The sequence below is a fragment of the Archangium violaceum genome, from assembly GCF_016887565.1.
Taxonomy (GTDB): domain Bacteria; phylum Myxococcota; class Myxococcia; order Myxococcales; family Myxococcaceae; genus Archangium; species Archangium violaceum_B.
Genome location: NZ_CP069396.1, coordinates 1,721,493 through 2,644,238 on the forward strand (window position 1 = coordinate 1,721,493; position 922,746 = coordinate 2,644,238).

Consider the following 922,746-nt stretch of genomic DNA (forward strand, 5'->3'; position numbering starts at 1 on the left):
CGTCCCCTGGAGCGTCTCCAGGCTCTTGCCGCCCCCCGTCACGCGCAGGTCCGCCGCGAGCTGGGTGCTCGGTCCGCCGCCCAGCAGCTTCGCCAGGTCCAACTCGCGCACGCGGGCGGTGAGGCCGTCCGTGCGCAGTTGCTCCATGTCCAGGGCGCCCTTCACCTCGGTGGTGCCGCCCGCGGCCCGAGCGCCCAGGTCCACCTGGAGCGTGTCCCCCTTCTGGTCCACGGTACCCGCGAGGGTGACGGGGACGACCACGGGGTACGAGGGCACGAGGGCGCGCGCCAGCTCCGGGCCGAGGGTGAGGTTGCGCACCTCGGCGTGTGCCTGCTGCTCGCCCTGCATCCCACCGCGGGCCTGGAGGCCGAGTCCGGGAGCGTCGAGGTCCACGTCGGCGTTCAGCTTGCCCTCTTCACCTTGTGCCTTCAGGGACAGGCGCACCGGGCCCGTCGTGGGACGGGCGAGGCTGGCGGTGGCGTCGAGCTTCGCGTCGAGTCCCTCGGTGGCCGCCACCCAGGCCGCGGCGCCGTTGGCATCGAGGTCATCCAGGCGCACCTCGCGGTTGCCCTCCGGCGCCTCGACCACGTAATCGACGGAGCCATTCTCCAGCTGGAAGTCCTCGAGGGTGAATCGCAGGGTGCCCCGCTGCGACGTGGCGGGCTCCTCCGGCTTGGGCTCCCGGGGAGCGATGGCACGGGTGAGGTTGAGGCCGCGCTCGTCCTGACGGAGGTAGAGGTGGGGCTGCTCCATCCGCGCGGAGCGCAGCACCACGTGCTTGCGCAGCAGCGGGGCGAGTCCCAGTTGCACCTCCACCCGCTCCACCTCCGCCACCAGCTCCCCCTCGGGGTCATACAGCTTCAACCCGGTGAGGACAGCGGAGCGCACACCCAGGTCCAGTCCCCCCACCTCCAGGCGGCCGGAGAGCTGCTTGTTCGCCTGCTCGACGGCCAGGGCGCGGACGCGGGCCTCACCGGCGGCTCCCGTCAAGTAGACGAGCGCGCCGGCCACGAGCACCACCACGAGCCCGAGGAAACCGAGCAGGCCCCAGAGGAGCCAACGTCCCCGGCGGCGCCGAGGAGAGGAGGGAGTCCCGGGACCCGATTCGCTGACGCTGCCGCTCAAAACGCCTCTCCAATCGACAGGAAGAACGTGCAGAGTCCTTCCGGGGCTCCCGCGTAAGGGACGGAGACGCTCTTCCCGTTGCTGTCCTTTTTCGCTCCGAGTCCGAAGCAGTCCTTGAATCCGTCGACGGTGTCGCCGGCCTGGCCCGTCGTGGGGTCGAAGATGGGCAGGGGCTTGCCGATATTCAACCGACGGGCGATGTCCAGCCGGATGGGCCCCACGATGGTGAAGTAGCGCACGCCGATACCCACCGCCTGGTAGTGGTAGTCTCCGAAGATGCGGCTGCTCTCCTTGCGGATGTCGTCCTGGTGGGGACCGAAGTTCAGCGAGCCGGCGCCAGCCAGGCCGGAGTCGTGGAAGGCGGCGAGCTCCAGGTCCTTGAACAGCTTGTAGCGCAGCTCCACGGAGGTCTCGACGAGGCTGTTGCCACCGACGGGGACGACCTGGTCCGAGGGCTGCTCCGCGCCCGGGTTGCTCTTGTTCATGGGAGACAGCCGCCGGGCGTTGAAGCCACGCATGGAGGAGCCTCCACCCCCGAAGAAGCGGTTGACGATGGCGCTCTCCTGCCGGACGCGCTCGCCGGCTTCGTTGGTGATGACGGGGGTCAGGAGGGTGCCCATCCGCAGCCGCGCCGCGAGGATGAAGCGGTCCTTCGGGCCGAAGTTGATGTAGCCGCGCACTTCCGGGAGCACGCGCCCGAAGGTGTAATCCCCCAGCAGCGGCCCACCACCTGCCTGCAGTGACAGCGCGGCGTAGTAGCCACTGTTCGGCGCGAGCGGATCATTGCGGCGGTCCCACTCGGCGATCTCCTCGAGGTAGCTCACCGAGATGTTGCAGGTGTCCAGCTGACCCGTGCCCGACGGGCAGCCCAGCACGAGGGGCGGGACGGTCGTCTGGTCCTGCAGGCCTCGCTGGCCCTGGAGCCGGTAGACCTCCAGGTTGTAGCTGGAGTTGAGGGAGAAGTCCGGGTGGGGCTGCCAGACGACACCGCCTCGCCCGCGCCCGCCGATGAAGTTGTAGGCCTGCTCCAGTCCCCGCTCCCCGGTGAGGGAGGCCTGCAGCCGCAGGTCGCGGGCGAGGAACCGCGGCTGCTCGAACTGGACGTAGAGCTGGCCGACGAGGCCGTGCGGGGTGGAGATGTTCGGCTCGTCCCCGTCCCCATCCCCATCGATGTCGATCTTGTCGAAGGCGGCGGTGATGTTGGGGATGAAGGCGTAGCCCAGCCGGCCGCCCACGGTGAGCCGGCGCAGGCCGCCGAAGAAGTTGCGGTGCGTCCACTCGCCCAGCACGCGCACCTCCTGCCGGGCCGAGTCCACGCCCACGCCGCCTCCCAGCCGGATGGAGCGGAAGGGGGCCTCGCGCACGTCCACCACCACCGGCACCGTGCGGGAGTCGCGGTCTGGCGCGCCGCGGTTGACCTTCACCGCGCCGAAGACGCCCATGCGGAAGACGCGTGCCTGGGCCTCGGCCAGCGCCGACTCGCTGAACCAGTCACCCTTGCGGACGGCGCCCTGCGCCTGCTCGATGATGCGCCGCGGGTTCACCTGCGGATTGGCGTCCGTGGCCACGAAGATGGTGCCGAAGCGGTAGCGCGGGCCCGGCTCCACCCGCAGGTCCACCTGTGCTCCCAGCGTGACCACGTCCACCCGGACCTCGCCGCTCACCGTCGCCTCGGCGTAGCCCAGCTCGCGCAGCCGCTGTTGCACCACCTCCTTCATCGCTTCCCAATCCTCCTCGCGGAAGACATGGCCCTGCGCCAGTGGCAACTCCTCCAGCGCCTTCTCCCGGTGCGCCGCGGGCAGCTCCTCCAGGCCCGTCACGCCGACGGCGGTGACCTGGGTGGGCTGGCCCTCGCTCACGTTCACCTCGAGCGCCACGGCATCGTCCCCCTCGGGCCGCACCGCCTCGGAGAGGATCTTCGCCTGATAGAAGCCCTCGGACTCGTAGTAACGGAGGATGCGCTTGAGGTCCGCCTGCCACGTGTTGGGGTCGAAGTAGTTCGGCGGGACGAAGGGGTTGAAGGGCTCCCACCAGGGTGTCTTGCTGGTGACGATCTTGTCCTTGATGTCGGAGGCCTTGACCTGGTTGGTGCCCTGGATGTCGAGCCCCACCACCTTGGGCTGGTCCGGTGCCTGGGCGCCCGAAGAGGAGGTGGTGGCGCACCCGGCCGAGAGGGCGAGGAGGACGAGGACTGGGAGGAGTTGACGAAGGTGTCGGGCCGCGACGTCCACACACGGGTACATAGCCTGGAAGTTGGTCGGTTGACTCGTCTGGCGGGAGTGCCCTCCTGCAACGGACAGTCGGTACCGTTCTTCGGGACACTCTGTCCGGTGGCACGCGCCAGGAGGCCCTTCGGACGTGCATCGCGCGCTTGCCTGCTACAGAGTTGGTCCGTATGCCATGGGCAATCAGAGGACTCCTGGGCGCGGCGGCGTTGGTGGTGCTCACCTCCTGCGGGGTGTCCCCGGACGAAGCGGTACGGGTGAAAGAAGGCCAGACGCTGGGTGACCCGGAGGCGGGTCTCCAGTACTGCTCCACGTTCGGCTGTCCCTATGAGGGCCAGGCCTGTCTGGAGGTGTTCTTCGACTACGGCCGCTCACCCGCGCTGTGCCTCTTCCTGGATGTGTGCGAGCGGCTCCAGTGCGAGAAGGAAGGGCGCCAGTGCGCCATCTTCGATGGCTTCCCCGGCCAGGTGAAGTGCATCGAGCCCTGATGGGTCAGGGCGTGCCCGCGTCGGTGGAGGCCTTCTCGCAGGCGTAGACGGCGTCCCAGGGCTCGCGGCACGTGTCGAACTGGGTGAGGGTGCGGCCTCCGCCCTCCTTGGGGACGCAGAACCAGGAATGGTCCGCGCCGCAGCCGTAGGCCTGCACGAGAGGGGTGCGGCAGGCCTCGCCAGCGGAGTCGAGGTCCTTCTGGCAGGTGCGCACGCACTCGTCCCAATAGTCGCCGTCGGACGACTCGCAGGACGTCGCCCCGTTGCTGGGGACCGCCTGGAACTGCCCGTAGCAGTAGCGCTGGCAGAGCCGCTCCTCGGGGGTGGGAAGCTCCGGACAGGCCGTGGCCAGGGCCGCGAGGCCCAGCAGCACCGGCGAGAGGAGGCGAATCTTCATACGTCCCCCGGGGAGTTGGGCGCCGGGCCGCCCTGGAGAGCGGCCCGGGCCGGTGGGTGGCCTCAGCGACGGGCCGAGGCGGTGAGGAGTCCCAGCCGCTCGGCGGCCGTGCGCGTCTCCTCGAGGGTGAGGAGCTCCTCCACGTTCTGGGTGATGCGGTAGGACCAGTTGGCGTCGTTCATGGAGCCCGGCAGGTTGATGCGGTCACGCGTGCCGAGCACGTCCTGCCAGGGCAGCACGCACAGGTCGCTCCCCGCGTTGAGCGTGGAGGCCAGCATGGCGCGGTGGATGGCCGGGGTGAACTCGCGCGTCACGGTGGCTTCCTGGAACTCGGGGTAGACGCGCGCGATGCTCCGGCGCTCCTCGTCGGTGGCCGTCTCCCACCACTCGGCCACGGGCTCGGTGTCGTGCGTGCCGGTGGTGACGAGCGACACGGCCGGGAAGTCATGGGGGTTGCGGTAGACGTTGTCGTCGCGCTCCCAGCGCAGCACCCGGTAGCCCGGCAGGCCCAGCTCCTTGAGGATGGTACGCACGAAGGGCGGAATCACTCCCAGGTCCTCGGCGACGATGCCGGCGTTCTGCGACAGCAGGCGGAAGTGGTGCTCGCCCTGGCGCTTCCAGGCCTCCTCGTTGTCGGGGATGAAACGGCCCTTGGGCGTCTTCTCGTCGCGAATCCACTGGCGGAAGTAGCCCACCGCGTGGTCCACCCGGCGCAGGTCGTAGTAGCTGGCCGCCTTGGCGGCGCGCGACTTGAGCCAGCGGTAGCCGTCCTTCTGCATCTGCTCGAAGTCGAAGTAGGGCAGGCCCCAGTCCTGGCCCGTCTCGGAAAAGGCGTCCGGAGGCACGCCCAGGCGCGCGTCGCGGCGCAGCACGTCCCGGTGGGCCCAGACGTCCGCGCTGTCCTGGCCGATGATGAAGGGCTCGTCACCGCACAGGAGGATGCCGCGCGCCTTGGCCAGCCCGCGCACCGCGTTCCACTGCACCTCGGCCACCCATTGCAGCCAGGCGTGGTAGCGCACCTCGCGCTCCAGCCGAGCCGTCTCGGCGTTGAGCGCCTCCGGGTGCCGGTCGCGCAGCGGCTCCGGCCACTCCCACCAGGGGGACTGGTTCCGCTCGTGGGAGATGGCGGTGTAGAGCGCGTAGCTCTCCAGCCATTCGCCCTGCTGCTGGCGCCACGCCGCGAACTCCTGGGCACGCGGGCTGCGGGGCCACTCGGTGCGCTCGAAGTGCTCGAAGGCGCGCCGGAAGGCGGCACCCTTGAGGCGGAAGACGAGGTCATAGCGGATGCGGGGGGCCGAGCGCGCCTCGGCCAACATGCGCTTGTCCTCATCGGAGAGCGCCGCCTCGCCTCCGGTGGCGTGGAACTCGGGCAGCATCTCCAGGTTGATGAAGAGCGCGTTGAGGCCGAACGCCGAGCGCGTGGCGTAGGGGCTGGGATCGCCCGGGGCCGTGGGCAGCAGCGGCAGCAGCATCAACAGGCGCTGACGCGCCGCCTCCATCCAGTGGAAGAGGCCATCGAGCCCGCCAAAGTCGCCGATACCGAAGTCGGTCTTCGAGCGGAGGGAGAAGAGGGGAAGCAGTAGACCGGAAATGCGGCCGGTGGAAGCCATGGTGGGCGCACAATGCACCACGCGCCCCCCGCTGTGAACTGTCCTGGCGACCGGATGGGGGCCCTGGTGGCTGCCTGTCAATCCAGGGGAGTCTCGGGCCCCTCGCTCCACTCCGGGCATTGACGGCGGGAGGGCCGGGCGGCATCCATCCACTCGCCGTGTCTCTTCCGCTCTCCTTCTACGCGCGCCCCGCGCTCACCGTTGCCCGCGAATTGTTGGGTGCTCATCTCGTCGTCGACGAAGGGGGCTGGCGGCGCGTGGGCCGTATCGTGGAGACGGAGGCCTACGTCGGCGAGCACGACCTGGCCTGCCATGCCGCCAAGGGGCGTACCCCGCGTACCGAGGTGCTCTTCGGGCCGCCGGGGCGGGCCTACGTCTACCTCATCTACGGCATGTACCACTGCTTCAACGTGGTGACGGATGTGGAGGGGGTGGCGTCGGCGGTGCTGGTGCGGGCGGTGGAGCCGGTGGAGGGGCTGTCCCCGGAGGCCCGCACGGACGGGCCGGGGCGGCTGTGCCGTGCCTTGGGGTTGACACTGGCGCACAATCGCTGGGACCTGGCGAGCGAGCGGCTTCACCTGGAGGCGGGAAGGGCGGTGACCGAGGTCGAGGTGGAGCGGGGGCCGCGCATCGGGGTGGACTACGCCGGAGAGTGGGCCCTGGAACCCTACCGGCTCTGGGTCCGTGGCAGTCAACACGTGAGCCGTCCTCCCGTCCGCAGGCGCCGAGAGCGCGCTTGACGCCGGACGGTCTTGGCTGGGAGGGTGCGCCCCAAATGTCCGACGAGGCCGACAAGGAAGAAGACCGGCAGCTCGTGGCGCGGGCCCAGGCCGGCGACATCAGCGCCTTCGAGGCGTTGGTGGATGCGAACCGGGACAAGGTGTACGGCTTGGCGCTGCGGATGACCCGCTCCGAGGCGGATGCCGCCGAAATCTCCCAGGACACCTTCCTGTCCGCCTATCAACACCTCAAGGACTTCCGCGGGGATGCGGCCTTTGGCTCGTGGGTGCACCGGATCGCCGCGAACAATTCCCTGATGCGGCTGCGGCACCGCCGCGTGGTGCAGGCGGCCGAGGGGGAGATCCAGGGCCCGGAGTTCACCGAGCGGGGGAGCCTGGCCGAGTACCCCGCCCAGGACTGGAGCCGGAGTGCCGAGGGCCGCATCCTGGACGCCGAGCTGGGGCGGGCCATCCAGGAGGCGACCGACCGGTTGCCCGAGGGGTACCGGGAGGTCTTTCTCTTGAAAGACCTGGATGGGCTCAGTTACGAACAGATCGCTGAGGTAACGGGGGATTCCATCCCCGCCATCAAGAGCCGGTTGCATCGCGCACGGCTCGCCCTTCGCGAAGCCATCGATCGGTTCTACAATCAGGGCAGTACGAGCGGGTGAAACCCATCGGGGGGCTGGGCATCTTCGTGAGTAGCGGGGCACGCCACAGCCGAGGTCCGGATGTACACGTGTAAAGACGCCATCACCCTCCTGTTGGACTTCATCGATGGCGAGATGTCGCCCGAGGATGCTCAACATCTGCGCGAGCACCTGTCCGGTTGCGCGCCGTGCATCGATTTCCTGCGCACCTACAAGGCGACGCCGGGCCTGTGCAAGCGGGCGCTGGCCCAGCAGATGCCGCAGGAAGTGTCGACGAAGCTCACCGAATATCTGCGCGCGCGCATCAAGTCCGCCTCGTGAAACTCAACCTGAAGTCGCTGTCGCTGCCGGAATTGGAGCAGGCGCTGTCCGCCGCGCAGCCCTCTCCCACCGCGGTGCGCAAGGTGTTCGCCGCCGTGTTCGCCCATGGCGCCGCCTCGGTGGAGGAGGTGTGCCAGGCGCCCCAGGTGCCGCGGCGCGTCGCGGAGCTCCTCCGGGAGAACGCGGAGATGCCCCGGCTGGAGGTGGTGGAGCGCCGCCGGGCCGATGACGGCTTCGTGAAATACCTCTTCGCCTCGCCCCTGGGCGGCCGGGTGGAGGCGGTGCGCATCCCCATCTTCGACGAGAAGTACGTGGTGTGCGTCTCCAGCCAGGTGGGTTGCGCGCTGGCCTGCGACTTCTGCATGACGGGCAAGCTGGGCTTCCAGCGCAACCTGCGCACCTGGGAGATATTGGACCAGGTGATGCAGATCCGCGCCGAGGCGGACCGGCCCGTGCGCGGCGTGGTGTTCATGGGGATGGGGGAGCCGCTGCTCAACTACGCGGAGACGCTGCGCGCGGCGCAGATCCTCTCCCACCCGGCGGGCTTCGCCATCGCCGGTCCGTCCATCACCTTCTCCACCGCGGGCATGGTGCCGGCCATCCGGCGCTACGTGCGCGAGGGGCACCCGTACCGGCTGGCCTTCTCGGTGACGAGCGCCATTCCGGAGAAGCGCATCCAGGTGCTGCCCATCGAGAAAGCGCACCCGCTGCCGGAACTGGTGGACGCCATCCGCGAGTACGCTACGGTGCGCCGCGAACGGGCGATGATCGCCTACGTGACCATCAGCGGCTTCAACATGGGGCGCGAGGACGCGCTGGCGCTGAAGGAGACGTTCGAGGGCATCCCCATCAAGGTGGATCTCATCGACGTGACGGACCCGACGGGGAAGTACCTGCCGCCCTCGGCCGACGAGCTGAAGGCCTTCCGGGACCACCTGCAGATTCTGGGAGCGCCCATTGCCCGGCGCTACTCGGGGGGCAAGGAGATCGGCGCGGCGTGCGGGACGCTGGAAGCTTCACAGTATGGTGGAGTGGTGCTGCCGCCTCCCGAGGCCGCTGGTTAGTTTAGCGGCCTATGGTCGAGTACCTCGACAACCTCATCGCTCACATCGGATTGCTGGGGCTGCTGGTGCTCGGGTTGGCGGCGGCGTTGGAGTACGTGGTGCCGCCGTTTCCCGGAGACACCATCACGCTGCTGGGCGGGGTGTACGCGGTGCGAGGCGAGCACCCCTGGCCGCTGGTGTTCCTCGTGGTGGTGGCGGGGAGCGTGGCGGGGGCATTCATCAACTACCAGGTGGGCCGGTGGCTGGTGGGGCGCTTCGAGCGGCGGCCGCATGATGCGTTCTTCGGAATCACGCATGCGCGACTCGAGTCGGTGCAGTCCCAGATGCGGCACAAGGGGCCGTGGCTGTTGCTGGCCAACCGCTTCATCCCAGGCGTACGGGGATTGATTTTCGTGGCGGCGGGAGCGGCGCACATGCCGCGCAGCAACGCGCTCACCCTCGGGGCGCTGTCGGCGATGGCTCACACGGGGCTGGTGCTGGCGCTGGGGGCGGCGGTCGGTGGAAACCTGGAGCGGCTGGAGTCGCTGATGTGGCGCTACCAGCGGGCCGTTCTCGGCCTGGTGGTGGTGGGCGTGCTGGCGGTGGTGGTTCGAGCCCTCGCGAAGCGGAAGACGCCGGCGACGGAGCGGTGAACCCCAGGTCTGGTCAACCAGACCTGAAGTGCAGCGACCTCGGCCCGTGCAGGTCAGGTCTGGTCAACCAGACCTGAACCGCGGGCGCCCGTCTTGCGCCGCGGATGCCGTCCTTGTGCCAGGACTCCAGTCAGCCCCTTGATGGCTAGTTAAAGGCGCGAAATCATTGGGAGATTCTGGTGGCCCGCGACTTGCGACGGCCCGCCCGCCGCACTTCAGCGGCCTGAAATCCCAATTGGGGGGTTCACCAAGATGCAGGACACGAATGGAAGCGACACCCTGTCCACCCTGACGCTCGAGCAGGCGAAGGACTCGATTCTCGCCTACGTGGCACAGGGCAACTCCGGCCACTACAACATCGGCAGGCTCTACAACCACATCGTCGACAACGACCTGGCGCGGAAGAGCGGGTACGACAGCGCCCAGGAGTTCTTCAGCCAGCACGTCAAGGTGCTCTCCAAGGCGACCCTGAGCCTGTACGGCACCGTCTCCCGGGAGTTCTCGGAGCCCATCTGCGTGGCGTACGGGATGACCCTCCTGGGGACCCTGCTCACCTACGAGAAGGCGGCCGGTCTGCGGCTCCCGGAGGGTGATCCGGGCCAGGTGCCCATCGAAGTGCCGGTGGAGGGCGGCACCGTGCAGTCGAAGCCCTTCGCCGACTGCTCCCTGGATGAGCTGAAGCTGGCTCTCAAGCACAAGCGCGTGCCGGCCACGCCCGTGTCTTCCTCGGATGCCGCCCGCGTCCAGTTCCTTCGCGACAGCCTGATGAAGCACTTCGCGAAGAGCTCGCGCGTGAGTGTCAGCGCGCGCGTCCACCGCGGCAAGACGCTGCTGAGTGTGCAGGACGTCCCCCTGGCCGAGCTGGAGCGGTTCGCCGAAGCCCTCCTGGATGGCATGCAGCCGGTGCGTGCGGTGGGGTGACGTCCCGCTGGACGTTGCCCGAAGGACACGGTGGAGCGGTTCCTCCACCGTGAGTCACGAGGGGGCGTTGAGAGCGCGCAGGGGGCCGCGATAAGTGGCAACCATGCTCCGTTCCCGCCCCTGGTTCCTCCTCCTCGTGGCGTTCGTGCTCGTTGGCGGCTGCCGGTGTGCTGAGCCGCCCGTGGGCGGGACACGCGGAGACTTCCGGGTGGAGCCGACGGCGCTCGACTTCGGCCGGGTGCTCGAGGGAGACACGGCACGCCGTTCGGTGACGGTGGTGGGCACGGGCCGAGCCGGAGTGACGGTGTTCGCCTTGGTGAAGAACGGACCCTTCACCCTGTCCGAGACCGAGGTGTCCGTTCCCGGTGTTGGCTCGGCCTCCCTGGAGGTGCTGTTTCCGGCGGGCAACGGCCTGGCGGAGGGCTCGCTGGTGCTGTCCGCGGGAAGCCACACGGAGGAGGTGGCCTTGCGAGGCGAGGGCGTGCGGCCCTTGGCGTGCGTACCCTCGGCGCCGTGCCGCGAGTCCCGCTTCGAACTGGAGCCGGGCGGGTGCGTGGAGTCGGTGGCCCCGGACGATACGGCGTGCATTCCCGACAGCCGGTGCCAGGAGAAGGGCCGTTGTCAGGCCGGAGTGTGCGCGGGCTCGCCACGCTCGTGTGATGACGGCAACCCCTGCACCCGGGACGCGTGCGCGCCGGACCTGGGCTGTGTGACGTCGCCCGTGGTGTGTCCCTCGTCGGGCAATCCCTGCCGAGTGGGAGTGTGTGACCTGAAGCGAGGTTGCACCGAGGTGGATGCCCAGGACTTCTCCGTCTGCGGCGAGGTGGACTGCGTCTCCGCGCGGTTGTGTGTCTCCGGCACCTGCCGGGAGGTGCCAACTCCCGAGGGCTTCCTCTGTGCGCCCGCCACGCCCTGCCAGGGCGAAGGCCACTGCGGCGGCGGCAGGTGCGTGCGTCCGGACGCGGGGGAGCTCGAGCCAGCCTTCTCCCAGGCTCTTGGTGGCGAGCCATCCTCCGAGTCCGGCGGGCCGGTGCTGCTCTCACATGGCGGCGCCCTCTTCGCCTCGGTGTGTCGTGATGATGCCGGTTGCCGATTGGTGTCGTACACGGGTGATGGCTTCCTGCGCTTCGAGACGCCCTACCCGGATGGTGCGGCGCGCACGCTGCTCGCCGTCTCGGACGCGGGCGTGGTGCTGCACGAGCCGGGAGCCATCGAGTCCTACGCATCCTCGGGGACGGGGGCCTCGTTGTGGCGCGTTCCACTCAGTGGCCTCGAAGCGCCGTTGGATGCTGGAGGGCTCGTCCCCTCCACGGGCGCTGGGCGGACCGCGATCGGCCTCCAGGGGGAGGTGGTGTCGCTCGTGTCGTGGGCGCCGCCAGATGCGGGGGTGGGGCAGGGCGCGGCGCTCGTGGTGCTCTCTCCCGATGGGGGAGTGCTGCGCTCGGGGCTGGTGGACGGCTTCGCGGGAAGCTCGCGGGTGGCACTGGACTCGCGCGGAGAGGTGTTCCTCTTCGCCCCGGGTGGACCGCTCGCGCGCGCCACCGCGGATGATGGAGGGACGGGCTTCCAGACAGTACCGCTGCTCACGGAGGTGCCGGAGTCGAGGGCCTCGCTCGCCGTGGCGGGAGAGTGGCTCTTCGCCGGGGCTCGGTCCTTCGTGGCCGCGGACGGGGGGACATCGGTGCTGGCGGACTGGGATGCGGGGACGCGGGTGACACGGCCGCTCGACGAGCCCGTGCTGTTGCTGGACGACACCGGGTATGCCTTCGCCTGGTCGGAGGAGGCGGGGCTCGTGCTGCGTGCATTCGATGCCCGCGCGGGCGCGGTGCGCTGGGAGACGGCCGTGCTGTCGGAGGAGAGCCCGGGCGTGCTGCACGAGGCCGCGCTGGTCCAGGGCGGCGCGGTGAGCACGGTGACGAGCGTTGGGTTCGATGGGGGGACCCAGTCACACGTGCAGGTGTTCGCCGAGGGCCAGCGGCTCATGCAGTGCCCGCTGCCCGGCACTCCCCGCGTGGCTGGTGCCGCCTACGTGGGGCGCTCCGTCTACGTCATGCTCGAACGTGAGGGCACCTGGCGGCTGGAGGCGTTCGACCTCGGGTCGCTCGTCACGGCGGAGACACGCGGATGGCCCCAGGGGTCCGCGGTCTCCGGCTCACGGCGCGAGCGCCCCTGAGGCTCAGTTTTTCAGCTGCTCCAATTCCTGCTTGTCCAGCCACAGGTCCTCGAAGCGCACCTGCGGGGGGGTCTGGTGCAGCCGCAGTCCCTGCACCCGGCCGCTCGCCGCCGCGTGCACGCGGTGGTGGAAGAGCGGGATGGTGGGGCAGTCCTCGTGGACGATCTGCTCCGCGAGCCGGTAGAGCTGCTTGCGCTGCTCCGGGTCGATGGTGACGCGCGCCTCCGTGGTGAGCCTGTCCAGCTCCGCGTTGCGGTAGCCCAGCGAGTAGATCAGCTGCGCCTTCGAGTTGAGGTGGAAGAAGAGGAAGTTGTCCGGATCCGGGTAGTCGGCGATCCACCCCACCCGGAAGACCGGCAGCCGTCCCTCGCGCCGCCGCTCCCCGAAATCCTCCGCGCGCAGCTCCTGGTGCCTGAGCTCCACCAGCCCCGCCTCCACCAGCGGCCGGAACAGGACGGTATCCTCCTCCGAGGTGTCGCGCCCCACCGCGTGGTAGATGGTCAATGGCAGCATCCGCAGTCCAGCCTCGCGCAGCAGGCGCTCGGCCAGGCCGATGTCCAGGCGCGGCTCGGGCATCAAGCCCTCGTCGTCCAGCAGCTCCGGGGGCGTCATCGAGCGGGCCACGCGCGCGCCCTTGTGGAAGTGGTCCACCAACCCCTGGATGTCCATGCCCGCCCGGATGGCCTTGCGAACCCGCACATCGTTGTACGGCGCCTCCCTCAGGCTGAAGCCGAGGAACGACGTGGAGGGCGTGGTGCTGGCGACCACCTGTTGCCCGTCCTGTTCGAGCGACTCCACGTGCCGGGCGAACAGGTGGGAGACGATGTCCACCGTCCCTTCCCGCAGCGCGGCCACGGCCTGCTCTCGCGACTCCACCAGATGGAACTCGAGCCGGTCCAGCAGGGGCTGTTCCTTGCGCCAGTAGGTGGGGTTGCGCTCGAGCGTGATGAGGCTCGAGTCGAAGCCCACCTGCCGGAAGGGGCCCGTGCCCACCGCCTGGCCGCCCGGACCCAACCGGGCCACCGCCGCGCGCGGCAGGGTCATCAGCTGGAGGAAGAAGGCCTTGGGCTCCTCCAGCCGTATCTCCAGCGTGAGCTCGTCCAGCACCTCGATGCCGGTCACCTCGCGAGCCTGGCCCGTGACGAACGCCTTGGCGCCCTCCACGTCCTCCAGCAGGCCTCTATCCGGCGACTTCACCATCGGGTCCAGCAGCCGCTCGAAGTGACGCTTCACGTCGCGCGCGTTCAGCGGCATCCCATCGTGGAAGGTGACGCCCCGCCGCAGGTGGAAGCGGTAGCGGCGTGCCGAGGGATCCGCCTCCCAGCGCTCGGCCAGATCCGGCACCAGCACGCCATCATCCATCCGCAGCAGGCCCGAGAAGACGCAGGCGCACATCTCCAGCAGCTGGTTCTCCACGGCGAAGAGCGGATCCAACCCGCCCTGCACCCGGACGAAGGCCGTCTGGTGGATGCCGACGTGCAGCGTGCCGCCCGGGTTCGGCGCTGGCAGCCGGAAGCGGAACACCTCTCCATCCAGACTGGCCGCCTCGTGCGCCAGCTGCTCCACCGTACGGCTCAGTCCGTCGCCGATCCGGATGACCTGGAGCGCGTCCTCGCGCACCCGAGCCACCTCCTCGCCAATGGCCGAGTCCCCGCGCATCAGCACGTCGTGCGCCGCGCGAATCTCCTCGATGGCCGTGCTCAGCCGCACCACCGCGTTGGACAGGTCGCGGCCCGTGCGCGCCTGGCCCTCCGCCTTGTGCGAGGCCTCCTGTGCCAGCTTGGCCATCTGCTGCGTCTGGTGCACCAGCTCGCGCCCGTGCCCCGCCTGCTCGATGGCCGCCCGCGTCACGTCGTCCACGCGCCGCGCCACCCGTCGGCTGGCCTCCACCACCGTGGAGCCCTGGGCCTCCAGCCGCTTCGTCTCCGCCACCGTGGCCTCCACCGCCGTGAAGGTGCGCTGGGTGATGGTGCGGATCTCCATCAGCGCCTCGGCCGCCCGGTCTCCCAGGAGCACGCCCGTGCCGGCCTGCTCGCGGCCCTCCTTCACCAGCGAGACGGCCGTGTCCACCTCCCTGCGCACGCCCCCGACGATGGTGGCGATCTCCCGCGTGGAGCGCGCGGTGCGCTCGGCCAGGCTGCGGATTTCATCCGCCACCACGCCGAAGGGCCGGCCCTGCTCGCCCGCCTGCGCGGCGATGATGGCGGCGTTGAGCGCCAGCAGGTTCGTCTGGTCGGCGATCTCCTGGATGACGTCCACGATGCGGCCAATCTGGGTGGAACGAACGCCCAGCGAGTCCACCAGCTCCGCGGCCTTGCGGACCGTCTCCTCCACCCGGTACATGCCCTGGACGCAGTCGTTGACGAGCACCTCGCCGCGCTCGGCGGTGGCCGTCACCGCGTGCGCCAGCTGGTTCGTCTCCGAGGCGCGGTGGCGCACGGCGTCGATGCCCGTCTGCACCATCTGGACGAAGGCTTCCGCCTCGCTGGCGAAGCGCGCCAGCTCGTCGCCCGAGGACGCGATGTGGTGCAGCCGCTCGCTCATGGCCTGCACCTGCTGGGTGGTGCGGTGCGAGAACTCGTCCAGCGCCAGCAGCGCCTCGGCCACCTGTCCCAGCCGCTCGGTCATCTCCACCAGCGAGCCGTTCGTCTCCTGGGCGAAGCTCTCCAGTTGCGTCACGCGCTTGCCCGCGGCCTGGAGACTCTGGCCCATGCTGTCCACCGACTCCTGTGAGCGCTCCACCGCTCCGCCCTGGCGGCGCGCGGCCTCCAGGAGCATGCGCACCTCCTCGCTCACCCCCTGGCAGGTGCGGTGCACGTTGCCCGTCACCCGCTGCACCTGGGTGAGCGCGCGGCGCAGGGAGTAGAGGAGCCGGCGCACATCGCGCTGATCTCCGATACCCCCGTAGGACATGCTGGTGAGGTCGCCTTCGGCGAGCCGGGTGAGCAGGCTGCTGCGGTCCTGGGCGCGCTCCGATACCCAGGAGAACCAGAAGAGGTAGCTTGTCACCAGGAGCAGCGTCGGCGAGCCCGCGAGCAGCACCGTCCAGCCCACCCAGTCATCGGGGTGGCCGGTGAAGAAGCGCAGCAGTCCGCCGAGAACGAGGGCCAGCGTGAGCCCTCCGACGACCATGAAGGCGAGGAGATACTTTTTGGCGGCCATGAGTGTACGGTTTCGCACCGTAGCCCGCATTCTCGCTCGGGTCTTCAATTCGGCACAGACTGAGGGGGTGCTCGTGCTCGCTCCCTTGCTCCTGCTCGCTCTTCCCGCGGGGGGAGTGCCATCCGCCCCCTCCCCGGTGGAGAGCGCCCGCTTCGTCTTCGCCTGGAGGGGCGTCCCCGTGGGGACCGTCACCCTGTCTCTCGACTCCGAGGCAAGACGCTTCACCTACACCTCTCGCCACCTGCACACCCGAGGGACGCACGTCGGGGAGAGCGTCCGGGAGGTCTCCTTGGAACTCCAACCCGGAGGCACGGTGGTGGGGCGCACGAGCGTTCCTCAGGCGCTGTGGTTGTGGCGAGGCCCCCCTGTCCTCGGGTGCGTGACGGGGCGGGAGGAACTCTCCGGTCGGGAGGGGCCGCACTGTGTCACCGCCGTTCGGGGGGCCGTGGTGGAGGGCACACTGCTCGGCCAGCCCTTCACCGCGCACCATGACGAGCACGGACGGATGGTGGTGCTGGAGGTGGGGCAAGCGCGTTTCACCGCCGTGCCGCCAGGACAGCGGCTGAGGCCTCCCCCGGAGCTCTTCGCGGAGGGCCTGCCCGTGGAGGGGGAGTCCGGTCCGCTCGCCTTCTCGCCCGCATGGCCCGCGGAGCCGCGCCCAGGATGGCTGACGGCCTGGCGGGCGTTGGAGGCGCGGGCGCTCGCGGCGGAGGTTCATGCGGCCTTCGCGGAGAAGGGCCCGGGCGCCGCGGACTTCCGTGAGGACGGTGAGGGCGAGGCGGGCGGGTGTCTGGCGCATGCGTCACGCTTCGCGGCCCGGGCGGCGGCGCGCGGGCAGCGAGTGGCGCTGGTGCACGGGTTGCTCGTCGTGGACGGAGGCCCCGCCCGGCCTCATGCCTGGGTGCGCGTGGGCCTCGTGGGGGGCGGTACGTTGGAACTGGATCCCACCTCGTTGGACCCCGTCACCCCCGAGACGCATCTGCCGCTCGCGGTGGCCCGGCCGGGAGCGCCTTCGGTGGAGGCCGGGGAGCGGTGGCTGGCGCTGCTGCGCGGTGAGCACCGCGTGGTGCGTCTCAGTCGAAGGGAATGACGGACAGCTTCGCGCCCGCGGGCGCGTCCAGCAGCTCCTTGGCCCGCGCCGGCAGGTACGCGTTCTTGTCGTCCAGCCGGGCCGTGGTGCGCACCGCGCGGAAGCGGTTGCGCCCCGACTCGCGCTCGAAGGAGACGAGCACGTCATCCCCCTCCATCTCGAAGTCCTGCTCGGCCAGCTTCACCGAGCGGTAGCGTCGCACCAGGGTGATGTCCGCCAGGTTGGCCTCGAAGTGGGGGCCACCGTCGAATGGATCGATTCGCTCCACGTAGCGGAACCCCACGCGCTCCAACATCCGCTGCACGCCCTGGGTGTTGGGACCCACCTCGCCGAGCACCTTCTGTACGCGGTCCGGGAAGAGCGACGCGTAGATGTCCGAGGAGGGGAAGAGCTCCTTGATGAACTCCTTGTTCTGCCGGCTGAGGCGGTCCGCCTCCTGGTAGGTGAGGCCGGTGAACTTCTTGCCGCACGCCTCCCAGAGCAGGCTGCGCCCATCCGGCAGCAGCGGCGGCAGCAGCTCGGCCAGCACGCGCGGGCGGAAGATGCGCCTGTGCATGGCCATGAAGAGGAAGCGCACGTAGGACAGCTGCTTGCCGGGCTTGTCCGGCGTGGCGCGGTAGGGCGGGTCCACCACCAGGCCGCCAATCTCCGTGGGGCCCTCGTAGTTGTAGCCGATGGAGAGCACCTTGTGCCGGAAGTGCCGGCCGATGCTGGCCGAGTAGTGCTCGCGCTCGGACACGTCGTAGTAGATGTGCGGCGACTCGTAGGTGCCGTGCTGCGCGATGATCATCGACGTGCCGATGATGAGCTCGTTGCGCACGTCCTCCAGGACGAAGAGGTACTCGCGCTCGAAGGGATTCTTCACCTTGCCCGCGAAGCTCTTCACGGACTTGTCGATGATGGCCTCGAGCGTCTCCTCGTTGTTGGGCAGGTTGACGGTGTTGAGCACCGCGGCGAGCCGCTTCAGGCCGGGCAGGTCGGTCTTCTGGACATCGCGCAAGACGAGCATGGGAGCACCCGGGTGTCTCCTCGCATGGAGTCACCACAGAGGGAGCGCACCATACACCAGCCCTGCATCCAGTCAGCCGCCTGGATGGCCTCCTGTGTCGACGCGCCGCGTTGGCCCCCGCTCGCTCGGCTGGCCGCTGGGTCTCATGAGAATTTTCGTCTCCGGAAAGACGATCGCCGGGAGGCAGACGCCTCTCCGCTCGCCCGCTCTGCTGTCAAGGCAAAAGAAATAACAGTCGCTTGAAATAAAGGTGGAACGTGGGACCGTAGGCCCTCGCCGTTGGGTGCAAAACATTAGCGAGGGAGCCCTTGAGAGAACTCCTGGTTTCACTTCTCGCCGTGCTGATGCCGGGTCTGTCATGGGCCGGAGTCGTCTGGAAGGGCGACTTCGAGACGGGGGACCTCGGCCAGTACTCGAGCTACCAGTGGATGAGCGCGGACCGGCTCCAGGTGGTGCAGTCCCCGGTGCTCCAGGGGCGCTACGCGCTCAAGGCCACGGTGAGGCAGGGGGATGACCCCATCAACTCCAGCGGCAACCGCAACGAGCTCGTCTACAAGGGTCGTGAGCTGGAGGGCTCGGAGTACTACTACCGCTGGCAGGTGATGTTCGCGCCGGACTTCCCCAGCGTGAAGACGTGGCAGGTCTTCACCCAGTGGCACCACAATGGCTGCTGCGGCTCTCCTCCAGTGGAGTTCTTCGTCTACGGCGAGGAGCTTCGCCTCACGCTCACCGACAGCGCGACACCCTGGAAGACGAAGCTGGAGCGCGGCGTCTGGCAGGACTTCATCTTCCACGTGAAGTGGTCGTCGGACCCGAGCGTGGGCTTCGTCGAGCTGTGGCACAACGGTCAGCGGGTGCTGCCCCGGTACATGCACGCGACGATGTATCCGGGCGATGGCATCTACCTGAAGCTGGGCCTGTACCGCAGCGACACCGTGCAGCCGGTGGGCGTCGTGTACCACGATGGTTTCGTGCAGGCGACGCGGCTGGACGACGTGCTGCCGCCCGCACCCGCGCCGGCACCTGACGCGGGCACTCCGCCAGGAGGGGGCTCTTCGTCTCCTCCGAGTGAAGAGCCGCCACCCGTCGGCTCCTCCTCTCCGTGGCCCGATGGCTCCCCCCCTTCGACGTTCCCGGAGGAGCCCTCGCGCTTCGGTTGCTCGAGCGCGGGCGGACCGCTCTGGGCGGTGGCACTGCTGGGGTTGGGTGGACTGCTGCGGCGCGTGCGGCGCCGGTAGGCCCTTGGTACTCGGTGCTACCCGTCGCGCGGGGGCCGTCGTATGAGGGGCGCGACGCCCGAGAGGAGACACCGAGATGAGCGACGCGCGTGAAGGAGCGGTGCCCCACCTGAGCTCCGAGGAGTTCCGGCGACTGGGCCACCGGATGGTGGATTGGATCGCCGACTACTGGTCCCGGCTGGAGTCCTTTCCGGTGCGCGCGGCGGTGGCGCCGGGCGAGGTGATGGCGAAGCTCCCCGAGCACCCGCCCGAGGAGGGCCTGGGCGGTGAGGCGGGCTGGGAGTCCGTCTTCCGCGACCTGGAGAACGTGGTGCTGCCTGGCATCACGCATTGGCAGTCGCCTTCCTTCTTCGCCTACTTCCCCGCGAACGCCTCCGGGCCCGCGGTACTCGGCGAGCTGCTGTCCGCCGGCCTGGGCGTGCAGGGCATGCTCTGGTCCACCAGCCCCGCAGCCACTGAGATGGAAACGCGCGTGCTGGACTGGTTGGCCGAGCTGACGGCGTTGCCGGCCTCCTTCCGCTCGGACTCGGGCACTGGCGGTGGCGTCATCCAGGGGACGGCGAGCGAGGCCACCCTGGTGGCCATGGTGGCGGCGCGCGAGCGGGTGCGTGCCAGGCTCGGCCGCGAGGCGGAGCTGGTGGCCTACACCTCCACGCAGGCACACTCGTCCGTGTTGAAGGCGGCCATGCTGTCCGGCGTGGTGCGTGGCGTGTCGGATAACGTGCACCTGCGCTCGCTCGGAACGGATGCGCGGTGCGCGCTGAGCCCGGAGCTGCTGGAGAAGGCCATCCGCGAGGACCTGGCCGCGGGCCGTCAGCCCTTCTTCGTGTGCGCGTCGCTGGGCACCACCTCCTCGGGGGCCATGGACCCGCTGCCCGCCCTCCAAGGGGTGTTGGAGCGGACGGGCTTCACCGGCTCGGGCGGCTGGCTGCACGTGGACGCGGCCTGGGCGGGCTCCGCGCTCGTCTGCCCCGAGCACCGGGACATGCTGCGGGGGCTGGAGGACGTGGACTCCTTCGCCTTCAATCCGCACAAGTGGCTGCTGACCAACTTCGACTGCAACGCCTTCTACACGCGAGACCGCAAGGCCCTGCTGGAGGCGCTCAGTGTCATGCCGGAGTACCTGCGCAACGCGGCCACCGCGAGCGGCGCGGTCATCGACTACCGCGACTGGCAGGTTCCGCTGGGCCGCCGCTTCCGCGCGCTGAAGCTGTGGTTCGTGCTGCGCCACTATGGCGCCAAGGGGCTGCGGGCCTACATCCGCGAGCACGTGCGACAGGCGGAGCTGTTCGCCTCCTGGGTGGAAGCGGACGCACGCTTCGAGCTGGCCGTGCCGCGCTCGCTGGCCCTGGTGTGCTTCCGGCTGCGGCCGAGGCCGGGCGAGGAGTCCGCGGCCACGGACGCGCGCAATCGCCAGCTGCTGGAGCGGCTGAACGCGAGCGGGAAGGCCTTCCTCACGCACACGGTGCTGCCCGGGGTGGAGGGTGCGCCCGCGCGCTACGTGCTGCGCATGGCCATTGGTTCGTCGCGCACCGAGGAGCGGCACGTGCGCGCGGTCTGGGAGCAGCTCGTGGCGCTCACTGATTGATGAGCGGTTGCAGCACGCCCAGGCGCTCGATGTCCTGGCGCATGGCCGAGCGCACCGCGTCGATGATGGCCTCGTCGGAGAAGTTCTTCACGAGGACCATCCCGGGGGTCACCAGGGAGAGCGCCTGGTCGAGCTGGCGCCGCAGGTGTTCGGGGGTGAGGAGGGTGAGTCCGAAGCGGCGTCCGTCCTTCAGGCGGACCATGATGTCCAGACTGTCGCTCTGACTCGTGGCGAGCTCCTCGGCGACCAGCACCGAGGCGATCTGCCCATCCTTGATGTCGAGGGTGCGCATGGTGGCTCGACTGTAACCGCCCGCCGGCCAGGGGAGGGGGCTCGGGGTGGGGCTCCCGTCCACCGGTTCACCATCCGGCCGGGGATGCCGACGCCGAGGAGACGGTATAGGTTCAGGTCACGGGAGGAACGCCTGAAGTCACCTCGGAGGCCCACGAAGGAAGAGCTCCTCGCCGCGGTGGGGAGGACGATGCCGGATCTGCTCGGTTCCGGGCTGAAGGTCCTCTTCTGCGGCATCAACCCCAGCGTGTACTCGGCGGTGGTGGGCTACCACTTCGCCAGACCGGGCAATCGCTTCTGGCCGGCGCTGCATGCCTCGGGTTTCACGGACCGGTTGCTGGCACCCCACGAGCAGGACGAGCTGCCACGGCTCGGGCTGGGCATCACCAACGTGGTGGACCGGGCCACCGTCTCGGCGGATGTCCTGACGGCGGAGGAGCTCGCCGAGGGCGGGCGGAGGCTGGCGGCGAAGGTGCGGCGCTACCGTCCCCGGTACCTGGCGGTGCTGGGAATCGGCGCCTGGCGCACGGCCTTCCGACACCCCGGGGCCTCGCTGGGGCTACAGCCGGAGTCGCTGGGCGAGACGCGCGTCTGGGTGCTGCCCAACCCGAGCGGGTTGAATGCCCATTACACACCGGCGGCGCTGGCGCGGCTGTTCCGCGAGCTGCGCGGGGTGGTGGAAGGCGGCTAACCGCGGACTCCGAGCGCCTGGTCCATGGCCTCGTGGAAGTAGCGCAGGCCCTGCTCGAAGCGGGCCAGCCGCAGGGAGGCGTTGGCGCCCGAGCGCAGTCCGCGTTGGATGGACTCGCCCATGCGGATGTCCTCGTGCACCGCTTGCAGCAGGATGTCGACGTTCTTGTCCCAGTACCGGGTGGCCTTCTCGCTGGTGGGGGCCTCGGGGATGAGCGTGAAGGTGCGCAGCTCCGTGCGATCCAGATCCACCGGGTACACGGTGGTGACGGTGACGTGGTCCGGCTGCACCAGCAGCAGCGTGTTGGGGAAGACGAAGTAGAGGATGTTGGCGTGCATGCGCAGCCGCCACTCCTCCTCGGGTGTCCCCACCAGGTCGCGCACGGTGCGTTTGGGGAAGACGCAGCGCAGGTGTGGCGACAGCCGGTCCACCAGCCCCATGTTGTCGATGAAGAGCGGGTAGATGGAGGTCCGGTGCGCGTGCTTCACGTGGTAGGCCTCGAGGAAGATCTCGATGGCCAGCTTCCAGTTGAGTCTCAGCTCGAGCCGCTGGGGTCGGTACACCACATGGGTGTGCAGCCCGTAGCTGGAGAGCTCGGCGGCGACGGGGGCGAGGAAGCAGTCGGCGGCGAAGCGCGAGTCCTTGCGGCCCTGGGCCCAGAGGAAGCCGAAGCGCTCGGCGAGGGACACGCGCACCAGCCCCACGTTCTCGGAGGGGCGGCTGGGGAAGCCCACCTCGTGTGGCACGGCGCGCAGGCTGCCCTCGGTGTCATACGTCCAGCCGTGATAGGGGCAGACGAAGGCGTGCTTGTGTCGGCCGCACGCCTCCTCCACCAGCCGGGTGCCCCGGTGACGGCAGACGTTGAGGAAGGCGACGGGCTCGCCCGAGGGGGTACGGCAGATGAGCAGCGGCAGGCCGCTCACGTCATGGGTGAGGTAGTCCCCGGGCTCCGGCAATTGCGAGACGTGTGCCACCAGCAGCGGGCGGCGCTGGAAGAGGGTCTCCCGCTCGGCCTCCAGCCGGTCCGCGCGCAAGTAGCTCTCCACGGGAAGGCGGGACTCCTCGGCCTCCATCTGTGTGGTGCCCGTACGCAGGTGCTCCTGGATGCGGCGGATGAGCTCGACCTGGGTCGTGTGATCCATGCACTGACCTCCCCCTGGGCTGCTGAGGGTAGTCCACCTACATCGGGCCCATGCAAGTGATTCAGGGCCTCTCATTCCCTGAGGGAATGACGGGGAGTGCGAGGCATGGCGAAGATGGGTGACGCGCGGAGTGCGGCCCCATTAGGACCGCGCTGGGTGTCGATCATTCGTCACTCGACAGGAGATCACCCGGCCGGTAGATGCGCCGCCACATCATGAGCTCTTCCATCCACGTCCTGGAGCATCTGTTTTCCGCGGAGGGTTTCACGCCTGAGCAGAGGCGGCTGTGGCTGGTCGCGCTGGAGCGGCTGCTCGTCCCGGCGGGCGTGGGGCATGAGTCGGCGGTGCTCGCGGAGAAATGGGGGCGGATGAGCGCGCTGGATGATGGGCGCCGAGTGGACCCGCGCGAGCTGCCCGTGAGGGGCGAGAGCCTGGACGTGGTGGTGGAGCAGTTGCTGTTCCTGATGAAGGGGGCGCCGTCCGGGGTGAACCTGCCCGGGCTGCTCGGCGCGGTGTCCGCGGTGCTCGCGAGCGGTGGTGGGGCGCGGCAGGAGGAGGGCCTGCTGGCGGATGAGGCGCAGTCGCGCGTCGTCGCCATGGTGGCGCGGGTGGTGGGCTACGACGCCGAGCGGAGTCAGGGCTTCACCGTCTGGGGTGCGCGCGCGGCGGTGCTGGCGGGGTTGCGCATGGCCATCGCGAGGCAGGCTCCCACGGCCCGGAGGAAGGGCGTGCCGCGCAACCTCTACTGCTTCGCCTCGGAGGCGGGGCACGAGGCCCTGAGCGAGGCGGTGGAGACCACGGGGATTGGGGGCTACCACCTCATCCGCGTGAGGACGCGCAAGGATGGCGCGATGGATCCGTCGGATCTGCACGACAAGATGCGGGCCGTTGCTTGCGGTGGGGACGTGCCCGCCTATGTGGTGGCGACCACCGGCAGCGAGGGCGCGTGCGCCCTGGATGACCTGCAGGAGCTGCGTGAGGTGGCGGACAGCCTCACCACACGCCATGGGCTGAGGCCCGTGCACCTCCATGCGGACGCGGCGTGGGGCGGGCTCTATGGCGTCTTCAACGACTATGACTTCCAGGCCAACCCGCTCGGCTTCGAGCCCCTGGTGTTGGAGGCGCTCGCGCACATCCGGACGCGGGTGCGGCACCTGCACCTGGCGGATTCGGTGGGGCTCGACTTCCGGTGGCTGGGGCGGGCCTCGTACCCGGCGGGCCTCTTCCTGCTGAGGGATGGGGTGGATCTGCACTCGGTGGGACTGCGAGCGCTGGAGACGGGAGGCGCGCTGGCCCTGCACGCGCAGCTGCGCGCCTTGGGGCTCGATGGCCACCGCCGGCTGCTGGCCGACGTGCTCCGGAGCGAGCGCGTCATCCGCCGCGGCCTGGGGCTGGGCCTGTCCGGTGTCTCCGCGGGTGCCGAGACACGGCGCCGGAGTGGTACGGATCAGGTCGCGAACCAGGCCTCCGGCCTCCCGCTGGAGGTGATGACCTTCTCCGGCGCGCGTGCGCCCCTGGCTCGGCCGCGGAACTGAGGGGCCGGGGCGAGAGGGCTCTCAGGCCACGTGCACCTGTTCCTTGCGTTTGCGCTCGTAGAGGGCGCGCGCCTCCGCCTCGGTGTTGGCGAAGAGGAAGTCGAGGTGCGACTTGCCGGTGACGTAGATGGCGATGGCCATGGCCTTGGTGGCGGCCTTCTGCACGAAGCCCGCGCCGACGTACACCACGCCGAGGAGCCACTCGGTGCGCAGGTTCTGGATGAAGTGCTCGCGGGCCTTCTTGTCGAGCTCGGACTCGGCGACGTCCACGATGAGGAAGAAGGGCTGCTGCGAGCCCAGCTCGCGGTAGATGGCGGTGGTGCGCCGGGCCTCCTCGAGGCTGGTGAGGCCGGAGTACTTCGCGACGACCAGGTCAGGAGGTTCGAAGCGCACTCGGTTGGTGCCGAACATCCACTCGCGGTGAGCCGTCATGATCGGACCTCCAGGGAGGATGCGACCAGTCTAGCGAGGGTTGGTCCGCCCGCGAGGGGTGCGACAATGGCTCTGTCGGCTGGTGGAGCGTGTTAATTTTCGACGAGATGTCCTCCACCAAGAACAAGGTCGCGCTCGTCCTGAGCTACCAGTACCCGGGCAAGTACGCGCTCACCGTCCTCGCGGGGGCGGTGGAGGCGGACGCGGTGGGGCGGGACGTGGCCCTGCGCTTCCCCAGAGACCGGGAGTCGCTGCTGACGGCGGTGCGCCAGTGCCACGATGAGGGGTACCGGGTGGTGGTGGCGTGGTCGTTCTACTCGGCGAGCTTCCCCGGAGCGGTCGAGGAGCTGGCGTGGCTGCGTGAGCGGCTGGAGGGCCGCGAGGTGCTGTGCATCGCGGGCGGGGTGCACGCCACGGCGGAGACGGAGCAGACGCTGCGAGCGGGCTTCGATCTGGTGGCGGTGGGCGAAGGCGAGCCGGTGTTGTTGGAGCTGCTCGGCCGGCTGGTGCGCGGCGAGGACCCGAGACAGACGCGGGGCATGGCCCGGTTGGTGGAGGGGCGGATGGTGCCGCAGGGGCGGAGCGAGGGCGTGGTGCTGGACACGTACCCGCCGTTCGCGGCGGGGCACGCGAAGTTCGGGGCGATCGAGATTACACGGGGCTGCATCTACGCGTGCCGGTTCTGCCAGACGCCCTTCATGAGCAAGGCGCGCTTCCGGCACCGGAGCGTGGAGAACATCGCGCACTGGACGCGGGTGTTGAGGAAGGCGGGCAAGCGGGACGTGCGCTTCATCACGCCGACGTCCATGTCGTACGGCTCGCCGGACGAGTCGGTGAATCTGGAGGCACTGGAGCGGCTGCTGGCGGCGGTGCGCGAGGCGATGGGCCCGGAGGGGCGGGTGTTCTACGGGACCTTCCCCTCGGAGGTGAGACCGGAGCACGTGACGCCCGAGGCGTTGGCGCTGCTCAAGCGCTACGTGGACAACGACAACCTCATCATCGGAGGGCAGTCGGGGAGCGAGCGGATTCTCCAGGCGAGTCACCGGGGGCACGACGTGGAGACGGTGGTGAGGGCGGCGAGCCTGGCGGTGGAGGCGGGGTTCGTGCCGAACGTGGACTTCATCCTCGGGCTGCCGGGCGAGGCGCCGGAGGACGTGAGGGCGACGCTGGAGCTGATGAAGCGGCTGGCGGACCTGGGGGCGAAGGTGCACGGGCACACGTTCATGCCGCTGCCGGGGACGCCGTACCGGGATGCGGCGCCGGGCGCGGTGGACGACGAGACGCGGAGGGAACTGGACCGGCTGGCCTCACAGGGCCGGCTCTACGGTCACTGGAAGCAGCAGGTCAAACTGGCGAACGGAATCGCGGAAAGACGCCAACCCAGACGCTAACCACCCATCCCCCACCCACCCCTCTCCCTCCGGGAGAGGGACGGGGTGAGGGTATCCGTTCCCGTCCAGCAGGGGAGCGCGGGTTGCGCGCTCCAGTGTCGGCGTGTCGATGAGGGCGAGCAATTGATCCTTCTCTACGACATCGCCCTCCCGCACCAGGAGGCGCATGAGCGGCCCAGCGGCCCGCGCCCGGATGTCGACCCGGTCCTTCGCCGCGACGGTCCCGTTGGCATGGACCGCTTCGACCGCCATGCCCCGCACCACCTGGACGGCGACCAGCCGCCGAGGGTGCAGCCTCCAGTAGAGGAGCCCTCCCGCCAGGATGACCCACCTTCCTCGCGGCCTGCGCTTCCATACAGCGACGCGGGCCGGCTGAGGGACATCGATGGGCAGAGCGTTGGGCATATCCATGGTCTTGGCCTGTCACGGGTGGGGGGACGCCGCGCCTGCCTTTCCGCCGGGAGCGGCCCACCTGGAACAGGAGCTGCCCCGGACCCGCTGCAATACCCCCTACGAAATCCGCTCCGGGGGCGATGAAGTGGTTGTACGTGGCCGTGGATGGCTATTCTCCGCGTGAATCCCCATGTGCCTTGCCTCCAAGGGCAAGGCTGACCAGGCCGGCGGCAAGTGAGATGAGGCCCATGAAGATCCAGCCCGCGCGGAACTGCATCTCCGCCGGCTCTCCCGTCGACGGCCGGCTGAGCAGGACGATCAAGATGGCCACGCCAAGGACCCCTCCCAACTGGCGGCTCGTCACGTTCACTGCGCTGCCGACGGCAAAGCGCGCCGGCGGCAGCGCCAACATGGAGGCGCTGGAGAGCGTCGGGAAGGCCATCCCGACGCCTGCACCCATGAGCAACGAGCCAGGGAGCCAATGCCTGACGTAGGCCACCTCGGGGCCAACGCGCAGAATGAGCCAGGCGGCGCCGACCGCGAACACGACCGTGCCGGTCACCACAATCCAGCGGTGGCCGAAGCGATCCGCCAGCACTCCGGCTGGCCCTGCGACGACCGCGGCGGCGATCGGCGTTGTCGTGATGGCCAGCCCCGCGGTCAGCGGCGGGTAGTGCCAGACCGAGGTAAGGAACAGGACGTACCCGAGCAGAGCGGAGAAGAACGCCGCGGAGAACAACAGGGTCGCGAGGTTGGCGATCGTGAAGGAGCGTATCCGGAAGAGCGAGAGATCGAGCACGGGAGACGGGTGCCGCGCGCAGCGCCAGATCAGCAGCGGAAACAGCCCTATCACGCCTGCCAACGAGGCGAGCCGGCGCGGGTCGAACCAGGGATATGCGGCGCCCTGGATGATCCACAGCGCGAACAGGCCCACCGTCGCGATGGCGGCCAGCACGCCGACCAGATCGGGCCAGTGCACGGCGTCCGGGTCACGGGACTCGTCGAGGACCTTGCGGCCCCACAGCCACGCGAAGAGCCCCACGGGCAGGTTGATGAAGAAGGCCCAGCGCCAGTTGGCCCATTCGAGTAGAGCGCTCCCCAGGATGGGCCCCAGTGCCGAGGCGAGCGCCGCGATGGCGCCCCATAACCCGATCGCAGTGGCGCGCCGCGAGACCTCGAACGCGGGAAGGAGCAACGCCAGCGATGCGGGGATGAGCGCCGCCGCCCCGATCGCCTGAAGGGCCCTGGCCGCGATGAGCAGTGATGCCGTCGGCGCGAGACCGCAGAGCCCCGATGCCAACGTGAAGAGGTTCAGCCCGATGAAGAAGACCCGGCGCCGCCCGACGAGATCCGCCACGCGACCCGCGCTGACCAGCAGCGCGGCGAACACGATGAAGTAGGCGTTGAGCACCCAGGACAGGGCCACCTGCGTCGTGCCGGGAAAGGTGCTTTGTATCGCCGGGAAGGCGACGTTGACGATCGTCGTGTCCAGGGAGACCATGAACACGCCGAGCGACGTGATCAGCAGAACCCTCCGCCGCTGGCTGCGCGCGGTGCGGACCCTGGGCCCGCTCACGGAGGCCGCGACAGGGGAGCCAAACGTTGTCTCAAGGCTGGGATGCTTCACCGGTTCCCTCCAGCGCCAGGACGTCTCCTCGACGTCCAATGAATCAGCCACGGCTGCACGCCTGGCGCCACTTGCCTCGTGGATTCCTGAACAAGGATTTAGCTGGCGCATCAGCGCTCGCTTCCATCTGCTTGTGGACTTGCTGGGTGCGATAGCGGTTCATCCACGCCCGCTGCAGCGGCAAGCTCAACCGAACGCCCAGATTGTACCCCTTCACGTAGATGAACTGGTCCTCCAGGCGGCCTCCCATCCTCACCTTCGGCGTGTACGTTGTCTGGCCGAGGTATGAGAGGGGAATCCCGCGTTCGATGGCGCGGATGATACAATAGTAGTTCAAGACATTATAGATGACCGGGCTCTCCTCATCCGTGTAGTCGATGCCGATCCTCTTGTTCAGCTGTTGCTCCGCGTTGTAGAGGACGAGGTAGGCGCCGACGATGCGGGAGCCCTTCTCGCAAAGGACCATCTCGGAGCTCGGGGGGTGGGCGCGGCCGCACTCGACGAAGAACTGAGGAGGGAGCTCTTCCAGCTTGAACTGAGCCTTCATGTATGTGGCTCGGAAGAGCGGGTACACGTCAGGGATGAGGGAGGCGAAGTCCGTCACCACGCGCAGGGTGAAGTTCTTGCCCACCTTGCGGAGCGTCCGCCGAGCGTGGCTGCGCCCGTTCGTGCTCAGGCTCTGGATGTAGTCATCCGACGACTTGAAGTGGGTATCGATCCTCACTGTCGGCAGTGAGTAGCATTCGACGAAGCCGGCGGCGCGCACGCGCACGCGGCCCGGGAAATCCTGGTGCAGATCCTTCAGGAAGCAGACCTGGACCTTCTCCTCCCGGGCCAGGGCGTCAATCTCCCGGATCATCAATTCGATGACCGCGTCGTGGTCGCAATCAGGGTGGAGCGGGATGAAGCCCCGGTCCGAGACGAGAGAGCCGACCACCGCGATCTTGTAAGCGGCGGCGAGGCCCAGACGGTCGACGAGTGCCGGATAGCCGGTCTGAACCAGGGTCGGCATGGCGGCGGTGAACGCGATGTTCGTTCCGATATTGACCGGAATGAACGCCAGGACCCTTCCCCCCTCTTCGATGCTGAGATAGCGGATCTTGAGGTCTCCCCATAGCGAACGCTCGAGCGCCCGCAAGAGGCCGTACGAGAAATCGATCGGCGAGCCCTGCAGCGGGGCGATCCGGTCCGGACCGATCTCATCGATTGACTGGTACACTGCGCAATGCATGAAGCGGCCTCTTTCCAATCCGTTGCAGGAGCGCTGTCGTCTGCCTGCTGTATGGGTGAGCGCGGGCGCTGCACCGCCCAGGAAAACCTAACCTGCGTCCCCGGTCGCCGCTCCGCAAAATGGATCCACGCCATGTCGTGAGCCCGGTAGCGGTTCTAGATTGTGCGAGGAAGAGGGATTTTCGGCGAGTAAAAACATGTTGCCAATATGAGGGCCCATTTGGGAATCGCCGCCTGCTGTGTTTCAAGGACGAAGGAGTGGTGTCAATGGAAGCGGATCTTGGCACGAGCAGCGCTGTGGTGACGTTCGCCGATGAGCTCGCGGCGTACATCCAGCCTTTCCGGCAGGCAGTGATCAACTGCTCCTTCCTGAGGCAAGCCGCGACGGGCTCGCTCTCGCTCAGGCATTGCCGCGCGTGGGTCTCGCAGCAGTACCATTACGTCAATCAGTTCCCGGCGTGGCTGGGCATGCTGCTGCGCAAGGTCGACAACCCCGAGTGCCGGGACGCTCTCATGATCAATCTCTACGAGGAGCGCACCCACCCGAAGCTCTGGATGCGCTTCGCAACAGCCTGGGGCTTGTCGGAAGAGCAGATCGTGACCACCGAGCTATGTCCCGAGATGCAGGCGCTCAACGACTACCTCAGCCGGCTCGCGTTCGACGGGCACGTCGCCGAGGCCGGAGCGGCGCTGTGCATGGGCCTGGAGGGCATCTCCAAGAACATCATCGAGTCCGTCGGCCCCGCCCTCTTCCAATACTACAACGGGCGCGAAGGCGTGGCGCTCGACAAATCCTCGCTGGCGTGGCTGACGGTGCACTCCGACGTCGACCCGCAGCACGTCCACGAGGGCGCGCTCCTGGTCAATCGCTATGCCACGACCCCCTCGGTGCAGGCCAAAGCGAAGTTCGCCGCTCGTCGCGCGCTCGAGTTCCTCCAGTTGGGGTTCGACGGTGTTCATCGCCGCTACGGCGCCTGACGAGCGCGGGGGAGGGCTGTCGAAATCGGAGGTGTATGCGATAACGAAGATGAAATGATTTAGATCTGGTGCCGCGGCATGCGGCTTTACTGGATTGATCCTCTTCTTGTGCGGCACCGTGGGAATCAAAACCGGCCGCGGTCCCGCCTGGCCAGCGCGGTCTCGTACCAAGGTCGCCCCGATGTAGATGAGGAGCGCCGCGGGGAGGTAGATCATGGTCACATCCTTGAGCCCGCCTCACGCCGACTTCCCGAGCTTCTCGAGAAACCACTTCGCTGTCTCCTCCCAGGTCGGTTGCGATCGGTGGCTCAACACAAGCGACATGTGTGTCGCGGCTGAGACGCTCTTGAGAGTGTGGTCGGGGACGGGCGCCAGGTAGCGCTCGCAGCACTCTCTGAGACAGAGGAGGTCGTCCTTCTCGCCAACATAGGCCAGCACCGGCTGCCGGACCCGGGCTCGACCGGCCAGGTAATCGGCGCCATCGGATTCGCGGAGGCAGCGGTCGGTCGCTGCCCAGCGATTGAAGTCGGCGACGAGCCCGAGCGCTTCATCGTCGGTGCCTGTGCGCATGAGGCGGGCGGGGTAATGGCCAACCGTCCGGCTCACCAGGAGCCAGAGGGCCAGCAGGGTGCGCTTCTTGAACCAGCGCAGACGGGAGGGGTCGAAGCTTGGCACCCACACATTCGCCGCATAGAGCACGAGCGCGTCCACGGGGGCGTCCGGGTGCTGGCCAAGCCAGTGCAGGGCGGCATGCCCGGCCAAGCTGTGTCCGAGGACGCCGAGCCGGAGATCGGGGTGGCGGGCGCGCGCCCATGCCACCACGGCAGGCAGGTCGTGGTTGACGAGATCGTCGTAGGTCCACCGGCCGCCCGCCCCAGCAGTGGCGCCGCTCTGGCCGTGCCCACGGAAGTCGAATGTGTAGACATGCAGCCCAGCCATGGCGAGCGCGCTGGCGAGCCCCTTGCCCGGCGGACGGTCGAGGGTCGATCGGTTGCACATCATCGCGTGACCCAGGACGACCACGCCGCGCGCATCACCGATCGCGGGAAACTCGGAGGCCGCCAGCATGAAGTCGCTCGTCGTGCGGATCCGATGTACTTGCTCGTTCATGAATAACTCCACACTTCTACAATTCTACAGCTTATTGAGCGGCTCACCGGCAAGGTAACCCGCGAGCGCGGCGCCGCTGCTGAGCCGCGATGGCGGATGGAACGCCAGCGCGCGGGAGGCCCCCATGAGGTAAGCCACCTCGGGCGAGCTGATGAATGCCATTCCACCCAACACCTCGGCCGCGAGCATGGTCGCCCGTTCGATGGCCGACTGCACTGCATAGCGCACGAGGAGCGCCCGGGGCAGGAGCTCCGGCTTGGGCTCGCCCATCATCGAGCGCGCGACGCTCTCGAGCGCCTCCATTGCCGCCTCGACCTCGATCCCCAGGAGGGTCCGCTCCGTGGCCCCGCCCTTGCCGGCGACGATGACGCGCTCGACCAGGCCGCTGGCGGTGCCGAGGTAGGAAGCTGTGACGAGCAGCTGGAACCACAGGTAGCCTGCGACTTCGACCGAATCGAGGTGGTCCTCGGCGTCCGGAAAGAACAGGCAATCCCCGGGGATCGGCACGTCGTTGAGGATCACCTCGTCGCTCTCGGCGCCCGTGATGACAGAGCTCCGCCAGAACGGTCGGCGCTCGAGGCCAGGAGAGTCCGCGGGGACGAGCACGACCGCCCTGCGCGAGCCCCCGCCCGAGGGATTCTGGATCATGACGCTCGCGCTCAGCAGATCCATCGAGTACGTGAGCGAGCACGGCTTCTTGCTTCCGCTGATGAGATAGCCCCCGTCGGGCGTCGCCCGTGCCTGCATCGTCGCGGCGAGGATGTGCGCGCCGCTGCGGCCCTCGGCGAAGCCCGAGGCCATGAACAGGTTGTCCTCCGCGATGGCGGAGAGCACGGCGGCGCCCGAATCATCGGCACCAAAGACGCCAAACTCCACCAGCGTCGCGATCGAGAAGTTGTGCATGGTCGCCACCACCGCCAGAGAGGGTGAGCGGCTTCCGAGGGCGCGTTGAACGCGCACGGCCTGCAGCGGAGTGGCTCCTTTGCCGCCCAGGTCGCGTGGGATGACGAGGGCAGGCCCTCCGGCCGCCCGGAACAGGCTGATGCAGGGATTGCCCGGGCGCTCCAGCTCCGCCAGGGGAATCGCCGCCAGTGTTTCATCCAGGCCGGGAAGCAACTCGGCCAACGTTGCTCGTTCTCTCTCCAAGAGGCCCATGGATGTTCACCTTTCAATCACAGCATGAGGTCCACCCGGGATGAGCCTCATGGCGATCGAGCGCGCGGAGACGGCGTCAAGGACCCGTGCCAGGAACGCGTCGGGAGGCGGACAGGTGACGCCGAGCGGCTCAAGCAGGTTCCTGGCCAGAAAACCGTCGAACACGCTTCGCTGGTGGAGGTAGGGCTTGAGTGAGCTCCAGCGACCGGGAAACGCCGCCACCCGGCCGAAGCTCAAGCGGCTGAGCAGCCGCGCTAGGGACGCCAGGAGTGGAGGCAGAAACCCGAGCTGGGCGGTGCGGCAACGGGTCTGCACCATCTCGACCAGCTCCCGCAGCGTCCAGGACTTCTCCCAGCCTGCGACGAGGTGGCACGTCCTTCCGGCGGCCCCCGGGTGGTCTGCCAGGGCCACCGCTCCCTCGGCCAGATACTCCATGGGAATGACGTCCACGCGGATGCGCGGATCCCCCGAGACCAGGATTCGCCACCCGCCGAGCAACGATTGAATGACGGATTCGAGCGTCATCGTCCCCGCGGTGACTCCGCGCTGGGGCCCGCCCAGGGCCAGGCTTCGCCTGACCACGGTGACCCGCCCGGAGATGGAGGAGTCCCGTAGAAGGCGCTCCGCCTCGTGTTTGCTCTGCTCGTAGGCGTTGTAGAAGCCCTGCCCGCAATCCAGATCGAACTCCGTGAACAGGCCCCTCTTCGTCCCCGCGACCCAAGTGGTCGACAAGTGGACGAGCCGGGCGCCGCGAGCCTTCTCGAGCAGCGCGATCAAGGTGCGCACCGGCTGGACGTTCCCCTCCCGCGCCTTCTCGAGGTCCTGGTCGATTTCAGCTCGCTCGGCGCAGTGGAAGATGGTGTCGACGGTGGCGCAGAGATCGTCGAACGCCCATTCGTCCAGCCCGAGCCGGGGAAGCCGCACGTCGCCCGAGAGAGGCAGCACCTCCTGGGCCTTCGCCGCCGCGGAGGAGCGGGCGCTTGCCAGGGAGGGCGGCGGGCTCGCCACGCCCTGCGAGAGCAGGTAGATGCGGGCGATGTCGTGCCTCTCCACCAGGAGCTCGAGGACTTGAGCTCCCACGGCGTTGGAGGCGCCGGTGAGCAGTACGTTTTTCATGCTCATCCCTTGAAGGATATGGATGAAAAGCCCTGGCCGGCCGCATTGGCGGGCATGAGCCCCATGTAGGCGAGCCGTGTCCTCTGCATCGCGCCCGCCCATTCCATCTGGAGCTCGAGTCGCTCCTCCACACCGGTGTCGATAAGCCGCCTGCCCCGGACGATCTCGTAGTCCTTGAGGAACTCCGCGTGCTCCTGGATCCCCTGCTGAAACAACACTTCGCGACGCACGATGACATCGCGGATCGGCACCGTCTTCCAGAGTTCCATCCCCTGGCCGACCAGGGCGAGGAGGCGGGGGCGATCCTCCGGGTGCTTCAGGAGGTGGTCTCGTATGATGGCGCTGCCGACGCAAAGATGGCGGACCTCGTCGATGTTGGCGCCTCGGGCGGTCTGCGCTGCCGGCGGGTCGAGGAGCCTCCACTTGCGCTCGCTCAACTCCGACGCGGGGGCGAGCACACCCTCCACGATGACGGTCAACATCAGGACGCCGACGATGAAATCGTCCCGCCCTCCCACCGTGTCGAGGGCGAACTTCTCGAGCGGCACGAGCACGCTGTCGCGCTTGTCCCCCACGAATTCATCGATGAGCTTGGGGACGTCACTCTCCGCGATACCCAGATCGACAAGGTGACGGCGGAACACCGCGGCGTGGCGCGCCTCGTCGAGCAATTGTGTGGCGTAGAAGTCCATCGTGGCCGCGGTCGGCGCCGTGCGGACAAGATGAGTGATCGCGCGCGTGCCCATCTCCTCGGAGACGGTTCGAAAGGCGAACTCTTCCAGGATGGCGGACCGCAGCGGGCCAGGTTCAAGGAGGTATGGAGGGACGGTTGCGTCGGGCAGATGCCCATGAACCTGGCCGAGCAGCGTCCCCTGGACCACCGCCTGCAGCCAGTATTCCATGCCGCACTCGTCCGGAGTGAGCTCCAGCTTCATGGACCCTTCGAGGAGGTCGGGCGCTGCCTCCCAGTCAGTCTCGTTGCCGGTGGATATATTCATGAAGAAAACACCTCTTTCTTGTATCCAATGACAGGCGAGCGGTCTCCGATCGGCAGGCTCGCCGCCGTCTACCACCGTCCCTTTTTCTTGTACTCAGCCAGGAACCGTTGGAAGTCCTTGAAGGTTACTGGCTCGAACGAGAGCCCGAGGGGCTTGTAGATGTTGCCAAAGAGCGCTCGATCCCCGCAGAGGTGAATGGGGGCGGCGAGCATCGCCCACTCCCAGCCACCGTGAAGCACGACCCACACCAGCGTCACGACCACGTTGGTCCCGACGCTGTGGCAGGTGTTGTAAAGAAAATAAAATATCGGGTGGATGCTGCGGTGCTCACCGGAGCGGCGCAAGTAGTAGACGTAATAGGCTGGGAGCACGCCCACCAGATCGATCCAGGCAAAGGCGATCACGAACGGCAACCACCGCACCTCCCTCGCGTGGACCAGCACCAGCGTGCTGCAGAAGATGAGGAGGACGAGGTAATCCAGGCGCACCAGATTGTAGGTCGCTCGGGTATGAAATGTATTGTGCTTGTCCATGCGAGCTCCAATCTGAGTTTGAATCTCAGGGATGGCTGTTGGCGACCTTCGGGGGCCATGTCGTGCGCGTCAAGGCGGCAACCTTGAATCCATGCAGATCGGCGAGCTGGCGCATGAGCCTGAGCCCCGCCACGTCGATGTTCGCGCCGAGGCTCATGTGGGCGTACCGCTGCTCCAGGGCCAGCATCATCGTCTCGGCCATGCACGCATAGGTCAGGCCCGGATCCAGATCGAAGCTCCCGATGTCGGGCCTCCCTGGGATCTCGATCACGCCGCCGTCGATGACCAGGACGTCGGGCCGCGCCTCCTGGACCTCCCGGCCCACATTCCTCGGACGAGAGAGATCGCACACCAGCGCGTTCTGTCCCAGGTGGTGGGGCTTCACGAGGGCTGTGGTGGCGTTCGTGGCGAGGATCACGACATCCGCGAGCGGGAGGACCTCGCCCATGCCGTAGGCAACCAGGAAGAGGCCATCACGCTCCATCTGCTCTGCCATGACCGTGAGCTCTTCTTGCGACAAGTCGGGGGACCGCAGGAGTCCTGAGGTCAGCATCCTGTGCGCCAGAGTGCCTCTGCGAAACACGACGTTGCGGCTCGCCTCGACGGCGAGGTAGCGGCACGCCTCCCCGGCGACGCGGAGGAGCTGGCTCCGGCTATGCTCCTTGCCGTGGAGCGGGTTGCCAATGAGGATCAGCAGGGAGGCGTCCTCCGCCATGAGGATCGCCGTGGCGCGTCCGATCGCGCCGGCAGCGCCGACAACAGCCACGGCCGGCGCGGTGACCTCCGGGCGCCAGGTACGCTGAGCCAGGCGCACGCCCTCCAGCGCTGACACCGCGGTGAATGTGTTGCCGGTGGTCACGGCGACGTCGCTCTCCGCCACCGTCAAGCCACCGTGGGTCACGATCGACGTGAAGGCCCCCAGCCCGACGATTCGAGCCCCGCGCCCGCGAGCGAGCTCCACGGCGCCACGCACCTCCTTCGCGGCAGCCTCGCGAGGCATCGCCATCAGCTCGTCAGCGGTGCGCCTGACGAGGATGAACTCGCCATAGGCGGAGCGCCCACTCTTCGCCACGATCCGGGTCTCGCCCACGATCGCGGGCTTGCCCGTGCCGTGAACGATCTTGGCCGCGTTCTCCAGATCCGCGGCGCCAACCGTGGCCAGCGTGGAGTCGAAGCTGGCGTAGCTGCGCAGATCGAGTGGGTGCAGGATGAAGGCGAAGCGACCCTCGTCTGGGCGTGGCTGGATCGGCGCACGGGGCATGGTGCGCGCCATGACCTCCGGCGCGCTTCGCGGAGCTCTGCTCAGGATCGAGCCGAGGACCCGGCCCGTGTCTCCCGTGTCGAACACCGCGAGGGCCCGCTCGAGCGCGCCGAGCACGACCTCACACTGCTGCCATGTGGCCGTGAGCGGAGGCTCGATGCGTAGGACGTCGGTGCTGTTCAGCGTCGGGGCGATGCGCACGCCCTCGACGTTGAGGAGATAGCTGGCGAAGATCGGCGCGAGGCCGCCCTCCTCGGCGGCGAGAGCGAGGATGCTCGACGGCCAGGTCCGACGATTGACGCCGAGCTGGATGCCGAGGAAATAGCCCCGCCCGCGGATCTGGCTGATCAACCTCGGATAGCGGCGCTGTAACTCGAGCAGCGCGCCCTTGAGCCGGGCTCCGTTCTCCGCGACCTGCTTGACCAGGGCGAAGTTGTCTCGCTCCAGGAGCTCGAGCGTGGCCAGCCCCGCCTCGCAGGCCAGCGTGCCTCCAGCGAACGTGGACGAATGCTTGAGCGCGAAATCCTCGCTGTAGGCTTCCTCCGAAGAAATGCAGGCGCCTATGGGAAACAGCCCCCCGCCGAGCGCCTTGGCCAGCGCCATTACGTCCGGCTCCACGCCTTCCGCGCTGCTCGCGAAGAGCGTCCCCGTCCGGCCGAGCCCGGTCTGGACCTCGTCGAAGACCAGGAGCACCCCCGCCTCCCGGCAGAGCTTCTTGGCTGCGGCGAGATAGCCGACCGGCGGTTCGACAATGCCCCCCTCGCCTTGAATCGGCTCCACGACGAAAGCCGCATAATAGGCGGGCCTCTCCAGGAGAGCGTCCCGGAGCGCCTCGATATCCCCGAAGGGTATGCCGTGGAAGAACGGTACCGGCGCGCCGAAGTTGTGCTGGTATCTGGCGTTCCCGGTGGCGGACAGCGCGCCCAGGGTCTTGCCGTGGAAGCTGCCGGCGGTGGACAGGATCCCGAGGCGCCCCGTGTTGGTGCGGCACAGCTTGATCGCGGCCTCCACCGCCTCGGTGCCGCTGTTGGCGAACGTGACGTACCGCAGCCCCGAGGGTGCCACGCCGATGAGGCGGCGTGCCAACTCTCCCGCGGAGGCGAGCAGCGAGGGCTGGACGAAGCCGGGCTTCTCGCTCTCCCTGGCCGCGAGCAGCGCCGCCCAGAGCTCCTTCGGGTTGTGGCCAAAGGGAAGCGCGCCGTACGAGGCCACGAAATCGAGGTAGTGCCGTCCCTCCGCGTCATACAGGTCACAGCCCGAGCCGCGGACGAAGCTCTTGTCGAGCTTGAACCGCTCGAGGAGCTTGCTCAGGTACGGATTGAGGTACTCTGTATAGGGATGCCGGCGCGCCTCGGACGGGGCGAGCTCCCGGGTGTGATGGTGAGGGCGCCCCATCGAGACCGGCTCTCCCGCCAGATGGCGGGCCATGAGATCGATCGTCGGGAACTCCCAGATTAGCGTCGCCGGGATGGGGCGATCCAGAAAGGTCTCGAGCTCTCCGGCCAGCAGGGCCGCCTCCACCGAGTCGAGCCCGAGGTCTGTGAGGCGCGATGTGCGCTCGATGTGCGTCGTCGGAAGGCCGAAGCCATGGCTCACATAATCGATGAGCCATCGCTCGATCTCCGCTGCCGTCTTGCCCGCGGTGGTCGTGCCAACCTCTTCATTCCGCGGCGCCGGCTCCCGAGCGGCGGCCCCCGTCAGCGCGCTCCGCGCGATCTCGCTCAGCGTTCCGGCGAGGAATCCCTCTCGGCAGGCGCCCCGCTGGATCTTCCCGCTGGACGTCTTGGGGATGGTGCCCGGCATGATGAGCACGATGTTGTCGACCCGGATCTCGTGGACCTCGGCGATTGCTCGCTGGATCGCAAGCAGGGCCTCCTGGGTGTCCCCGTCTCCATCGACTCCCTTGGCAAGCTCCGCCACCACCACGAGCCGTTCAGACTCCGCTCCTTTCGGGTTCGTTCGTGGCTGGGATTCCAGGGAGAATGCGGCGCAGCAGCCGCGCCGGATCCGCGGATGGCAGCTCTCCACGGTCGCCTCGATGTCCTGAGGATGGTGGTTGCGGCCACGAATGATGACGAGATCCTTGAGCCGCCCGGAGACGATGAGCTCGCCGTCGTGGAGGAACCCGAGATCTCCGCTGCGCAGGAACTTCCGCCCGTCGTGGTGCGCCGGCGTTGAAACCAGCTCGGCATGGAACGTCGCGCTCGTCTCCTCGGAGCGGCCCCAGTAGCCTCGCGCCACACTCGGGCCCGAGATCCAGATCTCGCCGATCTCGTGCTCGCCGCAAAGGGTACCGGAGTCTGGGTTGACGACGACCACCTCGAACCCGGGGCCTGCGGCGCCGGAGCCGACGAGCTCGATGCGCTCCACTGCGTCAGGTGACACGGCGACGGCGCGCTTCTGCTCGTAGGCGGGCTTGCTGAAGGAGTGCACTCGAAAGCCAGTCTTCCTCGAGGCGCCCGTCACGAAGAGCGTAGCCTCCGCCAATCCATAGCAGGGGAAGAAAGCCTGGCGGTCGAACCCGCAGGAGCCAAACGTCTCCGCGAACACGTCGAGGGTCCGCTCGCGGATGGGCTCCGCGCCCACGAACGCCACTTCGAGACAACCGAGGTCGAGCGTGGCCCGCTGCTCCTCCGAGACCTTGCGGGAGCAAAGCTCGTACGCGAAGTTCGGTCCCCCGGTCACGGTGACGCGATGGCGCGAGATGGCGCTGAGCCAGGAAAAAGGACGGCGCATGAAGTGCATCGGAGACATCAGGACGAGCGGCGCGCCCACATAGATGGGGACGAGGATCGAGCCGATCAGCCCCATATCGTGGTAAGGCGGCAGCCAGCTGGCGACCCGATCTTTATCGCTCATGCCGAAGCAGCGGCGCATCACCTCCAGGTTCTCCACCAGGTTGCCGTGGGTCAGCATCACCCCTCTCGGGTCGCGCGTGGTCCCGGAGGTGTACTGCAGAAACGCCAACGACGACTCCGTCAACTCAGGCCCGACGTAGCTGCGCTCCGCGCCGTCGATCGAGTCGGTGGCGACCCACTGCGGCGCGCCGAACTCGTTGTCTCCGAGGAAGAGCTGCTCCGCCATGGCCAGGATTGACGATGTCGTGAGGGCCAGCGTCGGCTGTGAGTCCTTCAGGATGGACTTGAGCCGGGGCAGGGTTCGCTCGAGGCGAGTCGGGTCGGGTGGATACACCGGCACCGCGACCAGCCCGGCATAGAAGCAGCCAAAGAACGCGATGATATAATCCAGGCCCGCAGGATAAAGCAGGAGGGCCCGATCGCCGGGCGCGGCGAGGCCTTGCAGGATGGAAGCTGTCGCGCGCGCGCGCCGATCCAGCTCACCGTACGTGATATGCGCCTCCTGGCCGTCGCCTTCCTCGAGGAACGTGCACGCGACCCTGTCGACCTCGGTGAGGGCTCTGCGTTTGACGACATCGACCAGATTCTGCGTCGAATGAAAATCAGTCTGCATCATGGCCACTTGTTTCTGATCAGGCGTTTCTCATATCCAAACAGCCATGGCTGGGCGACCTGGGGCCATCGCCGATAAATAAGAGCAGAATCGATGCTTTAGCCCTCAGCGCGACCGAACCGGTGCTCGACACGATCCAGGAACTTGCCGATATCCTTCCTGACCTCGCGCGCGACGATCGGCTTGAAGAGCTTGGCCATCAGGTTGGTAATGGGCAGATCGGGGGCGAGCATCTCACGGAAGCGGATCTCGGTGTTCGGCGCGTCCAGCTGGCGCAGGATGACTTCGCCCTGGGTATCAAGATTCCCGTCGATCGTGCGCCATGTCACGTGGTCGGTGCCGTTGCCGTGGTACTCGACAGTATAGTCAGCCAGGTAGCGGATCCCCTTCTCGACCTTCTCGGTGAGGATCCAGTGCGCCCTGTTGCCCTCGAGAAGCTCAAACCGCTCGACATCGGCGGTTTCCTCCTTGATGAGCCCGGGATCATTGAAAAACTGATAGACGTCTTTCAGCGGCGACCGAACCCGCAAGGTACGTTCCTCGGTAGCTACGATTTTCGTCATGGGGTCCGTCCTCGATTCTTACTGCTGGGTTGTTGGTTGAAAACACCAGCTCCCATTCCGTGTGCGCACTCAGAGAGAGCAGGCCTCGGATGAATGTGATTGGTGAGCTGCCCATGTCCGCCCGACCCCCTCGTCGAGCCTCTCCCACGAGCGGGCGTGTGTCTGCCTGGTGACCGAGCACCTTTATCGGCTACCAGGGCGAGCGCCTCGGCGAGGTGCGCTCGAGACGGCTCGCCGAGCTACGCGGTGACGGAAGGATGGAAGGCCTGTTGAGGGGGGCGGGCTGGAGCGCAGGGGCCCGAGGAGGGCCGCTGACAGGGGCCGCCCGAGCAGTGCGCCCGGTCGGTGGAGCCGGATCTCCGGATTCGCCCAGGGTTCGTGGGGCCACGCTATCAGGACGGCTAGTGTGCGGGCCCACGATGCGCTTCAAGTTCGTCCACGCGGCCGATCTGCACCTGGATACTCCGTTCCGCGGCATCCCCGCGGACTCGAGTCTGTTGAGCCTCTTCCAACAGGCCACGTTCCGGGCCTTCTCGCGCGTGGTGGACCTGTGCCTGCGCGAGCACGTGGCCTTCCTGCTGCTGGCGGGAGACCTCTTCGACGCGAAGGACCGCTCGGTGCGCGCGAGGTTGGCACTGCGGCGCGAGCTGGACCGGCTGCACGTGGCTGGCATCCAGACCTTCATCGTCCACGGGAACCATGACCCGCTGAGCGGAGACACGGGGGCGCTGGGGCTGCCGGGCTCGGTGAAGGTCTTCGGCGCCGACTGGGAGGAGGTGGAGGTGCGCCGCGAGGGGAGGGCGCTCTGCCGGGTGCAGGGCATCTCCTATCCGGAGGTGGAGGTGCGCGAGAACCTGTCGTCGCGCTTCCGGCGGACGGCACCGGACTTCACGGTGGGCCTGCTGCACGCGAACCTGGGCGGAGTGGAGGGCCATGCCAACTACGCGCCGTGCACGGTGGAGGACCTGGGGGCGCGCGGGCTGGACTACTGGGCGCTGGGCCACGTGCACACGCGGGCCGAGTACGCGCTCGCCAACGGAGCGGTAGCGGTGTACCCGGGCAACCCGCAGGGGCGGCACGTGAACGAGCCGGGTGAGCGCGGCTGCGTGCTGGTGGAGGTGGAGGAGGGGAGGACGCGCAGGCGCTTCGTCCCGGTGGACCGGGTGCGCTGGCACCGGCTGGAGGTGCCGCTCGTGGGGCTCGGGTCACTGGATGGGCTCGTGGCGGCGGTAACGGAGCAGGTGGACGCGAGCTGCGCGCAGGAACTGGACGGGCACGTGGTGCGTCTCACGCTGACGGAGCGGGGCCCGCTGCACCGCGAGCTGTCCCGGCCGGAGGCGCTCCAGCAGTTGGAAGCGGACCTGCGCGAGCAGCTCTCGCGGCGTCACCCGCCGGTGCTGCTGGAGTCCCTGCGCGACGCGAGCCGGCCCGAGTTGGACCTCCAGACGGTGCGACTGGCGGGAGGCTTCACCGGGACGCTGCTGGCCGAGGCCGACGCCCTGGCCGCGGACCCGGAGGCGTTGGAGACGGTGTGGAAGGAGGACGCGGAACTGCGCTCGCTGCGCCAGCGCTTGTCGCGGCTGGGCGTGGACGCGCTGGAGAAACCCCGGCCGGAGTGGGTGGAGCAGGCGGGGCTGCGGGTGGTGGAGCAGCTCCACGAGGAGGACGAGACGTGAGCGGGGGACTGAGGATCGACCTGGTGCGCGTGCACGGCTTCGGCCACTTCTCCGACTACGCGCTGGAGCTGAAGCCGGGCCTCAACCTGCTGTACGGGCCGAACGAGGCGGGCAAGAGCACGCTGCTCGCGTTCATTCGGGGCGTGCTGTTCGGCTTCGAGAAGCGGGGCCCCCGGTACGAGCCCGAGGCGGGGACCTTCGGGGGCGAGCTGTGCGTGAGCACGGGTGTTGGCCCGATGGTGGTGCGCCGCGTGGTGGACCGGCGGGGGAGGGCGGTGGCGACGGTACACGCTCCGGAAGGACACGAGCTGCTCGCCTCGCGGCTGGACGAGGCGCTGGCGCACGTGTCCCGGGAGCTGTTCTGCGAGGTGTTCGCCTTCAGCCTGGAGGAGCTGTCCACCTTCGAGAAGCTGGCCGAGGAGGACGGAGTCTCCCGAGCGCTCTTCGCGGCCGGGCTGAGGGGCGCGCGCCGGCTGCCGGAGGTGGAGAAGCAGTTGGAGAAGCGGGCCGGCGAGCTGTTCAAGCCGAGCGGGCGCAACCCCGAGCTCAACCAGGTGCTGAAGGAGCTGGAGGAGGTGAAGGCGAAGCTGCACGCGCTGGAGGATCGCCCGGAGAGGTATGCCGAGGAGCGCGAGCGGCTCGGCTCGCTGTTCCGGCAGCAGGAGGAGGCGGCGGTGCTGCGGGACGGCATCTCGCGGGAGCTGGGGCGGCTGACCCGGCTGGAGGCGGCGTTGGGGGATCTGGGCGAGCTGGTGCGGGCGCGGGCGGAGCTGGCCGGGCTGCCGGACCTGACGGCCTTCCCGGTGGGAGGGGAGGCCCGGCTGGAGGAGCTGCTGCAGCGGCTGAAGGAGACGAGGGCGCGGCGGGCGCACATCGAGGAGCTGCTGTCCTCGGGTGAGGCCGAGCTGGCGCGGCTGTCGGGAGCGTCGGGAGTGCGCGAGAGGCAGGGGGAGTGGCGCTCGGCGCTGGCGGCCTTCACGGCGAGGGCCGAGCTGCTGCGGGCCTTGCCGGGCCGTCGCGCGGCGCTCGAGTCCAGGCGCCGGGAGGTGGAGCAGGCCCTGAGGGGGTTGGGGCTGGAGGTGGATGCCGCGGGCCTGCTGGCGTTGGAGCTGGGGGCGGCGGCGCGAGGCACCCTGGAGGCCCTGGCGGACCGTCTGGCGAGGGCGGAGACGGAGCATCGGGACGCGGAGGGGGCGCTCGGGCGGGCGCGCCTGGGACTGGAGCGTATCGATGGGGCCCTGTCACGTCTGGAGGCGGAGCGTGCCCGGCTGCCGCCTGTTGCCGTCATGGAGGTCCGTCGCCGACAGGCGGCGCTGGGGCGTCTGCGGCCCCTGCGCGTGGAACGGGAGCAGGTGGTGGGCCAGCGTGCCGAGCAGAGACAGCGGCTCGAGGCGCTCCGGTCCCAGGTGGAGCCCGGGTTGGGGCCAACACCCGCCCCCTGGCCGGTGGCGGCTGGCGTGGCGGGCGCGGTGGTGCTGGCCGTGCTCCTCGGGCTGTACGCGGGAGTGGGGGCGGGAGTGCTCGCGCTGGTGGGGGCGCTGCTGCTCGTCATCCCCCTGGTGCTCGGCCACCGGCGAGCGGTGGAGAGCCACCAGCGATTGGAGGAGGCTCGGACGGCGCGCCAGCAACTGCACGCGCGGGAAGTGGCGCGGGTGCAGTCGGCGCTGGACGTGCTGACGGGGCGGGTGGCCGGGCTGGAGCGCGAGCTGGCGGCGGCCGCCGTGGAGGCGGGCGTGCCGCCAGAGGCCCCGATGGCGGAGCTCGCCTCTCGGGAAGCGGCGATGACCGAGCTGCTGCGGCAGGCGGATCGCCTGGAGCACCTCGACCGGGAGCACGAGGCCCGCATGGCGGAGCGGGACGTGGTGGCGCACGAGGCCCACGCCGCGGAGGAGTCCGCGCGCCGGGCGGAGGCGCAGGTCCGGACGCTCCAGGCGGAGCTGTCCGCGTTGCTGGCCGCGAGGCGCTTTCCGGTGGAGCTTTCCCCGGGGCGGGCGCTGGCACTGTGGCGTGACGCGGCCGAGCAGCGTCAGCGGCTGGCGGACCTGAGGGCGGACGAACGGGCGCTGGCGGCGGACGAGGCCACCTGTGCCGCGGTCGTGTCGCGCTTGCAGGAGGAGGCCCGGGTGGCGGGACTACCGGGAGGCGCGGTGGAGGCAGTGGCCGCCCGGGTGTCCACGGAGTTGGAGGAGCTCAAGACCCGGGACGCGGAGGCACGGGCGCTTCGGGCGCGCAGGGACGAGTGGATGGCGGATAGGGCCCGGCACGCGCGTCTCCAGGAGACCGAGGAGCAGGCGCTGGCGGCGTTGCTGGCACGGGGTGGAGGGGAGTCGGAGGAGACGTTCCGGCAGCGGGCGCGGCAGGCGGAGCGCTTCGAGTCCCTGACGCGGAGCGTGCGCGAGCTGACCCAGCGTATCGAGGCGGCGACAGGCCTGGAGGAGGAGTCGGCGCGTGAGGCCATCGAGTCCCTGGGGGGAGAGGAGGGACTGAAGGAGAAGCTGGGACAACTGCGGATGCAGGAGCCCGCGTGTGCCGAGCGCCTGAAGGCATTGCACACCGAGTACGGCGCGACGCGGAGCCAGCTGGAGCAATGGGAGAACGACGAGCAGCTGGCCGCGTTGCGAATCCAGGAGGAGCGGCTGAGGGCGAGGGCGGCGGAGCTGGCGACCCGCTATGCATCGGAGCGGCTGTCGCTGACGCTGCTGGCGAGGGCGCGCCGGCGCTTCGAGGAGGAGCAACAGCCGCGGGTCATCCAGCTGGCCTCGGAGCACTTCGCGGTGCTGACGGGAGGCCGGTACCGTCGGGTGTTCATCCCGGCGGGAGGAAGGAGGGAGCTACGGGTGGGCGATGGGCGGAGGGACTGGAGCGCGGAGCAGCTCTCGCGAGGGACGAGGGAGCAGCTCTACCTGGCGTTCCGGCTGGCGGTCATCCAGGACTTCGGGGAGACGCGGGGGGCGTTGCCGCTGGTGGTGGACGACATCCTGGTGAACTTCGACCTGGAGCGGACGAGGAGCACGCTGTCCCTGCTGTCGCACCTCTCCGAGTGCCACCAGATCATCGCCTTCACCTGTCACCCCTGGGTGCGCGAGCTCTTCGAGGAACAGGGAGCACGAGTCGTGGAGCTGGGCTCCAGGAACACAGAGGCCGCGAGCCCCCGAGAAGAATCCTCGAAGGTCGCGGCCACCATCCCCTCTCCCTCCGGGAGAGGGCTAGGGTGAGGGTATCCGCTCACCCGGGTTGAACCCCATCACCGGGTTTCAGAACTGGTGGGCCTCGGTGGAGTCGTTGAGGGCGAGGGTGCTCGCACAACCGCCGGAGATGACCTCGGCGACCTTGTCGAAGTAGCCGGTGCCGACCTCGCGCTGGTGGCGGGTGGCGGTGTAGCCATCCTTCTCGGAGGAGAACTCCTTCTGCTGGAGCTCGGAGTAGGCGGCCATGCCGCGGTCCTTGTAGTTCCGGGCGAGCTCGTACATGCCGTAGTTGAGGGCATGGAAGCCGGCGAGGGTGACGAACTGGAACTTGTAGCCCATGGCGCCGAGCTCGCGCTGGAACTTGGCGATGGTCTTGTCGTCGAGGTTCTTCTTCCAGTTGAAGGAAGGCGAGCAGTTGTAGGCGAGGAGCTTGTTGGGGAACCTGGCGCGGATGCTCTCGGCGAACTTCCTGGCCTGGTCGAGGTCCGGGGTGCTGGTCTCGCACCAGATGAGGTCGGCGTAGGGGGCGTAGGCGAGGCCGCGGGCGATGGCGCACTCGAGGCCGCCCTTGAGGCGGTAGAAGCCCTCGGCGGAGCGGCCGGCCTTGCGGTCGATGAAGGCGTGGTCGTACTCGTCGGCGTCGCTCATGAGGAGCTTGGCGCTGTCGGCGTCGGTGCGGGCCACGAGGATGGTGGGCACGCCCATGACGTCGGCGGCCAGGCGCGCGGCGGTGAGGGTGCGGATGAAGTTGTTGGTGGGGACGAGCACCTTGCCGCCCATGTGGCCGCACTTCTTCTCGCTGGCGAGCTGGTCCTCGAAGTGCACGCCGGCGGCGCCCGCTTCGATCATGGACTTCATCAGCTCATAGGCGTTGAGGGGCCCGCCGAAGCCGGCCTCGGCGTCGGCCATGATGGGGGCGAACCAGTAGCGGTCGTGCTTGCCCTCGGCGTGGTCGATCTGATCGGCGCGGCGGAAGGCGGAGTTGATGCGGCGCACGACGTTGGGGACGCTGTCGACCGGGTAGAGGCTCTGGTCCGGGTACATCTGGCCGGCGGTGTTGGCGTCGGCGGCGACCTGCCAGCCGGAGAGGTAGATGGCCTCGAGGCCGGCGCGCACCATCTGCACGGCCTGGTTGCCGGTGAGGGCGCCGAGCGCGTGGACATAGTCCTTGGTGTTCAGCAGCTCCCAGAGCCGCTTGGAGCCCATCTCCGCGAGCGTGTAGCTGATGCGGATGGAGCCACGCAGCTTCTCGACGTCGGCTTCCGAGTAGTTGCGGGTGATGCCCTCGAACCGCTGGGCGTGGAGCTTGGCGTGGGGGGTCGCATCGTTCTTCGTCGTCACGGCGTCGTACATGTTGGCTCCTCGCGAAAAGGTACGGGTGAAAAGACGGAACCGCGGAAAGGGACGGCCACTCAGCCGTGCGAGACGAGCGCCTCGTAGGCGGGAAGGGTGAGGAAGTCCTCGAAGCGGGGCGCGGTGGAGAGCTTCTCGAAGAGAGCCCGGGCCTCCTCGAGCCGCTCGGCGCCGTAGCGCTCGGTGGCGCCCTCGGCCTCGATGCGCTTCATCTCCTCGGCGAGCACCTGGCGGAAGCGCTCGGGGGTGACGGGCTTGCCGTCGGCGAGCGGGACGCGGTGGTGCATCCACTGCCACACCTGGGCGCGGGAGATTTCAGCGGTGGCCGCGTCCTCCATGAGGTTGTAGAGGGGCACGCAGCCCAGGCCCCCGAGCCACGCGGCGATGTACTGCACGCCCACGCGGATGTTGTGACGCAGCCCCTCCTCGGTGCGGGAGCCCTCGGGCATGGCGAGCAGGTCCGCCTCGCTGATGTTCACGTCCGGGCGCTTCTTGGCCAGCTGGTTGGGCCCGGGCATGTGCTGGTCGAAGATTTCGCGGGCCACGGGGACGAGGCCCGGGTGGGCGACCCAGGTGCCGTCGTGGCCGTCGCGGGCCTCGCGGGACTTGTCGGCGCGCACCTTGGCCATGGCGGCCTCGTTGGCGGCCGGGTCGCTCTTGATGGGGATGAAGGCGGCCATGCCGCCCATGGCGTGCACGCCGCGGCGGTGGCACACCTGGATGAGGCGCAGCGAGTAGTTGTGCAGGAAGGCCTTGTCCATCGTCACCTGCCCGCGGTCGGGCAGGACGAACCTGGAGTCGCTCTGCAGCTTCTTGATGAAGCTGAAGATGTAGTCCCAGCGGCCGCAGTTGAGCCCCGCCGAGTGCTCGCGCAGCTCGTAGAGGATTTCGTCCATCTCGAAGGCGGCGGGCAGCGTCTCGATGAGGACGGTGGCCTTGATGGAGCCGCGAGGGATGCCCAGCTCGCTCTGGGCCAGGTGGAACACGTCGTTCCACAGGCGGGCCTCGAGGTGGCTCTCCATCTTGGGCAGGTAGAAGTAGGGGCCGCTGCCCTTCTCGAGGAGGGCGCGCGCGTTGTGGAAGAAGTAGAGGCCGAAGTCGAAGAGCGAGGCGGAGACGGGCTTGCCATCCACCTCCAGGTGGCGCTCCAGCAGGTGCCAGCCCCGGGGGCGGCAGAAGAGGACGGCGGTCTTCTCGTGGAGGGCGTAGTGCTTGCCGTTGTCGGAGGTGTAGCTGATGGTGCCGCGCACGGCGTCGCGCAGGTTGAGCTGGCCGCGCACCACGTTGTCCCAGGTGGGGCTGTTGGCGTCCTCGAAGTCCGCCATGAAGACGTTGGCGCCCGAGTTGAGGGCGTTGATGATCATCTTCCGCTCCACCGGGCCGGTGATTTCGACGCGCCGGTCGAGCAGGTCCTGGGGGAGGGGGGAGACGGTCCATTCCTTCTCCCGGATGTCACGCGTCTCCGGGAGGAAGCGGGGACGCTCGCCCTTGTCATAGGCGGCCTGGACCTGCTTGCGCCGCTCCAGGAGGGCCTCGCGCCGGTCGCCGAAGGCCCGGGCCAGCTTCGCCACCAGCTCGAGGGCCTGGGGGGTGAGGACGTCCGCGTATTCGGGCAACCAGGGGCCTCGGAGGGAGACCCCCTGTACCTGGGGACATTGTCCCTCGGTACGTTGCGCGGAGGGGGAGGAGGAGAGGCTGGCCGCGTCCATGCAAAGCTCCTTGACGGGGTGCGTTGTAAAAGGCCCCAACGGGGACCAATGTGTATCTGGTCCGAGGAAGTGTGAACCCCCCGTGCTCAAAAGTCGACAGCTTTGTAAGGATGTCAACACGGTCGGGATTAAATTTGTAAATTGACGGGACTGAAAATGGGTGTGCGAGGGGGCGATGCAATGGGGGGAGACGTGGCGCGTAGGGAGGAGGGAGAGAGGCCGGCGGTGGGTGGGCCTTCCTAGAGGAGTGGAGCCATGGACGAGACGAAGCGGTGCGAGGCGTGCCGGATGGACATCCGGGTGGAGGCGACGAGGTGCCCGCACTGCCGCGAGCGGCAGCCGGGGGCGGAGCGGATGCACCGAGGAGGAGAGGGGAGGGCGTTGGGAGGGGTGTGCACGGCGCTGGCGCGGCAGCTGGGCCTGGACGTGGGGCTGGTGAGGGTGGCGTTCGTGGTGGCGCTGGCGCTGTCTGGGGGAACGGTGCTGATGGTCTACCTGCTGCTGTGGGCGCTCACGCCGCCGTCGGCGATGGGGAAGGCGCCCGTGCAGCGGCTGGTGGATTGGCTGGCGAGGGTAACGAGCGGGGCGGTGGAGGAGGAGCCGAGGGTGGAGCGGAGGGTCTGAGGCGTCCGGCCGCTGGTAATTTTGTAAAACGTCCACCCTCTCCCTCTGGGAGAGGGCCGGGGTGAGGGTATCGAGTCACCCGGGTTGAGCCCGGGCCGTGGAGCGACAGGATGTCAGAGGTCAGGAGCATCCTGGGCGCATGAGCGGAGAACTGGGAAGGGCGAGGGGGCGTCGGCTTGCGGTGGCCGAGGGAGAACCGCATCCTGTGGGAATGAGCGACGAGCCGCCGCGGCGCGAAGCGACATACGCGGACCTCGAGGAACTCCCACCCAACTGCGTGGGTGAGATCATCGAGGGCGAGCTGCACGTGAGCCCCCGGCCGAGGCCGATGCATGCCCGGGCGGCGGGCCGACTCTTCAACGCACTGGATTCATTCGACCAGGACGCGGGGGAAGAGGGCCCCGGGGGCTGGGTGCTCCTCTACGAGCCCGAATTGCACTTGGGGCGTGAGGTGCTGGTGCCGGACCTGGCGGGATGGCGCCGGGAGCGGATGCCGGAGCTGCCGGAGGAGGCGGCCTTCACGCTCGCGCCGGACTGGGTCTGCGAGGTGCTCTCACCCTCCACGGCGGTGCTGGATCGCGGCCAGAAGCAGAAGTCGTACGCGCGAGAAGGCGTTCAACACCTGTGGCTCGTGGACCCCGCGGTGCGGTCGCTGGAGGTCTACCGGCTGGAGCGTGGTGACTGGGTGCTGCTGGGCAAGCACAAGGGGGAGGCGAAGGTGCACGCCGAGCCCTTCGAGGTGCTGGCCCTGGAGCTGGGGCGCCTCTGGAGTCGTTGACTCAGGGCAGCTTGGGGCGGATGGGGCGAGGCGCGTCGGGGTTGACGTCGAGCAGGCGCACGCCGTCCCCCTCGCGCACCGTGCCTCCGCTGAGCACCCTGGCGAGCTGTCCCCGCTGGCCCCAGGACTCCTTGAGGAGGCCCGGGCGGATGCGCTCGAGCTTCGAGCAGGGCACACAGGGCTCGGTCAGCTCCACGACCACCTCGGCGCCCAGTGCCAGGCGCTGGCCCGGTGGAAGGGACTCCAGGGGGAGGCCGGAGATGACCACGTTCTCCTTCAGCGCCCCCGCGCCGAGCCTTAGCGAGGCATGGGAGGCCTCGTCGAGCAGCAGGAGCTGACGCTTGCCGTTGGGCTTCTTCTTCCCGTGACGGTCTCCCACGAAGCCTCGGCCCTCGAGGGCCTGGGCCTCGGGGACGCGCTTCATGGGGGTCCCCCGCTCCTGGGCGAGCAGCAGTGCGCGGATGGTGCCGTTGGGAGTGTCCACTTCCGGAATCCTGTCCGGGGGCTGCCGCCACCGCAAGACGGATGGAAGGGTGAACCGGGGCGCGGCGGGGGGTCGCGTGTTATCGCACCGGCTCCAGCCGAGGAGGCAAGCACGTGAGCAAGCAGGACGTTCGCATCGAGAAGGACACGTTCGGTCCCATCGAGGTTCCGGCCGAGCGCCTGTGGGGAGCGCAGACGCAGCGCAGCCGGCAGAACTTCGCCATCTCCAGTGAGCGGATGCCGCTGGCGCTCATCCATGCCCTGGTGCTGGTGAAGAAGGCCGCGGCCACGGCCAACATGGAGAACGGCACGCTGCCGAAGGACAAGGGGGAGGCCATCGTGAAGGCCGCCAACGAGGTGCTCGGCGGCGAGCATGACGAGGAGTTCCCCCTGCTCGTCTGGCAGACGGGCAGCGGCACGCAGACGAACATGAACGTCAACGAGGTGCTGGCGAACCGGGCCTCGGAGCTGCTGGGGGGCGAGCGGGGTGAGGCGCGCAAGGTGCACCCCAACGACGACGTCAACAAGGGGCAGAGCTCCAACGACGTCTTCCCCACGGCGATGAGCGTGGCCGCGGTGGAGGCGGTGGTGCGCAACGTGCTGCCCGAGCTGCAGGCGCTGCGCGACGTGCTGACGGAGAAGTCGGAGCAGTTCCGGGACATCGTGAAGATTGGCCGCACGCACCTGCAGGACGCCACGCCGCTGACGCTGGGGCAGGAGTTCAGCGGCTACGTGGCGCAGCTGGAGCATGCGCGCAGGCACCTGGAGCTCGTGCTGCCGCACCTGTCCGAGCTGGCGCTCGGGGGCACCGCGGTGGGCACGGGCCTCAACGCCCCCAAGGGCTTCGCCGAGCGCGTGGCGCAGGAGCTCTCACGCCTCACGGGCCACCCCTTCGTCACCGCGCCCAACAAGTTCGAGGCGCTCGCGGCCAATGACGCGCTGGTGCAGGCGCATGGGGCGCTCAAGGGCCTGGCCGCCGCGCTCTTCAAGATCGCCAACGACGTGCGCTGGCTGGCGTCGGGGCCGCGCTCGGGCATCGGAGAAATCACCATTCCGGAGAACGAGCCGGGCAGCTCCATCATGCCGGGCAAGGTGAACCCCACGCAGTCGGAGGCCGTCACCATGCTGTGCGCGCAGGTGATGGGCAACGACGTGGCCGTGTCGCTGGGAGGCGCGTCCGGCAACTTCGAGCTGAACGTCTTCAAGCCGCTCATCATCCACAACTTCCTGCAGAGCTGCCGGCTGCTGGCGGACGGCATGCGCAGCTTCCGGCTGCACTGCGCGGTGGGCATCGAGCCGAACAAGGGGCGGCTGAAGGAGAACCTGGAGCGCTCGTTGATGCTCGTCACCGCGCTCAACCCGCACATCGGCTACGACAACGCGGCGAGGATCGCCAAGAAGGCGCACAAGGAGGGCAAGACGCTCAAGGAGGTGGCGGTGGAGCTGGGCCTGCTCACCGCCGAGCAGTTCGACCAGTGGGTGCGTCCGGAGAAGATGATCGGCAATCTGTAGCCCGTGGACGCGAGGAGCCTGAGTCCAAATGAGCCCTTTCTCCCTGGACAGCATCGAGACCCCGGCCGCGCTCGTGGATGTGGACCGCATGGAGGCCAACCTCCAGAAGGCGGCGGCGTACACGCGCGAGCATGGACTGCGGTGGCGGCCGCATACGAAGACGCACAAGGTGCCGGAGCTCGCGGCGAGGCAGCTCGAGGCCGGAGCGACAGGCGTCACGGTGGCCACGCCGCGCGAGGCCGAGGTGATGGGTGCCGTGGCCGAGGACGTGCTCCTGGCCTACTCGCCCGTGGGGGCGTCCAAGCTGAAGCGGTTGATGGCGCTGTCCCGGCGCGTGCGGCTCTCGGTGGGACTGGACTCGCGCGAGGTGCTGGCCGGCCTGGCCGAGGCCGCTCGCGAGGCGGGGCGCACCGTGGGCGTGCTGGTGGAGCTGGACCTGGGGATGCGCCGCGTGGGCGTGCAGACGCCGGAGGTGGCCGTGGCGCTGGCCCGCGAGGCCGCCTCGGCGCAGGGCCTCGAGTACCAGGGCGTGATGTTCTACCCGGGGCACATCCGCATGCCGATGGCCGAGCAGGGCCCGGCGCTCGCGGAGGTGTCACGGCGGCTGGGCACGTTCCTGGAGGCGCTGGGCGCCGCGGGGCTGAAGCCCGGAATCGTGAGCGGCGGCTCCACGCCCACCCTCTGGCGCTCGCACGAGGTGGCGGGGATGAATGAGATCCGCCCGGGCCTCACCCCCTTCTTCGACCGTGCCAGCGCGTGGACGGGCGTGTGCGGCTGGGAGGAGGTGGCCTACTCGGTGCTCGCGACGGTGGTGAGCACCTCGGTGGCGGGGCAGGCCGTCATCGACGCGGGCTCCAAGGCCCTGGCGAAGGAGGAGCTGCCCATGGGCGGCTATGGCGCGCTGGTGGACCGGCCCGACGTGGTGGTGCACGCCCTCTCCGAGGAGCACGGGATGCTGGACCTGTCGCGCACCTCGTGGAGGCCGCGCGTGGGCGACCGGGTGAGGGTGGTGCCCAACCACGTCTGTGTCTCGGTGAACCTGCAGGACGAGCTGTGGGCGGTGCGCGGCGGGCAGGTGACGGGCCGCTGGGAGGTGATGGGGCGGGGCCGCGGGCCGGTGTAGTGCCCGCTCACGCCAGGGGCGTGTGGGGCACTCCGTTCTGACGCCGCGCCTTCAGGGCCTCGGCATACCATTCCAGCTCGCTGGCGAACTTGTCGAACCGCTTCTCCCACGCTGGATCCGCGGGGACGCCCTGCTCGTCGAACGCCTGCTGCACCTTGGGGACCGGCAGCAGGCTCGGGATGCTCGGCATGCCCAGCTCACCGAGCGTCGCGCGGAGCTGAATCGCCGCGCGCACGCCGCCGAAACCGCCGCCCGAGTAGCAGACGATGGCCGACGGCCGCCAGTGGTACTCCGCGTAGAAGTGGTCCAGCAGGTTCTTCAGCCCTGGCTGCACCCCATGGTTGTACTCGCCCGCGATGAGGACGAACGCGTCGGCGGCGCGGTACAGCGTCGCCAGCCGCTCCAGCGGTTCCGGCGCGCTCCCTCGCGGATACTCGACGTACAGCCGATCCAGCAGGGGCAGCCGGTATTCGAGTGCGTCCACGAACGTCACCGTGTGCCCGCGAGCCTCCAGGCCGTGGTGGACGAAGCGCGCGGCGCGGATTCCCTGCCGCCCGGTGCGGACCGAGCCGTAGATGACGACGAGATTCAGCGGCATGACACTCCTCGGATAATGATGACCCTGATGGGTGGGGCGCCTGCTCCTGGTAGGCAATGGGACGAACCGGCAGGGCTTCTGGCATCTGGGGCACAGAGGGGGCTGCCTCGGGGCGCTTTTGGCGGATTGGAACAAAAAGTCGTCCGACCCACGAAAGTCGCCACGACCGATCTGGCGCACGATACGCGCCATGAGACACATCACTTCGCTGACGAGCCTGTTGCTGGTCTTCCTGGTGGGCTGTGCCACTGCCCCCGCCGCGTCACCCGGTGGCCGTTACGACGGTACCGCCCATCGACTGAAGGAGGACTCCCGGGTGGGGGTCTACACCTCCAAGCCCCGGGGCTTCTCCACGAACTCGTATTGGCTCGAGGGCCCGGAGGGGCTGGTCGTCATCGACACCCAGTTCCTGCCCTCGGCGGCGCGGGAGCTCATCGAGCTGGCGGAGCGGGAGACGGGGAAGAAGGTGGTGCTGGCGGTGGTGCTGCACCCCAACCCGGACAAGTTCAACGGGACGGGCGTGTTCCAGGAGCGGGGCATCCGGGTGGTGACGGCCCGGCAGGTGCTCGAGCGGATTCCGGCGGTGTTCGAGCTGCGCACGCGCTGGTTCAAGGACCGGTACGCGCCGGACTGGCCGGAGGCGGAGCCGCGGCCGGAGGCGTTCGGCGCGGAGACGACGGAGCTGGAGGCGGCCGGACTGAAGCTGAAGGCGCACGTGCTGGGGGCGGGGTGCAGCGAGGCGCAGGTGGTGGTGGAGTGGGAGGGGCACCTGTTCACGGGGGACCTGGTGGCCAACGGCACCCACGGGTGGTTGGAGCTGGGGCGCCACCACGAGTGGCTGAAGCGGCTGGAGGAGCTGGCGCGGCTGAATCCCCGCCAGGTGCACCCGGGCCGGGGGCCGTCCGCGGGTCCGGAGCTGCTGGCGCGGCAGCGGGCGTACCTGGAGAAGGTGGTGGAGCTGGTGCGGGCCGGCGAGCCCACGCTGCCGGTGCGTGACGAGGCGGTGGCCGCGGCCGTGCAGCGGGTGCAGGCCGCCTTCCCGGACCTGGACCTGGCCGTGTTCCTCCGGGTGGGCATGCCCGAGGTGTACCGCCACGAGGCCGAGCTGCGCGCGAACGCGGCGGGGCATTGAGCCGCCCGCGCTTCAGTGCTCGGTGCGGCCCTCCTGGCTCTGCTGGTACACGGGGAACCGCAGGGCGTGCAGGAAGCCGCGAGGGGTGATGCCGAGCCCGTCGCGGAAGGGATTGAAGCGCAGGCGCGCGGGATTCAGCGTCACCTCGGCGCGCAGGAGGAGGTCCGCCAGGGGCGTCCAGGTGTGGGGCAGCCCGTGCTCCAGGGGATACACCTCGAAGGTGAGCAGGGCGTTGCCCTCGCTCATGGCCTCGCGCAGGCGCCGCACCCGCGAGCCCTGCCTCCGGGGCAGGTCGCGCGGCGAGGTGAGCCGCAGCTTCGCCCGTCCGAGCCCCCGCACCGTGAAGGGCGCGATCCCATAATAGTCGTTCGCGAGCCAGTCGTGGACATGGGTGGAGAAGGCCGCGGGGGCCAGCGTCCAGACGTGGCGCACGGTGGCGAAGAGGATGTCCTGGTCGCGGGGCGAGGCCTCCTCGGTGATGCGCGCGTCGTGCCGGAAGCGCACCGCCGCCCCGAGGATGTCCGGCCACTCGCGCCCGCCCCGCCACACGGCGGTGGAGAGCCGCACGAAGGCCGGGCCCGCGAGGCGCTCGGCCACGTCCGTGAAGGGCGGATCCGTCCTCACCGGGACGACCTCGGCCTGCAGGCAGATGCCCTCGGGGTGCAGGGAGCGGGCGTGGCGCAGCTCCGAAATGGCGCGGAACGGTGGCCCCCACAGCGTCCCCACCGCCCGACCGACGACTTCTCCCATCAGACCCATGCGCGGACCCTCCGAGAGCTACAGGGTGGGTGGGGTGGGGGACTCCGGCCATGGGCGGGCGCCATGTCCGGGCGGAGGGCGGGCGGGGGACCAGCCGGAGACACTCCAGAGGTCATCCAGGACCCGGCGCCGTAGGGCCGACCGTGGTCTGGCGCACGGTCCGCGAAGAACGCACGGGCGCAGGGCGGGAAGGCGCATTAGTGTTGGGAGGCCATGAACATCCCCTTCGTCATCGAGACCACCCACCGAGGCGAGCGCGCCTATGACCTCTACAGCCGGCTCCTCAAGGACCGGATCGTCATGCTCGGCACGCCGGTGACCGATGAAGTGGCGAACATCATCGTCGCCCAGCTGCTCTTCCTCGAGTCCGAGGACCCGGACAAGGGCATCAACCTCTACATCAACTCGCCGGGGGGTTCGGTGACGGCGGGCCTCGCCATCTACGACACGATGCAGTACGTCAAGTGTCCGGTGTCGACCATCTGCATCGGGCAGGCGGCCTCGATGGGGGCGCTGCTCCTGCTCGCCGGGGCGTCGGGCAAGCGGTACGCGCTGCCCAACGCGCGCATCATGATCCACCAGCCGCTGGGTGGGGCCCAGGGTCAGGCGTCCGACATCGACATCCAGGCGAAGGAGATCCTCCGCCTGCGCTCCTACATCAACGGCCTCATCGTGAAGCACACGGGCCACACCATCGAGCGCATCGAGAAGGACACCGAGCGCGACTACTTCATGAGCGCCGAGGAGGCCCGGCAGTACGGCATCATCGACGAGGTGGTGAACAAGCAGCTGCCGCTGCCGGTGGCCACCACCCCCAAGGGTTAGCCGCCCCGGCATTCCGCGCGTGCAATGCTTGCGGGCCGGTCTCCCGGGCTCCCATCGAGTCTCCGAGGGAGCCCCGTGTGGCACGGACCATGCTCACCTTTGAACCGTCATGGTCCGCCAACGTCTCGCACTCGCCCTCTTCTTGTCGTCCGCCCTCCTTGGTGTCGGCTGTGCCGGCCCGACCCAGGAGCGGCGCATGTACCCCGAGCCGCCCAACACCGTGCAGCAGGAGCTGGGCTACAACGACGTCATCCGGATTGGCCAGGAATACGCCACGTCCTCGGGCTACGAGGTGGCGGAAGTCGCCGAGGCCGTGAGGGTGCGCCCCAACTACTGGCGGGTGCGCTTCGGCCTGGCGCCTCGGGGCTCGGGGCGGCTGCTGGAGCTCGAGTTCGACGAGGCCCAGCGGCGCGTCGTGGGCTCCACGGAGGTGGGTGGCGCGGCGGGCCGTACCACGCCGGGTCCGTGAGCGGGCGGCCTCAGGGCAGGGTGGACAGGAACTGGCTCACGTCCCGCTCGAAGCGGTCCGCCTCCTCCAGGTAGGGGTAGTGGCCGCTCCGCTCGTACTCGAGGAAGGTGGCGCGGGGCAGGGCCTTCGCCAGCGCCTGCATGCTCTCCAGGCCGATGGAGTTGTCATACCGGCCACCGACGACGAGCACCGGCGCGGTGATGCGGTCGAAGGCCGAGAAGCGGTAGCCGAGCAGCTCGTTGGCGAAGAGGGTGCGTGAGAGCTCGCCCGTGTTGCGCAGGCCGCTCTCCGTGTCCACCGCCTCCTGCATCTGGAGGTACATGGCGTCGCGGAACTGTAGCTGGTTGAAGAAGGACTGGGCGTCCATGCCGCGCAGCGCCCGCATCACCCGGGTGTAGTCCGACGTGTCCTCGGGAGCGGCGGCGGCCTCCACCCGCCCGGGGTGCAGGCGCTCGAGCTCACGCTTCCAGGTGGCGAACGAGCTGGACGCGTCCGAGAAGCCGCTCACGAACACCATGCCCGCCATGTGCTGGGGATGACGTGCCGCGTACTCCAGCGCGAGCGTCGCGCCGAAGGAGTGGCCCAGCAGCACCCAGCGCTCCACGCCCAGCTCCTGGCGCAGCGCCTCCAGGTCGGCCACCAGCACCTCCAGGGAGTAGCGGCCGTCCCAGGGGCGCTCGGAGCGGCCACAGCCGCGCTGGTCCAGGTACACCATGCGCCGGCCCTTCTCGAGCCGGGTGCCCATGAGCCGGGCGAAGCTGTAGCTGTTGTAGCCCGGGCCGCCGTGGAGGAAGAGCACGGGAGCGCGCTCGTCCGAGGCCTTCCCGGCGATGCGGTAGTAGAGCCTCACCCCATTGAGGACGCGCTGGTGCTCGCCAGGGGCCAGCGGCGGCTCGGAGTTGGCGAGGGAGAGGGGCGCGTGGTGCGTACAGGCGGCCACCAGCGCGCACAGGACGACACAACCCAGGAATCCAAGACGCGAGGAATGCATGGCCCGTATGTGTGTCAACGGTGCCCGCGGGATGCCCGTGCGGCGGGTGGCAAGTGTCGCCCGCTGTCCGGCGGGAGTGTCGGCTGGTGGCTAGTCCACCCGGGTGATGCGGTTCGTCTCCGGCGGCGAGCGCGGGGAGGCCTTCAGCCAGGCCTCCAGTGCGTCCACGTCCAGCATGCCGCCCTGGCGGTCGGTGCCCTCGGCGAACTCGCGGAAGCCGTCTCCGCCACCCGCGAGGAAGCTGCCCACCGTCACGCGGTAGCGGCCCGCCGGGTCGACGGGTTGACCGTTGAGCCGGATGCTGGCCGGGTCCACCTTCTGGCCCACGGGGGCCGAGGCCTTCCACGTATAGGAGAAGCCCTGGGAGGGCTGGAGGATGCGGGGATGGCTGCCCTCCCACTGGGCCTCCAGCAGGGAGTGGAGCTGGGCGCCGGTGAGCGTGAACGTCACCAGCGCGTTGCCGAAGGGCTGGAGGGTGAAGGCCTCGCCATAGGTGACGTCGCCCGCGTCGAGATCGCCCCGGATGCCGCCCGGGTTCATGAAGGCCACCTGGGCGCCCAGGTCCTTCGTCGCCGCGAGCTGCGCGTCGGCGAGGGCATTGCCCAGGGTGGACTCGCCCGAGGGCCAGCGCCGGGCGTTCGGCTGCTGGAGCGGCGCGGTCACCCGGCCGAGGACGCGGTCGCGCAGGGGGGCGGCCAGTCCGTCATAGCGGTCGACGAGGGCCCGCACGTCGGAGACGCCTTCCACGTCCTGGGTGACGAGGACGTTGCGAGCGGTGGTCTCCACGACGTCTCCAGTGGACGTGTCCAGCACCAGGTCGAGGTCCGTGATGATCCGCCCGTAGGAGGCCGCGCTGGTGACGCGCCTGCCGTCGATGACGCAGTTGTACGGCTGGTGGGTGTGGGCGCTGAGGACGGCGTCCACCTCCTTGTCCATGCGGTGGACGATGTCCACGATGGGGCCGGAGATGCCCTCGCAGCCGTCGTACGGGCCGCCCTGGCCCTGGACGCCGCCCTGGCCCTGGACGCCGCCCTCGTGGAGGAGCACCACGATGGCCCTGATGCCCTGCTTCTTGAGCTCCGGCACCAGCGCGTTGACCGTGTCGGCCTCGTCCCGGAAGTGGAAGCCCCGGATGCCGGCGGCGTCGACGATCTCCGGCGTGCCCTCGAGCGTCATGCCGATGAAGGCCACCTTCACGCCCGCGAGCTCGCGCACGGCGTAGGGGGGGAAGAGGGTGGCGCCCTTGTCATCGACCACGTTGGCGGCGAGGAACTGGAACCGGGCGCCCTCGAAGGGCGTGCCGTCCTGGCAGCCGTCCACCGGGTGGCAACCACCGGTCTGCATGCGCTTGAGCTCGGTGGTGCCCTCGTCGAACTCGTGGTTGCCCACGGCGTTGAGCTGAAGGCCGGCGAGGTTCATGGCCTCGATGGTGGGCTCGTCGTGGAAGAGGGCGGAGACGAGCGGGCTGGCGCCAATGAGATCTCCCGAGGAGACCACGAGTGTGTTCTTCGGATCGCGTGCGCGCAGGTCCGCCAGATGCCGGGCGAGGAAGCCGATGCCTCCCGCCTTCGTCTTGGTGGAACCCGTGCGGATCTCCCCCGAGGAGCCCTGGGGAGGCGCGAGGTTGCCGTGGAAGTCATTGATGGCCAGCACCCGCGCGTGCACCTGGCGGGCGTTGGCGGGAGGGGTGGCACCGGCGGCTGTCGTCTGCCCGCCACCATGGGCACAGGCGAGCAGGAGCGAGGAGGACAGCAGGAGCGCGCGGAGTGAGGCGGGGGAAGAGGGCGTTGGCATGGGGGCCCCCTATCTCGCACAACCCGAGCGCGACCGCATGTCCGGGGTGTTACGCGCTACGCCTCATCCCAGAGGACGGCGAGTTCCAGCTCCAGCGCTTCGAATGGCTCGGAGCGCACCCGTGCCGTGCCGGTGTGCGTGACCAGCAGGGAGTAGCGTGCCCCTTCCAACCGGAAGACCTCCAGCATGCGCACTTCCGGTTCGAGGAACCACACGTGCCGTACGCCCTCGCGCGCATACACGGGGAGCTTGAGCGCCCGGTCCAGCCTGGCCGTGGAAGGAGAGAGCACCTCGCAGACCCAGTCTGGTGCGAGTGTGAAGGCCGCGGTACGCGGAGGCCGGGGCATCCTCTCCCGGCGCCAGCCGGCCAGGTCCGGTACCAGCACGTCCTGCCCCAGGTGCAACTCGGGCTCATCCAGGAGCACCCATCCGCCAGGGCCTCCGCGCCCCCGATGGAACGGTCCTCCCAGCTCCATGCCCAGCACGGAAGCCGCCAGCGTGTGAGGCGATGCTGGCCGGGGGCTCACATGGAGCTCTCCGGCGATGATCTCCCCCACGACATGCTCGGGGAGTGCCTCCAGATCGGCGTAGGTGGCCGGTTTGCGTTCCATGACTCCCCGATGTTCCTCGACGCCCGTCTCCGTTTCCATGGAGCCGGTCTAGCACCTGGGTCTGACGTGGCGAGTCAGGTACAACCACCTGCCCTCAGCGGTTCACCTTACCTCTTTCCTGGCCTGGCGCTCCCCACTTCAGCTCCAGGGGTGTCCAGGCGAATCCTTCGCCGTCCAGATTGTAACGGTTGGAATCCGCACGCATGCCCACACCCTTCACGAAGACGCGGGGCGCCCAGCCCAGCTCCCAACGCCCCTGGTTCCAGCGGAAGGCTCCCCATGCATAGCCATGCTGCTCGGAGGACTCCCCGTGGCCCGCTCCCGCGACGAGGCGGACCGACTCCCGAGAGATGCCGAGGCTTCGCAGCGCACGGGCCCGGGCGACGTGGACGTGCCCGCAGAGATGCAGATGGGGACCCCTCTCCATCATCCGCTCCAGGAGCAGATCCTCGGCATCCGGGTGCAGCCAGCCCGGTGGATGGTGGGTGAGCAGGAGCAGAAGATCCTCCTCCTTCACCTGCTGGAGCGAGCGGAGTTGCCGCTCGCCGATGACGAGCTTCCTTTCAGCGTCGTTCTTGTCACTCACCCAGACCGAGCACAGGCCGACGAACCACACCCGCCCAGGCTGCTCGGAGGTGGGGGCGCGTTGCTCGCTCCAGTCGAGCAGCAGGTTGTCGGCGCCTCGCGGATGGTTGGGAGCGAGTTCCTCCAGGAAGCGGACGTAGGCTGCGAGCTTGTCACCCAGCAACGTCCGGCTGCGCTCCTTCTGGAGATGATCGTCAATGGAGCCAGGCTTCGCGCGGATGGACGCGTGTGAGCCTTCGACATGCGGCTCCTCGGCCATCGAGCGATCGACGTCGTGGTTGCCGGGCACCACGCGGAGCGCCGCGGTCGAGGTGCCGGCTGCCTCGATGAGCTTCCTCAGCCACTGGGCTGCCTGCTGGTACTGCTCGGGCTTCGCGCTGAAGGCGATGTCCCCCGTGACGAAGACATGGTCCGGTATCCAGGGGAGGTTCTTCTCCACGTCCTGGCGGATGGCTTCGATGACGACTTCCTGGTTGAAGCGGTGCTTCTGCTGTTTCTGCACCTCCCCGGCACCGAAGTGGAGATCCGACACATGGAGCCACGTGAGGGCGGGCTTCGGCCCGGAAGGTCTGGGGCGCACCGTGCCCGGAGCAGCCCGCGGGACCCGCGGCTCCCAGGTGCTCCCGGATCCCCAGACGAGGCCGAAGAGCGAGCCGCTGAACGAGGCCGGGCTTCCAGCGACGAGCCCGTATTGCCGGAGGGCTTCGAGGCTCGACCCCGTGCCGAGCCGGGCGCCGTCCAGCAGTTGCTGCATCTTGGGAGGCAGGGAGGTGTAGATGGCCTGGAAGGGATCATCGAAGTCCTCGACGGAGTCGATGAAGCCCGCCAACTCGTCCTCGGTGGGAGGATGCGCGGCCTCGGTGCCCGCGTGCATGAGGAAGCGGCAGAGGCGTGCGACCAGATTGGGGAAACCCGCGGTCGCGCGGTGGATGGCCTCCACCACGTTCTCCTCGCAGGCCAGCGGCGTCTGGCTCCAGGCCCGCCGGACCATTCGCGCCGTTTCCTCCCGGCTCAGCGGATGGAGTGGCTCGATCTTCACATCCTCGAGGAGCCGCTGGAGCTCGATCGGTGCATCTGGCCTCATCAGGATGGGCCAGGCGGCCAGGACGAACGGACGATCCTTCAGCCGCCGGTGCAGCTCGCCGAGCGCCTGCGGGGTCCAGTCCAGCAGGTGCTGCGCCTCGTCGAACACGAGCCAGCCCGTGGCCTTCTCCATCCGGGCGAAGGTGTCCTTGGATTCACTGGACAGGTGGATGGGGCGGGGGCTGTCGAACCGGGGCCCCAGGTTTTCGATGACCCGGTGGAGCAGGCTCGTCTTGCCGATACGGCTGGGACCCACCACCACCACGCCGCGCTCCGCCAGACGGATGATGCGCTGGGTTCCGGCGGGATCCCGGCAGTCCTCGTCCTTGTCCACGGGACCATGGATGCACCAGCTCATGACGCGAACTCCTGGATCCAGAGAAAGAAGGTGGGCTCCACGTCGAGTCGCTTCTTCACCTTGTCCGCGAGCCCATAAGGTTCGAGCAGACGGATTGTCGGTGCGTCGAGCGCCTCGCGCTCCGTGGCGGGCAACCCGGCCAGACGGCGCAGCACCTCGCGGACCTGCTCGGGCAGGCCCGCCCAGCGCCCGGGGTAGCCGTAGATGTCGATGACGTCATCGAACGCCTTCTCCCGGAAGGCCTGCTCGATGTCCGCTCCATCAATGCGGAAGTGCCGCGACACATGGCAGGCCTCGAGCGCATGACGGCAGATGAGCTGCGCGATGAGAGGCCGTCCGCCCGAAAGCGCTTCGATCCGATCCACCGCCTCGTCCGTCACCGTGTACTCATCGCCCAGGGGCGTGCGCACCAGACGGACGAGCTCGGGACGTTTCATGGGACCGAGGCGGTACGGCAGGAAGATGTTCAGGAAGGGCGAGCCGGTGGGATCATGGGCCAGCTCGCGCATGGCGTGCGGTGGCCCGGCGACCAGGACGCGCAGCCCGTCGCGCCGGCGTGACTGGAAGAGGTTGCGGAGCTCGTGCCGCACGGAGTCGGAGCGGATGAGGAACTGGGCCTCGTCGATGAGCAGGGTGAAGCGCGCTCCATGGCCTCGGGCCCGGGTCAGCTCCGTCAGGCGGGAGGTGATGGCCCGGTCGAGCACGTCGTAGGGCTCGCCCTCCAGGCGCTCGCCGGGAGCGATGAGCCCGGCCAGCCGGATGGGCAGCGCCTCCAGGTTGGACATGTGGCGCTGCAGGGAGAGGAGCTGGCAGCTCCCGCTCAGGCGGTGCTCGAGCTGGTTCAACAGCGAGCTCTTTCCAATCCGCATGTCGCCGATGAGCGCGACGTATCCCTGCTCGAGATCGCGGAGGATGCGGGAGAGCTCCTCCTCGCGCCCGTAGAAGTCCCTCGGGAGATCGATGGGGGGACCCACGATGTAGGGGTTCTCGGGCACGAAGGAGACCGTGAGCGTCTCGGTGTGCTCGTGGCCGCTCTGGAGACGCGAGGTGAGGGCGAGCAGCCCCTCGCCAGGGCCTGGGACCTCGAATTGGAGTTGGACGGTGGCGGCGCTGGCCACGTCCCCGCTCCGTTCGAGAGCCACCCGTGTCGCCGGGAGACGCTGGGAACCCAGGTGGAGGACGGCGGAGAGCTCCACTCCCGGGGAGAGCCCTGTCCCTTGCAGGTAGAGGGAGAGGGGTGGCCGCTGTCCTCCCCTGAGCAGCCCGAGGGGCACGGAGGAGAGAGGCAGGGAGAAGGAGGGCGAGGGCTGGGGCGGAGACGTCGCGGGCCGGAATCCACCCCGCACACTCCGGCGGCGGACGAGTCCCTGGCGCTTGCGCTCGGCGAGGAGGGCGGAGGCACAGGCCTCGTAGCTGTCGAGCCCCAAGGCCTTCATGTCGACAGGCTTGCCCGCGAGTGCCTCTCGTACGAGTTCTTGGCGCTGGAAGAGGGGTTTCCAGAGCTCGGCGGACATGGCTCGGGGGCCCGAGACATAGTGGAGCAAGTGGGAGAGATTGCCTTCGCCCACGAAGAAGGGCGTACCGTCGACGAGCGCGACCCAGTCCTCCCAGGTGCTCGCCAGGATGGTGTTCCGGGTTTCCGGGTGGATGGACCATACCCGCACCGTTCCATCCTCTGAGCCCGAGACCAGACGCGAACCGTCTGGCACATACGCCGCCGTCCACACACTGCTCTGATGCCCCTCCAGCCGGTGGAGCAGCGCCCCGCTGCGCGCATCCCACACCCGCACCGTTCCATCGTCCGCGCCCGAGACCAGACACGAGCCATCCGGCGCATACGCCACCGTCAATACGCGGCCCTTGTGTCCCTCCAGCCGGTGGAGCAGCGCCCCGCTGAGCGCGTCCCATACCCGCACTGTTCCATCCTCCGCGCCCGAGGCCAGACACGAGCCGTCCGGCGCATATGCCACCATCCACACGCCGCCCTCGTGTCCTGCCATCCCATACAGCAGCGCTCCGCTGTGCGCGTCCCACACCCGCATCGTTCCATCATTGGCGCCCGATGCCAGACGTGAGCCGTCCGGCGCATACTCGAGCGTCCACACACCGTTCCTGTGTCCCTCCAGGCGGTGGAGCAGTGCACCACTGCGCGCGTCCCACACCCGCACCGTTCCATCGTTCGCGCCCGAGGCCAGCCGCGAGCTGTCCGGCGCATACGCCACCGTCCACACGCTGCCCTGGTGCTCGTTCAGTTGGTGGAGCAGTGCACCACTGCGCGCGTCCCACACCCGCACCGTCCCATCGTCCGCGCCCGAGACCAGACACGAGCCATCCGGCGCATACGTCACCATCAAGACACGGCCCTTGTGTCCCTCCAGGCGGTGGAGCAGCGCTCCGCTGCGCGCGTCCCACACCCGCACCGTCCCATCCTCCGCGCCCGAGGCCAGCCGCGAGCCGTCCGGCGCATACGCCACCATCCACACACTGCCTTCGTGTCCCTCCAGGCGGTGGAGCAGCGCTCCGCTGCGCGCGTCCCACACCCGCACCGTTCCATCCTCCGCGCCCGAGACCAGACGCGAGCCATCTGGCGCGGACACCACCGTCCACACACTGCTTTCTTGCCCCGCCAGCTGCTGGAGCAGCGCTCCGTTGCGCGCGTCCCGCACCAGCACCGTTCCATCGTCCGAACCCGAGGCCAGACGCGAGCCGTCCGGTGCATACGCCACCATCCTGACCCAATCCGCGTGCCCCACCAGGCGGTGGAGCAGCGCCCCACTGCGCGCGTCCCACACATGCACCGATCCATCGACCGCGCCGGAAGCCAGACGCGAACCGTCCGGTGCATACGCCACCGTCCACACAGGGCCTTCGTGCCCCTCCAACGAGTGGAGCAGCGCCCCGGTGCGCGCATCCCATACCCGCCCCGTCCAATCGTTCCCGACCGATACCAGCCGCGAGCCGTCCGGCGCATACGCCACCGTCAAGACACCGTCGTCGTGCCCCTCCATCCGGTGGAGGAGTTCCCCGCTGAGCGCATCCCACACCCGAACCGTCCCATCCTCCGCGCCCGAGGCCAGACGCGAGCCGTCCGGCGCATACGCCATCGTCCACACACTGCTCTCGTGCTCCGCCATCTGGTGGAGCAGTTCCCCGCTGTGCGCATCCCACACCCGAACCGTCCCATCCTCCGCGCCCGAGGCCAGACGCGAGCCGTTCGGCGCATAGGTCACCGTCCACACACGGCCTTCGTGCCCCTCCAACAGGTAGAGCAGCGCTCCGCTGCGCGCATCCCACACCCGCACCGCTCCATCGTCAGCGCCGGAGGCCAGACGCGAACCGTCCGGTGCATACGCCACCGTCCACACGCCGCCCTCGTGCCCATCCAGCCGGTGGAGGAGCTCCCCGCTGAGGGCATCCCACACCCGCACCGTTCCATCATTGGCGCCGGAGGCCAGACGCGAGCCGTCCGGCGCATACGCCACTGTCAAGACACGGCCCGTGTGCCCCGTCAGCCGGTGGAGCAGCTCCCCGCTGTGCGCGTCCCACACCAGCACCGTTCCATCCGCGCCCGAGGCCAGACGCCTGCGATCCGGAGACCAGGCCAGATGGGACACGGAACCGCCCCTGGTGTGAAGGACGGCACGAGGTGGCGAGACATTCCCTTCCTTCGTCCCGCTTCGTGAGGGCTCCACGTGCAGGTCGATCAAGCCCTCGCGGTTCGCGGCACCCCACTTCACGTGCTCGATGGATGCATCCACCACCGAGGCCCGGAAGAGGTCCGCCTCCACGAGGCTCGCACCATCCAGCACGGCTCCATCGAGAATGACGTGGTCCGCCCTGGCCCGGTCGAGCCTGGCCCCGCGGAGATCCGCCCAGGGCAGCCTGGCTCCGGACAGCTCCGCTCCCGAGAGCACCGCTCCTGGCAGTGAAATCCAGGGCAGCTCGACATCCGCGAGCCGCGCTCCCTCCAGCCGGATGTGGGCTGGAAGCTCGTGCTCGAGCGCCCGCCCCAGGGCCTCCCCCTCGCCCTCGCGCTCCCGGGCGGCGAAGTAGAGCGCGAGCAGCGCATTCTCGCTGACGCGCGGCTGGTACCTCGTGGTGAGCACCCGGCGCAGCAGTTCCTTCCTGTGCTCCCATCCCTCCATCCCCGCGAGGAACGCCACGATTTCCGGCGTCAGCCGTGGAAGCGCGAGGGCGTCCTCCCGTCCCTCATCGAGCCGCGCGGAGACGTCGGCCGCCAGGAAGTACTCGAGGAAGGATCTGTGCGCGAACCGGAAATGCCCCTCCTGCTCGTCATGGGCGAGGAACACGGCCGTGCGGACCTCGAGCTCCGCCTCGTCGATGGACGCGTACCGGTCGCCGAGCACCTCCTCGAGAACGATTCGCGCCACCTCGTTGCGCGTGGCGCTCGCCGCCCCGGAGTCGAAGAGCTTTCGTGCCAGGCTGCGTGCGAAGGCGAGCCGGTATTCGTGGATGACGAGCCGCTCCTCCCGGCTCCCCAACCAGTCCTCCACGGCCAGCTCGTAGAGCTTCGCCGCGCTCATCTTCCGGCTCGACAGCCGTTCCTGGTTCTTCACGATGAGGTCGAGCAACACCGGGCGCTTGGAGAGGCTCGCCAGATCGTGGGTGTTCCGGATGTTCTCCATCACGCGGGCCTTCTCCTCGACCGAGGGGGTCCGCCGTCCCACGAACTCGATGACCTCTGAGCGGTCCAGGTCCTCCAACTCGACGATCGCCCAGGAGGACTGGCCTCCTGGTCTCGCCGCCATGACTCGCGCGGGGTCGGGGAAGAGGGTCTTGCGGGAGGTGAGCACCGCGCGCGCCTCCTCTCCAGAGAACGCCCCCAGCAAGGCTCCGATGGCGCCTTCGAGCTGATGAGGGGCGAGCTGCATCTCGTCCAGCCCGTCGAAGAGGGGGACCGTCAAACCCAGGTCGACGGCCAGCCGGAAGGCTTCCCCCGACAATCCCGGGACGTGCTTCGCCACGAGGGCGTCCAGCTCCAGGGGCATTCCGGCCAGGGGCAGGAGGAGGGGCGCCGGAGCCCGCAGGGGCTCCTCCAGGAATGCCTTCGCCATCAGGGCGGCCCGGCGTTTGAGGTGCGTGGACTTGCCCGTGCCGAAGTCCCCCAGGACGAGGACGCGCCTGTGTGCTTCCAATGATTTGACGAGGGCCTCTGCTACCGGGAGCACTTCGCCTGTCTCCCGGAGCCGGGCGCGGGCCGCCACGAAGCGGTGCTCGTCCACCTCGTTCCACGTGGTGAGGCACTGTTGCGCGTGTGCGCGGAGCGGATCACTCATCAAGGGCGCCAGCGCCTCACGCAGCCCCAGAACCTTCACGTCGGGTATGGGAGGGGTGTCCGGCGACGTCCGGTCATACACGCGCACGGAGCCGCCGCGAGCCCCGAGTTTGCTGGCCAGAGCGATGATCAGCGTACGAAAAGAGGAGGTCAGCACCTCCGTATGGAAGTAGAGGGTGAAGCCTCCGTGGGGGAGGAGCGAGAGCACCGTGGCGAAGGGAATGAGAGGCGCCTCCCCCTGTCCGGCTCGTTGCTCAAGCCAGAGGGTGGTGCCGGGAAGGTCCAGGCAGCGCAGGAGCCGTAGCAAGAGATACGTCTCGCTCGAGTAGGCACGAGGGGTGCGAGGAGCCTCGGTCGACGCGGTGAATCCCTCCGCCTCGATGATGCCGACCGCTTCGGCGAGAGAGAGGCGCCGGGTGTGAGCGGAAACGTCCGGTCCGCGCACGGCGGGCGACGGTGCGAGTTGCCGCAGCATTTCAACCACGGCGGTGTGCCGCCCGTCGGGGTTGTCGTAGGGGATGAGGCGCACGCCGGAGGACTCCAGCCGCTTGCGCCGGTGGGGCGTCACGGAGTCGGCGGGGACGAGCGCGAAGTGGCGGGGAGGCTGCGCTCCGGAGAAGGCGCGGATCCGGCTCAGGTGCAGGTCGAAGTCGTCATCGGTCAGGCCGTAGCCCACGAACAGCAGGGGCACGGCGTGGAAGAGGGCGGTGAAGGCGCCGTGCAGATTCGGGTCGGCGAAGATGGCGCGGTCGTAGTCCTCGCGGGTGAAGACCCAGCTGGAGCGGTCGAGCAGGGTGCCGTGCAGCTTGAGGATGAACTCCCTGCGCTGGGCGATGTCGCCCGTGGCGCGAGGCAGCGTGGGCCAGCGGCCGGCGAAGGCGCGCTCGAGCAGGTGGTCGATGTTGGTGGTGAGGACGGCGCGCAGGCGGGGCGCGAGCGCCGCGATGGCTCGGGTCACCTCCGGCTCGTCCGCGAGCTTGTCGTCGAGGTGCCGCTCGATGACGGTGCCGAACTCGGAGGCGCCGAGGCAGTCCTTGAGCGCCGAGAGCGCGTCGATGTACTGGCGCGCGGCGGTCAGCTCGGCGATCTCCTGGAGCGCCGCCGTATCGGCTTTGCGAGCCCTGGCGCGCTCGGAGAGCAGCTCCACCAGGCGCTTCCAACCGGGCAGGCCGGCGGCGGCCGAGACCCCCGCGCCCGCGAAGATGACCAGATTGCCGGACTCGTAGGCTTCCCGGAGCTCGGCGAAGGCAGGATCCAGGGACGCGGGGGGGCTGGGGGGTGATTCCTTCACGCGCCCGCCAACATAGGTCAGCGCCCGTGAACGAGGCGAGTACCCCGCCCCCGTGTCGGATCAACTCGCGTTGTCGTCTCCCTCCACCGGGCGTCGCAGCGTCAGTGCACCGGCCGGGAGCCAGACTGGTCCGGCGTTTGGGGCGACAGCTGGTCGCGCGAGACGGTCTCCCGCCCCGTGGCCTTGCCCGTCTCGATGAGCGACTTGAAGCGCATCAGGTCGTCATCCATCTGCCGCTTGGGATCGGCGCCCAGCAGCAGGGCGAAGGCGTGGCCCAGCGCGCCCGCGGGCGGGTTGTAGGACATGCGGATGTCCAGCCGCGTGGCACGGCCATCCTGGACCGGCTCGAAGTGGATGATGCCGGCGTGCTCCACCGTGGAGCCCTCCACGCTCTTCCAGGCGAGCACCTGGTGGGGGATGAGCCGGGTGATGAGGGCGTCCCACTCGAACACGACGCCGGCCGGGCCCCGCACCCGCCAGTGCGAGCGGTCTTCACCGCTGGTGCGCAGATCCTCCACGTGGGTCATGAAGCGGGGGAAGTTCTCCATCGCCCGCCAGAAGCCGAACACCTCCTCCACCGGGGCGTGGACGGTGATGTCCTTGTGGAGCTCGATGCCCAGGCGTCCGCCGCCGATGCCGGTGAGGCGCTTGAGCTCGATGTTGGTGATGCTGCGCAGGGTGATCAGCCCGCCGAGGATGGCCGAGCCGATGCCCGGGATGCCCCGTCGCGAGAGCCCCCACGTGAGCAGGCTGGCGCCCCCGAGCCCCGCCACGAAGCGCGCCGCGGGCGACCAGTTGTGCTGGAGGAACTCGGGACGCTCTCCCGGCCTCTGGGAGCCGCTCTGCAACGCCGGGTGACCGCCCGGCTGCTTGTGCACCTCCAGGTTGTCCACCAGGCCCAGCAGGCCGCGGACCCGTGCGATGCGGGAGAGCACTCGCGGGTGCTCGCTCTTGAGGATGACACCATCGAGCCGCACCCGGCCCTGCTCGACACCCACCTGGATGGCATGCGGGTGCGAGCACACGCGGCCGAGCGCCGAGCGGACACGGGCCTCGAGGGTCCTGTCATCCACCTCCTCGGGGCGCAGCCGGTGCAGGAGCTCGAAGAAGAAGCCGCGCGAGCGGTGGGCCATGTCGCGCACCACCACGCCGGCCGCGTTCCCCGCCTCGTGCATGGCATGAAGGGCCTTGTCGTGAGTCACGGCGCGGCGGCGCCGGCCGCTGCGAGGGTCCGCCCAGTACATCAGTCCCGCCCCCAACCCCATTCCCCCCACCGCCCACCAGGTAGCTCTCATTTCCCTGCCCTCCATGGAAGTCCAGTGCCCCCCAAGCTGGGGGCGGGCGGCATGCCCGACAGCAGGCGGGCGAGGGCTTCCTCCCCTGGCTGTCTCGTACCCGGACCCACCTGAATGAGCAGATTGAGGACGAAGGAGGGGAATCCATGCCCATTCAGCCGCCCACGAGACCTGGAGCGCCCATGAAGGAGCCGGAGCCGCGCGAGTCGCCGCAGCGCGAGCCGGAGCCTCAACGTCCGCCGGAGGTGGATCCACCCCGGAGGCACGCGCCGGAGATAGAGCCGCCGACGCGCCAGCCGCCGGAGATAGAGCCGCCCCGGCACGACCCACCGTTACAGGACCCGGGGCGCGAGACCGAGCCGGAGATCCGCCCGCCCGGCATCCACGAGGCGCCCGATCCGTACAAGCAGCCGCCGGGCATCCCGGGCATCATCGCCTGAGTGGAACCTCAGTCACCGCCCCCGCGCGAGTACAGGTGCTCGATGACCTGTGCATAGTGTTCGTTGACGATGTGGCGCCGTACCTTGAGCGACGGCGTCAGCTCGTTGCGCTCGATGGTGAAGTCGTGGGGGAGGATGACGAACTTGCGGATGGACTCCGCGCGCGACACCGTGCGGTTGGCGGCCTCGATGGCCTGGCTCACCTCCGCGCGCAGCGTGGCGTCCTCCACCAGTGACTCCAGCGACTGCCCGGTCTTGCCATGCTTCCGGGCCCAGTTGTTGAAGGCGCCGGTGTCGATGGTGACGAGCGCCGCGACGAAGGGCTTGCCCTCGCCCACCACCATGGCCTGACTGACCAGCGGGTGCTCGCGGATGCGGTCCTCGAGCGGCCCCGGCGCCACGTTCTTGCCGGCCGCGGTGACGAGGATCTCCTTCTTGCGGCCGGTGATGCGCAGGTAACCCTGCTCGTCCAGGCTCCCGAGGTCTCCCGTCTGCAACCAGCCGTCCGGGGTGAACGCGCGCTGCGTGGCCTCCGGGTTGTGCCAGTAGCCGTGGAAGACCTGGGGCCCCTTCACGAGGATCTCCCCATCGTCCGCGATGCGCACGGTGGTGCCGGGCAGCGGCTGGCCCACCGTTCCGATGCGGTTGGCGTCGGCGGCGTTGATGGTCAGCACGGGGCTCGTCTCGGTCATGCCGTAGCCCTCGAACGCCTTCACGCCCATGCCGTTGTAGAAGTGGTTCAGCCACTCGGGCAGCGGCCCTCCACCCGACACGATGAAGCGCACCTGCCCGCCGAGCACCTCGCGGAGCTTGCGGTACACGAGCCGATCGAACAGCGCGTGTTGCAGCCGGGTCGTCAGGGCGGCGCGGCCCGCGGAGCGCTCGCGCGAGGATTGGATGGCCACCTTGTGGGCGAGGCCGAACACCCGGCCCCGTCCCGCGTGCTCGGCCTTCTGCTGCGCCGTCTGGAACACCTTCTCCAGCACGCGCGGCACCGTGCCGAACCAGGTGGGCCGCACCATGGCCAGCTCCTCGGTCAGCTTGCCGGGGCTGGTGGCGAAGGCCACCACGTTGCCCTTCTCCACCGCCGCCAGGAAGAGGATCTTCGCCAGCGCGTGGGCGAGCGGGAGGAACAGGAATGTCCGGTCCTGCTCGGTGAGGACGCTGCCCGTGTGGGCCATCACCTGCAGGGCATTCACCCGGATGTTGCCGTGAGTGAGCTCGCAGCCCCGGGGCCGCCCCGTGGTGCCCGAGGTGTAGATGAGGGTGGCCAGGCGGTCGGTGCGCAGCTGGGACAGACGCTCGTCCAGACGGGACTCGTCGACCGCGTCCCCGAGCTGCTGGAGGTGCTCCAACGCCGCCTGGTCGATGACGAAGGTGTGGCGGCAGGCCGGGAGCCGGTCCGCGGACTGGCGGTAGAGCGCGTGCAGGGCGTCGGTCTCGAAGAACGCCCCCAACGCCTCGCTGTCCTTGAGGATCCACTCCACCTGGTCGGCGGAGGAGGTCTCGTAGATGGGCACCGTGGTGGCCCCGGCGGCCAGGATGGCGTAGTCGAGCAGCACCCACTCGACGCGCGTCTTGGACATCAGGGCGATGCGCTGACCCGGCTCGACCCCGAGGGAGATCAACCCCCGGGCGATCCGGCGCACGGTGCGGACGATGTCCGCGGCGGTGAGGGACTCGAACCGGTCTCCGGCACGGCGCGAGAACAGCGGCTTCGTCGGGTTGCGGCGCGCGTGCTCCAGGAGGGGCTGGAGCAGGTGTGCATCCGGCGCGAGCGTGACCTGTTGCTGTCCTTGGAACTCCTTCATCTGCGTGCTCCCACTCATAGAGGCGGCGCAAGGTAGGCGATTCCAAGGGGCGCGACCACGATTCGCTGCGCCCGGTGTCGGGTGTACCTCTTCCGTGTTGTCAGTCCCTCGGACTACTCTGTGCGTACTGCGCCGGTGGGGAGACCTGAGAATGGCCGAGGAACGGACGTACCTGGAGCTGTCGGAGGATGGCGGTGGCTCGCACAAGTTCTACGAGGTGAAGCTGGAGGGCACCTCCCTCACCGTTCGCTACGGCCGTATTGGCGACAAGGGCCAGACGCAGGTTTCCCAATTCCCGACTCCCGAGAAGGCGCTCGCCGAGGCCCGGAAGAAGATCAACGAGAAGGTCCGCAAGGGCTATGCCCCCGCCGTCATGGGCGCGCGCCAGAAGCGCACCGTCACCCGCCGGGAGATGACCAGCGGCCGCTCCACCGCGACGCAGGCCCCGCTGCTCTGGAAGTTCAACTCTGGCGACCGCGCCTTCGGCATCTTCGTGGACGACTCGCGCTGCTGGGTGGGCAACGAGAGCGGCTCCATCTATTCGGTGGACCACGAAGGCCGCACGCTGTCCCAGTTCCGCCTCGCGGATGGGGTGAAGTGCATCGTCGCCGATGACCGCTGGCTCTACGCCGGGTGCGATGACGGCCGCGTCTATGACCTCGGCGGCAAGGTGCCGCGCGTGGCCTATGCCATCTCGGACGACGTGGACATCTTCTGGCTGGACATCAAGGACGGCGTGCTCGGCGTGTCCGACGCGGGCGGCAAGCTCACCGCCATCAACCACGAGGACGAGTCCCAGTGGGTGAAGCAGAGCATCGGCACCCACGGGTGGATGGTGCGCTGCGACGAGCTGGGCATGTACCACGGCCACGGGCGCGGCCTGACCATGTACGACTGGGAGGACGGCCGGGAAATCTGGCACCGCCCCACCCAGGGCAACGTGCTGTTCGGCTGGCAGGAGGAGTCCTCGCTCTACGCGTGCACCAACCTGGGCTTCGTGCACCGCTTCTCGAAGAAGGGGGACGCGGGGCCCGTCATGCAGTGCGACGCGGCGGTGTTCTCCTGCGCCGCGGTGGATGACGGCCGGTACGTCTTCGCTGGCGACAACATGTCCAGCGTCTACTGCTTCAACGACAAGGGCGAGCGGCTCTGGAAGCTGTCCACGGGGTGCGGCTCGGCCTTCTCCATGCAGTTCTTCGACAACCGGCTCTACCTCGTCACCACCGAGGGCGTGATGGCCTGCATCGACGCGAGCGAGAAGGCCATCCAGGCCGCGCAGTCTGGTGCGCTGCCGAAGGCCCGCGACATCCAGGCGCCGAAGCCCGTGGCCGCCGTCCCCGCCGGCACCGTGGAGACGACGCGCGAGGCGGGCAAGGGCGTCATCGTGGAGTGCTACCAGGACGGCGCGCAGCTGCGCGTGCGCGTGGTGTCCCCCGGCTACCACTCCGACTGGCACGTGCAGTTCCCCAAGGACATCCGCCAGGCGGGCAGCCGCTACGTGGTGGAGGGCGTCCACGAGTCCGCGCGCGGTGGCTTCTACCGCGCCCATGGCGACATCCGCAGGCTGGTGAGCTGACGTGAAACTGCTCGAGCAGGTGGTGCTGGTCTTCCAGGAGGGCAAGAGCGACAAGGTGTACGAGGTGGACCTGCTGGAGGTCTCCCCGGGCCAGTGCGTGGTGAACTTCCGCTACGGGCGGCGGGGCACCTCGCTGAAGGACGGCTCGAAGACGTCCGTGCCCGTACCCCAGGCCGAGGCCAGGCGCGTCTTCGACAAGCTCGTCCAGTCCAAGCTGGACTCGGGCTACATGCGCGGCGGTGCGCCCGGCACGCCGGTGGCTCCGCCCGCTCCTCGTGCGCCCGCGCCGCCGCCTCCGAAGGAGGAGGCCCCGGCCGGCCTGTCGCCCCGTGAGAGCACCCTCCTGCGGCAGCTCCAGCAGGAGACCAGCGCCCGGCAGTGGTTCCGCCGCGCCGACGTGCGTGCCCAGCCCCGCGACCTGGAGCGCGTCATCTGGCGCGTGGGCGAGCTGCGCCTGCGCGCCGCCGAGCCCTTGCTGCTGCCCCTGTTGGAGCGGGCCAAGCCGCTGCGCGCCTACTGCATCGCCGCGGCCCTGGGGCGCGTGGGCTCGGAGGCCTCGGTGTCCGCGCTGGGACGGCTGTACGGGGAGTCCTCCACGCCGGACATGGTGCGCCGCATGGCCACCGAGGCGCTGCTTCAGCTCTCCGACGAGGCCACCCGCGCCGACTTCCGCCGGGACGTGCTGGAGAAGCTGCCCCCCGCGCTGAGGGAGCCGGCTCGGGGTGGGGACGCGGAGGTCTTCGGCAAGGCACTCGACGCGCACCTCGCCTCCGGCAGGGCGGACGCGTGCAATGTCCTCGAGCCCCTCTACCTGGTGGACTCGGAGACGGTGCGGCCCGCGCTCCTGCGCGTGCTGCGCACGGTGCCCTTCTCCCTGGACTCGGTGCGCGTGCTGCGCCACCTCTTCAAGGCGGCCGAGTACCGGTACGACGGCGAGGTGTTCGGCCTCATCGCCTGGCGCTACGAGAAGGAGTTCCCGCTCCGGGGCGGAAGGCCACGCGCCTTCTCCCGCGATACGCGCACGTTCCTCCGGCGCCGCGTGTGGCGCACGCTGCGCCGCCTGGGCGAGCTGGAGAGCCCGGACTTCGTGAAGATGGCGGTGGGCGTGCTGCTCGCCTTCAGTGACACGGACGCGGAAACCCCTCGCTCCACGGGCTGGGGCCAGTACCAGGAGCACTGGGATGCCTGGTCGTACTATTGGGCCTTCAGCCACCTGCTGTACGGCGAGAGCCCTCGCTACGAGCCGGTGAAGAACAAGCTCGCCTTCCACTGCAAGGGCGCGTACCGGCCCGGGGCGGCGGCACCGGAGACCCGCGAGGAGTCCTTCCCCCGGCTGTGGGAGCGCACGCCGGAGGGCCTCCTGCACCTGCTGGACGAGAGCCGGTGTGCCCCGGTGCACGCGTTCGCCGCCCGTGCGCTGCGCGCCTGCCCGGACTTCCTCGCGCGGCTCGACGTGGACGCGCTGGCCATGATGTTGGAGCGTCCCTACGAGCCCACCGCGCGCCTCGGCTTCGAGCTGGCCTCGAAGCGGCTGGACGCGAAGCGCGAGCCCCGGGCGCTGCTGCTCGCGGTGGCGCGGGCCTCGTACGTGCCCGCGCGCCAGCAGGCCTTCCGGTGGATGGACGAGGTGCGCCACGCGCTCGCCGGGGACAGCGGGTTCCTCGCGGGGCTGGCCACCGCGCCGCATGCTGACACCCGCGCCTATGTCGCCAACCTCGTGCGAGGCTCCGTGCTCTCCGCGCAGGTGGTGCAGGCGCTCGTGGGCCGGCTGGTGGCGGCGCTGCTGTCCATGAAGAAGGAGGACGGCCCGCTGGCCGTGGACGTGGGCCGCGTGGTGCTCGCCGCGCTGGGGCCGGGCTCCCGCGCGGTGGGGTTGGAGGTGGTGCGCGACCTGCTCTCCCACCCGGTGCCCGAGGTGCAGGAGCTCGGCGGCGAATTGCTGCTGCGCCGCGACCCGCGTACCGAGCCCGTGCCGGACGAGCTGCTCCACCTGTTGCTCCAGGCGGAGCACGCGCCACTGCGGGCCCTCGGCCTGCGGCTGCTCGCGCTCCTCGCCGAGTCCGAGCCCGCGCTGCTCGCCCAGGAGGCGCTCCTCACGCGCCTGGCCACCAGCCACGAGCCGGACGTGCGCGCCGCGGTGCGCCCGCTGCTGGGGCGGCTCCTCGCGGCGAGTCCCGCCGCCGGGGCGCGGGTGGTGGAGGTGCTGCTGGCCGCGTTGCTGCGCCGCCGCCTGCCCGAGGGCGTGCCGGCCCATGTGGCCGAGGTCCTCTCCGGAGAGCTGGCCCCGGCGCTGGCCCTGTTGCCCGCGGAGACGGTGTGGCGGTTGCTCGAGTCCGAGGACACCGCGGCGCAGGGGTTGGGCGGAGAGCTGCTCGCCCGCCGGAGCGCGGAGCTGACGGTGGACGTGCCGCGCGCGGTGAAGCTCGCCGGGCATGACGTGCTGGCGGTGCGCGAGTGGGCCTGGCGCTGGCTGGAGGACCATGTCCCCGAGGTGCGCGCGGAGCTGTCCACGGCGGTGGGCCTGCTGGACTCGCGCTGGGATGACGCGCGGGCCTTCGGCTTCCGCTACTTCCGCGAGCGCTTCGCCCCGGAGGACTACTCGCTGGAGGTGCTCGTCTCCATCGCGGACAGCGTGCGCAAGGACGTGCAGGCCTTCGGGCGGGACATGCTCACGCGCTCCTTCCGCGAGGAGGACGGGCCGGAGCTGCTGCTGCGCCTGTCCGAGCACCCCGCGCCCGCGGTGCAGCTCTTCGCCACCAACTACCTGGAGCGCTTCGCCAGCGGCAAGCCGGCCCTGGTGGAGAAGCTGGTGCCGTACTTCATCCGGGTGCTGAGCCAGGTGAACCGGGGCCGTGTGGCGCGCCAGCGGGTGCTGGGTTTCCTCCAGCGCGAGGGCCGGGGCACCGAGGCGGGTGGCCGCATGGCCATGGAGGTTCTGCACCGGATGTCAGCCACCATTGCTATAGAGCATCGCGCCGCGGCGCTGGAGGCGATGCTGTCCATCGCGAAGGCGCAGCCGTCCGTCTCCCTGCCCTTCCACATCCGTCCGGTGGAGGTCCGCCGTGCAGTTTGAGTACTCCTTCGCGGGCAACACCGCGGTGCAGCACCGGGGTGACCGGACCGAGCTGTCCTTCGCACCGGACCTCAAGCGCGAGCCCACCTTCTTCACCGGGGAGCTGCGCCAGAACGTGGCCTTCCGCGAGGCCATCTCCGCGCTCCACGACGTGGTGGTGTCGGACCTGCGCTTCAAGCCCAAGGACAAGACGGCCTACAAGGCCTGGGCCGCGCAGCAGGAGGAGGCGGACCTGGCGGCCATCGCCTCGCAGCGGCAGGCCACGGCCAGCCGGCTCAAGGCCCTGCGCGAGGAGCTCACCGCGCTGGAGAAGCAGAGCGCGGCGCGCATGCAGCCCTTCTGGGATGCGCGCGCGCGCTACTTCAAGTTCCTCTACGAGAAGCACCGGGACTTGTGGTTCGTGTACGACCCGGTCATCACCATCCACCCGGACGAGTGCTTCTTCGAGTGCTTCAGCCAGGACGAGTCCACCTACGGCCGGCTCGGCGCCAGCTACGAGGTGTTCCAGAACATCGGTGACTTCTCCTGCGGCACGACGAACGTCGACTACTCGGAGCCGCTGTACGACGAGTTCCAGAAGATCCGCTCCTACAAGCAGACGCGCTTCGAGGTGGACCCGAGCGGCTTCACCACGCGCACGGGCACGGACGCGGCGTACAAGGAGGTGAAGATCGACCTCCCGGACTCGTGGGTGCGCGGCTTCCTGCAGGTGAACTCGGCGATGGCCCTGCCGACGGTGCGCTTCACGCTGCACCCCATGGACGTGCACAACTTCCTCGTCGTGCTCAAGCGGCACAAGGAGAAGAAGGGGCCGCGCTCCATGCGCTACAAGCTGGCGCCGGGGCAGCCGGTGAAGGTGGTCTTCGAGCCGTGGGGCACGGAGGTCGTCTGCCGTCGCTCGGTGTACGAGGGCGAGGGCACGCACGACATCCGCGTGTGGGGCCGCCGGCGGCTCGGGGTGCTGGAGCGGCTGCTCCCGGTGGCCCGGCGCTTCACCGTGCACCTGCTGGGCACGGGGCTGCCGTCCTTCTACGTGGCGGACCTGGGCGACCTGTCCTTCACCCTGGGCCTGTCCGGGTGGACGGCCAATGACTGGTCCACCGCGGGCAACTTCGACCTGATGGCGCCGCGCGGGCAGGTGGACGAGCTCACCCGCCGCCGCGTCTTCGACGCGCTCAAGGAGACGTGGTCCGCCAGGCCCGAGGCGCTGGCCTCGAAGCTGGGGTTGGAGCGGGGCACGGTGCTCGGCGCGCTGTCGGCCTGGACGCAGGCGGGGCGGGCCATCTGGGACCTGAACAAGGGCGTGTACCGGGCGCGCGAGCTGAGCCGCGAGCCGCTGCCGGTGGACAAGCTGCGCTTCTCCAACGAGCGCGAGGAGCGCGCCACGCGCTTCCTGGACGCGAGGGCGGTGCACGTGCAGGCCAGGCCCTCCAGCGTGGACGGCTCGCTGGAGCTGAGCGGCACGGTGAAGGAGGGCGAGAAGGTGCTCCGTCCCTCTTTGCGGCTCGATGGGGACCAGCGTATGGTTTCAGGCGAGTGCACGTGCAACTTCTTCCAGCAGAACAAGTTGTTCCGGGGGCCGTGCGAGCACCTGCTCGCGCTGCGGCTCCAGCACTCACGGGTGTCTCGCACATGAGAGAGGAGAGGGTCCGCGCACGCGGCGGTCAGGGGGCAGTACCTTGCAACCCGGACGGTGTTTCGCCGTCCATGCCTCATGGCCTGTCATGCATCACTGGCCCGCTCTTTACTGTGCGCGGCCTCCCTCCCTGTCGCCGCAGCGATGTCGACCTCGTCGGTCCTGCGCGCGACAGGGAGGGGGCCGCGCTTGAGTTGAGACGGTCCAGTCCCGAGAGCAGTACGAAGGTGCTCTCTGACCGCCGCGTGGACGGACCCTCCCTCTCTCACTGACCCGCCATGTCCTCCCAGCGCCCCCGCAGCCGACAGGAGCTGTACGACCGCATCCGCGCCAGCTCGAAGGAAGAGGTCATCTTCGAGGAGATGGTGCGCCTGGGCTTCTGGCCGGAGCGCAGCGGCGCGCCCGGGGACCCGGCGGAGGTGATGCACCGGCGCAACGAGCTGCGGGGCGAGCTTCGCGCGCTCGCCACGGAGCAGAGCCGGCTGGGCAACCTGGAGAAGCTGAAGCGCGAGCTGCGCAAGCGGCGGCTGGAGGAGAGCCGCCGCAAGCAGCAGGAGACGAAGGAGCGACGCGAGCGCGAGCGGCAGGCGCGGGCCGAGGCCTGGAAGGAGCGCAAGGCGAAGGAGCTGCTCTTCCTGGGCCGGGGCGTGTCCGGGGGCCTGAGCGAGCGCACCGCGGACGAGGCGAAGCTGACGCGCCTGGGCCTGCCGGTGCTGGCTACGCCCGAGGCGCTGGCGCAGGCCCTGGGGCTGAGCGTGGGGAAGCTCCGGGCGCTGTGCTTCACGCGCACCGCGTCCACCACGAGCAACTACGTGCGCTTCCTGCTGCCCAAGAAGACGGGTGGCACCCGGCTCATCTCCGCGCCCCTGCCGAGGTTGAAGGCGGCGCAGGCGTGGGTGCTGGAGAACATCCTCGAGAAGGTGCCGGTGCACGAGGCGGCCCACGGCTTCCGCGAGGGGCGCTCCATCGTCACCAACGCCCGGCCGCACGTGGGCGCGCGCGTGGTGGTGAACCTGGACCTGAAGGACTTCTTCCCCTCGGTGCTGTACCCGCGGGTGAAGGGCGTCTTCGTGCGGTTGGGCTACAGCGAGGCCACCGCCACGGTGCTGGCGCTGCTGTGCACCGAGCCGGACGTGGAAGAGGTGGAGCTGGATGGACAGCGCTACTACGTCACCCAGGGCGGGCGGCGGCTGCCCCAGGGCGCGCCCACCTCGCCCGCGCTGACGAACATCCTCTGCCGGCGGTTGGACAGGCGGCTCGCGGGCGCGGCGCGCAAGCTGGGCTTCGTCTACACGCGCTACGCGGATGACCTCACGTTCTCCGCCCACGGGCCGGAGCCTCGCGATGCCGGGGAGCTGTTGCGCTTCGTGCGCTGGCTGGTGCGGCAGGAGGACTTCACGCCGCATCCCGAGAAGACTCGCGTGTTGCGCCGGGGCCGGCAGCAGGAGGTGACGGGCGTCGTCGTCAACGACAAGCCCGGCGTGGACCGTGAGACGCTCAAGCGCTTCCGCGCGCTGCTGCACCAGTTGGAGAAGACCGGGCCCGAGGGCAAGCGGTGGGGGCACAGCGGGGACGTCATCGCCTCGGCCGTGGGCTTCGCCAACTACGTGGCCATGGTGGACCCGGTGAAGGGCAGGGCGTTCCAGGAGAAGGCCCGGGCGCTGGAGCTGCGCTACGGACGCCGGCCCGCCCCGCCTCCGCGGGCCAGGCCCTCGAGTGCTCCGGCCCAGGCTCCCGCGTCTCCGGTTGCCGCTCCCGTGGACAGTCCGCGGACGGAGACGGAGCAGAAGCCCGCCGAGCCTCCGAAGAAGAAGTGGTGGAAGCTGTTCTGAGCCGGGGCTCGCGGTAGGGTCGGGCCGCGTGAACTGGAACGTCGTCTTCGTGGTGCTCGGGGCCGTGGTGCTGCTCGGGCTCATCATCTGGGTCGTGGGTGGCAACGAGGTCAGCCGCCTGCGCAACCAGTACTTCCGCAGTGTCCCACTCCCGCGCGCCCAGGCAGAGCAATCCCTCGCGCGCCACCTCGCCAGGCTCCAGGAGCGTTACCCCGGCAAGACCGAGGCCTGGTACCTCCGCCGCGTCCTGGCCGACCTGGAACGCGACCGGCGGTGAGCCCACCGGGTGGCGTTCGTCAGGTTCGGAGTCTATATGGTGTCATATGGACACTATGATTCCGAATGACATTCAGGGAGTTTCCGTGGAGGAGCGTGTCCAGGGCGCCCTGTGGGGCCTCGCCTGGGGTGACGCCCTCGGCTGTCCCGTCGAGACCTGGCGCGCCTCCTTCATCCGTCAGGTGTTTGGCGACTACGTGGAGCTGCCCTCCGAGCTGCCCCTCCAGGCGCTCGCGGGTGACAAGAAGCGGCTCGAGCGCCTCCGCCCGCTGGGGCTCCACTCCGATGACACCCAGCAGGCCCTGGCGCTCGTCGCCTGCGCGCTCGAGCCGGGTGGATGGACTCGCGAGTCCTGGGCCCGCTGGCTCGTCGAGGGCCTGCGCCGCAAGGCCTGGCGCGGCTACGGGCGCAACTTCCAGGTCGCCGTGTCCCAACTGGCGAAGGGTGGCGCCCCGGAGCACTCGGGGAGCGCCTCGGCCGGTATGGGCGCCGCCATGCGCGTGGCTCCCGTGGGCGCCCTGCTGCGCGATGCGCCCGCCGAGCTCGCCCGCGTGGTCATGGAGTCCTCCATGATGACCCATGCGGATCTGCGCGCCTCCGCCCTGGCCTACGCCGTGGCCTGGTCCGTGGCCGCCCTCGCGCGAGGCGAGGACGTGGCCCGCGTGCGCGCTGGCGTGGCCTCCGCGGTCCGCGAGGAGGAGACTCGCTGGCTCCAGTCGGGCACCGCGTGGAGCTTCGATCGGACCGGCGGGCACCTCGTCTCGGAGACGCTGGCCGCGCTGCTCGAAGGCCCTGTCCTCGCCCCGGCGGCCTTGCGCGAGCGCATCTCCGAGCTGGCCCGCCCGCACCTCGCCGAGGGCTTCACCGTGGCGCACCCCAACCAGGGCTTCGCGCTCCTCGGCGGCGCTCATGGGCTCGTCCGGGCGCTCACCGCCGAGGAGGCTCCAGGCGCCGTGCTCGCGGACATCATTCAGCAGGGCTACGACACCGACACCGTCGCGGCCATCGCGGGGGGTGTTCTGGGCGCGCGGTTCGGAAGCGCTTGGGTGCCCCGGGCCCGGTTGCTCGACTCGGAGCGGCTCGAGGGGTATGCCCGGGCGCTCGTGGCGCGCGGTGGAGCTCCTGAGACGCTCGATGCGTTCGTGAAAAACGAAGCGGCCTGGACCGCTCACGAGAAGCGGTTCCAGGCCGGTCTGGTGCGGTGAGCACCGGTGGGTTCAACTCGAGGGGGCGGATACCCTCACCCCGACCCTCTCCCAGAGGGAGAGGGAGGAGTTGGCAGGGGAGATGGGTTGACTAGCGCGTTCCGGCGCAGCGGGCCATCATCGCTTCCAGGTCCTGGCGCGTCTGCGCCAGCGCCTCGCGCCTCACGTCCTGGCGCAGCGCGTTCGACAGCGAGCGCGACAGCGTCTTCACGATGGTCACCTCCTCCGCCGACCACCGCCGCTCCTTCTGGCAGTCGTCCAGCCGCAGGAAGCCCCACCACTGCCCGTTGATGTTGCCGATGTTGATGGGGCACAGCAGCACCGACTGCACCGCCTGCGCCTCCAGGTTCACCTGCAGCGGTCCCTGGATGTTGCGCACCACCTCCCAGACGGGCTGCCCTCGCGAGAGCACCTCCACCCAGCCCGCCATCTGATCCTTCAGCGGGAACGTCTGCAGCAGCGGCGTCATGGGCGCCGTGCCCCACACGTGCCTCAGCGGCGCCAGCCTCTTGCCCGGCATCGTCGAGGTGCTGTTCTCGTAGATGACCGCCCGGTCCACCCCGATCGCCCGGCCCACCATCTCCATGGCCGCCATCACCGCCTGTGCCGAGAAGCCCTGCTCCACCAGCAACTTCGAGGCCTCGGAGACCTTCGTGAATGCTTCCAGTGACATCGCATCCTCCGTGCCGACGAACTCAGGTAAATCCCGAGAGGCATGTACGAGCCGCCTTCTTAGCGACTCATGAGTTCATTGAACAGCAAGAAGACGATGTCTGTCAAGTATCCCTGGATTTTCTCAGCTCGTCTGGAATCCCTCGTTCCCCTTGGGTCAGCCGTTCCTGGCGGGCGCGGGGGGCGGGCTCGGGCTAGCCTGTCGGCATCCGGTGCCGGCCGGTGGGCCCGGACAGGAGGTCTCGACAGGATGGAGAGCTTGGACTCGCGTCTGGAGCGGTTGGAGCGCCGCTGCCGTCGCCTGCAGTCCGTCACCTTCGCCGCGCTCGCGCTGGGGGCGCTCGGAGTGGGCGTGGCCACACTGGGCCCGCGGTGGCCCGCCGAGGGGGGGGAGCTGGTGGCCTCACGCCTCACCCTGCGGGACGCGCGGGGCCGCACACGTGCCACCCTCTCCGCGCAGGACGGGAGCGAGGGCGGACTGGTGCTGCACGACGCCCAGGGCCGGCCCCGCGCCCTGCTGGGCGTGGACACCAGTGGCTCGCCCCGGCTCCGCTTCGCCACCGCCGAGGGCGCCACGCTCGCCGAGCTCACCGTGTACGCCAACGAGGCCCCGCGCCTGTCGCTCGGGAAGAATGGTGGCACCGAGTTCTTCTCCGTGGGGCTGCTGTCGGATGGTTCCTCGCGCCTGGAGCTGGCGGATGAGGACGGGCGCCCTCGCGCCATCCTCGGCGCCGATGAGCATGGCTCGCCCGGGCTGTTGCTCGTGGATCGCAAGGGCCAGCCCCGGGCCTCCCTGCGGGTGACCCCGGCGGACTCCGCGAGCCTCGTGCTCGAGGGGCGGGATGGCGAGGTGTTCCGCGCCCCGTCCGCCGTCCAGTAGGAGCTCGCGAGGTGGGAGCGGAGGGGGAACCCGCTTACACGCGGGACCCTCACCCCGACCCTCTCCCGGAGGGAGAGGGGATGTTGCTCGGTGGTGGGCAGGGCGGACAGGCGGGCTCGGAGTCGTGAGGGCTTCCCCGGGCGGGCGGCGTCCCTACCTTCCCACGGCTTATGGAATCACCACCGACGGGGGCGCAGGGGTGGGAGCAACCCGACCGCCTCAATGACCAGCACGAGATGCGCGGGCCCATGGCGCTGCCAACCGGGTTCCAGGCCTTCCGCCATGCGCTCTACCAGTCCACCCGCATGCGGCTCCAGCCGGGGCACCGGGTGGAGCTGGTGGAGAACGGGCGTATCTTCGACGAGGTCGTCGAGGCCATCCGCGGGGCCACCGAGTCCGTCCACATCCTCGTCTTCATCTGGCGCCCGAGCGAGCCGTCGGACCGCATCGTGGAGGCGCTGTGCGAGCGCGCGCGGGCCGGAGTCGCCTGCCGCGTCGTCGTGGATCCGGTGGGCAGCGAGGAGGTCCGCGGCGAGCACGACTTCGACCCGAAGGTGGAGCAGCGGCTGCGCGAGGGGGGCGTCGAGGTGCACTACTTCCGGCCCCTGTCGGGCCGGTGGCTGGGACGGCTCCTGGGGCGCACGCACCACAAGCTCGTCATCCTCGATGGGCAGGTGGGCTTCACCGGGGGCTTCGGCATCTGGAAGTCGTGGCAGGGCGAGGGGGACAGTCCCGAGGAGTGGCGCGACACCAACGTGCGCGTGGAGGGCCCCGCGGTGCGCGAGATGCAACTGGCCTTCGCGCGCACGTGGCAGGAGTGTGGCGGCGCGCTGCTCCCGGAGAGCTGCTTCCCCGAGCTGGAGCACGAGGGGGAGGGGTACGCCGCCTTCGTGGAGAGCACGGGAGGCCATGGGCTCTCCGACGCCGAGCGCATGTTGCGCATGGTGTTCGCCGCCGCGCGCCGCAGGCTGTGGATCGCCAACGCCTACTTCACCCCGCCCAAGGCCATCCTCGAGCAGCTGTTGGAGAAGCGGAAGCAGGGGGTGGACGTGCGGGTGCTCGCGGCGGGACCCGTGCATGACTGGCGCATCGTGCGGGCCTCGCAGCGCGCCACCTACCAGGAGATGTTGAAGGGCGGGGTGCGCCTCTGGGAGTACCAGCCCTCGATGCTGCACTCGAAGACGGTGCTCGTGGACGACTGGCTGTGCACGGTGGGCTCCACCAACCTGGACGCACTGTCGCTCCACCGGATGCGCGAGGGCTCCGTGGTGGTGGCCGACCAGCGGCTCGCCTCCAAGCTGGAGCAGTGCTGGGAGCGGGACCTGGCGCACGCGAAGGAGATGACGCTCGCCCACGGGGGACGCACCAATCCGTGGCGGCGGTTCGCGCGGCGGGTGACGCAGTTGCTCGCCGTGGACCGTTGAAGAGGGAGCGCGTCAGCGCGGGTTGCGCACGCCCACCTGCTGGCACATGGACAGCACGGGGCACGTGGTGCACTGGGGCCGGGTGCCCGTGCACACGTGCTTGCCGAAGGGCACCAGCAGCCGGTTGAGCTCGACCCAGTGCGCTCGCGGCAGCTTCGCCTCCAGCGCGGCCAGCGTCTGCTCGGGCGTGCGCGCCTGGACGTAGCCCCAGCGGTTCGTCACCCGGTGCACGTGGATGTCCACGCTGATGCGGGCCTGCCCGCAGGCGATGCCCAGCGCCAGGTGGGCACACTTGGGCCCCACGCCCTTGAAGGATTGGAGCACCTCCGCGTCGCACGGCAGCTCGCCGCCGAGCTCCTGCACGGTGCGGACCGCGATGGCGTGAATCGTCTTCGCCTTGGGCTCGGGGAAGGTCACCGGGCGGATGAGCGCGCCGATGCGCTCGGGCCCGAGGCGGCGCATGGCCTCGGGCGTGCGGGCCTGGGCGAGCAGCCGGAGGGATACCGGCAAGGACACCTCATCTCGCGTGCGGATGGAGAGGATGCAGGCCACGAGCTGCTCGAAGAGGCTCGCGTGGCCGCGTGCCGCCAGCTCGAACATGGCGGCGTCGGCGAACCCGCGGATGGATTCGCGCACCCGCGTCAGCACCTCTTCGATGTCGAAGGGCTGTTTGTCCTCGCGCGGGTGCGCTTCCATGGGTTGACGCCTACTGGGAGCCCGCCTTCGAGCTGCCAGGGGCGTGGACCTTGCGAGCGTCTTCCTTGCCGGTCTTGTTGGGGCCGCCATGCGTGCCGAACTGGCCCGCGTTGCGGTGCTTGGGATACGCCTCGTCGTCCCGGCGCTCGCGGCCCTGACCCGAGACGTCACCCGAGTCGACCTTCGGGTTCAGCTTCTCCTTGTCCGCGTCGGAATGCAGCTTCTCCCTGTCCTGGTCCTGTGCCATCGGGCACCTCCCTTTCTGGAGAAGATGGGGATGGTCCAGGGGGCTGGCTGCGGGTTCCGCCGCGCCGCCGGGCGGGCGGGCGGACAGGCACTCCGGGCTCGTCAGTCCAGGAAGCGGCGCTCCCATTGGAGGAGCCCCTTGGAGGCCGGGCCGCCGAAGATCGGTTTCCAGTGGTAGAGGTGGGGCTCGAGGAGCCGTGCGAGCGCACGGTGCATGGGAAGCGACTGGCCTGCTTCGATGTCTCCCACCTCTGGCCGCTCACCGAGAGTGATGAGGACCCGGTCATCGCTCATCTCCTGGAGTGAGATACCCGGGAGCGTCAGGTGCTCGCGCAGACCGGTCAACCCGCCGAGCTTCCCGAGCACGGGCTGCCCGAGGAAGTTCATCCAATGCACCCCGTCCACCCAGGTGTTCATGTGCATGTTCGCTCCGTTCCATGCGAGGTGCACCCCCGGGTAGCGCGGGCGGATGAGCTCGAGGGCTTCATCCGAATCTCCAAGGGACGCGCAGAGGACGAAGTCCACATAGCCCGAGTTGAAGGGGAGCTCTTTCGCCAAATCGAGAGCGAGCGCATGGACATGCTCCGAACCCCGCTCTTCCAGGTACTCCGTGGGCAGGCGCAGGTACAGGACGCTCACATCATCCTGCCGGTAGGGCCAGGGGAGGGGAACGACGTCCAATCCCCTGTAGTCCACGTGGAGTCCTGCGAATCTGCGAGGGTCATCCCACAGCATTTGGGATGCGAGTTCGTCGGGCCCCGGTTTCAACATCCGCTTGCGGATTCTCTCCCATGCGGAGTCATCGAGTGGCTCGGCTTGCCCCTCACCCGTGTCGTTCCAGGCAAGCTCGTAGGGCCGTATCCGTTCACGGAAGAGTTCCAGGGCACGCACGACGGCGGGCGCAATCCGCTCGTTGGGGTGCCGCATGTAGAAGCTCATGACCAGGGCATCACATGCGGTCAGCCGGCCGTACTTGTCGTGGTATCGCAGTCTCGGGTAGCGCATGGTGGTCCTCTCGTTCTACTTCGTCTCCGGTACTACTCCCTCCCGTGGGGAGACGAGCTTGGGTGTTACCCCGAGGGCTGTTTTATAAAGGTCACCCTGTGACCAGTCCTTCCAGGTCTCGTTCTTGTATCTGGTCCAGGTCGCGACGTTGGTCTCCGGGCATGGGAACTTGAGATCGTACACGTGGACGATGAATCCCTTCTCATCCAGGATGACGATGTCCGGCTCGATGCTGCCCGTCAGGCCCTTCCATCCCTGCTCCGACACAATTTTTTTCACCGCCTGCTCATCCAGGAACTCCCACTTGCCGGTCTGACCGTCGTGCCGGAAACGGGGATGGAGCAGGTAATTCTTCTTCGGCAATAATTCGTCCAGTGCTTTGCGCAGACACGGCCAGGCTTGCTCGTGTTTGAAGAGTCCCAGGTACGCGGCCCACGTCGTCTGTTCGCCGACCTTGAGTTGCTGACAGAGTTCTCGGCTCGGGCTCCTGCCATCGAAGTGGTAGTCGTTCACCTCGCGCTCCGCACGGCGTACACACTGCGCGATGGCTTTATCGACCCGCAGGAGCAGGTCCACAGCCAGTTCCGCGCCTCGGTGCTCGGCTGAGTTGATTCGAGGTTGCAACGCCACGGTTGCAGTCACACCTGCCGCAACCACCCTTGTCGCCACGGAGTGTGCTGTCTTCGCCGTCTCTACCATTTCGGTCGAGCCGGTGCATTGCTCCCACTGGCCGGGGTTCTGTTTGAGACAGCACTCAGGGGTCAGGTCTCGTGGACCGCATTTTCCCGCCACCTCGACGGGCTCTGATTCCGCCAGACACCCTGCCAGGAGCATGCTCAGGAGCACCAGCAACCGCAGGGGCACACTCTTCGCGATAGGATGCATGGGCCCTACTATAGGGAGGCCATGAACGGTGATGCGGAAAACGGCGTGGTGGGATCGATGGGCGCGCGGCCTCCAGAGGGGATAGGAGGACGGGAGCCTCGGTGGCCGCGCCGTCGGGTGCTGCGTTGGGCCCTGGGGCTGGTGCCCGTAGCGGCAGGCGGTGGGTGGGCTGCGTTCGAGTGGCTCGGCGGACGGCGGGGGCTCGTCGCGGTGGAGTCGGACAGTGAGAGTTGGGCCGACTCGTTCACCCAGCAGGTTGCCCTGGCCTGTTTCTCGGGACACCCGGACGCGGGGGCGGGGCTGGACAGGTTGCTCCAGCCCCTCACGCCTGGCAGGCCGGCCCGGCTGCTGGGCGCCTGTCTGTCCATGGAGCGAGGTGATTGGAGCCGGGTGAAATGGCACCTCGGGTTCTCCAATGTTCGAGACGCTCCGGAGGCGCACCTGCTGCGTGAGCTTGCCGATCGCCGGCCCCGTGCGCCCGACTGGCGCCATGCCTTCCTCGACGCCTGGACGGCGCTCGGCCGGCCCGACTTCCGCAAGAGCACCCTGCTTCCTCAACCGCTGGAATGGAATCTCCTGCTCGCCGACACCTCGGCCGCCTGGGATGCCGCCACGGAGGCCCAACGCTTCCCGCTGGCGGTGTTGCACCCGGAGTCGTTGATGGAACCGCGCCAGGAGTGGGCGCTCGCGCAGGTGCGCGCCAGTCAATCCGTGCCACTCCTCATGGTGCTGTGTCAGCAACTCCACTCGCTCGACGCGCGAGCGCCGTTGAGCCAGCGCCTGCGGCCCGTGGTGGAGGAGCGGCTCGGTCAACTCGCCGGGTCCTCTTCCCCGACCCTTCAGCTCGCCCTGCTGTCCTTCCTGGCCGGCAGCCCTCGGACGGCTCTCTTCGTGCGCCGCGAGCTGGAAGCGCTCGAGAAGCTCGTCGCACTGCCCGAGTGGAAGCAGCCCTCGAGCGAGCAGTTCTTCCTGGAGATGCGCGCGCTCTTCGAGGGCCTTCTGCTCGCGCCCGGCCACCATGCCTGGCTGATGGCCACCCTGGCCCAGGGAATCTTCCTCGGACCGTGGCTCGTGCAGCGTGCCACGGCCAGCAAGGAGCACCTGACAGAGGACGAGCAGCGGTGGTTGGGGCGGCTCCTGTGGGATGCGGGGGCACGCCTGCGTGAGCAGCGTTCGGACCTGGAGCTGGACATGGGGCTGCGGCTCCAGATGCGCGGCTCAGAGTTGACGGGGCACACCCCGTCCCGGGAGCAGGCCATCGCCGCCTGGGTGGAGTTGGGCAAGTGGGAGGAGGCCCTGAAGCAGGCGGCCTGCTACCGCTGGCCCCTGGCCTCGCTGCAGGAGGAGTCCTGTGCGCCCAGGGCCCGCGACGAGCAGGCATGGATGAAAGCCTTCGCAGGCAAGGGCGCGCTGCTCTGAAGCCGACATGATGGCTTCCCGGGGGCCAGGACGATGTCTACCCTGCCTGCGGCCATGACGAAGGCGTCGACATCGGGGAGAGGGCAGGGCAACCCCTCGCGGGGTGGAGAGCTGGCGCTCATTCAACAGTTGGAGGAGCGCTTCCGGCGCCTGACCCTCCTGCTCTACGACACGAGCGTTCCCGCCCGTGTCCTGGATGAAGAGGTCGTGCCCTTCCTGGCGGAGGATGTCAGCTTCACGGATCCCTGGCAGCGCGGCGCGGGACGGGAGACCTACCGGCGCGGCGCGGCTGGCTTCCACTGCATGTTCTCCTTCGACTTCGACATCCACCAGCTCAATGTCCAGCTGGAGGAGGGCCACGAGAAGGGCCGCGCCATCGTCGACGGGGTGATGAACCTGAAGCAGTTCAGCTGGCTGTACACCTATCCACTCAGGACCATCCTCGTCTTCGACTTCACCCTCGTGCGCACTCCGGGAGGGGACGTCAGGCCCCTCGTCCACGCCCATGAGGAGATGTGGAGCTTCGGCGACATGATCGCCGCCGTTCCCGGGGTGGGCTGGGTCTACACGAAGCTCTTCCGCAAGGGCTTCAGCTACGGCTTCCTGGCGGCGTCCGCGATCTGCCGCTGGATCCGCCAGTGAACACCGCGAGGCGCCGCTTCACGTGCGCGGCCTCGTCCCTATTTTAGCGGGACGGAGGTCGCACATGTCGAAGGTCACCAATCAGCCGTCGGGTGTCGTCGCGGGAACCCTGGATATCTCCAACTCGACCGAGCCGGACGTCGCCTCGCCCACGGACGCGGGAGCGGTGCTCTCTCGCCGTAAAGTGGCGGCGACCCGGGCGAAGAAGGCCGCCCCGCGGGCGAAGAAGCCCGTGGCCCGCCGCGTGACGAAGACGAGCAACGCCCGGCAAAAGCGCTGACGATTCTTTTTCGTGCAACCCCTTTGCAACAAGCAGTGCGTCCCTACCTTCCCGCGCGTGACACGGCTCCGGCGGCCGTAGGCCGGGGCCACACGAGAGGAGAGAACACTGATGCGGAAGGTACTGTGGGCCGTGGCGCTGGGGACCTTGTTGGCTGGAACGGGCTGCCACCGCAATACGCGTGAGCGCGCCGAGGACACCGCGGAGAAGGCGGGCGACAAGGTTGAGGACACCGCGGAGAAGGCGGGCGACAAGGCCGAGGACGCCGCGGAGACGGCGGGCGACAAGGCCGAGAAGGCGGGCGACAAGATCGAGGACGCGACGGACGACTAGGCCAGGAGGGGTCAGTCCTTTCAGGAGGGAGGTCCCGGTCGCGCTCGGGAGCAACTGGTCTGACTGTCAGACCAGTTCGTCCGAAGCGCGCCCGGAAGGTGCCCCATCCTTTCCTGCAAGAGCACCCCTGAAAGAACTGACTCCAGCGGCTCAGCCTTCGCGCTTGCGATCCCAGGGACGCGCCGTGGGACTGATGTGGGGCAGCACGGCGCCCAGCGGGGCCGTGGCGTCACCTTCACTCCCGGAATCGAACTGGCGCCGGATGCGCTCGGCGACGGGCCGGAGGCTCGTCTTCTCGAGGCAGGCCGCCGCCCAGGCTCCCGCCGCGCCCAGGTCGGGCACGATGGTGTAGGGGGCCGACGGCGGCTTGAAGTGGAAGATGACGCTCATCGTCAGCCGCACCACGGGCGAGGTGACGACGTACACGATGCCCAGCAGCGTCTGGCGGATCAGCACCTCGTGGGCCTTGAGCCACTCCACCTGCCGCTGTCGCTGCTCGGTCGAGAGGAGCCGGAGCGCGCTCACGTCGAAGATGCAGACGTGTCTTTCCTGGCGCTGCAGATAGTGGCTGGCCCTGGCCAGATAGCTCTCGAAGTCCTGGGAGGAGAGCTCTCCGGTGAGCCGCACCACCATCAGCGGCCACTGGGAATCATCGAAGGTGAAGGATGCACCGGGATGCATGGGTTCAAGAGGTGACGGTGGACCTCGACCGGCGCAAGGTGTGAAAGTGTTTTTGTGCGGGGGCCCGCGTGCAGTGATGGCAAAGATATACACCGCAAGCGGTTCAAGCCGTGGCGTGAATGAAATTCTTCAACTCCACTACCGCTGGGTGAAGTTCGTCAGCCACTGCAGGTTGGAGTCGATCGACCACGAATAGGTTCCGGCGAGCCATTTCTGGTCCAGGGTGTTCTGGCTGGCGAGGCATCCGCCCTGACGCATGTAGCAGTGGTCGGCGTTGCCATCCGAAGCCTCCGCGTGCTTCACGATGTACCAGCCGCTGTCGTTGCTCCGGGTGCAGGAGGTCGACGTGGACGTGCAGGCCAGGCCCGTCAGTTCCTGGAGCTGGGCGCGCACCGAGCTCTCGGTCGAGCCCATGAAGCCATCCGCCTCGCCATTCACGGCCCGAAGCCTGTCACTCGTCAGGGTCCGCTTGCCATGGGCGACGCAGGCGCGCAGGTCGTAGGTGGAGTACTGCACGCCCGCTCCCAGTCCATAGACGGCCTGCACGCGCGAGTCGTAGTTCTTGGAGAGGATGGCCAGGATGGAGCCCTGGCTGAAGCCGCTCACGACGATTCCCTTGGCGCAGTCCGCGGTGGGACGGGAGCAGAGCGCCTTGACGGCACTGCTCGCGCTGCCCGCATCGAAGATGCACTTGGAGCGGGTCGACAGCGTGGAGCAGGTTCCAAAGCTGGAGCTGGGATACTGGATGGTCGCCGCGACGTAGCCGCGGCCCGCCATCTTGTCCACGGCACTCAGCGCCGAGGCGTTGTCATACGTCTCCGAGGTGCCCACCAGGTAGATGAAGACCGGGTAGGTGCCCAGCGACGCCGGCTCCTTGCCCTTGATGTTGTACGTCGTGTTGCACGAGGTGCTGCCGCCCGAGTACGTCGCCGTGAAGCTGTTCAGGGTTTGCGCCCAGGCGGATGTGCCGCACACCGTGGACAGGAGCAGTGCGGCGAAAAGGTTCGCGTTCTTCCGCTCGTGCATACGACCTCCAGTACCCGGGGAAGGGGGGAGTCCCAGGTAATTCCGGTTTGACGGAGAGGTCGCGCAATATGGCTGCTCCTCGAGAGATTCTCAAGTCCTGGGAATTTCCCTCCCCCGAGGTCCGCGACCTACGCGGTCAGATCGATCGCGTACCAGCGGTCGCAGCTGAAGTGGCCCGTGGCGCCCATGGGGCGTGGCAGCGGCTGGAAGCCCAGGCGGAGGTACAGCTTCTGCGCCTGCGTCATCCCCGCCAGCGTCTCCAGGTAGCACGTCCGGTAACCCGCCTCCCGCGCGAAGGCCAGACACTGGCGCAGCAGACGCTCGCCCACGCCGCGCCCGCGCAGCTCGGGCAGGAAGTACATCTTCCGCAGCTCGCAGATGCCGGGCTCGCCGCCATCCAGCGGCGCGATGCCTCCTCCGCCCAGCACCCGGCCCGCCTCGTCCTCCACCACCCAGTAGGCGCGTCCCGGGCGCGAGTAGGCCTCGCTCATCCCGTTCACCTCCGGGTCGTGGAGGGCGAAGCCCGGTCCGCTCGCTCCGAACTCCGGCATCACCTGGCGGATGACGGCCGCCACCGCCGCATCGTCCCTCGACTCAATCGGGCGCAGCTTCAGTTCCGTGCTCATGGTGCGCGCACCGTTCCACGCCTCCGTTCCGAGGCCAAGCACCGTCATGCCGTCCCGGGGCCCGGAGGGCTCACACCCGGAGTGACACCGCTGCCTTCGCCTGTAGGGGAGGAGACACGTTCTCCTGGCCCGCCGCGTCAGAGGCGCGGTGTGGTGGATTTCCCGGGCGCGGCACCTCTATACACGCCCCGGGAAGTACCTCACGGAGACAGTGCACATGGCCAACAAGGTCAAGGCAGTCCTCATCGGCGGTACCGGCTATGGCGGGGCCGAGATCCTCCGCCGCCTCCTCTTCCACCCCCACGTGGAGGTCATCCGCGTCACGGCGGTGGACAACATCGGCAAGAAGGTGGGCGACGTCCACTTCAACCTCGCCGGGCTCACGGACCTCACCTTCCAGGAGCTGCCTCCCGCCCAGGCCGTGGCCGGCGCGGACGTGGCCTTCCTGGCCATGCCCCACAAGACCACCGCCAAGGTGGTGCTCGACATCATCAACTCGGGCGTGCGCATCGTGGACCTGTCCGGCGACTTCCGCCTGCGCGACGCGGCCTCCTACGCGAAGTACTACGGCGTGGACCACCCGGCCCCGCAGATGCTCACCGACGGCGCCTTCACCTACGGCATGCCCGAGCTCAACCGCGAGGCCATCCGCAAGGCGCGCTACATCGCCAGCCCCGGCTGCTTCGCCACCACCATCGCGCTCGGCCTGATGCCGCTCGCGAAGGCCGGGCTGCTCACCGGCCCCATCCACACCGTGGCCGCCACAGGCTCCTCGGGCAGCGGCGCCAACCCGCAAATCACCACGCACCACCCGCTGCGCGCGGCCAACCTGCGCACCTACAAGCCGCTCGAGCACCAGCACATCCCCGAGATTCTCCAGACGCTGCGCATCGCCGGTGGCAAGGAGGACATGTCGCTGGAGTTCGTGCCCGTGTCCGCGCCGCTGCCGCGCGGCATCTTCTCCACCTCGTTCGCCGAGGTGCCCGCCTCCGTCACGCAGGAGCAGCTCACCGCCGCGTGGAAGTCGGCCTTCGGCAACGAGCCCTTCATCCGCATCGTCGGCGGCGGCCGTCAGCCCGAGGTGGTGGGCGTGTCCGGCAGCAACTACGTGGAGGTGGGCTTCACGCTCGGCCCCGTCACCGGCAACACCCGCCGCGTGGTGTGCTTCTCCGCGCTCGACAACCTGGTGAAGGGCGGCGCCGGTCAGTCCATCCAGAGCTTCAACCTGATGATGGGCTGGGACGAGCGCCTCACCCTCGCCGAGCCGGGGCTGTGGCCGTGAGCGCGCTCACCGACTTCAAGGGGCGCTGGTTCGTCGTGAAGATCGGCGGCGAGCTGGCCATGGACAAGCCGAAGCTCGCCGCGAGCGTGGGCGCCGCCGTGCGCGCCTTCCTCGACGCGGGCATCCGCGTGGCCGTCATCCACGGCGGCGGGCCCCAGGCCACCGAGCTGCAGAAGAAGCTCGGGCTTCAGCCGAAGATGGTCGCCGGCCGCCGCTACACCGACGAGGCCACCCTCGAGGTGATGAAGATGACGCTCGCGGGCCAGGTGTCCGTGGACGTGGCCGCCGCCTTCCGCATCGCCAACGTCCCCGCCCTGTGCACCACCGGCATGTCCGCCGGGCTCGTCGACGCGAAGCGCCGGCCCCCCAAGGTCATGAGCGGCGCCGGGCCGGACCCCGTGGACCTCGGCCTGGTGGGCGACGTCACCGGCGTGGAGACCTCGCTCTTCCAGCGCATCGCCGACGCGGGCTTCGTCCCCGTGCTCGGCTCGCTCTCCGGCGACGCCCAGGGCAACGTCTTCAACATCAACGCGGACACCGTGGCCACCCGCGTCGCCGCGAAGCTCGGCGCCGCCAAGCTGTTCCTCGTGTCCAACGTGCCCGGCGTGCTCGCCAACAAGGACGACCCCTCCACCCGCCTGCCCACCCTCACCCCCGCCGAGGCCCGCGCCAAGATTGCCTCCGGTGTCATCCAGGGCGGCATGATCCCCAAGGTGGAGGAGAGTCTGGAGATGCTCGAGGAGGGCATCGAGGCCATCCACATCGTGGGCATCTCGCCCAACGACGCCGTGCTGCGCGAGGCCGAGAAGCCCGGCAGTCATGGCACCGCGTTCCTGCGCGGGTAGTGGCTCGCGCATCGCTGCCCCCCGGGCCCTTCGGGTGGGGGGGTAGCAACATCTTCTCGGCTCCGGCGATAATTCCGTTGTCGTCTCAAGTTTTTCCCCGGAGCTGACCGTGAGCACCGTTTCCTCCTCGACCCGCCCCCAGGTCGCCCTCACCACCGCCGCCGCTTCGTCCGCCCCCACCCTCCCGTCGGGGACCCTCTCCAAGGGCGACTCGGGGACGCCGGTGAAGCAGCTCCAGTCGGCCCTGGTGAAGCTGGGCTACATGACCCAGGCCCAGATGAACTCCGGCCCCGGCACCTTCGGCCCCCAGACGGAGGCCTCGCTCAAGAAGTTCCAGTCCGCGCACAAGCTGACCGCCGACGGCGTCTACGGCCCGAAGACGCGCGCCGCGATGCTCAAGGACCTCACCCCCGCCACGCCCTCCAAGCCGCCCTCCTCACCCTCCGTCACCGCCCCCGCGGCGGGCCTCGAGCGCGGCGACAACGGCGCCGGGGTGAAGCAGCTCCAGTCGGCCCTGGTGAAGCTGGGCTACATGTCCCAGGCCGATATGAACTCCGGCCCGGGCGTCTACGGCCCCAAGACCGAGGCGTCCGTGAAGAAGTTCCAGTCCGCGTGGAAGCTCGGCGTGGACGGTGAGTACGGCCCGAAGACCAAGGCCGCCCTCGAGAAGGCGCTCGCCGGTCAGAAGCCTCCCTCCACCAACCCCACCCCCACCCCCGGCGGCCCCGGCAAGGTCACCAAGCCGGACATGAAGTGGGTCCCCTCCGCCAACTACGGCTCGCGCGGCGGCGCCGACATCGACGCCATCGTCCTGCACCACACCGCCTCCAACAACGTCGACGGCGACCTCAGGGCCCTCACCAAGCCCAATGGCGACAAGTCGGTGAGCGCGCACTACCTCATCGGCAAGGACGGCACCATCTACCACCTCGTCGATGACAAGATGGCCGCCTGGCACGCGGGCGTGTCCTCGCTCCACGGCGACAAGAGCCCCAGCGTCAACGCGCGCTCCATCGGCATCGAGATCACCAACGACGGCAGCGGTAAGACTCCCTTCACCGAGGCCCAGTACCGCGCCCTCGAGAAGCTCGTCCCCTACCTGGCCAAGACGTACGACGTCCCCATGAAGAACATCCTCGGCCACAGGGACGTGGCTCCCGGCCGCAAGGTCGACCCCGCCGACAACTTCGACTGGGGCCGCATCCGCCGCGCCACCGACGCCGTCATCTGACGCCCGAGGTTCTCACCGTGGCTCGCGTGCGCCCGCGTCCCTTTGTGCAGTACGCTGCACATGGGCGCGGGCGTACTGCATCAGGTGGGTAGCACCCCCAAGGCCCCAAGTTCCTCATTTCCCTGGGCCTCGCGTCCGGCACGGTCGTTGTAGGGGGCTTCTCTCAACATGTATTGCTCGTCCTGCCGGCAGGAACGGCTCGGGGGTCTGGCGTGTGCCGCCTGCGGCAACCCCATGTCCCCGCGCCCTCGCGAGGTTCTGGAGCAAGAGCTCGCCCACGTTCAGTTCCTCCTCGCTGAGCTCTCGCACTGGGACCCCTCGTATGTCCCCAAGGGGACTCGCGGTTATCTCTCCCAGCGGTACGAGCGCCAGGTCCGCATCCTGCTCTCCGTTCTCGCCGAGAGTCCCTCCGCCCCCCCCAGGGACGCGGAGGTTCCTTCCGTGGCTCCAGTGGAGGGCGGGCCCGCTCCTGCTCCGGTGAGCCTCGAGGTCCAGGGAGAGAGCCCGGCGTTTTCCGACACGGTCGCGGAGGTCTCCGACCGCATGGCCGGGCAGGGCTCGGCTCCGGAGGTTGAGCCAGAGGTTGATCCAGAGGTCGCTCCGGTAGACCCTCACCCCAGCCCTCTCCCAGAGGGAGAGGGGGCGGACACGGGTTCGACTCGGGATCCGCGATACCCTCACCCCAGCCCTCTCCCGGAGGGAGAGGGGGTGGGGGCGATGGTCCTTCCTCCCGTTGTCACAGAGCCCCTCTTCGATCCTCCTCCCGTTCGCTCTGTTTCCGCTCGCATCGTCGAGCAGGTCTCGACCTGGGACACCGTCTGGCGCCCCTTCCTCTACGAGAGCATTGGTTGGTTCATCGGCGCCTTCCTCATCGTCGCTGGTTCGCTCTACCTCGCCTTCGATAGTTGGGCCGGGCTTACCTCCTTCTCCCGCTCCCTCGTCGTCTTCGGCATGACCGCGGGTTACTCCGCCGCCTTCTCCATCTGCGGCTCCCTCCTCGCCCGCCGCGAGGCCCTCGCCAGCGCCGGCCGCATCCTCGGTCTCATCGGCGCCGCCGTCGCTCCTCTCGCCGGCGTCGCGCTCGGTCCCGTCGACAGTCTCAGTCTCGACGGTGTTCCGCTCGCCCTCCTGCTGCCCCTGCTCCTCGCCTGGTCCGTCGCCGCCGCCTGGCTCGTCCGCAAGCCCGCTGAATCCTTCGACGCTCCCTCCCGGCCCTCCGTCCAGCTCGCGCTCCTCGGCACCACCTTGATGATGGGGCTGGCGTCCCTCTTCGCACGCCTCGGCCCTCTCTCCCTCTGGCTCGATGCGCTCCCCTGCGCCCTCTTCTTCGTCCTCTCGCGCGGGCGCGTCCCCGAGCCCCGGAGCACCAAGGCCCTCTCCTTCGTCCTGGGCGCTCCCCTCTACCTGGCTCTGCTGTACTTCGTCCGGTTGCACCTCGCGCTCTCCGCCGGCGGGATGGCTCCCTCCTTCGGCGGTTACGCCCCGTTCCTCGCCTTCCTGCTCGCCGCCTGTCTCGGCTTCCGCCGGCTCGAGCCCGACGAGGCCGCTGACTCCCTCTCCGTGGGCGTCGCTTCGCTCCAGGTGGCCTGCCTCGTGCTCGCGGCCACGGGCTCGCCCCCGGCCTTCTTCTTCACCGCCGCCGTCTTCACCTGGACCGTGTTCGGGCTCTCCCGGGGCGCGCTTCCCCGGGTGCGCTGGCTGTACCTCGCCTATGCCGGCGCGTACCTCTCCTATGCCTCCTCCGGGCAGCTCGTCCCCGGGGCCGTGCGGGCCCTGATCAACTCGCTCAAGGCCTCGCTGGGTTATCCCGTGGCCGGGAAGCTCCCGTTCCACTTCGGGGCGCTCTCGGCCGTGCCCTTCGTCCTCGCGGGCGTCGTCCTCGCCGGGTGGTTGCGCTCCCGCGCGGAGCGCTCCTCCTCGGCTCGGGACATGGCGGTCTCCGAGGTCCTCCTCCGCTCCACCGCCATCGCCAGTCTCGTCTTCGTCCTCCTCGGGCACATGGGCCTCGACCAGCGTCCGGCCTTCTGGTCCGCGCTCGCGCTCATCCCCCTGTGCGTGGGCAGCGGGCTGCTCTTCGAGCGCCTCTACCTGTCCATCGTCGGTGCGCTGCTCTCCTTCTTCCTCTCGATCTCCTCCGCCGTCCTCCTGGGACCCTCCGGCTCCTCGCTGGTGTGCGGTGGCGTGGCGCTGGCTTTCGCCGCGCTGTCGCTCGTCTGTACCCGCCCCACGCGCATTACCTTCAGTGCCGCGGTGGGGTGGCTCTCCTTCGTCGGTTTCGTCTACGGGCTCGGGGCGGGCTCTCATGTGTCTAGCCTGGTGGGCATGGCGCTCTGCGGTACCGCCGCGCTCGTCGTGGCGTGGAACCTCGCCAATCCCTTCCTGCTCGCCCTCGCGGCCCTCGTGGCCGCCGCCGTCGTGCCCAAGTTCGCCAGCCTCGTGGATCCGTCGCTGGTTCCCCTGGCGCTCGTCCTCGCGGCGCTGGGGCTCGCCGCCCTGGGCGAGCTCGGCGGCCGTACCCGGCTGTTCGGCTGGCCCGGCATCCTGTACGCCCTCCTGGCCTTCGTCTGGGGCCTCTCCATCCAGGTGCCCTGGTTCGGCGTCATCGTGCTCCTGGCCGCGGCGGCGGTGGCCATCACCTCGCGCACCTTCCCGGGCGTGCGCCCGCTCGCCGTCATCCTCGCCGGCATCGCGCTCCTGCCTCGCATGGGCGTCTTCTCCGCCTGGCCGTGGATGACGCCCGCGCTGTCCGTCACCTGCTTCATCTTCTGGTCCCTCGGAACCTCGGGAGCCGCCGCGCGCTGGGGACGGAGCGCGAGCACCTTCACCGCCGGTCTCGTGGCCCTCCTCTTCCCCCTGCTGGCCGTCGCCCAGTCCCACGGGGCGCAGCCGTACCCGCTGATGCTCGGTGTGGCGCTCGCGGCCCTCTTCACCGCTCGCGCGCTGCACCCCTCCGTCAGCGTCGTCACCGCCGCTGTCTACGCCAGTGTGGACATCCTCCCGCGCGGCGCCCTGGCCCAGCTGGCGGTGGCCACGCTGCTGAGTGTCCTCGCCCTGTTCGAGTCCTTCCGGACGACGTTCCGGTGGCTCGCCGGGGAGCGCCGCTTCGCGCTCGCCGCCAGCCTCTGCGCCCTGCTGTTCCTGGGCGTCGCCTGCGCTCACCCCCATGAGGCGGAGGTCTACCCGGTCCTCGCTGGCGCGATGCTGCTGCCGCTGCTGTGGACGCGGGCCAACCACCAGCCCCTCTTCGCGGCCTTCGCGCCACTGCTCGCGTTCTGCGTCGTCCTCGTCTCCCGGGTGCCCATGCCCTGGGCGCCCGCGCTGCCGCTCCTCTCGCTCGGCGTGGTGCGCGCCGCGGAGCACCTGTCCGCCGCTCGCCTCCTCCTGCTCGGAAAGCCCGACGACGCGCTGGCCCGCCAGCTGTCCGCGTGGATGCAGGGCGCGCTGACGTTGGTGGGCGTGGTGCTGGTCCCCGAGACCCAGGCCGATCCCTGGACGCTCGGTCTCCTGGTGGCGTCCCTCGTGCTCCTGCCCGGGCCGAGGCCCTCGGTGCGCGTGGGGCTCGGGGTGGGCCTGCTGCTCCTCTGCTTCCCCCTTCATCCGGTGGCCATCGTGCTGCTGCTGGCGCTCGGCTTCCTCACGCACCACGTCCCCGGTGCGCTGTGGGCCTTCCTCCGCACGCCGCCGGACCTCCTGCTGCGGCCCCTCACGGTGGGGGGCTCGCTCGCGCTCTGTGTCGTGTCCATCGCCCTGCACGCGCCCACGCCCGGCGCCATCTCCCTGCTGGCCGGCGTGCTGCTGGTGGGTGCCTTCCTCCTGTCCCAGGGCTGGATGCTCACCGCCTCGGTGCTCGCGCTCGCCAGTGCCTCGCTGGGCAGGACGGAGCAGCACGGCTTCCTCGACTGGAGTCCGGAGTCGGCGCTCACCTTCGCCGCGGTGGGCTTCGGCGCGGCGCTCCTGGCGGCCCTGTGCCAGCACGGGGGCATCCAGCGTGCCCTGATGCGGCTGGCCGCGCGCCTGTCACCGGGACTCTCCGAGACGTGGAGCGAGCCGCTGTGGGTGGCGGGGGCCATCGCCACCGCCGTGCCCCTGGGAATGCACCTGGTGGAGTGGGGCCCGGGCGCGCTGCCCCTCCCGGTGGCGCTCCTCACGGGCCTCGCCTCGGGCGTGCTGATGGTGGCGCGCGAGCGGTGGATGGCCAACGTGGCCACCGCGCTGCTGGGGACGATGCTCGTCGCGCTGGTGCCTCCGCTCTGGACGCCCGCCGTGCTGAGCGGCACGGGGCTCCTGCTGTGCATGCTGGGCACCTGGCTGGACGAGCGCGACTTCACCGTGGGCGCGGCGCTGCACCACGCGGGCTGGGCGCTGTCGTTGCTGTCGCTCGCCACGTTGCGTGACTTGAAGCACCCGGGCACGGGGGCCTGCTTCCTGTTCGGCCTCGGGTCGGCCTGGGCGGTGGTGTACCGGCGCCGCGAGCGCGAGGTGGTGGGGTGGGTGGCCACGCTGGTGGCGCTGCACGCGCTGCTCGCGCACGTGGGGGCCATCTACTCCACCGGCAGGGGCGCGGAGTTCATCCTCCCGCTCTTCGGAGCCCTGTCGGCGCTGCTGGCCACGCTGGCCCTGTCCGTCGCGGGCGAGCGCGTGCGCCGGGGCGTGGGCCATGCCTTCGCGGTGGTGGCCCTGCTGGAGGTGCTCGGCGGGCTGGTGCTGGTGCCCGGGGAGGCCGGGGTGATGCGCGAGGCGCTCATCGACTGCGTGTGTCTGGCGGTGCTCTTCTTCGCGCTGGTGCGCCGGGGCGTGCGCGAGCAGGACGAGACCTCCGCCTTCCTCGCGCAGGGGACGCTGGTGCTCGGCTACCTGGCGGTGCGCCTGCACGCGCTGGTCTCCGGGCTGGGCGCGGCGGACAGCCTCGCGGCGCTGGTGGGCGGTGCGCTCTTCTCCGGCCTCTACGTCTTCGTGCAGCGCGAGGGCGCGGGGTTGCCCGCCTTCCGCCGGCCCGCGCTGTGGGGCGCCTTCCTCTTCCCCATGGCGGGCCTGCTCACCGCGCCGTGGCACCAACCGCTGTACGTGGCGGCCCTGCTGGTGGGCTACGCCGCCCACTTCGCCGCGCTGGCCGCGCACCCCTCGCAGCGGGGCGTGTCCTCGCTGGTGTCGGTGTGCTCCTTCAACGCGGCGCTCCTCCTCGTCTGGGTGGGCACGGGGGCGGGGGAGCCGCAGTACTACGTCATCCCCGCGGGCCTCTCGCTGCTGGTGCTGCTGCGCGTCTTCCAGGACGCGCTCTCCCCGGACACGCGGGCGAAGCTGCGCGCCCTGGCCATCACCGTCGTCTACGTGGCCGGAGCGTGGAAGCCACTCATGTTCCAGGACGGCGGAGCCATGCTGCTGTGCGTCTTCCTGTGCGTGGTGGGCGTGGCGGCCGGCATGGCGCTGCGCATCCGCTCCTACGTGTACCTGGGCAGCGCCTTCCTGGTGACGTGCGTCATCGCCAACCTGGCGCGCTTCGGCATCCGGGACCACCGCATGGGCGCCGCCTTCCTCTCCCTGCTCGGCGTGGGCGTGGTGGGCTTCATGGTGCTCTTCACCGCCAAGCGCGCGGAGCTGCTCGAGCGCTACGAGCGGGTGCGCGCGATGATGTCCACCTGGGAGGGGTGAGGCGGGCGGCCCGGCGTCACGCGGGTGGGGGCGAGTCGCAACCGTCCAGTAGTCGTAATCAGCGCGATGCCTGGGCGTCTGGCGGCCAACATCCCGGGGTGCTCCCTCCTGACGTCTTTCGATAGGTCTGTATTCTTTCGAAACGCAGAGCCGCGCGGAGAGGGAGGCGAGCCATGCGGTCGCGTGAAGCCGTCGTGCAGATGCCGGTATTCCAGAACGCGGATGCCGAGCTGTTCCGGCGCATCCTCGACGCGCTGCCCTACCCCATCTTCTGGAAGGGGGTGGATCTGCGCTACCTCGGATGCAACACCGCGTTCGCCAGGCTCAGCGGCCTGGAGCACCCCGACAGGGTGGTGGGCCTCACCGACCACGATCTGCCCTGGCGCACGGGGGACGCGGACTTCTACCGGTCGTGCGACCAGGAGGTGCTGCGCACCGGAGCGCCGCTGCCCGAGTTCGAGGAGGCCGTGCGCGACAGCACCGGCTGGCACCGGTGGACGCAGACGAGCAAGGTGCCGCTCCGGGACGAGCGGGGGGGCATCTGCGGAGTGCTCGGCATCCTCGTCGACGTCAGCAGCCGGCACGAGGCGCAGGAGCAGCTCCAGATGGCGCTCGAGGCGGGCGCGGCGTCCAATCGCCTGCTGAAGGCCCAGGTGCTCGAGCGCGAGTCCATGCAGCGCGCCCTGGCCACCAGCGAGATGCGGCTGCGCACGGCGGTGCGCGGCGCGCGGATGATCATCTGGGCGCTGGACGCGCGGGGAACCTTCACCTTCTCGGACGGAGGGGGGCTGGCCGCGCTGGGGCTGCTGCCGGGGGTCCTGGTGGGGCTCAACATCTTCGACCACTACCGGAACAACCCGGACATCGTGCGGCAGGCCCGGCGGGCGCTGGCCGGTGAGTCCTTCGCCGAATACACGCTGTTCGGCCGCCTGCACTACGAGACACACTACACGCCGGTGTACGATGAGACCGGCACGCTCACCGGCGCCATCGGCATCGCCACGGACGTGGAAGAGCGCGTGCGCTACCACGAGATGCTGGAGGCGGAGCTGGAGCGGACGCGCGGGCAGCTGCTGCAGGTGGAGCGGCTGGCGACGTTGGGCACGCTGGCGGCCGGCGTGGGGCACGAGCTGCGCAACATCTCCACCGTCCTCAACAGCCTGAGGAGCTACTTCACCGAGTGCGCCGAGCAGGGCATCCCGCCGGATCCGGAGGAGCTGAAGGAGCTGGGCTGGGCCTGTGAGCACGTGGCCACGCACGGGCGGCACCTGATGGACCTGGGCCGGCCCGGCAAGACGCGCGTGGAGCGGGTGGATCTGCGCGAGCTGGTGGCGGGGACGCTGGCCATGTTGCGCACGGCGGGCCGCATCAAGCACGTGAAGGTGTCGCTCTCGGCGCCCGAGTCCCCCCTCTGGCTCGAGGTGAGCCGGACGCGGGTGGAGCAGGTGCTGCTCAACCTGGTGAGCAACGCCGCCGATGCGGTGGAGCCGGTGCGCGACCGGACCGCGGAGGTGTGCGTGCGCCTGCACGAGGACATGACGGCGGGCCTCGTCTGCTGCCGCGTGGAGGACACCGGCGTGGGCATCCCCGAGGACAAGCTCTCCAACATCTTCGAGCCGTGGTTCACCACCAAGTCTCCGGGCCGCGGCACGGGCCTGGGTCTGCCCGTGGTGCGCACCATCATCCAGGAGTGCGGAGGAGACCTGTTGGTGGAGAGTCAGGAGGGGAAGGGCAGTGCCTTCACCTTCCGGTTGCGCGCGGCGGGCTCGCCCGCCTGAATGCCCTGGAGGCAGGCCCGAGGCCTTCGCCCGGTCGTAGAACGTGCAGGCGGCGGTGGAGGTGGATAATGTCCGCCCCCCTTTCGCCTCACGGGAACTCCGCATGCGTTGTCTCGCCCTCGTTCCGGTGTGTCTCCTCGTCGCCTGTGCCGGCACCGCGCCCGCGCGCCGTCCCGCGCTCACGGCCGAGCCGCTCCCCGTGGCCGCCGAGGCTCCCCGGGTGGCCGCGGGTGGCGTCGAGTCCGCCGTCCTCGAGGGGGTGGCGCATGCGCTCATCACCACCGTGGACGCCGCGCGGCTCGTGTCCTCGGCCGCCAGTCTCCGGGCCTGGCACCCGGGCGCTCCGGGAACACCCTCGGGCGCCGCGGCCCTCATCGTCGAGCGCGCGGTGCAGCTCGTGGGCGTGAAGCGCCTGGGGAGCGTGGCCCGTGGCGTCCCGGATGACTGCTCCGGCTTCGTGCGGCTCGCCTACCAGCGGGCCGGCATCGACCTGGTCAGCCATGGTTTCCTCGGCGGGGAGAACGCCGTCTCCGCCATCTTCCGCCGCGCCCAGGGCCAGGGGGCCCTCCGCCAGCGCGCGCGGCCGGGAGACCTCGTCTTCTTCCGCGAGACGTACGACCGCAACCGCGACGGCCTGCGCAACGACGGGATGACCCACATCGGCGTCGTCGAGACCCTCGAGCCCGACGGCACCGTCACCTTCATCCACCGGGGCAGCAAGGGCATCGCCCGCTCGCGGATGAACCTCTTCTTCCCGCGCACCCACCGCGTCGGCCAGGACGGGCCCGTTCTCAACGACTACCTGCGGGCCGCCTCTCGCGGCCAGCGCGCCTGGCTGGCCGGGGAACTCTTCGCCGGTTTCGCCTCTCCCGGACCGTTGTAGGAGTCCCAGCGCGCATGTGGGTTTGAAGTTGGGCGCCGCTCCTTCGTCAGGAGGCGCATGCGAATCGTCCTGCTACTTGGATTGCTCAGTCTCGCACCCGGTTGTGTCCTGCATACCGGCCGGGGTCACTACCCACGGCCCGCGCCGAGTCCCGCGCCGCCGCCTCCGCCGCGCGCCATGTCCTATGACGAGGCCGTGTCGCTCGGCCTGGGGCAGTGCCGCTCGCGCGGCTACCGGTGCGAGCTGAAGGAGGCCCACCTGAAGGGCCACGACGTGTGGAAGGTGAAGTTCCAGGCCTTCGCGCCCGGCGCCAGGGGCCACCTGCACCTCGACTACGACGCCTACTCCCGCGCGCTCCTCAAGGTGGACGAGAAGGTGAAGTCCAAGGGCGACGACTGGGATGACGACGATGATGGGCGGGGGCATGGGCATGGCCGCGGCAAGAAGAAGGGCCATGCGAAGTGGGATGACTGAATGAGCCCGGCGGGGGCGGGGACGCTCACTTCTTCGTCAGCGTCTTGATGGCGTCTTCCGCCTCGTCCTGGCCGCAGTTCCTCGGGCCCGACTTCTCCCGGGGCAGCTTGCTCAGCTGCTCCAGCGCTGGCAGGGCCTCCGGATTGCCCAGGCCCGCCAGCCGCCGCGCCGCGCGCGCCCGCACGGCGCAGTTCTTCGACTCGAGCGCCCCCGAGTACAGCTTCACCAGGTCGAGCCCGGCCGTGGTCTGCACCGCCTCCAGGTAGCGCAGCGCGCCCCACTGCCTCGGCGAGTGCTCCTCCTCCGCCAGCTCCTCGAAGTGCTCCCTCACCCGCTCCTTGGGGAACGTGGACAGCAGCTTGCGCAGCCCCTTGTCCCCCTCGTCCTCGCCGAAGTCCTCGGCCAGCCCGTCCAGCACCGGGTCCTCGATGGACTCGCGCGCCTCCGCGTCCAGCCCCACCAGCGCCGCGTGCTCGTCCTCGTGCCGTTTCAGCGCGTGCATCGCCCACGCGCGCACCTGTGGCACCGCCCCGTCCTTCTTCGTCTCCGCCGGCACTTCCGACAGCCGCTTCAGCGCCTCCGCGGCCTTGCCCTCTTCCACCAGCACGCGCGCCTGGTACACCGGGTCCCCGCGGCGCACCACCTCGTACGAGCCGACGCCCAGCACCGCCACCACGCCCAGGCTCACGCCCAGCGTCTGGCCCGGGTAGGCGCGCGCGAGCGCCATCACCCGTTCCACCACCCGCTCCACCACCGGTCGAGCCGCCTGCTCCAGCCGGTTCCAGATCGCCCGCACCGGCCGCATCACCGGGGCCAGCTGTTCCGTGAGCGGCGGGCGCATGGACACCTCGTCCTGGCCTCCGAAGGGCAGGCCCTCCGGGGAGCGGCGGCAGCGGTGGAGGCGCAGCGGCTCTCCGTTGCCCGGCATCGGCACGCTGCCGCACGGCTCGGAGTCTCCCTCCACCCGGCCGCGCGCGAGGTTCACCGACTCGGTGAAGATGACCTCGCCCGCCTCGGCCACCTGCTCCACCGCCTTCACCACCTCCACCGGCTCGCCCAGCACCGCGTCGCGCGTGACGAGCACCTCTCCCGTGTGGAGGCAGATGCGCACCGGCAGCCGCTCCTCCGGGCCACACTGCTGGTTGTGCCGCCACAGCCGGTCCTGCATCGCCATGCCACACAGCACCGCGTGGGTGGGCGAGGGGAAGACGGCCAGCAGCGAGTCACCCCGCTTCTGCACCAGCTTCCCGCCGTACTCGCGCAGCTGGGGCAGCAGCAGCCCGTCATGCGTCTCCAGCATGCGCGCGTTCTGCTCGTGCGTCTGCCGGGAGGTGCGCTCGGTGTAGCCCTGCAGGTCGGTGAGCATCACCGTCAGGTTGCGCGGCGTGCCCGAGAGCGTCCCACTGCCGATGGTGGGCAGCGAGCCCGTGGCCCTCGGGCCGGGGATGTTCGTCCCACCGCGCACCTGGTTCATGACGGGCAGGGCCTCGAGGGCTTCGGGAGAGGAGCGGGTGCGTGCGCGGGAGGGAGAGATTCCCTCGATGGCCGCCAGGGCCGCGGGGGCCTTGGAGGGGCGCGTCCGCGCGCTGGAGGACGAGGCGCGGGAGGAAGACGAGGGGCGGGCGGGCACCGTCACGTCGGGTACACCGAAGGCGGCCGTGCCCGAGGCGGGGGAGGGGGCCGGCCCCGAGGCGGGCGCGGCGAAGGCGACCGTTCCGCTCCCACCCTCGGTGGGCAGCTCGGGGATGAGGAAGTCGGAGATGCTCGGGGAGGTGGAGGAGGCGCTGGCCGCCGCCACCGCCAGGCCCGTTCCGCCCTGGGTCCCAACGGCCGCCACCGCGCCGAGCATGTCCACCAGCGCGTTCGCGTTGGGCAGCCGCTGGACGGGGTCCTTGTTGAGCAGCTGCATCACCAGCGCGACGAGCGCGGGTTGGCCGATGAGCGTGGGCGCGGCCTCGATGAGGGGCAGGGGCGCCGAGGCGGCGTGCTGGGCGACGTACTGCGTGGGCCCCGGCCCGGGGAAGGGCAGCTGGCCGGAGAGCATGCGGTAGGCGAGCACTCCAAAGGAGTACAGGTCGCTGCGCGGGTCCACCGGCGCGCCCGTGGCCTGCTCGGGCGAGAGGTACTCCGGCGTGCCCACCACCAGCCCCACCTGGCTGAGGTTGCTCGCGGTGTCCGGCTCCACCAGCCGGGCGATGCCGAAGTCCAGCAGCCGCGCCTGCTCGCCGCGCAGCCCCCGGGTGAGGAGCACGTTCTCCGGCTTCAGATCGCGGTGGATGATGCCCTTGTCGTGGATGGCCGCGAGGCCCTCGGCCAGCTGGTAGAGCAGCGGCAGCGCACGCGAGGGCGCCATGGCCCCCGCCTGGAGCACGTCATAGAGGTTCTCTCCCTCCACGTACTCCATGACGAGACACGCGCCGACACCCGTCTCGCCATAGTCGATGACGCGCACCACCGCCGGGTGCTCCACCGCGGACAGCAGACGGGCCTCGCGCTTGAAGCGCTCGATCATGCTCGCGTGCAGCATCAGGTCCGCGTGCAGGACCTTGATGGCCACCTTGCGCCCCAGCGACACCTGCTCGCCGAGATACACCTCGCCCATACCGCCCGCTCCGAGCAGTTGGAGCACACGGAAGCGGCCATCGAGGACGAGGGTACCGGTATCGATCACGGGCGCTGCATCTTCGCCGGAAACGGGGAGCGCGGGCAGGGGGCGTTGCGTGAAGCGAGGTCGCTACTCTGCCCGCCCTCCAGCCTGCGGAACAGCAAAACCCGAAGGCCTGTCTCCCAGGATGTGTCCCGAGATGACTGCTGGTGAACCCCTCGCGTGGAGAGTCCCCGTTGAGTGTGGGTACATGTGAGATCCACGTGGGGGGACGTGGAGGGCACGACTCACTCGGGGCGCGCTTTGGGTTCCACCCGGGCTCCAGCACGCACGAGGCGCAGGGCGGCGGAGCGCAGTCCGAGGATGGGGCGCTCGACCCAGCGGAACAGGCCCTCTGTCACCAGGACGGTGACGAGGAGCGCGGCGCCCAGCTGCCACACCGGGGGCCGCACACCGGGAGGCGGCAACATCCAGCGCAGGATGATGAGGTGGTACAAATACAGGCCATAGGAACGCTGTCCCACCACCACGAGCGGGCGCCAGGAGAGGAGCCGGCCGAGGAGCGAGTGGGTGGTGTCGGCGCGGACCGAGAACAGCACCAGCGAGGCCGCCGCGAGGTTGGCGAGTGAGATGGCGAGCACCCACCCCGGGCCCGTGTCGCGGTGCACCGTGAGCGCCCCCACCGCGAGCAGCCCCGCGGACAGCACGGCGCTGAGGGGATGGGAGAGCCCGCGGACGAGCGCGCCGTCCGGCCGCCTGTCGAGGAGCACCGCGCAGGCGCAGCCGAGGCTCAGTCCATCCAGCCGCGCGGCGGTGTGCATATAGATGATGGACGTGCTCCACTGCGCCGCCTGGGCCCAGAGCCGGAAGGCGGTGCTCGCGCCCACGACGGCGAGCAGTCCTCCAAGGAGGGCTCCGGAGGAGACGCGCGAGCGCAGCAGCCTCCAGAAGAGGAGGGGCCACACCAGGTAGAACTGTTCCTCGATGGAGAGCGACCAGGTGTGGCCGAGGATGCCCATGGCATTGGGGTCGAACGCCGTCACCCAGTTGCTGGCGTACAGCATGACCGCCGCGACGCAGCGGGAGTAGGGCATGGCCCCGGCGTCGGAGCCGATGGAGGCCACCGCGAGCCCACCGAGCAGGAGCGCGCAGAGGGAGGCCGGCATCAACCGCAGCACGCGGCGCACGTAGAAGGCGCGGAGATCCACATCGCCGTCCCGGGCGTGCTCCTTGAGCAGCAGCGTGGTGATGAGGAACCCGCTGAGCACGAAGAACACGTCCACGCCCAGGAAGCCGCCGGGCACCCTGGCCGTCACGTGGTGGAGGACCACGGCGAGCACGGCGAGCCCCCGGACGCCATCGAGCGCCGCGTAATGCTGGAATCCTGAGGAGTGCGGGTGTCCCATCCAGCGGGCCACTGTACTGGCGGAAGGTGTCGCTCGCGAGGCATCCGGGAGGCGGCGTCCGAGAGCTCGGCTGCTCCGCGCTCGGGCTAGGAGACCTGCCGGCGTTCCTCGCCGAGGCACCTGTCCGGGGGCGGGCCGTACCCCGAGCCCACCAGGCGCTTCGTGGTCCACCCCACCGCCTCGGACATGGAGGAGGTGGTGAAGTACGGGAAGGGCATGGGGATGAGGTGGAGGACGATGCTCGTCGCCAGCTGCATCACGGGCGAGGTGATGACGGCGGCGCAGCCCAGCACCTGGGCGCGTATCAGCGCGTCGTGCTCCCGGACGAACCCGGCCAGGTTGTGGCGATGCTCGGCCGTCATCATCCGCACCTCGCGGGTGTCGAGGATGCCGACGAGCTTCTCCTTGCGCCGCAGGTAGGTGCTCAGCTGGCGGAAGTACTCCCCCTGCTGCTGGAGCGAGGGCACTCCCACGAACCTGGCCACCAGCAGGGGCCAACGCGAGTCGTCGAGGGTAATGGAGGCGGAGGAGTCCATTCCGGGGCGCGCCATCCTGACCTGTCAGGGGCGCGTCTGCTTGAACAACGTGTCGGGGTCGTCGTCAACTGTCCGGGCGAAATCAACCGCGGGGACTTCTCCCCAGATTCTCGTTTCGTGGAACCTGGGAACGGACACCGCTGTCAGGGGGCCTCGACGCCACCCATGAACGACGCCCCCCCGAAGCGCTGGTCCGACTTCCCGCGAGCCCTCTGGCTCTCCCTGCTCGCCGCCCTGGTGCTGGCCCTGCCCACGCTCGGGATGGGGTTCGCCCTGGACGACCACATCCACCTGCTCATCCTCGAGGGCCGGTGGCCCCTGGGCTCGCGCCTGGATCTCTTCCGCTTCGCGGGAGGAGACCCCGAGGGCATGCGGCGCATCGTGCAGGAGGGCCCCTATCCCTGGTGGACGCTGCCCGAGCTGAAGATCGCCTTCTGGCGCCCCCTGGCGAGCGCGCTCGGGGCGCTGGACCACCGCCTCTTCGGCCGCGAGGCGCTGGGCTACCACCTGCACTCGGTGGTCTGGTACCTCGGGCTGGTGGCCGTCTTCGGCCTCCTGCTGCGGCGCTACCTGCCCGGGGCGCTCGGGGCGCTCGCGCTGTTCCTCTTCGCCGTGGACGACGCGCACCTGATGCCCGTGGGGTGGATCGCCAACCGCAACGCCGTGGTGGCCACCACCCTGGCCCTGCTCGGCTTGTGGCTGCACCTGGAGTGGCGCGAGGCCCGCCGGCCCCGGGCCCTGCCCCTGTCCCTGCTCGCGCTCGCCGCGAGCCTGACGGCGGGAGAGACGGCCCTGGGCGTCTTCGCCTACCTGCTGGCGTATGAGCTGCTCGGCGCCCGGGGGACGGTGGCGGAGCGGCTCCGGGCCGTCGCCCCCACGGCGGTGCTCGCGGTCGCGTACCTCGGGGTCTACAAGGCGCTCGGGTATGGCGCCCAGGGCTCCTCCATGTACCTGGACCCGGTGGGCGAGCCAGGACGCTACCTGTCGGCCGCGCTCGGCCGGGTGCCCGCGCTCATCGCCGGGCTGCTGGGCGCTCCCGTGGACCTCTGGGGGTTGAGTCCGGGCAGCCGGCCCGTGCTGGTGGGCGTGGGGCTGGCGGGGCTCGCGCTGGTCGGACGGCTGCTGCGCTCGGCCTGGCCCGGCCTCTCCGAGGAGGAGCGCCGGCACTGCCGCTGGCTCGCCGCCGGTGCGGGGCTGTCCCTGCTGCCCGTGGCCTCCACCATGCCCATGGGCCGGGTGCTGCTCGTGCCGGGTCTGGGGGCCTCGGCGCTGCTGTCCGTGGTGCTGCTGCATGCGTGGCGCTCGCGCAAGCAGCGGGGCTGGAGCGGGCGGGGCGTGGCCGTCACCGGCGGGGTGCTCGCGCTCTTCCACCTGGTGCTCGCGCCCCTGAGCTGGCCCGCGATGGCGATGATGATCCGCCAGCTCGGCACGAGCACCGAGGAGATGGCGCGGAAGGTGGGGCGCGAGGTGGACTTCGCGCGGCTGCCCTCTCAGCGGGTGGTGGTGCTCGATGCCCGGGACATCGGCGTGGCCCTGTACACCCCCGTCATGTGGGCCTTGCAGGGCCAGCCGTTCCCGCGCGCCTGGTGGCCGCTGTCGCTGACGCCGCGGTCCCCCGTCTTCACCCGCACCGGGCCGGCTTCGATCGAACTGGAGCTCCCCGAGGGACGCTTCCTCGCCAGCGACGCCGAGCAGAGCGTCCGGGGTCCGCAGCACATGCTCGGCGTGGGATCGAAGGTGACGCTGCAGGGGATGACGGTGACGGTGCTGGCCGCGGACGCCGAGGGGCCGACCCGCCTGGGCTTCGAGTTCGATGTCCCGCTGGAGGACCCCTCGCTCGTGTTCCTGCGCTCGAGCGAGGGTGGACTGAGCCGGTTCACCCCACCACCGGTGGGGACGCGGCTCGCGCTCTCGGTGGCGGCGACTGGAGGCCCGTGACGGCCGTCCGTGGCGCTACCGCGCCTTCTGCGCCGGCACGAACTCCTCGCGCACCGCCCTGGCCAGCAGGTCCGGCGGCAGCAGTCCCTGGTCGAGGAGGAAGTTGTTGAAGGCGAGCCGGTCGAACTTCGGGCCGAGGGCGATCTCCGTCTCGGCGCGCATCTCCAGGAGCCGGGTGTAGCCGTAGAAGTAGCTGCCGGCCTGCCCCGGTGAGCGGAAGGTGTAGCGGTCGAGCTCCTGCCGGGCCATGGGCGCGGAGAGGACGACCTCCTCGGTGAGGACGCGTCCGGCCTGCTCGCGCGTGAGCTGACCCAGGTTGAGCATGGGGTCGAGCATGGCGCGGGCCGCGCGCAGCAGGCGGAACTGCAGGGCGATCAGCTGACCCTCGAGCGGCTCGTAGGGGACCATCTCCGCCTCGGCGTAGAGCGCCCAGCCCTCGACGTTGACGGAGTTGAAGGCGAACATGCTGCGCGCCAGGGACACGCCGCGCTCCACCATGGCGGTGAACTGCAGCTCGTGGCCGGGACGGCCCTCGTGCGCGGTGAGCGTCCAGGCCGCGGCGCCGAAGGTGAAGTCGTCGTAGGCCTCGCCCTTGCCGCCGCTCGTCGGGTTGCCCAGGGGCAGCACGAACTGGCCCTGCTCGCCGGTGTTGTTGATCAGCGCCGGCGGGTCCATGTGCGGCGCGGGCTGAGCGGCGCTCTCGGCCTCCGAGGCGATGCGCATCACCATCGGACGCTTCGGCAGGTCCACCACGCGCTGCTGGGAGATCCGCTTCTCCATCTCGGCGATGACCTCGCGGTAGTGTCCTTCGATGCGATCGCGGCCGAGCTGCTCCTTCTTCAGCAGGCGGATGACGTCCCGGTAGTCGGTGGCGTCGAGGCCCCGGGCCTTCGCCACGAGCGGGGCGAGCACCTGCATCTGCGCGCGGACCGAGAGGTACTCGACCTGCGCGCGGCGCAGCAGTTGCTCGGGCGGGATGTCGATGCCGAACTGCTGGAGCCCGAAGGCGTAGAGCTCCGGTGGGAGGCGGAAGTCCTCGCGCGTCCGGGGCAGCACCACCTCGCGCTCCCAGGCGACGTAGTCCGCGACCTGCTTCTCGAGCGCGGCCAGGGCGGGCTCGGCATCGGCGATCTTGTACTCGGTGAACAGCTCCCGGATGCCCTTCACGTAGGTCGGCGCGTTGGCCAGCGATTGCTCCACCTCGAGCTTCACGGGGCCCAGCAGCTTCGGGTTGGAGCGCTTCTCCTCGAAGCGCGCCTTGGCCAGCTCCGTCAGAGGCTTGCTGCCCGGCGCGAGGCCGGTGTAGCGCTGGAGGCGGGTCAGGGCCTTGGCCCGGCGGGCGGGGGCGACCTCCTCCTGTAGCAACTGTTGCAGGCCCCTGAACACCACCTCGGGGACATCGACCCAGGTGAGCAGGTAGCGCTCGTTGAGCGTGGAGCCCTGGATGTTGTCCTTGGCCGCCTTCACCAGGATGAGCAGGTCCTGACGGACGTTCGGGTCCTTCTCCGTGGCGAGGCGCTTCTCCAGCTCGGCCCGGGTCTTGGCCAGGGCGGCGCGGCTGCGCTCGCCCACGCGGGGGCCGAGGTCGAGCACCTGGTCGTCATGGGTGGCGAGGCCGAAGGCCGAGGCGAGCTCCGGGTTGAAGCGCGCGCTGGTGTCCAACAGCACCTGTGAGTGGGCATTGCTGCGCGCGACCCAGTCAGGAGTCGCGGCCTTCTGCTGGGCCGGTGCCGCGAAGGCGGTGAGGAGGAGGGCCAATCCGACGAGGAGTCGCACGCGCATGAGGAGTCTTTCCCGGTGGAAGGGGTGACCGTAGTCCCACGAATGGGGGAGGGGGGAATTGCAGTCGGCTGTTTCTCCGCCTGCCCCCCGGGCGGGGGAATAGCAAAAATTCCGGGGGCTTAGAGCACGTGGTAGTTTCGGGTGCTCCTCAGAAGCCCCCCGCAGATGGCCACCGACAGCGACTCGCCCAAGCCCGCGTCCGAAGCGCAAGCCGCCGCCCCCGAGCTGCGCCTGTTGGATCGGCGCGCCTTCGTGGGGTTTCCGTCCCTCGAGCTGGCGCCCGGGCTGTCCATCGCCGACTTCGCGCTGCAGATTCCGGACGTCACCTTCCCCTTCAACGTCAGCGCGGGTGCCTCGCGCTACCAGCGCAAGAAGCTCCTCTTCGGCTTCCTGGAGCTGCACGTCGACGCGGACCTGGTGACGCGCAAGGTGGCCGAGCTGGCCGGGCGCGTGGCCGGACTCGAGAACCTGAAGCTGCACTTCCGCCCCGGCTACCTGGAGGGCCAGGCCTTCCTCCAGGCCCCGGAGCGCACCCCGCTCACCTTCAAGGTGGCCTTCGACGCGGATGGCGAGCGGCTCGCCCTCTACCTCTACGACGTGCGTCTGTACGGCTTCGCCTCCACGCCGTCGGTGCAGGTGCCCGGCCTCATCGCCGCCACCGTGGCCGAGCTGGGCCTGCTGCCCGAGGTGGAGGTGCGTGGCGCCACCGGCTTCTCCACCCGCGTGCTGCCCGCGCTGTGCCAGAAGTCCGCCGTCAGCCGGGGCTTCAAGATGCCCGTGCTGGACACCGCGCGCCTCTCCTCCGTCGAGGTGAGCAGCGCGGGCCTGCGCCTGCGCTTCTCCGCGGGAGGACTGCCGCCTCCCTCGCCGCCCGACGAGGAGCTGCTGCTGGCCCTCGAGGGCGCCCGCGCCTTCTCCGACGCCGAGGCCCTCATCGCCCAGGGGAAGCTCGCCGAGGCCCGCGACGCCTACCTCCAGGCCGGTGACGCCCAGGACGCCCACCCCTTCGCCGCCGAGCGGCTGCTGTCGCTCCTCGTGGCGGATCCGCAGGCGCACGACATGGCCCTCGACGTGGCGGCCACGCTGCTGCGCCGCCGCGAGCGGAGCCCCGCCGCCCTCTGGGGCGAGGCCGTGGTGCGCGAGCGTCGCGGTGAGCACGCCCGCGCCGCCGAGCGCTACCTCGCCCTATGCGCCCTCGCGCGCCGCGCCTCCGAGGAGTCCTCCGCCTTCTTCGCCGCCGAGTCCGCCGCCCGTGCCGCGCGCGACCACGCGCCCCAGGTGGCCGTGAAGGCCCTCCACGAGGTGCTCGGCCTCAAGCCGGACCACCTGCCTTCGTTGAAGGCCCTCGCGCGCGCCTCGGACCAGAGCCGCGACCGCGCCGGCGCCGTGCGTGCCTACCGCCGCATCGCCGCGCTCGCCAGGGACCCCGCCGAGGCCGCCGACGCGCACGTGCACCTCGCGCGCCTGTGCGCCCAGACGGAGGACGATGTCGCCGGCGCCCGCCTGCACTGCGAGGCCGCGCTGCGTCTCTCGCCGGACCAGCCGGACGCGCTGCTGCTGCTGGGCGAGCTGTGCCACCTCGGGGGCGAGCACCTGCGCGCCCTCAAGGCCCTGGACCGCCTGCGTGAAGTGGCCATGGCCCGCCACGAGCTGGACCGCGTGGGCCGCGCCAACCTGCTCGCCGGTCGCATCTGGGAAGAGGGCCTCCAGCAGCCGGACAACGCGCTGCTGCGCTACCGCGAGGCCACGTCGCTGTTGCCCGGCGAGCCCGAGCCCCTCTTCGCCACCGCGCGCGTGGCCGAGAAGCTGGGGAAGATGCAGGAGGCGCTCGCCGGCTACCAGCAGGCGCTGGAGCTGGCCGGTCCCGCTCCCCGCTCCGAAGCCATCCGCCAGGCCGCGCACCGCAGCCACCATGCCCTGGCGCGCCTGTACCGCACGAAGCTCGGCGACCCGGCCCGCGCCCGCGAGCACCTGGAGGCCGCGCTCGCGCTGGACCCGCGCGATGGGGCCGCGCTCGACGAGCTGATTCCGTACTTCCGCGCCACCGGCCGCACCCAGGAGCTCGCCGAGGCCCTGGAGAAGGCCGCCGCCGTCCACGAGGAGCCCGGCCGCCGCGCCGCCCTCTGGGCCGAGGCCGGCGAGCTGTACCGCGGCCGCCTGCAGCAGCCCGAGAAGGCCGAGCGCCTCCTCACCTCCGCGCTGGAGGCGGACCCGGACCACAGGCCCGCGCTGGAGTCCATGCTGGCGCTCGCCGAGGCGCGCCGCGATGGTGGGCTGCTCACCCGCTGCCTCTCCTCGCTCGCGCGCCTCACTCCCGAGCCCAAGGAGCGCGCGCAGAAGTACCGCCGCCTCTCCGTGGCCGCGCGCGACCTCGCCTTCGACCTGGACCTCGCCGCCACCGCCCTCCAGGAGGTGCTGAAGGCGGAGCCGGACGACCTGCCCACCCTGGGCGAGCTGTGCGCCCTGCAGCGCAAGCGCTCGGACATGGCGGGCCTGGCCACCGCTCTCGACGATCGGGCGCGCGTGGCCGAGGCACAGGGCGACAAGCGGCTCGCGGCGGCGGCGCTGCGCGAGCTGGCCAATGTGTTGGAGGCGCGGCTCGGTCGGCTCGGCGAGGCGCTGGTGGCCCTGGAGAAGGCCGCGCGCCTGTCTCCGGACCAGGCCGTGCTGCTGGAGCTGGCGGACCTCTCGCTGCGCTGCGAGCGCCCCGAGCACGCCCGGCGCGCGCTGGAGACGCTGCTGTCCACGCTGCCGCGCACCACCGCTCCCGAGCGCCTCGCGGACATCCGCTCCCGCCTGGGCCGCGCGTGCGAGCTGATGGGGGACCGCGAGGCCGCCATCGCCGCCTACGCCCAGGCCTTCCCGCTGCGCCGCCTGGATGATGCGCTCGCCTCCCGGCTGGAGGCCCTCTATTCGGAGGCGGGTGAGACGCGTGAGCTGGCCGAGCTGTGGGCCTCGCGTGCCCAGGCCCTCGTCGCCGCCGAGCGCTCCGCCGAGGCCGCGCCCCTCTTCCTCCAGAGCGCCCGCGTCCTCCTGGAGCGCGGGGAGAAGGGCCCCGCCCTCCTGCGCCTCTCCTCGGCCCTCGATGCGAGCCCCTCCGGCCCGCTGGCCGCCGAGGCCCTCGACGCGCTCGCGGAGCTGGAGCTGGAGCGTGGCGAGAAGCTGGAGGCCGCCCGCCTCTTCGCGCGCAAGGCCGCGCTGGTGACGGACGCCCGCGCGGGCGCGAAGCTCCTCTTCCGTGCCTCCGTGCTCGCCATGGGCACCAGCCGCGAGGAGGCCTTCCTCGCCGAGGCCCTTGAGCGGGACGCCTCCTTCGCTCCCGCGCGCATGCGCCGGGGCGAGCTGCGGTTGCAGGCGGACGCCCGCTCGGCGCTGGAGGACTTCGAGGCCGTGCTGGCCCTGCCTCCGGCGGATCCGGACGCGCTGCGCGAGGAGGAGCTGCTGGAGCTCACCCGCCGCGCCTCCTCCGCCGCCGTGCGCGCGGGCCGAGCGGATGCCGCCCGGCGCCTGCTCGCGCAGTACTGCACCCTGGCCCCCGAGGACCTCGAGGCCCAGGTGGAGCTCGCGGGCCTGCACCGCAAGGCGGGCGCGCGCGAGCCGCTGGCCGACCTCCTCGTCATGCTGTGGCCGCGCCTCTCCGGTGAAGCGCGCCGCTCCGCGCGCCGCGAGCTGGCCGAACTGTCCCTCGCCCTCGGCCGCACCGCCGAGACCATCGACGCCCTGCGCAGCCTCCTGGCCGAGGAGCCTCACGACACCTGGGCCACGCAGGCCCTGCTGGAGCTGCTGCCCCCGCCGGGCACTGGCACTCCCCAGGAGGAGACCGAGCGCCTCTCGCTGCTGGGCACCCTCGTCTCCGCCTCCGAGGGAGATGCCCGCGCCGAGCTGCTCGCCCGCCGCGCCGCCCTCCACCGCAACGCGGGCCGCTCCCAGTCCGCGCGCGATGACTTCCTCGCGGCCACGAAGCTCTCCCGCCGGCCGGCGCCCCTGTGGCTCGCCATCGCCGCGCTCGCCCGCGAGGCGGGTGACGACGTGGACGAGCTGGCGGCGTGGCGCAACGTCGTCGCCTCCGAGCCGGAGCTCGCCGAGCGCGCCCGCGTGCGCCTCCTCGCGCTGGCCCACACGCTGGTGGAGAAGGACGCGCGTGCCCCGGCCCGCGAGGCCCTGCTCGCCGCCGCGGCGCTGCCGCTCTCCCCGGCCGAGCGCTGCGATACCTTCCTCGCCCTCGCCACGCTCGCGCGCCGCGATGGGCAGGCGGACGCCGAGGCGGAGGCGCTCGCCGAGGCCGCGCGCCAGGGCCCCGTGCCCCGCCGCGTGGAGGCCCTGTTGGACCGCGCGCGCCTGCTGGAAAGGGCGGGCAACCTGCCCGAGGCCGCCGCCAGCCTGGAGTCCGCGCTCACCCTCGCTCCGCGTCATGCCGGGGCCACCACCGCGCTGCAGCGCGTGCTGCGCGAGCTGGAGGACTGGGCGCGCCTCGCGGATCTGCTCGCCGCGGAAGCCCCGCACGCTCCGCCCGCCGAGGCCGCCGCTCTCTACGCGGAGCTGGGCACCCTCCACCTGGAGCGCCTGGAGCAGCCCGACGCCGCCGAGGCCGCGCTGCGGCAGGCCGTGCGCCTGGCTCCCGACAACCTCGACGTGCGCCGCCGGCTGGTGGCCATCGTCGCGGGCCGTGGGGACTCCGCAGAGGCCGCGAAGCTCCTCGACGTCGGCGCGAGCGACATTCCTCCCGCCGAGGCCGCCGCCCTCCTGCGTGAGGGCATCACCCATGCCCGCGCCGCCGGGGACATGGCCCGGGCCCTCGAGCTGGCCCGCCGCGCCCATGCCCTCGTCCCGGCGCGGGACGCGCAGCTGGCCGAGCTGGCCGAGCTCCTCTTCCTCCATGGAGACGTGAAGGAGGCGCTGCCCCTGCAGGAGCAGCTCGCCGCCGCCGCGGACTTCGCCGCCGAGCCCGAGCGTGCCGAGAAGGCCTGGCTTCGCCTGGGGGCGCTCGCGGAGAAGCTCGGGGACTCGCGGCGCGCGGTGTCCGCGTACAAGCGTCTCCTCGCCGAGCGCCCGCTGAACGAGGTCGCGGTGCTCCGGCTCGCCGCGCTGCTGGAGAAGGACGAGCCTCGCGCTTCCTTCGAGGTGCTCGTCACCCACGCGCGCGCCCTGCCTCCGTCCGAGGACACGGCCAGTCGCCTCGTCACGCTGTCGGAGCGCGCCCGCGACTCCCTGGCCGACTCCTCCCTCGCCGCCTCCCTGCTGACGCGCGCGGCGGAGATGGCGGAGGAGCCGCTGCCGTTGCACCTGTCGCTCGCCAACCTCTACCGCGACGCGGGCCGCGTCCCCGAGCTGGTGGCCCAGCTCCAGGTGGTGGCCCAGCTCAGTCAGGAGGCGGGGGACCTCGACGGCGCCATCACCGCCTGCGCGGAGCACGCGCGCCTGGCCGAGGAGTCGGGCCGGGTGGACGAGTCGCTGCGCTCGCTGGAGGCGCTGCGCTTCCTCCTGGAGAAGGAGGACCGGAAGGACGAGGCCGCCACCTACGAGCGTCACCGCGCGGAGATGCTGCGCGACGCGAAGCTGGACCTGCCCGCGGCGGAGGCCGCGCTGGAGCGGGCCTTCGCGCTGTCCGAGCAGCTCGACACGGCGCGCATGGGCATCGAGCTGGCCGTGCGCCGGGAGGACACCGCCGCCGAGGCCCGCTGGCTGGAGCGCGCCCTGCCGCTGTTGCCGGGGACGAAGGAGAAGGCCACGTCGCTGCTGCGGCTCTCGAAGCTGCACCTGGACGTGCTGGGTGACTCCGACAAGGCCGAGGGCTTCCTGCGCGAGGCGCTCCGTCAGGACCGCTCCCTTCAGGAGGCGGAGACGCTCCTGTGCGAGCTGCTCGAGCGCGAGGGCCGGGTGGCCGAGCTGGCCGCCTGGTTCGAGGACTCCGCCTCCCTCGAGGAGCAGCCCGCCCGCCGCGCGCAACTGCTGCTGCGCGCCGCCACCCTCTACCGCGAGCACGCCGGGCGTCCGGACGCGGCGGTCATCGCGCTGCTCGCGGCACGCTCCGCGCGGCCGGATGACCTGGACCTCACCCGCCAGGCGGCGGACCTGCTCCACGAGATGGGGCGCGAGGAGGACGCCGCCGAGTTCGACGCCCTCCTGCTGGAGGCGAACCCCTTCCTGGAGCCCGTCTACGGCCGCCACCGTGCGTGGCTCTCCGAGACGGGAGACCTCCAGGCGCTCGCCGCGTTGATGTTGCGCCGGGCGCAGCGGCAGATGCCCGCCGAGGCCGCGGAGAGCTACCTCGCCGCCGCGAAGGCGTTCCGGGAGGCCGGTGCGCTGGAGCGCGCGCTGTTGTGCGAGGACCGGGCCTTCGAGCTCGCGCCCGCCAGCACCGAGGCCTTCCATCTGCTGCGGGCCCGTGCCACCGGGGACGTGCGCCGCCAGGCGGAGCTGCTGTCCCTGCGTGCCGCCGCCCTGGAGCCCGAGGCGGCCCTGCCGCTGCTGCGCGAGCGCGCGGACATGTTGCTGGAGGCGGGGGAGGCGCTGCTCGCCGCCGAGGCCTTCGACGACTACCTCTCCAAGGCCGGAAACGACGTGGACGCGCTCGCCGCGCGCGCGGAGCTGGCCGCCGAGGGCGGTGGCCCCACCGCGGCCCAGCCGTATGATCGGCGCCTGCTCGCCGCCGGAGGCGAGTCGCTCCCCGTCCCGGTGCGTGTGCGCACGCACCTGCGGCTCGGCCATGCCTCGCTGTCCTCGGGTGCGCTCCGCGATGCGGCGGAGTCCTTCGAGGCCGTGGTGTCGCTCGACCCCGAGGGCACGCGTGGCCAGGAGGCGCTGTCCCTCCTCACCGAGGTGTATGGCCGCACGGGGGATTCCAAGGGCCTGTACCGGGCCTCGCTGAAGCTCGCGCGCAAGGCGGACGCCGCCACCGCCGAGGTGCTGTACCGCCGCGCCGCGGATCTCTTCGAGGACCCGAAGGAGTCCATCGACGCGCTGCTGCACCTGGCGCGCCTGCGTCCCGCGGACGCGCACATCATCGACAGGGCGGTGGTGGGCCTGCGTGCCCTGGGCCGTCCGTCGGACCTGCTCGCCGTCTACGAGGCGGGGGCACAGGCCGCCGGGGGCTCGCGTGCGGCGGAGCTGCTGCTGGCCGCCGCCGAGGTCGCCGCGAACCAGCTCGATGACCCGCGACGCGCCACGGCCCTCCGGGAGCGCGCGGCCGAGGCGGACCCGTCCAACGTGGCCGCGCTCCGGGCCCGGGTGGTGGGCCTGCGCCAGCGGGGAGACACGGCCGCGCTGCTGGAGGCGCTCGAGCGTCTGGTGCCAGCGACGGAGGACGCGGACGAGGCCTCGCTCCTGCGGTTGGAGCTGGCGTCGCTGGCCAGTGCCGCGGACCGTCAGTCCCTCGCCCGCGAGGCGCTGGAGACGGTGGTGGCGCGGGGTGCCTCCGGTGCCGGCTACGCCGAGGCGCTGGAGGCCCTGGAGTCGTTGCTCACGGACGAGCCGGGCCGCCTCGCCGAGGTGAGGCTGGCGCGGGCGGAGCTGTTGCCCAACGCGGAGCGCCGGGAGCTGCTGTTGTCGGCGGCGCGCGACTTCGAGTCCGCGAAGCGTCTTCCGGATGCGCTGCGCGCGGCCCGGGCCGCCGTCTCCATCGAGGCCGACCTGGAGTCGCTGCGGCTGGTGTCCACGCTGCACCAGATGTCCGGAGAGCCGGGACGCGCGGCGCAGGTGTTGTTGCAGGCGGCGCGCCTCGCATACTCCGCCCAGCGGCCGGCGCTGCTGCTGGAGGCGGCCGACCTGTGGGAGGCCGCGGACGAGCGCGCCGAGGCCCTCGAGGTGCTGGAGCGTCTGGCCACCGAGCCCCAGGACGTGCTGAGTCCGGCGGAGCTGGCCGAGCGCTTCCACCAGCTGGGTGCGCCCGCCCGCGCCGTGGAGGTGGGCTTCGGCCCCGCGCTCGAGTCCGGTGACCTCCTGGGAGCGCTGGCGCTCGCCGAGCGCGCCGGGGATGCGTCCCGTGTCCGTCAGGCGCTCTGGGCGCTGGTGGAGAAGCCGGACGCGGATGCCGAGCACATCACGGACCTGGTCTCCGGCCTGCGCGAGGAGGGCGACTGGGAAGGGCTGCTGCGGCTGGCGGACCTGCTCTCGGAGTCGGACGTGGCGCTGTCCACGGAGCTGCGCGGTGAGGTGCTGCTCGCGGCCGGTGCCGAGGCCGGGCCGCGCCTGCGTGCGCTGGAGTCGCTCGCGGCCCTGCCGGGTCTCTCCGAGCGCCTGCGGAAGCTGTTGCCGGAACTGGGGAGCTGCCCCGCGGAGCTGTCCGAGGCGGTGCTGAACCTGGTCCGGGAGCTGCCCCTGGACGAGCGTGTGGAGGCGCTGTCCGAGGCGGCGGATGGCTGGCCGGAGCGGCGCGGCAAGCTGCTGCGCGAGCGCTTCCGGCTGCAGCGTGACGCGGGCCGCATGTCGGACGCGGCGGACACGCTGGGCCTGCTCATCCTGCTGGAGACGGACCCCAAGCTGCGCGCGGGTCTCCACGTGGAGCATGGCGACATGCTGATGTGGGCGGGTGACAAGGCGCGCGCGCAGGAGGCCTTCGAGAAGGCGCTCGAGGACGCGCCGGGCACCATCCGCGCGTTGGAGTTCCTGCTGCCCATCTACGACGAGACGCGCAACCATGCGCGCTTCGTGGCGGTGGCGGAGCAGATCGCCGCCATCCTGGCGGGCCCTGCGGCGATGGGGCTGTGGCGTGAGCGTCTGGCCGAGGCCTACGAGGCCCTGGGCCGTCTGCCGGAGGCGGCCGAGCAGCTCAAGCTGTTGCCGGAGACGCCGGAGCGGCTGGAGCGTCGCGCGAGGATCGCCGAGGCGCAGGGGCTCACGGGCGAGGCGCTGCAGTTGCGCGAGCGCCTCACGGAGGATCCGGCGGCGCTGGAGGACATCCTCCGCAAGTACCTGGACTCGCAGCTGGTGGTGTTCGCGGTGCGGCTGGCCGAGCGGCTCTACCAGTCCGGCCAGCTGTCGCCGGAGGCGAAGCGCATGGTGGCGGAGCGGCTGTCGCCGACGTACGAGGGCTCGGCGCTGGCCATCCACCTCTGGCCGGAACTGCTGCGGCAGGAGCCGGTGGACGCGGATGGGTGGACGCTGTACGCCGAGGCGCTGGCGGCCTGGGACGACGTGCCCCGGGAGGTGGCGCGCGTGGATGGCTTTGGCGCGGCGCTCGTGTCCAGCACGGCGAGCGCGTCGACGGCGACCCTGTACCCGGTGGCGCGGCCCGAGGGCTTCGCCCACCCGTTGCCTCCGGGCGCGGTGCCGGTGACGGACGAGCAGATGCCCCGCCTGCACGCGGTGCTGCGGCCCACGCTGAAGGGGTTGGGGGCGGAGGACGTGCGCGTCTACTTGAACCCGACGGGTGGCGTGGAGGCGTATCTGGCCACGCCGGACCAGCTGGTGCTGGGAGCGGGCGCGCTGGCCTGCTTCGGGGTGGTGGAGCTGAGCTACCTCTGCGCGCTGGCCCTGTGCCTGGGGGCTTCTGGCGAGGCGCTCTCCCGGCCCGGTCCGGTGCCCGGCTTCGACGAGGCGGCGGTGGCGGCCTTCCGTGCGATGCCCGCGTCGCTCGCCGCGTCGCGCGTGGTGGCGCACCTGTCGCCCGAGGTTCGCGGGGGAGATCCGAGGACGGTGGACGTGGGCGCGGTGCTGCGGACCAGCACGGCGTTCCGCGAGGTGGCCCTCGCCGCGCTGGAGACCGTGTAACCTGCCCGGACCCTATGCTCGCATCCCGACGTCGTCTGCTCCTCGTATCGCTCCCCGTGCTCGCGGTCGCCGTCGCGTGCGTGTCCGAGACGGTGTACCCGGGGGACCTGACCATTGGGACGTTCGACTTCCAGGCCCAGGCGAACTGGGGGCTGACGGACTGCAAGCGGGACGGGGGTGACTTCAACCGGCTGGTGGACGGGGGCTTCGCGTTCTCGGGCACCTTCTCGCGCGACAGCCTGGACGGTGGGGTGTGGTTCACCATCGATGGTTTCTCGCGCAAGGCCGTCTTCGACGCTCCGACGCAGCGGTACGTGACGACGCACCGGGCCGGGGCGCAGATTCCGAGCTGTGGCGAGGGCTGCAAGGGAGCGGAGATAGAGGAGTCGATGTCGGTGGTGGTGCTGAGCGACAGCCAGGACCGGGCCATCGGCAGCAGGTGCGCCAACCTGACGGATGGAGGATTGCCGGATGGCTCGGTGCCGGGCCCGACGTTGAATGGCTACGACGCCGAGCGGGCCTGCGGGGAGCTGAAGGTGGTGTTCCTTCCGGGGAAGAGCGTTGAGTGCAAATGCGTGACGTCGTGCACGGCGGTGTACGGCGTGGAAGGGAAGCGGCACTTCAATGGCGGCAAGTAAGAAGGCGGTGGTGTTGCTGTCGGGTGGATTGGACTCCACCACCTGCCTGGCGATGGCGAAGGCGGAGGGCTTCGAGCCGGTGTGCCTCGCGGTGTCCTACGGGCAGCGGCACGCGGTGGAACTGGAGCGGGCGCGCCGGGTGACACAGGCCATGGGCGTGAAGGACTTCCGGATCGTGACGGTGGACCTGAGGCAGGTGGGCGGCTCGGCGCTGACAGCGGACATCGAGGTGCCGAAGGACCGGCCCGAGGGGGAGATGTCGCACGGCATTCCCATCACGTACGTGCCGGCGCGCAACGCGCTCTTCCTCTCGCTGGCGTTGGGGTTGGCGGAGGTGGTGGGGGCGAGTGACATCTATATCGGTGTGAACGCGGTGGACTACAGCGGTTATCCGGACTGCCGGCCGGAGTTCATCCGGGCGTTCGAGCAGATGGCGACGCTGGCGACGAAGGCGGGGGTGGAGGGGACGCGCTTCAAGGTGCACGCGCCGCTGTCGGGGATGACGAAGGCGGACATCATCCGAGCGGGGGTGAAACTGGGCGTGGACTACGGGATGACGCACTCCTGCTACGACCCGGATGCGGAGGGACGGGCGTGCGGGCGGTGTGACAGCTGCGTGTTGCGGCGACGTGGATTCGAGCAGGCGGGGGTAGCGGACCCCACGCCGTACGTGAAGGGAGCCTGAGAGATGGCGGGACCTGCGAGCGTGGCGTTGGGGCTGTGGCTGGCGGCGGGGAGTGGGCCGCTGGTGGACGGCACCGAGGCGGTGAAGGACCTGGTGGTGGACATGAAGTACGCCACGCCGGACAACTTCCTGAAGAAGAAGGTGTACCCGGACGGGGCGAGGTGCCTGCTATTGCCGGACGCGGCCGAGCGGCTGGCGAAGGCGGCGGAGACACTGCGCAAGCAGGGGTACCGGCTGAAGGTGTACGACTGTTACCGGCCGATCGCGGTGCAGTGGGAGATGTGGAAGATCTACCCGCACCCGGGCTACGTGGCGAACCCGAAGAAGGGGGGCAACCACAACCGTGGGGCGGCGGTGGACCTGACGCTGGTGACGTTGGATGGCGGTGAGGTGGAGATGCCGACGCCGTTCGACTCATTCGAGAAGGCGGCGCACCACGGGTATGCGGGAGGCACGGAGGCATCGCGCAAGCACCGGGAGATCCTCCGAGCGGCGATGGAGGGGGCGGGCTTCAAGAAGAACCAGATGGAGTGGTGGCACTACGATCTGCCGGGAGCGACGAAGCTGCCGGTGCAGGATGTACCCTTCACGAAGCCGGAAAACACCCAGGCCAAATAACCCTCTCCCTCTGGGAGAGGGACGGGGTGAGGGTATGTCCCCCCGTCCTCCCCACTGTTCGAACCTCACAGCGTGGCATCAAGCTCGAGCACGGGAAGCTTGGGCGACATGACATCCGGGTACTTGATACCGGCGCCGGTATTGAGGAGCAGCACGCGCTGGCCGGGGTCCAACCACCCATCGCGCAGGAGCATACGAGCGGCCCCGACGAGCGCGGCGCCCTCGGGGCAGATGAAGGAGCCCTCCAGGCGGCTGATGCGCTCCAGGCCCCACATCGTATCGGCGTCAGTCACGGCCACGCAGGTTCCACTCGTCTCGCGCACGGCCTGGAGAACGAGGAAGTCACCGAGCGCCTTGGGCACGCGAATCCCCTGGGCGACCGTGGAAGCATTCTCCCACTTCTCGGAGACGTCCTTGCCCTCGCGGAAGGCCTTCACGATGGGCTGGCAGCCCTCGGCCTGGACGGCGACGAGCCTGGGGAAGCGGACATCCTCGGGCAGCCAACCCATCTCGCGCATCTCCAGCAATGCCTTGTAGATGCCGATGATGCCCACGCCGCCGCCGGTGGGGTAGAGGATGACGTCCGGCAGGCTCCAGGCGAGCTGCTCGGCGATCTCATACCCCATCGTCTTCTTGCCCTCGATGCGGTAGGGCTCCTTGAGCGTGGCGGCCTCGAACCAGCCATGAGCCTTGGCCGAGCGGCCGACGATGGCTCCGGCGTCGGTGATCTGCCCCTTGACCATGTACGCATTGGCGCCGACGGCGGTGGCCTCCAGCACGCTCATGGCGGGAGCATCGGTGGGCATCACCAGGGTGACGGACATTCCAGCGCGAGCCCCGTAACTGGCCCATGCACCGCCAGCATTACCGTTGGTGGGCATGGCGAGCGCGGTAATACCCAGCTCCTTGGCCCTGCTGACACCGGTGGCGGCGCCGCGCGCCTTGAAGGAGGCGGTGGGATTGAGACCCTCGTCCTTGAGCCAGAGGTCGCGCAGGCCCAGCTCGGCGCCCAGGCGGGGGAGGGGGAAGAGCGGCGTCATGCCCTCGCCGAGGGTGATGATGTTCTTGGGATCCCGGACGGGCAGCAACTCGCGGTAGCGCCACAGGGAGGCGACGCGGCCGCACAGGTCGGCGGGGCGCAGGGAGCGGGCGGCGGCCTTCAAGTCATAACGAACGAGCAGGGGGCCGCCGCAGTCGCACAGGTTCTGGACCCGGTCCGCGTCATGGGTCTTGCGGCAGCGGGAGCATTCGAGATGGGAGAGGAAGGACATGGCCCGCCTTTTACCGGACGAAGCGCGCCAGGGGCTCGACGCTGATCTCGAACTCGGAGGAGAAGGTGGCGCCGGGGGCCACGGTCAGCAGACCCTGGTGTGTCTGGAGGGCGCCACCGGGGGCGGTCCAGGGCTCCACGCAGACGAAGTCACGGCCCTGGAGCGTCCACACCACGAGCGTGGTGAAGGAGGGGCTCCAGGCGAGCTCCACGGGGCGCAGGCCGGGCCCGCGCTCGAGCGTGGTGCCCTGGGGCGAATGGTCGATCAGGTGCATGTCCAGCTCGGGCGCGGTGAGGTCCAACCCGGAGAAGGAGACGTTGGCGCCCTGGCGGTTGTCCCAGGCGCGAGAGGCATCGGTCTCGACGCGGGCGGAGGCCTTGTGGGCCTGGGGGACATGGAAATAGGGGTGGTAGCCGAGGTGCAGGGGCATGGGCCGGGAGTCGCGGTTCTCGGCGGAGAAGGTGAGGTGGAGCGCGGAGCCCCGGAGCGTGACGGTGAGGAGCGCCTCGAAGCGCCAGGGGAACTCGCGAAGCGTCTGCTCCGAGTGCCCGAGCGCGAGCACCACGCGTGAGGTGTCCTGGGAGCGCACCTCCCAGGGCAGGTCGCGGGCGAAGCCATGGCGGCGGATGGGGTACTCGCGGCCGTCCACCAGGTACTTGCCACCGGGGGTGACACCGGGGGCGGGGAAGAGCACGGGGATGCCGCCGCGCACGTTCTTGGTGGCATCCGCGAGGGTGCTCTCGTCGAGGTAGAGGATGGGCTCGCCCTCGACGACGAAGCGGCTGACGAGTGCACCCCGCTCGGGGACGACCTCGGCGCGAGAGCCACCATCCGTGAGGACCACCATGTGTTCGCCTCCTGGGCCCGCGCGCCGGACGTGGCGCGGGTGCTGGCTTCTAACAGGGGAGGGCGCCTGGACACCGCGTGAAGCGGCGCACCCTGTCATCTTCCATGCAGGCGGCGCACCTGGATGAGCTCGCCGACGATGGAGACGGCGATCTCCTCGGGCGTCAGCGCGCCGATGTCCACGCCCATGGGAGAGCGCATCCGCTCCACGGAGGCCTCGGGGAAGCCCGCGGCGCGCAGCCGCATGCGGAAGCGCTCGGCCTTGCGCCGGCTGCCAATCACCCCCAGGTACGCCGAGGGCTTCTCCAGCAACGCCTCCACCACCGCCTGGTCCAGCGGGTGGTCATGGGTGGTGACGCAGAAATACTGGTCCTCGCCACCGGCGAGCGCCCGCGCGTGGTCCGCCGGGTCCTTCACCAGCAGCTCGCAGTCGGGAAAGCGCTCGGGATTGGCCCACTCGGGGCGGGCATCCACCACGGTGACGCGGAAGCCTACCCGGTGGGCGAGCGCGGCCAGCTCCTTCGCCACGTGCCCCGCGCCGAACACGGTGAGCCTCGGCGGTGCCCCGTGCTTCTCCAGGAACACCTTCATCCGCCCGCCACAGCACATGCCCAGCTCGTGCGTGAGGTGCGTCTCGATGATGCGCGTCCGCTCCGGGGCCTGGAGCAGGGCCAGCGCGGCCTGGATGATCTGATGCTCGATGGCTCCGCCGCCCACGGTGCCCCGCAGGCTTCCATCGCCGAGCACCACCATCTTCGAGCCCGGCTTCTGCGGCGTGCTGCCGGCGCTCTCGATGACGGTGGCCAGCACGAACGGACGGCCCTCGGACAGGAGGGCTGCCATCTCCGCGTACAGGTCCATCTACCCGAAGAAGACCTGGGCGACCTCGAAGAATTCCTGGGGCACCTTCTTGAGCTCGCGGGTGGCCTCGGACAGGTCCACGCTGATGATCTCATTGCCCCGGAGCGCGGCCATCTTGCCGAACTCGCCTCGGGCCACCATGTCGCACGCATGGACGCCGAAGCGCGTGGCCAGCACGCGGTCGTGCGCGGTGGGCGCGCCGCCGCGCTGGATGTGGCCCAGCACGGACACGCGCGTCTCGTAGCCCGTGCGCCGCTCGATTTCATTGGCCACGATGCTGCCCACGCCGCCCAGCCGGGGCCGGCCGGCCTCGTCCAGGGCGCCCGAGGTGACCAGGTGCTCCTGCTCGTCCGCGCCCGTCTTGATGCGCGTGCCCTCGGCCACCACCACGATGGAGAACGAGCGCCCGGTGGAGTGCCGGTGCTTGATGTGCTCGGCCACCCGCACCAGGTCGGCGGGGACCTCGGGGACGAGGATGACGTCCGCGCCGCCGGCCATGCCCGCGTAGGTGGCGATCCACCCCACGTGACGGCCCATCACCTCGCACACGATGACGCGCTTGTGCGACTCGGCGGTGGAGTGCAGCCGGTCGATGGCCTCGGTGGCGATGGCCACCGCGGTGTCGAAGCCGAAGGTGAAGTCCGTGCCGTTGAGATCATTGTCGATCGTCTTCGGCACGCCGACGATGCGCAGGCCCTCCTGGGACATGCGGGTGGCGGCGGACAGGGTGCCCTCACCGCCAATGGCGATGACGGCATGGATGTCGTTGCGCTCCATGGCCCGCTTCACCTTCTCCAACCCATTCTCCACCTTGAACGGGTTGACGCGGGAGGTGCCCAGGATGGTGCCTCCCCGGTGGAGGATGCCGGAGGTGGTCTCGCGCGTGAGGCGGAAGTGGTTGTCCTCGAGGAGACCCTTCCAGCCGTCGCGCAGACCCATCATTTCGAAGCCATGGGCACTGGCCCGGCGGACGACGGCGCGGATGACCGCATTGAGGCCGGGGCAATCGCCCCCGCCCGTGAGAACGGCGACTTTCATGAGGTGCCCTTCTAACGCACCTCGGGGACGAATCATCCGCGAAGTTGGCGTAAACCGCCCGGCAGCCACGGTGGCGGTCGGCCAGAGCTGGATGACCCGAGGTCGTTAAGGGGGCGGACGGACGGGGCCTTCCCCGGCCGCGGACCCTACCCGGCCCACGTCCGGGGCAGGGCACGATGCGATGGGTGACGTGCCGCTTTGTCGGAAGGCGCGCTTTGGCTATGCTGGCTGCTCCCTTTCGCTCCGGCCACGCCTTGAACGTCCGCGTCTTCGCCAACGAGCTGGAAGCTGCCACCGCCTGTGCCGGGCTGGTGGCCGCCGCCATCCGGGAGAAGCCCTCTCTGGTCATCGGGCTGCCGACCGGACGCACCCCGCTCAACGTGTACCGGGAGATGGTGGCCCTGCACCGGCGCGGGGAGCTGGACTTCTCCCGGGTGACCACCTTCAACCTGGACGAGTTCCTCGGCCTGCCGCCGGATGACCCGGGCAGCTTCCGGGCCTACATGGAGCGACATCTCTTCCAGCACGTCAACCTGGCACCCGAGCGCATCCACTTCCTGGATGGGAGCGCGGAGCGGGCCGAGCGCGAGTGCGCCCGCTATGACGCGCAGCTGGCGATGGCGGGAGGGTTGGATCTGCTGCTGCTGGGCATCGGGTCCAACGGGCACATGGCCTTCAACGAGCCGGGGGAGAATCTGCAGTCGGCGAGCCACCGGGCGCGCCTGTCCCGGGATTCACGCCAGTCGCTGGCGTCCCTCTTCGGGGAAGACGTGTCGAGGGTGCCGCTGGCGGGGCTCACGCTGGGCATGGGCGCGCTGCTGCAGGCGCGCCGGGTGGTGCTGCTGGCCTTCGGGGTGAACAAGGCGGCGGCGGTGACGGGCATGGTGCGTGGCCCCCTCACCACCCTGTGCCCGGCCTCGTTCCTCCAGCTCCACGGGAACGTGGAGGTCTGGGTGGACACGGCGGCCGGGCGGGGCCTGGAGGGCTCCCGCTAGCTACTCGCGGGCCAGGGCGGGGGTGCGGTGCTCGCGCGCCAGCCGCAGCAGGCCGAGGAACTCGGCGCGGTCGCTCATGCCGTCCACGGCGTCCTCGGCGAGCGACTCGGCGGTGGCCAGGCTCCAGTCCCCGGCCTGGGGAGCGCCCCGGAGGATGTCCGCGGTGCCGGCCACGGCGGTGGCGAAGCGCAGGTCCGAGGAGGCCTCGCGCAGCGAGCCGCGCAGCTGCCCGCGCTCCAGGGAGAAGCGCTGCTCGGCGGCCTCGGCCCCACCGGGCTTCTTGGCGCGCACGCGCACGGTGGCCACGCTCTGGCCCTCGCCGGTGAGCTCCACCTCGTAGAGGGCGGTGACGGTGTGGCCGGCGCCAATCTCTCCCGCGTCCACCTTGTCGTTGCGGAAGTCCTTGTCGGCGATGGCGCGGTTCTCGTAGCCCAGCAGCCGGTAGCCGCGCACGGCGGCGGGGTCGAACTCCACCTGCACCTTCACGTCCTGGGCGATGACCTCCAGGGTGCCGGCGAGCCGCTCCTGGAAGACGCGGCGGGCCTCGCGCTCGGTGTCGATGTAGAAGCAGTTGCCGTTGCCCTTGTTGGCCAGCTTCTCCATCAGGTCATCGCGGTAGTTGCCCATGCCCAGGCCGATGGTGCTCAGGGTGACGCCCTCCTTCACGTAGCCCTGGATGCTCTCGAGCATGCTCTCGGCGGTGAGGTTCTTGCCGAGGTTGGTGTCGCCGTCGGTGAGCACGACGACGCGGGAGACGGTCCTGGAGCTGGCCTTCTTCACGGCGTGCTTGTAGGCGAGCTCCAGCCCGCTGCCCATGGCGGTGCCGCCGCCAGCGGTGAGCGCGTCGATGGCGTCGAAGAGGGTGGAGCGGTCGGAGGCGGGGGTGGGGGGCAGCACGTCGCGCACGCTGCCGGCATAGGTGACGAGCGCCACGGTGTCCGACTCGTTGAGCCCGTCCACCATCAGCTTCATGGCCTTCTGCGCGAGCGGCAGCTTGTCGGGCTCGGACATGGAGCCGCTGGTGTCCACCAGGAAGACGAGGTGGGTGGGCTTGCGCTGGCTCTTGGCGAGGGTGCGGCCCTGGACGCCCACGCGCACCAGGTGGCGGCCGCGGGTGAAGGGCGAGGGAGCGCCCTCGAGGTCCACCCGGAAGTCCCCCTCCTCGGGCTTGGGGTAGCGGTAGGTGAAGTAGTTCACCCACTCCTCCACGCGCACGGACTCGGGCGGGGGGAGGGAGCCGCCGGTGATGTAGCGGCGGAAGAGGGCGTAGGAGGCGGTGTCCACGTCCACCGCGAAGGTGGAGAAGCGGTCCTCGGAGGTGAGGGTGAAGGGATTGGGGCGCTCGGCGACGTGGGTGTTGCCGGTGGTGACGGGCTCGGCCAGCCGCGTGGCCTGCGTCTGCTTCGCGGCGGGCCTCGGGGCCGAGGCCGGTGGCGGGGCCGCGTACGAATCGCCCTCGTCGTCCTTGTTCGCGCCGAAGCTCTTCAGCGACTTGCGCTGGAGTTGACCGGTGGCCACCCCCCCGTACGCAGACGGCTCCGATCTGCCGGCGAGTGACTCCGCGCTGGCTCCGAAGAGCTTGCGGAGGTTGTTGCCGAAAAGGGTGAGGGCGCCGATGAGCACGGCGAGGACCCCCAGGGTGATGAAGGCGAGCTTCGAGAGGCCCGGGATTCGTTTCATGCGAGGGGGAATCGCACGTTCCCGGAGCGTCGCGCGTCCGTCATCGGGAGGAGGTCGGTCATCCGGAGGAGGGTCGGTCAACGGGGGGATGGCGAGGTTCGCCACGGCACCCCCGAGGCCCCTGGCGCGCTCACTCCTGCTGGCGCCAGGGCATCTCGAACACCTTGTCCGTCCACACCGTTCCATCCGAGAACTGGATGTTGAAGGTGAGCCTCGCGGTGTTCGAGAGGCGCTCGACCTTGACGGAGCCGCCAATCGCACAGACCTTCAGCGAAGGGCTCGTGGCGTTCCACCCGAAGAAGTTCGCGTAGGTCGAGCCGTACTCGGAGGGCTTGCTCGTGGGATTCAGCGAGGTCTGACACTCGCCTCTCGAAAGCGCGCTCGAGATCTGCGCCACGAAGGGCGTGCCCGCGGAGATCGACGCCGGTCCCCAGAACTTCATGTGTACCGAGGCGCCCTCGCCCACCAGCGCCGCCCCGGACTGCGCCCAGCCTTCCGCACCGCTCTGCGACAGGTCCGTCACGGCCGCGCGGTATTCATAGATGGTCGAACCGGTCGTGATGATCATGCTCCGGTAGAACCCGCCCTTCAGCGCCGTGTCGCTCGAGAACGCCTCGAGCGTGGGGCTCGGGACCGGCTTGACGCACTTCCCATTCTCCCAGACCGTCCCCGCCCCGCAGACCACTCCCGGGCTGACCTCGCACTTGCCATTCGAGAACGTCGTCCCGGGGCCACAGGCGCTGGTCCATGGACGGCACTCGTTCCCGTCCCGAATCGTTCCCTCTCCGCAGGTCATGACGGAGACGCAGGTGGTGCCGGCACTGGTCGTGTCCGTTCCGCAGACCTTCGACAGGTCCGCCCGGCACGAGTTTCCGACCTGCGTTGTTCCCGTGCCACAGCTCAGCGTGCTCGAGGGAACGCACTCCGAGCCCTGCTGCACCGTCCCCGGTCCACAGCTCAGCGTGCTCGAGGGAACGCACTCCGAGCCCTGCTGCACCGTCCCCGGTCCACAGCTCAGCGTGCTCGAGGGAACGCACTCCGAGCCCTGCTGCACCGTCCCTGGTCCACAGCTCAGCGTGCTCGAGGGAACGCACTCCGAGCCCTGGAGAACGGTCCCTTGACCGCACGTCACCTGTGCTTGCGCCTGCGCCACACAGCGCCCATTGCGCGCCGTGGTCCCATCGCCGCAGAGGGAGGCCAGTTCTGGCACGCATTGACCGCTGTTGCTTCGGGTGCCTGTACCACAGGTCTGGCCCGGGGCGGGTTCCTGCGTGCATCCCCAGCAAAGGAGGACCGCCGCTGACAGCAGGATTCGAATGTAGGTCATCACTCCCTCGATATCGTTGGAGCTTCACCTATAGCAATCGAATGGGACGGTCAGTCCACCTTCTTCATCTGCACGAGAAGTTCCCTGGGTAACCGGTCACAGGTAAGGGCCTTCGGACGTCCATGGGTTGGTAGGGGCGCGGCAACCGAGCAGGCTCGAGCTGGTGGACCCGCAATTCGTCGGCCGTCCTGGGTGCCAAACCGTCTTCGATCGCGAGGGCACTGTCGCGCGCTTTCCAGCAAACCAGCCGGGTGGCTCGTATGTTCTCGCGCTGGAGCCTGGCGAAAATCGGCTGAAGTTGCCACAGCTCACGAGGACCGGGACGGGGACTGAGGCCGTCTATCGCAATGCGATTCAGTCACACCCAAACGACGGGCCGGGCAACCGGATTGCGGCGGTGTTGGGGGCTTCGTTGTTGCGGTCGTCGCTCATGAACGATTCGCGCTTTCCAGTTCCGCAGGCCGACCGGGGCCTGTATTACCGGAATGATCCGGTCTTTCTCCATGCCAAGGCGATCCATGAGCACGCCATTGCCAGGCATGCATTCTGTTTCGGCTACGACGAAGTGGAGCTCGACGCGGGTAACGGCGAGCGAGGTCCGAGGCCTTCCATGCTCGACGGGCTCCACGACACCTGGGCTCAGCTCGCCGTCGCGCCGTATGTGGAGCCGATCTCCGCCGCGATGCGCTCCTGAGCGCCAGGGCCCCTCCCTCCGGCCCATGTCACCAAAGCTTCATCCACAAGCCACCCATTGCTGACATGCTCGTGGCCAGAGAACTCACCTGCAATCAATGTTCGAGTCGTTGACCAGCGCGTGAGCGGGTCGGGGCGGTGCCGCCCCGACCCGTCATGCTCTCCAGGTGACCGGTGGGTCAGTCCGTCTCGACGTTCTCGCAGGAGATCCGCACATCGTTCTCGGTGGCTGGAACGTGGCAGGTGTCCGTGTCCGGGCCGCCGTCGGCGGTGTCGATGGCGCCGTCGGGCTGTGGGACCCCGAACAGGCTGTTGGTGGCCAACGTGTCGTTGCCGGCTCCGCCCTTGAGCACGTCGGCGCCCCCGCCGCCGAAGAGGACGTCGTCGCCTCCGTTGCCTTCCAATCGGTTGAGGCCGTTGTTGCCGACGAGCACGTCAGGTCCGTTGCCACCGAACAGGTCCTCGACGGAGTCGAGGATGTTGTCGTTCTCGACGGGACCGAACCCGGCGATGCCGTCGTTGGCCGTGTTGTCGATCGATGCCACCAGCCGCACGTAGTTGTCATGGGCGTTGTCGAGGTAGACGACCGCATCGTGGGCGCCGGCGCCGCCGTCGAACGAGTCCGCACCGGCTCCACCCCGGAAGGTGTCGTCGCCGCCTCCACCGATGAGCCGGTCGTTGCCGGGACCGGCGCGCAGGTCGTCGTTGCCGTCGCCGCCGTCGAGCACGTCGGCCAGGCCGTCGTCCGATCCGAAGTCGGTGGACAAGGAGTCGTCGCCACCGTTGCCCCGGAGGGTGTCCCGGCCGTTGCCGTCGCTCAGGTTGTCGCCGAGGAAGCCACCGTTGAGGGTGTCATTGCCAGGCCCTCCCGTGGCCCGCATGGGGGCCGCGCTGGAGTTGTTGACGACGTCGTCGCCTCCGCCAGCATCGACCCGGAACGGCTTGAACGACTGGCCGTCGGGGTTCCGTGGAGCCAGACACGTCACCACGAACAGCGCCCCGACGGAGGGGGCCGGCGTGCACCCGGCTCCGGCGGTGATGGGTGACGTGTCGCTTACCCGGAAGCGGTCGCCGGGGACGGTGACCACCGTGATCCGGTTGGCTCCGGCGCCGCCCGTGTAGCGCAGCCCCTGGGCCGTGTTCGAGGTGGCCGTCCCGTTTGGCGCGGCCGGTCCGGTCTGCGCGGCGGCGAGGGTACCGCCGAGGAGGGCCTGGGAGACGACGAGCGTTGTCACGATCCGCCGGGTGGTGATGAGTCTCATGGTTGGAGGGTCCTCCGGGTTCGTTCGCGAGAGAGGTGCCGATCGGTGTGGTGGGGCGTGCAGGGGTGGACGCTCGACGTATGCCTCAACAACGACGGTGGGGGCCCCCGCCGCTCTCATGGTCATTGGTGTCTTCGTTCCTCAAACCGCCCGAGACCCAGGCCAGCTCCTCGAGGGTCAACTGCCTCTCCTCCAGGGTTTGAAGCTTCCGCTTCGTCGAGTGCGTCGCTTCCCGCCCCTGGGAGTGCTGCTTCGTCTTCAGTTTCATGGCCGTGCTCCTTCCTGGCGATGGGTGCAGGTGAGTGATTGCGGAATGACCGCGACCACTCACCTGCAATTGAGGGCAGGCTGGCCATTTGTGACGGCGCACAGGCGAAGTAGACGGGGCGGACGTGGAATTCCGGGTAGGCCTTCGCCTTGGGGAGCGCACGCTCACGGCCAGCGCCTGACGTCGTGTATCCGCGCTCGCTCGAGAATGAGCCGGGCCTTGTCTCGTGTCTCGGAGAGAGCGTGCTCAGCGCAGGGGGCGCTTGAAGCAGTAGGCGACCTCGCCGTCCGTGACGAGCTCCCAGCCCTGCAGGCCCGCGGCCTTGAGCTGCGCGTTGATGGCTTCGAGCCTCGATTCACCCGGGCCCCATTGAGGCTGCATGCAGTAGTAGTCCCAGCGCTGAATGCCCGTGTCCGTCTGCGCGAGCGCGGGGGGAACCCACTGCACCCGTGACGCGGCGCAGCCGGCCAGGAATGCGAGTGCGAGCAGGAGGTTGCGGCGAGCCTGGGTCTTCATGGGCCTGTCTCCTTGGGCGGGCCGGGGTTTGAGGGGCCCTCCGAAGCTGAGCCTGCCCCACGTAACCGGGGCAAGCCCAGCCGCACGTGCCCTACCGGCAGTGGACGCTGTCCTTTCCGCACCGGGTGCGGTGGCTCGAGACGGGTAACCGGTCACAGATAAGGGCCTTCGGACGTCCATGGGTTGGTAGGGGCGCGGCAATCGAGCAGGCTCGAGCTGATCAAGCCGCCTTGGAGTGCAAGTACCCGAACGCGGGGGATTTCCCCCGTGAACGGTTGTTCCCTGGCAGATCAACTTCACGAGGCGTTGCATGTCACTCGACAAGTCCTCTCGTCCAACCATTCCGTTCACGATCTTCAATAACAGTGGATCGAGCAAGCCGGCGTACCTCTACCTGTTCAGCAACAAGACGCTGGAGTACCTCGTCGATCGCGAGGGCACTGTCGCGCGTTTTCCAGCAAACCAGCCGGGTGGCTCGTATGGTCTCGCGCTCGAGCCTGGCGAAAATCGGCTGAAGTTGCCACAGCTCGAGGCCGTGCGGGCGTATGTCTCGTTTGGCCGAAAGCTGCAAGTCGGCACGGATGGCAAAGGTCGCCCGATAACGGTGGATGCCGGAACTCCGAACAATAATCCAAACTATGACATCGTATGGGACTTCATTGAGCTCAACTGGCTCGCGACGGCCAATGGCGGGGTCGAGAAATCCCGGTTGCACGCCAACGTGACCCAGGTGGACGCGTTCGGGCTCGCACTGCGGCTCCAGTTTAGCGGCTATGATCCTGGCGCTCCGACCCGGGAGAAGCACTTCGACATGGGGTTCGCCAGCGATACCGCCCGGGGAGAGATCTTCGACAGGCTGGAGGCGGCGGAGCCATGGCGGCGGCTGGTCGTCAAGAACCAGCGGGGGGAGCGGGTCAGGGCGCTGATGCCGGGCTTTGCGATCGCCTACGGTGACCTCTATCCCGTCGATCTCCGGTTTCCCGAAACTCAGCTCGAGCCATACATTGACGCGTGCTTGAGCTATTACAAAGACCAAGAACACTCATTGGTCCTCGAGTATGATGGCGCGGAATATCGGTGCGTCATCGATGCGGACCAGTTCACGTTCATCCGCGGCACCGACGGGCAGAGGTACACGATGGGTGTCAAGAACCTCAAGCCACCGATCACGAGGACCGGGACGGGGACTGAGGCCGTCTATCGCAATGCGATTCAGTCATACCCAAACGATGGGCCGGGCAACCGGATTGCGGCGGTGTTGGGGGCTTCGTTGTTGCGGTCGACGCTCATGAACGACTCGCGCTTTCCGGTTCCGCAGGCCGACCGGGGCCTTTATTACCGGAATGAGCCGGTCTTTCTCTATGCCAAGGCGATCCATGAGCGCGCCATTGCCAGGCATGCATTCTGTTTCGGCTACGACGAAGTGGAGCTCGACGCGGGTAACGGCGAGGTGATCAATCCTACGTCGCTGACCCTCACGATCAACGCGGGCGCCTGATGCTTGAACCTGGGCCCGACAGCGATGGTGAGCCGCAAGGGGTGGAGCGCCCGCCGATCTCCGGGAAGCGCTCGTAGGCCCGTTTAAGCACGCCCAGGTGGGCAGGGAGGACTTCGGTCAATGTCCTGGCGCGCCCCGCCTGCGCGAGTCCCTCCGTCTCCCTCACCACCTCGGCGGCTTGCCCGCTCGCTTTCGCGGCGCGGGAGAAGCGCTCGAAGGCCCGTTCCGCTGCGGTAAGCTTTCCATCCAACGCTTCCCATTGACGCGGCTCCAAGTCATTGCGCGCCCGAAACAACAGCGCCCGGGCCTGCTCCAGGTCCGCCTTTCCGATCCGCGACTGTGGCCGCAGGTCCATCTGCCCGGACACGAGCTGGATGCGCGGGTGCGAGGGCGGCGTCGGGGCGAAGGCATGGGGCCGTGGCATCGCCGGAGCGGCGGGCGCGCTCGCGCAGGCTGCGAGAAAGAGCAGGAGGGTGCTACAAACGAGCAACCGCATGGCCACGTCGTTTCAATCAAGTGTGGAGGATTGGGTCAAGCCGGGCGTGTGCTAGAGTCTACTGGTCTACCCTGACGGCACGACAACCTGGGACTGACCAGGAGCAGCAGTCCCAGCACCGAGTACCGGAGGAGGGCCTCGAAGGGGCTACCCGCGCCGATGACCTTGTCGGAGCGTGAACTCTAGCTCACTCGCTCCGTCGGGGGTGCCCCCGGCCCGCAGACGCGCATCGGTATCACGACGGCGGTGAAGCTGCGGTGGTCCGGCGCGTGGAGCCTGCCCGGGCTGTGCTCATCGCCCTCTCGCCCTCTCGGGGGCAGGAGGCGGGGTAGGCGGCCGGAACTCCTAGCGGGCTCACAGGACGGCCGGCTGCCCGGGCGTGAGCAGCCGCAGCCTCGGGTCACCCGCGAAGGCGGCGCGGACCTCGGCTTCCTCCGCCAGCGGCTCGAAGGTCCCGAAGTGCATACCTACCGCACTTTCAGCGCGAGTTCTGCGCCGCGAGAATCTTCGGCGTGCGCGGACGCATCAGCCGCGCGGACAGACGCGCCACGAACTCGCGCGTGAACCAGCGACTCGACAGCGCGGTGAGGTAGTTGCCCGTGCCGTGCACCACGTGTGACCGATTCGCGTCGAAGGCCTTGAGCCCCACGTACACCACATCCTCCGCCGACGCCTTCTTGCCGAACGCCGCCTCTTCACCCGCGCGCGCGAAGAACGGAGTGTCGGTCGCACCCGGGCACAGCGCCAGCACGCGCACGCCGCGATCGCGGTATTCAGCCCAGAGCGCTTCGCTGAACGACAGCACGAAGGCCTTGCTCGCCGCGTAGACCGCCATGAACGGTACCGCCTGAAAGGCCGCCGTCGACGCCACCTGGATGACGCCTCCCTGGCGGCGCTCGAGGTCGGGCAGGAAGACATGCGTCAACTCGACCAGCGCCCCGATGTTGAGGTCGATCTCTTCCCGCTGAGTCTCCAGGGAGAGCGCCTCGAAAGGTCCGTAGCTCGCGAAGCCCGCGTTGTTGATCAACACATCGACCGTGAGTCCCATGCCGTGCACCGCGTCGCGCACCCGCTTCGCCGCGCCCGGCTTCGCCAGGTCTTCGGCCAGCACATCGACCTTCACGCCGTGCGCCTTCGTCAGCGACGCCGCCAGACTCCGGAGCCGCTCCTCACCTCGTGCCACCAGCACCAGCCGCGCCCGGCGGCGTGCCAGCTCCGAGGCGAACGCCGCTCCGATGCCCGTGGAACCGCCCGTCACCACCACTGTCTTGTCCGCGAAATCGAACATGGATACCTCCTTGTGCACCCATGATGCGAGTCCGGCCATTTCTCAGGAACGGACATGGCTGGTAACCTGTTTTCCATTCATGCAAACCCTCGTTCCCACCTGGGATGATCTCCGCGTCCTGCTGGCCCTGCATCGGCACCACAGCTTCCTGGCGGCCGGGCGTGCGCTGGGCGTGTCCACCTCCACTGTGGCTCGACGCATCGAGGCGCTGGAAGCGGCGCTGGGGCGCGCGCTCGTGCACCGCGGCAGCGCGGGCACCTCGGTGGAACCCGGCGCGCTCGAGCTGGTGTTTCTCGCCGAGCAGCTCGAGCACGGGCTGGACGCCGCGCGACGGGATGAAGGGGACGCGGCCTCGAGTCTCGCGGGCACGGTGCGCATCTCGGTGGGCGAAGGCTTCGTCCGCCCGCTGACGCAGCTGCTTTCGGAACTGCGCCGCAAACACCCGGAGATGCATTTCGAGCTCGTCTCCGAGTCGCGCCTGAGCGACCTCTCGCGCCGCGAGGCCGACATCGGAATCCGCAAAGCGCGTTCTTCGTCACCGGTGCTGGTGGAGAAGTCCGTGGGGCGGTTGCGCTTCGCGCTCTTCGCATCACAGAGCTACGTCGAGCGGAGGCTGCGCGGTGGTCAGCTCCGGGCGGGCGACTTCGAGCGGCACGACTTCGTCGGCTACGACGGTCCGCTGCGCAAGCTGCCGCAGGAGCAATGGTTGGTGGCACAGGGGGCGACGCGGTTTCCATTCCGTTCCAATTCCGACTTCGCACTGCAGACGGCAGTCGAGCTCGGCCAGGGCATCTGTCTGATGGCCGAAGCGTTGGGGCGCGAGCTCGCGAGCCTCGTGAGGCTCGACGTCGATGTGCCACTGCCCTCGGTGCCGGTGTTCCTCGTGTTTCATCGCGAGCTGCGGCAGGTGCCCCGCATCCGCGTGGTGGCGAGCGCGCTCGAAGCGGCGCTGCGTCGCGGGCTGAGCTGAGCTCGGGATATGCCATCCCGCGAGCGAGCGAAATTTGCTGAACATGCCGCTCTGCCACGTGTCTACCGCAACTGCTGGGGCCTGCGAGGCGACTGTTCCAAGGGTTCAACTGGACAAAGTCGTCGAGCCCGAGGCCCGGGCGTTCGAGGTCCGGTTCGCCTGAACGCCTGGAGGGCACGCGGCATGTGCCCGGGATTGTTCAACTTTTCCTGGAGGCCATTGCAGTCCGCACGCAGCGGGACTAGTCATGCCGCGAAACGCCGAGTCCCGCCGTCAGCGGGAGCGGGGGACCCAGGTTCGTAGGGGCGAGTCGCTCAGTACCGAGCGTAGGGCAGGTTCCCAGCCCGAGTCCGTCAGCTAACCCCGCAGGCGTCGAGGAGAACACCGATGTCTTCCGACCCCAGCAGTCACGGGCCGGGCTCGCCAACGTCCGCGGGCTCGGCCGCTCCCGTTTCCACCCCGTCGTCCTCCCATGGCCACCGTGCTTCCGGCACGGGGCCCGAGCCGTTCGCCCGGCTGGCGCCCCTGGCCCTCGGCGCGCTCGGCATCGTCTACGGCGACATCGGCACCAGCCCGCTGTACGCGCTGCGCGACTGCTTCAGCGGTGAGCACGGCATCGCTCCGACGCCGGAGAACGTGCTCGGCGTGCTCAGCCTGGTCTTCTGGAGCCTCATCATCGTCATCTCCGTGAAGTACCTCGGCTTCGTGATGCGGGCCGACAACCGCGGGGAGGGCGGCATCCTCGCCCTGTTGGCCCTGGTGGTACAGCGCGGAGGACGTGAGGGCAGCGGCGCGCGGCGCATTGTGCTCCTGACGCTCGGCCTCTTCGGCGCCGCGCTGCTCTACGGCGACGGCGTCATCACCCCGGCCGTCTCGGTGCTCTCCGCCGTGGAGGGGCTCGGCGTGGCCACGCCGCTCTTCACCCCGTACGTGCTGCCCATCGCCCTGGTCATCCTGCTCGCGCTCTTCCTCGTGCAGAGCAAGGGCACCGGCGGCATCGGCCGGGTGTTCGGCCCGCTGATGGTGGTGTGGTTCACCGTCATCGCGGTGCTGGGCGCCCATGAGATGCTGCGCAACCTCTCCGTGCTCCAGGCCCTGGTGCCCACGCACGCGGTGCGCTTCTTCGCGCAGAACGGGTGGCACGGCTTCCTGGTGCTGGGCGCGGTGTTCCTCGTCGTCACCGGCGGCGAGGCGCTCTACGCGGACATGGGCCACTTCGGCTACCGGCCCATCCGCCTGGCGTGGTTCGCGGTGGTGCTGCCGGCGCTGCTGCTCAACTACTTCGGGCAGGGCGCGCTGCTCCTGAGAGACCCGTCCGTCGCCGTCAATCCGTTCTTCCACCTCGCGCCGGACTGGGCCCTCTACCCGCTGGTGGCGCTGGCCACGGCCGCCACCGTCATCGCTTCGCAGGCGCTCATCTCCGGGGTCTTCAGCATCACCCGGCAGGCCATCCAGCTCGGTTACTGGCCCCGCCTCGAGGTGGTGCACACCTCCGCCGAGGAGCAGGGGCAGATCTATCTGCCGGGCGTCAACATCGCGCTGCTCGTGGGCGTGATGCTGGTGGTGCTGGGCTTCCGCTCCTCCGCCGCCCTCACGGCCGCGTATGGCATCGCGGTGACGGCCACGATGGGCATCACCACCTGCCTCGCCTACGTCGTGGCGCGCGAGCGCTGGGGCGTGCGGCGCGCCATCGCCGTACCGCTGGGCGCGGCCTTCCTCGCGGTGGACCTGGCCTTCTTCGGCGCCAACGTCGTCAAGGTGGCCCACGGCGGCTGGCTTCCGCTGACGATGGGCGTCGTCCTCTTCACCCTGATGACCACGTGGAAGCGTGGGCGCGAATTGCTGGGGCAGAAGCTGCGAGTCGCCTCCCTCGGCCTGAAGGACTTGCTGGAGAGCTTCGGCGAAAACGCGCCCCACCGCGTGCCGGGCACGGCCATCTTCATGACGGGCAACCCCGAGATTGCCCCCAGCGCGATGCTCCACAACCTGAAGCACAACAAGGTGCTGCACGAGCAGACGCTGCTGCTCACCATCACCACCGAGGACGTCCCGCACGTGCCGTCCGCCGAGCGGGTGACGGTGGAGAGCCTCCCGCTGGGCATGCGCCGCATCACCGCGCGCTATGGCTTCATGGATGACCCGTCCATTCCGGATATCCTCAAGCGCTGCCGCGAGGCGGGCCTGCCCTTCAGCGTGATGAACACCAGCTTCTTCCTCGGCCGGGAGACGATCATCATCAGCAAGCACCCGGGCATGGCGCGCTGGCGCGAGCTGCTCTTCCTCTGGATGAGCCGCAACGCCCGCTCGGCCACCGCGTTCTTCCGCATCCCGCCCAACCGCGTGGTGGAATTGGGCGCGCAGGTGGAGCTGTAGCCGCGCGCTGGCGCGAGGTGGCGGCAGGCACGGCCCGCCACCTCGCACGGGCCTCACGGCATCAGGTCGCCGGGCGGACCTTCACGCGCATGTAGCGGCCGTCGTCCTTCTCCTTGACAGGGAAGGTGTCAAAAGACTCGTTCCAGTGGTTGTAAGGCGCTGTACGAATCCTTTGAGTGATGCCTGGAGGCTACCCATGGATCCATAGGGTGAAAGTCCCGAAGCGGTAGAAGGTCGAGGCCGCATAGCTTGGATGGCACCGACAGAGGAGACCCCTGCGGTGAAGCCCATCGACAAAGCCCCGGAAAGCGGGGTGAGCGAGTGAGCGGGCCGCAACGACGAGTGAACACCCGGTAGAGGCCTCGTGATTCGTTAACTCCGGATGCCGAGCCGACTCAAAGTTCTCAAGCGGGAGACACTCGAAGCCGCCTACCTGGAGGCCCGCCGCAAAGGCGGTGCCCCTGGGGAAGACGGAGAGACGTTCGAGCGCATCGAGGAGACGGGCCGGGAGGAGTTCCTCGCGCGGATAGTCGAGGAATTACAAACTTCCAAAGGAGGGGGGCAAAGTGCGCGTCATCTCGATTCCCTCGATACGGGATAGGACCGTGCAGGGAGCACTCCGCCTGATATTGGAACCCATCTGCGAGCCTGGCGGAGTCTTGTGGGAGCCTGGCGGTAGCGTGTGCCCTGGCGAGGTGTGGCTGGGGAGGGGCTGGTGGGGACGCACGGGTCGTTCCACCGGTCTGGTGGACAGCGAGCGCGGGATGCTTCTGAGCGCCAGAGGAGAGCCAGCTCAGGGCTCGCAGAAGCCGCCGCGCACCCACTCGTTGGCGACGTCTCTGTTGAACTTGAAGGTCACGGGCACGCGATGCTTCGCGACGGTCGCGCCAGCGTCGTCGACGGCTGAGAGCAGCGCGTGGGGCTCATACTCATCGGCCACGATCTCGAGCCGAACCTCGTACCAGCGGCCCTCCCAGGCGATGGAGAGCTTCTTGGTCATGGCCTGGTCGCGCTGTCGCGCGGAGCGGTCCAGGACCTCCGAGGCCGTTTTCACGAAGGTCGCGAACGCCGTCGCATCGAAGGGCTTGGGGTTCTTCTTATCGCGGCCCATCACCCACGGACTGATGAGGACGGGCTCGGCGAGCCCCTGCTTGCGGATTTCCACGGCCCAGCCGTCGTCCTCCTCGTTCTTGATGACCCTGGCCGTCCAGCCGTTCTTCCGCCAGAACGTGGGCTCCATGACCTCGGGCTCGGCAGGTGTGCGCTCGTCGCTCATGGGTGTTCCTCATACCCTCCGATTGCCATTTGCCAGAGAAGTATCTGCCCCCTGCGCTACTGTGCCCCATGGGGGTGCTCGCCCCCCTTACAACCGGCGCAGCGCACGGCCTTGCTGGCCCCAGCCCTCTCCGCCTCCCTGCACCCGCGCGCCGCCGAGCAAGAGGGCCCCCATTCCGCCTATACGCAAGAGGCGCTGGTAGTTACCGGCGCGGGAGGCAGGGCCAATCAGGGCGGAGAGTTCGACCCGGGGCGGACTGGCTCACAACCTTCACCTTTTGCCGCACCCAGCCTCCGAGCAAGGACCAAGGTTTCGCCACGCCCGGTGCAAGAGCCGGGGGGGGCACCTTGAGCGCGATGGCCACATCCCGTCATGAGCGCCCCTGTTCGCGCAGGTGCTGGACGGCTTCGAGGTCCACCTCGCGCTGGGGAGGCCCCAACCCGGGTTCATCCCCGCCAGCGCTTCCACTTGAATAGGGCGGGGTATGTCAGAACGAATCTGCCGGCATCTGGATTGATGTAGATAAGTGACCTACATGGGCTGACGAGCTTCACCCCACGCCCTTGCAGCTGGTCTACGTAGACAAGTTGCTCGACGAGACACCTGGAACTGCCCACGCGGCCTGCAAAGAGGGCCCCGGCGCAGAGGCCACCCCAGCAGGTGTGGTGTTGGCTTGGCGCAGCCACCACCACCAACTCCCTGCCGCTCTCCTCAAGCAAGAGCGGCCAGGGCGGCAGTGTGCCCCATGGGGGTACTCGGCCCCCTACACCGGCGCCGCGCACCGCCTTCTCGGTGAGTGTCAACGTAGTTGTCGCGAGAAGCTGACTCAAGCAGTAGGCTGGAGAGAAGGCACTGCCGGGGTGGTGGGCGAGGAGGGGTTGAGGCGGACAGGCCCAGTAGGAGTCCAGTCGCGAGTGTTGCCGCGCCAGCGCGCGGGGTGACGATGGCGAGCGCGCTGGTACACCTGGTCACGCTGAGCGAGCAGTTGAGCCTCGCGGCCAAAGTGTCTGTCGTCCGGAGTGACGAAGCGGATGGCGCTGTGGCGATGCTGGCAGTTGTACCAGCTGACGAAGGAGGCCACCCAGGAGCGAGCTTCCTCGAGAGAGGAGAAGGGCTTGTCGGGGAAGCTGGGAAGGTGGCCAGCATGGTGGCCCCTTTCATGGGCCCACCGTTGTCCGAGTGCAGGGTGAGGCCCTGGGGACGCCCGGCATCTTCCCAGCAGCTGCGGATGAGGGCCGCGGCCTTCTCGGTGGACTCCTCCGCGTGCACCTGCCAGCCCATGACGCGACGGCTGTACACGTCCACCACCAGGTAGAGGTAGAGGAAGGCTCCGCGCACCGGCCCCTTGAGGTAGGTAATATCCCAGCTCCACACCTCCTCCGCTTCCCTGCACCAGCCCGCCGCCCAGCAACAGTGCCCCCATTCCGCCTATACGCACTGCTATTCAGGCAAGATGGTTGTTGAAGAACGACGTGAGCTTGTCCCACGGGATGAGCTTCACCCGGTCGTAGAGGTCCACGTGGCCAGCGCCAGGCACGATGTAGAGTTCCTTCGGTTCGGAGGCCTTCTTGAAGGCGTGCTCGCTGAAGATGCGTGAGTGCGCCTGGTCGCCCGTGATGAACAACACCGGGCGCGGGGAAATCCAATCAAGATGCTCGAAGGACCAGAAGAGCGACATGGCAGCGCCACTGGTGAGCGACATCGCCGTGGTCGAGCGCGGATGGTGGCCGCGCGGCGTGCGGTAATAGTCGAAGAACTCTCTATCAATCGCCGACGAATGCTCGGTGATGACTTCAGGCGTTCCAATCACCATCGCTCGCTGTCCACCATCCACTTCCGCCCAGCGTTGCGCTGCGATTTTCTCCAGGTTCTTCCTGAGTCCGGCTTTGTCCAGGCTCTCCGCCAGCCCCTGCCGGCTAGCCTGGCCGATGTCGTACATGCTGACCGTGGCAACGGCCTTGATGCGAGGGTCGATTTCCGCAGCCGCCAAGCCAAAGCCGCCACTGCCACAAACGCCGATGACGCCGATGCGGTTCCGGTCGACCAACGGATTCGTGCCGAGGTAGTCGACGGCGGCGCTGAAATCCTCGACGAACGCCTCCGGGGAGGCGATGAAGTGTGGCTGGCCTCCGCTCTCGCCGTTGTAGGAAGCATCGAACGCGAGGGTGATGAAGCCGCGTTCGGCCATGGTCTGCGCATACAGGCCGGAGGTTTGCTCTTTCACGCCACCGTAGGGGTGACCAACGACGATCGCGGGTGCCCGCTTCTTCCGGTCCAGGTTCTTGGGTACGTACAAGTCAGCGACCAGCTTGATGCCGAGTCGGTTATTGAAGGACACCTTCTCGTGGTTCACCAGAGGGCTTCGCGGGAAGGTCTTATCCCAGACCCCGGTGTCTTGCGCGAACGCAGCGCCTCGCGCAGGATGCTCCGCAGCCTGGCAAGCGCTCGCCCCCAGCGCGGCAACGACTCCCACCAACTTGAGAAGGTGACGTCGGCCTGCGCCCGGGCCCGCGGATTTCCTTGGCACCGCCTTTCCCGCGGCATCAGATCTCGTTTCCATCGTCGATCTCCTGGTCATGACTTTCATCTCCGCTGTTGTGGCTGCTTCTTCCTGACCACTGCGAAGAGAACATGCACTCCGGCACGCCGATGAACCAGGAGTCTGCCGGTGAATGGGCTGCTAAGCGCAGCTTGACAGTGCGCGCGGCGCGAGCGCCGCGCGGACGGAGCGTACCGCGTGCTCATCGTGACCAGCCGTGGCCATCGCGAACACGTCATACCGCCTTGGTGGAGAGTTCCCTGGCGGCCTCCACGAAGAGGCGCAGCGGCCCCGAGCGCTGTGCGCGACTGGGATAGTACAGGAAGAAGCCCGGCACGGTGGGGGCGTACGCCTCGAGCACCCGGACGAGCCGGCCGCTGCGCAGCTCCTCTTGCACCGCCGGCTCCAGGGCATACGCCAGGCCCTGCCCTTCGGCTGCGAGCGCCACGCTGGTCGTGTGGTCGTTCGTGGCGATGCCGCCGCGCACGGGCACGCGCCAGCTCTTGCGCCCTCGCTCGAGTTCCCAGACGTAGGCGGTCCCGGTCGTCTGGGAGCGCAGCGTGATGCACTCGTGGCGCAGCAGGTCCTCGGGCCGCTCGGGGGTGCCGTGACGCGCGAGGTAGCTCGGCGCCCCCACGACGACGAAGCGGAAGGTGTCCGTCAGGCGCACCTGCACCATGTCGCGCTCGATGGACTCGCTCAGGCGCACGCCCGCGTCGTAGCCCTCGGCCACGATGTCGACGAATCGCTCCTCGACGACGACCTCCACCTCCACGCGCGGGTGGCGCGCGCGGAAGGCGGGCACGACGGGCGTGATGAGGAAGGGCACCGCGGCTCGCGGGACGGACAGCCTCAGCCTTCCGACGACCTCGCCGGGTTGCGCCGAGACGCCCTGGAGCGCGGCGAGCGCCTGGGCCAGTCCTGGACCGGCCTCCTCCACCAGCCGCCGCCCCGCGTCCGTCACGGCCACGCTGCGCGTGGTGCGGTTGAGCAGCACCACGCCCAGTTGTGCCTCGAGCTGGCGCACCGACTGACTCACCGCGGCCGAGGAGACGCCGAGCTCGCGCGCCGCCCCGCGGAAGCTCTGGAGGCGCGCCACCACCAGGAAGACGTGGAGCTGCGGGAAGAGGACCGTCTTCATGGACGTGGTTCCTTGGGAGCGCCGCTGTGGCCCACCTTGGCGACCCGGCGGGAGCAGCGGCGGAAGGCGAAGCGGAGCCACCATACTATCAACCCCTCAACGGCCCGCTCGCTCCTCGCCGTCTGGTGTGGGCGGGGCCCGGCACGTACTCCCGCCGCCACGCCTTGCTGCTTCAGCGAGCACGACCCCGAGGGCCCACTGTCAACCAGGGCTGAACGGCCCGTTCGCATTCAGCGCGTAGCCCCCGGCGGAGCCGGGGGGTTACCTCTGAGCACGACTTCGAGCTGGAGCAGACGATGGCAACGGGAAACGAGATGGGACGGTTCACCGGGAAGGTGACGGCGAACAGACGGTCCAACGCAGATGTCGATGCCTTGGTGCGCACGCAACAGCCCGAGAAAACCATGACCATCCAACTCGCCGGCGCGTCCGTGGCGCCGACCCCTCGCTCCGCGTCGTGGGGAGCCGTGTTCGCGCTCACCCTGTGTGTCTCGACCCTCATCGCCTCCGAGTTCATGCCGGTGAGCCTTCTGACGCCGATCGCGTCGGACCTTCATCTGAGCGAAGGCGGCGCCGGTCAGGCGATCGCGGTGTCCGGCCTGTTCGCCGTGGTGACGAGCCTCTTCATTGCGTCCGCGGCCAAGGCCATCGACCGCCGGAAGCTGCTCCTGGGTCTCACCGGCTTGATGCTGGCCTCGGGCCTCGTCGTCGCCCTGGCGCCGAACTTCACCGTGCTCATGATCGGACGTGCCCTGCTCGGCGTCGTCATCGGAGGCTTCTGGTCGTTGTCGGCGGCCACCGTCATGCGCCTGGTGCCCGAAGAGGACGTGCCGCGTGCGCTCGCCTTGCTGAACGGCGGCAACGCGCTGGCCACCACCGTCGCGGCGCCGCTCGGCAGCTTCCTGGGGCAGTACATCGGGTGGCGTGGTGCGTTCTTCGTGGTCGTTCCGCTCGCGGCGATCACCCTCGTGTGGCAGTTCTTCACCTTGCCTGGGATGCCCACTGAGCGAGCCGCTCCGCCCCCGAGCACGTTCGCCGTCCTTCGACGCCCCAAGGCTCTGGCGGGCATCCTGGCGGTCACCTTGCTCTTCATGGGCCAGTTCGCCCTGTTCACGTACCTGCGTCCCTTTCTGGAGACGGTGACTCGGGTCGGGGTGTCCACGCTTTCGCTGCTCCTGTTGGGCATGGGCGCCGCGGGGCTCCTGGGCACGTATCTCATCGGATTCTTCGTGGCCAGGCGGCTGACTGCGGTGCTCATCGCCGCGCCACTCGCGATGGCGGTTATCGCGGTTGTCCTGGTCGTCCTCGGCCGGTCCCTTCCGGCCACGGCCCTCCTCCTTGCGGGTTGGGGGCTGATCGGCACGGCGGTGCCGGTCGCGTGGTGGACGTGGCTCAGCCGCACACTGCCGCACGACGCGGAAGCTGGCGGCGGACTCATGGTTGCGGCGGTCCAGCTCGCAATCACGGCTGGCGCCTCGATCGGAGGACAGCTGTTCGACCGCGGCGGCTACCAGAGCACGTTCGTGGCGAGCGCCGCGCTGCTCGGGGGAGCGGCGCTGCTGGCGTTCAGGGCGTCGCGGGCGGTCGGGGCTTCCGGCGGGAGGGGGGCGAGCGATTCTGGAGCACCTGGGCCTGGCCACGGCAGGTGCGGAGCTGGCCCAGGCGCGAGGGCCACATAAGGCCGCGTGGTGTTGAGGCTCAAGCCGCCAGGGCCAAGAGAGCCAGGCCCCTGCCGCACACCTCCTGGGAGGGCGGCCAGGGCCAGCGTGTACCCCAAGGGGCTGCGCGGCTTCTCCACCAGCCTGGCGCACTGCTCGGGCGGCCCCGTCAGCGGCCCTCCGCTTCATATCGAAGGAGGCGCGGCTTGACGGTCTATGACATGCATGCGGCTGGGGTTCCGTCCCGGAAGACGATGCAACTCGCCAACTCCATTCATTTGTCGAAAGCCCCCGCGCTCGTGGATGCTCAACGCCATGTCCTTGACGCTCACCGCCTCGCTGTGAGGGAGCCCCTCGTTGTCGAGGAGTCAGCTTGGGGCCGCTCACCGAACGAGACGCTTGTCGCGCTCGCGCGCTGAAGGAGCCCCTGGGCGACACGTCCGCTGGTGCGCATATGCTGCGCCTTCGCTTGTCATCCTGACGGAGCCTGCCATCATCGAGCGCCTATGTGGTACCCCGTCGCGCTCGCGCTCCTCCTGCTCCATGGCCTTGCGGCTCCGGTGCTCGCGGCCGGGCAGCAGCCCCCGGCGGGCGCCCTGCGCGTGTTCCTCGACTGCGAGGCGTGCGACGAGGATTTCCTGCGCTCAGAGCTCACCTTCGTGGACTACGTGCGGGACCGGGAGGTCGCCGATGTCCACGTCCTCGTGAGTACCGAGAGCACCGGCGGGGGCGGGAGCGTGTACGAACTGCGCTTCCTCGGCCGCGGCCACTTCGAGGGCATCGAGCAGGTGCTCCACTCCAGGTCCGAGCAGATGGACACGCTCGACACCCGCCGCCGGGGCCTCGCCCGGGTGCTCGCGCTCGGGCTCGTGCGCTACGTGGCGGAGACGCCGCTCGCGGACTACCTGAAGGTCGACTTCGAGGTGCCGCGCGCAGCGGCCGAGGCGGCCACCCGCGACCCGTGGAACTTCTGGGTCTTCAACATCGGCTTCTCCGGGAGCCTGAGCGGCGAGCGCTCCGACGCTCAGACCTCCCTGAGCGGCACCCTCAGTGGCAACCGTACGACGGAGTCGTGGAAGATCAACCTGCGCTTCGATGGCGACTACAGCAAGCAGCGCTTCGAGTTCGAGGAGGGGGGAGCCTTCACCACGGCCTCGCACTCCCTGGGCGCGTCGGCGCTCCTGGCCCGGTCCGTGTCGCGCCACTGGTCGCTGGGCCTCACAACCCACGCTACCTCCTCCTCCTTCCACAACTACCGGCTGCGCCTCCGGGTCGCGCCGGGCATCGAGTACAACGTCTTTCCCTACTCGCAGGCCACCCAGCGCATCCTGACGCTGTTCTACACGGTGGGCCTGCAGAACCTCGCGTACCGGGAGGAGACGCTCTTCGGTCGCATCTCCGAGCGCCTGCTGGACCATCGCCTGACCACGACGCTGGCCCTGCAGCAGCCCTGGGGCACGGCCTCCGCTTCGCTGGAGTTCGCGCAGTTCCTCACCCGGCCTGACAAGTATCGCCTCACCGGCGAGGTGAACCTCGAGATGCGCCTCTTCAAGGGGCTCTCGATGGATGTGAGCGGGAACGTGGCGCGCCGCCGGGATCAGATCAACCTGCCGCGCGGAGCCGCGACCGAGGAGGAGATCCTCGTGCGCCAGCGGGAGCTAGCCACCGACTACGAGTACGGGCTCAACCTCGGCTTCAAGTACACCTTCGGCTCCATCTTCAACAACGTCGTCAACCCGAGGCTCCGCGGCGCGGATGGGTTTTGACACGGCTCGAGGGGTCTCTGGAGTGACTGTCCTGGTACGTCGAGTAGCCCCACCCGGTGACCCAGAGGCGGGCGCCCGCGAGGCCATGGGCCGTGAGCACCGAGCGGACGGTGTCGAACTGCACCCTAGAAGCATGGCCGGCAGAACTTCCCCGGCGTCCCGACCTCTCCAATGCGATTGAGGTCGGCACAGACGCCGCTCAGGCAGTCCATGTCGCGTGAGCAGGCCGTCCCCTGGAACCGCTTCACGTAGCAGGTGCGGACCCCTCCAGACTCAGCTCCGCACACCTCGTCGGCCGTGCACTTGCCGCCCGTGGTGCAGTCCTCGCCCAGCCCGGGAAGCCGCAGGCAGACCGCGCGGCTCGCGCCCGGCGGGGTGGCGCAAAGCTGGCTTGCGCACTGGCCGGAATGTTCGCACGCCTGTCCTTCTGCGCGCCCGGCCTCGCAGGTCCCGCTCAACCGGTTCATCGGGTTGAGCACGCACGTGTGCCCGGGGTTGCAGGCCGTGTCGGCCGTCTCGGGGAAGCACAGTCTTCCGACGTCCTGGAGGGGCTTGCACCGCGGCCTCAGCCGCAGGGGGGCCCGCGAGCTCACCGACACCATTGACGAGCTGTGCCGCACCCGGGACGAGGCCCGCGCCGCCTGAGGGGGCCCGGTCTGACCGCCTTCCCTGTCGGCGCACGTCCTGGGAACGGGCTCGGCAGGGAATGGGAACAGGGTGCCTCATTGCCATTCCCGCGCCGCGGCTTTCCCTCGGCATCTCCCCATCAGCGCCGCAGAGCAGTCGAGGCCCTCCCACTGCCTTTGGTGCCTCCTTCTCTTGCGGTGAACAAGCTGAAACTGGCGGCGTCAGGAAAGAGGATCCCGGGTTCAAGCAGGACGGTGCCATCCGACGAACGAGCACGCACTCAACGCGAGAAAGGAAGAAGGAACACCATGTCGAGTGGATGGAAGAATCGGTTTGGTTTCAGGGGGGCAATGCTCACGGTGGGGATGGTGGTCGGCTCGGCGGTCCCTGCGCTCGCCCTTGCGCATGGTGGGGCGGAGGACCAGCAGACGCAGTACGACAAGGACACCGGCGGCTCGGGAGGCCATGACGACGAGAAGAAGAAAGTCTGCCACAACGGAAAGACCATCGAGGTGGGCGCCCCCGCGGTGGACGCCCACCTGCGTCATGGTGACAAGAAGGGCCCCTGCCCTCACGGCGGCCACGACCACGACCACGACAAGGACTACTAGGACACGGGCCTCTCCGGCTCCAAGCAGAGCCGGTGGTAGCGGTCGGCTCCTGGGACGGTCCTTCCCACGGCAGGCGCAGCGGCGCCCCGGAGGCCCCGCTCGTCGGCCACCGGGCTCCTTCAGGCTCAGGCCGGCGCGGTGGCGGGGGCCTCGCTGCGCTCCGCGGTGCCCTCACGCAGCTCCATTCCCAGCGCGTGCGGGTTGAAGTACGCGTAGAAGCGGCGGATGCGGTCGCCGTCCCATTCGATGATGGAGACGCCCTCGTAGGAGATGGCCGCGCCGTTGTGAGCCGTGCTCCCCCAAGCAGGTGCGGAGGAGGCGTAACTGCTCGCCGGCCCCCGTCATGACGAGAGGGGCCGCGACGTGAGACCTCCGGGCCACGAACCTGGAGGTGCACGTGGAGAAGGAGTTGGATGTGTTCGCCTGCGTGAGGTGTGGAGGCAGGAGGCGGGTCTTGGCGTACGTGACAGCACCTGGCTGGGTGCGCGCCATTCTGGCGCACTGGGACTGCCTACGCGGCCTGTCAAGCGGGCCCCGGCGCAGGGGCCCCCCAGCAGGCGTGGTGTTGAGCCCGGCGCAGCCACGACCCACAACTCCCTGCCGCTCTCCTCAAGCCAGGGCGGCCAGGGCAGCCGTGTGCCCCATGGGGGTGCTCGCCCCCCCTACACTGGCGCCGCGCACGGCCTTGCTGGTCCCAGCCCTCTCCTCCTCCGCCTCCCCGCACCAGCCCGCCGCCCAGCAACAGTGCCCCCATTCCGCCTATACGCGGAAGGAGAGAGGCGGACATGACGGCTTCGAGTTCCTATGACAGCACCTCTCTGTTCAACCTGCAGGGGGAGATCAACCGCCTGGGGAACAACGTCGAGCGGATGTGGCCGAAGGAGAAGCGGAACCTGTTGGGGTTCGGGCTGGGGGCGGGAATGTTGGTGCTGGAACTCGGCAGCGGCCCGGGGTTCTTCACCGAGCGGTTGGCGACGCTGGTGCCCAACGGCTCCATCACCTGCATCGAGCCGGAGCCGGCGTTCGTCGAGTACGCGCGCGGCCATCTGAAGGACCGGGTGGGGGTCCCGCATCGCATCATCCAGGGCACCGTCGAGGACGTGGAGCTGCCGGAGGGGAGGGCTCGTTCGACTTCGCGATTGCCCGGGCCCTGTACGGGTTCGTTACGGATCCACTCGAGGTGACCCGCAAGCTGATGCGCTGTCTCAAGCCGGGGGGCCGTCTGGTGCTGACCGACCATCTGGTGTGAGGGAAGCGTTCGATGAACACGCGCATGCGAAGTGAACGCGGGCGGACCACGACTCATCTGAGCGGCGAGGTAGGGGGGCTGGGCGTTTTGACAATCACTGCTCCGGGCTCACTCTCGGGTCATCCTGTGGATTCTGCTACCTGGGCGGAGCCATGGAAGGTGTCCCTGGGACGGTGTCAAAAGATTCGACCGAGAGCGGGACTCGCGCGGTTGCATGTCGGGACGGGTGGATCGCCGGGGCCCTTCACAGTTTGGCGCAGACGTTGTCGATCCAGAATTCCTGACCTCCGACTCTGAGCCTTTGTACCGCACCGGTCAGGATCACGATGCCCTTCTTGCCGCCGGCCACAGGCGTTGTGGAGACGGAGATGCTCACGCCGCCGATGGGGCTTGTCACTGACGAAATATCTCCGGCGAATAGGGAGCTGCCGTTGACGGAGATATTTTCGGTTCCTCCCATGTCGAGAAACTCGAAACTGACTTCTTTGGGGGTGAACCCAATGGCGCTGAAGTCGAACTCCAGGTTGATGTTGTTGCTGCGCATGCTTTGGCCGCTGCCGAACGGAGCCGAGTCGATTTTCGCGACATTGAACGTCCCGCCTCCGCCCGCGAAATTGAAGTCGTGGACCGAGACCGCGATGCCGTTCGCGGTGAAGATGACATCGCCGCTGTTATGCCCGGCGGGCGCTCCATACTCAGTACCCAGGATCAGCGGTGGCTCGAAGTCCACACAGGCATGGCCGGCGCCCGCCTTCAGACTCCGGGGACCGACTCGCTCGGTGTGCAGTGTTTCGACTTGCCCTTCCCTGCCAGCTGCAGTGTAGACGGCGACCACGTCGAGCTCCGTCTCGCTCTGGATGACGACGAATCCCTTCAGGAAATCGCCCCTCGTTGTAGCAATTTTGAAGATGTCCCGAGTGTCGATCTCCAGTGCTTCATCCGGACCGAGCCTGGCATCGTGAAACTTGGACACCGGACCCGGCTTCAACCCCGGCAACCCGACGGCGACCTTTACGCTGAAGCGGATCGTCGTGGAGGTGGGGTTGTGAACGTTGACCGCAGTGAAATAGGTTCCGGGTGCCACGACCTCGCCGTCCGATTTCCCGCAAACGAATTTCGCCGCGTACTGAAACGTCACGCGTTCCATCGGTCCGTCCGTCAAGACTTCCGTTGCAACGGTGCTGTTTGCCATGGGTCTCTCCATTGGTCGTCGGGTATGGATATAAGGATTGAGTCGAGGACTCCCCAGTGTGACGTGGGCCTACGATTGGATTCACGAGCTGGAAGGTATCGGTCTTCTCCAACTCCTCCTCGAGGACGCTCCAGCTTCCAGGCGAGGTCCCCGAGTTGCGCGACGACGTGAGCCTCGGGGAAGGTGGTCGGCACGAAGGTGGAGAAGTAGCTCGGATTGGCCGCTGAGCGCGCGGCAGGGGAGCTGGGCCTGTGGGCACCTGGGGTTGTCCACGGCACCCGGGGATCACATCCGGCACTTCACTCCTCTGTCTTGATGAACCCCATTCCGCAGCAGCGGTCAGCTCCGGGGTTACTCCCAATTCTTCCTCCCCCAGGCAACTCAAGGGCTCTAAAGGACCCCTGATCCCTGGTTCTCTTGGGTTTCGCTCACTCGGAGGGCTGAGCTGCTTTCGGTGAGTCCCGGAGACGGACACTTGGGGTCGTGCAGGATCGCGGGCAACCAGTGGCAGGAGATCGGTCACGCCAACAACGTCGTCGCGATGGCGGCGACGCCGAACAAGCTCTTCTGCGCGACGAAGGATGACAAGCTCTGGGTACAAGCCGCGTAGCCGATGCGTGGGCAGCCCTATGCTCCCAGAGCGGAGCGGCTGGCCAGCAGGTAGAGCGCCGCTTCCGAGGGGCTACGGCACAAGAAGTCCGGGTCATCCGTGTGCGCGTACGACCAGGCCATGGTAGCTTCCGTGGACGAGCGCCCAGATCTCATCCACCGGGCGGTAGGGCCGCTTACTACTCTGCTCGGCGTATTCTCTCGCCCGTGCCAGTCGTGCTTCGCGCTCCAAGTGCCCTCACCCTGAAGGCTTTTTCTGGGCTGAGGAGGGATTGCCTGCCTCCATGGTGGGGCTCCTTTGTCGTCCGGGACATGAGATAGATGATGTGGCCATACGGACGGGACGGAGCCATCGCGCGTCCGCTGGGATTTTGAGCTTGCGGCCTTACCACAGAGGTTGGCAGCATAACCCTCCTGTACACGTAGCCGGGGCAAGCCCGGTTTTTGGAGTCACTCCTTCAGGTGCAGGGCCTCGCCCAGGGCCGCCTGCTGCACCTGCTCGGACGAGAAGGGCAGCGCTACCCACTCCTTGCGCGAGTAGAGACGGGTCTGGTCCACGTAGTGGGGACTGGCCGGGTCGGCGGATTGAGAGAAGCCGAGCAGGGCGGTGGCGACCGGACCCGCGTCATCGAAGGTGACAATCTGCATATAGGTGGGGCCCTGGATGACGGGCGTGTACTCACCCTTGGCATTCGGCCCTGGCGTGGTGGCGACGTTGAAGACCCCCTCGCCGTGCAGCCCTCCATGCATGGGGATGCGCTCACCCTGGGGCGTGCCGTCGGCGGTCACGTACTGCAGGCTGCCCAGCGTGGCGTCCATCGCCACCGCGGCCTGCTGAAAAAGGCGCACCGCGTCCCCCAGCGCCGCCCTCGTCGCGGCGTTGATGACCAGCGTGTTCGGGGTCTCGACGGGCTTGCTGGCATCGAATGGCACCGCCCATACCGGATTCGTCACGCGCCGCCAGAACTCGCGGAAGACGTGCGCCCCGCGGCTATCGATGTTGTTCGTCCGGTCCCAGGCGGCGAGCGCGGCACATGCGGCCGTCACGTCCACGGTCTGCCCGCCGGAGGCCGGCCAGGCCCGACGGGTTGCCTCGTCCGCGCCATGGCAGTCGGTGAGCACCTGGTCGAGCACCAGCTCCGCCGCATAGCTGCGATTCCCGAAGAACACCGCCTGCAGCTTCTCGGGGGAGAACAGGTTGCCACCGAGCCCGTCGGCGTTGCTGAAGCGATCCTGGACCTGCACCAGCCCCATGCGCGTGCGCAGAGAGCGTTCGCTCGCCTCGGGCTGCAGTATCTGGCTCCGCATCAGCGGCGAGAAGCCGGTCAGGGGGGCCTGTGGGTTGCTGAGCCAGTAACTGTCGTTGGAGTTGGTGACGTAGTCGCGCCGGGTCAGTACGGGCATGTTGCCCGGACCGAAGGTGCCCTGCTGAGGCGAGTCCGCGTCGCTCCCCCACTCGCAGGCGGCCGTGCTGCCGTCTAGCGCCGGCAGCCCCATGCTGGCGAGCGCCTGCCGGATGGGGTTCGAGCCCATGCAGGCCGTGAACTTCTCCTGGGTGACGTGAGGCACGGTGGAGAGGTCCGCGTACAGCGCGTTGCCCTCCCGGTCGGCGGCGATGGTGTTGATGAATGACAGCCCCATGAGGGTCCTCACCTTCTGCTCGAGGTCCGCCACGCTGGTTGCCTGGTTCATCCGCCACCACTGCTCGATGCCACGCAGATTTTCCCCGGCCGCATCGCGGATGGAGAAGGCAATGTTGTTCGTCCCCCAGGCAGGTAGCTGGTTGGAGAGCGAGCTCAGCTCCACCATGGGCCCATGGTGGGAGGTGTAGATGACGCCGGTGTGGCTCCCGCCATTCGGCAGCGCCACGGTGACCTCGTGGCGCTCAATGGAGCGCTGCTTGGTCTCGCCGCTGGCGTTGCGATAGATGTACTTGAGCGGCTGCCCCTCGACGAGCTGGAGCTGGTAGAAGGTGAATCGCCGTGCGAAGGAGACGGTGTGGCTCCAGGCCACATCCTTGTTGAAGCCGATGTTGACGAAGGGCTGTCCCTGCTGGCCCGCTCCCATCACGTCCAGCTCGCCCGGCAGGGTGAGGTGGAACTGGTAGAAGCGCTGCACGCCCTGCCAGGGCTCATGCGGGTTGCCCAGCAGCAGGCCGCGACCATTCTCGCTCGCCTCCGCGCCAAAGGCATAGGCGTTGCTGCCACCCGTGAAGTCCCCTTCCTGGTTGACGCGTGCCAGAGCGATCAGCGGAGTCGCACTCGAAGCGAGCGTCGAGATGCGGGGGGTTGGCCCAACGCCGCCCCCCCCTGTACCCGTCGGAGGGTGCGCGCTGACGATGGCGTTGATGAAGTTGAACAGGCCGCCCCGCGTAGCGGCCTTGTTATAGACGGCCGCCAGGTCCAGCTCGGAGATCTCTCGCACCCACGGGGCGCCGGCACAGCGCGCGTCGACGTTCGCGGGCCCCGTGTCACGCACGTAGCGGCTATAGCCTGCGGCGTAGCCACGGATGGCGGCCCGCACCTGCGCGGGCTGCGCATTCAGGAAGGCGGTGAGGCCCTCCTGCCGGTTGCGCCAGGTGTAGAAGACGTCACTGAGGATGTTGGCCTGGCTGGGCTCGAGGTAGAGCGCCCGCTTCCCGGTGGCGGTGACGATCTCCTCAGCGAGTGAGCAGAGGTTGTCCTGTGCGAACGAGTAGCCCACGCCGTAGCCGAGGCTGCCGTAATCCTCCGCCAGCACGTGGGGAATCCCGAAGGCCGTGCGCTGTACCTTGACCGAGTAGGTGGCGCCCGGGCGGCCGCCATCGCCCGGATCGGAGCAGCCCGCGAGAGCGACTACGAGGCCGACCTTCAGCCACCGGCTCAGGGCATGTCTTCTTTGGATGTGCATGGAGGTTCCGTGAGGAGGATAGGAGGGCGCAAGGTACCGGGGGCGCCAGACCTCGGACGATGCGACCCGGGGCGGGGTGGACTGCCATGTGCGCGACGCATCCACGGGTGAGGACGAGCCAACCCGGGTGCCAGGGGCGAGGCGCTCCGCGCTACTCACTGCCCGACTCAGGCCTATAGTGGCGCCCTTCGCTGAGGGAGGTGAAGGGATGCGTGCCTACGTGCTGGGTTTCCAGGAGGTCGACCGAACCCGAATCATGGTTGTCGGGGGGAAAGGCGCGAGCCTGGGGGAGCTTTCCAGGCTGGAAGGGATCCGCGTGCCGGATGGCTTTTGCGTTTCGACCGAAGCCTTCAAGCGGCTCCTGGGAGAAGCGCCGACGATGGGCGAATGGCTCGAGCGGTTGTCGCGTCTGAAGGCGGAAGACCGGGATGGAATCCGGGAGCTCAGCGCGGAGATCCGCACGATCATCGAAGGGATGGCCATCCCTGAAGACGTTCAGGAAGCGATCACCGGCTTCCTTTCCAGGCTTGGCGAGCAAGCTGCCTATGCCGTCCGGTCCAGCGCGACGGCGGAGGATTTGCCGACGGCTTCCTTCGCGGGCCAGCAGGACACGTACCTGAACGTCATCGGGAAGCCGGCGATCCTGGCGCACGTCAGCCGGTGCTGGGCGTCGCTCTTCACCGAGCGGGCGGTCACCTACCGCATTCAACATGGCTTCGACCACCGCAAGGTCCACATGGCGGTGGTGGTGCAGAAGATGGTCGTCCCGCGGGCGGCCGGAACCTTGTTCACGGCCGAGCCCGTGACATCGAACCGGAAGGTGTCATCCATCGAGGCTGGCTTCGGCCTCGGTGAGGCCTTGGTCTCCGGCCTGGTGAACGCCGATGGCTACAAGGTGCGGAACGGCCAGGTCACCGAGAAGACGGTCGCCACCAAGAAGCTGGCGACCTGGGCCTTGGCGGATGGCGGTACGCAGGAACGGGCGATCGAGCCCGAGCGGCAGAACAGCCCCGTGCTGACGGATGAGCAGATCGTGCGGCTCGAGCGCCTGGGCAGGCGGATCGAAGGGCACTTCGGTCATCCCCAGGACATCGAATGGTGCCTGGTCGACGACGCGTTCTACATCGTCCAGAGCCGGCCCATCACGACCCTGTACCCCATCCCGGAGGTGGGTGATCGAGGCAACCACGTCTTCGTATCCGTCGGCCATCAACAAATGATGACCGACCCCATGAAGCCCTTGGGGCTGTCCTTGTGGCAGTTGACCGCCGCTCGCCCCATGTATGCGGCGGGTGGAAGGTTGTTCGTCGATGTCTCGAAGGAGCTGGCTTCACCGGCGAGCCGGGGCGTCGTGTTGAATGGCCTGGGCAGATCCGATCCGCTCATCAAGGATGCCCTCATGACCCTCATCGAGCGGGGCGATTTCATCGAACCGTCGCCCGCGGATCCGCCAGCACCGGGTCCCGCTCAAGGCAAGCCAGGGATGTCGCCTGCGGGTTCCCCCCCGCCTCTCGACGACGATCCGGCGATCGTCGCCGATTTGATCGCGCGCAGCCAGACGTCGATCGAAGAGCTGAAGCGGAACATCCAAACGAGATCCGGAACGGAATTACTGGATTTCATCCTGGAAGACGTTCAGCACTTGAAGAAGAGCTTGCTCGAACCGCGGAGCTTCAGCGTGCTCATGGCCGGCATGAACGCTTCGTCTTGGATCAACGAGAAGATGATGGCGTGGTTGGGCGAGAAGAACGCCGCGGACACCCTCTCTCAATCCGTGCCGAACAACATCACCTCGGAAATGGGGCTGGCGCTGCTGGACGTCGCGGACGCGATCCGGCCTCACCCGGAGGTGGTCGAATACCTGCGAAATGCCAAGGATGAGGGCTTCTTGGAGGGCCTGGCCCGGTTGGAGGGTGGACAGGCAGCCCACGACGCCATCTCCGCTTATCTCGACAAATTCGGCATGCGATGCGTCGGGGAAATCGATGTGACGAGGACGCGTTGGCGCGAAAGACCCACGACCCTCGTCCCCTTGATCCTCAGCAACATCAAGACCTTCGAGCCCGGAGCCGGCAGCCGGAAGTTCGAGCAGGGGCGGCAGGAGGCCTTGAAGAAGGAACAGGAGCTCCTGGCGCGATTGAAGCAATTGCCGGATGGGGAGCAAAAAGCCGGAGAAGCGCAACGGATGATCAGCCGGCTCCGGAACTTCATCGGCTACCGTGAGTACCCGAAATACGGCATCGTCAATCGCTACTTCCTCTATAGACAGGCCTTGCTGAAGGAAGCCGATCGGCTCGTGCGGGCCCACGTGATCCATGAAAAGGAAGACATCTACTATCTCACCTTCCAGGAACTTCGCGAAGTGGTGCGCACGAACCAGCTGGATGGCCAGATCGTCAGCCGGCGAAAGGACGAGCACGAACGATACCGGAAGCTGACGCCACCGCGGGTCATCACGTCCGATGGTGAAATCGTCGCAGGTGCGTACAAACGAGCCGATCTCCCCGCAGGAGCCCTCGTCGGTCTACCGGTCTCCTCGGGCGTGGTGGAGGGACGAGCCCGCGTCCTCTTGGACATGGCCGACGCTGATCTGGCAGTGGGGGATATCCTGGTCACCTCCTTCACGGACCCCAGCTGGACGCCCTTGTTCGTGTCCATCAAGGGCCTGGTGACCGAGGTGGGGGGACTGATGACCCATGGCGCGGTGATCGCCCGGGAATACGGCTTGCCGGCCGTCGTCGGAGTGGAGCAGGCGACCAGGCGGATCCAGGATGGGCAACGCATCCGCGTGCATGGAACGGAAGGGTACGTCGAGATCCTGCCCTGGCCGGGCCAGCCCGACAGGTAGGCGGGCGGCACGTGGTCGGTCAGCCAGACGCTCCGCCAGTGGGCGCAGCTCGCCGTCGCGATGCGCTCCTGAGCGCCAGAGCCCCTCCCTCCGGCTCATGTCACCAAAGCTTCATCCACAAGCCACCCATTGCTGACATGCTCGTGGCCAGAGGACTCACACCGAGCGGCCATGCAAACGAGCAACTACCACTTCACCACCCTCTGGCGGGTCGAGAGCACGGTCCAGGAGCTCTACGAGCTCCTGGAGAACGGGCGCGAGCTGCCGCGCTGGTGGCCAGCCGTGTACCTGGAATACGTCGAGCTGGCGCCTGGGGGCGAGTACGGCCTGGGCAAGCGCTTCAAGTTCCATACGAAGGGGTGGATGCCCTACACGCTCCAGCTCACCTTCCACCGGACCGAGACGCGGTATCCGCACGGCTTCACCTTGCAAGTGACAGGTGACCTGGAGGGGACCGGCGTCTGGAAGTTCGAGCAGCACGGCCCCTATGTGCATGTCCACCATGACTGGACGGTCCACACGAACAAGCCGCTCTTGAAAGGCCTGGAGTTCCTGCTCAGGCCCTTGTTCGAGTCCAATCATCGCTGGTGCATGAATCGCGGCGAAACAAGCCTCATCCTGGAGCTGGCGCGGCGTCACGCCTGCAGCCCGGGGGAAGCGGCCCGTGTGCCGAATCCCCCTGGCCCTTCGTTCCCGTACAACCTGTGGCACACGCCTCCGCGCGGCGCTTATGCGTTTCATGGTGGAGACCGGGTGGCGGCGGCCGGTGGTGACGTTTCAATACATGAGAGGTGAGCAGGCAGTTCGAGGTGGAAGCTCATCTCCGTCGCACCCTCCACATCCTTCAGGAGCACGGTGGCAGGTCGACGGCGCTGCACCGGAGCCGCTGCGCTCATGATGTGTCCTCCTGGGAGATCGAGGTGTTTTGCTTGATTTCCTGGATTGACTCGAAGCAGCATATGCGGGCTCCGTGGCTCATGGAGCCCAACCTTCGACCGGAGGCGTTCATGCGTCGCTTCATCCTTGTTGCCGCCCTGCTGGGCCTGACCGCATGTGGTGGGGAAGAAATGCCCCTCGAGGAGGCTCCGGCTTTGGTGAGCGAGGCGCGGGCCGGGCAGGTGGCCGAACCTGCCTCGGCCGAGGCGAACGCCATCATCTGTACCGGCAGCTCCTGGGAGTGCTACTGCAACTCGCTCAAGACGGAGGAGCGGTGCCGTACGGTCCCGAGCTGCGTCTGGGCCTTCAACAAGTGCAGCCCGACGTACGAGTAGCTGGAGCGCATTCCCGAAGTAGGGAAGCGAGAGCCCCGTCGCGCCTGATGGCGCCCGGGGCCTTGCTACGAGTCCCAGCGCTGAATGCCCGTGTCCGTCTGCGCGAGCGCGGGGGGAACCCACTGCACCCGTGACGCGGCGCAGCCGGCCAGGAAGACGAGTGCGAGCAGGAGGTTGCGGCGAGCCTGGGTCTTCATGGGTCTGTCTCCTTGGGAGGGCCGGGGTTTGAGGGGCCCTCCGAGGCTGAGCCTGCCCCACGTAACCGGGGCAAGCCCACCTTGCAGCGGCGGGGATGTCACGCGCTCCCCGCCCCCCGTCTCGGGGAACGCGAACAGTCGGACGCACGTCGCCTCAGGGTCCGTTTCCTCGTTCGCGGCACAATGGAGCCCTGTGAACCCGGCCAACCCAAGGTTCACCACGAGGTGCTCGTCTTCGGCATCCCCGGGTGGCTGCCCTTCCTCTATCTCACGGCGGCCGTGGGGCTTGGGAGCCTGGCCCGGTGGCTCAGCCAGGCCCCAAGCTGACGGGAGGCGCGGCTAGGCAGCGGCGGTGGTTACACGGACCAGGAGCGCGCTGAGTTCGACGGGCGGCTTCTGCTCGATGCGCCGGTACTTGCGGCCGTCCTGTGTCCGGTCGACGAGGCCAGCCTCGAACAGCGCTCGGCGCAGCACGGCGTGATCGCCGAACACATGCCAGCGGTTCAACAGGTCGTTGATCTCGCGTTCGGAGAGCACACTGCCGCTCGGGATGCGAGACCAGAGCACCCACAGGCAGAGTTCCAGGTGGGGCGTCTTGGCCGGCCAGCGCAGCAAGCGCCCCTCTGCGTCGAAATGCCGAGCGACCTTCTCGACGAGCTGATGGTTAGGGGTGGGCTTTACTTCCTGGGCTGCGACCAGGCGTTGCCTGGCCTCGGAGTCGGCGCGGAAGTGCTGGTAGTTCCGGAAGCCGGCCGCACGGCACAGCATGTTGAGCAGCTCCACATGGCTCGGCTTGTGCTCGAGCTGGTCACGAAGCGAGCGAGCGAACGCCGAGAGATCGGCGACCTCGAAGGGGAGGGCGAGTCGGGACATGGCTTATCCTCGTATGCGCCGTTCCAAGAAGGATGTCGCTGGTCGCCCTTACGACTCGGCACGGGGACAAGTCCGTGTGACATGAAGGTGCAGGTTTAGCTCCCCTCGCGGGGCGGCGACGCCTCGGTGAGCTGCAGACCGTGCGCCACTTTTAACACACGCGGCGCGGCGATCAACGGCTCCACTCCCTTCCTGAACCTACGCCCTCGCTGCGAGCACCATCTGCCGCATGTGGTAGTCGACGGACACGGCCGGGTCGGGGCGCTCCGCGAGCTCGCGGAGCTCCGCCTCCAAGGCATCGAGCTGCACGGCGGAGTAGTGGCTCGACACGAAGGCGTCGCTGCGCCAGGTCTGGATGTTGAGGTAATGGAGCATGGCCATGCGATGGCCCGGCAAGGTCATGCGAGCCACCTGGTCGCGCACGACCTCCACGCCGGCCTCCCGCGCGAGCGCGGGGAGCGCCCGGCCCACGTGCAGGTCCTGCCCGTGCGCGCGCTGCATCGCCTCGACGATGGAGTAGTAGCGCCGCAGCGCCGGGACCGAGCCGATCATCGTGTCGAGTTCCTCGAGGGCGAGCAGACCGCCCGGAGCGAGCTGCGCCGTCCAGTCGCGAAGCACCCGCGGCCGCTCGGTGAGGTGGGTCAACAGGAAGCGCACGTAGATGAGCCCGGCGGGAGGACACGGGAAGGGCGTGCGCGTGACGTCGTGGACCGAGAACCGCACGCCCACGCCGCCGGCCGCATGCCCGAGGAACCGCTCCGACGCGTCGAGCCCGAGCGTCTCCGCCGCCCCGCTCACCTCGTGGACGAGCCGGGTGGTGTAACCGGGGCCACACCCGAGATCGCACGCCAGGGAGGGGGCCCGCCCCAGTAGAGCGCGGACACTCTCGAGGAACGCACGTGAGCTCGGCGCGTAGAGTTCCGCGAGCTGCCAGAGGCGGTTCTCGGCACGTTCGCTGTCACCGAAGGTGTAGGGGTTGCTCATGGCCACCCACGTTAGCGCAGGCCCCCCATGCTGGCGCGTTCCCCTTGTGGACTCGGGCTCGCACGTGCCGTCTCACAGGAGGCCCTGAGACGCCCGCGGGAGGCCGGGGCGCGCTCGGCGGTCATCTACGCGCTGCCAGAGAACCCGGCTTCGGTCTCGCTGTACACATCGCTGGGCTTTCAGCAGACCTTGCTAAGGTCCGGGCATGAGCTCGACCCGAATCAGCTGCCGTGTGAACGCGCCCCGTGCGCGCGTCTATCGCGCGCTCATTGATGCGCGCACGATCGCGACGTGGAAGGTGCCCACCGGCATGACCAGCCACGTGCATGAGTTCGATCCCCGCGAAGGTGGCTCGTTCCGGATCTCGCTCACGTACGATGCTCCAACGGAGACCGGCAAGACGACCGCACACACCGACACGTACCACGGTCGCTTCGTGAAGCTCGTGCCAGACGAGCAGGTGGTCGAAGTGGTCGAGTTCGAGACGACGGATCCCTCGATGCAGGGTGAGATGACGATCACGACCACGCTCACCGATGTGGACGGGGGCACCGAGATCCTCGCCGTGCACGATGGGCTACCGCGCGGCGTGTCGCCCGCCGACAACGAGACGGGCTGGCGGATGTCACTCGCGAAACTCGCGGCGCTCGTCGAGGCGGGTTGCTCTTCCTGAGTGTTCATGGAACCGCCACGCGCACCGCGCCCGCGAGCCCTGGCGCTCCCCGAGACGGTGTCCCGAGACGGTGTCAAAGGACTCGAAACGAGCTCTCGTTGCCGGCGGGCGCCGGCCGGTGGGCGTGGCTCAACGTGCGTTGGAGCCAGGTGAAGTCCGTCTTCCTCGAGAAGCGTACCCAGGAGGACAGCGAGGGGGACACGGTGACGTTCTGGTGCCCCCCCTCGTGCTCTCCGCGCCCACGGGGGCCCACCCGAGTCACCTGCTACACGGAGCGCGGCCCCGCGACTTGGGTCCCGTACCCGGGGTGCGGCATGATGCGGGAGCTTCACGCTGCGGAGGTCGCCCGATGAAGACGCTGCTCGCCGTGCTCCAACTCACCGTGCTCTCGCAGGTGCCCGCGCGGGACGCGGAGAAGCCGGCCCCGGAGCCCCCGGCCGAGAAGAAGCAGGTGTTCATCGACTTCGAGGATGACTCCATCGAATTCGACCTGCTCCCACCCGAGCCGCGCTGCACCCTGCATCGGAGGTGGGGCCCGCTGGTGCGGATCCGCGAGGACTTCGCCGACAAGGTGATGCAGTCCGTGGCCGAGATGTAGCGAGGGGGCACCGTGACGGAGAGGCTCGATCAGGACGGCCGCGTGCGGCTCGCGGTGTATGGCCATTTCATCGACACGGGGGCTCGGCCCGGAGTGGGGGACCTGTCCCAACGGCTGGGCCTGTCGCCGGAGGCGGTGAAGGACTCCTTGCGCCGCCTCGGGAGCCAGCGCGTGCTGGTTCTCGAGGAGGGCTCCACGGACATCCGGATGGCGATGCCCTTCTCGGGCGTGCCCACGGGCTACCGCGTGGAGACGCCGCTGGGAGGCTGGTGGGCCAACTGCGCCTGGGACGCGCTGGGCATCGCCGCGATGCTCCAGGTGACCGCGCGGGTGGAGACGCGGTGCGAGGACTGTGGTGACGCGCTCACGGTGAGGGTGGAGCAGGAGCGCCTCACGAGGAGCGAGGGCGTCATCCACTTCGCCGTTCCCGCGGCGCGCTGGTGGGAAGACATCTGTTTCACGTGAGCGACGATCCTCCTCTTCCGGTCGGAAGAGCACGTACGCCGCTGGTGTGACTCCCGAGGCCGGGAGCCCGGGGCCATCATCTCGCTGGAGCAGGGGTGGGCGCTCGCCCGTGCCTGGTATTCGGACCGGCTCCAGCCCGGCTGGCGCCGCAAGCCCGCGGCCGAGGTCGAGGCCGTCTTCCAGTCCTGCGGTCTGAGCGGACCCTTCTGGCGGCTCACCGTTCCGTGAGGCGCTAATCCAGCAACTGGCGCAGGCCGCGAGCCAGTTTGGTTTCTTGGCGTGCCAGCGTTGAAACTCGCAATCGTCCCCCGAGACGGTGTCAAAGGACTCGAAACGAGGGACGCGAGCGAGAACGAGACCTGGCGTGGACGGGTGAACCCACTGGCCTCCGAGTCTTTCCGAGGAGTTGCGGCTGGCCCGAGGGGTGCATCGACCTCGCGGATTGTACGGAGGGGAGGGGGATGGGCAAGCTCACACTTCCACCTGCTGGTGTGGGCACGGGGTGCCGCGCTCGCTGGCTTCATGCAGTACCTGAGAGCCAACCTCTCCAAGAAGGTGGGGAGGTTGGTGGACTGGAGTGGAGGCTTCTGGGAGCGGCGCTACTCAGCGGAGCCGGTGCTGGACGACGAGGCACTGGTGGGCCGGTTGCGCTACGTGCTGGCCCATGGGGTGAAGGAAGGCCTGGTGGAGAGGAGTGCCGAGTGGCCGGGACTCACGTGTCTGCCGCAGCTGCTGGGGCCGGCGAGGCGACTGTTCCAGTGGTTCAACTGGACGAGGCGCTGGAGCAAGAGGGGGAGCGAGGGGTGGGCAGCGGGGGAGGGGAGATTCGCCGAGGAAATTGCCGAGCCAGTGGAGTTGGAGGTGGCGCCACTGCCGTGCTGGGAAGGACTGGGGGAGGAGCAGAGGCGGCGCGCGGTGCGGGGACTCGTGGAGGGGGTGGAAGCCGAGGCTCGCGCACAGGACAAGCCCGTGCTGGGAGTGGGGGCCGTGAGGGCACAGCACCCGCATACCCGGCCCGAGCACCTCAAACGGAGTGCTCGGCCGTTGGGGCATGCCTCGACGCGCCAGGCATTGAAGGAGTTGCGTGAGCAGTACCGGGCCTTCGTCGCGGCGTTCCGAGAGGCGGCGGCACGGTGGATGCGAGGGGATTTCTCGGCCAGGTTTCCGCTCTTCTCTTTTCCGCCGTGCGTCGTGCCGTGTCGCGTCACTCGAATTCTCTGACACCCTCTCCGCTTTCCGTTCAGGGGTGACCTCGGTCGTGCCCTCGGGGAGAGCCGGCTCCACCGTCACGGTGGGCGGGCCGTCACTTCAAGGAGCAGCCGCCCCTCGCGCCGCTCCAGGGTGATTCCTGGCATTATCACCTTATGGGTAATGCTCGATGGTGCCCCTTAATTGCATTCCACCAGACGGTTTGTGCAGTGTTGATAGCCAATCAAAGTGGTGCAGCTGGTGCTTGAGTAATAGTACCACGAGCAGGGCTGGACTTTCACGTTGGTGCCGCAAGACGCGGACGTAACGTAAACACCCGGAGTGCGATAGAACCCGCTATAGTTGCCCCGCGTGCACGTCGAACCGTTACTACTGTATGACGCGGCGAGTCCTCCGGTATTGTAAGCGTAATGCTTGCTTGGGTTTGTTACTGTGATGTTCCCATTGCAATTGTAGTCCCACGAACCGCAAGCATTGGGGCTGCTATATCCAACTGCTGTGCCCGGATAGGCTCTGCTGTCACCATCACAGCAGTCAGCATTGTTTTGAGCAACGTTTCCGGTGTAGCAGCCGTAAGCACCCGCGCCATAGCCATCGCCATCGCCATCGATGTACCCAGTGGCGCTGCCGCCGCCGCAGAGCACAGTGCGTGAATTGCCACAATTGTCGGTATTGGTATACCAGCCGCAGGTCACGCCGTAGCGGCCGCAGAATGCCGCATCGGTTTCAGGCGTACAGCACACACTGGGAGGGGTGCTGCCGCAGATCTGAGGGGAGGTGCAAGTGCCGCAGTTCGCAGTGCGCGAGGTGCCGCAATTGTCGGTATTGGTATACCAGCCGCAGTTCTTGCCGTAGCGACCGCAGAACGCCGCATCGGTCTCCTCTGGGCAGGCGCACACGTTGGACGTATGACCGCCGCCGCAGGTCTGCGGGGAAGTGCAGGTGCCGCAGTTCGCAGTGCGCGAGATGCCGCAATTGTCGGTATTGGTATACGAGCCACAATCCTTGCCGTAGCGACCGCAGAATATCGGGTCGGTCTCAGGCGTGCAAATGGAAGTAGGATATGCGAACGCGTAATAGCCGTTGGCGGATGGGTTGGCCTGGGCAGGCTCTCCCGTCAAGGCAACCTCGATTTGAGAGAAGACGCTGAGTTGCTCGCCGGGCGTGACGGCGCGCGTCAGCGGCGCCAAGAGCTTGTTCGTCCAATCGACGCGGTTGTTGAACATCTTGTGGTGCTTGTTCTGGTTGAGCTCATAGTAGCCACTGGAGGGATTCCAAGCGGTGCAGTAGCTCGTGTCACCAACACAGAGTCGTGTCCTCACGTCGGCCGTGCCGCTCTCCGTGGTGCAATTGGCGGAGTTGCAGTCGATCGCTAACTGGGAGTAGAAGGCCGCTTCCGTTACGCTTGGAGGAACCGTGTACGTGCCATGTGTGAAGGTGTTGAGGCTGCCTGGAGCGTAGATCTCAGACCCGGTGGCCAACCACTGCGTGGGCACTGCATTGAGGGTGTTGACACGCAGGAAGCTCGTGGCAGAGCCCGTCGCCACAGCCAAGTAGGCGTTTTCGTTGGTGAGGGTGCAACTCGAGCCGTGCTTGCATGGCACGGTCTTCGCTTGCCCGTTGGGACAGGCGCCGGTCCACTCGGGAGCGTTCGATTGGTACGCGACGGCCGCGAGGGTGATCGTATAGGTCCCCGCCGATGGTGCCATATAGACCTTCGCTCCGTGCAGCTCCAGCGTGCTGTTCGGCTCATCGGACAGGTCGTTGCAGACCTCCATGGTTCCCTTCAGCTTGCCCATGTGGTTCTCGCCGAAGAAAGTAGCGAAATCCTCGCCGTGCGGGCCATTGACGACGAGCCGCGCGGTCACGCCAATTGCCGCGTGCGCGGCAGACACGAGATTGAGGTGCCCTTCGATGAGGATGCTCTGGTTCGCTTCCAGGGTAACGGTTCGCTCGAAGATGCGAGCCCTGTTGCCATTCCACTCCGCACTGTTGTGGGCCCACAGACGGCCCGCGACGATACAACTGCTGACGTTTGCCAGGTCTCCAGTAGAGAGGCTGCTCTCCGTCCACAGTTCAGTCGCTCCATTGAGAGCTTGGGTGCGGGCTCCCACGTCGTCGGGGCGCGGAGCGAATTCCGGTTCGACTCGGCCGCACGAAACAAGCATCAGGAGCGGCAACAACCTCGTTAAAGTATTCATCGTCATTTTCGTTGATATCGTCGGCTTTTCTCTGGCCGTTCGAGTGGTTGATCTTCTAACACTACTGCGTCAAGGTTAAGTAAGCAGGGAGGGAGGCCATTGTCTGCTCTGCGTTGGGGGAACGGGCTGTGCGAGCATAGCACCCGCATACCTGGCCTCTTACTCGTCAGCCGCTGAATCCTCTACACTGCTCGCCATGTCACGATGGCTGATCGTGCTGTTGGCTCTTTCGGGGTGTGTGAGTTCCGTCACGTCGTTCGATGCGGGGACTTCCAGCGACGCGGGCCCTGTCGTCAGCGATGCGGGCGAAGCGCTCGACGCAGGTGAAGAGGGTGGCGTCGATGCGGGCCCACGCGACGCCGGTCAGCCCTTCGATGCAGGCGTGCGCGATGCCGGCGACTCCCCTGGCTGGGGTCACGGCACCCAGGCCGGCACGTTCGTCAACGATGTGTGGACGCCCGGGCGCGACAGCGACGGCCGAGTGAACGAATCGAGCTGGGCGCTGGTGCCGCACGGCCGGTGGGTGCGCGTCGCGGGCACGAAACTCGAAGACCTTGGTGCGCAGGTACAGGCCGCCATTCCTGGGTGGAGGGACTACGGCAGCATGGGCTGGGGCGGCGTCACCGAAGCGTGGAACGCGCCGGCCTTCGACCTCGCCGGCCGCCGGCTGTGGCGTCACGGCGGTGGTCACGGCGACTCGAGCAACAACGGCATCTACCGCTTCGAGCTCGACTCGATGCGCTGGTCGATCGAGCACATGCCGAGCGACACCCGTCTCTGGAGCCAGGCGTACCGCGAGTCAGGCACCTTCGCGGGCTGCCCCGAGTCGCGCGCGGCCTACGACGCCGAAGTCGACGCAGGGACCTGGGCGCAGCGCGACCACTGGTACTACGACGAGATCTTCTGGGACCGCACCACGAGCAACCCCATGGGCAACCCCACGGCGCGGCACGTGTACGACGGCTTCATCTACGTGCCCGAGAGCAACGAGCTGATTGTCGCCTGCCGCCGGCTGTGGCGGTACTCACTCGCGAGCCACAAGTGGACGCTCAAGACGCATCCGCGCGCCGACGGTGACGTCTACGCCTTCACGGAGGAGGTGATCGCGGTGCTCGACCACGAGTCGAAGCTGGTGATCGGCTCCTGCGGCTCCGGCGGCCCCTTTGCAGCCGATTACGATCTGCGCACCGACACCTGGCTCGCCCCGCGCGCGACCTGGGGCAACTGGGACTGGAGCGGTGCCGCCTACACGCAGGAAGGCGACATCGTGACGATCTTCGTGCCACCGAACAGCGCCGGGACCTACGCCTCACCCGGCCGCTGGCAGCGCTACGATGTGGCCACCCACACCGTGCTTTCGTCGGGCTCGACGTGGAACTACGAAGGTGGCCTGTCGCTCGCCTCGTTCCCCGACACCGCTCACGCCACCGACGGCCACGGCATGGTCTACGTGCCGACCGAGGGCGTCTATTGGGTGTACACGATGCTCAACAGCGGCATGGCCTGGCTGGAGCTCGACCTCAAGACCACGCCCGCGACGCTGCGGCCGAAGACCTTCGCCAACGCCGCGCCCGCACTGCGGAGCGGCATCGCACGGCGCCGGGCGATCTACTTTCCCAGCCTCGACGCCATCGTGTGGATGAGCCCCGCGGAGCAGGACGTTCTCGTCTTCCGGCTGTGAGGCTTCTGTGCAGGGTGCCTCGCCCCGGCACATCCAAGGCACTGACGGATGCAGCGGGCTCGAACGGGCCGCTCCTGAAGGCGAGAAGTCGGCTCGTAGGACACCGTCCTGACTTTGGAATGCAGTCAACCTGCCGGCCAGGGCTGCAACGGCCGCATCAGCCCGGCCCGGTCCAGCAACTCGTGGACGCGAGCGGCCAGCGTGACGTGCTCCGGGTTGGAAGCGGTGAACCGTTCGGGAGTGAGGATGACGAGGGTGCCCTTGTCCTCCACAGGCTCGATGCGCACAGGGGCAGGCAGTGGGGGCACCTTGCCTCGCAGCCGCGAGAAGTACATCACCCAGCCTACGAAGGTGCCCGGCTTCGCTTTCTCTGTCACGCTGTCCCTGTGCGTCTCGGACGTAGCCACTCCCCACTCCGGGTCCCAGGTCAGGGCCATGGCGTGCAATACCTTGGTCATGACGGGCGCGGTCAGCACCCGGTCCGCGATGAGACCTTCAGCGTAGGGTTGGACCACGCAGGTAGATGGAAGCTGGAGAGAGGATGAACCGCAGCTGCCGTTGACGCTGGACGTTTCCTCCTGGCCATCGCCCGTCCACAAGTAGAAGGAGAAGCGGTCACCAAAATGATTCTCCTCCTGTGCGAACAGCTTCTGGAAGCTCGCGGCGTTTGGGGTGAACTGGAGTTTGCGCGCCTCCTCGAAGGAATCCGCTGTCTCGTACCAGCAGGTCCACGCCGGGTCGTAGTGCCCTAGCAGGTGGAAGAAACGCTCCGCGCGTCGTGCGCAAGCCTCGGCGGATTCAGGCCGGGCGAGCCAGTAGGAACCAGAATAATACGTTTCCATCATCGGACGGCTATCCCTTACGGGGTCGAGGGGGTGGGGGGTATATGAACGACCTCGATGTCTTCGAGGCCGTTGGCCTTGAACAGCTTCCTGAGTGCACCCGCGAGCTTTTCCTCAGCGACGGTCCACCGGATGGGCGTTCCATTGGCGACTTCGAACTGGCGCTTCGCCTGCTCAAGCAGCTTGGGGCCGCCCTTGAATATCTTGAGAAAGTTCAGCTGCTTGTCGATCCACTGCGCGTAGCCGGGGCCCTTGGCCTCGAGGAGAACCCCCTGGTCGAAGCCATCGAAGTCCACCTCCTCGTTACCCCATTTCATGCGGTAGGCATAGCCCTTGGGAGCCCCCGTCACCTGGGCTTGATAATTCCGGGAGTTCTCGGACATGGACTCGTCCGTCTGGACCCATTGACCCGGGCCACCGGAGAGGGGCGGCTGAACCTGCGCGCCAGCATTGCTGCCTCCGCTCTCCCGCGCGGCCATGGCTACGGCAGTGGGGGCCAGCACGATGGTGACGCCCTCGGCGCTGAGGGCGATCGACTCCACCTGAGCCAGAGTTGGGGCCGTGAAGCGGATGTTCAGCTGCGTCTCGGCCATCACCGCTGCCTGCCCGGCTCCAGGCAGCGTCGGCAGCTTCGCCGCCATGCCAGCCGCCGTGTTCCCCATCGCCACCGTCGCCAGCATGACGAACGCTCGGGCCACCTTCTCCCCCATCACATTCCCGAACTGCTCTCCTGCCGCATGGAGCTCGTCGAAGGTGGTGGCTTCATCCACCTCCTTCATCAGCACCAGCCATCCATCAATGAGGCGCCACACGGTGTCCCAGCCCAGATACGCCATGGCCCCAAGTGTCAGCAGCGCGGCCACGCCCTTGCTCACCGGCTCGGGCAGTGCGAGCAAGAGTGCATACATGGTCAGGCCGCCCACCACGGTCGCCACCACCGCCTGGGGATTTACCATCCGGGCGAGTTCCTCCTTCATGGCCCCCAGCACCTTGCTGTGAGCAATCGCCATGGCCAGTGCGTACCTGGCATCCCCATCCAGGAAGGGCTTGTCCACCAGCAGGCGCAGGCAGTCTCCGCCTCCCCACCCCTGCTCACACCACAGCAGGTAGCGGCGCTTGAGCTCCTCGTCCTCGGGCAACAAGCGCAGGTTCCTGGTGCTCCCCGGCTCCGAGGCCATGAGGCGCTGGCTCCTGCCTTCGTACCGGAACCAGCCGCTTCGCTCGGGCACTCCGAACAGCTGCCGGGCGTGCTCCAGGGGCCGTTCCATTGGAGGCACAGAGGGAGCCTGTCGTGCGACAGCCTTCTTGAACTCCTTTTCGCCAACCGCCACCGGCTCCACGTCTCGGCGCGGAGTGTGGATGATGGGCTCGCCCTGGCCCATGTCCAAGCGGACGACGACCTTCGTTGAGGCGCTGCACCCTGAGAGGAACACGAACAGCAGCAGGACCGCCGAGCGCGGCATGTGGAACCTCCTGGCCATGGCTCCCGCGTGCCAGGAGCACAACCAAAGATTACAGGGGAGACATGACCCTGGGGTTCGCTGATCGGGTGGTCGTGCTGGGCTGTACGGCGGTTCTGCCCGACCTCTACGTGGGTGGCCGGCCGTCTCGGCTACGCGGTAAACCTCGGGAGCACCGGGAAGGTGGTCATGAACACGTCCACCCCCGTCGATGTCACCACCGGGGACTTCTCGCTCGGTTGCGCCGGGCCAGTGGTATCATGCCGCCGCGGTGTTCAAGCGCAACGACAAGATGCAGAACCTCATCCGCCGGCCGGATGGCTCCGTGCTGCTGGAGGTACGGGCCGCCTTCGACGAGGCGACGAAGCTCCGGGACGCTGACAGGTATTCCGAGTCCCTTGCACGGGCCGAGCATGCACTATCACTCCCCCGTCGCGGGAGACAGCGGGCAAGTAGCTACTGAGTGCCTCCTCCGGCGGCGGCGCGATACATGGCGCTGCCGCCGCGTTCTGCCCCCGAGGACTCAGGGTTCGGGAGCCTGCATCGAGCCGGGAGCCCAGAGCCTCCCGAGCTCGAGCGGCTCGGCGTCGAACGGCTCGGCGCGGACCACGTCCCCGCCTCCGTACCGGGCGAGCCGCCAGCCGCGTGCTCCCCGACGGTAGACCTCCAACGTGTGCGCCCGCGGGTCCACCAACCACGCGTGGCTCACGCCTTCCCGATGGTAGAGCGGCAACTTGCGCCCGCGGTCCAACGCAGCCGTCGAGGGCGACAACACCTCGCAGACCCAATCGGGCGCCAGATCGAAATAGGGCACCTCTCGTTCGAGCAACCCAGGTACTCGCTCCCGACGCCAGCCCGCCAGATCCGGCACCAACACCTGCCGGCCCAGGTGCAACTCCGGCTCGTCCAGAATCCACCAGCCTCCAGGCCCTGCCCTCCCGAAGCTGAAGGCACTCCCCAGCATTCCCCCGAGCACCGAAGCCACCCACCCGTGCCACGACGCCGGCCGTGGGAATGCCCACAGCTCGTCGTCGATGATCTCCCCCACCCACCCAGGTGGTAACGCCTCGATGTCCTCGTAAGTGGCTGGACGCTTTCCCCTCGCCATCTCCGCTCCTCCCGCGGGCCTTCCTGCCTGACCGCTCGCATTCTACAGGAAGGTCTGACGGGAAAGGTAGTGTGGGCCGCCAGTAGACTTTTCGCGGGGCTGCTGCGCAGGACATGGGCGGTGGACGTGTTGGCCTGCGTCAGGAGTGGAGGCAGGCTCAGGGAGTCCCCATCGCCCCTCCGCTGTCACGGCCAGAACCCTTCCTACGTCCTATGGGCACAGCGCTCACAGGCAACCGCATCATCCGCGCGGCTGCCAGCATGGGTTGTCACTGAAGGGGAGCGCTGGAGGAAAGAGGGCATCATCATGATGAAGGGATCCACACCCGGGATGGGGGGCTTCTCGCCCCGCCGCATCAACGGTGGCTACAACGGCAAGGCGGACCGGGATTCCCACTGCCAGCGCGCCCCGCGGGTGTTTGGGGATGGATCGGCGCTCCGGAGTGTGAAGTGATTACGCTCCTCGTGTACCTGGTGACGAACAGGTGGACGTGGGTCGGGCTGACGGTGCTCGGCCTGTCCGGCGGCGTGGGTGTACAGACGCAGCGGCTGCGCGCCACCCAGGGGCAGGTGAGCACCCTCGAACAGCAGCTCGCCCAGGCGCTGGAGGTGAACCGGACGCAGTCCCAGCTCATCGCCGAGCAGAACGAGGCCGTCCAGAAGCTCAAGCAGGACTACGACGCCTCCCAGGCCCGCCTCGCCGATGCGGAGACCACCGCCAGCGCGCTGCTGGACGCTGCCCGGAAGAAGGTAATGGAGATGACGCGGCAGCAGGTGCCGCGCGAGTGCGACAAGGCCTTCAAGTGGGCGGTGCAGCAGGAAATCCAGGCACGCCGGGGGAAGCCCCAATGAAAAGGCTTTGGCTGCTGGCTCTGCTCCCGCTCGCCGGGTGTCTGCCCGTGCGCACGGTGACGCTCGTCACCGCGGAGAAGGTGGAGGTGCCCGTCTGCCCGGCGCCCCCACCCGCGAGGGAGATTCCTCCCAAGCCGGACCTCCCGGTGGACCACTTGAGCGAGGACATGGAGGCGGCGGACGTGGTGCTCGCCTACCGCCAGACAGTCGTTCTGCTTGAGGGTTGGGGCGAGGCGCTCCAGATCCTCCTCCAGGCCTACCAGCCCACCGGGCCCGCTCCCCGGGAGCCCGGACCGCCTTCGGCCGAAGTGCCGCCGCCGCCCGCGCCTCCCTTCCCCTGATGCAATCCCTCTCAACCGCCGTACCCCACCTGGACAGGTTCAAATGTCACCGAGCACCGCTGCCATGCACTGCAGTGCCCTGACTGCGGAGTGGTGACACGCGGGGAGGTGCCTGCGCACGCGCGCAGCGTCTTCGGTGACCGGCTCGCGGCGCTCGCGTCTCGGACATGCTGGGTGTCGAGTTGTCGGTGGGCAGCGTCAGCAACCTGGAGGGCGAGATGTCGGACGCGCTCGCGCCAGCGACGGCCGAAGCCCTCGCCTACGAGACGGGATTCGCGCAGGGACGAGAGGGCGGCCGGGCCGCTCGCGCCTGGCTGTGAGGGTATCGAGGATCGCGAGTTGAACCCGTGTATGCCCCCTCTCCCTCTGGGAGAGGGCTGGGGTGAGGGTCTACCGTCATCCACTCTTTGAATACACGGTGGATGAAGGTGCTGAAGCTGCTGCGGGTGGTGCCGGCACCATGCCCAGGCCCACCACGCCATGCAGGACTTCGGGCCACCTGCTCGGTCCGTCGTATGCACCGTTCGCCACGAATGACCTCGTCTGTATGACGAAGCGGTTCGAGCTTCTTCAACGGGTTTTCAAGGTAAAGAGAAAGCCAAAAAGAGTCACGGAGTCATGGAATCATTCACATCATCAATGGCTCGAAGGGACCGGGGCTACAGTGCTATGCTTGGCGTACCGGTCCTCGAACAGACGTAGCCGGCTCTCGGCACTTCCCATCTGGAGCTCCTCATGACCATCCATCTGCCGCTGTCCGCGAGTGCGGAGCCATCCGCGGAGGTGCGGACCTCTCTCATCAACCGTCCGCGGCGCGAGCCGGGGCCGGATGTGGCGGACATTGGATTTCAGCCTGGCGTCGAGGGGGCGGATGGAACCCCGGCCTTCGTGTTCGGGAGGTGGCCATGAAGGCCGCATCGACCTCCGTGTTCATCGTGGCGGTGCTGTGCGGCTGCGTAGCGGGCTGCATCGACCTCGACCCGGAGCCGACGGACTTCTGCTGTGCGCAGGGAGACGGAGGGACGGGTGCGCAGCCGACCCGCGTCGAGCTCGGCCAGGCGCAGTGGCGATCGGCCGGGAGCATGGCCGTGGCCCGGGAGGGGCACACGGCGGTAGTGCTGCCCTCGGGCAAGGTGCTGGTGGCGGGCGGATACGATCGCACCAGTTTCCTGGCCACGGCGGAGCTGTACGACCCGGCCACGGGGACGTGGTCGTCCACGGGCGCCATGACCGTTGCCCGTGCCGGACACACCGCCGTCTTGCTGTCTTCGGGCAAGGTGTTGGTGGCGGGTGGGACCTCCGGCGCCATCGTTCACAACACGGCGGAGCTGTACGACCCGGCGACGGGCACCTGGTCGTCCACGGGAGGCATGGGCGCGCTCCGGTATCTCCATATGGCCAGCCTGCTGCCTTCGGGCAAGGTGCTGGTCACGGGGGGAATCGGCGGCATGGGCATGACCTCCTCGGCGGAGCTGTACGATCCGACCGCCGGCACCTGGTCCGCCGCGGCGAGCATGCCCTTGGCCCGGTACGGACATACGTCCAGTGTGCTGCCTTCGGGCAAGGTGCTGGTGACGGGCGGTTTCAACTTCGATGGGAGTGGGGGGATGGCCCGGGCGTTGGTGTCGGTGTACGACCCGGAGACGAACACCTGGTCGTCCACGGGCAGCATGGCCTCGGCGCGTCACTTCCATGCCGCCGTCCTGCTGCCCACGGGCAAGGTGCTGGTGACGGGCGGGAACAACGCGACGGCGGAGCTGTACGACCCGGCGACGGGCACCTGGTCGTCCACGGGCAGCATGGCCTCGGCGCGTCAATTCCATGCCGCCGTCCTGCTGCCCACGGGCAAGGTGCTGGTGACGGGCGGCTCCCTTGGCTCGGGCTCTCCTCTCGCCACGGCGGAGCTGTACGACCCGGCGACGGGCGCCTGGGAGAGCACGGAGATGATGGGCTCGGCTCGCATGTGGCACACCGCCGTCCTGCTGCCCACGAGTGAGGTGCTGGTGGCGGGCGGCTCCTCGGCGAGTACCACGCTCTCCTCGGCCGAGCTGTATGACCCGGCCACCAACACATGACATAGCCGTGCCCGATGGGGTGTCTGGCTTCACCAAGCGCGGGATGCTTGTGAGCAAGCCCGGGTCAGCTCTCCCCGCGAGTGGCCGAAACGACAACTTCCGACGGATTCTGGCCACGGGTTGAACGAGGGGCATGACCCCGCGCTCCGTCGGGCGGTGACGCCCGCGCCCGTCAGAACAACCGGACTCCCGCGAAGACGCCGCCACGCGCAGCGCCTGGGTCCGAAGACGGAGCCCAACAGCGTGGATCCGCGCTACGTGTCCCAGGGCGGCGGCACCAACGTGCGCTACCGCACCGGGTTGAAGGGCCGGCTCGTCTCGGAGTTCAAGCAACTTCGTGAGAACCTCGCGCATATGGCCGCGATATCGGCGCGACATCCGGAGATGACCATCGTCGTCGCGCATGATCCGCGGAGCTTCGCATCGATTCCGACGTTGGTGGCAAGGCCATAGGATGGCTCGAGGAGGGCGCCCTCGGGCTCCTCCGCAATCACCCCTCCGCGCTCGACGCAGCTCCCTCCCCCAGAGGGGAGCGGAAGCACGAGCACGGCGGTGGTGCCGCGGCCCGGCCCCTCGCGCTCCAGCTCCAGACGCCCGCCCATCTGGTCCACGGCCAGGGCGCTGGCATACAGGGAGCGCCTCCGCGTAGACCCCGCGCATGAACCGCGACTGGAGTTGGACGATCACGCTGCACGAGATCATGAGCTACCTGTTGCCGGTTGCTACGGCGTGTGGCGTCCCTGGTGCCTCCGCCTCGGACAAACCTCACGAGGTTCCACGGCCTCTTCGCTCCAGGCGCGCAACTGCGGCCATTTCTGGTCCCTCAAGCAGGTGAGGAGGAGGCGAGCGTGGCGCTTGAGGCAGCGGCCAGGAAGGAACCGAGTTCATCGTTTCTCTGCTCGTCGCTTTCTGAGCGAAGGGCTCCGTGCAGGTCTCAACGTATGCTTGGCCGCAGGAGTGGGCACGGCTGGCGAGCCACGTCTCTGCTCAAGCGTCGCCTGCACGGCCTGGGCAAGCTTCAGCAGCGCAGGGACCGAGAGTCGGACCTCTCGGCCACCAACGCTCGGAGGAACGAGGGGGGGAACGGTCCGTCCACTCAAGCGGCAGTCTCATGTACTGGCCGGGAGGATGCTCCACGTCTACGTAGCGCCGACCATCCTGGCTACGGATGAACCGAGCGACTGGCAGTTCCATGTCTTTGAGGGGGTGGATCTGTAGCGTGACGGTCACGCGCTCAATCAAGGGTGGAGGACCCCTAGCAGTGTGTCGATGCCGTCCTGGCGGGGCCCGGTGGGGTGCGCGCCATTGTGGAGCACTTGGCATCGCCCTGGCGGCCTGCTGGGTTGACCCCAGCGCAGGGGCCAGCCCAGAGCGCGTGGTGTTGCGCCCCAAGCACCCACAGTGACCTGCAAGCCCACGCCCCCGCGGCCTGCCGCCTGGCTGGGCCGCTTGGGTCGAAGGGGCGGCACGGACTCTGCTCCGGCCCGGCGTACAGCCCGCGCGTCACCCTCCAGCGGCCCTTTTCAACCCCGTTGCACCAGCCCGATCCCTCAAACAGGGCCCCCATTCCGCCTAGAGTCCCTGAACGATGTCGCGTGCCCCCATGGCGCGCGCGCCGCCTGTGCCACTGCCTCCAACACATCCGCTGCCGCCGCGATGCCATCTGCTGTCAGCGGCAGCGCAGCATCAAGGGGCTTGGACAGAGATGCTCAAGCCGCTTGATGGGGGAAGCACGTTTACTTTGAGTGAAGGGCTATGTTACCCAGGTGAACCATTCCCTCCCCGACGCAGGAGCTGTGCGTGAAGAATCGTCTGGTTGTATTGCTCGCTGGGCTGTCTCTCGGAGTGCTCGCAGGCTGCGGTGCGGTGTCGCAGGAAGAAATGGAGCTGGAGGCGAACACCGCGGGCCTGGCCTCGTTGTGCGGCGACGGCTACTGCAACACCGCCAGCGAGAACAGCGTGAACTGCCCGGTAGACTGTGGCAGCGGTGCGACCACGGTGCTCGGCCGCTTCTCGCGCTGGTGCGGCAAGGTGAACAGCCACACGGCCCCGAGTGGGGCCTGGACGCCGGACTCGGACTGTACGTCCGGCTGCAACATCGGTGGCCTCGCGTACTGTCAGAAGTTCTGGCCTGGCTCGGTGGCCATCCGGCAGGTGCCTGTCTCCTCGAAGCCCGCCAGCGCGTGGGCCCAAGCCGGCTGCTACCCGGCCAACGACGAGTATGACGGCAGTGACGAGTTCGAGTGCCTGGGCGCGCCCCGGGTGGTCGGCCGCTTCTCGCGCTGGTGCGGCAAGGTGAACAGCCACCAGTCGACGGGTGGGGCCTGGACGCCGGACTCGGACTGTACGTCCGGCTGCAACATCGGCGGCCTCTCGTACTGCCAGAAGTTCTGGCCCAACACGACCAGCATCCGCCAGGTGCCCGTCTCCTCGAAGCCCGCCAGCGCGTGGGCCCAAGCCGGCTGCTACCCGGCCAACGACGAGTATGACGGCAGTGACGAGTTCGAGTGCGTGGTCGACTGACCTCGAAGCTTCGCTGAAGTGAAAGAAGGGAGAGGGGCACCCGCCGGGTCCCTTCTCCCTTCTGTGTTTCCAGGGGAGGACATCCTCAGTCCTCGTGCGTGCTCGTCGTCGTCGGGCCCCAGGTCTCCTGGTCCTCACGCTTGAAGAAGATCGATTGGACGAAGCGTAGGAGCAGGAGGGGAAACGAGAACATAGCAGCGGGGGAGGGGCGCTTCGCCGAGGAATGTGCCGAGCCAGTGGAGTTGGAGGTGGCTCCCCTGGCGTGTCGTGCCGAGTCGTGCGGCTCAAGTTCTTTGACACTCTCTCGGCTTTTATTTACACAAGGAGGAAGCATGCAGAAGGTGTGCTGGGGAAAACTGCACATATTGGTCGTGCTGTTGTCTTTTGGTTTTGCGTGTGGTCCTGCCCCGGTAGAGGCGGGTAGCACCTCGATAGGCACCGCGTCGCCTGTACGCACCGACAGTCAATGGAGTGGCATCCTCGGAAATCCAGTGGCAGGCACTGGGCGCATCTTTCATGGAGGCTACCAGTATACGGTGGCGTTGAAGGTAGATGGCACCGCTTGGGCTTGGGGTAACAACAATAGCGGCCAGCTTGGTGATGGTACTGACATCCATCGCAGCGCCCCAGTTCAGGTGCAGAACCTCTCTGGGGTTGCCGCTATCGCCGCAGGTGGCTCGCATACGATGGCATTGAAAACAGATGGCACCGTCTGGGCTTGGGGCCAAAACGCAGACGGTCGGCTCGGCGACGGAACCAATATCAGCCGCCATACGCCAATTCAGGCGCAGGGCCTCTCTGAGGTTGTAGCCATCGCCGCAAGTGATGCGCACTCGCTAGCGCTCAAGACAGATGGCACCGTCTGGGCTTGGGGGTACAATGGCTCCGGTCGGCTCGGCGACGGAACCAGCATCAGTCGCTACACACCAATCCAGGTGCAGAACTTCTCTGGGGTTGCAGCCATTGCCGTGGGTGGCCTGCATACGATGGCGTTGAAAATGGATGGCACCGTCTGGGCTTGGGGCGGCAATGTCTACGGCCAGCTTGGCGACGGGACCACAACCGATCGCCGCGTGCCAACTCAGATACAGGGCCTCTCTGGGGTTGCGGCCGTGGTAGCAGGTGGCGCTCATGCGGTGGCGCTCAAGACGGATGGCACCCTCTGGGCTTGGGGCCACAACACATCTGGCCAGCTCGGCGACGGGACCAAAACAAACCGCTCCACGCCAGTTCAGATCCAGGGTCTCTCTGGGGTTGCGGCCATCGCTGCGGGTGGTCACCACTCGCTAGTGCTCAAGGCAGATGGCACCGTCTGGACTTGGGGCGACAACAGATTCGGTCAACTCGGCGACGTTACCAGAACCAACCGCACTACTCCGGTTCAGGTACAGGGCCTCTCGGGGGTCGTAGCCATCTCCGCAGGTGGTTATCACTCGCTAGCGCTCAAGGCAGATGGCACCATCTGGGCTTGGGGTCTCAACAACACCGGTCAACTCGGCAACGGCATCATGGACGGCCTGAGCCTCACCCCGGTTCAAGTACAGGGGTTCCAATTGTAGGAGAGGGAAGGGTAGACCGGGCCCATGCGCTGAAAAGGCGGCGGGCCCGGTTTTTCGCAGGTTCTTGTGTCGTCGGAGCATGTAGCCGCGGATGTAGCCTGTCGCGTACGAGGGGGCTTCAGAACCACCCCTTTCAAGGTCGATGGCAGGTGTTTCTTCTAGAAGGTCAACCAGGGAAGGAATGGCGAGCCAAGGCGACTTCGTACTCTATCAGGACATAGCCATTCAATGGAGCGCCCATCACTGGACGCTCTTGGGGTTGTCTGGTCTCTTGGGTGTCTCGGTTTCTTCCCAGCTCAGGAGAGCTTCTCTCCTTTGAGCACACGCGCTGTCGCCACGTGTTTGCGCACTGCCTCCCCCGGAGCGTAGCCCTTCTTCACCTTCTTCTTGGCTGCCCGGGGATGTTTGCGCAACGTCGCCGGCTTCACCTTCTTCGCCATTTCCAACAGGTCCGCACTCAGTTGCTCGGCGGATTGCACTTCCTGCTCGGCCCACTCCTCTGGCTCCACCATCACCATCATCCCTCCGTAGGTGAACTTCACCTCGGCGGCGATGTAGTAGGTGGACACTTGCATGTTGCTTGCCTCCAAGTCATGGCTGGCTTCCACTGCTGACTTCACCACTGACAACGCATTGTAGGCCAGCACCGCCACCCCAAAGGCCAGCAGTGCCGCTCGCGGCTTGCCCAGCCTCCTCACCTCGCTTTCCAGTACGGCCTCCAACTCTCCAAACATCCCCTCTATCGTCCAGCGCTTCCTGTACAACTCCGCCACCTCCAGGGCGCTCTTCTTCTCCGCCGGCACATTCGTGAGCAGTCGGATGACTGTCTCCCCATCCTCCGTTGGCTCATCCAAATGCACTTCAATTCGTCTCAGCTCCAGCGGTCTCTCTCCCTCCACCCTCACCGCCTGCTCGTACACCCTCCCCGTCTGCCCTCGTCCCACTTCTTGCTTCTCTCCCAGCGCGCTCGGATTGGGCGACACTCCATGCTCTCGAATGATGAAGGCCGCTTTCTTCTCCTCCATCGCTCGCAAAATCCCGCTCGTGCTGAAGTTCCTGTCCGCCAGCCACAGTTCCCCCTCCCTCACTCGCTCCAGCACCGGCCCCATCAACGCCCTCTCCTGTGCATGCGCATCCTCCGCGGGCAGCACATCCACCACCAACCCCAGCTCCGGCGCATACACCGCCAAGGACTGTCCGGGCAGTGCTGCTCCTCGGAAGTTTCTCAGCGGCTCGAGCCTCTTCTCGCTGGCCGGCAGGTGATTGCCATCCAAGACTCGCACCTGGTAGCCCGCCGCCCACGGCCCTTGTTTCTTCATGGGCCGTACCACGGGCAACAATCTCTCCGCGCTCCCTTGCACCAGCGCTCGCACCACCTGGGGCTCGGCGCGCTGTGCTTCAAACACCTCATCAATCCATTGCGAACTCAGGGCGTGCTCAAGCGTGCGGCGCACCATCACCGTGACGGGACTGCGCTGCGTGAACCGCTCCACAATTGCATTCAAGGCCACGTTCATTCCTCCGCGGATGGGCGCGAGGAATTCGTCTTGGCCGTCCGATTCTCCGGACCCACCTCCGCCCAGGTGGGCGTTCACCTTCCCACCTGACCGCTATGGTAGCACCCTCCACATGACCTTGAAAGTGGTGCGTTTGAAGGCCCTATTGAACGAGGCCTCTCTCTGGTAGCCGATGGCCGCCGAGAGCTCGCTCGGCACGGGCACCTCGCTGACCTGGTGCCCGTGCGCTGCCTGCTTCAGTAGCAGAGGTAGTTGTCGCTCCAGCCGTGTGCGGAATCCAAGGGCTCATTCCACGCGACGCAGGTCTTGTTGGCGATGGGGCCTGAGTTGGACCACTGGAATTGAAGCGTGCTGTTGGTGGACACACAGATGTAGTTATTACCCCAGCCGTGGGCGGAGTCGTTGGGCTCGTCCACGAGCGTGCACCGCTTGCCGGCGATGGTCCCCGTGGCGCTGAAAGCCAGGCCTTCGGCCTGATCGGTGCACAGGAAGTTGTCCTTCCAGCCATCCGGGTCGTTCGGCTCGTTGAGCTCGGCGCAGTGGGTACCCATGATCTTCCCCGCGGGGGAGAAGGCGAGCCTTTGCGTGTAGCACAGGTAGTTGTTTTCCCAGTTGTTGGGATCGGCCGGTTCATTCCACGACGCGCAGCGCATCCCGGCGACCGGGCCCAGCGAGGAATAGGTGAACTGCAGAGGGCTGTAGGTGGGCACGCAGATGTAGTTGTCGAGCCAGCCATTGAGATCGAGGACCTCGGTGATCTGGGTGCAGCGCTTCGTGAGCAGGGGCGGGAGTCCCGAATTATGCCAGCTCACCCCCTCGGAACCCGCGGTGCAGAGGTAGTTGTCCGCCCAGCCATGGTTGTAATCGGCCGGCTCGTTGACCAGGGTGCACGCGGAGGGGAACGGAGAATACTGGGACCGGAACTCGACGGGAGCCACACCATAGATCTTGCGCAAACCCTGAACGTCCAAGGTGCTCAAGGTCTTCCGGTTCCACTGGGCGCAGTAACTCATGGACGAGTCGGGGTCGTACTGGGTGATGACCTGGCCATCGGGCTGCTGATTGATGGTGTTATTACAGTAGCCGGGCGTGTTGGGTGTGTTTTCGGGAGAGTCCTGCTCGTGGTAGAAGCCCAGGGCGTGGCCAAACTCATGCAGGGCGATGACGCGGATGCAATATTCGCGATCATCTCCTGGCGCCCATGCGTCATCAACAGCGTCATTACAGGACTGGCTCCAGTTGGCGAAGGTGAAGTTGAGATACATGCTGGGGTTTTCACTGGTGACGCCGACGTAGGACCTCGCGTTGGAGTCCTCCTCCTTGATGCGGATGGCATTCACGGGAGTATTGGCGTTACAGGCGTCCCAGCCCGTGAAGCGGACACTGCTGTTATTGTCCCACTGTTCCTCGACAGTCTGCCTCACCCACGTCTTATACGAGTTCGAGTTGGCCGTGGTCCAGCAAACGGGAATGACAGTGATGCCCGAGGCGTCCGCGGGCCAGTAGCTGCCGGTCTTTCCATAGAGCGCCTCGCCCTGTGAACCCACGGCCACGACTTCCCTGTCCAGGACGCGCCGGGTCTCGGGTTCGCAAGCCACAAGAAGCGAGGAGAGCAATAAAAGAATCCGGGTTACCCCGTTGTCACGCAAGGAAATCTTCATTGACGGACTTTCTGTGGAGTTTGTTTTACTGCAAGTGAATTTGTAACACAGTGTGAAAGAGGGGCCAAGTGAAGACTTGATGCCCCGCAGGGCGATAGGAATTGCTGGGCTGGAATAATCCACCAAGCCAACCTGAGGACACGCCGAGGCTCAAGGTTTCAAACGCCTGGTGTCCGTCAGGAATACAGCCGCGGAGATGTCAGCGGCATGCCCTACGAGGGGCTGGATGGCCCCCAACCCCGTGCCCCCCCCGGCCTCAGCTGTGGACCGGGCGGGGGCGTGGCGCACCGAGTCGAGGCCCTGACCCACGAGGCCTACAGCCCGTTGACCGGGCCCGGGACGTTGCGCGGGGTGGTGCCGCCGTCACCGAGCTGGCCCGAGGCGTTGGAGCCCCAGGATCGCACGGTGCCGTCCGAGAGCAGCGCCAGCGAGTGGTTGCCGCCCGCCGCGACGGCCACCACGCCCGTGAGGCCGGTGACTGACACGGCCATGGTGCGGCTGCTGTTCGTGCCGTTGCCGGCCTGTCCCGCGAAGTTCTCACCCCAGGCGCGCACCGTGCCGTTGGAGAGCAGGGCGAGTGAGTGCGTGAAGCCCGCGGACACGGCCACGGCGCCCGCGACACCGGGCACGGGCGCCGGCAGCTTGCGGAAGCTGGTCATGGTGCCGTCACCCAGCTCGCCATACCCATTGGAGCCCCAGGCGAACACCGTCCCGTCCGAGCGCACCGCCAGCGAGTAGAAGTTGCCACCCGCGAGCGCCACCACGTTCGTCAGGCCGCTGACGGCCACGGGGGCCGTGCGGCCCTGTTGTGTGCCGTCACCCAGCTGGCCCACGGTGTTGTGGCCCCAGGCGCGCACCGTGCCGTTGGAGAGCAGTGCCAGCGAGTGCTGCGCACCGGCCGCGATGGCCACCACGTTGCTCAGCCCCGGGACGATGCCAGGGACATGGCGGTCGGTGGTGCTCCCGTCCCCGAGCTGGCCGCTGGCGTTGTCACCCCACGCGCGCACGGTGCCGTCGGCGAGCAGCGCGAGCGAGTGGACGCCTCCGGAGGCGATGGCCACCACTCCAGACAGACTCGGCACGACTACGGGCGCGAGGCGCGTCGTGGTGGTGCCGTCGCCGAGCTGGCCGTTGTCGTTGTAGCCCCAGGCGCGCACGGTTCCATCGGCGAGCAACGCCAGACCATGGCCGCTGTCACAGGCGATGGCCGTCACCGAGGCAAGCCCCAGCGTGCTCACGGGCAGCTTTCGTCCCACGGTCGTCCCGTCGCCGAGCTGCGCCCTGTCGTTGGAACCCCAGGCACGGACGTCTCCGCCCGTGCTGAGGAACAGCGAATGATGGTGCCCCGCCGCCAGGCGCAGCCGGTCCGGGTTCGTGGCCAGCAGGGATTGCACTCGCGAGCCCGGGCTCGCTTCACCTTCCTCCGGAGACACACCACACGCGCTCAGCAGCAGGCCGCCCACCAGCGGGAGGAATGACAGCCAACGGCGTGGAGGCCGCCGCCGTGACACAGGGGTTTCGACAGACATGACACGCTCTCTCTTCCGTTGTGCCGAGGGTTGTTTCCATCGGCTTGCGGGAAACGGCGGGGCGCTGGATTCTTCCCGGGAAGGCAGGGGGCTTGCCCTGACGGCGCCGCCGCTCCAGGCTGAGGTGCATGGGTTCCACTCCGCGCGCCTCGCTGCTCTGGTGGTTCTCTCGTAGGGGAGTGCTGTCCCTGCTGCTCGCGCTGGCCGGCTGCGCGCCGAAGCTCGAGCTGTCGCACGGCTTCATGAGGGCGGACCCGGAGCGGAACTTCCTGCTCTACCTGCAGGACAACACCCTGGTGCGAAGGCAGGGCGAAAAGGAGCAACGCATCCCTCTGGCGCGCTTCTGCTGCCTTCCGGAAGGGGCGCTGTCCGACTCGACGAACTTCGAGATCTTCCCCGGCGGGAAGCAGGCAGTCGTGTTCTCGAAGCAGAGCCGGGGCGGAGGAGGCGAGAGGTTGGCCCCGGCACGAGGGCCACCCCAGGCCGTGTGGTGTTGAGGATCAAGACAGCCAACAGGCCCAGGCTCCTGCCACGCACCTGATGGGAGCGCGGCCTGGGCAGGCCTGTGCCCCAAGGGGGCTCAAGCGGCCTGTCCACCGGCCGGGAGCATCGCTCGGGCGGCCCCGTCAGCGGCCCTCCTCGGCCCCTCTGCACCCTCCCTCCCCCTCAACAGGGCCCCCATCTTTCCTTGGCGTCTGTTTACTCGAGCGATGCGGCCCTCCACCGGGCGCGGTCGTCACCTCGTCCGGGTGGCGCGACGAAGCGGCAGCCGTCCGCGAGCCTCCGGATGGCTCCGTCGCCGTCAAAAGCTCACCTGCGCTGAGCGAAGCAGTGAGAGGCACGGTGATGCCGCCCTCATCTTCCGGCACCTCCAGCTCCCACAGCTTGTCGCCCGCCTCTACGAGCGCTCGCTGAACTTCCCTCACCGCGTCTTCGCGCGAATAGGGCCCCAACTGCGTCAGCCGCGCACGCATGACGGTTTCCAGTTCGGCGGCCGTAGCGAAGCGCTCGGCGGGGTTGCGCCGTAATAGCGTGTGGAGGATGTCGCGCAGCGGCACGGGCAACCCTTCCGCCGCGCGCTCGACGTCCTCGGAGCGGTAGGCCATGGCGCACCAGATGGCGTCCTCGGCGAACGGCGGCAGCTCCGTCACCATAGACGCCACCGAGGCCGCGAGTGCCTGCTCCCGTTCCTCTTTCGATAGTCGCGCCTCCACATCCTCAATGCGCAGGTGGCCCGGGTCGTAGAGATGCCGCCCGGTGGCAAACTCCAGCAACGTGAGGCCCAGGGAGAAGAGGTCAGCCCGTGCGTCCACCACCTCCCCCAGCAACATCTCCGGCGCCGCGTAGAGAACTTCGCACTGAGGACGCGGGAGCGAGGTCGCCAGTCGGCCCGCCAAGCGCGAGAGGGCCACCCCGAAGTCCGTCAGCCGCACCTCGCCGTGCGGGCCCATGCGGATGCGGGCCGGGTTGATGTCGCGGTTGACGATGCCGAGCGGCTGACCTGCGTTATCCGTACGCGTATGCGCATAGTCCAGGGCCGCCGCGACTTCCGCGCCCACGTAGAGGATGAACGCCTCGGAGAAGTAGCGTCCGCACGCCTGGGCCACGCTCAGCAGCGTGTTGATTGTCAGTCCCTCGATGTTCTCCATCGCCACGCACAGCCCACAGGGAATTTCGAAGAGGCCGTGGACGCGAGCAATGCGTGGGTGCTGGAGGTACTGCGCCAGCCGGACTTCCTCCTCCAGGCGCGCTCGGGTGTGCCGGAACTTCTCGGTCATGCCCGCCACTTGCGGCAGAGGGACGCACTTGAGCACCACGCAAGTTCCGAGTCCCTGGGGCGTGCGGGTCTGGGCGAGAAGGACTCGCTCGCCGACACGGCCCTGCCCCAAGTCCCGGAAGAACTCGTAAGAGGTGTCGCCGTTCGTGAAGAGGACAACGCCCCCGGCATGCCGAGAGTCAGTCGGATTGGACATGGGCGGGAAGCTCCTGGTGCCCGCGCGAGAGTGATTCGCGCAAAGGCAGGCACAAGGTAACGCCAGCCCACTCCGGGCGGAACGACGTGACAGGTCAAAAATCTCCAGGGATTTGACCATTCGAGTCAAGGTGAGCAACAGGTCCTGTTGGGTTCTCCCTGGACGGTCGTACTCGACGCACCCCGTCAAAATGGACGCTCAAACCTGTTTCCCGGGCGACATAACCACTAGCCAACATTTTCTTTTATACTGGTTATTCCGTTCTACCTGATTCTCCGGTATAGGGATGCTTATCCTTACCCCCCCGAGGTGAACTCAATGAACGGTATGAAAGCGCTTTCACGGCTCCTGACCGCCCTGTGTGTGGCATCGCTCTCCGGCTGTGCGGAGGAGGAGGGCGTGCAGGCCGAGTCCACGGATCTGGGACAGAACAGCCAGGCGGAGCTCGGCTATGACCCTGGCTCGGGCTGGCACCTGGCGTGGTCGGACGAGTTCAACACCAGCAGCCTGAACACGGCGAACTGGACCCCGCTGACGAGCAACTGGGACCCCGTCACGGGCAACTGTGACTTCGGCACGGGCGAGCTGGAGTTCCCGCGGGCCCAGAACGTCACGGTGACCGGCGGCAAGCTGGTCATCTCCGCGCAGCGTACCTACGACAACCCGCGCGACTCGCGGTGTTCCGCGCGCTCGTTCTACTCGGGCCGTATCCACACCAAGGGCAAGGTGGAGAAGCGGTACGGGAAGATCGTCGCGAGCATCAAGGTGCCCTCGGGCTACGGCATGTGGCCGGCGTTCTGGACACTGGGCGCCGACATCTCCCAGGTGGGCTGGCCCAAGAGCGGTGAGCTCGACATCCTCGAGTGGCACTCCAACGAGCCCACGTGGATGAAGTCCGCCGTGCACTGGGACTCCAATGGCAACCAGGCCCACTGGGGCACGGGTGCCAGCGGTGGCTACAACCTCGCCGACTCCTTCCACATCTACGAGATGGAGTGGAACTCCGGCAGCATCATCTTCCGCCTGGACGGCCGGGTCGCCAACGCCACCTTCTACAACCCGGACACCGAGTTCCAGCAGAACCACTACATCATCCTGAACCTGGCGCTGGGCGGTAACTGGTACGGCTTCCCGAGCCCCGATGCCATCGCGCTGCCCGCGGGTCAGACGAAGACGATGGAGGTGGAGTGGGTGCGTTGGTACCAGCAGGGCAGCACCCCGCCGCCCACCGGCACCGCCATCACCAACCCGAGCTTCGAGTCCGGCATGACGGGCTGGGCGACGTGGTCGCCCAACGGCACCGAGTCCTCGGCCTTCAGCGAGACCTACAACGGCGCGCACACGGGCTCCTACCACCTGACGCACTGGCGCAGCTCGCCGTTCGAGGCGTGGACGTACCAGACGAAGAGCGGCCTCGCGAGCGGCAACTACAAGGTGCGCGCCTGGGTGCGCAAGTCGGGCAACTTCAACTTCTCCCGTCTGCAGATCAAGACCTGCGCCTCCTGCGCGCCGGCCTTCACGACGCTGGGCGACTACGGCGCCTGGACGCTGGTGGAGACGCCCGCCATCTCGGTGACCGGTGGCTACGTGGAGTTCGGCTTCCACTCCCAGTCCTCGGCGTCCGACAGCTCGCCCGCGCTCCACGCGGACGACGTCGAGCTGATCAAGCTCTAGCTGTCCCTCGCGGTGGTGCCGAACTGTCTCGCGCAGAGCGCCGCGAGCCAGTCCATGAAGACCCGCACGCGCGGCGGCACCTTGCGCTGGTAGGGATGCAACAAGGAGAGCGGTAGGAGGGGCGGGCGCGCGTTCGGGAGCACCTCGCGCAGCCGCCCCTCCGCCAGGTGCTCCGCGACGCGGTAGGCCGGCACCTGGATGAGCCCGAAGTGGGCCAGGCACCCGGCGGCATAGGCCTCCGAGTCCGTCACCGTCAGGACGCCGGACATGGAGACACTCTTCAGCTCGCCGCGCACGACGAACTCCAGCGGATAGGGCTTCCCGGTGGAGTGCTCCAGGTAGTTGACGGCCTGGTGCCGCTCCAGCGCCTCGAGGGAGCGGGGCTCGCCGCGCCGGGCGAGGTAGCTCGCGCTCGCGCAGGTGATTTGCGGCATGGGCGCCAGCCGCCGCACGACCAGGTGGGGCGTCTCCACGGTTCCGGCGCGCAACGCGCAGTCCACGCCCTCCCGCGCGAGGTCGACGGCGCGGTCCCCGGTGCCGATCTCCACGTCCACCCGCGGGTAGCGCTCGTGGAACTCCGGCAGGGCCGGGATGACGACGTGCGCCGCCATTCCTCCCACCATGTGGACCCGGACCTTGCCCCGGGGCTTGCCTCCGCTCTGCGTCAGCTCCGCCTCCGCGTCCTCCACCTCCGTGAGGACGCGCGTGCAGCGCTGGTAGAAGTGCTGCCCCTCGGGCGTCGCGCTCACCTCGCGTGTCGTGCGGTGCAGCAGCCGGACGCCGAGCCGCGCCTCCAGTTGCTGCACCGCGAGCGTGACGGTCGCACGCGGCATCCGGAGATCCGCCGCCGCCTTCGTGAAGCTCCCCAGCTCGACGATGCGTGTGAAGACGCGCATCGCGTCGAAGCGGTCCATTCGCCTGCCCTCCGTGTCGGACGACGGCCCATTGTTCACGGAATCTGAACGGAGAACATGGCTTGCCGAAGTCGCAGGGGACGTCTCATGGGTCCATGGTGGACCCCCTGGCCGGCTCCGCGAAGCTGATCGACAAAGTCGGACCAGTTGCTCCCGAGGGCGCCCGGGACCTCCCTCCTGAAAGGACTTATCCCACCTGGCTCAAGGGGCCCAGGGGGCCGCGACGTTCCAGCTCGCGTCCGCGTTGTAGCTGGCGGGCGAGTCCCAGGTGGACCCGAACCCCGAGGCGATCCACAGCTCGGAGGCGGCGTGGCGGATGTAGCGCTCGGGGAAGTTGTAGGACTGGAACGAGACACCGGTGCCGGACAGACCCGGTTGGGCACAGAAGGTGGCGTCCTGGTCGAAGATGGTCGTCCCGTCGCGAGCGTCCTTGCGGATGCGGCTGTTGGAGTGCCGCAGGTACTGGCCGGGGTAGTTGCGCGACTCGAAGGAGTAGCAGCTGGACTCGGCCAGGCCGGCCACCAGCTTGAAGGTCGCGTCCTGCTTGAGCGTGGTGGTGCTGGCGCCGTCCACCACCTCGGTGAAGCCCAGGCTGTCGATGTGGCGCACGTAGCGGTTGGTGTAGTTGGGCGTCGTCACCTGGAGGGACTGGTACGCGCCCATGGGGACGCTCGCCTCGCTCCACCACGTGGGGGGAGAGATGCCCCAGGTCGCGTCCTGGCGGAAGCCCGTGGTGTTCTCGAGGGCATCCACCCAGACCTCGCCGTTGCGGTGACGCACATAGGCGCCGGGCTTGTTCTTGGCCTCCAGCGACACGCCCGACGAGGAGCCGTTGAGCGCCGCGCGGGCGCAGAAGGTGGCGTCCTGGTCGAAGAGCGCCGAGCCATCCCGCGCATCCCGGCGGATGCGGCTGTTGAAGTGCCGCAGGTAGCTGCCGGGGAAGTTGCGCGACTCGAAGGAGTAGCAGGCGGCGTCCGCCAGACCGGCCACGACCTTGAAGGTGGCGTCCTGCTTGAGCGTGCCGGTGCTGTTCTTGTCCACCACCTCGGTGGAGCCCAGGCTCTCGAAGTGGCGCAGGTAGCGGTTGGTGTAGCCCGGCGTCGTCACCTGCAGGGAGCGGTACTGTCCCAGCTGCACGAGCCCCAGGTTGTTGAGCTGGCGCGAGGCGTTGATCAGGTTGGTGTGAGCGGTGCGCACCTGGTTGGCATCCACCTTGAGGATGGCGCGATCGTAGGTGAAGAGACCATTCACCTCGCCCTCCACGTCTGTGATCTCCGTGTAGACGGCCGCGCTCAGGCCCGGCCTGTTCATCACGCGCTGGATGGAGTTGATGAGGCCCACGTAGCGGGAGGTGAGCGTCGCGCTGTCGGGGACCAGCTCGTAATAGAAGAACTTGCCATTGGGGCTCCAGTCGTGGCCGTTGACCATCAGGCCCAGGCCGCCGAACTCACCCACCACCGCGGCGCGCAGGCCGGAGGGACGAGAAGAACCCGGGCCCACGTAGACGTGCCAGTCGGCCAGGTCGCCGTTGCCACCATCCACGGCGCCGCAGCAGTTGATGCCGCTCATGTTGTCCACCAGGCGGGAGGGGTCCCAGCTCTTCACCAGGTCCGCCAGCCGGGCCTGGTCGTACTGGCCCCAGCCCTCGTTCTGCACCACCCAGGTGATGATGGAGGTGGAGCTGCGGTGCTCGTCGATCATCTCGCGCAGCTCGAGCTCGAACTGGGTGCGCGCCGCGGCGTCGGGCGTCTTGCCGGAATCCATCAAGGGCATGTCCTGCCACACGAGGATGCCCAGCTTGTCGGCCCAGTAGAACCAGCGCTGGGGCTCGACCTTGATGTGCTTGCGGATGAGGTTGTAGCCCAGGTCCTTGTGCTTCTGGATGTCGAACTTGAGCGCCTCGTCGGTGGGCGCGGTGTAGATGCCATCGGGCCAGTAGCCCTGGTCCAGGGTTCCGATCTGGAAGACGAACTGGCCATTGAGCACCGGGCGCACCACACCGCCCACGAGCTTGAGGGCGATGGAGCGCATGCCGAAGTAGCTCGTCACCTGGTCGACGACGGTGGAGCCGCTCTTGAGGGAGACGCGCAGGTCATAGAGGAAGGGGCTCTCGGGAGACCACGTCTTGGGATTGGGCACGGGGATGCGGAGTTCGGCGTCCACGCTGCCCGTCGCGCTGCCCACCTGGGTGGTGCCATCGAAGGCCACGGCCTCGACCGTCTGGCCGGAGAGGCCCGCGCCGCGCACCGTGAGGCGAAGGGCGGAGCCGGCCAGGTCCGGGGTCATGTCCAGCCGGGTGATGCGAGCCGCGGGCGTGGGCTCCAGCCACACCGTCTGCCAGATGCCCGAGGCGGCCGTGTACTCGATGCCCTGCGGATTGTTGGTCTGCTTGCCCACGGGCTGGGTGCCCGCGTCGGTGGGGTCATAGACGCCGACGATGATCTCGTTGGCGCCGCCGGTGACGTAGCTGGTGATGTCGAAGCTGAAGGAGTCGTAGCCGCCCCGGTGCGAGCCCACCAGCTGGCGGTTGACGTAGACGGTGGCCTCCCAGTCCACGGCGCCGAAGTTGAGCTGGACGCGGCGGCCGCTCCAGGCCGCGGGGACGGTGAAGGTGCGGCGGTACCACATCCGGTCCTGGTGACGTTGGATGCCGGAGAGCGCTGACTCGATGGGGAAGGGAACGAGGACACTCTCGGCGAGGTTCTGCCCGAAGGGAGGCGTCTGCCCCGCGGTGGCGTTGCCGAACTGCCACTCACCATTGAGGTTGAGCCAGTCGGAGCGGACCATCTGGGGCCGGGGGTACTCCGGCAGGGCGTTGGTGGTGGAGACCTGGGAGGTCCACTGGGTGGCCAGGGGCGGAGTCTTGGGGGCCCAGGCGGCCTGAGCGCCTTGGAGTGAGAGCAGGTAGCAGAGCAGGGGCATCAGCCGGAGGGCGACGCCGCCAGCACGGGTGAGTCGGGGGGATCGTGACATGATTTTCTCCGCGGGCTGGACTGAGGAGGCGGGTGCCGCCCGGATCGGGTCAAGGTCTTGAAAGCGAAAAGCCCGGTCCTCGCGTGGGAGGACCGGGCTTTTCAGACGAGCGTGTGAGTCAGACTAGGGAGCCCAGGGGGCCACGATGTTCCAGCTCGAGTCCGCGTTCAGGCCGTTGGCCGAGTCCCAGTCCTTCCCGAATCCCGACGCCGTCCACACCTCGGCGGCGTAGTGACGGATGTAGCGTCCGGGGTAGTTGAAGGACTCGAACGAGACACCGGTGCCGGACAGACCCGGCTGGGCACAGAAGGTGGCGTCCTGGTCGAAGAGCGCCGTGCCGTCGCGAGCGTCCTTGCGGATGCGGCTGCCGGCGTGCCGCAGGTACTGGCCGGGGTAGTTGCGCGACTCGAAGGAGTAGCAGCTGGACTCGGCCAGGCCGGCCACCAGCTTGAAGGTCGCGTCCTGCTTGAGCGTGGCGGTGCTGGCGCCGTCCACCACCTCGGTGAAGCCCAGGCTGTCGCTGTGGCGCAGGTAGCGGTTGGTGTAGTTGGGCGTCGTCACCTGGAAGGACTGGAACGAGCCCACGGGGACGTTCGCGTTGCTCTTCCACCAGGGGTCCGCCACGGCCCACGTCGCGTCCTGGCGGAAGCTCGTGGTGTTCTCGAGGGCATCCACCCAGACCTCGCCGTTGCGGTGGCGCAGATAGAAGCCGGGCTTGTTCTTGGACTCCAGCGACACGTAGAGCGAGGAGCCGTCGAGCGCCGCGCGGGCGCAGAAGGTGGCGTCCTGGTCGAAGAGCGCCGAGCCATCCCGGGCGTCCCGGCGGATGCGGCTGGCGGAGTGGCGCAGGTAGCTGCCGGGGAAGTTGCGCGACTCGAAGGAGTAGCAGGCGGCGTCCGCCAGACCGGCCACGACCTTGAAGGTGGCGTCCTGCTTGAGCGTGCCGGTGCTGGCGCTGCTCACCACCTCGGTGTAGCCCAGGCTCTCGAAGTGACGGACATACCGGTTGGTGTAGCCCGGCGTCGTCACCTGCAGGGCGCGGTACTGGCCCACGGGCAGCGGCCCCTGGTTGTTGAGGAGGCGCGAGGCGTTGATCAGGTTGGTGTGAGCGGTGCGCACCTGGTTGGCGTCCACCTTGAGGACGGCGCGGTCGTAGGTGAACATTCCATTCACCTCGTTCTCCACGTCTGTGATCTCCGTGTAGACGGCCGCGCTCAGGCCCGGCTTGTTCATCAGGGCCTGGACTCCTTGGATGAGGCCGACGTAGCGGGAGGTGAGCGCCGCGCCATCGGCGACCATCTCGTAGCCGAAGCCATTGCCGGGGCTCCACTCGTGACCGGGGACGCGCAGGCCCAGACCGCCGAACTCACCCAGCACCGCGGCGCGCTTCGCCGAAGGGGAGGGGGATGCCGGGCCCACGTAGACGTGCCAGTCGGCCAGGTCGCCGTTGCCACCGTCCACGGCGCCGCAGCAGTTGATGCCGCTCATGTTGTTCACCAGGCGGGAGGGGTCCCAGCTCTTCACCAGGTCCGCCAGCCGGGCCTGGTCGTACTGGCCCCAGCCCTCGTTCTGCACCACCCAGGTGATGATGGAGGGGGAGCTGCGGTGCTCGTCGATCATCTCGCGCAGCTCGAGCTCGAACTGGGTGCGCGCGGCGGCGTCGGGCGTCCGGAGGTCCATCAAGGGCATGTCCTGCCAGACGATCAGACCCAGCTTGTCGGCCCAGTAGTACCAGCGCTGGGGCTCGACCTTGATGTGCTTGCGGATGAAGTTGTAGCCCAGGTCCTTGTGCTTCTGGATGTCGAACTTGAGCGCTTCGTCGGTGGGCGCGGTGAAGATGCCATCCGGCCAGTAGCCCTGGTCCAGGGTGCCCATCTGGAAGACGAACTGGCCATTGAGCACCGGGCGCAGGTAGCCGCCCACGAGCTTGAGGGCGATGGAGCGCATGCCGAAGTAGCTCGTCACCTGGTCGACGACGGTGGAGCCGCTCTTGAGGGAGACGCGCAGGTCGTAGAGGAAGGGGCTCTCGGGAGACCACTTCTTGGGGTTGGGCACGGGGATGCGGATCTCAGCGCCCACGCTGCCGGTGGCGATGCCCACCTGGGTGGCGCCATCGAAGGCCACGGCCTCGACAGTCTGGCCCGCCACGCCAGCGCCCTGGACGATCAGGCGAAGCGCGGAGCCAGTCAGGTCCGGGGTCATGTCCAGCCGGGTGATGCGAGCGGAGGGCGTGGGCTCCAGCCACACCGTCTGCCAGATGCCCGAGGCGGCCGTATAGAAGATGCCGCTCGGGTTGTTGCGCTGCTTGCCCACGGGCTGTCCGCCCGTCTCGGTGGGGTCATACACACCGACGATGATCTCGTTGGTGCCGCCGTTGAGGTTGCCGGTGATGTCGAAGCTGAAGGAGTCGAAGCCGCCACGGTGCGAGCCCACCAGCTGGCGGTTGACGTAGACGGTGGCCTCCCAGTCCACGGCGCCGAAGTTGAGCTGGACGCGGCGCCCGCTCCAGGCCGCCGGAACGGTGAAGGTGCGGCGGTACCACATCCGGTCCTGGTGCCGCTTGATGCCGGAGATGCCGGACTCGATGGGGAAGGGGACGAGGATGCTCTCGGCGAGGTTCTGCCCGAAGGGAGGCGTCTGGCCGGCGGTGGCGTTGCCGAACTGCCACTCACCATTGAGGTTGAGCCAGTCGGAACGGACCATCTGCGGACGGGGATATTCCGGCAGGGCGTTGGTGGTGGAGACCTGGGAGGTCCACGGAGTGGAGAGGGGAGGGGGCTTGGGCGCCCAGGCGGCCTGAGCGCCTTGGAGCGAGAGCAGGCCACAGAACAGGGACAGCAGTCGCACAGCGACGCCGCCAGGACGTGTGAGTCGGGGGGGGGGTGTCATGATTTCCTCTGCGGATTGACAGGAGGAGGCGAGTGCCGCCTGGATCGGGTCAAGATCCTTTCCGCGCTCAGTGGATGGTGACCTTGTCGACGGTGATCGTCGCGGTCTTGTTGAAGTAGACCCGGTACTCCAGGGGATGGTTGAGCGCCGTCTGATTGAAGGACAGGCTGAAGTCCTGGTATTGATTGGCGGCGGTGAATTGTTGTGAGGCCACGTCCATGCTCGCGAGACCGAGTCCCGTGGTGCCGTCCCTCACATCGATTCCCACGATGGGTTGAGCGCCAAGGGAATTGTTGTCGGTCTTCAGCCGGAAGGTGACCTTGCGGGTGCCGACGGGCACGTTGGCGTCATAGGGGCCGTAGACCATATGACCGGCCGCGTCGAGGGAGGGCGAAGCCTGCCAGCCGTCCCCGCTCGAGCGTCCGGTGCCATGCGCCAGCACGGCTCCTTCCGCTTCGTATTGACCGAGGCGGGTCGTCGTCGTGACCTTGTCGATGTTGATCGACGCCTTGTCCTTGTAGTTGGCCCTGAACTCGAGCTGGTGCCCGGCGACGTTGTTGTAGGTCAGGCTGAAGTCCTGGTACACGCCATTGGCCTTGAACTGATTGCGGTAGACGTCGAACGTGGTCAACACGGCCCCGCTGGTGGCGTCCCTGACATCGAGCGTCACGACGTTGTCGTTGTTGCCGGTGATGACGTCGATCTTCATCTTGAACGTCGTGGTCAGCTGACCGGCGGGGAACGTGGTGACATACGGGCCATAGAGCATCATTCCCGGGCCGTCGTCCGTGACGTTCGCCGTCCAGCCGTTGTCGAAGGAACGGCCGACCGCGTGCGAGAACGGCGAGGAGGCATAGCTCTGGTTCTCCGCCTCGTACGTCTTCACGATGGTCGAGGTGTCGGTGGGCAGGTTGTAGTACTCCCGCATCAGCTGGAAGTAGTTGTCCGGCCTCACGAAGACGATGTTGGTGTTGCTCTTGTAGCTGTTCACCACGTTGACGAAGCTCTGGTAGGTGTTGCCCTCCCAGGGGTTGGCCTGGATGCTGACGAACCGGGGAGACGTGCCGTTCCAGCCGGAGATGGCCTTGTTGATCTCCGAGATCATGGAGCTCTCCGTCGGGCAGTACGTGGCATTGAGCCCCTGGCTCGGCAGGACATTGTTGTACACCGTGATGCCGCCGCCCGCGTTCTGGGCCGTCAATCCCAGCAGGGACGGCGCCTTGTACGCGAAGCTGTTTCCCACGTTGGTATTCGTGCCGCCGTTGATCGTGTTCCACACGGTGAGGACCTTCAACCCCGAGCGGTTCATGTAGTCATCGGTCAGCGCCACGTAATCGTCCAGATAGGTCTGGTTCCCCCAGTAATTGGGATAGGTGTAGCCGATTCCCGTCGGGCCAGAGATGAGGTTGTCGTTGGGCGTGGACGTGGCGTACAGGTAGTTCAACAGGCCGGGCATGGCGTCCAGCATGGCCGGAGAGATGGTCCATCCCAGCGGAACCTGCCCTCGGCTGGGGCTGTCCCAGAGCTTCTTGAAGTGATGCTCCAGGTACTGCATGTTGTCCCCATCGCTCAGGATGAGAGCGATGTAGATTTTATTGCTCAGCGTGGGCTTGTTGGGGACGGGTTTGACGTTCACGGCCCTGGACATCCCGCTGAACACCGTCAGGTTCGAGGAGAAGTCGCTGGCGATGGTGGACACGCCGTATTCGGAGACCCGCTGGATGCCCGCGGCCTCGTCCGGCCACCAGCCCATGTAGATGCCGCTCCCGTAGGGCATGCCCGCCAGGAACTTCCTCAGCAGCGTGTCCTCCGCGGCGATCTTCGGATCGAGCCACACGACGGCCGCCTGGGTCGCCGCGGCGTATTCCCGCAGGTTGCCTTTGATGTCCGGAGTGAGCCCGACGATCATCTTGTGGGTCACTTGAGACCAGTAATAGTCATACAAGTACTGGTAGACCTGGGTCTTCGACGTGAAGGAGCCACGCAGGTCCTGCAGGATGGGGAGGTAGTACGGTGCGGCGGTCAGCCTGGCCACGAGGTTGGGGGGCGCGACGAGGCCATTCCTCAGGCTCGCGATCGTCGTGGCCAGATTCAGCGTATCGGGCACCGCGGTGTCATAGATGACGATGCCCGTGATCTCGTTCTTGTATTTGGTCAGGAGGCTCCACTTGTCGGAGACCTCCGTGTACTGGAGCCCCAGGGAATTCAGCCAGTTGAGCTTGCCCTCGTTCCCGCGCACCGTGTCGTCGTAGCTGTAGATGCGGGGTTGGGTCCTATTGACGAGCCCTTTCAAGGTCGCGAAGAGCACCGTCTCGTCGTGCTTGAGCTGATTCGGAGCGCCTACGGCGTCGACCTTGATATAGGCGGCCCCGTACCAGAACACCCGGAACTCGATTCCATGCCCGGTCGTCGGGTTGTTGAACGGGAGCTGGAATCTCTGGACGGAGCCCACCTTCGTGAAGTCCATCCGGTAGATGTCGCGTTTGGCCAGGACGGCTCCCGTCGTGTTGTCCCGGACGTCGACGGTCACCACGATGGCGTTGTTGGCCGTGTTGTTGTCGATGGTCAGATCGAAGAAGGCCGTGTTGTTCCCGGCGGGAATGTCGGTGGCATAGGGGCCGTAGATCATGAACTGGTTGGGCGCGTCGATCGACACCTGCGCCAGCCAGCCGTTGCCGTCCAGATGCCCGGTGCTGTGTCTCAGCTGCGGCCCTTCACCTTCGTACCGGAACTCGCTGGTCGTCACATCCACCAGGTCCAGCGTCGCCGCGGGTGCGGAGAAGGAGGGGAGCACCTGCCGCGCGGGCCAGGTGAGCCCGGTCGCCGAAGCCTCCCCAGGAGAGAACATCCCCGCCGCCGTGAGAGTCGCGGCACATGCGAAACCCAGATGCTTCCACCGAATGCATTTCATGAAGAACTGCCCCCTGAAATGCCTGCGGTGTATCCCATGAGCAGGGATTCAACAAGTAATATGAGAAAAACAGGTATACGCTGACTTCCAGATCGGCCGGTGATTGTTCTCCTACACACGGTGGATGGGTGTGGGCCCCCCCTCCCACGTATCCGTTGACCCGAATTCAGGCCTCGCGAACTCTCTGTTCGCTCGGCCCTCTCAGTCGCAGTGCTGGAGGTCCTCGGTGACGAAGCCGTTCCGGGTGGAGATGGCGCGGTCGTAGCAGGTGCGTTTGTCCCCGGTCAGCCGGTAGCGGTGGGTGGAGGTTCCCACCGCGTTCCGCTGTGCGCGCGGTACGCCAAGGTTATAGGCGGCCTCGCCCGTGTAGAGGTCGCTGAGCTCCCGGTGCGCCAGCGTGCGGAGGCCCTGGGTGGTGCGCTCGTCCGCCTCGTCGTGGAGGCTGATGGTCGTGGTGAGCCGGTTCTGCGGCGTCACGCTGATGATCCCATCGAGCGTGAAGCGCTTCTCGGAGCGGCTCACGGTCGGGAAGTGGCCGAGGCCAGCGACCGTGACGGTGCTGGTGTCGTTCCAGGTGGCGGTGATTCCATCCGGGTTCTCCGCCTCCCCTACCCAGCGGTGCATGCTCGAGTTGGACACCGACTGCTCGACGGTCGTCACCACCCAGCCGCGCGAGGTCCACTGGTAGCCGGAGACCCGCAGGTGATGGCTGCCCTGCGTGTCCAACTGGTTCCAGCCGTCCACCAGTGCGACCGTCGAGTCATTGGCCAGGGTCCCGACCTTGTGCTCGATCAGACCGCCGATGACTCGCGAGGCGCGCGGGTCTCGCCAGGCGAGCACGTTGGTCGGCAGATCCCAACCGGGGCGGCCCTCGGGCACACCCAGCACCCGCACCGAGATCTGGTGCGGCTTGCCGTCGGTCAGTAGTCCGGCGAAGGGCGTGAGGTCATAGCGGATGGGACGGACATCGAAGGCGCGAGGGGCCGGCAGCACGTACCACAGGAAGGGATTGGCCCAGCCGCCCGTGTAGACATGCGGGAAGGGCATGGCGATACCGGCCACCTTGCCGTCCACCTCGATCTGCACTTCGCGGTACGGGCCCGCGTCGGCGGGGCAGGAGTACGGCACCGTGGTCGGGACGGTGAAGTACCAGAACTCCTCGCAGCCACCGCCCGAGCCGGTCGCGTACACCTCGGCCACGAGCCGCTCGGTGTTCCGGGGTACCGTCACCTCTCCCAACAGCGCGCTGCCCTCGCGGCGCGGGTTGGTCAGGGGGAGCACGTCGCTCGCGGTCTCGGCCGGCTTGTACCGGCCCTCCGCCTTGTAGAAGGTCAGGTAGACCTGCACGTCCAGCACGCCGGTGTAGGTCTCGTTGACCACGTTGCCAATCAGCATCCAGACGGACTGCGGCTGGCTCAGCAGCGGCGCGTAGGCGGTGACGTCCTTCTCCACCGACCAGGCGATGCCTTCACGGGACGGCTCGGGCGTGGACGTCTTGAAGATCGTCACACCGCCCACCTCCAGGTGTCCGAGCCGGTCGTACTGGACGCCCTGGACCTTGCCCTCCATGCGCAGCACCACCTTGTTCCAGGGTCCGGGGCAGTCCGCTGGCGGGGTGAAGGTGCTGGTGTAGGGCGTGAAGTCGTCGAACTTCTCGTCGACGATCTTCACGGTGCACGAGGTCGTCGCCGGCTTCTCCACCGCGGGGGCTGCGGTGCGGGGGTCGTCCCAATCGGTGCCGAACTCGGGGGGCGGCTCGGCGGCCAACGCGGGGGTCATCGCGCCGAGCGAGAGGCTCGCGGCGGCGAAGACTGCGGAAAGACGTTTCACTGTTTTCTCCTGGTAAACGGGGGGAGCCAGGAGCCTAGGACCCGCGGTACGTCCGGGCAATGACCTCCGATGTCTGCTCAGGAGGCGGAGGATCCGTCCAGCGCGCGCCGCAGGGCCGCCACGGTCGTCCGGTCGGTGCGCCGGGCGAGGGGAGACGCGAAGCCGAGTGCCGCCACGCGCGGATCAGCCGGCACGTGTGGCACCGAGCATGATGCGTGCACCTCGTGCGCGCCGGTCCTGGCCAGCAGCTCCGACACCGTATCGAGCCGCACGCCGCTGCCCGGCATGATGGAGATGCGGCCCGCGGCGGCTCGTGTCACCTCCGCGATCGTCTCCACCCCGGCGAGCGCTGTCGTCTTTCCTCCCGAGGTGAGAATCCGCGCGAACCCCAGCGACACGGCCATCTCCAGCGCCTCCAACGGGTCTGGCACCAGATCGAACGCCCTGTGCAGCGCCAACTCGAGCCCCGCCGAATGTGCGACGAGCGCCGCGAGCGCGTCCGCGTCGAGCCGCCCGTCCGGCCGGCTCGCGCCCAGCACCACGCCGGTGAGTCCCGCCTCGCGCGCCGCGTCGATGTCCGCGCGCATCACGTCCAGCGCCGCCGCGTCGTAGACGAAGTCGCCCGCCCGCGGCCGGATCATCGCCAGCACGGGGAGGTCGAGCGCCGCGGCCCGTACCATCAGCCCACGCGACGGAGTGAGGCCACCCACCTCCAGCGCGGCGCACAGCTCGATCCGGTCGGCGCCCCCTTCGGCCGCCGCCACCAGGCCAGCCACGTCATCCACACAGACTTCCAGGGTGATACGCGACATGAGACGGCCCTCTTGGGTGCGGGGATGCCACCGAGGCGCGGGAACGGAGCGGAGGGATCCGGCACCTCCGCTCCGTGGACGACCCCAGGTGCTACGGCTGCTGGGTGAGGGTGAACGACTGGGATGCGCTGCCGTTGCAGTAGGACTGCACCAGCTGAGCGCTGTCGGCGGAACCCGCGGTGGTGAGGCACTTGGAGCTGTAACGGCTGACGAAGTGGTACGAACCACCAGCCTCCGCCACCGGCAGCCACTGCTGGTTGTTGCCGCCGCCATAGGCCCACAGCTGGATCGGCGCGCCGTCGGCCGTGGACACGTCCTTCACGTCGAGCACCTGGGCGCTGTTGAGGCGGCTGGTGATCCGCACGTAACCGCCGCTGGTCGACTGGAACTGGTAGTGCTGCGCGTAGGTGCCGTTGCAGGTGTATTGCTGGACCACGGTGCCATTCGCCGAGGCCGCGGACCTGGCGTCCACGCACTTGCCGGCGCCCTTGCCGGTCACGGTGTACCAGGCGGTGGGTGAGATGGGTCCCGGCGGAGGCGTCGTACCGGCCCCGCCCAGCCACTTCAGTCCGTCGATGATGAACCGGTTCTGGATCTCGCTGGCGAACGTCGAGGACAGCGGGGTGTTGTTGGAGTAGTTCATCGCGTTGTGGCCGAAGTTCGCGTACAGCATCTTGAACTTCTTGTTGGTCCACAGGATGGGATAGTCACCGCTGTACCAGGACTGGTTGGGATCGGTGCCCAGCGGGAAGCTCACGGGGTCGACCGAGGCGAGCACCTGGATGTCTGGGTTGTTGCGCAGGTTGTTGCTCCAGCTGTACCACTCGCTCACCGCGGAGGTGAACGTCGCTGGCAGGCGCGAGGTCGACGGGTGCGTCTGGTTCTCGACCTTCAGCACGGCGGTGGTGGGACCCCAGGTGTTCGACCAGAACGCACCGGAGCCGAGGAACTGGTTGTGGTACCAGCTCCAGCTGTCCGGGGACGTGGTGAACGCGGAGACGTGGAATCCCATGAAGCCGCCGCCGCCCTGCATGTATTGCTGGAACGCGGAGCGCTGGGCCGCCGTCTGCGGCATGTCGTCCAGGAACATCACGACCTGATACTGGGCGAGGTTGCTGGCGTTGAGCTGGTCCCAGTTGTTGGTGGCCGTGTAGGAGAAGCCGTTCTGCGCGGCGATCTGGGGAAACCAGATGTTCGCGTCCCTGACGAAGTCGATGTGGGCCGCGTCCCAGGTGCCGTTGTAGAAGGCCAGCACCTTGAAGCTCGGCGTCTGCGCCACCGCCGGGCTCGATGCGAGGAAGAAGCACACGGCGAGTGTTGTGAGCGATTGCACCACTCGGTTGTTCTTGATGCCTGCGATCATGCGGAACCTTCCGGTTCTCTGCGGAATCGACGTGGCGGCGGACGGCGCGGCGCTGCGTCCTTTCCACAGGGAGTGGCCGGCCCCTGGATGGGACCGGGCACGTCCCTGGCTATCTCAGGTTCACGACCCGACTCAAGATATTCCTGTTAGTCGAGCAATACCCGCATCAGCGCGGATGAAAGCGCGACGGATTGGAATGGGCTGACGGGAACGTCATCCGTCCCCATGTCGGCGTCGATCTCCGATGGGGTAGCATCCGGACACTTCTTCACAACCCCTGGGGGGGAGCTGTCCACATGTCCGTTCGGTTGAATCTCTTCGCGCCCGAGTTCCGTGCCAACCCCTATCCGTTCTTCGCCGAGCTGCGGCGCCAGCCCGGGCTCGCCCAGGTGGATCCGCTCGGCTTCTGGGCCGTCTCCCGCTACGCCGACGTCCTGCACGTCTTGAAGAATCCCCAGCTCTTCTCCTCCACCGGCCACCGCGCGCCCGCGGAGCCCGAATGGCTGGGGCGCAGCAGCCCGTTCGCGGACTCCATGGTCATGGTGGATCCGCCCCAGCACACCCGCCTCCGGTCGCTCGTCAACCGCGCCTTCGGCCCCACCGCCCTGGGCCGGATGGAGCCGCGCATCCGCGCCTACGCCCAGCAGGCCGCCAGGGAGCTGCCCCTCGGCCGCCCCGTGGACTTCGTCGAGTCCTTCGCGCTGCGCGTGCCCGCCGCCGTCATCGGCGAGCTGCTCGGCCTGGACCCCTCGCTGCACTCGCGCTTCAAGCGCTGGGCGGACGACATCAACAACACCAGCTCCACCCCCCCGGACGCGCATGAGTGGCGCGCCCAGATCCGGAGCACCTACGCGGAGATGGAGCAGTACCTCAAGGAAGTCATCGCGGAGCGCCGCCGCTCCCCCCGCGAGGACATGGTGAGTGACCTGCTCGCCTCCCGCGTCGAGGGGGAAGCCCTCACGGACGCGGAGTTGATGGGCTTTCTCTTCCTGCTGCTCATCGCCGGCCTGGAGACCACCGTCCACCTGCTGGGCCACTCCGCCCTGGTGCTCGCCGAGCGCCCGGAGGTGTTCGCGCGCCTGCGCGCGGACCGCTCGCTGATTCCCCGGTTCGTCGAGGAGGTGCTGCGGTACGAGCCGGTCGCCCAGACGATTCTGCGGCTCACCACCGCCGAGACGGAGCTGAGCGGCGTCCGTCTGCCGGCCGGCTCTCACGTCATGTTGCTGCTGGGCTCCGCCTGCCACGACGAGGCGCAGTTCCCCAACAGTGACCGCTTCGACCTCGACCGCCAGGGCCAGCAGACCATGCCTTTCGGCTACGGCATCCACTTCTGCCTCGGCGCCCCCCTGGCCCGTCTGGAGGCGCGGCTGGCCCTGGAGGCGCTGCTCGACCGGTGCGGCGGCCTGGTTCGCGACGCCGCCCCCGTGCAGTGGCACGCTTCCATTGTCGTTCGCGGTCCCACGGTGCTGCCGCTCACCGTGCTGCCGGGTTGAGACCCGGTTCACTGAGCGAGGAGGTCTCTCAACCAGGGGACCTCCGCCGGGAACCCGTTCTGGCGCTCCCGCCAGATCCGCCCTCTCCACTCCTCGTCCGTGAGGCGCTCGAAGTCCCGGGTGATCAGGCGCCTTCGCATGCCGTGTGCCCGCGTCGCAACACACCGGGTGTACACCCGCGGTGGTCCTGCCTGTACGCCGAGACGATGAGCCCGTTCGTGCCGCGACACTGCCCTGGAGGGCAGCCTGTGGCGCACCTCCCCACTCCCTAGCGTGCGCTCCCGAGGGAGGTCGCATGGCGCGGGGCGCGTGGGGCTTGTGTTGTCTGGTCGCGGGTGGGGTGCTGCTGTCCTGCGCCTCCACGGACGCATGGACCGGACCCCTGCCCGCGGAGTGCCGGGAGTCCGCGGAGGCGGAGTCCGCTCCGGTGACCCAGGTCGAGGAGGATGGGTTGCCGGTGTTGAACCTGTTCATCTCGAAATCCCTTCCGGATGCGGAGGGCTATTTCGCGGCGCGGCTCGTCTACCGCGGGCAATGCCAGCGGCTGTGGGTGAGGCTTCGCGGGAACACCTCCCGCTTCTTCCCCAAGCGCAGCTTCACCCTCGAGTTCCCGAAGGATGCGCCCTTCGACGAGCCCCTCCTCGCGGGCGGCTTCACCGGCCGGCGCAAGGTGGTGCTCATCAGCCCCTTCAACGACAACTCATACATGCGGCACCGGCTCGCCTTCACCTTGTGGAACCGGATGTCCCCGGACCACATCCAGGTGAAGGCCTACAGCGCCGTTCTCTACCTGAATGGGAGCTACCACGGCCTGTACACGGTGGCCGACCACCTCGACAAACACCTGATGGCGTTACAGGGGCTGGACGTGGAGGGGGACCTGTTCAAGGGCTGGGGCGATGACGCCAACTTCTCCCCCCTGGACGTCCAGGGCCGGCCCAAGCTCGACCTGCGACAGGGTTTCGAGAAGAAGGCGGGCCTCCCCGAGTCCGGTTCCGAGGCCTACGACAGCATCCGGGCGTTCACGGCCTTCGTGATCGATTCGAGCACGGAGCGCTTCCGGGAGGAGCGCCACGCGTGGATGAATGCTCGTGAGTACGAGGACTGGTGGATCTTCTCCACGCTCGTCGTCGCCAACGACTCGGTGTCGAAGAACGCCTTCCACTACCGGGAGCGGGGTCCCCAGGGCCGGTGGCGCTACATCCCGTGGGATCTCGACGCCAGCTTCGGCCAGGACTGGAACACGCGGCGCAACGCTCCGGAGGCGCCTCCAAGCTTCACGGCCAAGAACCACCTCTTCACCCGGATGCTGGAAGATCCCTCCATCGCGACGCCCATGCGCGAGCGCTACCGGCTGCTGCTCCAGGGAGAGCTGCGCGCGGAGGTGGTGCTCGGGCTCATCGACCAGCTCGAGCGAGAGGTGGCTGCCGCGGCCCGTCGTGACGAGGCCCGGTGGCGGGAGGAGTACCTGGGCTTCCGCAGGTGGAGCACCCGCACGGACTTCACCACCTTCGACGAGGAGGTGGAGTACCTCCGGTGGTGGGTGCGGACGCGTTGGGGGGCGCTGGAGCGTCAGCTTCCCTGAGCGCGAGACACCGCCGGGCGGGCCTGGCGCTTCGCGGCGGGGGCGGGCCGCGTGGGCCGGGGGGGCGGGCGGGGCCGGTAGCGCTCGTAGGCGGAGAGCACCTTCACCACGTAGAACTCCGTCTCCCCATTGCGAGGCACGCGGCCTTCCACGTTGCCGGGCCCGGCGTTGTAGGCGGCCACCGCGAGCTTCACGTCGCCCCTGTAGCGCGCGAGCTGCTCGGCGAGGTAGCGCGCGCTGCCGTCCAGGGCGGGCGCCGGGTCGAAGGGGTCCTCCACCCGGAGCTGGCTCGCGGTGGAGGGCATGAGCTGACCGGGGCCCATGGCGCCCGCGGGGGAGATGCGGTGGGGCTGGGTGGCGGACTCCACCTCCACCAGCGCCCGCAGCAGGCCGGGAGGCAGGCGGTTGCGGCGCTCGGCGTCGCGGATGAGGGGCTCGAGCTCCGGGTGACCCTCGAGGAGGCAGGAGGGCCGGTGGCGCGCGTAGGCGGCCAGGGCGTGCGCCTTCTGCTCCAGGAAGGACACGGAGAGGGGGGACACGCGAGTGTCACCGAAGAAGGCCACCGCCAGGTTGAGCAGCACGAGCGGCAGGAGGGCCCACAGCCCCACCTTCACCCAAGGAAACCCGCTGGCCCGTGTCCGCCGCACCGCCTCCTTCCTTAAGGGCGGCCGGGCTTCCCGTCCAACTTCCGGCGGCCGGACGGCGGGCCCGGGCGGGGCAGGCGCAGGCCATCCAACACGAGGGTGGTGAGCGCGTCGGGCAGCTCCAGCGGGTTGCCGACGTCCTCCTCCTCGCTGAGGACGGCGAGCAGCAGGCGCTCCACCGCGCCCACCACCGCCAGCCCGCTGACGGCCGGGCGGATGGGGCGCAGCAGCCCGTGGGTGTGGGCCTTGCGGGTGATGTCGACCGCGTAACGGGAGATGAGGCGCGCCACCTCGACGAGCTTCACCCGGGCGCCCACCGCCGGTCCGCGGCACTCCTGGAGGTAGAGCCGCACCACGCCCGGGTGCTGGACGATGGCGCCCGCGATGATGGCGGCCACCGCGCGGTAGGCCTCGAACATGGCCTCCACGTCACGCGCGGCCTCCAGGGCCTCGCCGCACGCCACCAGCCCCTGGAGCAGCTCGCGGCGCACCGGCTCCAGGAGCTGGTCGACCAGCGCCGCCTTGTCCTCGAAGTACCGGTAGAAGGTCCCCTTGGCCACGCCGGCCGCCTGGGTGATGTCGTCGATGGTGACGCCGTCCAACCCGCGCTCCAGGAAGAGCTCGAGGGCCGCGTCGCTGAGCGCCTTCACCCGCTCGCGGCGGTTGGTCTCCCGGACGCCACCCTGGGGGCCGGGCCGCTGCGACGCGGGGGCAGGGGGGCTCTCCTCCTCCGGTCGCTCCGAGGGCTTTCGGGTGGCCATGGGCTCGCGCTCCTCACAAAAGGTGACTGGATGGTCATTCTTCTGGTGACCAGGTGGTCATCATTTCATACGGGAGCGCCAGGAAGCCGGGTGTTCCACGAGGAGGTGCGAGATGATTGGCATTCCATTGGGCCTGGCGTACTCCAACTTCGGGGAGTGGATGCTGCACCGGTACGTGCTGCATGGGCTGGGCAAGAAGCGCGGGAGCTTCTGGAGCTTCCACTGGTACGAGCACCACCAGCGCTCGCGCCGCCACGAGATGGTGGACGAGCAGTACAGGGGGCCGCTGTGGAAGTGGGCCCCGCAGAGCAAGGAGCTGCTGGGGCTGGCGGCCATCGTGCTGGGGCACCTGCCGCTGCTGAAGTGGGCGCCGGGATTCGTGGCCTCGGTGTGGGCCTCGACGGTGCTGTACTACTTCGTGCACCGGCGGGCGCACCTGGACCCGGACTGGGCGCGCGAGCACCTGCCGTGGCACTACGACCACCACATGGGGAAGGAGCAGAACGCGAACTGGTGCGTGACGTACCCGCTCTTCGACTACGTGATGGGCACGCGCAGGAAGTATCTGGGAGCACCCGCGATGGCCGAGGCCCGGGTTCCCGCCGCCTGAGCTAGGCTGTGGGCCTGTCCGTGCCCATGACCTTTCCCGTCTTCCTTCCCCTTGGCCCCTGGCGGTTGCACCCCCACCTCGTCTTCGAGGCGCTGGCGTACTTCCTCGCGGCCCGGCTCTTCTTCTGGCTGAAGCGGCGGTGGGCGGACCCGCTGCAGCCCGCGACGCGGCTGGGCGTGGTGGCGGGGGCGGCGCTGGGGGCGGGCCTGGGCTCCCGTCTGGTGCACCTGCTGGACGAGCTGCCCCTGTGGTTCGCGGGCCAGGTGACGGGGATGCAGCTGCTCACGGGCAAGTCGTTGGTGGGCGGGCTGCTGGGAGGATTGCTGGGGGTCGAGCTCGCCAAGCGGATGTTGGGCGAGACGCGGAGCACGGGGGACCTCTTCGTGCTGCCGCTGTGCCTGGGCATCTTCCTGGGGCGCCTGGGCTGCTTCTTCACCGGGTTGGAGGACCACACCTATGGGGTGCCCACCTCGCTGCCCTGGGGGGTGGACTTCGGAGACGGCCTGAGCCGCCACCCCACCCAGCTCTACGAGGCCGCCTTCATGGTGGTGGTGGCGGCGATGAGCCTCTTCCTGCGCCAGCGTGAGGCGCGGGAGGGAGACCTCTTCCGCCGCTTCATGGTGCTGGACCTGGCCTTCCGGCTCGGGGTGGACTTCCTCAAGCCGGATCCTCGCCTCTGGCTGGGCATGAGCGCCATCCAGTGGGCCTGCGTGGCGGGCCTGCTCTACTACGCGCGGGACTTCCCCCGGCTGTGGCTGCGGCGGGTCCACCCGAGCGCGGTGCTGGTGCTACTCGTTTGTGCCACGGGCGTGCTCCTGTAGGCTGATGGGGCCGCCCATGAGCCATCGCGTCCGCCCCTACCTCTTCTACGATACGGCCATCTCCATCTGCTCCACCTGCTACCAGCGCGTGGAGGGGAAGATCCTCTTCGCCGAGGGGAAGGTGCTGCTGCAGAAGCGCTGCCCGCGCCACGGCTTCGAGCGGGTGCTGCTGGCGGACGACGTGGACTACTACAAGCGCGCCCGGGAGATCTTCATCAAGCCTCCCGAGCAGCCCCAGCGCTACAACACGCCCATCCGCTGGGGGTGCCCGTACGACTGTGGCATCTGCCCGGACCACGAGCAGCACAGCTGCCTGACGCTGGTGGAGCTGACCGACCAGTGCAACCTGCGTTGCCCCATCTGCTACGCCGCCAGCGGCCCGGAGCGGCTCACCCACCGGAGCTTCGAGCAGGTGGTGCGCATGCTGGACGCGGTGGTGGCCAACGAGGGCGAGCCGGACGTGGTGCAGCTCAGCGGCGGTGAGCCCACGCTGCACCCGGACTTCTTCCGCATCCTCGAGGAGGCCCGCCAGCGGCCCATCCGCCACCTGATGGTGAACACCAACGGCATCCGCATCGCCAAGGACGAGGCCTTCGCCGAGCGCCTGGCGTCCTACCGCAAGGGGCTGGAGGTGTACCTGCAGTTCGACTCCTTCGAGCGCGAGCCGCTGATGTCCCTGCGGGGGGCGGACCTGCGCTCCGTGCGGCAGCAGGCGCTCGAGCGCCTCAACGCGCTGGACGTGAGCACCACGCTGGTGGTGACGCTGAAGAAGGGGCTCAACGACGGGGAGGTGGGCCGCATCGTGGACTTCGCGGCCCAGCAGCCGTGCGTGCGCGGCGTCACCTTCCAACCCGTCCAGGAGGCGGGGCGGCTGGAAGGCTATGACCCGGCGAGGGACAGGCTGACGTTGACGGAGGTGCGGCGGCGCATCCTCGAGCAGACGTCCCTGTTCGCTCCGGAGGACCTCATCCCGGTGCCCTGCCACCCGGACAGCCTGTGCATGGGCTACGCCCTCAAACAGGAAGGCCAGGTGGTGCCGCTCACCCGGTACGTGCCACCGGAGCTGCTGGTGGAGGGGGCGCGCAACACCATCGTCTACGAGAAGGACACCCAGCTACAGCAGCGCCTCTTCCAGCTCTTCTCCACCAACCACTCCCCCCAGTCCTCCTCACGAAGCCTGTCGGACCTGCTGTGCTGCCTGCCCCAGGTGCAGGTCCCCGGGGGGCTGACCTACCGCAATGTCTTCAGGGTGCTCATCATGCAATTCATCGATGCCCAGGCCTTCGACCTGCGCAGTGTGAAGAAGAGCTGTGTGCATATCGCCCACCCGGATGGGCGCATCATCCCCTTCGACACCTACAACCTCTTCTACCGGGATGACCTGGAGCGCACGCGGCTGGCGCCCCTGCGCGAGGCCCTCGGCGCGGCGGGGTGGGTATGAGCCCGGCTCGGGACAACCCCAACGAGGTGCTGCTGTGGGCGTTTCTCGGCACGTTCTTCTGCTTCATGATGGGGCTGGTGAGCGCGGGCGTGGTGGTCGCGGTGGCTTCCGCCACCAGAATCGACGTCCTGTTCTTGTTGGCGCCGATCACCTACTTCGGCGTGCCCATCATCGCGTACCTGCGGTCCAGGCAGGGGTTTTCACCCGACAGGTCGAAAGGCTTCGGCATCGGTCTGGCGTTGTTCGTGGGACTGACGCTGCTGCTTCCCGTGGTGATCTGCGGCGGCATGCTCGCCTTCGGCAAGTGAAGTGAGCGGGAGAGCGGGCAAGAGTCCCAGCCCGCTCCCTGCTATGATTGGACCCGCCGCCATGACCGCTCGCACTGAAAACCTGAATGTCGTCGGCTTCGATCACATGCCCTCTCCCACGGAGATCAAGGAGAGGGTGCCACTGACCGCACGTGCGGCCGACACCGTGCTCTCCGGCCGGCGCGCGCTGATGGACATTTTGGACCGCAAGGACCCCCGCCTGTTCGTCATCGTGGGTCCGTGCTCCATTCATGACCCCGCCGCTGGCCTCGACTACGCGCGCCGGCTGCGCAAGCTCGCCGACACCGTCCGGGACACGTTCCACGTCGTGATGCGGGTGTATTTCGAGAAGCCCCGTACCTCCACCGGCTGGAAGGGCTTCATCAACGACCCCCGGATGGATGACTCCTTCCACATCGAGGAGGGCATGGAGCGGGGCCGTCGCTTCCTGCTGGACGTGGCCGAGGTCGGTCTCCCGGCGGCCACCGAGGCGCTCGACCCCATCGCTCCCCAGTACTACGGCGACCTGGTCTCCTGGACGGCCATCGGCGCGCGCACCGCCGAGTCCCAGACCCACCGCGAGATGGCCTCGGGGCTCTCCACCCCGGTGGGTTTCAAGAACAGCACCGATGGCTCGTTGGAGGCGGCCGTCAACGGCATCCTCTCCGCCTCCCGGCCGCACAGCTTCCTGGGGCTGAACGAGAGCGGCGCGTCGGCGATCATCCGCACCCGCGGCAACACCTACGGTCATCTGGTGCTGCGCGGTGGAGGCGGGCGGCCCAACTACGACACGGTCTCCATCTCCCTCGCCGAGCAGGCGCTCGCCAAGGCGAAGCTGCCGGGCAATGTCGTCGTCGACTGCTCGCACTCCAACTCCTGGAAGAAGCCGGAGCTCCAGCCCCTGGTGATGCGCGACGTCGTGCATCAGATCCGCGAGGGCAACCGCTCGGTCGTGGGCGTGATGATCGAGAGCTTCATCGAGGCCGGCAACCAGCCCATCCCCGCGGACCTCTCGCAGTTGCGCTACGGCTGCTCGGTGACCGACGCCTGCGTCAGCTGGGAGACCACCGAGGAGATGCTGCTGGGCGCCCACGCCGTGCTGCGCGACGTGGTGGCGAAGCGCGGCGGGAAGTGAGTCGGTTCAGCGCAGGGAGTCCAACTGCTTCGCCTTGTCGCGTTGGACTTCCTCGAGCTTCTTCGCCTCCTCGCGGGCCTTCTTGATGAGCTGGGTGGGGGACGGGTTCTGAAGGTCCTCCAGGGCCGTCTCGGCCTTGCCCGCACCGGGTGAGGCGGGACGCTCGGCCTCGGAAGGCCGCGGCTCCTCGCTCGCGACGGGGGTGCTCGCGGGAACGATGCCGACCTCGGCCCTCACCGCCACCGCCCGGGCCTGGTACCGGGTGGGAACCTCGCTGAGCGAGCTCACGAAGTGGCGTGTCCCCTTGGCGTCCTCGTACTGGTACATGGCCGGTGCGCTGGCGGTGTTCGCTCCCGCGGCCGGCACCGGGAAGCCCTGGCCCTCGAAGCCCAGGCCAACCGAGCGTCCATCCACCGTCTCGAGCTCGACCCGCTTCCCATCGGAGGAGTAGCGCGGTGGCGTGCCGGGCAGGCCCGCCTCGCCCTTCACCCAGGCGAAGCGCGCGGTGGGCTCCCGCGCCTCGTCCAGCGCGCCGATGAGCTCCCCGGCCGTCGCACCCGTCACGCGCAAGCCATGCTCGTAGAGCGTGGCGACCTCCACGTTCCTCCAGTCGCCCTGGATGGGGGTGGGGAACGGATCGACCACGAGCACCCGCTTCCCATCCGGGGAGACGAACTTGAGCTGCTCCCGCCGGGCGATGCAGGTGTCCCACCGCGACACCACGCTCCGCTCACCTGACAGCGGCGAGACCGTCGAGACGAGGGAGCACCGGCGCTCCTTCCCGTTGCGCAGCGCGGTCTGCCGGACCTCCGCGTTCCCGTTCGCCGAGCGCGCCGACCACGTCTGATCGGGAACCTCCTCCCCCGGAGCCTTCTGGGGCTCTCCGGGAGTGCCAGGGAGGGCGCTCTCCGCGCCAGGGGTCTTCTCCTCGCCAGGGCCGGCGGGTTGCTCGAGCACGATCTCCGGCGTGGGAGCGTCCGTCGCCGGCTCGGGAGAGGCCGACTGCCGGCAGCCGCTCAAGAACAGCACCACCACCAGACCTGTCGATCGCATGCGTCCCTCGGGCCTCCGTTCAGGGCGACGGGAGCGTACACGAGTCGCACTGGCGCCACGCGCCCGGGTGGGACTCCAACTTCCCAAGAATTTTCGAGCCCGCGCGGGAGGAAATCGCCGCGGCTGCGTTACGGATAGGGGCCCGCCCGGTTGCCCGCTCCTGACCGGGCAATCCTTGCCTGCTCTGGCAGGGCTTGCCCGCGCCACCCCGGCTCCACCAGGCAATCCTTGCCCGCCGAGGGCCTCCGGAAGCGGCGAAACCCCCCTTTCGTGGCGTTCTTCGCGCTGGTGCGCCCCTTGCTCTGGGGACTGCTCATGAATTCCATCTGCGCGTCGTCCCAGACCTCCATGCCCGCCCTTCCCGGGGTCCTCGGGTTCCACGGCCTCGTCCAACAGCACGAGCGCGCGCTGCACGCCGTCGCCCTGCGCCTGTGCGGCAACGCGGCCGATGCGCGGGACCTGGTGCAGGACACCTTCGAGCGCGCCCTGCGCCACTACGACCGCTTCCAGGAGGGCACCAATGGCCGGGCCTGGCTGTTCACCATCCTGCGCCACTGCTTCATCAGCCGGTGCCGCGGCCGGACGTGTGAGCGGCGGAGCGGGGTCTCCGTGGAGGAGCTGCAGGAGTGCCTCGCCGCTCCCGAGGCCGAGCCACCCCAGGCGTGGGCGGCCTTCTCCCTGGAGCAGATCCACGCCGCGCTGGAGCGGCTTCCGGTGGAGTTCAGCGAGGTGTACCGGCTCCACTCGCTCGAGGGCCGCTCCTACGAGGAGATCGCCCGGCAGCTGCGCATCCCGAAGGCCACCGTGGGCACTCGGCTCATCCGCGCGCGGCGCAAGCTCCGCGATCTCCTGATGCCGCCGGAGGTGGAGGAGGGCGGCGGGAGTTCTCGGGGTGGGGGCTGGAGCCAGGGCCGGGCGGAGCTGCCGGTGTAATGAGGGGAGTGCCTCGTCCTAGTGGAGTGTCCACGAAGTTCGTGGACAGAGTCGTGTTGCGCATGCTCCCTCTCCCTCTGGGAGAGGGCGGGGGGTGAGGGTCGTCACCCTCGTGTTCCTCGCCCGGCTTGCATCGCGGCACACAACCGCCCCCTCGCCGTCCGCTGTGAAAACTCCCATGGGGTCATGCGCTCCAGGGGGGAAGACCCTCACCCTAGCCCTCTCCCAGAGGGAGAGGGGACATCCACGGGCCCTCGGACTCTGTCCAAAGACTTCGTGGACACTCCACTAGCGTCGTCCCCCGCGCTTGCGAGCCGGAGCCGCCTTGCGCGCGGGGCTCTTCGCCGTGCGCTTCCCGGCCGGGCGCTTCGTCGCGGCCCGGGTGCTCTTCCGGGTCGCGGCCTTGCGCCGAGCGCTCGTCCTGGAGGGCTGGCGGGGCGAGGACAGGATCGCCTCCAGCGCCTTCAGTGCGTCGATGGTGGTGAAGATGCCCTCCACGTGGCCACCGCGGGCGACGACGGCGGAGCCGTACTTGTGCTGGGCCATGGTGCGAGCCACCTCGGTGAGCTCGGTGCCAGGAGACACGGTGTAGGCATCCTGGGACATGGCTTCCTCGACGGTGACCTCCTTGGGGTCCACTCCCTTGAGGGTCTCGATGAGGTGCAGATCCCTCATCGACACCACGCCCACGAGCCTTCCTCCCTCCAGCACGGGGAGGTGGCGGATGGCGTGGTCGTTCATGATCCGATGTGCCTCGCTCAAGGGACTCTTCGTGCCGATGGTGTGCACGGCACGGGTCATGAAGTCGTCGACGACATGGGGCATGGGGACGGACCTCCGGGATGAACGTGGGGTGTCGGTCCCGCTGATGCCAGCGAGCTGGGAGAACGAGGAGCGCCTGGACGGCGGCAGGCTCTTGGTGCGGCTCGCTTCGTGACATGACTTCGCCGGTCATCTACAGTGGGGTGACCGCGTAGGACATGCAAGGGAGACCCAGGAATGCAGCCCGTGACCGCGCTGCCCGGCTTCGATCGCCTCTTGGAGGTGTGTCGGAGGCGGGCACATCCGTTCAAATTGGAGCCACCGCTCGCGCCCGGAGGCTCCGTGGAGACATCCGTGGCGGGGCAGCCGATGGACGCGCAACTGGCGGCGGTGCACGCGCGGGTGGGCTACCTGTGGGTGAGGGACGAGCTGTATCTCTTCCCGGAGAGGCACGAGCGGCGGCCCGATCTGCACAGGGTCAACGAGTACTGGCGGAGCGATTGGGCCGAGCCGTTCGGCTCGCTGCTCGTGTTCGCCAAGGATGACCGGCTGGCCTACTGCTATGCCACGGTGCCGGGGCTGGTGAGCGGGAAGGAGCCCCAGCCCGTGGTGTGGGTCGACGTCTACGAGGCGCTGTACGCCGTGCCCGTCGCCTCGAGCATCGACCAGTTCTTCGACACCTACGCGAGCCACCTGGAGGCCGCCACCGATGGTGACGAAGATGAGCCTCTGCTCCGGACCTTTCCGTGGAGTGCCTCCGAGGTCATCGCGCGAGACCGGGCCCTGGTGGAGAGGATCCGCGCCGGGCACTTCGACTTCCTGATGCAGGCGAACGCCAGGGCCAGGGAGTGGGTGGAGCGGCTGGTGCGCACGTCCGTCAGAAGATGATGTGGAAGTAGTGCACCCGGGCCCACAGTCCGGCGCAGGCCCTCATGTCCGCCGTCCACGCCTGCTGTGGCAGCTCTCCCTGTGCCTCGAACACCAGCTCCAGCCGGTCAGCGCGCGCCAGTTGCGGCACGCTCGCCGCTTCCCCTCCGCGCAATGTCAGCCGCGTGGGCGAGTCCGTCTGCGACGAGCGGCGGTACTCGAGCAGCGTCCGGATGATCTCCGTCGAGCCCTCACGCCTCAGGGATACCTTCGCGTACTCGATTCCGTTCAGGTCCACCTCTCCTCCGGTGGCGCCGAAGTCGAACAGGCGCAGCCGGAACTCCGTCTCCAGCCGCCCCTCGGGGAGGTCCGCGCCGATCTCCCCCAGGGGGAACACGAAGGTATGGCTCAGCGTTTGCGAGCCCGGCGCGGCGGCGGGGAACTCGATGCCCTGCTCGGTCTTGCAGATCTCCTCGTTCTCGGCGTCCACCACGAAGAAGGTGTCGGCGATCTTCCGGCAGCCAGGAGCAAGCAGCAGGGGGGCGGACAGCAGGAGCACTCGGGAAAGGGCACGCATGGAGGTCCCCGTCAGTTGAAGTAGATGATCAGCCCCAGCTTCGCCACCGGGCTGGTGAGGCTGAATGCCAGGGGCTTCGCGGTGATGCCCGGGGTGCTGGCCTCGTCGCGGATGAAGAGGGCCACGTCCCTCACCGACGCGAACCAGTAGCTGTACCCCACGGCGCCGAAGAGCGTCACGTAGCGCGACGGCGAGTACTCCAGCCCCAGGCTGCCGGTGACCTGGTTGTAGTCCAGCTCGCGGATGCCCGTGGCCACCGGGGTGGACTGGCCATGGAGCTGGCTCAGCAGCGCGCCATAGTCCGCCTTGAAGTAATGGCCGAAGCCGATGTCCACCCTGGGCGAGAGGAAGAGCTCGAAGGGGATGAACGTGAGGCCCCCTCGCACCCCGAAGCCCAGGCGGTTCCTCGAGGCCCCGGCGGTGACTCGCATCCGGCGCATCGGCTGGACGAGTGCCGAGAGCCCCAACCCCTCCGGCGCTCCTGCCTCCGCCACCACTCCGAACCGGGTCTTCCACGGCAGGGGTTCCTGTGTGTCGGGGTCGGAGGGCGTCACCGGGGTGGACTCGGTGCCCTCCGACTCCGAGGCCGGCATGTCCGCCTCCTCCTGCACCCGGGCCTGGGCGCCTGGCACCACCGCCAGTGTCAGCATGCAGGCGAGCGCGCGCGCGTAACGGGCACTCCTCGGATTGACTGATGTGATCATCGCTCCGTCCCCTCCGGGGCCACCCCGGTCCGGCGAAGAAGTCATGAAGGCACGAGGAAGTCACGAAGACACGGTTTCACCTCCTGGCAGGGCAGGCAGGCGCATGTGAAGCAGTGGGGGACTTCCCTCCGGGAGGGCTCGACCGATCGGTGGGGTCTGCTACGGTGTGTCGCCCGGGTGCATCCGGCCCCTGGAGTTGCTCGATGCTCAAGAAGATCCTGCTCGCCTTCGCGGCCCTCGGGGGGCTCGTCCTCCTCGTGGGCCTCGTGCTGCCGTCGAAGTTCCGCGTCGAGCGCTCGACGACCATCAACGCTCCGCCCGAGGCGGTGTACGCCTTCGTGGCCAACGTCCAGCGCTGGCAGGACTGGTCCTCGTGGAACGTGAAGACGTACCCGGGTACCCGGTGGGTGTTCGGCGGGACGGCAGTGGGCGTCGGCGCCGTGCGCAGCTGGAGCGGCGAGGACGTGGGCAGCGGCACCCTCTCCCTCACCGAGGCGGATCCCAAGACGGGCGTGGCCTATGACACCTCGGTGGATCGCGGCAGGTACCTCATGCACGGCCGCATCTCCCTCACCGCCATGGAGTCCGGCACCCGGGTGACCTGGGTGGACGAGGGGGACATCGGTGGCAACCCGTTCGCGCACTACGCCGTTCCCTTCATCAAGTCGAAGCTCGGGGCGCACCTCGAGGAGGGCCTCGCCAACCTGAAGAAGCAGCTGGAGTCGGGCCCGCCCCTGGCGGTCGAGGCGCCGCCCTCGCCGGCTTCCACTCCTCCAGGGGAGCAGGTCGCGGCGCCCTCGCAGCCGCCCGCTTCCGCGCAGCCGCCTCCCTCCCCGCTCGGGGAGGGCGCCGCGCCGGCCACTGGCTCCACGGATGGGGCGCAGGTGATCTCCCCGGATGGCTCGCAGGTGGCCGCTCCGGGCGAGACGGCCCCCACGCCGTCGGCCACGACTCCTCCCCCGGGTGAGCAGGCCCCGGCCTCGCCGAGCGAGGCGGCTCCCCTGGTCGAGCCGGCTCCCGCGCAGCCCGTTCCCGCGGGTGAGGCCGCGGTGGCTCCCACCTCGACTCCGGCTCCGGCGGCGGACGCGGGCATCGCCGAGCTGAAACGGGCGGGGTGAGGGCCGGGGCTCCCTCGCCACAGCATGTCCGAGCGCGTGCGCACAGAGGTGTCTCCCCGCTCCAGCGAGCGCGGCCCCTCTCCTGAGGACGTGCGACGCCAGCTCGAGGGCCGGGTCGAGACTTTGGAGGCCGCGCATGCGCGCCATGCCCTCCTGGAATCGCTCCTGTCGGGCCGAAGGTGGAAGCGCCGCCTGCGCGCGCGGCCCGATGTCATCCCGGGCGTGTTGCGCCATGAGGCCGCGCTCGACGAGGCAGTGACTCGCATCCAGCGCCGCGCCCAGACGGACCGCTGGCCGGAGGAACTGCCGGTGCTCACCACCGTCCGCGACGTGCGGGGACTCCAGCGCCGGCTGGAGGCGCTCGTCCTTCAGCGGCTCGGTGAGCTGTCTCGCGTCTCCGGCACGCCTTCATTCGCGGAGGCGCTTGGCCGGCTCGAAGGGCTCGTCTTCCGGCCCATTCCCCTGGAGCTGGCAGCGGGCGAGGTGCGCCTGCTGGAGGGCCAGGCGATGAATGTGTGGGTCTGGCGCCGGATTCAAGCCCTGCTCATCCTGTGCATGCTGCTCGCCCGGTTCGACGGACACCCCGGGTCGATCGCGCTCCTGGTGTTGTTCATCGTCTACTCCGTCCATGGCGTGTCGCGCCCCGACAGGTACTGGCTCACCACCGAGCGGCTCGTGTGGCTGCCCCACGCGGGCGAGCCCGTGCAGGTTCCCCTGCGCTCCATCTCCGGGGACGGCATCCAGCTCAGGCTCGGCGGCGTGCACGTCGAGGGCGAGCGCAAGGTCCTCATCCAGGATCCGAAGCAGTTCCGGCTCCTCGCGGTCCTGCTGGAGATGCGACGCCAGCCGCCGCTGCTCGGGGTCGCGTCCGCCGAGCCCCTGGCCGACGTGGTCTGCTACGAGGCCACCCTCGAGGGCAGCTACTCCCAGGGCGGCTACGTGGTGCTCCGTCCCGGCTACGCCGCCTTCCTCCCGAAGGACCGGGGCATGGACGTGCTGCGGGCCATCCTCGGCACACGGCCCTCCTTCTTCGTGCGGCCACACGACATCCCCCTCATCATCGAGCAGCTCCGCTATCTGCCCTCGGAGGCCGCTTTCGATGCATGCGTGGAGCGCGCCGTGGCCGCCTCGGGTGGCGTGCGCTGGAGCGCGTGGGAGGCCCGCTATGACTCCCACGCCCCGGTGTGGAAGATCCGCATCCTCTCCGCCGAACGGCCCCCGCGGTCGCTGAGCGGAAAGGTGGGCTGGAGCCAGCAGGCCACGGTCAGACGGCTCCTGGCCGACTGGCCGAATCGCTGAGCCTCGCGCTCCTCCGCGACACCCGAGTGTCGGCGCACGGACGTCGCTCCCTCCCTGGAGCGCGATTCCCTGGACCCTGGCACATGCCCAGTCTCGCGGCGTCCCGATGAAGGGTGCGCGAGCCAACTCTCGAATACCCCGGAACCTCGGTGAAGGGGCCTATGATCGATGAAGTCGATCAGCGCATGAAGGACTGGGTGGGTCGAGTGCTCGGCGACGCGCCCATCTCCCTGGCCGTGCCGGACCGCGACAGCGTGGACCGGGGCGTGGGGCTCTATCTGCTGGAGCTGGGCCCGGCGCCTCCGCCCCGCACGTCGCGCCGGCCGCCGCTCCGGGTGTCGCTCTGCTACCTCGTCACCACGGGTGGGGAATCTCCGGAGCGTGCCCACCACCTGCTGGGCGAGCTCGTCTTCGCGGCGCTGGAGGAGCCGGACTTCGAGGTGGACCTCTCGCCCGTGCCGGTGCCGTTGTGGACGGCGCTGGGCGTGGCGCCCCGGCCCGCCTTCCGCCTGCGCGTGCCGCTGGAGCGCGAGCGCCCCATGCCGGCCGTTCCCCTCATCCGGGTGCCGCTCATCACCCGGGCGGTGCCGGCGACGGTGCTGCCGGGCCGTGTCGTGGGACCCGGCGACATTCCTATCGCGGATGCGCTGGTGGCGCTGCCGTCCATGGGACTGAGCGTGCGCACCGACGCGAAGGGCCGTTTCCGCTTCGCCTCGGTGCCCTCCGATACGCCGCTCGGACGGCTGGAGGTGCGTGCGAAGGGTGCAGTGCTCGCGGTGCGTACCGAGGAGCTCCCCACCGAGGAGGGAGCGCTGTTGGTGCGCCTGCCGTTGAAGGAGGGCTGACGTGGCGACGAGTTACCTGACACCCGGCATCTACGTGGAGGAGGTGTCCACCGGAGCGAAGCCCCTGGAGGCGGTGGGGACGAGCACGGTGGGCTTCGTGGGGAGGGCCCCCAACCCCGGCGTGCGCCAGCACGAGGCCGTGCTCATCCGCAACTGGTCGGAGTTCCTCAAGGTGTTCGCCCAGGGCAAGGACGTGAAGAGCACGCCCCTGGCCCTGGCCGTGTACGGCTTCTTCCAGAACGGAGGGACGCGCTGCTTCGTCGTCAACATCGGAGACGGCCAGCGCCTCGCGGGCGGCGTGCAGCGCCGGGAGGGGTTGGACGTGCTGCGCGAGGTGGACGAGGTGGCCATCGTCGCGGCGCCCGGCTTCACCGGACCGGACGACTACGATGCGCTGCTCACGCACGCCGAGCAGATGCAGGACCGCGTGGCGGTGCTGGACGCGCCCGAGGACGCCACCGTCGAGCAGCTGTGCGAGGTGGCGACGGTCTCGCTTCCATCGGCGGGCGGGGAGGGGGCACCGGGCCCGCGCCGCTCCAAGGGCGTGCGGGCACGGGCCTCGAAGTACGGCGCGTACTACTACCCGTGGATCTCCATGTACGACCCGTTCGAGCGCGAGAAGAAGCTCGTGAACGTGCCGCCGTCGGGGCACATCGCGGGCATCTACGCACGGGTGGACGGGCTGCGCGGGGTGCACAAGGCGCCAGCCAATGAGATCGTCCGCGCGGCGGACGGGTTGCCCGTGCAGGTGACACGCGAGGACCAGGGCGTGCTCAACCAGTGCGGCGTCAACTGCATCCGCATCTTCCGCGAGGGCATCAAAGTGTGGGGCGCGCGGACGCTGTCGGACGACCCGGAGTGGCGCTACCTGAACGTGCGCCGCCTGTTCAACATGGTGGAGGAGACCATCGGGCAGGGGACGCGCTGGGTGGTGTTCGAGCCGAACGACATGTCGACGCGGCGCTCGGTGGAGCGCGACGTGGGCGCCTTCCTGAAGCGGCTGTGGCGCGACGGCGCGCTGGTGGGCCGCACGGAGCGGGAAGCGTACTTCGTGAAGTGTGACGACGAGACGAACCCGCCCGAGGTGGTGGACGCGGGGCAGCTGGTCGCCGTCATCGGAATCGCGCCGGTGAAGCCGGCCGAGTTCATCATCTTCCGCATCGGCCAGTACGCGGGCGGTGCGGAGCGGGCGGAGGAGGCTGGCCGTGGCTGATCCCAAGGAGGCACAGACCCCACCCCCGGCGCAGGAGGGGGCCCAGCCGGGAACGCAGCCGGAGCTGCTGCGTGGATACAACTTCCGGATGGACATCAATGGCGTGAGCCAGGCGCGCTTCACCGAGTGCCAGGGGCTGGAGGTGAAGGTGGAGGCACTGCGCTTCCGCGAGGGAGGCGCGGGGCCGGTGGTCCGGCGGCTGGCCGGGCCCGTGTCCTACGGCGACGTCACCCTGCGCTACGGGCTGACCACCTCGCGCGAGCTGTGGAACTGGTTCATGGAATCGGTGAACGGCGTGCCGACGCGGCAGAACGTCTCCATCATGATGACGGGGCCGGACGGAATCACGGAGGTGTTCCGCTGGAACCTGGTGGATGCCTGGCCCTCGCAGTGGAGAGGGGCGCCGCTGGATGCGCTCGGGCAGATGGTGGCGATCGAGTCCCTCACGCTGGTCTTCGAGTCCATCAACCGTGGCGGATGAAGCTGCCAGCAGGAGCCGGGGGAGCGCCCTGGTCCACGCGGTGGCGCGGTGGGTGAAGGGCTGGGCGGAGTCCGTCCTGGAGTCAGCCGGAGCGCCCGTGGAAGACTCCCTCTCCCTCCGGGAGAGGGCTGGGGTGAGGGTACCCGTCCCGCCGTCTTCCCACCTGGAGACAGGAGGCCCGCCCGAGCACTGGCTGCGACTCATGCAGGCGACGCGGAGGGGACCTCCGGCGGATTGGGTGGAGCGCGTGCGGCGGGGTGCGCCGCACCTGCTCGAGGGACTGGAGCTGGAGGGCGAGCAGCCGGAGCGGCCGGAGCCGACGAAGCCTGTCGCCGCCGTCGAGCCTTCCCGGACGCAATCGAAGCCCGTCGTTCCCGCGATGCCCGGGCTCCGGTTCCGACCGCGCGTCCGCCCGGAAGAGAAAGCCGTGCCGTCACGGAGAGCACCGGAGGTGCGCCCGTCGGAACCACCCGCTCCCCATCTCCCGGGGCCGGGTGCGTCCTGGCCGGTGAATCCGATGCGGTTCGCGGAATCTCGGACGGAGGCGCGCGCGGTCTCGTTCAAGGCGCCTCGTGCGCCCGCCCCACCATCCTCCACCGCACCACGCCCTGGCGTGCTCCTTCCCTCGGGCCACCCTCCACGCGAGAGCCCGGGTCGCCCATTCCAGGGACACACCGCACCGGAGACACGCTCCACGGGCACACGTCAGCCCGTGCGCTCCACCCGGCCGAGAGCACTCCCTCTGCGACCCCTCCCCGAGACACCCATCCCCACGGAACGCCCGGGTTCCGAGTCCTTCCACGGACCACGTCTGGGCTCGCACGGCCAACCGTTGCCCGCCTCGCCGCGAATCCCTCCACGAGGCACGAATCCATCGCCGGTGACTCGCTCCTCTCCACTCTCACCGCCAGGGTTGGAGCCACAGGAGCCTCCGCGCGCTCGCGAGAGGCGCGTGACGGAGACGCTTTTCCCGCCCGAGCCCACCGAGGTTTCCCGCCCATGGCCGGAGCCACCGGCGCTCCCATCCATCGAACCCACCGATCCGCTGGCCGTGCTCCGAGACTGGGAGCGGCTGCGCCGGTTGGAGCGTGAACAGCGAGGAGAGTGATGGAGCGCGTGGCCTTCCTCATCGAGCCCGAGGGCACCCGGTTGGGAGCGTTGCTCAACCCGGAGACGCTGGTGATGCGCCGGACGGCGGGCGTGCGGCCGCGGAGGGCACCCGGTGGCCTGCTCACGGGCGTGGGGCTGACGGACGACCCACTGCTCTTCACGGGAGGCGGCACCACCGAGCTCGAGCTGCAGCTCCTCTTCGACGTGACGCTGGCGGGCTCCACGGTGACGTCGGAAGACGTGAGGGATTTGACGCGCCCGCTGTGGCAGCTCGCGGAGAACGCGCATGCCGAGGACGGCTACGGCCGCCCCTCACTGATGCGCGTCGTGTGGGGCAAGGTCCTGAACATGTCGTGCGTGGTGGCCTCGGTGGCGGAGCGGCTCGAGCACTTCACGCTCACTGGCTCGCCCCGGCGCTCCTGGCTCTCGCTGCGCCTGCTGCGCGTGGAGGAGGACGTGGCCCAGCAGGCCGAGGCCCCTCGTGTCCCCACCGACGGCATCACGGCCGAGGCCGTGGCGGCGGGACTTCCCCCCGAGTCCTTCGACAACCTGCCCATCATCGGGGGGCCGGAGCCGGGCTCTGGGCAGCGCCTGGATGAGATCGCCTGGGAGCGCTACAGGGACCCCTCGATGTGGAGGCTCATCGCCTCGCTCAACGGCATCGACGACCCGATGCACCTGGACACGGGCACGGTGCTGCGCCTGCCACCGGCCTCGGCGCTTCGGAGGGGAACATGAGGTCCGTCCGAGGCTTGCCCGAGCTGCGCGTGGAGGTGGGCGGGACGCCCCTGTCCAACGAGGAGCTGCGCGCCCTGGAATCGGTACGCGTCCAGCGGCGCCTGTCGCTCCCGACGCAGTGCGAGCTCACCTTCACGGATCCGAAGGGCCCGCTGGCCACGCGGGGCCTGCCACCGGGGAGCACGCTGCGCATCGCGGTGGCCGCCCGTCGCGAGCCGCTCTTCGTGGGAGAGGTGACGGCCGTGGAGTACGTCCATGGCGCCGCCGGCTCGCGACAGGTGCGCGTCCGGGGCTACGACCTGCTCCACCGCCTGCGCAAGCGGCAGCCGGTGCGGGCGCACGTGCAGGTGTCGTTGCGGGACCTGGCGCGCGAGCTGGTGTCGGAGCTCGGCCTCTCCGTCGAGGACTCCGAGCCCGGTCCGCTCTGGCGCCACCTCATCCAGCACGGACAGTCGGACCTGGAGTTCCTCGTGGAGAGGGCGGAGCGCTGTGGCCTGTGGCTGGTGTTGGAGGAGGGCGTGCTGCGCCTGCTGTCCCTGGAGGGAGAGGGAGAGCCCGTGCCGCTGGTGCTGGGCGAGTCGCTGCTGGAGGCCCACGTGGAGGTGAACGGGGACCCCGCGTGCCGCTCGGTGTCCTCGGCGGGGTGGAACCCGCTGCAGGCGGAGATGAACAAGGCCAGCGTCTCCGAGGGCCGCGTGGGCCGGCGGGTGGAGGCCTCCGTGCCACCGGAGCGCGTGGGGGGCAGTGGCGAGCGCGCCCTCGTCAACGAGAGCACCGAGGGCACCGCGCACGCCGAGGCCCTGGCCCGCGCGGAGCTGGACCACCGGCTGGCCCGCGAGGTGGTGTTCACCGGCATCGCGGAGGGAGACCCGCGGCTGCGCCCGGGAGCGCGCGTGGACCTGCGGGGCGTGGTGCCGGTGGTGGCGGGGCGGTACGTCCTCACCTCCGTGACGCACACCCTGGATGCGCGGCACGGCTTCATCTCCGAGCTCTCCTCGGAGCCGCCTCCGCGCCGGGCCCGCTCGCGTGCCTCCTCGGTGGTGCCGGGCGTGGTGAGCCGGGTGGACGACCCGGACCACAAGGGGCGCGTCCGCGTCTCGCTGCCCACCTGCGGCGATGTGGAGACGGACTGGATGCAGGTGCTCTGCGCGGGCGCCGGGGCGGGCAAGGGCCTGGTGATGCTGCCGGACGTGGGGGACACGGTGCTGCTCGTCCTCTCGGAGGAGGACCCGGCACAGGGCGTGGTGGTGGGGGGCCTCTACGGCACGAGCGGACCGCCGGACGCGGGCGTCTCCGGCTCGGGCGTGAGCCGCTTCAACCTGCTCACCCCCGGGGGGCTCAAGCTGCGCTTCAACGACGAGACCCGCACGCTCCGGCTGGAGGACCAGGCGGGCAGCTACCTGCAGCTGTCTCCCCACGTCGTCCGCCTGCATGCCGAGACGGCGCTCGAGATCGAAGCCCCCGGCAAGTCCGTCACGATCGAAGCGGCGACCATCGATTTCCGGAGGAGAGGCTGAATGCGTTGGGTGACCGTGGACGCATTGATGCAGTGCGCGCACCTGGGCAAGGTCGGTCTCACCGCTTCCCAATCCTGGGTGACCATCGAGGGCCGCCCGGTGCTCGTGCAGGCGGACCCCGAGGGCCGGCCCATCGCCGGCTGTCCCAACATCGGGCCCACCATCAAGCCGTGCACCACCACGCTGAAGGTGCGGGCCGGCTACTCGCCCTTCATCCGCGTGGACGGCAAGCCCGTCGTCCTGGACATCGTGACGGGCCTCTCCGATGGCACGCCGCCGGGCGTGGTGAAGTACCACGTCACCGTTCCTGGCCAGACGCTGGTGTCGGAGGTCGAATGAACGCCCCCCGCTACCGCTCCTGGCGCTTCCTCCATCCAGACCTCGATGCCGTCGGCATCGGACCCGCGGGCCTGCGCCTGTCGCCCTCGGGTGGCATCTCCCTGGTGCAGGAGGAGGCCTCGGTCCGTCAGGCCATCCTCCTGCTGCTGTCCACCGTGCCCGGCGAGCGCGTCATGCGTCCGGACTACGGCTGCGAGCTGCACCGGCTCGTCTTCGCTCCCAACGACGACACCACCGCGGGTCTGGCCATCCACTACGTGCGCCGGGCGCTGGAGCGCTGGGAGCCTCGCATCGACATCCTCCACCTGGACGCCAACCGGAGCGCCGAGGAGCCCTTCCGGCTCGACGTCTCGCTCGAGTACCGCGTGCGCGCCACGCAGCGCGCGGACCGGGTGTTCTTCGGGTTCGACCTCATGGGTGGGCCCGCCTGATGACGCTGCCCTCGCCCAACCTGGATGACCGGAGCTTCCAGCAGTTGCTGGACGAGGCCCGCAACCGCATCGCGCGGAGCAGCCCCGAGTGGACCGACCTGAGCCCGCATGACCCGGGCATGGTGCTGCTGGAGGTGTTCGCGCACCTGACGGAGACGATGCTCTACCGGCTCAACCGGCTGCCGGACAAGGCCTACGTCGAGTTCCTCCGGCTCATCGGCGTGCGCCTGCAAGCGCCGAGCGCCGCCACGGTGAAGCTGCGCTTCATCCTCGCCCGCCCCGCAGAGCGGCCGGTGGAGATTCCTCGCGGTACGGGCGTCACCCCCTCGCGCACCGAGGCGGGAGCCGAGCCCGTCATCTTCCTCACCGCGGAGCCCGCGCTCATTCCCCAGGGAGGCACGGAGGTGGAGGTGCTCGCCCACCACGGGGAGCAGGTGGAGGCGGAGCTGGCGGGCATCGGCACCGGGCAGCCCGGCCTCACCGTGACGGCGCGCCGCCCGCCCATCGTGGCACCCACGGGGGACGGGCGGGACTTGATGGTGGGCGTGGAGGCCGCGCCCGGCGAGCTGGACGGGCGCGTGCCGGCGCGCAAGCTCGGGGACAAGACGTTCCGCATCTGGCGCGAGGTGGAGAGTTTCTCCAACCTGCCACCGGACGAGCCCGCATATGTGGTGGACCGGATGACGGGCACCATCACCTTCGCGCCCGCGGCGCGGATGACGGGGGAGGACGGGGCGCTGTCGGCCGAGCCCCGGGCGCTCGCGGCGGTGCCGAAGCCGGGGCGGGCCATCGTCCTGTGGTACCTGCGCGGGGGAGGGCTCGCGGGCAACGTGGCCGCGGGCGCCCTGGACACCCTCAAGGTGGCGATTCCCGGGGTGAAGGTGACGAACCCCGCGCCCGCCGTGGGAGGCCGCGCGGCGGAGACGCTGGAGAACGCGCTCGTCCGGGGCCCGCAGGAGCTGCACTCGCTGGGGCGCGCCATCACCGCCCAGGACTACGAGCGGCTGGCGATGCGCAGCTCGGGCGCGGTGGCCCGCGCGAAGGCCTTCACCCAGGCCCAGCTCTGGGCGCACGCGCTGCCGGGTGCGGTGGAGGTGCTGCTGGTGCCGTACCTGCCACCCAACGTGCAGGGGCCTTCGGGCGAGGGCGTCACCCAGGAGTCGCTGAGACAGCACGAGACGGAGGAGGCGCGCGCCCGCATCCAGAAGGCGCTGGAGGAGCGGCGGCCCCTGGGCACCACGTGCCAGGTGAGCTGGGCGCGCTACAAGACGGTGCGCGTGCGGGCGCGCGTGGTGGCGCACCGGGCGGAGGACCTGGTGGCGCTGAAGCGGCGCTCGCTGGAGCGGCTGCACCTGGCCCTCAATCCGCTGCCCACGCGGCTGCAACCGGGAGGCTGGCGCTTCGGCCAGTCCCTGCGCGCCTCGCACCTCTACGACACCCTGCTCGCCGAGCCCGGCGTCAGCTACGTGGACCAGGTGCGCCTGCTGGTGGAGGAGGTACCCCGGGACGTGCGGACGCTCTCCGAGGACGCCTTCCAGCCGCGCACCTTCTATGCGGGGGGCGGGGATGCCCTCTTCCGCACCGTCACCGACGCGGATGGCTGGGAGCGCGTGGGCCGCTTCCCCGGGGAGCAGGTGGAGGTGGTGGAAGCCCACCCGCAGCGCGCGGGGCTGGTGGCCGTGGCCGCGCGGCTGACGGAGGACCCGCAGCGCTCCCGCCTCCACCTGTCGCTGGACAGCGGCGAGACGTGGCAGCGCGCCACGCACACGCTGGACCACGTGGAAGACCTGGCGTGGATGGTGCGCGACGGAGTGCCCGTGCTGCTGATTGCCACGCGCGTGGGCCTCTTCGAGCTGGCGGTGGAGGAGGGCGCCACGCCGCTCCAGGTGCTGGTGGACCCGTCGGACCACGACCTGGGCTTCTTCGCCGTGGCCGCTTCCCCGGACGCGCGCGGCGGGGTGAGCGTGGCGGTGGCGGGGATGAGCCTGCGCGGCGTCTACCTCTCCCATACCGGTGGGCGAGGCAACAGCTTCCGCCACATCGGCCTGCGCAACCAGGACGTGCGCGCGCTGGAGGTGCAGCGTGACGGACCTCGCTCCTTCCTCTGGGCGGCACTGGCCGCGGCGAGCGGCGCGGATCCGGGCAAGGGGTGCATGAGCTGGGAGCTGCTCGGCCCGGTGGATCCTCCGGACGGGTGGCGCGCCTTCGACAAGGGCTGGGATGGCGGAAGCTGTCTGGCACTCGCCTTCGATGGGGCCATGGCCTACGCCGCCACGCACCGCGCGGGCGTGCTCTGGGTGGACGCGAGCCGGCGCGACGCCACGTGGAGCCGCCCCGGCGTGGACAGCGGCCTGCCGCTGCGCGAGCGCGAACGCCTCTTCCAGCCCGTGCAGGCCCTGGCGGTGGCTCCCGGTGGGGGACTGCTGCTCGCGGGAGGCCCGGCCGGCGTCCACCGCCAGCGCAAGCCGGGCGGCCAGTACGAGAACTGCTCGACGCAGGAGTTCGCGGAGAAGGTGACGCTGCCTCCCACCTGGCTCCTGGTGTCGGGCGCGCATGAGCTCGAGGTGGTGACGGTCGATGAAGCGGAATGAGATCGCCCGGTTGTTGCCCGGAGTCTTCCAGCGCACGCTCGACGAGAGCGGTCCCCTGGTGGCGCTGCTGGACGTGATGGAGGCCCTGCACGCGCCCTCCGAGGCCGCGCTGGCCGGGCTGCCGTCGCTCTTCGACCCGCTGCGCGCGCCGGAGCGCTTCGTGCCCTTCCTGGCGCGCTGGGTGGACCTGGGCGTGCCCGTCACCACGGGCCTGGGACGCATGCGCGAGCTGGTGGCCGCGGCGGTGGAGCTGTCGCGCTGGCGCGGCACGGCCCGGGGGCTGCTGCTCTTCCTGCGCACGGCCACGGGGCGCGAGGACTTCGTCATCGAGGAGCGGGTGCCCGGTGCCAACGGGCGTCCCCGTCCCTTCCACTTGCGCGTGCGAGCCCCGGCCGAGCTGGCCCCGCACCGGCCCATGGTGGAGGCCATCATCGAGCGGGAGAAGCCCGCCTACGTCACCTACGAGCTGCACTTCGGGCAGCCCATACCAGGAGCCAGTTGAGATGGCGCGCACCTTCGACATCACCGCCACCACGAGCCAGGTACAGCTGGACGCCTCGGGCCAGGGGGAGGTGTCCTTCACCGTCTCCAACAAGCTGGGCCTGGGGGTGCTCGCCCGGGCCACGGTGGAGCCGGCCGGCAATGCCCGGGCCGAGTGGATGAGCTTCCCGGAAGGGATGGAGCGGGACTTCTCCCGGGATGGGACGGCGGTCATCCCGGTGAGGATCTCCGTGCCCAAGGGGACGCCTCCGGGCTCGTACAGCTTCGGCCTGGTGGTGGCGAGCATCTCCAATCCGGACGAGCACTACGACCGGAGTCCCACGGTGGCCTTCTCGGTGGCGACGCCCGCCGCGCCGGTGAAGAAGCCCTTCCCCTGGTGGCTCGTCGCGCTCGCGGCCGGAGTGGTCATCATCATCGGAGGCGTGGTGGCCGTCCTCGCCTCGCGGGGCGGCGAGAAGGTGCTGCCCGGGCTCGGGCAGGCCTGCGCGGAGAAGGGGCCGAAGTGCGCGGAGAACCTCACCTGCGGCGCGGACAATGTGTGCCTTGGAGCCGCGGGCTTCCAGGGCTGCGAGAAGCCCGAGCAGTGTGAGACCACCCGCTGCCAGGCGGGCAAGTGCGAGGCGCAGGTCTCCATCGGTGACACCTGTGACAGCAACGATGACTGCCGCTCTCCGCTGACCTGCTTCCAGGGCTTCTGCCTCATGCCCATGGGACAGAAGTGCACCCATTCCTCGCAGTGCGTCACCGGGAACTGCCAGGATCAGCTGTGCGGACGCGCTCCCGTGGTGCGGTGCCCCCGGTGCCCCCTGGGACAGATCTGCATCAACGGCGCCTGTCAGGTTCCGTCCATCGTCAGGGACCACCGCCTCGAGCTCGAGCTCGAGGAGCCCATCCGTAGGACTCCCAGGATCCCGGTTCCCTGAGGACTCCCATGCCCCAGCCCAAGCCCCTCACCATCGTCCTCATCCTGGCCGTGTTCGCCTGCGTCGCGCTGTACGTGCTGGGCGTGGGACTGGGCGCGCAGAGCGGCTCCTCGGGGAGCGGTTCCTCCCTCTCGAAGGAGCAGCTCGGGCGGTGGCGCGAGCGGTTCGTCAAACCGGAGCCCGTGTCGGCCGAGGACCTGCGGGCGACGGGCTGCGTGGTGTCGGCTGGCACGGTGCGGGTGTCGTCCACGCGCCCCTGTGTGGTGGATATCGCGAAGGCGGACACGCGCGTGCGCACGGTGAAGGTGGAGCCCCTGTCGGGGAGCCGGGTGAAGGTGGAGCTCAGGCCGAAGGGAGGGCCCGCCCTGCCCGTGACCGTCGAGAACCTGGGCGAGAAGCGGAACCTGGATGTGAACGAGGAGGGGGCCTCGCTCACGTTGACCTGCATGAGCCCCATGGGCGGTGAGTGCCCCGTGAGGCTGCGCTGAGGCTCAGGACGCCGTGAGCGCGCGCTTGAGCTTGAGCACGCGGAAGATGGAGACGAGCGAGCCGAGGAGCAGCACCACGGCCCAGATGAGGCCGAGGATGGCCACGACGATGGCACCGATGGCATCGGTGATGCTCACGAGCATGAGGGGCACCCACCCGTGCAGGACGCTGACGACGGCGGTGGCCAGCAGCGAGGTGAGGAAGATGAGCACCAGCCCCTTGTTCTGGATGAAGCGGGGGTGGGCGAGCGCCAGGCAGATGCCCGCGGACACCTTCAGGCTCATGAGCAGCCCGAGCGTGGCGGCGGCACCGCCCCGGTTGAAGAAGCCCCAGATGGCCAGGTAGGCGATGGTGCCGAAGGGGACCGCCGTGAGGAGGGACACCATCAGCAGCAACAGGCCGATGGCGGCGAAGAGCATGGCGAGGCCCGAGAGCAGGGCCACGATGGCGCCCACCAGCGAGAGCACACCCTGCACCTGCCCATGGACGCGCTCGGGGATGAGGAGGCTGGCGCCCATGAGCCCGAGGGTGAGCAGGACCAGCCCGTCGACGAGCGCCAGGTAGGGGATGCCCAGGCCGGGGGTGGGCGGATTGTCGCCCTGCAGCCTGCTCACGTCCGCCATGTTCACGTCTTCCTGGAGACCCTCGGCGCGCAGGGTGGCAGCGAGGTCCGAGGGCGCGTCGGAGCGGGGCAGCACGAGGGAGGCGCCCACCTCGATGAGGACGCAGAGGCCGAGCAACACCAGCACCGTGATGAACAGTGGCTTGCGCAGCTCCATGTGTCCGCCCCCCGGGCCGTGGCGTGCCACCTCGGCCCGGGCGGAGCATAAGCACGGGGCGGGGGCCCGGCCGGGAGTGGAAGCCGGTCTGTCCGGCCGCGGACGTGGCTCCAGGGGGTGAAAGCGCTCCTTTCCCCGCTTGTCGGCTTGCGGCGGGCGTGCCCCTGCACTAGTGCTCCCCGTATGGCCAACGTGCTTCCCGAAGCATTCCTCCGCGCCATCGCGGATGGGTTTCCCGCGGATTTCCTCACCCGAGAGCCGGGCGAGCTCCAGGAGTACGGGCGCGACTGGACGCGCGTCTATTCACCGGCCCCCACGGCGGTGGCCTTTCCGCGCACCACGGACGAGGTCTCGCGCCTGCTGGCCCTGTGCGACCAGCACCGGGTGGCGGTGGTGCCCTCCGGTGGGCGCACGGGCTTGGCGGGTGGCGCGGTGGCCGCCAGGGGCGAGCTGGTGCTGTCCCTGCGGCGGATGACCCGGATGGATCCGGTGGATCTGCTCGGCAACACGGTGCGTGTGCAGGCGGGCGCCATCACCGAGGCCGTGCACCACCACTGCGCCGAGCATGGCCTCACGTGGCCGGTGGACTTCGCCTCCAAGGGTTCGAGTCAGGTGGGCGGCAACATCGCGACCAACGCGGGTGGGGTGAAGGTCATCCGCTACGGCCTCACCCGCCAGTGGGTGCTGGGACTGCAGGTGGTGACGGCCCGGGGCCAGGTGCTGGAGCTCAACGGCGCGCTGGAGAAGAACAACACCGGCACGGACCTGCGCCAGCTCTTCATCGGCAGCGAGGGCACGCTGGGTGTCATCACCGAGGCCACGCTCAAGCTGGCGCCGCTACCGGGCAAGCAGGACGTGTTCCTCTTCGCGGTGCCGGACGTGGCCGCCGTGCTGCGGCTGTTCCGCGAGGCCCGGCGCGCCCCGCTGCTGCTGAGCGCCTACGAGTTCTTCACCGACAAGTGCCTGGCCCGGCTGCAGCGCCACCGCAAGCTGCGCTCGCCCTTCGAGGCCCCCAGCGGCTGCTACGTGCTGATGGAGGCCGAGGGGAAGGACCCCGCCGAGGTGGAGGGCTGGTTGGGCTCGCTCTTCGAGAAGGGGCTGGTGACGGACGGCACCATGGCGCAGAGCCCCTCGCAGGCCAGCGAGCTGTGGGCCCTGCGCGAGGGCATCAGCGAGAGCCTGTCCGCCACGGGGCTGCCACACAAGAACGATGTGTCCCTGCCGGTGGCGAACCTGGAGGCCTTCTGCTCCGAGCTGGACGCGGTCTTCAGCGCGCGCTACCCGGGCTGGGAGATCGCCCTGTTCGGACACATCGGTGACGGCAATCTCCACATCAACATCATGAAGCCCGAGGGCATGGAGAAGGCCGAGTTCCTCGCGCACACGAAGCAGGCCGACCCCACCATGTTCGAGCTGGTGCGCAAGCACGGCGGCAGCATCTCCGCCGAGCACGGCATCGGCCTGCTCAAGAGGGACTACCTGTCCTTCTCGCGCTCGCCCGCTGAAATCGAGATGTTGCGCACGCTCAAGCGCGCCCTGGACCCGAACAACATCCTCAACCCGGGGAAGATCCTCGAGGTTTGAAGACCCTCACCCCAGCCCTCTCCCAGGGGGAGAGGGAGCCTCCACGGGTCGGGCCTCGCTTGCCTCCAGGTGACTTCAAAAGTAGTGTCATGGGAGACAACGTGCCTCCCTCCCGGGAAGCAGGCCGCCGTTCTGCTCGCTGCTTCGCATTCGTGGGCGCCACGGCTCCTGGAGGACTGGCGTGGCGGGCGCGGAGGAAAGATGCTGAGCCCTGGGTCGATGGATTGGAGAGGACGCGCCGGGATGACGGAGGAGAAGAAGCCCCCGCATCGGGAAGCCACCTACGAGGAGCTCGCCGCCCTTCCTCCACACCAGGTCGGGGAGATCCTGGGTGGGAAGCTCTTCGCGTCACCTCGGCCCGCGAGCCCTCATTCGGCCGCCAGCCTGGCACTTGGGGCGGAGCTCGTTGGCCCCTTCCAGCGTGGACGGGGCGGCCCTGGCGGCTGGTGGTTCTTCAATGAGCCGGAGTTGCACTTCGGCAAGGACGTGCTGGTGCCGGATCTCGCGGGCTGGCGGCGCTCGCGCATGCCCGTGCGCTCCAACGTTCCCAGCTTCACCCTGGCTCCGGATTGGGTCTGCGAGGTGCTCTCCCCCTCGACGGCCCGCATCGATCGGACCCTCAAGAAGCAGATCTACGCCCAGCAGGGGGTGGAGTACGTCTGGCTCGTGGATCCGGTGCTCCGTATCCTGGAGGTCCTCCGGCTCCACGAAGGTCAATGGCTGGAGCGGGGATCCTCGAGCGGTGACGCCCGCGTGCGTGCCGAGCCCTTCGAGGCCATCGAGCTGGAGCTGGAGGCCCTCTGGTTCTCCGAGTCTCCCGAGCCCGGTTGAAGGACCGGGCCCGGAGGGGGAGGCGCGTCAGGACACGATGCGCGTCTTGATGTCCGTCTGCAGGCCGGCGATGGCCTGGCACACCGGGTTGGCCACGTCCTGGTCCAGGTCCATCACCAGGTAGCCGATGTTGGAGTCGGTGCTGAGCACCTGGGCGTGGATGTTGGCGTTGAGGTCCGAGACGATCTTGTTGATGTCGCGCAGCACGCCCGGCGTGTTGCGGTGCACGTTGAGGATGCGGTGCGTTTTCGGAATCAGCGGCGTCTCCACCTGCGGGAAGTTCACCGCCCCCGTGGTGGCCCCGTTCCTCACGAACTTGATGAGCGAGGTGGCCACCTCCTTGCCGATGGACGCCTGCGCCTCCTCCGTGGAGCCGCCGATGTGCGGGGTGAGGATGACGTTGGGCAGCCCCTGCAGTTCGGTGACGAAGCCGTCGCTGTTGGTCTCCGGCTCCTCGGGGTACACGTCCACCGCGGCCCCCGCCAGGTGGCCTGCCTTGAGCGCCTTCGCCAGCGCGGCGATGTCCACCACCGTGCCCCGGCTCGCGTTGATGAGGTAGCTGCCCTGGCGCATCTTCGCCAGCTCGCGCTCTCCAATCATCCACTCGGTGGACGGCGTGGCCGGCACGTGCAGCGTCACGAAGTCCGCCGACTCCAGCAGCTCGTTCAGCGTGGCCGTGGGGCGCGAGTTGCCCAGCGGCAGCTTCGTCATCACGTCGTAGAAGATGACGCGCATGCCCATGGACTCGGCCAGCACGCCCAGCTGCGAGCCGATGTGCCCGTACCCGATGATGCCCAGCGTCTTGCCGCGCACCTCGTGGCTGCCCGTGGCCACCTTGCGCCACTGGCCCGCGTGCACCTCCCGGCTCCGGTCCCCGAGCTGGCGGGTGAGCATGATGATCTCCGCGATCACCAGCTCCGCCACGCTGCGCGTGTTGCTGAAGGGCGCGTTGAAGACGGGCACGCCATGAATGTTGGCCGCCTTCAGGTCCACCTGGTTGGTGCCGATGCAGAAGGCCCCCACCGCCAGCAGGTTGGGCGCCTTGGCCAGGGCCGGCTCCCATACGTTCGTCTTGCTGCGGATGCCCAGCAGGTGGACGCCTTGGATGCGCTGCTCCAGCTCGTCGGGCTTGAACGCTCCCTTGAGCCGCTCCACCGAGAAGCCCTCCGCCTTGAGCATCTCCTCGGCGGACGGGTGGATGTTCTCGAGCAGCAGGACCTTCAGGGGACCTTCGATGGTGACCGGGGTGGAAGGCGACGGGAACTTGGGCGTGCTCATATGCCCCTGGCGTTAGATCCCGCCCTCCGGCCTGTCAAGCATCGGCTGTGGGAAGAAGCGGGCCGCCCGCCACGAGGGCGAGCGGCCCGGACCGCCCAGCTCCGTCAGCCGGGTGTGCTACTGGACGGTGTAGGCCACCGTCCCGCTGCAACTGTTGCTGGAGAAGCAACCAGCGCGGATCTGATACGTGCCGCCCCCGCCCGCCGGCACCGTGTAGGTGAGGTAGGAGAGCTGGCCGCAGGAGTCGTCGTTGGAGACCACGTTCGTCCCCGCCGGGCTGTACAGCCGCAGGTAGGTGTCGCCGGTGCCGGAGGCGCCCGTCACCGTGCAGGTGCCCAGCTGGATGACCTGTCCGGCCGCGAGCGTCACGTCGTGGTTGACGGTGTTCTTCTGGGCGCTGTTGGTGTTGCTGGCGTTGAAGTTGAACGAGCCGCTGATGACGCTACCGCCGGCCGGCGTCACCTTCCACACCACGGTGCCGCCGCAGCTTCCCGTGGAGTAGCAACCAGCGCGGAGGGTGAAGGTGCCGGTCGAGGGCACGGTGTATTTGAAATAGGAGGTCCGGGCGCCGGCGCCGCACGAGCTCGAGTCGTCGTTGGAGGCCACCTCGGTGCCCTCCGGGTTGTTGAAGCGCAGGTAGGTGTCGCCCGTGCCGGAGGCGCCCTCCAGGCCGCAGGTGCCCACCTCCACCACGTCACCCGCGGTGAGCGCGAGCGCCTTGTCCACCGTGTTCTGCTGGGCGCTGTTGGTGTTGCTCGCGCTGAAGGAATACGAGTTGGCCGGCGGCGGCGGAGGGGGCGGCAGGTCGGCGCATAGCCGCGTGCTGGGGCTCGGGGACCTCGCGCACAAGTGGCGGAGCGCCGGGTAGACGTAGGTGATGTCCTCGCCCCGGCAGGCCGTCTCGCCGCACACGTTCACCTCGCTGCAGCTGCCGTTGTAGACGTAGTCGGTCTCCCCGCGCACGAGGATGCCCGCCACCGTATAGGTGCTCGTCTCGTACACGCCCGAGCCCGAGTTGCCGCCGAAGGTGTCGGTGTTGGCCACGAAGTAGTCCAGGGTGGCCGGGCGCGGGTCTCGCACCGCGCCGCCGGAGTCGATCTTGAACGGGATGCCGCTGCCACAGCCAATGACGGCCACGTTCTGTCCGCTGGCCAGCGCGGTGTTGCTCGTGCGCACCGGCGCCGGGGTGAAGCGTGGCGTGGCGGCCCGGTCCAGCCGGAGGATGGCGTAGTCCAGGTTCTGCGAGCCCACCGTCCCCTGCTGGCGCACCACGATGGACGAGCAGTTGAAGATGTCCGCGGTGGTGACCGTCCGCAGCGTGTCCGCCGAGGGGCGGTAGTAGTTGAAGACGAAGCGCGTCTCGGCGCACTCCGCGTCGCTCCTGACGCAGTGGCCCGCGGTGAGCACCAGGTCATCGTCGATGAGGGTGCCGGAACAGGAGGCCGACGTCGGATCCCCCAGAAAGCGCTCGGTGGGGCAGAGATGGTAGGCGTCGCCCAGGTTCTCGCCGTTGAAGGTGACGTTGTCCGGGTCGGTCGTGTCGAAGTCCGTGGCCTTCATCAGCGCCACCGTGGACTGCTGCGCGCGCGTGCGCAGCGTGGCGTCCGGGTGCGCGTGGACGTCCTGCCGGTTGTCCGTGCCGTAGACGACCGCGCCTTCCCGGGTGCCGAGCGCGTCCTGCTCCTCCGCCGGGCCGCAGCCCACCGCCAGCGAGAGGACGCATGCCAGCATGCCTGGGAGAGGACGTACCGGAAGCCCGAACCTGCGATGTCGCATGAGGAGTCGCTCCTGTCTTGCCTTCTCGGGAAACGGGAAAGGCGGTCGGCCGACCAAGCGGCCGGCCGGGGCATGATGCCGCAGGCGGAGCGGGAGAAGCGCCGACTTCGACGGGCCGTGAAGAAGAGGATGACCCGGAGTGGGAGCGGGTGTTACTCGTCGTCGGGGTTGCGCAGCCAGGCCAGGGCATCCTCGCGCGTCTCGAAGGTGCGCGTGGGGATGGTGAGCATGGCCTTCTTCGTCATGCGCCAGGCCTGAAGTCCGGAGGCGGCATCGCTCACCACGCGCGCCGAGCGCTTCATGCCGTGCAGCTGCGCGAAGGCGTTGAGGCTGGCCATGGTGGCCACCATCTCCGGCGGCATCACCCGCAGCTTCCCCTGGTCCACCAGCGCGCTCCACGGGCCGCCCATGCGGATGATCGTCTCGCGGATGCGCTTGAGGTAGTCCGTGACATCCTCCGCGCTGGGCTGCGGGGGGTAGACGACGTCGATGATGCGGTCTGCCTCGTAGACGGTGATCTGGAAGGGCATGTGTTGCTCGGTGTTCCCGGGCGCGCGGGGTGGGGCCGCGCGTGGCGCCGCACTCTAACGCCAGAGGGCCCCGAGTCGAAAACACCTGTCAGACCTCGTTGCTACGTCCCGTCCCTGCCGGCTGGACCCGGAGCCCTGACGCCACGCGCGTGGGGGCGGTCACAGCCCGGAAAGGAGGTTTCATGAACACGAAGTTGTATGTGCTGGGTGCGGTGCTGGGGACGGCGCCAGCCCTGCTGCCGGTGGCGTGCACTCCGTGGGAGCCTTCCTCGCCCGGGCGCGAGCAGGAGCCTCGGGGTGGGACGTCGCGCCGGGTGGAGCGTCCCAGCGGTGGTGGTGGCGCCGGGGTGCTGCTGCCCACCCAGGTGCCGGCGGGCGTGGAGCCCGGAGTGCCGACGCACCCGTGTGAGCTCATCACCGAGATGAAGGTGCCGTGCGATGCCTCCACGGAGGTGTGTGAGTACACCTATTGGCAGTGCCCCCAGAGCGTGGATCCGCTCAGGGCCTAGGCACGCCCGGTCCGCTCCGAGGCCTGGATGCCCGCCTGCCCCACGCTCTGCGCACCGGGCGGTCAGGCCTCGGGGAGCGGCCCTTCTTGGCGCACGTCTCGCGGGGTCCCTAGCTTCGCAGAGGATTGGAGCAGGGCCCACGCCCGCTCGAGGTCGGGCCCTGGAGGGTCGGGACATGAAGACGGGAACGAAGATTCTGGGCGTGGTGGTGCTGGGAGCGGTGCTGGGCGGCGCGGGGTGCGCGGGGACGAAGGAGGCGGCGCGTGACGTCGAGTCCGCGGTGCCGGGGCTCTCGCAGAAGGATGAGGGCCTGGTGACCAGCGTGGACAAGGACGGCAACATGATCGCCGTGAAGTCCGTGAACAATCCATCCGCGCCCCCGACGTGGTTCGCGCTCACTCCGGACACGAAGATGGAGCGCGAGGGGCGGCTGGTGGGCCTCGACGACATCTCCGAGGGCACGCCGGTGCGCGTCAGCTACGAGCCGGCCACGGGCCCCGAGAAGACCTACAAGGTCGAGGTGCTCACCGGAGAGAAGGCCGGCGAGGTGAAGGCGAAGGCCGAGCTCCAGGGTCAGTAGTGCTGGCTCACCCGGGTGGGGAGAGTCGATGAAGGGGGGACGGGCGGCGTCGGTGCTGGTCTTCACGCTCCTGTCGGGGAGCGCTCCGGCCCAGACGTCGCTCCTGTCCAACCTGCACGACTGGTCCGTGATGGTGGGCAGCGGCGTGGAGGGCTACACCCAGGTGCTGGCCCCCCTGGTCGCTCCCGGTGTCACCTACGGGGTGTCGGTGGGCGTCCGGCCGGAGCCGCTCCTCGGCCTGGATGTGGGCCTGGAGGTAGGCTACTCGGGCGCGGTGAACGAGCTCGACACGCGGGTGGCGGGCTCGCGCGGCGTGGACCTGGTGCGCAACGGAGCCTACGCGGCGGCCTCCGTGGGGCTGCTCTCCTCGCGGGTACAGCCCTACGTGATGGGCGGCCTGGGCTTCAGCAGCTACAACGTCCGAGGGGCCGTGCCGGCCCTGGGTGACGACCTCGTGGGCAACGTCCCGCTGGGCGCGGGGGTGCGCGCGTCCCTCGGTCTGCTCACCGCCGACGCGCGCCTCAGCTACAACGTCCTCTTCGACCAGCGATTCGCCGCCGGGACGCCCGCCCCAGACGCGGGCAACGTGTCGGAGCTCTCCATCAGCAGGGGTGGCCGCTACTCCGGCACGCTCAATCTGGGCCTGCTGTGGTGAGGGCCCGGCCCGCCGCTCAGTTCACCGCGGAGGGTTTGGCGGCCTTCAGGTGCGAGTCCAGGAAGCCGCGCATGCGCGAGTAGGCCTCCACCTCGTTCTTCTTCTTGGTGAAGCCGTGGCCCTCGTCCGGGAAGATGACGTACTCCACGGGCACGCCGTTCTTCTTCACCGCCTCGACGATCTCATCCGACTCGGGCTTGATGACGCGCGGATCATTGGCGCCCTGGAGGACGAGCAGCGGCTTGGAGATCTTCTCCGCGTGGAAGAGGGGCGAGACGTCGCGCAGCATCTGCGCCTGCTTCACCGGGTCTCCGATCTCCTTGTAGAGGGACTCGCGCTGCGACTCCCACCAGGGCGGGATGCTCTCGAGCGTGCGCAGCCAGTTGGAGACGCCGAAGATGTCGATGCCCACCTTGAAGGCGTCCGGGTGGAAGGCGAGCGCGGCCAGCACCATGTAGCCGCCATAGCTGCCCCCGGCGATGCCGATGCGCTCGGCGTCCACGTAGGGCAGGCTGGCCAGGTACTTCCGGGCCTCGATGCAGTCCTGCAGCGGTTCGCGGCCGTGCTTCTGGTCATCCGCGGTGAAGAAGGTCTTCCCGTAGCCGGAACTGCCCCGGTTGTTGATGCCCAGCACCACGTAGCCGTGGTTGACGAGGTACTGGAGCATGGGTGAGTAGCCCTTGCGCGTCTGGCCCCCGGGGCCGCCGTGCACCCAGACGATGGCGGGCGCCTTGTTCTCGGGCGTGGCCTGGTGCGGCTTGAAGAGGATGTTGGGAATCTCCATCCCGTCGAAGGACTTGAAGCGCACCACCTGGGCCTCGACGAGGTCCTCCGGATCCAGCTCCCGGCTCAGCGCGTCGGTGAGGCGGGTGACCTTCTTCGTGCCGAAGTCGTAGACGTACAGGTTGGACGGGGAGCGATCGCCATTGTGGTAGAAGGCCATCCGCTTCTCGCTGTCCGAGATGGTGACGGAGGTGATGTCACCCGCGGGCAGCTGGGGCAGCGCCAGGGGCTTGCCGGCCTTGACGTCGTGCACGCGGATGACGGTGCGGCCATCCTCGTTGATGGCGGTGACGCGGTAGCCGCCCTTGCGCGAGAACGCGGTGTACATCACGTCCCAGTCGGTGCGCTCCACGTCCTCCACCTTGCCGGTGGCCAGCTCGTAGCGGGCGACACGCTTGAACTCGGAGCCCTGGTCCGTGAGGAAGTAGAGGGCGGTGGAGCCCGGATCGAACGTGCTGGCCTCGAAGAACACGTCCCCCTGGTGCGGGGTGATGTGCTTCAGCTCCTTCGTCTCCACGTTGTAGAGGTGGAGGTCCGTATCGTAGTTGGTGCGCGTCTTCTCGAAGGCCAGCCACTTGCCGTCGGGCGACACGGCCGCGAAGAAGAGGCTGGTGTCGTTCTGGTAGACGAGCGTGCGAGCGTACGTCTTCGCGTCGTAGCGGTAGACGTCGAAGGAGCGCGCGTCGCGCTCGTTGGTGAGCACGTAGAAGGCGGAGTCGTCCCCGCTCCAGTTGACGAACTGGGCCTTCAGCTTCTCGCCGGGCGTGAGGTCGCGCTCCTTGCCGTCCGGTGCGCGGACGTAGAGGTGGTCGGCCTCGTTGCCGCCCTGGTCGCGTGTGAAGAGGATGCGCTCGTCTTTGGGGAAGAAGCTGACGGCGTAGGTGGAGTCCGTCTTCGACTGCGTGAGTGCCTTCGGCTTTCCGCCCTCCAGCGGCAGGGTGTACGCGTTGAAGATGCCACTCTGGTTGGAGGAGAAGAGGACGCGCTTCTCATCCGGCGAGAAGGAAGCCTCGGAGAGCTTCGTCGTCGCGATGAACTGCTCCACGGTGTACTGCTTCGAGGGCCGCGAGACGCTCCTGGCCTGGGTCTTGGGCGCGGCGAGCGCGAGAGCGGGCACGAGCGTGGCCGCCGCCAGCACTCGGAAGAGAGTGGTCCTGAGCTGCATGGATTCTCCGTGTGAAGAGGAACCGCCGGAGCGGGGGAGACGCTCGGGCGGGTGCACGTTGGCATGGTTGCTTTCACGGTACGAGTCACCCCCTGGACCGATTTCCCGCGGCCAGGTGCCTGAAAATCTTCCAGCGTTCCGGCACCGCGGGGCGGCGAGGTGCGGCCAACCCCTCGGAATCCATGAGGTGCGTGCTGGCACGCGAGGCGCATTGGAGCGGGCGCGGGTTGTACGGGTTGGGGAAGGTCGGGGGGTCGGGGTGGAAGCGCTCGGGCGGGTGCGGGTGGTGGGGTGGGTTCGGGGGGCGCCCGAGCGCATGTAGTTCGTCAGGGCGTGTGGCGTGGGGGTGGGCGTCGTGGGCGTGCGGCGGATGCGGCTGGGCGAGCAATGGGTTGCAAGCGGGCTGTTGGCGTCGGCGCAGGTGGAGGCGGCGCTCGCTTGTCAGGGTCGGTGGCGTTGCAGGTTGGGGGAGGCCGCGGTGCGGTTGGGACTGCTCGCGCCGGAGCAGCTCCTCATCACGTTGGCGCAGCAACTCCAGGTGCCCTTCATCCGCCGTGAGGGTCTGGAGCGCGTTCCCGCGGGACTGATGCGCTGCGTGCCCACGCGGGTGCTCGCGCGGCTGCGCGTCTGTCCCCTGCGCGTCGAGTGGCGGGACGAGGTTCGTGGCACCGTCTTCGTGGCCACCAGTGAGCCGGGCAACCTGCACATGCTCGACGACATGGCCTTCGCCACCGGGTGCGCGGTGCGACCGGTGCTGGCGCTCTCGGATGACATCGAGGACGTGCTGCGGCGCCACGGCGTCCTCCACACGCGTCCCCGCTCGCTGGAGCTGGACTCGGCGGACGCGAACGTGCGGCTGCGCATCTCCCACGACTCCTTCGCGCACTGAATCCGTCGAACATGTCCACCCAGAGATTCCTCCGAGCACGAGGAAGGCGCGATCGTCGCCTTCCTCCGGACGCTCTCGGACGGCTTCGTCCGTCCGTGAGGCACTACCCGCCGAGCACCTGGAGGGCGCGGGCGTAGTAGGCGTCGCGGCTGGCCTTGCCGTTGTATCCGCCGTTCACGCGGTAGGTGATGGCGTCGAAGTTGCCCGCGTCCGCGTAGCTGTTGAGGTTGCGGTTGTTCCAGTACCAGGCCGCGGTGCGGAAGCCCACGTCCGGGTCGGCGGCGCGCGTCGGGTTGTTCTCCAGGTCGATGCCCAGCGCCCGCCCCGCGGCACGGTAGTTGGCGCGGCCGGTGAGCTGGATGGGACCCCGGCCCTTGAAGCGCACGCCATCCCCCGGCTGCGTGTTGCCCAGGTCCGCGCGGCCCTCGTAGGCGGCGCCGGAGGCGATCTCCTCCATGTAGCGGAACTGGCCGCTCTCGTGCGCCAGCTGCGCGAGGAAGGCCGCCTGCCGCCGCGGGGTGTTGATGCCGGCCTCGGCCATGGCCGAGTTGAGGTGCGGCAGGAGCTCGTTGGCGCGCGCCTCGGAGAGGTTGGGCATGATGGCGCGCAGTTGCTGCACGCTCACTCCGCCCGCGGTGCCCGGCTCGCTCGGGCCCCTCACGGGCCCCGGCCCGGTGACGGGGCCGCTCGGCGTGGACGGCGCCGAGCCGCCCGGGATGGAGAGCCGCTGGCCGACCTGGATGAAGTTGGGATTGGAGATGCCGTTGGCCTGGGCGATGGCACCCACGCTGGTGCCGTAGCGGGCGGCGATGCCGCTGAGCGTGTCGCCCGGCTGCACCGTGTAGCTCCGCGAGGCGGGAGCCGGAGCCGGCGCACTGGGGCCCGAGGCGCCGGGGATGTTGAGTCGCTGGCCGACCTGGATGAGGTTGGGGTTGGAGATGCCGTTGGCCTGGGCGATGGCGCCCACGCTGGTGCCGTAGCGCCCGGCGATTCCACTGAGCGTGTCGCCCGGTTGCACCGTGTAGCTGCGCGAGCCGGTGGCGGGAGCGCTGGGGCCCGAGGCGCCGGGGATGTTGAGTCGCTGGCCGACCTGGATGAGGTTGGGGTTGGAGATGCCGTTGGCCTGGGCGATGGCACCCACGCTGGAGCCGTAGCGCCCGGCGATTCCACTGAGCGTGTCACCCGGCTGCACCGTGTACGAGCGCGCTTCGAAGCGGTCCGAGGATGTGGCCGGGTTGGCTGCTCCCGGACGGTTGGGGGCGTCGAATCCATCCGGGATGACCAGCCGCTGACCCGCGATGATGCGGTTCGGGTCCTGGATGTTGTTGGCCTTCGCCAGTGCGTCAACCGAGGTGTTGTACTGCCGGGCCAGGGCGCTGAGTGTGTCGCCCTGCCGGATGGTGTGCACGGCCATGGTGTCCTCGTTTAAGTAGGCGTCCGGGGTGGATTGTCGTACGCCCGCTCCCCTGAGTTGCGTGCCCCCTCTCGATTTTCGAGAGCGTCCCCGTCTGGCCTCTTCCCCGCTCACCAGGCGAGCGCCGGTCCGGCGGCTCTCTCCAGGGGAAGGGTATGGAAGGGTTCGTCGTTTTGGTGGCGATGGAAGGACCTCCCTCCTCGTCTTCCGCCGTGAGCGATGCTGCTCTTCCCAGTGATTCCAAACTTCCCCGCAACGCACTGGCCGCCCCAGTGATGGAGTGGGTGGATTGGAGCAATGCCCTGGAACGGGCTGCCGGATGGTTGGATGACATCCACTGGCAGATCTCCAGGGGTGGACAGCTGCACGCGGCCTTGGAGTCCCTCTTCCGCGGGTTGACCCTCTTGCATCGCAAGTGGGACCGCGAGGAGTGGACTCGCTTCTGCCTGGAGGTCGTGCGGACCCACCCCCTGCGCGAGCTCATCCACCAGTGTCCCTACACCCGGCATGGCTTCGACAAGCCGCGGGGCTACGCGGGGGACGCGGTGCTCATCGACTACCTCTACAAGGAGCTTCGGTCGAGCGGCACGACGCAGCTGGGTAAGGACATCTACCACTTCCTGTGGCGGCAATCCGGCCCCCGGAGCGTCCGCGAGCGGCGGGAGCTGTTGGCCCAGGAGCTCGACGCCCTCGCCGAGCGGGTACACAAGCCCCGAGTCCTCTCCGTCGCTTGCGGGCACCTGCGAGAGGCCGAGCACTCTCGCGCCGTGGCCGAGGGCCGCATCGGCCAGCTCATCGCGTTCGACCAGGACCCGTTGAGCCTGGAGGTGGTGGAGCGGCAGCACCCGGGCAAGCTCGTGCAGCCCGTGCGGGGCTCGGTGCGCTCCATCCTCCTGGGCAAGGCCTCGTTCCCGGACATGGACTTCGTCTACTCGGCGGGTCTCTACGACTACCTCTCCGAGTCCGTGGCCGCGCGCCTCACCCGCCTCCTCTTCGGGATGCTCCGCCCCGGTGGGCGCCTGCTGGTGGCCAACTTCGCCGTCCGCACCCCGGACGCCGGCTTCCTGGAGGCCTTCATGGACTGGAGCCTCATCTACCGCGATGAGAACCAGGTACGGGCCTTCGCCTCGGAGATAGAGCCGGCGCAGCTCGCCAACGTGGAGATGTTCCGCGACAGCGTGCAGAACGTCATCTACATGGTGCTCACCCGCCGCTAGTGCGGGCCGTTCCCGCCTCGCGGCTCCTCGGGGCCGCGGCGCGGCAGGGTGACGGTGAAGGTGGCGCCCTGTCCGGGGGCGCTGTCCACCTCGATGGTGCCCCCGAGCGCCTGGACGATCTCCCGGACGATCCACAGCCCGATGCCGAAGCCCCCGTAGTGGCGCACGGACACGGCGCGCTCGAAGCGCTCGAAGATGCGCGCGGCGTCCTCCGGCGCGATGCCGATGCCCTCGTCGCGCACCCGCAGCCGCGCCACGGTGTCGTCGCCGTCCACCGTGATTTCAATGGGCCGGCCAGCGCCGTACTTCGACGCGTTGGTGAGCAGGTTGACCACCACCTGCTCCAGGCGCATGGCGTCCCAGTGGCCCACCAGGGAAGGGGGCAGGTGGAGCCGCGGCTCGCACTCGGCGCGCGCCATCGCCTCGCGCGAGCGCTCCACCACGCCGCGCACCACCTGCACCAGGTCCACGTCCTCGAGCTTGGCCAGCAGCTGCCCCTGGGCGATGCGCGAGATGTCCAGCAGCTCGTTCACCAGCTTGCCCAGGCGCTGCGTCTGGAGGTTGGCCGACTCCAGCTTGGCGCCGAGCCGCTCCGGGGGCAGCCGCTCCAGGCCCTGGCGCACCTGTGACATGAGGCCCTGGATGTGGAGCTGCAGGGAGGTGAGGGGCGTCTTCAGCTCGTGCGCGGCGATGGAGAGGAAGTCGTCGCGGCGCCGCACCGCCTCCTGCTCCTCGCGGTAGAGCCGGCCCCGCTCCTCGGAGAGGGCGGCCATGCGCTCGAAGCCCTCGGCGTTCTCCAGCGCGGTGCCGGCGAGGATGCAGACGAAGGAGGCCAGCCGCTCCTCGTCCTCGCCGAAGAGCTCGCCCACCTGCCGGTGGCTGACGCACACGCACGCCACCGTCTTGCCGCGCACCTGGATGGGAGCGCACAAGAGCGAGCGCACGCCCAGCAGCTCCATGCTCTCGCTCACCCCACCGGGCATGCCCTGTCCCATCACCGTCGGGCGCCCCGTCTCCAGGGCCCGGGCGATGGCGGTGCGGCCCACGCCCGCGGCCGCCAGCTCGTCCTCGGGCAGCAGCGCCTCCGGCTCGAAGACGACACAGTGCTCCGCGCGCAGCAGCTCCATCATGGAGTGGCGCACGGCATCGAACACCGCCTCGCGGGTGAGGGCCGAGGCGATGAGCCGGCCCGCCTCCAGCACACGCGGGAAGCGATCCACCAGCGACAGGGTGCCCGGGCTCTCCGGCAGCGGCTGGGTCTCGCTGGGCTCGGTGCCCAGGTCCTGCTCCATCGCCTGCAGCTCGCGCGTGGCCGTCTCCAGGAAGGAGGCCGCACCCGGCCACCCCAGCTCCCTGCCCACCAGTCCGAGCGCCTGGAGCGTCTGGGCGTGCTCGTGGCGCATCTTCAGCTCCTCGGCCACCTCCAGGCTCTGCTCCAGCCAGCGGCGGGCGCGGCGCGGGTGGCCGGCCATGGCGGCCAGCAGTCCCCGCTCGCGCAGCACATGGGCGAGGTTGTTGCGGTAGGAGCGCGCCAGCTTGTAGGCCCGGCGCGCCACCTTGTCGGCCCGCTTCATCGCCGCCGCGCGCACGCTCGGCGCGAGCGGCGAGGCCCCCTCGGCCTGGATGCGCAGCGCCGTCAGCAGCCAGGGAACGATGGTCGCCACGTACTCGTGCCGCAGGTGGGCGTGCTCCACCAGCCGGTCCGCCTTCTCCAGCATCGCCACCGCGCCCGTCGTGTCTCCCTCGCGCAGCAGGCGCAGCGCCTCGGCGAGCAGGGTGTTGGCATGCGTCTGCGTGTCCTGGCCGGGGTTGGCCAGCGAGCCCTCCAGCAGGCTGCGCGGGATGCGCCCCAGGGACGCCTTCGCCCAGACCTCCAGCGACAGCCGCACCGCGTACTGGTCGTCGATGGCCAGCGCCGCCCCGTGCAACCGCTGGGCGGACTCCAGCGCCTCCTTCAACCGGCCCAGCCGGTAGAGGGCCAGGGCGTACTGGTAGTGGGCGTTGTTGACCTCCCACCGGTCTCCCGTGCGCTCCAGCAGCCGCACCGCCTCGCGGCACTTCTCGAGCGACTCCTCGAAGCGGCCGGCGGCGTAGAGGCCCAATCCATAGAAGTGGAGCGACTGGCCCTGGCCCCAGACGTCCCCCAGCTCCCGGCGGATGGCGAGCGACTTCTCCGCGTAGGCGGTCGCCCGCTGGAACCAGGGAATCATCGTGAGCATCGGCGCATGCTCGGAGTAGGCCTGGGCCAGCTCGGCGGTGGGCGGGTAGCGCTCGGCCGTGTTCACCTCGCGCAAGTGGGTCCAGAAGGTCGCGACGGGACTGCCGAAGTACCAGCTGCTGTAGGTCATCCGGCTGTAGAAGTGGATGGCCAGCAGGTCCTCCTCGCTGTGCTCGAGCGAGTGGCGGGCCAGCAGCAGGCGGGGCATCAGCGTGTGTCCCGTCTGCACCACCAGCTCCCACAGGGCCCCCAGCGCGTACATGACGGAGGAGCGGGGAACCCACCGGCCGAGCAGCCACAGCCCCTGCTTCAGGGCGGCGATGGTCTCCTCCATGTTGTTGCGCTTGAACGCCAGCTCGCCCAGCTTGGACCAGATGCGGGCCTGCTCCAGCCGGTCGCGCGCCAGCGTCTGGGCCAGCTGGAGATGCTGCTGGGCGGCGTCATAGCGCCCCCGCAGCATGAGGACGTCACCCAGGCCGGCGGCGACGCGGAAGCGTGTGCCCGCGTCGGCATGGGACGCGCCGCGCTCGGCCATGCGGTAGTTGAGCTCGGACGTCTCCAGGGCGAACTGCTCCCGGGCCCGCTCGGCGGCCACCAGGGCGTGCGGGAGGGCCTGGGCATGCTCGCCCGCCGCGTCGAAGTGGTAGGCCAGCTCGAAGGGGTCCACCGGGGGATTGGCCGCGATGGAGCGGGCCGCCAGCCGGTGCAGCTCCCGGCGCTGCTCGGGCCGCAGCAGCCCCAGCAGGGCCTCGCGCAGCTTGTCGTGGACGAAGGTGTAGCGGCCGCCCGCGCCCTCCCAGAGCATGTGCCGGCGCCGGGGCTCCACCAGCGCGGTGGCCACCTGCTCGCGTGGCGTGGCCGACAGGGAGGCCACCCGCTCCAGGTCGAAGTTCTTGCCCAGCACCGCGCCCACGGACAGCAGGCGCAGCGCCTCCGGTGGCAGCAGCTTGAGGCGGCGCACCAGGAAGGAGGCGGCCTGTCGCGAGGAGCGCACGTGGGCCATGGCCTCCGGGTCCACCTGCCAGCCCCGCGGGCCCGGCACCAGCGCGCCGTCCTCCACCAGCCCGTGCAGCACCGCCGAGGCCATGAAGGGGTTGCCCTCGGACAGGCGCCCCACCAGGTCGGTGGCCTCGCGCGGCAGGTTGCCGGCCATGGACTCCAGCATCCGGGCCACCTCGGTCGTCCCGAAGGTCGCCAGCCGCAGGTGGGCGTCCGGGTTGAGCCGGCGCAGCACGTGCCCCGGCCCCACCTCCTCGGTGCGGAAGGACACGACGATCATCACGTGCCCCACCGCGTCGCGGTGCGCCTGCTGCCAGTTCTCCAGCGCCCGGAGCGTCAGCTCGTCGGCCCACTGGCAGTCATCGAGCAGCACCACGGTGGGCTCCGTCTCGGTGCCCAGCGAGCCCAGCAGCGTGGTGAGGGCGAGGATGCCGCGGCTCTCGCCCAGGGACTCGGGGCCCAGGCCCTGCTGTTGGGCGGGGCGCAACACCGGCTGCAACTGGGGCAGCACGGTGCAGACCACCGCCGCCTGGTCCACCAGCCGCTCTCGCAGCAACTCCGCCAGGGCGGGCCGCTCCCTGGCCGCCGCGGCGATGCCTCCGGCCACGTCCGCGAAGAGCTGGAAGGGCCGCTGCGCGGATTGGGCGAGCGCCTGGCCCTGCAGCACCCAGATGCGGTGCTGGCGGGCGCGCGTGGCGAACTCCTCCAGCAGCCGGCTCTTGCCGCCTCCGCTCTCGGCCTCCACCACCAGCATCCGCCCCGGCTCGGTGCGGGTGCGCTCCAACTCGCGCTCCAGCAGCGCCAGCTCCTCGTGACGGCCCACGAAGGAGGGCTCGGTGAGGCTGTGGCGCATGTCGTGCGCGCCCGCCACCAGCTCCGGGTCCAGCTCGCCCCGCGACAGGGCCTTCTCGATGGCCTGCAGGTCCTCGCGCGCGGACTCGGCGGACTGGTAGCGGTCCTGCGGGTCCGTCTGCAACAGCCGCGCGACGACCTCCTCCAGGGCCCGGGGTACCTCGATGCCGACACCGCGCAGCCGGGGCCGCGGGGTGAGGTGCTGTCGGAGCACCTCGCCCACGGAGGTGCCGTCGAAGGCGGGGTGGCCGGCGAGTGCCTCGAAGAGGACGGCGCCCAGCGCGTACAGGTCCGAAGTGGTCTCCACCGGACGGTTGAGCAGACCGGCCTGCTCGGGCGAGAGGTAGCGCGCGGTGCCCACCGGCAGGTCGCGCAGGGACGGGTCCAACCGTTCACTGCGCGCCAGTCCGAAGTCCACCAGGGTGGCCCGGGTGAGCGTGGGACGGCCCTCGACGATGATGTTGGAGGGCTTGACGTCGCGGTGGATGATGCCGTGCGAGTGCGCCTCGGCGAGCGCGGCCAGCACACACTGGCCCACGGTGAGCGCCTCCGGCACGGACAGGGTTCCGCTGGCGAGCCGTTCCTGGAGTGACACTCCGGCCACGAAGGGCGTGACGAGGAAGAGGAGGTCTCCCCCCGTCCCGAAATGGAGCACGGGCACCAGGTAGGGGCTGTGCAGGGTGCGCAGCACCTGGGCCTCGTGTTCCAATCTCTGTCTGGAGACGGGCACCAGGGAGGCGGCGGGTGTCGTCTTGATGACGAGCCGAGCCCCCGTGTGCAGGTCCACCCCGAGCCACGTGGTGATGCCACGGCCCTGCTTGATGCGCTGGGTCAATTCAAAGCGATTGCCCAGTCGCCTGCCGGGATGCGCCCCTTCCAGAGAGGGTCCAGCCTGTTCGTAGCCCTCCGCCATCAATGCCCTCCCCCTCTGGTCACACCACCGACGGTGGTGGGGTCGGCGCGTCATCGACAAGCTTGGGACCGTGGTGGGCGGTGCCAAGGGGGGCGAGGCTGCTCCGTGCGCCAGAGGGTAGGGTGCATCAAATGGACAGCGCTCTCCGCCCGTGCATCCCCTCGGGCACGGCTTCAGGCGCTCGTGCCGTCATCTGGAGGGCAGGCGGGCGGGCATCACTTCCGGTGCACGTCCTGGAAGGCGAGCATGTCGGTCAACCGCTGCTCGCGGGCGTCATCGAAACCACAGGAGGCATCCCACGTGGGCGGGTTGTCGTAGGTGCCGAACAGCATGTCCCACCAGACGATGTCCCCGTAGTTGTTCCGGTGCTTGCCGTATTCGTGGTGGATGCGGTGCATCTCCGGACGCTGGAAGATGAAGCCCACCCAGCGGGGCGTGCGCACGTTGGTGTGGTAGAAGAACTCGCCCAGCGCGGTGCAGGCCGTGTAGACGGCGCCGGCCGCGGGGCTCAGCCCCAGCACGGTGTAGACGAGCAGGCCGCCGATGATGGAGTTGGCCACCATCTCCAGCGGGTGCTTGTAGAAGCTGGTGATGACCTCCAGGCGCCGCGGGCTGTGGTGGATCTGATGGAAGAGGCGCCAGAGGATGTCGCTCTCGTGCCGGAGCCGGTGCCACCAATAGAAGACGAAGGTGGCGATGACGTAGGCGAGCACGCCACCGGCCAGCGGAGACAGGTGGTGCGACAGGTGGAAGAGCGAGCGCGCCGACAGCCAGCGCTCCCAGGTGAAGCCGGCGAGCACCACGACGCCCACCTGCACCAGGTTGATGACCACGACACGCAGATGCCAGGAGCGCACGCGCGGCAGCCGCCAGCCGCGGAAGAGGTGCTCGATGACGAAACAGATGGCGGCGATACCGAGGAGCATCGGAAGCATGGGGACCCCCCTTCGAGTGATGCGAGGTGTACGCGTGACGGGCCCGCCGCTTCACGCCCGGCGTACAGACAGTGTCACCTCGGCCCGGGGAGGGGACCCTCCGGACCCGGTTTTCACCAACTGGTCTGACTGTCAGACCAGTTCGCGCGAAACGGCCCCGGACCTGACATCCTCGTGGCATGAGCCGGACTCCCTCGCTCGCGGATCGTCTCGGGCATGTGACCACGCAGGCCACCTTCGTCCAGGCGGCGCTCCTGGCCGCGCATGGTGCCGGAGCCCGTACAGGAGGCTTCCGCGCCTCCGACGTGCGCTTCTTCTTCCTCCTCTTCACCAACTGGGTGGAACACGACGTCACGCGGCCCTCGCAGGACATCGACCTCACGCAGGTGCGCCGGACCCTGGAGCGGTTGTGCCGGAGCGGGTGGGCCGAGCCGAGGGACGACGCGGCACGGGGACGGAAGTCGCCCCGGGGCCAGCGCTACGTGTTGACGGAGGAGGGGGTGGTGTCCCTCGCGGAGGAGCTCGCGGACCTGGACCGGGCGCCGCTCGACGAGACGCTCTTCGTGGCGTGCTTCGCGGCCAGCTACCTGGAGGCCGTCCTGGCGCGTGTGCGGGGACAGGCGCCCGCGCTCAGCACACCGGCGCGGCGGCGCGTGGCGCGGATGTTGGATCCCTCGCGCATCCTCCGCGAGGCCCGGCGGAGCACGGCGGCCGTCCTCGCGGACCTGGAGGAGCGCGTACGCTCCAGCCTCGTCTTCGAGGAGGCGGCGAGGGACGCCCTGGCGAAAGAGGCCTCCGCGGAGGAGGTGGCGCGGCGGTGGGAGTCACTCGGCTCCTACCAGTTGCACCGGGTGCGCCCCCTGGCCGAGGTGCTGCTCGGGCTTCCGGATGACCTGCGGCGCTTCGAGCTCGAGAAGGGGATGGGCGTGCGCGCGCGCCTGCTCTTCGCGCCCCTGGCCGAGCGGGCCCGCGCGGAGCTGGCGCTGCTCGAGAGGCTTGAGCAGCAGTTGAGCTCGCGCGAGCCCTCGCGGAATCTCGAGGGCGGCACGAAGCCGGGGCGCTAGAAATCCCCGTTGAACGTCCCGGTGAGCCGGATGTGGCTCTTGCCCGCCTCGCTGCAGGTGGCATCGAGGCTGACGCTCCAGCTCGGAACCTCCGAGTTCCAGGTGACGGTGCCCGTCCAGGCCGAACAGCTCTTCGTGCTGTCCGCGTTGCCCAGGTACAGGGTCGCCCTCGTGTCCGGGAGGGTGATGCGCTCCCCTGGCGTGGTCATGGGTCGCTTCAGGATCAAATAGATGTAGTTCGTGGTGGACGAGGGGCATGTCGTGCTGCCCCAGTTCGGGTAGAGCACCACCGTGAAGTTGGCATCCTGAGCGCACGACGTGGTCGCGCTGCAGTAGGGTTGTCCCTCGATTGCGTAGGAGTAGTTGCTGCCGCTCAGCGCCGGGTTGGTGAAACTCCAGCTGCACGTCGGCTTCGTCGGCCGGCAGCATGCGGTCGAACCCGTAGCGCAATGGTCGCTGAAGCACCCCATGGGGTTCGTCGTGCTTGCTCCGGTGCAGTTGTTGACGAGCACGGCATCGGAGCCTGTCTTCGTGCAGGACCAGAGCTTCGTGCCCTCGCAGAAGGAGTTACCCGGCGTGCAGATGGCGGGACCGAGACCTCCAGCGGGCCCTTGTGGACCTTGTGGACCTTGGGGTCCCTGAGGGCCCTGGGGTCCTGGTGGACCACCCGCGGGGCCCACCGGTCCCTGTGGCCCCGGGGTGCCCTGCGGCCCCTGAATCCCCTGAGGGCCCTGGGGTCCTTGAGGGCCCTGGGGTCCCTTGGGCCCTTCCGCGCACGCGCCCAGAACACTCCCGACCATCAGCGTGAGCAGCACTCCGCGGATGCACTTCTTCGCGTCTTCGTTCATGAGGGCGCGCACACTAAACGGGGCTCCAGGAGTGCTGGAACCCCGAAGGGTGTCTCGCGGCCCGCCGCTACTTGTACTCCACCGTCAGGACGGCTCCGGCTCCCTCTGAGAGGAACAGATAGGCCGTGCCACTTTGACTCTGTGTGAATTGGAGTCGGGCCTGCGTCTTGCCCGTCTTGCTGATGGCGGCGAGTCCCGAGGCGTTGAAGTCCGTGGAGCTCTGGGCGCCGGTGGTGAACTTGACGAGGTTCGCCACGCTGGTGGCGGTGGCCGCGGCGGCCCAGTCGGTGGTCTCGGTGGCGGCGGTGCCGAACGTCCCGTTCTTCAGGTCGAGGGTCAGCGTGTTGGGGGTGGGGTCCGCCCAGGGGTCACCCGAAGCGGAGGACAGCGTCACCTTGAGCGAGGCCCGGACGAGCGTGGCGGTGTCCGGAAGGGAGGAGGTGTCGAACGAGAAGAAGGAGCGGTTGTGCTTGGCATCCGAGCCCTTGCCGAGGGCGGGGGTGCTGAAGGTGCCCACCGCCGCGGAGCTTCCGTCCGCGTTCGCCTTCACGTACCCGTCATCCGCCGTGATGCTGTTGAACGTGACGATCGTCGTCGCGCCGGCGGCGCCGTTGCTCACGCTCACCGAGGTGTCGTTGTCCGTGCTCACGTTGTTCGCGGCGTCATAGGCCTTGGCCATGAGCGAGTGTGCGCCGTTGGCCGCGCCCGCCGTGTTCCAGGTGAAGACGTAGGGAGCCGCCGTGTCGGTGCTGGCCAGCGAGCCGTTCACGTAGAACTCGACCTTCGTCACGCCGGCCGTGTCCGAGGCGCTCGCCGTCACGTCGACAGTGCCGCTGACGGTGGCGGCGTTGGCCGGAGCGGTCACGTTGATGGAGGGAGCCGCCGTGTCGAACGAGGTGCTCGGCGGGCCGATGGTGATGCCATCCACCCATGCCTTCGCCCGGGTGATGTTCGAGCCGCTGTCCGTCGCCGTGACGACGAACTTCAGGATGACGTTGCGGTTGGCGTAGGCGGAGAGGTCGATGTCCGCGCGCTGCGTCCAGTTGGACTCGGAGATGGTGCCCAGACCGCTCTTCGTCACCGAGTCCACCACGTGGTCGGTGCCGTCGTTGACGACGACGCGGAAGGCCGCGGACGCGGAGGTGTTGGCGCCGGAGAGGTCCAGCTTGCGCCAGTAGGTCAGCCGCGGGTTGGCCGTCAGCGCCACCGCGACGCTCGCGGTGCGGGTGACGGTGTTGAAGGCCGGCGTGGCGGAGCCCAGGATGGACTTGCTCCCCGTCATGCCCGTCTGATCGCTGGCATCCAGCGCCCACTCGGTGAGGCTCCAGCCCGCGTTGTCGGGGCCGTTGTTGGAGAAGCGCTCGGTGAAGCGCACCGAGCCCTGGTCCACCGTCACCGAGACCGCACCGGAGAGCGCGGTGTTGCCCGCGGCGTCCGAGGCCCGGGCCTGGAGGGTGTGGAGGCCGGTGGCGTAGGACGTGGTGTTCCAGCTGTACTGGTAGGGCCCGGCCTGCTGCGCTGGCACGCCCTGGCCCACCACGGTGCCGTCGATGAGGAACTCGACCTTCGTCACCCCGATGTCATCCGACGCGGTGGCGGCGAGGTTGATGGCCCCGGCCACGGTGGCACCGGCGGTGGGGAAGGTGATGGCCACGGTGGGCGGCGAGGTGTCCGAGATGCCGCCCGTCACGGTGACGGAGACGGTGCTGGAGGTCGCCGTGTTGCCCGAGGTGTCATGGGCCCTGGCCACCAGGGTATGGGTGCCATTGGTCGCCGCCGCGGTGTTCCAGCTGTACTCGAAGGGCGACGCCGTGTCGGTGCCGACCAGGGTGTTGTCGATGGAGAACTCGACCTTGGAGACGCCCACGTTGTCCGTGGCGTTGGCGGTCACCTTCACCGTGCCGCTCACGGAGGCGCCGTTGGCCGGCGCGGAGAGGCTGACGGTGGGGGCCACCGTGTCCGAGTTGTCGAGCCCGAAGAACTTCGCCACGTACCAGGTGGAGCAGATGTCCGTGTCGAGCACGAAGGCGCCCGCGGTGCCGCACGCCACGCTGGTGCCGGGGAACTTGTAGGCCGGGTCGACCGCCGTGCCGTGCCCCATGCCGGTGATGGCGTAGGTCTCCACCAGCGCGGTGCCCGCGGCGTTCTTGTAGACCTTGTGCGGGTAGCCGGCGACCGTCTCGCTGACATCCGCCGTCATGTCGATGCCGTGCACCGACGTCCACTGCTCGAGCGCCTCCGTCTGGTTGGTGTTCTTCACGGTGTAGTCCGACGTGCCGTGCCAGATGGAGATCTTCGGATAGGGGCCGGTGTAGCCGGCGTACGCGTTGCGGACCAGGTCCCCCCACTGCTGGGGCGTCTTGTCCGTGCCCGGGCTCATGCAGGAGAAGGCATTGGTCATCGTGGTCGCGCACTTGTACGGGATGCCCGCCATGATGGCGGCCCCGGAGAAGACGTCCGGGTAGACCGCGGCCATGACGTGCGTCATCGCGGCTCCCGCCGACAGGCCGGTGACGAAGACGCGGCTCGCGTCGATGGCGTGGTCGGTCTTCATCTTGTCGACCATCTGCTTGATGGAGAGCGCTTCGCCCTGCCCGCGCGCGATGTCCCCCGGCTCGAACCAGTTGAAGCAGGTGTTCTGGTTGTTGGCGCTCAGCTGCTCCGGGTAGAGCACGTAGAACTTGAGCTGATCGGCCAGGGCGTTCCAGCCCGTGAGGGTATAGCCGTCCGCCGTCTGGGTGCACCCGTGCATCGCCACCACCAGCGGGGCGTTGGCGGGCACGTTGGCCGGCACGTACTTCCACATCCTCAGGTTGCCGGGGTTGGTCCCGAAGCTCGTCACCTGCGTCAGACTGCTGCGCGTCGTCCCCAAGGGAGGCGACTCTTCTGGTGGCGGTAGCCCCTCGCATCCGAAGACCGCCAGAGCGAGAAGTGCTCCCACGACTCCGTCGAAACGTCGTTTCTGCATGGTGTCCTCCCTGGAAAGGGGAGGTAATGCCTTATCACAAGTCTTTGAATTCCTCTTATCCAGCTCTGTGAAAGGGAATGGACCCGTGTCTGACGCGCAATGTCAAAGCGGTGGCCGCGAGGGGGCGCGGACATGAATCTATCATCAAGTAAACATGAATCTGACGTCAGGTGGAGGGAGGGGGCATGACGCGCAATGTCAAACCCGGAGGGGCCTTGCGGACATGAACCTGACATCATGTAAACATGAATCTGGCATCAGGTGGCGCTAGGATGCCGCCGCCGCCCGTGAGGGCCGGCCTCCGGGAAGTGCCGCCCGCCTCGGGTGGGGTCGGCACTCCCGTCTTCCCTTACCCCCCAGGAGTCACCTCATGAGGATGTCCAAGCACTCCCTCCGCCTCTACGCGACCGGCCTCTCCGCCTGTGCGCTGCTCGCGTGCGGCAAGCCCGGCACGCCGAACACTCCTGGCACCGGCGGCGATGAGGATCCGGTGGTGACGGTGGAGGGCTGCCGCGAGCAGCTCGCCTCCCGCCAGGAGGAGCTGCGCGCGGAGAACGTGGACGTGGCCAGCTGGTCCATCGACGACGCGCCCCAGATGGCGGATCCCGGCCTCACGGAGCGACAGATCCCCGACACGCACAGGCAGTACGACGGCAAGTACCGCCCGCTGACCAACCACCCGGGCTGCTCCACGGCGGACCTCTATTACGACAAGTCGAACACCCGCGAGCTCAACCCCAAGACGCCGACGCCCTACATCGACGGGAACAACGACGGCAAGTGGACCGATCGCAACGACTACGGCGGCCCCAACAAGGCTCCCAGCCACATCGACGGGGACGTGGCGAAGATCGACGGCTACCCCTGCGCCGCCAAGCAGTACACGCAGCCCAACCCGGACACCTCCAAGCCCATCGTCATCCTCGTGCACGGCAACTCCACCCGGCCGCACACCTGGGAGCGCTTCCTCCTGCCGCCAGGCACGCAGATCAGCGCCACCACGGAGAAGGTCTCCATCTCGCCGGACACGGAGGTGAGGGAGCAGCTCGCCGAGAGCCTCATCGCCGCACGCTACCAGGTGCTCGCCGTGGACTTCCGCACGGACCTGGTCGCGACCGTGGACCCCTCCGGCCTGGGCGCCGGTGAGAACGCGGCCGGCAACATCGACCACGGCTGGGCCACCCCCATCCTCCAGTCCCTCGTCAAGGCGGTGATGAAGAACAACCCGGGCCGGAAGGTCGCGCTGGTGGGCCACTCGCTGGGCGTGACGGTGGTGCGCGATGCGCTGCGCCGGCTGTACGTGGAGCACACCAAGGGCGTGGCCGGTGCCATCAACCCCTTCCCGCAGCTGAGCCACGTCATCCTCGGCTCGGGCGCCAACCACGGCGTGTCCACCTATGACGCCGGGCTGTGCACCAACAACTTCACCATGCGCGGCACCATCGTCTGCGAGATGGGCAGCCGCTCCAACTACGTGCAGACGAACTTCCACAAGCCGCTCAACGGCCCCAAGGACCTGTTCGCCACCCCGTGCGCCGACGGGGACTATGCCTTCGGGAAGACGGGCCAGTGTGGTGGCAACGTGGTGAAGTACTTCACCATCACCATGACGGACATCACCCAGGGCTCCAACTACCAGGACTTCTACGTGTCCGAGTCGGCCTCGCGCATCGACATGCCGGGGTGCGTGGTCAACAAGCTGACGACGCTCAGCGACTACGACACCAGCGGCTACTTCAACAAGGGCTTCATCGCCAACCACTTCGGCTCCCTGCGCTCCTCGGCGGGTCTGAGGCTCGCCATGAACTACCTGGCGCGCTAGCCGTCGGTCCTGTCATCCCCCTCCCGCCGCCCGCGACCGTGGCTGCCGTGCGCGGGCGGCGCTCCCCCTTCCGAGCGCGGCCGAAGTGAGACTCCTTTCCCCATGAATCCGTCCTTCCCCACCGCGCCCCGCCTGGCGCGTGCGTGCACGCTGGCGTCCGCCCTGCTCGCGGCCCCGGTCCTGGCGCAGACCGCCGAGGCCCCCGCTCCGGCCTCCTCCGATGCCCCCATCGCGCAGGCCCCCGCGGTGGCTCCGGCCCCGCCCGCCGTCACCGCTCCCGAGAAGCCGGACCCCACGCTCAAGCAGGACGCGGAGACGCTGGTGGTGAGCGCGCCGACGCCCGCGACCCGGCCCCTCTTCGCCCTGGGCAGCGAGACGTACTTCATCAGCCCGGTGCTCTCCATCGCGGGCGGCATCCAGTCGGAGACCCTGCGCGTCAACCCCAACCCCGAGAAGGAGGGCCGCATCACCACGGTGGCCCTCGCGCGCTTCGGGGCGGAGGGCCGGCTGGGCCCCTACGTCACCTTCCGCAGCGAGTTCGAGCGCAACATCCGCAGCCACGGCTCGGGCATCTGGGAAGGCACGGCCTCCATGTCCGTGCGCGACCAGGTGCTGCGCCTGCAGCGCTGGGGCGCCACGGTGGAGGCCGGCATCATCCTGGACCCGGCGAGCGTGGACTTCTTCTCCGCGCACACCGGTGACGTGCTGCTCGCGGACAAGTACACGCGCGACCCCCTGCTCTACAGCGGCTTCAACCGCGGCCAGGGCGTGCAGGCGCGCTACTCGCGCTGGGGCTTCACCGCCGGCCTGAGCTACACCGAGGCCAACCCGCTCAGCTCCTCGGCGTCCTTCATGGTGGGTGGCTCCTTCGGCGGCAACGGCCGCTTCTGGGAGCGGCCCCTGGGCAACTTCCGCAATGGCCAGCCGGATGACGACATCCACTTCCGCGTCATCAGCCCCTCGCTCTCCTACGAGCACCCCTGGTTCGAGGCCAGGGCCATGGCCCAGGTGCTCGACATCAACTACCAGGTCAACTCCACCCAGGATCCGCCCATCCAGGGCTACAACCTGCGTGGCAACGTGAAGCTCAAGCTCAAGGGCATGGTGCCGTCGCTGCCCTTCGAGGTGACGCCCTTCTTCAACGTGGCGCGCGTGGAGAACGACGTCGTCAACTCGGCCGCGGGGTACGGCAACCAGCTGCTGGAGACGCCCTTCGACGCGCTCACCCTCTCCGCCGGCCTGGACGTCTTCATCTCCGGCAGGTCGGGCGTGGGCTTCAGCTATACGCGCGTGGCGGACCACACCCCGTCCTTCATTCCCGCCGCGGGCGGCAACCCCGCCAGCGAGGCCCTGCTCGGCACGCGCAACTCGTACCTGAACGTGGGCGCGACCTGGTGGATGTTCGACCAGGTGGCCCTGGGCGCGCGCGTGGCCACCTACGCGCGGGAGATCGACGGCAAGCCCGAGCTCGAGGAGCGCGACCTGTCGGCCTTCCTCACCCTGCGGATGGTTCTGTGAAAGGCACGGCCATGGGAGAGCTGACTGGGAAGTGCGCGCTCGTCACGGGCGCCGCGAGTGGTATCGGCCGCGCGGTGGCGGAAGACCTGGGCGCGCGTGGGGCCCGGGTGCTGGTGTCGGACCTGGACGCGGCGGGAGCGAGCGCCGTGGCGGCGGGGATTCCCGGGGCCATCGCGCAGCGGGCGGACGTGTCCTCGCGCGAGGACTGCCGGGCGCTGGTGGACCGGGCGCAGCGGGAGTGGGAGCGGCTGGACATCCTGGTGAACAACGCCGGCCTTCAGCACGTGGCGCCGGTGGAGGAGTTCCCGGAGGACCGCTGGGAGCAGATGATCCGCATCATGCTGGTGGGGCCCTTCCTGCTGACGAAGTACGCCCTGCCGTTGATGTACGCGCGCAAGTGGGGACGCATCATCAACGTCTCCTCGCTGCACGGGCTGGTGGCGTCGCCGTACAAGTCGGCCTACATCTCGGCGAAGCACGGCCTGATGGGGCTGACGAAGACGGTGGCGCTCGAGGCGGCGGACAAGGGCGTGACGGTCAACGCCATCTGCCCCAGCTACGTGCGCACGCCGCTGGTGGAGAAGCAGATCGCCGACCAGGCCCGGGTCAACGGCATCACCGAGACCGAGGTCATCGAGCGCATCATGCTGGCCCCGGCGGCGGTGAAGCGCCTGCTGGAGCCGAGCGAGGTGGCCGCCTACGTGGCCTTCCTGTGTTCGGAGGCCGCGGGCGGCATCACCGGGGCCGCCCAGGTGATGGACTGCGGCTGGACGGCCCGCTGACGTCTCAAGCCACTTCGCGCTTGCCCTCGGTCCCCGCGGCGCCGTTCGCGGGGGCCGGGACGGGTGTCTCGGAGAGCTTCTCGCGGAACGTCTCGGCGGAGAGGTACACGGAGACGAGGGTGACGAGCGCCAGGCCCACCATGTAGAGCGACACGGGCCACGCCTTGCCGCCGGACTCCGTCAGCAGCCAGGTGGCGACGAGGGGCGAGAGGCCGCCGGCGAACACCGAGGCGAGCTGGTAGCCCAGCGACGCGCCGCTGTAGCGCACGCGCGTGCCGAAGAGCTCGGAGAAGAAGCTGGCCTGGGGTCCGTACATGGCGGCGTGGGCGATGATGCCCAGCGTGATGGCCAGCACGATGAGGCCCGTCTCCTTGGTGTCGATGAGCCAGAAGAAGGGGAAGGCCAGCAGCGCGCACCCCACGGCGCCACCGAGGTAGACGGGGCGGCGGCCGAACACATCCGACAGGGCACCGAACGCGGGAATGGCCACCAGGTGGATGGCGGTGGCCGCGAGCACCCCGTTGAGCATGGTGGAGCGCTCCAGCCCGAGCTGCCCCGTGCCGTAGGTGAGCACGAACGTGGTGACGATGTAGAAGAAGCCGTTCTCCGCGAAGCGCGCGCCCATGGCGAGGAGGATCTGCCTGGGGTACTTGCGCAGCGCCTCGAGCGCGGGGAGCTTCGGGCTCGCGCTGGAGGCCTTCTCCGCGGCCTTGTGCGCCTGGAAGGCGGGGGACTCGGCGACGCTCATGCGGATGAAGACGCCGATGCCGATGAGCACCGCGCTGAAGAGGAAGGGCACGCGCCAGCCCCAGGAGAGGAACTGCTCCTCGTTGCGGGAGAAGACGGAGAACACGCCGTTGGCCACCAGCAGGCCCGCGGGCGCGCCCATCTGCGGCCAGCTCCCGTAGAAGCCTCGCCGGTGGCTGGGGGCGTGCTCCACCGCCATGAGCACCGCTCCGCCCCACTCTCCGCCCAGCCCGAAGCCCTGCAGCACGCGCATCAGCACCAGCAGGATGGGCGCCCAGACGCCAATGCTGTCATAGGTGGGCAGCAGCCCGATGGCGAAGGTGGCCGCGCCCATGATCATCAGCGTGGCGCTCAGCATGGACTTGCGCCCGAGCTTGTCGCCGAAGTGGCCGAAGATGACGCCGCCGAGCGGACGCGCCACGAAGCCCACCGCGAAGGTGGCGAACGCGGCCAGCGTGCCCACCAGCGGGTCGAACGAGGGGAAGAAGAGGCGGTTGAAGACGAGCGCCGCCGCCGTTCCATAGAGGAAGAAGTCGTACCACTCCACGGCCGTGCCGATGAAGCTCGCGGCGGCCACCTTCCAGATGGATGTCTCCAGGGACTGCTCGGGCGGCCGGGCCGTGTTGGGAGGCGTCACGGTGTCTTCTCTCTTGGGGGTGATGGTGGAGTCGCAGCATCGCCGCTTCACCCGCGGGAGGACAATGGTCCTCCCACGGGGAGCGGAGACAGCGGCTCAGTAGGCGTTGGCGGCGACGTCCGCGCGCACCTTGCCGACGATGCCTTCCCAGTTGCCGTTGCCGGAGTGGCTGTAGGCCTCGCCATCATCCCGGAACTTCACCGAGTGGTAGGACCACTTGGCCCGGCCGTCGCTGCACGCGCTGGTGCCCGTGTTCAGCGTGCCGCCGCAGAACCAGTCGCCCGGGTTGCAGTAGGAGCCGCCGGAGGAGCCGGAGACGCCACCGGTGGTGTGGTAGGCCACGGCCTCGTCATCCTGGCCGGGGAGGATGCCGGAGTAGGCCGTGCCCTTGGAGCCCGCGAAGTTGTAGAACCACACCGCGCGCGTGGTGTTGTGGTTGTACATGGCGCGCGCCGTGGTGGTGACCAGGTCGGTCACGATGGGGTCGCCCACCGCCCAGTCGCCGTGGTCGGCCAGCTCGCTGCCGCCGCTGGCGCCCGAGGCCACGTCCACCCACTTGATGTTCCAGCCCGTCTGGGTGGTGCCGTCGGTGTTGCCACACACGCCGCTGGAGTTGGGCGTGGCGTTCTTCTTGTAGCGCGCCGAGCCGCCGTACAGCGCCAGCGTGTAGCCGATCTGCAGGTCACCCGCGCTGTGCACGGCGATGTAGCACCAGTTGGTGCCGGTGCAGAAGCAGTCGAGCGCGTTGCGGACGTAGGCGTTCTGCGAGCCGATGCTCTGCGAGCCGTTCCAGTTGACGGCCTTCTTGTTCACGCCGGCCGCGGCGGTGCTCGGGCCCCAGTTGGAGAAGTCGGCGTAGTTGCCGATCTGCGTTCCACCGCCGTTCTTGCCGTGGATCCACAGTGTGTAGTTGGTGGCCGATGCCTCCGGTGCGGCGAGGAGGGCGGCGGTTGCCGCCGCGAGGACGGCCGTGCGGACGGATGCGCTCATGGGGGGGTGCTCCCTGTGATGGGGGGGTGATGCCCGCCCGGTTTCCGGGCGGGCAAGGGAGCACGCTACACCAGGATTTCCCGCAAAACAGCGCCCTGTTCTCAAAACATGACAAACAGAGAACGGGGCGTCCTCAAGGCTCGCGGCCGAGCGCGCGTGCCAGCTCCGTGCGCGCGGTGGCCAGGTTGTAGGCGGCCTGGACGCGCTGGACGCCGGCGTTGGTGGCGGACAGCTGCGCGTCGGACAACTCGATGATGTTGCCCACGCCCGCCTTGTAGCGGCCCTCGGCCAGACGCAGCCGCTCGCGGGCATTGGTCAGCGCCTCCTCCGCGGCCGTCACGCTCTCGTTCGCGGCCGTCACCGACAGCTGTGCGCGCTCCACCTCCAGGCGCACCTGCTGCCGCAATGCGTCACGCTGGGCCTGGATGCTGGTGAGGTTGGCCTGCTGCTCGCGCACCTGGGCGCGGGTGAGGCCGCCCTGGAATATCTGCCAGCTCAGCCCCACCTGCCCGGTCAAGCCCCAGTTCAGGTTCGCCGGGTTGGTGCCCGAGTCCGTCGCCGACACCGAGGCGGAGAAGCTCGGCCAGTAGTTGGCGCGCGTGGCGGAGATCTGCAGCTCCTGGGCGCGGAGCTGGTGCTCGCTCGCGCTCAGGTCCGGCCGGTTCTGGAACGCGAGGTCCACCAGGGCCTCGACGGACTGGTCCTCGCCCTCCACGGCGCCCACCACCTCCTCCTGGAGGGTGTAGTGGGTGGTGCCCTCGAGACCCATGGCCTGGTTGAGCTGGGCCTTGCTGGTGGCGGCGTTGTTGCGCGCCTGGATGAGCTGCACCTGGGCGTTGGCCACCGCCGTGCGCTGCTGCAGCAGGTCGATCTCCGGCTTGTTGCCCACCTGCACCTGGGCCTGGGCCTGCGCGAGGTGCGCCTTCTCGTTCTCCAGCGTCTCCTGGGCCACCTGCACCAGACCCTGCTGCGCCAGGGCGTTGAAGTAGACGGTCTGCACGTTGGCCAGCACGTCGAGCAACGTCTGGGCCTCGGTGGCTCCCTGGGCCTCGGCGGACTGCTGCGAGGCACGCCACCGGCCGGTGGTGCGGCCGAAGTCCCAGATGAGCTGGTTGACCGAGGCGCTCAGGTTGAGTCCCTCGCGGCTGATGAAACCGGAGGAGGTGGTCGGCAGGCCGTCGTCGCCGTCGCTGTCGCGCAGGGAGCGCTGGTAGGTGGCGCTGGCGCCCACCTGGGGCAGCAGCGAGGAGAAGTTCTGGTCCACGCGGGCGTTGGCCGCGGAGGTGTTGGCCTGGGCCTGGCGCAGCTGGGGCTGCCGCTCGCGGGCGGTGCGCAGCGCGTCCTTCAAGGTGAGCACGCGCTGGGGCTGGGCCTGGGCAGGTGCCGGAGCCTGGGTAGGGACCAGGGCCGGAGCCTGGGCGTATGCCGGCGCGGTGGCCAGCAGGGGAAGGGCGAGGAAGGGGAAGAGGGGACGCATCACTCGTACCTCAGGGCGTCGATGGGATCGAGCTGGCTTGCCTTGCGCGCCGGATAGAGGCCGAAGCCCACCCCGACGAGCGCGCTGAAGCCGAGCGCCAGCACGATGACGTCCGGCCGTATCAGCAGGGGCCACTGGAACTGGGAGGCGAGGAAGCGGGCCACGCCGATGCCCGCCGCCGCGCCGATGAGTCCTCCGAGGAGCGAGAGCGTCAGCGCCTCGATGAGGAACTGGGCGAGGATGTCCTGGGGCCTGGCGCCCACCGCCACGCGCACGCCGATCTCCCGGGTGCGCTCGGTGACGCTCACCAACATGATGTTCATGATGCCGATGCCGCCCACCACCAGGGACACGGCGGCGATGGAGGCCAGCAGCAGGCTGAGCGTCTCGGTGCTCTGCTGCCGGCTGTTGGCCAGCTCGGACAGGTCCCGGATGTCGAAGTCGTTGGTGGCGTCCTCGGCCAGCCGGTGCCGCTCGCGCAGCAGCGTGGTGACGTCCTGCTGGGCCTTCGCGGTGCCGGCGGTGGCATCGGCCTGCACGTAGATGATGCCGGTGATGAACTTGCCCAGGCTCTGGGACTGCACCTGCCGCTGGAAGGTCGTGGCGGGGACGAGGATGCTGTCGTCGTAGTCCTGCCCCATGGGGGACTGGCCCTTGCGCGCCGTCATCCCGATGATGGTGAAGGGCGTCTTCTTGATGCGGATGACCTGGCCCACCGGGTCGAAGCCCGCGCCGTAGAGCTTCTCCACCACCGTCTGGCCGATGACGGCCACCTTGGCACCGGCCTCCACGTCCGCCTCGGTGAAGCGCCGGCCCCGGGCGATGGTCCAGCCGCGCACGTCGAAGAAGTCGGGCGTGGTGCCCGTCACGTTCGTCGTCCAGTTCTGGTCCTCGGAGAACACCTGGGTGTTGGTGCGCATCTCGGGGGCGGCGGCATGCACGCTCGACACCTGCGTGCGGATGGCCTCCAGGTCGTCCCAGGTGATGCTGGGCTGGCTGCCGAAGCCTCCCCGCGCGCCTCCCGAGTTGTTGGAGCCGGGCATGACGATGAGCAGGTTGGTGCCCATGGAGTCGAACACCTTCTGGACGCTGGCGCGCGCGCCATCGCCAATGGCCACCATGGCGATGACAGCGCCCACGCCGATGATGATGCCCAGGGCGGTGAGGAAGGAGCGCATCTTGCTGCGCAGCAGCGAGCGCACCGCCAGCATCATCGTTTCCAGGATGTTCATGACACGGCCTCCTCGAGCGGGGGCACTTCCGCGGGGACCGGCTGCTGACGCCGGTCCGAGATGATGCGCCCGTCCTTCACCACCACCACGCGCCCGGCGTACCCGGCGATGTCCGGCTCGTGCGTCACCAGCACGAGCGTGATGCCCTCCTGGCGCAGCTCCTGGAAGAGCGCCATCACCTCGATGCTGGTGCGCGAGTCCAGGTTGCCCGTGGGCTCGTCGGCGAGGATGACGCGCGGCCGGCTCACCAGGGCCCGGGCGATGGCCACGCGCTGCTGCTGTCCACCCGACAGCTGGCGCGGGTGGTGGTCCAGGCGGGCGCCCAGGCCCACCCGCTCGAGCGCCTCGCGCGAGCGCCTGCGCCGCTCGCGCGCGGGCACCCCGGCGTAGAGCATGGGCAGCTCCACGTTCTCCAGGGCGGTGGTGCGCGCCAGCAGGTTGAAGCTCTGGAAGACGAAGCCCAGGGTGCGGTTGCGCACCAGGGCCAGGCCGGAGCGGTCCAGGCGCGACACGTCCTGGCCATCCAGCAGGTACTGGCCCGCGGTGGGCCGGTCCAGGCATCCCAGGATGTTCATCAGCGTGGACTTGCCCGAGCCGCTCGAGCCCATGATGGCCACGAACTCGCCGGCCTCCACGTCGAAGTCCACGCCCCGCAGGGCCGCCACCTCCACGTCACCCGTCTTGTAGATCTTGCTCACGCCCCGTAGCGCGATGAGCGGCGTCTGCTCTTGATTCCCGTCCATGGTGCGCCTCTCCACCGCCTAGAAGGGTCCCCGGCCGAATCCGCCGCCGGCCCTTCCGCCGCCGCCGCTCCTGCCCGGCAGCTGGCCCGAGCCAGTGCCCTGCGGCGCCTGGGCGCCCGCGGCCAGTCCGGTGATGACCTGATCGCCCTCGCGCAGGTCGCCCTCCACCTCCGTGTACGTGCCGTCCGTCACGCCCGGCTTCACGCGCACGGGCCGGGGCCGCCCCTCGCGCAGGACGAACACCGTCTTGGTGCCGGGCTCGGGCTTCTCCGCCGCTCCCGCGCCTCCCGTGCCGGTGGCGGTGCCCTCGGCGCCGGGACGCGCGCGCGCGGTGCCCTCGGGGGGCGCGGGAGGACGGAAGCGCAGCGCCGCGTTGGGCACGGTGACGACGTCGTCCCGGTGCGCGGTGATGAAGGTGACGTTGGCCGTCATGCCCGGCTTGAGCTTCAGCTCCGGGTTCTCCACGTCGATGACGGCGTCGTAGGTGACGACGTTCTGCACCGTCTGGGAGGCGTTGCGGATCTGCCGGATCTTGCCCTCGAAGCTGACCCCGGGCCAGGCATCCACCGTGAAGGTGGCGCGCATGCCGTCCACCAGGCGGCCCACGTCGGACTCGGCGACGCTGGTGTTCACCTGCATCTTGCGCAGGTCCTCGGCGATGGTGAACAGGGTGGGGGCCTGCAGCGAGGCCGCCACCGTCTGGCCCACGTCCACGCTGCGCGAGATGACGATGCCGTCCGTGGGAGACACGATGGTGGCGTAGCGCAGGTTCACCTCCGCCTCGTTGAGCGCCGCCTGGGCCTGTGCCAGCGAGGCCTCGGACGAGGTCACCTGGGCCTGGGCCGACTGGGCCGTGGCCTCCGCGGTGTCCAGCTCCGCCTGGGCGATGAACTGCTGGTCTCGCAGGGTCCGGGCGCGGTCGGCCTGGCGGCGGGAGTTCTCCGCCTCCACACGCGCCCGCTGCACGTTGGCCCGAGCGGCCGTGAGATTGGCCCTGGCCCGCTCGACCGCCGCCTGAAGGAGCTGCGGGTCGATGCGGGCAATCACCTGGCCCTTCTTCACCGGCGAGTTGTAGTCGACGAGGATCTCCTGGATGCGGCCGGAGACCTGGCTTCCCACCTGCACGGTGACCAGGGCGGACACGGTGCCAGTCGCCGTCACGCGCGACTCCACGTCGCGCCGCTGCGCCGCCGCCGTCTCGAAGTTGGCGGCCGGATCCTTCGCCTTGGGCTGGGCCAGCCACACGCCCGCGCCCACCACCGCGGCGATGATCAGCAACCACAATCCCCACCGCCTGGGCATGCGCCAGCGCCGTGCCGGCTCGGCCGACACGGGCAGGGGCTTGATGGGGGTGGACATCTCCTCGCGTCGCTGCGACTCGCTCGTGGACTTCATGTCCGGAGATCTAGGCGTCGCGATGTTTCGGTGAATCTCGTCTTTGTTACGAAATATGACGGGCAGCCCTCGCCTGCCCGGTCGCCTGCCCTGACCCGGGAGCGGCGGGGAGATTGACGCGAGCGGTCGTTCCCAGACCGGGCTGGCTCTCGAGCGTGAGCGTGCCTCCGTGGGCGACGACGATGCGGCGGGCGAGGGCGAGTCCCAGCCCCACGCCTCCCGTCTTCCGCGCGCGGCTGCGGTCACTGCGGAAGAAGGGGGTGAAGAGGTGCGGCAGGTCGTTCGCGTCGATGCCGATGCCCTCGTCGCGCACCTCCACCTGGAGGCCGTCCGCGGTGCACCGGGCGTGCAGCCGCACGGTGGTGTGGGGCTCGGAGTACTTGCCGGCGTTGTCCAGCAGGTTGTCGATGGCTCGGCGTAGCAACACGGGGTCGGCCTCCAGCGCGGGCAGGGTGCCATCCACGTGCACCTCGAGGCGGTGCTCGGGCCGGGCGGAGCGGAAGCGCGCGGCGGCCTTGTCCACCAGCGTCTGGGCCTCTACGTGCTCGCGACGCAGGGGAGGAGTGGCACCGGGAGTCTGCCCGGTGGCCAGGTCGAGGCGGGCGGCGGTGAGGATGTCGGACACCAGGCGCTCCAGCTCGGAGAGGTCCTCGGCGATGTCGGAGAGGGACTCGCGGGCCAGGGCGGCGTCACCCTCGCTGGCCAGGTCCAGGGCGACGCGGATGCGGGCCAGGGGCGTGCGCAGCTCGTGGGAGACGTTGGCCAGCAGCTCCTTCTGGGAGCGCAGGAGAAGGGTGATGCGCTCGGCCATCTCGTCGAAGGCCTCGGCCACCTGGCCCATCTCGTCGCGGCGGCGCAGGCCGGTGCGCACGTCGAGCATGCCGGCACCGAAGGCGCGAGCCACCTCGGCCAGCCGCTGCAGGGGCACGGCGAGGCTGCGGGCGAAGACGAGCGAGGTGATGGCCGTGCACCCGAGCGCCAGGGCAATGGGCACCACGGGGCTGGGGGGAGGCTGGGGTGGTGGGGGGAGCTCCACCACGGCGTAGGCCTCCATCGGACCGGTTTCGGGGATGGCCACGTACATGGCGGGCGGAGGACCGGTGCCGCGTTTCATCACGCGCTCGGTCTCGAGCCGTTGGAACTTCTCGGCGGAGATGGGAGCGAGAGGGGGCGAGATGTTGGTGGCGAAGACGCGGCCATCCACGGTGCGCATCGTCACCTTCACTCCGAGCCGTTGGCGAACCCGGTTGAGCGCCCCCTGGAGCTCCTCGGGTCGATCCCGGAGCGAGGCCCACTCGGAGACGTTGTAGGTGCTGGTTCGTTCGAAGGTCTCGCGAAATGAGTCTTCTCGTGTGTAGCGGCGGACGGTGGTGAGCGCGAAGAAGACGAGCAGGAGCTGGGCGATGCCCACCAGGTAGATGCGCCACAGCAGGCGGCTGGGGAAGCGGGGACGCCGGATGTTCAAGGCTCGTCCCCCGTGGCGAGCAGGTAGCCGGCGCCGCGCACCGTCTTAAGGAGCCTGGGGTTGCGCGGGTCTTCTTCGATCTTCTGGCGGATGCGGAAGATGTGGACGTCGACGGAGCGGTCGAAGACCTCCTCGGCGTTGCCCTTGACGAGGTCGAGCAGCTGCTCGCGGCCGAGGACGCGGCCGGCGCGCTCGGCCAGGACGCGCAGCAAGCCGAACTCGTACGTGGTGAGGGACAGCGCCTTGCCATCGAGCGTGGCGCTCATGTTCCCGGGATCCAGGGCCAGCTTGCCGACCTGGATGGGCTGGGAGGAGGGCCCGGCGCGACCCCGGGCCCGGCGCACCTGGGCGCGGATGCGCGCGAGCAGCTCGCGGGAGGAGTAGGGCTTGGAGAGGTAGTCGTCGGCGCCGGTCTCCAGGCCGAGCACGCGGTCGGCCTCCTCGCCGCGAGCGGTCACGATGATGATGGGGACGTTGCTGCGCGTGCGCAGCTCGCGGCAGACCTCCACCCCATCGCGCCCCGGGAGCATGAGGTCCAGGAGGACGACATCATAGGTGTGGCGGTTGGCCTCGGTGAGGCCCTCGGGGCCGGTGCGGGCCACGGTGACGAGGATGCCGTGCTCCTGGAGGTAGCGGCTGGTGAGACGGGCCAGTCGCTCGTCGTCCTCTACCAGCAGCACCTGGATGGTGCCCTCGTCCGTGGTTGTAGGTGTCGTCGGGTCCACGCGTGTCTCTCCTCCCCCCGTGCCCTCCACCCCTGGGGTCACACGATGAAGATACAGCCGGACGGGAGACGAGGCGTTCGAGGTTCTCGCCAGGCTGCTCGTAGAGGGAGCCGCTCCCGATGGGGCGGTGCATCAAGGAAATATTCTGTCACGAATGTGCAAGGTCCAGGTCACGAAGACCTCCGGGTCTCTCTCTATAGTTCGCGCCATGTTCATGACTCCATTCGTAATGAGTGCTGTCCTGAGCGCGTCGCCGGCCACGCAGAAGCCCAAGGCCCCGATCCCTCCCAGGGTCGTGACCTTCGAGGGGGCGTGCGACGCATCAGGTGCCGTGGTGCGGGGCGATGGGTCGTTCACCGTCGCCGATGACGAGGACAACGTCATCCGTGTCTACGACGGGAAGACGGGAGGCCGCCCGGTCTCCACCGTCGACCTGTCCGCGGGGCTGGAGCTTCCCGCGGGGAAGAAGAAGGCGCCCGAGGCGGACATCGAGGCCGCGACGGAGCTTCCTCCACTCTCCTTCTGGCTGAGCTCCCATGGGCGCAAGAGCTCCGGGAAGCTGGACGCCAACCGCTTCCGCTTCTTCGCGACCCGCGCCTCCGAGGATGGAAAGACCCTCGTGTTCGAGGGAAAGCCCTACACACGGCTGCTCGAGGACCTGCTCGCGGCTCCCCAGCTCGCGCCATTCGGCCTCGCCTCGGCCTCCACGCGCGCCCCGAAGGAGGAGGGCGGTCTCAACATCGAGGGCATGACGGCGATGGCGGATGGGAAGACCCTCCTGATCGGCTTCCGCAATCCGTTGCCCCAGGGCAAGGCCCTCACCGTCGAGCTGCTGAACCCCACGGAGCTGCCGCAGGGGAAGTCCGCGCGTCTGGGCGCCGCGCGGCTGTTGGACCTGGGGGGATTGGGGATTCGCGCCATCTCCCGGTGGCGGGGCCGGTACCTCTTCATCGGAGGCCCCATCGCCGGGGAGGGCACCTCCCGCCTGTTCACCTGGGAGGGCAAGGCGGAACAGCCCTCGGTGGTGGACGGCATCGACCTCACCGGCTTCAATCCCGAGGCCTTCGCCACGTTCGAGGACAAGGAGGAGATCCTCCTGCTCAGCGATGACGGAAGCCGTCTCATCGATGGGGTCGAGTGCAAGCGGCTGCAGGAGCCCTCGAAGAAGCGCTTCCGTGGCGTCTGGGTCCGGTTGCCCGCGAAGCCCTGAGTGCCCGCGCGGCTCCGGGTGGCATCTCCACTCAGGAGTGCTCCAGGACCACACCCTCGATGACGTGGGCGACATCGAGGCACTTGTCAGTGGCGGTCTCGATGAGGTCGTAGATCTCCTTCCACTTGATGATGGTGAGGGGGTCCACGCCGCTCTTGAAGAGCTGCCCCTTGCCCGAGCGCAGCAGCTCGTCCGCCTGCGTCTCCAGCCGCTTGATGGCCTTGCAGCCGGAGAGGATCCGCTCCGGCTGCTTGATGAGCCGCAGCATCGCCACCACCTCGCGGATCTTCTCCGTGCACAGCACCAGCACCCGCGACAGCTCGGTGGCCTCCGGCAGGCTCGATTGAATCTCGTAATAGTGGAGCCGGGCCGCCGCGGCGTTGGTGAAGTCCAGCACCTCGTCGATGCGCGACAGCAGCGAGTGGATCTGCGTCCGGTCGAACGGGGTGATGAACTGCTGGTGCAGCCGCGTGAAGGCGGTGTGTGTCACCGAGTCGCCCTTATGCTCCACCTCCTTGAGCGCCTGGACGCGGGCGGCCACGTCCCGGTAGTCGCTCAGCAGCGCGTGCAGCATCTGCGCGCCCTGCACGGTCACGGCGCACTGGGCGTCGAAGTCGTCGAAGAACTCGTCGGACCTGGGCATCAGCTTCTCGAGCATGGTCTCTCTCCTGTTCAGACGATGGGTCATCCCGGATCGATGGAGGCGCTCCGGACTCCCGGCAATGCGCCGCGCAGCCGCTCGAGCAGTTCGAAACCGTCCGTCCGCTCCGGGACGGAGAGCTCGACGACCGCCGTACCCGCCTGGGTCGTGGGCGCCTGCTCGAGCGTGAGGACGCGGACGCCCGGGTGCAGCGCTCGCAGCGGCGGGAGGGCCGCGCCCAGGTCCTCCACGTCCAGTGACAGCTTCACCCACTGGGCGCGGCGCTGTGCCGTCGCGTCCAGGGCCAGCAGCACGGCGCCGAAGAAGCCCGTCGCGCAGCCGGCGACCTGGAAGGCCCCCAGCCCGCAGGCCATGCCCACGCCGATCATCACGAACATGACCGCCGCGTCCCGCGGGTCCTTGATGCCCGAGCGGAAGCGGATGAAGCCGCCGAGGCCCACCAGGCCGAAGGCCCGGGACATGCTGTCACCGATGACCGTCGTCATCACCGCTCCAGCCACGGCGATCAACACCTGGGTGTGGATGGTCTCCTGGGCCATCACCGGCGTGTTCGGCATCCACCTGCGCCAGGGCCGGTAGGCCAGGACGGCGCCGAGCAGCAGGGACAGGCCGAAGCGCAGCAGCACGTCGAGGACGGGCAGCACATGGGGGCTGACGGAGGTGGCTTGCGTCAGGGCATCAGGCGGAGGCATTGCGTAACTCCTGGGTGTGGTCCGCCGCGGCCCGGGCAGCCTGGCGCAGCAGTGCGAAATCATGGGGGTGGCTCTCCAGCAATCGCTCGATGAGCGCCCGTCCCCGGGGGGTCATGGCCAGCAGGGGACCCAGGCTCTTCACCGTGGCGGCGGGCCAGGTGTCCGCCAGCGCCGTGCGCAGCTTCCACGCCGTGGCGCCCTCCAGGCCCACGAACGAGTCCAGCGCTTCCTCGCACTGCACGCCGAAGGACTCGCGCAGCGCCCAGGCGCGGGGATGGTCCAGGCCATTCAGGGTTCCGAGCACCGCCCGGGGAGCGCGCGCCACGTGCTGCTCGCGCATCTCCCAGGCGCGCTCGCCGTCGATTCCGTCCAGCGTGCGCAGCACGGCATCCGGTGCCGCCTCCCAGGCGCGCTCGCGCCAGTCCCAGGCCCGCGCGTCATCGAGTCCCCGGATGGAACGGCACGCGGTGCGCGCCACCCGCTCCAGGCCGAGCGCCGCCTCCCCGCCCATGTCCGACAGCCAGCGCCCCCGCTCCTTCCAGGCGCGCTCGCTCCCGAGCCCCGCCAGCGAGGTGACCACCTGCTCCGCCGCGGCGAAGTAGAGGCGCTCGCGCAGCGCCCAGGCCTTCTCCGAGTCGAGCCCCGACAGGGAGTCCGCGACGGCCTCGGGCTTGCGCGTCTCCCACCGCTCGCGCAGCGCCCAGGCCTCCGGCGTCTCCGCGGCCAGCTCCTTCAGCGAGCCGAGCACCTGCACCGGCGCCGCTTCCTCCAGCTGCCCGCGCAGGTTCCACGCGTGCGCGTCCGTGAGCCCGGACAGGCCGTAGGCGATGACCTCGGGGAACCGCCCGGCCAGGCGCGTCTGGCGCTCCTCGATGTCCGGACCCTCCAGGCCCGAGAGGAACCAGGCCGCGAGCTGCGGCTCCTCGTCCATCCAGGCATCCACCCGCGCGAGGAAGCGCGCACGGGCCTCCGCCAGCGAGTGGATGGACGGCGCCGGACGGGCGCGCGTGGGAAGGGACATGAGGGGCTCGCCGCTCTTGAGGTGCAGCACGTGCTGCACCAGCAGGGCCACGAGCGTGTCGAGTGGCACGTCCGCGTTCTCGATGAGGCTCCACTGCTCGGGGGACTCCGCCGCGAGGGCCCGGTAACCCGCGCGCAGCCGTGCCTGCATTCCCACGCCGGCCAGTCCCTTCCGGGAGGAGGCACCCTGCGGTGGCGCGAGCAGCTTGGAGATGCGGCGGCGGGCGCGGGCGATCGCCGGGTCCACGTCGATGAGGAAGACGTGGTCCGGCCGCAGGCCCCGGGCGCAGGCGTCCAGGACGGGCCGCACCTCGTGCTCCGGGAGCCCCCGCCCCCAGCGGGCGAGCACCTCCGCGGTGTAGAGGAAGCGGTCCGCGATGACGATCTCGTACTCGGCCAGCGCGGGGCGCGTCACCTCCTCCAGCAACTGCGTCTCGCGAGCGGTGTAGAGCAGCAGCTCGGCCATGGGGGTGAGCGCGAGGTTGCGGGGGTTCTTGGTGAAGAGCCGCAGCCCCTCGGATACCGGGGAAGCCAGCTTGCCGTCCTCGCGGACGTGACGCACGCGCAGCCCCGCCCGGCGCAGCTCGCGCGCCACGCGGTTGGACAGCGTCGTCTTGCCAGAGCCATCGATTCCTTCGAATACGATCAACATCAGAAGCTCACCTCCATCTGCAGCATCAGCGCCCGCCTCTCGGTGAGGCTCTTGTCGAGGGCCTTGAGCGTCGCCGGCACGGAGGCCTCCGCGCGGCGGCTCTCCACCTGCGCCTGCAACCGCCAGCGCCTCCACTGGCCGAAATTGAGTCCTCCCGCCGCCTCCCAGAGCAGGTCCTTCTGGAGCTGGAGGTCCGGGTCGAGCGCCGACAGCATCACGAAGGGCTCGACGTACAGCGCTCCCTTCGAGCCGCTCCCGATGCGCCAGGCGGTCAGGGCCCGCGCCGTGAGCAGCGGTCCCTCGGCGCCGATGAGCAGGTCCGAGCGCCCCACGAGCACCTCGGCCCAGGTGCGCAGCTCTCCCTGGCCGATGGGCAGCGCGTGCCTCGCGTCGAACCCCGCCGTCCAGTTGGACCACGTGTCGCTCGTGCTCGTCCCGGGCGGTTGCACCTGCGCGGAGGCGCCCAGCTCGAGCGTGTCCAGCACCGCCCACGTGCCGCGGATCGCCGGGATGAGACCGAGCCCGTTCTCCAGGGCGACGTCCTCGTTCTCGGCGGACTGCCATACCCCGGCCCGCAGTTTCAGCTCCCGGTCACAGCCGGTGCACTTCCACTCGAGCTGCGCGCCGAGCCGGCGGCCGGTGAGCCCCAGCCCGTCGGACAGCACATCCCGCCCCAGGCCCCGGCGCACGAGCGGGAGCCTCGACGTGGACTCGAGCTCCACGAGCGACAGGGGCACCTTGAACTGGCCGGCCCGGAGGGAGAACCCCTTGGAGAGCTTCAGCCAGGCGTAGGCGTCCTTCAGGCCGTCCGAGACGTCGAACTCCACCACGGCCCGCAGGCGCTTCTTCCATTGATAGGTGAGCTCGATGCGCGCGGCGGGAAGGGAGAGCTTCCCGGCCAGGGCCTCCTCGCCCTTGGCGTCGATCGCCTCGCGGACGGAGAGCCGGCCACCCACCTGCACCGAGCCGAACGCGGAGGGCAGTTGGATGCTCCCCTCGTTCTCCTGTTCGGTCGGAGGGGCCTCCTCGGGGGCCGCTGGGGGAGCCTCGGGAGCCACGGGGGCTTCCTGGGGTTCGGCTTCCTGTGCCCGGGCGGAGGACACGAGGAGCATCGCGGCGAGGGTGAGCCACCCGGTGGAGCGGCTGCGGCGGGCGGGGGGATGATGAGGGCTGTACACGGCCTGGGCTTCCTGGGGAATCACTGCGTGGAGGACGTGCTGGCGAGGCGCGCGCGCATGCCTTGTTCGAACTTCGAGCCGCGGGTCTCGAAGGGCTCCAGCCGCCAGAACAGCCCCTCCAGCCAGGAGGGGGTGCTTCCCCGCCACTTCACTTCCAGCAGGATGGCGGGGGCGCGCTCCAGCAGCCTCGAGGGGGTTGCCGGTTCGCCCAGGGAGCTCCGCTCCGGTGGGAGCGCGAAGACGAGATCCTCGTCCACGGTGATGCGCACGCCGGCATCGTGGGTCCTGTGCGTGCCGCGGCGGTACCAGGCCGTGACCCAGGGTCTCACCGGGGCGTGGGGCAGCTGTCGCAGGAGCTGGGCCGCCGCGCTCCCCTCGGGCGGGAGCCCACCCGAGAGCAGCGCCGCCGCTTCGTCCGCGGAGAGGGAGACACGGACCTTGGAGCGCCGTGCCCCGGTGTTCTTCTTCAGCTCGAGGAACCGGGCTCCGGACAGCACGGGCGGGAGGGCGAGGTCCGCCGTTCCCGCGTACTCCCGGAGCCGCAGCCGTTGTGCGTGCCCGGCCCGGCACGAGTCCAGGAAGTCCAATCCATCGGTATCGAAGTAGGTCGTCCGCGTGAAGGCGAACGGAAGACCGGAGTCGTACACGCAGGGCGTCGTCCAGCTCCGGATGTCCTTCAGGAATGCTTCCAGCGCCTCGCGCGAGGGTTGGAACTTCCTTTCGTGATCCAGCTCCGGTGCGGAGGACGACATGGGATGGGAGCTCGTGCGGGCCAGGGCGTTCATGGGGTCGTTCCGAAAGCGGCCCGGACCTCGTTCTGACGCCTGGCCGCGAAGCTCAGCAGGCCGCTCGTGCCGCTGAACGCGTCCTCGAATGCCTGGGCGTTGCTCACGAAGGTGTAGCCCGGCTGCTCCGCGTTCTCGCCCACCACCCAGGGGGTGATGAGCTCATGCGCCGCGCGCATCCGGGCCTGCAGCGAGTCCGGGGCGACCGGGCCCTGCACCGCCTCCAGCGCATACTTCTGATAGGTCGCCCGGTAGATGGGGTCATCCATCAGGAAGCGGATGAGCGGCCAGTTCGCGTCCACGGTGTCCTGCGTCAGCGACGTCGCCCGTCCCATGCCGCTGCTCATGGCCCGGTCATGGTCCCAGGTAATCCATTGCAGGCGCCCGCCCTGGTTCGGATCGGCATACAGGTAGTAGTTGTGGGACATGGCGCCGTAGGCGTCCCAGTTCTGCAGCACGGTGTTGACCGCGAGCCACTTCAGGAAGCCATCGACGTTGAGCTTCTCCTCGAGGCGTGCGCGCCAGGCCGCCGCGTCGGTGCGGTCGGAGTTGAGCACGGCGATGGTCTCCTCCACGGGTGCCCAGCCCAGCTCCTCGTTCTCTTGAATCTCGAAGGACTCCTGATCGAACGCCGCCAGGCGCGCGCCCGGGCCATCCGCCTCGTAGAGCGCTCCCTTGTGGCCACCGAAGGTGCGGTCGAGCAGCGACTCCGCCGGGTCTTCGTTGAGCGTGTAGAGGCCCCAGTACTGGGAGCCCTCTCCGTGGTCCACGTACAGGGCGACGAAGGAGGTGTGCCCGGCCGGCACTCCCAGCTCGCGGAAGACGTCCGTGGCCACCTTGTCGCGCATCAGCGACGTGTCTGCCGCGCCGTTGCCCAGGGACAGCTTGGTGAAGCCGTAGAAGCGCTGATCCTCGATCTCCGGGTGCTCGTCCTCGAACTTGTCGAAGTTGAACCGCAGCGGCAGCTTGCCCACCCCGCTGCGCCACGTCTGCGACAGCGAGGAGTTGCCCTTCATGCGCACGCCCACGTAGTTCCAGCTCTTGCCGTTGAAGTGCACCGTCGAGGGCACGTACACGGGCGTGTTGGGGATGATGTCCCCGCCACCGCCTCCACCGGGTCCGCCGCCGCCCGGAACGCCACCGCCATCCGGTGTGCCGCCACCCGGTCCACCTCCACCTCGTGGGGGCCGGCACAGGAGCTGAGGGCCAGCTGGCGTCTGGGTGCAGGTGCTGGTGAAGGTGCTGCCCTGGTAGGTGGCGGTGCAGGTGTCGCCCAACGCCTTGCCCTCACAGGGCTGCACGAGCTCGGGCGGGAACGTCATGCCACCGCCGCCGTCGGGGCTGCCGCCACCGCCACCACCGCCGCCAGGGCCCATCCCCCCGCCGGTTCCGAACTCGCCCAGCATGGCGGTCATGTCGTCCTGCATCGTCTTCCAGTCCTCTGGAGCGATGACGAGGTCGATCCGCTGCACCTTGTCCTGGGCGAAGACGACGTCGTAGGCGGGGGCGGCGTTCTTGCCGTGAGACTCCTCGCTCCAGCCTTCGGGCCGCTCGACGCCACCACATGCGGTGGTGAAGGCGAAGGCGAGCGTGGCGAGTGCTCCTAGACGCGTACTTCCTTGCATGGGGGGTCCTCTCGACAGGGGGGTTGTTTCCCGGCCAGCTCCCGGCTCCGGGCCGGCACTGGCGCTGCGAGTGGGTACCCTGATGGGTGTTCGTGACCTGTTCTTTACGTGTTTGTGACAGAATGTTTTGAACGGAAAACGGGAGAGCACCGGGTCTCTGATTTCAGACCCGGTGCCAGTCCTTTCGGTGTGAGTGGGTTCAGGGGGCGGCGGGGAGGGTGATGCGGGCCGTCGTTCCCAGGCTGGGCTGGCTCTCCAGGATGAGAGTGCCGCCATGGGCGACGACGATGCGGCGGGCGAGGACGAGTCCCAGCCCCACGCCCCCCGTCTTCCGCGCGCGGCTGCGGTCACTGCGGAAGAAGGGGGTGAAGAGGTGGGGCAGGTCGCTCGCGTCGATGCCGATGCCCTCGTCACGCACCTCCACCTGGAGGCCATGCTCCAAGGGACGGGCATGCAGCCGCACGGTAGAGTGGGGCTCGGAGTACTTGCCGGCGTTGTCCAGCAGGTTGTCGATGGCCCGGCGCAACAGCACCGGGTCGGCCTCCAGCACGGGCAGGGTGCCGTCCACGTGCACTTCCAGCCGGTGCTCGGGCCGGGCGGAGCGGAAGCGCGCGGCGGCCTTGTCCACCAGCGTCTGGGCCTCCACGTGCTCGCGGCGCAGGGGCGGGGTGGCACCGGGAGTCTGCCCGGTGGCCAGGTCGAGGCGAGCGGCGGTGAGGACGTCGGAGACCAGGCGCTCCAGCTCGGAGAGGTCCTCGGCGATGTCGGAGAGGGACTCACGGGCCAGGGTGGAGTCCCCCTCGCTGGCCAGGTCCAGGGCGACGCGGATGCGGGCCAGGGGCGTGCGCAGCTCGTGGGAGACGTTGGCCAGCAGCTCCTTCTGGGAGCGCAGCAGGAGGGTGATGCGTTCGGCCATCTCGTCGAAGGCCTCGGCCACCTGGCCCATCTCGTCGCGGCGGCGCAGGCCGGTGCGCACGTCGAGCATGCCGGCACCGAAGGTGCGAGCCACCTTGGCCAGCCGCTGCAGGGGCAGGGCGAGGCTGCGAGCGAAGACGAGCGAGGTGATGGCCGTGCACCCGAGCGCCAGGACGATGGGCATCACGGGGCTGGGGGGAGGTTGGGGGGGTGGTGGGTGCTCCACCATGGCGTAGGCCTCCATCGGACCGGTTTCGGGAATGGCCACGTACATGACGGGGGGCGGACCTTTGGCGCGTCTCACCACGCGCTCGGTCTCGAGCCGTTGGAGGTCCTCGGCGGAGAGGGGAGGGAGTGGACGCGAGGTATTGGCGGTGAGGACGCGGCCGTCGAGGGTTCGCATCGTCACCTTCATGCCGAGCCGTTGGCGAACCCGGTCCAGTGCTCCCTGGAGCTCCTCGGGTCTATCCCGGAGCGAGGCCCACTCGGAGACGTTGTAGGTGGTGGAGCGCTCGAGGGACTCGCGAAACGAGTCTTCCCGTGTGTAGCGGTGGAGGGTGGCGAGCGCGAAGGAGACGAGCAGGAGCTGGGCGATGCCCACCAGGTAGATGCGCCACAGCAGGCGGCTGGGGAAGCGGGGACGCCGGATGTTCAAGGCTCGTCCCCGGTGGCGAGCATGTAGCCCGCGCCGCGCACGGTCTTGAGGAGCCTGGGGTTGCGCGGGTCCTCTTCTATCTTCTGGCGGATGCGGAAGATGTGGACGTCGACGGAGCGGTCGAAGACCTCATCGGCGTTGCCCTTGACGAGGTCGAGGAGCTGCTCGCGGCTGAGGACGCGGCCGGCGCGCTCGGCCAGGACGCGCAGCAGGGCGAACTCGTACGTGGTGAGGGGGAGGACCCTGCCGTCGAGCGTGGCGCGCAGGCCGCGCGGATCCATCGCCAGCTTGCCGACCTGGATGGGCTGGGAGGAGGGCCCGACGCGACCGCGGGAGCGGCGCACCTGGGCGCGGATGCGCGCGAGCAGCTCGCGGGAGGAGTAGGGCTTGGAGAGGTAGTCGTCGGCACCGGTCTCCAGGCCGAGCACGCGGTCGGCCTCCTCACCGCGGGCGGTCACGATGATGATGGGGACATCGCTGCGCGTGCGCAGCTCGCGGCAGATCTCCATGCCGTCTCGCCCCGGGAGCATGAGGTCCAGGAGGATGACGTCATAGGCGTGGCGGCTGGCCTCGGTGAGGCCGTCGGGGCCGGTGCCGGCGATGGTGACGAGGATGCCGTGCTCCTGGAGGTAGCGGCTGGTGAGACGGGCCAGGCGCTCGTCGTCCTCCACCAGCAGCACCTGGATGATGCCCTCGTCCGTGGTGGCCTGTGTCGTCTGGTCCATGCCCGTGTTTCCTCGAAGAGCGACCCGGGGGCATGTAGAGGGGTTCGCGGTCTCGCTGCCCGTCCCTGAGCAGCCGAACGCATGCCCCCAGGTCGCGAGTGTGAAGGTGCCAGCGGGACATGTCCGGCGGGCTTCGGCCGTATGACGAAATATTTCCATGCGGTGAGAGGCCCACCGTGACGGGTCCCCTCGCAGGACCAATCGCGGCACTGGCCGGACGCAAAACGTCACTCGTCCCCGTGAATCCGGGCTCGTGCTCATGGGCTTTCCGAGGGAGCACGAGCAGGCGAGCAGGTGGCACGTCCTCTGCTTGGGCGCTCATCGCCACGCGGTCCATTCCATCGAGCCTCGAGCGGGTCATGCCCGCGGGGCGGGAGTGTGCCCTGGCGAAGCTGAACACCCTCGTGGAGGAGCGATGCTGAGAGACAGAAGAGGCGTGCGCGGAGTGCTGCTGTCCGCGCTGCTCGGGATGATGTTGACGACGGAGAGCGCCTGGGGCCTGCCGACGCGGCCCCGCGAGGTGGACTCGCGCGATGAGCTCGCCACGGGTCAGACCCATACGCTGAGGGTTCGCCCGGACGGCTCGGTGTGGTCCTGGGGCATGAACACCGAGGGGGCGCTCGGAAACGGGACGTACCTGGACGTGCCACGGCCGGCGCCGGTGCCTGGACTCGAGGGCGTGGTGTCCGTCGCCGTGGGCCAGGGCTACTCCGTGGCCCTCGGCCGGGACGGTACGGTGTGGACCTGGGGCGCCAACAACACGGGCACGCTCGGAGATGGCTCGACCCTGGGGCGCCCCACGCCGGGGCAGGTGCCGGGTCTCCTGGATGTGACGTCCCTGTCGTCCGGCTGGTCCCATGTCCTGGTGGTGCGCGCGGACGGCACCGTGTGGGGCTGGGGCGACAACGGCGAGGGGCAGCTCGGCAACTCGAACGGCGGCACGTGGCGGGTGCCAGTGCAGGTGCCGGGTCTCACGGGCGTGGTGGCGACTTCGGGCGGACAGTCGCACTCGCTGGCGCTGCGTGAGGATGGCACGGTGTGGGCCTGGGGTGGCAACTACGCGGGCCAACTCGGGGACGGGACGACGATGGCCCGGTCCGCGCCGGGGCAGGTGCCGGGTCTCACGGGCGTGGTGGCCATCTCGGCGGGCGCCTGGTACTCGCTGGCGCTGCGCGAGGATGGCTCCGTGTGGGGCTGGGGCTACGACGGCAACGGCAATCTCGGAGTCGGGTCGAAAGTGGTGAGCCGGCCTTCCCCCGTACAGGTGCCGGGTCTCACGGGCGTGGTGGCCATCTCGGCCGGCATCTTCCACTCCATGGCGCTGCGCGGGGATGGCACGGTGTGGACCTCTGGCGAGAACGCCCAGGGTCAGCTCGGGGATGGAACGAGCGAGGACCGCGACGTCCCCGCGCGAGTGGAGGGACTGCACGCGGTGCGGTCCATCGCGGCCGGTCCCACCCACAGCCTGGCGGTGCGCGCGGAGGGCTCCGTCTGGGGCTGGGGTGACAACACCCTGGGCCTGCTCGGAACGGGCTCGAATCGCCGGCTCGAGCCCAGGGCGGTGGTGGGGCTCACGGACGTGGTGGCCACCGCTGGGGGCGGACAGCACTCGATGGCGCTGCACGCGGATGGCACGGTGTGGACCTGGGGTGCGAACTCCAATGGCCAGCTCGGCTACGGCTCGGTGACGGTCTTCACCCGGTTCCACGTGGTGCCGGCGCGGGTGCCGGGACTCACGGACGTGGTGGCCGTCGCCGCCGGTAACTCCCACTCGTTGGCGCTGCGTGCGGACGGCACGGTGTGGGCCTGGGGCTACAACAGCTCCGGTCAGCTCGGGGATGGAACGAAGGTCGTCCGGCCCTCGCCGGTGCAGGTGCCGGGACTCATGGGCGTGGTGGCCATCGCCACCGGTGACACCCACTCGCTGGCGCTGCGCGAGGACGGCACGGTGTGGACCTGGGGCTATGGCTCGTCGCCCTCGCCGGTGCAGGTGCCGGGACTCACGGGCGTGAAGGCCATCGCCGGAGGGAGCGCCTGGTCGCTGGCGCTGCGCGAGGACGGCACGGTGTGGACGTGGTTCTGCTACGGACCCGTCACGCTGTCGGACGGGACGACGGTTCCCGTGCTCACGCCGGTGCGGGTGCCGGACCTCACGGGCGTGGTGTCCGTCGCGGCCAGCGGCCCCGCGGCGCTGGCGCTGCGCGAGGACGGCACGGTGTGGACCCGGGCTCCCAAATCCCTCACGTCCTCCCAGGTGCAGGGCCTCACGAACGTGGCGGTCATCGAGGGCGGGGGGTTCCACTCCCTGGCGGTGCGCGGAGACGGTACGGTCTGGGCCTGGGGTGGCAACGCCATGGGCCAGCTCGGTGATGGGACGCTGACGGAGCGGACCTCTCTGGTGCGGGTGTCGGAGCTCACGGGCGCGGTGGCCATCTCGGGTGGCCTCGAACACTCGCTGGCCGTGCGTGCGGATGGCACCCTGCGCGCCTGGGGTGGCAACCTCTATGGGCAGTTGGGGGATGGTGTGGGCCCCGTTCACTACACCCCCGCCCGGGTGCTGCTGCCCCGCTCCGGGCCGCACGGAGGCCACGCGGCCCCCTGAGCCTCGGGTGATGAGGGGCTCCGTCCCGGGTGCCATCCATAGGTGGGTGGCACTCGGAGCCGGGCCGGAGATGTCCTACATTACCGGGAAAAGATCCAATTCCCGGTGCTCTCCTCAATTCCAGACGAGGAGCCTTCACCTCGAGGTGGGGGCAGGGGGTGGCCGCGCGCCGGGCCGGGCTCGGGCGTGAGAGGAGAGACGATATATGCGGCTGTACGTTGCGCTGGGGACGATGGTGTTGGCGAGTGCCTGTGGCACCACGGAGCAGGAGGGTGGGTCGAAGGCGCTGGCGGAGAGACAGCTCTCGGAGCGCTGTGAGGTTCCGCCGCCCTTCACGGGCCACTTCGAGCCGGAACTGCAGTGGGCGTGGACGGGGAGCGGGGTGATGCCCGAGTCCCGGCAGGTGATGATGACGCCGGTGGTGGTGGACGTGAACCGGGACGGCTCGCCGGACATCGTCTTCAGCACCTTCGATGGCGAGCTCTACAACGCGAGAGCCCAGGCGGGCGGCAACCCCAACATCAACGGGGTGCTCCGGGCCATCAGCGGCGAGGACGGTCTCGAGCTGTGGGCCGCGGCGAGCCCGCTGGCCCGGGTGAAGCCGGCCGCCAGCATCGCCGCCGGTGACATCGACGGTGACGGTGCGGTGGAGATCTGCGGCATTCCGGAGGACGGCCGCGGCATCATCTGCTTCGAGAACGATGGCACCTTCAAGTTCCGCTCGGCCCCCGACGCGAACGACTACAACGAGTGGGGTGGCCCCTCGCTGGCGGATCTGGATGGCGACGGCACCGTGGAGATCCTCGACGGCAACCGCGTCTATGACAACACCGGCGCGCTGAAGTGGGTGGGCTCCGAGGGCATGGACGGCGCCCTGTATACCGGCCCCGTCTCCTTCGCGGCGGACATCGACCAGGACGGCAAGCAGGAGGTCATCAATGGCCGCTCCGTCTACCGGCATGATGGCTCGCTCAAGTGCAGCAACACGCAGATTCCGGGCGGCTTCGCGGGCGTGGCGAACTTCGACGGTGACGCGGCGGGGGAGATCGTCGTGTCGGGCCATGGCCAGGTGAGCCTGCTCGATGACGACTGCTCGCTGCTGTGGAGCAGGCCGGTCCACATCACCGACCCCGAGCAGCCCTACCACGACAATGCCGGCCATGGCGGCGCGCCCAACATCGCGGACTTCGATGGCGACGGGCAGCTGGAGATCGGCCTGGCGGGTGACTGGAACTACACCGTCTATGGCGCCAACGGCGCCGTGAAGTGGACCTTCCCCATCTGGGACTACAGCTCCGGGAAGACGACCTCCACCACCTTCGACCTGGATGGCGATGGCCGGCTCGAGGTCATCTACGCCGACGAGCGCCAGCTGCGCATCTTCGACGGGGTGACGGGCGCGGTGCGCTGGCAGACGCCGCACAGCTCGGGCACCACGCACGAGTACCCGCTCGTCGCGGACGTGGATGGTGACAACGCCGCGGACATCGTCGTGGTGGAGAACGACAACGCCTCGCCGACGCCGGGCCTCAACGGCATCCGCGTGTACCACGACACCCAGGAGGGCTGGGCCGGCGCCCGGCGCATCTGGAACCAGCACGCCTACTCGGTGACGAACGTCAACGACGACGGCACCATCCCCAGCAGCCCGGAGGCCCACTGGTTGGATCCGAGGCTCAACGTCTTCCGCTCCAACGTCGCTGGTTACGTGGGCCAGGGCAACCCCTACGCCGCCGCGGACCTCGTCGCCTCCGAGGTGACGGCGTCGTGTGATGGCACGGGCGTGCTCACGCTCGGTGCGCGCGTGCGCAACCTGGGCGATGCTCCGGTGCCCGTCGGCGTGAAGGTGGCCTTCTACCGGGGCAACCCGGCCTCGGGCGGTACGCTGCTCGCGGTGGGCACCGCCGCCGACGCGCTGCCCGTGGGCTCCAGCGCGCTCGTGACCGTGTCCCTGCCCTCGTCCTTCACGGGCAACGCCGAGGTGTTCGCCGTGGTGGACGACGACGGCACGGGCAAGGGCCGCGACACCGAGTGCCGCGAGGACAACAACGCCGCCTCGGCCACGGTGGACCTCACCTGCCAGCCGCCGCCGAGCAACCAGCCGCCCGTGGCCCTCTGCCGCGACGTCACCGTCACGGTCAGCGACTCCTGCCAGGGCCACGCCAGCGTGAACAACGGCAGCTACGACCCGGACAACGGGCCCTCGCCGCTCACCGTCACCGAGTCGCCCAACGCCTCCTTCGGCCCGGGCCGCCACCCCGTCACGCTGACGGCCTCGGACGGTGAGGCGAGCTCCCAGTGCGTGGGCATCGTCACCGTGGTGGACTCCGCGAAGCCCACCATCACCTGCCCGCTCGGGGTGGACGCCAAGGTGGGCCTCGGCAGCCTCGGCCTCTCCATCCAGTACGCCGTCTCGGCCCAGGACAACTGCGGCCCGGTGCCCGTCACCTGCTCGCATCCCTCCGGCGCGCTCTTCCTGCTCGGCCTGACGAACGTCACCTGCACCGCGAAGGATGCTTCCGGCAACACGGCCTCGTGCAACTTCGGCGTCCGCGTGAGCGTCAGCATCTCGCTGCCGCTCTCCACCCAGGCCACGCAGGCCGCGGACCTCTGACGGCCCACGGAGCGCGGGTACCACCGGGTCGGCGAACCGCTGGAAGTTCAGCGGTTTGTCCGACCCGATGTCGTTTCCAGGATGAATTTGGATTCACGGCAAAGTTCCCCCCTGGCTGAGCGGACGCGCCTGGGGTAGGGTGCACCCATGGTGTCGGGTACGACACCGCGCGGTGTCGTAGCAGACCCCATCCTCAAGGGGTCTCGATACGAGGGAAGACGCATGGGTCACGCACTCCACTCCCCCCTGTCCGTCACGCAGTCCTCCAGCTCCGCCCCGGGCACTCCCTGGCGTGGGCGGATGCCCTTCGAGGAAGCGGGAAAGAGGGAACACCCGGTGCTGTGCGCCTCGGAGCTCTACGGGCGCATCTGCGTGAGGGATCCGTACTTCGCGCTGCGCGAGGTGTCGGTGGTGGGCGAGGGCGAGGTGCTGGCGCGGGTGCCGGTGGAGCAGGACCCGGGGCAGGAGGCCTCGCCCATCAACGCCGCCGAGGTGGGGCGGCACCTGGCCATCCTCGGCTCGTGTGCGTCGTCGCTGGTGAACCCGAAGGAGGGGCAGCACTACTACCTGGCGCGGCGCGCGCGGTTGGAGCGGCTGCACGAGGGCCCGCTGCCCCGCGCTACAGGGCTGTTGTGGGGCGCGGCGCGAGCGGAGTTCAAGGACAAGCGCACCGCCACCGCGAGCACGCTGCTGGCCAGCGGGGAGGGCCAGCCGCTCTTCTCGGTGGAGGTGGACTACAACGTGCTGTCGGCGGCGGCCTTCCAGCGTCTCTTCCAGTGCGCGCGCCAGGACATGCGCCGCGAGCCCCGCGAGCGTACGCGGTGCGAGGGCGCGCCGGCCGACTTCGCCGCCATGCGTCAGAATCCGCACCGTCACCCGCTGCCGTTGCGGGACTTCGTGCGTGACGGCGAGTGCCTGAAGGCCACGCTGGGCCCGGTGAGCGCGGAGCTGTGCAAGGGCCACTTCGCCATGCACCCGGTGCTGCCGGTGGCGGTGGTGATGAGCGGCCTGTCCGGGATGGCGGGCGCGCTGCTGCGCCAGCTGTTGGGCAACGCGTCGGTGCGCTACCTGGTGACGCGGGGCGAGGTGCGCGCGGACAGCCTCGCCTACGCCGGGGAGACGGTGACGTTCGGCGCCCACCTGCACGGGGTGGAGGGGCGCGACCACCACTTCTATTGCTGGGCCTCGGTGGGTGAGCGCCTGGTGGGGGTGATGGAGCTGACGCTCACCTGCCTGGAGTGACACTCACTCCCAGGTGATTTCGTAGTCCACCGAGTCGATGCCGAGCGTGTTCGCCGTGACGGTGCCCTTGAAGCCGAGGGCCTCCAGCGCGCCCTCGAAGATGCCCACGTGGTAGGCGGCCGGCTGCATGTCGCCGCGGTAGGCGATGATGCATGCCTTGGGGCCGGCGGGGCGGTGGTCGCGCTGGCCGTACGTCACCACGGTGCTGAAGGCCACGCGCGTCTGGGCGAAGAGCCGCTGCGGGTCCCCCTTGCCGAGGATGCCGAAGACGACCTGGCCCGGGCCGCTGGAGAAGCGGCCCACGCACGCACGGCCGCAGGCGTTGAAGACCGCGTCCTGGGCGCCCAGCTTGTTCTCCAATGCGTCCGCCGCGGCGTAGAGCAGCGTGAGGTAGTCCGAGGCGGGGTAGGTGCGCAGGTCGCTCATGTCCCTGGCCAGCGTGCCGGAGCGGACCTGACGCAACGCGTCCGCGCCTGCCTGCTTCTCGACGAGATCGAACACCACCCGGAAGAAGAGACCGCGTACCGCGTCGGTGGGCTTGGTGACGGCGATGCGAGCGGCGAGCTCGTTCTTGTTGGATGGCATGGGTTTGGTCCTACCCCGGGGAGAGTCGGAGGCACCCAAGCTTAACGCTCCGTCGCATTTCGTCGAGAAATTGGGACGCCAGGTAGGGGTTGTTCTTCCCAACCTATACCTCGGGTGCGAGGCGTGGATGACGCGATGCGCAGGAAGCCCGTGCTTGACACCCTGGCCCCGGTACGGAAAAGCCCGGGGCGAAGGCGCCGGCCCGCCTGCTCATTCCCCCTGGCCGCCTGGAGTCCGACGCGTGAAGCTCGCCACCCTGAACGACGGAACCCGCGATGGACGGCTCATCGTCGTCAAGCGGGACAACTCGGCCTACGCGCTCGCCACCAACGTGGCCCTCACGCTCCAGGCCGCGCTCGACAAGTGGGACGAGCTGGAGCCCAGGCTGCGCGCGCTGGCCGAGGAGCTCGAGGCCGACCGCGTGCAGAGCCGCCCCGTCGATGTCCGCGCCCTGCTCTCCCCGTTGCCGCGTGCCTACGAGTGGGTGGACGGCAGTGCCTACCTCAACCACGTCATCCTCGTGCGCAAGGCGCGCAACGCCGAGCCTCCGGCCACGATGAAGACGGATCCGCTCGTCTACCAGGGCGGCTCCGGTACCTTCCTCGCGCCGACGCAGGACCTGCCCCTGGTGGACGAGGCGTGGGGCATGGACTTCGAGTCCGAGGTGGCCGTCATCCTCGGCGACGTGCCGCTGGGGACGAAGGCCGAGGACGCGGCGAAGTACGTGAAGCTGGTGATGCTGTGCAACGACGTCACCCTGCGCAACCTCATCCCCAATGAGCTGGCCAAGGGCTTCGGCTTCTTCCAGGGCAAGCCCTCCAGCGCCTTCAGCCCCTTCGCGCTCACCCCGGACGAGCTCGGCGCCGCGTGGAAGGACGGCCGCGTCCACCTGCGCCTGCGCTCCATCCTCAACGGTCAGGTGGTGGGGGACACGGACGCCGGCCCGGAGATGCACTTCTCCTTCTTCGACCTCATCCAGCACATCGCGAAGACGCGCGCCTTCACCGCTGGCACCATCCTCGGCAGCGGCACCGTGTCCAACGAGGACCGTGCCCGGGGCATCTCCTGCCTCGCCGAGCGCCGGATGATCGAGACCATCGAGGCCGGTGCACCCAGGACGCCCTTCATGAAGGTGGGTGACACCATCGACATCGAGATGTTGGACGCGGAGGGACGCAGCCTCTTCGGGCGTATCTCCCAGAAGGTGGTGGGCACGTGAAGCTCTACAGTTACTGGCGTTCGTCGTGTTCGTGGCGGGTGCGTATCGCGCTCGAGCTCAAGGGGCTGTCGTATGAGTACGTGCCCGTGCACCTGGTGAAGGACGGGGGCGAGCAGAACAGCGAGTCCTACCGCTCCCTCAACCCCATGCGCACCGTGCCCATGCTGGAGCTCACCGAGGGGGGCCAGGTGCGCCGGTTGTCCCAGTCCATGGCCATCCTCGAGTACCTGGAGGAGCGCCACGCCTCGCCCGCCCTGCTGCCAGCCGACCCGTATCTCCGGGCTCGCTGCCGGATGTTGTCGGAGATGGTGAACTCGGGCATCCAGCCGTTGCAGAACCTGGCCGTGCTGCAGCGCATCAAGGGGGAGCTGAAGGGCGATGACAAGGCCTGGTGTGCCTATTGGATCGACCGGGGGCTGACGGCCTTCCAGGCCTCCGTCCAGGAGACGGCGGGCACGTACTGCCTGGGAGACGCAGTGTCGTTCGCCGACATCTGCCTGGTGCCCCAGCTCTACGGGGCCCGGCGTTTCGGGGTAGACCTCGCGCCCTACGGGCTGCTCACGCGCATCGAAGCGGCGTGCGCCAGCCTTCCCGCCTTCCAGGCGGCGCACCCGGACCGGCAGCCCGACGCGCAGCCGGCCTGAGTCGACGACGCATCAACGCAGTCGGAACCCGAAGCACCGGAGGAGTCGGCACACATGGCGAAGCTCGAGTCGCTGGGCATCAAGGGGCTGGAGAGCGTCCACTGGTACGTGAACGATCTGGAGCGCAGCCGGCACTTCTACGTGAACGGGTTGGACTTCGCGGAGCAGGGCGTGTCCTCGCCGGAGCTGGAGAAGGAGGGCAGGCAGAAGTCCGCCGTCTTCCAGGCGGGCGGCATCGTGCTGGTGGTGAGCCAACCGGTGGGCGAGGGCGGCCGCGCCTGGCGCTATCTGCGCAAGCACCCGGACGGGGTGGGCACGCTCAACTACCAGGTGGAGGACGTCGAGAAGACCTACCGCCTGCTGGAGCAGCGCGGCGCCACCTTCATCACCGACATCCAGCGCTTCACCGACGCGCAGGGCGGCAAGCTGGCGATGTTCTCCATCACCACGCCCTTCGGTGACACCACCTTCCGCTTCATCCAGCGCGACGGGTACAAGGCCCTCTATCCGGGCTTCATGCAGTACGAGAAGCCGCGCGGCGGCACCAACCGCTACGGCTTCACGCACATCGACCACATCACGTCCAACTTCCAGACCATGAGGCCCATGCTCCTGTGGATGGAGCACGTGATGGGCTTCGAGAAGTTCTGGGAGATTCAATTCCACACCGAGGACGTGGCCGCCAAGCAGAAGCGCGAGCATGGCTCGGGCCTGCGCTCCGAGGTCATCTGGGATCCCGTCAGCCGGGTGAAGTTCGCCAACAACGAGCCCCTGAAGCCCTTCTTCAAGTCCTCGCAGATCAACATCTTCAACGAGGACCACAAGGGCGATGGCGTGCAGCACCTGGCCCTGGTGGTGAAGGACATCCTCTCCGCGGTGAAGGAGATGCGCGAGCGGGGTGGCATCTCCTTCATGCCCACCCCGGGCACGTACTACGACGCGCTGCCCGAGCGCATCCAGCAGCTGGGCATCAAGAAGATCGACGAGGACATCCAGCAGCTGCGCGACCTGGAGGTGCTCGTGGATGGCGCCGGGGAGCACAGCTACCTGCTGCAGATCTTCATGAAGGACGCGGCCGCCCTCTACAAGGACCAGAAGGCGGGCCCGTTCTTCTACGAGATCATCCAGCGCAAGGGCGACCAGGGCTTCGGTGGCGGCAACTTCCGCGCGCTCTTCGAGAGCATCGAGCGCCAGCAGAAGGCGGAAGGGCGGCTCTAGGCCGCCCTCGGCCGGCGGGAGCTCACCGCTTCCGCCGGTACTCCGTCTCGACCGCCTTGGCCTCCATGGTGGCCATTGGCCGCCAAGGGATCGGCTCGAGTCAACGGCGCCGATCCTCGCGCAGCTCCTTCCGGTCCTCGCGCGTCTCGCGCTGGTCCTGCCGCACCTCCTGCTTGCCGAGCCGCACCAGCTCGACGATGAGCTCGCGCTTGCGCTCGAGCTGCGCCTGGGACCGGGCGCCCGAGAGCGAGCTCAACTCGCGCGCGATGGTCTTCCGCGCCGTCTGCGAGGCCGCCTCCACGCGCGCGTCCCGGACGTCATCCCGCGTCTCCGCGCGGCTCTCCCTCCGGTCATCCCGCGCCTCGGCCCTGGCCTGCGCCATCTCGGTGCGGCCCTCGGCCAGCTCGGCCCTCAGCAGCTCGCGCAGCCGGTCATCCACGGCGGCCAGCTCGGCGTTGTTCCTGCGGGCCCGCGCCGCGTCGAAGCGCGCCAGCACGCGCTCCAGCTCGGCCACGTCCATCCGGTCGTCCGCGCGCTGGGCGGTGTCCTGGCGCACCTCGTGGCGATCCTGCGCACGTTCGATGCGGTCCCGCTGGGACTGGGCGTGCGCGGAACCGGCGAGGAGGAGGGAGGCAACGAGCGCGGAGGAGAGGGCGTTCAAGGTCTTCATGTTGGAAGCTCCAGAGGTTGTCTTCGTGAACACCCATCTGGACGGAGGCGCCGGGCCCTTATTTCAAATCGGCGCCGTCATACTTCGTCATGAAGCCGCAATGTGCGCGAAACGCGGGGGGTGCACGCCGCTACTCGAAGAGGGAGAGCTCTCGGAAGTCGGCCCGATTCATCAGCCCTTCGCCCACCACGCGCAGGCGCACCTGCGTCACCGCGGGAGCCTCCGGAGCGAGCGGCACGTCGAGGAATCGCTCCATGCCCAGGCGATTCGTGAGCTGGGCGTTTCGGGCCCTGCGGCGGGTCTCGAGGGTGGCCCGGCCGAGCACTGTCCACTCCTGCCCATCCACGCTCCCCTCCACCACCACCGCTTCCGTATGACCGGCACTGGCGAAGCCGCGCACCACTGCCTGGCGCAGCTTCTTCGGGGTCGGCAGCCGCACGCGTAGCTCATTCAGGGGCACGGATTTGATCGTCTCCAGCTTCCCATCCGTCAGCGGGCACGTGTCGACGAACGGCTCGCAGGCCGCCCCCCGGCTGACCGGCACGAGCCCTCCGGACGGCAGCGCCACGGAAGCACTCGCCCACTCGACATAGAAAGACAGGTAGCTGTCGTTCAGGCTCACCATCGGTTTGAAGGTCCAATCGCCATCGATGAAGACGGACGTCCGCGCCACGGGCGCCGCGAAGTCCTCCAGGATGGAGCGGCTCACGGCCAGCGTCTCCTTCGGGCTCGGGCTCCACCAGAGGATGCCGTCTCCACTGCGCAACTCCAGCCAGAGCGAGGGCGGACTGGGGTTGGGCTCGGTGTGCCGGGAGCCATCTGTTTCGATGATCGTCCAATCATTGGAGGTGGCCGAGGGAGGAATCTCCAGGGTGGGAAGGGGTGCACCCAGCGCCAGCATCACCCCGTCCGCCGTGGGCGTGGTGTGGAGGTCCGCTTGCCAGGGGAGGAGCGCGGGCAGCTCCACGTCGCCTCCGTGGAGGTTGAATCCGAGCCAGCTCTCCGAGCCGTCCTCTTCCTGGCGGTGGAGCCGGAACGCATGCAGGCTGAAGGAGTAATCCCTGACTTGGCTCCGGGTCTCCTTCACCAGCAGCTCGAGCGTGTAGCTGCCATCTGGCTCCGTCGTCACCTCGCGGAAGGGCTCGAAGACGGACACGGTGGGCGTCGAGCCGTCGTAGGCGGTCTTGCGCTCGAACATCAGGGTCGTGCCCGCGAGCGGAGTGCCATCGGCGTGCAGGGCCCGCCCGTACACGAAGAGGGGATCCTCCGGGTACAGGGTGCCGCAGCCGGTGGCCAGCAGGGACAGGGCCAGGAGGGAAGCACGGGTCTTCATGTCAGTAGCTCACCTTCACGCCGAGCAGCGGCAGCACCACCGGCGGCACGTCCATGGGTTTGCGGTCGGCGAACACGTCAGTGCCTGGCCAGTCCTCGGTCGTGTACGTGTAGTCGTACGCGAGCACCTCCCGCTGCAGGGAGAGGTTGAGCACGTCGAGGTAGGCGTCCACCACCACCGCGTCCAGCGTCCACGTCTTGGAGATGCGCGCGTCCACGCGGAAGTAGGGCGGCAGGCGCTCGGCCCGGTCCGGGTCGGTGCGCACCCAATGCTCGACGCCCTCCTCGTCCCGCACCACGTGCATGTTGCGCGAGCTGAGCTCCCCGGTCTCGGGCCGGCCGGTGTTGAAGTGCACCACCGCGCCCACCGTGAGGTTGCCGGGGAAGCGGTAGCTCAGCGCGGCGTTGAAGACGTGCACCTGCTCGAAGGCGAAGGGCAGGTAGCCCTCGCCCTGGCCCACCACCTGGTCCTGGTCGTCGTAGCGGTCGAAGCGCGCCCAGCGCTTGCTCTGCTGGAAGCCGTAGGACACCCAGCCGAACCAGTTGCCCCCGAGCGGGTGGCGCGCCATCAGCTCCAACCCGTACGCGTACCCGTGCGAGGCCGGGTCGGGCGCGGGCGCGTTGCGGCGCCGCCGGTTCTCCAGCAGTTGCTCGAAGCTGAACTCCACCGTGCGCGGCAGCGGGTTGTACCAGGCGTCCGCGGACAGCTCGAGCCCCTCCAGGGCCTTCCACTCCGCGCCCAGGTCGAACTGCATTCCATTCTGCAGGCCGTAGCGCAGGCCCGCCGCGTCCATGACCGGTAGCTGGACGAGCACCGTGGGCGGCTGGTGGTAGAGCCCCGCGCCGGCCTTCAACGTGAGGCTCTCGGTCATCGCGTGGCGCACCGCCAGCCGCGGCTCCAGCGTGTAGTAGGAGATGCCCGGCACCAGGTGCCAGGAGTCCCCTCGCAGGCCCGTCACCACCGACCACCGCGCGTCCGGCTTCCAGCTCAGCTCGCCGTACAGGCCCGAGAACGTGGCCAGCGTCGAGGGCCGCCGCAGCGCGTCCGTCGGGTCATCGCCCCGGGTGCCCGGAGGAATCGCGATGCCGGTGAGGGTGAACCCGCCGCGGCGGTGCTCCACGTCCGCGCCCAGCGACAGCGACAGCGTGTCCGTGAGCCCCTTGCTCCAGCCGGCACGCGCACGGAAGGTCTGCTCGGCCATGCCGAACTCACCGACCTTCGTCGGGCCTCGCCTGGCGGTCGTCCCCAGCTGGTCCAGGCCCCAGGTGAGGCCCACCTCCGCCTCGCCTCCCCACAGCGGGTGCTGCCCGCGCAGGTCCACCCGGTGGAAGCGCATGGCCAGGTCTCCGGCGTAGTCGTTCTTGCTCTCGGCCTTCAGGCCCAACAGGTCCGAGCTGCCGAAGACGAGCAGCCGCAGCCGCCCCTCGCCCACCTTCTGTTCCACCCGCGCCTGGTAGTCCCAGAAGTCCGCGCGGTAGCCGGAGCTCACCTCCTCGCCGCTCGTGACCGAGAGGGCGTTGGCCGCCAGCGACACCAGCAGCGCCGAGTAGCTGAGCCGCCCCGACACGGTGACGCTCGTGCCCGTCTCCTCGATGGGCACCTCCACGAAGCCACCCGCGTTGAGCAGGTCCGCGTACGCGCTGGCGTGCAGCCCCTTCTCTCGCGGCCGGCTGAGCCGCCCATCCACCGCTCCCCCCAGCGTCCTCCCGTAGCGCACCGGCGGCGCCCCCGCCTGGAAGTCGATGGAGTCGATGAACTCCGGGTGCACCACCGCGGGGCCCAGCAGCAGGTGGTACAGCATCGGCACGCGCACCCCGTCGATGGAGTAGCCCGTCGCCGCCGGCTGGCTGCCTCGCACCACCGGGTACGAGAGGCCCGAGGCCACGCTCCCCACTCCCGGCATCAGCATCACCACCCGGAAGGGATCCCCCTGCGTGCCCGGTACTTCGCGCACCTCCTGGTCGTGCAGCGTGATGCGGGAGACCTCCGTGCGCTCACGGTCTCCTCGCACCACCGTCTCGTAGGGATTCACCACCAGCGGCTCCAGGCCGTAGCGCACCTCCAGGCGCTGGTCCTCCTTCAGCTCCTCGCGGAAGTCCGCCGGCTTGTAGCCGGGCGCTGAGACGTGCACCTCTTGGAGGCCGGGCTTCAGCGCGAGCTCGAAGTGGCCCTCGGCATCCGTGGTCACCGTCGCGCCGTTCACCGTCACCGCCGCGTCGCCCAGCGGCTTCCTCGTGCCCTTGGAGCGGATGAGGCCCGTGAGCACCGTCCGGCTCGCGGGCTCGGCCGGAGGCTCGAAGCGGTAGGTGAAGGGGAGCCGCACAGAGACCGGCGTGCCGTCCAGTGTGGCCGGAGTGAAGCGGAGTCCGGTGGCCGCGCGCACCGCCGCGTCGTTGAAGGCCGCCTCGGCTCCCTGTACCACCTCGGCCCGCTCGACCGTCCCCTGCTCGGTGAGGAGCAGCTCCAGCGTCACCGTGCGCGGCCCCGTCCAGTCTCCCTCCGGATACTGGGCCGGCGCGTCCGTGAGCAGCGTGGGCGGGGTGAGGGTCGTCATCCCCGCATCGGGTGTCTCGACCACGAGCCCTCCGTCGAGGGCTCGGACCTCTTGTTCCCGGGTGATGAGCGTTCCCGTCTCCGCGGGTTGGGCTCCGGCCGGCGAGGCCAGCACCACGAGCAGGAGCGCCAGGAGGCCGCTCCATCCCAGGATGGGGCGTTTCGTGAAGGGGAGGGGGACGGGCAGGTGACGGCTCATTCAGCCGGAAGACACCCGAGCCCCGTTCCACGGTCATCCGGATTTTCCCGCGAGATTTCCGGCTCGGGGTTCTTCTTGAGGTGCGAGGGGGTGCACTCAGGGTGCTTCAGATAACCCTCACCCCGTCCCTCTCCCAGAGGGAGAGGGGAAATTGCCGCGGGGGAATTGCCGCGGGGGAGGTGGGGCTCAGGGCAGGGGGAGGGTCGAGACGGTCGCCTCGGTCGGGCCCTCTCCCACCGTCAGCACCGTTCCCGGCTCCAGGTGGTCCCGGTGCACGTACCCCAGTGCCACCGTCTGCCCCTTGCCCGGCGAATGCACCACGGTGGTGACCCATCCCACCTTTTTTCCGTTCTTCTTCAGCTCGGTGCCGGGCGCCGCCTCGGTGGTTCCCAGCAGGAGTCCCGTCAGCTTCCGGTTCATGTGCCCCCGGAAGGTGGCCCGGGCAATTACCTCCTGCCCGATGTAGCACCCCTTGTTGTACGAGATGGCATGCGTGAGGTTCGCCTCCAGCGGAATGGTGGTCTCCCCCATGTCCTGTCCGAAGCGCGGCACCCCCGCCTCCACTCGCAGCACCTCCAGCGCCCTCCAGCCCAGCGGCTTCAGCCCGAGGGCCCCACCCGCCGCCACCAGCGCCTTCCACACCGCTTCCAGCCCACTCCGGGGCACCAGCAGGTCCACCCCGTGCGGCTCCACCCGGGTGCTTCCCACGCCCAGCACCTCCTGGCCCGCCAGGGTGATGGCACGGGTGGCGTCCTGGGGCAGGGGCTCGAACGGGCTCCCCTGCACGGCACCCAGCAGGTCGGCCGTCCGGGGGCCCAGCAGCCGCAGTACCCCCAGCTCGTCCGTGGCGTCGTGCAGCTCCGCGTCCTCGGAGATGAGGTACTTCTCCAGGAACTCCCGGACCTTGGCTCCCATCCCGGGCTCCATGTCCAGCAGCAGGTCGGCCTCGCGCCGCACGACGCGGGCATCCGCCACCATGGACCCCTTCACGGTGATCATCGCCGCGTAGGTGGCCGCTCCGGAGGCCAGGCCCTTCACTTCCTGGGTTACCATCCCGTGCAGGAAGCTCGCGCGGTCCTCGCCGGTTATCCGCAGCGCTTCCCGGTAGGTGGCATCATGGAGGGCCACCGCTTCCCGGGCCGCCCGGTACTCGGCCTCCCCATCTCCATGGTCGGCCACGACCTCCCGACCGTTGACGTCCTGGAAGCGGGCGCCTGCCTGCTCGTGAAGAAAATGCAGAGACAGCGGTTCCATGACCGTCGCTATATAGAGGCCCGGGAGTGAATGCCACGATGGATGTCAGATACCTGTCGGACTTCCAGGGCTTCTCGGCCGAGAAGCTCCAGAAGCACAACCTTTTCAAGTCGGAGCGCTTCTTCCTGGACGTGTACTGCCTCACGCCCGGCCAGTCCCAGAAGCCCCACCGGCACGCCACCTCGGACAAGGTGTACCTCGTCCTCGAGGGGCGCTGCCGCTTCCGCATTGGCACCGACGAGGCCTCCCATGGCCCTGGTGCCGCCATTTCCGCCCCCGCGGGCGTCGAGCACGGCGTCACCAATGACGGCCCCGACAACGCCCGCCTCCTCGTCCTGATGACCCCTCCTCCGGAGCACGCATGAGCAAGAAGGCCAATCCGCCCCCTCCCGTCCCGGTCCGCGGCGCCCAGGTGCTGCTCGGCCTGGCCCTCGCCGAGAGCGCGCTCTCCATCTTCCAGTGGTTGGAGCTCCTCACCCTGCGCGCCGGTGGCACCACCGTGTGTGGCATCTCCGAGCGCGTCAATTGCGAGACGGTGTGGAACTCCCCCTTCGCCAGCACGGTGCACGAGCTGCTGCGCATCCCCGTGGCCGGGCTCGGCCTGGTGTGGGGCATCGTCGCGGTGGCGCTCTCCGCCCTCTACCTCGTGTGGCAGCGCAACGGGCACACCGTGCGGCCCGCCACCAACGGCTTGCGTCTGGTGGCCGCCGCTGGCGTGGGCGCCAGCCTCGTCTTCGGCGCCGCGAGCGCGAGTGCCGGCGCGCTGTGCCTCACGTGTCTGGGCACCTACGTCCTCACGATCGCCTTCGCCCTCGTGGCCTGGCGGGGCCTGCCCGGCCCCGTCCTGCCCCAGACGGGTGAGTGGGGCCGCGCCCTCCAGTGGACGGGGGGCTTCGCCGTGGCCGCGTACGTGGCGCTGCTCGTGCCCGGCCAGCAGACGCCCAAGGCCTCCGCCGCCCTCCAGGCCCTCGCGGGCTCGCCCACCACGGACGCCCCCGGCTCACTGGCGGCCTACCTGCGTGGACTGCCGCAGCCCGAGCAGCAGGCCCTCGCCAACGCGCTGGCGCTCTACCGCCAGTCCTCGCCGAAGCCGGCTACCGCGCCCGCGCGCCGCCTCTACGGGCCCGTGAACGCGCCGGTGAAGATGGTGGAGTGGACGGACAGCCGGTGCCCCCACTGCAAGAACCTGGTGGAGGCGCTCGCCCTCATGAAGAAGCGTCTCCCCGAGGGCAAGCTGTCCCTGGAGGCCCGCCAGTTCCCGCTCGACAGCGAGTGCAACACGGCCATGGCCCGGCAGCACACCGATGGTTCCGGCATCCGCTGCACGGCGGCCAAGGCGCAGATCTGCCTCGAGGACGCCCCCGACTACTGGGAGCTGCGCGAGAAGCTCTTCGCCGCCCAGATGTCGCTCACCAGCCCCGATGCGGTGCTGAGCGTCCTCTCTTCCGGCTCCGTCTCGCGCGAGCAGCTCCAGGCCTGCATCGCGAAGCCGGAGACGACCCAGAAGCTGCAGGAGGATCTCGCGTACGCGAAGCAGCACGGGGTTCGCGGCACGCCGCTGGTGGTCATCAACGGCCGCGAGGCGCGGGCCATCCCGTCCTTCCTCTACGCGCTCATCATGGCGAACGGGGACGCGAACGACCCCGCCTTCCAGGTGCTGCCCCAGACGCAGCCCTTGCAGGCGCGGGACCAGCACTGAGCGGGCGGTTCATGGGCAAGCGTGACAAGAAGCCCGAGACGCCCGCCCCGGCGGCGCCCTTCCACAACCCCTTCTCGGCGCTGGGCGTGAAGCGCGAGGAGCTGCCCCCCGGGCCGGCTCCCGCGCCGGTGAAGGCCGAGGAGCCCAAGGGCCCCGCGCGCGCCGTGGTGCGCATGGAGCGCAAGGGCCGTGGGGGCAAGGAAGTGACGGTGGTGGAGCAGCTCGGGCTGCGGGAAGCCGAGCTGGAGAAGTGGCTCAAGGCCCTCAAGGGCTCCCTGGGTTGTGGGGGCGTGGTGGAGGGCGAGGCCCTGGTGCTGCAGGGCGACCAGCGCGAGCGTCTGCCCGCGCTCCTGGAGGCCCGCGGCGTGCGCCGCGTCACCGTGGGCTGAGGCTCTTCCGGGCCGTCCGCGCGGATACGTCCGGGCGTGGACGGCCGGACGGGCCGCGGGCTTGTTCGACGGCGGGTCGAGGGACTCCAATGGAGTCGCCTCCCTCCGTCAGGAGCCTGGATATGCCCGGAGCACGCTCACGGCTTCATTGGCTGGCCCTGTTGCTGCTGGTGTCCTCGGGATGTGGGCGCACCGGTCCCAGAACCAGGACCATCGTCACGGGCAGGATAGAGCCGGGGCAGATCCATTTCGTCACGATCGTCAAGCCCAGGAAGGATGAGCCGAGCGGCTGGCGCGCGGCCTGTATCCGCATCAACATCCAGAGAGCGAATACGGGAGAGTCGTTCCTTTGTGGATTTGGCGTTGAGATGCCGATCCAGAACGACGACGGCCCCATCTCCCTCCCGCTCGCACAGCGCATCACGGCGGAGCGCATCCATGAGGCCGCCGAGGTGGTTTTCAGCTCCGCTACACCCGCGTCTGGTCTGGGCTTGTTGTGTGAATCCCTCAAGAAGACGCTCAAACCCATGCTTTGGGCATCCATCGAGGGTTCACGTGTGAAGACATCATGCCATAAGAAAGCCATACCCGTTCAGCTTGGCAATCTCGTCCCCTAGTCCCATGACTCCATCGAAAGAAGAGCTGCTGGCCATTGCCCGGCAGTACTGGCGCCCCGACAAGGATTACGAGCTCAGGCAGGAGAGAAGCCCCGAGCACGATAGGCTCGAGGCGCGATGGGAAGAAGCGCTCGAGGAACACCATCGGTGGCATGCGTTATTGGATGATCTCGAACAGGAGCTTCCCGGCTTCACCTTGGGAGATGGCACCGCGACACCTGATGCTTGCTTCCGTTGTGTTGCCTATCCGGTGACGCACGAGAAGGGTCAACCGCTGCCGCCGTACCATTGGATCGTGGTGGGCTGCCTCAGCATCCTGGCACCCATCTACATCGTCTATGGGGTGGAGTACGGTCGCGTCGGAAGAAGGCGGCTCAATCCCAGGGTCAGCCTCGAGCCACTCTTGCCCGAGCGGCAAGCCGTTGCCGATGTCCTCTCCAGGAAGATCGAAGAGCGTTTCGGAGCCAGCAAGCTTCCGAGAGACATCGCCGAGACTCCCGTCCCCCTGTACGCGCAGTGGGTGGAGCCTCCAGAAACGACGCTCTTCCATGTGCTCTTCACGAACGAACCCGGCAACGTGCCTTGAGGTGGCGACATTGCCGGGCTCCGACGTGCTACGGGAACGAAGGGCTGTTGCCTGCTACAGCGCCGCGATGACCGCGTCGGTGAACTCGCGGGTGGTGGCGCTGCCGCTCAGGTCGCCGGTGCGCGCCTTGCCCTCGCCGTGAACCTTGGCCAGCGCGTTCTCGAACTTGCGCGCCTCGTCCTTCAGGTCCATCCAGTCCAGCATCATCACCGCCGACATCATCAGCGCGGTGGGGTTGGCCAGCCCCTTGCCCGCGATGTCCGGCGCCGTGCCGTGCACCGCCTCGAACATCGCCGTGCGCTCGCCGATGTTGGCGCCCGGCACCAGGCCCAGGCCGCCCACCAGGCCCGCGCACAGGTCACTGATGATGTCGCCGTACAGGTTCTCCATCACCAGCACGTCGTAGCGCGTCGGGTCCTTCACCAACTGCATGCACATGTTGTCGATGATGACCTCCTCGTAATGGATCTCCGGGTACTCCCGGCCCACCTTGCGGGTGCAGTCGAGGAAGAGGCCATCCGACAGCTTCATGATGTTGGCCTTGTGGACGCTCGTCACCTTCTTGCGCCCGTTCTTCTTGGCGTACTCGAAGGCGAAGCGCGCAATGCGCGTGGAGGCCTTCTCGGTGATGATCTTCAGCGACTCCACCACGCCCGGCACGATGATGTGCTCCAGGCCCGCGTAGAGCGACTCGGTGTTCTCGCGCACCACCACCAGGTCCACGTTCTCGTAGCGCGTCTTCACGCCGGGCACGCTCTTGACCGGGCGCAGCGAGGAGTAGAGATCCAACCGCTTGCGCAGGCCCACGTTGGCCGAGGCCATGCCGCCTCCCACCACCGTGCCCGTGGGGCCCTTGAGCGCCACGCCGCTGCGCAGCACCGCCTCCACCGTCTCGTGGGGCAGGTTGGTGCCGTACTTGGCGATGACCTCGGTGCCCGCGTCCTTGTACTCGAACTCCAGTGGAGCCTTGAGCGCCTCGAGGACGCGGATGGTGGCCGCCATCACCTCGGGGCCGATTCCATCGCCATTGATGACCGTGACCGTACGCGTATTCGCCATGTCTCGCGCTTCAAGCACAAAAGACAGGGCCCCGAAAGGAGGAAAACGACCCTGACGCAGCCTGTCTAATGCATGGGTGGAGTCTGGATGGGAGGCGGCTCCGACGGCGGCTGGGGGGCGGGCGGCGTCTTGCGGCGGTTGCGGCGGCGGGGGCTGAGCGTGGCGTAGGGCCGATAGAAGGACTCCCACAGGGTGGCGCGGCGCCCACGCGGCCGGCTGCGCAGCTCTCCCAGCGGGGCCCGGGTGAAGAAGGAGGCCACGAAGAGGTAGGCGAAGAGCAGCACCAGCACGAAGAAGAACATCATGACGAAGCCGCCAGCGATGGGTCCGATGCGTGCCCGGCTCACGAACTCGCTGAAGTTCTGGGGCGCCTGCGGGTGGCTGTACACCTTGACGAACCAGGCCAGTGTCAGCACCAGCAGGATGGGCCCGTAGGCCCGGTTGAGACGGGTGGAGATGGAGGAGAAGACCGACAGTTGGATCTGCGGCCGTTCCATCAGGGTGACCAGCTCGCGCAGGGAGTCCGGGTCCACCGGCTCGCGGCGCAGCATGGGAATCCAATAGCCCTCCTCCAACAGGCGCACCCGCCTCATCCACAAGTCGTAATAGCGGTAACGGCGCGCCTCGATGGACAGGAACGACACCACCATCCAGATGCCCACCAGGAAGACGACATGGGACGCCGCCGAGGAGAAGCCGAAGGAGACGACGGCCGCGGTGGTGGTCATGGCCCAGTTGGTGGTGTTGTCCAGGCGCGAGCGCCAGGTGTCCGAGCGGGTGAGCTCGCCCCGGAACAGCTGGGCCATGGCCGCGTCCGAGAGCGGCACGGCCTCGTACTCGTTCTTGTCGCGCTCGTTACCCTCGTTGGCCATTCCGTTTCCTCCCTTGTGAGCGCCCGGGCGGGCGGGTAGCCGCACCGGCACGCCGTGCCCACTCTCACCCGGAGGAACCATGGCCATCCCCTTCCTCCAAGACACCCCGCCTCCCGTGGATCCAGTGGCCGCCCTGCTTCAGCTGCTGGAAGAGGAGGAGGAGCGCGTGGTGCGCCTGTGGTCCAAGCGCATCCGAGCGGAGACGTACGAGCTGGACATCCCCGGCCGCAACCTGCGTGCCCCGCTGCGCCGGCTCGTGGACGAGCTCGTCCGCCTGCTCAGGGACCGGGGGAGGGACGTGCTGGTCCTCTGGCCGGAGGTGGTGCGTCCCCACGGGGCTCGAAGGTACGACCAGCGCTTCGAGGTGGAGGACCTGGCGCGCGAGTTCAAGGCGCTCGAGGAGGTGCTCCTCTACGTGTACGCGCGGCGCAACGGCCAGCTGGAGCCGGAGGTGGCCACGTTCATCGTGGAGCTGGTGGGCGAGGCACATGCCTCGGCGCAGGCCTCCTTCGCGCGGGTGCTGAGGACGGAGGAGGTGCGCTTCCGCGAGGCGGCGGTGATGGAGTCGGTGCTGCACCACGTGGAGGTGGGCATCCTCCTGGCCGAGGTGGATGGCACGGTGTCCTTCGCCACGCCGCCGGTGAGCCGGCTGCTCGGCGTGCCCATGCGGGCCGTGGTGGGCTCGCGCTCGCAGTCGCCGCTGACGGCGGTGCTCACCCAGGTGAACGCGCGTCAACCCAACGGCACCCCCTTCAAGGTGGCCGACATGCCCTTCATGCGGGCCATGAAGGAGCGGGGGCCGGTGCGCGGAGTGATGATGGTGGTGGAGCGGCCCGGCGGGGGCGAGGCCACCCTGGAGCTGAGCGCCACACCCGTCTGGGAGGAGGGCGGCGAGCTGGCCGGTGTCCTGCAAACCTTCACCGACCGCACCGAGGCCGCCAACAAGACGAAGGCGCTGATGAGCGCCCACGACGAGGTGCGGCGGCTGCAGGGGCGGCTGCTGCAACGCACGCGCACGCAGGCGCTGGGACAGCTCGCGAGTGGCGCGGCGCACGCGCTCAACAACTTCCTCAACGTGCTGCGGCTGCGCATCACCCTGCTGCGGCGCGACTCCAAGCCCGAGCACCTAGACGCGCTGGACAAGACGGTGGGGCAGATCGGCGAGCTGGTGGCGCGGCTGCAGGAATTCAACGTGCAGCGCACCGAGGAGCAGCTCGCGGACGTCCAGGTGGACGCCACGGTGCACGAGGCGCTGGAGCTGGCGCGCGCGGAGCTGGAGCAGGGCGAGCACCCCATCGGCGTGGAGCTGCGCCTGGGACAGCCGTGCGCGGTGCGGGCGGACCCGGGCTTCTTCCGCGAGCTGGTGGTGAACCTGTTGCTGGCGACGAAGGAGCGGCTGGGCGAGGCGGGCGGGCGCGTGGCGGTGGAGTCGCGGACGGAGCCGGCCGGGTGGGTGCGGTTGCGCGTGGAGGACTCCGGCACGCTGTACGCGGAGGAGGAGATGACGCGCATGTTCGACCCGCTCAACCGCGAGGCGGGCGCACCCCAGCTCTCGCTGCTGCTGGCGGTGGCGCGCAACCAGGTGCAGCGCTGGGGCGGCGAGCTGACGGTGGAGAACCTGCCGGGAGGCGACGGCGCGGCCTTCGTGGTGCGGCTGCCGCTGGCGAGCTCCTCGGAGGAGGTGGCGGCGGAGCGGACGGCGGCGGGCCGGAGCACCACGGTGAGCCCGCGGCGTTTCCAGCAGACGCGCCGGGTGCTGGTGGTGGACGACGATCCGGACAACGCGCGCATGATGGCGGAGGTGCTCAGCGAGGAGGGCTACGACGTGATGGTGGCCCACAGCGGGGACGTGGCGCTGAAGCTGTGGGAGGAGCGCCGCTACGACGCCGCCCTGCTGGACGCGGTGATGCCGGACATCTCGGGATGGGAGGTGGCGCGCGAGCTGCGCAAGCGTTCGCCGCACGCGCTGCTGGCCATCGTGACGGGCATGGACGTGCGCGGGCAGAATCGCGCCAACCTCGCGCTGGTGGACGCCGTGTTCCGCAAGCCCATCGACGTGGGCGCGCTGGATGAGTTCCTCGGCCAGTCGGAGTCACCCTCGGCCTCCGGCGGGGGCGGGTCGGCCGGGTCGGTGCCTCCTCCTTCCTCGTGAGTCACCGCGCTGGGCGGGAGCACCGGGAATGGATTTCTTCAGGCTCAGTGCGACGAAGAGGTGACGTGCTCTCCCTCGACTGACGGAGGTGAATGGAGCGGGTACAGTGTGCGCGGGTGCGGGCTCGAAGCTCACCAAGGAGGAGACATGCACATGGGCAAGGAGAGCGCCTGGTGGTCGATGGCTCCACCCGGCTCGGATGAGGATCTGGAGCGGAGGCTGGCGATGGCCTCCCCGTCGGACACGGCGCGAGGCATGTTCCTGCGTGCCACGCTGGACGCGGTGCGCACCCTGGGGGACGAGGAGGCGGTGCGGCGCTGCCAGCGGCTGAGCGGGGAGGAGAACCTCATGGACTTCTTCATCTACCCCGTCAGCGTGAACCTGCGGATGGTGTTCACCGCGGCGCGGTTGCTGGAGGACCGGTATGGGGGCTTCGACGAGGCGCTGCGGCAGCTGGGCTCCCGGGCGGCGGAGAGCTTCCTGGCGTCCGCGGCGGGCCTGACGCTCCAGCTGCTGGCCCGGGGGGACGTGAAGCGCCTGGTGGGCAATCTGCCCTCGGCCTACCGGGCCTCGGTGAGCTTCGGGGTGCGCTCGGTGGTGTGGACGGGGCCGAGGCGTGGCCGGTTCACCATGCGGCACGAGTTCATGCCCTATCCCTTCCAGGAAGGGATGTTGCTGGGCGTGCTGCGCAAGGTGAACGCCCGGGGCGCGCGGGTGCGCGGCTTCCAGCTCTCGACGCTCGAGAGCGACTATGACGTCTCCTGGGAGGCGTGAGCGGACGCGGCTCCGCGCTCCAGCCGGGTGAAGAGGTCCACCAGCCAGGAGACGAGGGCGCGCACGCGGGCGTTGCCGCGCAGGTCCTGGTGCACCGCGCTCCACACCTCACGGGTGGGCAGCTTCGCGGTGGGCAGCACGCGCACCAGGCGGGGGTTCGCGCTGGCGAAGGCACTGGCGACGGCGGCCAGGCCGTGGCCCGAGGCGCAGGCGGCCAGGAGCGTCGAGGTGCTGTTGGAGCGCACCACGTAGCGCGCGCCGGGGGCATGGCGGCGCAGCCAGCGCATCTCGGGCACGGCGTCCAGCGAGGGGTCGAAGGTGACGAAGTCGTGCCGGGACAGCTCGCGCTGCGTGCGCGGGCGGCCCCGGCGCGCGAGGTAGGCCTCGCTGGCATAGAGGCCGTAGGGGAGCGTCCCGAGCCGCCGGACCACGAGCGCCTCCTCGCGAGGGCGGAAGAGGCGCACCGCCACGTCCGCCTCCCGGCGGGCCAGGTCGAGCGGGCGCGTGTCGGTGCGCAGCTCCAGGTCGATGCCCGGGTGCCTCTCGCGGAACTCCAGCAGGTGGGGGACCAGCACCAGGCTCATCAGCCCCTCGCCGGCCGTCAGCCGCAGCAGGCCCTCGAGGCGGACGTCGCTGCCACCCACCTCGCGCTCGAGGCCGAGGAACCGCTCCTCGATGTGCTCGGCCATGGAGAGCACGCGGGCTCCCTCGCGCGTGAGGGACAGCCCCTCGCGCGTCCGGTCGAACAGGCGCGTGCCGAGCGCCGACTCCAGCGCGGAGAGCCGGCGGCCCACCGTCGTCGCGTCCACGCCCAGCAGCCGCGCGGCCGCCGCGTGTGAGCGGCCGCGGTGGGCCGCGAGGAACACCCGCAGGTCATCCCAATGGTGCATGCCCTGCATTTTCGCAGGGTCCACCTGCGCCGTCCTCGGGTTTCGCGCCCGGAGGGAGCCGCGCATCCTCCCGTGTGTCTCATCCACGAGGAGGAAGTCCATGAAGGCATTCGAGCTGCGCGGATTCGGGTTGGACTCACTGGTACTCACCGAGCGGCCGGACCCCGTGCCCGGCCCTTTCGAGGTCGTCGTGCGCATGCGCGGGGCCTCGCTCAACTACCGCGACCTGGTGCTCCTCCGGGGCACGTACGACCCGAACCTGCGGTTTCCATTCGTTCCGCTGTCGGATGGCGCGGGCGAGGTGGTGGCGGTGGGGCCCGGGGTGACGCGCGTGAAGCCGGGAGAGCGGGTGGTGCTCTCGTACGTGCAGGACTGGGTGGCGGGAGAGCCCGTGCCGTCGCTGGTGGCGCGCCGGCTGGGCGGGCCCACCGACGGCGTGCTGGCGGAGTACGTGAAGGTGCCCGAGCACGGGCTCGTCCATGCGCCGACGCACCTGTCGGACGTGGAGGCCGCCACGCTGCCCATCGCCGCGGTGACGGCGTGGCACGTGCTCTTCGGGGTGGGCCGGGTGCGGCCCGGGGATACGGTGCTCGTGGAGGGCACGGGAGGCGTGTCGCTCTTCGCGCTGCAACTGGCGCGGCTGGCGGGAGCGCGGGTGCTGGTGACGTCCGGCAGTGACGAGAAGCTGGCCCGGGCGAAGGCGCTCGGCGCGAGCGCGGGCATCCACTACCGGAAGACGCCGGAGTGGGACGAGGCGGTGCTGGCGCTCACGGGAGGACGCGGGGTGGACCACGTGGTGGAGGTGGCGGGTGGGGCCAACCTGGGGCGCGCGCTGCGGGCGGTGCGCCTGGGCGGCGAGGTGAGCGTGGTGGGCTTCCTGGAGGGGATGCGCTCGGAGCTGGAGCTGACGCAGGCCATCCGCCGGTGTGTCACCCTGAGGGCGGTGTCGGCGGGCAGCAGGACGAGCCTCGAGCACCTGATTCGCGCGCTGGAGGCCCACGCGGTGCGCCCCGTGGTGGACCGGGTGTTCCCCTTCACGGAGGCGCGGGCGGCGCTCGAACACCTGGCGAGCGGGCAACACTTCGGCAAGGTGGCCCTGGCCTTCCCCGGCTGATACGGGAGGAGGTCATGAGCCTCCATTCCCTCTCCGCCGCCATCTTCGACATGGATGGCACCCTCGTCGACAACATGCTCTTCCACGCCCGGGCCTGGGTGTCCATGTCCCAGAGCCTCGGCCTCGACGTCCCCGTGGAGCGCTTCGAGCGGGAGTTCGCCGGCAAGCGCAACGAGGAGATCTTCCCCGCGCTGCTCGGCCGTCCCGTGCCGCCCGAGGAGCTGGCGCGGCTGGCCGAGCGCAAGGAGTCCCACTACCGCGAGCTCTACGCGCCGCACCTGTCGCCGCTGCGGGGGACTCGCGAGCTCCTCGCGCGCCTGCGCGGCGCGGGCCTCCAGCTCGCGGTGGCCACGGCCGCGCCGAGCGCCAACCGCACCTTCGTCCTCGACGGCCTGGAGCTGCGCCCGCACTTCTCCCACGTGGTGGGCGCGGAGGACGTGACGCGCGGCAAGCCGGCGCCCGACATCTTCCTGGCCGCCGCGCGGGCGCTCTGCGTGGAGCCCTCCGCGTGCGTCGTCTTCGAGGACGCGGTGAACGGCATCCGCGCGGCGCGCGCGGCCGGGATGCTCGCCGTGGGCGTCACCACCATGACGCCCGCGGAGGTCCTGCTCGAGGCCGGTGCCCACTGGGTCATTGGTGACTTCACCACCTTGCCGGTGGACTTCGAGCGGCGGCTCTTCGGCGGGGCTGTTTGAATCCCACCCCACCGGAAAGTGGAAACCATTGCAGGACTGAAAGCTTTCACAAACACAGCGCGTCCCGTGCGCTGCCGGTACAATCCCACAACGCGGGTGGATGGGCGGGCGAAATGCCCGCTCTCCCTCGGAGAAAGGCGCGGGAAGGAAGGCCGCTGTGCTGACAGGCAGGCCTGGAACAATTAGGATAGCCTTTACTCAATCAGGCTGATTCCTGCCCAGGGGGCACACATGGCCGTGAGCACCAGCGCGCGTTCCAGGTGGGTGAAGTCAGACACCTGGGAGCAGGAATTGGAGCGTCGGATGTGCCTGGCGACCGCGGAAGACACCGTGTGCGGGCTGTACTTCAACAGCACGCTGGCGGTGTTGCAGTCGGTGGGTGACGAGGCTCTGGTGAAGCGCTGCGTGGAGGCGAGCGGGGAGGAGCGCTTCCTGGACTTCTTCCGCTATCCCGTGCGAATGCAGGGGCAGATGGTCTCCGCCGCGCTGCCGGCGCTGGCGGAGGAGTTCGGGAGCGCGGAGGAGGCACTGCGGCAGCTCGGGCGGTTGGGGGCGAAGCACTTCCTGAGGGCGGGGGCGGGCAAGGCGATGCTGTCGCTGTCTCCGGGCAGCCCCAGGCAGCTGCTGAGCACGCTGCCCACGGCCTATCGGCTGTCGGTGAGCTACGGCCAGTACGAGCTGAAGTGGACGGGTCCCAACAGCGGCCGCTTCGTCCTCAAGGGCGACTTCATGCCCTACCCCTTCCACGAGGGCACGGTGGCGATGCTGCTGGAGCTGGGGGGCGCTCGAGAGGTGAGGGTGAGCGGATGGTCCACGGGTGGGCTCGACAGTGAGTGTGAATTCTGTTGGCAGTGAGCAGGCAGCAAGGGGGCAGGGGAATATGAGTGGCGCAGCGGTGGCTTGGAACGTGGCCTCTCCGAGGTTGGGGTGGGAGCAGCGGATGGCGTTGACGACCCCGGACGACATGGCACGTGGGTTGTTCCTCCAGAGCGTGTTGAAGGCCATCCGGGCGCTGGGGGACGAGACCCTGGTGAACCGCTGTACGGCCGTGTGTGGACAGAAGCGCTTCGCCGACTTCTTCAACTACCCCATCCGGCTGCACCTCCAGATGATCGACACCGCGATGCCGGCCCTGTCGGCGCGCTATGGAGATGTGGAGCAGGCCCTGTGGCTGCTGGGCCATTGCGTCGCCATGGACTTCCTGGAGTCCGAGGCGGGCAGGACGATGCAGGTGCTGGTGCGCGGCGAGCCGAAGCGGCTGGTGAACAACCTGCCGTCGACGTACCAGGTGTCGGTGGATGGAGAGCGCTCGGTGAAGTGGCTGGGGCCGCAGTGTTGCCGGCTCATCATGACGCGCGACTTCATGCCCCCCGCGTTCCACGAGGGGCAGCTGGTGGCGATGCTCGAGCGGTTGAAGGCCAGCAAGATCAAGGTGACTGGCCGGCAGACGGGCGTGCTCGACAGCGAATACGACATCTCCTGGCAATAGCCCGCGACCAGGGGCGGCCGGATACACTCCGCTCGTGGATCCCACTGCCCTGGAGCGCATCCGCCGCAAGGTGGAGGCCGGAGAGACACTGAGTGACGAGGAGCTGGACGCGCTCCGTTCCGAGGCGGGCAACACGCCAGGGCCCACCTTGCGGCTCACCGTGGCGCACGCGCTGATGAACGCCGGGGCCGAGCGCGAGGCCTTGCGTCTGATGGAGACGCTCCGGCGCGACTTCCCCCAGGACATCCAGGTGCGGTTGGGGCTGGCGCGGGCCTTGTTGGGAGTGGAGCGTCCGGGCGACGCGGAGGCCGTGCTGCGCGAGGCGCTCATCCTCAACCCGGGAGATCCCGAGGCCCTCAAGGTGCTCGCGGTGCTGGCGCTGCGGAGGGGTGAGCACGGCCGGGCACGGGAGTACGTGGCGGAGGTGCTGGAGAAGGATCCGTTCGATCAGGAGGCACGGCTGCTGAAGGAGGAGCTGGAGGCGGTGGACGTGCCACCGCCAGCGGTGCCTCGTGTCCAGGCGCTGCGCCCGGAGTTCACCGCCGCGCTGCTGGCCGCGCTCCACCGGGCCGGCGTGGCGTGCCGGCGGCAGGGCAATGCGTTGCTGGTGAGGCTCGCCTCGGGCGAGGTGGGGCGGGTGGACGTGGCCTCGCTCTACACCGCCTACCGGGACGGCACCCAGGAGCTGGGCGCGTACGTGGAGGGCCTGGTGGCGCAGCTCCAGGGCCTGTCCGGGCTCGCCGCGGACGCGCGCTCCCTGGTGGCGCGGTTGCGTCCGGTGCTGAGGCCCGCCGACTTCGAGGCCCATGCGGTGGGGGCGCTCCATCGGCCAGGACCGGCCGGGCTCGAGGTCTTCTACGTCCTGGAGGACGCCGAGTTCGTGCACTACCTGCCCGAGGCGACGCTCGGGCCCGCGGGGCTCTCGGCGAAGGAGGTGGACGAGGCGGCCTGGCGCAACCTCGAGGCCCTGCCCGCGCCGGTGCGGCCGGTGGTGCTGGACCAGGGGCAGGTGGTGCTCGCGGAGACCTTCAGTGGCCTGTGGGCGGTGGCGGGGGGAGACGGTTACGACGCGGCCCGGCTGCTCACGGTGGAGCAGAGGCGGCGGCTCGTGCTGCACGCGGGAGAGGAGTCCCTGCGTGTCCACCTGGGCTGGCGGGAGTTCGCGCTGCTGTGTCGCGAGTCGGACGTGGCCACGTGCGAGTCGCTGGCGCGGCTGGGCGGAGCGCCGGATGGAATTCCCGGCCTCTTCCGGCTCGACGCCGGCCGTCTCGAGGCCCTCTGATTCAAATACTCCCTCTCCCTCTGGGAGAGGGTTGGGGTGAGGGTCTACGTCTCTTGGATTCCCGTCACCCGGCGGTGGCCGGAGGAGGCAGCACGTCCACCACGTTCACCTCGCGGAACCCCGCCGAGAGGAACAGGGCGCGCAGCGTGTTCTCCGCCGAGCGGCGAGCCTTCTCCTTCAACCGGGTATCGCCCTTCACCTCGCGCTCGAAGGCCTCGCGGGCCTTCTCCAGCAGGAGGGTCGTCTGGGCGCTGTCGAGGTTGGAGCCGATGACCTCGGTCTCACCCGGCTTCAGCTCCACCTTCACCTCCAGGGGAGGGAGGGCCACGTCCACGCGAGTGCCCTGAATGCGCATGGAGGAGCCATCCAACCGGCCGAAGTCATAGCCGAGGTGCACGTCCGCGAAGACGATGGCCCGGCCGCGCGGCGTGTTGATGGAGTAGCGCGCCCAGTTGATGACGTCCTTCCAGAGCGACTCCGTGGCCTGGGGCTCCGGGGAGAACTCCACCTTCTTGTAGAGGGACACATCCAGTGTCTCCAACCGGGCGACCTCGCGGACGCGGGTGACGAGCGCTGGCGTGTCGGGCAGAGGGGTGGGCTTGGGACGGAGCCAGAGGAAGGTTCCCACGGCCCCGGCGGCCAGGGCGACGACGAGGAACAACACCCGCAGGAGGAGGCGCACCATGGCCCGCCATTCTAGCCGTTGTGGGGTAGGGTTCGCCGAGCCATGAGCCTGCTGTCCCTTCGGGATGAAGAAATCCAGTCACTCGGTGAGCGGGGCTGGTTCACCCGCGCGTCCTTCCTCGGAGAGGCGGATGCGCGAGCCGTCCACGCCGAGGCGAGAGCGCGCGTCGAGGCGGGCCACCTGCGCCCCGCGGGCATCCGTCGCGGCGCGGACCACACGCTGGACCGCGACACCCGCGGCGACTTCATCACCTGGGTGACGCCGGAGGAGCAGGGCTCGGCGATCGGCCGGCTGCGGGAGGCGTATGCCGCGCTCGGGGAGACGCTGTCGACGGAGGCCTACCTGGGCCTCGGACGTTTCGACCTGCAGCTCGCCTGGTACCCGGGGGAGGGGGCGAGGTACGCGCGCCACTTCGATGCCTTTCCCGGACAGTCCAACCGGCGCGTCACCGCCATCTACTACCTCAACCCGGACTGGGTGCCGGCCCACGGCGGGCTGCTGCGCATCTACCCGGAGGGCGGACCGGTGGACGTGGAGCCCACGCTCGACAGGCTCGTGGTGTTCCTGAGCGAGCGCATCGAGCACGAGGTGCTGCCCGCGCACGCGCCCCGGCTGGCGCTCACCGCCTGGTTCTACGGGCGGAGCGCGGGGTGACGCGGCTTCCGGTTGGCGCCGGGCGCGAATGATTGTAGTGCGAGCCGGTCACCCTTCCGTGAGGACGATGCCTTGGACTCGCTACGCGCTCTCTTGTTGCCGGTCGTGCTGCTCCTGTCGTGGGGCAGTGCCTGGGCCCAGGTCACCGCCATCCGCGCGGGCAGGCTCGTGGATCCGGAGGTGGGCACCGCGCTCGACAACCAGGTCATCCTCGTGGAGGGCTCGCGCATCAAGGCCGTGGGGCCGGGACTCGCCATTCCCGAGGGCGCCACCGTCATCGACCTGACGGGGGCCACCGTCCTGCCCGGCCTCTTCGACGCCCACACGCACCTGTGCGCCACGCTGGACCCGTCCCAGGACGGAGGAGAGTTCCTCCTCATGAGCCTGCGGAGCCGCGCCGGCTACCGCGCCCTGCGGGGGGCCGCCCACGCCCGCGAGATGCTGGAGGCGGGCTTCACCACCGTGCGCGACCTGGGCAACGCCGGAGACTACGCGGACATCGACCTGCGCCGCGCCATCAAGGAGGGCCTGGTGTCCGGCCCCACGATGCTCGCCGCCGGCCGCATCATCGCCCCCTTTGGTGGCCAGTTCGGCGTGCGCACCCGGCGCGAGGTGCTCGAGGATCCCGAGTACCGTTTCGCGGATACCCGCGATGAGCTGCTCAAGGCCATCCGCGAGAACATCTTCTTCGGTGCCGACGTCATCAAGGTCGTCGTCGACGGGCAGCGCTATGCCTATTCGACGGACGACCTGCGCTTCATCATCGCCGAGGCGGGCAAGTCCGGGCTGAAGGTGGCCGCCCACGCCCAGACGAAGGAGGGCGCCCACCGCGCCATCGAGGCGGGCGTGGCCTCCATCGAGCACGGCTTCAAGGCGACGGACGAGGACCTCGCGCTCGCGAAGAAGAACGGCGTGGTGCTCGTCAGCACGGACTTTCCCGAGGACGTGCTGCGCGCGTTCGGCTGGGACGCGGCTGGTGCCAGGCGCGTCCATGGCAACCAGGTGGAGCGGCTCAAGCGCGCGTGGAAGGCGGGTCTTCCCATCGTCTTCGGCACGGATGTGATGGTGGAGGTGCAGGGACAGACGCGCGGCTCGCTCGCCCTCTCCTATATCGACAGCTTCGTCGAGGCGGGCATCCCCCCGCGGGCCATCCTCCAGTCGATGACGGTCCACGCGGCCCGCCTGCTGGGCGTGGAGAAGGAGCGGGGCGCCATCAAGCCCGGGCTCCTCGCCGATCTCGTCGCCACCCCGCGCAACCCGCTCGACGACATCCAGGCGCTCAAGCAGATCCACTTCGTGATGAAGGAGGGCCGGGTGGTCAGGCGCTCTCCGTGAGCGTGGGCGCGATGCGCTCGAGGAGCTGTCTCTCCAGGGGGGCCCGCGCCAGGCAGTAGACGCCGATGTCGCCATGACGATGGGACAGGACGACGTCCGGGAAGCTGGCCATGACCTCGTCGTGAGACCAGTCGTCCTTGACGTGCACCTCGAAGGGGTTGCCGTTCACCTCGTCCTGGGGATAGGGCTCGATGGGAATCGAGATGATGACGAAGCGGCCGTGACGCAGCAGCCGGTCGGCCAGCTCCACGGCCTGCTGCTTCTCCATGTGCTCCATCACGTCACCGCAGAGCGCGAGGTCGAAGCCGCCCAGCAGGGACCAGTCCACCCAGCGGGCATCGGCCACGATCACCCGGTCGTAGCGTTGCGAGAGCTCGAACTCCCTGACGTAGGGTCCCCAGACCTCCACGGCCGTCCAGAATTGCCCCTCGACCTGGATGCCGCTGTACGTCCCGTGGCCCGGTCCGATGTCCACGACCCGCTCCACGAACCCTTGTTTGACCAGCTCCGCATAGAGCCGGAACGTCCACTGCTTGCCCTTGGGGGAACTCTTCGCCATGCCGCTTTTCTACCATTGCCCTGCCAGGGCCTGGGCCTGGAGTCTCATCGGGTTTCACCTGAGGATAGAGTCCCTTGCGGCTTCGGGCTCGTACGGTAGAACGCTCGCTCCATAACGCTCACGTTTCGATTGGACGACATGCCCGCATTCAACACCGAGGAAATCGAAGGCTTCTTCCAACTCGCACAAGTGCTCGCCAGGGGAGAGGAGGCCTTGTTCTCCGAGTACCGGAACAAGGTGCTGGCGGCGGGGGACGCACAGAGTGCCCTGGGGCTCGGCATCGAGTTCGTGCACGTGCTGCTCCAGAAGCACCCGAACATCCGTCGCTTCGAGCTCCCCAGCGACCTGGTGCCCACCAATCAGCAGAGCTCCACCCGCGCCGCGGACTGGCGCACCGCCGCCGAGCTGTTCGTCTGGTTCGCGAACCTGCCGGAGACGCTGCGTCAGGAGATGGCGAAAGCCACCTCGCACCACGGAAGCGGGAGCGCCGCGAACCAGGAGCAGGAGAACGCGCTCCGCTCCGCGGTGGAGGTGTTCATCGATACCTCCGAGCACCTCTTCAATCCGTGGAGCTTCAACTCGGATGCGCTCATCAAGAAGCTGGCGCTCGCATACCGGCCGCGTCGTGTCATCGACATTGGCGCGGGCGCGGGCCACTACACCCTCTATCTCGCCTCGATGGGTTGTGAGGTCACCTCGCTCGAGGTCAATCCCATCAAGTCCCAGTTCCTCCGGTTCCGGGCCCAGGCGCGCGGGCTGGAGCAGCGCATCCACTACAGCCGTGAGCCCAGCGGCTATGACGCGGTCTTCGCCATCAACATGTTCGACCACCTCGCCGATGCCTCGGGGCTCGTCGCGGAGATCGCGTCGTGGCTCGAACCCGGTGGGCTCCTCTTCTACCAGGCCCAGTTCCCGGAAGACGGCTACCACACGTCGGATCCGGCGGTGATCGACCGCGTCTTCCGTCAGCTCCACCGCCACTTCGAGCCCCTGTACTCCGAGCGGGCCCCGGAGATTGGCCTCGAGGTGATGCGACGCCGGCCCACCCCGCTCGAGCAGCCGCTCGGCGCGGACCAGACCCAGCTGACCGTGACGCCCACCCGGGACGTGTCGGCGCTCGTGCCCGTGGTGCACGCCTCCGTGAGCGTGGACGAGGTGGACGCGCAGCGATGCTTCGTCCACTCGCCCATGTTCTACATCCGGGCGGCGAGCTGGCCCCGGCGCGTGGCGTCGTTGCTCTGGGCCTGTGATGGCCGGCGCACGGTGCGCGACATCGCGGCGGCGCTCCAACTGCCCCAGGCGGATGTCTGGAACGACCTGAATGCCCTGTGGGAGCGCCGCGTGGTGGGGATGCGCGTGCCTCCTGTCGGTTAGGGAATGACCCCGCGCCGGCGGAAATCGGCGAAGATGCGCAGGAACATCGCCTCGGTTTCCACGTACTCGTGGAAGCCGAAGCGGCGCGCCTTCGAGCCATCGGCGAACATGTCGTAGTCCCAGGAGAAGACGAAGTCGCCGAAGCGCCAGGATGACACGTCCTTGTAGGCGTGGCGCTCCAGCCCGTGCTTCTCCTGCATGGCCTTCCACAGCGGCTCCTTGTCGGCCATGACGACGTCGAGCGACATGGGCAGCGGGGGCGCCACCTCCAGGTCGAAGAAGCGGGCGATCTTCGGCCACAGCTCGCTCCACCGGAACAGGTCGCCGTTGTTGATGTTGAACGCCTGATTGGCGCAGCGCTCGTCGGTCGCCGCCCAGAGGGTCGCCTTCGCGAGCAGCTCCGCGTCCGTCATCTCGAGCAGCTTGTCGTACGCGCCCGGCTTCCCCGGGAAGCGCAGGGGCAGCCCCAACTCCTTGGAGATGGCGGCGTACACGGCGATGACCATGGCCAGGTTCATCGGATTGCCGAGCGCGAAGCCGCACACCACGGACGGGCGGATGGCCGACCAGCTCCAGGCCTTGCCCTTCTGCCGGGACTCGAGGAACGCCTGCTGGTCCACGTTGAACTCGGGCGGCATGTGGTGCGCGTCCGTCTCGCGGGCCGGCGTCTTGAACGGGCCCAGGTGCGCGCCGTAGACCTTGTAGCCCTGCATCAGGCTGACGTGGCGCAGGCCGGGCGCGATGGGCTCGACTGCCTCGACGACGTTGACCAGCATGGCGAGGTTGGGCGGCACCAGCTCCGCCCAGGTCGGCCGGTCCTGGTAGGCGGCGTAGAAGAGGTGCGTCACCTGGGTGAGGCCGCCCAGCTTCTCGCGGCAGTCGTCCCGGTCGAGCAGATCCACCTCCACGTACCGGACGCGCCCCGCTGACGCTCCGCCACGCCGGGACAGCCCGATGACGTCCCAGTCGCCGAGCGCCGCGAGGTGGGTGATGAGGTTGCGGCCGATGACGCCCTGGGCCCCGACGACCAGGGCCACCTTGTTCTTCGTGCTCATGGCTCTCTCCGGAAGGACAACCGCGGATGTGCCTGATAATGGGAGCGACGCCGCTCGCGGACCACGCGTCCGCGCGGCACAGGACTTGTGAGGTGAACTCACGATGGCGCGTCTGGACGTCAATCGCTCGGGAGAGATGGAGGTGTTCGTGCGGGTGGTCGAGCTGGGCGGCTTCTCGGCCGCCGCACGCGCGTTCCGGATGACGCCATCAGCCGTCAGCAAGCTCGTGGCCCGCCTCGAGACGCGCCTGGGCGTCCGGCTCGTCCAGCGCTCGACGCGACGCCTTCAGCTCACCCCCGAGGGTGTCACCTTCTACGAGCGGAGCGTCCGCGTCCTCGCCGACCTGGACGAGGCGGAGCGCGGCGTGGCCACGAGCGCCGCCCCTCGGGGACGGCTGCGCGTCAACGCCAGCGTGCCCTTCGGTACGCACTTCCTGCTGCCCCTCGTCCCGGAGTTCCTGGCCTGCCATCCCGCCGTCACCTTGGACATCGTCCTGACCGACGAGGTCATCGACCTCCTCGAGGACCGCACGGACGTGGCCATTCGCAGCGGGCCGCTCGAGAGCTCCGACCTGGTCGCGCGCAAGCTCGGTGAGACGCGGATGGTCATCGTCGGGGCGCCAGCCTACTTCCAACGAAGAGGGATGCCGGCGAAGCCGCGCGACCTGGAGCGGCACAACCTGCTCCGGTTCGGCTATTCACGCGTGGTGGATGGGTGGCCGCTCGTGGACCGTGGTACCGAGGTGATGGTCTCTCCTGTCGGCAACGCCCAGGCGAGCAACGGCGAGGCCCTGCGGCAGCTCGCGTTGGCGGGCCTGGGGCTGGCGCGGCTCGCGGCCTTCCAGGTCAGGGCCGACATCGAAGCGGGCCGGCTGCTGCCGGTGTTGGAAGACTACAACCCCGGGGACACCGAGGCCGTCCATGCGGTCTTCCTGGGCTCGGGAGGACCACTGCCCTCGCGGGTGCGCGCCTTCCTGGATTTCCTGGCGGCCAGGGTCCGGCTGCGCTGACCGCTGTCACCGTGCGGACGTCGGCAACCCGTCACCCGGAGACCGTGAACACGCCGCTCGGGTGGGGGAGCAGGCGCTCACGTCGATCGACACCTGGGGGCAGAGCTCGTACTGGTAGGCGGTCCCGTGCCGCTCGAACAGCTCCCGCGTGCCAGCGTAGCACCCACCCCGCCCCCTCGCCGGAGCGGCTACAGCACGCGCAGGAACTCGACCAGGTCGGCCTTCTCCTTCTGCGTCATGCGCGACTGGAGCACGATGTTGAAGAACTCCACCGTGTCCTCCAGCGTGAGCAGGCGCCCGTCGTGCAGATAGGGCGGCGAGTCCTTGATGCCGCGCAGGGGGAACGTCTTGATGGGGCCCTCGGCACGGCCCCTGGCGCCCTGGGGCGTGGAGCCCACGTGGTTGTAGAAGCGCTCGGCCCGCAGGTCATGGGTGAGGTTGTCCGTGAAGAACGGGGCCGGGTGGCAGCTGGCGCAGTGCTTGTCGAAGACGGCCTCGCCACGCACCTCGGCCTCGGTGGCCTGGGTGCGATCCAACCGCCCATTCACTGTGAGCTTGGGCGCGGGCGGGAAGTCGATGATGTTCTGGATGTGGCCCATCGCCATCTGCTCGCGGTCCGTGAAGTGGCGCGCCCCCTTGCGCTCGGCCAGGGAGGTGTCGCCGTCGAAGTAGGCGGAGTTCTCCTCCGTCTGGGCGAACTGCTCGAGCGAGCGCAGGGTGCGCTTGGAGCCGAAGCGCGTCTGGGCGTAGAGGCCTCGCAGCGAGGCGGTGTCCAGGCGGAATCGCTCATTCTGGGGCCGCACGTCCGGGGTGAGGTGGAACTGGCCGGTGGTGTGGCCGTTCACGTGGCAATCCAGACAGGAGACGCCCTCCACCGGGCGCGCCGTGGAGCGGTCCAGGGTGAGGTTGTGGCGCTGGGCCGTCGTCTTCTGTAGCAGCAGCCGCATGCCCTCCATCTGGAAGGGCGTGAGCACGTCCTGGAAGAGCGTCTCGAAGTTCTGCAGCGTGATGAGCTGGCCCTTGCTCACGTCGCCCAGGTCGGGGCGGGTGGTGATGAAGAGGGCGGGGGGGAACTCCGGCAGGTAGGCGTCCGGCAGATCGAAGGCCACGTCCACGCGCTCCAGGCCGTCCACGACCTTCGTCTGCACGGGCGGGAACACCATGCCGCCCACCTCCTGCAGCGGGTGCCACAGGGGCGTGTAGGGGAAGAGCTTCTTCTGACGCATCTCCTCCGGTGACATCTGGCCGAGCGCGTCCCACGTCACCCCCTGGGGCAGACGCGCCGTGGGCCCCACCGGCACGGCCTTGCGGCCACCGGACATGCGGAGGGTGGGATGCGTGCGGCCGGAGAGGTCATAGCGCTGCTCGAGGTACTGGCGCTGCTTGCGCGTCACCTCGTCCCGGTCCGGCAGGGGCTTGCCGCTGGCGTTGGGGCGGGCCTCCGAGGTGTTGGAGGGCTCGGACTTGAGGATGTCCGGCCCGCTCGCGGGCTGCTTGTTCCTGGGCTTGCCCGTGTCCTGTGCCAGGGCGGCACAGCCGGCGACCCAGAGGGCCGTGATGACGACGGGAGTGGCGGGGATGAGGCGTCTGAGATGTTTCATGTCGGTGCCTCCCAGTACGAGGGGATGTGGGGGCGCCAACGGTAGGGATTGGTTTCCGGGTGCGAAGTGTCAGCCGGGAGCGGCGGCTCCCGACTGTTCATCGCCGGGCTTCACGGGCGTGAACTGGTGGAAAGAGCACCCCGTCACCCGAGGCTCATCTGCCCCGAGCGTCACAGGTCACATCGCTGCCCACCTGCATCAGGTTCCAGGAGAGCTTGTTCCGCTCGAAGCAGGCGGACGCGATCGCGGAGCCCTTCTTCGTCTCGAGCCGCACTCCCCTGAGCACGGCCTTCGTTCCGACCTGCTCGAAGGTCGCGGACTCGCAACTCAACGCGCTGCTCATGTCGAAACCGTAGGGGTCGCTGTGGTAGCCGTAGAGCAGCTCCATCTCGAGCCGGTCACACGCTCCGTCACGTGAGATCCTCTCCAGCGTCTCGTCCCGGCTGGTGAGCCGCTCGCGCAGCTGCTGCATCCGCTCATCCTTCGCCTGCTTCCTGAGCTGGTCCTGCTGACCCGCGTACACCAGCCCGAGAAGGAAGAGGACGACGATCCCCCCGAGGCCGAGCAACCCGGTCAGCGCGGCGCTCCCGGGATCGTTACGCGGGGCGAGCATCGAGGCACTGTAGGAATAATAGACACTGATGACGCAGGGGATGATGAGGAGCCAGACGGAGAGGTTCTTTGGAAAGGCGCAGCAGAAGAGCAGGGGCACCAGGGCGATGAAGGCCCGGGTCTTGTCCCTGCTGATCCTGTCCTCCACGCCCATGAGCTCCCTGGGCCTGTCGCGGATGGGGGCTTCGGGGGGCTTCGGGGAGTCGCTCCGCTCGGGCATGAGCGCTCCGCAGTTCTCGCAGGTGGCTACCCAGGATTCGTACGTCGTGTTGCAGCGATGACAGCGTTCCATCCGTGCTCGGAGCCTCCTCGTGTCTCCACGCGCCCCGGCGCGTGGAGACCGCGGACCCTACAGCATCCGTCGAGGCTGGGACCATGCGAGAGCGGGGGCTCCGCCTCCCGGTGAAGCCCGGGGTTGCTCCGGGTCCGGGTCCGCGTCCTGCTCGGGAGCCGTCAGGTCAGCATCGCCGGCTCGAGCTCCACCTTCATCCAGCCCGGCTTGCGCGTGTCGAAGGAGCGGTAGGCCTCGATGGCGCTCGTGAGGGGCTGCACGTGCGTGAGGATCTCCGTCGGCTCCACCGCGCCCGTGCGCACCAGCTCCAGCAGGTGGGGGATGTACTTGCGGTGGTTGCAGTTGCCCATGTTCAGCGTGAGGTTCTTGTTCATCGCCTGGCCGAGCGGGAACGTGCGCATCTGCTGCGGGTACACGCCGATGATGGACAGCGTGCCGGCCTTGGCCAGTGCCTCCACCGCCCAGGTGATGGCCTGGGCCGGCGCGTCACCGGGCACCCAGTTGTCCCCGTCCGGGTTGGTGTGCGGCGCCACTTCCCTCTGCTCGCGCTTGAACTCGGCCTTCTCCTTGCGCGCCGACTTCGCCGCCGGCCCATGGTGCGCGTGCATCGCGTCCACGCCCACCGCGTCGATGGCCCGGTCCACGCCGATGCCTCCCGTCAGCCGGAGGATGACCTCGACCGGATCCTCCTCGTCGAAGTTGATGACCTCGGCGCCCTGTACCCGCGCGGCCTCCAGCCGGTCCGCGTGGCAGTCGATGGCGAAGATGCGTCCCGCGTCCATCAGCTTCGCGCTCAGGATGGCGAACTGCCCCACCGGGCCGCAGCCGAACACCGCCACCGTGTCCCCGGGGTGGATCTCCGCCAGGTCCGCTCCGTAGTAGCCGGTGGGGAAGATGTCCGAGAGCAGGATGGCATCCTCGTCCGTCACCTCGTCCGGGAGCTTCACCAGCCCCACGTTGGCGAAGGGAATCCGAGCCTTCTCCGCTTGCAGTCCGTGGAAGGGCCCGCTCATCTCCGGTCCGCCGAAGAACGCCGTGCCCGCGCGCTTGCCGTTGGGGTTGGCCACGTCGCATTGCGCGTAGTAGCCCGAGCGGCAGTAGGAGCACGTGCCGCACGCGATGGTGGAGGGAATCACCACCCGATCCCCCACGCGCAGGTTGCGGACGTCCTTGCCCAGCGCCTCCACCACGCCCACGCCCTCGTGCCCGAGGATGGTTCCCGGTTTCATTCCCGGGAAGGTGCCGCGTACGAAGTGCAGATCCGTGCCGCAGATGGCGCTCGCCGTCAGCTTGACGATGGCGTCCGTGTCCTGCTGGATGACTGGCTCCGCGACGTCCTCGAGCCGGATGTCCCCAATCCCATGAAAGACGACCGCCTTCATTGCCGCTCCTCGCCCGCACGGGGCTCCGGGCGCCGGGCTCCGGCGCCAGAATCTCCCCGCTAGGGGTGGGCATGGGCTCCGTCCGGTGCCAGACAGAGGCGCTCCCTCTCGTGGAGAGCAGGCGGCGGAGCGGGCCGTCCGCCGCACTGCGGCCCGGCGGCTCCGTCATCGTCCCTTACGTCCCCTGACGGAGGCGGCGCAGGTCGATCAGGATGTCGTAGTCGCCGGGTTCGGGGGCGCGGGGCCCGGTGGCGAAGCGGTAACCGCCGCTCACGTCGCGTACCTCCGGGAAGCGCTCCTTCATCACGTGCTTCAGCACCTCCTTGGCCATCCATTCGGCGTCGATGGAGACGGAGCCGAACTCATCCAGATACCGGCGCGGCGCGGAAGTGTCGTCCTGGAGGACGGTGATGACGAAGATGCGTGGCCGCTCCGCCAGCACGGCCCGGCTTGCGCCTTCCTCCATGAGCGCGAGCTCGCGGCCCTGGGGCAGCGCGAAGAGCTCGAAGGATTGTCGGTGCGCGAGAACCACGCTCGCCGCCGCGAGACACGCGAGCAGGGCGGTCGCCACCTTCTGTCCTCCGGCGGGCCAGCAGGCTCCGATGTTCACCAGCGAGGCGACGAAGAAGACGCTCCACACCCCGGTGAGCGCGTAGAGCGTGCGGTAGGTCGGCCAGCGTTCATGCGCGAGGAAGCTCACGCAGTAAGCCGCCGCCGACAGCGCCGCCAGTCCCACGAGCCAACGCCCGCATCCCGCGAGGCCGGCGCGACGGCCCTCGAGCACGAGCCCCACGGTGATGGTCACCAAGGTCAGACCCACCATGAGCCGGAACGCGGCTGGCGTGCCGCCGCGGGTGTCATCGAGGACGAGCAGCGCCAGGGTATGGGGCAGTGCGTGGGTCATTACCCAGGCCGCCTTGTTCAACCAGTGCAGCTCGAAGGAGAGCCGCGGCGAGGGTTGGAACATCCCCGTCGCGAACAAGAGCTTCATGAACACGAACGCGGCGCCCAGTCCGGCTCCCATGACTCCCAGGTGGCGCGCCAGGCCCACGAGGGTGCTCCGGAAGGAGTCGTGGCGCCGCGCCACGAGCGAGGCCGCCACCAGCACGGCGTAGAACAGACCGCTCGGCTGATACGTGAGCGTCGCCACGGCCATGACGCAGACCGCGAGAATCCACCCGCTCCCGCGTGGCAGCACCCCGGGAGTGCGATGTTCCTCCCAATCCGAGAGGGCGAAGGCGGCGGCCCCCAGCAGCGACGCCAGGGCTTGTGGCCAGCAGATGGCCCAGCTCGCGAGCACCTGCGCCGAAGGCAGCATCGTCAAGGTGGCCGCGAGCAACGCGGCCTGTGGCGGGCGCCAACCCTGCTGCTTCAGCAGGAGGAACACCACCGAGCCGAGCACACCCAGGCACGCGGCACTGGCGAAGCGTAGCCAGCACAGGCCATCGATCCCTCCGGCCGCGCGCCCGGACAGCTCGAGGAGCCAGCCGTAGAGTGGCCGCCCTATCATGGCGCAGACCCTCAGTACCTTTCCTGGCTCCTCCTGGACCTCCCGCAGGATCGAGTAGTCATCGCGTATCCCATAGCGGTGGAAGATCGTGCGCCAGTAGGTGGCCAGCGGGAGCAGGAAGAGCAGCGCGGACGTGGCGATGACGCTCGTGCAGCGTTGCGTTCGGGTGTCACCCATCGTTGAAAGGACCCTCTCGGGCCGGCGCATTAACACACCCGATGACGCGTCGCGGGGTCTCCACGTCAGTGCAGCGGGGGCGCGAGGAGCACCACCGAGTAGCCCACCGCCACCTTCGTCCCCGTATTCTCGTACGAGTGCTTCTGGTCCCCTCGGAACACCACCACGTCTCCCGTGTCGAGGAGGAAGCGCTCGCCGCTCGCCACCAGCGCCAGCTGGCCCGACTCGCACACCAGGTATTCGCGAGTACCCGGAGTGTGTGGCACGCCGGTGATTCGAGCCCCCGGTGGTAGCTCCATCCGGTCGAACTCCATGCCCGGCAGGGGATCCGGCAGCAGCTTGCGCACGAAGCCCGGACCCCGCGCCCGCACGGGAAGGCTCGCGAGAGGGTAGTGCCGGGCGCTCGCCCGCGGCCTGGCCACCAGCTCCTCCAGCGAGACCTGAAGCGCCGAGGCCACCCGGCGCAGCACGGCCAGCGTCGGGTTGCTCGACCCCGACTCCAGGTTCGCCCATGTGGCTCGGGGTACGCCCGCCAGCTTCGCGAGCTGCGCCTGGGTCGCTCCCCTGGCCTCCCGCAGTGCCTTGATGTTGCGCGCCAGCCAGCCCGCCAGTTCCTCGTCGCTCATGCGATGGCATTCTGCCAAGGGATTGGCACCGCCGCCAACGAATGGGCACCTCGCGCGTACTCCTTAGCAAGGAGGAAACACCATGAAGCTCGAGGGAAAGGCAGTGTTGATCACGGGGGCGAGCCGCGGTCTCGGCGAGGCGTTGATGGAGGCCCTGGCCCGGAAAGGGGCGCGGGTGGTGGGCGTCTCGCGCAACGCGGGCGAGCTGGAGGCCGTGGTCTCCCGGCTGCGCGCCCGGGGATACGAGGCCCACGCGCTCGCCGCCGACATGGGTGACAAGGAGGCCATCCATCCCCTGGCGGGGGCCGCCGCCGCCCTGGTGGGACCCATCGACGTTCTCATCCACAACGCGAGCACGCTCGGCCCCACGCCGCTGCCGCTGCTGCTGGACACCGCGTGCGAGGACCTCGGACGCGTGCTGGAGGTCAACCTCGTGGGCCCCTTCCGCCTCACGAAGACGCTCGCGGGGTCCATGGTGCTGCGAGGCGAGGGCGTGGTGGTGCACCTCACCTCGGATGCCGCCGTCGCCGCCTACCCCCGCTGGGGCGCCTATGGTGTGTCCAAGGCCGCCCTGGAGCACCTCGGGCGCATCTGGGCCGCCGAGCTCGAGGGCACGGGCGTGCGCTTCCTCAACGTGGACCCCGGCGAGATGGACACCCGCATGCACCGCGATGCCATCCCCGAGGCCGACCCCTCCACGCTCGCGCGTCCGGCGGACGTGGCCGCCCGCATCGTGGCCCTCGTGGAGTCCGCCCAGGTCCACCCGTCCGGCGCGCGGCTGGAGGCCGCTCGCGTGCAGGTGTCACCGTCGGAGGCCGCATGAACGCCGCCCGCTGGCCTCGCGAACATCCGGACTCGGGGCGCCTGCTCCACGTGGCTCCCCGCTCCGGCCATCTGGATGATGTCTGGATGACGGACCTTCCCCGGCTGCTGCGTCCGGGGGACCTGCTCGTCCTCAACGATGCCGCCACGCTCCCAGCTGCCCTGCACGGTCGCACGGAGTCGGGTGCTCCCATCGAGCTGCGCCTCGTGTCCCGCGAGGAGGAGGGGACGTGGACCGCCGTCCTCTTCGGCCAGGGGGACTGGCGCACGCGCACCGAGGATCGGCCACCGCCTCCCGCTGTCTCCCAGGGGGAGCGGCTCGTCTTCGGCGGGCTGGGGGCGCGCGTGGTGGCGGTGCTGCCTCCCTCTCCCCGTTTCCTGCGCGTGGCGTTCGATGCGCAGGGGGCGGCGCTGTGGACCGCGCTCTACCGCGCCGGGCGTCCCGTGCAGTACGCCCACCTGGAGCGCCCGCTCGCGCTCTGGCACATCCAGACGGCCTACGCCGCTCGCCCGTGGGCCGTGGAGGCACCTTCCGCGGGGTTGCCGCTCACCTGGTCACTGCTGCTGGACTTGAAGCGCAGGGGCGTCCGGCTGGCCTCGCTCACCCATGCCGCGGGGCTGTCCTCCACTGGAGAGGCGGCGCTGGATGCCGCGCTCCCCCGTCCCGAGCGCTTCGACGTGCCCGTCTCCACCGTGGAGGCCATTCACGAGACGCGGGCCTCGGGGGGCCGCGTGGTGGCCGTGGGCACCACCGTGGTCCGTGCGTTGGAGGGACGCGCGGCTCAGGGCGGGGGCCGATTGGAGCCAGGAGAGGGCGTGACGGACCTCCTGCTGGGGCCCGGCTTCGTTCCGCGCGTGGTGGATGGATTGCTCTCCGGGATGCACGAGCCCGGCACCAGCCACTTCATCCTGCTCCAGGCGTTCGCACCGCTGGAACTGCTGCGCGCCGCCACGGTGCTCGCGGAGTCACGAGGCTACCTGGGACACGAGTTCGGTGACTCGTGCCTCATCCTGTAGGCCAGGGCCGGGAAGGGCTCAGCGGCGGAGCACTTCCAGCAGGTAGTTCATTGGGGCCTTGCTCGGGTGCACGTAGGATGATGCCACTCAGTTGTCGTAGGTCATCGTTCGGAAGGCGGTCCGCCCCATGCGCCTCGCGCTCTTCGGATTCGGCAAACACTCCTGGCCCAGCGTCGAGCGGACGCGGCTGTTCTACGAGCGGGCGCTCTCGACCCGCTTCACCCTGTTGCCCCTCGAAGGTGAGGAGCCGCTGCCTCCGGACGTGGACGCGGTGCTGTCCTTCTCCAGCAAGCGGTGCTGGGAGTTGCGGCCGCATCCGCCCGTGCCCCTCCTCTTCGCCATGCACGGCGGCCCCATCCTGGATCAGGAGTTCCTCGCCTCGCAGCTGGGCCACCTGGAGACCACGGATGCGATGATCGTCAACTGCACCTCGGACATCTCCATCTTCCGCGAGGTCTTCGCCGGCCCCATGCCGCGGATGTGCCACCTGCCGCTGCCGGTGGACCCGCGGGTGTTCCATCCCCAGGATCGCTCCGAGTGCCGCGAGTTCCTCTCGGTGGAGGGATATGACTACGTGGTGGGCTTCGTGGGCCGGCTGGTGCCGCAGAAGGGGGCACACCAGTTCCTGCGCATGGTGGCGGAGCTGAAGCGCCGGCTGCACCCCAAGCGGGTGGCTGGCGTGATGGTGGGCAACTACTGGGTCGACTACCCAGTGCTGGCCTACACGCCGGACTATCAGCGGTACATGGGACGGCTGCTGGAGGAGCTGGGGCTGAAGGAGGATCTCTTCTACTTCCCCGCTGGCCTCCCGGACGAGGACCTGGCGGCGGTGTACGGAGCACTGGACGTGCTCGTCCACCCCACCAGCTCCATCGACGAGAACTTCGGCTACGTGCCGGTGGAGGCCATGGCCTGCGGGGTGCCGGTGGTGGGCTCGGCCTACGGGGGCCTCAAGGACACGGTGCTGCCGGGAGAGACGGGCGCGCTCATGCGCACCTGGACCACGCGCACGGGCATTCGCATGGACCTGGAGAGGGGCGTGGAGGAGGTGGTGCGGCTGCTCCAGGACGAGCCGTTGCGGGCGCGCATGTCCGAGGCGGCGCTGCGGCGGGCCCGCACCGCCTACAGCGAGGAGGTGTGCACGCGCGTGCTGTGTGACGCGGTGTCCGATGCGATCGCCGCACGGGCCCAGGGTCCGGTGCGTCCGGTGGCGCTGGCGCCCCGGAGGCCCGAGGCGGAGGTGTCCGGTTTGCTCCCGCCCGCGAATCGCCCCTGGGAGCACTACCAGGGCGTGGTGGCCCACTACACCACCAGCGAGGCGCCGCCCGAGCCCGGCCCCCGCTCGTCACTGCGGCTGGCCGCTCCCTTGAAGGAGGAGTCCCCTGGACGGTACCGGTTGGATGACGCGGCCTGGCCCGCCCTCTTCTCCCTGGACGCCGCGGAGCACCGTCTGGCCGAGCGCTGCCGCGAGCCCGTAAAGGTGGAGCAGCTCGAGCGCGAGGGGTTGTGGGACCGAGATCGCGTGGTGCACCTGCTGCGGTGGGGGTTGCTGCTCATCGGTGATTGACCGCGAGGTGGGCAGCGGGTTTGCTCGGCGGCGCATGAACGCGCGCCCCGAGCTGTCCGTCATCATTCCGTGGAGCAACCGCCCCGAGCTGGAGACGACCCTTCGCAGGAACTCGCGGCAGTTCACCGCCTGTCCGGCGGAGGTCGTGGTGGTCAACTGCGGAGGCGACCCGGAGCTGTTCCGCCGGGTGCTGGGAGCCAGGCCCTTTCCCGGGCTGCGTGGCGTGGAGCTGCCGGGCGTGGGCTTCAACAAGTCACTGGCGCTCAACGTGGGTGTCGGCGCGGCCCGGGCCGAGCGCCTGTTCTTCCTCGACACGGACATCGTGCTCGGGGCGGACCTCCTCCGTCCGGCGCTCTCCCAGCTCGGCCGCCGCCATGTCGTCACGGTGGATCGCACCTTCGAGTCCCAGCGCAAGCCCGGCCGCGAGCGCTCCAACCTGATGGAGATGGCCTACTCGGTGCGCTTCGTGGACGCCAAGGGCCGCTCGGCCCAGGTGGAGACCAACCTCATGCGCCCGCGCGAGGGCAGCCGCAGCGCCCCGGGTCTGGTCTTCCTGCGGCGCAAGCACTTCCTCGCCGTGGACGGGATGAACTCCGACCTGTCCGGCTGGGGCTGGGAGGATCTGGACTTGCTGGTGCGGTTGCAGCTCGAGCTGGGCCTGTCACCGCGCCGCTCCGGCAGCGTCACCCACCTCACCCACGGGGACGAGCACAGGGACCTGCAGGGCCAGAGCCGCGCCGCCAGCGAGCATCTCAACTTCGCTCGCTGCCTCGAGTGCTACCGCGTGGGCCACTACCGGGGCACCTATACCGACGACACCCAGACCTGGAACGGACGGTGGGTGGAGCTCGAGGCCTCGCGGCTCAAGTCTGGCGCGGGTCGCCGCACAGCCGCCCCATGACGATGTGGCCGAACGACAGGTGCAGGTCCTCCACCAACTGCATGTGGTGCTCGCGCACGTGCAGCACCTGCTGGGCCAGCTCCTTGAGCCGTCCCCCGTCATAGCCACACAGGCCCAGCGTGCGCCCTCCGTGCTCGTTGGCATACGTGATGGCCCGCAGCACGTTGCGCGAGTTGCCGCTGCCGGAGATGCCGATGACCAGGTCCCCCGGCCGCATCAGGTTCTTGAGCGGCTCCTCGAAGATGGACTCGTAGGAGACGTCGTTGGCGTACGCCATCATCATCGGCACGTTGTCGTTGAGGCAGATGCCTCGCAGGCGCCGTCCGTCCCTGGCGGGGATGCCCTTGTTCCAGTCCGAGATGAAGTGCGAGGCGGTGGAGCCGCTGCCTCCATTGCCCAGGGTGAAGATCTGCTGATCTCCCCGCCAGGCGTCCTCGATGAGGTCCACCGCGCGCTCGACCTCTTGCAGATCCAGACCCTGGATGGCCCGGATCATCCGCGCGTAATAGGTCTGGCTGTAGCTCATGGTGTCACTCCCTGGCGTATGCGGGTGATGGTGCTGCCCTGGGGTTGCAGGCGCAGGGGAACCCTGCGCAGCCCGGGGAGCGCCTGGATGATGGCGGGGTGGCGCTCCTCCGGCGCATCGAACAGCAGGAAGCCGCCGCCGCCCGCGCCCAGCAACTTACCGCCCAGCGCCCCGGCCTTCCGGGCGCGCTCGTACCACTCGTCGATCTCGGTCGTGGAGATGCCGCGGCTCAGCTCGCGCTTGAGCTGCCAGTTGGCGTCCAGCAGGGCCCCGAAGCCCTCCAGGTGCCCGGTCTCCAGCTCGCGCTTCATCTGATACGCGAGCTCCACCATCCGCCCCAGGCTGTCGCGCGTGTGCGGCCGCGTGCGGATGGCCTCGTTCTGGCCCTGGAGCATGGCCGAGGCGCTGCGGGTGATGCCCGTGTAGAACGTCAGCAGCCGGCGTCCCAGCGCCGCGAGCACCTCCGGCCGGCAGGCCACCGGGTGCACCGACACGCGCTCGTCGGCGTGGAACTCGATGAGGTTCAGCCCACCGTAGGCGGAGGCGTACTGGTCCTGCTTGCCGATGGGCTCGCCCAGTCGCTCGAGCTCCACATGACACGCCTGACGGGCGAGGGACTCGGGCTCCACCTGACGGCCCTGGTGGGCGTGCAGGGCGTGCAGCAGCGCCACCGTGAAGCTTCCGGAGGAGCCCAGCCCCGTGCCCTGCGCGGGCACGTCGGACATCGAGACCAGGTCCAGTCCGTCCTCGATGCCCAGCAGCTGAAGGGCCTCGCGCACCCGCGGGTGCTGGAGCTGTCCGGCCCGCTCGGCGCTGCCCTGCATCTCGCCCCCCAGCCGCAGCATGCCGTCGAAGGACTCCTTCACCGCCACGTACACGTACCGGTCGAGCGTGGCCGACACCACCGCGCCCCCGTGCTCGCGGTAGTACGAGGGCAGATCGCTGCCCCCACCCACGAAGCTCATGCGCAGTGGAGCATGGGCGATGATCATCCGCCCACTCCCAGCACCACGTCCGCGCAGGCCCGGGTGGCTCGCACCAGCGGATGCTCTCCGCCCTCGCGCGACTGGTAGAGCGCCCGCGCCGTGGTCTCGTCCTGACCGCGCCAGGAGCGGTCCCTCAGGAAGCGGGTGAGGCGCTCGGGCTCGGGTGCCTCCACGTACAGCTTGAGCGCCAGGTGCGGCTGGAGCCAGGGCACGTCCAGCGCGGGTACTCCCTCGATGATGAGCACCTCGCCGGGTTCGAGCCGCAGCGATTCCCCCGGGTCGCGGCGCGTGCGCGTGGCGCGATCGTACCAGGGCATGTCCACGCGCTCGCCCCGGCGCAGCCGCCCCAGGGCGTCCTCGATGGCCTCGTAATCGAAGTTGTCCGCCAGGCCGTCCGCGCGCCGCTGGCCAACGGAGCGGATCCAGTTGTCGAGCGAGACGATGGAGGCGGCGCGGCCCTGGGCACGCAGCACCTCGCGCAGCACGGACGAGGTGGTGCTCTTGCCAGCGTGCGCCAGCCCTCCCACGCCCACCCACGCTCCGGGCGGGATGTCCCGCGCCAGCGGTTCGAGCCGGGCGCGCAGCGCCGCATGGCCCACGAGGATGAACTCCACCGCCTCGGTCAGCGAGAGGAAGACGTAGTCCGGACGGTCCGGGAAGCGAGCGTCGGAGCCGGCCTCGCCCGTCCTCAGCAGCACGGAGCGCACTCCGGCCTGTCGTGCCGTGCGCACATCCACCGTGGTGTCGCCCACCATCCACGAGTCGCCTAGCTCCAGGCGCAGCTCGCGGGCGGCACGCTCGATGAGCCCGGTGGCCGGCTTGCGGCAGTCGCACACCTTCTTCAGTTCGGGCCGCTCGCCAGCGAAGCCTCCATCCGGGTGGTGGGGGCACCAGTAGAGCCGATCCAGGTAGGCGCCCTGCCGTCCCAGCAGCAGCTCCAGCCGGGAGTGGATGCGCCGCAGCTCCTGCTCCGTGCACTCGCCACGAGCCACCACCGGCTGGTTGGTGACGAGCGCGGTGCGCAGCCCCGCCTGGTTGAGCCGGCGCAACGCCGCTCCCACCCCGTCGAGCAGCTCCACCTCCTCGGGGCGCCGCACGTAGCCCGCGTGCCGGTTGAGCGTGCCGTCGCGATCCAACAGCACCGCCGGCCGGGGCGCCTCCAGCGAGCAGCGCTGGGGCCTGCCCGAGGCATGGTCCGCCTGCACGCGCGCGTAGCGCTCCGGGGTGCCCATGTCCTTGATGTACTCGGGGCTGCGATAGCCCACCAGCCGCGCGCCGCGGGCGAGCAGCCGGGGGAAGAACGTCCGGGCCAGGTCCATTCCCTCGGCCTCGACGCCCTGGAGCACCCGCCGCTCCATCACGTAGAGGGCGGCGTTGGCCAGGTTGGGCACCAGCCGCTCCGGAGGGTGGGGCGGCGCGTGGAAGGCCACCACCCGGTCCTCCTCATCCACCTCCACGAGGTCCGAGTCCTGGGGATGGTCATTGGGGTGGAGGAAGAGGGTGAGGTCCGCGCTGGCGCGCTGGTGGTGGGACCACATCCGCTCCAGGTCCACCTCCAGCAGGGTATCCCCATAGAGGACGAGGAAGCGCTCGGCGAGCACGGGCAGGGCCTGCATCAGTGCCCCCGCGGTGCCCAGGGGCCGCTCCTCCCGCACGTAGCGCAGCCTCATGCCCTCCACGGAGCCCAGGGCGCTCTCGAGTGTCTCGCCCCCATGGCCGGTGAGCAGCACGGCCTCGGTGAAGCCATGGCGCAGCCCCAGCTCGAGCTGGTGCCGCAGCAGCGGCTTGCCGCCCACGGGAGCCATGGGCTTGGGCAGCGCGCCGAGCAGTCCGCCCATGCGCGAGCCTCGCCCACCCGCCAGGATGACCATCTGCTTCATGGGGCCCACTCAGTGACTGGACAGCGCGGGCCGGCTGGGGCTGGTGACCAGGGGCCGCTCGCTCAGCGGGACGACCAGGTTCGAGGCCAGGGCATCGAGCTCGGGATAGGTCTCGTCGATGAGGGCCTGCAGGCCCGCGGCCACGGTCTCGGGCGGAGTCTGGGGCGCGAAGAGCAGGCGCAGCCGGCCGCGCTGGCGCGACCAGTCGGAGTCCCACTCCACGGTGTTGCCGGGGAAGCGGCGGGCCACGCGCTCGGTCAGGGCCCGCAGCCGCTCACTGAGGGGCCGCACCGCCTCGCTCTCCAGGTGGATCTCCGCCCCCACCTGCTCGCCGTAGTCGAGCAGCTCGTAGTGCAGGGCGCGGGGCCAGCTGGGCGGACCCACGCGGCGGAAGTGGTTGAAGCGACCGCGTGCCTCCAACAGGGGCCGGGCCTGGCGCGTGTAGTGGGCGACGATCTGCTCGAACCCGGGCCTGCCACCGGGCGGGGTCGGGGCCAGGCAGAAGAGCGCGTCCTGGGCGGGCGGAGGGCCGACGCGCTCCAGGCTGACGCCCTCCGGCAGCGCGGGCAGGTGGTCGAAGTCCACGGTGAAGCGCGCCAGGTCCGCCAGCGCCACGGGACGCCCCTCCGCGCGGGCGCGCTCCACCTCGAGCAGCAGGGTGATGGCTCGCCGGTAGTGGCCGAAGTGCAGGAAGTACTCCTCGAAGGTGACGTGCGGGAGGTAGCGCGGGAAGATCTGGTTGAGCCGGTTGGCCACGAAGGCCATGGCGCTCCAGTGCTCGGGCGAGATGGCGTAGCCGGCCATGTGCGCCAGCCCGGCCAGCTCGATGACGTGCCCGGCGTAGTAGCAGTGGTTCTCCAGCAGGTTGTCGATGATCAGCGTGTCACGCAGCTCGTGCAGCAGCGTGCCCGGCTCGGCGGGAGCGCCGGACGCCGACAGCGCTTCCACCTGCTCCAGCACCGCGCCGAGCAGGAAGAGGATGTCGAGCTGTCCCTCCAGGAAGCCCTGGGCCGGCTCGCGGAAGGACTCCAGGCCGCGGATGCGCGCGGCGGCGGTGCACAGGCCCTCGGTGAGGTGCACCTTGCGGCAGACCTGGAAGCCGCCGTGGTGGTGCGCGTCCACCGCCTGCTCCATCAGTCCCCGCACGTCCAGGGCCTGCTGGCCCATGAAGAAGGGCGCCTGCCGGGGCTCGGGCTCCAGGTACGCGAGCGCGTAGAGCTGGTGACCCAGCTCGATGCCATCGGTCACGTTGAGCTGGCGGCTGTTGAGGGCGATCTCCCGGAACGAGGTCCCCACCGTGGGCAGCGGCAGCCCCGGCTCCACGCCCGCCATCACCACGTAGGCGAAGCTCTGCCACGGATGGAACTCGCCCTCCACGTCGCGCTGGAGGATGAAGGGGCGCCGGGCCTCGTCGCGGTGGACGAACCGCTCCAGGCCCTCGAGCATGGTGCGCTTGCCCAGCCGGGCGTTGCCCCAGCCGTTGATGATGTGCCCCAGGTGCGGCAGCGAGTCGCGCTCGAGCACATCCGCGACATGACGGGCCATCGCGTGCGCCAGCAGATCGGCGGCCAGTTGGGTGGAGCGCGTGTCCAGCGTGCACGGCTCGCGCCGCATCCGCTCACGGAACGCGAGGAACGCCCGCTCCTCGCGGGGGGAGAGCTCGAAAGGCCACCAGAAGCGATCGTCCGTCATGGGGATTGGGCGGGAAGAGGGCGGGTGCTTCACTAGGGAAGGACTGCCCCGGACAACAGGGACCGGGGCAGTCGGATTCTCACGCCTCCGAGGCCCTGACGGGCCCCGGTTCAGCCCCGGCGTGCGGAGGGCATCATGGGACGGCTGGCGATGTGACTACTCGCAGCAGCCCTGGGTGCAGCAGCCCGGGATGGCGGCCTTGCTCATACCTCCCATGGCCTGGGCAAGCTCCTCACGGGTGAGCTTGCGGCCGGGGGTGCGCTGGCTCTTCTGCTGCTCCTTCTGCTCCGTCTTCTTGCTGTCCTGGCTCATACGTGTGCCTCCTTGGTTGGGGTACGGCGCAGAGCGTTTTAGTGGAGAGGACGTTGCAGGAGCAATTACGTCACGGTGGCTCGGCGGCTCGGTACCGGGAGACGCGAAGTTTTCCATCCAGCGAGCACTGAGGGGGGTTCACGCCTCCGAGGCCCTGACGGGCCCCGGTTCAGCCCCGGCGTGCGAGGGCTTCAGGTGACGGCTGGGGGACTACCGGGGATCGTTGTCGCAGCAGCCCTGGGTGCAGCAGCCGGGGATGGCGGCCTTGCTCGAACCGCCCATGGCCTGGGCAAGCTCCTCACGGGTGAGCTTGCGGCCGGGGGTGCGCTGGCCCTTCTGCTGCTCCTTCTGCTCCGTCTTCTTGCTGTCCTGGCTCATGCGTGTGCCTCCTTGGTTGTACGGCGGAGGAACTTTTAGTCGCGATGCCGTTGCAGGAGCAATCATGCCGCGACGACGTTTTCCATCCGGCGCGCACTAACGGCCGACGTGCAGGGCGAGCCGCTTGCCGAAGACGCGGCGGAAGAGGCTCGTCTCCTGCTCCACGTTCCATAGCTCCAGGTCCACCGGCTGGCGGCTCTTGAGGTGCAGGGACACCGCGTCGCGGCCGTTGACGGCCCGCAGCTCCTTCACCGGCTGGTGGTGACTGCTGTCCAGCGAGTTCGCCACGCGCAGCAGCGTCGCCAGCTTTCGCACCAGGCGTGCTTCCGCGGGGCTCAGCCCCTCCATCCCCGAGTGGTTCAGCTCGGGCGGGCTGCGTTGGTGGTAGCGCGCCACCCGCGCCACCAGCTCGCGCTCGCGATCCGCCAGACCCGGGATGTCGCCGTGGTGGATGAGGTAATAGGTGTGCTTGTGGTGGCGCTCGTAGCTGACGGCGTTGCCCACGTCGTGCAGCAGCGCGGCGGTCTCCAGGTACGGCCTGCACGAGAGCGGCAGGTTGTGCAGCGCGGCCAGATCGTCGAAGAGCGTGAGCGCGAGCTTCGCCACCTGGCGCGCGTGCTTCTCGTCGAACAGGAGGCGCCGCCCCATGGCCACCGCCGCGTCCGCCAACGAGTGGTCCTCGCGCGTCTCGTCCTGCCGGTACAGCAGGTCCACCAGCAGGCCATCGCGCAGGCCCCGGTTCACGGCGGTGACGCTCTCCACGCCCAGGTGCTTCGCCACCCGCTCGAGGATGGTGGCCCCCGCGACGATGATGTCCGCGCGCCTCGGGTCGAAGCGCTTGCGCCGCCGCTCCGGGGGCATCTCCGCCAGCGTCTCCACCGCCTGCTGCAACTGGCGCAGGGAGACGTGCCCGGTGCCCTCGCTGGCCGCGTAGCCCACCACCGCGTTGATGGTCCCGGAGGAGCCCAGCGCCACCCGGGGCAGGTGGGCGAGGTGCTCGGGGAGGCCCTTGCGCATCTGCTCCTCCACGTAGCTGCGCATCAGCCGCAACTGCTTGGGCGTCACCTTCCCGGCCGCGTCGAACATCTCCGTCAGCCGCACCGAGCCCAACGGCAGGCTCCACAGGTCATCCGGCCGCTCGCCCGTGGCGATGGCCACCTCGGTGGAGCCCCCGCCGATGTCCACCAGCAGCGAGCGCGTCTGGGGCGGCTTGCGGTGCAGCACCCCCAGGCAGATGAGGCGCGCCTCCTCCTTGCCGCTCACCACCTCCAGGTTCAGCCCCGCCTCGTCGCGCACCCGCTGGACGATCTCATCGCGGTTGCGCGCGTCGCGCATCGCGCTGGTGGCCACCGCCCGCACCCGCGCCTTGTGCCGCCGGCACAGCGCCGCGTAGCGCCGCAGCGTGGACAGCAGGCGATCCGCCGTCTCCTTCGGCATCTCACCGCTGGAGAAGACACCCTCTCCAGGGCGGATGGGGTCTCGCTCCTGGTGCAGGGTCTCGAGCGAGCCATCGGCATCCGGCCGGGCCAGCTCCAGGCGCACGGCGTTGGTACCCACGTCAATGGCGGCGAGTACGGGCTGTAGGGACGAGGTGGGCATGGGTTCAGGATTTGAGAAAGGTTGCGGCTCGAAGCATGGGGCCCTCTGCCGGGCCGGCCCATCTTCTAATAGAGTTTCGTGACAGCTCCGTGACGTGACGTGTCAGACCACCTGCAAGACTCTCAGGCCGTGCAATTCAACGATCCACAGCTCTTCATCAACCGAGAGCTGTCGTGGCTGGCCTTCAACGAGCGGGTGCTGGACGACGCCCGTGACCGTGAGCTCCCTCTCTACGAGCGATTGAAGTTCTTCGCCATCGCTTCCTCGAACCTGGACGAGTTCTTCATGGTCCGCGTGGCGGGCCTGAAGCAGCAGCTGGCCAGCGGCGTGGCCGAGACGGCCGCGGACGGCATGCTGCCCGCGGAGCAGCTCAGCGCCATCAGCGAGCGCGTCCACAGGCTGGTGGACTCGGCCTCGCGCCTCTGGGTGGAGGAGCTCCAGCCCGGGCTGACGGCCGCGGGCGTCAGCGTCCTCACCCGGGACAAGCTGACGGCGGAGCAGAAGGCGGCCGCGCGCACCTGGTTCACCACCTCCGTCTTCCCGGCCCTCACCCCGCTGGCGGTGGATCCGGGCCACCCCTTTCCCCACCTGCGCAACAAGTCCCTCAACGTGGCGGTGCTGCTGCGGCGCGAGGGCCCCAAGCGCCGGCGCAACGCGCGCAGCTCCTCGCTGGCCGTGGTGCAGGTGCCCAGCGTGCTCCGCCAGCTGGTGCCCATGCCGGTGGACAAGGGCCTCGCGTTCCTGCTGCTGGGCGAGGTCATCGCCCTGTGCGCGGCCGACCTCTTCCCCGGCTACGTGGTGGAGCACACCACCGCCTTCCGCGTGACGCGCAACTGGGACCTCAACGTGGACGATGAGGAGAGCGAGGATCTGCTCTCCACCATCCAGGACGAGCTGCGCCGGCGGGACCGGGGCGCCGCGGTGCGCCTGGAGCTGGACGCCTCGGCCAGCCCTCAAATCGAGTCCCTGCTCACCGCGGCCCTGAAGCTGGGGCCCATGGATGTGTACCGGCAGCAGGCGCCGTTGCAGCCCTCGGATTTGATGGGGCTCCTGGATGTCGAGCCCCGGCCGGAGTTGCGCGTGGAGCCCTTCGTGCCCGCTGTGCCTCCGGTGCTGCGCGACGTCGAGTCGCTCTTCGGGGTCGTCGCCGAACGGGACATCCTCCTGCACCACCCCTACGAGTCCTTCGACCCGGTGGTGCGCTTGCTGGAGGAGGCCGCGGAGGATCCGGATGTCCTGGCCATCAAGCAGACGCTGTACCGCACCAGTGGGGACAGTCCCATTGCCCGGGCGCTGTCGCGCGCGGTGGAGAACGGCAAGCAGGTGGCGGTGCTGGTGGAGATAAAAGCCCGCCTGGACGAGGCCAACAACATCGCCTGGGCGCGGAAGATGGAGGAGAGCGGGGTGCACGTCGTCTACGGCCTCATCGGCCTGAAGACGCACGCCAAGGTGGTGCTGGTGGTGCGCCGTGAGGGCAACGGCATCCGCCGTTACGTGCACCTGGGCACGGGCAACTACAACCCCCACACCGCGCGCCTGTACACGGACCTGTCGCTCTTCACCTCGCGCGAGGAGATAGCGGACGACGTCAGCGCGCTCTTCAACATGCTCACCGGCTACGCGGTGGCGCCGCAGTGGAAGCGGCTGGCGGTGGCGCCCATGGGCCTGCAGGAGCGGGTGCTCTCGCTCATCCAGCGCGAGGCGGAGAAGGCCCGGCGCGGCGAGCCCGCGCGCATCGTGGCGAAGATGAACTCGCTGGTGGACGCCACCGTCATCCGCGCCCTCTACGCGGCCAGCCAGGCGGGGGTGGACATCGACCTGCTGGTGCGAGGCATCTGCTGCCTGCGGCCGGGAGGGCCGGGCGTGAGCGAGCGCATCCGCGTGACGAGCGTGGTGGACCGCTTCCTGGAGCACAGCCGGGTGTTCGCCTTCGGAGCGGGTGCCAACCCGGAGGTGTGGATGAGCAGCGCGGACTGGATGCCGCGCAACTTCCTGCGCCGCGTGGAGGTGATGTTCCCCGTGGAGGACCCGGCCATCCGCCAGCGGTTGCTGGACGAGGTGCTGGGCGTCGCGCTCGCGGACAACGTGAAGGCGCGGAGGCTGCAGGTGGACGGCTCCTACGTGCCGGTGGGAAGGAATGGACACCAGGTGCGCAGCCAGTCGGTGCTGATGGAGCGGGCGAAGCGCAACAGCCACCAGGACCCCAAGCCGTTGGAGGCGCTGCGCCACGCCACGGCCCCGGATGCGCCCACGCCCTCACGGCAGGTGCCGCAGACTTCGGGGTGACGCGCGCCTAATGCATCCCGAGCTCATGGTCCCAGTCATATAACTTCTCGAGAAGATCCGATGTGCACGCGCCAGACACCCGCTCGAAAGCCAGTGGGTCGAGTGTTGTCAGTCGCTGGCGCTGGAAGGTGGGATGGGCCACCACGTCCCGGTGCTTCAGGTTTCGTGCATGCGCGAGTGCCCGAGGCATTTCCCGGAAGATGGCCTCGATGCTGTCTTCCCGCGTGGCTCGTGCCATGTGACCTGCCGCCGTCTCCAGGCGTGCGCGCACCGAGGCTTCTTCGCCCACCGGGCACCATGCATCCATGGCCCAGTCACAGGCTGCGGTCATCAGTTCCTCGAGCGTGAGCGCGGCATTCGGAGAACTGAAGAGGTAGCGAGCGGACTGGAGGGTTTCCCAGAAGCGCAGCACCGCCTGGAGGCGCAGCGCCATGCGCTCCGCACTCCTTGGGGCCTCCAGCGAAGTCGCGAAGTACAGCGCGCCCCAGGGCGTCTCGCGGAAGAACGCCTCGTAGGCATCCCTCATGGGAAATGTGTTCTGCCAGTCCAGGGCTTCGGACATACCGCTCATGACATGGGACACCATGTACAGCCGCCAAGCCGGGCGCTCGCGAGCGAAGTCGACGACCTCGTGCGCAATCACCACCTCACCGGGGGGCACCACCAGCGTCTCGAGAGGAGCGGGAAAGGAGCTATTCTTCAAATACTGTTCGCCGCATCGCAGGCCCTCCTTCCGCGTCTTCTGGTGGACGGCGGAATAGGTGCCATGCAGGAAGGACGGCATTCGCAGCGAAGAAGGCTGTCCAAGCGACATGGTGTGCGTCCTACCAAATCGGGTCATCACCGAGGAAGGGACATTCCCGTGGCAGCTAGCAGCTGGGCTGGGGGCACGGAGGGGGGTGGTCTCGCGGGGAATGGGATGACCTGTCCACCTCCCTGGGTGGGCGGCTGCTGGGCTCCCGAGCCCGAGCCCATCCGGCCTGTAATCGCACCCGAGAAGAACGCTGTCGCTGTGTTGCCGATGACCTCGATGACGATGCCAACGGCTCCGCTGAAGGTGGCGAGCCGTTCACGTCGACTGACCATTCCCTCCACGGCCTGTCCCACCCACCCACCATACTGCCGCATCTCCTCCTCGGTGAGCTCCACCCATTGCCCCGCCTCATACGCCGCTGCGGCTGATTCGAAGCGTTGCTGGCTACGGGTCCATCGATACTGGACCACTCCAGGCTCGGTGGTCTGCCATCCCAGGTGCCAGATGTAGTGTCCCCGGGCAAAGCAGATGAGGATTTCGCCGCTGAAATCCGTGCCACCTGTGAAGGGTCTTCCGACCAGGAGGGTCCGGTTCAGTGCGGTCAGGTAGGTCCGTGCCTCCTCGCGCCCTTCCTGGAGGCCCTGCGCATTCCAGGGTTTGATCTCGAAGAGGCTCCGACTGGTGACGTCGGTGATGTCCGGGCGCAGACCTCGCTCGTCCGGGCGCAGTTGGGACGCGTTCCCGAGCCTTGCTTTCTCGATGATGGAGGGGAGGGTCTCGGTGTTGAAGAAGGCAATACTTCGCGGGTGATTCACTTTGTAGATGTAAGCAATCATCCGGTGCGAAGCGTTTCCAAGGAAGAGTTTCCAAGACATCTCCGAATCCGGATTCCGGCCGGGGACGTTGTAACCCTGGACATTTGGGCCGGTGGGCTCCCCACCCGTCGTCGGGCTGTCGCTCATGGCCAGCAGGAGTCGCGGTGCCGGAGCTGGACCTGACGGAGAGTTGAGCCATGACACCTCCTGGCCCCTCGCGGAAGGAGTCCACCTCTTGGAGATGTTGGTGCAGCCGACGAGCACCCCTACGAGGAACAGGGCCGCCCAATACCGCATGGCTCGCGACATGGACGGATGCCAGACGGCTGCTCTCACGGTCTCCTCCCGCTCCACTCCCGGACGGGTGCGGAGTGCGCTGCAGTAGACGCCGGACTGAACCCCGGGTGAAGAGCGCTCGCTCCCCTGGTTTGTCCCGCCCCGGGGGCTTCGCCGGAAGCGTCGAGCAGATGACGGAGGGGCGCGAAGCGTTTCGTTTCGGCTGGTTGCCGTCGTCGACCCCATGCCCATCTTGGGGGACTGCGGTCACCTCATGCGACACCGGGGGCCATCTGTTCGTGCTGTGTGGGGAGACGGGAGTGTCCGAGCAGCCAGGCATGGAGAGCGTTCTCGATTTCCTCACGGTTCCCGTGGTCCGGCTCGAAGAGGGGTCCGCGCGCGTCCTGTTCACCAACGCGGCGGCACGGGCGCTTCCCTTCTCCCTGGTGCCTCCCACCGCCGCGCTCGATGCCGAGGGCGCTCCCCTCCCACCCGAGCAACACCCGGTGCAGCGGGCCGCGCGAGGTGAACAGCTGGAGGGGGAGTTGTTCCGCTGGGTGACGCCCGAGGGAGTCCGCACGTTCGTGATTCACTCCCGGGTGGACCGCTCCCGCTCGCCGGGCGTGGTGACGCTGACCTTCCAGGACATCAGCCCTTGGCGGCACGCGGAAGAGGACCTGCGGCGGGCGCTCGAGGCCCGCGACAGCTTCCTGTCCGTGGCCTCGCACGAGCTCAAGTCCCCCATCACCGTGCTCCAGCTCGTGCTGGAGCGCCTGCAGCGGGGCGCCCGCCGCGAGACGGAGTTGTCGGGGAGCCAGGTGGCCGAGAGGTTGGAGCCCGCCCTGCGGCAGGTGCGCCGGCTGGGCGTGCTGGTACAGAACCTGCTCGACGTGAGCCGCGCCCGCAACAACCACTTCGTGTTGGACCGTGAGCGCTTCGAGCTGGGCTCCCTGGTGCGCGAGGTGTGCGAGCGCTTCACCGAGCAGTCCCGGCAGGCGGGTTCGACGCTGGTGGCGGAGGACTGTCCTCTGGTCGAGGTCCACTGGGACAGACTGCGGGTGGAGCAGGCTCTCAGCAACCTGGTCACCAACGCCATCAAGTATGGCGCGGGCGGGCCCATCTCGGTGCGTGCCGAGCTCCAGGACGGGGCGGTGTCCCTGCGGGTGGAGGACCGGGGCATCGGCGTGACCGATGGAGACAGGGAGCGCATCTTCAACCCGTTCGAGCGGGCCGCCTCGGGCCACCGCGTGGAGAGCCTGGGGCTCGGCCTGTACATCGTCCGGGAGATTGCCCGTGCCCATGGGGGCACGGTGGGTGTGTCGGGGCGGGAGGGTGGAGGTTCCTGCTTCACGATCCGCCTGCCGGTGGAGGTGACGGAGGTGGTCAGTGAGTGAGTCCCGGAACGAGGGCGAGGGCGGCGGGGGTGGGGAGGCGCGGGTCCAGACGGGCATCCGGCGCCTGGACTTCATCCTCAAGGGGGGGTTCAAGGCGGGCGGGGCCTATGCCGTGATGGGGCCGCCAGGCAGCGGGAAGACCATCTTCGCCAACCAGTTGTGCTGCAATCACATCGAGATGCAGGGCGGACGGTGCGTCTACATGACCCTGCTCGTCGAGTCGCACGCGAAGATGGTGGCGCACCTCTCCTCGCTGCGCTTCTTCAAGCAGGAGTACCTCCCCGACAGGCTCTACTACATCAGTGGCTATCAGGAGGTGCGTGAGGAGGGCTTCACCGGACTGCTCGAGCTCATCCGCCGCACGCTGCGCGAGCGCAAGGCGACCCTCTTCGTCATCGATGGCATGGAGAGCGCGGAGCAGTTCTCCTCCAGTCCCCAGGCCTACCGGGAGTTCGTGCACGCGCTCCAGACCGCGGCCAACCTGCTGGGCTGCACCACGCTGCTGCTCTCCAACCTGCGCTCGCGCTCGCACGTGGAGAACGCGCTGGTGGATGGTGTCATCGAGCTGTCCGACCAGCTCATCGGGCCGCGCGCCGTGCGCGAGCTGACGGTGCACAAGTTCCGCGGCAGCGACTACCTCCGGGGCCGTCACGAGGTGGAGATCACCAACGATGGGCTGATCATCCACCCTCGCACGGAGATTCAATTCAGCAAGCCGCCCGAGCAGGCTCGAGAGCAGCGCATCCGCATGGGGTTCGGCCTGAAGCGGCTGGACGAGATGGTCGGTGGGGGCGTGCCCTCGGGCTCCACCGTCGCCCTGGTGGGGGCGCCAGGGACGGGCAAGACGCTGCTGGGCCTCTCCTTCCTGGTGGAGGGGGCACGCCAGGGCCAGCGCGGGACGTACTTCGGGTTCTACGAGCCGCCGCCCCGCCTCATCGAGAAGGCCGAGGACGTGGGCATCCCCCTGGAGCGCTACGTGAAGAACGGCCGCATCACGCTGGAGTGGCAGCCGCCGCTGGAGCACTTCATGGACTCGCTGGCGGAGCAGCTCCTGGAGAAGCTGCGGCTCGATGAGAAGCACACGGAGCGCCGGCGCCTGTTCATCGACGGGGCCGAGGGCTTTCGCGCGGCGGCGGTGTATGCGGACCGCATCCCCCGCTTCCTGTCGGCCCTCACCAACCAGCTCCGCATGCAGGATGTGACGACCGTCATCACCGACGAGCTGGATCTCTTCCATCCCGAGCTCGACCTGCCCACCCCCGAGCTGGCCAACGTGGTGGAGACGGTGGTGGTGTTGCGCTACCTGGAGCTGCGCTCGCAGATGTTCCGGCTGCTCTCCGTCATGAAGATGCGCGAGAGCGCCTATGACACCTCGTTGCGAGAGTTCCGCATCACCTCCAACGGCATCGACGTCGCCGAGTCCTTCGAGAGCGCCGAGGTCCTCCTCAGCGGGCACGCGCGCGTGCGCGACGGAGACGGGAAGGGGAGAGGGACGGGAGACAAGCCTCCCCGGACCCGGAAGGCAACGACGCGGCGGACGGCGGTCAAGCGCGCCGGCAGGTCAGGCAAGGGCGGCGGGGGCAAGCGGTGAAGAACATCCTGGTCGTCGAGGACGAGTTCGACGTGCAACAGGTCGTGGCCGACGTCCTGCGGGACGAGGGCTACGAGGTCGCCGTCTGCGGGAATGGCCGGGAGGCCCTCGAATATCTGCGCAAGCACCGCCCGGACGTCGTCGTCATGGACGTGATGATGCCCATCCTCTCCGGGCCGCAGGTGCTCGAGCAGATGGCGAAGAGTCCCGAGCTGAAGGGCGTGCCCGTCATCCTCATGAGTGAGATTTCACCGCCGGAGTCGGAGCCGCGGCGCTGGCGCTCCTTCTTGAGGAAACCCTTCCGGCTCGAGCAGCTCCTGGACGCGGTGTCCCGGGTGTCCGGGGTGATGGGCAGGGCCTGAGGGCCGTCAGTCCCGGCGGCGCATGCGCCGCGAGCCGACGAAGCTGGCGAAGTGTTCGGCGAAGCGCGCCACCGCCAGGCCCACCACGTCCAGCAGCCAGCGCTGGAGGCCCGAGCGCGCGCAGTCCTCCAGGCCCACCGGCCGGGCCTGGGCCATGTGCCGCTCCATCCAGTGGGTGGCCCCCTCGGCGACGTCGGCGTCCTCCACCTCCACCAGCGTCTCCAGGTTCACCAGCGAGAGGGGGTCGAGGTTGAAGCTGCCCACCAGCAGCCGCCGCCCGTCCACCACCGCCGCCTTGGCGTGCAGCGTGGTGGCCGTCCACTCGTGGATGCGCACGCCCGCGTGCAGCAGGGTGCGGTACAGGCGCATGGTGGCCGCGCGGGCGAAGGGGACGTCGCTGCGGCCGGCCAGCAGCAGGTTCACCTCCACCCCCCGCTTCGCCGCCCGTTTGAGGGCGCGCACGAAGCCTCGGTCCGGCAGGAAGTACGCGTGGGCCAGCACCACCTTCTCCCGGGACTGCGCCAGCGCCGCCAGGTAGCGCGCCCTCAGGCGCCACCCTCCGCCGAAGCCGGACAGCAGCAGCCGCACCGGGCCCGCCTCCAGCGTGGACGCCCCCGCGGTGAGCCGGGCACCGAGCCGCGCGCAGATGTCGCCCCGCAGCTCCAGCGCCAGGTCCGCCCACCCCGGCCGCCCCTCCTCGGTGGCGTAGTGGTCCCCGATGTTGATGCCCCCGAGGAAGGCCACCGTGTCATCCACGAGGAGGATCTTCCGGTGGTTGCGCCAGATGCGGCCGTGGAGGATGGAGGTGAGCGGGTTGTGGATGCGGACCTTGATGCCGGACGCGCGCAGGGTGTCCGCGAGCGCGCGGCTCCCGCCGATGGTGCCCCAGCCGTCGACGATGACCTTCACCTCCACGCCCCGGTGGGCCGCGGCGGTGAGGGCCGAGACGAAGCGCGAGCCCACGCCCTCGCGCTCGAAGGCGTACACCTCCAGGTGCACGCGCCGGGTGGCCGAGGCGATGGCCTCCAGCATGCGAGGGTAGGCCTCGGCGCCCCCGTCGAGCAGGGTGATGCGTTGCCCCCGTGTCTGCGCGGACAGCATCTCCCTCTCCCTTCGGGAGAGGGTAGGGGTGAGGGTCTCTGGGGCCGGTGATCCCATCCGTGTCCGCTCGGTGTCGGTGTCCCGTGCGTCTCAGTCGTCGTGCTTGCGCGCGCCCTTGCCCTTGCCCTTGTGGCGGCACTTGTGCCCATCCCAGTACTGGCTGGGGTGGCACTCGGGGTCCCTGTCCCTGGAGCGGGAGGGCACGTAGCGGGTATCGCGGATGACGAGGCAGCCCGGCAGGGCGATGAGGAGGGCGGGAAGGAGGATCAGCTTCTTCATGGCGCGCGCACAGTAGCAGCGTGCCCGCGGCTCTTCTCGTCCTCTCGCTTTCCGTATGTGGAGATTTCTACCGCCCGGCTGTCTGCACTCTGGGCGTGTCGACGCCGCGCTCCTGGATTCGCTAGCCTCCGGTCCGTGCCTTCCACCGAGAAGCCCGTTGTCAGACACCGGAAGATAGGCGCCTACCGCGTACTCGGAGAGCTGGGCCGCGGCGGCATGGCCCAGGTCTACCGGGGTCTCCACGAGATGCTCCAGCGCGAGGTCGCCATCAAGGAGATGCTCGCCGACCCCGTCCGCGACAAGGAGGCCGTCTCCCGCTTCCGCCGCGAGGCGCTCGCGCTCGCCGCCTTCCGCCACCAGAACATCGTCACCCTCTACGACCTGGTGGAGAAGAACGACGTCCTCTTCATGGTCATGGAGTTCGTGGACGGGCCCACCCTGCACGAGCTCATCAAGGAAGGGCCGCTGCCCCCCGAGGTGGGTGCCGCCGTCGGCGCCCGCATCGCCGGGGCGCTCGAGCACGCGCACTTCCGCCGCATCATCCACCGCGACCTCAAGCCCGCCAACGTGATGCTCACCAAGGCCGGCGACGTGAAGCTGATGGACTTCGGTGTCGCCAAGGACGTCGGCCTGGAGGCCCTCACCGCCCAGGGCATGGCCGTGGGCACCCCCTCGTACATGTCCCCTGAACAGGTCACGGGCGCGCCCGTGGACGGACGCACGGACCTGTTCGCGCTCGGGGTTCTCCTCTACGAGGCCCTCTCCGGCGGCCGCCCCTTCCTCGGCCGCAACGCCGGCGAGGTCTTCGCCCGCATCCGCGATGGCGACTACACCCCCCTGAGCAAGGTCGCCCCCCAGGTCCCCAAGCCCCTGGCCGACATCATCCAGCGCGCCCTCCAGGTGAAGCCCGAGGACCGTTTCCCCAACGCCGCCGCCATGCGCCGCGAGCTGGAGTCCTTCCTCGCTCAGCATGTGCGCATGTCCTACGAGGCCTTCCTCGTCGGCTTCCTCCGCCACCGCCAGAAGCTCACCGAGACCGAGGCCCTCGCCCATCTCACCCAGGAGGAGCTGAGCATCGTCGAGGACTTCGAATTGCAGGCCCGCCCTCCTCGCGCCTGGGTCCCCTGGCTCCTCGCCGCCGCCACCGCCGCCGCCGGTCTCGGCGCCGGGCTCGCGTTTACTCAGTCCTATTGGATGGGGCTCGTGCGGCAGTTGACCCTCCGCTAACTCGCGCTTCCCCGGAGCTCGCCATGGGCAGAATCGTCACCGCCGTCTTCGCCATTGCTCTCATCGCCGGCGCGGCCTGGTATGCGCTCGAGCACTCCTCGGCCCGGAGCTCCTCCGCTGAGGGAGACAGTGCTCCCAAGCGGCAGCTCGACAACGTCCGTGAGTCCGCCAGCCGCATCGAGTCCGATGCCGATCAGCGCGCACAGGAGCTCGAAGAGAAGATGAAGAGCGCTCAGTAGGGTCCGGGTCCCCTTGGGTAGACCCTCACCCCGACCCTCTCCCAGGGGGAGAGGGGTTGGCACACGGGGGCAACCCGGGGCTCATTTCTCTACTTGCGGCGCGCCGGGGTGTTCTTCTTCGCCCCCTTCGCTCCCTTGCCCTTCTTCTCGTGACGCACCGTCACGATCGTCCCGATTCCTCCTCGCACGAAGAAGTCCCCCTCCACCGACAGCTGCCTCGGTTGGATGGCTCGCACGATGTCGTCCGCGATCGTGTTCGTCACCTTCTCGTGGAAGGCTCCCTCGTCCCGGTACGACCACATGTAGAGCTTCAGGCTCTTCAGCTCCACGCACAGCTCGTCCGGCACATAGCGGATCCGGAACTTCGCGAAGTCTGGTTGCCCCGTCAGCGGGCAGAGGCACGTGAACTCCGGGACGTCGAACGTGATCTCGTAGTCGCGCTCCGGCGCCGGGTTCGGGAAGGTCTTCAGGTCCTTGGTGGGCTGGGAAGGCATGGCGGGGTGTCGTCTAACACACACTGGGAGGATTGCAGCCTCTCAGTGGTGAACGCTCTCCCCCACGCCAGGCCCCCCTCCTGTCGGGGGTTCAACGCCCCTGGTGTCCAGGGGGGAGCAGGATGAGGCGGCCCGTCTTGTGTGTCCGATGGGCTGGGCGTACTCAACTTCTTGTCCCGCATGCTGCCCTCCGACTTCCAGGACATCCTCGCGTGTGTCCCCCAGGCCGTTGTCCGGCTGGGTCCGGACCTGTGCGTCGAATGGCTGGAGCCGGACTTCAACGCCAAGACCGGGATGGAGTTGAAGGTGGGAGACCCGCTGCTGTCCGTCCTCGAGGGGGGCCGCGGCCGCGATGCCCTGGAGCGCTCCCTGCGCGAGGGCCAGGGTCACTCGGGTCATGTCATCACCTCGGGCCTCAAGCAGATGCGCATCCAGGCCCGCCCCTGCCGCACGGGCGCCGCCCCCGGCGCCTGGCTCCTCTTCGAGCCCTCCGGGGTCGATGACGAGGTCGCCTTCGCCCAGGCCCTTCAGGAGATCGCCCGCGAGGTGGGCGAGACGCTGGACGTGGACGCCGTGTGCAAGGCCGCGGTGCTGGCCGTGGTGCGCTGCGCCCAGGTCCGCCGCGCCGAGGTGTACCTCGCCGAGGAGGGTCAGCCCCTGCGCCGCGTGGCCGTGTCCGACCTGGCCAGCACCGAGTCCCCCGAGGACGCGCTCGAGGACCACGCCGACTCCTTCGAGGCGGCGCTCGTCACCCGGCAGCCCCAGATCGGTGTCCAGCGCGGCTACGGCGACTCCGTGGGCTCCATCTTCGCCGCGGTGCCGCTGCTGTCCCCCCGGCGCGCCGTGGGCCTGCTCGTCCTCTACAAGGAGCAGGGCACCTCCTTCTCCCTGCGCGAGCTGGAGCTGTGGAGCGCGGCTGCCGGGCAGGTGGCGGTCACGGTGGAGAACGCCCGCCTGCTGCGAGAGGCCCAGGCGGCCCTCCGGGTGCGCGAGGAGTTCATGTCCATCGCCTCGCACGAGCTGAAGACGCCCCTCACCCCGCTCAAGCTCCTGCTCCACTCCATGGAGCGCCGGCTCGCGCAGGGGCTGCCCGTGGAGCCCTCCAGCGTCCTCAAGTCGAAGCGCCAGGTGGATCGGCTGGCGGGGCTGGTCAACGGCCTGCTGGATGTGTCGCGATTGGAGGGAGGACGGTTGACACTGCTGCCCGCGCCCCTGGAGATGGGCCACCTGGTGGCGGAGGTGGTGGACCAGTTCCGCCACACCTGCGAGCGCCCCTTCACCCTGACGGTGCCGCGCGAGCGCCTCTGGGTCCAGGGAGACCGGGACCGGCTGGAGCAGGTGCTCGTCAACCTGCTGGAGAACGCGCACAAGTACAGCCCCAAGGGCGACCCCATCTGCGTGGAGGTGGAGGTGGTGCACGGGGAGGCGCGCATCCACGTGAAGGACAGGGGCATCGGCATCCCCGCGCAGGACCAGGCGCGGCTCTTCCAGCGCTTCTACCGGGCGGGCAACGCCTCGCACCGCCACTTCGGCGGGCTGGGGCTGGGCCTCTTCATCAGCCACTCCATCGCGCGGCTGCACGGGGGCTCGCTGTCGGTGGCGAGCGCCGAGGGCGAGGGCTCCATCTTCACCCTGGGGCTGCCGCGCATGCCCGTGAACGAGGTCCGCCGGCTGCCGCGCCGGGTGCTGCTGCTCGACGAGGATCGGGCCCACGAAGTGGTGGCCGAGCGCGTGCTGCGCGCCGGGGGCTTCGAGGTCCTCACCGCGCACGACGGCGTGGACGCGCTGCGCCGGGCCTCGTCCCTGCCGGTGGATCTGGTGCTGCTGTCGTCCAGCGCTCCTCCCACCCAGTTGGGGCTCTTCCTGGCGGCCTTCGCGGAGCTGCCGCGCGCCCGGCCCATTCCCATCGTGCTCGCCGGGGCCTCGCGCCCCGCCTGGGCCCAGCCGGAGCACTCCCTGTGCTCGCGGCCCTACCGCGAGGCGGACCTGCTCGCCGCCGTGCACGCCACCCTGGGGCCCTCCGAGGAGCGTGGCCGCCCGGAGGAGCGCTCCTCCCTCCTGGAGCGCGTCCCCCTGGAAGCCCTCATGCTTCCCTGAGCCGACTCACCGGCACTCGTGGCCCGTGGGCCTCACCGCGCCCGTGCCGCGGAAGGACGTGTCGTCCCGGGTGCGGCCCGTGAGCACGGCCGAGGTGCTGTCGCACGTGAGGTCCGTCTGCTGCACCTTGAAGCACAGCACCTTGTCGAGCCGCCCATCCCCGTTCACGTCCTTGCGGGAGTGGCTCACCGGACGGGCCTCCGTGCCGGTGGCCCCGAAGCGCACCGTCGACGGCGACACCCGCGTGGCATCGAACTCCGCCGTGCTCAGGATGGCCACCTTCACCCTGGAGTGACGATCCAGGTCGACCTCGTTCGTGTCGTCCCCTGGCTCGATGTCGATGGAGACCGGGCCCGCCATGTCGCCCACCCTCAGGTACTCGTAGACCTTCTTGCATTCGCCGTTGTCGACGACGAAGAGGTTGCCATGCCGGTCGAAGGCGGCTCCCATCGGGTTGCCGAAGGCCGGTTTGTCCGGTGGCCCCGGCAGCATCCCGACCACCGCGCCGCTCGCGTCATACTTCACGAAGCCGTCCGCCCGGCTCCAGTAGACGTTGCCGGCGCGGTCCACCGCGACCGACCTGTTGACCTGGCTGTCCGTCCCCGTGGCGAAGAGACTCGGAGTCCCATCGGGGGCGATGCGGATGAGCGCGGGAGGCGTGGCGCCCAGGCTCACCACGTACAGGGTGCCGTCCGGGGCGCTGGCGATCGACTCCGGGCTCACGAGGAGCGGCGACCCCGAGCTGAAGACGCTCAGCCCCAGCGGAGCGAGCGTCACGCGGCTGACCCGGTTCACGAAGGGCTCGGTCACGAAGAGGCTTCCCGCGAGGGGCCCCTGCCCCAGGGTGATGCCATCGGGCCCCTCCAGTCCCGAGATGAGTGGAGAGAAGGTGCTGCCCTCGCTGAAGGGCGCGGAGAAGAGCTCCGTGCCGCCCCCGTTGTAGAAGAACCCTCCCTCCTCATCGAGCGCGATCCAGAAGCCCAAGCCCCCCGTCGCGAAGTAGTTCATGTCATCGACCCCGTTGACGAGCGTTCCATCGGGGCGGATGCGGGAGACGTTGCCGAAGGACGGGTACACATTGCCCCGGCTGTCCACGGCCACGCCCATCCAGCACACGCCGCTCGTGGACTGTCCGCGCACCGGGTAGAAGACACGAATGGACCCTGGCGGCCCCTCGTGCTCCTCCTCCGAGTCCCAGGTGTCGCGCGGGTCCACCGCGGACGAGGTCTCCGGCCGGTAGACGAGCACGCGGGGGCTCGATGGTTGCAACTGCTCATATCTGTCCCCGGTGTCCGCCCATCCCACCTGGGCGCAGGTCAGCATCACGAGGGCGGCCAGTACACCTCCGCCCCCCTTCATCTCGGGCTTTCGCATCATCACGTCTCCCCTCCCTGCCCACGACGTCCTCGTCGTGGGTGCCTGAGAAGGTGAAGACTTCGAGAGAAGTCGCCTATCGGGCTCGGGGTGGGGCGGAGTTGAGCGAACTCCACACTCCCGTCACCCCCGTGTCATGGACGCCCGGGCCCTCGCTCCGTTGCCCGCTCCGGGCGCCTGCGGGCTGGCGACATCGTGTTCTTCTTTCCGTCACCTGACGCGGCGCAATAGACTGACTCTTCTGGTTGAACGGATTTCCAACCGCCGCGAGGGAGCACTGATGTCGCAAGGCCCGGGACGCTATGGGCTGTACGAGCCGGACACCGAGCACGATGCCTGTGGAGTGGGCTTCGTGGCCCACATCCGGGGCGAGAAGTCGCGTGCCATCGTCGACGACGCCCTGGAGTTGCTCAACCGGTTGAGCCACCGGGCGGCGGCGGGGCGGGATCCCGAGACGGGAGACGGCGCCGGCATCCTCGTGCAGCTGCCCCACCGCTTCTTCGAGCGCGAGCGGCTGGGCTTCGCGCTGCCCCCGCGCCGCCAGTACGCCGTGGGCATGGTGTTCCTCCCCTCGGACACGGAGGCGCGCATCGCCTGCGAGGCGGCGCTGGAGCAGGTGGCCGCCGACGAGGGCCAGCGTGTGCTCGGCTGGAGGGACGTGCCGGTGGAGCCCTCGTACCTGGGCCGGCTGGCACGCGAGGGAGCGCCCGTCATCCGGCAGCTCTTCGTCGCCCGGCGCCGTGTGGTGCCCAGCGCCTTCGAGCGCAAGCTGTACCGCATCCGCAAGCTGGCCGAGCGGCGCATCCGCGAGCGCGCGCTGGACCCGGACGGCCAGTTCCACGTGGCCAGCTTCTCCTCGGAGACGCTCATCTACAAGGGCCTGCTCCTGCCCAGGCAGCTCCCGCGCTTCTACGTGGACCTGCAGCACCCCGAGTTCGTGAGCGCGCTGGGCCTGGTGCACTCGCGCTTCTCCACCAACACCTTCCCCACGTGGGAGCTGGCGCAGCCGTTCCGCTACATCGCGCACAACGGTGAAATCAACACGCTGCACGGCAACCGCAACTGGATGAACGCGCGGCGCGGGCTGCTGCAGTCGGCCCGCTTCGGCGGCAGCCTGGAGCCCCTCTTCCCCCTCATCGTCCCGGGCAAGAGCGACTCGGCGCAGTTCGACAACATGGTGGAGCTGCTGTACCTGGGCGGGCGTCAGCTCCCCCACGCCATGATGATGATGATTCCGGAGGCGTGGGAGGGCCACACGCTGATGAGCGACGAGCGTCGCGCCTTCTACGAGTACTCCAGCTCGCTCATGGAGCCGTGGGACGGGCCGGCGGCCATCGCCTTCACGGACGGCCAGCTCATCGGCGCCACGCTGGACCGCAACGGCCTGCGCCCCGCGCGCTACCTCGTCACCGAGGACGAGCGCATCATCCTCGCCTCGGAGACGGGCGTCATCGACGTGCCCGCAGCGCAGATCCGCCGCAAGGGCCGCCTCACCCCCGGCCGCATGCTGCTGGTGGACATCACCGAGGGCCGCATCCTCGAGGACGAGGAGGTCAAGCGCGACATCTCCACGCGCTGGCCCTACCGGAGGTGGCTCCAGCGCAACGTCTTCCACTTCGACGACCTGCCCACCGTCCCAGCGCCCCCTCGCCTGGGTGGCGAGGAGCTGTGGCGGCTCCAGCGTGCCTTCGGCTACTCGGACGAGGACGTACGGCTGCTCCTGCGGCCCATGGCCGAGACGGGCAAGGAGCCGGTGGGCTCCATGGGCACGGACACGCCGCTGGCGGTGCTCAGCGACCAGGCGCCCACGCTCTACAACTACTTCCACCAGCTCTTCGCGCAGGTCACCAACCCGCCCATCGACCCCATCCGCGAGTCGCTGGTGATGACGCTGGCCACCGGGCTGGGGCCGGAAGGTAACACCTTCGAGGAGACGCCGGAGCAGTGTCACCGGTTGTCGCTGCCGGGCCCCATCCTCACCAATGGTGAGCTGGCGAAGCTGGCCGCCATCAGCAACGAGGGCATCTTCGAGACGCACCGGCTGAGCCTGCTGTACCCGGTGGGCGCGGGCGAGCGCGCGCTGGAGGAGGCCGTGGAGCGGCTGTGCACCGAGGCCGTGGAGGCGGTGGACGCGGGCGCGAGCATCCTCGTGCTGAGCGACCGGGGCGTGGACGCGGCCCATGGCGCCATCCCCGCGCTGCTGGCCGTGTCCGCGGTGCACCAGCGGCTGGTGCGCGACGGTACCCGTATGTACACGGGCCTCGTGCTGGAGACGGCCGAGGCGCGTGAGGTGCACCACTTCGCCTGCCTCTTCGGCTACGGCGTCTCGGCGGTGAACCCCTACCTCGCGCTGGACACGCTGCGCGCCCTGGCGGACGCGGGCGAGCTGCCGGTGGACCACGAGAAGGCGCAGGAGAACTTCGTCCACGCCATCGAGGAGGGCCTGCTGAAGGTGATGTCCAAGATGGGCATCTCCACGCTGCAGTCCTACCGCGGCTCGCAGCTCTTCGAGGCGGTGGGCCTGGAGCGCAAGCTGGTGGAGCGGCACTTCACCGGGACGCCCTCGCGGGTGGAGGGCGTGGGCCTGCCGGAGCTGGGGCGCGAGGTGCGGGAGCGGCACGCGCGCGGCTTCGACGAGGCCTCTGCCTTCGAGGCGGAGCAGCTCCCCGTGGGCGGCCAGTACCAGTGGCGCCGCCGGGGCGAGACGCACAAGTGGAACCCGGCCACCATCGCGAAGCTCCAGCAGGCGGCGCGCACGAATGACGCCGCGCTGTTCGCCGAGTTCTCGCGGCTGGCCGACGACGAGACGCGCGCGCACTGCAACCTGCGCGGGCTGTTGGAGGTGGTGACGGAGGGCTGTACCCCCGTGCCGCTGGAGGAGGTGGAGCCGGCGAGCGAGATCGTCAAGCGCTTCGTCACCGGTGCCATGTCCTTCGGCTCCATCAGCGCCGAGGCCCACGAGACGCTGGCCATCGCGATGAACCGCCTGGGCGGGCGCTCCAACAGCGGTGAGGGTGGCGAGGAGTCGCGCCGCTACTCGCCGGACGAGAACGGGGATCTGCGCCGCAGCGCCATCAAGCAGGTGGCCAGCGCGCGCTTCGGCGTCACCACCGAGTACCTGGTCAACGCGGTCGAGCTGCAGATCAAGATGGCCCAGGGCGCCAAGCCCGGCGAGGGCGGGCAGCTGCCGGGCCACAAGGTGGACGAGCGCATCGCGCGGGTGCGCTGGTCCACCCCGGGCGTGACGCTCATCTCCCCGCCGCCGCACCACGACATCTACTCCATCGAGGACCTGGCGCAGCTCATCTACGACCTGCAGTCGGTGAACCCGGCGGCGCGGGTGAGCGTGAAGCTGGTGAGCGAGGTGGGTGTGGGCACCATCGCCGCGGGTGTGGCCAAGGCCGGCGCGGGCGGGGTGGTCATCTCCGGCTACGAGGGTGGAACGGGCGCCTCGCCGCTCTCGAGCATCAAGCACGCGGGCCTGCCCTGGGAGCTGGGACTGGCCGAGGCGCAGCAGGTGCTGGTGCACAACGGCCTGCGCGGGCGCATCCGGGTGCAGGTGGACGGCGGCCTGCGCACCGCCCGGGACGTGCTCGTCGCCACGCTGCTGGGCGCCGAGGAGTACGGCATGGCCACCGCGAGCCTCATCGCGCTCGGGTGCATCATGCTGCGCAAGTGCCACCTCAATACGTGCTCGGTGGGCATCGCCACCCAGGACGCGGGCCTGCGCGAGCGCTTCCACGGCAAGCCCGAGCACGTGGTGAACTTCTTCTTCATGGTGGCCGAGGACCTGCGGCGCCAGATGGCGGCCCTGGGCGTGCGCAAGCTGGACGAGCTGGTGGGCCGGGTGGACCTGCTGCGGCAGCGCCCCAAGGCGGAGCACTGGAAGGCGGCGCGGGTGGACCTCTCCGGTATGTTGACGCCGCCCAGCGCCCCGGAGATCGAGGCCCGTCACTGCGACACGCCGCAGACCAAGGACGTGTCGGAGCACCTGGACCACGACATCCTCCAGCGCGCGAAGGCCACGCTGGAGGGCGGAGCGCCCACGCTGCTGGTCCGCCCGGTGAGCAACACGCACCGCGCCGTGGGAGCCATGCTGTCGGGTGAGATCGCCCGGCGCTATGGAGCGCGAGGGCTGCCGGACGGGCAGCTCCGCGTCCGGCTTCAGGGCTCGGCGGGACAGAGCTTCGGGGCGTTCCTCACCAGCGGCGTGACGCTGGAGCTGGAGGGGGATGCCAACGACTACCTCGGCAAGGGCCTGTCCGGCGGGCGCGTCATCGTCTACCCGCCCGAGGGCAGCCGCTTCCTCCCCGAGGAGAACGTGCTGGTGGGCAACACCGTCCTCTATGGCGCCACGGCCGGCGAGGTGTACCTGCGCGGGCTCGCGGGCGAGCGCTTCGCGGTGCGCAACAGCGGCGCCCAGGCCGTCGTCGAGGGCGTGGGCGACCACGGCTGCGAGTACATGACGGGCGGTGTGGTGGTGGTGCTCGGGCCCACCGGGCGCAACTTCGCCGCGGGCATGAGTGGCGGTATCGCCTTCGTGCTCGACCGCGAGCGCTCCTTCCGCGAGCGCTGCAACCTGGAGATGGTGGAGCTGGAGTCGCTGGTGGACGAGTCGGAGATCTGGCTCGTGCACGGGATGATCGAACGGCACCTGCACCACACGCGCAGCACGCTGGCGCAGCGGGTGCTCGACAACTGGGAGCTGATGGTGCCGCAGTTCGTGAAGGTGATGCCCACCGATTACAAGCGCGTGCTTCAGGCGCGCCGGGCGGCCCGCAAGCCGCCTTCGGCCGCCATGCCGCGTCTCCAGGTCGTGGGAGGGGAGCGCTGAGCCATGGGCAAGACGACCGGTTTCATGGAGTGGCAGCGAGTGTCCGCCCCCAAGCGGGAGAAGTCCGAGCGCGTGGCGGACTCCCGCGAGTTCGTGCTCCCGCTGTCCGCCGACGAGGCGAAGCGGCAGGCGGGGCGGTGCATGGACTGTGGCGTGCCCTTCTGTCACCAGGGCTGTCCGCTGGGCAACCCCATCCCCGAGTTCAATGACGCGGTGTTCCGGGGCAAGTGGAAGGAAGCCTTCCTCGCGCTGAGCGGCACCAACAACTTCCCCGAGTTCACCGGTCGGCTGTGCCCGGCGCCGTGCGAGGCCGCCTGCGTCCTCAACATCGACCAGGATCCGGTGACCATCGAGCAGATGGAGAAGGAGATCATCGAGCGGGCCTTCGCCGAGGGGTGGGTGCGAGCCCGGCCTCCGGTGAGCCGCACCGGCAAGCGCGTGGCGGTGGTGGGCTCGGGACCGGCGGGGCTGGCGGCGGCGGCGCAGCTCAACCAGGCGGGGCACCACGTCACCGTGTACGAGCGGGACGACCGGCCCGGTGGGCTGCTGCGCTACGGCATTCCGGACTTCAAGCTGGAGAAGTCGGTGCTGGACCGGCGGCTGAGGCTGATGGAGGCCGAGGGCGTGGAGTTCCGCTGCGGCGTGGACGTGGGCCTCGAGCCGGGCTTCCGCGCGCTGCGCGAGCAGTATGACGCGGTGGTGCTGGCCATGGGCGCCAGGCGCGCCAGGGAGCTCGAGGTTCCCGGGCGTGAGCTGTCCGGCGTGGTGCAGGCCATGGACTACCTGGAGCACCAGAACCGGGTGGTGGCGGGCCTGGCCACGCGCGAGCCCCGGTTGAACGCCTCGGGGCGGAAGGTGCTCATCCTCGGTGGCGGTGACACGGGCTCGGACTGCCTGGGCACGGCGCTGCGCCAGGGCGCCGAGAGCGTGACGCAGGTGGAGCTGATGCCCATGCCGCCCAGGGGGCGCTCGGAGAACAGCCCGTGGCCGCGCTGGCCGATCATCTTCCGCACCTCGTCCAGCCAGGAGGAGGGCGGGGCGCGCGAGTTCGGGTTGATGACGAAGCGGCTGGAGGGCGAGAACGGCAAGCTGCGGGCGCTGCACGCGGTGCGGGTGGAGCTGCAGCGCGAGGCGGGCGGAGCGCCCCGGCTGGTGGAGGTGCCCGGCTCAGAGGTCACCTACGAGGTGGACCTGCTGGTGCTGGCCATGGGCTTCACGGGGCCGGACACGGGACGGCTGGCGGAGGAGCTGGGCGTGAAGCTCAGCCCCCGCGGCACCGTGCTGGTGGACTCGCGTTTCGCCACGTCGGCGGACGGCGTGTTCTGCGCGGGCGACGCGAGCCGTGGGGCGAGCCTCATCGTCTGGGCCTTCTCGGACGGACGCGAGGCGGCGAAGGCCGTCGACACGTACCTGTCCCAGGAGTCCTCCAGCCTGCCGACACGCGGGAAGGACTGCTCCTTCGGCTGACCCCGTCGGGTCGAACCCATGTCCAAGCCCCTCTCTCCCGCCGTCAGCTCCTCACCGGGCCCCGCTTCCGGGGCGGCCATGGCCGCCCAGGACGAGGCCTGGATGCGGCTGGCCATCGAGCTCGGCGAGCAGGCCAAGGGCCACACCGGCGACAATCCCTACGTGGGGTGCGTCATCGTCGTGGACGGGCGCGTCGTGGGTTCCGGGTACACGCAGCCTCCCTACCAGCCGCACGCCGAGGCCTCCGCCTTCCTGGACGCGGAGCGCCGCGGTCATGAGGTGCGGGGGGGCACCCTGTACACGACCGTGGAGCCGTGCTGCTTCTTCGGACGCACGCCGCCCTGCTCACAGGCCATCATTGAGCGGGGACTGGCCCGCGTCGTCGTCGGCATCCGGGACCCCCACCCGCGCGTCAACGGCCAGGGCATCGCCCAGCTGCGCGCCGCGGGCATCGAGGTCACGGAGCACGTCTGCCGCGAGGAGGTGCGCTCCTATCTCTCGGGGTGGCTCTCCGGCTTTGGACCGGACGCCGGGTAGGTCTACCGGCGGATGCTCCGCCGCGTCACGATGAGGTCCACGACGGGCGCGGGGCTCCCCCCAGCGCCCACCGCCGAGGCCCTGCGCACCCCGAGCACCAACCGGCTGCCCTCGGGGCCCCGGATGCGTTGCACCGCCTCCGCGAAGCCCATCTCCACCACGGGGCGCCCGTCGATGCGCACGATGCCGTCCCCCGTGACGAGCCCCGCCTCGGCCGCGCCTCCGCCGGGCATGACCTCTCCCAGCACCAGTGCGTCCTCGCGCGCGGCGAGCACCGCTCCGATTCCCACCAGCTCCACTTGCGGCTCCTCGCCCTCCGCCGTCTTCCGCAGCTCGATGGTCCGCGGAGGCGTGGCCCCGGGGCGCACCGTGATGCCCGAGAGGACCCGGCTGTGGTGCTTGTCGGCGGAGACGAACAGGGACACCTCGCCCGTTGGCAGTCCGTCGAGCGTGAAGTTCCCCCGCGCATCCGTGAGGGCGTCGTAGCGCAGCGACAGCGCGCCACCGCCCGTCCCCAGTCCCTCGACCGAGATGCGTGCGCGCTCCAGGGGGAGGTTCGTGTCCGCCTCCACCACGCGTCCCGTCATCGTCGCGCCAGGCGACAAGGCGAAGTCCGTCGTCAACGGCCCGGACGCCCCCTTCGGCACCTCCACGCTGGCCTCGGAGGGCGCGTAGCCGTGCGCGGCCACCTCCACGACGTAGCTCCCGGCCGGGACGCCAGCCACCTCGTAGCGGCCCTGTGCGTCGATGAACGAGAGCTGCGCGAAGGCATCCCGCTGGAGCGGGCCTCGCTTCGTGAACACGGCCAGGGTGAAGGAGGGGAGGGGTTTGCCGGAGGCCGCGTCGCGCACCGTGCCCCCCAGCTTCGCCCCCCGCGCCAGCGTCAGCACCAGGTCCTTCCGGCCCGCCGCCACGTCCCGGAGCTCTCCGGGCGCGAGCCCCATCAGCCTCGCGGTGACGTCGTAGGTGCCCGTCTCCAGGCCCTCGACCGAGAAGCGCCCCTCCGCGTCCGTCACCGTCTCGTAGCCGAGCTCGTCCCCGTACCTGCGGGGCCAGGCGCTCGCGGCGGACGCCACCGACACCAGGGCCCCGGCCACCGCCGTTCCTCCTCCGTCCACCACGCGCCCCGCCAGGGTCTCGCCCAGGGCGGCGGCCGAGGCGCTCTCGCGCTTGCCCAGGACCAGCACCAGCTTGCGCGACAGCACCACCGAGGGCGTCACCTCGGCCCGGGCGGAGGCGTACGCGGGGTGGCGCGCCTCCACGGTGGCTCCCTCGGGGGCATGGAAGCGGAGCTCCCCGCGCACATCGCTCGTGTAGCGGTCCGACGTGGGGAAGAGCACCGACTCACCGCCTCGCCCCGTGAGGACGCGCACCTGTGCGCCGGCCACGGGCTTCCCCTCCACATCCAGCACCGTGCCCAGCAGCTCCGCCTCGGGCGTCAGCGCGAGCACGATGTCCGAGATGCGCTGGCCGGGCACGGCCGTGAGGCGGATGGGGCTCTGTCCCCACTCGGGGCCGAAGGGCAGGTAGCCTCGCGCCGTCACCACCGCGAGCTGCCACGTGCCCGGCGTGTGGGGCACGAAGCGGAACCGGCCACTCGCCTCCGTGCGTGCCGACGTGGCACCTGCCTCCGCCGCGAAGGTCAGCTCGGCGCCCTCCACGCCCTCGCCCGTGGTGGCCGAGATGACACGGCCCTCGAAGGCGCCCAGTGGCTCGGCCGAGTCCTCGGCGCGCGTGGCGGGCACGAGCCGCGAGGGCAGGGCGGACGCGGCGTGGGCCGGCTCCCGTCCCGGTGACGTTCGTGTATCGGGACTCGCCGGAGCGGGCTTCGCGGCGGGGGTCCCCGCCGGGGCCCGTGCCTCCTGGGGCTCCTTCCTTCCACCGCTCAGGAGGAAGAGGGCGCCCCCCAGGAGCACCAGCACGGCGACGAGCAGCCCGATTGTGCGCTTCCGATCCATGGTGTGGAAGGCTAGCGCAACGCCGGGGCCACTCTTATACCCTCGCGCCGCTCCAAACCCCCACTGGGAGGAATCGCGTATGAAGGTCTACGGTCACCCGATGAGCACCTGTACCCGGAAGGTCCTCACCACCCTCGCCGAGAAGGGGCACGAGGCCCAGTTCGAGCTGGTGGACCTGTCGAAGGGTCAGCAGAAGTCGCCCGCGTACATGGCGAAACACCCCTTCGGTGTCATCCCCTTCCTCGAGGATGACGGCTTCACGATGTACGAGTCCCGCGCCATCATCCGCTACCTCGACGCGAAGCTGCCGGGCCCCAAGCTCACCCCGGGCGATACCGCCTCGCTCGGCCGCATGGAGCAGTGGCTCAGCGTCGAGCAGTCCTATTTCACGCCCCACTGCATGGCCATCGTCATGGAGCTCGTCTTCAAGGCCATGCGCGGCGGCGGCAAGCCGGACATGGACAAGGTGAACAAGGGCCGGGACGAGAGCGCCAGGGCGCTCGACGTCGTCGACCGCGCCCTCATGTCGCAGGCCTACCTCGCGGGCGACACGTTCTCGCTCGCGGAGATCTCCTGGCTGCCGTACCTGCAGTACCTGTCGGCCACGCCCTACGGCACCCTCATCACCGAGCGTCCGCACGTGAAGTCGTGGTGGCAGCGCATCAGCACCCGGCCCTCGTGGAAGAAGGTGAACGGCTAGTCGTTCCCGTCTCCCGCGCGCGGGTCCGGTCGAGCGCCTGTCGTCTCCCGGACCCGCCGCGTCCTTTCCGTCCACCAGACGGGACTCCTTCCCGCTCGGCTGCAAGCCCGGTCTGCGCGAGAGCCGCGCGCGGATGCGGACAAGTGCGTGCCTGGGGGTTATCTTCCAGGTCATGTCGAAGGAACAACCGCAGAAGTCATCCCCGCACGCCAGCCAGTGGTTGGTGAAGTGGCTCACGGGTCCCGAGCTCCTCGAGATGGCGGGCGCGGAGCTGCACTCCCGGGGCGAGGCCCTGGCGCGGAAGGGCCGCGTGCTGACATGGGGCGTGGAGGCCAACACCCTCAGCGGTCTGGTGCGCGGGCGCAGTGGCGTCCGCCACGAGGTGCGGCTCGTGGCGGAAGAAGACAGCCTGGAGGCCGAGTGCCAGTGTTCCCGCTACCACCAGGAGGGCGTCTGCGAGCACGTGGTGGCGCTCGGCCTGGTCTGGCTCGCGGCCATGGCTTCCCAGGAGGACGTGTCCCGGCCTCCGTCCACGGATGTGGACCTGCCGTGGACCCCCGAGGGGGTGGGGGAATGGCTGGAGGCGCACCATGTCACCCATCTGCGGCGCGTCCCCCTCCTGGCGCTGGAGGCCCTCCTTCCCAAGGGCTTTGGTGCCACCCACGGGCTGTACCGGATCGCCGAGGAGCCCCTCACCTCGCTGTTGGATGGGACGCTGGAGCTGCCCACCACCTATTCGGCCAAGGCCCGGTCCCTGCTCGTGCAGGCCGCCTGGGCCCGGGCCGAGAGCGAGGCCCACATCGTTCGCCAGGGCGTCGAATACGAGCGCCAGCACCCCGAGCCTCCGTCTCCGACGGACGCGCGTCTGGTGCCGCTCGTCCAGGCGCTCCAGCAGGTGCGCGCGCGCGTGCGGGCACACGCCGTCCCGCGCCTGTTGAGCCTGGTCCGCTGCGAGCTCAACTTCACGGACAAGCCCCTGGTCGCCCACGTCCACGAGCCCATCTACCTGTTCGGCTCGCGCTCCATCCTCGATGCCAGCCTGCACCAGCGCTGCGTGCAGGTGGACCTGCTCCCGCTGCTCGAGGGCGAGGACGCCGTCACCTGCTCGGTCTGCGCGCCGGTGCCTCCCGCCCTCTGTCTGCATGCCCTGACCGCGTTGGATTCGCTGCTCGTGTCCCTGGGAGAATCGCGGCGGGTGAAGGAGAACGCGTGGCTCGCCGAGCGACTCTTCGAGGCGCCGGGCCGGCAACTGCTCTCGGCGCTGGACAAGGCCAGCCTCCTGGCGAGGACCCGGCAGGAGACCCGATCTCCCGTCCAGGTCAGCTTCCGGCTGGAGGGCGTCGCGCACGGGACTCCCCACCTGCGGGCGTACCTCCACAGGCCCTTGAAACGAGGGGGGCTGTCCAAGGGGACACCGGTGGCGCCTCGCGACGAAGCGGAAGCGCTCGCCACCCTCGTGTCTCCCGAGGAGGTGGAGGCCTTCGAGCTGTGCCGGCTCATCCCCGAGCAGTACGACGCGGGTGCTCGCCACCGGATGTTGGTGCATGCGCTGAAGCTGCTCGCGCACAGCTCCCGGCTCGTTCTCGAGTCCCGGTTGGAGGTCCCGCTGCGGGTGCGCTCCGTGACGATCGGCTTCACCTTCGAGGAGATGGGGGAAGGGGAGGCCGGGTTGCGGGTGCGGCCCTCCGTGGCGGGCACTCCGGTACCGCCCTGGGTCTGGAGGGGACAGCTTCACCGCAGCGCCCCCCAGCCGTGGTTGTACGTGGAGCGCGAGGTGCCGCGGGTGTCTCTGGTGTCCGTGCCGCCCGAGGCGCTGGCCGTGTTGGGCTCCGTGGTGGAATACGGAGGGCGGCTGCCCGCTCCGGCGCGCGCGGAGGTGCTGCGGCGGCTCGGCGGGGTGGAGTCGGCCTTCCCGGTGTCCCTGCCGCCGTCGTTGGAGGCGCGCGAGGTGCCGGCCGAGCCCGGGTTGCTGCTGCGGCTGCGGCCCACGGGGGCGGAGTCCCTGGAGGGCTCGCTGCTCGTGCGACCGCTGCCCGAGGCTCCGCCGCTGGTGCCAGGGGAGGGCGCGGAGATCGTCCGGGGCGTGCGCGGGGGTGAGCGGGTGCGGGTGCGGAGGGCGCTGGAGGCCGAGCGCTCCGAGGCGGCCGCGCTGTTGGAGCGGCTGGAGTTGTCGTTGGAGGAGCACGGGCACTTCACCCTGGAGGGGCCGGAGGCGGCGCTCGGCTTCCTCGAGAGGTTGGAGCCCCTGACGGGCCCCGGTGTGCGCGTGGAGTGGGAGGAGCGTCCCTGGAGCGTGGTGCGCTCGCCGGACGCGCGGGGCCTCCAGGTGGCGGTGCGCCGCGAGCGGGACTGGTTTGGCGTGGAGGGGGGCGTCCAGCTGGAGGGCGATCGGGTGGAGCTGGCCGTGCTGCTGGACGCGATGCGGCGCGGGCACCGCTACGTGCCGCTGGCGCCGGGCCGGTGGATGCGGCTCACCGAGCAACTGCGGGAGCAGCTCTCCCCCCTGGCGGACCTGGCGCACGCCTCCCATGGCAAGTGGGAGGTGAGCGCGGCGGCGGCGCCCGTGCTGGACGGACTGTCCGAGGCGGGGGCCGAGGTGGCGGCTCCCCCGGACTGGCGCCAGCTGGCCGGACGCATCCGCGAGGCCCAGCGGATGAAGGTGCCGGTGCCCACGGGGCTGAAGGCCGAGCTGCGCGACTACCAGCGCGAGGGCTTCCAGTGGATGGCGCGGCTGGCGGAGTGGGGCGGGGGCGGGTGCCTGGCGGACGACATGGGGTTGGGCAAGACGCTGCAGGCGCTCGCGCTGCTGCTGCACCGCGCGAAGGCCGGCCCGGCGTTGGTGGTGGCGCCCACCTCGGTGTGCTTCAACTGGGTGCGCGAGGCGGCGCGCTTCGCCCCCTCGCTGAAGGTGCAGGCCTATCGGGAGGCGGAGCGGGAGTCGCTGCTCTCCGGCCTGGGTGCCAGGGACGTGGTGGTGGTGAGCTACACGCTGCTCACTCGCGACGTGGCACGCTTCTCCGAGGTGTCCTTCGCCACGCTGGTGCTGGACGAGGCCCAGGCGGTGAAGAACCCGGACACCGCGCGGGCCAAGGCGGTGCGGGCGCTGAATGCCGAGGCGCGCATGGCCCTGTCGGGCACGCCGGTGGAGAACCGGCTGTCGGAGTTGTGGAGCCTCTTCCGGCTCGTCTTCCCGGGGCTGCTGGGCAGCCGCGAGTCCTTCCGGGAGCGCTTCGCCGCTCCCATCGAGCGCACGAAGGACCCGAGGGCCCGCGCGGCGCTGGCGCGGGTGGTGCGGCCCTTCATGTTGCGGCGCACCAAGGGAGAGGTGGCGCGCGAGCTGCCGCCGCGCCTGGAGACGGTGGTGCCCATCACCCTCTCCGAGGGCGAGCGCCGCCTGTACGAGGACACGCGGCTGGCGGCCCTGGCGCGGTTGAAGGACGCGGAGGGGCCGCGCAAGCGCTTCGAGGTGCTGGCGGCGTTGACGCGGCTGCGGCTGGCGGCCTGTCACCCGAGGCTGGTGGACTCGGACTCGCCCCTGTCGTCCTCGAAGCTGGAGCGCCTGCTGGAGGTGGTGGACACGCTGCGGAGCGAGGGGAGCCGGGCACTCGTCTTCAGCCAGTTCGTCAAGCACCTGGCGCTGGTGCGCGAGGCCTTGGAGGCGCGGGGCGTGTCGTTGCAGTACCTGGACGGGCAGACGCCCGCGGCCGAGCGCGAGACGCGGGTGGCGGCCTTCCAGCGGGGCGAGGGGGAGGTCTTCCTCATCTCCCTCAAGGCGGGCGGGACGGGCCTCAACCTCACCGCGGCGGACCATGTCCTGCACCTGGACCCCTGGTGGAATCCGGCGGCGGAGGATCAGGCCACGGATCGGGCGCACCGCATCGGGCAGACGAAGCCCGTCACGGTGACACGGCTCATCTCCGAGGGGACCATCGAGGAGGCCATCCTCGCGTTGCACGAGGAGAAGCGGGACCTGGCCAGCAGCCTGCTGTCCGAGGCGGACGGGGCGGCGGCGCTCTCCACCGAGCAGCTCCTCGCACTCCTGCGCTACGGGCCCGAGGCGGAGTCCACCACCACTTCCGGAGGCATGCTCCCCGCGCGCCGTGCCAGTGTGGGCCTGGAGTCCAGTGGCCCCTCACCGGCTTGAGGCGGGGAGCGCGCCGGGGTGACTACTTGGGCTTGGAGGCGCCGCCGCAGCCCGCGGCACCGCAACCGGCCGCGCCGCAGCCCGCCGCGCCGCCCTTCTCCGGGGTGGCCGAGGCCTTGGTGTCACCGGAGGGCTGGCCCTCCTGGGTCTTCGCGGCGCCACAGGAGGCCTCGCCGCCCTTGGCGGCGCCACAGGAGCCCTGCGCGCCCTTCTCGGCGGTGGGAGCGGCGGAGGAGGTGGTGGCGCAGCCGGTGACGAGCGAGCCGAGGGACAGGGTGCCAACGAGAGCGGCCAGGGTCTTGACGTTCATGGGGTTTCCTCTGGGTGAAGTGTGTGTGTCCGAGGTGGAACGGACTTTAATACGCGGCGCGGGGAGAAGGGTTACACGCCGGTGTTTTTCGCCCCCGTGAGGACGCGGAAGCTGGTGGGCTTCAGCCCGAGGCGCGCGAGGGCCATGTGGGCCCGGGGGTGGAGGAAGGTGGCCAGCTCCACCTCGCGCTGGTGCGCGTAGCCGCTCTTCACCGCCTCGGGCGTGTAGCCCGGGTGGCACATCAGCTCGATGACGCCCTGCTCGGGCAATGTGTCGAGCTGTTGCTCCAGGCGCTCCAGCGTCCAGTAGGCCTCGGCCCCCGTGTCTCCGAGCAAGTGGTCGTTGGTGGCCACGCCGTGGGCCCGCAGCGCGCGGCGCATGTTCGCGTGGATGGAGCGCACCGGCAGGCGGGCCACGCGGGCGGCTCGCACCAGGCCCTCGAAGACGCCGGGATGCTGGTGCAGGTGCTTGTGCACGTCCACGTGGGTGGCGGGCTGGCCGAGCAACAGGTCCAACCGCTCCAGCTGGGCGAGTGTCTCCGCCTCCACCACGTCCGGTGGGAGGTGCTGGACGAGCGCCTCCGAGAAGGCGCCGAGCTGGAGGAATTCACTGGGGAAGGCGGCCCACACGGGCAGGCCGCGGGCGAGGTTGAGGTGCAGGCCGATGGACAGGCCCCGGGCCTCGTCGGCGGCCGTGTCCGCGTAGGGCGTGTTCACCATGAAGGTGGCCGAGGAGACGATGCCCTCGTGCATGGAGCGGAGGATGCCGCGGGTGATGGCCGGGTCGTATCCCAGGTCATCGGCGTTGATGATGAGGGCGCGCGCGGACACAGCGGGGCTCCTGGGCTCGGCAATGCGACGTCATGCGTACTCCATTCCACCCGCTGGGAGTAGCCTCGGGGCCGTGGAGGCTCAGCGGGCCGGAGCACACCCGGTCGCGAGCGCCCTGGCCTGCTCCGGGAAGCGGGCCTCCAGTGAACGCTTGACCACCTCGACATCGTCCACCCGGCCCGCGTGGGCGAGCACCTGACAGAGGGAGACGAGGGCGCGCGGGTCCTTGGGCGCGAGCCGATCCGCCTCGCGGTAGGCCCGCTCGGCGCCGGAGATGTTGTCCTGACGGAAGAGGACCGCCCCCAGGTAGGAGTGGGCGAGCGCGAGCTCCGGCTCCTTGCGCAGCGCGCGCCGCAGCAGGGAGGCGGCCTCGTCCAGCTTGTCCTGGCGGTAGCGCACGAAGCCCAGCTCCGCGAGCGCCCGGGCGTCCTCGGCGCGGCGCGTCCAGGCCCCCAGCACCTCCGCGGCCTGGTCGAGCTGGCCGGTGCTCGACAGCAGCAGGCCGTAGCGCGGGGCCACCCGGGCGTCGCGCGGGTGCTTCTCGTACGCCTGGGCGAGGGCCGAGACGGCCCCGGACACGTCTCCCTGGCGCTCACGCAGCTCGGCGAGGGCCAGGGACGGGCGGACATCCTTGGGGGAGGCGAGCGCGGTGGCCTGTTCGATGGCGCGCTCGGCGCGGCGGCCCATGCGCAGCTCGGTGCTGGCACGTGCGGCGAGCAGGTGGGCCTCCACGTCCTGGGGGAAGCGCGCGACGAAGGCCTCGGCGACGTCCAGCGCCTCGGCGGGAGCGCCCGCGGCGAGCAGCAGCGCGCCGGCCCGGGCGAGCTGGGCCGCGGTGGCGCGCTCGTCCTGCCCGAGTCCCTCGAGGGCGGAGACGCGGGCCTTGGGGGCGGTGGTGGCCTCGGCGGTGGCGAGTCTCTGCGCGGGGGGAGGAGCCTGACGCAGGACCAGGGTGGCCCCACCCCCGAGGGCGAGCAGTCCCCCGAGCATCGCCACCACGAGGACGAGCTTCCGCTTCCTCGCGGGCGGCGGTGGGGGGGCCGCCTGCACGGCGGGCGCCTCCTGGGGTGGGGCCAGGGCGGGCGTGTTCACCGGTTGGCGCGCGGGGGCGTTGGTGGCGGAGGGCTGGGAGGGATCGGCGAGCCGGGCGCTGCGGAGGGCCTGCCGCTTCGGGTCGCTGTCGAGCGGGAAGAGCGACTCCACATAGTCGGCGACCTGCTCGGGGGAGGCCACCTCGGCGGAGCCGCCCACGCGCGCGATGGCCTCGGTGAAGAGCTGGAGGCTCTCGAAGCGCTCCTGGGGGTCGCGCGCGAGCGCCGTGAGGCAGATGTGCTCCAGGGCGGGAGGCACGGACGGGTCGAGCTCGGTGGGAGGACGAGGGCGCTCCGTGGCGATGCGGTGGAGGACGACCTCGGTGCTGGGGCCGGAGAAGGGCCGGCGGCCACAGAGCTGCTCGTAGAGCATCACCCCGGCGGCGAAGATGTCGGCGCGGTGGTCCACGGCGTTGCCGATGATCATCTCCGGCGACATGTAGAAGAACTTGCCCTTGAGGGTGCCGGGCTCGGTGCCGGAGCCGATGGACTCGGCGCGGGCGATACCGAAGTCGATGACCTTCACCGTGCCGCTGACGCCCACGTGGATGTTGTCGGGGGTGAAGTCGCGGTGGACGATGCGCAGCGGGCGGCCCTCCTCGTCCACGGCGCGGTGGGCGGCATCGAGCCCCCGGCACGCGTCCACGAGGATGCGCAGGGTGATGCCCAGGGGCACGTGCTGGCCGCGCTCGGCGGCCGCCTGGCGCACCTCGGCGAAGGAGCGGCCCTCGAGCAGCTCCATGGCGATGAAGGGCTCGTTGCCCTCGACGCCGAGCTCCAGGATGGAGACGACGTTGGGGTGCTGTATCTGCGCGGTGATGCGGGCCTCGTTGAGGAACATCTGCACCACGCGCCGGTCGGTGAGCATGTGGGGCAGCAGCCGCTTCACGGCCACGGCCGGACCACGCGAGCCGTCTTCTTCGATGCGACGTCCAAGATACACCTCGGCCATGCCGCCCGTCGCGATGCGCGAGCTCAGGCGGTAGCGGCCGAACCAGGAAGGATTGCTGTCGGGAACCACGATGTCCGCAGTCTACGAGGAGCTAGGCGTCGTGCAAACCGGCCAGGAAGTCGTTGAAGTTGTCAGCGACGGGGTAGATGTCCATTTCCACCGTCACCAGGACGATGCTGGGCTCGTCCGGTGAGTCCCTGTAATCGAAGCACAGGTGCTCGCTGCCCGGTGTCATCGCGAAGGGATAGATACGGGAAGGGATGTGTGGTTGCAAAATACCGTACGAGTCCCTGACGGCGTATGCCCTCTTGTCTGGATCCGAGGTGATGGTCAAGAGAACGCTCATCACATCCCTGACCTTGCCAGCGGAGAAGACGCACGGGGTGGGAGTCATCCCTTGATTCGTCGAGACGAGCTTCTTGTACTCCGCGGGAAGCTCCGCGCTCCATTCCTGCTCCAGGAGGGCGATCTCTCGCGGAGTGGTTGGGCGAGGTGCATCCCAGACATAGGGCTTCCATCGGATGTCTTGTGTCATTGACCTCCTCCCCAGATGGCCATCCCTCCTGTGTGCGGAGCGGCGAGCTTATGCTCTCCAAGAAGGATGAGCTGCATCCGACCCACATCCTGGTGGTGATGCCAGGAGTAGCCGCGTGGTGGAACCATTGACGTCGGTAGTTCTGCGATCATTTCGCGAGTGAGCCCGAGTTCCCTGGCCAGAGCGGGCTCTTGCTCGATTGTCTGGAAGAGCTTCTGGTTTGCCGCCCTGTAGTGCGCGAAGCGGTTTCCACTCCCAATATGGCTGTCATCTAGAATCGTCTCGAACTTTGTCTCGAACCGGGGGAACCCATCCTTGTCGAAGTGGATGGTGTTCTCGCCATTCGTGACGGTCTGTCCGGCCCGGTTGCGGCCCAGGTTCTGGATGGGCTTGGGCGGGCTCCTCGTGCCCTTGTAGGGGAGGATCTTCCCGTCCTCGGTGAGCGTGGGCTTCCGCCACGACTCGATGAATTTCAGTCGGTACCTGCCTGGAGCGCTGGCCTGGGCCGCCTGGCCAGGGGCGGCCTTGTTTCCGCCGCCATTCGTGCCCTGGGAGGCCATGGCCAGGGCGCCTGGGGCCAGCGTCAGGGTGAGGCTGGCCTGTCCCACCGCCACCTGCCGCACCTGCCCGACCGCCGCCAGCCGCACTCCCAGTTGCAGCTCGGCCGTGACGCCCGCCTGCGCGGCGCCCGGCAGTCCCGGTGGCCCCATCATCTGGTTCGCCGTGGAGCCCAGGGCCAGCGTCGCCAGCATCACCAGCAGGCGGCCCGCCTGTGCCCCCATCACCCGGCCGAAGCGCTCTCCGGCCTCACGCACCTCGGTGAAGGTACGAGCCTGCTCCGTCTCCCGCTCCAGCCGTGCCCAGCCCTCCAGCAGGCCCCACACCGTGTCCAGCCCCAGGTACGCCACCATGAGGCAGGTGAAGGAGAGGGCAGCGGCCTGTGTGACGGGATTGGGAAACACCAGCATCGCCAGGTAGCCGGCCATCGCGGACGTCACCAGGGACTGCAGGGCGACCGGGTCCACCATGTCCATCCACACCCCCACCGCTCCCTCCCACACCGAGCCCAGGGAGAGGGTCAGAGCCAGGGTACGCCGTGCCTCGGGTCCCAGGTAGAGGCCCTTGCCCAGCAGGGACAGGCAGTCGCCCGGAGTGCTCCGGCGCTCGCACCAGCGGTAGTAGCCGTGCGTCAGCGCCGCCCGCGCGTCCTCCTGTCCGGCCGGTCCCCAGGAGAGGAGCGCCAGCCGCTGCGGGGGAGGGGAGGGCAGGTCCAACCGGACCACCAGCCGGGCCATGGTGGCATCGAACTGAGCCTGGGTGAGCTCCACCGGGGCCCTGCGCGCGGGGATGAAGGTGCGTGAAGGGCCTTCCTCCGTTTCCAGGTGGAGCTGGATGCGGCTGAGCGGGTCTCGCGCGGAGGTGGGGACCGCGGCGGCCCGCCCTCCGCCCGTCGCGCACGCGGCCAGCAGCAGGCCCGCCATCACCAGCAGCAGGCGCATCATGTGGGCCTCGGGGACGGAGCGTTGTCGTGAACCACGATGCCGCGAGTCTACGAGGCGCGCCGCCTGGCACCACCCCCACCTACCCGGGGTGAAGCCCGTGGTTCTCCGGGTGGGACCGGGCACGTCACACGTCCGTGTCGCGCCGCGTCGTGGATCGGACGTGGAGGACCGGTTTCTCATCCGTTGAGATGCTGTGGCGCGCCATGACGCGAGGGGAATGCTAACGTGGGCCGGTCGGCGCCCGGGGGCGGGGCGCGCCGACGTCGATTGGTGACGCGAACTGGGACAACCGGAGGGACGGTGGGCACGCTCCTGAAAGGTGGAATCGTCGTCGAGCTCGAACCCGCGTGTGTCGAGCGGGTCGATCTGCGTATCGAGGGCGAGCGCATCGTGGCCCGGGGCCCGGATCTGCCGGCGGCGCCGGACGACGAGGTCATCGCGCTCTCGGGCAAGCTGGTCTTCCCCGGGCTGGTGAGCGCGCACCAGCGGCTCCACGCGAGCCTGGGGCGCGGCATGCCCCGGCCGAAGTTGGACGGCTACCAGGACCTGCTGGAGCAGGTGCGCTGGCGCTATGAGGATGCGCTCGACCTGGACGCGGTGCAGGTGGCCGCGACCGCGGGTGGCCTCGAAGCGCTCCAGTGCGGCACCACCACGCTCTTCGACCTGCACTCCTCGCCCCAGGCGATTCAAGGCTCGCTGCTGCGGCTGGGGCGGGGGCTGCACGAGGTGGGCGTGCGCGGGGTGCTCTCCTACGCGGTGACGGACCGCAGGGGCGCGGTGGGGCGCGAGGAGGGGCTGGAGGAGACGGTGTCCTTCACGCGCAAGGCGCGCGGGCGGCTGCGGGGGCAGGTGGGCGCGGCGCCGCTCTTCACCGTCAGCAATGAGGCCCTGGAGGGGCTGGGCGAGGCGGTGCGGAGCACCAACACCGGGCTGCACGTGCCGCTGGCGGAGGATCCGCTGGACGAGAAGCTGTCGGTGGAGCGCTATGGCTCCTCGCCGGTGACGCGGCTGGTGGAGGGCGGGATGCTGTCGCCACAGGCGCTGCTGGCGTACGTGGGGCACCTGTCCTGGCCGGAGCTGGCGCAGCTGTTGCCCTCGGGCGCGTGGCTGGCGCACACGCCGCGCTCCAACATGGAGAGCGAGGTGGGGTACGCACCGGCGCTCAAGTTCGGCCACCGGGCCACGCTGGGCGCGGACGGGGTGAGCGCGGACATGTTCGCCGAGGCCCAGGCGGCCTGGTTGCGCTCGCGCGACGCGGGACAGCCCATCGACGTGCTGCGCTACCTGGCCAACGGGCAGCGCCTGGCCTCGCAGGTGTTCGGCTCGCAGATGGGGCTGATGCGCGAGGGCTCGGTGGCGGACCTGCTCCTCATGGACTACCAGCCCGCCACGCCGCTGACGGCGGAGAACCTGGCGTGGCACGTGGTGTTCGGCCTGGGCTCGCGCCACGTGGAGTCGGTGATGGTGGACGGCGTGTGGCGCGTCTGGGCGCGCCGGCCCCTGTCGGTGAACCCGTCGGTGGTGGCGGAGCAGGCGCGCGAGGCCGCCGCGGCCGTCTGGGCGCGCATGGGCCAGAAGTGATAAGCCGCGAGCATGCTCATTCCCATGCTCGTGGCGGGCCTCCTCGTGGGAGCCACGCCCCAGGTCGGAGAAGTCGCTCCTGAGTTCACGGTGGAGGACACCACCGGCAAGACGTACACGCTGTCCCAGATGGTGAAGAACGGGCCGGTCATCCTGGCCTTCTTCCCCAAGGCCTTCACCAGCGGGTGCACGCGGGAGCTCACGGCGTACCGCGAGCGGTACGCGGACATCGAGAAGCTCAGCGGCCAGGTGCTCGCCGTCAGCATGGACGACAAGGAGACGCTGACGAAGTTCAAGGAGTCGCTGAAGGCGCCGTTCGCGTTCATCCCGGATCCGGAAGGGAAGCTGGCGAGCCTCTACGACGTGAAGACGTCCGACGAGGCGCGGATGCCGGGAATGAAGTTCGCCAACCGCTTCACGTTCGTGATTGGCGAGGACGGCAAGGTCCTGAAGGTGGAGTCCGGTAAGGACGCCATCGACCCGACCGAGGCGATCGCGTCCTGCCCGCTGCGCAAGAAGGCGGACACGGCGAAGGGCTCGGACGCGAAGCAGGCCCAGCCCCAGAAGAAGTAGTCCCTACCCGGTCGTCCGCAGACCACCGGCGATGGCGTTGACCGTGAGCAGGAGCTGGGGCAGCAGCTGCTCGGCCTCGGCCTGTCTCTCGCTCTTGCGCAGCGCGCGCCACGTGCGCAGCAGCTCCCGCTGCTGGTGGTGCAGCACGCCCAGCCACGGCTGGCGCATGCTCAAGGTCCGATGGATGTGGGGCCGGCTCTCCTCCAGCGGGCCGCCCCAGATGGCCTCCAGCATGCGCCGCGTCCGCGCGTACTCGTCCTGGATCATCCCCATCACCCGCTCGCGGACGGCCCCATCCTCGACCAGGGCCGAGTACTCCCGCATCTCCTCCACGTCCGCCGAGAGGATCGTCGTACTGACATTGGTGAGCACATACTTACTCGGGTACCAGTCCAGGGCCTGCTGCTTCAGCGTGGCGAACGCCTCGGGCTGATCGCGCCGCAGGGCTTCCAGGGCGCTGCCCACGCCATACCAGCCGGAGAGGAAGAAGCGGGCCTGGCTCCAGCTGAAGACCCAGGGAATGGCCCGCAGGTCCGCCAGGGTTCTCTTGCCGGTGCGCCGCGCCGGGCGTGAGCCGATCTTGCTGGATTCGATGACATCGATGGGCGTCGCCTGGGCGAAGAAGCCGATGAAGCCCTCGCCCTGCACCAGCGCCTCGTAGGCCCGGCGGCTCGTCTCCGCCAGCGTATCCATGAGGGGCTCGAGCGGGTGGGCCCGCCGCGCGCCATGCCGGGCCAGGAGCGCGGCCTCGGTCGCGCCCGCCAGGAGCAGCTCCAGGTTGTACACGGCGCTGATGAGGTTGGCGTACTTCTGGGAGATCGTCTCTCCCTGCTCGGTCATGCGCAGGTCGCCCTGGAACGAGGACGGCGGCAGCGCGCTGAGAAAGCGGTGGGTGGGACCGGCGCCACGGCTGATGGTGCCGCCGCGGCCATGGAAGAAGCGGAGGCGTACTCCGTTGCGCTGACCCACCGCGGCCAGCGCTTCCTGCGCGCGGTAGAGACCCCACTGGCTGGCCAGGATGCCTCCGTCCTTGTTGCTGTCGCTGTAGCCGATCATCACCTGCTGCACCGGCTGTCCCTCGCCCGAGGCCTTCTGTTGCCAGGCCAGGCTGCGCCTCGTCAGCGGGTGCTCCAGGTAGGCGGAGAGGATCTCCGGGCTGCGCTTCAGGTCGTCGATGGTCTCGAAGAGAGGCACCACCTGCAGGTGGCACACCAACCCCTCGGGCGTGTGGAAGACCAGCCCCGCCTCGCGCGCCAGCAGGTAGACGACGAGCAGGTCCGACAGGCTGCGCGTCATGCTGACGATCAACGAGCCCAGGCCGGCGGGGCCATAGGCCTTCAGGTGTCCGGCCAGGACGCGGTAGCACTCCAGCACCGCATCCGCATGCGGGCCGATGGGCGCTCCCGTCAGCGCGAAGGGGCGAGGCGAGGCCAGCTCCCGCTCGAGGAAGGCGAGACGCCGCGCCTCGTCCCAGTCGACGAAGTCCGTCTCCTCCTGGCCGGCCGCGGCGAGCAGCTCCCCCACGGCCAGGTCGTGGAAGTGGCTGTTCTGCCGGATGTCCAGGGCCGCCAGGTGGAAGCCGAAGGACTGCACCGTGCGGAGGAGGGGCTGCACCTCGCTCCCGGCGAGCCGGCCCGCGCCGATGGCCAGCAGCGACTCGCGCAGCAGGCCCAGGTCCGCGGCCAGCTCGGAGGCTTCGCGGTAGCGGCCCGGCTCGTCGTCGAGCCGAGCGGCCTCGGTGCGGCTCATGTCCAGCGGCAGCCGCGCCACCATGAGGTTGAGGAACTGCCGCCAGGGCTCGTCCGGGTTGCGCTGGATGGCCCGCTGGCCGCGCTCGCCCAGCGGCCCCGCCATCTCGGTGATACGGGCCGTGAGCGCGGGGGGCACGGGCTGTAGCCGGTTGGAGAGGCTCAGCCGGGCGCTCAACCCGGTCAGCCGCTGGTGCAGCAACGCGAGCGCGTTGAGCCGCAACTCACCGAGCGTGTGGTGGGTCACCTGCGCGGTGACGAACGGGTGCCCGTCCCGATCTCCGCCCACCCAATCACCAAAGGACAGGCGTGGCAGACTCGAAGGCTCCTTCAGCGGCTCGAAGCCCACCGCCTCCCAGGCCTGCTGCAGCCGCCGGTCCAGCATGGGCAGTGCCTCGGGGAAGACGTTGCGCAGGTAGTGGATGACATTGCGCAGCTCGGAGGGCACGTCTGGCTTCTCGAGGAAGATTTCCCCGGTACGCCACAGCAGCTCCAGCACCCGCTTGCAGTCCTGACGGATGGCCTGCTGCTCCAGCGGCGTCCACATCTGGTTCTCGCGCTTGACGAGCAGCAGGTAGAGGGCGCGGTGGTGCTCCAGCACGCTGGCGCGCCTCGCCTCGGTGGGGTGGGCGGTGAGCACCGGTTCGACACGCACCTGGGGAAGCACCTCGGCGAGCTGCCGCGCCTCCAGGCCCAGCTCCTTCAAATGATGCAGCACGTGACCCCACAGCCCTGGCTCGGCGGTCACTCCCTCGGTGGACTCGCGGGCCCTGCGCTGCTGGGCCGCCGTGTTCTCCTCGGCCATGTTGAGCAGATGGAAGGCCATGGAGTACGCCTGCACCATGTGCGCGGGTAGACGCGCTGGCGTGGCCCTCGTCTCGCCACGACCGGGGAGGCTCCGGGCGACCTCCTGCTCGCCCAGTTCCTCCAGCACCTCCCTGAAGCAGTCGAGCAGGAAGTCGAGGTCACGCTCCACTTTCGGCAGGTGGGCTGTCGAGGGGTCAGGGGTCTTCATGTCTTCGAGTCCTCTGGGGGCGACTCGAACATAGACACGGCCCCTGGACGGAGGCCGAAGATTCAGCGGACCGCCCTCAAATGCTCAGATGCAGGGGGCCGGCAAGGCCCTTCCCGCGACGGAGGATCTCGAGCACATCCGCTACGTCGGCCCCCTCCGACACACGCAGGAATCGAGGGCCCGCCTCGTCGAGACGCTGGGCGTCGTACCGCAGATCCAGAACCTCCACCGCCCCGGAGGGGAAGCGTGTGAGCGTGACCCGGTGAGCGGGACCGATGTCCGCGGTCCACCAGTCCTCCGGGGGCTCGGCGCAGGAAGAAGAGGAGCCACACTCCAGCAACAGGCTCACCGCTGGTGGGGGCGTCGATGCCACGCTTTCCAGCGAGGGATGGATGGAGCTCAATGCCTTGCGTGTCGGCTCGGACAACGGGTACGTCGGCTTGCCGACGAGCACCAACTTCCCCAGGCTGGAATGCGCCGCGACCTCGAACAGACGTCGCAAGTGTTTCGTCTCGAGCCTGGCGTGCATCGCCACGGTGACCGTATCGGGTTTGGCCTCGTAGGGGGTCATGCGCGCGGTCCGTTGCGCCTCCTCGAGGAGCACGAGGGCCATGTGCGTGTCTTCCACCTCCCAGGGAAGCAGGCCACCGGCGTGACGCAACCCCTCTGGAGTCGCGAGCAGCGCTGGCTCGACATGGGGACCGTCAGTGAAACCCGGGATGGGCATCCAGTCCGCCATGTGGGAACTGTCTCCCACTGCCCAAGCAGACTGGGGGATGTACCAGAACGTCTGGTCGAAGAGCCGTGCGTCGAGCAGCAACGTGACGGCCGCGCAGACCGCCAGGACGGTCGGCCAGAGTACCACGGGACGTCGGGCCCGTGCGTTCACGGAAGACCGAACCCCCAGCACGAGCGCGCCCAGTATGATCAGGCCCGTGCCCACTCCGTAGAGCCTGTGCGCCAGGAGCCACTCATGCACCCACTGGTCGAACTCCAGGAAGTCCGGATGTGGTAGCCGCCTCGCGAACTCCCCGACAGGTTGGATGGTCCACCACGCGTCGAGTATCGCCAGGAGGCAGAGACAGAGGGCGGATGCGGCAATCACGGTGGCTGTCTTCGGGTGCCAGCGACCGGGCCTGTTCGGCTCGGGACTCGGCCGCCGGCGCTGGACGAGCGTCTCCACCAGCAGCACCAGCACCGTGGCCAACAGCAGACTGGCCGTATGGAGCAATGCGGTCAGCCGAGCACTCTGGAGCTCCGCGGAAAACGACAGGAAGAACTCCAAGCCCCCCCTGTAGTCAGGATTGTACGCATCCAAGATGGGCTTCCAGAGCCCGAGCCCGGTGCCGATCACGGCGAACCACGGCGCACACCCCGCGAGAAGAATGGGAACGAGAGGGATCGCTCTCCCGGTTCCGAGCCGCGCCAGACATGCGGCGAGGACGATGGCTCCCAGGAGTGCGCTCGACGAGACCGCCCCCGTGATCACGGGAAGGGCGTCCAAGCAGCCCCCCTGGTACCAGGGAGCCGGTATCCGCCGCGAGGCGATGACGAGCACCACGGGTAATGCCGCGTACAGCACGGGGCGCGACTTTCCGAGCAGGGTCACGTGCGGAGTCTATCACGGCCAGCCCTGGTGCCGTTCTGCCACGCGGTAGAGCTGGGTGAGAGAGGAGTCCAGCAGTGATTGGCACGAGCGCATGTAGTGCCAGGCCCGGACGAAGGGAAACCAGACGCGAGTGCCCACGAGCACCTGTGTCTCCTCGAGCTTCTGGCGCGGTATCCACTGGCCGCCCAGGTTTCGCACCAGCACCTGGCCCAGGTACGCGCCGATGGCGGGCACCGCATGCGCGTCGATCTCGTGCCGCTCGAAGACTCTCGGGAAGTCCTCGTGCCAGAACTGGTAGTCGACATCCGTGAGTGACTCGGGGGTCGCCTCGAAGACGGAGGGCACCTTCGAGTGCATCAGCGCCACCAGATGCTTGGCGAGAAGGCTGTAATGCTCGAGAGCGCGCTCCGGGTCCTGCACGTCGGAAGGCAGGGCGGAGTTGGCGGGGCGCCACTCCTCGGGCTCGGGTGGTTTCCAGTCGTTGAATTCGGCGATCTTCCGCTGGCGCTCGTGAATGGCGACGCTGTCCACCACGCGCGAGAGGAGCGGGGCCACGTCGGGGTGGAAGTGGGGCTCCACGGGGGCGAGCGTGGCACTGCGCTCGCGCAGGGTGCGCAGCACGGTGTCGAAGTCCAGGTCCGGGCGGAGGTGGACGTGGGCACGGGCCTGGGCCTGGCGCGCCTCGTCACTGGCGAAGTCCGCGGCGATGGGCCATGTCACCAGGAGGATGGAGCCGTTGGGGAGCGCCTCGACCTGATGGGCCGGTGTGGACAACATGCGCTCGCGGCCGACGGTCTCCACCAGCTTCGGGCCGAAGACGTTGAGCCAGCACACCTCGTAGATTTTGTCGAATCCGTCTCTGCGTCGAGTCTCCTCGTCGCGGCCAAAGTCGGGAGCCCCAGACAACTGATCGTCAGCCAGACTGTGGGCCGCCGCGTAGGAGACCGGATAGCGTGAGGCCCAGACACGTACCATGTCCACGAACCGGCGGCAGTGCTCAGTCTCCGCGAAGAAGGATAGCGGCTTTACGCGCATGAAGATGTCCAGCTCGGGAGGAACAGGTGGGAGCCAGAGACCGAGCGACATGTCCAAGGCGGGCCACTTCGTGCGATGAAACCCGCTGTGGGTGTAGCGGTCGCTGCCCCGCTCCTCCAGGGCCTTCAAGAGGGCATCGCGGGAGTATTTCCGTTTCCGCTTGCCACTGACGACGTCCGGCATCCACTCGCCCGCGTACTCCTCGAGCGCTTGGAGGAAGGGCGCCAGTTCTCTCTCCCGTTCAGCCTGTGGGTCGTAAGCACCTTTGAAAGTGAGCAGGAGGCAGTCCTCTTCCTCCAGGTCGGCGAACTCAAGCACCTTCATTGGAAGAGCACCTCCACTCCCGGGGTCATTGCCCTGGCTCGGTCCACGGCTGCCTGCTGCAGTCTTGGATCCTTGGGTTTGAGCTTGCCGCCTTCATAGATGAGGCTGACTCTCTGGACCTGCGCGTGACGCTCGAGGCCAGGGCGGCGGATATTCAGTGCCTCGCCGTAGAACTCGAGGGCCTGGCTCGCATCGGCAATCATTCGCGCTATCAGGGTGTCCGCCCCCAGCCCCGAGAAGTCTCGGCTCTTGAAGCTGAACGTCTCCACGCGAGAAGGTTGTCCGGGGAGTGGCTTCTGCTCGATGACGAGCACGTCCGCGTAGCGCAGACCGCTCCTGGGTTTTCGTACTCCCACGTACGTTTCGACACGGGGCTCGTTGAAGGCCTGAAGGTAGCGTCGCTGCGCCCGGGGGAGGGCCGCATCTTCGCGCAGCAGCTTCGCCATGTTGCGTTCGAAGGCCAGTCCACGGGTCACCAGCCTGCGCATCTTCTGGTAATCCTCCCATTTGAGGGGCGGCTCGATCGTCCTCCCGTGCTTTACCTTCGTGCCCCGTTCGAGCTCCGCGACGCGCTGCCTGCCGTATTCGAGGTAATCGCTCCAGAGCGGGTGGTCCGTGGCTCCGGCAGGCGGAGTCTTCTCCAGCGCCGCCAGTTGCTTCTCCAGCACTGCGACGTCTCTAGATAGGCGCGGGCCCAGGACGTCGAGTTCCACCTCCAGCAGCTTGGTGTCCAGCACCTCCCGGGGGAGGCCCGTCGCTTCGTCCGCGAGGAGGGTCACGCCTTCCGGACTCTTTCCGACCCTGCTCCTCGTCTGGGTGGAACTGGAACGATCGGACTTCGCCTGAGACAACCAGGCCTGCGCCTTCGGCACGTTGCCTCGGGCCTCGTAGAGGGCCGCCGCGCCGGCCTCTCCTCCTTCAATGACGAGGAGGGCTGCTTCTGGGTCGGCTCGGAGGTAGCGGGCCAACTCCTGAATGCCCTCACCTCCCAGCTGCTCTCGGAGACGCCCCGCCGTTGTCGTCAACTCCTTCAGGCGCAGCTCCAGCCCTTGGCGCACCCGCGCGGCTCCCGTCGGGGTGTCCGGGGCTCCACGGGCCTCGGAGAGGTATCGACTGCCCCTGCCGCCCGCGCACAGGGCCACCATGAGTGCCGCGGGCGCCAGCTCGCGCGTGGCCTGCTCGTACTGGCCCTGAGAGAGCGAGTACGCCCCATGGCCCGTGCCGGCCGCCAGGTAGTAGAAGCCCAGCGGCACGCCAAACGTCATCGCGTCGAAGGTGCCTACCGCCACGCTGCCCGCGGAGAAGTGCCGCAGCGCCAGCGCCCGCTCCACCTCGTGTAGCGCTTGCTGGTACGGTGGCGGCAACTGCGCCCGCCGCGCGGACAACTCCGTGTACCGGGAGCCGTCGCTGCCCAGGCTGGTGGAGAGAGCGTCCCTGGCGGCGCGGCCCAGGCCTCGCCGTACGTCAGCGGCCCGCTCGGCCCGGTCCGGGTAGTTCGAGAGAGAGAGACCTCGCGCCTCCAACTCCTCGTGCACGGCTGGCATGAGGGCCAGCGTTTGTCCCAGCTGCTTGTCCCGTGCCAGCAGCTGCAACATCTCGTCCACTTCGCCGTCGTAGGCCGAGTGCAGCACGAAGAGAGCGAACACCTCGGCGTGGAAGAGGCCGTAGCGCTCGGTGGCGGTGAGAAGGAAGGCAGCGCGCTTGCGCTGGAGGAGGTGGGCGGCGTCCTCGCGCACGGGCCCCAGGGCGCCCAGCCGTACCGCACGCCAGTCATCCAAGGACTCCACCAACCGGGGCATGTCCACGCGCTGCTGCAAGGCGACGAATTCGGCGGGCGAGGTGCACGAAAGGAAGGGGGCGAGGAGCGCCTCCTTTCCAGAGGAGAAGTCAGGCCAGCCCCGGGGCACGGCCTGGCCTCCGCAGGTGGGAGGGGCCTGGGGGGCGGCCTCCCCACTGGCCACCTCGCGCGGGGCCGCTTCGTCCGAGCCCATCCTGGCAAGGTCCGAGCCTGGTCCGCGGGCGCTCCGTTGGCGGTGCGGCCGCTCCTGCGCGCCTGCTTCCATGAAGGAGATGGAGGCGGGTGTCTGGAGAAGGGGCGTACCCGTCGCCGTCTCTCGCAACGTGGACAGGGCGCGCGGGCCCGGGGAACTGCTCCCGCCGGGTCGTGGTACCGGTGTGACGCAACCCGTGGTGAGCAGGACGCTCCCCAGCAGTAGCGCCGCCCGGTTTCTCAGCAAGGCCCCGGCGCGCATCGTCCACCCCATCCCCAGGGTGGCCATTCCCCCCCGGACGCCGCGTCCCGTCCGCCTTCGGGAACCGTCGCGTGCCGCCCTGTGCCAGTCCTGGGTGTGGACCACCTCTCGCGGTTCCCGCATGGACAGCTTCTCTGCCGCCATCTCCACCTCGTCAAGAAGCTGCCTCGGCGATCTTCCAACCTACCAGATGCGGACGCGGGCATCGGGTGCAAGATAGAGCTTCTGATCCGGCTCTACCTTGTACGCGGCATACCAGGCATCGAGGTTGCGGACGGTCCATACTCGCTCGCGCCCCGGAGCGTGCGCATCCGAGAGAAGCTGCGACCGGAGCGCGGGCTCGCGATACTTGATTCGCCAGCCCTGGGCATAGCCCAGGAAGAAGCGCTGGTCGCCGGTGGTGTCATCGAGCTCCGGGGCGGGCTCGTCCCGGAGCGCTCGATGATAGGCATCATACGCCACCGCGAGCCCGGCCAGATCGGCGATGTTCTCGCCCAGCGTCAGCGCGCCCTGGATCCGCTGTCCGGGGATTGGTTCATAGGCGTCATATTGTGCGACCAGCTTGTCGGTGAGCGCGGTGAATCGCTTGGCGTCCTGTGGCGTCCACCAGTCGGTGAGCCGACCCGAAGCGTCGAACTTGCGACCCTGGTCGTCGAACAGGTGACTGAGCTCATGGCCAATCGTGGTGCCAATGCCGCCGTAATTGACGGCCGGATCGGCGTTCGGGTCGAAAAAGGGCGGCTGCAGGATGGCGGCGGGAAGGATCAGCTCGTTCGCGGTCATGTTGGCGAAGGCGTTCGCCGCCGTTACCGGTGACAGCCACTCGTCGCGATCGACCGGCCGGCCGAGGCGGCCGATGATTCGCTGGTATTCGAAGGCGTTGGCGCGCGCCACGTTGCCGACCAAGTCGTCTGGTTTGATCTCGAGCGCGGTGTAATCACGCCAGGTGTTCGGATACCCGATCTTCACCCGGACATGGGCGAGTTTGGCGCGCGCCTTCGATTTCGTCTCCGGCGCCATCCAGTCGAGCCGCTCCAACCGGTCACCCATCGCGGCGATCACGTTCTGGACCATCGTCTCGACCTCGGCCCTGGCTCGCGGTGGGAAGTAGCGCGCGACGTATTCCCTGCCCACGGCGTCGCCCATGCAGTTGCCGACGAGCATCACGGCGCGCCTGGCGCGAGGCTGCTGTTCGGGCGTTCCGGCGAGTGCCGTGCCGTAGAAGGCGAAGCGCGCCTCCTCGAAGGGCTTGGAGAGATAACGCGCGTAGCTGCTCAGCATCCTGAGCGTCAGATAATCCTTGAGCACGGGCAGCGGCGTGCTGGCGTAGACCCGCGCCTCGCCGATGAAGGCGCTCGGCTGCATCGCGATGTAGGCTGGCTGGTGCTGGATCTCCAGCGCGGTGAAATAGTCGCGCCATGGGAAGCCTGGCGCCTTCTCCTCGAAATCGGCAAGCGACCATTTGTTGTAGGTCTTCTCCGCGTCGCGCGTGTCCGCGCGCGTCCAGTGAGCCTCCGCGAGTGCTTTCTCGAACGCGAACACGGCCACCGCGCGGGCGTCCGCATCACGCTCCCCCGCGAGTGTCAGCATCTTCGCCAGATAGGCTTGATAGGCGGTCCGGATCGACGCGAGCCGCGCGTCGTCCATGAGGTACAGATCGCGGTCTGGCAGCCCCAGTCCCGACTGGCGCAGGCTCGCGATATAGGCATCAGGCTCCTTGTCGTCCTGTCCGACGTTGGGTACGAAGAGGCCGCCGATGTCATGGCGCACGAGCTTCGCCATCTCGACCGCGAGCTCCTCGCGGGTGGTGGCGCCCGAGATCGCCCTCATCCACGGCTCGACCGGCGCGAGGCCTTTCGCCTGGAGTGTGGTTTCGTCCATGAAGCTCGCGTAGAAGTCGCCCAGCTTGGACCCTCGAAGCTTCGCGGCATCCTCGATGATCAGGCGGGTACGCTCGGTCGACAGCTCCTGGAGCACATGGTGCATGCCGTAGGAGGCGCGATTCACTGGGAGCGGCGTGTCCCTCAGCCAGCCGCCGTTGGCATGAGCGTAGAAGTCGTCGCCTGGAGCCACGCTCCTGTCCATGCCTGACCAATCGAGCCCGATGTCGTCTGTCCGCGGCTTCGATGCTCGAGCGGCGACGAAGGCGTTGCCTGCCGTCGCGCCACACGCGAGCACGGAGGTGGCAACTCCTCCAAGGAGGGTGGTCAGCAGGCACGCCGTGAGCAAAGGGACCTTCATGAAGGGATTCCTTCCGTTGGTTCTGTTGACGTCAGGACTCCCGAGCCCGGCACCTTGGATTCAAAGGCGGATTTTTTTCGGGCGTCTCGGGGGGCGTACGGCGGGACGGTGTGATTCGAATTCTCCGCCCGCGTCTCCCCCGAGACGTGACGAGGACTGACAAGTTCGTTTTCAGGGCCCTCTGTCCGATGTCTGGTTCTGGGTGTTGGTGGAGTTCACAAACCCATACTGGAGGCGGTGCTCCGTTCACCAATCACTGCCCGCGGGGTGGGCGGATCTGTCGCGGAGACAGGGGCGTGTGTTACCGCCTGTCCATGCGCGATCTCACCTCACTCCCTCCCTCCGTGCCCGCGCGCCTGAGCGCGCCCGGGAAGGTGCGTCGCGTGTTGATGACCGCGAGCACCGCCAGCGCTGGCGGTGTATGGACGTACGCACTGGAATTGAGCCGGGCACTGGGCCGCCGGGGTGTGGCGGTGACGCTGGCCACCCAGGGCGAGCCCCTCACCGCGGCCCAGTGGGCCGAGGTCCACGCCGTGCCGGGCCTCACCGTCGAGCAGAGCACCTGGAAGGTGGAGGGGACACAGGACTGCTGGGAGGACGTGGCGGCCGCGGGGCGGTGGCTGCTGGAGCTGGAGTCGCGCCTCCGGCCGGACGCGGTGCACCTCAATGGTTATTGCCATGGCGCGTTGCCGTGGCGGCGCAGGCCGCTGGTGGTGGGCCATACATGCCCCCTCGCGTGGTGGGAGGCGGTGACGGGGGAGCCCGCCCTGGAGCGGGACGTGCGCCAGCGCTGGGAGGTGACGCGCGGCCTGCGCGCCGCCGGTCACGTCGTCACCCCCACCGCCAGCATGCTGGAGGGCCTCGAGCGCCACTACGGACCGCTGCCCCGGGCCACCGTCATCCCCCATGCGCGCCGGTGCGAGGACTTCCTCCCCGCCTCCGTACGCGAGCCCTTCATCCTCTCCACGGGCCGGCTGTGGGACTCGGCGAGGAACCTGGAGGTGCTGGAGACGGTGGCTCCGAGGCTGGACTGGCCGGTGTTCGTCGCCGGTGACTGTCGACATCCCGACGGGGGCGAGGTGCGCGCGCGCTACGTGCGCGCGTTGGGACGGCTGCCTTCGAAGGAGCTCGCCCGGTACATGGGCCGCGCCTCCATCTTCGCGCTGCCCGCGCGCTACTCGCCCTTCGGCCTGCCCGTGCTGGAGGCCGCGCTCGCCGGGTGTGCGCTGGTGTTGGGAGACATCCCCTCCTTGCGTGAGGTGTGGGAGGGCGCGGCCGTCTTCGTTCCACCAGATGACACCGACATGCTCGCGCGAGCGTTGAGCAGACTCGTTTCCGAGCCCGTGCTTCGCAACCGGATGTCAACCCTTGCACGGACGCGTGCATTGGAGTTCTCCCCAGAGCGCATGGTGGATGCCTACCTTGCGGTCTATGCCGACCTGGACCGTGCGTCCTCGTTGGCGCCTCCCGCCCATCCCCAGCTGGCGCGGGCGACGTGACCGGGACTTCTGAACGATGCGCATCCTCGAGGGAACTGGGCGTCGGGACCGGATGGCTGGGGCCGGTCAAGGAAAGGGTGACACATGAGCAGCCACGGACTTCGGATCGCCTTCTTCGGCTCGAGCCTCGTCTCGGCCTGGTGGAACGGGGCGGCCATGTACTACCGGGGCATCCTCCGCGCCCTCCACGCGCGGGGCCACCGCGTCACCTTCTATGAGCCGGACCTGCCCGGCTCCCAGGGCCACCGCGACCTGCCGGTGGCTCCGGACTGGGCGCGCGTGGTGGTGTACTCCGTCGAGGGCACGGACGGGCTGGAGCGGTGTCTGGAGGAGGCCCGGAGCGCCGACGTGGTGGTGAAGGCCAGCGGTGTGGGCGTCTTCGACGAGCTGCTGGAGGCGCGCGTGCTGGAGCTCCAGTCCGGCCACACCCAGGTCGTCTTCTGGGACCTGGACGCCCCGGTGACGCTGGAGCGGGTGACGAGGAATCCGGAAGATCCCTTCCGGGCCCTCATCCCGCGCTACGACCGCATCCTCACCCAGGGCGGTGGGGATCCGGTGGTGCTGGCCTACCGCGACCTCGGGGCTCGCGACTGCATTCCCGTGTACAGCGCGGTGGATCCGGACGTGCACCACCCGGTGCTCCCGGACGTGCGCTTCGACTGTGACATGGCCTTCCTCGACGAGCGGCTGCCGGACCTCGAGCGGCGCGTGGAATCCTTCTTCCTGCGCGCGGCGGATCTGCTGCCCGACAAGCAATTCCTGCTCGGAGGTGACGGGTGGAGCGGGCGACAGCGGCCCTCCAACATCCGGTACGTGGGCCACCTCGCCCCGGGGGAGCGCAACGTGGTGCGCAGCACGGCGCGCACGGTGCTCGACGTGAGCCGCGATGGCATGGCGCGCTTCGGTTTCTCGCCGGCCCCGCGTCTCTTCGAGGCCGCCAGCGCGGGGGCTTGTCTCATCACCGACGCCTGGGAGGGCATCGAGCTCTTCCTGGAGCCGGGCCGCGAGTGTCTCGTCGCCCAGGACGGTCTGGAGGTCGCCGAGGCGGTGCTGTGTCTCACGGATGACGGGGTGCGCGAGCTGGGTGCCGCGGCGCGCCGTCGCGTGCTGGCCGAGCACACGTACGCACACCGGGCGGTGCAGGTGGAGCAGGCCCTGGGCTACACGTCGCGCCCTGGTTCCCTCCGCGAGTTCGTGGCCTGACACGCCAATCGGCAGGATCTTGCCGGTAGATTCCTGCCCGCGAAGGTCTCGACGCGGTGCGATGTCTGTCTTCTCCCGAGCGGGGACCCTGCCCGCATGGAAGGGCATGTCCATTGCTTGACAGTGGTTCGTGCCATCGAACCTCGTTCAAGCAATGCCGCTCCCGGAGAGGGAGGGCCGGTTCCTCCTCCAGGCCGGATTGGTGGAGGCCGAAGGAAAGAAGAGGGCCCTCTTCCTGAAGCTCTGGGAACAACACCGTGAGTACCTCCACGGGCTCTGTCGCAGGCATCTGGGCAGCGCCTCGGACGCGGAGGAGGCCATGAGCGAGCTGGCCATGAAGCTGTGGCGGAAGCTGCCCTGGCCGGAGGCCCTCATCCACCCGAAGGGGTGGCTGCGGCGGATGGCGCTCAACGTCTGCATCGACCTGCGGCGTGGCAGGCGTTCCGGGGACTGGCTCGTCGAGCTGGAGGAGCTGGAGAACGAGGAGGGGGGCCTCTCCTCCTGTACTCGCACCCCCGAGCAGGTGCTCCTCGGGCGCGAGATGTGGGGAGAGACGCGCGAGCAGCTCGAGGCCCTGTCCCCCGGACTGCGGCAGGTGGCGCAGCTCCACTTCGTGGAGGAGCTGTCCTACGCGGTCATCGCGGCTCAGCTGGGCCTGAGCCAGGTCAACGTGCGCAAGCGCATCGAGCGGGCTCGCACCCAGCTCCGCCACGCGCGCCTGTCGGCCCGCTAGGTTCTGGCTTCACGGAAATCTTCCAGGGCGTGAGTGTGGGAGGGACCAACCGATCCACGCAGGCGAGGAGCCGTGTGTGATCCAACTGGTCGGGTGTCCAGGTGTCTTGTGGGGGAGCAAGCGTCAACGCGTCTGATCCTGAGCCGGGGCCGTCATGTCAGTCCCGGTTGGTACGGTGGGCCTTGTTGAATGAGTGACACTGAGCGCCTTTGAAAATCCCTCCCATGGACTCCCAGCATCAGGTCGACCGCAAGGCTCCGCGCGGCATCGCGAGAAGCGGCTCTCCTTCAGAGGGGCTCGCGGAGTCGGAGGTTGTCTCGAGTGGAACTGCTGGCCAGGTCGTGCCCAGCGGGAGCCAGCGTGAAGTGGGCGATGAGCAGGGGCTCGTCGCTGGCGTGAAGATGCGTGAGGCACTGGAGGCGGCCCGCTGTGTGGCGGACGCCCGTGTCCCTGTCGTCTTGCATGGAGAAACCGGCACGGGCAAGGAGGTGCTGGCGTGGTTCATCCACCAGCACAGCCCCCGTCGCGACAAGCGCATGACGCAGGTCAACTGCGGCGCCATTCCCAAGGAGCTCATCGAGAGCACCTTCTTCGGCCACGAACGGGGGGCCTTCACCGGAGCCGTCCAGCAGCAGAAGGGCGTCTTCGAGGACGCGGATGGCGGGACGCTCTTCCTCGACGAGCTGGGGGAGCTTCCCCTGGCGGCCCAGGCCTCGCTGCTGCGCGTGCTCGAGACGGGGACCTTCTGCCGCGTCGGTTCGAGCCGGGAGATCGCCGTCGACGTGCGGCTCATCGCCGCCACGCACAAGCATCTCGAGGCCATGGTCGAGGCGGGCACCTTTCGCGCGGACCTCTACTACCGCCTGAGCACCATCGTGGTGGAGATCCCCCCGCTGCGCGAGCGGCTCGATGAGATAGACCTCTTCGCACAGCACTTCCTCGGCCTCGCCAACAAGGCCAATGGCCGGAGCGTCCAGGGGCTCGTCCCCGAGGCGTTCGCGCTGCTCCGGGCCTACCCCTGGCCGGGGAACGTGCGCGAGCTCAAGAACGCCATCGAGCGTGCCGTCGTGATGGCGCGGGGCACGATGATCTCCCCTGGAGATCTGCCGGAGCGCGTCCGGCTCTTCCAGGCGGGGATGCCGCGGGAGCCCTCCCCGGGCATGGGCCTGCCGCCCGCGGTGACCCCGCCGCCCATCGCGAGGGGCGAGGGCGCCCGGGAGCGCCTCCAGCAGTACGAGGTGCAGCTGCTGAGCGAGGCGCTGGAAGGCGTCGGCTGGAACCGGACCGAGGCCGCGAAGCGGCTGGGAATTCCCGTGCGGACGCTGGCCTACCGGATGAAGGTGCTGGGGCTTAGCAAGCCCGTGCGGTGAGGTCGGCCGTCGGTCATCATCAGCCGCTCCACCTGGGTGGCCGGGATGGGGCGCCATCTCGAACCCGCGCGCGGCCTGGCGCTCGTGTTCTTCGTGTGCAGGTAGGCGACGTACTTGTCCCAGTGGGAGTGGGCGATGATCTTCTTCGGCTCGGGGCCGTGGAGGAAGAGCACGTCCTCGCCGTGGCTCGTATCCGGGAACGGGTTCCGCCGCCAGAGCGACCGGGTGTAGCAGAGCGTGCCGCCATGGACCCAGGGGCGCTCGTGCCGCGGGTACTCGTAGCGCCAGGCCTCCCGGCGCACCGGGTTGTAGAACAGGGGCCTGCTCAGCCCGCACACGTCCGCGAGCTCGCCGAGGAGGGCGCGGGCCTGCAGCTCGATCCAGTCCGACGCCATCCAGTCGTCGTCATCCCAGTGCAGGAGGAGCTCCCCGGTCGCGCGCTCGCAGGCCAGGTTGCGCTTGTGGCCGATGGAGCTCCGTCTCCCTTCGCGCAGGTAGTGGATGCGGGCATCGTCCGGAATCAGCTCCTCCACGGGGCGCGAGCCATCGTCCACGATGATGAGCTCGGTGTCGGGATGGCTTTGCCGCAGGAAGTGCCGGATCGCCCGGGGCACGAACTCCTCGCGGTCGAAGGTCGGCATGATGCACGAGACCCGAGGGCGCGCCGGGGGGCTCACGGCCACATCCGGGGTGGAGGGCCGGTTGCGCTGCGCGAGGTAGAACGCCCGGTCCGCTCCGAAGCTCGCGGGCTCCAGTACCTTCCACCACTCCCGGGGGTCCAGGAGCTGACCGGGTGCGAACCGCCAGGTGTTGCGCCCGTGGCGCACGTAGAGGAAGAGGTCCCTCGCGGAAACCCTGGCGAGGCGGGCCCCTCGTTGCATGGCCGCGACCAGGAAGTCCGCGTCCTCGCGGAGATTGGCCGGAGGGTAGCGCACGCCCTCGCGCCACAGGTCGCGGCGGTAGACGAGCGTGCCGCCAATCACGTCCTTCAAGAACATGCGCGCGTGGAGCCGGGGGCTGCACGCCCAGAAGTTCCAGGAGTCGAGCTCGAAGACCAATGCCCCCTGGAGCGCCGTGATGTCGGCGGTCCCCGCGAGCAGGGGCGCGAGCTGGTGACTCAGGCGCTGGGGGCCGTACCAGTCGTCATCGTCCCACTGCGCGACGATGCCGCCCCGCGCCAGGGCCACGCCGGCATTGCGCTTCGCGCCGAGCGACAGTCCGCGCGGGACGCGCTCCACGCGGATGCCCGCTCCCTCCGGGAGGGTGGGAGGCAGGTCTCCCTCCTCCTCGTGGATGATGATGAGCTCCTTGCGCGCGACGTCCTGCGCCAGGAAGTAGCGGATGGACTGCTCGACGAAGCGTGCCCGCCCGGCGGTGATCATCACACAGCTCACGAGCGGGGGTTCGCCCTCCAGGCCTGGGCACGAGGGCGGCGCGTCCATCTCACACCCTGACGAAGTTCGTGAACCGGATGATGAAGTACATGGCGATGTTCATGGGGCGCGTCTCGGCCGGGGAGGTGAAGAGCGGCTGCTGGGAGCCCGGCTCCTGGACGACGCTGTCCGTGGGCGCCGTCATGGTCTCGACGAGACTGGCCGCATCCGCCGTGGGGCCCGCCCCGGCGGGACTGGCCACGGGCTTGGTGTAGTCGTGCTCGTGGAGCTGCAGCGCGCAGTCCTGGAGGGAGCCGACGCCGGGGGAGGAGTCTCCGTTGGTCATCTTCCGCTTGCCGGCGTCGGGATCCTTCCCGGAGCCCCCGTCGACCCCGCGCAGGAAGTAGCCGCGGAGGTCGGGGAGTTGGAACGTGTCTCCCCCGGAGGTCTTCGAGTAGAGATAGCCGATCGCCGCGAACAGCTCGGGGTACTCGGAGACCTTCAGCTCGCGCCCGTCGCAGACCAGCCAGCCCTGTCTCCACAGGAGCGTGGCGTGCTCCGGGGGGTCTCCCCCCGTGTCGCCGGGGAAGGGCACGACGGCTCCGGCGAAGGACACCACGCTCCCCACCGGCAGGCCCGGGGCCGCCAGGGGCATGGGGCCTGGGATGGGAGGAATCGGCGGGAGGGGAGGTCGCATGTCAGGGCCCCTTGTTCGAGGAGCCCTGAGTGTGCCTGGGTGCGTGGGTGGGCTCGAGCCTCCGCAGCCCCTCGATGGGGAACTCCTGGAGGACGGTGATGGTGGTCGGGACGGTGAACTCCCAGGGCTCGCTCATGGGGCGCACCTCGCTCGCGCCCGGGCCGAGCTTCTTGAGCTCGTTGGCGAGCGCGAGGTCGGACTCGTGCACCGCCACCCGGTCCGCGCGCCCTTCCCAGAGCATGCCCGAGGCGAGGAAGAACAGGACGGAGAGGGCCTCGGGCGGTGTGACGGGGATGAGCAGGCGCGCGTAGGCGGCCTCGAGGAAGTCGAGGAAGCGCTCGTCTCCCGCGGACATGAGCGAGGTCCGGGTGCGCCGTGCCCCTCGTCCCCGGGGGGACATGATGAAGCTGTAGCTGCTCTCGTCCCACTCGAAGGCCCGCTCGAAGAACTGGAGGTAGCGGGGATAGGCGATGTCCAGCTCGCTCGGGATACCCGGCGGTGGGGAGCCGCCGGGCTCGCCGACGTGCTCCTGGAGGGTCTGGAACAGGAGATCGAACGACTTGCGCTTGAGCTCCTTGCGCTCGGTGGTGCGGTAGTTCTGGCGCGAGTGGGGCGCCTCCTCGGGGGGCATGCCACCGCGAGGCAGCCCCTCATAGGCGGAGAGCTGCGCGGCGTAGGACTGGTGGATGGCGCGGAACGTCTCCAGGCGCCACTCGTCCATCAGCCCGCGGCTCGGTGCCGCCTCGAGCTCCACCGTGAGCTGGGCGGGCTCGAGGTCCACGGGCGGCGAGGCCAGCGGCCCGGAGGTGAGGAGCAGCACCTGCACCGTTCCCTCGTCCTGGTTCATCTTCACCGTCACCAGGTCGGTGGCGGTGGCCTGGAGGGAGACCCGGGCCTGCCCGACGAGCCCCTCGAGCTGGAAGGGTTCCTGGCCCGGCGGCAGCACGTAGCCGACCCGGGCCGTGGTGGCCTGGTAGCCCTTGGGCAGCGAGAGCGCGAGCACCTGTCCGCTCCGGACGAGTCCCGTCACCACGTGCCTCGGGTCCGGAGGCATGCGCAGGTCCTCGCTCGGGTAGCGCGCGGCCAGCATCGGGAAGCCCTGGGGCGTGATGTCCTCGAAGGACTCGATGCCGAGCGCCGCGGGGGGCACGGGAGGCGTCGAGTTCCCGGGGAGATCATCCTCCTCGGCGAGGTAGTTCTCGGCGGGCGAGGGGACGAGGAACTCCAGCACCATGCGGTTGCCGTAGTTGACCACGCAGGCGCGGTGGACCTCGTTGAGCCAGCGGTAGACGCCGTGCCGGCCATGCGCATTGCCCGTGTTGTCGAGGACGCTGGTGGTGGCCTCCACGCTCTCGCGGGTGGTGCTGGTGCGCCGGGCCTCCAGCACCTGGCGGGTGATGCGCTCGCTGGCCTTCTCGAGGACGCTCTTGGCGAAGCGCTGCAGGTCGCTGCGCCCCGGACCCCCACTGCCCGGGGCGGTCTCGACGCTCCAGCTTCCGTTCAGCGTGGCGGTGGTGGGCGGGCCGTAGTTGGTGCTGAAGTCGTTGTACGAGGTCTTCTCGATGATGTCCGCGAGGGTGCTCTTCACCTCGCTCGTCAGGGAGGTCGACCCGCCCAACGCCTCGCGTCCGTTGGCGTTCTCGTCGGAGTGGAGCCGGGTGGAGGTCTGCGTCTCCTGGCTCGTCTTGCGGCGCACCGACTCGCGCCGCTCGCCGGCCATGAGGCTCTCCACGTAGGCCAGGTCGCCCAGCGCGTAGCCGACGAGCTCCTGCCGCACCATCTGCAGGTCCCCGATGGCGTAGGCGATGATGCGCGAGCCCTCCCGGGGTGGGCTCTCCATGGGGGAGGCGGCCTCGGGCGGGAGGGGAAAGAGCCGGGCGGGCAGGACGGGCGAGGCGTTGGCGAGTGAGTCCAGCTCCCGCCGCTTGGGTGGCTGGGAGTGCTCGAGGAGCCAGCGCAGCAGGTGGTCCACCACGAGGTACTTCGCCAGCGTGTCGCGCAGGTGCGGCTGGTAGCCGAGCTCGATGACGAGGGCGAAGTAGCTCTGCCAGAGGTTGACCAGGACCGAGGTGTAGGCCTCGGAGTCGAGCTGCTCGCGCAGTTGCTCGGGCGTCGTCTTCAGCAGCTTCCAGAGGAGGGCGATCGTCTCCTCGGGGGGCAGCTCGCGCGCCGCGTGGAGCAGCTCGGCGAGCGCCGGGTACACGTCGAAAGGGGCGCCGAGCTCCCACGGTTTCGACACGAAGGTGGAGCCAACGCCGCCCTCGATGTACGAGACGGCGAGCCGCTCCATGCGCTCTCGTGCGTCCACGCCGCCCTGGTCGCGGATGCCGCACAGCTGGATGAGGAACTCGCCGGAGGGTGGCTGGTCCAGCGGATAGGGGTAGCGGACGAAGTGGAGCTCCAGCTCCGAGGAGGAGGGCTCCGGCCACGTGCGCATGTACACATAGGGGAAGAGCTCTCCGCCGCGCGTGACCGGCGTGATGATGACGGCGGGGGGCTCCTCGGAGGGCGCCGGGGAGGGGCCCGGTGGAGGAGGCGGCGGGGGGTCGGGCCACGACGGCGTCGGGGCCGGGGCCGTGAACTCGACCATCCCGCCTGCGTACTCGTGGACATCATGGGAGAAGCCGTAGTCGAGATCCTCGGCCCAGACGAGCCATACCCGGCCGTCGTGCTGGCAGCGCAACTTCCCAAGGACCCGGAGCCCACACGGAAAGGTGGTCTCGAAGGCGATGACGTCCGGTGGCTGCCCACTCTCCCGCTCGTAGGCGGGTTGGACGGGCTGACCCCGGGAGGAGGGCTGAAGCGTCATCTTCCACGACGCGAGCTGCCTGTCCGGGCCCAACGTGAATTCGAAGATGAAGCCGAGACGCCAGCGGCGCCTCTCGAGGTCGGACAGCTCGAGGTGGAAGTGCTTGGGTGGGATGGACCGCATACGTGGCTCCTGGAATCTCCTGGCGCCCGGAGGCGGAGCGCCAAGGGGGCGAGCGCACCTGGGACGGCGGGGGCGCTCACCCCCTGGCGGTGCACGGCGACGGACTACAACCGCGTCACGTTCTGGAGCGTGAAGTGGAAGGGCGTGGAGCTGGTGCCGGGGCCACCGCCCGACATCACGATGTCCGCGCTCTTGATGCCCAGCAGCGAAATCTCCGTGTTGATGTCGGAGATGATCGCCGAGTCCATCACCTTGCCCTGCTGAATCTGCGAGGCCACGCCGATGAAGATGGTCGGCTTGAACTTGAACACGGCCTTCTGGCCCGGCGCGATGGAGGTCTTGGTGGCGAGCAGCAGGTTGTCGCGGAAGACGTTGGCGTCGATGGCGCCCTGGGGAAGGGCGTTGCGCACCTGCACTTCCTCGGGGCTGGTGGCCGGCGAGGTGGAGAGCTGGAGCTCGTTGCCGGAGGAGGTGAGCGACATGTCCCAGAGCTCGCCGGGGGACGCGTCGAAGGTCGGGGTGAAGTTGTTCCAGCTGTCGTTGGCGGACACGTCCAGCGCCAGCGAGTACGTGAACGGGTGGTAGTTGCCGCGCCCGAGGTTCTGGATCACCCGCCACGCGATGGACAGCTCGTCGAAGTCCGTCGCCACGTTCTTCTGGAAGATGACGATCTGCGAGTTGTTCTTGTCATTGGACTGGTTGTAGAGCTTGAGGCTGACGACCTGCGACATGTGTTGCTCCTGGTTGGCGAGCCCATGAGGTCGGGCTCGTTGTTTCTGGTATTGAGCAAACGCGGTGCCACGGTACCGCGCGGTTGTCTTCACTGGGAGGAGAGCGATTGACGCTTGAGCCGGAGCAAGGAGTGGCTGGCAATGAATTGCTCGCGGCTGGGAGGATGGCAGGATCCTGCCGGGCTCAGCCGACCACCTTGGGAAGGATCGGCTTCTGCTGCATCGGGAGGTACCTCTCGAACGCCGAGCAGAGCGCCATCTCCTCCGCGTTGATGAGCCACTGGATCATCTTCGCCTTGTCATCCGCCGCGCCGAGGAGGTCCGTGCTCTGCTTGCGGATGGACGCCGCGAGCATCAGCTCCTTGCCTTTGTACTTCTCCTGGAAGGCCTCGGCCTCCTGCTTCGTATAGGCCCCACGCGGGTAGCTGAACTTCTTCCCGATCTCCTCCACCAGGTCAGCGGAGACGTCCATGTCCTCCTGTGAGTCATAGGAGAAGTTGGGATCCTGCGGATAGAACTTCGCGAGCGTCGTGGAGAAGAAGTCCCGGTACCCGTCCAGGAGGCCCTGCGCGAGCTGGAGCACCTGCTGCTCCGTCCAGGTGCGCAGCTTCACCAGCGCATCGTCGAAGCCGTGGGTGATGACCGAGTGCGCGGCGATCCGCACCAGGTGCGGGGGCGGGTAGCTGCCACCACTGTTCTCGTGCAGCAGGAGGTAGTGCCGGCTCCTCCTCTCGGCGGCCAGGATGCCCCCTTTGTTGTCCTGGTAGACGGACGGGTACTGATTGCCGAGCGTCCCCTCGACGTAGCCGTTGTGCCAGTAGGTATCCCCGATGTCGCGCAGGATGATCGCCTTGAGGCGCGTGAGCTTGTTCTGGTCGAAGACGAGGAGGAAGTTCTGGGCATTGGCCGACTCGTGGATCAGCCCGTACTCGAGGAACAGCTTCGCCTTGGCCCTTCCGACGGGCCTGGCGAAGTTGGTCAACCAGAACGCGAAGTCCTCCTGGACGTCATCGCTCTGCGAGAACACCTTGTCGCTGTACGGCACGCAGAGCCCGGGGAGGTAGACCTCGCCGTCGCGCATGCAGGAGAGATCTCTCACCTGGAACCCATCGTAATCGTCGCTATCGGCGATGGGCGCCGTGACCGTCAAGAGCTCGAGCTGCGTGCGGAAGGTGTCATCGACGAAGTTGTTCTCGTCCGGCTTTCGCAGTGCCTCCACCCGCTTGATGATGGTGGAGCGGGTGATCGCCAGCGCGCTGTTGACCTCGAGCCGGTTCTTCCCGGCGGGTGCCTCGAACTTGCTGCCGACGTAGGACACGCCCGTCTTGATGGAATAGAGCCTCGACGCGACGTTGTCTCCATTCGCCTGATGGCCGTCGGCGCTGGTGAACTCGCCGAGGTTCGGTCCGATGACGGTGTAGAAGCGGTTGGTGTCACGGGCGGGGTCGGCCCACTCGTCTTGATTCACACACGCCTGGTTGATGTTGACGGTGGGACTGCGCTGGTCCTCCCACTTGGGATCCTGCTGTGGCTGGGGGTCCCCATTGGGCACGAGCGCCAGGGAGCTGCGCGAGGCCGTGCTCCAGCGGCGCATCTTCCAGAACGCATCCAGTTTGACATTCACCCGGGTGCTGTCCACGAGGTTGGGAGAGAGGCTCGAGAACAGCTCGCTGTCTCCCGAGTTGAAGGGGAAGCGCACGCGCAGGTGCCCCTCCTGTGTGGGTTCGGGCAGGAAGAACGCGTAGAGCCACGGGTGGTCGTCCTTCAACCCGTCGATCATCTGGACCCCGAACGTCTCGCGCTCCTTCTCCTCGGCCTCCCAGAGGATGAACTGCTTCTCGGCGTCAGGCTTGGTGTAGGTCGGATCGTTCGCCAGACATTCGTAGGCGCACCAATCCAACCCCGCCGACGTGCGTAGCTGAGGCAACCATTGCTCGATGTCATCCAGTGTGATGGGCATGTCCGTGGGCTCCTTGTGGGAGCCCCTGCGGACAGCAACGCCCGTACCAGCCGCGGACCCCGGGAGGCGGAGTCGCCGCGGACGGCAACATCTTGCCGCTTTCCCGGCCACGAGCCATCCCTTGCCCGCCAGTTCTTGCCCGGCCTCTCCGTTCTCGAGCCCGGTGGGGCGGACTCAGTTCGTGGCTTCGGTGGGCGCCACGATGTGCTCCCCGTGGGCGTGCTGTCGCGCGTGGCGCGCGGAGAGGAACCTGCGCACGAGCGCTCGCGTCAGCAGCCCATGGGTCTGGCTCCCCGGTGCTCCCTGCACGGGCAGGGCGTCCACGTCCTCCTGGTCCATCAGGCGCAGCGCCTGGGCCAGGTCCGTGTCGGGCGTGAGCAGGGGCACCTTGCGCGCGACATCGCTGGCGACGAGCGCCGGGTGCAGGGCCTCGTCGCGCCAGATCTCCCGGAACTGGTCCACCTGGACGATGCCGTACAGCTTCCCGTCTCCGTCGAGCACGGGCAGCACGCCGCTCTCGGTGGTGAGCACCTGGTCCATCAGGGGACGCAGATGCATGTCGGCCGGCACGGGCTCCAGCTCACGCATCAGCGCGCGCACCGGGGTGGTGGCCAGCAGCTCCTCGTCCGTCTGGACCTTGGGCGCCTTGCGCTCGGAGAGGTAGTGGCAGAGCGCCGAGGCGATGGTGCACGTCACCATGAGCGGCAGGATGATGGAGTGATTGCCGCTCAGCTCGTAGAGCATCATCATCCCGGTGAGCGGCCCGCGGGTGAGCGCGGCCATGGCGCCCCCCATGCCCACCACGGCGTAGGCCCCGCTGGGTCCGGTGCCGTGGGGGAACAAGTAGTGCACCAGGGTGCCGAAGGCGCCGCCGGCCATGGCCCCCATCACCGCCGAGGGGAAGAAGGTGCCTCCCGAGCCGCCCGAGCCCAGGGTGATGGCGGTGGCCACCAGCTTCACTCCGCAGGCGGTGACGAGGAAGAAGAAGCCCAGCTGCCCGATGGCGGCCAGGTTGATGTAGTCGTGCCCGCTGCCCCACACGGTGGGGCTGAGGAAGGCGAGCAGCCCCGCGCACAGCCCGCCGAGGGCCGCGCGCAGCGACAGCGGACGCCCTCCCAGCCACGCCGACAGCCGCCCCCGCCCCCGCCCGCCGAAGAAGTCCTCCGTGTGGTGCAGCAGCCGCACGAAGGCGTACGCGATGAGCCCGCAGATGAGCCCCAGCACCGCGTAGAAGACGACCTCGCCGCCGCTCACCAGCTTGTAGTCGAGCCGGTTGATCATCGGCGCCGCCCCCATGGTGCCCCGGCTCACCAGCGTGCCCGCCACACTGGAGAGGATGATGGGCGAGAAGACCTTCAGCTCGAACTCGCGCAGGATGATCTCCATCGCGAAGACGGCTCCGGCGATGGGGGCGTTGAAGGAGGCGGAGATGCCCGCGCCGGCCCCGCACGCCAGCAGGATGGCCAGCTCGCGCCGGGAGAAGCCCAGCGTGTGGCCCACGGTGCCGGCGAAGGCCGCGCCTCCGTAGACGATGGGGCCCTCGCGTCCCGCCGAGCCTCCGCTGCCGATGGTGATGGCGCTGGCGATCAGCTTCAGCAGGCCCCGCTCTCCGGACAGCTCCTGGTTGCTCTTCACCGCGCGCACCACCTCGGGCACGCCGTGGCCATGGATGTCCGGGTAGTCGCGCAGCAGCCGTCCCACCACCAGGCCCCCCAAGGGGGGGGCCACGAGGAAGAGCCACCAGGGCAGATGGGGCAGGGTCTCGGTGATGCTGTGGGCGTGGCCGAAGGCGCGGTTGAGCGCGGTGAGCGCCACCAGCGGGTAGTAGAGGGCGAGCGCGCCCAGCACCAGCAGGGCCAGCAGGCGCAGCCGGCGCTTCACCTCGTCACGAGGGCCACCGGGCTCGATGACGCGCGAGAGCAGCAGCGCGCCCAGGGCCAGCGGGGCGCCGGTGATGGCGTGCTCGAGGTGCCAGTTCGTCTGGGACAGCGCGTCCCACACGTTGGCCAGCGGATGCGGGCCCGAGTACCGCGGGTTGCCCAGGCGCGCGATGCTGAAGGAGATGCCGTTCATCACCCCGATGAGGTTGGAGAAGATGCCCGCCGCCAGCCCGCTGTAGAGGCCCACCACCGCGCCGGCCACCGGCAGCACCGAGGGGCCCGGGAGGTGGATCCGATTGAGGGTTTGTAGGCAGACCTGCACCAGACGCCGAAGCGGGGGATCACCACTCATTGGAGCCCATACTAAGCGTCCCCCGCCCGGGAGTTTCAAGGTGCTCGTGGGCTCGACAGTGGGGCTGCATGCGGGAGAGGAGGCGGGGGCCTCCGTGGCTGGCAGGTCAGGGGGCGTGATTCTGGTTGGGGAGACGGGCCCGCACCAGCAGGGCGAGGACTCCCAGCAGCAACCAGGGCCCCACGTGTGAGGTGACCAGGTGGGGGGCACTGCCGTCCGAACAGTGCACGTGCAGCAGCAGCAGGCCCACCGCTCCGGCGGAGAGCCCCGCGGCCACTGACCGGGCCGGGTTGTACGCCGAGCGCCGCAGCACCACCAGGGCCGCCAGCAGCGGCAGCGCCGACAGCAGCAGGTGCATCCGCATACACCCGATGCTCCCGGCGAGGAAGTCTCTCACCGCGAGCCCCGAGCCCCCCAGCACCACGGACAGCGCCACCACCGCCGCGCTCGTCCCCACCAGGCCCCAGGCCACCCGCCGTGTCGGCGCCAGTGCCACCACCGCTCCACCCACCATCGTCAGCAGCACGAGCACGGCCAGCCCCAGGATCACCCACGGGGACGCCGCATTGCGGAACAGGCCCGCCGGGGTCCGGGTGAGCCCCAGTGCTCCGAGCACCGTCATCCCCACGTACACGCCCGCCAGCACCAGCACCTCGTGCCACCAGGGGGTCGCCTTGGGGTGGGCCTTCAGCTCCTCCAGCACCTGCGCGCGTGTCGACTCCAGCGCCGGAGCCTTCAGGGGGGGCGTCATGGCCTCCAGTGCGCCGAAGCCCTCCTGGAGCGCGCGGCACTCGGCGCACGTGTCCACGTGAGCGGTCAGCTCCGGAGGGAGCGGCTGTCCCAGACTGTCCAGGACGCGTGTGCACTCGGGGGTCATCCGCTCGTCTCCTCGCGCAGGGCGGCCAGCAGCTCGCGCAGCCGCGCGTAGCCCCGGTGGGCCCGCACCTTCACCGCCGACTCCGTCAGTCCCATCGACTCGGCGATCTCCGCGAAGCTCATCCCCTCGAAGCGGTGCAGGACGATGGGGACGCGCTGGCCCTCGGGCAGCTCCGCCAGGGCCCGCTGCACCACGCGCTCGAGCCCCGCGTCCCGGGGGGCCGGCTCCTCCACGGGCACGCTGGAGGGCAGCTCGCCTTCGTCCGTCAGGTCCTCGGGCCGCTTGCGCCGCTGCCAGTCCCGGGCCGCGTTGGTGGCGATGGCGTACAGCCACGGCTTCACCCGCGAGCCCTCCTGGAAGCGTCCTCGCGCCTTCACCAGCGAGAGGAACGTCTGCTGGGACAGGTCCTCCGCCGCGGCGGCGCTGCCCGTCAACCGCGCCAGGTAGCCGTGGATCGGCCTCGCGTAGCGCTGGAAGAGGGCATCGAAGGCCCGTGCGTCGCCCTGGGAGAAGCGCGTCATCAATACCTCGTCCGACTCACCGGCGGCCGGAAGGGGCGCCGGTTCATCAGCGGTACGCGCGGGGGCGGTAACGGGTTTCAGCGAAGGGGGTGGCACGGTTCTTCCGGGGGAGGGCCACTCTACTCCAACCCGGAAGCTTCCCGGCCACCCCGGAGACTACTGGCGCTTGAGGAGCGCCTGGGGGGACGGCGCGGAGGAGGGCAGGCTGTCGGCCGCGGCGGCCAGGGCCTCGCGCACCTTCTCCTCGGCGGCCTTCATCTTCTCCTCGGCGGCCTTCTTCTTGGCGGCCACGGGGGCGAACCAGGGGATGCTCACCGGGGCGTTGAGCGCCGCGCGCTCCTCCGCCGTGTACTTCAGGTAGGAGTACTTCGTCTGCTCGGACGGGGTGCGCAGGTCGCTCACCAGGCCCACCCACGAGAGCGCCTTGAGCGAGTAGTAGCTCAGGTCCACCTCCCACCAGAACCAGCCCTGGTTGGCGGTGTTCTGGTGGAAGTGGTGGTTGTTGTGCCAGCCCTCGCCCAGGGTGATGAGCGCCAGCAGCCAGTTGTTCTTGCTGGTGTCCGTCGTCTTGTAGCGGCGCTTGCCGAACACGTGGCTGAGCGAGTTGATGGTGAAGGTGCCGTGCCACAGCAGCACGGTGCTCACGAAGAAGCCCCACACCAGCATGGAGAAGCCGCCGATGAAGAAGAGGGCCACGGCCAGCAGCACGGGCGGCACGATGAAGAGCCGGTTGAGCCACACCAGCTCCGGGTAGCGCGCGAAGTCCTTGATGCTGTCGTAGCGCGTCTCACCGTACTTGTCGCAGAGGATCCACCCCAGGTGGCTCCACCAGAAGCCCTTCTGCAGCGGCGAGTGGATGTCCTGCTCGTGGTCCGAGTAGCGGTGGTGGTGCCGGTGGTGCGCCGCCCACCAGAGGACACCCTTCTGCGTCGCCAGGGTCCCCGCCAGCGCGAGGAAGAACTGGAAGCCGCGGCCCGCCTTGTAGGCGCGGTGGCTGAAGTAGCGGTGGTAGCCAGCGGTGATGCCCCACATCCGGAAGACGTACAGGCCCACGCATACGGCGACATCCACCGGCCTGGCCCCCGTGTAGAACACGAAGAGGCACATCAGGTGCACGCCGATGAACGGGATGGATGCGAACCAGTTGATCTTCTCGTCTCGGGTGGGCGCGGAGGTGGATGCGTTCACGGGAGCCTCGGGCTGGAAGCAGACCGAGCGGGAAGTTGCTCAGCCTCGTCCCGCATCAACACCCCCTCATGTCATGGCAGTGTCAGGCGGACGCGGATTTGTGCAGGCCCATGAGCCACTGCTCGAAATCCAGGTGGCCGTGCAGAGGAGCGAGGTCCTCGTCGGAGGCCGCGTAGTCGGCATCCTGGAAACCCAGCGAGGTGGCGCGGTGCAGCATGCGCATTGCGTCATCCTTGTGACGTGCACGGGCATGAGCACACGCCGCGTCGTAGGCCAGGCGGGCGACGGGGGCGTGGAGGAGGCCCTCCTCGGCGATGCGGGCCGCCTCCGAGTAGGCCCCGCGGATGAAGAGGGTGCGCCCCGCGCAGGTGAAGGCCGCCTCCGGGTCCACGCCCGGAAGCCGCAGCGCCTGCTGCACGCGCCCGGCGCGGATGAGCGAGCCGGCGAACTCGTGCAGGACGGTCCTGTCCCGCGTCTCCTGCCAGGCCAGCTCCCACAGGGAGAGTGCCCGCGGCTCATCGCCCAGCAGGGAGAAGGCGGCCGCCAGGGCGTGGGTCTCCACCGGCCGGCGCTGCACCTGGGCGAAGTGGTCCAGCGACGTGCGGCCCTGTCCGTTCTTGAGGGCCACCCAGCCCAGCAGGTGGTGGGCGCGCGAGGCCAGGTCCAGGGTGCACGCCTCCGCCTCCAGCACGGCGAGTCCGTGCTGGCGCGCCTCGTCCAGCCGTCCCTGGGCCAGTGCCTCCTGGGCCTGTTGCAGCTCCCGCACCAGCGGCTCCGGCGCCACGCCCGAGGACACCTTGAGCTCTCCGCGCGAGGTGGCCATCAGCAGCCGCAGCGCCTGGTATCCATAGATACCGAAGAGCAGGCCGAGCACGGGGGCCGGTTGGACCACGGCGAAGGCCACCACCGCGACGCACACCACGAGCGCCAGCAGCTGCGCCCCCATGAAGCCCATCTTCCCGAGGAACCGGGTGGCCAGGGTGCTCACGATGGTGCCCCCATCCAATGTCGGGACGGGGATGAGGTTGAAGATCGTCCAGAAGAGGTTGGCCACGAAGAACCAGGCGAGCAGGAAGCGCGCCACCTGCGCGTCCGGGGACACCCCATATTGTCGGAGGAGCAGCGCCACCACGCCCAGCGCCAGCCCGGACAGGGGCCCCGCCGCGGTGACGACCACCAGCCTGTTCCAGGGGATGGGGGCGGAGGCGTTGGGCCGGGTGGCGCCGCCCAGCCAGACCAGCTCGATGCTCGGCCGGTAGCCGAACACCCGGAGCGCCAGCGCGTGGCCGGACTCGTGGACGAGCGCCGACACGAAGATGATGAGCATCCACGAGAGGGCGACCCCCATCGCGGTCCGGCCATACCCGGGGCCTCCGGGCGACTGGAGCTGGTGGTAGGGCCAGACGCTCGGGTCCAGCATCCAGGTGCTCGGATCCAACGTCGTCGGGTTCAACGCCGGCATGTCCCGCACCATGAGGACGCCCAGCAGGGCGGAGAAGAGCAGGTGTGAGAGGTGGACGTCGACGGGGATGCCCCCGAGCCGGAAGCGCAGCATGGGGCGGACCTTAACCAAAGGAGGGCGGGCGCGCAGGCCATCGCCCGCGCCCTGGAACAATCCCTCTAATCCGCTAGGTTCCCCCGCCTCCATGCTCCGCATCGGTCCCTACACGCTGCCCAACCCCTTCATCCTCGCCCCCATGGCCGGGGTGAGCGAGCGGCCCTTCCGTGTCATCGCCTTCCGCATGGGGGCCGCCCTCTGCCCCACCGAGCTGGTGAGCGCCCAGGGCCTCATGCGCACCAACCAGCGCACCCTGAAGTACCTGCGCTTCGACCCCGAGGTGGAGCGGCCCTACAGCCTCCAGATTTTCGGAGGCGACCCGGAGTCCATGGCGCGCGCCGCGGTCATCGGCAAGCAGTACGGGGCGCAGATGATCGACATCAACATGGGCTGCCCGGTGAAGAAGGTGACGAAGAACGGCGCCGGCAGCGCCCTGCTGTGCGAGCCGGACCGGGGCGCGGCCCTCGTGCGGGAGATCCACGCGGCCACCGGCCTGCCCGTCACCTGTAAAATCCGCTCGGGCTGGGACGAGCACACCCGCAACTACCTCCAGGTGGCCGGGAAGCTCTTCGAGGCCGGCTGCGCCGCGCTCGCCATCCACCCGCGCACCCGCGCCCAGGGCTACTCGGGCCAGGCGGACTGGAGCGTCATCGCCGACCTCAAGCGTCATTTCCCGGACAGGCCCATCATCGGCAATGGCGACGTGAAGACGCCCGCCGACGCGCGCCGGATGCTGGAGACCACCGGGTGCGACTTCGTGATGATTGGCCGCGGCGCGCTGGGCAACCCGTGGATCTTCCGCGAGCTGCACGGGGGCCCGCCCCCCACGCCGGAGGAGCGGTGCGAGCTGGTGCTCGAGCACCTCGCCGCGCACATGGAGTTCGTGGGCGATGCGCTCGGCGCGGTGCGCTCCTTCCGCAAGCACCTGGCCTGGTATGCCCACGGCCTGCGCGGGGCCGCCACCTTCCGCTCCGAGGTCAACCAGCTCGACTCCCCCGAGGCGGTGCGCGACTCGGTGCGGCGCTTCTTCGTCTCCGCCGCGTTCGACCCGAGTGCCCCGGAGGAGGAGCAGGACGTCGACTACCGCGCGGCGCTCGGCTGAGCCACGGCCTCGGGTGGGACGAGCCGCCGGGTGGTGGCGATCTCCTTGAAGTAGCGGCAGGCCGGAGTGGGGCGGCGCTCCAGCGTCTCGAAGTCGACGTGGTAGAGGCCGAAGCGCGGCCCCCAGCCCTCCAGCCACTCGAAGTTGTCCAGGAGGCTCCAATAGAGGTAGCCGCGCACGTCCAGGCCCCGGGCTCGCGCGGCGAGTACCTGTTGCAGGTGGGTGTGCAGGTAGGACGGCCGTCGCTGCCCGTCGCGGTCGTCGACGCCGTTCTCCGTCACCCACACCGGCAGCCCGTAGCGCCCGAGCTCGCCGAGAATCTGGCCGAAGCCCTCGGGCCACAGCTCCCAGCCGATGTCGGTGAGGCCCCGGCCCCGCGTGTCCCGGTACTTGAAGTCGATGAAGGGAGGGCGCGGGATGAAGCGCAGGTGAGCGCGGGTGTAATAGTTCATCCCGATGAACTCGCAGGAGTCGCGCGCGCCGGGGACGTCCACCCGGGTGGAGCCGATGCCGGGCATGTTCACCCGGAGCCGGCCGGACACCAGGGCCTCGTGGAAGGCGTGGTTGTAGGCCTGGGCGCCCAGCCGGACGAGCGCACGGTCCATCGGGTGCCACCAGCGGTCCGGCGCGAAGGCCAGCATGTTCTGCGAGATGCCCAGCTCCACCCGGCCGAGCACCGCGAGCAGCTCCTCGCGCGCGGCCACGTGGGCGCGCACCATGTTCTCCAGGGCGGCCATCGTCTTCGGCCCGTCCGCGATGCCCGGGGGGATGAGGCCCTGCAGGTAGCCGCCCAGCAGCAGCACCATGGGCTCGTTCAGGGAGATGACGAGTGCATCCAACCCCTTGAAGAGAGGGGCGCAGACGCGTGCGTAGGCGCGGAAGGCCTCCACGCTCTCGGGCCGGTGCCAGGGCGTGTCGCGGTGGAACCAGGTGGGGTGGGTGAAGTGGTGCAGCGTCACCACGGGGCGCAGGCCGCGCGCCTTCATCCGCAGCAGCCGCTCGCGGTAGGCCTCGAGCACCGCGCCATCCACGCGCCCGCGCTCCGGCTCGATGCGGGCCCACTCGAGCGACACGCGGAAGGCGGTGGCCCCCACGTCCAGCGCCAGGCCGTAGTCCTCCTCGTAGCGGTTCCAGTGGTCCACGGCCCGGTCGCAGCGCTGGTGCGGGTCCTTCAGCTTCCCCGCGCGCTCCCACTCGGCCCAGTCGTTCTCGATGCCACCCTCCACCTGGTACGCGGCGGTGGCCACGCCGAAGGTGAAGTCCGGCGGGAAGGTCGTCTCGTGAGCACTCATCGCGGGCGCGCAAGGTAGGCGCTGCGCTGGCGCGCGCAAAGCGCCCCGTGCGCGTGTCGGCCGGGTGTCGAGTGCGCGCGAGCCGACATTCGCGCCCGCATCCGAAGGACGGAAACGCGGCGGAGGCCGGAAAATCGGCCTCCGCGCATGGTGGGCAGGTGGCCGCGGAGGTGCGAGTGGAGGTGCGTTTCGCGGTCCCGAACGCGCGCGATGCCGAAAAATCGGCGCGCCACGCGTTGCACTACATCACCATGCGTTGACACACTGGCACGGCATCTCTACCATTCATGACAAGCACTCCTCATGCGAGTGCAGGCCCCACTCGGATGGAGTGGTGGTGGAGTCGAACCTACCGGAGGCTTTAGATGGCCGCGAAGAAGAAGACCGCGAAGAAGGCCGCGACGAAGAAGACCGCTGCGAAGAAGACCACCCGCAAGGCCGCTGCTCCTCGGACGGCGAAGAAGGCCACGGCGAAGAAGGCCGCTGGCAAGAAGACCGCCGCCAAGAAGACCAGCCGTCGCAAGAGCCCGGCGAAGGCCTCCGAGGCTGCCCCCACCGAGGGCTAGACGTCAGCCTGGAACTTCGAGCAGTTTGAACGGCTCGGCGGACTTCCGCCGGGCCGTTTTCTTTTTTCGTCCAGGAGGACAGCGTGTCTCTGCGTCCCTCGGAGTTGGAGCAGGTGGTGGCGGAGGTGGGCTCGCGGCTGGCCGGCGCGGTGGTGCAGAAGGCCTGGTGCCCGCTGCCGCGCCTCGCCTACCTGGAGATGCGGGTGCCCGGCAGATCCTTCCTCCTGTGCCTGTGCGCGGAGGGGGAGCTCGCCCGGCTCTCGGTGGCCGAGGAGCGCTTTCCCACACCCGGAGAGCCGGCGCCCTTCCAGCGCTGGCTGCGGCAGGAGCTGGTGGGCCTCAAGCTGGCCGGCGCCACGTGGGCGGAGGCCGAGCGCGTGGTGACGCTGGACTTCCAGAGCGAGGACACCCGGCGGCGGCTGGTGCTGGAGCTGGGCGCGCCGGGGGGGTTGCTGCTGCTGACGGAGAACGGCCGGGTGCTGATGCTCTCGGGGGAGGGGCTGGCGCAGCGGCGATCGCTGCACCCGGGGGCGCAGTGGACGTCGCCGGAGCCGCTGCCCGCCGATGCGCTCCTCCGGGCGAAGGCCGCCGCGTCGCGCCTCTCGCCCCTTCCCACGGACTTCGCTCCCTACGCGGAGGCGGCCGAGCGCGTCCTGGGACCGAAGGACAAGACGAGTCGCGCGGAGGCCATCCGCCGGAGGCTGGCGCTGCCGTACCGGGCGCGCCTCAAGCGCTCGGGGCGCACGTTGGAGAAGGTGCGCGCGGAGGCGGCGCGGGGCCCGGAGGCCGAGAAGCACCGGCAGCTGGGCGAGCTGCTCACCCAGAACCTCTACCGTCTGAAGCGGGGCGCCACGGAGGTGACGCTCACCGCGTATACCGAGTCGGGCATGGAGGAGGTCCAGGTGAAGCTGGACCCGAAGCGGACGCCGAAGGAGGAGGCGGACTGGCACTTCCACCAGTACCGGCGCCTGCTGAGGGGAGTGGAGCACGCGCGGCAGCGCGAGGCGGAGCTGGCGCGGGAGGTGGGGCACGCGGAGGCGGCGCTCAAGCAGCTCGAGGCGCTGGACGAGGCCTCGTTGCTGGCGCAGGCGGAGGTGCTGCACCTGGCGGCCGGAGAGGAGGGCCCGCCCGAGGCCCGGCCCTTCAAGGAGTACGTGGGGCACGGGGGCCACCGCATCTGGGTGGGGAAGGGGGGCGAGGACAACGACACGCTCACCTTCAAGGTGGCGAGGCCCTACCACCTGTGGCTGCACGCGCGGGGGCTGCCGGGCAGCCATGTGGTGGTCCCCCTGGAGAAGAGCGCGGAGGTCTCGCAGGAGGTGCTATTGGACGCGGCGCACCTGGCGCTGCACCACTCGGGCGCGAAGGGCGAGCCGCGCGGCGAGGTGAGCTGGGTGCCGGTGAAGTTCGTGAAGAAGGTGAAGGGTGGGGCGCACGGCCAGGTGCTCTACACCCGGGAGAAGACGCTGGTGGTGCGCGTGGAGCCGGAGCGGTTGGAGCGGCTGTTGAAGACACGTGGGGGCGAGGCGCCGCCCGGCACATGAGCGGACCGTCTCCCCAGGGCCCGGTGTGTGCCCGCTGTCCGGTGGTGCTGGGCACCTCGTGCTGCGAGGTGAAGGAGGGTGAGCATCTGGCCACCCTCACGCGGGCGGACGTGGAGCGCATCACCGCGCACACGGGGCTCGCGCCCCGGCGCTTCCTGGCCGAGGAGTACCTCTCCGAGGTGGAAGCGGCGGACTACGAGGCGCGCCGGCCCCTGTACCGCGGCTACTTCCGCCGGGGCCCGGTGCGGCTGACGCTGGCCACGCGCGCGGGGGCATGCGTCTTCCATGAGAAGGGGCGGGGGTGTGGGCTGCCCGCGGACGTGCGGCCGGTGGCCTGCCGGCTCTACCCCTTCGAGCGCTGGCCCGACGGGAGCTGGAGCGTGCAGATGGGGCGCTACGGTGACCTGGCCGAGGCCCGAGCGGGCGGAGGGGCGTGCCTCGCGGTGGAGGAGGCCGAGGGGATGGAGGAGGTGCTGGCCGCCTTCGGGACGAACCGGGAGGCGGTGGAGCGGCTCGGCGAGCAGCTGACGGAGGAGACGAGGGCACACGGGCGGGGTTGACGGGCAGACGGTGGGCAGGCGGGCGGGTTCCGCCGGCCTTGAGTCCCGGGGGCTGGCGGGTACGATGCCCCCCGCGTGCCGTCCCTTCCGTCACATCAGCTCTACCTGTTCCCGCGCGCTCCCACTCGCGAGGGCGCTGCCTCCTTGCCCGTGCGCAGCCGGGTGCCGGAGTCCTCCAACCGCCTGTCCACCGCCCTCCGAGAGGAGGAGGTGCCAGTCGCGGAGAACTTCCACCAGGATGCCGAAGCGCGGGACATGCACTCCCACGTCTCGGTGGCGACCCGGGAGGAGCTGTGGGCCCGGGCCGAGGCGCTCGCCTTCCGGCTGTCGGCGGAGCTGCGGCTGCCGGTGCGGCTGGCGGTGACGGACAACCGTTCGACGATGGTGTCCTTCCGGCGCAGCGCCAACGTGCTGCAGCTGCGGCTGCACCACATGTTCCTCGACGCGCCGGAGCCGGTGGTGCGCGCGGTGGCGGACTACGCGGGGCGGGGGAACCGCCTGGCGGGTGGAGTGCTGGACGACTACATCCGGGGTCAGCAGCCGCGCATCCGCCAGGAGCGCCACGCGGCCGAGGCGGACCTCGAGTCGCGGGGCCGCTGCTTCGACCTGCAGGTCCTCTTCGATCAGATCAACCGCATCTATTTCCAGGGGGGCATCCAGGCGCGCATCGGCTGGGGCCGCATGCCTCCCCGGCGGCGGCGCAAGTCCATCCGTTTGGGTGTCTACGACCACCAGACGCGGGAGATCCGCATCCACCCCGGGTTGGACAGGCCGGAAGTTCCGTCCTACTTCGTGGAGTTCATCATCTTCCACGAGATGCTCCACCAGCTCTTCCCCAGCTCGAATGGCAACGGTCGCCGGGTGCACCACCCGAGGGCATTCCGAGACCGGGAGAAGGCCTTTCCTCTCTACGCTGCCGCACTGCGTTGGGAGCGAGAGAACCTGAACCTGCTGCTGCGGGGCTGAGTTCGGCCCCGCTGCCCGCTGCTTTACCAATTTACCGATCGACGGCCTCGTGCGGACGTTGCTTGACCCTGCGCGTGCCTCGACCCAATTCTCCTTTGCCCATGCGACGCGCGAAGATTGTTTGCACCCTTGGTCCCGCCAGCCAGAGCCAGGAAATGCTGGAGGCCCTGATCGAAGCCGGGATGGACGTGGCCCGGCTCAACTTCTCTCACGGCAGCCACGAGCAGCACGCCGAGAACATCGCCAAGCTGCGAGCGGCCTCCCTGAAGGTCCGCAAGGCGGTGGGTATCCTGGGAGACCTCCAGGGCCCGAAGATCCGCACCGGCCGCTTCATCACCGGCAGCACGGAGCTGAAGGAAGGTGGCGAGTTCCACATCACCACGGACGAGACCGTGAAGGGCACGGATGAGATCGTGTCCACCACGTACCCGCTCCTGGCGGCGGACGTGAACCCGGGAGACCGGATCCTGCTGGATGACGGCCTGTTGGAGCTGAAGGTCCTCGAGACGGACAAGAAGCAGCTGATCCGCACGAAGGTCATCCACGGCGGCATCCTGAAGAACAACAAGGGCATCAATCTGCCGGGAGTGGCGGTGCGCGCGGACGCGCTGACGCCGAAGGACCGGGAGGATCTGGTGTTCGGCATCAAGGCGGGGGTGGACTTCATCGCCCTGTCCTTCGTGCGCCAGCCGGCGGATCTGGACATGGCGCGCGCGGCGATGGCGGAGGTGGGCCGGACGGTGCCCATCATCGCGAAGCTGGAGAAGCCGGAGGCGATCGCGCGGCTGGACGCCATCCTGGACAAGACGGACGGCGTGATGGTGGCGCGCGGAGACCTGGGCGTGGAGATTCCGCCCGAGGAGGTGCCGTCGGTCCAGAAGGACATCGTGCGCCGGTGCAACATGCGAGGCCTGCCGGTCATCGTGGCCACGCAGATGCTGAACTCGATGATCGACAACCCGCGGCCCACGCGAGCGGAGGCCAGCGACGTGGCCAACGCGGTGTTCGACGGGGCGGACGCGGTGATGCTGTCGGGAGAGACGGCGAGTGGCAAGTTCCCCATCGAGTCGGTGCAGATGATGGAGCGCATCGTGCTCGCGGCCGAGTCGACGGTGAGGGCGCAGGGCCTGCTGTCGCCGCAGCAGTCGCCGGTGGGACTGCCGACGCACTTCCCGGACGTGATCGCGGCGAGCGCGTGCTACGCGGCGAAGCAGGCGGGGGCGTCGCTGATCGCGGCGTTCACGCTGTCGGGTGTGACGGCGCGGCTGCTGGCGCACTACCGGCCGCCGGTGCCGATCGTGGCGTTCAGCCCGAACCAGGAAGTGCGCCGTCGACTGGCGCTCTTGTGGGGCGTGGTGCCGCGGGTGCTGGAGCCCATCCAGGAGACGGAGGCGATGGTGCACCGCGTGGAAGAGGAGCTGGTGTCGCGGGGTCTGGCGCGCAAGGGTGACCGAGTGGTCATCGTCTACGGAGCGCCGGTGGGACAGCCGGGCAAGATCAACAGCCTGCGGCTGCACATCATCGGCGGCTGAGGAACAGGGGAAAACCCTCACCCCGACCCTCTCCCAGAGGGAGAGGGCCAGACCTGGTTCTCGACCGTGTAGGTCCCCTCTCCCTCTGGGAGAGGGCTAGGGTGAGGGTCTACCGCGCTCCTACCCGCGGAAATCCGGCAGGGCCCGCTTGGGAATCTCGGCCTCGACGAAGATGCGGTACAGCTCGACGTCGAGCTGGCCGCTCTGGGCCTCGCGCTTGAGGATGTCGAGCGCGAGCTGGTGGGGCACGGCCTTCTTGTAGGGCCGATCGCTGGCGGTGAGTGCGTCGTAGATGTCGGCGATGGACATCATCCGGGACTGCACGGGGATGGTGGGCTCGGGGATGGCGCGGGGGTATCCAGTGCCGTCGAGCTTCTCGTGGTGCGCGTAGGCGATCTCCGGGACGCGGCGCAGGGTGCGCGTCCAGGGAATCTGGGACAGGAAGCGGTAGGTGTGCTCCACGTGGCTCTCGATCTCCCGGCGCTCCTCCTCGGAGAGGGTGCCCTTGGCGATGGAGAGCGACTGGATCTCCCGGTCGAGCAGCAGGGGGCGCTCCTGGTCGAAGGAATCCTGGAAGCGCAGATGCCGCAGCTCATGGAGCCGCTCGAAATTCCCCTGGGCGAGCACGGTGGGCCGGTTGCAGGTGAGGACGAACTCGAGCACCTCGTCGAGCTGCTTGAGCTCCTTGGCGAGGCGCTCGTCCTCCTCGGCGTCGATCTCCGCCAGGTGGTGCGTACCGCGCAGCTTCGCGGCGGAGAGCCGGCGGCGGTAGCTCTGGAGCTGCAGGTCCTTGCGAGCCAGCTGGAAGCGGGCGCGCAGTCCCTCCATCTCGTGGGGGTAGAGCTTCTCGGCCTTGACGAGCACGGGCTCGCGCACACCCACCTTGCCGAAGTCGTGCAGGAGCGAGGCGTAGCGCAGCTCCTGGAGCTCGGTGACGCTGAAGCGCGTGTGGGCGTACAAGCCGGTGTGGACGTGCTCGAGGGCGCGGGCCATGGCCACGGTGAGGTCGGCCACGCGGCCGGAGTGACCGGCGGTGGTCGGGTCGCGGGACTCGATGGCGACCACGGAGGCGGAGACGAAGCCCTCGAAGAGCCTGTTGATCTCCTCGTGGAGGAGGGCGTTCTCGATGGCGCCAGCGGCCTGGGCGCCGAGGGCGAGCAGCAGCTCCTCGTCCTCGGAGTCGAAGGGGTTGCCGCTGAGCTTGTTGAGGGCCTGGATGACGCCGGTGACGTCGCCGTTGGCGTCGCGCATGGGGACGCACAGGACGCTCTGGGTGCGGTAGCCGCTGAGGTTGTCGAAGGTGCGGTTGAAACGCTCGTCGGCGTAGGCGTCCGGGAGGTTGATGACCTCGCCCGTCTGGGCGACCTGGCCGGCGATGCCGCTGCCCACGGGGAGACGGATCTCACTCTTGGAGCCCTGGGCCACCTTGCTCCACAGCTCGTTGCGCTCGCGGTCCAGCACGAAGAGGGAGCAGCGGTCGGCCTCGACGACCTTGCTGGCCTCGTAGAGGATGAGGGGGAGCAGCAGGTCCAGGTCGCGCTCGGCGCTCATGGCCTTGGTGACGTCCAGGATGGACGTGAGCTTCTTGAGGCGCCGGTTGAGGTCTGGAGGTTCGGGCAGCTGGGTCTGTGGAAGCACCGGGAGTGGCTCCGTCGAGGTACGGCGCACGGCCTGGGAGGACCCTTCTTAGCACGGGAGGTGGAGGCGCCGCCCCCCGGGGGGGTCCCCGGGGACGAGTCCATGGAAAGGCCGACAGTCGGGAAGCCCGCCTTGCGTGCAATCAGGCGGTACCACCCCCGGGCGGAAGTGGGTATGAAGCGGCCCCATGAATCGCCGCGTGCTCGTCTCTCCCTCGCTCCTGTCCTCTGATTTCGGCCGGTTGTCCGAGGAGGTGCGGGCCGTGGAGGCCGCTGGGGCGGATTGGATCCACGTGGACGTGATGGACGGGCGTTTCGTGCCCAACATCACGCTCGGGCCGGTGATCGTGCAGGCGATCAGACGCTCGGCGACCCGGCCGCTGGACGTGCACCTGATGATCGTCGAGCCCGAGAAGTACGTGGACGCGTTCGCGGAGGCGGGGGCGGACATCCTCACGGTGCACGTGGAGGCGTGTACGCACCTGCACCGGGTGCTGCAGCAGATCCGCCATGCGGGGGCGAAGCCGGCGGTGGTGCTCAACCCGGCCACGCCGCTGTCGGCGGTGGAGGAGGTGTTGGGCGAGGTGGAGATGGTGCTGCTGATGAGCGTGAACCCCGGTTTCGGGGGGCAGGTCTTCATCGAGCGGACGGTGGACAGGGTGCGTCGGCTGCGCGCCATGATGGATGCGCGGGGGCTGACCACGGACATCCAGGTGGACGGCGGCATCAACGCCGAGACGGCGCGGCGGGTGGTGGAAGCCGGGGCCACGGTGCTGGTGGCGGGCTCGTACGTCTTCGGCTCGAAGGACTACGCGGCGGCCATCCGCTCGCTGCGCCCCTGAGCATACACTCAGGCGTCGAGGGTCTCCTTCACCCCGGCCATCCGAGCCACCCGGGTCATGAAGGTGTGGTCGAAGGGCTTCACCTCGTAGGCGTCGGCGCCGAGCTCGAAGCAGACGTGGCGGGTGAACTGGTCCTCCACGCCACTGAGGATGATGACCTTGCAGTCGCGCGTCTCGGGGTCCTGCTTGAGGCGGGCGAGCAGGTCGCGTCCATCCTGGCTCTGGTGGATGTCGAGGATGATGACGGCTGGCCGGTGTTTCCGAGCCAGCTCCAGGACCTTCTGGGACGTGGTGTCCGCCACCGAGGAGAGGCCGGAGCGGCGGGCCTCTCGGGTGAGAGCGGACACGACGAGCGGCTCATCATCGGAGATGAGGACGACCGGAGAAAGCATGGGACCCCGGGGAGGCTGCGCTGTGCGTTCGATGAGAATCCAAGCAAGCAGTGTTCCTGATGGACGCCCTCGCGAAATGCATGGGTTACGAGCGCGGAACCCGGGTTTTCCAGGCCCTCTGGGTCATGGGTGACCCTGGGTCGGGGTGCGAGGAATGAAAAGATGATCCAGGGCCGTTGACTAGGCCGGACGGCTCTTGTACATGACCGCCCACTTCGACGGCCCGAGAGCAGTTCCGGCGGAGGACAGTGACGTATCGGGGAGTGGCTCAGCCTGGTAGAGCACTTGGTTCGGGACCAAGGGGTCGCAGGTTCAAATCCTGTCTCCCCGACCATCTGAAGGGCGCGGAATCCTTGGAGAAATCCTCGGGTCCGCGCCCTTCGTTTTTCCGGAGCCAAGAGGCCAGCAGCAACCTCGCGGCAAGCGGCGAGGGTTCACCTCCGGCGGCCCCTGGGATTACTCGGCTGGGGCTGGCTCGGGCGCTGCGAAGTCGAGCCGATCGAGGCCCTTGCGCATGTCCTCCACGGATTCATGAGTGCTCTGCGGCAGCTTGAGAGCGGCTCGTGGAATCAGTCCCGGCGGGCGTCGGCGGCAACTCCTGCCGCTGCCCGCAGAAGCTTCGAGGGAGCTCGACGAAGAACGTCGACCCCTTCCCGGGCTCGCTTTCCACCCAGATTCGCCCGACGTGCGCCTGGACGATCTGCCGCGCGATGAAGAGCCCGAGGCCGAGGCCGCCGTAATTGTGCGAGGCCGCGCGCGCGAAGCGCTCGAAGATCCTCGCCTGGTCTTCCCTGGGAATGCCTATCCCGTGGTCCTCGAGCCGCAGCATCGCCCTGTCTCCCTCGCTACACACCTTCATCCGGATGGGACGATGGGCCCCGTACTTGATGGCATTCGTGAGCAGGTTCATCACGACCTGCTCGATACGGAGCCTGTCCCACGCCCCGATGACGGGGCCCTCGAGCTCCAACGCGAGAGTGCAACCCGCTCTCTCGAGCTGCTCGGTGAGGCGGTCCGCGACCCCCCGCGCGACGGCGGCGAGATCGACCTCTTCCAGGCGCAGCTCGAGCCGCCCCATGTCGATGCGGGAGACATCGAGGAGTTGCTCGACCAGCTGCGCCAACCGCTGCAGCTGGTCACCGAACGTCTCGAGCATTCTCGAAACCGTGCCGCCGAGCTGCGGCTCCAGGGGCTGGCGCGCGAGGGTGAGCTCCAGATGACGGGCGCGCAGCTTCATGGAGGTGAGGGGCGTCTTGAGCTCGTGCGAAGCGATTGACAGGAATTCGTCCCTGACCCGAATGGACTCCTGGGCTTCGCGGTAGAGCAGGGCATTGTCGAGGGAGAACGCCGCTCGACGTCCCAGCTCCTCCGCCAGTGCCAACTCGGCCGGGCCATATCCATGGTTCCTCCGCGTGGAGAGCAGCGACAGCACTCCGAGGCAGCGCCCCCTCGCCCGGAGCGGAATGCAGAGGGAGGGCTTCCACTCCAGCTCTCTCAGTGCGTTCCATCGGTCCTCCTCCGGGATGGGCTGCCCCAGGAGCCCGGGCCTCCCGGGGTAGCTCTCCGGCTGGTCGGTGCTGAGCACCCGGTGCGGGCCGGCCGAGGCGCTGGCGGCCAGCGGATGGCGCTGGAGGAACTCGCGCACGTGCTGGGCTCGAGACGGGAGGACATCGGCTACCGCCACCGGTTGGTGCTGCCCACTCTCGTCGGGTTCGAAGACGATGCACAGGTCCGCCAGCTCGGGGACCGCGAGCCCGGCGATTCGCTGGAACGTGGTCTCGTAGTCGAGCGAGGTCACCAGCTCCCGGCTGGCATTGGCCAGGAAGCGCTCCGCCATCTCCAGCCGCTTGCGCTCGGTGATGTCCGTGGAGATGCTGCAGAGCGCGTAGGAGGTCACGGTCGCCTCTCCGAGGGGAAACTTGACGGAGAGGTACGTATGAAGGCCGTCGCAATGGGGCATTGCCTCCTCCCATTCCAGCGGCCTGCCAGCCTCGAGCACTGCGTGGTCATGGGCTCGGAATTCCTCCGCCTGCTCCTGGGGGAAGACCTCGTCGTCTGTCTTGCCGATGAGCTGTTCCGCCTTGACCCCGAAGAGGCTCTCGAAGCGCCGGTTGACCAGGAGGAAACGTCCCTGGGCATCCTTGATGGAGACGAGCGCGGGGGTGTTGTCGATGATCGACTGGAGCTGGCGCTGGCTTCTGCGCAGCGTCTCCTCCGCCTCCTTGACGTCGGTCACGTCACTGATGACGGCGACCCCTCCCCGGAGGATGCCGAGGTCGTCCTTGAGCGGGCGCGCGGTCACGAGCAACCACACCCCCTTCGGCCTCGAGGGGTGACGCATGAAGAGCTCCGCCCTGTCCACTGGCTCGCCCCGGATGGCCCGGACGAGCGGCAGAGCCTCGGATGGGTAGGGCGTGACCTGGTCTTGCAGGTAGAAGCCATAGCGCCCCGGCCATTGCCCGGGGGTCGCGTCCGTCACACCGATTCCCACGATCTGTTCCGCCACCGGATTGACGAGCACGAGCCGCCCACTCTCGTCTGCCACCGCCACGCCTTCGCCCATGCTCGCGACGATGGACTCGAGGAGCTGGCTCTTGGCATGGAGCGCATGCTCCGAACGGGCCAGCGCCGCCGCCCGCTCCGAGGCGGCCGCCTCCGCCTGCTTGCGCTCGCGGATCTCCTCCTTCACCTCGGAATAGAGCCTGGCATTCTCGAGGGAGATGGCGGCCTGGGAGGCCAGGAGGTCGAGCGTCGCCATCCGGTCCGAGGAGAAGGCGTTCCGCGCCAGGTTGTTTTCCAGGTACAGGATCGCCACCAGCTCGCCCTGCCTCAAGATGGGCAGGCACAGAGCGGAGCGGGGCCTCCTCGGCGCGGCGGGGCCGTCCGAGCCAGACAGCCCCGGGGCGGACGCATCCCCCAGGATGACTCGCTCCCGGGTCCGCTTCACGTAGTTGATGAGGGATTGGGGCGGAACCAGGGCCGAGGGCTCCGCGGGAAAGAGCCGGACCACGACATTCCCCCTCTCGAGCCACGCCTCGGCGCTGATGGACAGCTCCTCTCCACGGCGCAACATCAGGACGCCCGTCTGGGCGCCAGCCTGCTCGAGGAGGACGCACATCAGGGTTTTCAGGAGCCGCTCCAAGACGATCTCCCCGGAGATGGCCTGAGAGGCCTTCATCACCGAGAGCAGGTCCAGCTGCTCCGGGCGAGCCATGACCGTGGAGGACATGGGGAGCACGGGCCGCTCCACCAGCTCCGGGTAGCGCTCGTCGAGCTGCCGGACCTTCCCGTCGGCCCCCCAACGCTCGTAGCAGGCTCGGGCTCTCCGGAGATAGGTGCGGGCGAAGTCCTCGAATCCCCGCTGGAGGTAGAACCGGGCGGCCACCTCGTAGGAGAGGCCCTCGTTCTGGACGAAGCCGTTCTCCTGCGCTGACCGGATCGCCGCCTCGTACAGCTTCATGGCCTCCTGGTCTCTCCCCTGGATGCGGGCGAGCTCCGCCGAAACCAGCGCGGAGGTGTTGAAGAACGTCTCGGGACAGGTCCCCGCCCACTCCTGGAGCTGCCGCTGATGGGCGGTGAGCGTCTCCAGAAGGCTCGCACGCTCATCTGGTGGAACCTTGTCATGAACGGCGGCCAGGGTGAGCGCGTCGTAGACATGGTAATCATGCATCAGGAGGTGGGAAAGAATTGTCCACAGGAACTCTCTCGCCCGGGACGCCGCCGCGAGCGCCTCCTCGTAATCGCCTGACATGAAGCGGGCCCGAAGCTTGAGGATATTGTATAGACAGGCCATCGCGGTCCCCCGACTCTCGGCCAGCCGGGCCTCGAATTCCTCCTGGCTGAACCTCTCGTCGGTGAAGGTCGAGAAGGTCCGGGTGAACCCTCGCATGTTCTGGATGAAGCGTTGGGTGCTGACGATGATATCGCCGATACCCTGGTATTTGGCCTTGCGCACGAAGTCCAGCCGCACCTCGGACTCGCGGTAGACCTCGCTCAGAGGGTCTCCCTGGGTGAGCAGGGTCATGAGGAGGGCGTTGCTGCAGTAACAGGCGTGGGCCAGGTCACCCGTTTCGATGCTGACCTGGAATGCGGTCTTGTAATAACCGAGCGCCTCGGGGAGTGGCCGATTCCAGAAGGCGACCCTCCCCATGAAGAAAAGAACCCTGGCCTTGACGGCGAGGTAGTGGTGCTTTTCGACGAGGTCGCGGGCCAGCCTCACGAAGCGATAGCCGTCCTGGTAGCAGTGGAAGGTGGGGCCGAGAATGGAGCCGAAACCGGCGTAGCCATGGGGCGTGGCGTCGGAGATGCCATGCCGGAGGCTGAGGTTCACCATGTGGCAGAGGAGGAGGTGGAACAGGTTGTGGTCCGTGAAGGATGCCGGGGGCAACAGAGCCGCCAGCACCCTCACGGCAACCTGTATCTCGAGGTCCGTCATGAGGGGGAGCTCGAGGAGCTCCTCGATGCAACGGTCGCCCAGACTCGCCCAGATCCTCCCATATTCCACCTCGACCTCACTCCAGCCGGGGTGGGGTGACATGCGGATACCGAAGAGCTCGAGGCATTCCAGGGCGGTGCCGACGGCTCTCTCGTTCTCCGATTTCGTGACATGGAGATTGATCAGGCCGCAATAGGCCGCGGCTTTGTCGACCCGCATCCTGGCCCGTTTGATGACCTGGGTGAACAGCCGCTCCGCCTCTTCAGTGCCGCCGCTGAGGTACTCGCACTCCGCCAGCTCCTCGTGCAGCGCATACGCCAGAGCGTACTGCTCTTCCCAGCAGCCCTCGGTGAGCAGCGTCACGCCGGCGGACAGATACTTGACGGCGGAGCGGTACGCGGTGGAGGCCTTGGCCTTCCTCCCGGCCAGGAGATCGAGGCTCGCGATCCTCTCCTTCTCCTCGGGGGAGATGACGGCGGAGGCACCGCGGTTGAGTTGGTCCACCACGGCGAAGACCCTCTCCTCGAGCTCCGCTGGCGAGAGATGGGACAGCAGGAGACGGCCGCTTCGCAGGTGCACCTCGCTTCGCTGGTCCTCGGGGAGCAGGGAATAGGCCGCCTGCTGGACCCGGTCGTGAAGGAATTGATAGGTCTCCCCCATCCTCAGCATCAATCCTTCCCGGACTGCCTCCCACATCTCCCGGTGGATCTCCTCTTCCGGCATGTCGCGAATCACCGCGAGCAGCCTGGAGTCGATGCGCTCGCCGACACTGGCGGCGAGCATCAACGCGTTCCGGGTCGAGTCCGGGAGGCGCTTGAGCCTCTCCACCAGCAACTCGACGACGTTGTCCGTATAGCGCTTGGTTCGGATCTGGTTGATGTCCCACCGCCATGCCGCCGCCGTCCGATCGAACTCGATCAACCCCTCCTGATAAATCATTGTCAGGAATTGGGTGGCGAAGAAGGGGTTTCCCTGCGTCTTCTCCTGGATGAGCTGGGCCAGGGAACAGGTATGGCGAGGCTCCTGGTGCAGGGTGTCGGCGATGAGCAGGTTGAGGTGCTCGACGGAGAGCGGCGAGAGGACGCGCTCGTTCACCGCCGCTCCCGCCTGACGGAGCTCGCTCAGGGTCAGCATCAAGGGGTGGGAAGGGCTGACCTCGTTGTTCCGGTAGGCGCCAATCACCAGGAGGTACCGGGTCTCCGGTTGGGTGAGAAGGTAATGGATCAGCCGCAGGCTGGCGGCATCGGCCCACTGGAGGTCATCGAGGAAGAGGGCCAGAGGGTGTTCCTTGCGGGTGAACACCTTCAAGAACTGCTGGAAGACCCGATGGAAGCGGTGCTGCGCCTCGAGCGGCGGCAGCTCCTGCAGGGGCGGCTGCTTGCCGATGATGAGCTCGAGCTGGGGAACGACCTCGATGAGGAGCTGTCCGTTGAGCCCCACGGCGCCCTGGATTCGCCGCTTCCATTCCGCGATCCTCTCTTCGTCCTCGGTGAGGAGTTGCTGCACGAACTCACGGAGGGCCTGAGCGATCGTGGCGTAGGGGGTGTCACGCTTGAACTGTTCGAACTTGCCCGAGAGGAAGAACCCTCTCGCCCTTACGATGGGTCTGTGCAGCTCGCGGACCAGAAAGGATTTTCCGATGCCGGAGTATCCGGAGACGAGCAGGAGCTCGGGGGCGCCGTGGGAGACGACCCGCGCGAAGGCGTCCATCAGGGAGGCGACCTCCTCCTCGCGGCCGTAGAGCTTCTGCGGAATCTGGAAGAGTTCCGAGACGTCATGAGCCCCGAGAGGGAAGCTCGCGATGGACCCGTGCGCTGTCCACTGCTCGAGACACCTCTCCAGGTCGAACCTCAGGCCAGGCGCGCTCTGGTAGCGCTCCTCGGCCATCTTGGACAGCAGCTTGAGGACGACCGACGAGAGCGCCTCGGGAATCTCGGGGATGATGCTGGAGGGACTCGGCGGAGGCCGGGCGATGTGGCAGTGGATCCACCCCAGGGGATCCGAGGCCTGGAAGGGCAGGGTCCCGGTGAGCATCTCGAAGAGGATGACGCCGAGCGAGTACAGGTCGCTGCGGTAGTCGACGGCCCGATTCATCCTCCCCGTCTGCTCGGGAGACAGGTAGGGGAGAGAGCCTTCGATGAGCCGAGGATTCAGCACCTCCTGATATTCCCGGGGGAGGAGTGAAGCGCTCCCGAAGCCCGTGAGCTTCACTTCGCCCGTTTCGGGGTGGACGAGGACGTTCTGGGGCTTGAGGTCCCTGTGAGCGACGCCGTGTCGATGGACCTCCGAGAGGGCTCGAGTGATTTGGATGGCGAGCTGGAGGAAGCGCCCGGGCTCCATGGGGGGGCCGAGGAGTTGAGAGAGGGGACGGCCGCCAAGATCTTCCAGGACCAGGACCAGCCGGTCCCGGCTGCGCTCCAGGGCATACGGTCTCACCGCTGCCGGGCCCCCCACCTTCTTCCCAACCTCGTACTCATTCTTCAGTCGCTCGAGCTCCCGGAGGGCTGGGTGCTCGGAGAGGGGCATCTTGAGCGTGACCGGCCGCCCATCCAGCTCCCTCAACGCGCGGTAGACGAGGGTCGAGGCCCCTGTCTGAAGCGCTTCGGTAGCGGTGTATCCCAGGAGGACAGGCAGACCGACAGGCATACCGAAACGGTAATAACTGTCGCAACACGACGCCTACATCATCGAGCGTTGCCTGAAGCAGGGCATCGAGACCATCGAAGCGACGGAGCAGGCGCAGCTGTTCGAGCTCTCCTCTCCGCGAAGAAGGTCAGGCCCTCGCCGCTCGCGACACCTCCAGCACGGGTGACGCGGGCGCGGCTCCGCCGACCTTCGGGCCGACCTCCGCCGCGGTGGATCGGGGGGGAGAACGTGGGCCTGCCTTTCTGCGGGAGTGCCCCGGACATCGGCGCTGTAGAGACCGGCTGTTGAGCGCCCTCTCCCTTTGGGAGAGGGCGGGGGGGAGGGTCGCCGTGTGCATCGGCCGGCCCTTCTGCCCATCGACAACGGCGGGACGACGCCACCATAATCGCCGGCCATCTCCAGTCCCCACATCACACCCGAGGTTCGAATGAGCGAAGGATCCTCCGACATTGAGCAACTCGCAGCCCCCCCGCCGATCTCCGCGGAGCAGCGCGCGAAGATCCTCGCGGACCCGAACGTGGCGAAGATGGCCGCGGAGCTCGAGATGGACCTGGACGAGTTCGTCAACACCATCGGGTACTACCTGAACAACCCGGGCGTGGAGCCCGCGTTCCTCGTCGTCAGCGACGAGAACCTGAGGAAGATGGGGGTCGAGCCCCCCACCTCCGAGGCCATCGAGGCCAACGTGCGCGCCAGCGTCGAGGCCATCAAGGCCGGCCAGCAGTCCCGGAGTGGTTTCGAGGAGGCTCGCAAGAAGGGCGTGGCGTTGGATGCCCATGCCCAGGGGGGCGAGGCCGTGAAAACCAAGGCTGATCCCGGCCTCGAAGACGCGGTGAAGAAGGGGCGAACCTCGCTAAAGCCTTGATTCCACGAGGCTTTCTCGAAAAAGCGCGTCCACTGACAACTCGCGGACGCAGCTCGCGATAATCACTTCAACGCAGCATCTACCCCTTCCAAACAAGAGAGCAAGCCATGGGATTCATCAAGGGCATCGGCAAGGCGTTCAAGAAGATCGGTGACTTCGCGAAGAAGGCGGTTGGCTTCGCGAGCAAGATTCTCAACGGGCCCCTTGGGCAGATTGCCTCGTTCATCCCGGGCGTCGGGCCCTTCATCGCGGGCGCCGCGAAGATCGTCGGCGTCGCGAACAGCGTGCTCAACGGTGGTGGCCTCAAGGGCATCATCGGCGGCCTCGTCGGCAACCTCGGCGGCGGTCTGCTGGGCCAGGCCGGTTCGCTCCTGAGCAAGACGGGTCTCGGCTCCGTCATCGGCCTGGGCTCGCAGGCCAACAGCACGGGCGGGGTCCTGGACCTGGTCTCGGGCCTGATGGGCTCCCGCAAGAACGATCAGTCTCCTGCCGCGCAGGGCGACCGGTACAACCTGAGCCAGTTCGCGGCGTTCAAGGTCGCCGACCTGCTCCGCGCCGCCTGATCGGCCCGCTTCCGCTCCATTCCAAGGGGTGCACGCTCACGGGCGTGCACCCCTTTTTGTTTCACTCGGGTGCGACAACCCGGGTGAGGCACCGGCTTGTGTAGACTCCGCTCCACCATGTCCGAGAACATCACGGGAGAACCGGCCGGAGGCTCCGATTCCGAGAATCAGGACCCGACGGCGCGTGTCCTGGTGCACGTGTTTGTGTTGGGCGCGCTCGCCGTGGTGGCGGAGGCCTTCTCGAATATCCCCACCAGCCCCGGGACCATGCTGCCCCTGGGTGGCCTGGTCGGGAAGGTGCTGTGGCTCATGTTCGCGGTGTACACGGTGATCTCCAGCATCGGGGTCATCTGCTGGAACAATTGGTGCGCCCTCTTCGGCATGCATGTGGCGGCGGGGGTGCTCTCGTACCCCGCGGCGATCTTCCTGTTATTTCTGTTGTGGGGCTAGCCAGGCTCCTCCCAGGGGGCGGCCAGCCAGACCTGATAGGCGGCCTTCTGCGCGTCGGTGGGCTCCTCCGTGCTACGCCCCGCCCAACCCCAGATCAGGGGACTTCGCATCTCATGACGACGTCGGCAATCCAAAGGTTGGTCCGGGATACGTGACTGTATACCTCTTCGAGCGGAGTGCCGCCTTGTGCCGTGCACTTGGCGATGGCGTCGGCGCGAGCAGCCTGCATTGCCATGCCCGGATCGTAGCTCTGACCATGGCCGGTAACGGTCACCACCGCAGCCAGTGCCGCACCGGAGAAGGACAAGAGAAGCGCAGAAGCAATGACGAAGGAATGCCTTTTCATTTGTACTCTCCCGATAGATCCGAACGGACGTTCGAGCATGAGAGCTGGCGACAATCGTGAAAGTCAAGCCGGGTTCTGGCAATTCATGGCTCTCGTCAATATCGATCTCGACAGCGTATGCGTAGATGAAGCACCTCTGGACTATAGGGGACCGCGGGCTACTGGAACGCCAGATTGCCCTCCAGCGACGTCGACCACGCCGGCGCGAGCGGATCACTGGCGGGCTTCTGCGTGAAGAGGTCCGCGTAGTGGCCGATAGCGCCATCGAAGGTGGCGCGGAGGGTGATCCGGTAGGTGCCGCGGAAGGGGCGCGGGAAGGACGTTTCACCTATGCGCAGGCGGAAGGGCGTGAAGGAGGTCACCGAGCCTGGTGCCATCACCGTCCAGCCGAACTTCTCGACGTTGTCGAAGTCCGGGCTCATGGAGAACTCCACCCTCTGCGCGGCGGCCCCCCCGCTCCACTGGAAGACGAGGCCCCTGTTCGAGACCACGGGGGCGGGGTCGCTCCACGCTCCCAGGGCGGTGGGTGAGGTGAGGGCCATCGGCTTCGGGAGCGAGAGCGTCGCGGAGGAGAAGTCCTCCACGGGAACCCGAGCGAACGCCGACCCGGATGGGAGCTCGTAGGCGGCTCCCACGCTGACGGAGAGCATCGCACGGGTCGTGTCGAAGGGAGCCGTCCGCGCGATGGCCGGGACGGAGGCCGGGAACCGCGATGGGTAGGAAGCGAAGGCGTCCCTCGACGTATCGAAGAGGTACTGGCCGTCCTGGTAGAACGAGAGCCTCGCCGAGCCGGAGTGCTGCGGGTAGGTCTGCGTGCCATCGATGTTCAGCTGTAGTTGCCGGTCGACCGGGTGGTCGAGCGCGACATCCTGCCCGGAGACCTGCTGCCAGCCGGGCACGGGGATGTCCTTCTTCAAACCAACCGCTTTGAAATCGGATGGGTGACTCGGGTCCCGTTCGACCGCGAACAGGCTCATCACGGAGGGCAGCGAGCCCTCGACCTGGATGCGGTAGCTCCCGTCCGCGGTCACGTAGCCGGAGCCCCTCGCGTCCCGGCCGACGGCATACACGTACACGTTGTGCACGTCGTGCATCCCCGTCACCTTGCCGCTGATGAACGCGCGCTGCGGGTTCTGCGCGGGAGGGACCTTTGGCTCGACCCGCGGCAGCCAGACCTCCGGCCGCTCGAGCGCGAGATAGGTGTACGCCTGCGAGAAGCCGGACTCGAAGTTCGCCACCAGGGTGACGTTCTGGGGCCCCACGAGCGAAGGATCCTCGAACGTCACGTCGCCCGAGGCGTCGGGCTGCTTGAAGAACCGGCTCCCATCCCCGAGCAGGACGTAGACGCTCTTCGCCTCCGTTTCGGTCTCCCCGAAGCGCGTGTGGATCGTGAGGGAGCCCGCGATGACCTGGGGCTGGGGCGGAGGCGTGGAGTCCCCCGGGTCATCCGTCCCCGTGGGAGGAGGAGTGCCCCTGCCACAAGCGGCCCCCCCAACCACCACCACCAGCGCCAGAAGTCCTCTCCGCATCCACGTCATGGCTCTCCCCCTATTTGGAAGTCACGGTGTCGGCCCGACGAGGGCCCACACCGGGGAGAGCCCGTGACCTGGAGAATGATGCAAAGAATCCAGAGGTCCCCTGGCGGGCCTACTTCAGGTTGACGGCGCCCAGCCTGTTCGTGCCCTGCACATAGAGCACACCGTTGGCCGAGAGCGCCAGGCTCCCGGGCTCCCAGTAGGACCACACCGGCGCGTGCGTGGCGAGATCGATGGCGTACACACGCCTGCTCGTGCTGACGAAGACCAGGTTGTCGGTGACGAGGACTTCGCTGGCCTGGCCCCACGAGCCGTAGAGCGCCCCTTCATCGCGGCGGACCGGTGCCCAGCTCCACAGCAGCGCACCTGTCGCTTCGCTTCGCGCCTCCAGGCGATAGGGTTCGATGTGGGTGACGTAGATGACCCCGTTCGCGATCGCCGGGTTGCCGCTGTACATGCCCTCGAGGGACCAGTTCTTCGCACGCGAGGCCGGGTTGAAGCTCAGGACCTTGCCGCCGCTCACGACGACCACCGAGCCACTCGAGCCGATGACGGGCGCTCCGAACATGCTCCCGCCCTGCCCGGGGGAGGTGTCGCCGAGGGTGAAGGCGACCGCGCCGGTGGTCTTGTCCAGCGCGCTGAGCTTGCTGCCGGTATAGGCATAGGCGTACTTCGCATCCACCGCGGGCGTCCACTCGTCGTACTGCGGCAGCGACTGGAACCAGCGCTGAACACCATCGGCGAAGCCGAACGCGTACATCCCGCCGTAGGAGCCGCCGTTGGTATAGACGACGCCGCCTTCGATCGTGGGGGCGTAGTAGCGTTCCCACTGCGAGGCGAACGCCGCCTTCGAGAGCTGCGCACCGGTGGCGGCATCGAATGACCACATGAACGTGGTGTTGTGGCCGCTGGTGGCGGCATACACCTTCCCGCCCGAGACCGCTGGCGGGTTGATTTCATGGGCGCTGAAGTCGAACTGCCACTGCTTCCCGTTGTCGCTCTCCCTCAGCGCGAACACCCTGGGCCGGGCGACGGTGGAGTACCGTATGGGACTCGACAGGTAGATGAGCCCGTTGGCGACGGTCAGCGAGCTCACCCCGCCACTGTCCTCCGGGACCGTCCAGCGCCACCTCGGCGAGAAGCGGCTCGCGTCCAGGGTGACCGGGACGTAGCCCGTGTGCGCGGCGTTGCCCTGGAACGTCTCCCAGTCCGGCACCTGGGCCCAGCGGGTGAGCGGCGTCAGGTTCGTGTCCGGAATGATCTGGAAGTCATACGGCAGGTACCAGGGCGAGCCCGGGTGCGGTGTGCCGCATCCCGCATCCTGGCACAGGTGCACCTCGAGCCGTCCCTGGTGGCGCCCCAAGGGGAGGGAGGGCTTCGTCCGGAAATTCGCGAAGTAGGAGCCCGCCCATGCCCGATCGGGCTCGATGGCGACCTCCGGAAGGAGCACTCCGGCGGCATCGACGATGATGGCGTGGATATCGCCGGACAGCGGAACATTGAGCGTCGCCTTGACGCCCAGGTCCACCGAAGCGCCGACACCATAGGTCTCCACCAGCTGGGCCGGCACGAAGGCCAGCTCGGGAGGAGGTGGTGTGGAGGGTCCCGGCTCGCCTCCATCGCCCGGGGGTCCCCCAGCCCCACCATCCCCCCCATCACCGCATGCGGCCAACCACCCCAACAAGACCAGCGCTGAAAATCTCTTCTGCCCCCAGGTCATGGCGCTCTCCCCCTCAGGAAGTCTCATCCGCGGGCCGAACAGGGGCCCACCGGGGATGAGCCGGTGAGGGAGAAAATGATGCAGGGAATCGTGCGGACGCCGGAGACTCCAGGCGGAATGGGGGCCCTGTTTGACTGACGGAGAGGGGCCTGGATCTCAGTGCCTCCCCAGGCCCTGCTACTCGGGGCTCACGGGTGGACGGACTGCGGCGGCCGACCCCGGTCCTTCGACACCGGCAGGTAGCACTTGCCCTGGTACTCGGCTTGGTCCTCGATGCAGGGCGGGCGCCGGGCGAGCTCCACCCAGCACCCGCCGTTGATCTCCACTTCGTCCCTCTTGGGCTGACAGGGAGCCGCCGCCTGGTTCCTGAAGGGCTTCTGGGGCAGGGGGTATGCGATGGGCCCCGAACTCGGGCTGGCGGTGTCGGTCAGTTTCGGCGCGTCAGCCGGTGACACGGCCTCCGAAGCCACGCCGTGAGCAGCGCGCTCCTCTCCCTCGAGGCCCTTGGGGTTTCCCGAGAGGCCGAGCCAGAGACCCGTGCCCAGCGCGAGCACGGTGAATCCCGCGGCCGCCAGGACCTTCAGCGGAGGGCGCCTCATGAATCGTCCCAGGGGCTGGCGGGTCAGGTGGGCGCGCATCCTGGGGTCGTTCCCCACTGCGTCGAGCCCCGCGAGCGGCAGGGTGAACAGGCGGGCCAGCTCCGCCAGCTTGCCCGAGACCGGAGCCTGCTCCACCTGCACCGCGATGAAGGGAGGAGTCACCTGGAAGAAGACGCGCACCTGCCAGTTCCTCCTGGGTTTCCAGCGCGGCCCGGGCGTCATCACCAGGGCCGGGGCGCCCGTGTGGACGTTGCGCGCCTCGTGGATGGGGCCCAACTCCGCCGCCGCGTGCTTGCACTGTCTGCCGAGTTGGAACGGGCCCAGCCTCCTGCCCTTCTTCTTCGTGGCCTTCATGCGCTGTCCTTTATCGTTCTTCCCGCCCACGCTTCATACCACGGCGCGAGTCCCCTCCCATTGGAGAACTCACGAAGTCATGTCCCTCCGTCACGGTCTTCCAGCGTCCGCGCGAAGCGATCCGTCTCCTGTTCCACCATTGCTTCCAGACGACGGGTGAACTTCGGACCGAAGAGATCGGGAATCGCCTTTGGTAACGGCTGGATGCTCCCTGGCCTTGGTTCGGGACCAAGGGGTCGCAGGTTCAAATCCTGTCTCCCCGACCATCTGAGAACCCAGGAGTTTCTCGGACTTTCGCTGAAACTCCAAGGCTTTATGTTTTTCCCGCCGAGCCCCTCGGCGGCGTGGGTGCTTCTCCTTGTCCCGCTATCCTCCCCGCCATGGCCCGCCCATCCCTCGGAAATGAAACGGATTTGTTCTTCCCTCGCTTCGAGGGACAGGTGGTCGATCGCGGCCCGTACCTCGTGGTGCGCACGCCGGCGAACCCCACCTTCTACTGGGGCAACTACCTCATCTTCGACGCGCCGCCCGGAGAAAGGGACTTCCCCCGCTGGATGGACCTCTTCGTCGAGGAGCTCGGCCGGCCGCCCCAGGTGCGGCACGTGCTGTTCGGCTGGAGTGGCGGCGAGCCGTCCGCCGCCGCGCTCGCGCCCTTCACGCGTGAGGGTTTCGAGCTCTCGGAGGACCTGGTGCTGGCGACCTCCGCCGTCCACGCGCCGCCCCACCCCAACACCGAGGCCACCTTCCGTCCCCTGGAGACGGATGCGGAGTGGGCCGAGGCGCTGGAGCACCAGGTGCTCATGCGCGAGCCCCACTTCGACGAGGCGCCCTACCGCGACTTCAAGGCGAGACAGCTGGCGCGCTACCGGCGCATGGCCGACGCCGGGCGCGGTGCCTGGTTTGGAGCCTTCCTCGGGGAACGGTTGGTGGCGGACCTGGGCCTCTTCCACGAGGGTCCCCTTGCCCGCTACCAATCGGTGGAGACGCACCCCGACTTCCGGCGGCGCGGCCTGTGCGGCACGCTGGTGTGGCGCGCCGCGGAGTACGCCCGCGAGCACTGGGGCGTGAAGCAGTGGGTCATCGTCGCGGTCTCGGACGGGCCCGCGACGTCCATCTACACCTCGGTCGGCTTCGAGTTCGTGGAGCGCAAGCTCGCGCTCCTGCGCCCGCCGGGGGCATGACGCTTCCCGAGAGTCATTCCTCCGGAGCGTGAACCGAGGGGTTGACGTCCGTCTGCCCGGGCCTCCCCGGCCGGATGCCACTCTCGAATGGGCTTGCCCCGGTTACGTGGACAGTAGGATTAAGATGCCAACTTCTTTCCTCACCAACCCCTGGGGGCCGCTGGACAACAATCTGGCGGAGCGGCAGCTGCGCGACATGGTGGTGGGCCGCAAGAATCACTACGGCTCCAAGTCGCCGCGCGGTACCGGGGTGGCCGTCCTCTTCTACTCGCTCATCGAGACGGCCCGTCTGCGTGGTGAGGACCCGGGCCACTACCTGCAGCGCGCCGCGCTCGCCGCCATCGAGCAGCCCGGTACCATCACGCTCCCGACCAGCTCAGACTGACTCCGCCTCGTCCTCTTCGGCACCGGGCGCGCTCATCCTCGCCCCGTCCAGACGGGGTACGGCGAGCTGTTACGTGTATCCGAGGCGATGACTGCGGGTTTCCACACAAACTACGGGAGAGCCACGTAACCGGGGCATGCTCAGCTGCCGATATGCAGGGGCATGCTGGTGGACACGTCAGGCCGTGTTGGCCGGACGGTCCTTCGCGTTGACCTTGAGGGGAGCGGTGGTCGGAACGAAGCCTACAGCCCACGCATAGCTGGAGAGGCACGACTCGACGGTGTACTTGCTGCCATTGCCTACCAGCAGGCCGTCCGCGACCACCAGGACGTCTTTGCCCTCGCGCAACAGCACCCCGACATGGCCCGCATGTCCTGTCCCTCCCAGGGCGTACTTGCCATCGATCTTCTCCACGCTTCGCGAGAGCGCCGGGCCGAAGACGACGACCGTTCCCTCGGGAAGTGCGCGAAGCGCCTTCACGCTCTCCTCTGGAGGCGTCCCCATGCTGCCGTGGCCATGCAAGGGCGGCGTGCACTCGACGAACTTCAACATCTCCAGGGTGTGCTTCATGAACTTGGCGCTGTCCATGGCGGACGCGCACTTCACATTGGCCTCCGACTTGACGACATGGGTCTTGTTGTCCAGATGGCTGTGCTTCGACACGTAGTAGCCCTTGGTCGAGGAGGGGCTCCATCGACCGGTGCCGTAGTCATAGACCCTGCTGATGATGCCACTGGAGACATAGGGCCGGCCCGACGCGCAGGCATAGCCCACCGCTCCCAACATCTCGCAGACGCCCTTGGCACAAAGGCCCTTGTTGTACAGGCTCATCCGCAGCCTGGCCTGCTGGCCCAGCTTCTTGAGCGTTTCCTGATGGGCCACGGCGGGGGGCGTCACCTTGGTAGGGGACGTGTTGGAAGCGGTCTGCTTACCCTTGGAGCCTTGATCGGACTTCGCCACGGTCATCGAGGCCTTGGCTGCGTCAAGGGCCTGGTTGGGCTTGCCCCCGGTGCTGGGGAGCTTGATCCCCAGCTCGGCCAGTCGCGGATCGCTCCGTGAGTAGACGACGCCGGCCTTCCAGCCCTCCACTTTCTGGATGGCGGTCGCGAACTTCCGCAGCTCCGCGTCGTTCAGGCTCGAGAGTGTTCTGTCCACGTCGAGCCCGGTCAGTTTCGAGAGCGTGCGGGCATAGGCAACCGGATCATTGCTGTCCGTGGAGGGCGCGTAACGCGCCATTGCCTTCATCACGGAGAGCGGCTGGTAGGCTTGCGTCTTGAGAAGCGCGAGGAGGGCGGCGAAGCCGGTGGCGTGGTCCGGGAAGATGGCGAAGCGGCGGTTGTTCTTGCCTTTGAAGGCGCCGTGCGTATCGGCGAAGGCGCCGTTGCGGATGTTGCCCGGATTGTTGTTGCGCCAGGCAATGGTGCCCTGGCCACGCACCTCGTTCGGATAGATGACGTAGCCATTGATGACGGTGCCCGCGGACTCATCACCCGTCGAGGGCGAAGAGGCCTTGTTGGCACTCGCCTTCGTGTCCGTCTTGGAGGAGGTGGAGGACTGAGTCTTGGAAGGGGACTTCTGGAGGGTCGTGGTGCCCTGGCTGAGCCCCGGGACGAGCCCGGCCTCCTTCCAGCCTCGGCCCGTGGCCTTGAGGATGCAGACGCCTTTCTTCGAGTTGGCGGCCTCAATGGTCGTCCCATCGCCCAGGCTGATGGCGACGTGGGTGTCCGTGAAGAGCAACGCCCCGCGTGTCTTGATGGCCTCCTCCACCGGGAGGGTGGTCTTGTGCTTGCGGCAATACTCCCGCTGTGCCTGCGAGCCGTCTGGCATGAAGCCCCCAGCCCGGCTGACGGCCCACTCCACGAGCTCGGAGCAGTCAAAGGCCTTGGCCTGGGTGTCGGAAGCCTTCACCTCCACGCCATACACATAGTCCTTGCCCTTTTGAGCCAGCGCGGCCTGCACCATGGCCTCGACGCTGGGGAGGGCCGAGGAGGAGCCGGAGGTGCTGGGGCCGGCAAGCCCCCGCAGGAACTGGATGTGCTTGTCCTCGTCCGGGAAAGAGACACCGGTGGCGAGCAGATCGATGAGCAGCTCCCGAAGAGCGCTCTCCGTCTTCAACATCTCCAGGGCCAGTCCCCCACGAGACTGGACGAGCTTGACATACTCAAGCGCCACGTCATCGGAATCTGCGGTCCACTCCTCGTCGAGCAGCTTGAACGCGGTGGTGACGACAGTGATGTCCTTGCCCCGGTTGTAGAGGGCATGGGCGAGCCCCTCCTCGTCCGTGGACCAGATCGATACGAACTTCTCGACCAACTCCTGCGCGGTGTTCTTGGCCGAGTTGGCCGCCAGCGTCTTGCCATGGGCCGTGCCATCGGCGGGGTGCCGTGGAGTGGCGGAGAGGCTGATGCCGAGCGCCTCCGCGGTCTTGGGGCCAACCACCCCATCGGCGACCAGTCCCTTCGCTCGCTGGAAGGCTTTCACCGCATCGAGGGTCTTCTGCCCGAAGTGGCTGTCCGCCGCACCGACGTTGTAGTGGAGCGCCGCGAGCCTCGATTGCAGGCTGCTCACCTGCTCGCCCTTGCTGCCGAACCGGAGGAAGGTCTGTGGGTCCACCACCCCGCGCGTCGGGCGGGTCGTGGGGGACGAATTCGCGGTTTGGTTCAGCGGCATGAGGACCTCAACGGAGGCGTTTCAAGGAACGTCTACAGGCTCCTCATTCTGGACTTGGGCGCACAGGCATTGCAAATGCGCACCGCGAGGCTTTGGCTCACGTGGAAGCGCCCCTGTGGGATAGGGGCGCCTCGTCAGCGGAGCCTCCTCAGCCCGCCATCTGGCAGGTGAGTGAGCCTGGCTGGACGGTCCGCGTGGCGTCATCGACCTTGTACTGCAGCCTCATGGAGGGTCCATCCGGGTTTTCCTCGTCACCGGGGGTCATGAACTGCGCCTTACAGGCCCACGTCTTCGTGTTCTTCTGGGCTTCGCACTGGACGGACCACTCCTTGTAATCGGCGCGAGCCTTCTTCACGAGCGCGCCGAGCGTCCCCGCCTCCGCCAGCTGGGCACAGGACTCATTGGCCTCTCCCAGCGTCATGCTGGACTTCTCGAGGACGTCGAGCGCTACCTGAGGGTCATCGAGCTTCATGCTCAGCGCCCCGGGCTTGCCCTCGCTGCTGTCGGCACGGGGCCAGAAGGAGGGCTGGAACACCCCGTCCAGCGAGAGCAGGTGCTTCTTTTGCTTCACGTCATAGAGACGCACGGCCTTGTCGGCGATGACGAGGAGCACATTGCCGCGACTCTCCAGGGAGAGGGACGCATCCGTGGGCAGTGAGAGCTTCTCGGGCTCGACGAGCTTGCCGCCCACGTTCCAGCGCATGGGAGGGGAGGCGTTGGGAACCTCGATCGGCTCCGCCCTGTAGTAGATGGGGCCACCCGGGAGGAGGCTGCGGACCCAGTTGCTGCCCTCCAGCAGATCCTCGCCTCTGGGACCGATGAGCTCCGCCTCCGCGGACGCGTCCAGGGCCGTCTGCTCCTCCGGGGAGATGCTCTCCGGCCGCGGCCCTTCCTTCGAGGCGAGCTTCGTGTTGGGGCCGAGCTTCTTGGCGAGGTCGAGCACTCGCGTCTCCTCGGCGGAGTCCGACCCGTAGTCCGTCACCCGGGTCTCCACGCGATTCCACGTGGCGCCTTCGCGGCGATAGGCGTGCGCAAGACCGAGCTCACCCTCTCGATCGATGGGGTACTGCTTGCCCCCGAACACAAAGGCGCTCTGGCCATCCTTCTCGACGCGCTCGGGTGCCTTCATGTGGGGGCTGGCGTAGTGTGCGACGAGCGCGACGGGCCGCCCCTCCGGATCGAAGCCCAGTTCCGTGGTGAGTCCCACCTCTGGCAGCGGCAGTGCCGTGCCCTGACCGGTGACGAGGTCCACCGTCCAGGCGCGTGGTGGGCGCTGGTCCTCGAAGGACTGGAGGACGGCGCCCTTGCTCCCATCAGGGCTCCAGGCGAACTGGGCAAGCTCACACCCGCCCTCGAAGGTGAAGATGTTCCGGCGGGTGCCGTTGCTGGCCTCGAGACGCACCCACTTGCACTTGCCACCCTCCGGTTGGGCAAAGGAGAGCGTGTCGTCGGTGACAGGGGGCAGCTCCGCGGGCTTGCTCGCTGGCGTCACGGTGGACGAGTTCGGGGCGGGCGCTGGTGCAGGGTCCTGGGACTTCGACTTGCATGCGCTCACGACGAGCGTGGCGGCAAGGAGGGACGAGAGGCCAAGCTGGCGGAACATGTGAGGGCTCCAGAGATGAGGCGGCCGGACTCTGTCACAAGGAGGGAGACACAGAAAGGGCGCGCGCGGGCTGCCGCAAACCGTTTCACTCGGCCGGCAGGTTCGGGCAGTCCTTCCGGTAGGGCTCCAGCCCGGCCACGTAGTTCCGCCACTGCTCCGGCGTCAGTTCCCGCTTCAGGTACGTACAAGTCTGGGCTGAGCCTGCCCCGGTTTTGTGGCTCTCCCACACTTCGCATTCGAGAGCCGCAAGTGCGGCAACTCGCTGGAACGGTTGGACTGCCCCGGCTCCAGAAATCCTGGTAATTACCATGGGTTGTGAACCGCTGGTGACCCTTGGACGGCCCTTCACATTGGTTCGGGACCAAGGGGTCGCAGGTTCGAATCCTGTCTCCCCGACCATCAGAAGGGCGCGGAATCCTTGGAGAAATCCTCGGGTCCGCGCCCTTCGTCTTTCCGCGACCAAGAGGCCAGCAGCAAACTAGCAGCAAGCGGAGGGGGTTCGGCTCCAGCGGCGAGCGGAGTTGGTGGGGCCTCTGCTGCCGGTGACGGAGAAGGGCAAGAGGACACCGCCCCTTGTAGGTTTCCTGCTGGGCGGATTCGATTCCCGCTGCCTCCACTCCCCGGTGTAAGGGTAGTTGACGCTGGTGGCGTTCCTTGTAGCCCGTGACCATGCGCTTTACTCAGGGGCATTCGTCCTCGGAGATGCCGAACAGCTCGCGCAACACCGAGGCAATCTCCTCGGCGGCGCGTGACGCGCTTGACCGGTTTCTCTCCAGTTGTTGTGCGACGCGCGCGAGGTTGAGGTCGTCATTCCAAGTGACGTCGGCGCGCATGGCGGTCAGCCATCGACGCTGGATTCGTGTCAGGTGCTCGGGAAGTTTGCCCAGCAGTCGCTCCCGCTCTCGGGCGTAGAGGCGTGCCTCTGCCTCGGTGTCCTGGCGGATCAAGGCTTCCTCGCGCGGGCGGATGACGTCGGTCGGAAGGAGAACCTCAGCGATGGTGCGGCGCTTACGTTCCCTGTTCCGGAAGCGGACGACGAAGTCGACGATTGCCTCACGGCCTGCGTGCTCGTGCCTGGCCAACTCGCCACTCCGCAGCGCGGCAAGCACCTCAAGGCGTGCATTCTCAATAAATTCCCCGGCTGGTGTCCCGGGGATGAACCACTGAGACCGATTGGCGTTCATGAGGCGCCGAAGCTTCGCCTGAACATGGTCCCAGAGGCGGAGGACACCCTCGTCGTTGGTCGCGGCGGCATCGCGTACTTGCTGGTCCACCCATTCCCTCTGGAGCGCCTTGAGGCCGTGAGTCTCGACGAGGTGTCGATAAGCGCGTGCGAGTGCCGCAAGGGTCCATGGGCGAAGTGGGCCCTTCTCGGGGTCGAAGTGCAACTGCGCCCATTCCGCCGCCTTGAGGGTGAGTTCCTCAAGTTCGCGAAAAGCGGCGCGACCGAGACGAGGGCGCAGCAACTCAAGGTACGCTTCGCGTAACGGTGCGATGGCTGCAATGCGGCGCGTCGCTCGCTCGGTCGCTCGGTCGATGCTGCCCGGGGCGGGTGGAAGGTGGCGGCGCTCGGCCGTCGTCACCACCGAATACACGACGCCGTCGCGGCTAGTAGTTGGCTTCGTTTTTGCCGTCGAGAGCTTGCGGGCCATCGCACACGTCCCCTTCTTTCGTCGTCGCTGTGCTTGGCCCTGCCAATCTCATCTCCTCCACTCAATATTCTGTAAGCCTCTTTCACGGCGAATGTTGCGTTTTTGGTTGCGGGCCCATGAACCCGGGTTGAATGCGGCGGTCCCGCGCTTGCCTGCTGGGTCGGTCACGACCGTTGAATCCAGGGAAGACCAGTCCGGTCGGTCGAGGGCTACTCGGCCGGGGCCGGCTCGGACGCCGCGAAGTCGAGCCGATCGAGGCCCTTGCGCATGTCCTCCACGTCGAGGTGGCCGTACACCTCCGTGGTGATGGCCGGGTCGGAGTGGCGGAGGATGCACTGCACGGTGGCCAGCAGGACGCCCGCCTTGAGCAGCTACGTCCGGTTGACGGTCAGTCACGGTGAGCAGTACAACGGCGGGCAGTGGCACTCGACGGGTGCCCGCCGCCCACACCGGCAAAGCCGAATCGGCACCGACGTCACCCAACGCTCTCACCTCTGAGCGCTGCGGTCCTGAGTGGGCCACGACCGACGAAGGCGCTTTCCGAGGAGAGAGTTCCATGTCACGTCGCACGTTTACGCACGCTGAGGTCGAGCGCCTGAAGCGCTTGGCGAAGGAGGCGGCCAAGCAGGAGGGGATCCCCCACCTGCAGTGGCTGAACAACTTCGCAAAGAGCGCGGGCTACATCGACTTCCGCGACCTGAAGCACCGCGCAAAGCCGAACTCGAAGGTGGGTGCTCCGCCGACGCTGTCGGCCCCGCCCGACCCGCCGCCTCCACGCGTCGAGAACCGGAGCAAGTACCGTCTCATGGAGTTGGTCGAGGAGCACGGCCCCTGCCGTTCGCAGTGGCGTCGCGGTCCGGCGTTCGCTTACGGCTGCATCCTATGGAAGGGCCACGACGGCCCGCACAGTCGGTTCGGGAAGTCGTGGACCGACGCCGAAGGCTACATGCCGACGGCCGCCGAGATCCGCCAACTCGAACACGAGGAGGCGACCGGCACCACGCGGGAGTTCGTCCTGAAAGACGGTGAGTTCGTCGAGGTCACGCCGGAGGACAGCGTCCGGAAGCCCGGCGAGGGTCGCAACAAGTTCCGCTACATGGAGGAGATGCTCGAAGCCGGGGACGACGACGAGCCCGACGATGAGACGTTCCCTCCGGGCGACGACGGCTTCGTCGATGAAGACGAGGACGACGGCGACGGCGACGGCGACGACGGCGAGTAGCGCGAGCCGAGGGCGGAGGTCTCGTTCGAGCCTCCGCCCTCGGTGCTCCGTTCGCTACCTCTTCAGCACGACCCGCGTCGAGGTCGCGGTCGCCGACTCGACGGTCCACTTGCCGTCCACATCGACCAACGAGCCGGTGGCGGTCGCCTCGACCTTTTCTCCGTTCTCACCGTGCTCCTCCGGGGTTTCCCCAACGAAGGTGAGGACCACGAGGAAAGTGATCCGCCCGGGCCCGGCCCAGCGCGAGCGCTCGACCTCACCCTCGTCGAACTCGAACGGCGACGCGTTCGTCTCCATGAACGTGCCGCTGAGATCGCCGTCCATGACGAGTAGGTATCCGGCGATCTCCATCAGCATGTTTTCCACGATCTGTTCGGGCTTCATCGACATTTTCTTCTCCTTGGGGACCATCCCCATGGCCCTTTACAGAACCGGATCTGCTCGACCGGTCGCGGAGCCCAACTATTTTTGAATCCCGAGTAGTTTCGGGGGGTTAGGCGTGATTTTTTTTCGTCTGCGTCGGTGATTTGCGGCCTTCGCGCGTGCTGTGACGTATAGGGAGGACAGGAGGCCTGTAAGGGGTAGCGGGCTGGAGCAGCGAACCCGTGCGCCAGCACCCCGCACTCCAGGTAGCGGGCGAAATCCCGCTCCACGTACCTGGGCAGGCCGCGCCCCCCCGCTCGCCTCCGCCAGCAGCGTGACGAGGTTGTCCCTCACCGCCGCATACAACACCGTCCCCTCCGGCTGCCTCCGCCAGTGGGAACTACTCGGCCGGGGTAGTCGGCTCGGGCGCCGTGAAGTCGAGCTGGTCGAGGCCCTTGCGCATGTCCTCCACGTCGAGGTGGCCGTACACCTCCGTGGTGATGGCCGGGTCGGAGTGGCGGAGGATGTGCTGCACGGTGGCAAGCGGGACGCCTGCCTTGAGCAGCAGGGTAGCCGTGGTGTGCCGCAGGTCGTGGAATCGCAGCGGGCGAGGGAGCGCCCGTGGCCACAGCTTCATGCCGCAGTGGGGGCAGGGCTCGGGCACGCCGTGACTCCTCCTTGCCTTGTAGCCGCAGCCCTTGCGCCGACAGACGTGGTTGTAGCCCTCCACCAGCCCCGCGCGCCCCAGGGCCCGGCGTAGCACCTTGTGCAGGGCCACGTCCGGCCGGTGCTGCGTGCCATCTTGCCGAGGGAATAGAAGCTCCGAGGGGGACGCGGCCATGGCCTCGCGCAGATATGGCACCAGGCCCACCGCGATGGGCAGCAGGTCCTCCCGGTTGCCCTTCGTAGTGTCGCTCCCGTGGGAGCGGCCCACCCGGATGGTGCCCGTCTTGAGGTCCACGTCCGACTTGCGCAGCGCCAGCAACTCGCCTTTGCGCATCCCGGTGTAGACGGCCGTGGCGAACAGGGGCCGCCAGCGGAGCTCCAGGGCCGCGAGCATCAGCGGGACCTCCTCGGCCTTGAGGTACTGCGGGAGCTTCTTCGGCTGTTTGATGCGCGGGACGGTCTTGGCGGGGTTGAGGCCGGTGAAGAGACCGCGCCGGATCGCCAGCTCGAAGATGCGGTGGACGTGAGCACGCAGGTGGTTGAGCGACTTGGGGGCCAGCTCACCGGCCTTCGCGTTGAGCAGCGTTTCCAGCCGCGAGGGCGTAATGTCCTTGAGGGGTAGGGGGCCCAGCTCATCGCGCAGGTGCTTCTCCGCGAAGCCGATGATGGTGGTGGAGCGGAGCCGACTGCCCACCTCGGTCTTCCAGACGTCCATGGCCTCCCCGAAGGTGACTTGCTTCCGGTGCTCGGGCATGGGCTCCAGGCCGCGCCGTTGCCGGTCGGATTGAACCTCCAGGTCATGGAGGAGGGACTTCGCCTCCGTCTTCGTGGTGGCCTGGGTGGCGGTGTCGCGCCACCGGCCGTGTCCGTCCTTGAATCGGACGTACCACTTGTCGTTCTTGCGGTAGATGGAACCCATTCGGACCTCCTCGTGATGATGAACCTCAGAGGTCTTATGACTTGGACCTACCTGATTTTTGTGCCCTGGCCCCTGATGAAGGCGCGGATCGCTGCCGGCTCGAAGCGCAGCAGCCCGCCGATCTTCACGCACGGAAGCTGACCCGCCTGAGCCCGTTGGTACACCCACGAGCGCGAGGCTTTGAGGAAGCGAGCCACGTCATTCGCGTCCCAGAGGCCCTCCTCCTGCTCCAAGTTGTCCGTGTCCATGGTGGACCTACGCATCGGCGCCTCCTGCTTCAGATTCCACCGTGCCTACGCCAGCGCGCTTCTTGATGTCGCCGACCGTGGAGCGGGCCAGCTTCAGTTCCCTGGCCACCTCTCGAACACTCCTGCCGCCACTCAACAAGGTGAGGGCCTTCTCCATCTTGTGGGCCGGCACCCGTGACTTCCGCGGGCGCGCGCCTCCCTCTCGAATCTGCCGCTGACGCTCACCTGCCTCCAGTCGCGAGAGTGAGCGGTACGGGGCGGTGTCCGTGCTCTGCGTGAATGGTTTGCTGTCGCGGTCGAGCAACCGTCGCTTGTTGTCCCACGAGAAACCCGTGCGCACCTCCTCCTGTACCAGGGAGTGGATGGGCTTGCCCTCACGTACAGCCGCCTCCACCGTCAGCCTCCGTTTCCTGATGCGCGTCGGGGCCACGTCGCGCCCCTCGCGCAGGCAGGCCAGCAGCGTCTGGGCGAAGTCCGCCTCCGACTCGCTCGTCCCCTGACGGGCGACACGCACCACCGCCCAGGTGTCGTCCCGTCCCAGCACCGGCTCACCGGGGCCCACGTCCTCCACCCTCCGCAGCAGCGCGTACAAGCGAGCACGGGCGATGAAGACGGCATCAGCCCGATGCTCCAGGCGCATGCCGCTGCCAACGCTCTCCAGCGCATCGAGCCCTTCACAGCGCAGGTCCAACTCCTCGGGGCAGATGATGGCGTCGGTGGAGATGAGAAGGGCCCCACGCGCGGTGATGTCGGCCATGAGGGCGCGAGCCCGGCCCAGCACCAGCGTGGCCCACTCCGGGGCGAAGGCACTGCCTACATCCGGAGGCCCCTTGAGCGAGGCGCGCAACAACGGCGAGCCGTGGATGGCCGCTCCCAATCCCGGGCCGAAGCCGTGGAGCTGGGCCTCGCGCTCGACGTCCAGCAGGCCCGAACCGTGGATCCTCTCGGCCAGCTTGCCCAGCAGGGCGTTGGCGAAGAGCTTGGCCGTGGCGTACTCCAGGGTGCCCCTCTTGGCGGCGGCCTTCTTCTCGAGGAAGTGCCGCATGTAGCGGCTCACGTCGTGGTCGCGCTCACGAGGGCCGGGCTTGAAGCCGTAGGCTTCCACCACCTTCACCTTCGCTCCCCGTCATAGCGCCAGGCGCACCTCGGCCAGCGTGCAGGAGGAGGTTCCTTGAAGAGGAAAGACGAGTCGACGCACGCCATTGCGATGCACTGGCAGGCAGGGGTAGCGCGTGCCCCTCGGGAAGACGAACGTGAAGGTGCCGAAGCCCTCGTGCTCCTCGACCTGGGCGAGGGATTCCAGCCGGACCCACCGTGTCCCAGCGTGGGGGAGCGGCTGGAGCATCGCCGCGTAGGGATAGAGGGACACTGCGTCGTACTCGGCGAAGGCGCCGACGTGGAAGCCGCGCCGGAACGCCTCCGACTGCGCACCCCAGTAGGCGCGGCAGGCCATGCGGCGCACGTTCGGGTCGCCGTTGAAGACCAGCTCGACACGCGGCTCATCCCGGTAGCCCGTGCCCTTCTTCACCTTGCGCACCACCTCGCGCTTCACCACCGGGGCGGGACCATTCCGGACGAAGTGCAGGCGGAAGATGGCGGACGCCACGGCCGGTAAGGTGCGGTTGCCGAGCACGTCGATGTTCCACTCGGCGAGCACCCCCTGGCGGAAGTCCCGCATGGCACGCAGGGCCACCTCCGCGTCCCGGGTGGCATGGGCCACCAGCCGCGCTAGATCCGTCCGCTTCAGCTCGGTCAGGTGCGGCCCATCTGCCTCCAGGCGGGGACTGCCCACGGTTCGAGCGATTTCCTCCAAGGGCGTCTTCGGGAAATAGCCCGCGAGATCCACCAGCCGCACGTCCCAGGTGCCCTCCTCGCGCTTCACGCGCTCCAGTCGCGCGTGGTGGGCCTTTCCCACCTGCTCCACCCGCGCCTCGGCCACGGCGGAAGGAAAGAGGGCGAGGAGACTGCTGGCCTCGTGTGCCACCACATGCACCTGCCGGATTCCGCGCCGGGCGGGCGGCATGGCATCGGCCCGCCGGAGCAGTTCCCGGATGCAGTCGATGAGCTGCTCGCCCATGAGCTGTCCCTCGGGCAGCTCGTAGGCTTGGGCGTGGACGTGCTCGTCCGCGAGGGTGACGAGCTGCAACAGCAGCGGGACGCGATGCTCCTCGTCCCACTTCACGCTCACGCCCACCAGCACGGTGTGCGGATACGCTCGGGGCCGACGACGGAGGGGAGAGAGTGTCCGGGACAGGAGCAGCCCCAGGTGCGTCTCCAAGTCCTTCTCGTTCATGCGCCACCCCCGAGCAATTCCAGGGACTTGGCGCGGCAGGAGACTGGCGCGTTTCGCCAGATGGCGGACTGGAACCGTCCACCCCCTCGGAGCTTGCAAGCCCTCGAAATTACGACGTCGAGGGGCTCAACAGAGTGTCCGGAACCGTGATGAGGGGGCGGACAACACGCCTGCCCCCTCATCGTGATCCCTTGGATGAGGGTGATGTTCTTGGAGTTCCCGGTGACTTTCGACCGTCGCATCTTGCCGCCTCGTGCGCAGGGCGCCTGTCCTGGGCGTCCGGCTCTGAGTGGCAATGTCGAGATGCTTTGGTCGAAGAAAAATCCTAGAGGTCTCGTGGGGTTGTGGGGCGATTGGTCTCTACTAGAGAGGGAAGGGGTCGTTACCCTGCACCATCTCTACCCCCTGGAGACGGGAGGGCTCACTACCCCCCATCATCTCCACCCCCTGGAACTCATGCCTGCAAGTCCCCGAATGGGGATTGCGGTGGCGGAAGGGGCGGCTCCTCTGGTGACGGGTCGGTTGGCGCCGTGGGTGGGGGGCTCTGGCCTGTGAGCTGTCTCAACGCCGCCAGGAGCTCCTTGGAGTTTTGGCGCGCGTTGGCCCACTTCCACACCCGCTGGGTGGTTTCCACTTTGTCCGAGGTGGGGTCCTCATAGCCGATGAGGATGGCGAGCGCGGCGATCTCCCTGTGCGCCAACTCGATGCCGAGTATCTCCGCCGTGAAGTCCGCGAAGGCGGCCATCATCCTCTTCTCCGCACCCGCTCCTTCGAGCAGGACACGTAGAGCTGGCTTCTGTTTCACTTCTTCGAGCAGGGGTCCGATACGTCGTTGGAGAGCGAGAAGGAAGGTGGCCACTCGTTCCAGTTGGCGCAGAGGCTGGAGGCTCTCGACGAGCACGGGCGGCAGCAAGCCGCGCGTGACCTGGATGTATCGCCCCACCCAACTGCTCCTGGCGTTCTGGAAGAGCGACTGCTTGCGCTGGCTGAGCACGTCGTTCTTCTTGCCGAGCCATCCCAGCAGGTTCCGCAGGGGCTCGGACGCATTGGAGATCTTGAGTCCCATCTCCATGCTCGCTGCAAGCGCGTCAACATGCGGGCGGATGCGTTCCTGCTCTACTTCAAGGTAGGCGAAAACCGAGGCATTCGAGGCGAGATGCGCGATGAAGCGTGGCTGGTTCATGGCCGAGAAGCTCGTCACGCCTGGTCCCCCCGCCAAGAAGCAGTTCCCACAGGTGTAGAGGCTCCTTCACAATTCGAGCATGAAGACCGTCAGAACCGCCGTGCAGGCTGCGCAGGCCGCGATCAATGGGGTTCGCTCGAAGGGCCCGAAGACGCCTGAAGGGAAGGTTGCCTCCTCACTCAATGCCCTCCGGCACGGTTTGAGTGCCAAGCAGCTACTACTGCCCGGGGAAGATGCCGACGAGTACGAGCGCCATCTCGATGGGTACTTCGTCACCTTCGCGCCAGCTACCCTGCCCGAGGCCGTCATCGTGGCGCAGATCGGGGATACAGCCTGGAAGCTGGAACGGCTGAGCAAGCTGGAGAGCGGACGGACCCTCGCCAGCCTGGAAGATGCTCTGGAGAAGACGCTTGAGTTCGAGAGGTTCGCCCTTACTCGCCGCGCACTTCGGGCCGTGAACGCCCTCGTGGAGATCGCGGACGCCTGCCCGGTGCCGCAGGATGCGGCGCAGACCGACGCCCTGCTGGCCGCCGTGGATGGAACCATGAAGATCGTCCACGAGGTGCCGGAGCTGCCGATGATGGTGAGCCGGTCCCTCGCCTTCTCGCTCGGTCATGCCCGGGACACCTCCAAGGATGGACGCATGCTGCCGGACGCCTACCGTGCCCTGGGAGATGCCGCCAAGGTGCTGAAGGGGGCCCTCTCCGCGAAGCTGGCCGAGGACGAGGGGGCGCTGGCTCCGGTACGCGAGCGGCTGGCCGCCGAGGTGCTGCTGCTGGACGACGCGGACCTGCGGAAGCTGGAGCGCCACCGCAAGCTGCTGGAGACCGCGATGCAACGGCAGCTCGGGCTTCTCGACCAGCTCCGCGTCCAGGTGGCCGCCGTGAAGACCCAGAACCCGGCTGAGTCCAAGGAGCTGCGCGTGCGCCTGCGTCTCGTGAAGTGACGCCCTCGGGTTCGTTCTGACGCCTCTCCCGGGCCCTCTCCGCCCTGGCTCGCTAATCGGTAGGGCTATCGAATCTGGGTGAGCGCCCCCGGGATGGGGGGACAGGGGTTCCCTTGTCGCAGGTCCACCTGCAAGCCCCCAGTCTTCTTCGAGCCCCCGGGGGATGGGGGGCTCTCAAGATTTTTTGGGGGATTCTCCAGCGGGCTGCTCCCGGTACGCGGTCCCTGGCGAGCTTCGCCCAGGGGTTACTGATGACCGTACCCTGTGTTCGCTCTCCAGCTCCTCGCGCACGAGGGGGGGAGTGCCCCCGGCACTTCAAAGTTTCGTGGGGTACCTCGGGAAGAAACCGCGGACTTCCGTCCGTGGAGCTGCACCAGCTCCAGCACCACCGAGGAGGCGGCACCGTGAAGCTGAGCTGGCTCCCTTGCGCTACTTGGACGAGACCGGGCACACCTGCGCGGCTGGTGAGGCGGTAGGCACATCGCCCAGCTCGCATCCTGCGTGAGCTGGCGCAACTCGAAGCCTCCGATGCAGGCGACAGGTTGACCCCCGAAACCCAGGTCCTGTGAGGAGAAGGGTCGGTGCAGCCGACAGGGTGAAACGTAAGAGAAGAGGGCGAACTTTCATCGTGGACTGGAAGTCCGCCCCCTCGACCGCTACTGCGCGTGCCGCTGCCTACTCAGTGCATGGGCCAGCACCGTGAGGATGGCGGCGGCCACGTCCCGTGCGAGGGGCGAACGCAGCACCTTTCCGAGCCAGTTCATGGGACACCTCCTCACCTCGACTCACGCCGCGAGCCGGAGCTGGGCGGTGTCCGCGATGGCCGCGAGCGCCTGGCGCTTCATGGCGGCGGCCTTGCCCATCCAGATGCTCTCCAACCGCATCACCTCAACCTTTTTGCCCTGGACAGCTCGGGTGTGGCGGTGGTGGTCGGCCCACTCGCTGAACGCCTGGAGAGCCGCCCAGGCGGTGCCCTGGATGTCGTAAATGCTCGCCGAGCCCCGTGGTCGAAGAGCTTGACGACGAATGGAGGGCGTGAGGGGGGCGCTCACCGCAGTGCAACAAGCACCGCGGCGCCCGGTCAGCTCGAGACAGGTGGGAATGAGTAGCGTAGCGCGTCAGCCCTCGGCGGGCTGAGCGAGTTGGTTGGGCAGGGGGAGCGCTTCCCCGCGCAGGGCCGCCAGCGCGGCCTCTCGCAGGTAGCGCTTGGGGTCCACCCCGCATAGCTTCGCCGTCTCCATCAGGCTGTAGTAGAGGGCCGCCACCTCGGTGCCGCGCCGGCTCCGGCTGCCGTAGTGGTTCTTGCGGCCCACCGCCAGCCCGCGCATGGCACGCTCGGTGGCTCCATTGTCCAGCGGCACCCGCGGGTCCGTCAGAAACCGTGTCAGCCCCGTCCACCGGTTGCTCATGTATTTGATTGCCTGGCCCAGCGCCGACTGGGGCAGGACGCGCTGCTCGCACGCCCACTGGTGCAGCCGCTCGATAATGGGACGGCTCTTCTGCTGTCGCAGTTCCAGCAGGCGCGCCAGGTTCTCGGGCCCCTGCTTATACTCGCGCTCCACCGCGTACAGCTCGGCAATCATGTCCAGGGCTTCGTTCGCCTGGGGGAAGGCTTCCGCGCACTCGACGAATTTGCGCCGCGCGTGCATCCAGCAGTTCACCAGAGATATGCCCGCGCTCTTGCCCGCCACGCTCTCGTATGTGCTCAGCCCATCCGTCATGAGGACTCCACGGAAGTCCTTGAGCATGTTGCGCGCGGCCTCCACGTCCCGGCCCTCCTGTATCCGGTACACCACGGCGTCAGGAGCGCACAGTGCCCAGGCGTACCAGCGCGTCTGACTCTTGCTGCCCAGCAGCGGCCAGCGCGTCTCGTCTCCCCCCAGAATCTCCCGCGTCAGCAGCGCCTGGTGCAGCGCCTCGTGCGCGGGCGACAGCAGCCGCGCCAGCGCGTCTATCTGGTCCCAAAGCGTCTGGCTGTCCACCGCCAGCCCCTCGCGCTGCATGGTTCTCACCTGCCGCTCCAGCGGCATGTGGTCGAGGTACTTGGCCACGGCCACTTCCACGGCGAAGTCCACCGAGTAGCGCCCGCCGGGCTGAAGCTTGGGCGGGCCCAGGGCCGTCTCCACGCATCCGCCGCACCCGCAGCGGTACTTCTGTCGCTTGTGGCGGCGCAGCACGAAGCGCCGCTCCACCACGTCCACCTCCTCGGCCTCCTCGTAGCAACCCTTCATTTCCGTCAGCGCCCCGCCGCACTCGGGACACTGCTTGTCTGGCTCCTCCAGCGTGTGCACTTCCTCCAGCAGTGGCAGTGTGGGCTGGGTGCGCGGGCCGTGGCCGCGCGCGGGCTCGGCCGGCCCGGCCTGTTTCCCCTCGTCCTGCTCGCCGCGGGGGCGCTTCTCGCTGGAGCGGCCAAACAGCTCGCCGGTGCGCTGCGCGAGCTGCCGCTCCAACTCCTGCAAGCGCAACTGCAATTCCTCGGCGTCCTGGCCCCGCGCGCTCATCAGCTTGCGCGTGAGCTCCACCACGCGCGCCACCAGGCGCTTGTTCTCCGCCTCCAGCAACAGGGCCGCCTGGCGCAGCCTCTCCACGTCCTTCTCCGTCGTAAGCTGGAAGCTCATGCCCCCGGTAGTGACATGGCTTCACCCTCCCGCGCAAGTAGTCCGTGCAGCGTGACTCACGAAGTCACCCCCTGCACTGTCTGGGCTTGGAAGAGAGGCACCAGTTTGTACGGCTCGGGCGACAGCGGCGCTCGCCCCACCATCTCGCTGCCCTCCAGGAACAGGGCCAGCTCCGACACCGTCAGCTCAAGCGGCTGCGCGCCACTCTCGCGCCGCCACAGCGGGGCGAAGCGTCCCTTCTCCAACCGCTTGGCGTACAAGCACAGCCCGGTGCCGTCCCAGAAGAGCGCCTTGGCCCTCTTCCTGTCCCGTCCGACGAAGAGGAAGACGTCTCCCGAGAGGAAGTCGCGCCCCAGCGCCTGCGTCACCAGCCCGCACAGCGCATCGAAGCTCTTGCGCATGTCGCACGGCTGCCCGTAGGCGTACACCGCGAGCCTGCGCGTGGAGCCAATCACTGCAGCCCCCTCAGCAACCGCACCGCGTCTTCCAGCGACAGCCCCTCCACCCGGACTCCCCCCGGCCCGTGCACCACCAGCCCCCTTCCTCGAGCCTGGGCACGCTCGGCCTTTATCTCGACGGGCACCAGCGCCTCCCTCGCGGGCTGCTGCTGGGTGGCTCGGCGCGCCGCGCTGCCCCACCGGCTGAGCGTCCAGCTGCTCATGCCCAACTCCTTCGCCGCTTCCTCCACGCTCGCCCCCTGCTGCTGGCGCGCTCGCACGTACTCCAACGCTTCCTGTCTCTGCTCCTCCGTGTAGCGCGCTCTCGGGCCCACTCCTCCCCGCTCTTGCACCACCTTCCGGAACTTCTCCGCCTGCTCCTTCATGTCCATCTCTTCCGCCTCCTTCTTGGGGACGACGGACATGCTCACGTCTCGGCGCTCACGTCACGACGGGCTCGGGCGAGCATTTACTGGATGTCTCCCTCGATGCCGGTGCCCGTGTGGAACAGCTCCACCACCTTGTTGCGCGCGTTGGTGATGCGCGGGTGCTTGGCCTCATCCTCGGGCAGCGGCATCACCCGGTTGAGCACGAGCTGGAGCTGGTGCTCGCTGAAGGGCTGGATGGCGAGGTGATTGGCCAGCTCGCCGAACCGCTCGTAGCCCTCCACGAGGAGTCGGAAGGCTTGGGCCGCTTCCTCCAGCCGGACCTTGGCGCTGGTGGTGTGCGGGATGTGCCACTCGGCCCCGTCCTTCTCCGAGAGGGCAACGCCGAGGGTGTTCTGGCACACCACGCGCGTGGCCACGTTCTTGAGGGTGATGGCGGTGGTGCCGTCATGGCCGCAGTAGCCCAGCACGTACCGCTTGATGGGGCTCTTGTCGCCCCGGACGAGCAGCGGCTCGGGCAACTCGCCGAGCAGCCACCCGCGTACGCCGTTGCGGCCCAGGGTGCCCGCCGTGTGGAAGATGCAGCGCACGCCGCCTGCCGCTTCCATGAGTGTGCGGGCCACCTCCGCGAACTGCACCACCTCGTAGCCCTTGGAGACGGTGGACAGGTACTCGCCCGTGTCCTCCCGGAAGAGGGCCTTCCTGTCCGGGATGGCCTCCACCATGGGCGGCGAGAAGACGGGCCGCTCTACCGCCGTGTAGAAGCCGGCGGCCTGGACGAGGGTGTCGTAGTCGGTGTTGGCCTGGAGCGCGGTGCCCAACCCGTGCCAGGGCTCCGTTCCGACGTAGACCATCTTGCTGATGTCGTGAGACATGGTGCTCCTTCCCTTCGTTGAAGAAGGCGCACCTCGGGCGCTCGGGCCCAGTCCATGAGAACTCGAGTCCGTCACCTCGCGGTGCGCCGAGCTGTTGTTGTTGGAGGAAGGCGCACTGGCTGGATTGCCAGCGCGTCGGCAGATACGTCTCCGCCATGAGCCTTATGTCGAGGAACACGCGACTTTTGGACAGCTTCATCGCGGGCGCTTGACAGCGGCACTACTTGCGAGGAGCTTGGCACCCAGTCCCAGGGCGTGTTGCCCAGGGGCATATGTCCAAGGTCCTTCGTGTCCTTGGGCGGGAGATAAAACATGAGCAGCAAGAATCAGCTCGGGCTCGGGCTCCCAGGGGCCGTGTCCGCTGGTGTGGGCCCCCACAAGCCGTCCACGGAGATGGGGATTGGCGCGAATGGCCCCTTGGTTGACCGGGCCTTCAAGGAAGCCCTCCCGCACCAGTACGACCGAGAGGTCGTCAAGAACGCCATTGAGGCGGGTGCTAGCTACATCGAGATCACCCCGGACTGGGTCCATGTCGAGGAGACCGGCGGTGAGGTCTACCGCTACGCGGTCGTGGACAATGGCCACGGGATGTCCGGCGAGGAGTTGGTCAAGTATTTCAACATGATCAGCTCCTCGGGAAAGAGCATCGGCCCAGTCGACGGCAACTTCGGCGTAGGCGCGAAGATCTCCCTGATGCCGTGGAACCCCAGGGGCCTCCTCATCATGTCCTGGAAGGATGGCGAGGGGTCCATGGTCCGCATTGGCAAGAAGCCGAACGGCAACTACGCGCTCTTGCACTGGGAGATCGCGGACGAGGATGGCGAGTCCGTTTACGAGGCAGTGGTCCAACCCTTTGAGGGCTACAAGGAGGCGTTCCTCAAGGGCTCGGATACCGGAACCATCATCGTGGCAACTGGTGATACCGGGACCGAGGACACCTACCTGGGGCCGAATTACGGGGACAGGAAGAAGAGCGCCATCAAGGTTCACTCTCTCGCGCTCAACACACGCTTTTTCCACATCCCGGATGAGCACGAGATCCGGGTGTTCGAGTTCGCCTCCAGCAAGAAGGCTCAGTGGCCAAAGCAACGGGTCAACGCCATGCCCCAGGGCGGCATGTACCGGCGTGTACGCGGGGCGCGCTACTACCTGGAGAGGAACAAGGAGACGAGTGGGACTGTCCACGTCTCGGGGGCGAAAATTCACTGGTGGATCCTCCAGGAGGATCGCGAGGACATCAGCCAGATCGCCATCTCGAGGAACTTCATCGCCGCTCTCTTCGATAACGAGCTCTACAACATCTCGTCCGGCAACGAGGGCCGTCACCACTATCAATCGTTCGGGGTGGTCTACGAGAAGGCGTTCTCGCGGCTGACCCTCGTGGTAGAGGCCGACCACTACAACAAGGGCAAGCTGGAAGGTGTTTTCCCGAACACGCCGCGTTCCCAACTCCTCTACATGGGCACCCCGAACGGGGAACTCCCCTTGAAGCAGTGGGGGGCCGAGTTCTTGGACCAGATGCCGGAGGAGGTCCGCAAGTTGTGCGAAGAGGCAGCCGCCTCCTCGGTGAAGACGGGTGTGGACGCGAAGGACAAGCTGAAGGACTACCTCCACCGTCTCCAGTCGGTGCAGTTCCGGCGCGCCCTTAACGGTAAGTTCTTGGTAAGCCTCAACAAGCCGGGCGGCCTTGGTGTGAAGCGTCCTGGGACTACGATTCACAAGGGCGGCAGCAAACCCGGGAGCCCCGGTGGACAGAAGGGCCTCTTCACCTCGGGTGGTCAGGCTGGCCCGACTCCAGCGCGCAAGGTGAACCCCGTTCCAGCCATTCCCACTGCGGAGTGGCTCTACGCGCGCGATGGTTCCCGCACCGAAGGTGACGACATGGAGGGACGGGCGGCGCGTTACGTGGAGAGTACCAACCTCATCCAGATCAACGGTGACTTCCCCCTCTTCAGAGAGGTGACCGACTACTGGGTTGCAAGATACGGGGCAACGCCTGGTGCAGAGGACATCGTAATGCGCGTGGTCCGCGAGGTATATGAGCTGGACCTCATCGCCAAGGTCATCCAAGCGCGGGCCATGAAGGGAACCGTCCACTGGGCGTCTCGCTGGGACCAGCTCGTGTCCGAGGAGTCCCTGACGATGGCCGTTCTTGGCATCGTGGGGACGGACCACAGCATCGGGACCAAGGTCGGCGGTGCTCTCGGGGGAACTCGGTCGCGTAAGGCTGTCTGATTGTATGCCGTGCTTCCGGGGGCTTGAAGCCCCCGGGCATGGTCTACGACCCGCACTCATGGAGCTGGTTGCGCCCCATCCACTGGGGGCGGCTTCTCAGGCCTCTTCTCCGCCCGCCTCGCCCGGGGCTTGCGCACGGTCGTCTTCCGCGCGCTCCGAGCGAAGAGAGGGGCAGACTTCGACACCAGCCGCACGTCTTCATCATCCCCCGGACGGGGCGAGGGGCTGGTGGCGTTGTACGGAGCCCACAGCGTCTCCGCGTCCTCCTCGCCCCGGATGACCCGACCCATATGGCGCAGCCGGGCGTTGACGAGCGCGAGCTGGGCGCTGATGCAGTGGGGGGCCATCCGCTGCGTCTCTTCCTCCGGGAGGTCGTGGTTGGCGAGCAGCTCGGCCAGGAGCGAGGCCCCGCGTAAGGCGTGCTCCAGCGTGGTCAGCTCCATGCTGAGACTGACGGCACTCGACTCGGAGCGGAGGGTGCGTGTGTTCTTGTCGCTCATGGGTCCTCCATGCGGTGTGTAGACGAAGGGCACCCATGCCCCACGTCCTGCGGCTTATGCCGCCGCTTACCGTGGAGTTGCTGGTGGGCACTCCGACCAGCCGGGCGCGTTGCCGCTTCCACCGGGTTCAACCCCGAGCATGGGAAGCCCCGGGTTCTGGTAGCTTCCCACTCCCGAGGTTGAGCGCATGACCGGACTTCCACCGTTACTGGCCGGTGCCGCTGGAGAGGCACCATGAAGCCCACGCTGGAGGACGTGGTGCGGCCGGGCATGGTGGTGAGCGGCTACCGCATCGAGAAGAAGCTGGGAGCCGGCGGCTTCGGCAAGGTGTTCCTCGCGTGGCGTGACGGTAGCCCGTGCGCCCTCAAGTTCATCCACCTGGAGAGCGTGGGAGAGTGGGGCTGGCGGGAGCTGTTCATCATGCTCCGCCACGAGTTCCCCAACGTGGTGAAGCTGCTCAGTCACTTCAAATGGCCCGAGGACAAGCCCGAGTACCTGGTGCTCGTCATGGAGTACGTGCCGGGAGTGACGCTCTACCAGTGGGCCCGGGACAACAACCCGTGTGCCCGCGATCTGGTGGAGAAGCTGTTGCCGCTCTCCAAGGCGTTGAAGGGGGTCCACTCCAGGGATGTCCTGCACCGTGACTTGAAGGGGGACAACGTGCTGGTGCGCGAGACGGATGGAGCGCCGGTGCTGGTGGACTTCGGAGCCGGTGCCATGCCGGGCGCTCCTCGTGTCACCGGAGCCCTGGCCCCGGCCAACCTCCGCTACCGCAGCCCCGAGGCCGTGGCCTTCTTCCTGCGCGAGGATCGCAGGCGGGGGGAGAGCTACAACTACGCGGTGAGGGACGAGCTGTACGCGCTGGGCGTCATCCTCTACGTGCTCGCCACCGACGTGTACCCCTTCAACGGCCCGGACGACGAGCTGCTGGGGGAGATTCTTGAGGGCAACCCCAAGCCCCCGCACGTGCGCAACTCCCGTGTGCCCCGGGCCTTGAGTGAGCTGTGCCTGCGCCTGTTGGCCAAGGCGCCCGCCCGCGTGCCGGATGCCGAGGCGTTGTGCGTAGCGCTGGAGAAGCTGCTGCTGGAGGAGGCGAAGGCGGACCCACGGTGGGAGGTGCCCCTGTGCTACGGCTGGACGGTGGACGGGCGTACCACCGAGGACGCGCCGGAGCTGGTGGGCCATGACCCCCAGGGGTGGCTGCGCAGGTGGATCCGTCAGAAGCCCAAGCGGGGCAAGCCGCCCGCTCCTCCCGTTGTAGCTCCCGCCCCACCCGAGCCGCCCGCGACGAAGACCCGCCCCCCACTTCGCACCCGAGTGCGATGGGCCTTTCCGGTCCTCGTGGCAGTGGTGGGACTCGCGGTGGGAGTGGGCCATGTCCTCGGCCAGCTTCGCCCGCCGCCGTCCACACCGACTCCAGGCCAGCCGGTGCCTACGCTTCCCTTACCTGCGGAATTCTCCCTCGATGGTCCGATGCGATGGGCCACGCACGTCCATGAAGTAGCGCCACCCTGGAAGCCGCCCGAAGCTGACGCAGGCGCAGCGCCCTCGAAGGCGGATACCCCTGCGTCCGTCACCACCATGACGCTCAGCTCGGGAACAACTCGCATGAAGAAGAAGGCCCCCGGCTCACAGGCGGAGAAGGAGAAGAAGGGCAACAACTCCACCGGGGCCAACGTGCTGCTCGCGGTGGCCGCCGCCGCCAACATGGCCTGTCCCGGTGCCCAGGTTCGCAAGGAGCCCGCGCCCCAGGCGTGCCCGGCCGGTGCTGTCGAGACCATGACCCGCCAACTCGGCATTCCCGTTGGGGACCGCTCCTTCGCCGCTCTTCCCGGTTGGAAGATGGGCAGTAACGAGCCCATACCCGTGAAGGATGGCCCCATCTCACTGGAGCTGGCTGGCGCCTGGAAGGCGGGAGCTGATGCCATGGGCCGGGGTGGGCAAGTCGTGCTGCCAGACGTCACCCGGCTGTCCGGGCAGCTCTGCATCGGGGAGAAGCGCGTCTACGGCCGCATCACCCAGGCCGTCACGCCCGCTGGAGACACGTTCACCGTCTGCATGGAGCTGGTCGACCCGTACAGCGGAGATCGTGGACTCGAGATCGAGCCTGACGGGGGAGCCATCAAGGTTCGCCCCCGCGCGGCGGTGAAGACGGTGGAGCGGTTCGAGTAACGCCATCCGGGGGCTTGGCGGGCTGGTCGGTGAGGACGGCTCGCGCACGACCGGCCGTGTGTTAGAGCTCACGTTCCCGGTCTCTTCCTCGTTTCCGTGGAGGTTCCCGCTCCGTGTTCGCCTTGTCCTCCTCCGCCCTGCTCGGACTGGCCCTGCTCGCTGCACCCGTCGAGGCTACCGAGAGGGTGCCGCTCCCCACCTGCGAGGCAGGTACGCGCTACATCGAGCTGACGGCGGGCACCCCCAGCAAGACGCCGGAGGTGTGCATCCGGCCGGAGCTGTCCCTCACCCTGTTCTTCGACGCGAAGCTGGCGCGCGTGGAAGTCGAGGGACGGGAGCGGTTCCGCCGGGTAAAGGTGGTGGACGACACCCTGGCACTCGTGGCCTCGGAGGCGCTGCATGACGGGGAGCGTGTGCCGGTGACGGTCTACTTCGAGGATGGCGCGGCCCCGGTGAGTGCCACCTTCATGCTGGTGGTCCACCCCTCCCAGGCGGAGCGGCAGGTGGAGGTATCACGCCACGAGCGCACGCTGGCCTCTCTCCGGCAAGGCGAGCAGCAGGCGCGTGCCGAGGCCCAGCAGTGCCGGGAGGAGAAGGCGCGTCTCCAGGCCGAGTGTAGTGGCCAGGGCGGTCTCACGGGTTTCATCGCCAACGAGTGGATGGGCGAAAAGGGAGTCATCGCCCGGCGACTCCCGATGGGGGCTGAGCGCCCGGAAGACTCCCTCGCGGTGTGGACGGTCATCAGCTATCGGGCCGTGGGACCCAAGGGGCGGGGACGGGTTGCCGTGGAGGTGATGCTACGTAACCGGGGAACGGTGGCCTGGAGGCCGAAGGGGGCGGCCTTGGTGGGCTCCAAGCGCGAGGAGCTGACGGGGCTGACGGTGTGGCTCCTGGAGCCCATCCCGCCAGGAGAGTTGGGGCGCATCGTGGTGGAACTGGACGCGACGGAGAGCGAGGCCCGGGGCACCTACACGCTCAATCTGTGGGCGGGAGAAACCGGAGCCGGGGGCGTGAACCTCGACGGCGTGACGTTCCCATAGGTGGTGGACCGGAAGGATTTCCACCTGCTTGCGTCAGGTACGCTGCCTCAGGCGGCGGGCTTGTCCTTTCCAGCTTCGGCTTTGCCCCCGCTCTAATGGAGACGCCCGTGTGAGGTGCGGACCGGGCGACATAGGTCATGCCACCCACATGCACCTACGGTAGGACCGGAGATGCAGAATCGCTGATGCACGCCCGGGCCATGCTGAAGTAGGGTCCCCCGGCCCCAACCCTACGCCTCCCATGCCTATCGACCTCACGGTCTTCGCTACCCCAGTTCTCCGCGGGCAACGCTTCGACCACAACCCCGATCCGAACAATGTAACCATCCCGGTGGACGTCCTCCCGATGCTTGAGGAGTACCGGATGGTCATCCTTGAGACCGCTCGTGCGCTCTACCATCAGCGCACGGGCGCCCGGGTCCCTGCGGGCTTCGACGACAGCTTCGCTTTGCGGCTGGGGAGGGTTGAACCAGGCAGCACCATTCCGACCCTGCTTCGCACGGTGGCTTTATCGGCGGCGCTGATTCAGAACTATCCGGCAGTTATGGGTCCTGACGGGCGGGACATCTTCGAGGAGGCCCGCGAGGTTGTAGGGCAGACGATTTCCGCCATATCTCAACGGCAGCAACTCCCGAGGGCCTTCCCGCGCAAGCACCTGAACAAACTGCGTCACATGAGTGAGCACCTTGAGGAGGGTGAGTCGCTCGAACTGCGCACGCCGGGGGCACCAGCAGGGCCCAGGACCACCCGTGCACTCAAGGACGTAATTCGGGACATTGAGATCCAGCAAACATCTCGCGTTGTCTCGTTCGTTGGGCAAGTGACGGGCATGGACACTGTGTCCCGCTCGTTCACTGTTCGGACGCGGGACGGTGTGAACATTGATGCGACCTATGGCGAGGGGGTGGGGAGCGAGCAGGAGGTTGTCAACCTGCTGCGTGGCCGGCACTACATGCGTGCCGAGGTTGAGGTCGATGCGACGTTCGATGTTGATGGTAAGCTGAAGGACGTGTCACGCCTTCTCAGTTTCATGGCCGTGACCGTGGTAGCCGAGGCAACTGTGAAGCAGCTCGAGGACAGATTTGAGGTACTCGGGACTGTCGAGTCCGGTTGGCTCGATGGCAAGGGCGCTGCCGTGTCGGCGGAGCGGTTGCCATGGACGAAGGACCTGTTCCTCGAATTGATGGTGGAGGACGGCATCCCGAAGCCGCGTCTCTATCCGACACCAACTGGTGACATTGAGGCCGAGTGGTCCCATGGAGGCTGGGAGGTCGTCGCTACCATTGTGCTGATGGCGCGTACTGCCAGCGTCACTGTCGTGCACGCCGAACTTGACGACGAGGACGAGGGCGACTTCAACCTCAACACTGACGAAGGTCGGACTGACTTCGCCGCCTTCCTCAGGAAGTACTTGAACCCCACCGAGGAGGAGCGCTGATGGCCAACCTCATTCCTCCTCCTCTCCCCGAGAACGATGACGTGACGCTTTACCGCCACGTCCACCCGAAGTGGCTCGACAATGGGGAGCCGTCGAGCATGGCCTTCCGCCCCTTCGACGAATCCAACATCCACCTGTCGGTAGACCTCTCGACGAAGACGTCCGCAGAGGCCGCTCACAAGAACTTCAAGGGCGAGTCGGTCGGCGTCTTCGGCGTCACCCCGGCAGAGTGTAGCGCCGAAGAGCTCAAGACGTACTGGGCCCCAGAAGCGGGGAACGACGCTCACGGCGCCATTGACTACACCGAGACAGGTCTCGGCAAGGCCGCCAAGAAGAAGAGCAGTAGACTCGCCGCCAAGGCTCGTGCGCGCCGCAGGTTGTACCCGCCTCCAGACGACCTGCCTACCACTGCGACAGATGAGGGTGCCACGGCCACCGTGCAGCCTTCCGCCGAGGCGACACCGACCGGTGACATGCCTCCTCCCACGGCTGAGCAACCGCGCCGCGGTGACGAACCCAGCACGTAGGCTGCGCTGGCTCTGCGGAGCTATACCCTACTCCCAGCTAGCGCGAGGTGCAGTACGTCGAGCGCTAGCATTCCAGGTGAGGAGGCCACCCCTCCCGGTAGGAAGCACAGGACGGATGGGGCCTTGTTGAGGGGCGAGTTGGTGCGGAGAGGCAGAGAAGGGTCGCTGACGGGTCCCACCCAGGCCAGTGTAGAGGTCGTGCAGGGCCCTGGATCTGTCCAGGCCGTCACTGCCCCGTGGTCTCGTTAAGGGCCGAGCAAAGTGTAGGGAGGTTGCTTGTGGCTCTGCACTTCTCTCTGGAGAGGCCCCGTGCAGGGCAAGCTTCGGAGACACTGCGAGCCGGCCCAAGCGCTCCAGGATTGCTCCTAGAGGCTCCCCCGCTCCAACAGGTTGAGTTTAGGCGCTGACCTGCTTGGTTGGCCGGTGCTTTCTTTTGATTGCCTCCCCGTGTTACCTAAAAGGAGCTTGGTTTTGTTTGCGAGTACCTGAAAGGTTAAGAGGTGCCCTCGTGAAAGGTCCATCGACCAACGACAGCTTCCCCATCCACCCCACGGGTCCTGACGGTCTTCTCTTCGAGGGACCCGCGTACCGCTACACCTTCGTCTCCCCGCTGCTGGACGCACCGGACCCCATGGCCATCGCCCGACGCACTCCCGTGAAGGGGGAGGGTGCTGCGTGCCGCGTCATCCTCAAGCGGGTGCAGATGCCCCCCGAGGACGAGCGCCGCCAGCGGGCCGTGGAGGAGGTACAGCTCGCCACACGGCTGCGCCACCCCGGCATCGTCCAAGTGTACGGGCTGGAGGAGTACGAGGGCGCCCCCTACGTGGTGATGGAGCACACCCAGGGCATCTTCCTGGCGACGGCCATGGAGACGGCGCTGTTGCTGGGCAGGACGCTCGACCCGGCCCATGCCGTCTACATCGCCGCCGAGGTGGCCGATGCGCTCCACTACGCCTGGAACAGCCAGGGCGAGGATGGCCAACCCCTGCACCTCGTCCACCGGGCCGTGAGTCCCACGAGCATCCGGCTCGAGTTCAGCGGCAGGGTGACGCTCACCGACTTCGGCGTGGCGTACTCGCGGATGGTGGGCCGGTTGGACACCCCCTCCAAGGTGCTGCGTGCGGAGCTGGCCTATGCCGCCCCGGAGGTGATGCGCCGCCAGAAGCCGGATGGGCGAGCGGACCTCTACTCGCTGGGCATGGTGCTGCTGGAAATGCTGTCGGGGCAGTACCCGCTGGACCCTCCGGACGTGAACGTGCCCTACAGCGGGTCCTCGGAGGTGAGCCGGTACAACGCTCGCGTCCGCCCTGAGCGCCCTACCTGGACAAGCCCGGGGGAGCTGGCCAACCGCATCCTGAGCTTCGGCCCGGACGACGTGGAGCGGGTGGCCTCCCAGGTGCCCGAGCCGCTCAAGTGCATCCTCCACAAGGCCCTGCACGCCCACCCGGACGACCGCTACCAGACGGGCGGTGAGATGCGGGACGAACTGCGCGCGTGGCTCGCCAGCCAGGGCAACCCGTTCGGACCCGCCGAGGCGGAGGCGGAGTTGGGAACTCTCCTCCGCGAGAAGCCTCTCCCCCAGGAGACGCACGCCTTCCCCATCGAGAAGGGCGTCCTGCCCACCCCCGAGGAGGAAGCCACGGCCGAGGAGGAAGTCACCGAGGAAGAGACGAAGGACCGGAGCGAGTGACCATGAAGAAGAGCGACCACCTGACGAAGAAGAAGATGACCGTCCTCCTGGGAGACGTGCTGCGAGAGGCCCGGCTCAAGGCCGAACTCACCCAGGCGGACGTGGCCGAGCGCGTGGGCGTGGCCACCGAGGTGTACGGGCGGATAGAGCGGGGCAACCTGACGCCTAGCGTCCCGAACCTGCGTAGGCTCTGCATGGTGCTGCGGGTGGACGCCAGTGCCGCCCTGGGGCTCGACGTGGGCGAGGCGGCGGCCTGGTTGAAGGAGTCCGCGGCCCCCCCGGAGGAGTCACCGCGACTGCGCCGCCTGCTGCGCACCCTGCGCCAGTTGGATGACAAGCAGCTCAACGCTGTCGGCTACATGGTGCGCAGCCTCATGACGCCCGAGGCCCGTTAGCGCTCGTCCGAGAGGTGCGTGTCGGCTGTCTCCAGCAGCTTGCGCAAGAGCGCCAACCGCTCCGGCGGCCACCCTTTCAAGACGTGGATGATGCGGCTCAGCTCCGGGTGCTCGCCGGCCCCGAGCGGAGGAGCTGGTGCCGTCTCCTCGCGGGCCTGGGCACCCAGGGACAGGAGCACGTCCGAGGAGATGCCCAGGGTCTCGCACATGCGACGCAACGTGGGGACGCTGGGCGTCATCATCCCGCGCTCTACTCGGCCGTAGACGCCGGACTTCAGGCGCACCCTCTTGGCTACCTCCGCCTGCGTGAGCCCCAGCCGCAGGCGGGCAGCCCGGGCCGTATCCCCCAAGGCGCGTTGCAGCTTCTCGTCCATGGGGTGCCTCTACCGCGAAGGAGCTTGGAGGGGGAGAAGGTTCGGCGGCCAAGTTGCGCTGCGCTGCCGCCTCTGGAGGCACGCCCTCGACCACAGCGCTTGACACTCACCGGACGTCCCGAACTTCAACGCATGAAGGCGACGGCCAGACCCGGGTAGAAGGAAGCGCGCAGCTTGGCCGTCCGCGGATCCAAGTGGAAGTGAAGCACCGTGAGGCTGAGGTCCAGGTGCGTGGAGTCCGGGAGCTTGAACTTGCGGCCCACCCCCAGTTCCGCTCCGAGCTCCATCAGGGACGAGGTGCCCCGCTCCGGGTTGGAGCCCAGCAGCGCGAACAGCCCGGGGTCGATGAAGGCATAGCCTGCCGAGTCATCCTTAAACCCGCCAAAGGCCAGCCGGCCGGTCAATGCTCCCGAGAGGCCTCCTGCGGTGAGAGCCGGGGTGTCTTCGATTTGAAGGGTACTCCAGCCGCCGAGGACCTGCACTTGGATGCGGCTCTGGAAGTGGTCCGACTCCCAGCGGTACCCTCCCTGGAGCCCGAGGGCTGGCAGGGAGGGAGCCCCTTCAAAGCCAGGGGAAAGAAGCTGGAGCTTGAGACCCCAGAAAAACGAGTTGGTGGCGTGAGCCGGATGGGCGGCCAGCATCAACAGCAGGCCGGTGACAATAGAAGTGTGTCTCCGATTCATGCAGCACCTCCGTCGAGCGGACGAGGCCCGAGGGCCTTCCTTGGCTACTTGGTGCGCACCCCGAAGACGGTCTGGAGCAGTTGTACCGCCGCCCGGAGGTCCACGGACGCCGACCAGAAGAAGCTGGTCCGCCACTTCTTCGCGGTGGGAATCTGCTCCTCGCTGCTGAACTGCTGCCCCAGCGACACATTGGCGTTGGGATCCAGGACACTCACGTGGCCGACGTGGACGCCCGCAGTGATGACCACGCCATCCAGCAGGTCCACGCTGAGGCCCAGCAGGGCGTTCTCCAGCGGGTTGTTGACGACTAGGCCGAGGCTCGGGTTGATGTGCCGCAGGAGGGAGCCGGTGTCCCTCACCCCGCTCACTAGCAGCGCGGGCTCCTTCTCGAAATCGCGAGGCCCCCAGACGAACGGCGTGAGGAAGATGGCATAGAGGAGGCGGTTGGGCCCGAGTTCCCGGTTGGTGATGACCGTGACACCGTCTCGGGTCGTGGTCCCGAACGAGGGGTCGGACAACCCGGTCCAGACCCCTCCGAAAGAGAGCATGCCGCGGTAGAGTGTGCGGACATTGAACTCAATCACACTGCGGGTCTCCTTGTTCTGGGCGTCCACCGTGGTGATTTCAATCTGTCCCGCGCCCGGTGCGAAATCGGTCAGGGTCGACCAGGTGGGTTTGCAGGCCTGGGCAGTCTGCAGGACGACCTGGGTGCCCGCGCCCGCCAGCGCGAACGCATTAAGGTCACGTCGCGCGGAGGTGCGGCGGATCGTCACCGTGCTGTCTTGAGGTGCGATGACCTTGACCTCGATCGTGTCATTCTCGTCCACGAGTCCGAGTTCACCCGCCACGACATTGCCATTGGGGGTAGTGACGATATACGCCCGGTTCTTCTCCGCATCGTAGGCAGGAGGATTGGCCCGGGCCTGCTGGATGAGCTGCTCGCAAGTGAAAGCGATGCCGACAGTCTGCGCCGGGGCCTGGGTTGGAGCCGGAGCCGGCTGGGGCACGCTGAACCTGAAGAGCTCCGAGCCACCCACGAGCTTGATGCCGAGGACCGGGGTGCCTGTGGTGGGGATTTGCACCGGCGTGGCGACGGAAACCGCTTCGACCGTATTGACCACCCACTTCAATCCAGCCTGGGCGGCGGCGCAGTTGGCAACCGTCGCAGTATCGCAGTCGACCTTGGCGGAGTCGGCTTTGACCTGAAGCTCATAGACGCCGGGTGTGGTCTGCTTGAGCGCGTTGTCGTCCGGGACCAGCTTGAAGTTCGCATCGCTGACGGTGAACGCGAAACCCGCAGGGTCTGTAGGCGGGCGGATGGCCGCGACCTTCGTGGGTGTGGCTGCCAGGAGGCCGGCGGTGGTGAGGAGGGAGAGAGCAGACAGGGGCAAGGGACACCTCTCCTAAGGGATGGTACAACCCAGAGTGTTCAGGACGAGCTCGGAGGGTTGTGCGAGAGCGAAATCTGCGTTGTTGACGGTGATGCGTCCGACGAGGAAGCCAACGATGAAGCCATCTCCATCGACCAGGGCGGCGCCTGAATCTCCCTTCGCGGAAGGGAGGCTGATGGTGAAACAGGCCGCGAGGTTGTTCGGATGGATGTCGAGGTGGATGTGTTCAATGGTCCCGAGCGCATGGGGCGTCATGGCTCCGAGCATCCGGACCACGGTCCCTTCATCCTCGCGGAAGCGCAGGGGGCGTGAGCCACGGATGCCGGGCATCGGGACCATGGTGGAGGGGTCCTCCAACTGGATGAGGGCTGCGTCAATGCCATTGCGGCTGCCGCGCACGAGCGAGCCGAGGTTGCGCGCATTCGCATTGCCGACATTGCTGGGACAGAAGAAGGTCGGCCCCACACTTCCGTCAGGGAACTCGAAGAGGTGGGTGGCATGCATGGCCGTGATGGCGACGGTGCGGCCTGCGTAGGTCCCGAAGGCGCCCAGCGTGGCGAACTCTCCGAAGGGCCCGAGGCTGTCCCCGACACGGGCCTGCCAGCGCACCCGCCCCATCTCCTGGACGTCGACTGGGAGCGTCCTTCCGCCACACTTCACCTCTCGCGGTAAGGGTTGGATCTTCCGCTTCCGCAGCTCGGACAGGGAGCGCTTCCTGGGCACGAAGACCACGGCCGCGAGTTCCCCCGTCTCCCGCCCTTTTGTCATCTTCGTGCCAAGCCCGATGCCGCGTACCGATGTGTCGCACAAAAGCCCCGAACACTGGGTCAGCGTGTGCATCGCCCGAGCATGCTGCGGGTCGAAGACGGTGGGCGTGGAGGCGCTGCGGCTCATCCGAGCGAGCGCCTTCTTCTGGCGGATGACCTCCCGCTCGGCGCGAGCCAGCGCCCGGAGCGTCTGCATCAGGCCGGGCTTGGACTTACGCTGCGTGGAGACGCTCACCGACTGTGAGTGAATCTTATAGCCTATCGGAAAGTCAAGCTTCTGCGCGGCAGCGGGACGTTGGAACTCTGTCTCAGTTGCGCCCCCACTTGCGCGGCTGGGCGAATCGCGACTTCTCGGATGGTCAGCAGCCGTCCAGGTCCCTTGGCCACGGGTGGCGGCACCGGGGTAGGACGCAGCAGCAAGGTAGCAGCAAAATCCTTGGTGCCGTCGCGTACGGGCTGGGACGGCTGGACAGGCCCGCCTCCAGAAAACCGAGTATTTACGAGGGCTTGTGCACCGCTGATACCCGCTGGACGCTCCCTCGCCTTGGTTCGGGACCAAGGGGTCGCAGGTTCAAATCCTGTGAAGACGCACCCTGGGCGTGAGGACGAGGCGCGGGTGTTCGCGGCCCTCGCGCTCGCGGTGTGCTCTCCCCGTTCGTCAGTGGAGCGGAAGTTCCAGCGTGGACACGGCCCCCCGACCCGGTCCATCGCTGTCGATACTGAGGCGGCCATTCAGGAGTTGTGCCGCCAGCGCGCTGGAGTGCAGTCCGAAGCCATGGCCGTCCTTGCGCGTGGTGAAGCCGTGGGAGAACAGCTTCCCCTTCACCTCGGGGGTGATTCCCACGCCATCATCCACCACCTGGATGCGTGCCACCGGCCCGTCCGCCCTCAGCTTCACCCACAGGTTGCGCGAGCCCTCGGACTTCGCTTCCAGCGCGTGCCTGGCGTTGCTGATGATGTTGATGAGGATCTGCAGCACCTTGTGCTTGTCCACCTTCACCCGCGGCACCACCTCCAGCTCCCGGTGCACGGTGACGCCGTGGCGCTGTGATGCCCCCATCTGGATGCGCAGGGCGTCGTCGATGAGCTGGGCCAGCTCGCACTCCTCCGTCATCAGCGAGCTCCGCGCATACGTCTGTTGCACCTGGATGATGGCGCGGATGTGCTCGACGTGCCGGCTCATCACCTCCATGTCCTCCACCAGGCGCATCTGATCGTTCCCCAACTCCTCCCCCAGCGCCGTCAGGTAGTCCGGCAGATGTCTGCCCCGGACGTTCGTCGTCAGGAACTCCGCCAGGTTCTCCCGCTGCTCCACGAGGAGCGCCGCCGCCTGTCTCAGACGGCCCACGCGCAGCGAGCCCACCGCCTTGCGCATCACCTCGAGGTTGACGACGGCGCTGGTGAGCACATTGCCCACGTTGTGCAGCACGTTGGAGGCCACCTCCGTCATGCCCACTTCTCGCGCCGTATCCACCAGCCGGGTCTGGGCCTGCTCGAGCTCGCGCGTGCGCTCCTCCACCCGCTGCTCCAACTCTTCATTCGCCTGGCGCAGCTCCGCCCTGGCGCGCTGGACGTCCTCATAGAGCCGGGCGTTCTCGATGGAGATGGCCGCCTGGGAGGCCAGGTGCTCCAGCAGCGTCAGTCGCGCCGGGCTGAAGGCATCCGCCGCCAGGTCGTTCTCCAGGTACAGCACTCCGGAGAACCGCTCCTGCCTCAACAGGGGCAGGCACAACACCGACCGCGCTCCGCCGCGCGCCAGGTACGCATCGGAGAAGAAGGGGTGCGGCTTGGAGGCATCGCCGATGAGCACGTGCTCCCGCGTGCGCCGCACATAGGAGAGGAGCGTCCAGGGCAACTCGGGGGTCACCCCCTCCGACGGAGCATCGGAGATGGCCGCCACCGACAGGGTGTCCCCCTCGGGAAGCAACAGCGCGCCTTTCTGGGCTCCGGCGTTCTCAATCGCCGCGTGCAGCAGCGTGGTCACCAGGCGATCCAGGACGATTTCACTGGAGACGGCCTGCTGGACCTTGACGACCGTGAGCGCGTCGATGTGGCTGGAGGCCGTACCGCTGGTGGTCAGTTCGTCCCGGGTGTCCGAGGTGGACGAGAGGTGGGGCCACTGGGACTCCAGGTGCTGGACCTTGCCCAGGGCGCCCCACCGCAGGTACGCCGCCCGCGCTTCGCGCGCGAAGCCCTGGGCAACGAGCGGGGCCTGACGCGTGCGCCAGAAGTTCGCCGCGAGCTCGGCGGCCAATCCCACATGGTGGGTGGCCCCATTCTCCCGAGCCGAGCGGATGGCTTCCTCATAGGCGCGTATCGCCTCATCCAGTCGCCCCTGGAGGCGGGCCAGCTCCGCGGCCACCATCCGCTCCAGCGCGTGGAAGTTCTCGGGGCAATTCTCCGCCCACTCCGCCAGCTGCCGCTGGTGACGCTGGATGGCCTCGAGGAACTGGCGCTGCTCCTCCGCGGTGGCGCCCTCGAAGCACGCGGCCAGGGCCAGGGCGCGGTAGAGGTTGAATTCGCGGAAGAAGAGGATGCCATTGTTGGCCTTCAGGAGCTCGGCCGCCTTGTCCGCCGCCCGGCGGGCTTCCGCGTAGTCGCCACACATGAATCGCGACTGGAGCCGGGTGACCCAGAAGGCGCGCGTGCTCCTCCTGGGGACTGGCGGCAGTCGGGCCTCGAAGGCCCGCTCATCGAAGCCTTCCCCATCGAGCGTGCCGAACGAGGGGGAGCATCCGCGCATCTGCTGCACGTAGCGCCGCGCCAGGAGGAGCGACTCCTGGGGATCCAGGAAGCCCGTCTTGCTCAAGAACTCGCCGCGGACGAGCGACTCCTGGTGGACCTCCTCCAGGTCGTGTCCCATGGCCAGGCGGTTCAGGACGAGCTCGAGGCCGCAGTAGGCGGCGGTGGCCGTGCTCCCCACTTGAAGCGCGTGTTGGAAGCCGCTGACGACGAGCTCCTGCGCCTGGGGGAGAGGCTGGCTCCAATAGCTGCTGAACTGCATGCTGAGGAGGACATCGCCCCGGTTGGCGGACAGGTCGTACCGCTCGACGAGCTCGCGGGCGACCCTCGTGAAGGCAAGGCCTTCCCGGTACCGCTTGAAGAACGAGCCGGTGATGACGCCAAACCAGCTGAGTCCGGGCACCGCGGCGGCCACGAAGCCGTGACGCAGGGAGAGGGAGACCATCCGGCTCAAGAGGACGATGAGCAGGGGAGGGTGGGTGGAGTACGCGGAATTGAAGAGCTTGAAGAGGGCACCGATGACCAGCTTCATGTCCGGATCGGCCAGGAGTGGCAGGTCGATGAGGCTCTCGATGGAACGCTCCCCCAGCAAGGCCCAGACCTCCTCATGGGCGGCCGCCGCCTCCTCCCAGGTGGGGTGCCGCGAGAGCGGCATGCCCAGCAACACCAGGCATTCCAACATGCAGGTGACGCCCTCCTCGCGCTCACCCGCGGCGAAGTGGACGTCATGCTTCAGGCCGTAGACGGCCTCGATGTCCGAACGGGAGCTCACCCGGGGGAGGAGCTTCCCGACCAGGCGGCGCGCCTCGGCGATGTTGCCGCTCATGAGCTCACAGCGCGCCAGGGTGAATTGCAGCTTGAAGGCCAGCGCGTGGTCCGTCTCCCAGGGGTCTCCTGGAATGAGCGAGAAGGCCGTCGTGAAGTAGGAGATGGCGGGGCGGAGCGCGAGCGCGGCCTTGGCCTTGTCACCCGCCTCGGTGTTCAGCCGCGCGAGGTGGTGGCGCTCGGCGGCGTCCTCCATGAGCCCGGCCCCGGCGTTGAGCTGGTTCACCACGTCGAAGAGCGACTCGCGAAGTTCCTCCTGGGACAGGCTCTCGAGCAGCAAACGGCCGATACGCAGGTGAACGGCCTCGAGCTCCGACTGGGAGCAGAGGCTATGGGCCGCCTGCTGGATGCGGTCGTGCAGGAACCGGTAATGCGCCGGGCCGGAACGCACCAGCATGCCCTCCAGGAGCGCGGGCTCGAGCCCCTGTTCCACATCTCCCCTCTCGCCGAGGTTGGCGAGGACGTCCAGCATCTGGAGTGAGAAGACCTTGCCCACGCACGCCGCCAGGCGCAGCAGGTGCTGCGTGCCAGCGGGGAACTGGCGCAGCTTGCCCACCATGAAGTCGACGATGTTCTCCGAGTAGTCGCGCGTCCGCACCGCCTCGGCATCCCACTGCCAGCCGCCTCCGGGCCCTCGCACCAGCAGGCCATCCTGGTGGAGCGCCACCAGCAATTGCAGCAGGAAGAAGGGGTTGCCCCCCGTCTTCCCGTGCACCAGCGCCGAGAGGGGAGCGACCACCTCCCGTGTCGCTCCCGGCAGCGTGTCGGCCACCAGTTGCTCCACCTGCGCCACGCTCAGCGGCTCCACGCGGAGCTCCTTCAGCTTCCCCCCCGCCTGACGCACCCCCTCCAACATCTGCATGAGCGGGTGCGCGGAGCTCATCTCATTGTCCCGGTAGGCGCCCAGCCACAACATCGGTGGGATCTCCTTCTCGGAGAGCAGATGGGAGAGCATCTGGAGGCTGGCGGGGTCCGCCCACTGCAGGTCATCCAGGAACAGCACCATGGGATGCGCCGGGGTGGCGAACACCCCGTAGAACTGGCGGATCGCCCAGAAGAAGCGGCGCTGGGCCTCCTCTCCAGGGGGCATCGCCGGGAGCGCGGGCTGTGGGCCCACCAGCACTTCCAGCTGGGGCACCTGGTCCACGAGCAGCTGGCCGTAGTTTCCCCAGGCTTGGTTCACCTGCTGGCGCCACAGGGAGATCTCCTCCTCGCTCCTCGCGAGCGCCTGCTGCACCAGCGCCCGGAGGGTCTGGGCCAGGATGTCGTAGGGGATGTCCCGCTGGAACTGGTCGAACTTGCCGCTCAGGAAGAAGCCACGGCGCTCCACCACGGCCTTGTGCAGCTCATGCACCACCGAGGACTTGCCGATGCCCGAGTACCCGGTGACGAGGACCAGCTCCGGCGTGCCCGTGCGTCTCACCCGCTCGAAGCCCTCCAGCAGGGTGGACACCTGGGCCTCACGCCCGTAGAGCCGTTGCGGCAATTGGAACCGGATGGGTGTGTCCCGCGTGCCCAGCGCGAACACCTCTCGCACGTCCGGGCCCGATGCGTCGCGGCACCGCTCCAGGTCCGCCCGCAGTCCCTCGGCGCTCTGGTAGCGCTCCTCCGCCGTCTTCGCCAGCAGCTTGAGGACGACGGCGGACAAGGCCGGGGGCACCCGCGGGTTCAGCTCGTGCGGAGGCCTGGGCGCCTGCGCCATATGGACGTGAAACCACTCGAGCGCATCCCGTCCCTGGAAGGGCCGCCGTCCCGTCAACAACTCGTAGAACATGACGCCCAGCGAGTAGAAGTCCGTGCGGTAGTCCACCGCCCGGTTCATCCGCCCCGTCTGTTCCGGCGACATGTACGCCAGCGTCCCCTCGACCAGGTGCGTCGGAGCCGCGTCCAGGTACTCCACCTTCTGCAGCGTGGCCACGCCGAAGTCGATGAGTCGCGCCTCTCCCGAGGGCTCCAGGATGATGTTGGAGGGTTTGATGTCCTTGTGGATGACGTCGCGACAGTGGACCTCCCCCAGGGTGGCGACCAGGGAGAGGGCCAGGTTCAAGAACCGGGAGGGCTCCAGGGGCTGGCCCGTGGACTCGGACAGGGGCTGACCCTGCACCCGCTCGAGCAGCAGCACGGGCCGCTCGCTGATCCATTCACAGGCATACGGCCTCGCCACGCCCCGCACGTCGCGCAGCCGTTGCAGGATTCCAAACTCCCGCCGGTACCGCTCGCTCTCCGCACGACCCGGAGATGCCATCACGGGCGTCTTGATGATGACCGGCAGGCCGTCGGCCTCACGAACCGCGTGGAACAGCGCGTTCGAGCCCGTGCCCCGAATGAGGCCAACAACCCTGTACCCTGAAATATCGAGCATCGATGCGCACACCCGCTGGCGAGAACCGGTCCCCGTGACGTCGTCGCGCCCGTGCGCCGGATCATAGGCGTTCGGACCGGAACAGGGTGCTCGTCCCGGTTATTCGGTGCTCCGCGCCTGGGTGGCCCTCCTGGACGCGTCGAAATTCCAGACACGCAGGGGAGAGGGCTCGCCCGGTGACGTCAGTGCGACTCGCACCTCGCCCACTCGAGCGGTCACCCGGTCGTAGACTTCGCGAGCGAGCAGGCGAAGCGGTCAACACGGTCGCCGGCTCTGCTTGCTTCAAAAATAAACCCTGGAAGTAGAGGGGATGCCTACTACGTCTCGGGTGCTGAAAGGTATTGGCTACGGGATGATGCTGACCGCCATCATGGCCGGTCATGACCCTCAAGCAAAAGCTTTGTTTTTCCCCGCGAAAGAGGGCGAGGCACGAACGCGGAGGTTGTCTCCTCGGTACGGATGCGACTAATTTCGCACGCTGGGTACGGCTGCTCTTGACGCCGTGTCCTTCCTCATAACCAGGAGGTTGGTGTCATGACGAAGTTTCTCGCCGCCGCTATTTTCGTCGCTGCCACGGCCGTTGCCGCCGGAATCCCATGGCGTGAGACGGCACCCGTCGCAGCCCAGTCCGCCCAGGATCCTACCGTCTGCTATTCCTCGCCCTCCCAGGCCATCTGTCTGGCGAACGGGTGCGTCTGGAAGGGCAGCTACTGCACGCCTCGATAGCCGATTCCGGCGTGCAGAGCGTGAACGGGGACGCCGTGCTCAGCGTTCGGCCCGGTGTCCCCTGTCGTTGACGGGAACGGCCCACAGCTCGTGGAAGTGGACGCCGTCATTGGCGACGAAGAACATGAAGTCACCCGAGCGCGTGAAGTCGAACGGGAACGAGTTGGCGGGACCCGGGTTGACGTCCTTCAGCAACCGTGTGCCTCGGGGCGTGCCATCGGTCACCCACGGCTCCTGGCCGTGTGCCTCATCCGTGGCGGCGAAGAGCGCGAGGTCCTCGTTCACGGCGGTGAGCGTCGTCACGGGGATGTCGATGGCGTTGACCAGCCGCCGGCGTACCAGCTCCGTGGTCTGGCGGGTGCCGCGGGTGGCCCAGAGCTGCACGTCGGCCAGCGCGGGCCCGGAGGTGCTGTAGGCGAGGGTGAAGAGCAGTCGGCCATTGACCTCGGCGACGCCCCCCAGGGGCAGGAAGGCGCTCACCGTCGGGACGTCCGGGAAGGGGTTGGGCAGGTCCTCGATGACGGTCGAGCGCGGGTGGCAGTCCGGGTCCGGATTCAGCTTGCGCAGGCGCGCGCCGCGGTCCGCCGGCTCCAGGGTGACGAAGTAGAGGCGCCCCTCGAAGAGGGCGATGGGCTGCGCCTCCGAGCCCGTGGGGCCCGGCACGGTGTCCTCGGCGAGCTCGGTGCCGCTCAGGGTGCCATCCGTGCGCCAAAGCTCGCGTCCGTGCTCCGGCTCCTCGGCGGAGAAGTAGAGGAGGCCGTCGTCCACCCGGAGCGGTCGCGTCACGCCCGACCGGGCCGGGCCCGGGTTGATGTCCTTCAGCAGCCGGGTGCCTCGGGCGGTGCCATCGCTCACCCAGGGCTCGAAGCCGTGCTCCGCGTCCTCGAAGGCGAAGAAGAGCGTGTCGTCGTCCAGGGCGGCCTGCTCGAAGAAGGCGAAGCCCGGGCCCAGCTCCTTCACGCGCACCGTGCCCGACCGGGTGCCGTCGCTCTTCCACAGCTCGAGCAGCCCGACTTCGAGCGGGTCGGTGCTGAGATGGCGATAGAAGAACAAGGTGTCCCCCACGCGGGTGAAGCCTCCCAGGTCCGAGCTGGTGGGGCCCGGGGTGATGTCCCTCACGAGCCGGGTGCCTCCGCTCGTGCCGTCCGTCACCCACAGTTCAGCGCCGAGGGTCGGCTCGCTCGCGACGAAGAAGAGCCGGTCCCCCACCACGGTCAGGGAGCTGACGGAGCTGTCGGTCCCGAAGTCCCGCACCGCGAAGGTGCCCGGGGCCGTGCCGTCACTGCGCCACAGCGCCCCCTCCCCGAAGATGTTGGCCGCGAAGAAGAGCCTCCCCCGGAAGTCCACCAGGAACGTCGGCAGGGGGTCCTTGATGGGAAGAGGAGGCGGCGGGGGAGGGAGTGGGGGAGGGAAGATGTCCTCCACCAGGAACGGTGTGCCGAGCCCCGTCCTCTTCCACTGCGCGGAGACATCTCCCGGCGCGATCTCGTCCGAGCCCACCTCGTGCGAGGGCTCTCCCGGAAGTGGCCCGCCACATCCCGCGACCAGCGCACAGACCCATGCCACCTGAAGCCAGACACGCATGTTTTCCCCCTCCATCATGGGTTGGCTGCGTGACACGATGTGGCGCGAAGTGCCGGGTGCCCATCGCCTTCGAGGGCTGGAGGAGCGGAGACATCGCGAGGGCCGAGTTGCCCGACAGCTTGGGGATGGGACGGGCCGGGAGGCACCTCCGAGGCCACCGAGGGCAAACTTCTTCCCTGGTGGGGAAGGCGCATCGCCACTGTTGCCGTGCCGTGGCACGGGTGTAACACAAGCCCTCTGTGTGCCTGTCTATCCTCCGCGCCGGTTTCTTCACCCCAGACCGTATTCGAGGACGACGTGGACGAGCGCGCAGACATTTCCAAGCGGGGCCAGGATCCGGATGACATTGATTGCAACGACTCGGGCAACCCGACCTTCGACTCGGTGTTGCACGCCCGCCTGAGCCGTCGTTCCATCCTGCGCGGCGGCATGGGCACCGCGGCCCTGGCCCTCTTTGGTGGACTGCCGCTGGCGGCCTGCGGGGATGGCGGTGAGGGTGACGGTAACGGTAATGGTGGTGACGGCGGCCCGCGTGAAACCCTGCTGGCCTTCAGCGCGGTGGCGAAGAGCCTGAGCGACACCGTGACCGTGCCCCCGGGCTACACCGCCTCGGTGCTGTACCGCCTGGGCGATCCGATCGCCGCGGGCGTCGCGGCCTACAAGAACGACGGCACGGATGGCGACTACGAGAAGCGTGCTGGCGACCACCACGACGGCATGGAGTACTTCGGACTGAACGCGGCCGGGACGGCACGAGATCCGAACGGCTCCGAGCGCGGCCTGCTCGCGATGAACCACGAGGCCACGTCCGACGAGGGCGGTCGCGTCATCTTCATGCACCCCGCCGGGGGCAGCCCGATCAATGCCCGCGTCGCCGCCGAGGTGGACAAGGAAGTCGCCGCGCATGGCATCTCCATCGTGGAGGTGCGCAAGGTCAATGGCCGGTTCCAGTACGTGCAGGACTCGGCCTACAACCGCCGCATCACGCCGCTCACCCCGGTGGAGCTCTCCGGCCCCGCGCGCGGCAGCGCGCTGCTGCGGACCCGGTACTCGAACAGTGGCGCCACCACGCGCGGCACCATCAACAACTGCGGCACCGGCTACACGCCTTGGGGCACGCTGCTCTCCGGTGAGGAGAACTGGGCCAATTACTTCGCCCGTGGCGCCAGCGATGACGCGGCACGCGGTGACAAGAGTGTCGCGTCCCTGCGCCGCTACGGCAAGAACCAGGGTTCGACGGGCCGCCACGGCTGGGAGACCGCCGGTGCCGACGACAGGTACGCCCGCTGGAACATCAGCCAGCTCGGCGCGACCGCGCTCGATGACTACCGCAACGAGATGAACACCTACGGCTACATCGTCGAGGTGGATCCCTACGGCAACGACACGCCGGTGAAGAAGCGCACGGCCCTCGGCCGCTTCGCGCATGAGAGCGCCGCGTTCTCGAAGCTCGTGGCCGGTAAGCCGTTCGCGGTCTACATGGGGGACGACTCGCGCGGCGAGTACATGTACAAGTTCGTCACCCAGGCCAGCTGGGACGCAGCCGATGCCAACGCCACCAACCGCATCGCCATCGGCGACAAGTATCTCGACAACGGCAAGCTCTACGTCGCCAGGTTCAACCCGGATGGCACCGGTGCGTGGATTGAGCTGAACATCGCCGACACACGGATTGCCACGTATGCCGGCTACTCCTTCGCCGACCAGGTGGACGTGCTGGTGAACGCCCGCCTCGCGGCGGATGCCGTCGGTGCGACCAAGATGGACCGCCCCGAGTGGTGCGCCACGCATCCCACCACCGGCGAGGTCTATTTCACCCTCACCAACAACAGCAACCGCAAGGTCGACGCGACGGGCTCGTCACAGATGGCGGTCGACCCGGCCAACCCGCGCGCCTACGGCGACTCGTACAAGGGCGGGGCGGTCAGCGCTCCGGGCAACATCAACGGCCACATCATCCGTATCCGGGAGAACGGCGGCGAGGCGACCGCCAACGCCTTCGCCTGGGACGTGTACCTCTTCGGGTCGGAGGCGGACGCCGATGGCGCCCGCATCAACCTGTCGGGCCTCACGGCCGACCAGGACTTCTCCAGCCCCGACGGCCTGTGGTTCAGCAAGGCCACCGGCATCTGCTGGATCCAGACCGACGACGGCGCCTACACCGATGTGACCAACTGCATGATGCTCGCGGCGCTGCCGGGTCAGGTCGGCGATGGAGGCAAGACCACGCTGACCTACACGAAGGCCGATAGCTCCACGCTCAACGTCGACACCTTCATGGGCAAGAAGCCCACGGCCGATACGCTGAAGCGCTTCCTGGTGGGGCCGGTCAGCTGCGAGATCACCGGCTGCGCGGAGACGCCGGACGGCAAGGCGCTCTTCGTCAACGTGCAGCACCCGGGGGAGAACACCCCTCTGGCTGACGCCGCCAACCCGGCCCGGTACACCAGCCACTGGCCGGATGGCGGCACGGCGCGTCCGCGTTCGTCCACCCTGGTGATCACGAAGGACGACGGCGGCCGGATCGGCTCCTGAGTCCTGGGCGCGAGCGTCCCGGGAGGGCCGGGACGCTCGCCTTCACCAGGCGATGCGCTCGCCCCGGAAGCCGAAGAAGCTTCCGCTGTCCTGGAGGGTGAGTCGGTCGATGAGGCCGAGCAGGCCAGCGACCGACTCGGACACGGGCGTCGGTGCATCCTCGCCGCCCATGTCGGTCCGCACCCAGCCCGGGCTGAGCACCACGGCGATGATGCCCTCGTCCCGCAGGTCCTGGGCCAGCGAGCGCGACGCCATGTTCAGCGCCGCCTTGGACATGCGGTAGCCATAGGCACCGCCCGAGGTGTTGTCGTCGATGGAGCCCAGCCCCGAGCTCATGTTGGCGATCTTCGCGCCCCGGGAGCGACGGAGCATCGGCAGCAGCGCGTGGGTGACCCGCAGCGGGCCGAGCGCGTTCACCTGGAAGGTCCGCGCCGCGCCGTCCAGATCCAGCTCCTCGAGCCCGTCCGGCCTGTTCCTCATGCCGGCGTTGTTGATGAGCAGGTCCACGGGCTCGGTCACCGAGGCCGCGAACGCGCGCACGCTCGTCTCGAGCGCCACGTCGCAGGGGTTGATCCGGAGCCGGCCGCCGGAAGGCTCCACGAGCGCGGTGAGCTCGGGTGCTTGCTCGGGTGTTCGGACTCCCGCGTGAACGGAGTCGCCTCGGGCGAGATACTGGCGCACGAGCTCGAGACCGATGCCGCGGTTGGCTCCCGTGATGACGATCTTCATGGCGGCGAGCCTACTTCAAGGGCGAGGGAGCGTGACCCACCTTTTCCCAACGCGAAGAGGCCCACCCTCATCCTGAAGGTGGGCCCTCCGCTCATTCACCGAGCCCATCCGTTCCAGGAGGGCTGGCTGTTTGTATTACTTGGTGCAGAGGGCGCTGTTGGTGAAGCTCGGCGAGTAGCACGTCCAGCACGAGGAATTGCACGTCGTGCTGGTGCGGGTCCAACCCGACGGACACGTCGAACCGCAGGGATTGATCGAGCCGCTGGTGGGGATCGGATTGCAGACGACCTGGTTGGGGCTGGCGGCGCAGCTACCGCAGGTCGCGCTGCAGTTCTGTCCAGCCACGTAATAACCGCTGGGACACGACAGGCCACACTGGACCAGCGCGGACTCGTGCGTGGCCAGGGTCTCCGTCTGAACTTCCGCCTGGTCCATCTCCGTACCACCACAGCCCACGGCCAGCGTCACCAGGACCAGCTTCAGCAGGTTCTTCATATCGCCTCTGTTTGTCAGGGATTTGCTTCGGCTCCTCGCGCGAAGCGGCGCCATATTACGAACAATCGCTGTCCGGACAAGCAAAAAGACGGAAAGTCGGAACGTCTGACGTGAAATTGATGGGATTGATGAGGGGAATGTCTGCTCATTCAGTCTGTCTATCGAATGCCCGTCGGACTGGAATGTCCACCGCGACGATTCTCGCTCGTGTGACTCGAATCACGCCTCCTCGTCACGCCACCTCGCCTGTCCAAAGTCCTCCCCCCTCGCGAACCAGAACTGTTCCGCCCATGGAACAGTCCTTCTCGTTTGGCCCATCTAATCAAGAAAGGGGGGCACGGTTACCTTTCTTCTCGTCGGACACACGAAGCGAACCCGAAAGAAGAGGAACGACGCACATGGCCACCACGACCTGGAACATCGACACCACCCACTCCGGCATCCACTTCTCCATCCGTCACATGGTCGTCGCGAAGGTGCGCGGCGCCTTCAAGGCGTTCAGCGGCACGGTGCAGCTCGACGAGCAGGCGCCCGCCAGCTCGTCCGTCTCGGTCCGCATCGAGGTGGCGAGCATCGACACCGGCGTGGAGCAGCGCGACAACCACCTCAGGAGCCCGGACTTCTTCGACGTGGCGAAGTTTCCCGCCATCACCTTCCAGAGCACGAAGGTGGAGAAGGCCTCCGGTAACAACCTCCGCGTGACGGGCAACCTCACCATCCGCGACGTCACCCGCGAGGTGGTGCTCGACGTGGAGCAGCTCGGTACCGGCAAGGACCCCTGGGGCCAGCTCCGTGTGGCGTTCGAGGCGAAGACCTCCGTGGACCGCCGCGACTTCGGCCTGACGTGGAACCAGGCGCTCGAGGCCGGCGGCGTGCTGGTGGGCGAGAAGGTCGAGATCTCCCTCGAGGTCCAGGCGGTGCAGGCACAGGCCGCCAAGGTGGCTTGAAGTCCCCTGGACGCCCCCGAATCCAGAGGGGGCGTGCCGCATCATACGAAGCCCGTTAGAACAGGAACCGCCATGAAGAGCCCCATCCTCCAGACCCTGCCACTCGGCTCACCTCCCTGGGTGACCGCGGACCCGTTCCTGTTCTGCGTGCATCACGACGACCAGTACCCGGCCGGCAACGACCACATGGGGCCAGAGGCCTCGCTGGACGGCCGGAACATCGGCCAGGACTTCGAGGGCAAGGACGGCTGGCGCATGTACCACGGTGAGCAGGTGCCGGGCTTCCCCGGGCACCCGCACCGTGGCTTCGAGACGGTGACGCTGGTGCGCAACGGGCTCATCGACCACTCGGACTCGCTCGGCGCCACCGCGCGCTTCGGCCACGGTGACGTGCAGTGGCTGACCGCGGGGGCGGGCATCGTGCACTCGGAGATGTTCCCCTTGGTGAAGAAGGGAGAGCCCAACCCGACCGAGCTGTTCCAGATCTGGCTGAACCTCCCGGCCGAGGACAAGCACGCGCCGCCGCACTTCTCGATGCTCTGGAGCCAGGACATCCCTCGCCTCACGTTCACCGACGCGGCGGGCCGGCGTACCGAGGTGACGGTGGCCGCAGGGGAGCTCGACGGCCGACGCGCGCCGCCGCCCCCGCCCCGCTCGTGGGCCTCGCGTCCGGACACCGACGTGGCCATCTGGACCATCCGCCTGGAACCGGGTGCGACGTGGACGCTCCCGCCCGCGAAGAACCCGCGGGCCAACCGCACGCTCTACTTCTTCGCGGGTGACGCGCTGAAGGTCGCGGACCATGCCTTCCGTGAGCACCAGATCCTGGCCGTTCAGAGCGACGCCGCGTTGCGGCTGGAGTCCCTGGGGGGCGCGGTCGAGGTGTTGATGCTGCAGGGGCGCCCCATCGGGCAGCCCGTCGTGCAGTACGGCCCCTTCGTGATGAACACCCGCGCGGAGATCCAGCAGGCCTTCAACGACTACCAGCGCACGCGCTTCGGTGGCTGGCCGTTCCAGAAGGACGACCCGGTGCATGCGCGCGAGGAGGGCCGGTTCGCGCGGCACGCGGACGGACGCATCGAGCGGCCGTCCCGCTGAGGCCCCGCGTCTGACGTCGACATCCATGTTGTTCCGCGTGCCTCGATCGGCGAAGGATCCGAGACGAGACACGCGGAGGACGTGATGACGACGAGCGACGGTCGCCCCGGAGTGGTTGCTGGAGTGGATGCGAGACAGCTGTCCTACTTGCGTCACTTCGACAACCTCTCCCGGCGTCAGCGCAATGACTGGTCGTTCATGACCGGGCGCACGCCGAACCAGATGGACTTCGGCGGCTACCGATTCCAGCTGGCCTATGCGGCCTATGCGCTAGCGCTGACGCACGTCCATCGGCTGCCAGCGGCGCCGGGAGCCTTCCGGCCGATCTTCCAGCGGTTGATCGCCAAGATTCTCGAGCCCGAGGTCTGGATGTACTGGCGCGACTCGAGCAAGGCCGGCGGCATCTGGAACCCGCACATCCAGGGTCTCCCCGAGCAGTGGGATCCGGTGGCGCGCGACAACATCATGTACAGCGCCTACGTCCAGTCGATGGCCCTGATGTACAACGTGCTCTTCGACGACGCGCGCTACGCCGAGCCCGGCTCGCTGACCCTCGAGTATTTCACGCCGTTCTGGGGTGATGGCGGCTCGCCGGGCGGCCTCGACCGGAAGTTCGAGTACGACCAGTTCTCGCTGAACGAGAACCTGTACTGGCAGATGGTCCAGAACGGCTACCTGGGGATCGCCTGCGAGCCGAACTGCGTCTTCCAGATCTGCAACCAGCCGGCGATCATCGGCTTCCGGATGCACGATCTGCTGACGGGCGGGTCGACCGCGGATGAGGTGAGCCGAGGCTACCGGCAGGCCTGGGAGCAGTTCGGCGGATCCGTCGCCGCCAACGGGCACCTGTACCTCTACGCGGCCTCGGACACGAGGACGCCCATCCCCAACGCGGGCGTGATGCCGTGGGGCGACGCCTGGTACGGCACGCTGGCGAACACCTGGAATGGTCAGTTCGTGGAGGAGTACTACCGGACCGTGATTGGCAAGCACCTGCTCGAAGGACCGGATGGCACGCTGTCGGTCAGACCCCCGAAGCCCCGGACGTTCGGCACACGGCCGATCGAGAACGACAGCTGCGACTTCGGTTGGCTGACGGTCTGGGCGTCCGAGATGGGTGACACCGCGACCCTCGAGGGGCTGCTCCGTCACGCGGAGCGCCACATGCGGCCCACGATGCACGAGGGTGGCCGCTTCTTTCCTCGCCACGACGCGGTCACTGACGCGGAGGGGAACTACACGTGCGTCGAGCCCCTGACCGGCAACGTCCTCCTGGCGTACGCGAGCCTGAACGTGCCGCACGGGCTGCGCCGGCTCTATGAGCGGCCCTGGGCATCGGGCCACTTCGCCGAGCCGAACCTCGCGCTCGTGGGCGACGCCGTCGAGGTGCACCGGGCGTACTACGACGGCGAGCGAGCGACGCTGCACTTCACGGCCGGTGTCCGGAGTGATCGCACGGGAGACCCCGTCATCAGCCTGGCCAACATCTGGGGCCGGGGGGCGTGGGAGCTGCGGCGGGACGGCCGGACTGTCGCCACCGGTGACGGGCAGGACGTGCACGAGGGGAGGGGAGTGGACGTGCGGCGCCGGGAGCAGCATCTCGACCTGCACCTGGCGCGGTCCGAGGCCGGCACCGGCTACACGCTGTCCTGGTCGGGAGGTGTCCGATGAGCGCCGTCAGAGCCGGCTCGGGACTTCCGGTGGGGGGGGCGTTCGCCCTCGTCGATCATGACGGGCGACCGGTCACGAACGAGACCTTCCACGGGGCGTACGCCCTGGTGTTCTTCGGTTTCACCCACTGCCGTGTCGTCTGCCCTCGCGCGCTGGGACGCCTCTCCAGGGTGCTCGAGCTGCTCGGCCCCGAGGCCACGCGGGTGCGGCCCCTGTACATCACGGTCGACCCGGACCGTGACAGCCCGGCGGTCATGAAGGCGTACCTCGCGAGCAGGCCGGGATTCCTCGGGCTGACCGGCAGCCACGAGCAGATCGACGCGGCCAAGGCGGCCTTCCGGGTCTTCGCCCGGCGACGGGACGATCCCCAGGAGCCCGATGGCTACGCCGTGCCTCACACCGCCATCACCTACGTGCTCGACCCGAACGGTGTCTGCGTCGACCACTTCACCGACGCGCTCGGCGCGGAAGAGGTCGCCGAGCGCCTGCGGGCGCTCATGGCCGGAGGAGCGTTCCAGGCATGAGGGCGCCGGTGAGCCCCAATGCGCGCACCGATCTCTCCTATACTTCCCGCATGAGCCCGCCGACTTCGATCCTCGTGGACGATTCGCTCTGGCCGTTGCTGCGGGTGACGTTCCCGTGCGCGATCACGAATCAGCAACAGGCGGAGTTGCTGGAGCGCATCCTGTCCTATCTGCGACGCGGGGAGCGGCACGTTTGTCTGCTGGACACGCGCCAGCTCCGGTCGCTGACCACCGAGCAGCGCGAACAGCTGGGGATCTACCTGAGACAGCATGCGGACCTGATGCGTCAGGGCTCGATGGGCATCGTGACACTCATCAACTCTCCAGCCCTGGCGCTGGTGGTCCGGGTCCTCATCCACCGCATCAAGCCCTCGGTCGTGCCGTACTCCGTCCTGGCGTCGTGGCCAGCGGCGGTGTCGTGGGCGGCGGACCGGCTGGAGGGAAATGGTCTGCGCGAGCACGCCCAGCGGGTACGGCAATGCCTCATCTCGTCCGCGGATGGAGCGACGGGCTGAGCTAGAGTTGCCGCCCATGAACGCGCCTGCGCTGGGTGAGTTGGAAGCACGCTACCTCGACTCGGTGAGGGCCTCGTTCGAGCGCCTCTCCTTCCAGGGCCTCTCCCAGACGGGCTCGACGATGAGCCTGCCGCTCGAGCAGGTCTATGTCGACTTGAAGATCGTGGCAGAGGTGCCCGACACCGCGGATGACCTCAGCGCCGCCGAGCGGCGGCTCCTCCACGAGGCCGAGCAGCGCGGCTCGCTGGAGGCGGAGCAGGAGCGGGAGCTGGACGGCTTGCGCCACCAGCGCTGGATGCGGGCAGCTGGCGACGAGGAGCCACACCTTCGACGCCTGAGCCTGGAAGTCCTTGGGACCCAGGCGGAGCAGCCCGCCCTGATCCTCCTGGGAGATCCGGGCTCGGGAAAGACCACCCTGCTCCACGTCCTGGCCCTGCGGGCGCTGCGCCCCGGCCCCCAGCAGCGCCTGCCCATCTTCGTGCCGCTCGCCGCGTATGACGACTACCTGCGGCACACGCACGAGCCCCTGCCGCTCGAGCGCTTCCTCTCCCTCTACCACGCACGCTGGCGGGGCCTGCCCGGGCTGGAGCCGCTCTTCCAGCGCGCCCTGGAGGAAGGCCGCGCGCTCGTCCTACTCGATGGCCTGGACGAGGTGCTGGACCTGGAGACGCGACGGTTCGTGGCCCGGCAGGTGCGCGACCTGTTGCTCGCGTGGGCGGGGCGGGGCAACCGCTTCGTGCTCACCAGCCGCTTCATCGGCTACCGCGAGGTGCGTCTGCCAGACGAGGTGCCCCACTTCATGGTGTTGGACTTCGGGCCGGAAGAGCGCGAGCGCTTCGCCCATCAATGGTGCGAGGCCTATGAGGTGTGGGCGGCGGGCGGCCAACGCTCGGACGAGGTCTTGCACGAGGCGCGGCGGCAGGAGCAGCTCCTGCTGGCGGACATGAACGGCAATCCGAGCGTGGCGCGTCTGGCGTCCAATCCCCTGTTGCTGACGCTCCTGGCGCTCCTGCGGCGTCAGGCGGGGTCCCTGCCGGTGAGGCGGATCGAACTCTACGAGCGCTACGTGCGCACGCTGCTGGACCACTGGGAGCACAGCCGGAGCGAGGGCGCGCGCCGACTCGCGCTCGAGCGGCTGGAGCCCGAGGGATTGCAGCACCACCTGATGGAGCTGGCGCTATGGCTGCAAAGGCACCGGCCCAGCGGGACGGCACGCCGGGCGGACCTGCGGCGGGCACTGGCGGAACAGGCCCTGCGCCGGAAGGGGCAGGAGCCCCAGCACGCCACGGCCGCACAGTGGGAAGAATCCGAGCGGCGAGCGGACCGCGTTCTGCAAGAGGTCAAGGACATCGCCGGCCTGTTGGGGGAGCGGGGCCAGGACGCCTACGGCTTCCTGCACCTCACCTTCCAGGAGTACTTCGTGGGGCTGGCGCTCGCGCGCGAACCGGCCGAGGGGCGATGGGAGCTGCTGCGGCCCCATCTGCATGATCCGCGCTGGCGGGAGCCCCTCCTCATGTGCGCGGCACAGCTCGGGAGCATCGAGCAGCGGGAAGAAGAGCTCACCGACCTGGTGCGCCGAATCCTGGAGGCGCGCAGCGAGCACGAGGACGTGCTGCACCGGGATGTGTTCCTGGCGGCGGCGGCGGGCGCGGAGGATGTCACCCGCTGCGAACGTGTCCTGGGCGGACTGGTGGCCCGGCTCGAGGCGCTCCGAGGGGGGCGCATTCCGGCGATCCGGCAACAGGCACTCGCAAGGATGGCTCACCTGGTGCGCCAGGGATACGGGCCCGCCGAGGAGCGATTCATCCTGTGGCTGCGGGAGCGGGCCCACCTCGAGGAGACCCTCGCGGCTCTGGAGGGAAATCTCAACGAGTCGGCCTCGGCCGGGCTGCGTGAGGTATTGCTCGCCCGGCTCCATGATGGAGACGAGCCTGGGTACAGTCGTGTGCGCCTTGCCATCACCGGGCTCCTGGGAGCCCTGGTGGGCAGCGATGCACGGGTACGTGAAGCCTTGCCCGCTCGGGCTGGCGATGAGCCTCCCCGGATTGTTTATGATCTCGAGAAGGCTCGCGACGCCCTCCTCGCCCGGTTCAACGAGGAGTACTCCTCATTGCGGTGGGTGATGGATGGAGTGCTGAAGGAAATCGTGGGCGAGGACCAGGCGTTGCGTGAGGCCCTCCTCGTCCGATTCATGGAGGACACCACCCTCCAGAGGGCGGTGGTCAGCTCGGTGGCCGCCGTGGCGAAGTACGACGGGGAGGTGGTGCATTGTCCCTTCTGGAAGCAACCTGGCGACGAGGAGCACGAGCGCCGCTCGGACGCCGCCAGGCCGCTGCTCGACGTGGAGCGCGACGGACGGGAGTGCTACGGGTTCCCGGAGCTGCAAGAACACCATTCGTTGGAGATCATCAATCCCATCGTTCAGGCGCTGGGAACCCTGGTGGGCCGCGATGAGAAGCTGCGCCACGCGCTCCTGTCCGCGCTCGGCGACGAGGAACTCCAGGTGCGGGAGTTGGCCGTCGGAGTGCTTCGCGGCTGGGTGGGTCGCGATGAACGGGTTCGCGACGCCTTCCTCGCCCGGCTCGGTCACGACGAGTTCAAGGAGCACCTGGAGGTCATCATCCACACGCTCGGCGCCGTGGCGAGCCGTGACGAGAAGGTCCACCACGTCCTACGGGCCCAACTCGGCGGTGAGGATGCCAGACGACGACGGGAGATCGCCCAGGTGCTCGGACCCTGGGCAGGCCATGACGAGGAGGTGCGCGGGACCCTCCTGGCCTGGCTCGATGACGAGGATGAAGAGGTGCGCAAGTCCGCCGCCGACGCGCTGAGCGCGTGGGTGGGCGGCGATGAGGAAGTGCGCGACGCGTTCCTGGCCCGGCTCGACAGAGAGCCGAGCAAGTGGAGCGCGGCGCGAAACAGCATGTTCGAAGGGCTCGCGCCACTGGTGGGGAGTGATGAGAAGGTGCGCTACGCCTTCCTGGCCTCGTGGGACGCTCGATATTCCCGCTTCATGGGCGTCCGGGAATTGGGGGCCGTGGCGGACCGCGATGAAAACGTGCGCAACACCCTCCTGGCCCGGCTCGGCGACGAGAGCCCGGGCATGAGGAAGGCGGCCGCCAGCGCACTGCTGGCCGTGGCGGACCGGGATGCGAAGGTTCGCGCCCTGATCGTCCGGCTCGGCGGCGAGCGCTTCGACATGAAGCAGATGGCCGCCGAGGCGTTGGGCTCCGTCGTGAACCCCGAGGATGAGGTGTGCCATGCCCTCCTCGGGCTGCTCGACAACCCTCACATGGAGCTTTACTTCCCCGACACCCTGAGACACGCGGCGGACAGCCATGAAGAGACGCGTCACATGCTCCTCGCCCGGCTCGGTGATCCAAACAGGATGGTGCGGGAGAAGGCCGTCAGCGCGCTGAGCACCGCCATGGTCCGCCATGACGAAGTGCGCCGCGCCTTCCTGGGCCTGCTCGACGATCCAGAGCGTCATGTTCGGGATTCGGTGGTCGGGCGGCTGCTTGCCCTCGTGAGCAGCCACGAGGACGTGCGTCGCACCTTCCTGGCCCGGCTCCGCGATGGGAATTCCGAGCAGCGAGCCGGCATGGTCCGGGTACTGGGGGCTCTCGCGGGCCATGATGAGGAGGTGCGTGACGTCCTCCTCGCCAGGCTCGATGATGGGGAGCCCTCCGTGCGGCGAACCGCCGCCCAGGTGCTGGCAGCCCTCGTGCACCGGGATGAAGGGGTGCGCCGTGCCCTCCTCTCCCGGTTCCGTGAAAAGGACTTTCACGGAATGGGACTGGACTTCATCTCCTCCCTGGGCGCCGTCGCGGACCGCGAGCCGGAGGTGCGCAATGCCTTCCTGGCCATGCTCGGCGATGGGGACGTCAAGCTGCGCAGGACGGTCGCCGAAGCCCTGGGCGCCTCGGCGAGCAGTCACCCCGAGGTGCGCCGCGCCCTCCTCGCGAGGCTGGACGATGAAACGTGGACCCTGCGCGCCACGGTCATGAAGGCGCTCCTCGCGCATTCACCCGATGCGCTCGATACGGAGCGCTGGCTCCTGCCATGGTTGGGAGCCGTCACTCTTTCGATTGGCGACAAGAATTACGACTACCACGACAGTGAGCTCGTCAAGGAGGTTCGTCGCGCCGTCGCGCGGCGCGTGGCGACGCTCGCCCTCCAGGATGAACACCTGGTGGAACGTCTGGTAGAGATGTCTCGACACCCCGAGTGGCGCATCCGCGAGGGCGCGGCGATGGCCCTGCTGGCCATGCCCGGGGGACCGCCACCGCGTGCCAGGGCCAGCTTGCGCGGACTGCTGAAGGACTTCCGGGATGAGGGCAACTGGTCCGAACGTCTGATCGTGATCGAGGCCCTGTTGAACGTGCGGGATCGGAAGACGAGCCAGATGGCCATCGACCGTGCGATGAACGCGCTCGAGCATGGCACCCAACCCTGGTACGACGGCGCCTCCACGGGGCCGGTGCGCGCGGAGGCCGCGCGGATCCTCGGGCGGCTGGAACCCATCTATCGGGATGAGCGGGTGCTTCAGCGACTGCTGCGGCTGCTGCGGGAGGACGATCAGGAAGGAACGCGTGAGGCGGCCTACCACGCCGTGATGCGGCTCATCGCGGCGCCCGTCGAGTCCACCCAGGCGCCGCCACCCCCCGCTCTCGGCTAGCGGCTGGTCGAGCCAGGCGCGTAGCCGCCGAAGAGCGCCACGGGTGACCAGGTGGGCTCGACGGGCGTGGGGGCGGGCGCGAGCGAGGCGAAGTCGCCAGCCGCGAACACCACCTGCCCCCCCACCACCGTGAGCACGGACTCGAGCGATTTGATCTTCTCTTCTGGAACGGACAGGTAATCGGCGGAGAGGACCGCCAGGTCCGCGTACCTGCCCGGCTCGAGCGTGCCTTTCTGCTTCTCCTCGCCGGAGAACCACGCGCTTCCCACGGTCGCGAGCCGGAGCGCCGTCACCCTGTCCAGCCGCATCTCGGGCTGGTTCAGCTCCGTGCCACCGAGCGTCCTGCCGGACACGAGCCAATAGAGTGACAGCCAGAGGTTGTGGCTGGACACGCGGGTGGCATCCGTCCCGAGCCCCACGGGTATCCCCAGCTCCAACATCCGCTTCACGGGCGGCGCGTGCGCGGCCAACTCCTTTCCATACCGGTTGATGAAGTGCTCGCCCTGGAAGGCCATCCGGTCCTGCACCGCGATGCCTCCACCCAGCCTGGCCACGCGCTCGAGGTTGCGCTCGGAGATGGTCTCCGCGTGGTCGATGATGAAGCGCAGACCCTCCATCCCCCGGGTCGTCTTCACCCGCTCGATGACATCGAGGATGCGGGAGATGGACTCGTCATAGGTGGCGTGGATGCGGAAGGGCCAGCCCTTCTCCGCGAAGAGGGTCAGGATCTCCTCCAGCTTCGGCTCCATTCCCTCGTGAAGCTCCGGCCTCGGCTCGAGGAAGTTCTCGAAGTCGGCCGCCTCCCAGAGCACGTTCTCGCCGGCCCCTCCCACCTGGTAGCCATTGGGGCGCAGCAGGTCACCGTTCTTCCCCGGCCGGGTCATCGTCGTCCACTGCTTGTAGTCCTCCAGCTCCTGGCCCCGCTTCTGCGCGAAGAGGTAGTAGGCGATCCGGAGCGTCAGCTCGCCGCGCCGGGCCAGCTCCGTGCCGACCGCGTAGTCGCCCGGGAAGTTCTGCCCGCCGCCTCCCGCGTCGATGGTGCTCGTCACGCCCAGGCGGTTCAGCTCGCGCATGAACTGCCGTGTCGAGTTCACCTGCTCCTCGGGTGAGAGCTTCGGCAGGCGCCCCAGGGTCGAGTAGAGAATCAGCGCATCCGGCTTCGCGACCAGCAGGCCCGTTGGCTCTCCCCGCGCGTCTCGTTCGATGATCCCGCCGGACGGGTTCGGCGTGTCCTTCGTGATTCCGAGCACCCGGAGGGCCTCCTTGTTCAAGAGCGCCTTCCCGTACAGGTACAGCACGAACACCGGCGTCTTCGGCGCGGCCGCGTTCAGCTCGGCGATCGTCGGCATGCGGCGCTCGGCGAACTGGAACTCCGACCAACCGCCCACCACCCGGACCCATTGCCCCTCGGGCGTCCGCTCCGCCTGACGACGGACCCGCTCCAGGGCCTCGGCGAGGCTCGGGACGCCGTCCCACCGCAGCTCCAGGTTGTAGTTGAGGCCACCGCGGATGACGTGGATATGCGAGTCGTTCAACCCGGGGATGACCGTGCGTCCGCCCAGGTCGACCACCTTCGTCCCACTCGCGCGATACCGCTGGACCTCCGCCTCGTCACCGACCGCCAGGATGTTCCCTTCCCGGATGGCCACCGCCGACACGATGCGGTTCCCGGCATCCAGGGTGACGACCTTGCCGTTGTGCAGGATGAGGTCCGCGCCTGCTTCGTTCCGCGGAGTGGGGGTGGCGTGCGTGCACGCACCGATGAGGCCGGCCGTCAGGGCCAGGGCGCCGAGTCGATTCTTGAGCCAGTGCATGTCGATTCTCCAGAAGAGGTGGGCGCGGAAGCGGTGGTCGCTCTCGGAGGGGGGGATGCCGAGGAACAGACCACCGCTCCGCGCCCGAATCATCGATGACTTGCTGGTGCTACTTATCAAGAGGGATGCCAATTCCTTCGTTCTCCCAAGCCCTTGAAATCACGGCGTTGGTTGTTTCCCTTCTTGCATGAAGGGTCCCAGAATGGCATTCCAACAGTGCCATTTTGGTATGACTGGGAGAGAGCACCCATGCGGCTGGAAGACCTGGACCTGAGGGAGCTTCTCCAATTCGAACCGCGGGGAGGCATCCTCCGCTTCGCCGGCCAACGGGCCGTGCTCCTGGACGCGGTGGCCCTGGGGCTCCTTCGCCAGCAGCTCATCGACACCCTCGGACACGCGGGGGCTCGCGCCGTGCTCACCCGCTTCGGCTATGCCCTCGGCCGGCGCACCGCCGAGACGTTGAAGGACGCCTTCCCGTGGGACTCCGAGGAGGACTGGCGACGCGCCGGGGGGCGCTTCCACCGTCTTCAGGGCCTGGTCCTCTTCGAGCCCGTCAGGCGCGAGCATCCCTCGGCGGACACCCCCTTCGCCGAGGCCCTCTGGAACGAGTCATTCGAGGCCGAGCAGCATCTGCTGCACATCGGGCGCTCCGAGGAGCCGGTGTGCTGGACGCTGTGCGGCTTCGCGAGCGGGTACTTGAGTTACGGCCATGGCCGCCCCATCTACTGCCTCGAGGAGCGGTGCCGCGGGAAGGGAGATGCCACCTGCGTCATGGTGGGCCGGCCCCAGGAGGAGTGGGGCGAGGAGGCCGCCAGTCAGCTGGGCTACTACGAGAAGGACTGCCTGGACGAGGCGCTCGGTCGTGTCACCCAGGCCCTGAAGTCCACCGAGCGAACGCTCAAGGCGAAGCGGCGGGAGCTCGCCCGGGCGGAGGCGGAGGACGACTCGAAGGGCATCCTCGGAAGGAGCCCGGCCATGCTGCGGGTGAGAGATCTCGCCGAGCGCGTGGCCCAGGTGGATTCGACCATCCTCATCACCGGCGAGAGTGGCGTGGGCAAGGAGGTGCTGGCCCGCTTCATCCACGAGCAGTCGGCTCGAGCGGCGGGCCCGTTCGTGGCCATCAACTGCGGGGCCGTGCCCGAGAGCCTGCTCGAGAGCGAGCTCTTCGGCCACGTGCGAGGGGCCTTCACCGGCGCGACCCAGGACAGGATGGGTCTCTTCGAGGCCGCCCAGGGAGGCACGCTCTTCCTGGACGAGCTCGGGGAGGTGCCCCTGTCGATGCAGGTGAAGATCCTTCGTGCGCTCCAGCAGCGGGAGATCCGCCGCGTCGGTGAGAACACGAACCGGTCCGTGGAGGTGAGGGTGTTGGCGGCCACGAACCGGGATCTGGCCGCAGACATCCAGACGGGCCGCTTCCGGCAGGACCTCTACTACCGGCTGCGCGTGGTGGAGATCCGCATCCCTCCGCTCCGGGAGCGCCGGGACGACATCCTCGCGCTCGCGCGCCTGTTCCTCGTGCGCTCCGCCTCGCGGCTCAAGAGGAAGGTGTCCGGGCTCACCCCCGAGGCCGCGAACCAGCTCCTGCGCTACCACTGGCCGGGCAACGTGAGGGAGCTCGAGAACACCATCGAGCGCGCCGTCGTGTTGACGCGGGGAAGCAGCATCGAGCCCCAGGACCTGCCCGATGAGATCCGCGGGGCGGTCACGCCCGTCTACACGCCGGGCAACCTCCGCTCGCTCGAGGAGGTCGAGCGGGACTACATCCTCGCCGTGCTCGACGCCGTGGGAGGCAACAAGCTGAAGGCCGCCGAGACGCTGAAGATCGGCACCTCCACCCTCTTCCGGAAGCTGAAGCAGTATCAGGGCGCCTCGGGCTCGACGGGGTAGGCCGGCCGGGGGTCCTCAGTCCCCGGAGAGCCGCTCGAGGAGGTGGATCAGCTGGGCGCGCTCGCCCGCCGAGAGCCGGGAGGTGCGCTCGCGGTGGACCGCTCCCATGATGCCGTGTGCCTCCGTCACACGGTTCAGGCCCGCCGCGGTGAGCCGCAGTCGCGTGGCGCGCCGGTCGTTCGGATCCTCCTCGCGCTTCACCAGTCCCTCCGCCTCCAATCCATCCACGGTGTCGGTGAGGGTGCGCGGGACCACGCCCAGGGCCTCACTCACCTCCTTCATCCGCAGGGCGTCCTTCTCCAACAATTGCAGCACCTTGAAGCGGGCCAGCGAGAGCCCACACTCGCGCAGGCGCTCGTTTACTTCCTGGCGCATCCGGTGCGAGGCAGCGATCAGCGCATCCACCACTTCGTTTCCGGTCCGAGGTCGGGTCATTGACGGCGGCTCTCTTCGTGATTAATGAGGATCCTCACAATGCGCCCCCACAGCATATCGCGGTCGGGGCTCCTTGCCATTGAAGAAGGTTCGCGCATGTCCTGGATCCAGAGGCGTCCGGAGTACGCCGTCGCCATCGTCTTCGTCTCCTCCATGTTCATGAACATCCTGGACACCACGGTGGTGAACGTGGCGTTGCCGGCGGTGGCGCACCAGTTCGGCGTGCGGGCCACGGATGCGGAGTGGGTGGTGACGGGCTACCTGATGAGCCTGGCGGTCTGGATTCCGGCGTCCGGCTGGTTGGGGGACCGCTTCGGGACCAAGCGCACGCTCCTCGCCGCGGTCGCGCTGTTCACCCTGGCCTCGGCGCTCTGCGGGATGGCCACCAGCCTGCCCCTGCTGGTGGGGGCCCGCATCCTCCAGGGCGTGGGGGGAGGCCTCATGTCCCCGGTGGGTACGGCCATGCTCTTCCGGGCGTTTCCTCCCGAGCGCCGCGCGAACGCCGCGCGGGTGCTCATCATCCCCACCGTGGTGGCGCCCGCGCTCGGGCCGGTGCTGGGCGGTTTCCTCGTGGACACACTGTCCTGGCATTGGGTGTTCCTGGTGAACGTGCCCATCGGCCTGGCCGCCCTGGCCTTCGGCGCCTGGAGCCTGAAGGAGCACCGTGAGCCCACCGCGGGCCGCTTCGACCTGGCGGGCTTCCTGCTCGCGGGCGTGGGGCTGTCGCTGCTGCTGTACGCGCTGAGCACCGGGCCGGTGCTCGGCTGGGGGACGCCGTCCGTGGTGGCCTCGGCCGCGGTGGGGGCGCTGGCGGTGGTGGCGTTCGTGTGGAACGAGCTGCGGGTGCGCACGCCCATGCTCAAGCTGCGGCTGCTCACGGATCGGCACTTCCGCAACACCAACCTCGCCTCGGCGTTCGGCAGCGCGAGCTTCATGGGCCTGCTCTTCCTCATGCCCATCTTCCTGCAGTCCGCCCGGGGCGAGTCCGCCTTCTCCTCGGGACTCACCACCTTCCCCGAGGCGCTGGGCGTGCTCGCCTCCTCGCAGCTCGTGGGCAAGCTCTACCCGCGCGTGGGCCCCCGGCGGCTCATCGCCTTCGGCCTCACGAGCATGAGCGTGTGCACCCTCGTCGTCGCGTTCATGGGCCTGACGGCGAACCTCTGGGTGCTGCGCGGGTTGATGTTCGCCGCGGGCGCGAGCATGGCCTTCCTCTTCATCTCCCAGCAGGCGGCGACGTTCGCCCGCGTGTCCAGCGCGGACACCGGCCACGCCTCGGCCATCTTCAACACCCAGCGGCAGGTGGCCTCCATGCTCGGTGTGGCGCTCCTGGCCACCCTGTTGTCGGCCCGGCTGGGCGCGGGAGGTGTGCAGCCGGGTCCCCAGTCCTTGGATGCCTTCCGGCTCGCCTTCGTCGCCTCGGCGCTCATGGCCCTGGCCGGCGTGGGGGCCGGGCTCGCCATCCGGGACGAGGACGCCGCCTCGACGATGCGCGGCGGGCGGGGAAGGGCGGACTCCAGCGAGGCCGCGCAGGCGGCCATGCACTGAGCCGGGGCTTGATGCCCGAGGGGCGGGGCGTGCGACACTGAGCCCACGGCGAGACGCCGGACACTCGAGGAGTCACTCGCGGCATGGCCAGGAACGTGGGCAGTGCAATTCTCAAGACGATCGCCCTTGTCGGTGGGGTGGCCATCCTCGCCATCGTGGTGCTGACGGCGGGCTCGACCCTGATGCCCGGGACGAAGGTGCGCAGGCTGTTCGGCGCGTCGCCCGAGGCCCTGGCGGGCAACGCCGAGGGCTCGTCCACGCAGAAGACCCTGCGGGAGTTCGCGGACAACGCTGGGGCCGACATGGCGCCTGACGCGGGGACCGACGCGGGGACCCTGGCGAGCGACGGGCGATGACGCTCCAGCAGCTCCTGATGGACACGGCGCTGTCGTTCGTCGTGCTGGGCGCGACGTTCTGGCCCCTGGAGCGGGCGTTCTCCGCGTGGGCCGGCCAGCGTTTCCTGCGCCCGGCCTGGGGCGCGGATTTCGTCTTCTTCCTCGGCCAGTACCTCGTGTGGGGTCCGCTCTCGGTGCTGGCCATCATGGCCGCCCGGCCGCTCCTGCATCCAGAGGCGCTGGCGGGCCTGAGAGCGGCGGTGGCCCTGCAGCCCACCTGGCTCCAGGTCGTCGAGGCCACGGTGCTCTGCGATCTCTGCGTGTATGTCTGGCACCGCCTGTGCCATCAGGTGGACTGGCTCTGGCGCTTCCACGCCGTGCACCACTCGGTGGAGCACCTGGACTGGATGGCGGCGCACCGCGAGCACCCGCTGGATGGGCTCACCACGCAGTTCGTGTGCAACCTGCCCGCCTTCGTGCTGGGCATCCCCCTGGGGCCCCTGGCCATGGTGGCGACCTTCCGGGGGATGTGGGCCATCTTCATCCACTCCAATGTGCGGCTCCCCCTGGGCCCGCTGGGCTTCCTCCTCGGTGCGCCCGAGCTGCACCACTGGCACCACGCGCGCGTCGAGCGGACCCGGCACAACTTCGCCAACCTCGCTCCGTACATGGACTGGCTCTTCGGTACCTACCACCGGCCGGCGGACGAGGAGCGGTGGGCGCTCGGGCTCGCCGAGCCCTTCCCGCGTGGCTACCTGGCGCAGCTCCTCGTCCCCCTGCCCACGCTCGTCAGAGCATGGCGGTGTTGGCGTCCACGCCGAGCAGCACGCTGCCGATGAGCTCCAGGGTGGGCTGGGCCACCATGGCGTGCTGGGTGGCCACGTGGACGTCGCGCAGGCAGCGCTGCAGGGGGCTGGCGCGGAAGACGGCCGCGCCCCCCGCCACTTCGTACATCCGGTCCACCACCCGCGCGGAGCTCCGCGTGGCGTGGGTGTAGGCCAGCCGCAGCTCCGCCCGGTGACGCAGGGACACCTCGCGGCGCGTGGCGGCCTCGAAGGTGGTGTGCACGGTCTCCAGCAGGAAGGCGCGCGCGGAGCGCAGGGTGGCCACGGCCTCGGCCACGGCCTCCTGCACCGCGGGCCGGCTGGCCACCGGGAAACGGCCCAGGGGCATGATCTTCTTCTGGGGCGCCAGCGCCGTCAGCTCGTCGATGGCGCGGCGGGCAATGCCGAGCGCCACGGCCGGGAGCCCCACCCCCAGCAGCCCGAAGGCCGGGAAGGCGTAGAGCGACCGGTCCACGCGCGGGCGCTCGCTGACGAGCGACGTGCTCATCTCCGCGGGGACGAACAGATCCTTCACCTCCATGTCGCCGCTGCCCGTGCCGCACAGGCCCGAGGCGTGCCAGGTGTCGTGGAGCGTCGCGTCCTTCATGGGGAAGAAGAGCTGGCGTATCTCGGGCATGCCCTCGCGCATCACGGGGGCTCCGTTCTTCGTCACCACCGCGCCTCCCGTCAGCCAGTGACAGTTCTGGCTGCCACTGGCCCAGCCCCAGCGCCCGGTGACGCGATAGCCGCCCTCGACGAGCTCGGCGCGCCCGATGGGGGCGGCCACTCCTCCGGTGATGACTTCCGGGTTGCTGAAGATGGTGCGCGCCGATGGCTCGGGCAGCCAGGCCGAGCACATGGCCGTGAGGGCGCCGATCATCACGCACCAGCCCGTCGAGCCATCCGCCCGGGCGAGCGTCTCGACGGCCTCGATGACGAGGGCGGGGTGGAGCTCGAAGCCCCCGTAGGTCTCGGGCACCACCATGCGGAAGAGCCCGGCCCTGGCCAGCTCGTGGGCGAGGTCGGCCGGCAGCCGGCGGGCGGATTCGATCTCCTCGGAGCGGGCGGAGATCCGGGGAGCGAGCTCCCGCGCGACCGCGAGCAGCGGGTGTTCGACAGGGGTCTTCAGCGGAGAGGCGGAGGCAAGTGTCATGTGGAGAGCGTACGGCGAGGGACGCCGGGCTCGCCAGCGGGCGGACGGTAGCGGGGGTAGGAGCCGAAGACCTTGAAGAACGAGGTCTGCTGCCGCATCCGCTGGAGGGCGGCGGCCACGTGGGGCTCCAGACGATGACCCTCGATGTCGGCCAGGAAGATGTACTCGCCCAGCAGCTCCTTGGCCGGGCGGGACTCGAGCCGGGTCATGTTGATGCGAGCCTCGGCGAGCACCAGCAGGGCATCGAGCAGGGAGCCCGCCCGGTTCTCGGACATGGCGAAGCACAGCGAGGTGCGATCGTTCCCGGTGGGGGCCGCGTCCTCGGCACCGAGCAGGATGAAGCGGGTCTGGTTGTTGGGGTGGTCCTGGATGTCGTGGGCGAGGATGGCCGCGGAGTGAAGCTCGATGGCACGGCGGGTCGAGATGGCGGCGGCCGGGCGCGAGTCGGCCAGTGCGTCCGTGAGGGCCGCGGCGTTGCTGAGGGCGGCGACGATGGCCACGTCGGGCAGGCAGCGCTCGACGAAGCGGCGGCTCTGGCCGAGTGCCTGCGGATGGGCATGGAGCACCCGCACCTCGTCGAGTTGCAGGCCCGGGCGGACCGCGAGCATGTGGCGCACGGGCAGGACGAGCTCGCTGCGGACCTGAAGGGCGGTCTCCCGGATGAGCAGATCCAGCGTGGTGGTGACGGCGCCCTCCAGCGAGTTCTCCAGGGGGAGGACGCAGGAGGAGGCGGCGCCGGTCTCCACGGCGGTGACGACGGCCGGGAGACTGGCGAGCGGCAGCAGATGGGCCTCGGAGCCACCCCAGGCGAGGGCGGCCTCCTCGCTGAAGGTACCGGGCGGCCCGAGGTAGGCGATCGTCTCCATGGACGCGCTTCTACACGCCATCAACGTCCGCTGTCTCTGGGGACATCGAACAGTCAAGCCGCCTTCTTGTACCCCCGGACCAACGGGTGGCGTGGCTCCTGCCCGCGCAGCTGCCGCAGCTCCTCGCGGACGATGCCCAGGCCACCCCCGGCCAGGGCCCGCATCCACGAGTGGCCCGTCTCCTTCGCGATGAACTGACGCATCCGGCGCTGGTCCAGGAGAAAGGGCGTCAGCAGCGTCGGGTCGTTGAAGTTCTCCGCGAAGGCGTTGGCCAGCCGCTGCTCCCCGCTGTGGTTGTCGAAGCGGCCGTCACTGCCGTACTGCGCGATGAGCAGCTCGCGCCCCGCGGCGGGGATGGGCTCCAGCAGCAGGTTGTTGAAGGTGTAGGTGGCGTGGCCGTGGCGCCAGTAGAAGCGCTCGAAGGTGTCCGTCATCCAGTCCGCGTCGAAGGGCCGGTCCTGGTGGGCGATGATGCAGTCGACGAGGTTGCGCGCCATCTTGTTGCCGTTGTTGGCGCCCTGGCCGCCGATGGGGTCCAACGACATGGCCGTGTCCCCCAGCGGCATCACCAGCCGGCCCGAGGGCAGCCGCCCCACCGGCTTGCGAACGGTGGGCGCGAACTTTCCCACCAGCCAACCGTTGGGATCCGAGATCCGCGCGTCCTTCATCCACTCGTAATCCCAGGGCATGAGATCGCGGACCACCTTCTTGCCGATCTCCAGCACCTGCTCGGCGCTCCGGGCCTCCTGGAAGCGGTCCATCGGTCCACCGGGCCGGGCCTCGAAGAGGAGGTTCCAGCTGGCACCGGCGTCCTTGTGGAAGTAGGGCACCCAGAAGGTCTCGCCCGCGGGAGCCAGCAGGTTGAGCTTCACAGGCAACATGGGAATGCCATCGAAGCCCAGTCTGGGCCCCTCCACGCACACCATGGCCAGGTGGCGCTGGGGCTTGTCGTAGACGCTGCGCTCGGCATCGCGCTCGAAGAGGCGGCACAGCTCGGCGCGCCCGGCGGCCACGACGGTCAGGTCGTGCGCGGCGGCGATCTCGTCCAGGCGCTGTAGGGTGACGGATTCGATCTCCACCTTGCCGCCGCGCGCCACCAGCTCGTTCATCCACTGGTGGCTCTGCAGGCGCAGGTCGATGGCGAGGAAGGGCCTGCGCAGGCGGCCGGCGAGCGTCAGCATCCGGTTGCCGAGCATCGGACAGAAGGTGATGTGGAAGCCGTCACCCCATGGTGCGTCATCGACCCAGGAGTTGAGGTCGAGCTCGTACTCGTACTGCAGCGAGAGGTCGAAGCGCGTCGCGGTCCCGGTGGGCCGGCTCTCGTTCAGCCACTGCTCGGGTGTCCTGTCCGAGTAGAGCGTCACCTGATAGCCCGCCTTCAGCAGCGCGTGCGCCGCCAGGAGACCCGCCTGCCCGGAGCCGATGATGGCAATGTTTCGCATGATTCCCCTCCTGCCTGGTGGATGCTTCACCCGATGCGCTGCAACGGTTGTGCCCGTTTCCTCGGAACTGGGAGCGGCCCTCGATGACGCTCCGCGTGAGAGCCAATTCCTGGCACGAATGGTCTCAATGAGCCGTCTGGAACGGTAAAAACGGATTTTAGAGTAAAATTCGGTAGAGCTGAAGAGCCCGTCCGCGACCGGAGACGTGACTCGGAGCCTTTTGTTCACCGGGAGTGCTGGTGCCGGCGCGTTTCATCTTTGACCCATGGGGCGATGGCGACTCGGCGAGCGCTCGCTCGGCTGCTCGTCTGTCCCAGGTCTTCAACCGGCGGGAGCCGTCCCCCTCTGGGGGGGAGAATGACCCAGGGTTCCGGTACAGGGCGCTGCTCATGCATTCCCCTTGGTGGAAGCCGAGCCCAGAGTGCCGCCAGTCTCGTGGTGGCGCTGTGACCGCATTCACTCCCGGGACATGAGTGCCTTCACAGGAGGAGCCCCTCGTGGGAGTGGTCATCCCACGGGGCTTCGCGGTACTGTCCTGTTTTTCCCAGTCCGGCAGAATCGAACTCATGGACACCTCCTCGTTGCTGAAGTCCGGTGCCCTCCTTCCGCTGTGGCAGTCCCTGCAGAACGCCCTGGCCTACCAGCCGGGCCAGGGCTGGCAGATGGAGAGTCCCTATCGCCGTCCCACGGATCTCTCCCAACTGCCGGTGGAGGCGCTGGACGAGCCGTTGCGCAAGGACGCCCTCTGCTCGCGCCGCTCGCTGGTGCTCAACCGGCTGCTCTTCAACGCCTACGAGCAGAACCACCTCTACCTGCCGCCCTCGCGCTTCAGCGAGGAGGAGACGCGCGCCTTCCAGGGCTACTACGCCCCGGACTTCGTGGCGGCCAACGCCCTGGTGCGCCCCGTGCTGGAGCGCACCTGCTTCCAGTGGCTCTCGGAGGAGATCTCCGTCGACGGGCCGTGGACGCTCGAGCACCTGGAGGAGTACTCCCAGAAGCTGCTGACGGACTTCGAGGCCACCCCCAGCGAGCTGTGCCGGCGCATCGAGCAGGCGGCCTGCCCGGACAAGGCCGCGCGCCTCTTCCTCCTCCAGGTGGCCCCCGACTTCCTCTCCGAGGCCTCGCAGATGGCTCGCGCGCTGCCCGGCAACTTCGGGCCCGTGCACTCGGAGCTGATGAAGATCTTCATCGACGAGTTCGGCTACGGGGTGCATTCGGCCAAGCACTCCACCCTCTTCGAGGAGACGATGGCCTCGGTGGGGCTCAGCCCGCGGGTGCACACGCACTACTACTGGTACCTGCCCACCTCGCTGTTGATGACGAGCTACTTCCACTGGATCACCGCCAGCAAGCCGCGGTGGTTCGAGTACGTGGGCGCGCTCTACTGGATCGAAGCCGTGGTGCCGCACGCCAACCGGCAGTTCAGCAAGCTGCTGCGCAAGACGTTCGGCAAGGACGTCAACACGAAGTACTTCGACGAGCACGTGGGCATCGACCTGCACCACCGGCGCATGGCCTTCGACAAGCTCATCCGGCCGATGGTGGCGCAGTTCGGCAACGACGTCATCCCGGCCATGGTGCGCGGCATCGAGGCGAGCCGGCTGCTGGGCGACCTGAACGAGCGGGACTTCTTCGCGCAGATGGACTTCTGCGAGGCGCTGCACGCCGGCCAGGTCTCGGCCCCCTACGATGCGGCGCGGGCGCGCGAGCTGCCGGCGGGGCACTTCATCGAGCCGCAGGTGTACGACACGCCGCAGGTGCTGGGCGTGGTGCGCGGCCAGGTGGAGGTGGACGCGGGCTACTTGTCTCCGCGCGTGCTCGGGCCGGGCGAGTCGGTGGCCGTGCCCGCCGGCCGCATGGTGGGCGCGCGCGTGGTGGGCGAGGGCGCGCTCGTCTCCTTCGGTCCCCAGTCCGCCGGGGCCGCGCGGGGATGATCGTCCAGTTCGAGGCGCGGCACTGGGAGCGGGTGCGGGTGGGCGGCGAGCACTACCTGTGCCTGAAGCAGGGCGAGGGGCTGGTGGTCATCCAGGAGCGCTGCCGGCACCGCGGCGGTCCACTCGGCCTGGGCACCTGGGACGAGAAGACCCAGTGCATCGTCTGCCCCTGGCACGAGATGGTGAACTCGCCCCGCGAGCTGGGGCGCCGCAAGGTGCCCTCGGTGCGCGTGGGCAACGTGATGACCATTCTCGTTCCCGACCCGGCCTGAGCGTCAGCGCCGGTCGCGCGGCGAGGGCAGGAGCGCGAACTCCTTCGTCAGCCGCGCCGTGGTCAGCGCGGTGAGCTTCACGGAGTCCAGCTCCGGGATGAACTCGGAGACGTCCATGCCCACCAGCTCGTAGCGCTCGGCGAGCGCGCGCAGCAGCACCAGCACCTCGCGCAGGGTAGGGCCGCCGGGGTAGGGGGCCTCCACCGCGGGCACCTCGTGGGGCGCCAGGCCGTCCAGGTCCACCGAGAAGAAGACGCGCCGCACCTTCCCGAGCTGCGACTTCAGCTTGGAGATGACCTCCGGCAGCCCGAGCTCACAGAACTCCAGGGCGTGGATGATGCCGGGCTTCCAGCGCCACAGCCCCTTGCGCTCGGTCGCGTTCACCTGCCGCAGCCCCAGCAGGCTGGTGCGCTCCGGGCTCACGTGGGGCAGCAGCCAGGCGTGGTGAAGGATGGAGCCGAAGTAGAGCCGCTCCTCCTGGGCGCAGTCCGGGTGGGCATCCAGGTAGACGATGCCGCAGTCCTCGAAGGCCGCGCTCACCGCGGAGAAGGCCGCGTATTTGATGAGGTGGTCCCCTCCGAGGCACACCGCGCGCTGGCCGCGCTGGAACAGCTCCAGGAAGCGCGCGCGCACCCGGGCCACCTGCTCCTCCGCCGACAGCCCGCTCAGCGGGAGGTTGCCCGCGTCGTAGAGGGAGGCGCCGTCGGCGAGCTGCTCGGTGAGCGAGGGAGACTCGTTGTCGGCCTCGCGCACGAAGTCCCCGCTGAAGAGGTGACGCCGCTCACCGGCCTCGGCGGCCTTGCCGCGAGCGCTCTCGGAGAAGCCGGCGCCCTGGGTGTTGGCGCCGAAGAGGACGGCGCTGGCCTTGCGCTCGACGGCGCAGGTGGCGAACTGGAGAAGGGGGCTGCTCATGGTGGAGAAGGCGGGGATCCTCCTCCATCGGCGCTGGGAACGGAAGACCCGGGGCCCCCGGGGGCGCTCAGGCCGCGCGTGGCTGGGAGCTCCCCTGGCGCGGTGCCACCGTGGCCAGCGCGGGGATGGCCTTGGGCGCCACCCAGCTGCGCACCACCGACGAGGGGCCGAGGAAGTAGGTGTCGCAGTGGTGCGCCGAGCCGTAGCCCGAGGCCTCCGTCAGCAGCACGTGCAGCCGTTGCAGGTTGGCCAGCGGGATGCGCGGAAAGAGGTGATGGGCGAGGTGATAGTTGTCGTGGTGCGGATGCAGGAAGTGGGAGAGCCAGTTGCCCGGCAGGTTGCGCGTGTAGCCGATGATGGAGCCCGGCTCGAGCCCGATGTGGTCCGACACCTCGGCGAACACCTTGATGGCGTGGTACGTGGTGGCGCGCGCCAGCATCCACAGCCCCGCGAAGGACAGCGCCGCCTTCGGGCCCGCCACCCCCGCCAGCAGCGCGAGCGCCACCAGCCACCACGCCAGCACCTTCCACCGCTGCGCGGGCTTCATGCGGTCCATCACGCCGATCAGCGACTTGCGGAACATCGTCCCGTCCAGCAGGAAGCTCCGGTAGACGGCCCAGGGCGCGCGCGGGAGCTGGCCATCCGCGCCCCTCGGCAACGACAGGAAGTCCGGATCCTTCTCGGGCACGCCCAGGTAGGCGTGGTGCCGCAGGTGCTCGATGCGGTACAGCTCGAAGTCCTCGAACATCGGCAGCGAGCACAGCACCGTGCCCACCCGGCGGTTCGCCTCGCGGCCCTCCAACATGTTGCCGTGGGAGGCGTCGTGGAGGCTGTTGCCCAGCGCGCGCTGCCGCGAGCCCACCACCACCAGCGCCAGGGGCAGCCACAGCGGCGACACGTAGAAGCACAGCGCCCAGGCGGCGAGGATGAGTCCCCACGTCCCCAGCACCTGCGGCCACACCACGCCCGGACGGGGCCGGTGCAGCTCCTCGAAGAGCTTCGCCCGCTCGCCCTCCACCAAGAAGGCCCGGAAATGGCGGATGTCCGCCACGCCCAACCGCGCCGGAGCCTTCTCCTTGTCCTCGTTCTCGACGCCCCTCATCTCTTCCAGAATTCCCTTTTTCCTTTTCTTTCAGCAATGAAAGATTTCTACCACCTTCTTGCCAGGTAGGTTCCTCCGCCCGGAGGGCTTGACGTGTCCCGTCGTTCCTGCGAAGGGCCCCGTCCCTTTCGCCTTTTTGGGAGGACCCGTGGACCTCAAAGTTTCCGACGAGATGGCCCAGCGCTACCCGGACCTGCGCATCAGCTTCCTGACGGTGCGGGGCATGGACAACACCGGGGAGAGCGAAGCCCTGGGCAACGAGCTGCGCGAGGCGGAGCAGCGCTTCCGTGGCCAGTTCGCGGATCAGCCCGCGCTCGAGGCGGACCGGCGCATCCTCGCGTGGCGCGAGGCCTACCAGAGCTTTGGCGTCAACCCGAAGAAGTTCCGCCCCAGCGCCGAGGCGCTGCTGCGCCGCGTGGTGAAGGGGGACCCTGTCCCGTGGATCAGCAAGGCGGTGAACGCCTACCTGCTGGCGGAGCTCTTCTACCTGCTGCCGGTGGGCGGCTACGACGTGACGGGCGTGAAGGGTGATGTGCACCTGCGCCTGTCCAAGGGAGGCGAGTCCTTCACCGCCATCGGCTCCGACAAGCCCGAGCAGACGGACGCGGGCGAGGTGGTGTACGCGGATGACGAGAAGGTGCTCACCCGCCGCTGGAACTTCCGCGACTGCGATCAGGCCAAGGTGACCACCGGCTCCAAGGACATCGCCCTGTTCGTCGAGGCCACCTCGGCGGCCATCCAGACCGAGGAGCTCACCGGCCTGGCCGAGCTCATCGCCCGGAAGATCCAGCAGTACTGCGGCGGCACCACGACCACGGGGCTGCTGGACGTGAAGACACAGCGCGCCATCCACGTCCTCTGAGTCCTTTCCAACGCCAGGTCGCCATTGCCTGTCGGGCCATGGACGGCCGTGATGCGAGGACTGGCGGGACAATGACAATCACTTGTCCCGGCTCGTACCTGGAGATGATTTCCTTGTAGGTTGAAGACATCACCGATTGGGGGATGTCTTCGTGCATCGAACTTCCACGCTGGCGATGCTGTGTTGTGTCATTGCTCTTTCCGCCTGCACGCAGGTCGGAGAAGAGTCGCCTGATTCCTTGCGGACCACATCCGCGCACTTGCAGGTGCAAGTATTCACGCATCAGGCCGACTTCGCCTCGACGACCGGTGCGAGGCCGGTGGCCTTCCCTCCCTCGGCGGAGGCGGCCTACCCGACGAAGATCGTCTCGTCCCCCGACCATAGCTGTACCCAGGCGCTCTCCGGCATCGCGCTGCCCTGGCACCAGGAGCTGCCCGGCCTCGTGGTCCGCGCTCCGCACTCCCAGGAGTGGATCTGCCTCATCGGCCCGGGGTGGAACGTCAACAACACGAATCCCAGACCTCGCGTCCCGACCATCGTTGGACGGGGGGAGGATGACTACGAGCTCACCTTCACCCGGCCCGTCTCCGCGGTGGGCCTCGAGCTGCTGACCAATCACTCGGCGGTCGAGACCGTCACGCTCACGTTCGCCGATGGGTCGAGCCAGACGCTCACGGATGACGTGCTCGGCACGGCGGCGAACGCCTTCGAGTTCATCGGCTTCGGGTCCTCCACGCCCATCGTCGCGCTCTCCATCGACACCACGGGGGGAGACGTCCAGAACGAGGGCCTCGCCAGGATCTGGACCGCGCCCTTCCCGCCGCCCGCCGAGTCCTCCGGGTGGGTGCTGACGGGCAGCATGGAGCGGAGCCGGTTGCAGCACGCGGCCGCGCTGCTCTCCGGTGGCAAGGTGCTCGTGGCCGGTGGCTTCAACGTCACCGCGGAGCTGTATGACCCGGGGACCGGCTCCTGGACGCGCACGGGCGATACCCTCACCACCTACCGCGCCCATGGCCTGACGCCGCTGAAGGATGGCCGCGTGCTCATCTGTGGTGGCGGTACCTCGGAGCTGTATGACCCGGTCTCGGGCCTCTGGTTCTCCTCTGGCGCCATGGTCTCGGCGCGCTTCCACCACACCGCCACCCGGCTGCCCGATGGCAGGGTGCTGGTGGTGGGTGGTGCCGACGGGGAGCACGGCGGAACCGCGCTGGCCTCGGCCGAGCTGTATGACCCGGCCACCGGCTCCTGGTCGGCCACCGGTCACCTGGGCGTGGCCCGTCGTTCCCATGCGGCCGTCCTGGTGTCCGGGGGCAAGGTGCTGGTGATGGGCGGCCTGGACGCCAGCGGCAACCTGCTGACCTCGGCCGAGCTGTATGACCCGGCCACCGGCTCCTGGTCGGCCACGGGGGCCATGGGGGTGGGCCGCGCCTGGCACTCGGCCACCCCGCTGGGGAGTGGCAGGGTGCTGGTGGTGGGCGGCGCGGGGATCGACCCGGCCCTCGGGGCCTCGGCCGAGCTGTATGACCCGGAGACCGGTACCTGGTCGGCCACTGGCGCCATGGCCACGCCGCGCCGCTTCCACTCGGCCACGCTCCTGCCCGGCGGCAAGGTCCTGGTGGCCGGTGGCTTCCACGAGTACACCGGCATCGTCACCTCCGCGGAGCTGTATGACCCCGCCGGCGGCACGTGGAGCGCCGCGGTCAGCATGAACGTGGAACGCTACTCCCATACCGCCACGTTGCTGCCCGATGGCCGCGTCCTCGCGGTGGGAGGCGTCAGCAACCACGACCAGGCCACCGCGGAGCTATACGGGTCCGGGCTGTCGTGCGACACCGGCAACCCGTGCAGCCGTGGCGTCATCGACTTCTCGAGCGGCGCGCCCGTGTGCGTCGACAGCCCCCTGCCCGCCAACACGGAGTGCGGGACGAATCAGATCTGCGACGGCCACGGGGCCTGCGTGCCCAGCGTGCGCACGGCCCAGGTTTCCTGTGGACGGGGCACGCGCTCGGGAGACCAGCTCTGCCAGGAGCTCGGCTTCACGGGCGCCACCACGGCCAACGGCTACTGGTGGGGCCAGTGCGCGGGGACGCAGGACCGCTGCCCGGGGGGGTGGCAGGGCGATGGAACGACCTGTGCGAACTGGTGCTCGGCCGAGGCGGGGGATTGCGCGGGCGTGTCGTTCTGCGGCGCGCCCTGGGGCTGGGGCTCCGTCCGTGAGCGGCTGGGTGACGGCTCCACCACGTTCACCGCGAACGAGTACTGGTCCTGCTCCGGGTGGAACCCGGGTTGGACGGTCCGCGTGCGTTGCTTCTACTGAGCGGCGTCAGGCGTGGGGCCCGGCAATATCTCCCGGAGACACCGGGAGATGTCCCCGCGCCAGGCCCACTGCTGCGGATAGCCGAGTGACACCTCCTCGAAGCGCACCCCGTCACGCCACAGCGTGGCGGGCATGTGGAGGTGGCCGCTGACGACGACCTCGGCCCGGAAGCGCTGGTGCCAGTCCTCCGTCTTCTTCGTCCCGCACCAGATGGAGAAGCGGGGGATGCGCGGCAGCCGCACGTGCTCGTAGCGCAGCGGGAAGTGGTTGATGAGGATGGTGGAGCAGTCCGCCGGCAGGGCCTCCAGCCGGGCGAGTGCCTGCTCCACCCGCGCCGCGCACCAGGCGGACCGTGAGGGGTACGGGTCCGGGTGCAGCACGGCCTCGTCCGTGCACAGCACGTGCGACTCCAGGGCCCATTCGACGGCGCCCTGCTCGGAGACGTGGTCCGGGCGGAAGGAGTAGTCGTAGAGCAGGAACAGCGGCACCAGCACCCGGTGCGGGCCCTCGCCCGGCCAGCGCGGGTAGGGGTCCTCCGGGGTGAGCACGCCATACGAGCGGCAGTGCTCCACGACCTGCTGGTAGCGGGCCTCGCCGCGCAGCGCGGGCTGCTCGCGCGTCAGCGTCCACAGCTCGTGGTTGCCGGGGACCCAGATGAGCTTCTGGAAGCGCGCCGTCAGCGTGCGCCACGCGAAGTCCATGTGCTCCTGGGTCTCTCCCACGTCTCCAGCAACGATGAGCCAGTCCTCGGGATGGGGGGCGAGTGATTCGAGCGCTTGCCGGTTCTTCTCGTAGCGCAGGTGGAGGTCACTGAGGGCGTAGAGCTTCATGGTGGGGGGCGCTGACCGTCTACCTTACTGGACTCCCGACCCGTTCAGACGTTTCAGCGAGGCCCGCCTGCTTTTCCTCTGCGCCTCCACAGGGCACCATGGCGTTGTCCGGTCCGGCCTTCCGAATGGGGAACGAGTCAGCACAGGCACGTCATGCCCGGAAGCCTGCTCCCCAGGCTCCTTCCACCGCGGCCCCGTCCGCCGAGCCCGCCGACCTCGTCGTGCGCTCGGTGTTGCCGGAGGACCTGCTGGCGGCGTTGGAGAGCGAGCGCTCCCTGTACCGGTGGGTGATGCTCAAGGGCGCCGAGGACGTGCGGCTCGAGGACGAGTCCCTGCTCGGGCTCACCCCCCAGCCCGCCGCGGACGCGAGCTGGGGTGGGGGACAGCTCATCGGCTTCCTCCCGAACGAGCGCCGCTTCGTGGGGGAGATCGTCCACGTGGACCCCACCCAGGGCCGCGTCTTCATCTCCACGCGCTCGCTGGGCCATATCCCGCCCGAGGTGGCCTCCGCGGAGCGCTGGGCCTTCCAGCCCTTCGACTTCTCCGAGGCGCTCCTCGCCGCCTCGCGCGCCTATGACTCGCGCGGCTCGCGCGTCCGCGAGGCGCTGGACCGTGTGCGCGGGGACATCCCCGACGACGGCGCCGGCCCCTCTCCCGGCCCCGAGGACCTCTGGGAGAAACCCTGGGGCCTGCTCTGGGGGCCTCCGGGCACGGGCAAGACGGAGACGATGGCGCGGCTGCTCGCGCAGGCGATTCAACGCAACCCCAAGGAGCGCATCCTCGCGGTGGCGCCCACCAACCGCGCCGCCGATACGCTCGCCCTGCGCGTGGCCCGCATGCTGTCCAAGGCCGGGGCCCTCCATGCGCCGGACACCACGTGCCGCATCTTCCGGGGCGGCGTGGGCGTGGGCCTGGAGCTGACGAACGCCTTCCCCGCCGTCCTCCACGACTCGGGCTACCAGAAGCACGCGGCGAGCATCGAGCACATGGAGGAGCGCGTGCGCCGCGAGTTCCTCAACGGCGCTCCTCCCTCGCGCATGGCCACCGTGAAGGCCGAGCTGCGCAAGGTGCGCGAGGGCCTCACGGACGAGACGCTCTTCGTCGCCCGGGAGGGGTACGCCACCCTCATGGTGCTCACCGTGCACCGCGCGCTGCGGCTCGTGTCCGAGCTGGAGGGCGCCGAGCGCTTCGACCGGCTGGTGGTGGACGAGGCCGGCATGGTGTCTCGCGCCGCCGTGGGGCTGATGGCGCCGCTGGCGCGCAAGGTGTTGCTGGGTGGGGATCCGAAGCAGATTGGCCCCGTCAGCCGCGCACTGGAGGGCGCGGAGCGGCCGGTGCAGACGTGGATGCGCAGCTCGCCGCTGTCGCACCTGGAGGACGCCCGGGCCGCGTCCGAGTCCTCGCACGTGCTGCTGTTGCGGACACAGCACCGCATGCACCCGCAGATCGGCTCCGTGGTGAGCCACTTCTGCTACGCGGGCATGCTGGAGGACGGCGAGGGCCCGCGCACCCGGCAGCCGAAGACGGTGGACGTGTACCCGGCCGCGCGCGCCTGCTGGGTGGTGCTGGACGAGGCCACCCGGGACGCGCGCCGCGTCTGTCACGAGCGCGGGGAGTCGGGCCACGGCTACCGGCGGCCCTTCTCGGCGGAGCTGGTGGTGTCGCTCGCCGCGCCGGCGCTGAAGGCGGGCCTCAAGGTGCTGGCGGTGACGCCGTACCGGGCGCAGGCGGCCCTGCTGCGCGCCCTGGCCCTGGAGAAGGGGTGGAGCGAGTCACGCTTCCAGGCCTCCACCATCCACCGCCAGCAGGGCACCGAGTACGACGTCGTCGTGGTGGACACCGTGGCCGCCGGGCGCCCCTTCGCCCCGAGCGAGCTCACCCCCATGCTCAACGTGGCCGCCAGCCGCGCCCGCGAGTACCTCTTCGTCCTCTCCTCGCGCGCCGAGTCCGAGGCCGCCATCCCCTCGCAGCTCCTGGAGCTGCTCACGCCCGTGGCGCCCTCGCTGGAGCCCCGCTTCTCGCTACAGCCCCTGCTGGTGATGCCGGGCGTGCGCGCCCAGGTGGCCCGGCGGCCCGAGGCCCTCGGGCAGGAGATCGATTCGCTCCGGGACATGGGGCCGCTCTTCACCCAGGAGCAGGTGGCCCTCTTCGAGCGCCGCTTCGACGAGGGGCACCACCTGGTGCGCGGCGTGGCCGGCAGCGGGAAGACGTACGTGCTGGCGCACTGGGTGGCGCGCTACCTCGCCGAGCACCCGGACGCGCGCGTGCTGGTGTCCTTCTTCAACAAGGCGCTGACGCCCCTGCTGTCGCGCCTGCTGGTTGCGGCCATGCGGCAGCGGCTCGGCAAGCGGGCGCCGCTGATGACACAGCGGGTGACGCTCATGCACATGACGGGCACGGGCTCCTTCGCCCCGGACAGCTTCGACGCCGTCTTCGTGGACGAGGCGCAGGACCTGAGCGCCACGGAGCTCGCGCACCTGTACTCGCTGGCCCGCCCGCTCACGCGCGGGGAGGGGCCGCCACTCAAGGCCTTCCTGCTCTTCGCGGACGACTCGCAGAACGTGTACGGGCACAGCGCCGTGGAGGCCCTGCGCAAGGAGCTGCCGGACGGGCTCGACTTCACCGGCCGCGTGCGCGTGCTGCGCGAGGCGTTCCGCTCCACGCGCCAGGTGTCCGAGCTGGCCTTCAACGTGGTGTTGGATCCACTCGGCCTGCACAAGCTGCCCAACCCCGGCATGCGCGAGTTCATGCGCTCCCACGAGCTGCGCGAGCAGGGCCTGCTGGAGGAGCCGGTGCCGGGGGTGGACGGGCTGTACCGGCTGCAGTGCACCGAGCGCGAGGGCGTGGTGCCGGTGGTGCGCGGCTTCGACTCGGCGCAGGCGGAGGAGGCGTGGCTGGTGCGCGAGGTGAAGCGGCTGTGCCAGCGGGAGGGGGTACTTCCCTCGGACGTGCTGGTGGTGGCCCCGGTGCGCCCGGCGCGGCTGGCCGAGGCCCTGGAGCGCGCGGGCCTGCCGGCGGTGGCCTTCGGTGGCCGCAGCGGGCAGGACGTGTCGGGCTTCAGCGTGGGGAAGGTGGACTACATCCGGGTGACGACGGCCTTCTCGTGCAAGGGGCACGAGAGCCCGGTGGTGTTCTTCTGCGGTGTGGACGCGCTGGACGGCATGTCCTGGATGGAGGGCAAGCCGGGCCGCACGGAGCGTGAGCTGGAGCGCACGCGCCGCGCGCTCTTCTACGTGGGAGCCACGCGGGCCATGGTGCGCCAGTACGTGAGCGGGCTGGCCACGGCGCGCTTCACCCGGGTGGCCTGGGAGTACGCGCGGGCCCTCTCCCGGGGGGTCCGGTAGGAGGAGGGGGAGCCACCCTGGCAGGTCCTCGGAGGTGGTCTCCCGGACGCATCCGGCCCAAACCCGACAGGTCCTGCCCTCCGTTTCCTCCCGGCGGCTCCGAGCCGACCCGCGAGGTCGGGCGGGTGCTCCGGGGGAAGGGGCTCCACGCGGCCCCCGCGCATCCGCTCATTGACCCCCCGTGAGCCGGCGGGTTCAAATGGGGACATGAGCACTGAGGACACGCAGCGTTACAAGGTCGTGGTCAACCACGAGGAGCAGTACTCCATCTGGCCGGCGGATCGTGAGAACGCGCTCGGCTGGAAGGACGCGGGCAAGGAAGGCACCAAGGACGAGTGTCTCGCCTACATCAAGGAGGTGTGGACGGACATGCGCCCCCTGAGCCTGCGCAAGAAGATGGAGCAGTCGAAGTCCTGAGGCGGTGGGCCCCGCTCACTTCTCTTCTTCGGTGGCCGCCGACATCAGGAAGGCCCTCATCCGCTCGGGCGGGCAGGGCTTGAGCAGCACGGTGATGTCGGGCGGCAGCATGTCCCTCGCGGGCCACTGCGTGGTGTGGAGGGCGCAGTGCAGGCCGGGGGTGCGGGCCCGCAGGGCCGCCAGCAAGGTCAGTCCATCCATGCCCGGCAGGATGTACGCCGCGACGACGACGGAGGGGGGTTCCTCCTCCGCCATCTGCAGGGCCTCCTCTCCACTGGTCGCCATGCGCTTGGTACCTGGCACATCCCGCAACATCCTCCGCAAGGCGGAGAGCTGCAGAGGGTCCTCGTCGACGAACAGGTAGGAGGGCTTGCCGTCAGCGGTCATCCCGAGCCTCCAGGACCTGGCATGTAACGTGACGGGTCCTCGGTCGGAGATACTACCCCAGTCGTCCTGGGAAACCAACCTCCCGAGTCATATTGCCACCGGTGAACCACTCGGGTCCCGGGACAATGGCAAAAAAGCTGGCAACCAGGCTGGGAGAGAGCGCACGCGCAGCCCGGCAGCGCCTCAACCTCACACAGGAAGACGTGGCGGAGCGGATCGGCATCGCCACCGAGGTGTACGGGCGCCTGGAGCGGGGAAACATGCTTCCGAGCGTCCCCACCTTTCGCAAGCTGTGTGCGGTGCTCGCCCTGTCCGCGGACGAGGCCCTGGGCCTGTCCAATGAGAGTCCCGTCGCCTGGACGCCGCAGCCTCCACCTCCCGAGGCCAATGAGCCCGCCGAGCTTCGCCGCCTGCTGCGCCGGGCCCGCCAGTTGGATCGCAACTCGCTCCGGGTGCTGAGCCTCGTGGCCGCGCACCTGGGACAGAAGAACGGGTAGGCAGGGTGTCCGTCTCACGGTGAGAGCCTCGCGCGCAGCCTCTTCGCCGATGGGAATCCATGGAAGAGCACCACCTGCGGGTGTGCCTCCAGAGCAGCGCGCTCCCCGGTGTCCTTCGCCAGCGCCCGATCCACCCCCAACAGCAGCCCCTCATCCGGCCGCGAGCGCAGCTCCTCGAGCCGCCGCGCCAGGGGGCCCGCATGCCACGCGTGGAACAGCTCCAGCGCCACCTCGCGCCGCGTCTGCTTGTGACGGAAGGTCAGGTCCGGCACGCACAACCCGGTGGCTCCCGTGTTGCGGGGCAGGGGCAGCAGATCCAACTCCCAGTCCGCGTCGTCGAAGCCCTGCGCCAGCGTGGCCACCTCCGGCGGGATGTGGCCCAGCGCCGAGCCGTGCGGGGATACCAGCGGATCCTCGTGACTCAGCACCAGCGTCACCCGGCGCCGGGGGCTCTCGATGGCCGCCGTGAGCTGCCAGCGCTCGAGCACCGGCACCACCGACAGGAAGCTGGCCAGCTGCAGCCCGTACTTCTTCTGCAGCGACAGCATGGCGCCCGGGCCCTCCACCTCCAGCACCCAGTCGTCGCCGTCGCGCCGCACCTCCGCCACCAGCCGGCAGAACTTCAGCCAGCGCAGCACCTTGCGCACCCTCAGCAGCTCCGGCGCCCGGGCCCTCAGCGTCAGCCGGCGCGCATCGAACAGCGGCCCCTGCGCCAGCGACAGGTTGTAGCGATCCAGCAGATCCGCCGGAGCCACCGCCTCCCAGTCCAGCAGCCGCCGGTTGCCCGGGAGGTCCGCGTACAGCGCCTCGCGCAGCTCGGGCAGGGGGCGGGGCAGGGCCTCGGCCAGCCGCGACTCGTAGGCCTCCACCGTCGCGTCTCCGGGCAGCGCGCGCAGCACCCGGGCCGCCTCGCGGAAGGCCGCCGCGCGCGCCTCGGAGATGCCCTCCGAGGGCTCGTCGAAGAGCATCCGGTCCACCAGCAGCTTCGCCAACCCCCGCGCCACCTTGGGCCGCGTGTGCGCTCCGGCCCTCAGCCCCAGCGTCTCCTCCACCTCGTCCCGCGTGCGCCCGCGCCCCGCTTCCACCTCGGCGATGAGCTCGCCCGCCAGCGCCAGCAGCCCCGCGTCCCCCCGCTTCACGAAGGAGGGGCGCAGCTTCCCGTCGCGCACGCGGAAGAGGAGGAGCTCGCGCGTCAACAAGGCTCGTCCTCCTGGTAGGCCCGGTGCTGGCGCCGCCGCTCGCTGATGGAGGCCTCGGCCGTCTGCGCCGAGCACACCTCGTACAAGAGGGCGCGCTTGCCCGGGCGCTGGCGGAGGATCCGCCCCAGCCGCTGCACGTGCTCTCGCACGCTGCCACTCCCACTGAGCACCACGCCCACCCGCGCCTCCGGCACGTCCACGCCCTCGTTGAGTACCCGCGAGGTGAGCAGCACCGGCAGCTCCCCGCTCGCGAAGGCCGCCAGCAGCGCCTTGCGCTCGGGCACCGGCGTGTGGTGCGTCAGCGCCGGCAGCAGCAGCCTGCGCGCCAGCGTGTACACCGTCTCGTTGTCGTCGGTGAAGACGATGATGCGGTCCTCGCGGTGCTCCAGCAGCAGGCGCCACAGCACGTCCACCTTCGCGCTCGAGGTGAGGGCGATGCGCCGCTGCTCCCGGTAGCCCCGGTACGCCGCGCGCCCCTCGTCCGTGCGCTGGCTCTCCGCGAGGAAGCGCGCCCAGCCCTCCGGCACGTCGAAGCGGATGCCCCGCTGCCGGATGAAGGCCAGGTAGCGCGCCCGCGCCTCGTCGTGCCTCGTCTGCTCGTCGGGCGTCAGCGGCACCTCGATGTGGCGCACCTCGTACGGGGCCAGGTAGCGCCCCTGCAACTCGCGGATGTCCGTGCGGTGCACCAGCGGCCCCAGCAGCTCCTCGCACACGCGCTCGCCACCGTCCGTGCGCTCCAGCGTGGCGGTGAGGCCCAGCCGGTACGGCGCCAGCGAGCCCTCCGCGATGAAACGGTAGCTGGGCGCCGGCAGGTGGTGGCACTCGTCGCAGATGAGGAAGCCGAAGCGGTTGCCGTGGAACTCCGTCTGCATCGCCGCCGAGTCGTACGTCGTCACCGTCAGCGGCTGCCGGTCACTCACTCCGCCTCCCAGCATTCCCACCGCGACGCCCAGGTGCCTCGACAGCACTCCCTGCCACTGCGTCATGAGATCCAAGGTGGGCACGACCACCAGCGTGGGCCGCTTCACCCGGGCGATGGCCAGCACCGCCAGCAGAGTCTTGCCCGCGCCCGTGGGCAGCTCCACCAACCCCCGCCCGCCCGCCTGGTTCCAGGCCTCCAGCGCGGCCCGCTGGTGGGGGAAGGGCTCGATGGGCTGGGTGAGCACTACCTCCAAGGGCTCGAAGCGCTTCGCCCTGTCCTCGTAGGGCAGGCCCAGCTCGCGCAGCCGCAACACCACCTCGCGGTAGTGCCGGGCCGCGGCCCGGTACACCCCGGTGCGCGTGTCTCGCTGGAAGAGGGCTCGCAGGGCACCATCCTCCGGAAGCGAGGGCGCAACCAGGGTGCCGCAGTCGAAGTGGAGCTCGGTCGCCATCGGTGCGAGACGGGAGTAACCCGATCTCCGCGCCAGCGCCAGAGCATGACTTTCGAGGTTGGTTTTTTGCGTCCAGCAGGCTGTCCAGGGAGGAAACTTGCAGGTGCTTTACCAGCGGAATGCCCCTCATTCGTCCAGGAGTGTACACTCGGCCAGAAGCGGGCCCCGCGCCAGATTTCCTTCCTACTTCTCGTGTGGTCCAGCGAGGGGGTTCAGGGAAGGCTCGGACGCCTCCTCGCTGGAGCCGAGGCCCTGGTGGTGCCGAAGGGGAGGGTCTACCCTTCCGGCATCATCATGATGCGCCGCATCGTCATCCTCAGCCCGCACCGCCCTTCCCGGGAGCTGCTCTCGCGCATCCTCGCGGAGCCGGACCTCTCCGTCGTCGCCATGGCGGACGCGGACGAGGTCCTGGACTCCATCGCCGAGGACGAGCCCGCCCTGGTGGTGGTGGACGCGCGCCGGCCGGACGAGGACCACCCGTTGATGCTGGGCCTGCTCAAGCGGCGCCACCCGCGCCAGCCCCTCATCACCCTGGTGCCGGGGCGCCTACGCGTCTTCGACGGCAACGAGGAGCGCGTGCGCGACGTGCGCGACGGCTCGGCCGAGGGCCTGCACCAGCTCCTGAGCGAGCTGCAGCGGGCCACGAGGGATCTGCTCGCCCAGCACCTGCTGCGCATGCTGCGCCCGCCCATCGGCGAGGCCTGACGCACCCCGCCCGCGTCAGTGGAGCAGGGAGTCGGGGCCCGAGGCGGTCTCGCTCCGGGCGACCTTCAAGGGCGCGAGCCGCTCCAGACGCTCCCGGTCCACGCGGGTGCCGCCGGTGGGCAGGAAGAGCCCCTGCTCCGTCCACTCGGGGACGAAGAGGATGGGCTCCGCCTCGCCGTTGTACCCGAGCTGGACGAGCTGCTCGTGCTCGAAGGTGCGGCAGTCCTTCGCGCAGCAGGTGAAGGACGCGAGGACGCGGTAGAGGCCCTCGGCCAGCAGGGGCTCGAGGTTCTCCGCCCAGGCCGCGTCCGGCAGGAGCGTGCCCCGCGAGTGCCAGCGGGCGCGGTTGGAGGCCCAGCCGCTCGGCAGATAGAGGCCGGGGCCCGGCTCTCCATGGTTGTGGAAGTAGACGAGTCGGCCCGCGGGGATGTCCGTACCGAGCGCTCGGCGTGTCCGGTACAGCCCGCAGGGAGGAAGGCTGGCCATGGGCGGGGTTGTAACGTGGGTAGGGAAGGTTTTTCCCACCCTCTCGCATCCCCTTTCCGCCTCGCCTGCGCCGGCCCCGGGAGTTTTTTCCGGGCCCCGGCGCGCGCGGACCTGCCCCACGGGACGAGTTGGCTCCCAAGCTCCTGGAATCACGAGATTTCATCCCCTACGCGGGCTTCGGCACGACTCGTGCTGATGCATCGGTGCGCAGGACGGGGCGGTATCGCGGGACGGGGTGGGGCGGGTTGGGTTGAGCGGTGCCGTGGGGTGCCTCGCGGCGGGGCGGCGGTGAAGGGGTGGGGGATGGATGGGCCGCCCGCCGTGAGGTGAAGGGGTGGGGGAGGGCGATGGGGCGCCCGGTGCGGAGCCCGGCCGGGTCACCCCGGCCGGGCGCCCGCATTGCGGGAGGAGAGGAAGGCCAGCATCTCCGCCTCGCCCCAGAAGGACGGGGAGAAGGCGCTCGCGGCGACGAAGCCCACGTGGCCACCGTGCTCGGTGACGACGAGGTGCAGGTGGGGGTTGGCGGACACGTCCCGCGGGTGGGTGGCGGCGGGAATCATCGGGTCGTCCTTGGCGCTCAGCAGCAGGGTGGGGCGGCGGATGGCGTGGAGGCGGGGACCCGAGGAGGCCTCGGCGTAGTAGTGGGTGGCGTCGCGGAAGCCGTGGAGCGGGGCGGTGACGGAGTCGTCGAAGCCGCGGATGGTGCGCGCGCGCTCCATGGCCTGGCCGTCGAAGGCACCGGGGAAGCGGCGGAGCTTCTCGCGCGCCTTGGCCTTGAGGGTGCGCAGGAAGCGCTCGCGGTAGAGGCGCTGGAAGGGGCCGGGTCCATCCAGCGTGTCCGCGCAGACGCCCAGGTCATAGGGCGCGCTCATGGCGGCGGCGGCGTCCACGGGGGAGTGGTCCCCCGTCTCCTCCAATAACCGCAGCAGCACGTTGGCGCCGAGCGAGAAGCCCACCGCGTAGAGCGGGCCGGTGAGGCGCTGGCGCAGGTGCTTCATCACCGAGAGCGCATCGCCGATGTCCCCCGAGTGGTAGGAGCGGGCGAGCCGGTTGGGCTCTCCGCTGCAGGAGCGGAAGTTGATGGCGGTGGCGCCCCAGCCGCGCTCGGCGGCGCCGCGGAGGATGGCGGTGATGTAGCCGGCGCGCGAGGAGCCCTCCAGGCCATGGAGGGTGACGACGTGGGGGGCGCCCGTGACACCGTCGAAGGAGTCGAGGTCGACGAAGTCTCCGTCGGGCAGCTCCCAGCGCTCGCGCTTCAGGGCGGGAGCGTGCGTGGGGCGCACGAGCGAGGCGTAGATGGTCTGCGCGTGCGGAGAGGCGAGGCCGCGCGCGGGGGCGAAGGGCTCGGAGGGCTGGAAGGGCACGGCCCGGGGGATATCACCCGGAGCGGGCCTTCCGCATGGAGGAACAGCCGCGCTGGCGGATGGACTCGGCCTCGTCCGTGAGCCCGAAGAGGGCGAGGTACTTCTGGACGCGCTCCTCGAGCGTGGGGGCCTCGATGAGGTGGCAGACCTCGTCGGCCGCGTAGTCGCGGCACACCTGGGGCCGCCGCTCGTACACCGAGCACAGGTTGTCGGCGGTGAGGTGGGGGCAGCGCATGCCCAGGGGCTTGTCGAGGGCGGCGATGTCCGGCGCCACGCAGCAGGCGCCACAGCGGGTGCAGTCCATGGCCCATCCTAACGGGTCGTCAGACCCAGAGCCCTCGCGGCACGGGGAGGAGGGCCGGCGGGTGCACGTCCGGGCGGAGGGGCCGCACCATGGGCAGCGAGCCGTCGCGGGCAATACGGGTGGCGCCGGCCACGAGCGGCAGGAGCGAGGCATTCCCGGGCTCCTCCCAGAGGACGACCCGGGACAGGCCCGCGCGGTGAGCCTCGCGCCGGGCCGCTTCGAGGAGGGCGATGGCCTCGGCGGGCGAGCGGGCGTCGAACATCAACACCGTCAGCTCGGCGCTCCGGCCCACGAGTCCCCAGAGGGCGGTGGAGCCGCCCACGGTGGCGCCAGCGGATTGGGGGAGCGAGCAGCCGAGGTGCTCGACGTAGATGCGCCCGCGCTCGAGGTGCCAGTCGAGCTGGGTGGGAGTGGGCCAGAAGAAGAAGGGCAGCTCGGGGCGGCGCATGCGGTCGAGGGCCGGGCCGAGGTCCGACTCCCGCAGGAGCGAGTCCACCGTCTCGCCGGGCGCCCCCGGGGAGGGAGCGAGGTGCCAGTCCCAGGCGGGGAGCTCGCGGTAGCCGGAGCGCGCGTAGAGGCGGGGGCCCACGTCGGAGAAGAGGAGGGCGGCGTGGGCGCGAGGCTGGCGCTCCAGCTCGGCGGCGAGCAGGTCCATGAGGCGGGTGGCATGGCCGTGGCCGCGCAGACGCTCCTCGGTGAAGACGCTGGCGATGGCGAAGGAGTCTCCCGGGAGGAGCGCACCGCCGGGAGCGCGCTGGAAGCTGCCGGTGCGGAACGTCTCGCAGGAGGCGAGCACGGCGCCATCGTCGGCGCACAGCAACCAGGTGCGCATGTCGGCGCGGGCCCAGGGGTGTGCGCGCAGACGAAGCTCCCGGGAGAGGTAGCCCTCGAGGGTGAGGAGCCTGCCCCATTCGGAGTACGTGAGCGCATCAAGCTGGAGCTTCTGTGCGTCGGAGGCGGGGACGAGGTGCATGGGGTGCGCTCCCTCTCCCTCTGGGAGAGGGCCGGGGTGAGGGTCGTCGGAAGGGAGCGAGCTCCCGCCCGCAAATGAAACGCGGCGCCGGGGAAGGGTCCACGGCGCCGCGAGGGGAACGTCGAGTCGGCGGAAACCTACTTCGGGTTGGTGCCGGGCGACTTCAGCCCACCGCCGTAGCGGCCGGCCTGGCCGGTCTCCACGGGGAAGTTCGTGATCAGGGAGCCCGAGGGCCGGGTGGGGAGGAAGCGGGTGCCCACGTCGAAGAGCGTGAACAACAGCAACAGCACCACGAACAGCATGGACGTGGCGAACACCAGCCGGTTGGCGCCCTTGTGCTCGGCCAAGTGCATGAAATACAGCGCCACGAGCGCGCCCTTGACGGAGGCGATCACCAGGGCGAGCAGCAGGCCGAACTGCGGCAGGTGCATGCGGCCGGTGAACACCGTGACGACGGTGAGCACCATGAGGGCGCCCCAGACCAGGAGGTACCGGCCCGGTCCGGAGTGGTGCTCCCCACGCATCTCTTGGGTTTCCTTGAATGACTCATTGGCCATCGCGGACATGTGCGAGGAGCTCCCTTAGATGAGGTACAGCATGGGGAAGAGGAAGATCCACACCAGGTCGACGAGGTGCCAGTACATGCTGCCCAGCTCGACCGCGGTGTAGTTGCTGTGGTTGAACTCGTTCCTCATCGCCTTGAGGGTGACCCAGCCCAGGACGATCATGCCGATGATGACGTGGAAGGCGTGCAGGCCCGTCGAGAGGAAGTAGATGGTGAAGTACATCGACACGCCGGGCAGCTGGATCTTGTCGTAGGCGTAGTAGGGGCCCGGCAGCTGGTGCACGTGGAACTTGTGGGAGTACTCGAAGTACTTGATGACGAGGAAGCCCAGCGCCATGAGGATGGTGAGGACGAACATCCACACCACCTGCTTGTTCTGCCCCTCCTTGGCGTAGTGCACCGCCATGGCGGCGGTGAACGAGGAGGTGATGAGCACCAGGGTGTTGATGGTGCCCATCGTCAGATCGAGCTCGCGGCTGGCGGCGGCGAACGCATCCGGGAAGGCGAAGCGGTAGTTCGCGTAGCAGACGAACAGGCCGGCGAAGAGCAGGATTTCAGTGGCCAGGAACAGCCACATGCCCAGGCGGGCCGCATGGTCCTGCACCTCGCGCGAGGCGAAGTGCGCCGCCACGTGCGGCACGTGCGGGGCGCCGGGGGTACCGGCGACGGAGCTAGACTGCATCGGGCACCTCGGCCTTCTCGGGCTCCACGTAGAAGTGGGGCTCCTCGGTGTAGGTGGGCTGCGGGCCCACGAAGTTGTGGGTCGGAGGCGGCGACTCGGTCAGCCACTCGTAGCCGCGGCTGTGCCACGGGTTGGCCGACGCGCGCTCGCCGTACACCAGGGCGTACGTGAGGTAGACGGCGGCGATGATGAAGCCGAACGCCAGCAGCGACGCACCGGCCGTGGAGGCCACGTTGAGCGTCTGGAAGCGCTCCGGGTACTCGTAGTAGCGCCGCGGCATGCCCGCGTTGCCCAGGAGGAACTGGGGAATGAACGTGGCGTTGAAGCCCAGGATGATGAGCGCCGCGGACACCAGGCCCCACCCCTCGTGGTACGTCTTCCCGAACATCTTCGGGAACCAGTAGTGGAGCGCCGCCATGAAGGCCATGATGGTCGCGCCCACCATGATGAAGTGGAAGTGCGCCACCACGAAGTAGGTGTCGTGCCAGGGCACGTCCAGCGACGCCGTGGCGAACGCCACGCCCGTCATGCCGCCGAACACGGTGAAGTAGAGGAAGCCGCAGAAGTAGGCGAAGGGCGTCTTGAAGTCGACCGCGCCCTTGTAGACGGTGCCCACCCAGTTGAAGACCTTGATGGCGGTGAACACGCCCACCAGCATCGTCAGCACCGCGAACACGCCCGCGTTGAACGTGGACTGGCCCGACACGAACATGTGGTGGCCCCACGCGAAGAAGCCCACGAAGGCGATGCCCAGCGACGAGAACGCCACCGCGCGGTAGCCGAAGATGTTCTTGCGGCTGTAGGTGGCCACCACCTCGCTCATCACGCCGAAGGCCGGCAGCACCATGATGTACACGGCGGGGTGCGAGTAGAACCAGAACAGGTGCTGGAAGAGCACCGGGTCGCCACCGCGCGCCGGATCGAAGATGCCGAAGTGGAAGATGTTCTCACCCACCACCAGCAGGAGCACCAGACCCAGCACCGGCGTGGCGAGCACCTGGATGCACGCCGTGGCGTACATGGCCCACACGAACAGCGGCATCTTGAACCAGGTGATGCCCGGCGCGCGCATGGTGTGCGTGGTGACGATGAAGTTCAGGCCCGTGGCGATGGAGCTGAAGCCGATGATGAACGCGCCGAAGAGGATGGGCGCCACCGTCGTCGTCGTGTGCGTGCTGTACGGGGTGTAGAACGTCCAGCCCGTGTCCATGCCGCCGTTGATCATCCCCCAGATGGCGATGACCGCGCCGCTCAGCAGCAGGTAGAGCGACATCAGGTTCAGCTTGGGGAACGCCACGTCCTTGGCGCCCAGCATCAGCGGCAGCATGAAGTTGCCGAAGGCGCCCGGGATGGCCGGAATCATGAACAGGAAGATCATGACCACGCCATGCATGGTGAAGGCGCGGTTGTACGTCATCGCGTCGATGATGGTCGGTCCCGGAGTCAGCAGCTCCAGGCGGACAATCAGCGCGTAGATGCCGCCGATGAGGAAGAAGAGCAGGACCCAGATGAGGTACATCACGCCGATGCGCTTGTGATCCAGCGTCAGCAGCCACGACTTCACCGTGGTGCCGTCGACGAGGTAGCTCGGGTGGTGCTCGTGATGCTCATCCGGCGCGGGCACGGCGCCCGGCTCGGCTGCGATGCTACTGGATGGGCTCATAGACAGGTCCTTGAGAGGAAGCGCCGGTGCGGATGTCCGGGGTGCGCAGGGTCTTGATGTACTCGACGATGGCCGCCGTCTGGGGCCCCGTCAGCTTGCCCTGGAAGGTGGGCATGACGTTGGGGAAGCCGGACGTGAGGTGGGCTCCCGGGTCCATCATGGACTGGGTGATGTAGGCCTCGTCCACGCGCAGGCTCATGCCGTCCTGCAGCGTCTCCTGCTTGCCGTACAGTCCGAGGAACGTCGGGCCGATGTGCGGCTCGCCATTGACGGTGTGGCACTTGAAGCAGCCCACCTCGGCCGCCACCTTCTGACCCTGCTCCGCCATGCGGGCCGGCTGCGGCACCAGGCTCAGGTCCGCCAGGGCGTCCTGACGGTTCTGCAGGCTGCCCTTGCGCTGCTCCTTCACCCACGCGTCCCACTCCTCGGGGGCCAGCACCACCACCTCACCCAGCATCTTCGAGTGGGAGAGGCCGCAGTACTCGGTGCACAGAATCTGGTACGTGCCGGGCTTGGTGGCCTCGAACCAGGTCTGCGTGTAGCGGCCCGGCACCGCGTCCATCTTGATGCGGAAGGAGGGCACGAAGAAGGAGTGGATGACGTCGCGCGAGGTGATGAGCAGGCGCACCGGGCGGTTGGCCGGCACGTGCAGCACGTTCACGCCGTTGGGGCCCTCCGGGTAGGAGAACTTCCACATCCACTGCTTGCCCATGACGTAGACGTCCATCGCGTCCTTGGGCGGCGTGGAGACGAACACGAAGTCCCGGAAGCCGATGACGAACCAGGTGAGGAAGAAGAGCAGCGGCAGCGAGACGAAGAGGAACTCCGTCTTCACCGACGGCACCACGTACTCGGTCGTCTGGGTGGGAGAGCGCCGGCGGTAGCGGAAGAAGAAGAACACCGCCGCCGTGCCCACGGCGAACGACATCAGCATCGTCACGCCGACGACGAAGTAGTGCAGGTTGTCCACCCGCTCCGCGAAGGTCGACGCCTGCTCCGGAAGGAACAGGATGTTGTTCAGCAACTCGTTCATGCTGCTGCGCCTTTCTTCAGCTCACGCCTCCAGTAGTAGGCGAGCATGGTCGCGAGCGCGGCGAAGACCATGAGCGAGCCTATCCGGAGGAATCCAAAGATGTAGAAGCCGTACCGCCGGGTGGCGGTGTCATACTTGAAGCAGGTGAGGATGACGCGATCCAAGCTGGTACCCACGCGGCCACCCGCCGCCTCCACCAGGGCCAGCTTCATGTCCTGGACCCGGAAGGACGTGCCATAGAGGTAGCGCGAGATGGAGCCCTCCGGCGTCAGCACCATGACCACCGCGGGGTGCACGTACTGCTGGGTGCTGGCGTCGTAGGAGTACTTGAAGCCCACCGCGTCCGCCAACAGCCGGATGTTGTCCTCGGTGCCGGTGAGGAAGTGCCAGGGCGCCGTCTCCGGCAGCCCCATGGACTGCAGGTGCCGCCGCCGCCGCTCCAGGCTCTGCGCCGGCGTGTCCTTCGGGTCGATGCTGACCGTCACCGCCTCGTAGTCCTTGCCCAGCTCGAGCCCCAGCTCGCGCATGTTGCGGATCTGCTCGTTGATGACGAGGTTACAGAGCAGCGGGCAGTTGTAATACACGAGCGTCAGCAGCACCGGCCGGGTCCGGGGCAGCACGTCGCGCAGCTGCACGGGCTTGCCCAGGGCGTCGGTGAACCGGGACTCCAGCGCGACGAGCTCGCCCAGGTGCTCCTCCACGTCCACGCCGCGCACCTGCGGCGGCGTGTCGGACTGGGCGTCGATGATGCTCTGCGGTGTCCTGCCTCCGCCCGGGAGGGCGTACGCCGGCATCCCGGCACCCAGCGCCAGGAGCAGCGCGGCCATCCCGGCGCGCAGAGACAGGGAAGAGGAGGGAGGGGTGGACATCATGATGCTTCTCTACCGCGAAACTACGGCTGCTGGGGCGCCGGCTGCGGCGCGGGGGTGGGCGCCGGCGGCGGCGTCTGACGGCTGGCCGTCTGCTCGGCGATGATCTGATCCATCGCCTGGGAGATGGTGGGACGCGCCACCACATTGGGCTCGTCCGCCCAGCCGTTCTGCAGCGCCTGGGTCTGGGCGTGGATCTTCTCCTCGGCGTGCGTGTCCTGCTCGAACAGACGCTGGTTCACGATGCCGATCTCATAGGCCGTCTTGTGGTCCTTGTCCGGCGTGATGAGGGCCGGAATCTCGGCGGGACCCTCGGGGGCGAACTCGTTCGTGGTGGCGATCTGCAGGCGCCAGGCCCAGATGCCGCCGACGATGAAGATGACGAGGGCGCCCACGCCCACCTGGACGACCTTGCCGGTGAGGATGTGGTCCTCTTCCGCGGCCACGCCATGCGCGCCACGGATGACGCGCGACTCGAGCTCCGACTCGGTCTTCTTCATGGCTGCACGTACCTCAGGGACTCCGAGATGTAGGGATCCTTCACCGGCAGCGAGTAGCGGCCCCGCGCCAGCCAGATGGCCGCGGCCACCGACAGCCCGCCCACGCCCGCGAAGGCGGTGAGCAGCGTCCAGTGGAACGACGGGCCCTGGGGGGAGTACGCCGGCCAGATGAGCCAGTACATGTCCACCGCGTGCATGACCAGCAGGTAGACGGCGACGATGGCCAGCAGGCGCGGCTTGAGCTTCAGGTTGCGTGACAGCAGGGTGAAGAAGGGCAGCACGAAGCCCAGCAGGAAGAGCGCGATGGACAGCGGGCGCCAGGCACCCTCGATGCGCAGCTTGAACCAGCCCGCCTCTTCCGGAAGGTTGGCGATCCAGATGAGCAGGAACTGGGAGAAGGCGATGTAGGCCCAGAAGGCCGTGAAGGCCAGCATCAGCTTGCCGAGGTTGTGGTAGTGCGCCGTCGTCACCAGGGTCCCGTACTCGTCCTTGCCCTGGGCGTTCACGGTGGCGATGGTCAGCACGCAGAACGCCGCCAGGAAGCTACCGGCGAAGTAATAGACGCCGAAGATGGTGGACTGCCAGAGCGGCGTGAGCGTCATCAGCCAGTCGAAACCAGCAAAAGTAATGGTCAGCGCAAGGAAGGGCAGGGAGCCCGGCGCGAACTTGCGCAGCTTGACGGTCAGCTCGAGCGCGCCGCTGGTGTCCTGCTCGGTGCTCCAGCCGCGCAGCCGCCAGGAGACGAAGATCCACGTGGCGAAGTAGATGACCTGACGGATGTAGAGGAAGGTCAGGTTCAGGTAGGGGTGCTTGTGGTGCAGGTGGTGCAGCTCCACCTCGGTGAACTTCAGGCCCTCGGTGCCGGGGAACACCCAGGCCTGCGGGTCCACCCAGGGGAAGATGTACTTGGCCCCGAAGAGCAGGGGCAGCAGCAGGATGACGAAGACGACCACGCTGGAGCCCATGGTCTCCATGGAGCGGCGCAGGATGGTGGTCCACTTCACCTTGGCGGTGTGGAAGATGGCCACCATGATGATGGAGGCCACCGAGATGCCCAGCCAGTAGGTGAAGGCGAGCAGGTAGCTGAACGTCGTCGGCTGGGGGGCGGTGAAGAAGCCCACGAGGGTCAGCACCAGGCCGATGACGCCCACGGCCCCAGCCAGCGTCATCACCTTGGAGCCGCCGTTGAAACGATCCACGGCAATCATCGGTTCTCCTGGGGAACAGGCTGCTGGCCGCCCACCTGGGTGGTGCGAGCGCGCTGCAGCGCACGGACGTAGGCCACCACGGCCCACCGCTCCTGGATGTTCAGCTCGCCGGCGAAGGACGGCATGACGCCGTAGCCCTCGGTGATGGCGGCGAAGAAGTGCCCGTCCGGCTTCTGGGTGAGATCCTGGAGGGAGGGCGGCAGACGCAGGGCCATGTTCTCGGCCACCACGCTGTTGCCGTCACCGAGCCGGCCATGGCACTGCGCGCAAACGATGTTGTAGTGCTTCTGTCCCTGCTCGAGCACCTGACGGTTGAGTTCGATCTCCTTGGGGATGGCCGTCACGAGCGTGCCGTTGACGCGGCCCGTGGTGAGGCCGGGGCTGCCCACCAGCCGCTCACGCGGGACGGTGCCCTCGGGCGGGGTGCGCATGGCCTTGCCATCCGCCCAGAACTCGCTCGTCTCGTAGTACTCGTACTTCGCCTGAGACTCCATGCGCTGGAGGAACTCGGACGGGACGTTGCAGCCGGCCAGGGCGAGCCCTGCCGCCGCGGGGATGAGCCACCTCATTCCGTCTCTCCCGTGACCACGGTCACGTGGGTCGCGCCCAGTGACTTGAGCTGGTCCATGATGTCTTCCGCCTTGGCGGTGGTGAGGGCCTTCGGGATGCTCAGCCAGTAGCCGTGCGTGGAGGCGCTGCGGAACTCCTCGCTCTCGAAGACCGGGTGGTAGGGCTGCGGCAGTCGGCTGAGCCCCAGCAGCCCGAAGAAGATTCCGAAGGCCGCCAGCAGCACCGCCAGCTCGAAGGTGATGGGCACGTAGGCCGGGATGCTGAGCACGGGACGACCACCCACGTTGAGCGGGTAGTCGAGGCCGTTCATGTAGGCCTGGAACGAGATGGCCGTGATGATGCCCGTGAGGGCCCCACCCAGGGCGATGAAGGGCACGCGCGAGGGCGGCAGGCCCAGCGCCTCGGACCCACCGTGCAGCGGGTAGGGCGAGTAGGTGTCCATGCCCTGGTAGCCCTTCTCCCGCATCTGCTGGGTGGCGGCCACGAGGACGTCAGGGGAGGGGAACTCGGCGAGCACCCAGCTCTCCAGCACTTTGGTCTCGGCGGACATGGCTCAGTGCGCTCCGTGGGTGAGGGTCCCGGCGGCGCCAGTCTCCGCGCCGTGGGCGGCGTGGTGGGCGGCGTGCTTGAGCTCCAGCTGGAGCTCCTTCACCTCGCTCACCGCGACCGCGGGGACGAACTTGAGGAAGAGCAGGAACAGCGTGCTGAACAGGCCCAGGGTGCCGATGTAGATGCACCAGTCCACCCAGGTCGGCGTGTACAGGTCCCACGACGAGGGCAGGAAGTCCTGCGTCAGCGACGTCACGATGATGATGAAGCGCTCGCACCACATGCCGATGTTCACCAGGATGGACGCCACCCACATGATGGGGACGCTGGTCCGGCACTTCTTGAACCAGAAGATGTTCGGCGTGATGACGTTGCAGGCGATCATCAGCCAGTACACCCCGGCGTACGGACCGCGCGCGCGGTTCACGTAGAAGGTCCAGATTTCATACTGGCTGCCGGAGTACCAGGCGATGAAGTGCTCCATCAGGTACCCGTAGGACACGATGAGGCCCGTCGCCAGGATGACCTTGTTCATGTTCTCCAGGTGGCGGTCGGTGATGACGTCCCGGAGCTTGAGGTACTTGCGGGCGGGCACGATGAGGGTGATCACCATCGCGAAGCCGCTGAACACGGCGCCGGCCACGAAGTAGGGCGGGAAGATGGTGGCGTGCCAGCCGGGGATGAGGCCCGTGGCGAAGTCGAAGGACACGATCGTGTGCACGCTGACCACCAGCGGGGTGGAGAGGCCGGCGAGCAGCAGGTAGCCGATCTTGTAGTTGTGCCAGTGACGGCCGGAGCCGCGCCAGCCGAGGGCGAACAGGCCGTAGATGGTGCGCTGCAGCTTGCCCTTGGACGAGTCACGCAGCGCCGCCAGGTCGGGGATGAGACCCACGAACCAGAAGAGCGCGGACACGGTGAGGTACGTGGAGATGGCGAACACGTCCCACACCAGAGGCGAGCGGAACTGCGGCCAGGCGCCCAGGGTGCTGGGGTAGGGGAAGAGCCAGAAGGCGAACCAGGGACGGCCCGTGTGCAGCAGCGGGAAGAGACCCGCGCAGCACACGGCGAAGAGCGTCATGGCCTCGGCGAAGCGGTTGATGCTCGTGCGCCACTTCTGCTGGAAGAGCAGGAGGATGGCGGAGATGAGCGTACCGGCGTGACCGATACCGACCCACCAGACGAAGTTGATGATGTCGAACGCCCAGCCGTTGGGCTGGTTGTTGCCCCACATGCCGATGCCGCGGGCCAGGGTGACGGTCACCCCGAGCACCAGCAGGCCGAGGCCCGCCAGGGCGATGCCGAACAGCATGAACCAACCCTTGCCGGGCTTGGCCCACACGTGGTCGAGCAGGGTCTCGTTGAGGCTCTTGTCGTCGTGGTGCGGCGCGACGAGAGGCCGCGGCTCGAGCGGGTCGAGCGAGGCGATATGTGCAGCGGTCTCGGCCATGACTCAGTGGCCTCCTTCGTGCTGCCCCTCGGCGGGCTTGGCGGGCGCGAGGGCGGGATTGGGGTTGCGCAGACGGATGAGGTGGGCGGTGCGCGGCTGGGTACCCAGCTCGTGCAGCAGCTTGTAGGCGCGCAGGTCGTGGTGGTGCTTGGTCACCTGGGCGTTGGGATCGCTGAGCGTGCCGAAGACGATGGCCTCCGTGGGGCACGCCTGGGCGCAGGCGGTCTGCAGCTCCTTCTCGAAGATGGGCCGCTTCTCCACGCGCGCCTTGATGCGGACGCGCTCGATGCGCTGCACGCAGTAGGTGCACTTCTCCATGACGCCGCGGTTACGCACCGTGACGTCCGGGTTCATCATCATCTTCTGCGTGGGCGTCTTGTCCGCGGTGTAGTGCAGGTAGTTGAAGCGGCGGACCTTGTACGGGCAGTTGTTGGAGCAGTACCGCGTGCCGACGCAGCGGTTGTACACCATGTCGTTGAGGCCCTCGTCCGAGTGCACGGTGGCGTTCACCGGGCACACGTACTCGCAGGGGGCCTTCTCGCAGTGCACGCACATGACCGGCTGCATGACCATCTCCGGGTCGTGCAGCTCATCGCCGGTGAAGTACCGGTCGATGCGCAGCCACTGCATCTCGCGGCTGCGGGCCACCTGCTCCTTGCCCACCACGGGGATGTTGTTCTCCGACTGGCAGGCCACGACGCACGCCGCGCAACCCGTGCAGCGGGCCAGGTCGATGGCCATGCCCCACCGGTAGTCCTCGTACTTGAACTCCGGCAGGAGGTTGGCGTTCTCGCCGCGCACGCGGGCGAGCAGCGGGCTGGCCTTCTTCTTCTCCAGCTCCAGCTCCTTCTGGAAGTCCGCCACCGTCATGTCGAGGGCGATCGGACGGCCCTCCATGCGCCAGTGCTGCTGGGTGAGGGAGAACTTGTGCGTGCTGCGCGTCTTCTCCAGCTTCGCGCCGCCGTCGAACCAGGGCGCCTTCACGCTGCGCACCAGGTTGGCGTTGAAGCCGATGTCCCGCGCCACCGTCTCGAAGAGACCCGTGCGGCCGTAGCCCAGGGGCAGCACCACCACGCCGTCCGCCGTGCCGGGGATGATCCACACGGGCACTTCCAGCGAGCGGCCACCGTAGGTGAGCTTCGCCACGTCACCGGGGCTCAGCTGGAGCTGCTCGGCGGTGGTCGGGCTGATGTAGGCCGCGTTGTCCCACGTCATCTTCGAGATGGGATCCGGCAGCTCCTGCAGCCAGGACATGTTGGCGAACTGGCCGTCGTAGACCTTGTAGTCCGGGACGAAGTTCACCTCGAGCTCGCCAGAGGCGGGCGGGGTGTAGGCGTCCACGAGCGCGCGGGCGCCATCCACCGTGGGCGCGCCGGCGAGGGCCGCCGGGGCGGTGTCGGGGACGAGGCCCACGGACACCCACGTCTCCCATGCCGTCTCGAAGTCCGCCGCGCTCGGGGCCTTGGTGCGCCAGAAGTCGCGGAGGATCTGATAGCTGGTGCGGTACGGCTCACCGAGGAACAGCGCGAGCAGCTCCGAGGTGGGCACGCCGTTGAAGAGCGGCTGGATGAGCGGCTGCACGATGGACACCGTGCCGTCGATGGACCGGCCGTCGCCCCAGGCCTCCAGCTCGTGCGCGGCCGGGATGAACCAGTCGGCGTACGCGCTCGTCTCGTCCTCGAAGAGCGAGGTGTAGACGACGGTGAGCTTGCTGCGGTTGGGATTCTTCGCGGGATCCAACAGCTCCTGGAGGCCCAGGTCCACCGGCGCGCGGTAGAGCGGGTTCCAGGCGGTGATGACCAGCACGTCCACCGCGCCGTTCTTCAGCTCGTCCACGAGCGGGCGCAGACCGGCGGCGTTGGTGGACTCGGAGACGGTCGCGGGGATGTAGCGCACCGTCTGGCCCACGTTGCCGAGCGCCGCGTTGAGGGCGGCGGCCAGCGCGTGCACCGCGGCGGGCTGACGCTCACCGGGCACCACCACGCACTTGCCCGCGTTGGCGCGCAGGTCGGCGGCGACGGCATCCACCCACTTCTGGTGGCTGGCGTTGAGCTGCGCCTTGGCGGCCGCGGCGGCACCCAGGCCCTCCACCGCACCGCCCACGCGCGAGGCGATGGCGGCGGCGATGGCGAACACCTCGGCGGACTTCGCGCGCAGGCGGTGATCCGCCATGCCACCGGTGATGGTGAAGCGCGGCTCGCACACGTAGAGGCGGTTGAGGTTGCCCTCGGACGGATCCCTCCGCTTCGCGAAGGCGCGGGCGTAGGCCAGGTTGGCCGGGCGGCTCTCCAGGAAGTCCGCATCCAGGGAGAGGATGACGTCGGCGCGGGCGAAGTCGTACACGGCCGTGGCCGGCTGGCCCAGCACCGCACGCGTCCCCTCGTTGGCCGGGTCCTGGTCGACGGAGGTGTAGCTGGTGAAGCGGGCGTTGGGCAGGCGCTGCTGGATGCGCGAGCGCAGGTGGTCGAGCACCGGCGAGGTGTTCGGCTCGGTGAGGAAGCGCACGCGGGCGCCACCGTTCTCCTGCACGGAGCGGCCCACCAGACCGAAAATCTCCTCACCGAAGGTGCGGAGCGAGCGCGGATCCTTGCGGTAGCGCAGCACGCGGGCGCGCTGCGGGTCGTACAGCGACATCAGGAAGGCCTGCTCGAAGACACCGGCGGCGCCCAGGTTCACCGGGTGCTGCGGGTTGCCCTCCACCTTGATGGGGCGGCCCTCACGCGCGGAGACGAGGATGCCCGAGGTGTGACCCCCGAACGTCATGCCCGTGGCGTAGTGCAGCGGGTTGCCCGGGACGAGCTCGGGCGGCGTGCGGGTGTAGGGCACCATGCGCTCGTCCACCGGACGGGTGGAGCAGGCGGTGGCGCCGGCCAGCGCCAGCGAGGCGCCGAGCAGCTGCATGAACTCACGGCGGGCCACGCCGGTGGGGGGCAGGTCCGCGCCCGCGGGGAACTCGGGGCGGGTCTCCTCGAGGTACTCGGGCTTGCCGAGCATCTCCTCGAGGCTGCGCCAGTAGGTCTTCCCGTAGGCGCCCTCGGCGGCCACGCTGTGGGCGGCGGCGTGGTCGAGCGCCTCGGCCACGACGTCATGCGCGTGGTCGTGCGCGGGGGCGGCCTCGGCCGTGTCCGAGACGACCGGCAGGGCGAAGGAGGTAGGGGTGTCCTTCATGGGGGCTCCGTCGAGCTTGGGCTTCAGCGGTGGCATGTGGAGCAGCTCGTGCGCGCGTGAACGTCGTAGTCCTTGTACAGCTTCTCCCCGAGGGCCTTGGCCTCCTCGGGCTTGGGCTGCCAGGTCATGCTGGTGATGAACTCCTGCGGGCGCAGGTTGGGCGTGGGATTGCGGTGGCAATCCAGGCACCACTGCATGGTCAGCGGCGCGAACTGCTCGATGGCGCCCATCTGATCCACGCGGCCGTGGCAGGTCACGCAACCCACGCCCTTGGAGACGTGGATGGCGTGATTGAAGTAGACGAAGTCCGGCAGGTTGTGGACGCGCACCCAGGGGATCGGCTGATCCGTGAAGTACGCCTGCCGTACCAGGGTCAGGTACGGGCTCTTGTTCCACACCTGCGCGTGGCAGGACATGCAGACGGTGGTGGAGGGGATACCCGCCGACGGCGACTTCTCCACGGAGAAGTGGCAGTAGCGACAGTCGATCTGCTCGTCACCGGCGTGGTGCCGGTGATCGAACTCGATCGGCTGCTCGAGCGGTCGGTTCTGGTTGGTGACGAACGGAGAACGCACGTACGCCATCAGACCGCCGAGCGCGATCGCGGGAATTGCAAGGAGCGCCGCGGCGGAAGCCCGCGACACCGTGTTCGTCCATCGTGGGAAGAGAGGACCGCTCATACCAGGACCGGGGGGCTAGTCAGTGGGCTCCGGACAGACGCGACCGGGAGGACGGCGCGGCTGGCTCGGAGACGGCACAGGGAGACTGGAACAAGAAGATCATGCACGGCGTTGCTGTGGCTGCGACGGCCCCTGCCCTGGCAGGAGGCATGCGGACACGCCCGACCCCAACCGACTGAAGAGTTGCCGTGGGCGGGGTCCCTCCTCTTCGTCCCGTCCCAACGCGGCGCGTGACCATCGAGCATCATTATCTGGCTGTCAACCTTTCTCTGTCCGCGAACGGCGGGATACCACGACCCACGGCGTTATGGCGCGGCTGCAAACTTGTCTGGATGATGTTGGCTTCTACGAGATGGAAGGGGGGTTGAACCCCTGGGGCTTCAAGCGTCGTCTGGATCGCGCCACCGCTCGCGACGTCGCTGTAGCAGGCGTTCCACCAGCTCCCGGACCCGGGCATCCCGGTGGTAGTGGCGATCATGCCGGGTGCCCTTGCCCTGGTTGCAGCGTGCACACGCCAGGCCGAGGTTCTCCAGGGCATCCGTTCCGCCGTGGACCCGGGGGACGATGTGCTCGATGGTGGCGCGGCTGATCGGCTCCCCATCCAGGCCGACCAGGAGATGGGCGTTGCAGTGCAAGCACTTCCCGAGCCAGACCTCGCGGCCGCGGTACTCGGTGCACTCGAAGGTGGCGTCGGTGGCCACGATGTCGAGGATGCGGCGGCGCTTGGAGGAGCTCACACCTCTTCTAATAGGTAGGGGGCGGCACGCGTGCCAGCATGGGGACCCATGATGAAAGGAAAGACGGCGGTCATCACCGGGGCGTCCTCGGGAATCGGAGAAGAGCTGGCGGTGGCGCTCGCGGGGCGCGGAGCCAACGTGGTGCTCGCGGCCCGGAGCGAGGAGCAGCTGGCCGGGGTGAAGCAGCGGTGTGAGCGGGCCGGAGCACGGGCGCTCGTGGTTCCCACGGACGTGAGCGACCCGGAGTCCTGTCGGCGCCTGGTGGAGCGCTCCGTGGAGGCGTTCGGCGGCATCGACTCCCTGGTGAACAACGCGGGGGTGACGATGAGCGCCCGGTTCGAGGAGGTGACGGACCTGTCCCTCTTCGAGCGCCTCATGCGGGTGAACTACCTCGGGTCGGTCTACTGCACGCACTTCGCGCTGCCGCACCTGAAGGCGCGGCGGGGCCTGGTGGTCGCCGTCTCCTCGCTCACGGGGAAGAACGGCGTGCCCGGCCGCACGGGCTATGCCGCGAGCAAGCACGCGATGCAGGGGTTCTTCGACTCGCTGCGCATCGAGCTGGTTGGCACCGGGGTGGACGTGCTCGTCGTGTCACCCGGGTTCGTCGTCACCCCCATCCGCTCGCGGGCGCTCGGCGCCGACGGAATCGCCGGCCACGGGGACACCGTGGAGGAGAAGAGCAACAAGATGATGGACGCGCCGACCTGCGCGAACCTCATCCTGCGCGCCATGGAGCGCCGCGAGCGCGAGGTGGTGATGATGCCGGCCGCGAAGTTGGTGATGGCCCTCAAGGTGTTCGTGCCGGGCGTGCTCGACCGCCTCGCCGCGCGGATGATGAAGCAGGTGCGGCCCTGAGCCCCCGCATATAAGGAGGGCATATAAGGAGGGCCCGCGACGCTCAGGACATGGGCGGACGGTAGGACACCTGGGTGAGGGTGTACTCGATGGCGCCGCGCGGGCGCTCGAACTGGAGGGACTCGCCCACCTCCTTGCCGATGAGCGCCCTGGCCAGCGGGGACTCGACGCTGAGACGGCCCGCCTTCACGTCCGCTTCGTCCGGACCGACGATGCGGTACGTCGTCTCCTCGCCCTCCTCATCCTCGAGCGTCACCCAGGCGCCGAAGTAGACGTGCTCCTCGTCCGGAATCTCGGTGGTGACCACCTGGACTTCCTCCAGGATGGCGGCGAGCTGCTGCGCCCGGCGCGCACGTTCCCGGGCCCGTGCCTCACCTTCCAGCGCCGGCATGCCCTTGTCTCGCGACGCGGGGTCCGTGAGCGCCGCGAGCTCTTCCTGGAGGGCCCGGTAGCCCTCGGGCGTGATGTGCCGCTTCTCTCCGGAGGCAGAACGGGGTCGGGGGGGAAGGAGGACCTCGTCCCCACCGGAGTCCTCTTTCGTGAAGGCCTTCGACATGGTGCTCCCTCCCGGATGGTCGCCATCCTGCCTGGGTGAATGTTCGTTGTCCCGGAGGACAGGGGGGCCTTGTGAGTTCCATCAGGCACACCGACATTCAAACAACCATGGGACTCGCCCAACTCATTGAAAACCACAAACAAGAGGTTCTCGTCCGCTGGAAGGAGATGGTGCGCACGCTCAGTGATGCACGGAAACTCTCCGAAGAGAGTCTGGAGAACCACATCCCTCACCTGCTCGACTGGTTGGTGGAGCGGCTGCGCGAGCGTGCCTCGACCAATGATTACGGGAGTCAGATGCTCTCCCGGGAGCATGCCTTCCAGCGGTTGGGGGACCAGTTCGACCTCGTGGAGGTGCTGACCGAGCTCGCGGTGCTGCGCGAGGTGCTGATCGGCCTCTGGGTCGAGGAGCCAGCCGGGGTAGCGCCCGTCGAGGTGCTCCAGCTCAATCAGGACCTCGATGACGTGGTGACGGTCTGCACGACGGAGTTCGCCCGCCAGGTGCTGGCCCGTTACGGCGCCTCGCGGGAGGCAACCGAGTCGATAGGGCATTGACCGGGGGATGATGCTCCCCTGGCCGCCCACCCACCGGGGGAGCCTCGCGTGCCGGGCACGAGGGGGATGCCGAGGATCTCTCAGGTCAAAGGACCGGGAGGCACAGGCATGGCGAGGAAGACGTTGAAGGGCATCCGGGTGGGGGTGCTGGCCGCGGATGGTTTCGAGCAGGTGGAGCTCACCATTCCCGTGAAGGCGCTTCGCAAGCGGGGCGCGCAGGTGGACATCATCTCCCTGCACAAGGGCCGCATCCGCGGGATGAACCTGATGTACCCGGGCAAGAAGGTCCGCGTCGACGAGACGGTCCACGCGGTGCGCCCCGAGGACTTCGACGCGCTCCTCATCCCCGGAGGTTTCGTCAACCCGGACTCCCTCCGCCAGAGCGAGGAGGTCCTCCAGTTCGTCCGCGACATCGACCGGCATGGCCGGCCCATCGCCACGCTGTGCCACGGTCCCTGGGTGCTCGTGTCCGCGGGTCTGGCGAGCGGACGCAAGCTGGCCTCGTGGCCCGGCATCAAGGACGACATCCGCAACGCGGGCGGCCAGTGGATGGATGAACCGGGTGTTCGCGACGAGCGGTGGTTCTCCAGCCGCAGCCCGCTGGACATGCGCCACTTCCTCAAGGGCATGGTGCAGCTCTTCGAGGAGCACGCCCCGCGCAACCACCCGGTGCCGGAGCGCTCGCACTGGGGCCGCTGGCTCGTCGCCGCCCTGCTGGGGTTGGTGGCCATCCGCCCGCTGCGCACCGCCCTCGCGCGCTGAGGTGCCCTCGAACGCCGGGTTGGCAGGTCCCATCAGGGGCGGCTAGCGTCCGCCCTCATGCTGAAGATGACACGGCGCCGCCTCCTCGCCACCGGGCTCGGGGGCGGAGCGCTGCTCCTGGTGGGCATATGGACGTGATGACGCTGGAGAAGAGGGCCCGCACCGAGGGCTCGCCGGTCATCGATGGAGAGAAGGCCACCTTCGTCTGGCGCGGGCGCCGGCCCGTGTCCGTCGCGGGCGACTTCCAGGACTGGTTGGGTGAGCCCATTCCCCTGAAGGAGGTGGCGCCGAGGCTGTGGACGCACACGCTGACGCTGCCTCGTGACTCCTATGTGGAGTACGCCTTGCTGGACGCGAAGGGGCAGCGGGTTCGTGACGCGTTCAACTCGCGCCTCACTCCCAACGGCTTCGGGGACTTCAACCACTACTTCCACATGCCCGAGTCCGGGCCCACTCCCCTCTCACGCAGGCAGCGGGACGTGCCGCGGGGAATCGTCACGCGCCACCTGGTGGAGACGCACGAGTTCTGCGTGGGCCGCAAGCGACCGGTGTTCCTCTACGAGCCTCCCACCACCGAAGCCTGCCCTCTGGTGGTGGTGTTCGACGGGCCGGACTACCTGCGGCGCGCGAAGCTGCCCACCCTGGTGGACAACCTCATCGCCCAGGGCCGCATCCGCCCCATCGCGCTGGCGATGGTGGCCAACGGCGGCACCGCCCGCACCGTCGAGTACACGTGCAGCGAGGCCACCCTCGCCTTCCTGCTGCGCATCGTCCTGCCGCTCGCCCGCAAGGAGCTGAACCTCATCGACGAGAAGCGCGAGCCCGGTGTCCATGGCGTGCTCGGTGCCTCCCTGGGCGGACTGATCTCCCTGTACACGGGGCTGCGCGCGCCGCAGATCTTCGGCCGTGTGCTCTCCCAGTCGGGCGCCTTCAGCGTGTGGGACCGCGACTTCGTGGTGTTCGACCTCGCCCGCCAGGCCCCGGCCCGGCCGCTCGACGTGTGGATGGACTGCGGTCACTTCGAGGCCCTCGTCGAGGGCAACGAGCGCATGCTCCCGGTGCTCCAGGCCTCCGGCCACCGGGCGGAGTACCGCGAGTATCACGGCGGTCACAACTACTCGGCCTGGCGCGATGACGTGTGGCGCGGTCTCGAGTGGCTCTTCGGCCCCAGGCGCTGAGTTCGTGGCGCGGGTTGAGGCACTCGCGTCAACGGGGCTACCGTTGCCCGGATGAAAGCATGGACGAGGGTGGGGGGACTCTTGATCGTGGCCCTGGTGCTGCTGGGGCCCGTGGGGGTGCTGGCGTGCTCGCGCGTTCCGCCCAGGGCCTGGACGCTGCGGACCCCCGACGAACGCTTCGAGCTGTCCATGAAGCCGGAAGGTGATTCCCCCAGGGCTTCGCTCACCCTGTTCGACCGCCGGGCGGAAAAGATCGTCTGGCAACGGGCGCTCGAGCATGGCCTCTACCCGGGCGAGGCCCTCGTTTCGGCGGATGGCCGCTACGTGGTCCTGATCCGAAGCTTCTCGGAGACGGTGGTCGCCTACGGACCCGAGGGGAAGGAGAGCGGTCAGTGGTCCCTGGGGTCCCCACTCACGCCCTCCGAGCGGCGGCGGCTCGTCGAGACCCCTTGTGGCGTCAGCTGGGTGGAGGCGCCTCAGCTCGACGGCGATGTGCTCACCCTGCGGGTTCCCAGCATCGTGTCCCTGCCTCAACGTCCTCCTCCCGCTGAATCCCTGTTCCAGGGCACCCCGTTCCGCATCCAGCTGTCCACGGGCCGGATGTCCCGGGGCGCGCGGCCTCCTCCTCCGAGCACCGCTTCGCTCATCCAGGACTTCCGGCGGGAGACCCGCACGTTCGTGCGCCTCGGCATCGCCCGGGAGCTGTTGATACGCGCGCACGAGGCCGATCGCCGCGGCGGCGCTCCCGAGCTGAGCCGCTTCTGGCTGGAGGTGCTGCGCGACCCCAGGGAGGCGAAGGACCTGTACCCCCTCGCCACCGAGGCCCTCGACTTCATCGGCTCGGACGAGGACATTCGCGGCCTGGCCGAGGCCTCCCTGCCCGCCGAGGTGGAGGACTCCAGCGCGGCCCTCCTCTCCTTGTTCGAGCGGCGGCTCCCCGAGGATGCCGTGCGCTTCTCCTTGTATGTCATCCAGGAGCGGCGCCCTCCCGACCACCTTCGCGAGCGCGCCCTCGCGCACCTGGGCGGGCGAGCGGGAGAGGACTTCAGCAAGGTCTTGATGTTCGCGGTGCGGGATCCCTCCTCCCGCGTCCGCAAGGCCGCGCTTCGCTCCATGGAGAAGCGCGGTGCCTCGCGTCATGACTTCGACCTGGCGCTCCCCCTCCTCAATGACCCCGATGATTCGGTCCGGCGCGCCGCCGAGGCCTCCCTGTGCCGCGTGCTGTGGACGTTGTCGGGCGATGAGTTCCAGACGGCCTTCGCCCATGCGCGCCGCGCCAGGGCCGATGTGAAGCTGGCCGAATGCCCCCGGTGAAACTCCCCTGGCCAGGCGGGTGGCCAGGGGGTCGTCCTCCGTTGTCAAGCCGGGAGAGCGGCCGTCGAGCAGGCCGTGTGGCCCTTTTCCGGCCGCGCTGGACGGGGGATAACGGAGGCTATCCCCCAGTGACGGGGTGTTGGTCACGAAGACCCTCACCCCAACCCTCTCCCAGAGGGAGAGGGGGCATACACAGAGGAACGTGATGAACGCTCAGGAGCGCAAGGCGGCTTACCGCCAACGCGCGGAGAAGGGCGAGGCGGTCCCCGTCTCGGTCGTGCTCCCCGCCGACCTCGACACCCCGCTGTCCGCCTACCTCAAGCTCGGTGGCGCGCGCGGCTTCATCCTCGAGTCCTGCCACGGTGGCGAGCGCTTCGGCCGCTACAGCCACGTCGGCTCGGCTCCCTCCGGTCGGCTCCGGCTCGACCGCAATGGCGGCACCCTCTGGCGTGGCGACCAGTCACAGCGTATGGACGGCAAGCCGCTCGATGTCCTTCGCTCCGTCTGGCGCGAGCACGCCGTCGCCACCCTCCCCGGCGAGCCTCCCTTCGTCGGCGGCCTGGTGGGCTACCTCGGCTACAACTGCATGTCCTGGTTCGAGCGCCACGTGCCCGACCGGCACTCGCCCGACATCTCCTTCCCCGACTCCGAGTGGCTGCTGTGCGATGAGTTCGTCACCCACGACTCGCGCACCCAGACGCTCCACGCCACCGTCATCGCCCGTCCGTCCCGTCACGGCAGCGCCGCCCAGGCCCTCAAGGACGCCGAGGCCCGTGCCGAGGCCCTCGCCGAGCGCCTGCTTCGGCCGCTCCCCGTGGATGCCTACGTCCCCAACCCGCCCATGCGCGGCGAGGCGGACGTCACCGTCCACTGGGACCGCGCCGGCTATGAGGCCGCCGTGGAGCGCGTGAAGGAGTACATCCGCGCCGGTGACTGCATGCAGGTGGTGCTCGCCCGCCGCTTCGAGGCGCGGGGCGCTCCGCCGCCGCTCTCGCTGTACCGGGCGCTGCGCCGCATCAACCCCTCGCCGTACCTCTTCCACATCGAGCTGGGCGAGGCGCGCGCGCTGGTGGGCGCCTCTCCGGAGCTGCTCGTCCAGGTGCGCGAGGGTGATGTCGTGGTGCGTCCCATCGCCGGCACCCGCCGCCGTGGCGCCACCGAGGCCGAGGACCTGGCCCTGGAGAAGGAGCTGCTCGCCGACGAGAAGGAGCGCGCCGAGCACATGATGCTGGTGGATCTGGGCCGCAACGACGTGGGCCGCGTGGCCGCGCCGGGCTCGGTGCGTGTCGAGGACCTCATGGTCATCGAGCGCTACAGCCACGTGATGCACATCGTCTCGCAGGTGCGCGGGAAGCTCGACGCGAAGTACGACGCGCTCGACGCCCTTGCCTACACCTTCCCCGCGGGCACGGTGTCCGGCGCCCCGAAGATTCGCGCCATGCAGATCATCGACGAGCTGGAGCCCACGCGCCGCGGCCCCTACGCGGGCGCGGTGGGCTACCTGTCCTTCTGCGGCGCGCTCGACCTGGCCATCGCCCTGCGCACCTTCTTCGTCGACGGAGACCGCACCATGTGGGAGGCGGGCGCGGGCCTCGTGGCGGACTCGGTGCCGTCGAAGGAAGCGGATGAGACGGAGGCCAAGGCGCGGGTGCTCGCCACGGCCCTGAAGCAGGCGCGTGAGGGAGGTGTGCGGTGATCCTCGTCATCGACAACTACGACTCGTTCACCTTCAACCTCGTGCAGCTCCTCTACACGCTGGGAGCCGAGGTGAAGGTGGCTCGCAACGATGAGATCGACGCCGCGGGCGTGGCGGCCTCGGGGGCGTCGCACCTGGTGGTGTCGCCGGGGCCGTGCACGCCGGCGGAGGCCGGGGTGAGCATGGAGGCCATCCGCGGCGCGAAGGTGCCGGTGCTGGGCGTGTGCCTGGGCCACCAGTCCATCGGGGCCGTCTTCGGCGGCAAGGTGGTGCGGGCGCCGGAGCCGGTGCACGGCAAGACGGCGGCCATCCGCCACGAGAACCGCGGCCTCTTCGAGGGCATGTCCCAGGGCTTCCAGGCGGCGCGCTACCACTCGCTGGTGGTGGAGGCGGCGAGCCTGCCGGCGGAGCTGGAGGCCACGGCGTGGACGCCGGACGGGCTCATCATGGGCCTGCGGCACCGCGAGCGGCCCGTGGTGGGCCTGCAGTTCCACCCCGAGAGCGTCCTCACCCCCGAGGGCCCGAAGCTGGTTCGCAACTTCCTCGACGGGCGCCTGTAGTCAGGCGTCCCGGAGCGGGGCCCGTGCACCTCGCCGGGCCCCGGGCGTTCAGTCGCGCGGAACGGTCTCGACGCCGAGCGCCTCGCGCGCGAAGCGAACCATGCGCTCCATCAGCGGCTGCATGAGCTCCAGCGGGTGCCGGCCGGACCGGTCCGCCACCGACTCCAGCTTCTCCTTGCAGCGCAGGTCCATGCAGAGGTTGATGCCCACCCGGCGCTTCGAGTTCACGTCCGTGGTGAGCAGTCCGATCTCGTCCGCCGCTCCGTACGAGTGGCACCAGTCGCACATGCAGGAGCCCGGCCCACCGCCCTGAGAGTCCCGGCGGAACGAGATACCCATGGGCCGCCTGCTGTCGCCCGGCGAGGGAAGCATCAGGAAGACGCGCGTCCCAGCGGGCTCGGTCCACGCCAGGTAGTCGCGGACGAAGAGCGGGAACTTGATGCCCTCGGGGAGCTCGAGCGTCTTCCGGTCTCTCGGGCGGAATGCTTGCAGGAGGTCTTTCTCTGTCTCGATCCGGAACATGTCATCTCCCTGGGCGGCCTGAGCGCCTGTGCACCCCCTTCATAAGATCTTGGGTGGAGTGGGTGCACGCTCTTGAAAAGCACGAGCGCCCGGCGGGTCGGCCGCTGGTCACCCGAGCAGCCGCGCGGAGTCCGCGATCAGCTTCCGCACCAGCTCCGCCGCGGGAAGCTCCTGGGAAAGCGGCGCGGCCTGGCCCGACCAGAGCGTCATGAAGCGGGGGTCGTTCCGGGCCGCCGCTGCGCTCCGCAGCGGGCTCGTGGCCGCGTGCTGGAGGGGGAAGGGGAGGATGTCCTCCGAATTCCCGAGCTCCTCCGTGAGGACGTTGGGGAGGCCGCGCGCCGGCCGGCCGGAGAGGGCCCGGGTGATGAGGGTCGACTCGTCCCGCGCCGCACGGAGCGCGGCCTTGTAGGCGGCGGAGGCACCCGATTCCGGACAGCGCAGGAAGGCCGTCCCCAGCTGCACGCCACTGGCCCCGAGCATGCGCGCGGCGGCGATCCCCCGCCCGTCCATGATGCCCCCGCTCGCCACCACCGGCAGGCGCACGGCGTCGACCACCTGGGGGACCAGGGCCATGGTGCCCACCATCCCGGCGTCGAAGGGCTCCGCGAAGGTGCCCCGGTGTCCGCCCGCCTCGCTGCCCTGCACGACGATGACGTCCACCCCCGCGGCCTCGAGCAGCTTCGCTTCACGCACGTTCGTGGCGGTGCCCATGAGCACCATCTTCCGCGCCTTCAGCCGCTCGAGCTCCGCGGGCGGCGGAATTCCCATCGTGAAGCTGAAGAGCCGGACCCCCGTCTCCAGGACGGCGTCCACCTGCTCCTCGAAGGGAGGGAAGGGCGAGGTCGGTGGCCGAGGCGGCGGAAGCCCGAGCTCCTGGTGATGCCGGGCCAGCACCGCCAGCATCCGGCTCGGGTCGACCTCGCCGGGAGAGGGCTGGGGCGCGAAGAGGTTGATGGAGTAGGGCCGGTCGGTGAGCTCCCTCACCCGCTGGCCGAACCGCACGATGTCCTCAGGCTTCAGGTAGGCGGCTCCCACCGAGCCCAGCCCGCCCGCGTTCGAGACGGCGGCGACCAGCTCCGGCGTCGTGCTGCCTCCCGCCATCGGAGCCTGGATGAGAGGGTGCTCGATTCCGAGCAGGGTCGAGAGCTGACGCCACGTGTCCATCGGCCTACCTCCTCGTGAGTCTTCGGCATCAAGACATACGCGGCGTCATGACGAAATCATGAAGAAGAGAGGGCCCCCTCATGATGCTCGATGAGGGGCGCTTATCGGATGATGCTCACGTCTCGTTGATGGAGGTGGCCCATGATGAAGCGCATCACTCGTCCTGTGTCCCGCTGGTGCCTCCCGCTCCTCCAGGTGCTGTCCGTCCTCTGCTGCGTGGGTTGTGTCACCCCTTCCAGCTCCGCCCCCTCCCAGAAGCCTGGAGGGAACATCTCGTGGCCGGGCAGGAAGGACATCTCGGAGGTCTCGAACCTGGGCGCCATGGATGGAGGGGCGGCGCTCGCAGCCAGTGTCGTCATTCGTGAGGTCGTCCAGTCGCTCGGGCCCCAGAGCGAGCTCTTCGCCAGGTGCCCGAGTCCGGCGGAGGCGCTGGATGTCCGGGTCACCCGGTGGCGGGGCCTGTATTACGTCTACGTGGACGAGCGCTTCGACAGGTGCGGCGGCACGAGGAACCGCATCCCCGGCTGGTTCGAGTCCTATGCCGTGTCGCCCGCGGGCGTGGTGCTCGCGCGTCGCGGGAATGGCCTCTGATTCAAGGCGGCGCCACTTCCCGGAAGGGTAGCACCCAGCCGTGGAGATCGTCCCACGGTCCCACCGTGGTCAGGTTCACGGTGGGATCCACGAGCCTCTGGCGCGGCCGGCCATTGAGGCTCGCGAAGGCATCCACCCGCACCTCCACCCCGGGGTGTCCCCGCTCGGCGAAGTGGCGCGCCAGGTAGTGCGCGAACGTCAGCAGCATGTCCGGCTGCGTGGCCATCATCCTCACCTGGAAGGGCGTGAGGTGCTCCCTCGGCGACACCACCCAGCGCTTCCCGGTGCCGGGCTCCGTCACGCGGAACTCGGCCAGGCCGTCCTTCTCCATCAGCATCACGTTCCACGAGAAGCGGAAGCCCTCCTCCGTCCACATCACCTCTCCCGGATAGAGCAGGTGCCGGAACGGCAGCAGGCACTGCATCCCGATGAAGGCCACGGCCAGCGCCGGCCCCACCCACGCGCTTCTCGAGGGCGGTGCCTGTGCGACCTGGGGCTCGGGGGGGCGCACCGGCCGGCGGAGGACGCGGCTCGCGAGCCGCCTCGGCCAGTCGGGCGGGAAGAAGAGCAGGGCGCCCGCGATCATCAACCACGGGAACATGCCGATGGGGAAGAGCAGCCGGGTGATGACGTGGAACCCCACCACCGCCGCGTAGGCCAGCCACCTCGTGCGCCGCCACAGCAGCGCGGGCACCACGCACAGGTCGAACACCGCTCCCGCGATGCTGAAGGCATGCGGCGCCCAGGGTTGCTCGAAGAGCCGGCCGAGTACCGGCAGATCCGTGCTCGCCGCCAGCCAGCTCTTCATTGGTTGCGCGTGGATGAGCCAGTCGCTCTTCAGCTTGGCCACGCCTCCGAAGAAGTACACGAGGCCCACCTGCGCCCGCAGCAGCCACAGCCACCATGCTCGCGCCGCTCCGGGGGTGTGCAGCGGGAGCAGCACCAGCACCAGCCCGACCAGCGAGATGAAATAGTAGTGGTTCAGGTAGTACGTCTTGTCGATCAGGTGCGCGTACGTGAACGTGAGCAGGAACGTGAGCGCGCTCACCCGGTACGCCACCCCGAGCGCGATGCCCAGCGCTCCCAGCCCCATCAGCCCGAAGTGGATGTACATGCCCACCCCCGGCCACGGGCGGATCCACTCGAAACCCGTGAAGGGGAAGAGCACTCGCGGCGCCAGGTAGTGGTCGTGGATCCACCCGTACGCGAAGAAGCGCGCCACCGCGATCACCATCAACAGTCCGAAGGTGACCCGGTATGCCACGAGTGAGGCTGCATCCACGGGCCCCAGAAGGGCCTCGCGGAGCCGTTGGTGGGTCGCGCGGAGGGAGAAGCCGGGGTCCGCGCTACCCTCACCCCCGCCCCTCTCCCGGTGGGAGAGGGGAGTGGTGCTCTCAGTCACCATCGTTGTCGTTGAACTTGAGCGTCACGCCCAGGTTCGCCACTACTTCCGAGGTGAGCGTGGCTCTCAGGTTGGCGATGGCCGCTCGGGCGCTCTCCACCGACTCGCGGTGGTTGTAGAGCGCCGTGCGCAGTGGCGGCGGAATGGCTTCCAGTGCCGTGCGCACCGCCGCCAGGTCCCCTCGCACCGTCTCATCCAGGTCCTTGTTGCTGGCTGACACCACCCGCGACAGGCCTCCGTCCCCGTTCGGTCCGAGCCAGACGCGCTCCATTCCTTGGAGCGTGTCCATCAGGTCCTTCAGCGTGTTGTCGCTGCGCCGCGTCTCCTCCTGGTCCGGACGGATGGTGCCTCCCGTGTCGAACCCGAGCGGCTTCGACAGCTTCAGCTCCGCCGTCTCCACGCTGGCGATCAGCCGGTTGACCACCTCGTCCACCGCGTCCTTCTGCGTGGCGTACTTGCTCCCGCTGCTCCCCGCGCTGGAGAGCTGCGCGATGAAGTTGCCCTGCTCCGGCTCCCACTCCGTGCGCACCGCCCTGGCGTCCTTGCTCAGCACCGCCCCGAGCGCCTTCAGGTACGCCCGGCGCCTCGTGCCCGCGTTCCCCTCCGCCGTGAGCCGCGAGAGCACCGCCGCGTTGCCTCCCTCCGCGTCGAACAGCACGTACTCCATCGCCAGCATGCCCTTGCGGTTCGCCCCCAGCTCCGCGACCGTGTTCTCGTCGAGCGGCGTGCTCCCCGCCAGCAGGCTGTCGATGCCCGTCGTGCTGGGCACCTGATCCACGGCAGCTCCCGTGTGCAGCTCCTCCGAGGGTCCGACGTGGAAGGACTCCTGCGTCGACCACGGGATGCGAACGGCCCGCCACGCGGACTGGGCCGCGGTGAGCGTCGCCTCCGTGGGCGTGGCCTCCAACGTCGCCAGCGCTCCGGCCAGCGCCTCGGCGCGCGTGTCGAAGTCCCGGTACGTGGGGAGGATGACGTCGCTGCCCAGCTCCTTCAGGAAGGCGGAGCGCAGGGCGGTGTTCTGGGAATCACCGCAGCTCGCCAGCGCGAGCGACAGCAGGACGGCGGCGGGGATGACACGGCGGAAGAGGGGGCTCACAGCGACTCCAGGAAGCGCAGCAGTGCCGCGCGATCAGTGGCGGACAGGTTGCGGAAGCGCTCCCGCGAGCGCTCGGCCTCGCCGCCGTGCCAGAGGATGGCCTCCTCCAGCGAGCGCGCGCGGCCATCGTGCAGGAAACGCGTGTGACGGTTGACCGTCTCCACCAGCCCGATACCCCACAACGGCGGCGTGCGCCACTCACGCCCCGTGGCCTCGTAGTCCGGGCGGTCGTCGGCCAGCTCAGGCCCCATGTCGTGCAGCAGCAGGTCCGTGTACGGGAAGATGACCTGCTTCGACAGCTCCGGCGCATCCTCCAGCGTGCCCGTCTCGTAACGCGGCACGTGGCACACCGCGCAGTCCAGCTCGCGGAAGAGGCGCCGCCCGCGCAGCACCTCGGGCTCGTCCACGTTCCGTCGCGCGGGCACCGCCAGCATCCGCGTGTAGAACGTCACCTGCTCCAGCTTCTGCGCTTCCAGCTCGGGCACGCCTCCAGAGGGAGCCTCCCGGCACACCTGCTGCGCGGCGGTGCACTCCTCCTCGGGGAACAGGTCCGAGGTGATGCCGATGTCCCCCCGGAAGGCTCCCGCGTTCTGCTGGCGCAGGGAGGGCTGGTTGGCCTTCCAGCCGAAGCGGCCCACGCGCACCTCGCCGTGCTCCACGTCCCAGACATGGTTGATGCGGCCGGAGATGCCATCCCCATTCTTGTCGTCCGGATCCGCGAGCGCCTCCAGCGCCGAGTCCGGAATGGCCTCCAGCAGGCCGAGGCCCACCATGGCCGGTGCCACGCGCGGGCTCATCATCAGCTCCGGGTGCGCCGGGCCGAAGGCCAGGTCCACGAGCGTGTAGTGCGGCTCCTCCAGCGTGTACGCCGTCCCGTCCCCGTAGCTGCCCTCGCGCGGCGTGTGCGAGAGGGCCACGTGTCCCTCGGCCGGCACACCGAGGATGGACTGGGGTTGGAGTTGACCGCCGTAGGTCGCGTCCCCGACCGGTCCGCCGTGGGCGTCCTGCCCGGGAATGCTGAGCCGGAAGAGGAGCGACAGGGGCTTCTCGTCCGGCTCGGTCGGGGGCTTGCCGCGCCCGTCCTTGAAGTGACATGCGGCGCACGAGGGGGCGTTGAAGGTGGGCCCCAGTCCGTCCAGTCCCTCGGTGGAGGAGGGCGCCGTCACCCAGTTGCGATTGAAGAGCGCGTTGCCGACGAAGAAGGCATCGCGCCGCTCGCCCTGGAGGTTGCGCGCCGCCAGGGTGAAGGCGTTGCGCGTGGTGTCGTGGACAGTGGTCTCACCGCCGGACAGCTCCTCGCCCGGCTCCGGCCCCTCCTCACCGCAGGCGCAGGCGAGAAGGAGCAGCAGACTGATCGTGCGCCGCATGTTCATCACTCCAGGTTGAGCTCGATGCCGAGCGCGGTGGCCACGTCGACGAGCGTCTCCGTCTGAGTCTTCAGCGCCTCGACGGCCGCCTTCACCTTCTGACGGCCGGGGCTATTCTCCGCACCGAGGATGGCCTGGTCGAACGGGCCGGGGATCGCCTGAATGGCGTCCAGGCTGGCCTGCAGCTGCTCCTTCATCTTCTTGTCCAGCGCCGGGTCCACCTGGGCCACCAGCTCGTCCAGACCCGCGCCGTCCTGGCCGCCGTAGCGCCCCAGGTACACGTTCTGGATGCCGACCGCGTTGGCGTACAGGTCCGCCAGCGTGCTGTCGCTGAAGCAGGAGTGCTCGTCCTCCTGGTCCTTGTTGTCGTAGGCCACCGTCATCCGCTCGCCGGACAGCTCGGCGCCGCTCAGGCTGCCCATGCCAGTGAGGATGCGCTGCACGGCCTCCTCCGCGTCCAGGGCGATGAACTGCTTCGCGTAGTTGTCCGAGCCCGGCGTCCACTGCGCCCGCACCGACTCGAGGTCCTTCACCAGCAGGTCCGTCGCGAGCTTCAGGTACGTGCGGCGGCGCGCGGCGTTGGGCGCCGTGCCCCCGTCCACGAAGTCCGAGGCCGGCCGGTTGCCCGGACCCGTCTCGCTCCGGTCCTGGCCCCAGAGGAGGAACTCGATGGCGTGGTAGCCGGTGGCGATGTTCGTCTCACCGTCGCGCTCGTTGAGCGACTTGAGCAGCTCCTCGTCCAGCTGGGCGTAGCTGTCCGTGGCGTTGATGATGCCCGCCGTCGGCGAGCCCTCCACCGCGTCGATATAGGCCTCGTCCAGCGGCCAGGCGTTGATGCGACCCTCGGGGCCGGTGTCCTCGTCGTCGATGGGGCCGCCGTAGAAGCGGAAGGACTCGCTCTGTCCGTACGCGGGACGCGCCGCCAGCCACGCGTTGCGCGCCGCCGCCAGCTTCGCCTCGGTGGGGTCCGCCACGAAGACGTTCACCGCCGTCTGCAGCGCCCGCGCCTTCTCCACCGCGTCCGTGTAGTTCTCGTTCACCAGCGCCGCGTACCGCTCCACCACCGGCCGCGCCCGCGCCTCCTCCAGCGGCTCCTCGCCACAGCCCGTGGAGACCAGCGCTCCCGCCACCAGTGCCATCCAACCGTGCTTCTTCATGTGTGCCCCTCTTGCACTCGGGCCGCGCTCTGGGGCGGCCGCGTGTCTGTCCGACGAATGGAGAGGCCTGATAGCGAGATTGAAAATCAATGTCAAAATGGGGGCGGGCGAAGGGTCACGGAGTGCATGGGGCGTCTTGGCCTCAGCCGCGCAGGTGGGTGGTGTCGTTCCAGAGCTGGAGGACCTGCTGGTCCCCCTCGCTGTCGAAGCCGAGCACGCTGATGGAGGCGGTGCTCAGGGTGAAGAGGCGTCCCTCGGAGGGAGGCAGGCCCAGCCAGCGCGCGGTGAGCACCCGCAGCAGGTGGCCATGGGCGAAGAGGAGCACGTTGCCCTCCACCGCGCGGGCCTCGGCGATGACGCGGTCGGCGCGGGCGCCCACGTCGCGCGCCGACTCACCGCACGGCACGCCGTCCGTCCAGATGGTCCAGTTGGGGCTGGCGGCGCGGATCTCGCTCTTCGTCTTGCCCTCGAAGGTGCCGTAGTCCCACTCCATCAGGTCCGCGCGCATCTCGGCCACGTCGCCGTAGCCGGCCAGGGCGCACGTCTCGCTCGCGCGGCTCAGGGGACTGGTCCACACCGCGGCGAAGCTCCAGGCGTGCAGCGGCTCGCGCAGCTCGGTGGCCATGTGGCGGCCTTCTTCCAGCAGGGGGATGTCCGTGCGGCCGGTGTGCTGGCCACTGCGGCTCCACGCGGTTTCTCCATGGCGGACGAGGACGAGCACGGGTGATCGGGGCTTCATGGGGTTCCTCTCGGGGCCGGCGCACTCTGCCATTCCCCGAGGGCCCGGCGGAACACCCCCCGGGTACGAGCTTTCAGTGCGTCACGGACGGGCCTTCTGGTCGTCCTAGGGGAGTGAAGGGTGCCCCCAGGAGGCGCGGGAATGACGGACGAGAAGCCGATGGGTCCCTCGTGGGGTGAGGGGTTGGAGGATCTGGGCGAGCTGGGCCAGGGTGGCATGGCCCGGGTGAGGCGCGCGCGGGACACCCGGCTGCGGCGCGAGCTGGCCGTGAAGGTGCTCGCCCCAGAGCTGGCGGAGAACCCGGAGGCGGTGCGGCGCTTCCAGGCGGAGGCGCAGGTGACGGCGCAGCTCGAGCACCCGCATGTCCCGCCAGTGCACGAGATGGGCCTGGCGTCCAACGGCGATCATTACTTCTCCATGCGGTTGGTGGAGGGGAGCACGCTGGATGTCATCCTGCGCGACCCGGACTTCGACGTGGAGGACGAGGCGCGGCTGTTCCGCGTGCTGCAGGTGTTCCTCAAGGTGTGTGACGCGGTGGCCTTCGCGCACAGCCGGGGCGTCGTGCACTGTGACCTGAAGCCCTCCAACATCATGGTGGGCAGCCATGGCCAGGTGTACGTGATGGACTGGGGCATCTCGCTGCTCAACGAGATGGGTGAGCGCCCCGTCACCGTCGGCCCCGAGGAGCGGCGTTCTCCGCGCACGGGCAACGTGATGGGGACACCGGGGTACATGGCGCCCGAGCAGGCGCGCGGTCACCACCAGGCGGTGAATGCTCGCACGGACATCTTCGCCCTCGGGGCCATCCTCTACCGCATCCTCACGGGCCGGCGGCCCTACTCGGACTCCACGGGGAAGGAGGCCTACAGGCGCTCGCTCTACGCGGAGGTGACGCCTCCGGAGCAGATGGCTCCGGACAGGCGGCTGCCGAGGTGGTTGTGCGCCATCGCCATGCGGGCTCTGTCGTTCGGGCAGGAGGAGCGCCACCCCCGGGTGGAGTCATTGCAGGAGGACGTGGAGTCCTACATACGGGGAGTGGGGCGCTATCCGCTGAGGGCCTTCGGGGCGGGACAGGTCATCGTCCGCGAGGGGGAGAAGGGAGAGCGGGCCTACGTCATCCACCGGGGGCGGTGCGTGGCGTACAAGCTGGTGGGAGGGCGGAGGCAGGTGCTGCGCGAGATGGGGCCGGGGGACATCTTCGGGGAGACGGCCATCTTCGCCTCGCAGGTGCGCACCGCGACGGTGGAGGCGCTGGAGGAGACGGTCGTCTCGGAGGTGGGCCGCGACGCGCTGGAGCAGGAACTGCAGATGACGTTCATCATGAACCGGGTGGTGCGCTCGCTGGCCCGGCGCTTCCATGACGTGGACCGGAGGACGAGCGTGCTGGCCGCGGAGGTGGACGCAGCCCATCTGGCGCGCGAGGTGCTGCTGCACCTGAACTTCCATGGCACGGCGGTGTCGGGCGAGGAGCGCACGGCGCCGTGGAGGCCCCTGTGCGAGCGGCTCGTGCGCCAGCTGGGGCTCTCCGCCGAACAGCTGGCCACCGCCGTGCGCGCCGTGCCCCAGGTGTCGCTGGACGAGGCTTCCGACTGCATCACCCTGCGGGCCTCCGAGGTGGAGAGCGGGTGAGCGGAACCTGCTCATTCCTGGGGGCGCGGAGTGAGCGGCTCGAGTGAGCGAAGCGGAGCATCCCGCCCCAGGGCGATGAAGGGAGCCCAGGCATAGGGGTGAGGATGGAGCTGGCGCAACTCCAACATGGCTTCGCGCAGTGCCGAGACGCGTGGCTTGCCCGCCAGCAGGTGCCGGTAGTAGCCCTGCATGAGCTGATGGGTGGTGTCGTCATTCACCTTCCATAGGCTGCTCACCACCGTCTCCGCGCCCGCGGAGATGAGGGCGCGGCGCAGGCCATAGACGCCCTGGCCGAGCTTGACGTCACCACGACCGGTTTCGCAGGCGGAGAGGACGACCAGCTCGGTGCCCCAGAGGTCCAGACTCGCGAGCTCCAACGCGGTGACGAGGGAGCTGTCAGGGGAGTGGGGCTCCTGGGTGGTCGCGCCGGAGAGGACGAGACCGGAGCGCAACAGAGGGTCTGGCAGGTGTTGGGTGGAGAAGTCCCCCGAGAGGGCGCCGGAGTGGACGACGGCGCGAGAGGACTCGGGCGTGGCGGAGTCCTCGAGGAAGAAGCCATGGGTGGCGATATGCAGGACGCCTGGGGTTGGGAGTGAAAGCAGTCGTTGTTTGGAAGCCGCGGAGCCGAGGAAGAGCTGGGCTTGGGGGAGCAGCTGTTGGATGGCCTCGGCTTCCTGACGGGTGCCAGGCAGGGGCACCCAGGTGCGAGAGGCGAGGTCGGCTCGGAGGGTGGAGAAGAAACGCTCGGCGGACGAGGAGCGCGGGGCCAGCGAGGAGGGGTGTTGCGGTGCGTCGGAGGCCGTGGAGGGAGAGGCGCCAAAGTCCGGGTCCGCGAGGACGACGACGGAGCGAGAGGGAGGAATGTCCTGGGGACGGGGTAGCAGATCCTTGCCGGAGGTGAGGTAGGTGAAGTGGAAGGAGTCCACCAGGAGGCCCTTGCCGTCGTGGAGGGCGGCGAAGGGGACGAGGTTGAGCTGGCCATCCGGTGAGAGGAGGAGGTGGCGGACGTTGCCGAGCAGGGGCCGCAGGGGGCGGAAGGCCAGGGCGTGCAGGGCCTGGGCGGGGCCCAGCCAGGCCGCATCTCTGCTGGCCAGTGCGTCTCGAAAGGAGGAAGCGGCCTGGTCAATGGCAGCCGCGGGTCCGAGGTCGACGGTGCGGATGGTGGCGTTGGGAAGGAGCACGAATGCCAGGTAGCGAAGCTCACCAGGCACTTGGGACTCGGGCGTGCCGGGCTTGGGCACCACCGGGCGGTCCGTGTAGGCGACGAACTCGACGAGGGCGCCGTCTCTGGGGAGTGAGGAGGCGACGCGGTCGACGATTTGCTCGGGGCCGGGGAGAGCGGTGAGGGCACGGAGGGGGGCGGAGTGTCTGGCGATTTGGGTTTCAAGGGCGTCCCCTTGTTCGGTCAGAGATTTAAGGCGCTGCTGGTAGTCAGCGGGGGAGGAGGAACCGGGGCCCTGGTGCGACAGGGTGGCGAGTTGGGTGCGCAGTCCCCGCAGCCGCTCGAAGGTGTTGCGGTCCTCCTCGCCGAGGCCGAAGTAGATGGTGCGGGATGTGTTGGCGGTTTCCTCGATGGAGCGGCCCTTGCGCAGCAGGACGGAGGAAAGGGCCAAGCGCCGCACGCTGGCATCACCAGGGTGCTTGCGCAGCAGGGAGTAGAGGAAGTCCTCCTCGGAGCGGAGAAGTTGCAGGAAACTCGTCAGACGCGACTCGGAAAGGTCGAGTCCCTCCTGGCGCAGGCGCAACTCGGAGATGCTGAAGGCGCGCGTGAGGAGAGCGACGGACTGGACACGTTGATTCCGGGAGAGGCGGAGTTGGGCGAGGCCTTTGAGCGAGGAGGCGACGTCAGGGTGCTGCTTGCCGATGGCTGTCTCCAGAATGGCGAGCGCGCGCTCATACAGTGGCTCGGCCTGGCTGTACAAACCCTGATCCCTGTAGAGGTTGGCGAGGTTGTTGAGCGAGGAGGCGACGTCAGGGTGCTGCTTGCCGAGGGCTGTCTCCAGAATGGCGAGCGCGCGCTGATACAGAGGTTCAGCCCGGCTGTACAAACCCTGATCCCTGTAGAGGTTGGCGAGGTTGTTGAGCGAGGAGGCGACGTCAGGATGCTGCTTGCCGAGGGCCACCTCAAAGATGACAATCGCGCGCTCATACAGTGGCTCGGCTTGGCTGTACAAACCCTGCTTTCTGTAGAGGATGGCGAGGTTGTCGAGCGTTTGGGCAACGTAAGGGTGCTGCTTGCCGAGGGCCGCTTCTCGGATGGCGAGCGCGCGCTGATACAGAGGTTCAGCCCGGCTGTACAAACCCTGCTCCTCGTAGAGGATGGCAAGGCTGTCGAGCGAGTCGGCGACGCCAGGGTGCTGCTTGCCAAGGACTGTCTCTCGAATAGCGAGCGCGCGCTCATACAGAGGCTCGGCCCGGTTGTACAAACCCTGCTTTGCGTAGAGGATGGCGAGGTTGTTGAGTGAGGAGGCGACGTCAGGGTGCTGCTTGCCGAGAGTCGCCTCGAAAATGGCAAGCGCGCGCTCCTGTAAAGGCCCGGCCCGGCTGTACAACCCCTGCTCCCTGTAGAGGATGGCGAGATTGTTGAGCGAGGAGGCGACGTAAGGGTGCTGCTTGCCGAGGGCCGCTTCCCAAATGGCAAGCGCGCGCTCATACAGCGGCTCGGCTCGGCTGTACAACCCCTGGCCACTGTAGAGCATGGCGAGATTGTTGAGTGTTACGGCGACGGCAGAGTGCTGCTTGCCGAGGGCCGCTTCATTGATGGCGAGCGCGCGCTCCAGCAAAGGCTCGGCCCGGCTGTACAACCCCTGCTCCTTGTAGAGGCGGGCGAGGCTGTTGAGCGAGGAGGCGACGTCAGGGTGCTGCTTGCCGAGAGACTCTTCTCGAATGGCGAGCGCGCGCTCAAATAGAGGCTCGGCGCGGCTGTACATACTCTGCATCCCGCAGAGTATGGCGAGGTTGTTGAGCGAGGAGGCGACGTCGGGGTGCTGCGGGCCGAGGATCGCTTCTCGAATGGCGAGTGCACGCTGAAGGAGCGGCTCTGCACGGGCATGGTTCCCCTGCCTCAGATACAAGTCGCCCAGCAGGCTCAGGCTCGCAGCCACCTCCAGGTGCGAGTCCCCGAGTACGGCTTCTCTAAGCGTGAGCGCCTGCTCCCCCTTGGTGATTGCCTCAGTGTACTTGCCAGCCTTCTGAAGCTTTGTCGCCTCCTCGAATGCTGTCCGTGCCTTGGACAGCCGTGGCTCCAGCTGCTCCTCTCCCGCTGCCTTACCCGCAGCACAGTACAGAACGACCACTGTCATCCATCCGAGTATCCGCCACATGCTGGCTCTCCGTATTTCAATTCCGGGTCTGTCAAAGCTCGTTTCAACAGCAGGTCCACCCTCCTGGGCCAGAAGGGTGCGCCTGGTTCAGTACGCCCGGTTGCGCAGCAGCGCCGCCCCGGGGCTCACCCCCGCGCGCTGTACCGTGCATCGGTCCCCGTTGCCCAACTCCACTGCCTGACCCGTCTGGAAACGCCCGGGGCACTCCCGCAGGACCGTCTCGAGCGCGCGCCTGTCCCGGGTGCGAGCCATGCAGGAGGCGCCGTCGGCGGCCCAGGTCGCTTCGAACGAGGCTCGCTCCGGGTCCCACACGGCCGAGCGCTCCATCGTGGGCGCGAGCACCCCCAGCGTGTCAAACATGTCGATGGGGGTGTCCTGGCGCGTATGGCTCTGGCCATTGCCGCAGTAGTCCGCGCGAGCCATGCGCGTGCACGCCTGGTGGAGCTCGGCCAGTGAGTGCCCGTCGTGGCTCGCCCATGGCTTGTAGCCCCAGTTGATGCATTTGGTGATGACGCCATTCTCGCACGCCAGGGTGAACTTGCCCTCCACCCCCTGGTGCGCTCCGCTTGCGTCCCACACCCCGCTCACCGCCAACGCCCGCGGGTCGGGTATCTGGCTGGTGCCCACGCAGGGGTTCTCCCACCGCTGGGCCCGCGAATTCCACGCCTCAATGCGGTACCACACCAGCTCCGAGTCTGCTGGCGAGGGCTCCGCGCCGCACACCGCGACCTCCACCGGCTTGCCATCGCTGGACGTGCCCTGGAGCACCGTCCCCACCAGGCTCCGGGATGCCTCGGGCGAGGCCACCAGCCGCCCTCCCTCCAGCCGCAGCGAGGGCACCTTGGGAGACACCGGCTTCAACGGGGCCAGGTCCACCGAGACGAGCACGCTGCGCCGCTCGTCGGGCTCATGCCGGTCGCCCCAAACACGCCGGGTACCCCACAGCATGGTGCCTTGGGGCCACACGGCCCGGTTGGATGTACGGTCTTGGCAGCGCCGTGCGTACCGCTCGGCTTCGGACACCGGGGCCACGGCCAGCCCCGGGCCCGGCTTCTTCTGCGTGGGGGCACTCGGCTCGCCGGCAAACGCGGGCCCGGCGAGGACAAGGAACAAGCCGCCAAGTACGGACTTCCTCATCACGCTCTTCATGGCATTCCTCCCGTGGGGAGCGCTGGCGGCAGGCCAGTGTCCTCCCTTCTGTTGGGCTAGACACAGGCACGCGGCGGGCTATGCACGAATTCGTACCTGCTACGGCCGAGGGGCGAATGGCGCACAGACGCGCACGCCAATGAGGACGTCACGCTGGGTCGGATCGCCCGCCGTGCGGTTGGCGACGCGGGCGCCAAACTGGTCGTAGTACCAGGCGCCTCCACGCAGGACGATGCGGCCGAGGTCCGCCGTCGCCGGCCTTGTCAGCTCGAACGCGTTGCCCGCCATGTCGAGCAGACCGAAGGGACTCGCCGAGGCCGGATGGGCGCCGACCTCGTCGGGTCCGAAGGACCTCCGCCCGTACGTCACATCGATGTTGACGTCGTCGGGCTCCAGTCGGTCGCCATGAGGGTAGGTGCGGCCGTCGGCGCCCCGGGCGGCGCGCTCCCATTCGCGCTCACTGCACAGGCGCGCCCCGGGCAGCCGCCCGGACTGGTCGAGCCAGTAGAAGTACCCCTGGAGGTCATCGGCCGAGACGCCAGTCAGGGGCAGCTTGCGCCAATCCACCGTCTGTCGCTCCTCGCGGCCGGGGTAGCGGATCGGCTCCCCCTCGTGTGCTGTGAGGACGAGGTCGCTGGAGCGGCGGAAGGAAAAGGTCCAGCCTCCTCCTGGTTGCTGCCGCAGGGTGACGGCGCCGGCGGTGCTGAAATGTGGCTGCTCGAGGACGCGCCGGGCCTCGGCCCCGGGGGGCAGCGTGTCGAGGTAGTCCAGCCAGTCCTGGAACGTCACCTCCCTGCGCCCGATGAGGTACCCCTCGCCGAAGCAGACGCGGTGCAGCGGCGCGGCGGTCATGAAGAGCCGAACCTGCTCCGGGTCGGCGCTGCCCAGCAGGAAGCAGCCGGGAGGAATGTAGACATGGCCCTCGGGCACGGCCTCGGGGAGCACGAGGTGAAGCCGCTCGCGCCCGCCGCGCGTGAGCAGCAGGGGCAGGTCGACGGGTGCACGGCCAGGACGCGTCACGCGCAGGTGATAGGAGCCCGCGGGGAGCGACGCGGGGGAGAGGGGCGTGGGACCGAGCTCGCTGACGGGCTCGCGGCGCAGCACCCCCTGGGCGTCGCTGACGTAGCGCTCGATGGCGACCTTCGCGCCAGGGGGCTCGGTCACCAGCTCGAGCTCGGCTGGGGCCGACACCCGCTGCCGCCACTGCGCTCCATCCCTGGCATCTTCGATCAGGTGCTCCAGGCGCTGTCGCAGCTCCTCCTGCGCACCTTGCCGGTGGAAGCTCTCGGCGAGCAGCAGGCGCTCATAGGTGGCCTCCAGAAGCAACTGGCGCGCCTGGCCCTGAGCGCGCCCGCGCTCAAGCGCCCGCTCCAGGGCGCGGGTGGCGCGAGCATAGGCACCCTCCGCCTGTGTGAGCAGGGCGAGTGTCTCACTCCAACGTTGCTCGGCGGTGGGCCGGGAGTACTGGGAACCCGGTGCCGCGGCCAGGGGTGAGGAGGCAATGGGCTGTTCGTCGAACTGCGCGAGTGCCTCCTCCCGGCGTGCTTGCACCTGCGCCCCGAGGGTACGGCCCATGGCGAGCGCCTCCCGTGCCTCCTGGAGACGCTCGGAGACGAAGCTCACGTCGGCCAGGTACTCCCTCAGGCGGAGGGCGCCATAGATGACGGCGGGCGCGAGCAGTACCAGCAACAGGACCAGGCGCCGTCCCCAGCGCTGGCGCCTCGCGGCGCGGGAGGAGGCGAGCAGGAAGGCCCGCTCGCGCCCCCCCAGCGTGGAGGCGTCCAGCGGGTGGGCCTCGTCGAGCTGACGCTGGCCCCACAGCGCCTCCCGGGGACGCGACAGGCGCTCCCATTCGGCGCTCGCCGCCTCGATGCGCTGGCGCACCGCGCGGTGGCCGATGTCGTTGTCGAGCCAGTTGCGCAGCGTGCCCCAGCGGGTGAGGAGCGAGTCGTGGGCGATTTGATACCGGGCCTCGCCCGCCGCGGTGCTCGCGTGCAGCAGCCGGCCCTCGACGAGCACGCGCAGGGCGGCGCTGGTGGCCGCGTCCTCCGCCGTGCCGAGCTCCCGCTCACCCCGCTCTCCGCGCGTGCCCTCGGCCGTCACCAGCCGCAGCAGCAGCCGCCGTGCCGCCTGCAGCCCGGCCGGATCGAGGCGCGCGAGCACCCCGTCCGCGTGCCGCGACAGCGCTCCGGCCACCCCGCCCATCTCCTCGAGGGCCGTCCGGGTGATGCGGCCGTGCACCGGATCGTGCCGCCGCCAGAGCTCGGTGAGCGCGAACTGGAGCAGCGGCAGGCTGCCCGCGCCCTGCGCCGTGGACGAAATGAGTGTCTGGATGAGCTCGTCGGACTCGAAGACGACGCCCTGGCCACGAGCGGGGCCGACGATGGCCTCGCGCATGCCCTCGGCGCTCAGCGGCCGCAGGATGTAGAGTCCCCGCTCGGCCTCGTCGCCCAGCCCTGGCAGTGCGCACACGCGTGTGAGGAAGTCGCCGCGCACCGCCAGCAACACGCGCACCCCGGCGGAGGGCAGGGCCAGCTCGCCCAGCAGCAGGGCGAAGCGCTCCGCCTGCTCGGGCTCGGCCAGGGTGATGAGCTCCTCGAGCTGGTCGATGAACAGCAGGAGCGCGCGCCGGCCCTCGTGCGCCTCGCGCAGCGCCTGCCCGAAGCCGGTGGGAGTGGAGGAGAATGCCTCGAAGAGCTCGGCCTCCTTGCGACGCAGCAGGGGCGCGAGCGCGGCGGCCAGGGACTGCAGCGGGCGGCGGCCGGGGCAGAGCGTCACCGTGGTGCACTCGCGGCCCTGGTCCAGCTCGCCGAGGGCCACCCGGGGTAGCACGCCAGCGCGGCACAGCGAGGACTTGCCCACCCCGGAGTCCCCGGCGACGAGTACCAGGGACTGGCGCTGGAGGCGCTCGAGCAGGGCGCGGATGTCGTCGTCGCGTCCGAAGAAGAGCGCCCGGTGGTTGGCCTCGAAGGGGGCGAGGCCGCGGTAGGGATTGCCGGTGGCCAGGGGCGCGGACGCGTTGTCCTTCTCCAGCCGCTCCAGCAACTCGCAGATCCGTTCGGCCGAGGCGAAGCGCTCGGAGGGGTCGGGCGCCAGGCACTGGTGGATGAGCGCGGCGAAGTCCGGATCCATGCCCTCGGCGAGCCCGGCCGGTACAGGGGCGTCGTGCGGCTCCTGGGCGGGAGCCCGGCGGCTGAGGCGGGCGAGCAGCTCCTCCTGGGCGCGTGGCAGCCGGTCCGTGCACAGCTCATGGAGCACGAGGCCCAGGGAATAGATGTCACTGCGAGGCGTGGCCGAATCGCCGCTCAGGAGCTCGGGGGCCATGTAGCGCGGCGTGCCCGCGAAGAGCGGTTCGCCCGAGCGCAGCGAGTCGGCGCTACGGTCGAAGCGCTCGGCCAGGCCGAAGTCGAGCAGCTTCACGTCGCTCTGCTCGGTGACGAGGGCGTTGGAAGGTTTGATGTCGCGGTGCAGCACCCCGTGGCGATGCGCCGCCGCCAGCCCCCGGGCCAGGCCGAGCCCCAGCGTGAGCACCCGCCGCCAGGGCACCGGTCGGGGCAGCTTCGCCAGGCTCTGACCAACGACATACTCGGAGACGATGTACGCGTGCCCCTCGATTTCACCGACGCGGAAGACGGTGACGACATTGGGATGCTGCAGGCGGGCGATGGCGCGGGCCTCGGCCTCGAAGTGCGCGCGGACCTGGGGGGAGGGGTGCTCGGAGGCGATGAACTTCACCGCCACGAGCCGCTCCAGGGAGGTGTCCTGCGCCAGGTAGACGACGCCCATGCCGCCTCGGCCGATGGGGCGCATGAGGCAGAACTCGTCGAACCGGGAGGGAGGAAACCAGGGATTGCTGTCTGGCGGCGCTCCACCGGGCGCGGTGCTGCCGCCCGGATCCGCTCTCTCCATCGTGGAGGTGCTGTCGTCCAGGGGTTGCTTCTTCGCCTCGGGGGGAACGCCTTGCACCGCCAGGCCGCCGCGCGCGACCGTGGCGAGCAGGGCACGGCAATCATTGCACTGGGCGGCGTGGCGATGGGCGCGCGCCAGCTGCTCTTCCGGCAGCCGGCCCTCCATCAGCTCCACCATCAGCTCGTCGGTGAGGCAGTCGCCCTTGTCGGGTCCGGCCTTGGGTGAGTCTTTCGGTCTCACGGAGCTCATCGACGTGGATTCCGGTGAGGACTCAAGGGTTGTTCAGCGGGACCCGGCTCATGGTGCGGCGAGACGGGATGCTAGGCTGTGGATCATGACACAGCCGTCGGAACTGGTCGCCACGTTTCTCGCCCACACGGGAGGGCGCCTCGAGGCATCCGCGGAGGCCGACGCACTGGAGGGCCTGCTGCGCCGCGTGTGGGAGGATGCCCGCGCCCAGTGGCCAGAGGTGGAGCTGCCCGCCGAGAGGTTCATCCGACACCTGGCCGAGCGGCTGCCGGAGGCGGGTTCCGACGGGCAGATCGGGCCTCGGCTCGAACAACTGTCCTTGCCAGAACTCTATCTCGCGTGTGCGTGTGTGCAGGGGATTGCCGAGGCTACCGTGGCCTTTGATAGACACTACCTGTCGAGGTTGCCAGGGCTGCTTGGATACTTGAGGCAGCCAGCGGCAATCATCGACGAGGTCTGTCAGCTGACGCGGGTGAAGCTCCTGGTCCACACCCCCGAGGGGGCGCCCCGGCTCAATGACTACACGGGCCAGGGTTCGTTGTTGAGCTGGGTGCGAATCACCGCGGTGCGCATTGCCCTCAGGGTGTGTGGCTTGGACAAGCCCGCGCCTGACGAGGGCGTGGTGGAGGTGCTCGAGTCGCTACCAGCGCCGGGAGATGTGGAGTTGGACCTCATCCGGCGGCGCCATCACGCCGAGTTCCGCCAGGCTGTCCGCGAGGCTTTCGCCGCGCTGTCGATGGATGAGCGGCACCTGTTGCGGCTCCATGTCGTGGACCAGCTGTCGACGGTCGAGCTGGGAGCGCTGTTTCGCGTGAACCAGTCCACGGTCTCTCGCTGGTTGAAGAGTGTGCGGCAGACGGTCTTCAACGAGACCCGGCGTCGGCTGCAGGCGCGGCTGGGGCTTTCCGCGCGAGACTTCCAGAGCTTCCTGGGCGCTCTGGACAGCCAGCTCGAGCTGGGCATCAGCCTGATTTTCGGCGAGGAGGACGCGCAGGCCCGCAAGTGAGCTCCGGCAGGAGAAAGTGTGGTTCACTCGGCGCGGGATGAATGGCATGCGAAGGACTTCACGAGGTCGGAGCGGCGGGATTGGAGGCGGAGAGGGCGTGGTGACCGTGCTCGGTCAGCGCGCGCTCAACCGGGCGTTGCTCGAGCGGCAGCTGTTGCTCCAGCGTGGGAAGCTTTCGATTCCCGCGGCCATCGAGCATCTGGTGGGCTTGCAGGCCCAGGCGCCGAATCCACCCTACGTGGGCCTCTGGACACGGTTGGAAGGCATCCGGCTCGACGCGCTGACGCGTTTGATGGAAGACCGGCGTGTGGTGCGATCGGCCCTGATGCGCGGGACGCTGCATCTGGTCACCGCGCGTGACTTCCTGAAGTTGCGCCCGGTGCTGCAGCCGGTCCTGGAGCGTCTTCACAACGGAGCCTACGGTCGTCGGTTCGAGGGTCTGGATGCCCACGAGGTAGCGGCCGTGGGCCGGGAGTTGCTCGAGGAACAGCCGCGCACCAGCGCGGAACTGGGCAAGCTGCTGCGCGCGAGGTGGCCCGGCCGTGATGCGGCTGTGCTCGCCAGCGCTGTCCGCAACCTCCAGCCGCTCATCCACGTGCCGCCCGCCGGTACCTGGGACTCCCACAAGCCCGCAGCCCTCATTCCGGCGGAGAGCTGGCTGGGCCGCGCTCTCGAGCCCGCGTCCTCGCTGGATTCACTGATCAAGCGCTATCTGGCCGCGTTCGGTCCGGCCACGGTCCAGGACGTGCAGACCTGGTCTGGCCTGGTGGGTGCGCGCGACGCCATGGAGCGGCTGCGGCCGCGACTGCGAACCTTCCGGGACGAGCACGGTCAGGAGTTGTTCGACGTGCCCGACGCCGCACTTCCCGATCCGGACACGGAAGTTGCGCCCCGCTTCCTTCCCGAGTTCGACAACGTCTTGCTGTCATACGCGGATCGCTCCCGCATCCTCTCGGAGGAGGCTCGTGCGCGGGTCTTCACCAAGAATGGTCTGGTGCGGTCCACCATCCTGGTGGACGGCTTCGTCCGCGGAATCTGGCGGATCCACCGCGACCGGGACATCGCGACCCTTCACATCCAGCCTTTTGAAAGGCTGTCCAAGCAGACCCGTAGCGCTTTGAACGACGAGGGAGCACGGCTGCTCGACTTCGCCGCCAGCGATGCGGAGCGCCACGACGTGCGGTTCGACCCTTTGGAGTAGGCCGGCCCCGGCTCAATCGTTCGACGTCACCATCCGGGCTCCACGGGCCATGCGCGAGGCGTATAGGCGGGAGAGGAAGTCGTAGAAGACGAGCTCCTCCCGTGTCCCCGCCGCGCGCAGGAGGCGATTCGTCTGCATATGGGCGAAGACGGCCGCCAGCTCGGGAATGCGCACGCCCAGCCGGCCTGAGCTCTCCGCCTCGTGGAGCGCCGCGGCGATGGGGGCCAGCCGCTCGGAGCGGTGGCGGAGGATGTCCATCGCGGGCGTGAGCGGATGCGATTCGAGGGGGCCGGGCGCGAAGAGGGGCTCGAGCTCCGCGCGCTCCTGGCGGTAACGGGCGCCGAGCTGGTGCTCCAGTGAGGTCTTGGGACGGAGCTGCTTCCAGAGGCCCGCTCGAAGGTCTCGGGCCAGCTCGCCGCGTGCGGCCAGGTCGAGCCCGAGCGACTCCCAGAGCGCATCAATGGCTCTCAACGCGAGCCGCCAGCGCCACGGCGAGCTCACGGCTCCTCCCAGGCTGGAGAGGAGTGCCAGCACCGACTCGCTGTCGATCTGGAAGATTTGCTCGGCGAGGAGGATGCCCGTCTCGCCGCCGTAGCGCTCCACCTCACGCTGGTAGGTATCGAGCTGCACGCGCCAGATCCGGCCATCGGCGAGCAGCGGCGCGGTGGCCTCGTGGAGCGCGGGCAGCAGCTCGCCCAGGAGCCGCCGGGGCTCTCCGTGGAAGCGCAGGCGCAGGTGCCACTCGGGGTCCCGGTAGCGGATGAAGAACCAGCCATCGGCCGCGCCGGAGTCCAGGGTGTTCTCCACCAGTGGCGCCACCACGGTGCGCAGGACGCGGTCCGCGGTGACCGGGCCGCAGGAGAGCTTCACGTAGAGCCACTCCGAGCCGGGAGGAAACTGGCGCGGGAGGTTGGAGGCGGGAGTCCGGGCTGGAACCGACACCTCACGGGCGGTCCGGGCGGGCTCCTGCGTGCGCACGAACGGAATGACGAGCTCGTGGGCGAAGCGCCCTTCCGGCCCCTGGACGGGGAGCGCATCCGGCCCGGGGAACAGCTCGACCAGCCGTGCCTGACGCAGGCCCCTGGCCCGCTGGGCGAATGCCTCGATGCTCAGGAGATTGTCGAGATCGACGGGAAGGCGCTGGTCGTTCTCCTCGAGTGCGACGTACCGGGGGAGCCGTAGCCGTTCGCGCAGCGCCTGGACGGCTCGGAAGAGGGGCTCGCCGCTCGTGGAGCCCAACATGTGCAGTGTCTGCTCCGGCAGCCACCAGCGCGCCAGGGAGAGGACGAGCCGCCCCGAGACGACCCTCGGGAGGTATGGCGCGCCCTCCAATGGCCCCCAGCGCCAGCGGAGGTTGGCGGCCACCCCCTGCCCCTGCAACGCGCCCAGGAACCGGTAGACCGGGAGGCCTCGTTTGACGTTGTGCGTGGTGGTGAGACGCGGAAGGACCTCGCGGCCCAGCCTCGCGGAGCGGAGGACCACCCGATCTCCGACCACGGACACGAGCAGCTCGCCGAGCGGAATCTGTTGCTCGGGCGGCGCACCGGAGCGGCCGAGGAACGGAATCTCGTGCTCACGCAGCAGGGGCCGGAGGAGGACGTTGCCCACGTGCCCCTCCGGGAGGTGGGCGAGCTCCGCGTGGAGGGCCTCGGGATGATGGGCTTCCTCGGCCCGGAGCAGCGCCCGGACGTGGTCGGCCAGGCCCGCATCGGCATGGCAGAAGCGGGCGAGCACGTTGGCTCCCGAGGGTCCGTTCACCGAGTGCACACAGAGCTGGAACTCCCCGCCATCCAACGCGGCCTCGGAGGCGGCGGCGAGCGTGGCCGCCATGGAGAAGGCCGCGGGCAGCGGCAGCCGCTCCTTCTGCTCCAGTGCCTGGAGGTCCTCGGGTTCCAACACCAGCGCGGACGCACCCGAGCGCAGGACGTCATGGAGCTTGCGCTGGAGGAAGGTGTGACGCTCCTCCCAGGGCATGGTGGGGCTCGCGTCCTCCGGGTCCAGCTCCAACCCCGATAGCAGCGGCGCGGCCTCGACGGCTGGGGCCTCTCCATCGTCCGGGAATCCAATGCCGGACTCCGCGTCGAGCACCTCCAGGAGGGGCACCTCGCGCCGCTCGTAGCGCTCGCGAAAGGCCGTGCGAAAGCGCAGCAGGGCGTCTTCCTGGCGAGGGGAGATGCGGTGCAGGAGCTCGACGGCCGCGAGCGCCTCCTCGAGGACCCTCGGGCCCAGCCTTGCCTCCCGCACCGGCTTCACCAGGTCCACCTGGAACACGGGCTGCCCGCCCGTGGGCGCTGGCAGGGCTTCCAGCGGCCTCGTGGCGGCGTGATACCGCGCGGGCGGGACACCGAGCCCTTCCCGGTCGAGGGCTTCCAGTGCCACGCGGGCCTCTTCGAGGACGGCCGCCGCGTCGATGCCGGATTCGAGCGGTGGTCCGCCCCGGAGCTCTCGCACGAGCGCCAGAGCCGGATCGATGCCAGTCACCGGCGGCTCGAGGTCTGGCACCAGCACCTGGCTGTCGATGAGCTTGTCGATGAACTGCTCCGCGTCCTCCAGCTCGATGTCGGGATCGTGCGCGGTGAGGGCCTCGGCGAGCGCGCCGCGAAGCACTCCGTGCCGGGCCTTCTCCAGCGCGAGCTCAAGGTACTCCGAGGGCGTCAGGGAAGTAGCGCGATAGGCGCGCCCCTCCTGTCCCGATGTGCTCGGGAGCACCTCGGAGAAGCGGAGCTGGCCAGCGGCGCGGTACAGGCTCGAGTTGGGCCGCCAGATGAGGCGCTCCCGCCGTGCTGGCTCCCGCGCGAATGACTCGGAGAGCACCACGAGCAGGCCCATGTCGAGCCGCGTCCGGCGCTGGTAGTCGGTGAGCCCGGCGAGCGAGAGCCGCGTGTCGGCTCCCACCCTTCCGCTCGAGCTGCCGCTGAAGAGGCCGAAGGGCGTCGCCCGGGCCGCCATGCGCTGGACGTAGCGCACCAGGGCGCGCTCCACCTGGAGGCCGGACCTGCTGTCCGCCGCCTCGCGCCAGCGCGCCAGGTGCGCCTCCAGGCCGGGAGAGGCGACGAAGAGCGCTTCACGCACCTCGGGCCGGTCCACGAGTGCCGCGAGCCGCGCGCGCAGCAGGGCCCTGTCCGCGGCCAGTGCATCCCCCAGCCGTCCCGGCTCGGCGAGCGCCCTCACGCCGGAGAGTCCCTCTCCCCAGCGCACCAGCTCGTCGAAGGGGAGCAGGGGCGTCCGGAGAACGAAGAAGCCCGCGGGCCGGGCGGAAGCGGAGGCGTTCCTCATGGAATGTCCATCAGCAGCAGCCTGTCCCATTCGGGCTCCAGCGGCGTGACGGCCGAGAGCAGGGCCAGCCCGATGCCCGTGGTCCCCGTCAGCAGGCGCTCTTCCCGCGGCACCTCGGGTCCGCACAGGTCGAGCGCCCGGTCGAACCAGGCCCACGCCGCATCGAGGAACAAGGCCTCGTCCGTGGCCTGGTACAGGCGGTTGTAGAGGTGTCCCAATCCGGCCGCGCCATGGCAGAGGAACGCATCGACGACGCCGGTCTTCTCGGGAGCGAGGGTGGCGGCACGGCGGGCTCCCGCGAGCGCCGCTTCCTCCCAGGAGGACTCCCCCAGGTGGCGCGCGGCCATCAGCAGCGTGACGGCGATGCCGGGGTTCCCGTAGCACCAGGCGCTGCGCGCGGGCTCGCGGGGCGCTCCAGGTGCGAGGAGGGCCGGAAAGCCACCGGGTGCCTCTTCCTCCGAGAGGCGCCGCGCGAGCAGCCAGCGCACGCACCCTTCCAGCAACTGACGCCCTTCCTCACCGCCCACGCCGAAGCTCCGCGCCCGCGCCAGGAAGCCGATGACTCCCGGCACCCCATGCGCGACCCCGAGATCCTGACACCCCTCCGGGTAGCGTGACTGGCGCTCGGGCGCGAGCAGCTGGGGTGGCGTCCGGAAGCTCCATCCCTCTGGCTGGGGCTCGGCGAGTGCACGCAGGTGCTCGAACACCCGCTGCACCAGGGCGTGCCCCTGGGGACGCCGGTGCCGCTCGAGGCCGTAGACGCCCAGGCCGACGAGGCCGGAGATGAGATCGTACTTCCGCTCCCAGCGCGGCACGGCGAGCGTCTCCAGCAGCACGCCGTCGATGTTCGCGTTGAGGTCCACCTCCTGGGATTCCCGCCCCCAGGTGTGTTCCACCACCCAGGCCACGCCGGTGAGCCCCTCGTGGAGCGCCGGGCCCAGGCCGGCCGAGCGGAGCGCGTCGATGGCCTCGTCGAGGCACGCATTCCGCCGCTCCTCGTGGCCCTCGTCCGGGAAGGCGCGTGCGAGGTAGTGCCACCACAGGGCCTGCTGGCTCCTCACGACGCAGGTGGCGGAGAGAGCGCGGTCCTCGGGCGCCGGGGCGTCGAACGCCTCGGCCACGGCCCGGAGAAAGGCCAGGGCCCGCTCAGCCCGCGTGCCCTCGAGGATGGGCGCCCACTGCTTCACGCCACGGAGCGCTTGGGCTCGGGCACCGGCCAGGCTTCCCACCCGGCGGGCCATTGCACTCGGTCGTAGGTGAAGTGCAGGTCATCGCCCTCGGGCCAGGGCGCGTCCACCGGCTCCTCCACGAGGCGGAGCACTCCATGGTCGAACGGCTGGCCGGGAGCGGGGACGTCGCGCACCACCCGCTCGCGCACCCCGCGCCGCGCCTGCTCGAGCGTGCGGGAGTGGCAGTACGGGTTGTTGCCGCGCCGGTTGAAGAGGACGCTGGCCATCTGGCTGCATCCGCCCCGGCACACCTCGGCATAGCGGCAGCTTCCGCAGAAGCCCCACATATGGGCGGCGCCCTCGTCCGTGCCGGCGGTGGTGTTGAAGGTCAGCTCGCGCGACTGGAGGATCTCACTGAGCGGCTGCTTGCGGATGTTGCCGCCGATGTACTCCGCCGGCAGGGTGGGGCACCCCTTGATGGAGCCGTCGGCGTGGATGCCCAGCACGGAGATGCCGGCCATGCAGCCCGTCCAGATCTGCCCCGGGCTCTTGGCGAAGATGGCGTCGTCGTACGGCCCGAAGTAGCCGATGTCGTTGGCCGGCTGCACCGAGATGACGCCCTCCGCCTGCGCGCGCAGGGCCACCCGCGCCAGCGTCCGGTAGAAGGCATCCAGCTCGGCCGGCTGGAGCAGCATCCAGATGTTGTCCCCGCCGTTGCCCATGGCCGAGGTGAGTTGGATCTGCCAGCCCTTCACCCCCGCGTCCCGCAGGCGCTCGTAGAGCTGGGGCAGCTCCGGCGCGGACAAGCGGTTCACCTGGGTGTTGGCCGTGTACAGCAGGCCCGCGTCGCGGAAGTGACGGAAGCTCTGGAAGCAGAAGAAGAACGAGCCGTCCCGGCCGCGGATCCGATCGTGCGTCGCCTGCAACCCATCCACGGAGACGGACACCTGGTTGATGCCCGCCTCCTTCATCTTGCGCGCCGTTTCGCGCGAGATGCCGTAACCGCCCGTGGTCATCGAGCAGGTCATCCCATGGGAGGTGATGGCCTGCGCGATCTGCAACCAATCGGGTCTCAGGAAGGCCTCACCGCCCTCGATGGTCACCTCGGTGATACCGACCTCGGCGAGCTGCCGCGCCAGGTCCAGCGCTTCGTCCGTCGTCAGCTCGTTCTCCCGTTGGCTCCCCGCTCGCGAACCACAGTGGTTGCAGGCGAGGTTGCACTTGAGGGTCAGCTCCCACACTGCATACGCCGTACGACGGCGTCGCATGGGAGTGGGTTCGGGCTGTGAGGCGCTGGTCTCTGGAGGTGCCAAGGTCGTGAAGTGGCGGAGGGCGGTTCAGGACAGCCCGTACGGAGGGCCTACTTGGTAGTGGGCGTCTTGGTGGGCGAGGAGGGGTTGCACTCGAGCTCGGTCGGGGGCAGGCCGTAACGTGCCGCACCGCCGCGAACCGTCTCGAGGGACTCCTTGTCCAGGTCCAGCAGCTTGCGGGCGCGCTCCTTCTGACGCTCCACCACCTCGGTCCGCGGGAACACCGGCTTCTTCTCGGTCTTGTTCATCTGCCGCTCTCCTGTGTGAAAGGGGGATGCTCAGCGTACGCGTCGACTTCTCGCTGAGTCAAACCCACCTAATCAGAACTCAGGGCAAGGCGGGGCCCCCCACGAGGCCCCACCCGGCACGGCTCAGCGCTTCAATCCGCGCTTGATGTCAGCGCACACCTGACGGGCCGCGGCGGGCCCATCGGCCTGTGCGGCACGGACGATGGCGCTGCCCACCACCACGCCATCGGCGTGGGCGCCCACCACCCGGGCCTGCTCGGCGTTGGAGATGCCGAAGCCGGCGACCACGGGCACGGGCGACAGGCGCCGCACCAGCTCCAGCCGCTCGGAGAGGTTGGCCGGCAGCTCCGAGCGCATGCCCGTCACGCCCGCCACCGACACGCAGTAGACGAAGCCCCGCGCGTCCTTCGCGATGGACTCGGCCCGGGTCGGCGACGTGGTGGGAGCGCACAGCGGGATGAGCTCCAACCCTTCCTTGTCGAAGGCGACGCGGATGCCCGTGCTCTCCTCGGGCGGCAGGTCCGGCAGGATGGTGCCCGACACGCCGCGCTCCCGGGCCAGCTTCGCGTAGCGCTCCTCGCCCATGGCCATGACGACGTTGACGTACGTCATCACCACCAGCGGCGTCTGGGGGCAGCGCGCGCGCACCGCGGGCACCACCTCGTCCAGCACCCGCTTGAGCGTGGAGCCCGCCTTCAGGGCCCGCTCGGACGCGCCCTGGATGACGGGACCGTCGGCGATGGGGTCGCTGAACGCCACGCCAATCTCCAGGATGTCCGCGCCACCCTCCACGCACGCGGCGAACACGTCCACCGAGCCGGGAAGGTCCGGGTCCCCCGCCATGGCGTACGCCACCAGCGCGCCCTCACCGCGGGCCCTGGCCCGGGCGAACGCTTCCGCGATCTCCCCGCTCATGCTCCCTCCTGACCGATGGCGGCGGGAATCCCGCGCGCCGCGATGGTGGCCACGTCCTTGTCGCCGCGGCCCGAGCAGTTGACGACCAGGTGCTTGCCCTTGCCCAGCTCGCGCGCCAGGTCCCCCGCGCGCGCGAAGGCGTGCGAGGACTCCAGCGCGGGCAGGATGCCCTCGGTGCGGGACACCAGATAGAAGGCCTTCAGGGCCTCCTCGTCCGTGGCGGTACGCACCTCGAGCCGGCCCGTCTTCGCCAGGTACGCCAGCTCCGGCCCCACGCCCGGGTAGTCCAGGCCCGCGGAGATGGAGTGCGCCTCGATGATCTGCCCGTTCTCGTCCTGCAGCACCAGCGAGCGCGAGCCGTGCAGCACGCCCTCGGTCCCCAGCGTCAGGGACGCGCCGTGCTGGCCCGAGTCCAGGCCGTGGCCACCGGCCTCCACGCCCACCAGCCGCACCTGCTTGTCCTCGACGAAGGGGTGGAGCGCTCCAATGGCGTTCGAGCCTCCGCCGATGCACGCGATGACGGCGTCCGGCAGCCTGCCGAAGGCCACCAGCGACTGCGTGCGGATCTCCCGGCCGATGACGGCCTGGAAGTCGCGGACGATGGTGGGGTAGGGGTGCGGACCGGCCGCGCTGCCGATGACGTAGTAGGTGTCCTCCACCTGCGACACCCAGATGCGCATGGCCTCGTTCATCGCGTCCTTGAGGGTGCGCGAGCCCGACTCCACCGGGTGCACCTTGGCCCCCAGGGCCTTCATGCGGAAGACGTTGAGCGACTGGCGCTCCACATCCACCGCGCCCATGAAGACCTCGCAGGGCAGGCCGAACAGGGCGCACGCGGTGGCGGTGGCCACGCCGTGCTGGCCCGCGCCCGTCTCCGCGATGATGCGCTTCTTGCCCATCCGCTTGGCCAGCAGCACCTGGCCGATGGTGTTGTTGATTTTGTGGGCGCCCGTGTGCGCGAGGTCCTCCCGCTTGAGCCACACCTCGGCGCCACGCCACAGCTCGGTGAGCCGGCGCGCGGGCGTCAGCGGCGTCTCGCGCCCGACGTACTCGCGCAGCACCTGCGACACCTGCTCGTCGAAGGCTGGATCCTTCCGGGCCTCGGCATACGCCTGCTCCAACTCCAGCAGCGCCGGGACCAGCGTCTCCGGCACATAGCGGCCGCCATAACGCCCGAAGCGGCCAGGGGCGGTTTGCGTTTCCATGGTTCGTGTCACTCCCAAAGCGCGGTCTTCGCGGCGCGTACGAAGGCACGCACCGCGTCCGCATCCTTGATGCCGGGGCTGACTTCCACCCCGCTCGCCACATCCACGCCGTAGGGCCGGGTGGCCCGCACGGCCTCTCTCACATTGTCCGGGTTGAGCCCGCCGGCCACCAGCACCGGCACGCCCGCGTCCGCGAGCCGTGCCACCAGCGACCAGTCGAACCCCACGCCGCCGCCGCCGTAGCCCGGCGCCGCTCCGTCCAGCAGCAGCGCCGCCACGTCGCCCGCTCCCACGTAGGTGCGGGCCTTCTCCACGTCCTCGGGGCCGCGCACCCGCATCGCCTTGATGACCGGCACGCCGTAGCCCGCGCAGGCCTCGGGCGGCTCGTCCCCGTGCAGCTGCACCGCCGTCAGCCCGCACTCGCGCACCCGCGCGCGGATGACGTCCGGTGACTCGTTGACGAACACGCCCACCACCGAGCCCAGCGCCGGCCGCGTGCGCGCCAGCTCCGCCGCCACCTCCGCCGTCACGTACCGGGGCGAGCGCGGGTAGAAGTTGAGCCCCAGCGCGTCCGCGCCCTCGGCCCACGCCCGCCGCGCGTCCTCCACGCGGGTGACGCCGCAGATTTTGACCCGAGTGCTCACGGCGCACCCGCGAGCAGCCGCGCCAGGGCCCGGCCCGGCTCGGCGTCGCGCAGCAGGGACTCGCCCACCAGCACCGCGTCGGCTCCCGCGGCCCGTGCCGCCGCGAAGTCCTCGCGTGTCTTGAGGCCGCTCTCCGCCACCAGCGCCTTCGCCCGGCTGCGCAGCGTGGGAATCACCCGGAGCGCCGTGGAGACGTCCGTGCGCAGCGTGGCGAGGTTCCGGTTGTTGATGCCCACCAGCTCCGCGCCCGCCTTCAGCGCGCGCTCGGCGTGCTCCTGCGTGTGGGCCTCCACCAGCGCCGCCACCCGGCACGCCTTCGCCGCGGCCACCATCTCCGCCAGCGGCCCGTCCTCCAGCGCGTCCGCGATGAGCAGCACCGCGTCCGCGCCCATGGCCGCGCTCTCCTCCACCTCCTGCGGGGCCACCAGGAAGTCCTTGCGCAGGACTGGCAACGAGATGGCCGCTCGCACCTGGAGCAGATCGTCGAGGCAGCCCCCGAAGTCCACGTCGTCGGTGAGCACGCTGATGGCGCTCGCTCCGGCCGCCTCGTACGCCCTCGCCACCGCCACCAGGTCCTGGTGCGGGAAGTTGCCGCCCGAGGGGCTGCGGCGTTTCACCTCGGCGATGACGTTGACTGGCAGGTCGGGCCGGTGCCGGGTGAGGGCCGCCGCGAAGTCTCGGGACGGCGGACGGGGCGTGTTGGCCACCAGGCGCTTGCGCGCGGCGAGCTCCCGGCGCTTGCGCGCGAAGATGGCGGCCAGCTTGTCGGACTCGGGGCCCGAGGTACCCTCACCCCGTCCCTCTCCCGGAGGGAGAGGGGAAGTGGGCGTGTTAGGGGAAGGGGGCGTGCCAGGGGAAGTGGGCTTGCTCATGTCGTGCCTCCCTTCACCAGGGCCTGCAGTTTTGCCGCCGCCGTGCCGGAGTCGATGGCCTCCACCGCTTGTTGCACGCCCTCCTTGAGGTTCGTCGCCCGGCCCACCACCACCAGCGCCGCCGCCGCGTTGAGCAGCACCGCCGTGCGCACCCCGGAGCGCTCTCCGGCCAACAGCGCCTTGAAGCGCCGGGCGTTGTCCTCCACGTCCCCTCCGACGATGGCCTCGGGCGGCACCCGCTCCAGCCCCGCGTCCTCCGGGGTGAGGGAGAAGCGCCGCACCGAGCCGTCCTCGCGCAGCTCCGCCACGTCCGTGGTCGTGCACGGGGAGATTTCGTCCAGCCCATCCTGGCCGTGCACCACCCAGGCCCGCTTGCTGCCCAGCCTGGAGAGGACGCGCGCCGTCTGCTCCAGCCGCTCGCCCGCGAAGGTGCCGAGCAGCTGGTAGCGCGCCCCCGCCGGGTTGGTCAGCGGACCCAGCAGGTTGAACACCGTGTGCAGGCCGATCTCTCGCCGCGCCGGTGCCACGTGCCGCAGGGCGCTGTGGTGCGAGGGCGCGAAGAGGAAGCCCACGCCGTGCTCGTCCACGTCACGCGTCACCTGCTCGTGCGTCCGGTCCATGCCCACGCCCAGCGCGGCCAGCACGTCCGAGCTGCCGCACCGCGAGGACACCGCGCGGTTGCCATGCTTGGCCACCGTCACCCCCGCGCCCGCGGCCACGAAGGCCACGGCCGTGGAGATGTTGAAGGTGTGCGCCCCATCGCCACCGGTGCCGCAGGTGTCCAGCACCACCTCGGCCCTGGGATGGATGCGCGTGGCGCAGGCCCGCATGGCCTCCGCCGCGCCGAGGATCTCCTCCTCGGTCTCTCCCTTCATGCGCAACGCGACCGCGAAGGCGCCCACCTGGGCAGGCGTCGCCTCTCCCGCGAGCATCAGGCCCATGATCTGGACCATCTCCTCGCGAGTCAGATCGCGCCGGCCCACCACCCTGCTCAGCGCTTCCTTGAGCGTCATGTGCCTACTCCAAGGTGGCCGTGCGCATCTCGCCAGGGATCGCGTGCTGTTGCCAGCCGCGACGGCGGATCTCGTCGTTTACACGCTCGATGTCCTGGGCCGTCGCATCCGGTCGCATCACGATCAACATGGCTTGCGGGTCTCCGAAGTATTCCGCCGCCCTGGGTAGAGAAGGCGGTCGGTTCGAGTCACTGATTTTAGTAGAAGAACGCGGGACGTCTTTCAGTGAGAAAGGTGTCCACTTCTTCCCATATTCCCAGGGAGTCTCGTCGGGTGGTGTCCGGGAATCAAGGTAGGACGGGAATTTTCACTTTTACGGAGGGTGCGCCTTGGCGGGTCCGGAGGTCATCGTGGTGGGGGCGGGGCTGGCCGGGCTGACGTGCGCGAGGGTGCTGCAGCAGGCCAAGGCGAAGGTGCGGGTGCTGGAGGCAAGCGACGGAGTGGGGGGCCGTGCGCGCACGGACGTGGTGGACGGCTTCCTGCTGGACAGGGGCTTCCAGGTCTTCCTCATGGCCTACCCGGAGCCCCAGCGCTGGCTGGACTACGAGGCGCTCGACTTCCAGCGCTTCTTCCCAGGAGCGCTGGTGTGGCGCGAGGGGAAGCTGCACCAAGTGGCTGATCCGCTGCGCCGGCCGCTGCGGGCGGCGGCGCACGCGTTCAACAAGGTGGGCTCGTTCGCCGACAAGTTACACGTTCTCGACTTGCGCCAGCAGTCGCTCGCGGGCTCGGTGGAGGACGTGTTCCACCGGAGGCAGCGGACGGCGCTGACGTACCTGCGCGACGTGGGGTTCTCCGAGCAGATGGTGGACGCCTTCTTCCGGCCCTTCTTCGGCGGGGTGTTCCTGGAGAAGGAGCTGAGCACCTCGAGCCGGATGCTGGAGTTCGTCTTCCGGATGTTCGCCACGGGGGCCACGGCGGTGCCGGCGAAGGGAATGGGAGCGCTGGCGGAGCAGCTCGCCGCGAAGTTTCCCTTCGGGGTGGTGAAGCTGAACTCGCCGGTGGAGGAGGTGTGGGGCCACCGGGTGAGGCTGGCGTCGGGGACGGTGGTGGAGGCGGACGCGGTGGTGGTGGCCACGGACGCGCCCGCGGCGGAGGAGCTGCTGCTCGGCATGCCGCCGAGGAAGATGAACGCGGTGACGTGCCTGTACTTCGCGGCGCCGGAGCCACCGGTGCGAGGCCCCTACCTGGTGCTGAACGGGGAGGGGAGGGGGCCGGTGAACAACCTGGCGGTGATGAGTGAGGTGGCGCCCGCGTACGCGCCCGAGGGGCAGGCGCTGGTGTCCGTGTCGGTGCTGGAGACGGCGGAGGACTTGGAGGAACTGGAGAGGCGGGTGCGCGAGCAGCTCACGGAGTGGTTCGGTGGAGGGGTGGCGGGGTGGAGGCACCTGCGCACGTACGCGATTCCGCACGCGCTGCCGGCGCAACAACCCGAGCTGCTCGAGGAGCCGCACCGGAGGGTGAGGATGTCACCGGGGCTGTACGCGTGTGGGGACTACCGGGAGAACGGGTCGATCGACGGAGCGATGGTGTCGGGGAGGCGAGCGGCCGAGGCGCTCTTGAGGGACCGGGACCTGCCGCTGCCATGAGCCCTCCTGTGCGAGCAAATACCCCTCTCCCTCTGGGAGAGGGACGGGGTGAGGGTAGAAGTCACTGGGGTTGGCTCCTGGCCACCACAGTCGCGATGCTCCTGTGGACCGCGCTGGTGCATGTGCACCCGCCGTACTTCTTCGCCTGGGCCACGCTCTACTGCGCGGTCTGGAACGCGCTCTCGTGGAAGGCGCTGGGCGAAGAAGGGAGGAAACGTCTCCGCCCGAGGAGCGCGGACCTGCTGTGGGGCGTGGCGCTCGCGGGGGTGCTGTACGTAGGGGCGCGGGCGGTGCTCTGGGCGCTGTGCGGAGGCTTCTCGAACTTCCTGTGCGAGCCTTTGATGGGCGTCTACGCGCGCTTCGGAACGGGCTCGGTGGGAGCGGGGCTGGCCCTGGCGCTGGTGATTGCTCCGGCCGAGGAACTGTTCTGGCGAGGCGCGGTGCAGCAGGCTTTACGGCCGAGGCTCGGGAGGGTGGGGTGCACGGTGGTGGCGGCGGTGCTGTCGAGCCTCGCGCTGCTGGCCTTCCGTGAGCCGCTGCTGGCCCTCGCGGCGTTCCCCACGTCACTCGCGTGGGGACTGCTCGCCGAGTGGCGCCGCAGCCTCGCGGTCTCGTGGGTGAGTCACTCGTTGTGGGACGTGCTCATCGTCATCCTGTTGCCGGCCGTGTGAGACGGACAAGACCGCCGCCAAGCTTCAAGGGCGGAAGCTGCGAGCGTCTCTTGATTCACGAGCAGTGCAAAGGCTTTCCGACGGATTCGCTAGTCAGTGCCGAGCGTTTCTCGGTCCACTGAGCTCCTTCCGGTCCAACCCGGGATGTTCGATACCCTCACCCCGTCCCTCTCCCGGAGGGAGAGGGGAGTGATGCTCGCTGGCATGCCCGATGGCTTCGGATAAAAAGGCCGCCATGACCCGCAAACTCCTCTCCCTCGCCGCCGCCGCGATGCTCTTCTCGGGCTCCGCCAGCGCCGCCGAGACCCAGCTGGCCTCCTCCCGTATGCCCACCGCTCCCGAGCTCCAGCGCATGACGGCCCGTTTCGCTCCCGTCGACATCCAGGCCGACATCTCGAAGCTCCCCGACAACGAGCGCCGCGCCCTCGCGAAGATCGTCCAGGCCGCGAAGATCATGGACCCGCTCTTCCTCCGCCAGGTCTGGGCCGGCAACGAGACCCTCCTGCTCGACCTCATCGAGGACACCTCGCCGCTCGGCCGTGAGCGTCTCCACGCCTTCCTCCTCAACAAGGGCCCCTGGTCCCGGCTCGACCACAACGCGCCCTTCCTCCCCGGCGTCCCCGCCAAGCCCGCCGAGGGCAACTTCTACCCGGCCGGCGCCTCCAAGGCCGACATCGAGGCCTGGGTGAAGTCCCTCCCCGAGACCCAGCAGCGCGAGGCCACCGGTTTCTTCACCACCCTCCGCCGCGACCCCGCCGGCAAGTTCGTCTCCGTCCCCTACAGCGTCGAGTACCAGGGCGAGCTCGCCCAGGCCGCCCAACTGCTGCGCGAGGCCGCGGAGCTCACCACCCAGCCCACCCTGAAGGCCTTCCTCTCCAAGCGCGCCGACGGCTTCCTCAGCAACGACTACTACCCGAGCGAGGTGGCCTGGATGGAGCTCGACGCCAGCATCGAGCCCACCGTCGGCCCCTACGAGGTCTACGAGGACGAGTGGTTCAACTACAAGGCCGCCTTCGAGGCCTTCGTCGGTCTGCGCGACGACGCGGAGACGCAGAAGCTCGCGAAGTTCAGCGGCGAGCTGCAGGACCTGGAGAACAACCTCCCCATCGACCCGAAGCTGCGCAACCCCAAGCTGGGCGCGCTCGCGCCCATCCGCGTCATCAACAGCATCTTCTCCTCGGGTGACGCCAACCGCGGCGTGCAGACCGCGGCCTTCAACCTGCCCAATGACGAGCGCGTCGCCGCCGAGAAGGGCACCAAGCGCGTCATGCTCAAGAACGTCCAGGAGGCCAAGTTCAACCGCGTCCTCGTCCCCATCACCCAGGTGGCCCTCCCCGCCAAGGACCGCAAGGACGTCGCCTTCGATGCCTTCTTCACCCACATCCTCATGCACGAGCTGATGCACGGGCTGGGGCCCCACAACATCACCGTGGAGGGCAAGCAGACCACGGTGCGTCAGGCCCTCCAGGCGTCCTCCAGCGCCATCGAGGAGGCCAAGGCGGACATCTCCGGCCTCTGGGCCCTGCAGCGCCTGGTGGACAAGGGCGTCATCGGCAAGGAGATGGAGCGCACCATGTACACCACCTTCCTGGCCTCCGCGTTCCGCTCCATCCGCTTCGGTATCAACGAGGCCCACGGCAAGGGCATCGCGCTGCAGCTCAACCACTTCCTCGACACTGGCGCCGTGGTGGTGAACAAGGACGGCACCTTCTCCGTGGTGCCGGGGAAGATTCGCGAGTCCGTCACCTCCCTGACGAAGCAGCTCATGGAGCTGCAGGCCGCCGGCAACCGCGCCGCCGCCGAGTCGCTGCTCGAGAAGATGGGCGTGGTGCGTCCCGAGGTGAAGCGCGTCCTCGACAAGCTGGAGAAGGTCCCCGTGGACATCGAGCCGCGCTACGTCACCGCCGAGAAGCTCGCGGCCGAGGCCTCCGCGCCGGCGAAGAAGTAATCGTCGTCCGCTCGCCCGCCGCGTGCGTTTTCCCGTGCGCGGCGGGCCGGGCATGATGAGAGATGAGGCGGATGCGCAGCCACGTTCCTCGAGGTCCCTGGGGTATCCTCATCGCGCTCACCGTGCTCGGCGCGTGGTTGGGTCATCTCGTCTGGCTGCTGGTAGGGGCCCACCTGTCCCTCGCCTCGCCGCTCACCTGGCTCCACATCGCCCTGCAGGCCTACCTGAGCACCGGCCTGTTCATCACCGGCCATGACGCCATGCACGGCACGGTGAGCCGCCACCGGTGGGTGAACCAGACCGTGGGCACGGCCGCCTGCTTCCTCTTCGCCGGGCTCTCCTACCGTCGTCTGGTCGTCAACCACCGCGCCCACCACACCGACCCCACCGGCCCGGACGACCCCGACTTCTCCACCCGGACCCAGTCCTTCTGGCCGTGGTTCGCCACCTTCATGGTGCGCTACACCACCTGGCCGCAGCTGCTCGTCATGGCGGCCAAGTTCAACCTGTTGCTGTTCCTCGGCGTGGCCCAGTGGCGCATCCTCGCCTTCTGGGTGGTGCCCGCGCTGCTCGGCACCGTGCAACTCTTCTACTTCGGCACCTTCCTGCCCCACCGGCGGCCCGACACCCCGGACATGGCCCCCCACCACGCGCGCTCCCTGCCTCGCAACCACCTGTGGGCCATGCTCTCCTGCTACTTCTTCGGCTACCACTGGGAGCACCACGAATCTCCCTCCACTCCCTGGTGGCGCCTGTGGACGATGCGCGATGCCCGGGTCCGCTCCGAGGCGCGTGCTTCCGGGTCGCCCGCCCGGATGTAACCGGATTCCGGCTCGGGCGTTATGGTGGGTATCATGCGCAAGAAGGTGCCCGAGCCCCCGAGCTCCGAAATCACTTCCGAGTCGCTGTACCTGCGCCGGCGTGAGTTCCTCAAGAGCGCCGTCCTCTTCACCGGCACCGCCACGGGTGTGGGCGGCGGCCTGCAGCTGCTCAGCGGCCGGCCCTCGGGTACGGATGGTGGCCTGCCCTCCGCTCCGGGCGATGCCCCCAAGAAGAAGCCCCGCGGCCCGTACGACACCGACGAGGCCCCCACCTCGTACGACGACGCCACCACCTACAACAACTTCTACGAGTTCGGCCTCGACAAGGGCGACCCCGCCGAGAACGCCCACGTCCTCAAGCCGCGGCCGTGGACCGTCGTCATCGACGGCGAGGTGAACAAGCCGCAGACGGTGGACATCGACACCCTCCAGTCCTGGTTCCCGCTGGAGGACCGCGTCTACCGCATGCGCTGCGTGGAGGCCTGGTCCATGGTGATTCCGTGGATGGGCTTCCCGCTGGCGGGGCTGCTGCGCCGCGTGGAGCCCACCGGCAAGGCGAAGTACGTCGCCTTCACCACGCTGAAGGACCCCAAGCAGATGCCCGGCCAGCGCACCTCCGTGCTCGAGTGGCCGTACGTCGAGGGCCTGCGTCTGGACGAGGCCCTGAATCCGCTCACGATGCTCGCGGTGGGCCTCTATGGCCGCGTCCTGCCCAACCAGAACGGCGCGCCCCTGCGGCTGGTGGTGCCGTGGAAGTACGGCTTCAAGGGCATCAAGTCCATCGTCCGCATCACCCTCACCGAGCAGCAGCCGCCCACCACCTGGAGCCGCTCCAACCCTCGCGAGTACGGCTTCTTCGCCAACGTGAACCCCGAGGTGGACCACCCGCGCTGGAGCCAGGCCACCGAGCGCCGCATCGGCGAGCTCCGCCGCCGGCCCACGCTCCCCTTCAACGGCTACGCCGAGCAGGTGGCCAGCCTCTATTCGGGCCTGGACCTGCGCCGCAACTTCTGACGCCCATGGCCTCGCCCCCGCTCCCCTGGCTCAAGCCCGCCTTCCTCGTGGGCGGCCTCTCCCCGCTGGCCCTCCTGGCGCTCCAGCTCGCGCGGGACACCCTCGGGGCCAACCCCATCGAGCGCGTGCTCAACCAGACGGGCATGCTCGCCCTCATCCTCCTGGTGGCCTCGCTCGCGTGCACGCCGCTCAAGGTGGTGGCCGGGTGGACGTGGCCCATGCGCGTGCGCAAGCTGCTCGGCCTGCTGGGCTTCGCCTACGCCGTGCTGCACTTCCTCACCTACGTGGTGGTGGACCAGGGGCTGGCGCTCGCCACCATCCTCGAGGACATCGCGAAGCGGCCCTTCATCACCGTGGGCTTCCTCGCGCTGGTGCTGCTCGTGCCGCTGGCCGTCACCAGCACGAACCGCATGGTGCGCCGCCTGGGCTTCCCCGTCTGGCAGCGGCTGCACCGGCTGTCCTACGTGGCGGCCTCCCTGGGCGTGGTGCACTTCTTCTGGCGCGTGAAGAAGGACCATACCGAGCCCCTCGTGTATGGCGGTGTGCTGGCGCTGCTCTTCGCCATCCGCGTGGCCGAGGCCCTGCGCAAGCGGCGGGCCCGGTCGGGCGCTCCGGCTTCGGCCATCTGAGGGGGGAGCGACTCCGGACCCTCCTCCCTTCTAGACTCCGCGTGGGGAGCGAGAAGCCTCGCTCGATGAGCCCCGTCCGGAGATCGTCTCGATGAGCAACAGGTTCAACCTGCTGGCGCCCGATGTCCGCGCCAACCCGTACCCCGTCTACGCCGAGCTGCGGCGCAACCGCCACCTGTGCCAGGTGGATCCCGGTGGCATGTGGGCCGTCACCCGGTACGCGGACGTCATGACGGTGATGAAGAACCCCCTGCTCTTCTCCTCCGAGGGCTTCGGCAGGGCCGTCAAGCCGGCCTGGCTCGGACACAACCCGTTCGCCGACTCGATGATCTGCATGGACCCGCCGAACCACACCCGGCTGCGGGCCCTCGTCAACCGCGTCTTCGGTGCCCCGGCCCTCGCCCGGTGGGAGCCTCGCGTGCGCTTCTACGCCGAGAAGTTCGCCTCCAGGATTCCCGCCGGGCGCACGGTGGACGCCGTCGAGTCCTTCACCTCGCTCCTGCCCTCCAGCATCATCGGAGAGCTGCTCGGGCTGGATGCGTCGCTGCGGCCCCGGTTCAGGCGCTGGACGGACGACCTCACCAGCATCACCGGCACGGCTCCGGACGATCTCGCGAAGCAGGCGCAGGTGCGCGACACGGTGGCGGAGTTCGAGCAGTACGTGTCCGAGGTGCTGGAGCTGCGGCGCCGCGAGCCGCGTGAGGACCTGGTGAGCGACCTGCTCCGCGCGCGGGTGGAGAGCGAGGCCCTCACCGAGGCGGAGGTGCACAGCTTCCTCTTCATGCTGCTGGTGGCCGGGTTGGAGACGACGGTCCACCTGTTGAGCCACACGTTGCGGCTGCTGGCGGAGCACCCGGAGGTACTGGCTCGCGTCCGCGCGAACAGGTCCCTCATCCCCCAGCTCCTCGAGGAGGTGCTGCGCTGCGAGACCCCCGTCCACTCCGTGCCGCGGCACACCACCGCCGACACGGAGCTGGGCGGTGTCCCGTTGCCCAAGGGCTCCCGCCTCCTCGTGGTGCTGGCCTCCGCCAGCCGGGACGAGGAGCAGTTCCCCAACGGCGAGCGCTTCGACCCCGAGCGCTCGGGCCAGCACAACCTGTCCTTCGGACACGGCATCCACTTCTGCCTGGGAGCGCAGCTGGCCCGGATGGAGGCACGCCTCGGCCTGGAGGCGCTGCTCGATCACTTCTCGGGCTTCTCGAAGGACCCGGAGCCCGTCGTGTGGAACCGCTCCATGACGGTCCGCGGTCCCGTGGTGCTGCCCCTGCGCTTCCACGCCGCCTGAGGTGGACGGGGAGCCCGCCTCCTCCGTCGCGGGGAGGCGGGAGCGGCCCGCTCAGCTCTTCTTCGGCGGCGGGAGGATGGTGTCCACCAGCGTCATCAGCTGGGCGCAGCTCACCGGCTTGCGCACGAAGGCGTTGATGCCCGCCTTCTGGCCCTTGTTGCGCACCTCGGCCGCGTTGGCGTCGCCCGTCATCATCAGGATGGGAATCTTGGACACCTTCACGTCGCGGTTGGCTCGCACCGCCGCCGCGAAGTCCGCGCCGTTCATCCCATCCATGTGGAAGTCGGTGAGGATGAGGTCCACCGTCTGCGTCTTCAGCACGTCCAGCGCCGCCTCGGCCGACTCCGCCTCGATGTATTCGAAGGAGCGTGCCATCAGGTAGATCTTCAGCAGCGTGCGGATGGAGCGGCTGTCATCCACCAGCAGCACGCGCTGCGGCTGCACGTTGGGCGAGGGGCGGGCGAAGGGCCGCGACTCGGAGGCGCTGGCGGCCGCGAAGGCCTTGGCCGCCTCGGCGTTGAGCGCGCCGAAGGGACGGGGCGTCGTCTCGGCGAGGGGAATGGGCGTATGCGCCGGTGTCATGGGCGCAACGGGTGGCCGCGCCGCGGCGGTGCTGGACGCAGCGGACGGCCGCGCTGGCTCGGTGGGAGCCGACGGGGTTCGGGGCGATGCGTTCGCCGCTGCTTCAGGCACAACCGTTGCCGGCTTCATTGGAGAGTCTCCCTGCACTGTCCCCCCCCGCGCGCTGTCCGGATTCGACAGCGGGTATGTTGGACGACCCACCGCTTGAAGTCAAAGCGGCGCAGGCTTCGAATCAGGAGATTTTCGTTCTGCTGGGATGAGCCGTTTTCACGGCACTTCGATCACGAAGGACTGGCTGCCCACGGAGGGCAGCCCGAGCGCGGGGGCCACGGCCGGGGACAGCTCGTTGGGCACGCGCCACGTCTGCCCGGTGAACTGGACGAGCGTGACGGCGTAGCGTCCGCGAGGCACCGACTTGAGGGGCACCGGGGGGTGGAGCGGGTCGCGCGCGTCATAGGCCCTGGGGGCCACCACCACCCGGAGTGAAGTCACCGGTACTGCGGTCCCCAGGCTCTGGGAGCGCAGGGCGTCCTGGGCCGCGGCGTCCGGCTCCAGCGCCGCGCCGAGCACCACCTGGTCCGGCAGTCCGTCGACCGTCCCATCGGCCCGGGGGTAGTCCGCGCCCTGGTCATCGAGGACCCCGTTGCGGTCGAGGTCGTTCTCGTCGGCGAGCATCGCCGCGCCGGTGAGGTTCTCGCCGTCGGCCAGCTTGCGCACCAGCACGCGCGGCCAGAGGTCCGGCTGGCCGTCTTTGTTGGTGTCGTCGGCGACGCTGTTCTTGTCGCTGTCCACGTAGTGCAGGTGGAAGGCGGCGGGCCGTTGGTCCACCACGCCCTCCTGGAGCGGCAGGGGCTTGAGGTCCAGCCGCTTGGGGCCGAGCGTCGGGTCGAAGCGGGGCTCGCTCATGACCTGGAAGGCGGGCCGGTCCGTGGGGATACGGGCCAGGTCGCTGAAGCTCACGGTGACGCCGGTGGCGGCCTGGAGGGTGCCGTCCGGGCCCGCGGCCAGCTCCACCACGCGCGGGTCCTGGGTGGCGGCATCCACCGCGGCGCCGCCCACGTCTCCGGCGTTGGGCTCGCCGGTGACGGTGTACCAGGGGATGAAGTCCGAGCCATGGCAGGGTTGCGCGCCGGTGCGGCACGTGTCCGCGTCGATGAAGCCGCGCAGCACGTAGCGCCCGGGCCCCACCAGGCTCAGGGAGAAGGGCGCGGTGAAGGGGCCGGAGCTGGCCGTGTCCGCCATGGCCGGCCCGAAGAGGCGCTCGGCGGGAATGACGGTGAAGGTCAGCGGGCGGCCCGAGCCCTGGGGCGGAGGCGGGCGGTCGGCGTCGTAGAGCAGGACGATGGCGTTGCCGCGGGCGCGGCTCTGCACCACCACGCTGCCCTCGATGCGCGAGAGCTGCTGGTTCTGGCGGCGGTCCGCGGTGGGCAGCACGGGCGGGGGCTCGCAGCCGAGGGCGAGCAGGGACGCGAGGGCCAGGCCCGTCAGCGTCTTCTGGCGGAAGGAGCTCATGGGGTCACCGTCAGGATGGCGAGCACGCGGCGCTCGACGCGGTTGCCGAAGGGATGCTGGGCGTGCGCGGGGCCCAGGTTGGAGCCCACCAGCGCCACGGACACCCGGTCCTTCACCGGCGTGTAGCCCACGCGGGCATTGATGATGGCGTGGGCGGGCAGCGGGTTGGCCAGGGCCTCGATGCTCGTGGGGTCCTGCGCCGCGGGCTCGCGCTCCACCCAGGTGGTGGAGGACGTCCACGCCGCGTCCACGCCCAGCTCCAGTGCCGAGCGCGTGCGGTAGGTGACGCCGCCATACAGCTTGAACCGGGGCGCCTGGCTGCAGGGGCCGCACAGGCCCTCCTCGCCCTCGGCCGCCACCTGCTGGAAGGCGGCGCTGGCCTTGATGCCCAGACCATCCACCGGGGCCAGCGTCACGCCGGCCTCGGCGCCGCGAGCGGTGTAGACGGCCGCGTCGTTCTGGAAGAAGGAGCGGCCCAGCAGGTAGGTACCCGTGGCCGCGTCCCAGGACTCGCCCGCCGGCAGCCGCTCCACGGCGGACAGGTCGATGAGGTCCCTCACCGTGTTCTGATAGAGCGCCACGTCCCAGTCCATGCCGAGCGCGGGGGCCTCGCCGCGGTAGCCCAGCTCGAAGGCCAGGAGCCGCTCCGGCTTGAGCGCCATGTTGCCGCTGGTGAGCGCGCTGGCGCCGTTGACGCCGGGCAGGGGGATGCGCAGGCCCGTGTAGCTCTCGAGGAACGTGGGCTCGCGGAAGGCCGAGGCGGCGCTGGCGCGGAAGGCGTGCCCCTCGAGGGGCATGAAGAGGGCGGACACGCGCGGCGAGTGGGCCAGGCCCGGCTTGCCACCGTCGAGCAGCGGGTGCCGGTCCACGCGGTAGGAGGCCAGCACGCGGAAGGGCCTGGCGATGCGCCACTCGTCCTGGACGAAGGCCGCGGCGTGGAACTCCTGGCGCAGCGGGCCGAGGTAGTTCCAGGCCACGCGCTTGAGGCGGCCCTCCACGCCCAGGTTCACCTGGTGCTCCCCCAGCAGCTGGAAGCCCTTGCTGAAGAGCACCTCGCCGTTGAAGAGGTTGGAGGTGACGCGCGTGGCCAGCGAGCGCTGCCCCTGGGCCTCGTACTGCGGCCCCACGTCCGCCGACATGTGGTTCCAGAAGGCCTTCACCTTGAGCGGGCCCAGGCCCGCGTCCGCCTTGGTGAAGGCGCTCACCCCATCCAGGTAGTAGTTGCGCAGCAGGCCCAGGGGGTAGGCCTCGGTGTAGAGGCGATTGACGCCGCCGGACAGGCCCAGCTCGCCACCCGAGGCGAACTGGTAGACGGTGGACAGGGTGCCGCGCGCGCTGCGCAGGGCCAGGTCGGGCTGGGGATCCGTCACGACCATGTCGGGCCGGCCGTCCGCGAAGTCGCGGCTCCACTTGTCCGCCTGGGAGTAGGCCGCCGAGGCGCGGTAGCGCAGCGCGCCCGTGCCGCCGTGGCTCACGAAGCTGCCGCCCGCGGCGTTGCCGTTGCCGAGCTGGCCCTGGAAGCGCGCGCGCGGGCCGGTGCCCGGGGCGCGGGTGATGATGTTGACCACGCCCAGCATCGCGTTGGCGCCGTACAGCGCGCTGCCCGGGCCACGGATGACCTCGATGCGCTCGATGTCCTCCAGCTCCACGGGGATGGCCGACCAGATGGTCATGCCCAGGAAGTCCTGGTACTCGGTGCGGCCGTCCACCAGCACCAGCACCTTGTTGGCGATGCGCTGGTTGAAGCCGCGCAGCGACAGGTTGGCGCTGCCCTGGCCCATCATCATCACTTCCGCGCCCGGCACGCGGCGCAGCAGCTCCGGCAGGGTGGTGGCGCCGGAGAGGCGGATGTCCTCGGCGGTGATGACGGTGGTGGCGTTGGGCGCCTCCAGCGAGGACTGCGCGCGGCGGCTGGCCGTCACCACGCGCTCCTCGTAGGGCACCGCGCCGTCGTCCTCGTCGGAGGCCGCGACCGCGGAGCCGGTGCCCTCGGCCCCGGTGGTACCCGGAGCGGCCTGCTGCGAGGCGGGCGCGGCGGGCAGGGACTCGGCGCGGGCGATGGCCTTCTCCAGCCGCTCGACCAGCACCGCCAGGGACTTCGCCGCCTCGGAGCCGGGCGGGGGAGGCATGGGGGGCAGCCCGGACTTATTCCCCGGCTCGTCGGACGCCGTCGCCTCGCTGGCGCGCAGCTTCTCCTCGAGGCTCGCCAGCGCGGACTGCACCGGCGCCGAGTCCGGCGGGTTGGTGGCGAGGTAGCGCCTGTAGAAGTCCACCGCCTCGGGCACCCGGCCCGCGTGCTGGTAGGCGCGGGCGATGTTGTAGAGGACGTTGGGGTGGGGCTTGATGGCGTACGCTTCCTGCAACTCGGCGATGCCCTGGTCGTACTTCCCCTGGGCGATGAGGCTCATGCCGTTACGGAAATGACGGCGGGCCTCCAGGCGCGCGTCACCGAGGGCAGTCCCCGCGTACAGCACCAGCGCGAGGGCGCCCGCTCGCTTCAAGGCGGTCGGGTTCATCACAATCTCAGTAGGGGTCGTCCTTGTACCCGGCGGAGTCCCTGTCCGTCGAGGTGCGGGACGCGGACTTCTTCTTCAGCTTCTGGTTGAAGCGGATCACCGGCCCCTCGCCCTCGGCGATGGTGGTGAGGCGCTGGTAGCCCTCCAGCACGAAGGTGAGCCGGGCGCTCGCGCGTCCATCCGCGCCCGGGGGCACCATCAGCTCCACGGGCGTCTCACCCAGCATGCGGCCCTCGTACAGCACCCTCGCGCCACCGGGCTCGCTGGCGATCAGCATGCGGATGGGGGTGGGCTGGGCGGCCTCGGTCGGAGCGGCCTCCGCGGCGGCGGGCTGGGCCGCGGGCTGCGGCGGCACCAGGGGCGCGGGGATGATTTCGGGCTCGGGCGCTGGAGTGGCCTGCTTCGCCGGGGCCGTCGCGGCGACGGGCTCGGGCGCTGGGGTAGGGGAGGGCTGGGGCGCGGTGGAGCGCAGGGCCACCACCGCGGCCACGCCGAGGCCGAGCAGCAGCGAGCCACTGAAGAGGGCCAGGGACAGCGTGCGCCGGGCCGCTGGCTTCGCGGGCTCCTCCACGGCGATGTCCAGGGCCACGGTGCTCGCGCCGGTGGAGGCGGGGCCGGGCAGGGGACCGGTCTGCGGGCCCGAGATGGGACCGCTGCCGGTGACGGGAATGGGCGTGGAGCCGGTGATGATGCGCGGGTTGGAGAAGGCCCCGCTGAAGCCCGCGGACGAGGCGGCGCGGCGGACGGCCTCCAGCACTTCGTCCATGGACTGGAAGCGCTCATCGGGGCGCTTGCAGATGCACCGCATCACCAGGGCCTCCACCTCCTGGGGCACGGAGTTGGCGGGCCAGATGGAGGCGAAGGTGGGCGGGGCCTCGTTGATGTGCTTGAAGATGACGTCGATGCTCTGCGCCGCCTGGAAGGGGGGGCGCCCCATCAGCATCTGGAACATCACCACGCCCAGCGAGTACACATCGCTGCGCGGGTCGGACACGTTGCGCGCCTGCTCGGGCGCCATGTACTGCGGCGAGCCGAGGATGACACCGGCCTGGGTGAGCTCGGACTCGTCGGGCCGGCCCCGGTCGGGCAGGAAGGACTTCACCAGGCCGAAGTCGAGCACCTTCACCACATCATGGTCGTCCTCCTGGTTGAGGACCATGATGTTGGCGGGCTTGAGGTCGCGGTGGATGAGGCCAACGCGGTGGGCCTCGCGCAGCGAGCGCGCCACCTGCGCGACGATGTTCAGCACGCGCATCCACGGCAGGGGCCCCACCTGGGTGAGGAGCTGCGCCAGCGTCTGCCCCTCGAGGTACTCCATGGCGATGTACAGCACGCCGTCATCCGACTTGCCGTAGTCGATGATGGTGACGGTGTTGGGGTGGCGCAGCTTGGCGGTGACGGCCGCCTCCAGGAAGAAGCGCTTCTGGAAGCCGGGGTCCTTGCCTTCGCTGTACTGGGGGTTGAGCACCTTGAGGGCGACCAGCCGGTCCAGGGGGGCCTGCACGGCCTTGTAGACCCGGCCCATGCCGCCCGAGCCGAGTGCCTCCAGGATACGGAACTTGTCGTTGAGGACCCGGCCGATGAGGGGATCTCCGACGTCGGCCGGTGCGCTCTGCGCCTGGGCGCCGCTTTGTACCATGAGCTCCCCCGCGGCCCGCCGGGTGTGGGGCGGTGCAAGATGTGACTTGTACCGGATGCTAGCACCAGACACGCGTTGTCCGAAAAGTCCGGGGCTGCCGGGATGGCGCGCTGCGGGGCCCGAGAATACGGCGCGGGCGGAGATACGTCACCTGCCGGACAGGTTCACCTGGGGAGTCCTTGCCTGACGCGCTGCGTCCTACCGGATGGCTCTCACGCGCTTGGAATTGGTGCACTGCGTCAGCGGGCGCGGAGGGCGTCGAGCAGTCCGGCCCGGTCGAGCAGCTCGCGTACACGCTCGGCCAGGGCGACATGCTCGGGGTTGCTCGCGGTGAATCGTTCGGGGGTGAGGACGATGAGCGTGCCCTTGTCCTCCACCCGCTCGATGTGGACCGGGGCGGGCAGTGGGGGCACCGTGCCCCGGCGGCGCGAGAGGTAGGTCACCCAGCCGACCAGTGCATCGGGTGGGGGGTCTGGGATGAGGTTACGGTGTTGGTCGGACATGGCGACAGCATCGTCCGGGTCCCAGGCCACAGCCATGGCACGCACCAGGCCAGTCAGCACGGGCGCTGTCAGCACTCTCTGCGAATTGGGTCCACTCCCGTTGGGCAGGTGGAGCAAGCAGAGATTGCCGACTTCCTCCGCGTAGCCGCCACACGTGATGTAGAAGCCGCAGGCATCCTGGTCGTTGCTCTCTCCGTTCCAGCCGCTGATGCGGAAGCCGAGATCCTCGAACGTCCTGTCCTTCCCGCGCCGGAACATCTTCTCCAGCGTGACAGGGTCCAGCTCGATGCGATGTTTGAGTGCTTCCTTTCGTGATCTGCCCTGCTTGAACCATTGAGCGAAGGTGGGATCGATTGGGGCAAGGGCTTTGAAAAAAGCTTCCGCGCGTCGGCTACACTCTTCTGGGGATTCTTTCCGAAGGCGCCAATAGGCGCCTGCATAGTACGTCTCGACCACGTATTTTCTCCTTTAGGGGAGAGCCGGTGTGTGGATGACGTCAATTCCCTGCACGCTGGCCCTCCTCAAGAGCAGTCGGATGGCCTCGGCGGCTTTGGTTTCCGCCACGTGCCAGTGGATGGGGATTCCATTGGCGGCTTTTGACTGGCGTTGTACCTGGTCAACCATGCTGCGGGCTCCCTTGTTGGCAAACCACAATTGGGGAGTCAGATTGCCGAGGAACTTGTTGGCGTAGCCGCGACCTTTGGCCTCCAGCAGCACACCGTTCTTGTAACCGTCGAAACGCACACCTTTGACGATGTACGACTGGTCCACGGGGTGGCCGGAGATCTGTTCCTGGTAACGCGCCGCGCGCCGGCTCATCGACTCCTTCACTGGGCTCCACTGTCCAGGGCCTTGGGCCTGCGCGGATGAGCCCGCGCCTTTACCCGGCCCTTGGATCGACTGGTTGGCCATGTGCAGGACGATGGCGGCACCGGGCCCACCGCCCAGTGCGGTGATGGCTCGCCCCGCTGGAATGGCCGCCCGCTGGAACATCAGTGCGCCATCCGCCGACAGCGACAGCGCGGGCATGGAGAGGAATTCCAGGCCTCGGCCTGCCGTGGCAACCGTCCGAGTGGTGCCAGCGGCGGTGCCATAGGTGGCCAGCACGGTGACGGTCAGCCGTGAGAGTGTGCGGATCTGCTCTCCACGCGTCATCAACTGGAAGCGCTCGAGGTACTCCGGGGAACGGAGGATGAGCGCCGCCACTCCCTGCGGGAGCTGTGAGAGCGCCGCGAGGCTGTCTCCCGGGTGGAACACCAGCCCGCCCATCGCCAGCACCGTGTCGCGGAAAGCGTCTTCCGCTCCGTCGAGGGTGCGGTTGATGACATCCGCGTCGCTGTACACCTCGGCCAGCGGTGGTGCGGTACGGACGGGCTGGAGGTGCTCGTCCACCTTCAGGAAGACACCGCCGCGGCCACTGTAGAAGCGGCCCACCTCGAAGGGGCCGGCGCTCAATGCGCCTTCCTTCAATACAATCTGCCCCACGCGCTGCTGGGCCTGTCCATTCAGCGCCCAGGCCAGATAGCCGTCGGGGCGCAAGACCGCCAGACCCGCGAATCGTTCCACGCGTGCCAGCAGGGTGGAGCGCGGCAGTTCCTCCTCTCCCTCCATGACTTCGCGCAGGAGGTACGAGGCCGCCAGCCGTGGGCCGAAGCGGGCGAGCGTGACAGGACGGGACAGCAGCACATCGTGGAGCTCGGCGGCGTCCTCGGGCGTGAAGTCCGCCTCTCGCGGAGGCAGCAGGGAGGAATCATTCAACCCCGCCCCAAGGAGCAGCGCTTCGAAGGCATCCAGCTCGACCAGCCGGCCCTGCACCAGCTGGGGTGGAATCGAGGCCGGGCCCGGGCCACCCCCTCCCGTATCGAGAGGTGCGCCCGTCACGCAGCCCGTCAGCAACACCAGGAGAGTCAGCGCCAGGGCGCTCCTGTGATGCCGCCATGGATGCCGAGCGGCGCGGGCTTCCGTGGGACGAAGCGACATGCCTGCCTACCGCTTCTTGCGCGCGAGTGCCTTCTCGCGAGCCGCCTCCCGGGCCTTCTTGGCCTTCTCGAGCTTGGCCTCGCGAGCCGCCTTGGCCTTCTCGAGCTTGGCTTCGCGAGCCGCCTTGGCCTTCTCGAGCTTGGCTTCGCGAGCCGCCTTGGCCTTCTCGAGCTTGGCTTCGCGAGCTGCCTTGAGCTTCTCGCGGGCCTCCCTGGCCTTCTCCAGCTTCGCCCGGAGCTTGTCCCGCTTCACCTGGGCCTTCTCCAGCTTCAACACCACGCGCTGGATGGACTTCTCCTTCATGTCGCACCGGGTGGCGACGGCCTTGATCGCCATCGGCCGGCCCTGGACCGGGACCGTGCTCCGCGCGAGCTCGGGAACCTCCGTGAGCAGCTTCTCCGCTTCCTCTCCGCAGCGTTGGAAGCGCTCGCGCATGTCCTTGTAGAGCGACAGCCGGGTGTCCAGGTCCTTCTCCTTCCGGGCCTTCTTCTCCAGCTCGGGCACTTCCTGGCTGCCGGTGAGCGGCCCGGAGATGAAATCAATCACCCGCTGGGCGATCCGCAACCGCGCCTCCGACTGCTCCAGGCGCCGCTCGGTGTTCCGCGCGGAGGCCGCGTAGTCCGCGTCCTTCGCCTCCAGCTCCTTGCCCGTCTGCAACTGCTCCCGGGTACGCTTGATGGCCTCGCGCACCGCCGTCACCTGAGCGGCCCCGGCGTCCTTGCCCTCGAGCGCGTCGAGCGACTCGGTGACCGCGAACATGGCCTCCACGACCGCGTCGCGCTGCTTCTCCACCGCGGCCTCGAGTTCCTTGCGCGCCTTCTCCTCGACGGACCGGTTCGCCCGCTTCACCCGCTCCTCGCGCACCCGCGGCACGAACGCCTGGAGCTGCGCGAGCTGCGAGCGGCACATCTCCCCCTCGGGCGAGAGGTCGACATCCGGGTGCGCGAGCAGCTCCCGGGCCTTGGCCAGCTTGGGCTCGGCGCTCTCAGCGTCCAGGCTGCGCAGCGCCTGCTCCGCCTCGTTGAGCAGCACGGTGGCCTCGTCCGTCCGACTCTCTCCGTTCTGCTGGCGCTGCTGCTTCGTGCTGTGGCCGCCACAGGCGGTCAGGGACACCACCAGCAGGAGAAGGGTCAGCCAGGTCGCGGAGGTCGTACGTACGGAAGTCATCGGGCCAGGGGAGAGCATCGTCCGAAGACGCGGCGGAAGGAAGCCCACCCCCGTGTGATTCCACACGCCATTCCAGCGAGGCCGAAGCCTTACACTGCGCCCCATGACCGACCGCTTGAAGGCCCTGCTCTCCTCCGCGCCGCGCTACCCCCAGCGCATCGTCTGCATGACCGAGGAGACGACGGAGACGCTCTACCGCATCGGCGCGGGGGACCTCGTGGTGGGGGTCTCCGGTTTCACCGTCCGGCCTCCCGAGGCGCGCAAGAAGCCGCGCGTCAGCTCCTTCCTGGACGCCAACTTCGAGCGCATCCTCGAGCTGAAGCCGGACCTGGTGCTGGGCTTCTCGGACCTGCAGGCGGACCTGGGCCGCGAGCTGTGCAAGCGCGGGGTGCCGGTGGTGCTCTTCAACCAGCGCTCGCTCGCGGAGATATTGCAGACGGTGCGCGTGGTGGGCGCGCTGGTGGGCCGGGCCGAGGCCGCCGAGAAGCTGGCGGACACCCTGGAGGCCAACCTCGCGCGGCACGCCGAGGCCGCCGAGCGGCTGCCTCGCCGGCCTCGCGTCTTCTTCGAGGAGTGGCACGAGCCGCTCATCTCCGGCATCCGCTGGTGCTCGGAGCTGGTGGAGCTGGTGGGCGGCGAGGACGTGTGCCGCGAGTCGCGCGAGCACCAGGGCGCCAAGGGCCGCATCTTCGACCCGGCCGAGGTGGCCCGGCGCGACCCCGAGGGCGTCATCGCGAGCTGGTGTGGCCGCAAGGCGAAGCGTGACAAGATCGTCACGCGACCGGGCTGGGAGCGGGTGAGGGCGGTGGTGGACGACCAGCTCTACGAGGTGAAGAGCTCGTTCATCCTCCAGCCGGGGCCGGCGGCGCTCACGGATGGGGTGGATCAGCTCGCGTGCATCGTGGCGGCCATCGCCCGGGGAGAGAAGTTGCCGTCCCCCCGTCCCGGAGACCTGCGCGCGGCGCCGCTACCCGTTGGCCACGCGTAGCAGGGGAATCGACTCGCTCACCACCCGCAGGAAGTCGTCGATGTCCAGCGGCTTGTGCACCAGCCGGACACCCGCCGGAGGCCGCACCCTCGGGTGGGCGGTGATCATCACCGCGCCCGTGTCGTGCAGCCGCTGCTCTCGCGCCGCCTGCTCCAGCAGCCACCCGCCGTTCTCGCCAGGCAGCATGTAGTCGGTGATGACGAGATGGAAGGACTCCGCCCGCAGACGGTCCAGTCCCTCCTCCGCCGAGCCGCTGCCAGCAACCGAATAGCCTTCGCTCTCGAGCAGGTCGGTCAGGCCCTCGCGGATGTCCTCGTTGTCCTCTATCAGGAGAATCTTCACGTTGCGTCCGGACTCTACGGGGTCCATCTCTCGTAAAGACGGGAGTCTCCCGCTTCCGACCCTGGATGGGAAAGCCCCAGTCTTTCCGATCAGTCAGGAGCTGTTCACTACCGTATTCCCTGGCCCTGGGGGCGTGACAGGATGGGCCCCCGTGTCGCTCGCCTGGCTCGCACTGATCGTCGCCCCCCTGCTGGCGGCCGACCCCGCTCCACCGCCCGTCCAGGGTTACGAGGATGAGCTCGTGCAGTGGGGTCTGGCCCAACATGGTCACCCGGTCGAGCCCGAGCCCGAGGGCAAGCGTCTGGAGGCGGTGCTGGTGGCCTCCGAGGACGTCGTCGCCTCGAGCGACCCGTACCCGTTGCTGCTCAACGTGTTCCACGCGCGCACCCGCGAGGAGGTCATCCGGCGCGAGGTGCTCCTGGAGCCGGGGGCGCCCTGGTCCGCGGAGCTCGCCCTGGAGACGGCGCGCAACCTGCGCAAGCTGGGCATCTTCGCGGTGGTGCGCGTGGTGCCGGTGCGGGGCTCCACTCCGGACGCGGTGTCGCTGCTCATCATCACCAAGGACCTGTGGTCGCTGCGGCTCAACCAGGACATCCAGCTGGTGGGCTCGCTGGTGCAGTCGCTGCGCCTGCAGGCCACCGAGCAGAACTTCCTCGGGCTCAACAAGAAGCTGGCGGTGGACTTCCTGCTGCGCCGCGACTCGGTGAGCCTCGGGCAGACGTATCTGGACCCGCGCCTGGGTGGCAGCCGCTGGTCCCTCAACGAGTCGGCCGCGCTCATCTTCGGGCGCGAGGGCAGCGGGCTCGAGGGCTCCAAGGGGAGCGTGCTGTTGAACCGGCCCTTCTTCTCCCTGGACACGCCGTGGAGCTTCCAGACGCAGGTGGTGTGGCGCGTGCAGCCCGTGCGCGTCTTCCGCGGCGCCGACGTGTGGCAGCTGCCGTACCCCGAGGGCGGCACGGTGCCCTACATCTACGATGCGCGCGAGCTCAGCGGCAACGCACTGTACCTGCGCTCGTGGGGCTCGCGGTACAAGCTGGACGCGGGTGGGGGAGTGGGCGCGTACCACCGGCGCTATGGGGCTCCCGAGAGCTCCGGGCTCGACGAGGCCCGGCGCACGTGGTTCCAGCAGACGCTCCTGCCTCGCAGCGAGGACGCCACCTACGTGCTCGGCTACGCGCGCTTCTGGGAGACCCGCTATGAGGTGATGCGCGACGTGGACTCGTATGCGCTCTCCGAGGACTTCCAGGTGGGGCACTACGTCACCGCCACGGCGCGCTACGCGCCCGCGCTGCTGGCCGATGCGGGGAACTTCGCCGAGCTGGGCCTCACCGCCCGCTACCGTGTCCGCCTGGGGGATGCGCTCTCCTCGGTGGCCGCCGCCGCGTCCGTCCGCCGGCTCCTCGGAGGAGAAGGGCAGGGGACCTGGGTCAACCGCCGCTGGGCCGTGGAGGCGCAGCAGGTGTCCCCGAAGGTGCTCGGCGGGCGCTTCGTGGTCCGGGGGCTGCTGGACGTGAACATCGATGACCTGAACGAGCGCGTACTGCTGCTTGGAGGCGGCAACGGGCTGCGGGGCGCGCTGCCGGAGGCGTACTCGGGCAAGCGCATGGTGCTGGTCAACGTGGAGTACCGCACCCGGCCGCTCATCCTCTACACGGTGCACCTGGGCGGCGTGCTGTTCTACGACACGGGCTCGGCGTTCGACCGGCGCCCGAGCTTCGTGCACTCGGTGGGCGTGGGTGTGCGGCTGCTCTTCCCCCAGTTCAACACCTTCCCGTTCCGGTTCGACTTCGGGTACGTCATCAACGACGACCGGCCCGATTTCGGCGGACGCTTCTCCTTCAGCGGAGGGCAGGTGACGGAGTTCCGGCCGGGGTTCCTGGATGCTCCCATCTAGGTTCCTGACCCGGTCCTCGTGGCTCGCCGCGGTGGGGGCGTTCCTCGCGGTCGGAGTGGCGGCGCTCGCACGCGGCCGGGTGCACCCGGACGAGGTCTTCCAGTTCCTGGAGCCGGCCCATGGGCTGGCCTTCGGGTACAACGTGGTCGCCTGGGAGTGGGTGGACGGCCTGCGCAACCCGGCGGTGCCCGGGGTGCTGGGGGGACTGCTCGCGCTGTGCGGGGCCGTGGGGCTCGAGCACCCGTGGGCCCTGGCGGCGGTCGTGTGGTGCGCGTGCGCGGCGGTCCAGGCCCTGGGGACGTGGGCGCTGTTCCGGCTCGTGGAGGAGCGGGACGGTCGCGAGGCGGCGCTGCTGGCCGCATGCATCCACGTCACCTGGGGCGGATTCCTCCTCTACGCCGCGCGGCCGATCGGGGATGCGCTGAGCGCGGTGCCCCTGCTGGGCGCGCTCCTCTGGACGCAACGTGCGCGGGACCGGGACGGATGGCGCGAGGGGCTATGGAGCGGCGTGCTGCTGGGCGTGGCCTTCGTCATCCGCTACCCCTCGGCCGTCTTCGGGGTGCCCCTCGCCGCGAGCCTGTTGGGGGCCCGGCGCTGGCGCTCGCTCGTGGGCTTCTCGGTGGGCGTGGGCGGGGTGCTGTTGGGGCTCGGGGTGCTCGACTGGCTCACCTGGGGCTCGCCCTGGCACTCCGCCTGGCGCTACTTCCAGTTCAACATCTCCAGCGGTTCCTCGGCGTCCCAGTTCGGCCAGCGGCCGTGGTGGTGGTACGCGCCCATCCTGGCCGGCATGGCGCCCCTGCTGCTCGTCTGGCACTTCGTGCGCGGGCTGGCCCGGCGAGACGTCGTCGTGGGGGCCTTCACGTTCTACCTCGTGGTGGTGAGCGCCCTGGGACACAAGGAGGCGCGCTTCCTGGTGCCGCTGCTCCCCCTCTTCGTGGCCATCGCCGCCGGGCCCGCATCGGGAGATCTCGCCCGGTTGTCGGGCCGGCGCGGAGTGCTGGGGCTGCTTGGGGGCCTGTACGTGCTCTCCTCCGTGGCGGCGGCCACCGTGCTGTTCCCGGTCGGGCTGCGCGCGGGTGTGCTCGACGCCACCGTCGCCGCGGGCAGGGACCCGTCGCTCACCGGGCTCGTCATCGCCGGTCCCCCCGAGTGGAACACGGGTGGCCGCTTCTACCTGCACCGCGACGTGCCGCTGTTCGTGGGGTACGGGCGTCCCGAGGCCGAGCTCCAGGAGCGGCTCGCGGACGCGCGGTTCTCCCACGCGCTCGTGGATGGCGGGGCGGTGGGTGAGGACTCGCTGCGCTCGGCGGGCTTCTGCCTCCAGCGCCAGTGGGGCAAGGTGGCGCTCTGGAAGCGCTGTCTCAGGCGGGACTGAAGGTGCGGCGGTAGTGGGGCCACGCGTCCCACAGGTAGAGGGAGAAGGGCACCCACCAGATGAAGTCATTGGTGAGGCAGAGCACCAGCGTCGCCCGGGGCCACTCGCCCTGGAGGATGAGGAGCGCGAGCCCGATCGGTCCCAGCACCTTGCCCAGCAGCCCCACCGCCGCCAGCGCGAAGCCGTGCTCCGGCCGCCGCGCCACCTCGGCGTAGAGGAGGCCGTAGACTCCGATGACCATGCCCAGGCAGGAGAAGAGGGCGGGCTGGTTCAGCGGCGGCATGCCCGCGAAGCGGAAGAGCCACTGCGGATCCACCGCCGCGTAGAGGCCCCAGAAGATGTTGTAGAGGGCCGCGGCGGCGAACACCCCGCGATGCAGTGCACGCCGTTTCATGGTGCCCGGACCTCCTCCACGGGCCACGGCCAGCCTCCCCCCGGAAGCTGGAGCGCGGCGTACAGGTCCCTCAGCCCCGAGCCGAACACGCCCACCGCCATGAGGCCGAGCACGAGGCGCAGCGACTCGGGGATGGGCGCGGGTGCCAGCACCAGGCCCGTGGGCAGGTGCCACCATGCGAGCACCTCGGGCACGAGGTGGGCGAGCACCGCGCCGTAGAGGATGGCCATCACCGCGTGTGTGCACCGCTCGCCGGGAAAGACGCCCCCGAGCGGCTGGCGCACCCGGTCCTCGACCACGAAGTCGGCGAGCGTGATGACGATCTCCGTCGCGACGACGAGCGCGAGGACGGCCGCCCAGGCCCCTCGCCACGCCAGCCAGGGCAGGCTGCCGAAGAGGAGCGCGTAGAGGAAGTCGCGCGCGGCGTGCAGCATCAGCTCGGGGCGGGTGCCCGGGACTCGCGCGGGAAGCCGTGCACGCCACTCGTGGTAGTAGAGCGTGTCGAACGCCCCCAGCGTGCCCTGGATGGCGAGCAACCACAGCGCGGTGCTCATGGGGACTCCTCCTCGGGGATGACGAGGCCCTCGTACGACAGCAACGCGCCCACCAGGGCCGAGCCGATGCGCACGTGGACGCGCATGCCCGTGGCGGCCTCGACGGTCTCCGCCTCGATGCGCGGGGAGAACAGCCGGGGGACGGGCAGGCGCCAGGGGCCGAGACAGAGCCAGGCTCCCACCTGTTCGTAGAAGAGGCTCCGACCCTCGGCGCGCAGTCGGAAGACGCACTCCATGGGGCCGAGCCGCTCCGCGAGCAGGCCCCCGTCCCAGGCGCGCTGCGTGGTGGCGAGCGCATGAGCGCCGAAGGTGCGCTCCCAGCACTGGCCCGCGCCCTCCCGCCGGACGACGAGGCGGGTGGGCACGTTCTCTCCGGCCGCGGGGAACCGGCACAGCCAGCCGATCAGCGCGCACAGCACGCCCCGGCCCCGGCGGATGGTGAAGTGTCCGGCGGCGTGTCCCTCGAGGTGCATGCGGCGCAGCAGGGGCGTCAGTGCCTCCCAGTCCGGTCCGAGCAGCTCGGCGTAGAGCGACGACTCCCTGCTCACGCCGGGGGATCCTGACGCTTGAGCTGGTACCTGCGGGCGATCTCCGTCACCTCCCGGGTGACGGCCTGGAGCGTCTCGGTGGCCTGCAGCGTCGTGTCCAGACGCTTCATCGTCTCGTCCATCCCGGACGACAGGTGGGCGATGGCGTTGAAGATGTGCGAGATGCCCGTGTTCTGCTGGTTCACGGCGCTGGCGATCTGCCGCACGGCCGCGGCGTTCTCCTGGATGATGAGCGACATCTCGCGCAGGTTCTCCCCGGACGAGCGCACCATCTCCAGTCCGCCCGCGACCTGCAGGGCGCCCTGCTCGCTCATGGAGACCACGTCCCGGATGGCGGTGCCGATGTCCAGCAGGCTCTTGCGGATGAGGGACGTCTCCCGGATGGATTGATCGGCCAGCTTGCGGATCTCACTGGCCACCACGGCGAAGCCCGTGCCCTGGTCTCCCGCGTGCGCGGCCTCGATGGAGGCGTTGAGTGCCAGCAGGTGGGACTGGTCGGCCAGGTCCTTCACCGTGACGGCGATGTTGGCGATCTGCGTGGCGCTCTCGTGCAGCCGCAGCACCTTGCCGCGGATGCCGTCCACGAAGTCTCCGATGGTGCTCAGCCCCGTCAGGGTCCGCTCCAGGGACTCCTCGCCATAGCGCCCCAGCTGCTCCGCGTGGCCGGCCACGCGCAGCACGGTCTCGGCCTTGAAGGACGCCAGCTCGGAGGTGGTGCGGATCTCCTCCGACGTGAGCTGGGCCTGCTGGAGCACGGCGGCCTGTTCGGTCAGGTGCTGGCGTTGCTGGTGGCTCGCCGAGCCGAGCGCCGTGCCCGCCGATAGCAGCAGGCTGGCCGAGGCATGCAGGCGGGTGGGAATCTCCTGGAGCCCCTCCAGGACCTCGACCACGCCCGCCGCCAGGTCTCCCATCTCGTCGGTGGAGGCCCACGCGGGGGGGATGGGCTTGCCGTGGGCCAGCGCCTCGATGGCCTCCTGCACCGCCGTCGCCGCCCGTACCTGCCGGCGCGCCAGCAGCCAGGCGGTGAGCGAGGGCACCAGCAGGATGAAGGCCCCCAGCGTCAGCAGGGGCGGCCCCATCGACGAGAGCAGGGTGTTGCTGAAGCCCTGGAGCCTCGCGGCGATCAGCTGGGCCTGGTCGTGGGAGAGGGTCGGGTCGGCGAGGATGGCGCGCGTCTCGGAGTCGCGCAGCTCGAGCGTCTGGAGGACGACCACCAGCCCCGTGAGGACCACGGTGCTCGTGAGGGTGGCGGCGAACGCGTAGGGCAGGTACCAGCGCTGCCGGGGCCAGAAGGCCCCTCGACCGAGGGCGCGCACCCGCACGCGGTTCTGCTCCTCGACCACGTAGGGCATCAGCATCTTCTCGAGCTTGATGCCCACGGGCAGGGTGAGGGACTGGGAGAAGGTGGCGGCCACCAGCAGGCCGATTCCCACGTGCATGGGGCTCTTGTGGAACCGAAGCACCAGGGGAATGGTGAAGAGGGCACCGCCCACGAGGTAGGCCACCTGCGTCCCCACGAACGAGAGCTTCCAGGGAAGCATCTGCAGGCGGATGAGCCGCTCCTGGGGGGGCTCGCCGGGAAGCGGGCTGAAGTTCCGGTGGAGCATCACGGACATGCCCGTCCAGGTCAGGAGCACGCCGGCCACCAGGAACGCGGGGGGCAGCAGGTGGAGGATGGCCCAGAGGATGTCCTGGGTCGACAACCCCAGCGACAACCCGACGAGGTAGGCGGAGATGGGCGCCGAGGGCGCGAGCCACGCCGACACGACGAGGAAGATTCGTCGGAGCAGGTCAGGGGGGACGGTCTGCGGGGGGGAGCCGTTCATGAGGCGGGGCCATTCTCCCAGGAGGGAGACGTGGCGGGGGGATGGAGACGCGGAGCAGGGCCTGCCTGGATGCTCCTCGGGTAACCGGATGCTAGCAGGGAAGTCGGGATTAAGGCGGATCTGTCCCCAGCAACTCCCGGAAGAGCACCTCCGCCACGTCCCGGAACAGCTCTCCAGAGGCCAGCAGCCCGCCACAGTGGTGCGGCTCCCTGGCCAGCGTCAGGGCGACGCACCTGCCCAGCACCGCCTCCCAGAAGGACTCCGAGTCCGGTGGCAGGAGGTACTCACGGATGACACCTCGGGGCCAGGGCAGCACCGTCGTCGGGTCCGCGTCGCTCAGGCTGGTGAAGCAGTCCAGGTCCACGTCCAGCAGCACCCGCTCGGCCGCCTCCAGCACCTCGCGCACCGCGTCTCCAGGGGCGGGCGCGTTGAAGGCCTCCGCCGCCCGGTCCACCGTGGGCACCACCACCAGCCGGTGCGAGCGCCCGCGCGTGTCCACGTAGATGTCTCCGGCGTAGGTCCCCCGGGGCCGTCCCCGTGCAATCACCAGGGCGTCCCCCACCAGTCCGGCCTCCATCGCCGCCAGCACGTGGTCGTAGTTGCGCACGTCCAGGGCCCACCGCGCGTGCTCGTCCAGGGCCCTCAGCCCCGCGGAGCGATCCGGTACCGCCCTGGGCGCCATCGGCATCACCAGGTCCAGGTGCCGGTCCAGCGTCACCAGCAGCGCCGCCGGTCCGTCCTCCCCGAGCGCGCAGGCCCACGCGGGCAGTGCCAGCCGGTGCGGGTCGAAGACGTACGCATCCGTCGGCCCCCGGCCGCCGCCGAGTGCCAGCCGGATGACTCCCGCCAGACGCAGGTGCCGCTGTGAATCGTCCATGACAGGGGAATAACCGTTCTCGCGCGGCATTTCGCGGGCCGCGCGCCGCCAGAGTGTAGGCTGCGCGCGCTTTCCAGCTCAAAGGAGGGAGCGCCCCCTTCCGGGCGCCAGCCTCGCATGCGCATCCTGCTCGCCGCCGCGCTCCTGTTCGTGGGCGCTTCCGCTCTTGCCCAGCAGCCCCCCGCCAAGACCATGACCGCTTCGCAAGACACCTTCCTCAAGGACTTCGCCGAGACGCGCCGCTTCATGAGCGGACGTCCCGTCAACCCCCGCATCACCCCGGACGAGAAGACGGTCCTCTTCCTGCGCGGCCAGCCCCGCGCGCCCGTCCAGACGCTCTTCGCCTTCGACGTGGCCTCCGGTGAGACGAAGGAGCTGCTCACCCCCGAGGCCATCCTCAAGGGCGGCGAGGAGACGCTCACCGCCGAGGAGAAGGCCCGCCGCGAGCGCATGCGCGTGAGCTCCCGGGGCTTCACCTCCTATCAGCTCTCCGAGGACGGCGAGCGCATCCTCGTGTCGCTCTCCGGCAAGCTCTACGTCGTGGAGCGCTCCACCGGGAAGTCCCTGGCGCTGAACACGGGCGCGGGCGTCATCGACCCGCGCTTCTCCCTGGACGGCAAGCAGGTGGCGTACGTGCGGGACCACGACGTCTTCCGCATCGACCTGGCCACCAACAAGGAGCACCGCGTCACCAGCGGAGGCACCGCGAAGAAGACGCACGGCCTGGCCGAGTTCGTCGCCCAGGAGGAGATGAGCCGCTTCTCCGGCTGGTGGTGGAGCCCGGACGCGAAGCTCATCGCCTACACGGAGTCCGACACCTCGGGTGTGGAGAACCTCTCCATCGTCGACGTGATGCACCCCGAGCGCGGCGCGGAGGACTACGCCTACCCGCGGCCGGGCAAGAACAACGCGAAGGTGCGCCTGGGCATCACCCCCGTCACCGGCGGGAAGACGGTCTGGGTGCAGTGGGACGCCGAGCAGTACCCCTACCTGGCCACGGTGGACTGGCCGAAGGCGGGGTCCCTCACCGTCCTCGTGCAGAACCGCACGCAGACGGAGCAGAAGCTGCTCGCGGTGGACACGGCCACCGGCAAGACGCGTGAGCTGCTCACCGAGAAGGACGAGGCCTGGATCGATCTGGAGCAGACCTTCCCCAAGTGGCTCGAGAGTGGCCAGGGCTTCCTCTGGTACACCGAGCGCAACGGCGGCCCCGAGGTGGAACTGCGCAACGCGGACGGGAGCCTCGCGCGCTCGCTGGTGAAGCCGGAGGCGGGCTTTCGCGGCCTCGCCCGCTACTCGGAGAAGGACGGCACGCTCTACTTCGTTGGCGGCCCCAACCCCTCGGAGAGCTACCTGTGGCGCGTGAAGGACGGCGGCGCCCCCGAGGTGGTGCGCCCCGGCACCACCGGTCCGGCCGTGGAGACCGGCAGCGTGTCCAAGTCCGGCGGCCTCGCCGTCGTCACGCACGCGAGCCCCACCTCCATGCCGCGCACCTACGTGGCGCGCGCGGACGGCACCCGCGTGGGCGAGCTGCCCTCCGTGGCCGTGGAGCCCGGCTTCACCCCCGTCGTCGAGTACCGCGAGGTGGGTCCGCTGAAGTTCCAGTCCTCGCTGGTGCGCCCGCGCAACATGAAGCCCGGCCAGAAGCTGCCCGTCATCGTCGAGGTGTACGCCGGCCCCACCGTCACCGTCGTCCACAAGAGCATGGCCCCCCACCTGCTGTCGCAGTGGATGGCGGACCAGGGCTTCCTCATCGCCCGCTTCGATGGCCGGGGCACTCCGCTGCGCGGCTCGAAGTGGCAGCGCGCCGTGCACCTCGACTTCTCCGGCGTGACGCTGGAGGACCAGGTCGCCGCCGTCCAGGCGCTCGCCGCCCAGGTGCCCGAGGTGGACCTTCAGCGCGTGGGCATCGAGGGCTGGAGCTTCGGCGGCTACATGTCCGCGCTCGCCGCCCTCAAGCGTCCGGACTTCTTCAAGGCCGCCGTGGCCGGCGCTCCCGTGGTGGACTGGCTCGACTACGACACCCACTACACCGAGCGCTACCTGGGCCTGCCCCAGCAGCACCCCGAGGCCTACGAGAAGAGCTCGCTGCTCACCCACGCGCGTGACACGAGCAAGGGCATCTCCCCGCTGCTCCTCATGCACGGCACCGCGGACGACAACGTCTACTTCTTCCATACGCTCAAGCTGTCCGATGCCCTCTTCCGCGCCGGCAAGCCGCACCAGCTGCTGCCCCTCAGCGGCCTCACGCACATGGTGCCGGATCCGCTCGTCACCCAGCGCCAGTACGAGTGGGTGATGAACCACTTCAAGCAGCACCTGGCGAAGTAGCGCCCGCGGGCGCGCCGCCCCGCAAAGAGAAAGGCCCGGCTCTCCTCGTGGGGGCCGGGCCTTTTTCCGAGGCCACTACTTGTACGGAGTGGCTCGGGGCGACATCAAACCGCGCGAACGTTCTGCGCCTGCAGTCCCTTCGGGCCGCGGGCCAGCTCGAACTCAACCTTCTGCCCCTCGGCGAGGGTCCGGAACCCGTCCATGTTGATGGCGGTGTGGTGGCAGAACACGTCCTCGCCACCGCCGTCCTGCACGATGAATCCGAAGCCCTTCGCGTCGTTGAACCACTTCACGGTACCAGTTGCCATGGTGCTTCCTTGTCAGGAGCGGACCGAGGCCCGCTCGATCTCCCGTCCCCCGTCCGTCGGGTGACAAGTGAAGTTGTAGGCGGGCAGCCGAGCGCCTGTCCAGCGGCCGCCCTGTTTTCCTGCTTGGTCAGTTTATCCAGATTTCAAATTTCCAGCAGGAGTCGAGTCGGGTCCTCGATGCACTCCTTGACGCGCACCAGGAACTGCACGGCCTCGCGGCCGTCGATGAGGCGGTGGTCGTAGGAGAGGGCCAGGTACATGATGGGCCGGATGACGACCTGGCCGTTGCGGGCCACGGGGCGCTCCACGATGTTGTGCATCCCCAGGATGCCCGTCTGGGGCGGGTTGAGGATGGGGGTGGAGAGCATCGAGCCGAAGATGCCGCCGTTGGAGATGGTGAAGGTGCCGCCCTGCAGCTCCGCGAGCGTCAGCTTGTCGTTGCGAGCGCGCGTGCCGTAGTCGCCGATCTTCTTCTCCAGGTCGGCCAGCGACAGGGTGTCCGCGTCACGCACGACGGGGACCACGAGGCCGCGCGAGCCGCTCACCGCCACGCCGATGTCGTAGTAGTGCTTGAAGATGACGTCGTCGCCGTCGATCTCCGCGTTGACCTGGGGGAAGGCCTTGAGGGCCTCGACGGCCGCGCGCACGAAGAAGCTCATGAAGCCCAGCTTGATGCCGTGCTTGGCCTGGAACTTCTCGTTGTACTGCTTGCGCAGGTCCATCACCGCGCCCATGTCCACCTCGTTGAAGGTGGTGAGGATGGCGGCGGTGGACTGGGCCTGGATGAGGCGCTCGGCCACGCGGCGGCGCAGCGGCGTCATCTTCACGCGCTCCTCGCGGTCGGCGCGGGCGCGCGGACCGGAGGGGGCGGGAGCGGGCGCCGGAGCGCGCTGGGCGGGAGCCTCGGCCGGGCGGTTGAGCTGACCGAGCACGTCCTCCTTGGTGATGCGGCCGCCGGTGCCGGAGCCCTTGAGCTGGGCCACGTCCACCTTGTTCTCCTCGGCGATCTTCCGGGCGGTGGGCGTCATGCGGGCATCGGACGAGGCCGCGGGAGCCGCGGCGGCGGCGGGCGCCGGAGCGGCGGCGGGAGCCGGGGTCTGCGGGGCGGTGGCGGTGGCGCCAGCGCCGGCCTCGATGGTGCCCAGCACGTCGCCCACGCGCACCTTGTCGCCCTCGTTGAAGGCGATGGTGGCGATGGAGCCGGCGGCGGGAGCGGGCACGTCGATGGTGACCTTGTCGGTCTCCAGGACGACGAGGGGCTCGTCGGCGGAGACCGCCTCGCCCTTCTTCTTGTTCCACTTCCCGACGACGGCTTCAGTGATGGACTCGCCCAGGGGCGGGACTTTCAATTCAACGGCCATTCTTGGTTCCTCGGAGGATGGCTTCCTCGACGATGAGCTGCTGCTCGAGGTTGTGCGTCTGCGTGAAGCCGGTGGCGGGGCTGGCGGCCTCCGCGCGGCCGATGTAGCCCAGCTTCAGCGGACCCTGGCCTCGAGCGGCGGCCAGGTCGTGCAGGCGGGGGAACATGAAGTGCCAGGCGCCCGAGTTGCGAGGCTCTTCCTGGACCCAGAAGAGCTCGGTGAGCTTCGGCATCTTCGCGACGAGGCCTGCCAGCTCGTCGAAGGGGAAGGGGTAGAGCTGCTCCAGGCGCACGATGGCGATGGAGGAGTCCTTGTGCTCGTCGCGGGCCTTGACCAGGTCGTAGTAGACCTTGCCGCTGCACAGCAGCAGCCGCGTGACGCCGGCCGGGTCCACCTTGTCCGGGATGACCTCCTGGAAGGTGCCGCTGGTCAGCTCGTCCAGCTTGCTCACCGCCTCGGGGCGGCGCAGCAGGCTCTTGGGCGACATGACGACGAGCGGCTTGCGCAGCGGGCGCAGCACCTGGCGCCGCAGCAGGTGGAAGATCTGCGCGGGCGTGGTGGGGTAGGCGACCTGGATGTTGTCCTGGGCGCTCAGGCTGAGGAAGCGCTCCAGACGGGCGCTGGAGTGCTCGGGGCCCTGGCCCTCGTAGCCGTGCGGCAGAAGCAGCGTGAGGCCGCTGAGCCGCCGCCACTTGCTCTCACCGGCGGCGATGAACTGGTCGATGATGATTTGAGCGCCGTTGGCGAAGTCACCGAACTGGGCCTCCCAGATGACGAGGCCGTCCGGCACGTCCAGGCTGTAGCCGTACTCGAAGCCGAGCACGCCCATCTCGGACAGCGGGCTGTTGTAGATGTCGAGGCGGGCCTTGCCGGTGGCGAACTGCCGCAGCGGCACGAACTTCTCACCCGTCTTCACGTCGTGCAGCACGGCGTGGCGGTGGCTGAAGGTGCCGCGCTCCACGTCCTGGCCGCTCAGGCGGACCATGTAGCCCTCGGACAGCAGCGTGGCGTAGGCCAGCGACTCGCCCTCGCTCCACTGCAGCTCCTCGGTCTGCAACATGCTCTGGCGCTTCTTGAGCACCGTGCGATCCACGTCGCGGTGGACGTTGAAGCTCTCGGGCACCTCCGTGAGCCTGGCCAGGGCGGAGCGCAGCGTCTCCTTGCTCACCCCGGTGGTGACGTCGGGCACACCCGACTCCGGCCCGCCCTTGTAGGGCTTCCACAGGCCCTCGAGCGCGTTGGGCTCCTTGAACTGGCTCTCCGCGCGGGCCCGGCTGAGCGCCGCGTCGAACTCCTGCAGGCAGCGCTGCTTGAGGGCCTCGGACTCCTCCGCGGGCACGCGGCCCTTCTCCGCCAGCTGCTGCGCGTAGAGCGTGCGCACCGTCGGGTGCTTGCGGATGATGTCGTACATCGACGGCTGGGTGAACGAGGGGTCGTCGCCCTCGTTGTGGCCGTAGCGGCGGTAGCAGACGAGGTCGATGACCACGTCGCTCTTGAAGGTCTGCCGGTACTCGGCCATCAGGCGCGCCACGTGGACGCACGCCTCCGGGTCATCCCCGTTCACGTGGAAGACGGGGACGTCCAGCATCTGCGCCAGCGCCGTGGAGTAGATGGAGCTGCGCGAGTCGGACGGGTCCGTGGTGAAGCCCACCTGGTTGTTGATGACCAGGTGCAGCGTGCCGCCCGTCTCGTAGCCCTTGAGCCGCGCCAGGTTGAGCGTCTCGGCCACCACGCCCTGGCCGATGAAGGCCGCGTCGCCGTGGATGAGCAGCGGCATCACCTTGGTGCGCTCGCCGTCTCCGCCGCGGTCCTGCTTGGCGCGCACGCGGCCCTCCACCACCGGGTTCACCGCCTCCAGGTGGCTGGGGTTGAAGGCCAGCGACAGGTGGATGCTCTGCCCGCCCCGCGTGCCGTGGTCCGAGCTGAAGCCCATGTGGTACTTCACGTCGCCACGGCCCATGTGCTGCTTGGGATCCTTCGGGCCCTCGAACTCGCTGAAGATCTGGTCCGGCTTCTTGCCCAGGATGTTCGTCAGCACGTTGAGGCGGCCGCGGTGGGCCATGCCGATGACGACCTCCTTGAGGCCCAGGTCGCCGCCCACCTCGAGCACGGCGTCCATCATGGGCACCAGCGCCTCACCGCCATCGAGCGCGAAGCGCTTGGCGCCGACGAACTTGGTGTGCAGGAAGTTCTCGAAGCCCTCGGCGTAGGACAGCTTGGTGAGGATGTGGCGCTGCTCCTCCACCGTGAACTCCGTGCGGTTCTCGGTGTACTCCATGCGCCGCAGCAGCCAGCGCCGCCGCTCGCTGTCGAGCATGTGCATGAACTCGACGCCGATGGAGCCGGTATACGTGCGGCGCAGCCGGCCCATCAGGTCCTTGAGCTTCACCCGCGCCTCGGGGAAGACGTTGGAGCTCTCCACCATCTGCTCCAGCTCCGTGGTGGAGAAGTGCGAGTCATCCACCAGGCCCACGTCGGCCACGTGCTCCAGGGGCGGGCGCGGCCGGCCGAGCGGGTCGAGCTTCGCGCGCAGGTGGCCACGCAGGCGGAAGGCCGAGATGACCTGATCCACCCGGGCCTGCAGCTTCATGTCCTGCTGGAAGGCGACCGTGGGGGCGGTCTGCGGGGCCAGCGCCACCGCGGCGGCGGTCGGTGCCGGAGCGGCCTTGGCTCCCTTGGCCTCCTTGCCCGGCACCACGGGCGCGGGCGGCTCGATGAGGGTGGGGTTGAAGATGGGCCGGCCGGCGCCGTCGTTGCGCTCGAACAACTCGCGCCAGCTCGGGTCCACGCTGGACGGATCCTCGAGGTAGCGCGCGTAGAGCCCCTCGATGAAGTCGATGTTTCCGCCGGAGAGGTACGAGTCCTGGAAATTCGCCATGGCGTGCTGTCTTTTACTGGAAGGCCGCCCCGTTGGGGGGTTTTCGGCACGATTTGTTGATCAGGGGAGCATTGTCCGCCGCCCCATGCTCGCCGGGACGAGCAGCAGGATTGATGCGCCACGTGAGCGCAACTTCACCCCTGTCTCTTCCCGGGCGGATGGAGGATCCGGGCTTCTTCCTGGCTTACCCGGGCCTCCGGGAGTGATAAACCGCCCGGACTTCCTCTCTACTCATCCAGAAAGGCCTTCGCATGCTGCTGCAGGGCAAGAAGCTCCTCATTACCGGAGTGCTCACCCCCCAGTCGCTCGCCTACGGTATCGCCGAGCACGCGCTGGAGCAGGGGGCGGACATCATCCTCACCGGGTTCGGCCGGGCGCGCTCCCTCACGGAGCGCAGCGCCAAGCGCCTCAAGGCGGGTACCGAAGTGCTGGAGCTGGATGTTTCCAACCCCGCCCACTTTCCCGCCCTCACCGAGGCGCTGCGCCAGCGCTGGGGCCGGGTGGACGGCGTGCTGCACTCCATCGCCTACGCCCCCGAGGACGCGCTCGGCGGCAACTTCCTCAACACCCCCTGGGAGAGTGTGCAGACGGCGTTCCGCATCTCGGCGTTCTCCCTCAAGGAGCTGGCCGTGGCGGCCCTGCCGCTGATGACCCAGGGCGGCTCCATCGTCACGCTGGACTTCGACAACCGCGTGGCCTGGCCCATCTACGACTGGATGGGGGTGTGCAAGGCGGCCCTGGAGGCCACCGTGCGCTACCTGGCGCGCGACCTGGGCCCCAAGGGCATCCGGGTCAATGCCCTGGCCGCCGGCCCGCTGGCCACCGTGGCCGCCAAGGGCATTCCGGGCTTCAAGGCCCTCGAGAAGGGGTGGGGCACCCAGGCCCCCCTGGGCTGGGATGCGCGCACCAGCCATGACATGGTGGCCCGCACCGCATGTGCGCTCCTCTCCGACTGGCTGCCCTCCACCACGGGCGAAATGGTTCACGTGGACGGTGGTTATCACGCCATCGGGGCGCCCCCGGTCAGCCCGGACCCCGAGGAGAAGGAAGGTGGCGGCGAGTCCGGCTCCCCCGGCTCGGCTGGTTGACCGCCTCCCGGTGGGACGAGCTCGCTTTTCCCTCTGAAGCCCGAGTTTTGATGCCCCCCGCTTTTGCTGAATGGCGGGGTCACGCTACAGTCTGATCGTTTCCTTCAACCAGGTCCCGATCTTCGGGCCCCGGTAGGAGCCTGGGTTTGAGCGCCAACATCCTCCTCGTGGATGACAGCCCGACCGTACGCAACATCCTCAAGATCTACCTCATGAACCTGAAGATGGGGTTCGTCGAGGCGGAGGATGCGACGCGGGCATTGCAGCTGCTCCGGCTGGTACCGGTGAAGCTGGTCATCGCGGATATCAACATGCCCGGCATGGACGGCATCACCTTCGTCAAGCAGGTGCGCCAGAGCCCCCTGGCTCAGGTGCGCGACGTCCCCGTCATCCTCCTCACGGGGGAACGGGGCGGCGACCTGCGCCAGCGAGGCGTCGAAGCCGGTGCCAATGCCTTCATCAACAAGCCCGTCTCGCATCACGATCTGACAGAGACCGTGCGCAAGTTCCTGGCCCAGAACTGAGAGTCGAGTCGTGAGCCTCCCGTCCCTGCTCCTCGTCGACGACAGTGATGCCATCCTCGCGCTCGAACGCGCCATCCTCTCCGGCCATTACGCGCTGAACACCGCGAGCAATGGCAAGGAGGCGCTCGAGAAGGTGGGGCTGGTGCAGCCCGCCGCCATCCTGTTGGACCTCTCCATGCCGGAGATGGACGGCGATGAGGTCCTCCGCCGTCTGAAGGCGAACCCGGTCACCTCGCCCATCCCCGTCATCATCATCTCCTCGGAGGCGGCGCGGGCGGAGGCGTGCCTGGCGCTGGGCGCGGAGCTCTTCCTGGCCAAGCCCTTCCGCGCCGACGAGCTGTTGAGCGCGGTGGAGAACGCGCTGGCCAACGCGCGGCGCCGCGCCCGGGCCGGTTCCATGGCCCTGCTGCGGCTGACGGTGGGCGGGTTGGAGTTCGCCATCCCCCTGGATGCCGTGCGCCAGGTCATCCTCCAGCCCGCCACGCGCCCGCTACCGCTGGGGCCCGCGTACATGTCCGAGTTCTTCGAGCTCCGGGGCCAGCCGGTGTGCGTGCTGGACCTGGCGCGCCGGCTGGACGTGGATCACCGCGAGACCGTCGAGGAGCGCAAGCTGGTCATCCTGGAGCTCAACGGCGTGCAGCTGGCGCTGAGCGTGGACGCCGTGCAGGACCCCGAGGAGTACCAGTCCTCGGACATCGAGCGGGCCGAGCGCGTGGGCGGTTCCGGACACGGGCAGCTGAGGGATACCCTGGTGGGCATGCTGCGCGCCGGTGAGCGCTCGGTGCCCATCTTCGAGCCGGGCGCCTTCGCCACGCAGGAGCTGCTGCGCGAGGCGCTCGAGGTGCTGCGCCCGGCGGAGGTGGAGCGCAGCGCATGAGTACGGGGGTGGAGCCGCAGCAGGTTCTCGCGCGGGCGCGTGAGGTCGTCTCGTCGTGCACGGGTTTCCGTGACACGGCCATCTCGCCCTCGGCGGTGGATCGCGTCGTGCGCGCGGAGCTGGCGCGAGGCCGGAGCGCGTCGGACCTGCTGGCGGAGCTGCAGCGTTCCGGCACGGCCCTGGAGCGGGCGTTGCTGGATGCGGTGCTGGTGGGGGAGACGTACTTCTTCCGTCACCCGGAGCAGTTCCGTTTCCTCGCCGCCGAGGCGGTGCCCGCGGCGTTGCGCCGGGGTAGTCCCGTGCTGCGCGGGTGGAGCGCGGGCTGTGCCTCGGGCGAGGAGGCCTACTCCATCGCCGCGTGTCTGCAGGGGACGGCGCCCCAGGGCGTGCGCGTGGAGGTGCTCGGCACGGACCTGCACGAGGGCCGCCTGGAGTACGCGCGCCGGGGCGTGTATGGCTCCTGGTCCCGCCGCGAGGCCGGGCCGCTGCTCTATCCCCTCTATCAGGACGCCGCCGAGGGCCGGGTGAGCATCCTCGACTCCGTGCGCGCCGTCACCCGCTTCGCCCAGACGAACCTGCTGGAGCCCCTGCCAGAGGTGCACGGCAGCTTCGACGTCATCTTCTGCCGCAACGTGCTGACGTACTTCTCGCCGGACGCGGTGCTGGTGGCGCTGGGCCACCTGGCGCGCGCGCTCGTGCCGGGCGGCTACCTGCTGCTGGGCACGGTGGAGGTGGATCATCCTCCGGCGGGGCTGGTGCGCGTGGGGGCTCCGGAGCTGCAGGCCTTCCGCCGCCCGCACCCGCGGGAAGTGACGCCGCCGCCCCGGGCCGCCGTGGTCCGCGAGCCCGAGCTGCCTCGGCCAGCGCCCGTCCGTGCCATCACCCTGCCGCCACCGCCTCCACCCGCTCCCTCGCCCGTGCGCCTCCATCTGGAAGCGCTCCAGCGTATCGAGGGAGGCGACGAGGCCGGCGCCGCCACCGTCCTGGAGAAGCTGCTGCAACAGTTCAAGGACTACCTGCCCGGCATGCTGGAGCTTGCCCTGCTGCGCGAGCGCGCGGGGTCACGCGAGGCAGCCTTCGCTCTCATGCACACCGTGCGCGACAACGCCGCCCGGCTTCCGCCGGATCTGATCATCGAGGGGCCCGAGCCGCTACCGGCCCGCTTCTATAGGGCGTCCGCCGACGCCTTCCTCACGCTGGGAGCCATCGAATGACATCCTCCACCCCCCGAGGCCCCGAGGAAGTCCAGGATCAAGAGGTCAAAGCCCTCCTGGAGGAGCGCGCGACGCGCCTGCGTGGACGCGCCGATGGCACCGCCGACGAGACGGTGCTCATGGTGGCCGAGTTCCCCCTGGGCGAGGAGCGGTACGCCATTCCGCTGGAGTCCCTGCGCGCGGCGCTGCCGCTGCGCCTGGTGACGCCGGTGCCCCTGTCCATGCCGCACGTCATCGGCGTGCTGCGCTACCAGGGCCAGGTGCTCGCCGCGCTCAGCCTCGCGGCGCTCATGGGCGGCCACGGCTGGCGGCAGGATCCCGCCGTGCTGCTCGTGCTGGACCGCGGTGACGGGGAGCTGTGCGCCCTGGACTGCGAAGCCATTCCGCGCCCGCTCAGCCTGCCCACCGCGGCGGTGGAGGCGGCGCGCACGCAGGCGGAGGGTGCCGTGGTCGAGGTCCCTCTGAAGAACAACCGTCAGATCATCCACCTCATCGACCTGCCGCGCCTCTTCGCGCGCGGCGCCGGGGCTCGCAATGCCGGTTGACCCCATGCTGCAGAGCCTCGTGGCGGGCTTCTCGTCCGAGGCGCAGGAAGTCTGTCAGAAGGTCACCCTGGACCTGCTCGAGTTGGAGCGGGAGGGGATCGACAACGAGGCGCTGAGCAAGGTGTACACCCGCCTGGCGCGGCACCTTCACACCCTGAAGGGCAGTGCGGCCAGCCTCGGGTTGCAGGACCTGAGCTCCATCGCCCACAAGCTGGAGGATGCCCTCGCGCCGCTGCGCAAGGACATCCAGCCCATGCCGCGGTCCATGGTGGACATGCTGCTGCACGGGTTGGACCTCTTCCTGCTGCGCGCGCAGGCGCACGCGGACGGGCGCGGAGACGCGCTGCCGGATCCGACGGACGCCCTGGCCCAGCTCGTGGCGGAGGCGCCACCCCCGGAGGCGGCCGCCGGCAGGGTCGCCGCCGAGGTCGAGGCCGAGTCGGAGCAGGCGCCGGCGAAGGCCGCCCCCGCGAGGGCCGCCCCCGCCCCGGCCGCGGCGGCCCCCGCGTTGTCCATGGCGGACGACTCCGAGTCGATCGACGCCGGCTGGCGCGTGGCCGCGCACCAGGTGACGGCGCTGATGCGCGAGGTGGAGCGCCTGCGCGAGTTCCGCATGCGCCTGGAGGACCGCCTCCGGGACATCTCCAAGGCCGTGGAGCTGCTGGCCGTGCGCGAGCTGATGGCCCCGACGGCCCGGGCGCGCGCGGTGCTGGCGGCGGTGACGGCCGGCGTGCGCTCGGACGGCCACGAGGCCACCGACATCGTCGACAGCCTGGAGGAGGGCCTCAAGTCCATCACCACGCGTCCGGTGCGCACCATCCTCGAGCCGCTGCAGCGCATGGTGCGTGACCTGTCGCGCCAGCTGGGCAAGCAGGCCCGGCTCTCCGTGGTGGGCGCCGAGGTGTCGCTGGATCGCCGCCTGCTGGAGAAGCTCAAGGGCGCCATGGTGCACCTGCTGCGCAACGCGGTGGACCACGGCATCGAGATGCCGGACGAGCGTGAGCGCGCCGGCAAGCACCACGAGGGTGCCCTCACGCTGCGCGTGGAGCAGCAGGGCAACATCCTCATGATGGAGCTGAGCGACGACGGGCGCGGCATCGACGTGCTGGTGGTGCGTGCGTCGGCCGAGCGCAAGGGGCTCATCACCTCCGACGAGGGCGCGCGGATGCACGAGGCGCAGATCCGCGACCTCATCTTCCGCCCCGGCTTCAGCACCCGCGTGGATGTCACCGACACCTCGGGCCGCGGCGTGGGCCTGGACGCGGTGCGCTCCGCGGTGGAGTCCATGCAGGGCCGCATCGAGGTGGTGAGCACCAAGGGCTCGGGCACGCGCTTCATGCTCACCGTCCCGGTGGAGCTGGGCAGCTCGCCCGTGCTCACGGTGCGCACCATCGACACCGCGGTGGGCCTGCCCATGCTGGCGGTGGAGTCCACCCAGCTCGCCTCCCAGGACAACCTGCGCATCGGCCGCCTGAGGACGCAGCTGGACTACAACGGGCAGCTCGTGCCGGTGGTGGACCTGGGCGCCCGCCTGGGCCTGCGCGCCTCGGCGCCTCCGTCCGAGGGTCAGCCGCTCATCATCGTCCAGAGTGGTGGCAAGCGCATGGCGCTCGCGGTGGACGCGGTGGTGGGTGATCGCGACCTCGTCATCCGCCCGCTGCCCGCCGAGGTGCGCGACGTGCCCGCCTACCAGGGCGCGGCCATCCTCAGCCGCGGCGAGCTGCTGCTCATCCTTCGCCCGGGTTGGGTGGTGAGCGAGAGCACCCCGCAGGCGGTCGCCATGCCGCAGAGCCGCCGGGCCCTCGTGGTGGACGACTCACTCACGGCTCGCGCGCTCCATCGTGCCATGCTGGAAGCGGGTGGTTTCACCGTGCACCTGGCAGCCAGTGGCGCTCGTGCCATGGAGCGGTTGCAGACGGAGAGTTACGACGTGATCATTTGTGACCTCGAGATGGAGGAGATGAACGGGACCGAGCTCATCGCGACGTTGCGTGGGCAGCCGGACACCAAGGACATCCCCGTCATCCTCGTCTCGGCCAACGACAGCGCGGGCGCAAGAGCGCGCGGGCTGTCCGCGGGTGCCGACGGGTTCCTCAGCAAGCGTGAGTGCGCCGCGGGCCGTCTGCTCGCCGAGGTGCTCGACGTGATGAGCCGGAGGGGGGCCCGGGCATGAGTGGCGGGAAGGATCCCATCCGCGTGTTGGTGGTGGACGACTCGCCCACCATGGCGGACGCAGTCAGCGCGCTGCTGACGGACGATCCCCGCATCGAGGTGGTCGGTCGGGCCAACACCGGCAGCCGGGCGGTGACGCTGGCGCGCCTGTTGCGCCCGGACGTCATCACCATGGACTTGCTGATGCCGGACCTGGACGGCCCGGCGGCCATCGCGGCCATTATGGCCGAGGCGCCGGCGCGCATCCTGGTGGTGAGCGCCGTGGCGGATCAGCGCAACCTGGAGGTGTGCTTCCAGGCGATGAGCGCGGGCGCGCTGGAGCTCATCGGCAAGCCCTCCGTCACCAGTGGCGAGGAGCTGCGCCGCTGGGGCCGGCAACTGGCCGAGTCGGTGTGCCTCATGGCGGAGGTGCCCGTCATCTCCCGCCGGATGCGCATCGCCTCCCCGCCGCCGCCGGTGATGGGCGCCCGGGTGGACATCTTCGGGCTGGCGGCCTCCACTGGTGGCCCGCCCGCGCTGTCCGAGGTGCTCTCGCGCCTGCCGGCGGACCTGCCCGTGCCCATCGTCATCGCCCAGCACATCACCGAGGGCTTCACCCCGGGCATGGTGCGCTGGCTGTCGCAGGTGACGCCCCTCAAGGTGGTCATCGGCCGCGAGGGCGAGCGGCTGGAGCCGGGCCGGGTGTACTTCCCGCTGGACGGGCATGACCTGACGGTGGAGGGCAACGGGGTGGTGCGGCTGACGCGCACGCGCGGCGGACCGTGCCCCTCGGGAGACCTGCTGCTGGCCTCTCTGGCTCGCACCTATGGGAGCCGCGCCGGTGGTGGCGTGCTCACCGGCATGGGCGAGGATGGGGCGCGGGGCCTGCTGGACATCCGCAAGGCCGGCGGCGTCACCTTCGCCCAGGACGAGGCGTCCTCCGTCGTCTTCGGCATGCCCCGAGTGGCCATCGAGCTGAAGGCCGCGGACCGGGGAGTGCCCCTGTCCGCCATGCCGGACATCATCCGCATGAGCTGCCGTCGTGGCCCCATGACTGGCCGTCCCCCCGGTCCGGAGGGTGTGTCTTGAGTCTTCCTGTTCGCCGGCTCCTGGTGCCGGCTTCGATCTTCTCCGCTGAGGAGCTTCCGTGAGCGCCAACGCCACCTCCAAGCAGTCACTGGGCATCGGACCCAAATTCATCCTCATCACGGCGGTCGTCAGCGTCGCCGTGGCCGCCGTGCTCACCGTGGTCGCCGCCCAGCGGCTGCGGAGCAACCTGGTGGACACCACCGTGAGCGAGGGCAAGGCGATCGTCATCGGCTTCTCGGCGGCCGCCGAGCGGGCCTCGGCGGACGGCGCCACCTCGCTCGAGCCGCTGCTGCGCGCGTTCCAGGATGCCGGCAACGTGCGCTACGTGTACGTGGTGGACAGCGCCAACAATGTCCTCGCCCACTCCTTCCCCGGCGAGTTCCCCCAGGTGCTGCTGAGCACCAACAGCCTGCAGGCCGGGGAGCTCACCAATGGCCAGCGCGTGAAGGTGGCTGACTCGGTGGAGGTGGTGCTCGAGAACGGCAAGCAGAAGGTCATCGACCTGGCCGCGCCCCTGTCCGGTGGCGTGCGCGGCGTGGTCCACGTGGGCATGAAGTACGAGGCCGTCAACGGACAGGTGGGCTGGCTGCTGCTCAACATGTCGGTGCTGGGCCTGCTCCTCGTCGGCGCCGGTGTGGCGGGCGCGTCCATCATGAGCCGCTCCGTGGTGGGCCCGCTGCGCGAGCTCACCGACCTGGCCGCCCACATCGTCGAGTCTGGCGATCTCACCCGCCCCATCCAGGTGAAGGGCAGTGACGAGGTGAGCCAGCTGGCTCGCTCCTTCGCGCAGATGGTGGATCGGCTGCGCGGGGTGACGCAGAACCTCCAGCAGGCCGCCGAGGCCCTCAACGGCGCCACCGAGCAGCTCAACAACTCCGCCGCCGACCAGTCGCAGACCGTGTCCCGTCAGGCCTCCGCCCTTCAGGAGACGCAGGTCACCGCCCAGGAGATCCGCCAGACGAGTCTCCTGGCCGCCCAGAAGGCCGACTCGGTGCTCTCCGTGGCCGAGCGCGCCGACGAGCTGAGCCGCGCCGGCGAGGCCGCCCTGGAGCAGACGCTCGTGGGCCTCAACGACATCCGCACCCAGGTGCAGGAGATCGCCCAGAAGATCCTCGAGCTGGGCGAGCGCACGGTGCAGATCGGCAGCATCACCCAGACGGTGAAGGACCTGGCCGACCAGTCCAACATGCTCGCGCTCAACGCCGCCATCGAGGCCGTTCGCTCGGGCGAGCACGGCAAGGGCTTCGGCGTGGTGGCTCGCGAAATCCGCGCCCTGGCCGACCAGTCCATCGAGTCCACGGACCGCGTGCGCGAGCTGCTGGACGATATCGGCAACTCGGTCGCCATGGCCGTGCGCATCACCGAGCGCGGCTCGCAGCGCATGGAGGCCGGCCTCGAGCAGGTCCGCACCTACGGCAAGAACCTGCGCGAGCTGTCCTCCATCATCCAGGACAACGCCGCCGCCGTCCGGCAGATCGCCGCCGCCGTGGGCCAGCAGAACGTCGGCATCAACCAGATCACCACCGCCGTGAGCGACCTGTCCAAGATGATGGACGAGACCGTCTCCCGTATCGGCGCCACCGGTGAGGCCGCCACCACGCTGCAGATCATCGCCGACCAGCTCAGCAGCGCGGTGAAGACCTACCGCGTGCAGTAGCCAGCGACTCTGGGAAGGACGAAGGGCCAGGAGAGGGGAGACCCTCGACCTGGCCCTTGTCGTTTCTGGGGGGCGCTGTGGCCGGGTTTGAACCCGGGGGGCGACTTACCCTCACCCCGACCCTCTCCCAGGGGGAGAGGGACTAACCTGGTGCTCCCTCTCCCTCTGGGAGAGGGCTGGGGTGAGGGTCTGCTGTTTCTACGCCGCCGGAGCCGGCTGCGGCGCCGGGAGCGTCTTGAGCTTCAGGCCTTCTCCCTCCACGTCGAAGCGCGCCACGCCGCCATCCTTCAGCTCGCCGAAGAGCAGTGCCTCGGCCAGCGGCTTCTTGAGCGTGTTGTCCACCAGCCGCGCCATGGGCCGCGCGCCGAAGGCCGGGTCGTACCCGTTCTCCGCCAGCCACGCCCGCGCCGCCGGCGTCAGCTCCAGCTTCACCCGCTTCTCGTCCAGCATCTTCTGGAGCAGGCCCACTTCCTTGTCCACCACCTTGAGGATGACCTCGGGCGGCAGACCGGAGAAGAGCACCCACCCGTCCAGCCGGTTGCGGAACTCGGGCGTGAAGGTGTTCTCGATCGCCTTCTTCGCGCGCAGGGCGTCCGCCGGCGCCTGCTTGTCGCCGAAGCCGATGGACTTGGTGCTCATCTCCCGCGCACCCGCGTTGGTCGTGAGGATGAGGATGATGTTGCGGAAGTCCGCCTTGCGGCCGTTGTTGTCCGTCAACGTCGCGTGGTCCATCACCTGGAGCAGGATGTTGAAGAGGTCCGGGTGGGCCTTTTCAATCTCGTCCAGCACCAGCACCGCGTAGGGGTGCTTGCGGATGGCGTCCGTGAGCAGACCGCCCTGGTCGAAGCCCACGTAGCCCGGAGGCGCGCCGATGAGCCGGCTCACCGTGTGCTTCTCCGAGTACTCGCTCATGTCGAAGCGCAGGAACTCCACGCCCAGCACCGAGGCGAGCTGCTTGGCCAGCTCCGTCTTGCCCACGCCCGTGGGGCCCGAGAAGAGGAAGCTGCCAATCGGCTTCTCCGGCGCCCGCAGGCCGCTGCGCGCCAGCTTGATGGCGTCCACCACCGACTTGATGGCCGACTCCTGCCCGAAGATGACCTTGTTGAGCTCGGGCTCCAGGTTCTTGAGCTGCACGCCCTCGCTGGCGGACACGCTCTTGGCCGGAATCTTCGCCATCTTCGAGATGACGTTCTCCACGTCCGCCACCGTCACCTGGCCGGTGCGCTTGCCCTCGGGCTTGAGCCGCTCGGCCGCGCCCGTCTCGTCGATGACGTCGATGGCCTTGTCCGGCAGGAAGCGGTCGTTGATGTGCTTGGCGCTCAGCTCCGCAGCCGCCCGGATGGCCTCCGCGACGTACTTCACCCCGTGGTGGTCCTCGTAGCGGCTCTTCAGCCCCTCGAGGATGAGGATGGTGTCCTCCACCGACGGCTCGCCCACCTCTATCTTCTGGAAGCGCCGCGACAGGGCCCGGTCGCGCTCGAAGGACGCCTTGAACTCCTGGTACGTCGTCGAGCCGATGCAGCGCAGCCGTCCGCTGGCCAGCGCGGGCTTGAGCAGGTTGGACGCGTCCATGGAGCCGCCGCTGGTGGCTCCCGCACCGACGATGGTGTGGATTTCGTCGATGAAGAGGATGGCGTCCGGGTGCTCCTGCAGCGCCTTGAGCACGCCCTTGAGGCGCTCCTCGAACTGCCCGCGGAACTTGGTGCCCGCCAGCAGCGCGCCCATGTCCAGCGAGAAGATGACCGAGTTCTTCAGCGCCTCGGGCACCTTGCCCTCGTGGATGTGCAGCGCGAGGCCCTCGGCGATGGCCGTCTTGCCCACGCCCGTCTCGCCCACGTAGAGCGGGTTGTTCTTCCGGCGCCGGCAGAGCACCTGGATGGTGCGCTCCAGCTCCTTCTCGCGCCCGATGAGCGGGTCGATCCGGCCCTGCTTCGCCTCCTCGTTGAGGTTGGTGGTGTAGGCCTCCAGCGGGCTCTTGCGTGGAGACTCCCCCTCCTCGTCGTCACCGGCGGGCGCGCTGCCGCGCGGCGCGCTCTCCGCCTCGCCCTCGTCGGAGGACTCGTCCTTGGAGAGGCCGTGGGAGATGTAGTTGAGCAGATCCAACCGGGTGACACCCTCCTGCTGGAGCAGGTAGAGGGCATGGCTCTCCTCCTCGCGGAAGAGGGACACGAGGATGTCGCCGCCGTCGATGAACTTCTGCTCGGCGGACAGGGCGTGCATGGCGGCGCGGTGCAGCACCCGCTCCACGCCGATGGTCTGCTGCGGCTCGGCCTCCACCCCCTCGGGCAGACGCTCGACGGTCTCCTCCAGGAATGCCTCCAGGCGTTCCTGCAGCCGCTTGACGTTGGCGCCGCAGCCCTTGAGCACTTCCCGGGTGCGTGCCTCCTTGGTGAGCGCGAGCAGCAGGTGCTCGAGCGTCAGGTACTCGTGCCGCATCCGCCGCGCCTCTTCGAGCGCGCTGCGGAAGCTGGCCTGCAACTCCTTGGCAATCAGCGGTCCTGCCACGATTTCAACCTTCCTCTGGTTCCATCGAGAGGCGCAGCGGGAAGCCATTCTCCCGCGCCGCCGCCTCCACGGTCCTGATCTTCGTCTCGGCGACCTCGAACGTATAAACGCCAGCTACGCCGACTCCGTTGTAATGGACGTGCAGCATGATCTGCACGGCATCCGTCTCGGACTTGTGGAAGATCTCCTTCAACACCGCGACCACGAACTCCCGCGTCGTGTAGTTGTCGTTGTGCAGGAGCACCTTGTACAGGGTGGGCCGCTTGAGCTTCTTCTGCGGTACCGTCTCCGTGACGACGTTGGAATCCGGATCGGACTTCTCTCGGGACATGGTCTCCCTCTAACGAGTAGGGGGCACCAACGGCCCCCGCTTGAATCCTGTTTCAGCTCGCCACCGGGGCAGGCCAGCCAGCACGGCCGCCCGTTCGTGCTCCAGGAAGGAGCGTACCGCCCGGTCGACCCCCGGGTGGAATAGCAAGTGAGCGCTGAAAGTGGGTTGGGGCTCGAAGCCGCGGGTGAGCTTGTGCTCCCCACCCGAGCCCGGCTCGAAGCGCTCCAGCCCCCGGGCGATGGCCTCGGCCACCGGGTGGTAGAGGCAGGCGTTGAAGTGGAGGAAGGGGTGCTCCTCGAAGCAGCCCCAGTACCGGCCGTACAGCGCCCGGGGCCCCATCAGGTTGAAGGCCCCGGCCACCAGGCGTCCGTCCCGGCGGACCTCCACCACCTCGCAGGCCTGGCGGAAGGTGGACAGCATCCGCGCGAAGAAGCCTGGGGTGAGGAGGCGCCGGCCCCAGGGGTACTTGTCCACCGTGGAGACGTAGAGGCGGTGCAGGTCGACGGGGTCCACCCCGGCCAGCGCCTCGCCGCGCAGGGTGCGCAGGGTGAGACCCTGGGCGGCCGGGGCGCGCAGCTCGCGGCGGATTTGATGGCGCCGGTGGCTGTGGAAGCGGGCGAGGAAATCCTCGAAGGAGCCGTAGCCGGCGTTGCGCCACTGATACTGGACGCTCAGACGCACCGCGTAGCCGGCGGCCTCCAGGGCGGTGGCCTCGGCCTCGGTGGGGAAGTGGACGTGGACGCTGGAGAAGCCCTCGGCGTGGGCGTACTCCAGGGCGGCGCGGGCGAGCTCCTGCTCCCGGGCGGCCCGCTCCTCGCCCGGAGCCACCAGCAGGCGGCGTCCGGTGACGGGGGTGAAGGGCACGGCCAGCACCAGCTTCGGGTAGTAGCGCACCCCGAGCCGCTCGGCGGCGGTGGCCCAGGCCCCATCGGCGACGAACTCACCGTGGCTGTCGTCCTTGAGGTACGCGGGGGCCGCCGCCACCAGCCGGGAGCCCCGCCACAGGGTGAGGTGGCGCGGGTGCCAGCCGACATGGGGGCCGACGCTGCCGCTCTCTTCCAACGCCGCGAGGAAGGCCCACTCCAGGAAGGGCCGGGCCGCGTCGTCGAGCAGCGCGTCCCAGGCCCCTTGGGGCACCTCGGTGATGGCGCGATGGAGGCGCAGGGTGGGCGGCAGCGGGTCGGACATCGTCGGGCGGTGTCAGCCTATAACGGCCCGACCGTGGACCCGCCAGCCCGCCCGGTCCGCGCCTAGCGTCCCCGGGTGAGCTCGGCGGCCAGGAATCCGCCCACCTCGGCCAGCCCGGCCCGCGCGCGCTCCCGGCCATCGGGGGACTCCATCACCCGGCGGGCCGCCTCGCTGGCGGTGCCGGCCTCCAGATCCGCCAGCACCAGGAAGGCGCTCCACCCGGGGGTGAGCTCCGCCACCCGTCCGGGGCGCATAGGCCTGTCCCTGAGCGTGGTGGCCACCTTCTCCACGAGCGCCTCGTCATCGAGCCGCTTGGACTTGCCCCGCATGGCCAGCCACGCCTCCTCCAGCAGCGAGCTCCACAGCCGGCCCTGGAGGGCGGAGGCGAGCCGCTGCGAGGCCTCCTCCTCGTCGATGTGGTGGGCGCGCGAGTAGGTGGGCACGAGCTTGGCCACCACGACGGAGCGCGTGGCGAGGTGGGCGAGCCGGGGAGGGTAGGCCATGGAGTGCCTTCTACCAGCGAATGAGGAGGCGGAAGCCCTGAGGGGAACGGTCCTCGACGGTGACGAGCGGCTGCGCGTGGGCCCGCTCCAGGGCGACCTCCAGCGCACCGGCGATGAACTCCGGGCGGTTGTGGATGTCCAGGATGGTGACACGCCGGGCGCGCTCGCCCACGGACACCATCTGCACCTCCAGGTCCTGCCGCCCCATCATCGCCAGGTAGCGCGGCAGCCGCTCCACCACGCGCGCCGGGCCAATCATGGGCAGCGCCACGGCGGCCACCCGGCCCACCAGCGTCTCCGCGAAGCCCGTGGTCAGCTTGCGGCCGAGCAACCGGTAGGCGTCCGCGTCTCCGAGCTCCCCACAGACCAGGTCCCTGGCCAGCGCGACGCACCGCTTCCAGACCTGGAGCGGGTAGTCGACCTCGGGACACCGTGGGTCGTAGCCCTCCGTCTCCAGCGCTCGGGCGAGCTGGCTGTTGGGCTCCAGCCCCCGGACGAACAGCCCTTCGAACACGCTCGAGGGGATGCGGGGCTGTGCGACGGGGCTGGGTGTCCTCGCCGGCAGACTCGGACTTTCCATGGGACATCTCCCCGGTTGGGGGTCCAACCGTTCTCTCAGCTTATCATGGCGTGAAAGACAATCGCTGAAGTCGGGTAAAAATCTGATTGTCCGATAGAGCAACTCGCAGGGGGAGCATTCCCCCGTGCTCGTGGTTGCCAGGGGAGGGCTGGCGGCTTAGAGGAAGGGCACAGGAGAGATTTCCACATGTCGGTGAACATCCAACTCGAGTGGACGCCCAACCCCAGCACGTTGAAGTACGTAGTGGACCGGAGGCTCGTGTCGTCCGGGGCGGTGAACGTCACGAGCAAGGAGGCGGCGGAGGAGAAGTCGCCGCTGGCGCTCAAGCTCATGGGCATCCAGGGTGTGACGGCGGTGATGGTGGGCAGCAACTTCGTCACCGTCACCAAGGGCGATCAGGGTGAGTGGGACGAGCTGAACGACGCGGTGATGGCGACGCTGGACGAGCACCTGGGAGCGGGGCTGCCGGCGGTGAACGAGGACGTGCTGGCGGCGGCGCGCGCGGCGGCGGCGGCGGGAGGAGGCGGAGGCTCGGTGGAGACGCGCATCCAGGAGATCCTGGATGGGGAGATCCGCCCGGCGGTGGCGCAGGACGGCGGGGACATCACCCTGGACCGTTTCGAGGACGGAATCGTCTACCTGCACATGAAGGGCTCGTGCGCGGGCTGCCCCTCGTCCACGGCGACCTTGAAGATGGGCATCGAGTCGCGCCTGCGTGAGCTCGTCCCCGAGGTCACCGAGGTGGTGTCCGTCTGAGGCGGCAAGTCAAAGGCCAACAGGTCCGGCGGGAGCTGTTGCCGGACCAGTCCAAGGAGCTCCTGCGCGAGCTGCACCTGCTCACGCGCGAGGGGAACCTCAACGCGGACGCCTTGCGCAAGCTCAAGCAGGTGAACCACCTGGTGGGCCTGCTCAAGCCGGCGATGGAGGACGTGCAGACGAGGCACGGGGCGCCGGTGGTGGTGGACGCGGGCAGCGGCAACGCGTACCTGGGGTTCATCCTGTACGAGGTGTTCCTCAAGGACGCCGAGGCGGGCACGTTGCTGAACGTCGAGGGGCGGCCGGAGCTGACGCAGCGGGCGAAGGAGCGGGCCGGGCGGCTGGGCTTCGGGCGGATGGAGTTCCAGACGGCGCACCTGGAGACGGCGCAGTGGCCGGAGCGCATCCACCTGCTCACCGCGCTGCACGCGTGCGACACGGCGACGGACGACGCGCTGGCGGTGGCCATCCAGAAGGGCTCGGACCACGTGGCGGTGGTGCCGTGCTGCCAGGCGGAGGTGGCCACGCAGCTCAAGGAGAGCCGGCAGGCGGTGGACCCGACGCTGGCGCTGCTCTACCAGCACGCGTGGCACCGGCGCGAGTTCGGCAGCCACCTCACCAACGTCATCCGCGCGCTGACGCTGGAGGCCTTCGGCTACCAGGTGACGGTGACGGAGCTGACGGGCTGGGAGCACTCGCTGAAGAACGAGCTGATTCTGGGCCGGCGGGTGCACAAGGAGAACCGGCAGGCGCGCGCGAAGCTGGAGTCGTTGCTGGGCTCCTTCGGGGTGCGGCCCAAGCTGACGCGGATGTTGGGAGTGGAGCCCGCGCCGCGCACGGCGCCCACCGCTGGCTGAGCACCTGGGAATCCCCCACCTGGATGAACTGTGCCCGGGCGGGCCAGGTCGCGGCGCGTGACTGCGGGTGACGTGTGAAATAGTGTGGGGGACCAGACTTCTGCCGTCACCTGGAGCCCTCCCCATGCAATGGTTGTCGTCCATCCCGCCGCTGCCGCTGATGCTCGTGCGCGGTGTCCTCATCGTGGTGGCGCTGGGCGCGCTGCTGTTCGCCTGCGCCCTGGTGGTGCAGTACTTCGTGCACCGTCACTGGTTCCGCTCCTACGGCCGTGCCCGCGAGCTGCTGTACCAGGGCGGGAGCGTTCTGGCGGAGGCGTGCTTCCGGGACGTGGCCCGGGTGTCGTATGGCTTCCGTCGCACGGTGGCACTCTCGGGAGTGGCCGTCTGCCGCCTCAAACAGGGCGCGTACGCCGAGGCCGCGGCCATCCTGGAGCCGCTCACGCGGCAGCCGCTGCCGCGCTCGCTGTGGTTGGACGAGCTCGCCCTGTACGGGCACCTCGCGTTGTGCCTGGCCATGCTGGGAGAGACCCGGCGGGCCTCGCGCCTCATCCACGAGGCCTGCCGCCGCTTCAATGGAATGCCCACCTTCCTGGTGATGCCCTGGGTCGCCATTCTCTGCCGGGATGGGCACCTGGGCGCGGCGTTGAAGTGGTTGGACGAGAGCTGGCCGCTGGTGGTGAAGGATGGCCTGGCGTGCGACCGGATCCGGCTGCTCCGCGCCTACGCGCAGAGCAAGGTGGACCCCGAGCGCCATGCCGCTTCCATCATCTTGACGCTGTACGGGCTCGCCCCGTTCCCGAAGGTGGAAATGGAGTTCTTCCGGGAGCACTGGCCGGTGTTCGCGGATTTCCTGCAGCGGGGCCAGGACCTCGTGGCCGACCGCGAGCAGGCACGGGCCCGGAGACAGGCGGAGCAAGACGCGGCGTGGGCGGCGCGTGCGCGGCCGCCGGTACCGGAGGATGAGTCGTCCGGGTGAGACGCGCCCGGACTACTCGTCCTGCTTCGTGTTCTCGCCCGGCTTCTTGTAGACGAAGCGCTGGACGGCGGTGACGAACGGGACGCCCGAGATGCGGGCGTCCCCTGGCCGGGAGCCCGGGAGCTTCTCTTCCCCCTGCGCGTCCTCGTTGCCCAGGATGAAGCACACGGGGTACTCCTTGCCGTCGGGTGTCTGGGCCCTCTCGTAGCGGCCGTAGACGCGGGTGCCCTCGGTGAAGAGCTCGCCGAAGAGCAGCGTGCCCCGTGGGAGTAGGCCCCTGTCATTGCGTGTCCTGCTGACGATGGAGCCGGAGCGGACGGTGGTGTACGGCTGGTCCGGGGTCGGCTCGCCCTGCTGGATGTCGGGGATGATGCTCGGGCCGTCCCCCCAGGCCAGACGGAGCTCTCTCATCACGATGTGAGACTCGGGAGGGCAGTCGGTACTGGCGGGGCGCGTCTGGGCACTGGCACAGGCCAGGCCCACGCAGGCGGCGGTGCCGAGGGCCTTGCCCATGGAGCCGGGCTCGCGCTGGGGGGATGCATCAGGGGTCATCTGTTGGGGCTTCTTCATGGGAGCGCCTTTCATGGCTCGTGCCTCCACGGGGGCGGCAGCCGCGGGGGTTGACTCCAAAGGTAGTGGAGACGCGGCCGACCCAGCATCGGGGGGTTCCGGCGCTCGCGCCACTTCGCCGCCTCGGAACACGGGCTCCAGTGGGGCCGGAGCGGGGGCCTTGTTTCCCAGCACCACCCAGATGCCGGGCAGTGCGAGCCCGAGCCCCAGCGCCCCGACCAGGGCTCTCCCGAGAAGTGCCCGGCTCGAGGCCTGGCGCGCCTCCGGGGCCGGTGCGGGTGCTCCTCTTCTCCGCCGCCGGACGGAGGTGCCTCCCTCGAGGAGCCGCACTCCGGGCTCGGTGACCGTCATCGGGCTGGTGGGGAAGGCGGGCCGGCGGATGCGCCGTCCCGGTGTCTCTCCCGCCTCGCGTGCCGGGACTGGCTCCCACTCGAAGAGGCTCGCCTCCCACGCCGCGCGCCGGCCGAAGGACGCCGCCTCCACCAGTGCATCGCGCACCTCGGCTCCCGTGACGTAGCGCTCCCGGGGGTTCTTGGCCAGCATGCGCACCAGCACATCGCTCAGCGCCTGGGGCACCCGCCGGTTGAAGTCCCGGGGCGCGTGCGGCCGGTTCTGCGCGATGGCCAGCGGGAGCAGATCGCCCAGGAGTTCGGGCGGGAAGGGGTAGTGCCCCGTCACCGCCCGGTACAGGCTCACGCCGAGCGCGTACAGGTCATCCGCGGCGCCCACCTCGTACGAGGCTCCCGCGAGCTTGCCCCGCTTCACCCAGAAGCGCATGGCCTCGGGGCTGCGCAGGTGGGTCGTGCCCGGTGGCAGGGGCGCGGAGGTGAGCGAGGCCGCGCCCGCGTAGGTGCCAATGCCGAAGTCCACCAGCACCGGCTCTCCGTCCGGCTCGCGGATGAGGATGTTCTCCGGCTTCACGTCTCGGTGCAGCACGCCCCGGCCGTGGAGCTCTCCGAGCGCCCCGGCCAGCTTCGACCCCGCCTCGGCGAACTGGAGGAAGGAGGGGTTGAGTGTCTCGGCCCACCGGTCCAGCGGTGGGCCGGGCACCAGGTCCATCACGTGGAAGGTGTGGCCCTCCGGGTCCGGCCAGCGCCCGCAGCCGTGGACGCGCACCACGTTGGGGTGGACCGCCTGCTCCATCAACAGCACCGCCTCGCGTTGGGCCCGCGGATCCTCGCGGCGCAGTGCCACCTTGAGGGCGAGCGGCAGGCGGGGGTGGTGGATGTCCTCCACCCGGTAGACGGCGCCGTAGCCGCCCACGCCCAGGGGCGCCACCACGCGCCACTGGCCTATGTCTGTTCCGGAGGGGAGGGCCTCGGGCCGGAAGAAGGATGTCGTCTCGTGCATGGTTCTTCTCAGGGGATGAAGGGGGCGAGGGCCAGGTGGCGCTCACCGTCGCGCTCGCGCAGCTCCAGGCTCCAGCGCGGCCGCGTCGGTCCCGAGGGACGCATCAGCTCCACGGCGAGGAAGCGGGCCTCTCCGGGTTGGAGCCACGTTCCGTCCATCCATACGGGCAGCCGCCGGAGCACCTGGCCCGTCGCGTCCCGCAGCCACGCCTCGCCGGGCGCCCAGGACCGGGCTCCAGGGGCGAGCTCGAGCCGCACGGTCACCAAGGCATGGGCGAGCGTGCGGTAGACGTCCTGAGCGGCCACCTGCACCTCGCTCGACGAGAGCGCGGACGGCAGCCGCTCGTGGGTCACGCCCCCCTGGAGCTCGCCCGAGAGCGCGAGCTTGACGAGGTTGCCCGCCTCGCACCGGGCGCGCATCGCCTCCAGCTCGGACTCGAGCGCCGGCACCGAGCGCGGCTGGCGAATCACCCGCACCTGCGCATCCACCTGGGTGGTGGCGGGCACGAGCGCGAGCGTGGCGTGGGTGGGCGACAGGCCATCCGCGAAGCCCACCTTGAGCAGCAGGGGTCTGTCCTCGGGCAGCGCGAGCTCTGGGCGCAGCACCACCATGCGGGTGGTCACCTCCACGAGGGCGAAGCGCTCCTCCCGGCTCTCCACCGAGAGCGAGTCCGGGTCGATCGCCGCATCGAACTCGAGCACGGTGGCGTAGCCGGGAGCGGCGCGCACCGTGGGCGCGGGAGCGGTGGGGCTGTCGGGGAGCACGAGGGCGCGGGCCTCGAGCCCGGGGTCGGAGAGGAGACGCGGCTGGGCCACCGCCGAGGCGGTACCCACCAGCGGCAACAGACACAGGGCGCGGCGCGTGAGGGCCAGGGTCACTCGGGAGGTTCCTCCGGCGAGTCAACCTATCAGGTCAAAGGGCGGACCGGAGCCGTCTCGTGACGCGGACCGTGGTGCTATGATTGGGCCCTCCGTCCCGGAGAGAGCCCATGGCCAGGCGTTTCCTGCTGCTCCTGGCGTTGCTCCTCGCGCAAACAGCTTGCCCCTCCACCTGGGGCAAGGAGGGCTTCGTCCAGAAGACCTTCCACAAGAACATCGTCCAGAATGCCTTGGCCAATAGCTCGTGCCACCTCACTGCAGAAGAGTGGGTGCAGAAGTGTGGCGATGCTGTCGATCACTCTGGGAGCTGTCCCAAGAATTGTCCTCTTCCGGAGGAAGTGGATGAGGATTGGTAGGGACTGAGTCTTGGTGGGGTGACCCATGCCGCGGCGCATTCTCCTGGTGGCTCTGGCCTGTGTGTTTCTGCTGCTTCCGCTCGTGTGGCTGATGTCCATCGCCATGCTCCGGACGAGCACGCAGGAGGGGTATGCCGCGAAGCTCCTTCCGATGCTCCCCCTCGACGTTCAGCAATCGCTTCCGACCTACAGGCGGGAATGCGACACGGACGCGGACTGCGATCCTCAATTGGGTTGTCTGATCAAGAGAGCCACGCAGCTTCAGATGTGTCTGGACAGCACCTGCGAGACAGACAAACAATGTGATGAAGGCTTTTCGTGTGTGCCGCTCAAGACCGCCAGTGGAAGGTTCATTGTTCGGGCTTGCGCGTTGGTGGGCGAGAGGAAGGAAGGTGAGCGGTGCAATGTGTTCCCGCTCGTCCGGGAGGACGGTTGTGAGCGGGGCCTGCTCTGCCAGACGCGATGTGGCCGCCCGTGCCGGTTGGATGACCCGTCGACGTGTCCGGTTGGCTTTTTCTGCTCCGAAGGCAGAGAGGGGCCTCCGTCATGCCTGCCCACTTGCGAGGGGCGCCCTTGTCCCGAGGGGCTCCAGTGTCTCAAGCGTGGGCGAGGTTCCTCCATCTGCGCCCGTGTCCATGGGGAGGACTGCCGGAAGAATCCATGTCCTGATAAACAGATCTGCCGGGTGCTCGAGCCCCCGCGACGTCCCTGGGAGCTCCGGACGGAGTGCAGGCGCCTTTGTGACAAGGATTTCCTCTGTCCCGAGGGGGATGTGTGTGTCGATTACGAATGCCGCAAGGCATGCGACCCGCGGGCCCCCTCGTCCTGTGGCCCAGGCCTCACCTGCGGACACCACCATCCCGCGGCCCCCTGGTACTGCGTTCCGGGCTGAGTCCCCGTCTCGCGCTACCCGTACGACTCCCGCTTGATGCGCTTGTCCTCGATGCCGAGGTCATGGAGGTGGCCGAGCACCGTCTCCATGAAGCGCGGCGTGGCCGGCGTGCGCGTCTCCAGGGCCTTCTTCCGGTCCCACGGCGTAATCGCCGGGCCGCACACGTAGATGAGGCACGTGGCGTGGTCCGGGAGCAGCTCGTGCAACAGCGCCTCGCCGATGCGGCCCTTGCGCACGGCGGGCCCGAAGCGCGACTCGTCCGTCTCACGGGTGAGCGTGTGCACCACGCGCAGCTTGCCCGGGTGCTCGCGCTCGAGCACCTCGAAGGCTTCCCGGTAGAGGATGTCACCCCACGTCTTGTTGGAGCAGATGACGGTGTGGCGCGGCTTGAGGCCCCGGTGCAGGGCGTCCTTGATGATGGAGAAGTTGGGCACCGCGCCGGAGCCGGCCACGATGTGGACGAGGTGGTCCGTGCGCTCCTCCACGTCGTCCGGCAGCACATAGGGCCCCATGAAGCCCAGCGCGCGCATCCGCGAGCCCTTGAGGGGGGCATGGACCAGGTAGGGCGAGAGCAGGGGCGGGTAGCGGGTGAAGCCGGGGATGTAGTCCTCGTCCTTCACGGTGATGGCCACCAGGGGCTCGTGAGGCGCGGAGGCGAGCGAGTACGAGCGCGCGGGCTCCTTGCGCCCCTTCTGCTCCTGGAGATAGGTGGCGAACCGGCCGAGCGCGTGGAACTGGTGCGGGTCCAGGTTGAGGAACTGACCGGCGCGGTACTCGGGGCGCTCCGGGCCGAAGTCCAGATACAGGGTGGCGGTGTCGTGCGTCTCCAGGCGCACGTCGGTCACCGTCACTTCGTATTCCCGGGGGCGGTTCCGGGCGGTCGTCACGGTTGCGCTCATGGGCTCCTCTGTACCCGCCCGGTGGACGTTCCTTCCAGGAAAGCGTTGCGGACGGGCGTCGGGCGCGGACAATGCCGCTTCAGGTGACGAACGTCCAACAGAGGGAGCACGTCTTCGTCTCGGCGCTGCCGGGGCTGGAGCCCGCCCTGGAGTCCGAGGCGGGTGTCCTGGGCTTTTCACCCCGGCGGGTGGAGGGCGGGGTGGAGCTCACGGGTGCGCCGGGGCTGCACCAGGAGGCCAACCTGCGCCTGCGCACCGCGAGCCGGGTGCTGCTGCGGCTGGGGCGCTTCTCCGCGCCGGATGCCGGGGCGCTCGCCAAGGGCCTCGCCGGGCTGCCCCTGTCCTCGGTGTGGGACGGGCGGACGGCGCCGAAGCTCTCGGTGGCCCTGCATCGCGCGCGCTTCAAGGGGCCGGACGCGGTGCTGGCCGCCGCGGCGCGGGCCTGGGGGTTGTCCTCGGTGGAGCGCGCGGGCGTGCTGGACGAGGAGTCCTCCGAGGGCCTCACCCTGCTGGTGCGGCTGGAGGGCGATACGTGCACGGTGAGCGCGGACACCAGCGGGGAGCCGCTGCACCGGCGGGGGTACCGGCAGGAGGTGAGCCGGGCGCCGCTGCGCGAGACGCTCGCCGCGAGCATCCTCGTGCTGGCCGGGTATGACGGGGTGGAGCCGCTGGTGGATCCCATGTGCGGCTCGGGCACGTTCCTCGTCGAGGGGGCGTGGATGTCCCGGCGGTGGGCGCCGGGGCTCGAGCGCGCCTTCGCCTTCGAGCGCTTCCCCGGCTTCGACGCGGCGGACTGGGGTGCTCGCAAGGCGAGGGCGGAGGCGGAGTCCCTGCCGGCGCCCCGCTCGGCGCTGAGGGGCTACGACATCAACGCGGGAGCGTTGGGGACGGCCCGGCGCAACGCGCGGCGGGCGGGAGTGACGCTCACGCTGGAGCGCCAGGACGTGCGCACGCTGGCGGCGCCCGCGGGCCTGGGGCCCGGCCTGGTGGTGGTGAACCCGCCCTACGGCAAGCGGGTGGGCGAGGCGGAGGATCTGCCAGGGCTCTACCGGGCGCTGGGCGCCACGTTCCGGCGGGCCTTCACGGGCTGGCGTGCCGCGGTGCTCGTCCCGGAGGACACGGGCCTCATTCGCGCGCTGGGGCTGCCCGAGGAGCGCAACCTCCCGGTGCGCAACGGAGGCCTGCGCTGCCGCCTCCTGCTGTGCACGGTGCGCTGATCACCTCGAGGGAGGAAGGGGCCTGGACTCCACGTGGAGTGGCAGCCGCAGCTCGAAGCGCGCGCCGCCTCCGGGCCGCTGGCCCACCGACACCGTGCCGCCATGGGCCAGCACCACCCGTCGCACCACGGCCAGCCCCAGGCCGGTGCCCGTGGCTCGCGTGGTGAAGAAGGGCTCGAAGACACGCTGGGCATCCGCCGGGGCGAGGCCGGGGCCCTCGTCCTCCACGGTGATGCGGATGCCCTCCGGTGCACGCCCCACCGCCATGCGCACCTCTCCTCGCGGGGGCGAGGACTGCACCGCGTTGCGCACCAGGTTCTCCATCGCGAGCTGCAACAGCGTCTCGTCCGCCTGGAGCATGGGCAGGTCCGGCTCCTCGTCCAGGGACACCCGCACGCCGCCGAGCTGACGCCGCTCATGGAAGAGCTGCAGCGTGCGCTGTGCCAGCTCGCCCGCGTGGAGCGTGCGCGGCCGGGGCTCCAGCGGGCGCACCACGTCCAACAGGTCGCGCACCATCGCGTCCAGCCGCGTGGCCTCCTCCTCCAACATCTCCACCGCGCTGGTGCTGACGGGGCCCAGCTTGTCGCGCTTGAGCACCGCCACCACGTTGAGGATGGCGCCCAGGGGGTTGCGCACCTCGTGGGCCACCACGCCCGCGGCCTCGCCGAGCACCGTCAGCCGCTCCTGCGCCACCAGCTCCGCCTGCAGCCGCGACAGCTCGGCCAGGCGCGCGGCGGCGAGCCGGTGGTGGCGCACGTTCTCCAACGCCCCTCCCACCTGGCGCGCGAACAGCTCCAGCGTGGCCGCGCTCGCTGGCGTCAGCGCCTCGCCCTGTACGGACAGCAACCCGTAGGGCTCTCCCTCCACGAAGATGGGGGCATCCAGGGCGCGCCGGGCCATGTACGTGCGCCCGAGCAACTCCAGCACCTCCGGGCCGTGGAAGCGCTCCAGTGCCGGGAGGATGTCCTGGTGGAAGGCCGCCTTTCGCCGGGCGAACACTTCCTCGATGTGTGGCACGCTCGAGCGCGGGATGCGCACCTCGGGGATGGGGCGCCCGTAGAGCTTCTCGGCGGCCTCCATCGAGGCGGCGTCCTGCAGCATGGGCCCGTGGCGGAGCACGTCCCCCTCCACCAGCATCACCGTGACGTAGAAGCCCTGCCGGTGGATGGTTTCGGCGACCGCTTCCAGCACGGACTGCTCGTCACGGCAGCGCACCAGCTCGCCGGAGGCCGCGACGAGCGCCTCGATGAGCCGCCGCATGCTGGCCTCGCCCTCGGCGTCGAGCAGCATCAGCAGCGTGTCCTCGGGCCTCAGCCCGCTGCCCCGGTGCAGGCAATACGTCCGCTCCTGGCCACCGGCCACGCGCATGCGCAGCCACAGCGTGTCCGGGGCCGGCTTCCCCACCGTGAATTCCTTGTGCATCGGCTCCAACCACGCCTGGTCCGCGGGGGAGAAGCGGGCCAGCAGTTGCACCGTCGTGCAGGCACGCACCTCCTCCAGGCCGATGCCGAGCAGCGACAGCAGCACCGGGTTGGCGTGGACCACATGGTCGCCGCGCACCACCAGGGCTGGCACCGGGAGCCCATCGAGCGGCCGGTACTCAGCCGTGTCGGACACGTCTTCCTCCTCCCTTCGTCGCCCTCCGGGCAGGCACCGGTTGGAGCCGCGTGCAATCACCTCCACGGTGGTCCGTATGGAAGGGTGCAGGGCTTCCTGAGGGTATGCACATGCGCTTCGCCAACGTGACGAATCCGGACGAGCTGGAACTGAAGGCGGTCGTGGTGGTGGCCGCCACCTGGTTCATGCTGACCGCGGTGTTCCTCAGCCGGATGATGTAGTGGCCGGGACGCGGTTGTTGCGCAGGAACTCGTCCACGAAGGACCGCTCCTCCGGGCGGAGATCCGCCAGGCCGAGCCCGTACCCGCGCGGCTGCTTGCCGTCATTGAGCGTGTACTCCCAGATGACGGAGCTGCGCAGCTTGATTTGACGCTGCTGCTGCTCGAAGTCGAGCACCAGGTCCACGCGCGTTCCCAGCTTCAACGGATTGTCCGTGGGCAGGAACATGCCGCCGGCCTGGATGTTGATGATGCGGTGGTCGGTGAACATGCCCGCGTTGCGCGCGGTCACCTTGATGGAGACCTGGAGCCTGTCGTTGCGCATCTGCAGCCCGACGAACTCCTCGGCCGAGTAGTTGTAGGCCGGAGCCTGCTGGGCTCCGCGCACCATCTGGGGCGTGCCCGTCCGGGCTCCGGGCTGAGCGGGGGGAGCGCTGGCCTCCGCCTCGCGCATGCGGCGCGCGAGCAGCTCGTACACCTCGGCGGTGGCCTTGCGCAGCTCGGGGTGGGTGTCGGGCGAGTGGTTCTCCGGCGAGTAGCGCTTCGCCACCCGGAAGAAGGCGCCTCGCAGCTCCTCCAGGGGGGCGGTCGGCTGCACGCCGAAGAGCTGGTGGGCCGGCAGGCCCTGCATCTGGCGCAGTTGCTGCCGCAGCCGCTCGGCCTGCTGCAGCTCGTTGGCCGGCTGGGGCCTGGCCGCGTTCGCGCTCAGCAGATCCTTCACCTCGTTGAGCTGCTCGATGGGCAGCCACGAGCTGCCGTCTCGCGAGGCACGGGTGACGGCCTTGAGCCGCCCCGAGCCGATGAGCTCACGCAGCGCCTGGAGCGTCAGGGGCCCCAGCACTCGACCAATGGAATCTCCAATCCAGTAGTTCGACACGTGCTCTCCTCGGGATTCAGTGGGCCAGGGCCTGGCGGACGGCGAGGGCGATCTCCAACGGGTGGAAGGGCTTGCCCACGAAACCCACCGCCCCGGCGGACATGGCCTGCGCCACCACCGGCTCCGCGTCCATGCTGCTGATGATGAGCACCCGCGTGTCCGGAGAGGAGTCCTTGATGGCCGCCAGCACCTCCAGCCCGCTGCGTCGGGGCATGAAGAGGTCCAGCAACATCACCGCGGGGCGCTCGCGCGCCGCCACCTCCAGGCCCTCCTGCCCATCCGAGGCCTCGAGGAGTCTCACCTCGAGACCACTCTCCTGGATGGCATCCTTGAGGAGGCTGCGGACGAACCGATCGTCGTCGACGAGTAGAAGGGTGGGGGTGGACATGCGCATGGATGATAAGCCAGCTGGCTCTCGAATGCCCGTGGAGTCGGGAAGCTCGTACAGCGATGAACGCTGGGTGAAAGGTGTTGGACTGGAAGTCGACGTGTGACGCGCGAATCCGCCTGTTTTTGGAGTAAGTGAGAAAGCATGTCCACCGACCAGGCCCTCGCCCATTTCGAAGCGCGGAAGAACAGCTATCTCGAAGATTTGAAGGAGCTCGTCCGCATTCCCAGTGTGTCTTTCGACGGGTTCGATCCAGCGCACGTGCGTCAGAGCGCGGAAGCCACAGCGAAACTGTTGAAGTCGCGTGGTTTCGAAAACGTGCAGCTGCTGGAGATAGAGGGCGCACACCCCTATGTGTACGGCGAAATCCTGAAAGCGCCCGGCAAGCCGACACTGCTGTTGTATGCGCACCATGACGTACAGCCGGCGGGAGACGCGGCGGCGTGGAAGAGCCCGCCGTTCGAGCCGCAGGTGCGGGACGGACGCCTGTACGGCCGGGGTTCGGCGGACGACAAAGCGGGCATCGTGGTGCACACGTCGGCGGTGGATGCGTGGCTGAAGGGCACGGGGAGTCTGCCGCTCAACGTGAAGGTCGTCATCGAGGGCGAGGAAGAGGTGGGAAGTGAGCACCTCGGCACGTTCCTCAAGAAGCACTCGGCGCTGCTGAAGGCGGACGCCATCGTGCTGACGGACACGACGAACTTCGACACGGGGCTGCCGTCCATCACCACGGCGCTGCGCGGGCTGGTGACGATCGACGTGGAGGTGCGCGCGCTCAAGCAGGCGGTGCACTCGGGCATGTGGGGCGGCCCGGTGCCGGACCCGGTGATGGCGCTGTGCCGGATGCTCGCGACGCTGACGAACGCGGACGGCTCCATCGCCATCGAGGGCATCTACGACAAGGTGCGCCCGCTGAGCGAGGCCGAGCGCAAGAGCATCCAGTCGCTGCCGGGTGACGCGGCGTACTTCCAACAGCAGGTGGGCATGGTGCCGGGGGCGCAGCTGCTGGGCGGGCGCCACCCGTGGGAGATGAACTGGCGGCAGCCGGCGCTGGCCATCAACGCCATCCAGGCCAGCAGCCGCAAGGACGCGCGCAACATCATCTGCGACGCGGCGTGGGCCCGCGTGGGCATCCGCGTCGTCCCCGACATGGACGCCCAGGACGTGCAGCGGCGGCTGGTGGAGCACCTGAAGAAGGTGGTGCCCTGGGGGTTGGAGCTTCACATCAAGCAGGACCCTCCGGCCGGGCCGTGGTTCACGGACATTTCGCATCCGGCCTTCCAGGCGGCCTTCCGGGCGCTGCGCAAGGGCTACGGGACGGAGCCGGTGGCGATTGGATGCGGTGCGTCGATTCCCTTCGTGGAGCCGTTCGCCAAGGAGCTGGGCGGGGTACCCGCGCTGCTCATCGGCGTGGAGGACCCGTACACCAACGCGCACTCGGAGAACGAGAGCCTGCACCTGGGCGACTACGAGAAGGCGGTGCGCAGCGCCATCCATCTCTACGAGGAGCTGGCCAAGGAGCTGAAGTAACGCGCGCCTCACCCCACCCGGCGTCCGCCGATGCTGGCGCCCGCGTCGGGGGACAGCCGCCGGTAGAGCGGGCCGGCCAGCAGTGACACCACGCCCACGGCGAGGAAGGGCAGCATGAAGCGCTCGGGGGACAGGTGTGACTCATCGCCTCCGCGCGCCAGATGCAGCATCAGGCCGCCAAAGCTGATGCCCAGGCTCAAGGCCATCTGCTGGATCACCACCGCCAGCGTGGAGGCACCGCTGACGGCGGACGGGGGGATGTCCGCGTAGGCCACGGTGTTGAGGGCGGTGAACTGCAGGGACCGCATGAAACCGCCCACTCCCAGGATGATGACGATGAACGGGATGGGCGTCGCGGCGCGGAAGAAGGCCGGGACGGCCGTCAGCGAGGCGGTGAGGATGTTGGAGGCGATGAGGATGGAGCGGAAGCCGAAGCGCCGCAGCAGCGCGGGTGCCACGGGCTTGCACGCCATGGCGCCCGCGCCGGTGGCGATGGTCACCAGCCCCGTCTCGAACGGACCCCAGCCCAGCCCGACCTGGAACAGCAGGGGCAGCAGGAAGGGCGTCGCGCCCAGTCCCACCCGGAGCAGCACGCCGCCCATCATGCTCGCACGGTAGGTGGCGATGCGCCCCAGCCGCAGGTCGAGCACCGGCCGCTCGCTCCTCCTCGCGTGCGCGATGTAGGCCACCAGCGCTCCCACCGCGACGGCCACGGTCGCCAGCTGCACGGGGACCGGAACGAGGCCGATGCCCACCAGCTCGGCCGCCCCGATGGTGGCCGTGATGGCGAGGGCCGCGAGGGCGAAACCCTTGCCGTCGAACGGGCCCGGATCCGGTTGATGCAGGGGCGGAACGAATCGCCCCACCGCCAGCAGGCCGAGCACACCCACCGGCACGTTGATGAAGAAGATCCACGGCCAGTCCGCGATGCCCAGGATGAGACCGGCCAGGGGCGGACCGACGAGCGGGCCGACGAGCGCTGGCATGGTGAACCAGCTCATCGCCGAGACGAGCTGCTCGCGGGGCGCCGAGCTCACGACGATGAGCCGGCCCACCGGCACCATCAGCGCGCCACCCAGTCCCTGGAGCGTCCGGAAGAGGACCAGCTGGGGCAGGGTGCGCGAGAAGCCGCACAGCACCGAGCTCACCAGGAAGACCCCCATGGCGCTCATGAACACGCGCCGGGGGCCGTACTTGTCGGCGATCCACCCGCTCGCCGGAGCGAGCACCGCCAGCGCCAGGATGTAGGCGGTCAGCGCCAGCTTCAGGTGGACGGGGTCCGAGTCGAACGTACGCGCCAACGCGGGCAGCGCGGTGGACAGCGCCGTGGAGTCGATGAACTCCATGAACAGCGCGCTGGCCACGGCGATGGAGGCCAGCCGGGTGCTACGAGCCGATCTGTCGGGCAGCTGCGCGGATGGGTTCGCGGGAAGGGGAGAGGCGGACACGCCCTCTGCTATGCACCCGCCGGGCGAGGGCCGCCATGGGGTCGATGCCGGGAGGGGGCCGGCGGTGTACCTGGGATGATGGCCGCTGACAGTTGTACTCGAAGGTCTGGAGACCCCACCGTGCAGGGCCTCGGCGGGTTGGTTGCCGTTGTCGTTTTGTGCTCCGAGGAGATCCGTGTGGTGTTGGGAAAGGGATTGGCCCCAGGCGCGATTGAGCCTGGGAGGTGGCATGCTCTCTACTGGACCCCCACCCCTGTTCCTCTCGTCGCGGAGCCAGTTGAATCGCTTCCGACTCCAGCTGTTCCATGTCCATGCAAGACCACCTTGGCACTCCCCTCCGTTTTCAACTCCCCCAGCGTCTCTACGGACGGGATACGCACGTCGCCACGTTGCTGCAGGGCTTCGGGCGAGTGGCCCAGGGGCGCCGGTCGGAGCTCATCCTGGTCCGTGGCTACTCGGGCATCGGCAAGTCCTCGGTGGTGTCCGAGCTGCGAGCGCCCGTGGTGCGGCGGGGTGGATTCTTCCTGAGCGGCAAGTCCGATCAGTTCCAACGGGACATTCCCTACGCCACCCTGGCGCAAGCCATTGGCGGGCTGACGCAGCAGCTCCTGGCGGCTCCGGGTGAGGAGCTCGCCCGGTGGCGCGAGCGGCTGAGCGAGGCCTGGGGTGAGCTGGGCCAGGTCCTCGTGGACGTGGTGCCCCAGTTGGAGCGCGTGGTGGGCCGGCAGCCAGCGGTCCCGGAGCTGCCCGCCAGTGAGTCGAAGCTCCGCTTCCACCGGGTGTGCCAGAAGTTCCTCGGCGTGTTCGCCACGCCCGAGCACCCGCTCGTCGTGTTCCTGGATGACCTGCAGTGGGCGGATCTGGCCAGCCTCGAGCTCCTCCGGCACCTGCTCATCCACCCGGAGACGCCGCCGCTGCTGCTGATCGGCGCCTTCCGTGACAACGAGGTGAGCGCTTCCCACCCGCTGGCGCTGGCACTGGCGGAGCTGCGCGTGGCGGGGGTACGGATGACGGATCTCCAGCTCGAGCCGCTGAGCCGCGAGCACATCCAGCAGCTCGTGGCGGATTCGCTCCCGGGAGCGGGGGAGGGCATGGTCGGGCCCTTCGCGGCCCTGGTCCACGAGAAGACCGGTGGCAACCCGTTCTTCCTCACCCAGTTCATGTTGACGTTGCACCATGACGGCCTGCTGACCCGCACGCCCGAGGGAGGGTGGCGCTGGGATGCCGCGGGCGTCCGGGCGAAGGACTACTCCGACAACGTCGTCGACTTCATGGTGAGCCGGCTGCGCCAGCTGCCTGTCCGGGCGCAGCACCTGTTGCAGCTGGCCGCCTGCGTGGGCAACGTCTTTCAGCGCCAGCTGCTGGTCATCATCTCCGGCGCGGAGCCGAGCGAGGTGGAGGCGGGTCTCGAGGAGGCGCTCCAGGAGGGCATGCTGGTGCGCGTGGGCTCGGAGCAGTGCCGGTTCCTCCACGACCGCATCCAGCAGGCGGCCTATGAGCTCATCCCCGCGCAGGAGCGCAAGGCCGTCCACCTGCGCATCGGCCGCCTGATGCTGGCGAGCCTGTCTCCGGAGGAAGTGCGCGAGAAGATCTTCGACGTGGTGGGGCAGCTCAACGCGGCGGCGGAGCTGATCGTCGACGAGCGGGAGCGCCACCGCGTCGCGCGGCTGAACGCCGAGGCGGGCTGGAAGGCCCGGGCCTCGACGGCGTTCCGCTCGGCCGCGGACTCCTTCGCGTTGGCCTTCACGTTCATTCCGGGCGACCCCTGGGAGACGGATCCGGAGCTGGCCTTCAAGCTCCAGCTGGACCGGGCGCACAGTGAGTTCATGAGTGGCAACGCCGCCGAGGCTCGCCGCCTGGTGGCGGCGCTCCTGCCAAGGATCCGGACCCGCGCGGACCTGGCGGCGGTCTACCGCCTGGAGAGTGATCTCCACCTGGCGGCCAACGAAATCGAGAGCGCCGGCACCTGCCTGCTGGAGGGGCTGGCCCAGATGGGCATGCCGATGTCGCCCCACCCCTCCCGGGAGGAGGTGGTGGCCGCCAACGAGGAGGTGTGGGCCTTGATGGGCGAGCGCTCCATCGAGAGCCTCGTCGAGCTGCCCCTCATGACCGACCCGGACAAGAAGGCGTTGATGGACCTGCTCTCCGCGCTGTTCACGCCGGCCATCTTCACCGACGCGAACCTGCTCGTCCTCCACCTGTGCCGGATGCTCTCCCTGAGCCTGCGGTACGGCAATACCGAGGCGTCCGTCCACGGGTTCGGCTGGTACGGCTTGATGCTGGGGGCCGTCTTCAAGCGCTACCGGGAAGGGCATGCCTTCAGCGTGCTCGCGCGCGAGCTGGTCGAGCGCCACGCCTTCACCGCCGCGCGGGGGCGGGCGCTCTACAGCCTGGAGATGACCAGCTGCTGGGTCCAGCCTCTCTCCTTCGCGCTGGAGTACGTCCGCGACGCCTTCCACCACGCCCTGAGGGGTGGGGACTTCCAGATCGCCTGCTATTGCAGCAACCACATCGTCACGGACCGCCTCATGCTGGGGCACCCCCTGGAGGAGGTCTACCAGGAGTCCGTCGCGCGCCTCGAATTCGCGCGCCAGGCCGGCTACCCGGCCGTGGAGGACGTCATCCACCACGTCCAGCGCTACGTGCAGCAGCTGCGCGGGCTGTCCCGCTCGTTCGACACGATGAGCGGCGATGACTTCGACCAGGAGGCCTTCGAGGCCGGGCTGACCCCCCAGCACATGAGCACCATGCGGTGCTGGTACTGGATCATCAAGATGCAGTCGCGCTTCATGTGCGGCGCCTACGCGCAGGTGCTGGAGGCGGGGGAGCGGGCCGACGAGCTCATCGGGACGTCGCTCGGCCACATCCAGCTGCTGAGCTTCCACCTCTACCGCGCCCTGGCCCTGGCGGCCTGTTACCCGACGGCGGCGCCGGAGACGCAACGGCGCTACCTCGAGGCCATGCGGGCGCACCAGGGGCAGCTGGCGGAGTGGGCGGGCCATTGCCCCGAGAACTTCCGCGCCCCCGAGCGGATGGTCTCCGCGGAGCTCTTCCGTGTCACCGGCCAGATGGAGGAGGCGCTCCGGGCGTACGAGGAGGCCATCCACTCCGCGCGCGTGCACGGCTTCATCCAGAACGTCGGCCTCGCCAACGAGCTGGCGGCGCGGTTCTGGCGCGAGCATCAGGCCCCCACCCTCTCCGACGCCTATGCGCGGCAGGCCCGGGAGGCCTATCTGAAGTGGGGCGCATTGGGGAAGGTCCGGCACCTGGATGCGCAGTGGACCCATCTGGTTCCCCTCACGGTCCTTCAGGCGCCCCTGGCCGGTGCGGGGGGAGCCCAGCAGCTCGACGCGCTCGCCGTGGTGAGTGCCCAGCAGGCCATCTCCGGTGAGCTGGACCTCGAGCGGCTGGCGGCGACGCTGGTGCGCGTGGCCGTCGAGAACGCCGGTGCCCAGCTGGGCGCCCTGCTTCTCGTGGACGACGACAAGCTCACGGTCGCGGCGCTCTCGGGGATGGTCAAGGAGGACCTGCCAGGGAGCCTCCTGTCCTACGTCAAGCGCGCGGGGGAACACGTGCTCGTCGCGGACGCCTCCCTGCCGCACCCCTTCTTGTCCGAGTCCTGCTTCGAGCGTGGCCGGCTCCGGTCGGTTCTCTGCCTGCCGTTGATGCGCCAGGATGCGCTCCAGGGGGTGCTGTACCTGGCGAACACCCAGGCACCCCACGCATTCACCCCGGCGCGTCTCTCGCTGCTCGGACAACTGGCCTCACACGCCGCCATCTCGCTGGAGAACGCGCGGCGGCACGCCGAGGTTCAGCGCGCCGAGGCCTCCCTGCGCCAGGCCAACGAGGAGCTCGCGCAGCGCCTGGAGGAGCGCGCGTGGGAGCTGCGACAGGCCCAGGCCCGGCTGATGGACGCGACGCGCGAGGCGGGCCTGAGCGATGTGGCCGCCAACGTGCTCCACAACGTGGGCAACGTCCTCACCAGCGCCGTCCTGAACACGCACATGCTGCGCGAGAAGGTGGACGCCTCCCGCATGGTCCGGCTCAAGCAACTCACGGTCCTGCTCGAGGAGCATCAGGATGACCTGGCGGGCTTCCTGACGAAGGATCCCCGAGGCACCCAGCTGATGAGCTATCTCTTCGGCCTGGCCGATGAGCTGCTGCGCGAGCACGCGTCGATGAAGGAGAGCCTGGGGAAGTTGAAGGAGCACATCGAGCACATGCGCGCCATCCTCCATGTCCAGCAGACCCATGGCCGGCACACGCTCCTGCCGGAGGAGTGCGAGCTCTCGCAACTGGTCGAGGATGCCCTGAGCATCCAACTGCCCGCGCTCCAGCGCCACGGCATCACCGTCACCCGGGAGCTCCAGGTGCTGCCCAAGGCGCGGCTGGACAAGCACCGGGTGCTGCAGATCCTCATCAACCTCATCACCAACGCCCGCAACGCCATGAGCGGGGTGCCGGAGGCGCGGAGGCGTCTGCACGTGCGGCTCGACGCGGAGGGGGGCACGGCGCGCATCCAGGTGGTGGACAGTGGGAAGGGGATCGCCGCGGAGCACCGCGAGCGGCTGTTCTCGCAAGGCTTCACCACCCGCACGGATGGGCAGGGCCTGGGGCTCTACTCGAGCGCGCTGGCGGCGAAATCGCTGGGAGGGCGGCTCACCCTGGAGAGCGAGGGGCCGGGCAAGGGCGCCACGGCCACCCTGGAGCTCCCGCTCGCGTAGTCCCTACTTCGCCGTGCTGCTGAGGATGTGGGCCACGGCGTTCTTGACCCAATCCTTGATGGACGCGGTCTCGAACGCGGTGGCCTGGCGCTGGGGGTACTTCTTCTCGAAGTAGTTCACCGCGGCCACGCCCATGGCGAAGGCGGTGCCACCGCTGGCGGCGCCCTTGAGGAGCCAGCCGGCGACGGGAATCCACCCCACCGTCTCGCCCACCACGGCGGTGGCGGCCTTGCGCGCGACGATGCCCGCGCCCAGGGCGGGAATGAGCCCGAGCGCCTCGCCCAGGCTGAGCTTCTCTCCGTAGATGCCGGCCACGTGGTAGATCATGTAGGCCTCGATGGCCGACGTGACCGCCGTGTGCGCGCCGGGTACGGGAATCGGAATGGCCGCGGCCCCCGCCGCGCGAAGTGCGCTCTCCTCGACCCACTCGCGCGCTGCCTTGTCTGCGTTCATCGGTGTCCCCCCTGGGGTGGTGTGGTGGGGCGTACTTTACTGGAAGCGCCCGGTCCTCCGCTCGCGTACCGGGCGAGCCGACCGCTGAAGTCGGATGTGACCGCGAATTGACCCGGCTGGAACAGGCCCTTTGCACGGGTGGAGGAGCATACGTGTTGACTCCTCGAAAGGAGCCGCACATGAACGTCGCGTCCCTCGTGAACCCCCCCCGTCCTGATGCTCCCTCTCCCGGCGCCCTGAAGCTGCTGCGCGTCGAGGCCAGCGTGCTCGCGCAGGCCTTCCTCGGCTCGGCCCGTGAGAGCGTGCTCGCCTTCCGCTTCATGCGGAGCCTGCTGCTCCACGGAGGCGCCACCGTGCCTCCTGCCTCCAGCGGGCCCGCCAAGAGAGGCGTTTCGGAGACCCGGGCCCTCGCGTAGACCCTCACCCCGTCGGAACAACGGCTGGAGGTGCCGACGGCGGACTGATCGATGACCACCGCACCGGCCGTCGCCGGGACGAACACCTCATGGATGAGCGAGTTCTTCCCCGAACCTGCGACTCCGGTGACGACGGTGAGTACGCCGGACGGGATGTCAGCGCGGCCTAGCTGAGCCCGGGTTGGCCAGTCCAAATCTCCATCAACAAGCGTGCGCGGTAACAGTGTGGGGAGAAGGCGCCGTCAAGGGAGCGAGTCATTTTGCCGCCCCACGTAAGGGCCTCTCCCCTGTCTGGTTGGGAATCCCGCATCCTATCCTTCAGGATTGTTCCACCTGAGGGAAAGGCCAGCGCCATGGCGAATGAGTACCGAAGTCCTGGGGCGGGGGTGGGCGGCGGTACGCAGCTCGAGGCTCAGCGGAACTCGCGGGGCAGGCCGTGGCGGGCCTCGCGTGTAGTGGTGCTGGTGGTGCTTGCGTTGCAAACGGCGTGCGCGACGAGCTACCCCATGGGCGGGATGCTGGCTGGCGGCGCTCGCCATCGGTGGCGGGTGCAGCGCGCGAGTCCCAGGCCACAGGAACTCGCTGGCCAGGCCCAGGAGGTGTCTGCACCGACGACCGGAGAGGCCCTCGAGGAGCTGGAGGGCACTGACGCGGGAGCCGAGGACCGCGAGGCCGGTGTCCCGGTGGTGGTGGGCGCGGCGGAGGCTGCCGGGGCGCCGGAGCGGGCGCGGCAGCGATCGTGCGGCGCGAGCGCGGCGGACGAGGAGGAGGTCCTGGAGGGGAAGGGCGTTGGGTGGCCGGATGGAGTGGGCGACGGACGGCCCTTCGAGGTGCCCATGACGCTCGACTACTTCCAGGGATTCCTCGCGCAGGCAGGTGTTCCCAGTACCGCGTTGCCCAGGGACGGGCGGACGCTGTCGCCGCAGCAGGCGCTGGAGCTGGTGCCACATCTGCTCTCCACGCCGCTGACTCTGGGTAACTTCGGGCTGCGCCGCATGGCGGCGCACCTGCTCTTGGAGGTGGCCGCGGGTGGCGAGGTGGTGTCGAGGGACGAGCTCCATGCGCGCATGCGGCGCTTCTCGCGATTGCTGGTGCTTCGCCCGGACGGATACCTGGTCAGGGCAACAACGGGAGTGGCGGTCCAGAAAGCCGGGCAGGTCGTGCTCGCCAAGGACGGGACGCTGCGCGCCGGTCGCTTCGAGGTGGGCCCGTTCTACGCCATCGAGGGGGAGTGCCTCTTCCCGGTGGAGCAGAGGCTCGAGGTTCCAAGAGGCGCGCGTCCGGCGGGCCCCTATGAGCCCGACGACAACCCGGCGCTGGCGGTGGCTGAGGGGGCGGTGCTCGCAGTGGTAGACATGGTGGAGGGCCTCTATCGGCTGGTCTTTACGGGCGAGACGCTTGAGGGGCTGGCGCAGCTGCCGGGCGCGGTGCAGCAGCTCTACGAGAGCTCGCCGCAACTGTGGGAGGAGTTTCGCCACAAGCCCTATGCGGAGAAGGTGCGCACCATTTCTCGTCTAGCGACGGGCGTGGTGCTCACAGTGGGGACTGCCGGCACTGGAGCTGCGAAGGTGGCCGCCTGGGGTGGCAAGCTGGGAAGCCTCACGGTGCCCCTGCTGTCGCTCTCGGGGGATGGCCTCCTGGCCGTGCGCCTGGTGGCCGTACCCGTGGGGAGTGTTGCCACGGCGGCCGCGCCGGCGCTGAGCGCCACCTTCGTCCTGCACATGGCCAACACGAGCGTCCAGGGAGCGGGGGGTGGTGGCGGGTGGCCTCCGGTTGGGGGGCCAGGGCAATGGGTGGAGGACACGTCTAGCATGTCCGAGCAGGCGCGGGACTACCAAGCGCAGGTGACGGGGGCACCGAGGCGATGGGCCTACAAAGTGTGCCGTGACGGGGAGTGCGTGAATTACGACGGATACGATCCGAAGACGGGCACCCTGCTCGAGGCGAAGGCGCGCGAGTACCAGAAGTGGTTCGATGAGAACCTCAACCCTAGATTCAAATACGAAGGCCTGGACAGCATGATCGAACAAGCGGAACGGCAGCTCCGAGTCGCTGGCGGGGTGCCGGTCCGCTGGCACGTCGCGGAGCCGCGAATGGTGGCCGTGCTTAGGAAGTGGTTCGATGCCAACGGCTTCCAGGCCATAGAGGTCGTTTACACAAAGCCGGTACCGTGAGGGCCGCCACGCATGAGTGAGACGTACGGAATAAAAGCCTATTGGGCGCGCAGGCCTGAGTCAGCCGAGGAGTGCGCGCGGCGGGCGGAGATGTTCTTCCGCCTCCTTGCGGAGTGTCATCCGAACTTCGCCCAGTGGTACGAGAAGAGCAACTCGGCACGGAAAGCGCTGCAACTCGGCTTCGAGCCCACCCGCGAGACCTTCCTGGGATTCTTCGGTCTGGAGAAGTACCAGAGCGGGAAGGACGGGTTCCGGTTCGGCGCCTGGACGGGTCGCGAGGCTCAAGACCAGGGGGCCATGGTCATGCTCAGGTGCGGCTCGAAGGCAGAGGTAGCGCCGAACAACCTGTGGCTCTTCCTCCCGGAAGAGGCCCAGGGTCATGAGCTGATGCTCAGCGCGACTGTCATCGCCAGCACGATGCGTGCCATCGCGGTGGCCTGGGAGCCGGAGTGGGCGGTTGCGACGGCGGACGGGCTCTGGGACGAGCTCTCTGGCGGCAGTCGGCTCGGCTGCTTCGTGGGCTGGATGACCTACTTCTCGCGGGAGCGTGGGGAAGTGCCTGCCTTGCCCGCGCCCGTGTGCGTGGAGCGGGTGGGCGACAAGGGAACGCTCGTCACCCTGATTCCCGAGCGGCTCACTTCGAGCAACCCCGAGCACGTTGCGCTCGCCTGGCGCACACAGAAACTGCTGGAGGATCGGGGGCTGTTCCGTTTGATGGTCCACCCTCCTGCGATGCGGAAGGGCTGAGCCGAGGTCCGGGTGACTCCCAACCAACCTCCACCTTGGCGATGCTGGAGGAGGGGCCCCGGGTCGAAGCTGTGAGCCTGCCCCGATTTTCTGGACACACCTCATTAACCTGGGAATCCAGCCCCCACGGAAACACATGAGCACCAGTAAAAAGGTCGCGGCCTGTTGGCTCGTGTGGCTCGTGTGGCTCGTCGTTGGCACCCTGGCGGGCGGCGGATGCGCGACCTCCGCCTCAAGCCGTCGTGAAGACGCCCCAAAAGACAGTGAGATGGCCGAGAAACAGCCAGACGAAAGCGCATACAGGGACGCCGCATTGAAGTTTCTCAAGTACCTCGACGCGCAACGGGAAGCGGGCAAGGACGTCATTCAAGCATCAGGGAAGAGCGGCGGAATCTACCCCATGTATGATTGCATGGAGCACGGGTGCCCCGACAGGGTATTTTGTAAAGACATTGGCGCCTGCTGTGTTGTTACCCACTGCGGCAAGGGTGGTTGTCGCGGGTGCGATGAGCCATTCCCAGAGATATTCAAGAATCTCGTCTTCAAACAGTGGTGCAGGTTCGACTGCCTCAAGGGCTCTGTTCGAGCGGGGGCAGCCCTTGGTTTTATTCCGAGCATCGGAAACTTCTTCATCGGCCCATACTGCCTTCAGGAATAAACCCTCACTGACTCTGAGGATGCACTAGAATAGAGGCCAAATATGTCTTCAGACCCTATCAACGAGAAAGCTGCTCGCATTGTTGGTGCCCTCAATGGATTAGGGCATATTGCCTACGGGCAACCGCTTGAGTCGGCGCGCAGATCCAAGGGAGACGCTAAACTAAGAGAAGGATTCCACGAGGACGCAACCGTCGTTCTTGATTTGATCGAAAGCGACGCGGGCAACCAATCGCCGGCAACTCGCCGCCCTGCGGAGTGCAAGGCTGCACTCTCTCGGTTTCGCGACATGGTGCAATCCATTGACTTCGATGATGCCGAGAGTATGGCTGCCCTCAAGGCATATGCTCGGCAGGCCCTCGAAGCCTTTATAGGGGAAACGCTGCCGGAAACATTGCCGGAATAATTTGCTATAGGCCCCATTCTGGACTCTCCCAGGTGGTGAGTCTTATGGAAACGTCACCCTGCCATTCTGCCAGTGCCTCTGGCTTCATCTCCACACTCCATCCCTGATGTTCTCGATGGCCCGTAGCCCAAATTCACGTTGGGCCTCGTATGCCTGGGTGCTGAGCCATTGCCTCACGGTCAGGCTCGGCGAGTTCCCCGGGCTGGGAGCCAAAACCCGCCGATTACAGGAAACGGCTGGTGGCTATGTCAAGTCATCGGGTCTGATGAGATGCCTCATGCGCATGGGGGAGGTTGGGTCTCCCTCTGTCCGCATGGAGCGTGGCTACTTGGGCTCCGGATTTCGCTTCACAGCCGGGAATGTGACGTTCCCGATGGTGACGGTACGAGTTCCTTGCGCCTCCCACAGTTTGAGGGTGCAGGGGCAGCTGAGTTGCCCCGGCTCTCTCTGGGCACCTACCACGATAGCGCCAATGGTGTCGGAGGAAATGGCTGTCTCTTGCCACACGGAAAGCTCCACCGACGCGCCCGCCGAGTCCTTCAACACCGCTCCTTCCGCTGTCCAGGGCTCTGTGCCAGGGTTCAGGAACCGAAGCTTTACTGCAATGCTTCCCGGATGGCTGTAACTCCTGGCTGCTTGTGTTGGTAGAGCGTTGTCCGGGTTGTACTTTGCCTGTCTCCATATGTCTTTTGATTGCATGGGGACAGTACGTTCCAGCCAGGCTGCGCCCATGAGCCCGCCCGGCTCCTTGCGCTCGGTCAAAAGCCGGGCTTTTTCTTCTTGGCACTGGTTCGCTCCAGCCTGCGCTTCGGCTGCTTCCTTCTCTAGCGCGTCCGCCGAGCGCGGGTGGCGGAACACCTCCACTCGTCGCGCTCCCCGTGCCGCGTGCCCCACCAGCCAGAAACGCGCACTCTCCGGGGCCGCACCATCCGCGAACCGCACCATCAGCTTGACGCGCTCCGTGGGCAGGAAACCTCGTTTTGGATAGACGGTCACGAAGTCATCTCCTTGCGCGACGCTCACGGAGCGATTGCCTGACTCCACCGCCACCGCTCCCGGCGGCAACGGAGAGTCGAATACGAACGTCACGGGCTCCTCTGGGGTGGCACATACGAGGGGGGCCTCGTTGGGCTCGGTCGTCAAGTCAACGCGGGAGGCTGCGGAGCATTCGGGGAGGCGGGGCGGTTCGGCGGTCTCCGCAGTGCCTGCCAGGAGGGTCAACACCAGGAGGGAGCCGGATGGCGGCGGGAGCATGGGAATCAATCTCCACGATACAAGTGGGGCCACGGCCAAATGCCGGGCGCCCCTATGTGAGTGCCGGGTGCGGTGGCACGCGGTAGATGGCGCTATTGGAAACGATTCGTTGGCAGCAGCTGCAGGATGGAAGTTCCCTTGAAATTGCCTGGCCTGCTATCCTCACTGGGGCAGTCACCCGCACCCACGACGGGGCAATAGTCTGCCGGCGCGTCTCGGTAGATTTCAACGCAAATCGGATAGGTCTGCCGATCTGGTGTCTGTGCTTGAGTGAAGCGGCCGAAGAAACGATTTTCCCCAAACACCAACGTTCCGTTCAGCAGGGTGCCGGATGGTAGTTTTTCCCAGCCACCATCCAGTTCCAGAGTGAAAGGACCCTCACGCAGGGGGGGCCTTTCCTGCGGCAGTCCCCTGTAGCCTGGCACTCGGCCGTATGCCCACCCGATAAGCCCGAACCGGGTGTGCGTCTCGTACCAGCCAGCGGGGCACTCGACAGACGCTGGCTCGGGGCGCACCTGGGCTCCCGAGCATCCGGTGAGGATGATGGTGCACACACCGGCCGCCGTGCAGACTTGTTTGGCAATGGGGATGCATTGCGACGTTCTGTCCCGCTGCTGGGGCGTGGGCTTCTCTTCGGACTTCAACCGGGATTCTTTCTTGCGAAGCATGGTGGTAGGGGAGGGCGCGGGGGGTTGTGCCCTGTCGGGCGCCGCACTTGATATAGCTTCGGCAGGGTTGCCCGATTGCGCCACTTCGCGGACAAAAGCAGCCTGAGTCGTCACCTCACCCCGGGTGGATGTGTAAGGTTGGTGCGTGGCTCTCTTCTCTTCGGGCGGGGGCGTTGGTCTGCTCATGGACCCCACCGAGATCGCCACCACCGCGAGCCCCGTCATCACCGCGACCCCCAGCGGAAGGATGCTCGCACCTCCCATCCCGCGGCTCTCGCTCCGGGCCCTTCCTGGCTCGGCTTCGACAGCCATCGTCCCCTCGGTGGGCGTCTCCGAGTGCCGGGCGGCGGCTGCCTCTGTTTCGTGCGAGGCCTGTATGTCCGCCGCCACGATGGGCGCCCGGGTAGGGACCACCGCTGCCGTCGCTGGATTGGCCTCGGCGGGTCGCGGCGGCTCGTCCGGCGGTGCCGTCGCTGGCTCCTCCCACACCGGTGGCTCCTCCTCCGGCTTCCAGCCTCGCTGGGGCTTGTGGGCCATCCACTGCTGTTCGTCCTTCGGTTCCTCGTTGGGTTTTCCGCCCTCGTCCGGATTGCCCTCCACCGTCGCCTCGTGCGGCGACGGGGGCTCCATCAACGGCACGTCCCAGCTCGCGTCCCCCTCGGCCGCCGCCAGCACCGCTTCCAGTGCCGCGCACAACTCGTCGTCATCCTTGAAGCGCTCCCGTGGGTCCTTCGCCAGCATGCGCATACACAGCCGGCTCGCCGCCTCGGGTACGCGCGGGTTCATGGCATGCGGCTCCCTGGGCGTGTTCCGCAGGATCCGGTCTTGCAGCCCGAGCTCCGTCCGTTCTCCGAAGGGCAGCTCATCCGTCAGCAGCCAGTACAGCAGCACCCCCATCGCCCACAACTCGTCGGACAGCGTGTATGTGTAGATGATTTCTTCTGCTTCGCCCCTCAGGAACTTGATCATCTCGGGGCTGCGATACTCGGGCGTCCCGGGTGGCACACGGCCCGGCTTCGTCTCCGTGGGCACTCCCTTCATCGCCCCGAAACCGAAATCGATCACCACCGGCTCGCCGTCGTCGGCTCGGATCATGATGTTCGTTTCCTTCAGGTCCCGGTGCAGCACTTCGAGCCGGTGCACCTCCCGCATGGCTCGCGCGACCTTCAGGAACGTGTCCATCCCCACCCGGGCCGTGGGGTTGATGCGCTGCGCCCACTGGTCCATCGTCACCCCGGGGACGTAGTCCATGACGATGTACGGGTAGCCCAGGTCCGGGTGGGGCCACCGCTCGCACGCGCGAAAGCCCACCACGTTCGGCAACTGGAGGCGGAGCATCAGCGTGATCTCCCGCCGGTTCCAGCCCGTCAGCTCCAGGTCCGCCAGGAACTTGATGGCGAACAGTCGTTCCCCCCGCTCGGCCTTGTACACATGGCCCGAGCCCCCCTCTCCCAGCTTCTGGGTGATGATGTAGTCGCCTACCCGGGCGCCGATTCTTGGAAGGTGGATGACCAGGCCGCGATCCTCCTCGGGTTCGCGGCTACCCTACCAGAACATGACTCGCGCGGTAGTGTCGTCCCAGGTTATGGACGGGGTTGAACCCCAGGGCTCAGCTACCCTCACCCTTTCCCTCTCCCGAAGGGAGAGGGGTGGGGGGCGCGGGCGGGATTCCCTTTCCCGCGTAGGCCACCACCTTGACTTCCGACGTGTCGTCCAGCGCCAGCCCGTCCCCCTTCGCCTCCGTGTTCGTCACCGCGATGACGTCTCCCCGGTTCAGCTTCAGGAAGCGCTCGTTCTTCTCCGTGCGGTGCTTCTCCTGCATCGCCAGCCCCAGTCGGCCCTCGGGTCCGCAGCCGATGTAGCGCTGCCTCCCCTTGCCCTCCAGTGACTCGGACACGATGCGGAACAGCCGCTCCGGTCTCGGCTCCGGCCAACCCTCCCCCTTCGGCGCCAGCATCAGGTAGCTCATCTTCAGCGACTCCTTGTGCAGCCCCGCCGCCTTCGCGATCTCCTCCACCACCCTCGGCATCGGCCACTGCCGCTCCGCGTGGCACCAGTCGCTCTCCTTCACCAGCGCCGGGCACGCTCCCCGGTACATGCACGGCGCCCGGATGGCGTAGCCCTTCTCCACCATCGCGTCCCGCACCTTCAGCAGCAGCCGCGACGTCTCCCGCAGCGCCGGCTCCAGCACCAGCAGGCTCCCTCCCGGCTTCACCTGCGCCAGCACCTGCTCCAGCAGCGCCGCCCTCGGCTTCACCGACTCGTCCCCAGCCCCGTACAGCTCGTTGAGCACGTGGCCCATCGTGATCAGGTCGTACTTGCCCTCGGGCGGGGCCGCCTTGCGCGTCGGGTCCCACTCCCGGGTCGCCAGCGCCTCGCCCGCTTCCGCTGCGAGCGCCCGGGCGAGCGCCAACGCCGGCTTGCTCCGGTCCGCCGCCGTCACCTCCGCCGCCCCCGCGTCCAGCGCCGCGAAGGCCATCGGACCCGGTCCGCTCCCCAGGTCCAGTACCGCTCGCGGCCGGTTGGGCAGCTCCCCCAGCGCCTCCCGCGCCTGCGCATAGGAGACGGGCCAGTAGAAGAGCAGGTAGGCACCCAGTAGCTTCGGGTCGTCCATGTACCGGGCTCCCGCCAGCTTCCGGTCTCGCGTCAGGCCCAGTGATAACTGCTTCACACCCGCGCCGACCTCCTTCACCTCCTGGGGCGTCAGCCGCGTCTCCGGCCCATCCCCCCGCTTGCGCGCCTCGCGCCACACGGCGATCAGCCGCGGTATCCACCGCTCGAGGTCCTTGCCGTATGCGCCACTCATCCGACCCTGCCTTCCACAACGAGGGGTCGCCTCTTTCGGGCAACCGCGTTAAACCCTGTCCGAATGATTTCCGTCCGAGACCTGCGCAAGCACTACCAGGTCCACAAGCGCCCGCCCGGCCTCATGGCCGCCTTCCGATCCGTCCTCCACCGTACCTACACCAACGTGAAGGCCGTGGATGGCATCTCTTTCGAGATAAAGCCCGGAGAGCGCGTGGGCTTCCTCGGCCCCAACGGGGCGGGGAAGACCACCACCCTCAAGGTGCTGTCGGGACTGCTCCACCCCTCGGGGGGTGAGGTGCTGGTGGATGGCCACGTTCCCCGCCACCGCGAGGACGCGTTCCTCAAGAAGATCATGCTGGTGATGGGGCAGAAACAGCAGCTCCTCTGGGACCTGCCGCCCTCCGAGACGTTCGAGCTCAACCGCGCCATCTATGATGTCCCGCGCGCCCAGTTCAAGCAGACCCTGGACGAGCTGGTGACCCTGCTGGAGCTCGAGGAGCTCATCGGAAAGCCCGCGCGGCAGCTGTCGCTGGGCGAGCGGATGAAGTGCGAGCTGGCCGCGGCCCTCATCCACCGCCCTCGCGTGCTCTTCCTGGACGAGCCCACCATCGGCCTGGACGTGTCCATGCAGGCCACCATGCGCGCGTTCATCAAGTCCTATAACGAGCGGCACGGCGCCACGCTCATCCTCACCAGCCACTACATGGACGACGTGGCGGCGCTGTGCCCGCGCGTCATCGTCATCGACAAGGGCCAGCTGTCGTACGACGGGGGCCTGGACGCGCTGGTGCAGCGGGTGCGGCCGGAGAAGCGGGTGGTGTTGCGCCTGAACCAGCCGGTGGACGCGGCGAGCCTCGCCCCGCTGGGCAAGGTGGTGACGCACGACAGCGCCACCGCCGTGCTGCAGGTGCCGCAGGATGCCGTCAACGCGACGGTCAGCCGGGCCCTCTCCAGCCTGCCGGTGCAGGACCTGACGGTGGAGAACGCGCCGCTGGAAGAGGTCATGAGCGAGCTGTTCGCCGAGAGCAAGGCGCGGCGGGGAGCGGTGAACGCATGAGCGTGCGGAGCACACTGCGGGCCTTTCCCACGCTGCTGCGGGTGGGGGTCTCCGAGGCGGTCGCCTACCGCGCGGAGATGTTCATCTGGGTGCTGTCCACCACCATGCCGTTCATCATGATGGCGCTGTGGACGGCGGTGGCGCGCGCCGCTCCGGTGGGCCGTTACAGCGGAGACGACTTCATCCGGTACTTCCTGGCCGCCTTCGTGGTGCGGCAGATGACGGGGGCCTGGGCGGCCTGGCAGATCAACTACGAGGTGCGCCAGGGCACGCTGGCCATGCGTCTGCTGCGCCCCATCTCTCCGCTGTGGAGCTACGCGGCGGAGAACCTCGGCTCCTTCCCCATGCGCCTGTTCGTGGTGGTGCCGGTGGCGGCCTTCTCCGTCTACAAGCTGGGCTGGGGCTCGGTGCCCCAGACGCTCTGGGGCTGGGTCTTCTTCTTCCTGTCGCTCTTCGCTGGGTGGCTCATCACCTTCCTGGCCAACGTGGCCATCGGGACGATGAGCCTCTTCATGGAGAGCAGCACCAAGTTGATGGACGTGTGGATCGCCCTCTTCTTCGTGTGCTCCGGCTACCTGTACCCGGTGGAGCTCTTCCCGCCCGCGTTCCGGGCGGCGCTCGACTGGCTGCCCTTCCGCTATCAGATCGGCCTGCCGGTGGAGTTGATGACGAACACGCACGACTTCCACAAGGCGCTGGCGTTGCTGGGACGCCAGTGGCTGTGGGTGGCGCTGATGCTGACCATCTCGCTCGGCTTGTGGAAGCGGGGCCTGAAGCGCTTCGCGGCGTATGGAGGGTAGGGGCATGTTTCGGCGCTACATCCGGTTGTTCGGTGTCCAGCTCCGGGCCTCCAGCCTGCTCGCGATGCAGTACCGCGGGGACTTCATCGTCGAGGGGCTCATCTCCCTCTTCTGGTCGGCCACCGCGCTCGCCCCGCTCTTCGTCGTCTTCCAGAAGCAGGGGCAGCAGATAGAAGGGTGGAGCTTCGGCGAGTCGCTGCTCGTCATCGGCTGGTTCACCCTGCTGCAGGGGATTCTCGAGGGCGCCATCAGCCCGAGCCTCACCGGCGTGGTGGAGCACATCCGCAAGGGGACGCTGGACTTCGTGCTGCTCAAGCCCGCCGACGCGCAGTTCCTGGTGTCCACCACGCGCTTCCTGCCCTGGCGGGCCACCAACGCGCTGGCGGCGCTCGCCATCTTCGTCTACGGCTTCCATATCCTGGGGACTTCTCCGTCCCTGCTCGGCGTGTTGGCCTCGCTGGTGCTGCTGGGCTGCAGCGTGCTGTTGCTCTACTCGTTGTGGATCCTCACCGTGAGCGCGGCCTTCTACGTGGTGAAGGTGGACAACCTGACGTACTTCTTCACGTCCATCTTCGACGCGGCCCGCTGGCCGGCTCCCGTGTTCCGCGGCGTGCTGGCCTTCGTCTTCACCTTCGTGATTCCGCTGGCGGTGATGACCACCTTCCCGGCGGAGGCCCTGCTGGGCCGGCTGTCGCTGATGAGCCTGGTGGGGTCGGTGCTGGGCTCCGTCTTCTTCGCCTTCGTGTCGCGCCGGGTCTGGCTGCACGCCATCGGCCACTACACGTCCGCGAGCAGTTGAGGCGGGGGCTCATGTGGTTGCCGAACGCATGAGTGGAGGGCAAGCGAGTTCTGTTGGGTGGTGAGCAGTTTCTGCCATAGTTCCAGGCTTTCTGGCTCCCGGGCCCCCCGGTAAAGCCCGGCCACCGAGGAACTTGGATGAGTGCCCCCCGCTTCCCCGCAGGCAGCACCTCGAATGCGCAGCTGGCTGGACGTACGGCGTCGGAGCTCCAGATCGCGCCGACGTCGTTGGAGGCCACGGTGTCCTGGCTGGTGTCGCGGCTCGCCTCGCATCTGAAGATGCGCCCGGAGTCGATCCGGCCGGAGGAGCCCGTCTCGCGCTATGGCATGGACTCGCTGGCCGCCATCGAGCTGTCGTACGAGCTCGAGAAGGGCCTGGGGGTGGAGCTGCCCATCGGGCTGCTGCTGTCGGGACCGAGCGCCGCCGAGCTGGCGCGACACATCGTCGAGGCGCGGGAGGGGACGGCCCGGGCTCCCATCCCCCGCGGTCCGCGGGAGAGCGGGCCGGCACCGATGTCCTCCGCCCAGCAGCGGATGTGGTTCCTCCACCAGCTCGAGCCTGGCAGCCCCGTCCACCACATCCCCGCCGCCGTCCGCTTCACGGGCGCGCTGGAGGTGTCCGCCCTGGAGCGCGCCCTCGCCGAGGTGGTGCGGCGCCACGAGCCCCTGCGCACCACCCTCGCCGAGGAGGACGGGACGCCCGTGCAGCGCGTCCTGCCGTCCGCCCAGGTGTCGCTGCCGGTGGTGGACCTGCGGGCACTGCCCGAGGTGGAGCGCGAGGCCGAGCTGCGCCTCCGTCTCCAGGAAGAGGCGCGTCGCCCGTTCGACCTGGAGCACGGCCTCCCGCTGCGCCTCCTGCTGCTGCGGACGGGTGAGCAGGCGCACGTGCTGCTCGTGGTGGTGCACCACCTCGCCACGGACGGCTGGTCCATGGGCCTGCTCGTGCGCGAAGTGTCGGCGCTCTACGCGGCCTTCCTCTCCGGAGCCGTCCCCTCGCTGCCGGAGCCGCCGGTGCGGTACGTGGACTTCTCGGCCTGGCAGCACGAGTGGTCGCGGGGAAAGGCGCTGGCCTCACAGCTGGCCTGGTGGCGCCGCCAGCTCGCGGGCGCCCCCGCGGTGCTGGAGCTGCCGGGGGATGCGCCGCGCCCGCCGGTGCGCTCCATGCGCGGGGAGCGGCTGCCCGTCCACCTGCCCGCGGCCCTCTCCGAGGCCGTCCGTGCCCTGGGCCGGCGCGAGGGCGTGACGCCCTTCATGGTGCTGCTCGCCGCCTTCCAGACGCTGCTCCACCGCTACTCGGGCCAGGAGGACCTCTGCGTGGGCTCTCCCGTGGCCGGCCGGCCGCGCGCCGAGCTGGAGGGGCTCATCGGCCTCTTCATCAACACCCTTGTGCTGCGCACGCGCGTGTCCGGGACGCTGTCCTTCCGGGAGCTGCTCGCCCGCGTGCGCGAGGTGACGCACGGCGCCTACGCCAACCAGGACGTGCCCTTCGAGATGCTGGTGCAGGAGCTGCAACCGGCGCGCTCGCGCAGCCACTCACCCCTCTTCCAGGTGATGCTCACCCTCCTGCCCTCGCCCGCGGAGGCTCCCGTGTTGCCGGGGCTCGCCTCGCGTCTGGAGGACGTGCACACCGGCACCGCGATGTATGACCTGACGCTCACCCTGGGCCCGGGCCGCGATGGGTTGGTGGGGTGGCTCGAGTACAGCACCGACCTCTTCCACGCCTCCACCGCCGCGCGGATGGTGACGCACCTGCGGGTGCTGCTCGAGGCCGCCGTGGCCAACCCCGGACAGCGGCTCTCCCTGCTGCCGCTGATGCCCGAAGTGGAGCGGCGTCAGGTGCTGGTGGAGTGGAACTCCACTCGCGGGCCCCATGTGGCGGCCAGCCTCCCCGCGCAGCTGCGGGCCCAGGCCGAGCGCACGCCGGACGCGGTGGCGCTGGTGCACGGCGGCACGCGCCTCACCTACCGGGCGCTGCGGCGCCGGGTGTGCGCGCTGGCGCTCGAGCTGCGGGCGCGGGGCGTGGGGCCGGAGGTGGTGGTGGGGCTGTGCGCGCGGCGCTCGGTGGAGATGGTGGTGGGGCTGCTGGCCATCCTGGAGGCCGGCGGCGCCTGGCTGCCGTTGGACCCCAGCTACCCCGCGGAGCGTCTGGCCTTCATGCTGGAGGACTCCGGAGCCCGCCTGGTCCTCACCCAGCGCGAGCTGGTGGGCGTGCTGCCCGTCGACGCGGCGCGCACCGTGTTGCTGGACGCGCAGGAGGGCCCTCCCACCGAGGCCGAGCAGGGCCCCGGGAGTGGCTCGAGCCCGGAGCACCTGGCCTACGTGCTCTACACCTCGGGCTCCACGGGCAGGCCCAAGGGCGTGGCGGTGCAGCAGCGCAACGTCGCCCACTTCTTCGCGGCCATGGACGAGCGCGTCCCCCAGGGGCCCTCGCCCATCTGGTTGGCGGTGACCAGCATCAGCTTCGACATCAGCGTCCTCGAGCTGGTGTGGACGCTGGCCCGCGGCTTCCAGGTGGTGCTCGGTGAAGGGGTGGACATCGGCGAGCTGCTCGCCCTCATCCGCCAGCACGGGGTGACCCACCTGCAGGGCACTCCGTCGCTCATGGGGCGGCTGCTGCGAGAGCCGGAGGCCGAGGCGCGTCTGGCGTCCCTGCGCTGCCTGCTGGTGGGCGGCGAGGCCCTGCCGGCCACGCTCGCCGGAGCGCTGCACCGGCTGGCTCCCGGCCGGCTGCTCAACATGTACGGCCCCACGGAGACCACTGTCTGGTCCTCCACGCACCGGGTGGGAGAGGGCGAGTCGCCCGTGCCCATCGGCACGCCCATCCCCTACACGGAGCTGTACGTCCTGGACGGGCACCTGCGGCCGGTGCCCATCGGAGTGCCCGGAGAGCTGTTCATCGGCGGCGCCGGCGTCGTCCGGGGCTACCTGGGCAGGCCGGAGCTGACGGCGGAGCGCTTCGTGCCGGATCCGTTCCGAGGGGAGCGCGGGGCGAGGTTGTATCGGACGGGAGACCGGGCGCGGTGGAGGGCGGACGGGACGGTGGAGTTCCTGGGCCGCCTGGACCATCAGGTGAAGGTGCGCGGCCACCGCATCGAGGTGGGCGAGGTGGAGGCGGCGCTGGCGCTGCACCCGGCCGTGCAGGCCGCCGTGGTGGCCGCCCGCGAGGACGTGCCGGGAGAGACGCGGCTGGTGGCGTATGCCGTCGCCCGGCCGGGGCAGGCGCTCGAGGAGGGCGCGCTGCGCGAGTGCGTGCTGAGGCGGTTGCCGGAGTACATGGTGCCGTCGGCCTTCGTGGTGCTGGAGGCGCTGCCGCTCACGCCCAACGGGAAGGTGGATCGCAAGGCCCTGCCAGCTCCCCGGGACGCGGGGCTGGAGCCGCGGCGGGAGTACGTGGCGCCGCGCACCGAGGCGGAGCGCACGCTGGCCGAGGTGTGGGCCCAGGTGCTGGGGCGGGAGCAGGTGGGCGTCCACGACAACTTCTTCGAGCTGGGCGGTGACTCCGTCCTCGGTCTGCGGGTGGTGGCGGGCGCGCGGCGGCGCGGGCTGGACGTGACGGCGAAGCTGCTGTTCCTGAAGCAGACGGTGGCGGAGCTGGCGGCGGAGGTGGGGGCGGCGAGTGGGGTGCCGCAAGCGCCGCGAGGGCCGATGGCGCTGGCGCCCGCCCAGCGGCAGGTCCTCGAGGGACTGCTGGGGGGCTGGGAGAGCGTGGAGGACGTGTATCCGCTCTCGCACCTGCAGCAGGGGCTGTTGTTCCACGCGCGGATGGAGCCGGAGAGCGGGGCGTACGTGGAGCAGCTCTCCTGGGTGGCGCGGGGGCTGCGGGTGGAGGCGCTCCGCAAGGCGTGGGAGCACGTGGTGGCGCGGATGGAGGTGCTGCGGACGGGCTTCGCGTGGGAGGGGCTGGAGGAGCCGCTGCAGGTGGTGCACCGGAAGGTGGAGGTGCCCTGGGAGGAGCGGGACTGGAGGGGCCTGTCCGCACCGGAGCAGGAGCGCAGGGCGCGGGAGTACCTGCGGGAGGATGGCCGCCGGGGCTTCGAGCCGGGGCGGGCTCCGCTGATGCGGATGGCGGTGATGCGGGTGGCGGAGGATGCCTGGCAGTGCGTCTGGAGCTACCACCACCTGCTGCTGGACGGGTGGAGCCTGGCGCTGGTGGTGCGCGAGCTCCTCACCGCGTACGAGGCCCTGCTCGCGGGCTCGGAGGTGGAGGGGAGCACGCGTCCGCCCTTCCGTGAGTACATCGCCTGGCTGGGCCGCCAGGAGCCGCGCGCCGCCGAGTCCTTCTGGCGCCAGGAGCTGGCGGGGTTTGGCGAGCCGACGCCGCTGCCGGAGCAGAAGACGCTCCCCTCGGCCCCGGGCACGTGGGAGCAGCACGAGATGGAGCTGCGGCTCTCCGCCTCGGACACCTCGGCGCTTGTCGCCTTCGCGCGACGGCACCAGCTGACGCTCAACACCCTCGTGCAGGCCGCATGGGCGCTGGTGCTGGGCCGCTATGCGTCCTCGGACGACGTGGTGTTCGGGAGCGCCGTGGCCAGCAGGCCTCCGGAGCTCGAGGGCGTGGAGCGGATGGTGGGGCTGCTCATCAACTCGCTGCCGGTGCGCGTGCGCCTGCCCCCCACCCAGCCGGTGCTGGCGTGGTTGAAGGACTTCCAGGCGCACCAGTCCGAGGTGCGCCAGCACGAGCACCTGTCGCTGGCCCAGGTGCAGTCCTGGTGCGAGGTGCCTCGGGGCTCGCCCCTCTTCGAGAGCTTCCTCGTCTTCGAGAACTACCTGCTGGACGCCTCGCTGGCGCGCCGGGCGGAGGCCCTGGGGTGGGGGAGCATGTCGTGGCGGGAGCGCTCGAACTATCCGCTCCTGGCCACCATCATTCCCCAGGAGGAGCTCCAGCTGAAGCTGACGTACGACATCCGGCGCTTCGATGAGGAGGGAATCTCCCGGGTGCTGGAGTACTGGCGGCGGGCCCTGACGTCGCTGGCGGCGAGCCCCGAGTCGCGGGTGCGCGAGGTGTCGCTGCTGACGGAGGAGGAGCGGCACCGGCTGGTGGTGGAGTGGAACGACACCCGGTACGACTTCTCCCGGGAGCGCTGCATCCACGAGCTCATCGCGGAGCACGCACGGAGCACGCCGGACGCCCAGGCGCTGGAGTACGAGGGGCAGCGGCTGACGTATCGCGAGCTGGACCAGCGCGCCAATCAGCTGGCGCACCACCTGCGCGGCCTGGGCGTGGGGCCCGAGGTCCGGGTGGGCCTGTGCCTGGACCGCACCCATGAGTGGGTGGTGGCGATGCTGGGCATCCTCAAGGCCGGTGGCGCCTGGGTGGCGCTGGAGTCCAGCCATCCCAGGGATCGGCTGGCCTACGTGCTGGCCGACTCCAGCGCGCAGGTGCTCGTCACCCAGGAGTCCCTGCTCGAGAAGCTGTCGTCCTTCGAGGGGCATCGGCTGGTCGTGGACACGCAGGCGGAGGAGCTCTCCCGGTGGCCCGTGACGGCGCCCGAGGTGCGCGTCGACCCGGACTCCCTGGCCTACATCATCTACACCTCGGGCAGCACGGGACGGCCCAAGGGGACGCTGCTGGCGCACCTGGGCCTGCACAACATGGGCTGGGCGTCGTCGCGGGCCCACGGGTTGACCTCGAAGGATCGGGCGCTGCAGTTCGCGTCCGCGTCCTTCGATGTCTCCGTGTACGAGGTGTTCTCCATCCTGCTGGTGGGGGGCTGCCTGGTGCTGGCCCCCCGGGAGAAGGCACTGCCGAACACGCCGCTGCGCACGCTGCTGGAGTCGGCGGAGATCACCACGATGATGGCGACTCCCACGCTGCTGGGGCAGCTGGAGGCGCACGGGCTGCCCAGGCTGAAGACGGTCATCACCGTGGGCGAGGCCTGCCCGCCCGAGCTGGTGCGGCGCTGGGGCCAGGACCACACCCTGCTCAACGGCTATGGGCCGACGGAGGTGACGGTGTGCGCCACCGTCTCCCCGAGACCGATGTCCGCCGAGCGGGTCACCATCGGCAGGGCCTGGGGCAACATGCAGGTGTACGTGCTGGACCGCTTCCTGCGCCCGGTGCCCATCGGGGTGCCCGGAGAGCTGTACGCCGCGGGCCTGGGGGTGGCGCGTGGCTATCTGGGACGGCCGGAGCTGACCGCCGAGCGCTTCGTGCCCAACCCCTTCGGCCCGCCGGGCTCGCGGATGTACCGGACGGGAGACCGGGTGCGCTGGTTGCCGGAGGGAGAGGTGGAGTACCTCGGGCGCCTGGACTCGCAGCTGAAGGTGCGCGGCATGCGGGTGGAGTTGGGGGAGGTGCAGGCGGTGCTGGCGAGCTACCCGGGGCTGCGCGACGTGGCCGTGGTGCCGAGGTCGGACGTCGTCCCGGGCGAGCTGCGGCTGGTGGCGTACCTGGTGGCGGCGCAAGGAGAGGGGCCATCCTTCACGGAGCTGCGCGCCTTCCTCCGCGAGCGGCTTCCCGACTACATGGTGCCGACCGCCTTCGTGATGCTGCCGGCCCTCCCGCTGAATCCGAGCGGCAAGTTGGATGCGCGTGCGCTGCCGGCACCCTCCACGGTACAGCCGAAGTCCGAGGACGAGCGCGTCTCGCGGAGCAGCGACACCGAGAAGCGGCTGGCCAGCATCTGGTCCGAGCTGCTGCAGGTGGAGCGTCCCAGCCCTCGAGATGACTTCTTCGCGATGGGCGGCCACTCGCTGAGCGCCACCCGGTTCCTCTCGCGCATCCGTGCCGAGTTCGAGGTGGAGCTGCCCCTCAGCACCATCTTCGAGAGTCCGACCCTGGCGCAGCTCACCGCCCGCATCGAGTCGGTCCGGTCCGCGCGAGCCCTGGGCGTGCGGCCCCCCGTCACGCGCCGTCCCCGGGAGGGCGATGTCTTCCCGCTCTCGTTCGCGCAGCAGCGGCTGTGGTTCCTGGATCAGCTGCTGCCGGGCAGCTCCACCTACAACATCCCCGCGGCCGTGAGGATGGAGGGCGTGCTCGACGTGGGCGCGCTGGGGCGCTGCTTCGAGGAGCTGGTGCGTCGCCACGAGTCCCTGCGCACCGTCCTGCGCGCGGAGGGGGCCTCCTCCGTCCAGGTCATCCTCCCTCCGGAGCCGCTGGCGCTGTCCGTCCAGGACGTGTCGGCGCTGCCGGCCGAGGCGCGCGCGGCGGAGGTGCGGCGGCTGGCGGTGGAGGAGGCCCGGCGTCCGTTCGACCTGGCGCGAGGCCCGCTGCTGCGCGCCTCGCTGCTGCGGCTGGGCGAGCGCGAGCACGTGCTGCTGCTGACCCTGCACCACATCGTGTCCGACGAGTGGTCGATGCGGGTGCTGGTGCGGGAGGTGGAGGCGTTGTACGGGGCCCAGGTGGAGGGGAAGGTGTCGGGGCTGGCGGAGCTGGAGGTCCAGTACGCGGACTACACGCTCTGGCAGCGGGAGTGGTTGCAGGGGCCCGTGTTGGAGGAGCAGGTGGCCTGGTGGCGGCGCCAGTTGGAGGGGACACCTCCTCTATTGAAGCTGCCCACGGACAGACCTCGGCCACCGATGCCGAGCCATCGGGGTGACTGCCGCACGGTGTCGCTCTCCCCGGAGCTCCACGCGCGGTTGAAGGCGCTGGGACAGCGCGAGGGCCTGTCGACCTTCATGGTGCTGCTGGCGGGCTTCCAGGTCCTGCTGGCGCGTGAGTCGGGCCAGGAGGACATCTGCGTGGGAGCGCCCATCTCCGGGCGTCACCAGCGCGAGCTGGAGGGACTCATCGGCTTCTTCGTCAACACGCTGGCGCTGCGCACCCGGCTGTCGGCGGAGCTGAGCTTCCGTGAGCTGCTGGGGCGCGTGCGCGAGGTGGTGCTGGGCGCGTACGCGCACCAGGACGTGCCCTTCGAGCGGCTGGTGGAGGAGCTCAAGCCGACGCGCACCTTGAGCTACTCGCCGCTGTTCCAGGTGATGCTGAACTTCCAGCAGGAGGAGATGGGCCCGCGGGAGCTCCCCGGGCTGAAGCTGGAGTCGCTGACGGTGGAGGAGTGGCCAGCGAAGTTCGACCTGGTGCTGACGTTCGTGGAGTCCGAGGAGGGACTGCGGGCCTCGCTGGTGTACAGCACGGACCTGTTCGACGCCTCCACCGCGACCCGCCTGCTGGAGCAGCTCGGCGCGTTGCTGGAACGGGCCGTCGCGGAACCGGAGACGCGGCTGTCCGAGCTGGGCGTCCTCCCCGCCTCGGAGCGCCCGCCGGAAGAGGTGCCGGCCGTCGTCGAGGAGCCACAGCGCGTCTTCGTCGAGCCGAGCACTCCCCTGGAGCAGCAGCTGGCCGCCGTCTGGGCGCAGGCCCTGGGGCGGGAGCGGGTGGGCATGCACGAGCATTTCTTCGAGGAGCTCGGGGGCAGCTCGCTGACGGCGCTGCGGGTGGCCAACCACCTGCGCGAGGCGCTGCGGCGGGAGGTTCCCGTGATGTGGCTCTTCGAGCATCCGACAATTCACGAGCTGGTCCAACGCATCGCCCGGGAAGACGCACCGTCCCCGGCGGCGAAGGCCGGGCAGAGCGCACAAGAACGAGCCCAGGGACGCAATCAAGTCCTGGCGGGTCTGCGGGGCAAGGGAAAGAAGGGCGGCAATGTCTGAGTTCGAGTCGATGGAGTTCTCCGAGGGAGACATCGCGGTCATCGGTATGTCGGGGCGCATGCCCGGGGCGCGCTCGCTGGGGTCCTTCTGGCGCAACCTGCGCGAGGGCGTCGAGTCCATCTCCCGCTTCTCCCCCGAGGAGCTGGAGCCCATGCCCGGTCTGCCCGCCGACCCCTGGAAGCACCCCGGCTTCGTCCCCGCCGGCGCGGTGCTCGAGGGCATCGAGCTGTTCGACCACGACTTCTTCGACATCCCCCTGCGCGAGGCGCAGTGGATGGATCCCCAGCAGCGGCTCTTCCTCCAGTGCGCCTGGGCCGCGTTGGAGGACGCCGGTCACGTGCCCGAGCGCTTCGAGGGGAAGATCTCCCTCTACGCGGGCTCGTCCCTCTCGGGCCACCTGCCGAGGGTGCTGGGCGCCGTGTCCCAGGACCCGGCCACGTTCTTCGACGTGAGCGCCACCACCACCCACCAGAACGTGTCCTCGAAGACGTCCTACAAGCTGGGCCTCACCGGCGAGAGCGTCCTCGTCTACACCGCGTGCTCCACCGGCCTGGTCGCCATCCACCTCGCCTGCCAGAGCCTCCTGTTGCGCCAGTCCGACATGGCCCTGGCCGGTGCCACCAAGGTGCCCGTGCCCCATCGCACCGGCTACCTCTACCAGGAGGGGATGATCCACTCCCCGGACGGGCACTGCCGCGCCTTCGATGCCCGTGCCCAGGGGACGGTGAGCGGTAGCGGCGTGGGCGTGGTGGTGCTCAAGCGCCTGGCGGACGCCGTGCGTGACGGAGACCATGTCTATGCCGTCATCAAGGGCTCGGCCATCAACAACGATGGTCAGCTCAAGTCGGGTTACACCGCCCCCAGCGTGCAGGGGCAGGCCGCCGTCATCGAGCAGGCCATGGCCTACGCCGGCGTGGAGCCGGCGGAGATCGACTATGTCGAAGCCCATGGCACCGGCACCCCGCTGGGCGACCCCATCGAAGTGGCCGCCCTCATGCGCGCCTTCGGGCTGGGCCCCGAGTCCCAGGGCACCTGCGTCCTCGGCTCGGTGAAGCCCAACATCGGTCACCTGGACACCGCCGCGGGCGTGGCCGGCCTCATGAAGGTGGCGCTCGCCCTGCACCACGAGGAGATTCCTCCCACCCTCCACTTCGAGCGGCCCAACCCCCAGCTCGAGCTCGAGCGCGGCCCCTTCTTCGTCAACACCTCGCTCCGGCCGTGGAAGCGCAACGCCAGGCCCCGGCGCGCCGGAGTGACCTCGCTGGGCATCGGCGGCACCAACGCCCATGCCATCCTCGAGGAGGCACCGCTGTTGCCTCCCAGCAAGCCGAGCTCGCGCCCCCAGCAGCTCGTCCTCCTCTCCGCGCGCTCGGCCAGCGCGCTGGAGGCCGCCACGCAGGAGCTGGCCTCGCACGTGGAGGCCCACCCGGAGCTGAAGCTGGCGGACGTGGCCTTCACCCGGGCCGTGGGACGCAAGGGCTTCGAGCACCGGCGCGCCGTGGTGGCGCGAGACGGCGCCGAGCTGGTGCGCAAGCTGCGTCAGCCGCCCGCGGCGGTGGAGCTCAAGGACGTGGCGGCCGCCCGGCTCGAGCGCGTGGCCTTCCTCTTCCCCGGCCAGGGGGCCCAGTCCCCGGGCATGGGCCGCGAGCTGTACGAGGCCGAGCCCACCTTCCGCCAGCACGTGGAGGAGTGTCTGGCCCTGCTCCAGGCTCCGCTGCGCGAGGAGGTGCGCACGCTGCTCCTCCTGGGCTCCGCCTCCCAGGAGGCCGCCGCCCGGCTCGTCTCCAACACCCGCTGCGCCCTGCCGGCGCTCTTCATCGTGGAGTACTCCCTGGCCCGGCTGTGGATGAGCTGGGGGGTGCGGCCCCATGCCTTGCTGGGACACAGCTATGGCGAGTACGTGGCCGCCTGCCTCGCCGGAGTGCTCCCCTTGGAGGACGCGCTGCGCCTGGCCGTGGCGCGCGGGCGGATGATGGGCCAGCTGCCTCCGGGGGCCATGCTCGCGGTGGGCCTGTCCGAGGCACAGGTGCGTCCGCTGCTGTCCGGTGCCCTGTCGCTGGCGGGCGTCAACGCCCCCGATCGGTGTGTCGTCTCCGGCCCCATTCCCGAGGTGGAGCGGCTGACGGAGGAGCTGAAGCGCCGGGAGGTGGGCGTGCTGCGCCTGCCCGCCACGCACGCGTTCCACTCGGCCGACGTGGAGCCCCTCATGCCCGAGCTGGCGCGTGAGGTGGCCGCGCTGCGGCGTTCCGCTCCCACCCTGCGCTACGTCTCCAGCCTCACCGGCACCTGGGCCGTTCCCGAGCAGGTGGTGCAACCGGGTTACTGGGCGGAGCAGATGCGCCAGCCCGTGCGCTTCGCCTCCGGTGTGGAGGCCCTGCTGCGCGAGGGGTGCGGCCTGCTGCTCGAGGTGGGTCCGGGGCAGGATCTCACCGCGCTCGCCAGGGCCTGCCTGGGTAGTTCGCGCGGCCGGGTGCGCGCCGTGCCCTCGCTGCGCCGCGCCGGGAGCTCGACCTCGGAGCATGCGGTGCTCCTGCAGTCCCTGGGCGAAATCTGGTCGCATGGGCCGGAGGTGGACTGGAAGGCCTTCTACTCCCACGAGCGCCGCTCGCGTCTGCCGCTGCCCACCTATCCCTTCGACGAGAAGCCCTGCGCCCTGCCGGAGTCCTCTTCCGCCGACAGCGCCGTCCTCGTGCCCGCGCCCCGGCTCCTGGCCGGGTCCGCGCCCGCCGTGGCCTCCACGCCCACCGTGGCCGCCGCGCCCGCCGCGCACCTGCCCGCCAGTGACATCGAGCAGCGCGTGGCCGCCCTCTGGCGCGAGCGCCTCGGGGTCGCCCACATCGGCCGCGACGACAACTTCCTCGACCTGGGTGGCAACTCGCTGATGGCCGCCCAGCTCCTCACCCAGCTCCGGGAGACCTTCGGCGTCCAGCTCCCCCTGAGCGACCTGTTCGAAGCGACCACCATCGCCACCCTGTCCGCGCGCATCGAGGCGTTGCTCGGAGCCTCGGCCGCCCAGGTCGCGCGAGCTCCCGGCCGGCACCTGCCCCTGGCGCCGCTGCCCCGCACCGGCGAGCTGCCCCTCTCCGTCGTCCAGGAGCGCGTCTGGCGCCTGGAGCAGACCGCCCCCGGTCTGACGGCCTACAACCTCCCGCTCGCGCTGCGCCTGGAGGGCCCCCTCGACGTGCCGACCCTCGAGCGTGCCATCCAGGGCATCCTCCAGCGCCACGAGTCCCTGCGCACCGTCTACGCCCGCGTGGAGGGCCGCCCGGTGCAGCGTTTCCTGCCCCACGTCCCCGCGTCCCTGCCCGTGGTGGAGCTGACGGGCTCGCGCGAGGAGCGGGAGGCCGCCGCCCCCCGTCTGGCCAGCGAGGAGGCCCGGCGTCCCTTCTCCCTGGAGGAGGGCCCCGTCCTTCGCACCACCCTGCTGCGCCTGGCGGAGGACTCGCACGTCCTGCTCGTCTCCCTCCACCACGTCGTCGGCGACACCCTCTCCCTGCTGCTCTTCGCCCGAGAGCTGGCCGTCCTCTATGAGGCCTTCCTCCAGGGGAAGCCCTCGCCGCTGCCCCCGCTGTACGTGCAGTACGCGGACTACGGCGCCTGGCAGCGCCGCGCCCTGTCCGAGGGCGTCTTCGCCGAGCAGCACGCCTGGTGGCGTCAGCGGCTCGCCGGGCTGCCCCGCCAGCTCGACCTGCCCACCGACAGGCCCCGGCCCGCGGTGGCCGATCTCACCGCCGCCGCTCGCATGCAGGTGCGCTTCCCCGCGCACGTGGCCGAGCAGCTGGCCGCCTTCAGCAAGCGCGAGGGCGTCACCTCCTTCCAGGTGCTGCTGGCCATCTGGCAGACGCTCCTGCACCGCTACAGCGGCCAGGACGACATCGTCGTCGGCACCCCCATCGCCAACCGCTCCCGCGCCGAGCTGGAGCCCCTCATGGGCTACGTGGCGCACCTGCTGGCCCTGCGCACGGACCTGTCCGGAGACCCCTCCTTCCGCGAGCTGCTCGGCCGCGTGCGCGACATGACGCTCGACGCCTACGCCCGCCCGGACGTCCCCTTCGAGCACCTCATCGGGGAGCTGCACCCCGGGCGCGACCTCGGCCGCGAGCGCGTCATGGACTCCGTCTTCATCCTGCACTCCGTCGGGGGTGAGGAGGCGCTGTCGCTCTCGGGGCTGCGCCTGTCCTCGCTGGAAGTGGCGGACGAGCAGGCGCAGTGGGGCTCCACCCTCGCGGTCCTGTCGATCGTGCTCAACGAGGGGCCCGGCCGTCTCTCCGGCGTCATCGAGTACGCCACCGAGCTCTTCGATGCCGCCCGCGTCCAGCGGATGATGGCGCACTTCCAGGTGCTGCTGGAGGCGGCCATGGCCCGGCCCGAGGAGCTCCTCTCGCGGCTGCCCCTGGCCACCGCGGAGGAGCGGCGCGCCTCGGCCCTCTCGCGTCTGGACGTCCTCGACGCGCCCACCACCCTGTCCGAGGTGCTGGCCGCCCGTGCCTCCCGCCAACCCGAGGTGGTGGCCGTGGCCCAGGGCGAGCGGCTCCTCACCTGGAGCCAGTTGCGCGAGCGCGTCCGCGGCCTGTCCGTGCGTCTGCGTGCCCTTGGCGTCCGGCCCGGAGCGCCCGTGGCCGTGTGCCTCGAGCCCTCGCCGGAGAAGCTGGTGGCCCTTTGGGCCGTGCTGGAGGCCGGTGGCGCCTGTGTGCCCGTGGGGCCCGCGGAGCTCGGCACCCTGCCGTCCTTCGCGCCCGCCGGAGCTCCCGCACCCCTGCTCCTCACCCGCCGCGGGCTGGCGGTCCCGGCGTCCCTGGAGGCCTCCCGCATCCTTTATATGGGCGAGGAAGTCGATGGGGGGTCCACCGAGGCCCCCGCCGCGGCCACGGTCCTGTCCGGCCCGGACACTCCCGCCTTCCTCCTCCCCGTCGCTGGCAAGCCGGCGTGGACGCTCACGCACCGGGGCCTCCTGCGCCTCTTCCAGGCCATGGACGAGCGGTTGAAGCCCTCGGAGGCCCGGACCTGGGTGGCGGCCTCGGAGCCCGCCGCCGAGCAGCCCGGACTGGAGCTGCTCTGGGCGCTCGGCCGGGGCCTGCGCGTCGTCTTCCCGGCGGAGCGACTCGGCTCCCGCCTGGTTCACCTGGGCAGCGGCCTCCGGGCAAGCCCCGTGGAGCTGAGCCTCTCGTTCTTCGCCAACGACGAGGACTCGCTGTCCGGGCCCAAGTACGAGTTGCTGATGGAGGGCGCGAAGTTCGCCGATGCCCACGGCTTCTCCGCCGTGTGGACGCCCGAGCGTCACTTCCACTCCTTCGGTGGCCTCTATCCCCAGCCGGCCGTGGTGGGCGCCGCGCTGGCCGCCATCACCCGGCGCCTGAAGATTCGCGCTGGCAGCGTCGTCCTCCCGCTGCATGACCCGCTCCTCGTCGCCGAGCAGTGGTCCGTGGTGGACAACATCTCCGGTGGCCGGGCGGGCGTCTCCCTGGCCAGCGGCTGGCACGTGCACGACTTCGTCTTCGCCCCGCAGAACTACGCCGACCGCAAGGCCATCATGATGCGCGAGCTCGAGACGCTGCGCTCGTTGTGGCGGGGCGAGCCGATGCGGCGCGCGGGTGGACTGGGCGAGCCCGTGGAGGTGGCCCTGCGCCCGCGTCCGGTGCAGCGCGAGCTCCCCCTGTGGATCACCGCGGCGGGCAACCCGGAGACGTTCCGGCTGGCCGGTGAGGCGGGCGTGGGGGTGCTCACCAACCTCACGCTGCACGACCTGAAGGAGCTGCCGGAGAAGATCGCCCTCTACCGCGAGGCCTGGCGGCGCAAGGGCCACGGGCCCGGGCGGGGTCACGTCACGGTGCTGATGCACACCTTCATCGGCACCGACACGCGTCAGGTGATGGAGACGGTGCGCGAGCCGTTGCTGAGCTACTTCCGTGGCTCGCTGGACATCATCGCCACGCTGCTGGCCAGCCAGGGCATCCAGGCGCAGGTGGACGCGATGAGCCAGGAGGACATCGACACGCTGGTGGCGCACGGCTTCGAGTCCTACGCGCGCGAGCGGGGCCTCATCGGCACGGTGGAGGAGGGCGTGGAGCGGCTGCGCCAGGTCGAGGCGGCGGACATCGACGAGGTGGCCTGCCTCATCGACTTCGGCGTGGAGACGAAGGGCGTGCTGGAGCACCTGCGCTACCTGGCGGAGGTGCTCAGGCTCAACGAGGAGGAGTCCGCCGGCCAGCGGGCCCGGCTCGTGGCGCAGGGAGAGGGCGCGGCCGACGAGCTGCTGGCGCTGGTGCGGGAGTCCGGAGGCGTCTACCTCCAGACGTCGGCGCGTCTGGCGCGGGCGCTCGTGGAGCGGCCCGAGGCGCGCCCGGTGCTGGGCGCGGTGCGTGGCCTCTGGTTGGACGGAGCCTCGGCGGACGTGGCCGTGGCGCTGCACCGGGAGCTGGAGGTGGAGGTGCTCCAGACGGGCCGCGTGGGCGAGGACTCGCTGATGCCTCGCGCGCCAGGAGAGCTCGTGCCCGTCGGCGTGCGGGCGCTGGTGCTGGACGAGGCCGGAGAGCCGGTGCCGGTGGGCGTGGTGGGCGAGCTGGCCCTCGAGGGCGCGGGTCTTCCCCAGGGCTCGTGGCCTCATGCCCTCCAGCCCGTGGCGCGCCTCTTCCACACTGGCCGCAGGGCCCGGTTGCGCGCGGATGGTGGCATCGAGCCGGTGGCCTCCGCCCCCCGGCGCCCGCGCTCCGAGGCGCCACGCCCCACGCGGGCCCCGGTGCCGGCTTTGGCCGAGACGCTGCCGCCTCCCATCTCGCGCGTGTCCCGCGAAGGCCCGCTGCCCCTGTCCTTCGCGCAGCAGCGCCTGTGGTACCTGCACCAGCTCGCGCCGGGCAACACCGCCTATAACAACCCCTCGGCCTTCCGCCTCACCGGGACGCTGGACGTGGGGGTGCTCCAGGCCGCGCTCGATGAGCTGGTGAATCGCCACGAGGTGCTCCGCTCGACCTTCACCCTGTCGGAGCAGGGCCCCGTCCAGGTCATCCATCCCCCCCGGACCCTGCCCATGCCCCTGGTGGAGGTGACGGGCGAGACGCCCGAGGCTCGCGAGGCCGAGCTGCTGCGGCTGTGCCGGGAGGAGACGTGCAGGCCCTTCGACCTGGAGCACGGCTCGCCCTTCCGCGCGCTGCTGCTCCGGCTCCAACCGGAAGAGCACGTGCTGTGCCTCGTGATGCACCACGCCGTCTCCGACGGGTGGACCTCGCTCGTGTTGGCGGGGGAGATGTCGGCCCTCTACACCGCCTTCGCCTCGGGGCGACCCTCGCCCCTGTCGCCCCTGCCCATCCAGTACGCCGACTATGCCGCGTGGCAGCGGCGGTGGCTGCAGGGCCCGGTGCTGGAGGCGCAGCTGGACTGGTGGAAGGAGCAGCTCGCCGGGGTGCCTCCGCTAGAGCTGCCGGTGGACAGGCCTCGCCCCGCGGTCCAGTCCCACGCGGGCGCCTGGCACTTCTTCTCCCTGCCCAAGGCCCTCTCCGAGTCGCTGCTGACGCTCGGCCGCCGCGAGGGCGCCACGCCCTACATGACGCTGCTGGCGCTCTACCAGCTGCTGCTGCACCGCTACAGCGGCCAGGAGGACTTCGCGGTGGGCTCGCCCGTCGCGGGCCGCACGCGGCCGGAGACGGAGGTCCTCATCGGATGCTTCGTCAACACGCTGGCCCTGCGGGCGAGGCTGTCGGGGAGCCCGACCTTCCGCGAGCTGCTGGGGCGGGTGAAGCGGGACGCGCTGGGGGCCTACGCCCACCAGGAGACGCCCTACGAGAGCGTGGTGGAGGCGCTGCGGTTGCCGAGGGACCTCAGCCGCTCGCCGCTGTGCCAGGTGATGATGAACCTGCACAACACGCCGGAGGTGAAGGGCGCGCTGCCGGGCATGAAGCTGGGAGGGGTGGAGGTGTCCCCGGAGGCTTCCAAGTGCGACCTGGCGCTGGAGGCGTGGGAGACGCGGGAGGGGCTGCGCTGCCGCTTCGAGTACGCCACGGCCCTCTTCGAGCCGGCCACGGTGGAGCGGATGGCGGCGCACCTGGTGTCGCTGGCGGAGTCGGTGGTGTCGGCGCCGGACGCGCGGGTGGGGGAGCTGCCCTGGCTGACGGAGGCCGAGCGGCGCCAGCTGCTGGTGGAGTGGAACGAGACGGCGGTGGAGTACCCGCGGGACACGTGCATCCACACCGCCTTCGAGGAGCAGGCCGCGCGGCGCCCCGAGGCGGTGGCGGTGGAGTTCGGTGAGCGGAAGCTGAGCTACCGGGAGCTGGACGAGCGGGCCAACCAGCTGGCGCACGTGTTGAGGGCGCACGGGGTGGGGCCGGACGTGCGGGTGGCGCTGTGCCTGGAGCGCAGCGTGGAGCTGGTGGTGTCGCTGCTGGCCATCCTCAAGGCGGGAGGCGCCTACCTGCCGCTGGATGCGTCGTACCCGGCCGAGAGACTGGCGGCGATGCTGGAGGATGGCGGTTCCGGGCTGCTGCTGACGAGCCGCGGGCTGCGCGAGCGGCTGCCAGCGGGGGACGTGCCGTGCCTGCTGGTGGAGGAGCTGGAGCTGGAGTCGCAGCCGAGGCGGGCACCCGAGAGCGGAGTGGGGGCGCGCAACCTGGCCTACGTGGACTTCACGTCGGGGAGCACGGGCCGGCCCAAGGGCGTGGCCATCGAGCATCGCTCCGTGCTCCGGCTGTTGATGGGCGTGGACTACGCGCGGCTGGGGCCGGAGGAGACGTTCCTGCTGATCGCCCCCATCTCGTTCGACGCCTCCACGCTGGAGGTCTGGGGACCGCTGCTGCACGGTGGACGGCTGGTGGTGTTCCCGCCGGAGTCACCGAGCGACGTGGAGCTGCTGGGCCAGGTGCTGGAGAGGCACGGGGTGACCACGCTGCACCTGACGGCGGGCCTGTTCACGCAGGTGGTGGATGGGCGGATGGAGATCCTCCGGGGCGTGCGGCAACTGCTGACGGGCGGAGACGTGGTGTCCGCGCCGCACGTGCGCCGTGTGCTGGAGGAGCTGAGCATCCCGGTGACGGCGTGCTACGGCCCGACGGAGGGGACGCTCTTCACCAGCTGCCACCGGATGGTGGAGGTGGCGCAGGTGGGGACGGCCGTGCCGATCGGCCGGCCCATCGGTAACACACAGGTGTACGTGCTGGATGGAGCGATGCGGCCGGTGCCGGTGGGCGTGGTGGGCGAGCTGTACGTGGGCGGAGACGGCCTGGCGCGGGGCTACCTGTCGCGGCCGGAGCAGACGGCGGAGCGCTTCGTGCCGGACCCGTTCGGCGCGGTGCCCGGGGAGCGGCTGTACCGCACGGGGGACTCGGTGCGGTGGAGGGCGGACGGGGTGCTGGAGTTCCTGGGCCGCCGGGACGAGCAGGTGAAGGTGCGCGGCTTCCGCATCGAGCTGGCGGAGGTGGAGGGCGCGCTGCTGGCGCAGCCGGAGGTGAAGGAGGCGGTGGTGGTGGCGCGCGGCGAGGGCGCGGGGGACAAGCGGCTGGTGGCCTATGTGGTGGGCCATGGCGCGCGAGTGGACGTGGCGGGGTTGCGCGGGGCGCTCGGGACGCGGCTGCCGGAGTACATGGTGCCCTCGGCCATCGTGGTGCTGGAGGCCCTGCCGCTGACGGCGAACGGGAAGGTGGACCGCAAGGCGCTGCCGGCCCCGGATAGCGCGAGGCCGGAGCTGGCGCGGGAGTACGTGGAGCCGCGGACGGAGGTGGAGCGGGTGTTGGCGGAGGTCTGGGCCCAGGTGCTGGGGCTGCGGCGCGTCGGGGCCCGGGACAACTTCTTCGAGCTGGGAGGCGACTCCATCCTGAGCCTGCAGGTGGTGGCGAGGGCGAGGAAGCGGGGGTTGGAGGTGACGCCCCGGCAGTTGTTCCAGAGTCAGACGGTGGCGGAGCTGGCGGCGGGGTTGGGGGAGGGCCGCGGGGAGGAGGAGCAGGAGGTGGTGGAAGGGCTGGTGCCGCTGACGCCCGCCCAGCGGCGCTTCTTCGAGCGGGAGAGAAAGAAGCCGTGGCACTTCAACCAGGCGGTGCTGGTGGAGGTGGAGCAGGGGCTGGAGGCGGGAGTGCTGGAGCGGGCGTTGGGCGCGGTGGTGGCGCGCCACGAGACGCTGCGCATGCGCTACGCGCGGGAGGGCGGCGAGTGGACGCAGCGCGTGGTGGGGGTGGAGGAGGCGGGGCGGGTGGAGCTGGAGGTGGTGGACCTGAGGGCCGTGCCCGAGGCGCGACGGGTGGAGGATCTGGAGGCGCGGGCCGCGCGGGTGCAGGGCGGGCTGGACCTGGAGAAGGGGCCGTCGTTGAGGGCGGCCCTGTTCGAGCTGGGTGGGAAGGGCAGACGGCTGCTGGTGGTCATCCACCACCTGCTGGTGGACGGGGTGTCGTGGCGGGTGCTGCTGGAGGACCTGGAGCGGGCGTGTGAGCAGGTGGAGCGGGGCGAGGCGGTGGAGCTGGGCCCGAGGACGGCCTCGTACCGGAAGTGGGCGCGCCGGCTGGAGGAATACGCGAAGCAGCTGGAGACGGAGGAGCTCGCGTACTGGGAGGAGGAGGGGCGGAAGGAAGTGGATGCGCTGCCGGTGGACTTCGCGGGTGGGCGCAACGGGACGGAGCTGACGCGAGAAGTGAAGGTGGTGCTGGGGCGCGAGGAGTCGGGAGCGCTGCTGAGGGAAGCGCCGGGTGCGTACCGTGCGCGAGTGGACGAGGTGCTGCTGGCGGCGCTGGTGACGGCGCTGGGACGATGGGGTGGGCTGAAGCGGGTGCGGGTGGCGATGGAGGGGCATGGGAGGCAGGAGGAGGTGGGGCTGGACGTGCTCGGCACGGTGGGTTGGTTCACGTGTGACTACCCGGCCGTGGTGGAGGTGGCGGGAGAGGAGCCCGGTGCCTCGGTGAGGGCGGTGAAGGAGTCCCTGCGGCGGATGCCGGGCAAGGGGCTCGGGTACGGGGTGCTGCGCTACCTGGGCAGCGAGCCGGTGAAGGCGAGCCTGGGGGCGCTGCCGCGAGCGGAGGTGTTCTTCGGCTACCTGGGGCAGTTGGAAGGCGCGGCCCAGGCCGGGCGCTTCACGCTGGCGAAGGAGGGCCGCGGTCCCCTGGTGGCGGAGGGAGAGGCGCGGGGGCACCTGCTGGAGGTGTACGGGGAGATGCTGGAGGGCCGGCTGGAGGTGGCCTTCCACTACAGCGAGGGGCTGCACCGGCGGGAGAGCCTGGAGGTGCTGGCGCACTACTTCGGGCAGGCGTTGAGGAAGCTGTTGGAGGAGCGGAGCCGGCCGGAGGCGCGCCGGTGGACGGCGGTGGACTTCCCGCTGGCACGGGTGGGCCAGGCCCAGCTGGATCGGGTGCTGGGAGAGGACCTGGGCGTGGGCGTGGAGGACGTGTACCCGCTCTCGCCGATGCAGCAGGGCATGCTCTTCCATACGCTGCTCGAGCCCGGCTCGGGTGCGTACGTCATGCAGTTCTCCTGGGCCTTCCCCGTCTCCGTCGACACGTTGGCGATGAGGCGCGCCTGGAACGAGGTGGTGGCGCGCAACCCGGCGCTGCGGACGTCCTTCTCGTGGGCGGGGCTGGCCGAGCCGCTGCAGGTGGTGCACGCGCGGGCGGAGCTGCCGTGGCGGGAGCTGGACTGGCGCGGCCTGTCGCCCGAGGAGCGGAAGGCGGAGCTGGAGAAGTTCCTCGAGGAGGACCGGGCGCGGGGCTTCGAGCTGTCACGCGCGCCGCTGATGCGCATGACCCTCATCCGGCAGGAGGAGCGGGTGTACCGGCTCGTCTGGAGCCACCACCACGTGCTGCTGGACGGGTGGAGCCTCGGGGGCGTCGTGCAGGAGGCGTTCGCCCTGTACGAGGGCTTCGTCCGGGGACGGGTGCCGCCACCCGCGAGCCGCTCGCCGTTCCGCGAGTACATCGCGTGGCTGCAGAGGCAGGACGTGGCGCGCTCCGAGGGCTTCTGGCGGAGCACGCTGGCGGGCTTCTCCGCGCCCACGCCGCTGCCGGCGGACCGGAGTGGGAGTGGCGCGCGGGAGGACGAGGCGCACCGCCAGGATGACCGGGAGCTGGAGCTGTCGGCCCCGGTGACGGCGGCGCTGGAGGGACTGGCCCGGCGCAACCAGCTCACGTTGAACACGCTGGTGCAGGGGGCCTGGGCGCTGCTGCTGAGCCGCTACAGCGGCGAGTCGGACGTCGTCTTCGGAGCCACCGTCTCGGGCCGTCCGGCGGAGCTGCCGGGAGTCGAGGCCATGGTGGGCCTGTTCATCAACACCCTCCCGGTGCGCGTGCGCATGGAGCCGGGGGAGGAGCTGGTGCCATGGCTGCGGCGGCTGAGGGAGCAGGGGGTGACGCTGGGACAGTACGAGCACTGCCCGCTGGTCCGGGTGCAGGGGTGGAGCGACGTGCCCCGGGGCATGCCGCTGTTCGAGAGCCTCCTGGTCTTCGAGAACCACCCGATGGACGCCTCGCTGGGGGAGAGCGCCCGGGGCCATGAGGTGCGGGACTTCGTGGGCCGGGAGCAGCTCACCGTTCCGCTCAACCTGATCGCCTACCCGGGAGAGAGGCTGAGGCTGCGCGTCTCGTACCAGCGGACGCGCTTCTCGCGGGAGGCGATGGGGCGGCTGCTGGAGCACTGGAGGACGGTGCTGGAGGCGATGGCCACGGCCCGGCCCGGCCAGCGGCTGGGGGAGCTGGCCTGGGTGACGGAGGCCGAGCGTCGGCGGTTGCTGGTGGAGTGGAATGACACGCGGGTGGAGCGCCCGGCGGGACCAGGCCTGCACCGGTTGGTGGAGGCGCAGGTGGACCGCACGCCGGACGCGGTGGCGGTGGACTGCGAGGGGGCGCGGCTGACGTACCGGGAGCTGGACGAGAGGGCCAACCGGCTGGCGCGCCACTTGAGGACACTGGGCGTGGGGCCCGAGGTGCGCGTGGGCCTGTGCGCGGAACGCTCGCTGGAGATGGTGGTGGGCCTGCTGGGCATCCTCAAGGCCGGGGGCGCCTGGGTGCCGTTGGAGCCGATGTACCCGGCGGAGCGCCTGCGGTACATGGTGGAGGATGCCGCCGCGCCGGTGCTGCTGACCCAGCGGCGGCTGGTGGAGAAGCTGCCCGAGGAGAGCTCCCTGGCGGGTGCCAGGGTGGTGTTCCTGGACACGGGCTGGGAGGAGATTGCCCGGCACGGCGCGGAGCGCATGGAGTCGGGCGTGGTGGGCGCGAACCTGGCGTACGTCATCTACACCTCGGGGAGCACGGGCAGACCCAAGGGGGCGATGAACTCCCACGAGGCCATCTGCAACCGGCTGCTGTGGATGCAGGAGAAGTACGGGCTGGGAGTGGAGGGCAGGGTCCTCCAGAAGACGCCGTTCGGCTTCGACGTGTCGGTGTGGGAGTTCTTCTGGCCGTTGACGGTGGGCGCGCGGCTGGTGATGGCGAAGCCGGGAGGGCACCAGGACGCGGCGTACCTGGTGCGGCTCATGGCACAGGAGGGCATCACCGTGGCGCACTTCGTGCCGTCGATGCTGCAGGTGTTCCTGGAGGAGCCGGGGCTGGAGAAGCTGTCGAGCCTCCAGCGCGTCTTCAGCAGCGGAGAGGCCCTGTCGGCGGAGCTGAAGGAGCGCTGCCTGGGGAGGCTGAGGGCGGAGCTGTACAACCTGTACGGGCCCACGGAAGCGGCGGTGGAAGTGACGGCCTGGGCCTGCGAGCGAGGGGACGGGAGGCGCGCGGTGCCCATCGGGCGGCCGGTGGCCAACACGCGAATCCACATCCTGGACGCGCGACTGGAGCCCGTGCCGGTGGGAGTGGCGGGGGAGCTGTACATCGCGGGAGTGCAGGTGGGCCGGGGCTACCTGGGCAGGCCGGAGCTGACGGCGGAGCGTTTCGTGCCGGACCCGTACGGAGGGACGCCCGGAGCGAGGATGTACCGGACGGGAGACCTGGCGAGGTACCAGGAGGACGGGAGCATCGAGTACCTGGGGCGCGTGGACTTCCAGGTGAAGGTGCGAGGCTTCCGCATCGAGCTGGGAGAGGTGGAGGCGGAGCTGGAGGCCTGGCCGGCGGTACGCGAGGCGGTGGTGGTGGTGCGCGAGGACGTGCCTGGCGACAAGCGGCTGGTGGCCTACGTGGTGGGCCAGGCCGGGCAGGCGCTGGAGGTAGGGGTGCTGCGTGAGCAGCTGAAGGCGAGGCTGCCGGAGTACATGGTGCCCTCGGCCTTCGTGGTGCTGGAGGCGCTGCCGCTGTCACCCAACGGCAAGGTGGACCGCAAGGCGTTGCCAGTACCCGGCGGAGCGCAGGGGGCGCGTGAGGACACCTACGTGGCACCGCGCAACGAGCTCGAGACGGACCTCGCGCGGATCTTCGGCGAGCTCTTGCAGGTGGAGAAGGTGGGCATCCACGACGACTTCTTCGCGCTGGGTGGACACTCGCTGCTGGCCACCCAGGTCATCTCGCGCCTGCGCGATGCGCTGCAGGTGGAGGTGCCCCTGCGCAAGCTGTTCGAGTCGCCCACTGTCGCCACCTTCGCCCTGCACGTCATCGAGGCGCAGGCCGCGATGGTGGACATGTCCGAGTTCGATGCGTTGATGTCCGAGCTGGAGAAGGGGGACGCCAACGAATAGAGCGGACGCTCACTCGGGCAGGAGGGCGTCGGCTTCGATCTCCACGAGCATGGCCGGGTCGATGAGACGGCTGACCTGGACCATGCTGGTGGCGGGCCGGATGGTGGCGAAGAATTCGCCATGGGCCCGGCCGACCTCTTCCCAGCGGGAGATGTCGGTCACGTACATGCGGGTGCGGACGACGTGCTCCATCCGGGCACCGAGGGCCTCGAGGGCGGTCTGGATGTTGCGCAGGGCCTGGACGGCCTGCGCGTAGGCGTCTCCCTGGCCCACGAGGGAGCCGGAGGCATCGGTGGCGGTGGTGCCGGAGACGGAGATGAAAGGTCCCACGCGGACGGCGCGGGAGTAGCCCACGCGCGGTTCCCAGGGGGTACCGGTCGAGTAGGTGGTGCGTTGCATGGTGATGACTCCAGGGAGGCGAAGGTGGGGTAGACCCTCACCCTAGCCCTCTCCCAGAGGGAGAGGGGACATCCACGGTGAGCAACCGAGTCAGACCCTCTCCCTCTGGGAGAGGGACGGGGTGAGGGTAAGGGGCTACTCGGGTTCCCCCCATCCCCCGCTCCACGGGTTGGAGAACGGGGACACCTCCCCTCACCCAGACCCTCTCCCGGAGGGAGAGGGGACATACACGGAGTACGAACAGGGCTCGTCTGCCCGGAAGCACTCCGGCGGACCGGTACCGACACGTGGAACCCCGCGAAAAAACGTACGCCCCGTGATAGTTCCTCTCCCGATATGGCATCCGAGCTCGACCAGGAGGTCGCCCGACGGCGCACCTTCGCGATCATCTCCCACCCCGACGCGGGTAAGACCACCCTCACCGAGAAGCTGCTGCTCTACGGCGGCGCCATCCACCTGGCCGGTAGCGTGAAGGCTCGCCGTGCGAGCCGCCACGCCACCAGCGACTGGATGGAGCTGGAGAAGGAGCGCGGAATCTCCGTGACCTCCTCGGTGCTCCAGTTCCCCTACCGCGGGCACGCGGTCAACCTGCTGGACACGCCGGGCCACCAGGACTTCTCCGAGGACACCTACCGCACGCTGGCGGCGGCGGACTCGGCGGTGATGCTCATCGACGCGGCCAAGGGTGTCGAGCCGCAGACCAAGAAGCTCTTCAAGGTCTGCCGCATGCGAGGCATCCCCATCTTCACCTTCGTCAACAAGCTCGACCGCTTCGGCCGCGCGCCGCTGGAGCTCATGGACGAGCTGGAGCAGGTGCTGGGCATCCGCGCCTATCCCATGAACTGGCCCATCGGCATGGGGCCGGAGTTCCGGGGCGTGTATGACCGGCAGTCCAAGGTGGTGCACGTCTTCTCCGCGGCGGGCCGCCATGGCGAGTCCGAGGTCGAGGAGCGCTCCGTGCACATCGACTCGGACGACATCCTGTCGGTGCTGACCGAGCGCGAGCTGGCCACGCTCAAGGAGGAGATCGAGCTGCTGGACATCGGCGGCGACGAGTTCACCCGGGAGAAGGTGGCCTCGGGACAGCTCACGCCCATGTTCTTCGGCAGCGCGATGACGAACTTCGGCGTGCGGCCGTTCCTGGACCACTTCCTGGAGCTGGCGCCGGCGCCCACCTCGCGTCCGACGAAGGACGGGCCGCGCGAGCCCACGCACCCGAAGTTCGCGGGCTTCGTGTTCAAGATTCAAGCGAACATGGACCCGTCGCACCGCGACCGCATCGCGTTCATGCGGGTGGTGTCGGGCCGGTACATCAAGGGGATGAGCGCGTTCCACTCGCGGCTGGGCAAGGAAGTGCGCCTGGCCAAGCCGAGCCAGTTCCTGGCGGCCGAGCGCACGGCCATCGAGGACGCGTGGCCGGGGGACGTCATCGGGCTGTTCGATCCGGGCATGTTCCGCATCGGCGACACGCTGTGCGAGGGCGAGGACCTGCTCTTCGAGAGCGTGCCGCGCTTCAGCCCGGAGTACTTCGCCATCGTCCGCTCGAAGGATCCGCTGCGCCGCAAGCAGATGGAGAAGGGCCTGGAGCAGCTCTCCGAGGAGGGCACGGTGCAGATCTTCCAGCAGCTCGGGATGGGGATGAAGGATCCCATCGTGGGCGTGGTGGGAGCGCTGCAGTTCGAGGTGCTCCAGTACCGGGTGGAGCACGAGTACGGGGCCCGCATCATGCTGGACCGGCTGCCCTTCAGCCACGCGCGCTGGGTGGTGGGGCCGAACTTCGATCCGAAGAGCTTCGACTGGGAGGGCAACCGTCAGACGGTGCAGGACCGCGACGGGCTGCCGCTGGTGCTCTTCCGGGATGACTGGGCGCTGCAGCACGCCGAGGAGAAGCACCCGGAGCTGAAGTTCCTGTCGGCGGCGCCGCAGCTGCGCCAGCTGGCCGCGACGGGCTCGTAAAAGTCCTCGCCGTGAGGGTGTGGAAGAGGGCCGGGGGCGCAATCCCCCGGCCCTCTTCGCGTTTGTAGCCACCGAGGCAACACACTGGCGCTCCTGCCTTCACGATGCCGCTGTAGCCGCCAGGGCAACATCCACGTCTGTCTTCACAATGTCTCTGTAGCCTTCAAAGCAACACACATTTTGTCTTCAGGAATCGACAAGCCAGTATTCACATCCCGTGAGCCTTTGTGTATAAGAATAGGCAGGAATCGCGAGATTCGGAGGGGCCATGGCGTCGACTTCCGAAGGAATGGGGCGTTCCCTGGTTCGGGTGCTCCCTGGCTTGTTGGCAGCGGTGTTGTTCTTCCATTTCGGGATGACGGCGCTCTACCTGACGCCGCTCAATCCCATCAAGGTGGCGCTCCTGCCGAAGCTGGAGGGCTACATGCAGCCCTTCTTCGAGCAGCGCTGGGAGCTGTTCGCGCCCAACCCGGTGGTGGATACGCGCCTGTTGCTGGTGGCGTGCCGGGTGACGGACGAGGCGGGGCAGGTGACGGAGCAGCCGTGGACGAACGTGAGCGCTCCCCTGCGAACGCTCAAGGAGCGCTACCGGCTGACGGCTGCGGATCGCATTGATCGCGCGCAGATGACGGCGATGCACCTGCTCTTCGCGAAGCCAGACGCGCTCTCCGAGAAGTTGCAGGCCAATCCCGAGGAGACGCCGGAGTACAAGAAGGCCATCGAGCTCATCGAGAAGCAGCGCAAATCCAAACAAGAGCTGGGCCGGGAGATGATGGCGCGCATGGCCTCGGTGGAGTGTGATCGCCTCCACGGGGAGGGGCGGACGAAGGAAGTGCGGGTCCGCCAGGTGACGGTGAAGTCCCCTCCGTTCTCGCAGCGGTGGAGTCCGGCGGACTCGGGGACGAGCTCGTACATCGATTTCGAGTGGCTGCCCTATCAGCGGGTCGCCACCTACTGAGCAACGGTCGCAATCGAAGGGAGGTCCTTATGTCCGACGGGCATTGGCAGCGCTTTGTCGAATGGGCGGGCCGCGACCGGATGCGGGTGGGCGCGAGCCTCTTCCGGGTGGTGGGGGGGATCGCCATCCTCATCGAGTACCTGCTGAACTACGCCCAGCGGCACTACTTCTTCGGGCCGGACGGGCTGTGGCCCTGGGATGTATTCGCCGCGCACGCCACGGGCACGCCCGCCTTCTCCGTCTACGCGTGGAGCCGCTCCCCCATCTACTTCGAGGTCTGCTTCCACCTGGGCATCCTGGTGTCCGTGCTGTGGCTGGTGGGCTGGCGGACGCGGTGGATGACGCCGCTGTGCTTCGTGTTCTGGTGGTCCATGCACCAGCGCTTCCCCTCGCTCTGGGATGGAGGGGACAACCTGATGCGGCTGGCGCTCCTCTACGCCATGTTCGCGGACGTGGGGGCCTATTTCTCCGTGGACGCGCAGCGGCGCGCCAGGCTTCCCCCGCGGCCGGAGTGGCAGCGGCAGGCCCTGTCCATGCTGCACAACGCGGCCCTCCTCGCCTTCGCGATGCAGATCAGCCTCGTCTATGGCGTGGCCGGGCTCTACAAGGTGCAGGGCGAGCCCTGGCGAGAGGGGACGGCGCTCTACTACGCCATGCGCGGCGGCCAGTTCGTCTGGCCCGGGGTGAGCGACCTCTTCTACCAGAATGCCTATCTCATGACGGCCCTGTCGTACGGGACGGTGGCCTTCCAGATCGCCTTTCCCTTCCTGCTGTTGATGAACCGGTACACGCGGCTGCTCGCCGTCTGCATCGGTGTGTCGTTCCACGTCGGCATCTGTCTGTTCCTGGGTCTGGTCACCTTCTCGCTCTTCATGATGGCCGTGGACCTGGCCCTCATCGGTGACGAGGAGTACCTCGCGGCGGGGCGGTGGTGGGCGCGGGTGTCAGCGAAGCTCAGAGCCCGATGGCCGAGTGCGAGTTTCCCGAGTGCCGTACCCCCCACAACCAAAGGAGAAGTGAGATGAAGCTGCTTGCTCGTTTTGCCCTGCTCGGCCTCGCTGGTGGCCTGCTGGGTGCCTCGTTCTCGATGCCCGCGGCCGCCGCCGTGTCCGACGCCCACACCGACTACGCCGGCGTGGCCTCCAGGTCCGCGTCCGATCTCGAGGAGGCGTACGTCTACGAGTACCTCTACGTGTACTGCGACGACTACATCTACTACTACCGCTACGAGTACGGCGCCGTGGAGGAGGTGCCCACCAGCCAGGTGCTGACGCAGGCCACCTCGGATCGCATCTTCGACCGGTAATCCCATCAGTGCTCCGGGTCTGGACTCCCCAGGCCGGGCCCGGCGCTCGTGGTGGATGTCCATGTCCGGAGCGGTGGAGCCCACCGTTCCGGGCCCTTGCTCGTTGTCTGGATGATGAGGGTTGGATGGTTCGGAACCTGGCTGGCGGCATCGGTGTTGCGCTCGCGGTGGGACTGCTCACCTTCTTCCTCATGAGGCCCGATCCGGTGCCTCCTCCCGCGCCCACCCGGGCGGCGGCGCCCGCCCAGCGGGCCACCACTCCCGTGGCCCGTGCGTCCGCGGAGAGCGTGCCCATTCCCCTCGTGGTGGCGCCCGATGCACCGGGGCGGCTGCGCCTGGAGGGCGTGGTGTTGGGCGGTGACGAGCTGCCCGTGGCGGGTGCGGTGGTGACGATCGACTCGCAGCCTCCGCGCTCGCTGAGCACGGAGAAGAACGGAACTTTTGTTTTCGAGGGCCTCGCGCCGAGGACCTACCGCGTCGAGGCCCGCCAGGGAGCCTCCGTGGCGTTGCCGGCCACCGTCCGGCTCAATGAGGGGACGGAGCCCCTCACCCTGCGGCTGCGCTTCGCCGCCACCGTGGAGGTGGCGGTGGTGGAGCGGTGGACGGGGCGCGAGGTGGAGGGGGCGAGCGTGGAGCTCCGAGGCCAGGAGACGCTCACCGGCTCGACGGGGGGCGGGGGCCGAGCGCGGTTCGAGGGCGTGCTGCCGGGGCGCTATGTGGTGAAGGCCTCGACGCCGGCCCATGCGCCGGCCCTGCAGCCCCTCATCGTGGGGGACTCACCGCTGAGCTCGCAGCAGGTGCGGGTGGAGCTGGCCACGGGCTCGGCCGTCTCGGGTGAGGTGGTGGACGCGCGAGGCCGGCCGCTGGAGGGCGTGCCGGTGATGGCCGAGCGTGTCACCGACGTGGTGTCGTTGGGGGATGCGCGCCGGGACGCGGTGCACACGGATGCGCGCGGCCGGTGGCGTGTCCCGATGTTGGAGCCGGGCATGTATCGCTTCGTGGCGGGCTCCGACTCCCAGGCTCCAGGTGTCTCCGAGCCGGTGTCGGTGGACGGGCAGCGGGAGCGCGAGGGCGTCGTCATCTCCCTGCCGGAGCCGGCGCGGCTCGCGGGGCGGGTGGTGGGGCGTGATGGGAGCCCGGTGGCCCATGCCCTGGTGCGCGTGGCCATCAGCCAGGGGCCGCTCGGCGTGTCGCTGGCGCGCCAGGTCCAGTGCGACGCGTCCGGTGGTTTCGTCTTCGAGGGCCTGCCGCGGAAGATGGTGGACGTGGTGGCGCTGCACGAGAGCGCCACGTCGGCGACGCACAAGGTGGACCTGGGGGAGCGCTCCGAGCGCACGGAGGTGGTGCTGGCGCTCGACGCGGACCTGTCCATCGAGGGCGAGGTGTTCTCGTCGGAGACGGGGGCGCCGGTGCCGGAGGCCGTGGTGCTGGCCGAGCCGATGTCCGGCGCGGCCCGGAGCCGGGTGGAGCGGACGCTGCGCGGCAGCCTGTCGGTCATCACGGACGCCTCGGGCCGGTTCGAGCTGCGGGGATTGCGCCCCGGCAGCTACCAGCTCAAGGCGGCGCCTCCGGGAACGTCCCTGGAGCGGCGCACCTCGTGGCTGCGTCCAGCGACGCGGCTGGAGGCCGGGGCGCGTGGCGTGAAGCTGCGGCTCGTGGCGGACGGCAAGGTGAAGGGCCGCGTGCAGCGGGAGGACGGGAGCATCCCTCAGTTCTTCTCGGTGTCCGTGGGCGGGGGCGTGGCGGGCGCCGTGGGCAACGGCGGTACGGGCGAGTTCATCATCCCGGACGTCCCCGCCGGTACGCATGTGCTGCGCGTCTCCGGCCCCGACTTCGTGAGCAGGACGCTGGAGGCCGTGCAGGTCTCACCCGGGCAGGAGAAGGACGTGGGGACGCTCACCGTGGATGGGGGACGCCGCGTCTCCGGGCGCGTGCTGCTGCCGGATGGCGCTCCCGCCGCGGGCGCCACCGTCTCCGTGTCCCGGGACATGCAGGGCAGGGGAGTGGTGGCGGGTCCCGCCGCCGCCGCCATGTCGGATCTGCGGCAGGTCACCACCCGGGAGGATGGGAGCTTCGTGCTGGAGGGCATCGGCATCGTCCCCCTCGGCCTGGCGGCGGAGCACCCCCAATACGGCCGCTCCGCCCAGATCCTCATTCCCTCCGGTGTGGAAGAGGTCCGGCGCGACTTGCTGCTGGAGCCCACGGGGACGCTGACGGGACGGGTCGTGCAGCGCGGTCAGCCCGTGAGCGGCGCGCTCGTGCTCGCCAGCATCAAGGGCGCACCCTCCGGCGGCTCCGGAGTGACGACGGGCACGGACGGCACCTTCCACTTCGGCACGCTCACCCCGGGCACCTACTCCGTCGTGGCGATGCTCGACGGCAGCGCGGGCCAGCAGATGAAGCAGGCCACCGTGGAGGTGCGGGCCACGGAGGCGGCGCGGTTGGACATCGACATCCCCCAGGGCGACATCACGCTCGAGGTGGCGGCCCAGCCGCAGGCCAACGCGCGCTACCGCGAGGCGCGCCTGTTCCTCGAGCCGTTCCAGCAAGGAGCGCCAGCGGGGCAGGGCGCGGTGAAGACGGAGCAGCTGTCGGTCGAGACGCCCGCGCGGTTCACCCAGCTGGTGCCCGGCTCCTACAAGCTGTGCGTGGTGCCGCCGGGAGTGGCTCCGGACGCGGGGACGGGCGCGCCGGCTCCCAAGCCCCGGTGCAGCTTCATCGCCGTGTCCGAGGCCCCGGCCGTCCAGCAGATGGCACTCTCCCTCGACATGCCCTGAGGTACCTTTGGACAAGGCCATGAAGAACGAAGGAGGAGCATCACCGGTGGAGGATTTCGGGTCTCCGTGCCGCCATCGTGACGCGGCGCCCATATGATGGGCGGATGACGACGACGGTCTGCTTCTTTCGGGAGCTCACGGACGCGCAGGCGCCCCTGGCGGGTGGCAAGGGGCGGACGCTTGCCCAGCTGTATCGAGCGGGCCATCCGGTTCCGAATGGCTTCATCGTGCTGCCCGGTGCCTTCGAGGACGACACGCTCCGGCCTTCGGCCTGGGAGCAGGTTCGCGCGGCGCTGGTCCGGTTGCGGGCGGAGCAGCCGGGCCGCTCGTTCGCGGTCCGCTCCTCGGGCCTGAGCGAGGACTCCGCGCGGGCCTCGTTCGCGGGCGAGTTCGAGACCGTGCTCGACGTGCGCGAGGATGAGGACGTGCGGCGCGCGCTCGAGACCGTTCGCCGGTCGCGTCACGCGGGCCGCGTCGCGGCCTACAGTCAGGCACAAGGGTTCACGTCCGCTCACGAGGTCGCCGTCGTCGTCCAGGTACTCGTCCCGGCGGACTTCGCGGGGGTGCTGTTCACCGCCGACCCGGTGACCGGCAACCGCGTGACGATCGTCGGCAACTACGTGCGGGGCCTGGGCGAGCGTCTGGTCGCGGGCGACACGAACGCACCGTCCTTCACGCTGCGCCGGCCGGGGGGCGACTACGCCGGCCCCGAGGAGCTGCGCCGCCATGCGCGGCAACTGTACCGGCTCGCGGTGCGGCTCGAGCGGGAGCTCGGCGCGCCACAGGACATCGAGTGGGCGATCGCCGGTGGCAAGCTCGCCCTGTTGCAGGCGCGGCCGATCACCACCCTGCGCGGCCACGACCCGGCGACGGGCGAGTGGAACGACAGTCTGACCGGCGACTACCTGTGGACGAGCACGAACCTCGGTGAGGCGGTGCCCGATGTGATGACGCCGTGCTCCTGGTCTCTCTTCCAGGTGTTCATCGCCGAGACGCTGCCGCTGCTCTACTTTGGCGGCCACCGGCCGATCGGCAACATCGGTGGGCGGGTCTACATGAACCTGAGCCTGACCGCGACGCTGGGCGCGGCGTTTGGCGTCAGCCGGAAGCGGCTCACCGAAGCGAGCGAGGAGGCCTTCGGCAGGCTCCCGGACGATCTGGAGATTCCCACGTTCCCGGTGTCGCGCTGGGGCGTGCTCCGAGAGCTGCTGCCGGGCGTGCTGCGCCTCAAGCGTCGCGTGCGCGCCAATCAGAAGCGGCTGCCCGAGTTCCTCGCCACGGCGCCAGCGCGCTGCGAGGCGCTGCTCGCCCGGATCCAGGCCACGTCCAGCGCGGCGGAGTTGAGCTCGCTGTGGAAGAATGACCTTGCGCCATTCTTCCACGAGTGCTGCCACATGCTGGAGGCAGGCGCTCGAAGCAAGGGGAACCCCGCCGTGGGGCTTCGGCGTGAGCTGCGCGAGCTGATGGGAGATGCCGATACCAACGCGCTGCTCTCGGGGGTGAGCACGGGCTCGAGTCAGCTCGCGAGCCTCGGGCCGCTCCTGGGGCTCACGCAGGTGGCTCGCGGAGAGCTCGACCGAGCGACCCATGCGCGGCGGTACGGCCACCGCGGTCCGCATGAGTTCGAGGTCTCCACCCCGAGGCCGGCGGAGGATCCGGCGTGGGTCGATCGGCAGCTCGCCGGCTTGCGCGATGCTCCGGTGGACGCGAACGCGTTGCTCGCGCGTCAGAAGGAGGCGCACGAGGCCGCGTGGGAGCGGTTCCGGCAACGCTACCCGCGCCGGGCCTCGGCGATCCGCCGCCGCCTCGACGAGGTGGTCCACTGGGCCCATGACCGGGAGGCCGCGCGTTCGGAGCTGGTCCGCGTGTTCTGGCCCCTGCGCGCGTTCGTTCAACGCGCCGGTGCGCTCACCGGACAGGGCGAGGCCCTCTTCTTCCTGTCGATCGATGAAATCCTCGCCGTCCTGGGGGGTGATGCCGCGTCGCTCGCCTTCATCCCGGCCCGGCGTGAGACCTACGCGCGCTATCGCGCGTTGCCGCCCTATCCGGTGCTGATTCGCGGTCGATTCGACCCGTTTCAGTGGGCGGCGGATCCACGGCGACGCGGCGACAGGTTCGACGCGCGGGGCGAGGGGGCGCCCGCCAGCGATGCGATCACCGGCTTCCCGGGTGCGGCCGGGGTCGTCGAGGGACGGGCGCGGGTGCTCCTCTCCGCCGACGAGGGCGAGCGTTTGGAGCCTGGGGAGATCCTCGTGACGAGCGTGACGAACGTCGGGTGGACGCCCCTGTTCCCGCGCGCGGCCGCGGTCGTCACGGACATTGGCGCGCCGCTGTCGCACGCGGCGATCGTCGCGCGCGAGCTGGGCATCCCCGCCGTGGTCGGCTGTGGAAACGCGACGATGCGGCTGCGCACGGGCGACCGGGTGCGGGTCAACGGTGGGCAGGGCACGGTGGAGGTGCTCCGGGCGGCGGAGGGCCCGGACGTCTCGACGGACGCCGCACGGTAGCCGGTATCACCGGGGAACGGAGGTGGGCTCCTCCGTGGCGAGGGCCTGCTCCAGGCTGCGCCGCAACCGGGAGCGCATGATGTTGGGAATCCGCTCCGCGCGCCGCAGGGCCTCCTTCAGCAGCCCGACCGCCTGCTGGCGCTCGCCCCGCCTCAACCGGGCCAGGGCCTGCAGCTCCAGCACTTCCAGCGGCTCCTGCTCGATGGAGCAGGCGTCCGCGCGCGCCTGCAATTCCCGCCACTCCTCGGGCCGGGCCGGGCGTGTGGCCAGCTCCACCAGCGAGAAGAGGACGGATTCGGAGGGGCTGAGCTCCACCCCAGGCCGCTCCGCCAGGGCCTGGCGGAGCGTCCGCAGCACCTGGCGAGCCCGTGCCTCGTGCCCCTGGTAGGCCAGCACCCTCGCTCGTAACAGCAGGCCCCACGGCCGCGAGGCCATTTCCGGATGGTTGCGCTCCAGCTCCACCGCCCGGGCGATGTGGGGCTCGGCCCTCCGGACATCCCCCTCCTGGTAGTACAGCTCCCCCAGGTTGTGCTCGGCGAAGTACTCCCAGCCCACCATGCCCAGCTCGCGACCCAACCGCATGAATCGCTGCTGATCCTCCCGGGCCCTCGCCGGCTCGTTGCGCGCCACCCAGAGGTTGCGGCGGTTGTTGAGGGCGCTGCCCAGGTGCAGCCTGTCTCCGCGTTCGGTGCAGGCGGCGATGCACTCCTCCATCACGCGGTGGGCCTCGTCGATGTGCCCGAGGTTGGGGAGGATGACTCCCCGCAACAGCAGGGAGACGATGAGGATCTCGTAGCCCGCGTCTCCCTGGCGGCGGGCCCGGTTCGCGGCGGCCTCGAGCTGGATGCGGGCCTCCTCCCACTGGCCCTGGCGGAATTGGACCAGTCCCATGCCCAGCAACAGCCGCGCCTGCAGGCGGCGCGTGTCCAACCGGTGGGTGACGGTCAGCTCCATGGCCTGGTGGACGCGCTCCTCGGCACGTGCGTAGTCGTTGGTCCAGTCCAGGGCGGTGACCTCGTCCAGCAGCACCTCCACTTCGTCGAGCGGCTGGCCGAGCCGCCGGGCCAGCTCGCGGGCACGGGCGAAGTCGGTCAGCGAGTCCTCGTGGCGGCCCACCCGGTAGCGCATCAGTCCGCGGCCGCGCAGCGCGGTGAGGCCGCGCAGGGCGTCCGTCTCCGGCAGCAGCTCCAGGGCATGGCTGTAGTGGGCCTCGGCCTCCAGGTAGGCGTGGTGGCCGCGGGCCGATTCGGCCAGGTCGATGTAGAGGGCGGCGGCCTCCTCGCGCAGACCGGCGGCGGCGGCATGGTGGGCCAGCCGGGGCAGGCGCGTGTGCTCGCGGCGCCCCAGGTAGTAGCGGTGCGCGGCACGGTGGAGCTGCCGGCGCTGGAGCTCGGACAGGCCGCGGGCCACCACCTCCCGCATCAGCTCGTTGCGGAAGGACAGACTCTCCGGAGCCTGGACCACCAGCAGTCCCAGCTCCACCAGGCGGCGGGAGGCATGGCGCGCATCCAGGGGGAAGTCGGCCGCGGCCTCCTCGCGCACCAGCTCGCGCACCACGCCCTCCACCTCCTCGAGCGAGAAGTCGCCGCCGAGCAGGGCGCACAGGCGGGCATGGGCGGTCAGCTCGGCGGGCAGGGCCCTCAGCTCCTGGTGGGTCAGCCACTCCACCTGGTGCAGCTCTGGCATCCGCTCCAGCTCGTCCGTGGCCAGGTACCAGCTTCCCCCGGGGCGCTGGCGCACCAGGCCCAGGCGCTTGAGGCCGCGCACCAGCTCGATGAGGAAGAGGGGCACGCGCTGGGCTCGCTCGGCCAGCCGCTCCAGCGCCTCGGTGGGCACGTTCTCCGCGGGGTGGAGCGCGGTGCGGCACAGCTCCACGGCGCTGGCTGGGGACAGGGGGCCGAGCCGCAGGGGGGGGGCATGGGCGGCGCGGCGGGCCTTGTGGGGGCGGCCGTCCTCGAAGCCGGGGCGGGCCAGCACGCACACCCAGAGGGGCAGGGAGGCGCTGGCGCGGGTGGCGTACTCGAGCGCGTCCAGGGCCGTGTCCTCGGCGAAGTGGGCGTCGTCCAGCAGCAGCAGCAGGGGACGGGCGCGGGCACTGGCGAGCAGCAGCTCTCCGGTGGCGCGCACGGTGAGGGAGCGCAGGGCGCCGGGGGCGGCCGCGACGGACCGCAGCTCGCCGGTGGGCGGGTGTCCCCCCAGGCAGGCGTGCACCGCGGGCCACAGCTCTCGGGCCAGCTCCGGACCCAGCAGCTCCTCGCCGCGCGCGAGCCATTCGGCCGGGCCGCCCGCCGGCTCCCCTCCCCACGCGCTCAGCACGCCCCGCAGCAACTGGCGCAGGGTGCCCTGGGATTCGCCTTGTGCCGGCGGGCGCGCCCGCAGCGTGGCCACGCGGGCCTCCGGGACGCGCTCGTTCAGGTACTGGAGGAGGGCGGCGGCCAGGTGGCTCTTGCCCTGGCCCCGCTCTCCCAGCACGGTGGCGAGGGTGGCGGCCCGTTCCCGGACCGCCGTGCGCGCGCTTCGCAACAGCGCTTCCAGCTCCTGCTGCCGGCCCACCAGCACGCCATGGCGGAGGGGGACCACGGTGCTGTCGTCCTGGACGTCCGCGGGCGGGGCCCGGCGGAAGAGGCCCTCGAGCTCCGGTACCGGGACGTAGGCCCCCTCCGGCAGCAACGTCACCGCCGCCGCCGTCAGCAGCGGCGTGGCCGGGCCCTTCGGGGTGGGGTAGCGCGCCGGGTGGGAGAAGCTGGCGCTCAGGTAGCGCGGGGGACCGTTGGGGCGGCGCAGCACCCTCACCGTGGCGACGTCCACCAGCGCGGTGGAGGCCAACCCCTCGGCGCACAGCCGCTCGGCGCACTGGCGGGCGGCGCGGAGGGGATCCGTCTGCACCTCCGGATCGAAGATGGCCGCGAAGCGGGTGCCCTCGTGGAAGGAGAGGTGTCCGGCATCGAGGGACAGTGCCTTCTGGAGGGTGAGGGGGTTGGCTCCCGAGCGCAGGTGGAGCAGGGCCACGGAGCGCTGCTCGGGCGGGGCGGAAGGAGGGGAGGGGCGGGGGGAGCGGGACGGGGCGGGCGCGGGCGCGGGCCGCTCCAGTGCCCGCCGCAGGGCCAGGCCCAGCTCGCTCGCGGAGGCGTAGCGGCGGGGGCGCTCCTTCTCCAGACAGCGCAGCACCACCTCCTCGAGGGCGGTGGACACCTCGGCCAGCTCCGAGGGCCGGGGTGGGCGGCGCGAGAGGTGGGCATGGACGACGTCCACGGCGGGGCCGAAGAAGGGAGGCCGGCCGGTGAGCATCTCGTAGAGGAGCACGCCCGCGGCGTACACGTCCGTGCGCTCGTCCAGGTCCCCCTCTCCCGCGCACTGCTCGGGCGCCATGTACTCGGCGGTCCCCGCGCAGTCGAGCTCCACGCCGCGGGCCTCCCCGTGTGCGCCAGGGCGCAGGGGCCGCGCCAGGCCGAAGTCGAAGAGGCCCACGGCGTGGGACTCCTCATCGAGGAAGAGGTTCTCCGGCTTGAGGTCGCAGTGGAGGAAGCCGCGGCGGTGGACGGTGTCGAGCGCCTCCGCCAGCGCCACCCCGTGGCGGCCCGCCTCGGGCAGCGGGCCTCCCTGCCGTGCCAGCCGGGCCGCGAGCGTCGGGTGGGAGATGAACCGCATGACGAGGTAGGGGCGGCCCCCGTCCAGCAGGCCCGTCTCGTACACCTCGGGCACGGTGGGAGGGCCGATGGCGCGCAGGGCCTCGGCCTCCAGCCCCGGGGCGCCTCCGCCCGATGGGCTGGCGCGGTGGGCCAGCTTGATGGCGACGCGCTGGCCGTCGCCCTGGCGCCGGGCGGCGAGCAGCGTGCCGAAGCCACCCTTCGCCACCGTGTGCTCCAGCGTGTAGCCGGGGAGGGACAGGGAGGGCAGCGGCGGCAGCGTCGTGGTGATGCGTTCCTGGTAGGCGTGGCGGCCGTCGGGACATTGGGGGTGATCTTTGTCCCAACGCCGTCCACAGCTCAGACAGCGCGGCATGGCATCCTCTCAATCCCAGACACGGAGCGTGGGTCTCGGGCCTCGTCAGGGGCAGATGCCGCAGTCGGACGCGCACCTGTTGTAGCTCATCCCCGTTCCGTTCCTGGAGGTGTCACAGGACTCGGAGATCTGACACACCCCATCCCCACACTGATGGATATCCGCCGGGCGGAGCTTCGTGGTGAGGGGCTGGTAGGATTTCTTTCCGTAGGTGCAGCTCGTGTAGATGCCGGTCCTCCTGTCCATCGCACAGAAGGTGGCGCAATTGCCGACATGGATGAGCGGAGCGCATTCCACGCTCATTCCGTAGGCCTGCGACGAGAGGCCGCACGCCCGGGCACTGCTCTCCGCGGGAGTCGTGTAGACGCGATCGTTGCACGAGAAGATGCCCTCCCCGGTGAAGAGGTTGCCGAAGAAGGCCGCCTCCGGCTCGGTGTAGGTGGTGGCCTCGTTGGCGTCCATCCCAATGGAGGTGCCGCGCGCGTCCCATCCCAGGACCGAGATGTCGACATGCAGGCCGAACTTGTTGACGTGCGCCGCCAGGCACGCCGTGACGAGCTGCTGCTCGCGCTCGGAGATGGGCTTGCCGCTGACCCAGTCGGGCGTGAGCCCCAGCCTCCCGTACCAGGTGTAGGTGGTGTTGCTGTCCTTCGTCCACGTGAGGCTGCTCCCCGCGGGGTAGGTGCAGGCCACCACGTAGGTCATCACCATGTTCGAGTATCCCCCTGGATTGGAGTCGAACCATGTCTTGAACTCGGGGGTGGACAGGCCATGGGTGGACAGGCCATGGGTGGACAGGCCATTGGTGGACAAGCCATTGGTGGACAGGCCATTGGTGGACAGGCCATTGGGGGTCATGCCGTTGCCGGAGCCCAGGGCGTGGTGCTCCGTCTCCAGCTCCTCGCCGGAAGACGCCGGAGCACTCCCGCCACAGCCCGAAGCCAGCCACGACAGGGTCACGATGGCGAGGAGGGTGATCGTCTCGTGGACCCGGTGGCCACGAGAAACAGTCGGCTGACCACTGTGGGGGTTTGACATATCGTCCCTCCAAGGCAATTATTGACGTAAAACTGGAATTTGAGAAAAGCTGGGAATGCAAATCAAAACCTAGGACTGCCCGCGGGTCTGGCACATGGCCCCGCGGGGAGGGATGGGTATCAGTACCGAACACTCTCCCCGGGGAACGGCTCCCCAGGGTCTGATATTGGAGGAGACGAGAGTACAGCCCGGGTGCTCGGCACCGGACAGAGTCGCGAGGTGGCCTGTCTTCATTGGCTCGCCACCTGGTTACACTTGTCTCCGACCTGGGAGACACAGGGTGATGCCGAGGAATGAGCGGGCTCCGAGTGGAGGGATGGGCGCGCCCCTCGTCGTGGCGGTACCCGTCGAGAGACGGCTTTACCCCGTGGATGGGGTTGGGAAGGACTCGCCCCGTGAGCTGACGCCACGCGCGCTGGTGGCGGGGGGGCTCATCGGCGCGGGGCTGGCCGTGAGCAATGTCTACATGGGGTTGAAGCTGGGCCTCTGGGAGAGCGGCGGCGTCCTCGCCTCGCTGTTGGCATTCAGTGGGATGAAGGCCCTGTCCGCGAGGTGGGGGCCGGCGCCCTCCTCGCTGGAGACGAACCTGGCCCAGACGGCCGCGACCGCGGCGGGGGCCATGCCGGCCGCGGCGGGACTGATGGGCGCCATTCCCGCGCTGTCCCTCCTGGGGAGGCCCACGCCGGGTTGGGTGGTGGGGCTGTGGGGCGTGGGGCTGGGAGTGCTGGGGGTGCTGATGGCCTTCGTGCTGCGCAGGCGGCTGCTGGAGGAGGAGGCGCTGCCCTTTCCCTCGGGAGCCGTCACCGCGGAGCTCGTCTCCACGCTGCATGCCAGCGGGGCGGCCCCCGTGATGCGGACCGGATGGATGTGGGGCGCGGGCCTGGGCGGCATGTGTGTGACGTGGCTGCGGGAGGGATGGAAGGTGTTGCCGGCGACCTCGTTCCTCCCCGGGCGGCTGGGCGGGGTGCCGCTGGAGCAGCTGCAGCTCGGGGTGGGCTGGAGCCCGATGCTGCTGGGCCTGGGCGTACTGGTGGGGCCCCAGGCGGGGCTGAGCCTGCTGCTGGGGGCACTGGTGGCCTGGGGCGTCCTGGCGCCCTGGTTGGTGCGGGAGGGACGGGTGGCATCGGCCTCGTACGAGCTCCTCGTCGCCTGGCTCACCTGGCCCGGCGTGGGGCTGATGGTGGGCGCGTCGGCCGTGACGCTCGTGACGTTGGGGCTCTCCCTGCCGAGGACGGCCGTCGAGCTGCTCCGGCGCGGGCGCGCTCACCAGGCCCGAGGGGATGCCGCGAGCGGAGGGGGAGTGCTGGCCCTGGCGTTGTCCGTCCTCGTGCTGCTGGGGGTGGGCCACGCCGGCTTCGGGCTGCATCCGCTCGCCCTGTTGGGGGTGCTGCTGCTCAGCCTCCCGCTATGCGCCGTGGGCGCCCGCGCGGCGGGTCTGACGGACATCTCCCCGGTGGCCACCATGGGGGACTTGCAGCAGGGAGTCTTCGGAGCCGTATCACCGGGTCAGCCCGCGCTGGGCGTCGCCGCCGGCTCGGTGGCGGCGGGGACCATGGCGCAAACGGGGGTGTCCCTCTGGTCGTTCCAGACGGGCCGCCTCCTGGGGGCGTCCCCCCACTGGCAGCTCCGCGTCCAGCTCGCCGGGGTGTTGCTCGGGGCGGCCGTGTCCGTCCCGACCTATTTCCTCCTGGTGACGGCTCACGGCCCGGGTTCGTCCGAGCTGCCCGTTCCCTTCGCGCTCCAGTTCCGGGCGGTGGCCGAGGTGAGCGCACGGGGGTTGGCGGGGCTGCCTCCCTCCGCCGCGCTGGCGGCGGGCCTGGGCGCGGGCGTGGGCCTCGTGCTCTCCGTGCTCTCCCGGGGCCGCCTGGCGCGCTTCGTGCCCTCGGCGACGGCCCTGGGCATCGGCTTCCTCGTGCCGGCGCGCGACGCGGTGACCCTGTGCCTGGGGGCGTTGCTGGCCGCGGGGTTTCTCCGCGTGAGGCCCGGCTCCTCCTCCGTCCTGCACATGCTGGGGGCGGGGGCCATCGTCGGCGAGTCCCTGCTGGGCCTGCTCCTCATCGTGCTGGGGCTGCTCGGCCTCTTCGGCTGAGGGGAGCCCTCACTTGTACGGAACCACCGTGCCGCCGCGGTGGGCCGAGTCGCGCAGCACCAGCTTTCCCTCCTTGTGCAGGCGCGCCGCCTTGGGGCCGACGAGGAAGGCCTTGGGGTCGCCCTTGCGGAACGTCTTCTTCAGGTACTCCTCTATTTCACGGAACTGGCGCCGGAACTGGTCCGAGGACGCGTCCTTGCGGCCCGTCTGCGGCGTCACCTCCATCTCGGCCCAGAGCTGACCACTGAGCAGCTCGCCCTCCTCGTTCATCCGGCAGCGCTCCATGAAGATGACTGGCGAGCGCACCTCGTCGATGCGCCAGAAGCCCTTGTCCGGGCCGCGCTTCACCTTGTCCACGATGGCCGGTCCCACGGAGACAGCCACCAGGTAGAGGTCCTCCTCGGGCAGCCGGGGGTAGTTCTCCTGGCTGGCCCGGAAGGTCTTCCAGTCCGGAGGGACGCGCCGGGGGTACACCTCCAGCTCGATGCGCTCGAGGAAGCGGAAGAAGGCGACCTCGTCATCGGGGGACATGAAGAACTGAAGCTGGCTGGCCATGTTCCGGCAATTAACCGAATGCGGAGGCTTGCGGAAGTCCGGGGCGAATCGGACTAAAGAATCCGCCATGGAAAAGACCTTCGACGCGCTGCTCGTCCGGATGCAGGAGCTTCGGGACCTCGGTGGACTCATTGGCCTGGCCACGTGGGACCAGGAGACCTACCTGCCCTCCAAGGGGGCCGAGTCCCGGGCCTTCCAGCTCTCCACCATTCAGGGCATCCACCACGAGCGCCTGGTCGATCCCCGGCTGGGCGAGCTGCTCTCCTGGGCGATGGCCAACAAGGGCCTCACCGACGACCAGCGGGCCATGGCGCGCGTGCTGACCCATGAGCGGGACCGGGCGGTGAAGGTGCCCAAGGCGCTGGTGCAGGCGCTCGCCGAGGCCCAGAGCCGGGGCCTCGTGGCGTGGCGCGAGGCACGCAAGCAGAACCGCTTCTCCGTCTTCCAGCCCGCCCTGGAGCGGCTGTTGGCCCTGCGCCGCGAGCAGGCGGATGCCTACGGCCACTCCGGTGAGCGCTACGACGCGCTGCTCGAGGGCTACGAGCCCGGCATGCGCGTGGAGCGCCTCAGCCCGGTGCTCTCCGCGCTCAGGGACAACCTCATCCCCCTGGTGGCCGCCCTCCAGGCGGCGCCTCGCAAGGTGGCGGACTTCTTCCAGGGCCGGCGCTTCGACCTCGACACGCAGTGGCGCCTCTCCCTGCGGCTGCTGGCGGACATGGGCTTCGACCTGGAGGCGGGGCGGCAGGACAAGAGCATCCACCCCTTCTCCAGCGGGCAGCACCCGAAGGACGTGCGCCTCACCACGGACCTGGAGGAGGGCACGCTGACGGGCCTCTTCAGCACGCTGCACGAGGGCGGGCACGGCCTGTACGAGCAGGGCTTCTCCGAGGCCCACCACCGCACGCCGCTGGCGAACGCGCCCTCCATGGGCCTGCACGAGTCCCAGTCGCGCATGTGGGAGAACCTGGTGGGGCGCGGCCGGGCCTTCTGGACGCACTACTTCCCCGTGATGCGCGAGGCCTTCCCCGAGGCGCTCGCGGGCGTGGACCTGGACACCTTCCACGCGGCCGTCAACCGCGTCACGCCCTCGCTCATCCGCGTGGAGGCGGACGAGGTGACGTACAACCTGCACATCGTCCTGCGCTACGAGCTGGAGCTGCTGCTCATCCGTGACGAGCTGCCGCTGGACGAGCTGCCCTCGGCGTGGAACGAGCGCATGCGGCGCTTCCTGGGCGTCACCCCTCCGGACGACACGCAGGGCGTGATGCAGGACATCCACTGGGCCTGGGGCGAGTTCGGCTACTTCCCCACGTACTCGCTGGGCAACCTCTACTCCGCGTCCCTCTACGCCGCCGCCAGGCGCGCCCTGCCGAAGTTGGAGGAGGGCATTGCCCGCGGCGAGCTCATCCCCCTGCGCGACTGGCTGCGCACGAACGTGCACGTCGAGGGCTACCGCCTGCCCGCCGAGGAGCTGGTGCGCAAGGTGACGGGCCAGGGCCTCACCGACACGGACTTCCTCGCCTACCTCAAGTCCAAGTACGGCGCCCTCTACGGCCTGGCCCTCTGACCGGGAGGGGGACCGGCGCGCCGCCGCGCCGCGTCCTCGAGGTAGGCCCGCACCACCTGGACGAGCGGCAGCCGGAGCGCCGTGTCCAGGTCGATGAACTCGGCCCAGACCACCTCGCGGTTGTCCAGGGTGAGGGAGGGGCGGGCCTGGAGCTCGAGCTCGACGAAGTGGCAGCGGTCGCGCTTGAACTCCTCCGTGCCCTGCGTCTCGAAGACCTCGCGCAGCTCCCCGGGGGAGACGCGCAGCCCCACCTCCTCGCGCAGCTCGCGCGCGCCGGTCTGCCGCGGGGACTCGCCGGAGTGCTTGCCCCCTCCGGGCATGCTGAAGTCGTGCTTGTACGAGTTGCGCAGCAGCAGCACCTCGCGGCCGTGCCAGACCCCCACGAGCGTGCCTTCCGTCCTCGGACGGCGCACGAACCAGTACGCCATCGCCAGCGAATAGGCGCCGCGGTACGCCGTGCGCACGAGCGGGTCGATCAGGTCCATGTCCTGGACGCTAGTCGAGCGGGTCGGTCCACGGCCAGTCGGCGCGTCTCAGCTCCGGTGCCCGCGCAGCCGCGTGTACACGTAGGAGACGGCCAGCAGCATCGCTCCGAGCAGGATGAAGGTGAGGATGCGCTGGTTCGGTGGCAGGCCCGCCATGTCGACGAGCACCAGGCGCCCCAGGGTGAACGCCAGCACCGCGAGGCCGACGAGGCGGTACCAGCGCTCGCGCAGGGCGAAGCCCAGGGCGAACAGGGCGAAGGCCGCCACGCCCCAGCCCAGCGTGTCCAGGTCCTTCGGCATGAGCTGGCCCAGTAGCCCCACCAGCGCGAGCCCCGCCCCGGCCGTGCAGAAGAGCTGGAACGCGGTGCGGCGGCGCCCCTGGAGCGGCGGAGGCAGCCGGGCCGACTCGACGACTCCGGACCGCTCGACGAGCGCGAAGCTCACGAGGAGCGCGGCGTACAGGAACGCGCGGCCCGAGGGCGGCAGCCACGTGGCCCCGAGCGCCACGTAGAGAAGCCCCACGCCCACCACCTGCAGGGCGCTCGCGCCCAGGAGCCGCCCCGAGAGCCCCGTCACGAGCCCCACCGCCGTCCAGGCCCGCACCAGCGCCGTGTCCTCGTAGTGCGCGGGCATTCCCATCGCGAGCGTGACGACACCCGTGGCGAGGTACGCCTGCAGCAGAGAGAGGGGGGCGCCCCGCCAGCGGCCCACCGCGGCCCCCGCGCCCTGCGCCAGCGCGACGATGACGAAGAAGGTGAAGAGGCTCGGCTCGTCCCAGCGTCCCACCTCCAGCGCGCCCAGGGAGAGCAGCCCCACCCAGTTGAGCAGCGCGAAGGAGAGGCTCGCCCGCCGCGACAGCTCGCGCGGGTGGACCAGCAGCGCCACCGAGAAGAGGACGTAGTAGAGCGCGAGGAAGGAGAGGCTCAGCGCCAGCCGCTCGCCCGTGGGCTGGCCCGGGGCGATGGCCTCCGTGCGCATCGCCCAGACGACGTGCGTCGAGTAGACGGCCACCAGGCTCGACAGCGGCACGATGACCCAGCGGTTCTTCACCAGGAAGAAGAGCGCTCCGCCCGCCAGCAGCGTCGTGGACAGCAGGGTGAAGACGGTGATGTCGCTGAGCATCCCCGTGTGCAGCCCGAGGAAGAGCGCGATGCCCGCCACCGTCTCCGATTGCATCCGGTCCGCGATGACCACGATGCCCACCACGTGCAACGCCAGCAGCACCAGCGCGAGCGTCTCGCTGGGGATGACCCGCACCGAGGGCACGAAGTGCAACGCGTACGTGACGAAGTAGGCGAGCGCGAGCCCTCCGCCGAAGACGATGCGCCCGAAGAGCTCGTGACGGCGCGACAGCCACAGGCCCAGCGCCGCGAGCCCCGCGCTCAGCAGGTAGCCCGCTCCCACCCGCACCAGCACGCCCAGCTCGCCGAAGTGGTAGATGATGAGGAAGGCGAAGCCGATGATGAGCGACACGATGCCCACCCGGCTCAGCCAGTACGTGCCCAGGTGCGCCTCGAGGTCCCTCTTCTCCGCCGCGGGCTTGGGCGCTGGAGGGGCCGGCACGCCAGGCGCCGCGGGGGAGGGCGGCCGGACCGTGGCCGCCGTCTCCAGGTGCTCGATGCGCGCCTCCAGCCGGGAGACCGTCGCCTCCAGCCGGCGCACCACCTCTCGCAGCTCCTCCGTGTCTCCCTCCGCCATGCGCTCCTCGTGGCTCCAGCGCTCGGAGCCAGTCCGCCGCGCGGGCCGGACGTTACTCCGAACGTGACGGGAGCGCGGGCGCTCGTTACATCAGGTGAAGAGCAGCGGCCGGCACGCCCGCGCGAGGTGCAGCGCATCCCGCGCCAGCACGTTCGAGGCCATGTTGCCGTCCAGCCACGCGGCCCGTGCCACCTGGTTGCTCAGCTCGAAGCACAGCGTCGCCGTGCGCCGCGCCAGCCGGCTGTCCTTCTGGAGGGCTCGCGCGTTCAGCTCGCACAGCTCCGCGCATTGGCGCAACAGGCGCATCGGCTCGCTGTCGGCGCGCACGCCCCTGGTCGCCAATTGCTCCATCGCCGCCTCGCACGCGGCCTGACAGCTCAGGCTCGCGTCGATGCAGTGATGAATGTCGGCGGTCGCGCCTCCGAGTCGCACTCCTGACATGCCCACCACCTCCACGGCGGCTTCAAAACTACGCACGTTCCCCCCAGCCGCAACCGGATCTGCCTTCCCCCAGCGCTCATGTTCAATCCGCTCCATGACGTGCGCGCTCGTGCCTACTGACATCGAGAAGGACGCACAGGAGCACACCCTGGTTCCCGGGCCGTTCTTCGAGAAACTCCGGCAAACCGCTCGATCAGCGCGGATGTCCTCCGTGCTCATGCAAGGGGGGCGCCTGGAGACGCGGACGGAAGATTCCGCTGCAAGTGGGTCCGGAGCGGGAGACAGGTGGGGAGGGCACGGCGGGGACGGGTACCCTCATACCCTCACCCCGTCCCTCTCCCAGAGGGAGAGGGGTGGTTCTTGGGGGTGGTTCCTCAGCCAGTGACGGGGTGTTGCGCCAGCAGGGTGAGGAGCTCCTCTCCGTAGAGTTGTACGCGCTTGTCTCCGAAGTAGGGCACCGCCCGGAGCTCATCGAGGTTCGCCGGGGGTCGTGACACGATCGTGTCGAAGATGGCGTTGGGCAGCACCACCGAGGGCGTCACCTTGCGCGCCGTCGCCTTCTCCGCTCGCCACGCCTTCAGCGCGTCCTCGCGCTTGCGCCGGTTCGCGTCCTTCGGCCCTCGCTGCTCCTCCTGCTCCGGCTTCAGCTCGCCCCGGCGCGACTTCTCCAGCAGCTCGCGCACCAGCGCCAGCACCTCGTCCCCGTGCGTCCGCACGAAGGCCCCGCGCACTCCCGCCGCCTTCACCAGCTCCTTCGGCGTGCCCGGCGGCTTCACCGCGATGTCCGTGATGGCCATGTTGGACAGCATCCGCCCCATGGGCACGTTCTCCGCCTCGGCCCACTCCAGCCGCTTGCGGTGCAGCGCCTGGGCGATGGCGTTCGCCAGCAGCAGCTGCGTCGGCGTCAGCCCCGCCTTCGGCAGCTTAGGCTTGAAGTCCGCTCCCACGTCCGGCCTCGCCGCCGCCTCGTCGCACATGCGCTCGCAGTCGAGCAGCACTTCCTCGAGGATGCCCGCCTTCCGGCTCTCCTCGCGCACCTGGCGGCCCAGCTCCACCAGGTAGCGCACGTCGTTGGCGATGTAGTCCCGCATCCCCGCCGGCAGCGGCCGCAGCGAGAAGTCCGACTGTTGGTGCTCCTTCGGTAGCTCCACGCCCAGCCGCTCGCGCGCCAGGTCCGCCAGCCCCACCTTGGGCCAGCCCAGCAGCGTCGCCGCCCGGTGGGTGTCGAAGAGGCCCCTCACCCGCACGCCCGCCTCGGCCAGGTAGGGCAGGTCCCCCGCCGCGGCGTGGAAGAACTTGGTGCGCCCGGGGTCCCCCATCACCGGCGCCAGCAGGGACGGCTCCACTCCCGGCTGTAGGGTGTCGAAGAGGAAGACGTCCTCGTCCGTGCCTACCTGGAGGAAGCACAGGCGGGCGCGGAAGGCGTGCATCGCGTCCGCCTCCACGTCCACGGCCAGCTCCGGAGAAGCCTCGAGCTTCCGGGCGGCCGCTTGGGCTCCCGGGGCATCCACTACGTCCTGCGCACCTTGTGGGAAGGTCGGCATGGCGGAAGGCAGGCTAGCGGACCAGGTGTGTACGTGTAGCGTGTTTTTTCCCCAGCCGCCGCTAGGATGACAACCGCCGATGAATCCCGACGTCCTTCGCCTCGAAAAGAACCTGCTCGGCCACATGGGCCGGGCCATCGCGGACTACTCCCTCATCTCCGAGGGCGACCGCATCATGGTGGGTGTATCTGGTGGGAAGGACTCGTACACCCTGCTCTACCTGCTCCGGGAGCTGCAGCGCCGCGCCCCGGTGAAGTTCGAGTTGCTCGCGGTGAACCTGGACCAGGGGCACCCGGGCTTCCCCGCCGACAAGCTGGAGAACTGGTTCAAGAGCGAGGGCTTCGCCTACAAGATGCTCAAGGAGGACACCTACTCGGTCGTCCTCGAGAAGACGCCCCCGGGCAAGACGCAGTGCACGGTCTGCTCCCGGCTGCGGCGCGGCATCCTCTATACGGCGGCGGTGGAGCTGGGCTGCACCAAGATCGCCCTCGGCCACCACCGGGACGACCTCATCAACACCCTGCTGCTCAACCTCTTCTTCGCCGGCTCGCTCAAGGCGATGCCCCCCATCCTCAAGAGCGACGATGGGCGCAACACCGTCATCCGCCCGCTGTGCTACGCGGCGGAGAAGGAGATCGCCGCCTACGCGGAGGCGAGGCAGTTCCCCATCATCCCGTGCGACCTGTGCGGCTCGCAGGAGAACCTGCAGCGCAAGCGCATGCAGCGGCTGGTGGAGGAGCTGGGCAAGGAGATTCCCAACGTCCGGCAGAGCGTGCTGTCCGCCATGAGCAACGTGCGGCCCAGCCACCTGATGGACCGGAGCCTCTTCGACTTTTCCGAGCTTGTGCCCGAGGAGGGCGCGAAGCCCGAGAGCACACAGGCGCAGTAGGACGGCAGCACGAACGATTCTGGGAGGGTTGGCGGATGCCTCGAGAGCTGGCGGTGAAGGCGCGCAAGGAGCGGAATGCGGCGCTGGTGGAGGTGATGCTGCTGGCGGCCATGGCGGATGGCCGTGTGTCGCAGCTGGAGATGCAGACGCTGCTCAGGCGCGTCATCGAGCGCCCCGAGTTCGAGGGCACCAAGCCCGAGGAGCTCAACTCGCTGGTGGAGGCGAGCGCCCAGCGGCTGTCCAAGGCGCATGACCTGGAGGAGATTCTCGCCTCGTTCCGGGCGCGGCTGCCGGACCACAAGACGCGGATGCTGGCCTTCGGGCTGGCGGCATCCGTGGCGTTCTCGGACCACCGGGCCACGCGCACGGAGCTGGGTCTGCTCAAGACGTTCCAGGCCGCCCTCGGCATCTCCGAGGACGAGGTGGCGCAGATCATCGACGTCATCGAGGGCGGAGGCAGCCTGGCGGAGGCGCTGGGCGAGCCGCTGGAGCGGCTGTTCGCCGAGGTGATGGTGCTGGTGAGCGCGGCGGACGGGCATCTGAAGGAGGCGGAGGCGCGGGCGCTGGTGGAGAGCTTCGCGTCGGATCCGCTCTTCCACGACGTGAGCCCCGAGCGTGCCCAGGCCTTCGTGAGCGAGGCGGTGGCGGCGCTGGCCGCCGAGGGGTTGCCGGCGCGGCTCCAGGTGATGGCGCACGGGCTGACGACGCACACCCAGCGGCTGAAGGCCTACCGGCTGGCGACGAAGATCGCCCACGCGGGCGGTCAGGAGCCGAGCCTGAGCGAGCAGCGCATCCTCAACATGCTCCAGGCCACCTTCGGGCTCGCGGACGACGAAGTCGCGCGGCTCGACCGCGAGGCGTAGTAGGAGGAGGGACCCGCTCGCCACCATGTCCGTCTCCCCTCCCACCACCGCGCGCTTCTCCTTCCGATTCGGTCTGCCGCCCTCGCTGGGCAATTCCCTGGCGCGCGAGCGGACCGAGCACCTGGCCTCGCTCATCGAGCGGGCCCTGGGCCGGAAGGTGGAGGTGGGCGTGGCGGCCAGCTACGAGGCGCTCGCGAAGGACCTGTTGGCGGGCCGGGCGGATGCCGTCTGGGCGCCGCCCTTCGTGTGCGCCCGGGTGGAGGCCATGGGCGTGCGGGTGCTGGCGCGCGGGGTGCGGCGGGGGCGCTCGTCGTACCGCTCGGCGCTGGTGGCGCGGGCGGGCTCCGGGCTGAAGCTGGAGTCGCTGCACGGCAAGCGGGTGGCGTGGGTGGACCGGGACTCGGTGGCGGGCTACCTGCTGCCGGTGGCGTACCTGAAGGCCAAGGGGCAGGAGCCGTCGAAGACGTTCGTCTCGCAGCAGCTCTCGGGCTCGTACAAGGCCTCCCTGGAGGCGGTGCTGAGTGGCCTGGCGGACGTGGCGAGCGTCTTCTGCCCGCCGGAGTCCACGGGGCTGACGTACGCGGACGGCGTGGAGGTGGTGCTCCCGGGCAAGGGGCGGGAGTTCGAGCTCATCGCCTACACCGAGGAGGCCCCGAACGATGGGGTGCCGGTGGGCATGGGCGTGGCGCCGGAGCTGGTGGGCCAGCTGGAGCGGGCCCTGCTGGGGCTGCACGAGAGCGAGGACGGCAAGCGCCTGTTGGAGGAGATCTTCACGGCGGAGCGCTTCGAGCCGGCCCCTCGCATGGGTTACCGGGCCCTCTACCGCGTGGCGCTCGCGAGCCTCTGAGTTGCGCCGGGAACGGCGAAGCCCTTTACTCGGGGCATGCTCATTCCCACGCTCGTAGCGGGCTTCTTCGCGGGAGCCACCCCCCAGGTGGGGGACGTCGCGCCGGACTTCACGGTGGAGGACACCGCCGGCAAGTCGTACACCCTGTCCCAGATGGTGAAGCAGGGCCCGGTCATCCTGGCCTTCTTCCCCAAGGCGTTCACAGGTGGTTGAACGCGCGAGCTCTCGGCGTACCGGGACCGGTACGCGGATGTCGAGAAGCTCAACGGCCAGGTCCTGGCCGTCAGTACGGATGACAAGGAAACGTTGGCGAAGTTCAAGGAGTCGTTGAAGGCGCAGTTCCCGTTCATCCCGGATCCGGATGCGAAGCTGACGAACCTCTACGATGTGAAGACGCCGGTGTTGAAGCTGGCCAATCGCTACACGTTCGTCATCGGAGAGGAGCGGAAGATTCTCCAGGTGGAGTCCGGCAAGGACGCCATCGATCCGAACGGGGCCATCGTGTCGTGTCCCATCCGCAAGCCGAAGGCGGCGGAGTCGGGCGCGGACGCGGCGGTGAAGGAGGCTGGCAAGGACGCCAAGAAGTAGCGGGCGCCTCACGAGCGGGTGGGGTGACCGGGGCTTCTCGGGTTCCGGTCACCCTCTCCGCGTGGGCTCAGTAGACCGCGAGTCCCACCGACCACGAGCTGATGAAGGCGCGGGTGTCCGGGCCGGCGGTGGGCAGCCAGTCCTGGGTCCAGCGGAAGGTGAGCCCCAGGCGCGTGGTCAGCTCGAATTCCGCGAGCCCCCCGACGGAGACATAGGGCCGCGTGCCATGCGCGTCGGGCAGCGCCAGTCCGGCCGACGCGGACCAGGACTGTCCTCCACCGACGAAGGGGCCCAGGTGCAGGCGCCACAAGGAGATGGGATACCACTGGGCCTCCAGACCCAGGCGCACGTTGTAGAAGGCGTTGAAGTCGTCACCGCCGAGCTGCAGGCGCGAGTGGGCGAGCAGGCCGAACTTCCTCGCGGGGTAGTAGCCGAGCCCGAAGTGGAAGCCGAGGCTCCGCTGGCTGTACCGGCCGGGCAGTGTGAGGTGATCGTTGCCGGCGCCGAACTGGTACGAGAAACCCTTGCGGTTGAGCGGCGCGGACTCGCGCAGCCACATGCCGGCGCCCTCGTTGCCCGACAGCGTGGCCCTGTCGAGGTTGTTCAAATCCTCGCGGGTGAGCTCGTCGAGCGCGACGATGCGCTGCCCGCCATGCTCGTGCCAGAGGTGCACCGGGTGGTGCGGATGCACGGCGACCGTGCCCTCGTAGCGGGCCCCCTCGGTGGCCGCCAGTCCCACGCCGGCCGCGACGCCCACCACGATGACCGCCACCAGCAGCACGTGGATGTCGTTGATGTTGCCGATGGAGCCGGAGCCGCTCGAGCCCGAGCTCGTGGAGGACGGCGTGCCTCCGGCCGACGACATTCCGCCGACGGGCGAGGCGTCATGGACGGAGGGCCGTTGTGGAGGGGGCGGTGGCTCGTAATAGGGCGCGCCGTAATCGAGGTAGAAGGACGGCACCCAGTGGCCGTGCAGGCCCAGTGAGTAGCCCGGTGGTGGCGCACCCACGGGCTCCTCCCAGACGGGGGCGGGCTCCGGCTCCGCGGCCGTCGTGAACTGTTGCACGGCATACACGCCCTGGCCGCGCTCCTGCGGCGGCGTCTCCACGAGGCGCTCCAGCTCCGTTCGTGAAACCTCGTAGTGGTGACCGAGGCACCCGCTCGTCAGCACCGCGACAAGTGTGATGAGTGCTAGCAACAGGTGACGCGGAATCGAGAGAAGTGTCATGTGCCCCTCTTGTGCGGGCATCCGGAGACACCCTGGCGAGCATGATAAGACTATTGCTCGCACGTGTGTTTGTGTTATCAGTGAGGGACGGGGCCGGCCAGCAAGGGAAGTTAAGTGAAACCGACCTCGTCTCCGCCGTACCGGGCCGCCGCCTTCGTGCTGCTCGTGGTCCTGGGTCTCGGCTGTCCCGGCACTCCTCCTTCTGGTTCGTACCGGGTTCGCGTCTCTCCCGAGACGGTGACCTATACGCCTGGCGACAAGAACCCGGGCCTCGCGGGACTGGAGCTGGAGGCCGTCCTCGAGGATCCGGATGGGAACCCGGTGCCCGGCACCTCGTTCTCCTGGTCGAGCTCGGATGAGTCGATCGCCAGCTTCGTGGATGCGCCCGAGCAGGGCCGTGCCCGGTTCCGGGGCCACAAGAGTGGTTGTGCCATCCTCACGGCCGAGGCGGACTCTCCTTCTGGCAGGGTGGGCGGCACCTCGCGGGCCACCATCCAGTATCCCGAGGAGCTGCGCTCGCAGCCCTCGGGCTATCTGCTGACTCCGGGCGAGACATTCTCCATCCTGCTCGATTCCCGCACGGTCGCGGCCGAGCCAGTGACCTGGACCACGACCGATGCCGCGGTCGCCACCGTGGACGAGCAGGGCCGGGTGACGGCAAGGGGGCCGGGACACGCCCGCATCGTGGCCAGCCTCCCCCCTCGCCAGGGTTGTGAGGGGAGCTGGACCGTGAGCTCGAACACGGAGGTCGAGGTGCGGTCCACGTCGCTGCGTTTCTCCACCGTGCAGGCGGACGACAGGCTGCCCGGGCTCGGCGCGTGTGCCCTGGACGCCGAGGGGCGCCTCCATTGTTGGGGGCAGGCGGTGGCCGGTCTCAGCCCGGCGATGTCGTGCGTGGTGGGGCCGGTGGTTCGTCCTCCCGTCGTGTTCTCGTGCCAGACCTTTCCCCAGCCGCTGGTCGAGGGCGTGCGGTTCACGCGGCTCTCCAACCGATGCGGCCTGACGGACTCGGGGCAGGTGCGTTGCTGGAACGAGTCCTCGAACGCGCAGCCCACCCCGGTTCCCACCGACTCACTGATCCAGCTCTCGGCGGGGTCGCGCCACTACTGCGGTATCACGGGCGCGGGCCAGGCTTGGTGCTGGGGCAACAACAGCCTGGGCCAGCTCGGCCTCTCTGACTTCTGCCCCGGGCCCACCTGCGGCGACAACCAGGCTCCCGGCCGCGTCGCCGGGGAGTTCCGCTTCACCCGCATCGACAGCGGCTCCGACCACACCTGCGCGCTGGAGGCGGATGGCCGGGCCTGGTGCTGGGGTTCGGACGCCTCCGGACAGCTCGGCCGTGGCGTCGTCTCCGAGTGGACCTGCCGGGATGGAGCGCCCTGCGGCACTGTCCCCCGCGCGGTCACGGGTGGGCTTGTCTTCCAGGACATCGACGCCGCCAACGCAACGACCTGTGGGCTCACCACTACGGGCGAGCTGTATTGCTGGGGCCAGGGCCTGGGCCCGACCCCCACCCGGATGGAGGGGCTGCCCGCATTCGTCTCCCTGGAGGAGGGGTGCGGTCTCACCGCCGAGGGGAAGGCGTATTGCACGGGCACGCAGGGGGGCTTGCTGGCCACCCCGGTGGCGCCCGAGCTGAGCTGGCGTTCGCTCTCGCGGAGGAGCAGTGGCTTCTTCTGCGGCATCACCACCGAGGGACTCACCTACTGCGGTGGGAGTCAGAACCTCTTCGGCGAGCTGGGCAACGGCACGGGAGGCGCCATCACGGGAGTGAGCAAGGGGCTCGCCCCCGTGCTCGGCCAGTAACGGGCGGCGTCTCCGGGGAGCGCCGGGACTACGTTTCCGTCCCGGTGTCCTCGCCGGGCTCCCGGCCTCCCGCGGGACGCCGGGCTCCCTGGGCCGCCCGAGGGCGCGGAGGCGTGCCTGGCCCCGCGCCCGCCGGCCGCGCCGGCTTCGCCTGTCCCTGCACGGGGGCCACCTTCGTCGAGGAGGGCGAGCTGTTCTCCCGCATGAGCCGGGGGTCGTACTGGATGACGGTGGGCTCGCTGGCGAAGTGCTCCTCCTCGAGCTCCGCGGCGTACAGGTCCCTCATGAAGCCGGTGAGGTGGGCATGGGTGCCCGGGAGCCGCTCGGCGAGCAGGAAGTCCTCGATGGCGAGCTGGAACTCGCCGGCGCTCTGGAAGCGCTCCTCGCGCCTGCGGGCCAGCGCCTTCATCACCACCGCGTCGAGCGTCTTGGGGACGCCCGGCACGGCCTCGGAGGGCGGGGGCACCTTGGCGCCGACCACGGCCTTGAGGGTGGCCATGTCCGAGTCGCGCTTGAAGAGCCGCTGGCTGGCGAGCAGCTCGTAGAGGACGATGCCCAGGCCGTACACGTCCGAGCGGGCGTCGAGCTCCTCGCCGCGGGCCTGCTCCGGGGACATGTATGCGTGCTTGCCCTTGATGGTGCCGACGATCGTCTGGGACAGCTTCCCCGAGGCCTTGGCCACGCCGAAGTCGATGAGCTTCACGTTGCCGGTGAAGCTCACCAGCACGTTCTGCGGGGACACGTCGCGGTGGATGAGGCCCAGCCTGCGGCCCGAGGGCGAGCGCGCCTGGTGCGCATGGTCCAGTCCCGCGGCGGCGTCCGCGATGATGCGGCACTTGAGCCCCAGCGGCAGCCCGCCCTTGCGGTGGTTGGCGCGCGCGTTCACGTGGCTGACGGCCTCGCCCTGGACGTACTCCATGGCGATGTAGAGCACCCCGTCCACGTCTCCCAGGTCGTAGATCTGCGCGACGTGGGGGTGGTTGAGGTAGCCGGCGATGCGGCCCTCATCCAGGAACATCTTGATGAAGTCCGGGTCCTCGGAGAGGTGAGGCAGGAGCCGCTTCACCACCAGCAGCTTCTGGAAGCCCACGGGCCCCTTCTGCCGGGCCAGGAAGACCTGGCCCATTCCGCCGGTTGCCAGTTTTCGCAGCAGCTCGTAACGGCCGAAGGTTTCCACGGGTGGGGCCACCATATCCGCCCGGGGCCCATGGGCGGAAGGTGCCCCACCCCCTTGACGCCGCCCTCAGGGAGCGGGGGGAGGGGCCGGGCAGGCGCTGCGGTAGCGGACCTCGATGGTCTGCCCTGGCGTGGGCACCGCGGCGGGCTGGAAGACGACCGCGTTGTGGGCGGGGTCGTAGGTCCACTGGTCGGCCGGCAGCTTCACCCCCGCGACGCGCACGGACATCTCCGCCATGCCATTGGGCGTGGCGCCGAGGGTGAAGTCCGCCTGGGGCCTGTCGGCGCGCTGCAGGAGCTTGTCCAGGAAGGAGCCGTAGTCGCCCTGGCAGATGGAGCCCACCGCGCCGTTGGTGCGCTGCGCCACGGTGGAGAAGCGCGGCCCCGGGGGGCCCGCGGTGGTGCAGCGGTTGTCGGTGGGCACGAGCGCGTAGAGCTGGGTGCGGTGCGCCATGCCGGTGCCCTTGATGGCCTGGAGGAACTGCACGTAGCTCTCCGCGTCGAAGCCCGAGTGGTCGTCCTCGTCGGACAGCACCACCACCGCGAGCCGGGCCGTGGAGCGCAGGAAGCCCAGGTTGCCGTCGTTGGGCAGCGGGGTGCGCGGATCATCCGCGCTGGTGGCCAGGGGCGAGGAGAGCGCCTGACGCATCGTCTCCAGGCCCTGCACCAGGTTGTGGCACAGCCCCACGTCGTCGATGTTGGCCTGCACGGTCTCCGCCGCCGTGGTCGCGGCGCTGGAGATGGCGCGCGAGCGGCTGCCGTCCACCGGGACGAGCCGGCCGCCCTCGCCACCCGCCGTCACGCCGCCGCACGCGGAGGCCCGGGCCGCCAGACCCGTGCTGGTGACGCCCACGCGCACGTCCACGCCGGCCTGTCGCGCGCGCTCCAGCCAGCCCGGAATGGCCGCCTTCAGCCGCGCCTGGTAGGTGTCCATGGTGGTGGTGTTGGCCACCACGAAGAGGACGTCCAGCTGGCTGTTGGTGCCCTGGATGAAGCGGTCGAGCTGCAGGCCCTCGTGGTTCGTCTCCGCCAGCAGCGGGACGAGCAGCGGGCTGGGCTCGTTCGTCGCGTAGACGAAGAAGGGGCTGAAGTGCTGGCCGAGCACGTTGCGCTCGTAGGAGAACTCCAGCTCGAAGCCCTCGCCTGGCGCCAGCGTGCGCGGCAGCGCCATGTTCGTCATCAGCGCGTACTGGTTGCTGGTTCCCGCTCCAATCTGGAAGTCACGCACGTCGATGGGCGCGGCGCACTGGTTGGAGATGAGCGTGCGCCGGCGGCCCACCGAGCAGTCGTAGCGGATGGGTCCGAAGTCCACGAAGGCGGGCGCGGCCACCAGGCAGCTGTCCTGCGACACACCCCGGAGGGGCAGCGTCACCGTGGGGTTGGCGGGGTCGTTCACCGTCAGCCGCAGCTCGCCCTGGTACTCGCCCGGCGCCTGGGGCCGGAAGGCGATCATCGCGCTGAAGGCGGTGTCGTACGGCAACACGCCACCGGCCAGCTTGCCGCCCGGCATGTAGAAGACACCCCCGGCGTCGTTGGACAGGTGGATGTCCTTCACCGCGCACTCGGCCCGGCCGGGGTTGCGGAAGGAGAAGCCCAGCACGGCGCCACGGCCGGGCGTCACGTTGCCGAAGTCCAGCACCGGCCAGGGCTTGAGCTCGTAGACGCAGGGGCCGGTGGACCGGGCGCGGCCGGTGAGGGCGATGGTGCGCTCGGGGGTGAACTTGTCATCCGACATGAGCACCAGCGTGCCCTGCCAGGTGCCCTCGGCCTTGGGCTCGAAGTACACCGTCAGGTCGATGGCGTCCGTGCCCGGGGCGATGGTGATGTCATCGACTCCCAGCGCCGGCCAGGCGGTGCCCGCCTTCCACGGGTAGGCCTGCTTGCCGCGCAGGGGCACGTCCACCGAGAAGTGGTCCGCGCTCCCGCCGCCTCGCACGCCCCGGAAGATGAGGTTGCCGGTGGTGCCGCCGTTGGAGATGCGAATCGTCTTCCCCACCTTGCCGCCCACGGGCAGCTCGCCGAAGTCCAGCGCGGCCGGGGCCACCGCCAGCGTGGGCCGGCCACCGCTCGCGTCCAGCACCACCTGCGACTGGCGCGCCTTGTCCGACTCGTAGCCCAGCGTCAGCGTGCCCGTGTTGGGCCCGGAGAAGCGCGCGGCGAACTCCAGCGGCACCTCCACCGCCTCGCCCGGCTTCACCTCCTGGCGCTGCATGGACTTGAGCGGCGTGAAGGACTTGTCGCTGGTGCTCAGCCCCATGATGGTGACCGGCCGCCAGGTGATGTTGCGCGCGCGCGTATAGGACTGGGTGCGCTCGTGCACGGGGATGGACTCGAAGGGCACCGGCTCCGGCTCGAAGACGAAGGCGCTCGGCACCGAGCGGCCGGCCAGCTCCGCCACCGTCGGCGTGCAGTTGCCACAGGCCTTGACCTTCACCTGCGCGCGCATGTCTCCCAACGAGCGAGGCAGGTACTTCGCCTGCACCTCGCGCGTGCTGAGCGGCGGCACGGTGAGGGTGTCCGCGCTGAAGGCATCGGCCGCGGCGCCCTCGAGCGTCACCGTGAGCGGCAGGTCCACCGGATTGGAGATGGTGAGGCGCAGGGTCCTCTCGCTGTCCACCTCCAGCGTCTCGAAGTCCAGCACCGGCGGGGAGATGTCGATGGGCAGGGGGACACCCTGACCCCGGACCCTCACGGTGTGCTCCCGGCCCGAGTTGGCATCCGTGAGCACGTGGACCGTCTCCTCCACGGGGCCTTCCGAGAGCGGGTGGAAGCGCACGTGCACCAGCTTCTCCTCGCCGGGCATCACCCGCTCTTCACCGTCGAAGGACACCTCGTATGAGGGGTCTCCCTCGAGCCCGAGCGCATTCAGCGCATGGAAGGGCACGTAGCCCACGTTGCGCAGGCGCACCTGTTTCTCGCGCCATTGGCCCACCGGCACGTCCCCGAAATCCAGCGTGTCCGCATCCACGGCCGCCTGGGCCTGCACCGAACGGGTGTTCCCCGGTTCGTGACACGCCAGCAGCGCCGTCAGCAGTGACAGCCCGATGATCCGCCCACCACGCAGCCCCGTCCTCATCGCCCGTTCCCGCCTGGAATCCATCCGGCATACCCCTAATCAAAAGGCGTACCAACCGTCTGTTGGTTGGCGGGCCCAATGAAAACAAGGGTTTGGCGAAGGCGTGGATGTAGGATGCGAACGATTGGAAGCCGCTTGCCCTGGAGGGTGAAGGAGTTTTCCCGGCTTGTCGGGGCACCCGAGGCGGATTAGCGGACGGACTGGATGAGCTCCCGGAGCGCGCGCGCCACGGCCTCCGGCTGCTCCAGGTGCACGTGGTGGCCCCCGGGGATGACGATGGGGGGCTGGGCGGGGCGCAGGGCGGCGAGTCGGGCCCGGGCCCGCTCGTCATTGAAGCCGTAGCCCTCGCTCCCGAGGATCAACCGCACCGGGCAGGTGACGGCGGAGGAGAGGGCGAGCCACTGGGCGTCGTCGTAGCCGAAGGCGAAGCGGCGGCGGTGGGTCGGGTCGAAGGTGAAGGCGACGCCGCCCTCGACGGGCTCGGTGCCGTGGCGCGCCATGTGGAGCGCGACGTGCTCGGGCAGGGCGGCGCCGTCTCGCAGGCGGGCGGCGGCGACCTCCACGCTGGGGTAGGGCTTGCGGTTGGGTGTGCGCTCCAGATCCTCGAGGAAGCCGCGCAGGCGCGCGAGCGCGTTCTCGGGAGGGCCGCCCAGGGGCCCGAGGCTCTCGATGAGGCCGAGGCTCAGCACGCGCGAGGGACGGGCGGCCGCGTACGCCGTGGCGACGATGCCGCCCAGCGAATGGCCGACGAGGTGTACCGCCTCCAGGCCGGTGGCGCGCAGCACCGCCTCCACGTCCACCAGGTAGTCGGCGAACTGGTAGTTGGCGAGCCGGGGCAGGTGTCCACTTCGACCCATGCCGCGGAAGTCGAGCAGCACCAGGTGCCAGGAGTCCGGCAGGTGCTCGGCGACGAAGTCGAAGCTGTGGGAGTGGTCCAGATAGCCGTGCAGGAAGACGACGGCGGGCGAGCCGCCGGCACCGCGCTGGCGTGCGTGGAGGGCGAGCCCGTGGGCATCGACCTTCAGTGACTCGAAAGAGGAGGACAACGGCGGCTCCTTCCAGGCCGGAGAGGACACTCCGGCTGGACCCCCCGCTTAACGCGTTCCGCCGTTGCCGTGAACCGCCGGGTGCTGCTCAGGCCTGGGGCTGCTGGGCCAGGGGCTCCACCGGCGCCGAGGCGGAGAGCACCAGCGCGAGCTGCCGGGCCTGTCCCTCGGTGGTGCAGCGGTACTCCTGCACCTTCCCGTTGGACTTCTCCAGGCGCAGGACCCAGACATCGGCTTCCTTGGACACGACCGAACGTACTTGCGACATGGCTGCCTCCTTGAGGGCTGCCTTCCCCCACTGCCCTCCAAGGAAGCATTCGCCGTGCCGTCGCCCGGTTTTCGCCGATACCCAAGGAATCCGGGGCTTTGCCGCTTGCCTGACCCGCCGGAGGTGACAAATTTTGCGGGTCATTCGTGACAAAACGTGCGGGGAGGCCCGCACGTTTTGCATAGTCGCCCGGCCCTACTGTTCAGGTTCTCACTTTTTGAGTGACCCGGGAGCCTCAGCGGGCCTGGGGGGTCGAGGGCCTGTCGGACTGCGTCAGGTGCTTCATGTTGGCCGGGTAGCGGTCTCCGGCGGCGACGCCCGGAGGCGCGATGGCGTCGATCTCCGCCAGGTCCCGCTCGGTGAGCTTCACGTCCAGGGCCCCCAGGTTGTCGTCCAGGTACTTGCGCCGCTTGGTGCCGGGGATGGGCACGAGGTCCTCACCCCGGGCGAGCACCCAGGCCAGGGCGAGCTGTGCCGGCGAGCACTGCTTCTTCCGGGCGAGCTGCTCGATGTGCTCCACCAGCTTCAGGTTGCGCTGGAAGTTCTCTCCCTGGAAGCGCGGGTTGTGGCGGCGGTAGTCGTCCTGGGCCAGGTCCTCGAAGCGCTTGAGCTGTCCGGTGAGGAATCCACGGCCCAGGGGGCTGTAGGGGACGAAGCCCACGCCCAGCTCGCGGCAGGTCTGGAGCACGCCGTCCTCCGGGTCGCGGCTCCACAGCGAGTACTCGCTCTGCAGGGCGGCGATGGGGTGCACGGCGCACGCGCGGCGCAGGGTGTCCGAGTTCACCTCGGAGAGCCCGAGGTAGCGCACCTTGCCCTGCTTCACCAGCTCGGCCATGGCGCCCACGGTCTCCTCGATGGGCGTATTGGGGTCCACGCGGTGCAGGTAGTACAGGTCGATGACGTCCATGCCCAGCCGCCGCAGGCTGGCCTCGCACGCCTGTTTCACGTACTCGGGGCGGCCGTTGATGCTGCGCGCGTGCGGGTTGTTCGGATCACGCACGATGCCGAACTTCGTGGCCAGAACCACTTGGGCGCGGTGCGGACGCAGCACCCGGCCCACCAGCTCCTCGTTGAGGCCCGGGCCATAGGCGTCCGCGGTGTCGAAGAAGGTGATGCCCCGCTCCAGCGCGTGCAGCAGCGTGGCCTCCGACTCCGCGTCATCCCGCCCGGCATAGAAATCCGACATGCCCATGCAGCCCAGGCCGATGGCCGAGACGGTGAGTCCCTGCTTCCCCAGCTTTCGAGTCTCCATGCTCCAGACCTCCCTACGGCGTGTGCACTCTTCCCGAGGCGCGGGCAGTCTCCCGGGCCGGGCGGTAACGTCCCGCCGGACCCGGGCTGAGCGGTTCGGGTGGGCCCTTTAGTGTTCTCACATATGAGAAATGTCAAGTCGAGTTCGAGTGGAGAGGGAGCGACGGAGCTGGAGGCGGCGGAGGCGTCGCGGTTGGGGGCGCGCATCCGGGAGCTGAGGCAGGAGCGGGGGCTGACGCTGGAGGCGCTGGCGGAGCGCTCGGAGGTGAGCCGGGCGATGATCTCCAAGGTGGAGCGGGGGACGAACAACCCCACGCTGGTGGTGGCGGTGCGCATCGCGAAGGGGCTGGGGGTGGGGTTGTCGGAGCTGCTGTCGCGCCCGAGGCCGAAGCAGACGCGGCTGCTGCTCCCTCCGGCGCAGCAGCCCACGTTCCGGGACGGGGAGAGCGGCGTGCTGCGGCAGCAGCTGTCACCCCCATTCGAGAAGGGAGGGGTGGAGTTCATCCGCTTCACGCTGCCGGCGCACACCTCGACGGGGGAGTTGCCGGGCAAGGAATTGCCGGTGGGCAAGCACCTGACGGTGGAGAAGGGCACGCTGCGCATCGACTTCCCGGACGGGAGCGTCACGGTGGAGGCGCAGGACGCCTTCTATTTCGAGGCGGACGTGCCCCACGCCTTCGTCAACGTCGGGCGTGGCGTGTGCGTGTGCTACATCGTCATGGCGCGCGAGCCGCGCTGAGGGGGCCCCGTTGGCTCAGGAGGCGTCGGCGGGGTCGGGCCACTCCCAGGCGGAGCGGTAGCCACCGCCCTCCTGGGTGGACTCGATGAAGCGTGAGTAGAAGGGGTGGCCGCTGAGGGTGGCGGAGTCGCCCACCACGAAGAGGTGCCGGCGGGCGCGGGTGAGAGCCACGTTGATGCGGCGCAGGTCGGTGAGGAAGCCGAGCTGACCCTCGGAGTTGGAGCGGGTGAGGGAGACGAGGATGGCGTCCTTCTCGCGGCCCTGGAAGGCGTCGACGGTGTCCACCTCGATGTCGGGGGAGAGCGGCTCCACGCGCTCGCGCAGGGCGTGGGCCTGGGCGCGGTAGGGGGTGATGACGGCGAGCTCGCGAGGGGCGAGCCCGGCGGCGAGCAGCTCCTTCACGCGGGCGATGACGAGGTCGGCCTCGCCGCGGTTGAAGAGGCTGCCGGTGTCCTGCTCCAGCTCCTCGTCGAAGCCCTTGCCGGCGGTGTCGAGGAAGAGGACGGGAGGGGCGTCGACGCTGGTGGCCTCCGGGGGAAGCACGTCCGCGAGGGTGCGGTCGGCGACGCTGGGGTGGGCGCGCAGCTCGCCGCCGTACATCTCCTGGGAGGGGAAGGACATGATGGCGGTGTTCATCCGGTACTGCTCGCGGAGCATGCGCTTGACGCCCTCGCCGTGGTCGGCGAGCAGACGCTCGAAGAGGCTGACGGCGAGACCCTGCTTCGCGGCCTCCTGGGAGAGGACGGTGGGAGGGAGCTGCTGGGGGTCTCCGGCGAGGATGACCTTGGGGGCGCGGAGGAAGCCGAGCAGGGCGAGGGGCTCGGTGGCCTGGGTGGCCTCGTCGAGCAGGGCGAGGTCGAACTCCTCGTGGGAGAGCACGCCGGACTCGAGGCTGGCGAGGGTGACGCAGACGACGTGGGCGCGTTCCAGGACGGAGCGGAGGGCCTTGCGCTCGAGGGCGCGGGCCTCGTCGAGGAGGCTCTTGGCCTCGGAGGTGGAGGCGCGGGCGTTGGCGAAGCGGGCGCTGCTGCGGCCCTGGGTGCGTTGGCGGCGGGCGTAGCCGAGGAGGGAGAAGGCCTCGTCGAAGAGCTCGCGGGAGAGGACGCGGTCGGGGTGGTCCTCGACGACGAGGTCCAGCGTGTGCTCCTGGAGGCGGGGCGTGACGCGGGCGGGGTGTCCGACGCGGATGGCGCGCAGGCCCTTGTCGAGACAGAGGTCGGTGAGGTGGTCGACGGCGGCGTTGCTGGCGGCGGTGCACAGCAGACGCTGGCCGTTGGAGACGGCCTGGGCGGCGACCTCGGCGAGCACGGTGCTCTTGCCGGTGCCGGGAGGGCCGTGGACGAGGAAGAAGTCCTCTGCGGCGAGGGCGCGGGCGACGGCGTCCTGCTGCTCGGGGTTGAGGGGGCGGGTGGGGGAGAACTCGCGGAGGGAGTCGAAGCGGGGATGCTCGTTGCCAAGGAGGACCTCGCGCTTGCGGCGGGCGGCGCCCTTGTCGAGCGCCTTCACCCGGGCGAGGCCAGCGCGGACGCGCTCGAAGGTGACGTCGTTGGGGACGCGGTCGAGGCGCAGCAGCCCCTCGTGGACGAAGGGAGGGGGAGCGCGGTCGAAGGCGAGCTGGACGCGGGTGGCGGTGGCGCGGGAGACGAGGGCGCGAGCGGGCTCCTTGATTTCGGAGCGGCGGGGGAAGACGGCGACCTGGTCGCCGTTGTCGAGGCGGGCGGGGAAGCGGGCCCTGTCTTTGCGGGCGAGCGTCACCAGGACGCGGCCGCCGAGGCCGACCTCCTCCTCGATGCTCTCGAGGTCGAGGAAGGAGAGGCCCTGCTCGGCGCGCTGCTGGAGGGACATGCCCTCGGCGAGGGCTTCCATACGGGCGCGCTCGGCCTCGCGCTCGAGGGCGAGGAGGCGGCCAAGGGAGTCGAAGAAGGAGACGTCGCGAGGCATGGAGGGGGGTTTATGCCACGCGGGAGCCCCCTGCATGCGGGCATGTGAGGCCGGGCGCTCGCCAGACAACGCTGGCGGGAACGAGTATTCCGAGTACGGCGAGGTGTCCCGGATGAACACGATGTCCGCGGGGCACTGACACGTCGATGACGTGTCAGTAATGCCTTTTGACGTGTCAGAGGAGCCGAAAATAGGCATCAAGGACTTGAACTGGGCGTGTCAGAACGCACGTCCCCGCCTGTCAGCGGGTTGATCACCCTCCTTGCTCCTCGGTTTCACATGCGTGCTACCTGTGGAAGGGGCGTGGAGGTGCTCCCTCGGCGAGCTACATGGCTACCCTTGCGAGCTGCCGTCCATGGAATAGCAATTACGGGTGGAGCTTCTTCAAGCCCAACAATGGGGTGGACTACTATCGCGGAACATTCAAGGACGCCGTGGTCACCCCCTCCACCTGGGCGGTCTACGCCGACTTCGGCTCAGCGGTTGTCTCCTCGAAGGCGGACTACGATTCCTTCGTCGCCAATACCAAGTTGTCCGGCTCATGCGGCGAATGCCTGCACTGAGAGGGGTTGGCATTTCCTGCTGCCAGACCCTGCGCCCTGGGGTGGCGCCCGCGCCGGGGTCAGGCTCGCACCTACCGTGGGCACTCTGATGGTCTCCGCGAGCGAGCTCGACCCGGACGGAGCCCGGTTGCTCCTCCAGGCCTCCCTGACGAGGCACAGCGTCATCGTCGGCGGTGACGGTCCTGGAGTGGAACGGCTGCGCGAGGCCTTCGTCGAGCTGGGAATTCCCTGGGAGTAGCAGCTCCAGGACCACCGGCGGGGACGAGGTCGGCGCGACCCCGAGGGGAACCAGCCTCGGTGACCGGCTCCTCTGCCGGTTGCCCCGCGGAGGACCGGCTTTTCCCTTCACCTTCGAGCGCGGGAATGATCGCCGCCCGAGGTGAGGGTTCTCAGGCCTCCACACTGCTTCAGGAGGCCTGTTCGTTTGTCGAGAATATCCGCGCTGTTGTTGGGACTTTGCTTCGTGTTGACGTCGGCTGCTCGGGCCGCGCCCCCGCCGCTCCCGAAACCTGGGGGCGCCCGGCTGGATTTCGTCCCGGGCCAGGTGATCGTCAAGTTCAAGACGCAGGCAGCGGCGACGGCACTGAAGAGTGGCAGGGCCGCGCTCGCGAACGCGCGGCTCGAGAGTCTTCAAGGCCTTCCGTTCGGGATGGATGTGTTGCGCTTCGCCCCCACCACGAAGGGGAGCCTCGTCGATGACTCCGCCGCGACGTGGGAGGTGATCGCGCAGCTGAGGTCCCGGCCGGACGTGGAATTCGCCCACCCCAACTACCGCTTCCAGTTCTCGGCCGTGCCGAACGACCCCCTGTACCCGCGGCAGTGGCATTACCCGCTGATCCAGCTGCCGCGGGCCTGGGATCTCACCACGGGCACCGCCGGGATTCGCATCGCGCTCCTCGACTCCGGGAGGACCAACCATCCCGACCTCGCGGGCAGGTGGGTGCAGGGACTGGAGTTCGATGCCGCGGATCAGGACGGGAACGCGCAAGACGATGGCTACATCCCCGCCGGCTCCTGGTCGCGCGTGTTCTGGCGGCATGGCACGCATGTGGCGGGCATCGTCGCCGGGGCTTCCAACAATCAGCAGGGCAGCGCGGGAGTGTGCTGGGGTTGCCAGGTGTTGCCGGTCAAGGTCTCGGGACGTGAGAGCATCACCCTGGACTCGCTGGTCCGAGGCATCAACTGGGCGGTCGCCAATGGCGCTCGGGTCATCAACATGAGCCTGGAGCTTGGCACGGCCTGCACCGTCCAGGAAATGGCGGGGCTGCGCACCGCGGTGTCCGTGGCGATCGCGAACAACGTCACGGTCGTCGTGGCGGCGGGCAATCAAGCCGTGGATGCCGCCAATACCTCGCCGGCGTCGTGTCCGGGAGTCATCGCGGTGGCGGCGACGACCCGTACCAACGCACTGGCCCCGTACAGCAACTTCGGAGCGGTGACCCTCGCGGCCCCCGGTGGTGGAGGCACCCACGATCCTCGGGGACCCATGGATGGGTATGGAACTGGGATTGACTGTCCCGAGGATCCACCCAGCTTCTTCAGCACCTCGGTCGAAGGTGCGGTCTCCGCCTGGACCACGTCCCCCACCAGCAACGACGCCTCTTGCTATCGCTACCTGTCAGGGACCTCGATGGCGGCCCCTCACGTCTCGGGAGTGGTGGGGCTGATGTTGTCGGTGAATCCGAACCTGCGCCCGGCGGACATCACCCAGCTCCTGCGCACGACGGCCCAGCCCCTGGCCGGGTGTGGGGGCCGCTGCGGCGCCGGATTGGTGAATGCCTTCGCGGCGGTCCAGGCGGCCCGGGAGCAGGCGGGCCCCTGTGGTTGGGCTCCGGCGGGTCAGGCCTGCACCTTCGACTCGCTCTCCCACTACGTGAACAGCGCGGGAGTCTTCGAGGAGACGGTGGTGGCCTATGGGCGGATGTGGAAGTTCAATCTCGCCGGGCAGCGGATCGGCAGCCCGGTCGATCTGCGAAGCATCCCCCGGTACGCCAACGGGCCCTGCGCCTGGGCTCCCGCGGGTCAGCCCTGCCGGTTCGAGACATCGACCACGCTCGATTACCCGGGGATTGGCTACGTCGAGTCGGTGGGCGCCTACGGCCGTTACTGGAACTTCGACGCCTGGGGCAATGTGTGGGCGGGCTCCGGGAGCGATCTGCGGAGCGTGTCCCGGTACGCCCAGGGGCCCTGCCGGCTCACTGCCGGAACGAGCTGCAGGATGGACACCCGGAACCTGGTCGATTACCCGGGTTGGGGGCTGATCGAGTCGATCAACGGCTATGGCCGCTACTGGATCTTCAATGCGGCCGGGACTCAACTCGAGGAGGGAGATCTGCGAGCGGTCCCGCGTTATGCGAACGGGCCCTGTGCCTGGGCTCCCGCGGGACAGGCGTGCGTCTTCGACACGCGCGAGCTGGCGGTCGTGCCCGGGCAGGGGCTCGTCGAGACCATCACCGCCTATGGCCGCTACTGGGAGTTCGACGCGGCCAACAATCCACGCCCGGGCTCGGGTGCCCTGCTGAGCAGCATACCGCGCTTCCGGTGAGCACCAGGTGCCGGGGCCGCAATGCACCGTGGCCCCGGCGCCGCAGCTCGTCCTCGAACTCCTTGTAGATGTTGCGGCCGGGCTGCTGCTCGAGCCCGTAGACCGCGAGGTCGAGGAACAGCGGGTCCTTCACGCCGGCCCACCAGCGGGGCAGTGCATTTCGCGGTGGTAAGACTGTTCTCTCCGGCCATCCTCCCAGGCGACAATGGCGTCATGCGTGCATTCCCCAGGTCGTCCTTCGTGTGCCAGGTACTCGGGCTCGTGCTGCTGGGCTTGGGAGGGCTGGCGCACGCACAGCTTCCTGGCGATTCAATTGGAATACTGCTGGCGCCTCGCTTGGACGAGGATGCGCGGCACTCGTATGCCGTGCACTGCGACCCGCATGGCTTCCTGCACATCCTCAGGAAAGAGGCCTTCCCAGCGGTGGACGAATGCGAGCTGGTGGTGGCAAGGGTCGTGGCGGTGCATGACGAGGGAGCGACGCACGCCGAGCCCTCCACGGTGCTTCTCCAGGTGGAGGAGGTGCTCACGGGGGACATCACCCCCGGCGTCGTCCAGGCTGTATGGAGCGAACACCTGCACCTGATGTGCGAGGTGGGGGAAGAGGAAGGAATCAGGCGCTGGAAGGCCACGAGCCAGCGGGGACCCGAGGTGGGAGCGCGCTTCCTCTTGGCTGGCGGCTTCAATCGCAGCCGGCGCTGGTTCATGACCGTGCCCGAGCTGCGCCTGCCCTTTACCCCCGAGCGTCATCGGGCACTGCTCGCCCAGGTGAAGCAGGAACAACGGGAGTGGACACGTCAATACAAGGAAGCGGTCGCCTCCCGCCGGGCCGAAGCGCGGGCCGCCGTGCGCGATGACGAGCTGTTGGCGGCGGTGGCGGAGAAGGATGTCGTCCGTGTGCGCTCGCTGCTGCGAGAGGGGGTACGGCCCGTGGCTCACACCGGGTCGGGAACTCCCGCGCTGCATGTGGCGGCGAGCCTGGGCACGGTGGAAGTGATTCGGGCCCTGTTGGAAGCGGGTGCCCTGGTGGAGACGAAGGAGCCCGAAGTGTTGTTGCGGACGGCGCTGGGTCTGGCCGCCGATGAGGGGAAGGTCGAGGCCGTCGAATTGCTGCTCGCCCACGGCGCCAATCCCAGTCTCCTCTCCTGGCCTCATACTCCCGTGCTGCTACGTCCCGCGATGAGCGGGCACTGCGCCGTGGTGAAGGCGCTCCTGGCTCGCGGCGCCCAGGCACGCCAGTCGGACCAGCATGGCAGCACTCCTCTGGAGGTGGCGGCGCGTAGCGGGCACCTCGCCTGTGTCATCGCGCTGCTCGAGGCTGGCGCCGAGCCCAACCAGGCCAATAACTTCGGATGGCGGCCGGTGGATTACGCCATCGAGCACCCGGCGGTGCTCGAACAGTTGCTCCGGGCGGGCGCCAATCCCCATGCACACGACCCGGAAGGTGGCACGCCGCTGAAGAGGGCGAGGGACAGGCGCCTCACCGACAGCGTGCGGCTGCTCGAGGAGGCAGGGGCTACTCAATAGGCAGGCCCTGCGCCTCGCCATGGCCAGCGCCGGGCGGGGGCGCTTACTGGAAGGCCGCGCTGCTCACGACGACGCGCGGGGACTCCCTTCGGAGGTGAGCGGAAGCTCCAGCGTGGCCACGGCGCCCTGGCCGAGGCCCTCGCTCTCCAGGGTGAGGCGACCCTTGAGCATCTGCGCCACCAGTGCGCTCGAGTGCAGCCCGAAGCCGTGGCCGTCCTTGCGCGTGGTGAAGCCGTGGACGAACAGGCTGTCCATCAGCTCCGGCGCGATGCCTACCCCATCATCCGCCACCTGGATGCGCGCCACGTTCCCCACCGCCGTCAGCCTCACCCAGAGGTTGCGCCGGCCCTCGGGCACTTCGTCCAGCGCGTGTTTGGCGTTGCTCAGCAGGTTGATGAGGATTTGCAGCACCTTGTGCTTGTCCACCTTCACCGGGGGCACCTCCGACAGCTCCCGGTGGACGGTGACGCCGTGACGTCGCAGCGACTCCATCTGGATGCGCAGCGCGTCGTCGACGAGCTGGGACAGCTCGCACTCCTCCGTCATCAGCACGTTGCGCGCATACGTCTGCTGCACCTGGACGATGGCGCGGATGTGCTCGATGTGCCGGTTCATCACCGCCATGTCCTCCTGCAGGCGTGTCTGCTCGCGCATCAGCTCGTCGCCGAGCGCCACCAGGTATTCTGGCAGCTGGCTGCCCCGCGGATCCTCCGTCAGGAAGTCCGCCAACGCCCCCCGATGCTCCAGCAGCAGGGCTCCGGTCTGCCCCACCCGGCCCACTCGCAGGGCGCCCACGGCCTTGCTCATCATCTCCATGTTGACGACGGCGCTGGTGAGCACATTGCCCACGTTGTGCAGCACGTTGGAGGCCACCTCCGCCATGCCCACCTCGCGCGCGGTGTCCACCAGGCGCGCCTGGGCCTGTTTGAGCTCGCGCGTGCGCTCCTCCACCCGCCGCTCCAGCTCGTCGTTGGCCCGGTGCAGCTCCGTCCGGGCGCGCTGCACGTCCGCGTACAGCCGCGCGTTCTCGATGGAGATGGCCGCCTGGGAGGCGAGGTGTCCCAGCAGCGCCAGGCGCGCCGGACTGAAGGCGTTGGTGGCCAGGTCGTTCTCCAGGTACAGGGCCCCGGAGAATTGCTCCTGCCTCATCAGGGGCAGGCACAACACCGAGCGGGCTCCGCCGCGCGCCAGCCAGGCATCGGCGGAGAACGCATGGGGCTGGGAGGCATCGCCGATGAGCACGTGTTCCCGCGTGCGCCGGACATAGGCGAGGAGTGTCCACGGCAGCTCGTGGTGGCCTGCCTCGTCCGAGGCCACCAGGGCGCCCTCCGGCGAGAGCTGGAAGAGGGCCGCCACCGAGAGCGCGTCCCCGTCGGGCAGCAGCAGGGCGCCTCGCTGCGCGCCCGCGTTCTCCATCGCCGCCCGCATCAGTGCCGTCACCAGGCGCTCCAGCTCGATCTCACCCGAGACGGCCTGCTGCGCCTTGACCACCGTGAGCGCGTCGATGTGGGTGGAGTCCGTGCTGCTGGTGGTCAGCGTGTCCTGGGGAGACTGGGTGGACGTGAGCTCTGGCCACTGGGACTCCAGGTGCTGGACCTTGGCCCGCGCTCCCCACCGCTGGTATGCCGCCCGGGCTTCGCGCGCGAAGGCATGAGCGACGATGGGCGCCTCGCGCGTGCGCCAGAACTTCGCCGCGAGCTCACTGGCCAGTCCCAGGTACTGGGTGGCTCCGTTCTCCCGGGCCGAGCGGATGGCCTGCTCGTAGGCCCGTGTCGCGTCCTCCGAGCGCCCCAGGAGCCGGGCCCGCTCCGCGAAGACGAGCCGCTCGAGCGCGCGGAAGTTCTCGGGGCACAGCTCCGCCCATTCGGCGAGCTGTTGGTGGTGATGCTCGATGGCCACGAGCCACTCCCGCTGCTGCTCGGGCGTGGCCCCCTCGAAGCACGCGGCCAGGGTCAGGGCGCGGTAGAAGTGGCCTTCGCGGGCATTGAGGGTGCCGAAGCAGGACCACAACAACCCGGCCGTCTTGTCCGCCGCTTCTCGGGCTTCCGCATAGTCGCCGCACATGAAGCGCGACTGCATCTTGTGGATCCAGTAATGGCAGCGCGTGCCGCCGAGCCGCTCGGGCGTCATCCGCGCCTCGCAGGCCCGTTCGTCGAAGCCCTCCCCGCTCAGGGTGGAGAACGACAGGGAGTGGCCACGCAGCTGTTGCACGTAGCGCTGACTCACGAGGAGCGCCTCCTGGGGATCCACGAAGCCCGTCTTGCGCAGGAACTCGTCGCGCACGAGCGACTCCTGGTGGACCTCGTCCAGGGCGTGCCCCATGGCCAGGCGGTTGGTGACGAGATAGACGCTGCAATAGGTAGCGGGTGCGATGTCGCCCACTTGAAGCGCATACCGCAGGCCGTCGAGGAGCATCTCCTGCGCGCGGGGGAGGGGCTGGACCCAGTAGCTGCTGAACTGCATGCCGAGCAGCACATCCCCTCGGTAGGCGGACAGATGGTAGCGCTCGACGAATGCGAGGGCGAGCCGTGCGAAGGCAAAGCCTTCCCGGTAGCGCTTGAAGAACGAGCCGGTGATGACGCCGAACCAGGTGTACCCGGGCACGGCGGCGTCCACGATGCCGTGGCGCAGGGTGAGGGAGACAATCCGGCTCAGGATGATGATGAGCAGGTTCGGGTCGGAGGAGTAGGCGCCGGGGAAGAGCTTGAAGAGGGCGACGACGGCCATCTTCATGTCCGGGTCGGTCATGAGGGGCAACTCGAGGAGGCTCTCGATGGGACGCTGCCCCAACAGGGCCCAGGCCTCCTCATGGGCGGCCACGGCCTCCTCCCAGGTGGGTTGCCGCGGGACGGGCATGCCCAGCAGCTCCAGGCACTCCCGGAGGCAGCTCATGCCCTCCAGGAACGCACCCGTGGCGAAGTGGATGTCCTGGGTCAGCAGGTAGAGGGCCACGGTGTCCGCGCGGGTGCGTGTCCGGGGGCGCAGCTCCTCGAGTTGGCGCTGGGCCTCGGAGGGCGAGCCGCTCATGAGCTCCGTGCGCGCCTGGGCCAGCCGCACCTGGAAGGCCAGGGCGGGGTCCGTCTCCCAGGGGTCCGCGGGAATGAGCGCGAAGGCCGTCGCGAAGTAGGTGAGGGCGGGGCGCAGCGCGAGCGCGGCCTGGGCCTTCTTCCCCACCTCGGCGTTGAGCCGCGCGAGGTGGTGGCGCTCGGTGGGATCTTCCATGAGCGCCACCCCGGCGTTGAGCTGGCCCACCACCTCGAAGAGTGACTCGCGCGCCTGTTCCGGGGACAGGCTTTGGAGCAGCAGGCGGCCGATGCGCAGGTGCACCTCCTGGCGCTGCGCCTCGGAGCTGAGCGAATGGGCCGCCTGCTGGATGCGGTCATGCAGGAAGCGGTACGTCTCCGCTCCGGCGCGCCCCAGCAGGCCTTCACGCAGCGCGGGCTCGAGGCCCTGCTCCACCTTCTCCACCTCGGAGAGTCCCGAGAGGGTGCCCAACATCTGGAGCGAGAAGACGGCGCCCGCGCACGCCGCCAGCCGCAGCAGGTGCTGGGTGTCCGGGGGCAGCTGGCGCAGCTTGCCCACCATGAAGTCGATGATGTTCTCCGAGTAGTCCCGGGCGCGCACCCCTTCGGCATCCCACCGCCAGCCTCCTTCGGGCAGGCGCACGAGCAGACCCTCCTGATGGAGCGTCACCAGCAGTTGCAGCAGGAAGAAGGGGTTGCCTCCCGTCTTCTCGTGCACCAGCTCCGCCAGGGGGGCGACCTCCTCCCGGCCCGCTCCTGGGAGCGTCTCGCCCACCAACTGCTCCACGTGCTCCACGCGCAGCGGCTCCAGCCGGATGTCCGTGAGGCGCGTTCCCGCCTCGCTCGCCTTCTCCAATACCGCCATCAGTGGGTGCGTGGGGCCCACCTCGTTGTCCCGGTAGGCGCCGAGCCACAACACCGGGGGACTCTCCGGATGGGACACCATCTGCTCGAGCAGCCGCAGACTGGAGGGGTCCGCCCACTGCAAGTCATCCAGGAACGCCACCGCCGGCTGCTCCTTCGTGGAGAACACCGACACGAACTGGCGCACCACCCGGAAGAAGCGCAGCTGCCCCTCGCTGGCGGGCAGCGCCTGGGGCATGGGTTGCCGGCCCACGAGTACTTCCAGTTGGGGCACCAGGTCCACGAGCACCTGGCCCTGGCCGTCCCAAGCTCGATTCACCTGCTCACGCCACCGGGCGAGTTCCTCCTCGCTCCCGGCGAGCAGTTGCTGCACCAGCCCGCGCAGGAGCTGGGCCAGGGTGGCGTAGGGGATGTCCCGCTGGAACTGGTCGAACTTGCCGCTCAGGAAGAACCCGCGCTGGCGCACCACCGGCTTGTACAACTCGTGCACCACCGCGGATTTGCCGATGCCCGAGTAGCCGCTGAGCAGCAGCAGCTCCGGCCGGCCCGTGCGCGTCACGCGCTCGAAGCCCTCGAGCAGGGAGGCCACCTGCGCCTCACGCCCATAGAGCCGTTGCGGCAGTTGGAAGCGCTGGGGCGTGTCCTGGGTCCCCAGGGGGAATACCTCCCGCACGCCCTGGCCGAGCGCCTCCCGGCAGCGCTCCAGGTCGGCCTTCAAACCCTCGGCGCTCTGGTAGCGCTCCTCGGCCACCTTGGCCAGCAGCTTCATCACGAGCGCGGACAAGGCCGACGGCACCTGGGGATTCAGCTCGTGGGGCGGCTTCGGGCGCTGCGCCAGGTGGGCGTGGAACCACTCGAGCGCGTCCTTGGCTTGAAAGGGCCTGCGCCCCGTGAGCAGCTCGTAGAAGGTGACGCCCAGCGAGTAGAAGTCCGTGCGGTAGTCCACCACGCGGTTCATCCGCCCGGTCTGCTCGGGCGACATGTACGCCAGCGTGCCCTCGATGAGATGCGCGGGCGCCGCCTCCAGGTGCTCCACCCGCTGGAGCGTGGCCACGCCGAAGTCGATGAGCCGCGCCTCGCCGGACGGCTCCAGGAGGATGTTGGAGGGCTTGATGTCCTTGTGGATGATGTCGCGGCAGTGGACCTCGGCCAGGGTGGACACCAGCGAGAGGGCCAGGCGCAAGAACCGGGAGACCTCCATCGGCTGGCCCGCGGTCTCGGACAGGGGCTCGCCCTGCACCCGCTCCAGCAGAAGCACGGGCCGCTCGTGAACGCGCTCATGGGCGTAGGGCCTGGCCACCCCACGCACGTCCCGCAGCCGCTGCAGGATGGCGAACTCCCGCCGGTAGCGCTCGTGCTCGCTGGCGCCGGGGGCGGGGGCCATCGGCGTCTTGAGGATGACGGGGACACCATCGGCCTCGCGCACCGCGTGGAACAGCACGTTCGAGCCCGTGGCCCGGAGGGTGCCTAGGACTCTGTAACCTGGGATGTCCAACATGAAGAAGAGCCCTCGTGGGCGAGTTTCGCTTCTCGGCGAAGCAGGGCGCGATACTCCCGAGCGTATGCCGTTCTCGGAGGGGCCCGGCGAGTGGAAGTGCTTCCACTCGTGGGTGCTTCTCGGGCGCATGCTCGTCGTGGTACCGGGCACGGCGCCTCCGGGAAGAGACGGGACGCCTGGACATGGCGCCGAGTGACTTCACTCCCGTGGGAACGGCTCCGGCGCTCCAGTCGAAGACCTCGGGGCGCCGGAGTTGAATCATACACGGTAGCTTATCGATGACGGGCCTGCTTGTTTCAGGCGGTTTTCGATGGGGACGATAGGGTGTCGTCGTTCATCCGGCGCGCCACACGGGCGTCCCCGAGCGAACGGAGATGCGTTTGGAATCGAGAACAGGAGTGACCGCCCAGGAGTCCTGGTGGCGGCGCGTGGCCGTCGCCGGAGCATTCGGGGTACCCATGTTGTTGCTGGTGGAGATGGTCCTCAGAACCGGCGATGCCAGCCCGGGGTTTGTCGTGCCCAATGTGCTGTATTGGGTCGCCCCTCATGGAGTCGTCTTCCTGGCCCACAAGTTCGGGCCCTTCGTGCGAGGCACCTTCCTGACTCCTGCCCTGCTGGCGGTATCGGCGGTGCTGGTGGGCTTCTGGTGCTGGACCAGGTGGAGCGTACCGCCGCGAGAGGCCCCCATTGCCTGGTTGCTGTATCCGCTGGTCTGCGTGGCGGTGCTGTTCCTGGTGTGGATGGCCACGCTCATCCACGCGCATCATCGGAAGCTGTCTTCGTGAGCGCCGGGAAGGGTGTCAGACGATTTGGAGGAGAGGCGGCGGCGCGGTGGGGGCGGGGGGACTTCTCAGCACCCTTTCCGCCCTTCTCCTTCCCTCCACGTGTCGTTCCGGGTTGTGTCGCTCCAATTCTTTGACACCCTCTCGGGGCTTGGGGGAGCGCGCGCAGGGCACGGCGGCAGGGCGTGCGCGGTGGACAGACCGGGGCCGTCTCCCTAGTCAGCCGCAGCTGGTGCTTTGGTTCTGGATGCCAACAGCTCGCTCGCCGCACACGTCGGCAATGCATCGGGTTCGACACCATGACTGCGCAGGTAGGTCATGCCCCATTCGCGCAGCGTGAGCAGTACCGGCGCCAATGAGCGACCGAACGGCGTGAGTTCGTACTCGACCTTCGGCGGTACCTGCGGATAGACGCGGCGCACGATGACGCCGTCGTCCTCCAGCTCGCGCAGCTGCAGCGTGAGCATGCGTTGTGTGGCCTTGGGGATGCGCCGCGTGATTTCCATGAAGCGCAGCGTGCCACCCATCAGGTGGAACAGGATCAGGGGCTTCCACAGCCCGCCGATCACCGAGACCGTGGCTTCCACAGGACAACCGCTCTTGGGGTCATGGCGCTTGGTCCGCATACGTACACCCTTGATAGTAACCATCATTATTGTACCTTCTTGTGGTTTTGTCAGTATTCGCCAGATTGTGGGCATCCATGGGAGGCCCCATTCGCGCACTGCTGACAGAGAAGACTGAGGCCGGGCTGTCGACGACCCTCACCGACCTCGATCCCGCCGAGCTCGGCGAAGGCGACGTCACCGTCCGGGTCGAATGGTCGACGGTGAACTACAAGGACGCGCTCGCGCTTTCAGGGCGCGGCGAGATCATCAAGACGCTGCCGCTGGTAGGCGGTATCGACCTCGCGGGCACCGTCGAGTCGTCGGATGACGCCCGGTTCGCGCCGGGCGACCGCGTGCTCGTCAACGGCTGGGACCTGAGCCAGACGCACCACGGCGGCTACGCCGAGAAGGCGCGCGTGCCGGCCAACTGGCTCGTACCCGTGCCCGACGCCTTCAGCACGCGCGATGCCATGGCGATCGGGACGGCCGGCTACAGCGCAATGCTGTGCGTACTCGCGCTCGAGCATTCCGGCCTGACACCCGATGACGGCGATGTCCTCGTCACCGGTGCGAACGGCGGCGTCGGCTCCATCGCGATCGCACTGCTGTCGAAGCTCGGCTACCGGGTCGTCGCCTCCACCGGCCGCGTGTCGGAGGCGAAGCACCTTCGCGCGCTGGGCGCGGCGGACGTTATCGACCGCAATGACCTTGCGCGGCCCGGCCCGCCTCTGGGTCCGGAGCGCTGGGCCGGCGCGGTGGACGCCGTCGGCAGCCACACGCTCGCCAACGTTCTGGCGCAGACGCGCTATCGCGGCGTCGTGGCCGCCTGCGGACTCGCGCAGGGCCTGGACCTGCCGACGTCGATGGCGCCCTTCATCCTCCGCGGCATCACCCTGGCCGGTATCGATTCCGTGAGAGCGCCCCGCGATCTGCGGCTGGCGGCATGGGCACGCCTTGCGACGGATCTCGAGCTGCCCAAGCTGGCCGCCGCCACGCGGGAAATCGAACTCGCCGACGTCCCCGGCACCGTCGCGCACCTGCTGCGCGGTGAGGTCAGGGGGCGCCTGGTGGTGCGGATTCCCTGAACGGTCGAGTGGAACGCCGTCGGCGCAGGCCATCCCTCGATGCGCCGGCGATCGAACCGAATCGAGGGACGCGTCACATCCGAAACACCAAAGCACTAGAGACAGCACATGACACAACTACAAGCAACGTCCTCTCTCTTCGATATCCAAGCGCATGGCCCCACGCTGGTGGTGCGCATCGACGGCGGTCCGCTGCAGCTCTTCAGCGCCGACGTGGCGCTGCAGCTCGAAGCGCTCGTGGATCGCGTGGACAAGGATCCCGATGTGCGTGCGGTGGTCTTCGCCAGCAAGCATCCGCAGCGGTTCATGAGCCATGCGGACGTGAAATGGCTGCAGCAAGGCGGCGCCGACTACGTCGCGCGCCAGCAGACGGGGGCGCCGCCGCCGGCACCTTCGGAGGGCTACGTTGGGCTCGACCGCCTGCACGCGATCTTCCTTCGCATGAACAGCATCGGCGTGGTGTTCGTCGCCGCACTCGAGGGCCAGGCGCTGGGGCTCGGCGCGGAGTTCGCATGGGCCTGCGACCTGCGGGTGATGGCCGACACGGACGCCTTCATCGGTCAGCCGGAAGTGCTGCTGGGAATCATGCCGGGCGGCGGCGGCAGCCAGCGCCTGACCCGGCTGGTCGGGTCACATCGCTCGCTCGTCGCGATCCTCGAAGGCAAGCCATTCACGCCCGCGCAGGCACTGGAGTTCGGTGCGGTGGATGCGGTGGTGCCGAAGGCCGACGTCGTAGCGAGGGCCATCGAGCTCGCCCATCATCTGGGCAAGCGCGACAAGGCGGCCGTAGGCGCCATCAAGCGTGCGGTCTACTTCGGTGGCTCGCTACCGCTGCCAGACGGCATCAAGCTCGAAGCCAAGGAGTTCCTGACGCTCAACGTCTCCGCGAATGGTCAGAAGTTGATGCTCGCCTACCAGGGGAAGACAGCCGAGCTTGGGGAGCTTCCGCTCTACGCTCCTGGTGGCTATGACGCCGCGCTACGGGCAGGGCAGGTCGTCTAAGCCCCCGGACATAGATGTTGTACACCTCCGGCATGGAGCCGCTGGAGGTAGATGAGGAGGGGCGTGCGCGACTGAGGGAACTGGGCTGGGAAGGGTGTCTGGGAAGGGTGTCAGACGATTTGTAGGAGACGAGGTGGCGGAACGAGTCCTTTGACACCTTCCCCGCCTACAGAGCCCTCCTTTGCTCCCCTGCTTAAATGAGGGGATGGCTCAGAATCTACTCAGGATTCACACAACCTGAGGGAGAGTCACGCAATCGGGGCATGCTCATAGCTTGGATGTGTCTCTAGAGTTTATTGGCGTCAAGGAATCCGAGCGTGGGCAATGTCGATCCTCGGTTGTCGAAAGCAAGGGATGCCTTCAACTCTCGACGAAGTGCTGCTCGCGACGCTGAGTCTGGTCGAAGAATGGCCACCAACTCTCCAACGAGTTCCAGGCCTGGGATGAGTGGATCCTTCGAGATTTCATCCACCGACGCAGTCACCGACACATGCACACGATCTTCGGCGCTAGGGTGCTGAGGCTCATCGACAAGCTCAAACGTCATCATCGGATGATGCATTACCAGTCCGCGCCCCATCATGTCAGCGAGATCGAGTCCGATTGTGTATTTGAGCGAGCCGTCTAGCGAGAAATACGAAGCCAATCTCTGCAAGAAAAATGTCATGCAGAGGGATAGAGTAAGCACGCTGCGTACGTGGATGTGCCCCTTGGTGATTGAGCGTGGGTCGCGCTCCCAGTGTGGCTCTCGATAGAGAAACCCGCCGTCCCTTTTGAAGGTCCAAAGATAATGTGGTTGCTCCTCCCTGTTAGTGGGGATTACGCCTGCCCACCCCGACGAGCCGAATCCATAAACAGGACCACCGTGCACGTCTACAAAAGGGAACCCGTGGTAATGTTCAGTGGGAGGGATCGCCAAGGATGGAAACGCCGCCGAGAATTTGGAACGGTCCAGTTGCAATGGCGTGTTGGGCACGGCCGAGATTTGACGCCAGGACTTGATAGGCTGCCCCGTTCGACCCCAGACTTGTGCAACATCATCCGTTAGCAGGCTCAAGTCCATCTTGGCTGAGTCACCTCCGAGCAGGCGAAGGATCAACTCTGCAGCGGGTCCTTCACATACAGATGCTCCTGTTTCCCAAGCGGAAATTACCGATTTGCCTCCACGAACCCCAAGGCGATGAGCCAGTTGTTCTTGGGTGAGGCGGTGTTGTTGACGTAGGTCGCGGATCAGCGACCCGGGAAGCGCGTCACCAGGCTGGCGTTGTTTCGTCATCCAAGAATCCCCGATTTGTTCATCAGGACGAACTCGAGGTTGGTTTAACATGACTGAACGGGGGCGGCAAGAGGGTGTGGCCCCTGGCAGACCGTCTATGACCGCTTCGTACACTAAAGCCAGGACGGCACTTGGCCGTCCGGAGAAGCCGCCGGTGCCGTCTCCGGAGCGTTCGAAGCGCCAGGTGTGGAGCGCATCATGGGTGTCCATGGAATCGACTAGGTGCCAGGGCAACCAGGTGGTGGTCTGGGCTGAGGCACGGGCGGGGATGACGAGCCCGAGAGGGTGTCAAAGAATTCGAGCGACGCGACCCGGCACGACACGCGGTGGGAAGGAGAAGGGTGGGAACGGGGGCTGAGAAGTCCCCCCACATCCATCGAGCCTCCGCCTCTCGGAACGCCACGACGAAGGTCAGGGTTCGGGCGCCGGAGTGGGCCTGGGCGCCCACAGCCCCCCCAGCTCGAGCGGCTCGGCATCGAAGGGCTCGGCGCGGATCACCTCCTCTCCTCCGTGTCGGGCCACGAGTTGCCATCCCCCCACCCCTCGCCGGTAGACCTCCAGCGTGTGCGCTCTCGGGTCCAGCAACCACGCGTGGCTCACCCCTTCTTGGTGGTAGAGGGAGAGCTTGCGCCCCCGGTCCAATGTGGCCGTGGAGGGCGACAGCACCTCGCAGACCCAGTCGGGCGCCAGGTCGAAGAACGGCTCATCTCGCTCGAACAACCCGGGCGCCCGCTCGTAGCGCCAGCCCGCCAGGTCCGGCACCAGCACCTGCCGGCCGAAGTGCAGCTCTGGCTCGTCCACGAGCCACCACCCTCCCGGCCCTCCCCGCCCGACACCGAAGCGGCTTCCGAGATCCACCCCGAGCACCGACGCCACCCACGTGTGCCATCTCGCCGGCCGGGGCAAGGCCCACAGCTCATCGTCGATGATTTCCCCCACCCACCCCGGCGGTAGCGCCTCGATGTCCTCATACGTGGCTGGACGCTTTCCCCTGCCCATCTCCGCGCCTCCCGCTGGCCTTCATGCCAGACCTCCGCCATCATACAGAAGGGTCTGACATCAGAGGTAGGGTCACTCCCCGACCGATTGGGGCGTCGGCGGGGTCTGCATGGACGTCGTGTAGCACTCCCCTTTGTACTCGTAGAGTTCCTCCGGGCACGGGGCCTTGAGCTTGTGGGGTATCCAGCAGGCGCCCATGATCTCCACCTCGACCCGGGGTTTGCAGGGTGGGCGCCGCTGCCCTTTGTAGGGCTTGCGCGGAAAGGGGTGGGCGACGGCAGGCACTCCTCCATCCGCGGCCTCCGGGAGCCAACCATTGCCCGTGGGGGGCACCTCGATATCCACCGTCACCTCATGGCGCATGGGCGCTGGCGCGACGCTCCCCGTGGACTCCGGAGCGCTCGGTGTCTGGGGCTCTGGGACCGAGCGCACCAGGGCAAAGAGCAGGGCACCCACCACGGCGGCACCCAGCAGTCCCCCTCCCAGGTGCCACCGGCGGCTGGGCTCGGGGGAGCCGGAGAGGGCGTCCACCATGCGCCCCACTGCCTCGTGCACCTCCTCCAGGGTGGACACCAGCGACTCCACCGATTGCCTCTCGGGGGCCACGGACCACGGGGTCTGCTCAACCTCCATGGCGTCGTAGCCCTGCGAGGCCGAGGAGATGAGGCGCACCCGCACATCGGGCCGCGGCTCCACCCTTTTCTCGTCCTCGATGGACTCACGCACCAGGGCCGGCGCCCCGCTCGTCTCGTGTGTGGCCCGGTAGAGCCCTCCCTGGCTGTCGTCGTCCTGCGGCGCCTGCTCCTCGAGTCGGTACGGCCCCACCCGCGCCGCATCCTCACCGCTCGATCCGGACTTCTCCCGCTCGTCCATGCGTGCTCCTTCCTCGCCGGCCTCCCCGCGCGCCCGAGGCCTCACGCGCCTATGTGCACCCAGCCCGGCTCCCGCTCCAGGAGTTACCCGGTGCGTCGAGGTTGGCCTACTCCCCAGGTGACACGCACGACTGTTGCCGCTACGACCCCGGCATCTCGTACGGCATGCTCCCCCCGAGAGGGTGTCGAGAAGGTGTCAAAGAACTCGAGCGACGCGAGCCGGGACAACACTCGGTGGGAAGGAGAAGGGCGGAAAGGGTGCTGAGAAGTCTCCTCGCTTCCACCGAGCCGCCGCCCCTCGGAACACCGCGACGAAGGCCCGGTACTGCTCGCGCAACTGCTTCAGCGACTGAGGCGTGGAGGCATGCCCCAACGGCCTCGGGCTGCGCTCGAGATGCTCTGGCCGGGCCTCCGAATTCGCACGCGGCGCCCGGCGCCTCGGCGACGACGCAGGGGGAGGGCCGGGGCGCGGTGCGCACCTTCCCGCGACGAAGGAGGGTGCCAGCCACGTCCTCCAGGTGCACCGCATGCGTGTCGCCTCTCCTGTCCGGCCGGAACGCCGCGACGATACCGGGACTGCTCCTCTTCATACGAGGGGAGGGGCCCGGTCGGGTCGCTGGCCCCGGGTGCTCAGGAGGCCAGGGCTTCCGGAGGCGAGGCGCGGGCGTCCTCCTGCGGCACGTGGGCCTCCGCGTCCTTCGCCTTGGCGATGCGCTCGTCCAGTTCCGCGGTGAGGTGCTCGAAGACCTCCTTGTTGAGCGTGCCCTGCTGGTAGGCGTTGAGCAGGGCGTCCTTCTCCACGATGAGGACGCGGCGGATGGCCTCCTGCTGCTCTTCCTCGTGGAAGCGGGTGGACTGCTGCTTGAGCGTGGTGAGCTCCTGCTCCACCTCCTGCGCCTTCTGCTGGTAGTCGCGCTCCAGGGGCTCCAGCACGTCCACCGGAATCTCCCGCGCGCGGCGCATGGCCTCCAGCGCCCCGAGCGCCGCGTGGATGGCGCCCAGCCGGCCGCGGGCCAGCTCGTATTTCTCCTGGTAGACGTCCTTGAGGCCGGTGATGCCCAGCGCCTTGAGCACCGGCGCCATGGTGAGGCCCTGGAAGATCATGGACAGCACCACCACGCCGAACGTCATGTTCACCAGCAGCTCGCGGTGGGCGAAGTCGTCCGGAAGGCCCAGCACCAGCACCATGGACACCGCGCCGCGCAGGCCGCTCCAGGTGAGCACCGCGCTCCACTTCCACGGCAGCTTCTCCGACGTGAAACGCAACAGGCCGGACATGCCGTAGACGACCAGCGCGCGGCCCAGCACCACCGCCCCGTACGCCAGCAGGATGGGCAGCCACGACTGGAGCAGCGACGTCAGCTGCACCTCCAGGCCGATGAGCAGGAACACCACCGAGTTGAGCGCGAACGCCAGGTACTCCCAGAAGCTCTCCACCGCGATGCGCGTGGTGGGGCCCATGCCCAGGCGCGCCGCCCAGTTGCCGCACAGGAGGCCCGCCACCACCACCGCGATGACGCCCGAATAGTGGAAGTGCTCCGCCACCACGAAGGACCCGTACGCGGCGATGACCGTGAGGGTGATCTCCACCATGGCGTCCTCCACGCGGAGGATGACCTTGGACACCGCCTAGCCCACCGCCGCGCCGATGAGGGCGCCCATGCCCGCCACCTTGATGAAGTCCATTACCGCGCCGCCCACGGTGAAGGTCTGGCCTCCGGCCACGCCCACCACCAGCGTGAAGAGCACCACGGAGGTGCCGTCATTGAGCAGGCTTTCGCCCTCCACCAGGATGGCCAGCCGCTTGGGCGCGCCCAGCGCCTTGAACAGGCCCACCACCGCGATGGGGTCCGTGGACACGATGAGTGGGCTTGCCCCGGTTACGTGGACAGTAGGGTTATGCTGCCAACTTTTGCGGTAAGGCCGCAAGCTCAAAATCCACAGGGCTGACGTAGCCCAGCGACGAGTGCCGTCTTTGGCGGTTGTAGAAGACCTCGATGTACTCGAAGAGCGCCGTGCGAGCCTGCTCGTGCGTGGCGAAGTCGGCCTCGTGGACGAGCTCCATCTTCAAGCTGCTGAAGAAGCTCTCGGCCACGGCGTTGTCCCAGCAGTTGCCCTTGCGCGACATGCTGCAGCGGATGGCATTGTGCCGTCGGCACGCCCAGCGCCTTCACGCCGCGTAGCACGGAGGCCACGAAGGGCTTGGGTTCCATGAAACGATGGGCGTGGGACTGGTTGATAGCTGCCGTGGCTCTGTGCCTGCATCCCCGCGTGGGGGCGGAGCGGGTGCAGTAGCGCAGCCGTCAAGGTCGCGCGGCCACTCCTCGAAGACATGGTCGACGTGGCCGTGGAGTGACAGGGTGGGCGCGCTGCGCCCCTACCCCTCCCTTAGGACTATTCCTTGTCGGGTACTCGCTCGATGTAGAACGCCATCGGCACCATCGGCAGATGATGCTCCGAACTCGACATCAGCAGCAGCCGGTTGATTGTATTGTCCTGGATCCCCGTCGGCGCGAACACGCAGGAGAGACGTCCGGCATTCGCGCCGTATCCGGTCTTGCGGAGCGCCGATTGCGCGGACTCATGCTCCTTCGCGAAGCGGGACGCGAGGTGCTCCTCCCAATTTGGCTTCGAACCGCGTTCGGCCACGTCTCCGAGGTAGCGGAGCATGTCCTTGATCAGGCCAGGATAGACGTCGAGCGACTTGCGGTGCGCGAGCTTAATGATCTCCATCGGATCGTCGGGAAACAAGAAGGTCGCGTTCGCGATGTTCGTCGCCAACGCCCGCAACGGTGCGGGAGGCGCACCAATCCTTGGCTGCGCCGCCCGGAGTATTTCCCGCCACCTGACAACGCTGTCTGTGACGATCGTCGCACCGGTCGCCTGCGCGAGATACATCGCGATCTCGAAGTTGGGGCAGGCCTGCATAAACCGCATTTGGCCACCTTCCCCATCGAAAATTCCATCTTGCAGCGCGGTGAGCGGATCCTCCTCCTTCAGCCGCTCGATCTCCCGCATCGTATCCTCGATACGCTGGGCATCGATGTCCGGATACAATTCCCGAAGACGCTCGATCTGCGCGTCCCTAGGCCACATGAGGAAATCGCGCTTGAAGTTGAGTTCGACAAACTCCTTCACTCGAGGCTCGCTGTCGATATTGATCCTCATCCCGATCGATCGCTCGTCCGCCATGTGCATCACCTGCCTTCGCAGATGGAAGTCGAAGTTGCAGGGGTTGGGTATCAGGTTGATCAGGCCCGCATCGACGAGCGGCATGAAGTTCAGGATGAACGCGACCGACTTCAAGAACTCGAGGTGGAAGCTCTTGGGATGCTCGATAGGGCTGTAGTTCTTGGCGACCGTACCGGGGTGCGTGAGCGGATTCTCGACGATGAGTTCGCCGAAATACAGCGAGGCGCCGATCGCGAATCCGACGATCCATTGTGGGTGGAGCGTGCCCGTGTAGACCGCCCGGGGGCGACCGTCTGGCTTGGGAAGGAGACGGAGCAGATCGGTCTCAAGAGGCCAGAGCGCCTCATACAGGAAATAGACCTCCTTGATCTGCTCATCGGTCAGCTCCCGCCGAACTGCGACCCAGTCCTTGCCTCGATCAAGGCCAACGATGCTCCGGATACCTCGATGCAGCACGATGTTGCGCTCGCGGATGCTCAGGTCGGTCCAGCTGGGTCTGCGCGAGATGTGCCGCGGTTTGCAACATGCCCGATACGGATGGCCGGATCCGCAACCGCACGGCGCCGAAGGGCGAAGCTCGCCCTTCGGCGGGATCTTCTTAAGCGCATCGCGCTCCTTCTCGGTCCTGCCGAACGCATCCTGATAATGAACGCGACCGTCCTCAAACCGAACGAAGGTCTCGCCGCTGTAATTCCAGAGTTCGTCTTTTGGCGGTAGCAGGGTCTCGCAAATCCGGTCCCAGGCGATGTTGATCGTCCGCTCCGGATGCAGCCATTCCTGCCGACCGGCGGCGACGTATCGCCGTGCGCGCGCCTTAATAACGTGATTGATCCGGGCGACCTCCATGCCATTCAGCCGTCTCGTGCGAATGAACTTGTCGGTGCGCACCATTGACTGGCGGAAGTTGCGTGCGAATGTCCGCTTCTCGAGCGGTGGCGACGACGGATTCTTGGCATACTCGAGGTTGGTGAGGATGAGGCAATAATCGCGGTTCAGGGGGAAGATCGTCTGCGACGCCTTCAGCGCGATTCCGGGATCGTGTGGATAGCGGCACAATGCCGCTTCGGGCGGCACTGCGTGGTTGTAGATCGTGACCGGATGGTCGCTGACGATGAACTTTACGTCGGCATCCTCGGCCGACACGATCTCGCGGACGCCTTCGGTCCAGATCGTGAAGTGAAGCATCCGGATCCGCTGCATCTCCATCATTAGCTCGTTCTGGTCGAGCGACGGATACTGGGCCTTGAGCCAGTCCAGCCCCTTCGGCGTCCGAATCTTCTGGATATCGATGTATTCGAAGAACGTCTGGAAGTGCTCGTGCCACTGGGCGACGTCGTCACCCAGAAACGCGCGGACTGCGTCCGCTCCCGTGGTATCAATCGCGCCGAACAGACGGCGCTCGATCTCGTCGTTCACGGACGTTCCGAAGAAGGTCGAATATAGATCGGCCTGGAAGAAGCAGCGCTTGGTCGGTGCGTCGAATAGCCGCCGCTCCGTGATCACGCGGCCGTCATCCAGCGTCCTGCTTGGCGGTTTCAAGTCCAGATACGCAAAGGTCGAACGACCAGGCTCGAGGAAGCCCTTCTGATACCAGCGCGGTACGTAGTGGTTGTCTCTTGTCAGTGGCATCTAGGCGCGTCAGCGTAGCTACGCAACTAGCCGACCACAACTTCCGCGAACCCATCTGCCTCGTTATGCCGATCTTCTCGCGACGCCGGATCCAGCAGATGCTCGACGACCTGTCGGGCACTGCCAGTCCGTCCCACTTCATTGGCCGGCTCAACGACAAGCGGTTCGAGAACGCGCTGTCGGCGGAGGCCGAACTTACGCTCGTGTGGGCTGCCAACCGGCTCGGCGGGTTCGAATCCGAGCCCAACTGATTCTCACCCGAGGGACGGAAGCCCGAAGGGGTCTCCACGACCCTGTTTCCACCGAGGCGACCGCCACGGACGCGCCCCTGACGCAGCCGAGGCTGGAGTAGGCCGGCTTGCAGCGGCGCATCTTCGGCGAAGACTTGTGAGCCTGCCCCAGTTTTGTGGGCCCGCCCCGGCGTCATGCCGCGACGGACGTCCTCTCGGGAGGTAGGAGGCGATGCGCGCCAGCCAGGTCAGGGAGCGACGACCTCATGGAACAGCAGCTCGCGCTCCACCTTGAACGACACCGGCTTCTCGTCGAGCAGCGTGCCCTGGGGCGAGTCTCCCAGCTTCAACCGGGCGCCCCGGACGTTGGGCATGTCATTCACGTCCACGAGGGGGCCGAGCGCGAGCTGCTCCGCGGTGAAGCTCCGGTCCTTGAACTTCACCTTGAGGACGTGGTGGAAGTCCGGGCTGCCGGACAGCTCGTGCACGAGGAAGGTGTTTCCGGGCGAGCCGAAGACCCGGTACAGCAACCGCGGGACCGAGGCGCTGCGGGGGTGGAGCTGGCTGTGCCAGGGAATGGCCTTCACCTGGACTTCCACGCCCTTCCACTCCGGGCTGGCGGCGCCGGCCTTGGAGATGGACACCTTCAGGCTCTTGAGCTTCCCGTCGCGCACGGCGGCCAGGTCGAACGGCGCGTCCGCCTGGAGGGTGTAGCTCCCCGAGGAGAAGTCGGGCTTGCGTGTCTTCCAGGCGGGATGGACCAGCTTCGCCGAGATGAACAGTTGCAGGTTGTCGGGCGGGGTGAACGTGGCGAGCGGCCACAGGAAGGCGGCCTCGGGCGTCCCCATCACCAGCATGGGATGGGTCCCCACCATGGACTCGGAGCGCACCTCGGTGGCCGGCTGGGGGGGAACCTCGAGGCGCGAGGACACAGGCGGCGTGGGTGCCTGCGCCAACACGAAATGAAAGGCGGGAGGAACGTCGGCGTGCATGGATGGCTCCATCACGGCGGGAAGGGACCGGGGCTGGCGCGGACTCCAGCCCCGGTCAACCCCACCGCGTGACTAGAGGACCTTCTTGCGGACCGGCCAGTAGGTGCGGCCGTCGGCGGTCCACTTCAGCGAGCCATCCGAGTTCTTCACGAACGGGATGTTGACGTCCTGGGCGACCGTCCCGCACTGCAGCTCCTGGAAGATGCGCGCCGAGCCATCCGTGTTCCAGCCGTGGAAGATCATCGTGTGGCCTTTGTTGGTGCTGGCGTTGTGGGTGGTGATGGCATCACCCATCTGCATGTCCCAGTAGCCCACGCGCTGGGTCACGTTGGTGTCGCCGTAGATGGTGCCCGTCGTCCAGCCCGGACCGGGAACGCCCCACGCCCAGGACACCAGGCCCGAGCAGTCGGAGCGGTACCCGTTCCACTCCGCGGTGTTCGCGTCGCCGTTGCGCACACAGGTGCCACCGCAGATGGCGTCCGGGCCGCCGTTCACGCCACCGCAGTACGGCATGCGCACGTCGACCCACCGCCAGGCCCGGTAGTCCACGTCACCACGGGTCAGCCCCTGCATCACCGTGGCCGTGGGCTCTGTCACCACCCCGCTCTCCGCGGCGTCGCCATCGGGCAGACCCATCTCCGACCCACCGCAGCCAAACAGAGACACCGACACGAGCGCCATCACGGTCGCCCGACCGAAATACTTCACGAACATGGACTTCCCCTCTTTGTTTTGCTCATCAGTCGTTGATGAGTGAATGCAAGCTATATAGAGAAAACTCAGTCGTCAATGATTCTGATTTGTTCTTGGATTGCGATGCTCTCGAGTGCGTCTGCCATTGATGGAGCAACGTCTCGTTGCTGGAAGGGAATGGCACTCGAGTCCCGCTCGCGCGCGCAACCGCGCGTCAACGGGAAGGAAGAGGGGCGGCGACTACCACCCGGTCGGCGGCACCGGAGCGCAGGTGTAGCCCGCCGGGCAGCTTCCGTTGCCGTCGCGCACCAGCTCGGTGCCTCCGAGCCGGGTCGTGCCCGACTCCAGGTAGAGCGACTGCACGATGCTGGTGTCCGTGTTCCAGGGGGTGATGGTGATCGTGTTGAAGTCCTGACCCGCGGAGGCCATGTAGTTCCACACGCTGTGGTTCTGATCGACGCCCGGGGTGATGACGTTGAACGTCGCGCCGTAGTTGTAGAACTCGCCGTTGGTGTAGAAGCGAGCCTGATAGGTGGTCGGGAACACGGACACCCGGTACTCCGTCCGCCAGACCGCCTTCACCGCGAAGCGCCGCTGCCCCGAGGTCGGAGACGAGCCATACCACCACCCCTCGAACAGGCGGATGGAGAATTGATCCGCCGACGGCGGGGTGGGAGGCACCGGCGTGGCGAACTCGTTCCACACGAAGATCATGCTCTTGCAGCCCGTGGAGGGCTTGTTGTTGGAGTCGTACGCGTCATTGTAGAAGGAGACGTCGTAGACGTTGGCCAGGGAGGTCGGCTTCGCCGCCACCACGTAACGGCCCGCGGGCAGATTGCACTGCTGCGAATCCTGCAGCGGCGGGTTCAGCATCTGCTCGCTCTGTCCGAGCGCCTGGCTCTCGACCTCCTGAGGCTGGGCGGACTCGGGGCCGCACGCGGCGGTGCCAGCCGTGCAAAGGAGGAGGAGCAGGTTCTTGGAAATGGAGTTCATCGAGCTGTCGTCCTTGAGTGCTCTCGTTCGTCATGAACGATTGCCCTTCAAGACACAGGCAGGATTTTGGATGTCACATTCTCCACGAATCGTCGTTGCAGGTTCGGTCTTCTCGATCGTTTCTACCCCAACTACGCGGGTTGCTTCGTTCCACGCCGCGTCCCCCAGGCGGGAGGCTCACACCGAGAGGTCGTCCAACACGTCGGAGAGGGTGGTGGCATTCAGGGACCGGTCGAACCAGCGATCCAGGGTGGCCACATCCGTGTAGGTGAGAATGCGCCCGAGAGGGCGAGAGGGTGTCAAAGGATTCGAAACGAGGGACCTGCGCGAGAGCGAGACGTGGCGTGGACGGGTGAAGCTGCCGGCCTCCATGTCTTTCCGAGGAGTTGCAGCTGGCCCGAGGGATGCAATGACCTCGCGGACGGTACGCAGGGGGAGGGGATGGGCTGGCCGCTGAGAATGTTCCAGGAGGAGAGCTACTACTTCGTTACGTCCAGGTGCTTCCAGGGGAGGCTGTTGCTGCGTCCCAGCCAGGAGGTGAACGAGGTGGTAGGAGGCGTGCTGGCGCGAGCTGCCCAGCAGCGTGCTGGCAGCGTACGGCTGCACGCCTTCATCTTCGCGTCCAATCACTTCCACCTGCTGGTGTGGACGCGGGGAGCGGCACTCGCCTCCTTCATGCAATACCTGCGCGCCAACCTGTCCAAAAAGGTGGGGAGGTTGGTGGACTGGAGTGGAGGCTTCTGGGAGACATGCTGCAAGCAGTCTGGCGACTCACCGTGGGACTCAGCTCGCCTCTGATGAGGACTTCTGGATGCCGCGGGTCACAGACATGTAACGAATGACTGCGTTGCAGAACCTTGACATACACGCGGCAACAGCCACTCCCTACCTTGAGCGCTTCATCCAAAACGGAGCGCTCATGCACCTCACGCGCGCGGTCTCGGCAGTGGCCCTGGTCTCGATGTTCGGCATCGGTTGTGGCGAGTCTCTTCCAGGGGCTGAGGGCAAGGTGGCACCGCAGGTGGCTCCGGCACTGCTGTCCCGGTCGAGCGCGCTCAGCACGGAAATCTACAATGGCTATGCGGTGACGGTATCGGGCGGGCTGGGCTCGGTGCAGAGCTTCCGCATGGTGAATCCGGCGCCCGCGGCGAAGCTGAGCTTCACGCTCCGCGGTGGCAGCGGAGACGCGGACCTCTACGTGAAGCGGTTCGCCGAGCCCACGTTCACCGACTACGACTGCTCGAGCGATGCGGTGGGGACCACGGAGAACTGCGTGTACACCACCGACGTTGAGTCCGATCAGCCCTACTACGTCCTTGTCTACGGCTACGAGCCGTTTTCCAACGTCACGCTGCACGCCTACTACAGCAACCCGCTGGCGCTTGCGACGCAGGTGCCCGTCCAGGGCAACCAGCTGTCGCGGACGGTGTACGAGGTGGACGTTCCAGCCGGCTATGGCCGGCTGCAGGTGACGGCCACCCAGCCGTTCGGACCGACAGGCCAGTTCAAGCTCTACGTGCGCCAGGGTGACGCGCCCGCGGTGCCGAGCGCGGTGGACTGCACACGGGACAGTTCCACGCTGCCGGCGGTCTGCACCATCATCAACCCCGTGGCGGGCAAGACCTACGTCATGGTCGAAGGCATGAGCAACTCCTACGCCTGCACTCTTCGCGTGGATGTGCTCAAGAAGTAGACGCCATGCGGTAGTAGGGGACTGTACCGTGGGTCTGCGAGGGGGTTGCACTGCGCGACGTGCTCCTCGCCAAGGCCTCGATGTGTGTGCCAGACCGATCGGTGCATCAAGGGAGGTGGCGCAGGCGCGTGAGGTGCACCAGCGGCGCGCGGCCCTCCTCGAAGCGCGGTTGCTGGAGCGGCTGGACTCGGAGTCCTGACTCACAGGCCATCTCCACCTCCCGGGGCCTCAAGCCTCACGGCCAGCGCCAGACGGGGCTCACCGGCAGCTCGCGCGCCAGCACGGCGGCGCCGGGCTTGGAGCCCTCCGACTTGGGCACTCGCCCGTCCGTGTCCCCCAGCACGATGCACACGGGGTACTTCCGCCCATCGGGCAGCACGGCCTGCGTGTAGCGGCCCAGGACAGCCGGGCGCTCCACATCCCCGGCGATGTCATAGATGCCATTCCCCGTCCAGAGGCGTCCGTGGAGCAGCGTCCCCTCGGGCAGGTTGCCGTCTCCCTCCACGAGACGCCCGATGACGGCTCCGTCCTGGTAGACGCCCAGGTCGCCGAAATCGCCGGGCTGGTTGATGTCCACGACGGCCCGAAGAGGGCTGCTCGTCCGAAGCTTCAGCTCCGCCATGGCCTCGGCCGCCTCCTTGGGGCAGTCCTCGGGCTCCGGGGGCCTCATCTGGACGGCAGGGCAGCCGAGGCCGGCGACAGCGCACAGCCAGGCGGCGAGGACGCTCGAGGAGGTGGAGGGGGAAGTGGTGGACACGGGCGGGCTTCCTTTCTCGGCATGGCCAGACCCAGGCGGCAGCGCCTGCGGTGAGGGCACGAGTGTGGAGTGCGCCAGCCACAAGGCAAGGCCGACTACGGTCAGGCCCGCGAACAGCACCCGGGGCCACCTTGCACGCCGGGGACGGCCAGTAGCCGCCTCGGAAGCCGGCGGAGACTCTTCCGGGGCCGCGCGCGCCGTTTCGGGCGGCTGCGCCGCCAGAGCCACCTGCTCCTGGGGTGCTGGCTCCACCGGGCGCGGCTCGGCCTCGAAGAGCGGCACCTTCCAGGCGGGGGACGCCTTCTCCTGCTCTGCTGCCTGCTCCAACGCCCGCAGCAGCGCCCCAGTGCTGGGATAGCGGTCCTCGGGCTTCTTCTCCAGCAGCCGCATGGCGACGTCGCTGAGCGAGCGCGGCGCCAGGGGGTTGAGCAGGTGGGGGGGAGTTGGGGAGACGGTGGCGATGGCGGCCACCAGCTGCTCGTCCGGTAGCTCGGGGCTGAAGGGGTGCAGGTCCGTGAGGGCCTGGAAGAGCAGCACCCCCAGGGCGTACAGGTCCGCGGGTGCGCCCCCGTGAAAGGGTACCCCCTTCTTCCACGCCGCGGAGCGGGTGTAGGCCAGGAGCTCGGGCGGCAACAGGTGCATGACGCCCTCGGGCAAGCCCAGGGTTTTGGTGAGGGCTCCCGGCAGGCGCACCGTGCCGAAGTCGATGAGGAAGGGGCGGCCGTCCTCGCGGCGGATGAGGAGGTTCTCCGCCTTCAAGTCCCGGTGGTACACGCCGCGCTGGTGCAGCACGCCCACGGTGCGTACCACGTCGGAGAAGGTGTCCACGAGCCTGGCGGCATGAGGGGCCGTCCGCCAGCGCCACTGGTGCCAGTTGTCCCCGTCCACGTAGTCGGTGACGAGGAAGGGGTAGCCGTTGCTGGGGTTGGGCCAGCAGTCCACCGCGTACAGGCGCAGCAGGTTGGGGTGAGAGGCGTAGGCGAAGAGGGCCGCCGCCTCGCGCGCCAGCCGCCGGTAGGCGCTCTTCTCCTCCACGTACTCCTCTTCCGAGAGTTCCTCCTGGGCCTCGGAGAGGGGGAGGAGCCCCATCTTCAGGGAGTAGGGTTTGTTGTCGCGCTCCACCATGAAGACGCGGGAGGAGCCGCCCCGGCCCAGCACCTGGACGATGCGCCAGGGTCCCACCATGTGGCCGGGCTGGAGGTGGTCGGGGTGAAGGGCTTCCGCCGTCATGGGCTGGCACTCCTACAGCTTCACTTCGGGGATGGAGAGACGCCGACTGCCACTCTTGTCCTGCAACTCCAGGCGGAGGGCTTCGCTTGCCTTCCAGAAGGGGGCCTCCGTCTCCACCGCTACGAGGCCCTCCTCCCCAGGCGCGAGCTGCGCCTTGCTCATCTCCACGGAGCGCACCTTTACGGGCGTGCCGTCTGGCCGGGCGAGTCGCGCCTCCCCCGGCGCCCAGGGCTTCTGCCCCGGGAGGTTACGCACGCGGACGACGGCGAGCGCCCAGGTGCCGGCGCGGTACGCCTCCCCCTTCACCACCTTCAGTCCCTCCTGTGCTCCTGAGGGAACTTCCATGCGCCGGGCCTGCACGCCTCCGAGGTCGAGCCGCCCGGAGAAGACGAGTCCGGCAGGCCCACTCTCGGCCTGCAATGCGGCGAGTGTCGCCTCCTTCTCCGCCAGCGCTGCCTCCAGCGCCTCCACCGTGCGCGGACGGCGCACCACCTCTACCTCCTTGTCCACCAGCGTGGGGTGGGTGACGAGCACGAGCGTGGCCACCGCGGGGGAGGCGCCGTCCTTGTAGCGCACCCGCACCACCAGCTTCTCCTCGGCGCCCAGATCGACGGAGGGCTCCACGGCGATGAGGCGCTCGCCCACATCCACCCAACGGAAACGCGCCGGCCGGCCCTCTACCTCCACCGAGGCCTTCTCGATGGGGGCGTCGAAGCGCAGGTAGGTGGCGACGTTGGCCGCCACCCGCGCCTCTGGCACCGACTCGTTGGGGTTGCTGGGGAGGAGGACCTGGCGCTCCTGGCGTTCGCGGACGGGGGGCTGGGTCTGCGCTGCCGCCGGCGTCGCCAGGGAGAGGGTGAGGAGGGCCAGGGAGAGAAGGGGCGATGGTAGTGTCAGTGGGGGTGACCTCGCCGGTTCACCCTAGCAGATGCTCCGCACGTGCGCTCACCGTCCCGCGGTGAAGACTGCGCCTGCCCCGGTTTTATGGGAGCCCTCACGTGCAAGCTGGGTTGCTCAACTTCCAGCGCCTGGAAGACGGGGCGGTACGACCCGCTCGAGCAGCTTCCAGGCCTGCTCCCAACCCGGTGCCCTGTTCGCAACCTGTGTATGAAGCCATCGGCTGACGTGCACCGGCGGCGGGGTGTCACTCTGCTCGAGTCCCGCTTCCGCACTGGCCAGCAGGCGCGGGACATAGTGAAGGGGCGCAGCCCAGGCCTGACGCAACACCGTGTCCCACTGCCCCTGACGGAAGAGGAGCTCTATCTCTTCGCAGAGCACCTCGGGCATGCGCTGCCAGAGCAGTTTCCGGGTCGAGTGGTCGTAGCCGTCGGGAAACCCGGCGCGGAGGGCCTTTCGTACATGCTCGGCGGGAATCCGCTGGATGGCGGCCAGCGGAGCTTCGCCCCACCAGGACTCCTTCAGAGAAACCCAGGCCTGAAGGAATGCGTCCCAGTGCTCCTCCTTGAAGAACGAATAGATGGCCTCCCTATTCTTGAGCAACCAGCGCAGTGGCCTGTCAACGAAACGGACAACGGCCTCCGGCGGCAGCGCTTGCCAGAACACTGGCGCATAGGCCTCGTCTGGCATCAAGAATCGAGGAAGCTCCTGTCTCCCCTCATCGAGCCAGAGCCTCCAGACCTTCCGAGCGAGTGGGAGCCACTCCACACCACGCGCCCGCGCATACTCAGGGAGCAAGACAATGGTCCGGTCCCAGGAGATGTCCTCGGCGAGGCTCTGCAAGGTGGTGTCCTCCCGCTGGAGCCTGCGCAGTAACTGCTCGGGTTGGACCAACGCCTCGAACAACATGCCGGGCTGCGTGGGAAAAGGCAGCCTGTCCATCAGGCGTCCTCCGAGAAGGAAGAGTGGCACCCACCACCTCTCCGGAAGATGCTCTCCCTCATCGAGCATGAAGGTCGCCCTCTGCACCACCCACCTCATGGTTTGAGCTGGCATACCCTTGCACCAGGACTCGATCGAGAGATCGCTGCCGACAGGCGATCTCTCGGCCAGGAGCAAGAGGGCAGCGTACCAGATGCCGGTCTCCAGCAAGGGATGCTCATTCCCATACTCATGGGCGTAGTCGATGCGCGGCTGAGGGGCGCCATCGAAGAGCGGCACGTTCAGCGCCCACTGGAACCGGAGGACACCCAGGCGCAACTCCTCGGGAACCTGCACACCTTCCAGCATCGCGACTCCGAGCACGCGGAAGGATCCTTCGAGTGCCGCCACCCAGGCAGGGGAACTCAGCTCAGGCTTCGCCAGGACCTTGTGGATGGGCGTGAAATCGTTGTGTTTGCAGCGCTCGATCAGATTCTCGAGCACGGCTTGCGCGTAGTCCGGCCGCAGCAGGACTCCGCCCCAGACGCTGGGGGCCTGTTCGAGTGTCTCGCGGATGGTCTGCTCCACCAGGACGGACAACACCCAACGAGGCTGGAAGACATACTGTCGTGGCTGGCGCTCGCGAAGCAGGCCCAGTGTTTGTAGGGCTCGCACGGTCCGGAAGGCATCGGGTGGGAGGCGGCCACGCGCCTTGTCCAAGGCAGCACGGTCCACTTTCACCCCATGGGGCTCGAGCTCCTTCAGCCAGTCGAGATCCGCATCATCCGGCCGGTTGCGTACGAGCGCGTGCCATGCATCGAGGGGCCTCGCTTCAAACCAAGATGGAGTGTTCTCTGTCACCAGGTGCCTGCTCATATGGAGCAGCCGCTCCCAGAGAGCCTCTGGCGTGAGTTCGTTGGTCTCGGCCTGTTGGACCCGCATCCGAAGGAAGAGCCGCGCCATGCCGGGCAGTCCCCGGGCCCTCACGAGTGGCCCCGCAGTTCCTCCTTTCTGCGCATAGGTCACGAAGAGACCGATGAGGCCCAGGGCTGTCCCCAGGGTGTCGATCATCGAGAGGATTTCTGGCCTCTCCAGCCAACGCCAGCACGCCTTCGCATCGAAGCCGGACACCTGGACCCGCGTCTCCAACCAACCCACGAGCGCTTGGAGCCAGGAGCCCACTTCCGGGCTCTCCACTTCGGGCCATTCCGGCTGGGTCTGCCGTGCGCTCATCCACCCTCGCGGATCATCCTCCTCGAATGTCCTTCGCGGGCGAGGCGAATAGGCCTCGGTGGCCACGCAGACCTTGCGATGGGGCACCCACTCATCCCAGAGGGGGACTCCCTCGCTGGAGCCGAGCTCGACGAAAGCAGGGCGATCCTCCGGAAGCTGGCTCTCGGCCTCGACCCAGGTCTGGGCCTGGATGAACACCGCCAGTCCGCGAGCCTCGAGCCACTCGCCTACCAGTGTCCGGCCCGCTCCACCCGGCGCATACCACCACATGGGCCAGCTGGCGGGCTCCAGCACTTGCGGCGGCAGCCCCGGGGGGAGCGGCTCGTGCCGCAGGTCGATCGGACGCGTTGGCACGTCCCGCAGCTTGAGACGAAGGGTTCTTGTCTCACTGCGGGAGCGGAGCTGAGCGAGGTGCTCGCCCAGGTCCTCCCGATTCATCTCCAGGACATCCGCGAGCGCCTGAAGGACTCCCGGCCGCTCCTCGAGCCACTCCAGCGCCTCGCCCTCATCGAACTTCCCGAGGTACGTCGCCAGGGAACTCGCCTTGAGCTTCTCGGCCTTGGGCCATGAACTGGCCTTGCGCACCCGCTGCGCCAGCTCGCTGATGCTGTGAACCGGCGGCTCCAGCTCCTCCATGCGCTCGCGGATCCACCCCATGTGACGCACCTCCTGCCCTCAATGTCCTCCAATCCACCCTCAAATTGAAGCCAAATTGAGTCCCGTTGGAAGTTCTCGGCCCGCCTGGGTACTCTTCCTGTGATGAAGACAGGAGGAGCAGGCATGACGACCCCCAACAGTCTCCCCTCTCCGGTTGAGAGCAGCACTCCAGCGTGGCACGCCCAGCTCCCGCCCCCCGTGCGCACGATGTGGGAGGAAGTGTGTAGAGCCCTGGAGTCCCACAGCTTCACGCTGGTGGCCCAAGGCGCGCGCACGCTCATCGAGAGGGTGTCGACGGACCGTACGGGCAGTGCGGACGGCACCTTCGCCGCCAGCCTGAAAGCGCTCGAAAATGAGGGCTACATCGGCCGCCGCCAGAAGCATCAACTCCAACTCGTGGTGGAGGCGGGGAACGCGGCAGCACACCGGAGCTTCGACTTGAATCAGAAGGAAGCCAGGTTGGTGCACCACCTTACGGAGAACCTCCTGCGGAGCGCGTACATGCCGGAAGAGCAGGTGGATGCACTGCGAACGCAGATACCGCCCAGACGTCCAGGCGGCAGACGCTGAGCCGCGCGGACGGCGAGAGCAGAAAGACAGAAGGAAAGAGGGGGACGGGGCACACCATCGTCACGGTGCTGTGCGACTCCGGCGACCGCTACGCGAGCAACCTCTTCAACGCGAAGCCCCGTCGGCAAGCCGAGTAGCATGGACTACTGGAAGGTCCAGGCGCGCTTCGGGCACATGAAGGATTCGGGGCCCTGATGCGCCCGCCGTCTCTCGAATCCGGTCAGTTGGTCCGGCGGACCCACCCGCGTGCATACGCGGCGAACGCGAGGAGCAGCAGCGTGGAGACCCCTCCGGCCGTGCGGACTCCATCCGCTGGCTTTGAGTAGGATCCCGGCCATGTGGACCCTGGTGATGGCCGTGGGGTTGTCGGCGTGCCTCGCATCGTCCGAGGTGGAGCTGGAGGCCCTCCGCGAGCGGCTCGTGAGCACGGTCGAGGCCGGCGACGTGGTGGCGCTGAAGGATCTCCTCGCGCCTCAAGCTCGCTATGTGGAGGCCGTGTCCGCGGGCAGGACCCTGCTTCACCTCGCCGCCGGGCAGGAGAACCCAGAGCTCACACGGCTGCTGCTCCAGCACGGGGCCAACGTCCACGTCTCGGGCCCTTTCGGCGAGCGGCCCCTCCACCTCGCCAGGAATCGTCGGATCGCCGCGCTCCTGCTGGAGGCGGGGGCGGAGCTCGATGCCGTCAGTGGGGATGGTTCGACCCCGCTGGACTCGGCCCTCCAGCGCGGGGACGCGGCGCTCGCGGAGTTCCTCCTGGACAAGGGCGCGAATCCCAAGGCGGGCCGGTTCCGGACTCCCACCCTCGTCTTCGCCATCTGGAGCGCCCCCCAGCTGGCGACCCGCATCATCGAGCTCGGTGTCGACGTCCAGTCCCGCGGCTACGACGGCCAGATTCCGATCCTCCACATCGCCATCCAGGCGATGCACGTCGAGGCGGTCCACGCCATGCTTCGTCGTGGCGCCGGCATCCGCTCCCGGGCGAATGACGGCTCGTCGGTCATGCATCCGCTCGCCCAGGCATGGTCCGAGACCCGGGAGAAGCCCGGGTTCCAGGAGGCTCGCATGCGCATGGCCCGGCTCCTCCTGGAGCAGGGCGCGGACGTCAACGTCCAGGACAAGCAGGGAGCGACCGTGCTCCACCTGCTGGCGGCGGACCCGGACGCGGGCCCGCTCGTGCGGTTCCTCATCCGGAACAAGGCGGACTTCCGCGCGAGGGACCACAAGGGACAGGCCCCGCTCCATCGCGCTGTCACGGCGGGGAACCTTCCCCTCGTCTCGGTGTTGCTCGAGGCGGGCACCCGGGCGGATGCCCTCGATGGGGAGGGGCGCTCCTCCCTGCACCTCGCCATCGAGGCGATGACGGGGTTGCACAACACCGGTCCCCCCGGGATGAACAGCGTGGGCGAGCTCGTCCGGGTGGCGCGGCCCTCTCCCGTGCACGAGAAGATCGCCTCCCTGCTGCTCCGTGCCGGTGCCGACATCCATCGCGGGGACAAGCGCGGACGAACACCGCTCGGAATGGCGCGCGAGCTCGGCCTGCACGGCGTCGTGGAGCTGCTCACCACCAGCCTTCCGGAGCGCCGGCCCTAGTCACGCGCGGGTGAGACCCAGACCGCCGGGGTAGGCTCCGGGGCCCGGTGCATCGGTGAGGGATTGCGCGGTAACCCGAAAGGAATTCCAAGGAGGAAGTCTCCTTCCTGCCTGGCCGGAGGGTGGATGCACTCAGCGCGGCGGTCACCCTCGATGCCGACGTCACCACCCTGGCCTGTCGCTCGGGCGCCATCGCGACCTGCATGCTGTGGGGGTACAAGCCGTGGGACTCGCCTTCCGAGCAGCCGGGGCGCGTACGCGAGGACCTCTTCGCTTCCTGCCTGCACGCCAAGCGCGCCGCGTACTTCGTCGGCCAGGGTGACTTCGCCAGCTACACCCGCAACGGCACGAGGATCCTCGTCCGGGATGCGTATGGAATCCAGGGCAAGGGCGCCCGCCTGGAGCAGCTGGAGGCCGTCTGGGGACCCCAGGGCGCGGTGTGCCTCAATCCGGAGAACCGGCGTCGCCCGGAGGTGGACCTCCCCACCTACCCGGGAGTGAGGCCCTGCACTGCCGCCGGGTTGCGTGAGGGCGTGCTCGCCACCGGGCGCCTCCCGATACACGCGGCCTCTCGCTGAGGGCGGAGCGGGCGGCCCTGCTGGAGGTTGGCCCTCAATGCGTCGGTTGACCGATGGTGCCCGGGTTCGATGGGAGCGAGAGTCAGCGCCGGAAGGGAGGACGTATGACGACTGGCCGCATCAAGGTCCGGGTGGCATCGCCCTGTTCTGAGAGCTGGGAGAAGATGGAGGGCGACGAGAGCCGGCGCTTCTGCGCGCGCTGCCAGCTCAACGTCTACAACCTGTCCACGCTCACCATCGGGGAGTTGGAGGCCCTGGTGCAGCGCACGGAAGGCCGGTTCTGCGGGCGCGTCTACCAGCGCCGGGATGGGACGGCGCTCACGCGGGACTGCCCGGTGGGACTGCGCTGGGCGCGCCTGAAGCTGGCGGCGGGCCTGTCCACCGCCGCGGCGCTCCTGTGCTCGGTCTTCCTCATGGTGCCCCGGAGCTCCTCGGCCCAGCCGGTCAGCTTCGCGAGGAGCATGAGCTACTGGAAGGCCCAGGCGCGCTCCCTTCCCTTCATTGGCAACCTCATCCGGCTCATGGAGCCGGAGCCTGCTCTGGGGGGGCTCGTGGACGTGGAGGTCGCGACCCCCCGTCCCCGGCTCACCGGCAAGCCGATGAAGCACTTCGGGCACATGAAGGACTCGGAGCCCTAGTTGAGGCTCCGCGAAGCCGGTGCCGGATGCTCCGCGAACCAATCCAGCGCGCGATCCCACAGCGGACGCGCATTCCGCCGGAAACAGCCCACGTGCCCGAGAGGACCGAACTCGCATGGATCCAGGTCGAGCCGCTCGACATGGGCGTTCGTGTACGCGTTCGAGATGAACGCATCACGTGAGCGCGGCGGGGCCCATGCGTCGTCAACGCGCGTACTGCGCCCGCAGCTCCGACGCCGTCGGATCGTCGAGGAGATAGTTCGGGTACTGGCACCAATGCTTCCACTGCCGAAACACTCCGAGCGGTAGATCCTCGCCCATGCCGAGCAGACTCCAAGGCAAATACCCTTTCCACCTTACGAGCTGCGGCAACACCACCTGCCAGAGGAGTTGCACACGAATTCGCTCCAGCGGCTTCATCCAGCCGTGCCAGCCGGCCCCCGCGGCAAACACATAGAAGCGAGCCACTCGCTCGGGATTCGGAAGCAGCCCGAACGAGTGACCGCCGAACGAGTGGCCCACCAGGAAGAGCGGTGTGGCGTCATCGCGCATCGCATCGACGGCGACGGCGAGGTCCAGCCGCGCCCAATCCAGGAACGACGCTTCGAAGCCAGCAAGAGACCCATGCCTGGATTGGCCGATGCCGCGATAGTCCGCTGCGACGCGGGTGGCGAGAGCTGTACGGACCTCGAGGGCGCTACCGGAACGCGCTACGTCCTGGCGGAAGCGGACGTCGGCCACCGTGTGCGCCTGCGCGTCCAGGCCTCGAATCCGGCCGGAACTGCGAACGCCGATTCCGTGCCGACGGACGTCGTGGGCCCGGTGCTGGCTCCTACCTCTGTGACCCTGCCCACCGTGGACGGAAGCGCGACCTTGTCGTCGGTCCTCACCGCTCGGCCCGGGACCTGGAACCCCACGCCCAGGTCCTATGCGTACCAGTGGTTTCGCTGTGACGCGTCTGGCTCCGCGTGCGTCCCGCTGGGAATGTTCTGAAGCCTCGGGGCTGATGCCTGGTGCGGACGCTGCGCGGGAACGCGCACGACGCAAACCTGGACTTCGGGTTCACCGGCTCGAATGGCCCGCGTTCCATGCTTCCGTTTCAGGGGGGAGGGAGAACCACGACGATGACACCCGCGACCCGCACCAGCTTGATGGGAGAGCTGCGGCGGCTGGGTTTGAGTGCGGGGAAGGTGTCAAAGGACTCGATCCGACACCTCGTCTCCTACGAATCGTCTGACACCCTTCCTCGCCCTTCCTCGGGAGAGCCACCGGCACCTGCTCACACTGAAGCAACATGCGGCCCGTCTCCCAGGCGTAACCACGGAGTGGTCCTGTTCTGGGAGCAGGGATATCCCTCAGAAGGAGCGCACGCCCAGCTGGCCCGTTTCACCCGGAGCACTTCCATGTCAATCTCCCGCACTGTGAGGCCATGCCCTTGAGTCTTCGACGTCGCCGTCTCGTGGCGCTGGGCCTGCTGAGTGCGGGTGCGCTCGTCACGCTCGGAGCCGTCCTGCTCCCTTACCGTCCCGTTATCGTGAGTGGGGCCCAGCCGCCTCCCGGTCCCTATCCGATGCCCGCGGCGGTGGCCGGTCTTCGGCTCCACGTCTTCAACACGGGAATGAACCGCATGTCGGCGCTCCTGGTCGGTGAGCACCGCCCATGGCGGCCGGCTCCTGCCTTCGTGATCGAACATCCGCGAGAAGGGCTCATTGTGTTCGACTGCGGGCTCTCCACGTCCGTCGCCCGAGAGGGCGAGTCCGCTCTGCCTGTGCCGATGCGCTGGCTCTTCGAGAGCCGCGGACGCGAGGGAAGGACGCTCGACGCACAGATGCGAGAGGCCGGACTGGAGCCAGCCCGCGCCCGATGGGTCATCATCTCGCACCTGCACGACGATCACATTGGCGCCGCCGCGTCCTTCGAGGGCGCGACCTTCATCGGTGGGCTGGGAACGGCCGGCAAGGTGCTGGGCCTGTCGGCGCCTCGTTGGCGCGAAGTGGACTTCCACGACACGCGCGCCCTCCCGCCTTTCGATGCCTCGCTCGACTTGTTCGGAGATGGCAGCGTCGTGCTGCTGCGTGGCGGTGGCCATGCGCGGGAGGACGTCATGGCTCTCCTCGCCCTACCGGGGGGGCCGGTGCTCCTCACCGGCGATGCCGTTGTTCACCGAGAATGGCTGCATTCTGACAACGTGGAGCGTGTCGCGGTGGACTCCCAGCGCGCGGCTGACGTGCGCAATCAAGTTCGTGCACTGCTGGTGGCTCGGCCTGACGTCACCCTGCTCCCTGGGCACGAGCTCCAAGGCGCGCCTGGCTCCCGCGGGGATGTCACCCTTCATCATCCCGAGTGGTTCAAAGCGGAGGCTTGGCCGCTCTCCCGTTGAGGCGAACATGGTCCTCATCCACCTCGACCGAAGGCCTGACTCGCCGCTGGCAGGTATGCCAGGCCACGAGAGGTGTGCTTTCATGGCTCGCTCATCCCCGGCGCGAGGGCCACCCCAGGGCGCATGGTGTTGAGGCTTACGCCGCCACAGCCAGCCAAGAGACCTGATGCCCCTGCCGCGCCCCTCATGGGAAGGCGGCCTGGGCAGGCATGCCCAAGGAGGCTGCGTGGCCTCTCCACCGGCCCGGCTCACAGCTCGGTCGGCACCCGTCAGCGGCCCTCTGCGGCCCCTCTGCACCAGCCCTCCCCCTCCACACGGCCTCTCTCCTGCCTATACGCATACGGATTTGATCCAAATTTGGTCCGACAAGAACCGATTTGGTCCCCCAAGATGCTCCACGCCTCCTCATTAGGAGTGGGTTCGACTCAAGGCGGCGGGCAACCTCTATTGGAAGCGGCGGGAATCGAACCCGCCGCTCCTCCTTGACCGGTTTGATGCTGGGTTACAGCTCTTCCAAGGAGTTCGTTGTTTCTTGTCGGTGATCCGGCTGCCGACTACCATCCCGACAGGAGTCGAGTCTTGGGAGGCGTCATGGGCAGAGATCCTGAGCGGCTGAGCCGCCGACGCGTCATCGCCCTGGGGGGTGGGGCCGCCGTCAGCGCCGTCGCCTGTACGGCGGCCGGCGGTCCGGCCAGCCCCGAGCCGTCCAAACCCGGCCTGCGACCCCGGTTTCCGGTGCGCACCGGCCTGGACCACCTGGTCGAGGGCGGTTTCGAGGCGCTCGCCGGTGAGCGGGTTGGCGTCATCTCCAACCCGACCGGCGTGGACGGCAGGTACAGCCACCTGGTCGACCTGATGCACGCGCACGCCCGGGACACCGGGGGGCTGACCATCGGCGGCGTCTTCGGCCCCGAGCACGGTTTCCGTGGCTCCGCGCAGGCCGGCGGCAGCGAGGGCACCGGGAGCGACGCGCGCACCGGGCTGACCGTCTACGATGCGTACAACGCCAGCCAGGCTACCTGGGAGACCCTCTACGAGCGGGCCAGCGTGCAGACCGTCGTCTTTGACATCCAGGACGTCGGCAGCCGGTTCTACACCTACATCTGGGCGCTCTACGACTCGATGGTCGCCGCCGCCCGGCGTGGGCTGCGCTACGTCGTGCTCGACCGGCCCAACCCGGCGGGCGGCAAGGCGTACGGGCCGATGATGACCACCCGCTTCACCACCGCCGTCGGCAAGAAGGAGATCGTCCAGCAGCACGGGATGACCGTCGGCGAGCTGGCCCGCTTCTACAACGGCGAGTTCCTGCCGGCCGACGCCGGGCGCCAGGTCGAGTTGGAGGTCATCGACTGCAGCGGGTGGGGACCGGACATGATGGGCGGCGACACCGACGTTCCGTGGGTCATGCCGAGCCCCAACATGCCGACCCCGGACACCGCGCTGGTGTACCCCGGTACCGGCATGTTCGAGGGCGTGGCGAGCCTGTCCGAGGGGCGCGGCACCACGCGCCCGTTCGAGCTCATCGGCGGGCCCGAGTTCGACTATCACTGGAGCGACCGGCTCAACGCCGCGAACCTGCCCGGGGTGAGCTTCCGGGAGGCCTACTTCACGCCGACCTTCAACAAGTTCGCCAACACGGTATGCGCCGGCGTCGAGGTGAAGGTGACCGACCCGCAGGCCTTCGACCCGATCCGGACGGCCGTCGCGATGCTGGTGGAGGCGCGCGAGTTCCCCGCCTTCCTCTGGCGGACCGACTCCTGGGACGCCGCGCGACCGTACTGGATCGACAAGCTGAGCGGGTCCGAGCGGCTGCGCACGATGATCGACGCCGGGGCGTCCACGGACGAGATCGTCGGCGCGTGGAGCGGCGAGCTGGCGGAGTTCGACGCCCGGCGCCGCCCGTACCTGCTCTACCGCCGCGGGTGAGTCAGCCGCCGGTGGACGACCTTGCATCGAGCACAACCACGTCACGGCGCTCCAGAAGCTCCAGGAGAAGGTCGCGGTGCACAAAACGGCAAGCACCGTGCCCACGCCGGCCACCGAGGGCGTGGGCGGGCCGGGGCGCTCAGGCCCGCTGGTAGCGCAGGTACACCGTACCGGAACCAAAGCAAGGGCGCTCGCCTCGAGCACCTGGAGGCCGTCTGGGGACCCCAGGGCGCGGTATGCCTCAATCCGGAGAACCGGCGTCGCCCGGAGGTGGACCTCCCCACGCACCCGAGAGTGAAGCCCTGCACTCCCGCTGGGTTGCGTGAGGGCGTGCTCGCCACCGGGCGCCTCCCGATGCACGCGGCCTCCCGCTGAGTGAGCTGGGCAAAGTGGTAGCCTGGGGTACGACGAAGACGTCCGGCTCGTGGTGGGGGGACGGTCCACGGTGTGCTGGTGGGAGCGGCCATTCCCGTTCGTGTGGAGTGCTAGGTTGGTCCCCAGTCGCAGGCTCCCCCTTTTCCGCGAGTGCCCAGCATGAGCATCCACAATATCCCGCCTCGCCCTCCGGGCATGCCCGAGTCCAAGCCGGAGCCGGAGCCCAAGCCCGTGGGCTCGGCCTACCGGCGGCCCGATGGCACGCTGGAACTGCGGATGCACGCCGAGGCTCGGGGCGGGGTAGTGGGCTCGGCGCTGTTCATCCTCAAGCCCGACGATCCCCGCTATGCCTCGGTGCTCGAGCACCTGGGCCATCCCCCGTCAGGGGGTTACGCTCCCGTGAAGCCCTTTCCCTGGGGAATGTTCTGAACTTCCGTTTCAGGAGGGAGGGAGAACCACGACGATGACACCCGCGACCCGCACCAGCTTGATGGGAGATCTGCGGCGGCTGGGTTTGAGGGCTGGCGATCTCGTGATGGTGCATGCCGGCATCCGGAGCCTGGGCCCCGTGCTCGGTGGCGTGAACACCGTGGTTCAGGCGCTGCTCGATGCGGTTGGCGACAGTGGCACCCTCATGGCGTACATGGATTGGGAGATCGGGGCGGAGCCGGAAGACTTCGAGAATGAGAGCCTTCGCGAGGAGATCCCCACGTTCGACAAGCGCATCGCGCGTGCGAGCCGCGACCACGGGATTCTCGCGGAGACGATTCGTACCTGGCCCGGTGCGGTTCGGAGCGATCACCCGGATGCCGGCATGGCCGCGATCGGTGCGCGTGCGGAGTGGATCTGCGCGGACCACCCACTGCAATACGGGTATGGCCCGGGCTCTCCGCTGCACAAGCTGGTGGAGAGTGGCGGCAAGGTGTTGATGCTCGGTGCGCCGCTCGAGAAGATCACGTTGTTGCATCACGTGGAGCACATGGCGAACATCCCCGGCAAGCGAATCACTCGGTACCAGCGGCCCCTCCTGATCGAGGGCGAGCGGCGCTGGGTCACCTTCGAGGAATTCGATACGAGCGAGCCGGTGACTGACGAGTTGCTCGCGTCCGGCGGAGATTACTTCACGGTCATCGCGGAGCACTGTCTCGCGGAGGGCGGCGGCTGCGCGGGAAGGGTCGCGCGAGCTTCGTCCCATCTGTTCGATGCGCGTCGACTGGTGAAGTGCGGCGTGGCCTGGCTGGAGGAGCACCACGGGGCGCGGTAGGCGTTCGCCATCCCGCGCCCCGGCCGACTTCAGTGCAGCGCGCCGTCGATGGCGCGGAGCAGGGACTGATCGCTCGAAGTGCTCACGTCTCCGGCCAGCTCCCAGATCATGATCCCACCGTACTGCTTCGCCAGGGCCGTCTTCGAGCGCAGCGTCGCGAGCCCGTTATACGAATACTGGGCTCCGTCGGCGTTGATCCAATCCGAGTTCCAGGCGTTCGGGTAGCGCGCCAGGATGTCTTTGTAGAGCACGTACGAGCTGCTCTGTCCGTTCCCACAATTGCCCCAGCAATACCCGTAGAAGGGCACCCCGAGCACGATCTTGTTCCGCGGAACGCCCTTGTTCTCGTAGTAGGAAAGCGCGGTCACCGCCTGCGAGTAACTCGAGTGCTCACCGGGGCCCGTCCAGGTGCCCGCGTTGTCGTAGGACATGATGGTGATGAAATCGAATGAACGCAGCGTCGTGTCCGACATGCCATACTGCATCCACTGCGAGACGGCGGCCGTCACGGGAAGACCGCGCGGGCGAGCCTTCGCGATCAGCTTCGCGATGAACGTGTCGTACGCCGCGCCCATGCGATCCGGCGCCTCCACGTCCACGTCGATTCCGTCCATGTTGTTCGAGACCACGAAGTTGATGATCTCATCCACGAAGGCATCGACCTTGTCGGGCTGGTAGAAGGGCGTGATTCGACTGTCTCCTCCGCCACCACAGAGCGAGGGGAACACCTTCACGCCCCGGGCATGCGCGGCGTTCACGAACGTCGCGAGGTCGCTGGCCGGTGCCAGCTGGAGGCGCCCGTTCGCGTCGCCCAGGGCGAACGCGAGGTTCACATGCGTGAGCTTGGCGAAGTCCACCTTGCTGACCCAGCTGGCGTAGGAGCCGTACCAGTTCGGCAGGTAACCCACGACGCGCGTCCCCGAGGGCGGCGGGGGCTGGCTCGAGGGCAGGCCGGAGATCGTCAACTGCTCCCACGGGCCGAGCGCGGCGCCATACGCGAACACCGTGCCGCCGCCGCCGTTCTCCGCGGACACCCAGTGGCCCGTCGTCACCGTCTGCAGGCCGACGATGTCGCCGTTGGCGATCGCGCCGCTCCCGCTCTGCTTGACGATGCGGAACGTCTCCCAGCCGAGCCGATTCGAGCTGGCGGCGTTCAGCGTGGAGCCGCCCCCGTTCGCGGCCTGGAAATACTGGCCGGTGCCCGCGGAGATGAAGATCGTGTCCCCACTCTCGAGGGCCCCGCCGTTGATGTCGTCGACCGAGAACTTCTCCCACGCTTGCGCGGTCGTCGCCGTCGCGATGACAGCGCCGCCCCCGTTGTTTTGAGCGCCCACGTATCGGTTGCCGAGCACCGTCTTGAAGCTCACGCCGGAGGTGACCAACGCACCCGAGGAGGTCTCGGTTGCATCGTCCTGCCCGTCAGGTGAGCTGCTCGCCGGGGTGCACGCGCTCGTGAGGAACAGAACCGAGCACGCGGTGCGAAGGAACATCCTTGAACGTTCGAAGTGGAGCATGACGCCTGCCTTGATCGGGCGGAAGGTTGAAGCTTGCCCTCACGTCATGGAGGGGCTCGTGGCTCGATTCGGGTCATCGGAATCGAGCCACCTGTCGTTGAGATGGATTAGGGCGTTCAGAAGACCTGGACTTCGGCCAGGCTGAGCGGATCGGGTCCAGCGAGCTGGATCTTCACGTGCCGGCCGTAGCGGTTCACCGCCAGGGTCGTCACCGGGCCCGCCGCGCCCGCGTGGTAGTACTCCTGCCAGGTCACTCCATCGCTCGAGACCAGCAGCTTGAAGTTCGACAGCCGCGTCGAGCAGCAATCGGTGCGGTTGTAGAGGACCACGGAGCCGATCCACCGGTCGGCCTGGAGGTCGACCCTCCACCACGGCTGGGGGTCGGTGGGCGCTCCGAGCGTGTGGGTGACCGACAGATTGGGGAAGACTCCGTCGGTATTTCCATCCACCGCCTTCCAGGCCTCCGCGCTGTTGAGCAGCGACGACTGCGAGGCGGGCCTGCCCAGCGCCAGGTTCTCCCGCTGGAAGACCTGGACCTCGGCGAGGCTGAGGATGCCGGTTCCGTTGAGCTGGACCCGCACGTACCTGGCGGAGCGGTTCACCGCGAAGCCCGTCACCCGGCTCGCCTGGCCGGGATGCTGGAACTCCTGCCAGGATACCTTGTCGTTGGACACCATCAGCTTGAAGTTCGACAGCCGCGCCGAGCAGCAATCCGTGCGGTTGTGGAGGAGCACGGTCCCGAGCTGTTGCACGCTCAGCAGGTCCACTTCCCACCACGGCTGAGAGTCCATGGGGGACTCGCGGGTGTGGGTGGTCGAATTCTGGCTGTAATTGCCGCTGAGGCTGCCATCCACTGCCCGGGAGGAGATGCCGTTGTAGTCGGTGGAGGACTGCGTCGTGGGCTTGCCGAGCGCCAGGTTGACCGGGAATTGAACCTGAGCGTACAGACCCGAGGGGTTGCCGTACTGGTTCTTCCGGGTGATGTGCATCTTGTTGGCGTCCATCTGCACGTCCAGGAACGCTCCAGACGTGGCCGCGCCAGACACGAAGGTCGGGATGCTCGGAGGACCGGAGGTCCGGCTCGCGGGCCGGACGAAGGGGAGCTGGAAACCCTGGTCGGCGACCCTGTGATCATGGCCGGAGAAGATCGCGACGACATTGTAGTTCGCGATGACATCCCAGTAGGCGATGCGTTCCGCTTCTGTCCACCACACCTCTTCGGGCTTTTCCACGCCAATGGAGAAGTCATCGAACCCGTAGTGGTGGATGAGCACCACGGGCCGGCCCGAGGTGCCGACGGAGGTGGCGAGATCCAGCAGGAGGAAGGAGAGGCTGCCCTTGGGCGAGTATTTGGAGAATCCGGGAGACGCCTCGTTGCCGGGGAAGAGGTTGAGCTGGACGAAGTGGACGTCGTGCCAGTCCCAGGAGTAGTGGGGGTTGCCCTGGAGCGTCAGGGACGTGGCCCGCTTGCGGTCATGGATGTCTGCCTGGATGGCACCGGGATCGACACAGTGCTGGCCCGCGGGGCCCGCGATGTCGCACGCGGTCTCCTGCGTGGTGTTCGGCGGCTCCATGTCGTGGTTGCCCAGGCCATCGAAGACGAACCGGGAGTAGCCCGATATGGCTTTCTTGTACCAGGAGAACTCATCCCGGGTCCGCGAGTTCTGGGTCAGGTCTCCCGCGACCACCACACCCCGCACCTGCCAGTTGCCGCTGAGGGTGTTGATCATCGACGCCAACGTCTGGTCGGCGCGCGTGTTGTCCCCGCTGTTCTGGTACTGAGGATCACCCGTGATCAGGAACCGGACATCCCGTGTCTGGGCGCCAATGCCGTAGTTCGACTGACTCACGAGCTGATGGTTGTAGTTGTAGGAAACGCAGTAGTAGTTCGGCGGAAGGCCCAGGTGGGAGCGGTCCTCCTGCTGGATGAGCGCATACCCTCCCGCCTGCATCGCGACCACGCAGTTGAAGGAGCCCGCCTCGATCTGCGCGCGAAGCATGGCTTCGCGTGAGCCCGAGGGGTTGCAGGACTTCTCGCCCCAATTGCAGCACCCATTCGTCCCAGGAGAGAGATTGGTGCTGAAATCCCCTTCGGGCACCTTCACGTTGGCGTTGGTGCCGACCTCGTTGTAGACGCAGAACGCCGAGGCGAGCCCTGGCGCGAACAAGCACAGTCCCGCGGCGATGAGGCCCAGGGGTTGCTTCAAGGCAAGGGTCGACCAGCGCGTGTCGGGCATGCGCATCTCCGCTCCTCTCATGAGTGGTGAACGGTGCCCGTCCGTTTCCGGGCCTGGACTTTACGTACAGCAAACTAATTGGTTCTGTCCAGAAATTCCGGATTCCCGGTTTTATGAGGCAGGACAATCCCAGACATCCAGGTGGTGGAGCAGGACTGTCCGCCGGTGCGGTGAATCGGTCCGCCGCGTCCGTGAACCGCCAGTCCCCGCCTCGCGGGCGGGGACCGGGGCCCTCACGGGGGGCGATTGCTCAGGCCCCTTCGAAGTGGACCTTGGCCTTGTTCATCACGTGTTCCACGGCCATCAGGTGCCAGGCCACGTTCTGGAGCTGGCTCGCCGCCTTCGGGTCCACCAGGGCCTCGCGCAGCTGCGCGGACGTCAGGCCAAAGGCAACCGCCGAGTCCTCGAGCACCTCGAAGGCCTTCTCGGGCCTCAGCTCCAGCTTGTCCTTCGCGGCCACGGCCTTCAGCGCCAGGGAGATGCGCAGGCGCCGCTCCACGTCCGCCCGCGTGGCTGGATCCTTCATCCACAGGTCCAGCGCTTCCTGCTTCTCCTCGGGCGAGAACTCCTTCTCCTCCAGCGCCTCTCCCTCGGCCGCCATCCAGCGGCGGCGGATCTCCTCATCGACGAGGGTAGGGGGGATCTCCACCTGGGTGCGGGAGGCCAGCTCGTCCAGCACCATGTTCTGCGCATCCAGCCACAGCACGTCGGCCTGCTCGTCGAGCAGCTCGTTGGCGATGGACTCCATCACCTCCTCGTGCGTGTCCCCGCGGCCCAGCTTGCGCAGGAACTCGTCCGAGTCGGTGTCGGGCATCTTCACTTCACGGGCTCCCACCAGGTCCACCAGGAAGCTCGCCGGCGTTCCGCGCAGCGACTCCACCGGGTAGTTGGCGGGCAGCACCAGATCGATCTTCAGGCTGTCGCCCACGGCCGAGCCCGCGATGGCGTCGGCGAAGCCGGGGAGCATCTCCTGGGGCGCCAGCTCCATCCAATAGTCGATGCGGATGCTGAAGGGGATGAGCTGGCCATTGGCGTAGCCGAGGACGTCGAGCTGCACGTCATCGCCCAGCACCACCTCCTCGCCCTCCTTGCGCTCCCGGACCTCCGCGAGGGCGCGGGCCAGCTCATGGAAGCGGCGGATGAGCGCATCCTCGCCGAGCGGCGGAGGTGCGGGCACCGTGACCTCGATGCCCTCCGTCGAAGGAGCCTTCACCTCGGGCAGCGGCACGGGGCCGCTGCTCACGGAGGAAACGACGGGAACCTGCTCCGCCATCAAGACGACCTTGGCGGGACCCGCGGACTTGCCACTGCTGGGGGGCTTCGAGCCAGCGGCCTTCTCGCCGCCGGCGTTCGTGCTTCCACCCTTCTTGCTCTGTGCCACCGGAAATCCTCCTGGCAGGTAGGCGCCGCGACCGTAGTCCCAGAAAGGATTGAACCGCGAGCGTTTCACTGTCCCTACCAGAAAAAAAGGAGCCCGGTGGCGGCGCGCATGAAGGGGGGATGACTACCCGAAGAGGCCGCCGACGAAGCTGGAGACCGTGGACACGGCGGCGCCCACCTGGCTGACCACCGGGATGTTGGTGGCGGCGGCCACCGAGCCCACCGCGGTGATGACGCTGGTCACCTTCTTGGTGGTGCTGGCGTTGGGGTCGCGCACGGTGGAGTAGGCGCTCGCCACGTCCAGGGCGGCGATGGCGATGTTGGCGCCCGGGGCGAAACGGCCGGCGGCCTTGGCCAGCGGACCCGCGGCGGCCTTGGCACCCGCCCGGATGGCGGCCTTGCCAGCGGCCTCGCTGCCCTCGCGCACCGCGGTGCGGGCGGCGGCGCGGGTGGCGGAGCCGACCGTCTGGGCGATGGAACTGCCCTTCGCGGCGCCCTTCACGGCGGTGCTGACGGCCCGGCGCACGTCGCCCACGCTGGTGGCACCCTCGAAGGCGTGCTTGGCCGCGGTGGTGGCCGCCGCGCGGACGGCCTTGCCCGTCGCGTTGGGGGCCACGGTGCGGAAGGCGTCCGAGGCCGCGCGGTAGGCGCCGCCGAACTTCTGCACGTCGCGGGCGATCTCCAGGCCGCCCTTGACGGTCTGGATGGCCGTCTTGCCGGCCGTGGCCACCGAGCCGATCGCCTTGTCGCGCGCCTGGGCGGAGCCGGAGCGGATGGCGTCACGCACGTCCTTGAACGCGGTGGCGACCTGGCCGGGCAGCTTGACGGCGTTGGTCACCGTGCCGAACGCGCCGCCCACCTTCTTGGCGATGCCGCCCTTGGTGAGCTTGTCCTTGGGATCGGTCGCCTTGGCGACGGCATTCTTCCAGTTGTTCTTCCAGGTCGTCTTGAAGCCGTCCGACTTCACGGAGCGGGCGTTCTCGAAGGCGTCCTTGATGCTCGACTTGGTCTTGGTGACCGTGTCGTACGCCTTCTTCGCCGTCTGACCGGCCTTGACCGGATCCTTCGCCAGCTGCACGACCTTCTTCTTGATTCCGCCGATGAAGCTCATGGAAGAACTCCTGCTCCGAAATTTTTAATTGGGGACCGCAGATACCGGGATTATCGGCCCCGCCCCCCCGAGGTTTCCTGGATCATGCCGATTTTTTCTTTCCTACACGAGCCCACATCCGCGGACAGCCGGGGCGAAGAAACGCGATAGTCCAGGAAACTTCCCGGCGGGTTCCTGGACAACCTCCGGGCTGTCCCTACCCCAGCTCCGGAGAAAGTCTTGTCGTCCAAGCTCTGCGCGTTCGTTCTTCCCCTGCTGATCGCCACCTCGGCCGTGGCGGAGACCCCGGTCATCTCCTTCCCGGTGAGTGGCTCCTATACGGTGACGGGTACCCTGCGTGCCGGTCAGCCGCTCACCATCCACTACGCGCTCGACCGGCTGAAGAAGTGCCGCGCGACGTACAGCGGCATGGACACCTGGCTCATCGCCGTCGAGTACCGCTTCGATTACGGCACCTTCCAGGAGGCCTACGTGACCAACACGAGCGGGTACAGGCGCGAGCCGGTTCCGGCCACGATCACCGCGCCGGCCGGTGCACGCACCCTGGAGCTGCGGTTCAGGAACTGGGACCGTGGGGGCTGCGTCGCCTATGACCCGAGCTCCTGGCCCATCTACACGTTCACGCTCCAGCAGTAACCGAGAGTCGGGACGCGGGCCCCGGGGTGCATCCCCGGGGCCCTGTCTTCTTCTACTGATGCGCCGCCGCCAGGAGCGAGTCCCGCAGTGCATCGGGGACCGGCTCGTAGGAGGCCAGGCGCAGGGTGGCCGTGGCGCGTCCCTGTGTCCGGCCACGCAGGCTCGTCACGTAGCCGAAGAGGTGCGCCATGGGCACCAGCGCGGAGACGCGCCGCACCGTGCCCGTGCCCTCCATCCCTCGCACCCGCCCGCGCCTCGCCGACAGGTCCCCGAGCACCTCGCCCAGGAACTCCTCCGGCGTGGTGACCTCCACGTCCATCACGGGCTCCAGCAACTGCACGCCCGCGCGGCGAGCCGCCTCCTGGAAGGCCAGTGAGCCGGCCATCGTGAACGCCTGGGGCGTGGAGTCACGCACGTGCGTGCTTCCGTCCACCAGGTGCACCTCCACGTCCACCATCGGGTAGCCCGCGAGCACTCCCCGCTGCATGGCGCCGGCCACGCCCTTCTCGATGGCCGGGACGAGCTCCTTGGGGATGACGCCGCCGTGCGTGTCATCCACGAAGACGAGCCCCGAGCCGCGCGGCGCCGGAGCCACCTCCAGCACCACATGGGCGTACTGTCCCGGCCCGCCGGTCTGCCGGACGTGGCGGTACTCCTGGCGCACCTTCTGGAGCAGCGTCTCGCGCCAGGCCACCTTGGGCTGGCCCACGCGCGCCTCCACGCCGTACTCGGTCCTCAGTCGGTCCACGATGATCTCCAGATGCAGCTCTCCCATGCCGGACAGCAACCGCTGTCCGGTCTCCGGGTCCACCTCCACGTGCAGGGACGGATCCTCCGAGGCGAGCCTCGCCAGTCCGTCCTCCATCTTCTGCTGGTCCGCCCGAGAGCGCGCCTCGATGGCGAGCTGGATGACGGGCTCGGGGCAGTGGAGCGACTCCAACACCACGGGAGCCTCCGGCGCGCACAGCGTGTCGCCGGTGCGCACCCCCTTGAGGTTGAGCGCCGCGCAGATGTCGCCGGCATGCACCTCGTCCACCTCCTCGCGCTTGTTGGCATGCATGAACATGAGCCGTCCCACGCGCTCGCGGCGCTGCTGGCGGGTGTTGAGCACGGCCATGCCCGTGCGCAGGGTGCCCGAGTAGACGCGCAGGAACACGATGCTCCCCACGGCCTTGTCGTGCATGAGCTTGAAGACGATCGCGCACAGCGGCTCCTCCGCGTTGGCCGGACGGGTGACGCGCACCCGGGTGTCCGGAGTCTCGCCCTCCACCGCCGGCAGGTCCGACGGAGCGGGCAGGTAGTTGACGATTCCATCCAACAGCATCTGCACACCCTTGTTCTTGAAAGCCGCCCCGCACAGCACAGGCACCAGCCGCCGCTGGAGGGTGCCCATGCGCAGCGCGCGCTCCAGCTCCTCTTCGGTGAGGTCCGCCAGGCGTCCCTCCACGTACTTCCGCATCACCGTGCCATCCACCTCCGCGCAGGCCTCGATGAGGCGCAGGCGCAGGGCCTCCGCCTCCGCGAGCAGCTCCGCGGGTATCTCTCCCTCGGTGGGCACCCCCGTCTCCTCGTCGAAGAAGAGGGCCCGCATGCGCGGCAGGTCCACGAGTCCTCGAAACTCCGGGCCGGCCCCGATGGGCAGCTGCACCGGCACGGGGTTGGCGTCCAGCCGCTGCTGGATGGACCGCACGCACATGGCGAAGTCCGCGCCCACCTTGTCCATCTTGTTGAGGAAGGCGATGCGCGGCACGCCATGCCGGTCGGCCTGGTGCCACACCGTCTCGGACTGGGGCTCCACGCCCTGGCTGGCGTCGAACACCGCCACCGCTCCATCCAGGACGCGCAGGGAGCGCTCCACCTCGATGGTGAAGTCCACGTGTCCCGGCGTGTCCAGGATGTTGATGCGGTGCGCGGTGCCCGCGAAGGGCCCCCGCATCGGCTTCCAGGAGGCGGTGGTGGCCGCCGAGGTGATGGTGATGCCGCGCTGCTTCTCCTGCGGCATCCAGTCCATCTCCGTCGCGCCGTCGTGCACCTCGCCCATGGCGTGGATGCGGCCGGTGAAGAAGAGGATGCGCTCGGTCAGCGTGGTCTTGCCCGCGTCGATGTGGGCCATGATGCCGATGTTGCGGTAGCGCTCGATTCGAGTGGTGCGAGACATAAAGGTTTCCCGTTCCCGCCGGGTGGAGGCACCCGCGGGTCGAAAGACAGACACTGGTTGAGAGGGGAGGGGGGCTCAGGGTCCGCGAGCGCGCACACGCATGCCCGGAAGGGGCCACTCAGGCCCGTTCAGGACGGCGCGAGGACACACGAAGGCCCGGAGACCGAGCGGAGGCGGAACCGAGCCCACACGTCACACGGGAACCAGCCAACCCGCGTACTGGGGACATCGGTCCGCCTGCTCAAATGTCGAGCAGGACCTTGTTTCGGGAGCCGAGACGCACGTCCGCCATCGGCGCGAGCACGCGCACGGACGGCACACCCTGGATGGTGGAGACGGGCCTCATGACGGGAGCATATTTAATTATGGAAACCCGTTTGTCAATCTTGAGCAGGCATTGACGCGAGCCGGAAACGGCTCTCCTTGCCCGGATTTTCGAGCCACGGGTCCAAGTTCGCGTGCTCCCTCCCGCCGCGCTCCTGATCGCGGGTGGCGGGCATGGTCGCTCCGGCACGTCCTGGCCGGGGCGATCCCACCCGCACCAAGGAGAAGTCTTCGATGCGCCAAATCAGAACGTCAGGCTCCGTGCCACGCCATCTCCTGCTGGGGCTGGCGGCGCTCATCTGGAGCGGTTGCGGCGAGCTTCCGGACGCGGCGGAGGGACTCGACGCCGTGTCTCCGCTCCCGGAGCAGCGCGCGGCCCTCAGCTCCACCGACCGTTGCGCACCGACCCCCGCGGCCCAGTCCTCCAGTGGCGACACGGTGCACTACCGCTACTCCTCCGCCAGGAGCTGGGATGCCGCCAAGGCGGACTGCGCGGCCATGGGCGGCCGGCTCGCCGTGCCGATGAGCTCGAGCGACAACGAGTCCATCCGTTCCATCAACGGTGGCGAGCTCGTGCACATCGGTTTCCGTCAGAGCAGCGGCCAGTCCAGTCCGGGCTCCGGCTGGCTCACCGTGGAGGGCGATACCCCCACCTACGTCAACTGGAACACGGGCGAGCCCAATGACGGAGACCGTTACGAGAACGGCAACCAGAACTGCGGCCGGATGTGGGCCGATGGCACCTGGGACGACATCTCCTGCTCCTCGTCCTCGAGCCACTACGTGTGCGAGTTCGGCGCGCAGCCCGTCACGTGTGGCGGCGGCGCCACCTGCTCCATGGCCACTGACTCCACCTACCGCTGCCAGTGCCCCGCGGGCCAGCGCTACGACGTGGAGAACAATGCCTGCTTCGGTGGCCCGATCTCCATCGAGGTCAACAGCCTGAACGTGGACCAGGCCGCCAGCGGCAATGTCTTCGTCAACTTCCCGCTCAAGGCCCGGGTGGGTCTCAAGGGCACCGGCAACACCAACAGCCTGGTGGTCTCGCTCGGCCTCATGCAGAAGCCCAGTGGCCCCAACCCCACGCAGGCGGAGCTGGAGAGCCTGCAGAGCTGTCTGGTGGCGGGCACCCGCATCACCCTCCCGGGTGACGGCAGCCAGCAGTTCGTCGACCTCGAGGGCATCGTCCCGCCCGAGTGTCTGGCGGGCGCGCCGCAGCGTGCCGCCAACTTCTTCGTCCTGCTCGACGGCGCCGACGAGAACACCACCGAGGAGGACAAGTGGCTCGTCTTCAACGAGAAGGAGGCCCAGACGCCCATCGGTCAGGCCTGCAAGACGCGGGAGCCCGCGACGGGCGTGGAGCGGACGGGCTGCGTCATCAACGTGACCGTCCGGCCTCCGCCGGGCACCGACATCGCCCTGCTCGAGGCCTCCCCGGACTCGTCGGTGATCGTGCTCGATCCGCCGGGCCAGCCCTCGGACGTGTCCTCGGGTGGCTCCGAGGCTCCTCGGCCCCTGTTCATCGCCGGCATCGGCGTCGCCGCCTTCGGCCGTGACTTCGACGAGGCCAACTCCTCCTCCCTGCCCGGCGCGGTGGACTTCGCCTACGACATCATCGCCTCGCCGGATGTCGGCAACGTCGGATGGAAGCGGCTCGAGGCCAACCCCGAGGCCCTCCATGCGCCCATTGGCAACCTGAAGCCGGGTGAGGCGCTTCAGCTCGACGCGCGGCTGCACCCCACCCCGGAGTTCCGCACGCTCACCAGCCCCGGTGGCCCCTGGGCGGCCTCCATCGACTACCAGGTGCGTGCCTGCGCCATGGTGCCCTTCCCGGAGTTCGGCGATCCCCTGATCGCGGGTCCGGACGGCCACGCCAACAACTGCAAGGTGTTCTCCGTCCGCCTGGTGCGTGGCAACTACTCGTCGAGCTCGGCCTCGTCGTATGACGTGTCCAAGACCTACAGCAACTCCTGGGGCTCCTCGAGCACCATCCAGCTCTCCCTCTCGGGCGGCTCGACGAACACCTTCAATCTCACCGGTGCCTCTACGGACAACGAGGCCAAGGCCTCCATCAAGGGCTTCTTCGGCAGCTTCGACATGGCCCAGGCCTGGGGTGATGCCTCCGCCACCGTCTCGCCCGCCCAGGCCTCGTTGGACACCGGCTTCAAGGTCTTCGGTGTCTCGCTGCTGAGCTACAGCAAGTCCGCAGGCTCGGTCACCTACTCGTACGACAAGAGCTACTCGAAGGAAAAGTGCCTCACCTACTCGTACGGAGTCGTGGTCGCCACCATCGACATCTCGGGTTGTTTCACCGCCTCGGCCGGATTCGACATGGGCGTCACCGCGTCGGCCACCAGCATCTCCGCGCAGGTCCGCCCCTACGTCCAGGCCAGCCTCAGCGTGAGCGGCACGCTCAACCTCACCCTTTACAAGGCCACCCTCTCCGCCTCCATCACCGTCCTCGGCTTCAATACCCAGGACAGTGATGGCGTCTCCGCCGGGCTCTCCTTCGTCATCAACAGCACCAGCCCCCTCAAGCTCACCATCGCCTACGACACGGATGCGCGCTTCCGCATCTCCACGCTCGACGGGAGCATCGACCTGACCATCGAGCAGCTCGAGGCCAACTGGTGCAAGAAGAAGGTGTGGGGCATCAAGGTCTACTACGTGTGCTGGAGCTACGACACGCTCGCTGAATACAACCTGTTCAGCTACGACGGTTACTCCTTCACCTCCACGCTGCTGGACCGAAGCGGCTCGGCCATCACCCTGCAGTAGTGAAGAGGATCGCGACCATGACCCGCCGCACGTCCCTGCTCCTCGGAACCCTCGTCCTCGGTCTCGCCGCCGTCTCCGCCCTGCTGTGGCCTTCCCGGCCCGCCCAGGCGCCCACGGCCTCCACCCGGCGTCCGCTCTCCTGCCGCTTCTCCGCCGGAGAGGAGCTCGCCTTCCACGTGCGCGCGACCAGCTCCGCGCGCCCGTCCGAGACCGCCTCGCCCCAGCAGCTCCGTCTGGAGGCCACCCTGTGGTGGCGGGTCCTCGAGGAGCGCCCCGCCGTGGGGTGGGTCGTGGCCGCGACCTTGACCGATGTCCGTCTGCTCGAAGGTGGCGCGGCGGAGGCCGAGCCGGCCCGCCTCGCCGCCCTCGAGACTCCCTTCCTCCTCCAGGTCGGTCGCGACTGCCGCTTCGGCGACTTCGCCTTCGACCCCTCCGTGGATGCCGAGGCGCGCCGTCAACTCCAGGGCTCGCTCCAGGCCGCGGAGATCGTCCTCCCGCCGCTCCGGCGCGCGCAGTGGGTCTCCCGTCACCGGGACACGCTCGGGGCCTTCGACGCGACCTATACGCTCGACGCCTCCGCCCCGGATGATGCCCCGGCCCTCTCGCGCCAGCATGGCCGGTACATCGCCTCCAGCCTGCCCCTGCTCCCGCCGCAGCTCGGCGGCCGGATGCGCGTCGACGTGCTCTCCTCCGGGACCCGTGCCACCCTCGACTCCAAGGGCCGCTGGGTGAGCCAGCTCAGTGGTGGTGAGCACCTGCGCGTGTGGATGGGCAACAAGCTCCTCAGCGACGTGAGCTCCCAGGTGGAAGTGGAGCGTCTGGAGGGTGCACGGGGAGCTCCGGCCGTGCTGGCCCACCTCGACTCCGGGCGCTTCGCCTGGGGGGATGCCTCCGCCAGTGCGAAGCGCTCCTCCCCCGAGCTGCCGCCTCCGCCGGATCCGGCCCTGGCTGCCATGTCGCTCGATGGCGTGCTCGCCGATTTCGCCAAAAAGCTCGGAGGGGGCCACAACGCCGTGCACGACGCGACCCAGCGCCTGGCCAGCTACCTGTCCGTCCACCCGGAGGCCATCCCGGACCTGATCGCCCGCATGCGCGGCGGCAGCCTGCCCGAGCAGCTCCACTCCGTGCTGTTCCTGGCCCTGGAGAAGACCGGCACGCTCGCGGCCGAGAGCGGGCTCGCCTCGGCTCTCACCGACCGGGGTCTGAGCACCCAGGACCGCATGCGCGCCGCTGTCGCCCTGCAGGACATTCCTCGTCCCTCCGAGCGCACCGCGCACACCCTCATCGACCAGGCGCGTGCCAATCGCTCGGACCCCGAGGAGCGGCAGGTAGCCGACGCTTCCCTGCTGGCGCTCGGGGCGCTCTCCCATCGCGTCGATGCCCGTCAGCCCGAGGTGGGCCAACTGGCCCACGACGAGCTCGACACGCGCCTGCGAGTCGCCCGCGGGAGCGAGGAACTCTCGGTGGCGCTCGATGCCATCGGCAACTCCGGCGACGAGCGCTTCGCCGACACGCTCCGCTCCTATACCCAGGACGACTCGCCGCTGGTGCGCGCCCATGCCGCCCGGGCCTGGCGCCGCATGGAGTCCGCCACGCTGGAGCCGGTGCTCATCGACTGGCTCGGCCAGGAGCAGGATGCCCGCGTGCGCCGGTCCATCGCCGATACGCTCGAAGAGCAGGTTCGTGAGGGGGAGCGGCCCGCTTCGCCCGCCGTCCTCGCCGCCGCCGCGGCGCGTCTCGCCTCGGAGTCGGATGTGCGCACTCGCGCCGCGCTCATCTCCCTGCTGGGCTCCGCCGCGGGTACCGATGCCTCCGCCCGGCTCGCGCTCGTCCAGCAGTTCCATCGAGAGACCGTGCCCGACCTGCAGGTGCTCATCGGCCGCTTCGTGCGCGCGGAGGAACTCCGCTAACCTGCGGGGTCGTGCGTGCAACTCGGCGGCGGAGTTCTCGGGAATCACCGTGGCGGGCGGGGACAGGCTTCCTGGCCCTGATAGTCCTCGTCCTCCACGTCGCATGTGCCACGCGTGCTCCCATGGGCAGCAGGGGAGGGCTGTCGGCTCCGAAGCAGCGCGCGATCCGCCCGGAATCCCTCCCGCTCGATCAGGTGGTTGTCGTCGCGGTGGATGTGCTCGAGCCTGGAGGCTCCCCTCGGGTGGTACCCGTGACGAGGGCGGAGTTTCAGCGGGCGGTACAGCAGCTTGGTAGCCACCTCCGAGTGGAGGGGACGCCCCAAGAGGCCGCGCAGCGGATGCTCCAGGCCATGCCGGAGGAGGAACTGCTCGCTGAAGTTTATCGTGGCCGCGTCCTCAGCATGGTGCCCCTGGACGACAAGGGCCCCCTCGTCCCCAAGGCCGAAGCGGCGCTGCGGGCCAGGTACCTGAGTTGGTGCGAGGGCCGCGGTGGTGGTGATTGCCTGGGCCTCTTCGACGATGGGCCCTATTTGCGCACGGATGACCGGCGCACGTTGGCGCTGGCCCTGGCCTTCGGCTCCGTGCTGGACGAGACGAGGGATGCCCTGGGGCGGGAGCTGAGCCCCCGCGCGGTGCTCTCTTCGTTGGTATGGGCTGCCGGACTGTATCTCGCGCTCTGGCTGGTCCCCGAGCCGAGTACCAAGACAGTGGCCGCGGCTCTGTCGGTGATTCTCGTGGCCTGGTTGGGGGTGGATTCGGTGTGGGGGCTCGTGGATGGGTGGACCCGCATGGCTACCCGGGCCCACGAGGCCACCACGTTCGCCGAGCTGCGAGAGGCGGGCGAGGAGCTCGGGAGGGTGATTGGGACGGATGTGGCCAGGGCACTGATTCTAGCGGTGGCCACGTTGAGCGGGCGCACGCTCGGAGACGTGGCGGCGCGGATTCAATCACTGCCGAGATACGGCCTGATGCAGGCGCAGTGGGAGGCCCAGGGCTTCCGGGTGCCGGTGACGGAAGTCGTGGAGCAGGTAGTGGCGGTGGAGACGGTCGTGGCCTCGTCGGAGCGTGCCCTCGCCATCCTCACGTCTCCGCAGGCGCCCCTCGCCGGGGCGATGCTCAGCCACAACAGTGCCGCGAGCGCCGCGGTGGCTTCTCGAGGTCACTCGGGAACCATCGCCATACGGCATCGGGGCGGCAACCAGCAGGTCATCCTCGGCAACGGTCAGCGGTGGCACCTCCCACGAGGCAAGTGGCTCAACGACATACCCGTGGAGGACAAGCTGGGGGATGAACTGCAGGCAGCGGCCAATCGGATAGCGAAGGAATGGGGGCCCGACAAGCTGACTCCCGCTGAATGGGATGTCATCGAGGAGGCGCGCAAACTGGGCAACCACCGGAGTGTCGCCCATCTGGAGGGGCTGGCTCGTGGGCGCTGGGTACATCGACGGTTGAAGTCCGAGTTCCAGCACCTGGTCTGGAACCAGAGAGGCGTGGACGTAGTGGACCCGAGGCCGGGAGGGTGCCAATACGAGGTGCTCTCCGGGACGGTGGAGAACTTCGGAGTGCACGGCCGGCGAATGTCCGGTGAGCTCTTCCGGATGATCTTTTTCTGAGGGCGCGGAGATGTGGCTCGGCAACATCATCTACGAGGACCGAGAGATTGAGAGCGAGCGGCTGGAGCTGAAGGCCGAGACGAATCGCCTCATCTACCTCGGGCCGAACCTGACACTGCGGCGTTGCACGGTGGTTGTGCGCGTCCCCTCCAGCCGGCTGATTCTTCGGCCGACGAACTTCATCGACTGCGACATCGAGGTGAAGCAGGAGTTGAAGAACTTCTCCTGGACGTGTGCCTCACTGAAGGGATGCAGGCTCAAGGGGCGCATGTTTGGCTGTGACTTCGGTGCCTGGCCTGGTTACGCAAACGGGTGGGAGCACGGCAAGGTGGAGGACTGCGACTTCTCGGAGGCTCGCCTGGACCTCTGCCGCTTCCAGAGTTGTGACCCCCGTACACTGCGCTTACCGCGCTGGCCTTGCTTCACCATCCTCGACCCCGTCGGCAGAGGCCATGAGCTCGCCCGCGTCGAGTGGCCGGGAAGCTTTCGGCCGGTCCGGATGGAAGGCCAGTCCAAGGAACTGCCCACCACGGTGGCCTTGTGCTTCTACGCGCCGGCTGTAGCGAAGCGCTCCGGGACGACGGAGGAGGAGCTCAAGGCCGCAATCGAGAGGTTCGACTTCATCTTCCATTGAGGCCGCCTGGCTGGGACTACTCTTCCCAGCGCACCGCCGGGTGCCGGCGCATGATGCGGAACTGGCTCGCGCTGAAGGCCGGCGTGCCCGTAGTCGACGGGCGGTAGCTCATGAGGTTGTCGGCGCCCGTGTCGTCGAGGAGGTCGGTCGTCCCGTCCTCCTCGACGGAGTGGTACAGGCCGAGGTAGTGGCCCAGCTCGTGTGCGATGAGCCGAGCGAGGTACCCCGTCGGCCACGAGATGCGCGGTGAGCCCTCGCGGCAACCCCGACCCCGGATGAAGACGCCATGCGCCCGCCCCGGCGCGGCCAGGCCATCCGGGATGCGCGGCACGAAGCCCTCCGGCTCGTTCGTCTTCTTCAGCACCGGGTCGGTGAGGCGCATGCATCCCGCGAGCACCAGCGGGACCCAGCCGTCATCGGGGGCGCTTCCCCCCTCGTCACATGCGTGCAATGTGCCGTGGAATCGCTCGAGCGCTGTGTGGTCGCCTCGCTGCAAGTCGAGCGGATCCTTCACGTCCACCCGGCGGACGCGCACTGGTCGCACCGAGAGCCGCCCTGGACGCAGGAGGGCGTTCACCTCGTCGAGCGCCGCGACGAGGGCCTCGGGCAGGGGAGCGCCGTCCTCGTGGAAGACGGAGCCGGAGGTGATGGCCACCTCCAGGAGCACCACCCCTTCGCGTGTCTCCTCCACCTCGGGCAGGGTCAGCGCCTCGATGCGCAGGCGCTCCGGGTGCTCGCCGGGCCTCGTGGGTAGGAAGGTGGAGCACTCGCGCGCGGCGACACGCACCTGGAGGCGTGAGGTCTCCGGCGGTGGCGGTTCTCCCGAGGGCAGCACGTAGAGACCCGCTCCCACCCCGACCGAGACTCGCTCGGGGCAGCTCCGGCAGTACGGGCCGTAATCCTCGAGCGAGGCTGGCGGGGTCACCCAGTTTCCCCCGGCCGCGTCCCTCACCTCGTCGAGCTGGACGCAGGCCGCCTTTCCGTCCGGCGCGGATACCCGGAGGGCCACGCCCCGCGCGTTCGTTCCGAGCTCCCCATCCACCTGACCCCCCAGGCCCTGCTCATCGAGCGGTGTCTCTCCCACCGTCAGCCAGGGGGCCCGCCACGGACTCGCCAGGGCGGCTTCGTCGAGCGCGGTCCAGCAGGAAGCGGGCGGCGTGGCGGGTGGGGGCTCGCTCGAAGTGCAGGCTCCGAGCAGCCCGAAAAACACGAGTTGCCCAAAACGCCACCTCACGGGTCCAAGCCAAGGGAAGAGGTGACAGGAGGCAGCCCGCATGACGACCATCCTAGTTCAACGCAGTGGCCGTGAGCTGGGAGCGCCTGGCGGGCGGGCTCGCGGGGCGGGTGCCGGTCCGATGGCGTATTTACTGGTACACTCCGGGTCTCCCTCCACCCCGAACGACGCGGTGAGCCGAACCGACTCACAGCAGATTGCCTCGCTCTTCGACCAGCACGGGCCCCGTGTGTACCGCCGTGCCCTGCGGTTGCTGGGCAACCCCGCCGATGCCGAGGAGGCCACGCAGGAGATCTTCATCCGCGCCCTCCGCGCCGCCCAGGGCTTCCGGCAACAGAGCCAGATGACGACGTGGCTGTATCAGATCACCACTCACTACTGCCTGAACCTCATCCGCGACCGCACGCGGCGCGCCGAGCTCCATGAGGAGCATGTGGCACCGATGGTGGACGGCACCGACAAGCCCGACCCGGCGCACCCCGATGACCTGCTGCTCCTCCGGCGGTTGCTCTCGACCGCCGACGAGCGCCAGGCCGCCGCCGCCGTGTACGTCTTCCTCGACGGCATGTCGCACGAGGAGGCCGCCGAGGTTCTCGGCGTGTCCAAGCGCACGGTGGGCAATCTGCTCGAACGGTTCCAGGCCTGGGCGGGGGCGCAGGTGTCGCAGCAGCCCCCGGAGCCCAAGAAGTCAGGTTTCCTGGGATTCGGAAGGAGGCGTTCATGAACCCGCCCGACTTCGGTGCCCTGAGGACGGGGCGCCCGGATTGTCCGTCTGACTTCACGCTGGATCGGCTCCACGCGGGTGAGCTTCCCAAGGAGGACACCCTGAAGGCCGAGCGTCACGTCGCGGGCTGCGTGGAGTGTGGCGCGCGCATGACGGAGCGCCGGGCCGGCTTCGGTGCCATCGAGGGTGTGGACCCGCGCGTGATGCTGGCGCGCATCCGGACCGGGCTCGACAAGCCCGCTCCACTCCCCGAGCGGCTCCTCGGCTGGTTACGCCAGCGGAGCGCCCCATTCGCGGCGGCGGCCGCCGCGGCCGTCGTCCTCCTGGTGGTCAGCACCCAGCAGGTGCGGCCTCCGGAGAATCGAGCGAAGGGCTCCCTCGCGCTGCACGTGTTCCGGTTCGCGGGCGACCACTCGGAGGAGACGGTCAGCGGGGGTGCCTTCAAGCCTGGAGATCGGCTCCGCTTCGTCGTCGACCTGCCGGCGGAGGGCCATGTGACGGTGCTCGGTGTCGAGTCGTCCGGGGCGCTCTATACCGCGTGGCCCTTCGAGCCCGGGGTGCAGACGCGCTTCGCCGAGGGCACCGGCATCGCGCTCCCCGGCGCGGTGTCGCTCGACGAGAAGCCGGGCCGCGAGACCCTCTACCTCGTGCACTGTCCGGTCGAGGTGGGTCCGCCGAACTGCACCTCCCAGGGAGCCATCGCCGCGCCCGTGTGCCCCGCCGGTTGTGTGACCACTCCGTTCATCCTGGTGAAGGCACCATGAGCCTCGGGAGGGCGGTGCTCCTGTGGCTCGTCCTCGGGGTGCTCGCGCCCTTCACGGCCCGGGCCCTCCCCGAACACACCTGGGTCGTGGCCATCGGTCACAACGACGGCGCCCCCAACGAGGTGAGCCTGCTGTACGCCGAGCAGGACGCCCGGGCCCTCTCCAACGTCCTGCGTGAGTACGGAGGCATCTCCTCCCGGCGCACGCTGCTGTTGCTCGGAGAGGACGCGGCCTCGGTCCGGCGCGCGCTCCAGGACGTGAACGCCGCCATCCGCGCCCGGGCCGGCGAGGGTCATCCCACCGCGCTCGTGGTCTTCTATTCGGGCCATGCCGACGCGGCGGCGCTCCACCTCGGAGGCACCGAGCTGCCGCTCGAGGAGCTGAAGACGCTGGTCCAGGGCTCGCCCGCGGGGGTGCGCCTGCTCGTGCTCGATGCGTGCCGCTCGGGGACGGTGACGCGCGTGAAGGGCGTCAACGCCGCGGAGAGCTTCGACATCACCCTGAGCAACGAGGTGGCCACCGAGGGCCTGGCCATCATCACCTCGAGCGGCGCGAGCGAGGCGAGCCAGGAGTCGGATCGGCTCAGTGGCTCGTTTTTCACCCACCACCTGGTGAACGCGCTGCGCGGCGCGGCCGACGAGGATGACGACGGCAAGGTGACGCTGACCGAGGCGTATGGCTACACCTATGCGCAGACGCTCCGCTCGAGCGGGCAGACGGTGGCGCTCCAGCACCCGACCTACTCCTGGGAGGTGAAGGGGCGCGGCGAGCTCGTGCTGTCGACACCGGCCGAGCCGCGAGGGCGCTCGGGCCGGCTGCGGCTCGGCGAGGCCGCGCTCTACCTCATCATGGAGGGACGGCAGGGGGGACCGGTGGTGGCGGAGGCCTCGCCACAGGGCCAGCGGCGGGAGCTGTCCCTGCCCGCGGGCAACTACTTCGTGCAGCAGCGCAAGGCCGACGAGTACCGCGAGTACCAGGTGGCCCTCGCCGCGGGCTCCGTGGTGGAGCTCGCCAAGCTGCCCTTCGAGACCGTCCGCTATGACCGGCTCGTGCGTCGCCGTGGCGGCCCGAAGCCCTACACGCAGCACCTCAGCCTGCTCGGAGGAGCCCGGGGGCAGATGCTCGTGGGCGAGGGCATCACGCCCCAGTTCCAGCTCGGCTATGGGCTCGACTTCGAGTGGGGTTCCATCGGCGCGCGGCTGCGCGGAATGACGATCCAGGGCCCCGGCTCCGACGGGCTGCTGGTGCGCCGCCACGACGAGCTCGGGCTGGGGCTGACCCTGCTGCGCTTCGTCGACCTCAAGCCCGTGAGCGTGGCGTTCGGGCTCTTCGTCGAGGGAGTGCTCCACCGGCAGGTCTTCGACTCGGACCGGCTCGTCACGAACCGGCGGGCCTGGGGCGCGGGCTTTGGCGGCATCCTGCTGGTGGAGAGATATCTCGGCGCGGGAATGTCCCTCCGCCTCGAGGGCGGGCCGGTGAGCGGGCTCTTCCCTCATGCCGTGGTCAAGGGCGGGGAGGAAGTGGACCGCGAGCTGCTGACGCCCCTCACCTGGTGGGGCACGGGAGGAATCGTATGGCGCTGGTGAGGGGGCTCGCCGGGGTGCTCGCGGGGGTGATGCTCTCCTGCGGGGATTCGATCGTCGACGGGACGTACTCGGGGACGCCGCGGTTCATCGTGAATGGCTCGGTGGGCGGTACCTCGGAGTACGTCGACCCGGAGCATCCCGGGGTGCGCATCGGGGTGTTCTGGAGTGTCAAGGCGAAGGAGCAGGGCGCCGATGACATCCTGGTCGAGCAGCCGGCGGCGGCCATCCGCGCGGAGTACTACCGGCCCTTCGAGCTGAAGCTGTTCGACGAGCCCGGTGCCCAGCACCTCGTCACCACGCCCGCTGGCGCGCGGTATGGCGTCGCGTGGCTCGCGGCCTACCAGGATGCGAACGGCAATGGTCGAAGGGATGAGGCGGAGCCGCTCATCGGTGGCTCGTCCGGGAGGGTGTTGATTCGCGCGCTCGATGCGCTGCCCGCCCGGGATTCGCCCACTGGCGCCGCGCTCGCCTCGGGTTGGCACATCGTCGCGCTTCCGCTCGACTGTCCGCGCTCCGGTCCCCGCACCCAGCCCGTGGCGGATGGGGAATGCGGGGTGCCACTTGGACTCCCCTGCAAGAGCGACGCGGAATGTGGAGGCGGCGTGTGCGTCCACGACTTCATCGGGCCGTGGCCCACCGGCGCCTGCCTCATTGCGGAGCCTCCGCCGAACGGATGCCGCCAGCGTGGCTCGGTCCTCCTGAGGGATCCGAGCGATTCAACGAAGGCGTATTGGCTGAAGGCCTGTACGGTGTCAGAAGAGTGCGGGCGTGGTCCTCCCTACCAGTGCGATCAGCAGATCCGGGGGTGCCGGCCCAGCAGCGGTGTCCAGGTGGACATGAATGACCGCGGGCCGCCGCGCTCCTACTGCCGGCCCCCGGAGGGAGCACCTCCGCCGCCCTAGGACGCTCACTCCGCGAGCTCCGTGGCTCCTCCATCCTTGGTCAGCGGGAGGACGGTCGCCCCGGCGTGCTCCTCCAGCGCCGTGGCGAGCTCGCGCGCATGCGTGGTGACGAACACCTGTCCCCGGCGGCTCGCGCTGGCGATGAGCCGCCCCAGCGGTCGCAGCAGTGACGGGTGCAGGCTGGTCTCCGGCTCGTTGAGGGCGAGGAAGGGTGGAGGGCGCGGAGAGAGCAGGGCGGCCAGCAGGCACAGGTAGCGCAGCGTCCCGTCGGACAGCTCCGACGCCTCCAACGGGCGTTGCAGGCCGGGCATGCTCATGCGGAAGGAGAAGCGTCCGTCCTCGCCGCCGAGCTCCAGTCTCGAGCCGGGGAAGGCGCTCTCCACGGCCGCCTGCAGCCCCCGATCATCGCCGATGTGGTCGATGGTCATCAGCGCCGCCGCCAGGTCCCTCCCGTCGTGTGCGAGCGCGGGCGTGCGCACGCCCACCTGCGCGTGGCGCAGCGGCGAGGCCGGGTCGGTCCGGAAGTGGTGGTAGAAGCGCCAGCGGAGCAGCTCCGCGCGCAGCACGCTCAGCAGCGGGAAGCGGTGTGGCTCCGCTATCTGCGCCAGCACGGACTCATTGCCCCACAGCTCGGCGGCGAAGGTGGTGCGGTTGCCCTCCGCGTCGCGCGCGAAGACGCTCCGGGAGCGGCGCTCGGCCACCACGTGCCGGCGCTTTCCCTCGTGGAGCCAGACCGTCTCCTCCTTCACGTCCGGATCCAACGCGAAGGGCCCTTCCGGGGGAGGCACCAGCCCGCAGGACAGCTCGTAGGCCAGGTCGTCCAGCCGCACGCCCACCGTGAGGCGTGCCGCGTCTCCCTTCTTGCGCGGGCCCGCCCAGAGCACGGAGGGCATCCCGCCCTCCTCGGACAGCATGCGCGACAGCGTCCCCTCGGCGGCCGCGTGCAGCAGTTGCAGCGCGCGGTACACGTTCGTCTTCCCGCTCCCGTTGGGCCCCACCACCACCGTCACCGGGGCGAGCGGGAAGCGCAGCGATTGCACCGAGCGGTAGCCGGCGATCCACAGCTCTTGGACGGGCATGCGCGAGCGTCCTACCTGCCCTTGCGCCAGGCCTCCAGCTCCGCCTTCTTGCTCACGCCTATCTGGTCGAGCTTCTTCTGCCAGGTGTCACGGTGGGGCCGGAGTGCCTCGACGAGCGCGCGCGCCACCACGAGGTTGCGGTACCACTTCGTGTCCGCGGGGACGATCGTCCACGGGGCCTGCTTGCTGGACGTGCGCGAGAGGACCTCTTCGTACGCCTTCGTGTAGTCGTCCCAGTGCTCCCGGTCCTCCCAGTCCCCGGCGTTGATCTTCCACGCCTTGCGCGGCTCCTTCTCCCGTGACAGCAGGCGCTTCTCCTGCTCCTCCCGGCTGATGTGGAGGAAGAACTTGAGGATGATGGTGCCGTGCTCGACGAGCAGCTCCTCGAAGTCGCGGATGTGCCCGTAGCGCTCCTTCCAGAGCGACTCCGGGACGAGCTTCTGCACGCGCACGACGAGCACGTCCTCGTAGTGCGAGCGGTTGAAGATGGCGAGCTCGCCCTTGCGCGGCGTGTGGCGGTGGATGCGCCAGAGGAAGTCGTGCTCCCGCTCCTCCTCGGTGGGGACGCCGAAGGAGGTGACGCTGACGCCTCGGGGATTGAGAAAGCCCGCCACCCCCTTGATGGTCCCGTCCTTCCCGGCCGTGTCACGGCCCTGGAGCACGATGAGCACGGAGTTCATCCGCGCGCCCCACAGCAGGTCCTGCAGGTCGAAGAGCTCCTCGCCGAGCGTCTCCAGCTCCCGCTTCGCCTCGTCCCGATCCACGTTCTTCGGGGGCTCCGTGGGAATGCTCTCGAGCCTGACCTTCTCGCCCTGCTTGTCGATGGTGAAGTCCATGTGCCCCTCCCCGAGGGAGGGGAGGTTCCCATGGGGGCCCGGGCCTGACAATGACCCGGGCGACAATGAAAGAGTACAAGTGCCGTGACACGGCAATCCCCCTCGGGACCGGCCGTGAGTGCCTCGAAAGAGGGTCGGGAGCCGCTGTCCGGGCGCTCTCCACCGTGCCTGTACCGTGACCTGACACTCGGTGGAGCCGTCACGGTGCCGTCACACCCGGTTCGCTAGATGCTCGCTCCTGGTTGGATCAGGCGCATGGGGGGACTCCTGCGCCCATACCCAGGAGAGGTACATGAAGAACGCCGAGGCGCGAAAGGTGTTGGATGCGGTGAGGGAGCTGGCTCCAGTCATCGCCTCCCGGGCGGCGGACATCGAATCGGGGCGGCGGTTGCCGTTGGATGTGGTCGGCCAGCTCAAGCAGGCGGGGGTCTTCCGGCTGTTCGTGCCCCGGAGTCACGGTGGCTACGAGGGGGACCTGCATGCCGGCATGGAGCTCATGGAGACGCTGGCCCGGGCGGATGGCGCCACGGCCTGGACGACGATGATCGGCGCGGAGAGCCCGCACATCTTCGCGCTCCTGCCGCGCGAGACCTTCGATGCCATCTACTCGGGAGGGCCGGACGTCCTCGTGGCCGGTGCCTTCAACGCGCAGGGGCAGGCGGTGGTGGAGGAGGGGGGCTATCGCGTCAATGGCCGTTGGGGCTTCGCCTCGGGCTGTCAGCACGCGGACTGGCTGTTCGGCAACTGTGTCGTCCTGAAGGACGGACAGCCGCTCCCGGGTCCCACCGAGGGCGCGCCTCGGACCCGGGGCATGTTCCTGCGGGCCGGCGAGGTGCGCATCATCGACACCTGGAACGTGCTCGGCCTGAGGGGCACGGGCAGCCATGACATCGCGATGGAGAACGCCTTCTGCCCCGAGGCGTACTCCTTCGACATCTTCCTCGGCACTCCCAGTGTGCCGGTGCCGGGTCTCACCGCGCCCCTGCTGCACTTCGTGCTGCACATGGCGGCGGTGGCGCTGGGCATCGCCCAGGGCGCGGTGGATGACCTGGTGACGCTCGTCGGGATGGGAAAGCGGCGGCTGTACGCCCGCGTCCCGCTGGTCGAGTCCCCCGTGTTCCAGCTCGAGCTCGGCCGCGCCGACACGAGCGTGCGGGCCGCCCGGGGGCTGTTGAGAGACCTCTCCCACGAGTTCTGGGCCGCGTGCGAGGGCAACCCCGCCGCCATTCCCGCCCTGGCCCCGCGCGCCTCGGCCGCCCTGGCCTGGGTGACGGAGACGGCGGCCGAGGTCGTGGGCAAGTGCTACCAGTCGGGTGGCGCCAGCTCGCTCAAGGATGGCTCGTCCCTGCAAAGACGCTTCCGTGACATCCACACCTTCAGGCAGCATGCGGCTGCCGCTGAGGGGTGGTTTGGCCAGGCCGGGGCCTCCCTCCTCGGGCAGCCGACGGGCTTCTGGACATGATCGTCCAGGAGTGGTGGCCCCACGGTCATCCCGGCTGCTCCTGGGAGCGGGAAGGGGAGCACGTGGCGGACTGGAGACTGGAGGTGCTCGGGGGCGCGCGGCTCCTGGGTCTGGCCGAGCCCCTGGAATTGCAGCGGCGGGTGGCGGCGGTGCTGGCCTGGCTGGCGCTGGAGGGTCCCACGCCCAAGTACAGGCTGGCGGGCATGTTGTGGCCCGACTCCGGCGAGGACACGGCACGCAACAACATGCGCCAGCTGCTGCGCCGGTTGCGGGTGGCCATCGGCGCGGACCTGGTGCTTGGTGGGGACGTGGTCTCCCTGTCGGACCGGGTGAGCACCGACGCGGTGGAGCTGGAGGCCCACGTCTTCGCCGGACGCCACGCGCGGGCGTTGGCACTGGCGGGCTCGCTGCTGGGCTCGCTGGACTTCGACGACTGCCCGGACTTCGAGGCGTGGTTGCGCAGGGCCCGCGAGCAGCTGGAGGGCCTGCGGCGCCGCGCCGCCAGCGCCGAGGCGGACTCCCGGGAGCAGAAGGGGGACCTGCCCGGAGCGCTGCACTTCGCCGAGCGGTTGCTGGTGTTGGATCCGCTCTCCGAGGAGGCCTTCCGCCGACTGATGCGGCTGCACTACCTGTCAGGGGACCGGCTGGCGGCGCTGGCCCTCTTCGAGCGTTGCCAGAAGATGCTGCGCGAGGAGTACGACGCCTCGCCGCACCCGGACACCCTCGCGCTGGTCCGGGACGTGGAGCGCGGGGCGGTGCGGCCGCGTGCCACGGGGAGCCCGCCGGGGAAGCGCCTGCCGCTCACCGTCCTGCGCCCACCGGTGCTGGTGGGCCGCGCGCGCGAGTGGGAACGGTTGGAGGAGGCGTGGAAGGAGCGGCGGCTCGCGCTGGTGATGGCCGAGCCGGGCGTGGGCAAGACGCGCCTCGCGCTGGACTTCGCGGCCTCCAAGGGGCGCTTCACCGTCTTCGCGGGCCGGCCCGGGGACTCGGAGGTGCCGTACTCGCTATTCGTGCGGCACACCCGGCAGCTCTTCATCGAGCGGCCCGAGCTACCCCGAGGGCTGGAGCCGTGGATCCGCCGGGAGCTGGCGCGCGTAATGCCCGAGCTCTCGCCTGGCGAGGAGATTCCTCCCATGCACAACGAGGGCGAGCGGGTGCGCTGCCTGGACGCCTACAGCGAGGTGCTCCGCCGCTGCACCGAGGGGCTGGCCTGCTTCCTCACCGATGATCTGCAGTTCGCCGACGCCGCCAGCCTGGAGGTGGGCGCCTATGCCCATGCGCGCTTCCACGAGGCGGGCGCCCTGCCTCGGATAATCGATTGCTGCCGCAGCGGCGGGCTCTCCCCCGAAGTGCTCGCCATCACCCGGCGGATGGAGGAGGGAGGGCTGCTGATGAACGTGGCGCTGGAGCCGCTCTCACCGGTGGCGGTGGGGGAGATGCTGGAGAGCCTCGACCTGCCGGGGGCCACGTCGCTGGCCGGGGAGATGACGCGCTACACGGGGGGCAACCCGCTCTTCATCACCGAGACGCTCAAGCACCTGATGGAGTCGGGGAGCCTGGAGCGGGGGTGGCCGGAGCGGCTGCCTCCGCCGGGACGGGTGCGCCAGCTCATCCAGCAGCGTCTGGAGCGGCTGTCCCCGCTGGCGTTGCAACTGGCCCAGGTGGCGGCACTGGCCCTGACGGACTTCAACCTGGAGCTGGCCGGCGAGGTGCTGGAGGTGAGCCCCTTGTCCTTCTCGGCGGCGCTGGGGGAATTGGAGGCTGCGCAGATCTTCCGGGGCGAGTGCTTCACGCATGACCTGGTGCTCGAGGCGGTGCGGGGCTCGCTTCCCGCGGCGCTGGGGGCGCTGCTGCACCGGCGCCTGGCCCAACAGCTGGAGCGGAGGCGAGCGGCCCCGGCGACCATCGCGCAGCATTGGATGGCGGGGGGAGAGACCCGGCGCGCCGTGCCCTTCCTGGTGTCGGCGGCCCAGACCGACGAGGCCCACCTGCGTCGGGCGGAGGCGGCCACGAACTATGCGCGCGCCGCCTCCATCCTGGAAGCCGCTGGCGAGCTGGAGGAAGCGGCCCGGTTGAAGAACCGGGTGTCCTGGACGTGAGGCGGATGGGGTTGCGCATGCTCCCTCTCCCCCTGGGAGAGGGCGGGGGGTGAGGGTATGGAGTGGGCTCGGGTTCCACCCCATTCACTCCGCTCCACGGGTTGGAAGACGGGGACACCTACCCTCACCCTGGCCCTCTCCCGGAGGGAGAGGGGACATCCCCCGACGTCAGGGCCCCGGCGTGCACACCGTCAGACGGGAGACGCGCCATGGAACTCGTCCTGTTCATCGGCCTGCAGGGCTCGGGCAAGAGCAGCTTCTTCCGGGAGCGCTTCGCGGCCACGCACGTGCACGTGAGCAAGGACCTGTGGCCCAACGCGCGCAGGCGCGAGGCCCGGCAGCGCAGGCTCATCACTCAGGCGCTGGCCGAGGGGCGCTCGGTGGTGGTGGACAACACCCACCCGCTCATCGAGGAGCGGGAGCCGCTCATCGCGATCGCCCGGGAGCACGGGGCGCGGGTGGTGGGCTACGTCTTCGAGTCGGACCTGAAGGTGTGCCTCGAGCGCAACGCGGGGCGGGTGGGACGGGCGAGGGTGCCGGAGAAGGCGCTCCACATCACGTGGCGGAAGTTGAAGTGGCCCTCGTACGCCGAGGGATTCGATGCGTTGTTCCACGTGCGGCTCGCCCCGGAGGGCGGCTTCCACGTGAGGGAATGGAGGGAGGGAGATGAATCCGAACCAGTTCGAGGCCCGGATGCGTGAGGGCGAGTTCTTCCACTCGCTGCGGCTGCTGCGCGGGGCGTGGTGCGTGCTGCGGGTGGACGGGCGGGGCTTCTCCCGCTTCACGGAGGCGCGTTACGAGAAGCCCTTCGATGCGACGCTGCACCAGCAGATGGTGAGCACGGCCTCGGCGCTGCTGGAGGAGCTGCAGGGCGTCTACGCGTACACGGAGAGCGATGAGATCTCCGTCCTCTTCCGGCCGGAGTGGTCGCTCTTCGACCGCGAGGTGGAGAAGCTGGTGTCCATCTCCGCGGGAGTGGCGAGCGCCACCTTCACGCACGTGGCGGGAGTGCCGGCTGTGTTCGACAGCCGGGTGTGGATGGGCGCCAACGAAAAGGACGTGGTGGACTACTTCCGCTGGAGGCAGGCGGACGCGGCCCGCTGCGCGTTGCACGGCTGGTGCTACTGGACGCTGCGCAAGGAAGGCCAGAGCGTGGCGAGCGCCTCGCGGGAGCTGCACGGCAAGTCGGTGGGCTTCAAGAACGAGCTCCTCTTCCAGAGGGGGATCAACTTCAACGAGCTGCCCCTCTGGCAGCGGCGTGGCACGGGCATCTCCTGGGAGGAGTACGAGAAGGAGGGAGAGGATCCGCGCACGGGCCGCAAGGTGAGCACGACGCGCCGTCGCTTGCGCGTGGACGAGTCACTCCCGATGAAGGAGGAGTACGACGCCTACGTCCGCGAGCGGATGACCGCGACTCCCTCTCCCTCTGGGAGAGGGCCGGGGTGAGGGTCTTCACCCCGTCTCATCGGGCATCTCTGGAGGGGGCAGGACCTTCCAGAGGTGCGGCTTGTCGTGCTGGGGAGGAATCATCCCGAGGGGCCAGCCCTCGGTGGTGAGCTCGGCGTAGCGGTACACGCGGCCGCCGAGGCGGAAGGGGGGGCCGCGCACGGGGAGGGCCACGCCCACGGCGGCGTGCGAGAGCGGATCCGAATAGAGGATGGCCGCGTCGATACCGGCCTGGCGCAGCAGCATCACGGCGAGCACGGCCTTGGAGTCGCAGTCGCCGCGGTCCTGCGAGGGGACGAGCGCGGGCGGGAGGATGCCGAAGGGCTGGTCCGCGGGCTCCGCGTAATGGATGTGCTGGACGAAGGTGATGATGAGCTCGGCGGCCTCGACGGGGCCGAGGTTGCGCGCGCGGATGTGCTCGACGAAGCGGGTGCCCAGCGCGCGCACGGGCTCGGCGTTGCTGCGAATCAGCTCGTCGTAGATGCAGCGCATGTCCTCCTGGCACCCGGCAGGCGCGTGGTAGGTGAAGCGGTTCGGCCCGAGCGCGCGGAAGCGCATCCGGCGGCCGTACGCCAGGTGCTCGTCCTCGAGGGAGCTCGCCAGGGACTCGCCCAGGCCATAGACGACCCGGTGCTCGGAAGGGACGAGCGGGGTGGCCCGCCACTCATGGGTGCGCGCCTGGCTCAAGGGCGTGGAGGGGGGCACGAGGGCCACGCCGAGGTGGACGCCATCGGCATCGGAGAGGTCGAGCGGAAGCTCCTGCTCCGGGGTGGGGGCGAGCGCGTTCACGTCCAGCGAGACGAGCCAGCGCAGCCCGAGGAAGCCGAAGCAGCTCGCGGTGGCGAGGAGGACGAGGAAGAGCCCGAGGAGCCTCTTCCCCGGTCTGGATGGCGGGGCGTCCAAGGAGGGTCAGGCCGGTGCGCGGAACGTGGCGGGAGGGAGCTCGGGGAAGGGGATGAGGCCGTTGAGGGTGGCCTGGAGGCCCGGGGCGGTGAGCAGGGCGAACACGACGAGGATGGCGGCCAGCACGAGCGCGAGGGCCACGTTGCCGCGGCGCACTTCGGCCAGCTCGTCCACGCCAGGGGTCATCTTGTCGAAGAGGACCATGCCCAGGGCGAGCACGCCGGTGCTCACCAGGAGGGACACGCCCACGTGCGTGAGGGCGAAGAAGCCCAGCCGCAGCAGGGACAGGGGGTGGAGGGGGGCGCCGCGGATGGTGAGGTCCACGGCGTCGAAGGTGGCGTTCACGGCGTTCTGCACCAGCAGGCCGAGCGCGAGCAGGCTGGCGGCATGGACGATGCCGGCGGCGACGTTGCCCTTCTCCAGGTCGACGGTGGGATCCGTGCCGAGCAGGCGGTTGAGGCCGCGGAACGCGAGCCAGATGCCGAGCGCGGCAACCAGCCCACCGAAGACCACCTTGGACAGCCCGACGGCGACGAGGAGCAGATTCATGGACGGACGGGCAGTGTAGGAGGAAGCCCGGGACCCCGGAGGGTGTAACATACGGCCACACGCAGTGAGGAGTGGGCGGAACCCGAAGCGGGCGAATGCCCGGCAGGAGGGATGTCTTGAATCCGTTGGACTGGAGTGGGTCGCAGTTCCTGATGACCTACGTGCCCTACCTCGTGGTCATGTTCATCGCCGCGAAGCTGTGGCAGCGCTCGTTGAACCAGCCATCGTCGGAGCCGGGCATCGACGAGCTGCGGCTGGATCCGTATCTGGTGGCGGTGCTCGACCGTCGCACGGCGGCCGTCAACGCGGCGTTGGCCGCGCTCGTGCACGCCGGGTCGTTGCGCTTCGAGGAGGGCGAGCTGAAGGTGGCGGGCGCGCCACCGTCGAGAGCTTCCCCCTTCGAGCGCGCCGTCCACTCCGCCGTGGCCGGAGAGGTGGAGGGGGTGGGGGACATCGAGGAGGCGGTGGATGAACAGCTCGACAACCTGGAGGAGTCCCTGACCCGCCGCGGCTTCCTGATGGAATACGAGCAGGCCACCCGGTACAGGCGCTACCCCATGGCCCTCTTCTTCGGGGCGGGCCTGGGCCTGGGCCTGCTGAAGCTGCTGGTGGGCCTCTTCCGTGGCCGGCCGGTGGGGTTCCTCGTGCTGCTGCTCGCGCTCGGCGCGGTGCTCGGATTCATGACCCTGTGGAGTGTCCCCCGGCGCACGCGGCGGGGAGACAGGGCGCTGAAGCTGCTGCGGTTGCAGAACTCGGCGCTGAGCACGACGTCGGCCACCGAGAGCGCGTGGCAGTCGCTGAAGGCCTCGGACGTCGCCCTGTCGGTGGCCCTCTTCGGCACGGGAATGCTGATGACGTCCGGGATGGGGGATCTGCGCGGCTACCTGATGCCCCCGAGCGGCGGTGGAGGATTCGGCGGCGACAGCACGGACATCACCGGTGGCAGCAGTGACTTCGCCGACAGCGGTGGCAGCAGTGACTCCGGCGACAGTGGCGGCGGCGGCGGGGGTGACAGCGGCGGCGGTGGGGGTTGTGGCGGGTGTGGGGGTGGAGGTGGTGGGGATTGAGGTGGCCGACGGGCGTGGGGTTGGGCTGGAGGAGACAGCTCGCGCATTACATCGATGGGGCGCGGGAGCTGGGCTTCGTGGAGGTGTTGGCCGAGCACCTGAGCCCCACGGGACCGCTCCCGGTGCCGCTGGTGGGCCTGATGGAGCGGGGCGTGCCGGTGGTGCTGCACGCGGTGTCACTGGGACTGGGGAGCGCGGAGCCTCCGGAGCAGCGGAGGTTGGACTGGCTGGCGCGGATGGCCGAGCGGTTGGGCGCGGTGTGCGTGAGCGAGCACCTGTGCTTCGTGCGCGCGGGAGGCCGGGAGTCGGGCCACCTGCTGCCGCTGCCACGCGACGAGCGGATGCTGGAGGTGCTGGCGGAGAACGTGCGGCGGGCCGAGGCGGCGCTGCCGGTGCCGCTGGCGCTGGAGAACGTGGCGAGCCTCTTCGAATGGCCGGCTCCAGCCCTGTCCGAGGCACAGTGGCTGGTGGGCGTGCTGGAGCGCACGGGGGCGCGGCTGCTGCTGGACGTGGCCAACCTGCACGCCAATGCCCTCAACCATGGGACGGACGCGGCGGCGGTGCTGGCGGCGGTGCCTCGTGAGCGGCTGGCCTACGTGCACGTGGCCGGGGGCGTGAAGCGCGGTGGCCTGTACCACGACACCCACGCGCATGCGGTACCCGAGGGGCCGCTGGCCCTGTTGGAAGCGCTCGCGGCGCGCGTGGGGCCCGTGCCGACCCTGCTCGAGCGGGATGACCGTTTCCCCCCGCCAGAGGAGCTGACCGCCGAGCTGGAGGGCATCCGGGCGGCACTGGCGCGCGGCGTGGCGCGCTGGGAGGCGCGGGCGGCCTGACTCAGTTCACGGGCTCGCCGGTTCGTTGCTCGTACCAGCGCTGGGGTTCCAGCACCTGCAGGTGGGCACCCTCGGGTGTCACCTCCACGCCCACGGGCACCGTTCCCACCTTCACCAGCAACACGGCCCGGGTGGAGCCCTGGGCGCTGTCCGCCTGACCATGAAGCTCGAGGCCCTCGCCCCGGGCCCGCAGCTTCGTCAGCTTCGCGCCGTCCTCTCCCATCGACACGTCACCGGAGACCTTCAAGTCCCTGGCGGTGAGCAGGGGTGACAACACGTGGGGCAGGCTGCCCTGGTCGGTGAGCAGGGCGATGAACGGGGCGGCGTTGGAGAAGCTGCCGCTGAAGCGTGCCGTGATGCGAGGGGACGACAGGGACAGGGTGGCCTCCGGGAAGGCGAGGGTGCCATTCCAGGCGAGCTCGTGGTCCTTCCCGGTCCGGACGGAGACATCGCGCAGCACCAGGCGGGTTCCATCCAGCTTCACCGTATCGCGGTGCACGCCCAGCTTCCGCGCGTCGACGTCCAGCAGGACGCGCCCGCGCAGGAGGGTGCCTCCCCAGCGGGACTGGAGGTTCTCCGTGCTCAGCTCCAGGTGCGCGGTGCCCCGGCCTTCCCCGGGGTTGCCACGGGTCGAACCCTCCAGGCTCGCCTGGCCGGACTCTACCTGGAAGCCTTGTCCCGTCCACGCGTTGAGCACGCGCAGATCCAGCGGGTTGCTCCGCGCCGCGTGCAGCTCCATCCGCATGTCCGGCAGCTCCCGGCCCAGGCGCGCCGTCTTCGATACCAGCACGATGCGCGCCTCCGACGTCTCCAGCAGTTGTCCCTTTCTGCTCTCCACCCGCACGGGTGACAGGGTGAGGCGGAGCCCGACCCGGGCCGGCTCGTCCCCGGCCGCGCGTACGTCTCCCTCCAACCGCCAGGGCGCTCGCAGGCGCAGCGGTCCCACCGGCAGGGTGATGGCCTCTCCCGACCCCTTCAGCCGGCTGCCCGGTGCGAGGTGTCCATCCTGGATGCGGACGTCCACCTCCACCCGTCCCGCGCCACCCTCCAGTCTGGCTCCCGCCAGCCGGGGGAGCAGCCGTTGCATCGCGCCGAACGAGGGAAGGGCGGCGGAGAGCTGGAGCCGCCCTTCCGTCAGGCCGGAGAGGAGATCCAGCTGCGCACCGGTGCCCTGACGGTGGGCCTCGAGGGTGAACCCGCCCGTGCCTTCCTCCACGTGCGCCATGGCCTCTCCCTGGAGGGTGAGCGCGCCCCGTCCGAGCTTCAGCCGCACGTCACGGATGGAGATGCGCTGCCCCGCCTCCATCTCCATCTCCCCGGTGACTTCCGTGATGCCGGTGAGCCGGACCTCATCCACCTCCAGGGCGTGGACGTCGTGGACCGTCACCCCGTGCAGCATCAGCTTCCACGGGGCGCCCTCCAGCTCCAGCTCGCCCGAGCGGGGTTTGCCGGGGTGGATCCGAACGCGCAGGCCCTGGACGTCGAGCGACTCGGTCTCGAACCGCCGCCTCAGCAGACCCAGGAGGGACAGGTTCACCTCCGCCCTGTCGATGTCGAGCCGCCAGTGGCCGTCCCCCGGCTCCTGCCGTGTCAATGTCAGCTCACGGACATGGACGGTCCCGGGAACCACGCTCCAGCCGTGGCTCCAGCCCACCTGCATGCGATCGGCGAACAGCGGGTTGAGCACCCGGGCCAGCAGTCCGGTGGCGAGCAGGACGTTGACGACGGCGTGCAGCAGGAGGAACGCCCCGAGCCCCCACGAGAGCGCGCGGCGCCAGCGTGTCCGGGTCCGGGACGAGGAAGGCGCAGGGGGCGGTCGCATGCGGAGCGCGAGCCTCAGTGCAGCCAACGGTTGTGCGCGCCAGGGATGCGCACGAGCGGCGCGAGCTCCAACACCTGGGCGCCAGTGTCTTCTGGGGAACCTTCCTGAAGGACTGAAAGGATTTCCGCCATGCTGGCCAGGGGGGCGACGGTCCACATCCACCGCAGCTGCTCATCGGTGATCTCGCCCAGCAGCTCGCCGTGCTCCTCGTCCACCACGGGCAGTTGGCGCACTCCGTACTGCTGCATCACTCGGAGCGCGGCCACTACCGTGTCCTGAGCGAACAGCATGACCGCCCCCACTACCCGCGCCTCCACCTCGTCCTGCCCTCGCCCGTCCACGCCCCGACCTCCACCCGTGTGACTCCTGGTACCGGCTACCTAGCAATCCCCCTGCCATGGGCCGCGGGGCTCGGGAGGTCGACCATGAAAAGCTGGAAAACGCAATAAACGCGAATTACAAGGAGCCAATCCTCATCACCGAAAGGGAACACGACCGTGGACAATCGTCGACGTGAGGGAATGCCATGGGGGAGAGGCCGGCAGCTGACAGTCGCGGCAATGGCCGCCACGCTCATCGCATGCGGGGTGGACGCGGGCGGGCCGGAGGAGCACCCGGGCGCGGCGCGGCAGGCCCTCACGACCTTGAATCCGTCGGAGGACTCCTACGCTCATGAGAGCAATGTGTCGTCCAACTACGGCTCGAGCACGTCGTTGTACGTCAAGAACGACGTGGGCGTGAGCCGCCATGCCTACCTGAAGTTCAATCTGAGCGGGCTCTCTGGCGTGACGAGCGCCAGACTGCGGGTGTACGGCAGCGCGTCGGCGGCCACGACGCTGACGGCCTCCCAGACGGCGGACACCTGGACGGAGTCGACCCTCACCTGGACCAACAAGCCCGCCGTGGGCTCCCTGGTGGGCAGTGTGCCGATCAACACCACCGCGAAGTACTACGACATCGACGTGACGTCCTACGTGAGCGCCCAGGCGAGCGCAGACGGCACGGTCTCGTTCGTGCTGCAGGAGACCGTGGGGAAGTACACCACGTTGAACAGCAGCGAGAATGCCTCGAACCCTCCCCAGTTGGAGATCACCGCCGACGGCGGCGGTGGCGGCGGCGACACCCAGGCTCCCTCGGTGCCCACGAACCTGAAGGCCACCGTGGTGTCCAGCAGCCAGCTCGACCTGAGCTGGAGCGCCTCGACGGACAACGTCGGGGTGACCGGCTATGAGCTCTACCGCAATGGCGCCTTCCTGAAGAACGTCAGTGGCACCTCGGCGAGCGATACGGGACTGGCGGCCTCGACGACCTACAGCTACTCCGTGAAGGCCCGGGACGCGGCGGGCAACGTCTCCAGTGCCAGCAGCACGGTCAGCGCCACCACCTCGAGCGGTGGCTCGACCTCCTGCACCAATGCGCTGAGCACCACCGCCGCCATCCAGAACGCGATGAAGAACGCGGCTCCCGGCGCCACCCTCCTCATCGCTCCGGGAACCTATACCGGAAGCCGGAGCACCAGCGGAGACCCCGGAGGCCAGGGCCTGTTCTACTCGGGCCAGAGCGGCACGGCTTCCAGCCCGATCGTCATGAAGAGCTGCGACCCGAGCAATCCGGCCACCCTTCGCGGTGTCGCGGTCAACGATGGCTCCTATGGCATCCATCTGACCGGGGACTATTGGCAGATCCGGGATCTCATCATCACCAACGCGCAGAAGGGCGTGATGATCGACAACGGCAATCGCAACGTGCTGAGCAACCTCGAGGTCCACGTCATCGGCGACGAGGGCGTGCACTTCCGCGACGGCAGCTCGTACAACACCCTGGAGAACTCCAGGATCCACGACACGGGCAGGTATCAGGCGGCCTACGGTGAAGGCGCCTATGTCGGCTCGGATGCCAGCTCGGCGTACGAGCACGTCGTCATCGGCAACGTCATCCGATACACGAACTTCGACGGCGGCATCACGGCGGAGCACATCGACATCAAGGAAGGCGCGGACGGCACCCTCGTGGAGCACTGCACATTCAATGGCACGGGCATCTCCGGAGCCAACAGCGCCGACAGCTTCGTGGACGTGAAGGGCGTCAACACCCTCATTCGTTACAACCAGGGCTTCCGGAACGGGAACACCCTGGTCGTGGATGCCTTCCAGGTCCGCACGCACGGCACGGGCTATGCGACGGGCGTGAACAACAGCTTCCACGACAACACCGTGGACCTGGATGATTCAGCGGGCTACGTGGTGTACGCCACGAGCGCGGCCCAGGGGACGACCGCGGCCAATGACGTCCGCATCGGCGGTGGGAACCTCTACAACAGCAACGTGAACAGGTGAGAGGGGGCTGAGCCCCGGCCCTCGCGCCTCTCAGGGCTTCGCGTCGCGCAACCACCAGACGGAGTAGGTGTGCACGCGTCGCCCGCGGAAGTCGGCGGGCAGCTCCACCGGACCCTCCACCGAGGAGAAGCGCGCGGTCAGCTCCTCGGGAGGTGTCTCCCCATTGGAGACCCACAGCGCATCCCGCCCAGGGGACACCCCGGGCTCCGCCCAGAGGTCGTACTGGCTGCGGCGGGCCTGGCCCGCGGTGTCCGTGGTGAACCGCGAGTAGTAGGCCACCTCGGAGGCGAGCTGGTAGCTGGGCGCGTACGCCACGGCCACCTCGTCGCGCTTGAGCCCGGGGAAGAGCTTCGAGGGCTCGCCGAGCCGGGACAGCTCCGCCCAGCCGTGGGTGCGCATCAGGATGACGTCGCGCTCGAAGCGCAGCACCGGGAAGAGGATGTGCGAGGTCACCGCGAGCACCACGGCCACGTTGGCCAGGGCCGCCGCGCGGAACCACCCGGGGCGCATGCCGGCGACTCCCACGCACGCGGAGAGGTATGCGGCGGCCGGCCAGTTGGCCTCGCCCCGGGTGCGGATGGCCGCGTAGCCGAACAGGAGCAGGGGCGCCGCCGCCGCCGCGCGCAGGAGGAACTGCTCCCGGGGGCCTCGCAGGACGTACACCGCCGTGAGCGGGAACAGCACCGCGCCCCCGAGCGCCAGCTGGCCCGCGAGGAACTCGCCGAAGGTGCGCCACCCGCCCGTGCCCCCGAGGCCGTGCTTGAGCTGGAAGGCGAAGCCCACCCAGTCGTTCCGGGCGTTCCACAGCACCACGGGCAGGAAGAGGAGCACGCCGAGGAGCGCGGTGAGCCACGCTCCGGCCGGCAGGCGGCGCGCGCGCACGCAGGCGGCGACGAAGGCCGCGGCGAGCAGCACCCCCGGGTACTTGGACAGCAGCGCCAGTCCACAGGCCAGCCCCGCGAGCACCCACCGCTCGCGGTACAGGGCCCAGAGGGCGAGCACCCAGCACAGCAGCAGGGGCGTGTCCGGGGTGGCCCACACGCCGGCGAGGATGCCCGCGGGTACGACGCTCCACAGGGCAGCCGCGCGCCAGGCCGCCTCGCGTTGGCCGTATACGTCCCGGGCGAAGCCCCACACGGCCGCCACGGTGCCCGCGCCACAGAGCAGCGCCGTGAGCCGCACCCCGAGCACGGCGATGAGCCAGGCCACCAGGGGCGGGTGGTCGTAGTAGCCCCCGTCGAGGTGCTGGGCCCATTGCCAGTAGTAGGCCTCGTCGAAGTAGACGTCCGTGCCGAGCCCGAGCACGAGCCGCACCCCGAGGCTCACCGCCAGCAGCACGAGGCTGAACGTCACGGGGGAGGGGGCTCGGGTGGGGATGGGCTCGGCCACGACCCTGGACAAAGCGCAACCGGGAGCGTTTGCCCAGTCCCTTTTCCGCCCGGCCCTGAACGTTCGGGGGCTCCCGGGAGCACGGACCCACAGAGGAGCTTGCCCGCGCGGCGTGTGCCTCTTATCACGGTGGCCCCCCCTGCTTCAGGAGCGTCCCATGGCCCAGACTCCGCCCTCCGGTGCGAACAACCGCCTCGCGCGAGAGCCCTCCCCCTACCTGCGCCAACACGCCTCGAATCCGGTGGACTGGTACCCCTGGGGGGAGGAGGCCTTCGCCAGGGCCCGGGCGGAGAACAAGCCCCTGCTCCTCTCGGTGGGCTACTCCGCCTGCCACTGGTGCCACGTGATGGCCCACGAGTCCTTCGAGAATCCCGACATCGCCCGGTTGATGAACGAGTGGTTCATCAACGTGAAGGTGGACCGCGAGGAGCGGCCGGACGTGGATCAGATCTACCAGGGCGTGGTGCAGCTGATGGGGCAGGGGGGCGGGTGGCCGCTGACGGTGTTCCTCACGCCGGACCTGCTGCCCTTCTACGGGGGCACGTACTTCCCGCCGAGTGACAGGTACGGGCGGCCGGGCTTCCCCAAGGTGCTGGAGGCGCTGCACGAGGCCTGGGTGACGAAGCGGGAGGAGGTGCTGCGCCAGTCGGAGGAGTTCCGCGAGGGGCTGGGCGAGCTGGCCGGCTACGGCCTGGACGCGGCGCCCGCGGCGCTGAGGCCTGAGGACATCGTGGCGATGGCCGAGTCCATGCTGAAGCGGGCGGACCCGGTGAACGGGGGCTTTGGCGGAGCGCCCAAGTTCCCCAACCCGATGAACGTGGCGGTGCTGCTGCGGGCCTGGCGGCGCGACCGCGGGAACGAGGCCGCGAGGAAGGCGGCGCTGCTGACCCTGGAGCGGATGGCGCTGGGCGGCATCTACGACCAGCTCGGGGGAGGCTTCCACCGGTACTCGGTGGACGAGCGGTGGACGGTGCCGCACTTCGAGAAGATGCTGTACGACAACGCGCAGCTGCTGCACCTGTACACCGAGGCGTTCCAGGTGGAGCCCCGTCCGCTGTGGCGCAAGGTGGTGGAGGAGACGGCGGAATACGTGCGGCGCGAGATGACGGACGCGCGCGGCGGCTTCTACGCCACCCAGGACGCGGACAGCGAGGGCGAGGAGGGGAAGTTCTTCGTCTGGAAGCCCCAGGAGGTGCGCGAGGTGCTGGCGCCCGAGCTGGCCGAGCTCGCGCTGCGCTACTTCCGCATCACGCCCGCGGGCAACTTCGAGCACGGGGCGACGGTGCTGGAGGCGGTGGTGCCGGTGGAGACGCTGGCGAAGGAGCTCCAGCTTCCCGTGGAGGAGACGGAGCGCCGGCTGGGCGAGGCCCGGCGGCGGCTCTTCGAGGCCCGGGAGAAGCGGGTGAAGCCGGGGCGGGACGACAAGATCCTCGCGGGGTGGAACGGGCTGATGATCCGGGGTCTGGCCTTCGCGGGGCGCGTCTTCGAGCGGGCGGACTGGGTGGATCTGGCGCGGCGGTCGGCGGACTTCCTGCTGTCGGAGCTGTGGGATGGACAGCGACTGCTGCGCTCGTACCAGGAGGGGCAGGCGCGCATCCCGGGCTTCCTCGAGGATTATGGTGACCTGGCCTCGGGGCTCACGGCGCTGTACCAGGCCACCTTCGAGCCGAGGTACCTGGAGGCGGCGGAGGCGCTGGTGAAGGCGGCGGAGGCGCTCTTCTGGGATGGAGAGAAGCGGGCGTACCTGACGGCGCCGAAGTCACAGCAGGACCTGGTGGTGGCGACCTACGCGACGTTCGACAACGCCTTCCCCTCGGGGGCATCGACGCTGACGGAGGCGCAGGTGGCGCTGGCGGCGCTCACGGGGAACAAGCAGTACCTGGACCTGCCGGAGAGCTACGTGTCCCGGATGAGGGACCAGTTGCGGCAGAACCCGATGGGCTACGGACACCTGGGCCTGGCCGCGGACGCGCTGATGGAAGGGGCGCCGAGCCTCACCTTCGCGGGGACGCGGGAGACGGTGGCGTCGCTGCTCTCCGCGACGCGGACCACCTACGCGCCCACGGTGGCCCTGGCCTGGAAGGACCCGGGGGCTCCCGTGCCACCGTCGATGCGAGAGACCTTCGAGGGCCGCGGGCCGGTAGGCGGCCGCGGAGCCGCCTACCTGTGCCGCCACTTCGCCTGCGAGCCGCCCGTCACGGAGACGGGCGAGCTCGCGAGGAAGCTCGCCCTGGTGCCAGCGCCCTAGAAGAGCTTGAGGACGCCGGGCTGGGTGGCGGTGTTGCCCGGCGTGCTGAGGCGCTGGTTCTTCAGCGTCAGCGTGTTCTCGACGCCGTAGGCCGTGGCCGCCGGGCAGGCGCCCAGGGCGCCGATGTAGCGCGCCTGGCGGGCATCGGCGGTGGCGCGCGGGCGCACCACGATGCCATTGAGGGAGACGGTGGTGCCGCGGTCATCCGTGTCGAAGGTCGTCGCCGCCCTGAAGCCAATCGACATCGTGAGCCCGTCACCCGAGACATCCACGGTGACCTGCTCCGACACGGCGTTGGTGGGATCGTCCGTGACGAGCGTGCCGGCGGGGGCCCTGTCGTTGTCCGTGTCCGGGGCGGACGCGGTGGCCGTCTGGCAGTTGGCCGTGCCCGGGACGATCTCCACCGGCCGGTTGAAGGTGATGATGAGCTTGCCGTTCGCGCCCACCAGCACGTTCGGGTCATCGATGTTGGAGCGCACCGCGTAGAGGGTGGGGTCCGTCGTGCCACTGGCCGACAGCGCGATCAGCTGATCGCCCTGGCTCACGCCCGCCACGATGTTGGCCTGGCCCGCCAGCGTCCGCCCATCCAGGGGCTGGCTCAGCACCGCCTCGCAGTGGTAGCTGGCGCCGTTGACGAGCTGCGCGCCCGGGATGACCGCCACGCCATCGTCACCCGTGGTGGCGCTGACGGTGGTGGTGCTGGTGTTCTTCGGCGTGAGGAACTCGCCATCGACCTGCAGCGAGTTGTCATTCACCGCCAGGTACTGGCAGAAGACCTGGGTCTTGGCGACCGGCTGGTTGCCGTAGCTCACGTTGAACCGGTAATCCACCGAGAAGCCCTTGGGGAACAGCCGGATGTTGGCCACCCGCTGCGAGTGCTCGATGTCGTCGTCGAGCTCCTCGTACGTGTACTCCCCGACGAACCGCTCGTAGTTCGGCGCCTGCGCGAAGATCGGGATGGTCATCCCCTCGGGGATGTCCTCGAGCTGGAAGCACCCGTCCGCCTCGATGGCGTTCTTCTCGGTCAGATCGCCGCTGCCGCACGGCTTCGCGCGGCGGAACTCGCCGTCGATGACGGCGTACACCTGGCTCTGGCTGTCCTTGTCGTCGTCGACGTTCTGCTTGTCGCCATCGGCCTTGAAGAAGTTCAGCCGCTGCCCGCTCTGCCCATCCACCACGAAACCGACGAGCCGGCCATGGTTGGTCTCCCGATCGCAGCCCGCGAGGGCCAGCACCGAGACCACCAGGAACTTCTGAGTCAACTTGTTCATGGAACCCCCGTTACAAACGCCATAAAGGCGGGGGTTGAATAGTCGACTTCCAGACGCATTGCCAAGGGGGGCCCCCTGGCGGGGTCCTACTTCACCTCGACGACCTTGAGCTGGCCGATGAGGGGCGTGATTTCCGCGTTTCCCTCCAGGCCCACGCCGAAGTGGGTGGCATCCGCGACCACCTGGTTGAAGGTGGGATCCATCTGGGTCCACTCGCCCACGAAGGCCTCCACCCACTCGTGCCAGTAGAGCGCCGGCACGCCGTCCTGGTTCACCATGTAGATGACGCCGTCCACGCGCCGGGCGGGGATGCCGACCGCGCGCAGCAGCGACACCGTCAGCAGCGAGTGCTCCGTGCAGTCACCCTTGCGTTGGCGCAGCACGTCCGTGGCCCGGTCCGCGCTCGCCCCGTAGTCCTTCTGCAGCGTGGTCGCCACCCAGGTGACGATCTTCTTCGCCGCCGTGTAGGCGTCCTTCTCGCCTCCCACGAGCTGCTCGGCCTGCTCGCGGATGCGCGGGTTGTCGCTCTCGATGATGATGGACGTCTCAAGGTTCTTGCCCCCCTCGGGGTCCGCGAGCGGCCGAGGCTTGAGGCTCTTCGGCTCGGGCGCCTTCGCGGACAGCGTCACCTGCACGCTCCCGTCCGGCCGCGGCTGGTACTTCTGCCGGTAGGTGTCCCGCTGGAACTTCTCCGGCAGGTCCTTCATCACCAGCGTCACCTTGCCGGGAATGGTGTGCGCCTCGGGAGGCAGCGCCCGGGGCAGCACCACACGCGTGAGGCCGAACACCTCCACCGTGTCCAACCGCTTCGCCACCTCCTCGGGCTCGGCACGGGCCTTCATCGTCTGCCCGTACTCCAGCTCCAGCGTCCGTCCGTCCTCGGCCACGTACGCCGTGACGGGCACCTTCTCCTTCTCCGAGACGCTGACGGCCTTGCCCACCTTCACCTTCACCCCGCTCACGAGCCGCTCCTCGGTGGGCCGCACCGTGGTGCTGAGCTTGTACGTGCCGAGGTCCGTCCCATCCAGCATGCTGCCGTCCACGTTCGCCTGGCGCAGGATGGCCACGCGCACCTGGTCGGCGTCCTCCACCACCTCCGTGGTGGGCGGCAGGTTCACCGTCTCGTCCGCCAGTCCCGGCCGCTTGCGCACCACGCTCACCCCGGTGGGCGAGGCGGTGCCCACCAGCGTCTGCGTGCCGCCGTCCCCGCGCTGCTCGATGGTGAAGGCCACCAACCGCCCCCGGGGGCCGGCCTCGTAGATGCGCTCCTCCCGGTGGACGCGCTCCGACACCCGCGTGCCCACGTTGGCCTTGAAGTGCAGCTCCTGGATGCTGCGCACCCGGTCCGCGCGGCCCGGGATGGGGGCCAGGTCGGTGAAGACGTAGCCCACCTTCTTGTCCACCAGGTACAGCCCCATGTACTCGCCGCCCTGGGGCCGGCGCGCCTTGAGCACGTCGGAGACGGCGGCAGGGGCCTGCTGGGCCTGCTGTTGCGCCTGGGGCCTGGGGGCCTCGGGCGCGTTGTGCTGCTGCTTGCACTGCACGAGCGCCAGGCTCAACAGCGCGGCGCTCAGCGGGAGGAGGGCATGTCTTCTGGGCAGTCGCATCGCTCAGGGCGCTCCGGCGCGGGGCCTGGAGCCTCTTCTTAGAGTCGCTTGGTGAGCATGATCAGGTCGTCGCCGACCTTGTAGAAGTCACGGATGCGCGCCTCCTCGTTGTACTTCATGGAGGCGTAGAAGCCGCGGGTGGGGCCGTAGGCCTCGGTGGCGCTCGTCTCCACGCGGATGAGCCGGGCCTTCTGGCGCCGCAGGTCTCCCTCCATGCCGGAGATGAGCGAGGCGCCCACGCCCTGGCCGCGCACCGCCGGGTCCGAGGCGATCCAATACAGGTCGTACGTCCCCTCCGTCATCGGCGTGGGGCCGTAGCACACGTACCCCACCAGCTTGCCGTCCCGGTCCGCGACGAGGATCTTGTAGTCCTGGTTATTCGGCTGAAGCGCGAGATCGACGAGCTCGATTGCGACCGTTACTTCTTCCGGCGAGAACGTTTCGATTCGCTGGATCAAGGAAGCGAGCTGCTCCCGGTCCTTTCCTTCGAGTGGTCGGATGTCCATGGGCTCTCTCCAGGGCGATCTCCACCAGCCGGGTGGCCAGGGCGGGGTAGTCGATGCCGGCCGCGCGCGCGGCCTTGGCGAATCCCGCGTCCGGATGAAGGTCGCAGTTGGGGTTGATGTCTATGACGTACGGCACGCCCTCGGGTGACACCCGGAGGTCCACGCGCCCGTAGTCCTGGCACTCGAGGGCGGCGAAGGCGTCCACCGCCGTCTTCACCAGACGGGCCTCCAGCGCGGCGTCCTCCAGCTGACAGGGCGCCGAGGGGCTGTCCTGGTAGTCGGGCGAGTTGGACTCCCACTTCGCCGCGTAGGTGACGATGTTGGGCCGGTCCTCGAAGTGCTTGCCGAAGCGGATCTCCGTGAGCGGCAGCGCCCGGCGCGGGTTGTTGCCCAGCAGCGGCACGTAGATTTCACGCCCGGGGATGAACTGCTCCACGAGGGCGGGCTGGTGGAAGGTGCGCAGCACCGCCTCCACCGCGCGGCCCAGGGCGGCGCGGTCGTGCACCACCGAGTCGCCCGTAATCCCCATGCTGGCGTCCTCTCGCGCGGGCTTGACGATGAGCGGGAAGGGCAGGTCCACCGTGCCCACGTCCTCGAGCCGGTCCACCCGCGCGAAGCCCGGGGTGGACACCCCGCGCACCTTGAGCAGCTCCTTGGCCTTGTCCTTGTGCAGCGCCAGGCCCAGGGACAGGGCCGGCGAGCCGGTGTAGGGCAGCCCGAGCATGTCCAGCAGGCAGGGGATGACCATCTCGCCCCGGCTGTCCGCGGCCACGGACTCGCAGAGGTTGATGACCAGGTCGGGCTGCATCCGGGCGAGCACGTCCACGAACTCCAGCCGGGAGCCCTCGACGGCGAGCGGCTCGGCGTGGGTATCGCCCCGGGTGAGTGCCTCGGACAAGGCGGAAGCCACGCGCGTCACGTCTTCTCGCGCCTCCCGACCCGGGTCGTCCTCCAACAGCTCATGGTCTCGGTTGTACAGGATGGCGATATGCATGCGTGGCGCTGGGTACGGCAGGGTTAGCACGTCCCCCTGGGGGATGACAGTTCACAGATGGGCCGATTGGCTGGCCGCCAGGCAGTTCCCGGAAGTATGAGAGGAGAACCATGCGGATTCGCGACCCCATCCACGGCACCATCGACGTGAGTGACGAGGAGAAGGCCGTCATCGACAGTCAGTTCTACCAACGACTGCGTCATGTGCGGCAGTTGGGGTTCGGTGACCTGGCATTCCCGGGTGCAACCCACACCCGGCATGCCCACTCGCTCGGCGCGATGAGCGTGGCCTCCCGGGTGTTCCACGCCGTGACGGCCCGCTCCGAGCTTCCCCTGGAGGTGAGGAGCCGCTTCGCCGCCGCGGTGCGTCTGGCCGTCCTCTGTCATGACCTGGGGCACATGCCCCTCTCCCACGCCTCCGAGCGTATCGCGCCTCCGCGGGCCTCGTTGCGGCTGCCCTCCTGGCTGGACGCCGTGGCGGAGGGCGAGCAGGCCACGCACGAGGACTTCACCGCCAAGCTCCTGCTCGACAGCTCGCTCACGCCCATCATCGAACAGCGCTATGGACCCCAGGGCATCACCCCCATGGCCGCGGTGGGGCTCATCACCGGCGCCAGGCCCCCGCAGGACCCGGGCTTCTCGCACGCCGGGGTGGACTGGACGCCGCTGCTGCGCGCCATCGTCTCCGGGGAGCTCGACGCGGACCGCATGGACTACCTGGTGCGCGACTCCTTCTATACGGGAGTCAACTATGGCCGGTACGACATGGATTGGATCATCTCCAATCTCAACCCGGCGATGAAGGACGGGCGCGCCTACCTGGCGCTGAGCCGGGCGGCGGCCTTCGCCTTCGAGGACTTCCTCCTCAGCCGCTACCACATGTTCATCTCGGTCTATTACCACCACACCTCGGTGAACTTCGATTACATGCTGCGGCGCTACTACGAGGAGGCGCCCGGCGAGTTCGAGATTCCCTCCGACCCCGAGGCCTTCCTCACCTGCGACGACGTGGCGCTCTGGTACACGCTGCGGCGCTCGAAGAACCGGTGGGCCCAGCGCATCTCCACGCGCCAGGGCTTCAAGCTGCTGGCGCAGTTCACCGAGCGGGACGTGGGCTACGACCTGGACGTGCTGCGCAGCGCGCTCGTGACGGGCGGTTTCGAACATTTCACGGTGGAGTCGCGCGGGGTGCTGTCCAAGTACTTCTCGGAGGGCTCGGGCCCCAGCCTCTTCATCGTCGACAGGTCCACCGGTCGGCTGACGGAGGTGGCGCGCTACACGCCGCTCTACCAGCGCTACAGCGGCGCGGTGCGGCTGTCGCGCCTGTACGTGCGTCCGGACCAGATCGAAGACGCGCGCAACATGATGGCCCGGCTGTTGGGCCAGACGGTGCAATCATGAGTGAAGCGTTTCCTGGAATGCCGCCGCCTCCTCCCGTCGCGGCGACGAGGCCCGCGTCGGTGGTGGTGCTGTACCGGAATGCACCCGGAGGTGTGGAGGTCTTCTGGGTGAAGCGCGAGAAGGCGCTCGCCTTCGCCGGGGGCTTCTACGCCTTCCCGGGTGGCAAGGTGGACAAGGCGGACGCGGAGGTGCCGGTGCGCGGGGCCTCGGGGCAGGAGGCGGCGCTCCGGGTGGCGGCGGCGCGCGAGCTGCTCGAGGAGACCGGGGTGCTGGTGGCCGGGGGCGCCGAGCGTCTGACGCCGGACGTGGTGCGGGAGCTGCGCCTCGCGCTGCTGGAGAAGCGGGCCACGTGGCCGGAGCTGCTCCAGCGGCACGGCCTCACGCTGAGGGCGGAGGACTTCCCGGACGCGGGGCGGTGGGTGACGCCGGAGTTCGCTCCCGTCCGCTTCGACACGTTCTTCTACCTGGTGGAGGCACCGGCGCACGCCCGGGCGGAGTGGCTGGCCGGAGAGCTGTCGGAGGCGGCGTGGGTGAAGCCCTCCGAGGCGCTCGCGCGCTGGGAGCAGGGGACGGCGCTGCTGCACCCGCCCGCCCTGCACGTGTTGAGGGTGATGGAGGACTTCGACTCGCCGGAGCGGGCCCTGGCGCGTCTGCGCGAGCAGCCGCACTGCCCGGACTTCATCGCGCAGCGCATCGAGTTCCACCAGGGCGTGCGGGTGTTCCCGCTGCGGACGGCCACGCTGCCACCGGCCACGCACACCAACGCGTACGTGCTGGGCAATGGCGAGCTGCTCATCGTGGACCCGGGAGCGGACGACGAGGCGGAGGTGGCGCGGCTGCTGGCGATGGTGGAGGGGCTGGTGGCGGACGGGTGCCGGGTCAAGGCCGTGCTGCTGACGCACCACCATGGAGACCACGTCGGCGGAGTGGGCCTGGTGAAGGCGCGGTTGGGCGTGCCGCTGTGGTGCCACGCACGGACGGCGGACCGGCTGGACGTGCCGACGGAGCGGCTGCTGGAGGATGGCGAGGTGCTGGAGCTGGCGGGGACGCCGGTGCAGCGCTGGCGGGTGCTGTACACGCCGGGACACGCCCGCGGCCACCTGACCCTCGTGGACGAGCGCACGCACGCGGCGGTGGTGGGGGACATGGTGGCGAGCGTGGGCACCATCGTCATCGATCCGCCCGAGGGCGACATGGGCGAGTACCTGAAGCAGCTCGCGCGGCTGCGGGACTGGCCGGTGACGACGCTGCACCCGTCGCACGGGGCGGCGATTCCGGACGGGCCGGGGAAGCTCCAGGAGTACCTGGACCACCGGGCGGCGCGCGAGGCGCGCATCGTGGAGGCGGTTCCGGCGGAGGGCGCGACGCTCGCGGACGTCGTGGAGCGTGCGTACGCGGAGACTCCGCCGTTTCTTCACCCCGTGGCGGAGCGAAGTGCGCTGGCGGTCCTGCTGAAGCTGGAGCAGGAGGGCCGGCTGCGGGAGTCCTCCGGCCGCTACTTCCGGGTGTGAACGGGGGACGTGCGGAAAGAAGGTACGGGCGCGGGCGGTTGACGCATGATGCGCCCCATGTCGCGACCGCCCCCCCTGCCGGTCTCCTCCCTGGCTTCCGCCCTCGGGGAGCTCGCGCGCGCGCAGCAGCGTGCCGGCCGCTCCGCCATGCTGGGACTGGCGCTGCTCGGCCTGGTGGCGTTGGCCAGCCCCCTGCTCGCCTACCATGAGGATCTGCGCAACGCCCGCGAGGAGGTGCTCGGGCACCTCTCCAACCAGGCCCATGTCCAGGCCGACGCGCTGGGCGTGCACCTGGGGCTGCTGGAGGCCGAGCTGCGCCGCCTGGCCGAGCACCCCCAGCTGTCCCCCGAGGATGGCCCCTCCATCCTGGAGAAGGCCGTGCTGGACAGGGCCCTCCACCACTCGCCGCTCTTCTCCGAGGGCGTGGCCCTGCTCACCCTCAAGGGGGAGCGCGTGTGGAGCGACCCGCCCCAGATGACGCTGGGGGACTCCTCCCTGAATACCCGCCCCTGGTTCCGCCGGGTGCTGAGCAGCGGTGTGTCGGACATCAGCCTGCTGGAGGGGAACGAAGGGCCCCTGGTGGTGGCGGTGCCCATCGTGCGCGGCGGGCAGGTGCGGGGGTTGCTGGTGGGCGAGCTGAGGGCGGGCGCCCGCCCGCTTCCCGGCGTCCAGTCGGGAGGCGCGGACATGGTGCTGCTGCTGGACGGCAATGGCCAGCTGCTGCTGCCCGCGCCCCTGCCGCGTTTCGTGTGGACCCGGGAGCGCGCCGCGCTCGTGCGCGCCCTGGTCATGGATCCGGGCCCCCTCATCCTGGGGGGCTCACGCATGCTGGGCGCGGCGGCCCCGGTCCCCGCCCCGGCGGGGATCAGCGGCATGGTGCTGGCCGTGCTGGAGAACGAGGAGCGGGACATCGCGCGGCTGCGGCGCCGCTTCCTCGGGCAGTTCCTCTTCCACGTCGCCCTGCTGGGCAGCACCCTGCTCATCTTCACCTTCCTGCTGCGGCGCTCGTACCACTCGCTGATCGCCGCCGAGGATCGGCTGCGGCACCAGGAGACGATGGCCGCGCTGGGTTCCGCCAGCCAGCTCATCGCCCATGAGGTGAAGAACGCCCTCAATGGCATCCAGGCCGCGCTCTCCCTGTTACGGCCCGCCGCCTCCGCGGGAGAGGTGGCCCTGCCCGCCCTGCGAGCCCAGGTGCAGCGGCTGGGGCACCTGGCGCGCTCGCTGTTGTCCTTCGGCGCGCCGCGGCCCGCCCTGCGCCGCACCTGCGAGCTGCGCCTGCTGGTGGAGGAGGCCCTGCAGTCGGTGCGCCTGCTGCCGGAGGCCGAGGACGTGCCCGTGTCGGTGGTGCTGGCCGAGGGCGTCACCGTCCAGGCCGACCCGGCGCTGCTGGTGTCCGCCGTCGACAACCTCTTGCGCAACGCGGTGGAGGCGGGCGCGGTGGCGCGCGACACGGGCCTGCGTCCCTCGCCCTGGGTGCGGGTGGCCCTCACGCGCGAGGCGGGCGAGGCCGTGCTGATGGTGGAGGACAACGCGGGCGGGGTGGATCCGGATCTGGAGCCGCGCCTGTGGGAGCCCTTCGCCACCGCGCGGGCCAAGGGCGTGGGCCTGGGTCTGCCCATGGCCCGTGCCGCCGTGGAGGCCCACGGAGGTAGTCTCACCTATACCCGCCTGCCCGACGGCAGCCGCTTCACCCTCCGCCTTCCCCTGGAGAGCACCGCATGAGTTCCTCCCTGCTCCTGGTGGACGATGATCGCACCTTCGCCTCGCTCGCCGCCTCCGTCCTCTCCCAGGAGGGGTTCCGCGTCCGCACGGCCCGCTCGCTGCACGAGACGCGCGCGGCCCTGACGCGGGAGGCCCCCGACCTGGTCATCCTCGACCGCCGGCTGCCGGATGGCGACGGGCTCACCTTCCTGCCCGAACTGCGCGCCCAGGTGCCCGGCACCGTGGTGCTGATGGTGACGGCGCACGGGGACATCGCCAGCGCGGTGGAGGCCATCAAGGCGGGCGCGCGCGACTACCTGTCCAAGCCAGTGGAGCTGGACGACCTGGTGTTGCGCGCGCGCCGCGCCGCCGAGGACATGCGGCTGCAGGAGCGGTTGCGCCGGGCGGAGAGCGCGCTGGAGGGCCGGCGGCGCCTGCTGGTGCCGCACTCGCCCGCCATGCGCCAGACGCTGCTGATGCTCGAGCGCATCGCCACCTCGCCCCGCAGCCCCGTCCTCCTGCTGGGGGAGACGGGCGTGGGCAAGGAGGTGATCGCCCGTCACCTGCACCTGCTGCGCGAGGAGCAGGGGCCCTTCGTCCACGTCAACTGCGCCGCCCTCCCGGACACCATGGTGGAGAGCGAGCTGTTCGGCCACGAGCGGGGTGCCTTCACCGATGCGCGCACCGCCCGGCGCGGCCTGGTGGAGGTGGCCAACGGAGGCCTGCTCTTCCTCGACGAGGTGGGAGAGCTGCCGCTGCCGTTGCAGGCCAAGCTGCTCACCTTCCTGGACAAGGGCGCCTTCCGGCGGCTGGGGGGCAGCACCGAGCTGAGCAGCAGTGCGCGCGTGGTGGCCGCCACCAACCGCAACCTCACCGAGGAGGTGGCCGCCGGCCGCTTCCGCGAGGACCTCTACTTCCGTCTGAGTGTCTTCAAGGTGGAGGTGCCTCCCCTGCGGTCGCGGCGCGAGGACGTGCTGCCGCTGGCCGAGTCCCTGGTGGTCGAGCTGTGCGCGGAGCTGGGCCGCCGCCCGGTGGGCTTCTCCGCCGCCGCCCGCGAGCGGCTCGCCAGCTACCCCTTCCCCGGCAACGTGCGCGAGCTGCGCAACGTGCTCGAGCGCGCCCTGGTGCTCGAGGCGGGCCCCGCCCTGGAGCTGGAGGCGCTCGCGCCGGGCGGTCCAGGCCCGTCCGCGCTGGGAGATCCCCACGCCTTCGTCGTATCCGGTCCGCCGCTGCCCCTGGAAGCCGTGGAGCGGATGTATGTGCGGCATGTGCTCGGGCTGCTGGACGGGCGCCGGATGGATGCCGCCCGGGCACTCGGCATCTCCTATCCCACCTTCCTTCGACGGCTGGGTGAGGAGTAGGCGCGCGCACGACCGCTAGAACGTGTGCTTCCTTAGAAAGCAGGAATTCAAGGAAGTTTCAGTGCCGCGGGTAGCACTTCAAGATTCTTGAAGTCCCCGTGGCCCTCCCTCGGCCCGCTCCAGAGGGAAGCACGGCTCCACACGCCCGGCATGCCCCTTGCGAAGGGTCGCCGGAACCGCGCGTGCCTCCCGAAAGGAGGCGCGACGCCTTTCGCTGCGTGGAGGCTGAGAGAATCATGGAGTCCAAAGAGCAGAGCGCCGGTTCAGCCGGCTCGCTCAAGGCGGTGCTAGCGAGCGATGTACCCGCCTCCCTGGTGGTCTTCCTGGTGGCCCTGCCTCTGTGCATGGGCATTTCCCTAGCCTCGGGCGCCCCCATCATGGCCGGCCTCATCGCCGGCATCGTGGGCGGCCTGGTGGTCGGGCTGTTCGGTGGTGCGCCGCTGCTGGTGAGTGGTCCGGCCGCGGGCCTGGCGGTGATGGTGTTCGGCTTCATCCAGGAGCTGGGCTTCGCCGCCACCTGTGCCGCGGTGGCCGCCGCGGGCGTGGTGCAGATGGCGATGGGCGGCCTGAAGGTGGCGCGCACCGCGCTGGGCATCTCGCCGGCCGTCATCCACGGCATGCTCGCGGGCATCGGCATCCTCATCGTGCTGGGCCAGCTGCACATCGTGCTGGGCGGCAAGCCGCAGTCCAACGCCTGGGCGAACCTGCGCGAGCTGCCGGAGCAGATCGCCAACCTGCACGGCCCCGCGACGATCCTCGGCCTGCTCACCATCGGCCTGCTGGTGCTGTGGCAGGTGATGCCCAACAGCCGCCTCAAGAAGGTGCCCGGGCCCCTGGTGGCGGTGGTGGGCGCCTCGGCGGCCGCGGCGCTGTGGGGCACGGACGTGGCGCGGGTGCAGCTGTCCGGCAGCCTCTTCGAGAGCATCCAGCTGCCCTCGCTGCCCCAGGGCAACTGGGGTGGCTTCGTGACGGCGGTGCTCTCGCTGGCCCTGGTGGCGAGCGCCGAGTCGCTGCTGAGCGCGGTGGCCACCGACAAGCTGCACACCGGCCCGCGCGCCAACCTGGACAAGGAGCTGTTGGCGCAGGGTCTGGCCAACACCGTCTCGGGTCTGGCCGGTGGCCTGCCCATCACCGGCGTCATCGTGCGCAGCGCCGCCAACATCAACGCGGGGGCCAAGACGCGCATGTCCGCCGTGCTGCACGGCGTGTGGATGCTCCTCTTCCTCTCCCTGCTGGGGGCGTGGTTGGGGCTGGTGCCCCTCACCGTGCTCGCCGGTCTGCTCGTCCACGTGGGCGTGAAGCTGGTGAACATGCACCACATCCAGGAGCTGCGCCGCCGCGGGGAGCTGTCCGTGTACCTGGTGACGGTGGCTGGCGTGGTGGGCATCAACCTGCTGGCCGGCATCGGCATGGGCCTGGCGCTGGCGGTGGCGCGGCTGCTGTGGCGGCTGGGCCGGGTGCAGGTGGAGGTGCGGCGCTCCGGTGACGTGCACCAGGTGCGCGTGGGCGGCGCCCTCACCTTCGTGGGTGTGCCCAGGCTGGCCACCGCGCTCGCCCAGGTGCCCTCCGGCGCCCAGGTGGAGCTGGACCTCGCGGTGGAGACGCTGGACCACTCTGGCTACGAGGCTCTCGAGAGCTGGTGCCAGAACCACCGCAAGACGGGCGGCAAGGTGTGGATGGAGCCGCTCGAAGATGTGTGGACGCGCAAGGGTGCCATTGCGCAGCCGAAGTCCGTTGCCGCTGTTTCCTCCTCTGCGACTCTCTCCTCGGAAGGTGCGTGATGAAGAAGCTCATTCAGGGTCTGCTCGATTTCCAGCGTCACGGTCTCCCCGCCTACCGCGCCACCTTCGCGCGGCTGGCCCATGGACAGTCCCCGGACTGCCTGTTCATCGCGTGCTCCGACAGCCGCGTGGTGCCCAACCTCTTCGTGTCCACGCACCCGGGTGACCTCTTCGTCATGCGCAACGTGGGCAACATGGTGCCGCCCTCGGACTCGGCGGGCCTGTCCCTGAGCGATCGCTCCGAGGCGGCGGCCCTGGAGTTCTCCCTGCTGAACCTGCCGGTGGAGGACGTGGTGGTGTGCGGGCACTCCGGCTGCGGCGCCATGAAGGCGGTGCTGGCGGGGTACAACGACCAGAAGACCCCCAACCTCAGCAGCTGGCTGGACATCGGCCGTCCGGCCCTGGCCGCGATGGCGAACACGAAGGTGGGCGAGGGGCTGCCCCCGGCGGATCGGCTCAGCCAGCTCAACGTGCTGCAGCAGCTCGAGCACCTGCGCAGCTACCCCCTGGTGCGCGAGCGCCTGGAGGCCGGCACGCTGCGGCTGCACGGCTGGTGGTTCGACATCGGCCACGCGCGGGTGCACGTCTACCGCGCGGACCTCGAGCGCTTCATCCCCATCGATGAGCTGGAGGGTGAGCGGATGCTCGCGGAGCTGGGAGCGAAGAGCGCGAACGACTCGAACAGCTCGGCCGCCTGAGCCTCTCGCGGGCCTTGCCCAGGTTCCGGTCCGCCCCCTCCCTGCCCGGGTGGTGGCGGCCGGGGCGAGCTGACGACACAGCGCTTCGACCGCTGGGGTCTTCACTCCGCGGGCCGAGGGCCACGGCCACCCTGGAGCTTCCGCTCACGCCCGACGCGGCCTGAGCGGACCCGGAGCTACCCCCGCGAGGACGCGTCCGCCAGGCGCGTGCTGCTCCCGCGCCGCTTGATGAAGAGGATGATGAGCGGGATGGCCGTCAGCACCGCCTGCGGGACGAGCGACATGGCATCCGGGTAGATGCCCAGCAGGTCGATGGTGACGAAGGGGATGGGCTTGAGCGGCACCAGGGCCACCTCCTGCAGGGCATGGAGCGCCTTGCCCAGCAGGATGATGGCGGTGACCACCAGCAGCACCGTGGACGCCTTGAAGAGCGTCTTCATGGGCAGCTTGTAGCCCACGCGGTTGACGAAGAGGACGAGCGCGGTGAGGGCCACGGCGCCCGCGGCGCAGCCCCAGGCCACGCCCGAGGCCGAGTCCAGCGCGAGCCCCTGCAGGAAGATGGCCGTCTCCACCGTCTCGCGCAGCACGGAGCTGAAGGCGATGCCGAACAGGCCCGCCATGCTGCCGCGGCCCAGCGCCCCCTGCATCTTCTCGCGCAGCTCGCCCATGAACTTGCTCATGTTGGAGCGCGCGTTGAGCCACAGCGCCGCGTACAGCAGCATGCCCACGGCCAGCAGCCCGGCGATGCCCTCGAGCAGCTCGCGGTTGGCGCCGCTGAGCAGGTGCCGCCCGAAGATGAAGGCCAGGGCGCCCACCACCAGCGCGGACACCCAGCCCGCGTGCACCACGCGCGCGGAGGAGGTCGCTTGCATCTTGCGCAGCATGGCCAGCAGCGCGGCGACGATGACGGTGGCCTCGAAGCCCTCGCGCAGGAGGATGAGCAGGGTGAGCCACACCACCGAGACGAAGCCCACCGCGTTGCCGCTGCCGCGGCGCGCCTCGTCCAGCACGGACAGGAGGATGCGGGCCTCGTCCTGCAGGTGCGGGCTCTTCTGCTCGGCGGCCAGCCGCGTGTCCAGGAAGGCCTTCTCCAGCTTGAGCACCAGCTCCGGGCTGCGGGCGCGCAGCATCGGCTCCACCGGCTCCACCCCGTTGAGGTAGGCATCCAGCAGCGCGTTGCGCGCCCCGAGCGAGTCCCCGGCGGCGCCCAGCTTGATGGCCTGCTCCACGTGGTCGCGCGCCGTCAGCAGGCCGCGCTCCGCGTCCACGTCGGGCATCTTGCGGCGCAGGCACGCGAGGTTCTTCTCGCCATGGGCCTGGACCAGGTCCGCATCGGTGGAGTTGGCGAGCTGCTCCAGCGAGACGCTCGGCGGCTTGTCGTCGCACGGGGGCTGGCGGAGGGTGAAGACGTAGAAGGCGACGGCCCAGCGCTCCTGCTCGGAGAGGGTGGGGAAGCCGGGCATGGCCGTGCCGGGCACGCCGAAGCCGGTGGTGTTGAAGGCCTTGTACGGGGTGAGCCCGGCCATCAGGTCCGCGTCGTGGAAGTTGGCCGGCTGGGGCTCCATCGTCCGGGCGATGGACACCTGCGCGCGCCCGTCCGGGCCGTGGCACGCCACGCAGCTCTCCTGGAAGATGGCCTTGCCGCGCTCGAGGTCCGGCGCCAGGCGCGGGCTGCGCGCCAGTCCTCCGGCGAGCACCAGGTCCTCCACCAGCGCCGCGCAGTCGCGGCTCACGCCCTGCGGATCCTCTCCCTTGTCCACGCGGGCCTTGATGTCCTCCAGGCGCGGCAGGAACGCCTCGCCCTGATGGCCCATCTCCCGGGCCGCGTCCGTGGCCTCGGCGATGAAGCTGCGCTGCTCGGCCATCTCGAATTCGGACTTCGACTCGATGGCGTTGGGATAGTCCGCCTCGAGGTACTGGAGGATGCCCACCAGCCGGTGCCAGGAGCGCCCCTCGGAGGCACCCTCGTCAGCGGCAATGGCCAGCGGCGCCGCGATCAACAGGGACAGGAGCAGGAGGCCCGTGTGTTTCACGGTCCATGCTCTACCAGTCCTCGGGGGGTTACTTCAATTTTGAGAATCAAAATCAGGATTCGAGAACAACATCCTGCAAGGTACCCCGAGACCCGGCGCGGGGATGTGCTGTCGGGTGGTGGGCGTTGCCCCTACCGCTCGTAGGTGAGGAAGGAGAAGGGTGGTTCGGTGGCGGTGGCCGGGTGGTGCTCCTCGAAGACGAGCCGCCAGCCGGACAGGTCCACCTCGGGAAAGAAGGTGTCGCCCTCGTACGGGCGCTCCAGCCGGGTGAGGTACAGCCGCCGCACCCGGTCCATGGACTGCCGGTAGAGGTCCGCGCCCCCGGCGATGAAGACTTCGTCGCCGCGCGCCAGCTCCAGGGCCTGCTCCAGCGAGTGCGCCACCTGAACGCCCTCGGGGGCGTAGTCCCGCTGGCGCGTCACCACGATGAACGTCCTGCCCGGCAGGGGCCGGCCGATGGACTCGTACGTCTTGCGGCCCAGGATGAGGGTGTGCCCCATCGTGAGCTGCTTGAAGCGCTTGAGGTCCGCCGGCAGCCGCCAGGGCAGGGCGTTGTCCCGGCCGATGCACCGGTTGGAGGCCATCGCCACGATGGCCGACAGCGTCATACGGCCACCGGCGCCTTGATGGCCGGGTGCGGGTCGTAGTCGCTGAGCGTGAAGTCCTCGTACTTGAAGTCGAAGAGCGAGCGGACCTCGGGGTTGAGCGTCATGCGGGGCAGGGGCCGGGGCTCGCGCTGGAGCTGGAGGCGGGCCTGCTCCACGTGGTTGAGGTACAGGTGCGCGTCACCCGTGGTGTGGATGAACTCGTGCGCCTTCAGGCCCGTCACCTGCGCCACCATCATCGTCAGCAGCGCGTAGGAGGCGATGTTGAAGGGCAGGCCGAGGAAGATGTCCGCGCTGCGCTGGTAGAGCTGGCAGGACAGCCGGCCGTCGGCCACGTAGAACTGGAAGAGGATGTGGCAGGGCGGCAGCTTCATGGCGTCCAGGTCCGCCACGTTCCACGCGCTGACGATGTGACGGCGCGAGTCGGGGTTCTTGCGCAGCTGCTCGACGAGCTGGGAGATCTGATCGATGGAGCCGCCGCCGGGCCGGGCCCACGAGCGCCACTGGTGCCCGTAGATGGGGCCGAGGTTGCCCTGGGCATCGGCCCACTCGTCCCAGATGGTGACGCCGTGCTTCTGCAGGTCGTGCACGTTGGTGCCGCCCGCGAGCATCCAGAGCAGCTCGTGGATGATGGACTTGAGGTGGAGCTTCTTGGTCGTCACCAGCGGGAACCCCTGGGAGAGGTCGAATCGCATCTGGTGACCGAAGATGCTCAGCGTCCCGGTGCCGGTCCGGTCGCCCTTCTTCGTCCCGTGGTGGAGGACGTGCTCGAGCAGGGCCAGGTATTGCTTCATGTGTCGGTGTAATCTCGGGTGCGTGTGGGGTCCGGGCAAGAAAATGCCCGACCCCCGTACTTTGCGCACGGCCGGATGCGAATGGGGGCCTTGAATGTCGAGCACGTCCGATCCACGAGGACACCTGTCAGCTCGTGGACGCGAGCTAGGATGCCGCACCATGTTCCTGTCCAACCGTCGAGCGTCCGTGATGCTCGTCCTGGTGCTCCTGTCGCTGGTGGGGGCCCCGTTGCAGTCCGCCCACGCGGCGGATGATTTCAACCGCTACTTGAGGGCCGCCATCCGCCTCTACGAGGGCCTCGATTACGAGCGGGCGCTCAAGCAGCTCGAGCGGGCCCGGCGTGTGGCACGTGGCGTCGAGGATGACGTCACCCTCGGGCTCCACGAGGGCATCATCCTCGCGGACATGGGGCGGTGGCAGGACGCGCAGGCCACCTTCAAGACGGCGCTCCTGTTGAATCCGGAGGCGAAGCTGCCCCTGCGCGTCTCCCCCAAGGTGGAGGCCGAGTTCGAGAAGCAGCGCGAGCGCGCGAGGCAGGAGCTGGCGCGCATGCAGGGCCAGGAGCCGCCGAAGGCCGGCACGGCCACCGCGGGCAAGCCGGAGCAGAAGCCCGCGACCGCTTCCACGGGGACTCCCGGGAAGAAGCCGGGTCAGAAGCCGGCGAGCACGCCTCCGGTGGTGGCGACCCCGGGTGGCACCGGGACGAAGCCCGAGGCTCCCCCCGCCGTGGCCTCCACGGATCGGCCCGAGCAGAAGACCTCGGAGGGGAGCGCGCTCCTGCCCTCCACGCCTCCTCCCGCGGCCTTCACGCCGACGGTGGAGGCCAGCCCCCGCCGGCTGCCCGTGGTGCCGCTGGCCCTGGCGGGTACGGGCGTGGTGGCCGGCGGTCTGGCCACGTACTTCGGCCTGGCGTCTCGCGGTCAGGTGACGGCCGCTCGCGAGGCGGAGTTCCAGGACGAGCTCATCTCCAACCACCAGGCGGCACGGCGCAGCGCCACCACCGCCAACATCCTCGTGGGCACCGCGGGGCTCGCTCTCGCGGGCGCCGTGGTGACCTGGTTCCTCATGCCGGCCGATGCGGCCACCGCGTCTGGAGAGACCCGATGAAGCGCCTCACGTGGGCCGCTGGCCTGATGTTGCTGTTGGCGGGTTGTACCGTCCCGGAGTTGGGCGAGCTCGAGAAGGAGAAGCCTCGCGCCTGCAACGCGGAGCATGCGTGTGCCGGGGGCTACGAGTGCGTCGGAGGGCTGTGCCTCCCGGCGGGCATCCCCCACGAGTGCGTGCCCAACACGACGGAGGCGTGTGGCAGGAGCGTCGGTGAGTGCCGGCCCGGCCAGCGCCGCTGCTCCCATGACGGCACCTGGGGCGCCTGCGAGGGCGAGACGGGGCCGAAGTCCGAGGTGTGCAACGACCTCGACGACGACTGCGATGGGCGGACGGACGAGGACTTCACCCTGGGCGCGCTCTGCGACATGACCAACGGCTGCAAGGGCGCCTGGTCGTGCGACTCGGGCGGAGGGCGCACCTGTGTGGTGACCCCCGGCCTGTGGCACCCGGACGAGGATCGCGATGGCCAGGGCGCTCGGGGCTCCCCGGGCATCGACGGCTGCCAGCAGCCGATGGGCCATGCGCCCAATGCGCTCGACTGTGATGACACCAACTACTCCCGCTACAGCGGTGCGTCCGAGACGTGCAACGCCGTGGACGACGACTGCGACGCGCAGGTGGACGAGGACTTCGGTGGCCCGGCGTGCACCTGCGCGGCCACGCAGGAGTACGTCGGCGGAGCGTGCGTGTCCCGCTTCGCCTCGGTCACCGTGCTGGAGCCGGCGGAGGGCACTCCCACGGGTGGCGCGGAGGTGACGCTGCGGATGCGGCTCGAGGTGAAGCCGGAGTTCGCCTCCAACCCGAGGTTCCCCGCCGAGCTCGTCTTCAGTGGGACGGGAGTGGCGGGTGGGCAGGGCGGCTCCTTCTCCGCTCAGAGCTCGGCCGAGGGCGTGTACGAGGTGAAGTGGCTGCCGTCGGCGACCGGTGAAGGTGACGTCAAGCTGACGGCGGCCGTGCCGGATGGAGGCCCGAGCGCCACGGTGACCGTGAACGTGGATCGCACGCCTCCAGCCGTCACGTTGGTGGTGCCCAACCCGACCTTCCCCACCGACACCTCGGGCAGGGCACAGTACGCCGACCCCAACGTGCCCAACGCGTGGAGGCGCGACCAGGAGGTCCGGGTCGAGTTGCAGGTGAAGGAGCCGCACGTCGACTCCTCGTCGCTCACCCTCGAGGTGAAGGGGACCGACGGCGTGAGCAAGGCCGTGGCCCTGACGCCTTCCACGCCCTGCTCCGTGAACTTCTGCGCCCAGGGCACCGTGAATCTGTGGGAGTCGCGGTTCGACGCGTTCCGCGGGCAGATGGAGCTCGTGGTCAACGCGCGAGACACGGTGGGCAATACGAAGACGGTGAACGGCAGCATTCCGGTGACGCGCTGGAAGTGGGCCTACGATCTCTTCGACTACGTCGAGACGAACCCCGCCATCGGAGCCCGTGGAACCATCTATGTCTCCGCCCGGAGCAGGCTCCTGGCCGTGACTCCCGAGGGAAAGCTGAAGTGGCAGTCGTTGCCGTCGAACAATTACCTGAGCACGCCCGTGGTGGGGCAGCCCCGGGACAATGGCTTCGGGGGAAGCACGGAGATCGTCTACGTCGCGTCGGGGACGAACGGCTCCTCGTACTCGGAGCTGTACGCGTTCGACGGAGACCTGGGCCAGCTCCGGACGGGCTGCCCGCTCTCCGGCTCCTCCTTCAATGGGAACATCCACGGGTCACTCACCCTGCTCACCACCCCGTCCAGCACCGGTGACAAGGAGACAGTGGTGGCCCTCCTTCAGGGCTCGGCGAACTCGAACCGCTTCGTGGCCATCAGGCCGGACGCGGAGACGAGCGCGGAGCGGTGTCCCGAGTTCGGCAACGCGCTCCAGAGGCCCATCGGACCGGGAGGCCTGGTGTCGCAGGGCACCAACCTCTTCTACGTGTCCGAGAGCAGCACGTGCTGTAACTCCACCGAGCTCGCCAGCTACACCTTCGGAAGCAATCAGTCCCGGCTCGACTGGCCGGTGAAGATCGAGGCCACCCTGGGAAGCCCCGTGCTGGTTGGCACCCAGCTCGTCGTGCCAGGGTGGGGGAACAGCCTCAACACGCGCGGCCTCTTCTCCGTCCCGACCAGCGGGAGTCTGTCGACGTTGAGGTACCAGGTCCCGTCGAACTATTCCCTGGGCGGCGTCTCGGTGGGGAGCGCCAACGAGGCCTTCCTGACCGTGAATGGCTCCTCGGGTGTCGAGCTGCACCGCTTCCCGCTGGCTGGGGGGACGGCGACCGTCAAGGGCGGGCTCTCGGGCCCGGTCTCCGCGACGACTCCCGTGCTCGGACGGGATGGGACCCTGTATTCGACGCTGGGCACCCTGTCGGCGTGGTCCACGGCGGATCTCTCCTCGCGCTGGAGCGCGTCGTCTCAGTCGGGAATCCCGACGGGCTACGAGCTGACGCTCGACTGCGCGCGGGACACCGCGGGGACGCAGATCTCCAATCGCCCCGGCGTGCTCTACCTGTCCGCGTACAGCGATCGGCGGCTGTACGCCTTCGTGGTGGACAGTCAGGGGCTGGACGCTTCCGCGCAGTGGCCGAAGTTCCAGCACGACGTGCGCAACACGGGAAACCCCGCGACCCCCGTGACGAACTGCAAATAGGGCGTTAGACGAGGCGCCATGAAGATCTACACGAAGACCGGGGACACGGGAGAGACGGGCCTGTTCGGCGGCGGACGGGTGCGCAAGGACAGCGTGCGCGTGGACGCCTACGGCGAGGTGGACGAGCTGAACGCCTCGCTGGGCCTGGCGCGCTCCCTGTCCATGCCCTCGGACCTGGACGCGCTCCTGCACCGGTTGCAGGACCAGCTCTTCACCGTGGGCGCGGCGCTGGCCACGCCCGCGGGCACCAAGGCCTCCGAGCACATCCCCAAGCTCAAGCCCGAGTGGGTGACGGACATGGAGCGGGCCATCGACACGTTCGAGACCGAGCTGTCCCCCATGACGCACTTCATCCTCCCGGGAGGCAGCCAGGCGGCCGCCGCGCTGCACCTGTCCCGCACGGTGTGCCGCCGGGCCGAGCGCCGTGTCGTCGCCGCCGTGCGCGAGGGCGAGGCCCCCCAGGAGACGGTCGTCTTCCTCAACCGCCTCTCGGACCTGCTCTTCGTCATGGCCCGAGTGGCCAACCACCGGGCAGGCGTCGAGGATGTGAAGTGGATACCCGAGAAGCCCGCGAAGTAGCACGTGGGGGGCTCCGTTGGGGCGGCGACGCGGTTATGTAGGGGACCGTGAGTCCGCTGCCCTCCGAACACCTTCGCCAGCTCTCCCAGCGGGTCGGCTTCGACCTCGTGGGCTTCGCACGCGCCGAGCCCATCGAACCCGGGTTCCTCCTCGGGTGGCTCGAGGCCGGCTGCGCCGCGGACATGGACTGGATGACCACGCGGGCCGCCGAGCGGTTGGATGTCTCCCGGCTGCTCCCCGGCGCCCGCACGGTCATCGCCTTCGCCACCAACTACTACCGGGACGAGCCGCGCGCGGCGGGCTCGCCCATCGCCCGCTACGCGCGCGGCCGGGACTACCACTCCACGCTGCGCGACAAGCTCAAGGCCTTCCGCAGGTTGTTCTCGGAGGCCTACCCCGAGGTGCACCACTACGGCAGCGTGGACTCGGGCCCGTTGATGGAGAAGGTGTGGGCCGCGCGCGCGGGCCTGGGCTACGTGGGCAAGAACGGGTGCTTCATCACCGAGCCCTATGGCTCGTGGGTGCTGCTGTCCGCGCTCGTGCTGGACGCCGAGGTGGATGCATACGCGGGCGGACCGGCGGAGGACCGCTGCGGCCACTGCCGCAAGTGCATCATGTCGTGCCCCACCGGCGCGCTGCTGGGCCAGGGGAGGGTGGACGCGCGGGCCTGCCTCTCGTACCAGACCATCGAGAACCGCCACGCCGAGGTGCCCGAGTCCTTCCGCGTGGAGATGGACAACCTCATCTTCGGCTGCGACATCTGCCAGGACGTCTGTCCCCTCAACCGGCACCCCGTGTTCACCCCCAACGAGCGCTTCGCGCCCCGGGCGGTGGCGGAGCTCGGGGTGATGGAGCTGGCCGCGCTCACCCCCGAGCAGTACGAGCGGCTCATCCCCGGCACGGCGCTCGCGCGGGCCAAGTACGATGGGTTGCGCCGCAACGCCGTGTACGCGCTGGGCGCCGCGAAGCAGCTCGAGGCCCGGCCCCTGTTGGAGACGTTGAGCCAGGACCCGAGTGAGCAGGTGCGCCACGCCGCGCAGTGGGCGCTCCGGCACCTGGACGCCTGACGGAGCGTGCTCGGAGAGCACTCCGGGAGGCTGTCACTTCTGGCCGCTTCCCGATATGCCGGTGCCGGGTCCCTCCGGGCCTGTCGTTCCCTCTTCAGGAGGCCACGATGTCCCAGCACTTCCGTCCTCTGATCGCCGCGCTGTGCGGTGCCACCGTTCTCGTGCTCTCGGGCTGCGGCGACACCGGCCCCACCGGTGCCACCTGCCCGCAGGGCAGCGCGCTCACCTATCAGAACTTCGGCAAGACCTTCATGGACACCTACTGCACCCGCTGCCACAGCACGGTGCTCTCCGGTGCCGCGCGCCAGGACGCCCCGGAGGACCAGAACTTCAACACCCCCGAGGGGATACGCGCGCACTTGAAGGACATCGACGCGTGGACGGCCTCCGGCCCCGACCGCACCAACACCGAGATGCCTCCCAACGGCACCATGCCCACCACCGACGAGCGGAAGAAGCTCGGCGAGTGGCTCGCTTGCGGCGCGCCCTGACGGCCCCGGTTCGTTTCACGACGGGTCGTATCGGGCCCGTGCCACGCGCGTGTGACGCGTCGTCCCAGGTGCTGGCGGGTTGAACGCGCGGGTTCTTTGAGTTCCTACCGGACAGTCGGTGCCCGCCCGCCCCGTGAAATGCCGGGCGGCACCTCGGGCAATCTGGTACTTCGCGCCGGGCGATGGGCGCATCCTCCCTTGAGTCCGGTTCTTCTCGTCAGGCCCCGCTCGGCGCGGTGTACACCGCGCTGTTCGTCCAGGTGCTCATCAACGCGGGCACCTATCTGGCCGGCAAGCGCGCCATGGAGGAGCTGCCTCCCCTCACCGTGGTGCTCTGGCGCTTCCTCCTCAGCGCCGCCGTCTTCTGCCTGCTGCTCCTCTTCACCCCCGGCCCCAAGCTGCCTCCGCGCTCCGAGTGGCGCCGCGTCCTGATGCTCGGCCTGCTCGCCGGCCCCATCAACCAGGTGCTGTTCTTCTTCGGGCTGTCCCGCTCCACCGCCTCCCACGCGGCGCTCCTCTACGCGCTCACCCCGCTCGGCGTGTACCTGCTGAGCCTCGCGCGGGGGCACGAGCGGCCTTCCTCTCGCGCCACGCTCGGCATCCTCACCGCGCTCGTCGGGGTGGTGGTGCTGCTGCTCGGCCGCGGACTGGCCTCGGCGAGCGGCTCCCTCCTGGGCGACCTGCTCATCCTCGCCGCCGTGTCCGCCTGGGTCGTCTACACCACCGAGGGCAAGCCCTTCGCCGCCACTCACGGCCCCGTGCGCTCCACCGCGTGGAGCATGGTCACCGCCGCCCTGCTCCTCGTGCCCGTCATGCCCTTCGCCCTGGACCCGGCCCGCACCTTCTCCGTCAGCCGCCCCGCCCTCGGCAGCATCGTCTACCTGGCCCTCCTCACCTCCGTCGTGGCCTACCTCATCTGGTACTACGCCCTGTCCAAGGTCCCCGCCTCCCGCGTCGCCATCTTCTCCAACCTCCAGCCCGCGGCTACTGCTCTCGCCGCGTGGTTGTTGCTCGGCGAGTCGCTCCACTGGGCTCTGGTTCTCGGGGGCGGGTTGGTGATTGTCGGTGTCCGGCTGACTCAGGGGGCTCCCGTCGGGCCGGTGTCCCCTGGTGCATCCTTGGATGAAGAGGCCCCAGTCGCTGGACGCGGGTGACTCGGGTTCAACCCGGGGGCCCTATACCCTCACCCCGTCCCTCTCCCAGGGGGAGAGGGGTTGGTCCGCGGGGTTGGTCCTCGGGGTTGGTCCTCGGGTTGCTCCTTCGGGTCGTTGCTCAGTCCCCGTTGGGATCCCACTCCGAGATGTCCTTCTTCTTGGGCTCCGGCGGCGGTGTCGGACGCACCGGCTCCGCCGGCTTCGGCGCCGGCTTCGGCGCGGGCGCCGGCTCGGGCTCGTCCTTGTCGAAGATGGGCACTTCCTCGCTCTCCGATGACGCCGGCTCCGGCGCCGTCTTCGTCGGCGCGGCGGGTTTCGTCTCGGTCCTGGGCTCGGGCGCCGCCACCGGCTCCGCCCTCGGAGCCGGTTGGATGGGCTCGGTCGACTCGTCTTCCGACGCCCGATAGACACCTCGGCGCACCGAGTCCCCGGAGCCTTGCGTGCTCGACGCGGGCACCGTCGAGGCCTTGTCGGGATCCTCGTACGGCTCCGCATCCCTCATCGCCGGATCCGGCTGGCGCGCGGGCATCGGGTCGATCTGCGCGTCCTGGAGCGAGTAGTGCTGGCTGCTGCACTGCTTCTGCTCCTTGTCACAGCTCACCAGGCACTGGGTGAGCTGCTTGTACTTCGTCGTGGTGCCACCGTAGTCGATGGTGCAGTCCTCGCGGCACGTCCTGTAATCCTCGCGGCACCCCGCGGGGATGGGACGATCGGGACCGGCGGCGAGCGTCAGGAAGATGACGAGCGAGAGCGGATGCATGGTGGAAGGGAAGGCTAGCAGGCATTCTGACTTCCTGCGTGCATCCCCGGTCGGAGAGCAGGGGAGGGGACGGTAAGGGCCCGCTCCACCCCTCGCTGCACGGAGGCCCACCCATGCCCACCTTCCCAGCCTTACCCGGGATGCAGCGGAGGCGGGAAGCATGAGGTTCCGCAAACCCAGGCACCTGACGTGGCGCGAGCTCGGCCGACGCTTCTGGGTGGAGCTACAGGAGGACGCCGTCACCGAGTGCGCGGCGCAGCTCGCCTTCTATTTCCTCTTCGCCCTGTTCCCCTTCCTCTTCTTCTTCGTGACGCTCGCGGCCTACCTGCCGTTCGCCCCGGGCGCCGTGGATGCCATGGTGGCGCGGCTCGGTCCGCTCATGCCGCCCGAGGCCCTGCGTCTGGTGCAGGAGCACCTCGAGTCGCTCGTCACCGACACCCAGCCCCGCCTCATCACCCTCGGCCTCCTGGTGGCGCTCTGGTCGGCCTCGCGCGGCGTGGACGCCCTGCGCCGCGCGCTCAACCTCGCCTATGACGTCCCCGAGTACCGTCCCATCTGGAAGACGCAGGGGCTCGCCATCCTCATGACCGTGGCGGGCTCGCTGCTCATCCCCCTCGCCTTCGCCCTCTTCCTGCTGGGTGGACGGCTGGGCGAGTGGATCGCCCGTCACCTCCACGTGCTCAACGCCTACCACACCGTGTGGTCGTGGCTGCGCTGGCCCTTCACCGCGGCGCTCGTCATGCTGGTGCTGGCGTTGTGCTACTGGCGCCTGCCCGCCGTCCGGCACCGCTACCAGTTCCTCTCGCCCGGCGCGGTGCTCGCCAGCGTGCTGTGGCTCCTCACCACCTGGGGCTTCACGCAGTTCGTCGAGCTCTTCGGCCGCTACAACGTCACCTACGGCTCCATCGGGGGCGTCATCGTGCTGCTGCTGTGGCTCTACGTCACCGGCCTCATCTTCATCATCGGCGGCGAGGTGAACGCCGTCCTGGAGCAGGCCGAGGCGGAGGTGGCGCAGGCGGAGGGACGGCCTCCGCCCATCGAGGTGCCCCATCTCAAGTCGAGCGGGGCCGGGGCGGAGGGCTCGGGGCGGGAGCGGTTCGCCTTCTGGCGCTGGCGCCGGCGCATGGCGGAGCGCGCCACCGCCGAGGTCGAGCCTCCCGCCGAGGTGCACGACTCCCCCGACGACGAGCCCCCTGGCACCGGGGAGCAGCGGCCTCCCTCGGTGCATTGAGGCCCGTGGGGCCTACTTCCTCAGGCTCTGCTTGATGGCGGCCAGCCGTTCCGCTCCCAGGTTGGAGCCCGACAGCCGGTTCTTCGCGATGTAGTCGTTGATGTGGGCCATGCGCTCGCTGGAGGGCGGGTGCGTGCTCAACCACTTCAGCACGCCCGGCGTCTTGCCCTCACCCGCCGCCAGCTTCCCGAAGAAGGTGGCCAGGCCGTGGGGGTCATAGCCCGCCGCGGCCGAGTACCTCGCGCCGTACTCGTCCGCCTCCGTCTCGTTGCCGCGGCTGTACGCCAGGCCCACGCCGGTGCCGGCGAGCCCCGCGGCGATCTGCCCCACCGTGCCCTGGTTCTTGCCGAGCGCCGCGTCGATGATCGCCTGCTGGCCATACTGGAGGATCATCGCCCGCGCCGAGTGCCGGCCCACGACGTGGCCCGCCTCGTGCGCCATCACCCCGGCCACCTCCGCCTCGTTGTCCGCCGCCAGCAGCAGGCCCGTGTACACGTACAGGTAGCCGCCCGGCGTGGCGAACGCGTTCACCGTCTTCGGGTCGTCGATGACGTTCACCTTCCACTTCACGCCCTTGCGGTCCCGGTTCGCCGCCTGGAGGATGGGCGTGGACAGGGTGCGCACGTACTCCACCACCGCCGGGTCCTCCACGTACTTGATCTTCTCCTTCGTCTCGAGCTCGGTCTTCACCTGCTGGCCGAGCTGCTCCTCCTGCTGGTCGGAGACGAGGTAGGACGCCGCCGTCCGTTGCGCGCTGGCGAGGCGCTGGGAGGTGCACCCCGTCATCAGTCCCGTCATCAGCGTGAGGCCCACAATCGCAGAGAGAATCCGTTGCATGCCGTTCCTTCCCTTCATGGTGTCTGTCACCGCCGGATGAACCGGCCTCGTAATCAGCGTCCCGGGCACGCGGCAAGCGTTCCGTGACGCTCCTCCCCGTGGGACGTCCCGCGCGGATGGATATGCAACGCTGGCTCCCAGCGGCCGGCCCGGCGGGCCCATGTCCGCGCGCGTGGAGCGCCTTGCCGCCCGGTCTCCCGGGACAGAGCTTAGGAGATGGCGCCCTCTCGGGTGCCAGGGAGGCCCCACATGTCTCGTCCCGTCTGGACCGGCTCGCTCGGCTTCGGGCCCATGCATGTCCCGGTGCGGCTCTACGCGGCCGTCTCACCCAAACAGGTGCAGTTCCACCTCCTGCACGACGCGGACGGTGCCCGCATCCAGCAGAAGCGCGTGTGCTCGGCGGATGGAGAGGAGGTCCCCTTCGAGCACGTGGTGAAAGGCTATGAGATCCGTCGCGGCCGGTACGTGGAGATGACGCGTGGCGAGCTCGAGGCGTTCGATCCCCAATCCAGCCGCACCATCGACCTGCAGGACTTCGTGGAGCTCGCGGACATCGACCCCATCTTCTTCGACACCACCTACCACCTCATGCCGGGCGAGGACGCCACGAGGCCCTACGCCACCATGGCGATGGCGCTGAGGGCCTCGGGCCGCGTGGGCATCGGTCGGCTGGTGATGCACCTGAAGGAGCACCTGTGCGCCGTGTGGCCGCACGAGCGGGGGCTCGTCCTCTCCACGCTGCACTTCGCGGACGAGCTCATCCCCCAGGAGAGCTTCTCCGAGTTCTCCGGCACCGTGCCTCCAGTGCAGCGCGAGGTGGAGTCCGTGCTGGACATCATCGAGACACGCATCGTGGACTTCGTGCCCCAGCGCTACCAGGACCTGCACCGGGAGCGGCTGCTGGCCTTCCTCGAGCGGCGCGCCCGGACGCACGGGCTGCGCGAGGCGCCCGCCGAGGCTCCGGAGTCGGCGGGTGAGGAGGTGCCCCGCGTCACCCGGGCGGGCAGGGCGGCGGGACGTGCCGCCCCCGAGGCCACGGGCGGCGAGGTTCGCGAGCTCCCCACCCGGGGCTCGCTGCGTCTGCGTCAGCAGGCCGCCCGCGAGATGCGGGAGCGGACTCCGCGGGGGAAGAGGGCGGAGGGCACGGCCACGCCTCGGCCCCGGCGCCGGAAGGGCGGCTCCGCCACGAAGCGCAAGTAGCGGGGGAGCACCTGGTGCCGGAACGACGACGGCGGATGGGCCCGAGCCGAGCCCATCCGCCGCCGTGAGGGAAGAAGTCCCGAAGCGACTACTTCTTCAGGCGGGCCTCGCAGGCCTCGAAGTCGATGTTCTGGAAGTAGGCGTCCACGTACTTGGCGCGCTCGAACGGCTTGTAGTCCGGCACGAAGGCGTGCTCCCAGGCATCCATGACGATGATGGGGGTGTAGCCGGCGATGTTGCCGTTCTCGTGCAGCGTCACCCAGTGGTTGGAGAGCCAGCCGGTGCGCGGATCCTGGAAGGTGATGGCCCAGCCGATGCCCGGCGAGGTGCCCACGGCCTTGAAGTCCGCCAGCCAGTTCTCATAGGAGCCGAAGCTCTGCTCCATGGCCTGCTTCAGCTTGCCGCCCGGGGTGGTGGCGCCGCCCGGCTTCATGTTGCCGAAGTAGTACTCGTGGAGGACCATGCCGTTGTACTCGAAGCCCATGCGGCGGGTCATCTCGGCGTAGGCCGGGTTGGAGCCAGCGGCCTCACCCTTGGCCTGCATGCCCGAGAGCAGCTCGGTGAGCTTGTTGGTGCGGTTGACGTAGCCCTCGTACAGCTTGAAGTGCGACTCGAGCACCGCGTCGCTGATGCCCTTGAGACCCTTGAGGTGGGTGAACTGCATCGGCGTGTACTTCTTCTGGATGTCGGCCATTCGGGCCTCCGATGGGGAGAAGAGGTTGCGGCGAAAGGCGTCCCTTGTACCGGGCAGACGCAGCCTTTCGGGGGTTGTTTCGCGCAGATGTGCGCGCGGCAACAAGTGAGAAGTGCGTGCCTCGGCGCATTTGTGCATGCGCCGTCGTGAGAAGGCCCGGGCGTTCCACTTCTGGACGGTGGAGGAGCCCTCTTCGTCCATGTGGGTCGACGAACCCCACCGCACGGGGTGGGTCAACGAGATGACTCCTCAGGTGGTCCTTCAATACGAAGGCGGGTTCTGGTTGAAGGAGGTGGGCGCGTGCTCCTTCGAAGCAGCCCGGGTGGACGAACCTGTTGGGACATCGCCTTCGGCCATCCCCAGCAGATAGTCCTACTCTGGCGGTACTCGCCGGCGGCCCCACCGGTCCAGGTAGGAGGAGACCCAGGGGGAGGAGTCTGTCCGAAGATCGGGCAGGGGAGCTGCACCACGCGTAACCCTCCCAGGTGCTTGGAGATTTTTCACGAACTGTAAACAGGTCTTACACGAGCGCGTTCCTCGGAGTGGAGCATCCATGTTCCGGTCCAGATTCGTACGTTCTGAAACCCTGTCTTTCAGCTCCCCCTGGGATTTCAGGCCTCTCACTTGCATCATCCTTTCCTGGTTCGACCGGTCCCCTCCCCCGAGCGAGCCAGGAAGCCCATGGATGAGCCCAGAATGGACGCGGGCGCGGCCCTCCGCGGATTGCTGCTCGTGATGATGGCGGCGGCCTGCTCCTCCTCATCCGCCGCGCGATACGCGGACACCTCCGGCACCCATTCCGAAGAGAGCCTGGGCCAGGACCCTCCCATCGTGCTCACCGGGAATGGCGACAAGATCATCCCGGAGTTCGAGTGCATGCAGCGTGGCTGCCCCGACACCGTTCAGTGTGGAGCCGCCCGGTGCTTCGTCACCCACTGTGGAAAGGGCAGCTGCACGAACTGCGGTGGGCTGATTCCCGTCCCGGACTCGTTCAAGAACCTCGTCATCAAGGAGTGGTGCGCCTACGGCTGCATGAGTGCCTCGAAGTCCATTGGAAGTGCCTATGGCTTCGTCCCGGCCGTCGGGGGAAAGACCTTCGTGGGTCCCATCTGTCCGGCGCAGCCCGCCGCCTTCGCTTCCGCGCGGAGCGGAGAGGGGGAGGGCAGATGACTCCGTCCGCCGCCGAACAGGCCGCCCGCCTGGCGAACGCACTCAATGACCTGGGTCACCTCGCGCTCGACCACCCGATGGAGGACTCGCGCCGCTCCAAGGGAGACGCGAAGCTGCGCGACGAGTACCTGGAGTCCGTCACCGAATGCATGGAGATGGTGAATCGCACGCTGCGCGGCCCCCAGCCGGGCGCGTTCCCGAATCCCGCCAGGGCCCTGGATGCGCTCACCCGGATGAAGAACGTGCTGCCGTCCGTGGATTGGGACGATGCGGTGAGCCTGGGCAGGCTCCGGGAGGATGCACGCCAGGCGCTCGAGGCGCTCGGTTTCGAGCTGTCGGGACAGTCCAGCTAGGCGGACCACCGCGCTGCTTTCCCCCGTGGCGCGCGGGTGTTATGGCGCGCTCGCCATGCCCGAGCTTCCCGAAGTCGAAATCGCCCGGCGCAACCTCGTCCGTTGGCTGGACGGGCGCCGCGTGGTGCGGGCCGAGGCGGACGACACCCGCGTCTTCCGTGGGGCGCGCCGTCAGGACTTCGCTTCCCTCCAGGGGCGCCTGGAGTCCCTGGAGCGGCGGGGCAAGTACCTCCTCTTCACCTTCGAGGGAGGCCGGGGGCTCATGGCCCACCTGGGCATGACGGGCCGCTTCCTCCGCCGCCCCGAGGGCGTCCCCGTCCCCTACAGCCGCGCCCGCTTCTACCTGGACTCCGGCGAGGTCATCCACTTCGCGGACTCGCGCCTCTTCGGCCGCATGGAGCCGTGCCCCGCCTCGCGCCTGTACGCGCTGGACGCCGTGAAGGAGCTGGGGAGGGATCCGCTCGCCGAGGGGCTCACCGCCGGGCAGCTCCAGGAGGCCCTGGGCACCTCGCGCCAGGCGCTCAAGGTGGCCTTGATGGACCAGGGACGGGTGACGGGGCTGGGCAACATCCACGCCGCCGAGGCGCTCTACCGCGCCGGGCTGCACCCCGCGCGCGCGCCCGCCTCCCTCTCCCCCGCCGAGTGGGCCCGGCTGGCCGATGCCATCCACGCCTCCATCGCCTTCGGCCTCGAGGAGCAGCAGGGCGACGAGCCCGCGTACCTGGAGGACGGCGCGGAGAACCGTTTCCTCGTCTACGGTCGCGCCGGAACTCCTTGTGCCCGGTGTGGGGCGACGGTGGAATCCTTCACCCAAGGTGGCCGCACCACCCATTGCTGTCCCCAGTGCCAACCGCTACACCCTGCCCGTAAACCCCCGGACGGACGGCGGAAGACAGCCGCTCGCCGTCGTTGACACCCCCGGCCGGGTCCGCTTGACTCGCCCGCCCTTTGCACCCGCCGCACTCGCGCGGCACCGGAGAAGAATCCCCTATGTCGTCCAACGCCCTGCTGGCGGCGCTTCTCGTCGCCTCCGCTACGGCCACCGCGCAGACGCCGGAGCCGCCTCCGTCCGGCACGCCGGCTCCCTCCCAGGAGAACGCCGCTCCCGCCACCCAGGAGGCCGCCGCCGACTCCACCGAGGAGCGCATCCGCCAGGAGGTGGACAAGCGCCTGGAGGCCGCCAAGCAGGAGATGCGCGAGGAGATCCGCGCCCAGCTCGCCACCCAGTCGCTCGCCAGTGACTGGCAGGAGGAGTGGGTGGAGGAGAAGCGCAAGCTGGAGGTCTTCTCGCTCGACGGCTACTACCGGCTGCGCCCCAACCTCTTCTATCAGTTCAATCTGGGCCAGGCGCCGGAGCTGTCGCTGTGGAACGCCTCGCCCCGCGCCACGGAGAAGACCCAGTCGGGCGCCGACATGCGCCTGCGGCTGGAGCCCACCTTCAACATCTCCGAGGAGGTGCGGGTCAAGGCGCAGCTGGACGTGCTGGACAACCTCGTGCTGGGCTCGACGCCGTCGCTCGGCTACCCCAACGACAACTTCCAGCTCTTCGACGTCTTCAATGACGGGCAGGTGTCCCCCGAGGCGGGCCTCAACGCCCTGCGCGGCTCGGTGCGGGTGCGCGAGGCCTATGGCGAGGTGTCCACGCCGGTGGGTCTGCTGCGCTTCGGCCGCATGAACGCGCACTGGGGTCTGGGCATCGTGCGCAACGACGGCAACTGCCTGGAGTGCGACTTCGGGGACCAGGTGGACCGCGTCATGTTCGTCACGGAGCCCTTCGACGGCTTCTACGTGACGCCCATGCTGGAGTTCAACGAGGAGGGCACCGTCGCCCAGCCCAACGGGCAGAGTGGCCAGCCGGTGGACCTCACCAACGCGGATGACAGCCACAGCCTGGTGCTGGCCGTGGCGCGCCGCGACACCCCGCAGCAGGTGAAGGCCAAGCTGGAGAACAACCAGGGCGTCTTCAACTACGGCCTGCACTTCAGCTGGCGCCAGCAGCGCTACGAGGCCTCGGGGCTCTACACCAGCCCCGCGGTCAACGCGGACGGCTCGGTGAACCAGGGCTCGGGGTTCGTCCAGCGCGACGCCAACCTCTACATCCCGGACGTGTGGCTGCGCTACGAGGAGCGCAAGTTCCGCGTGGAGCTGGAGTTCGCCGCCTACCTGGGCCGCATCGGCAACCGGGCGCGGACGCCGGGCGAGCAGAACAACCCCAACCTGAACCAGTCGCTGGACGTGGTGAACTTCGGCGGCGCGGCGGTGGGCGAGTACCGGCTGCTCAACGGCCAGCTCAACATCCAGCTGGAGCTGGGCTTCGCCTCGGGTGACCGCGCGCCGGGCTTCGGTGCCTACCCGGCCCGGTCCCGGACGCAGCAGGTGGGCTCCACCCAGGCCGTCCTCGAGGGTCCGCAGTTCAACTGTGGCGTGGGCGGCTGCCAGGACAACGCCATCCGCAACTTCCGGTTCAACCGCGCCTACAACGTGGACAACATCCTCTGGCGTCAGCTCATCGGCACCGTCACCGATGCCTTCTACGCCAAGCCCACGGTGCGCTACACGCTGACCCAGGGCTTCGACGTCTTCGGCAGCGCCATCTACTCGCAGGCCATCTACCCCGAGTCCACGCCTTCCTTCGCGGATCGGATGCTGGGCATCGAGACGAACCTGGGCGCCCGCTACGAGACGGAGGATGGCTTCGTCGCCCGCATCGACTGGTCCGTGCTCTTCCCGCTCGCCGGCCTGAAGCTGGATCCGGATGCGAATCCCGCGACGGCGGCCCCGGATCTGGCCACGGCCCAGTCCATCCGCGGCACGCTGGGCATCCGTTTCTAGGAAGGTGCCAGGGTGAGCTCTCGCGCTCTCATCGCGCTGCTCGGCCTGGTGCTGGGGGTGGCGGCCTGCGGTATCAAGGGGCCGCCCCGTCCGCCCGCGGAGCCGCCTCCGCCCACCGGCTCGCCGCCGCCTGCGCCCGCCGCCGGCACGCAGCCTCAGGGTACGCAGCGGGATCCGCTGCCTTCGTCGCTTCCTCCACCCGACGCCGGGACTCCGTGAATCACTTCACCTATCGCAAGCGCGTCCTCCATGCCGAGGAGGTGCCCCTGTCCGCCATCGCCGACGCGGTGGGCACCCCCGTCTACGTCTACTCCACCGCCACGCTGCGCCGGCACTTCCGCGTGGTGACGGAGGCCTTCGGCTCGCACCCGCACCTGGTGTGCTACGCGGTGAAGGCCAACTCCACCCTGGCGGTGCTCAAGCTGCTCGCCGACGAGGGCAGTGGCTTCGACATCGTCTCCGGCGGCGAGCTGGCCCGCGTGAAGGCGGCCGGCGGCAAGCCGGGCAAGGTGGTCTTCGCCGGCGTGGGCAAGACGGCGGACGAGATGGCCCAGGCCCTCGACGCCGGCATCCTCTTCTTCAACGTGGAGAGCCCCGAGGAGCTGGAGCTGCTCGACGCGGTGGCTCGCTCCAAGGGGAAGCGCGCGCCCTTCGCCATCCGCGTCAACCCCAACGTGGACGCGGGCACGCACCGCCACATCTCCACCGGCCTGAAGACGTCCAAGTTCGGCGTCCCCTTCGAGGAGGCCATGGCCCTCTACACCCGGGCCAGGAAGATGAAGGGCCTGGAGGCGGTGGGGGTGGACTGCCACATCGGCTCGCAGATCACCCGCACCGCGCCCTTCAAGGCCGCGCTGTCCAAGGTGGGTGGGCTCTACAAGGAGCTCAAGGCCAAGGGGCACGCGCTGCGCTACCTGGACATCGGGGGTGGCCTGGGCATCACCTATACGTCCGAGACGCCGCCCTCTCCCGAGGAGTACGCGCGCGCCGCCCTGTCGGCCGTGGGTGACACCGGCGCCACGCTCATCTTCGAGCCGGGCCGGGTCCTGGTGGGCAACGCCGGCCTGCTCGTCACCCGCGTGCTCTTCCGCAAGAAGACGCCGGCCCGCCACTTCGTGGTGGTGGACGCGGGCATGAACGATCTCATGCGCCCCGCCCTCTACGACGCCCACCATGGGCTCCAGCCGCTCGTTCAACGGCGCGGCCAGGAGGTCGAGGTGGACGTGGTGGGGCCGGTGTGCGAGTCCACCGACGTGCTGGCCCGCCAGCGCAAGGTGGTGCTCCCCAAGCAGGGCGAGCTGTACGCGCTCATGAGCGCTGGTGCTTATGGCATGAGCATGGCTTCTACCTACAACTCGCGCCCCCGCCCGGCCGAGGTGCTGGTGGACGGGGACGCCTGGCGGGTGGTGCGCGAGCGGGAGAGCGTCGAGGACCTCTGGCGCGGCGAGCGGCCCTGAACATATAAGCCGCAGCATGAAGACCTTCGAAGGCTCGATGACCGCGCTGGCCACCCCGTTCCGGGATGGCGCGCTCGACGAGGCCTCCTACCGTGCGCTCGTCCGGCAGCAGATCGCCGGGGGAACGAGCGTGCTCATCCCCATGGGCACCACCGGTGAGGCCGTGACGATGACCCCCGAGGAGCGCTTCCGCGCCATCCGCGTGGTGGTGGAGGAGGCGGCGGGCCGGGTCCAGGTGGTGGGCGGCGCGGGCTCCAACAGCACCGCGGAGGCCATCGACGGTGTGAGGCGCGCCCGCGAGGCCGGCGCCGACGGCACGCTCATCGTCACGCCCTACTACAACAAGCCCACCCAGGCGGGCCTGGTGGAGCACTTCAAGGCCATCGCCAAGGCGCACCCGGGCTTCCCCATCGTCGCCTACAACGTGCCGGGCCGTACCGGCGTGGACCTGCTCCCGGAGACGGCGCTGCGGCTGTGCGACATCCCCGAGGTGGTGGCCATCAAGGAGGCCACGGGGAACATGGCCCGCACCGTGGACCTGGTGGAGAAGTGCGGCGAGCGCCTGACGCTCCTGTCCGGCGATGACTTCACCGTGCTGCCCTTCATCGCCTGCGGCGGCAAGGGCGTCATCTCGGTTTCCTCCAACGTGGCTCCGCGGATGATGGCGGACCTGGTGGCCGCCGCTCGGGCCGGACAGCTCGCCAAGGCCCGGGAGTTCCAGGTCCGGATGAACGAGCTGCACAAGCTGCTCTTCATCGAGAGCAGCCCCATCCCCGTGAAGTGGGCCCTGCACAAGCTGGGACTCTTCGGACCGGAGCTGCGTCTGCCCCTGGTTCCCATGACCGAGCCCAATGCGAAGAAGCTGGAGGCCGAGCTGCGCAAGCTGGGCCTGCTCCAGGGTTGAACCCGGGGGACTCCATACCCTCACCCCGACCCTCTCCCAGAGGGAGAGGGACTAACCCTGGTTCCTCACCGTGTATGTCCCCTCTCCCTTCGGGAGAGGGCTAGGGTGAGGGTATCGAGGTCACCATGATCCGCACCGTCATCACCGGAGTCTCTGGCCGCATGGGCAGCACCCTGCTGCGCCTCGTCCGTGACTCGAAGGACCTCGAGCTGGCCGGCGCCACCTCGCGCAAGGGTTCCGCCTCCGTGGGACAGGACGCCGGCCAGGCCGCGCGTCTGGAGACGCTCGGTGTCTCCGTGAACGATGACCTCGGCCGCGTGCTCGACGCGTCGCGAGCCCAGGTGGTCATCGACTTCACCAGCGCGGAGGCCAGCGTGGCGCACGCGCGCCAGTGTGCCGAGCGCGGTGTGGCCATGGTCATCGGCTCCACGGGCTTCACCCCCGAGTCCCGCGCCGAGGTGGCCGCCAGCGCCAGGTCCATCCCCGTGGTGCTCGCCCCCAACACCTCCGTGGGCGTGAACGTGGTCATCCGCATGGCCGCCGAGCTGGCCCGGGTGCTGGGGGAGGGCTACGACGTGGACGTGCTCGAGGCGCACCACCGGATGAAGAAGGACGCGCCCTCGGGGACGGCGCTGAAGCTGGCCGAGGTGCTCGCCTCGGCGCTGGGGCGCGGGCAGGAGGATCTCACCTTCGCCCGGCACGGGCAGATTGGCGCGCGCCCGAAGCAGGAGATTGGGGTGCAGACGCTGCGGGGCGGGGACGTCGTGGGCGAGCACACCGTATACTTCTTCGGTGAGGGCGAGCGCATCGAGCTCACCCACCGGGCCACGAGCAGGGACCAGTTCGGACTCGGGGCGCTGAGGGCGGCGCGTTGGGTGACGGGCCGGGCGCCGGGGCTCTACGACATGGCCGACGTGCTCGGCTTCCAGAGGACGCCATGACGACGCGGTATTGCCGTTTCCAGGACGAGGGCCGAGCGCAATACGGCCGCATCGAGGGTGACGAGGTGGTGGTGCTCTCCGGTGCGCCGTGGGCGGGCGGGGAGGACACGGGCCGGCGCGTGGCGCTGGGCGCGGTGTCGCTGCTGGTGCCCTCCGAGGCCTCCAAGGTGGTGTGCATCGGGCAGAACTACCGCAAGCACGCGGAGGAGATGGGCAAGCCCGTCCCGCCCGAGCCCCTCATCTTCATGAAGCCCTCCACCGCGCTCAACGCGCACCGCTCGCCCATCCGGATTCCCAAGGCGAGCCAGGAGGTGCACTACGAGGCGGAGCTGGGGCTGGTCATCGGCGAGCGGCTCAAGAACGTCGACGAGGCCACCGCCGCCCGGGCCATCTGGGGCCTCACCTGCATCAACGACGTGACGGCGCGCGACATCCAGCGCCGCGAGGTGCAGCACACCCGCGCCAAGAGCTACGACACCTTCGCCTGCGTGGGCCCCTGGGCCGTCACCGGCCTGTCCCCGGCGGACCTGCGCATCCTCTGCCGCATCAACGGGCAGGTGAAGCAGGACAGCCGCACCTCGGACATGATCTTCGGTCCCGCCCGGCTGGTGTCCTTCATCTCCCACATCATGACACTCCTGCCGGGTGACCTGGTGAGCACGGGGACTCCCTCGGGCGTGGGTCGGCTGGCCGCTGGAGATACGGTGGAAGTGGAGCTGGAGGGAATCGGGACCCTGGCCAATCCTGTTGAGATGGAGCCTTGAGCGCCACTGTCTATGTAGGGCTGGGCTCCAATGAGGGAGACCGCGAAGCCCAACTCGTCTCCGCCCTGGAGGCGCTGTCCCGAATCGATGCGGTGGCCGTCCTGCGCTGCTCTTCCCTTTTCGAGAGCGCCCCGGTGGGGCCTCCCCAGCCGCGCTACCTCAACGCCGTGGTGGAGCTGGAGTGCGGGCTGCCTCCCCAGCGGCTGCTCTGCATCCTGAAGCAGATCGAAAAGGACCTGGGCCGCCGCCTGGACGGTCCCCGCTGGGGCCCCCGTCCCATCGACCTGGACATCCTCCTGTGGGAGGGTGAGGTCGTGGCGGACCCCAACCTGCAGGTGCCGCACCTGGAGTTGCACAAGCGCCGCTTCGCCCTGGAGCCCCTGGCCGAGCTCGCCCCCGAGGCCGAGCACCCGGTGCTGGGCATGTCGGTGGTGGAGTTGCTCGCCCAGCTCGCGCCGCAGGACGTGCAGCGGTGCCCGGCCACCCAGTGGCCCGAAACCCTTTCCCCCGTGACCGAGTCATGACCCTCTCCCTGGCCCTGGCTACCGCGGCCCTCCTCGCCGCCGAGCCCACCAACCTGCCCGCCGGGCATCCGACCCTTGGCTCGGACGCACAGCCCTCCGCCGCCAGCCCGGGCGCGGCCATGCCCCCCTCGGGGCAGATGATGGAGGGGCACCCGCCGATGACGGGCCGTTCGCCGCCCACCGCCGAGGAACTGCTCCAGCAGCTCGACGGCATGCAGGGCCTGCGCGAGCGCGAGAAGACGTTCGAGATCGCCTCGGCGCTCGGCAAGCTCTACTACACGAACGGGCGTTCCGCGGATGCCGTCTCCTACTTCCTCCAGGCGGAGGAGAAGGCGAAGGCCACGCGCGAGCTCTTCGTGGCGCAGCGCAAGAAGCTGGGCAAGGGCGCGGTGCCGTCCGCGGAGGAGGCCCAGTGTGGCTTCTCGGTGGACACGCCGGTGGAGCAGATGGGGGCGGTGGCGGCGGAGCGTGCGAAGAAGGGCGACACCGCGGGTGCGGTGGCCTGCGCGCGCGCGGCGCTGCAGCCGGTGCTCGAGGTGGAGTCGATGCGCGGCAACGCGCTGTTCCTCAACGGTGACGCCGAGGGCGCGCTGAAGGTGTACGAGCGGGTGCTGGAGGTGTCGCCCTCGTTCGCGGACGCGCTCTTCGGGCGCTCGGCGCTGCTGTACGAGACGCGGGGCGAGGACATGAAGGCGCTGCAGTCGGCGCGCGATGGCTTCGAGGCCTTCCTCGCGGCGCACCCGGACTCGACGCGCTCGGCGCTGGCGCGCAAGCTGAGCCGCCTGGCGGATGACGCGGTGAAGGCCGGTGGCATGAAGAAGATGCTGGCCTCGCGCGCCGAGGACCGGCGCATCCGGGTGTCCAAGCTGGACCTGTCGCCGAAGCCGACGATGGGGATGGCGGGAGCGGGTGGGCCGATGGCGGGGGCGGGTGGCCCGATGGCGGGTGGAGCCGCCGGGGCCTCGGCGCCCACGCTCTCGCAGGAGACGATGCAGGCGATGCAGAACGTCGAGCACACGCCGGAGCTGGAGGCGCAGCTCGACCAGACGGTGGCGCAGGGCGAGGAGCTGCTGGCGAAGGGCCGCTTCGACGAGGCGCTGCAGTCGTACCGGCAGGTGATGCCGTTGCGTCCGGACGGGCGGGTGAAGGCGGGCCTGGCGTGGACGCTCATTGGCCTGGGCAAGCCCACGGCGGACCGGGTGTGGGGCGTGGCGGTGGAGTCGGACCCGGCGGCGGTGGACAAGCTGGGCGAGACGTTGAAGGCGAAGGGTGACCTGAAGGGAGCGAAGGCGCTCTGGACGAAGCTGGCGGCCTCGGCGCCGGGCTACGCGGCCCAGACATCACTCCAGGCCAAGCTGAGCCAGTAACCGTGTATGCCCCCTCTCCCCCTGGGAGAGGGCTGGGGTGAGGGTATTGCCCCTCCGTGCCCTGCCTAGAAGTACCGAGCGGCGAGCAAATCCTGGACGTCGAGCAGGCCCACGGCCTTGCCCTCGGCGTCCACGACGGGAAGCTGGTCGACGCGGAACTCGCGCATGAGCTTGGTGGCCTCGAGCACCAGAACCTCGGGGCCGACGCACCGGGGCCGCTTGCCCATGACCTCGCGGATGGGGCGCTCGAAGTTGGTCTCCCCGCGCTCGACGAGCCGGCGCAAGTCGCCATCGGTGAAGATGCCCACGAGGCGGCCCTGGCGGTCGACGACGTTGGTGGCACCCGGCCGGCCGGGGGTGTTGGTCATCACGACCACGGCCTCGGAGAGCCTGGCGGAGTCGCGGACGACGGGGTTGGAGGGCCCGGAGCGCATCAGCTCGAAGACGCGCATGACGGAGCGGCCGATCTTCCCGCCGGGGTGGAGCAGGGCGTACTCGCTGGAGGAGAAGGGCCGTGCGCGCATCACGGCCATGGCGAGCGCATCACCGATGGCGTGCAGGGCGGCGGTGGAGGCGGTGGGCACCATGCCCATGGGGCAGGCCTCCTCGATGCGGCCGATGTCCAGCACCACGTCCGCGCCCCGGGCCAGGGGGCTCTCCGCGTCGCCGGTGAGGGCGATGACGGGGGCGCCCAGCCGCTTGAAGGAGGGCAGCAGCCGCACCAGCTCCTCGGTGGCGCCGCTGTTGGAGAGGGCGAGGATGACGTCCCCGCGGCCCACGCGGCCCAGGTCTCCATGGACGGCCTCGGTGGGGTGGAGGAAGACGGAGCGCACGCCGGTGGAGGCCAGGGTGGCGGACAGCTTCTGGCCGATGAGGCCCGCCTTGCCGATGCCCGTCACCACCGTCTGGCCCGGGCAGTCGCGCACCAGCTCGAGCGCGCGCAGGAAGGAGTCGCCCAGCCGCCCCATCAACCCGAGGATGGCCTGGGCCTCGGCCTCGAGCACGCTGCGCGCGTAGGCGAGCGTGGCCTCGCGCTCGTCGCGGGAGGGCTCGGGGGAGGGGGGATTGGGAGAGGGGAGGGCGCGGAGGCGGGGCTTCCGGGCGGTGCTTCGGGAGGCTCGGGCCATGGTGGTGGGGCCCTTGTAACCCCGGGCCGGGCGGGCCTGCCAGCTTGACGCACCGGGGGGCATCGGCTACGCGCCTCCTCGCCCGGCGGGCAGACGGGAGCGTCTCGCCTGCACCCGTGGGTTTCCGCCTTACAACCTTACAGGGCAGACCTGAACCTGGAGAGGGGACGAGATGAAGTTCTTCATCGACACCGCCGACGTCGAGGAGATCCGCAAGGCCCATGCGATGGGCGTGCTGGATGGAGTGACCACCAACCCGTCGCTGCTGGCCAAGGTGGGCCGCGGCCTGGAGGAGACCATCCGGGAGATCTGCTCCATCGTGGATGGACCCGTGAGCGCCGAGTGCGTCTCCGCCGACGCGCCCGAGCTCATCAAGGAGGGCAAGGGGCTCGCCAAGATTCATGACAACGTGGTGGTGAAGGTTCCCATGGGCGTGGAGGGCCTCAAGGCCGTCAAGGCGCTCACCGCCGAGGGGATCCGCACCAACGTGACGCTGTGCTTCTCCGCCAACCAGGCGCTGCTGGCCGCCAAGGCGGGGGCCACCTACATCTCGCCGTTCGTGGGCCGCCTGGACGACATCTCCCAGGACGGAATGGAGCTCATCGCCCACATCATCGAGATCTACCAGAACTACGACTTCACCACGCAGGTGCTGGTGGCGAGCGTGCGCAACCCGGTGCACGTGCTGCAGGCGGCGCGCATGGGAGCGGACGTGGCCACGCTGCCCTACAGCGTCATCGCCCAGCTGGCCCAGCACCCCCTCACCGACATCGGTATCAAGAAGTTCCTGTCCGACTGGGAGAAGGTTCCCAAGTCCGCCAAGCCGTAGGCCGTCGTCGCCCGGCAACGAAGAGGCCACCGCCCGTACTGGCGCGGTGGCCTCGTCGATTCAGCGCGGCGTGTGGCCGACTACTCGATGGCGCCGTCGATGGGGATCGCGAGCCCGATGTTGAGCACGGTGCAGGTGATGTACACCCTGTCCGTCTGACACGGGGTCACGTCCGTGGTGGAGGCGCCCTTGATCTGGAACTGTCCCGTGTAGCCGTAGCCCCAGTCGTAGAACAGCGTCCGCCAGTTGCACACCTTGACGGCCGGAGTGCAGTCCGAGCCATCCACGGGGTTGATCTTCCGGCGCTCGATGCCGAAGCCATAGCCGTCCTGGAGGCCGGAGATCAGCTGCGACACGCTCCCCTTGCTGGCGGTGTGGGAGATGTTGAAGCCGGTCGCGGCGGCCTGGGGACGGTTGAGGAACTCGTCGCCGAAATAGCCCTCGATGATGACATCCGTCCCCTTGGCGAGTCCGTTGCCGCAGCCGCCGGAGAAGGTCGTGTACACCGGCGGATAGCCGCCGGGGCGCCTCATGAGCAGCGAGTTCGAGGCTACCGGACGTCCGGTGTAGAGGATGAACGCCTCGCTCCAGATGCTGGTGTCCTTGTCCCAGACGCCGTTGGGCGGGTTCCACTTGCCGTCGGCGGGCGCCTCGTCGATGTAGATCTCACCCTCGTCCCGCACCCCGTTGTCGTTGCTGTCGACGTAGGGCTCGCCCTGGTCGATGAACTGCTCGTTCGCGTCGCGAATGCCGTTGCTGTTGTCGTCCGAGAAGTACTCCTCACCGCGCGTGTAGGCGATGATGGTCACCAGGCTGTCGCGCGGGTTGCGCTCGAGCTGGCCACTGAGGACCCGCGGCTCCTTGCTGCGCGAGAACGGGAACTGGGAGGGATTCGCCTCCAGCGGGGTGACATCCACCGGGAAGTTGGTACCGCCACGCGTCTTGAAGGTGACGGAGCCCTCGCCCTCGTTGATGTTGTTGCCGGTGGGGGAGTAGGGGGTGGTGTTGACCGAGGTGGTGATGTTGCCCGCCTCTGCCTTGAAGTTCACCGGCGTGCCGGTACCCACCGGGTTGTTGTACCGGTCCACCACCTTCACCTTGCAGCCGACATCGAAGGCGGCGGGGGGATCCGGGCTCACGTAGGCGGCGATGTTGACCAGGTTGCACTGGATGGACAGGCCGTTGTTGGTGGGCTTGGCGCCACGGATACCGATGGTGGGGCTGTCCACCTCGACCAGGCCCGGAATGGCCGTGGCGTGCACCACGATGGCGCCGATGGTGGGGCCGGCGGAGATCGTCGCGGTGACGTCACCCTGGGCGTTGGTGTAGCCGAAGGGCGTGACGGTGGTGTTCATCGGCGCGTTGGGGATGCTGAAGGTCACCTTCACTCCGACGGCCGGCCGGTTGGACGAGTCCTTCAGGTTGAAGGTGATCTGCGCCTGCTCGTTGAAGCCCGAGCCACGCACACCCATGATGGTGCAGGCCGTGCCGTTGCACAGGGTGGACTTGTGGGTGAGCTGCTGCACGGTGGTGACGTCCACCTGGATGGACTTCGCCTGACCCGAGGCCTCGTGCTTGGCCTGGATGCTGGCGGTGCCCGGGGAGCCCGTCTCCACGAAGCGCACCTGCGCGATGCCGTCGGAGGCGGTCGTCGCCGACAGCGACTGCACGGGCGTGGTGCCGCCATCGGTGGGCTGCAGACCGCCGATGGTGGTGTCGAACGCGATCGTCTCACCCGCCCAGACCGTGCCGTTGGTGCGCTTGAGGGTGGCGGTCACGATGGCGTAGTCACCGACGTTGTAGAAGATGGGGTTCTTGCTGACGGACAGGCTCACGCCCGGGCCACCATCTCCCGCGCCACCATCCGTGGGCGGGGGCTTGATGGGGCCACCGTCGGTGCCACCGTCCGGGGTGGTGGTGCCGCTGCCCACCGTGATCGTCACCTTGGAGGTGGCCTGGCCCCACTGGGCGTCGATGGCCACGCCGCCCCTGCAGCCCACGTCCTGGGCCTTCGGGCACTTGTAGGTGGTGGTGGCGCCACCGTTCTCCAGCGTCAGCGTGATGGTGCTCTGGTCGTTGTCGAAGACGCCGGCGGCGGCCGTCAGCTCCACGGAGCCCGTGCCCGGCTCGTCCTTGCCATCCGTGGCCGTTACGGTGAGCGTGGACGCCTGTCCCACGTCGTCGATGCGGGTGGGCCTGGCGGTCACGAGCAGCAGGGGCTCATTCTCCTCTTCGCCCCCGAAGATTCCCGGACAGGCGGTGATTCCCAGCACCAGCGCCAGGGCGCCAGTGAGTTTCAACAATCGATGCATGTAGATGACTCCCCTCGGACACGGGGTTGAACCGGCCCAGACCCCGGGTCTTGACGGCTGGCAGTATTCCGGTGCACGCGGTATTCGTCAAACCACAGACACATGGCACGAAGCCGGTGGGAAGCACCCTTTCAACCACCGTGTTTTTCTGCCGGATCACAGCCCGCGAGGACCCATGGACTTCCAGCTTTCCGAATCCCAGCGCGCCCTGCAGGAGATGGCGCGCAAGTTTTCTCGTGAAGTGATTCGCCCCAAGGCGGCCCACCACGACGAGACCTCGGAGTTCCCCCGGAGCATCATCGCCTCGGCCTGGGAGAACGGCCTGCTGAACATGGCCACCCCGGAGGCGTACGGCGGCTTGGGCCTGTCGCACGTGGACCAGCTGCTGGCCTACGAGGAGCTGGCCTGGGGGTGCGCGGGCATGGCCACCTCCATCACGGCCAATGACCTGGCCAACCTGCCCATCATCGTGGGCGCCAGCGAGGAGCAGAAGAAGCGGCTGCTCACGCCCTTCACCGAGAAGTTCAAGCTTTCCTCGTTCTGCCTCACCGAGCCGGAGGCCGGCTCGGACGTGGCGAACATGAGCACCACCGCGGTGCGCGACGGCGACCACTACGTGCTCAATGGCGCCAAGTGCTTCATCACCAACGGCGGCCACGCGGACCAGTACACGGTGTTCGCCACCGTGGACAAGGCGAAGAAGCACAAGGGGATTACCTGCTTCGTGGTGGAGGGCCGTCCCAAGGGCCTCACCGTGGGCAAGCACGAGAACAAGATGGGCCAGCGCGCCAGCGACACCGTGGCGCTCACCTTCGAGGACGTGCGCGTCCCGGTGGCCAACCGCATCGGCGAGGAGGGCGAGGGCTGGCGCATCGCCATGGAGACGCTGGACAACAGCCGTCCCATCACCGCCATCCTCTCGGTGGGCATCGCCCGCGCCGCGCTCGAGCACTCCCTGGACTACTCCGCTCAGCGCAAGACGTTCGGCAAGCCCATCCGTGAACACCAGGGCATCCAGTTCATGCTGGCCGACATGGCCATCAACATCCAGGCCGCGCGTCTGCTGTGTCACCAGAGCGCGTGGCTGCTGGACCAGGGCCAGCGCGCCAGCCTCCAGTCCTCCTACGCCAAGTGCTTCGCGGCCGACATGGCCATGAAGGTCACCACCGACGCCGTCCAGGTCTACGGCGGTTACGGCTACATCAAGGAGTACCCGGTGGAGAAGCTCATGCGCGACGCCAAGCTCATCCAGATCTACGAGGGCACCAGCCAGGTGCAGCGCCTCGTGATCGCGCGCGAGCTGTTCAAGTAGACAAGAAAAACTGTCCGCTCCTTGCGCTTCCCGGTTGCCGGAGCGGGGCGTTGATGCGTAAATCAACGCCCCGCGACGCGGCGCGTTGCGTCATGAAAACGCACCCGTCAGGTCATTTCTGGGAGTACCCGCTCTAAGGAGAAGGACGACCGTGAAGATCCTCGTCACCGCCAAGCGCGTGGAAGACCCCGAGTCCAAGATCAAGGTGAAGCCGGACGGCTCGGGCATCGTTCAGGAGGGGCTCAAGTACAAGATCAACCCCTTCGATGAGATTGGCGTCGAGGAGGGACTGCGTCTCGTGGCCAAGCATGGCGGCGAGGTGGTGGTCGTCTCCATCGGCGGCAAGGAAGTCCAGGAGCAGCTGCGGCACGCGCTGGCCATGGGCGCCCACCGCGCGGTGTGGGTGAACCACACGGGCGCGCTGGACCAGATGGGAGTGGCGGGGCTGCTGCAGAAGGTGGTGGAGAAGGAGAAGCCGGACCTGGTCGTGCTGGGCAAGCAGTCCATCGACGATGACCAGAACCAGGTGGGCCAGTACCTGGCCGAGTACCTGGGTTGGGGCCAGGCCACGTTCGCCTCCAAGGTGGAGTCGCTGGAGAGCGAGCAGGAGAAGAGCAAGGTGCCGGCGCTGCTGGTGGGCGCGGATGGCAAGAGCGTGCGCGTGGTGCGCGAGGTGGACAACGGCCTGACGACGCTCGAGTGCGCGCTGCCGGCGGTGGTCACCACGGACCTGCGCCTGAACCTGCCGCGCTACGCCAGCCTGCCGGGCATCATGAAGGCCAAGAGCAAGCCCATCGAGGAGCTGACGCCGGCGAAGCTGGGCGTGGACGTCACCCCGAAGGTGCAGGTGCTGAAGATGGCGGCGCCGCCGCCGCGCAAGGCGGGCATCAAGGTGCCGGACGTGGCGACGCTGGTGGACAAGCTGCGCAACGAGGCCAAGGTCGTCTGACGGGGCGTCGTTCCCCTTCTTCTTCGAGATTAGGAGCCGAACATGCCGATCGTTCTCATCGTTGCGGAGCAGCAGCCGGACGGGAACCTGCGCAAGGCGACCCTCAACGCCATTGGCGCGGGCAAGCAGCTCGCCGAGAAGGCGGGCGCGGAGCTGCACCTGGTGCTGCTCTCCAAGGATCCCTCCAAGGTCACCCAGGAGCTCGCGGGCCTGGGCGCCAAGGCGGTGCACACCGCCGCGGCCCCCGAGTTCGAGCACTACCTGGCCGAGACGTACGCCCCGGCCATCGCCGAGCTGGCCAGGTCCATTGGCGCCAACTACGTGGGCATGGCGTCCACCGCGCAGGGCAAGGATCTGCTGCCCCGCGTGGCCGCGCGCCTGCAGGCCGCCATGGCCACCGACGTCATGGGGTTCAACGGGAGTGGCGCGGACGTCACGTTCTCCCGGCCCATGTGGGCGGGCAACGTGTTCGCCGAGGTGAAGCTCACCACGCCGGTGAAGGTCTTCACCCTGCGCGCCACCGAGTTCCCCGCGGCCGCGGGTGGCCAGGGCGCCGCCGAGGTCAAGACCTTCTCCCCCAAGGTGGAGGCGGGCAAGACGAAGTTCGTCGACTTCAAGGAGGTCAAGAGCGCGCGGCCCGAGCTCACCGAGGCGCGCGTGGTGGTGTCCGGCGGTCGCGGCACCAAGGGCGACTTCAAGGAGATCGAAGCGCTGGCCGACGAGCTGGGTGCCGCGGTGGGCGCCTCGCGCGCGGTGTGCGACGCCGGCTGGGTGCCCAATGACCTGCAGGTGGGCCAGACGGGCAAGGTGGTCGCCCCGCAGCTCTACATCGCCGCGGGCATCAGCGGTGCCATCCAGCACCTGGCGGGCATGAAGAGCTCCAAGACGATCGTCGCCATCAACAAGGACCCCGAGGCCCCCATCTTCCAGGTGGCGGACTACGGGCTGGTGGAGGACCTCTTCAAGGTGCTGCCCGCGCTGCGCGAGGCCATCCACAAGGCCAAGGGCTAGGCACTGCCGGAGCAGCAGTCCCGGGAGGGGCGGTGGCGGGGAGACTCCTCGCGCCGCCCCTTCTCCGTTGCGGGCTCAGAGCTCGATGTCCTTCTCGTCTCCCTCGGGCTCCTGTTCCTCGGGCGGCGAGTCGCCGGGCTCCTCGTCCTCGGGCAGGGGCTCGACGTCCGGGAGCGAGTCGGGGAAGGGCACGGTGTCGGGTGGAGGCGCGGGTTCTCCGCCGAGCAGGTCGATGGTCGGGCGTCCCGGCACCTCCACCTGAAGCGTGGTGAACTTCCACTCGTCCCCGTTCTTGTAGGCCTCGACGAGGAGGGTGCCGTCGGCCTTGGGGCCCTTGAGGGGCACGGAGAAGTTGGCCGAGCCCTGGTCGTTCTGGGACTGGATGGAGCCCTGGAGCATCATCCCCGATTCGATGGGCTCGCCGAGCGTCTGGCGCACCTCGGGAGACTGCTTCGCCTGGGTGAGCGCCTCGACGAAGACGCCAGTGCCTCGGAGGGCCTGGTAGGTGAAGCCGAAGACGAGGGCGCCGAGGCAGCCGCAGGACAGCAGCAGCCCCAGGCACCCCGTGGGCACCACCCACTTCCAGTTGCGGCCCCACCAGCCCTGCCGGGGCGCCATCTCACTTTCTGGCATCGTGTTCATGGTTTCCCTGGTTCCTCCCGCCGCCTGCGAGGGTGGCGCGCCCCCGTCATAGCGGTTACCGCATGGTCGACAACAGGGCTTGCGGGCGAGCACGGTTCCTGGCCCGGGTATCGGGGAGGGGGTAGCATCCCACCCCGTTTCGCACGGGGCTGGGGGTCAAGGCCGGAGGAGGGAGGGCACACATGGAGGACGTGATGAGTGTGGTGCCGAACCTCCACCCGGACGCGGGCGTGCAGCGGGTGGGAGACCGGATGCTGGCGGTGGGGCCGGACGACACCCTGCACACGTTCGAGGACGAGGGCGGCGAGGTGTCCGAGGTGGCCGAGCGCATCCTGGAGCTGGTCGACGGACGGCGGACATTGGGCGACATCGTGGCGGCGCTGTGCGAGGAGTTCGAGGTGGAGCCCGAGGCGTGCCGTGAGGACACGGTCGCCTTCGTGAGGCTCCTGGTGGACAAGAAGGTGCTGGTGCTCGGGCTGTGAAGCCCGGTGTGGGGCCGGTTCCAGTACGTCGAGAGGCAGTCATGCGTCGAACGGGATGGCAGTGGCTTCTGGCGGTGTGTGCGCTGTGGACGGCGGGGTGTACGTGCGGCAAGCCGCCGGTGGAGTCCGAGCTGACGGTGGCCTTCGAGCGGCCGGTGGATGGTCAACGGCTGGCGCTGGGGGATGACGCGGACGTGGGCGCCGCGGGCTTCCAGTACGACGTGGTGGCGGTGGCGGCGGACTCGGCCGGGCGCGCGGTGACGCTGTCACAGGCGAAGCTGGAGGTGCTGTCGGCGGGCGAGTCGGTGTGGCGGGAGGGGCCGGCGGCGACCATCGAGGGCCAGCGGGTGCGCTTCCCCACGGTGACGCTGCCGGGGCGCACCAACGTGCTGCGGGTGACGGTGGAGGAGCAGGGCTCGAAGCGCACGGCCTCGCACGACCAGAGCGTGACGGTGGGCGCCGAGACGCGGACCCTGGACATCGTCATCCCCGCCGAGGGGCAGGTGCTGCGCGAGGTGGATGACGCGGACCCGCTGCTGCCGGGCTACCAGGTGGATTTCGAGCTGTGGGGCACGGGACTGCGGGGGGCCAGTGGCCTCATCTCGTGCGCGGGGGTGTGCGGCATCGCGCCAGTGCCCTTCACGGTGGGCGACAATGGCAAGGCCGTGGCGCGGGTGACGCTCTCCGAGCCGGTGCGCGAGGCGCAGCCCTCGCAGTGCGTGGCGGTGGTGAAGCTGCCCGGTGGGGACGTGACGTCTCCGGCGCGCGGCATGACGTTGGACACCGAGGGACCGCGGCTGGCCATCAGCTCGCCCGTGTCCGCGGTGGCCACCCGCACCTTCAAGGTGGAGGCGGTGGTGCGCTCGGTGGAGGATGGTGCCACGGCCACGCTGACGCGAGAGGGAGCCGCGGCGCTGACGACCACGGTCCGCGCGGGGCAGGCCCTCTTCCCGGAGGTCACCGTTCCCGGTGACGGCCGGCACGACTTCCAGCTCAGCGTCACGGACTTGGGTGGCAACGTGACCGGCAAGCCCCTCTCCGTCGTGGTGGCGAGCACCGCGCCCGCCCCCGTGCTGAGGGTGCCGGCCACCGTCGACACCTTCGTCGCCGGTCAGCCCGCCCAGGCCGAGGCGGTGGTGAAGGTGGACGACCAGCCGGTGGGCACGGAGGTGGAGCTGTGGACGACGGTGTCGGGCCGGCTCGGCCAGCCGCAGCGTGCGCGGACGGTGGATGGCAGCGGGGAGGGCCGGGTGGCGCGCTTCACCCTGTCGCTCGCCGAGGGCGCCAACACGGTGAAGGCCTGCGTGCGCAACGCGGCCGGCATCCAGGTGTGCACGCTCGCCACGACGCAGGTGCGCACGGGCCGTCCCAACTGCCGCATCGTCGAGCCCTCGCCGGGCGACGTGCTGCCCGCGGGCGGCAAGCCGGTGGCGGTGCGGGTGGAGGCGCTCGGTAACAACGGACCGGTGAGTCTCTCCGCGCAGCGCACCGGGGCCTCGGAGAATGCCTCGGGGACGGCGTCGGGTGGTGCGGCCTCCCTGTCCGTGAACCTGTCCGGGGACGGCGCCTGGAGTCTGGTGGCCTCGTGCGCCGGGGGCGGCGTCAGCCAGGCCGTCACCGTGTCCCGTGACACCACGCCTCCCGCGCTCGCCGTCACCGTGCGCGACGCACCCGGGGGCCGCGTCGAGCCTTCCTTCATCGACACCTCTTCGCTGCCCGGCACCCAGGTGGTGCTCGACGCGGTGACGGAGCCCTTCGCGCAGGTGCTCGTCCAGGGCTGCGGGTTGCAGGGCACCCTCCTGGCGAGCGCGGACGAGCAGGGTCGTGCCTCGCTTCGCGACGTCGGTGTTCCCACCAGCGGCACCTGCTCCTTCTCCGCGCGAGCGGTGGACCTCGCTGGCAACGAGTCCTCGGTGTCCGTGCCCGTCGTCTCGGCCTTCGTGGCCTCTTCCCTGAAGTTCGAATCGCCGGATCCCTCCCAGACGTTGGGAACGGCCGATGGCACGCCGGTGGGCGAGGGCAACCTCCTGGTGGCGCTGAAGCTGGGCTTCTCCGCTGGGGCCCAGGGACAGCTGAAGCTCTACCGTGACACCACCGAGGTGGGTGGGGTCCCCGTGGAGGTGGTGGACACGGGGAAGACCTTGTCGGGGGTGCAGCTCGCCGATGGCGTGAACGTGCTTCGCGCGGTGCTGGTGAACAACGCGGGCGCCGGGGCGTGCGCGAGCGCGCTGTACACCGTGGACACCACGCCGGGCGACATCGTCCTCAGCGCGCCGGGTGCCTCCAGCAACTACAACCTGCAGTCGGATCGCGACCCGCTCACTCCCGGCATCCAGCACCCCCTGAGCTACACGCTCAATGGTGCCTCCGCGACGGCCACGGTGGACGTGTGCACCAGTGTCGCGCTCACCACGGCGGCGGCGCCGTGCCGGGACGGGAGCGGCTGGTTCACCCTGGCGGCGGGGATTCCGGCCTACACCAACCTGTTCTCCTATCCGGACGGAAGGTACTCGCTGAAGGTGGTGCTCGACGACGGTGGCACCGTCCGTGAGTCCGCTCCCGTGTCGCTGGTGGTGGACAGCGTGCGCCCGGAGGTGACCGCGCTCGAGCTCGTGGGCGATGCCAACGGGGACCGGATGGTGAATGCGACCGAGTGGCCCTCGGGTGCCCCGGTCCTGCGCGTGTCCACCACCGGGCTGGCGGCCGGTCTGCCGATCCAGGTCCGCGACGCCACGAACAACACCCTCTATGGCAATGCCGTGTCCGCGGGCGCGGTGACCGACGTGACGCTCGGTTCGTTGCCGCCCCTCGAGGAGGCGGATTACTCGCTGGTGGTGGTCGTCACGGACGCCGCGGGCAACGCGAACCGGACGGTGGCCGCCGTGCCGCCCAATCCGTTGGACCCGGTCAATGCCGCGGCACTGATGTCCTTCCGGCTGGATCGGGTGGTGCCCCAGCTCAACCCCACCTCACCGGGCAGAGCCACGCTCGGACCGGCGGATGACGCGGCTCCGGCCACGGCGGGCTTCCAGCTCCGGGCCAGCGCTCAGACAAGCGCCGATGTCGGGCCCGGTGGTGTCTCCCTGCGCCTGGACCCCGCGGGCACCGTGGTGACGAAGACCCCGGAGGGGCGCTCGGTGTCCCACGACTTCACGGTGGAGGCGACGGGCACCCGCAGCTACACGCTCGTCTTCACCGCCCAGGACAAGGCGGGCAACCTGGGCGCGCCGGTGAGCGTGCCGGTGACGGTGGACCTGGAGGCCCCGGTGCTCACGCTGGTCAGTCCTACCTCCGGCTCCACCCTGAGCTCTCCGCTGGCGACGGTGCGGGTGGAGGTCGAGGGCGGCGAGGGGCTCATCGTGAGTGTCTTCTCCGTACGAGGAGGCTCGGAGGAACTGGTGGGCTCCTTCCCGGTGGTCAACGGAGTGGCGCAGGGCACCGTGAACCTTCCCGAAGGCACGCAGGACGTGACGGTGAGGACCGCGGACGCCGCGGGCAACAGCGTCTCGGCGAGTGCGCAAGGGGTGACGGTGCCGCACGTCGGCTGTGACGTCTCGCTCACCTCTCCCGCGGGGACTCCGGTCACCTTCAACCAGACGGATGATGGGAACGCGGGCCAGGCGGGCCTGCAGTACACGCTGCGCGGGCGCACCACCCGCTGCGCGGGCCAGACCGTGTGGCTCTACAAGGAGGGCACCACGCTGGGCTCCACGCTGGCGGATCCGGGCACCGGGGACTTCTCCTTCGACGTGTCGCTGCCCGACGGCGAGCAGTCCCGGCTGACGGTGGAGATGGTCGACTCGGCGTCGAGCCGGACGAGCGACTTCGTCGACTACACGGTGGACGTCACCCCGCCCGCCTTCAGCACCGTCACTCCCGCCCAGAAGACGTTGACCTTCGTGTCCGCCTCCAACGTGAACCTGCCGGGCTCCGGCTACGTGCAGGACCTCACGCCGGGCGGTGACGCGGAAGCGGAGTTCCGGGCGACGGTGACGGGCGCCACCGGGGGCCGCCTGCGCATCCTCTACAAGGGCACCACGGAGCTCGCGTCGTTGTCGATCTCCCAGAGCCCCGAGTCGCTGACGATTCCCCTCGTCCTGCCGCACGGCACCAACGGGCCGCTGGAACTGAGGCTGCGCGATACGGCCCTCAACGAGACGGTGTACGCCATCGACGTCACCGTGGACGTTCGGCCTCCGGCCCAGGTGGCCTTCACCGCGAACATCCCCGCGGGTGGGGCACGCAAGGCCTGGGTGGACCTGACGTGGCCTCGGAGCGGTGATGATGACGCCACGGGCACGCCGGTGGGTTACGACCTGCGCTGGACCACCGACACGCTGCTGCCGACGGGCATCCCGGACGAGGCCACCTATTACAGCTCCCAGGTGCGGCGGGAGACCGGCGCGTTGCTGCCCGCGCAGACCACGTCCTACCGGCTCACCCTGCCTCCGCTGGCGAAGTACTTCATCGAGGTCCGGGCCCTCGATGAGGTGGGCAACGTCTCGCCCTTCCGGACCATCCCGGTCTTCGACAATGCTCCGAACAAGGTCCTCACCAACCCCACGGCGAGGTCCGGGTTCTTCGGCCTCGTCATGGCCAGCGGTGACCTGAACGGCGATGGCAAGGATGAGCTGGTGACGGGGGATTCCAGGGCCAGCTATGTCGTGGGCAGCACGACCACCACGAACGTGGGCGCGGTCCACATCTACTCCGATGCCCTCTCCGGCAACGAGACGCCCCTGACGCTGTGGCCTTCCACACCCACCGTGGCGACCCAGACCTTCGGGACCGAGGTGGCGGTCGGCAACGTGGGCGACGCCTCCGGGGAAGGGCGGCCGGATCTGCTGGTGGGCTCGCCGAACTGGACCAGCACGCGAGGCCGGGCCTTCCTCTACTTCGGCCGCACGGGCCAGCCGGTGGATCCGACTCCCATCGAGTTCCGGGGCCAGGCCAGCGGGACGAGCTTTGGCGCCGCCGCCCGCATCATCGCGGACCTCAACGGGGATGGATTGTCCGAGGTGCTCCTCAGCGCCGACGGGGAGAACGGTGGGAAGGGCAGGGTCTATCTGTTCTTCGGGCGCACCCGGGCGAACTGGGTGGCGGCCGCGACCGGAAACGAGAGCGGCGTGGCCTTCGTGCCCGTGGACAAGGCGGACCGCATCATCGAAGGGGATACGAGCCTCACGGTGAACACCAACACCTACTTCGGCCGGCGCCGGGGGCAGGCGAACGTGGGAGACCTCGATGGCGATGGCAAGCCGGAGCTCTCGATCTCCGCGCCCTACGACAAGATCAACACCCTCTACATCTATCCCGGGAGCGTCCTGATGGCCCGCGGCGGCGCGACCGTGGCGGAGCGGACGCTGACGGTCGCGGACGTGCTCCAGCGCCTCTCCTACGGACCGGTCAGCACGGGCGGTCTGAATGGCTTCGGCGTGGACGTGGTGGCGCGGGTGAACTTCGCGAGTGGACCCGCCAGGGACCTGGTCGTCAGCCAGCCCGAGTCGAACACCCTTCGCGTCTTCCCGGACGGTGGGGCGTCGGGGTTCGTCCAGCCCGAGTGGTCCATCACCGTGGCGAATGACCCCAGCATCACGGTCAAGCGCTTCTTTGGCTACACGCTGGCCTCGGCGGACATCAACCAGGATGGGTTGCCGGACCTCGTGACCGGCGAATCCATGACCACCAGCGCCTCGGCCTGGATCCTCTACAACCGGGGGGGCACCGGGGCTCCGTTCGATCCCGTGGCGGGTGAAGGTGTCGCACAGTCCCGCTTCAAGGGAGTCAAGGCACTCGGGGCCGGTGTTGTGACAGGAGACTTCAACGGGGATGGTGTGCCGGACGTGGCGGCGGGCGATCCCTTTGACACCCCGGGTCGGATTACCGTGTGGTATTGAGAGACCTCGTCCATGCGGCCGGAACCGAAGCAGCCACTTCCCAAGAAGCCCTATCGTCCTCCCCGGGTGAGGTCCGAGCGCATCATCGTGCCGGACCTGTTCCAGCCGACGAACTGCGACCCCTTCGGTGACCCGCGCCCCGAGTGCCTGTAGGTCCGGAGCATGGCGCGGGTGTGTTTCGGCCGATGGGTGTGCGAGGTCGAGGACGCGCTCCTCGACGCGGCCCGCCCCCGGTGCGGTTACGAGCCCTTCCTCGTGGAGGAGGGGCGGCCACGGCTGAGGCTTTGGCGGCGGGCTGACCTGGGCGAGGGGGCCCGGCCCTTCCAGCCGGGACAGCCCTCGCTCGGCGCCGTTCAAGTGGAGGAGGAGGGGCTGGGGACGGATGCGCCCCTGGAGCTCCTCTCGGCGGAGCTCGCGCTGCGAGCGCTCTTCCAGCTCGCCATCCTGCGCCAGGGAGGTCTCTGCCTGCATGCCGCTGGCGTGGCCTTCGGTGAGGCGGCGGTGGTGGCCCTGGGTCCCAGTGGAGCGGGTAAGTCCACCCTCTCGCGGCTTTGCGTCCAATCGGGCCGGGCCGGGCTGCTCTCGGACGAGGTGGTGGCGCTGCTGCCGGACGGCCTCGTGTGCGGCAGTCCCTTCCGCTCGGAGCCGGACCTGCCGGCCTCGCGCGCCGAGGCTCGCCTGCACGCCTTCCTGTTGCTGGAGAAGGGGCCGGCCGAATCGTTGTCCCCGGTGCGCCCGGCGGCCCTGGTGGCGCCGCTGCTCGGACAGGTGTTCCAAGGGGAGGGAGTCACGGGGCTGAGCCTCGGAGCCGGGACGCTGCCGAGGTTGGGTGGCCTGATGGCGCCGGCTCCGGGTTTCCGCCTGATGTTCCGCAAGGACCCGGCCGTGGCGGGCTTCCTTGACGAGTGGGTGCATGGCCTCTCGCCGTCCCGAAGCTGAGTGGGTGGCCTTCCTCGAGGCGAGCTCCCCGGGGACGCGCCTCTGGGTGCGTGGGGCGGGGCGGAGCATGTACCCGCTGCTGCGCGGTGGTGATGCCATCCAGGTGGAGCGCTGCTCGGATGTCTCCAGGATGCGGCCCGGGGACATCGCGCTCGTCCGGGTGAAGGAACGGGGACTCGCGGCCCACGTGGTGTCCTCCGTGGCTCCGCTGAGTACGCGGTCCTTCCTCGGGCGCCTGGACGAGGGCCCCGTGCATTTGCTGGGACGGGTGGTCGCGGTACGACGCTTGGGGCTTCGCCTGCCGGTGGGGGGACGGCTCGCGCCGCTGTTGCTGATCGTCCACCGGGCGAGTGCTCGCGCGGCGGGCAGCCCTCACCTTCGCCGGAGCGTCCAGGTGTTGCGGCGCATCACCTCTTCTCCGGCCACGCGCGAGATGCGGCGGCGGTGGCTCGGTCCCATCGAGGTGCGGCCCCTCGGCCCGGAGGACGCCGAGGCGCTGCTGCTCTACGCGGGGCATGCCCTGCGGGGGCCCACGGCTTTCCTGGGCGATGCGCTGCGGGAGCGCTGGTCCCTGGAGGACGGAGCGGTGGGAGCCTTCACCGCCCGAGGACGGATGGTGGGTTTCGCGGCTCGGGAAGGGGAGTGGTTGCGTTACCTCCACGTGACGGAGGAAGCGCGGCGGCTCGGAGTGGGAACGCGGCTGCTCGGGGTGCTGCTGGAAGGTGCCGCCTCCCGACGAAGTGTCCTGGTGCTGCGCGCGGCGGTGCGGGAAGAGGAGGTGGCCTGCCGGGAGTTCATGGCTGGCGCTGGCTTCCTCGAGGTGCCTGGAGGGCACGGGGCGGAGCGCCGGAGCCCGCCGTGGAGTCCATCCGGAGGTACCTGGCGGGAGCTCGTGCGCCCCCTGGGGGATGAAGCCACCCCCCCATTGCGTCGGCCCGAAGGGTAGGCCAAAAGCACGGGGCATCCTTCCTCCTTCATGAGAACGATTCTCGCCCCGTGAGCAGCCCCTCTTCCTCTCCGACGAACGACACCTCCCGCTTCCGGGCGGACGGGGCCCTGCTCCTCATCACCGCTTTCTGGGGCACCACCTTCGTGGTGGTGAAGGGAGCGCTCGGCCATGGGGATCCGTACTCCTTCCTCACGCTGCGCTTCACGCTCGGTGCGCTGGCGCTCACGGCTGTCGCCCGGCGCCAGATGCTCGTCCCCCAGACGCTGCGCCGGGGGCTGTTGCTGGGGGTGTTCCTCTTCCTCGGCTTCGTGCTGCAGACGGTGGGGCTGGTGTCCACCACGCCCTCGCGCTCGGCCTTCATCACCGGGCTGTACGTGGTCTTCGTCCCGCTGCTGGGACTGGCCCTCTTCCGGAGGATGCCGCGCGTCACCTCGTGGGTGGGCGTGGTGCTGGCGGCGGTGGGCCTGCGCTATCTCACCGGCGCGGACGTGGGCGAGGGGGGGTTGTCCTCGGGTGACTGGCTGACGCTGGGCTGCGCGGTGGCCTACGCCCTCCACATCCTCCTCACCGAGCGCTACGCGCCGAAGTCGGGAGTGGTGCCGCTCGTGGCCGTGCAGTTGTGGGTGGTGGCCGTGCTGTCCGCGCTCTGCCTGCCCTTCACCGAGACACGGGTGGAGTGGGCGCCCATCTTCATCGTGGCGGTGGCCTTCTGTGGCCTCATCGCCAGCGCGATGGCCCTGTGCGTGCAGACGTGGGCGCAGGCGCGCACCACCGCCGTGCGCGTGGCGCTCATCTGCTCCATGGAGCCCGTCTTCACGGCGGTGTACTCGGTGGGGCTCGGCTACGAGATGCTCGGCGTGCGCGAGTGGGTGGGCGGTGGCCTCATCGTGTCGGGCGTGCTGGTGGCCGAGCTGGGAGGCCATCTGCTCGGCCGCCTGCGCGCGCGCGGGGCCGCCGAGCAGCTCCCAGACGTGTAGCACGGGCCCGCTCCTCCGCCTGCCCGACGCTCGGGTTCGCGGAGCGGTGGACGAGAAGGCGCACGAGCCGCGGGGACACGCTATACCCGACGACTCCCATGAGCGTCGAGCTGCGAAGGAACGGACTGCACCTGGCTGGGACGCCGCTGGCGCTGGATGCCACGCGCAAGTCCCCGCTGTCCTTCGTCAGCCACGCGCACTCGGACCACATCGCCCGGCACGAGCGCACCATCGCCACCGCCGCCACCCTGCGCCTCATGGCGCACCGGCTGGGCACGCTCAGCGCGCCGCTGCCGGCCCCCTACGGCCGACCCTTCGCGCTGGGCTCGCTGACGCTGGAGCTGCTGCCCGCGGGCCACGTGCTCGGCAGTGCCCAGCTGCGCGTCACCCGCGAGGACGGCCGGCGCATCGTCTACACGGGCGACATCAACCTCGCGCCCTCGCTCACGGCCGAGCCCGCCCAGGTGGCCGAGTGCGACACGCTCATCATCGAGTCCACCTTCGGGCACCCGCGCTACGTCTTCCCGCCGAGGGAGGAGGTGCTGGGGCAGGTGGAGTCCTGGGTGCGCCGGCACCAGGAGCGCGGCGCGGTGCCGGTGCTGCTGGCCTACGCGCTGGGCAAGAGCCAGGAGGCGATGAAGTACCTGTCGGACCGGGGCTTCCCGCTGGTGGCCCACGCCTCCATCTACGAGGTGACGAAGCTGTACGGGGAGCTCGGTGTCCCCATCGAGCCGCTGCGCCGCTTCGACGGGCGCGTGGAGCCGGGCGAGGTGCTCTTCTTCCCGCCGCACCAGGCGCGGGGTGGGGCCCTGGCACCGCTCTGGCCGCGCGCCACCGCCGTCCTCACGGGCTGGGCGGTGGACGGGCCGGGGGCCACGCGACGCTATGGCGCGGACGTGGCCTTCCCGCTGTCGGACCATGCCGACAGCCCGTCGCTGGTGCGCTACGTGAAGGCCACGGGAGCCCGCGACGTCATCACCCTGCACGGCTTCGCCGAGGAGCTGGCCGAGGTGCTGCGCGGGGAGGGCCTGGATGCGCGGGCGCTCGGGCAGCCCAAGCAGCTGGCGCTCCTGTGAGCCTTCGAAAAGACGACCGGGGACACGGCGCGAGCCGTGTCCCCGGTCGGGAGTCCCACCTGAAGGGGGGTAAACAGGGGGACGCGTCCTGGATTACTGCGCCGAGGCCGAGGTGAGGATGAAGGCCTGCGTCTGGTCCTGGCCGGAGGCGATGGTGACGGGGGCCGGCACGGACGGGTTGGTGGTGAAGCTCACGCCCGCGGGGGCCACGAAGTTGATCTTGTAGTTGCCGGGGACGAGGAACTTGAAGCTGGCCTCGAACACGCCGTCGCCGTTGGCGTCCGTCAGGGCGAGCTCCTCGGCGGCGGGGGCGGCGGCGCCGTCGGCGTCGGCCTCGGCGGTGAGCGTGGCCCTGAACTGGCCGAGCGTCACGGCCTGCTCATTGATGACGGGCAGGGTCACCTCGGCGCCCTTGGCCAGGGTCACGTTCACGCTGCCGCTGAAGGTGATGTCCGCGCCCTTGATGACCGGCTTCATCACCCACTTGTCGCCCTGGCCGCGCTCCTTGCCGAAGCTCTGCGCCACGTCGAAGTCCACGAGGATGACCTTCTGCTCGCCGGAGATCTCCACGTCGCCGTCGAACTTCACCTTCAGGCCGGAGGAGCTGAAGCTGGGCGTCTGCAGCTTGCCGGCGACCTTGGCGCCCTCGGGCAGACCCGCGTAGTTGTCCTCGGTGGCGTAGATGAGCGTGCTGCCGTCGGCCTGCTCCACCTCGATATAGGCGCCGGAGATGACGAAGCGCAGCTCGGAGTAGTTGCCGGCCGGGACCACCGCGTCCTTCACGATGTCCTTCGTGTCGTTGGCCAGGGAGATCAGGTTGGTGGTCGTCGCCTCGTCGCTGAGCACCACCTTGCCATCCGCGCCCTGGAGGTAGACCTCCGAGATGGTGACGACGGCCTTCTTGAAGTCGCCGGGGGCGTCGGTCAGCTTGATGGTGACCTGGCTGTCGCCGCCGCAGCCGGTGAGCAGGCCGAAGGTGAGCGCGAACAGGCTGAGCGTCAGAAGCTGGATGCGTTTCATGGAGGGTGCTCCGGGGTTTGGAAGGAGGGCTTCATGAGCCCGTGGGCTCATGCCACTCCCCCAAAGCACTCCCCGTGCCGCGCTCCAACCCCTTGAAATCAGGCCCGCCGGGCTGTCGAACGCCCGGCGGGTGTACCGGATGGGACAGGGGAAGTGTCCCGGGCCGTTCACTCGCCCGGCGACTGGACGATGAGCTTCTCCTTGCCGCACACGTCGCAGCGCAAGTGGACGAAGAGGTCCTCCTCGCTCTCCTCGGGCACCTCGCCCTCGGGGACGCCCAGCTCGCTCTTGCCCAGCGCGGGCACCTTCTTGGGGATGTCCTCGGCGCTCAGCGACTGCACGTAGGTCATCTCCCGGTCGTGGCACTCGCGCGTCTCGGGGCCGGTGAGCCACGCGGGCTCCATGCCCTCGGGGAGCCGGCCGATGAGCTCCAGGTGCGAGAGGGCCTCGGCCAGGTACGCCAGGCGGCGCAGCCGGGCCTCCTCGGGGAGGGCGGCGAACACCTGGAAGCCCTCGAGCAGCGCCTGCCGGTCCTCGCCGGTGGCCAGCTGCGCCAGCTCCATGGCGGCGTCGGCGGACTCCAGGGCCTCCTCCCAGTTGTTCTCCGGGGTGAAGCCGGCCTCCAGCAGCGCGGTGTACAGCTGCGTGGCGGCGAGCCGGCGGCGCACCTCGTGGGTGTGCTCCACCACCTCCTGGGGGAGCCGCAGCTCCAGCAGGGCGCCCGTGGTGCGCGGGTCCACCGAGCCGGTGAGGTCATCCACCTGCAGCTCCTCGCGCAGGGCGCCCTTGATGGCCTTGGCCGCGGAGAAGCGGAAGGAGGGCACCACGCCCACCTCGCGCAGGTACATGGCGGCGAGGTTGGCGTCCTTGGAGCCCATGCGCAGCGAGCGCTGGGCGCGCTCCACGGCGCCGGGGTCCGCGGCGGGCTTCTTGTTCTCCAGGCGCGTCTTCACCGACTCGCGGTAGAGCGTCTCCAGGGAGGAGCCAGGGGGCAGGCGCGCGGGCAGTAGCGGGCGCAGGCCGGGCACGTCCAGCACCCAGAGGGGCGGGGCGCCGAGGCGCTTGAGGGCGCGGAAGAAGAGCTGACCCGGGTTGTCCTGGGGCTTGAAGGGGGGCAGCTCGTTCTCCGAGGGCTGCTCGGCGGCGGGCGCCAGGAGGGCACCGGGGCCCATCACCCGGTCGCGCTGCTCGCGGGTGAAGGCGGTGATGCCCTGCACCGGGGGAGGCGGGGGAGGTGGGGGCTCCTGACCATCCAGGCCGGTGACGCGGTCCATGTCCACGTCCTCGAAGTCCGCCTCGTCCACGCCCTTGGCGCCGGTGAAGTCACAGCGCAGCAGCTTGAGCTTCTCGAAGGTGGCGCCCTCCAGGTTGGCGCCCCGGAAGTCACAGTCCTGGAGGCGGCCGCCGTGGAAGTAGGCGTTGGAGAGGTCCGTGTCGCGGAAGTTCACCTTGGACAGGTCGCAGCGCTCCCACTCACTGCCCACCAGTCCCAGACCCGACAGGTCGGCATTGGCGGAGAAGAGCTGGGTGAAGGTCGCGCCCGTGTGCTCGGTGGGCACCTTGCCGGCCTTGCGCAGTCGGTTCCATTCCGCGCTTCCGTTCTGAAGGAGCTGTTCAATCGTGGGGGCTTTCGGCATGGACCCGAATTTATCGGTGTGGTGAGGTCCGTACGCCAGTCAAATGATCGAGTTCCGAATCGAGGAAGACAGCGCGGGCATGCGGTTGGACAAGTTCCTCCGCAAGAAGCTCGCGAACGTGCCCACCTCCCACCTCTTCAAGATGATTCGCGTGAAGAAGGTACGGGTGAACGGCAAGCGGGCTCAGCCCGAGCAGCCCCTTGCGGCCGGAGACACCATCTCCATCCGGGGGACACAGGAGCAGCTGCTCGCGCCGGCCGGCCCCGAGGAGCGCAAACCCCCACCCCCACCCCCCGTGGACCCCAGCGAGCTGGTCATCCTCATGGAGGATGACTGGATGATGGCGGTGGACAAGCCGAGTGGGATGGCCGTCCACACCGGGAGTGGCATCACCGGGGGGACGCTGGTGGACTACGTCCGGGCCCACCTGGGGCCCAAGGCGGTGAGAAACGACTTCGCGGCCAGCCCCGCTCACCGGCTGGACAGGGAGACGAGCGGCGTCATCCTGGTGGCCAAGCGCCGGCCGGCGATGGTCCACTTCACGGAACTCTTCACCAACGGACACCCCCGCAAGAGGTATCTGACACTGGTCAAAGGGAAGATGCCGAAGGATTCGGGCGTCATTAACCTCCCGCTCGCCGAACACCAGCAGACGGCCGAGTCCAAGGCCCGTCGCGGGGTGAACATGCAGGAGGCCGTGACGCGATGGAAGGTCATCAAGCAGTCGGGCGAGGCAGCCCTCCTCTCCTGCGTCATCGAGACCGGACGCACTCATCAGATAAGAAGGCATCTGGCCGCCATCGGACATCCGGTGGCGGGGGACAAGAAGTACGGTGACTTCGCCTTCAATCGGGAAGTCCGGGCCCGGTGGGGCCTGAAGCGTTTGTTCCTGCACGCCGAGTTCATCGAATTTCCCCACCCGGCTCATGGGGGCAAGGTGGCGGTGGAGGCGCGAATGCCCCCGGAGTTGAAGGACGTGTTGAAGCGAGCCGCGCTGGAACCCTCATGAGTATGAATTCCGACAAGACCGATCGCTCCCAGTCGAAGCTGGTGCTCGACGGCGTGCCCCCGAAGCGCCGCTGGTGGGTGCGCCTCTTGAAGTTCGCCGCATGGGCGACACTCACGGGCGCCACCGCCGCGGCGGTGGCCGTGGTGGGGGTGTACTACCACTTCTCCCAGGGGCTGCCGGAGATCCCCAAGGTGGACCAGTACTGGCCGCCCATCGTCACCGAGGTCTACACGGATGACGCGGTGCTGGCCGGCGAGTTCTACCACCAGCGGCGCAAGGTGGTGCCCTACGAGCGCATCCCCAAGCGGCTGGTGCAGGCCTTCATCGCCAGCGAGGACTCCAGCTTCTTCGACCACCACGGCGTGGACGTGTTGGGCACGGCGCGCGCCGGCTCCAAGACGATCATGAAGAAGCTGGGCCTGGGCGGCAGCATGCAGGGTGGCTCCACGCTGACGCAGCAGACGGCGAAGGCCGTGCTCATCGGCGCCGAGGGCTACGAGAAGGCCACCGCCAAGAACCTCACGCGCAAGATTCGCGAGGCCATCCTCGCCCGGCGCCTGGAGGAGGCGCTGACGAAGGAGGAGATCCTCTACCTCTACCTCAACAACGTGTTCCTCGGGCACCACAGCTATGGCGTGCAGAGCGCGGCGGAGAACTACTACCGCAAGGACGTGCGCGACCTGACGCTGGGGGAGATGACGCTCATCGCGGGCCTGCCCCAGGCGCCCAGCCGCTACTCGCCCTTCCTGCGTCCGGAGGCGGCGAAGAAGCGCCGCTCGTACGTGCTGCGCCGCATGTTCGACGAGGGGATGATCTCCGCGGAGGAGCGCAAGCAGGCCGACGAGGAGCCGGTGCGGGTGTACCCGGTGGAGGACGTCTTCCACGAGTTCGCCCCGTTCTTCACCGAGCAGGTGCGCCGCGACGTGGTGGAGCGCTACACCAACAAGGTGCTGCTCAACGAGGGTCTGAAGATCTTCGCCACCATGGACAGCGAGCGTCAGCGCGGCGCGCAGGAGGCCGTGCTCGACGGGCTGATGTCCATCGACAAGCGGCAGGGCTTCCGCGGGCCGGTGCTGCAACTGGGCACGGAGCAGGAGCGCAAGGCCTTCATCGAGAAGTCCACCAAGGTGATGGGGGACGAGAAGCTCCAGGAGAACAAGCTGTACGTGGGCGTGGTGACGCGGGTGGATCCGGACGGCCAGGGAGCGGATGTTCAGGTGGGTCCGCACAAGGGCCTGCTGCCGCTGCTGGGCATGCGCTGGGCGCGCAAGGTGAACCCCGAGGGGTACTACCCGGGGCTGATGCTCACCTCCGTCAAGCGCGTGCTGACCGTGGGAGACGTCCTCGTGGTGCGCCACGTGGTGCAGAAGGAGCTCACGGACGACAACGTCCAGTTCGACCGGAAGCTGGACAAGGAGGTTCCCCAGGGCGTGCCGCTCTTCCGGCTGGAGCAGGAGCCGGAGCTGCAGAGCGCGCTGGTGTCCATTGATCCGCACCGCCAGTACCTCACGGCGATGGTGGGCGGGTACGACTTCGACGCGAACGAGTTCAACCGGGCCTTCCAGGCGTGCCGCCAGCCGGGCAGCTCCTTCAAGCCGCTGGTGTACTCGGCGGCGCTGGAGCAGCTGGGGTGGACGGGCGCCACCATCATCGTGGACTCGCCCATCGTCGAGCACGATCCGGAGAGCGGCGTGAGCTGGAAGCCGGACAACTACAGCGAGGAGTTCCAGGGAGACGTGCTGCTGCGCACGGCGCTGGTGAACTCGATGAACATCCCCGCGGTGAAGACGTTCGCGGCGGTGGGCGTGAAGAACATGGCCGCGTGGAGCGAGAAGCTGGGCCTCACCACGCCGATGAACATGGACTTCTCGGCGGCGCTGGGCTCCTCGTGCGTGTACCCGTACGACCTGGCCAACGTGTACGCCACCTTCGACCGCTACGGCCGCAAGAAGCCCACGTACTTCATCCGCAAGGTGGAGGACCGCTTCGGGCGCACGCTGGAGGACCACACGGCGTACGACGACGCGTGGGCGCCGCTGCAGGACCGGGTGGCCGCGGGTTATGCGCGCATGTTCGAGCCGGGCGAGCAGGTGATGAGCCCCGAGACGGGCTTCATCCTCACCTCGCTCTTGCGTGGCGTGGTGCAGGAGGGCACGGGCGGGCCGGCGCAGAAGCTGGGCAAGCCGGCGGCGGGCAAGACGGGAACGACGAACGACTCGTTCGACACGTGGTTCGCCGGCTTCACGCGCGACCTGGTGACGGTGACGTGGGTGGGCTACGACAAGAACGAGCACCCGCTGGGCCGCTACGAGACGGGTGGCCGCGCGTCGCTGCCCATCTGGCTGAGCTACATGAAGACGGCGCTGGCGGCCCGGCCCCAGGCCGAGTTCTGGCCGCCCGAGTGGCTGCGCGACGACATGAGGCTGCTGCGCATCGACAAGAAGACGGGGAAGCTCGCCTCCTCGGGGACGAAGGACGCCGTCAACATCTGGTTCAAGAAGGGCACGCAGCCCGAGGACGTGGCCCCGGAGAAGGGCCAGGTGGGCACGCAGGAATTCCTCATGGGCGCGCCGTAGCGGCGCGCCCGTGGGGGGCGCCACCGTGCCTCAGCGCATCTTGCGCATGGTGGCGTCGAAGAGGGCGTTGGGCATCCACTTGAGCAGGCCCATGGCGCTGGCCATCTGCCAGGGGAAGGCATACTCGGCCTCCCCTCGGAGGATGGCCTTGGCCATCAGCTCCACGGCCTCCTCCGTCTCCAGGAGGAAGGGCATGGGGAACTTGTTCTGGGCGGTCATCTCGCTCTTCACGAAGCCGGGGTAGATGCAGGAGACGCGCACGCCGGTGCCCTTGAGGTCCACGCGCAGGCTCTCCATGAAGGTGGAGAGGTAGGCCTTGGAGGCGGAGTAGGCGGCGTTGCGCCCCAGGCCCCGGTAGGCGGCGAGGCTGGCCACGCCCACCACGTGTCCGCGCTTGCGCTCCACCATGCGCGGGAGCACGGCGCAGAGGGTGGCGGCGGCGCCGATGACGTTGACGTCGATGAGCTGTTTGACCACCTCCCACTTGATGCGCCTGGCGTTGGTCTCGATGCCGGCGCCGGCGTTGGCGACGATCAGCTCCAGACCGCCGCAGGAGTCATCCAGCTCGCGGATGCGCGCGAGGGTGGTATCCGCGTTGGTGACGTCCAGCTCCACGGGCTCCACGGTGGCGCCGGCCGCGCGGGCCTCGTTGGCGAGCGCCTCCAGGTTCTCGCGGCGCCGGGCCGCGGCGTACACCTTGACGCCGCGCCGGCCGAACCAGAGCGCCAGCCCGCGTCCCAGGCCGCTCGAGGCTCCCGTGATCAGCGCCGTCCGATAGCTCATCTCCGCCATGTTGCTCCCTCCGGGTGTGCACGCCTTCCTGCCATGGAAGGGCGGGGGAGGGGAGAGAAAGCGACGCGGTGCGGCAAGCGGCACGTGTGGGTATTCCATGGAGCTGACTACCCGACAGGGGGTAATCGGAACTTGGAGGAATCCCCATGAGGCCGAGCTGGATGGCCGTGGCGCTGATGCTCCTCGCCGGTTGCGGCACTGCCACCCACGTCGTGCGTTTGGACACGGGGCAGGACAAGCCCCTCGTCTTCACCCCCCGCGATGGCCAGCATTTCGTGCGGCTGCGCGAGAGTGAGTTCAAGGAGTCGCTGGCGGAACTGGCCCGGGACGTGCGGCCTGGCTCGCTGCCCACGCGGCGTGCCCGGGAGTTGATGTTCGAGTCCTGGCGACAGGAGGTGTACCTGGAGTGGATGGGACGGCGCCTGGTGCCCGACGCCCTGGACTCGCGAGGGTTCAGGCTGGTCTCGGACGAGGATGAGCTGACGCGAGGCTATGGGCGTTGGTGCGAGCGACGGCATGAGCGGCGAGACTGTTTCTTGCTGCTGAGGGACACCCCCTCGCTCGACGCGGATGGGCGATACACGCTGGCGATGGCCATCGCCACGGATGCGGTGTGGAGCGAGACGAAGCAGGCTCTGGCGGACATGGCGGATCCGGAGATGGTGCGGGTTGGCATCGTATCCGCGATGGCCATGTACATGATGCTCTGGGCACTGCCCGAGCCCGTTTCAAAAGGCATCGCGGCCACGCTGACGGCTGGGCTCATCGCGTACCTGGGAATCGACACGGTGTGGGGCCTCATCGGTGGCTGGATGAGGCTGGTGGAGGAGGTGGAGCGGGCCAAGACCTTCGAGGAGTTACGGGAGGCGGGCGAGCGGTACGGGAAGGTGATGGGGAGGCACGCGGCGCGGGTCTTCGTGCTACTGGCGACGGCGGCCATCGGTAACACGTCGGGACTGGCGGCGAAGGGGCCAGGGCTGCCCGGCTACTCCCAGGCGGCGGTGCTGGCGGAGTCACAGGGCGGCTTCCGGTTGGTGGCATTGGGCGAGGTGCACTCGGTGGCCGTGTCCGCCGAGGGCACCTTCTCCATCGCGCTCGCGCCACACGCGGTTGCCATGTCGGTTCGAGGCACTGGTGCTGGAAACCCACCAATGCCGGGTCCTGTCACCAATGAGGAGGGTGGTGGAGAAGGTCTCAAGAACATCTACAATGGAGTGAAGAATGCTCCGGGCTATCCACCCAGCTTCAGAGGCGCCCAGAACGGAACGACCACTCATCCCGTGACCGACAAGGCACTGATGGAAAAACTACGGCAGGTCGAGCCGGGTCATTGGCGGAAGGTATACAGGGATGGCTGGATTGGAAATGACAAGGTTTCACTCCATTATTTCGAGAGCCCATCGGGAAAGGTGTTCAACTTCAAAATCAAACGCGGGTGGAGCAACCCATGAGCAAATCCCCTCCTGACGAGGGTGCGTCGCGGGCGGAATTGTGGTTCCGGGCAGAGGGGCGCGAGGATGCACAGGTGCTCATTGCCCTGACCGCTCTGGGGATGTGCCGCGCGCTAAGCGCGGGGGCGATCAGTCCGGCCTATGCCTGTCACCGGCTTTTCGGACCCGCCCTGCTGGCGGAGCTCGAGCAGATGGGCGCGCATCCCGAGCTTCGCGATGCCATCCATCTCGCCACCGAGCTCGAGGATGTGGCCGACATCATTCCGGACAAGCTTTCCAACTCCATCGCCGAGGTGGAGACCCGACTCATGAAGGTCCTGAGGGTCCTGCCATCAAATGAGCTCGCCGGGGAGAAGTGGTTGGCATGGCCCGACGCGGAGCGCGTCGGGCATCGGGCCGACAGATACAGGCAGTGAGCGTCGCATCCTCACCGCTGCAGGATGTTCTGCACCGTCTTGATGGCCTGGGTCTGGTCGGTGGACGTCTCGAGCTTGTGCACGTGCGGCACGGTCACGCCCTTCTGGGCCGCGGGCCGCTGCTCGATGGCCGCCAGCCAGCGTTGCAGGTTCGGCAGCCCGTCGACGGACACGCCCGCCCATCCGTGGATGCGCACCCAGGCCCAGTTCGCGATGTCGGCGATGCTGTAGTCCCCCGCCAGGTACTCGCTCTCTCCGAGCCGCGTATCCAGCACCGTGTAGAGCCGCCGCGTCTCGTTCTGGTAGCGCTCGATGGCCGCGGGAATCTTCTCCGGGAAGTAGCGGAAGAAGACGTTGGCCTGTCCCTGCATGGGGCCTACGCCCGCCATCTGGAACATCAGCCACTGCGTCACCCGCGAGCGCCCCTTCCGGTCCGCCGGCAGCAGCTTCCCCGCCTTCTCCGCGAGGTACAGCATGATGGCCCCCGACTCGAACACCGCGAAGTCTGCCTCCTCGCGGTCCACGATGGCCGGGATGCGCCCGTTGGGATTGATCTTCAGGAACCAGGGCTGCTTCTGCACGCCCTTGCCGATGTCCACCGGGTGCACCGTGTAGGGCAGCCCCAGCTCCTCCAGCGTGACGGATACCTTCCAGCCATTGGGCGTCGCCCAGGTGTACAAGTCGATCATCGGCCAGCTCCTCTCGGGTGGGCGGGTGCTCAGGCCCCGAACAGGTTGCGCAGCACCTCGCGGTGGTAATTGGTACTGCCCACGTGCGTGGAATGCCACTTCGCCGACTGGCTCAGCCGGTTGACCACCGCCTCGAACTCGGCCTGGCTCACGTCCCGCAACGACATGTACAGGCGCGTCGCCCCCTTCAGGTACGAGAAGAGCGGGTGCGGGTCATCCCCGTCCGGCCTCCGCCGCAGCTGGCGATAGAGCCGCTCGAACTCATCGTCCGTCTCGGCCTTACCGGTGGCCGCGCAGTAGTTGGCCGCCGTCGACTCCAACAGCAGGAAGAAGGGCTGGTACTGCGGCGGCGGCGTCCGGGACAGGTCCGGCGGCAACGCCGAGCCCGTCCATAGCTTCGACAGGGGCTGGAGCGTCACCAGCATCAGCCCCTCGTTGCCCATCACCGGCACCTCGGTGCCCAGCTTCATCACCTTCTTGTTCTCGTCGCGCTGGATGGCCACCCGCAACAGCTCGGGTTGATCCACCTTCAGTCCCGCGCGCTGCAACCTCTCCACGGCTTCACGATCCACGTCTCACCCCATCACCCTCGAATGTCCTCGGGGTCTCCTCACCCGCGCAGCACGGACCAGTAGGGCCTGAGTGCCTCGCGGCTGCTCCGCAGCGCCGCCGCCGCCTCCCGCGAGACCCCTCCCGGGAAGCTGTCCTTCGCCTCTCCCGCCATCACCTCCACGCAGCAGTGCACCGAGCGAGCGAGGCCCTCCAGCGAGTAGCCCCCCTCCAGAAACAGCACCAGCTTTCCTCCGCACGCGCTCTGCGCCAGCTCCAGCATGTCCGTGCACATGGCCGCGAAGCCGCGCTCGGTGAGCACCATGCCCCCGATGGGGTCCCTGTGGTGCGCGTCGAAGCCCGCGGACACCAGCACCACGTCCGGCTTGTAGGCCTGCGCCACCGGCAGGAAGAGGTCCTGGTAGATCGCCCCGTAATCCGCGTCCGTCGAGCCTCCCGGCAGCCCGCAGTTGAGGGTGTAGCCCTCGCCCGGGCCCTCGCCCACGTCGTGCGGCGCGCCCGTGTCCGGGTAGTAGGGGTACTGGTGCACCGACATGTAGAGCACGTCCCGCCGCTTCCAGAAGGCCGCCTGCGTGCCGTTTCCATGGTGCACGTCCCAGTCCAGGATGAGCACCCGCTCGGCACCCTGTCGGCGCGCGGCCTCCGCGGCGATGGCCACGTTGTTGAAGAGGCAGAAGCCCATGGCCTTGTCCGGCTCGGCGTGGTGTCCCGGGGGCCGCACCAGCGCGAAGGCGTTGCTCGCCCGCCCCGACATCACCTCCTCCACCGCCTGCACCGACGCCCCCGCCGCCAGCACCGCCGCGTCGTAGCTGTCCGGTGACGTCAACGTGTCCGGATCGACCACCTCGTGCCGCCCTCGCAGCCCCTTGAGGTACTCGCGCAGTCGCGGTGTGTGTACGGCCGCCAGCTCCTCCTCGGTGGCCGGGCGAGGGACCCGGCGCTCGATTCCCCAGACGGGCTTGCGCTCCAACAGATCCAGGATGTGCGCCAGCCGCGCCGGCCGCTCGGGATGGTCCTCGCCCGGGTCGTGTTTGAGGAAGAGCGGGTCGGTCAACAGCAGCGTCTGGGTCATGGCGCGGGCTCCCACCCATCCAGTATGGCGTGAGCGGAGCCCGGATGCCCGCCCTCTCTCTCTCCGGCCAGGGAAGGGGCGAGGCCCACCGCCAGACGGACCGCCGGTTTCTTGCTCTCGCGGGGTCAACCTTCCTACAGTCCCGTGGCCTTGGTCCGACGCCTCAAGAAACCCGGTCTCCGGGTCACCCTCTTCGTCACCTTCACGCTGGCCCTGGCCTTCATTCTGGGGGCCCTCCACCTGTCCATCTCCTGGATGGTCTCGGACTATCTCGAGACGAGACTCCTGGATCATGGCCGAGCCAAGGCCCGGGAGCTCGCGCGGGGCCCCATCCAACAGGGGGCCGACCCGCATGACACGCGGGCCATGCGCGCCATTGGCTATCTGCCGGAAGCCGATGACGACTTCACGTACGCCGCCATCATCTCTGGCACCGGGGACATCCTCCTCGACGGAGGCGAGCGGCCCGCGCAGCTCGAGTCCGTGCTGGTCAAGGTCGTCCAGCCGGGGTCACCTCCGATCGTCGAGCTGTCCAATGGGGACGTGCTCGTGTCCGAGGTGGTGCCCTCCGAGGGCGAGGCGATGCCGCGTCGGATCGTCGTGGCGGTGGACTTCTCGCCCCTGCGGGACATCCTGGGCCAGCTCACCTTCCTGTTGATTGGAGCCTTCATCATCGGCCTGGGGCTGGTGGTGGGGCTCATCTACGTCGTCACCCACAGGCTCATCCTCAAGCCGCTGGAGCGGATGATGGCGGTGGCGCGCAAGATGGCCGAGGGAGACCTGTCCGGCCGCGTGGTGGCGATGGACAACAGCACCGGGGGCGAGCTGGGCCAGCTGGCCGAGGCGCTCGACGGCATCGGCCAGTCGCTGCGCAAGACGCTCGGTCAGGTGCGCGGCGTGTCCGAGGTCGTCTCCAACGTCATCGAGCAGCTCTCGCGCGCGGGCACCACCGTGTCCTCGGGTGCCTCCACCATCCAGGGGCGCGTGGAGGAGACGTCCTCCTCCATGGAGCAGATGCTGGCCAGCTTGCGCGGCATCGCGGAGAACGTGGAGGTGCTCTACCAGAGCGCCGAGGAGAGCAGCTCCTCCATCATGGAGATGGCGGCCACCAACGACGAGGTGGCGGAGAACGTCCAGGCCATGGCCGCCAGCGTGGAGGAGACCACCAGCGCCATCGAGGAGATGACCTTCTCCATCAAGGAGGTCGCCAAGAACATCGACGAGCTGCGCGACTCCACCGAGGAGACGTCCACGTCCATCAGCCAGATGGACAGCTCCATCGGCCAGGTGGAGGCCAACGCCAACGAGACGGCGCGCCTGTCCGAGCAGGTGTCCGAGGACGCCCAGACGGGCGTGGAGGCCCTGCGCAAGACGATGCACGGCCTGGACCGCATCAAGGAGTCCACCCGTGGCGCCTCGGGCGTCATCGACAGCCTGGGCCGGCGCATCTCGGAGATCGGCAACATCCTCAACGTCATCGACGACGTGGCCGAGCAGACCAACCTGCTGGCGCTCAACGCCGCCATCATCGCCGCGCAGTCGGGCGAGCACGGCAAGGGCTTCGCGGTGGTGGCCGATGAAATCAAGGACCTGGCCGAGCGCACGGGTGCGTCCACCAAGGAGATCGCCGACCTCATCAGCCGGGTGCAGGACGAGAGCCGCAACGCGGTGCAGGTGATGAACCAGGGCGTGCGCAACGTGGAGGAGGGCGTGAACCTGGGCCGCGAGGCGGAGAGCACCCTGCGGAAGATCAACGACAGCGCGCAGAAGTCCACGCAGATGGTGAAGGCCATCGCCCGGGCGACGGTGGAGCAGTCCAAGGGCAGCAAGCAGGTGACGCAGGCCATCCACCGCATCTCCGAGACGGTGTTGATGATCTCCAAGGCCTCCAACGAGCAGGCCAAGGGCGGCGAGCAGATCATGAACAGCGCCGAGCGGATGAAGGCCATCACCGCCCACGTGCAGCGCAGCAGCCAGGAGCAGGCGCACGGCAGCAAGCAGATCACCCGCTCCATCGAGAACATCAACGAGATGGTCACCCACCTGAACCGGGCCCAGAAGGAGCAGACCAAGGGCAGCGAGCAGGTGCTCAAGGCGGTGGAGGCCATCAAGGGCGTGTCGGACCACCAGACGCGCTCGGTGAAGGCGCTGGAGGAGGCCATCGACAGCCTGCAGAGGCAGTCCGAAGTGCTCCGCGCCGAGATCCGGCGCTTCAAGGTGTGAGGGGAGGGGCTCCGTGAGCTCCCGTGCCGTCTCCGAGCGTGCCGTCGTCTTCCTGATCGGCGCGGTGCAGTTCGTCAACATCCTCGACTTCGTGATGGTGATGCCGCTGGGGCCCGATTTCTCGGCGGGACTGGGCATCGCCACCAGCCACATCGGCACCATCGGCGCGGCGTACACGGCGGCGGCGTGTGTGGCGGGAGTGGTGGGCAGCTACTTCCTGGACCGGTTCGACCGGCGCAAGGCGCTGGCGGTGGCCATGCTGGGACTGGTGGTGGGCACGGCGGCGGGGGGCTTCGCCACGGGGCTGACGTCGCTGCTGGTGGCGCGGGCGATGGCGGGTCTGTTCGGCGGTCCGGCCACGTCGCTGGCGCTGTCCATCATCGCGGATCTCATCCCGGCGGAGCGGCGCGGGCGGGCCATGGGCGCGGTGATGGGGGCCTTCTCGGTGGCGTCCGTGCTGGGCGTCCCCATGGCGATCAAGGTGGCGGGCTGGGTGGACTGGCGCATGCCCTTCTTCGGGGTGGCGGGCCTGGGTTTGTTGCTGGCGGCCGCGGCCATCTTCTTCCTGCCGCCGATGCGCGGGCACCTGGAGCGCGAGCAGGTCCACAAGGTGAGCGTGCGCGAGCTGTTCACCCGCTCGGACGTGCTCCTCTCCTACACGATGGCGACGCTGATCAACGTCGCGGGCTTCCTGGTCATCCCCCATCTGTCGACCTACGTGCAGAACAACCTGGGCCAGCCACGTGACCAGGTCGAGGCCATCTACTTCGTCGGCGGGCTGGTGAGCTTCGTGACGCTGCGGATCGCGGGCAAGGCGGTGGATCGGCTGGGCTCGTTCCGCGTGGGGACGGTGGGGGTGATGCTGTTCATGTGCACCATCTACGCCGTCTTCCTCTTCCCGACGTCCGGCCCGCCCCTGATGCTCCTCTTCGCGTGCTTCTTCCTGTCCAACGGGGTGCGCAACGTGGCGTACAGCACGCTCACCTCGCGCGTGCCCGAGCAGTCCATCCGCGCGCGCTTCATGTCCTTCCAGTCGGCCGTGCAGCACCTGGGGGCCGCGGCCGGTGCTTTCCTGTCCTCTCAGATGCTGTTCGATCTGCCGGGCGGACAGCTGGGCGGGTTGAACCGGGTGGTGGAGGGGTCCATCCTCCTGTCTCTTACACTTCCGGTGATGTTCTTCCTGGTGGAGCGCCGGGTGAGGGCGCGCGACCAGGCGTCCGGCACCCCGCTGGCCACGGGAGCGCCCGTGGCCGTCGGGACCGGGGGCACTCCCCCCCGCTCCTGAAGCGGGGACCGGCCGGGCGTGGGGCTATTTGCCCCGGTCCGCGAGAGGGGGCAGGCGGACAGGGGCGGACCAATCGGGTTGCGCCCCGCCGCTCATGGCGCGATAACCCCGGAGCGGCTTTTCTGGAGCTCCCCGCTCATGTTCAACATCGGCGCAGGCGAACTTGTCTTCATCCTGGTGGCGGCGCTGCTCGTGCTCGGGCCGCAGCGGCTGCCGGAGTTCGCGCGGGCCATCGGCAAGTTCGTGCGCGAGTTCCGCCGGCAGACCGATGAGGTCCGCACCGTGGTGGAGCGTGAGTTCTACAAGATGGACCAGGAGTTCCAGGAGGAGCCTCGCCCCCAGGTGCCCCTGGCCACTCCGGCGGCGCTGCCCTCCCCGGTGCCCGTGACGCCGCAGGTGACACCGGCCGTCACACCGGAGGCCCTGGCCACGGTCGCCACGCCGGTTGGCGAGGCCCCGGTCTCCGCGGTTGAACCTTCTCCTGCTTCCGAGCCGTCCGCCGCCGGAGCCGAGCAGCCAGACGCCCTGCCGCGTCTGGAGCCCATTCCGGGCACGGTGGCGCGCAACGCCTCCAAGAGCGGCTAGCCCTCGAGAGTCGCGACAGTGGATAACGATCTTCGGATGAGTCTGGCGGAGCACCTGACGGAGCTCCGCTCCCGCCTGCTCAAGTGCGTGGTGGCGGTGTTCGTGCTGGGCGCCGCGGCGATGGTGTTCGCCAAGCCCATCTTCGGCGTCCTGATGAAGCCGGTGCTGGACGCGCTGCCGCCCGAGGGGCGCGCGCTCGTCTACACCTCGGGCATCGAGGAGATCAACGTCCTGATGAAGGTGGGCGTCTACTGCGGCATCTTCCTGACGACGCCCGTCATCCTCGCGCAGATCTGGGGTTTCGTATCGCCGGGGCTCTACCCGGAGGAGCGCAAGTACGCGGGACCCTTCGTGTTCATGGGCACGCTGGCGTTCCTGCTGGGAGCGCTCTTCTGCTACTTCGCGGTGCTGCCCTCGATGTTCAGGTTCCTGCTCAACGACGAGCAGGGACTGGCCATCTCCCAGCGGCTGGACGTGGCGCGGCTGCGCGCGGACGACGCGCTGCGTTTCCTGCGGGTGGGTGACGCGGAGCGGGCGGGGAAGCTGGCCCAGGAGACGAGCGCGGCGCTGAAGGCGGACGGAGAGGGGAAGCTGGGCGAGGCCAACCGGCCGCCCTCGGAGAGCGTGGAGCTGGAGGCGCGGCTGGACGGGCTGGGGCGGCTGGTGGACGCGGCGGCGGACGGCTTCGGTGTGCCGGCGCGCAGCGTGCTACGGCAGGCGGTGGAGAAGCGGTCGGAGGCGGTGGAGGCGTACGCGAAGGAGAACTACGCCGCGTCGGCGAAGGCGATGGACGAGGCGGCGAGCCTGCTGGCCGGAGTGGCGCCCACGCGGGCCGAGGAGCTGGCGGGGCTGTGGAGGCTGGAGAAGGAGCTGGCGCTGGGCAAGGCGCGCTACGTGGCGGCGGCGTGGACGCGGCCGATGCTGACGATGAACGAGCAGCTCTCGCTGGTGCTGCTGCTCATCCTGTCCTTCGGCGTCATCTTCGAGCTGCCGCTGGTGATGGCGCTGCTGGGGGTGGTGGGCGTCGTGAGGGCGAGCTGGCTGATGAGGTACCAGCGGCACGCCTTCGTGGTGTGCCTCATCGCGGCGGCGATCCTCACGCCCACGGGTGACGTGGTGAACCTGTCGCTGATGGCCGGTCCGATGCTGCTCTGCTACGAGATGGGCGTGCTGGCCGTGTGGCTGATCGAGCGCAATCGGGCGAAGCAGGAATCGCAGACGGGCATCACCCCGACGCCGGGCGCGTGAGCCGGCAGAGGGGTTGGAGGGAGGACGAATACCCCGGGGTGTCATGGGCATGCTACGGAGGTAGGTGATGGACACCCCCCGCCGCCGCCTGGCGATGAACCTGCGCTACCTCGGTGCGCTGCTGCGTCGCTTCCGCACGACGGTGCTCATGGCCGTGTTGCTCTTCGGCTGCATGCCCCTGCTGTACCACTGGCGCCATGCCGGGCCGGACGGGCGCCCGGTGAGCCTGGGCAAGGCGCTGCGCCACGTCTACTTCCTGCTCTACGGGCAGCCCTCGTTGGACGTGGATGACACCCTGTTGATGGTCCTCGACATGCTCATCCCGCCGGTGGGCATCGCGGTGCTCGTCGACGGAGTGGTGCGCTTCGCCTATCTCTTCTTCGCCAGGCACCGGCAGGACAAGGAGTGGTTCGAGGTGATCGCCGAGACGTTCAAGGGGCACGTGGTGGTGTGTGGCGCGGGCAGGGTGGGGTACCGGGTGGTGGCGCAACTGCGCGCGCTCGGCAAGGACGTGGTGGTCGTGGAGAAGCGCGAGGAGGCGGCGTTCGTCTCCGTGCTGCGCGACGAGCAGGTGCCCCTGCTCATCGACGACATCCGCAGCCCCCAGTGCCTGCCTCGCACCAACGTGAAGAAGGCGGCCGCCATCGTCTGCGCCACGGACGACGATCTGGCCAACCTGAACATCGCCCTGGACGCCCGGCGCATGAACCCGAACATCCGCGTGGTCATCCGCCTCTTCGACGACGACCTGGTGGCCAAGGTGCGCGACACCTTCAAGGCCGAGGCTCTCAGCAGCTCCTCGCTGGCCGCCCCCGCCATGGCGCTGGCGGCGTTGGATCCGCGCATCATCCACTCGTTCCGCATCGGCTCCCACCTGATGGTGGTGTCCGTCTTCGAGGCGCGCGATGGGTTGCCGGGGATGACCATCTCGGAGGTGCGGGACCGCTTCGGAGGGCTGACGCTGTCCATGCGTCGGCGCGGGAGCCGCGATGAGTTCCTCCACCCCAATGGCGATACCCGCATCGAGGTGGGGGACGCGCTGACACTCCAGGCCGAATACAAGGACTACCGGCAGCTCCGCGCCTTCACGATGGAAGCGGAAGCCCCCGTCTTCGCCCATCGTGCCGAGTTCACGTCCTGAGTCAGCGGTCCGCGGGGCTCACTGGCCGCGGTGCCGGAGGCGCTCCACTTCGGCTTGCAGCTCCGCCACGCGCCGCTCCGCCTCCTCTCTCCGTTGTTCCTCCTCCTCGCGCTGTCGCGCCTCCGCGTCCGCTCGCTGCCGCACCTCCTCCAACTTCTCCCGCAGCCGCGCGAGCATTTCTCCCGACTCCAGCAGTAGCGCGTTGCCCGCCCACAGCCGCAACTCGTCCCCCGTCACCTCGAACTCCAGCCCCAACACCTCCGACACGTACCGGCCCTGTTTCGCCTCCAGCCGCTCGTACCGCCTCGCCTCGGGCGTGGCCAGCCGGTAGGCCTCCAGCCGCTGTCTCGACCGGTCGTAGATGAAGTACTCGGGGACGCCCAGCCGGGCGTAGCGCTCCACGTTGTACTCGGCGTCCTTCTTCCGGTCGCCGCCCACGTGCACCTCCAGCACCCAGTCCAGCCCCTTCCCCTCGTGGCTCACCACCCACTTGTCCCGCTCGTGCTGCTCCACATCCAGCACCGCCAGCAGGTCCGGCGCGAAGCGCCGTTCGCCCGGGTAGTACACCGGCAGCTCCGCCCCCAGGTACACCTTGCGCCGCTGGTGCGTGAAGTAACCCTCCAGCACGTCTAGCGTCTGCACCTTGGCCCGGAAGTGTCTGTCCCCCTCCGGCATCGCCATCTCGTCCCACGTCACCTCCCCGGGCAGTGACTCCACCACCCGGGCCCTCTCCTCCGGTCCCATCGCCTCCCACTCTTCCTGCGTCGGCGCCCGGGGGAAGGCGTCTCCACTCTCTTTCGCGTGCTGTCCCATGTCCCTGAGCCTGCGACGGGTGACCTCTCTGGTCAACCGCCCCCACGCTACTTCTCAGCAAGGAGCGGGCCGAGTGGACAATCCACCTGCCTCCGAGTGCACGGAGGCCGGGAGTAGCTCCTCCACGTTCCTGGCGTGGAGGGAACGTCTCCTTTCCTGGACGTTCCGCCTTCGGAGAGGGGACTACCGTGTCACCCCGGCCCGGGGCGCGCGAGTCACCGCGAGAGCTTCGGCCAGCACTCCCGCCACCGCCTCCTCGCCTCCCTCTCCCCTCCGTGACAGCGGTTCGCCTCCCGCGGGGGGCAGGGCGAGCGCGCGCCGCAGCAGCTCCTCCAGCGGCTCCCACTCGATGAGGAAGCCGTCATGCCCGTGGGGACTGGAGAGCTCGGCGTACTCCGCGTGGCGCCCGAGCGCGCGCAGGCGCTCCGTCAGCTTCTCCATGTGCTCGGGGTAGAAGAGCTGGTCCTGGTCGATTCCCACGCACAGCGCGCTCGCCCGGATGCGCGACACCCCCCACGTTCCGCCCGCGTCTCCTCGCGGCGTGCGCGAGAGATCGTGATGGTCCATCGCCCCCAGCAGCGCCAGGTAGGATTTCGCGTCGAAGCGCTCCCGCAGCTTCTCGCCCTGGTGCTCCAGGTAGCTCTGGATGGGGTAGAGCGCTCGCGGGGACCAGCCGCGCGCCCTCGTCTCCCCCGGCCGGGGTTGGTGTCTTCCCTGGCGTGACTCCAGTCCTGGCTCCGCGCGGTAGGTGAGCATGGCCAGCTGCCTCGCCACCTCCAGTCCCCTCGCCGGCGCCTCCGGGAAGTCGGGGTCCAGCAGCAGCGCCTGCCTCGCCACGTGGTTCCACCCCACCACCCATGTGCTCGCCACCTCGGCCGCGGCGATGGGACAGATGCGCTCGAAGCGCTCCGGCGCCAGCGCCGCCAGGCACAGGAGGATCATCCCTCCCAGCGAGCCTCCCGTGGCGAGTGACACCCGCTCGATTCCCAGCGCGTCCAGTGCCTGCAGGATGGCGCGCGCCTGGTCCCAGGGCGTGATGGTGGCTGGCAGGTGGTGCTCCTCGGGCCGCGCGTTTGCTTCGGCTCCGTGGTCTTCCACGCGCGACGGGAAGCCCTCGTCCGCCGGGCCCGAGCTCCCGTAACAGGAGCCCAGGTTGTTGAAGCACAGCAGGCGCACCCGCTCCGGATCCAGCGCCCGGCCCGCTCCGATGACCGGCTCCCACCATCCCCCCGCGTCTCCCGCTCTCATGTCTCCCGTGAGCGCGTGGATCAGCAGCACCGTGGGCACGGTGGCATCCGGGCTCCTGTGCTGGTTCTGGCGCGGCGTCTCGGCGAGCCGGCGCAGCTCCTCCTTCGTCCGGCGCACGACTCGAAGAGCGGTCTCGCGCACCGTCTCCTCCGGGAGCATGTGGGCCCGTGCTCTCAGCCACGGCAGGTCCTGCTCCGGTCCCCACCACCAGCCTCGCGCGGTGTGGGACGTGACTCGCGCTCCTGCTTCGAGCGGCAGGTCGGGAAGCGGCAGATCGAAGACTCGGGACGGTGTGGACATGGTGGGGTCCTGGTCAGTGGGGACGGTGTGACGGAGTGGGGGGGCCAGTGGGGAGAACGGGGGCGCATACCCTCACCCCGTCCCTCTCCCAGGGGGAGAGGGTCGAATCCGCGTTTTCTTTCAGGCCTTCGCGAGCGCTTGCTCCAGGTCCGCGAGGATGTCGTCGATGTGCTCGATTCCCACCGACAGCCTCACCAGCCCATCCGTCACTCCCGTGCTCAGCCTCTCCTCCGGCGTCAACTGCTGATGCGTCGTGCTCGCCGGGTGGATGATCAGCGACCGTGTGTCTCCGATGTTCGCCAGCAGGCTCCACAGCTTCACGCCATCGATGAGCCTCCGGCCCGCATCCACTCCTCCTCGCACCCCGAACGTCACCAGTCCCCCCGCTCCGTTGCGCAGGTACTTCTTCACGTTCGCGAACGACGGATCCTCCTCCAGTCCCGGGTAGCGCACCCACTCCACCTTCGGGTTCCTCTTCAGCCACTTCGCCACCGCCAGCGCGTTCTCCGAGTGCCTCTGCAAGCGCAGCGTCAGCGTCTCCAGCCCCAGGATGAACGCGTGCGCGTTGAACGGGCTCAGCGATGGGCCCAGGTCCCTCAATCCCTCGAGCCGCGCCTTGCCGATGAACGCCGCCGGGCCCAGCGCCTCGTGCAGCTTCAGCCCGTGATAGCCCGGGTTCGGCTCCGTGAACTCGGGGAAGCGGCCGTTGTTCCACGGGAAGTTACCCCCGTCCACGATGACCCCTCCAATCGAGGTGCCGTGCCCGCCGATGTACTTCGTCGCGCTGTGCACCACGATGTTCGCCCCGTGCCGCAGCGGATTGAACAGCGCCGGGCTCAGCGCCGTGTTGTCCACGATGAGCGGAATCCCCGCCTCGCGCGCCACCTCCCCCAACGCCTCGAAGTCCGGCACGTCCAGGCGCGGGTTGCCGATCGCCTCGATGTAGAGCGCCTTCGTCTTCGGCCCGATGGCCGCGCGCACCTCGTCCGGCTTGTTCGCGTCCACGAACCGCGCGTGGATGCCCAGCCTCGGCAGCGTCACCTTGAAGAGGTTGTACGTCCCTCCATACAGGCTCGTGGCCGAGACGAACTCGTCTCCCGCCTTGAGGATGTTCAACAGCGCCAGCGTCTGCGCCGCCTGCCCCGACGCCACCGCCAGCGCCCCCACTCCGCCCTCGAGCGCCGCGATGCGCTTCTCGAAGACGTCCGTCGTGGGGTTCATGATGCGCGTGTAGATGTTGCCCGGCTCCTTGAGCGCGAACAGATCCGCCGCGTGCTGCGCGTTGCGGAAGCGGTAGCTCGTCGTCTGGTAGATGGGCACCGCCCTCGCCCCCGTGGTCGGGTCGGGCTCGTAGCCAGCGTGCAGGGCCAGGGTCTCGAAGTGCTGCGACTGCGACGGATTCGTGCTCATGGAGGTGCTCCTCGGGTGGGCTGAAACAGCCACGAGGGCACCGGAGGCCAGAAACGACAGAGCCCACCGACCCTCGCGGGATGGTGGGCTCCGGACTCGCCACGGGTCGACGAACGTCGGTCAACCGGCGGCGGGCTGGCGCCCACCACTCGGCATCCGCATTCGACAGCTGGCGAAAGGCACGGAGTTCATGTCGGGAGGCAACATGGACCTCCTCCGTCATGTTGTCAAGCTCTCCGTTATGCAGGATGTCCGTTATGGCGGACGCGTCACGGCCGGGCCCCTCGCACGACCCACCATGCCGGGTTGCTCGCCGCGACGTGCCTGGTTGCCTGGTGAGACGCGGGCGGAATATGCCAACGCGGGTAGATCTCCCCTCGCGGAGTGTTCCCAAGCGACGCCTTCACCGTGGGAAGATGGACTCCATAGGAAATCGGGTGTCACACTATTGATGTGAGCAAGCCTGCTTCGCCTGTCCCTCCCCCCTCAGGGACGCCCACCGTTTCGGGGCGCTTCGCCGCGATCAAGCCCCTCTGGCTGATGCCTCCCCGGGTCGTCCTGCAGCGCCGTGCTTCTCGCACCCTGCTGATGCACGCACTGCGTGCCTCCGTGCGTGTCGGCTTGTTGCTGGCCGCGGACACCGCCGCCTTCCTCGTCGCCCGGACCGCCCTGCATTTCCTGCTCAACCGTCAGCTGCTCAGGCCCCTCGATGCGGCGACCCGCTGGGTCGTCCCCGCTCTGGGCCCCTACGGCGGGTGGCAGATGGGCGCCGCCCTTCTGGTGGGCCTGCTGGTGGCGGGTGCCTACCGCTCGGGAGATGCCTGGCGCTCGCCCCAGCGCACCCTCAGTGGTGTCATGCTCGCCGTGGGTCTGGTGCTCTGGGGAGACCTGTGGCTGCGCGACATCGCCCCCGTGCTGGTGCACTACCTGACGGCGGTCGCGGGTCTGGGCACCTGTGTCCTGGTGGCCCGCTTCGGGGTGGACCGCTTCGTCACGTGGCTGGCCCACCTCTTCCACTCCCCCGTCGAGCGCGTGCTGCTGGTGGGAGAGCCGGACGAGCCCTTCTCCCAGAAGGTCGTCGGGCGCCTGTCCCGCCACGGCAGCATGGAGCTGGCCGGGTGGATCACCGACCAGTCGCCCGCACCGGGCAGCATCCAGCGCGAGGGCGTGCTGGGCTCCCTGGATGACCTGTGGAGCATCCTCAAGGACAACCCCATCGACACCGTGGTGCTCTGCGGTCAGATCGGCGACACCCAGCACAAGCTGCTCATGGAGGCCGTGGTGTCCGCCGGTGTCCGGCTGCTGGCCGTGTCCCGCTACGACCGGCTCGGCTGGGTCCGCCCCGCGCCCATCTCCTACCGCTCCGTGTCCTTCATGGAGCTGACGGTGCCCTCGCTGCGCGCGCAGCAGATGTGGATCAAACGGATGGTGGACCTGACGGCCGCGGGGCTGGGGCTGCTGGTCATCTCCCCGCTGCTCACGCTCATCGCCATCGCCATCAAGCTCGACTCGCGCGGGCCCGTCTTCTTCGCCCAGGAGCGGGTAGGGCTCGGGGGCCGCACCTTCCGCATGATGAAGTTCCGCACCATGCGGGTGGGCGCCGACGCGGAGAAGGCCCAGCTGGCCCACCTCAACACCAGCGGCGACGCGCGCCTGTTCAAGATTCCCAATGACCCGCGTGTCACCCGCGTGGGCGTCTTCCTGCGCAAGTGGAGCCTGGACGAGCTGCCCCAGCTCTTCAACGTGCTGCGCGGGGACATGTCGCTGGTGGGGCCACGGCCCTTCTTCGAGAAGGACCTGGCCACCTACCACGAGCACCACTTCGGCCGGCTGGGCGCCCTGCCCGGCATCACCGGCCTGTGGCAGGTCAGTGGCCGCAGCTCCATCACCGACTTCGAGGAGGTGGTCCGGCTCGACTGCGAGTACATCCACCGCTGGTCGCTCTGGCTGGACATCGAGATCCTCCTCAAGACGCTGCCGGCCGTGCTGAGGCGCACCGGCGCCTACTGAGCGGCGGCCACGTCCAGGGCCAGCTCGATCATCTCGTCGAACGTGGTCTGCCGCTCCTCGGGGCTGAGGGCCTCCTTGGTCCTCAGGTGGTCCGAGACGGTGAGCAGCGCGAGCGCACGGGCGCCGTACTCGGCCGCCACGCCGTACAGGCCCGCCACTTCCATCTCCACCGCGAGCATGCCCATGCGCTCGTGGACCTCGTACGTCTGTCCCGCCGGACCGTAGAAGAGGTCCGAGGTGAAGACGGAGCCCACGCGCACCGGCTTGCCACGCTTCTCGGCGGCCTCCACCGCCTGCCGGGCCAGCGCGAAGTCCGCCACCGCGGGGAAATCGTGGTCCTGCAGGCGCATGCGGTTCACCTTGGAGTCGGTGCCCGCGCCGAGCGCGACGATGACCTCGCGCAGCTTCACGTCGTGGCGCAGCGCGCCGCAGCTGCCCACGCGGATGAGCACGCGGGATCCGTACTGCTGGATGAGCTCGGTGGCGTAGATGGAGATGGAGGGAATCCCCATTCCATGGCCCATGACGGACACCTTCCGGCCGCGGGCGACGCCCGTGTAGCCGTACATGTTGCGCACGGAGGTGACTTCACGCGCGTCCTGGAGGAAGCGCTGGGCGATGTAGCGGGCGCGCAGCGGGTCGCCGGGCATGAGCACCACGTCGGCGAAGTCCCCCGCCGCGGCGGAGATGTGAGGAGTAGGCATGGTGCGCGAGCATAGCCGCTCCGCACCCGCACGAAGAGACGAAGAGGCGCCAGGGATAGAGGGGCTTTCGCTCCGGGTGCGTGCCCCGTCAGGTTGCTCCACCACCCGACGAGCACCCGAGCCCCTCCCGCCGAGGCTTGCTCCCAGGAGGGGGAGGGGACCCGTTCACGGTCCGCCTCCTCCGCTCGAGGCCGGTTCCTACGGGTTCATGAAGGGGTAGGGGACGCGGGTGGGCGGGACGAAGTTCTCCTTGATGGTGCGCGGAGAGGTCCACCGCACCAGGTTCAGCATGGAGCCCGCCTTGTCATTGGTGCCCGAGGCGCGCGAGCCGCCGAAGGGCTGCTGCCCCACCACGGCGCCGGTGGGCTTGTCGTTGACGTAGAAGTTGCCCGCCGAGTGCCGCAGCGTGTTCATCGCCGTGGAGATGGCCTTGCGATCGCGCGCGAAGACGGCGCCCGTCAGCGCGTACGTGGCGCCCGCGTCGCACTCGCGCAGCGTCTCCTCGAACTTCGCGTCCGGGTACACGTACAGCGTCACCACCGGCGCGAAGATCTCCTCCTGCATCAGACGGTGCCGCGGATTGGTCACCTGCACCAGCGTGGGCTTCACGAACCAGCCCTCGCTCCGGTCCGTCTCGCCGCCGGACACGATGCTCGCCTCGCCGCCCTGCTTCGCCAGCTCGATGTACGAGGACGTCCGCTTGAAGGACTTCTCGTCGATGACCGCGCCCATGAAGTTGCGGAAGTCGGTGATGTCGCCCATGCGCAGCTCGGCGATCATCTCCTGCAGGCGCGGCTTGAGCTTGGGCCACAGGGACTCGGGCACGTAGATGCGCGAGGCCGCCGAGCACTTCTGGCCCTGGTACTCGTAGCCGCCGCGCACGATGGCCGTGGCCACCGCCTCCAGGTCCTCCGCCGCCGAGGGGTGCACGAAGATGAAGTCCTTGCCGCCCGTCTCGCCCACCAGCCGCGGGTACTGCTTGTAGCGGGCGATGTTCTCACCCACCGTGCGCCACATGCCCTGGAACGTCGGCGTGGAGCCGGTGAAGTGGATGCCGCCCAGGTGCGGGCTGGCCATGACGGGGTTGCCCACCGTGGGGCCGTCGCCCGGCAGCATGTTGATGACGCCGTCGGGCAGGCCCGCCTCGCGCAGCAGCTCCAGGTTGTACCAGTTGCTGAGCGCCGCCGTGGTCGACGGCTTGAACAGCACCACGTTGCCCATGATGGCCGGCGCCACGCTCAGGTTCAGCGCGATGGACGTGAAGTTGAACGGCGCCACCGCGAACACGAACCCGTCCAGCGGACGGTAGTCCAGCATGTTCCACATCTGCGGCGAGCTCACCGGCTGCTCCGACAGGAGCCGCTCGGCGAAGTGCACGTTGAAGCGCAGGAAGTCGATGGCCTCGCACGCCGCGTCGATCTCCGCCTGGTGCGCCGTCTTCGACTGGCCCAGCATGGTGGAGGCGTTCAGGATGGGGCGGTACTTCGTGGCCAGCAGCTCCGCGGCGCGCAGGAAGATGGCCGCCCGCTCCACGAAGGGCATCCGCGCCCACTCGTCCTTGGCCGCCAGCGCCGCCTGGATGGCCTGCTCCACGTGGCTGGCGTCCGCCTCGTGCACCGTGGCCAGCACGTGCGAGTGCCGGTGCGGCATCCTCACCGTGTCCGTCTTGCCGGACTTGATGCGCTTGCCGCCGATGACGATGGGAATGTCGATCTGCTCGGAGGCCATGCGCTTGAGCGTGGCCTGCAGCTCGGCGCGCTCGGGCGTGCCGGGCGCGTGGGAGAGGACGGGCTCGTTCTGCGGCGGGGGAACGCGGACGTTGGCGTTGATCACGCGGAGCACCTCGGGGAAAAAGCGGGGAAGGAAGGGCGGCGGAGCATAGCCCTTCACCTCCAAGGTTGAACCACCAGGGAGATGTAGAACCCACACCTCCGGACATCACATCCATCACCCGGACTGAGGCTCACATGGCAGAAGAACGAATGCTTCCCCGCTTCCAGCCCCGCCGGCAGCTCGGGCGTACCGGCTTCCAGGCCACCGTGGTGGGCATCGGCGACCTGGCCGACCGCTCGGTCCCGCTGGAGCGGTGCGTGGCCACGCTGCACCGCGCCATGGACGCCGGGCTCAACCTCATCGACACCGCCCCCGGCTACGAGGACGGCTACAGCGAGCAGATCGTCGGCGAGGCCCTGCGCGGCCGGCGCGAGGGCATGTTCGTCATCGACAAGGTGGACTTCCTGGATCAGCCGGTGGCCCCGCAGGTGGAGGAGAGCCTGCGCCGGCTCCAGCTGGAGGCGGTGGACCTGTTCGTCTTCCACAACGTCTCCGTGCCGGCCACCTGGGAGCGGCTCGCCGCGCCGGGCGGGGGCATGGAGGAGCTGGAGCGCTGCGTGCGCCAGGGCAAGGCGCGCTTCCGAGGCATCTCCAGCCACCACCCGGACGTGCTGCGCGCGGCGCTCGAGTCCGGCCGCTGCGACGTGGTGATGTTCCCCGTGGGGCCCTTCGTCCACCCGCGCTACGTGGAGGAGATATTGCCGCTGGCGAAGTCCAAGGGCGTGGGCACGGTGTGCTTCAAGACCTTCGGGGCCGGCAAGCTGCTCGTGGACACCGAGGGGTATGGCCGGCCGCTCCAGGCGCGTCCGCGCGGCAAGGTGAGCTCGGGTGGTTCCGACGACACGGAGGCGGAGCCGTCGCTGCCGCACCTGGGGGTGGAGGAGTGCGTGCGCTACACGCTCACGTTGGAGCCGGACGTGGCGCTGCTGGGCATGAGCTTCCCCAACGAACAGGACGCGGCGCTCCATGCCGCGGCGGCCTTCCAGCCCCTCACCTCCGCGCAGATGGCGGATGTGCGCCGGCGCGCGGTACAGGCCATCGAGGGCAAGGGCTCCGTGTGGTGGAACCCCTGAGGCGGGGCCGGGTGGGCGTCAGCCCTGGCCCTGGGCCACGGCGAGGGTCCGGGGCTGGAGCAGCTCGTGCATCCGCGCGATGAGGACGGCGGGCTGCACCGGCTTGACGAGGTAGACGTCCGAGGACTGGACCATGCCGGGCAGGGGCGCCAGGCCACTGAGGAAGACGAAGGGCACCCGCTGGAGCGGAGGCGGCTCGGAGCGCACCCGGAGGCACAGCTCGTACCCGTCCATGCCCGCCATGTTCACGTCCGACACGATGATGTCGGGCGGTTGCTGGCGGGCCTGTACGAGCGCGGAGGCCCCATCCTCGGCGAGGGCGCATTCGAAGTCCGGGGAGAGCAACAGCCGCAGCGTCTGGCGCATGGACCACGAGTCATCCACGATCAGGACCCTGGGTTTCACGACGCTCTCCACCTTCATGGGCGTTCTCGCACGTGACCGATTCACCGGGGGTATTCGCTGGCCCATACCCCGAATCACGCAGCTGTTCAGTTTCGCTCGCTTTGCGAGGATAAGGAAGGGGGGTTGTCCGTCTTTTCCGCCAGCTGCCAGGAGAATCTTCCCTGATGGCTCCTGGCTCCTACCTTACGGTGGGTGCCGGGACGTCCGGCCCTTCGCGGGAGGAGTCCCATGGCGGTGGTGTCCCTGGATGGCAGGAGCTTCGGACCGGCGCTGGTGAGGCCCGGCATCCTGCTCATTGGTTGGTGGGCGAAGTGGTGCGCGCCCTGCTGCGTCCTCGGTCCTGATGTCGCGCGGGTGGCCCAGCAACACCCGGACATCACCTTCGCGCTGGTGGACGTGGACGCGGAACCGGAGCTGGCGGAGGTACTTGGTGTACAGACGATGCCCGCGCTGATGGTGTTCCGCGATGGCTTCCTGTTGCTCAACCACGTCGGGCCCGTGCCGGAGCCGCTGCTGGAGGACCTCGTCCGGCAGGCTCGCGCGCTGGACATGGACGGCGTGCGGCACGAGGTGGCGGAGTACCGCGCCAGCAACGCGCGCGTGAGGATCGGCCAACACGGGGGGTGAGTCGTGGGGCGAATGCAATGAAGCGAGCCCCCGCATGTCGCTCCGCGAGGGCCCGCTGACCGCGCGCGGCCGAGGCTCACCGCCTGCCGGGCTTGTTCGGCTGGACTTCGCGCGGCTCGTTCGCCGGGGCCTGGCGCTTGTAGATGTCCTCGTTGATGTCGTGGTTGCGGACGGGATCCTTGTCCTCCTGCTCCTCCCACTCCTCACCGCGCTCCACTCGCGCCTCCCAGGACGTGTCCTGTGACGAGCCGGGATTGTCGGCGGGGCCGGTGCGCGCGTTGATGTCCCGAGCGACCCTCGCCGCCGCCGCGTCGATGGAGTCCTCGAGCTCGCCCGCGTTGCGCGGCTGGAAGTTCTGCCCGCGCTCGTCCGGCACGTACTGGTCGTCGCCGACGTTCGTCATCTCGGTGTCGGCCCGGCCCTTGTCCTTGGAGTTCTTCGTCCTGCCCGTGGGAATCTTGGGGGTGTCGGCCATGGGGTGTCTCCGTCGTCCTCGCGCCTGTACCTGCCCGACTCAACTTCGGCACGGTGGCGCACCGGACAACCTCTCCGGCGCGCCGGGGCTCGGCCGCCCGGTCGGGTGAGGGGGGACTACTGGCCGGCGCTTCCGCTGCCGCCGACACCCTGCTGGGAGTCGGGCCGGGCCACCTCCGCCACGAGCGTGTCCACCAGGGAGGCGATCTCCGCGGTGGGGGCCGCGATGCTGCACGCCGCGCCTCCGTGCACCAGCCCCACCACCTGGAGGCGGTGGTCCACCACGGGCGCGCCGGAGTCGCCCTTCTCTCCATGCAGGCTGGTGAAGAGCGCCTGGGGCACGCCGGGCAGGGAGGGGCAGCGCCCGAGCCGCTTCAGCTCCACTTCCTGGGGCTCGCCGGGACGGTCGTTGCGGCCGGCGAAGAGGAGTCCCTCGCCGGGGGTGGGCAGCGAGGTGGCCACGGGCAGGGGGTGCACCGGGGCCTGCTCGTCGAAGCGGATGACGGCGAGGTCTCGCACGGGGTCGACGATCTTCACCACGCCGCTCAGCAGATGCCCGTTGCGCAGCACCACGGGCTGACGCCCTCCGGGAATGACGTCGATGCAGTGCGCGGCGGTGAGGGCATGGCGCCCATCCGCGACGACCACGCCCGCGCAGTGCCCGGGGAAGAGCGTCACCGTGGCGTCCTTGAGGGCCCGGAAGTCCAGCGACGGGTCCTCCTGCTTCTTCGCCGAGCCGCAGGCCGCCAGCATCACCATTGCCAGGACACCGGCCAGACCCGAAAGTCTCTTCGCGCGCATCGCCGTCCTCCCAAGGGTCGGGGTTGCTCCGTTGGGGCTGACGATGTGCATTCCCCCAGGGTGGTATCCGCGCAGGTTCGCTGAGCAGGCGTGCGTCCGGGATGAACCCGGGGTTGCACGCGAGGAGGTGGAGACATGGAGCTGAAAGGGAAGGTAGCGCTCGTGACGGGCGCGAATGGGTTCGTGGGCTCTTTCATCGTGCGGCGGTTGGTGGAGGAGGGCCTGCGGGTGCGTGCGCTGGTGCGGCGCCCCGAGGCCGACGCGGAGGTGAGGGCCCTGGGCGCGGAGCCGGTGCGGGGAGACCCGGCGGATGCGAGGTCCGCGCGGGAGGCGGTCGCGGGAGCGCAGGTGGTGGTGCACTGCGCGGCCACGGGCAGCGATGACCTGGCCGAGGCGATGCGGGTCAACGCGGAGGGCACCGAGGCGATGCTGGAGGCCGCGAGGGCCGCGGGCTGCGAGCGCTTCGTGCACATCTCCACCGTGGCCGTGTACGACATGGCGAAGGCCGACCCCCTCGACGAGGGCGCGCCCCTGGTGAAGGAGGGCCGGGCGTACTCGGTGAGCAAGGCGGAGGGAGATCGGCGGGTGCTCGCGGCCATCGAGCGGGGCCTGCCTGCCGTCATCCTGCGCCCGCCGTGCATCCTGGGCGTGCACCCCACGTCCACCTGGGGCCATATCGTTCCCCGCTCCATCGCCGCCGGGCGGTTCCCGCTGCCCCTGGGAGGCGAGGGCCACTTCTTCTACGTCCACGTGCGCAACCTGGCCGAGGCGGTCGTCTTGTGTCTGCGCTCGGAGGCCGCCGTGGGGCAGGTGTTCGACATCGCCGACGGGCAGAGCACCTGGGGCCGCTACGCCGCGCACTTCCGCACCGAGCCGCTCCCCCCGGTTCCGGAGTCACAGGCGCCGAACTTCCTGAGCTACCGCGGGCGCTTCCCGGCGGAGAAGATCCGGCGCGTGCTGGGCTACACGCCCCGGTACTCCTTCGAGGAGGTCATGCGCGAGACCCAGCAGGCGCTCGGCTCATGAGCTGAAGGACTCGCCCCAGCGCTGGTGGGCCAGCTCGAGGACGCGGGCGTTCTCGGGCACCCGCCGCAGGAAGCGCTCGCGCACGGTGACATCGGGAATGTCGCTGGCGCGGGCACGCAGGCAGTGCAGGGCGCGGCGCAGGGCTTCCTCGCCCGCGGGGGTGGCGCCCTCGGCCAGGCAGGCCTCGGCCAACACCTGGAGCAGTCCCACCCGGGTGCTTCCTCCACCGCCCACCGCCTCCGCTTCCCGCAGCGCGAGCTCCATCACCTGGCGAGCCTCGGCCGGGCGTCCCTGGGAGAGCAGCAGGCTTCCCAGCAGCCAGCGTGCGCGGGGCACGAAGGGGACGAACGGCTCCAGTGCCTCGCAGGCCATGCGGGCCCGGGTCTCGGCCTCGGTGGTCGCCCCCTTCCACATCGCCACCCGCGCCAGCACCCAGAGCGCGGAGCCCAGGTGCAACCGGTTGGGGACCCGGGCCTCCACCCATTCGAGCGCCAGGGCATGGGCCTCCTCCTGGTGCGCCGGCTCGGGGCTGTCCGCCAGCACCTGCATCAGGTTGTACCGGGCGTGGGCGATGCCGAAGAGCTGCCCCACCCGCACCGCCAGCTCCATGCCCTGGCGCGCCCGCTCCACCGCTCCCTCGCCGTTTCCGAGTGCCAGCAGCGCCTGGGCCCCCCATCCGAGGGACGCCACCTCGTCACGTTCCGCGCCGACCTCGCGGAAGGACTGGCTGGACTTCTCGCTCCAGGTCAGTGCCGGCCAGGCCCCATCCGTCAGGCTCAGTGCCCGGAAGCCATGCGCGATGTTCCTCCAGCCGCGCACGATGGCATTCCGAGCGATGCTCTCACGTCCCATGTGCTCCAGTCGCTCGAAGGCCTCATCGGCCTCGCGGATGGCGCCCACATAGCAGTCCATGCAGCTCATGAAGCAAAGGGCCAGGTCGTAGGCGCTCCGGGCCTCCGGCTCCGGCTCGGTGTCGAGCAGCAGCCGGTGCAGGGCGAGCAGGTGCTCCTTCTGAGCGCTCTGGCCATAGCCCAGACACAGTCCGCTGATCAGGTTGCTCCACCGGGCCTCGCCGGGCTTCATCCTGGGCAGCACGGCGCTTCCCACCTCGTGCAGGGTCGCGAAGTCGTCCATCCAGAAGGCCGCGGTGGCCCTCAGCGCGTGCAGCCGCACCAACGCCTCTCCGGTGGGCCCCAGTCCCAGGGCCGCCTCCATGCACCGCTCCATGTCCTGCATGTCATGGCGTTCGAAGAGCTGATCCGCGGCCCGGGTGTAGAGCTGGATGGCCCGCTCGGGCTGCTGGCCCAGCGCGGCATGCTCGGCCAGCACGCGCGGGTCGCTCTCTCCCGCCTTCTCCAGCCAGAGGCCCGCGTGCTGATGGCCCGCCGGCTTGTGGCTGTCGGGCACCAGCCCGTAGGCGGCGTCGCGGACCAGCGCGTGGCGGAAGCGGTACTCGGTCTCTCCCGGGAAGCGGCTGGTGGTTTGCTGCTCCACCCACTCCCACTCCACGAGTTGCCGCAACCACCCGTCCAGCTCCTGGGCGGAGCGATCCTCGCCCAGCAGCGCGCGCGCGCCACCGGACCAGAAGGTGCGGCCGAGAATGCTGGCGGCCAGCAACACCTGACGGGCTCCGGGCTCCAGCCGCATCAGGCGCGCCTGGAGCATGGCCAGCACCGTCTCCGGTGTGGCGTCTCCACGCCCCTCGGCGACGCCTCGGATGAGCTCCTCGAGGAAGAGCGCATTGCCCGCGGCCTGCTCGACGAGCCGGTCGATGAGGAACTCGGTCACCCCCGTGCCGAGCACCTCGCGTACCAGATGGCCGCTCGCCTTGCGACTCAACCCTCGCAGGGGCACCTGTTGCATGCGCCGCGCCGCCGGGTAGCTCGCCAGGAGCTGCTCGACCTCGGGCCGGGCCAGGGCCAGCACCATGAAGGGATGCTCGGCCAGCTCTCGCAGGACATCGTCCACCATCCGGAGGGTGAGCACGTCACCCCAGTGGAGATCCTCCAGCACCAGCAACACGGGAGCCCTCTTGCACTCGGCCTGGAGGAAGCCCACCAGCGCCCGGCTCACCTGGGTGCTCATGAGCCGCGGATCGCCGCGGGCGGCGCGCAGCCTCGGGTTGTCCTCATCGGAGAAGGGAATGCCGCACAGCTCTCCGAGAAACGGGATGAGCTCCTGGGCCTGTTCCGGGGGCAGGTGCTGGCCGATGCGCTGGAGCAGCCGCGTCTTCCGGTCCTCGTGCGGCTCGCTGCCGGAGATGCCGCACAACCTTCGCAGGGCCTGGCCGATGAGCCCGTCCGCCGAGCCCGCGCTCATGGGGTCTCCCCGGCCGAGCAGCTTCAGCACCGTCCGCCCGCGGCGCTCCAGGCGGCGGAGGAACTCATGGCGGAGGCGGGACTTGCCCACTCCCGCGGGGCCGGTCACCAGCACGGCCTGCGCGGCGGGCTCCTCCACGCAGGTGTTGAAGGCGACTTCCAACAGGGTCAGCTCCTGCTCGCGGCCGACGCAGGGGGTGGGTCTGCCCAGGAGCGGCCGGGACTCGTCCGAGCCGAGCTGTGGAGCCTGCAGCAGGAAGAGCCCGGGAAGGGGGCGGGAGACCTGGATGCTGGAGCCGAGCAGCCCCGCCGTCACCTCATCCAGCAGCACCGGGGCGCCAAGACTCGCGGGCAACTGCTCAAACTGGCGGAGCAGCTGGCCGGCGCGGTCCATGGCCTCGCCCACCGGAATGTGCTGGTCGAACCGGCCGCGGCCGGTGGTGAGGACCACGGAGGTTTCGGGCCAGCGCTCCTGCACCGTGAGAGCGCAGCGCGCGGCCAGGGCGGCCGGATCGACGGCGGAGCCGTGGATGGCCTTCAAGGTGACGACGAGGGAGCCATCGGCCAGCAGCTCCACGCGGGCGCCGTGGGGGGCGAGCAGGGTGCTCAGGGAATCGCGCAGGGGCACGCGTGAGCCGGGCGTGGTGGTTCTTTCGCGGGGCGCGGCCAACATCACGCTGAAGAGTTGTTGTTCCACTCCAGCCAGATGGGGCGTCGGGAGCCGGGGGGCCTCGGTGGCGTGTGCCGTTTCCAGGAGGGGTTGCAGTCGCGCCAGGGTGCTCGTGACATGGGACGCGTCCTGGAGCCGTCGAGCGGGGTCCTTGGCCAGCATGAGGTCGAGCAGTTCCTGGAAGGCGGAGGGAAGCTCGGGGCGCGCGGAGCGAAGAGGTGGCGGCTCGGCGAAGAGGATCTTGGCGAGGACGGCGGCGAAGTGGGACGCGGAGAAGGCACGCTGGCCGGTGAGACACTCGTAGAGGACGCAGCCCAGGGAGAAGACGTCGGCTGCGGGAGTGATGCGGGATTGGGGCGAGGCCTGCTCGGGCGCCATGTAGCCCGGAGTGCCGAGCACCATGTGGCTGGCCGTCATGGCGGAGTCGGGCAGGGTGTCGCGCGCCAGGCCGAAGTCCAGCAGCACCACGTCCTCGGGGCGGCCGTGGCGCAGCAGGAGGTTGGAGGGCTTGATGTCGCGGTGGACGATGCCGCGCTGGTGGGCGGCGGAGAGGGCCTCGGCGGCGCGGCGCAGCAGGGCCAGAATCTCCTCCAGGTGAAGCGGCTGACGCGCGAGGCGATGGGCCAGGTCCTCGCCCTCCAGCCACTGCATGGCGAGGAAGGGCAGGCCGGCATCGGTGGTGCCGTGCGCGACGTAGGAGACGATCCCGGGGTGGTGCAGGGAGGCCAGCAGGGTCGCCTCCCGGTGGAAGCGCTGGAGTGTCTCGGGGATGGCGACGTGCAGGAACTTGAGGGCGACGGTCTGGCCGGTGAGCGAGTCGCGAGCGCGGTAGACAGAGCCCGTTCCGCCGCGGCCCGCCTGGGACTCCACCGTGAAGCGGCTGGCGATGACGGTTCCCGTCGCCAGGTGGGCGGTGGCGCGCGGTGATTGCGACTTGACCGTGCTGTCGAACGACAGGGTGCTGTCCATGACGAGAATCTAGAATCGGACACCCGTCGCGGCCTACCCCCCGCACCTGTTCTGTTGGGTGCTGGTTGCCTGGAGCCCGAGAATCCCCGCGCTCGCCTCTAAACGAGAGATTCGTCGCCCCAGCGCTGGTGGGCCAGCTCGAGGATGCGAGCGTTCTCGGGCACCTGCCGCAGGAAGCGCTCGCGCACGGTGGCATCGGGAATGTCGCTGGCGCGGGCACGCAGGCAGTGCAGGGCCTGGCGCAGCGCTTCTTCACCCGCGGTGGTGGCGCCCTCGGCCAGGCAGGCCTCGGCCAATACCTGGAGCAGGCCCACCCGGGCCATGCCTCCGCCGCCCACCGTCTCCACCTCGCGCAGCGCGAGCTCCGTCACCTGACGGGCCTCGGCCGGGCGTCCCTGGGCGAGCAGCAGGGCCCCCAGCAGCCAGCGCGCGAGGGGCACGAAGGGCGCGAAGGGCGCCAACGCCTCGCACGCCTCGCGCGCCTGGGTCTCGGCTCTGGGGATCGCTCCCTCCCAGGCGTCCACCCGCGCCAGCGTCCAGAGCGCGAAGCCCAGGTGCAGCCGGTTGGGGACGCGGGCCTCCACCCACTCGTGCGCCAGGACGCGGGCCTCCTGCCAATGGGCGGGCTCGGGGCTGGTCGCCAGCAGCAGCATCAGGTTCTGCCGGGCATGGGTGATGCCGAAGAGCTGCCCCACCCGCACCGCCATGGCCATGCTCTGGCGCGCCCGCTCCAACGCTCCCTCGCGCTCTCCGAGCCCCAGCAGCGCCTGGGCCTCCCATGTGAGGGAGGCCACCTCGTCGCGCTCCGCACCGGCCTCGCGGAAGGCCTGGCTTGCCTTCTCCATCCAGGTCAGCGCCTGCCAGGGCTCGTCCGTCAGGCACAGCGCCCGGAAGCCCCGCGCGATGCTGCTCCAGCCGCGCACGATGGCGTCCCGGGCGATGCTCTCGCCCCCCGTGTGCTCCAGCCGCTCCATCATCACGTTGGACTCGGGGATGGCGCCCACGTAGCAGGCCATGCTGCTCATGAAGCACAGCGCCAGATGGTAGGCGCTCCGGGCCTCTGGCTCCGGCTCGGTGTCGAGCAGCAGCCGATACAGGACGAGCAGGTGTTCCTTCTGCCCGCTCTGGCCATGGCCCATGCACAGCCCGCTGAGCAGGTTGCTCCACTGGGCTTCACCCGGCTTCAGCCTGGGCAGCACGGCGCCCCCCACCTCGTGCAGGGTCGCGAAGTCGTCCATCCAGAAGGCCGCGATGGCGCGCAGCGCGTGCAGCCGCACCAACGCCCCCCCGCTGGGCTCCTGCGCCAGGGCCGCCTCCATGTACCGCTCCATGCCCTGCATGTCATGGCGCGAGAAGAGCTGCTCGGCGGCTCGGGTGTGGAGCTGGACGGCCCGCTCGGGCTGCTGGCCCAGCGCGGCATGCTCGGCCAGCACGCGCGGATCGCTCTCCCCCGCCTTCTCCAGCCAGAGGCCCGCGAGCTGGTGGCCCGCCGGCCTGTGGCTGTCGGGCACCAGCCCGTAGGCGGCGTCGCGGACCAGCTCGTGCCGGAAGCGGTACTCGGTCTCGCCCGGGAAGCGGCTGGTGGTTCGCGGCTCCACCCACTCCCACGCCACGAGCTGTCGCAACCACCCGTCCACCTCCTGGGCCGAGTGCTCCTCGCCCAGCAGCGCGTGCACGCCGCCGGACCAGAAGGTGGGGCCCAGGATGCTGGCGGCCAGCAACACCTGACGGGCTCCGGGCTCCAGCCGCATCAAGCGCGCCTGGAGCATGGCCAGCACCGTCTCCGGTGTGGCGTCTCCACGGCCCTCGGCGACGCCCCGGATGAGCTCCTCGAGGAAGAGCGCATTGCCCGCGGCCTGCTCGACGAGCCGGAGGATGAGGGTCTCGGACACGTCCGCGCCGAGCACCTCGCGCACCAGGTGGCCTCCGGCCTTGCGGCTCAACCCCCGGAGCGGCACGTGCTGCATGCGCCGCGCCGCCGGATGGCTCGCGAGGAGCTTTTCGACCTCGGGCCGGGCCAGGGCCAGCACCATGAAGGGGTACTCGGCCAGCTCACGCAGCGCCTCGTCCATCAGCCGCAGGGTGGGCACGTCGCCCCAGTGGAGATCCTCCAGCACGAGCAGGACCGGTTGTTGTTCGCACTCGGCCTGGAGGAAGGCCGCCAGTGCCCGGCTCACCTGGGTGCTCATCAACTGCGGGTTGCCGCGGGCGGCCCGCAGCTTGGGGCCGGGCTCGTCGGAGATGGGAACGCCGCACAGCTCGCCGAGGAACGCCACGGTCTCCGGCACCTGGGCGGGAGGCAGGTTCTGGCCGATGCGCTGGAGCAGCCGCATCCGCCGGAGTCCGAGCGCCTCGCTGCCGGTGATGCCGCACAGCCTTCGCAGGGCCTGGCCGATGAGCCCATCCGCCGAGCCCGCGCCCATGGGGTCTCCCCGGCCGAACAGCGTCAGCACGGGTTGCCTGTGGCGCTCGAGGCGGCGGAGGAACTCATGCCGGAGGCGGGACTTGCCCATCCCCGGGGGGGCGGTGACCAGCACGGCCTGCGCGGAGGGCTCCTCCACGCAGGTGGTGAAGGCCATCTCCAGGAGGGCCAGCTCCTGCTCGCGGCCAACGCAGGGGGTGGGTCTGCCCATGAGCGGCCGGGACTCGTCCGAGCCCGGTGGCAGACCCCGCAGCAGGAAGAGGCCGGGGTGGAGGGGGGTGAGCTGGAAGTTGGCGCCGAGCAGCCCCGCCGTCACCTCGTCCAGCAGCACCGGAGTGCCGAGCTGCGGGGGCAACAGCTCCAGCTGGCGGAGCAGCTGGCCGGCGCGGTCCATGGCCTCACCCACCGGGAGGTGCTGGTCGAGCTGGCCGCGGCCCGTGGTGAGCACCACCGCGGCCCCGGGCCAGCGCTCCTGGATCAACAGGGCGCAGCGCGCGGCAAGGGTGGCCGGGTCGGTGGCGGAGCCATGGAGGGCTCTCAGGGTGATGACGAGGGAGCCATCGGCGAGCAGCTCCACCCGGGCGCCGTGGGGGGCGAGCTGGGTGCTCAGGGACTCGCGCAGGGCCGCGTGAGAGACAGGCGCGCCGGTGGTTCTTCCGCGGGGCGCGGCCAACAGCACGCTGACGAGTTGTTGTTCCACGCCCGCCAGGGGGGGCGGGGTGCGCCGGGGTGGGTCCGTGACGGGTTCCGTCTCCAGCCGGGGGAGCAGCTCCTCCAGGGCGCTCACGACATGCTGGGCGTCCTGGAGCCGTCGAGCGGGATCCTTGACCAGCATGCGGTCGAGCAGTTCCTGGAAGGCATCGGAGAGTCCGGGGCGCGCGGAGCGAAGAGGGGGCGGCTCGGTGAAGAGGATCTTGGCGAGGGTGGCGACGAAGTGGGACGTGGAGAAGGGGCGCCGGCCGGTGAGGCACTCGTAGAGGACGCAGCCCAGGGAGAAGACATCGGCGGCGGGAGTGAGGCGGGTGTGGGCCGAGGCCTGCTCGGGAGCCATGTAGCCCGGGGTGCCGAGCACGGCATGGCTGGCCGTCATCGAGGGGGAGAGCAGGGTGCTGCGGGCCAGGCCGAAGTCCAGCAACACCACGTCCTCGGGGCGGCCGTGGCGCAGCAGGAGGTTGGAGGGCTTGATGTCGCGGTGGACGATCCCCTGCTGGTGGGCGGTGGCGAGGGCCTCGGCGGCGCGGCGCAGCAGGGCCAGCGCCTCCCCCGGGCGAAGTGGCTGGCGCCTGAGGCGGAGGGTCAGGACCTCGCCTTCCAGCCACTGCATGGCGAGGAAGGGCTGGCCGGAGTCGGTCGTGCCATGGGAGACGTAGGAGACGATGCCGGGGTGTTGCAGCGAGTCCAGCAGGGTGGCCTCGCGATGGAAGCGATGGAGGCCATCGGGGGTACTGCCGTACAGGAGCTTGAGGGCGACGTGTTGGCCGGAGAGGGAGTCGCGAGCGCGGTAGACAGCGCCCATTCCACCTCGGCCGGCCTGGCACTCGACGGTGAACCGGCTGGCGATGACGGTGCCCGCCGGCAGCGGGGCAGGGGCCCGCGACGAGGTTGACTCGCCCGAAGCCTCGAACGTCAGGGTGCTGTCCATGACGTAGAGTGTAGGGTCGGATTCCGGGTGGGGCCTAATTCCCCTCACCCGGTCCGTGTCTCACCTTACGGCTCACCTCATGGGGCCGTCTCGCAGCCGCAGCCGCACCTGTCGAAGAATGGCACCGTGCCCTCGACGCAGAGGAAGAGGATGGCCGCGCACTCGGTGGGATCCGTGGAGACGTAGGTGCGGTCCGGATCGTCGTATTTGCAGGAATTGCCTTCCTGGCAACCACAACCGCACCCGTTGGAGAACGGGGTGGTGTCCTTGCCGCAGGTGAAGGGCAGCGTGGGACACAGCGAGGGATCACGGGATTTGTAGATCAAACCAGGCTCACTGCCCGTGCACCGGCGTTCCTTGGCCTTGCGGCAGATTCCGCCGCAGTCGGCACCGCCCTGTTTTGGATCACAGTCATCCCGAGGGTCATCGACGCAGACCTTGCCCTCGGGACAGGGAATGCCGGCGATGCCGCCGCAGAACTCGCCGCTGGCCCGCCTCTCGGTGGTGATGTCCCTGGCCTCGGTCGTGGGACCGCAGGCCAGGCCGTGGAGAGACAGGCAGAGCGCGAGCACACCCCAGCTCATCAACCGGATACGCATGGACATGTGGAACCCCCCTCGTTCGCGGCGAGGAGAGGATTCGGGCGTGTCCGCGTCATCCGGGAGTGGAGCGGCGGGGAGGGAGGAGCGCCCGGCAGGCTGGCGGCTGTGCCCTCCCCGTGTCCGGGTTTTCCCAGTAGGGTGCGCGCCCCATGTCCCTGGGAAGCCCCGCCTTCGGTGTCCTCGTCGAGCTCGTCCTGGTGCTCGTCGCGCTGGGCATGGCCGTGAAGTTGTTGCTCCTCAATTTCTGGCGGGCCGTCCTCTTCCTCTTTCCCGCCAGCGTCCGCGTCCGGCCCGAGGCCCCCGCCGGCCAGATGGAGCTGCCCGCCGGGCTCTCTCCCCTGGCGGGCCAGCTCCGGGCGCTCGGCTTCGTCCCGCTCGGCAGCCATGTGGAGCAGCCCCGCTTCCAGAAGGGGACGAGCTCCTACGACTTCGCCCACCCCGGTGAGCACACCTTCGCCACCCTTCATTTCGGGCCGGACGGCAAGCCCCGTCTGTATCTCCTCACCCCGCTCGCCCCGGAGGGGTTCGTGCTCACCGCCGGCTACCGGCGGCCGGGTTTCGAGCTCCCCGGCCGTTATCGCTCAGGAGGCGTCACGGAGGCCTCCACCGAGCGCCTGCTGCGGATCCACCTGGAGCGGCTCCAAGGTCTCGTTCCCACGGAGGATTTCTCCTGGGAAGGCCGGCTGATGGCCGGGCAGGCGTGGTACCAGGGGGCAGGTCAAAGGGAGATTCGACGACAGAACCTCCAAGGATTGTTGTGGACGGTCGTGGCCCTTGCCATCGTCGCCGGTCTCTTCCTGGGCGGCGGGCGCTCGGTCTGACGCACCTTGGGCGTGCACCCCGCGCCTTCGGGGAGTAGGAAGAACGAATCTTTGCAGCCTGTCTGGAGTCGTCCCGCGATGAAGAGCGTGTCCAAGACCGAAGAAATCTATTTCCTGTCCGGCAAGCGTACCCCGTTCGGCACGTACGGAGGCGCGCTGAAGGACCTGAGCGCCACGGAGCTGGCCGTTGAGTCGGCCCGCGCGGCGCTCGCGCAGGCGAAGGTGTCTCCAGAGTCCATCCAGCACGTCATCTACGGCAACGTGGTGCAGACGAGCGCGGACGCCATCTATCTGCCGCGGCACGTGGGCCTGCGCACGGGCGTGCCGGTGCCGGTGCCGGCGCTGGGCGTCAACCGGCTGTGCGGCTCGGGCTTCCAGGCCTTCGTCAACGCGGCGGAGATGATGCTCACCGAGCAGGCCGACTGCGTGCTGGCCGGTGGCACCGAGTCCATGAGCCAGGCGCCCCACGTCATCCGCGGCGCCCGCTTCGGCATTCCGCTGGGCAAGGGCGGCATGGAGGACATGCTCTGGAGCGCCCTGACGGACAGCTACACGGGCAACCCCATGGCCCTCACCGCCGAGCAGCTCGCGGTGGACTACTCCCTCTCCCAGGACGCGGTGGACGAGTACGCCGTGCTCACGCAGAAGCGCTTCGCCGCCGCCCAGGAGGGCGGCCGCTTCGACCAGGAGATCTCCCCCGTCACGCTGAAGACGAAGAAGGGCGAGACGCAGTTCGCCCGGGACGAGCACAACCGGCCGGACACCACGGTGGAGGGCCTGAAGAAGCTGCCCAAGGTCTTCAAGAAGGACGGCGTGGTGCACGCGGGCGCCGCCAGCGGCATCTGCGACGGCGCGGGCTCCATGGTGATGGCCACCCGGAGCTTCGTGGAGAAGCACGGCCTCAAGCCCATCGCCCGGCTCGTCAACTGGGGCATCTCCGGGTGCGACCCGAAGGTGATGGGCATCGGCCCGGCCCCCGCCATCCGCCGGCTGCTCGAGCGCGCCCAGTGCAAGCTGGGGGACGTGGAGCTCTTCGAGGTGAACGAGGCCTTCGCCCCGCAGTACCTCGCGGTGGAGAAGGAGCTGGGGCTGCCGCGTGACCGGACCAACGTCAACGGTGGCGCCATCGCCGTGGGCCACCCGCTGGGGGCCTCGGGCGCGCGCATCACCATGACGCTCGCCTACGAGCTCAAGCGCCGGGGGGCCCGCTACGGCATCGGCTCCGCCTGCATCGGCGGTGGCCAGGGCATCGCGCTGTTGATCGAGGCGCTCTGACCCCTTTCGCACCCCGGACGAATCCAACGGAATATGACGATGAGCAACGAGCTGGACGCGAAGGCGGCCCGTGAGCGGGCCAAGGCGATCGCCGAGCAGCGGCGCGCCGAGCGCCGCAACCGCAAGCGCAAGTGCGTGGTGTGTGGTGTGGAGGAGAGCGACAAGACGCCGCTGGGGGCCCACCCGGACGGCATCGGGCCCTCGTGCAAGGACGAGGTCTCCTGCCAGGCCCGCCGCGCCTCGGCCGCGCGCTGAGCTCCTCGCGGGGGGGCCGGGGGCGAGTCTCCGGCCACCCGCCCACCCTGTCGGGTAGGATTGGGTGTTTTCTGTCGGGCAGTTTCCTTGATGGCCGTCAAGACTCGCGGTAAACCTGCGGAATCTCTTCGGCTACACGAGGGTCGGAATGGGCGTCATCAGCTTCACGGGAGTCAAGGTGTTCTCGACCACGCTCGCGCGCGACCGCGAGAACATGGGGGAGAACATCACCAAGTGGCTCAAGGAGAACCAGAACGTCGACGTGGTGGACAAGATCGTCACGCAGTCCTCCGACAAGGAGTTCCACTGCCTGACCATCACCTTGTTCTACCGCCATAAGTCCTGAGCCGGACATTCCGGCGTCGATGACGGTTCGAGGGCGCTCTCCCCGGGACGGGGATGGGCGCCCTTTCCCATTCAGCGCGCCCGGAAGTGGACGGAAACGGTTGCGAAGCGGGCCGCGTTTCCCCACCTTTGGACGACTCTCGGGTGTCCCGAGTGGAGGAACATGATGCGACCGATGCGGAGCTCTGGCGGCGGTAGTGGATTCGGATTTTCCGGCCTGGAATCCATGGCGGCCAAGCTGGCGATCGGGCTCGTGGCGGGCTCGGTGTTGACCCTGGCGGCGCAGGCGACGATTGGCAGGCTCCTGGTGCTCTCGCCCCGGGCCGTCTTCCCTGGCTTCCAGCTGTGGCAGCCCTTCACCTACGGCTTCGTCGAGACCGAGCCCTTCGGCATCATCTTCGGCGCCTTCGCCCTGTACTCCATCGGTGGTGGCCTGGAGATGACCTGGGGCTCGCGCCGCCTGCTGCAGGTGCTGTGGGGAGGCACGGCGCTGGCCGGTATCCTCACCGTGGTGGTGGGGCTCTTCGTCCCGCTGCCCGGCTACTACACCGGCGGTTGGGTGATGGGCACCATGGCCTGGGTGGCCTACGGCCTGTCCATCGGGCGCGGTCAGGCGAACTTCTGGGGCATCCCCGTCTCCGGCAACGTGCTGGCGGGCATTGGCGCCGGGTTCGTCGTGCTCAACGGGCTGCGCGCCGGGTGGGCCACCCAGGTGCCCGAGCTGTTCGGGCTCGGCATCATCTTCCTGTACGTGCGCGGCGGCAGCCCCCGCCGCCTGTGGCTGCGCTTCCAGCACTGGCGGCTGCAGCGGCAGGTGCAGGGGCGCTCGCGGCACCTGCGCGTCATCTCCAGCGATCGGCCGAACGACAAGTATCTGAACTGACCGCGAGCGGCGGAGGGCTCAGTTGGGGTGCTCGAGCTCTCCGTATTGCTTCAGCTTGCGGTAGAGCGTGGCGACGCCGATGGCGAGCTCCTCCGCCGTGCGCGCCCGGTTGCCTCCGTTCCGGGCCAGCACCGCGAGGATGTACTCGCGCTCCATCTCCTCGAGCGTCCGCGGGGATTCTCCCGGCACCAGGCTCGGCGGCGCCGCGCGCACCTCCTCCGGGAGATCGTCCTTCTCCACCCGCGAGCCCTCGCACAGCGCCACCGCGCGCTCGAGCGCGTTGCTCAGCTCGCGCACGTTGCCCGGCCACGAGTAGCGCAGGAGCTGGTCCGCTGCTTCCGGCGACAGCCCCGTCACCCTGCGCCCCAGCCGCTCCGTCGCCTCCGCCAGCAGCATCCTCGCCAGCGGCAGGATGTCGTCGCGCCGCTCGCGCAGGGGCGGCACCCGCAGCTCGATGACCCGCAGGCGGTAGTAGAGGTCCTGCCGGAAGCGCCCCGCGATCACTTCCGCGGCGAGGTTGCGGTTGGTGGCCGCCACCACCCGCACGTCCACCTTGCGGCTCTGGTTCTCTCCCACGCGCCGCACCTCCTTCTCCTGCAGCGCGCGCAGCAGCTTGGCCTGCATCGACGGCGGCACCTCGCCCACCTCGTCCAGGAAGAGCGTGCCCCCGTGCGCCGCCTCGAAGAGGCCCGGCCGGTCGTGCGTGGCCCCGGTGAAGGCCCCCTTCGCGTGGCCGAACAGCTCGCTCTCCAGGAGGCTCTCCGTCACCGCCGCGCAGTTCACCGCCACGAAGGCCTTGTGCGCCCGGCCCGACTCCTCGTGGATGAGCCGGGCAATCCGCTCCTTGCCCACGCCACTCTCGCCGGTGATGAGCACCGTGGAGTCCACCTTCGCCGCCCGGCGCGCCAGGCTCAGCACCTGCTGCATGGCCTCCGTGCGCGCCAGCATCCCCGCCGGGTCCTCCGGCACGCCCGATACCCGCGCCAGCGTCTGGCGCTTCGCCCGCAGCTTGCGCTCGGCCTGCTTGAGCGCCTCCGTCACCTGCGCCAGCGCCCCCTCCATGCACTGCGTCTCGTAGAAGCGCAGCGCCTCCTTGCACTCGGAGCTCCACTCCTCCTCAGGCCTGCCGATGACCTGACAGACGGGGTCTCCCTTGCCCACGCAGCGCGTCTCGAGGCAGTACACCGACTTGCCGTTGCAGTAGCTCATGTAGCCGCTGGCGAAGCCCGTCAGCGCCCAGCACACCGGCTCCTCCGCCTTGCCCAGGTGCAGCAGGTGCTGCTCCGCCTCGTACGAGTCGTGCCACAGCGCCTCCGCGAACGGCTCCGGGCCGTCCTCCGCGCCGCGCTCCACCCGCTCCATCACCACCTGCCCCTGCAGCGCGTGCAGCCGCCCTCCCGCCCGGCGCCACTGCGACTCGTCCTCCCAGGGGAAGGCCGTCTTCATCGTCTCCGCCGTCCGCCAGCCGTGCGCGAAGCCCAGCCGGGTGAGCATGCCCCGCGCCGCCGTCATCCCCACCGTGGAGATGAGCTCCTTGCGCAGCAGCCCCAGCACCACCGGATCCAACAGCAGCACCCGCTGGCCCGCGAAGTGGATGCGTCCCCCCTTGGGGTCGAAGGTCAGCAGCTCCCTCAGGTCCAGCTCCAGTTTCGGTGCCACGGCGCCTCCCTCTCAGGATGATGCTGTTCTCTATCGTTTTGAGAGTGCCGATGCGAGCCAATCGAGGGCGGGTGAGGAATTCCAAGGGGTTGGACGGTCGACTTTCCTGGCCCGGGGGTTGCTATGAAGTCCCCGCGAGATGAGCTCGGACCTGAATCGACACGAGGTGGTGGGAGGGAACGGCCGGGGGACGGCGGTGGCCCCGGCACTCTTCGTGTCCCACGGCGCGCCCACGGTGGCGCTGGAGACGGATGCGTTCCCCCAGGCCCTGAAGGCCTTCGGGGAGAGCGCGGCGGCGCCGCGAGCACTGGTGGTGGTGTCCGCGCACTGGGAGACGCCGGGCGGGGTGCGTGTCACCGCCTCCGAGGCCCCTCCGCTCATCTATGACTTCGGCGGCTTTCCGGAGCCGCTCTATCAATTGAAGTATCCGAGCCCCGGCTCGCCCGAGCTGGCGCGCGACATCGTGGCGCGGCTGGACGCGGTGGGTTTGTCGGCCGTGGCGGATGCCCGTCGCGGGCTGGACCATGGCACGTGGATACCGCTGCGGCTGGCCTTCCCCGCGGCGCGCATACCGGTGGTGCAGGTGTCCTTGCCCTGGAGTGTTTCCGCGGCGGACGTGGCGAAGATGGGCGAGGCGCTGCGCCCCCTGCGCTCCGAGGGCGTGCTCCTCATGGGCAGTGGATGCATCACCCACAACCTGCGCCAGTTGACCTGGCAGGATAAATCCGCGCCCGCTGCATCCTGGGCGAGCGAGTTCGATGCATGGGTGGGTGAGCGTCTCGCGACCCGCGACTTCGTTGGGCTACAGTCGTGGACGAGCGCACCGCATGCGCGGCTCGCGCATCCCAGTGCCGAGCATTTCCTCCCGCTCTTTTTCGTCCTCGGTGCGGCCCTCCCCGAGGAGCGTGTCGTCCCCGTCTTCGAGGGCTTCCATTACTCGAGTTTGTCCATGCGCAGCTTCGTGCTGCGTGGATGAAACCCCCGTCGTTCGCAGTCCCAACTGGAGAGAAACACCATGAAGCTGTCCCTCAAGCCCGCCGTTGCCGCCCTCGTGCTCGCCGCCCCCTCGCTCGCGTTCGCCGCCGAGTATGAGATCGACCCGGGCCACTCGAGCGCCCAGTTCTCCGTGAAGCACATGATGGTGTCCAACGTGCGCGGCGCGTTCTCGAAGGTGACCGGCAAGGCCAACATCGACGAGAAGGACATCACCAAGTCGACCGTGGAGGCCACCATCGACGCCACCACCATCAACACCAACGAGCCCAAGCGCGACGAGCACCTGCGCAACGCCGACTTCTTCGACACCGCGAAGTACCCCACCATCACCTTCAAGTCGACGAAGGTGGAGAAGGCCGGTGAGAACCTCAAGGTGTCCGGCAACCTCACCATGCACGGCGTGACCAGGCCGGTGGTGCTGGACGTGGAGGGCTTCACCACGGAGTCGAAGGATCCCTGGGGCAACATCAAGCGTGGCGGTACGGCCACCACGAAGGTCAACCGCAAGGACTTCGGCCTGACCTACAACAGCGTCCTGGAGACCGGTGGCGTGGCGGTGGGTGAGGAGGTCGCCATCACCATCGACCTGGAGCTGAACAAGAAGAAGGAGGCGGCTCCCGCGGCGGCGGCTCCGGCCAAGGCGGCCCCGGCCAAGTCGGCGAAGGACTCCAAGTAGTCGTCCGAGCAGGATGGGGCAACTGCCCGGAGGGGCCTCGGTGACGAGGCCCCTCTTTCATTTGAGGGCAGGGGTACCGCCGGGCAGGAGTGGCCCGGCGGTACGGCTCAACCCTCGGCGACGGCCTGCACGCTCGCGCGGTAGATGAAGATGCGCGAGGTGTTGGTGCGCATGTCGGCGGGGATGACGAAGAAGCCCTGACCGGTGCCCTTGTAGTCGTGGGAGAAGCCGGCCACCTGGCGTCCGTCGGTGAAGGTGACGCGGATCTTCTGCCCATCCGGCTGCGGCGGACGGCTGCCGGTGGCGAGCATGAAGAAGATGGCCTTCACGCGCGTGACCGGAATGCGCTCGGGGGCGAAGCCGGTCTGCTGCTCGAGCGGGATGACCTCGTTGAGCAGGTCCACGTCGCGGATGGCGCCGCGCTTCACCTGGCCCTCCACGGTGTGGATGATGACCCGGTGCTCGCCCTCGATGAACGCGTTGACGGGGGCGATGACGGCCGATGCGGACGTGGAGGCCGACACGGCCGGAATGGATTGGAGCGTGGCGCGCGGAGGCGGAGCCCCGGGCACGAGCACCGGACCCAGGGAAGGTTTCGCGGCAACGGCCGACACCGGGGCGGCGGAGGGAGTCGCGGGAGCCCTCGGAGCCATCGCGGGAGGCGGAGGCGGCACGGGGGCCCTGGCCACCGGAGCGGAGACCACGGGAGGCGGAGGCGGTACGGCCATCGCGGGCGGTTGCTCCACGACGTCCTCCGACAGGTCGATCTCCGGCATCTCCGGCTCGGCCTCCATGACGGGCAGGTCGGCCTCGGGCGCCGCCAGATCGATCACCGGCATCTCGGGCTCGGCCTCCATGATGGGCAGGTCGGCCTCGGGCGCGGGCGGAGGCGACGCCATCACCGGCATCTCGGGCTCGGCCTCCATGATGGGCAGGTCGGCCTCGGGCGTGGGCTCGGCGCTGGCCATCTCCTCGACGGGCGTGGCGAGGCTTTCTCCATGGCCCCAGGCGGGTGCCTGCTCCTGGCCGGACCAGTGTGCCTGCGGATCCGCCGACTCGTCCGCGGACCAGGAGCCACTCGTCCCGAACATGGAGGCGTCACCGCCAGGGCTCATGGGCTCGGCGTCGTGGGCGCTCGCACCCCACTCACCCTGGCCCTCGGTCTGCTGCGTGTTCCATCCCGTCGCATCCGCGGCGGGCGCGCTCCAGGCCGTCTCCGCGGGCGCGCTGGCCCACTCGCCCTGGGCCGAGGTCTCGCCGCCCGGAGCGGACCACTCGGGCGATGCGGCCGGGGCCGCGGACGAGTCCGACGTCACCCACTCGGGTTGAACCTCCTCGACGGGCGAGCCCCACTCGGTCTGGGCCTCGACCGGAGCGTTCCAGTCGGGCTGAGGCTGCTCGGCCGGAGTGGCATTCCAGTCCTGTGTGGTGCCACCCGGAGTCCACGCGGGCTGGGGTTCGGAGGTAGCCCACTCGGGCTGGGCCTCCATGACGGGCTGCTCCTCGACGGGAGTGGCCCACTCGGGCTGAGGCTCGGCGGTGGCGGAAGGCTCGGAGGTAGCCCACTCGGGCTGAGCCTCCATGACAGGCTGTTCCTCGGCGGGAGTGGCCCACTCGGGCTGCGCCTCAGCGGTGGGCTGGGGCTCGGAGGTGGCCCACTCGGGCTGAGCCTCCATGACAGGCTGCTCCTCAGCGGGAGTGGCCCACTCGGGCTGCGCCTCAGCGGTGGGCTGGGGCTCGGAGGTGGCCCACTCGGGCTGAGCCTCCATGAGGGGTTGCTCCTCGATGGGAGTGGCCCACTCGGGCTGAGGCTCGGCAGCGGCGGAAGGCTCGGAGGTGGCCCACTCGGGCTGAGCCTCCATGACAGGCTGCTCCTCAGCGGGAGTAGCCCACTCGGGCTGAGCCTCGGCGGTGGGCTGGGGCTCGGAGGTGGCCCACTCGGGCTGAGCCTCCATGAGAGGCTGCTCCTCGACGGGAGTGGACCACTCGGGCTGCGCCTCAGCGGTGGGCTGGGGCTCGGAGGTGGCCCACTCAGGCTGAGCCTCCATGAGAGGCTGCTCCTCGACGGGAGTGGACCACTCGGGCTGCGCCTCAGCGGTGGGCTGAGACTCGGAGGTGGCCCACTCGGGCTGAGCCTCCATGAGGGGCTGCTCCTCGGCGGGAGTGGCCCACTCAGGCTGCGCCTCCATGACGGGCTGCTCCTCGACAGGAGCGGACCACTCGGGCTGGGGCTCGGCAGCGGCGGAAGGCTCGGAGGTGGCCCACTCGGCCTGCACTTCGATGGGAGCCTGCTCCTCGACAGGAGCGGACCACTCGGGCTGAGCCTCGGCGGTGGGCTGGGGCTCGGAGGTGGCCCACTCGGGCTGGGCCTCCATGAGGGGCTGCTCCTCAACGGGAGTGGACCACTCGGGCTGCGCCTCGGCGGTAGGCTGAGACTCGGAGGTGGCCCACTCGGGCTGAGCCTCCATGAGAGGCTGTTCCTCGACGGGAGTGGCCCACTCGGGCTGCGCCTCAGCGGTAGGCTGAGACTCGGAGGTGGCCCACTCGGCCTGCACCTCGAGGGGAGCCTGCTCCTCGACAGGAGAGGCCCATTCGGGCTGTGCCTCCATGACGGGCTGCTCCTCGGCAGGAGCGGACCACTCGGGCTGGGGCTCGGCGGTGGCGGAAGGCTCGGAGGTGGCCCACTCGGGCTGGGCCTCCATGACCGGTTGCTCCTCGACGGGAGTGGCCCATTCGGCCTGCACCTCAGCGACAGGCTGAGACTCGGAGGTGGCCCACTCGGCCTGCACCTCGATGGGAGCCTGCTCCTCGACGGGAGTGGCCCACTCGGGCTGGGGCTCGGCAGCGGCGGAAGGCTCGGAGGTGGCCCACTCGGGCTGGGCCTCCATAAGGGGCTGCTCCTCGACGGGCGCGGACCACTCGGGCTGCGCCTCGGCGGTGGGCTGGGGCTCGGAGGTGGCCCACTCGGCCTGCACCTCGATGGGCGCCTGCTCCTCGGCGGGAGTGGCCCACTCGGGCTGCGCCTCGATGGACGGCAGCTCGCCGCCGTCGCTCAGAGGCGTGCCGTATGCGGTGGTGTCCTCGGGTGGAGGCTCGGCGGCACCCGTCTCCGCCGAGGGCTCCTCGCTCCCCGGCTGGTGGCCCCAGGTGGAGCTGGTCGCCGCGAACTCCGGCGTGCTCATGTACTCCGCCGCGCTCTCCAGCTGGAGCCCCGTTCCGGTGCCCTCGCCCTCGGTCGTGCTCCAGCTCGCGCTGGCGTCCGTCGCCTCGAGCGGCACGGCCTCGTCCGTCACGGTCGCGCCGGTCGGGTCCGCGTGACCCAGGAACTCGTTCGTGCTGGCGAGCGGCACGGGATCGCCCGGGTCGCCCGAACCGAACAGCGGCTCGCCCGAGTCCATCAGCTCGTTCCTCACCTCGTTGCGCTCCGCTGGCGCGCCCCACTCGGCGGGCCGCGTGGCCTCGGGATCGAACGAGTCGGTGACCTGGACGGTGTCCGCGTGCAGGTCGGGCGCGACCCGCACCGGATGCAGCGCCAGCGACGGCACGTGCGCCTCGGACGAGTAGCCCGGAGTCGACGGAGCGATCTCCGCACCGAGGTCGGCCACGTCGAAGGTGGGCTGCTCCACGCCATACTCCTCCGTGGCGGGAGACGCGGGCTCCTCGGAGGTCTGCCACGGCATCTCCAGCGCCGGGGCCGCTTGCGCGGCGGGCTCGGGCGTGGCCTCGAGGTCGGAGACGTCGAACGTGGGCGTCTCCGGCTCGGCGGAGGGCTCCGCGGCCTGGACGTCGTTCACGTCCAGCGTGGACACGGGCTCCACGCTGGCTTGGGGCGGGTACGCGGGCAGTGCGTACGACGCGGTGATCTCCATCCGGTAGCTCGGATCCTCGAGCAGGGCGAGGTCCGGATCGTCCGGGTTGGCGGGCGGCTGCCCGGCGTCTCCCGAGGCCGCTTCGTCAGCCGACGCGTCATAGGCGGGCGGGGCGAGCGTGGAGGTGCTCGACTCCATGTCCACCGCGAGCGGCGCGGAGGCCCACTCGTCCGCGAGCGGGGCCGTGGGCTCCTCGGCGAGCACCGGCTCGGACGCGGAGATGGGCTCCGCGGTGAGCAGCGGCTCGGCCGGGAGCATGTCGGCCTCGGACTCGATCAGCTCGATGTCGGAGGCACTCACCTCGATGGTGCGGCTGGGGGTCAGCGGCACCTCGGCCACGGGCGGCGAGGAGACGGGAGCGGGCTGCGTCAGGTCGGAGTTGAGCGAGGAGAAGTCGTCCTCACCCAGCTCGATGGGTCCCGAGGACTCCTCCGGGGGCGTGGCCTCGTGCACCGGCTGGTGCGCGGTGAGCGAGGCCGTCGAGGGCGCGGTGACGTCGTTCCAGTCGCTCATGTCGACCGACTCGGGAACGTTCTCGGGGAGGGAGATGGCCTCGCTGACGGGCGTGACGTCGGTGTCGGACACCTCGAAGACGTCGTCGGCGGGGGGCTCGGCCGCGTCGAGCGACTCGGGCTCCGGCTCGGAAGCGGTGGACGCGAGAGGCTCCGGGGTGGGCTCCGCCCAGGGCGCGGGCTCGCTCAGCGCGGGGATGTCGAGGTTCTCGCTCTCGAGGCTGATCTTGACCGGATCCGGCATCGGCTGCGGCTGCTGCGGCACGTACCCGGGCACCTGGGGATAGGTGGTGGCCGGTTGCTGCGCGGCGCTGGCTGCCGGGTCCTGCTGCGGATCGGTCGGGTAGGCCTGGCCCTGCGTGGCCGCGTAGGGGTCCTGACCCTGCTGGGAGTCGTAGCCCTGGGCGGGGTAGGCGTACCACTGGCCATCGGCGCCGTAGTAGCCCTGTGGCTGCGCGTAGGGATCCTGACCCTGGTGGGGGTCGTAGCCCTGGGTGGGGTAGGCGTACCACTGGCCATCGGCGCCGTAGTAGCCCTGGGGCTGCTGCGCGTAGGCCTGGTTGGGATCGTAGCCCTGGTTGGGGTCGTAGGCCTGATTGGGATCGTAGCCCTGGTGGGGGTCGTAGCCCTGGGTGGGGTAGGCGTACCACTGGCCATCGGTGCCGTAGTAGCCCTGGGGCTGCTGCGCGTAGGCCTGGTTGGGATCGTAGCCCTGGTGGGGGTCGTAGCCCTGGGCGGGGTAGGCGTACCACTGGCCATCGGCGCCGTAGTAGCCCTGTGGCTGCTGAGCGGGGTCCATGGCCACGGCGGGCTCCTGAGCGGGCGTTCCCTGGTCACCCAGGGACCCACGCAGCTCGTTCCAACGAGCCTCCTCCGCGGGGGAAATATTTCCCCGCGTCCGCTTCTCGTCCAGGAAGCGAAACTCCCTCATCGCCGCACGCGTGTCGGACATCCATCACCTCGCTGCGGGTCCGGGGCCGGAGCTTCAGCCGCAGCGCCTGAAGCCAAATAAAATTCCGCGCGAGTGTAGGAGACTCAGGAGGAGGGGTAAACTTCGCGGACGCGGATTCAGCCCGCTCGTTACCTCCGCGAGAGAGCGGCCTTCACGGCGGCCTCCAGTTCCGGGACGCCCCGGCCATAGCGCTGCTGGAGGGCCTCCTCGAAGGGGGTGCCCTGACCTACCTCGCGGATGAGGCCGAGCAGCCGGGTGGGCCCTCCGTCGCCGAGCAGCTCCCGGACGGCCACGGCCGAGGTGCCATAGGCGAGGGCGGGGTCGCTCTGGTGGATGAGGGCCTGCCCGGCCATCTGGGAGAGGCGGGGGAGCTGGCCCGACTGAGCGGCGCCTCGCAGGCGGGTGGCCAGCGCGTAGGGCGGCTTGTCGCTGCCCAGGTAGCGCCACTCGACGTACTCGGCGAGGCCCTCGTTGAGCCAGATGGGGACGTGCTGGCCGCCAGCGGCGGCGCGGACGAGGTCATCCACCACGGAGTGAACGTACTCGTGGACGAGGGTGGCCTTGGTCTGCTGGGTGAGCTCGGCGGCGTCGTTGATGCGGATGGCGCCGTCCGAGTACAGCCCGGCCACGGCGCGAGCGAGGGCGGCGCCCTGGTGGGTGCGGAACTCCTCGCGGGTGTAGAGGATGACGTCCACGGGGGCCTCGCGCGCCTCGCCCAGCACCTGGCGGGTGTGGACGTAGGCCTCGTCGAGCGCGGAGACGATGCGGCCCTCGTACTCGGCGCGCTGGCCGAAGTCGCGCGCGTTGTTGAAGTACTTCACCACGAAGCGGCTGTTGGCGCGGGTGCGCATGCCGTCCTCGCCCACGCCGGACTCGAACGCGAGGCCCGAGGAGCCCGAGGCCGGCTGGACGGAGCCCTTGTCTTCCTCGCCGGTGAAGCGGCGCTCGATGGCGAGGGCCGTGGCGCGCGCCTGGCTCTCCTCGGCGGACTCACCGCGGGCCTTCTGCAGCAGGACGCGGGCCTTGGCGGCCTCGGGCGAGCGCGGTGGCACCTTGCCCAGCACGGCGATGGCGCCCTGGGGATCCTTGTCCTCGAGGAGGAGCCGGCCCAGCTCCAGTCCGAAGTGACCCTCCTTGGGGAAGTGTTCCAGCCCGCGGCGCAGGGCATCCTCGGCGGCGCCGCGCTGGTCGGTGGCGAGCGCGGTGCGGGCGAGGCAGCGCAGGCCGGCGGCGGTCTCCTCGAAGAGCACGGCGCGCTCGCCGAGTGAGTACGCCATCACCGCGTCGGAGCCGGCGAGGGCCTCGCAGCCCTTGAGGAGCGAGGTGGCGACGGTACGGCGCTGGGGCGGTTCATAGCCCTTGGGGTCCACGGAGGACCAGGCGAGGTACAGGTCTTCCCACGCGCGCTGGGCGGCGAGTTTCTGGGCCTGCGCGGGCGTCGGGGGCGGATTGGCGGAGAGCAGGGCGGCGAGGAGCAGGGCACGCATGGTGCGCAGTATGGCCGAGCCCATGCCCCGGGACGAAGGGGGACCACCCCTGAAAAGCTCAGGTCTCTTCCGCCACCTGCCAGCCGTTCTGGGACAGGCTGGCCATCAGCTCCTGGATCTGTCCGCGGCCGCGCGTCTCCAGCGTCACCTCCACCGCCACCTCGCCCAGGCCCGCTCTGGAGAAGGCGCGGTTGTGGTAGATCTCCACCACGTTGGCGCCCTGCTGGGCGATCTCCGCGGTGAGCCGCGCGAGCATCCCCGGCCGGTCCGGCATGCGCACCACCAGCCGCACCAGCCGCCCGTCCTTCACCAGTCCTCGCTCGATGATGCGGCTGACGAGGTTGACGTCGATGTTGCCACCCGAGATGAGCAGCACCACCTTGCGGCCGCGCGCCGAGGGAATCTTCCCGTTGAGGAGCGCCGCCAGGCCCACCGCGCCCGCGCCCTCCACCACCGACTTCTCGCGCTCGAGCAGCAGGAGGATGGCGTTGGCGATCTCCTCCTCGTCCACCGTGACGATGTCGTCCACGTAGCGGCGGATCATCTCGAAGGTGTAGTCGCCGGGGCGCTTCACCGCGATGCCGTCCGCGATGGTGGTGCCGGCGGGCAGCTCCACCAGCTTCCCCGCGTCCACCGAGGCCTTCATGCTCGCGATGGCCGAGGCCTGCACGCCGATGACCTTGATGCGCGGGTTGGTCTCCTTGAGCGCGCACGCCACGCCGGAGATGAGCCCTCCGCCGCCGATGGGCACCACCACCATGTCCATGTACGGAATCTGCTCGAGCAGCTCCAGGCCGATGGTGCCCTGGCCCGCGATGACGAGCGGATCATTGAAGGGGTGGACGAAGACGCGGTTCTCTCGGTCCTGGATGCGCAGGGCCTCGGCGTAGGCCTCGTCGAAGTTGCTGCCGTGCAACACCACCCGGGCGCCGTAGGCGCGCGTGCGCGCGGCCTTGATGAGCGGGGTGCGCTCCGGCATGACGATGGTGGTGTTCATCCCCTGGCGGCCCGAGTGATAGGCGAGCCCCTGCGCGTGGTTGCCCGCCGACGCGGCGATGACACCGCGGGCCCGCTCATCCGGCGAGAGGGTGAGCAGCTTGTTGAGGGCCCCTCGCTCCTTGAAGGCGCCGGTGCGCTGCAGGTTCTCCAGCTTGCAGTACAGCGCCGAGCAGTCCGTGATGTCCTTGAACTGCTCCGACTTCGTGCAGGGCGAGCGGTAGACGGCTTCACCGATGCGCTGCTGGGCGTCTTCGATTTGCTGGAGCGTGACCATGGGTATGTGTCGCGCCTGATAACCGATGCGATGCCCGGGCGAAAGGGGAGGGCATTGCGGACCGGCGTCTGCCCGCCTGCCCGTCAAATACCTCTCAGTACCGTGGCCTTGCCCACCCGGCCGATGGCCAGGATGAATGCCGCGGTGCGCAACGTCACCTTGCGCGAGCGCGCCAGCTGGGCCACGCGGTCGTAGGCTTCCTTCATCGTCTTCTCCAGCTCCGCGTTCACCCGGTCCTCCTCCCAGGTGAGGTGCTGAAGATTCTGGACCCACTCGTAGTAGCTGACGGTCACACCTCCCGCGTTGGCGAGGATGTCTGGAACCACCAGCACGCCACGCTTCTCGAGCAGCTCGTCGGCCTCGGGGTCCATGGGGCCGTTGGCGCCCTCGATGACGAGCCGGGCGCGCACCGCGTTGGCGTTGTTGCGGTGCAAAGCATTGCCGAGCGCGGCGGGGATGAGGACGTCGCAGTCGGCGGCGAGCACGTCCTCGTTGGTGCAGGCCTGGCCGCCGCCGAAGCCGGTGACGGTGCCGGTGCGCTTCACGTGCTCGAAGAGGCCGGGCACGTCCAGGCCCTGCGGGTTGAACACGCCGCCGTACACGTCCGACACGGCCACCACCACGCCACCGTCCTGCCACAGCAGCTGCGCGGTGTGGCTGCCCACGTTGCCGAAGCCCTGGATGGCGAAGCGCGTGCCCTTCATGGGCAGGCCGGTGTCGCGGAGGATCTCCCGGGTGATGTAGAGCAGCCCGCGTCCGGTGGCCGAGTCACGGCCCTTGGAGCCGTACAGCTCCGGGGGCTTGCCGGTGACGACGGCCGGCGAGTGCCCGTGGTAGCGCGAGTACTGGTCCATGATCCACGCCATCACCTGGGGGTTGGTGTTGACGTCGGGGGCGGCGATGTCGCGGGTGGGACCGATGACGTCTTGAATCTGGTCCACGTACTTGCGGGTGAGACGTTCGATCTCCTTGAAGGAGAGCTGGGTGGGGTCCACCGCGATGCCGCCCTTGGCGCCGCCGTAGGGGAGGTTCACCACGGCGGTCTTCCACGTCATCAGCGAGGCGAGCGCGACGCACTCCTCCTGGGTGATGGAGGGGTGGTAGCGCAGGCCGCCCTTCATGGGGCCGCGGCTGTTGTCGTGCTGGATGCGGTAGCCGTGGAAGGTGCGGATCTCCCCGTTGTCGAGCTCGATGGAGACCTGGACCTTGACCTCGCGGAGAGGGGTGGCGAGCAGGGTCTCGATGCGCTCACCCACGTCCATGATGCGCGCGGCCTTGCGGAAGTAGTGGTGAATGCTTTCGACGGCGTGCATGGCCGGGAGGCTCTCCTGGACGCGAGACCTTAACAGACTGGGTGCGCTAGCATGGGTTCGCGATGCGCTCCAGTTCCCCGTCAGCCGAGGATGCGAGCGGGCACCTGCAAGGGCTCGCGCGCCGCATTCGTGCCCTGAGGGAGCGGAGGGGGCTGACCCAGGAGGACTTCGCCGCGCGCAGTGGCATCTCGGTGAGCTTCGCGTCGCTGTTGGAGCGGGGGGAGCGCAGCCCCAGCTACGAGACGCTGGTGCAGGTGGCGGGGGCGCTCCAGGTGCCGTTGGCGGAGCTCTTCCGGGTGGAGGAGGACGAGGTGGCGGGGGCGCACCGGCTGGTGGAGTTCGCGCGTGCGCGCCGGCTGATGCGGGCGGATGTGGATCGGCTGCTGGCGGTAGCGGAGGCGATGTTCACCGAGCGAGCGCCCGGAGAGGTGCTCGTGGAGGAGGCGCCGCGCTGCAAGGAGCCGGACTGCGGGCGGCCGGTTCTGGCGAAGGAACTGTGTGTCGCGCACTACCACCGTGCGCGTCGGGCGAAGCCAGCGAAACCCACCCCCTGAGGTCGACCCTCTCCCTCTGGGAGGGGGCCGGGGTGAGGGAGCCACGGACCCCGGGTTGAACCCTCGGCCCACCGTGTGCCACGGGTTGGAGAACGGGGACAGATACCCTCACCCCCACCCTCTCCCGAGGGGAGAGGGAGTCTTCGTCCCGTCTACCGGCGCCGGGCCCGCTCCAGCTTCAGCGTCTTCTCGCCGTGCTGCTTGCCGTTGAGGGCCTCGAAGGCGGGCACGTCCTCGTCGGCGATGAAGACGTACGCGTAGGTGGGCTTGAGCTCCACGCGCTGCACCTTGCCCGCCGGGGCGCCCAGTCCTTCCAGGGCGCTGGTGAGGGCGGCCTCATCCAACCCATCGGAGCGGCCCAGTCCCACCCACAGGCGGGCCTGACCGGGCACCTCGGGCGTGGACTCCTGGCGCTCGGGGCGCTCGGGGCGCGGCGGGCGCTCGCGGAAGCCGCGGGGCCTGTGCCGATCCACCTTCAGGGCCTTCTCGCCGTGCTGCTTGCCGTCGAGCGCCTCGAAGGCCTGCGCCTCCGCCTCGGGCACGTAGGCGTAGCCGTAGTGGGGGCGGAGCACCGCCTTGTTCACCTTGCCCGCGGGGGCGCCAGCGGCCTCCAGGGCGGCGATGAACTTCGCCTCGTCGAGGCCGTCGTCCATGCCCAGGTTGAACTTCAGCTTCACCTCGCCGGGGCCGGCGTCGGGCGAGGGCGGCGGCCGGTTCGGGTCGCGCTCGCCACGGGGCCGGCTCTTCTCCACCTTCAGGGCCTTGTCCTTGTACGGCTTGCCGGTGAGGGCCTCGAAAGCGGCCAGGTCCTCCTGGGCGATGAAGACATAGGCGAAGCCCGGCTTGAGATCGGCCCGCACCACCTTGTTGGCGGGGGCGCCGGCCTCCTCCAGGGCGGTGACGATGCTGCCGGGGCCCAGGCCGTCATCGGTGCCCAGGTTGACCCACAGCTTCACCTCGCCAGGGGCGGCCTCCTGCCCGGCGGGGCCACGCTCGCCGCGCTCACGGCGGCGCTTGTCGCCACGCTCCGCGCGCTCGCCACGCTCACGCGACTCGCCGGACGGCTCCGCGCGGCCCTCCCGGCGCTCCTCGCGGCGGGGCTTGTCCCTGTCCCGTTCCCGGTCGCGGGGGCGCTCACCGCGCTCGCGCTCCTTGCGGCGGCCCTCGGGCTTGCGCTCCTGCTGGGGCTCGCGCTCGGTCTCCCCGGCGGCCTGGGCCTTCTCCATGCGTAGGTGGCTGAAGAAGTACTTGAGCAGGAAGGCGACGAGGTCATCCGCGTCCGCCCGGCCCTTGAGCTGGGCGGCCAGGGGCAGGAAGCCCTCGAAGATGGAGCCGGAGGCGGCCTCGCGGATCTCCCGCACGTGGCGCTCGGCCCACAGGCGCATGGCCTCCTCGGGGGCGGGCATCTCGCGCTTCTCGAACTTGATGCCGAACTTCTTCTCCAGCACGGAGTAGGTGGCCAGCTCGCGGCCGGAGAAGAGGTTGATGGCGGTGCCCTTGTTGCCGATGCGGCCGGTGCGGCCCACCCGGTGCAGGTAGACGGCCGGGTCCTCGGGCAGCGAGTAGTTGATGACGTACTCGAGGCCGGAGATGTCGATGCCGCGCGCCGCGATGTCCGTGGCCACCATGAAGGCCACCTCGCCGCGCTTCACCTTGCCCATCACCCGCTCGCGCTCCTTCTGCGGCAGGTCCCCGTTGAGCAGGTCCGCGTCGAAGCCGTTGCGGTTGAGCACCGCCGTCACCAGCGCCGTGTCATCCCGCGTGTTGCAGAAGATGATGGCGTTGTGCGGCTCCTCCGCCTCCAGCACGTAGATGAGGTTGCGCGGCTTGGGGAAGGCGTCCGACACGTCGTAGCGGATGTGGTGGATGTGCTCGACGGTGAAGACGTCGCCGGAGAGCAGCAGCGTCTCGGCGTTGGTGGTGTAGCGGGCAATCAGGTTCTGGATGTCCGTGGGCACCGTGGCGCTGAAGAGCAGCACCTGCCGGTCCTTGGGGAGCCTGTCGAGGATGCGCGTCACCTCCTCGTAGAAGCCCTGGTTGAGCATCTCGTCGGCTTCGTCGAGCACCGCGTGGGAGCAGGCCTCGAGCTTGAGGTTGCCGCGGTTGATGTGGTCGAACACCCGGCCGGGGGTGCCGACGATGATCTGCGTGCCCTCCTCGAGCGCGTCCTCCTGCTGCTTCATGGAGGCGCCGCCGTAGATGGCCGCGACCTTGACGCCCTTGTGCTTGCCCAGGGCGGAGAGCTCCTCGGACACCTGGAGGGCCAGCTCTCGGGTGGGGCAGAGGATGAGGGCGCGCACGCGCTTGTCCTCGGCGGAAATCTTCTCCAGCAGGGGCAGGCCGAAGGCGGCCGTCTTGCCCGTGCCCGTCTTGCTCCGGACAATGAGATCCCTGCCCTCCATGACGGGCCGGAAGGCCTTGGCCTGGACGGGGGTGGGGTGGGTGTAACCGCGCTCCGTGATGCCGCGTCGCAGGGGCTCGGAGAGGTTCAAGTCATCGAAGCTGACGTCCGCGACGTACTCGGCGGGGCGGGTCGGGGCTTCGGCAGTGGTTTCCGGCTGCTCCGGAGGTTGAATGTCGCTCATCAAGGCAGGGGCATAACCCCTGCATTACCCTCTGGCAACAATCGGCTCACTTTGCATAAGGAACTCCCCATGGCGAATGGGAGGAAGAAAACGGGAGGTACGGGAACCCGGACCCGGGCGAAGCGTCCGGCCGCGGCCCCGCCCCCCGAGGAAGCAGAGGCCGTGGAGGCGGAATCCTCCGAGCCGGAACCGGAATCCCTGGAGCCGGCCCCCGAGGAGCTGGAGGAGGTGGAGGCCGAGGTGGAGGAGTCCCCCAAGGTCCCCGCCAGGGCCCTGGTGAGGGCGGGGGAGTCGGGGCTGGCCCGGGCCGACCCCCTCCAGGCGTACATGGCCGAGGTGACGCGCCACCCGCTGCTCACCCGGGAGGAGGAGACGGCGCTCGCCCGGCACTACCGGGATACGGGGGACGTACAGGCGGCCTATCGGCTGGTGGCGGCCAACCTGCGACTGGTGGTGAAGCTGGCCCACGAGTACCACCGCAACCCCCTGTCCCTGCTGGACCTGGTGCAGGAGGGCAACATCGGGCTGATGCAGGCGGTCAAGAAGTACGATCCGGAGCGGGGGGTGAAGCTCAGCTCCTACGCCGCATGGTGGATACGCGCCTACATCCTGCGTTACATCATGGACAACTGGAAGATGGTGAAGCTGGGGACGACGGAGGCCCAGCGGAAGCTCTTCTTCAAGTTGCGCCAGGAGCAGGAGAAGTTGATGGCGCAGGGCTTCGAGGTGACGCCGAAGATGCTGGCCGAGCGCCTCAACGTCACCGAGCAGGACGTGGTGGAGATGGACCAGCGGCTGGGTCACGACGAGATGTCGTTGGACGCGCCGGTGGGAGGAGAGGACTCGTCGGCGACGAGGATGGACCGTTTCCTGCCGTCGGCGGCGCAGGGGGCCGATGAGCGGCTGGGCAACGAGCAGCTCAAGGCGCTCTTCCGGGAGAAGCTGGGGGAGTTCTCGAAGTCGTTGGAGGGAAAGGAGCGGTTCATCTTCGAGAACCGACTCATCGCGGACGAGCCGCTGACGCTCCAGGACATCGGTGACAAGTACGGGGTGAGTCGCGAGCGGGCGAGGCAGATAGAGGCCGCGCTCATCAACCGGATGCGCGACTACATGCGCGAGCACATTCCGGACTTCGATCTGGTGGCGGTGCCGAAGGGATGAGGTGGGTGGGGAGGTGGGGGGGGACCCTCACCCCTCCTTGCGGGCCACGTGGAGCAGCCACGTGACGTACTGGCTCAGCGGGGCGCGCTCGGGCGTGAGGTCGTTGGCGCCCTGCCACTCGAAGCCGAAGAACCCGCGCTGCTGTTCCCCATTGTCTCGCATGAACAGACGGGGACTGGAGCCCGGAGGCAGCGGATCGAGGTTGGTGGGAGCGTCGTTCAGCTCCAGCGCGTTCTTCAACCGCAGCCAGCGCTCCTTGAGCGGGGGATGGCTGGAATAGAGATAGACGCGAAGGACGCCGTTGTGGAGCGCGTCGACACCGATGTACTGCCGCGTGCCGATGCGCACGGTCCGGTAGGGTGTGTCGCCGCCGGGCTCGGCCCCTGGAGCGGCTCCCGGCCGCAGAACGTCCTCCGTCCACGTCAGGAACATCTCACGGTCCATGGATTCCCTCGGGGCTCGGTCTACTCCATGACTTTGGAGGTGATGATGGAAAACAAGGAGATACTACTTCCGAAGTCCACCGATTGCTACAGGGGAGTGGCGTGGATGGCTTTACTGCTTGCGTAGCAGGTACAGCGCTCCGGCCTGGTCGTCGCTGATGAAGAGGAGCCAGTAGCGCATGCGTGGCAAGCTAACGAGGCGCTCGAGGGGCTCCAATCAGGGCCTCGGGTCTCCGTTACCCACGCTACGAAGCGGGCCCGCTACTGTGCCGAGTAGCGCCGGTGGCGGCCCCGGAAGTGCCGGTCGAGGTAGTCCTCCACCTCGGGTCCACGCGCCTCGCCCGCGGTGGCGAGCAGCGCATGCGCTCCATCCACGACCGAGAGCGCTTCCTCCAGGGACACCTCGCCCTCGGAGAGGGCGGAGAAGAGCTGGCAGTGGTAGCGGCGGCAGCCCTCGGGGCGCTCGGCGTAGGCGGTGCACCGTCGCCCGTCCAGCGCCGCGCAGCGCTGGGGGAGCACGGGCCTTCCGTCCTCTCGCTCCCTCACCGGCAGGCCGAGGGCCTTCAAGGGAGCGACCTCGTCAGGCCGGAGCGGCACGTGGGTGAAGAGCGTGCCGTCGCAGCACAGGCCGCAGCGCAGGCAGAGGGTGGAGAGAGGCATGAGGCGCGTCGACTCCGGGAGCGAGGAGCCCCCTTGCTAGTGGTGGACGACCCGCCGGGCAAGGGCCGCGCCGTACGCCCTACTTCTTGTAGTCGCGGAACGTCGCGACCTCCTCCAACCGGGCGTCGGCGTAACCCCAGTGCTCGACGTCCACACTGTACTGGCCCTTGGCGATCAACATTCCCCGGCAGAGCTTCTTCTTCTCGGGCTCGTTGTGCTGGTCGCGGGCCCGGTCGAGCAGCTCGTCCCAGACCCAGCGGGGCACGTGGTCGCGCTGGCCCGGGTAGCTGAAGCGGTAGAAGGTCAGGTGGGCCAGCAGCACCTCCCAGTGCGGCGTGAACCGCATCATCAGGTGCTTCCAGTCCATCTGCTTGCCGCGGGCGAGGATGAGGTGATTGATGTCCGTGCCGTCGAAGCGCTCGCGCTCGCAGACGAAGGCCTTGGACCAGATGATGTCCTCGGGCGGCGCCACGAGGATGGGCAGGCCGTGGACGACGCCCGGGTTGGACCGGTCGATCCAGTAGTCGTCCACCACCGCCACACCGTTGCCCGAGCTGAAGATGAGGTCGGCGAAGTACTCGTCGTTGGCGTACGCCTTGGCGATCCACACCGGGTCATGCATCTTCGTCTGGAAGCCCATGCTCCCCAGGGCCTCCATCGCGCGCTGCACGTGCTCGCGCTTGAGGAAGATGTCCAGGTCCTTGGTGTCGCGATAGATGCCCGTGTACAGGTGGAGCGCGTAGGCGCCCGCCACCACGAAGGGAATCTCCGCGTTCTTGAGCGTGCTCAGCGCCAGCAGGTGCGCGCCCCGTTCGATGGGTGGGCGCTGATCCGCCTGCATGGGAGGTGGGGCCTTGCTCGGCCTGCTCGTCTGCTCCGGAGATGCCTTCTGGCTGTCCTGCGTCTCCGGCAGCTTGTCGGTATCTTGAACATTCATGGCACGCCCTCGGTGTCCTGCCAGGGAGGTTAGGGTCGGGGGCAGCCGGGGGGCAGGTCAGCGGACGGTGCACCAGCCCGGTCGGCTGCTTTCCAGACGAGGAGAAGAGGTCAGCTCGGGGTGGCCCAGAGGGCCGTTCCGGGCTCGCTTCCATTCACCTGCCGCTCCGCATGGCGGTAGGCGCGAGCCTTGGAGGGCGCATCGACCTTCATCCGCTCCCCACGGGGACCGTGGAGCTCCAGGTGATAGCTCTCTTCCCGCGGCCCTTCGTTCGCGATGCTCCAACCGGCCTGCTTGATGTGTTTCTTGCACACGCGCTCACGTCCTCGCATGGCCAACCCCCTTCCTTTCCTTCGCGGCCGCGGCGCGGCCTTCGTCACGAAGATTCAGGATTTGTCCGCCCGAGCGCGGCTGCATGCCCTGACGGAAGTTTCGGGCTCGGATGCCCGCTCCTCGGCCCGGCGCGTGGTGCGACCCCTGGCACGCCGGACCGAGGCGGTCCCATGGTGAGGCGAGAGGGTTGACATCATGGCACTCCCCAAGCACGTAGACGAAGCAGCCGACCGGCTGCACGAGGCCTTCGCACGAATCGAGGCGGCCCGCGCCGCGCCCACGAGCACGGAGAGCCTGCGCGAATGGCTGACCGCGCTCACCGACTACGCCCAGGCCCTGATGGACCTGCACGAGTTCACCAACGAATCGGTCCACGAGAAGCTGCATGTCCTGGCGGGGCAGCTCAACCTTCGGGCCTTCCCGGAGGAGCCCCTCCGGGAGGCCGAGCCCGCGCAACCTCCAGGGCACTGAGCAGGCCGGGGCGAGCCGTTCGCGTCATGCCCCGCGGCGTGCCGGGATGCCGCCGAAGGGCCAGCGGAAGCCCGGGTGCGGGTGGATGTCCGGTGCCTTGCGCCCCCGCCAGGCCAGGGACTCGCCGGGGCGGAGCAGCAGCGCCTGGGGCCCGTGCCCCACCTGCCGGCGCACCTGCTTCAGGCGCTCGGGGTACGGATCCGCGTCCGGGTTCTCGTCCAGGGTGCTGGCGCCACTCACCGGCTCGCCAGGGTAGCCCGGGTAGCGCGGGCCCATGCCCTCGCGCCAATACCAGGGCGCACCGCCGTCGGCACAGGGCACCACGTAGCGCGCGCCGAGCAGCTCGCCGTAGCGCAGGGCCTCCTCTGGCCCGGCCATGAGCTGCTGCGGTGTGGCGAGCGCGTCCAGGGGCACGTCGACCAGGTAGGCGTCCAGGGTGGTGTAGCCGAAGAAGAGCGGCTTGAGCCGGAAGCCCCGCACACCGCAGAAGAGCACGTCCACGGGTGCCTCCTCGCGCAGCGCGCGGCACACGCCGTCCATGTCTCCGCGCACGTCGTGCCCGGCATCGGCGAAGAAGGCCGCCGAGAAGTCCGGTGTGCGCACCAGCCAGGTGTTCCCCTCGTTGAAGAGGCCCGGGTAGAGGCCCTCGCCGTCGGTGGGCTGCTCGCCGTGGAAGGGCAGGGCGCGCACGGTGATGTCGCCCACCCGCCGCTCCTCGCCCCAGCGCAGGGGCTCGACGCGGGTATACCCGAGCTGCTTCAACCGCAGCACGCAGTCGGTGGAGAAGAGGCTCTCGCGCTCCACCGCGGGCACGAAGATGCGCGTGTCGCGCGGGAGCTGGAGCAGCGAGCCCAGGTGGAAGTGGTCCCCGTGCGAGTGGGTGATGACCACCGCGTCCACCGGGCCGAGGTCCCTCGGTTGCATCGGCTGGTAGTCCGGCCGGTCGAGCCCGCTGGCGGGGCGGAAGTAGGGGTCCACCAGGACTCGGGCCCGGGCGCTCGCCACCAGCACGGTGTTGTGACCGACGAAGAGGGCCCCCGGGGTGGGCACCTCCACCGGGCCCTCGTGGCGGACGAGCCAGCCCACGCTCGACATGTCTGCGAGCAGCTCGCCCACCGCGGGCTCCAGGGCGAGGGCTCGCAGCTCGGCCCGGGTGGCTCCGCGCGCCAGCGAGGCGAAGAGCTCGGCGAGGGCGGGCCACTCGCGGGCCTTCACGGGGAAGTCGAGCCCCCGCTCCTCCTGGCGCAGGTGGAGGATGCGCGGCTTGTGCTTCGCCGCGTCGGGGAACAGCACCTCGTGGCGCAGCGGGTAGCGCCCGCCCCGGCGCCTGCCGCCCTCGCGCAGCGCGGCATAGCGCGGGGTCTCCTCCAGCCAGCGCACCAGGGACTTCGCCTCGCGCAGGGCCCGCTCCGGCCCCAGCTCCGCGAGCCGCTGCTTCAGGGGGACATGGGCCTGCCGCACGGGCCGGGCGGTGGGGCCCTGGATGCTGCAACCCAGGTCCTCATGGTGCTCCGCCTCGGTACGGGCCGAGGCGAGGACGGCCAGGCTGACGCCACGGTGGAGGGTGAGCCGCATGCCTGGAGCAGCTACCAACCCCCGGGGGAAGTGGCCAGCGCATTCGCTGACTGGCTTGCCAGCACGCGCCCTTTCCGCTGATGTTCCCGCGTCCATCGGGATTGTGGGCCGGAGCACCGGGCTGACTCCCGTGGAGCGCTACTTCCCAAATCAGTGTGGAGGGGGACATGAACGACTTTTCCAGGACGGTTTTCGCCATCGCCGTGGGGTGCATCCTGCTCGGCTCGGCGGGTGAGGCGGGCGCGCAGCCCACGAGCCCGTACCGGCAGTACAGCGGCAGCATGTTCGTCAACGGCAACCTCAAGCTCTTCTTCCGCAAGCAGTGGTGGGCCCATGACTTGCGGGAGCAGGGGAGGAACACCGCCGGGGGGCGCCAGGCCCTCGTGGGCACCGAGGAGGCTTCCGGCATCCTGCAGGTGAAGCTGCCGCTCGCGGTGTCGTCGTTCCGCTCGGTGGGCGGGCCCATCGTGCCCCGCCGGCTGGCCGCGGGCCTCCAGGACATCGACGAGGAGCACCGTCAGTCGCTCGAGACCTCCTTCAGCTCGCTGCTGAAGGGCTATGAGCAGCACCTGGATCGGAACGACGAACAGCGATTGAAGAACAACCTCGCCGGGGCCTTCAGCTTCCTCTTCGCGTCTGCCTATCTGGCGCTCAAGAACCAGGAGCTGAGCGACGAGCAGCGCGAGAGCATGCTGGAGCAGCTCAACGATGGCATCGCCATGGCGCTCAAGGAGCGGCGGCTGTCGGATCGCGACAAGCAGGAGATGTATGAGTCGGTGGTGCTCGCGGGCACCATCGTCCGAGGGCTCTACGCCGAGGGGCGCGACAAGGGCCGCCCGGAGCAGCTGAAGCTGGCGCGGGAGCTGGGCAAGGACCTGCTGGAGCAGATGCTGGGCCTGACCCTGGACAAGGTGCGCGTCGATGGCGACAGCGTGAGGCTCGACTGACGCGCGGTGGGAGCGCGTAGCCTCGGGGGCAACGGCTTCCGCCAACGCCTGGCGCACCTCGTTCCGACTGTGATTGTCTTTGGGCGAGCGATGTCGGCTTCCGTCCCGCCTTCGGGGGCGGGTGGGAAGGAGCCCGCCCCTCGGGGAGCGCTCAGCGCCAGGGGCGCGAGATGACGCAGGCGTTGATGCCGCCCACGCCCATGGACAGCTTGCCGGCGCAGCCCTGGGGCGCGGCCACCGCCTTGTCGAAGACGTAGCGGCTGTGCAGCTGGCCGAGCCCCTTGTTGAGTTCCGGCTCGGACAGCGGGGTGGGGAACACCTGGCCCCGGGCATAGCCGAGGTACTGGGCCGTCAGCTCCCAGCCGCCACCGGCGCCCATGCCGTGGCCGAAGGTGCCCTTGCGCGCCGTCACCAGCACCGTCTCGGGCAGCACCGCGCGCAGCGTCTCCATCTCCAGCACGTCGCCCGGGGTAGCGGTGGCGTGCAGGTCCCAGCTGCCCACCTCGGCGGGCGTCACGCCCGCGGACTGCAGCGCCTCGTGGATGGCCACGGAGGGCCCCTCCTTCGAGGGCGTGATGATGTGGTCCGCGTCCGCGGTGACTCCCACGGTGATGGGCTCCATGCCCAGCGGCTTGAAGCCCTTGGCGGTGAAGTACTCCAGGTCCCCGAGGATCCACACCACCGAGCCGCCGGCCACGTGCGTGCCGCGCAGCTGCGTGAGCGGCTTGGACACCGCGCCGTCCGCGCTCACCACGCGCGCGTTGTAGAAGCCACCCACCGTGAGCTCGTGCGGGGGCGGATCCGTCATCCCCATCACCACGGCCTTGGCGTCGCCCCGGCGGATGGCGTCCAGCGCCAGCTTCAGCCCGTAGCCGAACGAGGAGCACGCCGCCACCGGCGCGAACGTCATGCCGGTGATCTTCCCCATCATCGAAATCTGCGAGGCGGGGGTGTTGTGGATGTTCCAGAGGATTTCTGCCGGCACCGCGTTCCAGGGCGGCTCGGGAGCGCCCCACTTCTTCTGCAGGCGCTGGTTGCGCGTGCGCTTCTCCTTGATGACGGCCAGCTTGGCGGCCTCCACGTTGCCGCCCTCGACGCCCAGGCCTTCGATCTCCTTCTGCTCGGCGAGGTACTCGCGCAGCTCGGGGGACTGGCCGGCCCAGAAGTGCCACCAGGCCTCCTCGGCCACGTCGCGCTCGAGCTCCTCCACCGTGGAGGGCTCGGGGGGCAGTCCGGGCAGCGGCTCACGCGTCTCCTGCCAGCGGCGCAGGGCGCTGTTGCGCTCGGGCGAGGCCCAGAACCGGTCCCACCGCCGCTGGGCGCGGTGCAGCCCCAGGGTGATGTCGTGGATGGTTGGCAGATCTCCCAGGCCGGTGCCCACGTACACGTGCGCGCGAGGCCCCAGCCCCTGCAGCTCCTGCTCCAGGCCCGGGTTCTGGCCCAGCGCCTGGATGAAGGAGCCGATGGCCATCTTCGTGGGCATGCCCATCTTCTTCTCGAGCTGGGCGTAGCGGGTGGCGGGGAAGCGCGCGTCGATCCACGGCTTGTACTCCGTGAAATCGAAGTCCGGCTGGCCCACCAGGAAGTTGTTGGGACCGAAACCCTCGAAGGGGGAGAGCCAGCTCTCCGCCGATGCCAGGTTCCGCTCGAAGGCCTCGATGTTCCGGGACCGGGGCGCGACCACTCCCCAGCCGAAGATTCCCACTCTGCGCACGTTGGTACCCCTGACTTCTGATCCGCCGCTGGTCATGTCCCGACTCACAGCGGCTCGATCTTCAGGTTGTCGAAGAAGAGCTGGGCCTCCCAGCTGGAGAACCCCAGGCGATCATGCCCGCTTCCCTCGAGGGGAATGGGGTCATCGAACTCCATGAACGGCTTGCCATCGATGGACCAGCGTAGCAGCGAGCCCCGGCGCTCGATACGCCAGTGATAGGTGCGGCCGATCTCCACCGGGTAGGGCTTGGCCTCCACGCGCATGTGCGTGTCCTTGCGGAAGACGCCCGTCTCCACCAGGCCCGCGCCCTGGCCTCCATTCTTCTCGGCCACGCGCTTGGCCTGGCGCTGGAGCGTTTCCAGCGGGGTGCCGTGCTCGTCCAGCCGCGCGATGATGGACAGCGAGTTGTTCCACCCGCCATGGATGAACACGTAGCCGGAGGCGTGGTCCGTGCCGTCGCCGAAGACCTCCACCTTGATGTCGCCCTCGGGGGACTCGGAGCGGACGTCGAACTCGATGGCCACGTCGCGCGGCAGCTTCGCCTGGAGCCACAGCGGGTTGTTCTTCACGCCGGGCGACAGCAGCTGCCCGTTCACCACGCGCCAGTGGCCGCCGGTGGAGAAGAAGTCGCGCTGCACCACGCCGGGGTCCGTGAAGTCCTGCTGGTAGGGCACGGTGGCGGTGGTGGCCGCCTCGCTCCGGAAGAGGGCGTAGTGGATGAGCGGGAACTGGATGGCGAGGATGACGCCGGCGAGCACCGCCCAGCCCCGGCGCGACAGCCCCTCGGGCTTCTTCCAGGGCAGGGGGGAACCGGCGTCCGCGCTCGCGGCGGGAGTACCCTCCGCATCGGGATGCGGTGGCTCCTTCGCCTCCGGGTTCTTCTCCTTGCGCTTGGCCTGGCCCATCGGTGTCGCTCGTCCCCCGAGGGGGGGTGCAGGGGGGCGCGGACTCTAAGCGCGGCCCCGGTTGGAGGTAAAGGTCGCTCCGAGGCGCCTACTCGCCACCCCGGGAGGCGCTCCAGCGCTTCTCCAGGGCTTTCTGCTCGGCCTTGCGCATCTTCAACCGCTGGCGCTCGGCGTTCTGCCGTTCGACCTCCTCGGGGGAGGGCCGTACGGCGATCTGGTAGACACTGCCGGCCAGGGCGAAGAGCCCCGCGGCGATGATGAGGCCCCAGGGCTGGCTGGCCATGGCGGTGACGAGCCCCCCGAACTGGTGCAGGGCCGCCAGCGCGCCGATGACGAGCATCCAGGCGCCCAGGATGGAGGCGAGGATGGCGGACACCTGCCGGTTGAGCACCGCGGCGACCAGGCCCCCGAGGATGAGGCCCGGCGCGAAGCCGACGAGGTAGTCCTTGGAGCCGGCGATCTCCCCACCGAGCAGCCCCACGGGGATGCCCACGCCGAGGTAGACGACGGCGGGAGGGAAGAGGAACCCCACCATGGCGAGCACCGCGGCGGCGGCGGCGGGCAGGCGTGGGTCGGTGCCGGCGACGCCGAACTTCGCGAGCAGCACACCCGTCCAGCCCATGCCGATGAGCGCGCCCATGGGGCCGGCCAGCACGCGGAAGAAGCGCCCGCCGCCGAAGAGCAGCAGCAGGAGCCCCAGCACGCAGCACACGATACCGGCCCACATGGGCAGCAGCCGGTAGATGGCCACCCAGCCGGAGGGATTGAAGGTCTGATAGGCCTTGAGGGCCGCGAGGTAGGCGTCCAAGACGGTGTCCTAGTAGCGCGTGGCGGCGAGGACCACGAGCAGCACGAGGATGAAGGCGGACAGAGCGGCGAAGCCGTAGAGGGCAGGGGGCGTGGTGGCGCGGCGCAGGAGCTCCTCGGCCTGGGCCTTGTCCTCGGGCTCGGGAGTGTCGGCCAGGATGCGCTCGGCCTCGCGTCGCGCGGCCACCACATCCCCCGAGTCCTTGAGCTTCCATGCCGCCTGCATCCGGGGGGAGGCAGGGTCTCTCGGCGTCTGTCCGCCTTTCGCCATGGGGGACCTCTATAGCGGGGAATGCAAGGGCGCGTCGACGGTATATAGAACCCCCATGCCCGCGCGCCCCCTCAGCCGACGACACCTCTTGCTCGGCGGTGCGGCGCTCGTCCCGCTGCTGGCCGGACGTGCGTCCGCTTTCGGAGAGAAGAGCCGTTTCATCCCCGCCGTTGCCCGGCACGGCGGCCGGTGGGACGCCCGACTGTCTGGACTCCGACGCATCGCGTGGGAGGTACAACGGCGCACCTCGGTGGAGGTGGTGCCGGACGCTCGCCCCTTCTCCCTGTCGAGCGCGGACCTCTTCGAGTACCCCTTCCTCTACCTGGGGAGCGATGGGGGCTTCCCGCCCTTCAGCAACGCCGAGGTGGAGAACCTGCGCCGCTATCTCACCTTTGGCGGCTTCCTCCTGGCGGACGCCAACGACGCCAGCGACGGGGACGGCTTCGATGCCAGCTTCCGGCGCGAGCTGGCGCGGGTGCTGCCGCAGAGCCCGCTGACCCCGGTGCCCTCCAGCCACGTGGTCTTCAAGAGCTTCTTCCTGTTGGACTCGGCGCCGGGACGGTTGCTCAACAAACCACAGTTGCTGTCGGCCAACATCGGCAAGAGGGCGGCGGTGATGTACTCGCAGAACGACGTGGCGGGTGCTTGGAGCCGCAGCGAGGCGGGAGACTACGAGTTCGACGTCTCCCCGGGCGGCGAGCCGCAGCGCGAGCTGGCCATCCGGTTGGGCATCAACCTGTGCATGTACGCGCTCTGCCTGGACTACAAGGACGACGCCGTCCACCTGCCGCTCATCCTCAACAAGCGCCGCTGACCCGAGAGGCCCTGGCCCACCTTCATGGACACCACACCCTTCAATGCCTGGAAGCTCGTCAGCCTCTCGCCGCTGCCCGTATGGGCGCTGGTGCTGCTGGGGGTGGGGGTGGCGCTCGGAGTGGGGTTGGCGGCATGGGGCGTGAGGCGCGAGCCCTCGCGGCTGCGGCGCTGGCCGTTGTGGCTGCTGCGCGCGGGGGCGGGGCTGGCGGCGCTCTTCTTCCTGCTGGAGCCGGGCATCCGCAACCTGCAGGTGGCGCGGATGAAGAACCGGGTGGCGGTGCTGGTGGACCGCTCGGCCTCGATGAACTTCCCGGTGGAGCCTGGGGGCATGACGCGCTCGGCGCAGGCGGCCGCCTTCCTGGAGAAGGCCGCGCCGGGGCTGGCGGCGTTGCAGGACCGGTACACGGTGGAGGTGTACGGCTTCGACCCGGAGCTGTCGCCCACCTCGGCCGAGACGCTGGCGAAGGAGCCGGCGCGTGCGGGCACGTCGGACCTGCTGTCGGCGCTGCGCTCGGTGGGCGCGGGGGCGCAGGGCTCGAAGAAGCTGGCGGGCGTGCTGATGGTGAGCGACGGCGCGGACAACGTGGAGCTGGCGGGAGGGGCGGTGGGCCGGGCGCGCGCGGCGCTGGCGGACCTGGGCGTGCCGGTGTCGACCTTCCTCGTGGGGAAGGAGGCGTTGAAGGACCTGGCCGTGGAGCGGGTGAAGGTGGATGACTTCGCCTTCGTGCGCAACTCCATCACGGTGGAGGTGCAGGTGCACGGCCGGGGCTTCTCGGGGCAGGACGTGCCGGTGGTGCTGAAGCAGGAAGGCAAGGTGGTGGCGAGCAAGACGGTGCGCTTCGAGTCCTCGGACGACGTGAAGCCGGTGGGCTTCACGTTCACGCCGGACCAGACGGGGCGCTTCGTCTACACGGTGAGCATGCCCGTGTATCCGGACGAGGCGGTGGGGGACAACAACACCCGCTCGTTCGTGCTGAAGGTGATTCGAGACCGCGTGCGCGTGTTGCTGGTGGTGGGCCGGCCCTCGTGGGACGAGCGCTTCCTGCGAGGCCTGTTGCGCCAGGATGCGAACGTGGACCTGGTGTCCTTCTACATCCTGCGGACGATGTCGGACGATCCGGGCGTGGTGAGCCAGGAGCGCGAGCTGTCGCTGATTCCCTTCCCGATGGAGGAGATCTTCGACACGAAGCTGGACACGTTCGACGTCGTCATCTTCCAGAACTTCGGCTACACGGACACGTCGCTGTCGATTGCCCAGTACGAGCGCAACCTGGAGCGCTACGTGCACAACGGCGGGGCGCTGGTGATGATTGGCGGGGACAGCGTGCTGGGCGAGGGCCGAGCGAACATGCCCACGCTGTACGAGTCCTTGCCGGTGGAGGGCGCGGGCCCGGCGAATCCAGAGCCCTTCAAGGTGCGGCTGACGCCCGAGGGCATGCGTCACCCGGTGACGGCGATGGCCTCTGGCGGGGCGAGCACGGAGACGGCATGGGCGGAGCTGCCGGCGATTCCGGGGGCGAACCTGACGAGGGCGAAGCCTGGGGCGACGGTGCTGATGGACCACCCGTTCATGACGGTGGACGGGAAGAACGCGCCGCTGGTGGCGGTGTGGGACTACGGGCGGGGCCGGGCGATGGTGGTGGCGACGGACGCGAGCTGGTACTGGGCGTTCACGGCGCACAAGGAAGGCTCGCCGAGCCGCACGTATGACCGGTTCTGGGGCAACGCGCTGCGCTGGCTGGTGAGGGATCCGGACCTGACGACGCTGAACGTGACGGCGGATCCACCGTCGGTGGAGCCTGGGAAGCCGGTGGGGGTGGTGGTGTCGTCGAGGACGTCGGACTACCAGCCGGCGCAGGACGCGCAGGTGCGGGTGGAACTGGTGTCGGTGGACACGCAGAAGCCGGTGGCGGTGCAGGTGGGGCAGACGGGACCGGACGGGGTGGTGCGGCTGGAGTTCGCGCCGCCGGCACCGGGCCCATACAAGCTGGTGGCGACGGCGAAGAAGGGCGAAACGGACCTGGGGAAGGGCGAGGACGCGGTGGCGGTGCGAGCGGTGGGTCCGGAGCTGTCGGACGCGTCGGTGCGGCCGGAGCTGATGGAGCAGATCGCCAGATACACGAAGGGCAAGGCGTTCCGGCTGCCGATGAGTGGGCTGCCGGATGACGTGCCGCTGTTGGATCCACCGGTGGTGGAGGTGGGTCGGGCGAAGGATCGGCCGTTGTGGGATCGCTGGTACTACCTGGTGGCGCTGGTGGGGCTGCTGGGAGCGGAGTGGTTCCTGCGCCGCCGTTTCGGGTACGTGTGAATCACGCCTCACCACTCACCACCAACCCCTCTCCCTTCGGGAGAGGGACGGGGTGAGGGTATCGGAAGGACGCGGGTTCGAATCCCACCACGGTTCTTTCATTGACAGGCTGATTCCGCATGCCCAATCCTGGGATTCCACTCGGAGTCCCAGGATTTCTCATGCTGCGTCGTCATTTGCTTGCGTTTGCAGTTGTGCTCACCACTGTCACCACGGGTTGTGGGGGGGTCGAGTCCGAGCAGCAGGTTTCGCCCGAGGGTGCTGCCGCTCAGAACGAAGCCCTCGCCACCTCGTGCGAGGCCATCAACTACACCCTCTGCCGCCAGGACGGACTCGAGACCACGTGTGTCTTCAACAGTGGCGCGCCTGGGTTCTGCCAGTGCTCGAGCCGTCGCTGGGCGTGTTGGGTCGAGACCCAGTAGGCGTTGTCGCCGGAGGCCTCCAGTTCCCCGCCAGAGCGCGGTGTCCGGCACGAAGGTGCCGGGCGCCCCTGACCCGGAGTGAGCTGGAGGCCTGCTCGCCGTTGACGTGGAAACCCGTTGCGCCCCGGCCGCTCACCTGGCCCTGGGGAGCCTCTCGAACATCAGCGTTGGCTCGCCCTTGTACGTGCCGCGTGAGAACTCGCGGAACCCGCACTTGTTCGCGACCTTGATGGACGCCTCGTTCCCCGGGTCGATGATGCACACCACACGCTCCGGACCGAACCTGCCCTCCGCCCACGTCAGCGCCGCGCGCACGGCCTCCGTGGCGAACCCCTTTCCGTGTGCCCACGGAGCCAGGGCCCATCCCGCCTCCTTGGACCCGCCGAATGAGGGCTCGATGTCCCGTCGGAAGTCCGCGAGGCCCACCTCGCCGACGAACCGGCCCGTGCTCTTCTCGCGCACCACCCAGAACCCGAACCCCATCAATTGCCAGTGGCCCACGTAGCGCAGCAGGCGGGACCACATCTCCTCGCGGGTGGACGGCTTGCCGCCGATGTATCGGGTGACCTTCGGATCTCCCCACATGGCGAGGGCTTCCTCGAAGTCCTCGCGTCGCGGGCAGCGCATCGTGAGGCGCTCGGTGTCGATGGCGGAAGTAACGAGAGTGTCCAAGGATTTCACTCCTGTGCGTTCAGGGGAACGTGACACTCCGATAGACGCGGCACAACCCCATATCAATATCGCGCTGGTGAAGCCGGGTCTCGGTCTGCACCCCGGCAGTGGGCTCACACCAGCAGGCGGTGCGTCTTGAGGTACGCCTCCACGTCGCGGTAGGCGCCGTCCCCGCCATACTTCACCAGGTTCTTCGCGGTGCGCAGCCAGTCCAGGGTGGAGGGCTGGCTGGCGCGCGCGGCCTCCATCAGGTCCGCCTGGGTGAGGGGGCGCTCCACGCCGCGCTCCACGATGTCGGCGAGCACGCGCTCCTTGGCTTCCTCGATGATGCCATCGATGTCCGCGCCCGAGGCATGGGCCGTCACCTGAGCCAGCGCGAGCGGCTCGATCGCCTCGGTGGGGAGTCCGCGCAGCTTCTGCTGGAACATCTCCACGCGCGCCTCCGCGTCCGGCGGCGGGACGAAGACCTGCTTGTCGAAGCGGCCCGGGCGCTTCATGGCATTGTCCACGTCCCAGGGCATGTTGGTGGCCGCCAGCACGAGGATGCGCTCGTTGTTCCCCGCCATGCCGTCCAGTTGGTTGAGGAACTCGTTCACCAGCGCGCGGGTGTGCTCGCTGCTCGCCTTGGAGCGGGAATAGGCGAGCGCATCCAGCTCGTCGAAGAAGAGCACCGCGGGGCGCTGGCCGCGGGCCTTCTCGAAGAGGGCGGCGAGGTTCCGCTCGCTCTCGCCCATCCACATGTTGAGCACGTCGCTGATGCCCACGGAGATGAAGGTCGCCTTGCACTCCCCGGCGATGGCGCGGGCGATGAGCGTCTTGCCGCACCCCGGGGGCCCGTAGAGCAGCAGCCCCCCGCCGGTCTTCTTGGCGAAGCGCGCGAAGAGCCCCGGCTTGAGGAACGGCTCCACGATGCGCAGCCGGATGGTGCGCTTGAGCTCCTCCATGCCCACGATGTCGGCGAAGCGCACCGTTCCCGAGACGCTCAGCGGCACCACTTCCGCCATCGGCGGCTCCACGGGCGCCTCGCCCTGCACCACCCGCAGGCTGGGCTGGACGCGCGCCGCTCCCAGGGCCTGGGCGAGCTCCGCGTCCTCGGTGAACCCCTCCAGCCCGCGCGCCTCGGCGTAGGCGCGCCGCGCCGCCTCGGTGTCTCCGGCCTTCCACGCGCAGCGCGCCACTCCCAGGGCGAAGGCCGCCTGGGCGGGGGCCTGCTTGCGCAGCAGCTCGTACTGGCGGAGGGCCGTGCCGTGCTCGCCGGCCTCGAGCAACTGCTGGGCGTACTCAGCCCGGAGGGCGGTGTCGAAAGGGTCGGAGGCCAGCAGGCGCTCCAGCTCGGTGCGTGGACGCATCATCCCTAGAATCCTCTCCAGCGAAGCCATCGGCGCAGCAGCGGCGGTTGAACCCAGGAGTAGAGGGCGTAGAGCAGGAACGCCAGCCCCAGCGCGGCTCCCAGGCCGGGGGCCACCCGGCGCAGCCCCAGCAGCCCGAAGGTGGCTACCCCCCACATCACCATGCTCGCTCCCCAGCCGAAGCGCAGCAGGGGCCAGATCGGCAGCGAGCTCCAGTGCGTGATGGCGCGCAGCTGCACCAGCGCCTCCAGCGCCTCCGGGTCCGAGGGCCGGGCCCGAAGCAGCTCCCGCGCCACCTGGAAGGCCTCCGGGTAGCGGTGCTGCGACTGCAGAACGGTGAGCAGTGCCCAGGCCACCGCCTCCGTATCGGGAGAGCCGCGCACCAGCTCCGCCACCCGGGCCGTCGCCCCGTCGAGCCGTCCCTGCACCACGGAGACGAGCGCGTCGAGGAGGCGGGCCAACTCGAGGGCGGGGTCCAGCCGCAGCGCCTCGTCCACCAGCGCGCGGGCCTTCTCCACGTGCAGGGTCTCCAGCATCAGCCGCGCGTAGAGCGCGTAGAGGAGCGCCTCCTCGGGCAGCTCGCGCAGCAGGGAGAGCACCTCCTGCTCGGCCTCCGCGTAGCGCCTGGCCTTCAGGAGCAGCTGGAAGCGCAGCACCCGCGCCCCGGTGTGCTCCGGCGCGCGCCCCAGCACCTCGGCGACCCAGCGCTCGGCCTCCGCGTGCCGGCCCGCGCCGTGCTCCACGCGTGCGGCAAGGAAGAGCAGCTCCGCGTTGTCCGGGGCCTCCCGCAGGGGGGAGGCCAGCAGCCGGCGGGCATCGTCGAAGCGCTCCACGTCGAGCAGGTGCTCGACCTGGCGGGAGGTCTCGGGAGCAAGACTCATGGGCGGAGCCCTCAGCGCAGGAAGACGGCGAGGCCAACCACCGCCCCGTGTACCAGCATGGCGACGAGCAGGGCGGGCACCACCGTGCCCCAGGGCCTGGCGTAGCCGAGGCTCGACATGTCCGCGGCGCGGAAGTGCGCGCGCATGGGCAGGTAGCACGCGCCCCACGCGAGCATGCCGAGGAGGTTGTTGCCACGGCGGACCATCAGGGAGCTCCGCACCCCCGAAGGCATCCACTCGGCGGCGAGATCGGGGCGCGCGATCGTCACGAAGGAGACCACGAGCGCCACCACGCCGAGCAGCGCCGCGGCGGCGAGCACCGGCATCGCGCGGTCGAGGCGGCCCAGCCGCCGGAAGTTGGCGGCCATCACGTACAGCGCGGCCCACGGTCCGCCGAAGAAGGCGGTGAGGAAGGTGGCGCGCTGGGAAAGCAGCGCCTGCTGGGGAGCGGACTCCGTCAGGGTGGGCTGCAGCAGGGCATTCGTGTGCGGCTCGGAGAGGGACATGGGGGTGGGCAGTGTAGTGCCTCCCGGAGCCGGAGCGAAAAGGAACGGGCGTGGGGCCCCTGCCGGAGGGGCGGTGTCTCACGGCTGTGGTCGAACCCACCTCGCCTCATCCCGAGACGGCCCTCCGCACCGCCGGGCGTTGCACGTGGCGCTTGACGTACTCCACCAGCCGCGGATGCCCGTCGAGCAGCTTCAGCGTGTGTGCCAGGTGGAGGATGGAGGCCATCACCACATCGGCGGCGGTGAAAGCCCCTCCCACCAGGAATTCACTGCCGCCGAGGCCCATGTCGAGGAGGTCGAGCACGGCCTCGAGGCGGGTCCCGTGCCTGGCGAGTTCTTCATTCGCGTGCGCGCTGGCCTTCTTCTCCTCGGGCAGCTGCGCGTGCCAGTAGAAGGCCATCACCGCGGGATCGAGGCTCACCTCGGCGAAGGCCATCCATTGATAATAGGGGCCGCGCTCCGCGGAACCCATCGGCGGCGCCAGCTGCTTCTCCGGGAACCGGTCGGCCAGGTAGAGGCAGATGGCCAGGGACTCGAGCAGCGTGACTTCCCCATCCACCAAGGCGGGGACTTCGCCCAGAGGATGCACCGCCAGGTATTCGGGGGGGTTGTTCTCCTGTCGGGTGAGCTCGAGCTTGACCAGCTCGTAGGGCACCCCGAGCTCCTCCAGCAGCCATCGGGGACGGACTGCTCGGGTTCTGGGGGCAAAGTAGAGCTTCATGTGTGCACTCCTGAAGGTGGCGGGAGGCGTCACCATGCGGCGGCCAGGGCTCCCAGACAATGCGGCTACGGGCGAACTCATTGTCAGGCTAGGCTTGACGGTCTGCCCTCGGGCCGGGCCTCATCAAGCAGGTCGACGAGTCTCGCCTTCAACAGGCCTTCCATCCTTCTCATGCATCACGCTGAGACTCTCGATCAGGAAATCCACCGTCGCCCGAACGCCGGGCAACTGGCCGCGCCGGTGGGGCATCAGGAGGGTCGTCGTGACGGTCCCCGCCTCCCACTCGGGTAGTACCCGGACCAACTCGCCCGATCGCAGGGACGCACGACAGAAGCTCTCGGGCAGACAGGCCACGCCGAGACCGGCCTTAGCGGCTCCCAGCAGCACGGTCGATTCGTTGGCCACCATAACGGTGATCGGGCTGATCTCGACGCGCTCGTCCGCGGAGCCGCGCAGGCGCCAGCCGGTCGAGCCCGGCGCGTTCACGAGGCCGTCATGGCGCCCGAGATGCTCGGGCCGCTCCAGCGGCTCCCGCGCCGCCAGGTAGCCGGGTGCGGCCACGAGGATGATGGGCTCGCTCACGAGCTGCCGCTGTACCAGACCCGAGGCTGGAAGCGGTGCGAAGTGGGAGCGCACCGCGATGTCGTAGCCCTCCTGCACGACATCCACGAAACGATCGGTCACGTCCAGATGCACCCGCAGCTTGGGATAGGTGCGCGCGAGCTTCGGCAGTTGCTCGGCCAGGTAGAGCTGTGCCGTTGGCACGCTCGCGGTCAGCCGAACGGTACCGCCAGGCTCGGCGACGCGCCTGCGCACCACCTGCTCGGCGGCCTCCGCTTCGATCAGCACCGCGCGCGCGTGCTCGTGGAAATCACGCCCGACCTCGGTGAGCGTGAAGCTGCGCGAGGTGCGATGGATGAGCCGGGCATTGAGGCTCGCCTCGAGTTCCGCCACCCGCTTGCTGATGGTCGCCTTCGGCACGCCGAGACGACGCGCCGCCGCCGCGAAGCCGCCGTGTTCGACCGCGGCCACGAAGAGCACCAGGTCATTGAGGTTGAGCATCGAGGTCCCAAAGTACACATGCGTAGACGCTGCGTCACCGTTCTGCCCTCTACCCGGTCAAAGTCCACCGCGACAGAGTGATGGCACCCGAATCAACGGGCTTTCGACCACGGAGAATCTCGTGACTCCCATCCTCTTCTACGGTGTCCCGTCAGGCTGTTCGTTCGGCTCCATCGTCGCGCTTGAGTGGCTCGCGCGGCCCTATCGGCTTTGCCGCATCGAGATGCCGGGCGTCGTCACGAGCGACACGTACAAGCACATCAACCCCATCGCGGAGACTCCCTCCCTGATGAAGGCCGACGGCAGGGTCATCAGCGAAACCATCGCCATCATGAATCACCTCGGCACGCTCGGTATCGACCGGCGGCTCGCCTTCCCCCAAGGCACTCACGACTTCGACCGCTGGAACCAGATGTTGGCCTTCCTCAACACGACCTTCTTCGGCTCGTTCAGCCCGCTCTGGTATGCCTACGAGCACGAGCTGGAGCCGGAGGCGAAGAAGGCGCTGACCGCTTACGGTCGGGCCAGGGTCCAGAAAGCCCACGCCAGACTCGAGGCCCTGCTCGGCGACCGCCCCTGGCTGCTCGGCGAGCACCGCACCCTGGTGGATGCCTACTTCATCGGCATCGCCCGCTGGACCGAGTACCACCACGTGGTCGACCGCCGTGCATTCCCGAACCTGCAGCGGCTCTTCGAGAAGCTCGAGGCCGATCCGGCCGTGAAGTTCGCCCACGCGATCGAACAGCAGCGGCCGGCCGTCTCGGCGGGTGGCTTCGAAGGCGAGGTTCGTCTCGAAGAAGCGGTGGCACATCCATCCCACCATCAGGTTGCGGCAGTGCGAATCACCCAGCACCCCTGAAGGGAACGGGCGGGAGCAGAGAGGCAGAGATGGACTGGGGACATTCTGGCCGTCCCGGGCCAGCTGCTCCGCGATGAGAAAGGATGCGGCGCAGACATACGAAAACGCCACCTGCGACGAGCTGCCGCGGGTCGCGTTCTCGAGCCTTACGGGTGCGGCACCACCACGGAAGTCTTCACGCCGTTGATGTCTCCCTTGACGTTGCCCGACCAGTCGGCGTAGGTGACGCCGCAGCTCGTGCTACACGTCGTGGTCTCTCCCCAGTGGTTCGGACCGAACACGTTGTTGCGAAAGACGAGTCCTTCACCGTTCTCGACACCCACGTCGAATGCCCCGAGAGAGATGAAGTTGCCCTCGGCGACGTAGTTGCGCAACACCGTGCCATCGGCTCCCTGCGTGAACAGCACTGCGGTGATCGCCTGCCAGTAGTTGTTCACGGGTTGCCCGGTCCCGGCATTGAAGCCCGGCTCGAGACGGTTGTTCCGAATCGTGACCGGACCGCTACCGCCGTACGGGAACACACCACCCGTGTGCGCCTCCGATGGATCGGCCAGGTGAGCGATGTAGTTGTCGTGCAACCAGCTGTTCTCGATGGTGGTGTTCTCCCCGCAGAGACACATGCCACCACTGTTCGCCACGTCCACACGGTTCATGTTGATGTAGCAGTTCGGAGCGCATCCGTTCGTGGCGTGATCCGTGAGGGCGGCGTTGGTTCCGCCGAGCGGCACGGGTTCCGGACGAATGGTGGTGTCTATGATGTTGAGCGTGAGTCCACCGTTCGAGTTGTTGAGGATGCTCCGTTGGTTGGTCCCCGCGGGAGGCGCGATGATCGAGTTCTTGATCGTCACCGTGCCCGAGCAGTTCGTTCCGAGGTAGATGAATCCGCGGATGTAGACGTGGTCGAGTACAACGGATCCGCAGGTATAGAGGTCGTATTCGCCGTTTGGTGGTGAGATCTCCGTGTAGCCGGCCGGCACCGGAAGATGGGCGTCGGTTTGGCTGTACGTTCCGACACCCGGCGCACCGACACTCCAACGATCAGGAAACGTGTTCCCGGAACTGGATGCTGTGGTCGTCGTGGTCGGCTGCGCGGTCGTCGTTGGAGTCGTTGCCGAGGCATCCCCCATGGTCGCCCCGCCGACAACCAGGAGCGCCCCCAAGGCGACGATTCCCAGGGTCCGTCGTTTCCGCCTTCCATGCATCCATGCACGCTGGAACATCCTCGAGCCCCTTTCTTGCTTTCAGGTCTTCTCAAGGTAATGAGGATTATGATGTCTGTCACGTATCGGGAGCGTGACGGTGCCCGGTTTCTCAATGGCGGCGAGCGCAGCGCGCTTCAGATAGTGGCCGGGGTCCTCGTCCGAGGGTGACGTGCTGGCCGAGAGCACCGCGGCGCCCTCGCTTCGCATCCGAGACGCCCTTCCGAGGGGGATGCCGCCTGGCTCGCAGTCCCCGGGAGAGTCCGAGGACCCTCGCTCCTCGTCTGCAAGCCGTGACGGTCCTGCCGCGAGGGCAACACTGCCCTGCCCGCCCGAGGGCTACAGCGACCGCGCGCACGCTGCCAGAGTCGTCGGCATGTCAAGACGCTGCGGGTCAGAGGAGATCGGAGAAGTCCGGGGCGCGCGCGCTCAGGAAGGCCATCAGCGTGGCGAGGCGACCGGGCGTCAGCCGGCGATCCCGGCGCAGCATGACCACGCTCGCGGCGGCGCCGCGGAAATCAGCGAGGACCTCGACTGCCGCGCCGTTCCGGAGCGAGGCGGCCGCGAGGTAGAGCGGGACGCATGCGATGCCGCCGCCCGCGAGCATCGTACCCCAGACGGCTTCGCCGTCGTCGAACGCGAACCGCGCCCGTGGCTGGTAGGTCTCCCCGATCGTGCCGGCCACCGTCCGGTGGGGCCACGGCTGGATCCGTCCGCTCTGGGGGTTCCGGAACCTGACGAGGTCGTGCTCGTCGAGCTCCGCGATCGTCCGCGGCGCGGGTCGCCGGGCGAGGTAGCTCGGCGCGGCGCAGATCACCCACGGGCACGTGAACCAGGTTTGATGGATGTGGCCTGGCAGACCGACGAGGGAGCCGGATCGGATCGCGAGGTCGATGCCGCCGTCGGCAAGATCGAGGATCTCGTTCGTCGCGCGGACGTCGAGCTGGATCTCGGGATGAAGCCGCGCGAGCTCGCCGAGCATCGGCACGAGGACGTGCCGGACGAACCCCACCGCCGCGGTGATGCGCACGACGCCGGCGTCGCCGCTGCCTCTGGCCTGCCCGGCCGCTTCCTCGAAGGCCTCCGCCGCGCGCACGGCCTCGCGCGCCGGCTCGAGCAGCGCCTCTCCGGCCTCGGTGAGAGAAAGCGCGTGGGTCGACCGGTGGAGGAGCCGCACGCCGGCGCCCTCCTCGAGCCGGGTAAGCGCCTTCGACACGCTCGCCGCCGACATCCCGAGGCGGCGACCGGCCTCGGCGACCGAGCCGGCGTCCACCACGGCGATGAAGCATCGCAGCTGCGGAACGGAGACCTCGAAGTCGATGGCGCTCATGGACCGCGGCGGTGTACCGCGCGAGCGTCGGGCACCGCAAGGCGCGGGCGCTCCTCGTCTCGGTCGGGCTCTTCCTCGCGACGGGCTGCGCCGCTACCGCACATCTTCAGCAACGTACCGAAGCAGACTCTCGAGTAACGAAAGGAATCCAAATGATTGCGTTCACTCCCGCCGATCTCGATCGCTTCCTCCGCGAGGACGACGGCGCGCCGGTCGTCATGCTCAACCTGCTCCGCTTCCGCCCCGACGGCGGACGGGAGCGTTACTTCGAATACCTGCAGCTGGCGGGTCCGCTCGTCGCGCGCTACGGCGCGGAGATCCTCTACGCGGGCGACGGCACGACGCCGCTCGCGGCGGAGCCGGGCCAGGCCTGGGACACCGTCGCCCTGGTCCGCTATCCGAGCCGGCGCGCCTTCGCGGACATGCTCGCCGATCCGGAGTACGCGGTCGCTGATCCCGTGCGCATGTCGGCGCTCTCGGAGGCGGTCCTGCAGCCCACGCGTAGTATCTTGCCGGCCTGAGCGTACGAAAGCGAAACGCCGCGGTCGTCTCGAACCGCGGCGCTGGCCCCTCTGCACCAGCCCTCACCCTCGACAGGCCATCTATTCGCCCTATGCGTTGCGAGGTCCACTGGGCACCAGCGCCTTCACCCCTTCACAAATAGCACTCGCCCGGGAGCGGCTCCCCCGTTAAGAGGCCTCTCAGACCAGAGCCGCGAATGACGATCGATCTCGAGAAGCTTGCCGCCGTTCCCAGCCCCATCCCACCCCGGAGCGCAGAGGTCGAGCGTGGGGTTGCCGATTCCGTCGCCTACCTCGGCTCGGATGCCGCGCTGCACAGCATCGAGCGCGATCCGTACTGGCCCAAGTGGAACTCCCCGTGGTGGCACATGCTGCTGCTCCACGAGCTCGGCGAAGCACGCCAGATCCCCTCGCGCACCTCCGCGGCGATGGCCGCGAGGATCGATCGCCTCTTGCACCTCTTCCCGATCCACCCGAGCGATGCTCCGGGTGCGGACACGCAGCGCGACAGTGCCTGTCATTGCGCCCTCGGCACGATGTACCCGGTGCTCGCCGCGTGCGGCATCGACGTCGAGCGGACGCTGCCCTGGGTCAAACCCTGGTTCGTGCGGTACCAGATGGCCGATGGCGGCCTCAACTGCGACAACACCGCGTACCTCCAGACCGGCGAGTGCCCCAGCTCGATGGTCGGGACTGTCGCGCCGCTCGAGGCCATGCTGCTCGGCGGAGCCGGAGCGAGCGAGCAGCGCGCCTTTGCCACTCGCGCCGGTGGCTTCCTGATTGACCGTGCCCTCATTCACGACTCGCGGACCGTGCACAACGCCGAGGAGCGCGGTGCGGCGGTGGCCTGGCGCGCGCTCACGTTCCCGCGCTTCTACTTCTACGACGTGCTGCGCGGACTGGCCGCCCTGGTGCGGTGGGCCGAGGCAACCGAGCAGCGGCTGCCGGAGGCCGCGGCCGCCACCGTCGTCAATGCCCTCGTCGAGCGCTGGCCCGACGGCGTCGTGCGCGTCGAGCGCCAGGCCCATGCCGGGATGACCACCATCCTCCCGACGGCCGATCGCTCGCCCAGCCCGCGTGCGCAGGCCTCGACGTTCCCGCTGCTCGATGCGGTGAGCAGGCTGGGCGAGCCGTCCGAGGCGCTGACGCGGCAGTGGTCCGAGGCCCGCGCCGGCTTGCTCCGGCTCGCCCGCGCGGGGCGCCTCGTCACCTAGCCGTGCTCATTCGAGCTCCACGATGCAGGCCGCGGCCCATGGCGGTCCGTTCAAGAAGACCGTGATCCGGCCATGAGCCGCCTCCCCCAGGTCATGGGCCTGTGATGAGGTAGGACACCGTGCCGCTGCAGCTGAGGAGAAGCACCCGGCACGGACGACGTAGGTCCCCGCTCCGCCCGAGGGCACGGTGTAGCTCAGATAGGAGAGCAGACCGCCGCAGCTGTCGTCATTGGCGGTGACCTGCGCCCCCGCACCGTCGTTGAGCCGCAAGTAGGTGTCTCCTCCTGTGTTCTTGGATACACGGCGTGAAGGCGTTCAAGAAGGCTGGGAGGGCCGGGCCTGTATTCCTCGAAAACCCGAAAAAAGCCGTGGCTGCCTCTCTTCCAGCCATGACTCCACGGTTCGTCACCTCCCTCGCCGCGGCGCTGTCGATCGCCGCCCTTCCCCTGGCCTCCTCCGCCCTCGCGGCGCCCAACATCACCAGCCCCATCAAGGGGCTCGCGGGCAAGTGCGTCGACGTGCCCAACGGCAACACCGCCAATGGCACCCGCATCCAGCTCTGGGATTGCAACGGCACCAACGCCCAGAGCTGGTCCTTCGTCGCCGATGGCACCCTCCGCGCCTTCGGCAAGTGCCTGGACGTGTCCAACTCCGGCACCGCCAATGGCACCGCCATCCAGCTCTGGGATTGCAACGGCACCAACGCCCAGCAGTGGATCCACACCGCCGCCAATGATCTGGTCAATCCCCAGGCCAACAAGTGCCTGGACGTCACGGACGGCAACAGCGCGAGCGGCACGAAGCTCCAGCTCTATGACTGCAACGGCACCGGCGCCCAGAAATGGACCGCCAACGTGCGCCCCGTCAACAGCCGCCGCACCGTCGTCTACTACCAGACCCAGTATGTCAATGGCGTGTACGTGTCGCCGCTCGGCCTGACGAACAACAACACCCGCGTCACCGACGTCATCGTCGCCGCCATCCACCTCAACTCCCCCACCCAGGTGCACCTCAACGACCATCCGCCGAGCGACGCCAGGTTCACCCAGATGTGGGCGGATCTCTCGGCCATGCAGGCCCGGGGCGTGCGCGTGCTCGGCATGGTGGGCGGTGCCGCCCAGGGCAGCTTCCAGCGCCTGGACACCGACTTCAACACCTACTACCCCATCCTCAAGAACATCATCACCACGTACAAGCTGGATGGCGTGGACCTGGACGTCGAGGAGTACATGTCGCTGGCCGGCATGGAGCGCCTCATCCGCGCCCTGCGCGCCGACTTCGGCCAGAACTTCGTCATCACGCTGGCCCCCGTGGCCACCGCGCTCTACGGCGGCGGCAATCTCTCCGGCTTCAACTACGAGCAGCTCTACCAGAGCGTGGGCTCGCAGATCTCCTGGTTCAACGCCCAGTTCTACAATGGCTGGGGTTACATGGGCACGCCCTCGGGCTACCAGACCATCGTCAACCGTCGCGTCATCCCGGCGCAGAAGGTCGTGGCCGGCATGCTGAGCAACCCCGGCAACGGTGGCTCGGGTTACGTGGACATCACCACCGCGCAGAACACCGTGCGCAGCCTCGTGGTCTCGTACCAGGAGTTCGGTGGCGTCGCGAGCTGGGAGTACTTCAACTCGCTGCCCGGTGACCGCGCCGCCCCCTGGCAGTGGGCGGGCACCATGTCCTCGGCCATGGGCCGCTAGACGTTCATCCCGCCACGCGGTGGCGCGCTCAAATCGACGCGCCAACGCGCTCACGGAGTTCAGTCCAGCAGGTTCGCCAGGCCCGCGTACGTATTGGGTCCGGGGATGCCGTCGATCGGGCCCGCGTAGCCGCCGCGGCTCGCCAGGGATTGAAGCACCTTGTAGGTGTTCGTTCCCGGTACCCCATCGATGGGCCCCGTGTACCCGGCGCCGCTCAAGAAGGTCTGGAGGCCCTTCCACGAGTTCACCCCCAGCACGCCATCGCTGGGACCCATGTACCCGCCCAGCCGCGCGACCCGCTGGAGCGCCGCGTACGAGTTGGTTCCCATGACGCCATCGATGGGGCCTGTGTATCCAAAGCCTCGCAGGACGGTCTGCACGCCCTTCCAGGAGTTGGTTCCCATGACTCCGTCGATGGGGCCCGTGTAGCCTCCCTTCGCGGCGAAGCGCTGGAGCGCCGCATACGAGTTGGTTCCCATGGCGCCATCCACGGGCCCCGAGTATCCGTAGCCGCCGAGCACCTGCTGGACTCCCTTCCACGTGTTCGTGCCTGGGACGCCGTCCACGGCGCCGGTGTACCCACCGGCTCGAGCGATCCGTTGCAGTGTCACCCCCTGCGCGTTGCTGACAGGAGGCACACCGCCGGATGACCCGTTCAGGTACGCCTGGATTCCGTTATACGTATTGGGCCCGGGGATGCCATCGATTGGACCCGTGTAGCCACCGTCCTGGGCAAGGAGTTGCAAACCCTTGTAGGTGTTGATGCCCGGAACGCCGTCGACGGGCCCGTCGTAGTACCCCAGCTCGCGAAGGACTCTCTGCACCCCCATCCAGGTATTGACACCGGGGACGCCGTCAATGGGACCGGTATAGCCGCCCCGTCGGGCCAGGTTCTGCAGAATGGTTCCCTGTTCGGTGGTGATGACGGGGTCGCCTCCGCCAGAGCCACCACCCGGTATGGCGGTCGGCGGGGGAGGCGTCGCGCCAGCCGGTGGCTGACTCAGTCCGGCGAACGCGGACACCTTGGCGACGTTCAAGTCGAGAGGAATTCCATTCTGGTTTCCGGACGAGGTGTACTGATGCATCTCCCACGTCGGAAAGGCAGACCCGATCGTCGGGTTGCCCGGAGTGCCCGTGTAGTGGGCGACCCACAGCTTCGAGCCAACGGCCTGGGTCTGGGGCCAGGTGTGGGAGGTGAGCAGGCTCGAATAGGTGTACAGGAACGGCGCCTTGCCCAGGCGAGCCTTGACCGCTTGCATGAAGGTCGCGGTCATGGAGTCGTTCCAGAAGATGCCGTTGTCGATCGCCTCGTTGT

Annotated in this window: 727 protein-coding genes, 2 tRNA genes, 7 pseudogenes and 1 riboswitch (2 of these 737 running past the window's edge); of the genes and pseudogenes, 361 read left to right on the top strand and 375 right to left on the bottom strand. The window is 69.1% G+C overall.

Annotated elements, in window-relative coordinates; all coding sequences use genetic code 11:
• Positions 1-1,125, bottom strand: the beginning of a protein-coding gene (locus JRI60_RS07345; RefSeq protein ID WP_204225133.1) for a translocation/assembly module TamB. 3,576 nt of this gene lie to the left of the window's left edge; 1,125 of the gene's 4,701 nt are visible here — the first part of the coding sequence; its start codon is at positions 1,123-1,125; its stop codon lies off the left edge, out of view.
• Entirely contained in the window at positions 1,122-3,356 is a 2,235-nt protein-coding gene (locus JRI60_RS07350) for a BamA/TamA family outer membrane protein (protein ID WP_430384368.1), read from the bottom strand. Before JRI60_RS07350 ends, JRI60_RS07345 begins: the two co-directional genes overlap by 4 nt.
• 164 nt (positions 3,357-3,520) lie before the next feature.
• Between JRI60_RS07350 and JRI60_RS07355 the strand changes: the two genes are divergently transcribed.
• On the top strand, positions 3,521-3,838 hold the full coding sequence (locus tag JRI60_RS07355; protein ID WP_204225135.1) for a hypothetical protein: 318 nt from the start codon (positions 3,521-3,523) through the stop codon (positions 3,836-3,838).
• 4 nt (positions 3,839-3,842) lie between these two features.
• On the opposite strand, the gene JRI60_RS07360 is transcribed toward JRI60_RS07355, so the two are convergent.
• The gene (locus JRI60_RS07360; RefSeq protein ID WP_204225136.1) at positions 3,843-4,235 is read right to left on the bottom strand and encodes a hypothetical protein; all 393 of its coding nucleotides are present in this window, start codon (positions 4,233-4,235) and stop codon (positions 3,843-3,845) included.
• Positions 4,236-4,297: 62 nt separating this feature from the next.
• Positions 4,298-5,845, bottom strand: a complete 1,548-nt coding sequence (locus JRI60_RS07365; RefSeq protein ID WP_204225137.1) for a 4-alpha-glucanotransferase — start codon at positions 5,843-5,845, stop codon at positions 4,298-4,300.
• A gap of 158 nt (positions 5,846-6,003) precedes the next feature.
• Between JRI60_RS07365 and JRI60_RS07370 the strand changes: the two genes are divergently transcribed.
• From JRI60_RS07370 to JRI60_RS07400, 7 genes are all read left to right on the top strand, one after another.
• Positions 6,004-6,585, top strand: coding sequence for a DNA-3-methyladenine glycosylase (locus JRI60_RS07370; RefSeq protein WP_204225138.1), 582 nt, complete (start codon positions 6,004-6,006; stop codon positions 6,583-6,585).
• Between the two features lie 35 nt (positions 6,586-6,620).
• Entirely contained in the window at positions 6,621-7,235 is a 615-nt protein-coding gene (locus JRI60_RS07375) for an RNA polymerase sigma factor (RefSeq protein ID WP_204225139.1), read from the top strand.
• 60 nt (positions 7,236-7,295) lie between these two features.
• Positions 7,296-7,535, top strand: coding sequence for an anti-sigma factor family protein (locus JRI60_RS07380; protein WP_204225140.1), 240 nt, complete (start codon positions 7,296-7,298; stop codon positions 7,533-7,535).
• The gene (locus JRI60_RS07385; protein ID WP_204225141.1) at positions 7,532-8,599 is read left to right on the top strand and encodes a radical SAM protein; all 1,068 of its coding nucleotides are present in this window, start codon (positions 7,532-7,534) and stop codon (positions 8,597-8,599) included. Before JRI60_RS07380 ends, JRI60_RS07385 begins: the two co-directional genes overlap by 4 nt.
• Positions 8,600-8,610: 11 nt before the next feature.
• On the top strand, positions 8,611-9,231 hold the full coding sequence (locus tag JRI60_RS07390) for a DedA family protein (protein ID WP_204225142.1): 621 nt from the start codon (positions 8,611-8,613) through the stop codon (positions 9,229-9,231).
• Positions 9,232-9,483: 252 nt separating this feature from the next.
• Positions 9,484-10,152, top strand: a complete 669-nt coding sequence (locus tag JRI60_RS07395; protein WP_204225143.1) for a hypothetical protein — start codon at positions 9,484-9,486, stop codon at positions 10,150-10,152.
• A gap of 103 nt (positions 10,153-10,255) precedes the next feature.
• Positions 10,256-12,325: a hypothetical protein gene (locus tag JRI60_RS07400; RefSeq protein ID WP_204225144.1), complete on the top strand. Its 2,070-nt coding sequence runs from the start codon at positions 10,256-10,258 to the stop codon at positions 12,323-12,325.
• Between the two features lie 3 nt (positions 12,326-12,328).
• Here JRI60_RS07400 and JRI60_RS07405 read toward each other — a convergent pair whose 3' ends face one another.
• Positions 12,329-15,487: an ABC transporter substrate-binding protein gene (locus JRI60_RS07405; protein ID WP_204225145.1), complete on the bottom strand. Its 3,159-nt coding sequence runs from the start codon at positions 15,485-15,487 to the stop codon at positions 12,329-12,331.
• A 67-nt stretch (positions 15,488-15,554) separates the two neighbouring features.
• On the opposite strand from JRI60_RS07405, the gene JRI60_RS07410 reads away from it, so the two are divergent.
• Entirely contained in the window at positions 15,555-16,577 is a 1,023-nt protein-coding gene (locus tag JRI60_RS07410; RefSeq protein WP_430384369.1) for a transglutaminase domain-containing protein, read from the top strand.
• On the opposite strand, the gene JRI60_RS07415 is transcribed toward JRI60_RS07410, so the two are convergent.
• Positions 16,561-17,586: an arginine N-succinyltransferase gene (locus JRI60_RS07415; protein WP_204225147.1), complete on the bottom strand. Its 1,026-nt coding sequence runs from the start codon at positions 17,584-17,586 to the stop codon at positions 16,561-16,563. The genes JRI60_RS07410 and JRI60_RS07415 overlap by 17 nt on opposite strands.
• 308 nt (positions 17,587-17,894) lie before the next feature.
• Here JRI60_RS07415 and JRI60_RS07420 point away from each other — a divergent pair, with 308 nt between their 5' ends.
• Together JRI60_RS07420 and JRI60_RS07425 are read left to right on the top strand one after the other, a co-directional pair.
• A complete protein-coding gene (locus tag JRI60_RS07420) occupies positions 17,895-18,824 on the top strand; it encodes a polysaccharide lyase (protein ID WP_239470394.1) in 930 nt (309 codons plus the stop codon).
• A gap of 76 nt (positions 18,825-18,900) precedes the next feature.
• Entirely contained in the window at positions 18,901-20,412 is a 1,512-nt protein-coding gene (locus JRI60_RS07425; RefSeq protein WP_204225148.1) for a pyridoxal-dependent decarboxylase, read from the top strand.
• Here JRI60_RS07425 and JRI60_RS07430 read toward each other — a convergent pair.
• Complete coding sequence (locus JRI60_RS07430; RefSeq protein ID WP_204225149.1) at positions 20,402-20,704, bottom strand: hypothetical protein; 303 nt, start codon at positions 20,702-20,704, stop codon at positions 20,402-20,404. The genes JRI60_RS07425 and JRI60_RS07430 overlap by 11 nt on opposite strands.
• Positions 20,705-20,893: 189 nt before the next feature.
• Between JRI60_RS07430 and mug the strand changes: the two genes are divergently transcribed.
• Positions 20,894-21,394 carry a G/U mismatch-specific DNA glycosylase gene (gene mug, locus JRI60_RS07435; RefSeq protein WP_204225150.1) on the top strand — a complete coding sequence of 167 codons (501 nt, stop codon included), beginning with the start codon at positions 20,894-20,896 and terminating at the stop codon, positions 21,392-21,394.
• Here mug and JRI60_RS07440 read toward each other — a convergent pair.
• On the bottom strand, positions 21,391-22,536 hold the full coding sequence (locus tag JRI60_RS07440; protein ID WP_204225151.1) for an aromatic ring-hydroxylating oxygenase subunit alpha: 1,146 nt from the start codon (positions 22,534-22,536) through the stop codon (positions 21,391-21,393). The genes mug and JRI60_RS07440 overlap by 4 nt on opposite strands.
• 215 nt (positions 22,537-22,751) lie before the next feature.
• On the opposite strand from JRI60_RS07440, the gene JRI60_RS07445 reads away from it, so the two are divergent.
• On the top strand, positions 22,752-24,071 hold the full coding sequence (locus JRI60_RS07445) for a pyridoxal-dependent decarboxylase (RefSeq protein WP_204225152.1): 1,320 nt from the start codon (positions 22,752-22,754) through the stop codon (positions 24,069-24,071).
• A gap of 21 nt (positions 24,072-24,092) precedes the next feature.
• On the opposite strand, the gene JRI60_RS07450 is transcribed toward JRI60_RS07445, so the two are convergent.
• Positions 24,093-24,503, bottom strand: coding sequence for a hypothetical protein (locus tag JRI60_RS07450; RefSeq protein ID WP_204225153.1), 411 nt, complete (start codon positions 24,501-24,503; stop codon positions 24,093-24,095).
• Positions 24,504-24,610: 107 nt separating this feature from the next.
• Between JRI60_RS07450 and JRI60_RS07455 the strand changes: the two genes are divergently transcribed.
• Complete coding sequence (locus JRI60_RS07455) at positions 24,611-25,894, top strand: TIGR04013 family B12-binding domain/radical SAM domain-containing protein (protein WP_204225154.1); 1,284 nt, start codon at positions 24,611-24,613, stop codon at positions 25,892-25,894.
• Here JRI60_RS07455 and JRI60_RS55060 read toward each other — a convergent pair.
• The 3 genes from JRI60_RS55060 to JRI60_RS07470 all read right to left on the bottom strand — a co-directional run bounded on the left by JRI60_RS55060 (position 25,811) and on the right by JRI60_RS07470 (position 29,145).
• A complete protein-coding gene (locus JRI60_RS55060) occupies positions 25,811-26,305 on the bottom strand; it encodes a biotin/lipoyl-binding protein (RefSeq protein ID WP_204225155.1) in 495 nt (164 codons plus the stop codon). The genes JRI60_RS07455 and JRI60_RS55060 overlap by 84 nt on opposite strands.
• Positions 26,306-26,456: 151 nt before the next feature.
• The gene (locus JRI60_RS07465) at positions 26,457-27,914 is read right to left on the bottom strand and encodes a DHA2 family efflux MFS transporter permease subunit (RefSeq protein ID WP_204225156.1); all 1,458 of its coding nucleotides are present in this window, start codon (positions 27,912-27,914) and stop codon (positions 26,457-26,459) included.
• A 43-nt stretch (positions 27,915-27,957) separates the two neighbouring features.
• Complete coding sequence (locus tag JRI60_RS07470; RefSeq protein ID WP_204225157.1) at positions 27,958-29,145, bottom strand: peptidogalycan biosysnthesis protein; 1,188 nt, start codon at positions 29,143-29,145, stop codon at positions 27,958-27,960.
• A 266-nt stretch (positions 29,146-29,411) separates the two neighbouring features.
• Here JRI60_RS07470 and JRI60_RS07475 point away from each other — a divergent pair, with 266 nt between their 5' ends.
• Positions 29,412-30,122, top strand: coding sequence for a TenA family transcriptional regulator (locus tag JRI60_RS07475; protein ID WP_204225158.1), 711 nt, complete (start codon positions 29,412-29,414; stop codon positions 30,120-30,122).
• A 237-nt stretch (positions 30,123-30,359) separates the two neighbouring features.
• Here JRI60_RS07475 and JRI60_RS07480 read toward each other — a convergent pair whose 3' ends face one another.
• From JRI60_RS07480 to JRI60_RS07510, 7 genes are all read right to left on the bottom strand, one after another.
• Positions 30,360-31,232, bottom strand: a complete 873-nt coding sequence (locus JRI60_RS07480) for an alpha/beta fold hydrolase (RefSeq protein WP_204225159.1) — start codon at positions 31,230-31,232, stop codon at positions 30,360-30,362.
• Between the two features lie 24 nt (positions 31,233-31,256).
• Positions 31,257-32,357, bottom strand: a complete 1,101-nt coding sequence (locus JRI60_RS07485; protein WP_204225160.1) for an acyl-CoA dehydrogenase family protein — start codon at positions 32,355-32,357, stop codon at positions 31,257-31,259.
• Positions 32,358-32,393: 36 nt separating this feature from the next.
• Positions 32,394-33,503 (bottom strand): SDR family oxidoreductase, encoded by a 1,110-nt coding sequence (locus JRI60_RS07490; protein ID WP_204225161.1) that lies wholly within the window; start codon positions 33,501-33,503, stop codon positions 32,394-32,396.
• Between the two features lie 2 nt (positions 33,504-33,505).
• Positions 33,506-34,438 carry a hypothetical protein gene (locus JRI60_RS07495; protein WP_204225162.1) on the bottom strand — a complete coding sequence of 311 codons (933 nt, stop codon included), beginning with the start codon at positions 34,436-34,438 and terminating at the stop codon, positions 33,506-33,508.
• A gap of 131 nt (positions 34,439-34,569) precedes the next feature.
• A complete protein-coding gene (locus JRI60_RS07500; protein ID WP_204225163.1) occupies positions 34,570-35,034 on the bottom strand; it encodes a hypothetical protein in 465 nt (154 codons plus the stop codon).
• A 25-nt stretch (positions 35,035-35,059) separates the two neighbouring features.
• Positions 35,060-39,769, bottom strand: coding sequence for an aminotransferase class III-fold pyridoxal phosphate-dependent enzyme (locus JRI60_RS07505; protein ID WP_204225164.1), 4,710 nt, complete (start codon positions 39,767-39,769; stop codon positions 35,060-35,062).
• Positions 39,770-39,864: 95 nt separating this feature from the next.
• Positions 39,865-40,329 (bottom strand): hypothetical protein, encoded by a 465-nt coding sequence (locus JRI60_RS07510; protein ID WP_204225165.1) that lies wholly within the window; start codon positions 40,327-40,329, stop codon positions 39,865-39,867.
• 419 nt (positions 40,330-40,748) lie between these two features.
• Between JRI60_RS07510 and JRI60_RS07515 the strand changes: the two genes are divergently transcribed.
• Together JRI60_RS07515 and JRI60_RS54390 are read left to right on the top strand one after the other, a co-directional pair.
• Entirely contained in the window at positions 40,749-42,005 is a 1,257-nt protein-coding gene (locus JRI60_RS07515) for a metallophosphoesterase family protein (protein WP_204225166.1), read from the top strand.
• On the top strand, positions 42,002-45,220 hold the full coding sequence (locus JRI60_RS54390; RefSeq protein ID WP_204225167.1) for an AAA family ATPase: 3,219 nt from the start codon (positions 42,002-42,004) through the stop codon (positions 45,218-45,220). Before JRI60_RS07515 ends, JRI60_RS54390 begins: the two co-directional genes overlap by 4 nt.
• A gap of 39 nt (positions 45,221-45,259) precedes the next feature.
• Here the strand turns inward: JRI60_RS54390 and aceA are convergent, their stop codons facing one another.
• Positions 45,260-46,546, bottom strand: a complete 1,287-nt coding sequence (gene aceA, locus JRI60_RS07525) for an isocitrate lyase (RefSeq protein WP_204225168.1) — start codon at positions 46,544-46,546, stop codon at positions 45,260-45,262.
• A gap of 59 nt (positions 46,547-46,605) precedes the next feature.
• Entirely contained in the window at positions 46,606-48,255 is a 1,650-nt protein-coding gene (gene aceB / locus JRI60_RS07530; RefSeq protein WP_204225169.1) for a malate synthase A, read from the bottom strand.
• A gap of 255 nt (positions 48,256-48,510) precedes the next feature.
• Here aceB and JRI60_RS07535 point away from each other — a divergent pair, with 255 nt between their 5' ends.
• On the top strand, positions 48,511-48,879 hold the full coding sequence (locus JRI60_RS07535; protein ID WP_204225170.1) for a PspC domain-containing protein: 369 nt from the start codon (positions 48,511-48,513) through the stop codon (positions 48,877-48,879).
• Positions 48,880-49,090: 211 nt separating this feature from the next.
• Entirely contained in the window at positions 49,091-49,657 is a 567-nt protein-coding gene (locus tag JRI60_RS07540; protein ID WP_204225171.1) for a Uma2 family endonuclease, read from the top strand.
• Between the two features lies 1 nt (position 49,658).
• On the opposite strand, the gene JRI60_RS07545 is transcribed toward JRI60_RS07540, so the two are convergent.
• Entirely contained in the window at positions 49,659-50,141 is a 483-nt protein-coding gene (locus JRI60_RS07545) for an MOSC domain-containing protein (protein WP_204225172.1), read from the bottom strand.
• Positions 50,142-50,254: 113 nt separating this feature from the next.
• On the opposite strand from JRI60_RS07545, the gene fumC reads away from it, so the two are divergent.
• Both fumC and JRI60_RS07555 read left to right on the top strand, forming a co-directional pair.
• Complete coding sequence (fumC, locus tag JRI60_RS07550; RefSeq protein ID WP_204225173.1) at positions 50,255-51,652, top strand: class II fumarate hydratase; 1,398 nt, start codon at positions 50,255-50,257, stop codon at positions 51,650-51,652.
• A 28-nt stretch (positions 51,653-51,680) separates the two neighbouring features.
• Positions 51,681-52,775 (top strand): D-TA family PLP-dependent enzyme, encoded by a 1,095-nt coding sequence (locus JRI60_RS07555; RefSeq protein ID WP_204225174.1) that lies wholly within the window; start codon positions 51,681-51,683, stop codon positions 52,773-52,775.
• A gap of 7 nt (positions 52,776-52,782) precedes the next feature.
• Here JRI60_RS07555 and JRI60_RS07560 read toward each other — a convergent pair whose 3' ends face one another.
• On the bottom strand, positions 52,783-53,373 hold the full coding sequence (locus JRI60_RS07560) for an NADPH-dependent FMN reductase (RefSeq protein WP_204225175.1): 591 nt from the start codon (positions 53,371-53,373) through the stop codon (positions 52,783-52,785).
• 190 nt (positions 53,374-53,563) lie between these two features.
• Between JRI60_RS07560 and JRI60_RS07565 the strand changes: the two genes are divergently transcribed.
• The gene (locus JRI60_RS07565; protein WP_204225176.1) at positions 53,564-54,505 is read left to right on the top strand and encodes an MBL fold metallo-hydrolase; all 942 of its coding nucleotides are present in this window, start codon (positions 53,564-53,566) and stop codon (positions 54,503-54,505) included.
• A gap of 12 nt (positions 54,506-54,517) precedes the next feature.
• On the opposite strand, the gene JRI60_RS07570 is transcribed toward JRI60_RS07565, so the two are convergent.
• Positions 54,518-55,264, bottom strand: a complete 747-nt coding sequence (locus JRI60_RS07570) for a hypothetical protein (protein ID WP_204225177.1) — start codon at positions 55,262-55,264, stop codon at positions 54,518-54,520.
• Positions 55,265-55,477: 213 nt separating this feature from the next.
• Between JRI60_RS07570 and clpP the strand changes: the two genes are divergently transcribed.
• Positions 55,478-56,089, top strand: a complete 612-nt coding sequence (gene clpP / locus JRI60_RS07575; protein WP_204225178.1) for an ATP-dependent Clp endopeptidase proteolytic subunit ClpP — start codon at positions 55,478-55,480, stop codon at positions 56,087-56,089.
• Between the two features lie 109 nt (positions 56,090-56,198).
• Positions 56,199-56,558, top strand: coding sequence for a hypothetical protein (locus JRI60_RS07580; protein ID WP_204225179.1), 360 nt, complete (start codon positions 56,199-56,201; stop codon positions 56,556-56,558).
• Between the two features lie 10 nt (positions 56,559-56,568).
• Here the strand turns inward: JRI60_RS07580 and JRI60_RS07585 are convergent, their stop codons facing one another.
• The 6 genes from JRI60_RS07585 to JRI60_RS07610 form a co-directional block, all read right to left on the bottom strand.
• On the bottom strand, positions 56,569-57,549 hold the full coding sequence (locus tag JRI60_RS07585; RefSeq protein ID WP_204225180.1) for an alpha/beta fold hydrolase: 981 nt from the start codon (positions 57,547-57,549) through the stop codon (positions 56,569-56,571).
• Positions 57,550-57,639: 90 nt separating this feature from the next.
• Positions 57,640-59,343 carry a bifunctional metallophosphatase/5'-nucleotidase gene (locus JRI60_RS07590; protein ID WP_204225181.1) on the bottom strand — a complete coding sequence of 568 codons (1,704 nt, stop codon included), beginning with the start codon at positions 59,341-59,343 and terminating at the stop codon, positions 57,640-57,642.
• A 56-nt stretch (positions 59,344-59,399) separates the two neighbouring features.
• On the bottom strand, positions 59,400-59,954 hold the full coding sequence (locus tag JRI60_RS07595; RefSeq protein ID WP_204225182.1) for a Uma2 family endonuclease: 555 nt from the start codon (positions 59,952-59,954) through the stop codon (positions 59,400-59,402).
• Between the two features lie 94 nt (positions 59,955-60,048).
• Entirely contained in the window at positions 60,049-61,980 is a 1,932-nt protein-coding gene (locus JRI60_RS07600; protein ID WP_204225183.1) for a metallophosphoesterase, read from the bottom strand.
• Positions 61,977-68,567 (bottom strand): SIR2 family protein, encoded by a 6,591-nt coding sequence (locus JRI60_RS07605; RefSeq protein ID WP_204225184.1) that lies wholly within the window; start codon positions 68,565-68,567, stop codon positions 61,977-61,979. Before JRI60_RS07605 ends, JRI60_RS07600 begins: the two co-directional genes overlap by 4 nt.
• Positions 68,568-68,668: 101 nt before the next feature.
• Positions 68,669-69,862, bottom strand: coding sequence for an SRPBCC family protein (locus JRI60_RS07610; RefSeq protein WP_204225185.1), 1,194 nt, complete (start codon positions 69,860-69,862; stop codon positions 68,669-68,671).
• Between the two features lie 146 nt (positions 69,863-70,008).
• Here JRI60_RS07610 and JRI60_RS07615 point away from each other — a divergent pair, with 146 nt between their 5' ends.
• On the top strand, positions 70,009-70,302 hold the full coding sequence (locus JRI60_RS07615) for a hypothetical protein (protein WP_204225186.1): 294 nt from the start codon (positions 70,009-70,011) through the stop codon (positions 70,300-70,302).
• 8 nt (positions 70,303-70,310) lie between these two features.
• Here JRI60_RS07615 and JRI60_RS07620 read toward each other — a convergent pair whose 3' ends face one another.
• On the bottom strand, positions 70,311-72,113 hold the full coding sequence (locus JRI60_RS07620) for an AMP-dependent synthetase/ligase (protein WP_239470395.1): 1,803 nt from the start codon (positions 72,111-72,113) through the stop codon (positions 70,311-70,313).
• Between the two features lie 151 nt (positions 72,114-72,264).
• Between JRI60_RS07620 and JRI60_RS07625 the strand changes: the two genes are divergently transcribed.
• The 6 genes from JRI60_RS07625 to JRI60_RS07650 all read left to right on the top strand — a co-directional run bounded on the left by JRI60_RS07625 (position 72,265) and on the right by JRI60_RS07650 (position 81,711).
• Complete coding sequence (locus tag JRI60_RS07625) at positions 72,265-73,689, top strand: WGR domain-containing protein (RefSeq protein WP_204225188.1); 1,425 nt, start codon at positions 72,265-72,267, stop codon at positions 73,687-73,689.
• 1 nt (position 73,690) lies between these two features.
• Positions 73,691-76,762 (top strand): hypothetical protein, encoded by a 3,072-nt coding sequence (locus JRI60_RS07630; protein ID WP_204225189.1) that lies wholly within the window; start codon positions 73,691-73,693, stop codon positions 76,760-76,762.
• Entirely contained in the window at positions 76,752-78,398 is a 1,647-nt protein-coding gene (locus JRI60_RS07635) for an SWIM zinc finger family protein (RefSeq protein WP_204225190.1), read from the top strand. The genes JRI60_RS07630 and JRI60_RS07635 overlap by 11 nt, the downstream gene beginning before the upstream one ends.
• Positions 78,399-78,676: 278 nt before the next feature.
• Positions 78,677-80,230, top strand: coding sequence for a reverse transcriptase family protein (locus JRI60_RS07640; protein WP_204225191.1), 1,554 nt, complete (start codon positions 78,677-78,679; stop codon positions 80,228-80,230).
• Positions 80,231-80,258: 28 nt separating this feature from the next.
• The gene (locus tag JRI60_RS07645; protein WP_204225192.1) at positions 80,259-80,507 is read left to right on the top strand and encodes a hypothetical protein; all 249 of its coding nucleotides are present in this window, start codon (positions 80,259-80,261) and stop codon (positions 80,505-80,507) included.
• 85 nt (positions 80,508-80,592) lie between these two features.
• Positions 80,593-81,711 (top strand): ADP-ribosylglycohydrolase family protein, encoded by a 1,119-nt coding sequence (locus tag JRI60_RS07650; RefSeq protein ID WP_204225193.1) that lies wholly within the window; start codon positions 80,593-80,595, stop codon positions 81,709-81,711.
• 91 nt (positions 81,712-81,802) lie between these two features.
• Here the strand turns inward: JRI60_RS07650 and JRI60_RS07655 are convergent, their stop codons facing one another.
• Positions 81,803-82,384 (bottom strand): GAF domain-containing protein, encoded by a 582-nt coding sequence (locus JRI60_RS07655; RefSeq protein ID WP_204225194.1) that lies wholly within the window; start codon positions 82,382-82,384, stop codon positions 81,803-81,805.
• Positions 82,385-82,633: 249 nt separating this feature from the next.
• Here JRI60_RS07655 and JRI60_RS07660 point away from each other — a divergent pair, with 249 nt between their 5' ends.
• Positions 82,634-83,263 (top strand): hypothetical protein, encoded by a 630-nt coding sequence (locus JRI60_RS07660; RefSeq protein ID WP_204225195.1) that lies wholly within the window; start codon positions 82,634-82,636, stop codon positions 83,261-83,263.
• 170 nt (positions 83,264-83,433) lie between these two features.
• Positions 83,434-84,687 carry a phospholipase D-like domain-containing protein gene (locus JRI60_RS07665; protein WP_204225196.1) on the top strand — a complete coding sequence of 418 codons (1,254 nt, stop codon included), beginning with the start codon at positions 83,434-83,436 and terminating at the stop codon, positions 84,685-84,687.
• A 12-nt stretch (positions 84,688-84,699) separates the two neighbouring features.
• On the opposite strand, the gene JRI60_RS07670 is transcribed toward JRI60_RS07665, so the two are convergent.
• From JRI60_RS07670 to JRI60_RS07685, 4 genes are all read right to left on the bottom strand, one after another.
• On the bottom strand, positions 84,700-85,383 hold the full coding sequence (locus tag JRI60_RS07670; RefSeq protein ID WP_204225197.1) for an endonuclease III domain-containing protein: 684 nt from the start codon (positions 85,381-85,383) through the stop codon (positions 84,700-84,702).
• Positions 85,384-85,393: 10 nt separating this feature from the next.
• A complete protein-coding gene (locus JRI60_RS07675) occupies positions 85,394-85,630 on the bottom strand; it encodes a hypothetical protein (RefSeq protein WP_204225198.1) in 237 nt (78 codons plus the stop codon).
• A gap of 101 nt (positions 85,631-85,731) precedes the next feature.
• On the bottom strand, positions 85,732-86,634 hold the full coding sequence (locus JRI60_RS07680; protein ID WP_204225199.1) for a type VI immunity family protein: 903 nt from the start codon (positions 86,632-86,634) through the stop codon (positions 85,732-85,734).
• Positions 86,635-86,649: 15 nt separating this feature from the next.
• Complete coding sequence (locus tag JRI60_RS07685) at positions 86,650-87,519, bottom strand: hypothetical protein (protein WP_204225200.1); 870 nt, start codon at positions 87,517-87,519, stop codon at positions 86,650-86,652.
• A gap of 117 nt (positions 87,520-87,636) precedes the next feature.
• Between JRI60_RS07685 and JRI60_RS07690 the strand changes: the two genes are divergently transcribed.
• The 4 genes from JRI60_RS07690 to JRI60_RS07705 all read left to right on the top strand — a co-directional run bounded on the left by JRI60_RS07690 (position 87,637) and on the right by JRI60_RS07705 (position 90,193).
• Positions 87,637-88,938, top strand: a complete 1,302-nt coding sequence (locus JRI60_RS07690) for a hypothetical protein (RefSeq protein ID WP_204225201.1) — start codon at positions 87,637-87,639, stop codon at positions 88,936-88,938.
• A 54-nt stretch (positions 88,939-88,992) separates the two neighbouring features.
• Positions 88,993-89,580: a hypothetical protein gene (locus JRI60_RS07695; protein ID WP_204225202.1), complete on the top strand. Its 588-nt coding sequence runs from the start codon at positions 88,993-88,995 to the stop codon at positions 89,578-89,580.
• Between the two features lie 64 nt (positions 89,581-89,644).
• Positions 89,645-89,860, top strand: a complete 216-nt coding sequence (locus tag JRI60_RS07700) for a hypothetical protein (RefSeq protein WP_204225203.1) — start codon at positions 89,645-89,647, stop codon at positions 89,858-89,860.
• A 111-nt stretch (positions 89,861-89,971) separates the two neighbouring features.
• Entirely contained in the window at positions 89,972-90,193 is a 222-nt protein-coding gene (locus tag JRI60_RS07705) for a YtxH domain-containing protein (protein WP_239470396.1), read from the top strand.
• Between the two features lie 150 nt (positions 90,194-90,343).
• Here the strand turns inward: JRI60_RS07705 and JRI60_RS07710 are convergent, their stop codons facing one another.
• From JRI60_RS07710 to JRI60_RS07720, 3 genes are all read right to left on the bottom strand, one after another.
• A complete protein-coding gene (locus JRI60_RS07710) occupies positions 90,344-90,874 on the bottom strand; it encodes a hypothetical protein (protein ID WP_204225204.1) in 531 nt (176 codons plus the stop codon).
• Positions 90,875-91,012: 138 nt separating this feature from the next.
• Entirely contained in the window at positions 91,013-91,900 is an 888-nt protein-coding gene (locus tag JRI60_RS07715) for a hypothetical protein (RefSeq protein ID WP_204225205.1), read from the bottom strand.
• 128 nt (positions 91,901-92,028) lie between these two features.
• Positions 92,029-92,526 (bottom strand): GNAT family N-acetyltransferase, encoded by a 498-nt coding sequence (locus JRI60_RS07720; protein ID WP_204225206.1) that lies wholly within the window; start codon positions 92,524-92,526, stop codon positions 92,029-92,031.
• A gap of 217 nt (positions 92,527-92,743) precedes the next feature.
• On the opposite strand from JRI60_RS07720, the gene argC reads away from it, so the two are divergent.
• From argC to JRI60_RS54395, 3 genes are all read left to right on the top strand, one after another.
• The gene (argC, locus tag JRI60_RS07725) at positions 92,744-93,808 is read left to right on the top strand and encodes an N-acetyl-gamma-glutamyl-phosphate reductase (RefSeq protein WP_204225207.1); all 1,065 of its coding nucleotides are present in this window, start codon (positions 92,744-92,746) and stop codon (positions 93,806-93,808) included.
• Positions 93,805-94,653, top strand: a complete 849-nt coding sequence (gene argB, locus JRI60_RS07730; RefSeq protein ID WP_204225208.1) for an acetylglutamate kinase — start codon at positions 93,805-93,807, stop codon at positions 94,651-94,653. The genes argC and argB overlap by 4 nt, the downstream gene beginning before the upstream one ends.
• Positions 94,654-94,762: 109 nt before the next feature.
• Positions 94,763-95,884: a peptidoglycan recognition protein family protein gene (locus tag JRI60_RS54395; RefSeq protein ID WP_275439144.1), complete on the top strand. Its 1,122-nt coding sequence runs from the start codon at positions 94,763-94,765 to the stop codon at positions 95,882-95,884.
• Positions 95,885-95,998: 114 nt separating this feature from the next.
• Here the strand turns inward: JRI60_RS54395 and JRI60_RS53115 are convergent, their stop codons facing one another.
• Complete coding sequence (locus JRI60_RS53115) at positions 95,999-97,717, bottom strand: hypothetical protein (RefSeq protein WP_239470397.1); 1,719 nt, start codon at positions 97,715-97,717, stop codon at positions 95,999-96,001.
• A complete protein-coding gene (locus JRI60_RS54400) occupies positions 97,687-97,815 on the bottom strand; it encodes a hypothetical protein (RefSeq protein ID WP_275439145.1) in 129 nt (42 codons plus the stop codon). Before JRI60_RS54400 ends, JRI60_RS53115 begins: the two co-directional genes overlap by 31 nt.
• A 391-nt stretch (positions 97,816-98,206) precedes the next feature.
• Here JRI60_RS54400 and JRI60_RS53120 point away from each other — a divergent pair, with 391 nt between their 5' ends.
• The 4 genes from JRI60_RS53120 (at position 98,207) to JRI60_RS07755 (ending at position 104,668) form a co-directional block, all read left to right on the top strand.
• Positions 98,207-101,533, top strand: coding sequence for a hypothetical protein (locus JRI60_RS53120; protein WP_239470398.1), 3,327 nt, complete (start codon positions 98,207-98,209; stop codon positions 101,531-101,533).
• A 173-nt stretch (positions 101,534-101,706) separates the two neighbouring features.
• Complete coding sequence (locus tag JRI60_RS07745) at positions 101,707-103,311, top strand: PAS domain-containing sensor histidine kinase (protein ID WP_204225210.1); 1,605 nt, start codon at positions 101,707-101,709, stop codon at positions 103,309-103,311.
• Between the two features lie 103 nt (positions 103,312-103,414).
• Positions 103,415-104,194: an NlpC/P60 family protein gene (locus tag JRI60_RS07750; protein ID WP_204225211.1), complete on the top strand. Its 780-nt coding sequence runs from the start codon at positions 103,415-103,417 to the stop codon at positions 104,192-104,194.
• Between the two features lie 57 nt (positions 104,195-104,251).
• Complete coding sequence (locus tag JRI60_RS07755) at positions 104,252-104,668, top strand: hypothetical protein (RefSeq protein WP_204225212.1); 417 nt, start codon at positions 104,252-104,254, stop codon at positions 104,666-104,668.
• 25 nt (positions 104,669-104,693) lie between these two features.
• On the opposite strand, the gene JRI60_RS07760 is transcribed toward JRI60_RS07755, so the two are convergent.
• From JRI60_RS07760 to JRI60_RS07770, 3 genes are all read right to left on the bottom strand, one after another.
• Complete coding sequence (locus tag JRI60_RS07760; protein ID WP_204225213.1) at positions 104,694-107,339, bottom strand: protein kinase domain-containing protein; 2,646 nt, start codon at positions 107,337-107,339, stop codon at positions 104,694-104,696.
• 221 nt (positions 107,340-107,560) lie between these two features.
• Entirely contained in the window at positions 107,561-108,679 is a 1,119-nt protein-coding gene (locus tag JRI60_RS07765) for an acyltransferase family protein (RefSeq protein WP_204225214.1), read from the bottom strand.
• An 86-nt stretch (positions 108,680-108,765) separates the two neighbouring features.
• A complete protein-coding gene (locus tag JRI60_RS07770) occupies positions 108,766-109,215 on the bottom strand; it encodes a hypothetical protein (protein WP_204225215.1) in 450 nt (149 codons plus the stop codon).
• Between the two features lie 165 nt (positions 109,216-109,380).
• Between JRI60_RS07770 and JRI60_RS07775 the strand changes: the two genes are divergently transcribed.
• Positions 109,381-111,153, top strand: a complete 1,773-nt coding sequence (locus JRI60_RS07775; protein WP_204225216.1) for a hypothetical protein — start codon at positions 109,381-109,383, stop codon at positions 111,151-111,153.
• A 15-nt stretch (positions 111,154-111,168) separates the two neighbouring features.
• On the opposite strand, the gene JRI60_RS07780 is transcribed toward JRI60_RS07775, so the two are convergent.
• Positions 111,169-112,935, bottom strand: a complete 1,767-nt coding sequence (locus JRI60_RS07780; protein WP_204225217.1) for a DUF885 domain-containing protein — start codon at positions 112,933-112,935, stop codon at positions 111,169-111,171.
• A 165-nt stretch (positions 112,936-113,100) separates the two neighbouring features.
• On the opposite strand from JRI60_RS07780, the gene JRI60_RS07785 reads away from it, so the two are divergent.
• Genes JRI60_RS07785 through ddpX form a run of 4 tightly spaced genes read left to right on the top strand, consistent with a single transcriptional unit; the run spans position 113,101 to position 124,584 of the window.
• A complete protein-coding gene (locus JRI60_RS07785; RefSeq protein WP_204225218.1) occupies positions 113,101-122,643 on the top strand; it encodes a flagellar hook-length control protein FliK in 9,543 nt (3,180 codons plus the stop codon).
• A gap of 14 nt (positions 122,644-122,657) precedes the next feature.
• The gene (locus tag JRI60_RS07790; protein WP_204225219.1) at positions 122,658-123,281 is read left to right on the top strand and encodes a hypothetical protein; all 624 of its coding nucleotides are present in this window, start codon (positions 122,658-122,660) and stop codon (positions 123,279-123,281) included.
• The gene (queC, locus tag JRI60_RS07795) at positions 123,268-123,966 is read left to right on the top strand and encodes a 7-cyano-7-deazaguanine synthase QueC (RefSeq protein ID WP_204225220.1); all 699 of its coding nucleotides are present in this window, start codon (positions 123,268-123,270) and stop codon (positions 123,964-123,966) included. Before JRI60_RS07790 ends, queC begins: the two co-directional genes overlap by 14 nt.
• A 3-nt stretch (positions 123,967-123,969) precedes the next feature.
• Positions 123,970-124,584, top strand: a complete 615-nt coding sequence (ddpX, locus tag JRI60_RS07800) for a D-alanyl-D-alanine dipeptidase (RefSeq protein ID WP_204225221.1) — start codon at positions 123,970-123,972, stop codon at positions 124,582-124,584.
• A gap of 65 nt (positions 124,585-124,649) precedes the next feature.
• On the opposite strand, the gene JRI60_RS07805 is transcribed toward ddpX, so the two are convergent.
• From JRI60_RS07805 to JRI60_RS07820, 4 genes are all read right to left on the bottom strand, one after another.
• On the bottom strand, positions 124,650-125,855 hold the full coding sequence (locus JRI60_RS07805; RefSeq protein ID WP_204225222.1) for a threonine synthase: 1,206 nt from the start codon (positions 125,853-125,855) through the stop codon (positions 124,650-124,652).
• A gap of 10 nt (positions 125,856-125,865) precedes the next feature.
• On the bottom strand, positions 125,866-126,702 hold the full coding sequence (locus tag JRI60_RS07810; protein WP_204225223.1) for an aldose epimerase: 837 nt from the start codon (positions 126,700-126,702) through the stop codon (positions 125,866-125,868).
• Positions 126,703-126,797: 95 nt separating this feature from the next.
• Positions 126,798-127,544, bottom strand: coding sequence for a xanthine dehydrogenase accessory protein XdhC (xdhC, locus tag JRI60_RS07815; protein ID WP_239470399.1), 747 nt, complete (start codon positions 127,542-127,544; stop codon positions 126,798-126,800).
• Between the two features lie 18 nt (positions 127,545-127,562).
• A complete protein-coding gene (locus tag JRI60_RS07820; protein ID WP_204225225.1) occupies positions 127,563-128,600 on the bottom strand; it encodes a 6-phosphofructokinase in 1,038 nt (345 codons plus the stop codon).
• Between the two features lie 254 nt (positions 128,601-128,854).
• Between JRI60_RS07820 and JRI60_RS07825 the strand changes: the two genes are divergently transcribed.
• Entirely contained in the window at positions 128,855-129,595 is a 741-nt protein-coding gene (locus JRI60_RS07825; protein ID WP_204225226.1) for a glucosamine-6-phosphate deaminase, read from the top strand.
• Here JRI60_RS07825 and JRI60_RS07830 read toward each other — a convergent pair whose 3' ends face one another.
• Both JRI60_RS07830 and JRI60_RS07835 read right to left on the bottom strand, forming a co-directional pair.
• On the bottom strand, positions 129,596-131,275 hold the full coding sequence (locus JRI60_RS07830) for a vWA domain-containing protein (protein WP_204225227.1): 1,680 nt from the start codon (positions 131,273-131,275) through the stop codon (positions 129,596-129,598).
• Between the two features lie 130 nt (positions 131,276-131,405).
• Positions 131,406-132,485 (bottom strand): hypothetical protein, encoded by a 1,080-nt coding sequence (locus tag JRI60_RS07835; RefSeq protein WP_204225228.1) that lies wholly within the window; start codon positions 132,483-132,485, stop codon positions 131,406-131,408.
• A gap of 280 nt (positions 132,486-132,765) precedes the next feature.
• Between JRI60_RS07835 and JRI60_RS07840 the strand changes: the two genes are divergently transcribed.
• Positions 132,766-133,296, top strand: a complete 531-nt coding sequence (locus JRI60_RS07840) for a beta-1,3-glucanase family protein (protein WP_204225229.1) — start codon at positions 132,766-132,768, stop codon at positions 133,294-133,296.
• 178 nt (positions 133,297-133,474) lie between these two features.
• Here the strand turns inward: JRI60_RS07840 and JRI60_RS07845 are convergent, their stop codons facing one another.
• From JRI60_RS07845 to JRI60_RS07855, 3 genes are all read right to left on the bottom strand, one after another.
• The gene (locus JRI60_RS07845) at positions 133,475-134,557 is read right to left on the bottom strand and encodes a calcium-binding protein (protein ID WP_204225230.1); all 1,083 of its coding nucleotides are present in this window, start codon (positions 134,555-134,557) and stop codon (positions 133,475-133,477) included.
• A gap of 85 nt (positions 134,558-134,642) precedes the next feature.
• Positions 134,643-134,825: a hypothetical protein gene (locus JRI60_RS07850; protein WP_204225231.1), complete on the bottom strand. Its 183-nt coding sequence runs from the start codon at positions 134,823-134,825 to the stop codon at positions 134,643-134,645.
• Positions 134,826-135,071: 246 nt separating this feature from the next.
• On the bottom strand, positions 135,072-135,341 hold the full coding sequence (locus tag JRI60_RS07855) for a hypothetical protein (protein WP_204225232.1): 270 nt from the start codon (positions 135,339-135,341) through the stop codon (positions 135,072-135,074).
• 310 nt (positions 135,342-135,651) lie between these two features.
• On the opposite strand from JRI60_RS07855, the gene JRI60_RS07860 reads away from it, so the two are divergent.
• Complete coding sequence (locus JRI60_RS07860; protein WP_204225233.1) at positions 135,652-136,839, top strand: beta-1,3-glucanase family protein; 1,188 nt, start codon at positions 135,652-135,654, stop codon at positions 136,837-136,839.
• On the opposite strand, the gene JRI60_RS07865 is transcribed toward JRI60_RS07860, so the two are convergent.
• Together JRI60_RS07865 and JRI60_RS07870 are read right to left on the bottom strand one after the other, a co-directional pair.
• Positions 136,823-137,335 (bottom strand): DUF5953 family protein, encoded by a 513-nt coding sequence (locus JRI60_RS07865; protein ID WP_204229505.1) that lies wholly within the window; start codon positions 137,333-137,335, stop codon positions 136,823-136,825. The genes JRI60_RS07860 and JRI60_RS07865 overlap by 17 nt on opposite strands.
• 478 nt (positions 137,336-137,813) lie before the next feature.
• On the bottom strand, positions 137,814-138,623 hold the full coding sequence (locus JRI60_RS07870) for an SDR family NAD(P)-dependent oxidoreductase (protein WP_239470400.1): 810 nt from the start codon (positions 138,621-138,623) through the stop codon (positions 137,814-137,816).
• 79 nt (positions 138,624-138,702) lie between these two features.
• On the opposite strand from JRI60_RS07870, the gene JRI60_RS07875 reads away from it, so the two are divergent.
• Entirely contained in the window at positions 138,703-139,593 is an 891-nt protein-coding gene (locus JRI60_RS07875) for a LysR family transcriptional regulator (RefSeq protein WP_204225235.1), read from the top strand.
• 248 nt (positions 139,594-139,841) lie between these two features.
• A riboswitch (cyclic di-AMP (ydaO/yuaA leader) is annotated at positions 139,842-139,980 on the top strand.
• On the top strand, positions 139,981-141,966 hold the full coding sequence (locus JRI60_RS07880; RefSeq protein ID WP_204225236.1) for a potassium transporter Kup: 1,986 nt from the start codon (positions 139,981-139,983) through the stop codon (positions 141,964-141,966).
• 793 nt (positions 141,967-142,759) lie between these two features.
• On the opposite strand, the gene JRI60_RS07885 is transcribed toward JRI60_RS07880, so the two are convergent.
• From JRI60_RS07885 to JRI60_RS07900, 4 genes and pseudogenes are all read right to left on the bottom strand, one after another.
• Positions 142,760-143,242 (bottom strand): hypothetical protein, encoded by a 483-nt coding sequence (locus JRI60_RS07885; protein ID WP_204225237.1) that lies wholly within the window; start codon positions 143,240-143,242, stop codon positions 142,760-142,762.
• 919 nt (positions 143,243-144,161) lie between these two features.
• Positions 144,162-144,619: pseudogene (locus JRI60_RS53125) on the bottom strand (transposase); the annotation flags it as partial.
• A 67-nt stretch (positions 144,620-144,686) separates the two neighbouring features.
• The gene (locus JRI60_RS07895) at positions 144,687-145,595 is read right to left on the bottom strand and encodes an alpha/beta hydrolase (RefSeq protein WP_204225239.1); all 909 of its coding nucleotides are present in this window, start codon (positions 145,593-145,595) and stop codon (positions 144,687-144,689) included.
• Positions 145,596-146,016: 421 nt separating this feature from the next.
• On the bottom strand, positions 146,017-146,922 hold the full coding sequence (locus JRI60_RS07900) for a LysR family transcriptional regulator (RefSeq protein ID WP_204225240.1): 906 nt from the start codon (positions 146,920-146,922) through the stop codon (positions 146,017-146,019).
• Positions 146,923-147,218: 296 nt separating this feature from the next.
• Between JRI60_RS07900 and JRI60_RS07905 the strand changes: the two genes are divergently transcribed.
• Together JRI60_RS07905 and JRI60_RS07910 are read left to right on the top strand one after the other, a co-directional pair.
• Entirely contained in the window at positions 147,219-148,601 is a 1,383-nt protein-coding gene (locus JRI60_RS07905; protein ID WP_239470401.1) for an MFS transporter, read from the top strand.
• Positions 148,602-149,086: 485 nt separating this feature from the next.
• A complete protein-coding gene (locus JRI60_RS07910; protein ID WP_204225241.1) occupies positions 149,087-150,346 on the top strand; it encodes a DUF481 domain-containing protein in 1,260 nt (419 codons plus the stop codon).
• Between the two features lie 125 nt (positions 150,347-150,471).
• Here the strand turns inward: JRI60_RS07910 and JRI60_RS07915 are convergent, their stop codons facing one another.
• Positions 150,472-150,939, bottom strand: coding sequence for a hypothetical protein (locus JRI60_RS07915; protein ID WP_204225242.1), 468 nt, complete (start codon positions 150,937-150,939; stop codon positions 150,472-150,474).
• A 384-nt stretch (positions 150,940-151,323) separates the two neighbouring features.
• Between JRI60_RS07915 and JRI60_RS07920 the strand changes: the two genes are divergently transcribed.
• Complete coding sequence (locus tag JRI60_RS07920; protein WP_204225243.1) at positions 151,324-151,584, top strand: hypothetical protein; 261 nt, start codon at positions 151,324-151,326, stop codon at positions 151,582-151,584.
• A 125-nt stretch (positions 151,585-151,709) separates the two neighbouring features.
• Here the strand turns inward: JRI60_RS07920 and JRI60_RS54945 are convergent.
• Positions 151,710-151,877 (bottom strand): annotated as a pseudogene (locus tag JRI60_RS54945) (nuclear transport factor 2 family protein); the annotation flags it as partial.
• A gap of 492 nt (positions 151,878-152,369) precedes the next feature.
• Here JRI60_RS54945 and JRI60_RS07925 point away from each other — a divergent pair.
• Together JRI60_RS07925 and JRI60_RS55065 are read left to right on the top strand one after the other, a co-directional pair.
• The gene (locus JRI60_RS07925; RefSeq protein WP_204225244.1) at positions 152,370-152,768 is read left to right on the top strand and encodes a class I SAM-dependent methyltransferase; all 399 of its coding nucleotides are present in this window, start codon (positions 152,370-152,372) and stop codon (positions 152,766-152,768) included.
• Positions 152,735-152,833, top strand: a complete 99-nt coding sequence (locus JRI60_RS55065; protein WP_430384397.1) for a hypothetical protein — start codon at positions 152,735-152,737, stop codon at positions 152,831-152,833. The genes JRI60_RS07925 and JRI60_RS55065 overlap by 34 nt, the downstream gene beginning before the upstream one ends.
• Positions 152,834-153,077: 244 nt before the next feature.
• Here JRI60_RS55065 and JRI60_RS07930 read toward each other — a convergent pair whose 3' ends face one another.
• Positions 153,078-154,025: a hypothetical protein gene (locus JRI60_RS07930; protein ID WP_204225245.1), complete on the bottom strand. Its 948-nt coding sequence runs from the start codon at positions 154,023-154,025 to the stop codon at positions 153,078-153,080.
• A gap of 475 nt (positions 154,026-154,500) precedes the next feature.
• On the opposite strand from JRI60_RS07930, the gene JRI60_RS54405 reads away from it, so the two are divergent.
• Positions 154,501-154,635 (top strand): hypothetical protein, encoded by a 135-nt coding sequence (locus JRI60_RS54405; protein WP_275439146.1) that lies wholly within the window; start codon positions 154,501-154,503, stop codon positions 154,633-154,635.
• 449 nt (positions 154,636-155,084) lie between these two features.
• Here JRI60_RS54405 and JRI60_RS07935 read toward each other — a convergent pair whose 3' ends face one another.
• Positions 155,085-157,523 carry a penicillin acylase family protein gene (locus tag JRI60_RS07935; protein WP_204225246.1) on the bottom strand — a complete coding sequence of 813 codons (2,439 nt, stop codon included), beginning with the start codon at positions 157,521-157,523 and terminating at the stop codon, positions 155,085-155,087.
• Positions 157,524-157,731: 208 nt separating this feature from the next.
• On the opposite strand from JRI60_RS07935, the gene rph reads away from it, so the two are divergent.
• The 3 genes from rph to JRI60_RS07950 all read left to right on the top strand — a co-directional run bounded on the left by rph (position 157,732) and on the right by JRI60_RS07950 (position 161,642).
• Positions 157,732-160,371, top strand: a complete 2,640-nt coding sequence (gene rph / locus JRI60_RS07940; RefSeq protein WP_204225248.1) for a rifamycin-inactivating phosphotransferase — start codon at positions 157,732-157,734, stop codon at positions 160,369-160,371.
• A gap of 171 nt (positions 160,372-160,542) precedes the next feature.
• Positions 160,543-161,166: a hypothetical protein gene (locus tag JRI60_RS07945; RefSeq protein WP_204225249.1), complete on the top strand. Its 624-nt coding sequence runs from the start codon at positions 160,543-160,545 to the stop codon at positions 161,164-161,166.
• A gap of 212 nt (positions 161,167-161,378) precedes the next feature.
• The gene (locus JRI60_RS07950) at positions 161,379-161,642 is read left to right on the top strand and encodes a hypothetical protein (RefSeq protein WP_204225250.1); all 264 of its coding nucleotides are present in this window, start codon (positions 161,379-161,381) and stop codon (positions 161,640-161,642) included.
• Between the two features lie 65 nt (positions 161,643-161,707).
• On the opposite strand, the gene JRI60_RS54410 is transcribed toward JRI60_RS07950, so the two are convergent.
• The 3 genes from JRI60_RS54410 to JRI60_RS07960 all read right to left on the bottom strand — a co-directional run bounded on the left by JRI60_RS54410 (position 161,708) and on the right by JRI60_RS07960 (position 163,696).
• The gene (locus tag JRI60_RS54410; RefSeq protein ID WP_275439147.1) at positions 161,708-161,839 is read right to left on the bottom strand and encodes a hypothetical protein; all 132 of its coding nucleotides are present in this window, start codon (positions 161,837-161,839) and stop codon (positions 161,708-161,710) included.
• A gap of 339 nt (positions 161,840-162,178) precedes the next feature.
• Complete coding sequence (locus JRI60_RS07955; RefSeq protein ID WP_204225251.1) at positions 162,179-162,712, bottom strand: DUF2087 domain-containing protein; 534 nt, start codon at positions 162,710-162,712, stop codon at positions 162,179-162,181.
• A gap of 198 nt (positions 162,713-162,910) precedes the next feature.
• Complete coding sequence (locus JRI60_RS07960) at positions 162,911-163,696, bottom strand: class I SAM-dependent methyltransferase (RefSeq protein ID WP_204225252.1); 786 nt, start codon at positions 163,694-163,696, stop codon at positions 162,911-162,913.
• Positions 163,697-163,901: 205 nt separating this feature from the next.
• On the opposite strand from JRI60_RS07960, the gene JRI60_RS07965 reads away from it, so the two are divergent.
• The 4 genes and pseudogenes from JRI60_RS07965 to JRI60_RS07985 all read left to right on the top strand — a co-directional run bounded on the left by JRI60_RS07965 (position 163,902) and on the right by JRI60_RS07985 (position 166,653).
• On the top strand, positions 163,902-164,369 hold the full coding sequence (locus JRI60_RS07965) for an SRPBCC family protein (protein ID WP_204225253.1): 468 nt from the start codon (positions 163,902-163,904) through the stop codon (positions 164,367-164,369).
• 349 nt (positions 164,370-164,718) lie between these two features.
• On the top strand, positions 164,719-164,967 hold the full coding sequence (locus tag JRI60_RS07970) for a hypothetical protein (protein ID WP_204225254.1): 249 nt from the start codon (positions 164,719-164,721) through the stop codon (positions 164,965-164,967).
• Between the two features lie 171 nt (positions 164,968-165,138).
• Positions 165,139-165,660: pseudogene (locus tag JRI60_RS53130) on the top strand (alkylmercury lyase family protein).
• Positions 165,661-165,921: 261 nt separating this feature from the next.
• Positions 165,922-166,653 carry a hypothetical protein gene (locus JRI60_RS07985; protein WP_239470402.1) on the top strand — a complete coding sequence of 244 codons (732 nt, stop codon included), beginning with the start codon at positions 165,922-165,924 and terminating at the stop codon, positions 166,651-166,653.
• 167 nt (positions 166,654-166,820) lie between these two features.
• Here JRI60_RS07985 and JRI60_RS07990 read toward each other — a convergent pair whose 3' ends face one another.
• The gene (locus JRI60_RS07990) at positions 166,821-168,848 is read right to left on the bottom strand and encodes a hypothetical protein (protein ID WP_204225256.1); all 2,028 of its coding nucleotides are present in this window, start codon (positions 168,846-168,848) and stop codon (positions 166,821-166,823) included.
• A 190-nt stretch (positions 168,849-169,038) separates the two neighbouring features.
• On the opposite strand from JRI60_RS07990, the gene JRI60_RS07995 reads away from it, so the two are divergent.
• Positions 169,039-170,523: a hypothetical protein gene (locus JRI60_RS07995; protein WP_204225257.1), complete on the top strand. Its 1,485-nt coding sequence runs from the start codon at positions 169,039-169,041 to the stop codon at positions 170,521-170,523.
• A 125-nt stretch (positions 170,524-170,648) separates the two neighbouring features.
• Here the strand turns inward: JRI60_RS07995 and JRI60_RS08000 are convergent, their stop codons facing one another.
• Together JRI60_RS08000 and JRI60_RS08005 are read right to left on the bottom strand one after the other, a co-directional pair.
• Positions 170,649-171,368, bottom strand: a complete 720-nt coding sequence (locus JRI60_RS08000) for an immunity 52 family protein (RefSeq protein ID WP_204225258.1) — start codon at positions 171,366-171,368, stop codon at positions 170,649-170,651.
• 14 nt (positions 171,369-171,382) lie between these two features.
• On the bottom strand, positions 171,383-172,828 hold the full coding sequence (locus tag JRI60_RS08005; protein WP_204225259.1) for a restriction endonuclease fold toxin 5 domain-containing protein: 1,446 nt from the start codon (positions 172,826-172,828) through the stop codon (positions 171,383-171,385).
• Between the two features lie 268 nt (positions 172,829-173,096).
• Between JRI60_RS08005 and JRI60_RS08010 the strand changes: the two genes are divergently transcribed.
• Entirely contained in the window at positions 173,097-173,288 is a 192-nt protein-coding gene (locus JRI60_RS08010) for a hypothetical protein (RefSeq protein ID WP_204225260.1), read from the top strand.
• 60 nt (positions 173,289-173,348) lie between these two features.
• On the opposite strand, the gene JRI60_RS08015 is transcribed toward JRI60_RS08010, so the two are convergent.
• On the bottom strand, positions 173,349-173,933 hold the full coding sequence (locus JRI60_RS08015) for a Uma2 family endonuclease (protein ID WP_204225261.1): 585 nt from the start codon (positions 173,931-173,933) through the stop codon (positions 173,349-173,351).
• 306 nt (positions 173,934-174,239) lie between these two features.
• On the opposite strand from JRI60_RS08015, the gene JRI60_RS08020 reads away from it, so the two are divergent.
• The 6 genes from JRI60_RS08020 to JRI60_RS53140 all read left to right on the top strand — a co-directional run bounded on the left by JRI60_RS08020 (position 174,240) and on the right by JRI60_RS53140 (position 177,653).
• On the top strand, positions 174,240-174,386 hold the full coding sequence (locus JRI60_RS08020) for a hypothetical protein (protein WP_204225262.1): 147 nt from the start codon (positions 174,240-174,242) through the stop codon (positions 174,384-174,386).
• On the top strand, positions 174,383-174,784 hold the full coding sequence (locus JRI60_RS08025; RefSeq protein ID WP_204225263.1) for a hypothetical protein: 402 nt from the start codon (positions 174,383-174,385) through the stop codon (positions 174,782-174,784). The genes JRI60_RS08020 and JRI60_RS08025 overlap by 4 nt, the downstream gene beginning before the upstream one ends.
• Positions 174,781-175,125, top strand: a complete 345-nt coding sequence (locus JRI60_RS08030) for a hypothetical protein (protein WP_204225264.1) — start codon at positions 174,781-174,783, stop codon at positions 175,123-175,125. Before JRI60_RS08025 ends, JRI60_RS08030 begins: the two co-directional genes overlap by 4 nt.
• A gap of 167 nt (positions 175,126-175,292) precedes the next feature.
• Positions 175,293-175,445, top strand: a complete 153-nt coding sequence (locus JRI60_RS55070; protein ID WP_204225265.1) for a hypothetical protein — start codon at positions 175,293-175,295, stop codon at positions 175,443-175,445.
• A gap of 585 nt (positions 175,446-176,030) precedes the next feature.
• Positions 176,031-177,200 (top strand): Kelch repeat-containing protein, encoded by a 1,170-nt coding sequence (locus JRI60_RS08040; RefSeq protein WP_204225266.1) that lies wholly within the window; start codon positions 176,031-176,033, stop codon positions 177,198-177,200.
• Between the two features lie 243 nt (positions 177,201-177,443).
• Entirely contained in the window at positions 177,444-177,653 is a 210-nt protein-coding gene (locus JRI60_RS53140) for a hypothetical protein (protein ID WP_239470403.1), read from the top strand.
• A 1,097-nt stretch (positions 177,654-178,750) separates the two neighbouring features.
• Here the strand turns inward: JRI60_RS53140 and JRI60_RS53145 are convergent.
• Positions 178,751-178,840, bottom strand: a complete 90-nt coding sequence (locus JRI60_RS53145; RefSeq protein ID WP_239470404.1) for a hypothetical protein — start codon at positions 178,838-178,840, stop codon at positions 178,751-178,753.
• Positions 178,841-179,000: 160 nt separating this feature from the next.
• Here JRI60_RS53145 and JRI60_RS08050 point away from each other — a divergent pair, with 160 nt between their 5' ends.
• Both JRI60_RS08050 and JRI60_RS08055 read left to right on the top strand, forming a co-directional pair.
• The gene (locus tag JRI60_RS08050; protein ID WP_204225267.1) at positions 179,001-179,723 is read left to right on the top strand and encodes a hypothetical protein; all 723 of its coding nucleotides are present in this window, start codon (positions 179,001-179,003) and stop codon (positions 179,721-179,723) included.
• Positions 179,724-180,055: 332 nt separating this feature from the next.
• The gene (locus JRI60_RS08055) at positions 180,056-181,282 is read left to right on the top strand and encodes an RCC1 domain-containing protein (protein ID WP_204225268.1); all 1,227 of its coding nucleotides are present in this window, start codon (positions 180,056-180,058) and stop codon (positions 181,280-181,282) included.
• A 296-nt stretch (positions 181,283-181,578) separates the two neighbouring features.
• Here JRI60_RS08055 and JRI60_RS08060 read toward each other — a convergent pair whose 3' ends face one another.
• The 3 genes from JRI60_RS08060 to JRI60_RS08070 all read right to left on the bottom strand — a co-directional run bounded on the left by JRI60_RS08060 (position 181,579) and on the right by JRI60_RS08070 (position 185,989).
• On the bottom strand, positions 181,579-182,739 hold the full coding sequence (locus JRI60_RS08060) for a transposase (RefSeq protein ID WP_430384398.1): 1,161 nt from the start codon (positions 182,737-182,739) through the stop codon (positions 181,579-181,581).
• Positions 182,740-183,035: 296 nt separating this feature from the next.
• Entirely contained in the window at positions 183,036-184,460 is a 1,425-nt protein-coding gene (locus tag JRI60_RS08065) for a hypothetical protein (protein ID WP_204225269.1), read from the bottom strand.
• 314 nt (positions 184,461-184,774) lie between these two features.
• A complete protein-coding gene (locus JRI60_RS08070) occupies positions 184,775-185,989 on the bottom strand; it encodes an RCC1 domain-containing protein (protein WP_204225270.1) in 1,215 nt (404 codons plus the stop codon).
• A 128-nt stretch (positions 185,990-186,117) separates the two neighbouring features.
• On the opposite strand from JRI60_RS08070, the gene JRI60_RS08075 reads away from it, so the two are divergent.
• Entirely contained in the window at positions 186,118-186,486 is a 369-nt protein-coding gene (locus JRI60_RS08075) for a hypothetical protein (RefSeq protein ID WP_204225271.1), read from the top strand.
• A gap of 129 nt (positions 186,487-186,615) precedes the next feature.
• Here the strand turns inward: JRI60_RS08075 and JRI60_RS08080 are convergent, their stop codons facing one another.
• A complete protein-coding gene (locus tag JRI60_RS08080) occupies positions 186,616-187,962 on the bottom strand; it encodes a serine/threonine protein kinase (protein ID WP_204225272.1) in 1,347 nt (448 codons plus the stop codon).
• A gap of 327 nt (positions 187,963-188,289) precedes the next feature.
• Between JRI60_RS08080 and JRI60_RS08085 the strand changes: the two genes are divergently transcribed.
• Complete coding sequence (locus JRI60_RS08085; protein ID WP_430384370.1) at positions 188,290-189,636, top strand: glycoside hydrolase family 16 protein; 1,347 nt, start codon at positions 188,290-188,292, stop codon at positions 189,634-189,636.
• Here JRI60_RS08085 and JRI60_RS08090 read toward each other — a convergent pair.
• From JRI60_RS08090 to JRI60_RS08120, 7 genes are all read right to left on the bottom strand, one after another.
• Positions 189,633-190,550 (bottom strand): LysR family transcriptional regulator, encoded by a 918-nt coding sequence (locus JRI60_RS08090; RefSeq protein WP_204225274.1) that lies wholly within the window; start codon positions 190,548-190,550, stop codon positions 189,633-189,635. The genes JRI60_RS08085 and JRI60_RS08090 overlap by 4 nt on opposite strands.
• 201 nt (positions 190,551-190,751) lie before the next feature.
• Positions 190,752-193,523: an AbfB domain-containing protein gene (locus JRI60_RS08095; protein WP_204225275.1), complete on the bottom strand. Its 2,772-nt coding sequence runs from the start codon at positions 193,521-193,523 to the stop codon at positions 190,752-190,754.
• A 123-nt stretch (positions 193,524-193,646) separates the two neighbouring features.
• On the bottom strand, positions 193,647-196,412 hold the full coding sequence (locus JRI60_RS08100) for an AbfB domain-containing protein (protein WP_204225276.1): 2,766 nt from the start codon (positions 196,410-196,412) through the stop codon (positions 193,647-193,649).
• A gap of 67 nt (positions 196,413-196,479) precedes the next feature.
• Positions 196,480-199,260 carry a GxGYxYP domain-containing protein gene (locus JRI60_RS08105; RefSeq protein WP_204225277.1) on the bottom strand — a complete coding sequence of 927 codons (2,781 nt, stop codon included), beginning with the start codon at positions 199,258-199,260 and terminating at the stop codon, positions 196,480-196,482.
• Between the two features lie 264 nt (positions 199,261-199,524).
• The gene (locus tag JRI60_RS08110) at positions 199,525-201,153 is read right to left on the bottom strand and encodes a peptide-N4-asparagine amidase (RefSeq protein ID WP_204225278.1); all 1,629 of its coding nucleotides are present in this window, start codon (positions 201,151-201,153) and stop codon (positions 199,525-199,527) included.
• 77 nt (positions 201,154-201,230) lie between these two features.
• Positions 201,231-201,965, bottom strand: coding sequence for a copper homeostasis protein CutC (locus JRI60_RS08115; protein ID WP_204225279.1), 735 nt, complete (start codon positions 201,963-201,965; stop codon positions 201,231-201,233).
• 91 nt (positions 201,966-202,056) lie between these two features.
• Positions 202,057-203,328, bottom strand: coding sequence for a ThuA domain-containing protein (locus JRI60_RS08120; protein ID WP_204225280.1), 1,272 nt, complete (start codon positions 203,326-203,328; stop codon positions 202,057-202,059).
• 296 nt (positions 203,329-203,624) lie between these two features.
• Between JRI60_RS08120 and JRI60_RS08125 the strand changes: the two genes are divergently transcribed.
• Together JRI60_RS08125 and JRI60_RS08130 are read left to right on the top strand one after the other, a co-directional pair.
• Positions 203,625-204,821, top strand: coding sequence for a cytochrome P450 (locus JRI60_RS08125; protein WP_204225281.1), 1,197 nt, complete (start codon positions 203,625-203,627; stop codon positions 204,819-204,821).
• Between the two features lie 295 nt (positions 204,822-205,116).
• Positions 205,117-206,406: a CotH kinase family protein gene (locus JRI60_RS08130; protein WP_204225282.1), complete on the top strand. Its 1,290-nt coding sequence runs from the start codon at positions 205,117-205,119 to the stop codon at positions 206,404-206,406.
• Here the strand turns inward: JRI60_RS08130 and JRI60_RS08135 are convergent.
• Together JRI60_RS08135 and JRI60_RS08140 are read right to left on the bottom strand one after the other, a co-directional pair.
• Positions 206,394-207,053, bottom strand: coding sequence for a lytic transglycosylase domain-containing protein (locus tag JRI60_RS08135; RefSeq protein ID WP_239470406.1), 660 nt, complete (start codon positions 207,051-207,053; stop codon positions 206,394-206,396). The genes JRI60_RS08130 and JRI60_RS08135 overlap by 13 nt on opposite strands.
• An 11-nt stretch (positions 207,054-207,064) precedes the next feature.
• A complete protein-coding gene (locus JRI60_RS08140) occupies positions 207,065-207,811 on the bottom strand; it encodes a TetR/AcrR family transcriptional regulator (RefSeq protein WP_204225283.1) in 747 nt (248 codons plus the stop codon).
• Between the two features lie 112 nt (positions 207,812-207,923).
• On the opposite strand from JRI60_RS08140, the gene JRI60_RS08145 reads away from it, so the two are divergent.
• The 5 genes from JRI60_RS08145 (at position 207,924) to JRI60_RS08165 (ending at position 212,126) form a co-directional block, all read left to right on the top strand.
• Positions 207,924-208,421 (top strand): sterol desaturase family protein, encoded by a 498-nt coding sequence (locus JRI60_RS08145; protein WP_204225284.1) that lies wholly within the window; start codon positions 207,924-207,926, stop codon positions 208,419-208,421.
• Positions 208,422-208,447: 26 nt separating this feature from the next.
• On the top strand, positions 208,448-209,242 hold the full coding sequence (locus tag JRI60_RS08150) for a prolipoprotein diacylglyceryl transferase (protein ID WP_204225285.1): 795 nt from the start codon (positions 208,448-208,450) through the stop codon (positions 209,240-209,242).
• 16 nt (positions 209,243-209,258) lie between these two features.
• The gene (locus tag JRI60_RS08155; RefSeq protein WP_204225286.1) at positions 209,259-210,683 is read left to right on the top strand and encodes a radical SAM protein; all 1,425 of its coding nucleotides are present in this window, start codon (positions 209,259-209,261) and stop codon (positions 210,681-210,683) included.
• Complete coding sequence (locus JRI60_RS08160; protein WP_204225287.1) at positions 210,680-210,991, top strand: hypothetical protein; 312 nt, start codon at positions 210,680-210,682, stop codon at positions 210,989-210,991. The genes JRI60_RS08155 and JRI60_RS08160 overlap by 4 nt, the downstream gene beginning before the upstream one ends.
• Positions 210,992-211,052: 61 nt before the next feature.
• A complete protein-coding gene (locus JRI60_RS08165) occupies positions 211,053-212,126 on the top strand; it encodes a 3-deoxy-7-phosphoheptulonate synthase (RefSeq protein ID WP_204225288.1) in 1,074 nt (357 codons plus the stop codon).
• A 6-nt stretch (positions 212,127-212,132) separates the two neighbouring features.
• Here the strand turns inward: JRI60_RS08165 and JRI60_RS08170 are convergent, their stop codons facing one another.
• Positions 212,133-213,179 carry a hypothetical protein gene (locus tag JRI60_RS08170; RefSeq protein WP_204225289.1) on the bottom strand — a complete coding sequence of 349 codons (1,047 nt, stop codon included), beginning with the start codon at positions 213,177-213,179 and terminating at the stop codon, positions 212,133-212,135.
• Positions 213,180-213,449: 270 nt separating this feature from the next.
• On the opposite strand from JRI60_RS08170, the gene JRI60_RS08175 reads away from it, so the two are divergent.
• The gene (locus JRI60_RS08175; RefSeq protein WP_239470407.1) at positions 213,450-214,112 is read left to right on the top strand and encodes an RNA polymerase sigma factor; all 663 of its coding nucleotides are present in this window, start codon (positions 213,450-213,452) and stop codon (positions 214,110-214,112) included.
• Between the two features lie 288 nt (positions 214,113-214,400).
• Here JRI60_RS08175 and JRI60_RS08180 read toward each other — a convergent pair whose 3' ends face one another.
• Positions 214,401-214,937 carry a CBS domain-containing protein gene (locus JRI60_RS08180; protein WP_239470408.1) on the bottom strand — a complete coding sequence of 179 codons (537 nt, stop codon included), beginning with the start codon at positions 214,935-214,937 and terminating at the stop codon, positions 214,401-214,403.
• A gap of 174 nt (positions 214,938-215,111) precedes the next feature.
• Here JRI60_RS08180 and JRI60_RS08185 point away from each other — a divergent pair, with 174 nt between their 5' ends.
• Positions 215,112-215,762, top strand: coding sequence for a hypothetical protein (locus JRI60_RS08185; protein WP_204225290.1), 651 nt, complete (start codon positions 215,112-215,114; stop codon positions 215,760-215,762).
• On the opposite strand, the gene JRI60_RS08190 is transcribed toward JRI60_RS08185, so the two are convergent.
• Together JRI60_RS08190 and JRI60_RS08195 are read right to left on the bottom strand one after the other, a co-directional pair.
• Positions 215,752-216,318 (bottom strand): hypothetical protein, encoded by a 567-nt coding sequence (locus JRI60_RS08190; RefSeq protein WP_204225291.1) that lies wholly within the window; start codon positions 216,316-216,318, stop codon positions 215,752-215,754. The two genes, JRI60_RS08185 and JRI60_RS08190, sit on opposite strands and share 11 nt — an antisense overlap.
• Before the next feature lie 11 nt (positions 216,319-216,329).
• On the bottom strand, positions 216,330-217,022 hold the full coding sequence (locus JRI60_RS08195; protein ID WP_204225292.1) for a hypothetical protein: 693 nt from the start codon (positions 217,020-217,022) through the stop codon (positions 216,330-216,332).
• A gap of 203 nt (positions 217,023-217,225) precedes the next feature.
• On the opposite strand from JRI60_RS08195, the gene JRI60_RS08200 reads away from it, so the two are divergent.
• The 13 genes from JRI60_RS08200 to JRI60_RS08260 all read left to right on the top strand — a co-directional run bounded on the left by JRI60_RS08200 (position 217,226) and on the right by JRI60_RS08260 (position 230,616).
• Positions 217,226-218,140, top strand: coding sequence for an SRPBCC family protein (locus tag JRI60_RS08200; protein WP_204225293.1), 915 nt, complete (start codon positions 217,226-217,228; stop codon positions 218,138-218,140).
• 90 nt (positions 218,141-218,230) lie between these two features.
• Positions 218,231-219,439: a hypothetical protein gene (locus tag JRI60_RS08205; protein ID WP_204225294.1), complete on the top strand. Its 1,209-nt coding sequence runs from the start codon at positions 218,231-218,233 to the stop codon at positions 219,437-219,439.
• A gap of 161 nt (positions 219,440-219,600) precedes the next feature.
• On the top strand, positions 219,601-220,284 hold the full coding sequence (locus JRI60_RS08210; RefSeq protein ID WP_204225295.1) for a carboxypeptidase-like regulatory domain-containing protein: 684 nt from the start codon (positions 219,601-219,603) through the stop codon (positions 220,282-220,284).
• Between the two features lies 1 nt (position 220,285).
• Positions 220,286-221,497: a phage tail sheath family protein gene (locus JRI60_RS08215; RefSeq protein ID WP_204225296.1), complete on the top strand. Its 1,212-nt coding sequence runs from the start codon at positions 220,286-220,288 to the stop codon at positions 221,495-221,497.
• Complete coding sequence (locus tag JRI60_RS08220) at positions 221,490-221,978, top strand: phage tail protein (RefSeq protein WP_204225297.1); 489 nt, start codon at positions 221,490-221,492, stop codon at positions 221,976-221,978. The genes JRI60_RS08215 and JRI60_RS08220 overlap by 8 nt, the downstream gene beginning before the upstream one ends.
• A gap of 1,107 nt (positions 221,979-223,085) precedes the next feature.
• A complete protein-coding gene (locus tag JRI60_RS08225; RefSeq protein WP_204225298.1) occupies positions 223,086-223,826 on the top strand; it encodes a hypothetical protein in 741 nt (246 codons plus the stop codon).
• Complete coding sequence (locus JRI60_RS08230; RefSeq protein ID WP_204225299.1) at positions 223,823-225,343, top strand: phage baseplate assembly protein V; 1,521 nt, start codon at positions 223,823-223,825, stop codon at positions 225,341-225,343. The genes JRI60_RS08225 and JRI60_RS08230 overlap by 4 nt, the downstream gene beginning before the upstream one ends.
• Positions 225,344-225,682, top strand: a complete 339-nt coding sequence (locus JRI60_RS08235) for a hypothetical protein (protein ID WP_204225300.1) — start codon at positions 225,344-225,346, stop codon at positions 225,680-225,682.
• The gene (locus JRI60_RS08240; protein ID WP_204225301.1) at positions 225,679-226,113 is read left to right on the top strand and encodes a GPW/gp25 family protein; all 435 of its coding nucleotides are present in this window, start codon (positions 225,679-225,681) and stop codon (positions 226,111-226,113) included. Before JRI60_RS08235 ends, JRI60_RS08240 begins: the two co-directional genes overlap by 4 nt.
• Positions 226,113-228,704 (top strand): putative baseplate assembly protein, encoded by a 2,592-nt coding sequence (locus JRI60_RS08245; protein ID WP_204225302.1) that lies wholly within the window; start codon positions 226,113-226,115, stop codon positions 228,702-228,704. Before JRI60_RS08240 ends, JRI60_RS08245 begins: the two co-directional genes overlap by 1 nt.
• Entirely contained in the window at positions 228,691-229,206 is a 516-nt protein-coding gene (locus tag JRI60_RS08250) for a phage tail protein (protein ID WP_204225303.1), read from the top strand. Before JRI60_RS08245 ends, JRI60_RS08250 begins: the two co-directional genes overlap by 14 nt.
• 1 nt (position 229,207) lies before the next feature.
• Positions 229,208-230,128 (top strand): hypothetical protein, encoded by a 921-nt coding sequence (locus JRI60_RS08255; protein WP_204225304.1) that lies wholly within the window; start codon positions 229,208-229,210, stop codon positions 230,126-230,128.
• An 8-nt stretch (positions 230,129-230,136) separates the two neighbouring features.
• On the top strand, positions 230,137-230,616 hold the full coding sequence (locus tag JRI60_RS08260; RefSeq protein ID WP_204225305.1) for a hypothetical protein: 480 nt from the start codon (positions 230,137-230,139) through the stop codon (positions 230,614-230,616).
• A gap of 3 nt (positions 230,617-230,619) precedes the next feature.
• Here the strand turns inward: JRI60_RS08260 and JRI60_RS08265 are convergent, their stop codons facing one another.
• Positions 230,620-231,396, bottom strand: coding sequence for a hypothetical protein (locus tag JRI60_RS08265; RefSeq protein ID WP_204225306.1), 777 nt, complete (start codon positions 231,394-231,396; stop codon positions 230,620-230,622).
• Between the two features lie 183 nt (positions 231,397-231,579).
• Between JRI60_RS08265 and JRI60_RS08270 the strand changes: the two genes are divergently transcribed.
• Together JRI60_RS08270 and JRI60_RS08275 are read left to right on the top strand one after the other, a co-directional pair.
• Positions 231,580-232,980 (top strand): FAD-binding oxidoreductase, encoded by a 1,401-nt coding sequence (locus JRI60_RS08270; RefSeq protein ID WP_204225307.1) that lies wholly within the window; start codon positions 231,580-231,582, stop codon positions 232,978-232,980.
• A gap of 243 nt (positions 232,981-233,223) precedes the next feature.
• Complete coding sequence (locus tag JRI60_RS08275) at positions 233,224-233,811, top strand: Uma2 family endonuclease (RefSeq protein WP_239470409.1); 588 nt, start codon at positions 233,224-233,226, stop codon at positions 233,809-233,811.
• Positions 233,812-233,838: 27 nt separating this feature from the next.
• On the opposite strand, the gene serA is transcribed toward JRI60_RS08275, so the two are convergent.
• The 3 genes from serA to JRI60_RS08290 all read right to left on the bottom strand — a co-directional run bounded on the left by serA (position 233,839) and on the right by JRI60_RS08290 (position 237,395).
• The gene (gene serA, locus JRI60_RS08280) at positions 233,839-235,089 is read right to left on the bottom strand and encodes a phosphoglycerate dehydrogenase (RefSeq protein WP_204225308.1); all 1,251 of its coding nucleotides are present in this window, start codon (positions 235,087-235,089) and stop codon (positions 233,839-233,841) included.
• A gap of 117 nt (positions 235,090-235,206) precedes the next feature.
• Entirely contained in the window at positions 235,207-236,865 is a 1,659-nt protein-coding gene (locus JRI60_RS08285; RefSeq protein ID WP_204225309.1) for a trypsin-like serine peptidase, read from the bottom strand.
• A gap of 152 nt (positions 236,866-237,017) precedes the next feature.
• Entirely contained in the window at positions 237,018-237,395 is a 378-nt protein-coding gene (locus JRI60_RS08290; protein ID WP_204225310.1) for an STAS/SEC14 domain-containing protein, read from the bottom strand.
• Positions 237,396-237,577: 182 nt separating this feature from the next.
• Between JRI60_RS08290 and JRI60_RS08295 the strand changes: the two genes are divergently transcribed.
• The 3 genes from JRI60_RS08295 to JRI60_RS08305 all read left to right on the top strand — a co-directional run bounded on the left by JRI60_RS08295 (position 237,578) and on the right by JRI60_RS08305 (position 239,139).
• Entirely contained in the window at positions 237,578-237,904 is a 327-nt protein-coding gene (locus JRI60_RS08295) for a hypothetical protein (protein WP_204225311.1), read from the top strand.
• Between the two features lie 175 nt (positions 237,905-238,079).
• Positions 238,080-238,484, top strand: a complete 405-nt coding sequence (locus JRI60_RS08300; RefSeq protein WP_204225312.1) for a hypothetical protein — start codon at positions 238,080-238,082, stop codon at positions 238,482-238,484.
• A 28-nt stretch (positions 238,485-238,512) separates the two neighbouring features.
• Positions 238,513-239,139 (top strand): hypothetical protein, encoded by a 627-nt coding sequence (locus JRI60_RS08305; RefSeq protein ID WP_204225313.1) that lies wholly within the window; start codon positions 238,513-238,515, stop codon positions 239,137-239,139.
• A 16-nt stretch (positions 239,140-239,155) separates the two neighbouring features.
• Here the strand turns inward: JRI60_RS08305 and JRI60_RS08310 are convergent, their stop codons facing one another.
• Positions 239,156-241,087: a S9 family peptidase gene (locus tag JRI60_RS08310; protein WP_204225314.1), complete on the bottom strand. Its 1,932-nt coding sequence runs from the start codon at positions 241,085-241,087 to the stop codon at positions 239,156-239,158.
• 340 nt (positions 241,088-241,427) lie between these two features.
• On the opposite strand from JRI60_RS08310, the gene JRI60_RS08315 reads away from it, so the two are divergent.
• Positions 241,428-241,976: a pilus assembly protein PilB gene (locus tag JRI60_RS08315; protein WP_204225315.1), complete on the top strand. Its 549-nt coding sequence runs from the start codon at positions 241,428-241,430 to the stop codon at positions 241,974-241,976.
• Between the two features lie 103 nt (positions 241,977-242,079).
• On the opposite strand, the gene JRI60_RS08320 is transcribed toward JRI60_RS08315, so the two are convergent.
• Positions 242,080-243,390, bottom strand: coding sequence for a LysM peptidoglycan-binding domain-containing protein (locus JRI60_RS08320; RefSeq protein ID WP_239470411.1), 1,311 nt, complete (start codon positions 243,388-243,390; stop codon positions 242,080-242,082).
• A gap of 212 nt (positions 243,391-243,602) precedes the next feature.
• On the opposite strand from JRI60_RS08320, the gene JRI60_RS08330 reads away from it, so the two are divergent.
• The gene (locus tag JRI60_RS08330) at positions 243,603-244,607 is read left to right on the top strand and encodes a class I SAM-dependent methyltransferase (RefSeq protein ID WP_239470412.1); all 1,005 of its coding nucleotides are present in this window, start codon (positions 243,603-243,605) and stop codon (positions 244,605-244,607) included.
• On the opposite strand, the gene JRI60_RS08335 is transcribed toward JRI60_RS08330, so the two are convergent.
• Both JRI60_RS08335 and JRI60_RS08340 read right to left on the bottom strand, forming a co-directional pair.
• Positions 244,604-249,589, bottom strand: coding sequence for a protein kinase domain-containing protein (locus tag JRI60_RS08335; protein ID WP_204225316.1), 4,986 nt, complete (start codon positions 249,587-249,589; stop codon positions 244,604-244,606). The genes JRI60_RS08330 and JRI60_RS08335 overlap by 4 nt on opposite strands.
• A gap of 215 nt (positions 249,590-249,804) precedes the next feature.
• Positions 249,805-250,524, bottom strand: coding sequence for a sterol desaturase family protein (locus JRI60_RS08340; protein WP_204225317.1), 720 nt, complete (start codon positions 250,522-250,524; stop codon positions 249,805-249,807).
• A 179-nt stretch (positions 250,525-250,703) separates the two neighbouring features.
• On the opposite strand from JRI60_RS08340, the gene JRI60_RS08345 reads away from it, so the two are divergent.
• Positions 250,704-251,588 carry a hypothetical protein gene (locus JRI60_RS08345; protein ID WP_204225318.1) on the top strand — a complete coding sequence of 295 codons (885 nt, stop codon included), beginning with the start codon at positions 250,704-250,706 and terminating at the stop codon, positions 251,586-251,588.
• Here JRI60_RS08345 and JRI60_RS53150 read toward each other — a convergent pair.
• Positions 251,585-252,100: a hypothetical protein gene (locus JRI60_RS53150; RefSeq protein WP_239470949.1), complete on the bottom strand. Its 516-nt coding sequence runs from the start codon at positions 252,098-252,100 to the stop codon at positions 251,585-251,587. The two genes, JRI60_RS08345 and JRI60_RS53150, sit on opposite strands and share 4 nt — an antisense overlap.
• 403 nt (positions 252,101-252,503) lie before the next feature.
• Positions 252,504-255,404, bottom strand: a complete 2,901-nt coding sequence (locus tag JRI60_RS08355) for an extracellular catalytic domain type 1 short-chain-length polyhydroxyalkanoate depolymerase (RefSeq protein ID WP_239470413.1) — start codon at positions 255,402-255,404, stop codon at positions 252,504-252,506.
• A 370-nt stretch (positions 255,405-255,774) separates the two neighbouring features.
• Here JRI60_RS08355 and JRI60_RS08360 point away from each other — a divergent pair, with 370 nt between their 5' ends.
• From JRI60_RS08360 to JRI60_RS08370, 3 genes are all read left to right on the top strand, one after another.
• Positions 255,775-257,226 carry an esterase/lipase family protein gene (locus tag JRI60_RS08360; protein WP_204225319.1) on the top strand — a complete coding sequence of 484 codons (1,452 nt, stop codon included), beginning with the start codon at positions 255,775-255,777 and terminating at the stop codon, positions 257,224-257,226.
• A 102-nt stretch (positions 257,227-257,328) separates the two neighbouring features.
• Positions 257,329-258,744 (top strand): hypothetical protein, encoded by a 1,416-nt coding sequence (locus JRI60_RS08365; protein WP_204225320.1) that lies wholly within the window; start codon positions 257,329-257,331, stop codon positions 258,742-258,744.
• A gap of 11 nt (positions 258,745-258,755) precedes the next feature.
• Positions 258,756-259,526 carry a 3-hydroxybutyrate dehydrogenase gene (locus JRI60_RS08370; protein ID WP_204225321.1) on the top strand — a complete coding sequence of 257 codons (771 nt, stop codon included), beginning with the start codon at positions 258,756-258,758 and terminating at the stop codon, positions 259,524-259,526.
• Between the two features lie 4 nt (positions 259,527-259,530).
• Here JRI60_RS08370 and JRI60_RS08375 read toward each other — a convergent pair whose 3' ends face one another.
• The 8 genes from JRI60_RS08375 to JRI60_RS08410 all read right to left on the bottom strand — a co-directional run bounded on the left by JRI60_RS08375 (position 259,531) and on the right by JRI60_RS08410 (position 268,892).
• The gene (locus JRI60_RS08375; RefSeq protein WP_239470414.1) at positions 259,531-260,910 is read right to left on the bottom strand and encodes an MFS transporter; all 1,380 of its coding nucleotides are present in this window, start codon (positions 260,908-260,910) and stop codon (positions 259,531-259,533) included.
• A gap of 96 nt (positions 260,911-261,006) precedes the next feature.
• Positions 261,007-261,900: a hypothetical protein gene (locus JRI60_RS08380; RefSeq protein ID WP_204225322.1), complete on the bottom strand. Its 894-nt coding sequence runs from the start codon at positions 261,898-261,900 to the stop codon at positions 261,007-261,009.
• Positions 261,901-262,033: 133 nt separating this feature from the next.
• A complete protein-coding gene (locus JRI60_RS08385; protein ID WP_204225323.1) occupies positions 262,034-263,377 on the bottom strand; it encodes a TolC family protein in 1,344 nt (447 codons plus the stop codon).
• Entirely contained in the window at positions 263,377-264,609 is a 1,233-nt protein-coding gene (locus tag JRI60_RS08390; protein WP_204225324.1) for an ABC transporter permease, read from the bottom strand. Before JRI60_RS08390 ends, JRI60_RS08385 begins: the two co-directional genes overlap by 1 nt.
• Positions 264,606-265,352 (bottom strand): ABC transporter ATP-binding protein, encoded by a 747-nt coding sequence (locus JRI60_RS08395; RefSeq protein ID WP_204225325.1) that lies wholly within the window; start codon positions 265,350-265,352, stop codon positions 264,606-264,608. The genes JRI60_RS08390 and JRI60_RS08395 overlap by 4 nt, the downstream gene beginning before the upstream one ends.
• 18 nt (positions 265,353-265,370) lie before the next feature.
• Entirely contained in the window at positions 265,371-266,747 is a 1,377-nt protein-coding gene (locus JRI60_RS08400) for an efflux RND transporter periplasmic adaptor subunit (RefSeq protein ID WP_204225326.1), read from the bottom strand.
• A gap of 46 nt (positions 266,748-266,793) precedes the next feature.
• A complete protein-coding gene (locus tag JRI60_RS08405) occupies positions 266,794-268,212 on the bottom strand; it encodes a sensor histidine kinase (protein ID WP_204225327.1) in 1,419 nt (472 codons plus the stop codon).
• A complete protein-coding gene (locus JRI60_RS08410) occupies positions 268,209-268,892 on the bottom strand; it encodes a response regulator transcription factor (protein ID WP_275439150.1) in 684 nt (227 codons plus the stop codon). The genes JRI60_RS08405 and JRI60_RS08410 overlap by 4 nt, the downstream gene beginning before the upstream one ends.
• Before the next feature lie 274 nt (positions 268,893-269,166).
• On the opposite strand from JRI60_RS08410, the gene JRI60_RS08415 reads away from it, so the two are divergent.
• On the top strand, positions 269,167-270,147 hold the full coding sequence (locus tag JRI60_RS08415; protein ID WP_239470415.1) for a DUF3616 domain-containing protein: 981 nt from the start codon (positions 269,167-269,169) through the stop codon (positions 270,145-270,147).
• Positions 270,148-270,178: 31 nt separating this feature from the next.
• Here the strand turns inward: JRI60_RS08415 and JRI60_RS08420 are convergent, their stop codons facing one another.
• The 8 genes from JRI60_RS08420 to JRI60_RS08455 all read right to left on the bottom strand — a co-directional run bounded on the left by JRI60_RS08420 (position 270,179) and on the right by JRI60_RS08455 (position 279,055).
• Positions 270,179-270,805, bottom strand: coding sequence for a DUF47 domain-containing protein (locus JRI60_RS08420; RefSeq protein WP_204225330.1), 627 nt, complete (start codon positions 270,803-270,805; stop codon positions 270,179-270,181).
• A gap of 26 nt (positions 270,806-270,831) precedes the next feature.
• A complete protein-coding gene (locus JRI60_RS08425) occupies positions 270,832-271,500 on the bottom strand; it encodes a DUF4956 domain-containing protein (RefSeq protein WP_204225331.1) in 669 nt (222 codons plus the stop codon).
• The gene (tmk, locus tag JRI60_RS08430) at positions 271,487-273,172 is read right to left on the bottom strand and encodes a dTMP kinase (protein WP_204225332.1); all 1,686 of its coding nucleotides are present in this window, start codon (positions 273,170-273,172) and stop codon (positions 271,487-271,489) included. The genes JRI60_RS08425 and tmk overlap by 14 nt, the downstream gene beginning before the upstream one ends.
• A complete protein-coding gene (locus tag JRI60_RS08435; RefSeq protein WP_204225333.1) occupies positions 273,172-274,350 on the bottom strand; it encodes a porin in 1,179 nt (392 codons plus the stop codon). Before JRI60_RS08435 ends, tmk begins: the two co-directional genes overlap by 1 nt.
• Positions 274,351-274,370: 20 nt before the next feature.
• A complete protein-coding gene (locus JRI60_RS08440; RefSeq protein ID WP_239470416.1) occupies positions 274,371-275,102 on the bottom strand; it encodes a VTC domain-containing protein in 732 nt (243 codons plus the stop codon).
• A 29-nt stretch (positions 275,103-275,131) separates the two neighbouring features.
• Positions 275,132-276,760, bottom strand: coding sequence for a CotH kinase family protein (locus JRI60_RS08445; RefSeq protein ID WP_204225335.1), 1,629 nt, complete (start codon positions 276,758-276,760; stop codon positions 275,132-275,134).
• 199 nt (positions 276,761-276,959) lie between these two features.
• Complete coding sequence (locus tag JRI60_RS08450; RefSeq protein ID WP_204225336.1) at positions 276,960-278,330, bottom strand: sensor histidine kinase; 1,371 nt, start codon at positions 278,328-278,330, stop codon at positions 276,960-276,962.
• Complete coding sequence (locus JRI60_RS08455; protein ID WP_204225337.1) at positions 278,327-279,055, bottom strand: response regulator transcription factor; 729 nt, start codon at positions 279,053-279,055, stop codon at positions 278,327-278,329. Before JRI60_RS08455 ends, JRI60_RS08450 begins: the two co-directional genes overlap by 4 nt.
• A gap of 415 nt (positions 279,056-279,470) precedes the next feature.
• Here JRI60_RS08455 and JRI60_RS08460 point away from each other — a divergent pair, with 415 nt between their 5' ends.
• From JRI60_RS08460 to JRI60_RS08470, 3 genes are all read left to right on the top strand, one after another.
• Positions 279,471-281,657: an RCC1-like domain-containing protein gene (locus tag JRI60_RS08460; RefSeq protein ID WP_239470417.1), complete on the top strand. Its 2,187-nt coding sequence runs from the start codon at positions 279,471-279,473 to the stop codon at positions 281,655-281,657.
• A gap of 205 nt (positions 281,658-281,862) precedes the next feature.
• Positions 281,863-284,271 (top strand): FG-GAP-like repeat-containing protein, encoded by a 2,409-nt coding sequence (locus JRI60_RS08465; protein ID WP_204225338.1) that lies wholly within the window; start codon positions 281,863-281,865, stop codon positions 284,269-284,271.
• Between the two features lie 222 nt (positions 284,272-284,493).
• The gene (locus tag JRI60_RS08470; RefSeq protein WP_204225339.1) at positions 284,494-285,513 is read left to right on the top strand and encodes a hypothetical protein; all 1,020 of its coding nucleotides are present in this window, start codon (positions 284,494-284,496) and stop codon (positions 285,511-285,513) included.
• Between the two features lie 3 nt (positions 285,514-285,516).
• Here JRI60_RS08470 and JRI60_RS08475 read toward each other — a convergent pair whose 3' ends face one another.
• Entirely contained in the window at positions 285,517-286,098 is a 582-nt protein-coding gene (locus tag JRI60_RS08475) for a TIGR02265 family protein (RefSeq protein WP_204225340.1), read from the bottom strand.
• Positions 286,099-286,339: 241 nt separating this feature from the next.
• On the opposite strand from JRI60_RS08475, the gene JRI60_RS08480 reads away from it, so the two are divergent.
• The 3 genes from JRI60_RS08480 to hppD are packed head-to-tail and all read left to right on the top strand — an operon-like array spanning position 286,340 to position 289,179.
• Positions 286,340-287,317 (top strand): fumarylacetoacetate hydrolase family protein, encoded by a 978-nt coding sequence (locus tag JRI60_RS08480; RefSeq protein WP_204225341.1) that lies wholly within the window; start codon positions 286,340-286,342, stop codon positions 287,315-287,317.
• Positions 287,314-287,961, top strand: a complete 648-nt coding sequence (maiA, locus tag JRI60_RS08485; RefSeq protein WP_204225342.1) for a maleylacetoacetate isomerase — start codon at positions 287,314-287,316, stop codon at positions 287,959-287,961. The genes JRI60_RS08480 and maiA overlap by 4 nt, the downstream gene beginning before the upstream one ends.
• A gap of 54 nt (positions 287,962-288,015) precedes the next feature.
• Entirely contained in the window at positions 288,016-289,179 is a 1,164-nt protein-coding gene (gene hppD, locus JRI60_RS08490) for a 4-hydroxyphenylpyruvate dioxygenase (protein WP_204225343.1), read from the top strand.
• 100 nt (positions 289,180-289,279) lie between these two features.
• Here the strand turns inward: hppD and JRI60_RS08495 are convergent, their stop codons facing one another.
• The 4 genes from JRI60_RS08495 to JRI60_RS08510 all read right to left on the bottom strand — a co-directional run bounded on the left by JRI60_RS08495 (position 289,280) and on the right by JRI60_RS08510 (position 295,188).
• Positions 289,280-289,849 carry a hypothetical protein gene (locus JRI60_RS08495; RefSeq protein WP_204225344.1) on the bottom strand — a complete coding sequence of 190 codons (570 nt, stop codon included), beginning with the start codon at positions 289,847-289,849 and terminating at the stop codon, positions 289,280-289,282.
• A 130-nt stretch (positions 289,850-289,979) separates the two neighbouring features.
• The gene (locus JRI60_RS08500) at positions 289,980-291,182 is read right to left on the bottom strand and encodes a hypothetical protein (protein WP_204225345.1); all 1,203 of its coding nucleotides are present in this window, start codon (positions 291,180-291,182) and stop codon (positions 289,980-289,982) included.
• A 1-nt stretch (position 291,183) separates the two neighbouring features.
• On the bottom strand, positions 291,184-293,934 hold the full coding sequence (locus tag JRI60_RS08505; protein ID WP_204225346.1) for a TonB-dependent receptor domain-containing protein: 2,751 nt from the start codon (positions 293,932-293,934) through the stop codon (positions 291,184-291,186).
• A gap of 186 nt (positions 293,935-294,120) precedes the next feature.
• The gene (locus tag JRI60_RS08510) at positions 294,121-295,188 is read right to left on the bottom strand and encodes a YgfZ/GcvT domain-containing protein (RefSeq protein ID WP_204225347.1); all 1,068 of its coding nucleotides are present in this window, start codon (positions 295,186-295,188) and stop codon (positions 294,121-294,123) included.
• A gap of 38 nt (positions 295,189-295,226) precedes the next feature.
• Between JRI60_RS08510 and JRI60_RS08515 the strand changes: the two genes are divergently transcribed.
• The 5 genes from JRI60_RS08515 (at position 295,227) to JRI60_RS53160 (ending at position 298,479) form a co-directional block, all read left to right on the top strand.
• Entirely contained in the window at positions 295,227-295,553 is a 327-nt protein-coding gene (locus tag JRI60_RS08515) for a cupin domain-containing protein (RefSeq protein WP_204225348.1), read from the top strand.
• Entirely contained in the window at positions 295,550-296,887 is a 1,338-nt protein-coding gene (locus JRI60_RS08520; RefSeq protein WP_204225349.1) for a thioredoxin domain-containing protein, read from the top strand. The genes JRI60_RS08515 and JRI60_RS08520 overlap by 4 nt, the downstream gene beginning before the upstream one ends.
• A gap of 11 nt (positions 296,888-296,898) precedes the next feature.
• Positions 296,899-297,276: a translation initiation factor gene (locus tag JRI60_RS08525; RefSeq protein ID WP_204225350.1), complete on the top strand. Its 378-nt coding sequence runs from the start codon at positions 296,899-296,901 to the stop codon at positions 297,274-297,276.
• 122 nt (positions 297,277-297,398) lie between these two features.
• On the top strand, positions 297,399-297,893 hold the full coding sequence (locus JRI60_RS08530) for a hypothetical protein (RefSeq protein WP_239470418.1): 495 nt from the start codon (positions 297,399-297,401) through the stop codon (positions 297,891-297,893).
• A 4-nt stretch (positions 297,894-297,897) separates the two neighbouring features.
• Positions 297,898-298,479 (top strand): hypothetical protein, encoded by a 582-nt coding sequence (locus JRI60_RS53160; RefSeq protein WP_239470419.1) that lies wholly within the window; start codon positions 297,898-297,900, stop codon positions 298,477-298,479.
• Between the two features lie 54 nt (positions 298,480-298,533).
• On the opposite strand, the gene JRI60_RS08540 is transcribed toward JRI60_RS53160, so the two are convergent.
• Both JRI60_RS08540 and JRI60_RS08545 read right to left on the bottom strand, forming a co-directional pair.
• Positions 298,534-299,538, bottom strand: coding sequence for an isocitrate dehydrogenase (NAD(+)) (locus JRI60_RS08540; RefSeq protein WP_204225351.1), 1,005 nt, complete (start codon positions 299,536-299,538; stop codon positions 298,534-298,536).
• 65 nt (positions 299,539-299,603) lie between these two features.
• The gene (locus JRI60_RS08545; RefSeq protein WP_204225352.1) at positions 299,604-300,410 is read right to left on the bottom strand and encodes a DUF2270 domain-containing protein; all 807 of its coding nucleotides are present in this window, start codon (positions 300,408-300,410) and stop codon (positions 299,604-299,606) included.
• A 79-nt stretch (positions 300,411-300,489) separates the two neighbouring features.
• Between JRI60_RS08545 and JRI60_RS08550 the strand changes: the two genes are divergently transcribed.
• Both JRI60_RS08550 and JRI60_RS08555 read left to right on the top strand, forming a co-directional pair.
• Positions 300,490-302,562 carry a response regulator gene (locus tag JRI60_RS08550; RefSeq protein WP_204225353.1) on the top strand — a complete coding sequence of 691 codons (2,073 nt, stop codon included), beginning with the start codon at positions 300,490-300,492 and terminating at the stop codon, positions 302,560-302,562.
• 147 nt (positions 302,563-302,709) lie between these two features.
• The gene (locus JRI60_RS08555) at positions 302,710-303,336 is read left to right on the top strand and encodes a TIGR02265 family protein (protein WP_239470420.1); all 627 of its coding nucleotides are present in this window, start codon (positions 302,710-302,712) and stop codon (positions 303,334-303,336) included.
• Here the strand turns inward: JRI60_RS08555 and JRI60_RS08560 are convergent.
• The gene (locus JRI60_RS08560) at positions 303,312-304,328 is read right to left on the bottom strand and encodes a LysR family transcriptional regulator (protein ID WP_204225354.1); all 1,017 of its coding nucleotides are present in this window, start codon (positions 304,326-304,328) and stop codon (positions 303,312-303,314) included. The genes JRI60_RS08555 and JRI60_RS08560 overlap by 25 nt on opposite strands.
• On the opposite strand from JRI60_RS08560, the gene JRI60_RS08565 reads away from it, so the two are divergent.
• The 5 genes from JRI60_RS08565 to JRI60_RS08585 all read left to right on the top strand — a co-directional run bounded on the left by JRI60_RS08565 (position 304,327) and on the right by JRI60_RS08585 (position 308,806).
• A complete protein-coding gene (locus tag JRI60_RS08565; protein WP_204225355.1) occupies positions 304,327-305,340 on the top strand; it encodes a zinc-dependent alcohol dehydrogenase family protein in 1,014 nt (337 codons plus the stop codon). The genes JRI60_RS08560 and JRI60_RS08565 overlap by 2 nt on opposite strands.
• A gap of 14 nt (positions 305,341-305,354) precedes the next feature.
• Positions 305,355-306,035: an HAD family hydrolase gene (locus JRI60_RS08570; protein WP_204225356.1), complete on the top strand. Its 681-nt coding sequence runs from the start codon at positions 305,355-305,357 to the stop codon at positions 306,033-306,035.
• Between the two features lie 231 nt (positions 306,036-306,266).
• Positions 306,267-306,890 (top strand): TIGR02265 family protein, encoded by a 624-nt coding sequence (locus JRI60_RS08575; RefSeq protein ID WP_204225357.1) that lies wholly within the window; start codon positions 306,267-306,269, stop codon positions 306,888-306,890.
• Positions 306,891-306,975: 85 nt separating this feature from the next.
• Positions 306,976-307,524 (top strand): TIGR02265 family protein, encoded by a 549-nt coding sequence (locus tag JRI60_RS08580; protein ID WP_239470421.1) that lies wholly within the window; start codon positions 306,976-306,978, stop codon positions 307,522-307,524.
• A gap of 34 nt (positions 307,525-307,558) precedes the next feature.
• Complete coding sequence (locus tag JRI60_RS08585) at positions 307,559-308,806, top strand: tetratricopeptide repeat protein (protein ID WP_239470422.1); 1,248 nt, start codon at positions 307,559-307,561, stop codon at positions 308,804-308,806.
• Between the two features lie 64 nt (positions 308,807-308,870).
• Here JRI60_RS08585 and JRI60_RS08590 read toward each other — a convergent pair whose 3' ends face one another.
• On the bottom strand, positions 308,871-309,491 hold the full coding sequence (locus tag JRI60_RS08590) for a DUF4230 domain-containing protein (RefSeq protein WP_204225359.1): 621 nt from the start codon (positions 309,489-309,491) through the stop codon (positions 308,871-308,873).
• 42 nt (positions 309,492-309,533) lie between these two features.
• Here JRI60_RS08590 and JRI60_RS08595 point away from each other — a divergent pair, with 42 nt between their 5' ends.
• Both JRI60_RS08595 and JRI60_RS08600 read left to right on the top strand, forming a co-directional pair.
• Positions 309,534-310,145 carry a 2OG-Fe(II) oxygenase gene (locus tag JRI60_RS08595; protein WP_204225360.1) on the top strand — a complete coding sequence of 204 codons (612 nt, stop codon included), beginning with the start codon at positions 309,534-309,536 and terminating at the stop codon, positions 310,143-310,145.
• Between the two features lie 105 nt (positions 310,146-310,250).
• Positions 310,251-311,480: an amidohydrolase family protein gene (locus tag JRI60_RS08600; protein WP_204225361.1), complete on the top strand. Its 1,230-nt coding sequence runs from the start codon at positions 310,251-310,253 to the stop codon at positions 311,478-311,480.
• Here JRI60_RS08600 and JRI60_RS08605 read toward each other — a convergent pair.
• Positions 311,464-312,039, bottom strand: a complete 576-nt coding sequence (locus JRI60_RS08605; RefSeq protein ID WP_204225362.1) for a class I SAM-dependent methyltransferase — start codon at positions 312,037-312,039, stop codon at positions 311,464-311,466. The genes JRI60_RS08600 and JRI60_RS08605 overlap by 17 nt on opposite strands.
• A gap of 138 nt (positions 312,040-312,177) precedes the next feature.
• On the opposite strand from JRI60_RS08605, the gene JRI60_RS08610 reads away from it, so the two are divergent.
• Entirely contained in the window at positions 312,178-313,413 is a 1,236-nt protein-coding gene (locus JRI60_RS08610) for a methyltransferase domain-containing protein (RefSeq protein ID WP_204225363.1), read from the top strand.
• Here JRI60_RS08610 and JRI60_RS08615 read toward each other — a convergent pair.
• Positions 313,410-314,468: an SDR family oxidoreductase gene (locus JRI60_RS08615; protein ID WP_204225364.1), complete on the bottom strand. Its 1,059-nt coding sequence runs from the start codon at positions 314,466-314,468 to the stop codon at positions 313,410-313,412. The two genes, JRI60_RS08610 and JRI60_RS08615, sit on opposite strands and share 4 nt — an antisense overlap.
• A gap of 103 nt (positions 314,469-314,571) precedes the next feature.
• On the opposite strand from JRI60_RS08615, the gene JRI60_RS08620 reads away from it, so the two are divergent.
• Positions 314,572-315,477: a LysR family transcriptional regulator gene (locus JRI60_RS08620; RefSeq protein WP_204225365.1), complete on the top strand. Its 906-nt coding sequence runs from the start codon at positions 314,572-314,574 to the stop codon at positions 315,475-315,477.
• Between the two features lie 188 nt (positions 315,478-315,665).
• Here the strand turns inward: JRI60_RS08620 and JRI60_RS08625 are convergent, their stop codons facing one another.
• The 5 genes from JRI60_RS08625 to JRI60_RS08645 all read right to left on the bottom strand — a co-directional run bounded on the left by JRI60_RS08625 (position 315,666) and on the right by JRI60_RS08645 (position 321,677).
• Entirely contained in the window at positions 315,666-317,078 is a 1,413-nt protein-coding gene (locus JRI60_RS08625; protein ID WP_204225366.1) for a cytochrome B6, read from the bottom strand.
• Positions 317,079-317,232: 154 nt separating this feature from the next.
• Complete coding sequence (locus tag JRI60_RS08630; RefSeq protein ID WP_204225367.1) at positions 317,233-317,982, bottom strand: hypothetical protein; 750 nt, start codon at positions 317,980-317,982, stop codon at positions 317,233-317,235.
• A 161-nt stretch (positions 317,983-318,143) separates the two neighbouring features.
• On the bottom strand, positions 318,144-319,364 hold the full coding sequence (locus tag JRI60_RS08635) for a zinc-dependent alcohol dehydrogenase (protein ID WP_204225368.1): 1,221 nt from the start codon (positions 319,362-319,364) through the stop codon (positions 318,144-318,146).
• 175 nt (positions 319,365-319,539) lie between these two features.
• Positions 319,540-321,051: a hypothetical protein gene (locus tag JRI60_RS08640; protein WP_204225369.1), complete on the bottom strand. Its 1,512-nt coding sequence runs from the start codon at positions 321,049-321,051 to the stop codon at positions 319,540-319,542.
• A gap of 65 nt (positions 321,052-321,116) precedes the next feature.
• A complete protein-coding gene (locus JRI60_RS08645; protein WP_204225370.1) occupies positions 321,117-321,677 on the bottom strand; it encodes a helix-turn-helix domain-containing protein in 561 nt (186 codons plus the stop codon).
• Positions 321,678-321,759: 82 nt separating this feature from the next.
• Here JRI60_RS08645 and JRI60_RS08650 point away from each other — a divergent pair, with 82 nt between their 5' ends.
• The 4 genes from JRI60_RS08650 (at position 321,760) to JRI60_RS08665 (ending at position 325,984) form a co-directional block, all read left to right on the top strand.
• On the top strand, positions 321,760-322,500 hold the full coding sequence (locus JRI60_RS08650; protein ID WP_204225371.1) for an SDR family NAD(P)-dependent oxidoreductase: 741 nt from the start codon (positions 321,760-321,762) through the stop codon (positions 322,498-322,500).
• Positions 322,497-323,516 carry an S-adenosylmethionine:tRNA ribosyltransferase-isomerase gene (locus tag JRI60_RS08655; protein ID WP_204225372.1) on the top strand — a complete coding sequence of 340 codons (1,020 nt, stop codon included), beginning with the start codon at positions 322,497-322,499 and terminating at the stop codon, positions 323,514-323,516. Before JRI60_RS08650 ends, JRI60_RS08655 begins: the two co-directional genes overlap by 4 nt.
• A gap of 127 nt (positions 323,517-323,643) precedes the next feature.
• Positions 323,644-325,083 (top strand): glycosyltransferase family 4 protein, encoded by a 1,440-nt coding sequence (locus tag JRI60_RS08660; protein WP_204225373.1) that lies wholly within the window; start codon positions 323,644-323,646, stop codon positions 325,081-325,083.
• Between the two features lie 34 nt (positions 325,084-325,117).
• Positions 325,118-325,984, top strand: a complete 867-nt coding sequence (locus JRI60_RS08665) for a galactosyltransferase-related protein (RefSeq protein WP_204225374.1) — start codon at positions 325,118-325,120, stop codon at positions 325,982-325,984.
• Here JRI60_RS08665 and JRI60_RS08670 read toward each other — a convergent pair.
• From JRI60_RS08670 to JRI60_RS08700, 7 genes are all read right to left on the bottom strand, one after another.
• Positions 325,947-326,510: an SIS domain-containing protein gene (locus JRI60_RS08670; protein WP_204225375.1), complete on the bottom strand. Its 564-nt coding sequence runs from the start codon at positions 326,508-326,510 to the stop codon at positions 325,947-325,949. The two genes, JRI60_RS08665 and JRI60_RS08670, sit on opposite strands and share 38 nt — an antisense overlap.
• Positions 326,507-327,502, bottom strand: coding sequence for a sugar kinase (locus JRI60_RS08675; protein ID WP_204225376.1), 996 nt, complete (start codon positions 327,500-327,502; stop codon positions 326,507-326,509). Before JRI60_RS08675 ends, JRI60_RS08670 begins: the two co-directional genes overlap by 4 nt.
• Entirely contained in the window at positions 327,499-329,376 is a 1,878-nt protein-coding gene (locus JRI60_RS08680) for an HAD-IIIA family hydrolase (RefSeq protein WP_204225377.1), read from the bottom strand. The genes JRI60_RS08675 and JRI60_RS08680 overlap by 4 nt, the downstream gene beginning before the upstream one ends.
• Before the next feature lie 9 nt (positions 329,377-329,385).
• Positions 329,386-331,068, bottom strand: a complete 1,683-nt coding sequence (locus JRI60_RS08685) for a hypothetical protein (RefSeq protein ID WP_204225378.1) — start codon at positions 331,066-331,068, stop codon at positions 329,386-329,388.
• A gap of 156 nt (positions 331,069-331,224) precedes the next feature.
• On the bottom strand, positions 331,225-331,380 hold the full coding sequence (locus tag JRI60_RS08690) for a hypothetical protein (RefSeq protein ID WP_204225379.1): 156 nt from the start codon (positions 331,378-331,380) through the stop codon (positions 331,225-331,227).
• Positions 331,381-331,590: 210 nt separating this feature from the next.
• Positions 331,591-331,758 (bottom strand): hypothetical protein, encoded by a 168-nt coding sequence (locus JRI60_RS08695; RefSeq protein ID WP_204225380.1) that lies wholly within the window; start codon positions 331,756-331,758, stop codon positions 331,591-331,593.
• 96 nt (positions 331,759-331,854) lie between these two features.
• A complete protein-coding gene (locus tag JRI60_RS08700; protein ID WP_204225381.1) occupies positions 331,855-333,357 on the bottom strand; it encodes a Ppx/GppA phosphatase family protein in 1,503 nt (500 codons plus the stop codon).
• A gap of 129 nt (positions 333,358-333,486) precedes the next feature.
• On the opposite strand from JRI60_RS08700, the gene ppk1 reads away from it, so the two are divergent.
• Positions 333,487-335,643, top strand: a complete 2,157-nt coding sequence (ppk1, locus tag JRI60_RS08705) for a polyphosphate kinase 1 (protein WP_239470423.1) — start codon at positions 333,487-333,489, stop codon at positions 335,641-335,643.
• 7 nt (positions 335,644-335,650) lie between these two features.
• Here ppk1 and JRI60_RS08710 read toward each other — a convergent pair whose 3' ends face one another.
• The gene (locus JRI60_RS08710; protein WP_204225382.1) at positions 335,651-336,457 is read right to left on the bottom strand and encodes a hypothetical protein; all 807 of its coding nucleotides are present in this window, start codon (positions 336,455-336,457) and stop codon (positions 335,651-335,653) included.
• A gap of 26 nt (positions 336,458-336,483) precedes the next feature.
• Positions 336,484-337,272, bottom strand: coding sequence for a hypothetical protein (locus tag JRI60_RS08715; RefSeq protein WP_204225383.1), 789 nt, complete (start codon positions 337,270-337,272; stop codon positions 336,484-336,486).
• Positions 337,273-337,808: 536 nt separating this feature from the next.
• On the opposite strand from JRI60_RS08715, the gene JRI60_RS08720 reads away from it, so the two are divergent.
• From JRI60_RS08720 to JRI60_RS08730, 3 genes are read left to right on the top strand one after another with little or no spacing between them, the layout of a single operon-like run.
• Positions 337,809-338,882, top strand: coding sequence for a sensor histidine kinase (locus JRI60_RS08720; RefSeq protein WP_204225384.1), 1,074 nt, complete (start codon positions 337,809-337,811; stop codon positions 338,880-338,882).
• Positions 338,875-340,473, top strand: a complete 1,599-nt coding sequence (locus tag JRI60_RS08725; RefSeq protein ID WP_239470424.1) for an ATPase domain-containing protein — start codon at positions 338,875-338,877, stop codon at positions 340,471-340,473. Before JRI60_RS08720 ends, JRI60_RS08725 begins: the two co-directional genes overlap by 8 nt.
• Positions 340,470-340,835, top strand: coding sequence for a response regulator (locus JRI60_RS08730; protein WP_204225385.1), 366 nt, complete (start codon positions 340,470-340,472; stop codon positions 340,833-340,835). The genes JRI60_RS08725 and JRI60_RS08730 overlap by 4 nt, the downstream gene beginning before the upstream one ends.
• 6 nt (positions 340,836-340,841) lie before the next feature.
• Here the strand turns inward: JRI60_RS08730 and JRI60_RS08735 are convergent, their stop codons facing one another.
• The gene (locus JRI60_RS08735) at positions 340,842-341,936 is read right to left on the bottom strand and encodes a phospholipase D-like domain-containing protein (protein ID WP_204225386.1); all 1,095 of its coding nucleotides are present in this window, start codon (positions 341,934-341,936) and stop codon (positions 340,842-340,844) included.
• A 90-nt stretch (positions 341,937-342,026) separates the two neighbouring features.
• Positions 342,027-342,215, bottom strand: coding sequence for a hypothetical protein (locus JRI60_RS08740; RefSeq protein ID WP_204225387.1), 189 nt, complete (start codon positions 342,213-342,215; stop codon positions 342,027-342,029).
• 216 nt (positions 342,216-342,431) lie between these two features.
• On the opposite strand from JRI60_RS08740, the gene JRI60_RS08745 reads away from it, so the two are divergent.
• Positions 342,432-343,442, top strand: a complete 1,011-nt coding sequence (locus tag JRI60_RS08745) for a serine/threonine-protein kinase (protein WP_239470766.1) — start codon at positions 342,432-342,434, stop codon at positions 343,440-343,442.
• 23 nt (positions 343,443-343,465) lie between these two features.
• The gene (locus JRI60_RS08750; protein ID WP_204225389.1) at positions 343,466-343,681 is read left to right on the top strand and encodes a hypothetical protein; all 216 of its coding nucleotides are present in this window, start codon (positions 343,466-343,468) and stop codon (positions 343,679-343,681) included.
• Positions 343,682-343,770: 89 nt separating this feature from the next.
• On the opposite strand, the gene queF is transcribed toward JRI60_RS08750, so the two are convergent.
• Positions 343,771-344,175 (bottom strand): preQ(1) synthase, encoded by a 405-nt coding sequence (queF, locus tag JRI60_RS08755; RefSeq protein WP_204225390.1) that lies wholly within the window; start codon positions 344,173-344,175, stop codon positions 343,771-343,773.
• Between the two features lie 180 nt (positions 344,176-344,355).
• Here queF and JRI60_RS08760 point away from each other — a divergent pair, with 180 nt between their 5' ends.
• On the top strand, positions 344,356-346,272 hold the full coding sequence (locus tag JRI60_RS08760) for a hybrid sensor histidine kinase/response regulator (protein ID WP_204225391.1): 1,917 nt from the start codon (positions 344,356-344,358) through the stop codon (positions 346,270-346,272).
• Between the two features lie 6 nt (positions 346,273-346,278).
• Here JRI60_RS08760 and JRI60_RS08765 read toward each other — a convergent pair whose 3' ends face one another.
• The gene (locus tag JRI60_RS08765; RefSeq protein ID WP_204225392.1) at positions 346,279-347,649 is read right to left on the bottom strand and encodes a hypothetical protein; all 1,371 of its coding nucleotides are present in this window, start codon (positions 347,647-347,649) and stop codon (positions 346,279-346,281) included.
• A gap of 277 nt (positions 347,650-347,926) precedes the next feature.
• Here JRI60_RS08765 and gltB point away from each other — a divergent pair, with 277 nt between their 5' ends.
• From gltB to JRI60_RS08780, 3 genes are read left to right on the top strand one after another with little or no spacing between them, the layout of a single operon-like run.
• Complete coding sequence (gltB, locus tag JRI60_RS08770) at positions 347,927-352,480, top strand: glutamate synthase large subunit (protein ID WP_430384371.1); 4,554 nt, start codon at positions 347,927-347,929, stop codon at positions 352,478-352,480.
• Positions 352,481-352,483: 3 nt separating this feature from the next.
• Positions 352,484-353,947, top strand: coding sequence for a glutamate synthase subunit beta (locus tag JRI60_RS08775; RefSeq protein WP_204225393.1), 1,464 nt, complete (start codon positions 352,484-352,486; stop codon positions 353,945-353,947).
• A gap of 18 nt (positions 353,948-353,965) precedes the next feature.
• Positions 353,966-354,484, top strand: a complete 519-nt coding sequence (locus JRI60_RS08780) for a bifunctional diaminohydroxyphosphoribosylaminopyrimidine deaminase/5-amino-6-(5-phosphoribosylamino)uracil reductase RibD (protein WP_204225394.1) — start codon at positions 353,966-353,968, stop codon at positions 354,482-354,484.
• Between the two features lie 2 nt (positions 354,485-354,486).
• Here the strand turns inward: JRI60_RS08780 and JRI60_RS08785 are convergent, their stop codons facing one another.
• Complete coding sequence (locus JRI60_RS08785; protein ID WP_204225395.1) at positions 354,487-356,442, bottom strand: carboxypeptidase regulatory-like domain-containing protein; 1,956 nt, start codon at positions 356,440-356,442, stop codon at positions 354,487-354,489.
• A 79-nt stretch (positions 356,443-356,521) separates the two neighbouring features.
• On the opposite strand from JRI60_RS08785, the gene JRI60_RS08790 reads away from it, so the two are divergent.
• Both JRI60_RS08790 and JRI60_RS54415 read left to right on the top strand, forming a co-directional pair.
• Complete coding sequence (locus JRI60_RS08790; protein WP_204225396.1) at positions 356,522-357,142, top strand: glutathione S-transferase family protein; 621 nt, start codon at positions 356,522-356,524, stop codon at positions 357,140-357,142.
• 172 nt (positions 357,143-357,314) lie between these two features.
• Complete coding sequence (locus JRI60_RS54415; protein ID WP_204225397.1) at positions 357,315-361,286, top strand: DEAD/DEAH box helicase; 3,972 nt, start codon at positions 357,315-357,317, stop codon at positions 361,284-361,286.
• A 22-nt stretch (positions 361,287-361,308) separates the two neighbouring features.
• Here JRI60_RS54415 and JRI60_RS08800 read toward each other — a convergent pair whose 3' ends face one another.
• The 5 genes from JRI60_RS08800 to sitA5 (JRI60_RS08820) form a co-directional block, all read right to left on the bottom strand.
• A complete protein-coding gene (locus tag JRI60_RS08800; protein ID WP_204225398.1) occupies positions 361,309-361,596 on the bottom strand; it encodes a hypothetical protein in 288 nt (95 codons plus the stop codon).
• Positions 361,597-361,667: 71 nt separating this feature from the next.
• Positions 361,668-362,426, bottom strand: coding sequence for a carbohydrate deacetylase (locus JRI60_RS08805; protein WP_204225399.1), 759 nt, complete (start codon positions 362,424-362,426; stop codon positions 361,668-361,670).
• A gap of 81 nt (positions 362,427-362,507) precedes the next feature.
• On the bottom strand, positions 362,508-364,469 hold the full coding sequence (locus JRI60_RS08810) for a protein kinase domain-containing protein (protein WP_430384399.1): 1,962 nt from the start codon (positions 364,467-364,469) through the stop codon (positions 362,508-362,510).
• Between the two features lie 91 nt (positions 364,470-364,560).
• The gene (locus JRI60_RS08815) at positions 364,561-365,004 is read right to left on the bottom strand and encodes an SMI1/KNR4 family protein (RefSeq protein WP_204225401.1); all 444 of its coding nucleotides are present in this window, start codon (positions 365,002-365,004) and stop codon (positions 364,561-364,563) included.
• A complete protein-coding gene (sitA5, locus tag JRI60_RS08820; RefSeq protein ID WP_430384400.1) occupies positions 365,001-366,503 on the bottom strand; it encodes a SitA5 family polymorphic toxin in 1,503 nt (500 codons plus the stop codon). The genes JRI60_RS08815 and sitA5 (JRI60_RS08820) overlap by 4 nt, the downstream gene beginning before the upstream one ends.
• Positions 366,504-366,806: 303 nt before the next feature.
• Here sitA5 (JRI60_RS08820) and JRI60_RS08825 point away from each other — a divergent pair, with 303 nt between their 5' ends.
• Complete coding sequence (locus JRI60_RS08825) at positions 366,807-368,087, top strand: amidohydrolase family protein (protein ID WP_204225403.1); 1,281 nt, start codon at positions 366,807-366,809, stop codon at positions 368,085-368,087.
• Between the two features lie 12 nt (positions 368,088-368,099).
• Entirely contained in the window at positions 368,100-368,660 is a 561-nt protein-coding gene (locus JRI60_RS08830) for a peroxiredoxin (protein ID WP_204225404.1), read from the top strand.
• A gap of 3 nt (positions 368,661-368,663) precedes the next feature.
• On the opposite strand, the gene JRI60_RS08835 is transcribed toward JRI60_RS08830, so the two are convergent.
• The 5 genes from JRI60_RS08835 to JRI60_RS08855 all read right to left on the bottom strand — a co-directional run bounded on the left by JRI60_RS08835 (position 368,664) and on the right by JRI60_RS08855 (position 378,884).
• Complete coding sequence (locus JRI60_RS08835) at positions 368,664-371,423, bottom strand: phosphoenolpyruvate carboxylase (protein WP_204225405.1); 2,760 nt, start codon at positions 371,421-371,423, stop codon at positions 368,664-368,666.
• Between the two features lie 76 nt (positions 371,424-371,499).
• Entirely contained in the window at positions 371,500-373,032 is a 1,533-nt protein-coding gene (locus JRI60_RS08840) for a hypothetical protein (protein WP_204225406.1), read from the bottom strand.
• Between the two features lie 12 nt (positions 373,033-373,044).
• A complete protein-coding gene (locus JRI60_RS08845) occupies positions 373,045-374,391 on the bottom strand; it encodes a hypothetical protein (RefSeq protein ID WP_204225407.1) in 1,347 nt (448 codons plus the stop codon).
• Positions 374,388-376,298, bottom strand: a complete 1,911-nt coding sequence (locus JRI60_RS08850) for a hypothetical protein (RefSeq protein WP_239470425.1) — start codon at positions 376,296-376,298, stop codon at positions 374,388-374,390. Before JRI60_RS08850 ends, JRI60_RS08845 begins: the two co-directional genes overlap by 4 nt.
• Positions 376,299-376,826: 528 nt before the next feature.
• Positions 376,827-378,884 (bottom strand): M13 family metallopeptidase, encoded by a 2,058-nt coding sequence (locus JRI60_RS08855; RefSeq protein WP_204225408.1) that lies wholly within the window; start codon positions 378,882-378,884, stop codon positions 376,827-376,829.
• A 314-nt stretch (positions 378,885-379,198) separates the two neighbouring features.
• Between JRI60_RS08855 and JRI60_RS08860 the strand changes: the two genes are divergently transcribed.
• From JRI60_RS08860 to JRI60_RS08875, 4 genes are all read left to right on the top strand, one after another.
• The gene (locus JRI60_RS08860) at positions 379,199-380,383 is read left to right on the top strand and encodes a glycosyltransferase family 4 protein (RefSeq protein WP_239470426.1); all 1,185 of its coding nucleotides are present in this window, start codon (positions 379,199-379,201) and stop codon (positions 380,381-380,383) included.
• Between the two features lie 84 nt (positions 380,384-380,467).
• Entirely contained in the window at positions 380,468-381,586 is a 1,119-nt protein-coding gene (locus JRI60_RS08865; protein ID WP_204225409.1) for a CgeB family protein, read from the top strand.
• 154 nt (positions 381,587-381,740) lie between these two features.
• The gene (locus tag JRI60_RS08870) at positions 381,741-382,319 is read left to right on the top strand and encodes an RNA polymerase sigma factor (RefSeq protein WP_204225410.1); all 579 of its coding nucleotides are present in this window, start codon (positions 381,741-381,743) and stop codon (positions 382,317-382,319) included.
• Positions 382,320-382,543: 224 nt separating this feature from the next.
• On the top strand, positions 382,544-383,689 hold the full coding sequence (locus tag JRI60_RS08875) for a sigma-54 interaction domain-containing protein (protein ID WP_204225411.1): 1,146 nt from the start codon (positions 382,544-382,546) through the stop codon (positions 383,687-383,689).
• Here JRI60_RS08875 and JRI60_RS08880 read toward each other — a convergent pair.
• From JRI60_RS08880 to JRI60_RS08925, 10 genes are all read right to left on the bottom strand, one after another.
• Positions 383,647-385,083, bottom strand: a complete 1,437-nt coding sequence (locus tag JRI60_RS08880; RefSeq protein WP_204225412.1) for a glycosyltransferase family 2 protein — start codon at positions 385,081-385,083, stop codon at positions 383,647-383,649. The two genes, JRI60_RS08875 and JRI60_RS08880, sit on opposite strands and share 43 nt — an antisense overlap.
• Positions 385,084-385,132: 49 nt before the next feature.
• Positions 385,133-385,759 (bottom strand): phage tail protein, encoded by a 627-nt coding sequence (locus JRI60_RS08885; RefSeq protein ID WP_204225413.1) that lies wholly within the window; start codon positions 385,757-385,759, stop codon positions 385,133-385,135.
• Between the two features lies 1 nt (position 385,760).
• The gene (locus JRI60_RS08890; RefSeq protein ID WP_204225414.1) at positions 385,761-388,691 is read right to left on the bottom strand and encodes a hypothetical protein; all 2,931 of its coding nucleotides are present in this window, start codon (positions 388,689-388,691) and stop codon (positions 385,761-385,763) included.
• A gap of 104 nt (positions 388,692-388,795) precedes the next feature.
• Positions 388,796-389,422 carry a hypothetical protein gene (locus JRI60_RS08895; protein WP_204225415.1) on the bottom strand — a complete coding sequence of 209 codons (627 nt, stop codon included), beginning with the start codon at positions 389,420-389,422 and terminating at the stop codon, positions 388,796-388,798.
• A 184-nt stretch (positions 389,423-389,606) separates the two neighbouring features.
• Entirely contained in the window at positions 389,607-391,382 is a 1,776-nt protein-coding gene (locus JRI60_RS08900; protein ID WP_204225416.1) for a hypothetical protein, read from the bottom strand.
• Positions 391,383-391,556: 174 nt separating this feature from the next.
• Entirely contained in the window at positions 391,557-393,614 is a 2,058-nt protein-coding gene (locus tag JRI60_RS08905) for a chloride channel protein (protein WP_204225417.1), read from the bottom strand.
• A 106-nt stretch (positions 393,615-393,720) separates the two neighbouring features.
• The gene (locus JRI60_RS08910; protein ID WP_204225418.1) at positions 393,721-394,491 is read right to left on the bottom strand and encodes an NrsF family protein; all 771 of its coding nucleotides are present in this window, start codon (positions 394,489-394,491) and stop codon (positions 393,721-393,723) included.
• The gene (locus JRI60_RS08915) at positions 394,488-395,012 is read right to left on the bottom strand and encodes an RNA polymerase sigma factor (protein WP_204225419.1); all 525 of its coding nucleotides are present in this window, start codon (positions 395,010-395,012) and stop codon (positions 394,488-394,490) included. The genes JRI60_RS08910 and JRI60_RS08915 overlap by 4 nt, the downstream gene beginning before the upstream one ends.
• A 156-nt stretch (positions 395,013-395,168) precedes the next feature.
• Positions 395,169-396,119, bottom strand: coding sequence for an acyl-CoA desaturase (locus JRI60_RS08920; protein WP_204228829.1), 951 nt, complete (start codon positions 396,117-396,119; stop codon positions 395,169-395,171).
• 163 nt (positions 396,120-396,282) lie between these two features.
• Positions 396,283-397,755, bottom strand: coding sequence for a site-2 protease family protein (locus JRI60_RS08925; RefSeq protein ID WP_204225420.1), 1,473 nt, complete (start codon positions 397,753-397,755; stop codon positions 396,283-396,285).
• Positions 397,756-397,846: 91 nt separating this feature from the next.
• Between JRI60_RS08925 and dusB the strand changes: the two genes are divergently transcribed.
• Complete coding sequence (gene dusB, locus JRI60_RS08930) at positions 397,847-398,860, top strand: tRNA dihydrouridine synthase DusB (RefSeq protein ID WP_204225421.1); 1,014 nt, start codon at positions 397,847-397,849, stop codon at positions 398,858-398,860.
• Here dusB and JRI60_RS08935 read toward each other — a convergent pair.
• Complete coding sequence (locus JRI60_RS08935; RefSeq protein ID WP_204225422.1) at positions 398,839-400,152, bottom strand: glycoside hydrolase family 1 protein; 1,314 nt, start codon at positions 400,150-400,152, stop codon at positions 398,839-398,841. The two genes, dusB and JRI60_RS08935, sit on opposite strands and share 22 nt — an antisense overlap.
• 365 nt (positions 400,153-400,517) lie before the next feature.
• On the opposite strand from JRI60_RS08935, the gene JRI60_RS08940 reads away from it, so the two are divergent.
• The 5 genes from JRI60_RS08940 (at position 400,518) to pyk (ending at position 405,320) form a co-directional block, all read left to right on the top strand.
• The gene (locus tag JRI60_RS08940) at positions 400,518-400,718 is read left to right on the top strand and encodes a hypothetical protein (protein WP_204225423.1); all 201 of its coding nucleotides are present in this window, start codon (positions 400,518-400,520) and stop codon (positions 400,716-400,718) included.
• Between the two features lie 83 nt (positions 400,719-400,801).
• Positions 400,802-402,262, top strand: a complete 1,461-nt coding sequence (locus tag JRI60_RS08945; RefSeq protein WP_204225424.1) for an NFACT RNA binding domain-containing protein — start codon at positions 400,802-400,804, stop codon at positions 402,260-402,262.
• Positions 402,259-402,822: a YkgJ family cysteine cluster protein gene (locus JRI60_RS08950; RefSeq protein ID WP_204225425.1), complete on the top strand. Its 564-nt coding sequence runs from the start codon at positions 402,259-402,261 to the stop codon at positions 402,820-402,822. Before JRI60_RS08945 ends, JRI60_RS08950 begins: the two co-directional genes overlap by 4 nt.
• A gap of 75 nt (positions 402,823-402,897) precedes the next feature.
• Entirely contained in the window at positions 402,898-403,788 is an 891-nt protein-coding gene (locus JRI60_RS08955; protein WP_204225426.1) for a hypothetical protein, read from the top strand.
• Positions 403,789-403,889: 101 nt separating this feature from the next.
• A complete protein-coding gene (gene pyk, locus JRI60_RS08960) occupies positions 403,890-405,320 on the top strand; it encodes a pyruvate kinase (RefSeq protein ID WP_204225427.1) in 1,431 nt (476 codons plus the stop codon).
• A gap of 120 nt (positions 405,321-405,440) precedes the next feature.
• Here the strand turns inward: pyk and JRI60_RS08965 are convergent, their stop codons facing one another.
• The gene (locus JRI60_RS08965) at positions 405,441-406,958 is read right to left on the bottom strand and encodes an HD domain-containing phosphohydrolase (RefSeq protein ID WP_239470428.1); all 1,518 of its coding nucleotides are present in this window, start codon (positions 406,956-406,958) and stop codon (positions 405,441-405,443) included.
• Between the two features lie 187 nt (positions 406,959-407,145).
• On the opposite strand from JRI60_RS08965, the gene rpe reads away from it, so the two are divergent.
• Positions 407,146-407,799 carry a ribulose-phosphate 3-epimerase gene (gene rpe / locus JRI60_RS08970; RefSeq protein ID WP_204225428.1) on the top strand — a complete coding sequence of 218 codons (654 nt, stop codon included), beginning with the start codon at positions 407,146-407,148 and terminating at the stop codon, positions 407,797-407,799.
• Positions 407,800-407,807: 8 nt separating this feature from the next.
• Here the strand turns inward: rpe and JRI60_RS08975 are convergent, their stop codons facing one another.
• Complete coding sequence (locus JRI60_RS08975; RefSeq protein ID WP_204225429.1) at positions 407,808-408,191, bottom strand: response regulator; 384 nt, start codon at positions 408,189-408,191, stop codon at positions 407,808-407,810.
• Positions 408,192-408,448: 257 nt separating this feature from the next.
• Here JRI60_RS08975 and JRI60_RS08980 point away from each other — a divergent pair.
• Positions 408,449-408,525, top strand: a tRNA-Pro gene (locus JRI60_RS08980).
• Between the two features lie 195 nt (positions 408,526-408,720).
• Here the strand turns inward: JRI60_RS08980 and JRI60_RS08985 are convergent.
• Positions 408,721-415,272, bottom strand: a complete 6,552-nt coding sequence (locus JRI60_RS08985) for an AAA family ATPase (protein WP_204225430.1) — start codon at positions 415,270-415,272, stop codon at positions 408,721-408,723.
• Between the two features lie 427 nt (positions 415,273-415,699).
• On the opposite strand from JRI60_RS08985, the gene JRI60_RS08990 reads away from it, so the two are divergent.
• The 3 genes from JRI60_RS08990 (at position 415,700) to JRI60_RS09000 (ending at position 417,150) form a co-directional block, all read left to right on the top strand.
• The gene (locus JRI60_RS08990; RefSeq protein ID WP_204225431.1) at positions 415,700-416,137 is read left to right on the top strand and encodes a hypothetical protein; all 438 of its coding nucleotides are present in this window, start codon (positions 415,700-415,702) and stop codon (positions 416,135-416,137) included.
• A gap of 107 nt (positions 416,138-416,244) precedes the next feature.
• Complete coding sequence (locus JRI60_RS08995) at positions 416,245-416,700, top strand: hypothetical protein (protein WP_204225432.1); 456 nt, start codon at positions 416,245-416,247, stop codon at positions 416,698-416,700.
• A gap of 117 nt (positions 416,701-416,817) precedes the next feature.
• A complete protein-coding gene (locus tag JRI60_RS09000) occupies positions 416,818-417,150 on the top strand; it encodes a hypothetical protein (RefSeq protein ID WP_204225433.1) in 333 nt (110 codons plus the stop codon).
• A gap of 94 nt (positions 417,151-417,244) precedes the next feature.
• On the opposite strand, the gene JRI60_RS09005 is transcribed toward JRI60_RS09000, so the two are convergent.
• The 4 genes from JRI60_RS09005 to JRI60_RS09020 all read right to left on the bottom strand — a co-directional run bounded on the left by JRI60_RS09005 (position 417,245) and on the right by JRI60_RS09020 (position 421,704).
• Positions 417,245-417,535, bottom strand: coding sequence for a hypothetical protein (locus JRI60_RS09005; protein ID WP_204225434.1), 291 nt, complete (start codon positions 417,533-417,535; stop codon positions 417,245-417,247).
• Positions 417,536-417,654: 119 nt separating this feature from the next.
• The gene (locus tag JRI60_RS09010; RefSeq protein ID WP_204225435.1) at positions 417,655-419,025 is read right to left on the bottom strand and encodes a hypothetical protein; all 1,371 of its coding nucleotides are present in this window, start codon (positions 419,023-419,025) and stop codon (positions 417,655-417,657) included.
• A 118-nt stretch (positions 419,026-419,143) separates the two neighbouring features.
• The gene (locus JRI60_RS09015) at positions 419,144-420,601 is read right to left on the bottom strand and encodes a PQQ-binding-like beta-propeller repeat protein (protein ID WP_204225436.1); all 1,458 of its coding nucleotides are present in this window, start codon (positions 420,599-420,601) and stop codon (positions 419,144-419,146) included.
• A gap of 338 nt (positions 420,602-420,939) precedes the next feature.
• A complete protein-coding gene (locus tag JRI60_RS09020) occupies positions 420,940-421,704 on the bottom strand; it encodes a hypothetical protein (RefSeq protein ID WP_204225437.1) in 765 nt (254 codons plus the stop codon).
• A gap of 178 nt (positions 421,705-421,882) precedes the next feature.
• Here JRI60_RS09020 and JRI60_RS09025 point away from each other — a divergent pair.
• The 3 genes from JRI60_RS09025 to JRI60_RS55075 all read left to right on the top strand — a co-directional run bounded on the left by JRI60_RS09025 (position 421,883) and on the right by JRI60_RS55075 (position 423,270).
• Positions 421,883-421,970, top strand: a tRNA-Pro gene (locus JRI60_RS09025).
• 114 nt (positions 421,971-422,084) lie between these two features.
• Positions 422,085-422,885, top strand: a complete 801-nt coding sequence (locus JRI60_RS09030; RefSeq protein WP_204225438.1) for a GNAT family N-acetyltransferase — start codon at positions 422,085-422,087, stop codon at positions 422,883-422,885.
• A 124-nt stretch (positions 422,886-423,009) separates the two neighbouring features.
• Positions 423,010-423,270 carry an IS66 family transposase gene (locus tag JRI60_RS55075; protein ID WP_204225439.1) on the top strand — a complete coding sequence of 87 codons (261 nt, stop codon included), beginning with the start codon at positions 423,010-423,012 and terminating at the stop codon, positions 423,268-423,270.
• A gap of 177 nt (positions 423,271-423,447) precedes the next feature.
• On the opposite strand, the gene JRI60_RS09040 is transcribed toward JRI60_RS55075, so the two are convergent.
• The 4 genes from JRI60_RS09040 to JRI60_RS54420 form a co-directional block, all read right to left on the bottom strand.
• A complete protein-coding gene (locus JRI60_RS09040; protein ID WP_204225440.1) occupies positions 423,448-425,940 on the bottom strand; it encodes a peptidoglycan-binding protein in 2,493 nt (830 codons plus the stop codon).
• 148 nt (positions 425,941-426,088) lie between these two features.
• The gene (locus JRI60_RS09045) at positions 426,089-427,543 is read right to left on the bottom strand and encodes a hypothetical protein (RefSeq protein WP_204225441.1); all 1,455 of its coding nucleotides are present in this window, start codon (positions 427,541-427,543) and stop codon (positions 426,089-426,091) included.
• Positions 427,544-428,223: 680 nt separating this feature from the next.
• On the bottom strand, positions 428,224-429,195 hold the full coding sequence (locus tag JRI60_RS09050; protein WP_204225442.1) for a hypothetical protein: 972 nt from the start codon (positions 429,193-429,195) through the stop codon (positions 428,224-428,226).
• A gap of 209 nt (positions 429,196-429,404) precedes the next feature.
• On the bottom strand, positions 429,405-429,536 hold the full coding sequence (locus tag JRI60_RS54420; RefSeq protein ID WP_275439164.1) for a hypothetical protein: 132 nt from the start codon (positions 429,534-429,536) through the stop codon (positions 429,405-429,407).
• 215 nt (positions 429,537-429,751) lie between these two features.
• On the opposite strand from JRI60_RS54420, the gene JRI60_RS09055 reads away from it, so the two are divergent.
• Positions 429,752-430,417 (top strand): hypothetical protein, encoded by a 666-nt coding sequence (locus JRI60_RS09055; RefSeq protein ID WP_204225443.1) that lies wholly within the window; start codon positions 429,752-429,754, stop codon positions 430,415-430,417.
• Positions 430,418-430,471: 54 nt separating this feature from the next.
• On the opposite strand, the gene JRI60_RS09060 is transcribed toward JRI60_RS09055, so the two are convergent.
• From JRI60_RS09060 to JRI60_RS09085, 6 genes are all read right to left on the bottom strand, one after another.
• Positions 430,472-430,807, bottom strand: a complete 336-nt coding sequence (locus JRI60_RS09060) for a hypothetical protein (RefSeq protein WP_204225444.1) — start codon at positions 430,805-430,807, stop codon at positions 430,472-430,474.
• Between the two features lie 373 nt (positions 430,808-431,180).
• Entirely contained in the window at positions 431,181-432,365 is a 1,185-nt protein-coding gene (locus JRI60_RS09065; RefSeq protein WP_204225445.1) for a tyrosine-type recombinase/integrase, read from the bottom strand.
• A gap of 47 nt (positions 432,366-432,412) precedes the next feature.
• Entirely contained in the window at positions 432,413-432,613 is a 201-nt protein-coding gene (locus JRI60_RS09070; RefSeq protein WP_239470429.1) for a helix-turn-helix domain-containing protein, read from the bottom strand.
• A 7-nt stretch (positions 432,614-432,620) separates the two neighbouring features.
• Positions 432,621-433,727: a helix-turn-helix domain-containing protein gene (locus JRI60_RS09075; protein WP_204225447.1), complete on the bottom strand. Its 1,107-nt coding sequence runs from the start codon at positions 433,725-433,727 to the stop codon at positions 432,621-432,623.
• Between the two features lie 12 nt (positions 433,728-433,739).
• Positions 433,740-434,906, bottom strand: a complete 1,167-nt coding sequence (locus JRI60_RS09080; RefSeq protein WP_204225448.1) for a hypothetical protein — start codon at positions 434,904-434,906, stop codon at positions 433,740-433,742.
• A gap of 454 nt (positions 434,907-435,360) precedes the next feature.
• Positions 435,361-436,089 carry a hypothetical protein gene (locus JRI60_RS09085; protein WP_204225449.1) on the bottom strand — a complete coding sequence of 243 codons (729 nt, stop codon included), beginning with the start codon at positions 436,087-436,089 and terminating at the stop codon, positions 435,361-435,363.
• Positions 436,090-436,168: 79 nt separating this feature from the next.
• Between JRI60_RS09085 and JRI60_RS09090 the strand changes: the two genes are divergently transcribed.
• Positions 436,169-437,035: a hypothetical protein gene (locus tag JRI60_RS09090; protein WP_204225450.1), complete on the top strand. Its 867-nt coding sequence runs from the start codon at positions 436,169-436,171 to the stop codon at positions 437,033-437,035.
• Positions 437,036-437,955: 920 nt separating this feature from the next.
• On the opposite strand, the pseudogene JRI60_RS55080 reads toward JRI60_RS09090, so the two are convergent.
• The 5 genes and pseudogenes from JRI60_RS55080 to JRI60_RS09115 all read right to left on the bottom strand — a co-directional run.
• A pseudogene (locus JRI60_RS55080) lies at positions 437,956-438,087 on the bottom strand (hypothetical protein); the annotation flags it as partial.
• 66 nt (positions 438,088-438,153) lie between these two features.
• A complete protein-coding gene (tnpC, locus tag JRI60_RS09100) occupies positions 438,154-439,653 on the bottom strand; it encodes an IS66 family transposase (protein ID WP_204218883.1) in 1,500 nt (499 codons plus the stop codon).
• A gap of 56 nt (positions 439,654-439,709) precedes the next feature.
• The gene (gene tnpB, locus JRI60_RS09105; RefSeq protein ID WP_204218884.1) at positions 439,710-440,108 is read right to left on the bottom strand and encodes an IS66 family insertion sequence element accessory protein TnpB; all 399 of its coding nucleotides are present in this window, start codon (positions 440,106-440,108) and stop codon (positions 439,710-439,712) included.
• Positions 440,105-440,515 carry a transposase gene (locus tag JRI60_RS54425; protein WP_204218893.1) on the bottom strand — a complete coding sequence of 137 codons (411 nt, stop codon included), beginning with the start codon at positions 440,513-440,515 and terminating at the stop codon, positions 440,105-440,107. Before JRI60_RS54425 ends, tnpB begins: the two co-directional genes overlap by 4 nt.
• A gap of 44 nt (positions 440,516-440,559) precedes the next feature.
• Entirely contained in the window at positions 440,560-441,351 is a 792-nt protein-coding gene (locus tag JRI60_RS09115) for a DUF932 domain-containing protein (protein WP_204225452.1), read from the bottom strand.
• Between the two features lie 312 nt (positions 441,352-441,663).
• Here JRI60_RS09115 and JRI60_RS09120 point away from each other — a divergent pair, with 312 nt between their 5' ends.
• Positions 441,664-443,586, top strand: coding sequence for an ATP-binding protein (locus JRI60_RS09120; RefSeq protein ID WP_204225453.1), 1,923 nt, complete (start codon positions 441,664-441,666; stop codon positions 443,584-443,586).
• A 56-nt stretch (positions 443,587-443,642) separates the two neighbouring features.
• Here JRI60_RS09120 and JRI60_RS09125 read toward each other — a convergent pair whose 3' ends face one another.
• The gene (locus JRI60_RS09125; RefSeq protein WP_204225454.1) at positions 443,643-444,086 is read right to left on the bottom strand and encodes a hypothetical protein; all 444 of its coding nucleotides are present in this window, start codon (positions 444,084-444,086) and stop codon (positions 443,643-443,645) included.
• Positions 444,087-444,320: 234 nt separating this feature from the next.
• On the opposite strand from JRI60_RS09125, the gene JRI60_RS09130 reads away from it, so the two are divergent.
• From JRI60_RS09130 to JRI60_RS09155, 6 genes are all read left to right on the top strand, one after another.
• Positions 444,321-446,258, top strand: a complete 1,938-nt coding sequence (locus JRI60_RS09130; RefSeq protein WP_204225455.1) for a serine/threonine protein kinase — start codon at positions 444,321-444,323, stop codon at positions 446,256-446,258.
• Between the two features lie 113 nt (positions 446,259-446,371).
• Positions 446,372-447,298 carry a DUF2381 family protein gene (locus JRI60_RS09135; protein ID WP_204225456.1) on the top strand — a complete coding sequence of 309 codons (927 nt, stop codon included), beginning with the start codon at positions 446,372-446,374 and terminating at the stop codon, positions 447,296-447,298.
• Between the two features lie 241 nt (positions 447,299-447,539).
• Positions 447,540-448,736, top strand: coding sequence for a hypothetical protein (locus JRI60_RS09140; protein WP_204225457.1), 1,197 nt, complete (start codon positions 447,540-447,542; stop codon positions 448,734-448,736).
• On the top strand, positions 448,736-449,263 hold the full coding sequence (locus JRI60_RS09145; RefSeq protein ID WP_204225458.1) for a hypothetical protein: 528 nt from the start codon (positions 448,736-448,738) through the stop codon (positions 449,261-449,263). Before JRI60_RS09140 ends, JRI60_RS09145 begins: the two co-directional genes overlap by 1 nt.
• Before the next feature lie 508 nt (positions 449,264-449,771).
• Positions 449,772-450,953 carry a serine/threonine protein kinase gene (locus JRI60_RS09150; protein ID WP_204225459.1) on the top strand — a complete coding sequence of 394 codons (1,182 nt, stop codon included), beginning with the start codon at positions 449,772-449,774 and terminating at the stop codon, positions 450,951-450,953.
• Positions 450,954-450,955: 2 nt separating this feature from the next.
• Positions 450,956-451,348, top strand: coding sequence for a helix-turn-helix transcriptional regulator (locus JRI60_RS09155; protein WP_204225460.1), 393 nt, complete (start codon positions 450,956-450,958; stop codon positions 451,346-451,348).
• On the opposite strand, the gene JRI60_RS09160 is transcribed toward JRI60_RS09155, so the two are convergent.
• From JRI60_RS09160 to JRI60_RS09185, 6 genes are all read right to left on the bottom strand, one after another.
• Entirely contained in the window at positions 451,345-451,722 is a 378-nt protein-coding gene (locus tag JRI60_RS09160) for a helix-turn-helix domain-containing protein (RefSeq protein WP_204225461.1), read from the bottom strand. The genes JRI60_RS09155 and JRI60_RS09160 overlap by 4 nt on opposite strands.
• 125 nt (positions 451,723-451,847) lie before the next feature.
• Complete coding sequence (locus JRI60_RS09165) at positions 451,848-452,405, bottom strand: hypothetical protein (protein ID WP_204225462.1); 558 nt, start codon at positions 452,403-452,405, stop codon at positions 451,848-451,850.
• A gap of 44 nt (positions 452,406-452,449) precedes the next feature.
• Positions 452,450-453,796 carry a hypothetical protein gene (locus JRI60_RS09170; RefSeq protein WP_204225463.1) on the bottom strand — a complete coding sequence of 449 codons (1,347 nt, stop codon included), beginning with the start codon at positions 453,794-453,796 and terminating at the stop codon, positions 452,450-452,452.
• A 12-nt stretch (positions 453,797-453,808) separates the two neighbouring features.
• Positions 453,809-454,798, bottom strand: a complete 990-nt coding sequence (locus JRI60_RS09175; RefSeq protein WP_204225464.1) for a hypothetical protein — start codon at positions 454,796-454,798, stop codon at positions 453,809-453,811.
• 423 nt (positions 454,799-455,221) lie between these two features.
• Positions 455,222-460,492, bottom strand: coding sequence for a trifunctional serine/threonine-protein kinase/ATP-binding protein/sensor histidine kinase (locus JRI60_RS09180; RefSeq protein WP_204225465.1), 5,271 nt, complete (start codon positions 460,490-460,492; stop codon positions 455,222-455,224).
• A 765-nt stretch (positions 460,493-461,257) separates the two neighbouring features.
• Complete coding sequence (locus JRI60_RS09185) at positions 461,258-462,802, bottom strand: ELWxxDGT repeat protein (RefSeq protein WP_204225466.1); 1,545 nt, start codon at positions 462,800-462,802, stop codon at positions 461,258-461,260.
• Between the two features lie 297 nt (positions 462,803-463,099).
• Between JRI60_RS09185 and JRI60_RS09190 the strand changes: the two genes are divergently transcribed.
• Positions 463,100-465,337: a PhoX family protein gene (locus tag JRI60_RS09190; protein ID WP_204225467.1), complete on the top strand. Its 2,238-nt coding sequence runs from the start codon at positions 463,100-463,102 to the stop codon at positions 465,335-465,337.
• Positions 465,338-465,379: 42 nt separating this feature from the next.
• On the opposite strand, the gene JRI60_RS09195 is transcribed toward JRI60_RS09190, so the two are convergent.
• Positions 465,380-466,066 (bottom strand): SDR family oxidoreductase, encoded by a 687-nt coding sequence (locus JRI60_RS09195; RefSeq protein WP_204225468.1) that lies wholly within the window; start codon positions 466,064-466,066, stop codon positions 465,380-465,382.
• Positions 466,067-466,201: 135 nt separating this feature from the next.
• On the bottom strand, positions 466,202-466,561 hold the full coding sequence (locus JRI60_RS09200) for a hypothetical protein (RefSeq protein ID WP_204225469.1): 360 nt from the start codon (positions 466,559-466,561) through the stop codon (positions 466,202-466,204).
• Between the two features lie 398 nt (positions 466,562-466,959).
• Here JRI60_RS09200 and JRI60_RS09205 point away from each other — a divergent pair, with 398 nt between their 5' ends.
• The 6 genes from JRI60_RS09205 (at position 466,960) to JRI60_RS09230 (ending at position 475,994) form a co-directional block, all read left to right on the top strand.
• Positions 466,960-467,508, top strand: a complete 549-nt coding sequence (locus tag JRI60_RS09205; protein WP_204225470.1) for a YceI family protein — start codon at positions 466,960-466,962, stop codon at positions 467,506-467,508.
• Positions 467,509-467,580: 72 nt separating this feature from the next.
• On the top strand, positions 467,581-468,606 hold the full coding sequence (locus JRI60_RS09210; protein ID WP_204225471.1) for a pirin family protein: 1,026 nt from the start codon (positions 467,581-467,583) through the stop codon (positions 468,604-468,606).
• 84 nt (positions 468,607-468,690) lie between these two features.
• A complete protein-coding gene (locus JRI60_RS09215) occupies positions 468,691-470,277 on the top strand; it encodes a hypothetical protein (protein ID WP_204225472.1) in 1,587 nt (528 codons plus the stop codon).
• Positions 470,274-470,801 carry an SCO family protein gene (locus JRI60_RS09220; protein ID WP_204225473.1) on the top strand — a complete coding sequence of 176 codons (528 nt, stop codon included), beginning with the start codon at positions 470,274-470,276 and terminating at the stop codon, positions 470,799-470,801. Before JRI60_RS09215 ends, JRI60_RS09220 begins: the two co-directional genes overlap by 4 nt.
• A 50-nt stretch (positions 470,802-470,851) precedes the next feature.
• Complete coding sequence (locus JRI60_RS09225) at positions 470,852-471,316, top strand: hypothetical protein (protein ID WP_204225474.1); 465 nt, start codon at positions 470,852-470,854, stop codon at positions 471,314-471,316.
• Positions 471,317-471,332: 16 nt separating this feature from the next.
• A complete protein-coding gene (locus tag JRI60_RS09230; RefSeq protein WP_204225475.1) occupies positions 471,333-475,994 on the top strand; it encodes a HEAT repeat domain-containing protein in 4,662 nt (1,553 codons plus the stop codon).
• Here the strand turns inward: JRI60_RS09230 and JRI60_RS09235 are convergent.
• On the bottom strand, positions 475,991-477,901 hold the full coding sequence (locus JRI60_RS09235; protein ID WP_239470430.1) for an amidohydrolase: 1,911 nt from the start codon (positions 477,899-477,901) through the stop codon (positions 475,991-475,993). The genes JRI60_RS09230 and JRI60_RS09235 overlap by 4 nt on opposite strands.
• Positions 477,902-478,057: 156 nt before the next feature.
• Here JRI60_RS09235 and JRI60_RS09240 point away from each other — a divergent pair, with 156 nt between their 5' ends.
• Positions 478,058-479,695 carry a sigma-54-dependent Fis family transcriptional regulator gene (locus JRI60_RS09240; RefSeq protein ID WP_204225476.1) on the top strand — a complete coding sequence of 546 codons (1,638 nt, stop codon included), beginning with the start codon at positions 478,058-478,060 and terminating at the stop codon, positions 479,693-479,695.
• 15 nt (positions 479,696-479,710) lie between these two features.
• On the opposite strand, the gene JRI60_RS09245 is transcribed toward JRI60_RS09240, so the two are convergent.
• Positions 479,711-480,130, bottom strand: coding sequence for a MarR family winged helix-turn-helix transcriptional regulator (locus JRI60_RS09245; protein WP_204225477.1), 420 nt, complete (start codon positions 480,128-480,130; stop codon positions 479,711-479,713).
• Positions 480,131-480,226: 96 nt separating this feature from the next.
• On the opposite strand from JRI60_RS09245, the gene JRI60_RS09250 reads away from it, so the two are divergent.
• The 3 genes from JRI60_RS09250 to JRI60_RS09260 all read left to right on the top strand — a co-directional run bounded on the left by JRI60_RS09250 (position 480,227) and on the right by JRI60_RS09260 (position 482,849).
• Complete coding sequence (locus tag JRI60_RS09250) at positions 480,227-481,675, top strand: MDR family MFS transporter (protein WP_204225478.1); 1,449 nt, start codon at positions 480,227-480,229, stop codon at positions 481,673-481,675.
• Between the two features lie 83 nt (positions 481,676-481,758).
• A complete protein-coding gene (locus tag JRI60_RS09255; RefSeq protein ID WP_204225479.1) occupies positions 481,759-482,031 on the top strand; it encodes a hypothetical protein in 273 nt (90 codons plus the stop codon).
• A complete protein-coding gene (locus JRI60_RS09260; RefSeq protein WP_204225480.1) occupies positions 482,028-482,849 on the top strand; it encodes a sterol desaturase family protein in 822 nt (273 codons plus the stop codon). Before JRI60_RS09255 ends, JRI60_RS09260 begins: the two co-directional genes overlap by 4 nt.
• Here the strand turns inward: JRI60_RS09260 and JRI60_RS09265 are convergent.
• The 3 genes from JRI60_RS09265 to JRI60_RS09275 are packed head-to-tail and all read right to left on the bottom strand — an operon-like array spanning position 482,800 to position 486,295.
• Positions 482,800-483,987: an acyl-CoA dehydrogenase family protein gene (locus JRI60_RS09265; protein WP_204225481.1), complete on the bottom strand. Its 1,188-nt coding sequence runs from the start codon at positions 483,985-483,987 to the stop codon at positions 482,800-482,802. The genes JRI60_RS09260 and JRI60_RS09265 overlap by 50 nt on opposite strands.
• The gene (pheA, locus tag JRI60_RS09270; RefSeq protein WP_204225482.1) at positions 483,984-484,853 is read right to left on the bottom strand and encodes a prephenate dehydratase; all 870 of its coding nucleotides are present in this window, start codon (positions 484,851-484,853) and stop codon (positions 483,984-483,986) included. Before pheA ends, JRI60_RS09265 begins: the two co-directional genes overlap by 4 nt.
• Before the next feature lie 53 nt (positions 484,854-484,906).
• Positions 484,907-486,295: a styrene monooxygenase/indole monooxygenase family protein gene (locus tag JRI60_RS09275; RefSeq protein WP_204225483.1), complete on the bottom strand. Its 1,389-nt coding sequence runs from the start codon at positions 486,293-486,295 to the stop codon at positions 484,907-484,909.
• A gap of 566 nt (positions 486,296-486,861) precedes the next feature.
• Between JRI60_RS09275 and JRI60_RS09280 the strand changes: the two genes are divergently transcribed.
• Both JRI60_RS09280 and JRI60_RS09285 read left to right on the top strand, forming a co-directional pair.
• The gene (locus tag JRI60_RS09280; protein ID WP_204225484.1) at positions 486,862-488,229 is read left to right on the top strand and encodes an iron-containing redox enzyme family protein; all 1,368 of its coding nucleotides are present in this window, start codon (positions 486,862-486,864) and stop codon (positions 488,227-488,229) included.
• Positions 488,226-488,501, top strand: a complete 276-nt coding sequence (locus JRI60_RS09285; protein ID WP_204225485.1) for a Rieske 2Fe-2S domain-containing protein — start codon at positions 488,226-488,228, stop codon at positions 488,499-488,501. Before JRI60_RS09280 ends, JRI60_RS09285 begins: the two co-directional genes overlap by 4 nt.
• Positions 488,502-488,504: 3 nt before the next feature.
• On the opposite strand, the gene JRI60_RS09290 is transcribed toward JRI60_RS09285, so the two are convergent.
• Together JRI60_RS09290 and JRI60_RS09295 are read right to left on the bottom strand one after the other, a co-directional pair.
• Positions 488,505-489,413, bottom strand: coding sequence for an arginase family protein (locus JRI60_RS09290; RefSeq protein ID WP_204225486.1), 909 nt, complete (start codon positions 489,411-489,413; stop codon positions 488,505-488,507).
• A 67-nt stretch (positions 489,414-489,480) separates the two neighbouring features.
• Positions 489,481-490,515 carry a fatty acid desaturase family protein gene (locus tag JRI60_RS09295; RefSeq protein ID WP_204225487.1) on the bottom strand — a complete coding sequence of 345 codons (1,035 nt, stop codon included), beginning with the start codon at positions 490,513-490,515 and terminating at the stop codon, positions 489,481-489,483.
• Between the two features lie 148 nt (positions 490,516-490,663).
• Here JRI60_RS09295 and JRI60_RS09300 point away from each other — a divergent pair, with 148 nt between their 5' ends.
• Positions 490,664-491,377, top strand: coding sequence for a B3/B4 domain-containing protein (locus JRI60_RS09300; protein WP_204225488.1), 714 nt, complete (start codon positions 490,664-490,666; stop codon positions 491,375-491,377).
• A 238-nt stretch (positions 491,378-491,615) separates the two neighbouring features.
• Positions 491,616-493,694 (top strand): Kelch repeat-containing protein, encoded by a 2,079-nt coding sequence (locus tag JRI60_RS09305; RefSeq protein WP_239470431.1) that lies wholly within the window; start codon positions 491,616-491,618, stop codon positions 493,692-493,694.
• Here JRI60_RS09305 and JRI60_RS09310 read toward each other — a convergent pair.
• Positions 493,688-494,524 (bottom strand): metallophosphoesterase family protein, encoded by an 837-nt coding sequence (locus JRI60_RS09310; RefSeq protein ID WP_204225489.1) that lies wholly within the window; start codon positions 494,522-494,524, stop codon positions 493,688-493,690. The genes JRI60_RS09305 and JRI60_RS09310 overlap by 7 nt on opposite strands.
• 125 nt (positions 494,525-494,649) lie before the next feature.
• On the opposite strand from JRI60_RS09310, the gene JRI60_RS09315 reads away from it, so the two are divergent.
• Together JRI60_RS09315 and JRI60_RS09320 are read left to right on the top strand one after the other, a co-directional pair.
• Positions 494,650-497,868 carry an AAA domain-containing protein gene (locus tag JRI60_RS09315; RefSeq protein WP_204225490.1) on the top strand — a complete coding sequence of 1,073 codons (3,219 nt, stop codon included), beginning with the start codon at positions 494,650-494,652 and terminating at the stop codon, positions 497,866-497,868.
• Positions 497,869-498,075: 207 nt separating this feature from the next.
• Complete coding sequence (locus JRI60_RS09320; protein WP_204225491.1) at positions 498,076-498,285, top strand: MbtH family protein; 210 nt, start codon at positions 498,076-498,078, stop codon at positions 498,283-498,285.
• Between the two features lie 15 nt (positions 498,286-498,300).
• Here the strand turns inward: JRI60_RS09320 and JRI60_RS09325 are convergent, their stop codons facing one another.
• On the bottom strand, positions 498,301-498,672 hold the full coding sequence (locus tag JRI60_RS09325) for a response regulator (protein WP_204225492.1): 372 nt from the start codon (positions 498,670-498,672) through the stop codon (positions 498,301-498,303).
• Positions 498,673-498,797: 125 nt separating this feature from the next.
• Between JRI60_RS09325 and JRI60_RS09330 the strand changes: the two genes are divergently transcribed.
• On the top strand, positions 498,798-499,169 hold the full coding sequence (locus tag JRI60_RS09330) for a helix-turn-helix transcriptional regulator (protein WP_204225493.1): 372 nt from the start codon (positions 498,798-498,800) through the stop codon (positions 499,167-499,169).
• A 14-nt stretch (positions 499,170-499,183) separates the two neighbouring features.
• Here the strand turns inward: JRI60_RS09330 and JRI60_RS09335 are convergent, their stop codons facing one another.
• Both JRI60_RS09335 and JRI60_RS09340 read right to left on the bottom strand, forming a co-directional pair.
• Positions 499,184-500,368 (bottom strand): DUF790 family protein, encoded by a 1,185-nt coding sequence (locus JRI60_RS09335; protein ID WP_204225494.1) that lies wholly within the window; start codon positions 500,366-500,368, stop codon positions 499,184-499,186.
• On the bottom strand, positions 500,362-501,741 hold the full coding sequence (locus JRI60_RS09340; RefSeq protein ID WP_204225495.1) for a DEAD/DEAH box helicase: 1,380 nt from the start codon (positions 501,739-501,741) through the stop codon (positions 500,362-500,364). The genes JRI60_RS09335 and JRI60_RS09340 overlap by 7 nt, the downstream gene beginning before the upstream one ends.
• A gap of 297 nt (positions 501,742-502,038) precedes the next feature.
• Between JRI60_RS09340 and JRI60_RS09345 the strand changes: the two genes are divergently transcribed.
• Positions 502,039-502,446 (top strand): DNA-binding response regulator, encoded by a 408-nt coding sequence (locus JRI60_RS09345; protein ID WP_204228849.1) that lies wholly within the window; start codon positions 502,039-502,041, stop codon positions 502,444-502,446.
• A gap of 15 nt (positions 502,447-502,461) precedes the next feature.
• On the opposite strand, the gene JRI60_RS09350 is transcribed toward JRI60_RS09345, so the two are convergent.
• From JRI60_RS09350 to JRI60_RS09430, 17 genes are all read right to left on the bottom strand, one after another.
• A complete protein-coding gene (locus JRI60_RS09350; RefSeq protein ID WP_204225496.1) occupies positions 502,462-502,932 on the bottom strand; it encodes a hypothetical protein in 471 nt (156 codons plus the stop codon).
• A gap of 377 nt (positions 502,933-503,309) precedes the next feature.
• Positions 503,310-504,296 (bottom strand): YheT family hydrolase, encoded by a 987-nt coding sequence (locus JRI60_RS09355; RefSeq protein WP_204225497.1) that lies wholly within the window; start codon positions 504,294-504,296, stop codon positions 503,310-503,312.
• Positions 504,297-504,309: 13 nt separating this feature from the next.
• Positions 504,310-504,600, bottom strand: a complete 291-nt coding sequence (locus JRI60_RS09360; RefSeq protein ID WP_204225498.1) for a YkgJ family cysteine cluster protein — start codon at positions 504,598-504,600, stop codon at positions 504,310-504,312.
• A 19-nt stretch (positions 504,601-504,619) separates the two neighbouring features.
• Positions 504,620-505,573, bottom strand: coding sequence for a GNAT family N-acetyltransferase (locus tag JRI60_RS09365; protein ID WP_204225499.1), 954 nt, complete (start codon positions 505,571-505,573; stop codon positions 504,620-504,622).
• A 137-nt stretch (positions 505,574-505,710) separates the two neighbouring features.
• Positions 505,711-506,097 carry a cytochrome C oxidase subunit IV family protein gene (locus tag JRI60_RS09370; protein ID WP_239470432.1) on the bottom strand — a complete coding sequence of 129 codons (387 nt, stop codon included), beginning with the start codon at positions 506,095-506,097 and terminating at the stop codon, positions 505,711-505,713.
• 57 nt (positions 506,098-506,154) lie between these two features.
• Complete coding sequence (locus tag JRI60_RS09375; RefSeq protein ID WP_204225501.1) at positions 506,155-506,820, bottom strand: cytochrome c oxidase subunit 3 family protein; 666 nt, start codon at positions 506,818-506,820, stop codon at positions 506,155-506,157.
• On the bottom strand, positions 506,810-508,483 hold the full coding sequence (locus tag JRI60_RS09380; protein ID WP_204225502.1) for a cbb3-type cytochrome c oxidase subunit I: 1,674 nt from the start codon (positions 508,481-508,483) through the stop codon (positions 506,810-506,812). The genes JRI60_RS09375 and JRI60_RS09380 overlap by 11 nt, the downstream gene beginning before the upstream one ends.
• Positions 508,467-509,516, bottom strand: coding sequence for a cytochrome c oxidase subunit II (gene coxB, locus JRI60_RS09385; protein WP_204225503.1), 1,050 nt, complete (start codon positions 509,514-509,516; stop codon positions 508,467-508,469). The genes JRI60_RS09380 and coxB overlap by 17 nt, the downstream gene beginning before the upstream one ends.
• On the bottom strand, positions 509,513-510,388 hold the full coding sequence (locus JRI60_RS09390; protein ID WP_239470433.1) for an SCO family protein: 876 nt from the start codon (positions 510,386-510,388) through the stop codon (positions 509,513-509,515). The genes coxB and JRI60_RS09390 overlap by 4 nt, the downstream gene beginning before the upstream one ends.
• 20 nt (positions 510,389-510,408) lie before the next feature.
• Positions 510,409-510,885, bottom strand: a complete 477-nt coding sequence (locus JRI60_RS09395) for a hypothetical protein (protein ID WP_204225504.1) — start codon at positions 510,883-510,885, stop codon at positions 510,409-510,411.
• Positions 510,882-512,093 carry a hypothetical protein gene (locus JRI60_RS09400; RefSeq protein WP_204225505.1) on the bottom strand — a complete coding sequence of 404 codons (1,212 nt, stop codon included), beginning with the start codon at positions 512,091-512,093 and terminating at the stop codon, positions 510,882-510,884. The genes JRI60_RS09395 and JRI60_RS09400 overlap by 4 nt, the downstream gene beginning before the upstream one ends.
• Positions 512,090-512,662, bottom strand: a complete 573-nt coding sequence (locus JRI60_RS09405) for a c-type cytochrome (RefSeq protein ID WP_204225506.1) — start codon at positions 512,660-512,662, stop codon at positions 512,090-512,092. Before JRI60_RS09405 ends, JRI60_RS09400 begins: the two co-directional genes overlap by 4 nt.
• Positions 512,659-513,213, bottom strand: coding sequence for a DUF3341 domain-containing protein (locus JRI60_RS09410; RefSeq protein WP_204225507.1), 555 nt, complete (start codon positions 513,211-513,213; stop codon positions 512,659-512,661). Before JRI60_RS09410 ends, JRI60_RS09405 begins: the two co-directional genes overlap by 4 nt.
• 3 nt (positions 513,214-513,216) lie before the next feature.
• Positions 513,217-514,659, bottom strand: a complete 1,443-nt coding sequence (gene nrfD, locus JRI60_RS09415; protein ID WP_204225508.1) for an NrfD/PsrC family molybdoenzyme membrane anchor subunit — start codon at positions 514,657-514,659, stop codon at positions 513,217-513,219.
• Positions 514,660-514,662: 3 nt separating this feature from the next.
• A complete protein-coding gene (locus tag JRI60_RS09420) occupies positions 514,663-517,854 on the bottom strand; it encodes a TAT-variant-translocated molybdopterin oxidoreductase (RefSeq protein WP_204228858.1) in 3,192 nt (1,063 codons plus the stop codon).
• Positions 517,851-518,507: a cytochrome c3 family protein gene (locus JRI60_RS09425; RefSeq protein ID WP_204225509.1), complete on the bottom strand. Its 657-nt coding sequence runs from the start codon at positions 518,505-518,507 to the stop codon at positions 517,851-517,853. The genes JRI60_RS09420 and JRI60_RS09425 overlap by 4 nt, the downstream gene beginning before the upstream one ends.
• 380 nt (positions 518,508-518,887) lie before the next feature.
• Positions 518,888-519,244: an HNH endonuclease gene (locus JRI60_RS09430; RefSeq protein ID WP_204225510.1), complete on the bottom strand. Its 357-nt coding sequence runs from the start codon at positions 519,242-519,244 to the stop codon at positions 518,888-518,890.
• A gap of 51 nt (positions 519,245-519,295) precedes the next feature.
• On the opposite strand from JRI60_RS09430, the gene JRI60_RS09435 reads away from it, so the two are divergent.
• Positions 519,296-520,099, top strand: a complete 804-nt coding sequence (locus JRI60_RS09435; RefSeq protein WP_204228860.1) for an SDR family oxidoreductase — start codon at positions 519,296-519,298, stop codon at positions 520,097-520,099.
• Between the two features lie 43 nt (positions 520,100-520,142).
• On the opposite strand, the gene JRI60_RS09440 is transcribed toward JRI60_RS09435, so the two are convergent.
• A complete protein-coding gene (locus JRI60_RS09440) occupies positions 520,143-520,655 on the bottom strand; it encodes a GreA/GreB family elongation factor (protein ID WP_204225511.1) in 513 nt (170 codons plus the stop codon).
• Positions 520,656-520,762: 107 nt separating this feature from the next.
• On the opposite strand from JRI60_RS09440, the gene JRI60_RS09445 reads away from it, so the two are divergent.
• The 6 genes from JRI60_RS09445 (at position 520,763) to JRI60_RS09470 (ending at position 526,719) form a co-directional block, all read left to right on the top strand.
• Positions 520,763-521,209: an RsbRD N-terminal domain-containing protein gene (locus JRI60_RS09445; protein ID WP_204225512.1), complete on the top strand. Its 447-nt coding sequence runs from the start codon at positions 520,763-520,765 to the stop codon at positions 521,207-521,209.
• A 108-nt stretch (positions 521,210-521,317) separates the two neighbouring features.
• Positions 521,318-521,971 (top strand): type 1 glutamine amidotransferase domain-containing protein, encoded by a 654-nt coding sequence (locus JRI60_RS09450; RefSeq protein ID WP_204225513.1) that lies wholly within the window; start codon positions 521,318-521,320, stop codon positions 521,969-521,971.
• A 128-nt stretch (positions 521,972-522,099) separates the two neighbouring features.
• Entirely contained in the window at positions 522,100-523,149 is a 1,050-nt protein-coding gene (locus JRI60_RS09455; protein ID WP_204225514.1) for an alpha/beta hydrolase-fold protein, read from the top strand.
• Positions 523,150-523,200: 51 nt separating this feature from the next.
• Positions 523,201-524,463, top strand: coding sequence for a HEAT repeat domain-containing protein (locus JRI60_RS09460; protein WP_204225515.1), 1,263 nt, complete (start codon positions 523,201-523,203; stop codon positions 524,461-524,463).
• Between the two features lie 205 nt (positions 524,464-524,668).
• Positions 524,669-526,159 (top strand): anthranilate synthase component I family protein, encoded by a 1,491-nt coding sequence (locus JRI60_RS09465; protein WP_204225516.1) that lies wholly within the window; start codon positions 524,669-524,671, stop codon positions 526,157-526,159.
• A complete protein-coding gene (locus JRI60_RS09470; RefSeq protein WP_204225517.1) occupies positions 526,156-526,719 on the top strand; it encodes an anthranilate synthase component II in 564 nt (187 codons plus the stop codon). The genes JRI60_RS09465 and JRI60_RS09470 overlap by 4 nt, the downstream gene beginning before the upstream one ends.
• A 48-nt stretch (positions 526,720-526,767) precedes the next feature.
• Here JRI60_RS09470 and JRI60_RS09475 read toward each other — a convergent pair whose 3' ends face one another.
• Together JRI60_RS09475 and JRI60_RS09480 are read right to left on the bottom strand one after the other, a co-directional pair.
• Entirely contained in the window at positions 526,768-527,241 is a 474-nt protein-coding gene (locus JRI60_RS09475; protein ID WP_204225518.1) for an FBP domain-containing protein, read from the bottom strand.
• 108 nt (positions 527,242-527,349) lie between these two features.
• Positions 527,350-528,405, bottom strand: coding sequence for an NAD(P)H-dependent flavin oxidoreductase (locus JRI60_RS09480; protein WP_204225519.1), 1,056 nt, complete (start codon positions 528,403-528,405; stop codon positions 527,350-527,352).
• A 141-nt stretch (positions 528,406-528,546) separates the two neighbouring features.
• Here JRI60_RS09480 and JRI60_RS09485 point away from each other — a divergent pair, with 141 nt between their 5' ends.
• Complete coding sequence (locus JRI60_RS09485; RefSeq protein WP_204225520.1) at positions 528,547-528,996, top strand: hypothetical protein; 450 nt, start codon at positions 528,547-528,549, stop codon at positions 528,994-528,996.
• Position 528,997: 1 nt separating this feature from the next.
• On the opposite strand, the gene JRI60_RS09490 is transcribed toward JRI60_RS09485, so the two are convergent.
• The 5 genes from JRI60_RS09490 to JRI60_RS09510 form a co-directional block, all read right to left on the bottom strand.
• Complete coding sequence (locus tag JRI60_RS09490) at positions 528,998-530,260, bottom strand: HTTM domain-containing protein (RefSeq protein ID WP_204225521.1); 1,263 nt, start codon at positions 530,258-530,260, stop codon at positions 528,998-529,000.
• A 130-nt stretch (positions 530,261-530,390) separates the two neighbouring features.
• Positions 530,391-531,494, bottom strand: a complete 1,104-nt coding sequence (locus JRI60_RS09495; protein WP_204225522.1) for an imelysin family protein — start codon at positions 531,492-531,494, stop codon at positions 530,391-530,393.
• Positions 531,491-532,861 carry a di-heme oxidoredictase family protein gene (locus tag JRI60_RS09500; protein ID WP_204225523.1) on the bottom strand — a complete coding sequence of 457 codons (1,371 nt, stop codon included), beginning with the start codon at positions 532,859-532,861 and terminating at the stop codon, positions 531,491-531,493. Before JRI60_RS09500 ends, JRI60_RS09495 begins: the two co-directional genes overlap by 4 nt.
• Before the next feature lie 5 nt (positions 532,862-532,866).
• Complete coding sequence (locus tag JRI60_RS09505) at positions 532,867-534,018, bottom strand: imelysin family protein (protein WP_204225524.1); 1,152 nt, start codon at positions 534,016-534,018, stop codon at positions 532,867-532,869.
• A 142-nt stretch (positions 534,019-534,160) separates the two neighbouring features.
• Entirely contained in the window at positions 534,161-534,757 is a 597-nt protein-coding gene (locus JRI60_RS09510) for a histidine phosphatase family protein (protein WP_204225525.1), read from the bottom strand.
• A 141-nt stretch (positions 534,758-534,898) separates the two neighbouring features.
• Between JRI60_RS09510 and JRI60_RS09515 the strand changes: the two genes are divergently transcribed.
• Positions 534,899-536,386: a serine/threonine protein kinase gene (locus JRI60_RS09515; protein ID WP_204225526.1), complete on the top strand. Its 1,488-nt coding sequence runs from the start codon at positions 534,899-534,901 to the stop codon at positions 536,384-536,386.
• An 11-nt stretch (positions 536,387-536,397) separates the two neighbouring features.
• Here the strand turns inward: JRI60_RS09515 and JRI60_RS09520 are convergent, their stop codons facing one another.
• The 3 genes from JRI60_RS09520 to JRI60_RS09530 all read right to left on the bottom strand — a co-directional run bounded on the left by JRI60_RS09520 (position 536,398) and on the right by JRI60_RS09530 (position 545,007).
• The gene (locus tag JRI60_RS09520) at positions 536,398-539,709 is read right to left on the bottom strand and encodes a CHAT domain-containing tetratricopeptide repeat protein (protein ID WP_204225527.1); all 3,312 of its coding nucleotides are present in this window, start codon (positions 539,707-539,709) and stop codon (positions 536,398-536,400) included.
• 87 nt (positions 539,710-539,796) lie between these two features.
• A complete protein-coding gene (locus JRI60_RS09525) occupies positions 539,797-540,858 on the bottom strand; it encodes an ADYC domain-containing protein (RefSeq protein ID WP_239470434.1) in 1,062 nt (353 codons plus the stop codon).
• A gap of 99 nt (positions 540,859-540,957) precedes the next feature.
• Positions 540,958-545,007: a bifunctional serine/threonine-protein kinase/formylglycine-generating enzyme family protein gene (locus JRI60_RS09530; RefSeq protein WP_343213398.1), complete on the bottom strand. Its 4,050-nt coding sequence runs from the start codon at positions 545,005-545,007 to the stop codon at positions 540,958-540,960.
• A gap of 94 nt (positions 545,008-545,101) precedes the next feature.
• Between JRI60_RS09530 and JRI60_RS09535 the strand changes: the two genes are divergently transcribed.
• Positions 545,102-546,022, top strand: coding sequence for a sigma-70 family RNA polymerase sigma factor (locus JRI60_RS09535; RefSeq protein ID WP_204225529.1), 921 nt, complete (start codon positions 545,102-545,104; stop codon positions 546,020-546,022).
• A gap of 97 nt (positions 546,023-546,119) precedes the next feature.
• Positions 546,120-547,223, top strand: a complete 1,104-nt coding sequence (locus tag JRI60_RS09540) for a winged helix DNA-binding domain-containing protein (protein ID WP_239470435.1) — start codon at positions 546,120-546,122, stop codon at positions 547,221-547,223.
• A gap of 12 nt (positions 547,224-547,235) precedes the next feature.
• On the opposite strand, the gene JRI60_RS09545 is transcribed toward JRI60_RS09540, so the two are convergent.
• From JRI60_RS09545 to JRI60_RS54430, 10 genes are all read right to left on the bottom strand, one after another.
• The gene (locus JRI60_RS09545) at positions 547,236-550,499 is read right to left on the bottom strand and encodes a lantibiotic dehydratase (protein WP_204225531.1); all 3,264 of its coding nucleotides are present in this window, start codon (positions 550,497-550,499) and stop codon (positions 547,236-547,238) included.
• Positions 550,496-551,686 (bottom strand): lanthionine synthetase C family protein, encoded by a 1,191-nt coding sequence (locus tag JRI60_RS09550; RefSeq protein ID WP_204225532.1) that lies wholly within the window; start codon positions 551,684-551,686, stop codon positions 550,496-550,498. The genes JRI60_RS09545 and JRI60_RS09550 overlap by 4 nt, the downstream gene beginning before the upstream one ends.
• Positions 551,683-552,936 (bottom strand): radical SAM/SPASM domain-containing protein, encoded by a 1,254-nt coding sequence (locus tag JRI60_RS09555; RefSeq protein WP_204225533.1) that lies wholly within the window; start codon positions 552,934-552,936, stop codon positions 551,683-551,685. Before JRI60_RS09555 ends, JRI60_RS09550 begins: the two co-directional genes overlap by 4 nt.
• Positions 552,937-553,028: 92 nt before the next feature.
• A complete protein-coding gene (locus JRI60_RS09560) occupies positions 553,029-553,226 on the bottom strand; it encodes a hypothetical protein (protein ID WP_204225534.1) in 198 nt (65 codons plus the stop codon).
• Positions 553,227-553,349: 123 nt separating this feature from the next.
• Positions 553,350-554,141: a tryptophan synthase subunit alpha gene (trpA, locus tag JRI60_RS09565; protein ID WP_204225535.1), complete on the bottom strand. Its 792-nt coding sequence runs from the start codon at positions 554,139-554,141 to the stop codon at positions 553,350-553,352.
• Complete coding sequence (trpB, locus tag JRI60_RS09570; protein ID WP_204225536.1) at positions 554,138-555,346, bottom strand: tryptophan synthase subunit beta; 1,209 nt, start codon at positions 555,344-555,346, stop codon at positions 554,138-554,140. Before trpB ends, trpA begins: the two co-directional genes overlap by 4 nt.
• An 8-nt stretch (positions 555,347-555,354) precedes the next feature.
• Positions 555,355-555,990 carry a phosphoribosylanthranilate isomerase gene (locus JRI60_RS09575; RefSeq protein WP_204225537.1) on the bottom strand — a complete coding sequence of 212 codons (636 nt, stop codon included), beginning with the start codon at positions 555,988-555,990 and terminating at the stop codon, positions 555,355-555,357.
• Positions 555,987-556,862 (bottom strand): indole-3-glycerol phosphate synthase TrpC, encoded by an 876-nt coding sequence (locus JRI60_RS09580; RefSeq protein ID WP_204225538.1) that lies wholly within the window; start codon positions 556,860-556,862, stop codon positions 555,987-555,989. Before JRI60_RS09580 ends, JRI60_RS09575 begins: the two co-directional genes overlap by 4 nt.
• Positions 556,859-557,875, bottom strand: coding sequence for an anthranilate phosphoribosyltransferase (trpD, locus tag JRI60_RS09585; RefSeq protein ID WP_204225539.1), 1,017 nt, complete (start codon positions 557,873-557,875; stop codon positions 556,859-556,861). The genes JRI60_RS09580 and trpD overlap by 4 nt, the downstream gene beginning before the upstream one ends.
• Before the next feature lie 4 nt (positions 557,876-557,879).
• Positions 557,880-558,005 carry a hypothetical protein gene (locus JRI60_RS54430; protein WP_275439169.1) on the bottom strand — a complete coding sequence of 42 codons (126 nt, stop codon included), beginning with the start codon at positions 558,003-558,005 and terminating at the stop codon, positions 557,880-557,882.
• A 199-nt stretch (positions 558,006-558,204) separates the two neighbouring features.
• Here JRI60_RS54430 and JRI60_RS09595 point away from each other — a divergent pair, with 199 nt between their 5' ends.
• The 7 genes from JRI60_RS09595 to JRI60_RS09625 all read left to right on the top strand — a co-directional run bounded on the left by JRI60_RS09595 (position 558,205) and on the right by JRI60_RS09625 (position 565,829).
• Complete coding sequence (locus JRI60_RS09595) at positions 558,205-559,461, top strand: NAD(P)/FAD-dependent oxidoreductase (protein WP_204225540.1); 1,257 nt, start codon at positions 558,205-558,207, stop codon at positions 559,459-559,461.
• Between the two features lie 95 nt (positions 559,462-559,556).
• On the top strand, positions 559,557-560,132 hold the full coding sequence (locus tag JRI60_RS09600; protein WP_204225541.1) for a CPBP family intramembrane glutamic endopeptidase: 576 nt from the start codon (positions 559,557-559,559) through the stop codon (positions 560,130-560,132).
• Between the two features lie 235 nt (positions 560,133-560,367).
• Positions 560,368-562,080 (top strand): dipeptidyl-peptidase 3 family protein, encoded by a 1,713-nt coding sequence (locus JRI60_RS09605; RefSeq protein WP_204225542.1) that lies wholly within the window; start codon positions 560,368-560,370, stop codon positions 562,078-562,080.
• Positions 562,081-562,151: 71 nt separating this feature from the next.
• Positions 562,152-562,901: a fatty acid desaturase gene (locus JRI60_RS09610; protein ID WP_204225543.1), complete on the top strand. Its 750-nt coding sequence runs from the start codon at positions 562,152-562,154 to the stop codon at positions 562,899-562,901.
• 33 nt (positions 562,902-562,934) lie between these two features.
• Positions 562,935-563,915, top strand: a complete 981-nt coding sequence (gene msrP, locus JRI60_RS09615) for a protein-methionine-sulfoxide reductase catalytic subunit MsrP (protein WP_204225544.1) — start codon at positions 562,935-562,937, stop codon at positions 563,913-563,915.
• A gap of 5 nt (positions 563,916-563,920) precedes the next feature.
• A complete protein-coding gene (locus JRI60_RS09620; protein WP_204225545.1) occupies positions 563,921-564,544 on the top strand; it encodes a sulfite oxidase heme-binding subunit YedZ in 624 nt (207 codons plus the stop codon).
• A gap of 91 nt (positions 564,545-564,635) precedes the next feature.
• Positions 564,636-565,829 carry a cytochrome P450 gene (locus JRI60_RS09625; RefSeq protein ID WP_204225546.1) on the top strand — a complete coding sequence of 398 codons (1,194 nt, stop codon included), beginning with the start codon at positions 564,636-564,638 and terminating at the stop codon, positions 565,827-565,829.
• A gap of 51 nt (positions 565,830-565,880) precedes the next feature.
• On the opposite strand, the gene JRI60_RS09630 is transcribed toward JRI60_RS09625, so the two are convergent.
• From JRI60_RS09630 to JRI60_RS09660, 7 genes are all read right to left on the bottom strand, one after another.
• Positions 565,881-566,411, bottom strand: a complete 531-nt coding sequence (locus JRI60_RS09630) for a response regulator (protein WP_204225547.1) — start codon at positions 566,409-566,411, stop codon at positions 565,881-565,883.
• A gap of 267 nt (positions 566,412-566,678) precedes the next feature.
• Complete coding sequence (locus JRI60_RS09635) at positions 566,679-567,923, bottom strand: hypothetical protein (RefSeq protein WP_204225548.1); 1,245 nt, start codon at positions 567,921-567,923, stop codon at positions 566,679-566,681.
• Positions 567,920-570,439, bottom strand: coding sequence for a TonB-dependent receptor plug domain-containing protein (locus tag JRI60_RS09640; RefSeq protein ID WP_204225549.1), 2,520 nt, complete (start codon positions 570,437-570,439; stop codon positions 567,920-567,922). The genes JRI60_RS09635 and JRI60_RS09640 overlap by 4 nt, the downstream gene beginning before the upstream one ends.
• Before the next feature lie 7 nt (positions 570,440-570,446).
• Positions 570,447-572,078, bottom strand: a complete 1,632-nt coding sequence (locus JRI60_RS09645; RefSeq protein ID WP_204225550.1) for a serine/threonine protein kinase — start codon at positions 572,076-572,078, stop codon at positions 570,447-570,449.
• A gap of 239 nt (positions 572,079-572,317) precedes the next feature.
• Positions 572,318-573,037 carry an immunity 52 family protein gene (locus tag JRI60_RS09650; RefSeq protein WP_204225551.1) on the bottom strand — a complete coding sequence of 240 codons (720 nt, stop codon included), beginning with the start codon at positions 573,035-573,037 and terminating at the stop codon, positions 572,318-572,320.
• 12 nt (positions 573,038-573,049) lie between these two features.
• Positions 573,050-574,561, bottom strand: a complete 1,512-nt coding sequence (locus JRI60_RS09655; RefSeq protein ID WP_204225552.1) for a Tox-REase-5 domain-containing protein — start codon at positions 574,559-574,561, stop codon at positions 573,050-573,052.
• Positions 574,562-574,567: 6 nt separating this feature from the next.
• A complete protein-coding gene (locus tag JRI60_RS09660) occupies positions 574,568-575,728 on the bottom strand; it encodes a hypothetical protein (RefSeq protein WP_204225553.1) in 1,161 nt (386 codons plus the stop codon).
• Positions 575,729-575,831: 103 nt separating this feature from the next.
• On the opposite strand from JRI60_RS09660, the gene JRI60_RS09665 reads away from it, so the two are divergent.
• Complete coding sequence (locus JRI60_RS09665; RefSeq protein ID WP_204225554.1) at positions 575,832-576,716, top strand: cobalamin-binding protein; 885 nt, start codon at positions 575,832-575,834, stop codon at positions 576,714-576,716.
• On the opposite strand, the gene JRI60_RS09670 is transcribed toward JRI60_RS09665, so the two are convergent.
• Complete coding sequence (locus tag JRI60_RS09670; RefSeq protein ID WP_239470436.1) at positions 576,696-577,058, bottom strand: response regulator; 363 nt, start codon at positions 577,056-577,058, stop codon at positions 576,696-576,698. The genes JRI60_RS09665 and JRI60_RS09670 overlap by 21 nt on opposite strands.
• Positions 577,059-577,209: 151 nt before the next feature.
• On the opposite strand from JRI60_RS09670, the gene JRI60_RS09675 reads away from it, so the two are divergent.
• Entirely contained in the window at positions 577,210-578,952 is a 1,743-nt protein-coding gene (locus JRI60_RS09675; RefSeq protein WP_204225555.1) for a BamA/TamA family outer membrane protein, read from the top strand.
• Positions 578,939-580,327 (top strand): glycosyltransferase family 39 protein, encoded by a 1,389-nt coding sequence (locus tag JRI60_RS09680; RefSeq protein ID WP_204225556.1) that lies wholly within the window; start codon positions 578,939-578,941, stop codon positions 580,325-580,327. Before JRI60_RS09675 ends, JRI60_RS09680 begins: the two co-directional genes overlap by 14 nt.
• Here the strand turns inward: JRI60_RS09680 and JRI60_RS09685 are convergent.
• From JRI60_RS09685 to JRI60_RS09705, 5 genes are all read right to left on the bottom strand, one after another.
• Positions 580,314-580,721 carry a hypothetical protein gene (locus tag JRI60_RS09685; RefSeq protein WP_204225557.1) on the bottom strand — a complete coding sequence of 136 codons (408 nt, stop codon included), beginning with the start codon at positions 580,719-580,721 and terminating at the stop codon, positions 580,314-580,316. The genes JRI60_RS09680 and JRI60_RS09685 overlap by 14 nt on opposite strands.
• Complete coding sequence (locus tag JRI60_RS09690; protein ID WP_204225558.1) at positions 580,718-581,275, bottom strand: hypothetical protein; 558 nt, start codon at positions 581,273-581,275, stop codon at positions 580,718-580,720. Before JRI60_RS09690 ends, JRI60_RS09685 begins: the two co-directional genes overlap by 4 nt.
• Positions 581,272-581,823, bottom strand: coding sequence for a DUF4166 domain-containing protein (locus JRI60_RS09695; RefSeq protein WP_204225559.1), 552 nt, complete (start codon positions 581,821-581,823; stop codon positions 581,272-581,274). Before JRI60_RS09695 ends, JRI60_RS09690 begins: the two co-directional genes overlap by 4 nt.
• Positions 581,820-583,649 (bottom strand): methyl-accepting chemotaxis protein, encoded by a 1,830-nt coding sequence (locus JRI60_RS09700; RefSeq protein ID WP_204225560.1) that lies wholly within the window; start codon positions 583,647-583,649, stop codon positions 581,820-581,822. Before JRI60_RS09700 ends, JRI60_RS09695 begins: the two co-directional genes overlap by 4 nt.
• Before the next feature lie 109 nt (positions 583,650-583,758).
• The gene (locus JRI60_RS09705; RefSeq protein ID WP_204225561.1) at positions 583,759-584,526 is read right to left on the bottom strand and encodes a UPF0489 family protein; all 768 of its coding nucleotides are present in this window, start codon (positions 584,524-584,526) and stop codon (positions 583,759-583,761) included.
• Positions 584,527-584,643: 117 nt separating this feature from the next.
• Here JRI60_RS09705 and JRI60_RS09710 point away from each other — a divergent pair, with 117 nt between their 5' ends.
• Entirely contained in the window at positions 584,644-586,857 is a 2,214-nt protein-coding gene (locus tag JRI60_RS09710) for a S9 family peptidase (RefSeq protein WP_204225562.1), read from the top strand.
• Between the two features lie 104 nt (positions 586,858-586,961).
• Here the strand turns inward: JRI60_RS09710 and JRI60_RS09715 are convergent, their stop codons facing one another.
• The 3 genes from JRI60_RS09715 to JRI60_RS09725 all read right to left on the bottom strand — a co-directional run bounded on the left by JRI60_RS09715 (position 586,962) and on the right by JRI60_RS09725 (position 591,404).
• Positions 586,962-587,165, bottom strand: a complete 204-nt coding sequence (locus tag JRI60_RS09715) for a cold-shock protein (protein WP_108066901.1) — start codon at positions 587,163-587,165, stop codon at positions 586,962-586,964.
• A 143-nt stretch (positions 587,166-587,308) separates the two neighbouring features.
• Entirely contained in the window at positions 587,309-588,526 is a 1,218-nt protein-coding gene (odhB, locus tag JRI60_RS09720) for a 2-oxoglutarate dehydrogenase complex dihydrolipoyllysine-residue succinyltransferase (protein ID WP_204225563.1), read from the bottom strand.
• The gene (locus JRI60_RS09725; protein WP_204225564.1) at positions 588,516-591,404 is read right to left on the bottom strand and encodes a 2-oxoglutarate dehydrogenase E1 component; all 2,889 of its coding nucleotides are present in this window, start codon (positions 591,402-591,404) and stop codon (positions 588,516-588,518) included. Before JRI60_RS09725 ends, odhB begins: the two co-directional genes overlap by 11 nt.
• 251 nt (positions 591,405-591,655) lie before the next feature.
• Between JRI60_RS09725 and fabI the strand changes: the two genes are divergently transcribed.
• The 8 genes from fabI to JRI60_RS09765 all read left to right on the top strand — a co-directional run bounded on the left by fabI (position 591,656) and on the right by JRI60_RS09765 (position 600,549).
• On the top strand, positions 591,656-592,492 hold the full coding sequence (gene fabI, locus JRI60_RS09730; RefSeq protein ID WP_204225565.1) for an enoyl-ACP reductase FabI: 837 nt from the start codon (positions 591,656-591,658) through the stop codon (positions 592,490-592,492).
• 146 nt (positions 592,493-592,638) lie between these two features.
• A complete protein-coding gene (locus JRI60_RS09735) occupies positions 592,639-593,016 on the top strand; it encodes a response regulator (RefSeq protein ID WP_043405934.1) in 378 nt (125 codons plus the stop codon).
• 10 nt (positions 593,017-593,026) lie between these two features.
• The gene (locus JRI60_RS09740; RefSeq protein WP_204225566.1) at positions 593,027-593,893 is read left to right on the top strand and encodes a response regulator; all 867 of its coding nucleotides are present in this window, start codon (positions 593,027-593,029) and stop codon (positions 593,891-593,893) included.
• Positions 593,890-595,107 (top strand): CheR family methyltransferase, encoded by a 1,218-nt coding sequence (locus tag JRI60_RS09745; protein WP_204225567.1) that lies wholly within the window; start codon positions 593,890-593,892, stop codon positions 595,105-595,107. Before JRI60_RS09740 ends, JRI60_RS09745 begins: the two co-directional genes overlap by 4 nt.
• The gene (locus JRI60_RS09750) at positions 595,104-595,652 is read left to right on the top strand and encodes a chemotaxis protein CheW (RefSeq protein ID WP_204225568.1); all 549 of its coding nucleotides are present in this window, start codon (positions 595,104-595,106) and stop codon (positions 595,650-595,652) included. Before JRI60_RS09745 ends, JRI60_RS09750 begins: the two co-directional genes overlap by 4 nt.
• Complete coding sequence (locus JRI60_RS09755; RefSeq protein ID WP_204225569.1) at positions 595,642-597,825, top strand: hybrid sensor histidine kinase/response regulator; 2,184 nt, start codon at positions 595,642-595,644, stop codon at positions 597,823-597,825. The genes JRI60_RS09750 and JRI60_RS09755 overlap by 11 nt, the downstream gene beginning before the upstream one ends.
• Positions 597,822-598,892 (top strand): chemotaxis protein CheB, encoded by a 1,071-nt coding sequence (locus JRI60_RS09760; protein ID WP_204225570.1) that lies wholly within the window; start codon positions 597,822-597,824, stop codon positions 598,890-598,892. Before JRI60_RS09755 ends, JRI60_RS09760 begins: the two co-directional genes overlap by 4 nt.
• Before the next feature lie 58 nt (positions 598,893-598,950).
• A complete protein-coding gene (locus JRI60_RS09765) occupies positions 598,951-600,549 on the top strand; it encodes a methyl-accepting chemotaxis protein (RefSeq protein ID WP_204225571.1) in 1,599 nt (532 codons plus the stop codon).
• A 198-nt stretch (positions 600,550-600,747) separates the two neighbouring features.
• Here JRI60_RS09765 and clpA read toward each other — a convergent pair whose 3' ends face one another.
• The 5 genes from clpA to JRI60_RS09790 all read right to left on the bottom strand — a co-directional run bounded on the left by clpA (position 600,748) and on the right by JRI60_RS09790 (position 605,656).
• Positions 600,748-603,054, bottom strand: a complete 2,307-nt coding sequence (gene clpA / locus JRI60_RS09770; protein WP_204225572.1) for an ATP-dependent Clp protease ATP-binding subunit ClpA — start codon at positions 603,052-603,054, stop codon at positions 600,748-600,750.
• A 4-nt stretch (positions 603,055-603,058) separates the two neighbouring features.
• Complete coding sequence (locus JRI60_RS09775) at positions 603,059-603,385, bottom strand: ATP-dependent Clp protease adaptor ClpS (RefSeq protein ID WP_204225573.1); 327 nt, start codon at positions 603,383-603,385, stop codon at positions 603,059-603,061.
• Positions 603,386-603,394: 9 nt separating this feature from the next.
• Complete coding sequence (locus tag JRI60_RS09780) at positions 603,395-604,573, bottom strand: GNAT family N-acetyltransferase (protein WP_204225574.1); 1,179 nt, start codon at positions 604,571-604,573, stop codon at positions 603,395-603,397.
• Between the two features lie 62 nt (positions 604,574-604,635).
• Positions 604,636-605,076: a hypothetical protein gene (locus JRI60_RS09785; protein WP_204225575.1), complete on the bottom strand. Its 441-nt coding sequence runs from the start codon at positions 605,074-605,076 to the stop codon at positions 604,636-604,638.
• A 10-nt stretch (positions 605,077-605,086) separates the two neighbouring features.
• Entirely contained in the window at positions 605,087-605,656 is a 570-nt protein-coding gene (locus JRI60_RS09790) for a DUF2378 family protein (RefSeq protein WP_204225576.1), read from the bottom strand.
• Positions 605,657-605,842: 186 nt separating this feature from the next.
• On the opposite strand from JRI60_RS09790, the gene JRI60_RS09795 reads away from it, so the two are divergent.
• The 3 genes from JRI60_RS09795 to JRI60_RS09805 all read left to right on the top strand — a co-directional run bounded on the left by JRI60_RS09795 (position 605,843) and on the right by JRI60_RS09805 (position 608,245).
• Positions 605,843-606,412 carry a NifU family protein gene (locus tag JRI60_RS09795; protein ID WP_204225577.1) on the top strand — a complete coding sequence of 190 codons (570 nt, stop codon included), beginning with the start codon at positions 605,843-605,845 and terminating at the stop codon, positions 606,410-606,412.
• 143 nt (positions 606,413-606,555) lie between these two features.
• The gene (locus JRI60_RS09800) at positions 606,556-607,269 is read left to right on the top strand and encodes a class I SAM-dependent methyltransferase (RefSeq protein ID WP_430384401.1); all 714 of its coding nucleotides are present in this window, start codon (positions 606,556-606,558) and stop codon (positions 607,267-607,269) included.
• Positions 607,270-607,393: 124 nt separating this feature from the next.
• Positions 607,394-608,245, top strand: coding sequence for a hypothetical protein (locus JRI60_RS09805; RefSeq protein WP_204225578.1), 852 nt, complete (start codon positions 607,394-607,396; stop codon positions 608,243-608,245).
• Between the two features lie 12 nt (positions 608,246-608,257).
• Here the strand turns inward: JRI60_RS09805 and JRI60_RS09810 are convergent, their stop codons facing one another.
• The gene (locus JRI60_RS09810) at positions 608,258-610,165 is read right to left on the bottom strand and encodes a serine/threonine protein kinase (protein ID WP_204225579.1); all 1,908 of its coding nucleotides are present in this window, start codon (positions 610,163-610,165) and stop codon (positions 608,258-608,260) included.
• A gap of 8 nt (positions 610,166-610,173) precedes the next feature.
• Entirely contained in the window at positions 610,174-611,043 is an 870-nt protein-coding gene (locus JRI60_RS09815; protein ID WP_204225580.1) for a DUF2381 family protein, read from the bottom strand.
• 110 nt (positions 611,044-611,153) lie between these two features.
• Between JRI60_RS09815 and JRI60_RS09820 the strand changes: the two genes are divergently transcribed.
• Positions 611,154-611,399 carry a hypothetical protein gene (locus tag JRI60_RS09820; RefSeq protein ID WP_204225581.1) on the top strand — a complete coding sequence of 82 codons (246 nt, stop codon included), beginning with the start codon at positions 611,154-611,156 and terminating at the stop codon, positions 611,397-611,399.
• A gap of 906 nt (positions 611,400-612,305) precedes the next feature.
• Here JRI60_RS09820 and JRI60_RS09825 read toward each other — a convergent pair.
• Positions 612,306-613,190 (bottom strand): oxidoreductase, encoded by an 885-nt coding sequence (locus tag JRI60_RS09825; protein ID WP_204225582.1) that lies wholly within the window; start codon positions 613,188-613,190, stop codon positions 612,306-612,308.
• A 71-nt stretch (positions 613,191-613,261) separates the two neighbouring features.
• On the opposite strand from JRI60_RS09825, the gene JRI60_RS09830 reads away from it, so the two are divergent.
• The gene (locus tag JRI60_RS09830; protein WP_204225583.1) at positions 613,262-614,407 is read left to right on the top strand and encodes a THUMP domain-containing class I SAM-dependent RNA methyltransferase; all 1,146 of its coding nucleotides are present in this window, start codon (positions 613,262-613,264) and stop codon (positions 614,405-614,407) included.
• On the opposite strand, the gene JRI60_RS09835 is transcribed toward JRI60_RS09830, so the two are convergent.
• The 3 genes from JRI60_RS09835 to JRI60_RS09845 all read right to left on the bottom strand — a co-directional run bounded on the left by JRI60_RS09835 (position 614,408) and on the right by JRI60_RS09845 (position 617,507).
• Positions 614,408-616,024, bottom strand: a complete 1,617-nt coding sequence (locus JRI60_RS09835; protein WP_204225584.1) for an ATP-binding protein — start codon at positions 616,022-616,024, stop codon at positions 614,408-614,410.
• A 204-nt stretch (positions 616,025-616,228) separates the two neighbouring features.
• Positions 616,229-617,119 (bottom strand): TIGR02266 family protein, encoded by an 891-nt coding sequence (locus JRI60_RS09840; RefSeq protein WP_239470437.1) that lies wholly within the window; start codon positions 617,117-617,119, stop codon positions 616,229-616,231.
• A 16-nt stretch (positions 617,120-617,135) separates the two neighbouring features.
• Positions 617,136-617,507: a response regulator transcription factor gene (locus JRI60_RS09845; RefSeq protein ID WP_204225585.1), complete on the bottom strand. Its 372-nt coding sequence runs from the start codon at positions 617,505-617,507 to the stop codon at positions 617,136-617,138.
• A 144-nt stretch (positions 617,508-617,651) separates the two neighbouring features.
• Between JRI60_RS09845 and JRI60_RS09850 the strand changes: the two genes are divergently transcribed.
• The gene (locus JRI60_RS09850) at positions 617,652-619,037 is read left to right on the top strand and encodes a M20/M25/M40 family metallo-hydrolase (protein ID WP_204225586.1); all 1,386 of its coding nucleotides are present in this window, start codon (positions 617,652-617,654) and stop codon (positions 619,035-619,037) included.
• 8 nt (positions 619,038-619,045) lie between these two features.
• Here JRI60_RS09850 and JRI60_RS09855 read toward each other — a convergent pair whose 3' ends face one another.
• Positions 619,046-620,383, bottom strand: a complete 1,338-nt coding sequence (locus JRI60_RS09855; RefSeq protein ID WP_204228870.1) for an MFS transporter — start codon at positions 620,381-620,383, stop codon at positions 619,046-619,048.
• Between the two features lie 413 nt (positions 620,384-620,796).
• On the opposite strand from JRI60_RS09855, the gene JRI60_RS09860 reads away from it, so the two are divergent.
• Positions 620,797-625,209 (top strand): trifunctional serine/threonine-protein kinase/ATP-binding protein/sensor histidine kinase, encoded by a 4,413-nt coding sequence (locus JRI60_RS09860; protein WP_239470439.1) that lies wholly within the window; start codon positions 620,797-620,799, stop codon positions 625,207-625,209.
• 3 nt (positions 625,210-625,212) lie between these two features.
• On the opposite strand, the gene JRI60_RS09865 is transcribed toward JRI60_RS09860, so the two are convergent.
• A complete protein-coding gene (locus JRI60_RS09865; RefSeq protein ID WP_204225588.1) occupies positions 625,213-625,662 on the bottom strand; it encodes a DUF697 domain-containing protein in 450 nt (149 codons plus the stop codon).
• A gap of 179 nt (positions 625,663-625,841) precedes the next feature.
• On the opposite strand from JRI60_RS09865, the gene JRI60_RS09870 reads away from it, so the two are divergent.
• The 5 genes from JRI60_RS09870 (at position 625,842) to JRI60_RS09890 (ending at position 630,062) form a co-directional block, all read left to right on the top strand.
• Complete coding sequence (locus JRI60_RS09870) at positions 625,842-626,078, top strand: hypothetical protein (protein ID WP_204225589.1); 237 nt, start codon at positions 625,842-625,844, stop codon at positions 626,076-626,078.
• 458 nt (positions 626,079-626,536) lie between these two features.
• Positions 626,537-628,252, top strand: coding sequence for a restriction endonuclease fold toxin 5 domain-containing protein (locus tag JRI60_RS09875; protein WP_204225590.1), 1,716 nt, complete (start codon positions 626,537-626,539; stop codon positions 628,250-628,252).
• Positions 628,253-628,264: 12 nt separating this feature from the next.
• Positions 628,265-628,999: an immunity 52 family protein gene (locus JRI60_RS09880; RefSeq protein ID WP_204225591.1), complete on the top strand. Its 735-nt coding sequence runs from the start codon at positions 628,265-628,267 to the stop codon at positions 628,997-628,999.
• Between the two features lie 136 nt (positions 629,000-629,135).
• The gene (locus JRI60_RS09885; RefSeq protein WP_204225592.1) at positions 629,136-629,657 is read left to right on the top strand and encodes a hypothetical protein; all 522 of its coding nucleotides are present in this window, start codon (positions 629,136-629,138) and stop codon (positions 629,655-629,657) included.
• 42 nt (positions 629,658-629,699) lie between these two features.
• Positions 629,700-630,062, top strand: a complete 363-nt coding sequence (locus JRI60_RS09890) for a hypothetical protein (protein WP_204225593.1) — start codon at positions 629,700-629,702, stop codon at positions 630,060-630,062.
• Between the two features lie 324 nt (positions 630,063-630,386).
• On the opposite strand, the gene JRI60_RS09895 is transcribed toward JRI60_RS09890, so the two are convergent.
• The 3 genes from JRI60_RS09895 to JRI60_RS09905 form a co-directional block, all read right to left on the bottom strand.
• On the bottom strand, positions 630,387-631,316 hold the full coding sequence (locus JRI60_RS09895) for a DUF2381 family protein (protein WP_239470440.1): 930 nt from the start codon (positions 631,314-631,316) through the stop codon (positions 630,387-630,389).
• Positions 631,317-631,408: 92 nt separating this feature from the next.
• Positions 631,409-633,415 (bottom strand): serine/threonine protein kinase, encoded by a 2,007-nt coding sequence (locus tag JRI60_RS09900; RefSeq protein ID WP_204225595.1) that lies wholly within the window; start codon positions 633,413-633,415, stop codon positions 631,409-631,411.
• A gap of 178 nt (positions 633,416-633,593) precedes the next feature.
• Positions 633,594-634,790 (bottom strand): small ribosomal subunit Rsm22 family protein, encoded by a 1,197-nt coding sequence (locus tag JRI60_RS09905; protein ID WP_204225596.1) that lies wholly within the window; start codon positions 634,788-634,790, stop codon positions 633,594-633,596.
• A gap of 63 nt (positions 634,791-634,853) precedes the next feature.
• On the opposite strand from JRI60_RS09905, the gene JRI60_RS09910 reads away from it, so the two are divergent.
• The 5 genes and pseudogenes from JRI60_RS09910 to JRI60_RS09930 all read left to right on the top strand — a co-directional run.
• Entirely contained in the window at positions 634,854-635,849 is a 996-nt protein-coding gene (locus JRI60_RS09910; protein ID WP_204225597.1) for an ABC transporter ATP-binding protein, read from the top strand.
• Positions 635,846-636,649 (top strand): ABC transporter permease, encoded by an 804-nt coding sequence (locus JRI60_RS09915; protein ID WP_204225598.1) that lies wholly within the window; start codon positions 635,846-635,848, stop codon positions 636,647-636,649. Before JRI60_RS09910 ends, JRI60_RS09915 begins: the two co-directional genes overlap by 4 nt.
• A gap of 4 nt (positions 636,650-636,653) precedes the next feature.
• Positions 636,654-637,448, top strand: coding sequence for an ABC transporter permease (locus JRI60_RS09920; protein ID WP_204225599.1), 795 nt, complete (start codon positions 636,654-636,656; stop codon positions 637,446-637,448).
• 137 nt (positions 637,449-637,585) lie between these two features.
• Positions 637,586-646,036: a non-ribosomal peptide synthetase gene (locus tag JRI60_RS09925; protein ID WP_204225600.1), complete on the top strand. Its 8,451-nt coding sequence runs from the start codon at positions 637,586-637,588 to the stop codon at positions 646,034-646,036.
• A pseudogene (locus JRI60_RS09930) lies at positions 646,029-660,605 on the top strand (non-ribosomal peptide synthetase/type I polyketide synthase); the annotation flags it as partial. The gene JRI60_RS09925 and the pseudogene JRI60_RS09930, both read left to right, overlap by 8 nt.
• Positions 660,606-660,614: 9 nt before the next feature.
• On the opposite strand, the gene JRI60_RS09935 reads toward JRI60_RS09930, so the two are convergent.
• The gene (locus JRI60_RS09935) at positions 660,615-661,004 is read right to left on the bottom strand and encodes a RidA family protein (protein ID WP_204225602.1); all 390 of its coding nucleotides are present in this window, start codon (positions 661,002-661,004) and stop codon (positions 660,615-660,617) included.
• Between the two features lie 336 nt (positions 661,005-661,340).
• Between JRI60_RS09935 and JRI60_RS09940 the strand changes: the two genes are divergently transcribed.
• The 6 genes from JRI60_RS09940 to JRI60_RS09965 all read left to right on the top strand — a co-directional run bounded on the left by JRI60_RS09940 (position 661,341) and on the right by JRI60_RS09965 (position 670,508).
• Positions 661,341-662,960, top strand: a complete 1,620-nt coding sequence (locus JRI60_RS09940) for a peptide chain release factor 3 (RefSeq protein WP_204225603.1) — start codon at positions 661,341-661,343, stop codon at positions 662,958-662,960.
• A gap of 268 nt (positions 662,961-663,228) precedes the next feature.
• Positions 663,229-663,918, top strand: coding sequence for a DUF5819 family protein (locus tag JRI60_RS09945; RefSeq protein ID WP_204225604.1), 690 nt, complete (start codon positions 663,229-663,231; stop codon positions 663,916-663,918).
• Positions 663,919-663,947: 29 nt separating this feature from the next.
• Positions 663,948-664,943: an HTTM domain-containing protein gene (locus JRI60_RS09950; RefSeq protein WP_204225605.1), complete on the top strand. Its 996-nt coding sequence runs from the start codon at positions 663,948-663,950 to the stop codon at positions 664,941-664,943.
• Complete coding sequence (locus tag JRI60_RS09955) at positions 664,940-665,224, top strand: hypothetical protein (RefSeq protein ID WP_204225606.1); 285 nt, start codon at positions 664,940-664,942, stop codon at positions 665,222-665,224. The genes JRI60_RS09950 and JRI60_RS09955 overlap by 4 nt, the downstream gene beginning before the upstream one ends.
• 125 nt (positions 665,225-665,349) lie before the next feature.
• Positions 665,350-668,001 (top strand): carboxypeptidase-like regulatory domain-containing protein, encoded by a 2,652-nt coding sequence (locus tag JRI60_RS09960; RefSeq protein WP_204225607.1) that lies wholly within the window; start codon positions 665,350-665,352, stop codon positions 667,999-668,001.
• A gap of 104 nt (positions 668,002-668,105) precedes the next feature.
• The gene (locus JRI60_RS09965) at positions 668,106-670,508 is read left to right on the top strand and encodes a PEP/pyruvate-binding domain-containing protein (protein WP_204225608.1); all 2,403 of its coding nucleotides are present in this window, start codon (positions 668,106-668,108) and stop codon (positions 670,506-670,508) included.
• A gap of 6 nt (positions 670,509-670,514) precedes the next feature.
• On the opposite strand, the gene JRI60_RS09970 is transcribed toward JRI60_RS09965, so the two are convergent.
• A complete protein-coding gene (locus JRI60_RS09970; RefSeq protein ID WP_204225609.1) occupies positions 670,515-674,510 on the bottom strand; it encodes a protein kinase domain-containing protein in 3,996 nt (1,331 codons plus the stop codon).
• A 45-nt stretch (positions 674,511-674,555) separates the two neighbouring features.
• Positions 674,556-675,548: a hypothetical protein gene (locus JRI60_RS09975; RefSeq protein WP_204225610.1), complete on the bottom strand. Its 993-nt coding sequence runs from the start codon at positions 675,546-675,548 to the stop codon at positions 674,556-674,558.
• 367 nt (positions 675,549-675,915) lie between these two features.
• Between JRI60_RS09975 and JRI60_RS09980 the strand changes: the two genes are divergently transcribed.
• Positions 675,916-677,637 (top strand): OPT/YSL family transporter, encoded by a 1,722-nt coding sequence (locus JRI60_RS09980; protein WP_204225611.1) that lies wholly within the window; start codon positions 675,916-675,918, stop codon positions 677,635-677,637.
• Between the two features lie 9 nt (positions 677,638-677,646).
• Here JRI60_RS09980 and JRI60_RS09985 read toward each other — a convergent pair whose 3' ends face one another.
• Positions 677,647-678,192, bottom strand: a complete 546-nt coding sequence (locus JRI60_RS09985; RefSeq protein ID WP_204225612.1) for a hypothetical protein — start codon at positions 678,190-678,192, stop codon at positions 677,647-677,649.
• 67 nt (positions 678,193-678,259) lie between these two features.
• On the opposite strand from JRI60_RS09985, the gene JRI60_RS09990 reads away from it, so the two are divergent.
• The gene (locus JRI60_RS09990; protein ID WP_204225613.1) at positions 678,260-679,759 is read left to right on the top strand and encodes a carboxypeptidase M32; all 1,500 of its coding nucleotides are present in this window, start codon (positions 678,260-678,262) and stop codon (positions 679,757-679,759) included.
• On the opposite strand, the gene JRI60_RS09995 is transcribed toward JRI60_RS09990, so the two are convergent.
• The 4 genes from JRI60_RS09995 to JRI60_RS10010 form a co-directional block, all read right to left on the bottom strand.
• Positions 679,741-680,244, bottom strand: coding sequence for an NUDIX hydrolase (locus JRI60_RS09995; RefSeq protein ID WP_204225614.1), 504 nt, complete (start codon positions 680,242-680,244; stop codon positions 679,741-679,743). The genes JRI60_RS09990 and JRI60_RS09995 overlap by 19 nt on opposite strands.
• Before the next feature lie 48 nt (positions 680,245-680,292).
• Complete coding sequence (locus JRI60_RS10000; protein WP_204225615.1) at positions 680,293-681,942, bottom strand: DUF2339 domain-containing protein; 1,650 nt, start codon at positions 681,940-681,942, stop codon at positions 680,293-680,295.
• 90 nt (positions 681,943-682,032) lie between these two features.
• A complete protein-coding gene (locus tag JRI60_RS10005; protein ID WP_204225616.1) occupies positions 682,033-682,383 on the bottom strand; it encodes a hypothetical protein in 351 nt (116 codons plus the stop codon).
• Positions 682,384-682,757: 374 nt separating this feature from the next.
• On the bottom strand, positions 682,758-683,927 hold the full coding sequence (locus JRI60_RS10010) for a ribonuclease D (protein ID WP_204225617.1): 1,170 nt from the start codon (positions 683,925-683,927) through the stop codon (positions 682,758-682,760).
• Positions 683,928-684,006: 79 nt separating this feature from the next.
• On the opposite strand from JRI60_RS10010, the gene ttcA reads away from it, so the two are divergent.
• The 4 genes from ttcA to JRI60_RS10030 are packed head-to-tail and all read left to right on the top strand — an operon-like array spanning position 684,007 to position 687,114.
• On the top strand, positions 684,007-684,816 hold the full coding sequence (ttcA, locus tag JRI60_RS10015; RefSeq protein WP_204225618.1) for a tRNA 2-thiocytidine(32) synthetase TtcA: 810 nt from the start codon (positions 684,007-684,009) through the stop codon (positions 684,814-684,816).
• Positions 684,817-684,851: 35 nt separating this feature from the next.
• The gene (locus tag JRI60_RS10020) at positions 684,852-685,679 is read left to right on the top strand and encodes a TerB family tellurite resistance protein (RefSeq protein ID WP_204225619.1); all 828 of its coding nucleotides are present in this window, start codon (positions 684,852-684,854) and stop codon (positions 685,677-685,679) included.
• 25 nt (positions 685,680-685,704) lie between these two features.
• A complete protein-coding gene (locus JRI60_RS10025; RefSeq protein WP_204225620.1) occupies positions 685,705-686,526 on the top strand; it encodes a phosphate/phosphite/phosphonate ABC transporter substrate-binding protein in 822 nt (273 codons plus the stop codon).
• Between the two features lie 36 nt (positions 686,527-686,562).
• A complete protein-coding gene (locus JRI60_RS10030) occupies positions 686,563-687,114 on the top strand; it encodes a peroxiredoxin (protein ID WP_204225621.1) in 552 nt (183 codons plus the stop codon).
• Positions 687,115-687,181: 67 nt separating this feature from the next.
• Here the strand turns inward: JRI60_RS10030 and JRI60_RS10035 are convergent, their stop codons facing one another.
• Positions 687,182-688,342 (bottom strand): hypothetical protein, encoded by a 1,161-nt coding sequence (locus JRI60_RS10035; protein WP_204225622.1) that lies wholly within the window; start codon positions 688,340-688,342, stop codon positions 687,182-687,184.
• A gap of 114 nt (positions 688,343-688,456) precedes the next feature.
• On the opposite strand from JRI60_RS10035, the gene JRI60_RS10040 reads away from it, so the two are divergent.
• Positions 688,457-690,148 carry a hypothetical protein gene (locus tag JRI60_RS10040; RefSeq protein WP_204225623.1) on the top strand — a complete coding sequence of 564 codons (1,692 nt, stop codon included), beginning with the start codon at positions 688,457-688,459 and terminating at the stop codon, positions 690,146-690,148.
• 28 nt (positions 690,149-690,176) lie between these two features.
• Here the strand turns inward: JRI60_RS10040 and JRI60_RS10045 are convergent, their stop codons facing one another.
• The 5 genes from JRI60_RS10045 to JRI60_RS10065 form a co-directional block, all read right to left on the bottom strand.
• The gene (locus JRI60_RS10045) at positions 690,177-691,325 is read right to left on the bottom strand and encodes a serine/threonine protein kinase (protein ID WP_275439170.1); all 1,149 of its coding nucleotides are present in this window, start codon (positions 691,323-691,325) and stop codon (positions 690,177-690,179) included.
• A gap of 66 nt (positions 691,326-691,391) precedes the next feature.
• On the bottom strand, positions 691,392-694,400 hold the full coding sequence (locus tag JRI60_RS10050; RefSeq protein WP_204228872.1) for a choice-of-anchor D domain-containing protein: 3,009 nt from the start codon (positions 694,398-694,400) through the stop codon (positions 691,392-691,394).
• Positions 694,401-694,588: 188 nt separating this feature from the next.
• Positions 694,589-695,446: an alpha/beta fold hydrolase gene (locus tag JRI60_RS10055; RefSeq protein ID WP_204225625.1), complete on the bottom strand. Its 858-nt coding sequence runs from the start codon at positions 695,444-695,446 to the stop codon at positions 694,589-694,591.
• A gap of 88 nt (positions 695,447-695,534) precedes the next feature.
• Positions 695,535-695,714, bottom strand: a complete 180-nt coding sequence (locus tag JRI60_RS10060) for a hypothetical protein (protein ID WP_204225626.1) — start codon at positions 695,712-695,714, stop codon at positions 695,535-695,537.
• Between the two features lie 235 nt (positions 695,715-695,949).
• Positions 695,950-696,966, bottom strand: a complete 1,017-nt coding sequence (locus JRI60_RS10065) for an aldo/keto reductase (RefSeq protein WP_204225627.1) — start codon at positions 696,964-696,966, stop codon at positions 695,950-695,952.
• A gap of 123 nt (positions 696,967-697,089) precedes the next feature.
• Here JRI60_RS10065 and JRI60_RS10070 point away from each other — a divergent pair, with 123 nt between their 5' ends.
• Positions 697,090-697,704: a helix-turn-helix domain-containing protein gene (locus tag JRI60_RS10070; RefSeq protein WP_204225628.1), complete on the top strand. Its 615-nt coding sequence runs from the start codon at positions 697,090-697,092 to the stop codon at positions 697,702-697,704.
• 15 nt (positions 697,705-697,719) lie between these two features.
• Here JRI60_RS10070 and JRI60_RS10075 read toward each other — a convergent pair whose 3' ends face one another.
• Entirely contained in the window at positions 697,720-699,645 is a 1,926-nt protein-coding gene (locus JRI60_RS10075) for an AAA domain-containing protein (RefSeq protein WP_204225629.1), read from the bottom strand.
• A gap of 401 nt (positions 699,646-700,046) precedes the next feature.
• Here JRI60_RS10075 and JRI60_RS10080 point away from each other — a divergent pair, with 401 nt between their 5' ends.
• From JRI60_RS10080 to JRI60_RS10095, 4 genes are all read left to right on the top strand, one after another.
• Positions 700,047-700,208, top strand: coding sequence for a hypothetical protein (locus JRI60_RS10080; protein WP_204225630.1), 162 nt, complete (start codon positions 700,047-700,049; stop codon positions 700,206-700,208).
• 76 nt (positions 700,209-700,284) lie between these two features.
• On the top strand, positions 700,285-700,446 hold the full coding sequence (locus tag JRI60_RS10085) for a hypothetical protein (protein WP_204225631.1): 162 nt from the start codon (positions 700,285-700,287) through the stop codon (positions 700,444-700,446).
• Between the two features lie 186 nt (positions 700,447-700,632).
• Entirely contained in the window at positions 700,633-702,753 is a 2,121-nt protein-coding gene (locus JRI60_RS10090; RefSeq protein WP_204225632.1) for a S8 family serine peptidase, read from the top strand.
• A 213-nt stretch (positions 702,754-702,966) separates the two neighbouring features.
• The gene (locus JRI60_RS10095; protein WP_204225633.1) at positions 702,967-704,280 is read left to right on the top strand and encodes an ankyrin repeat domain-containing protein; all 1,314 of its coding nucleotides are present in this window, start codon (positions 702,967-702,969) and stop codon (positions 704,278-704,280) included.
• Positions 704,281-704,343: 63 nt separating this feature from the next.
• On the opposite strand, the gene JRI60_RS10100 is transcribed toward JRI60_RS10095, so the two are convergent.
• The gene (locus tag JRI60_RS10100) at positions 704,344-709,665 is read right to left on the bottom strand and encodes a trifunctional serine/threonine-protein kinase/ATP-binding protein/sensor histidine kinase (RefSeq protein ID WP_204225634.1); all 5,322 of its coding nucleotides are present in this window, start codon (positions 709,663-709,665) and stop codon (positions 704,344-704,346) included.
• Positions 709,666-710,045: 380 nt separating this feature from the next.
• Here JRI60_RS10100 and JRI60_RS10105 point away from each other — a divergent pair, with 380 nt between their 5' ends.
• Positions 710,046-710,450 (top strand): hypothetical protein, encoded by a 405-nt coding sequence (locus tag JRI60_RS10105; RefSeq protein ID WP_204225635.1) that lies wholly within the window; start codon positions 710,046-710,048, stop codon positions 710,448-710,450.
• A gap of 212 nt (positions 710,451-710,662) precedes the next feature.
• Here JRI60_RS10105 and JRI60_RS10110 read toward each other — a convergent pair whose 3' ends face one another.
• Positions 710,663-711,073: a winged helix-turn-helix transcriptional regulator gene (locus tag JRI60_RS10110; protein WP_204225636.1), complete on the bottom strand. Its 411-nt coding sequence runs from the start codon at positions 711,071-711,073 to the stop codon at positions 710,663-710,665.
• A 77-nt stretch (positions 711,074-711,150) separates the two neighbouring features.
• On the opposite strand from JRI60_RS10110, the gene JRI60_RS10115 reads away from it, so the two are divergent.
• Both JRI60_RS10115 and JRI60_RS10120 read left to right on the top strand, forming a co-directional pair.
• Entirely contained in the window at positions 711,151-712,140 is a 990-nt protein-coding gene (locus JRI60_RS10115) for an MDR family oxidoreductase (RefSeq protein ID WP_204225637.1), read from the top strand.
• A gap of 108 nt (positions 712,141-712,248) precedes the next feature.
• Complete coding sequence (locus JRI60_RS10120) at positions 712,249-713,142, top strand: enoyl-CoA hydratase/isomerase family protein (protein WP_204225638.1); 894 nt, start codon at positions 712,249-712,251, stop codon at positions 713,140-713,142.
• Between the two features lie 286 nt (positions 713,143-713,428).
• Here the strand turns inward: JRI60_RS10120 and JRI60_RS10125 are convergent, their stop codons facing one another.
• From JRI60_RS10125 to JRI60_RS10150, 6 genes and pseudogenes are all read right to left on the bottom strand, one after another.
• Positions 713,429-714,628 (bottom strand): helix-turn-helix domain-containing protein, encoded by a 1,200-nt coding sequence (locus tag JRI60_RS10125; RefSeq protein WP_204225639.1) that lies wholly within the window; start codon positions 714,626-714,628, stop codon positions 713,429-713,431.
• 201 nt (positions 714,629-714,829) lie between these two features.
• Complete coding sequence (locus JRI60_RS10130; protein ID WP_204225640.1) at positions 714,830-715,417, bottom strand: Uma2 family endonuclease; 588 nt, start codon at positions 715,415-715,417, stop codon at positions 714,830-714,832.
• A 72-nt stretch (positions 715,418-715,489) separates the two neighbouring features.
• Positions 715,490-716,290 carry a hypothetical protein gene (locus JRI60_RS10135; RefSeq protein ID WP_204225641.1) on the bottom strand — a complete coding sequence of 267 codons (801 nt, stop codon included), beginning with the start codon at positions 716,288-716,290 and terminating at the stop codon, positions 715,490-715,492.
• 629 nt (positions 716,291-716,919) lie between these two features.
• Positions 716,920-718,155 (bottom strand): annotated as a pseudogene (locus tag JRI60_RS10140) (cation:proton antiporter); the annotation flags it as partial.
• A 31-nt stretch (positions 718,156-718,186) separates the two neighbouring features.
• Positions 718,187-718,429: pseudogene (locus JRI60_RS10145) on the bottom strand (IS3 family transposase); the annotation flags it as partial.
• A gap of 254 nt (positions 718,430-718,683) precedes the next feature.
• On the bottom strand, positions 718,684-721,110 hold the full coding sequence (locus JRI60_RS10150) for a DUF4238 domain-containing protein (RefSeq protein ID WP_204225642.1): 2,427 nt from the start codon (positions 721,108-721,110) through the stop codon (positions 718,684-718,686).
• Positions 721,111-721,175: 65 nt separating this feature from the next.
• Here JRI60_RS10150 and JRI60_RS10155 point away from each other — a divergent pair, with 65 nt between their 5' ends.
• Positions 721,176-721,361, top strand: coding sequence for a hypothetical protein (locus tag JRI60_RS10155; protein WP_204225643.1), 186 nt, complete (start codon positions 721,176-721,178; stop codon positions 721,359-721,361).
• Positions 721,362-721,588: 227 nt separating this feature from the next.
• Here the strand turns inward: JRI60_RS10155 and JRI60_RS10160 are convergent, their stop codons facing one another.
• The 3 genes from JRI60_RS10160 to JRI60_RS10170 form a co-directional block, all read right to left on the bottom strand.
• Positions 721,589-722,332, bottom strand: a complete 744-nt coding sequence (locus tag JRI60_RS10160) for a hypothetical protein (protein ID WP_204225644.1) — start codon at positions 722,330-722,332, stop codon at positions 721,589-721,591.
• A gap of 72 nt (positions 722,333-722,404) precedes the next feature.
• On the bottom strand, positions 722,405-723,046 hold the full coding sequence (locus JRI60_RS10165) for a hypothetical protein (protein ID WP_204225645.1): 642 nt from the start codon (positions 723,044-723,046) through the stop codon (positions 722,405-722,407).
• Between the two features lie 219 nt (positions 723,047-723,265).
• Positions 723,266-724,018 (bottom strand): hypothetical protein, encoded by a 753-nt coding sequence (locus JRI60_RS10170; RefSeq protein ID WP_204225646.1) that lies wholly within the window; start codon positions 724,016-724,018, stop codon positions 723,266-723,268.
• A gap of 441 nt (positions 724,019-724,459) precedes the next feature.
• Between JRI60_RS10170 and JRI60_RS10175 the strand changes: the two genes are divergently transcribed.
• Together JRI60_RS10175 and JRI60_RS10180 are read left to right on the top strand one after the other, a co-directional pair.
• Complete coding sequence (locus tag JRI60_RS10175; RefSeq protein WP_239470441.1) at positions 724,460-724,816, top strand: hypothetical protein; 357 nt, start codon at positions 724,460-724,462, stop codon at positions 724,814-724,816.
• Between the two features lie 121 nt (positions 724,817-724,937).
• Entirely contained in the window at positions 724,938-725,711 is a 774-nt protein-coding gene (locus JRI60_RS10180; RefSeq protein WP_204225647.1) for a PPC domain-containing protein, read from the top strand.
• 235 nt (positions 725,712-725,946) lie between these two features.
• On the opposite strand, the gene JRI60_RS10185 is transcribed toward JRI60_RS10180, so the two are convergent.
• The 3 genes from JRI60_RS10185 to JRI60_RS10195 form a co-directional block, all read right to left on the bottom strand.
• On the bottom strand, positions 725,947-727,698 hold the full coding sequence (locus tag JRI60_RS10185) for a serine/threonine protein kinase (RefSeq protein ID WP_204225648.1): 1,752 nt from the start codon (positions 727,696-727,698) through the stop codon (positions 725,947-725,949).
• A gap of 12 nt (positions 727,699-727,710) precedes the next feature.
• Entirely contained in the window at positions 727,711-728,595 is an 885-nt protein-coding gene (locus JRI60_RS10190; RefSeq protein WP_204228873.1) for a DUF2381 family protein, read from the bottom strand.
• A 117-nt stretch (positions 728,596-728,712) separates the two neighbouring features.
• A complete protein-coding gene (locus tag JRI60_RS10195; protein WP_204225649.1) occupies positions 728,713-731,406 on the bottom strand; it encodes a hypothetical protein in 2,694 nt (897 codons plus the stop codon).
• A 123-nt stretch (positions 731,407-731,529) separates the two neighbouring features.
• Between JRI60_RS10195 and JRI60_RS10200 the strand changes: the two genes are divergently transcribed.
• The 4 genes from JRI60_RS10200 to JRI60_RS10215 all read left to right on the top strand — a co-directional run bounded on the left by JRI60_RS10200 (position 731,530) and on the right by JRI60_RS10215 (position 734,782).
• Positions 731,530-731,976: a DUF4145 domain-containing protein gene (locus JRI60_RS10200; RefSeq protein ID WP_204225650.1), complete on the top strand. Its 447-nt coding sequence runs from the start codon at positions 731,530-731,532 to the stop codon at positions 731,974-731,976.
• A gap of 336 nt (positions 731,977-732,312) precedes the next feature.
• Complete coding sequence (locus JRI60_RS10205; RefSeq protein WP_204225651.1) at positions 732,313-733,566, top strand: ankyrin repeat domain-containing protein; 1,254 nt, start codon at positions 732,313-732,315, stop codon at positions 733,564-733,566.
• 122 nt (positions 733,567-733,688) lie between these two features.
• Positions 733,689-734,144: an ADYC domain-containing protein gene (locus JRI60_RS10210; RefSeq protein WP_204225652.1), complete on the top strand. Its 456-nt coding sequence runs from the start codon at positions 733,689-733,691 to the stop codon at positions 734,142-734,144.
• 104 nt (positions 734,145-734,248) lie between these two features.
• Positions 734,249-734,782 carry a hypothetical protein gene (locus JRI60_RS10215; protein WP_204225653.1) on the top strand — a complete coding sequence of 178 codons (534 nt, stop codon included), beginning with the start codon at positions 734,249-734,251 and terminating at the stop codon, positions 734,780-734,782.
• Between the two features lie 204 nt (positions 734,783-734,986).
• Here the strand turns inward: JRI60_RS10215 and JRI60_RS10220 are convergent, their stop codons facing one another.
• The gene (locus JRI60_RS10220; RefSeq protein WP_204225654.1) at positions 734,987-735,523 is read right to left on the bottom strand and encodes an alpha/beta fold hydrolase; all 537 of its coding nucleotides are present in this window, start codon (positions 735,521-735,523) and stop codon (positions 734,987-734,989) included.
• A 718-nt stretch (positions 735,524-736,241) separates the two neighbouring features.
• Here JRI60_RS10220 and JRI60_RS10225 point away from each other — a divergent pair.
• The 4 genes from JRI60_RS10225 to aac(3) all read left to right on the top strand — a co-directional run bounded on the left by JRI60_RS10225 (position 736,242) and on the right by aac(3) (position 740,727).
• Entirely contained in the window at positions 736,242-737,162 is a 921-nt protein-coding gene (locus JRI60_RS10225; RefSeq protein ID WP_204225655.1) for an MBL fold metallo-hydrolase, read from the top strand.
• A 591-nt stretch (positions 737,163-737,753) separates the two neighbouring features.
• Positions 737,754-739,088 carry an exo-beta-N-acetylmuramidase NamZ family protein gene (locus JRI60_RS10230; RefSeq protein ID WP_204225656.1) on the top strand — a complete coding sequence of 445 codons (1,335 nt, stop codon included), beginning with the start codon at positions 737,754-737,756 and terminating at the stop codon, positions 739,086-739,088.
• A gap of 534 nt (positions 739,089-739,622) precedes the next feature.
• On the top strand, positions 739,623-739,892 hold the full coding sequence (locus JRI60_RS10235) for a hypothetical protein (RefSeq protein ID WP_204225657.1): 270 nt from the start codon (positions 739,623-739,625) through the stop codon (positions 739,890-739,892).
• Between the two features lie 34 nt (positions 739,893-739,926).
• Positions 739,927-740,727: an aminoglycoside 3-N-acetyltransferase gene (aac(3), locus tag JRI60_RS10240; RefSeq protein WP_204225658.1), complete on the top strand. Its 801-nt coding sequence runs from the start codon at positions 739,927-739,929 to the stop codon at positions 740,725-740,727.
• A 29-nt stretch (positions 740,728-740,756) separates the two neighbouring features.
• On the opposite strand, the gene JRI60_RS10245 is transcribed toward aac(3), so the two are convergent.
• The 4 genes from JRI60_RS10245 to JRI60_RS10260 all read right to left on the bottom strand — a co-directional run bounded on the left by JRI60_RS10245 (position 740,757) and on the right by JRI60_RS10260 (position 746,969).
• Positions 740,757-742,094 (bottom strand): glycosyl hydrolase family 18 protein, encoded by a 1,338-nt coding sequence (locus JRI60_RS10245; RefSeq protein ID WP_239470442.1) that lies wholly within the window; start codon positions 742,092-742,094, stop codon positions 740,757-740,759.
• 263 nt (positions 742,095-742,357) lie between these two features.
• Positions 742,358-744,484 (bottom strand): discoidin domain-containing protein, encoded by a 2,127-nt coding sequence (locus JRI60_RS10250; RefSeq protein WP_204225660.1) that lies wholly within the window; start codon positions 744,482-744,484, stop codon positions 742,358-742,360.
• A gap of 244 nt (positions 744,485-744,728) precedes the next feature.
• Entirely contained in the window at positions 744,729-745,859 is a 1,131-nt protein-coding gene (locus tag JRI60_RS10255; protein ID WP_239470443.1) for a peptidylprolyl isomerase, read from the bottom strand.
• Positions 745,860-745,982: 123 nt separating this feature from the next.
• Entirely contained in the window at positions 745,983-746,969 is a 987-nt protein-coding gene (locus JRI60_RS10260; RefSeq protein ID WP_204225661.1) for a hypothetical protein, read from the bottom strand.
• A 219-nt stretch (positions 746,970-747,188) separates the two neighbouring features.
• On the opposite strand from JRI60_RS10260, the gene JRI60_RS10265 reads away from it, so the two are divergent.
• Entirely contained in the window at positions 747,189-747,605 is a 417-nt protein-coding gene (locus JRI60_RS10265) for a DUF6209 family protein (RefSeq protein WP_204225662.1), read from the top strand.
• A 52-nt stretch (positions 747,606-747,657) separates the two neighbouring features.
• Here the strand turns inward: JRI60_RS10265 and fusA are convergent, their stop codons facing one another.
• On the bottom strand, positions 747,658-749,763 hold the full coding sequence (gene fusA / locus JRI60_RS10270; RefSeq protein WP_204225663.1) for an elongation factor G: 2,106 nt from the start codon (positions 749,761-749,763) through the stop codon (positions 747,658-747,660).
• A 558-nt stretch (positions 749,764-750,321) separates the two neighbouring features.
• Here fusA and JRI60_RS10275 point away from each other — a divergent pair.
• The 4 genes from JRI60_RS10275 to JRI60_RS10290 are packed head-to-tail and all read left to right on the top strand — an operon-like array spanning position 750,322 to position 757,022.
• Entirely contained in the window at positions 750,322-752,865 is a 2,544-nt protein-coding gene (locus JRI60_RS10275; RefSeq protein ID WP_204225664.1) for a lectin-like protein, read from the top strand.
• Between the two features lie 17 nt (positions 752,866-752,882).
• The gene (locus JRI60_RS10280) at positions 752,883-754,775 is read left to right on the top strand and encodes a HEAT repeat domain-containing protein (RefSeq protein ID WP_204225665.1); all 1,893 of its coding nucleotides are present in this window, start codon (positions 752,883-752,885) and stop codon (positions 754,773-754,775) included.
• 11 nt (positions 754,776-754,786) lie between these two features.
• Positions 754,787-756,388 (top strand): SitA5 family polymorphic toxin, encoded by a 1,602-nt coding sequence (gene sitA5 / locus JRI60_RS53185; RefSeq protein WP_430384372.1) that lies wholly within the window; start codon positions 754,787-754,789, stop codon positions 756,386-756,388.
• A 10-nt stretch (positions 756,389-756,398) separates the two neighbouring features.
• On the top strand, positions 756,399-757,022 hold the full coding sequence (locus JRI60_RS10290) for a hypothetical protein (RefSeq protein WP_204225666.1): 624 nt from the start codon (positions 756,399-756,401) through the stop codon (positions 757,020-757,022).
• 16 nt (positions 757,023-757,038) lie between these two features.
• Here JRI60_RS10290 and JRI60_RS10295 read toward each other — a convergent pair whose 3' ends face one another.
• On the bottom strand, positions 757,039-758,256 hold the full coding sequence (locus JRI60_RS10295; protein ID WP_204225667.1) for a reprolysin-like metallopeptidase: 1,218 nt from the start codon (positions 758,254-758,256) through the stop codon (positions 757,039-757,041).
• A gap of 172 nt (positions 758,257-758,428) precedes the next feature.
• On the opposite strand from JRI60_RS10295, the gene JRI60_RS10300 reads away from it, so the two are divergent.
• From JRI60_RS10300 to JRI60_RS10315, 4 genes are read left to right on the top strand one after another with little or no spacing between them, the layout of a single operon-like run.
• On the top strand, positions 758,429-758,980 hold the full coding sequence (locus JRI60_RS10300) for an RNA polymerase sigma factor (RefSeq protein ID WP_204225668.1): 552 nt from the start codon (positions 758,429-758,431) through the stop codon (positions 758,978-758,980).
• Positions 758,977-759,744, top strand: coding sequence for an anti-sigma factor family protein (locus tag JRI60_RS10305; RefSeq protein WP_204225669.1), 768 nt, complete (start codon positions 758,977-758,979; stop codon positions 759,742-759,744). The genes JRI60_RS10300 and JRI60_RS10305 overlap by 4 nt, the downstream gene beginning before the upstream one ends.
• Positions 759,741-761,330, top strand: a complete 1,590-nt coding sequence (locus JRI60_RS10310; RefSeq protein ID WP_204225670.1) for a caspase family protein — start codon at positions 759,741-759,743, stop codon at positions 761,328-761,330. Before JRI60_RS10305 ends, JRI60_RS10310 begins: the two co-directional genes overlap by 4 nt.
• Positions 761,318-762,232: a hypothetical protein gene (locus JRI60_RS10315; protein ID WP_204225671.1), complete on the top strand. Its 915-nt coding sequence runs from the start codon at positions 761,318-761,320 to the stop codon at positions 762,230-762,232. Before JRI60_RS10310 ends, JRI60_RS10315 begins: the two co-directional genes overlap by 13 nt.
• A 5-nt stretch (positions 762,233-762,237) precedes the next feature.
• Here JRI60_RS10315 and JRI60_RS10320 read toward each other — a convergent pair whose 3' ends face one another.
• The gene (locus JRI60_RS10320) at positions 762,238-763,311 is read right to left on the bottom strand and encodes an AAA family ATPase (protein WP_204225672.1); all 1,074 of its coding nucleotides are present in this window, start codon (positions 763,309-763,311) and stop codon (positions 762,238-762,240) included.
• An 11-nt stretch (positions 763,312-763,322) separates the two neighbouring features.
• A complete protein-coding gene (locus tag JRI60_RS10325) occupies positions 763,323-764,147 on the bottom strand; it encodes a polyphosphate kinase 2 family protein (protein WP_204225673.1) in 825 nt (274 codons plus the stop codon).
• Between the two features lie 292 nt (positions 764,148-764,439).
• Here JRI60_RS10325 and JRI60_RS10330 point away from each other — a divergent pair, with 292 nt between their 5' ends.
• The 4 genes from JRI60_RS10330 (at position 764,440) to JRI60_RS10345 (ending at position 769,154) form a co-directional block, all read left to right on the top strand.
• Positions 764,440-765,609, top strand: coding sequence for an acyl-CoA dehydrogenase family protein (locus tag JRI60_RS10330; protein WP_204225674.1), 1,170 nt, complete (start codon positions 764,440-764,442; stop codon positions 765,607-765,609).
• Positions 765,610-765,671: 62 nt separating this feature from the next.
• The gene (locus JRI60_RS54435) at positions 765,672-767,708 is read left to right on the top strand and encodes an AAA family ATPase (protein WP_275439171.1); all 2,037 of its coding nucleotides are present in this window, start codon (positions 765,672-765,674) and stop codon (positions 767,706-767,708) included.
• A gap of 209 nt (positions 767,709-767,917) precedes the next feature.
• Positions 767,918-768,409, top strand: coding sequence for an ATP-binding protein (locus JRI60_RS10340; RefSeq protein ID WP_204225676.1), 492 nt, complete (start codon positions 767,918-767,920; stop codon positions 768,407-768,409).
• Positions 768,375-769,154 (top strand): tRNA(His) guanylyltransferase Thg1 family protein, encoded by a 780-nt coding sequence (locus JRI60_RS10345; RefSeq protein WP_204225677.1) that lies wholly within the window; start codon positions 768,375-768,377, stop codon positions 769,152-769,154. Before JRI60_RS10340 ends, JRI60_RS10345 begins: the two co-directional genes overlap by 35 nt.
• 6 nt (positions 769,155-769,160) lie before the next feature.
• On the opposite strand, the gene JRI60_RS10350 is transcribed toward JRI60_RS10345, so the two are convergent.
• Entirely contained in the window at positions 769,161-770,057 is an 897-nt protein-coding gene (locus tag JRI60_RS10350) for a transglutaminase-like domain-containing protein (RefSeq protein WP_239470445.1), read from the bottom strand.
• 6 nt (positions 770,058-770,063) lie between these two features.
• On the bottom strand, positions 770,064-770,606 hold the full coding sequence (locus tag JRI60_RS10355) for a DUF350 domain-containing protein (protein ID WP_204225678.1): 543 nt from the start codon (positions 770,604-770,606) through the stop codon (positions 770,064-770,066).
• Positions 770,607-770,722: 116 nt separating this feature from the next.
• Here JRI60_RS10355 and JRI60_RS10360 point away from each other — a divergent pair, with 116 nt between their 5' ends.
• Complete coding sequence (locus JRI60_RS10360) at positions 770,723-771,673, top strand: TIGR04222 domain-containing membrane protein (protein WP_204225679.1); 951 nt, start codon at positions 770,723-770,725, stop codon at positions 771,671-771,673.
• Positions 771,670-772,506, top strand: coding sequence for a DUF692 domain-containing protein (locus JRI60_RS10365; RefSeq protein ID WP_204225680.1), 837 nt, complete (start codon positions 771,670-771,672; stop codon positions 772,504-772,506). The genes JRI60_RS10360 and JRI60_RS10365 overlap by 4 nt, the downstream gene beginning before the upstream one ends.
• A gap of 1 nt (position 772,507) precedes the next feature.
• Here the strand turns inward: JRI60_RS10365 and JRI60_RS10370 are convergent, their stop codons facing one another.
• Positions 772,508-774,328 carry a hypothetical protein gene (locus JRI60_RS10370; RefSeq protein ID WP_204225681.1) on the bottom strand — a complete coding sequence of 607 codons (1,821 nt, stop codon included), beginning with the start codon at positions 774,326-774,328 and terminating at the stop codon, positions 772,508-772,510.
• Positions 774,329-774,342: 14 nt separating this feature from the next.
• Positions 774,343-774,669: a CBS domain-containing protein gene (locus JRI60_RS10375; RefSeq protein ID WP_239470446.1), complete on the bottom strand. Its 327-nt coding sequence runs from the start codon at positions 774,667-774,669 to the stop codon at positions 774,343-774,345.
• A 219-nt stretch (positions 774,670-774,888) separates the two neighbouring features.
• Between JRI60_RS10375 and JRI60_RS10380 the strand changes: the two genes are divergently transcribed.
• On the top strand, positions 774,889-776,664 hold the full coding sequence (locus tag JRI60_RS10380) for a DUF7594 domain-containing protein (RefSeq protein WP_239470447.1): 1,776 nt from the start codon (positions 774,889-774,891) through the stop codon (positions 776,662-776,664).
• Between the two features lie 30 nt (positions 776,665-776,694).
• Here JRI60_RS10380 and JRI60_RS10385 read toward each other — a convergent pair whose 3' ends face one another.
• The gene (locus JRI60_RS10385) at positions 776,695-778,017 is read right to left on the bottom strand and encodes an ArnT family glycosyltransferase (protein WP_204225683.1); all 1,323 of its coding nucleotides are present in this window, start codon (positions 778,015-778,017) and stop codon (positions 776,695-776,697) included.
• A gap of 193 nt (positions 778,018-778,210) precedes the next feature.
• Here JRI60_RS10385 and JRI60_RS10390 point away from each other — a divergent pair, with 193 nt between their 5' ends.
• On the top strand, positions 778,211-780,301 hold the full coding sequence (locus JRI60_RS10390; protein ID WP_204225684.1) for a thioredoxin domain-containing protein: 2,091 nt from the start codon (positions 778,211-778,213) through the stop codon (positions 780,299-780,301).
• On the opposite strand, the gene JRI60_RS10395 is transcribed toward JRI60_RS10390, so the two are convergent.
• The 4 genes from JRI60_RS10395 to JRI60_RS10410 form a co-directional block, all read right to left on the bottom strand.
• Positions 780,298-781,572, bottom strand: coding sequence for a hypothetical protein (locus JRI60_RS10395; protein ID WP_204225685.1), 1,275 nt, complete (start codon positions 781,570-781,572; stop codon positions 780,298-780,300). The two genes, JRI60_RS10390 and JRI60_RS10395, sit on opposite strands and share 4 nt — an antisense overlap.
• A gap of 86 nt (positions 781,573-781,658) precedes the next feature.
• Entirely contained in the window at positions 781,659-783,179 is a 1,521-nt protein-coding gene (locus JRI60_RS10400; protein WP_204225686.1) for a transglutaminase-like domain-containing protein, read from the bottom strand.
• A 38-nt stretch (positions 783,180-783,217) separates the two neighbouring features.
• A complete protein-coding gene (locus tag JRI60_RS10405) occupies positions 783,218-783,637 on the bottom strand; it encodes a GNAT family N-acetyltransferase (protein ID WP_239470448.1) in 420 nt (139 codons plus the stop codon).
• Positions 783,555-784,679, bottom strand: a complete 1,125-nt coding sequence (locus tag JRI60_RS10410; protein WP_239470449.1) for a D-alanine--D-alanine ligase family protein — start codon at positions 784,677-784,679, stop codon at positions 783,555-783,557. The genes JRI60_RS10405 and JRI60_RS10410 overlap by 83 nt, the downstream gene beginning before the upstream one ends.
• 110 nt (positions 784,680-784,789) lie before the next feature.
• On the opposite strand from JRI60_RS10410, the gene JRI60_RS10415 reads away from it, so the two are divergent.
• From JRI60_RS10415 to JRI60_RS10440, 6 genes are all read left to right on the top strand, one after another.
• Positions 784,790-786,079 carry an HD domain-containing protein gene (locus JRI60_RS10415; RefSeq protein ID WP_204225688.1) on the top strand — a complete coding sequence of 430 codons (1,290 nt, stop codon included), beginning with the start codon at positions 784,790-784,792 and terminating at the stop codon, positions 786,077-786,079.
• The gene (locus JRI60_RS10420) at positions 786,076-787,590 is read left to right on the top strand and encodes an MBL fold metallo-hydrolase (RefSeq protein ID WP_204225689.1); all 1,515 of its coding nucleotides are present in this window, start codon (positions 786,076-786,078) and stop codon (positions 787,588-787,590) included. Before JRI60_RS10415 ends, JRI60_RS10420 begins: the two co-directional genes overlap by 4 nt.
• Before the next feature lie 57 nt (positions 787,591-787,647).
• Positions 787,648-789,315, top strand: coding sequence for a sensor histidine kinase (locus JRI60_RS10425; RefSeq protein ID WP_204225690.1), 1,668 nt, complete (start codon positions 787,648-787,650; stop codon positions 789,313-789,315).
• Entirely contained in the window at positions 789,312-790,655 is a 1,344-nt protein-coding gene (locus JRI60_RS10430) for a sigma-54-dependent transcriptional regulator (RefSeq protein ID WP_204225691.1), read from the top strand. Before JRI60_RS10425 ends, JRI60_RS10430 begins: the two co-directional genes overlap by 4 nt.
• A gap of 236 nt (positions 790,656-790,891) precedes the next feature.
• Positions 790,892-792,436, top strand: a complete 1,545-nt coding sequence (locus tag JRI60_RS10435; protein WP_204225692.1) for a SulP family inorganic anion transporter — start codon at positions 790,892-790,894, stop codon at positions 792,434-792,436.
• Positions 792,436-793,134 carry a carbonic anhydrase gene (locus JRI60_RS10440; protein WP_204225693.1) on the top strand — a complete coding sequence of 233 codons (699 nt, stop codon included), beginning with the start codon at positions 792,436-792,438 and terminating at the stop codon, positions 793,132-793,134. The genes JRI60_RS10435 and JRI60_RS10440 overlap by 1 nt, the downstream gene beginning before the upstream one ends.
• A 176-nt stretch (positions 793,135-793,310) precedes the next feature.
• Here JRI60_RS10440 and JRI60_RS10445 read toward each other — a convergent pair whose 3' ends face one another.
• From JRI60_RS10445 to JRI60_RS10455, 3 genes are all read right to left on the bottom strand, one after another.
• Positions 793,311-795,167, bottom strand: a complete 1,857-nt coding sequence (locus JRI60_RS10445; protein WP_204225694.1) for a cytochrome c/FTR1 family iron permease — start codon at positions 795,165-795,167, stop codon at positions 793,311-793,313.
• Positions 795,168-795,298: 131 nt separating this feature from the next.
• Positions 795,299-795,775, bottom strand: a complete 477-nt coding sequence (locus tag JRI60_RS10450) for a dihydrofolate reductase (RefSeq protein ID WP_204225695.1) — start codon at positions 795,773-795,775, stop codon at positions 795,299-795,301.
• Positions 795,772-796,566: a thymidylate synthase gene (locus JRI60_RS10455; protein WP_204225696.1), complete on the bottom strand. Its 795-nt coding sequence runs from the start codon at positions 796,564-796,566 to the stop codon at positions 795,772-795,774. Before JRI60_RS10455 ends, JRI60_RS10450 begins: the two co-directional genes overlap by 4 nt.
• Positions 796,567-796,726: 160 nt before the next feature.
• Here JRI60_RS10455 and JRI60_RS10460 point away from each other — a divergent pair, with 160 nt between their 5' ends.
• From JRI60_RS10460 to JRI60_RS10485, 6 genes are all read left to right on the top strand, one after another.
• Positions 796,727-797,674, top strand: a complete 948-nt coding sequence (locus JRI60_RS10460; protein ID WP_204225697.1) for a hypothetical protein — start codon at positions 796,727-796,729, stop codon at positions 797,672-797,674.
• A complete protein-coding gene (locus tag JRI60_RS10465; protein ID WP_204225698.1) occupies positions 797,671-800,307 on the top strand; it encodes a putative metal-binding motif-containing protein in 2,637 nt (878 codons plus the stop codon). The genes JRI60_RS10460 and JRI60_RS10465 overlap by 4 nt, the downstream gene beginning before the upstream one ends.
• Positions 800,308-800,325: 18 nt before the next feature.
• Positions 800,326-800,886 carry a cob(I)yrinic acid a,c-diamide adenosyltransferase gene (locus tag JRI60_RS10470; RefSeq protein ID WP_204225699.1) on the top strand — a complete coding sequence of 187 codons (561 nt, stop codon included), beginning with the start codon at positions 800,326-800,328 and terminating at the stop codon, positions 800,884-800,886.
• Positions 800,887-800,933: 47 nt separating this feature from the next.
• On the top strand, positions 800,934-801,953 hold the full coding sequence (gene queG, locus JRI60_RS10475; protein WP_204225700.1) for a tRNA epoxyqueuosine(34) reductase QueG: 1,020 nt from the start codon (positions 800,934-800,936) through the stop codon (positions 801,951-801,953).
• A 107-nt stretch (positions 801,954-802,060) separates the two neighbouring features.
• On the top strand, positions 802,061-802,444 hold the full coding sequence (locus JRI60_RS10480) for a c-type cytochrome (RefSeq protein ID WP_204225701.1): 384 nt from the start codon (positions 802,061-802,063) through the stop codon (positions 802,442-802,444).
• 182 nt (positions 802,445-802,626) lie between these two features.
• Entirely contained in the window at positions 802,627-803,598 is a 972-nt protein-coding gene (locus tag JRI60_RS10485; RefSeq protein ID WP_204225702.1) for a DMT family transporter, read from the top strand.
• A 118-nt stretch (positions 803,599-803,716) separates the two neighbouring features.
• Here the strand turns inward: JRI60_RS10485 and JRI60_RS10490 are convergent, their stop codons facing one another.
• The gene (locus JRI60_RS10490; RefSeq protein ID WP_204225703.1) at positions 803,717-804,358 is read right to left on the bottom strand and encodes a hypothetical protein; all 642 of its coding nucleotides are present in this window, start codon (positions 804,356-804,358) and stop codon (positions 803,717-803,719) included.
• A gap of 160 nt (positions 804,359-804,518) precedes the next feature.
• On the opposite strand from JRI60_RS10490, the gene JRI60_RS10495 reads away from it, so the two are divergent.
• A complete protein-coding gene (locus JRI60_RS10495; protein WP_204225704.1) occupies positions 804,519-805,589 on the top strand; it encodes a YihY/virulence factor BrkB family protein in 1,071 nt (356 codons plus the stop codon).
• Positions 805,590-805,601: 12 nt separating this feature from the next.
• Here JRI60_RS10495 and JRI60_RS10500 read toward each other — a convergent pair whose 3' ends face one another.
• Positions 805,602-806,426, bottom strand: coding sequence for a M48 family metallopeptidase (locus JRI60_RS10500; RefSeq protein WP_204225705.1), 825 nt, complete (start codon positions 806,424-806,426; stop codon positions 805,602-805,604).
• A 249-nt stretch (positions 806,427-806,675) separates the two neighbouring features.
• Here JRI60_RS10500 and JRI60_RS10505 point away from each other — a divergent pair, with 249 nt between their 5' ends.
• Positions 806,676-807,626 (top strand): Ku protein, encoded by a 951-nt coding sequence (locus JRI60_RS10505; protein WP_204225706.1) that lies wholly within the window; start codon positions 806,676-806,678, stop codon positions 807,624-807,626.
• 88 nt (positions 807,627-807,714) lie between these two features.
• Here the strand turns inward: JRI60_RS10505 and JRI60_RS10510 are convergent, their stop codons facing one another.
• Positions 807,715-808,320 carry a superoxide dismutase gene (locus JRI60_RS10510; RefSeq protein ID WP_204225707.1) on the bottom strand — a complete coding sequence of 202 codons (606 nt, stop codon included), beginning with the start codon at positions 808,318-808,320 and terminating at the stop codon, positions 807,715-807,717.
• A 681-nt stretch (positions 808,321-809,001) separates the two neighbouring features.
• Here JRI60_RS10510 and JRI60_RS10515 point away from each other — a divergent pair.
• The 11 genes from JRI60_RS10515 to JRI60_RS10565 all read left to right on the top strand — a co-directional run bounded on the left by JRI60_RS10515 (position 809,002) and on the right by JRI60_RS10565 (position 818,632).
• Positions 809,002-809,490 (top strand): hypothetical protein, encoded by a 489-nt coding sequence (locus JRI60_RS10515; protein WP_204225708.1) that lies wholly within the window; start codon positions 809,002-809,004, stop codon positions 809,488-809,490.
• A complete protein-coding gene (locus JRI60_RS10520; protein ID WP_204225709.1) occupies positions 809,487-809,843 on the top strand; it encodes a hypothetical protein in 357 nt (118 codons plus the stop codon). Before JRI60_RS10515 ends, JRI60_RS10520 begins: the two co-directional genes overlap by 4 nt.
• 55 nt (positions 809,844-809,898) lie before the next feature.
• Complete coding sequence (gene mutM / locus JRI60_RS10525; RefSeq protein WP_204225710.1) at positions 809,899-810,756, top strand: bifunctional DNA-formamidopyrimidine glycosylase/DNA-(apurinic or apyrimidinic site) lyase; 858 nt, start codon at positions 809,899-809,901, stop codon at positions 810,754-810,756.
• A gap of 77 nt (positions 810,757-810,833) precedes the next feature.
• Complete coding sequence (locus JRI60_RS10530; protein WP_239470450.1) at positions 810,834-812,675, top strand: TIGR04551 family protein; 1,842 nt, start codon at positions 810,834-810,836, stop codon at positions 812,673-812,675.
• Positions 812,676-812,687: 12 nt separating this feature from the next.
• Positions 812,688-812,894 (top strand): LPS translocon maturation chaperone LptM, encoded by a 207-nt coding sequence (gene lptM, locus JRI60_RS54440; RefSeq protein WP_204225711.1) that lies wholly within the window; start codon positions 812,688-812,690, stop codon positions 812,892-812,894.
• On the top strand, positions 812,891-814,132 hold the full coding sequence (gene lysA, locus JRI60_RS10540) for a diaminopimelate decarboxylase (protein WP_204225712.1): 1,242 nt from the start codon (positions 812,891-812,893) through the stop codon (positions 814,130-814,132). The genes lptM and lysA overlap by 4 nt, the downstream gene beginning before the upstream one ends.
• A 16-nt stretch (positions 814,133-814,148) precedes the next feature.
• Complete coding sequence (gene dapA, locus JRI60_RS10545) at positions 814,149-815,036, top strand: 4-hydroxy-tetrahydrodipicolinate synthase (protein WP_204225713.1); 888 nt, start codon at positions 814,149-814,151, stop codon at positions 815,034-815,036.
• Between the two features lie 125 nt (positions 815,037-815,161).
• Entirely contained in the window at positions 815,162-815,977 is an 816-nt protein-coding gene (gene dapB / locus JRI60_RS10550; RefSeq protein ID WP_204225714.1) for a 4-hydroxy-tetrahydrodipicolinate reductase, read from the top strand.
• Complete coding sequence (locus JRI60_RS10555) at positions 815,974-816,741, top strand: fumarylacetoacetate hydrolase family protein (protein WP_204225715.1); 768 nt, start codon at positions 815,974-815,976, stop codon at positions 816,739-816,741. Before dapB ends, JRI60_RS10555 begins: the two co-directional genes overlap by 4 nt.
• Positions 816,738-817,265, top strand: a complete 528-nt coding sequence (folK, locus tag JRI60_RS10560; RefSeq protein WP_204225716.1) for a 2-amino-4-hydroxy-6-hydroxymethyldihydropteridine diphosphokinase — start codon at positions 816,738-816,740, stop codon at positions 817,263-817,265. The genes JRI60_RS10555 and folK overlap by 4 nt, the downstream gene beginning before the upstream one ends.
• Positions 817,262-818,632 carry a tetratricopeptide repeat protein gene (locus JRI60_RS10565; RefSeq protein WP_204225717.1) on the top strand — a complete coding sequence of 457 codons (1,371 nt, stop codon included), beginning with the start codon at positions 817,262-817,264 and terminating at the stop codon, positions 818,630-818,632. The genes folK and JRI60_RS10565 overlap by 4 nt, the downstream gene beginning before the upstream one ends.
• Before the next feature lie 65 nt (positions 818,633-818,697).
• Here JRI60_RS10565 and JRI60_RS10570 read toward each other — a convergent pair whose 3' ends face one another.
• Positions 818,698-819,759, bottom strand: a complete 1,062-nt coding sequence (locus JRI60_RS10570) for a KpsF/GutQ family sugar-phosphate isomerase (protein WP_204225718.1) — start codon at positions 819,757-819,759, stop codon at positions 818,698-818,700.
• 172 nt (positions 819,760-819,931) lie between these two features.
• On the opposite strand from JRI60_RS10570, the gene fsa reads away from it, so the two are divergent.
• A complete protein-coding gene (gene fsa, locus JRI60_RS10575; RefSeq protein ID WP_204225719.1) occupies positions 819,932-820,588 on the top strand; it encodes a fructose-6-phosphate aldolase in 657 nt (218 codons plus the stop codon).
• A gap of 80 nt (positions 820,589-820,668) precedes the next feature.
• On the opposite strand, the gene JRI60_RS10580 is transcribed toward fsa, so the two are convergent.
• Positions 820,669-822,900, bottom strand: a complete 2,232-nt coding sequence (locus JRI60_RS10580) for a hypothetical protein (protein WP_204225720.1) — start codon at positions 822,898-822,900, stop codon at positions 820,669-820,671.
• 175 nt (positions 822,901-823,075) lie between these two features.
• Between JRI60_RS10580 and JRI60_RS10585 the strand changes: the two genes are divergently transcribed.
• The 3 genes from JRI60_RS10585 (at position 823,076) to JRI60_RS10595 (ending at position 826,172) form a co-directional block, all read left to right on the top strand.
• Positions 823,076-824,212: an acyl-CoA dehydrogenase family protein gene (locus tag JRI60_RS10585; protein WP_204225721.1), complete on the top strand. Its 1,137-nt coding sequence runs from the start codon at positions 823,076-823,078 to the stop codon at positions 824,210-824,212.
• A gap of 151 nt (positions 824,213-824,363) precedes the next feature.
• The gene (locus JRI60_RS10590; RefSeq protein ID WP_204225722.1) at positions 824,364-825,161 is read left to right on the top strand and encodes an electron transfer flavoprotein subunit beta/FixA family protein; all 798 of its coding nucleotides are present in this window, start codon (positions 824,364-824,366) and stop codon (positions 825,159-825,161) included.
• 42 nt (positions 825,162-825,203) lie between these two features.
• Positions 825,204-826,172, top strand: coding sequence for an electron transfer flavoprotein subunit alpha/FixB family protein (locus JRI60_RS10595; protein WP_204225723.1), 969 nt, complete (start codon positions 825,204-825,206; stop codon positions 826,170-826,172).
• Between the two features lie 75 nt (positions 826,173-826,247).
• Here JRI60_RS10595 and JRI60_RS10600 read toward each other — a convergent pair whose 3' ends face one another.
• Positions 826,248-826,805, bottom strand: coding sequence for a cytochrome c oxidase assembly factor Coa1 family protein (locus JRI60_RS10600; protein WP_204225724.1), 558 nt, complete (start codon positions 826,803-826,805; stop codon positions 826,248-826,250).
• 191 nt (positions 826,806-826,996) lie between these two features.
• Between JRI60_RS10600 and JRI60_RS10605 the strand changes: the two genes are divergently transcribed.
• From JRI60_RS10605 to JRI60_RS10635, 7 genes are all read left to right on the top strand, one after another.
• Complete coding sequence (locus tag JRI60_RS10605; protein ID WP_204225725.1) at positions 826,997-827,296, top strand: PqqD family protein; 300 nt, start codon at positions 826,997-826,999, stop codon at positions 827,294-827,296.
• A 41-nt stretch (positions 827,297-827,337) separates the two neighbouring features.
• Positions 827,338-833,193, top strand: coding sequence for an FG-GAP-like repeat-containing protein (locus JRI60_RS54445; protein WP_204225726.1), 5,856 nt, complete (start codon positions 827,338-827,340; stop codon positions 833,191-833,193).
• Positions 833,194-833,205: 12 nt separating this feature from the next.
• Positions 833,206-833,346, top strand: coding sequence for a hypothetical protein (locus JRI60_RS10615; protein WP_204225727.1), 141 nt, complete (start codon positions 833,206-833,208; stop codon positions 833,344-833,346).
• 9 nt (positions 833,347-833,355) lie between these two features.
• Entirely contained in the window at positions 833,356-834,132 is a 777-nt protein-coding gene (locus JRI60_RS10620) for a potassium transporter TrkH (protein WP_204225728.1), read from the top strand.
• The gene (locus tag JRI60_RS10625; RefSeq protein WP_204225729.1) at positions 834,107-835,078 is read left to right on the top strand and encodes an N-acetyltransferase; all 972 of its coding nucleotides are present in this window, start codon (positions 834,107-834,109) and stop codon (positions 835,076-835,078) included. The genes JRI60_RS10620 and JRI60_RS10625 overlap by 26 nt, the downstream gene beginning before the upstream one ends.
• Positions 835,079-835,128: 50 nt before the next feature.
• On the top strand, positions 835,129-836,058 hold the full coding sequence (locus tag JRI60_RS10630; RefSeq protein WP_204225730.1) for a DMT family transporter: 930 nt from the start codon (positions 835,129-835,131) through the stop codon (positions 836,056-836,058).
• Between the two features lie 98 nt (positions 836,059-836,156).
• Positions 836,157-837,134 carry an MBL fold metallo-hydrolase gene (locus tag JRI60_RS10635; protein WP_204225731.1) on the top strand — a complete coding sequence of 326 codons (978 nt, stop codon included), beginning with the start codon at positions 836,157-836,159 and terminating at the stop codon, positions 837,132-837,134.
• A 93-nt stretch (positions 837,135-837,227) separates the two neighbouring features.
• Here the strand turns inward: JRI60_RS10635 and JRI60_RS10640 are convergent, their stop codons facing one another.
• Both JRI60_RS10640 and JRI60_RS10645 read right to left on the bottom strand, forming a co-directional pair.
• Complete coding sequence (locus JRI60_RS10640) at positions 837,228-838,154, bottom strand: DUF4382 domain-containing protein (RefSeq protein WP_204225732.1); 927 nt, start codon at positions 838,152-838,154, stop codon at positions 837,228-837,230.
• A gap of 167 nt (positions 838,155-838,321) precedes the next feature.
• Positions 838,322-839,791 carry a pentapeptide repeat-containing protein gene (locus tag JRI60_RS10645; RefSeq protein ID WP_204225733.1) on the bottom strand — a complete coding sequence of 490 codons (1,470 nt, stop codon included), beginning with the start codon at positions 839,789-839,791 and terminating at the stop codon, positions 838,322-838,324.
• A 43-nt stretch (positions 839,792-839,834) separates the two neighbouring features.
• On the opposite strand from JRI60_RS10645, the gene JRI60_RS10650 reads away from it, so the two are divergent.
• Both JRI60_RS10650 and JRI60_RS10655 read left to right on the top strand, forming a co-directional pair.
• Entirely contained in the window at positions 839,835-840,800 is a 966-nt protein-coding gene (locus JRI60_RS10650; RefSeq protein ID WP_204225734.1) for an RluA family pseudouridine synthase, read from the top strand.
• On the top strand, positions 840,797-843,376 hold the full coding sequence (locus tag JRI60_RS10655; RefSeq protein WP_430384373.1) for a penicillin-binding protein 1A: 2,580 nt from the start codon (positions 840,797-840,799) through the stop codon (positions 843,374-843,376). Before JRI60_RS10650 ends, JRI60_RS10655 begins: the two co-directional genes overlap by 4 nt.
• A 30-nt stretch (positions 843,377-843,406) precedes the next feature.
• Here JRI60_RS10655 and JRI60_RS10660 read toward each other — a convergent pair whose 3' ends face one another.
• The gene (locus tag JRI60_RS10660; protein WP_204225735.1) at positions 843,407-844,168 is read right to left on the bottom strand and encodes an SDR family NAD(P)-dependent oxidoreductase; all 762 of its coding nucleotides are present in this window, start codon (positions 844,166-844,168) and stop codon (positions 843,407-843,409) included.
• A gap of 146 nt (positions 844,169-844,314) precedes the next feature.
• On the opposite strand from JRI60_RS10660, the gene sitA5 (JRI60_RS54450) reads away from it, so the two are divergent.
• Together sitA5 (JRI60_RS54450) and JRI60_RS10670 are read left to right on the top strand one after the other, a co-directional pair.
• Entirely contained in the window at positions 844,315-845,619 is a 1,305-nt protein-coding gene (gene sitA5, locus JRI60_RS54450; RefSeq protein WP_204225736.1) for a SitA5 family polymorphic toxin, read from the top strand.
• Entirely contained in the window at positions 845,616-846,035 is a 420-nt protein-coding gene (locus JRI60_RS10670; RefSeq protein ID WP_204225737.1) for a DUF3969 family protein, read from the top strand. Before sitA5 (JRI60_RS54450) ends, JRI60_RS10670 begins: the two co-directional genes overlap by 4 nt.
• Positions 846,036-846,046: 11 nt before the next feature.
• Here JRI60_RS10670 and JRI60_RS10675 read toward each other — a convergent pair whose 3' ends face one another.
• From JRI60_RS10675 to JRI60_RS10685, 3 genes are read right to left on the bottom strand one after another with little or no spacing between them, the layout of a single operon-like run.
• Positions 846,047-846,724 carry a glutathione S-transferase family protein gene (locus JRI60_RS10675; RefSeq protein WP_204225738.1) on the bottom strand — a complete coding sequence of 226 codons (678 nt, stop codon included), beginning with the start codon at positions 846,722-846,724 and terminating at the stop codon, positions 846,047-846,049.
• Between the two features lie 29 nt (positions 846,725-846,753).
• The gene (locus JRI60_RS10680) at positions 846,754-847,296 is read right to left on the bottom strand and encodes a hypothetical protein (RefSeq protein ID WP_204225739.1); all 543 of its coding nucleotides are present in this window, start codon (positions 847,294-847,296) and stop codon (positions 846,754-846,756) included.
• 38 nt (positions 847,297-847,334) lie between these two features.
• Complete coding sequence (locus JRI60_RS10685; protein ID WP_204225740.1) at positions 847,335-848,366, bottom strand: histone deacetylase family protein; 1,032 nt, start codon at positions 848,364-848,366, stop codon at positions 847,335-847,337.
• 255 nt (positions 848,367-848,621) lie between these two features.
• Between JRI60_RS10685 and JRI60_RS10690 the strand changes: the two genes are divergently transcribed.
• The 5 genes from JRI60_RS10690 (at position 848,622) to JRI60_RS10710 (ending at position 854,848) form a co-directional block, all read left to right on the top strand.
• Positions 848,622-850,589: a methyl-accepting chemotaxis protein gene (locus JRI60_RS10690; RefSeq protein ID WP_430384402.1), complete on the top strand. Its 1,968-nt coding sequence runs from the start codon at positions 848,622-848,624 to the stop codon at positions 850,587-850,589.
• Between the two features lie 13 nt (positions 850,590-850,602).
• On the top strand, positions 850,603-851,874 hold the full coding sequence (locus JRI60_RS10695; protein WP_239470452.1) for an MFS transporter: 1,272 nt from the start codon (positions 850,603-850,605) through the stop codon (positions 851,872-851,874).
• A gap of 138 nt (positions 851,875-852,012) precedes the next feature.
• A complete protein-coding gene (locus tag JRI60_RS10700) occupies positions 852,013-852,459 on the top strand; it encodes a Sec-independent protein translocase subunit TatA/TatB (RefSeq protein WP_204225742.1) in 447 nt (148 codons plus the stop codon).
• Positions 852,460-852,495: 36 nt separating this feature from the next.
• Positions 852,496-853,707 (top strand): twin-arginine translocase subunit TatC, encoded by a 1,212-nt coding sequence (locus JRI60_RS10705; protein WP_204228891.1) that lies wholly within the window; start codon positions 852,496-852,498, stop codon positions 853,705-853,707.
• A gap of 67 nt (positions 853,708-853,774) precedes the next feature.
• The gene (locus tag JRI60_RS10710) at positions 853,775-854,848 is read left to right on the top strand and encodes a potassium channel family protein (protein WP_204225743.1); all 1,074 of its coding nucleotides are present in this window, start codon (positions 853,775-853,777) and stop codon (positions 854,846-854,848) included.
• Positions 854,849-854,866: 18 nt separating this feature from the next.
• On the opposite strand, the gene JRI60_RS10715 is transcribed toward JRI60_RS10710, so the two are convergent.
• From JRI60_RS10715 to JRI60_RS10725, 3 genes are all read right to left on the bottom strand, one after another.
• Entirely contained in the window at positions 854,867-855,661 is a 795-nt protein-coding gene (locus JRI60_RS10715) for a Uma2 family endonuclease (protein WP_204225744.1), read from the bottom strand.
• Between the two features lie 183 nt (positions 855,662-855,844).
• Positions 855,845-857,209, bottom strand: a complete 1,365-nt coding sequence (locus tag JRI60_RS10720; protein WP_204225745.1) for a homoserine O-acetyltransferase family protein — start codon at positions 857,207-857,209, stop codon at positions 855,845-855,847.
• Positions 857,210-857,329: 120 nt separating this feature from the next.
• The gene (locus JRI60_RS10725) at positions 857,330-858,619 is read right to left on the bottom strand and encodes an O-acetylhomoserine aminocarboxypropyltransferase/cysteine synthase family protein (RefSeq protein ID WP_204225746.1); all 1,290 of its coding nucleotides are present in this window, start codon (positions 858,617-858,619) and stop codon (positions 857,330-857,332) included.
• Between the two features lie 588 nt (positions 858,620-859,207).
• Between JRI60_RS10725 and JRI60_RS10730 the strand changes: the two genes are divergently transcribed.
• Positions 859,208-860,629, top strand: coding sequence for a sugar transferase (locus JRI60_RS10730; RefSeq protein WP_204225747.1), 1,422 nt, complete (start codon positions 859,208-859,210; stop codon positions 860,627-860,629).
• Here the strand turns inward: JRI60_RS10730 and deoD are convergent.
• Complete coding sequence (gene deoD / locus JRI60_RS10735; protein ID WP_204225748.1) at positions 860,623-861,333, bottom strand: purine-nucleoside phosphorylase; 711 nt, start codon at positions 861,331-861,333, stop codon at positions 860,623-860,625. The genes JRI60_RS10730 and deoD overlap by 7 nt on opposite strands.
• Before the next feature lie 198 nt (positions 861,334-861,531).
• On the bottom strand, positions 861,532-863,166 hold the full coding sequence (gene pruA / locus JRI60_RS10740) for an L-glutamate gamma-semialdehyde dehydrogenase (RefSeq protein WP_204225749.1): 1,635 nt from the start codon (positions 863,164-863,166) through the stop codon (positions 861,532-861,534).
• A 134-nt stretch (positions 863,167-863,300) separates the two neighbouring features.
• On the opposite strand from pruA, the gene JRI60_RS10745 reads away from it, so the two are divergent.
• Positions 863,301-864,239 carry an aldo/keto reductase gene (locus JRI60_RS10745; protein WP_239470453.1) on the top strand — a complete coding sequence of 313 codons (939 nt, stop codon included), beginning with the start codon at positions 863,301-863,303 and terminating at the stop codon, positions 864,237-864,239.
• A gap of 18 nt (positions 864,240-864,257) precedes the next feature.
• On the opposite strand, the gene JRI60_RS10750 is transcribed toward JRI60_RS10745, so the two are convergent.
• Positions 864,258-864,644, bottom strand: a complete 387-nt coding sequence (locus tag JRI60_RS10750) for a response regulator transcription factor (protein WP_239470454.1) — start codon at positions 864,642-864,644, stop codon at positions 864,258-864,260.
• Between the two features lie 228 nt (positions 864,645-864,872).
• Here JRI60_RS10750 and JRI60_RS10755 point away from each other — a divergent pair, with 228 nt between their 5' ends.
• Complete coding sequence (locus tag JRI60_RS10755; protein ID WP_204225751.1) at positions 864,873-865,271, top strand: thioredoxin family protein; 399 nt, start codon at positions 864,873-864,875, stop codon at positions 865,269-865,271.
• Positions 865,272-865,347: 76 nt separating this feature from the next.
• Here JRI60_RS10755 and JRI60_RS10760 read toward each other — a convergent pair whose 3' ends face one another.
• Both JRI60_RS10760 and JRI60_RS10765 read right to left on the bottom strand, forming a co-directional pair.
• A complete protein-coding gene (locus JRI60_RS10760; RefSeq protein WP_204225752.1) occupies positions 865,348-865,746 on the bottom strand; it encodes a hypothetical protein in 399 nt (132 codons plus the stop codon).
• Between the two features lie 116 nt (positions 865,747-865,862).
• Entirely contained in the window at positions 865,863-866,546 is a 684-nt protein-coding gene (locus JRI60_RS10765) for a S1 family peptidase (protein ID WP_204225753.1), read from the bottom strand.
• Between the two features lie 135 nt (positions 866,547-866,681).
• On the opposite strand from JRI60_RS10765, the gene JRI60_RS10770 reads away from it, so the two are divergent.
• The gene (locus tag JRI60_RS10770) at positions 866,682-867,572 is read left to right on the top strand and encodes an NAD-dependent epimerase/dehydratase family protein (RefSeq protein ID WP_204225754.1); all 891 of its coding nucleotides are present in this window, start codon (positions 866,682-866,684) and stop codon (positions 867,570-867,572) included.
• On the opposite strand, the gene JRI60_RS10775 is transcribed toward JRI60_RS10770, so the two are convergent.
• The 3 genes from JRI60_RS10775 to JRI60_RS10785 form a co-directional block, all read right to left on the bottom strand.
• Positions 867,567-871,529 (bottom strand): serine/threonine-protein kinase PknK, encoded by a 3,963-nt coding sequence (locus JRI60_RS10775; protein WP_204225755.1) that lies wholly within the window; start codon positions 871,527-871,529, stop codon positions 867,567-867,569. The two genes, JRI60_RS10770 and JRI60_RS10775, sit on opposite strands and share 6 nt — an antisense overlap.
• Positions 871,530-871,627: 98 nt before the next feature.
• Complete coding sequence (locus tag JRI60_RS10780) at positions 871,628-875,593, bottom strand: serine/threonine-protein kinase PknK (RefSeq protein WP_204225756.1); 3,966 nt, start codon at positions 875,591-875,593, stop codon at positions 871,628-871,630.
• Between the two features lie 77 nt (positions 875,594-875,670).
• Positions 875,671-876,198, bottom strand: a complete 528-nt coding sequence (locus JRI60_RS10785; protein WP_204225757.1) for a hypothetical protein — start codon at positions 876,196-876,198, stop codon at positions 875,671-875,673.
• A 146-nt stretch (positions 876,199-876,344) separates the two neighbouring features.
• Here JRI60_RS10785 and JRI60_RS10790 point away from each other — a divergent pair, with 146 nt between their 5' ends.
• The 5 genes from JRI60_RS10790 (at position 876,345) to JRI60_RS10810 (ending at position 879,774) form a co-directional block, all read left to right on the top strand.
• On the top strand, positions 876,345-877,016 hold the full coding sequence (locus JRI60_RS10790; protein WP_204225758.1) for a hypothetical protein: 672 nt from the start codon (positions 876,345-876,347) through the stop codon (positions 877,014-877,016).
• Positions 877,017-877,094: 78 nt separating this feature from the next.
• Positions 877,095-878,291 carry an acetyl-CoA C-acetyltransferase gene (locus tag JRI60_RS10795; RefSeq protein ID WP_204225759.1) on the top strand — a complete coding sequence of 399 codons (1,197 nt, stop codon included), beginning with the start codon at positions 877,095-877,097 and terminating at the stop codon, positions 878,289-878,291.
• A 39-nt stretch (positions 878,292-878,330) separates the two neighbouring features.
• Positions 878,331-878,546, top strand: coding sequence for a hypothetical protein (locus tag JRI60_RS10800; RefSeq protein ID WP_204225760.1), 216 nt, complete (start codon positions 878,331-878,333; stop codon positions 878,544-878,546).
• Positions 878,547-878,694: 148 nt separating this feature from the next.
• Positions 878,695-878,892, top strand: coding sequence for a hypothetical protein (locus JRI60_RS10805; protein ID WP_204225761.1), 198 nt, complete (start codon positions 878,695-878,697; stop codon positions 878,890-878,892).
• 225 nt (positions 878,893-879,117) lie between these two features.
• Positions 879,118-879,774, top strand: coding sequence for a DUF1751 domain-containing protein (locus JRI60_RS10810; RefSeq protein ID WP_343213399.1), 657 nt, complete (start codon positions 879,118-879,120; stop codon positions 879,772-879,774).
• An 18-nt stretch (positions 879,775-879,792) separates the two neighbouring features.
• On the opposite strand, the gene JRI60_RS10815 is transcribed toward JRI60_RS10810, so the two are convergent.
• Positions 879,793-881,433 (bottom strand): sigma-54-dependent Fis family transcriptional regulator, encoded by a 1,641-nt coding sequence (locus tag JRI60_RS10815; protein ID WP_204225762.1) that lies wholly within the window; start codon positions 881,431-881,433, stop codon positions 879,793-879,795.
• Between the two features lie 139 nt (positions 881,434-881,572).
• Here JRI60_RS10815 and JRI60_RS10820 point away from each other — a divergent pair, with 139 nt between their 5' ends.
• On the top strand, positions 881,573-882,409 hold the full coding sequence (locus JRI60_RS10820) for a DODA-type extradiol aromatic ring-opening family dioxygenase (protein ID WP_204225763.1): 837 nt from the start codon (positions 881,573-881,575) through the stop codon (positions 882,407-882,409).
• 39 nt (positions 882,410-882,448) lie between these two features.
• Complete coding sequence (locus JRI60_RS10825; protein ID WP_204225764.1) at positions 882,449-883,105, top strand: YceI family protein; 657 nt, start codon at positions 882,449-882,451, stop codon at positions 883,103-883,105.
• A 107-nt stretch (positions 883,106-883,212) separates the two neighbouring features.
• On the opposite strand, the gene JRI60_RS54455 is transcribed toward JRI60_RS10825, so the two are convergent.
• The 4 genes from JRI60_RS54455 to JRI60_RS10845 form a co-directional block, all read right to left on the bottom strand.
• On the bottom strand, positions 883,213-888,438 hold the full coding sequence (locus tag JRI60_RS54455) for a DUF6982 domain-containing protein (protein ID WP_204225765.1): 5,226 nt from the start codon (positions 888,436-888,438) through the stop codon (positions 883,213-883,215).
• 128 nt (positions 888,439-888,566) lie between these two features.
• Positions 888,567-889,925, bottom strand: coding sequence for a peptidase MA family metallohydrolase (locus JRI60_RS10835; protein ID WP_204225766.1), 1,359 nt, complete (start codon positions 889,923-889,925; stop codon positions 888,567-888,569).
• 58 nt (positions 889,926-889,983) lie between these two features.
• Positions 889,984-891,198 carry a threonine ammonia-lyase gene (ilvA, locus tag JRI60_RS10840; protein ID WP_204225767.1) on the bottom strand — a complete coding sequence of 405 codons (1,215 nt, stop codon included), beginning with the start codon at positions 891,196-891,198 and terminating at the stop codon, positions 889,984-889,986.
• Between the two features lie 83 nt (positions 891,199-891,281).
• Positions 891,282-892,511: a Glu/Leu/Phe/Val family dehydrogenase gene (locus JRI60_RS10845; protein WP_204225768.1), complete on the bottom strand. Its 1,230-nt coding sequence runs from the start codon at positions 892,509-892,511 to the stop codon at positions 891,282-891,284.
• A 62-nt stretch (positions 892,512-892,573) separates the two neighbouring features.
• Here JRI60_RS10845 and JRI60_RS10850 point away from each other — a divergent pair, with 62 nt between their 5' ends.
• Positions 892,574-893,065 (top strand): helix-turn-helix domain-containing protein, encoded by a 492-nt coding sequence (locus JRI60_RS10850; protein WP_204225769.1) that lies wholly within the window; start codon positions 892,574-892,576, stop codon positions 893,063-893,065.
• Between the two features lie 152 nt (positions 893,066-893,217).
• Here JRI60_RS10850 and JRI60_RS10855 read toward each other — a convergent pair whose 3' ends face one another.
• Complete coding sequence (locus tag JRI60_RS10855) at positions 893,218-895,650, bottom strand: DEAD/DEAH box helicase (RefSeq protein ID WP_204225770.1); 2,433 nt, start codon at positions 895,648-895,650, stop codon at positions 893,218-893,220.
• Between the two features lie 69 nt (positions 895,651-895,719).
• On the opposite strand from JRI60_RS10855, the gene JRI60_RS10860 reads away from it, so the two are divergent.
• A complete protein-coding gene (locus tag JRI60_RS10860) occupies positions 895,720-896,811 on the top strand; it encodes a sigma-70 family RNA polymerase sigma factor (protein WP_204225771.1) in 1,092 nt (363 codons plus the stop codon).
• Positions 896,812-896,838: 27 nt separating this feature from the next.
• Here JRI60_RS10860 and JRI60_RS10865 read toward each other — a convergent pair whose 3' ends face one another.
• From JRI60_RS10865 to JRI60_RS10880, 4 genes are all read right to left on the bottom strand, one after another.
• Positions 896,839-897,255 (bottom strand): hypothetical protein, encoded by a 417-nt coding sequence (locus JRI60_RS10865; protein WP_204225772.1) that lies wholly within the window; start codon positions 897,253-897,255, stop codon positions 896,839-896,841.
• A gap of 260 nt (positions 897,256-897,515) precedes the next feature.
• Positions 897,516-897,914 carry a YkgJ family cysteine cluster protein gene (locus JRI60_RS10870; protein ID WP_204225773.1) on the bottom strand — a complete coding sequence of 133 codons (399 nt, stop codon included), beginning with the start codon at positions 897,912-897,914 and terminating at the stop codon, positions 897,516-897,518.
• Between the two features lie 79 nt (positions 897,915-897,993).
• Positions 897,994-898,851 carry a nucleotidyltransferase gene (locus tag JRI60_RS10875; RefSeq protein WP_204225774.1) on the bottom strand — a complete coding sequence of 286 codons (858 nt, stop codon included), beginning with the start codon at positions 898,849-898,851 and terminating at the stop codon, positions 897,994-897,996.
• 110 nt (positions 898,852-898,961) lie between these two features.
• The gene (locus JRI60_RS10880; RefSeq protein ID WP_204225775.1) at positions 898,962-899,183 is read right to left on the bottom strand and encodes a hypothetical protein; all 222 of its coding nucleotides are present in this window, start codon (positions 899,181-899,183) and stop codon (positions 898,962-898,964) included.
• Positions 899,184-899,379: 196 nt separating this feature from the next.
• On the opposite strand from JRI60_RS10880, the gene JRI60_RS10885 reads away from it, so the two are divergent.
• The gene (locus tag JRI60_RS10885; RefSeq protein ID WP_204225776.1) at positions 899,380-899,655 is read left to right on the top strand and encodes a hypothetical protein; all 276 of its coding nucleotides are present in this window, start codon (positions 899,380-899,382) and stop codon (positions 899,653-899,655) included.
• A gap of 24 nt (positions 899,656-899,679) precedes the next feature.
• On the opposite strand, the gene JRI60_RS10890 is transcribed toward JRI60_RS10885, so the two are convergent.
• Positions 899,680-901,230, bottom strand: a complete 1,551-nt coding sequence (locus tag JRI60_RS10890; RefSeq protein WP_204225777.1) for an MBL fold metallo-hydrolase — start codon at positions 901,228-901,230, stop codon at positions 899,680-899,682.
• Between the two features lie 167 nt (positions 901,231-901,397).
• Here JRI60_RS10890 and JRI60_RS10895 point away from each other — a divergent pair, with 167 nt between their 5' ends.
• A complete protein-coding gene (locus JRI60_RS10895; RefSeq protein WP_204225778.1) occupies positions 901,398-902,177 on the top strand; it encodes a DUF6683 family protein in 780 nt (259 codons plus the stop codon).
• Between the two features lie 151 nt (positions 902,178-902,328).
• Here JRI60_RS10895 and JRI60_RS10900 read toward each other — a convergent pair whose 3' ends face one another.
• The 4 genes from JRI60_RS10900 to JRI60_RS10915 form a co-directional block, all read right to left on the bottom strand.
• Positions 902,329-903,891: a beta-ketoacyl synthase N-terminal-like domain-containing protein gene (locus JRI60_RS10900; protein WP_204225779.1), complete on the bottom strand. Its 1,563-nt coding sequence runs from the start codon at positions 903,889-903,891 to the stop codon at positions 902,329-902,331.
• A gap of 44 nt (positions 903,892-903,935) precedes the next feature.
• The gene (locus tag JRI60_RS10905; RefSeq protein ID WP_204225780.1) at positions 903,936-904,796 is read right to left on the bottom strand and encodes a hypothetical protein; all 861 of its coding nucleotides are present in this window, start codon (positions 904,794-904,796) and stop codon (positions 903,936-903,938) included.
• Positions 904,797-904,884: 88 nt separating this feature from the next.
• Positions 904,885-905,604: a hypothetical protein gene (locus JRI60_RS10910; protein ID WP_204225781.1), complete on the bottom strand. Its 720-nt coding sequence runs from the start codon at positions 905,602-905,604 to the stop codon at positions 904,885-904,887.
• Positions 905,605-905,613: 9 nt separating this feature from the next.
• On the bottom strand, positions 905,614-905,874 hold the full coding sequence (locus tag JRI60_RS10915) for a molecular chaperone DnaJ (RefSeq protein ID WP_204225782.1): 261 nt from the start codon (positions 905,872-905,874) through the stop codon (positions 905,614-905,616).
• A 55-nt stretch (positions 905,875-905,929) separates the two neighbouring features.
• Between JRI60_RS10915 and JRI60_RS10920 the strand changes: the two genes are divergently transcribed.
• Together JRI60_RS10920 and JRI60_RS10925 are read left to right on the top strand one after the other, a co-directional pair.
• Positions 905,930-906,688: a DUF4159 domain-containing protein gene (locus JRI60_RS10920; RefSeq protein WP_204225783.1), complete on the top strand. Its 759-nt coding sequence runs from the start codon at positions 905,930-905,932 to the stop codon at positions 906,686-906,688.
• Between the two features lie 24 nt (positions 906,689-906,712).
• Positions 906,713-908,998 (top strand): glutamine amidotransferase, encoded by a 2,286-nt coding sequence (locus JRI60_RS10925; RefSeq protein ID WP_204225784.1) that lies wholly within the window; start codon positions 906,713-906,715, stop codon positions 908,996-908,998.
• Between the two features lie 554 nt (positions 908,999-909,552).
• Here the strand turns inward: JRI60_RS10925 and JRI60_RS10930 are convergent.
• From JRI60_RS10930 to JRI60_RS10955, 6 genes are all read right to left on the bottom strand, one after another.
• Positions 909,553-910,092 carry a GNAT family N-acetyltransferase gene (locus JRI60_RS10930; RefSeq protein ID WP_239470455.1) on the bottom strand — a complete coding sequence of 180 codons (540 nt, stop codon included), beginning with the start codon at positions 910,090-910,092 and terminating at the stop codon, positions 909,553-909,555.
• 113 nt (positions 910,093-910,205) lie between these two features.
• On the bottom strand, positions 910,206-911,444 hold the full coding sequence (locus tag JRI60_RS10935; protein ID WP_204225785.1) for an ATP-binding protein: 1,239 nt from the start codon (positions 911,442-911,444) through the stop codon (positions 910,206-910,208).
• Positions 911,445-911,446: 2 nt separating this feature from the next.
• Complete coding sequence (locus JRI60_RS10940) at positions 911,447-912,322, bottom strand: tetratricopeptide repeat protein (protein WP_204225786.1); 876 nt, start codon at positions 912,320-912,322, stop codon at positions 911,447-911,449.
• An 11-nt stretch (positions 912,323-912,333) separates the two neighbouring features.
• Complete coding sequence (locus JRI60_RS10945; RefSeq protein WP_204225787.1) at positions 912,334-912,828, bottom strand: hypothetical protein; 495 nt, start codon at positions 912,826-912,828, stop codon at positions 912,334-912,336.
• Positions 912,829-912,934: 106 nt separating this feature from the next.
• Positions 912,935-913,549 (bottom strand): glutathione S-transferase family protein, encoded by a 615-nt coding sequence (locus tag JRI60_RS10950; RefSeq protein ID WP_204225788.1) that lies wholly within the window; start codon positions 913,547-913,549, stop codon positions 912,935-912,937.
• Positions 913,550-913,672: 123 nt separating this feature from the next.
• Positions 913,673-914,611, bottom strand: a complete 939-nt coding sequence (locus tag JRI60_RS10955) for a LysR substrate-binding domain-containing protein (protein ID WP_204225789.1) — start codon at positions 914,609-914,611, stop codon at positions 913,673-913,675.
• Between the two features lie 121 nt (positions 914,612-914,732).
• Here JRI60_RS10955 and JRI60_RS10960 point away from each other — a divergent pair, with 121 nt between their 5' ends.
• Entirely contained in the window at positions 914,733-915,470 is a 738-nt protein-coding gene (locus JRI60_RS10960; RefSeq protein ID WP_204225790.1) for a glutathione S-transferase family protein, read from the top strand.
• Between the two features lie 146 nt (positions 915,471-915,616).
• On the opposite strand, the gene JRI60_RS10965 is transcribed toward JRI60_RS10960, so the two are convergent.
• Both JRI60_RS10965 and JRI60_RS10970 read right to left on the bottom strand, forming a co-directional pair.
• Positions 915,617-916,690, bottom strand: a complete 1,074-nt coding sequence (locus JRI60_RS10965; RefSeq protein ID WP_204225791.1) for a hypothetical protein — start codon at positions 916,688-916,690, stop codon at positions 915,617-915,619.
• A 373-nt stretch (positions 916,691-917,063) separates the two neighbouring features.
• The gene (locus JRI60_RS10970) at positions 917,064-917,999 is read right to left on the bottom strand and encodes a LysR family transcriptional regulator (protein WP_204225792.1); all 936 of its coding nucleotides are present in this window, start codon (positions 917,997-917,999) and stop codon (positions 917,064-917,066) included.
• A gap of 152 nt (positions 918,000-918,151) precedes the next feature.
• Between JRI60_RS10970 and JRI60_RS10975 the strand changes: the two genes are divergently transcribed.
• From JRI60_RS10975 to JRI60_RS10985, 3 genes are all read left to right on the top strand, one after another.
• Positions 918,152-918,520 (top strand): DUF1330 domain-containing protein, encoded by a 369-nt coding sequence (locus JRI60_RS10975; protein WP_204225793.1) that lies wholly within the window; start codon positions 918,152-918,154, stop codon positions 918,518-918,520.
• Between the two features lie 197 nt (positions 918,521-918,717).
• Positions 918,718-919,734 carry a hypothetical protein gene (locus JRI60_RS10980; protein WP_204225794.1) on the top strand — a complete coding sequence of 339 codons (1,017 nt, stop codon included), beginning with the start codon at positions 918,718-918,720 and terminating at the stop codon, positions 919,732-919,734.
• 389 nt (positions 919,735-920,123) lie between these two features.
• Positions 920,124-921,431, top strand: coding sequence for a ricin-type beta-trefoil lectin domain protein (locus JRI60_RS10985; RefSeq protein WP_204225795.1), 1,308 nt, complete (start codon positions 920,124-920,126; stop codon positions 921,429-921,431).
• Between the two features lie 59 nt (positions 921,432-921,490).
• Here the strand turns inward: JRI60_RS10985 and JRI60_RS10990 are convergent, their stop codons facing one another.
• Positions 921,491-922,746: the 3' portion of a GH25 family lysozyme gene (locus JRI60_RS10990; RefSeq protein ID WP_239470456.1), read on the bottom strand. It continues 1,138 nt past the right edge of the window; 1,256 of the gene's 2,394 nt are visible here — the last part of the coding sequence; its start codon lies off the right edge, out of view — the gene reads right to left on this strand; the stop codon is at positions 921,491-921,493.

Excerpts from the sequence above, each read along its gene's own strand:
- argC (WP_204225207.1), top strand. The coding sequence starts at position 92,744 with ATGGCCAACAAGGTCAAGGCAGTCCTCATCGGCGGTACCGGCTATGGC.
- JRI60_RS08420 (WP_204225330.1), bottom strand. The coding sequence starts at position 270,805 with ATGCTCGAGAAGCTGATGCCCAGGTCCGACGAGTTCTTCGACGACTTC.
- JRI60_RS09045 (WP_204225441.1), bottom strand. The coding sequence starts at position 427,543 with ATGTTCCGCCAGCTTGGCCTCTCGTCCCTCCTTGCCGCCACGCTCGTC.
- JRI60_RS10615 (WP_204225727.1), top strand. The coding sequence starts at position 833,206 with ATGCGGCCGGAACCGAAGCAGCCACTTCCCAAGAAGCCCTATCGTCCT.
- JRI60_RS10135 (WP_204225641.1), bottom strand. The coding sequence starts at position 716,290 with ATGGACGAGCGGGAGAAGTCCGGATCGAGCGGTGAGGATGCGGCGCGG.
- JRI60_RS09280 (WP_204225484.1), top strand. The coding sequence starts at position 486,862 with ATGGACACCTCCTCGTTGCTGAAGTCCGGTGCCCTCCTTCCGCTGTGG.
- sitA5 (WP_430384400.1), bottom strand. The coding sequence starts at position 366,503 with ATGCGCCTGCTGCTGGTGATGGCGGGCCTGCTGCTGGCCGCGTGCGCG.
- JRI60_RS09955 (WP_204225606.1), top strand. The coding sequence starts at position 664,940 with ATGAAGCTGCTTGCTCGTTTTGCCCTGCTCGGCCTCGCTGGTGGCCTG.
- JRI60_RS53120 (WP_239470398.1), top strand. The coding sequence starts at position 98,207 with ATGGCGCTCTGCGGTACCGCCGCGCTCGTCGTGGCGTGGAACCTCGCC.
- trpA (WP_204225535.1), bottom strand. The coding sequence starts at position 554,141 with ATGAGCGGGGAGATCGCGGAAGCGTTCGCCCGGGCCAGGGCCCGCGGT.
- JRI60_RS10865 (WP_204225772.1), bottom strand. The coding sequence starts at position 897,255 with ATGGACCGTGAGATGTTCCTGACGTGGACGGAGGACGTTCTGCGGCCG.
- JRI60_RS10785 (WP_204225757.1), bottom strand. The coding sequence starts at position 876,198 with ATGTCCATGCGTATCCGGTTGATGAGCTGGGGTGTGCTCGCGCTCTGC.
- JRI60_RS08225 (WP_204225298.1), top strand. The coding sequence starts at position 223,086 with ATGGAGCGCGTGGCCTTCCTCATCGAGCCCGAGGGCACCCGGTTGGGA.
- JRI60_RS10115 (WP_204225637.1), top strand. The coding sequence starts at position 711,151 with ATGGGAGGCCCCATTCGCGCACTGCTGACAGAGAAGACTGAGGCCGGG.
- JRI60_RS09480 (WP_204225519.1), bottom strand. The coding sequence starts at position 528,405 with ATGGACACGTGGCGTCAGCTCTCGACCCTGCTCGGAATCGAGCACCCT.
- JRI60_RS10515 (WP_204225708.1), top strand. The coding sequence starts at position 809,002 with ATGGATGAGCCCAGAATGGACGCGGGCGCGGCCCTCCGCGGATTGCTG.
- JRI60_RS09265 (WP_204225481.1), bottom strand. The coding sequence starts at position 483,987 with ATGACACTTGCCTCCGCCTCTCCGCTGAAGACCCCTGTCGAACACCCG.
- JRI60_RS08590 (WP_204225359.1), bottom strand. The coding sequence starts at position 309,491 with ATGGTGCGCCTCCTCCTGCGGGTGTTGTTCCTCGTCGTCGCCCTGGCC.
- JRI60_RS10125 (WP_204225639.1), bottom strand. The coding sequence starts at position 714,628 with ATGGACACCCATGATGCGCTCCACACCTGGCGCTTCGAACGCTCCGGA.
- JRI60_RS09790 (WP_204225576.1), bottom strand. The coding sequence starts at position 605,656 with ATGGAAAGTCCGAGTCTGCCGGCGAGGACACCCAGCCCCGTCGCACAG.
- JRI60_RS10625 (WP_204225729.1), top strand. The coding sequence starts at position 834,107 with ATGGCCTCTCGCCGTCCCGAAGCTGAGTGGGTGGCCTTCCTCGAGGCG.
- JRI60_RS09690 (WP_204225558.1), bottom strand. The coding sequence starts at position 581,275 with ATGAGCACCGCGCTGTGGTTGCTCGCCATCCAGGGCACGCTGGGGGCG.
- JRI60_RS10120 (WP_204225638.1), top strand. The coding sequence starts at position 712,249 with ATGACACAACTACAAGCAACGTCCTCTCTCTTCGATATCCAAGCGCAT.
- JRI60_RS08900 (WP_204225416.1), bottom strand. The coding sequence starts at position 391,382 with ATGCCCATCACACTGGATGACATCGAGCAATGGTTGCCTCAGCTACGC.
- JRI60_RS09665 (WP_204225554.1), top strand. The coding sequence starts at position 575,832 with ATGACCGACCGCTTGAAGGCCCTGCTCTCCTCCGCGCCGCGCTACCCC.
- JRI60_RS09310 (WP_204225489.1), bottom strand. The coding sequence starts at position 494,524 with ATGAAGCTCTACGCCCTCAGTGACCTCCACCTGCGCTACGAGAAGAAC.
- JRI60_RS10880 (WP_204225775.1), bottom strand. The coding sequence starts at position 899,183 with ATGCGAGGACGTGAGCGCGTGTGCAAGAAACACATCAAGCAGGCCGGT.
- JRI60_RS09825 (WP_204225582.1), bottom strand. The coding sequence starts at position 613,190 with ATGAGCGCAACCGTGACGACCGCCCGGAACCGCCCCCGGGAATACGAA.
- JRI60_RS08845 (WP_204225407.1), bottom strand. The coding sequence starts at position 374,391 with ATGAAGGTGCTTGAGTTCGCCGACCTGGAGGAAGAGGACTGCCTCCTG.
- JRI60_RS07405 (WP_204225145.1), bottom strand. The coding sequence starts at position 15,487 with ATGGCCGCCAAAAAGTATCTCCTCGCCTTCATGGTCGTCGGAGGGCTC.
- JRI60_RS54430 (WP_275439169.1), bottom strand. The coding sequence starts at position 558,005 with ATGTTGATCGTGATGCGACCGGATGCGACGGCCCAGGACATCGAGCGT.
- JRI60_RS07905 (WP_239470401.1), top strand. The coding sequence starts at position 147,219 with ATGGCAACGGGAAACGAGATGGGACGGTTCACCGGGAAGGTGACGGCG.
- JRI60_RS08095 (WP_204225275.1), bottom strand. The coding sequence starts at position 193,523 with ATGTCACGATCCCCCCGACTCACCCGTGCTGGCGGCGTCGCCCTCCGG.
- JRI60_RS10000 (WP_204225615.1), bottom strand. The coding sequence starts at position 681,942 with ATGGCGGAGGGAGACACGGAGGAGCTGCGAGAGGTGGTGCGCCGGCTG.
- JRI60_RS09580 (WP_204225538.1), bottom strand. The coding sequence starts at position 556,862 with ATGAGCAAGCCCACTTCCCCTGGCACGCCCCCTTCCCCTAACACGCCC.
- JRI60_RS09140 (WP_204225457.1), top strand. The coding sequence starts at position 447,540 with ATGCCTATCGACCTCACGGTCTTCGCTACCCCAGTTCTCCGCGGGCAA.
- JRI60_RS09160 (WP_204225461.1), bottom strand. The coding sequence starts at position 451,722 with ATGGACGAGAAGCTGCAACGCGCCTTGGGGGATACGGCCCGGGCTGCC.
- JRI60_RS09425 (WP_204225509.1), bottom strand. The coding sequence starts at position 518,507 with ATGAGCGGTCCTCTCTTCCCACGATGGACGAACACGGTGTCGCGGGCT.
- JRI60_RS08345 (WP_204225318.1), top strand. The coding sequence starts at position 250,704 with ATGAGCCGGACTCCCTCGCTCGCGGATCGTCTCGGGCATGTGACCACG.
- JRI60_RS09830 (WP_204225583.1), top strand. The coding sequence starts at position 613,262 with ATGCCGCTTCAGGTGACGAACGTCCAACAGAGGGAGCACGTCTTCGTC.
- JRI60_RS07555 (WP_204225174.1), top strand. The coding sequence starts at position 51,681 with ATGAGCCCTTTCTCCCTGGACAGCATCGAGACCCCGGCCGCGCTCGTG.
- JRI60_RS08815 (WP_204225401.1), bottom strand. The coding sequence starts at position 365,004 with ATGACACAAGACATCCGATGGAAGCCCTATGTCTGGGATGCACCTCGC.
- JRI60_RS09465 (WP_204225516.1), top strand. The coding sequence starts at position 524,669 with ATGAACGCTCAGGAGCGCAAGGCGGCTTACCGCCAACGCGCGGAGAAG.
- JRI60_RS07900 (WP_204225240.1), bottom strand. The coding sequence starts at position 146,922 with ATGAAGACGGTCCTCTTCCCGCAGCTCCACGTCTTCCTGGTGGTGGCG.
- JRI60_RS09935 (WP_204225602.1), bottom strand. The coding sequence starts at position 661,004 with ATGCAACGCACCACCTACTCGACCGGTACCCCCTGGGAACCGCGCGTG.
- JRI60_RS10885 (WP_204225776.1), top strand. The coding sequence starts at position 899,380 with ATGGCACTCCCCAAGCACGTAGACGAAGCAGCCGACCGGCTGCACGAG.
- JRI60_RS07685 (WP_204225200.1), bottom strand. The coding sequence starts at position 87,519 with ATGCATCCTATCGCGAAGAGTGTGCCCCTGCGGTTGCTGGTGCTCCTG.
- JRI60_RS08125 (WP_204225281.1), top strand. The coding sequence starts at position 203,625 with ATGTCCGTTCGGTTGAATCTCTTCGCGCCCGAGTTCCGTGCCAACCCC.
- JRI60_RS10595 (WP_204225723.1), top strand. The coding sequence starts at position 825,204 with ATGCCGATCGTTCTCATCGTTGCGGAGCAGCAGCCGGACGGGAACCTG.
- JRI60_RS09855 (WP_204228870.1), bottom strand. The coding sequence starts at position 620,383 with ATGGAGTTCATCGACTCCACGGCGCTGTCCACCGCGCTGCCCGCGTTG.
- JRI60_RS10825 (WP_204225764.1), top strand. The coding sequence starts at position 882,449 with ATGAAGCTGTCCCTCAAGCCCGCCGTTGCCGCCCTCGTGCTCGCCGCC.
- deoD (WP_204225748.1), bottom strand. The coding sequence starts at position 861,333 with ATGCCTACTCCTCACATCTCCGCCGCGGCGGGGGACTTCGCCGACGTG.
- JRI60_RS09020 (WP_204225437.1), bottom strand. The coding sequence starts at position 421,704 with ATGAAGGCCACGAAGAAGAAGGGCAGGAGGCTGGGCCCGTTCCAACTC.
- JRI60_RS09340 (WP_204225495.1), bottom strand. The coding sequence starts at position 501,741 with ATGGCGACCGAGCTCCACTTCGACTGCGGCACCCTGGTTGCGCCCTCG.
- JRI60_RS08605 (WP_204225362.1), bottom strand. The coding sequence starts at position 312,039 with ATGGCGAAGAGTTCCCCCAAGGGCAAGCAGTGGACGTTCCGGCTCTAT.
- JRI60_RS08445 (WP_204225335.1), bottom strand. The coding sequence starts at position 276,760 with ATGCAAGGAAGTACGCGTCTAGGAGCACTCGCCACGCTCGCCTTCGCC.
- dusB (WP_204225421.1), top strand. The coding sequence starts at position 397,847 with ATGCTCCGCATCGGTCCCTACACGCTGCCCAACCCCTTCATCCTCGCC.
- JRI60_RS09225 (WP_204225474.1), top strand. The coding sequence starts at position 470,852 with ATGAGCCCGCCGACTTCGATCCTCGTGGACGATTCGCTCTGGCCGTTG.
- JRI60_RS08985 (WP_204225430.1), bottom strand. The coding sequence starts at position 415,272 with ATGCCTGTCGGTCTGCCTGTCCTCCTGGGATACACCGCTACCGAAGCG.
- JRI60_RS10870 (WP_204225773.1), bottom strand. The coding sequence starts at position 897,914 with ATGCCTCTCTCCACCCTCTGCCTGCGCTGCGGCCTGTGCTGCGACGGC.
- JRI60_RS07425 (WP_204225148.1), top strand. The coding sequence starts at position 18,901 with ATGAGCGACGCGCGTGAAGGAGCGGTGCCCCACCTGAGCTCCGAGGAG.
- JRI60_RS08145 (WP_204225284.1), top strand. The coding sequence starts at position 207,924 with ATGATTGGCATTCCATTGGGCCTGGCGTACTCCAACTTCGGGGAGTGG.
- JRI60_RS07960 (WP_204225252.1), bottom strand. The coding sequence starts at position 163,696 with ATGAGCAACCCCTACACCTTCGGTGACAGCGAACGTGCCGAGAACCGC.
- JRI60_RS08075 (WP_204225271.1), top strand. The coding sequence starts at position 186,118 with ATGGGTTCCACTCCGCGCGCCTCGCTGCTCTGGTGGTTCTCTCGTAGG.
- JRI60_RS07870 (WP_239470400.1), bottom strand. The coding sequence starts at position 138,623 with ATGTTCGATTTCGCGGACAAGACAGTGGTGGTGACGGGCGGTTCCACG.
- JRI60_RS08610 (WP_204225363.1), top strand. The coding sequence starts at position 312,178 with ATGCCCGCATTCAACACCGAGGAAATCGAAGGCTTCTTCCAACTCGCA.
- JRI60_RS08185 (WP_204225290.1), top strand. The coding sequence starts at position 215,112 with ATGCAGCCCGTGACCGCGCTGCCCGGCTTCGATCGCCTCTTGGAGGTG.
- JRI60_RS09870 (WP_204225589.1), top strand. The coding sequence starts at position 625,842 with ATGAACGTCGCGTCCCTCGTGAACCCCCCCCGTCCTGATGCTCCCTCT.
- JRI60_RS08545 (WP_204225352.1), bottom strand. The coding sequence starts at position 300,410 with ATGGCCAACGAGGGTAACGAGCGCGACAAGAACGAGTACGAGGCCGTG.
- JRI60_RS09760 (WP_204225570.1), top strand. The coding sequence starts at position 597,822 with ATGAGTGGCGGGAAGGATCCCATCCGCGTGTTGGTGGTGGACGACTCG.
- JRI60_RS09725 (WP_204225564.1), bottom strand. The coding sequence starts at position 591,404 with ATGGCGAATTTCCAGGACTCGTACCTCTCCGGCGGAAACATCGACTTC.
- JRI60_RS07600 (WP_204225183.1), bottom strand. The coding sequence starts at position 61,980 with ATGAGCTGGTGCATCCATGGTCCCGTGGACAAGGACGAGGACTGCCGG.
- JRI60_RS07360 (WP_204225136.1), bottom strand. The coding sequence starts at position 4,235 with ATGAAGATTCGCCTCCTCTCGCCGGTGCTGCTGGGCCTCGCGGCCCTG.
- JRI60_RS09805 (WP_204225578.1), top strand. The coding sequence starts at position 607,394 with ATGCAATGGTTGTCGTCCATCCCGCCGCTGCCGCTGATGCTCGTGCGC.
- JRI60_RS08895 (WP_204225415.1), bottom strand. The coding sequence starts at position 389,422 with ATGTCGCAGGTCGTCAGCCTCAAGCTCTACAACCAGTCCAATGACAAG.
- JRI60_RS10660 (WP_204225735.1), bottom strand. The coding sequence starts at position 844,168 with ATGGCGGAGATGAGCTATCGGACGGCGCTGATCACGGGAGCCTCGAGC.
- JRI60_RS09750 (WP_204225568.1), top strand. The coding sequence starts at position 595,104 with ATGACATCCTCCACCCCCCGAGGCCCCGAGGAAGTCCAGGATCAAGAG.
- JRI60_RS10390 (WP_204225684.1), top strand. The coding sequence starts at position 778,211 with ATGGCCCAGACTCCGCCCTCCGGTGCGAACAACCGCCTCGCGCGAGAG.
- JRI60_RS08040 (WP_204225266.1), top strand. The coding sequence starts at position 176,031 with ATGAAGGCCGCATCGACCTCCGTGTTCATCGTGGCGGTGCTGTGCGGC.
- JRI60_RS09905 (WP_204225596.1), bottom strand. The coding sequence starts at position 634,790 with ATGAGTGGCGCATACGGCAAGGACCTCGAGCGGTGGATACCGCGGCTG.
- JRI60_RS08065 (WP_204225269.1), bottom strand. The coding sequence starts at position 184,460 with ATGAAGATTTCCTTGCGTGACAACGGGGTAACCCGGATTCTTTTATTG.
- JRI60_RS10490 (WP_204225703.1), bottom strand. The coding sequence starts at position 804,358 with ATGCATCCGCTCTCGCTCGTCATCTTCCTGACGCTCGCCGCCGGTCCC.
- JRI60_RS09620 (WP_204225545.1), top strand. The coding sequence starts at position 563,921 with ATGGCCTCGCCCCCGCTCCCCTGGCTCAAGCCCGCCTTCCTCGTGGGC.
- JRI60_RS10075 (WP_204225629.1), bottom strand. The coding sequence starts at position 699,645 with ATGCCTCGCGACGTCTCCTTCTTCGACTCCCTTGGCCGCCTCCTCGCC.
- ilvA (WP_204225767.1), bottom strand. The coding sequence starts at position 891,198 with ATGGTCACGCTCCAGCAAATCGAAGACGCCCAGCAGCGCATCGGTGAA.
- JRI60_RS07865 (WP_204229505.1), bottom strand. The coding sequence starts at position 137,335 with ATGCGGTTGCTCGTTTGTAGCACCCTCCTGCTCTTTCTCGCAGCCTGC.
- JRI60_RS10835 (WP_204225766.1), bottom strand. The coding sequence starts at position 889,925 with ATGCGTGCCCTGCTCCTCGCCGCCCTGCTCTCCGCCAATCCGCCCCCG.
- JRI60_RS10965 (WP_204225791.1), bottom strand. The coding sequence starts at position 916,690 with ATGTTCCAGCGTGCATGGATGCATGGAAGGCGGAAACGACGGACCCTG.
- JRI60_RS08700 (WP_204225381.1), bottom strand. The coding sequence starts at position 333,357 with ATGCCCACCTCGTCCCTACAGCCCGTACTCGCCGCCATTGACGTGGGT.
- msrP (WP_204225544.1), top strand. The coding sequence starts at position 562,935 with ATGCGCAAGAAGGTGCCCGAGCCCCCGAGCTCCGAAATCACTTCCGAG.
- JRI60_RS09555 (WP_204225533.1), bottom strand. The coding sequence starts at position 552,936 with ATGCGACGCCGTCGTACGGCGTATGCAGTGTGGGAGCTGACCCTCAAG.
- JRI60_RS10925 (WP_204225784.1), top strand. The coding sequence starts at position 906,713 with ATGGACACCACACCCTTCAATGCCTGGAAGCTCGTCAGCCTCTCGCCG.
- JRI60_RS09475 (WP_204225518.1), bottom strand. The coding sequence starts at position 527,241 with ATGTTCCGGATCGAGACAGAGAAAGACCTCCTGCAAGCATTCCGCCCG.
- JRI60_RS07355 (WP_204225135.1), top strand. The coding sequence starts at position 3,521 with ATGCCATGGGCAATCAGAGGACTCCTGGGCGCGGCGGCGTTGGTGGTG.
- JRI60_RS09165 (WP_204225462.1), bottom strand. The coding sequence starts at position 452,405 with ATGAATCGGAGACACACTTCTATTGTCACCGGCCTGCTGTTGATGCTG.
- JRI60_RS09180 (WP_204225465.1), bottom strand. The coding sequence starts at position 460,492 with ATGCTCGATATTTCAGGGTACAGGGTTGTTGGCCTCATTCGGGGCACG.
- JRI60_RS10940 (WP_204225786.1), bottom strand. The coding sequence starts at position 912,322 with ATGAGTCTTGCTCCCGAGACCTCCCGCCAGGTCGAGCACCTGCTCGAC.
- JRI60_RS08295 (WP_204225311.1), top strand. The coding sequence starts at position 237,578 with ATGAACACGAAGTTGTATGTGCTGGGTGCGGTGCTGGGGACGGCGCCA.
- JRI60_RS10020 (WP_204225619.1), top strand. The coding sequence starts at position 684,852 with ATGCCTCGAGAGCTGGCGGTGAAGGCGCGCAAGGAGCGGAATGCGGCG.
- JRI60_RS08425 (WP_204225331.1), bottom strand. The coding sequence starts at position 271,500 with ATGCCTCCGCCTGATGCCCTGACGCAAGCCACCTCCGTCAGCCCCCAT.
- dapB (WP_204225714.1), top strand. The coding sequence starts at position 815,162 with ATGATCCGCACCGTCATCACCGGAGTCTCTGGCCGCATGGGCAGCACC.
- JRI60_RS07995 (WP_204225257.1), top strand. The coding sequence starts at position 169,039 with ATGTCACGATGGCTGATCGTGCTGTTGGCTCTTTCGGGGTGTGTGAGT.
- JRI60_RS10760 (WP_204225752.1), bottom strand. The coding sequence starts at position 865,746 with ATGGCCGACACCCCCAAGATTCCCACGGGCAGGACGAAGAACTCCAAG.
- JRI60_RS07380 (WP_204225140.1), top strand. The coding sequence starts at position 7,296 with ATGTACACGTGTAAAGACGCCATCACCCTCCTGTTGGACTTCATCGAT.
- JRI60_RS07790 (WP_204225219.1), top strand. The coding sequence starts at position 122,658 with ATGCTCGCATCCCGACGTCGTCTGCTCCTCGTATCGCTCCCCGTGCTC.
- JRI60_RS09505 (WP_204225524.1), bottom strand. The coding sequence starts at position 534,018 with ATGAAGAAGCACGGTTGGATGGCACTGGTGGCGGGAGCGCTGGTCTCC.
- JRI60_RS08520 (WP_204225349.1), top strand. The coding sequence starts at position 295,550 with ATGAGCAAGAAGGCCAATCCGCCCCCTCCCGTCCCGGTCCGCGGCGCC.
- JRI60_RS08695 (WP_204225380.1), bottom strand. The coding sequence starts at position 331,758 with ATGAGCCAGGACAGCAAGAAGACGGAGCAGAAGGAGCAGCAGAAGGGC.
- JRI60_RS08230 (WP_204225299.1), top strand. The coding sequence starts at position 223,823 with ATGAGGTCCGTCCGAGGCTTGCCCGAGCTGCGCGTGGAGGTGGGCGGG.
- JRI60_RS07830 (WP_204225227.1), bottom strand. The coding sequence starts at position 131,275 with ATGAAACGAATCCCGGGCCTCTCGAAGCTCGCCTTCATCACCCTGGGG.
- JRI60_RS08915 (WP_204225419.1), bottom strand. The coding sequence starts at position 395,012 with ATGACGCGCTTCTCCCAGGGCGACGCACGGGCCTTCGATGCCCTCTTC.
- JRI60_RS10435 (WP_204225692.1), top strand. The coding sequence starts at position 790,892 with ATGGAGTCCAAAGAGCAGAGCGCCGGTTCAGCCGGCTCGCTCAAGGCG.
- JRI60_RS07390 (WP_204225142.1), top strand. The coding sequence starts at position 8,611 with ATGGTCGAGTACCTCGACAACCTCATCGCTCACATCGGATTGCTGGGG.
- JRI60_RS10430 (WP_204225691.1), top strand. The coding sequence starts at position 789,312 with ATGAGTTCCTCCCTGCTCCTGGTGGACGATGATCGCACCTTCGCCTCG.
- JRI60_RS08870 (WP_204225410.1), top strand. The coding sequence starts at position 381,741 with ATGCCGCTCCCGGAGAGGGAGGGCCGGTTCCTCCTCCAGGCCGGATTG.
- JRI60_RS08055 (WP_204225268.1), top strand. The coding sequence starts at position 180,056 with ATGCAGAAGGTGTGCTGGGGAAAACTGCACATATTGGTCGTGCTGTTG.
- JRI60_RS10400 (WP_204225686.1), bottom strand. The coding sequence starts at position 783,179 with ATGCGACTGCCCAGAAGACATGCCCTCCTCCCGCTGAGCGCCGCGCTG.
- JRI60_RS09050 (WP_204225442.1), bottom strand. The coding sequence starts at position 429,195 with ATGGCCCGCAAGCTCTCGACGGCAAAAACGAAGCCAACTACTAGCCGC.
- JRI60_RS10770 (WP_204225754.1), top strand. The coding sequence starts at position 866,682 with ATGGAGCTGAAAGGGAAGGTAGCGCTCGTGACGGGCGCGAATGGGTTC.
- JRI60_RS10935 (WP_204225785.1), bottom strand. The coding sequence starts at position 911,444 with ATGATGCGTCCACGCACCGAGCTGGAGCGCCTGCTGGCCTCCGACCCT.
- JRI60_RS09375 (WP_204225501.1), bottom strand. The coding sequence starts at position 506,820 with ATGCAGTCTAGCTCCGTCGCCGGTACCCCCGGCGCCCCGCACGTGCCG.
- JRI60_RS07375 (WP_204225139.1), top strand. The coding sequence starts at position 6,621 with ATGTCCGACGAGGCCGACAAGGAAGAAGACCGGCAGCTCGTGGCGCGG.
- JRI60_RS08950 (WP_204225425.1), top strand. The coding sequence starts at position 402,259 with ATGAGCGGACCGTCTCCCCAGGGCCCGGTGTGTGCCCGCTGTCCGGTG.
- JRI60_RS10395 (WP_204225685.1), bottom strand. The coding sequence starts at position 781,572 with ATGAACAAGTTGACTCAGAAGTTCCTGGTGGTCTCGGTGCTGGCCCTC.
- JRI60_RS09005 (WP_204225434.1), bottom strand. The coding sequence starts at position 417,535 with ATGCTCGAACGTCCGTTCGGATCTATCGGGAGAGTACAAATGAAAAGG.
- JRI60_RS08385 (WP_204225323.1), bottom strand. The coding sequence starts at position 263,377 with ATGCGTCCCCTCTTCCCCTTCCTCGCCCTTCCCCTGCTGGCCACCGCG.
- JRI60_RS09625 (WP_204225546.1), top strand. The coding sequence starts at position 564,636 with ATGAGCAACAGGTTCAACCTGCTGGCGCCCGATGTCCGCGCCAACCCG.
- JRI60_RS09705 (WP_204225561.1), bottom strand. The coding sequence starts at position 584,526 with ATGGACGATTCACAGCGGCACCTGCGTCTGGCGGGAGTCATCCGGCTG.
- odhB (WP_204225563.1), bottom strand. The coding sequence starts at position 588,526 with ATGGCCGTTGAATTGAAAGTCCCGCCCCTGGGCGAGTCCATCACTGAA.
- JRI60_RS09775 (WP_204225573.1), bottom strand. The coding sequence starts at position 603,385 with ATGTCCCGAGAGAAGTCCGATCCGGATTCCAACGTCGTCACGGAGACG.
- JRI60_RS10985 (WP_204225795.1), top strand. The coding sequence starts at position 920,124 with ATGACTCCACGGTTCGTCACCTCCCTCGCCGCGGCGCTGTCGATCGCC.
- JRI60_RS09320 (WP_204225491.1), top strand. The coding sequence starts at position 498,076 with ATGAGCACTGAGGACACGCAGCGTTACAAGGTCGTGGTCAACCACGAG.
- JRI60_RS10850 (WP_204225769.1), top strand. The coding sequence starts at position 892,574 with ATGCGCTCCAGTTCCCCGTCAGCCGAGGATGCGAGCGGGCACCTGCAA.
- JRI60_RS07925 (WP_204225244.1), top strand. The coding sequence starts at position 152,370 with ATGACGGCTTCGAGTTCCTATGACAGCACCTCTCTGTTCAACCTGCAG.
- JRI60_RS09510 (WP_204225525.1), bottom strand. The coding sequence starts at position 534,757 with ATGAAGCCCCGATCACCCGTGCTCGTCCTCGTCCGCCATGGAGAAACC.
- JRI60_RS10485 (WP_204225702.1), top strand. The coding sequence starts at position 802,627 with ATGGGCGCATCCTCCCTTGAGTCCGGTTCTTCTCGTCAGGCCCCGCTC.
- JRI60_RS08015 (WP_204225261.1), bottom strand. The coding sequence starts at position 173,933 with ATGGCGAGGGGAAAGCGTCCAGCCACTTACGAGGACATCGAGGCGTTA.
- JRI60_RS07505 (WP_204225164.1), bottom strand. The coding sequence starts at position 39,769 with ATGATGCAGACTGATTTTCATTCGACGCAGAATCTGGTCGATGTCGTC.
- JRI60_RS07945 (WP_204225249.1), top strand. The coding sequence starts at position 160,543 with ATGCAAACGAGCAACTACCACTTCACCACCCTCTGGCGGGTCGAGAGC.
- JRI60_RS07920 (WP_204225243.1), top strand. The coding sequence starts at position 151,324 with ATGCTCACGGTGGGGATGGTGGTCGGCTCGGCGGTCCCTGCGCTCGCC.
- JRI60_RS08875 (WP_204225411.1), top strand. The coding sequence starts at position 382,544 with ATGGACTCCCAGCATCAGGTCGACCGCAAGGCTCCGCGCGGCATCGCG.
- JRI60_RS10180 (WP_204225647.1), top strand. The coding sequence starts at position 724,938 with ATGCACCTCACGCGCGCGGTCTCGGCAGTGGCCCTGGTCTCGATGTTC.
- JRI60_RS09400 (WP_204225505.1), bottom strand. The coding sequence starts at position 512,093 with ATGATTGCCGTGGATCGTTTCAACGGCGGCTCCAAGGTGATGACGCTG.
- JRI60_RS07610 (WP_204225185.1), bottom strand. The coding sequence starts at position 69,862 with ATGAGAGCTACCTGGTGGGCGGTGGGGGGAATGGGGTTGGGGGCGGGA.
- JRI60_RS55060 (WP_204225155.1), bottom strand. The coding sequence starts at position 26,305 with ATGGATATGCCCAACGCTCTGCCCATCGATGTCCCTCAGCCGGCCCGC.
- JRI60_RS08030 (WP_204225264.1), top strand. The coding sequence starts at position 174,781 with ATGAAAAGGCTTTGGCTGCTGGCTCTGCTCCCGCTCGCCGGGTGTCTG.
- JRI60_RS08140 (WP_204225283.1), bottom strand. The coding sequence starts at position 207,811 with ATGGCCACCCGAAAGCCCTCGGAGCGACCGGAGGAGGAGAGCCCCCCT.
- JRI60_RS08370 (WP_204225321.1), top strand. The coding sequence starts at position 258,756 with ATGGGAGAGCTGACTGGGAAGTGCGCGCTCGTCACGGGCGCCGCGAGT.
- JRI60_RS09850 (WP_204225586.1), top strand. The coding sequence starts at position 617,652 with ATGTCCACCGACCAGGCCCTCGCCCATTTCGAAGCGCGGAAGAACAGC.
- JRI60_RS07620 (WP_239470395.1), bottom strand. The coding sequence starts at position 72,113 with ATGAAGGAGTTCCAAGGACAGCAACAGGTCACGCTCGCGCCGGATGCA.
- JRI60_RS09000 (WP_204225433.1), top strand. The coding sequence starts at position 416,818 with ATGTCCGAGAACATCACGGGAGAACCGGCCGGAGGCTCCGATTCCGAG.
- JRI60_RS10355 (WP_204225678.1), bottom strand. The coding sequence starts at position 770,606 with ATGAATCTGCTCCTCGTCGCCGTCGGGCTGTCCAAGGTGGTCTTCGGT.
- JRI60_RS07680 (WP_204225199.1), bottom strand. The coding sequence starts at position 86,634 with ATGCGCTACCCGAGACTGCGATACCACGACAAGTACGGCCGGCTGACC.
- JRI60_RS10710 (WP_204225743.1), top strand. The coding sequence starts at position 853,775 with ATGGACACCCCCCGCCGCCGCCTGGCGATGAACCTGCGCTACCTCGGT.
- JRI60_RS09985 (WP_204225612.1), bottom strand. The coding sequence starts at position 678,192 with ATGGCCAGCCAGCTTCAGTTCTTCATGTCCCCCGATGACGAGGTCGCC.
- JRI60_RS08625 (WP_204225366.1), bottom strand. The coding sequence starts at position 317,078 with ATGAAACATCTCAGACGCCTCATCCCCGCCACTCCCGTCGTCATCACG.
- JRI60_RS08745 (WP_239470766.1), top strand. The coding sequence starts at position 342,432 with ATGGCCCAGGTCTACCGGGGTCTCCACGAGATGCTCCAGCGCGAGGTC.
- pheA (WP_204225482.1), bottom strand. The coding sequence starts at position 484,853 with ATGGAGACGATCGCCTACCTCGGGCCGCCCGGTACCTTCAGCGAGGAG.
- JRI60_RS10005 (WP_204225616.1), bottom strand. The coding sequence starts at position 682,383 with ATGTCAGGAGTGCGACTCGGAGGCGCGACCGCCGACATTCATCACTGC.
- JRI60_RS08360 (WP_204225319.1), top strand. The coding sequence starts at position 255,775 with ATGAGGATGTCCAAGCACTCCCTCCGCCTCTACGCGACCGGCCTCTCC.
- JRI60_RS08380 (WP_204225322.1), bottom strand. The coding sequence starts at position 261,900 with ATGAGCGCATCCGTCCGCACGGCCGTCCTCGCGGCGGCAACCGCCGCC.
- JRI60_RS08690 (WP_204225379.1), bottom strand. The coding sequence starts at position 331,380 with ATGAGCCAGGACAGCAAGAAGACGGAGCAGAAGGAGCAGCAGAAGAGC.
- JRI60_RS10895 (WP_204225778.1), top strand. The coding sequence starts at position 901,398 with ATGAACGACTTTTCCAGGACGGTTTTCGCCATCGCCGTGGGGTGCATC.
- JRI60_RS09880 (WP_204225591.1), top strand. The coding sequence starts at position 628,265 with ATGAGTGAGACGTACGGAATAAAAGCCTATTGGGCGCGCAGGCCTGAG.
- JRI60_RS08935 (WP_204225422.1), bottom strand. The coding sequence starts at position 400,152 with ATGAGTGCTCACGAGACGACCTTCCCGCCGGACTTCACCTTCGGCGTG.
- JRI60_RS09435 (WP_204228860.1), top strand. The coding sequence starts at position 519,296 with ATGAAAGGAAAGACGGCGGTCATCACCGGGGCGTCCTCGGGAATCGGA.
- JRI60_RS08550 (WP_204225353.1), top strand. The coding sequence starts at position 300,490 with ATGGCCATCCCCTTCCTCCAAGACACCCCGCCTCCCGTGGATCCAGTG.
- JRI60_RS10675 (WP_204225738.1), bottom strand. The coding sequence starts at position 846,724 with ATGATCGACTTGTACACCTGGGCGACGCCCAATGGCTGGAAGGTATCC.
- JRI60_RS10520 (WP_204225709.1), top strand. The coding sequence starts at position 809,487 with ATGACTCCGTCCGCCGCCGAACAGGCCGCCCGCCTGGCGAACGCACTC.
- JRI60_RS07495 (WP_204225162.1), bottom strand. The coding sequence starts at position 34,438 with ATGAAGCTGGAGCTCACTCCGGACGAGTGCGGCATGGAATACTGGCTG.
- JRI60_RS07500 (WP_204225163.1), bottom strand. The coding sequence starts at position 35,034 with ATGGACAAGCACAATACATTTCATACCCGAGCGACCTACAATCTGGTG.
- JRI60_RS07720 (WP_204225206.1), bottom strand. The coding sequence starts at position 92,526 with ATGAGCACGGAACTGAAGCTGCGCCCGATTGAGTCGAGGGACGATGCG.
- JRI60_RS08675 (WP_204225376.1), bottom strand. The coding sequence starts at position 327,502 with ATGATCATCGCCCATGCTCCACTGCGCATGAGCTTCGTGGGTGGGGGC.
- JRI60_RS08070 (WP_204225270.1), bottom strand. The coding sequence starts at position 185,989 with ATGTCTGTCGAAACCCCTGTGTCACGGCGGCGGCCTCCACGCCGTTGG.
- JRI60_RS08460 (WP_239470417.1), top strand. The coding sequence starts at position 279,471 with ATGCTGAGAGACAGAAGAGGCGTGCGCGGAGTGCTGCTGTCCGCGCTG.
- JRI60_RS07625 (WP_204225188.1), top strand. The coding sequence starts at position 72,265 with ATGGCCGAGGAACGGACGTACCTGGAGCTGTCGGAGGATGGCGGTGGC.
- JRI60_RS54425 (WP_204218893.1), bottom strand. The coding sequence starts at position 440,515 with ATGTCCGTCGTCCCCAAGAAGGAGGCGGAAGAGATGGACATGAAGGAG.
- JRI60_RS08615 (WP_204225364.1), bottom strand. The coding sequence starts at position 314,468 with ATGAGCACGAAGAACAAGGTGGCCCTGGTCGTCGGGGCCCAGGGCGTC.
- JRI60_RS07590 (WP_204225181.1), bottom strand. The coding sequence starts at position 59,343 with ATGCCAACGCCCTCTTCCCCCGCCTCACTCCGCGCGCTCCTGCTGTCC.
- JRI60_RS08500 (WP_204225345.1), bottom strand. The coding sequence starts at position 291,182 with ATGAAGACCCGTGCTTCCCTCCTGGCCCTGTCCCTGCTGGCCACCGGC.
- JRI60_RS08235 (WP_204225300.1), top strand. The coding sequence starts at position 225,344 with ATGCGTTGGGTGACCGTGGACGCATTGATGCAGTGCGCGCACCTGGGC.
- JRI60_RS09785 (WP_204225575.1), bottom strand. The coding sequence starts at position 605,076 with ATGGCCTACCCTCCCCGGCTCGCCCACCTCGCCACGCGCTCCGTCGTG.
- JRI60_RS10800 (WP_204225760.1), top strand. The coding sequence starts at position 878,331 with ATGAGCAACGAGCTGGACGCGAAGGCGGCCCGTGAGCGGGCCAAGGCG.
- JRI60_RS07515 (WP_204225166.1), top strand. The coding sequence starts at position 40,749 with ATGCGCTTCAAGTTCGTCCACGCGGCCGATCTGCACCTGGATACTCCG.
- xdhC (WP_239470399.1), bottom strand. The coding sequence starts at position 127,544 with ATGGCAGCCCTCCTGTCCGAGGGCCGTCCGTTCGTGCTGGCCACCGTC.
- JRI60_RS09500 (WP_204225523.1), bottom strand. The coding sequence starts at position 532,861 with ATGCGGCGCACGATCAGTCTGCTGCTCCTTCTCGCCTGCGCCTGCGGT.
- JRI60_RS08555 (WP_239470420.1), top strand. The coding sequence starts at position 302,710 with ATGCACATGGGCAAGGAGAGCGCCTGGTGGTCGATGGCTCCACCCGGC.
- JRI60_RS09890 (WP_204225593.1), top strand. The coding sequence starts at position 629,700 with ATGTCTTCAGACCCTATCAACGAGAAAGCTGCTCGCATTGTTGGTGCC.
- coxB (WP_204225503.1), bottom strand. The coding sequence starts at position 509,516 with ATGAACGAGTTGCTGAACAACATCCTGTTCCTTCCGGAGCAGGCGTCG.
- JRI60_RS08940 (WP_204225423.1), top strand. The coding sequence starts at position 400,518 with ATGGCCGCGAAGAAGAAGACCGCGAAGAAGGCCGCGACGAAGAAGACC.
- JRI60_RS09255 (WP_204225479.1), top strand. The coding sequence starts at position 481,759 with ATGGCCAGGAACGTGGGCAGTGCAATTCTCAAGACGATCGCCCTTGTC.
- JRI60_RS10845 (WP_204225768.1), bottom strand. The coding sequence starts at position 892,511 with ATGCACGCCGTCGAAAGCATTCACCACTACTTCCGCAAGGCCGCGCGC.
- fsa (WP_204225719.1), top strand. The coding sequence starts at position 819,932 with ATGAAGTTCTTCATCGACACCGCCGACGTCGAGGAGATCCGCAAGGCC.
- JRI60_RS10415 (WP_204225688.1), top strand. The coding sequence starts at position 784,790 with ATGCGGATTCGCGACCCCATCCACGGCACCATCGACGTGAGTGACGAG.
- JRI60_RS09325 (WP_204225492.1), bottom strand. The coding sequence starts at position 498,672 with ATGACCGCTGACGGCAAGCCCTCCTACCTGTTCGTCGACGAGGACCCT.
- JRI60_RS08290 (WP_204225310.1), bottom strand. The coding sequence starts at position 237,395 with ATGCCCTTCCAGATCACCGTCTACGAGGCAGACCGCATCATCGACGTC.
- JRI60_RS07990 (WP_204225256.1), bottom strand. The coding sequence starts at position 168,848 with ATGACGATGAATACTTTAACGAGGTTGTTGCCGCTCCTGATGCTTGTT.
- JRI60_RS10200 (WP_204225650.1), top strand. The coding sequence starts at position 731,530 with ATGACGACCCCCAACAGTCTCCCCTCTCCGGTTGAGAGCAGCACTCCA.
- JRI60_RS10620 (WP_204225728.1), top strand. The coding sequence starts at position 833,356 with ATGGCGCGGGTGTGTTTCGGCCGATGGGTGTGCGAGGTCGAGGACGCG.
- JRI60_RS09040 (WP_204225440.1), bottom strand. The coding sequence starts at position 425,940 with ATGCCGCTGAACCAAACCGCGAATTCGTCCCCCACGACCCGCCCGACG.
- JRI60_RS10855 (WP_204225770.1), bottom strand. The coding sequence starts at position 895,650 with ATGAGCGACATTCAACCTCCGGAGCAGCCGGAAACCACTGCCGAAGCC.
- JRI60_RS08810 (WP_430384399.1), bottom strand. The coding sequence starts at position 364,469 with ATGGCCGAGGTGTATCTTGGACGTCGCATCGAAGAAGACGGCTCGCGT.
- JRI60_RS07595 (WP_204225182.1), bottom strand. The coding sequence starts at position 59,954 with ATGGAACGCAAACCGGCCACCTACGCCGATCTGGAGGCACTCCCCGAG.
- JRI60_RS10065 (WP_204225627.1), bottom strand. The coding sequence starts at position 696,966 with ATGGAGACTCGAAAGCTGGGGAAGCAGGGACTCACCGTCTCGGCCATC.
- JRI60_RS09810 (WP_204225579.1), bottom strand. The coding sequence starts at position 610,165 with ATGCACGAGACGACATCCTTCTTCCGGCCCGAGGCCCTCCCCTCCGGA.
- JRI60_RS10060 (WP_204225626.1), bottom strand. The coding sequence starts at position 695,714 with ATGTCGCAAGTACGTTCGGTCGTGTCCAAGGAAGCCGATGTCTGGGTC.
- JRI60_RS10970 (WP_204225792.1), bottom strand. The coding sequence starts at position 917,999 with ATGAGCGCCATCGACTTCGAGGTCTCCGTTCCGCAGCTGCGATGCTTC.
- hppD (WP_204225343.1), top strand. The coding sequence starts at position 288,016 with ATGGCGAAGCTCGAGTCGCTGGGCATCAAGGGGCTGGAGAGCGTCCAC.
- JRI60_RS10875 (WP_204225774.1), bottom strand. The coding sequence starts at position 898,851 with ATGAATGTTCAAGATACCGACAAGCTGCCGGAGACGCAGGACAGCCAG.
- JRI60_RS54445 (WP_204225726.1), top strand. The coding sequence starts at position 827,338 with ATGCGTCGAACGGGATGGCAGTGGCTTCTGGCGGTGTGTGCGCTGTGG.
- JRI60_RS10890 (WP_204225777.1), bottom strand. The coding sequence starts at position 901,230 with ATGCGGCTCACCCTCCACCGTGGCGTCAGCCTGGCCGTCCTCGCCTCG.
- JRI60_RS08470 (WP_204225339.1), top strand. The coding sequence starts at position 284,494 with ATGGGTCACGCACTCCACTCCCCCCTGTCCGTCACGCAGTCCTCCAGC.
- JRI60_RS10725 (WP_204225746.1), bottom strand. The coding sequence starts at position 858,619 with ATGAGCACGAATCCGTCGCAGTCGCAGCACTTCGAGACCCTGGCCCTG.
- JRI60_RS08595 (WP_204225360.1), top strand. The coding sequence starts at position 309,534 with ATGAGCCTGCTGTCCCTTCGGGATGAAGAAATCCAGTCACTCGGTGAG.
- JRI60_RS09200 (WP_204225469.1), bottom strand. The coding sequence starts at position 466,561 with ATGAAGAACCTGCTGAAGCTGGTCCTGGTGACGCTGGCCGTGGGCTGT.
- JRI60_RS10170 (WP_204225646.1), bottom strand. The coding sequence starts at position 724,018 with ATGAACTCCATTTCCAAGAACCTGCTCCTCCTCCTTTGCACGGCTGGC.
- JRI60_RS08200 (WP_204225293.1), top strand. The coding sequence starts at position 217,226 with ATGCTCAAGAAGATCCTGCTCGCCTTCGCGGCCCTCGGGGGGCTCGTC.
- JRI60_RS07950 (WP_204225250.1), top strand. The coding sequence starts at position 161,379 with ATGCGTCGCTTCATCCTTGTTGCCGCCCTGCTGGGCCTGACCGCATGT.
- JRI60_RS09780 (WP_204225574.1), bottom strand. The coding sequence starts at position 604,573 with ATGTCCGACCCGCTGCCGCCCACCCTGCGCCTCCATCGCGCCATCACC.
- JRI60_RS07655 (WP_204225194.1), bottom strand. The coding sequence starts at position 82,384 with ATGTCACTGGAAGCATTCACGAAGGTCTCCGAGGCCTCGAAGTTGCTG.
- JRI60_RS08620 (WP_204225365.1), top strand. The coding sequence starts at position 314,572 with ATGGCGCGTCTGGACGTCAATCGCTCGGGAGAGATGGAGGTGTTCGTG.
- JRI60_RS08715 (WP_204225383.1), bottom strand. The coding sequence starts at position 337,272 with ATGTCTTGGAAACTCTTCCTTGGAAACGCTTCGCACCGGATGATTGCT.
- JRI60_RS08105 (WP_204225277.1), bottom strand. The coding sequence starts at position 199,260 with ATGTTCTCTCCTGGGGAGGCTTCGGCGACCGGGCTCACCTGGCCCGCG.
- JRI60_RS08990 (WP_204225431.1), top strand. The coding sequence starts at position 415,700 with ATGAGCGAAGGATCCTCCGACATTGAGCAACTCGCAGCCCCCCCGCCG.
- JRI60_RS08575 (WP_204225357.1), top strand. The coding sequence starts at position 306,267 with ATGGCCGTGAGCACCAGCGCGCGTTCCAGGTGGGTGAAGTCAGACACC.
- JRI60_RS10585 (WP_204225721.1), top strand. The coding sequence starts at position 823,076 with ATGGACTTCCAGCTTTCCGAATCCCAGCGCGCCCTGCAGGAGATGGCG.
- JRI60_RS10235 (WP_204225657.1), top strand. The coding sequence starts at position 739,623 with ATGAGCATCCACAATATCCCGCCTCGCCCTCCGGGCATGCCCGAGTCC.
- JRI60_RS08335 (WP_204225316.1), bottom strand. The coding sequence starts at position 249,589 with ATGGCGGAGGGCTACGAACAGGCTGGACCCTCTCTGGAAGGGGCGCAT.
- JRI60_RS09645 (WP_204225550.1), bottom strand. The coding sequence starts at position 572,078 with ATGGTACAAAGCGGCGCCCAGGCGCAGAGCGCACCGGCCGACGTCGGA.
- JRI60_RS09275 (WP_204225483.1), bottom strand. The coding sequence starts at position 486,295 with ATGCGAAACATTGCCATCATCGGCTCCGGGCAGGCGGGTCTCCTGGCG.
- JRI60_RS10510 (WP_204225707.1), bottom strand. The coding sequence starts at position 808,320 with ATGGCCGACATCCAGAAGAAGTACACGCCGATGCAGTTCACCCACCTC.
- JRI60_RS10130 (WP_204225640.1), bottom strand. The coding sequence starts at position 715,417 with ATGGGCAGGGGAAAGCGTCCAGCCACGTATGAGGACATCGAGGCGCTA.
- JRI60_RS10010 (WP_204225617.1), bottom strand. The coding sequence starts at position 683,927 with ATGCCGACCTTCCCACAAGGTGCGCAGGACGTAGTGGATGCCCCGGGA.
- JRI60_RS07885 (WP_204225237.1), bottom strand. The coding sequence starts at position 143,242 with ATGAGCGACGAGCGCACACCTGCCGAGCCCGAGGTCATGGAGCCCACG.
- JRI60_RS09600 (WP_204225541.1), top strand. The coding sequence starts at position 559,557 with ATGCTCCTGTGGACCGCGCTGGTGCATGTGCACCCGCCGTACTTCTTC.
- JRI60_RS10500 (WP_204225705.1), bottom strand. The coding sequence starts at position 806,426 with ATGCAACGGATTCTCTCTGCGATTGTGGGCCTCACGCTGATGACGGGA.
- JRI60_RS09295 (WP_204225487.1), bottom strand. The coding sequence starts at position 490,515 with ATGAGGGGCGTCGAGAACGAGGACAAGGAGAAGGCTCCGGCGCGGTTG.
- JRI60_RS10310 (WP_204225670.1), top strand. The coding sequence starts at position 759,741 with ATGAGCCTCGGGAGGGCGGTGCTCCTGTGGCTCGTCCTCGGGGTGCTC.
- JRI60_RS08855 (WP_204225408.1), bottom strand. The coding sequence starts at position 378,884 with ATGAAGGTCCCTTTGCTCACGGCGTGCCTGCTGACCACCCTCCTTGGA.
- fabI (WP_204225565.1), top strand. The coding sequence starts at position 591,656 with ATGCTGCTGCAGGGCAAGAAGCTCCTCATTACCGGAGTGCTCACCCCC.
- JRI60_RS08245 (WP_204225302.1), top strand. The coding sequence starts at position 226,113 with ATGACGCTGCCCTCGCCCAACCTGGATGACCGGAGCTTCCAGCAGTTG.
- JRI60_RS07700 (WP_204225203.1), top strand. The coding sequence starts at position 89,645 with ATGTCGAAGGTCACCAATCAGCCGTCGGGTGTCGTCGCGGGAACCCTG.
- JRI60_RS09155 (WP_204225460.1), top strand. The coding sequence starts at position 450,956 with ATGAAGAAGAGCGACCACCTGACGAAGAAGAAGATGACCGTCCTCCTG.
- JRI60_RS08400 (WP_204225326.1), bottom strand. The coding sequence starts at position 266,747 with ATGAAGTCCACGAGCGAGTCGCAGCGACGCGAGGAGATGTCCACCCCC.
- JRI60_RS07715 (WP_204225205.1), bottom strand. The coding sequence starts at position 91,900 with ATGCACGAGCGGAAGAACGCGAACCTTTTCGCCGCACTGCTCCTGTCC.
- JRI60_RS08780 (WP_204225394.1), top strand. The coding sequence starts at position 353,966 with ATGTCCAAGCCCCTCTCTCCCGCCGTCAGCTCCTCACCGGGCCCCGCT.
- JRI60_RS08005 (WP_204225259.1), bottom strand. The coding sequence starts at position 172,828 with ATGCCGCGCTCGGCGGTCCTGCTGCTGTTCGTGTTCCTCTCAGGGTGC.
- JRI60_RS10025 (WP_204225620.1), top strand. The coding sequence starts at position 685,705 with ATGTCCGTCTCCCCTCCCACCACCGCGCGCTTCTCCTTCCGATTCGGT.
- JRI60_RS10425 (WP_204225690.1), top strand. The coding sequence starts at position 787,648 with ATGTCGCGACCGCCCCCCCTGCCGGTCTCCTCCCTGGCTTCCGCCCTC.
- JRI60_RS07910 (WP_204225241.1), top strand. The coding sequence starts at position 149,087 with ATGTGGTACCCCGTCGCGCTCGCGCTCCTCCTGCTCCATGGCCTTGCG.
- JRI60_RS07695 (WP_204225202.1), top strand. The coding sequence starts at position 88,993 with ATGACGAAGGCGTCGACATCGGGGAGAGGGCAGGGCAACCCCTCGCGG.
- JRI60_RS08120 (WP_204225280.1), bottom strand. The coding sequence starts at position 203,328 with ATGATCGCAGGCATCAAGAACAACCGAGTGGTGCAATCGCTCACAACA.
- JRI60_RS10110 (WP_204225636.1), bottom strand. The coding sequence starts at position 711,073 with ATGCGGACCAAGCGCCATGACCCCAAGAGCGGTTGTCCTGTGGAAGCC.
- JRI60_RS07660 (WP_204225195.1), top strand. The coding sequence starts at position 82,634 with ATGGAGAGCTTGGACTCGCGTCTGGAGCGGTTGGAGCGCCGCTGCCGT.
- JRI60_RS09350 (WP_204225496.1), bottom strand. The coding sequence starts at position 502,932 with ATGGCCAGCCTTCCTCCCTGCGGGCTGTACCGGACACGCCGAGCGCTC.
- JRI60_RS07705 (WP_239470396.1), top strand. The coding sequence starts at position 89,972 with ATGCGGAAGGTACTGTGGGCCGTGGCGCTGGGGACCTTGTTGGCTGGA.
- JRI60_RS09440 (WP_204225511.1), bottom strand. The coding sequence starts at position 520,655 with ATGTCGAAGGCCTTCACGAAAGAGGACTCCGGTGGGGACGAGGTCCTC.
- JRI60_RS10640 (WP_204225732.1), bottom strand. The coding sequence starts at position 838,154 with ATGAAACGCATCCAGCTTCTGACGCTCAGCCTGTTCGCGCTCACCTTC.
- JRI60_RS10280 (WP_204225665.1), top strand. The coding sequence starts at position 752,883 with ATGACCCGCCGCACGTCCCTGCTCCTCGGAACCCTCGTCCTCGGTCTC.
- JRI60_RS08710 (WP_204225382.1), bottom strand. The coding sequence starts at position 336,457 with ATGTCGCTTGGACAGCCTTCTTCGCTGCGAATGCCGTCCTTCCTGCAT.
- JRI60_RS09820 (WP_204225581.1), top strand. The coding sequence starts at position 611,154 with ATGGCCAGGCGTTTCCTGCTGCTCCTGGCGTTGCTCCTCGCGCAAACA.
- JRI60_RS08505 (WP_204225346.1), bottom strand. The coding sequence starts at position 293,934 with ATGAGCCGTCACCTGCCCGTCCCCCTCCCCTTCACGAAACGCCCCATC.
- JRI60_RS10250 (WP_204225660.1), bottom strand. The coding sequence starts at position 744,484 with ATGCGCATGCCCGACACGCGCTGGTCGACCCTTGCCTTGAAGCAACCC.
- JRI60_RS08760 (WP_204225391.1), top strand. The coding sequence starts at position 344,356 with ATGCTGCCCTCCGACTTCCAGGACATCCTCGCGTGTGTCCCCCAGGCC.
- JRI60_RS09865 (WP_204225588.1), bottom strand. The coding sequence starts at position 625,662 with ATGAACGCAGACAAGGCAGCGCGCGAGTGGGTCGAGGAGAGCGCACTT.
- JRI60_RS08365 (WP_204225320.1), top strand. The coding sequence starts at position 257,329 with ATGAATCCGTCCTTCCCCACCGCGCCCCGCCTGGCGCGTGCGTGCACG.
- JRI60_RS55075 (WP_204225439.1), top strand. The coding sequence starts at position 423,010 with ATGCCAACTTCTTTCCTCACCAACCCCTGGGGGCCGCTGGACAACAAT.
- JRI60_RS08090 (WP_204225274.1), bottom strand. The coding sequence starts at position 190,550 with ATGGACCGCTTCGACGCGATGCGCGTCTTCACACGCATCGTCGAGCTG.
- JRI60_RS08765 (WP_204225392.1), bottom strand. The coding sequence starts at position 347,649 with ATGATGCGAAAGCCCGAGATGAAGGGGGGCGGAGGTGTACTGGCCGCC.
- JRI60_RS08285 (WP_204225309.1), bottom strand. The coding sequence starts at position 236,865 with ATGCGACATCGCAGGTTCGGGCTTCCGGTACGTCCTCTCCCAGGCATG.
- JRI60_RS08440 (WP_239470416.1), bottom strand. The coding sequence starts at position 275,102 with ATGTCGTCCTCCGCACCGGAGCTGGATCACGAAAGGAAGTTCCAACCC.
- JRI60_RS09090 (WP_204225450.1), top strand. The coding sequence starts at position 436,169 with ATGAAGACCGTCAGAACCGCCGTGCAGGCTGCGCAGGCCGCGATCAAT.
- JRI60_RS10690 (WP_430384402.1), top strand. The coding sequence starts at position 848,622 with ATGGTCTCGGACTATCTCGAGACGAGACTCCTGGATCATGGCCGAGCC.
- JRI60_RS07640 (WP_204225191.1), top strand. The coding sequence starts at position 78,677 with ATGTCCTCCCAGCGCCCCCGCAGCCGACAGGAGCTGTACGACCGCATC.
- JRI60_RS09145 (WP_204225458.1), top strand. The coding sequence starts at position 448,736 with ATGGCCAACCTCATTCCTCCTCCTCTCCCCGAGAACGATGACGTGACG.
- JRI60_RS10455 (WP_204225696.1), bottom strand. The coding sequence starts at position 796,566 with ATGAAGCAATACCTGGCCCTGCTCGAGCACGTCCTCCACCACGGGACG.
- nrfD (WP_204225508.1), bottom strand. The coding sequence starts at position 514,659 with ATGGCCGAGACCGCTGCACATATCGCCTCGCTCGACCCGCTCGAGCCG.
- JRI60_RS10715 (WP_204225744.1), bottom strand. The coding sequence starts at position 855,661 with ATGGGACAGCACGCGAAAGAGAGTGGAGACGCCTTCCCCCGGGCGCCG.
- aceA (WP_204225168.1), bottom strand. The coding sequence starts at position 46,546 with ATGTACGACGCCGTGACGACGAAGAACGATGCGACCCCCCACGCCAAG.
- JRI60_RS10915 (WP_204225782.1), bottom strand. The coding sequence starts at position 905,874 with ATGGCGAAAGGCGGACAGACGCCGAGAGACCCTGCCTCCCCCCGGATG.
- JRI60_RS08580 (WP_239470421.1), top strand. The coding sequence starts at position 306,976 with ATGGCGTTGACGACCCCGGACGACATGGCACGTGGGTTGTTCCTCCAG.
- JRI60_RS08320 (WP_239470411.1), bottom strand. The coding sequence starts at position 243,390 with ATGGCCGTGCACACCATCCGGCAGGGCGACACACTCAGCGCCCTGGCC.
- JRI60_RS10730 (WP_204225747.1), top strand. The coding sequence starts at position 859,208 with ATGCACGCACTGCGTGCCTCCGTGCGTGTCGGCTTGTTGCTGGCCGCG.
- JRI60_RS08275 (WP_239470409.1), top strand. The coding sequence starts at position 233,224 with ATGACGGAGGAGAAGAAGCCCCCGCATCGGGAAGCCACCTACGAGGAG.
- JRI60_RS09230 (WP_204225475.1), top strand. The coding sequence starts at position 471,333 with ATGAACGCGCCTGCGCTGGGTGAGTTGGAAGCACGCTACCTCGACTCG.
- JRI60_RS07880 (WP_204225236.1), top strand. The coding sequence starts at position 139,981 with ATGTCTTCCGACCCCAGCAGTCACGGGCCGGGCTCGCCAACGTCCGCG.
- JRI60_RS09710 (WP_204225562.1), top strand. The coding sequence starts at position 584,644 with ATGCGCATCCTGCTCGCCGCCGCGCTCCTGTTCGTGGGCGCTTCCGCT.
- JRI60_RS09220 (WP_204225473.1), top strand. The coding sequence starts at position 470,274 with ATGAGCGCCGTCAGAGCCGGCTCGGGACTTCCGGTGGGGGGGGCGTTC.
- JRI60_RS10095 (WP_204225633.1), top strand. The coding sequence starts at position 702,967 with ATGCGTGCATTCCCCAGGTCGTCCTTCGTGTGCCAGGTACTCGGGCTC.
- JRI60_RS54455 (WP_204225765.1), bottom strand. The coding sequence starts at position 888,438 with ATGTCCGACACGCGTGCGGCGATGAGGGAGTTTCGCTTCCTGGACGAG.
- JRI60_RS07785 (WP_204225218.1), top strand. The coding sequence starts at position 113,101 with ATGGCCACCGACAGCGACTCGCCCAAGCCCGCGTCCGAAGCGCAAGCC.
- JRI60_RS10645 (WP_204225733.1), bottom strand. The coding sequence starts at position 839,791 with ATGCCGAAAGCCCCCACGATTGAACAGCTCCTTCAGAACGGAAGCGCG.
- JRI60_RS09235 (WP_239470430.1), bottom strand. The coding sequence starts at position 477,901 with ATGATTCGGGCGCGGAGCGGTGGTCTGTTCCTCGGCATCCCCCCCTCC.
- rph (WP_204225248.1), top strand. The coding sequence starts at position 157,732 with ATGCGTGCCTACGTGCTGGGTTTCCAGGAGGTCGACCGAACCCGAATC.
- JRI60_RS08085 (WP_430384370.1), top strand. The coding sequence starts at position 188,290 with ATGAAAGCGCTTTCACGGCTCCTGACCGCCCTGTGTGTGGCATCGCTC.
- JRI60_RS08060 (WP_430384398.1), bottom strand. The coding sequence starts at position 182,739 with ATGGTGCGCCGCACGCTTGAGCACGCCCTGAGTTCGCAATGGATTGAT.
- JRI60_RS09380 (WP_204225502.1), bottom strand. The coding sequence starts at position 508,483 with ATGAGCCCATCCAGTAGCATCGCAGCCGAGCCGGGCGCCGTGCCCGCG.
- JRI60_RS08000 (WP_204225258.1), bottom strand. The coding sequence starts at position 171,368 with ATGATGGAAACGTATTATTCTGGTTCCTACTGGCTCGCCCGGCCTGAA.
- JRI60_RS10565 (WP_204225717.1), top strand. The coding sequence starts at position 817,262 with ATGACCCTCTCCCTGGCCCTGGCTACCGCGGCCCTCCTCGCCGCCGAG.
- JRI60_RS10100 (WP_204225634.1), bottom strand. The coding sequence starts at position 709,665 with ATGTTGGACATCCCAGGTTACAGAGTCCTAGGCACCCTCCGGGCCACG.
- gltB (WP_430384371.1), top strand. The coding sequence starts at position 347,927 with ATGTCGCAAGGCCCGGGACGCTATGGGCTGTACGAGCCGGACACCGAG.
- JRI60_RS08355 (WP_239470413.1), bottom strand. The coding sequence starts at position 255,404 with ATGCAGAAACGACGTTTCGACGGAGTCGTGGGAGCACTTCTCGCTCTG.
- JRI60_RS08260 (WP_204225305.1), top strand. The coding sequence starts at position 230,137 with ATGCCCCAGCCCAAGCCCCTCACCATCGTCCTCATCCTGGCCGTGTTC.
- JRI60_RS09290 (WP_204225486.1), bottom strand. The coding sequence starts at position 489,413 with ATGAGCAGCCCCCTTCTCCAGTTCGCCACCTGCGCCGTCGAGCGCAAG.
- JRI60_RS10275 (WP_204225664.1), top strand. The coding sequence starts at position 750,322 with ATGCGCCAAATCAGAACGTCAGGCTCCGTGCCACGCCATCTCCTGCTG.
- JRI60_RS08495 (WP_204225344.1), bottom strand. The coding sequence starts at position 289,849 with ATGAAGACCTTGAACGCCCTCTCCTCCGCGCTCGTTGCCTCCCTCCTC.
- JRI60_RS07470 (WP_204225157.1), bottom strand. The coding sequence starts at position 29,145 with ATGCATTGCGCAGTGTACCAGTCAATCGATGAGATCGGTCCGGACCGG.
- tmk (WP_204225332.1), bottom strand. The coding sequence starts at position 273,172 with ATGTTGATCGTATTCGAAGGAATCGATGGCTCTGGCAAGACGACGCTG.
- JRI60_RS10155 (WP_204225643.1), top strand. The coding sequence starts at position 721,176 with ATGCCGATCTTCTCGCGACGCCGGATCCAGCAGATGCTCGACGACCTG.
- JRI60_RS08735 (WP_204225386.1), bottom strand. The coding sequence starts at position 341,936 with ATGCTGTCCGCGCAGACACGGGGGCAACGCATCACCCTGCTCGACGGG.
- JRI60_RS08560 (WP_204225354.1), bottom strand. The coding sequence starts at position 304,328 with ATGGACTTCCTCCTCGTGGATGAGACACACGGGAGGATGCGCGGCTCC.
- JRI60_RS08415 (WP_239470415.1), top strand. The coding sequence starts at position 269,167 with ATGAGTGCTGTCCTGAGCGCGTCGCCGGCCACGCAGAAGCCCAAGGCC.
- JRI60_RS08340 (WP_204225317.1), bottom strand. The coding sequence starts at position 250,524 with ATGCTTCCGATGCTCCTCGGTATCGCCGCCATCTGTTTCGTCATCGAG.
- JRI60_RS08395 (WP_204225325.1), bottom strand. The coding sequence starts at position 265,352 with ATGGACGGGAATCAAGAGCAGACGCCGCTCATCGCGCTACGGGGCGTG.
- JRI60_RS08020 (WP_204225262.1), top strand. The coding sequence starts at position 174,240 with ATGATGAAGGGATCCACACCCGGGATGGGGGGCTTCTCGCCCCGCCGC.
- JRI60_RS07400 (WP_204225144.1), top strand. The coding sequence starts at position 10,256 with ATGCTCCGTTCCCGCCCCTGGTTCCTCCTCCTCGTGGCGTTCGTGCTC.
- JRI60_RS09965 (WP_204225608.1), top strand. The coding sequence starts at position 668,106 with ATGACGACGACGGTCTGCTTCTTTCGGGAGCTCACGGACGCGCAGGCG.
- JRI60_RS07490 (WP_204225161.1), bottom strand. The coding sequence starts at position 33,503 with ATGAAAAACGTACTGCTCACCGGCGCCTCCAACGCCGTGGGAGCTCAA.
- JRI60_RS10705 (WP_204228891.1), top strand. The coding sequence starts at position 852,496 with ATGAGTCTGGCGGAGCACCTGACGGAGCTCCGCTCCCGCCTGCTCAAG.
- JRI60_RS09315 (WP_204225490.1), top strand. The coding sequence starts at position 494,650 with ATGGGGAACGAGTCAGCACAGGCACGTCATGCCCGGAAGCCTGCTCCC.
- mutM (WP_204225710.1), top strand. The coding sequence starts at position 809,899 with ATGCCCGAGCTTCCCGAAGTCGAAATCGCCCGGCGCAACCTCGTCCGT.
- JRI60_RS07875 (WP_204225235.1), top strand. The coding sequence starts at position 138,703 with ATGCAAACCCTCGTTCCCACCTGGGATGATCTCCGCGTCCTGCTGGCC.
- JRI60_RS08835 (WP_204225405.1), bottom strand. The coding sequence starts at position 371,423 with ATGAAGACCCCTGACCCCTCGACAGCCCACCTGCCGAAAGTGGAGCGT.
- JRI60_RS10165 (WP_204225645.1), bottom strand. The coding sequence starts at position 723,046 with ATGTTCGTGAAGTATTTCGGTCGGGCGACCGTGATGGCGCTCGTGTCG.
- JRI60_RS08080 (WP_204225272.1), bottom strand. The coding sequence starts at position 187,962 with ATGTCCAATCCGACTGACTCTCGGCATGCCGGGGGCGTTGTCCTCTTC.
- JRI60_RS07475 (WP_204225158.1), top strand. The coding sequence starts at position 29,412 with ATGGAAGCGGATCTTGGCACGAGCAGCGCTGTGGTGACGTTCGCCGAT.
- JRI60_RS08860 (WP_239470426.1), top strand. The coding sequence starts at position 379,199 with ATGCGCGATCTCACCTCACTCCCTCCCTCCGTGCCCGCGCGCCTGAGC.
- JRI60_RS07755 (WP_204225212.1), top strand. The coding sequence starts at position 104,252 with ATGCGAATCGTCCTGCTACTTGGATTGCTCAGTCTCGCACCCGGTTGT.
- JRI60_RS10570 (WP_204225718.1), bottom strand. The coding sequence starts at position 819,759 with ATGGCCCGAGCCTCCCGAAGCACCGCCCGGAAGCCCCGCCTCCGCGCC.
- JRI60_RS10655 (WP_430384373.1), top strand. The coding sequence starts at position 840,797 with ATGAGTATGAATTCCGACAAGACCGATCGCTCCCAGTCGAAGCTGGTG.
- JRI60_RS09410 (WP_204225507.1), bottom strand. The coding sequence starts at position 513,213 with ATGTCCGCCGAGACCAAAGTGCTGGAGAGCTGGGTGCTCGCCGAGTTC.
- JRI60_RS09120 (WP_204225453.1), top strand. The coding sequence starts at position 441,664 with ATGAGCAGCAAGAATCAGCTCGGGCTCGGGCTCCCAGGGGCCGTGTCC.
- JRI60_RS08800 (WP_204225398.1), bottom strand. The coding sequence starts at position 361,596 with ATGAACGTCAAGACCCTGGCCGCTCTCGTTGGCACCCTGTCCCTCGGC.
- JRI60_RS08885 (WP_204225413.1), bottom strand. The coding sequence starts at position 385,759 with ATGCGACCTCCCCTCCCGCCGATTCCTCCCATCCCAGGCCCCATGCCC.
- JRI60_RS10205 (WP_204225651.1), top strand. The coding sequence starts at position 732,313 with ATGTGGACCCTGGTGATGGCCGTGGGGTTGTCGGCGTGCCTCGCATCG.
- serA (WP_204225308.1), bottom strand. The coding sequence starts at position 235,089 with ATGAGCACGCCCAAGTTCCCGTCGCCTTCCACCCCGGTCACCATCGAA.
- JRI60_RS10185 (WP_204225648.1), bottom strand. The coding sequence starts at position 727,698 with ATGACGGCGGAAGCCCTTCACCCCGACCACCTCCAGCCCGGCCACATG.
- JRI60_RS09685 (WP_204225557.1), bottom strand. The coding sequence starts at position 580,721 with ATGAAACGGCGTGCACTGCATCGCGGGGTGTTCGCCGCCGCGGCCCTC.
- JRI60_RS10950 (WP_204225788.1), bottom strand. The coding sequence starts at position 913,549 with ATGAAGCTCTACTTTGCCCCCAGAACCCGAGCAGTCCGTCCCCGATGG.
- JRI60_RS09525 (WP_239470434.1), bottom strand. The coding sequence starts at position 540,858 with ATGAAGAGCGTGATGAGGAAGTCCGTACTTGGCGGCTTGTTCCTTGTC.
- JRI60_RS09950 (WP_204225605.1), top strand. The coding sequence starts at position 663,948 with ATGTCCGACGGGCATTGGCAGCGCTTTGTCGAATGGGCGGGCCGCGAC.
- JRI60_RS08665 (WP_204225374.1), top strand. The coding sequence starts at position 325,118 with ATGAACGCGCGCCCCGAGCTGTCCGTCATCATTCCGTGGAGCAACCGC.
- JRI60_RS07535 (WP_204225170.1), top strand. The coding sequence starts at position 48,511 with ATGGACGAGACGAAGCGGTGCGAGGCGTGCCGGATGGACATCCGGGTG.
- JRI60_RS08640 (WP_204225369.1), bottom strand. The coding sequence starts at position 321,051 with ATGGGTGACACCCGAACGCAACGCTGCACGAGCGTCATCGCCACGTCC.
- JRI60_RS10755 (WP_204225751.1), top strand. The coding sequence starts at position 864,873 with ATGGCGGTGGTGTCCCTGGATGGCAGGAGCTTCGGACCGGCGCTGGTG.
- JRI60_RS08905 (WP_204225417.1), bottom strand. The coding sequence starts at position 393,614 with ATGAGTGGTGATCCCCCGCTTCGGCGTCTGGTGCAGGTCTGCCTACAA.
- JRI60_RS09360 (WP_204225498.1), bottom strand. The coding sequence starts at position 504,600 with ATGGACTGCACCCGCTGTGGCGCCTGCTGCGTGGCGCCGGACATCGCC.
- JRI60_RS07395 (WP_204225143.1), top strand. The coding sequence starts at position 9,484 with ATGCAGGACACGAATGGAAGCGACACCCTGTCCACCCTGACGCTCGAG.
- JRI60_RS10315 (WP_204225671.1), top strand. The coding sequence starts at position 761,318 with ATGGCGCTGGTGAGGGGGCTCGCCGGGGTGCTCGCGGGGGTGATGCTC.
- JRI60_RS08655 (WP_204225372.1), top strand. The coding sequence starts at position 322,497 with ATGAACGCCGCCCGCTGGCCTCGCGAACATCCGGACTCGGGGCGCCTG.
- JRI60_RS08210 (WP_204225295.1), top strand. The coding sequence starts at position 219,601 with ATGATCGATGAAGTCGATCAGCGCATGAAGGACTGGGTGGGTCGAGTG.
- JRI60_RS10945 (WP_204225787.1), bottom strand. The coding sequence starts at position 912,828 with ATGTCCCTCTCCGAGCCGCACACGAATGCCCTGCTGCAGCCCACCCTG.
- JRI60_RS07765 (WP_204225214.1), bottom strand. The coding sequence starts at position 108,679 with ATGGGACACCCGCACTCCTCAGGATTCCAGCATTACGCGGCGCTCGAT.
- JRI60_RS08170 (WP_204225289.1), bottom strand. The coding sequence starts at position 213,179 with ATGCGATCGACAGGTCTGGTGGTGGTGCTGTTCTTGAGCGGCTGCCGG.
- JRI60_RS08570 (WP_204225356.1), top strand. The coding sequence starts at position 305,355 with ATGAGCCTCCATTCCCTCTCCGCCGCCATCTTCGACATGGATGGCACC.
- JRI60_RS08195 (WP_204225292.1), bottom strand. The coding sequence starts at position 217,022 with ATGATCACATCAGTCAATCCGAGGAGTGCCCGTTACGCGCGCGCGCTC.
- JRI60_RS08920 (WP_204228829.1), bottom strand. The coding sequence starts at position 396,119 with ATGTGCCTCTTCGTGTTCTACACGGGGGCCAGGCCGGTGGATGTCGCC.
- JRI60_RS10820 (WP_204225763.1), top strand. The coding sequence starts at position 881,573 with ATGAGCTCGGACCTGAATCGACACGAGGTGGTGGGAGGGAACGGCCGG.
- JRI60_RS10975 (WP_204225793.1), top strand. The coding sequence starts at position 918,152 with ATGATTGCGTTCACTCCCGCCGATCTCGATCGCTTCCTCCGCGAGGAC.
- JRI60_RS09995 (WP_204225614.1), bottom strand. The coding sequence starts at position 680,244 with ATGGACCTGATCGACCCGCTCGTGCGCACGGCGTACCGCGGCGCCTAT.
- ddpX (WP_204225221.1), top strand. The coding sequence starts at position 123,970 with ATGGCGGGACCTGCGAGCGTGGCGTTGGGGCTGTGGCTGGCGGCGGGG.
- JRI60_RS07585 (WP_204225180.1), bottom strand. The coding sequence starts at position 57,549 with ATGCATTCCTCGCGTCTTGGATTCCTGGGTTGTGTCGTCCTGTGCGCG.
- JRI60_RS07480 (WP_204225159.1), bottom strand. The coding sequence starts at position 31,232 with ATGAACGAGCAAGTACATCGGATCCGCACGACGAGCGACTTCATGCTG.
- JRI60_RS08645 (WP_204225370.1), bottom strand. The coding sequence starts at position 321,677 with ATGAGCGACGAGGAACTGGCGGGCTGGCTGGCGCGCAACATCAAGGCA.
- JRI60_RS09115 (WP_204225452.1), bottom strand. The coding sequence starts at position 441,351 with ATGTCTCACGACATCAGCAAGATGGTCTACGTCGGAACGGAGCCCTGG.
- JRI60_RS08150 (WP_204225285.1), top strand. The coding sequence starts at position 208,448 with ATGACCTTTCCCGTCTTCCTTCCCCTTGGCCCCTGGCGGTTGCACCCC.
- JRI60_RS07965 (WP_204225253.1), top strand. The coding sequence starts at position 163,902 with ATGAGCTCGACCCGAATCAGCTGCCGTGTGAACGCGCCCCGTGCGCGC.
- JRI60_RS09885 (WP_204225592.1), top strand. The coding sequence starts at position 629,136 with ATGAGCACCAGTAAAAAGGTCGCGGCCTGTTGGCTCGTGTGGCTCGTG.
- JRI60_RS08115 (WP_204225279.1), bottom strand. The coding sequence starts at position 201,965 with ATGTCGCGTATCACCCTGGAAGTCTGTGTGGATGACGTGGCTGGCCTG.
- JRI60_RS55070 (WP_204225265.1), top strand. The coding sequence starts at position 175,293 with ATGCTGGGTGTCGAGTTGTCGGTGGGCAGCGTCAGCAACCTGGAGGGC.
- JRI60_RS07510 (WP_204225165.1), bottom strand. The coding sequence starts at position 40,329 with ATGACGAAAATCGTAGCTACCGAGGAACGTACCTTGCGGGTTCGGTCG.
- JRI60_RS07750 (WP_204225211.1), top strand. The coding sequence starts at position 103,415 with ATGCGTTGTCTCGCCCTCGTTCCGGTGTGTCTCCTCGTCGCCTGTGCC.
- JRI60_RS09640 (WP_204225549.1), bottom strand. The coding sequence starts at position 570,439 with ATGAACCCGACCGCCTTGAAGCGAGCGGGCGCCCTCGCGCTGGTGCTG.
- JRI60_RS07775 (WP_204225216.1), top strand. The coding sequence starts at position 109,381 with ATGAACGACGCCCCCCCGAAGCGCTGGTCCGACTTCCCGCGAGCCCTC.
- JRI60_RS10410 (WP_239470449.1), bottom strand. The coding sequence starts at position 784,679 with ATGCATATCGCCATCCTGTACAACCGAGACCATGAGCTGTTGGAGGAC.
- JRI60_RS07565 (WP_204225176.1), top strand. The coding sequence starts at position 53,564 with ATGAGACACATCACTTCGCTGACGAGCCTGTTGCTGGTCTTCCTGGTG.
- JRI60_RS10440 (WP_204225693.1), top strand. The coding sequence starts at position 792,436 with ATGAAGAAGCTCATTCAGGGTCTGCTCGATTTCCAGCGTCACGGTCTC.
- JRI60_RS10920 (WP_204225783.1), top strand. The coding sequence starts at position 905,930 with ATGCCCGCGCGCCCCCTCAGCCGACGACACCTCTTGCTCGGCGGTGCG.
- JRI60_RS08305 (WP_204225313.1), top strand. The coding sequence starts at position 238,513 with ATGAAGGGGGGACGGGCGGCGTCGGTGCTGGTCTTCACGCTCCTGTCG.
- JRI60_RS07955 (WP_204225251.1), bottom strand. The coding sequence starts at position 162,712 with ATGTCCCGACTCGCCCTCCCCTTCGAGGTCGCCGATCTCTCGGCGTTC.
- JRI60_RS10345 (WP_204225677.1), top strand. The coding sequence starts at position 768,375 with ATGAATCCGAACCAGTTCGAGGCCCGGATGCGTGAGGGCGAGTTCTTC.
- JRI60_RS10765 (WP_204225753.1), bottom strand. The coding sequence starts at position 866,546 with ATGCGCGCGAAGAGACTTTCGGGTCTGGCCGGTGTCCTGGCAATGGTG.
- JRI60_RS08155 (WP_204225286.1), top strand. The coding sequence starts at position 209,259 with ATGAGCCATCGCGTCCGCCCCTACCTCTTCTACGATACGGCCATCTCC.
- JRI60_RS07935 (WP_204225246.1), bottom strand. The coding sequence starts at position 157,523 with ATGCACATCCAAAGAAGACATGCCCTGAGCCGGTGGCTGAAGGTCGGC.
- JRI60_RS08240 (WP_204225301.1), top strand. The coding sequence starts at position 225,679 with ATGAACGCCCCCCGCTACCGCTCCTGGCGCTTCCTCCATCCAGACCTC.
- JRI60_RS10790 (WP_204225758.1), top strand. The coding sequence starts at position 876,345 with ATGTCCCTGGGAAGCCCCGCCTTCGGTGTCCTCGTCGAGCTCGTCCTG.
- JRI60_RS07770 (WP_204225215.1), bottom strand. The coding sequence starts at position 109,215 with ATGGACTCCTCCGCCTCCATTACCCTCGACGACTCGCGTTGGCCCCTG.
- JRI60_RS10260 (WP_204225661.1), bottom strand. The coding sequence starts at position 746,969 with ATGAGCTTCATCGGCGGAATCAAGAAGAAGGTCGTGCAGCTGGCGAAG.
- JRI60_RS10600 (WP_204225724.1), bottom strand. The coding sequence starts at position 826,805 with ATGCCAGAAAGTGAGATGGCGCCCCGGCAGGGCTGGTGGGGCCGCAAC.
- JRI60_RS09920 (WP_204225599.1), top strand. The coding sequence starts at position 636,654 with ATGTTTCGGCGCTACATCCGGTTGTTCGGTGTCCAGCTCCGGGCCTCC.
- JRI60_RS08515 (WP_204225348.1), top strand. The coding sequence starts at position 295,227 with ATGGATGTCAGATACCTGTCGGACTTCCAGGGCTTCTCGGCCGAGAAG.
- JRI60_RS07450 (WP_204225153.1), bottom strand. The coding sequence starts at position 24,503 with ATGACGGCTCACCGCGAGTGGATGTTCGGCACCAACCGAGTGCGCTTC.
- JRI60_RS08635 (WP_204225368.1), bottom strand. The coding sequence starts at position 319,364 with ATGAAGGCGGTCGTCTTTCATGGGATTGGGGACATCCGGCTCGAGGAC.
- sitA5 (WP_204225736.1), top strand. The coding sequence starts at position 844,315 with ATGAGGCCGAGCTGGATGGCCGTGGCGCTGATGCTCCTCGCCGGTTGC.
- JRI60_RS10215 (WP_204225653.1), top strand. The coding sequence starts at position 734,249 with ATGACGACTGGCCGCATCAAGGTCCGGGTGGCATCGCCCTGTTCTGAG.
- JRI60_RS08685 (WP_204225378.1), bottom strand. The coding sequence starts at position 331,068 with ATGACGGACGATCGCTTCTGGTGGCCTTTCGAGCTCTCCCCCCGCGAG.
- JRI60_RS10420 (WP_204225689.1), top strand. The coding sequence starts at position 786,076 with ATGAGTGAAGCGTTTCCTGGAATGCCGCCGCCTCCTCCCGTCGCGGCG.
- queC (WP_204225220.1), top strand. The coding sequence starts at position 123,268 with ATGGCGGCAAGTAAGAAGGCGGTGGTGTTGCTGTCGGGTGGATTGGAC.
- JRI60_RS08130 (WP_204225282.1), top strand. The coding sequence starts at position 205,117 with ATGGCGCGGGGCGCGTGGGGCTTGTGTTGTCTGGTCGCGGGTGGGGTG.
- trpD (WP_204225539.1), bottom strand. The coding sequence starts at position 557,875 with ATGACGCTCAAGGAAGCGCTGAGCAGGGTGGTGGGCCGGCGCGATCTG.
- JRI60_RS10175 (WP_239470441.1), top strand. The coding sequence starts at position 724,460 with ATGGGCTGGCCGCTGAGAATGTTCCAGGAGGAGAGCTACTACTTCGTT.
- JRI60_RS09755 (WP_204225569.1), top strand. The coding sequence starts at position 595,642 with ATGCCGGTTGACCCCATGCTGCAGAGCCTCGTGGCGGGCTTCTCGTCC.
- JRI60_RS07780 (WP_204225217.1), bottom strand. The coding sequence starts at position 112,935 with ATGCGCGTGCGACTCCTCGTCGGATTGGCCCTCCTCCTCACCGCCTTC.
- JRI60_RS10670 (WP_204225737.1), top strand. The coding sequence starts at position 845,616 with ATGAGCAAATCCCCTCCTGACGAGGGTGCGTCGCGGGCGGAATTGTGG.
- JRI60_RS08270 (WP_204225307.1), top strand. The coding sequence starts at position 231,580 with ATGGCCAACGTGCTTCCCGAAGCATTCCTCCGCGCCATCGCGGATGGG.
- JRI60_RS07805 (WP_204225222.1), bottom strand. The coding sequence starts at position 125,855 with ATGTCCTTCCTCTCCCATCTCGAATGCTCCCGCTGCCGCAAGACCCAT.
- JRI60_RS10195 (WP_204225649.1), bottom strand. The coding sequence starts at position 731,406 with ATGGGGTGGATCCGCGAGCGCATGGAGGAGCTGGAGCCGCCGGTTCAC.
- JRI60_RS10450 (WP_204225695.1), bottom strand. The coding sequence starts at position 795,775 with ATGACGCTGTCGGCCATCGTGGCGATGGCCTCCAACCGGTGCATCGGC.
- JRI60_RS09250 (WP_204225478.1), top strand. The coding sequence starts at position 480,227 with ATGTCCTGGATCCAGAGGCGTCCGGAGTACGCCGTCGCCATCGTCTTC.
- JRI60_RS09990 (WP_204225613.1), top strand. The coding sequence starts at position 678,260 with ATGGAAAAGACCTTCGACGCGCTGCTCGTCCGGATGCAGGAGCTTCGG.
- JRI60_RS07365 (WP_204225137.1), bottom strand. The coding sequence starts at position 5,845 with ATGGCTTCCACCGGCCGCATTTCCGGTCTACTGCTTCCCCTCTTCTCC.
- JRI60_RS07745 (WP_204225210.1), top strand. The coding sequence starts at position 101,707 with ATGCGGTCGCGTGAAGCCGTCGTGCAGATGCCGGTATTCCAGAACGCG.
- JRI60_RS09945 (WP_204225604.1), top strand. The coding sequence starts at position 663,229 with ATGGCGTCGACTTCCGAAGGAATGGGGCGTTCCCTGGTTCGGGTGCTC.
- JRI60_RS08265 (WP_204225306.1), bottom strand. The coding sequence starts at position 231,396 with ATGGAGCTGCGCAAGCCACTGTTCATCACGGTGCTGGTGTTGCTCGGC.
- JRI60_RS09055 (WP_204225443.1), top strand. The coding sequence starts at position 429,752 with ATGTCACGTCGCACGTTTACGCACGCTGAGGTCGAGCGCCTGAAGCGC.
- JRI60_RS10340 (WP_204225676.1), top strand. The coding sequence starts at position 767,918 with ATGGAACTCGTCCTGTTCATCGGCCTGCAGGGCTCGGGCAAGAGCAGC.
- JRI60_RS10470 (WP_204225699.1), top strand. The coding sequence starts at position 800,326 with ATGAAGATCTACACGAAGACCGGGGACACGGGAGAGACGGGCCTGTTC.
- JRI60_RS07415 (WP_204225147.1), bottom strand. The coding sequence starts at position 17,586 with ATGCTCGTCTTGCGCGATGTCCAGAAGACCGACCTGCCCGGCCTGAAG.
- JRI60_RS08925 (WP_204225420.1), bottom strand. The coding sequence starts at position 397,755 with ATGCTGCGCTTCCGGCTCGGGGGCATCCCCGTCGACGTCCACCTCTCA.
- JRI60_RS09545 (WP_204225531.1), bottom strand. The coding sequence starts at position 550,499 with ATGAGGAACGCCTCCGCTTCCGCCCGGCCCGCGGGCTTCTTCGTTCTC.
- JRI60_RS09515 (WP_204225526.1), top strand. The coding sequence starts at position 534,899 with ATGACGGACGAGAAGCCGATGGGTCCCTCGTGGGGTGAGGGGTTGGAG.
- JRI60_RS09260 (WP_204225480.1), top strand. The coding sequence starts at position 482,028 with ATGACGCTCCAGCAGCTCCTGATGGACACGGCGCTGTCGTTCGTCGTG.
- JRI60_RS08100 (WP_204225276.1), bottom strand. The coding sequence starts at position 196,412 with ATGACACCCCCCCCCCGACTCACACGTCCTGGCGGCGTCGCTGTGCGA.
- JRI60_RS09845 (WP_204225585.1), bottom strand. The coding sequence starts at position 617,507 with ATGTCCACCCCCACCCTTCTACTCGTCGACGACGATCGGTTCGTCCGC.
- queF (WP_204225390.1), bottom strand. The coding sequence starts at position 344,175 with ATGCCTTCCCAGCCCACCAAGGACCTGAAGACCTTCCCGAACCCGGCG.
- JRI60_RS09860 (WP_239470439.1), top strand. The coding sequence starts at position 620,797 with ATGCAAGACCACCTTGGCACTCCCCTCCGTTTTCAACTCCCCCAGCGT.
- JRI60_RS08890 (WP_204225414.1), bottom strand. The coding sequence starts at position 388,691 with ATGCGGTCCATCCCACCCAAGCACTTCCACCTCGAGCTGTCCGACCTC.
- JRI60_RS09445 (WP_204225512.1), top strand. The coding sequence starts at position 520,763 with ATGGGACTCGCCCAACTCATTGAAAACCACAAACAAGAGGTTCTCGTC.
- JRI60_RS07820 (WP_204225225.1), bottom strand. The coding sequence starts at position 128,600 with ATGAAAGTCGCCGTTCTCACGGGCGGGGGCGATTGCCCCGGCCTCAAT.
- JRI60_RS08680 (WP_204225377.1), bottom strand. The coding sequence starts at position 329,376 with ATGAAGCAGATGGTCATCCTGGCGGGTGGGCGAGGCTCGCGCATGGGC.
- JRI60_RS10580 (WP_204225720.1), bottom strand. The coding sequence starts at position 822,900 with ATGCATCGATTGTTGAAACTCACTGGCGCCCTGGCGCTGGTGCTGGGA.
- JRI60_RS08540 (WP_204225351.1), bottom strand. The coding sequence starts at position 299,538 with ATGGCGAATACGCGTACGGTCACGGTCATCAATGGCGATGGAATCGGC.
- JRI60_RS54410 (WP_275439147.1), bottom strand. The coding sequence starts at position 161,839 with ATGAAGACCCAGGCTCGCCGCAACCTCCTGCTCGCACTCGTCTTCCTG.
- JRI60_RS10980 (WP_204225794.1), top strand. The coding sequence starts at position 918,718 with ATGACGATCGATCTCGAGAAGCTTGCCGCCGTTCCCAGCCCCATCCCA.
- JRI60_RS09215 (WP_204225472.1), top strand. The coding sequence starts at position 468,691 with ATGACGACGAGCGACGGTCGCCCCGGAGTGGTTGCTGGAGTGGATGCG.
- JRI60_RS10555 (WP_204225715.1), top strand. The coding sequence starts at position 815,974 with ATGACGACGCGGTATTGCCGTTTCCAGGACGAGGGCCGAGCGCAATAC.
- JRI60_RS07430 (WP_204225149.1), bottom strand. The coding sequence starts at position 20,704 with ATGCGCACCCTCGACATCAAGGATGGGCAGATCGCCTCGGTGCTGGTC.
- JRI60_RS10810 (WP_343213399.1), top strand. The coding sequence starts at position 879,118 with ATGGCGGCCAAGCTGGCGATCGGGCTCGTGGCGGGCTCGGTGTTGACC.
- JRI60_RS10650 (WP_204225734.1), top strand. The coding sequence starts at position 839,835 with ATGATCGAGTTCCGAATCGAGGAAGACAGCGCGGGCATGCGGTTGGAC.
- JRI60_RS08510 (WP_204225347.1), bottom strand. The coding sequence starts at position 295,188 with ATGGAACCGCTGTCTCTGCATTTTCTTCACGAGCAGGCAGGCGCCCGC.
- JRI60_RS10860 (WP_204225771.1), top strand. The coding sequence starts at position 895,720 with ATGGCGAATGGGAGGAAGAAAACGGGAGGTACGGGAACCCGGACCCGG.
- JRI60_RS10465 (WP_204225698.1), top strand. The coding sequence starts at position 797,671 with ATGAAGCGCCTCACGTGGGCCGCTGGCCTGATGTTGCTGTTGGCGGGT.
- JRI60_RS54415 (WP_204225397.1), top strand. The coding sequence starts at position 357,315 with ATGTCGAAGGAACAACCGCAGAAGTCATCCCCGCACGCCAGCCAGTGG.
- JRI60_RS08455 (WP_204225337.1), bottom strand. The coding sequence starts at position 279,055 with ATGGACCAGACGACACAGGCCACCACGGACGAGGGCATCATCCAGGTG.
- JRI60_RS09795 (WP_204225577.1), top strand. The coding sequence starts at position 605,843 with ATGTCGGTGAACATCCAACTCGAGTGGACGCCCAACCCCAGCACGTTG.
- JRI60_RS10290 (WP_204225666.1), top strand. The coding sequence starts at position 756,399 with ATGTGGCTCGGCAACATCATCTACGAGGACCGAGAGATTGAGAGCGAG.
- JRI60_RS10775 (WP_204225755.1), bottom strand. The coding sequence starts at position 871,529 with ATGGACAGCACCCTGTCGTTCGACAGCACGGTCAAGTCGCAATCACCG.
- JRI60_RS09370 (WP_239470432.1), bottom strand. The coding sequence starts at position 506,097 with ATGCGTGGGGAGCACCACTCCGGACCGGGCCGGTACCTCCTGGTCTGG.
- JRI60_RS10380 (WP_239470447.1), top strand. The coding sequence starts at position 774,889 with ATGGCCGCCACGCTCATCGCATGCGGGGTGGACGCGGGCGGGCCGGAG.
- JRI60_RS07665 (WP_204225196.1), top strand. The coding sequence starts at position 83,434 with ATGGAATCACCACCGACGGGGGCGCAGGGGTGGGAGCAACCCGACCGC.
- JRI60_RS08180 (WP_239470408.1), bottom strand. The coding sequence starts at position 214,937 with ATGCCCCATGTCGTCGACGACTTCATGACCCGTGCCGTGCACACCATC.
- JRI60_RS10370 (WP_204225681.1), bottom strand. The coding sequence starts at position 774,328 with ATGCGACCGCCCCCTGCGCCTTCCTCGTCCCGGACCCGGACACGCTGG.
- JRI60_RS07860 (WP_204225233.1), top strand. The coding sequence starts at position 135,652 with ATGTCACTCGACAAGTCCTCTCGTCCAACCATTCCGTTCACGATCTTC.
- JRI60_RS09975 (WP_204225610.1), bottom strand. The coding sequence starts at position 675,548 with ATGTCAAACCCCCACAGTGGTCAGCCGACTGTTTCTCGTGGCCACCGG.
- JRI60_RS08865 (WP_204225409.1), top strand. The coding sequence starts at position 380,468 with ATGAGCAGCCACGGACTTCGGATCGCCTTCTTCGGCTCGAGCCTCGTC.
- JRI60_RS10745 (WP_239470453.1), top strand. The coding sequence starts at position 863,301 with ATGGCAGAAGAACGAATGCTTCCCCGCTTCCAGCCCCGCCGGCAGCTC.
- JRI60_RS09520 (WP_204225527.1), bottom strand. The coding sequence starts at position 539,709 with ATGTGGCGGATACTCGGATGGATGACAGTGGTCGTTCTGTACTGTGCT.
- JRI60_RS09960 (WP_204225607.1), top strand. The coding sequence starts at position 665,350 with ATGGTTCGGAACCTGGCTGGCGGCATCGGTGTTGCGCTCGCGGTGGGA.
- JRI60_RS10495 (WP_204225704.1), top strand. The coding sequence starts at position 804,519 with ATGAGGTTCCGCAAACCCAGGCACCTGACGTGGCGCGAGCTCGGCCGA.
- JRI60_RS08750 (WP_204225389.1), top strand. The coding sequence starts at position 343,466 with ATGGGCAGAATCGTCACCGCCGTCTTCGCCATTGCTCTCATCGCCGGC.
- JRI60_RS08190 (WP_204225291.1), bottom strand. The coding sequence starts at position 216,318 with ATGCGTGCCCTTTCCCGAGTGCTCCTGCTGTCCGCCCCCCTGCTGCTT.
- JRI60_RS10700 (WP_204225742.1), top strand. The coding sequence starts at position 852,013 with ATGTTCAACATCGGCGCAGGCGAACTTGTCTTCATCCTGGTGGCGGCG.
- JRI60_RS07845 (WP_204225230.1), bottom strand. The coding sequence starts at position 134,557 with ATGAGACTCATCACCACCCGGCGGATCGTGACAACGCTCGTCGTCTCC.
- JRI60_RS10720 (WP_204225745.1), bottom strand. The coding sequence starts at position 857,209 with ATGTCCACACCGTCCCGAGTCTTCGATCTGCCGCTTCCCGACCTGCCG.
- JRI60_RS10480 (WP_204225701.1), top strand. The coding sequence starts at position 802,061 with ATGTCCCAGCACTTCCGTCCTCTGATCGCCGCGCTGTGCGGTGCCACC.
- trpB (WP_204225536.1), bottom strand. The coding sequence starts at position 555,346 with ATGGAAACGCAAACCGCCCCTGGCCGCTTCGGGCGTTATGGCGGCCGC.
- JRI60_RS09405 (WP_204225506.1), bottom strand. The coding sequence starts at position 512,662 with ATGAGGTGGCTCATCCCCGCGGCGGCAGGGCTCGCCCTGGCCGGCTGC.
- JRI60_RS09535 (WP_204225529.1), top strand. The coding sequence starts at position 545,102 with ATGACACAGCCGTCGGAACTGGTCGCCACGTTTCTCGCCCACACGGGA.
- JRI60_RS08160 (WP_204225287.1), top strand. The coding sequence starts at position 210,680 with ATGAGCCCGGCTCGGGACAACCCCAACGAGGTGCTGCTGTGGGCGTTT.
- JRI60_RS09395 (WP_204225504.1), bottom strand. The coding sequence starts at position 510,885 with ATGAAGAAGACCGAGTCGGAGCTCGAGTCGCGCGTCATCCGTGGCGCG.
- JRI60_RS09660 (WP_204225553.1), bottom strand. The coding sequence starts at position 575,728 with ATGACTTCCGTACGTACGACCTCCGCGACCTGGCTGACCCTTCTCCTG.
- JRI60_RS08910 (WP_204225418.1), bottom strand. The coding sequence starts at position 394,491 with ATGACCCCCGAGTGCACACGCGTCCTGGACAGTCTGGGACAGCCGCTC.
- JRI60_RS08995 (WP_204225432.1), top strand. The coding sequence starts at position 416,245 with ATGGGATTCATCAAGGGCATCGGCAAGGCGTTCAAGAAGATCGGTGAC.
- JRI60_RS08785 (WP_204225395.1), bottom strand. The coding sequence starts at position 356,442 with ATGGATCGGAAGCGCACAATCGGGCTGCTCGTCGCCGTGCTGGTGCTC.
- JRI60_RS09070 (WP_239470429.1), bottom strand. The coding sequence starts at position 432,613 with ATGGACACGGACAACTTGGAGCAGGAGGAGGGCCTCTGGGACGCGAAT.
- JRI60_RS10605 (WP_204225725.1), top strand. The coding sequence starts at position 826,997 with ATGGAGGACGTGATGAGTGTGGTGCCGAACCTCCACCCGGACGCGGGC.
- JRI60_RS09390 (WP_239470433.1), bottom strand. The coding sequence starts at position 510,388 with ATGATGTCCACCCCTCCCTCCTCTTCCCTGTCTCTGCGCGCCGGGATG.
- JRI60_RS54400 (WP_275439145.1), bottom strand. The coding sequence starts at position 97,815 with ATGTCCCGAGCCGAGGAGGAGCGCTCCGCGCGGGAGCGCAACCACCCG.
- pyk (WP_204225427.1), top strand. The coding sequence starts at position 403,890 with ATGCGACGCGCGAAGATTGTTTGCACCCTTGGTCCCGCCAGCCAGAGC.
- JRI60_RS10070 (WP_204225628.1), top strand. The coding sequence starts at position 697,090 with ATGAGAAATGTCAAGTCGAGTTCGAGTGGAGAGGGAGCGACGGAGCTG.
- JRI60_RS08565 (WP_204225355.1), top strand. The coding sequence starts at position 304,327 with ATGAAGGCATTCGAGCTGCGCGGATTCGGGTTGGACTCACTGGTACTC.
- JRI60_RS09655 (WP_204225552.1), bottom strand. The coding sequence starts at position 574,561 with ATGTCGCTTCGTCCCACGGAAGCCCGCGCCGCTCGGCATCCATGGCGG.
- JRI60_RS08660 (WP_204225373.1), top strand. The coding sequence starts at position 323,644 with ATGCGCCTCGCGCTCTTCGGATTCGGCAAACACTCCTGGCCCAGCGTC.
- JRI60_RS07970 (WP_204225254.1), top strand. The coding sequence starts at position 164,719 with ATGAAGACGCTGCTCGCCGTGCTCCAACTCACCGTGCTCTCGCAGGTG.
- JRI60_RS09460 (WP_204225515.1), top strand. The coding sequence starts at position 523,201 with ATGAAAGCATGGACGAGGGTGGGGGGACTCTTGATCGTGGCCCTGGTG.
- JRI60_RS08310 (WP_204225314.1), bottom strand. The coding sequence starts at position 241,087 with ATGCAGCTCAGGACCACTCTCTTCCGAGTGCTGGCGGCGGCCACGCTC.
- JRI60_RS07810 (WP_204225223.1), bottom strand. The coding sequence starts at position 126,702 with ATGGTGGTCCTCACGGATGGTGGCTCTCGCGCCGAGGTCGTCCCCGAG.
- JRI60_RS09605 (WP_204225542.1), top strand. The coding sequence starts at position 560,368 with ATGACCCGCAAACTCCTCTCCCTCGCCGCCGCCGCGATGCTCTTCTCG.
- JRI60_RS09185 (WP_204225466.1), bottom strand. The coding sequence starts at position 462,802 with ATGCGTGTCTGGCTTCAGGTGGCATGGGTCTGTGCGCTGGTCGCGGGA.
- JRI60_RS08790 (WP_204225396.1), top strand. The coding sequence starts at position 356,522 with ATGAAGGTCTACGGTCACCCGATGAGCACCTGTACCCGGAAGGTCCTC.
- JRI60_RS08670 (WP_204225375.1), bottom strand. The coding sequence starts at position 326,510 with ATGAGCTACAGCCAGACCTATTACGCGCGGATGATCCGGGCCATCCAG.
- JRI60_RS10230 (WP_204225656.1), top strand. The coding sequence starts at position 737,754 with ATGGGCAGAGATCCTGAGCGGCTGAGCCGCCGACGCGTCATCGCCCTG.
- JRI60_RS08740 (WP_204225387.1), bottom strand. The coding sequence starts at position 342,215 with ATGAAGAAGCTGATCCTCCTTCCCGCCCTCCTCATCGCCCTGCCGGGC.
- JRI60_RS09205 (WP_204225470.1), top strand. The coding sequence starts at position 466,960 with ATGGCCACCACGACCTGGAACATCGACACCACCCACTCCGGCATCCAC.
- JRI60_RS07440 (WP_204225151.1), bottom strand. The coding sequence starts at position 22,536 with ATGGATCACACGACCCAGGTCGAGCTCATCCGCCGCATCCAGGAGCAC.
- JRI60_RS09010 (WP_204225435.1), bottom strand. The coding sequence starts at position 419,025 with ATGCGGAGAGGACTTCTGGCGCTGGTGGTGGTGGTTGGGGGGGCCGCT.
- JRI60_RS08475 (WP_204225340.1), bottom strand. The coding sequence starts at position 286,098 with ATGCCATCCAACAAGAACGAGCTCGCCGCTCGCATCGCCGTCACCAAG.
- JRI60_RS08530 (WP_239470418.1), top strand. The coding sequence starts at position 297,399 with ATGCCCGGAGCACGCTCACGGCTTCATTGGCTGGCCCTGTTGCTGCTG.
- JRI60_RS07675 (WP_204225198.1), bottom strand. The coding sequence starts at position 85,630 with ATGGCACAGGACCAGGACAGGGAGAAGCTGCATTCCGACGCGGACAAG.
- JRI60_RS09715 (WP_108066901.1), bottom strand. The coding sequence starts at position 587,165 with ATGGCAACTGGTACCGTGAAGTGGTTCAACGACGCGAAGGGCTTCGGA.
- JRI60_RS09485 (WP_204225520.1), top strand. The coding sequence starts at position 528,547 with ATGATGAAGCGCATCACTCGTCCTGTGTCCCGCTGGTGCCTCCCGCTC.
- JRI60_RS10330 (WP_204225674.1), top strand. The coding sequence starts at position 764,440 with ATGAAGAACGCCGAGGCGCGAAAGGTGTTGGATGCGGTGAGGGAGCTG.
- JRI60_RS10160 (WP_204225644.1), bottom strand. The coding sequence starts at position 722,332 with ATGCACGCCGACGTTCCTCCCGCCTTTCATTTCGTGTTGGCGCAGGCA.
- JRI60_RS08250 (WP_204225303.1), top strand. The coding sequence starts at position 228,691 with ATGAAGCGGAATGAGATCGCCCGGTTGTTGCCCGGAGTCTTCCAGCGC.
- JRI60_RS09450 (WP_204225513.1), top strand. The coding sequence starts at position 521,318 with ATGGCGAGGAAGACGTTGAAGGGCATCCGGGTGGGGGTGCTGGCCGCG.
- JRI60_RS08465 (WP_204225338.1), top strand. The coding sequence starts at position 281,863 with ATGCGGCTGTACGTTGCGCTGGGGACGATGGTGTTGGCGAGTGCCTGT.
- JRI60_RS10305 (WP_204225669.1), top strand. The coding sequence starts at position 758,977 with ATGAACCCGCCCGACTTCGGTGCCCTGAGGACGGGGCGCCCGGATTGT.
- JRI60_RS09195 (WP_204225468.1), bottom strand. The coding sequence starts at position 466,066 with ATGAAGATCGTCATCACGGGAGCCAACCGCGGCATCGGTCTCGAGCTC.
- JRI60_RS07560 (WP_204225175.1), bottom strand. The coding sequence starts at position 53,373 with ATGCCGCTGAATCTCGTCGTCATCTACGGCTCGGTCCGCACCGGGCGG.
- rpe (WP_204225428.1), top strand. The coding sequence starts at position 407,146 with ATGAATCGCCGCGTGCTCGTCTCTCCCTCGCTCCTGTCCTCTGATTTC.
- JRI60_RS09245 (WP_204225477.1), bottom strand. The coding sequence starts at position 480,130 with ATGACCCGACCTCGGACCGGAAACGAAGTGGTGGATGCGCTGATCGCT.
- JRI60_RS09030 (WP_204225438.1), top strand. The coding sequence starts at position 422,085 with ATGGCCCGCCCATCCCTCGGAAATGAAACGGATTTGTTCTTCCCTCGC.
- JRI60_RS08775 (WP_204225393.1), top strand. The coding sequence starts at position 352,484 with ATGGGCAAGACGACCGGTTTCATGGAGTGGCAGCGAGTGTCCGCCCCC.
- JRI60_RS53160 (WP_239470419.1), top strand. The coding sequence starts at position 297,898 with ATGACTCCATCGAAAGAAGAGCTGCTGGCCATTGCCCGGCAGTACTGG.
- JRI60_RS08390 (WP_204225324.1), bottom strand. The coding sequence starts at position 264,609 with ATGAACATCCTGGAAACGATGATGCTGGCGGTGCGCTCGCTGCTGCGC.
- JRI60_RS09210 (WP_204225471.1), top strand. The coding sequence starts at position 467,581 with ATGAAGAGCCCCATCCTCCAGACCCTGCCACTCGGCTCACCTCCCTGG.
- JRI60_RS09970 (WP_204225609.1), bottom strand. The coding sequence starts at position 674,510 with ATGCCGCGCTGTCTGAGCTGTGGACGGCGTTGGGACAAAGATCACCCC.
- ttcA (WP_204225618.1), top strand. The coding sequence starts at position 684,007 with ATGAATCCCGACGTCCTTCGCCTCGAAAAGAACCTGCTCGGCCACATG.
- JRI60_RS09910 (WP_204225597.1), top strand. The coding sequence starts at position 634,854 with ATGATTTCCGTCCGAGACCTGCGCAAGCACTACCAGGTCCACAAGCGC.
- JRI60_RS10635 (WP_204225731.1), top strand. The coding sequence starts at position 836,157 with ATGAGCGTCGAGCTGCGAAGGAACGGACTGCACCTGGCTGGGACGCCG.
- JRI60_RS09925 (WP_204225600.1), top strand. The coding sequence starts at position 637,586 with ATGAGTGCCCCCCGCTTCCCCGCAGGCAGCACCTCGAATGCGCAGCTG.
- JRI60_RS07855 (WP_204225232.1), bottom strand. The coding sequence starts at position 135,341 with ATGAAGACCCAGGCTCGCCGCAACCTCCTGCTCGCACTCGCATTCCTG.
- JRI60_RS10955 (WP_204225789.1), bottom strand. The coding sequence starts at position 914,611 with ATGCTCAACCTCAATGACCTGGTGCTCTTCGTGGCCGCGGTCGAACAC.
- JRI60_RS09680 (WP_204225556.1), top strand. The coding sequence starts at position 578,939 with ATGCTCCCATCTAGGTTCCTGACCCGGTCCTCGTGGCTCGCCGCGGTG.
- JRI60_RS07670 (WP_204225197.1), bottom strand. The coding sequence starts at position 85,383 with ATGGAAGCGCACCCGCGCGAGGACAAACAGCCCTTCGACATCGAAGAG.
- JRI60_RS10050 (WP_204228872.1), bottom strand. The coding sequence starts at position 694,400 with ATGAGGACGGGGCTGCGTGGTGGGCGGATCATCGGGCTGTCACTGCTG.
- JRI60_RS10325 (WP_204225673.1), bottom strand. The coding sequence starts at position 764,147 with ATGGACTTCACCATCGACAAGCAGGGCGAGAAGGTCAGGCTCGAGAGC.
- JRI60_RS09630 (WP_204225547.1), bottom strand. The coding sequence starts at position 566,411 with ATGACACCGGCGCATACGCCCATTCCCCTCGCCGAGACGACGCCCCGT.
- JRI60_RS09610 (WP_204225543.1), top strand. The coding sequence starts at position 562,152 with ATGCGCAGCCACGTTCCTCGAGGTCCCTGGGGTATCCTCATCGCGCTC.
- JRI60_RS07710 (WP_204225204.1), bottom strand. The coding sequence starts at position 90,874 with ATGCATCCCGGTGCATCCTTCACCTTCGATGATTCCCAGTGGCCGCTG.
- JRI60_RS08255 (WP_204225304.1), top strand. The coding sequence starts at position 229,208 with ATGGCGCGCACCTTCGACATCACCGCCACCACGAGCCAGGTACAGCTG.
- JRI60_RS07580 (WP_204225179.1), top strand. The coding sequence starts at position 56,199 with ATGGTCCGCCAACGTCTCGCACTCGCCCTCTTCTTGTCGTCCGCCCTC.
- JRI60_RS09455 (WP_204225514.1), top strand. The coding sequence starts at position 522,100 with ATGGACGTGATGACGCTGGAGAAGAGGGCCCGCACCGAGGGCTCGCCG.
- JRI60_RS07615 (WP_204225186.1), top strand. The coding sequence starts at position 70,009 with ATGCCCATTCAGCCGCCCACGAGACCTGGAGCGCCCATGAAGGAGCCG.
- JRI60_RS08830 (WP_204225404.1), top strand. The coding sequence starts at position 368,100 with ATGCTCATTCCCATGCTCGTGGCGGGCCTCCTCGTGGGAGCCACGCCC.
- JRI60_RS10505 (WP_204225706.1), top strand. The coding sequence starts at position 806,676 with ATGTCTCGTCCCGTCTGGACCGGCTCGCTCGGCTTCGGGCCCATGCAT.
- mug (WP_204225150.1), top strand. The coding sequence starts at position 20,894 with ATGCCGGATCTGCTCGGTTCCGGGCTGAAGGTCCTCTTCTGCGGCATC.
- JRI60_RS09130 (WP_204225455.1), top strand. The coding sequence starts at position 444,321 with ATGAAGCCCACGCTGGAGGACGTGGTGCGGCCGGGCATGGTGGTGAGC.
- JRI60_RS07445 (WP_204225152.1), top strand. The coding sequence starts at position 22,752 with ATGAGCTCTTCCATCCACGTCCTGGAGCATCTGTTTTCCGCGGAGGGT.
- JRI60_RS09080 (WP_204225448.1), bottom strand. The coding sequence starts at position 434,906 with ATGAACGAGAAGGACTTGGAGACGCACCTGGGGCTGCTCCTGTCCCGG.
- JRI60_RS10780 (WP_204225756.1), bottom strand. The coding sequence starts at position 875,593 with ATGGACAGCACCCTGACGTTCGAGGCTTCGGGCGAGTCAACCTCGTCG.
- JRI60_RS07540 (WP_204225171.1), top strand. The coding sequence starts at position 49,091 with ATGAGCGACGAGCCGCCGCGGCGCGAAGCGACATACGCGGACCTCGAG.
- JRI60_RS10795 (WP_204225759.1), top strand. The coding sequence starts at position 877,095 with ATGAAGAGCGTGTCCAAGACCGAAGAAATCTATTTCCTGTCCGGCAAG.
- JRI60_RS07850 (WP_204225231.1), bottom strand. The coding sequence starts at position 134,825 with ATGAAACTGAAGACGAAGCAGCACTCCCAGGGGCGGGAAGCGACGCAC.
- JRI60_RS09060 (WP_204225444.1), bottom strand. The coding sequence starts at position 430,807 with ATGTCGATGAAGCCCGAACAGATCGTGGAAAACATGCTGATGGAGATC.
- JRI60_RS08300 (WP_204225312.1), top strand. The coding sequence starts at position 238,080 with ATGAAGACGGGAACGAAGATTCTGGGCGTGGTGGTGCTGGGAGCGGTG.
- tnpC (WP_204218883.1), bottom strand. The coding sequence starts at position 439,653 with ATGAGCTTCCAGCTTACGACGGAGAAGGACGTGGAGAGGCTGCGCCAG.
- JRI60_RS09895 (WP_239470440.1), bottom strand. The coding sequence starts at position 631,316 with ATGCTCCCGCCGCCATCCGGCTCCCTCCTGGTGTTGACCCTCCTGGCA.
- JRI60_RS09085 (WP_204225449.1), bottom strand. The coding sequence starts at position 436,089 with ATGAACCAGCCACGCTTCATCGCGCATCTCGCCTCGAATGCCTCGGTT.
- fusA (WP_204225663.1), bottom strand. The coding sequence starts at position 749,763 with ATGTCTCGCACCACTCGAATCGAGCGCTACCGCAACATCGGCATCATG.
- JRI60_RS10530 (WP_239470450.1), top strand. The coding sequence starts at position 810,834 with ATGTCGTCCAACGCCCTGCTGGCGGCGCTTCTCGTCGCCTCCGCTACG.
- JRI60_RS09635 (WP_204225548.1), bottom strand. The coding sequence starts at position 567,923 with ATGAGCTCCTTCCGCCAGAAGACGCTGACGGGCCTGGCCCTCGCGTCC.
- dapA (WP_204225713.1), top strand. The coding sequence starts at position 814,149 with ATGAAGACCTTCGAAGGCTCGATGACCGCGCTGGCCACCCCGTTCCGG.
- JRI60_RS10150 (WP_204225642.1), bottom strand. The coding sequence starts at position 721,110 with ATGCCACTGACAAGAGACAACCACTACGTACCGCGCTGGTATCAGAAG.
- JRI60_RS07455 (WP_204225154.1), top strand. The coding sequence starts at position 24,611 with ATGTCCTCCACCAAGAACAAGGTCGCGCTCGTCCTGAGCTACCAGTAC.
- JRI60_RS09125 (WP_204225454.1), bottom strand. The coding sequence starts at position 444,086 with ATGAGCGACAAGAACACACGCACCCTCCGCTCCGAGTCGAGTGCCGTC.
- JRI60_RS09345 (WP_204228849.1), top strand. The coding sequence starts at position 502,039 with ATGCGCCGCATCGTCATCCTCAGCCCGCACCGCCCTTCCCGGGAGCTG.
- JRI60_RS08630 (WP_204225367.1), bottom strand. The coding sequence starts at position 317,982 with ATGGAACGCTGTCATCGCTGCAACACGACGTACGAATCCTGGGTAGCC.
- aceB (WP_204225169.1), bottom strand. The coding sequence starts at position 48,255 with ATGGACGCGGCCAGCCTCTCCTCCTCCCCCTCCGCGCAACGTACCGAG.
- JRI60_RS10320 (WP_204225672.1), bottom strand. The coding sequence starts at position 763,311 with ATGCCCGTCCAAGAGCTGTGGATCGCCGGCTACCGCTCGGTGCAATCG.
- JRI60_RS09940 (WP_204225603.1), top strand. The coding sequence starts at position 661,341 with ATGGCATCCGAGCTCGACCAGGAGGTCGCCCGACGGCGCACCTTCGCG.
- JRI60_RS09240 (WP_204225476.1), top strand. The coding sequence starts at position 478,058 with ATGCGGCTGGAAGACCTGGACCTGAGGGAGCTTCTCCAATTCGAACCG.
- JRI60_RS09745 (WP_204225567.1), top strand. The coding sequence starts at position 593,890 with ATGAGTACGGGGGTGGAGCCGCAGCAGGTTCTCGCGCGGGCGCGTGAG.
- JRI60_RS08525 (WP_204225350.1), top strand. The coding sequence starts at position 296,899 with ATGGGCAAGCGTGACAAGAAGCCCGAGACGCCCGCCCCGGCGGCGCCC.
- JRI60_RS07570 (WP_204225177.1), bottom strand. The coding sequence starts at position 55,264 with ATGGGTCTGATGGGAGAAGTCGTCGGTCGGGCGGTGGGGACGCTGTGG.
- JRI60_RS10035 (WP_204225622.1), bottom strand. The coding sequence starts at position 688,342 with ATGACACTTCTCTCGATTCCGCGTCACCTGTTGCTAGCACTCATCACA.
- JRI60_RS07930 (WP_204225245.1), bottom strand. The coding sequence starts at position 154,025 with ATGGCAAACAGCACCGTTGCAACGGAAGTCTTGACGGACGGACCGATG.
- clpP (WP_204225178.1), top strand. The coding sequence starts at position 55,478 with ATGAACATCCCCTTCGTCATCGAGACCACCCACCGAGGCGAGCGCGCC.
- JRI60_RS09365 (WP_204225499.1), bottom strand. The coding sequence starts at position 505,573 with ATGCACCTCGTCCCCGCCTCCGACGCACAGAAGCTCCAGCTTGATGCG.
- JRI60_RS10805 (WP_204225761.1), top strand. The coding sequence starts at position 878,695 with ATGGGCGTCATCAGCTTCACGGGAGTCAAGGTGTTCTCGACCACGCTC.
- JRI60_RS10905 (WP_204225780.1), bottom strand. The coding sequence starts at position 904,796 with ATGGGCCAGGCCAAGCGCAAGGAGAAGAACCCGGAGGCGAAGGAGCCA.
- JRI60_RS09285 (WP_204225485.1), top strand. The coding sequence starts at position 488,226 with ATGATCGTCCAGTTCGAGGCGCGGCACTGGGAGCGGGTGCGGGTGGGC.
- JRI60_RS08650 (WP_204225371.1), top strand. The coding sequence starts at position 321,760 with ATGAAGCTCGAGGGAAAGGCAGTGTTGATCACGGGGGCGAGCCGCGGT.
- JRI60_RS09330 (WP_204225493.1), top strand. The coding sequence starts at position 498,798 with ATGGCAAAAAAGCTGGCAACCAGGCTGGGAGAGAGCGCACGCGCAGCC.
- JRI60_RS09915 (WP_204225598.1), top strand. The coding sequence starts at position 635,846 with ATGAGCGTGCGGAGCACACTGCGGGCCTTTCCCACGCTGCTGCGGGTG.
- JRI60_RS08975 (WP_204225429.1), bottom strand. The coding sequence starts at position 408,191 with ATGCTTTCTCCGGTCGTCCTCATCTCCGATGATGAGCCGCTCGTCGTG.
- JRI60_RS09560 (WP_204225534.1), bottom strand. The coding sequence starts at position 553,226 with ATGAACAAGACCGAGAAGAAGCCGGTGTTCCCGCGGACCGAGGTGGTG.
- JRI60_RS10460 (WP_204225697.1), top strand. The coding sequence starts at position 796,727 with ATGTTCCTGTCCAACCGTCGAGCGTCCGTGATGCTCGTCCTGGTGCTC.
- JRI60_RS10685 (WP_204225740.1), bottom strand. The coding sequence starts at position 848,366 with ATGACCCAGACGCTGCTGTTGACCGACCCGCTCTTCCTCAAACACGAC.
- JRI60_RS08165 (WP_204225288.1), top strand. The coding sequence starts at position 211,053 with ATGACCGCTCGCACTGAAAACCTGAATGTCGTCGGCTTCGATCACATG.
- JRI60_RS09700 (WP_204225560.1), bottom strand. The coding sequence starts at position 583,649 with ATGAACGGCTCCCCCCCGCAGACCGTCCCCCCTGACCTGCTCCGACGA.
- JRI60_RS09065 (WP_204225445.1), bottom strand. The coding sequence starts at position 432,365 with ATGGGTTCCATCTACCGCAAGAACGACAAGTGGTACGTCCGATTCAAG.